At 72.3% G+C, this 922,746-nt stretch carries 729 protein-coding genes, 2 tRNA genes and 1 pseudogene (2 of these 732 running past the window's edge); 378 read left to right on the top strand and 354 right to left on the bottom strand.

Annotated features, from left to right (window positions below):
• Both DB32_RS33850 and DB32_RS33845 read right to left on the bottom strand, forming a co-directional pair.
• A protein-coding gene (locus DB32_RS33850; RefSeq protein ID WP_053236794.1) for a hypothetical protein crosses the window boundary here: on the bottom strand, positions 1-1,836 show its 5' portion. Its footprint begins 561 nt before the window's first position; 1,836 of the gene's 2,397 nt are visible here — the first part of the coding sequence; its start codon is at positions 1,834-1,836; its stop codon lies beyond the left edge, outside the window.
• A 100-nt stretch (positions 1,837-1,936) separates the two neighbouring features.
• Complete coding sequence (locus tag DB32_RS33845; protein WP_053236793.1) at positions 1,937-3,031, bottom strand: S1 family peptidase; 1,095 nt, start codon at positions 3,029-3,031, stop codon at positions 1,937-1,939.
• 100 nt (positions 3,032-3,131) lie between these two features.
• On the opposite strand from DB32_RS33845, the gene DB32_RS33840 reads away from it, so the two are divergent.
• Positions 3,132-4,115 (top strand): Acg family FMN-binding oxidoreductase, encoded by a 984-nt coding sequence (locus DB32_RS33840; RefSeq protein ID WP_053236792.1) that lies wholly within the window; start codon positions 3,132-3,134, stop codon positions 4,113-4,115.
• On the opposite strand, the gene DB32_RS33835 is transcribed toward DB32_RS33840, so the two are convergent.
• Both DB32_RS33835 and DB32_RS33830 read right to left on the bottom strand, forming a co-directional pair.
• Positions 4,105-6,750 carry a CehA/McbA family metallohydrolase gene (locus DB32_RS33835; protein WP_053236791.1) on the bottom strand — a complete coding sequence of 882 codons (2,646 nt, stop codon included), beginning with the start codon at positions 6,748-6,750 and terminating at the stop codon, positions 4,105-4,107. The two genes, DB32_RS33840 and DB32_RS33835, sit on opposite strands and share 11 nt — an antisense overlap.
• A 107-nt stretch (positions 6,751-6,857) precedes the next feature.
• Entirely contained in the window at positions 6,858-8,123 is a 1,266-nt protein-coding gene (locus tag DB32_RS33830; RefSeq protein ID WP_053236790.1) for a sialidase family protein, read from the bottom strand.
• Between the two features lie 185 nt (positions 8,124-8,308).
• On the opposite strand from DB32_RS33830, the gene DB32_RS33825 reads away from it, so the two are divergent.
• Positions 8,309-11,362: a peroxisomal multifunctional enzyme type 2 gene (locus DB32_RS33825; protein WP_053236789.1), complete on the top strand. Its 3,054-nt coding sequence runs from the start codon at positions 8,309-8,311 to the stop codon at positions 11,360-11,362.
• Positions 11,363-11,382: 20 nt separating this feature from the next.
• On the top strand, positions 11,383-12,564 hold the full coding sequence (locus tag DB32_RS33820) for a lipid-transfer protein (RefSeq protein ID WP_053236788.1): 1,182 nt from the start codon (positions 11,383-11,385) through the stop codon (positions 12,562-12,564).
• Positions 12,565-12,786: 222 nt separating this feature from the next.
• Here DB32_RS33820 and DB32_RS33815 read toward each other — a convergent pair whose 3' ends face one another.
• Together DB32_RS33815 and DB32_RS33810 are read right to left on the bottom strand one after the other, a co-directional pair.
• A complete protein-coding gene (locus DB32_RS33815) occupies positions 12,787-13,197 on the bottom strand; it encodes a transposase (protein WP_083458127.1) in 411 nt (136 codons plus the stop codon).
• Positions 13,146-13,643, bottom strand: coding sequence for an IS630 family transposase (locus tag DB32_RS33810; protein ID WP_075097691.1), 498 nt, complete (start codon positions 13,641-13,643; stop codon positions 13,146-13,148). The genes DB32_RS33815 and DB32_RS33810 overlap by 52 nt, the downstream gene beginning before the upstream one ends.
• A gap of 410 nt (positions 13,644-14,053) precedes the next feature.
• On the opposite strand from DB32_RS33810, the gene DB32_RS33805 reads away from it, so the two are divergent.
• The 4 genes and pseudogenes from DB32_RS33805 (at position 14,054) to DB32_RS50315 (ending at position 17,536) form a co-directional block, all read left to right on the top strand.
• On the top strand, positions 14,054-14,728 hold the full coding sequence (locus tag DB32_RS33805) for a CPBP family intramembrane glutamic endopeptidase (protein ID WP_053236785.1): 675 nt from the start codon (positions 14,054-14,056) through the stop codon (positions 14,726-14,728).
• 505 nt (positions 14,729-15,233) lie between these two features.
• Positions 15,234-15,863 (top strand): hypothetical protein, encoded by a 630-nt coding sequence (locus tag DB32_RS33800; RefSeq protein WP_157069708.1) that lies wholly within the window; start codon positions 15,234-15,236, stop codon positions 15,861-15,863.
• Positions 15,864-15,874: 11 nt separating this feature from the next.
• Positions 15,875-16,909 carry a DUF262 domain-containing protein gene (locus tag DB32_RS33795; RefSeq protein WP_169791645.1) on the top strand — a complete coding sequence of 345 codons (1,035 nt, stop codon included), beginning with the start codon at positions 15,875-15,877 and terminating at the stop codon, positions 16,907-16,909.
• Between the two features lie 85 nt (positions 16,910-16,994).
• Positions 16,995-17,536, top strand: a pseudogene (locus DB32_RS50315) (Uma2 family endonuclease).
• Positions 17,537-17,840: 304 nt separating this feature from the next.
• On the opposite strand, the gene DB32_RS33785 reads toward DB32_RS50315, so the two are convergent.
• A complete protein-coding gene (locus tag DB32_RS33785; protein WP_157069707.1) occupies positions 17,841-18,821 on the bottom strand; it encodes a hypothetical protein in 981 nt (326 codons plus the stop codon).
• Between the two features lie 53 nt (positions 18,822-18,874).
• Here DB32_RS33785 and DB32_RS33780 point away from each other — a divergent pair, with 53 nt between their 5' ends.
• Genes DB32_RS33780 through DB32_RS33770 form a run of 3 tightly spaced genes read left to right on the top strand, consistent with a single transcriptional unit; the run spans position 18,875 to position 21,455 of the window.
• On the top strand, positions 18,875-20,050 hold the full coding sequence (locus tag DB32_RS33780) for a PepSY-associated TM helix domain-containing protein (protein ID WP_083458124.1): 1,176 nt from the start codon (positions 18,875-18,877) through the stop codon (positions 20,048-20,050).
• Positions 20,047-20,211, top strand: a complete 165-nt coding sequence (locus DB32_RS33775) for a hypothetical protein (RefSeq protein WP_157069706.1) — start codon at positions 20,047-20,049, stop codon at positions 20,209-20,211. The genes DB32_RS33780 and DB32_RS33775 overlap by 4 nt, the downstream gene beginning before the upstream one ends.
• Positions 20,212-20,228: 17 nt before the next feature.
• Entirely contained in the window at positions 20,229-21,455 is a 1,227-nt protein-coding gene (locus DB32_RS33770) for a hypothetical protein (RefSeq protein WP_157069705.1), read from the top strand.
• 16 nt (positions 21,456-21,471) lie between these two features.
• On the opposite strand, the gene DB32_RS33765 is transcribed toward DB32_RS33770, so the two are convergent.
• Complete coding sequence (locus DB32_RS33765; protein ID WP_157069704.1) at positions 21,472-22,563, bottom strand: RHS repeat domain-containing protein; 1,092 nt, start codon at positions 22,561-22,563, stop codon at positions 21,472-21,474.
• Between the two features lie 88 nt (positions 22,564-22,651).
• Here DB32_RS33765 and DB32_RS33760 point away from each other — a divergent pair, with 88 nt between their 5' ends.
• Positions 22,652-23,425 (top strand): DUF1517 domain-containing protein, encoded by a 774-nt coding sequence (locus DB32_RS33760; protein ID WP_169791644.1) that lies wholly within the window; start codon positions 22,652-22,654, stop codon positions 23,423-23,425.
• A 39-nt stretch (positions 23,426-23,464) separates the two neighbouring features.
• A complete protein-coding gene (locus tag DB32_RS33755) occupies positions 23,465-24,229 on the top strand; it encodes a hypothetical protein (RefSeq protein WP_053236776.1) in 765 nt (254 codons plus the stop codon).
• A gap of 66 nt (positions 24,230-24,295) precedes the next feature.
• Here DB32_RS33755 and DB32_RS33750 read toward each other — a convergent pair whose 3' ends face one another.
• On the bottom strand, positions 24,296-24,505 hold the full coding sequence (locus tag DB32_RS33750) for a hypothetical protein (RefSeq protein WP_053236775.1): 210 nt from the start codon (positions 24,503-24,505) through the stop codon (positions 24,296-24,298).
• Between the two features lie 241 nt (positions 24,506-24,746).
• On the opposite strand from DB32_RS33750, the gene DB32_RS47435 reads away from it, so the two are divergent.
• Positions 24,747-24,941 carry a hypothetical protein gene (locus DB32_RS47435; protein ID WP_157069703.1) on the top strand — a complete coding sequence of 65 codons (195 nt, stop codon included), beginning with the start codon at positions 24,747-24,749 and terminating at the stop codon, positions 24,939-24,941.
• Positions 24,942-25,254: 313 nt separating this feature from the next.
• Positions 25,255-26,607 (top strand): porin, encoded by a 1,353-nt coding sequence (locus tag DB32_RS33745; protein WP_053236774.1) that lies wholly within the window; start codon positions 25,255-25,257, stop codon positions 26,605-26,607.
• 121 nt (positions 26,608-26,728) lie between these two features.
• On the opposite strand, the gene DB32_RS33740 is transcribed toward DB32_RS33745, so the two are convergent.
• Both DB32_RS33740 and DB32_RS33735 read right to left on the bottom strand, forming a co-directional pair.
• Positions 26,729-27,298, bottom strand: coding sequence for a hypothetical protein (locus DB32_RS33740; RefSeq protein WP_157069702.1), 570 nt, complete (start codon positions 27,296-27,298; stop codon positions 26,729-26,731).
• Between the two features lie 124 nt (positions 27,299-27,422).
• Positions 27,423-28,328: a hypothetical protein gene (locus DB32_RS33735; protein WP_053236772.1), complete on the bottom strand. Its 906-nt coding sequence runs from the start codon at positions 28,326-28,328 to the stop codon at positions 27,423-27,425.
• An 88-nt stretch (positions 28,329-28,416) separates the two neighbouring features.
• Between DB32_RS33735 and DB32_RS33730 the strand changes: the two genes are divergently transcribed.
• From DB32_RS33730 to DB32_RS33705, 6 genes are all read left to right on the top strand, one after another.
• The gene (locus DB32_RS33730) at positions 28,417-28,671 is read left to right on the top strand and encodes a hypothetical protein (protein ID WP_053236771.1); all 255 of its coding nucleotides are present in this window, start codon (positions 28,417-28,419) and stop codon (positions 28,669-28,671) included.
• Between the two features lie 70 nt (positions 28,672-28,741).
• Positions 28,742-30,385: an alkaline phosphatase D family protein gene (locus DB32_RS33725; RefSeq protein WP_053236770.1), complete on the top strand. Its 1,644-nt coding sequence runs from the start codon at positions 28,742-28,744 to the stop codon at positions 30,383-30,385.
• 146 nt (positions 30,386-30,531) lie between these two features.
• The gene (locus tag DB32_RS33720) at positions 30,532-33,150 is read left to right on the top strand and encodes a hypothetical protein (RefSeq protein ID WP_157069701.1); all 2,619 of its coding nucleotides are present in this window, start codon (positions 30,532-30,534) and stop codon (positions 33,148-33,150) included.
• Between the two features lie 99 nt (positions 33,151-33,249).
• Positions 33,250-33,873 carry a recombination-associated protein RdgC gene (locus DB32_RS33715; RefSeq protein WP_053236768.1) on the top strand — a complete coding sequence of 208 codons (624 nt, stop codon included), beginning with the start codon at positions 33,250-33,252 and terminating at the stop codon, positions 33,871-33,873.
• Between the two features lie 112 nt (positions 33,874-33,985).
• The gene (locus DB32_RS33710; protein ID WP_157069700.1) at positions 33,986-35,209 is read left to right on the top strand and encodes a Kelch repeat-containing protein; all 1,224 of its coding nucleotides are present in this window, start codon (positions 33,986-33,988) and stop codon (positions 35,207-35,209) included.
• 38 nt (positions 35,210-35,247) lie between these two features.
• Positions 35,248-35,910 (top strand): hypothetical protein, encoded by a 663-nt coding sequence (locus DB32_RS33705; protein WP_053236766.1) that lies wholly within the window; start codon positions 35,248-35,250, stop codon positions 35,908-35,910.
• Positions 35,911-35,922: 12 nt separating this feature from the next.
• On the opposite strand, the gene nhaR is transcribed toward DB32_RS33705, so the two are convergent.
• Positions 35,923-36,882, bottom strand: coding sequence for a transcriptional activator NhaR (gene nhaR, locus DB32_RS33700; RefSeq protein WP_053239044.1), 960 nt, complete (start codon positions 36,880-36,882; stop codon positions 35,923-35,925).
• Between the two features lie 113 nt (positions 36,883-36,995).
• On the opposite strand from nhaR, the gene DB32_RS33695 reads away from it, so the two are divergent.
• Together DB32_RS33695 and DB32_RS33690 are read left to right on the top strand one after the other, a co-directional pair.
• Positions 36,996-37,688 (top strand): carbonic anhydrase, encoded by a 693-nt coding sequence (locus tag DB32_RS33695; RefSeq protein ID WP_053236765.1) that lies wholly within the window; start codon positions 36,996-36,998, stop codon positions 37,686-37,688.
• Positions 37,685-38,437 carry a YoaK family protein gene (locus DB32_RS33690; protein ID WP_053236764.1) on the top strand — a complete coding sequence of 251 codons (753 nt, stop codon included), beginning with the start codon at positions 37,685-37,687 and terminating at the stop codon, positions 38,435-38,437. Before DB32_RS33695 ends, DB32_RS33690 begins: the two co-directional genes overlap by 4 nt.
• 22 nt (positions 38,438-38,459) lie before the next feature.
• Here DB32_RS33690 and DB32_RS33685 read toward each other — a convergent pair whose 3' ends face one another.
• The 7 genes from DB32_RS33685 to DB32_RS33660 form a co-directional block, all read right to left on the bottom strand.
• Positions 38,460-38,774, bottom strand: a complete 315-nt coding sequence (locus tag DB32_RS33685) for a hypothetical protein (protein WP_053236763.1) — start codon at positions 38,772-38,774, stop codon at positions 38,460-38,462.
• The gene (locus tag DB32_RS33680; protein WP_053236762.1) at positions 38,774-39,718 is read right to left on the bottom strand and encodes a hypothetical protein; all 945 of its coding nucleotides are present in this window, start codon (positions 39,716-39,718) and stop codon (positions 38,774-38,776) included. Before DB32_RS33680 ends, DB32_RS33685 begins: the two co-directional genes overlap by 1 nt.
• A 10-nt stretch (positions 39,719-39,728) precedes the next feature.
• Complete coding sequence (locus DB32_RS33675; RefSeq protein ID WP_419249696.1) at positions 39,729-40,874, bottom strand: acyl-CoA dehydrogenase family protein; 1,146 nt, start codon at positions 40,872-40,874, stop codon at positions 39,729-39,731.
• Between the two features lie 74 nt (positions 40,875-40,948).
• The gene (locus DB32_RS50080; RefSeq protein ID WP_275935510.1) at positions 40,949-41,083 is read right to left on the bottom strand and encodes a hypothetical protein; all 135 of its coding nucleotides are present in this window, start codon (positions 41,081-41,083) and stop codon (positions 40,949-40,951) included.
• Positions 41,084-41,085: 2 nt separating this feature from the next.
• Complete coding sequence (locus tag DB32_RS33670) at positions 41,086-41,397, bottom strand: hypothetical protein (protein WP_053236760.1); 312 nt, start codon at positions 41,395-41,397, stop codon at positions 41,086-41,088.
• Positions 41,394-42,110 (bottom strand): cytochrome c biogenesis protein, encoded by a 717-nt coding sequence (locus tag DB32_RS33665; protein WP_053236759.1) that lies wholly within the window; start codon positions 42,108-42,110, stop codon positions 41,394-41,396. Before DB32_RS33665 ends, DB32_RS33670 begins: the two co-directional genes overlap by 4 nt.
• Before the next feature lie 14 nt (positions 42,111-42,124).
• Positions 42,125-42,889, bottom strand: a complete 765-nt coding sequence (locus tag DB32_RS33660; protein ID WP_240481281.1) for an arginyltransferase — start codon at positions 42,887-42,889, stop codon at positions 42,125-42,127.
• Positions 42,890-42,993: 104 nt separating this feature from the next.
• Between DB32_RS33660 and DB32_RS33655 the strand changes: the two genes are divergently transcribed.
• Complete coding sequence (locus tag DB32_RS33655; RefSeq protein WP_053236758.1) at positions 42,994-44,154, top strand: small ribosomal subunit Rsm22 family protein; 1,161 nt, start codon at positions 42,994-42,996, stop codon at positions 44,152-44,154.
• 381 nt (positions 44,155-44,535) lie between these two features.
• Here DB32_RS33655 and DB32_RS33650 read toward each other — a convergent pair whose 3' ends face one another.
• Positions 44,536-45,864 carry a TolC family protein gene (locus DB32_RS33650; RefSeq protein WP_053236757.1) on the bottom strand — a complete coding sequence of 443 codons (1,329 nt, stop codon included), beginning with the start codon at positions 45,862-45,864 and terminating at the stop codon, positions 44,536-44,538.
• Between the two features lie 87 nt (positions 45,865-45,951).
• On the opposite strand from DB32_RS33650, the gene DB32_RS33645 reads away from it, so the two are divergent.
• Positions 45,952-47,085: an efflux RND transporter periplasmic adaptor subunit gene (locus DB32_RS33645; protein WP_053236756.1), complete on the top strand. Its 1,134-nt coding sequence runs from the start codon at positions 45,952-45,954 to the stop codon at positions 47,083-47,085.
• Complete coding sequence (locus tag DB32_RS33640) at positions 47,082-50,192, top strand: efflux RND transporter permease subunit (protein WP_075097689.1); 3,111 nt, start codon at positions 47,082-47,084, stop codon at positions 50,190-50,192. Before DB32_RS33645 ends, DB32_RS33640 begins: the two co-directional genes overlap by 4 nt.
• Position 50,193: 1 nt before the next feature.
• Here the strand turns inward: DB32_RS33640 and DB32_RS33635 are convergent, their stop codons facing one another.
• Complete coding sequence (locus DB32_RS33635) at positions 50,194-50,691, bottom strand: hypothetical protein (protein ID WP_053236755.1); 498 nt, start codon at positions 50,689-50,691, stop codon at positions 50,194-50,196.
• Positions 50,692-50,842: 151 nt separating this feature from the next.
• On the opposite strand from DB32_RS33635, the gene DB32_RS33630 reads away from it, so the two are divergent.
• On the top strand, positions 50,843-51,769 hold the full coding sequence (locus DB32_RS33630; protein ID WP_053236754.1) for an ArsA family ATPase: 927 nt from the start codon (positions 50,843-50,845) through the stop codon (positions 51,767-51,769).
• Between the two features lie 44 nt (positions 51,770-51,813).
• Positions 51,814-52,323: a ClpXP protease specificity-enhancing factor SspB gene (locus DB32_RS33625; protein WP_053236753.1), complete on the top strand. Its 510-nt coding sequence runs from the start codon at positions 51,814-51,816 to the stop codon at positions 52,321-52,323.
• A 152-nt stretch (positions 52,324-52,475) separates the two neighbouring features.
• On the opposite strand, the gene DB32_RS33620 is transcribed toward DB32_RS33625, so the two are convergent.
• Complete coding sequence (locus tag DB32_RS33620) at positions 52,476-52,799, bottom strand: hypothetical protein (RefSeq protein ID WP_053236752.1); 324 nt, start codon at positions 52,797-52,799, stop codon at positions 52,476-52,478.
• On the bottom strand, positions 52,800-53,645 hold the full coding sequence (locus tag DB32_RS33615; protein ID WP_053236751.1) for a type II secretion system protein N: 846 nt from the start codon (positions 53,643-53,645) through the stop codon (positions 52,800-52,802). It abuts the gene before it with no gap.
• A gap of 182 nt (positions 53,646-53,827) precedes the next feature.
• Between DB32_RS33615 and sctR the strand changes: the two genes are divergently transcribed.
• The 5 genes from sctR to DB32_RS33590 all read left to right on the top strand — a co-directional run bounded on the left by sctR (position 53,828) and on the right by DB32_RS33590 (position 60,038).
• Positions 53,828-54,499 carry a type III secretion system export apparatus subunit SctR gene (sctR, locus tag DB32_RS33610; RefSeq protein ID WP_053236750.1) on the top strand — a complete coding sequence of 224 codons (672 nt, stop codon included), beginning with the start codon at positions 53,828-53,830 and terminating at the stop codon, positions 54,497-54,499.
• Positions 54,500-54,648: 149 nt separating this feature from the next.
• Positions 54,649-57,048 carry a sensor histidine kinase gene (locus DB32_RS33605; protein ID WP_476707532.1) on the top strand — a complete coding sequence of 800 codons (2,400 nt, stop codon included), beginning with the start codon at positions 54,649-54,651 and terminating at the stop codon, positions 57,046-57,048.
• On the top strand, positions 57,045-57,425 hold the full coding sequence (locus DB32_RS33600; protein ID WP_083458115.1) for a response regulator: 381 nt from the start codon (positions 57,045-57,047) through the stop codon (positions 57,423-57,425). The genes DB32_RS33605 and DB32_RS33600 overlap by 4 nt, the downstream gene beginning before the upstream one ends.
• 39 nt (positions 57,426-57,464) lie before the next feature.
• Positions 57,465-59,219, top strand: coding sequence for a serine/threonine-protein kinase (locus tag DB32_RS33595; RefSeq protein ID WP_169791643.1), 1,755 nt, complete (start codon positions 57,465-57,467; stop codon positions 59,217-59,219).
• A 45-nt stretch (positions 59,220-59,264) separates the two neighbouring features.
• Positions 59,265-60,038, top strand: a complete 774-nt coding sequence (locus tag DB32_RS33590; protein WP_053236747.1) for an SDR family NAD(P)-dependent oxidoreductase — start codon at positions 59,265-59,267, stop codon at positions 60,036-60,038.
• A gap of 4 nt (positions 60,039-60,042) precedes the next feature.
• On the opposite strand, the gene DB32_RS33585 is transcribed toward DB32_RS33590, so the two are convergent.
• Together DB32_RS33585 and ppsA are read right to left on the bottom strand one after the other, a co-directional pair.
• Positions 60,043-60,360: a hypothetical protein gene (locus DB32_RS33585; protein WP_157069699.1), complete on the bottom strand. Its 318-nt coding sequence runs from the start codon at positions 60,358-60,360 to the stop codon at positions 60,043-60,045.
• Positions 60,361-60,402: 42 nt separating this feature from the next.
• Entirely contained in the window at positions 60,403-62,799 is a 2,397-nt protein-coding gene (gene ppsA, locus DB32_RS33580) for a phosphoenolpyruvate synthase (protein ID WP_083458596.1), read from the bottom strand.
• Positions 62,800-62,926: 127 nt separating this feature from the next.
• Here ppsA and DB32_RS33575 point away from each other — a divergent pair, with 127 nt between their 5' ends.
• On the top strand, positions 62,927-63,691 hold the full coding sequence (locus tag DB32_RS33575; RefSeq protein ID WP_053236745.1) for a hypothetical protein: 765 nt from the start codon (positions 62,927-62,929) through the stop codon (positions 63,689-63,691).
• Here the strand turns inward: DB32_RS33575 and DB32_RS33570 are convergent.
• The 3 genes from DB32_RS33570 to DB32_RS33560 form a co-directional block, all read right to left on the bottom strand.
• Positions 63,630-64,316 (bottom strand): helix-turn-helix transcriptional regulator, encoded by a 687-nt coding sequence (locus DB32_RS33570; protein ID WP_053236744.1) that lies wholly within the window; start codon positions 64,314-64,316, stop codon positions 63,630-63,632. The two genes, DB32_RS33575 and DB32_RS33570, sit on opposite strands and share 62 nt — an antisense overlap.
• A gap of 107 nt (positions 64,317-64,423) precedes the next feature.
• The gene (locus DB32_RS33565) at positions 64,424-65,893 is read right to left on the bottom strand and encodes a hypothetical protein (RefSeq protein WP_053236743.1); all 1,470 of its coding nucleotides are present in this window, start codon (positions 65,891-65,893) and stop codon (positions 64,424-64,426) included.
• Between the two features lie 294 nt (positions 65,894-66,187).
• Positions 66,188-66,793, bottom strand: coding sequence for a hypothetical protein (locus DB32_RS33560; protein ID WP_053236742.1), 606 nt, complete (start codon positions 66,791-66,793; stop codon positions 66,188-66,190).
• Between the two features lie 75 nt (positions 66,794-66,868).
• Between DB32_RS33560 and DB32_RS33555 the strand changes: the two genes are divergently transcribed.
• The 4 genes from DB32_RS33555 (at position 66,869) to DB32_RS33540 (ending at position 70,992) form a co-directional block, all read left to right on the top strand.
• The gene (locus DB32_RS33555; RefSeq protein WP_053236741.1) at positions 66,869-67,627 is read left to right on the top strand and encodes a glutathione S-transferase family protein; all 759 of its coding nucleotides are present in this window, start codon (positions 66,869-66,871) and stop codon (positions 67,625-67,627) included.
• A gap of 78 nt (positions 67,628-67,705) precedes the next feature.
• Entirely contained in the window at positions 67,706-68,617 is a 912-nt protein-coding gene (yedA, locus tag DB32_RS33550) for a drug/metabolite exporter YedA (protein WP_075097688.1), read from the top strand.
• Between the two features lie 198 nt (positions 68,618-68,815).
• A complete protein-coding gene (locus tag DB32_RS33545) occupies positions 68,816-70,210 on the top strand; it encodes a serine/threonine-protein kinase (protein WP_053236740.1) in 1,395 nt (464 codons plus the stop codon).
• Positions 70,207-70,992, top strand: a complete 786-nt coding sequence (locus tag DB32_RS33540) for a PEGA domain-containing protein (protein ID WP_169791642.1) — start codon at positions 70,207-70,209, stop codon at positions 70,990-70,992. The genes DB32_RS33545 and DB32_RS33540 overlap by 4 nt, the downstream gene beginning before the upstream one ends.
• A 7-nt stretch (positions 70,993-70,999) precedes the next feature.
• On the opposite strand, the gene DB32_RS33535 is transcribed toward DB32_RS33540, so the two are convergent.
• The gene (locus tag DB32_RS33535; protein WP_157069698.1) at positions 71,000-71,890 is read right to left on the bottom strand and encodes a hypothetical protein; all 891 of its coding nucleotides are present in this window, start codon (positions 71,888-71,890) and stop codon (positions 71,000-71,002) included.
• A 225-nt stretch (positions 71,891-72,115) separates the two neighbouring features.
• On the opposite strand from DB32_RS33535, the gene DB32_RS33530 reads away from it, so the two are divergent.
• From DB32_RS33530 to DB32_RS33520, 3 genes are read left to right on the top strand one after another with little or no spacing between them, the layout of a single operon-like run.
• A complete protein-coding gene (locus DB32_RS33530) occupies positions 72,116-73,417 on the top strand; it encodes a hypothetical protein (protein WP_157069697.1) in 1,302 nt (433 codons plus the stop codon).
• A 37-nt stretch (positions 73,418-73,454) separates the two neighbouring features.
• Positions 73,455-73,748 (top strand): hypothetical protein, encoded by a 294-nt coding sequence (locus tag DB32_RS33525; protein WP_157069696.1) that lies wholly within the window; start codon positions 73,455-73,457, stop codon positions 73,746-73,748.
• Between the two features lie 55 nt (positions 73,749-73,803).
• Entirely contained in the window at positions 73,804-74,727 is a 924-nt protein-coding gene (locus tag DB32_RS33520) for a CE1 family esterase (RefSeq protein ID WP_053236735.1), read from the top strand.
• Between the two features lie 4 nt (positions 74,728-74,731).
• Here DB32_RS33520 and DB32_RS33515 read toward each other — a convergent pair whose 3' ends face one another.
• Positions 74,732-75,322, bottom strand: a complete 591-nt coding sequence (locus DB32_RS33515; RefSeq protein WP_053236734.1) for a hypothetical protein — start codon at positions 75,320-75,322, stop codon at positions 74,732-74,734.
• 287 nt (positions 75,323-75,609) lie between these two features.
• Between DB32_RS33515 and DB32_RS44620 the strand changes: the two genes are divergently transcribed.
• Complete coding sequence (locus DB32_RS44620) at positions 75,610-76,983, top strand: zinc-ribbon domain-containing protein (RefSeq protein WP_075097687.1); 1,374 nt, start codon at positions 75,610-75,612, stop codon at positions 76,981-76,983.
• A gap of 7 nt (positions 76,984-76,990) precedes the next feature.
• Here the strand turns inward: DB32_RS44620 and DB32_RS33505 are convergent, their stop codons facing one another.
• The 4 genes from DB32_RS33505 to DB32_RS33485 all read right to left on the bottom strand — a co-directional run bounded on the left by DB32_RS33505 (position 76,991) and on the right by DB32_RS33485 (position 82,705).
• Positions 76,991-78,358, bottom strand: a complete 1,368-nt coding sequence (locus DB32_RS33505; RefSeq protein WP_053236732.1) for a DUF1552 domain-containing protein — start codon at positions 78,356-78,358, stop codon at positions 76,991-76,993.
• Positions 78,355-79,998 (bottom strand): DUF1592 domain-containing protein, encoded by a 1,644-nt coding sequence (locus tag DB32_RS33500; RefSeq protein ID WP_169791641.1) that lies wholly within the window; start codon positions 79,996-79,998, stop codon positions 78,355-78,357. The genes DB32_RS33505 and DB32_RS33500 overlap by 4 nt, the downstream gene beginning before the upstream one ends.
• A gap of 377 nt (positions 79,999-80,375) precedes the next feature.
• Positions 80,376-81,062: a hypothetical protein gene (locus DB32_RS33490; protein ID WP_053236729.1), complete on the bottom strand. Its 687-nt coding sequence runs from the start codon at positions 81,060-81,062 to the stop codon at positions 80,376-80,378.
• A complete protein-coding gene (locus DB32_RS33485; protein WP_053236728.1) occupies positions 81,059-82,705 on the bottom strand; it encodes a hypothetical protein in 1,647 nt (548 codons plus the stop codon). Before DB32_RS33485 ends, DB32_RS33490 begins: the two co-directional genes overlap by 4 nt.
• 81 nt (positions 82,706-82,786) lie before the next feature.
• Here DB32_RS33485 and DB32_RS33480 point away from each other — a divergent pair, with 81 nt between their 5' ends.
• The 3 genes from DB32_RS33480 to DB32_RS33470 are packed head-to-tail and all read left to right on the top strand — an operon-like array spanning position 82,787 to position 88,445.
• Complete coding sequence (locus DB32_RS33480) at positions 82,787-86,026, top strand: efflux RND transporter permease subunit (RefSeq protein WP_240481280.1); 3,240 nt, start codon at positions 82,787-82,789, stop codon at positions 86,024-86,026.
• Between the two features lie 5 nt (positions 86,027-86,031).
• Positions 86,032-87,180: an efflux RND transporter periplasmic adaptor subunit gene (locus DB32_RS33475; RefSeq protein ID WP_053236726.1), complete on the top strand. Its 1,149-nt coding sequence runs from the start codon at positions 86,032-86,034 to the stop codon at positions 87,178-87,180.
• Positions 87,177-88,445, top strand: a complete 1,269-nt coding sequence (locus DB32_RS33470; protein WP_053236725.1) for a TolC family protein — start codon at positions 87,177-87,179, stop codon at positions 88,443-88,445. Before DB32_RS33475 ends, DB32_RS33470 begins: the two co-directional genes overlap by 4 nt.
• Position 88,446: 1 nt before the next feature.
• Here DB32_RS33470 and DB32_RS33465 read toward each other — a convergent pair whose 3' ends face one another.
• Together DB32_RS33465 and DB32_RS33460 are read right to left on the bottom strand one after the other, a co-directional pair.
• A complete protein-coding gene (locus DB32_RS33465; RefSeq protein WP_075097686.1) occupies positions 88,447-89,358 on the bottom strand; it encodes a helix-turn-helix domain-containing protein in 912 nt (303 codons plus the stop codon).
• A 52-nt stretch (positions 89,359-89,410) separates the two neighbouring features.
• A complete protein-coding gene (locus DB32_RS33460) occupies positions 89,411-90,283 on the bottom strand; it encodes a hypothetical protein (protein WP_053236723.1) in 873 nt (290 codons plus the stop codon).
• A gap of 72 nt (positions 90,284-90,355) precedes the next feature.
• Between DB32_RS33460 and DB32_RS49200 the strand changes: the two genes are divergently transcribed.
• The 3 genes from DB32_RS49200 (at position 90,356) to DB32_RS33445 (ending at position 93,386) form a co-directional block, all read left to right on the top strand.
• Positions 90,356-91,183 carry a helix-turn-helix domain-containing protein gene (locus DB32_RS49200; protein ID WP_205627100.1) on the top strand — a complete coding sequence of 276 codons (828 nt, stop codon included), beginning with the start codon at positions 90,356-90,358 and terminating at the stop codon, positions 91,181-91,183.
• A 146-nt stretch (positions 91,184-91,329) separates the two neighbouring features.
• Positions 91,330-92,403, top strand: coding sequence for a Rieske 2Fe-2S domain-containing protein (locus DB32_RS33450; RefSeq protein WP_053236721.1), 1,074 nt, complete (start codon positions 91,330-91,332; stop codon positions 92,401-92,403).
• Between the two features lie 242 nt (positions 92,404-92,645).
• Positions 92,646-93,386, top strand: a complete 741-nt coding sequence (locus DB32_RS33445) for a LolA family protein (protein ID WP_053236720.1) — start codon at positions 92,646-92,648, stop codon at positions 93,384-93,386.
• A 121-nt stretch (positions 93,387-93,507) separates the two neighbouring features.
• On the opposite strand, the gene DB32_RS33440 is transcribed toward DB32_RS33445, so the two are convergent.
• Both DB32_RS33440 and DB32_RS33435 read right to left on the bottom strand, forming a co-directional pair.
• A complete protein-coding gene (locus DB32_RS33440; RefSeq protein WP_157069695.1) occupies positions 93,508-94,011 on the bottom strand; it encodes a hypothetical protein in 504 nt (167 codons plus the stop codon).
• Between the two features lie 138 nt (positions 94,012-94,149).
• On the bottom strand, positions 94,150-94,971 hold the full coding sequence (locus DB32_RS33435) for a hypothetical protein (RefSeq protein ID WP_157069694.1): 822 nt from the start codon (positions 94,969-94,971) through the stop codon (positions 94,150-94,152).
• Positions 94,972-95,066: 95 nt separating this feature from the next.
• Between DB32_RS33435 and DB32_RS33430 the strand changes: the two genes are divergently transcribed.
• Positions 95,067-95,915 carry an HAD family hydrolase gene (locus DB32_RS33430; protein ID WP_053236717.1) on the top strand — a complete coding sequence of 283 codons (849 nt, stop codon included), beginning with the start codon at positions 95,067-95,069 and terminating at the stop codon, positions 95,913-95,915.
• A gap of 105 nt (positions 95,916-96,020) precedes the next feature.
• The gene (locus DB32_RS33425; protein ID WP_157069693.1) at positions 96,021-96,791 is read left to right on the top strand and encodes a hypothetical protein; all 771 of its coding nucleotides are present in this window, start codon (positions 96,021-96,023) and stop codon (positions 96,789-96,791) included.
• Positions 96,792-96,914: 123 nt separating this feature from the next.
• Here the strand turns inward: DB32_RS33425 and DB32_RS33420 are convergent, their stop codons facing one another.
• Genes DB32_RS33420 through DB32_RS48705 form a run of 4 tightly spaced genes read right to left on the bottom strand, consistent with a single transcriptional unit; the run spans position 96,915 to position 105,303 of the window.
• On the bottom strand, positions 96,915-102,620 hold the full coding sequence (locus DB32_RS33420; protein WP_053236715.1) for a hypothetical protein: 5,706 nt from the start codon (positions 102,618-102,620) through the stop codon (positions 96,915-96,917).
• The gene (locus tag DB32_RS45870; protein ID WP_053236714.1) at positions 102,617-104,338 is read right to left on the bottom strand and encodes an ATP-binding protein; all 1,722 of its coding nucleotides are present in this window, start codon (positions 104,336-104,338) and stop codon (positions 102,617-102,619) included. The genes DB32_RS33420 and DB32_RS45870 overlap by 4 nt, the downstream gene beginning before the upstream one ends.
• Positions 104,335-104,568 carry a hypothetical protein gene (locus DB32_RS48710; RefSeq protein WP_053236713.1) on the bottom strand — a complete coding sequence of 78 codons (234 nt, stop codon included), beginning with the start codon at positions 104,566-104,568 and terminating at the stop codon, positions 104,335-104,337. Before DB32_RS48710 ends, DB32_RS45870 begins: the two co-directional genes overlap by 4 nt.
• Before the next feature lie 6 nt (positions 104,569-104,574).
• Positions 104,575-105,303, bottom strand: coding sequence for a hypothetical protein (locus tag DB32_RS48705; RefSeq protein ID WP_053236712.1), 729 nt, complete (start codon positions 105,301-105,303; stop codon positions 104,575-104,577).
• 116 nt (positions 105,304-105,419) lie between these two features.
• Between DB32_RS48705 and DB32_RS47425 the strand changes: the two genes are divergently transcribed.
• The 3 genes from DB32_RS47425 to DB32_RS33390 all read left to right on the top strand — a co-directional run bounded on the left by DB32_RS47425 (position 105,420) and on the right by DB32_RS33390 (position 114,482).
• Entirely contained in the window at positions 105,420-106,382 is a 963-nt protein-coding gene (locus DB32_RS47425) for a ferritin-like domain-containing protein (RefSeq protein ID WP_053236711.1), read from the top strand.
• A 6-nt stretch (positions 106,383-106,388) separates the two neighbouring features.
• Positions 106,389-106,889 (top strand): hypothetical protein, encoded by a 501-nt coding sequence (locus DB32_RS33395; RefSeq protein WP_053236710.1) that lies wholly within the window; start codon positions 106,389-106,391, stop codon positions 106,887-106,889.
• Between the two features lie 138 nt (positions 106,890-107,027).
• Positions 107,028-114,482, top strand: coding sequence for a hypothetical protein (locus DB32_RS33390; RefSeq protein WP_157069691.1), 7,455 nt, complete (start codon positions 107,028-107,030; stop codon positions 114,480-114,482).
• A gap of 3 nt (positions 114,483-114,485) precedes the next feature.
• Here DB32_RS33390 and hrpB read toward each other — a convergent pair whose 3' ends face one another.
• Both hrpB and DB32_RS33380 read right to left on the bottom strand, forming a co-directional pair.
• Positions 114,486-117,002 (bottom strand): ATP-dependent helicase HrpB, encoded by a 2,517-nt coding sequence (hrpB, locus tag DB32_RS33385; protein WP_053236708.1) that lies wholly within the window; start codon positions 117,000-117,002, stop codon positions 114,486-114,488.
• Positions 117,002-117,538, bottom strand: coding sequence for a DUF2314 domain-containing protein (locus DB32_RS33380; RefSeq protein WP_053236707.1), 537 nt, complete (start codon positions 117,536-117,538; stop codon positions 117,002-117,004). The genes hrpB and DB32_RS33380 overlap by 1 nt, the downstream gene beginning before the upstream one ends.
• 80 nt (positions 117,539-117,618) lie before the next feature.
• Here DB32_RS33380 and DB32_RS33375 point away from each other — a divergent pair, with 80 nt between their 5' ends.
• The 3 genes from DB32_RS33375 (at position 117,619) to DB32_RS33365 (ending at position 123,028) form a co-directional block, all read left to right on the top strand.
• Positions 117,619-119,889, top strand: a complete 2,271-nt coding sequence (locus DB32_RS33375; RefSeq protein ID WP_157069690.1) for an amidohydrolase family protein — start codon at positions 117,619-117,621, stop codon at positions 119,887-119,889.
• 122 nt (positions 119,890-120,011) lie between these two features.
• Positions 120,012-121,322 (top strand): DUF1552 domain-containing protein, encoded by a 1,311-nt coding sequence (locus tag DB32_RS33370; RefSeq protein ID WP_053236705.1) that lies wholly within the window; start codon positions 120,012-120,014, stop codon positions 121,320-121,322.
• Entirely contained in the window at positions 121,319-123,028 is a 1,710-nt protein-coding gene (locus tag DB32_RS33365) for a DUF1592 domain-containing protein (protein ID WP_053236704.1), read from the top strand. The genes DB32_RS33370 and DB32_RS33365 overlap by 4 nt, the downstream gene beginning before the upstream one ends.
• A gap of 129 nt (positions 123,029-123,157) precedes the next feature.
• On the opposite strand, the gene DB32_RS33360 is transcribed toward DB32_RS33365, so the two are convergent.
• Both DB32_RS33360 and ettA read right to left on the bottom strand, forming a co-directional pair.
• A complete protein-coding gene (locus DB32_RS33360) occupies positions 123,158-123,682 on the bottom strand; it encodes a hypothetical protein (protein ID WP_053236703.1) in 525 nt (174 codons plus the stop codon).
• 89 nt (positions 123,683-123,771) lie between these two features.
• On the bottom strand, positions 123,772-125,445 hold the full coding sequence (gene ettA / locus DB32_RS33355) for an energy-dependent translational throttle protein EttA (protein ID WP_053236702.1): 1,674 nt from the start codon (positions 125,443-125,445) through the stop codon (positions 123,772-123,774).
• 232 nt (positions 125,446-125,677) lie between these two features.
• Here ettA and DB32_RS33350 point away from each other — a divergent pair, with 232 nt between their 5' ends.
• Positions 125,678-126,907, top strand: a complete 1,230-nt coding sequence (locus DB32_RS33350; protein WP_169791640.1) for a class I SAM-dependent methyltransferase — start codon at positions 125,678-125,680, stop codon at positions 126,905-126,907.
• A 119-nt stretch (positions 126,908-127,026) separates the two neighbouring features.
• Here DB32_RS33350 and DB32_RS33345 read toward each other — a convergent pair whose 3' ends face one another.
• The 19 genes from DB32_RS33345 to DB32_RS33255 all read right to left on the bottom strand — a co-directional run bounded on the left by DB32_RS33345 (position 127,027) and on the right by DB32_RS33255 (position 150,420).
• On the bottom strand, positions 127,027-129,051 hold the full coding sequence (locus tag DB32_RS33345; protein ID WP_157069689.1) for a glycosyltransferase: 2,025 nt from the start codon (positions 129,049-129,051) through the stop codon (positions 127,027-127,029).
• Positions 129,015-129,938, bottom strand: coding sequence for a glycosyltransferase (locus DB32_RS33340; protein WP_053236699.1), 924 nt, complete (start codon positions 129,936-129,938; stop codon positions 129,015-129,017). The genes DB32_RS33345 and DB32_RS33340 overlap by 37 nt, the downstream gene beginning before the upstream one ends.
• The gene (locus DB32_RS33335) at positions 129,938-131,230 is read right to left on the bottom strand and encodes a glycosyltransferase family 2 protein (RefSeq protein ID WP_053236698.1); all 1,293 of its coding nucleotides are present in this window, start codon (positions 131,228-131,230) and stop codon (positions 129,938-129,940) included. Before DB32_RS33335 ends, DB32_RS33340 begins: the two co-directional genes overlap by 1 nt.
• A 15-nt stretch (positions 131,231-131,245) precedes the next feature.
• Complete coding sequence (locus DB32_RS33330) at positions 131,246-134,242, bottom strand: glycosyltransferase (protein ID WP_157069687.1); 2,997 nt, start codon at positions 134,240-134,242, stop codon at positions 131,246-131,248.
• Positions 134,243-134,258: 16 nt separating this feature from the next.
• A complete protein-coding gene (locus tag DB32_RS33325; protein WP_053236696.1) occupies positions 134,259-135,512 on the bottom strand; it encodes an O-methyltransferase in 1,254 nt (417 codons plus the stop codon).
• Positions 135,513-135,530: 18 nt separating this feature from the next.
• A complete protein-coding gene (locus DB32_RS33320) occupies positions 135,531-136,436 on the bottom strand; it encodes a hypothetical protein (RefSeq protein ID WP_053236695.1) in 906 nt (301 codons plus the stop codon).
• Positions 136,433-137,467, bottom strand: a complete 1,035-nt coding sequence (locus DB32_RS33315; protein ID WP_053236694.1) for a glycosyltransferase family protein — start codon at positions 137,465-137,467, stop codon at positions 136,433-136,435. The genes DB32_RS33320 and DB32_RS33315 overlap by 4 nt, the downstream gene beginning before the upstream one ends.
• A 94-nt stretch (positions 137,468-137,561) precedes the next feature.
• A complete protein-coding gene (locus DB32_RS33310) occupies positions 137,562-138,191 on the bottom strand; it encodes a hypothetical protein (RefSeq protein ID WP_157069686.1) in 630 nt (209 codons plus the stop codon).
• Positions 138,192-138,241: 50 nt separating this feature from the next.
• Entirely contained in the window at positions 138,242-141,574 is a 3,333-nt protein-coding gene (locus DB32_RS33305) for a capsular polysaccharide export protein, LipB/KpsS family (RefSeq protein WP_053236692.1), read from the bottom strand.
• Positions 141,571-142,338 (bottom strand): 3-deoxy-manno-octulosonate cytidylyltransferase, encoded by a 768-nt coding sequence (kdsB, locus tag DB32_RS33300; protein WP_053236691.1) that lies wholly within the window; start codon positions 142,336-142,338, stop codon positions 141,571-141,573. The genes DB32_RS33305 and kdsB overlap by 4 nt, the downstream gene beginning before the upstream one ends.
• Positions 142,335-142,874 carry a KdsC family phosphatase gene (locus DB32_RS33295; RefSeq protein WP_053236690.1) on the bottom strand — a complete coding sequence of 180 codons (540 nt, stop codon included), beginning with the start codon at positions 142,872-142,874 and terminating at the stop codon, positions 142,335-142,337. The genes kdsB and DB32_RS33295 overlap by 4 nt, the downstream gene beginning before the upstream one ends.
• Complete coding sequence (gene kdsA / locus DB32_RS33290) at positions 142,871-143,701, bottom strand: 3-deoxy-8-phosphooctulonate synthase (RefSeq protein WP_053236689.1); 831 nt, start codon at positions 143,699-143,701, stop codon at positions 142,871-142,873. Before kdsA ends, DB32_RS33295 begins: the two co-directional genes overlap by 4 nt.
• A gap of 13 nt (positions 143,702-143,714) precedes the next feature.
• Positions 143,715-145,367: a polysaccharide biosynthesis/export family protein gene (locus DB32_RS33285; RefSeq protein ID WP_083458108.1), complete on the bottom strand. Its 1,653-nt coding sequence runs from the start codon at positions 145,365-145,367 to the stop codon at positions 143,715-143,717.
• Positions 145,368-145,379: 12 nt separating this feature from the next.
• The gene (locus DB32_RS33280; RefSeq protein WP_053236687.1) at positions 145,380-146,525 is read right to left on the bottom strand and encodes a KpsE/RkpR family capsule polysaccharide export protein; all 1,146 of its coding nucleotides are present in this window, start codon (positions 146,523-146,525) and stop codon (positions 145,380-145,382) included.
• On the bottom strand, positions 146,522-147,217 hold the full coding sequence (locus DB32_RS33275; RefSeq protein WP_240481279.1) for an ABC transporter ATP-binding protein: 696 nt from the start codon (positions 147,215-147,217) through the stop codon (positions 146,522-146,524). The genes DB32_RS33280 and DB32_RS33275 overlap by 4 nt, the downstream gene beginning before the upstream one ends.
• Entirely contained in the window at positions 147,217-147,999 is a 783-nt protein-coding gene (locus DB32_RS33270; protein WP_053236686.1) for an ABC transporter permease, read from the bottom strand. The genes DB32_RS33275 and DB32_RS33270 overlap by 1 nt, the downstream gene beginning before the upstream one ends.
• Positions 147,996-148,370: a hypothetical protein gene (locus DB32_RS48700; protein ID WP_169791639.1), complete on the bottom strand. Its 375-nt coding sequence runs from the start codon at positions 148,368-148,370 to the stop codon at positions 147,996-147,998. The genes DB32_RS33270 and DB32_RS48700 overlap by 4 nt, the downstream gene beginning before the upstream one ends.
• Positions 148,371-148,375: 5 nt before the next feature.
• Positions 148,376-149,554, bottom strand: a complete 1,179-nt coding sequence (locus tag DB32_RS33260; RefSeq protein WP_157069685.1) for a KpsF/GutQ family sugar-phosphate isomerase — start codon at positions 149,552-149,554, stop codon at positions 148,376-148,378.
• 197 nt (positions 149,555-149,751) lie between these two features.
• Positions 149,752-150,420, bottom strand: a complete 669-nt coding sequence (locus DB32_RS33255) for a hypothetical protein (protein ID WP_053236683.1) — start codon at positions 150,418-150,420, stop codon at positions 149,752-149,754.
• A gap of 121 nt (positions 150,421-150,541) precedes the next feature.
• On the opposite strand from DB32_RS33255, the gene DB32_RS33250 reads away from it, so the two are divergent.
• Positions 150,542-153,292, top strand: a complete 2,751-nt coding sequence (locus tag DB32_RS33250; protein ID WP_053236682.1) for a M1 family metallopeptidase — start codon at positions 150,542-150,544, stop codon at positions 153,290-153,292.
• Positions 153,293-153,348: 56 nt separating this feature from the next.
• Here DB32_RS33250 and DB32_RS33245 read toward each other — a convergent pair whose 3' ends face one another.
• From DB32_RS33245 to era, 3 genes are all read right to left on the bottom strand, one after another.
• Positions 153,349-154,719 (bottom strand): MopE-related protein, encoded by a 1,371-nt coding sequence (locus DB32_RS33245; protein ID WP_053236681.1) that lies wholly within the window; start codon positions 154,717-154,719, stop codon positions 153,349-153,351.
• Positions 154,720-154,805: 86 nt separating this feature from the next.
• Entirely contained in the window at positions 154,806-156,242 is a 1,437-nt protein-coding gene (gene der, locus DB32_RS33240; RefSeq protein ID WP_053236680.1) for a ribosome biogenesis GTPase Der, read from the bottom strand.
• The gene (gene era, locus DB32_RS33235; RefSeq protein ID WP_053236679.1) at positions 156,239-157,228 is read right to left on the bottom strand and encodes a GTPase Era; all 990 of its coding nucleotides are present in this window, start codon (positions 157,226-157,228) and stop codon (positions 156,239-156,241) included. The genes der and era overlap by 4 nt, the downstream gene beginning before the upstream one ends.
• A 195-nt stretch (positions 157,229-157,423) precedes the next feature.
• Between era and DB32_RS33230 the strand changes: the two genes are divergently transcribed.
• Complete coding sequence (locus DB32_RS33230; protein WP_169791638.1) at positions 157,424-158,236, top strand: LamG domain-containing protein; 813 nt, start codon at positions 157,424-157,426, stop codon at positions 158,234-158,236.
• Here the strand turns inward: DB32_RS33230 and DB32_RS47420 are convergent, their stop codons facing one another.
• Positions 158,237-159,388 carry a M91 family zinc metallopeptidase gene (locus DB32_RS47420; RefSeq protein WP_053236677.1) on the bottom strand — a complete coding sequence of 384 codons (1,152 nt, stop codon included), beginning with the start codon at positions 159,386-159,388 and terminating at the stop codon, positions 158,237-158,239.
• A 130-nt stretch (positions 159,389-159,518) separates the two neighbouring features.
• Here DB32_RS47420 and DB32_RS33220 point away from each other — a divergent pair, with 130 nt between their 5' ends.
• The 3 genes from DB32_RS33220 (at position 159,519) to DB32_RS33210 (ending at position 164,273) form a co-directional block, all read left to right on the top strand.
• The gene (locus tag DB32_RS33220; protein ID WP_420820943.1) at positions 159,519-160,361 is read left to right on the top strand and encodes an aldo/keto reductase; all 843 of its coding nucleotides are present in this window, start codon (positions 159,519-159,521) and stop codon (positions 160,359-160,361) included.
• 23 nt (positions 160,362-160,384) lie between these two features.
• On the top strand, positions 160,385-162,370 hold the full coding sequence (locus DB32_RS33215; RefSeq protein WP_157069683.1) for an alpha-amylase family glycosyl hydrolase: 1,986 nt from the start codon (positions 160,385-160,387) through the stop codon (positions 162,368-162,370).
• 94 nt (positions 162,371-162,464) lie between these two features.
• Positions 162,465-164,273, top strand: coding sequence for an ABC transporter ATP-binding protein (locus DB32_RS33210; protein ID WP_053236675.1), 1,809 nt, complete (start codon positions 162,465-162,467; stop codon positions 164,271-164,273).
• 60 nt (positions 164,274-164,333) lie between these two features.
• Here the strand turns inward: DB32_RS33210 and DB32_RS33205 are convergent, their stop codons facing one another.
• Positions 164,334-164,882, bottom strand: coding sequence for a hypothetical protein (locus DB32_RS33205; protein WP_053236674.1), 549 nt, complete (start codon positions 164,880-164,882; stop codon positions 164,334-164,336).
• 112 nt (positions 164,883-164,994) lie between these two features.
• Between DB32_RS33205 and DB32_RS33200 the strand changes: the two genes are divergently transcribed.
• Together DB32_RS33200 and DB32_RS33195 are read left to right on the top strand one after the other, a co-directional pair.
• Complete coding sequence (locus tag DB32_RS33200) at positions 164,995-166,224, top strand: esterase/lipase family protein (RefSeq protein ID WP_157069682.1); 1,230 nt, start codon at positions 164,995-164,997, stop codon at positions 166,222-166,224.
• Between the two features lie 131 nt (positions 166,225-166,355).
• Entirely contained in the window at positions 166,356-167,183 is an 828-nt protein-coding gene (locus DB32_RS33195; RefSeq protein WP_053236672.1) for a hypothetical protein, read from the top strand.
• Between the two features lie 39 nt (positions 167,184-167,222).
• Here the strand turns inward: DB32_RS33195 and DB32_RS33190 are convergent, their stop codons facing one another.
• The 5 genes from DB32_RS33190 to treZ all read right to left on the bottom strand — a co-directional run bounded on the left by DB32_RS33190 (position 167,223) and on the right by treZ (position 176,315).
• Complete coding sequence (locus DB32_RS33190) at positions 167,223-169,928, bottom strand: cation-translocating P-type ATPase (protein ID WP_053236671.1); 2,706 nt, start codon at positions 169,926-169,928, stop codon at positions 167,223-167,225.
• A gap of 73 nt (positions 169,929-170,001) precedes the next feature.
• Complete coding sequence (locus DB32_RS33185) at positions 170,002-171,180, bottom strand: site-2 protease family protein (protein ID WP_157069681.1); 1,179 nt, start codon at positions 171,178-171,180, stop codon at positions 170,002-170,004.
• 8 nt (positions 171,181-171,188) lie between these two features.
• Positions 171,189-172,187 carry an SDR family oxidoreductase gene (locus DB32_RS33180; protein WP_053236669.1) on the bottom strand — a complete coding sequence of 333 codons (999 nt, stop codon included), beginning with the start codon at positions 172,185-172,187 and terminating at the stop codon, positions 171,189-171,191.
• Between the two features lie 58 nt (positions 172,188-172,245).
• Positions 172,246-174,324 (bottom strand): amylo-alpha-1,6-glucosidase, encoded by a 2,079-nt coding sequence (locus tag DB32_RS33175; protein ID WP_083458099.1) that lies wholly within the window; start codon positions 174,322-174,324, stop codon positions 172,246-172,248.
• Positions 174,321-176,315: a malto-oligosyltrehalose trehalohydrolase gene (treZ, locus tag DB32_RS33170; protein ID WP_075097684.1), complete on the bottom strand. Its 1,995-nt coding sequence runs from the start codon at positions 176,313-176,315 to the stop codon at positions 174,321-174,323. The genes DB32_RS33175 and treZ overlap by 4 nt, the downstream gene beginning before the upstream one ends.
• A gap of 125 nt (positions 176,316-176,440) precedes the next feature.
• Here treZ and DB32_RS50075 point away from each other — a divergent pair, with 125 nt between their 5' ends.
• From DB32_RS50075 to DB32_RS33145, 5 genes are all read left to right on the top strand, one after another.
• On the top strand, positions 176,441-177,007 hold the full coding sequence (locus tag DB32_RS50075; RefSeq protein WP_053236668.1) for a DUF4190 domain-containing protein: 567 nt from the start codon (positions 176,441-176,443) through the stop codon (positions 177,005-177,007).
• Positions 177,004-177,774, top strand: coding sequence for a prolipoprotein diacylglyceryl transferase (locus DB32_RS47405; RefSeq protein ID WP_053236667.1), 771 nt, complete (start codon positions 177,004-177,006; stop codon positions 177,772-177,774). Before DB32_RS50075 ends, DB32_RS47405 begins: the two co-directional genes overlap by 4 nt.
• 9 nt (positions 177,775-177,783) lie before the next feature.
• Entirely contained in the window at positions 177,784-178,665 is an 882-nt protein-coding gene (locus DB32_RS33155) for a formylglycine-generating enzyme family protein (protein WP_053236666.1), read from the top strand.
• Between the two features lie 61 nt (positions 178,666-178,726).
• Complete coding sequence (locus DB32_RS33150; protein ID WP_157069680.1) at positions 178,727-179,110, top strand: hypothetical protein; 384 nt, start codon at positions 178,727-178,729, stop codon at positions 179,108-179,110.
• A 25-nt stretch (positions 179,111-179,135) separates the two neighbouring features.
• Entirely contained in the window at positions 179,136-181,025 is a 1,890-nt protein-coding gene (locus DB32_RS33145) for a serine/threonine-protein kinase (protein WP_169791637.1), read from the top strand.
• A gap of 33 nt (positions 181,026-181,058) precedes the next feature.
• On the opposite strand, the gene DB32_RS33140 is transcribed toward DB32_RS33145, so the two are convergent.
• The 5 genes from DB32_RS33140 to DB32_RS48695 all read right to left on the bottom strand — a co-directional run bounded on the left by DB32_RS33140 (position 181,059) and on the right by DB32_RS48695 (position 184,409).
• On the bottom strand, positions 181,059-181,871 hold the full coding sequence (locus tag DB32_RS33140; RefSeq protein ID WP_053236663.1) for a hypothetical protein: 813 nt from the start codon (positions 181,869-181,871) through the stop codon (positions 181,059-181,061).
• Complete coding sequence (locus DB32_RS33135; RefSeq protein WP_157069679.1) at positions 181,871-182,626, bottom strand: tetratricopeptide repeat protein; 756 nt, start codon at positions 182,624-182,626, stop codon at positions 181,871-181,873. The genes DB32_RS33140 and DB32_RS33135 overlap by 1 nt, the downstream gene beginning before the upstream one ends.
• A gap of 90 nt (positions 182,627-182,716) precedes the next feature.
• Positions 182,717-183,202: a hypothetical protein gene (locus tag DB32_RS33130; RefSeq protein ID WP_053236661.1), complete on the bottom strand. Its 486-nt coding sequence runs from the start codon at positions 183,200-183,202 to the stop codon at positions 182,717-182,719.
• Between the two features lie 48 nt (positions 183,203-183,250).
• Complete coding sequence (locus DB32_RS33125) at positions 183,251-183,976, bottom strand: glutaredoxin family protein (protein WP_053236660.1); 726 nt, start codon at positions 183,974-183,976, stop codon at positions 183,251-183,253.
• A gap of 58 nt (positions 183,977-184,034) precedes the next feature.
• A complete protein-coding gene (locus tag DB32_RS48695) occupies positions 184,035-184,409 on the bottom strand; it encodes a hypothetical protein (RefSeq protein WP_053236659.1) in 375 nt (124 codons plus the stop codon).
• A gap of 106 nt (positions 184,410-184,515) precedes the next feature.
• Between DB32_RS48695 and DB32_RS48690 the strand changes: the two genes are divergently transcribed.
• Together DB32_RS48690 and DB32_RS33110 are read left to right on the top strand one after the other, a co-directional pair.
• Positions 184,516-185,238 (top strand): DNA alkylation repair protein, encoded by a 723-nt coding sequence (locus DB32_RS48690; protein WP_053236658.1) that lies wholly within the window; start codon positions 184,516-184,518, stop codon positions 185,236-185,238.
• A 34-nt stretch (positions 185,239-185,272) separates the two neighbouring features.
• On the top strand, positions 185,273-186,475 hold the full coding sequence (locus DB32_RS33110) for an MFS transporter (RefSeq protein ID WP_169791636.1): 1,203 nt from the start codon (positions 185,273-185,275) through the stop codon (positions 186,473-186,475).
• On the opposite strand, the gene DB32_RS33105 is transcribed toward DB32_RS33110, so the two are convergent.
• The gene (locus DB32_RS33105) at positions 186,476-188,779 is read right to left on the bottom strand and encodes a GH92 family glycosyl hydrolase (RefSeq protein ID WP_053236657.1); all 2,304 of its coding nucleotides are present in this window, start codon (positions 188,777-188,779) and stop codon (positions 186,476-186,478) included.
• Between the two features lie 68 nt (positions 188,780-188,847).
• On the opposite strand from DB32_RS33105, the gene DB32_RS33100 reads away from it, so the two are divergent.
• Positions 188,848-189,495, top strand: coding sequence for a hypothetical protein (locus tag DB32_RS33100; RefSeq protein WP_053236656.1), 648 nt, complete (start codon positions 188,848-188,850; stop codon positions 189,493-189,495).
• On the opposite strand, the gene DB32_RS33095 is transcribed toward DB32_RS33100, so the two are convergent.
• The 4 genes from DB32_RS33095 to DB32_RS33080 all read right to left on the bottom strand — a co-directional run bounded on the left by DB32_RS33095 (position 189,496) and on the right by DB32_RS33080 (position 195,108).
• The gene (locus tag DB32_RS33095; RefSeq protein ID WP_157069678.1) at positions 189,496-191,139 is read right to left on the bottom strand and encodes a serine/threonine-protein kinase; all 1,644 of its coding nucleotides are present in this window, start codon (positions 191,137-191,139) and stop codon (positions 189,496-189,498) included.
• A gap of 391 nt (positions 191,140-191,530) precedes the next feature.
• A complete protein-coding gene (locus DB32_RS33090; protein ID WP_053236654.1) occupies positions 191,531-192,022 on the bottom strand; it encodes a nitrous oxide reductase accessory protein NosL in 492 nt (163 codons plus the stop codon).
• An 8-nt stretch (positions 192,023-192,030) separates the two neighbouring features.
• The gene (locus DB32_RS48685; protein ID WP_053236653.1) at positions 192,031-193,059 is read right to left on the bottom strand and encodes a hypothetical protein; all 1,029 of its coding nucleotides are present in this window, start codon (positions 193,057-193,059) and stop codon (positions 192,031-192,033) included.
• A 54-nt stretch (positions 193,060-193,113) separates the two neighbouring features.
• The gene (locus DB32_RS33080) at positions 193,114-195,108 is read right to left on the bottom strand and encodes a hypothetical protein (RefSeq protein WP_053236652.1); all 1,995 of its coding nucleotides are present in this window, start codon (positions 195,106-195,108) and stop codon (positions 193,114-193,116) included.
• Between the two features lie 125 nt (positions 195,109-195,233).
• Here DB32_RS33080 and DB32_RS33075 point away from each other — a divergent pair, with 125 nt between their 5' ends.
• From DB32_RS33075 to DB32_RS33065, 3 genes are read left to right on the top strand one after another with little or no spacing between them, the layout of a single operon-like run.
• Entirely contained in the window at positions 195,234-195,653 is a 420-nt protein-coding gene (locus tag DB32_RS33075; protein ID WP_157069676.1) for a hypothetical protein, read from the top strand.
• Positions 195,654-195,690: 37 nt separating this feature from the next.
• On the top strand, positions 195,691-196,137 hold the full coding sequence (locus DB32_RS33070) for a hypothetical protein (protein ID WP_157069675.1): 447 nt from the start codon (positions 195,691-195,693) through the stop codon (positions 196,135-196,137).
• A complete protein-coding gene (locus tag DB32_RS33065) occupies positions 196,128-196,559 on the top strand; it encodes a hypothetical protein (protein WP_157069674.1) in 432 nt (143 codons plus the stop codon). The genes DB32_RS33070 and DB32_RS33065 overlap by 10 nt, the downstream gene beginning before the upstream one ends.
• 91 nt (positions 196,560-196,650) lie before the next feature.
• Here the strand turns inward: DB32_RS33065 and DB32_RS33060 are convergent, their stop codons facing one another.
• The 3 genes from DB32_RS33060 to DB32_RS33050 all read right to left on the bottom strand — a co-directional run bounded on the left by DB32_RS33060 (position 196,651) and on the right by DB32_RS33050 (position 200,177).
• Complete coding sequence (locus DB32_RS33060) at positions 196,651-197,889, bottom strand: LeuA family protein (RefSeq protein WP_083458090.1); 1,239 nt, start codon at positions 197,887-197,889, stop codon at positions 196,651-196,653.
• Between the two features lie 220 nt (positions 197,890-198,109).
• Positions 198,110-199,306 carry a thiolase family protein gene (locus DB32_RS33055; RefSeq protein ID WP_053236648.1) on the bottom strand — a complete coding sequence of 399 codons (1,197 nt, stop codon included), beginning with the start codon at positions 199,304-199,306 and terminating at the stop codon, positions 198,110-198,112.
• A 13-nt stretch (positions 199,307-199,319) separates the two neighbouring features.
• Positions 199,320-200,177 (bottom strand): MaoC/PaaZ C-terminal domain-containing protein, encoded by an 858-nt coding sequence (locus DB32_RS33050; RefSeq protein WP_053236647.1) that lies wholly within the window; start codon positions 200,175-200,177, stop codon positions 199,320-199,322.
• 52 nt (positions 200,178-200,229) lie between these two features.
• Here DB32_RS33050 and DB32_RS33045 point away from each other — a divergent pair, with 52 nt between their 5' ends.
• Both DB32_RS33045 and DB32_RS33040 read left to right on the top strand, forming a co-directional pair.
• A complete protein-coding gene (locus DB32_RS33045) occupies positions 200,230-201,000 on the top strand; it encodes a thrombospondin type 3 repeat-containing protein (protein WP_053236646.1) in 771 nt (256 codons plus the stop codon).
• A 42-nt stretch (positions 201,001-201,042) separates the two neighbouring features.
• The gene (locus DB32_RS33040; protein WP_053236645.1) at positions 201,043-201,693 is read left to right on the top strand and encodes a hypothetical protein; all 651 of its coding nucleotides are present in this window, start codon (positions 201,043-201,045) and stop codon (positions 201,691-201,693) included.
• Here the strand turns inward: DB32_RS33040 and DB32_RS33035 are convergent.
• Both DB32_RS33035 and DB32_RS47400 read right to left on the bottom strand, forming a co-directional pair.
• A complete protein-coding gene (locus DB32_RS33035; protein WP_053236644.1) occupies positions 201,642-202,445 on the bottom strand; it encodes an MOSC domain-containing protein in 804 nt (267 codons plus the stop codon). The genes DB32_RS33040 and DB32_RS33035 overlap by 52 nt on opposite strands.
• Positions 202,442-203,755 carry a cyclic nucleotide-binding domain-containing protein gene (locus tag DB32_RS47400; RefSeq protein ID WP_053236643.1) on the bottom strand — a complete coding sequence of 438 codons (1,314 nt, stop codon included), beginning with the start codon at positions 203,753-203,755 and terminating at the stop codon, positions 202,442-202,444. The genes DB32_RS33035 and DB32_RS47400 overlap by 4 nt, the downstream gene beginning before the upstream one ends.
• A 93-nt stretch (positions 203,756-203,848) precedes the next feature.
• Between DB32_RS47400 and DB32_RS47395 the strand changes: the two genes are divergently transcribed.
• From DB32_RS47395 to DB32_RS33010, 4 genes are all read left to right on the top strand, one after another.
• Positions 203,849-204,559 carry a hypothetical protein gene (locus DB32_RS47395; protein WP_157069673.1) on the top strand — a complete coding sequence of 237 codons (711 nt, stop codon included), beginning with the start codon at positions 203,849-203,851 and terminating at the stop codon, positions 204,557-204,559.
• A 28-nt stretch (positions 204,560-204,587) separates the two neighbouring features.
• Positions 204,588-205,271: a zinc metalloprotease gene (locus DB32_RS33020; RefSeq protein ID WP_053236641.1), complete on the top strand. Its 684-nt coding sequence runs from the start codon at positions 204,588-204,590 to the stop codon at positions 205,269-205,271.
• A gap of 32 nt (positions 205,272-205,303) precedes the next feature.
• Complete coding sequence (locus tag DB32_RS33015) at positions 205,304-205,648, top strand: hypothetical protein (protein ID WP_053236640.1); 345 nt, start codon at positions 205,304-205,306, stop codon at positions 205,646-205,648.
• A gap of 70 nt (positions 205,649-205,718) precedes the next feature.
• A complete protein-coding gene (locus DB32_RS33010) occupies positions 205,719-206,129 on the top strand; it encodes a hypothetical protein (RefSeq protein ID WP_053236639.1) in 411 nt (136 codons plus the stop codon).
• A 6-nt stretch (positions 206,130-206,135) separates the two neighbouring features.
• Here the strand turns inward: DB32_RS33010 and DB32_RS33005 are convergent, their stop codons facing one another.
• Positions 206,136-207,419, bottom strand: coding sequence for an NTP/NDP exchange transporter (locus tag DB32_RS33005; RefSeq protein WP_053236638.1), 1,284 nt, complete (start codon positions 207,417-207,419; stop codon positions 206,136-206,138).
• A gap of 199 nt (positions 207,420-207,618) precedes the next feature.
• Between DB32_RS33005 and DB32_RS33000 the strand changes: the two genes are divergently transcribed.
• Positions 207,619-208,485, top strand: coding sequence for a phosphatase PAP2 family protein (locus tag DB32_RS33000; protein ID WP_053236637.1), 867 nt, complete (start codon positions 207,619-207,621; stop codon positions 208,483-208,485).
• 1,133 nt (positions 208,486-209,618) lie between these two features.
• Here the strand turns inward: DB32_RS33000 and DB32_RS32985 are convergent.
• The 6 genes from DB32_RS32985 to DB32_RS32960 form a co-directional block, all read right to left on the bottom strand.
• On the bottom strand, positions 209,619-211,919 hold the full coding sequence (locus DB32_RS32985; RefSeq protein WP_157069672.1) for an Npt1/Npt2 family nucleotide transporter: 2,301 nt from the start codon (positions 211,917-211,919) through the stop codon (positions 209,619-209,621).
• A gap of 28 nt (positions 211,920-211,947) precedes the next feature.
• Positions 211,948-213,432 carry a BamA/TamA family outer membrane protein gene (locus DB32_RS32980; RefSeq protein ID WP_053236633.1) on the bottom strand — a complete coding sequence of 495 codons (1,485 nt, stop codon included), beginning with the start codon at positions 213,430-213,432 and terminating at the stop codon, positions 211,948-211,950.
• On the bottom strand, positions 213,429-215,132 hold the full coding sequence (locus tag DB32_RS32975; protein WP_053236632.1) for a hypothetical protein: 1,704 nt from the start codon (positions 215,130-215,132) through the stop codon (positions 213,429-213,431). The genes DB32_RS32980 and DB32_RS32975 overlap by 4 nt, the downstream gene beginning before the upstream one ends.
• 104 nt (positions 215,133-215,236) lie before the next feature.
• Entirely contained in the window at positions 215,237-216,823 is a 1,587-nt protein-coding gene (locus DB32_RS32970; protein WP_053236631.1) for a serine/threonine-protein kinase, read from the bottom strand.
• A gap of 42 nt (positions 216,824-216,865) precedes the next feature.
• On the bottom strand, positions 216,866-218,452 hold the full coding sequence (locus DB32_RS32965) for a hypothetical protein (RefSeq protein ID WP_053236630.1): 1,587 nt from the start codon (positions 218,450-218,452) through the stop codon (positions 216,866-216,868).
• Positions 218,453-218,560: 108 nt separating this feature from the next.
• Positions 218,561-220,846 (bottom strand): PhoX family protein, encoded by a 2,286-nt coding sequence (locus DB32_RS32960; protein WP_240481278.1) that lies wholly within the window; start codon positions 220,844-220,846, stop codon positions 218,561-218,563.
• Between the two features lie 147 nt (positions 220,847-220,993).
• Between DB32_RS32960 and DB32_RS32955 the strand changes: the two genes are divergently transcribed.
• The gene (locus DB32_RS32955; protein WP_053236628.1) at positions 220,994-221,983 is read left to right on the top strand and encodes an NAD-dependent epimerase/dehydratase family protein; all 990 of its coding nucleotides are present in this window, start codon (positions 220,994-220,996) and stop codon (positions 221,981-221,983) included.
• A 7-nt stretch (positions 221,984-221,990) separates the two neighbouring features.
• Here DB32_RS32955 and DB32_RS32950 read toward each other — a convergent pair whose 3' ends face one another.
• From DB32_RS32950 to DB32_RS32940, 3 genes are all read right to left on the bottom strand, one after another.
• Entirely contained in the window at positions 221,991-222,626 is a 636-nt protein-coding gene (locus tag DB32_RS32950; RefSeq protein WP_053236627.1) for a class I SAM-dependent methyltransferase, read from the bottom strand.
• Between the two features lie 10 nt (positions 222,627-222,636).
• Positions 222,637-223,590 carry a LysR family transcriptional regulator gene (locus DB32_RS32945; protein ID WP_240481277.1) on the bottom strand — a complete coding sequence of 318 codons (954 nt, stop codon included), beginning with the start codon at positions 223,588-223,590 and terminating at the stop codon, positions 222,637-222,639.
• A gap of 89 nt (positions 223,591-223,679) precedes the next feature.
• On the bottom strand, positions 223,680-224,981 hold the full coding sequence (locus tag DB32_RS32940; RefSeq protein WP_053236626.1) for an NHL repeat-containing protein: 1,302 nt from the start codon (positions 224,979-224,981) through the stop codon (positions 223,680-223,682).
• 208 nt (positions 224,982-225,189) lie between these two features.
• On the opposite strand from DB32_RS32940, the gene DB32_RS32935 reads away from it, so the two are divergent.
• The 4 genes from DB32_RS32935 (at position 225,190) to DB32_RS32920 (ending at position 230,405) form a co-directional block, all read left to right on the top strand.
• The gene (locus tag DB32_RS32935) at positions 225,190-225,873 is read left to right on the top strand and encodes a hypothetical protein (RefSeq protein ID WP_157069671.1); all 684 of its coding nucleotides are present in this window, start codon (positions 225,190-225,192) and stop codon (positions 225,871-225,873) included.
• A gap of 366 nt (positions 225,874-226,239) precedes the next feature.
• On the top strand, positions 226,240-227,760 hold the full coding sequence (locus tag DB32_RS32930) for an HAD-IG family 5'-nucleotidase (RefSeq protein WP_053236624.1): 1,521 nt from the start codon (positions 226,240-226,242) through the stop codon (positions 227,758-227,760).
• Between the two features lie 24 nt (positions 227,761-227,784).
• Positions 227,785-228,543: a DUF1444 domain-containing protein gene (locus tag DB32_RS32925; protein WP_053236623.1), complete on the top strand. Its 759-nt coding sequence runs from the start codon at positions 227,785-227,787 to the stop codon at positions 228,541-228,543.
• Between the two features lie 59 nt (positions 228,544-228,602).
• Complete coding sequence (locus tag DB32_RS32920; protein WP_053236622.1) at positions 228,603-230,405, top strand: hypothetical protein; 1,803 nt, start codon at positions 228,603-228,605, stop codon at positions 230,403-230,405.
• Here DB32_RS32920 and DB32_RS32915 read toward each other — a convergent pair whose 3' ends face one another.
• The 4 genes from DB32_RS32915 to DB32_RS32900 all read right to left on the bottom strand — a co-directional run bounded on the left by DB32_RS32915 (position 230,406) and on the right by DB32_RS32900 (position 234,642).
• Positions 230,406-231,413 carry a glycosyltransferase family 2 protein gene (locus DB32_RS32915; protein WP_053236621.1) on the bottom strand — a complete coding sequence of 336 codons (1,008 nt, stop codon included), beginning with the start codon at positions 231,411-231,413 and terminating at the stop codon, positions 230,406-230,408.
• Positions 231,414-231,628: 215 nt separating this feature from the next.
• The gene (locus DB32_RS32910) at positions 231,629-232,978 is read right to left on the bottom strand and encodes a hypothetical protein (RefSeq protein WP_157069670.1); all 1,350 of its coding nucleotides are present in this window, start codon (positions 232,976-232,978) and stop codon (positions 231,629-231,631) included.
• 73 nt (positions 232,979-233,051) lie between these two features.
• Positions 233,052-233,570 carry a hypothetical protein gene (locus DB32_RS32905; RefSeq protein ID WP_053236619.1) on the bottom strand — a complete coding sequence of 173 codons (519 nt, stop codon included), beginning with the start codon at positions 233,568-233,570 and terminating at the stop codon, positions 233,052-233,054.
• A gap of 202 nt (positions 233,571-233,772) precedes the next feature.
• Complete coding sequence (locus DB32_RS32900; RefSeq protein ID WP_157069669.1) at positions 233,773-234,642, bottom strand: cation diffusion facilitator family transporter; 870 nt, start codon at positions 234,640-234,642, stop codon at positions 233,773-233,775.
• 132 nt (positions 234,643-234,774) lie between these two features.
• Here DB32_RS32900 and DB32_RS32895 point away from each other — a divergent pair, with 132 nt between their 5' ends.
• Together DB32_RS32895 and DB32_RS32890 are read left to right on the top strand one after the other, a co-directional pair.
• Positions 234,775-235,140 carry a hypothetical protein gene (locus DB32_RS32895; RefSeq protein WP_053236617.1) on the top strand — a complete coding sequence of 122 codons (366 nt, stop codon included), beginning with the start codon at positions 234,775-234,777 and terminating at the stop codon, positions 235,138-235,140.
• Positions 235,141-235,546: 406 nt separating this feature from the next.
• Complete coding sequence (locus DB32_RS32890) at positions 235,547-235,936, top strand: hypothetical protein (protein WP_157069668.1); 390 nt, start codon at positions 235,547-235,549, stop codon at positions 235,934-235,936.
• Between the two features lie 39 nt (positions 235,937-235,975).
• On the opposite strand, the gene DB32_RS32885 is transcribed toward DB32_RS32890, so the two are convergent.
• Positions 235,976-237,058 carry a hypothetical protein gene (locus tag DB32_RS32885; protein ID WP_157069667.1) on the bottom strand — a complete coding sequence of 361 codons (1,083 nt, stop codon included), beginning with the start codon at positions 237,056-237,058 and terminating at the stop codon, positions 235,976-235,978.
• 78 nt (positions 237,059-237,136) lie between these two features.
• On the opposite strand from DB32_RS32885, the gene DB32_RS32880 reads away from it, so the two are divergent.
• Positions 237,137-238,306, top strand: a complete 1,170-nt coding sequence (locus tag DB32_RS32880; RefSeq protein WP_053236614.1) for an ArsA family ATPase — start codon at positions 237,137-237,139, stop codon at positions 238,304-238,306.
• 4 nt (positions 238,307-238,310) lie between these two features.
• Here the strand turns inward: DB32_RS32880 and DB32_RS47390 are convergent, their stop codons facing one another.
• Positions 238,311-238,856 (bottom strand): hypothetical protein, encoded by a 546-nt coding sequence (locus DB32_RS47390; protein ID WP_157069666.1) that lies wholly within the window; start codon positions 238,854-238,856, stop codon positions 238,311-238,313.
• A 195-nt stretch (positions 238,857-239,051) separates the two neighbouring features.
• Between DB32_RS47390 and DB32_RS32870 the strand changes: the two genes are divergently transcribed.
• The 4 genes from DB32_RS32870 to DB32_RS32855 all read left to right on the top strand — a co-directional run bounded on the left by DB32_RS32870 (position 239,052) and on the right by DB32_RS32855 (position 244,416).
• Entirely contained in the window at positions 239,052-240,965 is a 1,914-nt protein-coding gene (locus tag DB32_RS32870; RefSeq protein ID WP_169791635.1) for a DUF4397 domain-containing protein, read from the top strand.
• 51 nt (positions 240,966-241,016) lie between these two features.
• Positions 241,017-242,462, top strand: coding sequence for a bifunctional UDP-N-acetylglucosamine diphosphorylase/glucosamine-1-phosphate N-acetyltransferase GlmU (glmU, locus tag DB32_RS32865; RefSeq protein WP_053236611.1), 1,446 nt, complete (start codon positions 241,017-241,019; stop codon positions 242,460-242,462).
• Positions 242,463-242,559: 97 nt separating this feature from the next.
• A complete protein-coding gene (locus DB32_RS32860) occupies positions 242,560-243,228 on the top strand; it encodes a glutaredoxin family protein (protein ID WP_083458084.1) in 669 nt (222 codons plus the stop codon).
• 78 nt (positions 243,229-243,306) lie between these two features.
• Positions 243,307-244,416, top strand: a complete 1,110-nt coding sequence (locus tag DB32_RS32855; RefSeq protein ID WP_053236609.1) for a hypothetical protein — start codon at positions 243,307-243,309, stop codon at positions 244,414-244,416.
• On the opposite strand, the gene DB32_RS32850 is transcribed toward DB32_RS32855, so the two are convergent.
• Positions 244,400-245,335 carry an alpha/beta hydrolase gene (locus DB32_RS32850; RefSeq protein ID WP_075097682.1) on the bottom strand — a complete coding sequence of 312 codons (936 nt, stop codon included), beginning with the start codon at positions 245,333-245,335 and terminating at the stop codon, positions 244,400-244,402. The genes DB32_RS32855 and DB32_RS32850 overlap by 17 nt on opposite strands.
• 11 nt (positions 245,336-245,346) lie before the next feature.
• Here DB32_RS32850 and DB32_RS45850 point away from each other — a divergent pair, with 11 nt between their 5' ends.
• The 5 genes from DB32_RS45850 to DB32_RS32825 all read left to right on the top strand — a co-directional run bounded on the left by DB32_RS45850 (position 245,347) and on the right by DB32_RS32825 (position 252,161).
• The gene (locus tag DB32_RS45850; RefSeq protein WP_169791634.1) at positions 245,347-245,823 is read left to right on the top strand and encodes a LysR family transcriptional regulator; all 477 of its coding nucleotides are present in this window, start codon (positions 245,347-245,349) and stop codon (positions 245,821-245,823) included.
• A complete protein-coding gene (locus tag DB32_RS44615; RefSeq protein ID WP_053236606.1) occupies positions 245,714-246,295 on the top strand; it encodes a LysR substrate-binding domain-containing protein in 582 nt (193 codons plus the stop codon). The genes DB32_RS45850 and DB32_RS44615 overlap by 110 nt, the downstream gene beginning before the upstream one ends.
• Before the next feature lie 87 nt (positions 246,296-246,382).
• Positions 246,383-247,168, top strand: a complete 786-nt coding sequence (locus DB32_RS32835; protein WP_053236605.1) for an MBL fold metallo-hydrolase — start codon at positions 246,383-246,385, stop codon at positions 247,166-247,168.
• Between the two features lie 40 nt (positions 247,169-247,208).
• A complete protein-coding gene (locus DB32_RS32830) occupies positions 247,209-248,570 on the top strand; it encodes a M20/M25/M40 family metallo-hydrolase (RefSeq protein ID WP_053236604.1) in 1,362 nt (453 codons plus the stop codon).
• 63 nt (positions 248,571-248,633) lie between these two features.
• Positions 248,634-252,161 (top strand): serine/threonine-protein kinase, encoded by a 3,528-nt coding sequence (locus tag DB32_RS32825; RefSeq protein WP_053236603.1) that lies wholly within the window; start codon positions 248,634-248,636, stop codon positions 252,159-252,161.
• 7 nt (positions 252,162-252,168) lie between these two features.
• Here DB32_RS32825 and DB32_RS32820 read toward each other — a convergent pair whose 3' ends face one another.
• Together DB32_RS32820 and DB32_RS32815 are read right to left on the bottom strand one after the other, a co-directional pair.
• Positions 252,169-254,418, bottom strand: a complete 2,250-nt coding sequence (locus tag DB32_RS32820) for a helicase-associated domain-containing protein (protein ID WP_053236602.1) — start codon at positions 254,416-254,418, stop codon at positions 252,169-252,171.
• Positions 254,375-256,066: a DNA repair helicase XPB gene (locus DB32_RS32815; protein WP_053236601.1), complete on the bottom strand. Its 1,692-nt coding sequence runs from the start codon at positions 256,064-256,066 to the stop codon at positions 254,375-254,377. Before DB32_RS32815 ends, DB32_RS32820 begins: the two co-directional genes overlap by 44 nt.
• A gap of 257 nt (positions 256,067-256,323) precedes the next feature.
• Here DB32_RS32815 and DB32_RS47385 point away from each other — a divergent pair, with 257 nt between their 5' ends.
• From DB32_RS47385 to DB32_RS47380, 4 genes are all read left to right on the top strand, one after another.
• Complete coding sequence (locus tag DB32_RS47385) at positions 256,324-256,530, top strand: hypothetical protein (protein WP_157069665.1); 207 nt, start codon at positions 256,324-256,326, stop codon at positions 256,528-256,530.
• 408 nt (positions 256,531-256,938) lie between these two features.
• A complete protein-coding gene (locus DB32_RS32810; RefSeq protein WP_169791633.1) occupies positions 256,939-262,263 on the top strand; it encodes a SpvB/TcaC N-terminal domain-containing protein in 5,325 nt (1,774 codons plus the stop codon).
• A 12-nt stretch (positions 262,264-262,275) separates the two neighbouring features.
• Positions 262,276-262,608, top strand: a complete 333-nt coding sequence (locus DB32_RS50310) for a hypothetical protein (RefSeq protein WP_083458076.1) — start codon at positions 262,276-262,278, stop codon at positions 262,606-262,608.
• Between the two features lie 14 nt (positions 262,609-262,622).
• Positions 262,623-263,204, top strand: coding sequence for a hypothetical protein (locus DB32_RS47380; RefSeq protein ID WP_157069663.1), 582 nt, complete (start codon positions 262,623-262,625; stop codon positions 263,202-263,204).
• Between the two features lie 528 nt (positions 263,205-263,732).
• Here DB32_RS47380 and DB32_RS47375 read toward each other — a convergent pair.
• From DB32_RS47375 to DB32_RS32780, 5 genes are all read right to left on the bottom strand, one after another.
• Positions 263,733-264,398: a hypothetical protein gene (locus DB32_RS47375; RefSeq protein ID WP_157069662.1), complete on the bottom strand. Its 666-nt coding sequence runs from the start codon at positions 264,396-264,398 to the stop codon at positions 263,733-263,735.
• 116 nt (positions 264,399-264,514) lie between these two features.
• The gene (locus tag DB32_RS47370) at positions 264,515-265,444 is read right to left on the bottom strand and encodes a leucine-rich repeat domain-containing protein (RefSeq protein WP_053236597.1); all 930 of its coding nucleotides are present in this window, start codon (positions 265,442-265,444) and stop codon (positions 264,515-264,517) included.
• On the bottom strand, positions 265,432-265,809 hold the full coding sequence (locus DB32_RS32790; RefSeq protein ID WP_053236596.1) for a hypothetical protein: 378 nt from the start codon (positions 265,807-265,809) through the stop codon (positions 265,432-265,434). Before DB32_RS32790 ends, DB32_RS47370 begins: the two co-directional genes overlap by 13 nt.
• A gap of 13 nt (positions 265,810-265,822) precedes the next feature.
• Positions 265,823-267,139: a hypothetical protein gene (locus DB32_RS32785; protein WP_053236595.1), complete on the bottom strand. Its 1,317-nt coding sequence runs from the start codon at positions 267,137-267,139 to the stop codon at positions 265,823-265,825.
• Positions 267,139-268,482 (bottom strand): hypothetical protein, encoded by a 1,344-nt coding sequence (locus tag DB32_RS32780; protein ID WP_157069661.1) that lies wholly within the window; start codon positions 268,480-268,482, stop codon positions 267,139-267,141. The genes DB32_RS32785 and DB32_RS32780 overlap by 1 nt, the downstream gene beginning before the upstream one ends.
• A 125-nt stretch (positions 268,483-268,607) precedes the next feature.
• Here DB32_RS32780 and DB32_RS32775 point away from each other — a divergent pair, with 125 nt between their 5' ends.
• The 4 genes from DB32_RS32775 (at position 268,608) to DB32_RS32760 (ending at position 272,878) form a co-directional block, all read left to right on the top strand.
• Complete coding sequence (locus tag DB32_RS32775; RefSeq protein ID WP_053236593.1) at positions 268,608-270,242, top strand: NAD(P)/FAD-dependent oxidoreductase; 1,635 nt, start codon at positions 268,608-268,610, stop codon at positions 270,240-270,242.
• Positions 270,242-271,078 carry a lysophospholipid acyltransferase family protein gene (locus DB32_RS32770; RefSeq protein WP_053236592.1) on the top strand — a complete coding sequence of 279 codons (837 nt, stop codon included), beginning with the start codon at positions 270,242-270,244 and terminating at the stop codon, positions 271,076-271,078. The genes DB32_RS32775 and DB32_RS32770 overlap by 1 nt, the downstream gene beginning before the upstream one ends.
• A 274-nt stretch (positions 271,079-271,352) precedes the next feature.
• Positions 271,353-272,558 (top strand): hydroxymethylglutaryl-CoA synthase family protein, encoded by a 1,206-nt coding sequence (locus DB32_RS32765; RefSeq protein WP_053236591.1) that lies wholly within the window; start codon positions 271,353-271,355, stop codon positions 272,556-272,558.
• A 59-nt stretch (positions 272,559-272,617) separates the two neighbouring features.
• Positions 272,618-272,878, top strand: a complete 261-nt coding sequence (locus tag DB32_RS32760) for a hypothetical protein (RefSeq protein WP_053236590.1) — start codon at positions 272,618-272,620, stop codon at positions 272,876-272,878.
• An 18-nt stretch (positions 272,879-272,896) separates the two neighbouring features.
• Here DB32_RS32760 and DB32_RS32755 read toward each other — a convergent pair whose 3' ends face one another.
• The gene (locus DB32_RS32755) at positions 272,897-273,949 is read right to left on the bottom strand and encodes a DUF3616 domain-containing protein (RefSeq protein ID WP_053236589.1); all 1,053 of its coding nucleotides are present in this window, start codon (positions 273,947-273,949) and stop codon (positions 272,897-272,899) included.
• Between the two features lie 66 nt (positions 273,950-274,015).
• On the opposite strand from DB32_RS32755, the gene DB32_RS32750 reads away from it, so the two are divergent.
• The gene (locus tag DB32_RS32750; protein ID WP_157069659.1) at positions 274,016-274,534 is read left to right on the top strand and encodes a hypothetical protein; all 519 of its coding nucleotides are present in this window, start codon (positions 274,016-274,018) and stop codon (positions 274,532-274,534) included.
• 130 nt (positions 274,535-274,664) lie between these two features.
• Here the strand turns inward: DB32_RS32750 and DB32_RS32745 are convergent, their stop codons facing one another.
• Entirely contained in the window at positions 274,665-277,595 is a 2,931-nt protein-coding gene (locus tag DB32_RS32745; protein WP_169791632.1) for a sulfatase-like hydrolase/transferase, read from the bottom strand.
• A gap of 224 nt (positions 277,596-277,819) precedes the next feature.
• Between DB32_RS32745 and DB32_RS32740 the strand changes: the two genes are divergently transcribed.
• The 6 genes from DB32_RS32740 to DB32_RS32715 all read left to right on the top strand — a co-directional run bounded on the left by DB32_RS32740 (position 277,820) and on the right by DB32_RS32715 (position 286,670).
• Entirely contained in the window at positions 277,820-279,535 is a 1,716-nt protein-coding gene (locus DB32_RS32740; RefSeq protein ID WP_053236586.1) for a hypothetical protein, read from the top strand.
• 189 nt (positions 279,536-279,724) lie between these two features.
• Positions 279,725-280,786, top strand: a complete 1,062-nt coding sequence (locus DB32_RS32735; RefSeq protein ID WP_053236585.1) for a glycosyltransferase family 2 protein — start codon at positions 279,725-279,727, stop codon at positions 280,784-280,786.
• 32 nt (positions 280,787-280,818) lie between these two features.
• Positions 280,819-281,808 (top strand): lysylphosphatidylglycerol synthase domain-containing protein, encoded by a 990-nt coding sequence (locus DB32_RS32730; RefSeq protein ID WP_053236584.1) that lies wholly within the window; start codon positions 280,819-280,821, stop codon positions 281,806-281,808.
• Entirely contained in the window at positions 281,805-284,261 is a 2,457-nt protein-coding gene (locus DB32_RS32725; protein WP_157069657.1) for an efflux RND transporter permease subunit, read from the top strand. The genes DB32_RS32730 and DB32_RS32725 overlap by 4 nt, the downstream gene beginning before the upstream one ends.
• Before the next feature lie 37 nt (positions 284,262-284,298).
• A complete protein-coding gene (locus DB32_RS32720) occupies positions 284,299-285,816 on the top strand; it encodes a trypsin-like peptidase domain-containing protein (protein WP_053236582.1) in 1,518 nt (505 codons plus the stop codon).
• A 140-nt stretch (positions 285,817-285,956) separates the two neighbouring features.
• Positions 285,957-286,670 (top strand): DUF998 domain-containing protein, encoded by a 714-nt coding sequence (locus tag DB32_RS32715; RefSeq protein ID WP_169791630.1) that lies wholly within the window; start codon positions 285,957-285,959, stop codon positions 286,668-286,670.
• On the opposite strand, the gene DB32_RS32710 is transcribed toward DB32_RS32715, so the two are convergent.
• From DB32_RS32710 to tdh, 4 genes are all read right to left on the bottom strand, one after another.
• Complete coding sequence (locus tag DB32_RS32710; RefSeq protein ID WP_053236580.1) at positions 286,671-287,609, bottom strand: hypothetical protein; 939 nt, start codon at positions 287,607-287,609, stop codon at positions 286,671-286,673. It lies immediately after the preceding gene.
• A gap of 60 nt (positions 287,610-287,669) precedes the next feature.
• Entirely contained in the window at positions 287,670-288,335 is a 666-nt protein-coding gene (locus DB32_RS32705) for a hypothetical protein (RefSeq protein WP_157069656.1), read from the bottom strand.
• Positions 288,311-288,505, bottom strand: coding sequence for a hypothetical protein (locus tag DB32_RS32700; RefSeq protein WP_157069655.1), 195 nt, complete (start codon positions 288,503-288,505; stop codon positions 288,311-288,313). The genes DB32_RS32705 and DB32_RS32700 overlap by 25 nt, the downstream gene beginning before the upstream one ends.
• A gap of 150 nt (positions 288,506-288,655) precedes the next feature.
• A complete protein-coding gene (gene tdh, locus DB32_RS32695; RefSeq protein ID WP_205627171.1) occupies positions 288,656-289,702 on the bottom strand; it encodes an L-threonine 3-dehydrogenase in 1,047 nt (348 codons plus the stop codon).
• 78 nt (positions 289,703-289,780) lie between these two features.
• Between tdh and DB32_RS32690 the strand changes: the two genes are divergently transcribed.
• On the top strand, positions 289,781-290,893 hold the full coding sequence (locus tag DB32_RS32690) for a hypothetical protein (RefSeq protein WP_157069654.1): 1,113 nt from the start codon (positions 289,781-289,783) through the stop codon (positions 290,891-290,893).
• A 3-nt stretch (positions 290,894-290,896) separates the two neighbouring features.
• On the opposite strand, the gene DB32_RS32685 is transcribed toward DB32_RS32690, so the two are convergent.
• The 7 genes from DB32_RS32685 to DB32_RS48680 form a co-directional block, all read right to left on the bottom strand.
• Entirely contained in the window at positions 290,897-291,451 is a 555-nt protein-coding gene (locus tag DB32_RS32685; protein ID WP_053236575.1) for a hypothetical protein, read from the bottom strand.
• Positions 291,451-292,803, bottom strand: coding sequence for a hypothetical protein (locus tag DB32_RS32680; protein WP_157069653.1), 1,353 nt, complete (start codon positions 292,801-292,803; stop codon positions 291,451-291,453). Before DB32_RS32680 ends, DB32_RS32685 begins: the two co-directional genes overlap by 1 nt.
• An 80-nt stretch (positions 292,804-292,883) precedes the next feature.
• Complete coding sequence (locus DB32_RS32675) at positions 292,884-293,525, bottom strand: response regulator (protein ID WP_053236573.1); 642 nt, start codon at positions 293,523-293,525, stop codon at positions 292,884-292,886.
• Positions 293,522-294,661, bottom strand: a complete 1,140-nt coding sequence (locus DB32_RS32670; protein WP_157069652.1) for a sensor histidine kinase — start codon at positions 294,659-294,661, stop codon at positions 293,522-293,524. The genes DB32_RS32675 and DB32_RS32670 overlap by 4 nt, the downstream gene beginning before the upstream one ends.
• A gap of 38 nt (positions 294,662-294,699) precedes the next feature.
• Positions 294,700-295,899 (bottom strand): glycine C-acetyltransferase, encoded by a 1,200-nt coding sequence (locus tag DB32_RS32665; RefSeq protein WP_053236571.1) that lies wholly within the window; start codon positions 295,897-295,899, stop codon positions 294,700-294,702.
• An 83-nt stretch (positions 295,900-295,982) separates the two neighbouring features.
• Complete coding sequence (locus DB32_RS32660; RefSeq protein ID WP_053236570.1) at positions 295,983-296,918, bottom strand: OmpA family protein; 936 nt, start codon at positions 296,916-296,918, stop codon at positions 295,983-295,985.
• 14 nt (positions 296,919-296,932) lie between these two features.
• A complete protein-coding gene (locus DB32_RS48680) occupies positions 296,933-297,304 on the bottom strand; it encodes a DUF4398 domain-containing protein (RefSeq protein ID WP_169791629.1) in 372 nt (123 codons plus the stop codon).
• Between the two features lie 197 nt (positions 297,305-297,501).
• Here DB32_RS48680 and DB32_RS32650 point away from each other — a divergent pair, with 197 nt between their 5' ends.
• Positions 297,502-297,786 (top strand): hypothetical protein, encoded by a 285-nt coding sequence (locus DB32_RS32650; RefSeq protein ID WP_157069651.1) that lies wholly within the window; start codon positions 297,502-297,504, stop codon positions 297,784-297,786.
• A gap of 1 nt (position 297,787) precedes the next feature.
• Here DB32_RS32650 and DB32_RS32645 read toward each other — a convergent pair whose 3' ends face one another.
• Positions 297,788-298,546: a creatininase family protein gene (locus tag DB32_RS32645; RefSeq protein ID WP_053236567.1), complete on the bottom strand. Its 759-nt coding sequence runs from the start codon at positions 298,544-298,546 to the stop codon at positions 297,788-297,790.
• Positions 298,539-300,104: a benzoate-CoA ligase family protein gene (locus tag DB32_RS32640; protein ID WP_053236566.1), complete on the bottom strand. Its 1,566-nt coding sequence runs from the start codon at positions 300,102-300,104 to the stop codon at positions 298,539-298,541. Before DB32_RS32640 ends, DB32_RS32645 begins: the two co-directional genes overlap by 8 nt.
• 105 nt (positions 300,105-300,209) lie before the next feature.
• Here DB32_RS32640 and DB32_RS32635 point away from each other — a divergent pair, with 105 nt between their 5' ends.
• Both DB32_RS32635 and DB32_RS32630 read left to right on the top strand, forming a co-directional pair.
• On the top strand, positions 300,210-301,211 hold the full coding sequence (locus DB32_RS32635; RefSeq protein ID WP_157069650.1) for a hypothetical protein: 1,002 nt from the start codon (positions 300,210-300,212) through the stop codon (positions 301,209-301,211).
• On the top strand, positions 301,208-301,627 hold the full coding sequence (locus DB32_RS32630; RefSeq protein ID WP_053236564.1) for a hypothetical protein: 420 nt from the start codon (positions 301,208-301,210) through the stop codon (positions 301,625-301,627). Before DB32_RS32635 ends, DB32_RS32630 begins: the two co-directional genes overlap by 4 nt.
• Before the next feature lie 47 nt (positions 301,628-301,674).
• On the opposite strand, the gene DB32_RS32625 is transcribed toward DB32_RS32630, so the two are convergent.
• Together DB32_RS32625 and DB32_RS32620 are read right to left on the bottom strand one after the other, a co-directional pair.
• Positions 301,675-302,850: an acyl-CoA dehydrogenase family protein gene (locus tag DB32_RS32625; protein ID WP_053236563.1), complete on the bottom strand. Its 1,176-nt coding sequence runs from the start codon at positions 302,848-302,850 to the stop codon at positions 301,675-301,677.
• A 17-nt stretch (positions 302,851-302,867) separates the two neighbouring features.
• A complete protein-coding gene (locus DB32_RS32620; protein ID WP_053236562.1) occupies positions 302,868-304,040 on the bottom strand; it encodes an acyl-CoA dehydrogenase family protein in 1,173 nt (390 codons plus the stop codon).
• A gap of 122 nt (positions 304,041-304,162) precedes the next feature.
• Between DB32_RS32620 and DB32_RS32615 the strand changes: the two genes are divergently transcribed.
• The 3 genes from DB32_RS32615 (at position 304,163) to DB32_RS32605 (ending at position 306,513) form a co-directional block, all read left to right on the top strand.
• Positions 304,163-305,125: an NAD(P)H-binding protein gene (locus DB32_RS32615; RefSeq protein WP_053236561.1), complete on the top strand. Its 963-nt coding sequence runs from the start codon at positions 304,163-304,165 to the stop codon at positions 305,123-305,125.
• Positions 305,122-305,742 (top strand): CPBP family glutamic-type intramembrane protease, encoded by a 621-nt coding sequence (locus DB32_RS32610; RefSeq protein ID WP_053236560.1) that lies wholly within the window; start codon positions 305,122-305,124, stop codon positions 305,740-305,742. The genes DB32_RS32615 and DB32_RS32610 overlap by 4 nt, the downstream gene beginning before the upstream one ends.
• A 105-nt stretch (positions 305,743-305,847) precedes the next feature.
• Entirely contained in the window at positions 305,848-306,513 is a 666-nt protein-coding gene (locus DB32_RS32605) for a glutathione S-transferase family protein (protein ID WP_053236559.1), read from the top strand.
• A gap of 14 nt (positions 306,514-306,527) precedes the next feature.
• On the opposite strand, the gene DB32_RS32600 is transcribed toward DB32_RS32605, so the two are convergent.
• Together DB32_RS32600 and DB32_RS32595 are read right to left on the bottom strand one after the other, a co-directional pair.
• Positions 306,528-307,448 carry a LysR family transcriptional regulator gene (locus tag DB32_RS32600; protein WP_157069649.1) on the bottom strand — a complete coding sequence of 307 codons (921 nt, stop codon included), beginning with the start codon at positions 307,446-307,448 and terminating at the stop codon, positions 306,528-306,530.
• 55 nt (positions 307,449-307,503) lie between these two features.
• The gene (locus DB32_RS32595) at positions 307,504-307,818 is read right to left on the bottom strand and encodes a PilZ domain-containing protein (protein ID WP_053236557.1); all 315 of its coding nucleotides are present in this window, start codon (positions 307,816-307,818) and stop codon (positions 307,504-307,506) included.
• 26 nt (positions 307,819-307,844) lie between these two features.
• Here DB32_RS32595 and DB32_RS32590 point away from each other — a divergent pair, with 26 nt between their 5' ends.
• The 6 genes from DB32_RS32590 to DB32_RS32565 all read left to right on the top strand — a co-directional run bounded on the left by DB32_RS32590 (position 307,845) and on the right by DB32_RS32565 (position 312,945).
• Entirely contained in the window at positions 307,845-308,687 is an 843-nt protein-coding gene (locus DB32_RS32590; protein WP_053236556.1) for a hypothetical protein, read from the top strand.
• 192 nt (positions 308,688-308,879) lie between these two features.
• Complete coding sequence (gene pssA, locus DB32_RS32585; RefSeq protein ID WP_053236555.1) at positions 308,880-309,719, top strand: CDP-diacylglycerol--serine O-phosphatidyltransferase; 840 nt, start codon at positions 308,880-308,882, stop codon at positions 309,717-309,719.
• On the top strand, positions 309,719-310,231 hold the full coding sequence (locus DB32_RS32580) for a hypothetical protein (protein ID WP_053236554.1): 513 nt from the start codon (positions 309,719-309,721) through the stop codon (positions 310,229-310,231). Before pssA ends, DB32_RS32580 begins: the two co-directional genes overlap by 1 nt.
• Before the next feature lie 62 nt (positions 310,232-310,293).
• Positions 310,294-310,716 carry a carboxymuconolactone decarboxylase family protein gene (locus DB32_RS32575; protein WP_053236553.1) on the top strand — a complete coding sequence of 141 codons (423 nt, stop codon included), beginning with the start codon at positions 310,294-310,296 and terminating at the stop codon, positions 310,714-310,716.
• Complete coding sequence (gene sigJ / locus DB32_RS32570) at positions 310,716-311,564, top strand: RNA polymerase sigma factor SigJ (RefSeq protein ID WP_053236552.1); 849 nt, start codon at positions 310,716-310,718, stop codon at positions 311,562-311,564. The genes DB32_RS32575 and sigJ overlap by 1 nt, the downstream gene beginning before the upstream one ends.
• Positions 311,565-311,571: 7 nt before the next feature.
• Positions 311,572-312,945 (top strand): MFS transporter, encoded by a 1,374-nt coding sequence (locus DB32_RS32565; protein ID WP_053236551.1) that lies wholly within the window; start codon positions 311,572-311,574, stop codon positions 312,943-312,945.
• Here the strand turns inward: DB32_RS32565 and ttcA are convergent.
• Positions 312,903-313,778 (bottom strand): tRNA 2-thiocytidine(32) synthetase TtcA, encoded by an 876-nt coding sequence (gene ttcA / locus DB32_RS32560; protein WP_240481276.1) that lies wholly within the window; start codon positions 313,776-313,778, stop codon positions 312,903-312,905. The genes DB32_RS32565 and ttcA overlap by 43 nt on opposite strands.
• A gap of 58 nt (positions 313,779-313,836) precedes the next feature.
• On the opposite strand from ttcA, the gene DB32_RS32555 reads away from it, so the two are divergent.
• Positions 313,837-315,780 carry a sensor histidine kinase gene (locus tag DB32_RS32555; RefSeq protein ID WP_053236549.1) on the top strand — a complete coding sequence of 648 codons (1,944 nt, stop codon included), beginning with the start codon at positions 313,837-313,839 and terminating at the stop codon, positions 315,778-315,780.
• Between the two features lie 74 nt (positions 315,781-315,854).
• Complete coding sequence (locus DB32_RS32550) at positions 315,855-316,184, top strand: hypothetical protein (protein ID WP_053236548.1); 330 nt, start codon at positions 315,855-315,857, stop codon at positions 316,182-316,184.
• Between the two features lie 33 nt (positions 316,185-316,217).
• Here the strand turns inward: DB32_RS32550 and DB32_RS32545 are convergent, their stop codons facing one another.
• From DB32_RS32545 to DB32_RS32515, 6 genes are all read right to left on the bottom strand, one after another.
• Entirely contained in the window at positions 316,218-316,967 is a 750-nt protein-coding gene (locus DB32_RS32545) for a hypothetical protein (RefSeq protein ID WP_157069648.1), read from the bottom strand.
• A 1,562-nt stretch (positions 316,968-318,529) separates the two neighbouring features.
• Positions 318,530-320,209, bottom strand: a complete 1,680-nt coding sequence (locus DB32_RS32535; RefSeq protein WP_053236545.1) for an ArnT family glycosyltransferase — start codon at positions 320,207-320,209, stop codon at positions 318,530-318,532.
• Positions 320,206-321,210, bottom strand: coding sequence for a hypothetical protein (locus DB32_RS32530; RefSeq protein WP_053236544.1), 1,005 nt, complete (start codon positions 321,208-321,210; stop codon positions 320,206-320,208). Before DB32_RS32530 ends, DB32_RS32535 begins: the two co-directional genes overlap by 4 nt.
• Before the next feature lie 312 nt (positions 321,211-321,522).
• Complete coding sequence (locus DB32_RS32525; RefSeq protein WP_157069647.1) at positions 321,523-324,606, bottom strand: hypothetical protein; 3,084 nt, start codon at positions 324,604-324,606, stop codon at positions 321,523-321,525.
• Between the two features lie 14 nt (positions 324,607-324,620).
• Positions 324,621-325,655 (bottom strand): hypothetical protein, encoded by a 1,035-nt coding sequence (locus DB32_RS32520; RefSeq protein ID WP_053236542.1) that lies wholly within the window; start codon positions 325,653-325,655, stop codon positions 324,621-324,623.
• Positions 325,656-325,915: 260 nt separating this feature from the next.
• On the bottom strand, positions 325,916-327,205 hold the full coding sequence (locus DB32_RS32515; RefSeq protein ID WP_053236541.1) for a hypothetical protein: 1,290 nt from the start codon (positions 327,203-327,205) through the stop codon (positions 325,916-325,918).
• A gap of 76 nt (positions 327,206-327,281) precedes the next feature.
• Between DB32_RS32515 and DB32_RS32510 the strand changes: the two genes are divergently transcribed.
• The 3 genes from DB32_RS32510 to DB32_RS32500 all read left to right on the top strand — a co-directional run bounded on the left by DB32_RS32510 (position 327,282) and on the right by DB32_RS32500 (position 331,139).
• On the top strand, positions 327,282-328,688 hold the full coding sequence (locus DB32_RS32510; protein WP_053236540.1) for an FAD-binding oxidoreductase: 1,407 nt from the start codon (positions 327,282-327,284) through the stop codon (positions 328,686-328,688).
• Complete coding sequence (locus tag DB32_RS32505; protein WP_053236539.1) at positions 328,678-330,111, top strand: carotenoid oxygenase family protein; 1,434 nt, start codon at positions 328,678-328,680, stop codon at positions 330,109-330,111. The genes DB32_RS32510 and DB32_RS32505 overlap by 11 nt, the downstream gene beginning before the upstream one ends.
• A 269-nt stretch (positions 330,112-330,380) precedes the next feature.
• Positions 330,381-331,139 carry a hypothetical protein gene (locus tag DB32_RS32500; RefSeq protein ID WP_053236538.1) on the top strand — a complete coding sequence of 253 codons (759 nt, stop codon included), beginning with the start codon at positions 330,381-330,383 and terminating at the stop codon, positions 331,137-331,139.
• Between the two features lie 290 nt (positions 331,140-331,429).
• Here the strand turns inward: DB32_RS32500 and DB32_RS32495 are convergent, their stop codons facing one another.
• Together DB32_RS32495 and DB32_RS47365 are read right to left on the bottom strand one after the other, a co-directional pair.
• A complete protein-coding gene (locus tag DB32_RS32495; RefSeq protein WP_053236537.1) occupies positions 331,430-332,239 on the bottom strand; it encodes a hypothetical protein in 810 nt (269 codons plus the stop codon).
• A gap of 41 nt (positions 332,240-332,280) precedes the next feature.
• Positions 332,281-333,639, bottom strand: coding sequence for a M15 family metallopeptidase (locus DB32_RS47365; protein ID WP_053236536.1), 1,359 nt, complete (start codon positions 333,637-333,639; stop codon positions 332,281-332,283).
• 219 nt (positions 333,640-333,858) lie between these two features.
• Here DB32_RS47365 and DB32_RS32480 point away from each other — a divergent pair, with 219 nt between their 5' ends.
• The 4 genes from DB32_RS32480 to DB32_RS32465 all read left to right on the top strand — a co-directional run bounded on the left by DB32_RS32480 (position 333,859) and on the right by DB32_RS32465 (position 342,218).
• Positions 333,859-335,457 (top strand): serine/threonine-protein kinase, encoded by a 1,599-nt coding sequence (locus DB32_RS32480; protein ID WP_053236534.1) that lies wholly within the window; start codon positions 333,859-333,861, stop codon positions 335,455-335,457.
• A gap of 29 nt (positions 335,458-335,486) precedes the next feature.
• Positions 335,487-338,450 carry a TonB-dependent receptor domain-containing protein gene (locus DB32_RS32475; protein WP_053236533.1) on the top strand — a complete coding sequence of 988 codons (2,964 nt, stop codon included), beginning with the start codon at positions 335,487-335,489 and terminating at the stop codon, positions 338,448-338,450.
• Positions 338,451-338,595: 145 nt separating this feature from the next.
• Entirely contained in the window at positions 338,596-339,033 is a 438-nt protein-coding gene (locus DB32_RS32470) for a hypothetical protein (RefSeq protein WP_157069646.1), read from the top strand.
• Between the two features lie 107 nt (positions 339,034-339,140).
• Positions 339,141-342,218: an FAD-binding protein gene (locus DB32_RS32465; RefSeq protein WP_169791628.1), complete on the top strand. Its 3,078-nt coding sequence runs from the start codon at positions 339,141-339,143 to the stop codon at positions 342,216-342,218.
• Between the two features lie 49 nt (positions 342,219-342,267).
• Here DB32_RS32465 and DB32_RS32460 read toward each other — a convergent pair whose 3' ends face one another.
• From DB32_RS32460 to DB32_RS32440, 5 genes are read right to left on the bottom strand one after another with little or no spacing between them, the layout of a single operon-like run.
• Positions 342,268-342,561, bottom strand: coding sequence for a hypothetical protein (locus DB32_RS32460; RefSeq protein WP_157069645.1), 294 nt, complete (start codon positions 342,559-342,561; stop codon positions 342,268-342,270).
• Positions 342,558-343,001 (bottom strand): hypothetical protein, encoded by a 444-nt coding sequence (locus tag DB32_RS32455; protein ID WP_157069644.1) that lies wholly within the window; start codon positions 342,999-343,001, stop codon positions 342,558-342,560. The genes DB32_RS32460 and DB32_RS32455 overlap by 4 nt, the downstream gene beginning before the upstream one ends.
• Before the next feature lie 32 nt (positions 343,002-343,033).
• Entirely contained in the window at positions 343,034-344,605 is a 1,572-nt protein-coding gene (gene guaA / locus DB32_RS32450; protein WP_053236528.1) for a glutamine-hydrolyzing GMP synthase, read from the bottom strand.
• A gap of 59 nt (positions 344,606-344,664) precedes the next feature.
• A complete protein-coding gene (locus DB32_RS32445) occupies positions 344,665-345,081 on the bottom strand; it encodes a response regulator (RefSeq protein ID WP_053236527.1) in 417 nt (138 codons plus the stop codon).
• Positions 345,082-345,121: 40 nt separating this feature from the next.
• Positions 345,122-345,736 (bottom strand): rhomboid family intramembrane serine protease, encoded by a 615-nt coding sequence (locus DB32_RS32440; protein WP_053236526.1) that lies wholly within the window; start codon positions 345,734-345,736, stop codon positions 345,122-345,124.
• A 166-nt stretch (positions 345,737-345,902) separates the two neighbouring features.
• On the opposite strand from DB32_RS32440, the gene DB32_RS32435 reads away from it, so the two are divergent.
• The gene (locus tag DB32_RS32435; protein ID WP_053236525.1) at positions 345,903-346,229 is read left to right on the top strand and encodes a hypothetical protein; all 327 of its coding nucleotides are present in this window, start codon (positions 345,903-345,905) and stop codon (positions 346,227-346,229) included.
• Positions 346,230-346,263: 34 nt separating this feature from the next.
• Positions 346,264-346,749: a ribonuclease E activity regulator RraA gene (gene rraA, locus DB32_RS32430; protein ID WP_053236524.1), complete on the top strand. Its 486-nt coding sequence runs from the start codon at positions 346,264-346,266 to the stop codon at positions 346,747-346,749.
• On the opposite strand, the gene DB32_RS32425 is transcribed toward rraA, so the two are convergent.
• The 4 genes from DB32_RS32425 to DB32_RS47360 all read right to left on the bottom strand — a co-directional run bounded on the left by DB32_RS32425 (position 346,739) and on the right by DB32_RS47360 (position 350,189).
• Entirely contained in the window at positions 346,739-347,368 is a 630-nt protein-coding gene (locus tag DB32_RS32425; protein ID WP_053236523.1) for an FmdB family zinc ribbon protein, read from the bottom strand. The genes rraA and DB32_RS32425 overlap by 11 nt on opposite strands.
• Before the next feature lie 20 nt (positions 347,369-347,388).
• Positions 347,389-348,846, bottom strand: coding sequence for an IMP dehydrogenase (gene guaB / locus DB32_RS32420; RefSeq protein WP_053236522.1), 1,458 nt, complete (start codon positions 348,844-348,846; stop codon positions 347,389-347,391).
• Positions 348,847-348,946: 100 nt separating this feature from the next.
• Positions 348,947-349,879 (bottom strand): hypothetical protein, encoded by a 933-nt coding sequence (locus DB32_RS32415; RefSeq protein ID WP_157069643.1) that lies wholly within the window; start codon positions 349,877-349,879, stop codon positions 348,947-348,949.
• Between the two features lie 67 nt (positions 349,880-349,946).
• Complete coding sequence (locus tag DB32_RS47360; protein WP_157069642.1) at positions 349,947-350,189, bottom strand: hypothetical protein; 243 nt, start codon at positions 350,187-350,189, stop codon at positions 349,947-349,949.
• Positions 350,190-350,264: 75 nt separating this feature from the next.
• Here DB32_RS47360 and DB32_RS32405 point away from each other — a divergent pair, with 75 nt between their 5' ends.
• Positions 350,265-351,758 carry a trypsin-like peptidase domain-containing protein gene (locus tag DB32_RS32405; protein ID WP_053236519.1) on the top strand — a complete coding sequence of 498 codons (1,494 nt, stop codon included), beginning with the start codon at positions 350,265-350,267 and terminating at the stop codon, positions 351,756-351,758.
• A 7-nt stretch (positions 351,759-351,765) separates the two neighbouring features.
• Here the strand turns inward: DB32_RS32405 and DB32_RS32400 are convergent, their stop codons facing one another.
• Positions 351,766-352,557, bottom strand: a complete 792-nt coding sequence (locus DB32_RS32400; protein ID WP_205627098.1) for an enoyl-CoA hydratase/isomerase family protein — start codon at positions 352,555-352,557, stop codon at positions 351,766-351,768.
• A gap of 55 nt (positions 352,558-352,612) precedes the next feature.
• Here DB32_RS32400 and DB32_RS32390 point away from each other — a divergent pair, with 55 nt between their 5' ends.
• Positions 352,613-353,362 (top strand): hypothetical protein, encoded by a 750-nt coding sequence (locus DB32_RS32390; RefSeq protein WP_157069641.1) that lies wholly within the window; start codon positions 352,613-352,615, stop codon positions 353,360-353,362.
• Between the two features lie 250 nt (positions 353,363-353,612).
• Here DB32_RS32390 and DB32_RS32385 read toward each other — a convergent pair whose 3' ends face one another.
• Complete coding sequence (locus DB32_RS32385) at positions 353,613-353,990, bottom strand: hypothetical protein (RefSeq protein WP_053236516.1); 378 nt, start codon at positions 353,988-353,990, stop codon at positions 353,613-353,615.
• Positions 353,991-354,079: 89 nt separating this feature from the next.
• Here DB32_RS32385 and DB32_RS32380 point away from each other — a divergent pair, with 89 nt between their 5' ends.
• The 3 genes from DB32_RS32380 (at position 354,080) to DB32_RS32370 (ending at position 357,709) form a co-directional block, all read left to right on the top strand.
• Positions 354,080-354,553 carry a hypothetical protein gene (locus tag DB32_RS32380; RefSeq protein WP_053236515.1) on the top strand — a complete coding sequence of 158 codons (474 nt, stop codon included), beginning with the start codon at positions 354,080-354,082 and terminating at the stop codon, positions 354,551-354,553.
• Positions 354,554-354,637: 84 nt separating this feature from the next.
• On the top strand, positions 354,638-356,602 hold the full coding sequence (locus DB32_RS32375) for a BREX system ATP-binding domain-containing protein (RefSeq protein WP_053236514.1): 1,965 nt from the start codon (positions 354,638-354,640) through the stop codon (positions 356,600-356,602).
• Between the two features lie 189 nt (positions 356,603-356,791).
• Positions 356,792-357,709, top strand: coding sequence for a hypothetical protein (locus DB32_RS32370; RefSeq protein WP_053239031.1), 918 nt, complete (start codon positions 356,792-356,794; stop codon positions 357,707-357,709).
• A 10-nt stretch (positions 357,710-357,719) separates the two neighbouring features.
• Here the strand turns inward: DB32_RS32370 and DB32_RS32365 are convergent, their stop codons facing one another.
• Entirely contained in the window at positions 357,720-359,825 is a 2,106-nt protein-coding gene (locus DB32_RS32365) for an IPT/TIG domain-containing protein (protein WP_157069640.1), read from the bottom strand.
• A gap of 225 nt (positions 359,826-360,050) precedes the next feature.
• Here DB32_RS32365 and DB32_RS32360 point away from each other — a divergent pair, with 225 nt between their 5' ends.
• From DB32_RS32360 to DB32_RS32320, 9 genes are all read left to right on the top strand, one after another.
• Positions 360,051-360,542, top strand: a complete 492-nt coding sequence (locus DB32_RS32360; RefSeq protein ID WP_053236512.1) for a hypothetical protein — start codon at positions 360,051-360,053, stop codon at positions 360,540-360,542.
• 122 nt (positions 360,543-360,664) lie between these two features.
• Positions 360,665-362,902 carry a PEGA domain-containing protein gene (locus tag DB32_RS32355; RefSeq protein ID WP_169791627.1) on the top strand — a complete coding sequence of 746 codons (2,238 nt, stop codon included), beginning with the start codon at positions 360,665-360,667 and terminating at the stop codon, positions 362,900-362,902.
• A gap of 106 nt (positions 362,903-363,008) precedes the next feature.
• Positions 363,009-364,055, top strand: a complete 1,047-nt coding sequence (locus tag DB32_RS32350) for a hypothetical protein (RefSeq protein ID WP_157069639.1) — start codon at positions 363,009-363,011, stop codon at positions 364,053-364,055.
• A 136-nt stretch (positions 364,056-364,191) separates the two neighbouring features.
• Positions 364,192-364,857, top strand: coding sequence for an RNA polymerase sigma factor (locus DB32_RS32345; RefSeq protein ID WP_157069638.1), 666 nt, complete (start codon positions 364,192-364,194; stop codon positions 364,855-364,857).
• Positions 364,858-364,927: 70 nt separating this feature from the next.
• Positions 364,928-366,181 (top strand): FecR domain-containing protein, encoded by a 1,254-nt coding sequence (locus DB32_RS32340; RefSeq protein WP_157069637.1) that lies wholly within the window; start codon positions 364,928-364,930, stop codon positions 366,179-366,181.
• Positions 366,178-367,404, top strand: a complete 1,227-nt coding sequence (locus tag DB32_RS32335) for a hypothetical protein (RefSeq protein WP_053236507.1) — start codon at positions 366,178-366,180, stop codon at positions 367,402-367,404. Before DB32_RS32340 ends, DB32_RS32335 begins: the two co-directional genes overlap by 4 nt.
• A 34-nt stretch (positions 367,405-367,438) precedes the next feature.
• Positions 367,439-368,092 carry a dTMP kinase gene (gene tmk / locus DB32_RS32330; protein WP_053236506.1) on the top strand — a complete coding sequence of 218 codons (654 nt, stop codon included), beginning with the start codon at positions 367,439-367,441 and terminating at the stop codon, positions 368,090-368,092.
• Positions 368,093-368,154: 62 nt separating this feature from the next.
• Entirely contained in the window at positions 368,155-368,739 is a 585-nt protein-coding gene (locus DB32_RS32325) for a TetR/AcrR family transcriptional regulator (protein ID WP_053236505.1), read from the top strand.
• Positions 368,740-368,796: 57 nt separating this feature from the next.
• Complete coding sequence (locus tag DB32_RS32320) at positions 368,797-369,675, top strand: SDR family oxidoreductase (protein WP_053236504.1); 879 nt, start codon at positions 368,797-368,799, stop codon at positions 369,673-369,675.
• 15 nt (positions 369,676-369,690) lie between these two features.
• On the opposite strand, the gene DB32_RS32315 is transcribed toward DB32_RS32320, so the two are convergent.
• Positions 369,691-370,164 (bottom strand): hypothetical protein, encoded by a 474-nt coding sequence (locus DB32_RS32315; RefSeq protein ID WP_157069636.1) that lies wholly within the window; start codon positions 370,162-370,164, stop codon positions 369,691-369,693.
• 67 nt (positions 370,165-370,231) lie between these two features.
• Between DB32_RS32315 and DB32_RS32310 the strand changes: the two genes are divergently transcribed.
• From DB32_RS32310 to DB32_RS32300, 3 genes are read left to right on the top strand one after another with little or no spacing between them, the layout of a single operon-like run.
• Positions 370,232-371,725 (top strand): PEGA domain-containing protein, encoded by a 1,494-nt coding sequence (locus DB32_RS32310; protein WP_053236502.1) that lies wholly within the window; start codon positions 370,232-370,234, stop codon positions 371,723-371,725.
• The gene (locus tag DB32_RS32305) at positions 371,725-373,131 is read left to right on the top strand and encodes an integrin alpha (RefSeq protein WP_053236501.1); all 1,407 of its coding nucleotides are present in this window, start codon (positions 371,725-371,727) and stop codon (positions 373,129-373,131) included. The genes DB32_RS32310 and DB32_RS32305 overlap by 1 nt, the downstream gene beginning before the upstream one ends.
• 25 nt (positions 373,132-373,156) lie before the next feature.
• The gene (locus tag DB32_RS32300) at positions 373,157-374,602 is read left to right on the top strand and encodes a sigma-54-dependent transcriptional regulator (protein ID WP_053236500.1); all 1,446 of its coding nucleotides are present in this window, start codon (positions 373,157-373,159) and stop codon (positions 374,600-374,602) included.
• A 53-nt stretch (positions 374,603-374,655) separates the two neighbouring features.
• Here DB32_RS32300 and DB32_RS32295 read toward each other — a convergent pair whose 3' ends face one another.
• Positions 374,656-375,795, bottom strand: a complete 1,140-nt coding sequence (locus DB32_RS32295) for a TIR domain-containing protein (protein ID WP_075097680.1) — start codon at positions 375,793-375,795, stop codon at positions 374,656-374,658.
• 144 nt (positions 375,796-375,939) lie between these two features.
• Here DB32_RS32295 and DB32_RS32290 point away from each other — a divergent pair, with 144 nt between their 5' ends.
• The 3 genes from DB32_RS32290 to DB32_RS32275 all read left to right on the top strand — a co-directional run bounded on the left by DB32_RS32290 (position 375,940) and on the right by DB32_RS32275 (position 379,849).
• Positions 375,940-377,328: a sigma-54-dependent transcriptional regulator gene (locus DB32_RS32290; RefSeq protein WP_053236498.1), complete on the top strand. Its 1,389-nt coding sequence runs from the start codon at positions 375,940-375,942 to the stop codon at positions 377,326-377,328.
• A gap of 75 nt (positions 377,329-377,403) precedes the next feature.
• Positions 377,404-378,747 carry a radical SAM protein gene (locus tag DB32_RS32285; protein WP_053236497.1) on the top strand — a complete coding sequence of 448 codons (1,344 nt, stop codon included), beginning with the start codon at positions 377,404-377,406 and terminating at the stop codon, positions 378,745-378,747.
• 454 nt (positions 378,748-379,201) lie between these two features.
• Positions 379,202-379,849, top strand: a complete 648-nt coding sequence (locus DB32_RS32275; RefSeq protein ID WP_053236495.1) for a hypothetical protein — start codon at positions 379,202-379,204, stop codon at positions 379,847-379,849.
• Between the two features lie 11 nt (positions 379,850-379,860).
• Here DB32_RS32275 and DB32_RS32270 read toward each other — a convergent pair whose 3' ends face one another.
• From DB32_RS32270 to DB32_RS32250, 5 genes are all read right to left on the bottom strand, one after another.
• Positions 379,861-380,490, bottom strand: a complete 630-nt coding sequence (locus DB32_RS32270) for a hypothetical protein (RefSeq protein WP_053236494.1) — start codon at positions 380,488-380,490, stop codon at positions 379,861-379,863.
• A complete protein-coding gene (locus tag DB32_RS32265; RefSeq protein WP_157069635.1) occupies positions 380,490-381,530 on the bottom strand; it encodes a hypothetical protein in 1,041 nt (346 codons plus the stop codon). Before DB32_RS32265 ends, DB32_RS32270 begins: the two co-directional genes overlap by 1 nt.
• An 18-nt stretch (positions 381,531-381,548) precedes the next feature.
• A complete protein-coding gene (locus DB32_RS32260; protein WP_053236492.1) occupies positions 381,549-382,049 on the bottom strand; it encodes a TadE/TadG family type IV pilus assembly protein in 501 nt (166 codons plus the stop codon).
• A complete protein-coding gene (locus DB32_RS32255) occupies positions 382,049-383,263 on the bottom strand; it encodes a hypothetical protein (protein WP_157069634.1) in 1,215 nt (404 codons plus the stop codon). The genes DB32_RS32260 and DB32_RS32255 overlap by 1 nt, the downstream gene beginning before the upstream one ends.
• A gap of 101 nt (positions 383,264-383,364) precedes the next feature.
• Entirely contained in the window at positions 383,365-387,306 is a 3,942-nt protein-coding gene (locus tag DB32_RS32250; RefSeq protein ID WP_053236490.1) for a non-ribosomal peptide synthetase, read from the bottom strand.
• Positions 387,307-387,401: 95 nt separating this feature from the next.
• On the opposite strand from DB32_RS32250, the gene DB32_RS50070 reads away from it, so the two are divergent.
• Positions 387,402-392,030, top strand: coding sequence for an aldehyde dehydrogenase family protein (locus DB32_RS50070; protein WP_053236489.1), 4,629 nt, complete (start codon positions 387,402-387,404; stop codon positions 392,028-392,030).
• Here DB32_RS50070 and DB32_RS32240 read toward each other — a convergent pair whose 3' ends face one another.
• Entirely contained in the window at positions 392,031-394,637 is a 2,607-nt protein-coding gene (locus DB32_RS32240) for an ATP-binding protein (RefSeq protein WP_083458054.1), read from the bottom strand.
• On the opposite strand from DB32_RS32240, the gene DB32_RS45835 reads away from it, so the two are divergent.
• Positions 394,535-396,253 (top strand): hypothetical protein, encoded by a 1,719-nt coding sequence (locus tag DB32_RS45835; protein WP_053236487.1) that lies wholly within the window; start codon positions 394,535-394,537, stop codon positions 396,251-396,253. The two genes, DB32_RS32240 and DB32_RS45835, sit on opposite strands and share 103 nt — an antisense overlap.
• Before the next feature lie 267 nt (positions 396,254-396,520).
• Entirely contained in the window at positions 396,521-397,552 is a 1,032-nt protein-coding gene (locus DB32_RS32230; protein WP_169791626.1) for a phosphatase PAP2 family protein, read from the top strand.
• On the opposite strand, the gene DB32_RS32225 is transcribed toward DB32_RS32230, so the two are convergent.
• The 4 genes from DB32_RS32225 to DB32_RS32210 are packed head-to-tail and all read right to left on the bottom strand — an operon-like array spanning position 397,536 to position 400,074.
• Positions 397,536-398,015: a GNAT family N-acetyltransferase gene (locus DB32_RS32225; protein ID WP_053236485.1), complete on the bottom strand. Its 480-nt coding sequence runs from the start codon at positions 398,013-398,015 to the stop codon at positions 397,536-397,538. The genes DB32_RS32230 and DB32_RS32225 overlap by 17 nt on opposite strands.
• On the bottom strand, positions 398,015-398,392 hold the full coding sequence (locus tag DB32_RS32220; protein ID WP_053236484.1) for a hypothetical protein: 378 nt from the start codon (positions 398,390-398,392) through the stop codon (positions 398,015-398,017). Before DB32_RS32220 ends, DB32_RS32225 begins: the two co-directional genes overlap by 1 nt.
• A 28-nt stretch (positions 398,393-398,420) precedes the next feature.
• Positions 398,421-399,584: a hypothetical protein gene (locus tag DB32_RS32215; RefSeq protein ID WP_157069632.1), complete on the bottom strand. Its 1,164-nt coding sequence runs from the start codon at positions 399,582-399,584 to the stop codon at positions 398,421-398,423.
• A gap of 22 nt (positions 399,585-399,606) precedes the next feature.
• Complete coding sequence (locus DB32_RS32210) at positions 399,607-400,074, bottom strand: hypothetical protein (protein ID WP_053236482.1); 468 nt, start codon at positions 400,072-400,074, stop codon at positions 399,607-399,609.
• 74 nt (positions 400,075-400,148) lie between these two features.
• Here DB32_RS32210 and DB32_RS32205 point away from each other — a divergent pair, with 74 nt between their 5' ends.
• Entirely contained in the window at positions 400,149-402,026 is a 1,878-nt protein-coding gene (locus tag DB32_RS32205; RefSeq protein ID WP_053236481.1) for a hypothetical protein, read from the top strand.
• Between the two features lie 97 nt (positions 402,027-402,123).
• Entirely contained in the window at positions 402,124-403,086 is a 963-nt protein-coding gene (locus DB32_RS32200; protein ID WP_053236480.1) for a hypothetical protein, read from the top strand.
• 682 nt (positions 403,087-403,768) lie between these two features.
• Here the strand turns inward: DB32_RS32200 and DB32_RS32195 are convergent.
• Positions 403,769-404,050, bottom strand: coding sequence for a hypothetical protein (locus DB32_RS32195; RefSeq protein ID WP_053236479.1), 282 nt, complete (start codon positions 404,048-404,050; stop codon positions 403,769-403,771).
• 101 nt (positions 404,051-404,151) lie between these two features.
• On the opposite strand from DB32_RS32195, the gene DB32_RS32190 reads away from it, so the two are divergent.
• A complete protein-coding gene (locus DB32_RS32190; RefSeq protein ID WP_157069631.1) occupies positions 404,152-405,249 on the top strand; it encodes a C45 family autoproteolytic acyltransferase/hydrolase in 1,098 nt (365 codons plus the stop codon).
• Between the two features lie 3 nt (positions 405,250-405,252).
• On the opposite strand, the gene DB32_RS32185 is transcribed toward DB32_RS32190, so the two are convergent.
• The 3 genes from DB32_RS32185 to DB32_RS32175 all read right to left on the bottom strand — a co-directional run bounded on the left by DB32_RS32185 (position 405,253) and on the right by DB32_RS32175 (position 410,067).
• Entirely contained in the window at positions 405,253-407,778 is a 2,526-nt protein-coding gene (locus DB32_RS32185; protein WP_053236477.1) for a hypothetical protein, read from the bottom strand.
• A gap of 56 nt (positions 407,779-407,834) precedes the next feature.
• On the bottom strand, positions 407,835-408,764 hold the full coding sequence (locus DB32_RS32180; RefSeq protein ID WP_053236476.1) for an NAD-dependent epimerase/dehydratase family protein: 930 nt from the start codon (positions 408,762-408,764) through the stop codon (positions 407,835-407,837).
• A gap of 118 nt (positions 408,765-408,882) precedes the next feature.
• Positions 408,883-410,067, bottom strand: coding sequence for a glycosyltransferase family 2 protein (locus tag DB32_RS32175; protein ID WP_053236475.1), 1,185 nt, complete (start codon positions 410,065-410,067; stop codon positions 408,883-408,885).
• Between the two features lie 490 nt (positions 410,068-410,557).
• Between DB32_RS32175 and DB32_RS32165 the strand changes: the two genes are divergently transcribed.
• A complete protein-coding gene (locus DB32_RS32165; protein ID WP_169791625.1) occupies positions 410,558-411,172 on the top strand; it encodes a hypothetical protein in 615 nt (204 codons plus the stop codon).
• Between the two features lie 7 nt (positions 411,173-411,179).
• Here the strand turns inward: DB32_RS32165 and DB32_RS32160 are convergent, their stop codons facing one another.
• Positions 411,180-411,920, bottom strand: coding sequence for a hypothetical protein (locus tag DB32_RS32160; RefSeq protein WP_053236472.1), 741 nt, complete (start codon positions 411,918-411,920; stop codon positions 411,180-411,182).
• Positions 411,917-413,428 carry an oligosaccharide flippase family protein gene (locus DB32_RS32155; protein WP_053236471.1) on the bottom strand — a complete coding sequence of 504 codons (1,512 nt, stop codon included), beginning with the start codon at positions 413,426-413,428 and terminating at the stop codon, positions 411,917-411,919. Before DB32_RS32155 ends, DB32_RS32160 begins: the two co-directional genes overlap by 4 nt.
• Before the next feature lie 110 nt (positions 413,429-413,538).
• Here DB32_RS32155 and DB32_RS32150 point away from each other — a divergent pair, with 110 nt between their 5' ends.
• Together DB32_RS32150 and DB32_RS32145 are read left to right on the top strand one after the other, a co-directional pair.
• Positions 413,539-415,008, top strand: coding sequence for a hypothetical protein (locus tag DB32_RS32150; protein WP_157069630.1), 1,470 nt, complete (start codon positions 413,539-413,541; stop codon positions 415,006-415,008).
• Between the two features lie 45 nt (positions 415,009-415,053).
• Entirely contained in the window at positions 415,054-415,623 is a 570-nt protein-coding gene (locus DB32_RS32145) for a hypothetical protein (protein ID WP_053236469.1), read from the top strand.
• Here DB32_RS32145 and glf read toward each other — a convergent pair whose 3' ends face one another.
• From glf to DB32_RS32095, 10 genes are all read right to left on the bottom strand, one after another.
• Entirely contained in the window at positions 415,624-416,736 is a 1,113-nt protein-coding gene (gene glf / locus DB32_RS32140) for a UDP-galactopyranose mutase (protein WP_053239030.1), read from the bottom strand.
• Between the two features lie 23 nt (positions 416,737-416,759).
• Positions 416,760-417,965: a glycosyltransferase gene (locus DB32_RS32135; protein ID WP_053236468.1), complete on the bottom strand. Its 1,206-nt coding sequence runs from the start codon at positions 417,963-417,965 to the stop codon at positions 416,760-416,762.
• A gap of 103 nt (positions 417,966-418,068) precedes the next feature.
• Positions 418,069-420,192: a xanthine dehydrogenase family protein molybdopterin-binding subunit gene (locus DB32_RS32130; protein ID WP_053236467.1), complete on the bottom strand. Its 2,124-nt coding sequence runs from the start codon at positions 420,190-420,192 to the stop codon at positions 418,069-418,071.
• A 26-nt stretch (positions 420,193-420,218) separates the two neighbouring features.
• Positions 420,219-420,551, bottom strand: a complete 333-nt coding sequence (gene uraH, locus DB32_RS32125; protein WP_053236466.1) for a hydroxyisourate hydrolase — start codon at positions 420,549-420,551, stop codon at positions 420,219-420,221.
• Between the two features lie 36 nt (positions 420,552-420,587).
• Positions 420,588-421,136 carry a 2-oxo-4-hydroxy-4-carboxy-5-ureidoimidazoline decarboxylase gene (gene uraD / locus DB32_RS32120; RefSeq protein ID WP_053236465.1) on the bottom strand — a complete coding sequence of 183 codons (549 nt, stop codon included), beginning with the start codon at positions 421,134-421,136 and terminating at the stop codon, positions 420,588-420,590.
• A complete protein-coding gene (gene allB, locus DB32_RS32115) occupies positions 421,133-422,467 on the bottom strand; it encodes an allantoinase AllB (protein WP_053236464.1) in 1,335 nt (444 codons plus the stop codon). The genes uraD and allB overlap by 4 nt, the downstream gene beginning before the upstream one ends.
• Positions 422,468-422,474: 7 nt before the next feature.
• Entirely contained in the window at positions 422,475-423,923 is a 1,449-nt protein-coding gene (locus tag DB32_RS32110; RefSeq protein ID WP_053236463.1) for an NAD(P)-binding domain-containing protein, read from the bottom strand.
• On the bottom strand, positions 423,916-425,265 hold the full coding sequence (locus DB32_RS32105) for a M20 family metallo-hydrolase (RefSeq protein ID WP_205627097.1): 1,350 nt from the start codon (positions 425,263-425,265) through the stop codon (positions 423,916-423,918). The genes DB32_RS32110 and DB32_RS32105 overlap by 8 nt, the downstream gene beginning before the upstream one ends.
• On the bottom strand, positions 425,178-425,924 hold the full coding sequence (allE, locus tag DB32_RS32100) for a (S)-ureidoglycine aminohydrolase (RefSeq protein ID WP_053236461.1): 747 nt from the start codon (positions 425,922-425,924) through the stop codon (positions 425,178-425,180). Before allE ends, DB32_RS32105 begins: the two co-directional genes overlap by 88 nt.
• Entirely contained in the window at positions 425,921-427,279 is a 1,359-nt protein-coding gene (locus tag DB32_RS32095) for an allantoate amidohydrolase (protein ID WP_053236460.1), read from the bottom strand. Before DB32_RS32095 ends, allE begins: the two co-directional genes overlap by 4 nt.
• Before the next feature lie 136 nt (positions 427,280-427,415).
• Between DB32_RS32095 and DB32_RS32090 the strand changes: the two genes are divergently transcribed.
• Complete coding sequence (locus DB32_RS32090) at positions 427,416-428,702, top strand: hypothetical protein (protein WP_053236459.1); 1,287 nt, start codon at positions 427,416-427,418, stop codon at positions 428,700-428,702.
• 10 nt (positions 428,703-428,712) lie between these two features.
• Positions 428,713-429,744, top strand: a complete 1,032-nt coding sequence (locus tag DB32_RS32085; RefSeq protein ID WP_053236458.1) for an amidohydrolase family protein — start codon at positions 428,713-428,715, stop codon at positions 429,742-429,744.
• Between the two features lie 9 nt (positions 429,745-429,753).
• Here DB32_RS32085 and DB32_RS32080 read toward each other — a convergent pair whose 3' ends face one another.
• The gene (locus tag DB32_RS32080; RefSeq protein ID WP_053236457.1) at positions 429,754-430,203 is read right to left on the bottom strand and encodes a hypothetical protein; all 450 of its coding nucleotides are present in this window, start codon (positions 430,201-430,203) and stop codon (positions 429,754-429,756) included.
• 65 nt (positions 430,204-430,268) lie between these two features.
• Here DB32_RS32080 and DB32_RS32075 point away from each other — a divergent pair, with 65 nt between their 5' ends.
• Complete coding sequence (locus DB32_RS32075) at positions 430,269-431,369, top strand: FUSC family protein (RefSeq protein WP_157069629.1); 1,101 nt, start codon at positions 430,269-430,271, stop codon at positions 431,367-431,369.
• Positions 431,370-431,409: 40 nt separating this feature from the next.
• Positions 431,410-432,135 carry a hypothetical protein gene (locus tag DB32_RS32070; RefSeq protein WP_053236455.1) on the top strand — a complete coding sequence of 242 codons (726 nt, stop codon included), beginning with the start codon at positions 431,410-431,412 and terminating at the stop codon, positions 432,133-432,135.
• Between the two features lie 335 nt (positions 432,136-432,470).
• On the opposite strand, the gene DB32_RS32065 is transcribed toward DB32_RS32070, so the two are convergent.
• From DB32_RS32065 to nirB, 4 genes are read right to left on the bottom strand one after another with little or no spacing between them, the layout of a single operon-like run.
• The gene (locus DB32_RS32065; RefSeq protein ID WP_240481274.1) at positions 432,471-433,907 is read right to left on the bottom strand and encodes an FAD-dependent oxidoreductase; all 1,437 of its coding nucleotides are present in this window, start codon (positions 433,905-433,907) and stop codon (positions 432,471-432,473) included.
• A 14-nt stretch (positions 433,908-433,921) separates the two neighbouring features.
• A complete protein-coding gene (locus tag DB32_RS32060; RefSeq protein WP_053236454.1) occupies positions 433,922-436,057 on the bottom strand; it encodes a molybdopterin oxidoreductase family protein in 2,136 nt (711 codons plus the stop codon).
• Complete coding sequence (gene nirD / locus DB32_RS48675) at positions 436,057-436,908, bottom strand: nitrite reductase small subunit NirD (RefSeq protein ID WP_075097678.1); 852 nt, start codon at positions 436,906-436,908, stop codon at positions 436,057-436,059. The genes DB32_RS32060 and nirD overlap by 1 nt, the downstream gene beginning before the upstream one ends.
• On the bottom strand, positions 436,905-439,388 hold the full coding sequence (gene nirB, locus DB32_RS32050; RefSeq protein ID WP_053236453.1) for a nitrite reductase large subunit NirB: 2,484 nt from the start codon (positions 439,386-439,388) through the stop codon (positions 436,905-436,907). Before nirB ends, nirD begins: the two co-directional genes overlap by 4 nt.
• A gap of 285 nt (positions 439,389-439,673) precedes the next feature.
• Between nirB and DB32_RS32045 the strand changes: the two genes are divergently transcribed.
• Complete coding sequence (locus tag DB32_RS32045; RefSeq protein WP_075098076.1) at positions 439,674-440,996, top strand: MFS transporter; 1,323 nt, start codon at positions 439,674-439,676, stop codon at positions 440,994-440,996.
• Here the strand turns inward: DB32_RS32045 and DB32_RS32040 are convergent, their stop codons facing one another.
• Positions 440,997-441,506, bottom strand: coding sequence for a PaaI family thioesterase (locus DB32_RS32040; RefSeq protein ID WP_053236451.1), 510 nt, complete (start codon positions 441,504-441,506; stop codon positions 440,997-440,999).
• Between the two features lie 69 nt (positions 441,507-441,575).
• Between DB32_RS32040 and DB32_RS32035 the strand changes: the two genes are divergently transcribed.
• Positions 441,576-442,460: a LysR family transcriptional regulator gene (locus tag DB32_RS32035; RefSeq protein WP_083458044.1), complete on the top strand. Its 885-nt coding sequence runs from the start codon at positions 441,576-441,578 to the stop codon at positions 442,458-442,460.
• On the opposite strand, the gene DB32_RS32030 is transcribed toward DB32_RS32035, so the two are convergent.
• A complete protein-coding gene (locus tag DB32_RS32030; RefSeq protein WP_157069628.1) occupies positions 442,461-442,778 on the bottom strand; it encodes a hypothetical protein in 318 nt (105 codons plus the stop codon).
• Positions 442,779-442,802: 24 nt separating this feature from the next.
• Positions 442,803-443,324: a hypothetical protein gene (locus DB32_RS32025; RefSeq protein ID WP_157069627.1), complete on the bottom strand. Its 522-nt coding sequence runs from the start codon at positions 443,322-443,324 to the stop codon at positions 442,803-442,805.
• 212 nt (positions 443,325-443,536) lie between these two features.
• Between DB32_RS32025 and DB32_RS32020 the strand changes: the two genes are divergently transcribed.
• From DB32_RS32020 to DB32_RS32010, 3 genes are read left to right on the top strand one after another with little or no spacing between them, the layout of a single operon-like run.
• Positions 443,537-444,082 (top strand): RNA polymerase sigma factor, encoded by a 546-nt coding sequence (locus DB32_RS32020; protein ID WP_169791624.1) that lies wholly within the window; start codon positions 443,537-443,539, stop codon positions 444,080-444,082.
• Positions 444,079-445,260 (top strand): FecR family protein, encoded by a 1,182-nt coding sequence (locus DB32_RS32015; RefSeq protein WP_169791623.1) that lies wholly within the window; start codon positions 444,079-444,081, stop codon positions 445,258-445,260. The genes DB32_RS32020 and DB32_RS32015 overlap by 4 nt, the downstream gene beginning before the upstream one ends.
• Positions 445,257-446,210, top strand: a complete 954-nt coding sequence (locus tag DB32_RS32010; protein WP_053236445.1) for a serine/threonine-protein kinase — start codon at positions 445,257-445,259, stop codon at positions 446,208-446,210. Before DB32_RS32015 ends, DB32_RS32010 begins: the two co-directional genes overlap by 4 nt.
• An 8-nt stretch (positions 446,211-446,218) precedes the next feature.
• Here the strand turns inward: DB32_RS32010 and DB32_RS32005 are convergent, their stop codons facing one another.
• Positions 446,219-448,759 (bottom strand): MYXO-CTERM sorting domain-containing protein, encoded by a 2,541-nt coding sequence (locus DB32_RS32005; protein ID WP_157069626.1) that lies wholly within the window; start codon positions 448,757-448,759, stop codon positions 446,219-446,221.
• Between the two features lie 122 nt (positions 448,760-448,881).
• Here DB32_RS32005 and DB32_RS32000 point away from each other — a divergent pair, with 122 nt between their 5' ends.
• The 3 genes from DB32_RS32000 to DB32_RS31990 are packed head-to-tail and all read left to right on the top strand — an operon-like array spanning position 448,882 to position 451,868.
• Positions 448,882-449,823: a DUF5996 family protein gene (locus DB32_RS32000; RefSeq protein ID WP_053236443.1), complete on the top strand. Its 942-nt coding sequence runs from the start codon at positions 448,882-448,884 to the stop codon at positions 449,821-449,823.
• A 48-nt stretch (positions 449,824-449,871) separates the two neighbouring features.
• Positions 449,872-451,131 (top strand): aminotransferase class III-fold pyridoxal phosphate-dependent enzyme, encoded by a 1,260-nt coding sequence (locus tag DB32_RS31995; protein WP_053236442.1) that lies wholly within the window; start codon positions 449,872-449,874, stop codon positions 451,129-451,131.
• Complete coding sequence (locus tag DB32_RS31990; RefSeq protein ID WP_157069625.1) at positions 451,128-451,868, top strand: hypothetical protein; 741 nt, start codon at positions 451,128-451,130, stop codon at positions 451,866-451,868. Before DB32_RS31995 ends, DB32_RS31990 begins: the two co-directional genes overlap by 4 nt.
• Positions 451,869-452,048: 180 nt before the next feature.
• On the opposite strand, the gene DB32_RS31985 is transcribed toward DB32_RS31990, so the two are convergent.
• Positions 452,049-452,906, bottom strand: a complete 858-nt coding sequence (locus DB32_RS31985; RefSeq protein WP_053236440.1) for a hypothetical protein — start codon at positions 452,904-452,906, stop codon at positions 452,049-452,051.
• A 96-nt stretch (positions 452,907-453,002) separates the two neighbouring features.
• On the opposite strand from DB32_RS31985, the gene DB32_RS31980 reads away from it, so the two are divergent.
• The 5 genes from DB32_RS31980 to DB32_RS31960 all read left to right on the top strand — a co-directional run bounded on the left by DB32_RS31980 (position 453,003) and on the right by DB32_RS31960 (position 457,098).
• Entirely contained in the window at positions 453,003-454,109 is a 1,107-nt protein-coding gene (locus DB32_RS31980) for a winged helix DNA-binding domain-containing protein (RefSeq protein ID WP_053236439.1), read from the top strand.
• Between the two features lie 54 nt (positions 454,110-454,163).
• A complete protein-coding gene (locus DB32_RS31975) occupies positions 454,164-454,892 on the top strand; it encodes a CoA transferase subunit A (protein ID WP_053236438.1) in 729 nt (242 codons plus the stop codon).
• Between the two features lie 3 nt (positions 454,893-454,895).
• Positions 454,896-455,525 carry a CoA transferase subunit B gene (locus tag DB32_RS31970; protein ID WP_053236437.1) on the top strand — a complete coding sequence of 210 codons (630 nt, stop codon included), beginning with the start codon at positions 454,896-454,898 and terminating at the stop codon, positions 455,523-455,525.
• Between the two features lie 107 nt (positions 455,526-455,632).
• Complete coding sequence (locus tag DB32_RS31965; protein WP_205627095.1) at positions 455,633-456,484, top strand: peptidylprolyl isomerase; 852 nt, start codon at positions 455,633-455,635, stop codon at positions 456,482-456,484.
• On the top strand, positions 456,481-457,098 hold the full coding sequence (locus DB32_RS31960) for a hypothetical protein (RefSeq protein ID WP_053236436.1): 618 nt from the start codon (positions 456,481-456,483) through the stop codon (positions 457,096-457,098). The genes DB32_RS31965 and DB32_RS31960 overlap by 4 nt, the downstream gene beginning before the upstream one ends.
• Before the next feature lie 225 nt (positions 457,099-457,323).
• On the opposite strand, the gene DB32_RS47350 is transcribed toward DB32_RS31960, so the two are convergent.
• Both DB32_RS47350 and DB32_RS47345 read right to left on the bottom strand, forming a co-directional pair.
• Positions 457,324-458,580 carry an RCC1 domain-containing protein gene (locus DB32_RS47350; RefSeq protein WP_053236435.1) on the bottom strand — a complete coding sequence of 419 codons (1,257 nt, stop codon included), beginning with the start codon at positions 458,578-458,580 and terminating at the stop codon, positions 457,324-457,326.
• A gap of 8 nt (positions 458,581-458,588) precedes the next feature.
• On the bottom strand, positions 458,589-460,922 hold the full coding sequence (locus tag DB32_RS47345) for a TonB-dependent receptor plug domain-containing protein (RefSeq protein WP_053236434.1): 2,334 nt from the start codon (positions 460,920-460,922) through the stop codon (positions 458,589-458,591).
• A gap of 225 nt (positions 460,923-461,147) precedes the next feature.
• Here DB32_RS47345 and DB32_RS31945 point away from each other — a divergent pair, with 225 nt between their 5' ends.
• Positions 461,148-461,882, top strand: coding sequence for a hypothetical protein (locus tag DB32_RS31945; RefSeq protein WP_053236433.1), 735 nt, complete (start codon positions 461,148-461,150; stop codon positions 461,880-461,882).
• 879 nt (positions 461,883-462,761) lie between these two features.
• Here DB32_RS31945 and DB32_RS31940 read toward each other — a convergent pair.
• On the bottom strand, positions 462,762-463,283 hold the full coding sequence (locus DB32_RS31940) for a phosphatase PAP2 family protein (protein WP_157069624.1): 522 nt from the start codon (positions 463,281-463,283) through the stop codon (positions 462,762-462,764).
• Positions 463,284-463,324: 41 nt separating this feature from the next.
• On the opposite strand from DB32_RS31940, the gene DB32_RS31935 reads away from it, so the two are divergent.
• Both DB32_RS31935 and DB32_RS31930 read left to right on the top strand, forming a co-directional pair.
• A complete protein-coding gene (locus DB32_RS31935; RefSeq protein WP_053236431.1) occupies positions 463,325-464,059 on the top strand; it encodes a coiled-coil domain-containing protein in 735 nt (244 codons plus the stop codon).
• A 30-nt stretch (positions 464,060-464,089) separates the two neighbouring features.
• A complete protein-coding gene (locus DB32_RS31930; RefSeq protein ID WP_053236430.1) occupies positions 464,090-464,620 on the top strand; it encodes a hypothetical protein in 531 nt (176 codons plus the stop codon).
• On the opposite strand, the gene DB32_RS31925 is transcribed toward DB32_RS31930, so the two are convergent.
• Positions 464,610-465,476 carry a tRNA threonylcarbamoyladenosine dehydratase gene (locus DB32_RS31925; RefSeq protein WP_053236429.1) on the bottom strand — a complete coding sequence of 289 codons (867 nt, stop codon included), beginning with the start codon at positions 465,474-465,476 and terminating at the stop codon, positions 464,610-464,612. The two genes, DB32_RS31930 and DB32_RS31925, sit on opposite strands and share 11 nt — an antisense overlap.
• Positions 465,477-465,580: 104 nt before the next feature.
• On the opposite strand from DB32_RS31925, the gene DB32_RS47340 reads away from it, so the two are divergent.
• A complete protein-coding gene (locus DB32_RS47340; RefSeq protein ID WP_157069623.1) occupies positions 465,581-465,718 on the top strand; it encodes a hypothetical protein in 138 nt (45 codons plus the stop codon).
• Positions 465,719-466,098: 380 nt separating this feature from the next.
• On the opposite strand, the gene DB32_RS31920 is transcribed toward DB32_RS47340, so the two are convergent.
• The 3 genes from DB32_RS31920 to DB32_RS31910 all read right to left on the bottom strand — a co-directional run bounded on the left by DB32_RS31920 (position 466,099) and on the right by DB32_RS31910 (position 468,933).
• Positions 466,099-466,860, bottom strand: coding sequence for a TatD family hydrolase (locus DB32_RS31920; protein ID WP_053236428.1), 762 nt, complete (start codon positions 466,858-466,860; stop codon positions 466,099-466,101).
• Between the two features lies 1 nt (position 466,861).
• Positions 466,862-467,983, bottom strand: coding sequence for an adenosine deaminase (gene add, locus DB32_RS31915; RefSeq protein ID WP_083458041.1), 1,122 nt, complete (start codon positions 467,981-467,983; stop codon positions 466,862-466,864).
• Between the two features lie 65 nt (positions 467,984-468,048).
• Positions 468,049-468,933, bottom strand: coding sequence for a hypothetical protein (locus DB32_RS31910; protein ID WP_053239027.1), 885 nt, complete (start codon positions 468,931-468,933; stop codon positions 468,049-468,051).
• 128 nt (positions 468,934-469,061) lie between these two features.
• Between DB32_RS31910 and DB32_RS31905 the strand changes: the two genes are divergently transcribed.
• Positions 469,062-471,815, top strand: a complete 2,754-nt coding sequence (locus DB32_RS31905) for a hybrid sensor histidine kinase/response regulator (RefSeq protein WP_169791622.1) — start codon at positions 469,062-469,064, stop codon at positions 471,813-471,815.
• Between the two features lie 48 nt (positions 471,816-471,863).
• Complete coding sequence (locus DB32_RS31900; protein ID WP_053236426.1) at positions 471,864-472,211, top strand: HNH endonuclease; 348 nt, start codon at positions 471,864-471,866, stop codon at positions 472,209-472,211.
• Here the strand turns inward: DB32_RS31900 and DB32_RS31895 are convergent.
• Genes DB32_RS31895 through DB32_RS31885 form a run of 3 tightly spaced genes read right to left on the bottom strand, consistent with a single transcriptional unit; the run spans position 472,205 to position 474,435 of the window.
• The gene (locus tag DB32_RS31895) at positions 472,205-472,969 is read right to left on the bottom strand and encodes a type III pantothenate kinase (protein ID WP_053236425.1); all 765 of its coding nucleotides are present in this window, start codon (positions 472,967-472,969) and stop codon (positions 472,205-472,207) included. The two genes, DB32_RS31900 and DB32_RS31895, sit on opposite strands and share 7 nt — an antisense overlap.
• 39 nt (positions 472,970-473,008) lie before the next feature.
• Positions 473,009-473,872 (bottom strand): hypothetical protein, encoded by an 864-nt coding sequence (locus DB32_RS31890; protein WP_053236424.1) that lies wholly within the window; start codon positions 473,870-473,872, stop codon positions 473,009-473,011.
• A complete protein-coding gene (locus DB32_RS31885) occupies positions 473,869-474,435 on the bottom strand; it encodes a hypothetical protein (protein WP_053236423.1) in 567 nt (188 codons plus the stop codon). The genes DB32_RS31890 and DB32_RS31885 overlap by 4 nt, the downstream gene beginning before the upstream one ends.
• A gap of 49 nt (positions 474,436-474,484) precedes the next feature.
• Here DB32_RS31885 and DB32_RS31880 point away from each other — a divergent pair, with 49 nt between their 5' ends.
• Positions 474,485-475,918, top strand: a complete 1,434-nt coding sequence (locus DB32_RS31880) for a hypothetical protein (protein ID WP_157069622.1) — start codon at positions 474,485-474,487, stop codon at positions 475,916-475,918.
• An 85-nt stretch (positions 475,919-476,003) separates the two neighbouring features.
• Here DB32_RS31880 and DB32_RS31875 read toward each other — a convergent pair whose 3' ends face one another.
• The 7 genes from DB32_RS31875 to DB32_RS31845 all read right to left on the bottom strand — a co-directional run bounded on the left by DB32_RS31875 (position 476,004) and on the right by DB32_RS31845 (position 485,796).
• Positions 476,004-478,043, bottom strand: coding sequence for a S8 family serine peptidase (locus DB32_RS31875; protein WP_053236421.1), 2,040 nt, complete (start codon positions 478,041-478,043; stop codon positions 476,004-476,006).
• 220 nt (positions 478,044-478,263) lie between these two features.
• On the bottom strand, positions 478,264-480,300 hold the full coding sequence (locus DB32_RS31870) for a tRNA nucleotidyltransferase/poly(A) polymerase-related protein (protein ID WP_075097677.1): 2,037 nt from the start codon (positions 480,298-480,300) through the stop codon (positions 478,264-478,266).
• A 313-nt stretch (positions 480,301-480,613) separates the two neighbouring features.
• Positions 480,614-481,756, bottom strand: a complete 1,143-nt coding sequence (locus DB32_RS31865; RefSeq protein WP_053239026.1) for an ABC transporter permease — start codon at positions 481,754-481,756, stop codon at positions 480,614-480,616.
• On the bottom strand, positions 481,756-482,877 hold the full coding sequence (locus DB32_RS31860) for an ABC transporter permease (protein WP_053236420.1): 1,122 nt from the start codon (positions 482,875-482,877) through the stop codon (positions 481,756-481,758). Before DB32_RS31860 ends, DB32_RS31865 begins: the two co-directional genes overlap by 1 nt.
• A complete protein-coding gene (locus DB32_RS31855) occupies positions 482,874-483,833 on the bottom strand; it encodes an ABC transporter ATP-binding protein (RefSeq protein ID WP_053236419.1) in 960 nt (319 codons plus the stop codon). The genes DB32_RS31860 and DB32_RS31855 overlap by 4 nt, the downstream gene beginning before the upstream one ends.
• Positions 483,830-484,771 carry an ABC transporter ATP-binding protein gene (locus DB32_RS31850; protein WP_053236418.1) on the bottom strand — a complete coding sequence of 314 codons (942 nt, stop codon included), beginning with the start codon at positions 484,769-484,771 and terminating at the stop codon, positions 483,830-483,832. Before DB32_RS31850 ends, DB32_RS31855 begins: the two co-directional genes overlap by 4 nt.
• Positions 484,768-485,796, bottom strand: a complete 1,029-nt coding sequence (locus tag DB32_RS31845) for an HlyD family secretion protein (RefSeq protein WP_053236417.1) — start codon at positions 485,794-485,796, stop codon at positions 484,768-484,770. The genes DB32_RS31850 and DB32_RS31845 overlap by 4 nt, the downstream gene beginning before the upstream one ends.
• Before the next feature lie 193 nt (positions 485,797-485,989).
• Between DB32_RS31845 and DB32_RS31840 the strand changes: the two genes are divergently transcribed.
• From DB32_RS31840 to DB32_RS47335, 5 genes are all read left to right on the top strand, one after another.
• Complete coding sequence (locus DB32_RS31840) at positions 485,990-487,348, top strand: sensor histidine kinase (protein WP_053236416.1); 1,359 nt, start codon at positions 485,990-485,992, stop codon at positions 487,346-487,348.
• Complete coding sequence (locus tag DB32_RS31835; RefSeq protein WP_053239025.1) at positions 487,345-488,682, top strand: sigma-54-dependent transcriptional regulator; 1,338 nt, start codon at positions 487,345-487,347, stop codon at positions 488,680-488,682. The genes DB32_RS31840 and DB32_RS31835 overlap by 4 nt, the downstream gene beginning before the upstream one ends.
• Before the next feature lie 5 nt (positions 488,683-488,687).
• Positions 488,688-489,722, top strand: coding sequence for a hypothetical protein (locus DB32_RS31830; protein ID WP_157069621.1), 1,035 nt, complete (start codon positions 488,688-488,690; stop codon positions 489,720-489,722).
• 125 nt (positions 489,723-489,847) lie between these two features.
• The gene (locus DB32_RS31825; protein WP_169791621.1) at positions 489,848-494,743 is read left to right on the top strand and encodes a DUF4215 domain-containing protein; all 4,896 of its coding nucleotides are present in this window, start codon (positions 489,848-489,850) and stop codon (positions 494,741-494,743) included.
• A gap of 5 nt (positions 494,744-494,748) precedes the next feature.
• A complete protein-coding gene (locus tag DB32_RS47335) occupies positions 494,749-495,564 on the top strand; it encodes a diguanylate cyclase domain-containing protein (protein ID WP_157069620.1) in 816 nt (271 codons plus the stop codon).
• A gap of 9 nt (positions 495,565-495,573) precedes the next feature.
• Here the strand turns inward: DB32_RS47335 and DB32_RS31815 are convergent, their stop codons facing one another.
• The 4 genes from DB32_RS31815 to DB32_RS31800 form a co-directional block, all read right to left on the bottom strand.
• Complete coding sequence (locus tag DB32_RS31815; protein WP_053236412.1) at positions 495,574-496,182, bottom strand: hypothetical protein; 609 nt, start codon at positions 496,180-496,182, stop codon at positions 495,574-495,576.
• 142 nt (positions 496,183-496,324) lie between these two features.
• Positions 496,325-501,091, bottom strand: a complete 4,767-nt coding sequence (locus tag DB32_RS44585; protein WP_075097676.1) for a cytochrome b5 domain-containing protein — start codon at positions 501,089-501,091, stop codon at positions 496,325-496,327.
• 132 nt (positions 501,092-501,223) lie between these two features.
• Entirely contained in the window at positions 501,224-501,925 is a 702-nt protein-coding gene (locus tag DB32_RS31805) for a hypothetical protein (RefSeq protein ID WP_053236411.1), read from the bottom strand.
• A gap of 49 nt (positions 501,926-501,974) precedes the next feature.
• On the bottom strand, positions 501,975-503,660 hold the full coding sequence (locus DB32_RS31800; protein ID WP_053236410.1) for an NAD(P)/FAD-dependent oxidoreductase: 1,686 nt from the start codon (positions 503,658-503,660) through the stop codon (positions 501,975-501,977).
• A 123-nt stretch (positions 503,661-503,783) separates the two neighbouring features.
• On the opposite strand from DB32_RS31800, the gene DB32_RS47330 reads away from it, so the two are divergent.
• The gene (locus DB32_RS47330; RefSeq protein ID WP_053236409.1) at positions 503,784-504,266 is read left to right on the top strand and encodes a hypothetical protein; all 483 of its coding nucleotides are present in this window, start codon (positions 503,784-503,786) and stop codon (positions 504,264-504,266) included.
• A gap of 10 nt (positions 504,267-504,276) precedes the next feature.
• Here the strand turns inward: DB32_RS47330 and DB32_RS31790 are convergent, their stop codons facing one another.
• Complete coding sequence (locus tag DB32_RS31790) at positions 504,277-505,719, bottom strand: aminotransferase-like domain-containing protein (protein ID WP_053239024.1); 1,443 nt, start codon at positions 505,717-505,719, stop codon at positions 504,277-504,279.
• 142 nt (positions 505,720-505,861) lie between these two features.
• On the opposite strand from DB32_RS31790, the gene DB32_RS31785 reads away from it, so the two are divergent.
• Positions 505,862-506,773: an EamA family transporter gene (locus tag DB32_RS31785; RefSeq protein ID WP_053236408.1), complete on the top strand. Its 912-nt coding sequence runs from the start codon at positions 505,862-505,864 to the stop codon at positions 506,771-506,773.
• Here DB32_RS31785 and DB32_RS31780 read toward each other — a convergent pair.
• On the bottom strand, positions 506,763-508,286 hold the full coding sequence (locus DB32_RS31780) for a mechanosensitive ion channel family protein (RefSeq protein ID WP_157069619.1): 1,524 nt from the start codon (positions 508,284-508,286) through the stop codon (positions 506,763-506,765). The two genes, DB32_RS31785 and DB32_RS31780, sit on opposite strands and share 11 nt — an antisense overlap.
• 92 nt (positions 508,287-508,378) lie before the next feature.
• On the opposite strand from DB32_RS31780, the gene DB32_RS31775 reads away from it, so the two are divergent.
• Together DB32_RS31775 and DB32_RS31770 are read left to right on the top strand one after the other, a co-directional pair.
• The gene (locus tag DB32_RS31775) at positions 508,379-509,062 is read left to right on the top strand and encodes an HAD family hydrolase (RefSeq protein ID WP_053236406.1); all 684 of its coding nucleotides are present in this window, start codon (positions 508,379-508,381) and stop codon (positions 509,060-509,062) included.
• 156 nt (positions 509,063-509,218) lie between these two features.
• Positions 509,219-510,856 carry a YXWGXW repeat-containing protein gene (locus DB32_RS31770; RefSeq protein ID WP_157069618.1) on the top strand — a complete coding sequence of 546 codons (1,638 nt, stop codon included), beginning with the start codon at positions 509,219-509,221 and terminating at the stop codon, positions 510,854-510,856.
• On the opposite strand, the gene DB32_RS31765 is transcribed toward DB32_RS31770, so the two are convergent.
• The 4 genes from DB32_RS31765 to DB32_RS31750 form a co-directional block, all read right to left on the bottom strand.
• Positions 510,844-512,910, bottom strand: a complete 2,067-nt coding sequence (locus tag DB32_RS31765) for a transglutaminase family protein (protein ID WP_053236404.1) — start codon at positions 512,908-512,910, stop codon at positions 510,844-510,846. The two genes, DB32_RS31770 and DB32_RS31765, sit on opposite strands and share 13 nt — an antisense overlap.
• Complete coding sequence (locus tag DB32_RS31760; protein ID WP_053236403.1) at positions 512,907-516,206, bottom strand: transglutaminase family protein; 3,300 nt, start codon at positions 516,204-516,206, stop codon at positions 512,907-512,909. The genes DB32_RS31765 and DB32_RS31760 overlap by 4 nt, the downstream gene beginning before the upstream one ends.
• A gap of 133 nt (positions 516,207-516,339) precedes the next feature.
• Positions 516,340-516,903, bottom strand: coding sequence for a hypothetical protein (locus DB32_RS31755; RefSeq protein ID WP_053236402.1), 564 nt, complete (start codon positions 516,901-516,903; stop codon positions 516,340-516,342).
• Positions 516,904-517,178: 275 nt separating this feature from the next.
• Complete coding sequence (locus tag DB32_RS31750; RefSeq protein WP_053236401.1) at positions 517,179-518,318, bottom strand: putative glycoside hydrolase; 1,140 nt, start codon at positions 518,316-518,318, stop codon at positions 517,179-517,181.
• Between the two features lie 100 nt (positions 518,319-518,418).
• Between DB32_RS31750 and DB32_RS31745 the strand changes: the two genes are divergently transcribed.
• Together DB32_RS31745 and DB32_RS31740 are read left to right on the top strand one after the other, a co-directional pair.
• On the top strand, positions 518,419-522,687 hold the full coding sequence (locus DB32_RS31745) for a DUF4215 domain-containing protein (RefSeq protein ID WP_053236400.1): 4,269 nt from the start codon (positions 518,419-518,421) through the stop codon (positions 522,685-522,687).
• A 92-nt stretch (positions 522,688-522,779) separates the two neighbouring features.
• Positions 522,780-524,801, top strand: a complete 2,022-nt coding sequence (locus DB32_RS31740) for a C1 family peptidase (RefSeq protein ID WP_053236399.1) — start codon at positions 522,780-522,782, stop codon at positions 524,799-524,801.
• A 44-nt stretch (positions 524,802-524,845) separates the two neighbouring features.
• Here the strand turns inward: DB32_RS31740 and DB32_RS31735 are convergent, their stop codons facing one another.
• Positions 524,846-526,378 (bottom strand): sigma-54-dependent Fis family transcriptional regulator, encoded by a 1,533-nt coding sequence (locus tag DB32_RS31735; RefSeq protein ID WP_053236398.1) that lies wholly within the window; start codon positions 526,376-526,378, stop codon positions 524,846-524,848.
• Positions 526,379-526,404: 26 nt separating this feature from the next.
• Complete coding sequence (locus DB32_RS31730) at positions 526,405-527,037, bottom strand: tRNA-uridine aminocarboxypropyltransferase (protein ID WP_169791620.1); 633 nt, start codon at positions 527,035-527,037, stop codon at positions 526,405-526,407.
• Between the two features lie 119 nt (positions 527,038-527,156).
• On the opposite strand from DB32_RS31730, the gene DB32_RS31725 reads away from it, so the two are divergent.
• Positions 527,157-527,840: a hypothetical protein gene (locus tag DB32_RS31725; protein ID WP_053236396.1), complete on the top strand. Its 684-nt coding sequence runs from the start codon at positions 527,157-527,159 to the stop codon at positions 527,838-527,840.
• A 364-nt stretch (positions 527,841-528,204) separates the two neighbouring features.
• On the opposite strand, the gene DB32_RS31720 is transcribed toward DB32_RS31725, so the two are convergent.
• From DB32_RS31720 to DB32_RS31705, 4 genes are all read right to left on the bottom strand, one after another.
• Positions 528,205-530,025, bottom strand: a complete 1,821-nt coding sequence (locus DB32_RS31720) for a calcium-binding EGF-like domain-containing protein (RefSeq protein ID WP_053236395.1) — start codon at positions 530,023-530,025, stop codon at positions 528,205-528,207.
• A gap of 174 nt (positions 530,026-530,199) precedes the next feature.
• Positions 530,200-531,372, bottom strand: a complete 1,173-nt coding sequence (locus tag DB32_RS31715; protein WP_053236394.1) for an OmpA family protein — start codon at positions 531,370-531,372, stop codon at positions 530,200-530,202.
• Positions 531,369-535,463, bottom strand: a complete 4,095-nt coding sequence (locus DB32_RS31710) for an MXAN_6577-like cysteine-rich protein (protein WP_053236393.1) — start codon at positions 535,461-535,463, stop codon at positions 531,369-531,371. Before DB32_RS31710 ends, DB32_RS31715 begins: the two co-directional genes overlap by 4 nt.
• Positions 535,464-535,619: 156 nt before the next feature.
• Positions 535,620-537,872: a TonB-dependent receptor gene (locus tag DB32_RS31705; RefSeq protein ID WP_053236392.1), complete on the bottom strand. Its 2,253-nt coding sequence runs from the start codon at positions 537,870-537,872 to the stop codon at positions 535,620-535,622.
• A 26-nt stretch (positions 537,873-537,898) separates the two neighbouring features.
• Between DB32_RS31705 and DB32_RS31700 the strand changes: the two genes are divergently transcribed.
• Positions 537,899-540,532 (top strand): hypothetical protein, encoded by a 2,634-nt coding sequence (locus DB32_RS31700; protein WP_053236391.1) that lies wholly within the window; start codon positions 537,899-537,901, stop codon positions 540,530-540,532.
• Between the two features lie 108 nt (positions 540,533-540,640).
• Positions 540,641-542,029: a DUF748 domain-containing protein gene (locus tag DB32_RS31695; protein WP_157069615.1), complete on the top strand. Its 1,389-nt coding sequence runs from the start codon at positions 540,641-540,643 to the stop codon at positions 542,027-542,029.
• Here DB32_RS31695 and DB32_RS31690 read toward each other — a convergent pair whose 3' ends face one another.
• The gene (locus tag DB32_RS31690) at positions 542,030-543,367 is read right to left on the bottom strand and encodes a TFIIB-type zinc ribbon-containing protein (RefSeq protein ID WP_053236389.1); all 1,338 of its coding nucleotides are present in this window, start codon (positions 543,365-543,367) and stop codon (positions 542,030-542,032) included.
• 56 nt (positions 543,368-543,423) lie between these two features.
• On the opposite strand from DB32_RS31690, the gene DB32_RS31685 reads away from it, so the two are divergent.
• The 7 genes from DB32_RS31685 to DB32_RS31655 all read left to right on the top strand — a co-directional run bounded on the left by DB32_RS31685 (position 543,424) and on the right by DB32_RS31655 (position 550,318).
• The gene (locus tag DB32_RS31685; RefSeq protein ID WP_157069614.1) at positions 543,424-544,095 is read left to right on the top strand and encodes a hypothetical protein; all 672 of its coding nucleotides are present in this window, start codon (positions 543,424-543,426) and stop codon (positions 544,093-544,095) included.
• Complete coding sequence (locus tag DB32_RS31680) at positions 544,095-544,844, top strand: histidine phosphatase family protein (RefSeq protein WP_053236387.1); 750 nt, start codon at positions 544,095-544,097, stop codon at positions 544,842-544,844. Before DB32_RS31685 ends, DB32_RS31680 begins: the two co-directional genes overlap by 1 nt.
• A 64-nt stretch (positions 544,845-544,908) precedes the next feature.
• Positions 544,909-546,090, top strand: coding sequence for a hypothetical protein (locus DB32_RS31675; RefSeq protein ID WP_053236386.1), 1,182 nt, complete (start codon positions 544,909-544,911; stop codon positions 546,088-546,090).
• 101 nt (positions 546,091-546,191) lie between these two features.
• A complete protein-coding gene (locus DB32_RS31670; protein WP_053236385.1) occupies positions 546,192-547,463 on the top strand; it encodes a hypothetical protein in 1,272 nt (423 codons plus the stop codon).
• A 40-nt stretch (positions 547,464-547,503) separates the two neighbouring features.
• Positions 547,504-548,712, top strand: a complete 1,209-nt coding sequence (locus DB32_RS31665; protein WP_083458025.1) for an acyl-CoA dehydrogenase family protein — start codon at positions 547,504-547,506, stop codon at positions 548,710-548,712.
• A gap of 4 nt (positions 548,713-548,716) precedes the next feature.
• Complete coding sequence (locus DB32_RS31660) at positions 548,717-549,796, top strand: phosphotransferase family protein (protein ID WP_053236384.1); 1,080 nt, start codon at positions 548,717-548,719, stop codon at positions 549,794-549,796.
• 135 nt (positions 549,797-549,931) lie between these two features.
• Positions 549,932-550,318, top strand: a complete 387-nt coding sequence (locus DB32_RS31655; protein WP_157069613.1) for a hypothetical protein — start codon at positions 549,932-549,934, stop codon at positions 550,316-550,318.
• A 56-nt stretch (positions 550,319-550,374) separates the two neighbouring features.
• On the opposite strand, the gene DB32_RS47325 is transcribed toward DB32_RS31655, so the two are convergent.
• Positions 550,375-551,337, bottom strand: a complete 963-nt coding sequence (locus DB32_RS47325; RefSeq protein WP_053236382.1) for a hypothetical protein — start codon at positions 551,335-551,337, stop codon at positions 550,375-550,377.
• A gap of 139 nt (positions 551,338-551,476) precedes the next feature.
• Between DB32_RS47325 and DB32_RS47320 the strand changes: the two genes are divergently transcribed.
• A complete protein-coding gene (locus DB32_RS47320) occupies positions 551,477-551,938 on the top strand; it encodes an alpha/beta fold hydrolase (RefSeq protein WP_053236381.1) in 462 nt (153 codons plus the stop codon).
• Positions 551,939-551,966: 28 nt separating this feature from the next.
• The gene (locus DB32_RS31640; RefSeq protein WP_053236380.1) at positions 551,967-554,774 is read left to right on the top strand and encodes a BTAD domain-containing putative transcriptional regulator; all 2,808 of its coding nucleotides are present in this window, start codon (positions 551,967-551,969) and stop codon (positions 554,772-554,774) included.
• Between the two features lie 3 nt (positions 554,775-554,777).
• Here DB32_RS31640 and DB32_RS31635 read toward each other — a convergent pair whose 3' ends face one another.
• Positions 554,778-556,412, bottom strand: a complete 1,635-nt coding sequence (locus DB32_RS31635; RefSeq protein WP_075098074.1) for a DUF1592 domain-containing protein — start codon at positions 556,410-556,412, stop codon at positions 554,778-554,780.
• Between the two features lie 2 nt (positions 556,413-556,414).
• Positions 556,415-557,701, bottom strand: a complete 1,287-nt coding sequence (locus DB32_RS31630) for a DUF1552 domain-containing protein (RefSeq protein ID WP_053236378.1) — start codon at positions 557,699-557,701, stop codon at positions 556,415-556,417.
• Positions 557,702-557,866: 165 nt separating this feature from the next.
• On the opposite strand from DB32_RS31630, the gene DB32_RS31625 reads away from it, so the two are divergent.
• Together DB32_RS31625 and DB32_RS31620 are read left to right on the top strand one after the other, a co-directional pair.
• Positions 557,867-558,547: a hypothetical protein gene (locus DB32_RS31625; RefSeq protein WP_053236377.1), complete on the top strand. Its 681-nt coding sequence runs from the start codon at positions 557,867-557,869 to the stop codon at positions 558,545-558,547.
• A gap of 13 nt (positions 558,548-558,560) precedes the next feature.
• Positions 558,561-559,211 (top strand): VOC family protein, encoded by a 651-nt coding sequence (locus DB32_RS31620; RefSeq protein ID WP_053236376.1) that lies wholly within the window; start codon positions 558,561-558,563, stop codon positions 559,209-559,211.
• On the opposite strand, the gene DB32_RS31615 is transcribed toward DB32_RS31620, so the two are convergent.
• From DB32_RS31615 to DB32_RS31605, 3 genes are read right to left on the bottom strand one after another with little or no spacing between them, the layout of a single operon-like run.
• On the bottom strand, positions 559,212-562,340 hold the full coding sequence (locus DB32_RS31615) for an efflux RND transporter permease subunit (RefSeq protein WP_053236375.1): 3,129 nt from the start codon (positions 562,338-562,340) through the stop codon (positions 559,212-559,214).
• Positions 562,341-562,345: 5 nt separating this feature from the next.
• Complete coding sequence (locus DB32_RS31610; RefSeq protein WP_053236374.1) at positions 562,346-563,398, bottom strand: efflux RND transporter periplasmic adaptor subunit; 1,053 nt, start codon at positions 563,396-563,398, stop codon at positions 562,346-562,348.
• 7 nt (positions 563,399-563,405) lie between these two features.
• The gene (locus DB32_RS31605) at positions 563,406-564,848 is read right to left on the bottom strand and encodes a TolC family protein (RefSeq protein ID WP_083458022.1); all 1,443 of its coding nucleotides are present in this window, start codon (positions 564,846-564,848) and stop codon (positions 563,406-563,408) included.
• A 126-nt stretch (positions 564,849-564,974) separates the two neighbouring features.
• Here DB32_RS31605 and DB32_RS49740 point away from each other — a divergent pair, with 126 nt between their 5' ends.
• Together DB32_RS49740 and DB32_RS31595 are read left to right on the top strand one after the other, a co-directional pair.
• Positions 564,975-566,333 carry a sensor histidine kinase gene (locus DB32_RS49740; RefSeq protein ID WP_240481273.1) on the top strand — a complete coding sequence of 453 codons (1,359 nt, stop codon included), beginning with the start codon at positions 564,975-564,977 and terminating at the stop codon, positions 566,331-566,333.
• Positions 566,330-567,688: a sigma-54-dependent transcriptional regulator gene (locus DB32_RS31595; protein WP_053236372.1), complete on the top strand. Its 1,359-nt coding sequence runs from the start codon at positions 566,330-566,332 to the stop codon at positions 567,686-567,688. The genes DB32_RS49740 and DB32_RS31595 overlap by 4 nt, the downstream gene beginning before the upstream one ends.
• 4 nt (positions 567,689-567,692) lie before the next feature.
• On the opposite strand, the gene DB32_RS31590 is transcribed toward DB32_RS31595, so the two are convergent.
• The 9 genes from DB32_RS31590 to DB32_RS31550 form a co-directional block, all read right to left on the bottom strand.
• Positions 567,693-568,694 (bottom strand): metallophosphoesterase family protein, encoded by a 1,002-nt coding sequence (locus tag DB32_RS31590; protein WP_053236371.1) that lies wholly within the window; start codon positions 568,692-568,694, stop codon positions 567,693-567,695.
• 114 nt (positions 568,695-568,808) lie between these two features.
• Positions 568,809-569,408, bottom strand: a complete 600-nt coding sequence (locus tag DB32_RS31585) for an MmcQ/YjbR family DNA-binding protein (protein WP_053236370.1) — start codon at positions 569,406-569,408, stop codon at positions 568,809-568,811.
• A 38-nt stretch (positions 569,409-569,446) separates the two neighbouring features.
• The gene (locus tag DB32_RS49735) at positions 569,447-570,058 is read right to left on the bottom strand and encodes a hypothetical protein (RefSeq protein WP_053236369.1); all 612 of its coding nucleotides are present in this window, start codon (positions 570,056-570,058) and stop codon (positions 569,447-569,449) included.
• Positions 570,055-570,501, bottom strand: a complete 447-nt coding sequence (locus DB32_RS31575) for an NADAR family protein (protein ID WP_053236368.1) — start codon at positions 570,499-570,501, stop codon at positions 570,055-570,057. Before DB32_RS31575 ends, DB32_RS49735 begins: the two co-directional genes overlap by 4 nt.
• A gap of 171 nt (positions 570,502-570,672) precedes the next feature.
• Positions 570,673-572,079, bottom strand: coding sequence for a DUF1552 domain-containing protein (locus tag DB32_RS31570; RefSeq protein WP_053236367.1), 1,407 nt, complete (start codon positions 572,077-572,079; stop codon positions 570,673-570,675).
• Entirely contained in the window at positions 572,076-573,740 is a 1,665-nt protein-coding gene (locus tag DB32_RS31565; protein WP_083458019.1) for a DUF1592 domain-containing protein, read from the bottom strand. The genes DB32_RS31570 and DB32_RS31565 overlap by 4 nt, the downstream gene beginning before the upstream one ends.
• Positions 573,741-573,948: 208 nt before the next feature.
• Positions 573,949-575,331 carry a cation:proton antiporter gene (locus DB32_RS31560; protein ID WP_053236366.1) on the bottom strand — a complete coding sequence of 461 codons (1,383 nt, stop codon included), beginning with the start codon at positions 575,329-575,331 and terminating at the stop codon, positions 573,949-573,951.
• 39 nt (positions 575,332-575,370) lie between these two features.
• On the bottom strand, positions 575,371-576,006 hold the full coding sequence (locus DB32_RS31555; RefSeq protein WP_053236365.1) for a JmjC domain-containing protein: 636 nt from the start codon (positions 576,004-576,006) through the stop codon (positions 575,371-575,373).
• Between the two features lie 97 nt (positions 576,007-576,103).
• The gene (locus tag DB32_RS31550; RefSeq protein ID WP_169791619.1) at positions 576,104-579,214 is read right to left on the bottom strand and encodes a penicillin acylase family protein; all 3,111 of its coding nucleotides are present in this window, start codon (positions 579,212-579,214) and stop codon (positions 576,104-576,106) included.
• Positions 579,215-579,251: 37 nt separating this feature from the next.
• Here DB32_RS31550 and DB32_RS31545 point away from each other — a divergent pair, with 37 nt between their 5' ends.
• The 3 genes from DB32_RS31545 to DB32_RS31535 all read left to right on the top strand — a co-directional run bounded on the left by DB32_RS31545 (position 579,252) and on the right by DB32_RS31535 (position 582,418).
• Positions 579,252-579,698 (top strand): SRPBCC domain-containing protein, encoded by a 447-nt coding sequence (locus DB32_RS31545; protein WP_053236363.1) that lies wholly within the window; start codon positions 579,252-579,254, stop codon positions 579,696-579,698.
• A gap of 33 nt (positions 579,699-579,731) precedes the next feature.
• Positions 579,732-580,358: a DUF1266 domain-containing protein gene (locus tag DB32_RS31540; RefSeq protein ID WP_053236362.1), complete on the top strand. Its 627-nt coding sequence runs from the start codon at positions 579,732-579,734 to the stop codon at positions 580,356-580,358.
• A 200-nt stretch (positions 580,359-580,558) separates the two neighbouring features.
• A complete protein-coding gene (locus DB32_RS31535) occupies positions 580,559-582,418 on the top strand; it encodes a serine/threonine-protein kinase (RefSeq protein WP_053236361.1) in 1,860 nt (619 codons plus the stop codon).
• A gap of 7 nt (positions 582,419-582,425) precedes the next feature.
• Here DB32_RS31535 and DB32_RS31530 read toward each other — a convergent pair whose 3' ends face one another.
• On the bottom strand, positions 582,426-583,202 hold the full coding sequence (locus DB32_RS31530) for a tetratricopeptide repeat protein (RefSeq protein WP_053236360.1): 777 nt from the start codon (positions 583,200-583,202) through the stop codon (positions 582,426-582,428).
• Between the two features lie 57 nt (positions 583,203-583,259).
• The gene (locus DB32_RS31525; RefSeq protein ID WP_053236359.1) at positions 583,260-583,712 is read right to left on the bottom strand and encodes a CoA-binding protein; all 453 of its coding nucleotides are present in this window, start codon (positions 583,710-583,712) and stop codon (positions 583,260-583,262) included.
• Positions 583,713-583,934: 222 nt separating this feature from the next.
• Here DB32_RS31525 and DB32_RS31520 point away from each other — a divergent pair, with 222 nt between their 5' ends.
• Positions 583,935-585,881: a c-type cytochrome gene (locus DB32_RS31520; RefSeq protein WP_157069612.1), complete on the top strand. Its 1,947-nt coding sequence runs from the start codon at positions 583,935-583,937 to the stop codon at positions 585,879-585,881.
• 64 nt (positions 585,882-585,945) lie between these two features.
• On the opposite strand, the gene DB32_RS31515 is transcribed toward DB32_RS31520, so the two are convergent.
• The 3 genes from DB32_RS31515 to DB32_RS45820 all read right to left on the bottom strand — a co-directional run bounded on the left by DB32_RS31515 (position 585,946) and on the right by DB32_RS45820 (position 591,942).
• Positions 585,946-586,821 carry an exodeoxyribonuclease III gene (locus tag DB32_RS31515; RefSeq protein WP_075097675.1) on the bottom strand — a complete coding sequence of 292 codons (876 nt, stop codon included), beginning with the start codon at positions 586,819-586,821 and terminating at the stop codon, positions 585,946-585,948.
• A gap of 19 nt (positions 586,822-586,840) precedes the next feature.
• A complete protein-coding gene (locus tag DB32_RS31510; RefSeq protein WP_053236357.1) occupies positions 586,841-590,122 on the bottom strand; it encodes an NlpC/P60 family protein in 3,282 nt (1,093 codons plus the stop codon).
• 77 nt (positions 590,123-590,199) lie between these two features.
• Positions 590,200-591,942 (bottom strand): PKD domain-containing protein, encoded by a 1,743-nt coding sequence (locus DB32_RS45820; protein ID WP_157069610.1) that lies wholly within the window; start codon positions 591,940-591,942, stop codon positions 590,200-590,202.
• 71 nt (positions 591,943-592,013) lie between these two features.
• On the opposite strand from DB32_RS45820, the gene DB32_RS31500 reads away from it, so the two are divergent.
• Positions 592,014-592,955 (top strand): hypothetical protein, encoded by a 942-nt coding sequence (locus DB32_RS31500; RefSeq protein WP_053236355.1) that lies wholly within the window; start codon positions 592,014-592,016, stop codon positions 592,953-592,955.
• Between the two features lie 5 nt (positions 592,956-592,960).
• Here DB32_RS31500 and DB32_RS31495 read toward each other — a convergent pair whose 3' ends face one another.
• Both DB32_RS31495 and DB32_RS45815 read right to left on the bottom strand, forming a co-directional pair.
• The gene (locus DB32_RS31495) at positions 592,961-594,307 is read right to left on the bottom strand and encodes an MATE family efflux transporter (RefSeq protein WP_053236354.1); all 1,347 of its coding nucleotides are present in this window, start codon (positions 594,305-594,307) and stop codon (positions 592,961-592,963) included.
• Between the two features lie 342 nt (positions 594,308-594,649).
• Positions 594,650-594,979, bottom strand: coding sequence for a YkgJ family cysteine cluster protein (locus DB32_RS45815; RefSeq protein ID WP_053236353.1), 330 nt, complete (start codon positions 594,977-594,979; stop codon positions 594,650-594,652).
• A 203-nt stretch (positions 594,980-595,182) separates the two neighbouring features.
• Between DB32_RS45815 and DB32_RS31485 the strand changes: the two genes are divergently transcribed.
• The 7 genes from DB32_RS31485 to rimK all read left to right on the top strand — a co-directional run bounded on the left by DB32_RS31485 (position 595,183) and on the right by rimK (position 604,523).
• Complete coding sequence (locus DB32_RS31485) at positions 595,183-596,886, top strand: lamin tail domain-containing protein (RefSeq protein WP_157069608.1); 1,704 nt, start codon at positions 595,183-595,185, stop codon at positions 596,884-596,886.
• A 274-nt stretch (positions 596,887-597,160) separates the two neighbouring features.
• A complete protein-coding gene (locus DB32_RS31480) occupies positions 597,161-598,882 on the top strand; it encodes a lamin tail domain-containing protein (protein ID WP_083458008.1) in 1,722 nt (573 codons plus the stop codon).
• Positions 598,883-598,922: 40 nt separating this feature from the next.
• Positions 598,923-599,525 carry a 2-hydroxychromene-2-carboxylate isomerase gene (locus tag DB32_RS31475; protein ID WP_053236350.1) on the top strand — a complete coding sequence of 201 codons (603 nt, stop codon included), beginning with the start codon at positions 598,923-598,925 and terminating at the stop codon, positions 599,523-599,525.
• Positions 599,526-599,554: 29 nt separating this feature from the next.
• Complete coding sequence (locus DB32_RS31470) at positions 599,555-600,820, top strand: RCC1 domain-containing protein (RefSeq protein WP_169791618.1); 1,266 nt, start codon at positions 599,555-599,557, stop codon at positions 600,818-600,820.
• A gap of 48 nt (positions 600,821-600,868) precedes the next feature.
• A complete protein-coding gene (locus DB32_RS31465; RefSeq protein WP_053236348.1) occupies positions 600,869-602,611 on the top strand; it encodes a tetratricopeptide repeat protein in 1,743 nt (580 codons plus the stop codon).
• Positions 602,612-602,653: 42 nt separating this feature from the next.
• The gene (locus DB32_RS31460; RefSeq protein ID WP_053236347.1) at positions 602,654-603,271 is read left to right on the top strand and encodes a hypothetical protein; all 618 of its coding nucleotides are present in this window, start codon (positions 602,654-602,656) and stop codon (positions 603,269-603,271) included.
• A 70-nt stretch (positions 603,272-603,341) separates the two neighbouring features.
• Positions 603,342-604,523, top strand: a complete 1,182-nt coding sequence (gene rimK / locus DB32_RS31455; RefSeq protein ID WP_053236346.1) for a 30S ribosomal protein S6--L-glutamate ligase — start codon at positions 603,342-603,344, stop codon at positions 604,521-604,523.
• Positions 604,524-604,639: 116 nt separating this feature from the next.
• On the opposite strand, the gene DB32_RS31450 is transcribed toward rimK, so the two are convergent.
• The 4 genes from DB32_RS31450 to DB32_RS31435 form a co-directional block, all read right to left on the bottom strand.
• Entirely contained in the window at positions 604,640-605,593 is a 954-nt protein-coding gene (locus tag DB32_RS31450) for a tetratricopeptide repeat protein (RefSeq protein WP_157069607.1), read from the bottom strand.
• Between the two features lie 415 nt (positions 605,594-606,008).
• Positions 606,009-606,683, bottom strand: a complete 675-nt coding sequence (locus DB32_RS31445; RefSeq protein WP_053236344.1) for a hypothetical protein — start codon at positions 606,681-606,683, stop codon at positions 606,009-606,011.
• A gap of 31 nt (positions 606,684-606,714) precedes the next feature.
• Positions 606,715-608,352 (bottom strand): C2 domain-containing protein, encoded by a 1,638-nt coding sequence (locus tag DB32_RS31440; protein WP_053236343.1) that lies wholly within the window; start codon positions 608,350-608,352, stop codon positions 606,715-606,717.
• A gap of 66 nt (positions 608,353-608,418) precedes the next feature.
• Positions 608,419-608,787 (bottom strand): hypothetical protein, encoded by a 369-nt coding sequence (locus DB32_RS31435; RefSeq protein WP_053236342.1) that lies wholly within the window; start codon positions 608,785-608,787, stop codon positions 608,419-608,421.
• Between the two features lie 135 nt (positions 608,788-608,922).
• On the opposite strand from DB32_RS31435, the gene DB32_RS31430 reads away from it, so the two are divergent.
• From DB32_RS31430 to DB32_RS31415, 4 genes are all read left to right on the top strand, one after another.
• Positions 608,923-610,914, top strand: a complete 1,992-nt coding sequence (locus tag DB32_RS31430; protein WP_083458005.1) for a YgiQ family radical SAM protein — start codon at positions 608,923-608,925, stop codon at positions 610,912-610,914.
• Positions 610,915-610,926: 12 nt separating this feature from the next.
• Positions 610,927-611,217, top strand: coding sequence for a hypothetical protein (locus DB32_RS31425; RefSeq protein ID WP_053236341.1), 291 nt, complete (start codon positions 610,927-610,929; stop codon positions 611,215-611,217).
• A gap of 33 nt (positions 611,218-611,250) precedes the next feature.
• Positions 611,251-612,168 (top strand): methyltransferase, encoded by a 918-nt coding sequence (locus DB32_RS31420; RefSeq protein WP_053236340.1) that lies wholly within the window; start codon positions 611,251-611,253, stop codon positions 612,166-612,168.
• A 104-nt stretch (positions 612,169-612,272) separates the two neighbouring features.
• The gene (locus DB32_RS31415; protein WP_157069606.1) at positions 612,273-612,563 is read left to right on the top strand and encodes a hypothetical protein; all 291 of its coding nucleotides are present in this window, start codon (positions 612,273-612,275) and stop codon (positions 612,561-612,563) included.
• 21 nt (positions 612,564-612,584) lie between these two features.
• Here DB32_RS31415 and DB32_RS31410 read toward each other — a convergent pair whose 3' ends face one another.
• From DB32_RS31410 to DB32_RS31400, 3 genes are read right to left on the bottom strand one after another with little or no spacing between them, the layout of a single operon-like run.
• Positions 612,585-613,496: a hypothetical protein gene (locus tag DB32_RS31410; protein ID WP_053236338.1), complete on the bottom strand. Its 912-nt coding sequence runs from the start codon at positions 613,494-613,496 to the stop codon at positions 612,585-612,587.
• Between the two features lie 38 nt (positions 613,497-613,534).
• Positions 613,535-614,947 carry a cardiolipin synthase gene (cls, locus tag DB32_RS31405; protein WP_240481272.1) on the bottom strand — a complete coding sequence of 471 codons (1,413 nt, stop codon included), beginning with the start codon at positions 614,945-614,947 and terminating at the stop codon, positions 613,535-613,537.
• Between the two features lie 4 nt (positions 614,948-614,951).
• Positions 614,952-615,272, bottom strand: coding sequence for an FKBP-type peptidyl-prolyl cis-trans isomerase (locus DB32_RS31400; RefSeq protein ID WP_053236336.1), 321 nt, complete (start codon positions 615,270-615,272; stop codon positions 614,952-614,954).
• 147 nt (positions 615,273-615,419) lie between these two features.
• Here DB32_RS31400 and dprA point away from each other — a divergent pair, with 147 nt between their 5' ends.
• Complete coding sequence (gene dprA / locus DB32_RS31395) at positions 615,420-616,310, top strand: DNA-processing protein DprA (RefSeq protein ID WP_053236335.1); 891 nt, start codon at positions 615,420-615,422, stop codon at positions 616,308-616,310.
• An 8-nt stretch (positions 616,311-616,318) separates the two neighbouring features.
• Here the strand turns inward: dprA and DB32_RS31390 are convergent, their stop codons facing one another.
• Positions 616,319-616,762 (bottom strand): hypothetical protein, encoded by a 444-nt coding sequence (locus tag DB32_RS31390; protein WP_053236334.1) that lies wholly within the window; start codon positions 616,760-616,762, stop codon positions 616,319-616,321.
• Positions 616,763-616,920: 158 nt separating this feature from the next.
• On the opposite strand from DB32_RS31390, the gene trmFO reads away from it, so the two are divergent.
• The 4 genes from trmFO to DB32_RS31370 all read left to right on the top strand — a co-directional run bounded on the left by trmFO (position 616,921) and on the right by DB32_RS31370 (position 621,097).
• A complete protein-coding gene (gene trmFO / locus DB32_RS31385; protein WP_053236333.1) occupies positions 616,921-618,321 on the top strand; it encodes a methylenetetrahydrofolate--tRNA-(uracil(54)-C(5))-methyltransferase (FADH(2)-oxidizing) TrmFO in 1,401 nt (466 codons plus the stop codon).
• Positions 618,318-618,737, top strand: a complete 420-nt coding sequence (locus tag DB32_RS31380) for a hypothetical protein (protein WP_053236332.1) — start codon at positions 618,318-618,320, stop codon at positions 618,735-618,737. The genes trmFO and DB32_RS31380 overlap by 4 nt, the downstream gene beginning before the upstream one ends.
• Positions 618,738-618,858: 121 nt before the next feature.
• Positions 618,859-620,445: a serine/threonine-protein kinase gene (locus DB32_RS31375; protein WP_157069604.1), complete on the top strand. Its 1,587-nt coding sequence runs from the start codon at positions 618,859-618,861 to the stop codon at positions 620,443-620,445.
• Between the two features lie 124 nt (positions 620,446-620,569).
• Positions 620,570-621,097, top strand: coding sequence for a hypothetical protein (locus tag DB32_RS31370; protein WP_053236330.1), 528 nt, complete (start codon positions 620,570-620,572; stop codon positions 621,095-621,097).
• Positions 621,098-621,110: 13 nt separating this feature from the next.
• Here the strand turns inward: DB32_RS31370 and DB32_RS31365 are convergent, their stop codons facing one another.
• Both DB32_RS31365 and DB32_RS31360 read right to left on the bottom strand, forming a co-directional pair.
• Positions 621,111-621,665 carry a carboxymuconolactone decarboxylase family protein gene (locus tag DB32_RS31365; protein WP_053236329.1) on the bottom strand — a complete coding sequence of 185 codons (555 nt, stop codon included), beginning with the start codon at positions 621,663-621,665 and terminating at the stop codon, positions 621,111-621,113.
• Positions 621,666-621,738: 73 nt separating this feature from the next.
• On the bottom strand, positions 621,739-622,245 hold the full coding sequence (locus tag DB32_RS31360; RefSeq protein WP_053236328.1) for an NUDIX hydrolase: 507 nt from the start codon (positions 622,243-622,245) through the stop codon (positions 621,739-621,741).
• Positions 622,246-622,302: 57 nt separating this feature from the next.
• On the opposite strand from DB32_RS31360, the gene DB32_RS31355 reads away from it, so the two are divergent.
• The gene (locus DB32_RS31355) at positions 622,303-622,668 is read left to right on the top strand and encodes a winged helix-turn-helix transcriptional regulator (protein ID WP_053236327.1); all 366 of its coding nucleotides are present in this window, start codon (positions 622,303-622,305) and stop codon (positions 622,666-622,668) included.
• A 30-nt stretch (positions 622,669-622,698) separates the two neighbouring features.
• Here DB32_RS31355 and DB32_RS31350 read toward each other — a convergent pair whose 3' ends face one another.
• Genes DB32_RS31350 through DB32_RS31340 form a run of 3 tightly spaced genes read right to left on the bottom strand, consistent with a single transcriptional unit; the run spans position 622,699 to position 624,663 of the window.
• Positions 622,699-623,334 (bottom strand): alpha/beta fold hydrolase, encoded by a 636-nt coding sequence (locus DB32_RS31350; protein ID WP_053236326.1) that lies wholly within the window; start codon positions 623,332-623,334, stop codon positions 622,699-622,701.
• Positions 623,331-623,714: a cupin domain-containing protein gene (locus DB32_RS31345; RefSeq protein WP_053236325.1), complete on the bottom strand. Its 384-nt coding sequence runs from the start codon at positions 623,712-623,714 to the stop codon at positions 623,331-623,333. Before DB32_RS31345 ends, DB32_RS31350 begins: the two co-directional genes overlap by 4 nt.
• A 16-nt stretch (positions 623,715-623,730) precedes the next feature.
• Entirely contained in the window at positions 623,731-624,663 is a 933-nt protein-coding gene (locus tag DB32_RS31340; RefSeq protein WP_053236324.1) for a tyrosine recombinase XerC, read from the bottom strand.
• Between the two features lie 212 nt (positions 624,664-624,875).
• Between DB32_RS31340 and hslV the strand changes: the two genes are divergently transcribed.
• Complete coding sequence (hslV, locus tag DB32_RS31335; protein WP_053239019.1) at positions 624,876-625,376, top strand: ATP-dependent protease subunit HslV; 501 nt, start codon at positions 624,876-624,878, stop codon at positions 625,374-625,376.
• A complete protein-coding gene (hslU, locus tag DB32_RS31330) occupies positions 625,373-626,773 on the top strand; it encodes an ATP-dependent protease ATPase subunit HslU (RefSeq protein ID WP_053236323.1) in 1,401 nt (466 codons plus the stop codon). Before hslV ends, hslU begins: the two co-directional genes overlap by 4 nt.
• A gap of 45 nt (positions 626,774-626,818) precedes the next feature.
• Here hslU and DB32_RS31325 read toward each other — a convergent pair whose 3' ends face one another.
• Both DB32_RS31325 and DB32_RS31320 read right to left on the bottom strand, forming a co-directional pair.
• Complete coding sequence (locus DB32_RS31325; protein WP_157069603.1) at positions 626,819-627,250, bottom strand: hypothetical protein; 432 nt, start codon at positions 627,248-627,250, stop codon at positions 626,819-626,821.
• Positions 627,251-627,487: 237 nt separating this feature from the next.
• A complete protein-coding gene (locus DB32_RS31320; RefSeq protein WP_053236321.1) occupies positions 627,488-628,417 on the bottom strand; it encodes a hotdog family protein in 930 nt (309 codons plus the stop codon).
• Between the two features lie 70 nt (positions 628,418-628,487).
• On the opposite strand from DB32_RS31320, the gene DB32_RS31315 reads away from it, so the two are divergent.
• Positions 628,488-629,237: a metallophosphoesterase family protein gene (locus DB32_RS31315; RefSeq protein ID WP_053236320.1), complete on the top strand. Its 750-nt coding sequence runs from the start codon at positions 628,488-628,490 to the stop codon at positions 629,235-629,237.
• On the opposite strand, the gene DB32_RS31310 is transcribed toward DB32_RS31315, so the two are convergent.
• Positions 629,215-629,814 carry a hypothetical protein gene (locus DB32_RS31310; protein ID WP_053236319.1) on the bottom strand — a complete coding sequence of 200 codons (600 nt, stop codon included), beginning with the start codon at positions 629,812-629,814 and terminating at the stop codon, positions 629,215-629,217. The two genes, DB32_RS31315 and DB32_RS31310, sit on opposite strands and share 23 nt — an antisense overlap.
• 182 nt (positions 629,815-629,996) lie before the next feature.
• Between DB32_RS31310 and DB32_RS31305 the strand changes: the two genes are divergently transcribed.
• The 5 genes from DB32_RS31305 to msrA all read left to right on the top strand — a co-directional run bounded on the left by DB32_RS31305 (position 629,997) and on the right by msrA (position 636,011).
• On the top strand, positions 629,997-631,247 hold the full coding sequence (locus DB32_RS31305; RefSeq protein ID WP_053236318.1) for a sensor histidine kinase: 1,251 nt from the start codon (positions 629,997-629,999) through the stop codon (positions 631,245-631,247).
• Positions 631,244-632,560: a sigma-54-dependent transcriptional regulator gene (locus DB32_RS31300; protein WP_053236317.1), complete on the top strand. Its 1,317-nt coding sequence runs from the start codon at positions 631,244-631,246 to the stop codon at positions 632,558-632,560. The genes DB32_RS31305 and DB32_RS31300 overlap by 4 nt, the downstream gene beginning before the upstream one ends.
• Before the next feature lie 328 nt (positions 632,561-632,888).
• Positions 632,889-633,704, top strand: a complete 816-nt coding sequence (locus DB32_RS31295; RefSeq protein WP_053236316.1) for a hotdog domain-containing protein — start codon at positions 632,889-632,891, stop codon at positions 633,702-633,704.
• Between the two features lie 423 nt (positions 633,705-634,127).
• Positions 634,128-635,000 (top strand): acetylglutamate kinase, encoded by an 873-nt coding sequence (gene argB, locus DB32_RS31285; RefSeq protein ID WP_053236314.1) that lies wholly within the window; start codon positions 634,128-634,130, stop codon positions 634,998-635,000.
• A 357-nt stretch (positions 635,001-635,357) separates the two neighbouring features.
• On the top strand, positions 635,358-636,011 hold the full coding sequence (msrA, locus tag DB32_RS31280) for a peptide-methionine (S)-S-oxide reductase MsrA (RefSeq protein WP_053236313.1): 654 nt from the start codon (positions 635,358-635,360) through the stop codon (positions 636,009-636,011).
• Between the two features lie 114 nt (positions 636,012-636,125).
• Here msrA and DB32_RS31275 read toward each other — a convergent pair whose 3' ends face one another.
• On the bottom strand, positions 636,126-636,584 hold the full coding sequence (locus DB32_RS31275) for a c-type cytochrome (protein ID WP_053236312.1): 459 nt from the start codon (positions 636,582-636,584) through the stop codon (positions 636,126-636,128).
• A gap of 84 nt (positions 636,585-636,668) precedes the next feature.
• Between DB32_RS31275 and DB32_RS31270 the strand changes: the two genes are divergently transcribed.
• The 8 genes from DB32_RS31270 to DB32_RS31235 all read left to right on the top strand — a co-directional run bounded on the left by DB32_RS31270 (position 636,669) and on the right by DB32_RS31235 (position 646,296).
• Positions 636,669-637,883: an aspartate aminotransferase family protein gene (locus DB32_RS31270; RefSeq protein WP_053236311.1), complete on the top strand. Its 1,215-nt coding sequence runs from the start codon at positions 636,669-636,671 to the stop codon at positions 637,881-637,883.
• A gap of 26 nt (positions 637,884-637,909) precedes the next feature.
• Positions 637,910-638,842, top strand: coding sequence for an ornithine carbamoyltransferase (gene argF, locus DB32_RS31265; protein ID WP_053239018.1), 933 nt, complete (start codon positions 637,910-637,912; stop codon positions 638,840-638,842).
• 178 nt (positions 638,843-639,020) lie between these two features.
• A complete protein-coding gene (locus DB32_RS31260; RefSeq protein WP_053236310.1) occupies positions 639,021-640,802 on the top strand; it encodes a J domain-containing protein in 1,782 nt (593 codons plus the stop codon).
• 146 nt (positions 640,803-640,948) lie between these two features.
• The gene (gene dnaK, locus DB32_RS31255) at positions 640,949-642,775 is read left to right on the top strand and encodes a molecular chaperone DnaK (RefSeq protein WP_053236309.1); all 1,827 of its coding nucleotides are present in this window, start codon (positions 640,949-640,951) and stop codon (positions 642,773-642,775) included.
• A gap of 88 nt (positions 642,776-642,863) precedes the next feature.
• On the top strand, positions 642,864-643,664 hold the full coding sequence (locus DB32_RS31250; protein WP_053236308.1) for a hypothetical protein: 801 nt from the start codon (positions 642,864-642,866) through the stop codon (positions 643,662-643,664).
• Positions 643,665-643,813: 149 nt separating this feature from the next.
• Positions 643,814-645,136, top strand: coding sequence for a hemolysin family protein (locus tag DB32_RS31245; RefSeq protein ID WP_275935504.1), 1,323 nt, complete (start codon positions 643,814-643,816; stop codon positions 645,134-645,136).
• Positions 645,136-645,579, top strand: a complete 444-nt coding sequence (locus tag DB32_RS31240) for a hypothetical protein (RefSeq protein WP_053236306.1) — start codon at positions 645,136-645,138, stop codon at positions 645,577-645,579. Before DB32_RS31245 ends, DB32_RS31240 begins: the two co-directional genes overlap by 1 nt.
• 48 nt (positions 645,580-645,627) lie before the next feature.
• A complete protein-coding gene (locus DB32_RS31235) occupies positions 645,628-646,296 on the top strand; it encodes a metallophosphoesterase family protein (RefSeq protein ID WP_083458000.1) in 669 nt (222 codons plus the stop codon).
• Between the two features lies 1 nt (position 646,297).
• Here DB32_RS31235 and DB32_RS31230 read toward each other — a convergent pair whose 3' ends face one another.
• The 3 genes from DB32_RS31230 to DB32_RS31220 form a co-directional block, all read right to left on the bottom strand.
• Positions 646,298-648,031 carry an NAD(P)/FAD-dependent oxidoreductase gene (locus DB32_RS31230; protein WP_053236304.1) on the bottom strand — a complete coding sequence of 578 codons (1,734 nt, stop codon included), beginning with the start codon at positions 648,029-648,031 and terminating at the stop codon, positions 646,298-646,300.
• A gap of 74 nt (positions 648,032-648,105) precedes the next feature.
• Positions 648,106-649,209 (bottom strand): tetratricopeptide repeat protein, encoded by a 1,104-nt coding sequence (locus tag DB32_RS31225; protein ID WP_053236303.1) that lies wholly within the window; start codon positions 649,207-649,209, stop codon positions 648,106-648,108.
• Positions 649,206-649,667, bottom strand: coding sequence for a hypothetical protein (locus DB32_RS31220; protein ID WP_053236302.1), 462 nt, complete (start codon positions 649,665-649,667; stop codon positions 649,206-649,208). The genes DB32_RS31225 and DB32_RS31220 overlap by 4 nt, the downstream gene beginning before the upstream one ends.
• Positions 649,668-650,278: 611 nt before the next feature.
• Between DB32_RS31220 and DB32_RS31215 the strand changes: the two genes are divergently transcribed.
• The 5 genes from DB32_RS31215 (at position 650,279) to DB32_RS31195 (ending at position 656,768) form a co-directional block, all read left to right on the top strand.
• Positions 650,279-650,968 (top strand): phosphorylase family protein, encoded by a 690-nt coding sequence (locus DB32_RS31215; RefSeq protein WP_053236301.1) that lies wholly within the window; start codon positions 650,279-650,281, stop codon positions 650,966-650,968.
• 638 nt (positions 650,969-651,606) lie between these two features.
• A complete protein-coding gene (locus tag DB32_RS31210) occupies positions 651,607-652,737 on the top strand; it encodes a phosphatase domain-containing protein (RefSeq protein WP_053236300.1) in 1,131 nt (376 codons plus the stop codon).
• Between the two features lie 178 nt (positions 652,738-652,915).
• Positions 652,916-654,115 carry a vWA domain-containing protein gene (locus DB32_RS31205; protein ID WP_053236299.1) on the top strand — a complete coding sequence of 400 codons (1,200 nt, stop codon included), beginning with the start codon at positions 652,916-652,918 and terminating at the stop codon, positions 654,113-654,115.
• 74 nt (positions 654,116-654,189) lie between these two features.
• Positions 654,190-655,458, top strand: a complete 1,269-nt coding sequence (locus DB32_RS31200) for a vWA domain-containing protein (protein WP_157069602.1) — start codon at positions 654,190-654,192, stop codon at positions 655,456-655,458.
• The gene (locus tag DB32_RS31195) at positions 655,458-656,768 is read left to right on the top strand and encodes a vWA domain-containing protein (RefSeq protein WP_053236297.1); all 1,311 of its coding nucleotides are present in this window, start codon (positions 655,458-655,460) and stop codon (positions 656,766-656,768) included. The genes DB32_RS31200 and DB32_RS31195 overlap by 1 nt, the downstream gene beginning before the upstream one ends.
• Positions 656,769-656,848: 80 nt before the next feature.
• Here DB32_RS31195 and DB32_RS31190 read toward each other — a convergent pair whose 3' ends face one another.
• Positions 656,849-657,886 (bottom strand): class I SAM-dependent methyltransferase, encoded by a 1,038-nt coding sequence (locus tag DB32_RS31190; RefSeq protein WP_083457994.1) that lies wholly within the window; start codon positions 657,884-657,886, stop codon positions 656,849-656,851.
• Positions 657,883-658,530, bottom strand: a complete 648-nt coding sequence (locus DB32_RS31180; RefSeq protein ID WP_053236294.1) for a HEAT repeat domain-containing protein — start codon at positions 658,528-658,530, stop codon at positions 657,883-657,885. The genes DB32_RS31190 and DB32_RS31180 overlap by 4 nt, the downstream gene beginning before the upstream one ends.
• A 112-nt stretch (positions 658,531-658,642) precedes the next feature.
• Between DB32_RS31180 and DB32_RS31175 the strand changes: the two genes are divergently transcribed.
• Positions 658,643-660,100, top strand: coding sequence for a sigma 54-interacting transcriptional regulator (locus DB32_RS31175; protein ID WP_053236293.1), 1,458 nt, complete (start codon positions 658,643-658,645; stop codon positions 660,098-660,100).
• A gap of 3 nt (positions 660,101-660,103) precedes the next feature.
• Here DB32_RS31175 and DB32_RS31170 read toward each other — a convergent pair whose 3' ends face one another.
• A complete protein-coding gene (locus DB32_RS31170) occupies positions 660,104-661,042 on the bottom strand; it encodes an endonuclease/exonuclease/phosphatase family protein (RefSeq protein WP_157069601.1) in 939 nt (312 codons plus the stop codon).
• 137 nt (positions 661,043-661,179) lie between these two features.
• Here DB32_RS31170 and DB32_RS31165 point away from each other — a divergent pair, with 137 nt between their 5' ends.
• The gene (locus DB32_RS31165; RefSeq protein WP_053236291.1) at positions 661,180-662,145 is read left to right on the top strand and encodes an NADPH:quinone oxidoreductase family protein; all 966 of its coding nucleotides are present in this window, start codon (positions 661,180-661,182) and stop codon (positions 662,143-662,145) included.
• A gap of 39 nt (positions 662,146-662,184) precedes the next feature.
• Here the strand turns inward: DB32_RS31165 and DB32_RS31160 are convergent, their stop codons facing one another.
• From DB32_RS31160 to DB32_RS31150, 3 genes are read right to left on the bottom strand one after another with little or no spacing between them, the layout of a single operon-like run.
• Positions 662,185-663,411, bottom strand: a complete 1,227-nt coding sequence (locus DB32_RS31160) for a PQQ-dependent sugar dehydrogenase (protein ID WP_053236290.1) — start codon at positions 663,409-663,411, stop codon at positions 662,185-662,187.
• Between the two features lie 8 nt (positions 663,412-663,419).
• Complete coding sequence (locus DB32_RS31155; RefSeq protein WP_053236289.1) at positions 663,420-664,346, bottom strand: DUF6733 family protein; 927 nt, start codon at positions 664,344-664,346, stop codon at positions 663,420-663,422.
• Positions 664,347-664,360: 14 nt separating this feature from the next.
• A complete protein-coding gene (locus DB32_RS31150) occupies positions 664,361-665,353 on the bottom strand; it encodes a hypothetical protein (protein ID WP_157069600.1) in 993 nt (330 codons plus the stop codon).
• Positions 665,354-665,491: 138 nt separating this feature from the next.
• Between DB32_RS31150 and DB32_RS31145 the strand changes: the two genes are divergently transcribed.
• Together DB32_RS31145 and DB32_RS31140 are read left to right on the top strand one after the other, a co-directional pair.
• Positions 665,492-665,920, top strand: a complete 429-nt coding sequence (locus DB32_RS31145) for a hypothetical protein (protein WP_157069599.1) — start codon at positions 665,492-665,494, stop codon at positions 665,918-665,920.
• A gap of 90 nt (positions 665,921-666,010) precedes the next feature.
• Positions 666,011-666,307 carry a hypothetical protein gene (locus tag DB32_RS31140; RefSeq protein ID WP_157069598.1) on the top strand — a complete coding sequence of 99 codons (297 nt, stop codon included), beginning with the start codon at positions 666,011-666,013 and terminating at the stop codon, positions 666,305-666,307.
• A 7-nt stretch (positions 666,308-666,314) separates the two neighbouring features.
• On the opposite strand, the gene DB32_RS31135 is transcribed toward DB32_RS31140, so the two are convergent.
• From DB32_RS31135 to DB32_RS31120, 3 genes are all read right to left on the bottom strand, one after another.
• The gene (locus DB32_RS31135) at positions 666,315-668,150 is read right to left on the bottom strand and encodes a reverse transcriptase family protein (protein ID WP_240481271.1); all 1,836 of its coding nucleotides are present in this window, start codon (positions 668,148-668,150) and stop codon (positions 666,315-666,317) included.
• A 463-nt stretch (positions 668,151-668,613) separates the two neighbouring features.
• A complete protein-coding gene (locus DB32_RS31125) occupies positions 668,614-670,305 on the bottom strand; it encodes a hypothetical protein (RefSeq protein ID WP_053236283.1) in 1,692 nt (563 codons plus the stop codon).
• Positions 670,302-672,044: a hypothetical protein gene (locus DB32_RS31120; protein WP_053236282.1), complete on the bottom strand. Its 1,743-nt coding sequence runs from the start codon at positions 672,042-672,044 to the stop codon at positions 670,302-670,304. Before DB32_RS31120 ends, DB32_RS31125 begins: the two co-directional genes overlap by 4 nt.
• A 68-nt stretch (positions 672,045-672,112) precedes the next feature.
• Between DB32_RS31120 and DB32_RS31115 the strand changes: the two genes are divergently transcribed.
• Positions 672,113-673,114, top strand: coding sequence for an NAD-dependent epimerase/dehydratase family protein (locus DB32_RS31115; protein WP_053236281.1), 1,002 nt, complete (start codon positions 672,113-672,115; stop codon positions 673,112-673,114).
• Positions 673,115-673,161: 47 nt separating this feature from the next.
• Here the strand turns inward: DB32_RS31115 and DB32_RS31110 are convergent, their stop codons facing one another.
• Positions 673,162-674,859, bottom strand: a complete 1,698-nt coding sequence (locus tag DB32_RS31110; RefSeq protein ID WP_157069597.1) for a thrombospondin type 3 repeat-containing protein — start codon at positions 674,857-674,859, stop codon at positions 673,162-673,164.
• Between the two features lie 115 nt (positions 674,860-674,974).
• Here DB32_RS31110 and DB32_RS50065 point away from each other — a divergent pair, with 115 nt between their 5' ends.
• Together DB32_RS50065 and fusA are read left to right on the top strand one after the other, a co-directional pair.
• Positions 674,975-676,414, top strand: a complete 1,440-nt coding sequence (locus tag DB32_RS50065) for a hypothetical protein (RefSeq protein WP_053236279.1) — start codon at positions 674,975-674,977, stop codon at positions 676,412-676,414.
• A 392-nt stretch (positions 676,415-676,806) separates the two neighbouring features.
• Complete coding sequence (fusA, locus tag DB32_RS31100; protein WP_053239017.1) at positions 676,807-678,858, top strand: elongation factor G; 2,052 nt, start codon at positions 676,807-676,809, stop codon at positions 678,856-678,858.
• Positions 678,859-678,905: 47 nt separating this feature from the next.
• On the opposite strand, the gene DB32_RS31095 is transcribed toward fusA, so the two are convergent.
• Positions 678,906-679,325: an MAPEG family protein gene (locus DB32_RS31095; protein WP_053239016.1), complete on the bottom strand. Its 420-nt coding sequence runs from the start codon at positions 679,323-679,325 to the stop codon at positions 678,906-678,908.
• Positions 679,326-679,465: 140 nt separating this feature from the next.
• Between DB32_RS31095 and DB32_RS31090 the strand changes: the two genes are divergently transcribed.
• From DB32_RS31090 to DB32_RS31080, 3 genes are all read left to right on the top strand, one after another.
• The gene (locus DB32_RS31090; RefSeq protein ID WP_053236278.1) at positions 679,466-680,743 is read left to right on the top strand and encodes a cytochrome P450; all 1,278 of its coding nucleotides are present in this window, start codon (positions 679,466-679,468) and stop codon (positions 680,741-680,743) included.
• 91 nt (positions 680,744-680,834) lie between these two features.
• Positions 680,835-681,515, top strand: coding sequence for a hypothetical protein (locus DB32_RS31085; RefSeq protein ID WP_053236277.1), 681 nt, complete (start codon positions 680,835-680,837; stop codon positions 681,513-681,515).
• 79 nt (positions 681,516-681,594) lie between these two features.
• Positions 681,595-682,374 (top strand): ABC transporter ATP-binding protein, encoded by a 780-nt coding sequence (locus tag DB32_RS31080; RefSeq protein WP_053236276.1) that lies wholly within the window; start codon positions 681,595-681,597, stop codon positions 682,372-682,374.
• A gap of 88 nt (positions 682,375-682,462) precedes the next feature.
• Here the strand turns inward: DB32_RS31080 and DB32_RS31075 are convergent, their stop codons facing one another.
• Together DB32_RS31075 and DB32_RS31070 are read right to left on the bottom strand one after the other, a co-directional pair.
• The gene (locus DB32_RS31075) at positions 682,463-683,191 is read right to left on the bottom strand and encodes an SIMPL domain-containing protein (RefSeq protein ID WP_169791617.1); all 729 of its coding nucleotides are present in this window, start codon (positions 683,189-683,191) and stop codon (positions 682,463-682,465) included.
• A 160-nt stretch (positions 683,192-683,351) separates the two neighbouring features.
• Entirely contained in the window at positions 683,352-684,731 is a 1,380-nt protein-coding gene (locus DB32_RS31070; RefSeq protein WP_053236274.1) for an L-serine ammonia-lyase, read from the bottom strand.
• Positions 684,732-684,866: 135 nt separating this feature from the next.
• Here DB32_RS31070 and DB32_RS31065 point away from each other — a divergent pair, with 135 nt between their 5' ends.
• Positions 684,867-685,550: a hypothetical protein gene (locus DB32_RS31065; RefSeq protein ID WP_157069595.1), complete on the top strand. Its 684-nt coding sequence runs from the start codon at positions 684,867-684,869 to the stop codon at positions 685,548-685,550.
• Here the strand turns inward: DB32_RS31065 and DB32_RS31060 are convergent.
• From DB32_RS31060 to DB32_RS31050, 3 genes are read right to left on the bottom strand one after another with little or no spacing between them, the layout of a single operon-like run.
• Positions 685,537-686,973 (bottom strand): lipase maturation factor family protein, encoded by a 1,437-nt coding sequence (locus tag DB32_RS31060; protein ID WP_053236272.1) that lies wholly within the window; start codon positions 686,971-686,973, stop codon positions 685,537-685,539. The genes DB32_RS31065 and DB32_RS31060 overlap by 14 nt on opposite strands.
• Positions 686,966-687,814, bottom strand: a complete 849-nt coding sequence (locus tag DB32_RS31055; RefSeq protein ID WP_053236271.1) for an SIR2 family NAD-dependent protein deacylase — start codon at positions 687,812-687,814, stop codon at positions 686,966-686,968. Before DB32_RS31055 ends, DB32_RS31060 begins: the two co-directional genes overlap by 8 nt.
• A 9-nt stretch (positions 687,815-687,823) precedes the next feature.
• On the bottom strand, positions 687,824-689,137 hold the full coding sequence (locus DB32_RS31050) for a hypothetical protein (RefSeq protein ID WP_053236270.1): 1,314 nt from the start codon (positions 689,135-689,137) through the stop codon (positions 687,824-687,826).
• Between the two features lie 71 nt (positions 689,138-689,208).
• On the opposite strand from DB32_RS31050, the gene DB32_RS48665 reads away from it, so the two are divergent.
• The 6 genes from DB32_RS48665 (at position 689,209) to DB32_RS31020 (ending at position 697,832) form a co-directional block, all read left to right on the top strand.
• Entirely contained in the window at positions 689,209-691,035 is a 1,827-nt protein-coding gene (locus DB32_RS48665) for a hypothetical protein (protein ID WP_053236269.1), read from the top strand.
• 122 nt (positions 691,036-691,157) lie between these two features.
• Complete coding sequence (locus tag DB32_RS31040; RefSeq protein WP_053236268.1) at positions 691,158-692,090, top strand: HEAT repeat domain-containing protein; 933 nt, start codon at positions 691,158-691,160, stop codon at positions 692,088-692,090.
• Positions 692,091-692,463: 373 nt separating this feature from the next.
• Positions 692,464-693,096, top strand: coding sequence for a 3-keto-alpha-glucoside-1,2-lyase-like domain-containing protein (locus DB32_RS31035; RefSeq protein WP_053236267.1), 633 nt, complete (start codon positions 692,464-692,466; stop codon positions 693,094-693,096).
• 115 nt (positions 693,097-693,211) lie between these two features.
• The gene (locus DB32_RS48660) at positions 693,212-694,285 is read left to right on the top strand and encodes an MXAN_5187 C-terminal domain-containing protein (RefSeq protein ID WP_053236266.1); all 1,074 of its coding nucleotides are present in this window, start codon (positions 693,212-693,214) and stop codon (positions 694,283-694,285) included.
• 7 nt (positions 694,286-694,292) lie between these two features.
• Positions 694,293-695,759 (top strand): cellulase family glycosylhydrolase, encoded by a 1,467-nt coding sequence (locus DB32_RS31025; protein WP_053236265.1) that lies wholly within the window; start codon positions 694,293-694,295, stop codon positions 695,757-695,759.
• Positions 695,760-695,810: 51 nt separating this feature from the next.
• On the top strand, positions 695,811-697,832 hold the full coding sequence (locus DB32_RS31020; RefSeq protein ID WP_169791616.1) for an AsmA family protein: 2,022 nt from the start codon (positions 695,811-695,813) through the stop codon (positions 697,830-697,832).
• Between the two features lie 50 nt (positions 697,833-697,882).
• Here the strand turns inward: DB32_RS31020 and DB32_RS31015 are convergent, their stop codons facing one another.
• Complete coding sequence (locus tag DB32_RS31015; RefSeq protein WP_053236263.1) at positions 697,883-698,164, bottom strand: hypothetical protein; 282 nt, start codon at positions 698,162-698,164, stop codon at positions 697,883-697,885.
• 264 nt (positions 698,165-698,428) lie between these two features.
• On the opposite strand from DB32_RS31015, the gene DB32_RS31010 reads away from it, so the two are divergent.
• Complete coding sequence (locus tag DB32_RS31010) at positions 698,429-698,869, top strand: DMT family transporter (RefSeq protein WP_053236262.1); 441 nt, start codon at positions 698,429-698,431, stop codon at positions 698,867-698,869.
• Positions 698,870-698,930: 61 nt separating this feature from the next.
• Here DB32_RS31010 and DB32_RS31005 read toward each other — a convergent pair whose 3' ends face one another.
• The 3 genes from DB32_RS31005 to DB32_RS30995 form a co-directional block, all read right to left on the bottom strand.
• On the bottom strand, positions 698,931-700,136 hold the full coding sequence (locus DB32_RS31005; RefSeq protein WP_053236261.1) for an AI-2E family transporter: 1,206 nt from the start codon (positions 700,134-700,136) through the stop codon (positions 698,931-698,933).
• A 70-nt stretch (positions 700,137-700,206) separates the two neighbouring features.
• Complete coding sequence (locus DB32_RS31000) at positions 700,207-701,028, bottom strand: TatD family hydrolase (protein ID WP_053236260.1); 822 nt, start codon at positions 701,026-701,028, stop codon at positions 700,207-700,209.
• 173 nt (positions 701,029-701,201) lie between these two features.
• Positions 701,202-701,771, bottom strand: a complete 570-nt coding sequence (locus DB32_RS30995) for a hypothetical protein (RefSeq protein WP_053236259.1) — start codon at positions 701,769-701,771, stop codon at positions 701,202-701,204.
• 83 nt (positions 701,772-701,854) lie between these two features.
• Between DB32_RS30995 and DB32_RS30990 the strand changes: the two genes are divergently transcribed.
• A complete protein-coding gene (locus DB32_RS30990) occupies positions 701,855-702,364 on the top strand; it encodes a hypothetical protein (protein WP_053236258.1) in 510 nt (169 codons plus the stop codon).
• Here DB32_RS30990 and DB32_RS30985 read toward each other — a convergent pair.
• The gene (locus DB32_RS30985; RefSeq protein ID WP_053236257.1) at positions 702,345-702,995 is read right to left on the bottom strand and encodes a hypothetical protein; all 651 of its coding nucleotides are present in this window, start codon (positions 702,993-702,995) and stop codon (positions 702,345-702,347) included. The genes DB32_RS30990 and DB32_RS30985 overlap by 20 nt on opposite strands.
• 40 nt (positions 702,996-703,035) lie before the next feature.
• Here DB32_RS30985 and DB32_RS30980 point away from each other — a divergent pair, with 40 nt between their 5' ends.
• Positions 703,036-704,064, top strand: a complete 1,029-nt coding sequence (locus tag DB32_RS30980; protein ID WP_053236256.1) for a saccharopine dehydrogenase family protein — start codon at positions 703,036-703,038, stop codon at positions 704,062-704,064.
• Between the two features lie 25 nt (positions 704,065-704,089).
• Here DB32_RS30980 and DB32_RS30975 read toward each other — a convergent pair whose 3' ends face one another.
• Positions 704,090-705,493 carry a hypothetical protein gene (locus tag DB32_RS30975; RefSeq protein ID WP_053236255.1) on the bottom strand — a complete coding sequence of 468 codons (1,404 nt, stop codon included), beginning with the start codon at positions 705,491-705,493 and terminating at the stop codon, positions 704,090-704,092.
• A gap of 109 nt (positions 705,494-705,602) precedes the next feature.
• Positions 705,603-706,247 (bottom strand): hypothetical protein, encoded by a 645-nt coding sequence (locus tag DB32_RS30970; RefSeq protein ID WP_053236254.1) that lies wholly within the window; start codon positions 706,245-706,247, stop codon positions 705,603-705,605.
• Between the two features lie 113 nt (positions 706,248-706,360).
• On the opposite strand from DB32_RS30970, the gene DB32_RS30965 reads away from it, so the two are divergent.
• From DB32_RS30965 to DB32_RS30945, 5 genes are all read left to right on the top strand, one after another.
• Entirely contained in the window at positions 706,361-707,212 is an 852-nt protein-coding gene (locus DB32_RS30965) for a zinc-ribbon domain-containing protein (RefSeq protein WP_075097672.1), read from the top strand.
• Complete coding sequence (locus DB32_RS30960) at positions 707,212-707,505, top strand: TonB family protein (protein ID WP_157069592.1); 294 nt, start codon at positions 707,212-707,214, stop codon at positions 707,503-707,505. Before DB32_RS30965 ends, DB32_RS30960 begins: the two co-directional genes overlap by 1 nt.
• A 95-nt stretch (positions 707,506-707,600) precedes the next feature.
• Complete coding sequence (locus tag DB32_RS30955) at positions 707,601-708,572, top strand: response regulator (protein WP_053236251.1); 972 nt, start codon at positions 707,601-707,603, stop codon at positions 708,570-708,572.
• Between the two features lie 815 nt (positions 708,573-709,387).
• A complete protein-coding gene (locus DB32_RS30950) occupies positions 709,388-710,902 on the top strand; it encodes a methionine--tRNA ligase (RefSeq protein WP_053236250.1) in 1,515 nt (504 codons plus the stop codon).
• Positions 710,903-710,920: 18 nt separating this feature from the next.
• A complete protein-coding gene (locus DB32_RS30945; RefSeq protein WP_053236249.1) occupies positions 710,921-711,475 on the top strand; it encodes a hypothetical protein in 555 nt (184 codons plus the stop codon).
• A 33-nt stretch (positions 711,476-711,508) separates the two neighbouring features.
• On the opposite strand, the gene DB32_RS30940 is transcribed toward DB32_RS30945, so the two are convergent.
• Positions 711,509-712,333: a hypothetical protein gene (locus DB32_RS30940; protein ID WP_053236248.1), complete on the bottom strand. Its 825-nt coding sequence runs from the start codon at positions 712,331-712,333 to the stop codon at positions 711,509-711,511.
• A gap of 55 nt (positions 712,334-712,388) precedes the next feature.
• Between DB32_RS30940 and DB32_RS30935 the strand changes: the two genes are divergently transcribed.
• Positions 712,389-713,255 (top strand): GNAT family N-acetyltransferase, encoded by an 867-nt coding sequence (locus DB32_RS30935; RefSeq protein ID WP_053236247.1) that lies wholly within the window; start codon positions 712,389-712,391, stop codon positions 713,253-713,255.
• Positions 713,256-713,273: 18 nt separating this feature from the next.
• Positions 713,274-714,062 (top strand): sterol desaturase family protein, encoded by a 789-nt coding sequence (locus DB32_RS44570; RefSeq protein ID WP_075097671.1) that lies wholly within the window; start codon positions 713,274-713,276, stop codon positions 714,060-714,062.
• A gap of 1,465 nt (positions 714,063-715,527) precedes the next feature.
• Here DB32_RS44570 and DB32_RS30925 read toward each other — a convergent pair.
• Entirely contained in the window at positions 715,528-716,199 is a 672-nt protein-coding gene (locus tag DB32_RS30925) for a DUF1345 domain-containing protein (RefSeq protein WP_053236245.1), read from the bottom strand.
• 110 nt (positions 716,200-716,309) lie between these two features.
• Here DB32_RS30925 and DB32_RS30920 point away from each other — a divergent pair, with 110 nt between their 5' ends.
• The 3 genes from DB32_RS30920 (at position 716,310) to DB32_RS30910 (ending at position 719,616) form a co-directional block, all read left to right on the top strand.
• Positions 716,310-717,593, top strand: a complete 1,284-nt coding sequence (locus DB32_RS30920) for a tetratricopeptide repeat protein (protein ID WP_053236244.1) — start codon at positions 716,310-716,312, stop codon at positions 717,591-717,593.
• An 82-nt stretch (positions 717,594-717,675) separates the two neighbouring features.
• Positions 717,676-718,782 carry an outer membrane protein assembly factor BamD gene (locus DB32_RS30915; RefSeq protein WP_053236243.1) on the top strand — a complete coding sequence of 369 codons (1,107 nt, stop codon included), beginning with the start codon at positions 717,676-717,678 and terminating at the stop codon, positions 718,780-718,782.
• A gap of 54 nt (positions 718,783-718,836) precedes the next feature.
• Positions 718,837-719,616, top strand: a complete 780-nt coding sequence (locus DB32_RS30910; protein WP_053236242.1) for a tetratricopeptide repeat protein — start codon at positions 718,837-718,839, stop codon at positions 719,614-719,616.
• 27 nt (positions 719,617-719,643) lie between these two features.
• Here DB32_RS30910 and DB32_RS30905 read toward each other — a convergent pair whose 3' ends face one another.
• Both DB32_RS30905 and DB32_RS48655 read right to left on the bottom strand, forming a co-directional pair.
• Positions 719,644-720,180: a hypothetical protein gene (locus tag DB32_RS30905; RefSeq protein WP_157069591.1), complete on the bottom strand. Its 537-nt coding sequence runs from the start codon at positions 720,178-720,180 to the stop codon at positions 719,644-719,646.
• Positions 720,181-720,222: 42 nt separating this feature from the next.
• A complete protein-coding gene (locus tag DB32_RS48655) occupies positions 720,223-720,519 on the bottom strand; it encodes a 2Fe-2S iron-sulfur cluster-binding protein (protein WP_053236240.1) in 297 nt (98 codons plus the stop codon).
• A gap of 268 nt (positions 720,520-720,787) precedes the next feature.
• Between DB32_RS48655 and DB32_RS30895 the strand changes: the two genes are divergently transcribed.
• Entirely contained in the window at positions 720,788-726,166 is a 5,379-nt protein-coding gene (locus tag DB32_RS30895) for a protein kinase domain-containing protein (RefSeq protein WP_053236239.1), read from the top strand.
• Between the two features lie 126 nt (positions 726,167-726,292).
• Here DB32_RS30895 and DB32_RS30890 read toward each other — a convergent pair whose 3' ends face one another.
• The 4 genes from DB32_RS30890 to DB32_RS30875 form a co-directional block, all read right to left on the bottom strand.
• Complete coding sequence (locus DB32_RS30890; RefSeq protein WP_157069590.1) at positions 726,293-727,327, bottom strand: hypothetical protein; 1,035 nt, start codon at positions 727,325-727,327, stop codon at positions 726,293-726,295.
• 201 nt (positions 727,328-727,528) lie between these two features.
• Positions 727,529-728,779, bottom strand: a complete 1,251-nt coding sequence (locus DB32_RS30885; RefSeq protein WP_053236237.1) for a hypothetical protein — start codon at positions 728,777-728,779, stop codon at positions 727,529-727,531.
• A 100-nt stretch (positions 728,780-728,879) separates the two neighbouring features.
• Positions 728,880-729,188 carry a ribosome assembly RNA-binding protein YhbY gene (yhbY, locus tag DB32_RS30880; RefSeq protein ID WP_053236236.1) on the bottom strand — a complete coding sequence of 103 codons (309 nt, stop codon included), beginning with the start codon at positions 729,186-729,188 and terminating at the stop codon, positions 728,880-728,882.
• Positions 729,189-729,227: 39 nt separating this feature from the next.
• Entirely contained in the window at positions 729,228-730,508 is a 1,281-nt protein-coding gene (locus DB32_RS30875) for a citrate synthase (RefSeq protein ID WP_075097670.1), read from the bottom strand.
• Positions 730,509-730,561: 53 nt separating this feature from the next.
• Here DB32_RS30875 and DB32_RS30870 point away from each other — a divergent pair, with 53 nt between their 5' ends.
• Entirely contained in the window at positions 730,562-731,662 is a 1,101-nt protein-coding gene (locus tag DB32_RS30870) for a citrate synthase (protein ID WP_157069589.1), read from the top strand.
• Positions 731,663-731,722: 60 nt separating this feature from the next.
• Here DB32_RS30870 and DB32_RS30865 read toward each other — a convergent pair whose 3' ends face one another.
• Entirely contained in the window at positions 731,723-733,006 is a 1,284-nt protein-coding gene (locus tag DB32_RS30865) for a hypothetical protein (RefSeq protein ID WP_053236234.1), read from the bottom strand.
• Positions 733,007-733,356: 350 nt separating this feature from the next.
• Between DB32_RS30865 and DB32_RS30860 the strand changes: the two genes are divergently transcribed.
• Positions 733,357-737,313, top strand: a complete 3,957-nt coding sequence (locus DB32_RS30860) for a zinc-dependent metalloprotease (RefSeq protein ID WP_053236233.1) — start codon at positions 733,357-733,359, stop codon at positions 737,311-737,313.
• Positions 737,314-737,381: 68 nt separating this feature from the next.
• Here DB32_RS30860 and DB32_RS30855 read toward each other — a convergent pair whose 3' ends face one another.
• Genes DB32_RS30855 through DB32_RS30845 form a run of 3 tightly spaced genes read right to left on the bottom strand, consistent with a single transcriptional unit; the run spans position 737,382 to position 739,657 of the window.
• Positions 737,382-737,828: a GNAT family N-acetyltransferase gene (locus tag DB32_RS30855; protein WP_053236232.1), complete on the bottom strand. Its 447-nt coding sequence runs from the start codon at positions 737,826-737,828 to the stop codon at positions 737,382-737,384.
• The gene (locus DB32_RS30850) at positions 737,825-738,550 is read right to left on the bottom strand and encodes a glutathione S-transferase family protein (protein WP_075097669.1); all 726 of its coding nucleotides are present in this window, start codon (positions 738,548-738,550) and stop codon (positions 737,825-737,827) included. The genes DB32_RS30855 and DB32_RS30850 overlap by 4 nt, the downstream gene beginning before the upstream one ends.
• Positions 738,551-738,580: 30 nt before the next feature.
• Complete coding sequence (locus DB32_RS30845; protein ID WP_053236230.1) at positions 738,581-739,657, bottom strand: D-alanine--D-alanine ligase family protein; 1,077 nt, start codon at positions 739,655-739,657, stop codon at positions 738,581-738,583.
• A gap of 249 nt (positions 739,658-739,906) precedes the next feature.
• Here DB32_RS30845 and DB32_RS30840 point away from each other — a divergent pair, with 249 nt between their 5' ends.
• Positions 739,907-741,004 (top strand): PhoH family protein, encoded by a 1,098-nt coding sequence (locus tag DB32_RS30840; RefSeq protein ID WP_053236229.1) that lies wholly within the window; start codon positions 739,907-739,909, stop codon positions 741,002-741,004.
• A gap of 51 nt (positions 741,005-741,055) precedes the next feature.
• Positions 741,056-743,020, top strand: coding sequence for a GAF and HD-GYP domain-containing protein (locus DB32_RS50060; RefSeq protein ID WP_053236228.1), 1,965 nt, complete (start codon positions 741,056-741,058; stop codon positions 743,018-743,020).
• Between the two features lie 50 nt (positions 743,021-743,070).
• Here the strand turns inward: DB32_RS50060 and DB32_RS30830 are convergent, their stop codons facing one another.
• The gene (locus DB32_RS30830; protein WP_205627091.1) at positions 743,071-743,814 is read right to left on the bottom strand and encodes an SDR family oxidoreductase; all 744 of its coding nucleotides are present in this window, start codon (positions 743,812-743,814) and stop codon (positions 743,071-743,073) included.
• Between the two features lie 123 nt (positions 743,815-743,937).
• Between DB32_RS30830 and DB32_RS30825 the strand changes: the two genes are divergently transcribed.
• The 18 genes from DB32_RS30825 (at position 743,938) to DB32_RS30750 (ending at position 771,356) form a co-directional block, all read left to right on the top strand.
• A complete protein-coding gene (locus DB32_RS30825; protein WP_053239014.1) occupies positions 743,938-744,858 on the top strand; it encodes an AraC family transcriptional regulator in 921 nt (306 codons plus the stop codon).
• 37 nt (positions 744,859-744,895) lie between these two features.
• Positions 744,896-747,349: an isochorismatase family protein gene (locus tag DB32_RS30820; RefSeq protein ID WP_157069587.1), complete on the top strand. Its 2,454-nt coding sequence runs from the start codon at positions 744,896-744,898 to the stop codon at positions 747,347-747,349.
• A gap of 12 nt (positions 747,350-747,361) precedes the next feature.
• On the top strand, positions 747,362-748,270 hold the full coding sequence (gene cysK, locus DB32_RS30815) for a cysteine synthase A (protein WP_053236225.1): 909 nt from the start codon (positions 747,362-747,364) through the stop codon (positions 748,268-748,270).
• 55 nt (positions 748,271-748,325) lie between these two features.
• On the top strand, positions 748,326-750,401 hold the full coding sequence (locus tag DB32_RS30810) for a tetratricopeptide repeat protein (RefSeq protein WP_053236224.1): 2,076 nt from the start codon (positions 748,326-748,328) through the stop codon (positions 750,399-750,401).
• A gap of 377 nt (positions 750,402-750,778) precedes the next feature.
• Positions 750,779-751,897, top strand: coding sequence for a type 2 isopentenyl-diphosphate Delta-isomerase (gene fni, locus DB32_RS30805; protein ID WP_169791615.1), 1,119 nt, complete (start codon positions 750,779-750,781; stop codon positions 751,895-751,897).
• Entirely contained in the window at positions 751,894-754,521 is a 2,628-nt protein-coding gene (locus DB32_RS44565) for a hydroxymethylglutaryl-CoA reductase, degradative (protein ID WP_075097668.1), read from the top strand. The genes fni and DB32_RS44565 overlap by 4 nt, the downstream gene beginning before the upstream one ends.
• Before the next feature lie 27 nt (positions 754,522-754,548).
• A complete protein-coding gene (locus DB32_RS30795) occupies positions 754,549-755,727 on the top strand; it encodes an aromatic ring-hydroxylating oxygenase subunit alpha (RefSeq protein WP_075097667.1) in 1,179 nt (392 codons plus the stop codon).
• 5 nt (positions 755,728-755,732) lie between these two features.
• A complete protein-coding gene (locus DB32_RS30790; RefSeq protein ID WP_169791614.1) occupies positions 755,733-756,857 on the top strand; it encodes an NAD(P)/FAD-dependent oxidoreductase in 1,125 nt (374 codons plus the stop codon).
• A gap of 7 nt (positions 756,858-756,864) precedes the next feature.
• Positions 756,865-760,302 carry an FAD-dependent oxidoreductase gene (locus tag DB32_RS45800; protein WP_053236221.1) on the top strand — a complete coding sequence of 1,146 codons (3,438 nt, stop codon included), beginning with the start codon at positions 756,865-756,867 and terminating at the stop codon, positions 760,300-760,302.
• Between the two features lie 17 nt (positions 760,303-760,319).
• Positions 760,320-761,495, top strand: a complete 1,176-nt coding sequence (locus DB32_RS30780) for a DUF1295 domain-containing protein (protein ID WP_053236220.1) — start codon at positions 760,320-760,322, stop codon at positions 761,493-761,495.
• A 22-nt stretch (positions 761,496-761,517) separates the two neighbouring features.
• Positions 761,518-764,958 carry an FAD-dependent oxidoreductase gene (locus DB32_RS30775; RefSeq protein ID WP_053236219.1) on the top strand — a complete coding sequence of 1,147 codons (3,441 nt, stop codon included), beginning with the start codon at positions 761,518-761,520 and terminating at the stop codon, positions 764,956-764,958.
• 8 nt (positions 764,959-764,966) lie between these two features.
• Positions 764,967-766,745, top strand: a complete 1,779-nt coding sequence (locus DB32_RS44545; RefSeq protein WP_169791613.1) for a cytochrome P450 — start codon at positions 764,967-764,969, stop codon at positions 766,743-766,745.
• Positions 766,745-767,308 (top strand): ERG2 family protein, encoded by a 564-nt coding sequence (locus tag DB32_RS30770; protein ID WP_075097666.1) that lies wholly within the window; start codon positions 766,745-766,747, stop codon positions 767,306-767,308. Before DB32_RS44545 ends, DB32_RS30770 begins: the two co-directional genes overlap by 1 nt.
• A 45-nt stretch (positions 767,309-767,353) precedes the next feature.
• Positions 767,354-768,142: a prolipoprotein diacylglyceryl transferase gene (locus DB32_RS30765; RefSeq protein WP_053236218.1), complete on the top strand. Its 789-nt coding sequence runs from the start codon at positions 767,354-767,356 to the stop codon at positions 768,140-768,142.
• A complete protein-coding gene (locus tag DB32_RS47310) occupies positions 768,111-768,302 on the top strand; it encodes a hypothetical protein (RefSeq protein ID WP_157069585.1) in 192 nt (63 codons plus the stop codon). The genes DB32_RS30765 and DB32_RS47310 overlap by 32 nt, the downstream gene beginning before the upstream one ends.
• A complete protein-coding gene (locus tag DB32_RS30760; RefSeq protein WP_157069584.1) occupies positions 768,287-769,015 on the top strand; it encodes a hypothetical protein in 729 nt (242 codons plus the stop codon). The genes DB32_RS47310 and DB32_RS30760 overlap by 16 nt, the downstream gene beginning before the upstream one ends.
• Positions 769,008-770,543 carry a radical SAM protein gene (locus DB32_RS30755; protein ID WP_053236216.1) on the top strand — a complete coding sequence of 512 codons (1,536 nt, stop codon included), beginning with the start codon at positions 769,008-769,010 and terminating at the stop codon, positions 770,541-770,543. The genes DB32_RS30760 and DB32_RS30755 overlap by 8 nt, the downstream gene beginning before the upstream one ends.
• Positions 770,544-771,356, top strand: a complete 813-nt coding sequence (locus DB32_RS30750) for a sterol desaturase family protein (RefSeq protein ID WP_053236215.1) — start codon at positions 770,544-770,546, stop codon at positions 771,354-771,356.
• Here DB32_RS30750 and DB32_RS30745 read toward each other — a convergent pair.
• Together DB32_RS30745 and DB32_RS30740 are read right to left on the bottom strand one after the other, a co-directional pair.
• Positions 771,343-772,350 carry a hypothetical protein gene (locus tag DB32_RS30745; RefSeq protein WP_053236214.1) on the bottom strand — a complete coding sequence of 336 codons (1,008 nt, stop codon included), beginning with the start codon at positions 772,348-772,350 and terminating at the stop codon, positions 771,343-771,345. The genes DB32_RS30750 and DB32_RS30745 overlap by 14 nt on opposite strands.
• Positions 772,351-772,372: 22 nt before the next feature.
• Positions 772,373-775,078: a tetratricopeptide repeat protein gene (locus DB32_RS30740; protein ID WP_053236213.1), complete on the bottom strand. Its 2,706-nt coding sequence runs from the start codon at positions 775,076-775,078 to the stop codon at positions 772,373-772,375.
• Between the two features lie 211 nt (positions 775,079-775,289).
• Between DB32_RS30740 and DB32_RS45795 the strand changes: the two genes are divergently transcribed.
• The 6 genes from DB32_RS45795 to DB32_RS30710 all read left to right on the top strand — a co-directional run bounded on the left by DB32_RS45795 (position 775,290) and on the right by DB32_RS30710 (position 783,813).
• Positions 775,290-775,973, top strand: a complete 684-nt coding sequence (locus DB32_RS45795; protein ID WP_169791612.1) for an outer membrane beta-barrel domain-containing protein — start codon at positions 775,290-775,292, stop codon at positions 775,971-775,973.
• Positions 775,974-775,984: 11 nt separating this feature from the next.
• Positions 775,985-776,800: a hypothetical protein gene (locus DB32_RS30730; protein WP_157069582.1), complete on the top strand. Its 816-nt coding sequence runs from the start codon at positions 775,985-775,987 to the stop codon at positions 776,798-776,800.
• A gap of 6 nt (positions 776,801-776,806) precedes the next feature.
• Positions 776,807-778,831: a tetratricopeptide repeat protein gene (locus tag DB32_RS30725; protein ID WP_053236210.1), complete on the top strand. Its 2,025-nt coding sequence runs from the start codon at positions 776,807-776,809 to the stop codon at positions 778,829-778,831.
• Positions 778,828-782,193: a tetratricopeptide repeat protein gene (locus tag DB32_RS30720; RefSeq protein WP_053236209.1), complete on the top strand. Its 3,366-nt coding sequence runs from the start codon at positions 778,828-778,830 to the stop codon at positions 782,191-782,193. Before DB32_RS30725 ends, DB32_RS30720 begins: the two co-directional genes overlap by 4 nt.
• Before the next feature lie 226 nt (positions 782,194-782,419).
• Complete coding sequence (locus DB32_RS30715; RefSeq protein WP_157069581.1) at positions 782,420-782,917, top strand: hypothetical protein; 498 nt, start codon at positions 782,420-782,422, stop codon at positions 782,915-782,917.
• A complete protein-coding gene (locus tag DB32_RS30710; RefSeq protein ID WP_053236207.1) occupies positions 782,917-783,813 on the top strand; it encodes a hypothetical protein in 897 nt (298 codons plus the stop codon). The genes DB32_RS30715 and DB32_RS30710 overlap by 1 nt, the downstream gene beginning before the upstream one ends.
• A gap of 46 nt (positions 783,814-783,859) precedes the next feature.
• On the opposite strand, the gene DB32_RS30705 is transcribed toward DB32_RS30710, so the two are convergent.
• The gene (locus tag DB32_RS30705; RefSeq protein ID WP_053239013.1) at positions 783,860-784,354 is read right to left on the bottom strand and encodes a cupin domain-containing protein; all 495 of its coding nucleotides are present in this window, start codon (positions 784,352-784,354) and stop codon (positions 783,860-783,862) included.
• Between the two features lie 24 nt (positions 784,355-784,378).
• Here DB32_RS30705 and DB32_RS30700 point away from each other — a divergent pair, with 24 nt between their 5' ends.
• Entirely contained in the window at positions 784,379-785,572 is a 1,194-nt protein-coding gene (locus DB32_RS30700) for a DNA polymerase IV (protein ID WP_075097665.1), read from the top strand.
• Here the strand turns inward: DB32_RS30700 and DB32_RS30695 are convergent, their stop codons facing one another.
• From DB32_RS30695 to DB32_RS30675, 5 genes are all read right to left on the bottom strand, one after another.
• Complete coding sequence (locus DB32_RS30695) at positions 785,573-786,331, bottom strand: class I SAM-dependent methyltransferase (protein ID WP_053236206.1); 759 nt, start codon at positions 786,329-786,331, stop codon at positions 785,573-785,575. It lies immediately after the preceding gene.
• Between the two features lie 15 nt (positions 786,332-786,346).
• Positions 786,347-787,039 carry a hypothetical protein gene (locus DB32_RS30690; RefSeq protein WP_157069580.1) on the bottom strand — a complete coding sequence of 231 codons (693 nt, stop codon included), beginning with the start codon at positions 787,037-787,039 and terminating at the stop codon, positions 786,347-786,349.
• A gap of 20 nt (positions 787,040-787,059) precedes the next feature.
• Positions 787,060-787,821 carry a hypothetical protein gene (locus DB32_RS30685; protein ID WP_053236204.1) on the bottom strand — a complete coding sequence of 254 codons (762 nt, stop codon included), beginning with the start codon at positions 787,819-787,821 and terminating at the stop codon, positions 787,060-787,062.
• A 71-nt stretch (positions 787,822-787,892) separates the two neighbouring features.
• Positions 787,893-788,153, bottom strand: coding sequence for a hypothetical protein (locus tag DB32_RS30680; RefSeq protein ID WP_053236203.1), 261 nt, complete (start codon positions 788,151-788,153; stop codon positions 787,893-787,895).
• Positions 788,150-789,307 (bottom strand): tetratricopeptide repeat protein, encoded by a 1,158-nt coding sequence (locus tag DB32_RS30675; RefSeq protein WP_053236202.1) that lies wholly within the window; start codon positions 789,305-789,307, stop codon positions 788,150-788,152. The genes DB32_RS30680 and DB32_RS30675 overlap by 4 nt, the downstream gene beginning before the upstream one ends.
• A 209-nt stretch (positions 789,308-789,516) precedes the next feature.
• On the opposite strand from DB32_RS30675, the gene DB32_RS30670 reads away from it, so the two are divergent.
• The 5 genes from DB32_RS30670 (at position 789,517) to DB32_RS30650 (ending at position 793,636) form a co-directional block, all read left to right on the top strand.
• Entirely contained in the window at positions 789,517-789,810 is a 294-nt protein-coding gene (locus tag DB32_RS30670; RefSeq protein WP_157069579.1) for a hypothetical protein, read from the top strand.
• Positions 789,811-789,830: 20 nt separating this feature from the next.
• Positions 789,831-791,393, top strand: a complete 1,563-nt coding sequence (locus tag DB32_RS30665) for an AgmX/PglI C-terminal domain-containing protein (RefSeq protein ID WP_053236200.1) — start codon at positions 789,831-789,833, stop codon at positions 791,391-791,393.
• Positions 791,394-791,670: 277 nt separating this feature from the next.
• Complete coding sequence (locus tag DB32_RS30660; RefSeq protein ID WP_053236199.1) at positions 791,671-792,075, top strand: response regulator; 405 nt, start codon at positions 791,671-791,673, stop codon at positions 792,073-792,075.
• Between the two features lie 57 nt (positions 792,076-792,132).
• Positions 792,133-792,600: a bifunctional diaminohydroxyphosphoribosylaminopyrimidine deaminase/5-amino-6-(5-phosphoribosylamino)uracil reductase RibD gene (locus tag DB32_RS30655; protein ID WP_275935503.1), complete on the top strand. Its 468-nt coding sequence runs from the start codon at positions 792,133-792,135 to the stop codon at positions 792,598-792,600.
• Positions 792,601-792,619: 19 nt separating this feature from the next.
• Positions 792,620-793,636: a serine/threonine-protein kinase gene (locus tag DB32_RS30650; protein ID WP_053236198.1), complete on the top strand. Its 1,017-nt coding sequence runs from the start codon at positions 792,620-792,622 to the stop codon at positions 793,634-793,636.
• A gap of 21 nt (positions 793,637-793,657) precedes the next feature.
• On the opposite strand, the gene DB32_RS30645 is transcribed toward DB32_RS30650, so the two are convergent.
• The 10 genes from DB32_RS30645 to DB32_RS30600 form a co-directional block, all read right to left on the bottom strand.
• A complete protein-coding gene (locus tag DB32_RS30645) occupies positions 793,658-795,238 on the bottom strand; it encodes a BON domain-containing protein (protein ID WP_053236197.1) in 1,581 nt (526 codons plus the stop codon).
• A gap of 52 nt (positions 795,239-795,290) precedes the next feature.
• The gene (locus DB32_RS30640) at positions 795,291-798,878 is read right to left on the bottom strand and encodes an Ig-like domain-containing domain (RefSeq protein ID WP_053236196.1); all 3,588 of its coding nucleotides are present in this window, start codon (positions 798,876-798,878) and stop codon (positions 795,291-795,293) included.
• A 21-nt stretch (positions 798,879-798,899) separates the two neighbouring features.
• Positions 798,900-802,523 (bottom strand): Ig-like domain-containing domain, encoded by a 3,624-nt coding sequence (locus DB32_RS30635; protein ID WP_083457968.1) that lies wholly within the window; start codon positions 802,521-802,523, stop codon positions 798,900-798,902.
• Positions 802,524-802,623: 100 nt separating this feature from the next.
• Positions 802,624-804,624 (bottom strand): hypothetical protein, encoded by a 2,001-nt coding sequence (locus DB32_RS30630; RefSeq protein WP_053236194.1) that lies wholly within the window; start codon positions 804,622-804,624, stop codon positions 802,624-802,626.
• 36 nt (positions 804,625-804,660) lie between these two features.
• Entirely contained in the window at positions 804,661-806,838 is a 2,178-nt protein-coding gene (locus DB32_RS30625; protein WP_053236193.1) for a hypothetical protein, read from the bottom strand.
• A gap of 35 nt (positions 806,839-806,873) precedes the next feature.
• Positions 806,874-810,668: an Ig-like domain-containing domain gene (locus DB32_RS30620; RefSeq protein ID WP_083457966.1), complete on the bottom strand. Its 3,795-nt coding sequence runs from the start codon at positions 810,666-810,668 to the stop codon at positions 806,874-806,876.
• Positions 810,571-814,278 (bottom strand): Ig-like domain-containing domain, encoded by a 3,708-nt coding sequence (locus tag DB32_RS30615; protein WP_053236191.1) that lies wholly within the window; start codon positions 814,276-814,278, stop codon positions 810,571-810,573. Before DB32_RS30615 ends, DB32_RS30620 begins: the two co-directional genes overlap by 98 nt.
• A gap of 99 nt (positions 814,279-814,377) precedes the next feature.
• Complete coding sequence (locus DB32_RS30610) at positions 814,378-815,457, bottom strand: hypothetical protein (RefSeq protein WP_053236190.1); 1,080 nt, start codon at positions 815,455-815,457, stop codon at positions 814,378-814,380.
• Complete coding sequence (locus DB32_RS30605; protein WP_205627090.1) at positions 815,441-816,655, bottom strand: FecR family protein; 1,215 nt, start codon at positions 816,653-816,655, stop codon at positions 815,441-815,443. The genes DB32_RS30610 and DB32_RS30605 overlap by 17 nt, the downstream gene beginning before the upstream one ends.
• 19 nt (positions 816,656-816,674) lie before the next feature.
• Positions 816,675-817,238 (bottom strand): RNA polymerase sigma factor, encoded by a 564-nt coding sequence (locus DB32_RS30600; RefSeq protein ID WP_053236188.1) that lies wholly within the window; start codon positions 817,236-817,238, stop codon positions 816,675-816,677.
• A gap of 119 nt (positions 817,239-817,357) precedes the next feature.
• Between DB32_RS30600 and ruvA the strand changes: the two genes are divergently transcribed.
• The 3 genes from ruvA to DB32_RS30585 are packed head-to-tail and all read left to right on the top strand — an operon-like array spanning position 817,358 to position 821,063.
• The gene (gene ruvA, locus DB32_RS30595; RefSeq protein ID WP_053236187.1) at positions 817,358-817,975 is read left to right on the top strand and encodes a Holliday junction branch migration protein RuvA; all 618 of its coding nucleotides are present in this window, start codon (positions 817,358-817,360) and stop codon (positions 817,973-817,975) included.
• Positions 817,976-817,980: 5 nt separating this feature from the next.
• A complete protein-coding gene (gene ruvB, locus DB32_RS30590; protein ID WP_083457965.1) occupies positions 817,981-819,066 on the top strand; it encodes a Holliday junction branch migration DNA helicase RuvB in 1,086 nt (361 codons plus the stop codon).
• 29 nt (positions 819,067-819,095) lie between these two features.
• The gene (locus tag DB32_RS30585) at positions 819,096-821,063 is read left to right on the top strand and encodes a hypothetical protein (protein WP_053236186.1); all 1,968 of its coding nucleotides are present in this window, start codon (positions 819,096-819,098) and stop codon (positions 821,061-821,063) included.
• A gap of 55 nt (positions 821,064-821,118) precedes the next feature.
• Here the strand turns inward: DB32_RS30585 and DB32_RS30580 are convergent, their stop codons facing one another.
• From DB32_RS30580 to DB32_RS30565, 4 genes are read right to left on the bottom strand one after another with little or no spacing between them, the layout of a single operon-like run.
• Entirely contained in the window at positions 821,119-821,943 is an 825-nt protein-coding gene (locus DB32_RS30580) for a hypothetical protein (RefSeq protein ID WP_053236185.1), read from the bottom strand.
• Complete coding sequence (locus DB32_RS30575; RefSeq protein WP_053236184.1) at positions 821,940-823,511, bottom strand: TolB family protein; 1,572 nt, start codon at positions 823,509-823,511, stop codon at positions 821,940-821,942. The genes DB32_RS30580 and DB32_RS30575 overlap by 4 nt, the downstream gene beginning before the upstream one ends.
• Positions 823,512-823,546: 35 nt before the next feature.
• Positions 823,547-824,377 carry a hypothetical protein gene (locus DB32_RS30570; protein WP_053236183.1) on the bottom strand — a complete coding sequence of 277 codons (831 nt, stop codon included), beginning with the start codon at positions 824,375-824,377 and terminating at the stop codon, positions 823,547-823,549.
• Positions 824,374-825,885: a TolB-like translocation protein gene (locus DB32_RS30565; RefSeq protein WP_053236182.1), complete on the bottom strand. Its 1,512-nt coding sequence runs from the start codon at positions 825,883-825,885 to the stop codon at positions 824,374-824,376. The genes DB32_RS30570 and DB32_RS30565 overlap by 4 nt, the downstream gene beginning before the upstream one ends.
• 402 nt (positions 825,886-826,287) lie before the next feature.
• Between DB32_RS30565 and hflX (DB32_RS45790) the strand changes: the two genes are divergently transcribed.
• Entirely contained in the window at positions 826,288-828,441 is a 2,154-nt protein-coding gene (gene hflX, locus DB32_RS45790; protein ID WP_083457963.1) for a GTPase HflX, read from the top strand.
• Between the two features lie 47 nt (positions 828,442-828,488).
• Here the strand turns inward: hflX (DB32_RS45790) and DB32_RS30555 are convergent, their stop codons facing one another.
• Complete coding sequence (locus tag DB32_RS30555) at positions 828,489-830,561, bottom strand: Kelch repeat-containing protein (RefSeq protein WP_169791611.1); 2,073 nt, start codon at positions 830,559-830,561, stop codon at positions 828,489-828,491.
• 213 nt (positions 830,562-830,774) lie between these two features.
• Here DB32_RS30555 and DB32_RS30550 point away from each other — a divergent pair, with 213 nt between their 5' ends.
• The 7 genes from DB32_RS30550 to DB32_RS30520 all read left to right on the top strand — a co-directional run bounded on the left by DB32_RS30550 (position 830,775) and on the right by DB32_RS30520 (position 843,377).
• Positions 830,775-832,733: a TonB-dependent receptor plug domain-containing protein gene (locus tag DB32_RS30550; RefSeq protein ID WP_053236180.1), complete on the top strand. Its 1,959-nt coding sequence runs from the start codon at positions 830,775-830,777 to the stop codon at positions 832,731-832,733.
• 121 nt (positions 832,734-832,854) lie between these two features.
• Positions 832,855-834,531, top strand: a complete 1,677-nt coding sequence (locus DB32_RS30545; protein WP_053236179.1) for an HmuY family protein — start codon at positions 832,855-832,857, stop codon at positions 834,529-834,531.
• 694 nt (positions 834,532-835,225) lie between these two features.
• Positions 835,226-836,377 (top strand): hypothetical protein, encoded by a 1,152-nt coding sequence (locus DB32_RS30540; RefSeq protein WP_157069577.1) that lies wholly within the window; start codon positions 835,226-835,228, stop codon positions 836,375-836,377.
• A 128-nt stretch (positions 836,378-836,505) separates the two neighbouring features.
• Positions 836,506-838,212 carry an NHL repeat-containing protein gene (locus DB32_RS30535; protein ID WP_083457959.1) on the top strand — a complete coding sequence of 569 codons (1,707 nt, stop codon included), beginning with the start codon at positions 836,506-836,508 and terminating at the stop codon, positions 838,210-838,212.
• A gap of 158 nt (positions 838,213-838,370) precedes the next feature.
• Complete coding sequence (locus tag DB32_RS30530) at positions 838,371-839,633, top strand: imelysin family protein (RefSeq protein WP_053236176.1); 1,263 nt, start codon at positions 838,371-838,373, stop codon at positions 839,631-839,633.
• A gap of 10 nt (positions 839,634-839,643) precedes the next feature.
• On the top strand, positions 839,644-841,044 hold the full coding sequence (locus DB32_RS30525) for an HTTM domain-containing protein (RefSeq protein WP_053236175.1): 1,401 nt from the start codon (positions 839,644-839,646) through the stop codon (positions 841,042-841,044).
• Positions 841,044-843,377, top strand: coding sequence for a TonB-dependent receptor family protein (locus tag DB32_RS30520; protein WP_053236174.1), 2,334 nt, complete (start codon positions 841,044-841,046; stop codon positions 843,375-843,377). Before DB32_RS30525 ends, DB32_RS30520 begins: the two co-directional genes overlap by 1 nt.
• On the opposite strand, the gene DB32_RS30515 is transcribed toward DB32_RS30520, so the two are convergent.
• Positions 843,378-844,097 (bottom strand): hypothetical protein, encoded by a 720-nt coding sequence (locus DB32_RS30515; protein ID WP_053236173.1) that lies wholly within the window; start codon positions 844,095-844,097, stop codon positions 843,378-843,380. It abuts the gene before it with no gap.
• A gap of 36 nt (positions 844,098-844,133) precedes the next feature.
• Between DB32_RS30515 and DB32_RS30510 the strand changes: the two genes are divergently transcribed.
• Positions 844,134-845,129, top strand: coding sequence for a GlxA family transcriptional regulator (locus DB32_RS30510; RefSeq protein ID WP_053236172.1), 996 nt, complete (start codon positions 844,134-844,136; stop codon positions 845,127-845,129).
• Positions 845,130-845,135: 6 nt separating this feature from the next.
• On the opposite strand, the gene DB32_RS30505 is transcribed toward DB32_RS30510, so the two are convergent.
• Positions 845,136-845,891 carry a hypothetical protein gene (locus DB32_RS30505; RefSeq protein WP_157069574.1) on the bottom strand — a complete coding sequence of 252 codons (756 nt, stop codon included), beginning with the start codon at positions 845,889-845,891 and terminating at the stop codon, positions 845,136-845,138.
• A 169-nt stretch (positions 845,892-846,060) separates the two neighbouring features.
• On the opposite strand from DB32_RS30505, the gene cysD reads away from it, so the two are divergent.
• Both cysD and cysN read left to right on the top strand, forming a co-directional pair.
• Positions 846,061-846,969, top strand: a complete 909-nt coding sequence (gene cysD, locus DB32_RS30500; protein WP_053236170.1) for a sulfate adenylyltransferase subunit CysD — start codon at positions 846,061-846,063, stop codon at positions 846,967-846,969.
• A gap of 1 nt (position 846,970) precedes the next feature.
• Complete coding sequence (cysN, locus tag DB32_RS30495; protein ID WP_053236169.1) at positions 846,971-848,272, top strand: sulfate adenylyltransferase subunit CysN; 1,302 nt, start codon at positions 846,971-846,973, stop codon at positions 848,270-848,272.
• A gap of 60 nt (positions 848,273-848,332) precedes the next feature.
• On the opposite strand, the gene DB32_RS30490 is transcribed toward cysN, so the two are convergent.
• Positions 848,333-849,538: an OmpA family protein gene (locus DB32_RS30490; protein WP_169791610.1), complete on the bottom strand. Its 1,206-nt coding sequence runs from the start codon at positions 849,536-849,538 to the stop codon at positions 848,333-848,335.
• Positions 849,539-849,785: 247 nt separating this feature from the next.
• Between DB32_RS30490 and DB32_RS45785 the strand changes: the two genes are divergently transcribed.
• Positions 849,786-850,424: a hypothetical protein gene (locus DB32_RS45785; protein ID WP_053236167.1), complete on the top strand. Its 639-nt coding sequence runs from the start codon at positions 849,786-849,788 to the stop codon at positions 850,422-850,424.
• 6 nt (positions 850,425-850,430) lie between these two features.
• Here the strand turns inward: DB32_RS45785 and DB32_RS30480 are convergent, their stop codons facing one another.
• The gene (locus DB32_RS30480) at positions 850,431-850,979 is read right to left on the bottom strand and encodes a hypothetical protein (protein ID WP_157069572.1); all 549 of its coding nucleotides are present in this window, start codon (positions 850,977-850,979) and stop codon (positions 850,431-850,433) included.
• A 57-nt stretch (positions 850,980-851,036) separates the two neighbouring features.
• On the opposite strand from DB32_RS30480, the gene nagZ reads away from it, so the two are divergent.
• Complete coding sequence (gene nagZ / locus DB32_RS30475; RefSeq protein ID WP_053236165.1) at positions 851,037-852,101, top strand: beta-N-acetylhexosaminidase; 1,065 nt, start codon at positions 851,037-851,039, stop codon at positions 852,099-852,101.
• Here nagZ and DB32_RS30470 read toward each other — a convergent pair.
• Together DB32_RS30470 and DB32_RS30465 are read right to left on the bottom strand one after the other, a co-directional pair.
• Entirely contained in the window at positions 852,088-852,648 is a 561-nt protein-coding gene (locus DB32_RS30470) for a TetR/AcrR family transcriptional regulator (protein WP_053236164.1), read from the bottom strand. The genes nagZ and DB32_RS30470 overlap by 14 nt on opposite strands.
• Positions 852,645-853,487 (bottom strand): alpha/beta fold hydrolase, encoded by an 843-nt coding sequence (locus DB32_RS30465; RefSeq protein WP_053236163.1) that lies wholly within the window; start codon positions 853,485-853,487, stop codon positions 852,645-852,647. The genes DB32_RS30470 and DB32_RS30465 overlap by 4 nt, the downstream gene beginning before the upstream one ends.
• A gap of 81 nt (positions 853,488-853,568) precedes the next feature.
• On the opposite strand from DB32_RS30465, the gene DB32_RS30460 reads away from it, so the two are divergent.
• Positions 853,569-856,112 carry a hypothetical protein gene (locus tag DB32_RS30460; RefSeq protein WP_053236162.1) on the top strand — a complete coding sequence of 848 codons (2,544 nt, stop codon included), beginning with the start codon at positions 853,569-853,571 and terminating at the stop codon, positions 856,110-856,112.
• Here the strand turns inward: DB32_RS30460 and DB32_RS30455 are convergent, their stop codons facing one another.
• The 3 genes from DB32_RS30455 to DB32_RS30445 form a co-directional block, all read right to left on the bottom strand.
• Positions 856,113-857,912: a ligand-binding sensor domain-containing protein gene (locus DB32_RS30455; RefSeq protein WP_053236161.1), complete on the bottom strand. Its 1,800-nt coding sequence runs from the start codon at positions 857,910-857,912 to the stop codon at positions 856,113-856,115.
• On the bottom strand, positions 857,909-861,835 hold the full coding sequence (locus DB32_RS30450; protein ID WP_053236160.1) for a VIT domain-containing protein: 3,927 nt from the start codon (positions 861,833-861,835) through the stop codon (positions 857,909-857,911). Before DB32_RS30450 ends, DB32_RS30455 begins: the two co-directional genes overlap by 4 nt.
• A gap of 195 nt (positions 861,836-862,030) precedes the next feature.
• Complete coding sequence (locus DB32_RS30445) at positions 862,031-863,521, bottom strand: serine/threonine-protein kinase (RefSeq protein WP_053236159.1); 1,491 nt, start codon at positions 863,519-863,521, stop codon at positions 862,031-862,033.
• A gap of 152 nt (positions 863,522-863,673) precedes the next feature.
• On the opposite strand from DB32_RS30445, the gene DB32_RS30440 reads away from it, so the two are divergent.
• The 8 genes from DB32_RS30440 (at position 863,674) to hflX (DB32_RS30405) (ending at position 871,927) form a co-directional block, all read left to right on the top strand.
• Positions 863,674-865,254, top strand: coding sequence for a serine/threonine-protein kinase (locus tag DB32_RS30440; RefSeq protein ID WP_083458587.1), 1,581 nt, complete (start codon positions 863,674-863,676; stop codon positions 865,252-865,254).
• Positions 865,254-866,087, top strand: coding sequence for a tetratricopeptide repeat protein (locus tag DB32_RS30435; protein WP_053236157.1), 834 nt, complete (start codon positions 865,254-865,256; stop codon positions 866,085-866,087). Before DB32_RS30440 ends, DB32_RS30435 begins: the two co-directional genes overlap by 1 nt.
• Entirely contained in the window at positions 866,084-867,337 is a 1,254-nt protein-coding gene (locus DB32_RS30430; protein WP_157069571.1) for a hypothetical protein, read from the top strand. Before DB32_RS30435 ends, DB32_RS30430 begins: the two co-directional genes overlap by 4 nt.
• A 43-nt stretch (positions 867,338-867,380) precedes the next feature.
• On the top strand, positions 867,381-868,166 hold the full coding sequence (locus tag DB32_RS30425; RefSeq protein ID WP_053236155.1) for an exodeoxyribonuclease III: 786 nt from the start codon (positions 867,381-867,383) through the stop codon (positions 868,164-868,166).
• A 146-nt stretch (positions 868,167-868,312) separates the two neighbouring features.
• Complete coding sequence (locus DB32_RS30420; RefSeq protein WP_053236154.1) at positions 868,313-869,665, top strand: hypothetical protein; 1,353 nt, start codon at positions 868,313-868,315, stop codon at positions 869,663-869,665.
• A 126-nt stretch (positions 869,666-869,791) separates the two neighbouring features.
• Positions 869,792-869,863 (top strand) — tRNA-Gln (locus DB32_RS30415).
• 5 nt (positions 869,864-869,868) lie between these two features.
• Positions 869,869-869,943 (top strand) — tRNA-Lys (locus tag DB32_RS30410).
• 223 nt (positions 869,944-870,166) lie between these two features.
• Entirely contained in the window at positions 870,167-871,927 is a 1,761-nt protein-coding gene (gene hflX, locus DB32_RS30405; RefSeq protein ID WP_240481270.1) for a GTPase HflX, read from the top strand.
• A 10-nt stretch (positions 871,928-871,937) separates the two neighbouring features.
• Here the strand turns inward: hflX (DB32_RS30405) and DB32_RS30400 are convergent, their stop codons facing one another.
• The gene (locus DB32_RS30400) at positions 871,938-872,816 is read right to left on the bottom strand and encodes an alpha/beta hydrolase (protein WP_053236152.1); all 879 of its coding nucleotides are present in this window, start codon (positions 872,814-872,816) and stop codon (positions 871,938-871,940) included.
• Positions 872,813-873,472, bottom strand: coding sequence for a hypothetical protein (locus DB32_RS30395; RefSeq protein ID WP_053236151.1), 660 nt, complete (start codon positions 873,470-873,472; stop codon positions 872,813-872,815). The genes DB32_RS30400 and DB32_RS30395 overlap by 4 nt, the downstream gene beginning before the upstream one ends.
• Before the next feature lie 58 nt (positions 873,473-873,530).
• Here DB32_RS30395 and DB32_RS30390 point away from each other — a divergent pair, with 58 nt between their 5' ends.
• The 6 genes from DB32_RS30390 to DB32_RS30365 all read left to right on the top strand — a co-directional run bounded on the left by DB32_RS30390 (position 873,531) and on the right by DB32_RS30365 (position 880,920).
• Complete coding sequence (locus DB32_RS30390) at positions 873,531-874,547, top strand: sensor domain-containing diguanylate cyclase (protein ID WP_053236150.1); 1,017 nt, start codon at positions 873,531-873,533, stop codon at positions 874,545-874,547.
• 112 nt (positions 874,548-874,659) lie between these two features.
• Positions 874,660-878,583 (top strand): M48 family metallopeptidase, encoded by a 3,924-nt coding sequence (locus DB32_RS30385; protein WP_053236149.1) that lies wholly within the window; start codon positions 874,660-874,662, stop codon positions 878,581-878,583.
• Between the two features lie 87 nt (positions 878,584-878,670).
• The gene (locus DB32_RS30380) at positions 878,671-879,018 is read left to right on the top strand and encodes an ArsR/SmtB family transcription factor (protein ID WP_053239008.1); all 348 of its coding nucleotides are present in this window, start codon (positions 878,671-878,673) and stop codon (positions 879,016-879,018) included.
• A gap of 7 nt (positions 879,019-879,025) precedes the next feature.
• Positions 879,026-879,514: an SRPBCC family protein gene (locus tag DB32_RS30375; protein ID WP_240481268.1), complete on the top strand. Its 489-nt coding sequence runs from the start codon at positions 879,026-879,028 to the stop codon at positions 879,512-879,514.
• Positions 879,511-880,182 carry a DUF998 domain-containing protein gene (locus DB32_RS30370; RefSeq protein ID WP_053236148.1) on the top strand — a complete coding sequence of 224 codons (672 nt, stop codon included), beginning with the start codon at positions 879,511-879,513 and terminating at the stop codon, positions 880,180-880,182. Before DB32_RS30375 ends, DB32_RS30370 begins: the two co-directional genes overlap by 4 nt.
• 21 nt (positions 880,183-880,203) lie before the next feature.
• Positions 880,204-880,920 carry a dienelactone hydrolase family protein gene (locus DB32_RS30365; RefSeq protein ID WP_053239006.1) on the top strand — a complete coding sequence of 239 codons (717 nt, stop codon included), beginning with the start codon at positions 880,204-880,206 and terminating at the stop codon, positions 880,918-880,920.
• Here DB32_RS30365 and DB32_RS30360 read toward each other — a convergent pair.
• Positions 880,910-881,680 carry a 2-oxo acid dehydrogenase subunit E2 gene (locus tag DB32_RS30360; protein ID WP_053236147.1) on the bottom strand — a complete coding sequence of 257 codons (771 nt, stop codon included), beginning with the start codon at positions 881,678-881,680 and terminating at the stop codon, positions 880,910-880,912. The two genes, DB32_RS30365 and DB32_RS30360, sit on opposite strands and share 11 nt — an antisense overlap.
• A 120-nt stretch (positions 881,681-881,800) precedes the next feature.
• Here DB32_RS30360 and DB32_RS30355 point away from each other — a divergent pair, with 120 nt between their 5' ends.
• Together DB32_RS30355 and DB32_RS30350 are read left to right on the top strand one after the other, a co-directional pair.
• A complete protein-coding gene (locus tag DB32_RS30355) occupies positions 881,801-883,999 on the top strand; it encodes a heavy metal translocating P-type ATPase (protein WP_053236146.1) in 2,199 nt (732 codons plus the stop codon).
• Positions 884,000-884,112: 113 nt separating this feature from the next.
• On the top strand, positions 884,113-884,619 hold the full coding sequence (locus DB32_RS30350; RefSeq protein ID WP_169791609.1) for a DUF2141 domain-containing protein: 507 nt from the start codon (positions 884,113-884,115) through the stop codon (positions 884,617-884,619).
• Here the strand turns inward: DB32_RS30350 and mtnA are convergent.
• On the bottom strand, positions 884,607-885,704 hold the full coding sequence (mtnA, locus tag DB32_RS30345; RefSeq protein WP_053239005.1) for an S-methyl-5-thioribose-1-phosphate isomerase: 1,098 nt from the start codon (positions 885,702-885,704) through the stop codon (positions 884,607-884,609). The genes DB32_RS30350 and mtnA overlap by 13 nt on opposite strands.
• 313 nt (positions 885,705-886,017) lie before the next feature.
• On the opposite strand from mtnA, the gene DB32_RS30340 reads away from it, so the two are divergent.
• Positions 886,018-886,869: a hypothetical protein gene (locus DB32_RS30340; RefSeq protein WP_053236144.1), complete on the top strand. Its 852-nt coding sequence runs from the start codon at positions 886,018-886,020 to the stop codon at positions 886,867-886,869.
• A gap of 4 nt (positions 886,870-886,873) precedes the next feature.
• Entirely contained in the window at positions 886,874-888,028 is a 1,155-nt protein-coding gene (locus DB32_RS30335; protein ID WP_053236143.1) for a hypothetical protein, read from the top strand.
• Here DB32_RS30335 and DB32_RS30330 read toward each other — a convergent pair.
• Positions 888,019-889,332 carry a hypothetical protein gene (locus DB32_RS30330; protein ID WP_157069570.1) on the bottom strand — a complete coding sequence of 438 codons (1,314 nt, stop codon included), beginning with the start codon at positions 889,330-889,332 and terminating at the stop codon, positions 888,019-888,021. The two genes, DB32_RS30335 and DB32_RS30330, sit on opposite strands and share 10 nt — an antisense overlap.
• A 68-nt stretch (positions 889,333-889,400) precedes the next feature.
• Here DB32_RS30330 and DB32_RS30325 point away from each other — a divergent pair, with 68 nt between their 5' ends.
• A complete protein-coding gene (locus DB32_RS30325; protein WP_053236141.1) occupies positions 889,401-889,691 on the top strand; it encodes a UBP-type zinc finger domain-containing protein in 291 nt (96 codons plus the stop codon).
• A 3-nt stretch (positions 889,692-889,694) separates the two neighbouring features.
• Here the strand turns inward: DB32_RS30325 and DB32_RS30320 are convergent, their stop codons facing one another.
• Positions 889,695-890,651 (bottom strand): acyl-CoA dehydrogenase family protein, encoded by a 957-nt coding sequence (locus DB32_RS30320; protein ID WP_053236140.1) that lies wholly within the window; start codon positions 890,649-890,651, stop codon positions 889,695-889,697.
• 58 nt (positions 890,652-890,709) lie between these two features.
• Between DB32_RS30320 and DB32_RS30315 the strand changes: the two genes are divergently transcribed.
• From DB32_RS30315 to DB32_RS30305, 3 genes are all read left to right on the top strand, one after another.
• Positions 890,710-891,351 carry a hypothetical protein gene (locus DB32_RS30315; RefSeq protein ID WP_157069569.1) on the top strand — a complete coding sequence of 214 codons (642 nt, stop codon included), beginning with the start codon at positions 890,710-890,712 and terminating at the stop codon, positions 891,349-891,351.
• Between the two features lie 365 nt (positions 891,352-891,716).
• A complete protein-coding gene (locus DB32_RS30310; protein WP_053236138.1) occupies positions 891,717-892,433 on the top strand; it encodes a hypothetical protein in 717 nt (238 codons plus the stop codon).
• Positions 892,434-892,550: 117 nt separating this feature from the next.
• On the top strand, positions 892,551-893,477 hold the full coding sequence (locus DB32_RS30305) for a hypothetical protein (protein ID WP_157069568.1): 927 nt from the start codon (positions 892,551-892,553) through the stop codon (positions 893,475-893,477).
• A gap of 3 nt (positions 893,478-893,480) precedes the next feature.
• On the opposite strand, the gene gatB is transcribed toward DB32_RS30305, so the two are convergent.
• From gatB to gatC, 3 genes are read right to left on the bottom strand one after another with little or no spacing between them, the layout of a single operon-like run.
• Positions 893,481-894,947: an Asp-tRNA(Asn)/Glu-tRNA(Gln) amidotransferase subunit GatB gene (gene gatB / locus DB32_RS30300; protein ID WP_053236136.1), complete on the bottom strand. Its 1,467-nt coding sequence runs from the start codon at positions 894,945-894,947 to the stop codon at positions 893,481-893,483.
• A gap of 13 nt (positions 894,948-894,960) precedes the next feature.
• Positions 894,961-896,424 (bottom strand): Asp-tRNA(Asn)/Glu-tRNA(Gln) amidotransferase subunit GatA, encoded by a 1,464-nt coding sequence (gene gatA / locus DB32_RS30295; protein ID WP_053236135.1) that lies wholly within the window; start codon positions 896,422-896,424, stop codon positions 894,961-894,963.
• Positions 896,424-896,723: an Asp-tRNA(Asn)/Glu-tRNA(Gln) amidotransferase subunit GatC gene (gene gatC / locus DB32_RS30290; RefSeq protein ID WP_053236134.1), complete on the bottom strand. Its 300-nt coding sequence runs from the start codon at positions 896,721-896,723 to the stop codon at positions 896,424-896,426. The genes gatA and gatC overlap by 1 nt, the downstream gene beginning before the upstream one ends.
• A 78-nt stretch (positions 896,724-896,801) precedes the next feature.
• Here gatC and DB32_RS30285 point away from each other — a divergent pair, with 78 nt between their 5' ends.
• Complete coding sequence (locus DB32_RS30285; RefSeq protein ID WP_053236133.1) at positions 896,802-897,746, top strand: serine/threonine-protein kinase; 945 nt, start codon at positions 896,802-896,804, stop codon at positions 897,744-897,746.
• On the opposite strand, the gene DB32_RS30280 is transcribed toward DB32_RS30285, so the two are convergent.
• Positions 897,747-900,905: a GspE/PulE/PilB domain-containing protein gene (locus DB32_RS30280; protein ID WP_083457944.1), complete on the bottom strand. Its 3,159-nt coding sequence runs from the start codon at positions 900,903-900,905 to the stop codon at positions 897,747-897,749.
• Between the two features lie 107 nt (positions 900,906-901,012).
• On the opposite strand from DB32_RS30280, the gene DB32_RS30275 reads away from it, so the two are divergent.
• Complete coding sequence (locus tag DB32_RS30275; protein ID WP_157069567.1) at positions 901,013-901,447, top strand: hypothetical protein; 435 nt, start codon at positions 901,013-901,015, stop codon at positions 901,445-901,447.
• 7 nt (positions 901,448-901,454) lie between these two features.
• On the opposite strand, the gene DB32_RS30270 is transcribed toward DB32_RS30275, so the two are convergent.
• Genes DB32_RS30270 through DB32_RS30260 form a run of 3 tightly spaced genes read right to left on the bottom strand, consistent with a single transcriptional unit; the run spans position 901,455 to position 903,984 of the window.
• A complete protein-coding gene (locus DB32_RS30270; protein WP_053236130.1) occupies positions 901,455-902,408 on the bottom strand; it encodes a hypothetical protein in 954 nt (317 codons plus the stop codon).
• The gene (locus DB32_RS30265; protein ID WP_053236129.1) at positions 902,405-903,379 is read right to left on the bottom strand and encodes a FecR domain-containing protein; all 975 of its coding nucleotides are present in this window, start codon (positions 903,377-903,379) and stop codon (positions 902,405-902,407) included. Before DB32_RS30265 ends, DB32_RS30270 begins: the two co-directional genes overlap by 4 nt.
• Positions 903,376-903,984, bottom strand: a complete 609-nt coding sequence (locus tag DB32_RS30260) for an RNA polymerase sigma factor (protein ID WP_053236128.1) — start codon at positions 903,982-903,984, stop codon at positions 903,376-903,378. Before DB32_RS30260 ends, DB32_RS30265 begins: the two co-directional genes overlap by 4 nt.
• Before the next feature lie 112 nt (positions 903,985-904,096).
• Between DB32_RS30260 and DB32_RS30255 the strand changes: the two genes are divergently transcribed.
• The gene (locus tag DB32_RS30255; protein ID WP_157069566.1) at positions 904,097-904,738 is read left to right on the top strand and encodes a hypothetical protein; all 642 of its coding nucleotides are present in this window, start codon (positions 904,097-904,099) and stop codon (positions 904,736-904,738) included.
• Here the strand turns inward: DB32_RS30255 and DB32_RS30250 are convergent.
• The 3 genes from DB32_RS30250 to DB32_RS30240 all read right to left on the bottom strand — a co-directional run bounded on the left by DB32_RS30250 (position 904,725) and on the right by DB32_RS30240 (position 908,117).
• On the bottom strand, positions 904,725-905,468 hold the full coding sequence (locus DB32_RS30250) for an RsmE family RNA methyltransferase (RefSeq protein WP_053236126.1): 744 nt from the start codon (positions 905,466-905,468) through the stop codon (positions 904,725-904,727). The two genes, DB32_RS30255 and DB32_RS30250, sit on opposite strands and share 14 nt — an antisense overlap.
• Positions 905,465-907,195 carry a 50S ribosomal protein L11 methyltransferase gene (gene prmA / locus DB32_RS30245; protein ID WP_053236125.1) on the bottom strand — a complete coding sequence of 577 codons (1,731 nt, stop codon included), beginning with the start codon at positions 907,193-907,195 and terminating at the stop codon, positions 905,465-905,467. Before prmA ends, DB32_RS30250 begins: the two co-directional genes overlap by 4 nt.
• Before the next feature lie 67 nt (positions 907,196-907,262).
• Complete coding sequence (locus DB32_RS30240; RefSeq protein WP_053236124.1) at positions 907,263-908,117, bottom strand: tetratricopeptide repeat protein; 855 nt, start codon at positions 908,115-908,117, stop codon at positions 907,263-907,265.
• Between the two features lie 78 nt (positions 908,118-908,195).
• On the opposite strand from DB32_RS30240, the gene DB32_RS30235 reads away from it, so the two are divergent.
• From DB32_RS30235 to DB32_RS30220, 4 genes are all read left to right on the top strand, one after another.
• A complete protein-coding gene (locus tag DB32_RS30235; RefSeq protein WP_053236123.1) occupies positions 908,196-908,636 on the top strand; it encodes a hypothetical protein in 441 nt (146 codons plus the stop codon).
• Positions 908,637-908,700: 64 nt separating this feature from the next.
• Complete coding sequence (locus DB32_RS30230; protein ID WP_157069565.1) at positions 908,701-909,507, top strand: cytochrome C assembly family protein; 807 nt, start codon at positions 908,701-908,703, stop codon at positions 909,505-909,507.
• The gene (gene hemA / locus DB32_RS30225) at positions 909,507-910,853 is read left to right on the top strand and encodes a glutamyl-tRNA reductase (RefSeq protein ID WP_053236121.1); all 1,347 of its coding nucleotides are present in this window, start codon (positions 909,507-909,509) and stop codon (positions 910,851-910,853) included. Before DB32_RS30230 ends, hemA begins: the two co-directional genes overlap by 1 nt.
• 103 nt (positions 910,854-910,956) lie before the next feature.
• The gene (locus tag DB32_RS30220) at positions 910,957-911,595 is read left to right on the top strand and encodes a hypothetical protein (protein WP_157069564.1); all 639 of its coding nucleotides are present in this window, start codon (positions 910,957-910,959) and stop codon (positions 911,593-911,595) included.
• Positions 911,596-911,599: 4 nt separating this feature from the next.
• Here DB32_RS30220 and DB32_RS30215 read toward each other — a convergent pair whose 3' ends face one another.
• Positions 911,600-912,310: an SIMPL domain-containing protein gene (locus DB32_RS30215; protein WP_169791608.1), complete on the bottom strand. Its 711-nt coding sequence runs from the start codon at positions 912,308-912,310 to the stop codon at positions 911,600-911,602.
• 64 nt (positions 912,311-912,374) lie between these two features.
• Between DB32_RS30215 and hemC the strand changes: the two genes are divergently transcribed.
• From hemC to DB32_RS30200, 3 genes are all read left to right on the top strand, one after another.
• A complete protein-coding gene (gene hemC / locus DB32_RS30210) occupies positions 912,375-913,361 on the top strand; it encodes a hydroxymethylbilane synthase (protein WP_053236118.1) in 987 nt (328 codons plus the stop codon).
• 138 nt (positions 913,362-913,499) lie between these two features.
• Positions 913,500-915,080 (top strand): hypothetical protein, encoded by a 1,581-nt coding sequence (locus tag DB32_RS30205; RefSeq protein WP_053236117.1) that lies wholly within the window; start codon positions 913,500-913,502, stop codon positions 915,078-915,080.
• Positions 915,081-915,103: 23 nt separating this feature from the next.
• A complete protein-coding gene (locus tag DB32_RS30200; protein WP_053236116.1) occupies positions 915,104-916,435 on the top strand; it encodes a hypothetical protein in 1,332 nt (443 codons plus the stop codon).
• Here the strand turns inward: DB32_RS30200 and DB32_RS30195 are convergent.
• A complete protein-coding gene (locus tag DB32_RS30195; protein WP_053236115.1) occupies positions 916,419-917,048 on the bottom strand; it encodes a hypothetical protein in 630 nt (209 codons plus the stop codon). The two genes, DB32_RS30200 and DB32_RS30195, sit on opposite strands and share 17 nt — an antisense overlap.
• 57 nt (positions 917,049-917,105) lie before the next feature.
• Here DB32_RS30195 and DB32_RS30190 point away from each other — a divergent pair, with 57 nt between their 5' ends.
• From DB32_RS30190 to DB32_RS30175, 4 genes are all read left to right on the top strand, one after another.
• Positions 917,106-919,196, top strand: a complete 2,091-nt coding sequence (locus DB32_RS30190) for a M3 family metallopeptidase (RefSeq protein ID WP_053236114.1) — start codon at positions 917,106-917,108, stop codon at positions 919,194-919,196.
• A 69-nt stretch (positions 919,197-919,265) separates the two neighbouring features.
• Complete coding sequence (locus DB32_RS30185) at positions 919,266-920,861, top strand: putative metal-binding motif-containing protein (RefSeq protein WP_083457940.1); 1,596 nt, start codon at positions 919,266-919,268, stop codon at positions 920,859-920,861.
• The gene (locus tag DB32_RS30180) at positions 920,858-922,426 is read left to right on the top strand and encodes a putative metal-binding motif-containing protein (RefSeq protein WP_157069562.1); all 1,569 of its coding nucleotides are present in this window, start codon (positions 920,858-920,860) and stop codon (positions 922,424-922,426) included. Before DB32_RS30185 ends, DB32_RS30180 begins: the two co-directional genes overlap by 4 nt.
• 33 nt (positions 922,427-922,459) lie before the next feature.
• A protein-coding gene (locus DB32_RS30175; protein WP_053236111.1) for an alpha/beta fold hydrolase crosses the window boundary here: on the top strand, positions 922,460-922,746 show its 5' end (the start). It continues 517 nt past the right edge of the window; 287 of the gene's 804 nt are visible here — the first part of the coding sequence; it begins with the start codon at positions 922,460-922,462; its stop codon lies off the right edge, out of view.

The following is a 922,746-nucleotide window of genomic DNA, read 5'->3' as shown; positions in this document are numbered from 1 at the left end:
GCCGTCGTTCGGATAGCCGAGCAGGCCGCCACCGATCGCGCGCCAGGTCTCGCCGTTCCACATCGCGAGCTGTCCCGTGAAGGCGCCGCCCGCATAGACGAGATCGGGTTCGTCGGGCGATTCCAGGTCGTGCACCGCGACCGTCCACACGCGCCCGTCGAGGCTCTCGCCGAGCGGCTCCCACGCGCCGTCGCTCCACATCGCGACGTTGCGGAAGCGCGGCGCCTCGGCGGGATCGATGAACGATCCGCCGATCACCACGCGCCCGTCGCTCATCACGTCGATGTCGTTCACCTCGCCGCGCACGCCGCGCCCCATCGCGGCGAAGCCCACACCCGGTCGATACCGCGCGACGTTGTCGACGCGAACCTGACCCGCGTACTCGAACAGACCGCCGACGTAGATCTCGCACGCGCGATGGCGCGCGAGCGCGTGCACCTGCCCCGAGACGCTGTCGTAGGGCTCGCCCGGCGTGCGGAGCCCGGTCCAGTAGGTGCCGTCCCACCGCACCACGTGGCCCACGCGCTGGCTCCCCGCGCGCGTGAAGAGGCCTCCGAAGTACACGCTGCCGTCGGGCGCGACCGCGGCCACGCGCACGTTGTCCTGCCCGGTTCCGAACCCGATCTCGGGGAAGAGCCCGCCCACGTCGTGATAACGCGTGCCGTCCCAGCGCGCGACGCCGCTCACCGGGATCGGCGCGTCGGCGTTCACGAGATCGATCGCGCCCGCGACGTACATCCCGCTCGGCGCGAACACGACGGAGCGCACCGCCTGCGTCGTGCCCGGACCCTCGGACTGCATCACGCCGCGCCCGATCAGCGCCCAGCGATCGCCGGTCCAGCGCGCGATGCTGCCGCCGTTCTCGTTCGTGTCGTCGAGCATGAAGTCGCCGCTCGCGACGAGCGTCGAGTCGCTCGGATCGATCGCGAGATCGTAGATGCTCGCCACGCCGAGCACGCCGTACGCCTGCACGTCGAGCGGCATGCCGATCGCGGTCCAGGTCGTCCCGTCGAAGCACGCGGCGCTGTGCGCCTCGATCACGCCGAGCGTGCTGAACGCGCCGGCGACGCAGAATGCGCTCTCGCCGCGCGCGAGGAACGCGTGGATCGTGCCCGGCGCGGGATCGCCGCAGAGCTCGCACTCGATGCGCGCGTGCAGGCCCGCGTATCCGCTCCACTGCGATCCATCCCAGCGCGCGATGGAGCGCACGTCGACGCCGCCGATCGAGTCGAAGCTGCCGACCGCGAAGAGCGTCGCGCCGAGGAACGCGAGCTCCTCCACCGCGCCGACCGCCTCGCCGATCAGCGTCCACGCGGTGCCGTCCCAGCGCGCGACGCGCGAGGGCTCCGACTCCGCGTCGAGCGCGTACGCCGCGTAGAGGCTGCCGTCGGGGCCGAGCACGAGCGAGCTCACCGGTCCCGCGACACCTTCGCCCAGCGCGCGCCAGCCGGTGGCGCCGTCCCACGCCGCGACGTTCGACGCCGGCGCGTATCCGGCGGTCGTGAACGTACCGCCGACGTACACGACGCCGCGCGCGTCGATCGCGATCGCGTCGACGCTCGGGAGATCACCGCCCACGCCGGGGCTCGCGAAGCGCTGCACCCACTCGCCCTCGGTCGCGCGCGGGGGCGCCATCGGATCGCGCGTCGCGCACGACGGGCCGCCGTCGGGCGGGCCGGCGTCGAAGTCGGTGATCACGAAGCCGTCGGCCACGACCTGCGCGTCGACGGGCCGCACGGCGGCGTCACGATCGGAGAGCAGCGGCGAGCTCGTGCACGTGCACGCGCCGAGGACGAGCGCGGCGCACACTGCGACCGCCAGACGGATGGAATCCATGCGGCTCCTGGCGCACACGAACGGGCTCTCTGGCCGTCCGTTCGGCGCGCCGTGAAGTCGCGGATCGAGACGAGGACCGGCTCAGGTTTCTGCCGTCACGTCACTCGCACACGGCGCCGCCGCGCGCCGCGTCGAGCGTGCACGCGAGCCCGCAGCGCCCGCAGTCCGCGCGCCGCACCCGCCCACCCTCGCACCACGTCGCGACGGCGCCCTCGCAGCGCCCGGTCGCGTCGATCCCGCCGCAGGGATCGTCGCTGCGCGGCACGCACGTGACGCGACCATCCGCGCCCGGCATGCACAGCTCGTCGTCGCTGCACGTGTCGGTCTGGAGCGCGTCGTCGTCGCACCACACCGCGGTCGCGCCGCGGCACGTGCCGGCCTCCGTCACCCCGTCGCAGCCGTCGATCGGCGCCGGCGTCTCGCCGACGTTCTCCTCGATCCACGCACGCGCGAGGTCGACGCGCGTGTAGTTGTCGCGACCGACGCAGTCGGGATCGCCGTAGCTCAGCGCGCCGATCACGCGCACGCTCGAGTCCTCCGCGACGACCATCAGCGGGCCACCGGAGTCGCCGAAGCACACGCCTCGCTCGCCCATCCCGTCGATCGTCGTGAACTCGCCGCGCACCTGGACGATCGGCTCCGACGTGAAGCGCCGCGCGCCCGCGTTGCCGTCCTCGCGCTCGCCGTAGCCCGCGGCCTCCGCGGTCGTGCCGACGAGACCGCCGAGCGCGAACGTCGCGATGCGGATCGGCACGAGCCCGGGCACCGCGACCGTCGCGTCCTGCGCGAGCTCGAGCAGCGCGATGTCGAGGCTCGGGTGCGCGAGCTGCCGCACGACCGAGATGCTGCGATCGACGCGATCGGGGTTCGCGCCGACCGTGATGTCGCCGCCGCGCCGACCGAGACAGTGCGCGGCCGTGAGCACCCATCGCGGCGCGATCACGACGCCGCTGCACAGCCCGCCGAGCTCGACGCGCGCGATCGCGAGGATCTCGCCGGGCGTCAGCGGCAGCGTCGTCGGCTCGCGCGTACCGTAGTAGACGGCGGCGACGCGCTCGTCTCCGGGATCGCAGAGCGCGCCCCCGTCTCCGCTGCTCGATGGGCCTCCGTCACCGCCGCTGCCGCGACCGTGCGATGCGCTGCAGCCGAGGATCGACATCGAGAGCGCGACGAGGAAGAGGGCAGTGGATCGCATGGTCGTGGTCCGAGAACGAGCGAGTCGTTTGCGAGCGCAACGATAGACGACGTGTCAATCGGCGCCTTGTCTCGGCGCTCGTCGCGGGTACTTCCTTCGGATGCAGATCACGAGCGCGGTCGCGCCTCGCATCGTGTCCACACGCGCGCTGGTCGAGCGCGCGACCCGCGCGCCCTCGAGCCACAACACGCAGCCGTGGCGCTTCCGCGAAGAGAGTGATCGCGTCGTTGCCCTGCGCGCCGATCGCACGCGCGTGCTCTCGATCAACGATCCCGAGGATCGCGAGCTCACGATCTCGTGTGGCGCAGCGCTCCTGCACCTGCGCGTCGCGGCCGCGGCGGTCGGGCTCACCACGAGCGTGTCGATCCTGCCGTCGATCGAGGATCGCGATCTGCTCGCGCGCGTGAGCCTCGCCGAGGGCGTGGTCGACCCGGTGGACCGCACGCTCGCGCGCGCGATCGACACGCGGCGCACCGAGCGTGGTCGCATGCACGAGCGTCCGGTGCCCGACGCGCTGCTGCGCGAGCTCGAGTCGGCCGCCGTGCGCGAAGGCGCGTGGCTCCACGTCGTGCGCGCGCCGCGCGAGCGGGATGCGATCGCCTCGCTCGCGGCCGAGGGAGATCGTCGTCTCTTCGCGGATCGCGAGTGGCGGCGCGAGCTCGCGGTGTGGCTGCGCTCGCGGCGTGCCGGCGACGGGCTCACGTTCGTCCCGGCGCCCGTGCTCCCGATCGCGCGGATCGTGATCGCGCGCGTCGATCTCGGTGCGCACGTCGCGCGCGCCGATCACCACGTCGCGACGAGCGCGCCGACGCTCGCGGTGCTCGGCACCGATCGCGACGACGTGCCCTCGTGGATCGCCGCGGGACAAGCGCTCGCGCGCGTGCTCCTGCGCGCCGCGCTCACCGGCGCGCAGGCTTCGTTCTTCAATCAGCCGATCCAGGTCGCGTCGCTGCGCCCGGAGCTCGGCGCGGCGATCGGTCGCACGACGTTCCCGCAGCTCGTGATGCGCCTCGGGTTCCCCGTGCGCGCGTCCGCGCCGACGCCGCGCCGCGCGGTCGAGTCGGTCCTCGAGCTCAGCGCGTGACGAAGATCGGGTTCGTCACGCCGAAGGGCACGCGCCCGCGGTGCACCGGCTCGAGCGTCGCATCGCCGTACGCCGCGACGATCACGTAGCTGCCGCGCCCCTCCGCGACGTCGAATTCCACGTCGCGCTCGAAGCGCACGTGGGGGCGCGCGACGGGATCGGGCGCGTCTCCGGGCAGGATCTCGATCGTGTCGAGCGTGCGGCCATCGACGACGATCTCGATCGCGTCGACGTCGACCCAGCTCGCCGCCTGCACACGCACGTGCACGGTCGCGCGCGCGCCGCCCGCGACCACGTCCGCGCCGGGCCCCGCCTCCCCGATCGTCGCGTCGACGTAGATCCCGCCGCTGATCGTCGACCGTCCCTGCGCGACCGCGTCGCGCACGCCGGGGGGCGTGAGCTCGCGCGGGTCGTCGGTGCCGAGCGCCATGCACGTGCGCGGATAGCCGACGGGCGAGCCGTCGAGCCCGTGCGAGTCGCTCGATCCGACCGCGAACACGCGCCGGCCGCGATCGAGGAACGAGAGCCAGTGCACGACGAGCCGCTCGCGCTCGCGCCGCCAGTCCGCGTCGTTGAAGATCTCGACCGCGGTGAACTCGTCGTCCCAGTCGTCCTCGCGCTCGACCGTGCCGGTGACCGGGTCGTAGCCGACGTACCCGAAGTAGTTCGTGTCGCCGAGCGGATGATTGATGATCACCGTCGGTCGCTCGGGCCGCGCGCGCGCCGCGTCGAACACCTCGACGGGCGACATCGTGCGCAGCGGGAGATCGGGCTGCTCCGGCGTCGGCCACTCCTGCCAGAGCGGCGTCCCGTGGTTGATCTGCGTCGGATCCGGCGTGAGCGGCACCACGCCCATGTGGCCCCAGAGCTCCATGCTGCTCATCTCGACCGACCCGATGCCGCCGTACGCCCACGCCTCCACGCCGAGCGCGCCGACCTCCGCCGTGAAGTCCGCCGCGAACTCGTGATCGCTGCGCACCGGGATCTCGAGCCCGTCGGCGATCGCGCCGCGCAGCTTGTAGGTCACGTCGTCCGCCGAGTCGTTCGAGCGGCGGGTGTGGATGTGGAAGTCCGCGCACTGCACGTCCGGCGTCTCGATCACGCGCGCGAGCTGCCCGCTCACGTCGATCGTCTGGCCGTCGCTCGTGATCTCGACGTCGCGGCTCTCGAGCTCGTACTCGTAGCCGCGCGACATCACCACGCGCCAGCGCCCCGCGGGCACACGCAGCGTCTCGGTCCCGTCCTCGCTCAGCGCGACCTGCACGCGCCCCGACGTCGGCAGCGCCTCTCCGAACGCGCTCGGCACCGAGGGCACGCTCGCGCCGTCGAGCGGGAGCACCTGGATGCGCGAAGGCAGCGCGGCCCCGCTCTCGTCGGCCACCGTCACCCGCACCCATCCGCCCGCACCGAGCGCGAGATCGCGCGTCGTGCTCGCCGCGTCGATCGCCACCGGCCCGACGAGCGCATCGCCCTGTCGATACGCGAAGAGCTCGAGCGCCCCTTCGCTCGCCGGCACGTGCACCACGTAGCGGCCATCGTCGCCGGTGGGCAGCGAGCGCGTCAGATAGCGCTCCTCGCTCGCGCGCACGTGCACGCGCACGCCCGCCGCGGGCGCGCCGCTCGCATCGCGCACCACGCCCTCGATCGTTCGCATCGCGACGTCGTTCTCCTCGGCGTGCGCGCGCTGCAGCGCGTCGACCCCGGGCCCGCCAATCGTGAGCCGCGCGTGCTCGACCGTCGTGAGACCGCAGTCCGCGATCGGCCGCCGCGCGGTGAAGCGCGACTCGAACCCGGATGCGTTGATGCCGACGGAGAGATCGTCGCCCGGAACCTCGTACACGAACCCGACGCCGCGCTCGTCGGTGTACGAGATCGCGTCGACGCTCACGCTCTGCGGCGAGAAGCCCGGCCCCGGCGCGAACGCCGGCATGCGCGGCGTGTACATGAAGCCGTGCATCGTCGTGATCGATCCCGTCGGGAACGCGAGCGACGACGCGTAGGTGATGCGCACGTCGACGTGGCTCGAGCCCGGCTCGAGCACGTAGTCGATCGCGGCGTCGACCCCTTCGAACTCGGTCGACAGACGACGCGCGGTGATCGCCTCGAAGAACGGCAATGCGCGGAGCGGACCCGACGCGCGCACGATCGCGGCGCCTCCGTCGCTGCCGTCGGCGAGCACGGTCACGCTCGTCGTCATCACGGTGTAGCGACCGGTCAGGATCAGGATCTCGCCGAAGTCGCCCACGTCGACGAGCGCGCCGTCCTCCACGCGCGCGATGCCGAGCGGCCGTCCGCCCCACGGGTCGTAGAGGTGCGAGGGCCCGACGTCCTCGATCACCATCGCGACGCGATCGTTCGCGAGCAGGAACCCGCCCTCGTCCCACATCCCGAGGCCGCTGGGGAACGGCGGCAGCGCGTCGCCCGCGATGCGCCCCGCGCGCGCTTCTCCCGGCCCTGCGCCGAGCGGCTCGGCATGGCCATCCGGATCGCCGAGCTCGAGCTCCGGTGGGCTCTCGCACGTGGGCTGCGGCCCCGCGTCCTCGCCGCCGTCGACGGCATCGTCCTCGGGCTCGCCGCACGCGAGCACCATCGAGAGAGCGGAGATCGTGAAGCAACGAAGAAGCGACGCGCGCATGGCGCGACGGTAACAGAGACTTTGTCGAAACAACTAACGGGCGAGCTCGCGATCCTGGAGCGGGCCGATCGTCCTCGAGATCGCGCTCGCGCCGACTGTCTACGACCTCACTCGCACGTCGAGCGCGGCACGCGTCCCTCGCGGATCTGCAGGATCGGATGGCTGCGCACGTACGCGGTCTGCGGCAGCTCGGTCCAGTTCACGCCGTCGGTGCTGCGATAGAAGCGCTGCCGCTCGTACCACTGGTCCCAGCCGCCGTTCACCGCGACGAACGTGCCGCTCGCGCCGCGCGTGACCGCGCCGATCGCGACGCCGCCCGGCGAGAGCGGCGTCGACGTCCACGTCGCGCCGTCGCGCGAGCGGAACACGCGACCGCCGCCCCACACCATCAGCTCGCTGCCGGTCGACACCACGTCCGCCGACGACACCGACGTGCCGAGCGACCCCGCGGTCCACGTCGTGCCGCCATCGCGCGAGTGACACACGTCGCCGTTGCCGCCGACGATCACCATCGTCTCGCCGATCGTCCCGATCCCGCCGTCGTTCTGGATCGCCGCGCCGCACGACCCGGGGATCGATCTCGGCCTCCACCACGTGCGGCCATCGTCGGAGCTCAGCGTCACGTCGCCGCCGTCGCCCACCAGCAGCAAGCGACCACCGCCCGCGCTCGACGCGCCCGCGCGCCGCACGTTCCACCCCTCGAGCGCCGACGTGATCGGCGAGCTCCACGTCGCGCCGTCGTCCTCCGAGACGCGCACGTCGTGCGCGCCGAGCAGCACGTGATCGCCCTCGCTCGCGATGCCGCCGAACGTCGTGCCCTCGAGCGTGCGCTCCCACGTCACGCCGTCGCGGCTGCGATCCACACCGCCCGCGGGGCCCCAGCCGTACGTCGCGACGAACGTGCCGTCGCGCGTGTAGACGATGCCCTTCGCGCGCCCCGGATGATGATCGCAGTCGACGCCCTCGAAGCAGCGCAGCGAGTCGTCCATCGAGCGGTTCTCGATCCACGTGCGGCCGTCGTCGCACGAGATCGTCGTGCGCCCGACGTAGCCCTGCGCGACGAAGATCGCGACCTGATCGCCGCCGCCCGTGCCCGCGTCGACCACCGGCGTCGAGCCCGCGTCGGCGACCGGCGTCGCGCCCGCGTCGTCGCGTGACGTCGTGCCGCCGTCGGCGGGGAGAGGCGCGCCGCCACCATCCTCGTCGACGTTCGTCGAGCCCGCGTCCTCGCCGTCCGCGACCTGCGCGTCGCGGCGCGGGTCGAGCTGGGGCGCGCTGCCTCCGAGCTCGCCGTCGCACGCGAGCACGATCAGGGTCCAGGTGAGGATCGAGGCGACGCTCACCGCCATCGCGCGCGCGCTGGTTCCGGTCATCGGTGGGTCGGTACCGCGAGCGTCGGGCGACGGCTCAGGGGACGTTGTTGACTTTGGTTCGAGGGCCCACGATTCTTTCGCGCACGAAATATCGTCGCTCGAAACACAGGGCGAAACACGCGATCTGAGCGCGGACCTCGGGACTTGGTGGAGGAGGCCGCGACCGGGCGAGGAAGGAACGTTCGATGTCGAAGGAGCTCCGGTTCGACGGGAAGGTCGTCGTCGTCACGGGCGCGGGCAACGGGCTCGGGCGTTCGCACGCGCTGGAGTTCGCGCGGCGTGGCGCGAAGGTCGTCGTGAACGACCTCGGTGGCTCGCACACCGGTGAAGGAGCGAGCCAGACCGCGGCGCAGAAGGTCGTCGACGAGATCAAGGCCGCGGGAGGCGAAGCGGTCGCCAACTACGACTCGGTCGAGAACGGCGAGAACATCGTCGAGACCGCGATCGACACGTTCGGCCGCATCGACGTGCTGATCAACAACGCGGGCATCCTGCGCGACGTCTCGTTCGCGAAGATGACCGAGCAGGACTGGGACCTCGTCTATCGCGTGCACGTCAAAGGTGCGTTCAAGTGCACCCACGCGGCGTGGCCCCACATGCGCGATCAGAAGTTCGGCCGGATCATCATGACGGCGAGCGCCGCCGGCATCTACGGCAACTTCGGTCAGGCGAATTACGCGATGGCGAAGCTCGGCCTGGCCGGGTTCGCGAACACGCTCGCGATCGAAGGGCGCAAGAACAACGTCATCGTCAACACGATCGCGCCGGTCGCGGGCTCGCGCATGACCGAGACGGTCATGCCGCAGAACCTGCTCGACGCGCTGAAGCCGGAGTACGTGACGGCGCTCGTGGTCGAGCTCTGCCACGAGTCGCACGAGGACACCGGCGGCCTCTACGAGGTCGGCGGCGGCTACTACGGCAAGCTCCGGTGGGAGCGCACGAAGGGCAAGCTGTTCCGCCTCGGACGTCCGGTGAAGGCCGAGGACGTGCACGAGGCGTGGGGCGAGATCTCGAAGTTCGACGAGAGCGCGACGCACCCGCCGCACATCGCGGGATCGCTCCAGCCGATCATGGACAACGTCGAGGCCGGCCCGAGCAAGGGTGGCAATCAGTACATCGACGTCGATCAGGCGCTCGGATACGAGTTCCCGGAGATGAAGAGCGCCTATGACGAGCGCGATCTCGCGCTCTATGCGCTCGGCGTCGGCGCGGCGCGCGACCCCAACGACGATCGCGATCTGCAGCTCGTCTACGAGATGCACGGCAGTGGGTTCAAGCCGCTGCCGACGTACGGAGTCATCCCGGCGATCAACTGCATCCTCACGATGGGCAAGGAGGGCAAGACCGCGCCGGGCATGAAGTACGGTCTCGATCGCGTGCTGCACGGCGAGCAGTACCTCGAGCTCGTGCGCCCGCTGCCGCCCAAGCAGAAGCTCGTCCACAAGGCGAAGATCAAGGACATCTGGGACAAGGGCAGCGACGGCGGCAAGAAGGGCGGCGCCGTCGTGATCACCGCGATCGAGAGCTTCGACGAGGACGGCGATCTGCTGATCAAGAACGAGGTCAGCACGTTCGTCCGCGGCGCCGGCGGATGGGGCGGTGATCGCGGTCCTGCCGCGGAGGTGAACGTCGCGCCGGATCGCGCGCCCGACGCGCGCGTCGAGCAGACGATCGACTCGAACCAGGCGCTGCTCTACCGCCTCTCCGGCGACTGGAACCCGCTGCACGCCGACCCGGGCTTCGCAAAGGCGTTCGGCTTCGAGCGCCCGATCCTCCACGGCCTGTGCACGTTCGGATATGCCGCGCGGCACGTGATCCAGTCGTTCGCGAAGGACGGGGATCCTCGCTACTTCAAGAGCATCAAGGTGCGCTTCGCCGATCCGGTGCTCCCGGGCGAGACGGTGATCACCGAGATGTGGAAGGAGAGCGAGACTCGCATCCTCTTCCGCGTGAAGGTGAAGGAGCGCGACAAGGTCGTGATCTCCAACGCCGCGATCGAGCTCTTCCCGGAGCTGCCGAAGGCCAAGGAGAAGAAGAAGCCCGCGGCCGCGAGCGCGGGCGGTGGTGGCACTCCGATCCCGAATTCGAGCGACGTCTTCGCCGGGATCGCGGCGTTCGTCGCGAAGAAGGGCGCCGACGCGGTCAGTCAGGCGAAGACGATCTTCGCGTTCAAGCTCAAGAGTCCGGACTCGGTCTGGACTCTCGATCTGAAGAACGGGACTGGCTCCGTCGCGCAGGGTGAGAGCGTGCCCGCCGAGTGCACGTTCGAGATCACCGACGCGGACTTCATGGACATGGTCAGCGGCAAGGCCGACGCCATGAAGCTCTTCACCACGGGCAAGCTGAAGATCAGCGGCAACGTGATGGCGTCGCAGAAGCTCGGGCCGATCCTCAAGAACGTCGATCCCAACGACGTGATGGCCGCCGCGAAGAAGCGCAGCGGTGGAGGTGCATCGGCGCCCGAGCCGCACCAGGCGGGCAGCGTCGAGGTCACCCCGACGAGCGAGGACATCTTCGGCGGCATCACGCGCTACGTCGCGAAGAACACCGACCTCGCGGCGAAGATCAAGATCGTCTACGCGTTCAAGCTGAAGAATCCCGACAGCGTCTGGACGATCGATCTCAAGAACGGCAACGGCGCGGTCCTGAAGGGCGAGCCGATCCCGGCGGAGTGCACGCTGGAGATCAGCGACGCCGACTTCATGGACATGTGCACCGGCAAGTCGGACGCGATGAAGCTGTTCACGACCGGCAAGCTGAAGATCAGCGGCAACGTGATGGCGTCGCAGAAGCTCGACTTCCTCCGCAAGGTCGACCCGAAGGACGTCGAGGCCGCGATGAAGGCGCGCACCGGCGCGGGTGGCGGCGAGAAGAGCGCCGCAGTCGCCGCCGCGCCGAGCGCTCAGCCGAAGAGCGCGCAGGCGCCCGCGATCGTCGACGCGCTGAGCAAGCGCATCGCGAGCAACGCGGGGCTCGTTCGTGAGGTCGGATACGTCGTCGAGCTCCGGGTGAAGGACCCGGAGAACGTCTGGACGATCGATCTCAAGAACGGCAGCGGCAGTGTCGTGAGCGGCGGCGGAAAGGGCGCCGACACGATCGTCACGATCAGCGACGCGGACCTCGCGACGCTCGCCAGCGGCGCGACGACGCCCCAGAAGCTCTACCAGCGCGGCGCGCTCCGGATCGACGGAGACGCGCACGTCGCGCAGCGCCTCGGATTCATGACGAAGCTCGCGTGAGCCAGAGAAGGAGTACGACGATGACTCGCAAGGTGAACGTGATCGGCGTGGGCATGGTGAAGTTCCAGAAGCCCGGCGCGAGCGACGAGTACAACGTGATGGCGGCGGGCGCGATCCGCGCTGCGATGAAGGACTCGGGCGTGGAGTTCCGCGACCTCGAGCAGGCGTACGCGGGATACGTGTACGGCGACTCGACGTGTGGACAGCGCGCCGTGTACGAGGTCGGGCTCACCGGGATTCCGGTGTTCAACGTCAACAACAACTGCTCGACGGGCTCGACCGCGCTGATGCTCGCCAAGCAGGCGATCGAGGGCGGCATCGCGGAGTGCGTGCTCGCGGTCGGGTTCGAGCAGATGGAGAAGGGCGCGCTGCAGGCGAAGTGGAACGACCGCACCAACCCGCTCGACAAGCACGCTGGGCTCATGAACGACGTGCAGGGGTTCACGTCGGCGCCCGGCGCAGCGCAGATGTTCGGCGGCGCGGGGCGCGAGTACCGCTGGAAGCACGGCACGAAGCGCGAGACCTTCGCGAAGATCGCGGAGAAGGCGCGCAAGCACGCGAGCAAGAACCCGTTCGCGCTCTTCCAGGAGACGTACTCGGTGGAAGAGATCCTCGCGTCGCCCGAGGTGTTCGACCCGCTGACGCGATATCAGTGCTGCCCTCCGACCTGCGGCGCGGCAGCGGCGATCCTCTGCAGTGACGAGTTCGCCAAGAAGAAGGGGATCGGAAAGAGCGTCTACATCGCCGCGCAGGCGATGACGACCGACTATCCGTCGAGCTTCGGCGAAGAGTCGATGATCAAGATGGTCGGCTACGACATGACCAAGAACGCCGCGGCGAAGGTGTACGAGAAGGCGGGCCTCGGACCCTCGGACGTGCAGGTCGTCGAGCTGCACGACTGCTTCACCGCGAATGAGCTGCTGACGTACGAAGCGCTCGGCCTGTGCAAGGAAGGCGAGGCCGAGAAGTTCATCTGGGACGAGGACAACACGTACGGCGGCAAGTTCGTCACGAACCCGTCGGGCGGACTGCTGAGCAAGGGACATCCGCTCGGCGCGACCGGACTGGCGCAGTGCACGGAGCTGGTCTGGCAGCTTCGTGGTCAGGGCGACGCTCGACAGGTCCCGGGGGCTCGAGTGGCTTTGCAGCACAATCTCGGGCTCGGTGGGGCTTGTGTCGTGACGATGTATCGAATGGACTGATCGCCGCGCGCGCTGAGGCTTCGGCGGGGGCGCGGGGGAGGGGGTCCTCACTACTGGCCTTTGTCTCGGCTAAAGAGACAGCCGCGCGCCGCGGATGAAACCGTGCAGGAGGTCCTGGCGCTTCGCGATGCAGCCGAGCGCGGCGCGGACGCCACGCTCGAGCGCATGCCCGTTCATCGGGCAGGAGTTCGCGAGAAGATGGTGCTTTGCATAACGCCAGACCTACTCGTCGGGGTTGAGCGTTGGCGCGTACGCCGGCAGGAGGATGAACTCGAAGCGCGGATCGCCTTCGAGGCGCTTCGCGACCGTGCGATGGGCGGAGAGCCGGTCCCACACGAACGTGACGGGACGGCGGACCGCCCGCTGCACTTGGCGCACGAACCGCTCGATCTCGTCGGCGTTGAAGTTGCCGCGCAGCAGCCGGAAGTAAAGCCCGGTGCGCTGCGCTTGCGGCGAGATCGTGATCGCGCTGATGGCCGAGACTCGGTCGTGACGTGCGCCGCAGATGAGCTCTGGTGTCTCGCCGCGCGGCGCCCAGGTGCGAGGCGACGACGGCTGCAGCATGAAGCCGCTCTCGTCGCTCAGCGCGAGGACGCGGCCGTCGTCTTCCGCTTTTTTTTGATGCGCGGCCATTCCTCCTGTCGGAACCGCTCGACCGCTTCCGCGTCCTGCTCGCGCGCGCGGCGCACCGCCTTCTGCGGGCTGAATCCGAGACTGTGCAGCACGGCGTGCACGTTCGAGATCGAGTAGTGAACTCCGAACTCGCGCTCGATCACGTCACGCACGCGGCGAAGCGTCCAAAGCTCCGTTGCGAACCCGCTCGTGCGTGCGCCGAGCCGAAGAAGGACCACGAGCTTCGCCCGGTCGCTGTCGCTCAGGCGACTCTTGCCGCCGGCGTTCGGGATTGGATCGAGCGCGTCATCGCCGCCTTGCTCGAACATCTTCGTCCATCGCGCGACAGAGCCGGGCGCGCAGCCGAGCTGCTTCGCCACTTCGCGGATCGAGTGGCCACTGCGATGGAGCGCCACGCCGAGGCGACGACGGCGTTCGAGGTCTGCCTTACTTCCGGTCGGTCGCACGCCGGGAGGAGATCACGAGCTGATCGGCGTGTCGATCCCCTCCCGATCCGTTCGCCGGATGAAAGGTCAGTAAGCCTCGCGGGGGCCTCCTGCTGCGGTGTCGGTGACTGATGAGGTGGTGTCGGCGGCCGCGTGCGCTCTGCGCTCGCGGCCGCCTGGCATTCGGGGGGCTCGCGGAGGCTGGTGGGCCGCTGCGGAAGCGTTCGGACCCCCTCCCCCGCGCCCTGCTGGTGAGGTCTCGGCCGCGCGGGGAAGAGAGGGCGTCGCGGCTGGTGGGGTGGGGGGAGAGAGGTTCTCGCGGACGCGCTCTGCGCGTCCGCGAGAACCTCGGGACGGCAGCGCGCTTCGCGCGGCTGGAGCCGACTGACTCGTGGTGATTTGCGCACGCGCGCGGCTACTCTCTGCGTCGCATGTCCCTGCCACCTCAGCGCAGCTCGCGCGGCGATCGCATCGAGCTCGTTGTCGTCCTCCTCGCCGCTTGGGCGTGGCCGATCACCAGCGAGCTCCTCGAGCTGACGTCGTCGGGGCTCGAGCGGCGCATCCACTTCTCGAACGAGACGCTGCTCGGGCTGGTTCTCTACGAGCTCGTCGTCGGAGGAGCGCTGCTGCTCTTTCTGCGTGCGCGCGGCAAGCGCGTCTCGGTGTCCCAGTTGGACGCGTCGTGGCTCGCGACGGGCGAGGGCGTATTGCTCTGGGCGGTCGCGATGATGGCGTCTTGGCTCGGCATGGCGCTGCTCGCCGGCACGTCGCGCGGGCAGTCGGTCGCGTTCCACGGCGCGCCGAGCCCGGTGATCGCGATCTTGCTGGTGCTGGTGAACCCGGTGTTCGAGGAGTGCTTGCACCTCGGGTTCCTCCAGGAGCGCCTGCGCGCATCGGGGCCGGGATTCGCGATCGGCGCGTCGCTGATGGTCCGACTGCTCCTGCACGCCTATCAGGGGCCGCTCGCGGTCGCCGCGATCGTTCCAATGGGTGTCGTGCTCGGGCTCCACCACTGGCACACTCGCCGCCTCTGGCCGGCGATCGTCGCCCATGCGATCGCAGATGCGCTCGCGCTCGCGACGCTGCGACCGGCGATCGAGAGCTGACGGACATGAAGTCCCGGACTGAGCTGATCCCCGCGCGGGGGAGGGCTCGTCGGGGCGCGGGGGAGGGGGGCCTCACTAAGCCTCGCGGGGCCCACCTGCGGCGGCGGTGGCGACTGACGACGTGGTGTCGGCGGCCACGTGCGCTCTGCGCTCGCGGCCGCCTCGCTTGCGAGGGCCACACGGAGACTGGTGGGCCGCTGCGGAAGCGTTCGGACCCCTCCCCCGCGCCCTGCTGGTGAGGTCTCGGCCGCGCGGGGAGGGAGGCAGTCGCCGCTGTTGGTGGGGGGAGAGAGGTTCTCGCGGACGCGCCTTGCGCGCCCGCGAGAACCTCGGGACGGCAGCGCGCTTCGCGCGACTGGAGCCGATGTGCGCCCATGACCGTTGTCGGTGCTCGTAGCTCTGGGATAGTGTGGGCGATCACGAGCTTCTCGTCGGGGCCGACGTTCCTCGGGATGAGCTTCCAGCCGAATAGCTGGTATTCCGCGCTCGGTGCAGAGGTGTTGCGATGAGAGTTCAAACGAGCGCTTTAGCCGACTCAAGCGCGCTGGTTTCGCAGTTCAGAGATGAGGTGGCGCGGGCTGAGCTTCGCACCGTCCTTCGTAGACGCATCATATCGGGAAGCGCATATGTGTATCCGAGCCATGATAGCTACTACGAGTTCTGTGAGGCTGTTTCGGAAGCGGTTGGGTGCCACCCCGCCAGCGTTCTGGTCGTTGGATCGGCCAAGCTCGGGTTCAGCATTGCTCCGTCGAAGCGGTACCGACCGTTCGGCGACAAGTCAGATATCGACGCTGTGGTCGTCGACGAGAAGCTGTTCGACCGCCTCTGGCGCGAGGTCCACGTCGCCGTCGAGGCACGCCTTGTTTGGCCGAAACGGAATGACTTCGCCGACTATCTGATGCGCGGCTGGATACGCCCCGACTTCTTTCCCGACGTGCGTGGAGACACAGTCGGGATGTGGTGGGATAGGTTCGCGGAGCTCTCCCGTCGAGCAGGAGTCAAGGTGGCTGGTGCGGTGTATCGAGACTGGCACTTCTTGGAGTCGTATCAGCTCAAAGCGCTCAGCATGTGTCGCGAGGCGGGTCCGCTATCCAGCTCACCAGTGTCCATTCAATCCTCGGCGGTGAAGCGATGATCGACTCCGGCGTGCGGTACGAGCTGAAGACGAATGCGACGAATCGAAGGATTCGCGAATTGATTACCGCGATTAACCAGAGAGCGCTGGTCTCGCGACCTGATTTTCAACGTCGTCTGGTGTGGACCAATCGCGACAAGGTTGAGTTCGTCGACACGATTCTCCGGGCGCTGCCGTTTCCGGAAATTTACGTGTGTGCCGGTGAGGTTGACCCCGAAACCGCGCAAGGGACGGAGTGGCTCGTCGACGGCCAGCAGCGTGTCTCGACGATCTATGAGTACTTTTCCGGAGCACAGTCGCTCCGCTTGCCGCCGAGAATCCCGGCGTATGCGGCGCTCACCGAGGCGCAGAAGCGTAGCTTTCTTGAGTATACGGTCGTCGTTCGCGACCTCGGAAGCGTGCCGTTGGACTATGTCAAGGACGTGTTTAGTCGAATCAACTCGACCAAATATGGTCTGAATGCGATGGAACTGGCTAACGCACGGTACGATGGCGCAATCAAACGTTCCGCTGCGTCTCTCGCCGAACATGACTTCTACTCGCGGCGAAGCGTCTTCAAGGCGTCGGATGTCAGGCGGATGGGTGATGTTAGCTTCCAGCTCAGTCTGCTGATTACGATGGAGGCCGGCTACTTCGACGATACCGACGAGCATGAGAGGTATCTCGAGAGGTATAACGACGAGTATCCCCGCGCGCCCGAAATGGAAGCGCGCTTGAACAGCGTGTTCGCCGCTCTCGACTCTGCTGATATCGCAGGCGCAAGTCGATGGTGGAAGAAGGCCGATCTTTTCTCGCTCATCGTCGAGTTGGATCGGGCGGTGAGCGTCGATTCTCGCGCGGTCGATCCCGCGGCGCTGCGTACGGCGCTGACCGGGTTCGAGCAGTTGCTCGAGCGTTACCAAGGGCACGATGGCGAGATGAGTTCAGCGGAGCGCGAGCGAGCGTCGAGATATTCTCTCGCGGCGGCTCAGGGCAGCAACCATCGGAAGAGCCGCATCACGCGTGGTGAGATTCTCGCCGAGGTCATCCGGTCGGCATCTACCTAGACGCGCGAGTGGAGGCATCCGCGGGTAAACTGCAGCCTATGCCTCGGTCTGCGCGCAGACAGCCGACTCCCGAGTGATTGCCGTGATGACCTACGACGAATATCTCGCGCTCGAGTCGCGCACCGACGTGAAGCACGAGCTCGTGCGCGGCGAGGTGCTCGCGATGGCGGGCGGAACGCCCGAGCACGCCGCGCTCTCGGCGACGGTGATCCCCGCGCTCTCGTCGCGCTCCGCGGCAAGCCGTGTCGGGTCTACTCGTCGGATCTCCGGGTGCGCGTGCGCGAGACCGATCTCGCGACGTATCCCGACGTCGCGGTGGTGTGCGGCGCGCCCGAGACCTCGCCCGACGACCGTCACGCGGTGACCAATCCGGTGGTGCTGGTGGAGGTGCTCTCGGAATCGACCGAGGCGCACGATCGGGGCGCCAAGCTCGCCCACTACCGGCACCTCACGACGCTGCGGGAGTACGCGCTGGTCGCGCAGACCGAGCGGCGCATCGAGGTCTACCGGCGCAACGAGCGTGATCGCGAGCTGATCGAGGCGGGCGGCGGAGAGACGATCGAGCTCGCGTCGCTCGGGGTCACGCTGCGGGTCGACGAGCTCTACGCCGATCCGCTCGGAGCCTGACCACACGGAGCTTCCCTGCTGTGACCTGGGGCGACTTCGACAGGGCCCGGAGCGACTTCGCCACCACGCGCACCGAGCTCGTCACGACGCGGACCTTCTTCGGCGGCGCCCGGAGCTTCTTCGGCAGCACCCGGACCTGCTTCGTCAGCCGTCGGAGCTGCTTCGTCACGACGCGGACCTGCCGTGTCACCACGCGGACCGACGGCGTCACTCCGTGGACCTTCTTCGTGAGCACACGGAGTGACTTCGTCAGTGCACGGGGCGACTCGATCGTGTCGTCGTTCCGGGCACTTACGCGCTGGTATCAGGCCGGAGTCGGAGTGGGCTCGCCGGAGCGCTTGGGGCGGCGGTCGTCGAGCGTCAGCTGGTAGGCGTCGGCGCGGGTCTTGTCCCCGGCGAGGCGCCACTGGGCGCGGCCGACCTTGGCGAGTGTCCGCAAGTTGAGATATGCGCGGCCGTCGATCTCGTCGAGCGCGTCGGTGTTGGAGCGGGCCTCGTGCTGGGCGGCCTTCTTCTCCTCGGCGAGGGCCGGGAGCGCGGCGATCGCCGCGGTGACGCGCGCGATCATCGCGGTGCGGGCCGCGCGGCCCGACTCGGCGGGTGCGATCGACGCGCTGCCCAGCACCGCGGCGACCGCGGTGAGGCGGGTGCGGAGCTTGGCGGAGTCGTGTCCGACCACGCCACGCGCCGACTCGAGCGCAGCGGCGAGGTCGCGCGTGATGCGCTGGGTCGTCTCGGGCGCCTCGCCCGTCGGCGGCACGCGATACGTGATCGCCGCCTCCGCCATGACGACGGCGGCCCGCAGGACGCGCTTGGCCTCGGCGATCGCCTCGGCCTCGACGCTGCGCGCGCTCTTCTTCGCGGCGCGCTGGGCGCGACGGCCCGCGGTCTCCTCGGTGAGCGTGGCGCGGTAGCCGCGGAGCGCGTCGAGCAGGTCGGCCGAGTATCCGCCCGCCTCGAGCATGGCGAGGTCGGCCGACGCGATCGGGAGCAACCGATCGATCTCGGCGATGATCGCCTCCGATGGAAAGCGCTCGCCGATGGCGATGAGGTCTTCGACGGTGATCGGGATCGTCATGCGATGTCCTCCTCGAGAAGGGGCAATCCCAGCGTCGCGATCGCTGTCCGTCAATGCTCCACGAACGCGGCTATCACCGCGCGATGGCGCGGACCCCAGGGTGCTCGCGGCGTGGAGCGCGCTCGGCTGCTCCGGGTCGCATGACGAGCTGCCCGCCGAGCGCGCGCTGCGATGAGCGAGCGCCTGCGCGCCCGCGCTGCAGCACACGTGGCGGCCGGAGATTGACAGTCATTCTCATCTAGACCAGGTTGGGTCCCTCGATGGGCCCCTCCTCTCGCGCGCGGATGGCGAACCGGCACGGCGTCGAGCGACGCGCGCTGCCGGCGCGCGCGCGTCCGCGCGGCGGCGTGAAGCGCGCGTTCCGGGTGCACGGCGCGCTCGGCATGACGTTCGGGGCCGCGCTCTTCGTGATCTGCGCGTCGGGCGCGCTCGCCGCGGTCAGCAGCGACGTCGACTGGCTCGTCCATCCGGCGCTGCGCGCGCCCGCGCTCGCCGACGGCGCTCCACGCGCGAGCTGGGGCGCCCTCCACGCGAGCGCGCGCGCCCACGCGCCCGACGCGCGCGTCATCGTGCTCGCCGCGCCGCTCGAGCCGGGGTTCGCCGCCGAGGCGATCGTCGCGCGGCCCGACGACACGCTCGCGCGCATCTGGCTCGACCCGCGCGACGCGCGCGTGCGCGGCGAGGGCCCGTACCTCACGGTGCAGCGCTTCGCGCGCGACCTGCACCGCTCGCTCTTCCTCGGCGAGAACGTCGGCGTCTTCGTCGTCGCGCTGTTCGGGCTCGCGCTCCTCGGCTCGACCGCGAGCGGCGTGCTCGTGGTGTGGCGCAGTCGCTCGCGGCGGCTGCTGCGCGTCGCGAAGGAGCGCGCGTCGAAGGACCTGCATCGCGTCGGCGGGCTCGCGCTCGTCGCGTTCGCGCTGCTCGCGGGCATCACCGGCACCTGGTACGGCGTCGAGCGCGTCGCCGCGTGGGCCGACGTCGAGCTCACGCCCGCCGCGCCGAGCATCGACGAGGCAGGTCGCGCCCGCGCGACGAGCGAGCCGATCGCGGATCTCGACACCCTCGTCGCGCTCGGTCGCGCCGCGATGCCCGAGCTCGAGGTGCGCGCGATCGCGATGCCCACCGAGCGGCGCCCCGTGCTCTCGCTGCTCGGCGAGACCGACGCGCTCCTCGCGCGCGATCAAGCGAACCAGGTGTTCCTCGATCCCGGCGCGCGCGTCGTGCTCGGCGTGTGGCGCGCCGACGCGATGCCGCCGATCGAGCGCTGGGTGCACACCGTCGACGCGCTGCACTTCGGCTCGTTCGGCGGGCTCCCGACGCGCGCGCTCTGGAGCGCGATGGCGATCGGCACGGCGCTGCTCGCGCTGAGCGGCGCGTGGATCCGCGCGCGGCGCAGCGCGCGCTCGTCGATCGAGGCGCAGGGAGGTGCAGCGTGAGCGCGAGAGCAGGACTGGTGATCGCAGGGGTCGCGATCGGGCAAGCGGCGTTCGGGACGATCGACACGCTGCAGGGCGACGGGACGATCCCGGTGTCCGCCATCGCGCTCGCGTTCCTGGCGATCTCGATCGTCGCGCTCGCGCCGTGGGCGCGCGCGTGAGCCGTGGAGGAGTGGGCATGGAGATCCGGATCGTTCTGACCGCGCTCGCGATCGCGAGCCTGACCGCGTGTGGCTCGGAGACACCGCGCGACGACACACCCGACGCCGGCTCTCCGCCCGACGGAGGCGGCGCGGCCCCGGCGTACGCGGTCACGACGACCGTGTTCGACGAGACCACCGCCGCGACGTACGTGACGGTGCTCGGCTCGCTCGACGCGCAGCAGGTCGATCTCTCCACCGCGCGCGAGTTCGCGGGCTGGTCGTCGGTCGCCGCGCACGACGCCGTGCTCTTCGTGGGCCACGGCGAGCGGCCCGAGGTCGAGCGCTACGCGCTCGGCGCCGACGGAACGCTCGGCGACGCGGAGCAGACCGTGAGCTTCGCGGCGCACGGGCTGAGCTCGGCGTCGCTCTCGTTCAACACGATCGTCGACGCGACGATGGCGCACATGGCGCTCGAGCAGACGTCGCGGGTGCTCTGGGACCCGACCGCGATGGAGATCGTCGGCTCGGTGGACACGCCGGAGGTCGCGCCCGAGCGCGACGGCATGGCGGTGACCGCCGCGAACTTCCAGGGGCGCGTGGTCCGCGAGGACGGCGTGTTCCAGCCGTACTTCTGGCACGACGCGGACTGGTACGCGTTCCACCAGCAGTCGCAGATCGCGATCTACGCGCGAGACGGATCGCTCGACGCGCTGCTCGACGTGCCGTGCCCCGCGCTGCAGATCGCGACCGAGGACGAGCAGGGAAACCTCTACTTCTCCGGCATGGTCGACACGATCGCGTACGACCTCGTCGAGGAGGCGAGCACGCTCGAGCGCTGCGTGGCGCGCATCGACGCGGGCGAGCACGCGATCGCCGAGGGCTGGCCGCGCCGCTTCGAGGAGCTCACGGAGGGACGGCCGGCGGGCGTCTTCCACTACCTCGCGGACGGGATCGGGATCCTGACCGTCTATCACGTCGAGAACGCGGACCCGAGCTCGCCGACGTTCCTCGACGACTGGTACGCGGCGAACTGGGGCCTCTGGCTCGTGGATCTCGAGGCGTGGAGCGCGGAGCCGATCGAAGCGTGGCCGCTCGGCTCGTCGAACATCTTCTTCTCGCGCCTCGAGGGGAGGCTCTTCGTGCACAGCGTCGAGGCCGACTTCTCGTCGACGACGATCCGCGAGATCAGCGTCGACGGCACGCTCACCGAGCGGCTGACGGTGCCCGGCTACGCGGCGTATCCGCTGCTCCGGCTGCGCTGACGGCTCCGCCGGGCGCTCACTCGCACTCGTAGCGGAGCGTCGTCGCGGCGAGCGTGGTCGCGAGCCGGCCGCGCGCGTCGTAGCCGCGTGGGACGCTCGACGTGGACGCGCCCTCGACGATCACGTGATCGACGCGGCGACCCTCCGCGTCGTACGCCCACCGGTGCTCGACGGCTCGTCGCCCGTCGCCGTGGGGCACGGTGCGCAGCGCGGCGACGCGCCCGTGCTCGTCGAGCGTGATCTCGTGCTCGCGCCACACGTCGAGCGCTCCGTCGCCGTCGGCGTCGAAGCCCTCGCGCACGAGGCGCCCCGCGCCGTCGTACGTCCACTGGTGCTCGAGCGCGCGCGCGCCGAATTCGTCGCGCCGCTCGTACGCCATGCGCGAGGGGCCGTGCTCGCCGTGGATCGTGCGCTTCGACCAGCGCGCGCCCTCGGCGTCGCAGCGCTCGGCGATCACGCGCCCCTGCGCGTCGCGCTCCCACGTGCGGAGCTCGCTGCCGGCGCGGGTCGAGCCGCCGCATCGCACGCGCGTCTCGCTGCGGGTCGCGCCGCGCGCGTCGAGCGTGCGGACGATCTCGCGATCGATCGTGCCGTCGCCGTCCTCGTCGATCGCCTCGCGCAGCGTGGCACCGTCGCGCTGCCACGTCGTGACGCGCTCGGGCCGGCCGTCGACGAACGTCGGGCCCCGATCGCCGTCGCCCTGGACGTGCACCGGGACGAGCTCGCGCTCGACGGTCTCGCGCACGAGCATGCCCGACGCGTCGTGCTCCCACCGCACGCGCAGCTGGACCTCGCCGTGCTCGACCTGCTCGTACGACGCGGGCAGGCCGCGCGCATCGCGCGTCCAGCGGAGCACCTGGGACCCGCTCTCGACGGCGCACACCGGGAGCGGCGGGACGGGCTCGACGATCGACGCGGGCACCTCGCGCTCGTCGAACGGCGCCCACCCTCGGTACGCGTCGGTGCTCGGCCACGCGTCGGCGGTCTCGTCGCACGCGCGGGCGGGCGCGCACGCGAGCTCGCCGCGGTCGTGCGTCGGTGCGCTCGCCGCGCCGCCGCAGCCGGCGGCGACGAGCGAGACGATCACGAGGGCGCGGGTGGTGGTCACGCGATGCTGCGACGATCGACCAAGCGGGGCGATCTGTCGAGGGTCGCGAGCCGGCGCCGCCGGGCCCATGTCACGTCTCGTGCGACGCGTGATCTTCGGGGCCCTCCTCTCGCTCTCGTTGCTGCTCGTCGGCGCGTTCGCCGAGGCCGCGATCGCCGAGGCGCAGCGCACCGGCGGCAGCTTCGGTGGACGTCGCTGGAGCGGCGGCGGCCGCGGTCGCGCGCCGATCGGAAGCAGCTATCGCGGCACGCGCTACGGCGGCGGCGGGTACTACGGGCCTGCGCCGTTCGTGTTCTTCGCGCCGGGCGGCATCGGCGCGGGGGGGCTCGTCACGCTCGTGGTGATCGGCGGCGTGGTGATGCTCCTCGCTCGCGGCGCGCGGCGCGCGACGCTGCGCGTGCCGGGCCCGCAGTCGCGCGCGTGGGACAACGTCGATCTCGGTGTGGTGCAGATCGGCGTGGACGCGGAGACGCGCCGCGCGATCGAGGAGACGCTCGCCGCGCGGCGCGTCCCGCTGCGGGTGCGCGAGCACGGCGCGACGTGGCTGCGAGAGGTGATCCACGAGCTGCGCGCGCGCCGCGACGCGTGGCTCGCGGTGCGGGTCGACGACTACCGCCCGATGTCGCCGCCGATGGCGGCGGGCTCGTTCCGTCGCGTGCAGGAGGACGCGCAGCACGGCGCGCCGCTCGCCGAGCACGACGGCGAGCTCGAGGTCGTCACGATCGCCGTCGCGTCGCACCGCGAGATCGTCGACGTGCAGCGCGACGACGCCGACGCGGCGGAGCGCGTGATGCGCGCGCTCGCGCAGCTCGACCCCGACGAGATCGTCGCGCTCGACGTGCGCTGGGCCGCCCCGGCGTGAGCGGAATCGCGCCCGACGTGCGAGAGTTTCCCGGCTCGCATGCGGGGGAAGCTCTTGGCGGTGATCGCGCTGGTCGCGATCGCCTCGTCGTGCGCGGTCGCATCGGCCCAACGGGCCGGCGGCAGCTCCGGGGGAGGTCGCTCCGGCGGCGGCGCGCGCTCGAGCAGCGGAAGCCACGGCCGCGGCCGGTACTTCTACGCCGGTCGCCACGGCCAGACCGCGTACTACTACGACGCGTACTCGAGCACCGGCTCGCGCGTCGCGGGCGGTGACGGCCCGCTGTGGCTCGGGCTGTTCCTGATCGTCGGCGCGCTCGTGGTGAGCGCGCGACCGCGCACGGTGCGCCGCGACGCCGCGCCGGACGCGCAGTCGCCCGAGTGGAAGAACGTCGATCTCGGCGTCGTCGAGGTCACGGTCGATCGCGCGACGCGCGTCGAGATCGAGCGCGCGATCGCGCGGCGGAAGACCCACCGCCGCGAGCCGCGTCGCGTCCGGCGGCTGCGCGCGATGGTCGACGCGCTGCGCGCGCATCGCGCGGCGTGGCGCGCGGTGCGCGTCGAGGATCACCGCCCGATGTCGTCGCCGATCGCCGACGGCGTGTTCCGCCGGCTCGCCACCGGAGCGCGGAGCGGGAGCGTCGGCGACGATCGCGAGGTGCTGACGATCGTGGTCGCGTCGCGGCGCGAGATCGTCGACGTGCACCGCAGCGACGAGGAGGCGGCCGATCGGGTGCTCCGCGCGATGGCCCAGCTCGAGCTCCGCGAGATCGTCGCGCTCGAGATCGCGTGGCGCGAAGCGCGCTGAGAGGATCGACGCGAGCGCGCGGGCCGCGCGCGGGGGGGATTCGCGCGCGGCCCGCGTGCTCCAGCGTCAGCTGAGCAGTGCGTCGCTCGGGGGCTCGACGCCGAGCGCGAGCTCCTCGCGAACGCGCGCGAGCGCGTCTTCGAGGCGCATCTTCGTCTCGTCGAGAGCCTCGAGCGCCGCGAGGCGCTCGTGCTGCGTGCTCGCGCTCTGCGCGCGGCGCACCGCGGCCGCGAGGGCCGCCAACCAGATCGTGGCTTCGGTGGAGGGGTCGTCCATGGGCACGCTCATTCTCCGATCAAATCGGGCGTCGCGTGAGTCGCCAGGCTGTCGTCTCCAGGTGCGTTCGATGCTCGCGCCGCAGGTCCCACCACAACGACCCACGTCGAGATTCGCCCTGTTTCCGGGCGTTCGTCGCGCAGTGCTCCGCGCTCGAGGGCGTCATCGTGGCGGCTCCGGTTTGACCCGTGCGGGACCTGAGAAGTAGGGTTCGCGCGTTCCAACCCAGGAGCTGGATCGGATGACGAATTCGAAAGGACGGATCGCGGCGGGCATCGTGGCCGTTGTGATGGCTTGCACGGCGCTCGTCGGATGTGGTGGTCGGCAACAGCCGCCCACGACCGGGACCTGCCATCCGGGTCGCGAGTGGGTGCCGCCGGCGCAGGACGAGAACGGTCAGTGGCGCGACGGCTACTGCCGCAGCACGGGCGGGTGATCCGCTCGTCTCCGCGCGCGCGATCACCGCGCGCGTGACGGCTCGGTTCGAACGACGCGGGCGCATGGGCGAGAGCCGATGCGCCCGCGGTCGTTCCGTCTCCGGCCGCGCGACGCGCGCGCGTCACGTTCATTCCGCGCGCAAGACCGTTCGGTGACGCGTGGCGTCACTTCTTTCCGCCGCGAAAAGTCGCCGAAACAACTGGCCGGTACATCCCGGAGCGTCGAGAGCGGCGGGTTTCGCGCGGTGCCCCGGGGCGGGGAGAGCTGCGGGGGAGACGTCCGTCCGCTCGACGGCAGTCGGGAGGATCCGGATGAACGAGCTCGTCTCGAGGACCAGCAAGCGAGCCGCGGGGGCGGCGCTGGCGATCCTGGTGTCGTTGACCCTCGTGCCTCGCGCGAACGCGCAGGACACGGCCACGAGCGAGCCCAGCGCCGAGCCGGCGCCCGGTGCGGTCGTGGAGACGCCAGCGACCACCGAAGCGCCTGCAGAGGCGGCGGTCGCACCCGCGGAAGAGCCGGTCGTCACGGCCGAGCCCGTCGCGATGCCCGAGGTCGTGGCCGAGGAGGAAGAGGTCGCCGCCACGGAGCCCGAGGCCGAGGCGTCGTCGTGGACGGACAACCTCTCGTTCCGTGTGTTCGCCGACGCGTACGTCGCCGCGCACTGGACGCTGCCGAACGGCTTCGAGGGCAACCAGTCCGCGATCATCGGCCACCGCGCGTACGACATCTACGGCGGTCCCTCGCTCGCGTGGGCCGGTCTCGATCTGCGCTACGCGCCCGACCCGCTCGGCGCCGCGATCGATCTGCGCTTCGGCACCGCGGTGCCGCGCCTGCTCGGCGCGTTCAGCGGTCTGCCCGAGGGCCTGCAGTTCCTGAAGCAGGCCTACGTGTCGTGGCGGCCGATCGAGAACTTCCAGATCGACTTCGGTCAGTTCGACACGATCTACGGCGCCGAGGTCTCGGAGAGCTGGCTCAACCCGAACTACTCGCGCGGCTCGCTCTACAACGTCGTGCAGCCCTTCTATCACATGGGCTTCCGCGCCTCGTACGCGGTGATCCCCGAGCTCACGCTCACCGCGATCGCGGTCAACGGCTGGAACAACGTCTCGGACAACAACGACGGCAAGAGCGTCGGTATCCAGGGCGCGCTGACGGTCGGCGACTTCTCGGTGGCGCTCGGCTATCTCACCGGCCCCGAGCAGTCCGACTGCAACGCGATCCCCGGGCCCGACGACCCGCCGATCGCGGGCTGCGTCACCGACGAGGATCTCGGCGATCACGACGGGCGCTTCCGCCACCTCGTCGACCTCATCCTGCGCTACAGCGTCGGCGACCTCGCGCTCGTGGCGAACGGCGACGTGACGATCGAGGACTTCGGTCCCGCGGGCTACACGACGATCGCGGGCGGCATGATCGGCGCGCAGTACCGCTTCATCCCCGAGTTCGCGCTCGCGCTGCGCGGTGAGGTCCTCTACTTCGAGGACACCGACGAGTCGCTCACGACGGGCACGTTCACCATCGAGGTCGCGCCCGATCCGCACCTCGTGTTCCGCCTCGACAACCGTCTCGACGTCTCGAGCTACGACCAGTTCGTCGACAACAGCGGGCAGCCCAGCGAGCTCGTGTTCTCGAGCATCCTGGGCGTGGTCGCCCACTCCGACTGATCGTCGACCCCCCGCGGGACGAGCACTCCCGTAGTGACATCGGCTCGCCCGCTGGTCCCTTCCGTCCGCGCGCTTCGCGCGCTCCCGTGCGGGACCCGCGGGACGAGCACTCCCGTAGGGATCAGCGATCCGCGAGCAGCGCGCTCGCCCTCCGCACGGCCTCTTCGGCGTCGCGGGGGTCGCGAGCGCGCAGCACCAGCTCGATGTGATCGTCGGCCTTCTCGACGCGCATGACGAGCCCGGCGACGGCCAGCGGATCGCGCGCGGTGAGCGACTCTCCGCGCGCCGCGTAGCGCGCGGACTGGCACGAGAGCACGCGCTCCGCGAGCCGCGCGTCGAGGCCGAGATCGTTGTCGACGCGGATGCGAACGCCGAGGGTCTGCAGCCGGCGCGGGCGCCCGCCGAACGCGGTGATCGCCTCGGCGTGCAGCACGAGATGCGGCGCGTCGGCCAGCGTGCGCTCGACGAGCTCGGGCGCGAGGCCGTCGCACGCGATGGCGGCGCGCTCGGTCGCGCGCGCTCGCTGTCGCCCCGAGTCGTCGATCGGGCTGTGCGTGAAGCAGCCCCCCGAGGTCGACGCGACGAGGGCGACCAGCGTCCAGCCGAAACATCGTGGAACGAGGTTGGACACGAGCCAGAAACATAGGCTCGCCGGCCGCGGGAAACCAAGCCCCACGTGGTGCGTCGACACGCTCGCGCAGAAGAACGGGAGGAGCGTGTGCGCGCGTGTCGTGCTCCGGCCCGGAACGACGAACGCGCGCGACCCCGTCGGGATCGCGCGCGTCGTGGCGGTCTGGAGCGCGGTGTCGGGCCGATCAGAACGCGGCGCGGACGTCGCGCCCGCGCGCGTGCGTCTCGTACAGCGTCACGATCTCGTCGATCGTCGCGAGGTCCTGCGCGCCGAGCGTACGGAAGAACGCGGCCGTCGCGGCGCACGCCGCGAGCGTGCGGTCCGACGCGTCGCGCGCGCCCGTCCACACCGACTCGTCCTGCGCGGCGGCGAGGATCTGCTCGGTGAGATCGGAGGGCGCCTCGATGCGCGCGGCCTCGAGCGCGTACTCGAGCGTCTGGTGCGCGAGCGCGAGCACCGCCATGCGCGGATCGAGCGCCTCGACGGTGAGCCACTTGGGCTTGCTCGGGCTCATCTGGTTGAGCACCGCGAGGAACGCGTTCACCGCGTACACGACCGCGAGCTTGCGCTGCGCGGCGCGGAGGTCGGTGAGGATCGCGAAGGGATCGGCGCGCCGTCCCTCGAGGTGCTTCGCGATCACCGCGTTCACCATCGCGACGTGTGACTCCGCGGCGTGGAGCTGGTCCCAAAGGAAAAGGCCGCGCAGATCGCGCGGCCTCTTCTGGAACTGCTCGTAGCTCTCGGCGAACTGCTGATCCGCCGCCATGCGCTCGGCGACGATGGCCGCCCACGCGGCGCACACGTCGTCGATCTCCTGGGCCCGCTGCTCGGCGAACTCGCGCTCCGATCGGCTCGGTCGCGCCTTCACCGGCACGAGACGCTCGCTCTCGCGCGCTCGCTCGACCGGTGCCTCGCTCGACGCCGTCTCCACGTCGACGTCACGTGCGCTGCGCTTGTGGCGCGCACCGTTCGTCTTCGCGCCTTCGCCGTCGGCGTGCACCGCGTGGCCGTTCGCGCTCTTCGCGCCGTTCGCCGCGCGGCGCTTGCCGGTGCTCTTCTGCGCCCGTCCCGTCGTCGTCCCGCTCCCCATGCGAACGCGAGGATGCCACGAGTCGACGGCGAACGCTGCTAGGACTACGCGCACGGCGAGGGCGATGCGTGCGATAGGATGCGACACGATGCGCACGAAGCTGGGGCTCGCGATCGCACTCGTCGCTTCACTCGTCGCGAGCGTCGCGCGCGCCGACGCGGTCCCCGCGTGCGGTCCCTTCGAGCATCGTGAAGGGCGGCCGCACGAGAGCGAGTGTCGGTTCGGCCCCGCGTGGCTGTGCAGCGTGCCGGGCGCGGTGACCTCGCACGACGAGGCGATCGCGCCGTCGCTCGTCGTGCTCGCGGGGCTCGTGGTGATGGTGCGACGTCGCTCACGGCGCTGACGCGCGTCCGTCGCGCGTCCGTCGCGCTCGTTCGACTAGAGTGCGCGCCGCTTCGCGTGGAGGTGGTGCGATGGACAGCAGTTCGAAGGGGCCGGGGTTCTCGCGTCGTCGCGCGCTGAAGAGCGCGGGCGTGCTCGGCGCGGCGACGATGATCGGGTGCGAGTCGACCGACGTTCCGCTGGTCGACGCGTCGATGCAGATGGGCGGCGACGCGGCGATGCCCGACACGGGCCCACGCGGTCGCGATGCGGGCCCGGCGCCGATGGGCGCGTTCCAGCACGGCGTCGCGAGCGGCGATCCGCTCGCCGACGCGGTGATCCTCTGGACGCGCGTGACCACCGAGAGCACGTCGGCGATCGCGCTGGCGTGGGAGATGTCGCGCGACGCGTCGTTCGCGACGATCGACGCGAGCGGCGAGGCTTCGGCGGATCCTGCGCGCGACTTCACCGCGAAGGTCGACGCGACCGGCCTGATGCCGGCGACGACCTACTACTATCGCTTCCGCGTCGTCGACGGAGGCGAGACCTCGCCCGTCGGCCGCACCCGCACCGCGCCCGCGAGCGACGCGGAGATCGCGCGGCTGCGCTTCGCGGTGTGCTCGTGCTCGAACTACGCGTTCGGCTACTTCCACGGCTATCGCAACATCGCGCAGCGCGCCGATCTCGACGCGGTGCTGCACCTCGGCGACTACATCTACGAGTACGGCACCGGCGAGTACGGCACGTTCCGCGACTGCGATCCGCCGGGCGAGATCGTGACGCTCGACGACTACCGCCGTCGATATCGCCAGTACCGCACCGATCCCGATCTGCAGGAGGCGCATCGGCAGCATCCGTTCGTGAACGTCTGGGACGATCACGAGAGCGCCGACAATGCGTGGCGCGACGGCGCGAACAACCACGACGAGGCCGAGGGCGCGTGGGCGGATCGCAAGGCCGCCGCGCAGCAGGCGTTCGACGAGTGGCTCCCGATCCGCACCGCGAGCGAAGGGCCTTCGCGCATCTGGCGCGCGCTGCGCTACGGCGCGCTCGCCGAGCTCGTGATGCTCGACACGCGCATCGACGGACGCAGCGAGCAGGGCGCGGGTGAGCCCGGCGCGCGCCCGCTGATCTCGAGCGAGCAGGAGGCGTTCTTGATCGAGCGCCTGACCACGAGCGACGCGCAGTGGAAGGTGATCGGGCAACAGGTGATGTTCTCGCCGCTGCCGCTGCTCGCGAACGACGATCAGTGGGACGGATATCCGGCGTCGCGCACGCGCGTGCTGGATGCGATCCGCGGCGACGGAGAGCGCGATCCGGTGCGCGACGTCGTCGTGCTCACCGGCGATATCCACACCGCGTGGGCGTGCGAGGTGGTGGAAGATCCGAGCGCTTCGCCGCTCCCTCCGGCGAGCGCGGTGGAGTTCGTCGCGCCGGGGATCAGCTCGCCGCCGATCAGCCCTCCGGGCGGGCCGATCGAGCGCGCGCTGATGCGCTCGCTCGCGGCGCGCGCGCCGCACATCAAGTACGCGGACATCTCGCACCGCGGGTACTTCGTGCTCGATCTCTCGCCGGCGCGCGTACACGCGACGTTCGTGCAGATCGCCGACGTGGAGGCGCCGTACGACACGAGCGAGCTCGAGGTGACGGCGTGGGAGGCCGCGAGCGGGACGAGCCGTCTCGTGGAGGTCGAGCCGACGTCGCCGCCCGACGGAGCGCCGCCGCTCGCGCCGTGACGCAGTGCGGCTCGAAGCCGTGACGCAGCGCGGCGTGCAGGGCCAGAAACCATGCGGAGACCGCGGGAGAAACTTCCGTTCGCGGTCTTGACGCACGCGCGTCATCGGTTGGACCCTGTTCAACAACGCCGATGCGTACGCGACGCTTGCTTCACGTTCTGCTCGCGCTCGTCGCGGGCTGTGGCCTTCCACTGGACACCGATCAACGGGTCCCGACCTTCCCGATCTTCGATCCAGGGACGGGCGAGATCCCGATGCCCAACGACGCGCTGCGCGACGACGAGGAGGGGCATCTCGATCTCCCGATCGACGACGACGATCCCGAGCTCAGCGAGACCGAGCGCGCGTTCCGCGCGTGGATGAACACGCGCGACGGCTGGTCGACGACCATGGCGGCGACGGTGCGCTTCAGCGCCGTCGTGGACGATCGCTCGATCGACCCCGACACGGTGCAGGTGTGGGACTGGTTGCCGACGCCGCAGCGCGTGAGCGACCTCGAGGTGCGGCTCGAGGAGGGTGATCGGCGCCTCACGATCCTCCCGCCGCGCACCGGGTGGGAGCCCGGGCATCGCTACGTGATCGTCGTGCGCGGCGGCGAGCTCGGCGTGCGCGACACGCAGGGCTTCGGGGTGGAGCCCGACGCGATCTTCTATTTCCTGCGCCGCGACCAGGTGCTGAACACGATCGGGCACAACCGCGCGTTCCCCGGCGCGACGCGCGCCGAGCGGCTCGACGCGGGCTCGCGCCTCGAGGACCTGCGCCTCGAGCTCGCGCCGTTCTTCGAGTTCTTCGAGGACCCGGCGCGGCCCACGCAGAGCGAGATCCCGCGCGACGAGGTCGCTGCGTTGTGGTCGTTCACGGTGACGCAGGATCCCGAGCTCGCGATGGACCGCGACTCGCAGCGCGTGCCGCTGCCGTTCGATCTGCTGGTCGATCCCGAGACCGGGCTCGTCTCGCTCGAAGAGGCCGAGTGGGACAGCGAGCTCGAGGCGAACGCGAAGCGCCAGGCGAACGAGCTCGATGGGTTCGGCGTCTCGCCGAACCTGCTCTTCGAGATGACCGAGGCGGTCGACCCCACGACGGTCGCGGGCAACGTGCACGTCTTCGAGCTCGACGACACGCCGCGCGAGCTGCCCGTCAGCGTGAAGGTGATGGGCGACGACGGGGAAGAGGCGTGCCGTCAGACGCCGACGCCCGCGGACTGCATCCACCTCGTCGTGGTGGTCGACGACTCCGCGCTGCCGCTGCAGGGCCACACCACGTACGCGATCGTCGTCGATCGCGGCGTGCGCAGCGCCGAGGGCGAGGCGGTCGAGCCGATGCCGCTCGGGTGGTTCATGCGCAGCGAGCATCCGATCGCGGTGCGCGGCGCGAGCCAGATCGGATCGCTCACCGACGAGCTCGCGAGCCGCGTCGAGGTCACGCGCGCGCGCATCGACGAATTCCTCGATGGCTACGGGCGCGAGAACATCGTGACCGCGTGGCCCTTCACGACGATGGATGCGGTGCCCGGCATCCGCGAGTCGGCGCGTGCGTCGATCGATCTCGAGCTCGACGCGGAGCCGACGGTGCGCGAGCGGCTGACGCCCGCGCAGGCGCTCGAGGCGCTCTCGCCGGGTGTCGAGGGCGCGGCGATCCGCGCGGTCTATCTGACGCGCAGCATCGGCGTGCGCGAGTACGTGATCGGGACGATCCCCTCGCCGTACTTCCTCGATCCGATCTCGCGGCGGTGGCGCGAGGACGGACAGCACCCGATGCAGCCGGTGCGGTTCTACATGGCGGTGCCGAACGATCTGCCGGAGGACGAGCCGGCGCCGGTCGTGATCTTCGGGCACGCGATCGTGACCGACGCGCGCTTCTTGATGGGCATCGCGGGCGAGCTCGCGCAGCGCGGGTTCGTCGCGATCGGGATCGACTTCCCGTTCCACGGCGAGCGCATCGCGTGCATCGACGCGAGCCTGGTCGCGATCCCGAACTTCTTCCCCGAGGTGTTCCGAAACCTCACCGGGCTCGACGACGACATCCTCCGCTTCCCGCCGTGCGCGTCGGGCTCCGATGCGACGTGCAGCACCGACGGGCGTTGTCTGACGTCGAGCGGCGAGCCCGACGAGTTCAATCAGTTCCCGCTCGTCGCGGTGCAGATGGCGAGCGGCGCGGCGTTCCTCGACACCCACGATCTGCCGTACATCAACGATCACTTCCGGCAGGCGCTGGTCGATCTCTCGTCGCTCTTGCGGTCGATCCAGACGGCGGACTGGGAGGGCGCGACGGGGGTGCGGCTCGATCCCGAGCGCATCCACTACGTCGGTCAGTCGCTCGGCGCGATCATCGGATCGGTATGGGTCTCGGTCACGCCGGAGATCGACCGCGCGGTGCTCAACGTGCCGGGCTCGGACATGGTCGATCTGTTCGTGGAGTCGACGTACTTCTCGCCGCAGATCGACGAGTACTTCACGTCGATCGACGTGCCGCGGCCGAGCTTCGAGGAGGAGCGACTGCTCGACGTGGCGCGCTGGCTGATCGACAGCGTCGACCCGCACAGCGTCGCGCATCTGTACGCGCAGGAGGATCGGCAGGTGCTGATCCAGATGTCGCGCGGCGACATCATCATCCCGAACCGCACGACCGAGGTCCTGCAGCGCGTCAGCGGTCGCCCGCTGCGCAGCTATCCGACGCCGCTCCACGCCGATCTGATCATCCCGGCGCTGGGCGACGCGATGCTGCGTGACATGGGGGCCTTCCTGTCGGGCGAGATCGAGGAGTAGTCGCGAGCGCTTCGGCTCACACCGGTGCGAGTCGGGGCTCACACCGGTGCGAGTCGGCGCGTCGATCGATCGACCGATGAGGTGCTACACCCGCGCGCGATGTCGGCGCTCTCGGGCTCTCTCAGCTATGCGCGGTTCTTCGCGCCTCGCTCGCTCCCTCGCGGATTCCTCGACAAGTCGCACGAGAAGATCCTGCACCACGCGATGCGGCCGCTGCGCCCGGAGGAGCCGGACGCGGAGCGCTCGGGGTGGTGCGTGATGGGCGATGCGCTCGACGTGGATCTGCCGAGCGAGCGCATCTACCTCGACGGGTTCCTGAACCTCGGGTTCCGCACCGATCGATGGGCGATCCCCGGGCCGCTCCTGAAGACGCGGGTGCGCGAGGCCGAGACGAAGTACCGCGAGAAGAGCGGGCGCGACAAGCTCTCCCGGCGCGAGCGCGCGGAGATCAAGGAGGTCGTGACGCGCGAGCTGCGCAAGCGCCTCGTGCCCACGACGCGCGTGATCGATCTGACGTGGTCGCTCGAGGAAGGCGTCGTGCGCTTCTTCAGCCACACCGAGCGCAACGCGCTCGCGATGCTCGAGCTCTTCCAGAAGACGTTCGGCATCGAGCTCGTCGCCGAGTCGCCGTACACGCTCGCGCAGCGGCTCGAGCTCGGCGAGGACGAGACGCAGGCGTGGGCCGAGCTCGAGATGACGGTGCTCGCGCCTCGCGGCCGATGACGACGCGTGCGCGCCGCGACGGTGGCGCGTCGCGGTCGTGACGGAGCGAGGACGCGCACCGCGCGAATCGTGGGGCCGCCGCGCGGCCCGGTGCGTGCTCGGGCGCTGCCGCATGCGGACGCTCGCTCCTTTTCTCGTGCTCTCGTTCGTGCTCTCGGCGTGTGGTGGATCGAGCGACGATCCACCGATCGTGCTCCCCGATGCCGCGCTGCCCGACGCGTCCGCGTTCGACGCGGGCGCGGGTGACGTCGACGCGGGACCGCGCGTCGCGCTGGCGATCGAGCCGACGGGGTCGATCCACGTCGCGCGGCTCGGTCACACCGCGACGCGCTTGCCGAGCGGGCGCGTGCTCTTCGTCGGCGGGGAAGATCTCGGCCGCGTGCCCACCGCGTCGATCGAGGAGTACGACCCCGAGACGGGCGCGTTCGAAGAGGTCGCGATGCTGCCCGCCGCGCGCGTGAACCACACGGCCACGCTGCTCGCCGATGGTCGCGTGCTCGTCGCGGGCGGCGGCGCGAGCGCGTCGAACGGCGTGCCCGCGGGCACCGCGGTGACCGAGAGCGTCGTGATCTACGACCCGAGCACGCACGACGTGATCGACGCCGCGGCGATGGCGCACGCGCGCGGGCACCACGGCGCGATCCTGCTGAGCGACGGTCGCGTGCTCGTCGCTGGCGGCGCGGCGACGCCGGCGAGCGGCGGCGGGTTCGCGCCCGTCGCGTCCATCGAGATCTTCGATCCCGAGGAGGGCACGTGGTCCGAGGGCGGCGCGTTGGCCGCGCCGCGCGCGATGCTCTCGCTCGTCGAGCACGACGGCGCGGTCCTCGTGATCGGCGGCTTCGCACCGACCGGCGCGCCGCACGAGATCGAGCGCATCGACACGACGACGGGCGCGGTGTCGCCGGGTGGACGCCTCGCGGGACCGGGTCGTTTCTTCCACGCGACGCTGCGCACGCGCGACGACGACGTCCTGGTGGTCGGCGGGCTCGCGCCTCCGGTGTTCCTCGACGTGGTCGAGGCGCTCGGCTCGAGCGACGAGGCGTTCCGTGCGCTGCCCGAGCTGCCGTCGCCGCGCAACTCGATCGCGCTGGTCGAGACGAGCGCGGCGGTGCTCGCGATCGGCGGCTTCTTCTTCTCGCCGTCGACGGGCGGGCAGTCGATCGAAGACGTGCTCGCGCTCGATCCGGAGGGCGAGCGCTTCGAGGTCGTCGGCTCCATCCCGCTCGGACGCAGCGGTCACACCGCGACGGTGCTCGCGTCGGGCGACGTGCTCGTCGCGGGCGGCTACACGTCGGTCGGCATGACCGACGTCGCGCTGCTCGTCCGGGCCGAGTGATCGAAACCCGCTATGATGCGCGCCCTTCCGGAGGTCGTGTGCAGCTCGCGGATCTGATCGAGAAGCGGCGCTTCGTGGGCCGCGAGCTCTTGCTCTGGCTGTGGATGGAGAGCGAGCTCTTCGACGGCACGCTGAGCACGCGCGAGCACGGCTCGTTCGGGCTGTGGATCGAGAAGAAGCTCGTGCTCTCGGCCGACGCGGAGAGCACGCGCATCACCGCGGCGCTGCCGGGCCTCGGGCGCGAGGCGAAGGAAGCGCTGCTGCGCGGTCAGCTCCCCGAGAGCGCGGGGATCCGCATCTCGCGCGGCGACGACGACACGAGCCTCGTGCTCACCGGCGAGAGCTTCGCGGTGCGCGGGCTGAAGCTGCAGACCGAGCTCGGCGGGGAGGGCGAGGCGGTGACCGGTGATCTCGTCGACGAGATGGCGGGGCGCACGCGCGGCACGCCGAAGAAGAAGAAGGGCGCCGACGAGGACGAAGCCGACGACACGCCGTTCTACGAGCGCATGAAGATGACGCGCGAGATCGAGGAAGTGCTCGCGGCGCTCTATCGCGAGTTCCTCGCGCTGCGCCTCAGCGCGCGCTGGGCGGGTGTCGTGGTGCCGACGCTGCAGCGCTGGGCCGAGGGCGAGCGCGTCGACGCCGACGCGTATCGCGCGGCGCGCGACGGCAAGAGCGCGAAGAAGCGCGCACGCGCCTGATCGCGGTCGCGCTCAGCGCGAGCCGGTGTGGTCGCGTGCGCTCGCGCCGGGCCGGCGACGAGCGGTCTTGGGAGAGGCGTCGAGCTCGGCGCGTGCGCGCGCGGTGATCGCGACCAGCGCGGGATGCTGGAACCGGCGCTCTGCGGTGATCACGTAGAAGCGCTCGACCACGCCGGGCGCTTCGCCCAGCGCGCGCACGCCGTACTGGCGCACCACCTCGTCGCGGACCACCGAGGGCGCAGGGAACACGCCCGCGCCGTCCTGCCCGAACGCCTTGAGCAGCGCCGAGTCCTCGATCTCCGCGACGATCGTCGGGCGCACCGAGATCGCGGCGAGCCAGCGGTCGAGCGAGCGGCGCAGCACGGTGCCTTCGGTGGGCACGACCATCGGCGCACCGTCGAGCGAGCGCGGGAAGCCGCGCGCCAGCTTCTTCGCGAGCGCGGGCGCGGCGAAGAGCGTGACGCCGCACTCGCCGAGCGGATGTCCGAAGACCTTCACGTTCGCGCTCGGCGGCGGGGGCGAGTCGCTGATGATCGCGTCGAGCGAGTGCAGCGCGAGCTCCCCGATCAAGCGCTCGAGGTGATCCTCGCGGCAGACGATGCGCACCGGCTGGTCGAGCTCGTGCGCCGGGCGCAAGAGCCGCCGCGCGACCAGCTTGGGGATGACGTCGACCACGCCGACGTCGAGGCGCAGCGCCTGTCCGGTCGGACGGCCTCGCACCGTGTCGACGAGCTCGCGCCCGAGCCCGAAGATCTCGTCGGCGTAGCGCAGCACGAGCCGGCCGACGTCGGTCGGCACGAGCCGCCGCCCCTCGCGGACCAGGAGCTTCTCGCCGAGCGACTCCTCGAGCGCGTGTACCTGCGCGCCGACGGTCGAGTGCGTGACGCGCAGCTTGCGCGCGGCGGGCAGCAGACCGCCCTCGTGGGCGACGGTCCAGAAGTAGAGAAGATGATGGTAGTTCAGCCATTCCATCGCGATGTGACGCTCCAACCGTCAGGTTACGACGAAATTACATGCCTGGTGGTGGGAGGACGCACGCCGCATCTCATCGGGCGTCGGGCGGCGCGCTCGACGAAGGAGGTCCCATGAAGAAGCTCGTGCACGGCGTGCATCGGTTCCACAGCGAGGTCTTCGCGAGCCAGCGAGACCTGTTCCTCCGCCTCGGTGGCGGCCAGAGCCCGCAGGCGCTGTTCGTGACCTGCTCGGACTCGCGCATCGATCCGAACCTGCTCACGCAGACCCAGCCCGGCGAGCTGTTCATCCTGCGGAACGCGGGGAACATCGTACCGGCATGGGGCACGCACGGCGCCGAGGCGGCCACGATCGAGTTCGCGATCGCGGGGCTCGGCATCGAGCACATCGTGGTGTGCGGCCACTCGCACTGCGGCGCGATGAAGGCGCTGATCACACCGGGCTCGGTCGATCGCATGCCCGCGATGCGCGAGTGGCTCACGCACGCCGCCGCGACCGGGCAGGTCGTGGACGAGTGCTACGCGGATCGTGATCCCGAAGAGCGTTTGAACGTCGCGATCCAGGAGAACGTGCTCGCGCAGCTGACGAACCTGCGCACGCACCCCGCGGTCGCCGCGCGGCTCGCGACCGGCAAGCTCCACCTGCACGCGTGGGTCTACAAGATCACGAGCGGCGAGGTCTTCGCGTACGACCAGGACGCGGGGCAGTTCCGCGTGCTCGGCGGTGAGGCGCCGGCGATGGATCAGCCGCGGCGCTCGCTCGATGGAGCGCTCCTCGCAGATGCGCGGGACGGAGGGTCTCGATGAGCCCTCCGCCGCTGTTCGACTCGAGCGCGGTGCACGCGCCCTCGCGCGTCGCGAGCTGGCTCGCGCTCGCGCTCTCCGCAGGCGCGGTGAACGCGATCGCGCTCGCCGCGTGCTCTCGCTACGTGACGCACGTGACCGGAACGCTGACGCGGATCGGCATCGACGCGCTCTCGTGGCCGCTGGTGTTCGAGTACCTGCTCGTGCTCGGCGCGTTCGTGCTCGGCGCGGCGTCGTCGGTCGGGCTCTCCGAGGGACGACGGCTGCGCGGCCTGCCGCCGCGGCCTTGGGCGCCTCTCGCGCTCACCGCTTCGCTGCTCGCGCTCGCGGGCGCGCTCGGATCGCTCGGCGTGTTCGGGGATTTCGGTGCGGGCGTGGAGCGACCCGGTGACTTCGCGTTCCTCGCGGTGCTCGCGTTCGGGATGGGCCTGCAGAACGCGGCGGTCGCGACCGCCACCGGGATGCTGGTGCGCACGACGCACATGACCGGCCCCGCGACCGACCTCGGCGTCGCGCTGGGCACGCTCGCGCACGACGTTCCTTCGCCGCTCCGCGAGGCCGCGCGCCGCTCGGCTGCGCTCCGCGGAGGGAAGATGATCGCGTTCGCGATCGGCGCCGGGCTGGGGATCGCGCTCGCGGGAACGCTCGGGTACGCCGCGCTCGTCGTGCCGGCCGTCGTGATCGCCGGCGTCGCAGCGACGACGTTCGCCCTCACGCTGCCCGCCGACGCGCTCCGGCTGGAGCGCGCCTGACCGGTCGGCGGCGGCGCTCGGCTCAGCGCTCGCGCGGTGTCGTCGGGCCGACCTCGAGCGTGTCGGTGTACGGCAGGTCCGCGCGAGCCTCGGTCGATTGGATCGACCGCGCCAGCGCGATCGCGGCGATCAGCGGATCGCGCTCGTCGTGGGCGCGCTCGGCGGGAGGCACGCTCGATCCCGCGGCGCGGTGCTCGAGCAGCGGGAGCACGTGGCTGCGCAGCTCGGCCTTGCGCATCGCGAGCTCTCGGCGGAACGCAGCGAGCCTCCTCGCGCCGATCGCGAGGCCGAGCGCGAGCCCGATCGCGAAGCCGGCGATCGCGAGCAGCGCGCCCATCACTCGAAGTAGAGCACGGCCTCCTCGCCGTGCGCTTCGATCAACGCGCCGACGTACGAGAGCAGCGTCTCGCGGCGCTCGAGCACGCCCGCGATCTGACGATCCTCGAGCAGCACGCTCGGCTCGTCCGCCGCGAGCGCGGCGCGCAGCGCCTCTTCGTCGAGCGCGATCAGGTGCTCGATCGTCGCCCGCGAGAAGCGCGTCGTGCGGCGCAGCGTGTCGAGCATGCGCGCCTGCACGCCTTCCCCGAGCGCGAACGGGAACGCGAGGTTGTGATCGCGGATGACCAAGCGCCCGTTGGGCAGCGGTCGCACGTTCCCACCGCTCCAGCGATCACGGTTCGCGATGAGGTAGTCGAACACGAGCACGTTCGAGAGATCGCGCGCGAGCGCGAGATCGCCCTCCGGGATCGCGCCGCCCTGCGCGAGCCACGCGCGCCATCGTGCGATCCCCTCGGGCGTGTCGAGGTCGCTGCGCAACATGCCCGGCACCCAGTACACGAACGCGCCGCGGGCGACGTTGCCGGTGAGCACGAGCTCGCGCGTGAGCTCGTCGAAGTCGACCTCGGGATCGAGCGCTCGTCGCAGCGCCACGCGATCGATGCTGCGCAGCACCGCCGGCGGGACGTCGTCGATCCCGAGCTCCAGCGCGACTCGATAGGCGGCGACCTCGGCGAGCCATCCGCGCGGATGCGTGCGCGACTCGGGCCGGAACGCCGCGTCGATCGTGCCCGCGAGCTCGGCCTGGAACACCAGCGATGACGAGCCGACTGCGCGGAATCGCTCCGGCGGCGCGGACGCGAGCGCTGCGACGATCGCCGCCTCGCCGAGCTCGCCGCTCGCGAACGAGCGGCGCGGCCCCTGCGCGCGAACGCCGAGGGCGGCGGTGACCAGGATCACCACCGCCCCCGAGACGATCGCGAACGCTCTGCGTGCGCCGATCACCAGACCCGCGTCACTTGAACATCGCGAAGAGGTTCTTCGCGATGACCATGCGCTGCACCTGCGACGTGCCCTCGTAGATCTGGAGGACCTTCGCGTCGCGCATCAGCTTCTCGACCGGGTACTCCTTCATGAACCCGTTGCCGCCGAAGACCTGCACCGCGTCGGTCGCGACCTGCATCGCCGCGTCCGCGCCGAACGCCTTCGAGTAGCTGGCGACGATCGAGTTGCGCGAGCCCTTGTCGATCATCCACGCCGCCTTGTGGACCATCAGGCGCGTCGCTTCGTACTTGATCGCCATCTCGGCGATCATGAACTGCACGGCCTGGTGGTTCGCGATCGCGGTGCCGAACGTCTTGCGCTCGAGCGCGTAGCGGATCGACTCCTCGAGCGCGCGGCGCATGATGCCGCAGGCGCCCGCGCCGATGTCGGGGCGCGTGCGATCGAAGGTCTGCATCGCGACCTTGAAGCCCTCGCCCTCGCCCGCGAGCACGTTCGCCGCCGGGACCTTCACGTCCTCGAGGATCACCGTCGCGGTGTCGCTCGCGCGCTGGCCCATCTTGTCTTCCTTCTTGCCGATCGAGAGGCCGGGGCTCTCGCGATCGACGATGAAGGCCATGATGTTCTTGTGCCGGCCCTCGGGGTTCGTCGTCGCGAACACCACGTACCAGCTCGCGATCGAGGCGTTCGTGATGAAGCACTTCTGGCCGTTGAGGACCCAGTCGTCGCCGACCTTGCGCGCGCGGCACTGGATGCCCGCCGCGTCGCTGCCCGCGCCCGGCTCGGTGATCGCGTACGCGGCGAACACGGGCTCGCGCGCGAGCATGCCGAGGTACTTCTTCTTCTGATCCTCGTTGCCCGCGATCATGATCGGCGTCGCGGCGAGGGTGTTCGCGGTGATCGAGGTCTGGATGCCGGTGCAGCCGTAGGCGAGCTCCTCGGTGATGAGGACGTTGTCGATCTCGCCCATCCCCGCGCCGCCGTACTTCTCCTCGATGCCCGGCGTCACGAGCCCGAGCTCCCACGCCTGCTTGAACACGTCGACGGGGAACTTCGAGTGCTGGTCGCACTCGGCGGCGATCGGGATGATGCGATCCTTCGTGAACTGGCGCGCGGTGGAGACCAGCGCCTGCTGTTCCTCGGTGAGCTCGAAATCCAGCATCTCGTCCTCGTGTCGTGACTACTGGAGGGCCCGTGCGCAGGCCCTCCTTCCCCGACGAGCAGAAGCTCGCGTTACCTCCGGCGCGCCTGCTCGCGCCGCTTGAGCTCGGCGCGCGCCGAGCGCGCACCGAGCACGAACCCGATCGCGATCCCCACGAGGAGCACGGCCGGGATGAAGAAGAAGTGGTCGGCCGTCGGGAGCCCCACGCTCACTCCGCCTTCGGCGCGGGGGCGCGATCGAGCGCCTTCTGGAGCCGATCGAGATCGCGCGCGGTCGTGCTCTGCAGGCGACCGAGCCACGCGACGTACGCGAGGAGGAGCACGAGGATCGTGCCGTACGCACCGACCAGCAGCGGGCCTCCGGGCACGTCCTCGGTGCTCGGGCCCTCGACGGCCTGGAACGACGTCGCGCGGCTCTCGGCCGCGGTCTCGCGTCGCGGCTCGCCGTCCTGTGCGAGCGCGGTCGCGAGCGGCACGAGCACCACGAACGCCGCGAGCATCAGGGCGCGGATCGTCTTCATGCTTCCTCCAGCAGACCCTGCGCGGCCGCTTCGGTCTCGATCTCGGCGATGCGCTGTCGCGCTCGCTCCGCCCGCGCGCGCGCCCAGACGAGCAGCGCGACGAGCACGGTGAAGAGCGTGAACGCGAGCCAGAGCGCCGGGTACATGTCCGGGTGGAGCCCGCCGCCGCGCGCGGTGATCACGGTCGGGTGCTGACCGCGCCAGCGCTGCACCGAGTAGTGGATCACGGGCAGCAGGAAGAACCCCACGATCGACAGGCCCGCGGCGAAGCGCTTCTCCGCCTCGCCCGCGCCGCCGAACGAGCGCAGCACGACGAATGCGGTGAAGATGAGCCCGGCGAGCAACGTGGTGGTCAGGCGCGGATCCCACGTCCAGTAGACGCCCCACGCCTTGCGCGCCCAGAGCGGCCCGGTGATCAGCACGATCGCCGTGAAGAGCAGCCCGACCTCGGCTCCCGCGACCCCGAGCGCGTCCCACTTGTCGTGGCGCGTCCACAGGTAGCCGATGCTCCCGATCATCGCGAGCGTGAAGCCCACGTACATCGCGTACGCGCTCGGCACGTGGAAGTAGAAGATCTTCTGCACGATGCCCATCTGTCGCTCCACCGGAGCGACGATGAAGATCGCGTAGAGCGACGCGACGAGCAGCACGATCGCGAGCGCGGCGAGCGCCCAGAACGCGACGGGCGCGCGGACCTTCTCTCGGGGGTCCATCGGGTCCGCGGAACCTATCGCAGCGCGGGGGTCCCGTCGAGCGCAGCGCCCTCTTCGAAGCGCGTCCAGACCCCGCCGATCCGCCGCTCGTGCGGGTACCACGCGAGCTTGTAGCGCATGTGCGCGCTCTGCTCGATGGCGAGGCCGAGGTACAGCCAGCGCAGGCTCATCTGCTGACAGAGCCGCAGCTGCGTGAGGATCGAGTACACGCCGGGCGAGAGCCGCGCGAAGTCGGGGTCGTAATACGTGTAGACCGCGGAGAGCGAGCGCGCGCCGCGGTCGGTGATCGCGATGCCGACGAGCTGCTTCGTCGACGCGAGGCGGTAGCGGATCTCGAACGCGGGCGCGCTGCTCTCGACGAGGAAGCGCGCGTACTCCTGGGTGTCGAGCGCGCGCTCGCGCTGGCGCAGGCCGCGCAGCTCCTCGTGCTTGCCGAAGAGCGCGACGCGCTCCTCGTCGACCAGCGGCTCGCCGATCTCCACGATCAGCTCGCGATCGCCCTTGCGCCCCGCGCGTCGCTGCGAGCTGCTCGGCTCGAAGCTCCGCACGTCGATGCGCAGCGGCTCGCACGCGCTGCACGAAGGACAGCGCTGGTTGTAGAGGAACGGACCGCTCCGGCGATCCCCGGCCTCGAGCCGCGCGTCGAGCTCCTCGGGGCTGAGCGGCCGGATCGGCACGCGCAGCGGGCGTCGCGCGGTGTGGCCTTCGAGGTACGGACAGGGCTCGTCCTCGTCTACGACCACGAGCTCCGGCGGGATCGTGGGCAGGACGCGCGTCACGGCAGAAGCCGAAGATAGCACCGGGCGAGCCAGGGCGGACGTGCCCCCGCGCGGAGCGCGCACCGTCGCATCGACGCGCGGGATCGGCGCTGTAGGCTCGCCGCGTGGTGTCATCGATCCACGACCCTCGTGCCCTCTCGGACGCGTGGCTCCGCGCCATCGACGAAGCGGCGCCCGTGCTGCTCGGCCCTCACGATCGAACCGGTCCCGCCCTCGCGGACGAGGTGGCGCGCCTCAGCGAGCTGTACACGCGTGACCGAGGTGCGCTCCGTGCGCAGAGCGCGGCGCTCGCGGCGCGGCTGCGATTCTTCCTGCCGCGCGATCTGCCGAAGATCGAAGGACCGCTCGCGGAGCTCGCGTGGGCGGGCGCGCTGCCGGCCGGGCCGCGATGGAAGGTGCTCGATCTCGGGGCCGGGCTCGGCACGACGACGCTCGGGATCGCGACGTTCGCGAAGCGCGTGGGCATCGAAGGGCTCGACGTGCTCGCGATCGAGCGCGACCCGCGCTCGCTCGACGTGATGAAGCACCTCGCGGCGAAGTGCGGTCGCGGCGTGCTCGCGGACGAGACGGCGCCGGTCACGCTCGAGACGCGCGAGCTCGACCTCGAGCCCATCGACGTGCGGGCGCTCCGCACGCCGGGCGGGTACTCGATGGTCGTGCTCGGGCTCGCGCTGAACGAGCTCTGGGCCGCGCACCCCGATCCGCTGGAGCGACGCAGCACGTTGCTCGCGCGCGCATCGGAGATTCTCGCGGACGACGGCGTGGTGATCGTGATCGAGCCCGCGCTGCGCGAGAGCTCGCGCGCGCTACAGCAGCTGCGCGATCGCATCGACGCCTCGCCGCGCGCGCCGTACGTCTTCGCGCCGTGCACGCGCTCGGGGCCGTGCCCGATGCTCGAGGGCGAGCGCGACTGGTGTCACGAGGAGCTCCCGCTCGCGCTGCCCGACGCGCTCAAGACGGTCGCGCGCGGCGCGGGGCTGCGCTGGGAGGGGCTCAGCTACGCGTACCTCACGCTGCGGAAGACGCCGGGGCGCGTTGCGGACGCCTGGCGCGTCGTGGGTGGGCCGATCGAGAGCAAGGGACGCACGGAGTGGCATGCGTGCGGCGAGCCCGGGCTGGTGCGGATCGCGCGGCTGACGCGCAACCGCCGTGAGGGCGATGCGCTCGAGGGCGCGCAGCGCGGATCGATGATCGCGATCGAGGGCGAGCCGGCTCCGGGCGAGACGTTGCGCACGGATCGGGTGCGGATCGATCGGCGGCGCTGACAGCGTCGGCGGCCACGTCCAAGGATCGGCACAGCGCGGCACGACGCGTGCGCGAGGGGCACGGTCGCGATCTCGCGCGAACGCGCGGAAATCGCGGGCGCTTCGCGTGGCACGTGGGGTGCTCAGGGCGGTGTCGAGCGCGGGGTTGCGCGCTCTTGGAAATCCTCCGTCGCGTTCACGACGGATGCTCGAGCTTCACTTGGTCTCGGTTCCTGGTTCCTGCTCCATCCTCCATCCATCCCATCCATCCATGCGTCGCGTGGGGACGACGCGGCGGTCCCCCTCTGCCCGGGGGGCCGCCGCGTCCATGCGCTCCGGACGTGCGCTACGGAATCCGTAGCGCTACGCATTCCGTAGCAGCGCCGGGTCGCCCGAGCGGCGCTAGAGATCGCCGACCGCGGTGAGCAGATCGACGCGCGCGTTGTCGAGCTCGAGCTCGGCGAGGATGCGCTGCAGATCGGCCTGCTCCGCGTCGCGGCGCGCGGCGTCGAGCTCGAGGCCGGTGTTCGCGCCCGCGCGATAGCCTTCTTCGGTCTGCTCGACGGCGCGGCGCGCGATCTCGGCCTGGCGCGTCGCGATCGCGAGCGCGCGCTCCGCGGTGTCGATGCGGCGCCGCGCGTCGCGGATCTCGATGCGCACGCGGCGTCGCAGCCCCTCCAGGAATTCGTCGGCCTGAGAGACCTGGGTCTGCGCGTCGCGCAGCGCGCCGTAGCGCACGCCGCCGTCGTAGAACGGGATGTTCAGCGTCGCGGTCGCGACCCACTGCGCGGGATCGGGATTGAAGATCGTCGTGGGCGCGGTGAGCGTGCCGACCCAGCCGAGCGTGATCGAGGGCACGAAGCGGTACCACGCGTCGTCGACCAGCCGCGACGCCTGCTCGCGACGAAGCATCGCCGCGCGCACGTCGGCGCGCGTCGCCTGGGCGCGCTGGATCGCTGCGTCCTCGCTCGGCACGCTCGGCAGCGTCGAGGGCGCGGGCTCCACCGCGACGTCGAGGCCCAGCGCTTCGCCGAGCTGATCCCACGCGCGCTCGAGCGCGGCGTCGGCATCGGCGGCGCGCCGCATCGCGTCGAGCGCGGCGACCTCGGCGCGCGCCGCGTCGAGACCGATCGCGGCGCCCGCTTCGACGCGCAGCTGCGCCGCGCGCAGCTGACGAACCGCGTCGGCGATCTGCGCGCGCGTGAGCTCGGATGCGCGCTGCGCCGCGAGCGCGGTGAAGTACACCCGCGCGATCGCCGCGTGCGCCGCGCGCCGCGCGTCGTCGAGCTCGGCGCGCACCGCGTCCGACTCGCTCTCCGCGATGCGGATCTGCGACACCGCGCGCATCGAGAGCGTCTCGGTGATCGTCAGCTGTCCGGTGATCGAGTCCGCGGGACGCACCGTGCCCACACCTGCGCGCTCGATCGACTCGTCGAGGCGCGAGTAGCTCACGCTCCCGGTGACCAGCGGCAGGATGCCCGCCCACGCGATGCGCTCCGCGGCCTCGCTGCGATCGACCTGAAGGCGCGCGATCACGAGATCGACCGCCTCGGCGTCGGCGCGCGCGAGCGCTTCCTCGAGCGTGAGCCGCTCGGTCGGCGGCTGCGGGAGAGGGGGCGCGGCCCAGGTGTCGTCCTCGGCGCGCACCGGGCTCGATCCATCCTGCGCGCCTGCCGTGCGAGGGCACAGCGCGATGACGGTGCTCACTGCGACGACGGCGAGCCACGTCACGTCGTTACGACGTTGTCCTCGCATCGCGCGGCGAGTATTGCTCATGAGTCGCGGGTCCGCCCGGATGGACGTCTCCCGATCGTTGCTATGAGCTCAAACCATCGTCGTCTCGCCGCGGGCCTCGTGCTCGTGGCCCTGCTCGCGGGTGGCTGTGGCACCGGTGAGCGCGGCGGAGGCGGTGCGCCGAGCGCGGCCGCGCGCGCGCCCGCCGGGCCGCGCACCGTCGTCACCGCACGCGCCGAGCCGACGGCGTGGCGCCGCACGCTCTCGCTCGGCGGCACGCTCGAAGCGCCCGAGCGCGTCGAGGTCGCGGCCCGCGTGGAAGGCGCGATCGTCGGGCTCGATGCGGAGCTGGGCGACGTCGTGCGGCGTGGGAGCACGCTGGCGCGCATCACCTCCGAGGACTTCGCGGCGCGCGTCGCGCAGAGCGAGGCGGAGCTCGCGCAGGCGCGCCTCGATCTCGAGCGCGCCGAGCGCCTCGCGCAGGGCGATCTCGCGACGCGCGAGCGGCTCGAGCAGGCGCGCACGAAGCTGAGCGTCGCGGAGGCGCAGCGCGCGCTCGCGGGACGACAGCTGCGCGACACGCGGGTGATCGCGCCGTTCGACGGAGCGATCGCGCAGCGGCTCGTGTCGCCCGGCGCGTTCGTGCGCGTGGGGACCCCGCTCTTCGTGCTGGTCGCGACCTCCCCGTTGCGGCTGGCGATCGACGTGCCCGAGCGGCTCGGCGGCGTGGTGCGCGAGTCGACGCCGGTGACGATCGAGCTCGACGGCGTGACGTCGGAGACCGCGGGCGAGGCGCACGTCGCGCGGGTGGCGCCGGTCGTCGATCCCGAGACGCGCACGTTCCGCGCGCAGGTCGAGGTCGCCGCGCCCGAGGGCTCGGTGCTGCGGCCCGGCACGTACGTGCGCGCGACGATCGATCTCGGCGCGGTCGACGATGCGGTGAGCGTGCCGCGTCCCGCGGTGTTCGAGGTGCTCGGTCGATCGCGCGTGGTCGAGGTGGTCGAGGGGCGCACGCGCCCGCACGACGTCGAGATCGTCGGCGAGGGCGAGGGCGTCGCGATCGTGCGTGGGCTCGCGCCGGGCGCGATCGTCGTCGCGCGGAGCCCGGGCCTGCTCGCGCCCGACGTCGAGGTCCGCGCCGGCGACGAAGAGGACGCCGAGGGCGCGGCCGCGGCGCGCGCGCCGGACGAGGCCGCGGGCGCGCGGAGCGGGTCGTGACGCTCTCCGAGATCTGCGTTCGCCGCCCGGTCTTCGCGACGATGATCGTGACCGCGGCGGTCGCGATCGGCGCGCTCTCGTTCCGCGAGCTCGGGGTGGATCAGTTCCCCGACGTCGAGATCCCGGTCGCGACGGTGACGACGCGCTTGCCCGGCGCGAGCCCCGAGGTCGTCGAGACGCAGGTCACGCAGCTGGTCGAGGACGCGGTGTCGACCGCGGAGAGCATCGACGAGCTGCGATCGACGTCGCTCGAGGGCATCTCGATCGTCACGGTGAACTTCCTGCTCGATCGCGATCGCGACGAGGCGATCCAGGACGTTCGCGACAAGGTGCAGACGATCATCGCGCGCCTGCCCGACGGAGTGGATCCGCCGATCGTCACGCGCTTCGACGTGACCGCGCTGCCGGTGATGACGCTCGTCGTCTCGAGCGATCGCGATCTGCGCGAGACCACCGAGATCGCCGAGGAAGAGGTCGCGGAGGCGCTCTCGGGCGTGCCCGGCGTCGCGCAGATCCAGGTGATCGGAGGTCGTCGTCGCGCGTTCCAGGTGCTCGTCGACGCGGACGCGCTCGCGCAGCACGGCGTCACGGCGAACGAGGTCGAGAGCGCGATCCGCGCGCAGAACGTGGAGCTGCCGGGCGGGCGCATCGGCGACTCGACGCGCGAAGAGGGCGTGCGCGTGCTCTCGCAGGTGCGCTCGGCCGCGGAGCTCGGGCGCATCGTGGTGCGCGAGCGTCCGGGCTCGACGCCGCTGCGGCTGTCGGACCTCGCGCGCGTCGAGGACTCGGAGGAGGAGCCGCGCTCGCTCTCGCGGCTCGACGGGCAGGCCGCGGTCTCGCTCACGGTGCAGAAGCAGTCGGGCACCAACACCGTCGAGGTCGTCGACGCGGTGCTCGCTCGGCTCGACGAGATCCGGCGCAACGTCTCGGGCGACGTGCGCATCGAGGTGGTGCGCGATCAGTCGGTGTTCGTGCGGCGCTCGATCCACGAGGTCGAGCTGCACCTCGTGCTCGGCGCGCTGCTCGCGTCGCTCGCGGTGCTGCTCTTCATGGGATCGTTCCGCTCGACGATCATCGCGGCGATCTCGATCCCCGCGTCGATCGTGACGACGTTCGCGATCCTCCGCGCGCTCGACTACACGCTCAACAACTTCACGCTGCTCGCGCTCACGCTCAGCGTCGGCGTCGTCATCGACGACGCGATCGTCGTGCTCGAGAACGTGCACCGGCACGTCGAAGAGGGGAAATCGCCGTTCCAGGCGGCGATCGACGGCACCAAGGAGATCTCGCTCGCCGTCATGGCGACGACGCTCTCGCTCGTCATCATCTTCTTGCCGACGGCGTTCATGGAGGGGCGCGTCGGGCGCTTCTGGCAGAGCTTCGGCATCACGACCGCGTTCGCGATCATGGTGTCGCTCTTCGTCGCGCTGACGCTGACGCCGATGTTGTGCTCGCGGTTCCTCAAGCCGCACGTGCACGACGAGAAGAAGAACGTGATGGCGCGCGCCGTCGACGCGCTGAACGACCGGCTCGAGCGCATCTACGGGAAGCTCGTCGAGTGGTCGCTGCGCTTCCGCTGGGGCGTCGTGCTGATCTCGATCGCGACGATCGCGTCGACGTGGCCGCTGCTGGTCGCGGTGGGCAAGGACTTCACGCCGCAGGACGACACCAGCGACTTCGCGGTGGTGCTGACGATGCCCGAGGGCTCCACGCTCGCGGCGAGCGAGGCGCTCGCGGACGAGGTCGAGGGCGTGATCCGCGGGGTGCGCGGCGTCGAGCGCATCTACACGTCGGTGGGCGCGTCGCGCGGCGGCGACGACGTGACCGAGGTGCAGATGTACGTCGCGATCACGGATCTCGAGCAGCGCGACTGGCCGCTCTCGCAGGCGATCGCCGAGACGCGTCGGCTGATGCGTCCCTACGCCGATCTGCGGCCCTCGGTGCAGAACATCGGCGGGTTCGGCGGCGGCGCGCGCGGCGCACAGCTCACGTTCTCGCTGCGCGGTCGTGACCTCGGCGAGCTCGATCGCGTGAGCGCGGATCTGATGGCGCGCATGCGCGCGAGCGAAGGGTTCCTCGAGGTCGACACGTCCGCGGCGGTGCGCAAGCCCGAGGTGCAGGTGCAGCTCGATCGTGACCGCGCTGCGGACCTCGGCGTGCGCGCGACCGAGGTGGCGAGCGCGCTGCGCACGCTGACGGGCGGCGCGCCGGTCTCGACGATCCGCGACGGCGACGAGCAGTACGACGTCTGGATGCGGCTCGAGCCCGAGGATCGCACCAGCGCGTCACGGCTCGCGGCGCTGCCGGTGCGCGGCGCGAGCGGACCGCTGCGGCTCGATGCGATCTCGAGCTTCGACCGCGCGCGCGGCCCGGCGCAGATCGATCGCCTCGATCGCACGCGGCAGATCGAGATCGGCGCGAACCTCGACGAGATCCCGCTCGGCACCGCGGTCTCGCGGGTGCAGGAGCTCGCGCAGGGCGTCGACATGCCGCCCGGCTACTCGCTCAAGTTCGGCGGGCGCGCGCGCATCCTCGAAGAGACGATGCTCAACCTGCTGGGCGCGCTGCTGCTCTCGTTCTTGTTCATGTACATGGTGCTCGCGGCGCAGTTCGAGAGCTTCCTGCACCCGATCACGATCATGCTCTCGCTGCCGCTCTCGCTCCCGTTCGCGCTGCTCTCGCTGCTGATGCTCGACGACACGCTCAACATCTACTCGGCGTTCGGCGTGTTCATGCTGTTCGGCATCGTGAAGAAGAACGGCATCCTGCAGGTCGACTACACGAACACGCTGCGCGATCGCGGCGTGCCGCTGCGCGAAGCGATCATCGAGGCGAACAAGAAGCGCCTGCGGCCGATCCTCATGACGACGCTGACGCTGATCGCCGGCATGATCCCGATCGCGCTCGGCGAAGGGCCCGGCTCCGCGACGCGCGCGTCGATGGCGAAGGTGATCATCGGCGGTCAGGCGCTGTCGCTCCTGATCACGCTGTTGATCGTTCCGGTCGCGTACTCGCTCTTCGAAGACGCGCGGCGCTGGTACGCCGCGCGGAAGCAGCCGGTGGTGAAGGCGGTCGAGCCCGAGGTCGAGGCGGCCGCGGAGGACTGACTCAGATCCGGCGCAGCTTCGCGAGCACCGCGGCGCGCAGCTTCTCGCGCGGCTGCGGGAGCGCGACGCCCGCCGCGACGAGCTGATCGATCGACCAGTCGATCGCCTCGTCGATCGTCGCCGCGAGGTGGTGCGGCGACGCGGGCTTCCACAGCCAGAGCATCGCGGTCATCGCGCCGCGCGCGAGCGCGTTCGCGACGACCGTCGACGAGCCGACGCACAGCTTCGCGCTGTTCGCGCGCACCTCGGGCCGGTTCGCCCAGTCGACGATCGCCTTGCGCGCGCGCGGCGACGCAGGCTCCGCGCCCTCGCGCGTGTGCGTCACGAGCGCATAGCGCTTGCCGCGCTCGAAGTAGCGGCGATAGCCGTCGTACATGCGCTGGAGCTCGACGTCGTCGTACCGCGTGGGCGAGACGCACACGACCAGCGGGAAGAACTCGTCGATGAACTGAACGGGCGCGTTCGACCCGGACGTGGTGTTGTCGGTCGAGGACGACATCGAACCGCACACGCTGCCAAACGCGGGCGCCACGCGCACGGAAAAAGCAACGGCGGTCCGTGCCGGTTTCGCGGTCGCGTGTGTCTGGTTTCCGCCGCGCCTGGCGGTTGCCCGGGGCGGGGCAGGGCGGTAGCTTCGGCCCCCCAACCCGATGCCTGCGCTCCTCGATCAGCAGTTCCTGTTCGTCGTCGGCAAAGGAGGCGTCGGCAAGACCACCGTCGCGGCGTCGCTCGGCCTCGCGGCGGCGCGCAAGGGCAAGCGCGTGCTCGTCGCGATGGCGAACGCGAAGGAGCGTCTCTCGACGCTGCTCGAGGTGGAGCCGATCGGGCCGCACAACCAGAACGTCGCGCCGAACTTCGACGCGGTGAACATGGTCCCGCAGCACGCGCTCGAGGAGTACGGCCTCATGGTGCTCAAGTCGCGCACGCTGCAGCGCGCGATCTTCGAGAACCGCATCGTGACCGCGCTGCTCCGCGGGACCCCGGGCATCGAGGCGTGGTCGATGCTGGGCAAGGCGTTCTTCCACACGAAGGAGACGCTGCCCGACGGTCGCAGCAAGCGCTACGACCTCGTGATCCTCGATGCGCCTGCGACCGGGCACGGGCTCGACATGCTGCGCGTGCCGAAGGTGATCGTGGACGTCGCGCCGCCGGGCCTCTTGCGCCGCGAGGCCGAGGACGCGCTCGCGCTCTTCCGCGATCCCGCGCGCTGCGGCGTGGTGCTGGTCACGCTCGCCGAGGACATGCCGGCGAACGAGACGATCGAGCTGCACGGCGCGGTCGTGAAGGAGCTGGGCATGAACCCCCAAGCACTGGTCGTGAACCAGGTGCTGCCGCGGCTCTTCACGCCGAGCGAGCGCGACGCGGTGAGCGGGCTCGCGGCGCAGCTGCCGAGCGGGTCGGTGCTGCACGGGCTCGCGCTCGCGGGCCGGGCGCGCGCGATCCGCGAGGGCGTGCAGGAGCAGAGCCTCGCGAAGCTCGCGTCGGCGCTGCCGAAGCTGCCGCGCGTGACGCTGCCGATGCTGTTCACGCCGGAGTTCCGGCGCGAGTCGATCGAGTCGCTCAGCAGCGCGTTCTGACAGCGCGCCCGTTCCGAGACAGATTGAGATCGAGAGAGAGCGAGATGCGGCGCGCCGAGATCCACCACCCCATCCACGCGGCGATCGACGACATCTGGAACGCCGGCCACACGCCGCGCATCCAGGTGGACGCGCGGCGCGACGACGTGGTGGTGCCCGAGTTCGTGAAGACGAAGTGGGGCGCGCGGCTCGTGCTCGATCTCGACGCGAGCTGGCCGCTGAACCTGACCGCGAGCGAGCAGGGCCTCGAGGTGGATCTCGCGTTCCAGGGGCAGGTCACGCGCTGCACGCTGCCGTGGGCTTCGATCTACGTGGTGCTCGATCGCGCGACCGGGCGCGGGATCGTGATCGAGAGCCACCTGCCGAAGGACGAGACGCTGCAGACGCACCCCGAGCGGCCCGCGCTGCGCGAGGGCGTGGAGAGCAGCGAGGCGAGCGTCGAGGCGCCTGCGCCGGTTCCGGCACCGGCATCGTCGGGTGAGAAGCCGGAGTCGTCGGACGAAGAAGCGAAGCGCCGCCGCGCGCGCTTCAAGGTGATCGACGGCGGCCGCTGATCGCGGTTCGCGCGAGCGACGAATTCACCGCAGAGGACGCAGAGAGCCGCAGAGATCGGAAAGAGCTCTCTGCGGCCCTCCGTGGCCCTCTGTGGTTGAGCTGTTCCGAGTCCACGCGCGTGGACTCGGAAGTCCACGCCGTGGACTCGCCGTCAGCGCGTGCGTGGACGCTGCGCGATCTCGAGCACGAGCATCGCGGCACCGCTCGGACGCGAGCCGGGCGATGCCGCGCAGAGCGCGGCGCCGCTGAAGCCGCCGGGCTGCACGCTCGCGCGTCGGGTCGAGGTAGTCGGGCCGCCCGTCGCCGTCGCTGTCGTCGTCGCGCGGATCGCCGTTCTGGTTCGGGTCTGGTCGATCGTCGAGATTCCGTCGCCGTCGTCGTCGGGATCGAGGTAGTCGTCGAGCGTTCCACGCGAGGCGATGCCGTCGCGCGAAGCGCTCGCCCAGCCTTCGAGATCAGGGTCGGGACGATCCACTCAGCGATCGAGGAGGTCGACGACGATCTCGCGCCGCTCGCCGCCGCGCTCGACGACCACGACGTGCCGTCCCGGTGATCGCGCGCGCGTCATCGCCTCGAGCCACGCGTCGGGCCCGTCGAGCGGGCGCGCGTCGATCGACGTGAGGAGATCGCCGCTGCGCAGACCGAGCGCGGCGAGCGGATGATCGCGTCCGATCCCGAGCACGCGCACCGCGAGACGACCATCGCGGGTGGGCGCGGGCATCGCGCGGAGGCGCGCGAACGCGGGCTCCGACACGAGGCGATCGAGCGCGCTGCGATCGAGCTCGATGCGATCGTCGAGCAGGCGCGCGCCGGCGATCGGCTCGGGCGTCGCGGCGGTGCGCGCGAGCGTCGTGGTCGCGCGCGAGGCGAACATCGAGAGCAGGCACCTCGTGCCGTCGCGCTCGAGCACGAGGTGCTCGCGCTCGATGTGCTCGATGGTGCCCGGCTCGATCGTCGTGCCGATCGTGACGAGCTCCGTGGGTCCGGTGGGACGCGCGATCATCGCGAGCGGCGCGTCGCGATCGAGGTAGGTCGCGACGAGACGGAGCCCCTCCGTGCACTCGGCGGGCGCGCTCGGGGTGGCGGCCGTGACCGTGCTCGTCGGCGTCCGCTCCTCGCACGGGAGTGCGCCGCGCTGATCGAAGATGTTGCGCGCGAGGATCTCGCAGCCGCGATCGATCCGTGTCGGGGACGGCGGCGCGGCGGCGCGTGCGCGCGCTGGCGTGTCGACGACGAGCGCGAGCGAGACGAGCGCGTTCGTCGCGCCCGCCGCGAGCCACGCGACGAGCGCGAGCGTGACCACGATCGCGATGCGAGCCATGCGTCGCGCGCCTCAGCAACGCACGTGCCCCGCGACGTTTCTCGGAGATCGCGCGAGTGCGTCCTGACGTTTCGTCACGCCCGGGCAGCGCTGCGCTGACGAGCTGTCGATGCGTCGATCGCACGCCGCGAGCGACGCTATCCGTTGACCTCTCCGGTGCCGCGGCCGATGCTCGCGCCGGGATGCAGGACGGGACCGGGCTGCCGCTCGTCACGATCGTCGCGCTCGGCGCGCTGACGCTGCTGCCCTTCGTCTTCATGACGGCGACGAGCTTCGTGAAGATCTCGGTCGTCTTCTCGATCCTGCGCAACGCGCTCGGCGCCGGGCAGGTCCCGAGCGGGACGATCGTCACCGCGCTCGCCGCGATCCTCACGCTCTACGTGATGGCGCCGGTCGGATCGCAGATCGTCGACGCGACCGCGCCCGCCGTCGCGCGCATCGATCGCGCCGATCCGATGTCGACGAGCGACGCGCTCTTCGAAGCGGTGGAGCTCGGCGTCGCGCCGCTGCGCGCGTTCCTCGAGCGCAACGCCGGCGCGCGCGAGCTGCGTCTGTTCCTCGATCTCGCGCGCCGCGCGCGGCCCGCCGATCAGCGCGCGGAGGTGACCGAGCACGACCTCCTCATCGTGCTCCCCGCGTTCGTGATCACCGAGCTGAGCGAGGCGTTCCAGATCGGCTTCCTGGTGTTCGTGCCGTTCCTCGTCGTCGAGATGGTCGTCGCGAACGTGCTGCTCGCGCTCGGCATGAACGCGCTCTCTCCGACGCAGGTGAGCATGCCGTTCAAGCTGCTGCTCTTCGTGCTCGTCGATGGTTGGTACCTGCTCGCACGCGCGCTCGTGCTCGGATACAGCTGATCTCGATCACGCGTGATCGGACGATCTGTGGCGATGCGCCACGATCGTGCGGTATTCGTGGCGGAACGTTGCGTTTGCGCCTTGTCAGGGCCGCTCTGGTGCCCGAGGTGGGAGCGGGCGAGATGGACGACGCGCGCGATCAGTCGACGATGGAGGTGCTCAGCCGCGAAGCGCTCGCGCTCGTCGCCGGCATCGAGCACTACGCGATCGTCGTCCTGGACACCGAAGGTCGCGTGGTCGGGTGGAACGAGGGCGCGCGCTTGATGAAGGGCTGGAGCGAGGCCGAGATCCTCGGTCGGAGCTTCACCGCCTTCTACACCGAGGAAGATCAGCGCGCCGGGAGGCCGCAGCGCCTGCTCGCGCAGGCCGCGTCGGTCGGGCGCATCGAGGACGAGGCGTGGCGCGTTCGCAAGGACGGCAGGCGCTTCTGGGCCGACGTCGTGATCACCGCGCTGCGCGACGAGCGCGGCGCGCTGCGCGGGTTCGTGAAGGTCGTGCGCGATCTGAGCGAGCGTCGCGAGACGGAGCAGGCGCTTCGTCGCAGCGAGGATCGGCTGCGCCTGCTCGTCGAGAGCGTGAAGGACTACGCGTTCTTCATGCTCGAGCCCGATGGTCGGATCGCATCGTGGAACCCGGGCGCGGAGCGCCTCAAGGGCTGGACCGCGAGCGAGGTGATCGGGCGCGACCTCTCGATCTTCTATCCGGCCGACGCGCTCGCGCGCGGTCGCCCGCGAGAGCTCCTGCGCATCGCGGCCGAGGAAGGGCGCGTCGAGGAGGAGAGCTGGCGCGTTCGCAAGGACGGCTCGCGCTTCTGGGCGGACGTCGTGATCTCGCGCGTGCAGGACGAGAGCGGACGGCTCGTGGGGTTCTCGAAGGTCACCCGCGATCTCACGGCGCGACGCGCTGCCGACGAAGCGCTGCGCACGAGCGAGGAGCGCGCGCGCCTGCTCGTCGCGAGCGTGAAGGACTACGCGATCTTCATGCTCGATCGCGAGGGTCGCGTCGCGACGTGGAACGCGGGCGCGGAGCAGCTGCAGGGCTATCGCGGCGCGGAGGTGATCGGACGCCGCTTCGAGATCTTCTACCCGGACGACGAGCGCGAGATGGGCAAGCCCGCGCGCGAGCTGGTGATCGCCGAGCGCGACGGACGTCACGAGGACGAGGGCTGGCGCGTCCGCAAGGACGGCACGCGGTTCTGGGCGAACGTGGTGATCAGCGCGGTGCGCGATGCGCACGGCGCGCTGCTCGGCTTCACGATGGTCACGCGCGACCAGACCGAGCAGCGGCACGCGACGCGGCGGCTCGAGGCGCGCGCGCGGCAGCAGGAGGCGGCGGCGGAGCTCGGCCTCGCGGCGCTGCGCGGGCGTGATCCCGACGTGATCGGCGATCGCGTGGTGCGGGTGAGCGCCGACGTGCTCGGCGCGGATCTCGTCGCGCTGCTGGTCCGCGACGCCGAGGGCCTGCGCGTCGCGGCGGCGTTCGGTGGATCGGACGACCTGGTCGGCGCGCGCGTCGAGCTCGACGGTCGCACGCTCGTCGGGCACGTCGAGGCCACGCGCGAGCCCGCGCTCGTCGACGACTTCGAGCGCGCGTCGATCGTGCGCACTCCGCTCGAAGAGGCGCACGGCGTGCGCAGCGGCGTCGCGGTGGTGGTGCCGGCGCTCGAGCCCACGGCGCGACCCTACGGCGTGCTCGTCGCGCTGCGCCGGCGGCCGCACACGCTCGTCGCGGAGGACGTGACCTTCCTGCGCGGCGTGGCGAACGTCATCGCGGCCTCGATCGCCCGGCGCGCCGACGAGGAGCAGCTGCGCGCGGCCGAGCTGGCCGCGGCCGAGCAGCGCCAGGAGGTGCGCCTGCGCGACGAGTTCATCTCGATCGCGGCGCACGAGATGCGCACGCCGCTGAACGCGCTGCAGCTCAGCATCTACGCGCTCGAGCGCGCGGTCGGTGGCGATGCGACCGAGCAGGTGAAGAAGCGCCTGCGGAGCGCGCTGCGGCAGACGCGCCGCCTCGGTCTGCTCGTCGACCGACTGCTCGACACGTCGCGCATCGTGTCGGGGCACCTCGAGGTCGTGCCGGGGCACGTCGATCTCGCGGAGCTCGCGAGCGAGGTCGTCGAGTCGTTCCAGGACGCCGCGCAGCACGCGGGCAGCGAGCTGACGATCGCGGCGTCGGGCGACGCGACGGGCGAGTGGGACCGCACGCTGCTCACGCAGGTCGCGACGAACCTCGTCGCGAACGCGATCCAGTACGGCGCCGGCAAGCCGATCAGCGTGCGCGTGGAGGGCGCCGCGGATCGCGCGCGCCTCGTCGTCGAGGATCGTGGCGTCGGCATCGCGCCCGACGAGCTCGAGCGCATCTTCGATCGCTTCCACCGCGCGGCGGTGACGCGCCACGCCGCGGGGCTCGGCCTCGGGCTCTACATCACGCGCGAGATCGCGTGCCGTCACGGAGGTCGCGTCCACGTGGACAGCCGGCTCGGCGCGGGCGCGCGGTTCGTCGTCGAGCTCCCGCGCGTGCCCGGCGGAGACGAGCGGAGGCTCGCGTGACCGACGCGTGCGATCGGCTGGTGATGATCGTCGAGGACGATCGCGACGTGCGCGAGCTCCTCGCGGAGCTCGTCGCGGACGAGGGCTTCTGCACGCTCGCCGCGGCGAACGGGCGCGAGGCGCTCGATCTGCTCGAGCAAGCGAAGGTCGACGGGCTCCCGTGCGTGATCCTGCTCGACATCCTCATGCCGATCGTCGACGGATGGCAGTTCCGCGCGATGCAGGAGAACGACGCGACGCTCGCGGGCATCCCCGTCGTCGTGCTTTCCGCGCACGCCGACGGGCCCACCGCGGCGCAGCGGATGCGCGCCGCGGGGTTCGTGCGGAAGCCAGTGGATCTCGACACGCTGCTCGACGTGATCCGCGATCACTGCTGAGCGCGCGCGCCCGCGCGCACCTCGTCTACGATGATCGCGATGGGCGGCGACGATCGTGAAGGCGGGATGTTCGACGATCCGACGTTCCTCGCGCGCTACGCGCCAACCGGGACGCTCGGCGCAGGCTCGAGCGCGGAGGTGCAGCTCTGCCGCGACGGGCGCATCGGGCGCGACGTCGCGGTGAAGGTGCTGCGCGCCGATCAGAGCGAGGATCGCGACGCGCGCACACGCTTCCTGCGCGAGGCGCGGCTGCAAGGACGGCTCGAGCACCCGGGCGTCGTGCCCGTCTACGAGCTCGCGGACGCGGAGCGCGCGCGCCCTTGGTTCACGATGAAGCGCGTCCGCGGCATCACGCTCGAGGGCGTGATCGCCCGGCTCGTCGCGCGCGACGCCGAGACGTGCGCGCGGTTCACGCGGGCGCGTCTCCTCGCCGCGTTCGTGCAGTGCTGTCGCACGATCGACTTCGCGCACGCGCAGAACGTCGTGCACCGCGATCTCTCGCCGCGGAACGTGATGCTCGGCGAGTTCGGCGAGGTGCACGTGCTCGACTGGGGCCTCGCGCGCCTCTCCGATCCCGGCGAGCGCACGCGCGCGAACGAAGAGGACGATCTCTCCGAGACGCGTCCCGGTCAGGCGCTCGGCACGCCCGGCTACATGTCGCCCGAGCAAGCGCTCGGCGATCCCGACGTCGGGCCCGAGGCCGACGTCTACGCGCTCGGCGTGATCCTCTTCGAGATCCTCGCGACGCGCCCGTTCAACCCGGGCAGCACCACGCGCGAGCGGCTCGACCTCACGATCCGCGGCATCGAGCCGAGCGCCGCGCTCGCGGGCGGAGAGCACGACGTGCCGCCCGAGCTCGCGCGCGTCATCGCCTCCGCGACACGCGCGCACCCCGGCGAGCGGACGCGCACCGCGCGCGAGCTGGCCGACGCGGTCGAGCGATTCCTCGACGGCGATCGTGATCTCGCCGAGCGCACGCGCATGGCCGATGCGCTCGTGATCGACGCGAAGAGCGCGCTCGCGCGCGAGGACGGAGCGATCGCGACGAGCCTGCTCGCGCGCGCGGTCGCGCTGGTGCCGAAGCACGTCGAGGCGAGCACGCTGCTGTCGCGCTTGTTGCTCGAGCCTCCGCGCGAGGTGCCGCCCGCGGTGCACGAGCGGATGTCGCGCTGGGCGGAGGGCGCGTGGCGCGCGGCCGCGCGCACGGCGACGCTGCGCTACCTCTTCTGGTGCTCGTTCATCCCGGTGTGGATCGTGATGGGCTTCCGCGATCCACCGGCGGCGATCTTCGCGATCGGGACGCTCGTCGCGATGACCGCGGCGATGGGCCTCGTCGCCGCGGGCGCGATGCGCGGGATGCTCGGCGCGGTGGTGTCGTTCCTCGCGGGGACGATCTCGATCGCGGTCTTCACGCAGGTGTTCAGCCCGGTGCTCGTCGCGCCGACGCTGATGGCGACGCACCTGATCGTCTACTGCGCGTACGCCGCGCCGGTGCAGCGCGCGATGCTGATCGCGGTCGCGCTCGCGGGCATGGGGATCCCGATCGTGCTCGAGGAGCTCGGCGTGCTCGCGCCGACGTTCGTCGTCGACGCGCAGGGCATCCACGTGCTCCCGCGTCTGGTCGACTTCGAGCCGCGCCTCACGTGGTGGCTCCTCGTGATGGGCGCGACGACCGCGGTCGGCGTGCCCGGCGTGATCGCAGGGCGCGTGCGCGACGCGCTCGTGGGCTCCCAGCGCAAGCTGCTCCTCCATACGTGGCACCTCGAGGCGTTGCTCCCGCGCGACGAGCGCTGATCGCGGGCGTCGACACGACCTGCTCGGGGCCACAGATCGGCACGGATGACACGGACTGCGCTGGTCACGGGCGGAAATCGCGGCATCGGTCTCGAGGTGTGCCGCGGGCTCGCGGAGCCCGGCTTCCGCGTGCTGCTCGCGGCGCGCGATCGCGACGAGGGCGAGGCCGCTGCGCGCTCGCTGCGCGAGGGCGGCCACGACGTGCGCGCGTGCGTGCTCGACGTCTCCGATCGCGAGAGCATCGCCGCGCTCGTGTCGTCGCTCGAGGGGCAGGCGCCGATCGACGTGGTGGTGAACAACGCGGGGACGTCGCTCGACGGGTTCGACGTCGAGGTCGTGCGGCGCACGCTCGCGGTGAACCTCGAGCGCGCGATCGCGGTGACCGACGCGCTCGCGCCGCAGCTCTCCGAGGACGCGCGCGTCGTGATGGTCTCGAGCGGCATGGGCGAGCTGCACGGGCTGCCGAGCGCGATCCGCGCGCGCTTCGATCCGCCGCGCGATCGCGCGCACGTGCTCGCGGCGGTCGACGAATTCGCGCGCGCCGTGCGCGCCGGGCGAGAGCGCGAGGAGGGCTGGCCGCGCTCCGCGTATCGCATCTCGAAGGTCGCGCTGAACGCGATGACGCGGGTGTACGCCGAGACGCTGCGCGGGCGCGCGCGGGTCGTCGCGGTGTGCCCGGGGTGGGTGCGCACACGGGTGGGCGGCGCGGGCGCGAGCCGATCACCGCGCGAAGGAGCGGCGGGGATCGTGTGGGCCGCGACGACGCCCGATCTCGAGACCGGACGTTTTTATCGCGACGGCCGCACGATCCCCTGGTGACGCATCAGCCGGGGCAGCAGACCGACCCTTCGATGCCCGAGGGCACGTTGCCGATCGGCGCGCCGCCGCTCGGACAGACGTAGTCGGGACGGAGCGTCGCACCGTCGCCGATGTCGCCGACGACCGTGCCGCCCTGCGCGGTGCACTCGTCGGGCGTGAGGAGCGGGCGCTCGGTCGCGCCGGTGCCCGGCTCGGTCTGGCTCTCACCGGCGGGCTCGTTGCCCGTCGTCTCGCCTCCGGTCGTCTCCTCGGACGACGTCGACGAGCCACCACCACAACCGATCGCGAGCGCGATCACGAGCATCGAGAAGAGGGTACGCATGATGGCGCGCATCATAGACGCGGCGCGCGCGCGCGCGACAAATCAGCGCCGCGTCGCGTCGAGCAGCATCTTGCGCTCCGCGCGCCCGATCGCGGCGCGCGCCGCGAAGAGCGCGTCGGGGCTCACGCTGATCGAGTCGATCCCGAAGCGCACGAGGTGCGACGCATACTCGGGGTACGTCGTCGGGGCCTGACCGCAGAGCGAGCTCGTCAGCCGGCTCGCGCGCGCCGCCTCGACGATCCGACGGATCGTGTCGAGCACCGCCTCGTCGCGCTCGTCGAAGAGCTCGGCGCACACCGCGGAGTCGCGATCGACGCCGAGCACGAGCTGCGTGAGATCGTTGCTGCCGATCGAGACCCCGTCGATGCCGAGCTTCGCGTACTCGGGGATGCGGAACACGACCGACGGCACCTCGGCCATCACCCACTTCTTCAGCCCGCGCTCCCGTCCGAGCGCGTGCTTCGCGATCCGCTCGAGCACGGCCTCGAGCTCCCACGTCGTGCGCACGAACGGGATCATCACGTGCACGTTCGGCTGCTGCTCGCGTACCTGCGCGAGCACGTCGAGCTCGAGCCCGAAGATCGACGCGTCCTTCACGTAGCGGAACGCGCCGCGGTACCCGATCATCGGGTTCTCCTCGTGCGGCTCCCAGTCCTTGCCGCCACGCAGCGCGCGGAACTCGTTCGTGCGGAAGTCGTACGTGCGGTAGACGACCGGCCGCGAGCCGAACGCGCGCGCGATGCGCAGCACGCTCTCGCTCATCCGCGCGACGACCTCGCGCGCGCGACCTTCTTCGATCAGCGTCCGCGGGTGCGCGCCTTCGAGCGCCTCGGCGAGCATCGACTCGGCGCGCAAGAGGCCCACGCCGTCGACGGGCCCGGCTGCGATCTCCTCGATGCCCTCGGGCGAGTGCACGTTCACGTAGACGCTCGTCGCGAGCGGCTCGATCGCCGCGACCGCGAACAGCTCACCGCGCGCGCTCACCATGCGATCCGGCGTCGCGCCCGCTCGCGCGAAGGGCGACATCGGCGTCGGTCCTGCCTCGACCACCGGCTCGTGTGCGCCCGGGGTCGCGATCGCGCTCGGTCCGACGATCTCGCCCGCGAGCACGCGCCCCGCGTTGCCGTCGACCGTGACGACCTCGCCGTCGCGCAGGAAGCGCGTCGCGTCGCGCGTGCCGACGACGCACGGGATGCGCAGCTCGCGGCTCACGATCGCCGCGTGGCACGTCATGCCGCCAGCGTCGGTGACGATCGCTCCGGCGCGGCGCAGGGCGAGCATCCAGTCGGGGCTCGTCATCGTCGCGACGAGGATCTCGCCCTTCTCGAGCAAGTGACCCTGCTCGGCCGACGCGAGGACGCGAACGCGCCCGCTACGCCTGCCCGGCGACGCGCCGAGCCCGCGCAGCAGCGGCGCGCCCGACGTGCGATTCGCCGCGGTCGGATGCGCGTGCTCGAGCGCCGTGATCGGGCGCGACTGCACGATCCAGATCCGCCCGCCCGCGATCGCCCACTCGATGTCCTGCGGCTTGCCGTAGTGCTGCTCGATGCGCGCGCCGAGCGTCGCGAGCGCCTTCAGCTCCGCGTCGTCGAGCGCACGACGTCGCGCGCGCTCGGGCTCGACCTCGCGACGCACGTTCGCGACGATCTCGAGCGCCTTCGTGCCGACGCGCGCGCTCAGGATCGCGCCGCTCGACTTGTCGACGACGTAGGTGTCGGGCTCGACCATCCCCGACACGACGGCCTCGCCGAGGCCCCACGACGCCTCGATCACGACGTGCCCGCGCTCGCCCGTCGACGGATCTGCGGTGAACATCACGCCCGCGCGCTCGCTCTCGACGAGCCGCTGCACGACCACGGCGATCGCGGGCTCCTCGGTGAGGCCCTGCGCGGCGCGGTACGCCACGACGCGCCGCCCCCAGAGCGACTGCCAGCAGCGCTGCACCGCGTCGACCACCGCCGCGTCGCCTGCGACGCCGGTGAACGTCTCGTTCATCCCCGCGAACGACGTGCCCGCGGAGTCCTCCATCGTCGCGGAAGAGCGCACCGCGACGCGTGTCGTGGGATCGCCGAGCGAGCGATACGCGCGCACGATCGCGGCGCGCAGCGCGTCGGGCACGCCCGCCTTCGCGATCATCGCGCGCGCCTCGTCGGAGCCCGCGGCGAGCGCGGCGGAGTCGTCGGCATCGACGGTCTTCATCCGCTCGATCAGCGCGCGCCGAACGCCCGCGCGCGACATCGCGTCGAGGTACGCCTGCGCGGTGACGACGAACCCGTGAGGAACGTCGACACCCGCGGCGCGCAGCTCGCCGAGGTTCGCGCCCTTGCCGCCCGCGACACGGACGTCCCCCACGCGGAGCCGAGCGATGTCGCGCACCGCCTCGTCCTGCTCGCGACGGCGCTCTCCGTCCTCTCGGCGTTCGACCTCGGGCTCGCGCATGCGATCGACGTAGGCCCGGCCGTCGCGATGGCGAGACCCGCGGTTGTGATCGTCCTGGCCGTGCATAACGCGGTTCGTCGCGGCGCGATCGGGAATGCGGTGGACGCGCGGAGCCGTCGTGGCTCCGATGCATGCACGTCTGCTCGCGATCGCGATCCTGGGCACTGCCGCACCGGCGGTTGCGCAAGGCCCCGAGGCGCCGCTCTCGATCGCGGCGTCCTGGAGCGAGCTGCGCATCACGCGCGTGACCGCGCGCGCGCCCGACGGGACCGTCGTCGAGGAGGACGCATGCACACCGACGCCCGAAGCGCCGTGTCGTCAAGAGCGCGCGTATTGGCGTGGCCCCGGCGAGTACACGATCGCCGTCGAGACCTCGGAGCGCACGCGCCTCGAGCGCTCGTTCGTCGCGACGGGCGAAGAGGTCGCAGTCTTGTTGCGAACGGGTCGGTTGGAGTACGACGGCCCGATCGAGCTCCGCGTGACCGTCGCGCGCTTCGATCCGGACATCCACATCGAGCGCGCCACGTGGACCCTCGTGAACGACGCGGCGCGATTGGTGGTGCTCGAGGGCCAGGACCAGGGCATCCCCGGTTGGCAGATCGATCGTCGCAGCGACCCGTGGCGGATCGTCTACGACTGGAGCCCCTACGGCCGCTGCCCGCTCGGTCGATTCGAGGTCGAGCTCCCGCCCGGGGCACGTCATTCCCTCGATCGGAGCGCGGTCGGCGTGTGGCACGACCCGGCGGACACGTTCCTGCTGCGCATCGCGGAGGCAGGCGACGACACGCCCGGCGTGTCGAACGTGTGGGTGGTGCCGATCGCCGTCGCGATCAGCCGCGCCGTCCCCGGAACGGCGGGGCGACGTTCGATGGCGACTCTTCGCGCTCGGTGACGACCTCGGCGCGCGCGATGCGGTGCAGGCGCAGCTGGCGCGCTTCGTTCTTGTCGAGGTCGATGCAGTTGAGCAGCGTCTCGCCGCGCTCGAGCACGACGCTCTCGATGCGCACGACGCGCTCGGTCTCGAGGTGCTCGCGGCTCACGTAGACGATGCGCAGCGCGCGGCTCTCGAAGAACGCGCGCTCCAGCGCCGCGCGCACCTTGTCGTCGCTCGGCTGCGCGGGGACGCCGACGAACTTCACCGTCTCGAGGAGCTGCTCGAGCTGGCGCTGCGTCGCGGTCGGGAGCGCGCCGCGCACCTTGTCGAGCGCGCTGTGCAGCGTCGTCGTGAACGGCAGCACGCGCATGTCGGTCGCCCAACGTCCGAGCGCGAGCAGCAGCGTCGCCTCGCGCGCGGTGAAGTTCACCGGCGGCAGCGCGTAGGTGCGATCGAGCGCGTAGCCGCCGCCGCGGCCGCGATCCGAGTGCAGCGGGAGCGATGCCTCGCGCAGCGCGTCGAGGTCGCGATAGATGGTGCGCACGCTGACGCCGAAGCGCTCGGCGAGGAGCTCGGCGGTGACGCCGGTGCGGCGCGCCCGGAGCGCTTCGGCGATGGCGAAGAGCCGTTCGGTGCGGGTCACGAGGGAGCAAAGCTGACAGAATCATGACAGCGCCGCCAGAGGCGTGGCGGCGCCGGCGCGCGGGGCGATCGTTCGAGGCGATCGTTCGAGGCGATCGCTCGACGCGATCAGCGCTTGCGAGTCGGGCGGCGCACGACCCCGCTCGCGTCACGCTCGCGCGATGACGTCGGCGGTGCGGGCACGATCTCGGACGGACGCGGGACGCGCACCACCGGCGGAGGCGCGAGCGTCGCGAGCGCGGCCGCGACGGCCTCGGCCATCGTCGCCGGCGCGCGCTGCGCGACCGTGCGGGTCGTGAGCGAGAGCGCCTTCGCCGCGACGGGTCGCGGGTCGATCCGGAAGGGCGTCGCGGGCGTGTCGTCGCGTCGCGCGATCGCGCGCGTCTCGGTGATCGCGGGAGGACGCCACTCGAGCACCGACGGCTCGCTCTTCGCGCGGCGCGTGCGCGTCGTGGGCGGCGGAGGGAGCGTGAACGGCGAGGGCGGCGTCGCGTCGCGTCGCGGGAGCGCGCCGTCGCGCGCGAGGGCCACTGCGTCGCCCAGCGCTTCGCCGAGGTTCCTCGCAGGGCGAGGCTCCGGTGCGTCCGCGCCGTGCGCGTCGATCCACGCGGCGACGGTCTTGCTCGCTTCGACGAGCTCCGCGTCGTCGACGTTCGTGATCTGCTCGCTCGCGTCGGCGCCCGGGTCGCTGGTGAGGACGAGCTCGGCGTCGTCGACGTCGGCGCCTGGATCGCTGGTGAGGACGAGCTCGGCATCGTCGACGTCGGCGCCGGGATCGCTCGCGAGGACGAGCTCGGCGTCGTCGACGTCGGCGCCGGGATCGCTCGCGAGCACGAGCTCGGCGTCGTCGACGTCGGCGATCGCATCGATGGCGCGCGAGCTCGAGCGCGACTCGCGATCGAAGCGCTGCGCCCACGTGTGCTCGTCGTCGCCCGCGATGAGATCGAGCTCGGCGAGCACCTGCGCGCGCTCCCACGCGAGCGGCACGAGCACGATCATCCCGGGCGCGCTCCGCACGCGCACCCAACGGCGCGCTTCGCCGTGCACCCGCAGCAGCGCGTGCACCGCCGCGAGCAGCGTGCCCACGTCGAGCTCGCCTGCGCGCGCGGTGCGCACCATCCCCATCCGCGCGTGACGCGTCACCCGCCGAACCCGCGCGACGTTCCCCGCGAGCTGGATCTCCCACGCATCGCCCGCGTTCCGCGCGAAGAGCGGCGTACCGTCGAGCGCCACCGCGAGCCGCGTCGTCGTGCGCAGCACGTCGAGCTCTTCGCCCTCGTGCAGCTCGACGACGCGATCACGCTCGCGGCGCGCTTTCGCGACGACGGGATCGCCCGCGAGGTAGTACGCCGCGAGCACCGCACCGCGCAGCACCGGCTCGGGCGGCAGCGCGAGCAGCGCTTGCAGCCCCGAGGGCAGGGTGCTCGGCGCGAGGTCGTGCGCGAGACCGATCGCGCGCAGCCTCTCGAACATCACCCGCCAGCCCGGGTGCAGCTCGTCGTCGACGACGAGCTCGTAGCCCGTCCTGCCACATGGCGACGCCACGCTCGTGCGCTCGAGCAAGACGCGCGCCCACATCGCGCACCCGGGATCCCCCACGAATCCGCGGCTGAGTGGCCAGTCGAGCTGCCGGATCGCGGAGCACGGCGCGCTCCGCGCGCTCCCGTCCGCGACGAGCCCTCCGCGACGAGCCGAACCAAAAAATCGGCTCGCCCGCCGGCCCCTCCCGTCCGCGCGCTCCGCGCGCTCCCGTCCGCGACGAGCCCTCCGCGACGCGCTCGAACCAAAAATCGGCCCGCCCGCCGGCCCCTCCCGTCCGCGCGCTTCGCGCGCTCCCGTCCGGGACCGGCGGGACGAGCACTCCGGCAACGCTTACGCGTAGTCGAGCACCAAGCGGCCGGTCGTGCGCATCTCCTCCGCGATCTGCGCGCCGGTCTGCGCGCGCCGCGCGCGCGGCGGGCACACGTGCGGGACGCGCTCGCCGATCATCCGCGCGATCTCCTCGTCTCGCGGCTCGATGCGCATCGCGACGCGATCGTCCGCGAGCTCTTCGAGCTCGTAGCGCGCGAACGATCGCAGCGAGACCAGGAACCGCACGATCGCGGCGGTGCCCACGCCGTGCTGCGGTCCTGCGACGCCCACCGCAGCGACCGCGTCGACCGGATCCCCGCTCGCGACGAGCCCGATGCCCTCGCGCCGATCGTGCGCGCGCCATCGGAACGCGAACGTCCCCGCGTCGCGCGCGAGCGCGCGCAGCGCGTCGAGCTCCTCCTCGCTCGCGCCCTCGCGGATCACGACGCGGAGATACGGATCGTCGTGCCCCTCCATCGCGCGCCATCCGCGCGCCTCGAGCGCGTCGACCAGCGTGCGCCGGCGCGGGTCGTCCCATCCGCCCGCGAGACGCGCTTCGATCGTCTCCCAGCGATACTTGTCGGGGAACGGGCCCTTCGGCCATCGACGCGCGGGCGTGTCGCTCACCGCGCGAAAACTGACACACACCTGACAGCGCGCCAGTCCACCGTCCTCCTCGTCCACGACGACGAAGGAGAGACGATGACGACGACCCGACGAGCACAGCCGATCCTCACGCTCTGCGAGCTCGGCGACACGGGCATCGAGGGGCTCGAGAGCTTCTCGCCGTTCTGCCTCAAGGCGCACCGCGCGCTGCGCGCCGCGGGCCTGCAGTACCAGCGCCGCACGAGCGCGCGTCCCGATGCGTTCAAGTCGCTCAACGCGACGGGCCAGGTGCCGGTGCTGCTCGTCGGCGACGAGCCCGTCGCGGACTCGACGCGCATCGTCGCGCGCATCTCGCAGCTCGGTCGCTCGCTCGACGCGGGGCCGACCGGGCGCGAGCGCGCCGAGGCGTGGCTCTGGGAAGAGCTCGCGGACACCGCGCTCAACGGGTTCCTCGTCGCCGCGCGCTGGGCCGACGCGCGCAATTGGCCTGCCGTGCGCGACGCGTACTTCGCGGAGATGCCCGCGTTGGTGCGCGCGATCGTCCCCGCGCGGCTCCGCGCGAACGTCGTCGCGACGCTCGTCGCGCGCGACGTGTGGCGCGCCGGCGAGGACGAGTGCTGGCGTCGCTACGAAGCGCTCCTCGATCAGCTCGAGGCGCGCGCGCCGGAGCGCGGATGGTGGGTCGGCGATCGCCTCAGCGTCGCGGATCTCGCGCTGTTCGCGCAGCTCCGCGCGCTGCGCACGCCGCTCACGCCGTGGCAGTCCTCGCGCATCGACGCGCGCCCGACCCTCTGTGCGTGGCTCGATCGCGTCGACGAGGCGACGCGCGCGCCGGCGGTCGCGATCGCTGCCTGATGGACCAAGGCGGTCCACGCCGTGCGGCCAGGGTGGTACCTCCCGGTCCGATCCACCGCGGACCAGAGTTCTCGCCCCGTGACCACCCCTGCTGCCGCCGCGTCGCCCGCTCCCGCGCCCACGTCGCCCGCCTCGTCGCTCCCCGGCCACGTCCTCGTCGCGCTCGCGCTCGTCTACGTGATCTGGAGCTCGACGTACCTGGCGATCCGCGTGATGGTGCGCGAGCTGCCGCCGCTCGCGACGGGCGGCGTGCGCTTCGTGATCGCGGGCGCGGTGCTCCTCGCGATCCAGCGGGCGCGCGGAGTGGTACTGCCGACACGGCGCGAATGGATCGCGGCGGTCCCCGTCGGCGTCCTGCTCTTCGGCGTCGGCAACGGCTTCGTGATGCACGCCGAGCGCAGCATCTCGTCGGGCATCGCGGCGGTGGTCTGCGGGACGACGCCGCTCTGGGCCGGCGTGCTCGGCCCGATCTTCGGCGAGCGCGCGACGCGCCGCGAGTGGCTCGGCATGGCGCTCGGCTTCGCGGGCGTGGTCGTGCTCTCGGCGGGTGGCGATCTGACGAGCGATCCGATCGCGGCCGCGCTGCTCCTGATCGCGCCGCTCGGATGGGCCGCGGGCTCGCTCTGGGCGCGCAAGCTCCCGGTCGCGCGCGGTCCCTCGGGCGCGGCGACGCAGATGATCGCGGGCGGCGTCGTGATGCTCGCCGTCGGTGCGCTCTCGGGCGAGCACGCGCCCGAGGTGATCTCGTGGAGCTCCGCGTTCGCGTTCGTGTATCTCGTGGTGCTCGGCTCGCTCGTCGGGTTCAGCGCATACGCGCACTTGCTCCAGAACGCGCGACCCGCGCTCGCGATGAGCTACGCGTACGTGAACCCCGCGCTCGCGGTGCTGCTCGGCGCGGTGCTCGGGGCGGAGCACGTCGGCCTCGAGGTGATCGCCGCGACGGCGCTGATCGTCGGCGCGGTGGTGCTGCTCGTGCGCGGCAGGCGCTGAGCCGCTCGAGGGCGTCCGACGGAGGCTGTACCGCGACCAGGGATGGGGCTCGTTGCCGCGCCGCCTCGTATGGCGGCCTCGTCGCCACGTCCCTGATCGGAAGCGCAGTGCCCCGCTCGTCCGGGCAAACCGCGGAATTCCAACGTGTCCGCCGGGCCGAAAGGCTGGGAACCAGGCGTGCTAAGGTGATCGCCGCGCATGCCGATCCTCACGCCCGAGGAGCGAGTCGGGAGCCTTCTCGCCGGACGCTACCGCCTCGAGTCGATCCTCGGCTCCGGCGGCACGTCCGTCGTGTTTCGCGCGAGCCACACCTGGACCGGCCGCCCGGTCGCGCTGAAGCTGCTCAAGCCCGAGCACGCGCGCGACAAGGGCCTCGTGATGCGCTTCCTGCGCGAGGCGCGCACGGCGTCGACGATCGTGCACCCGAACGTCGTGACGATCCTCGACATGGGCACCGATCCCGGCGGGGACGTGTACCTCGCGATGGAGCTGCTCGAGGGCAGCTCGCTCGGCGAGATCCTCGATCGCGAGAGCACGCTCTCCCCCGAGCGCACGGTCGAGCTGCTGCGGCCGATCATGGAGGCGCTCGCGATCGCGCACGAGCGCGGGATCGTCCACCGCGACATCAAGCCGGACAACGTGCTGATCGGCGATCGCGGCGACGGAGTCGTCCGGCCGATCCTGCTCGACTTCGGCATGGCGAAGATGACCGAGGCCGCGTGGGGGCACGCGACGCAGTCGGGCCTGATCGTCGGCACGCCGTTCTACATGTCGCCCGAGCAGGCCGAGGGCGCGAGCGACGTGGGCGCCGCGTCGGACGCGTGGTCGATGGGCGTGCTGCTCTATCGCTGCCTCACCGGCGTGCTGCCGTTCTTCGCGAGCTCGCCGACGTCGCTGCTGCTCGCGATCGTGCGCGGCGATCACGTGACCGTCTCGGAGCGCGCGCCGCACGTGCCCGCCGCGCTCGCGTCGGTGGTCGAGCGCGCGCTGCGCGTCGATCGCGCCGAGCGCTACGCCGACATGCGCGAGATGCTCGCGGCGATCGATCGCGCCGCGCGCGGCGAGGTCGAGCCGATGCGCGCGAGCGGGACGCTGCCCACACCGACCGCGCCGCTGCGCAGCGTGCCCGAGCGCGCGAGCGAGGTGGTGAGCGACGCGCGGCCCGGAGATCGCCGTCGCACGTCGGCGATCGTCGCGTTGCTCGCGGCGCTGGTGCTCGCCGCGATCGGGGTCGGCGTGGTCGGCCTCGGAGGTGAGCCGGTCGTCGCGAGCCCGACGCCCGCTGCCACGCCGGCCGACGTGGTCCCGAGCGCGGCTCAGCCGGTCGCGCCCGACGAGACCGCGCGCGAGCCGATCGCGACGACCGGAGCGACGCTCGTAGAGCCCGCGAGCGCACCTCCGTCGGCCGACGGCATGCGTGAGGAGGCGCGCGCGCGCGCCGCCCTTCCGAGCGCGCCGGTCGAGATCGGCGCCGCGCCCATCGAGCCGGCGCCGTCGCCTCGCCGTCGCCGCGGCCTCGCGCGCTCGTTCGACGATCGCGAGCGCGAAGAAGGCGCGGCGCGCTCGGGCTCGGGGCTCGCGACGGAGTGGTGAGGGTGCGTCTCGCGCTGGTCTCCGCGCTCGCCTTCGCGCTCGCGCTGCCACCCGGGATCGTCCCGGCGATCGCGCGCGCGCAGGACGCGCCGCTCGATCCAGCGCAGGCCGAGGCGCTCGCGCTCTTCCGCCGCGGCGTCGAGCTCGGCGAGCAGGATCGCTGGGCCGACGCGCTCGAGCACTTCCGTCGCTCGCGCGCGATCGCGGAGCGCCCGAACACCGTGTTCAACGTCGCGTTCGCGCTCTATCGCCTCGGCCGCTTCACCCAGGCGATCGACGAGTTCGAGCAGTACCTCGCGATGACCGAGGGCCAGCCGCCGAGCGAGCGTCGCGACGAAGCGGTGCGCCTGCGCGGCGAGTCGGTCGCGAGCCTCGCCGAGATCACGCTCGAGATCGCGCCGCTTGACGCGCGCGTGCTGCTCGATGGCGAGCCGATCCGCGAGGAGACCGGCTCACCGCGGACGCTGCGCCTCGATCCCGGGCGCCACGTCGTGCGCGCGAACGCCGAGGGCTACGAAGAGGGAGCGCTGACGATCTCGGTGCTCGCGGGCGAGCACGGCGCGCGATCGATGACGCTCGTCGCGCACCAGAGCGCGGAGATCGTCGATCCGCCGCCTCCGCCGTCCGGCGGGAGCATCCTCGAGGACCCGGTGTTCTGGGTGATCACCGGCGTCGTCGTGATCGGCGCGGGCGTCGCGATCGGCGCGGGCGTCGCGGCGACGCAGGGCGGCGAGGACTACCGCGGCTCGACCGGCGTCGTCCTGCGCGCGCTGACGTTCTGAGCGCCGGTCACTCGCGCACGAGCACGTCGGCCGGAGACGCCGCGACGCCGCTCGCGATCCAGCTCGCGGCGATCGGGAACATCGCGACGAGCCGCTGCTTCTGACGCTCGCTCATGCCCCACAGCACGACCACGGTGCCGAGCGGGAACGACGGCGCGAGCGCGGCGAACGTCGGCACGTCGATCGAGGGCAGCGCGGTGTCGATCACGATCGCGATCCGACCCGGCGCGCTCGTGTGCGCGAGGAGCTCCGCCGTCGTGCCGACCGCGAGCACGTCGCTGCGGCCCGAGAGGCGCCCCTCGGTCTCACCGATCAACAGCGGATCGAGCGTCGCGACCAGCACGCGCGACGGCGCGGTCCGGGGCGGGCGAACGGTGTCGACGGTGCGCTGCGCCGGCGCGGGCGGCGGGATCTCGGGCTCCGCGAGGACGGGAGGGGGCGTCGGAGGAGGCACGTAGCGGCGCGCGTCCTCTTCGATCGCGCCGCGCGACGATCCGCGCGAAGCCTGGATGCGCCCGAGCGTCTGCGCCTGACGCGGCACGCGCGGCGCGGGCGGGATGAGGATCTCGTCGGAGGGCGGCGGGAGCTCGGGATCCTCGATCTCGACGACCGCGCCGGGCCGGCCCGCCTCGGGGAGCGCGGCGAGGCGCACGCGGCTGTCCTCCTCGCGCTCGTCGACCGCGTGGTCGTGCGTTTCTCTCGCGCGCACCTGGCTCGTCGCCATCGCGAGCACGTGCGAGAGGCGCTCCGAGACGACTTCGTACGAGGGATGCCCGAGCGTCTGCACGACGACCGTGCGCAGCGCGCCTTCGACGAATGCCGCGAACGGCGCCGCGTCCTCGGGCACCGCGCCGCGCCCCGCGGCGGACAGCGCCATCGCGATCAGACGCGGGACCATCGGCTCCGAAGCAACGCTCTCGAGCGCCTCGCGCAACGAACGTGAGAACGGGCCTTCGAGCGAAGCACGTGCCGGCGGCATTCGAGTGTTCCCCCTGACCAACTGTAGTTGATCGTGCAAGGGCTTCCCAGGGCTCTCCCGCGCTGGACGCCAGTGAATGGTGCAATCGTCCGCCTCGGCCGTCGCTCCGGGCGACCGCCCGCGGCTCGACTACACTCGCCGGGAATGGCTTGGGCTCGGGGATGCGGGCTCGTGATGCTCGCGGCGATGTGCGTGGGGTGCGGTGAGACGAGCGACCCGACGCGCCTCCTGGTGGTGGTCACGACGGACTTCGAGGTCCCCGGGGAGCTCGCCGCGGTGCACGCACAGGTCGGCCCGGAGGCGGGCTGCGACGCGTGCAGCGCCGAGTTCGCGCTGAGCGGCACGGAGCGCCACGAGATGCCGCTCTCGTTCGTGATCGCACCGCGCGACGGAGACGCGAGCCGGCCGATCGCGCTGCAGCTCGAGGGACGCGACGAGCGTGGCGCGGCCATCGTGGTGCGCACCGTGCGGACCTCGTTCGTCGCGGGGAGCACGGCTCGCGTGGTGGTCCACCTCGAGCGCGCGTGCGAGGCGCGAACGTGCACGACGGCCGGGCTGACGTGCGTCGCGGGCGACTGCCGCGGCGACGAGGTCGCGCCCGAGATCTTCGACGGATACGGGCCGGGTGACGAGCTCCGCGATGCGGGCGTGCGCGACGCGGGCGTGCGCGACGCGGGCGAGCACGATGCCGGCGGCGGCGAGGACGCGCAGGTGGAGGTCGTCGACGCGGGCGACGCCGGCACGGTGGAGCCGTCGGACGGCGGGACGTCGCCGCGATCGTGCGAGGGCCTCGACGGCCGCCAGCAGATCGATCCCGACGGCGCCGGCGCGAGCCCGCCGTTCTGGACGTGGTGCCTCGACGGGTGGACGCTCCTGCTCAAGGTCGATGGCGGCTCGCCGCGCATGGCGTTCACGAACGACGAGTGGGTCACCTCGACGGCCGCGCCCTTCGGGACCGAGATGCCGGGCGCGGTCGAGGACGCGATGCTCCCGTCGTACTGGTCGCTCCCGGTGCGCGAGCTGCGCGTCGTGATGCGCGAGGGCGCGACGTCGCGCGATCAGGTGTTCCCGCTGCTCGGCGAAGGGCTGCCGGTGACGCTCGTGTCCGCGGTGCGCGACGACGTGCCGGTCGAGGTCGGGGGGACGCTCGCGGAGTGGACGTCGCTCGTGGGGACGACCGCGGTGCAGGGCGAGGCGTGCACCCGAGTGGGCATCCCCGCGCAGGCGCCGGACGGCGATCCGCGCGTGCGGGTGCGCATCGGGATCGTGGCCTCGAGCCAGAGCGACTGCAGCCAGGCCTCGGGATGGGCGGGCATCGGCGCGAGCGTGGCCGGGCAGGCGGGGTGCTCGACGTTCGGGAACACCGCGGGCGGGGCGCGCCTGTGCGGCAATCCGCCGAATCGTCGCGAGGCGTTCCCGCGCTTCGCGCTCGTGTACGGACGCTGATTGACGGGCTCGCCGGGTGGCCGCAAATCAGCGGTCGATGGCCGCAGTCCAGCGCATCCCGATGCTGCAGTCCGAGGTGACGCGCCTCGAGCACGAGCTCTCGATCCTCGAGCGTCAGTGGCATCGCAAGCATCGCCTCGCGTTCTTCGCGCTGCTCGCGATTCCCGCGTATTTCTTGTTCGGTCCGCTCGTCGCGGGCGTGGTCCTCGTGTGCACGCCGGCGCTGATCGGCGTGCAGGCCTACCTGCTCGGCGTCCGACGGATGGAGTGCCGGCAGCTGATCGCGGAGACCAAGCGCGAGCTCGACGCGGCGAAGCACGCACCGGCCTGAGATCGAGGCGCGTGGTCTCGACGCAGCGCGTCGAGATCGGGTACTCCTCCCGGCCATGCGCATCTCTGCTCGCGTGTTGCTGGTGACCTCCGCCCTCGCGACGCTCGCGTGCGAGGGCTCGAGCGACGACTCGATGGTCGACGACGCGTCGACCGCCACGCCCGATGCCGGAGCGCCGACGGGGCCGCCGAGCGAGATCGGGCCCGCGGAACGCCCGGCGCGCCTCGTCGTGCCCGATGCGCACGACGGCACCACGCCGCTGCCGCTGGTCGTGCTGCTGCACGGGTACTCCGCGAGCGCGCCGCTGCAGGACACGTACTGGCGCGCGACCCAGGCCGCGCGCTCGATGGGCTTCTACCTCCTGCTGCCGAACGGCACGACCGACTCGCGCGGGAACCGCTTCTGGAACGCGACGACGGCGTGCTGTGACTTCGACATGACCGGCGTCGACGACGTCGCGTACCTCACGTCGCTGCTCGACGAAGCGGAGAGCGTCGTCCCGGTCGACACGTCGCGCGTGTACTTCATCGGGCACTCGAACGGCAGCTACATGAGCTTCCGGATGGCCTGCGAGCTCTCGGATCGCGTCGCCGCGATCGGCGGCCTCGCGGGCGCGGACTTCCTGAACGACACCGACTGCGAGCCGGCGCATCCGGTCTCCGTGCTGCACGTGCACGGCGACGCGGACGAGACGGTGTCGTTCACCGGCACCGCGTACTACCCGTCGGCGCGCACCGCGGTGGAGCGCTGGGCGGGGCGCGCGGGATGCGACGTCGCCGCGGTCGAGACGCTCGAGCCGATCGATCTCGTCACCTCGCTCGACGGCGCGGAGACCACGGTCGAGCGCTGGTCGACCGGATGCGCCGAGGGGCACGACGCCGAGCTCTGGACGATCGCGGGTGGCTCGCACGTGCCGAGCTTCCAGTCGACGTGGATGGAGAAGCTCGTCGGCTGGCTGCTCGAGCACCGTCTCGAGTGAGCGCTCAGCCGGCGCGCTCCTCGATCGATCCGAGGAGCGCGTCGAGGCGATCCGCGAGCGCGTCGAGCTCGGCGCGCTGGGTCGCGAGGTCCTCGGCGACGACGACGCGCGTGCCGGCGATCGACGCGACGATCGGGGAGAGCCCTTCGACGCGCTGCTCGAGCGGGCGGAGGCGTCGCTCGGCGTCGCGCAGCGCCTCCTCGGCGATGCCGAAATTGCGCGCGTCGAGCGCGCGCCGCGCGATGCCGATGCGCTGCGCGGCCTCGAGCAGCTGGACGTGCTGCTCCGCGCGTGCGGCGCGCGCGCTCGCGTCACCGGCGTGCTGCTCGGCGACACCGAGCGCGCGGGCGTGCTCCGCCTGCGCGCGCTCGAGCTGCGACTCGACCGCGCCCACCGCGATCGCGCCGTGGATGCGGCCCGCGACGTAGCCCGCCATCGCCGCGATCAGCGCGACGCCGACCATCCGCGCGCCGCGCACGAGGCGCGCGCGCGCCGGATGTCGCGCGAGCTCCGCGTCCTCGATGCGATCGAGCTCGGTGCGATCGCGCTCGACCTCACGCCGCTCGAACGAGCCGACCCCTTCGATCGTCGCCACGCGCTTCGCTCCTCTCTGCGCATCTCGGCACCGTCCCGGAGCGCGGCAACGCAGCCGCGGATCGCCCGCGTCGTCGAGCGTGGCGCGATCGCGCAGCGCATCGAGCTGCGTGGCGACGCGCGACGTCGCGCGCGGTCTCGTGACGCCCGCGGCGACACCGCCCCGCGTCGCGCGCGGATGGAGCTGGACGATGCGCCACGCGGAGCGACGTCTCTCCCGTGCGTGCGGAGTGATCGAGCGGGCGGCGTCGATCGCGTGCGCCGAGATCCGTTCCGGGGGAGGTCGCGATGAAGATCACGTGCTCGAAGTGTGGCTCGAGGTACTCGGTCGCCGACGGCAAGGTGCGCGGGCGGATGCTGCGCGTGCAGTGCGCCACGTGCGGCGCGGCGATCTTCGCGATGCCCGATGCCGAGCCGAGCACCGCGGGCACCGACTCGGGGGAGCGGACGATCGTGATGCCGTCGCCGAGCGCGCGGCCGACGCTACCGCTCGGCGGGTCGGACGGCACGCCGTCGCCGCGACCGCTGGTGCCGCGCCCGTCGGCGATCCCGTCGCTCGCGCCCCGCACGAGCAGCGCGCCTCCCCCGAGCGTGGCGCGTGCCTCCGAGAGCCCGCCGCCGCGCGCGCGGCTCGCGCTGCGCCCCCCGCCGCAGTCGACGCCGGAAGCGCCTTCGGAGGCCGTCCTCGGGCTCGCGTCGGCACGTCCGCCTGCGCTGCCGCGCAGCGGGCCGCCTCCGATCCCGGGGCCTCGCACGCCGCCTCCGGTGCCGAGCAAGCGGCCCGCGCCGACCAAGCCGCCTCCGCTGCCGAGCCAGCGCCCCGAGCGCACGCCGAAGCCCGCCGCCTCCGACGACGAGGCGTCGATGCTCGCCGACGTGCGCGTGCTCGCGGCGCTCAGCGGGAGCACGCCCGCGCAGGCGCCCACGCTCGCCGCGCCGCTCGCGCTCCCTCCGACGATCTCGCCGCCGTCGACCCCGCCGCCCGCGCACGCGCCGGCCGCGCGCGCGCCCAGCCTCATCATGAGCGGCGCGATCCTCGGAGGCTGTGCGCTCGTCGCGGGCGCGCTCGTCGCGGGCGCGATGCTCGGTCGTCCTCCGAGCGATCCGACGCCCGCCGTGCCGGTCGCCGCGACCGAGCCCGTCCGTGACGAGCCGCCGCCTGCGCCGATCGTCGCCGCGCCGGCGCCGGTCGTCGCGCCCGCGGCGCCCGCGCCCGTCGCCGCGCAGGAGGGTCGTGCATCGCGCTCACGGTCGTCGCGGTCGCGTCGCTCGTCGACCGCGCGCGCAGCGAGCGACGACGCGCCCGTGGTGCGCGCCTCGTCGGGCGCGTCCGAGGCGAGCGTCGAGCGCAGCACGCCCGAGATCGCGGCGCCCGCGCCCGCGCCCGACGTCGATCTGCCCGAGATGCCGGGGCGCGACTCGGTGGTCGCGGCGATGGAGCGCATCGAGGCGTCGGTGTCGGCGTGCGCGCAGGGGGAGCACGGCACCGCGATCGTCGCGATCGTCGTCGCGGGCGAGAGCGGTCGTGTGACGAGCGCGAACGTGAGCGGACAATTCGCGGGCACGCCCGTCGGCTCGTGCGTCGCGCGCGCGGTGCGGAACGCGCGCTTCGATCGCTTCGAGCGCGCGACGTTCTCGGTGAGCTACCCGTTCCGGCTCTGATCGCGGCTCAGACGAGCAGGCCGGGGATCGCGTCGCTCGTCTCGGCGCCGTGGAACCCGTAGCTCGGCGTCTCGATCCCGAGCGCGCGCAGGATCGTGACGTGGACCTTCGCGAGGTTGCCGCCCGGCTCGCGCGCGTGGATGCCGCGCGCGAGCGCACCGCGCGCGCCGCCCGCGAGGATCACCGGGTGCTCGCGGTTGCTGTGGGTCGTGCCCTCGCCGTACTCGCTCGTCGCGTAGACGACCATCGAGTCGAGCAGCGTCCCGCCGTCGTGATCGGGCACCGACGCGAGCACGTCGAGGAACACGCGCAACGCCTGCATCTGGCGCTGGGTGACGCGATACGCCGCGTCCCAGTCGCCGTCGTGCACGACCTGGTGCATGCCGCCGGCGACGCCGACGTCGCGGAAGACGTGCGTGGTCGCGGGCGAGGTGAGCATCATCGACGCGACGCGCGTGAGATCGCACGACATCGCGAGCGCGAGCAGGCGCGTCTGGGCCTCGGTCTCGGCGATCAGATCACCGCCGCTCTCGCCCGGCATCGCGGGCGTCGTGCACGCCGCGACGCCCGCGCGCAGGCGCGTCTGGATCTCGCCGACGTGCTCGAGGTGCGCATCGAGGCGCTCGCGATCGCGCCCGCCGAGCCGGCGCCGCAGCGCCCGCGCGTCCTCCGCGACGACGTCGAGCACGCTCGCGCGACGGCCGAGCACCGCCGTGTCCGCGGGCACGCCGAAGAGGTGCGCGAAGAGCTCGCGCGCCGAGCGCATCGGCAGGTTCAGCATGTCGGGCCCGCGGTGCGAGATCGCGTTCCAGTGCCCGTAGTCGTGGAAGCGCGCGCCGCTCACGGCGAGCTCGATCGAGCGGAAGCGCGGCTGCGTTCCGAGGATCGAGCGCCCCGCGAAGTCGGGGTGCGCGGCGATCACCTGATCGAGCGTCGCGCGCTGGAACGCGAAGACGTGATCGGGGTGATGGAACCCCTCGCTGCGCGGTCGATCGCTGGTGAGCGCGACCGCGCAGCCGCGCATGTGGCCGTCGCCCTGGCCCGGGGGATCGCTGGGGATCTCGGTGTGCGGCTCGAGCCCGGTGATCACGTCGATCGAGGGCTCGAGGCCCGCGAGCGGGCTCAGCAGCGGCGTCGCGCTCCAGCCCGCGCCGATCGTGCTCGGCGTCCAGTGATCCGGCCGACCGTGGCCGTGCGCGCCGTGCCACGGCAGCCCGTTCGCCCAGAAGAACACCGCGAAGCGCTTCGGGAGCGCGGTGCCGTCGGCGTGCGCGGTGCCGTGACCGTCGAGCATCGCGTCGAGCAGCGGCAGGCCCATCGTGCACACCGCGCCGCCGAGCGCACCGCGGAGCATCGCGCGTCGCGAGAGCCTCATCGCGCTTCCTCCTCGATCTCGGTGGTGCGCACCGTGCGGAACGCCTCGCTCGTGACCAGCGCGAAGAGCAGCTCGCGGAAGCGGAACCCGCTCTCCGCGAAGCGCTCGGTCAGCTCCTCGATCGCGCGCCGCTCGCGCTCCTCTTCGAGCCGCCCGATCGCGTGGCGGAAGAGCTGGCGCGTCACGCACGCGGGCACGCGACCGTCGTGGCGCATCAGCTCGCCGAGCTCGCGCGCGCCCTCGAACGCCAGCGCGTCGAGGTCTCCGGTCGCGTCGATCGCGCGCCCCGCCTCGAGCGTGCGGTGCGCGCCGATCGCGTCGAAGTCCTCCATGCCGAGGCCGATCGGATCGATCTGCGCGTGGCACGTCGCGCACGCCGGGTTCTCGCGGTGCATCGCGAGGCGCTCGCGCAGCGTGCGCGGCCTTCCGTCGTCGTCCTCGGCCTCGCCGAGATCGAGCTCGATGTCCTGCGGCGGATCGGCGACGAGCTGGCAGAGCAGGCGCTCGCGCACGAACTTGCCGCGGCGCGTGGGCGACGTGAGGTTCGGGTGCGCCTGCGCCGCGAGGAAGCCCGCCGTGGTGAGGAGGCCCGCGCGCACGCCGCCGGCCGGGAGCGTCACGCGGACGAAGCCTTCTTCGTCGGCGTCGTCGAGCGCGATCGGCAGCTCGTACAGCGCGGCGAGCGGCGCGTCCACGAACGTGACCGGCGAGTCGAAGATCGCGCGGAAGTCGCCGTCCTGCTCGAACACGACGTGCTCGACGAGGCGCTCGATCTCGCCGCGCATCGAGCGACCGAGCGCGGGCGTGAACGAGGGGAAGAGCGTCGGATCGCGATCGAGCGCGTCGAGCGCCGCGAGGCCGAGGTACTCGCGGAAGAACGCGCGCACCGTCTCGCGCGCGCGATCGTCGCCGAGGAGGCGGCGCGCTTCGTGGCGGAGACCTTCGTGCGTGTCGAGCACGCCGCGCTCGGCGGCGTCGAGCAGCGCGGCGTCGGGAACGCGCCCCCACAGCACGAACGAGAGGCGGCTCGCGAGCTCGTACCCGTGCAGGCGGCTCCATCCGGGGCGCGTGGGATCGGGATCGCCGAGCTCGACGCGGTAGACGAACGAGGGCGACTGGAGCGCGCCGGCGACGAGGCTCGCGAGGCCGCGCCAGACGTCGGGCTCGACGCGCGCGAGCGTCATCCAGCGCTCGAGCTCGTCGTCCTCGATCGCCCGGCGGAACGCGCGGCGCAGGAAGCGCGCGACGAACGCGCGTGCACAGAGATCGTCGGCGCTCGCCGGGGCGCACCCGACGAGCGCACCGCGTCGTGCTTCGTCGGCGAACACCGCGTCGGCGGCGACGTGCGCGGCCTCTTCGAATTGCTGCGCGCCGCGCGCCGACAGCGTGGTGCTCGCGGCGCCGATCGACGCGAACAGGAACGGCGTGGTGTCCGCCTCGACGGCGCTCTCGGGGACCGGTCCGCCCAGCAGGTCCTCCACCGAGCGGCGGTACTGCCTCGCGGTGAGCCGTGGGAGCACCGCGGGTCCGGGCTCGTAGCTCGCGGAGGTCGCGCGCCCGGGCGACGCGGGGTCGTCGAGCACGACCCCTTCGCATCCCACGAGCGCGAGCACGACGGCGATCGATGGCAGGCGGCGCACGCGCCGGCCCTGCGCAACGCGCGTGCCGCGCGCAGGCTCGACGAGATCACGAGGGAAACGCGACCGCATCGCGGCGCGGACACCGCCGGAGCGGAGCCTACGAGCCCGAGCAGCGGGGACGATGCTCCCCACGTGACCTCGCCGCCCCCGCGGAAACATTGCCGCCCACGTGTGATTTCGTACAGGATTGCGCGACACTCGATGGCGTCGCGCCCGACCCCTCCTCCGCTCGAGCGACCGACGTCGCCGGCGCCGCCGCGCGCCGACGACGCGATGCGCTCGGTGTCGATCGGACGCGCCCGGACGCCCCGGCGCGCGCCCGCGGTGGAGGAGATCCCGCCGCCCCGGGACCCGCGCGATCCACGCCGCGAGCCGGACTAACGCAGCGGGCGCAAGAGCGCGTCGACGCCGATCACGCGCACGGTGAGCGCGCCCTGCGCGGTGCGCGTCACCATCCACCCGCGCGGCGTGCGCCGCGCGTAGCCCGGGCCCTCGGCGATCACGCGCGCCGCGATCAGCTCGCGCGGCACGGGCACGCCGAACGACGCGCCGATCGCGAGGTCGCGCGGGACCTCGACGCGCGGTGCATCGCGGCGCGTCGCGCTCACCGGAGCGTGCGCGATCGCGGCGCGCACCCGCTCGAGGATCGTCATGGCGTCCACGCGTCGATCGATCGTTCGCACGATCGCGACCACGTTCGCATCGCGCGCGACCACGAGCCCCGCAGCGCCGTGCGCCACGTCGGCCCAGACATCGGCGCCGCGCACCACGAGCCCGTGCGTGCTCTCGACCTCGATCCGCGCGCGTGCCGTCGCGCTCGCTTCGCGCTCGCTCTCGCGCACCTGCACGTCGAGCAGCGCGACCGCGCCCCCCGCGCCGATGCGCGCGATCTCGAGGCGCACCGGGCGATCGGCCTCGTCGTCGAGCTCGATCTCGCGCAGCTCGAGCCCGTCCTCGGCGAGCGCCGCGCGCAGCGCGTCGATCGCGACCCCTGCGCGCGCCTGCGCCGACGCGCTCGCCGCGAGCGCGAGCACGAGGAGCAGCGAGCAGAGCAGCGTCCTCATCGGATCCTCACTCGCTCGTCGTAGTCGGCGCGGATGCGCGCGGGCTCCGACGAGAGCGCCGCGAGGTACACGTCGGGCTCGAGCCCCTGCACGAGGAGCGGCAGGTGGGGCGGCGCCGCGGGCGTGCCGTCACCGTCGACCGCGAGCGTCGCGTCCCAGGTGCGACCGTCGCGCGATCCGACGATCGCGTGGTAGCGGAAGCCACCGCGCCCCGAGTCGAAGGGCGTCTCGTCGAACTCGGTGCCGCCGATCGCGCGGATGTAGTTGAGGTCGAAGCCGACCTGCGCGCCCGCGACGTTCGTGAGGATGTGGTAGCGCAGGTCGATGCCGACCATGTTCGCGTACGCGGTCAGGATCGACGCGGCGTCGCTGCAGTTGACGACCGAGCCCGAGGCGCGCTCCTCGAAGCGCTGCATCGAGAACGTCGCGCCCGAGAAGTCGGTCGCGTAGTCGGTGTAGAACGACGCGCCCCGCGCGGTGTCGTAGCGAAGCCCCATCGTCGTGTAGATGCCCTCGACGATCGCGGCCGCGACCTCGCGCTCGTCCGCGCTCGCGCCGTCGACCCACGTCGCGATGCGATCCACGACGTCGACCCACGCGCGGTAGGGCACGCGATCGAGATCGAACACCGGCTCCGCGACGAGCCCGTAAAGCCGCAGCGCCGGCGTGGTCGCGCCCGGGATCCGCTGCCACGCACCGTCGCCGCGACGCGCCTCGAAGGTGAAGCGCCACGCGACGTCGTAGCGCCCCACCGCGGGCACCGGCGAGCTCGTGGTGCGCGCGAAGATCTCCGCGCCCTCGGCGAAGCGATCCTCGCCTTCGATCGCGAGCCCCTCGGGCGCGACGACGCGGACCTCGACGTCGCGCGGCGCGCCTTCGATCCCGCCCGCGACGATCGACGCGAGACGCACGCGCGCCGTGATCTCGGCGCCCGCGATCCACGCGGTCGGAAGGCTGTACGTGTCGTGCTCCACGCCGTCGTCGGAGCGCTCGTCGAGCGGCGGAGAGAGCACGTCGTCCCACGGCGCCGGGAGCGCCCGCGGCGTGCCGTCGGCGAGCTCGAGCGCGACCGCGTCCGCGCCCTCGCTCGCGTCGCGCGCGAGCTGCCAGGGGACCATCGCGGATCCGACCTCGTACCAGCCGTCGCGCAGCCCCGCGGTCGCGCGATAGAGCAGCGGCACGCGCGACGGGCCCTCGAGCTGCACGCAATCGATCCCGAGCCGTACGACCTCGAGCGCGCTCTCCGCGCGCGCACGCTCGGATCCGTCGGCACGAACGAGACGCGCGGTGGCGACCAGCGCGCCCGGCGCGACGATGTCGCCCGACTCGTCGCGCCCGTCCCAGCGCGCGTCGCAGCCGTCGAGCCGACGCAGCGTGGTGCCGTCGCGCGCGAGCGCGATCTCGCAGCGATCGCGGGACGCGCTCACCTCGAACGTGATCGGCCATCCGTCGAATCCGTCGAGCAAGGGATCGGCCGCGACGAGCTGATCGTCCGCGGGCCGCAGCGACGCGCGCAACGTCGGCACCGGCGCGGTCGCGACGGGCGGCGCGTGGGTGAGCGTCGTCGTCGATGGCTCTCCCGCGCAGCCGGCGAGCGCGGCGAGCGCGACGAGCGAGCGCGAGATCGATCCCCCTCCGAGCATGCGCGAGCCCTCGGCGATCGAGCGTAGCGGACGTGTAAAGGCCTCGCCCCCGGGGCGCCTACATCGCGATCGAAAGATCGGGTGATCGCGCGTCGGCGCACGACCATCGCGGGCCCCTTTCCGCGCCCTAGAAGCTGCGCCGCGATGTGGATCGTTCGACTCGCCCTCCGTCGCCCACACACGTTCGCGGTGCTGGCGCTGCTGATCGTCGTCGCCGGCGTCGAGACGATCCGGCGCACGCCGACCGACATCTTCCCGAGCGTCGACCTGCCGGTCGTGAGCGTCGTGTGGGTCTACGCGGGCCTGCCCGTGCCCGAGATGCAGCAGCAGATCACGCGCTCCGCGGAGTACGCGATCGCCGGCAACGTCGCGGACATCCGCACGATCGAGAGCCAGACGCTCGACGGCGCGTCGGTCATCAAGATCTACTTCCACGAGGGCACCGACGTCGCCGCGTCGACCGCGCAGGTCACCGCGATCATGCAGACGATCGTGCGGCTCATGCCGCCGGGCACGCAGCCGCCGATCATCGTGCGCTACGACGCGTCGAGCGTGCCGGTGCTCCAGCTCGGCTTCTCGAGCGACACGCTCTCCGAGGCAGAGATCTTCGACTTCGTGAACCGCACCGCGCGCCAGCAGCTCGGCTCGATCCGCGGCTCGCGCTACCCGGTGCCCGCGGGCGGCGCGCCGAGGCAGGTCGTCGTCGATCTCGATCCCGATGCGCTGCGCGCGCGCGGCGTCTCGCCCGCCGAGGTCACGCAGGCGGTCGGCCTGCAGAACCTCACGCTGCCGACCGGCACCGCGAAGATGGGCGAGCTCGAGGTGCGCGTGAGCCTCAACAGCAGCGCGACGTCGATCGACGCGCTCAACGACGTGCCGGTCGCGCGCCGTGACGGGCGCACCATCTTCGTGCGCGACGTCGCGTTCGTGCACGACGGCTACGCGACGCAGACCAACGTCGCGCGCCGCGAGGGCAGCCGCGCGATCGTGCTCTCGGTCCTGAAGAACGGCGACGCGTCGACCACCGACATCGTCGCGCAGGTGCGCGACATGATCCCGCGGCTGCGCGCGGTCGCGCCCGAGGGGCTCGAGATCGACGTCGTCTCGGATCAGTCGGGCTTCGTCACCGAGGCGGTGCACGGGCTCGTCGTCGAGGGCGCGATCGCGGCGTCGCTCACCGCGCTGCTCATCCTCGTCTTCCTCGGGAGCTGGCGCAGCACGATCATCATCGCGACGTCGATCCCGCTCTCGGTGCTCGTCGCCGCGCTCGCGATGCGCGCGATGGGCCACACGATCAACGTGATGACGCTCGGCGGGCTCGCGCTCGCCATCGGCATCCTCGTCGACGACGCGACGGTCGAGATCGAGAACGTCCACCGCCACCGCGCGATGGGCAAGCCGCTCACCCGCGCGATCCTCGACGGCGCGCAGGAGATCGCGACGCCCGCGTTCGTCGCGTCGCTCTCGATCGCGATCGTGTTCGTGTCGCTGGTGTTCCTCGAGGGGCCGCCGCGCTTCTTGTTCCTCCCGCTCGGGCTCGCGGTCGGGCTCTCGGTGATGGCGTCGTACTTCCTCTCGCGCACCGTCGTGCCGACGATGATGCGCGCGATGCTGCGCCACGAGGCGCCGCACGGGCACGGCCACGGTCCGCTCGCGCGCGTCAACGGGGTCGTCGAGCGTGCGTTCGAGCGCATGCGCGCGCGGTACGGGCGCGCCCTCGCGGCGCTGCTCGCGCGTCCCGCGCTCACCATCGGCGGGTTCGCGATCGTCGTCGCGGGCGCGTTCGCGCTGGTGCCGCACCTCGGGCGCGACTTCTTCCCCACCGTCGATCAGGGCCGCATCCGGCTGCACGTCCGCGCGCCCGCGGGCACGCGCATCGAGGAGACCGAGCGCATCTTCGCGTCGGTCGAGTCGATCGTGCGCGAGATCATCCCGGCGCACGATCGCGAGCGGATCCTCGACGTCATCGGGCTGCCCGCGCCGTACACGATGGCGATCACCGACACGACGAGCACCAGCACGTCGGAGGGCGAGATCCTGATCGACCTCGCGCACGATCGCGCGCGCTCCACCGACGAGTACCGGCGCGCGATCCGCGCCGAGGTCCAGCGCCGCATGCCCGACGTGACCGTCTACTTCGAGGCAGCCGACATCATGACGCAGATCCTGAGCTTCGGGATCCCGGCGCCGATCGACGTGCAGGTCGCGAGCCTCAACCGCGACCAGGCGCTCGCCGCGGCGCGCGCGATCCGCGCCGAGCTGAGCGACGTGCCGGGGCTCGTCGACGTGCGCCTCCAGCAGGTGCTCGACGCACCGCGCCTGCACCTCGAGGTCGATCGTGCGCGCGCGATGGAGGTCGGGCTCACCCAGCGCGACGTCGCGTCGAGCGTGCTGCTCGCGGTCGGCACGAGCGGCGTGACGAACCCGAACTACTGGACCGATCCGCGCAGCGGCAACGCGTTCCCGGTGGTGGTGCGCATCCCCGAGCGGCTCACGTCGTCCGCGGACGATCTCTCGACGCTCGGCCTCGCGACCGCGGCGGGCCCGCAGCTCGTCGGTGATCTCGCCGAGATCTCGCGGCGCACCGCGCCGGTCGTCGCGACCCAGGTCGACGTGCAGCCGACGTTCAACGTGCGCGCGAGCGTGCAAGACGCCGATCTCGCGAGCGTCACCGAGCGCATCGACGCGATCCTCGCGCGCCATCGCGCCGAGCTCCCGCCGAGCGTGACGATCGCGCTGCGCGGTCAGCCCGCGAGCATGGAGTCGGCGTTCCACGGGCTCGGCCTCGGGCTGCTCTGCGCGGCGCTGATCGTCTACGCGCTGATGGTCGTGAACTTCGGATCGTGGGTCGATCCCGCGATCGTGCTCGTCGCGGTGCTCGGCTCGGGCGTCGGCATCGTCGCGGCGCTGTGGGTCACGCAGACGACGCTCAACGTGCCGTCGATGATGGGCGCGATCACGAGCATCGGGATCGCGACGTCGAACGCGACGCTGCTCGTGACGTTCGCGAACGAGTCGCGCGCCGGCGCCGCGACCTCGGTCGACGCCGCGCTCGAAGCAGGGCGCACGCGCCTGCGCCCCATCGTGATGACCGCGCTCGCGATGTTCCTCGGCATGCTCCCGATGTCGCTGGGGCTCGGCGAGGGCAGCGAGATGAACGCGACGCTCGCGCGCGCCGCGCTCGGCGGGCTCGCGGGCTCGACCCTCACGACGTTGCTGATCGTGCCGGTCGTCTACTCGGTCGTGCGACGCCGCCCGCCGGTGCACGAGCACGACCCCGATCTCGACGGACCCGAACTCGCGCTACGCACGGAGAGCTGACGAAGATGGACGGAGAGCTGCGGACCGAGGCCCCCACGTCGCCCGTCGGGCGCGTGCTGGGCGTGCTGGTCGTGATCGTGGTGATCGCGGGTGGCGGCGTGCTCGGGTGGATGCCGCGCGCCGAGCGAGCCGCGCGCCTCGCCGCGCAGGAGGCGGAGCGTGCTGCGCCGCCGCGCGTGCTGATCGAGACGGTGCAGGCCGCGCCGCCCGAGCTGACGGTGACGCTGCCCGCGACCAGCGATCCCGCGGAGACGATCGCGGTGATCGCGCGCGCCGACGGGTTCGTGCGCGCGCTGCACGCCGATCTCGGCGATCACGTGCGGGCGGGACAGCTGCTCGCGGAGCTCGGCGCGCCCGAGCGCGACGAGGAGATCCGCGCGGCGAGCGCGCGCCTCGGCGAGGCCGAGCAGCGCCTCGCGCTCACCCGCGCGTCGACCGAGCGCACCACGACGCTGTCGGCGCAGGGGGTCGTGACCGGACAGGAGAACGACGACGCGCAGCTCTCGCTCAGCACCGCGAGCGCCGCGCTCGACTCGCAGCGCGCCGAGCTGCGGCGCCTGCAGGCGTTGCGCGGATACCAGCGGATCGTCGCGCCGTTCGACGGCATCGTCACCGCGCGCGCGATCGATCGTGGCGCGCTCGCAACGGCGAACGCGACGGTGCTCTTCGAGATCGCGCGGCCCGACGTGGAGGTGGTCGTCGACGTCCCGCAGGAGCACGCGCCCGCGATGGCGATCGGGCTCGACGCCGAGATCCTCGAGGGCGAGCGGGTGGTCGCGACGGGGCGCGTCGCGCGCACGGCGTCGCGCCTCGATCCCGCGACGCGCACGATGCGCATCGAGATCGAGGTCCCGACCTCGCCGGGGCTGCTCGCGGGCATGTACCTCCGCGCGCGCCTGCGCGTGCCGCGCGTGCACGCGGCCGCGCTCCTGCCTGCGCGCGCCCTCGTCATGACGAACGAGGGGCCTTCGGCGTGGGTCGTCGGGACCGACGATCACGCGCACCTGCGGCGCGTCGAGATCATGCGCGACCGCGGCCGCGATCTCGAGATCGCGACCGGCGTGCAGCCCGGCGATCGCGTCGTGCTCTCCGCGCCCGATGGGCTCGCCGACCGAGCGATCGTCACGCCGGTCGAGCGCGGAGCGCCGCGATGACGCGCGCGTTCGTCGTGATCGCGGCGCTGCTCGTCACGTCGCGCGCGGCCGCGCAGCAGCCGCTCTCCCAGTTCGTCGACGCCGCGTCCTCGTACGAGCCCGCGCTGCGCGCCGCGCGTCACGACGAGGCTGCCGCGCGCAGCCGCATCGACGAAGCGCGCGCGGCGCTGCTCCCGTCGATCACCGCGCTCCTCGGCTACCAGCGCAACGAGGTCGAGGTGCGGACCCAGCGCACGAGCCCCGACGGCTCGGTGCTCACCGCGACGATCCTTCCGTACGATCAGTTCGACGCCGCAGTGCAGCTCGACGTGCCGCTCGTCGACGTCGCTGCGTGGTCCGCGCTCGACGCGTCGGAGGCCGACGCCGACGGCGCGCACGAAGCGACCCGCGCCGCCGAGGATCGCGCGCGCATCGCGGTGGTCGTCGCGTGGCATCGCCTGGTGGGTGCGCGCTCCGTGGTCGACGCGAGCGACGAGCGCCTGCGCGTCGCGCAGCGGGCGCGCGAGGACGTGGGCCGCCGGCACGACGCGGGCGTCGCCCCTGCGCTCGACGTCGCGCGCGCCGACGTCGAGGTCGGCCTCGCGCGCGAGGCGCACACGAACGCCGTGCTCGAGGAGCGTCTCGCGGCGCAGGCGCTCTTCGCGGCGAGCGGGCTCGAGCCGGACGCCACGCGCGTCGCGCTCGACGTCGATCTCGCGGCCGAGCGCCCGCTCGACGACTACCGCGCGATGCTCGACGAGATGCCCGCGCTGCGCGCCGCGCGCGAGGCGACGCACGGCGCGTCGCGCCGCCGCGAGGTCGCGTGGCAGCGCATGCTCCCGGTGCTGCGTGCCTTCGCGCGGGAGCGCTACACGAACGCCGCGGGGTTCCAGCCCGAGTCGCTCTGGAGCGTCGGCGTCGCCGCGCAGTGGACGTTCGACTTCGCGCGCCCTGCCGCGCTGTCCACCGCGGATCACGAGCTCGCCGCGGCCGAGGCGCGCGCGGATGCGGTGCGCGTCGCGGCCGACAGCGCGGTCGTCGAGGCGTGGAACCGCGTCGAGGCCGGTCGCGCGCGCGTCGAGGCCGCGACGATCGCGCTCGAGGCGAGCGCGCGTGCGGTGCACGACGCGCGCGAGCGCTACCAGGTCGCGCGCGCGACGCAGCTCGATCTGCTGATCGCCGAGCGCGAGCGCTTCGACGCGACGGTCGCGCACGCGCTCGCCGTCGCGCAGCTGGCCGGCGCGCGCGCCACGCTGCACGCGCTGGTGGGGCTCGATCGACGGTGAATCACACGCCGGGCGGCTCGCTGCGCGTGCGCCGCCACGCGCCCGGCGTGAGGTCGTGCGCGCGCCGGAACTGGCGGATGAAGTGGTTCGTCGAGCGATACCCGATGCGCTCCGCGACGATCGCGACGTCCTCGTCGGTGTCGCGCAGCCGCCGTCGCGCCTCTTCCATGCGGCGCTCGGTGATCCACTCGACCACGGTGAGCCCGGTCTGCTGCCGCACCACGTGCGTCACGTGCGCCGGCGATCGACCGACCGCGCGCGCCACCGACGCGAGCGAGATCGACTCCGCGTAGCGCGCGTCGATCACCGCGAGCACTTCCTCGACGAGCGGCGACAGCGCGGCCGGCGTCTGTGCGGGCGCGACCATGCGCAGCACCTCGACGAGCAAGAGCTGCAGGTGCGCGCGCGCCGCCTCGCGATGTGCGAGCGCGCCCTCGTCGAGCTCGCGCGCGAGATCGCGGATCGTCCGCTCGATCACGTCTCGACGCGCGCACTGCACCGGCACGCGACGCGACGAGACGTCGCACCCGCGCAGGAACCCGACCCAGCGCGGTCGTCCGCCCGCGCTCCCGAAATAGCCCGGCCCGTCGTGCGTGCCGAGCGCGTCGGTCGTGAATTCGACCACCCAAGCCTCGTAGCCCTCGACCGGCACCGGGTCGTGCGGCTCGCCCGGGAAGAGCAGGTGCAGATCGCCCGCGCGCAGCTCGAGCTCACCGCCTCCGGTGCGCACCCGGCACACGCCGCGCGCCGCGTAGACCATCACGAAGAACCGATGCGCGTGCGGGCCCTCGTGGTGGATGCGCTTGCTGCCATCGCAGCGGAACACGCGGATCGGGAGCCCGCTCTCCGTCACGGCGAGCGAGACCGTCGGGACACGCGGACGGAGGGTGCGGGCGCGGACTGCGACGCTCACGAAGCGACAGTGCTACCACGCGCGGCCGCGCTGCCAACTCGGTGCGTCGGAATCACTCGGTCGCGCGCAGATCCCACGACCACATGCGCGCGCTGAGCGTCGTGCTGCCGACGAACGTGCGCGCGTCACCGCGCGGCATGCTCGTCCCGCTGCTCACGTTGTGCTCGGCGTTGAAGATGCCGGTGCTGGTGCCCGCGGGCGGCGGGCACACGGTGACCATGCCGTTCGGGTGGTGCACCGAGAGCGACGTCGAGAGCTCGTAGTGGTAGAGGCCGTCCGCGCCCGGCGTGCGCTCGATCATCAGGTTGTTCTCGAACGGGTCGGGCGCGACGAAGCTCTCGGTCTCGTCGGCGCTCAGGCTGCACACGCCCCCGGGGGTCCCCGTCGCCGTCGCGCGATACTCGATGCGCTCGACGCGGTAGAACGCGACGCTCGCGATCGGGAAGCCCGCGGCCTCGCCCGCCGCGTCGTCGCGCACGAAGACGACCGTCGCGTTCGAGTCGAGCGTCAGCCCCGAGGACTCGGTGAAGTCGCGGGTCGTGCCCTCGATGCGCGAGGGCAGCGCATCGCCGCCTCCATCGTGCGGGGCGACGATCACGCCACCGTCGGGCTGCTCGCCTCCGAGGCACGACGCGACCTCGCTCCCGCAGCGCGCCTCGATGCACGCGTCGTCCTCACCGCAGCCCTCGCGCTCCACGCAGTCGATCAGCGCGCTCACCCGCGTGATCGCGTCGGGCGTCGCGCGCGCCACGCATCCGTCGGCGCATGGCTCGTCCGCGCACTCCGCCGCGCACCCGAGCAGCCCTGCGCAGTCGAGCGATCCGCCGATCGACGCGTCGGGCACGACCCCCGCGTCGCTCACCGGATCTTCCTCGCGGCACGCGGCGATCAGCACGAAGCACGCGACGAGCACGGTCTTCCTCATCGGCTCCTCCTGCGCCGGTAGTACGATGACGACACGTGCCCGCGCTCCGTCGTGGCGCGTACCGAGAACACGATGGCGCGTTCCCCGTTCACCCCTGCGCCGGACATCGAGCGCTTCCTCGGAGCGCCCGCCGATCTCGTGCTCGTCCGGCGCAGCTTCGCGTTCTGGGAGTCGCGCGAGCGCGTGCACGGCACCGTCATGTGGGGCCGCCCGACCGAGCTCGACGTCGACGAGATGTGCGGCGTGTGGGACGCGCACGTGCGCTCGCCGCGCGGGTCGGACCCGACGCTGACCGACATCCGCGGGCTCGAGTCGATCGACGTGCTCGCGTTCGATCGGCTCCTCCGCGCGTTCGCGGAGCACCGCGCGGTGTGGATCGCGCGCACCGGGCCGCAGGCGATCCTGCACGGCGGCGGCTTCAGCGGCGCGGTGATCCTCGGCGCGCTGCAGCTCGTGGGGCAGGGCTATCGCATCGGCGCGTTCGACTCGTCGCGCGCCGCCTTCGCGTGGCTCGGCGCGCCGCAGGTGGAGCGCGACGTCGAGCTGCTGCGCGCGTCGCTCCTCGAAGCGCCCGACATCGTGCGCCGGGTGCGCGTCACGCTCGACGAGCAGCCGCGCGCGCTCTCGGCGCGCGACCTCGCGCGCGAGCTCGGGCTCAGCGTGCGCTCGCTGCAGCGTCATCTCGCCGCGGCGGGCACCTCGATCCGCGAAGAGCGCGTCCGTCACGTCGTCGCGCGCGCCGAGCGCTTGCTCGAGGGCACGCAGCTCGACCTCGCCGCGATCGCCGCGATGCTCGGCGTGGGATCCGCCGCGCGCCTCGTGACGCTCTTCCGGAGCGTGCGCGACACGACGCCGGGCGCGTTTCGTCGCGAGCGCGCCCCGCGCCCTCGGAAACCCTGAAGGGAGTGCGCAATAATCGGCTCGCCCGCTCAGGGCCCTCCCGTCCACGCTCACGCGCCCGTGCGGGCCCTGCGCGAGCGAGCACTCCAGCTGGGCTGAGCGAGGGCGCGCCAGTTGTTTGCGAATGCAGCTAACATTGGCGCGCCATGAACGAGCGACGCTTGCCCGTACTCGATCCGACCCGCGACCCCGCGGCGAACCTCTACGATCACTTCCCGAGCGGCTGGTTCGATCTCGCACGCTCGCACGAGCTCGACGACGGGCGCGTGCTGACGCGCCGCCTCGCCGGCCGCGACGTCGTCCTCTACCGCACCGAGTCCGGCGTCGCGTGCGCCGTCTCGCCGCACTGCCCGCACATGGGCGCGCACCTCGGCTGCGGCGGCAAGGTCAGCGGCGAGAGCATCGTGTGCCCGTTCCACGCGTTCGAGTTCGATCGCGAAGGGCGCTGCACGAAGACCGGCTACGGCACGCCGCCTCCGCCACGCGCGCGCTTGACGACCTACGCGGTGCACGAGATCCACGGCTGCGTGTTCGTGTGGCACGGCGCGGCCGGAGAAGCGCCGACGTTCCGCATCCCGCACCTCGACGACGCGCAGGACGGCTACCTGCCGATGCTCGATCGCGTGTTCGAGCTGCGCGGTCATCCCCAGGAGACGAGCGAGAACAGCGTCGACATCGGGCACTTCGGTCCGGTGCACGGCTACTCGAACGTCGAGATCGTCGAGCCGCTGCGCGTCGACGGCGCGTCGCTGACGACGACGTACTCGATGGATCGACCGATGATCCCGGGGCACCCGAAGCTCGGCTCGGTGCACGCGGTGTTCAAGATCCACGTGCACGGTCTCGGGTACTCGATGGTCGAGGTGAAGGTGCCCTCGCTCGGCTTCGAGTCGCGCCACTACGTGCTCGCGACCGCGACCGAGCGCGAGCGCGTGCGGTTGCGCGTCGGGTTCTCGGTGCGCCGCGGCACGCTGCGCCTGCCGTTCGCGACGCGCATCGCGCGCGAGCTCGTCGAGGCGGTGTTCATGCAGGTGGGCATCCGCATGTTCGCGCACGACGTCGGGCAGGACTTCGAGATCTGGAAGAACAAGCGCTACGTGCATCCGCCGCAGCTCGCGGTGGGTGACGGCCCGGTCGGGACGTACCGGCGCTGGGCGCGGCAGTTCTACCCCGTCGGCGGCGCGCCCTCGTCGAGCACCGAGGACATCGCCGCGGAGTGATCGCGCTCGAGTGCCACGGTGGCACCGCGAGTGCCACCAGTGGCACTGCGAGTGCCGCGGTGGCACTCGCGTGCTCGCGTGCGCATGTGCGCGTGAAGAAGCGTGAACGCGCCCACGACGGATGCGATGCACACGGTCTCGTGTCTGACTGCGACGCGCTCGAGGCCCGGGCCCGACGCTCGTAGTCTCGCTATGAATACGGCCGCTCGCGGTCGCGTTCCTTCCCATCGAGGCCATCCGCAATGAATCGACGATCCGTTCTGTTCGCCGTTCCCGTCGCGCTCGCCGCGCTCACGCTGCCGATGCAGCCGCACGCCGGCGCGCAGGAGCGCGTGACCGCCGACGTGGTCGCGGCGCGCGTGCAGCAGTTCTACGAGCAGACGCGCACCGTGCAGGCCCGCTTCCAGCAGCACTTCTGGAACCGCGTCTACGCGCGCACGCAGAGCTCGCGCGGTCAGGTGTCGATCGGTCGCCCCGGGCGCATCCGCTTCGACTACGACCAGCCGAGCGGCAAGGTGCTCGTGAGCAACGAAGGCGAGTGGACGATGTACGAGCCGGGCGACGACGGCAGCGCCGGGCAGTACGCGCGCGGCAGCAGCGCCGCTGCGAGCCAGAGCGCGTTCGGGTTCCTGATGGGCACCGCGGACCTGCGTCAGTTCCGTCGCTCGCTGCGCGCGCGCGCGAGCTCGGATCCGCCCAACACCGACGCGCTCGAGCTGACGCCGCGCCGCGCCGATCCGCACTACCGCCGCATCGTCGTGTACGTCGACAACCAGCCCGCGTCGCTCGGTGTGGTGCGCCGCGTGAGCATCGAAGATCCCGACGGCAACTGGAACCGCTTCGACTTCAGCGACCTGCGCTTCAACCGCGAGATCGGCGCGGACGTGTTCCGCTTCACGCCGCCCGCGGGCGCGCGTGAGATCGGCGGCGGCGCTGCGCGCGCGGCAGGACCGCGCGTCGAGTCCGCGCCCGTCATCGAGTGAGCCCCTGCGGGAGCGCTCGTCTCGGCCCGGACCTGACCGCGCGAGCGCGCTCAGGTCTCCGAGCGCCGCGAACGAGCGCGCGCGAGATCGAACGTGATCTCGCGCGCGCTTCGCGCTTCCGTCACGCCATCGCGCGCCGGCCGATCACGCGACGCTCGATCGGCGCTGCGGGGTGCACGACCGGTCCGTACATCACGCCGACGACCGCGCCGTAGATCGCGTGCAGCACGACGAACGCGATCACGCCGACGTCTCCGACGTTCGACATGAACGCGCCGGGCGCGGCCATGCGCTCGGGCACCATCGGATGGATCGCGGGCATGAGGCCCATGAAGAGCCCGCCGATCACGATGTGCACGAGCGAGAACACGACCCCGGGCAGCGCGCCCGAGCGATGCGACACGTGCTCGAACCCGAACGCGTACGCGAGCGCGATCAGGCCGCTGATCACGAGGTGCATGATCAGCCCGAGCACCCACGTGCCGGACCCGGGGGCCATGCCGGTCATCGTGCCGAGCATCATCTCGAGGTTCACGGGCATGCCGAGCAGGCGCGCGACCGCGAGGCACACGCTCATCACGGCCCCACCGACCACGCCTGCGACGAACGCCTTGCCGGGCTTCATCGTCACACCTCCTTCGTGGCCCCGTCGTCCGCGGGGCGCTCGCAGGAGACGGCGCAACGGGCGTGCCGCGCTCACGCGCGGGCGATTCGTCCCGGGAGCGCACGAAGTGCGGCGATGCGCGCCGCGTGAGGCGTCACGTCACTCTTCTTCGACGACCACCGGTGCGAACTGCGCGGGCTGGGGGAGCACCCAGGGCTCCTCGCCGGTCCCGACGACGCGGTCCTCGGGATCGCGCACTCGCACGACGGCCTCGAGCGCTGCGGGCGGCGCTTCGGTCGCGCCCTCGCCGGCCTCGATGCGCAGCCCGAGCCGCACGCCGACGAGCGCGGGCACGATCGGCGGGATGTACATCTGCGAGCGCGGGTCGTGCGACGACTGGTTCTGGAAGAACACGACCTGGTTGCTGTTCGGCGCGCCGTTCACGACGGTCGCGAGATCGACCGCGACCTCGTCGATCTCTTCTTCGCGGATCGTGACCTGGATGCGCTCGCCGGGATCGAGCGCGTAGGTGCGCTCCCAGCCCGAGAAGTCGACGACCGTCTCGTCGCCCACGACGCTCACGCCGGGCACGTACTCGTGGAACTCGTTGATGCCGTTGAGCGTGACCGCGATGCGCTGCGGCTCGTCGTCGAGGTTCGAGAGCGTGAAGTCGATCTGGATCTCGTAGTCGCCGCGCGCGGCCCAGGGGCGTCGCGCGTAGGGCGTGAACTCGGTCGCGTCGCCCGCGGACAGCGCGCCGAACTCCTCGTCGGTGGGCGGGCGCACCGGGAGCTCGATGCGCTGCTCGACGAGGAAGACGGTGAGCTCCTCGCCGGTGAAGAACGGCGCCGCGCCCTCTGGGAACGCGAGCTGCCACGTCGCTCCCTCTTCGGGCGTCACGTAGCGGCGGTCGGTGTGACAGCCCGCGAGCGCGAGCAGCGACGCGACGGCGAGCGTGGAAGACCGAGAGCCAAGGCGCATGCGACCTCCGCGCGGCAGAGCGAAGAGCATAGCCGATCCCATGCGGTCAGGAGATCTGTCGCCCCGCGACGATCGATGCTATCGCTGCGCCCCTCATGAGCAGCATCGAGTGCATCGTCCTCGACTTCGACGGCACGTTCACGCGCGTCGACGAGGAGGCCGCGCCCTTCGTGGAGGCGTTCCGCACAGGCATCGCCGAGCACCTCTCGCCCGAGCGCGCGGCGCGCTGGGACGACGCCGCGAAGCTCGTCCAGGCCGATCCCGATCGTTACGGCTGGGAGTACGAGGGCGTGATCGTCGCGCCGTCGCACGCGGACCCGTACATCCGGTGCACCACGATCGGTCAGCTGCTGCTCGCGGAAGAAGGGCACTCGCCGGGGCGCCGCACCGAGATCCTGCAGGGGCTCTACAAGCACGCGTACCCGCTCTCGCGCACCGTGTTCCGGCCCGACGCGAAGATGGTCGTCGAGGCGCTGGTCGCGAGCGGCCTGCCGCTCTTCGTGGTGTCGAACTCGGCGACCGAGCACGTGCGCGCGAAGATCGACGCGCTCGATCCGATCGGCAAGAGCGCGATCCGCGTGCGCGGCGATGCGCGCAAGTTCGTGATCCACGAGCCCGAGAAGCCGCACTCGCTGTTCACGTCGCTGCCCGAGACGATGGAGCTGCCGGGCCTCGGTCGTCCGATCCACCTGCGCCGTGGCTTCTACTTCGAGGCGCTGCGGAAGATCTGGGACGAGACCGGCGCGGGCCCCGAGACGACGATGGTCTGCGGCGACATCTTCGAGCTCGATCTCGCGATGCCGGCGCGGCTCGGCGCGCGCGTGCACCTCGTCGCGCGCCCCGAGACGCCGGAGTACGAGCGGCGCGCGGTGCGCGGCATGCCGGGCGGCAGCGCGAGCCAGGATCTCGGCGGGCTGCTGCTGCAGCTCGAGCTCCCGGGCTGAGCTTCCCCGGGGGGCTGCGCGCCCGCCTGTCGACCCCCGGCGGTCGCCGAGCCGGTTGCGAGCACGGATGGCAACGCGCGCGTCGGTGGCTCGATGCGGCCGGCCGTGCGTACGAGCTGGATCGTCTTCACCGGAGCGCTGCTGCTCGCGCTCTTCACTTTCGTTCCTTCCACCGCGGACGCGCAGCGACTGCGGCGCGCATCGGGTGTCGTGCGCGGCGAGCCACGGCGCGCGCAGAGCACCACGCGCCGCGAGCGACGCACCACGCGCGACCCGGTGCGCGTCACGGCGCGCCGGCGATGGGCGCCGCTGATCGTGACGGGGCCGTACGTCGCGATCACGAGCGACGAGCCGGCGGCCGAGCGGTTCCTGCGCATCACGATCGCGGGCGAAGGACAGTACGTGCTCGACGGGATCGGGCACGGCGCGCTGACGCTGCGCGTGGGCTTCGCGTGGCCGGTCGAGCTGCACGCGGCGTACGGCGTGTACGTCGAGCCGCTCGCGCGCGGCGTGGAGGCGCTGGGGCTCGGCCGGCTCGGGATCGCGGGTCGGCTCGTCGATCTGCCCGAGGTGCAGGCGCGCGTGGGGCTCGCGCTGCGACACGTGCACGATCGGCTGGGCGGGATCGCCGGGATCGAAGGGTTCGGCGGGATCGACGTGACGCCGCTCGAGCCGCTCGTGATCTCGATCGAGGGCGGCGTGGGCGTGGTCGGCGAAGGATGGGTGCTCGCCGCGCGCGCGACGGTCGGGCTCGCGGCGGGGCCGATCGAGATCTACGCGGGGTGGGAGCACGTCGCGTTCGAGCCGATCGACGCCGAGCTCGGCGGCGGAACGTGGCTGTCGGGGCCGGTGCTCGGCGTTCGCGCGTGGCTGTGATCAGTCGAACATCGGCTCGCCCGCCAGTCCCTGCCGTCCGCGCGCTTCGCGCGCTCCCGTGCGGGACCGACGGGACGAGCACTCCGGTTACGAATCAGCTCGCCCGAGCACTCCGGTGAGGAGTCAGCGCGTCGTGAGCAGCGCGTGGATCGCGTGGGCCTCGGCCTCGTGCGCGTCGTCGGTGCCGCGCGCAGCGAGGCCGATCACGTGCGCGGCGAGGATGGCGAGCGCGTCGGGGTGATCGCCGGTGCGCGCGAGCGCGTCGGCGAGCGGATGCGCGCGCGCGATCTCGACACTGCCGTCGGGGCGCAGCGAGGCGAGCGGCTGCGTCGAGAGCGGGAGCGCGCGGATGCGCGGCATCGATCCGCGCGCCGCGCCCGCGCGTCGCAGCGTCGCGTCGACACGCTCGGCGAGCGGATCCGCGGCGCGCGGCGCGGGCTTCGGCGGCTCCACGCGCTTCGGCGCCGCGGCCGGCGGCGGCGCGGGTGTCGGCGCGATCGGCGCCGGGCCGGTGGCGGGGAGCTGCTCGGGCTGCGCGCGCACGACGGGCGTCTCGCGCACACGATCGGCGAGCGCCTGCTCGAAGCGCACGACGCGATCGCCGAACGCGAGGATCGCGCGCGTCGCCGCGAGCGAGCCGTCTTCGAAGAGGATCGGTCCCTTCCAGTCGAGCTCGCGCGCGTGCGCGATGCGCGCCGGCGGGACGAGCAGCGCGGCCTGACGATCGGCGAGCTCGCGCGTGAGACCGAGCACGTCGCCCTTCGCGCCGCGGTACGAGAGGTCGAGGAAGGGAAGGGCGATCGCGGCGCCCGGGTGCGTCTGCTCGACGAAGCCGAGCGCGCCCGCGCGCACCATCTCCGCGAGGTCGAGATCGCGCTCCTCGGCACCGCGCTCGTTCCGCGCCAGGCGCCGCGCGATGTCGCGCGTCATGCGCTCGTACGCGTGGTTCGCGATCGACGTGAGCACCGCGCTCGCGCCCACGCCCGCGACGCCGACGATCGCGAGCTCGCCCGCGAGCGGCAGGCGCGCGGGGCCGCGCGACGTCGAGAGCACGCGCTCGGAGCGCTCGTACGCGTCGAGCACGCCGACCGTCGCATCACCCGCGGGCTCGATCCACAGCACGCCGCGCGCCTGCGCGCCGCGACCCGAGAGCGCCTGCGTCGAGAACGTGCGATCGACGCGCACCATCGCGAACGGGCGCTCCGGCGCGGGGAACGCGCTCTCGAGCGCGTGCTCGCAAGCCTTCAGCACCGCGGCGGAGACCTCCTCGAGCACGCCGTCCGGCTGGGGCGCGCTCCACGTGCGGTCGGGCGTGAAGCGCGGCTCGTCGACCCACGAGAGCGCGGGCCACGACGCGGGATCGGGCACGGTGCCGAGCGGATGACGCTCGCGCGACGCGTGCATCGCGCGGACGTTCGCGTGCGTCGGCAAGAGCGCGAGCACCACGCCCTCGTGGCCCTCGATGCGCGCTTCCGCGATCGCACGCGCGCGCTCGCCCGCCGAGGGCCCGACGACCTCGACCTTGGGGCGCGCGAGGTGGGCGCGCGCGATCGCGTCGAGGCGCAGCTCGGGATCCGCGTCCTGCGTCGCGATCACCGCGCCGAGGTTCGTCGCGTCGGGGCGCGGCACGCGGATCGCGATGCGCTCGGGATCGAGCGGCTCGAGGCTCTGTCCGGGGTTGTGCGTGACCCAGAGCTTCGCGAAGCGCGCGACCTGGGCCTGCAGATCGCGGAACGACGCCCAGCCTCCCGCGGTCGTCTCGAACATCGGCAGATCGGGCAGCGACTCGAGGTGGGCGCGGCCGCCGAGCAGCGCGCTCTCGCGCAGCGCGCCGCGCACCCAGCCGGGCAGCGTCTCGTGCGGCACGGTCTCGACGAGATGACGGATCGCGCGCGCGAGCACCTCTCGCACCGCCGCGTCGAGGCGCGTGCGGTCGGCGGGCGCGACCTCGGGCGAGACCGGGAACGACGGCTCGCACGCGATCACGACGCTCGGTCGCAGATCGAGGTCGAGCCTGGTCACCGACACACCCGCTTCGTGCAGCGCGACGTGCGTGCTGCCGTCGCCGCGCAGCGCGATCTCGCCGATGCCGAGCACCTCGAACGCGTCGCGCTCCGAGGGAAGCGCGACCGCGAGCAGATCCTCGAGCGTCCAGCGGAAGCGCGTGTCGCGCACGTGGCGGAGGCGAGGGCGCTCGGCGAGGCCGCAGCGCACGCGCCGCGTGGCCTGGAGGCGACGCACGTCGGCGCTCACGTCGCGGACCACGCTGGGCGCGAGCGCACGCACGACCCGCGCGAGCGCGCCATCGCCGGAGAGCGCGAGGATCGGCGCGTCCAGCGTGTCGGGCTCCTCTCCGAGCGCCGCGCCGAGCCAGCGATCGATCGGCGCGGCGATGCGGAGGGTCCGGCGCGACACCGTGCACGCGGTGATCGACGCGCGCCCGCCCTGCACCGTCTCGAAGACCGACGCGTTCCGCAGCGCGTCCATCGCGCGCTCCGACGCGGCGCGCTTCTTTCCGCCCGCGACCGTCTCGGCGAGCCATGCGTCGACGAGCGCGAGCGCGGGCTCGTCGTGCGCCAGCGCGCCGTCGAGCGACGTCGCGATCTTGCCGACGAGCTCGCACGTCGCCTCGCGGAGGGCGCCGCGCACGCGGCTCTCGCCGGTGCTGTTGAGCGCCTCGAGCTCGCCGTCGACGAGCGGCAGGTCGACGTCGACGATCGCCGACAGGTGCGGCAGGCCCTCGCTGCGCGAAGCGAACGCGCGGTGCTCGAGCAGGATGCGCAGCTCGTGGCGCGCGCTGTCGACGCGCGAGAGTCCGACCATCCCGCGCAGCCCGTCGCCCGACATGCGCACCTCGGGCTCGCAGCGCGTGAGCTCGAGGGCGCGCTTCGGGAGCGCGCGGTGGGCCTCGATGCGCGCGTGGCGACGCGCGTCGCGCCGTCGCCGCTCCAGCTCGGCGATGCCGTTCGTGACGCGCACCTGGAAGAAGCGCCCGATGCTCTCGGCGACGTCGTCGGTCGCGAGGAGCGGGTCGAAGTCGGGCGGCGGCGCGCTGCGATCCTCGGCGATCGCGACGGGCGTGACGTACACGAGCTCGCCGCCGAGCGCGGCGACGAGATCGTCGAGCGACGAGAGCCGATCGCTGTACGCACCGCGGAAGAGCCGCGCCTTCCGGAGCGCCTGCATGCGCTCGCGGCCGAGCACGTTCGCCGCCGAGGGACGCACGCCGCGACAGGCCTCGAAGAACGCGGCGAGCAGGAGACGATCGGGCGCGGGATGGAGCGGCGCGGCGTGCAGCCCGGGCACCTCGCATCCGAGCAACGCGTCCGCCATCGCGACGACGAGCCGCGCGAGGTGGCCCATGATGTCGTCGTACGGCGCGGCGTGCGGCACGTGCCGCGGTGCGCTCGCGCCCGGCACCACGCGATCGTCGTCGATCGCGAGCAACCAGCCCGCGCGCGGCGCGCCCGTGGGCAGCGGGACGTCGCGGAGCGTGCGCCCGGCGTGCGTGAGCTGGATCGCGCCCGCACCGCCGTGGAGGCCGATCGCGCCGCGGTGATCCGCGGCTTCGATCTCGATCGCGGCGACGCACTCGGCGCGAAGCCCGCGCGCGATGCGCGCCGCGGTCGGCGGTGCGGTCGCCCCGTCGTAGTCGATGATCGCGAGCCCGGGCAGGAGCGTCGCGAGCAGGTCGCGCTCGCGCAGATCGAGCACGAGCACGCGGCGCCCCTCGGGCTCCCACGGCGCGTGCGGCACCGACGTCACGGAGCCGATCGCGCTCGCGGGATCGCTGCCCAGCGCGACGAGATCCGCGAGCGAGACGCGCTCGCCCGTGACGGTCGGCCACACGGGCGCGTCGAGCAACGGGCTCTTGCTCTCGAGCAGCCGCGTCGCGCCTGCGCTCGCATCGCCGGTGCCGAGACGATGCAGGAGCTCGACCGCGACGAAGATGCCCGCGCGAACGACGCGCGCCGCGTCGTGCTCGTCGAGCCCGCCGTCGGGATCGACCCAGCGCACCGGATCGCCCTTCGGTGCGTCCTGCCCGGCGAGGCGCCGCGCGATCGACTCGCACGCGATCACCCGCGCGCCGTCGATGGCGAGAAGGAGCGCTCCGCGAGCGTCGTCGGCCACGAGGCACGTGTGATCGGCCGCGACGCGCAGATCCGACGCGGTGGCGATCGCGTCGAACGAGACGGGCACCGCGACGCGCGAGATCTCGGTGGCGCGCCCTTCGACGAGCAGCGTGATCGTCGACGCGCGCGCCGGGGACGGATCGAGCGCGACCTCGCCCGCGAGATCGGGGCGCGCGAACAGCGTCGCCGGGACGCAGGAGCGCGCGCTCCTGCCCGGCGCGGTCAGCGGCGCGATCACGACGTGCTCGGCGCGCGGCGTGATCGCAGGCGGTGTGATCGGCTTCTCGAGCCAGCGCGCGCGGGCCTCGCGCGACGCACGCGCGACCTCGATCGTGCGGCGCGCGCTGCGCGGAGGATCGGCGCCCCACACGCGCGCGAGCGCATCGCCGGGCGGCACCCACGGCACGTCGCCGATCCACGGCGCCAGCTCGGCGGGCAAGGGCTCGGCGCCGGTGTGCGCCCCGACGTCCTCCGCCCTCGCGAGCTCGCGCAGCGAGCGGGCGCGGCCGATCGCGTCGCGCGCGATCGGTGCGTCGAAGAGCGGCGCGAGGCGCTCCGGCATGGCCACCGCCTGGAGCGCACCGGCCAAGCGACGCCACTCGGGGCCGCCACACCACGCCGCAGCGAGCTGGAGCGCGGCCGCGCGGAGCCGCGCGCGACGATCGACGTCCCACGCGCCCTCGGGCGCATCGCCGAGCTCGCGCACGACACGCGCGACGAGATCGCCGAAGCGCTCGACGAGGTGCTCCTCGAGCGCCGCGATCCACCGCTCGTCGCGCCGCACCGCGGAGCGCGATGCGTTCGTCGGCAGGCGCGCCGTGTCGATGCGCGCGCGAACCGGCACGCGCGCCCCGGTCTGGAACGGGATGCCGAGCTCGAGCGGCTGCGTCGCGAGCACCACGCCGAGCTCTGCGAAGTCGATCCACGGCTCGGCGCGCGCGGCGCTCGGATCGACGATCGCGATGAAGCCGTCGCGATCTTCGCCCAGCACGCTCGCGTCGAGGCGCACGCGCAGGAGGTCGCCGTCGGCGTGGTGACGCGCGAGCGCGCCGCGCGCGATGCGCAGCGGGATCGGGAAGTCCTCGCACGCACGGCGCACGTAGCGCAGCTCGCGCGACTCCTGGCCGGTCGCGAGCAGCGAGAGCGCCTCGAGCGCGGGGAAGCGACGCAGATGGACGACGACGCCGCGGGTGATCGTCGGCGCGCCCGCGGGGAGCGTCGCGTCGACGGGCGCGAGACGGCGGAGCCCTTCGGCGGTGCCCTCGTGCCCCGCCGCGAGCAGATCGGGCGTGTAGCGGACGCGCGCCGCGCCTTCGCCGACGTCGCCGAGCGTGTAGACGTCGACCCAGCGCGGGCCGAGGCCGAGCGCGGTGTTGATCGCGGTGGCGAGCAGACGCAGCGCGCGGCGATCGTCGCTCGCCTGCGGGCTCACGAGCTCGTCGAACAGCCGCGTGAGCTCCTCGCGCGCGATCGGCGTGCCCTCCCACGCGACCCACACGTCGTCGGCGTCGCCGTCGACGTGCACCGCGGTCGACGATGCGCTCGCCGCGGCGCGCACCGCTTCGAGCGCCCACATCGCGGGATCGGCGAGCTGGTAGTCGCGCAGCTTGTGCACCGCGCGCGCGGCGTCGACGCGCAGGCGACCTCCACCGACGCGCGAGCCCGTCGCGGCGCGCGGCTTGCGCGAGCGGCTCATCGTGCGTCTCCCAGCGCGTCGCGCAGCGCGCGCTCGGTGAGCGAGGCGTCGACCGAGGGCGTGAGCGCGCCGCGCGCCACGAGGATCGCGCGCGCCAGCAGCGCCGACGCGAGGACTGGCGCGTCCTCGGCGCGCGCACGCGCGGCATGCACGATCGGGTGATCGGCGCGGAGCACCAGCGGCGGCCGCATCAGGAGGCGGAACGGATCGGCCTGGTGATCGTTCGCCCGCGCGAGCCACGGCGTCGCGCGCGGGCTCGTCGCGAACGCGAGGTGCTCCGATGCCGCGCCGTGCACCTCGGCGAGCAGGATCTCGCTCGGGCGGCGCACCACGTGATCGAGCCGCTCGGACACGCTCGCGAGCAGCGCGACGTCCGCGTCCGTCGGCTCGATCGGGACGATCAACGACCAGCACGCGCGATCGCGCGGAGGCGCGTCCCCGCCGACGCGCGCGAGGAGCGACGTCACGCGCTCGCGTGCTGCGTCGTCGGGCGCGAACGAGAGATCGACGACGACGTGCCCCGCCGCGGCGAGCGCCTCGGCGAGCGGGGTGCGCCCTTCGTGCGACACGAACGCGCTCGAGAGCTCGTGCATGCGCGCGACCTTGCGATCGCGCCCCGTCGTGATCGCGGGCAGCACGAGCGCACGCCGCGGCGCCGGGAGCTCGGAGCGCACGAACGCGTCGAGGATCTCCACGATGCGCGCTCCCGCGTCGCGGCCGCCTCGCGCGAACGCCTCCGATGCGTTCGCGAGCTGCTCGGCGAGCTCGTCGAGCAGGGGCCCGCGGATCGTGGTCGCGACGAGCTCGACGGCGCGCGCGTAGTGCTCGTCGCGGCGCACGTCGTCGCGGCTCAGCGTGTGCTCGAGGCGTGCGTCGGAGACCTTGAAGATCACCTCGCCGAGCTCGTGATCGCGCGTCTCGTGCAGCAGGAGGCCCTGGTTGAAGAACGCGCCGTAACGATCGCCGGCGCGCGGCAGCCCCGCGACGACGGTGGTCAGTCCGTCGCGGCTCCGTGCGTGCACCGAGACGACCGCGTCGACCGTCATCGGCTCGTCGATGCGCACGTCGCGGCGCGGATCGCCGCCGTCCGCGCCCAGCGCGACGAAGCGGATCGGCACGCGCGTGTGGCGGCACCAGCGCTTCAGCGCGGCCTCCGATCGCTCGACGAACGCGGCCTCTTCGGGGTCCGGCAGCGGAACGACCAGCGTCACCGTCGTTCCGCGCCCCGCGCCCGTGTCCGCGCGGAAGAGGTCGTAGGTCTGATCGCCGTGCAGGTGCAGCGACCAGCGCGTGCCGTCGCCGGTCGACGTGTCGACGATCACGACCTCGGGCTCGACCGCGAGCACCGACACGAAGCCGATGCCGAACTTGCCGATCGCGTCGTCGCGCGACTCCTTGGTCGACTTGAAGAGGACGGTGAGATCGTTCTCGAGGATCTCGCGCGTCATCCCGGCGCCGTCGTCGCGCACCGACACGCGCATCGTGCCGAGCTCGCCCTCGGGCGCCGGCTCCCACGCGAGCTGCACGTGGATCGACGTCGCGCCGGCGTCGATCGAGTTCTGCACGAGCTCCCGGAAGAACGCGAACCTGTCCGCGAACTGCCGGATCAGATCGTCGACGAGGCCGCGATCACTCGGGGCGCTCTCCGCCGGCGCGGCGGGCCCACCGCGATAGGGCGCCGCGCTCGCCGGCTTCTTGCCCTTCTTCTTCGCGCTCACGAGCGAGGCTCGTTCGCGCGTCGTTCCGCGATCACCGCGACGAGCACCGCGCGCACCGCGGGCTCGTCGAGGCCCTTGAGGAAGTCGACCTTGTCGACGAGCTGCGGCAGCCCCGCGATCACGAGACGATCGTGCGTCACCGGGCACGAGAGCTGACCACGATGGAGCCGCGAGAGCATCAGCTTCAGATCGCTCGTCGAGACGTGCACCAGTCCCTTGCCGCCGATCATCGCGACTCACTCCTCGGGATCGTCGATCGCGCCGGGCTCGCTCGGCGTCTCGGTGGGCTCGAGCGCGTACGTCTGCACCACCTCGCTCGCGCGCTCGCGACAGTACGCGGCCCACTCGCCCCAGAGCTCCTCGCCCGACTCCTGGAACGCCGCCTCGCAGAATCGATACGCCTGCACCGCGACGCGCGCGTAGGGCACCAGCGCGGCGAGCATCGACTCGTCGTACACGCGCAAGAGCTCCGCGTCGCTCGTGATCGCATCGGGGATCGGCGCGCCGCGCACGTCGGCGACCGTGTCTTCCTGGAGGTACCCGAACAGCCCCGCTGCGACGCCGCGCTCGTGCGGGGGCGCTTCGGCGAGCGGCTCGAGCGCGTTCTGCACGTCGGTGGACGCGCGCGCGCGCTCGGTCAGCCACGCTGCGAACGGCCCCTCGGCCCACGCGTTCACCGACTCGGTCGAGCCGTCGCTCGGCGGCTCGGGCGGGCGCGTCGCGACGGCGGCCTCGACGCGATCCCAGAGCTGCTGGAGCTCGGGCGACATCTGCTCGCGCGCGACGGCGGGCTGCGGCACCGGGATCGGCGTCGTGGTGCGGATCGGGTGCGCCTCGGGCGTCTCGGCGGTCTCGCCACCGGCGGTCGTGTCGGTGGTCGCGGTCGTCGTCTCGGTGCGCGCGCCGCCGCACGCGGTGAGCGCAGCGGCGATCGCGACGACGAGGAGAGAGCGGAGCGTCGTCATGGTGGGCCGACAACGTAGCCGAAACGCGCGTGCAGGCGCGAGACTCCGAGCACGCGGCTTGCTGAGGCGGTCGGGCGCCCGCGCCGCGGCACGGACGGGCACAAGGAGGGTCCCTCATGTCTCCGCTCGCGCTCGTGTGGTTGCGCCGCATCGCGCTCGGTCTGCCGCTCGTCGCGGGCCCGCTCCTGGTGAGCGCATGTGAGACCGGAACGCCGAGCTCGTGCGAGGGCTTCGAGCCCATGCCGCGCGACCGAACGTTCGCGATCGACGACGCGGTGCGTGCGTCGCTCGAGGACGACGGCGGCGTCACGTTCGCGGCGTGCGCGGCGGTCTGTGCTCGGCTCGAGGCCGACGGCGGGACTCTTCCGGGCGAGCGGGTCTCGCAGTGCGACGTCGTCGACGGAGAGAGCGGCGCGAGCATCACGTGCACGATCGAGCTCATCTGTCGCGGTCGGCCGCCCGCCGGGCTGGTCGCGGCGCGATCCGAGGCCGCGAGCGAGATCGCGACGTACCTCGCGCGCGCGGCGCACCTCGAGCGCGCGTCGGTCCCGGCGTTCCTCGACCTCGCGCGCGAGCTCACGCTGCAGGGCGCGCCCAGCGCGTTCGTCGCGGAGGCGCGACGCTCGGCGCGCGACGAGGCGCGTCATGCGCGCTCGATGGACCTGCTCGCGGCGCGCGCCGGCGCGATGGTCCCGCCGGTCGAGCGCGTCGCGGTGGAGCCGCGCTCGCTGCGCGAGATCGCGATCGACAACGCCGTGCACGGCTGCGTCGGCGAGGCGCACGCCGCGCTGGTCGCGTGGTCGCAGGCGCGCGCCGCGCGCGACGTCGAGGTGCGCAGGGCGCACGCCGAGATCGCGCGCGACGAGGCGCGCCACGCGCTCTTCTCGATCTCGCTCGACGCGTGGGCGCGCGAGCGATCCACGACGCGCGATCGACGCGCGATCGACGAGGCGCGACGCGCGGCGCTCGACGCGCTGGTGCGCGACGCCGAGACCGAGCCGTCGCGCGCGACGCGCGACGCGCTAGGGATGCTGGACGCGGAGCGCGCGGTCGACGTCGCGCGCACGCTGGTGAGCTGACGGACCATGACGCACCCACGTTTCGCGTCGATCTTCGTCCCTGCGCTCGCGCTCGCGCTCCTCACCGCGCCGAGCGCGGCGCGCGCGTGCGAGCGCATCGGTCCGCCGGGGCCGCCGCCGGCCGACCAGAGCGAGCTGCACTGGGGCATCGCGTTCGGCGTCGGGAGCGCCATCGAGCTCACCGTCATCGGCGCGCAGATCGCCGCGGGCGCCGAGATGTTCCCCGACTGGGCGGCGGCGCTCGAGCTCTCGCTCGGGATCGCGCAGAGCGTCGCGGCGCCGTTGGTCATGCAATCCGCGCACGCCGCGAACCTCTGCAGCGCCGGACCGACCACGAGCGACGAAGGCGCGATCGCGGCGGGGTTCCTCTTGTTCGCGGGCGGATGGCTCATCGCGCACGCGCTGTGGAGCTTCGGCGACGGACCGATCGACTCGGAGCCGACCATCCTGCCGAGCGTCTCGTTCGATCGCGACGCGGTCGCGCTGCACGTGCTCGGCACGTTCTGACGCGCGGAGCGCTCGCGGCGAGCGACGCCATCGGGATCTTCCCCGACGAGGCAGCGTCGCGATCGATTGCATCGCGCGAGAGCGGCTCGCGTTACCCTCGCGCCGTACGTGAGCACGCTCGCGTCGCGGAGGATGAACGTGCAGCACGACCGGTCCCGCCTCGTCTCGCTCGCCCTCGCGCTCTCGCTCGCGGGGTGTGGCGCGAGCGTGTTCCACGCGCCGATCCGCAGCGCCGAGCCATCCGACGACGACCGGCGCGATCGGATCGCGCTCGGGGCGATCGATCCCGATCTCGCGACCGATGCGCCGAGCGAGGTCGCGCGCTTGCGTCGCATCGCCGCGCTCGAGACGCGGCTCGGGAACCACGGCCTCGCGGTCGAAGCGATGCTCCGCGCGCTGCAGGTCGCTCGCGCGAGCGCGGCGCTCGCCCCCGAGGCCGAGCGCGACCGCGCGCGTCACCTCCACGTCGAGGTGCGCGACGAGGCGCTCGCGTATGCCGAGCGCACCGCGAGCCTCGAGCTCGCGCTCGAGGCGGTGGGACGCGCCGCGCCGGGCGGCGCGCGCGAGCTGATCGCGCGCCTCGTGCGGCTCCGCGCCGATGCCGGCGGATCGCTCGAGGGGCTCGTGCTCCCCGATCCGCTGCTCCGCGCGCTCGACGACGCTGCGCGCGTCGACTTCGAGCGGCTCGGCGCGGAGCTCCCGGGCGAGCCGCTGCCGGTCGATCGTGTGGCGCGCTTCGGAGCTCGTGCGCTCCCGGTGCTGACGCGCCGACTGCGCGAAGCGGCGCGTCGCGACGACGTCGCCACGGTCCAGGCGCTCGCGCGCGCGATGCGCGAGATCGATCGCTGGGATCCGCTCGCCCGCACGATCGTGCATCTCGCGGAGGCGAACCACGCCGAGCTCGCGATCGACGTCGTCGGCAGCGCGGATGCCGCGCGACGCGGGCTCGCCGTGGCCCGCCTGGAGCGCGCGCGCCGCGCCGCGCCGAACGACGCGTCGATCACGATCGGGCTCGCGTTCCACTGCCTCGGGCTGCGCCTCCACGGCGACGCGCTCGAGCTCGCGCGCGACGCGCTCCCTCACGCGCGCAACGACGACGAGCGGAAGACCGCCGCGCTCATCGCCGGCCTCGCGTCCACGATCGACGGTGACGGCGGCGTGATCGCGGACTGGGAGCTCGAGCACGATCGCGAGCGCCGTTCGATCGCGATCGCGCGCGCGCTGGCGCCGCTGCGCTCGATGCCGGGCGCGAGCGACGCGCTGCGCGACCGCGCGCGCTGGGCGGCGCGCACGCTCGTCGTCGCGGGGCTCGCGACGCCCTCGCTGCTGCTCGAGGTCGTGCTCGATGGCGAGGCGCCCTCCGAGCTGCGGGAGCGCGCGGTCGACACGTTGTGGAGCGTCGATCGCGGCGCGGCGCGTGTCGCGGCGCAGTGCGCGGCGCAGCGGCTGCCGCGAGACGCGTGCGACGCGCGTCTCGTCGTGCTCAGCGAGGACGCATGGCGCGGCGGGCTCACGCCGGAGGGCGACGTGCCCGACCTCGACGAGGCGACGCTGCCGCCGATCGAGCTCGCGGTCGACGACGCGCGGCTCGGCGCGACGGCCGAGTGGGTCGAGTCGGCGTCGCGCTCGCGGCTCGCGCTCGCGCCGCGGTGGGTGCGCGCGCGCATCGTGCTCATGGGGCGGCAGGGCGACGTCGGAGGCGCGCGGTCGCTGCTCGAGAGCGAGGGCGCGCTGCTCACCGGCGCGACGCGGATCGCGCTGGCCGCGTGGCTCGACGATCTCTCCGCGGCCCGCGAGGTCGCGCTCTCGGATCTCGAGGAGGCCCTGGCGCTCGGGCCTGCGCTCACGCGCTTCGGCACCCAGCCGACGTTCGCGCCGCGAGTGACCGCACCGGCGATCGCGGGCGACACGCACCGCCTGGTCGCGGCGGATCGCCACCTCGCGTACGGCGCGTGGCGCGCGGATGCGCCGGGCGCGCTGCGGGTGCTGCTCGAGCGCGCGTCCGATCGCGACGGCGCGGTGATCGCGGGCTGGATGGGCGCAGCGATCGATCGCGACGCGGTCGAGCGCGGCGCGGCGACGAGCGAGCTCGCACACGTCGCGGAGCGCGCGGCGTCGCTCGCGCCAGGAAGCGCCGTCGCGCTGATGCTCGAGGCGCTGCGCCGCCGCGCCGAAGGTGATCCGGGCGCGGCGCGCGACACGCTCGCGCGCGCGCTCGTCCTCGCACCGACGGCTCCGTTGCTCCAGCGGCGATGGATCGAGGTCTGGGGCGAGGCCGAGCCCGATGCGCCGGCCGAGCCCGCGCGCGCGGTGCTGCTCGCGATCGATCCGCTCGGGCTCTCGCCCGCGCTGGTGAGCGAGCAGGCGGCGCAGGTGGCGGACCTCGCCGATCTCTACGGTGCGCCCGCGCCCGGCGGGTACCTCGAGTTCGTCGCGCGTGGTGGGCCGCGCATCGCGAGCGTGCCGGGCGCGTGGGACGCGATCGAAGCGACGCTGCGCCATCGGATCGCGCAGGGCCCCGGCGACGACGCGCCGAGCGCGAGCGCGATGCTCGCGATGGTCGAGCGCTCGCCCGCGTCGCCGGCGCGACGGCGATGGCTGGTGCGGCTGCGGGTCCTCGTCGGAGACGGCGAGGGCGCGCTCGCCGCGGCCGACGCGGGCGCCCCGGCGAGCACGCGCGTGCGCGACGATCGCCCGCTCGCGCCGCACGATCGACTGCGGGCGCTCGCGCGGGCACGGGGCGCGATCGACGAGCGGCTCGCGTGGCGGCTCGTCGCGGCGGACGCGCTCGATCGCCAAGAGCCCGAGCTGCTCGAGCGACTGCGCGTGCTCGCCGAGCACCACCCCGAGCTCGACGCGCTCGTGTGCAGCGAGCACGCGCGCCTGCTCGGTCACGCCGCCGCGCTGCCGACGTGCTTGCGGGCGTGGCGTCGCGGGCACGATCCGGTGGTCGCGGCGCTGCTGGCGGACGCGGTGAGCGAGGTGCCGCGGGCGGCGCGCGCGGCGGGGCTCGAGCCCGAGGCGTTCTTCGAGGAGGCGCGCGACGCGATGGGCGACGCGCTCCCCGCCGTGGTGCTGCACCGCGAGGCCGTGCTCCGAGCACAGCACGGCGAGCGCGACGCGGCGATCGCCGCCGAGCTCGAGGCGCAGGCGCGAGGTTGGCTGCCCGATCGCTGGGAGCCCGACCCCGCGCGACGTGCTCCGGCCGGGCTGCTGCTCCGCGCACAGCGCGCACGGACCGCGGCGGACCACTGGCAGGAGCTCGCCGCGCTGGCGCTCGCCGACGCGCGGGTGCGCGCGGCCAAGCTCTACTCGGACGCCGCGGTGCGCGCGCTCGAGGGCGCGCCGCCGGAGCAGCTCGCGAGGGCGTACGAGCTGCGCGATCTCGTCGGGTGGGCGGAGCACGACGTCGCGGGCGGGCATCTCGATGCCGCCGCCGTCGATGCGTTCGAGCGCGCGCGGCGGAGCGGGTTCGCGGGCGAGGAGATCACGGCGCTCGCGGGCGAGCATCCGGAGTCGGCGCTCGCGGCGTACGGCGCGGCGGTGCGCGCGGTGCGGGCGGGACGGCGCGAGGAGGCGCTGCGGCACGCGGAGGTCGCGCTGCGCGACGTGGCGCGCCCGACGATGATCGCGGCGATCGCACGCGTCATGGACGCGGAGCAGCTCGGTGCGCTGCGCGAGCGTGCACGGGCGAGCGTGCCGGACGATCCGCGCATCGAGCGCGAGGGCGAGGCGCTCCCGGTCGCGGTGGCGAGCGCGCCGGCGCAGGTCGCGCCGCGCACGGCGAGCGACGAAGGGCCGTGCCCGCTCGCGCGCGAGCTGCGGGCGGCGGGCTCGGCGGATGCGCGCGATGCGCTGCTGCGAGATGCGTACGTCGCGGCGCGCGACGCCGACGAGCGAGCGCGCGTCCTCGCGTGCGCGGACGCCGAGATGGCGAGCCGGGACGCCGGCCCGCGCGGGGCGACGAGCGTGCGCGCCGAGCCGCACGATCGGGCGGCGTCGAGTGAGCGCAGCGCGTCGAGCGAGCGCGCCGCGTCGAGTGAGCGCGTTGCGTCGAGCGAGCGCGCCGCGTCGAGCGAGCGCGCCGCGTCGAGTGAGCGCGCCGCGTCGAGTGAGCGCACCGCGTCGAGTGAGCGCACCGCGTCGAGTGAGCGCGTCGCATCGAGCGAACGCGCCGCATCGAGCGAACGCGCCGCGACGGCCGCCGAGCCCCCGCCGAGCGATCGCGCAGCCGCCACCGCGACCGTCTCCGAGCGCGCGATCGCGACCGATCCCGATCGCCCCGAGCGCGCGGCGGTCGTCGCGCCCGAGGACGCCGCGCGCGGCGCCGAGCAGCTCGTCGAAGACGCAGCTCGCCGCGCGGTCGAGTCGGAGCGCCGCGTCGCCGAGGCCGAGCGACGTCGCCGCGAGGCCGAGGCCCGTCTCGCCGAGGCCGAGCGACGCGCTGCGGAGTCGGAGCGCCGCGCCCTCGAGGCGCGACCGCGTCCCGCCGCCGCGGAGCCCGAGGCAGCCGGCGCAGCCGAGTCCGACGAGCGCGCCGCCGACGCTGCGCGCCGCCTCGTCGAGGCCGAGCGTCGCGCGCTGGAGGCCGAAGCGCGCGCCGAGCGCGCCGAGCGCGCCGCGATCGAGGAGACCCGCCGCGCGACGATCGCCGCCGCGGCCGCCGCGCGGAGCGCCACGACCTCGCCGCGCAGCGAGCCGAGCGGCGCCCGAGACGCCGCCGCCGCGTCCCCGAGCGCCGAGGCGGCGCCGACCCCGGAGCCGACGGCCGTGGCCGCCCCCGAGCAGCCCCTCCCGCCGCCGACCGAGCCCCCGTCGCCTCCCGCGTCGGAGCCGCCGCCCGCGCGCGCCGTGGCCGCCGCCGAGCCCCCCACGCCCGCCGAGGTCGCGGTCGCACCCGCGACCGAGCCCAGCGCGCCGGTCACCGACGCGCCTGGCGCGAGCGAGCCCACCGCGCCGCCTGTCGAGACCGGCATCCGCATCCTCGCGCAGCTCCCTCCCGCCGAGCGCGCCGCCGCCGTGTCGACCGAAGCGCCCGTCGCGACCGCGGCCGCGACGGCCCCGCAGATCACGTCGCCGGCGACCGCCGAGGCGCCCCCGGCGAGCGTCCCCGCCACATCGAGCGAGCCCGTGCTCGCCGCCGTCGCGCCCGACGCGCGCGATCGTGCCGCCGCCGCCGAGGCCGCCGCCGCGGAGTCGGAGCGCCGCGCCGCCGAGGACGCCGCGCGCCTCGCCGACGCCCAGGAGCGCGCTGCGCTCGCCGAGCAGCGCGCGAGCCTCTCGGGCGAGCGCCCGTCCCACGCCGACGCGGTCGCCCTCGCGGCCGAGCGCCAGGTGCTCGAGGCCGAGGCGCGCGCCATCGATGCCGAGCAGCGCGCTGCAGACGCCGCTCGCCGCGCCGCGGCCGAAGCGCTCCGCACCGCCGAGCAGGTCGAGCGCACCGCGGTGACCACCGACGCTGCGCCCGTCGCCGCGCCCGAGACGGCCTCGCCGCAGGCGCCCGCGCAGCACGGCGGCCTCGGTCTCGTCGCGGTGCTCGACCCCGATCCGCGCGCGCATCGCCGCGGCGTCGCCCTCACGCTGATCGATCCCGACGGCGCGCTCCGCGCCGCGCGCGACGTCGTCGCACGTCCGCCGTCGCCCACGCCGTCGTCCTCGCCGGCCGGCCTCCCCTACGCGAGCGTCCAGGCGCTCGTCGTGCTGCCCGACGCCGCGCGCCGCACGCTCGCGGACGAGCTCATGCGCAGCGCCGATGCGCGCCAGCCGCTCGTCGCGCTCGCCGCCGAGCGCGTCCAGCCCGGCACCATCGATCCCGAGCTCCTCGGGCGCACGATCCAGAGCGGCTCCGCGGCGCTCGCGCTCGAGGCGGTGCGCGCGCACGACCTCAGCACGACCTCCGCCGAGCTCGACATGATGCGCTCGCGCCTCGACGCGATGCAGCCGTCGTCCGAGCCGATCGACGCCGCGCTCGTCGCATCGCTGGTGCACGCGCTCGCCGCGGCGGGCGATCCGCAGGACCGCTCGCGCCTCGAGCGCGCTCCCGCGCTCGCCGCCGGCGTGCCGGTGCTGCTCCCCGCGATCGCACGCGACGTCGCGCTGCATCGCGCCGCTTCGGCGCGCGGTCGCATCACCGATCCCGCGGCCGAGCGTGCTCGTCGCGCGCGCCGCCCGAGCGAGCTCTCCCCCGCGGCGCTCACCCTGCTCGCGAGCGAGCCGCTGCCGCGCGTCCTCACCGGCACGTACTGGCGCCACGCGCGCATCGCCCAGCCCGCGCAGCTCGCCGCCGCGCTGAGCGCCGGGCCGCTCGCGCCCGTCGCCGCGGCCGCGGGCACCGGCGGCGGCGTCGATCTCGACCGTCCCATCGAGTGCGCCATCGCCGACTCCGGCGAGACCTCGTGGGTGTGCATCGCGCACGTGCGGGACGCCGATCGCGTGCGCGCCTCGCTCGCCGAGCCGCGATCGAGCGCCGCCGCGGCCGCGCGCCTGCCCCTCGATCTCGCTGCGCTCGCGGGCGAGCTCGCCGCGCTCGCCGGGCCGGTGCCGCAGGTGATCGACCCGCTGCTCGATCGTCCCGACCTCGCCGGAGCAGGCGAGCTCCTCCTCGCCGAGCGTGCGCGCGCCGAGATCGATCTCGGCGGCGGCGTCGGGCTCGAGCGCTACGCCACCGTCGAGCGTCGCGCGAGCGGCGCGACCGACGTGCAGCTGACCCACTGCCTCTTCGCCGGCGATCGCGTCGTGCTCTTCGGCGACGAGGAGATCGCCCGCGTGGTGCTCTCGACGCCGCCGCGCGCGAACCGCTCGCTCGCCGCCTCGTCGCGCCTGCGCCGCCTCGCGCGTGGTGCTCGCGACGCCGCGCTGCAGCTCGCGACGCTCGACTGGCGCGCCGATCGCGAGCTGCCGCTGATGACCCGTCGCGACTCGATGCTCGAGCTCCGCGTCGACGGTGGCGCGATCGTGGTCACGACGCGCTCTCCGTACCGCGAGCCGCGGCGCGACGTCGTGCCGCTCGAGAGCATGCTCCCCGAGGACGCGATCGCGCGCTTCGCGCTCGCCTCGCACGCTGGACGCGCCCCCCGTCGCCGCGGTCCCGTGCAGCCGGTCGCGGATCGCGCCGCGCTCGGTCGCCTCGTGCTGCGCGAGACCGAGCAGATCGCGTTCGCGTGGATGCCGGCGCCGGGCGAGGGCGCGTGGGATCGCTGGGTCGCGATCGGTGAAGGCGCCCGGCTCGACGGTGCGCTCGCGGGGGCAGGCGTCACGCGCGGCGATGGCAGCGTGCGCGAGGTCGGCGGCGGGTTCGTCGCGTCGCGCGGCCGGCGGTGGATCCTCGGCGCGCGCGAGGAGGACGTCGTCGCGGCGCTCGCGCGTCCGGAGCGCGTCGGCGATCGCGCGTCGACGGAGCGCGGCTCGGGCGCGATCGACGGTGACCGGGCCTCGAGCGTGCTCGCGCAGATCGCGCGCGGCGTGCCCGAGGGCGATCCCCGTCGCGCGGCGCTCGACGCGCTCGCCCAGCGCGTCGGTCGCGCGCACGGCGTGTCGTACCGAGCGCGCGCGGAAGGGCGCGAGCTCGTCGTCGAGCTGCGCGCCGGGCCGTGACGCTCACTCGCGGCGGCGCGGATCTTCCGGCCACGCGTGGCGCGGATAGCGCCGCATCAGCTCCTTGCGCAGCGTCGGATAATGACGCTCCCAGAACCCGGCGAGATCGGTCGTGACCTGCACCGCGCGCTGATTGGGCGCGAGCAGGTGCAGCACCACCGGCTCGCCACCGATGCGCGGACCTTCGAGCCACCCGAAGAAGTCCTGCATCCGGCTCTCGATCCACGGCGCGCGATCGAGCTCGTAGTGCACGGTCACGCGCTTGCGACCCGGCAGCGAGACGTGATCGGGCGCGAGCCGATCGAGCTTCGACGTCACGTCGTGCCCGAGGTCCGCGAGCAGCAGATCGAAGAGCCCCGCGCCCTTCACCTCGTCGACGCTGCGCCGCCCTTCGCTCGCTTGCTCGAGGACCGAGAGCAAGCGCGCATCGTCGAGCTCCGGCAGCGACGGATCGACCTTGCGCGCCAGCGCGAGCCGCAGGCGAAGCTGCGCGAGCGCCTCGCGATCGATCAGCCGATCGATCCCCTGCTCCATCAGCGCGCGCGCCAGCACCGCGGCCGCGCCCGGCTCGCCCGCCGCGTCCCCGCGCGACTCGTCGATCGTGAGCCCGAGGTAGCGCAGCGCCGCGATCTTCTCGAGCCGTCCCGTCTTCGGATCGAAGCGCAGCTCGCGCACGTCCTCGATCGCATCGGGCAGCATCTCGAGCAGCCACTCGGCCTCGATCGCGCTCGCGGTGCGCACCTCGATCGCGCCGCGCCGCTCCTCGGCGTCGATCGCGACCATCAGCTCGGGCTCGCGCACCACGCTCGTCTCCGCCAGCCGCGCCGAGCCCCCGCCCGCGAGCACCACGTCGGGCTCCTTCGCGCGCCGTCTCCGCGCCACACGATCGGGGAACCCCGCGAGCAGCGCGCGCCGCAGGATCGCGTCCTCGTCGAGGTCCGCGTGCTCGCTCGGACGACCCTTCACGCGCTTCAGGGCGCGCACGATCTGCTCGGTCGCGCGCGCGGCCGCCATCCCGCCCGCGACGTCGAGCTCGTGCGCGCGCAGCCGCGACGCGCTGACGCCCTGCGCCGCGACCGCCTCGAAGAGCTCGAACCGATGCACGGCGTCGCTCGTCCCGCTCTCGTGCGCGTGATCGCGATCGCGCGACATCCGCGTGCGCATCGACATGCGCAGATCGCGCTCCGCGAGCAATGCCGCGAGCGTCGCGCCGCGCGTCCCGAGCCCGTGCGCGTCCGCCTCGAGCACCACGCGCCCGAGGCGCGGATGCAGCGGCAGCGCGAGCAGATCGCGTCCCACGCTCGTCAGCGCGCCTTCCTGCGTCGTCGCGCCGAGCAGCGAGAGCAGCCGATCCGCCGCGACGATCGACGCGCGCGGAGGCGCCTCGAAGAACGGGAACTCGAGCACGTCGCGCACCCCGCGCGCGCGCAGCGCGAGCACCGTGTCCGCGAGGTCGACGCGCTGGATCTCGGGGGCGTCGTGGCGCGGCCGCGTGTCGTGGTCGTGCTTCGTGTAGAGGCGGATCGCGCGCCCTGCGCGCGTGCGTCCCGCGCGTCCCGCGCGCTGCGTCGCGCTCGCCTGACAGATCGGCTCCGTCTCGAGCGTCGGCAACCCCGACCACGGCGAGTGGCGCGCGACGCGTGCGAGCCCCGAGTCCACGACCGCGACCACACCGTCGATCGTCAGCGACGTCTCGGCCACGTTCGTCGCGAGGATCACCTTGCGGCGCGCCGAGGGGCGCACCGCGCGATCCTGCTCCGCGGGCGGCAGGTCGCCGTGCAGCGGGAGCACGTCCACGTCGAGCGCGCGCGCGCCTTCTTCGAGCGCTTCCGCGGCGCGACGGATCTCCGCCGCGCCCGGCAGGAACACCAGCACGTGCCCCTCGCTCGACTCGCGGAGCGCGCGCTTCACCGCGGCCGCGACGCGCCGCTCGAGAGGGCGATCGTCCGCGCCCTCCGCGTGCTCGATCGTCACCTCGTAACGGCGCCCGGGGACGCGCACCACCGGCGCATCGAGGAACGACGCGACGCGCTCGGCCTCGAGTGTCGCGCTCATCGCGACGAGCCGCAGATCCGGGCGCTCCGCGCGTTGCAGCGCGCGCACCATCGCGAGCGCGAGATCCGCGTGGAGCGATCGCTCGTGGAGCTCGTCGAGCACCACCGCGGACACCCCGCGCAGCGTGGGATCCGCGACCAGCCGCCGCGTGAGCACGCCCTCGGTCACGAAGCGCACGCGCGTCTTCGCGCTCGAGACGTCGTCGAAGCGCACCGTGTACCCGACGCGCGCGCCGACCTCCTCGCCGAGCTCCTCCGCGACGCGCTTCGCCGCCATCCGCGTCGCGATGCGCCGCGGCTCGAGCACCACGATCTCGCCGCGCTCCGCGAGCCCGCCGTCGAGCAACAGCGCGCGGGGCACGCGCGTCGTCTTGCCCGCGCCCGGCTCCGCGACGAGCACGAGGTTGCCCGACCGCGCGGCAGCGGTGATCTCGGGCAGGAACGGATCGATCGGCAGCGCCTCCATCACTCGCCGCGCGCCCGACGCTCCATCAGCACGCGCACCGTGAACCCGCCGCGCATCTCCTGGCCCACGAAGTAGAGCCAGTCCTCCACGTCCGCGCGCTCGACCACGACGGCATCGCCGCGCCTCACGTTCCTCACGTCGACGGGATCGTTGTCGAGCACGCCGTGGAAGCGCTCGCCGTCCCAGCGCAGCTGGCCGACCCACATGTGCTCGCCGATCGCGCCGTCGCGGAACGTCGTCTTCACCGCGTGCCCGCGCGCGCTCGGATCGACCGCGCCGAGCGCCGCGATGAATTCGTCGAGCGTCGACTGCGCCTGCCCCGTCGCGGCGACGAGCTCGGGATCGCCCTGCGCGACGTCGACGACGTTGCCGGCCGCGACCTCGTCGATCGGCGCGTCGCTCGTGTTCGCGCTCGAGCCCTCGCCCCCGGCGCTCGCGCGCTCGTTCGTGCTCGCGCCCGCGGTCGTCTCGGCCGCGCTCCCTCCGCACGCCGCGAGCGCCGCCGCGAGCACGATCCCCATCACCGTCCGCTTCATGCGGCCGCGAGTGTTCCGTGCGCGCCGGCGCGCGTCGAGCGCGGTCCACTTTTCCGTGGCGACCGTAGTACCGTCGTCACGTGCAGCACTTCCCGCGCGCTTCGCTCCTCTTGCTCTTCGCCCTCGTGGTGTCCGCCTGCGACGAGGCTCCGCCCCACGTCGAGCGCCCTCCCGCGCCCGAGCACGACGGCATCCACTCGTTCGCGAGCGGCTGCTACGCGATGGACGCGACCGAGCCCGGCAGCACCAACACGCGCTGGCTCGTCGCCGCGCCGGACGGCGAGACCTTCACCTTCGCTGCGACCACGCAGGACGCGGGCGCGCGCTTCACGATGCGCGCGGCCGACCTCGGCACGTACCTCTTCTTCGACGCCGAGCGCCACTACCTCGTCGCGCAGGACGACGCGCTCGCGCGCACGTCCGAGCTGACGTCCGACGTGCTGCTCGTCGACGACACGTACGAGTCGCCCGCCGAGTGGGATCTCCAGGTCTCGCCCCACGATGCCGAGCGCTTCCAGCTCGTGCACCACGCGACCGGCCGCTTCCTCGGCACGCGCGGCCTCGTCGAGGACGAGGCGCGCGCCGCGGTGATCGCGCTCTATCCGACGACCGGATGCACCGAGTTCCCCGAGCTCACGCTCGATGCCGAGGGCACGATCGATCCGCAGCGCTGGGACGACGGCGCCGTGTTCGGCATCGTCGAGACCCACGGGCACCTCTTCAGCAACGCGGGCTTCGGCGGCGGCGGCCAGTACCACGGCGCGCCGTTCCATCGCCTCGGCGTCGAGCACGCGCTGCCGAGCTGCGAGCCCTTCCACGGCGTCGACGGCCGTCGCGATCTGATCGGCTTCGCGTTCGCGGGCCTCGGCGATCTCGACGTCGACGCGCTGCTGCCCGCGCTGATCACCGGCATGACGCCCGAGGCGAACCACGCGACCGACGGCTATCCGACGTTCACGGACTGGCCGAATTCCTGGGGCAGCGCGACCCACCAGACGATGTACTACCGCTGGCTCGAGCGCGCGTGGATGGCGGGCCTCCGCCTCTTCGTGCAGCACGCGACGAGCAACTCCGTGCTCTGCGAGTTCATGGCGGGCCTGCCCGGCGCGTCGCCCACTCGCTACTCGTGCAACGACATGGTCGCGACCGAGCGCTCGATCGAAGCGGCGTACGCGCTCGAGCGCTACGTCGACGCGCAGTCGGGCGGTCCCGGGCGCGGCTGGTTCCGCATCGTGACGACGCCCGAGGACGCGCGCCGCGTGATCGACGAGGGCAAGCTCGCCGTGATCCTCGGCATCGAGGTCTCGAACCTCTTCGACTGCTTCCTCGCGCCGCGCGAGGGCTTCCCCGCGTGCGACGAGGCGCACGTGCGCGCCGAGCTCGACCGCTATCACGAGCTCGGCGTGCGCGCGATCTTCCCGGTCCACAAGCTCGACAACGCGTTCTCCGCGGGCGACGGCGATCGACGCGTCGGACAGATCGGCAGCTTCGTGAACAGCGGCCACTGGTCGAGCTTCGTCCTCGACTGCCCCGAGGTGGACTCGGTGTTCGATCACGGCGACGTCGTGTTCGGCGGGCTCAACATGCCGCGCGAGGACTACCTCGCGCCCCCGCCGAACGACATGAGCGGCTTCGCGGAGAACCCGATCGGCACGCTGCGCCCGTTCCTCGCGAACCTGCAGGAGCCTCCGCTCGAGGGCGACTACTGCCAGAGCGCCGGCCTCACCGCGCTCGGCGAGACGCTGATCGGCGAGCTCATCGCGCGCGGGATGATCATCGAGGTCGACCACCTCCCGCGGCGCGCGTTCCTGCGCGCGTACGAGATGCTGGTCGAGGCCGACTATCCCGCGGCGGGCACCCACGGGAACACGTTCGGCGGCGTGATCTACGAGCTCGGCGGTGTCTCGAAGACCGGCCTCGGACGCTGCAGCGCGCCCGACCGTCCGGGCGCGATGGGCGATCGACTGCGCGATCGCGTCGCGCTGATCGAGGAGCACGGCGGCTATCCCGCCGAGGGCTTCGGCTTCGACCTCAACGGCTTCGCCGGCGGACCGCGCCCTCGCTTCGGCGAGGACAGCGACTGCAGCACGCCGCAGGCGAACGGCATCGAGTACCCGTTCGAGTCGTACCGCGGCGACGTGACGTTCACTCCGCCGCACCTCGGCGAGCGCGACGTCGACTTCGACACCGAGGGCATGCTGCACATCGGGCTGATGCCCGAGCTGATCCAGGACGCGCGCAACGACGGCGTCACCGACGAGGACCTCGCGCCGCTCTTCCGCTCGGCCGAGGGCTACCTGCGCATGTGGGAGCGCGCCGAGGCGAGAGCCGCGGAATTGCGAGGAGAATAGCCAGCGCACGGAGCGCTCCGACGCGGCGCACGGAGCGCTCCACGTTCCTCGCAAGCACGCGATCTTTTTCTCGAAAATCGCGTGACCCGAAGCGCGCGAGCGGCCGCCACTGACCGCACGCCATGCTCGCACGCCGCCGCTTCCTCCAGGGGCTCGCGCTCTCGGCCGCAGCCGCTCCCTTCACGTCGTTCGGACTGCGCGCGCTCGCAGGTCCCGGCGATCCGCCGCTGCGCCTCGTGCTGTGGCCGATGATGAACGGCTCGGACCCGGCGCACTTCTGGCCGTCGTCGGTCGGCGCGACATCGCTGGTCACCGAGCCGCTCCGCGCGTTCGCCGATCAGATCACGTACGTGCGCGGCCTCAACGTGCAGGGCTCGGACAACCACTTCGCAGTCCGAAGCATCTTCACGGGCGCGCCGGTCCCCGACTACCTCTCGCCCGATCCGCGCGTGCGCTCGCTCGATCAGGTCGTCGCCGCGCACATCGACGCGTCGGGCCCGACGCCGGTGCGCAGTCTCCACCTCGGCGTGCGCCCCGCGGACAGCTACGACTTCTACCAGCTCTACGGGCGCTCCACGCTCTTCTTCACGCCCGAGGGCCCGGTCGACTACGAGGCCTCGCCGGTCGCCGCGTACGATCGCCTCTTCGCGGGCGGTCCCGTCGATCCCGGCCCGACGGAGCCGACCGTCGATCTCGACGCCGAGGCGCTCGCGATCACCGAGGCCGAGCTCGGCGATCTCGGCGCGCGCGTCACGGGGCTGCCGAGCGAGGAAGAGAAGATCGCGCAGCACCTCGCGTCGGTGCGCGCGCTCCGCAGCACCGGCGAGATGCCGCCGCCGACCACGGTGTCGTGCGAGACGGGATCGCTCGCGAGCGTCGAGCGTCTGCGCAGCGCGCTGCAGGGCAACCCGCGCGAGGCGTACAAGGACGAGCACTTCTCGAACATCTTCGACGCGCAGGTCGACGTGATGGCGCGCGCGATGACGTGCGGCCTCACGCGCGTCGCGACGCTGCAGGCGGGCTCGGCCGACGGCAACGTGCTCGTGCCGGTCAACGGCGGTCAGCCGCACCACAACACGTCGCACGGCGATCAGGCGCTCTTCGCACGCTGCCAGGCCTGGTACATGGAGAAGCTCGCGCGCTTCCTCACCGCGATCGACGTGCCCGATCCGCTCGATCCGAGCGGCAACACGGTGCTCTCGAACACGTGCGTCGTGGTGATGGCGGAGTGCCTGCCGTCGTCGCACTCGAGCATGGGCGTGCCGACGATGATCATCGGGCGCCTCGGCGGGCGCCTGCGCACGAACGCGATCATCGACGCCGCGGGCGCGACCAACCGGCACGTGCTGAAGGCGGTGTGCCGCGCGTTCGGCGTGAGCGACGCGGACAGCGGTCACTTCGGCGGCGACGAGCTCCGGGAGGTGCGGTCGTGAAGCTCGTGCAGGCGATCGTGATCATCGGCGCGCTCGCGATGGCGAGCGTCGGATGCGTCGGCAACCTCGGCGACGGCGCGGCCGGGCCGAGCGGCAGCGGGCGTCCAGGCGGGCCGAACAACCCGGGAAATCCGAACAATCCGCGCCCCAACGAGCCCGTGCCCGCATGCCCCGACGGCGACGAGCTCGGCCCGCGCGTGGTGCGGCGCCTGACCGCGTCGGAGCTCGAGACGACGATCCGCACCGTGTTCTCGCTCGACGCGAGCGCGTGGAGCGGACCGACCACGCCGCCCGACGCCGCGAGCGGCGACGGCTTCACCGGCGACGTCGATCGCCTTCGCGTGAACGAGACCTACGCGTCCCGCCTGCTCGAGACCGGTCGCGCGGTGGCCGACGTCGTGAGCGCGCAGCCGCGCCTCTCGACGATGCTGCCCTGCGCGACCGCGGGTGACGAGGCGTGCGCGCGCAACTTCGTCACGACGTACGCGCGTCGGCTCTATCGTCGCGCGCCGACGGACGCCGAGCTGAACCGCTATCTCGAGGCGTACCGTCGCATCGTGCCGGCCGCGGGGTTCCCGGCGTGGGTGCGCGCCGCGACGATCGCGATGGTGCAGTCGCCGCACGTCGTGTGGCGCTCGGAGCTCGGCACGGTGTCGGGCGACGGAGTCGCGCAGCTCGCGGGCTGGGAGATCGCGACCGAGCTCGCGTACACGTACACCGGCGCGCCGCCGGACGACGCGCTGCTGTCGCGCGCGGAGCGCGGCGAGCTCGACGATCCCGCGGTGGTGCGCGACGTCGCGCGCTCGATGGTGCTCGACGACGCGGGCGCGGTGCGCCCGGCGTTCCGTCGCATCGCGCTGCGCTTCTTCGAGCAGTGGGCGAGCCTCTCGTCGCTGCCGAACATCACGAAGGACGTCGAGCTCTATCCCGGGTTCACGCCCGCGGTGCGCGACGCGATGCGCCGCGAGCTCGACGCGTACTTCGATCACGTGATCCTCGAGGAGCGCGGCGGCGTCGCCGAGCTGCTCACCTCGCCGAGCACCTACGTCGACGCGACGCTCGCGAGCTACTACGGCTTCGGCGCGGCGAGCGGCGGCGACATGATCGCGGCGGAGCGCCCGGAGGGCTGGGGCATCGGCCTGCTCGCGCAGGGCGGCTGGCTCAGCGTGCAGGCGAACGCCGAGATCACGTCGCCGACGCGCCGCGGTCACTTCATCCGTGATCGCCTGCTCTGCCAGGAGATCCCGCCGCCGCCGCCCACCGTGGGCCCGCTGCCCGAGGTCGACGTCGGCAGCGTGAGCACGCGCGAGCGCTACGAGGTGCTCCACGCATCGAACGAGTCGTGCAACAGCTGCCATCGCCTGATGGATCCGATCGGCTTCGGCTTCGAGCACCTCGATGCGGCGGGCCGCCGTCGCGAGACGGAAGGGCGCTTCGAGATCGACGACAGCGGTCGGCTCACGAACGTCAGCGCGGGCGACATCGAGTTCGAGGGCGCGGAGGCGATCGCGGCGCACCTCGCCGAGCTCCCCGAGGTCGAGGGCTGCATCGCGACGTGGGTCGCGCGCCACGCCTACGCGATCGATCGCCACGATGCGGCGTGCATGGCCGCGAGCGCGCGCCCGGAGCTCGAGCAGGACGGCGGCAGCTTCGTCGATCACTGGATCGCGCTCGCGGGCACGGCGCACTTCACCAGCCGTCGCTAGATCGGAGCGCGCGCGGCGCGACGAGCCCCACGATCTCGCGAGGAGCCCTCCCACCAACCTCCTTCTCTTCGCGGGCTCGTGGGATTCGTCGTGCCGCGCGCTCCCGTGCCGCGGCGCGCCGATCCGCGCTCACTCGCACATCGAGAGCGCGGCGACGACCAGCAGCGCGGTGCGTCGCAGCGCGGCGTCATCGGCGCCCTCGACGCGCAGCGCGATCCCGCCGCTGCCCTCGAAGCGCATGACGTCGCCGTCGAACGCCGCAGCGCCGGTGCGATCCGCGCGCATGAGCCGATCGTCGACGACGTGGAAGCGCAGCGCGCCGTCCGCGTCGACCACGTGCGCGTCCCCTTCCCACGCCATGGTCACCTGCAGCACGAGCGCTTCGCTCGCCGCGTCGCGCACCGAGCCGTCCTGCGCGATGACACGCTCGCAGTCGCGCCGATGGAGCCGCCCATCCGCATCGAGCACCGCGAACGGCTCGCTCGCGCGCTCGTCGACGAACACCAACGCACCGAGCGCGAGCGCGTTCGCAGCGCGCTCGCCGCCGGTCGCGACCTGCGCGCGCGCCTCGGTCCATCCCGCGTAGCTCGGCGCGCCGCCGCATCCCGAGAGCACGAGCACCAACATCGACACCCACGGAGCGAAGCGACGCATGACGCGACGCTAGCGCGCCGCGCGAAACGAAACGAGGCCCGGCGAGCAGGTCTCGCCGGGCCTCGTCGTGTCGCGCTCGACGCGCGCGATCAGCGCGTGAGCTTGCGGTACTTGATGCGGTGCGGGCGGTCCGCCTCGGCGCCGAGGCGCTTCTTCCGGTCCGCCTCGTAGTCCTGGTACGTGCCCGTGAACCACACGACGTTCGAGTCGCCCTCGAACGCGAGGATGTGCGTCGCGATGCGGTCGAGGAACCAGCGATCGTGCGACGTGATCAGCGCGACGCCCGGCCACTCGAGCAGCGCGCCCTCGAGCGAGCGCAGCGTCTCGACGTCGAGGTCGTTCGTCGGCTCGTCGAGCAGCAGCACGTTGCCGCCCTGCGTGAGCACCTTCGCGAGGTGCACGCGGTTGCGCTCACCGCCGCTGAGCGTCTTCACGATCTTCTGCTGATCGCCGCCCTTGAAGTTGAAGAGACCCACGTACGCGCGCGACGGGATCTCCGTCTTGCCGACGACGATCTTGTCCTGGCCCTTCGAGACTTCCTTGAAGACCGTGTTGTCGGGCTCGAGCGCGTCGCGCGACTGATCGACGTACATGAGCTTCACGGTGTCGCCGACCTTGATCTCGCCCGCGTCGGGCTTCATCTGGCCGGTGATCATCCGGAAGAGCGTCGTCTTGCCGGCGCCGTTCGGACCGATGATGCCGACGATCGCGCCCTTCGGGATCAGGAACGACAGGTTCTCGTAGAGCAGGCGATCGCCGAACGACTTGCTGACGTTCTTCGCCTCGATGACCGTGTCGCCCAGGCGCTCGCCCGGCGGGATGAAGATCTCGTTGTCGGTGCGCTTGGCCTTCTGCGCCTCGCTCACCAGCGACTCGTACGCCTGCAGGCGCGCCTTGCTCTTCGCCTGTCGCGCCTTCGGCGACTGGCGCACCCACTCGAGCTCCTGCGCGATCTTCCGCTTGCGCGCCGAGTCCTGCTTCTCCTCGACCTCGAGCCGCTTCTCCTTCTGCTCGAGCCAGCCGGTGTAGTTGCCCTTGAAGGGATAGGCCTCGCCGCGATCGAGCTCGAGGATCCACTCCGCGACGTTGTCGAGGAAGTAGCGGTCGTGGGTGATCGAGACGATCGTGCCCGGGTACTCGTGGAGGTGCGTCTCGAGCCACGCGACCGACTCGGCGTCGAGGTGGTTCGTCGGCTCGTCGAGGAGCAGCAGATCCGGCTTCTGCAGCAGCGTGCGGCAGAGCGCGACGCGTCGTTTCTCACCGCCGGAGAGGTGGTTCACGATCTCCTCGGCCGGCGGCAGACGCAGCGCGTCCATCGCGATCTCGAGCGTCGTGTCGAGGTTCCAGCCGTCGCCCGCGTCGATGAAGTCCTGCAGCTTCGCCTGCTCGTCGAGCAGCTTCTGCATCTCGTCGTCGTCCGAGACCTCGCCGAGCTTCATCGAGATCTCTTCGAACTTCGCGAGCGCGTCGCGCATCGGCTGCACGGCCTCGTGCACGACGTCGATCACACGGCGATCGCGGCCGATGTCCGGCTCCTGCGGCACGTAGCCGACCGTCGCGCCCGGACGGATCCACGCCTCGCCGGTGAAGTTCTTGTCCTCGCCCGCCATGATGCGGAGGAGCGACGACTTGCCCATGCCGTTCGGGCCGATGACGCCGATCTTCGCGCCGGGGATGAACGACAGGTAGAGGTCCGTGACGATGCGCTTGTCGGGCGGATGGACCTTCGTCACGCCCTTCATGGTGAAGATGTAGTCGGTCATCGCTGGGCCGCGTGATCTCGCACATCCGGTGCGGAGAGGGAAGGGGCGCGCGGCGCGTCGAGCGGGCAGGCGCGGCCTGCTCCGCCGGTCGTGAACGCATCAGAGCCCGGCATCGCCGAGGGGTGCTCGTGAGCTTCACGGAAACCATCACGAAGTGCACGAAGGCATGCCCGTCGTGTGGGGGGGCGTTGCCCGGCGTGTGCGTCGGAGCGAAGCCCCACTGAAGCTCCGTGTGGCTCGCGTTCGCCGCGGGATCGGGCTGCGCGCGAACCCCAGACCTGGTCCCGCCAGATCGCGATCGATCCCGTCTGTGCGCCCTGGGGTACAGCCGGATGTGGAAGTTGTCCCAGCGGTCCTTCTCGACCACTTCGGTGTCGGATTCGCACGCGCTGCCAACCTCGTTTGCTCCGTGCCGTCGCCGCCGCCAAGCTCGCGCGCGATGGGACTCAGGACGCGTGTGAAGAAGCAAGTCTCCCGCGGGCTGCGCACGCTCGGGCGCTTCCTCACGAACGCGGGCGAACGGCTCTCGCAAGAGGGCGCAGCGGCGATCGCGACGGACGCGCGGCACGTCGACACGCCGAGGTCGGAGAATCGCGCGATCGATCTCGTTCCCATCACGCTCGACGACGTGCTCGCGCTGCTCGTCGATCCCGAGTCGCGGCAACCGCTCGCCCGCGCTGGCGACGCGCTACGCGTGTCGGGCGGAGCACGCGAGTACCCCATCGTCGCCGAGGTGCCGTGGCTCATGAGCAAACTCGGGCGGCCCGTCGTCGACGGCGCGCCCGGCGCGAGCGCCTCACACGTCGCGCGATCGGCTCGCCCGGCCCGCACGCTCGTGCTCGACGTCGGCACGAAGACCGGCAAGCACCTGCGCGGCGTCCTCGACGAGCAATCGAAGGTGCTGCGGTTCGATCCGAGTATCCCGTGCGCGGTCGTCGGCATCGACCTCCACCAGGACCGGCTCCTCGGTGCGCGGGCGAACGGCATCTTCGCCGTTCGCGCCGATGCGTCGCGGATGCCCTTTCACGACGGTGCGTTCGACATCGCGGTGATTACCGAGCTGCTCGAGCACGTTCCGCGCGAGCTCGCGGTGCACGTGCTCCGCGAGGCGCGTCGCGTGACGCGCCGCTCGATCTTCATCCAGAACCCCGACTTCACCGCGGAGGAGTATCTCCGCACCGCGGGTCTCAAGTTCGCGTGGATGGACTGGAAGGTCCACCCGCACCACGTCACGGCGGACGGGATGCGGACGATCCTGGAGGAAGCCGGGTTCTCGTCGTTCGAAGTCGAGCAGATCCGTCCCGTCGCGGACAGCTCGCACTCGGAGATCGTGCCGATCGACGCGCCGACCGACACGCTCGTGTTCGACGCTGCGATCCACTCGAAGCGGAGCGTGATGTTCGATCAGCCGGTGTTCGAGAAGCTGCGGGTCGTGCTCGACATCGAGCGACACGCGCGCTGACGCATCCGCGTACGCTCGACCGAGCACCTCGTCGATCGTGCCCACCGACGAGCATCGGCGCGCGCGCGCCCCGAGCCGGGGCGCGCGCGTCGATGGCACCGGAGCGCCGCTGCGGCCCTTCAGTCGCCGGACGTCCGAGAGGAGCCGCGTCGCGCCAGCGAGAAGATCCTCGCCGCCGCCGCCCGCGTGAGCGTGCCCGACAGGTGCGAGAGCTCCCGCGCGAGCTGGCGCCACTCGCCCGGGGAGCTCGAGTCGGTCGGCAAGCGGCGCGTCTTCGCGCGCTTCTTCACGTAGCGCTTCAGCTCGGCCTCGAGCTCGTCGATCTTCCGCTGCTGCTTGGCCTGTGCTTTCAGCGCCCGCTTCGTGTTGGCGCTGCTCTCCGCGAGCTTCGCGGACAGGCGCGCGATCTGGTTCTGCGCGTTCTCCGAGGAGGGGGTCGCGGCGTGCGAGTACGGCCGTGTAGCGACCAACGCGATCCACCGCTCGAACAGCGCGCGGTGACGCTCCACCACGTGGCTCGCGAGGGTCGAGCGCAGCCTCTGCCATTCCGTCGTCATGTTCGGAAGCTCGGCCGCGACTTCGGGCGCCGTCAGCTGGAGATGAGCGGCATGACCGTGGATCGGCGTCGCTCGGTAGGTCTCGGGCGCGACGAGGCTCACCGGCGCGGAGAGCACGATCGGCTCGCGCTCCTTCGCCGCCAGGTCCAGCAGCAGGTCCCACGCCCAGAGCGCCCCGGATGCGACGTCGATCGAGTGCTCGTGCCAAACCTGCGCAGGCACGAGCAGCGCGAGCGGCAGGAAGGGCTCCGACACGAGCTCCGGCACGGTTTGCGGTGGCTCGTCGACCAACGTGCCAGGCTTCACGGGCACGGTCGGGTCCTGCGACGGGCCGATCTGCGGCCGCAGGATGACTACGCGATCGGGGTGGGCGGTGCGCGCGAGCTCCGCCATCACCGAGGGTCGCAGCTCGACGCCCGCCTGGACGATCAACGTGTGCTCGGCCGCCGATCCGCCGATGCGCGTGGCGAGCGCCGGGTAGATGTCGAAGAAGTCCGCTGCGGCCGGCGCAGTCGATCCCGGAGCTGGCAGCGCCGAAATCGTGCTCACCGAGCTCAACTCACAGCCCACCGCTCGTGCACTGGCGAGGGTCGCTTGAGTGCGATCCGGCGTGCGCTCGGCGAGCACGACGACGTCGACGCCACGCGCGAAACGCCGCGTCACCTCGCTCGCACGCACCCCCGGCTCGATTGGGTCCAAGACCGCGTCGAGCCAGCGTTCGGCCTGCCGCTCGATACCGAAAGCATCGTGCGCCCGCACGGATGCTGCGCGCATCAGCTCCGGGAGCTCGTCATATCGCGCTTCGATCGAGCGAATCGCGTCACGCCACGCGCTCCGGTCACCCACCAGAAACCACTCGGGCAACCCGAGCTCCTCGACGGCCCGGCGATGCTCGGGCGTATCGGCTGCGAGGAAGGGGACCGCGAGCGCGGCGCACTTGAACAGCCGGTTCGCGTTCTTCGCGAGCGTCCATGCGCTCTGCTCGACGGGAAGCAGCACCAGGTCCGCCGCGGCGATGTGCGCGTCGACTGTCTCGAGGGCCCACTCGATGTCGCCGTGCGCGGTGATGGTCGTGACCGGGAGCGCGAGGTCGAGCGCGTCGAGCGCGACGAGGTTCGTGCGGTTCCCGAACCAGGCGAGGCGGCTCCGCCAGTCGTAGTCGGACTTCCGCGCGGCGCCGGGCAGCACGTCGATCGGGTTCTCGAAGAGACGAACGTTCGGGTGGTATGCGCTCGCTGCCTGGAGCAGCTCGTGCGAGCCGACCGTGACGACGTCGGCGAGGTTCACGATCTTGAGGATCTCGTCGCGCGCACCGCTGTCGTCGAGCAGGTAGTGGTCATCGAAGTCGTAGACGACGCGCGCGCCGCGGCGCTTCGCTTCGAAGAGCGCCGCGAAGTTGCGCTTCTTCTGGAAGACGACGAGCTCGGCGTCGGGTCGAGCGTCGATCTCGACGTCGTGGCCGCGAGCCCGCAGTGCGTCGGCGATGTAGTGCGCGCGCAATCGCGCGCTGGCCTGGGAAATCGGGCCGAACGGAAAGAAAGAAATACGCATCACAAACCCACGACGCGCGCGAGGAGCGCGTTCCACCGATCGATGTAGCCGTTGATTCCGAAGAGCTCCTGCGCCGTGGCTCGACCCGCGCGCCCGATTCGCCGGACTTCCCGCGGATGTCGATAGAGGTACTCGAGATGATCGAGCAGCTCGTCCATGTCGTTGCTGCAGAAGCCGTTCACCCCATTGCGGATGTACTCGCTCTCCCCGTGCGAGTCCGTCGTGACGATCGCGAGGCCCGTGAGCATCGCTTCAGTGCGCGCGCGCGGGTTCGCAGATGCGTAGCTCGGATGGAAGAAGATCGAGCTCGACCGAAGGAACTGTCGGTACTTGGTGAAGCTCGCGAATTTGACGTCCCGCCCTACCCACGTGACGGGAACGCGCTCCTCGGCACGCGGGATCGCCGCCACGTTTCGGCACTTTCCGTGCTGCTGTGAAAAGGGCTGCACGTGGAGCACGTTGTGGTTCGCGTAGTCGGTCGCGGGCCACTCCTCCGCGCTCATCCCGTGATGGATGTACGTCGAGCTGGGGACCGCCCAGAGCTCGTGCGCGGTCTTGCTGTTCGCGACCATGTGGCAGTCGCCGATGAGCTCGCGCATCTGTGCCGACGAGCAGCCGTCGACCATGTTGCAGCCGTGATTGATGACGATCTTCGGGCCGCGATACGCGTCACGCATGCGCAGGAACAAGAAGCGCTTGGCAGGCTCGTGGTACGTCCACTGGTCGACGTGAAGGATCATCACGTCGGACTCGATCGCGTCGTGCGAAGGCACCCACGTGATCGAGGGCGGTATCGGCCGCTGATCGGTGTGCCAATTGCGCGACGTGCCCGCAATGAAGAAGAAGTCGTGCGGGAGCTTGGCGAGCTCGTAGTCGTGCGCCGTGTGCCAAGGATACTTTACGATCCGATGTCGGGTAGTCATCACATCTCGCTCGATTCGGTGGAGCCGTTCATCGATGCCGGCTCCACAAAGGATTTCTCGAGGCCGAAGATCCCGGCGACGTCGCGCAGACGGTCGCGCAGCTCGGGCTCTCTTACGTCGAGGTGCGTCGGATCCCACCGATAGGCGAGCTCGAACACCGCGCGGCGCGCGTCGAGCCCCGGCGGTCGAGCGCGGGCCACGCCGAACAAGTCGATCTCGACCGTTCCGTCGGCGCGACAAAGCACGCTGATCCGAGCGCCGCGATCGTCCCATCCGCCCGGCGGCGGATCGGTGCCGACGACGAGCGACACCGGAGCCTCGAAGAACGCGCGGCGCGCGGCCTCCGAAGCGTTCCGCAGCTCGTCGAGCAGTGCGCCATAGCGCGTTCGCACGGTGCCGAGCGCGTCCTGCTTTTCCCACGCGCGCAGCGCCGCAGCGTGTCCGGGATGGAGCACCTGCAGGATCCGCGAGTTCTTGCGTTTGAGCTGCTCTCTCGCCGCACCGAACGAGAGCCCCCGCGCGTGCAGGATGAAGCGCGAGCAGTCGACGCGGTGCACCAGCCCCACGCGCGAAGCGCGCTCGTTCCAGTCGTTCTCTTCGCCGTAGCCGCGGAGAAACAGCTTGTCGTCGAGATACCCGACGCGCTCGATCGCGCGCCGCTTGATGAGCATGCAGAACCCGGACGTGCTCGGCACCGGGTCCAGGGCGCGCTCCGACACGAAGCCGAGGACGCGCTGCGCCATCGGTGCGGTGACGCCCGGGGGCAGCTCGTGGTCGCCGTAGGCACGCGGGACCGAGTACACGCCGGCGGCGTTGCTGAGCGCGCAGACCGACGCCGTCGCGTCATCGAGGTGTGCTGCCACGCTCAGGCGCGGGAGCCACCCCGGGGTGGCTTCGGTGTCGCTGTTGAGCAGCAGGACGTCGTGATCCGGAGCCGACTCGCGAATGCCGCGATTGACCGTCGACACGAAGCCGAGGTTGCGCGAGTTCCGCAGGTGCTTCGTGCGGCGCCAGCTCGCCGCGAACGCCGTGCAGACATCGTCCACGCGGCGATCGCTGCTGTGATCGTCGACGAGCACGATCTCGGTCGTTTCGGGCGTGTCCGACGTCCGGATCGATCGCAGGCACCGATCGAGGGCGTAGGGCGCGTTGAAGATCGGAATGACGACCGAGACAGCCGGCCGCGCGGAGAGCCGCGCTAGCGGGCGCTCGGGGACCGAGCGCTCGAGGGCCGTCGCGAATCGTTCGACCGCTTCGCGCGCGAGAGGAGAGAACGAGATGATGGGTCGCATCACGGCCTCCCGTGCTCAGCGCACTCCGAGCGCGGCGAGGCGCTCGAGCGCGAGGGCGTTCTTCACCGCGCGGCCCTCGGGGTCGGGACGTGCATCCTGCAGCGCATCGAGCAGGTCGCGCGCGACCTGCGGCCAGCCGAAGCCGCGGATGCGCGCGAGCCCGGCGATTCGCAAGCGCTCCGCGAGCTCCGGGTCGCGATAGAGGCGCTCGATGCCCGCCACGATCGCCGCCGGGTCTCGGCGCGGTACGACGATCGCGGTCTCCTCGTGGATCGCGTAGTCGATCGTGCCCGCGTCGGTGCAGACGAGTGGTGTCCCGGACGCCATGGCCTCGGCGGCCGGGTTCGACCAACCGCCGTCCTCCTCGGCGCAGACCATCACGTCCATGTCCCAGAAGAATTCGCGGACGCGTTCCTTCTGCAGCGCGCCGTGGAACACCACGGGGAACTTCACGTCGAGGTGCAGCGGCCCTTGGTCGAACGCGTGCAGCTCGAGCGGCACGCCTCGAGCGTGGAGGCTCTCGCACGCTTCGAGGGTGTCCTCGAAGCGTTTGCTCGGTTTGCGCCTCCCGGGATACGCGCCGATCTTGAGTCGCGGGCCGCGCGGACGGCGCTGCGGCGGAGGACGGAACGTCTCGAGGTCGACGCCGCCGGGCACCACCGTGGGCGCGTACCCGACGTACTGTGCCGCGGAGTAGGAGGAGTTCGCGATGATCACGTCGGGATTCACCGCGGCGATCTGCGCGTGATTGAGCGGGCTGCGACCCCAGCCGTTCAGGAGGTAGACCGCCATCACCTTCGCGCGGAAGAGCGGCATCGTCAGCATCACGCCCCCGAACGCGTCGCCGCAGAGGACGACGTCCCACTCCTGATCGATCACCTCGGAGTAGAGCTTCACCTCGACATCGGGGTAGTCGGAGCGCGTTCCGGCGACCTGGGTCTCGCGGTTCTCGGGCTGTGCGATGACGAAGCGCACGCCGAGCTTCGCGAACTGTCGCGCGAGCTCGAAGAAGCGATTCACTCCGCCGAACACCTTCGTGTGCGGCAGCAGAGCGACGATCGCCTGCACGGGTGCCTGGTGCTGCGCCACGAGCTCGCGCCGTTTGTCGCGCACGCGCTGCACGTGCTCGAACTGCAGTCGGCGCGAGCGCAGCTCGACCACGGCGGCCTCGACGCGATCGACGTCGAGCTGGTCGATCGGCGCGAAGGACTCTCGTAGCGAGGGATTCGTGTAGTCCAGCTGTTCCAACGAGTAGCAGCCGGTGAGCGCGAGCTCGAAGCCGAGGCACGCGAGCCCGAGACGCAGCTCGCGGCGCAGCTGGAAGTGATCCCAGGTCTTCTCGAGATACGCGAGCTGCTCCTCGGCGCGCGCCGCGTGGTAACGAGCGCTCGAGAGCTGGAGCGTCTTGAGGCCGCGGTGGACGCCGAAGTGGAAGGCCTGGAACGGCGACGGATTCGGAGCGTGCACCGCGTCGCGCAGGAAGGTCGGCCAGACGACGAGACGCTTGCGGCTAGGCACTTGCGTGTGATCGGTGAAGAGCGAGTCCTGCCGTTCGTTGCTCCACTCGACCGTCTTCCGATACGCGTTGATTCCCTGGATCGGACCGCCGGAGAAGAAGTCGAGGATCGCGACCGAGAGCAGATCGATTCCCGGGTTCGCCTGGAACACGCGGACGATGCGCTCCACGAAATCCGGGGACGTCAGCACCATGTCTGCGTCGACCTTGATCAGCAGATCGCAGTCGCTCCGCTGGAACGCCGTCATCAGGGTCGCGACGGATTCCTTCTTCCCGAGGCCCGAGAAGATCTCGTGCTTCATGCGGGAATAGCGCTGTTTGCGTACCGACTCGACGCACTGTTCGAATTCGTTCTCGTCACTGTGCAGCGTGCCGACCATCACGCGCAGGGGAGGGGCGTCTCGGAGGCCGCCGTACGGCACACCTTCGGTCGACGTCCACTCGCGATAGAGCGTCTTGGCGAACACCCGAAGTGCGGAGCTCGAGAGGCGCAATCGCTCCTCGGGGCTCGCGATCACCGCCGGAACTTGCTCCTGACCTCCGACGAGCGATGCGAGCTGGCGCTCCAACGCCGCACGCTGCTCGCGCTCGCGCGCCAGAACGTCTCGCAGATCGTCGAGCGCCCGCTGCGCACGAGCCCGCTCCGCCTCCGCGTGCTCGAGTCGTCCGGCCGATTGACGCGCACGCACCTCGAGATGCCTCGCGGCAGCGCGCGCGCGTCCGAGCTCGGCTGCGAGCTCGGACGCGACTCCTGAGCCGTGATCCGGTCGTGCTGCCTCGTTCGCGCGCCGCATCAGGAGCAGCGGGTCCTTCGCGAGCAGCCCGAAGGGATCGTCGTCGTCGACCAGGGGCCAACGACGCTCGCGGAACGCCTCGTGCAAATCGAGCTGCGCCCGCGTGAGCTGTGCGTCCGACGTGCGCTCGGGCTCGTCGCGCGCGGTGGTGCCGATCTCGTCGAGCGAGGCGAGCGTGGTGCCGCGCGCTCCCAGGAACTCGTGCAGCGCGCGAGCCACGCCGAGCGGGTCGCGACGGAGGTCGTCGTGTCGCACCAGCAGGCGCGCGGCCCCACGAGAGTGGTGGAGCGCGCTCAGCATCGAGAGCTGCCACATCGCGAGCCCGGCGCTGAGCGGGACTCCTTCCTCGCGGCGCAGCGTGTCGGCGGCCGCGAAGGGATGGCGATGCAGGACGACGTACGCCGGGCTGTCTGCGACGGAGTGCCATACCGGCAGCGTCAGGCACAGCCGGGGGTCGTGGAACACGACGAGCGGCGAGCGCGGCAGTGCGCGGCGCGCTCGGTCCACCAGCTCGCTCGGCGGATTCGCGATCGTGTCCGCGAGACCATCGGGGTCGCTCCACTCGCGAACGCCGTCGGCGGCGCCGAGCAGCGCCTCGTCGACCTCCCTCGAGGGCGACTTCTCCACTCGACACCCGAGCAGGCGCAGCACGTGCGCGAGCTCGCCACCACCGCCTCCGCGGGCTGCCAGAACGATGATCATGCTTGCTCCAATCCCATCACAGCAGCCGGGAGAGCTTGCGTGCGATCTCGAATCGCGAGTGCGCGAAGAAGAGCTTCGGGTCGCGGCGGAGCTTCGCGAGCCTGCGACTCGCGAGCTCGAGCACGGCAGGCTCGAGGAGCTTGGGAGCGGCGCCGGCGAGCGCGCGCGCGAACGGAGTCGCCGGCTGGCTGCCGCCGGGCTTCTTCGCGGTGCTCGGGTCGCGACCGAGCGTGTGGGCGACATCGGCGCGCAGCGGCTCGGACATGGCGCGCCGCCGCGCCGCCGCGAGCTGCGCGGCGAGATCGTCCAGCGTGCGCTCGCGCTCAGCGACGCGCGCATTCGCGGCCGCGAGACGCTCGTTCGCCGTCGTGAGCTCGGCGATCCGGGTGTGCGCGTCGCGAAGCGCGGCTTCGAGGCTGGTCGCGCGCGTCTCGATGCTGTCCCTCGCCGCCTCCTCCTCGATCACGCGTAGCGCGTTCCGCTGGGCGCGCTCCAGTGCTTCCGCGAGCTCGCGCTCCGTGCGCTCGAGCGCGCGGCGCTGCTCTGCGAGGCGTCCGATGAGCTCGGCGCGCTCCGCCGCGCGACGGTCGCTCTTCGCGTGGAGCGCGGCGAGCTCGAGCTGCGCGTCGACGCGCGCCTGCTCGAGCTCGTCGAGGAGCGCGCGGATCGACGGCGGCGTCGCGAGCTCGCGAAGCAAGGAGGACAGCGCGTCGTTGCCTACGACACGGCGCGGATCGACGAGGATGGCGAGACCGTGGAACCCCGGCACGAACACGAGGTCGAGCGGGTGCGCGGTCTGCGCGCGGAACTCGTCGAGCGCGACGCGTAGTCCGTTCTTCCCGGTGCCGAGCTCCGGCTTCTCGGGCGACACGCCGCTGGTGTCGCGCACGATGGTGATCGGGAACGGCGCGGTGCCGGCCAGGCGCGCGAGCAGGCGCAGCGCGTGGAAGATCCCGTTCCAATCCGGATCGTGTCCGATGAGCACGAGATCCGGCGCTGCGTCGAGCGTGGCGATCTCGTCGAGCGAGAGCCCTTCGCGCGCGCGAACGCGGTCTCCGGCGCTCGCGCGCAGCTCGCTCGCCACTCCGCCGCTCGATTCGCCCACGAGCTCGAGCGAGCGCAGCGGCTCTCCCGCGCTCTCGAGGAGGAGCGCGGCCCCGGACGCTCCGGGCGCGGCGATCTCGACGATCGATCGCGGTGCGACGGCGCGGGTGAGCGCGCGCAGCAGTGCATCGTGGCGGACAGGCGGCGGCGTTCGTTCGTCTCGCATGAAAAGCCTCTCTCGGGATCAGGAACGGCGAATCGGTCCGACGCGCGACGAGGGCGGTCGCGCGCTCGACCAGAGTGTTCGGATGGCCCAGAGGCGGGCAGTGCGCAGAGACGCCCCCGGATCTTCGCGGAGCTTGCGGAGCTCGCGCCGCAGCGCGCCCCAGCGAGTGCGATCTTCGGCGAGCGCGTGCTCACGCGCGGCGCGCATCGCCGACGCCGACATCGCGGGTAGGACCGCACCGCGATCTCGAACCGTTGCGATCACGCGCTCCCAGAAGCCCGCGCTGTCGGCGAGCAGAGGAGGAATCGAGTGTGCCAGTCGAGCGTCCCGCATCGGGGCTGCAACCGTCGCCCACCGATCGATCGGAGAGCCCGGCGCGGAGGCGAGCACGGGTCTTCGCAGCCGCCACGCGTCGTACACGAGGGGGCCGCTCTCGCCGATGACCGCGGTCGCGGCGCCCAGGAGCGGCGCGACGACACGACTCTGGAGCGGCCACTGCACGACGTGAGCGGGCAGGGCGGGGCGGCGGCGGGGCACCACCGCGTGCCACTGCCAAGCGCGGTCCTCCTCGTGGGGAATCGCACCATCCGCGGGATCTTCGATCAGCGCCCAGCGGCGCGTCGGGTCCGGTGAGCCACGCAGCGGGTGCGCGATGAGCGGGGCGAGACAGCGCTCCCACGGCGACCAACCGTCGCCGCCCTCCCAGGCAAGCGCCGACGCGCCGAGGCGGGTGGCCTCTCGCGCGGCGTCGTCGTCGTCGACAGGTCGGTCGAGCGTGAGCGTCGGTCGCACGCGCGAGCCGCGCAGCACGTCGAGCTCGGCGCCGCGATCGGTCACGATCGCGAACGGCACACGCGCGATGCGCGCCCGCACCGCCGCAGCGAAACGATCGTCGCCCTCGACTCGCACGCGGACCGCGTTCATGCGGCGACGCTCCGGAGTGATCGAACGACGTGCTGGAGCGCGCGCCAACCGCGGTCTGCGCCACCACGCTCGTCGGCGAATCTCATGCAAGACTCGCTCGCTCGCATGCGCGCATCATCGTCGCGCCACCGCGTCAGCGCCGTCGCCCAGTCGTCGGCAGTGGTCGCGTGCACGAGCCCTTCGCAGTCGAGCTCGGGACGCGCGCATGACGGCGACGCGACCGTGGGGCAACCGAACGCCGCCGCCTCGAGGAACTTGATCGGGGACTTGCAGCGGTTGAAGCGCGTCTCGGCGCGCGGCCAGAGGTTGACCCACGCGCTGGCGAGCAATCGCGGGAGGTGATCGAAGGGCACCGCCGGAATGCGCCGTACCCGGGACGACGGAAATCCGCTCGCGTCCCACGCGAGGTTGCCGACGATCTCGAGCTCCGTGTCGTCGTGGGCGCGCATCCACTCGGCGAGCCCGCTCGCGATCGCCGCGAAGCTCGCATCGTGCGTGGGCGACCCCGGGAAGAACCGCATGACGCGGCTGTCTCCCGGCCACCAGCGCGGATACAGCGCGCGTCCTTGCTCGATCCACGCGGGCGAGAGCCCGTTCGGTACGACGAAGACCGGGGCCCCGGGGCACGCTGCGCGAAGCTCGCCCGCGAGCTCGTCGGTCGCCGCGGTGTAGCCATCGAACGCAGGCAACATCGATGCGTACGCGCGATGCGCTCGCTCCATCCATTCGCGCGTGAGCCCACCGCTCTGCACTTCGGGCCGCTCCTCGGCCGAGCCCGCGAACAGAAGATCGTCGTAGTCGGCGATGCGCGTCACCCCGAGCCGCTGCGCGGACGCGAGCGCGCGGAGCACGTGCCGCGTGGGATACGGGCGGACGACGACCAGCGCATCGGTCGACTCGAGCGCCCGCGCGGGGAGCGCCTCCGCGATTACCACGTTCACGCGGTGCCCGACCTCGGCGAGATTGCCGATGCGATAACGACAGGACGCGACCGCCTTCGCGCGCGCGAGCGCCGAGTACCAGAAGAGCACGCGAGTCTCTCCGTTGCTTCGCGCGGTACGAGACGGCGGGCGCAGCCGAGAGGCGACGGTGTGGAGCAGCGTGAACATCGACGCTCGGGCTCGGTCAGACTTGCGGCCAGACGAGGGCGAAGAGCTTGAAATAGAGCGGGTACGTCACCGGCCGCGTCATGTCGGTGATCGTCCACGGCCACGCGCGGTAGACGCGATATCGCCAGTGCGAGCCCGGCAGCGAGCTCGCGATCGCGTCTGCTAGCGTCTCCGGCGTGAAAGCCTGTTTGTGCGAGTGAGGAGAGCTGCGCGACGCCAGCTGATCGGGGTAGTGGTCGGGGAGGAAGCGCAGGTGTTCGTATCCGACGGCTGCGCGTCGTCCCGTCCAGTACTCGCAATTCGGCGTGCTCAGGACGAACAGCTTGTGAGTACGCCGGAGGTATTCCGAGAGGAACGGGATCGTATCCGCAGCCTCGAGGTGCTCGACGATCTCGAGCGCGACCCCGATGTCGCCTTCGGCGCTCTTCCCTTCGGGACTGAACGGGTGCCTCACGTCCACGTCCTCCGCGATCAGGGCGCTGCGGATGGCATCGTCGAGCTCGAGCCCGACGTAACGTCGAGGAGCGTCGAACAGCTCGGATTTCCCGACCCACTTGTCGAGCCGCGTCCGCCCGCAGCCGATGTCGAGGCACGAGTCGAACCGGAGCTCGTGCGCGACGCAGTGATCGCGGACGAGAGCGTGCACCGTTCGCTGGTCACGGACTCCGAACGTGGGATGTCCGGTGGTCGACTCGCTCATCTCTCCGCTCCGTGCGCTAGCTCCACGTGCGCGCTGCGGGTCGCACGCCACGCCACGCCGCTCCCCTTCGTTCGACCGCGCAGCCGCACGTAGAAGTTCCCGTTGAGCTGGTTCTCCCAGAGCAGCCAGCGCCGGAAGCTCTCGTAGAGCTCGCGATCGAACGTGCCCGGATCGCGGAAGAACTCGCCGAGCGAGCCCTGGAACGTCAGCCCCGGCATGTCGTAGACGGCCGTCCCCGTCACCTTCACCGGCGCGCCGTGGTGGAACGCCTGGAGCGCAGTCGTGCTGTTGATCGCGATGCACCCGCGCGTGTGCTTGAGCATCGTCGGCAGGTGGAGGTCGTGCACGTAGATCAGCCGATCCCCGAGCCCGTGCTCGCGACGCAGCCGCTCCATGAGCGCGCCGTACTCGCGGAACGGGCGGTCCATCGGGTGATGTTTGAGCACCAACGAATCGCGCGGGTCGGCGTGCCGCGCGAACTCGCGCACGACCTCCTCGACGAAGTCGGTCACGTCGCGGTAGCGCGAGTGCATCAGCTGGAAGTCGAAGTGCACCTGCAGCGCGACGAGGAAGAAGCGCCCCGAGAGCGGCCCCGCGATGCGCTCGAGCAGGTGTGCCTCGCGCTGCAGATACCACTGCTTGCGTGCCGCGCCGCGCACCCACGCGAACGCCTGCTTGAACGCGTTGAGCTCGTGGTGGTGTCGGTAGTGCGGGAACCGATGGTTCCCGAAGGTGCACGTCAGCGCGTTGACGGTGTGGTACCAGGCCGCGCGCCCGAAGCTGTCGCCGACGGGCGCGGCGACGGGCGGCTCGGGCAGCCGCGCGCGTCGGTACACGTCGGGATCGCGCGGGAGGTTCGAGTACCCGTTGACTCCGTCGCGCTCGAGCGTGATCCAGTCGGGTCGCAGGTAGCCTTCCTCGAACACCCACAGCGCGAGGCTGCGCTCGCGCGCGATCTCGCGCGCCACGCGATGATGTGCCCGGCAATCTCCGAACACGAAGATCGCGTCGACCGCGCGCTCGTCGATCACGCGCCCGAGGAAGCCGCGCAGCTCGGCGAGCTGGCCCCGGAACGTGATCGCGTCGGGCCCTCGATAAAAGAGCTCGTCGCCCGCGTGGAAGTTGATCTTCGTGGTGCGGATCCCCGCCGCGCGCAGATCTTCTCCGAAGCGCCGGAAGAAGGGCCCGGCCGGGCCCTGCATCAGCAGCGCGCTCTCGAAGCCCAGCGCGCGCAGCGCGTCGACGTTGCTCGGCTCGGCCTTCGTCGTCGGTCGTCCGAGCAGCGTACGCGCGAGGTTCGCCGCCTTCCCGAGCTCGCGCCGCGCCCACGCGCTCTTGCTCGGCGCGGGCTCTCTGGCGCGCGCGTCGAGCAGCTCGTCGACGACGCGCTCGGGCGTCGTGAGGCGATTGCTCGCGGCGCTCACGTAGCGCGGATAGCGGAGCAGCGTCGCGGCGACGAGCTCGTCGAGCGTGCGGCGGCGCGTGCGGCGAGGGTGCGGATGGCGATCCTCGGTGAGCCCCCAGCCCGCGTAGAACGGCTGTCCGTACACGACGACGCGCAGCCCGCGCAGCAGCGCCTCGAATCCGACGAGCGAGGTCATCGTGTGCACCTCGTCGGCGACCGCGAGGCAGTCCGCGAGCGTCGCGTCCTCGACGATCTCGTCGGCCCACGCGCTCGCGCGCGCGGGATCGACCGCGCCCGCACGATTGCCGCGCACCACGTCGGGGTGCGGCTTCCAGATGACGTACGCGTCGGGGCGCGCCGACCGCGCCTCGCGCAGCAGCGCCTCGTTGCTGCGCACGTCGATGCATCCCAGCCTGATCGACGCGTCGTCCTCGACTTGGCCGACCACCAGCACGACGCGCCGCTCGCCGCGCTCGCGCGGGCCGACGTGCGTGCGCGCGCCCACGTTGTACTTGCTGATCCCCGCGCGCACGATGCGCGCGCGGAGGTCGCGCGCGCGCTCGAGCTCGTCGTGATCGAAGTCCGCCGTCTCGAGGATCGTCTCGAGCGCGCTCGGCGAGCGCGGGTCGAAGTAGATGCCCCGGTCGTCGAAGACGAGCGACGCCGGCGCGTTCAGGTCGCTCCCGAGGCCCACCGAGCGCAGGAATCCGTCCTCCACGCGCACCAGCGGCACACCGCGCCGATCGGCGAGCGCGCGCACGTCGTCGTTCGCGCGGCTGCCCCAGATCACGATTCGTGATCGATCGTTCAACAACGACTCGGCAGCGCGCGCATCGCTCGCGAAGTCGACACGCGTCATCGGCGCGCCCACGAAGCGCGGCGCGAACGCGCGACGCCACGGCGAGAACCCGACGCACACGAGGTGCTCGCCGCTCTCCTGCGCGGTGCGTCGCTGCAGCGCGAGGTGCTCGGCGACGCGCTCGTGCTCGCAAGGCGCCCCGGTCTCGGGATCGACGTAGCGCGCGTAGTGGAGGTACGCCTCCGCGAAGACGTGCTCGATCGTGCGCGACGCGCCGCGACGATCGGGCACCGGCGCGCGATCGTCGGTGAGCCCCCAGCCCGCGTAGAAAGGCACGCCGAAGCACGTGACGCGCTTGCCCGCGATCAGCGCCTCGAGGCCGAGCTGCGACGTCGCGACGTAGACGCGATCGACCTCGTCGAGCAGCGCCATCGCGCTCGAGGGCTCGCCGAAGAGGCGCACCCGGGGATCGCGCGGGATCGACGCGAAATTCGCGTTCTTCTTCCCGAGCACGACGTCGGGGTGCGTCTTCACCACGATCTCGGCGTCGGGGTTCTCGTCGAGCGCGGCCTCGAGCATCCGATCGAACGCGCGCGGCACGCACATCCCGAGCGAGATCGAGAGATCGCCCGCGGTCTGATCGACGACCAGTACGCGCGGCCGGGTGCGCTCACCCAGCGTGCGCGAAGGCGCGTCGTTGTACTTCGACAGATGCTCGCGGCGCATGAACGCCATCGCGCGCCGCGCGCGGTCGAGCGTCGTCTCGGGCAGCGCGTCGATGCGCGCGAGGCGCTGCTCGATCTCGCTCGGCTGCGTCGCGTCGTAGTGGATGCCGACCGCGTCGATCACGATCGAGAGTGGCGGATCGCCCGTCACGCCGGGCGAGAACGAGCGCAGGAATCCGTCCTCGAGCGCGAAGAACGGCACGCCGTGCTCGGCCGCGTAGCGGCGCGCGGGCTCGGTGTTCGGCTTCCGTCCCCAGCCCACCACCGCGTCGACGCGTGCGCGCGACGAAGGCCAGAGCACGACATCGTCGGCGCCGAGCAGCGCGCGGATGTGCGGGATGCGCGCGATGCCGCGCGACCACACGCCCACGCGCCCGAGCCTTCGCGTCTCGCTCGTCACGACGCCATCGCCCGTCGCACGCGCTCGAGATCCTCGGGCGTGTCGACGCCGTGCTGCGGCGCCTCGTCGAGCACGCTCACGTGGATGCCGATGCCGAGCTCGAGCGCGCGAAGCTGCTCGAGCGACTCCGCGCGCTCGTACGTCGCGACGGGCGCTTCGGACAGCGCGCGCAGCGTGCCCGCGCGATACGCATAGAGCCCGAGGTGGCGCAGATAGGGCACGCCCGCGGGCAGTGCACTCGGCGCGCCAGCGGCGAACGCATCACGCGCGAACGGGATCGGCGCGCGGCTGAAGTACAGCGCGTAGCCGCTGCGATCGAGCACGACCTTCACGACCTGCGGCGCGAGCACCTCGCGCACCTCGTGGATCGGCGTGGCGAACGTCGCGATCCCGGCGCGCGCATTCGACGCGAGCGCGCCCGCCAAGCGACCGGGCAGCGTGATCGGAACGAGCGGCTCGTCGCCCTGCAGGTTCACCACGATCGCGTCGTCGCCCCAGCCGCGACGGCGCGCGACCTCGGCGAGGCGGTCGGTGCCGGTCGCGTGATCGGGCGACGTCATCATCGCGATCCCGCCCGCGCGCTCGATCACCTCGGCGATGCGCGCGTCGTCGGTCGCGACGAGCGCCTCGACCGCGCCCGACGCGACCGCTTTCTCCCAGACGTGCACCACCAGCGGCTTGCCCGCGATCTCGGCGAGCGCCTTCGCAGGCAGTCGGCTCGACGAATAACGCGCGGGGACGACCACACGGAACGGCTCGCTCATCGTCGCAACAGCTCCTCGCACGCCGCGCGCAGCCGACCTCGTGCGTCGAGCAGCGCGTCGCACACCTCGCGCACCGCGCCGCGCCCACCGCGCTCGCGCGTGACCCATGCGGCTGCCTCGCGCACGAGCGGGTGCGCGTCCGCGACCGCGATGCCCACGCCCGCCGCGCGCATCGCCGGCAGATCGAGCACGTCGTCGCCCACGAACGCGATCGATGCGAGCGGCACGCCGAGCGTCGCGGCGAGCTCTGCGATCGCGACGCCCTTGTCCTCGCGGCCGTCGAGCAGGTGCGCGACCTTCAGATCGGCGAGCCGACGCACCAACATCGGCGAGCGCTTCGCGGTGATCACCGCGACCGCGATCCCTTCGTTCTGCACGAGGCGCATCCCCATGCCGTCGCGCACGTGGAAGGTCTTGAGCACCTCGCCGTCCGCGCCGTACGTCAGCGATCCGTCGGTGAGCACTCCGTCGACGTCGAGCGCGAGCGCGCGCACCGCCGCGAGCTTCTCGCGCAGCGCGACGCCGTCGAGCGTCACAGCCCCTCGGCGTAGGGCCGCGACTTCACCACACGATCGATCTCGACGAGCGCGCCGAGCAGCTCCTCCATGCGACCGAGCGGCCACATGTTCGGCCCGTCGCTCAGCGCGACGCTCGGATCGGGGTGCGTCTCCATGAACACGCCCGCGACGCCCGACGCGACCGCCGCGCGCGCGAGCACTGGCACGAACTGCGACTGACCGCCCGAGCTCGTGCCCTGACCGCCCGGCTGCTGCACCGAGTGCGTCGCGTCGAACACGACCGGGCACTTCGTCTCGCGCATGATCGCGAGGCTGCGCATGTCCGAGACGAGCGTGTTGTATCCGAACGACACGCCGCGCTCGCACACCATCACCTGCGAGTTGCCCTCGGCGCGGAACTTCTCGACGACGTTCTTCATGTCCCAGGGCGCGAGGAACTGGCCCTTCTTCACGTTCACCGGCTTGCCGGCGCGCGCGACCCTTTGAATGAAGCCCGTCTGCCGCACGAGGAACGCGGGCGTCTGCAGCACGTCGACGACCGACGCGACCTCGTCCATCGGCGTGTCCTCGTGCACGTCGGTGAGCACCGGGACGCCGACGCGCGCACGCACCTCTTCGAGCACCGCGAGCCCCTGCTCCATGCCCGGCCCGCGGAACGCGGTGCCCGACGTGCGGTTCGCCTTGTCGAAGCTCGCCTTGAAGACGTAGGGCACGCCGAGCTTCGTCGTGATCGCCTTCATCGCCTCGGCGACCTCGAGACAGAGCTCGCGGCTCTCGACGACGCAGGGCCCCGCGATCACGAAGAGCGGGAGACGATTGCCGATCTCGAACCCAGCCAGCCTCATCCCACTTCTCCGATCACAGCCCGGTCCGGATCACGACCGAGGCCGCGACCGCGAGCTGATAGATGACCTGCGCGAGATCGATCCCGTTCTGGAGCCACTTGTCGTCGACGTTCGGCGGGATGATCACTTCGTCGCCCGGCTGCAGGCGGATGTCGCCTCCGCCGATCTCGATCTCCGCGTTCGCGCGACGCACGATGATGTGCCCGCGGTTCGCGCGATCCGTGTAGCCGCCCACCATGCGCACGTAGTCGTCGACGCGCAGATCGGGCCGGAACATCACGGCCTGCGACATCATCACCTCGCCGACGATGCGCACGACGTTCGTGTGCGGCGGGATGACGATCACGTCGCCGTCCTCGAGGATCACGTTCACCTGCCGGCCCGCGGTCGACGTCACGACGATGCCGTGCGGCTGCGCTCGTCGTGCCTGGGCCACGAACGTGCGCATCATCTCCGCCTCTTGACGACGAATCGCGGCCTCGCCCTGGGTGTCGCTCTGCGCGAGGAGCACGGCGCGCTCGAGCCGATCGAGGCTCTCCTGCAGCGACTGTCGCTGCTGCGCCTGCACGCTGCGGCGACGGAGCGACACCGCGCCGACGTTCGCGAGCTCGGGATCGACGGGGACGTAGTTCAGCAGATCGAGCAGCCGCGTGCCGCGCGCGACCGCGAACTCACCGTGTCCGAGGAACTCGCCTTGGACCCGCACCACGATGAAGTCCGCCTGCAGGTCCCGGCGAAACGTGACGATGTCCCCGTCGCGCAGTCGTACATCGCCGAAGCTCGAGACCGCGAAGGTGCGCGCGGTGGGAAGCCCTTCGCGCGCGCCGCGCACCGTGACGGAGTCGACCCGCGCACCCGGCGCGATCACCTCGAGCACGTCCGCGCCGGTCGAGTCGCCGTCGCCCTCGAGCTCGACGAGCACTGGCTCGAGCTCGTGCGGCTGCACCTCGATCACCGGTCCGCGACGCCCGACGAGCACGACGTCTCCGTCCTCGAACTGCGGCGTGGTCAGCTGACCACGCAACAAGAAGTCGTAGAGATCGAGCTCGGCGATCGGCTGTCCTCCGCGCAGCACCGTGATGCGCCGATAGCTGCCCGCCTCGGGCTCGATCCCGCCCGCCTGGTCGAGGAACACGAGCACCGAGTCCGACGGGATGCCCGCATACCGCCCCGGCCGTCTCACGCCGCCCGTCACGAACACCGCAACCGGGCTCGCGTTGAGCAGGTTCGTGTAGACGTCGAACGAGCCGCGATAGAGGCGCTGCATCGCGGCGCGCACCGTCGGCGTGAGCTCGTCGTTGCGCACGCCCGCGACGCGCACCGGACCGACGCCCGGGAGGAAAAGGTTCCCTTGCGTGTCAACGGTGAGGATCTCGCTGACCGTGACCGCTCCCCAGGCGCTCACCATCACGCGATCACCCGGAAGCACGCGGTAGTCGGGGTTCAGCCCGCTCTCGCGTTGCGCGGCGTAGCTCCCGGTGAAGAGCGACGACCCGAAGGGTTGCGGCCGAGTTGCGGCGGGGACTGGCGGGACCGTCGTCGGCGCGGTCGCCGGAGCGGCCTGATCCGCGAGGCCCGGAGGCGGCGCTTCCTGAGCCGCTACGGGCAACGGCGCAGCGAGGACCGAGACGAGTAGGAGCGAGGAGATCGATCGTCGGACGAACATGATGATTGGGGCTCAAACGTTCGCGTGCTCGCGCACGGACGCGATGACGAGCGTGCCGATCCCGAGCAGCGCGAAGCTCACGACCAGCACGGTGAGCACCTCGCGCCACAGCACCGGATGCGCAGGCGCCTCGGGCAGCGAGGGGCCGGCGATGCGCACCACGTATCGATGCTGGCGTGCAGAGTCGACGCGAGCGACCTCGAGCGACGCGAGCGCGGCCTCGTGCAGACGCTCGGCGAGCTCCTTCTCGACGAAGATCGGCTCGAACCGCGCGATCGTGGCGCTCAGACCTTCGCCGCTGCCCGCCAGGCGCTGCGTCTGCTCGTCGATCTGGTGCTGCAGCGCGGCGACGCGGCGGCGCTGCTCCACGACCTGCGGTGCGTCGCGTTGAAGCGTGGCCGTCAGCGTGGCGAGCTCGGCGCGCGCGATCGCGAGCTCTCCCTCGAGATGGCTGCGGATGCCGAGCACCGCGGTCGCCGACGCCTGCGGGTTGAGCTCGGCGCCCTGGGCCTGCGCCTCGAGCAGCGCGGTGCGCGCGGTGGTCAGGCGCTCCGTCGCAGCCGTGACCTGCTCCTGCGCGAGCCGCATGCGATCGGCGCGCGCGCGCTCGCTGAGACGATTCACCATCTCTTCGCTCGCCTCGAGGATCGCCTGGCCGAACGCCTCGGCTTGCTGCGGAGAGAACGCGCGCACGCGGAGCGTGATCGTGCCCGCGTGATCGTCGAGCTCGACCGCGATGTGATCGAGGTAGTAGCGGTGGACGTCGTCGATCGGCGCGTCGGCGCTCAGGCGCGAGAGCCAGTCGCGATCGGAGCTCGAGTAGTGCTCGCGATAGCCGTGGTCGCGCGCGAGCCGATCGACCATGTCGCGCGACTCGATGTATTCCCCGACCACCATCGTGTCGCGCGAGGAGGATCCGGGGACGCTCGCGATCAGCGCCTGTAGCGGGGACGCCGCCGCGGGCGTGTCGGCCGACTGGATCGTGAACGACGTGACGGACTCGAACTGCGGCGACGCGATCGCGCCGAAGTAGATCCCTGCGATCAACGTCGGCACGCCGACCCCGAGCGAGAGGCGCGTCGTGAGACGGCGCGCGCGCAGCTTCCGGAGGACGCGGACCGTCTCGGCGCGCGCCTCGCCGCTGACCTGCGCCGTCACGCGGCCAACCTCCGGTACTCCTTCTCGGCGGTCTTCACGTCGTCGAACATCTCGATGCGGCCGGCGTCGAGGAGCACGAAGCGCGAGCAGTAGTCCGCGATCGTCGCGATGCTGTGGGACACCATGATGACCGAGCTCTTGGCCCGGCGCTCCGCGAACGCTTGGCGGCACTTCTCCTGGAACGGCTTGTCGCCCACCGCCGTGACCTCGTCGACGAGATACATTTCGAAGTCGATCGCCATCGAGAGCCCGAACGCGATGCGCGCACGCATGCCGGACGAGTACGTGCGGACGGGCATGTCGAAGTAGTCGCCGATCTCGGCGAACACGCGCGTGCGCTCGACGACCTCGTCGACGTCGGCATCGTAGATCTTCGCGACGAACCTGCAGTTCTCGGCGCCCGACAGCGAACCGGCGAAGCCGCCGCTGAACCCGATCGGCCACGAGATGCGCCCGCGGCGGATCACCTGCCCTGCGTCCGGCTGCTCGGCGCCACCGAGGATCCGCAGGAGCGTCGACTTCCCGGCGCCGTTCCGCCCGAGGATGCCGATGTTCTCCGTGTGGTTGAACGCGAGCGAGATGCGATCGAGCACGACGTGCGCACCGCGGTGGGTCCGGTACGCCTTCGTGACGTCGCGCAGCTCCATCACTGCGGGCCGCTCGTTCGCCGCGGACACGGTGCTCGACGACATCACGTCACCTCGATCCGGTGTCGCACCGAGCGCTCGAGCGTCAGCGCGAAGAAGCTGAGCGCGAGGATCCACGCCAGCACGTATCCGACGCTCTCGTATCCATCGCGGTAACCGCGGAACCACCCGCCGCGCACGATCTCCACGCAGTGGAAGATCGGGTTCCACAGGAGGAGCTCGCGGACGCGGAGTGGGAGCATGTGCGCCGTGAAGAACAGCCCCGAGGTCCAGAAGAGCGGTCGCATGAGGGGCCCCTTCATGCGCTCGATGGTCGGGAACACGAGCTGGAGCCCGCAGAGCAGCAGTCCGAGCGACCCGCCGAGCGCGGTCGCGAGCACCAGCCCGAGGGCAACGTAGAGAGGCGAGGCGAGCTCGAGCTCCCCGCGCACGATCGCGTTCCCGCCGAGGATGACCGCGAAGACCACGACGTACGTCGCGAGCTCCAGCGCGACGCGCGCGAACACGAGATCGAGCGTCTGGACCTGCGGGTAGAAGAGCAGCGCGCGGTTCGCGGAGATCGCCTGGCTCGCGCGCTCCTGCGTCTTGATCACGAGCTCGTAGGTCACGATCCCCGTGGTGAGGAACCCGACAACGTCGAGGTTCTCGGGCGTGCGGCGGTTGAGCAGGACGAAGGCCCCGTAGAACGTGAGCACCCAGAAGAGCGGCTCGGCGAGGGCCCAGAGATAGCCGAGCGCGTGGCCGCCGAAGCGCGTGCGCGTCTCGCGCGTCGCGAGTGCTCCGATCACGCGGAGCTGGACGCGCGCGCCGCGGAGCAGCGGGCTCACGGCGTGCCTGCCGTCGCAGCGAAGGGATCGTCGCCGCCGAACACGTCGGGCACGAACACCCAACCCGCGGCGCTCTCGCACGCGAGCCTCGTGCGAGCGCCCTGCTCGACGACCGGCGCGCAGCGTCTTCCGCTCGCGGTCGCGTAGGCTGCGCGCGGGACGAACACCCGACCCCCGACCTCGAGCGGCTGGTCCGCGGCGCTCTCGGGCAGGCGCGCGAGGAGCTCGCGATCGGCGTCGTCGGCCGGCAGGACGCCGGGTCGGAGCGATGCCTCGTGGTAGACGTCCTCGTCGCGGACGGGCGCACCGCCGCATGCTGCCAGCGCGAGAGCAACGCCCAGGACGGCGGCGTGGCGACGAGCCAGCAGCATCACTGTCAACGCTTCCGCGAGCGTACGAACAGCCCGCTGGGCTGTCCGTCGACGTCGAGCACGACGAGCGCGGGGAGGCCGTCGCTCTCCATGCGCTGCTCGGCGTCGAGCACGGGCACGTCCTCGTCCACGACCGGCAGGCTCGCGCTCATGATGTCGCGCGCGGACGCGCGCAGGCAGCCCTCGACGCTGTTCATCGCGCGCTGGAGCTCGATCGCCGAGATCATCCCGACGATCATCCCCTGCTCGTCGCGCACGAGCGCGACGCCGACGTCGCTCGACGTCAGCGCGAGCACGCACTCGCTCACGGCCGTGTCGGGGCTCACGAAGACGAGACCGTCGGTGAGCGCGACCTCACCGACGCGCGCGAGCCGACGTCCGAGACTGCCGCCGGGATGGATGCTCGCGAAGTCCTCCTCGCGGAAGCTGCGCACACGCATCAGCGCGATCGCGAGCGTGTCGCCCATCGCGAGCGTCGCGAGCGTGGAGCTCGTGGGCGCGAGGTTGTGCGGGCAGACCTCGCGATCGACCGACACGTCGAGCGCGAGATCGGCGCCGAGCGCGAGGCGCGACTCGGGCGCGCCGACCAGCGCGATCGTCGGCACGCCGCGGCGGCGCAGGTACGGCAGGAGCTGCAGGAGCTCGGCGGTCTCGCCGCTGTACGAGATGAGGATCACCGCGTCGCGCGAGGTGATCATGCCGAGGTCGCCGTGCAGCGCCTCGGTCGTGTGCACGAAGAAGCTCGGAGTGCCGGTCGACGCGAGCGTCGCCGCGATCTTGCGGCCGATGTGGCCCGACTTGCCGAGCCCGGTGACGACGACGTGGCCCTCGATGCCCTGCAGCATCCGGACGGCGCGGCCGAAGCGCTCGTCGAGGCGCTCGCCCAGCTTCGCGATCGCGGCGGCCTGCTGGCGGAGCGTGTCGCGCGCCTGGCGCGAGACGGCGTCGAGCACGACGGCGAGACCGTTGCCGCCGAGGCCCTTCGTCCCCGCGAACCCGGTGCCCGCGAAGCCGCTCGCGGTGCCTGCGAGCCCCGCCGCCGGGAACCCGGAGGCCGCGACCACACCCGAGCTCCGACCACCGCTCGTGTCGCGATCACCGCTCGTCGCGGAGCCATTGCTCGACGATCCCTCGGACCCGAGGGTCTCGCTTCCGAGCGTCTTCGCCGCTGCTTTCAGCCGCATCTCGATCCGGTCTCCCCGCAAAAGACGTCCTTGGTCGGTCGAACGTCGGCGCCTATGCAACGCGCCTCGCGGAGCCGCGGTTTAGCACCATCCGTGCCCCCTGTCGGAGTTCGCGACACTTCGGCGTTTTCACGAATGGTTCCGCAGGGCTCCGGCTCGGTTGCGGGCGGCCACGGCACGCCGCTGTGACATCCCTGTCATGGTCGGGAGTCGCCAAAAGCGAAGACCTGGAGGACCGCGCGCCCCGGCTCGTCCGCGTAGATCGACACGCCGAGCTCCCTGTCGCCGCGGCGCACGAAGAAGCGCAGCGCGTTTTCCTCGACGATCGTGGGATCGACCTGCCAGCCCGCGCGCTCGAGCTCGGCGCGCACCAGCGATTCCAGACCTTCCGGCGCGCTCGGGTACGCGACGCGCGCGATCGTCAGGGGATCATGCTCGCGCACCGGGAGGGGCGTGCCTCCAGGGATGGATGGAAGCTCCGCTGGCCAGCTGTGGAGCACCGAGTGCTCCGTGTCGGGCTCGGGGGCGTCGGCCGCGCGCGCACCGAGCACGGCGTCGAGCGCGGCGCCGGTGCATGCGTCGAGCGCTGCACAGTCGCGATGCGGCGCGCACGCGAGCGCCTCTTCCGGCATCGCGGAGTAGAGCCCTCCCGGCCGGCACGATCCGGCGCAATCGTTCTCCGCGTCGCTGCGCGCGATCCCTCGCGCGTCGAGGCACGCGGCGCTGTGCTCGCAGAGCGAGAGGCATCGCGCGTCGACGGGCGCGCTGGGCGGCGTGGGCGCGGGCGCATGGGCGTCCTCGGGGGCGCGCTCACCGCACGCGAGCGCGGCGCACGCGATCACGATCACGACGAGGCGCGCGCTCATGCGACGTCCTCGCCGCACGCAGTGAGCGCGAGCGCGAGCGCGAGCGGCGCGACTGGGACGGCGATTCGCACGGGGCGCCATTCTGTCCTCGCGAGATGTGCCGCGCTATATCGCGGCGACCATGAGAACGAGGCCGATCGCAATCCTCCTCGCGGCGTCGATCGCTGCGTGTGGCCCGAGCGCGACGACACGCGCGACCACACCCGACACCGCGCGCCAGGCCGCGTCGACGAGCGCGCCCGACGAGGCTCCGCCCGACGGGCCGCTGCCCGCGGGCGTCACGCCGCTGCACTACCGCATCGCGCTCGAGGTGCTGCCCGAGAACGATCGCTTCCGCGGCGAGGTGTGGATCCGCGCGCGCCTCGCGGAGGCGACCTCGCGCATCTGGATCCACGGCGCGCGCATGGACGTCTCGGCGGCGTCGATCGAGCGCGTGGAGGAAGAGAGCGACGAGCGCGTGAGCGTGCCCGCGACGTGGCATCCCGCGGAGCGCGAGGGCATCGCGGCGCTGCGCACGCAGACGCCGGTCGGGCCCGGCGACGTGACGATCCACATCGCGTACGAGGCGCCCTTCGATCGCCAGCTGAAGGGGCTCTATCGCGTCGACGTGGGCGACGATCACTACGCGTTCACGCAGTTCGAGGCGACGAGCGCGCGCTACGCGTTCCCCTCGTTCGACGAGCCGCGCTGGAAGACGCCGTTCGACATCGAGCTCACGGTGCACCGCGAGCACGTCGCGATCGCGAACACGCGCGAGCTCGAGCGCACGCAGCTCGAGAGCGGGCTCGATCGCGTGCGCTACGCGACGACGCTGCCGCTGCCGACCTATCTCGTCGCGATGGCGGTCGGTCCGCTCGACGTGGTCGAGGGCGCGGCCATTCCGCCGAGCGCGGTGCGCTCGCGTCCGCTGCCGTTCCGCGGCATCGCGGCGCGTGGTCGAGGGCCCGAGCTCGCGCACGCGATGGAGCACACGCCGCGCATCGTCGCCGCGCTCGAGGACTACTTCGGGACCGAGTATCCGTACGACAAGCTCGACATCATCGCGGTGCCGGACTTCGCGTCGGGCGCGATGGAGAACGCGGGCGCGATCACGTTCCGCGAGTTCCTCCTGCTGCTCGGCGCGAGCCCGCCCGAGGATCAGGTGCGCGGCTTCGCGAACGTGATGGCGCACGAGCTCGCGCACCAGTGGTTCGGCAACCTCGTCACGATGCCGTGGTGGGACGACATCTGGCTCAACGAGGCGTTCGCGACGTGGATGGCGTCGAAGACCGTCGCGCGCGTGTACCCGGAGATGAACGCGGATCTCGCGCAGCTCGCCGCGGTGCACGGCGCGATGGGCCAGGACTCGCTCGCGTCGGCGCGCCGCATCCGCCAGCCGATCGAGAGCGACCACGACATCCGCAACGCGTTCGACTCGATCACGTACTCGAAGGGCGCGGGCGTGCTCTCGATGTTCGAGGCGTGGGTCGGCGAGGACGTCTTCCGCGAAGGGATCCGCACGTACCTGCGGCAGCATCGCTTCGGCACCGCGACGAGCGAGGATCTGCTCGCGGCGCTGAGCGAGTCGGCGGGGCGCGACGTGATGACGCCGTTCCGCACGTTCCTCGAGCAGCCCGGCGTGCCGCTCGTCGAGGCGCGGCTCGAGTGTGCGACGGGCGCGCAGCCGGTCGTGCACCTCGCGCAGTCGCGCTACACGCCGGTGGGCTCGACCGCGCCGCGCGATCGCACGTGGAGCATCCCGGTGTGCATCACGTATCCGGCGCGCGGGACGCAGCTCGCGACGACGTGCGAGCTGATGAGCGCGGCGAGCGCGGACCTGTCGCTCGCGGACGCACAGGGCTGTCCCGCGTGGGTCATGCCGAACGCGGGCGCGCGCGGGTACTACCGCTGGACGCTGCCGCCCGAGCAGCTGCGCCCGTTGATGGAGCGCGGTGGGACGCGCCTCTCGCCGATGGAGCGCGCGAGCGTCGCGAACAACCTCCGCGCGGCGTTCGCGAGCGCGACGATCCCTGGCGGCGACGTGATCGCGGCGATGCCGCGCATCGCGAGCGACTCGGTGCGGATCGTCGCGACCGATCCGATGGGGCTCGCGAGCAACGTCGTCGACCAGATCGTGTCCGACGAGCACGAGGCGGCCGCGCGCACGTGGGCGAGCGGGCTCTATCGCGCGAGCGCGACGCGGCTCGGGTGGACGCCGCGCCCGCGCGAGGACGGCGACACGCGGCTGCTGCGTCGCGACGTGCTCGGGTTCATGGCGAGCGTCGCGCGTGACCCGCGGGTGCGCAGCGAGGCGGCGCGTCGAGGGCGCGCGTACCTCGGCGCGGGCGGCGACGGCGCGATCCACGCGGATGCGGTCGCCCCCGATCTCGCGGGGATCGCGGCGGCGGTCGCGGTGCAGGAGGGCGACGCGGCGCTCTTCGACGCGGTGCAGACGACGCTCTTCGCGACCGAGGACGCGGTGGTGCGCGCGCGGCTGATCGCGGCGCTCTCGAGCACCGAGGACGCTGCGCTCGCGGCGAGGGCGCTCGATCTCGGGCTCGATGCGCGGCTGCGCGTGAACGAGGTGCTGATCCCGCTGAGCGTGCAGGCCGAGCACGACGAGGGGCGCGAGCGCGCGTGGGCGTGGCTCGTCGAGCACTTCGACGCGCTCTCGGCGCGCATCGCGACGACGCGCGCGGGCGCGACGCCGTGGCTCTTCGCGGGGTTCTGCTCGCGCGACGACGCGGAGCGGGTGCGGACGTTCTTCGAGCCGCGCATCGCGGGGCTCGCGGGCGGGCCGCGCAACCTCGCGGGCGCGCTCGAGGCGATCGAGCTGTGCGCGGCGCGGGTGCAGGCGCAGCGTGCGAGCGTGGAGCAGGCGATCGCGCGGTGACGACATCACGGGCGTGAATGGATCCGGGGGGATCCATTCACGCCGGTGATGGGCGCTCAGCGGCAGGTCTGCGCGCGGCGCGTGTCGCGGGGCGTGCAGATGAGGCCCAGCGGGCCCAGCAGGCCGTCGCACTCGACCCACGTGCCTTCGTCGCCGCAGGCCGGGACGCTCTCGCGCCAGCCCTGGCCGGTGCAGCGCATCAGCACCGTGAGCGCGCTGCACTGGCGGTGGATCTGCGCGAACTCGCGCTCCTCGCTGCCGTTGCAGTCGTAGTCGAACGTGCACGAGCTGCCCGGGCCTCCGTCGCGGCAGTAGGGCATGCGGAAGAACCGCGTCTGCGCGGGATTCACCGCCTCGCCGACCGGCGTGGGCTCGTCGAAGCAGTCGCCCGCGTTCGGCGTGGTGCCCGCCGGGCACGAGCAGTCACGGAGGCTGCGCTCGACGCTGCCGAAGCCGTCGGCGTCGGTGTCGCCGTAGCACTCGATCTCGACGATCTCCTCGTCGACGTCGCCGTCGCAGTCGTCGTCGAGCTCGTTGCACTGCTCGGGCGCGCCGTCGTAGCGGTTCGGATCGAGATCGTCGCAGTCGTCGCCGCACGACGTGATCGCCTCGGGCGCGTGGCCGTCGCGATCCATGTCGATCAGCGTGATCTCGCAGCCGTTGCGCGGGTTGCAGACCGCGGTGTGACAGTCGTCCTCGGGCGCGCACGCGGGCGGGACGCCGCGCTGACAGCCCGCGCTCACGTCGCACGACTCCTGCCCGGTGCACGCGTCGACGTCGTCGCAGTCGAGATCCTCGCGGCACGAGGGGACGCAGTCGGGCTCGCAGCCGTCGCCGGCCATCGAGTTGCCGTCGTCGCACTCCTCGCCCTCTTCGCGCACGCCGTTGCCGCAGCCCGCGGGGATGCACACGCCCGAGTCGCACACGCCGTCGTCGCCGCTCGGCGTCGTGCAGATGCGATCGGTCGACGGCACGCCCGGCTCGCACTTCGAGCCCGCGCTGCAGATCTCGACGCCGTTGCAGGGGTTCTCGTCGTCGCAGTCGAGCGGGTCGTCGCAGCTCGGCACGCAGGAGATGGGCTCGCATCCGTCGCCGGTGCGATCGTTGGCGTCGTCGCAGACCTCGCCCGCGGTCTCGTCGACGACTCCGTCGCCGCAGAACGAGAGCTCGCAGCGATCGTCGACGCAGATCAGCGATGCGCCGTCGGCGCCGCACGGCGTGCCGTCCGGCTGGCCGCGGCACTCGTCGTCGGGCGGTCCGGCATCGCCGCGCGACGCGTCGGCGCCGACGTGGCCCGCATCGAGCCCACCGGCGTCGAAGCCGCCGCTCGGATCGGGTGGATCGACGTCGAGCGTGAGGCCGCAGCCCGCGATGCCGGTGATGGAGAGAAAAGCAAAGGCGGAGAAGACGTGCGCGCGGAGGTGCACGGATCCAGCCTAGCGGAACGCGAGATGCAGCGCGAATCCGCACCTGGCGGTGCGTTCGCGGCGCGGAGTTCGCGAGCCAGCGAACACTACTCGCGCCGCGACTTCCGCTTCCACGAGAGGCGGATCGGCGTGCCCTCGAAGCCGAAGCGCTCGCGCAGCGCGTTCGCGACGTAGCGCTGATAGCTGAAGTGCACCGCCTCGGGCTCGTTGGTGACGATCACGAAGCGCGGCGGGCGCGTCTCGGCCTGCGTCACGTAGTAGAGCCGCACCGCCTTGCCCTTCTGGGTCGGAGGCGGGTGGTGCTCCAGCACTTCCTCGAAGAAGCGGTTGAGCTCCGCGGTGGTCACGCGCTTTCGATGCTCGACGAGCGCGGCGTTCGCGGCCTCGATCAGCTTGTTCACGGCGCGGCCCGTCTTCGCGCTCACCGTGACGAAGCGCGCCCAGGGCGCGAACGAGAGCACTTCACGCGCGCGCGCGACCGCCTTCTTGCGCTCGACGTCGCTCATCAGGTCGCCCTTGTTGAGCCCGACCACGAGCGCGCGCCCGCGATCGACGACGAGCCCCGCGAGCTTCGCGTCCTGCTCCGCGATCCCCTCCGCGGCGTCGACGAGCAGCACCACGACGTGGCTGCGCTCGATCGCCTTGATCGCCTTCATCACCGCGAGGCCCTCGACACCCTTGTCGATGCCGCGCTTGCGGCGCATGCCCGCGGTGTCGATCAGCACCCACTTGTCGTCGCCGCGCTCGTAGAGCGCGTCGATCGCGTCGATCGTCGTGCCGGGGCGCGAGTCGACGAGCTGACGGTTCTCGCCGAGCAGGCGGTTCACGAGCGAGCTCTTGCCGGCGTTGGGGCGACCGACGATCGCGACGCGCGGGATCGCCTCGTCCCACTGCTGCGAGGCGCCGGTGCCCTCGGCGGGCAGCGCGGCGGCGATCGCGTCCTCGAGCTCCGACATGCCGTTGCCGTGGAGCGCGCTGATCGGGATCAAGCGATCGATGCCGAGCTCGTAGAGCTCCATGCCCGCCATCGCCTGGGCCTTCGAGTCGGCCTTGTTCGCGGCGTAGATCACCGGCTTGTTCGCGCGGCGCAGGAGCGCGATCGCGGCCTCGTCGGCGCTCGTCGCGCCGGTCGTCGCGTCGAGCACGCAGACGACGACGTCGGCCTCTTCGAGGGCGAGCTTCACGTGCTGCGCGATGCCCTCCTTCATCGGGTCGTCGCTCTCGGGATCGAAGCCGCCGGTGTCGACCAGCACGACCTCGCGCCCCAGCATCAGCGTGTCGGCGTAGTGGCGATCGCGCGTGACGCCCGCGACGTCCTCGACGATCGCGATGCGCTGGCCCGCGAGGCGATTGAAGAGCGTGCTCTTGCCGATGTTGGGACGGCCGACGATCGCGACGACCGGGCGCGCGTAGATCGCGCCGGCGGGCACCGGCTGCTTGCGGCGGTTGCGCTTCTTCTTCTGCTGCGGAGCGCCCTCGTCGTCGTCTTCGAAGGCGGTCTCCTCGAGCTCCTCGTCGCTCACGACAGGCTCCCTTCGCGCGTGAGGCGGCGGACCTTCTCGGGGTCCTCGGTCCAGCCCGGCACCACCTTCACGAAGGTGCGCAGGAACACCTTGCGCTCGAGCATCGCCTCGATGTTCTCGCGCGCCTCCTGGCCGATCGTCTTCAACATCTCGCCGCGCGCGCCGATCACGATCGCCTTGTGCGAGTCCTTCGTCACGATGATCGTCACGCCGATGCGCAGCAGCTTGCCCTCGTCGACCCACTCGTCGACCTGCACCGCGACGCCGTGCGGCACTTCCTGTCGCACGTGCGCGAGCAGCGCTTCGCGCACCAATTCCGCCACGAAGAAGCGCTCGGGACGATCGGTGAGCACGTCGTCCTCTTCGTAGAGGAGGCCCTCGGGCAGGTGCTCGCGGATCTCCTTCACGATCGGCGCGAGGTTCGATCCGCGCAGCGCCGAGCAGGGCACGATCGTCGCCCACGGGTGCGCCTTCGCGAGCACCTCGAGCGTCGGCAGCAGCTGGCCCTTGTCCTTGACCTTGTCGACCTTGTTGAGCGCGAGGACGATCGGCTTGCCGAGCGGCTTCATCAGCTCGAGCACGCGCTGATCCTCGGGCGCCAGCGCGCGGCGCTTCACCACGTCACCCGCGTCGACGAGCAGCAGCAGCACGTCGCCCTGCTCGAGCGCGCCCTGCGCTTCTTCGACGAGCACGCGGCCGAGCATGCTCTTGGGCGCTTCGAGGCCCGGGGTGTCGAGGAACGCGATCTGCGTGCGCGCGCCCTCGACAGGCGCGTCGAACACGCCGAGCAGCACGGTGCGCGTCGTGCCCGGGCGCGGCGCGACGATCGCGAGCTTCGTCCCGAGCAGCGCGTTGAGGAGCGTGGACTTGCCGACGTTGGGGCGCCCGGCGATCACGCAGCGACCCGCGCGCGGCGGGGCCGCGTCGGGCTTCTGCTTGCGATTCGCGGTCGAATCGCGAGGTGTGGTGCTGCGGGGGCGGGCCATGACGGAAGCGCGAGTCTAGTGCTCGCCGCGTGATCGTCGAGCGATGGGGCGCGCGGTGTGTCGGCGGGCTCGCGGACGGATCGGCGCGCGGGGTCGGCGGGCGCGCGGGCGGATCCGCGCAAAAAGCGTCGCGGTAGAGGTACGATGCGGGTGAACCGGGGCGCGCGGGCTGGGTGCGCGCTCGGGCGGAGGCGAGTGAGGGAGCACGTCGTCGCGGTCGCACTGTCGGGGTTGTGCGCGATCCATGCGGGATGCGGGCTCGAGCGCGTCGGCATCGTCCCGTACGGGTCGCCGCGGGACGGGGGTGCGCGCGTCGACGCGAGCGCGCCGGTCGACGCCGGTGGGGGCGCGAGCACGGACGCCGGCGTGAACGGCGTCGACGCAGGACCGCCCGACGCGGGGCGCGGCCCAGCCTGCGGTGACGATCCCGCGCTCGTCGCCTGCTATCCGTTCGACGGCGACGCGCTCGATCACGGACCGCGCGCCAACGATCTCGCGGTGAGCGGCGTGAGCTGGGATCCGAGCGGCGGCATGGCGCTCGGCGTGACCAGCAGCGCGGTCGTCGCGACGCGGCCCGAGCTCGCGCACGCCGAGACGACGGTGCTCGCGTGGCTGCGGGTCGATGCGATGCCGGCGGTCGGACGCGCGGGGATCGTCGATCACGACGGGCAGTACGGGCTGTTCGTGCACCCGGGCGGGGAGCTGCGCTGCGCGATCACGATCGCGGGGTCGGGCTGGGCGATGGCGGCCGCGGTGATCGAGGCGGGCCGCTGGCACCACGTCGCGTGCGTGGTGGAGGACGCGACGCTGCGGCTCTACGTCGACGGGCGCGAGGTCGCGACGGCGCCCGCGTCGACGAGCCGGGCGCCGGGGAGCTCGGCGCTCTACGTCGGCGAGAACGGACCGACCGGCGACGATCAGCTGATCGGCGCGATCGACGACCTGCAGATCTGGGACAAGCCGCTCACCGGGCAGGAGATCGCCGCGGTCGTGCGCGACGGGCGCTGATCAACGTCGCGAGCAGGGTCGATCGTCGCCGCCGCGCGAGCGGCGATCGCGCTCGTCGCGCTCGAGGCGATCGAGCTCGTCGCGTCGCGCGCGATGGCGCGCCGCGTCCTCTTCCATGCGACGTCGCTCGTCGGGCGTGATGTGCCGCTGCTCGTTGGGATCGGAGTAGAAGTCGCGGCGCGGGAGGCCGCGATCGCCGCGGTACTGGTTCTCGGTGAACTCCGCGTCGGCGTAGGGACCGAGACCCACCGTGCGCAGCTCGTTCTGCTGCACGCCGCGGCAGCCGGGACGTAGACCGCACATGCGCGCGTCGCGGCGGCCGACGCGGCGATCCTGGTTCTGGCGGCGCACGATGTCGTCGGCGTGCACGAGCTCGTGGAAGAGCGTGACGTCGCTCGGGTAGTTGTCGCGATGGCCGAACTCGCCGGGGCGCCCGCCGGGCACGCCTTCGGGCAGCGCGTTGTCCTCGGGGTTGTAGGAGAGGCGCGCGGTCGACGGGCCGAGGCGATCGGTCGCGCCGCCGCCGCCCTGCTGCGAGCCGACCTGCACGGTGCCGCCGCTGTCGCGGAGCGATCGCAGCAGGCGACGCCCGCTGGGCGTGCTCGCGATCGTCTCGAGATCGCGGCGCGCGCGCTCGACGAACTCGGGGCTGCCGGTGATGGTGATGTTGCCGACGCGCACGCGCTCGAGCGGGTTGCCGTTGTGATCGCTGAGGCGCTCGGGATCGCCGACGTCGAAGCCCTCGATGTCGCCGAGGGTGGGGCGCGGCATCGGCGGTGCGCTCGACGGGCCTTCGCCGGGATCGTCGCCGCCGCGCGAGCAGGGGCGAGGATCGTCGTCGCGGTCGTAGTCGCGCGCCGGGCCTCGATCCCGATCTCGATCTCGATCTCGGTCGCGGCGGCGGTCGCGATCGGGCGCGCCGATCGGCGGCGGGACGAGGCCGAGATCGCCGACGCCCCCGAGGCCGGGATCGAGGCCGGCGATCGCGGAGTCGTCGAGCTCGCCGCCGTCGCCGACGAAGGTCTCGGAGGTCGCGACGCCGAGCGTGCCGACCGCGGTCGCGCCGAAGATCGCGAGCGTCCCTGCGAGGAGGAGCTGCTCGGTGCCGAGCTGTCCGCGTGGATCGCGGAGGAGGTTGCGACGCATCGTCATGCGCGCGCCTCGAGCATCTGCCGTACCGCGCTCGAGAGCGCTCGATCGAGGGTGGTGCGCAGTGCGCATCGAGGGGATGCCCATGCGCACCGAGGTGGGCATCGCGGTGCCCGCGCCTATGGCGATGAGGGTGCGGACGCGGAGGTTCGGGGACGCTCTCGTGCCCGTGATCGGGCAGGGGACGTGGAACATGGAGCAGGACGCGCGCGACGAGGTCGTGCGCGCGCTGCGGCGTGGGCTCGATCTCGGGCTCACCCACGTCGACACCGCGGAGCTCTACGGGAGCGGGCGCGTCGAGGAGATCGTGCGCGAGGCGATCGCGGGGCGGCGCGACGAGGTGTTCCTCGTGAGCAAGGTGCTCCCGTCGAACGCATCACGCCGCGGGACGATCGAGGCGTGCGAGCGAAGCCTCGCGCGGCTCGGCACCGATCGGCTCGACGCGTATCTGCTGCACTGGCCGGGATCGTTCCCGCTCGAGGAGACGATCGAGGCGTTCGAAGAGCTCGTGCGCGCCGGGAAGATCGTGCGCTGGGGCGTGAGCAACTTCGACGAGGAGGAGCTCGAGGACGCGCAGCGGATCGCGGGCGACGGGCGCATCGCGTGCAACCAGGTGCTGCATCACCTGCAGGAGCGCGCGATCGAGCACGCGGTCGCGCCGTGGTGCGCGGCGCGCGGCGTCGCGGTGGTGAGCTATTCGCCGTTCGGATCGGGCGAATTCCCCGCGGCGGGGAGCAAGGGCGGCAAGGTGCTCGCGGAGATCGCGCGCGCGCACGGCGCGACGCCGAGGCAGGTCGCGCTCGCGTTCTTGCTGCAGGTCGTGCCGGGCGCGCTGGTGATCCCGAAGGCGTCGAAGGTCGCGCACGTGGAGGACAACGCGGGCGCGATGGAGCTCGTGCTCGACGACGACGAGATCGCGCACATCGACGCGGTGTTCCCGAAGGGGAAGCGGCGGCGCGGGGTGCCGACGTTGTGAACGACCGAGCAGGCAAGACGCGCGTGGCTCGCGCGGTGGCGCTCGCGATGCTCGTCGCGGCGTGCGGAGCACCGGCGCCGCGGGTCGAGCGCGCGGAGGACGTCGAGCCACGCGTCGCGTTCGTCTCGATGGACTCCGACGTGTGGGCGTTCGAGCGACGCGTGGAGGGCACGGCCGACGCGGCGTGCGTGGACGTCGAGCTGCGACGCGGGGAGAGCGAGATCGAGGTCGCGCGCGAAGGCGCGCGCTTCGTCGCGATGGTGCCGCTCGTCTCGGGCGCGAACGTGATCGTGGCGCGCTGTGAGCTCGCGGGCGGACGCAGCGTGGAGAGCGCGCCGCTGCGGCTGCTGGTGCGGCTCGAGGATCGCCCACGCGCCGTGGTGCGCGCGAGGGTCCAGGGCGAATGCGTGATCGTCGATCTCGAGTCGAGCACGCCCGCCGAAGGACGCAGCGCGCCGTTGGTGCGCGCGAGGTGGAGCGGCGCCGGGCTGACCACCGAGAGCGGCGCGCCGATCGACTCGGTGACGGATCGCGCGGTGGTGCTGCGCGTGCCGACGAGCGACGGCGAGCACGTCGTCGAGGGCGAGATCACGGACGCGCTGGGGCGCAGCGATCGCGCGGCGGCGCGCATCGTCGTGGAGGGCGGCGTCGCGCGCGTGAGCGATCCGATGCGCGAGCACGCGCGGTGGATCCGCGAGGCGGTGATCTACGGCGCGGTGCCCTTCTTGTTCGGCGCGCCGGGGCTCCCCGCGATCACGGCGCGCCTCGACGCGATCCGCGCGCTCGGCGTCGACACGATCTGGCTCTCGCCGATCACGCGATCGCCCGACGACGACTACGGCTACGCCGTGACCGACTACTTCGAGGTGCGCGAGCGCTACGGCACGACCGAGGATCTGCGCGCGCTCGTCGACGCCGCGCACGCGCGCGGGATGCGCGTGCTGATGGACTTCGTACCGAACCACGCGTCGGATCGGCACCCGTACTTCGAGCACGCGCAACGCTACGGCGCGCGCTCGCCGTACCACGGGTTCTTCGATCGCGACGAGGCCGGCGAGGTCACGCACTACTTCGACTGGGAGAACCTGCCGAACCTCGAGTACGACGATCCCGAGGTGAGCCGCATGATGCGCGAGGCGTTCGCGCACTGGGCGCGCGACCTCGACGTCGACGGGTTCCGCATCGACGCCGCGTGGGGCGTGCAGCAGCGCGACCCCGCGTTCTTCCGCACGCTCGCCGAGGAGCTCTATCGCGTCGATCCGCAGCTCTTGTTGATCGCGGAGGCGAGCGCGCGCGATCCCTACTGGCGCGAGGTCGGGTTCGCGGCCGCGTACGACTGGACCGACGAGATCGGGCACTGGGCGTGGCGCGAGGCGACCGGATGGTCGGGCACCGATCCCGGCATCGACGTGCCTGCGCTCCGACAAGCGATCGTCGCGACCGAGCGGGCGCGCGACGGGCTCGAGGTCGTGCGCTTCCTCGACAACAACGACACCGGCGCGCGCTTCCTGTCGCGCCAGGGACGCGGCGCACACGACGCCGCGAGCATGTTGCTCTTCACGCTGCCGGGTCTCCCCGCGCTCTTCACCGGCGCGGAGATCGGCGCGGAGTACGAGCCGTATGCGCGCGAGGAGCCGCTCGAGTGGGAGGGCGGGGAGGACGTCGCGCGCGTGCTCGCGCGCGGCATCGCGACGCGGCGTTCGGTGCGCGCGCTGACCGAGGGTGAGCTCGTCATGCTCGAGGTCGAGCCCGCGGACGCGGTGATCGCGTTCCTGCGTCGCGATCCCGAAGGCGATGCCGCGCCTGCGCTGGTCGCGATCGAGCTCGGCGGTGAGGCGCGGCGCGCGCGCATCACGCTGCCCGCCGACGCGCAGCGGGCGTTCGGGGCGCGTGCGTGGCGTGACCGGCTGCAGGACGTAGCGGTGTCGGTCGAGCGGCGTGCGGGAGAGGTGATCGTCCCGCTCGGTGCACACGGCGCGCGCGTGTTCGAGGGCGCCGGCCGTCGTTGATGCGGCGCGCCGCGTGGTGCGCTGCCACGCGACGAGCACGCGCGCTTGCGCTCTCGGTCCCCGGGATCAGGGATCCGGATAGAGCAGCGCGCCGATGACGGACATCGCTCACGAGCCTTCGAGCGACGCGAGCGCTGAGGTTGCCGAGAAGGAACGCTCGCGATGGGCGCTCCTCCGGCGTGCGCTCACGTTCGCGAGGCCGCACCGGCGATCGATCACGCTGATCCTCGGGCTGACGATGATGGCCGCCGCGCTCGGCGCCGCGGAGCCGCTCGTGTTGCGCTGGATCTTCGACGCGCTCGCCGCGGGCACCGGCGACATCGACGTCGCGCTCACCGGTGTCGCCGCGCTCGCGGTCGTGGGCGTGCTGCGCGAGATCGGCGCGGGCACCGCGACGTTCATGACGTGGCGCACGAGGCTCGCGATCCACTTCGCGCTGCTCGACGCGACCGTCGAGCGCCTGCACCGACTGCCGATCGAGTTCCACAAGGCCGAGGGCGTCGGCGCGACGATGACGAAGCTCGATCGCGGCATCCAGGGCTTCGTCGGCGCGCTCAACGAGATCGCGTTCAACCTGCTGCCGGCGCTCGGCTATCTGCTCTTCGGCGTGATCGTGATGGTCCAGCTCGATTGGCGCCTCGCGCTGCTCGTGCTCGCGTTCGCGCCGCTGCCCGCGCTGATCGCGGCGCGCGCGGCGCCGACGCAGACGCGCCGCGAAGAGGCGCTGCTCTCGCGCTGGTCGAAGATCTACTCGCGCTTCAACGAGGTGCTCTCCGGGCTCGTCACGGTGCGCAGCTTCGCGATGGAGGACTTCGAGAAGGAGCGCTTCCTCGACGACGTGCGTGGAGCGAACGACGTGGTGGTGCGCGGCGTCGGCTTCGACACGCGGGTGGGCGCGATGCAGAACGCGGCGGTCACCGCAGCGCGCGTCAGCGCGATCGGGCTCGGCGCGGTGCTGATCGTGCGCGGCGAGATCTCGATCGGGACGCTGATCGCGTTCCTCGGCTACGTCGCGGGCGCGTTCGGACCGGTGCAAAACCTCGCGGGCATGTACCGCACGCTGCGCATGGCGACGGTCTCGATCGACACGATCTTCTCGATCCTCGACGCGCAGGAGCACCTCGGCGACGCGCCCGACGCGAAGGAGATCTCGCACGTGCGCGGCGACGTCGACTTCGACGCCGTGCGCTTCGGATACCGCCGCGAGCGCCCGATCCTCGAGCACGTCGATCTGCACGTGAAGGCGGGCGAGACGATCGCGCTCGTCGGGCCGAGCGGCTCGGGCAAGTCGACGCTGATGTCGCTCCTGCAGCGCTTCTACGATCCGTGGGAGGGCTCGGTGCGCGTCGACGGCGTCGACGTGCGTGACCTCAGGCAGTCGTCGCTGCGGCGGCAGATCGGCGTGGTGCTCCAGGAGCCGATCCTCTTCAACGACACGATCGCCGCGAACATCGCGTACGGGCGGCCCGAGGCGACGCCGGCGCAGGTCGAGGCGGCGAGCCGCGCGGCGCACGCGGACGTGTTCGTGGAGAAGCTCGCGAAGGGCTATCAGACGAAGGTCGGCGAGCGCGGCGCGCTGCTCTCGGTCGGCGAGCGACAGCGCATCGCGATCGCGCGCGCGCTGCTGAAAGACCCCGCGATCCTGATCCTCGACGAGGCGACGAGCGCGCTCGACGCGGAGTCGGAGGCGCTCGTGCAGGACGCGATCGAGAAGCTCGTGGTCGGGCGCACGACGTTCGTGATCGCGCATCGTCTCGCGACCGTGGTGAACGCGGATCGCATCGTCGTGCTGAGGCACGGCGAGGTCATCGAGATCGGCAAGCACGAGGAGCTGCTGCGCGCGAAGGGCTACTACGCGTCGCTGGTCGCGAAGCAGAGCCGCGGGATGTTGCCCGAGGAGTAGAGACGCGAGCGCGGGCGCTCGAGGATCAGCCTCGAGCGCCCACGCGTGCCGCGCTCCGGATCACTGCGGGGGCGGGGCCTTGTCGGCGAGCGGCCGGCAGATCGCGTGGCACGAGGTGAACGTGTTCCCGTCACCGATGCAGTACTTCATGCAGTCGCCGTAGTCGCCGTTGGTGCTGCCGTCGTCGAGCGCGATCGAGCCGGCCGCGACGTACGTGGGCGGACCGAACGAGCCCACGAGCTCCGACGGATCGTAGAGCTCGACGCTCACGCGCGCTCCGTCGCTCCCGGCGATCGTCACGATCGCTTCGACGACACGACCGAGCGGCGCGCGACTGAAGCTCAGCGACACCGACTGGCCCGCTCCGACGCCGCGCGTGAAGCGCACCGGCGCGGTCACAACGCCTTCGGAAGTTCGGAACTGCACGGCGACTTCGGACGCGGTGCCGTCGCTCCGGCCGTCTTCGGCGGTGAGCACGACCGTGTAGCTGACGAGCGGCGCGATCGTGCCGCTCCCGCCGAGCGGCGGCTGCGCGTGCGCGGACGAGGTGCCGCCGAGCGCGGCGAGGGCAGCGATGCAGAGCGAGAGGACGAAGCGATGAGCGTTCACGAGATCTCTCCTGGAGCCGGGGGCTCGTCTTGGGTTCGAAGAGGACTTGGAGAGCGCGTCGAGCGATCTTGCAGCGCTTTGAGCGGCGCGCGTCTCGTGCTCTGCTGCGCGCGTGGCTCGAGGGTGGGTGCTGGTCGCGCTGCTGCTCGCGTCGTGCGGGAGCCTGCAGCGCGCGAGAGAAGACATCGACGCGCGCGCGCAGCTCGCGCTCGTCGCAGGCCGCGTGCGCGTGGAAGAGGGAAACGGCGCGCCGGTGGTGGTCGCGCTGCTGCGCGCGCCGGCGCGCGAGGGCTGTCCCTACGAGGTCGTCGATCGACGCCAGGTGTTCGGGCGCGAGGGCGGATACGAGATGCTCGCGGAGCCGGGCGCGTATCGGCTCGTCGCGTTCGAAGACACGTCGCGTGATCTCGAGTACTCGCCCGGCGAGCGCATCGTCGCGTGGCACGACTTCGAGGATCTCGAGCTCACGCCGCGGTTCCATCCCGGGATCGATCTCGAGCTCTCGGGGCTCGCGCCGCGCTTCGAGCCGGCGATCACGACGGCGCCCGCGCCGAGCGGGCTGAGCGTCGGCGAGGTGCGCACGCTCGACGACGCGCGCTTCGCGCCCGAGGTCGCGCGCGTGGGCATCTGGGAGCCGCTGCGCTTCCTGCGCGAGTCGGGCGCGGGCGTGTACTTCCTCGAGCCCTACGACGCGTCGCGCACGCCGGTGCTCTTCGTGCACGGGATGGGCGGTCATCCGCGGGAATTCGCGTCGATGATCGCGCGCCTCGATCGCCGGACGCACCAGGCGTGGGTCGCGTTCTATCCGTCGGGCTGGGACCTCGAGAGCATCGCGTCGTACCTGCACCGCGCGATGAGCGAGGCGCACACGAGGACGCGCTTCGAGCGGCTGTGCGTCGTGGCGCACAGCATGGGCGGTGTGATCGCGCGTCGCGCGCTCGCGATGCATGCGCGACAGCGCGAGGACCCGACGCGCTCGTTCGTGCGCGGGCTCGTGACCATCGCATCGCCGCTCGGCGGACATCCCGGTGCCGCGCAAGGCGTGGTGCTGAGCCCGGTGGTGATCGACTCGTGGCGCTCGCTGGTGCCGGCGAGCTTGTTCTTGCGCGATCTGTACGAGGTGCCGCTCCCGGCGGAGACGCGATATGCGCTGTTGTTCGCATATCGAGCAGGTCAGTCGGACGACGGAGTGGTGCCCATCGCGAGCCAATTGCGCGCAGAGGCGCAGGACGAAGCGCAATTCGTGAGAGGATACGAGGACACCCACACGGGCGTGCTGCAGAACGAGCGAGTGTGGGCGGCAGTCGAGCAGGAGCTGGAGTCCTGTCGAGAGTCGGAGTGACTCACCGAGCCACGACGTCGGAGAGGACCGCGGTCGGGTCGTGCTCGGTTCCCCGCGTGGTTCAACCGTCCCCCCCGGGCGGGCCAGCGTCGCGAGGACAATCCCCGGCCCAGTCCAGAAAGAGCCCACCGATGACCGTCGAGCCCTCGCTGGAATGGATCGACTTGCACGACTCGGTCTTGGCGGCCCTGCACTTCGATGCCCGCACCCGCGACGTCCTGATGCAGTTCGACGACGCTCGCGCTCATCGCGTCGGCGATCCGAGCACCGTCGACTGCCACGTGGATCTGCTCGTGCGCGCGACGAGAGTCACGAATCTGATCATCTTCGAGGTCGCAGAGCCCGACTACGTCACCTTCGGGCACATCACTCGCGCGGGAGCAGACGTTCCCGTTCTGGATCTCGTTCATCACGAGGCCCAATCGATCGGAGTCGATCTTCGATTCGTGCCCGCGGCTGCCCTGGCGTTCCAAGCAGACGCGCTGTCCGCGGCGATACGCACGAAAGCGCGTGCTGCGCCGACCAGGTCGGACGGTGGCGTGTCGGTACCGGAGTCTGCCTCCGGAACGGACCTGCGACTGCCGCGCACCTGGCCCGATGCTGCTCGACTTCTCGAGCTCGGCTTCGAAGCCCGTGAGACCGGCGACGAGGTCGTCGTTCGCTTCGGCGAAGTCGCCGACGCGGCTCAGCGCTGCGTCGAGCTGCGTGGTGTCGGGCTCGAGCGCCTGCAGGCGTACCGGCTCGATGCGTCGAGAGACATCACGCGAATCAACATCCAGTCGGCGTCCGGTGAGCACGTGGATCTTCGATCGTTTCCGCGCTCGGGCTTGCGATCGCCGACCGTGACGATGTACCTGGGCCACGGCGAAGGTCTGTTCACTTGGAGGCCGCGCGAGCTCGCGATGCGCATCCTTCCCTCCGGCGAAAAGCTTCCCCCGCTCTTCGACGCGAGTCGATGAACGAGGGCGCGCCGGCGACCGCGATGCACGCCGCGCCGCTCACTTCACCGGCGCGACTGCCTTCGACACTTCGCTCAGCACGTACACCACGAGACCGATGCCCGCGAAATATCCCCACCAGCGCCACTCGATCGGCGCGCTGTGGAACAGCACGTTCATGAACGGCGCGTACGTGAAGAGCAGCTGGCACGCGAGCATCGCGATCGCACCGCCCCAGACCCACTTGTTCGTGAAGAGCCCCAGTCGGTGCGCGGGAATCCGCAGCGATCGACACGAGAACAGATAGCCCACCTCGACCACGACGATCGTGTTGGTCGCGATGGTGCGCGCCTCCGCGACCTTCGTCGGGTCCTCCGCGTACGCCCACTCGAAGAACCCGAACGCCGCGCCCGCGATCAGGCACGAGACGATCAGTGTCCGCACCGCGAGCCGCACGTCGAGCAGCGGCTTCTTCGCGTCGCGCGGCGGGCGCGACATCACGCCCGGCTCTTTCTTCTCGAACACCAGCGTCACGCCGAGCAGCACCGCGGTCGCGAGGTTCACCCAGAGGATCTGCACCGGCAGGATCGGCAGCTCCGTCTCCGCGACGATCGCCGCGAGCAGCACCAGGCCCTCGCCGCCGTTCGTCGGGAGCGTCCACGCGATGAACTTCACGAGGTTGTCGTAGACGCGACGCCCCTCTTCGATCGCCGCCTCGATCGTCGCGAAGTTGTCGTCGGTGAGAATCATCGCCGCCGCGCCGCGCGCGACGTCGGTGCCGTTCTTCCCCATCGCGACGCCGATGTCGGCCTGCTTCAGGGCCGGCGCGTCGTTCACTCCGTCGCCGGTCATCGCGACGACGTGACCGCGCTTCTGTAGCGCGCGCACGAGGCGCAGCTTCTGCTCGGGCGCCACGCGCGCGAAGACCGACGCGCGCTCCGCGAGCTCGGGGAGCGCCTCGTCGCTCACGCCTTCCAGCTCGCGTCCCGTGATCGCGCGCAGCCGACCGCTCGCGTCGCGCTCGCCTTCGAGCCCGAGATCGTCCGCGATCGCCGAGGCCGTCACCGCGTGATCGCCCGTGATCATCTTCACCTTCACGCCCGCCGCGTGACAGCTCGCGACCGCGCGCTTCGCCTCGGCGCGCGGCGGATCGATCATCCCGACGAGCCCGAGGAACGTCAGCTCCTTCACGTCGGCGTGCACGATGTCGGTCGCGCCCGCGGGCATCTCGCGCTTCGCGACGACGAGGATGCGCAGCCCGCGCGACGCGAGCTCGTCGACCTTCGCCGCCGCCGCTGCGCGATCGAACGCGGTGCGCGCGCCGTCCGCGTCGAGCGCGTCGGTGCACGCGTCGAGCAGCACGTCGGACGAGCCCTTCACGTGCATGAACGACTGGCCGCGCCGCTCGTCGTGATCGAGCGTGGCCATGTACATGTGGTCCGACTCGAACGCGATGACGTCGAGCCGCCGGCTCTCCTCGAGCGCGAGCGCGCCGCCCGCTTTCTCCGCGAGCACGACGAGCGCGGCCTCGGTGGGATCACCCTCGACCTTCGTTCCGTCGGGCCCGCGCAGCACGCGTGTGTCGTTGCACAGCGCGCCCGCGCGCACGCACTCGAGCAGTGCGCGATGCGAGCTGACCTCGACCGTCGAGCTCTCGCGCACGAACCCGCCGGCGCGGTCGTAGCCGACGCCCTTCACGCCGAAGCTCGTCCCGCCCGCCCACACGTGCGTGACCGTCATCTGGTTCTCGGTGAGCGTGCCGGTCTTGTCCGAGCAGATCACCGACGTGCTGCCGAGCGTCTCGACCGCGGGAAGCCTGCGCACCAGCGCGCGCCGCTTCGCCATCTGCGACACGCCGACCGCGAGCAGCACCGTGACCGCCGCGGGCAGGCCCTCGGGGATCGCGCCGACCGCGAGCGCGACCGCGGCGTTGAAGGTCTGCGCGAGATCGGATCGGCGCACCGCTTCGAGCGCGAACGCGGCCGCCGCGACGGCGAGGATGATCCACACGAGGGCGCGCGAGAGCCCCTCGATGCGCCGCGTGAGCGGCGTCGTCATCTCGTCCGCCGACGCGATCAGCCCCGCGATGCGGCCGGTCTCGGTCGCGTCGCCCGTCGCGATCACGATGCCGGTGCCACTGCCGTACGTGACCGCGGTGCCGGCGAAGGCGAGGTTCGTGCGATCGGCGAGCACGGTGTCGATCGACAGCTCCGCGATCTGCTTGCGCACCGGCACCGACTCGCCGGTGAGCGGCGCCTCGTCGACGTGCAGATCGCGGATGCGCAGGAGACGGAGGTCCGCGGGCACCGAGTCGCCCGAGTGCAGCTCGACGAGATCTCCGACGACGAGCTGCTCGCTGCGCACCCGCGTCTTGTGCCCGCCGCGGAGCACGGTCGCTTCGGTGACGACGAGCGCATCGAGCGCGGCGATCGCGCTCTCGGCGCGCTGCTCCTGGAAGAACCCGATCAGGGCGTTGAGCAGCACGACCGCGCCGATCACCGCGGCGTCGACGTAGTCGCCGAGCGCGATCGACACGATCACGGCGACGATCAGCACGAGCACGAGCGGCGCGATGAACTGATCGAGCAACCTCCGCCACGCCGGTCGCCCGCGCCGTCGCGAGAGGCGGTTGGGCCCGTCACGCTCCAGGCGCCGCCCGGCCTCCGCCTCGTCGAGGCCCGCGCGATCGTCGCCGCCGAGCGCGGTGACGACGTCGCCGGCGCGTTTCGTGTGCCAGTCCCTGTTGGTCGAGCCGTTCTCTCGCACGCCCCCATAGGTCCGCGCTTGCGTCCCGAGGTCAACCTTCCTGCTCGCCGGCGACGGCGTCGCCACCATCACGTCACGCCGGGGCGATGCGCGGCTCGGGCTCGGGGAACTCGATCCACCGCACGATGTCCTGCATCTCCAGCACGCCGATCACGTCGTCGCCCTCGAGCACCGGAAGCGTCGCGATCTCCGCGCGCAGCATGGTCCGGAGCGTCTCCGCGAGATCGGTCCGTGCGCCGATGCGCGGCAGCTCGGCGACCGCGATCATCGCGTCGCGCACCGGGCGCGCCTCCCACTCGCGCGCGGGCACGCGACGCACGTCCTCGAAGCGCAGGAGCCCGACGCACGCGCCGTGCTCCATCACCGGCAGCGCGCGCGCCGAGGTGCCGACGAAGTGGTTCGCGACCGCGCTCGCGATCGGCACGTCGGGCCCGATCGCGCTGGTCACCGGGTGCATGAGGTGCGACGCGACGAGCCCGCCGAGGCGCTCCTCGAGCAGCGCGCTCTGGTGGTACGTGCTCGCCGCGCTCAGCAGGAACCAGCCGAGGAACGCGACCCAGATGCCGCTCGTGAACGCGAGCGGGCCGAGCCGGAACGCCGACGCGATCCCGATCGCGATCATCACGAGCGAGATCGCCTGTCCGATGCGCGCGGCGACACGCGTCGCGGTGCGGTAGTCGCCGTCGAGCGCCCAGAGCAGCGCGCGCAGCACGCGACCGCCGTCGAGCGGGAACGCGGGGATCGCGTTGAAGAGCGCGATCGCGAGGTTCGCGATGCCGACCCACGCGAGCAGCGCGGGCACCGGCTCGAGCCACGCGAGCACACCCGACGCGTCGACCCAGAGCTTCGCGAGCGGGACCTGCAGGAGCCCGGCGAGCGTGATCAGCACGAAGCCGAGCACGAGGCTCGTGACTGGACCGACGAACGCGACGACGATCTCGCGCGCGGGCGTGCGCCCCTCGCGCGGATACGTCGCGATGCCGCCCAGCAGGAAGAGCGTGATCGCGGTCACCGGCGTGCCGAGCCTGCGCGCGACGACCGCCTGCACGAGCTCGTGGGCGATGATCGACGCTGCGATCCCGATCACCGCGAGGAACGCGAGCAGCACCGAGAGCCCGAGCGACCAGAGCGGATGGCTCGCGAAGAAGTGCGCGCTGAGGCTCACGAAGAAGAGCAGTCCGACGAGCAGCCAGCTCCAGTCGAGCCGTACGTCGATCCCCGCGACGTGTCCGAGCCGTAGGTTGCCCTGCATCGTGGCGATCACTCCTTCGAGCCGCTCGGCAGCGCGAACGGACCGCGCCGCGGCGCGAGGGCGCGCTCGACGGCGTTGCGCACGTGCGTCCAGAGGACCGAGAGCCGCGAGTAGGGCGAGTCGTTCGTCGCACGATCGGTGAAGACGCCGTGCGCACCGAAGTCGCCGGGCAGCGGCTCGAACAGGTTGTCGCGACGCGGCTGGTGCAGCGGCATGTCCGCCATCTGCCCGTCGTAGCCCTCGCGCGCGAGCACGTGATCGGCGTACCCCGGCAAGAGCTTCGAGCCGAGGATCGCCTTCACCGTCGGCTTTCCGACGAACACCTCGCGGCGCCGGTATCCGATCGAGTCGGCGATCACGCGCGCTGCGACCTCGGGCTGGTAGATCGGCGGCACCGGCTGAGGGTGCTTGTCGAATCGAGTCCTGCACCACGAGAACTGCGGCGTGTTCATCGCCGGCAGGTGGATCATCGTGAGCGCGACGCGACTGCCGTCGTGGAGCAGCTCGCTGCGCAGCGAGTCGGTGAACCCGCGCATCGCGTGCTTCGCGCCGCAGTACGCGGCCTGCAGCGGGATCGCGCGATAGGCGAGCGCCGAGCCCACTTGGATGATGTGCCCGCGGTCGCGAGGCTTCATGCGACGCAGCGCGGCCATCGTGCCCCACACCGCGCCGAGATACGTCACCTCGGTCACGCGGCGCACCTCGTCGGGCATCAGCTGATCGATCGGCGACACGACGGTGTTCATCGCGTTGTTGATCCACACGTCGATCGGGCCGAGCTCGCGCTCGGTGAGATCCGCCGCGGCCTCGACGGCTGCTTCGTCCGCGACGTCGGTGGGGATCGCGATCGCAGGCACTCCGAGCGCCCACGCCTCGCGCTGTGCGGCCACGAGCCCGTCGTGCCCTCGTGCGAGGAGCGCCAGCCCCCAGCCGCGCGCCGCGAGCTCGCGAGCGGTGGCGCGTCCCACGCCCGCGCTCGCCCCGGTGATCACCGCGATGCCCTTCATGGAGGACGCGTGAGTTCAAGAGTCGGGCCGAGAACGAGGATGACGGCGCGCCACGAGATCACGTCGCGGTCTTCACCAGCGCGCGCAGCACTTCCGCCACGCTCCACGCCTGCGCGCAACACCCGCGCGGCACGTACGGCTCCTCGGCGTCGAAGATCTCGCTGATGTTGCCGACGCACGCGTCGTTCATCGCGCTCCCGAACCCCGAGAGCAGCGATCTCGCCTCGGCGACGCGCTCCGGGTGCACGCGCAGGAACGCGTCGACGAACGGGCCGATCAGCCACGCCCAGACGGTGCCCTGGTGGTACGCGAGATCGCGCGCACGCAGGTCGCCGAAATAGCGCGGCTTGTAGTCGGCATGTCCCGGCGCGAGCGAGCGCAGCCCGAACGGTGTGAGCAGTCGAGTCTGCACCTTGTGCAGCACGGTCTCCCACTTCGACTTCTCGAGCACCGGATGCGCGAGCGAGAACGCGAAGATCTGATTCGGGCGGAACGCGGGATCGTCTCCGCCCTCTCCGTCGATCAGGTCGTAGAGATAGCCGCCCTGCGAGCACCAGAATCGCGCGTTGAACGACGCGAACGCGCGATCGGCGTGCTCCGCGAAGTGACGCGCCGTGCCCTCGTCGCGCAGCTCGTCGAGCGCCCAGCGCTGCATGCAGCGGAGCGCGTTGTACCAGAGCGCGTTGATCTCGACGGCCTTGCCGCGACGCGGCGTGACGACGTAGTCGCCGACCTTCGCGTCCATCCACGTGAGCTGATAGCCCTCCGCGCCCTGACGCAGGAGACCGTCGTCGGGGTCGACGCCGATCCCGAAGCGCGTTCCGCGCATGTGGTGCGCGACGATGTCCATCAGCGTCGGCATCAGCAGCCGCAGCGTCACGCGATCCTGCGTGACCTCGACGTAGCGCTGCAGCGCGTGGAAGAACCAAAGTGTCGCGTCGGCCGTGTGATAGAGGCCGTCGTTCTTCCCTTCGGGGAACATGTTCGGGATCAGACCGTCGCGGACGTAGTGCGCGAACGTGCGGAGGATGTAGCCCGCTTCGTTGTGGCGCCCCGTCGTGAGCGTCAGTCCCTCGAGCGAGATCATCGTGTCGCGGCCCCAGTCGGTGAACCAGTGATATCCCGCGATCACGGTGCGGATCTCGTCGCCCGACGCGTGCGCGCGCGCTGCATCCTCGGTGCGTCCGGCCGGCGTGATCAGGAATTGATCCGCGGCCTGCACCAGCTCCGCCGCGAGCCCTTCGCGTGCTTTCGGGTGCGCGAGCGCCGCGAGCTTCGCGCGCCGCTCGCGCTCGCGCGCGACCACCTGATCGTGCGGCACCGCGTGCACGACGTTCCAGTCCTCGACCGACGCGACCAGCGCGATCGGCTCTCCGCGCCGCAGCCGCGCACGGAAGAACCCCGGCGTGTACAACGCACCGACGGCGTCGTATCCGCGGCTCGCTTCGATGTGATAGCGCACGTCGTGGATGCGCTTGCCTTCGATCCGGAACGCCGACTCGCATCCTCGCACCTGCATGCGCAAGGGCGGCACGTCGGCGTGGTCCTCCTGCGAGACCTCGAAGCGATCGCCGATGAGCTTCAGCGAGTACTCGCCCTCGACGCGCCCCTCGACCGAGCCCTCGTGATGGCGGAAGTGCAGCCACGGCTCGAGCTCGATCTCGGGCTCGGAGCTCCCAGAGCACAGCGTGTAGACGACGAACGTCGTGTTCTGGCGGTGCGGCATCACGACGCGTCGCTCGATGACGCAGTCGGCGATCTCGTAGCGCCACACCGGCAGGCCCATCTCGATGCGGAAGTCCGTGCACCGCGCGATCGGCTCGTCGCGCCGGTGCGGATCTTCCTGCCCGCAGATCCGCATCGTACGAGCGCCGAGCATCACGCGCTCGCCGAGGTGATTCAGCATCATCGTGCGTCCGCGCGGCGCGGGCAGCGCGGCGACGAGCACACCGTGGAAGCGTCGCGTGATCACGCCGCTCACCGTGCCGGCGGCGTATCCACCGAGGCCGTTGGTGACGAGCCACTCGTGCGCGACGAGCGGTCGCGAAGGCGCCTCCGGATCGACGGTGCACGCGCGCGGCAGCTCGTCGGGATCCTTCGTGGCGTCGATGCCGAGGATGCGAATCGGCGGGCTCATCGGCGCTCCTCCGTGCTCGTCGTGGTGTCGCTGCTCCGCTTCTTCTCGGGCGGGCCGAAGCGCGGCGTCGGATCGGGCTCGGGCACGAGCAGCGCGGTGGAGTCCGCGGTCAGGTGCCAGCCGTCGTCCTGCTCGGTCGGCGTCGCGCCGCGCCCGCCCCAGCGCGGGTCCTCGCTGCTGAACGCGTCGCGCCAGCGCCGCGCGAACGGCGGCGCGCAGAGCGGCTCCGAGCACGAGGCCAGGTGGCGGCTCGGCCCGAGGTTCACGACCAGCAGTCGATCGTGATCCGGGGCGCTCCCGAAGTAGCGCAGCACGAGCGCGTGCTGCGCGGGATCGCTCAGCGCCGCCGCGTCGAGCCCGACCCGCGCATCGCCGGCGATCGTCCGATCCTCGCGCCGCAACGCGAGCAGCGTGCGCACCATGTCGACGTGCGAGGCATTGCGCGTGCGCTCGGCGTGATCGAGCTTCGAGCGCTCGAACGTCTCGAGCGCGGCGGGATCGGACAGACGTGCTCGCGCCTGCGCGACCGAGGGGAACTGCGCGAGGAACTCGCCGCGTCCCTTCCTCACGCACGCCGCGAGCGCCGGCTCGTGATCTGCGAAATAGAGGAACGGCGCCGAGGCGAGGAATTCCTCGCCTTGGAAGAGCAGCGGGGTCGCGGGCCCGAGCAGCACGAGCGAGAGCAGCGCGCGGTACTTCGCCGGGCACGTGAGCTGGTGGACGCGCCGTCCGTCGAGCGAGTTCGCGACCTGATCGTGGTTCTGCAGATATGCGACGAACCGAGTCGGGTCGACGTCGAAGGTGGCAGTTCCGCGGCGCTGCGACTGCCACGCATAACGCTGACCTTGGTACAGGAATCCGTGCTTCAGCGCCGACGCGATCTCCTGCGCCGATCCGGTGTAGTCGCGATAATAGGCCTCGTCGCGACCCGTCAGCGCCACCGTCGCCGAGTGATGGAAGTCGTCGTTCCACAGCGCATCGAGGCCCATCCCGCCCTCGTCGCGCGGTCGCACGAGCTCCACACGCTGCGGCTCGTTCTCGCCGATCACCAGCGTCGTGCGCTCGGGGGCTGCATCGCGCACGGCGCGCGCCAGCGCCGACACGAGGTGCTCGTGATCGGCGTCGAAGTCGTAGATGTCCTGGGTCGCATCGAGGCGCAGACCGTCGAACCGGTACTCGTCGATCCAGAATCGCGCGTTCGCGATCACGAGCTCGCGCACCGGCTCGCAGCCCGGACCGTCGAAGCGCGGAGACAGACCCCAGTCCGTCTCGTATCGATCGCTGGAGAACGACGGCGAGAATCGAGGGAGGTAGTTCCCGTCGGGCCCGAGGTGGTTGTAGACGACGTCGAGGATCACCGCGAGGCCGAGCCCATGCGCGTGATCGACGAAGCGGCGCAGATCGTCCGGCCTGCCGTACCCCGCGTACGGCGCGAACAGCGAGACTCCGTCGTAGCCCCACCCGAACCGCCCGGGGAACGCGGTGACCGGCATCATCTCGATCACCGTGATCCCGACGTCGGCGAGCTCGCGCAGGTGCTCCGCCGCCGCGCGCCACGTGCCCGCGCGCGTGAACGTGCCGACGTGCATCTCGTAGAACACCGCGTCGCGGAGCGCGCGACCGCGCCACTCGTGATCGCTCCACGTGAACGCGCGCGGATCGATCACCTCCGATGCGCCGTGGGGGCCGTCGGGCTGCGAGCGCGAGCCGGGATCCGGGTAGAGCTTCGGGTCGTCGTCGAGCAGGAAGCCGTAGCGCGTGCCCGGGCCCGCCTCGCGCACCAGCACGCGCCAGTGTTGCGTGCCGTCGCGGTCGAGGAGCACGCGCCGCTCGTGCCGCGTGCCGGGATCGAGCACCGCCTCCACGCGCTTCGTCGTGGGCGCCCAGACGCGCAGCTCGACGCCGTCGCGCTGCACTTCGGCGCCGATCGGTGCTCGTCGCGGTGCGATCATCCCGTCGCTCGCTCCATCGATCGCTCCATCGATCGACATCACCGAGCAAACGGCGTGCGTGACGCCGATGACGCGATGCGCGTGGCGCGCTGCCCCGCTCGTCGCGCGGCACGCGACCTCGGCGATCGAGCGAGCGCGGGCGCGATGGCGTAGAGTCCGCCGCGATGGGCCTCGGCTCGATCCTGCTCGGCGTCTTCGCGCTGATCTTCATGTTCGGCGGGTTCGTGCTCACGTTCGTGCCCTTCCTCGGCACGATGCTCTCGTTCCTCGCGCCGGTGCTGGCGGTGGCGGGCATCGTGCTGGGCGGCGTCGCGCTCTCGCGCGCGAGGGAGAACCGGCAGAACGAGGGGCTCGCGATCGCGGGGCTCGTCGTGAACATCGTGGCGTTCGTGCCGGCGATGCTCGTCGCCGTCACGTGCGGTCTCTGCAACACGGTGTGCACCGGGATCGCGCTCACGCCGAGCGATCCCAACGCGACGCCCTGGTACCAGCGCGACGCCGGGCCTTCTCCGTTCGACGTGCTCTTCGTCGACGCAGGCGTGCCGCACGCGACGCCGAACGCGCCGAACACGCCGCCTCCGATCGCGCCCCCGCCAATCGCGCCGCCGTCTCCGATCGAACCGTTGCCGAGCGCGCCGCCCGGAGCGCCCGCCCAGCCGCCGGGCACGCTGCCTCCTCCTCCGCTCCCGCCCGGACCCGTCGCGCCCGCGCCGGAGACGAGCGCGCGATGAACCCCATCGTCGGCGAGCTCACGATCGGCGGCGTCACGCGGCCGCTCGGTGGCTACGGCGTCGCGGTCGCGATCGGCATGCTGTTGACCGGCGCGTTCGCGACGCGCGCCGCGCAGCGCGCGCGCGAGGACGTCGGCGCGGTCATCGCGTGCTGCGGCTACGCGGTCGCCGGGGGCCTCGCCGGCGCGTGGCTCACGTTCGTCGCGGTCGAGTGGGCGCGCACCGGATCGCCGATCACCGCGCTGAGCACCGGCGGCGGGCTCGTCTTCTACGGCGCGGTGCCGGGCGGCACGCTCGCGACCTGGCTCGGTGCGCGCTACCTGCGCGTGCCCTTCGTGAAGATGCTCGACCTCAGCGTCCCGGGGATCGCCGCGGGCCACGCGATCGGTCGCGTCGGGTGCTTCCTCGGCGGCTGCTGCTACGGCGCGGAGCACCACGGCCCGCTCGCGGTCGTGTTCACCCATCCGCTCGCGCCCGCGGCGCACCCGCCGATCCCGCGCCACCCCGTGCAGCTCTACGAGTCCGCGGGGCTGCTCGTGCTCGGCCTCGTGTTCGCGCTCGTTCCCGTCGGACGCACCAACGGCACACGCACGCTCGCGTACGTGATCGCCTACGGCGTGCTCCGCTTCTGCGTCGAGGGCCTCCGCGGCGACGCGATCCGCGGCGTGTGGGGCCCGCTCTCGACCTCGCAGACGATCTCCGTCGTGCTCATCGTGCTCGCGTCGGGCGTGCTGCTCGCGCGACGGCGCGCGACCGTGGCAGCCTGAGCGCGCGCCATGACGCGCGTCGCGCTCACGATCCCACTGCTCGCGTCGCTCCTCGGCGGCCTGCACCTGCAGCTCCGCGCGAGCGCGATCGAGGGTCCACACGATCTCCGCCTCGAGCGGGACGACGTCGTGTGGATCGAAGAGGGTGAATTCACGATGGGCCCTTCGCGCGGCGACGTGCTCTTCGCGATCCTGCTCTGCCAGGACGAGCACGATCTCGCGGTCGCCGAGGGCTGCGCCGACGCGCGCTTCGACCACGAGGGCCGCCCGCGCCGCGTGCACGTCGCGACGTTCGGCATCGATCGCACCGAGGTCACCCACGCGGCGTACCGCCGCTGTGTGGCCGCGGGGCGCTGCGCTCCGCCGCGCATCGACGAAGGTGACGCGCGCGTGGGCGGCGACACGATGCCGGTCGCCGGGATCACCGCGGGCGACGCCGAGGCGTACTGCGCGTTCGCGGGCGGTCGCTTGCCCACCGAGGACGAGTGGGAGAAGGCCGCGCGCGGCGACACGAACCGGCGCTTCCCGTGGGGTCGCTTCTACCACGCGCGCCTCGCGAACCATGGTCGTCCTCCGCTGCGCCCCGACGTCGGCGACGGGTTCCGCTGGGCCGCGCCGGTCGGCTCGTTCCCCGACGGCGCGAGCCCCTACGGCGTGCTCGACATGGCGGGCAACGTGTACGAGTGGACCTCGTCGCGCCCGAGCGAAGAGGACTTCGACGTGCTCGGCGTGCAGGACCAGGACCCCACGCCGTATCGCATCCTGCGCGGCGGATCGTGGAGCCATCCCGCGGTCTCGATGCGCGTCACGCACCGCGCGCTCCTGCTCGCGAGCGACGCGCGCGTCGACGTCGGCGTGCGCTGTGCGTACGACCCTCCGCGCGCGCGGTGACGTCGCTGGAAAGCCGCGGTTCCGGCGGCTATCCTCCGCCGCCGACCCCCGGAGGATTCCCTTGTCGTCTCGATTCGCAACGCTCTTCGCCACAGCGCTCGTCCTCGCCATCACCGCCTCGGGCTGCGGTCAGACGCGCGGCGAGACGTGCCAGGTCCACGGCGACTGCGAGAGCGGGCTGATCTGCTGCAAGACCACCGGATCGGTCCCGGCCCGCGGCACCTGCCAGCCGGACTCCGAGTGCACCGACATCACCGAGACCGACGCCGGTATGGAGGAGGACGCTGGCGAAGGAGAGGTCGACGCCGGTGAAGGAGAGACCGACGCCGGTGAAGGAGAGACCGACGCCGGCGATGGAGAGACCGACGCCGGTAGCGACGCTGGTGGGGACGACGCCGGCACCGACGCGAGCACCGAGGACGCGGGCACGGACGCAGCGACCTGAGCGAGAGAGACGAGACGCGACCCCGATGCCCGAAGCCCGCACGATGGTCGACCCGCTGATCGGACGTACGATCGGCGGGCGCTACCGGTTGATCCAGCGGCTGGGCAGTGGAGGGATGTCGAGCGTCTACCTCGCTCGACACGTGCTCATCGATCGCCTGATGGCGATCAAGACGCTCCGTCGCGATCTCGCGTCCGATCCCGTGCAGCGCGACCGCTTCATCCGCGAGGCGCGCGCGGTCAATCGGATCAACCACGAGAACATCGTCGAGATCACCGACTTCGGCGAGGCCGAGGACGGGCTCGTCTACCTCGTGATGGAGTACGTCCCGGGCGAGCCGCTGCTGCGCGTGATGAGCAGCCAGGGCCCGTTCTCGATCGCGCGCGCGTTCGACATCGCGCAGCAGATCGGCAGCGCGCTCGCGCGCGCGCACCAGATGGGCGTGGTCCACCGCGACCTCAAGCCCGAGAACATCCTGATCGTGCAGAAGCGCGATCGGAAGGACTTCGTGAAGATCCTGGACTTCGGGATCGCGAAGATCCTCGATGCGCCCTCGCTCACGGGATCGCAGCAGATCTTCGGCACGCCGGGATACATCGCGCCCGAGTACATCCAGTCGACGAACATCGACGGTCGCGCCGACCTCTACTCGCTGGGCGTGATCCTCTACGAGATGGTCACGGGCGCGCTCCCGTTCGACTACGAGTACCCGGGCGACCTGCTCGTGAAGCACGTCACCGAGCAGCCGATCCCGCCGACGCAGCGCCGCCCCGAGGTGCCCGGCCCGGTCGAGGCGCTCGTGCTGCGGTGCCTCGTGAAGGACCCGCAGGATCGCTTCCGCGACGCGTACCACTTCCTCTCGGAGCTGCGCGCCGTGCGCGAGCGGCTCGGCCCCGCGACGAGCTGGGGCGCGCTCAACGAGCCCGGCGTCGAGGTCGGACGTGCGCTCGACGAGCACGCGCCGACGCCCGACGTGCTCGCCGCGTCGCGGAGCGCCCACGAGGACGACTCGAGCGAGCGCGACGAGCTGCGCACGACGCAGCCGTCGCGCAGCGAGGTGCACGACACGCCGCTCGAGCCCGAGCGCCTTCCGCGCGGGCCCGCCGCGCCCGGCGGGTTCGGTCGTGTGACCGCGGAGTACGCGCGTCCGGTGATCCCCGAGCCGCCGCGCGACGATCTCGAGATCGAGGTCGAGGTCGACGTCGCCGCGATCGCCGAAGAAGAGAAGGCGAAAGAGCTCGATCGCGCGACCCAGCCCGCGCCCGCGCCCGAGATGGCGCCCGACGGCCTCTTCGGGGTGCGCCGCTGGCGCAAGCGCTTCGACGCGATCCGCGCGTGGCTCGACGAGCTCGAGATGGATCACCCCGCGCCCGCCGAGATCGATCACGCGATGGCGTTCGCGGCGCGCACGCTCGAGTCGCTCGAGGAGTCGGTCGCGGTGTCGGAGACACACCAGGCCACGGTCGAGTCGCTCGGAGTGAGCGCGCGCGACTACCGCGCGACGCTGGGCCGCACGATCGACGAGCTCGCGGGCGAGCTCAGCAAGCGGCGCGGCGAGCTCGAGCAGCTCGTGCGCCGTCGCGACGAGCTCGCGGTGCGTCGCGAGGTCGCGCGCGCGAAGGTGCGCGATCGCGAGGCGACCGAGGGCGAGGCCGACGCGCTCCTCTGGGAGCTCGCCGCGGTCGAGGAAGACGTGCGCGTGAAGGCGGGCCAGTGCGACGAGCTCGAGGCGCAGGTCACGGATCTGCGCGATCGCCTCGATCGCGAGAACGAGCGCTTCGAGGGCGAGATCGCGTCGCTCGTCGCAGTGCTCGACGTCGAGATGCAGCGCCTCGAGGGCATCGCGGCCGCGCTGCGCGCGCCGCTCGAGCGCGCCGAGAAGTACGTGCGCGACCGCTGGCCCGACGCGCGCTGAGCTCCAGCGCGCGTCGACGTCGGAGGCAGAACGTCAGAGGCAGGCCGTGAAGTAGTTGCGCGCGAGCCGCGCAGTGCAGACGTCGATGCACTCCGTGCCGGAGCTCCCGCAGCGACGGTATCCGACGTCGGGCGGCGTCACGGGGCCCGGACAGATCGCGGGCGTCGCGGTGCTCGGGATTCCCCAGCATCGTCCCGCGACCGCCGTCCCACAGGTCGACGCTCCGAGGCCGCGCTCGATGATGCACTCGGTGCCGGGCAGGCATTCCGCGCTGCTCGCGCACGTTCGCGCCGTGCTCGCGCAACCCAGGTACGACCCGGTCGCGAACGCCGTCGCGCCGAGCCAGCGCGCGTGCGTCTCGTTCCAGTAGGACACGCCGTTGCACCCGCAGGCCGGCTGGTGGACGTTCGACGTCGAGCTGGGCCGCGGCATGCACACGCCCGAGCTGCCGCAGTCGGACGCGCTGCAGTACTCACCGGGCCCGCAGTCGTTCGCGACCGGGTTGCAGCCCGGCGGCCCGCTGTCGGTGCCTGCGTCGCTGCCCGCGTCCGTGCCGCCGTCGGTCGATCCCGCGTCGTCCGCGGCGGCGTCCTCCGAAGCCGCGTCGCGTCCCCCCGCGTCGCGCTCTCCGGCGTCGAGCCCGCCTCCATCGACCGCGCCTCCATCGCGCGCGCCGCCGTCGCGCATCCCCGCGTCGAGATCGCCCTCCACGCACAGGCCCTCGACGCACTGCTGACCCGGCGGGCAGTCCGCCGAGAGGTCGCACGCGAACCGTCCCGACGGGACGTCGAACTCGCAGCCGATCACGAGCGCGAAGAGCAGAGCGGACACCGAGATCGAGCGCATCAGAACCTCCCCGCGACCGCGATCGACCCGGGCCCGACCCGCAGCGAGATGCGCTCGACGCCCCCGCTCTCGACGGGGATGAACGCCCACGCCAGCCCCGCTCCGACGATCGCCGCGCCGACCGGAAGGAGCACGATGCCGCTCGTCAGGATCGCCGGTCCACGCTCGTACGCGGCCTCGGCGTCCGCCCAGCGCGCGCCGTCCGCCGGGTCCTCGACGGCCGCACGATCCGCGAGCCCCACGCCGAGCAGGATCGCGCCCGCGACCATCACCGCCGCGCCGCCGCCGACGACGATCCAAGGGCCGACGCCCGGGCCGGAACTCGGCTCGCCTCCGCTCGGGCCGGTGCTCGGCTCGACGACGGCCGCCGTCGCGGCTTGCTCCGCCGTCGGTGGCTCCGCGGTCTCGTCGGCGCTCACGATGCGTCGCAGCGCTTCGATCCGGGTCTCGGCGCGAGCACGGTTCGGCGCGTCGGGGACGAGCCGCAGATACTCCTCGTAGGAGCGCAGGGCGAGCGCGTCCTGCCGCGTCCGCTCCGCCGCGGAGCCGATGTTGTAGAGGAGCTGCGGGCGCCCGCTGAGCTCGTAGCTGCGCTGGAAATAGCCGAGCGCCTCGTCGTAGCGCCCCGCTTCGTACGAGGCCGCTCCCGCGTCGAAGAGCGCGCGCGCCTCGGCGTCGCGCGTCGGATCTGGGGTCTGAGCCAGGGCGGGGCTCACGATCCCCAGTGTCAGCGCGAGAACCAGCAGTCCCTTCATCCGGCGGATGCTGACCGACGGTCAGGCGAAAGGAAAGCTCCCGCCGAGCGATGTCGCCGCTCTCTCCTCGCGCGGATCACCCGGCGCGGCTCAGCGCTCCGAACGTCGGCGCGGCTGGAAGCGCACCTCGAGGCGGCGCGCGTCGTCCATGCACGTGCGCAGCTGCTCTCTCGCGCGCGGGAGCGCCTCGTTCGACTCCGCGAGCGCCGCTTCGATCGACGCACGCGCCTCGGTCGAGAGCGCGCTCTCCTCGATGCGACCGTGGTCGGTCTCGCGCTCGAAGATCGCGCGCGCTTCGGCCCCACGCTCCTCGGCGACGATCAGCAGGCGGTGCGCCTCGACGCACCGGTCGCGCACGCGCTCGACGTCGTCCGAGCCGAACGGAAGCGCATCGAGCGCATCCACGCGCTCGCGCCGCTCCTCGATCGGATCGTCGATGTCGAGCCCCTGGTAGCGATCGAGGAAGAGCAGCGCGTCGTTGCGCGTGCGGTCGTCCTGCCGCGTGAAGAAGAACATCACGGCCAGCGCGCCGACGGCGACGAGGATCGTGAGCAGAGCCAGGCTTCGCGCGCGCATCGGGCGCCCGAGGCATGACCCGACGAGCGACGGCGAGCAAACACGGGATCAGATGCTGATCCCGCCGCCCCCGCCGGCACCGCCCGCGCTGCTCGTCTCGCGGATCGCGCGCTCGAGCGCGCCGCGATCGAAACCCTGGATGATCCGCCCGCGGAAGTCGATCACCGGGATGCCGCGCGGCGACACGCCCGCGCGCGATGCGCGCTGCATCATGTCCTCGCGCGCGCCGGGCTCGCGTTCGATGTCGCGCTCGACGAACGGGATCCCGCGGCCACGCAGGAACGCCTCGGTCTCGCGGCATGCGCCGCACCACGACGCGCCGAACACGATCACGTCCGCCGACGCGACCTCGCCGGTGCTCGCCGGCCCGCCGCCCTCGAGCGTCTCGCCGAACGTCTCGACGCGCCGATCGAACGCGTCGCGCGTCGTGCGCCGCACGACGTAGCGCCCGTCCTCGCCAGGCGTGCGCAGATCCGCGACGTAGACGTGATCGGGATCGCGCTGCTCGGGCGCCACCTCGAGCGAGTCGACGCGCACCTCGCCTCGCCGCGCCTCGGGGATCTCGTGGCGCGCGCTCGCGGTGTGCGCGCCCTGCTCGTCGAACCACGTGAGCACGAGCCCCTCCGCGTCACCGCGCACCGCGAACGGCGGCGTCACGATCTCGCCCTGCTCCTCGGGCGACGCCGGCGCGCCCTCCGGAGCGCTCGGCTCTCCACCACACGAGACGAGGAGCACGCTCGCGACGTACGCGAGACCCACGATCCACCCGCGCATCGCCCGGATTCTGGGCGAGAGCGGGCCCGTGCGCACGCGCGCCGCGCGCGGTCCCGGATCAGCTCGGCTCGCGCGGATCGTGCCGCCGCGGCGATGCGAGCCGCGCGATGCCCGCGATCACCATCGCGAACCCCGCGGCGCGCACGAGCCCGATGAAGAAGCTCGTCGCGGTCGTGAGCGCGATCGTCGAATCGAGCGACGCACCTGCCGCGGCCGAGATCATCGGCCCGATCGCGATCAGCACCGGCGCGCAGAGCGTGCTCAGCGCCAGGATGCACGCGGCGGTCGCGAGCAGCCCGCTCACGTCGGGCCGGTGCCGCCGCACCGGGCCGAGCGCGACGAGCAGCAGCCCGACGTCGACCACGAGCGACAGCAGGGTCGCCGCGAGCGAGCCCACCATCGCCATCCAGCTCGCCGCTTCGATTCCTTCCACCCGTCCTCCGCGCGCGATCTGCCATCATGCGTGCCCGCATGGAGCATCGCGAGCTCGTGTACGGCACGCTCGGCCACGATCACCCCGACGTCGCAGTGAGGATCGGATGACGACGGCGGGCGACGCGATCGCCTTCTTCACCGCGCGCTTCGAGGCCGAGGGCGACCCGGCGCGCGCCGCGAGCGAGAAGGCGTACATGAAGAGCGAGCTCGCGTTCCACGGCGTCCCGATGGCCGCGATCCGCAGCGCTGCGCGCGACTTCGAGAAGGCCCATCGCGACCTCGATCGCGCCGCGCTGCGCGCGATCGCCGACGCGCTCTTCGCGTCGGGCTGGTTCGACCTCCGTCACGCCGCGATCGCGCTGCTCGAGCGGCGCCATCGCGTGCTCGCGCCGGACGATCTCGCGTGGCTGGTCTCGCTCGTGCGCGACGCCGCCGCGTGGGCGCACGTCGACTGGCTCGCGACGAAGGTGATCGGCGCCGTGCTCGAGGCGCACCCCGCGTCGTCGTCGATGGTCGAGGTCTGGGCGCGCGACGAGGACGTCTGGGTGCGTCGCACCGCGCTGCTCGCGCACCTCGACGTGCTGCGCGCGGGGAAGGGCGACTTCGATCGCTGGCGCGCGATCGCCGAGCCGATGCTCGACGATCGGTCGTTCTGGATCCGCAAGGCGATCGGCTGGGTGCTGCGCGACGTCTCGCGCAAACATCCCGCGCGCACCGAGGCGTTCCTCCGCGCGAACGCGACGCGCTGCAGCGGCCTCACGTACCGCGAGGCGAGCAAGCACCTCGCGCCCGACGTGCGCGCCGAGCTCGACGCGCTGCGCGCGTGACAGCGCACCGCGCGTCTTCCAATCTGCGCGCGCTTTGTCGCCGATCCACACGCTCCGGGAGCGCATCCCCGATCGCAACCTCTGGGTCGTCTACCTGACCACGTGGGTGCTCGCGACCGCGTACGGCCTCGCGCTCGCGACCACGCCGCTCGTCCTGATCGAGCGGCACTTCACCGACGGCGAGATCGGCGCCACCGCGTCGTGGTTCGGCGCCGGCATCGTCAGCTTCGCGATCCCCTCGGGCTGGATCATCCGGCGCTTCAGCGCGCGCCGCACGCTCGTCGTGTGCATCCTCGGCTACGCGTCGATGATCGCGCTCTTCCCGTTCCTCCCGGAGCTCTGGCAGATCGGGATCAACCGCTTCCTCGACGGCGCGTTCTCGGTCGGCGTGTGGGTGAGCTGCGAGACGCTCCTCCTCCTGCGCGCGCCCAAGGAGCACAAGGCGTTCGCGACGAGCCTCTACGCGATCGCGACCGGCCTCGGGTACTTCGTCGGCGGCGGGATCTGCTGGGCGCTCGTGCACGTGATGTCGCTCGGCACCGTGTTCGTGATCGCCGCCGTCGTCGCCGCGCTCTCGAGCCTGATCGCGCTCTTCCGCCTCGAGCCCGACCCGCCCGCGCTGCACACGTCGGACGAGCACCACGGCGCCGCGAACGTGCGCGACTGGGCCTCGCTCGCGTGGCGCATCAAGACCTCGAGCTTCGCGACCTTCTGCACCGGCTTCTTCCAGGCGTCGGTCGTGATCTTCCTGCCCGCGTACCTCCACTACGTGAAGCACGTGCCCGAGGAGGACACGACGCTCGTCACCGCGGTGTCGGCGGGCGGCATGCTCGTCATCTCGAACGTCGCGGGGCGCCTCGGCGATCGCGTCGGACACCTCTTCGTGCTGCGCGCGCTCGCGATCGTCGGCGTGCTCGTCCTGCTCTCGTTCGTACCGCTCACGAGCTTCCCGGTGATGCTCGTCGCGGTGCTGATCGGCGGCGGATCGCTCGCGTCCATCCCGCCGCTCTCGCTCGCGCTCCAGGGCGCGATCGCGAGCCCGAGCGAGTACGCGCGCTCGAATTCGATCTTCAACGTGTTCTTCGCGACAGGCCTGCTCAGCGGCCCCTACCTCACCGGGCGCGTGTCGGAGTCGCTCGGCCGCGAGGCGATCCTCTATCTCTTCGCGTCGCTGTGGACCGCGCTGATCGTGCTCAGCCTCATCTTCCGCAAGGACGATCCCGCGACGCGGCGCTGATCACTCGGGGCTCGCGCTCATCCCGAACGAGAGCGTCCCACCTGCCGCGACGTCGACGTGCTCGATGCGCGTCCCCGCGATCGCCGCGCCGTTCCACGACATCGATCGCGCGTACACCGCGTGCGCGCTCGCCTCGGGCGCCTCGATCACCAGATCGCCGTCCTCGAGATGCACCACCGCGCGCGTCCAGAGGGGCGTGCCGAGCACGAAGTCGTCGTCGCCCGCCATCGGGTAGAGCCCGAGGCTCGCGAAGAGGTACCAGGCGCTCATCGTCCCGCCGTCGTCGTTGCCCGGCAGCCCTTCGGGCGTGTCGCCGTAGAACGTGCGCCGCGCCCACGCCGCCCAGCGCGCGCTCCCGTCGTGATCGCCGAGGCCCGCGAACAGATAAGGCGCGTGCAGATCCGGCTCGTTGCCGTGCCAGTACCACGCGGGCGGACCGACCGTGCGCCGCTCGAGCTCGCTCTCCTGGAAGAAGAACGCCAGGCGCTCGAGCATCCGCTCGCGTCCACCCATCGTCTCCGCGAGCCCTTCGACGTCGTGGGGAGCGAGCCAGAGGTACTGCCATGCATTGCCCTCTGCATAGAAGTCCTCCCATCGACGCTCGTTGACCTCTGCGGGCCAACTGCCGTCCTCGTGACGACCGATGAACAGCTCTCGCTCCGCGTCCCAGAGGTTCTGGTAATTCCGCCCCCGCGACTCGTACGTCGCCGCGCTCTCGTCGTCACCCGCCGCGCGCGCCAGCGTCGCCACCGCATCGTCGGCGTACGCGTACTCCATCGTCTTCGACGCGCTCGATCCCGCGCTCTCGATCGGCACGAACCCGAGCCGCAGATAGGGCTCCATGTTGCCGCGCCCACCGCTCGGCGGATCACCGTCCGCGCTCACCCGCGCGAGCTCGTAGGCGCGCGCGACGTCCCAGTCGCGCACGCCGCGCTGCCACGTGTCGGCGAGCACGATCACCGCGGGATCTCCGAGCATCCCTCCGGTCTCGCCGGTGCCCAGCGGCCAGCGCGGATAGCTGCCGTGCTGCTCCGCCATCGCGATCATCGACTTCACGAAGTCGGTCGCGCGATCGCGCCACAGCAGCGTCGCCCACGGATGGAACGTTCGATACGTGTCCCACAGCGACAGATCCGTGTAGTACGTGAATCCGTCGGCCACGTGCTCTTCTCCATCGAGGCCGCGATAGCGACCATCGGACTCCGTCGCCAGCGTCGGCATCAGCAGCGCGTGATAGAGCGCGGTGTAGAAGATCCGGAAATCGCGCTCGTCGCGTCCCTCGATCTCCACCCGCGCCAGCTGCGACTCCCACTCCGACTCCGCCGCTGCGCGCATCCGATCGAAATCGAGATCCGCCGCCTCGGCCTCGAGGTTCATCCGCGCGCGCGCGACGTCGAGGAACGAGATCCCGACTGCCACGCTCACCTCGCGGTCGCTCGATGCGTCGAAGCGCGCCCAGCCTCCGACGTCCGCGCCGCTGCGCGTCGTCTCGCCCTCGTGCAGCGCGCCCGCCTGCCACACGCCGTGCGCGGCGAAGTCACGATCGAAGCGCGCGACGTAGTACACGCGCACGCCGCCGAAGCGCCCCGAGTACCCGCCCGAGAAGTGCACGAAGCCTTCGAATTCGCGGCTCTCGGGCAGCACCGTGATCGCGCCGTCGTCGACGCGCACCTCGGGCAGCGCGTGCGCGACGTCGAGCAGCACCGTCGCGTCCGAGCCCGCCTGGAACGTGTAGCGATGCAGCGCCGCGCGCAGACCGCTCGTGAGCTCCACGCGGATGTCGCCCTCGTCGAGCGTCACCGCGTAATAGCCCGGCGACGCGAGCTCGCTCTCCTTGTCGTAGCTCGAGCGATGTCCGAGCGCGGTCGTGCGCTCCGCGCTCATCCCGATCGTCGGCATCAGCGCGACCGCGCCGTAGTCGGTGATCCCGACTCCGTTCATCCGCGTGTGCGAGAAGGCCCGGATGTAACGGTCGCGGTACGCATATCCGCTGCAGTGCGTGAACACGAGCGCACCGGTCTCGTTCATCGTGTCGGGGCCCGGATGGATCATCCCGAACGGCATCGCGGGGCCCGGATACGTGCTCCCGATGTCGTTGAATCCGATCCCGCCGGTCCCGATGAACGCGTCGACCCACTGGAGCAGCGGTGTGGCGGCGGGGCGCGACGCAGGCGGTGGACCGGCATCGACGGGCCCCGAGTCCGCGGGCCCGGCGTCGGGGGTCGCAGCGTCGGAGTCGCCGCACGCGGAAAGGCTCCCACACAGGCCCAGCCACAGCGCATACGTCAGTGCTTCGCGCGTCACGTGAACAGCGTATCCCGATCGAGCGTCGGACCGCATCGAGCCCCGTGCTACGCTGGATTCGAGCGTCGATGAGAGGCACGACCCACGTCGCAGTCCCGATCGTGATCGCGCTCGCCGCGCTCGCGGCGACGGTGCTGCCGAGCGTGGCAGTCGCGCAGACGGCACAGCCCTACACGCCGCCCGGGTACGAGAGCGCTCCACCGCCCGATCCCTCGGCGCCTCCGCCGTCGTACGGATACGAGCAGCCGGTGCAGCCCACCGATCCCGGCAACGCCTACGGCACCGTCGCGCCCGCGGCGCCCTACGGCACGCCGGTCGCGCCTCCCGCAGCGCGCGCGCGCCGCATCCCGGTCGAGCGCAGCGAGACCATCCGCGGCCTCTGGCTGCCCGGGCTGATCGTCCTGCCGATCGCGTGGGTCACGACGTGGACCATCTCGACGACGGTGTTCTTCGGCGATGCCGCCACGTTCTCGTGGATCCCCGTGGTCGGCCCGTGGCTGATGCTCACCCAGGACCTCAACGGGCACGAGGCGGGCATCGTGGTGTCGGGCGTCGTGCAGGGGCTCGCCGCGCTCGCGATCGTCCTCGGTCTGACGATCCGCCGCACGTACACCGACTACGAGTACGTGATGGAGCCCATGCCCGGCGCGCGGCTGACGATCGACGCGATCACGCTGCCCGGCGGCGGGATGATCGGCGCGCGGCTCGAGATGTGATCACTCGTGTCGATGCGCCGCGACCGCGTCGACGCACACGTCGCCGCGGGTCGCGCGGTTCTTGATCTTCACGTAGCGGAAGCGCGGGATCCCGAACTGATCCACGTCGAGCGGTGAGCTCGTCACGAGGCCCTGCGCGATCGTGCGGAACTGCCGGCGCTCGACGCCCACGTCGACGCGATAGGGGCCCGATCCCTCGCGCACTTCGATCTGCAGGTCGGGGTGCTCGGTGCCGTCGGTGAGCATGCGCGCCCCCGGCGTGAGCTCGAGCGTGATCGTGCCGCCCGGCGCGATCGATGCGCAGCGTCCGTCGGGCGGGCCGAGCGCGTGCGTGGCGTCGCGCGCTCGCTCCTCGAAGTGGAGGATCGTGAGCCACTCGTGCGGCAGGTGGCCCTCGGCATCGGTGCCCGCATCGTGCGGCGCCGCCGCGTCCGCGACGTCCTGCACGTCGCTCGGCCCGCCTGCGACGACCCACACCGTCGCTGCGCCCGCCGCGATCAGCGCGATGCCGCCGAGCGCCGCGCCGAGGATCGCGCCGAGGCCGGGGCCTGCGCCCGGGATCGCCCCGACGTGCGGCGCGGTGTCGCGCGGCGTGTGCGGCGCGGCGAGCGTCGGCGCGTTGCCGAGATCGCTCGGCGGCGCGGTCGACGGGATGCGCGGGATCGGCGTGGGCTGGCTCGATTCGATGCCGCAGAAGTCGTCGACGAAGCGGCGCACCGACGCGGTGCGGCTCTGCGGGTCCTTCTCGAGCCCGCGCAGGATCGCCGCGCGTCGCTCGGGCGAGAGCGCCTGCGCCGACGGGAACTCGTCGAACGATCGCGGCGCCGACATCATGTGCGCCGTGGCCCACTCGATCGGCGTGCGCGCCGCGAAGGGCCGCGCGCCGGTGAGCATCTCGTAGGTCATCAGCGCGAGCGCGTAGACGTCGGAGCGCTCGTCGACGCGCATGCCCGAGATCTGCTCCGGGCTCATGTAGGCCGGCGTGCCGATGATCGTGCCCTGCGCGGTGATCTCGGGGCCCTCGACGTGGTCCTTCTTCGCGATGCCGAAGTCGAGCACCTTCGCGATCTCGCCCTCGGCCTCGTTGTGCGCGAGCAGCACGTTGTCGGGCTTCAGATCGCGATGGACGATGCCGCGCCGGTGCGCCTCGGTGAGCGCGCCGCCGATCTGACGCACCAGGCGATCGACGATGTCGAGCGGCAGCGGGCCCGACTCGATCGCGGTCGCGAGCGAGCGACCGTCGACGTACTCCATCGCGATGTAGAGCCGGCGATCGACCGCGCCGCTCGAGAGCGGGAGCGCGAGCTCGCCGAAGTCGTAGAAGCGGATCGTGTGCGGGTGCGTGAGCTGCACGACGGTCTCGCACTCGCGGTAGAAGCGCGCGACCGCGAGCGAGTCGCTCATCGGCGTGGTGAGCACCTTGATCGCGACCGCGCGCGTCGTGGTGCCCATGCGCTGCTCGGCGAGGTAGACGCGGCCCATGCCGCCCTCGCCGATCGGGCGGACGATGCGGTATCGATCGGCGACGATCCGTCCGATCAGCGGATCGTCGACGCTCGCGCGGGCTTCGAGGATCGCGCCGCACGCGGAGCAGAAGCGCGCGTGATCGACGTTCTCGTGGCCGCAGCGAGGACAGGGGGTCATCGAGGCGCGCGCAGCATAGCGCGCACGCGCGGAGAGGGCGGAGATCCCGTCGGTGCGCGCGAACGCGACGCGAAGGGTCGAGCGTGCATCGATCGTGCAGCCCGAGCGCCGCAGCCACGGTCGAGCGTGGGTGGATCGTGTGCGCCCAGCACCACGGCCACGGTCGAGCGTGGATGGATCGTGTGCGCCGAGCACCACGGCCACGGTCGAGCGTGGATGGATCGTGTGCGCCGAGCACCACGGCCACGGTCGAGCGTGGATGGATCGTGTGCGCCGAGCACCACGGCCACGGTCGAGCGTGGATGGATCGTGTGCGCCGAGCACCGCAGCCACGGTCGAGCGTTGGATCGTCGCTCGCGCCGGGCACGATCGGAGGGTGGAGCCTCCCTCCTCAGTGCGCGTGACCGCCGCCCGGGCGGAAGAGCTCGTCGATCACGCTCGACGTGACCTCGTCGTACGTGAGCACGCGCTGCGCGTGGTGATCGCGCTGGAAGCGCTCGGCGCGCTCGCGGCCCTCGATCGGCACGAGGTCGCGGCCCATCGGGCTCTCGACGTCGCTGCCGAGCACGTAGACGAGCGACGACGCGGGGCGACGCTCGCTCGCGTAGTACTCGATGACCCACGGCTCGCGCGCGTCGCGCCCGCGCTCGCCGCGCAGGATCCGGAACATGCACTTCGGCGCGTCGAAGAGCAGCGCTTCGCCCGACGCGGTGGTGAGCCCGGCGCGCCACGTCGAGTCCGCGGGCACGCGCATCCCGCAGTGCGCGCAGCGTCCGGCGGCCTGCGCGCTCGCGCCGGTGTCGCCCGAGGCGCACGCGGCGAGCACGGCGAGCACCATCGATGCAGTGAGGACGAGCCGGGTGAGGACGTTCGCGCGGTGCATGCGTGATCTCAGCTTCCGAAGAGAGATGCGCCCCCGGAGACGATCGTCCAGCGCGCGATCGGGAGCAGCGCGATGGCGAGCGCGAGGGACCACGCGATGGCGGTCCGCGTCGCGAGGCGCGCCTCGAGCGCGCGCGCGGTCTCGGGCTCGCCGCTCGCGCGCTCGAGGAGACCGGTCATCGCCGCGGAGAGCCCCATCGCGGTCGCGACGAAGATCGCGGCGAAGAGCGGCCATCCGATCCCGAGCACGTCGGCGTGGAGCAGGCAGAACGGGCAGAGGTGCGTCGGCGTCTCGTAGACGTGGGGCGCGACCCACCACACGACGGCGGGCACCGACGCGAGGCCCGCGACGAGCGACGCGACACCGACGAGCGATGCTGCGCGCGTCGAGGGACGCGCTCGCGTGAACAGGGCGAGCGCGATCGCCGCGATCGACCCCACGACGAAGAGCGCGGCCGCGACGTCGCGCGGACCGCCGCTCGCGCCCGTGCCCGCGACCTCGCGCGCGGCGTCGAGCCCGGTCGAGCAGCACGACGCGACGACGCGCAGATCGAGATCGAGCGCGTATGCGGTCGCGGCCGCGAAGTCGGCGAGCACGAGCGGCGCGACGACGAGGAGCGCCGAGAACTTCGCGCGGGTGAGCGCGGGCTTGCGCAGCCGGAGGTCGAGCCGGTGCAGCGCGATCCAGAGCGCGCACGCGAGCGCGGCGATCGCCGAGAGCGCGAGCGAGCGGAAGCCCCAGGGCGACGCGTCGAGCACACCCCACGCGCACATCGCGCCGCGGATCGACGCGGTCATGCGATCGGCGCCGAGCACCGCGAGCGCGAGCCCCGCGATCGTCGCGCCGAGCGCGACCTCGATCAGCGTCCCCGCGAGCTCGGCGCGTCGCTCGAGCGCGAGCTGTCCCTCGGACGTGCGCGCGATGCGGTAGTGGCGCAGCACGCGGATCGCGACGAAGAGCCCGACCACGACGAGCACGGCCGCCGCCGCGCCCGTCGAGAAGCGCGCGAGGAGCCAGGGGCGGAACAGGTTCGACATCGACCGGCCAACGATGGGGCCGGAGCGCGCGTTCGTCACGCGCGGTGGGTGCGGCTAATCAGCGCGCTCCACCGTGAGCCGGTACGCGCCCACGTCCTCCTCGCGCGCGCCGTCGACGACGATCCACCACGTGCCCGCGGCGAGATCGTAGGTCTCCTCGCGCGAGCCGCCGCCGGTGCCGAGCCCGCAGGTCGCCGGGATCGACTCGCCGTCGGCGTAGGCCGCGAGCAGCGGGTGCCAGCCGTCGGCCTCGATGCGCACGCGGTGGCGGCCGGGCTCGCTGACCTCGAGGCGCCACGCGTCGTCGTGCGCGGGCGCGTGGCAGCCCGCGCTGAGGTCGTCGGTGGCGCGCGAGGTGTCGCCCGCGACGGTGACGCCGAGCGCGAGCACGCCCTCGCGCTCCAGCGCCGGCGTCTCGGTCGCGCGGAGGCGATACGCGCCCGCCTGGCCGCCGAAGCCGTCGACGATCACGCGCACCTGCTGGCCGGCGGCGAGCGTCGCGTGCGCGACCGACGAGCGGTAGTGGCCGTGGCGATCGTCGTTGCAGGCGAGCGGCGAGCCGTCGTCGGCGACGATCGCGATGGCGCCGTCGTGATCGCTCGCGAGCTCGAACGCGAACGAGCCGTCGCGCGGCGCCACGAACGACCACGACTCGTCGGGCGACCCGCCCGCGGGCACGCACTCGATCGCGAAGCCGTCGGGCGCGCCGCGCGTGTCGCCGCTCGCTTCGACGTCGAGCGCGAGGGCGCCGCGCGCGCGCGTCGGGCCGGCAGGCGCGGGCTCGGCGATGCGGTGCTCGACGACCCATCCGCTCTCGCCCGCGCCATCGGCGATCGCGAGGTCGAGCGTGTCGCCGCGACGACGCACGAGGAGCGGGCCGTGCACCACCGAGATGCCGCGGCGCGCCTCGGCGGGCGCGTCGCGCAGCGCGAGCGAGGTGTCGTCGCATCCCTCGAAGTGCGCGCGGAGCTTGGGATCCTCGGGCAGCATGCAGAGGCGCGGCGGGCCGTCGAGGCCGGTGACGAGATCGGCGCCGACGCGCGCGACGAAGCCCTCGGGCACGGCCTCGAGCGTCTGCTGATCGATCACCGGGAGCGACGCGTAGGGCATCGCGTCGCCCTCGATCGCCGGTGCGGCGGCGCGGGGCTCGACGGTGCCGCGCGGTGCGATCGACACCACCTCGCCCACCGCGATCCGATCCTCGCCGACGCGCGCGAACGCGTGGGTCTCGAGGGGCACGCCGCCGTGCACCGAGCGACCGGTCACGTCGTGCTCGGTGGCGAAGCGCCCGCGCGCCGCGTCCCAGCGCACCGGATGACGGAGCCAGTCGTTGGTGGAGACCGCGTCGGCGGCGACGACGTGCACGCGGCCGTCGGGCAGGTGCGCGACCCAGACCTCGCGCCCGTCGTCGAGCGCGCGCAGCGCGAGCGTGCCGCGCGCGGGGAGCGCGATGGTCCCGAGCGCGCTCGCGATCGCGTCGCGCTCGGTCGAGGGCGCGCCGGGCGAGACCGTGCCCGAGGCGTCGGGGGAGGGCGGCGGGATGCGGAACGCGTACGCGCCGCCGTCGTCGTCGTCGACCGAGAACCACGTGATGCGCTCGCCGAGCACGCTGCGCGGCACCGCGACGACACGCGCGTCCTGCACCGCGAGCGCGATGCACATCTCGACGAGCGGCTCGGTGCGCAGCAGCACGCGCCCCTCGGCATCGCGCTCGACCGCGACGATCTCGTCCATGCACGCGCCGTTCATGAACGCCTCGCCGATCACGACGTGGGTGCGGAGATCGACCTCGGGCACTGGGCCCGCGGCGCCGACGCGCTCCCAGAGCGCCTCGAGCTCGGCGTGCGTGGTCGCGATCCACGCGCCGTGCTCGGAGGTGTCGGCGCCGCCGTTCCAGAGGACGCGCAGGCCGTCTGGATCGTCGGTGGTCGCGCGCGCGACCGCCGTGAAGTGAGCGGGCAGTGGGAGCGTCTGTCTCGCGCCGGCGATCGGACCACCACAGCCAGCGAGCGCGAGACCGACGAAGAACGAGGCGAGCGGACGACGCATGGGAGTGTCGCGCCGTTCAGCAACGCGTACGCCACGCACGAAACGTGGGGAAAACGCGATTCTGCGCGTGAATCGACGTTCACGCGCTGGGGGTCCGCGTTCACGTGTGCGAGGCTGCGCGCACGATGCGAATGGTGTTCTTCTGCTCGATCGCGATCGCGCTCACGGCGTGTGGCTCGAACGCCGCGACGAGCGCGTTCCGCGCGGGGAGTCTGTCGCCCACGTGCGGTCCCGCGGGCGGCTCGGCGGTGCGCCTCGTGCTCGCGGACGGCGAGCTCACGTGCGAGACACCGGAGCCGGCGACGCACATCACGATCTGGGCGCAAGGCACGTCGCTCGACGAGGTCGAGATCGCGCGCGCGCACGGCGCGGAGCGCTGCATCGAGGGCGCGTGCGCGAGCATCGTCGGCGGGACGGTGCACACGCTCCGCGCGGAAGCGGATCGCAGCGAGGTGCGCTGGTCACTGGAGCTCGCCGACGGAGCGCACGACGAGGGCACCGCGTGGGTCCGCGTCTGCGCCGCGCTCGCGCACCCGTGCCGCTGACTTTGCGGCGAGGGGCTCGGCGCGTAGTCTGATCGTCATGCGACTGACTTCGTTCCTCCCAATCGCTTCCCTCTCGTTGTTCGCGCTCGCCGGATGCGGCTCGAGCGCGGACCCCAGCGTCTTCGACGACGGACTGCTCCGGGCGACGTGCGGGCCGGCGGATGGTCCCGCGATCGACCTCGTGCTCACCCAGGACGCGCTCGGCTGCGACACGCCGATCGCCGATCGCCCTTCGACACGGCTCGCCGTGTACGCGTTCGGCACCGTCGACGAGCTCGAGAGCATCGAGATGGAGCGCGCCTACACCGCCGAGCGCTGTGTCGATGGCGCGTGCATCGAGGCCGCGGGCGGCACGCTCGAGACGCTGCGCGTGGACGGCGATCGCGCCGAGGTGCGGTGGTCGATCGAGCTCGAGGACGGCTCGCTCGACGAGGGCACGGCGTGGGTGCGCGTGTGTCGCGACGCGACCACTCGATGTCTGTGAGGCACCTCGTCGTGCTGCTCGCGCTCGTCGCGGGCTGCGCCGAGCCCGCGACGTTCGAGCACGGCATCCTCCGTCACGCGTCGTCGCCGCGCGGCTGCGACTCGGGCGATTCGGCGACCGAGCTGCTCGTCACGTCCGACGAGATCGCGTGCCCCACGGCACCGTCGCTGCCGACGCGGCTGCACCTGTACTCCGACCGCACGCTCGACGTCGGATCCCCGTCGTTCGACATGAGTCGCACCTTCGCGGCGGAGCGCTGCATCGACGACGTCTGCGTCGACGTCGTCGGCGGCACGGTCGAGACGATCGACGTCGACGGCGACCGCGTCGAGCTGCGTTGGTCGCTCGAGCTCGAAGACGGAACGCGCGAAGAAGGCAGCGCGTCGATCCGCGTGTGCAACGGATCGACGGGCTGTCTCTGATCAAGTCGGCTCGGCCCCGGCGCGTCCTTCCGTCCGCACGCTCCGTGCGCTGCCATGCGGCCCGCCGCGACCGAGCCCTCCTGCGCGCTGATCAGCGCGCGCCGACCTTCGTGATCACCTCGCGGACCTCGGCGTCCGTCAGCAGGTGATTGCTCTCCTTCGCGCGAGCGAGGATCGCCTTCACGAGGCCCTCGCTCGGCGTGAAGCCGCGCTTCTTGAGCCAGAAGTTCACGTTGCTCGCGCCGCTCATCGGGCCGATGCCGATCTCCTGCTCGCGCCCGAACATCCACGCGGGCACGCCCGAGTACACGCGATCCGCGAGATCCTGATCGCCCTTCTCGAGCGCCTTGATGATCGCGGCTGCGTGCACGCCGGTGCCGGTGCGGAACGCGTCCTCGCCGACGACCGGATAGTTGATCGGGATCGGGAAGTGGAGCGCCTTGCTGACCTTGTCGCAGAGCTCGCCGAGCTTCGTCACGTCGCGGTCGCCGAGCTCGCCGATCAGCTTGAGGTTCACGAGGATCTGATCGAGCGACGCGTTGCCCACGCGCTCACCGACGCCGAGGATCGCGCCGTGGACGCGATCGGCGCCGTACTCGAGCGCGTAGATCGAGTTCGTCACGCCGAGCCCGCGATCGTTGTGGCCGTGCCAGTCGATCCCGACCTGCGGCGCGCCCCACGCGCTGAGCAGGCTGCGCGTGAACTGCACGAGGTTGCGCACGCCGTCGGGCGTGACGTGACCGACGGTGTCGCAGAGCGTGAGGCGCGTCGCGCCCGACTCGATCGCGGCGTGGAAGAGCGTGTGGAGCACCTCGGGCTTCGAGCGCGTGGTGTCCTCGGTGACGTAGTTGACCGGGAGGCCTTCCTTCACCGCGAACGAGATCGCCTCGACGCTGCGCTTGCGGATGAGCTCGACCGACCAGTCCTCGGCGAGCGCGCGGATGGGCGAGCTGCCGATGAACGTCATCACCTCGATCGCGATGCCCGCGCGCTGCGCGACCTTCGCCATCGGCTCGATGTCCGCGAGGTGCGTGCGGCCGGCGCACGTCGGGCGGATCGCGAGCTTGCAGTCGGCGATCTCGCGGCAGAGGCGCAGCACGTCCTCGAACGCGCGCGGCCCCGCGCCCGGCAGACCGACGTCGACGGTGTCGACACCGACCTGATCGAGCAGGTGGAGGATCTCGAGCTTCTCGTCGATCGTGGGATCGACGACGGACGGATTCTGCAATCCGTCGCGCAGCGTCTCGTCGTGGAGCTCGAAGCGCTTCTTCAGCACGACGGGCTGACGTCGCTCGGCGAAGTTCCAGTCGTAGATGAGCTGCGTGTCCACGGCTCCACCTCCCTCATCAGTCTGCCACGAGAAGCCAGGAGATCTCCGCCGCGCTGAGCGGATGAAGCCTGGGAATTGCCGCCAAGGAGAGCAGGAGGGGCAGGAGGGAGGGAGAGAGACTCGCTCGCCGTTCGCGTCGTGTGACACGAAAGCTCTCTCCTGCTTTCCTGCTCTCCTCAGAGGATCTCTCCTCCCTGCCTCCTCGGCGGGCGGGCGCGGATCACGCGCGCTCGAGCACCACGGCGATGCCCTGGCCGCCGCCGATGCACGCCGAGCCCACGCCGTACTTCTTGTTCTGACGGCGCAGCGTGTAGATCAGGTTCGCGGTGATGCGCGCGCCGCTCGCGCCGAGCGGATGGCCGAGCGCGATCGCGCCGCCGTTCACGTTCGACTTCTCCTCGGGGAGGCCGAGCTCCTTCTGCACCGCGAGGAACTGCGGCGCGAACGCCTCGTTCACGTCGAAGAGATCGATCTGGTCGAGCGTGAGGCCCGCGCGGTCGAGCGCGTTCCGGATCGCCGGCGCCGGGCCGATGCCCATGATCGTCGGGTCCACGCCCGCGACGCCCCACTGCACGAGCTTCGCGAGCGGCGTGAGGCCGCGCGACTTCGCCCACTCCGCGTCGACCACGAGCAGCGCCGCGGCGCCGTCGCAGATGCCGCTCGCGTTGCCCGCGGTGACGACGCCGTCCTTCTTGAAGACCGGCGGCAGCTTCGCGAGGATCTCCATCGTCGTCTGCGGGCGCGCGTGCTCGTCGCGATCGACCTTCACCGTGCCCTTGCGCGACGGGAGCTCGACCGGCGCGATCTCGTCCGCGAACGCGCCCGACTCCTGCGCCGCGGCCCACTTCTGCTGCGAGCGCAGGCCGAACGCGTCCGCCTGCTCGCGCGTGATGCCGTACTTCACCGCGAGGTTCTCCGCGGTGACCGCCATCGGCGTGTTGCAGTACGAGTCGGTCAGCGCGGCCCACAGCGTGTCGACCACGGCCGGCGGCTTGCCGAACTTCACGCCACCGTCGCGCAGGCCCCACATCGCGTGCGGCGCCTGGCTCATGTTCTCGCTGCCCGCCGCGAGCACGCACTTCGCGTCGCCGAGGAGGATCTGCTCCGCCGCGCTGACGACGGCCTGGAACCCCGAGCCGCAGAGGCGGTTCACGGTGAGCGCCGGCACCTCGATCGGCACGCCGCTCTTCAGGCCCACGTGGCGCGCGCCGTAGATCGCGTCGGGGCTCGTCTGCTGCACGTTGCCGAGGATCACCTGGTCGACGTCGGTCGCCTGGATGCCCGCCTGCGCGATCGCGGCCTTGCTCGCGTGCACCGCGAGGTCGATCGCCGACACGTCCTTCAGCGCGCCGCTGAGCGTCCCGAACGGAGTGCGCTTCGCCGCGACGATCCAGATTTCCTTGCTGAGCTTCTTCATCACGAGTCTCTCCTCAGACGATCTCTGCGAACGCGTTGGTGAACACCGGCTCCTCGGGGTGCTCCTTCGTGCCCGCGACGACGAGCACGCGACCGTCCTCGCGCCATCCGCGCGTGATGATCGTGTCGCCGGGCCAGACCGGCTTGCTGAAGCGACCGCTGAACGCGCGCAGGCGCGACGGATCGTTTCCGCACTCGTTCGCGAGGATCGCGCGACCGATGAAGCCGTACGTGCAGAGGCCGTGGAGGATCGGCTTGCCCTCGGTGACCTTCGCGGCCTTCTCCGCGGCCTTCGGATCCGCGTGCAGCGGGTTGTGATCACCGCTCAGGCGATAGAGCAGCGCCTGCTCCGGCGAGGTCTTCTCCTCGACGACCCAGTCGGGCTCGCGCTCCGGCGCGCGGATGCGGACGCTCTTCGGCGGCGGCTCACCGCCATACCCGCCGTCGAGCAGGTACATGATCGTCCACTCGGTCTCGCACACGAGCGCGCCGGTCTCGTCGGTCGTCTTCGTCGCGAAGATCACCTGCGCCATGCGCTTGAGGTCGCCGACGTTCGCGACGCGACCGACCGTGGTGAGCGTTCCGGCTGCCGGGAAGGGCTTGTGTAGACGAATCGTCTGTCCGCCGTGCACCACGCCCGAGAAATCACCACCGACGACGTCGAAGAGCGCCTTGCACGCCTCGAACGTCGGGATCACCGCGTACGTCGGGAAGACGCGCATCGCGGGCTCGCTGTGCTCGTAGAGGAACCCGAGGTCCGTCTGCGTCGCACCGATGCCGAGCGCGTAGAGCGCGGCGTCCTGCCAGCGGTACGTGAACTGGAGCGCTTCGCTCTCGGCCCCGATCGCAGCGGGATTCAAAGGCTTGGGCATCGCGCTGGCTTAGCGTCGTGCGCGCGAAGCGGTCAACACGGAGGGTGAGCGTTTGACCTCGCACGTGAGCCCGCGCACGCTCCTGCGCGTGAGCCTCCGGACGACGTTCTTCGCCCGCACGCTCCGCTCCATCGCGGTGCTCGCCGCGTTGGTGATGCTCGCCGCGACGACCTCGGGGTGTCCGCGACGCCGCAACCCGTGGCTCTTCGATGCGGGACCGGAGGGCGACGGCGGCGGCGACGACAGTGATCGCGACGGGCTCTGCGACGAGCACGAGCGCTCGCGCGGGCTGCGCATCGACGACCCCGACACCGACGCCGACGGTTACTCCGACCTCACCGAGGTCTCGCTCGGGCACAACCCGCTCTCGCGCACGTCGCCCAACGCCGATCGCGTGATCTTCCTGCGCGAGACCGCGACGGGCACCGCGCGCGCGACGGTCTCGATCGCGGTCGAGGGCTCGGGCGAGACGTTCAGCGGATCGTTCACGCCCGCCGCGCAGGTGGTGCCCGACGACGTCGACGCCGACGCGTACTTCGCGGGCGCGGGCCCGGTCGGCGCGGAGCCGATGGCGAACGTGTTCGAGCTCGACGAGGCCACGCAGTCGTTCATCGGCGTGCGCGGTCGGACGCTCCTGATCTACGAAGTGCGCTTCCAGTTCTCGGGCGAGGCGCGCGAGTGCATGCGGGCCTATCCGTTCCAGTACACCGTGAAGCGCGACGACGGAGTGGTGGTCGCGACCGAGCGCCTCACGCTCGTCGTGGTGCCGGGCAGCGGACGGCTCGAAGACGAAGTCTGGTGCCCCGTCTCGCCCTGCCTCTGAACCGACCTCAGCGTTCGATCGTCGACGAACGCGAGGTGAGCGATGGAGTGGCTCTGCGTGGTCGTGCCCGCTGTGGTGGCCGGCGTGGCCGGCGTCTGCCTGCTGCTCGAGGCGCCTGATCGCTGGGGCGTGTCGCGCGCGCCGGTCGCAGCGGGGGAGGGTGCGTATCGCGCGGGGCGCGTGACGCGCGAGACCGCGCGTCGCGTGCCGCTCTCGGTCGTGACCGCCGCGCTGCTCACGTCGATGTGGGGCGCGATCACGCTCGTCGTGCTCGTGCCCGCGGGCGCGGTGCTGGCGGCGATGCTGGTCGGATCGCACGAGCCGCGCGTGGTGATCGGCGCGCTCGTCGTCGGCGCCTCCTTGGTCTCGGGCACCGCGCTGGCGTTCACGCTCTTCCGCGCGGGCCACGCGCTCGCGCACCGTGCTGCGGGCGCGCCGAGCGTCGCGCGCGCGACCGCGCTTCACGCCGTGTGTCACCACGCGCTGATCTGGGTGCTCTTCCCGCTGCCGCTCCTGCTCGATCCGTATCGCGACGCGGGCCCCGCGTACGTCGCGCTCGCGGTGCCGTGCGGCATCGGCCTCGTCGTCGCGCTCGTGGTGCTCGTCGCGGGACGCCGCGTCGCGGCGCTCGACGCCGAAGATCAGGCGAGGATCTCGACCTCGTCGCCGATCGAGATCTCGACCGACTCGTGATCGTCGAGCTCGGGGATCAGGTTCACCCCGAAGAGCACCTTGCCGTCCGTGGTGCGACGGAACTTCGCGAGCGTGCGCAGCGGCTCCTTGCCGGCGATCGCGGTGCTCGGATCGATCGTCGTGATCACGCACCGATCGCATGGCTTCGGCGCGCGGAACACGATGCGACCGATGCGCAGGCGCGACCAGCCGTCCTCGGCCCACGCCGGCGCGCCCTCGATCACCACGTTCGGTCGGAAGCGACGCATCTCCAGCGACGTGCCCGCGCGCGCCTCGAGATCCGCGAGCGACTCGCGCGTCGCGAGCAGCAGCGGATAGCCGTCGGCGAACGACACGACGTCGCCCTGCTGCGCGTACTTCTCGTTGATGCCCCGGCGCACGTCGTCGGGCATGTACACGACGCGCACGGTGCGCCCGAGGTGCTCGGAGAGCCACGCGCTCGCGTCGGCATGCGCGATCGCGTCGACCGTGCTGCGCCACACCGTGACCGACACGCGCGCGCCGGCATCGAGGCGCGACGGGATCTCGATCGCGCTCGCGCCGGGCGCGCCGAGCCGCAGTCGATCGTCCTCGAGCGTCACGTCGATCAGCGCGAGCCGCGCGTCCTCGCGCTGCGTGACGAAGCGACCGTCGGCGTCGACGATCATCCACCGTCGATCGTCCGTGATGCCGCGGCGCTCGACGTGCGCGCGCTCGACGTCGCTGCCGCGGCACGACTTGATGGGGAAGCGGCTGATCCCGGAGAGCTTCACGTCTGGCCCGAGCCGCTGCCCGCCGGATGGTTGAACGGCGACGGGTAGAGGCCGAAGCGCAGTGTGGACTTCACCGGCATCCCGAGCACCTGCTCGTGATAGAGGTAGAAGTCGTCGAGCCGCAGGCTCAGCGTCTGCGCGAGCTTCCAGAGAAACTTCCCGGCGAGCACCGGGTCCTGCTGGAGCAGCCCGTAGAACTGCTGGCGATCGAGCGCGAGCAGGCGCGTCTCCGCGGTCGTGCGCACCGTCGCGGAGCGCGGGCGCTGGCTGAGCAGCGCCATCTCGCCGAAGTGACTGCCCGGGCCGAGCTCGGCGAGCCGCACGTTGCTGCGCACGACCTCGACCGCGCCGTCGATCAGCAGGAAGAGCGTCTCGCTCGCCTCGCCCTCGCCGATCACGACCTCGCCCGCGCCGAGCTCGACGCAGCGGCACGCGTTCGAGACGCGCACGAGCTCCGGCATCGTGAGCTCCACGAAGAGATCGACGTGCTGCAGCGTCTCGAACGTCTGGTTGACGATCGTGGTGCGCTGCGCGTCCTCTTCGCGGCTCGCTGCGTGCGCGCTCGCGCGGAGCACCACCGCGGTGATGTTGTCGCTGCCGCCGCGCTGGTTCGCGAGATCGACCAGGCGACGCGAGACCGCGTCGAGATCGGCGGTCGAGAGCAGCGTCGGGAGCTCCTGGCCCTCGCCGAGATACCCGTGCAGGCCGTCGCTGCAGAGCAGCAGCGTGTCGTCGACGATCATGTCGAACACGAGCGTGTCGACGATCACGCGCTCGAGCGGACCGACCGCGCGCGTGACGATGTTGTGGTGCTCGCTCTGCTTCGCCTGCTCGGGCGTGAGCATCCCGCAGCGCAGCGCTTCCTGGATGAAGGTGTGATCCTCGCTGAGCTGGTAGAGGCGCGCCTGGCGCACGAGGTAGAGCCTCGAGTCGCCGACGTGCGCCATCACGCCCTTGCCGCCGCGGACGAGCAGCGCGACGCAGGTCGTGCCCATGCCCTTCTTGCCGCGGTCGTTCTTGCCCATCTCGTAGATGGTCCGCGACGCGGTCTCGACCGCTTCGCGCATGAGCACCGCGGCGCTCTCGATCGGCTGCTCGCCGCGATCGATCGCGCGCAGCACGTCCTGGCGATCGCGGACGTAGGCCTGCACGGTGGACGCCGCGGTGCGCGAGGCGATCTCGCCCGCTGCGTGGCCTCCCATCCCGTCGCAGACGATGTAGAGGCCCAGCGCGGGGTCGACGAGACAGAAGTCTTCGTTGAGGGTGCGCTCGCGGCCGACGTCGGTGGCGGAGGCGACGTGGATCTGCATGGTCGGACGAACGAGTCTGCCCGAACGGCCCGTCTCTCGGGAAGCGCACGCAGTTGTTGCGGCGTTTCGGTGAGAGTGGAACGATGCCGTGTCGTGAGCGGAAGCCGCCGCCCCCCGCCCGCCAATGACCCCGCCGATCCGCTGCGACGCGCGGTGCGTGAGGCGATCTCCGCGTACGCGCCCGACGAGGTCGCGGAGCGCGCGCTCCAGGTCGCGCTCGAGCGCGCCTCGCTCACCGGCGTACCGCGATCGCCGCGCGCGCTGCGGCGCTTCGTCGAGCTCTGGCTCCGCGCCGAGATCGTCGCCCGCCTCGGCGAAGAAGCCGCGGACGGAGTGAGCGATCGGCTCGCGCGCGTGATCGCGGCGATCGACTGGCGCGACGGTGGCGCGCCCACCGCGAACGGCGCGACGTGGTCGCCCGACGAGGGAGGCGCCAAGCGCCCGCGCGTGATCGTGATCTCGAGCGACGTGCGGCTCGCGGCGGGCATCCGGCTCGAGCTCGAGGGGCGCGCGGTCGTGGTGGGACACCCCGAGCTCGGCGAGGCGATCCGCGTCGGGGCGCTCGGGTCCGCGCCGTGCGCGCTGGTGCTCGACGGGCGCAGCGCCGACGCGATCGCGAAGGACGCGCTGCGCGCCGAGGGCGCCTCGATCGTGGCGGTGCTCGCATGGGGCACGAAGGAGGATCTCGCGCAGCGCGCGCGCGACGTGCTCGGGCGCGACGTGCCCGTCGTGCGCTGCGGCGAAGAGGTCACGGTCGAGGAGCTCGCGCTCCTGCTCGGCGCGCGGCTCGGTCTTCGCGGGTAGGCCGGAGCGGGTCGGCACGCCGCATGGCATGCTGAGCGCAGCGATGTTCGACACCGGCTACGTGACGGTCGCGCGCTGGAAGGGAACGCCGATCCGCGTGCACTGGAGCACGCCGCTCGGGATGCTGCTCTTCGGGCGCTTCGCGTTCGTGCCCGGGTTCTGGCTCGGGTACCTGCTGATCGTCGGGCTGCACGAGATGGGGCACGCGTTCCTCATGCGGCGCGTCGGGCTCCACGCGCGCTCGATCGAGATCCACGCGCTCGGCGGACAAGCGCGCTACGGCGGCGGCTCGGTCTCGCAGTGGCAGCGCTCGGTCGTCGCGTGGGGCGGCGTCCTCGCGCAGGCCGTGCTGCTCGTCGCCGCGCTCGTGGTCGCGGCATTCGTGCCGATCACGAGCCCGTTCGTCGCGCAGCTGCTCTCCGCGCTGACCTGGACGAACGTGTGGATCATGGCGCTCAACCTGATGCCGCTCCCGCCGCTCGACGGAGCGGACGCGTGGAAGCTGCCTCGCCTGTGGCGCGAGCGTCGGGGCCGCCGCGCGGCGCGCGTCGCGCGCGAGCGGATCGAGGTGCGCGTGCCGACGCGAGGTGCCGAGCGCGAGCTCGAGCTCGGCGAGGTCGACGAGGAGAAGGTGCGCGAGACCGTGCGCCGCGCGCTCGCCGACGCCGCGCGCGACTCGTCGCCCGGCAAGCGCAAGCGCGACGTGCAGTGAAACGCTGCGCGATCGGGTAGTCTCCGCCGTCTATGCAGCTCCAGGATCTGACGGCGGAAGAGAAGCTCGCGCTCGGCGGGCTCGTGAGGCTGATCGTGCGCGCGGACGGGTCGTTCTCGGACCTCGAGGAGGCGCGCATCGATCGCATCGGCGACGAGCTCGGCGGGCGCGACGCGTTCTGGAAAGTCATCTCGGACTCGGCGCAGGCGTTCCCCGACGAGCAGGGGATCCGCACCGCGACGCTCAAGGTCACGCGGCCCGAGGCGCGCGAGCTGATCCTCGGCGTGCTCGCGGGCATCGCCGCGGCGGACACGATCTCGCCTTCCGAGATGGGCCTCATCGACGCGGTGCGCGCCGCGTGGAGCGCGGGCGCGTGAGCGTGCCGGGGGGGACGCCGCCGCCGGGCGGAGGGGGCGGCTGGGGCCGCCGCAGGGCGGTGGCGCGCCGGTGCCGGGCTATGGCGCGCCTCCGCCGTCGTACTCGCAGCCGGGGCCGCCGCCGGGCCAGGGCTGGGCGCCGCAGCCGCCGCAGGTCACGCCGCCGGGCGGGCCCAACGAGCCGAACGGCACGTGGATCGGCGTGATCCTCTCGGTGCTCTTCCTGCTCGGCTCGTTCCTCGCGTGCGCGGTCACCGGCATCGTCGCCGCGAACGAGAGCGAGCGCTTCGCGATGGAGGTCTCCTACGTGACGGTGCCGACGATCGTCGCGGGGCTCTTCCCCTGGATCGTCGCGCTGCTGCTGCGGAAGAAGGGCACCGGCGTCGCGGTCGGCGCGCCGATCGGGTGCGGATGCCTGACCTGGGTCGTCTCGCTGGTCGGCATCATCGTCTTCTTCGAGGTGATCTGGCCCTCGCTCTGACGGCGCTCAGCGGTCGTGGGTCATCTCGCGGAAGCGCATGCCCGCGTAGCGCGCCGCGAAGAGCCACACCGCGACCAGCGCGACCACCGCGATGCTCAGCCAGCGGATCGTCGAGAAGTCGGTGAAGACCGTCGTCACGAGCAGGCTCACGCCGACCGCGATCGACTTCGCGAAGCGCTGCACGAACATGTCGAGGAACGCCTTCGCCTTGTACTTCTCGTCGCGGCTCGTGGGCGTGTAGAGCGCTTCCTTCGCCGACTGGTTGATCGAGTAGCTGAACGCGTTGTCGGCGGTGTTGAGCAAGCTGCCGGTCCAGAGGATCGGCACGATCAGGTAGCCCATCGAGGCGCCGAGGATCACCAGCGGCGTCGTCATCAGCGAGACGACGAGCGGGAAGCGGCTCATCACGAACGTCGTCACGAAGATCTGCACGAAGAGCGCGGCGACGTTGGTGATCGTGAACACGAGCGCGAACTGCTCGCCGATCGCCTCGTCGTCGAGGAAGTGCGCGACCGTCGACGTGAACTGGAAGTCGAGCAGCGTCGACACGATCTCGTAGAGGCCCACGATCGCCGCGATCGCGAGCAGATACGGCGAGCGCGCGACGAGCCGCGCGCCCGCGATCACCGGGTTGCCCGCCTCCGGCTCGCGCGCCTCGGGCTCGCGCGCCGGCTCGGGCTCACGACGCGCGACGACGCGCCCCGCGAGCCCCGCCAGCAGCGCCGCCGTCACCGTGGTGCCCACGCAGATCCAGATCCACGTCGCGTGGTCGATCGAGTCGATCCACGCCGAGAGCACCGAGCTGCCGAACGCGCCGCCGGCGACGCCCCCGAGCACGATCGGCGGGTAGAGGCGCTTCGCGTCGTCGGGGCTGACGCTGTCGTTCAGGAACGCGAAGAACGTCGCGACCATCAGCGTCGTGTAGAGGTCGCCCAGCAGGTAGAACGACCACACGACGAAGTGCCCGGGGTCGCCGATCACCAGCGCGAACACCGCGAGCGCGACCACGAAGAAGCCCGCGAAGACGAACGTGAGCTTCTCGCGCCGCAGCGTGCGCGAGAGCGCCGAGAACACGACCACCGCGAGCGCGGCGACCACCATGTTCGCGACCTTCGCGAGCAGCTCGGCCTGCGCCGCCTCGAGGTGCCAGCCGCCGAGGTCGAGGCCGTGCTCGTCGTAGAACGCGACGAAGATCCCCTTCTTGATCGGCTTGAGGACCCAGAACGTCGCGATCACCAGGAAGAACTGGGCGAACATCGGGATCGCCAGCGGCCACTCGCCGGGGCGCACGTCCAGGAGGGAGCGCAGCGGCGATTTCTTCTCGGTATTCGTTGGCACTGGGGTCGCGCAGCTTGCCTCGATGATGGGCACCACGCCCGTCGTTGCGAGCCTGCACGTTCGGGCAGCAACCCTGGCGCATTCGCGATCCGTGTCTCAGGGTTTCCGCCGCGCTCCGTCCGTCCACGTCCTGCCCAGCGAGCTGTCGAGCTTGGCGAAGACTCCGCTCCTCCGTATCTCCGCGCTCGTGATCGCGCTCCTGGCGAGCGTCCCGATCGCGTCCGCGCAGGAGCCCGACCCCGCGCGCCCCGCGTCGTCGGGCGTGACGTCGCCGGTGCCGCCGACGATCGTCGAGCCGGTGCGCGACTTCGCGCTCACGCTCGCGCCAGCGCGGGTGAGCGACGGGCGCTGGCGCGGGGGCATCCTCTTCGACGAGGCGTTCCGCTCGGCGATCCGCCTCAGCGCGGTCGAGGACCAGGAGATCGCGCGCCACGTGAGCGACGTGCTGCTGCTCACGGTGCCGCTCGTCGCGCTCGTCGACGGGCTCGCGACGCCGCTCGCCCAGGGCAACGGCGAGCTCGCGTGGCGTGCGTCGTTCGCGCACCTGCTCGCGCTCGGCGTGACGCTCGGCGCGGGCGAGATCGTGAAGCGCGTCGCCGGCCGCGCGCGTCCGTTCGAGCGCGACTGCGCCGACGATCCGAGTCGCCACGGCTGCGACGACTCCGACATCTTCTCGTCGTTCTACAGCCTGCACAGCGGCGTCACGTTCACGTCGGCCGGCTTCATGTGCTCGATGCACGCGGTGCGCGGCATGTACGGGAACGTCGCGGCCGACGCGACGGCGTGCGGCGTGTCGCTCGCGATGGCCGCGACCACCGGTCTGCTGCGCGTGGTGTCGGACCGCCACTACCTCTCCGACGTGCTGGTGGGCGCGACGCTCGGCTTCCTCGTCGGCTTCTTCCTGCCGCTCGCGATCGTGCCCGAGATCGATCACGCACAAGCGACGCCGGTCACGCCGCAAGCGCTCGAAGGCCCGCCGCCGGTGATGATCGGGCCGACGTTCAGCGGGACGTTCTGACCGGAGGCGCTTCGGCGCGCGGCGCGGGGAGGAGGGTCCGGCGGGGCGGTACTCGCGGCTGCCGGACGCACGCGGCGCGAGCGTCGGGAGGCGGAGGGTCGTTCGCGGCGCGCGCGTCGCGCTCTGCCGCGAAGCGACCACGTCAGCCTCGCCGAGGTGTCTGCGAGCCCCGCTGCGTGGCCCCGCCGGACCCTCCTCCCCACGCCCGGTACCGCGTGTCTGCCGCCTCGCGTGGTGAGGTGGCGATGGCTCGCGACCGGTCCGCGCTCCGCCGCGGCCCGGGCGCTCGCGCGTAGCACCGCGCTGCGCGCGTGTGCGCGCTGTCGCGCGAGATTTCGAGCGCGTCGACGCGGGTCGCGTCGGCGCTGCGCGGCGTCGAGGCGCGCGTGTGCGCGCTGTCGCGCGAGATTTCGAGCGCGTCGACGAGCTCGACGCGGATCGCGTCGGCGCTGCGCGGCGTCGAGGCGCGCGTGCACGAGCTCGACGCGGGCCTCGCCGGCGCTCCACGTCGTCGAGGAGGGGAGCGATCCCGGTCGCGTGGGTGTGAATTGCCGTCGCGCGGCGATCGATCGGCGCCTCGGCGGGCTCGATCGGCGCCTCGGGAGGGTTCGATCACCGCCTGCGGAGGGTTCGATCGCCGCATCGGGAGGGCTCGACCGCCGCCGGTTGGCGTCGAGATCCCCGAGGCGTGGCGATGGATGGCCAGGAGCTGGCCTTCCGACCCCCGGAAGTTGGCCTTCCCACCCCCCTCCCGTCGGAGCTTGGCGAGACGCGTCGAAAGTGCCGCGAATTCGAGCGATCTCTCGCCAGATCGCGACCGAAATTCGATCGATCCGTGTCAGATCGCGATCGAAATTCGATCGATCCGCGTCCGATCGCGATCGAAGCTCGATCGACCCGCGTCCGGTCGCGATCGAAGCTCGATCGACCCGCGTCCGATCGCGATCGAACGCGCTCGAGCTGCGTCGACTCGTGTCCGAAGCCGATCGATCCGAGCTCGCGGCGCGCGACGTTCGCCGAAGCAGACACGGAACGCACGAGACGAGCGAAGGCGAGCCCCCAACCTCCTGCTCCTCCTGCTCTCCTCAGCGGCAATTCTCCTGCTCCCCTCAGCGGAGCTCCCCTCAGCGGGCTCAGCCCCGAGGGCGCACGATCGGGAGGCTCTCCTGGGAGCGCAGCAGCTCCGCGACGATCTCCTCGCGGCTGCGCGCGCGGATCTCCGAGCGCGGGCGGGCCGCGAGCACCGGGATCAGCGAGCTGCGCACCGGCTCGGGCACCACGTTCTCGAGCAGCTCGATCGCGGTGCCGCGGATCTTCTCGTCGTGCGCCGAGAGGCCGCGCAGCGCGAGCTGCAGCGACTCGCCCTCGACCACCAGCGAGAGCAGCGTGAGCACGTACTGCAGGCTGCGGCTCGCGCGCATGCGCACCAGCTCGTCGAGCGAGATCGGCTCGTCGTCGTGGTGGTCGGGGTGGTTCGGATCGTGCGGCGCGATCGTCGCGACCGCGCTCCACGTCGCGCCGCGCTCGCCCAGCTCGCGCTCGACCGCGCCGAACACCACCGTCGTCGGCGGCGCGAGCGCGGGGTCGGTCGACGCCAGGTGCACCAGCGCGCGCGCGCACTGGAAGCGCACCTCGAGCCGCGGATCGTCGAGCCCCATGATCAGCCCCTCGGCCGCGCGGCGCGACGTGCTCACGCGCAGCACGCGCGGGATGCGGAACCGGATCTCGAACGGCGTGCGCAGATCGAGCAGCGCGTCGATCAGCGTGCCGGTGATGCTCGGCGCGACGCGCCGGAGCGCGGCGATCGCGTCGCGGCCGAGCTCCGGGTGGGCGAGCAGGTGCAGCGTGATCGGGACGAGCTCGGGCTCGAGCGGCGCGTCGAGCGCGGCGCGTGTGCGATCGATCGCGCCCGACGCGATCGCGGCGAAGCGCTGCACGATGCTCGGCTCGGTGGGCACCACCGCGGACGGCGCCTCGCCCTCGACCTGCGGCTCGGGGTGCGACTGCACGTCGGCGGTCGCGGCGGCGATCGCCGCGGCCTCGATGCTGGTCAGCGCCGGGCTCTGGCGGCGCAGCGACTCGATCTCCGCGAGCAGGCGCTCGCGATCGATCGCCATCGCGGTGTCGGAGAGCGTGCGGCGCGTCGTCGCGTCGAGCGCGCTCTGCTCGTCGAGCTCGAGCGTCCCGCTGCGCAGCGCTTCCTGCAGCGACTCGACGTAGCCGCGCGCGATCGAGGGCACCAGCAGCAGCGAGAACAGCGCCGCGCCCGCCGCGACCACGGCGGGCACGATGCCCGGCATGTCGTGCCACCCGTAGATGAGCGCGAGGATCGCGAGGCTCCCGAGCGCGTCGCCCACCCGCGTCGCGGCGACGTCGACGAGCGTCTTGGTCGGCCGCTTCGTCTGCGGCGGCAGCGGCGTGAAGAAGAGCTCGTACGCCGATCGATAGAGCGAGTTCGAGAGCACGCTCTCGGCGCCGCGCAGCGCGATCAGCGCGGCGAACGGCAGACCGAGCAGCATGCCGAGGCCACCGAACGCGACCACGAGCGGCGAGAGCGCGACCGTTCCGTAGAGCGGGAGCCGATCGAGCACGGTGCGCCCGAGCCCGGTCTGCACGAGGAACGTGACGAGGCTGGTGCCCGTGTAGAACCACGCGAAGAAGCGCACGAGCGAGGTCTCGTCGACGTACGCCGCGTCGGCCTGCGCCTTGAACGCGTAGTCGAGCAGCGCGGCCCACACCGCGGCGAGCAGCGAGAGCGCCGAGAGCGTGCGCAGGTACGGCGTGCGCCCGACGAGCTTCAGCGCGCGCGCCGTCTGTGGCTCGGAGACGGTGGCGCCCTCGACGTCGGGCAGCGCGCCCGCGAAGCGGTGGATCAGCGCGGCGGACGCGACGCTCGCGCCCGCGAGCACGAGCAGCATCGGGCGCGCGCCGAGGTTGCCCGCGATCACGTCGGCGGACACGCCGCCGAGCACGCCGCCGAACGTGCCGCCCGCCGCGACGCGCGAGACGAACGCGCGCGCGCGCCGGGGATCGTAGCGCTCGGACACGAGCGTCCAGAACCCGCTGATGAGCACCGAGCCGAGCGCCGCGACGTGCAGGTAGATCGCGACCGCGACTCCGTCGCGGAAGAGCGGCTGCGCGAGCCACTCGATCGCGAAGAACGTCGCGTTCACGCCGAGCGCGGCGGGCACGGTGCGCGAGGGGCCGCGCACCGCCATCGCGTTCGACATCGCGAGCACGGCGAGCAGCGAGAGGAGCGCGCCCGCGCCCATGACGATCGGCAGGCGGCGCGGATCGAACGAGGTGAGGAAGAGCGCGTCGCGCGTGGCCTTGCCCGCGACCTGCTGCGCGACGAGCAGCGCCGCCGCGCCGCCGGCGAGGAAGAGCTCCGCGCGCTTGGCCGAGGGCGGCAAGGATGCGCGACCGTTCGTCACGCCGGCTTCGCCCCTCGCCGCGCCATCGTCAGAAGCCTTCCTGCATGCCCGCGGTGATGCGCAGCACGGCGGGCTCGGCGCCGCGCTCGAAGGTGTCGGTGCCGAACCCGATCTGGATCGTGAACGACTGATCGGGATCGCCGACCGTGCGCAGGCCGAGCGCGAACGACATGCGCAGCTTCGCGGGATCGAACCCGTCGAGCTCTGCGCCGAATGCGTTTCCGGTGGTGACGTTCACGAAGCCGTCGACGGTGATCCAGATGGGATAACGGTACTCCAGCGTCGCCCAGGCGATGCTCTCTCCGTAGAGCCATCCGCGCCGGAAGCCGACCATGCGGCCGCGGCCCGACAGATCGGGCAGCTCGGTGAACGGGACGGGCAGGCTGCCGAGCGCGGTCGCGAACTCCGCGCCGCCCCAGAGGCCGAGCGTGCGGCCCTGGCTGATCTCCCAGTACGCACCGACCGCGCCGCCGTACGTCAGCCAGCGTCGATCCTGCGCCTCGGCGAGATCGAAGCCCTGCTCGACGTAGCCCTCGACGCGCACGCCGCTGCCCTCGATCGGCCGGCGCTGGCGCGTGTCGATCGAGCCCTCGAGGCGCTGTCGGTACGCGACGTAGCCCTCCCAGCCGGGCGGATACTCGAACCAGCCCTGCGCGACGCCGTCGCTGATCGTCTGCTCGCCGCGCTCGTCGTTGACCCAGTCGGTGTCGTAGAACTCGTAGCCGCGCACCCCGGCTTCGATGCGCAGGTGGCTCGAGCGCCACGGGCGGAACGCCACGGCGACCTCGCCCTCGATCGAGCGCGCGCCATAGCGGACGAGCTCGTCGCTCTCGCCCTCGCCGTTGATCGCGGCGAGCAGGTAGTCGGGGCGCATGGTGCCGACGACCTTCACCTGCATCATCGTGCCCTGATCGTCGAAGCGATAACGATCGAGGACCGACGCGCGCAGCCAGTCGATGCCGCCGAAGCCGAGCTGGAAGCGCAGCCCGTTGCGCGGCACGACGACGTTGTCGGTCCAGAGGTAGAGCCCGCCGCTCGGCTGGAAGCCGAAGTCGACGAAGAGCGTCGGCACGAGGCCCCACTCCGGCTCTTCTTCGGCGAAGGGCGGGAATTGGAACGCGCCCCAGCGCTCGCGCTCGCCGGTCGTGAGGATCCATCCGAGCGGGCGCCGGATGATCCACTCGAAGACGAGGTGCAGCGGATAGAAGAGGACGCGCGGGACCCAGAGGATCGCGTCCTCGAACGAGATGCCGGGATCGGGGCGGCCGTCGAAGTCGGGGACCTCGCGGCGGCCGATCGACGGAGGATCGCCCTCGCGATCGTCCTCCATGCCCTGATCGCCCGCGGAGTCGTCGGCGCGGCGCTGCTGCTCGGCGGCGCTCGCGCCGGGGCCGAGGTCCTGGCCGTCCTCGCCGTCCTGACCGGTCTGCGCGTGGGCGAGAGCGGGGGTGATCGCGGGCGAGATCGCGATCGTGATCGCGACGAGCGCGACGAGCGGTGTGCGGGTGGTCATCGGCGCGGCTCCTCGACGCCGTGGAGGCGCTCGAGCCCGACGATGCGCACTTCGTCGCCGAGATCGTAGGCGTGGAGGCGGAGCGGGCCGGTGGTCTCGCGGCCCTCGCTGCGCGCGACGATCTCCGCGATGACGTAGCCGGGGTGGTCGTGGCTCGCGCCCGCGACGCGCGGCATCTCGACGCACACGCGGCCCTCGGCGCGCGTCTCGAGCGCGACGGCGCGCGGCTCGTAGTCGTCGCCCGCGAACCCGCGCGCGAGATACACGCGGGTGTCGGGATCGCGCAGCCCCGACGTGAGCGCGAGGTCCTCCACGCACACGCGCGCGCCGTCCTGCTCGGGCACCGGCTGGGTCAGCGGCGAGAGGCGCGTGAGCCAGCGCTCGAGCACACGATCACGACGGCCGCGCACGATGCGGAACACCTCGTCGCGCACCGTGAGGCTCGACCAGCGACCGCGATCGATCAGCGCGCGCAGGTGCTCGTCGCCGATGCGCGCGACGATGCGCGTCATCCACGCCGCGTCGTGCTCGGTCATGCGCTCGTACGCGGGATTGCCGTAGCCGGGGCGCCACTGATCGGGCTCGTAGCGCTCGAGATCGTAGTAGCCGAGGATGTTGCCGGCCGCGCCGTACTGCGCGTGGTGCCACGGGCGATCGAGCAGACCGAGCGTGAGGAAGTCCTCGGTCAGGTGCTGCACGTCGAAGTAGCCCGAGTGCCCGAAGCGCCGCGCGAGCGCGTCCCACGTGAAGAGGATCCCCAGCGTGTCGCTGAAGTCGATCATGTAGTGGCGCACGTAGCCGCGATCGCCCTCGACCTCGATCCACGCCGACATCGTGTTCTCCTGGCGGGAGTCGATGTGGCTGAGCCACGACGAGAGCACGTACATGCCGCGCACCTCGCGGCGGTGCTCGTGGGGGATCACGTCGTTCGGGTCGTGCGGCCAGGTGCCCTCGTAGGTCCAGGGCGCGATCGGCTCGCCGTCGATGAACTGCGAGAGGCTGAAGCGCAGGCGTCCGTCGGGGAGCTCGACCGCCTTGTCGAGGATCTCGTCGACGGTCTGCTGCGCGAGCGGACCGCGACGTCCGTCGGTGCGCCGCACCTCGGCCCCGGGATCGAGCACGAGGTCCTCGCGCCGCACGAACACGACGCGGTTGCAGGGCGCGAAGAAGCCGGCGGACCAGTAGACGGACGCGGCGATCGCGTCGCTCGCGGAGGGCCGCTCGGCCTGGAGATCGCCGTCGGGCTTCATCAGGTACATCTGCCCGTTCGCGTCGCGCACGAAGAAGCCGGGGTTCGAGCCGTCGGGCTTGCCGCGCACGATCGTGAGCGGGCCGGGGACGTCGTCGTCGACGCCGGGGATCGCGGGGTCGACGTCGGCGCACGGGCCGTAGGCGATCTGGATCGGGGAGAGCGGCCCGCGCGAGAGGCGATTGGTGTACCAGCTCGAGTCCGGCACCTCGTCCATCGCGTTGACGTTCACCGCCTCGCGATCGAGCTCGAAGCGCCAGACGTCGGCGAGCGGGCGGAAGACGCTGTTGTCGGCGCCGTCCCAGACGTACGGCGAGTACCACTCGGGCGGCTGTGGCGTGAATGGACGACGGTCGCGATCCAGCCACATCGGCTCGGCGAGGGGGAACCGGCGGAGGCCGCCGCCGCACCCGGAGAGCAGCGCGAGCGCGAGCGCGACGACGAGCGTCATTTGTCCGCGCGCGATTTCCCGAGGAAATGCGCGTGGAACGGACCGGAGCGGCGCCATGGCGCGGGAATATCGCCGCCGATGGGGCCTGCGTCGAGGGGTGGGGCTCAGGTGCGGCGGTCGAGGTCGATCGCGACGCTGCGATCGCGGCTGCTCGGCGGGGCGTGCTGCGCGCGGTGAGCGCGGGCGTCCTCGAGCGCCGGGCCGTGCTCGGTCCAGAAGCGCGCGGCGTCCTCGTCGGACCACGGCTCGATGCGCAAGGCGCGCAGCGACGCGCGCAGCGCGCGTGCGCTCGCGGGGCGCTCGCCGGGCTTCTTCGCGAGGCACTGGAGCACGAGCGCGTCGAGCCCCTCCGGCAGCGCGGCGCCGAGGCGCGCGCTCGGCGGCTCGGGCGGCGTGTGGAGGTGGTGCGCGCAGATCTCGACGACGTTGTGGCCGCGGAAGACGTGAGTGCCGGTGAGCAGGAAGTACGCGAGCGCGCCGAGCGAGTAGAGGTCCGACGCGGGCGCGACGTCGCCGGTGCCGATCGTCTCGGGCGCGAGGTAGAGCGGCGTGCCGCGGATCGTCGCGTCGTGGGTCATCGAGCCCGCGGGATCGCGCGCGAGGTCCTTCACGAGGCCGAAGTCGACGACCTTCGCGACGTCGTGCTCGCCGGCGCGCGTGGTGAGGATCACGTTCGCGGGCTTCACGTCGCGGTGCACGAGGCCGAGCTCGTGCGCCTCGGCGAGCGCCGACGCGATCTGCGCGACGACGTGCACGACGCGCGCGGGCGGCATCGCGCCGGTCTCGTTCACGACGAGCTCGAGGTCGCAGCCCGGCAGGTACTCCATCGCGTAGTAGAAGATGCCGTCGGGCGTGCGGCCGTAGTCGTAGATCTGGACCGTGTTGGGGTGCGTGAGGCGCGCTGTCTGGCGGACCTCGCGCTCGAAGCGCGCGAGCATCTCCGCGCCGACGCGCTCCGGCGGGAGCAGCTTGATCGCGGTGGGGCGGCGGAGCAGCGCGTGCTGCGCGCGGTAGACGACGCCCATGCCGCCCTCGCCGAGCTTGGCCTCGAGCACGTACTGGCCGAGGCGTCGCGCTTGGCGCACCTCGGCGCGCAGACCGTAGATCGTGTGCGACGCGACGGTCGCGACGACGGTGGAGAACGCAGGCCACCCGAACGCGTCGATCATCGCGGCCCAGGCGCGCGCGTCGAAGGGACCGCTCGTCGCGTAGACGGCCCACGTGGTGATCACGGAGATCGCGATCGCGATCACGCCGAGCGCGGCGCTGCGCGAGGCCGCCGAGGGCACGAGGACCGCGCGCGTCATGAGGAGCTCGGTGAGCAGCAGCGCCATCGTGCGCTCGAGCCCGACGTGCGGGCGCGAGACCGTCAGGGCCACCATCGCGTACGCGAGCAGGTTGCCGCCGACGTCGATCGCCTCGAGCACGCGCCGCGAGCGCGGCCCGGTGCGCGTGAAGATCCAGATGCCCGTGTAGAGCGCGATCAGCGCGACGTGGAGCACGCGGAAGCGCGTGGACACCTCGGCGAAGAGCTCGTCCATGCCCGCGACCGTCGCCTCGGCGACGAGCACCAGCACGAGGAAGCCGAGCCCGAGGATCGCGAGGACGCGCGCGAACAGCGCGAGCCGCGCCTGGTAGAACGCGCGGCTCTCGTCGTCGCCCGAGCTCGCGCCGTTCCCCCGGATGACCATCGCGGCGCGCGAGGATACGAGCGCGCGCGCGTGTTGGCGAGGCTACCAGTCCAGCGTGAGGCGCCCGTCGGTGCGCACGAGGCCCGCGGCCTCGAGGCCGCTGTCGGGCTCTTCGATGCGGCGATGCACGTGCTGCGCGGGGCGCAGCGTCGCGTCGCGCCCTCGGGTGAACGACTGGTCCTCGACGATCACGCGGTAGGCGCGCGCGAGATCGAGCGCGCGTGCGCGCGACGGCGCGAGCAGCCACGCGAGATCGCGATCACCGCCGAGCGATGCGCGCCGCACCGACCGCTCGTCGAGCGCGCCGCCGGGCCAGAAGCGCGCGCGCATCTCGTCGTTGCCGCGCAGCTCGTCCGCGCCGCCGACGCGCTGGAAGTACTCGAGGATCTCGGGCACGTCGTGCCCGCTCTGCGGAGCGTCCTGCATCCCGCGCAGATCCTGCACGCGCCAGCCGTCCGCGCCGGGCACTCTGCGCGGAAGCGAGAACACCGAGTCGATCGTCACGCCGAGCCCGCCGTGACAGCCCATGCAGAAGCGGTGCTCTTCCTCGGTCTGCACGCGCAGCCGCCCGCGCGCGTCCTCGATGAAGCCCTGGAGCTGCCAGCCGAACGCATTGCGATACCCGACGTCGGGCGCGCCGCGGAAGCTCGGCACGCGACCGCGATCGCGCTCCTCGCGCTCCTCCTCCATCGCGGCGAGCAGCGACCCGCGATCGGGCGCGTCGACGCGGCGCATGTGGCGCAGCTCCTTCATCCGACGCGAGCGCAGATCCGGCGCGTCGGGATCGACGTAGCGCACGCTGTGCAGGTACTCGGTGCCGATCGGGTGCGTGAACGGGATCACCGGCACGTCCGCGCCGCCGCCGACGTAGTGCGAGGGAAGCACGCGGATCGTCGTGACACGCGAGGAGAGCGCGCCGTCGCCGTCGAGATCGACGCGCGCGATCGTCTCGTCGATCGGCCCGAGGTCGCGCTCGGGATCGGACGTCAGCGCGGCCTCGAGGATCGCGAGGTTGATCGCGTGGATCTCGTCCGAGAGCGCGCCCTGCGCGTCGCTCCGCAGCGCGCGGGAGAGGCGCACGAACACGTCGTCGGTCGAGCCGTTCGTCGGCCAGAACGTGCCGGGGAACGGCTTGTAGCGCAGCGCGCGCCAGCCGCTTCCGTCGCGCGCGAAGCCGCGCTCGTCGAAGCCGCGATCGAAGTCGAGATCGGGCACGTAGCCCGCGTAGCCCTCGCGCTGCTCGAGCGCGCGGCGGAGCGCGGTGTAGTCGTCCTCGCGGATCCACGCGAGCATCGCGTCGTCGTCCCAGCGCGCCGCGTGCTCGGTGCGATCGACGAACAGGTTGGTCCACCGGTTCTCGAGCGCGGCATCGGAGAACGCGTACTCGACCTGGAGGTCCCAGTCGGCGCGCCCGAAGGGCCCGACGCCGACGGTGTGGCAGACGTAACAAGGGTTCGAGCGGCCGTCGGTCGCCGTGTAACAGAGCGGCGGGATCGGCGCCTCGGGGTTCTCGACGTGACCGCGCGACGCGAGCGCGGTCGCGAGCGGGTCGTAGTCATCGGCAGGCGCGTCGGATGGAGCGCCGCACGCAGCGAGCACGATCGAGAGCACGAGTGCGCGTGAGGACATCGCGAGACCGTCGGCGAGGAGGATTGAGCCGCAGAGGGCCGCAGAGTCCAGAAGAGATGAATCTCTCCGTGGCCCTCTGCGGTCTCCGTGGTCGATTCTTCCGATCGATCAGCGCGCGCGCCGCGAGATCGCGACCACGCCGGAGCGCGGGCGCGCGTAGAGGTCGGTCGCGGGCCAGGTGCTCCACACGCTCTCGCCCGGGTGCTGCACCGCGACGAAGAACGTGCGCATGTCGCTCGAGAGCGTCGGCCCGGTGGCCTCGGCGTCGCTCGGCACCGCGATCACGCGGAACGGACGGCCGTACGTCGCGGTCGGCGTCGTGCGGTGCGCGGGATCGAGATCGAGGTAGTAGACCGCGTCGGCGTGCCCGCTGCGCCCGAAGGTGCCGTCGGTGCCGAACCACACGTGGCCGTAGCCGTCGATCATCAGGTTGTCGGGGCTGCCGAAGTCGTACGCGCCGTTCGCGGTGTTGCCGCGCGCGACGATCCAGAACGTGAACGAGTCGCTCGTCGCGGGCGTCGCGGGCGTGCCCTCTTCGATCGCGAAGATCGAGCCCGCGGTGTCGTTCGGGCGGTACGCCGCCGTCGCGTATGCGGTGGCGTCGGTGGGCGCGAGCGAGCCGTCGTCCATCAGCGCGCGCTGGCCGGTCTGGTTGGTGAACGCGACGTACAGCCGCGGCGTGCCGCTCGGGTCACGCGGGTTCCACTCGACGTCCTCGGGGCGGTTCAGCTCGCGCACGCCGATCTTCTGGCTCGCGGTGAAGAGCGCGCGGCGCACCGCGTCGTCGGTCGCGAAGCGGCCGATGCCGTTCCACGTCGCGCTCGCGAGCGCGGCGCCGACCGTCATCGTCGCATCGCCCAGCGCCGCGCCGTTCGGCGCGAGGTCGGTGCTGGTGAGCGAGAGCTCGATCCAGGTGCCGGCGCCGCGCATCGTCTCGCTCGACGCGCCGCTGCGCAGCTCGTACCCGTTCTGCGCCATGTCGGCGAAGTGCGCGACGTGGAGCGTGCCCTGATCGAGCAGCGCGCGGATCTGCGCGCGCGTCATGCCCGCGGTGTACGGCTGCGCGCTCACGAAGCGATAGATGTGGCCGCTCTGGCGATCGTCGGCGGCGTACACGACGACCGGCTGACCCTCGATCAGCTGCCAGTCCTCGTCGGTCGCGAACGTCGCGTTCTCCCAGTGCGCGCGGCCCATCGCGCCGAGCTTGCGGTGACCGACGCCCTCGGTGTTGCGGCCGTACCACTCGTCGGGCGCGGCGCTCGGATCGATCTCGGTGAGGAACCCGTAGACGTCGCGCGGATGGCGCGCGCCCGGCGACGAGTGCCGGCCGAAGCCCGACGAGGTGCTCGGCGCAGTGACGATCGCCACGTCGCCGCCCGGCGCGCACGGACCCGCGGTGAAGCGCTGACCGCTCCAGCACGCCTCGGCATCGCCGTAGTAGTCCTGCGCGTTCTCCTCCGCGGTGATCACGGTGCCCCACGGCGTCTGGCCGCCCGAGCAGTTCGCGAGCGTGCCCGCGACGACGCCCGCCGGCAGCGCGGTGCCGTCGTCGCGCGTGTCGGCGCTCACCGCCATGCCGGTCACGCGCGACAGCGTCGCGCTCGTCGCGTCGAAGCGGCGGTTCGCTGCGTTGCGATCGACGCTCCAGGTGCCGCTCGCGGGATCGCGCACGATGTGCACCCAGCTGCCGCCGAGCTGGCGGCGCGTCTGGGTGATGATCGCGTCGATCGACGACTGCTCCCAGGTGCTCGAGAGCGGATCGTTCGCGAGCAGACCGCGGCCGCGCATCCAGCTCGCGAGCGTGAGGTACTGCCCGCTCGGCGGCGTCGTCGGCGTCGGGCCGTCGTTCGACACGTACTCGTGGTTGACCCAGAGCCAGCCGCTCGTGCCGCTGCCGTTCCACTGCGGCGCGTCGCCCGCGGTCGTGTCCCAGCCGTCGCCGAAGTACGCGATGTAGTCGGCGTTCGCGCCGAAGTGCGGATCGTCGTTGCCGCTGCGGAACGTGATCGGCTCGAGCCACGTCACGAGCGTCTCGTGCTTCAGGCCCTCGACCGCGCGCATGCTGTCGGTCGCGCGCGCGTCGAGCGGGAACACCGTGCCCTCGGGCAGCGTGCCCGCCGCGACCTGATCCACGAGCTCGGTCACGAACGTCGGGATGTCGCTCGAGTCGTCGAAGCCGACCCCGTCTTCGCCATCTTCACCGTCGGTGCCGTCCTCACCGTCGTCTCCGTCGGCGCCGTCGTCGCCGTCGGTGCCGTCGGTGCCGTCGTCACCGTCCATGCCGTCCTGGCCGTCGGTCCCGTCCATGCCGTCGGCGCCCGGCGGGCCTTGCTCGCCCGTGCAGCCCGTCGTCGCGAGCATGCCGCTCAGCGCGAGCGCACACGCCGCTCGCATCCAATGTCTGCGCATCCGTTGCCTCCCAGTCTTGCGACGCGGCGGACGATGCGCGGCGCACGTGGCGCGCGCGGAGGCGACGTGTAGCGAAGCGCGGTCGGGTGCGTGACGTGCAGGTCGCGCGCGCTCGGTCCACGCTCGCGCGCCATGCGCATCGCCATCACCGGCGCGAGCGGGCTCGTGGGCGGCAACCTCGCGGACGTCGCGATCGCGGCGGGGCACGACGTCGTCTGCACCAAACGCGCGGGCAGCCGCGTCGAGCACCTCGCGCACCTCCCGATCCGCTGGGCCGACGCCGACCTCGCGTCGGAGGACGATCTCGCCCGCGCGTTCGCGGGCGCCGAGATCGTGATCCACTGCGCCGCGATCGTCGTGACCGGCAAGGACGCGGACGACGTGATGCGCGCGACCAACGTCGCCGGCACCCGTCACGTGATCGACGCGTGCCGTCGCGCGAAGGTGCGTCGCCTCGTGCACGTCTCGACCGTCGCCGCGATCGGCGTGAGCGACGGAACGCGCGACGCGACCGAGGACGACGCGTTCAACCTCGCCGAGCACCACATGCTCGATGGCTACGCCGAGACCAAGCGCGCCGCGCAGGATCTCGTCGAGGCCGCGGTGCGCGCCGGCGAGATCGACGCGGTCATCGCGTGCCCGACGCTCATGTGGGGCCCCTACGACGTGAAGCCGAGCACCGGGCGGCTCGCGGTCGAGCTCGCGAAGGGGCGCATCCCCGGTGGCACGCCCGGCACCAACAACGTCGTCGACGTGCGCGACGTCGCGCGCGGCTTGCTGCTCTGCGCCGAGAAGGGCCGCACCGGCGAGCGCTACATCCTCGGCGGCGAGAACGTCACGTACCACGAGCTCTTCACGCGCATCGCGCGCATCGGCGGCTACCGCGCGCCGCGCTTCGTCGTGCCGCGCGCGCTCGCGACCGCGTTCGGCTGGCTCGGCGACGTCGCGCATCGCGTCGGCGTCCCCACCGCGATCGACTCGATGTCGGTGCGCTGGGCGTACTGCCCGGGGTTCCGCTTCTCGCACGCGAAGGCCGCGCGCGAGCTCGGCTACGCGCCCGGCCCCGCCGACGAAGGCATCCGCGCGGGCATCGAGTGGATGCGCGCGCGCGGGATGTCGTGACGCTCCGTCACGGCTTCCGCGCCACGAAGAACGCCACCGTGCGCTCGGCGCCGACGTCCTTCTCCTCCACGTCGACGAAGCCCGCGTCCTTCATCTCGCGCACGATCGTCGCGCGATCGTAGATGCGCACCGCCGGCGCCTTGCCGAGCCACCGCATCACGGCGAGGAGGGCGCCGTAGGGGACCCACGAGTCACCCAGGCAGACGTTGGACGAGATGAAGACGCCGCCCGGCTCGAGGGCCTCGAACAGCGTGCGCAACGTCCGCTGCCGATCCTGCACGAGGTGCAGGATCGAGTAGGCCCAGACGCCGTCGACCTTCGCCGCGCCCAGCGGGCTGCCGCCGTCCAGCGTGCCCACGTGGAAGGAGACGTTCGTCACGCGTTGCGTCTCCTTCTTCCGGTTCGCGATCCGGATCATCTCCGTCGAGATGTCCATCGCGTGCACGTGCCCGGCGTGCCGCGACATCTCGAGCGCGAGCGAGCCGGTGCCGCATCCGATCTCCAGGATCGTCGAGTCGGGCCGCAGGTGCTCGCGCGTGATCGCCTTCTTGCGCTCGAACGCCGGCACGTCCTCGACCGGCTTGGCCGCGTACTTCTCGGCGATGTCGTCCCAGAACTTCGCGTCGGCGCTCGTCGTCGTCATCGAGCCGACTCTACGACCGTGCGCGACGCGCGCTCGGCGCAACTTCGGTACGCAGCGTCGCGTTTTCGGACCACCCGTCGCCCTCGCCGCGAAACAGTGGCAGGCGCTCCAGCAGCCCTCGCGTGATCACCTCGCGCGCCGCGCGGAGTCGCGCGTTGTCGCGGAGGTCGCGGTGGCCGAGGAGCCAGAAGTCGCCGACGTGCCGCAGGTCCGGCTTCGCGAGGCGCTCGAGCTCGGGGTCGGGATCTCCGGCGTACGTCGGCACCATGATCAGACCGAGGCCCGCGTGCGCCGCCTCGATCATGACGGCCATCGACTCGAACGTGCCCCAGAGCGGAACGTCGGGATGGCTCGACGAGCCGACCAGCTCCTGCATCACCTTGTCGAGGTTCGAGCCGAGCCAGCGCGTGGGACCTCCCCCGCGATCGGGATCGAGCCTGCCCGCGTGCGCCTTCCCGACGTAGCTGCACAGCACGATCGGGACGAGCCGCCGTCCGATCAGGTGCTCGGGTGGCGACGCGCCCAGCGCGAGCGCGCGCAGCGCGACGTCGGCCTCGCGCTTCGAGAGATCCAGGTACTTCGCGTCCGCGCTCAGCTCGAGCTCGATGCCCGGGTGTCGCTCGCAGAGCGACGCGAGGCTGCGGACCAGGATCTTCGCGATGAACGGGTCGGTGCACGTCACCCGGATCGCGCCTTCGAGGCGCGCGTCCTGACCCGCGACGCCACGCTCGAGCGTCGCCATCTCTCGCTCGACGCGCTCCGCGCCCGCGACCATCTCGTGGCCCGCGTCGGTCAGGAGATAGCCGTCGCGATGGCGGTCGAACAGCTTCACGCCGAGCCGCGCCTCGAGCGCCTCGACGCGCCGCGCGACCGTCGAGTGGCTCACTCCGAGCGCGGCGCCCGCCGCGCGGACCGAGCGCGCCCGGGCGAGCGCGAGGAAATGTCGCACGTCGTCCCAGTCCACGACGCCCGCAGTCTACCGCCTCCCACGGCTCGGAGATCAGGCGCGTCGGGCCCCGCCGACGTTCATCGAGCGGGGCCCGCGGGCAGAGCTCAGCGCGCGCAGTCGATGCGCACCACGTACGGATCGAGCACCGAGCCGACGAAGTAGAGGTCGTCGTTCGCGTCGATCGCGAGCCACGAGTCCGCGCCCGCCGTCGCGTACTGGCTGCGGTTCGCGAGGTGCAGCTCGTCGACCGGGTGCGGCACCGTGGGGTCGTAGCCGCTCTCGAACTCGATCGTGCTGCGCGCGCCCTCGTAGCCCACGACCTTCCGGATCGCGCCCTCGAGCGTCACCGCGTAGATCAGGCCCTTGAAGTAGACGAAGAGCTCCTCGCCGTCGGTCGCCATGCCGCCGACCTGCAGCGACGTGCTCGAGTCGAAGTCGGGGAACACGTCGGCGCGCCCGCGGAGGATGTCGCTCTTGCTGCCGTCGGACAGGCGCACCGCCTCGAGGATCACCTGGTTCGCGGTGTCGTGCGCGTACAGGTAGAGCACGCCGTTCGAGACGAGCATCGAGTCGACGATCACGTCCTGCGAGCGCCCGTCGTACGTGCTCTCGACCGCGGTGAGCGTCGACACCGTGTGCGCCGCGTCGTTCGCGATGCGGCGGATCGACGCGTTGCCCTCGTCCCACACGTACAGGGTGCCGTCCGTGTCGATCGCCATGCGCCCCGGCAGCGCGAACTGCGCGCTCGCGCCCGGGCCCTCGGTCTCACCGACGTTCGGCGGCGTGCCCGGCCTGATGTCGGTCGTGTCGACGCTGGTGCCCGCCCAGTAGTGCACCTCGCACGACGCGGCATCGAAGGGGTCGGTGATCTTCAGCACCGCGTTGCCGGTCTGATCCATCACGTAGAGCGAGCCCTCGGCGTCGGCCGCGAGGTCCTGCAGGTTCGCGAAGCGCGCGCTCGCGCACGGCCCGTCGAGCAGCTGCTGGTTCGTGCTGTCGACGCCCGCGACGCGCCGCACCGTCGGGCTCGCCTCCGAGAGATCGCTCGCCCAGACCTCCTGACCGACGACCGTCACCATGCGATCGCCGACGAAGATCACCTCGCGCCATCCGAGCGGACGACCCTCGACGCCGCGCAGCGGATCGCCCTGGTTCGCATGCACGCCTGGCTCGGCGTCGTGCTCGGGGTGACCGGCGAGCAGGGTGCCCGTCGTGCACGCGAGCGCGCCCCCGCCCGTGCTGCCGTCGGGCTCGTCGGTGCTGCCGTCGCCTGGCGTGACCCGCGCGTCCTGACCCCCTCCGCCGCCGTCGTCGTTCGTCGTGCCGGCGTCGGGATCGGCGCCTCCACCGCCACATGCAGCCAGCGCGAGCGCGAGCAGACACACCTTCCAGCTTCGACGTTCCATCCCGTGCACCTCCACCGCGTGTGCGGCGCGGCGTCCTCAGCACGGGCCGTTCCTGGGCGAAACCCGAGGAAATCTCCACGATCTCGGCGAGCGCGTGGGACGGTCCCATGGGACGGTCCCACCCCCGGGCGCGCGTCGCGGAGACGCGACCGACGCCCGCAGTCGCGGAGCTTCCCGTCTGCGGCGCATGCGTGGCAGCGTCCCCGCGATGCAGATCCCGACAGCCGAAGTCGCCTCCGAGCGGCTTCTCCTCCTCGGCCTCGCGCACCTCGCGGCGCTCGGCCACGACCCTTCGCTCGCGGATTTGGCGCGAGCGTTCCAACCCGCGCAGGACGAGCTCGAGGCCACCACGACGGCGCGCGGCGCGGCCGAGCGCGCGATGGTCGTGCCTCGCGTCGCAGTGCGCTTCGCCGAGCGCGTCGTCGAGGAGGTGATCCGCCGCTTCGCCAACGACACGCGCTCCCTCGACGGCAAGGCCAACGGCCCGATCTTCGGCGACGCGTTCCCCGAGGGCACGCTCGCCGAGACGCTGCCTCGCGCCGCCGCGCAGGTCGCCGCGGGCCTGCGGGTGCTCGACCGGCTCACCACGCGCAGCACGCTCGCACCGCTGCGCGCCGAGCACGAGCCCGCGCTCCAGGCTGCGATCGCGGCGCTGCGCGCCGCGCTCGACGCGCGCCAGACCGCCGCCGCGACGTTCGCGACGGCGTACGCGAACGAGCTCGCGGCGCGCGAGGACTGGGTGCGCGCCTACGACGCGAGCGCCGGCACGGTCCGCGCCCGCTACCCCCGCGATCGCCCGCGGCAGGAGCTCTACTTCGACCCGCTCCGAAGCGCGGCGCGCCGCACCGATCCCGATGACGACGGCGAGGGGGGCGACACGCCGGCGACCTGATCGCCGCCCGCGCGCGGAGCGCACGCCTCCAGCGGTCACGGCGCGTGTGGCGCCGACGAAACGGGCGCTGGGGACCGCCGGCAGCGCAGCATTCGACGGCGCAACGCGCGCTCGCGGCGTTCCACGGCGCGTGTTTCGGCGTCGAATGCATCTCTCCGAAGGGTCGGCAGCGCGCGTCACGCCGGCGTATCACGCGCTGCAACCCCTCGACATCGCCGTGGATCGGCGGCGAATGGGGCGCTGCGAACGTTCGGCAGCGCGCAATTCGGCATCGAGCGCACCCCTCCGGAGATCCGGGAGCGCCCGTCTCGTCGGCGCAACACGCGAGCAGCCGTTCCTCGCGCGCGACGTGCTAGCAGTAGCCGCATGTCCGATGCGCTCTCTGCGCTGGAGCGAGCCGAGCTCCCGCCTCCTGCTCGCCGCGTGTTCTGCAACCGAACCCTCAACTTCCGCGGCATCGAGGCGATCGGCTTCGACATGGACTACACGCTCGTGCACTACCACGTGCACGTGTGGGAGCAGCGCGCGTACGAGCACCTGAAGCGGCGGCTCGTCGCGCGTGGGTTCCCGATCGAGCACCTCGAGTTCGATCCCGACATCGCGGCGCTCGGCCTCATCCTCGACGTGCCGCGTGGCAACCTCGTCAAGGCCAACCGCTTCGGCTACGTGAAGCGCGCCGCGCACGGCACGCGCATCATGTCCTTCGAGGACCAGCGCGCCGCGTACGAGCGCACCGTCGTCGACCTCGCGGACGCGCGCTGGGTGTTCCTCAACACGCTCTTCTCGCTGAGCGAGGCGTGCATGTTCGCGCAGCTCGTCGACCTGCTCGACGACGGCAAGCTGCACGTGCAGCGGCTCTCGTCGCCCGGCGTCGACCCCGCCGATCCCGCGGGCGAGGGCGTGATGAGCTACCTGCAGCTCTACGAGGTCGTGCGCCGCAGCCTCGACGCGACGCACATGGAAGGCGAGCTCAAGGCGGAGATCATCGCGGCGCCCGAGCAGTACGTGCAGCTCGACGAGGAGCTCCCGCTCGCGCTCAAGGATCTGCGCGCCGCCGGCAAGAAGCTCGTGATCATCACGAACTCCGAGTGGCACTACACGCAGGCGATGATGTCGTACGCGTTCGATCGCTACATGCCCGACGGGCAGACGTGGCGCGACCTGTTCGACCTCGTGATCGTCGCCGCGCGCAAGCCCGCGTTCTTCACCGAGCGCATGCCCGCCTTCGAGGTGCTCGACGAGGCGGGGCGCCTCTTCCCGGTCCAGGGCAAGCTGCAGCTCGGCAAGGCGTACCTCGGGGGCAACGCGCGCCTCGTCGAGTCGAGCCTCGGCATCCCGGGCGAGTCGCTGCTCTTCGTCGGCGATCACATCTTCGCCGACGTGAACGTGAGCAAGAGCGTCAACCGCTGGCGCACCTGCCTCGTGCTGCGTGATCTCGAGGGCGAGCTCGAGGCGCTCGAGTCGTTCAAGCCGGTGCAGCGCGAGCTGAGCGCGCGCATGCACGACAAGGAGCTGCTCGAGCATCGCTACTCGCAGATGCGCATCGCGCTGCAGCGCCTCGAGCACGGCTACGGGCCGGTGCCCCAGGGCGTGACGATCGGCTCGCTGCGGGCGCGGATGCGCGAGCTGCGCGCGGAGCTGGTCGCGCTCGACGAGCGGATCGGGCCGCTCGCCCGCAAGTCGGGCGAGCTCGTGAGCCCGCGCTGGGGCCTGCTGCTGCGCACGGGCAACGACAAGAGCCACCTCGCGCGGCAGATCGAGCGCCACGCGGACGTGTACACGTCGCGGGTCTCGAACTTCCTGTACTCGACGCCGTTCGTGTACCTGCGCTCGCCACGCGGCTCGCTGCCGCACGACTCGGGCCCCGAGGGCGGCGTCGAGGACTGATCGCGGGCGCGCTACAGTCCCGGCGTGGACGACACCCTCGCGCGCGAGGTCGCGGGACGCATCGAACGACGTTGGCCGCACGCGCGCGTCGACGTGACGAGCGTCTCGTCGATCACGGTCCGGCTCCCCGATGCGCGCTCGATCGACCTGCGGCTCGATCGGCTGCGCACGCACCTCGCGAGCTGTCCCGGCGATCGCGAGCGCGATCAGGCGGTCGCGATGTTCATGCAGACCGTCGCCGACGCGATCGAGCCACCGCCCGATCGCGTCGAGGACGTGATCGCGACGCTGCGCTCGCGCGAGCTCGTGCAGTTCGCGCTGCGCGGGTGCATCTCGCGCCCGCTCGCGGGCGACCTGACGATCGTCTACGGCGTCGATCGTCCGGCCTCGACGCTGTTCCCCACCGCGCAGGCGCTCGGCGCGCTCGGGCTGATCGATCCCGCGCGCCTCCACGACGTCGCGCTCGCGAACCTCGCGGCGCGCTTGCCGCCCGCGGACGCGTTCGAAGATCTGCCGGGGCATCCCGGCGTCTACGTGCGCGACGTCGGCGACCTGCACGAGTGCGATCGGCTGCTGCTCACGCCGCAGTGGCCGGTGATCGAAGAAGCGCTCGGCGGATCGATGCTCGCCGCGGCGCCTGCGCGCGGGGTGCTCCTCATCGCGGCCGCGCCGCAGGTCGACAGCCTGTTCGACGCGACGCACGCGATCGCGATGCGCCACCCCGAGCCGCTCGGCCGCGCGATCCTGCGCTGGGAGTCGGCGGGCTGGCGCGTGAACCTCTGATCGCGACGTTTAATCGAGCTTAATCGCAGGTCTGCGCGCCGCGTGCGGATGCTGCGCCGATGCGCTTCCTTTCTCTCGCCGGTTGCCTTCTCTCGTCGTTCCTGCTGTCCGGGTGCGCCGAGTCCCACGTCGCCGAGCGCGACGGAGGTGGATTCGTGGTGCTCCCCCCGGACGCGATGATCGGTGTGACCGATCCCGACGTCGACGCGGGCCCACCTCCGACGCGGTTCGAGCCGTGCGACGTGATCGGGCTCGGGACGCCGACCGCGATCGACGGCGCGGGCTCGCTCGTCGCGGTCGGGTCCGACGTGGGCGCGGTGCTCGTCGTGCGCGTGCCCGACGCGTGGGTGCTCGCCGAGCACCTGCTGCCCGACGCGCCGGTGCTCGCCGTCGCGATCACCGAGGACGGGCGCACCGTGCGCGCGGTGACGCCGCGCGCGAGCTTCGACATCGACGTCCGCAGCGGCGCGCGCACCGAGCGCGCGCGCCACGAGCCACCGCTGCTCGCGGCGTCGTTCCTCCTCGCGGGGCTCGATCCCGCGACGGTGCGACCGCTCGCGCGCGGCGTGCTCGTGCAGCCGCCCTTCGGCGATCCGATCGCGTTCGACGAGGCCGACGCCACGCGCGGCGTGCGCGTCGCCGCGTGGCACGGCGGGCTCGTCGCGATCGGGACGCCGGGGCGCGTGCTCGTGCACGGCGCGGATCGTGTGGTGCGCGAGGTCGTCGGGATCGACGACGGCGTGCCTGCGGAGATCGCGTTCACGTCGGGCGGCGCGCTGGCGACGACGCTCCGGCGGGACCCCTCGGAGCGCGCGCTGATCGTCGAGCCCGACGGAACGACGGTGCGCGCGATCGCGGGCGGCGGGCCCGAGCACGGCATCGCGGCGTCGTCGTCCGAGCCGCGCGTGCTGCTCGGCAGCGGCGACGTCGTCGACGTGCAGGGCGCGACGCCGCGCGTCGAGCGCACGTTCACGCCGAGCACGCTGCCGGCGTTCGCGGGAGGCGCGCTCGCGGGCGCGTCGGATCGCACGATCGTCGTCGAGGGCGAGGACGGCGCGCCGGTGCGCGCCGACGTCGACGTCGACGTCGAGCATGGGCTGCACTTCGTCACGCCCGACCGGCTCGTCGTCGCGATGGCCACCACGACGCGCGTGTACCGACCGGATCGCATCACGCCCGCGCGCGAGCTCGCGACCGGTCCGGTGCAGGGCCGCGGCAGCGCGATCGCGTACGTCACCGGCACGACGCTCACGATCGAGCCGGTCGAAGGCGAGGGCGCGATCGTGCACGAGGTCGGCGACGCGTGGGTCGTGGGGCTCGGCGCGCGCCACGCGTACGTCTGGAGCCCGGGCGCGCGCGAGCTGCGCGTCGTCGGGATCCGCGGCGGCGAGATCGCGCGCACCCACGCGCTCGCGGCGGTCGATCGGGTGATCGAGTCGGCCGACGGAGGGCGCTACGCGGTGATCCACGCCGGTCGCGCGCAGGTCTTCGAGGTCGCGACGGGGCGCCTGATCGGCACGCTCGCGGTCGGCGGGCACAGCGCGGGCCCGCCGCTCGACTTCGCGCTCGACGGACGGCTCGCGGTGATCGGCGGCGAAGGGCTCGAGGTGCTCGACCCCGAGACGTTCGTGGCGCGCTTCGCGCGATCGTCGCCCGCGATGGCGACGCGCTTCGACGCGTGGGGGCGCGTGGTGTCGATCCGCGCCGAGCACGAGACGATGCTGGCGATCGACGACGGCACGCTGCGCGAGGTGTGGTCGACGCCGGTGCCGGCCGCGGGCTTCGATCACCTCGCGGTCGCGCCGGGCCGCATCGCGATCGCGCGGCGCGGCGTCGTCGTCATCCACTGCGCGAGCGAGTGATCACTTGTACTCGATGAGCCGCACGCGCTCGCCGCGCAGCCGCGCGCGATGGAACTGCAGCACGCCCTGCAGCTCCGCGAACTTCGCGATCGTGATCGCGACGGCGTAGGTCGCGGCGTCGCGCCGCCGCCGCCCGCGGCGGCGCGTCGCGCGGTAGGCGCGCCACGCGGAGAGCGGATAGCCACCGAGCAGCGCCAGGCTCGCGCCGAACGTCGGCACCGCGAGCCCGGCCGCTGCCGCGGGCACGAGCGCGCCCCACAGCCAGATGCGGTTCTCCGCGCTGCGCGCGCGCACGCCGCGCACCCGCGCGCGACGGTAGGCGTGCTCCGCCGAGGCGTGCCCCGATCGCACGCAGCGCTTCCACCACTGCGACGCGCGCGTCATCGCCGCGTCGTGCAGCGTCATCTCGGCGTCGACGCGCTCGATCCGCCACCCGAGGTCGCGCATGCGCGCGCAGAGATCGGGCTCCTCGCCGGCGATGAGGGTCGCGTCGAAGCCACCCGCCGCGCGGAACGCGTCGAGCCGCATCATCGAGTCGCCGCCGCACGCGGCGGCATCGCCGACCGGCGTGTCCCACTCGACGTCGGTGATGCGGTTCCACACGCTCGCGTCGGGCCTGCGCTCGCGACGACGCCCGCACACCACCGCGAGGTCGCGATCGGCATCGAGCCGCGCGCGCGCGGTCTCGATCCACCCCGGCATCACCTCGCAGTCGCCGTCGACGAACTGCACGTAGCGCAGCGCGGGCGCGATCTCGAGCAACCGCTCGACGCCTGCGTTGCGCGCGCGCGCCGCGGTGAACGGCACCGATGGATCCAGCTCGACGACCTCGATCCCGCGCGCACGCGCGGCGGCGACGCTGCCGTCGGTCGATCCCGAGTCGACGTAGACGACGCGTGTCGCATCCCCGGGCGCGAGCAGCGCGGACAGCGAGTCGAAGCAGCGGACGAGCCGCACGCCCTCGTTGCGCCCGATCAGGACGCACCCGACCTCGGCGAGACCACCCATGCTCGCGAGATGTAGGCACCTGCGCGGTCACGACGAGAAGAGCCCGGCCGGGGGATGGGATCCCCGACCGGGCTCGTGGTGTCGCGCCCGGCGTCGGCGCGTTCGCGGGCGAGAGCAAGCGGGGCTGGGGCCCCGCGCGCAGTGTTCGGGGTAGGGGCCCCGATCCGGCTCCGCCGGTCGGGGGGAGGGGTCTTCCAAGACCCCTCCCGAAAGACTCAGCGCATGCGCCAGACGAGGTCGACCGAGCCCGAGAGGTACTGATCGGCCGCGCCGCCCGCGATGTACGTGTCGCCCGGCTCGGGGTTCATCGAGAACCAGTAGCGAGCCATCTCGAAGCCGGCGCGCACGCCCACGCCGATGTCGCTCTCCCAGCCGAGGTGCGCGCCGAGATCCATGCCGGTGCCCGAGTTGCGCGGGAACCACGTCCCGAGCGCGCCGGTGCCGGTGAGCACGCGCCAGCCGAACGACGCCTCGGTGTAGATGCCGGCGCCGACGTCGAGGCGGGCGCGCACCGCGGGACGGAGGAACTGGTACTCGACGTTCGGGAGCGCGGCGGTGTTGCCGCCGCTCGACGCGCCGAGCGCGAACGTGTGGATGCCACCGCCGACGCCGATGCCGAGCTCGAGCGGCGCGAGCGGGATGCGCAGATCCGCGCCGCCGCGGATGTCGATCGAGTCCGTCGGGTACGTCGTGCCGTCGCGCTGGCGCGACTGGATGCCGATCGCGCCGCCGAGGTAGAGCTCGACGCCGAGGTTCGCGAGGAAGTCCTGGGTGAAGTGCGCCGCCGGGTACCAGCGCGCCTGCGCGCGGAGGGTCCAGCCGATCGGCAGCTGGTAGGGGCGCAGCGTGAGGAAGATGTCGTCGTTGTACGAGTAGTCGCGCGAGAAGCCCGACGCGCCGATCGCGACCCAGAGCGGCGAGAGCTGCGGCCCGCTCGCGTCGCCGCGGCTCGAGCTCGACTCCTCGGCGTCCTCGCCGTCGTCGTCGTCGTCAGCACCGCGGCGCGACAGCGCGGGGGGCGCCTCGTCCTCGATGTCGCTCATGTCGCGCGACGAAGCGCGCGACGACGAGCCACCCGACGCGGCGCGCCCGGGCGCGTTGCCCTGCGACATCGAGAACCCGATGCGGTCGAAGAGCTGGCTGCGCACCTGCGCGCGGAGGCGGCCCGCGCCGCGCCCCGAGAACGTCTCTTCCGCGAGCTGCGCGCCGCTCGACGCGTCGCTGACGGTCACGCGCAGCTGGAAGCGCCGGCCGCGACGCGTCACGCGTCCCTCGACGATCGCGCGCGCGCCGATCTCGCCGGCGACCTCGGGCGAGGCTGGATCCGCGCCGAGCCGCGTGGCCGCGCGCTGCACCTCGGAGGGGCTCGCGACGTCCCAGCCGCCGCCCTCGAGCGAGCGCACCACCTCGGTGCGCGCCGCGTCGGCGCCCGGGCCGGAGAAGTCGAGCACGATCGCGCGGCGGTCCTGCGCCTCGCTCGTGCTCGGAGAGAGCGAGCCCACCAGCGCCGCGAGCGCGGCGGCGAGCCCGATCGTGGTGGAGACATGGGTCAGCGCGTTCCGCATGGGTCGTCGTCCCTTCGTCCTCGGCGTCGTCGTCTTCGTCCCGGTCACGTTCTCTCGATGGCGTTCGCGACGGTCACGGGCTGAGGCCCGCGATCCACGTGCGAACCGCCGCCAGCTGCTCGTCGCTCAGCGAGCCCCGCAGGAGCGGCATGCGCCCACCGCACTCGGGCGTCGACGACTCCATCTTCTCGAGGAGGTACGACGCGTCGGGATCGCCCGGCACCACGAGGATGCGATCCGCGCAGCCCGTCGCGGCGACGTTCACGAGGCGATCGCGAGCGCCGGCGCTCACGACGTCGAGCCCGAGCGCGGGCGACGACGCGCCGTGGCAGCCGCTGCCGGCGCAGTTCTCGGCGAGCACGTCGGCCCAGTTCAGCCCGCCGCCGCCACCGCCGTCGACCCCGGGCGTGCCCGAGTCCTCGTCGCTCGGAGGCGTGCCCGCGTCCTGACCACCGCCACCCCCGCCGGCGTCGCCGCCGCCGAGCCCGAAGCGCTCGGGGTTCTCGAGGTCACCGGCGCATGCCGTGAGCATCGCGGGCGCGATCATGATCGTGGCGAGCGCGACGATCCTCGTCAGGGCGGTGCCAGCCATCCGAGCTCCTTCCTCTTCCTCCGCGCGTCACGCGCAGCCGGCCCGCCCCTGTGCAGGTCGCGTACCGCTCACGATCCCAGCGGAATGTGCGCAGAATCGCGAAACGGGAGCCATGCGTGCTCCGATCGGCGGAGCCATCGGTGCTCTGTGCGGGGATCACAGACCCCGCCGTGCTCCTCGCGCGTCCCCCGCGCGCGCGCGGTCAGGCCGTCGCGGGGTTCACGTGCACGACCACCCGCGCGACGTCGTCCTCGCGGCCGAGGCGGGCCTCGACCGCGTGCGCGATGTCGTGCGCCGCGTGGATCGGCATCGTGGGGGGGACCGCGATCTCGACGTGGACGTGGAGCGACGCGCCCGACCAGGTCGCGACCAGCTCGTCGACCGCGCGGACCCCGTCGACCTGCGCGGCGATGCGCGCGAGCTCGTGCTTGCGATCCGCGGGCGCGGCTGCGCCCATGACCAGCCCGACGTTCTCGCGCGCGAGGCGCACCCCCGCGAACCCGACGTAGATCGCGATCACGATCGCGAGCACCGAGTCGACCGCGGGCATCTGCCAGCGCGCGAGCGCGTAGCCGACCAGCGCGACCGACCCGACGAGCACGTCGTTGCGCGCGTCGACCCGGAGCGCGTCGAGCGCGGGGTTCGCGCGGCGGGCGAGGGCGCGCGAGGCGAGCGCCGCGATGGTGCCCTTGAAGACGATCTTCGCGAGGAACGCGACCGCGACCGGCCAGTCGAGCTCGGCCTGGGCGCCGGTCGCGAGGGCGACCACCGCGGTGCGCAGCACCTCGACCGAGAGCACGCCGGCGAGCACCGCGACGACGAGCGCGGCGAGCGGCTCGGCGCGCGCGTGCCCGAGCGGATGATCGTCGTCGGCGGGCTGCGCCGCCTGGCGCACCGCCCACACCAGCGCGGCGCCCGCGAGCATGTCCGAGATCGAGTCCGCGGCCTGCGCGAGCGCGAGCTGGCTGCCGAACGCGAAGTGCACGAGCAGCAGCGCGATCGACATCGCGAGGCTGCCCGCGATGCTCGCGTAGGTGAGCCGCGCGACGTTGGGGTCCCGACCGGACGACACGGCGGGCGAGTCTGTGCGCGTCGCGCGGTCGAGTCGATCCACGGCCACGTCTCTTTCTTGGGCGCGGAGGCGCGAGCCGGTAGAGTTGCCTACATCCAACCACACGGCTCTGCGGGAGCCGAGAGGAGCCTGATGCGCATCGTCGAACGCCGGATCCGCCGCAGCGAGCAGCGCGAGCTCGCGCTCCGCTTCCAGATCGACCACGCGCGCGATCAAGCGCGCCTCGAGGCGCTGGTGCTCGCGGACGAGGCGGGCATCGCGCTCGCGGAGTCGGGGGATCGCGCGGTGTGCGAGGAGCTCGCGGCGATCGCGCCGCTGCTCGGTCGGACGATCTCGATGCCGATGCCGCCGTTGCTGCGCGGGGCCGACGTCGCGGTGCGCACGATGCGCGTGCACGGCCAGCCGCTCTATCTGGCGTCGATCGGCGGGACGGTCGCGCGCGACGCGCTCCTCGCGACCTCGCTGCGCGGCGTCGAGCGCATCCTCGCCGCGAATTGACGCGCCAGCAGGAGTGCTCGTCCCGGAGGGCCCGGACGGGAGCGCGCGGAGCGCGCGGACGGAAGGGCCCGGAGCGGCGAGCCGATTGACGACAGGAGTGCTCGTCCCGGAGGGCCCGGACGGGAGCGCGCGGAGCGCGCGGACGGAAGGGCCCGGAGCGGCGAGCCGATTGACGACAGGAGTGCTCGTCCCGGAGGGCCCGGACGGGAGCGCGCGGAGCGCGCGGACGGAAGGGCCCGGAGCGGCGAGCCGATTGACGACAGGAGTGCTCGTCCCGGAGGGCCCGGACGGGAGCGCGCGGAGCGCGCGGACGGAAGGGCCCGGAGCGGCGAGCCGATCAGTTGGGTTCCTGGGCGAAGGAGCGTGCGTGGCGCGCCGAGAGCGCGTCTTCTATGCTGCGCGCCCCGTGCGCTTCCTTCGCTCCGTGATCCTCGCGCTCGTCGCGGTCCAAGCCGCCGCGTGCGCCCCGCAGATCGGCGACTCGTGCTCGAGCGCCAGCAACTGCTCGATCAACGGCGATCGCCTCTGCGACATCGCGCAGCCCGGCGGGTACTGCACGGTCTTCGACTGCGAGCCCGACCGCTGCCCCGACGACTCGGTGTGCGTGCGCTTCAACCCGCAGCCGGCGCGCCGCGCGATCGTCGCGTGCATGAGGCGCTGCGAGAGCAGCGGAGACTGCCGCCAGGACGACGGCTACCGCTGCGTCGGGCCCGACGACCTCGCGGAGATGGACCTCGACGTCGAGGTCCGCGACACCGACGTCCAGCGCTTCTGCGTCGCCGTCGACGCGGAGTGAGGGTTGCGCGCGCAACCGTGACGGTTGCGCCTGCAACTCTCAGCGAACTGCCGCGCCGCTGAGATCGAGCAGACGATCGATCTCGCACGAGCCGCGGTGCCGATAGGGCCGCCCCGGGCAGAACATGCTCGCGCGGAAGTCCTGGCCCTCGCAGTCGCAGAACACCTGGGTGTCGCGCACGCACGCGCGCTCCGGGCGGCCGCACGTCCACTCCATGCCGCAGCCCGCCGGTCCCTGACACACCTGGTTCCCCGGGCAGTCGCGGTTGGTGCGGCACACGCGCTCGCCGCGGTGCGGCGCGGGCTCCTCGGGGATCGACATCGCGACGCTCGTCGGCGCGCCGGCATCACGCTGGCGGGTCGCGATCGGCGCGCCCGCGTCGCGCTCTCGGGTCGCGATCGCGGCGCCCGCATCGCGCTCGATCGGCGCCACACCCGCGTCGAGCTCGTCGGCGCGCGCGATGGCCTCGCGGCACGCACCGCGATGCACGAAGGGCCGCCCCGGGCACGTCGAGCTCGCGTGGAACGTCTGCCCGTCGCACCCACAGAACGCCGCGCGATCACGCGTGCAACCGCGCGCCCGCACGCACGTCCAGTCGGTGTTGCAGCCCGCGATGCCGAAGCACGTGAGCCCGCGCCCGCACTGCGAGCTCGACGCGCACGTGCGGTCCTGCGTCGTCGGGGGCTCGTCGTAGTCGTGGATGCCGAGCTCGGTGCCCGCCGCGATCAGCTCGCCCATCGCCTCGCAGGGCCCGACGTGCGCGTACGGACGCCCCGGGCACCCACCGCGCGCGTAGAACGTCGCGCCGTCGCAGTCGCAGTACGCGACGTTCTCGTCCATGCACTCGCGCGCCTCGCCGCACGCCCAGTCGCTCGTGCATCCGGGCGCGCCGCGGCACTGCATGCCCGCGCCGCAAGAGTCGGTGCGCACGCACGCGGGTCCGTCGGGCGCGCGATCGTCCTCGGGCACTTGCAGGCCGGGCTCCTCGACCGGCGCCTCGACCACGGGTGTGCCCGCGTCCATGCGCTCTTCGCGTGGACGCTCCGGCGGCGGGCGCTCGGGGCCCGAGCACGCAGACGCGAGCAGCAGCGCGATCGAGAGCGGGATCGTGAGCCGGCGCATGACGTCGAGCCCGCAGCCATACACGAGGTGCGCGCGCGATGGAACCCCGCGATGGTTGGCGCTAGGCTCGCGCGCCTGATGCCGAGCTCGCTGCGGGACGTCCTCGACTCTCATCGCGTCGTCGTGTGCGTCGGGTCCGGAGGCGTCGGCAAGACCACGACCGCTGCGTCGCTCGCGCTGCACGCCGCGATGCACGGACGTCGCGTGCTCTGTCTGACGATCGACCCCGCGAAGCGCCTCGCGAACAGCCTCGGGCTGAACGAGATGACGACGGAGGAGCAGGTCGTCCCGAAGACGCTCTTCGACGCGCAGGGCCTGGCGATGCGCGGTGCGCTGAGCGCGATGATGCTCGACACCAAGCGCACGTTCGACGAGCTCGTGCGGCGCACCGCGTCGAGCCCCGAGCGCGCCGAGCGCATCCTCGGCAACAAGCTCTACCAGTACATCTCGACGTCGCTCGCGGGCACGCAGGAGTACATGGCGATGGAGAAGCTCCACGCCGTGAAGAACGACCCGCGCTACGACCTCATCGTCCTCGACACGCCGCCGACGTCGAACGCGCTCGACTTCCTCGACGCGCCCGAGCGGCTCGCGGGGCTCGTCGACTCACCGGCGATGCGCTGGTTCGTCCAGGCGTTCGAGGGCGCGGGCAAGCTCTCGCTGAACCTCGTGGGCAAGGGCGCGGCGTTCCTGCTGCGTGGCCTCTCGAAGTTCACGGGCACCGGCTTCCTCGAGGAGGTCGCGGCGTTCATCACCGACTTCAACGATCTGTTCGGTGGCTTCCGGGCGCGCGCGCAGGAGGTCGCGAACGACTTCCGCTCGGCCGAGGTCGCATTCGTGATCGTCACGAGCCCGGCGCCGCTCGCGATCGAAGAGGCGATCTACTTCGGCGAGCGCCTCGCCGAGGCGGGCATGCGGCGCGACGCGTTCGTGATCAACCAGGTGCACCAGCTGATCGCGGAGCCGAGCGCGCCGACGTCGCAGCTCGAGGCCGAGGCGAAGGCGCACCTGCCGGAGGACGTCGACGCGGCGAAGATGGTCGCGCGGATGCGTCGCGCGCTCGACGACGCGCGCCTGCGCGCGGTGGCGGATCGGCTCGAGGCGGATCGCCTGAAGAACCGCAGCGGCAAGGACGCGCTCTACGTCGAGGTGCCGGTGCTCGAGCACGACGTGCACGACCTGGGATCGCTGGCGCGCGTCGCGAGCTACCTCGTCGGCGAGCGGCAGAACGAGGTCGTCACGCACTGAGCCGTCAGCGCGGCACCGGCACGCCGGTGTGGCGCTCGATCGGACCGAAGAACGTCGCGTCGGTCGGGAAGCGCAGCGCGGTGAGCGCGATGCCGGTCGCGATGAACGCGCCCCACACGATCGGCGGATGACCGAGGAACGCGCTCGCGAAGCCGATCACGCTGATCGACTCGGAGAACGCGATCGAGAGGATGAACGGCGTCGTGCCGATCATCCGCGCGATCCGGTGCACCGCCGCGACGTCGGCGTGCTCGCGGATCGTCGGCGCCGCGCCGCGGAACCCGACGGGCGCGCTCGGGTCGGGGACCTCGCGCATCTCGAAGCGATGGCGCGCGAGCGCGGCGCGCAGGAAGTGCTGCGGCAAGAGGAACGACGCGATCGCGCTGCTGGTCGCGACCGCGACGAGCACCGCGAGCAGCGTGTCGTCGGGGCGCGCCGAGGGCAGCTCGACGAGCGGCACCGCGAGCAGCAGCACGAAGATGCCCTGCGCGATCAGCAGCGCGAGCCAGAGCATGCGCGGGACGAAGAGGCGCGAGGGAGTGCCAGCCACCGCGCGATTCTAAACGACCCCGTAGCGCGATCGTCGCGACCCGCGGCACCATGCTCGTGTGAGGCCAGGGTCGGAGCTCCGCGTCTTCCTCGATCATCGCGTGCTCCCGCGCGATCGAGCGTCGAGCCGGACCGAGAGCGTCGTGCGCGGTGTGTTCGCCGCATGACGTGCTCCGCCTCGCGAGAGGAGATGACCATGCGTGCTTGGAGATGGCTCGCTTGCGCGAGCGTGGTGGTGCTTGCCAGCTGCGGCGACGACTCACCGGAGACTGCGCTGCGCGTCGTGCACCTGAGCGCGGACGCGCCGCGGATCGACGTGTTCGTCGATGGAGAAGGACCGATCGTGTCCGGTGTCGCGTTCGCGGAAGGAAGCGACGCGATCCACGTCGCGCCCGGCGATCGCGACGTGCAGATCGCGGCGGCGGGCGACGGTGCGGACGAGGCGGTCGTCACGCTGAGCGGCGTGAGCATCGCGGATGGTCGTCGCTACACCGCGGTCGCGTTCGGCGCGCTCGCGCGCGTGCAGGCGAGCGTCGTCGAGGACGACGCGTCGGGGATCGCGAGCGGTGAGACCCGCGTGCGCGTCATCCACGCCGCCGAGGGCGTCGGCACCGTCGATCTCTACGTCGTGCCCGGCACCGGCGCGCCCGAGCCCCTCGCCGAGAACCTGCGCTACGGCGGCGCCTCCGATCCCGTCGACCTCGAGGCCGGCGCGCTCGTCGTGGGCATCGATCTCGACGACGACGCGACCCCGGATCGGCTCTTCGCGATCGACGCGCTCCCCGAGCGCGCCGTCGTCAACGTCTTCACCGCGGTCGACGACGAGGGCACGCCGTTCCTGCTGGTGCAGGGGCCCGACGACACCGAGCGCGTCGATGCGCTCCGGCAGCGCCTGCGCGTCGTGCACCTCGGCCCCGATGCGCCATCGATCACGCCGCTCGTCGGCGACGCGGCGCTCGATCCGATCGCGTTCGGCGCGAGCACCGACTACGTCGATCTCGCGGGCGGCGAGGCCGCGCTCGAGCTCACGACCGACGGCACGAGCGCGACCTCGGTGCTCAGCGTGCCGCTGCGGCTCGAGCAGGGCCGCACGTACACCGCGGTCGCGATCGGCGCGCTCGCGAGCCTCGATGCGGTCGTGTTCGAGGACGACACCGCGGGGCTGTCGCCGATCGACGTGCGCGTCCGCGCGATCCACGCCGCGCCCACGCTCGGCACGGTCGACGTGTACGCGGTCGCCGCGGACGGCCAGACCGAGAGCCTGCTGAGCGACGTCGAATTCGGCGACGCCGCCGAGCCGTTCGATCTCCCGTACGGCGCGTACACGCTGGGCATCGATCGCGACGACGACGCCACGCCGGATCTCTATTTCTCGCTCCCCGAGCTCGAAGGCGGGGCGCTCGCGAACCTCTACTTCGCGCAGGACGCCGAGGGCGACGCGCTCGTGCTCGCGCAGCTCGAGGGCGCGACCACCACGCGCGTCGATCCCTCGCAGTCCGACGTGCGCGTGCTGCACCTCTCGCGCGACGCGCCGAACGTCGACGTGTACGCGGGCAGCGCCGTCGCGGCGGTCACCGACCTCGCGTTCAAGGCGCAGTCGAGCGTGATCTCGGTGCCGAGCGGCGCGCTGTCGATCGCCGTCGCCGCGACCGGCTCCCCGACGCCGCTGCTCGACACCGACGTCCGCGTGATGCCCGGTCGTGCGTACACCGTCGTCGTGTACGACGATCTCGCATCGATCGACGTCGTCGCGCTGGAGGACGACGCGGCGGGCCTCTCGTCGTCGAACATCCGCGTGCCGATCACCCACGTCGCGCCCGGCGTCACGCGCGGCGACGTGTACGAGCTGCTCGGCGGAGGCACCACCTTCGGCACCCAGCTCGTCGACGACTTCGGGTTCGGCGAGACCGAGGCGCCGGTCGATCTCCCCGCGGGCACCTACACGATCGGCTTCGACGCCGAGGCCGACGGCGACGTGCAGGCGATCTTCGATCTGCCGCTGCTGACGCCCGGCACGTATGCGCGCGCGTACGTCTTCCAGGAAGCGAGCGGGAGCGTCGGCGTGCTGGTGCAGCTGCGCAGCAGCGTCGTGGTCGTGCCGGCGCGGTAGGAGCGAGGCTTTGCGGCGACCGGAGCGGGGGCTAGGCTCCGTTCCGTCGAAATGACCAACATCGCTGCGGATCGTCCCCTCGCCGCCGTCGTGCTCGCCGCTGGGCAGGGCACGCGCATGAAGAGCTCGCTGCCCAAGGTGCTGCACCCCGTGTGCGGGCTCCCGATGGTCGCGTGGGTGGTGCGCAGCGCGCTCGCGTCGGGCGCGCGCCGCGTCGTCGTCGTGGTCGGGCACGGTCGCGAGGCGGTCGAGGCCGATCTCCGTGCGCGCTTCGGCAGCGAGGTGGAGATCGCGGTGCAGTCGGAGCAGCGCGGCACCGGGCACGCGGTGATGTGCGGGATGGAGCCGCTCGCCGACTTCGAGGGCGACGTCGCGATCCTCTGCGGCGACGTGCCGCTGCTCGAGAAGGGCGCGATCGATGCGCTGCTCGCGGCGCGTCGCGCGAGCGGCGCGGGCCCGGTCGCGCTGCTCACGAGCGTGCTCGACGATCCGACCGGCTACGGGCGCATCCTCCGCGACGCGAAGGGCCACGTCGTCGGCATCCGCGAGCACAAGGACGCGTCGCCCGAAGAGCGCGCGATCAAGGAGTGGAACGCGGGCGTGTACTGCGTCGACGCGTCGTTCCTGCGCGCGTCGCTCGCGAAGCTGACGCCCGCGAACGCGCAGAAGGAGCTCTACCTCACCGACGTCGTCGCGATGGCGGGCGCGCAGGGCGGTGCGACCGGGATCCGCTGGAGCGCGGAGAGCGTGCAGGGCGTCAACGATCGCTTCCAGCTGAGCGAGGTCGAGGCGGTGATGCGGCGTCGCATCGCGCGCCGGCTCGGCGAGAGCGGCGTGACGATCCGCGATGCCGCGACGCTCTACGTGGGCGCCGACGTCGTGGTCGAGCCCGACGCGGTGCTCGAGGCGAACGTCACGCTGCGCGGCAAGACGAAGATCGGCGCGGGCGCGCGCATCGACGTCGGCTGCGTGCTCGAGGACGTGGAAGTGGCACCCGGTGCCAATTTGAAGCCGTACACCGTCGCGTCGCAGTCGAAGGTCGGCGAGGCAGCGCAGGTCGGTCCGTTCTCGCACCTTCGTCCCGACAGCGAGCTCGGGCCCGACGTGCACGTCGGCAACTTCGTCGAGCTCAAGAAGACGCGCATGGGCCGCGGCAGCAAGGCGAACCACCTCGCGTACCTCGGTGACGGCCTCGTCGGCGAGAAGGTGAACGTCGGCGCGGGCACGATCTTCTGCAACTACGACGGGTACCGGAAGAGCACGACGATCCTCGAGGACGGCGCGTTCATCGGGAGCGACTCGCACCTCGTGGCGCCGGTGCGCGTGGGCAAGGGCGCGTACGTCGCGACCGGCACCACGGTGACCAAGGACGTGCCCGACGACGCGCTCGCGGTCGGCCGCGCGAAGCAGGAGAACAAGCTCGGCTACGCGTCGCGCCTCAAGGCGAAGCTGAAGAGCGCGGCCGACGCCGACAAGGCCGAGAAGCAGAAGAAGTGAAGAGAGATCCCAAAATCGGCTCGCCCGCTCAGGGCCTCCCGTCCGCGTGCTCCGCACGCTTCCGTCGGGCCCTGCGCCGGCGAGCACTCCAGCCGAGATGAGCATGGAGAGCGAGCGCACGCCGGGCGCGCGCTGCCCAACGCACGACATCGCGTTGAGCCCGTCCGGCGATTGCATCGTGTGCCGGCGCTCGCTCGCGCCGGCGGCGCAGCCGGAGCCCGAGAGCTCGTGGGGACGCGCGCTCGTCGGCGTCGCGATGGTCGTGGTGATGGCGATCCTCGCGCTCGTCACCTGGCCCGGTGCGGACGCGGAGATCGCGTCGACGATCGCGCGCGAGCCCGAGCCCGTGATCCCACCTGCGGCTGCTCCTCCGCCGCCGGCACGCACGGCGATGCCGCCGCGGAGCGCGCCGCGCGAGCCGGTCGAGAGCGTCCCGCGCGCGCCGACGACGCCGCGCGTGATCCAGGCGACCCCGCCGCTCGATCGCCACGCGCTGGCAGCGGCGCGCCGCCGCGTGTCGATCGTCATGTACTCGACGTCGTGGTGCGGTGCGTGTCGCCAGGCGCGCGCGTTCCTCGATCAGCTCGAGGGCGTGAGCTACGTCGACCACGACATCGATCGCGACGCGCGGGCGCGCGAGCGCATGCGCGCGCTCAACCCGCGCGGCTCGATCCCGACCATCGACGTCGAGGGCCGCGTGTTCGTGGGCCTGAGCCCGAGCGCGCTCGAGCGCGCGATCGACGACGCCGCGCGCCGCCACATGTGATGCACCGTGTGCATGGTCTCGACGCAGACCATGCACCGCGTGCATGGTCGTCACGACGTGCGATAGGCTCGCGCGCCGATGCGTCGTTCCTGGCTCGCGCTCTCGATGTCCGTGGCGATCGGCTGTGGTGCGCGCAGCGGCCTCGACGTGCCGGACGACGCGGGCGCCGACGCCGCGGACGCCGCGCCGTTCCGCAGCTTTCCGTGTCGTTGGTTCCCGGGCGAGACGGTCGAGCTCCCGGCGAACGATCTCGCAGTGCGCCGGACCGCGGCGGTGAGCACCGAGCTCGATCGCGTCGCGATCATCGGGCGCGATCCCGAGGACGCGTCCGTCGATCGCGCGTTCCTCCTGCTCCCGCGCGCGACGCCCGCGCTGCAGCGCGAGATCGAGGTGCCCGCTCGCCATCGTGGTGGTCTCGTTCCGAGACCTGGCGGATGGCTCGAAGCGGTCCGCGGTGACGCGACGTCCTGCGAGCTACGTCTGCTGACGCCGAGCTTCGACGTCGAGCGCACCCTCGCGATCCTTCCCGCCACGCACGACTGCGCGATCGATCCGATCGACCTCGAGCACGTCGTGCTGCAGACCTGGCCCGTCTCGGAAGGCCTGTCGAGCGTGATCTCGATCCTCCGCATCGACGACGGCACGATGCTCGAGGTGTCGCGTGGCGACATCGCCTCCGCGACGCTCGATCGCGACGGTCATGCATACGTCGTCGTGGGGCGAGAGCGCGAGCTCGAGGTTCGCGTCGTCACACGCGAGGCCACGGAGCTCCGCGCGGTGCTCCCTGCGCGGAACACGGCTTGGGCGCGCATCGTGCCCGATCGTCTGCTCGGTGGCGCGATCTTGCTCTACGAGCGCCATCACGAGCGCTGGGCGCTCGATCGCCTGCGAGTGCGCGACGGAGCGATCGAGCGCGAGCCGATCGCGCAGATCGACCACCCGCTCAGCGGAGCACACGATCTCGCGACCAACGAGACCGAGGCGCTCTTCTCGCTGCGCGATGGCTCGTTCGTCGCGATCCCGCTGCACAGCGGGGATGTTCGCGTGTTCGACCCGCCTCTCGTGCCGGGCTCCGAGCACCAGGTCGTGATCGCGCCGGGCGAGAGCGCGGCCGGCCAGCTGTGGATCGGCGCGAGCGCGGACGGCAGCAGGCGCCTCTTCTATCGCTCCCTCACGTGCAATCGGTGAAGAACGCAGCGAGTCGATCACACGCGGGCTCGATGCGCGCGGGATCGTCGTAGAAGTCGATCTGTCCCTTCGACTCGACCCAGCACACGTCGACCGGACCGCCGAGCGACGCGATGAACTTCTGCGCGAGCTTCGGCGCGAGCGCGTGGTCGGAGTGCACGACGAGCGTGGGCACGCGGATGCGCGGCGCCGCGGACATCGCGTCGTACGGCAGGGTGTCGGCGCGCGACATCACCGCGAGCGCGTTGACGTAGCTCGGCACCGCGCCGCGTGGCGTGCCGTAGTACTCGAACGCCTCGGCGAGCGGCATCGCGACCGGTCCTTCGCGCCCGACCGCCGGGATCGTGATCACCTCGCCGGTCTGCTCGAAGCGACGCCGCGCGTCGTGCGCCTCGGCGAGCGCGCGATCGTACGACTCGCCCATCCACGCGCGCTGCTGCGCGGCGTCGTGGAAGAACCCCGCGACCGCGCCGAACGCCTTCACGCGCGCATCGCCGGCGACGACCGACGCGGCGTACCCCGCGCCCGCGCACACACCGACGACCGCGAGCCGCGTGGCATCGACCTCGGGGCGCGCCGCGAGCACGTCGAGCGCGCGGTGCAGGTCCTCGATCTTCTTGGGCGGCGACTCGTACTGGCGCGCGCGCCCGCCGCTCTCGCCGAAGAAGCGATGATCGATCGCGAGCGTGACGAAGCCGCGCGCCGCGAGCGCACGCGCGTAGTTGCCGGAGGCTTGCTCCTTCACCGACGTCATCGGTCCGTCGATCACGATCGCAGGGTGCGGGCCTGCCCCCTCGGGAAGGAACAAGCGCCCGACGACGGAGTCGCCGTCGACCTCGAACACGACGCGCTCGGTGGACATGTGCGGACGATGGCTCGACGCGCTGCGCGCGCGAATCGAACGTGTGGATGGCTCCATTCGCGCGCGTGATGAGCGCGAGTGCGATAGTCGCGCGGATGTCGAACGCGTCACCGCGCCTGTCGTCGCTCGATCTCAACCTGCTCGTCGCGCTCGACGCGCTCCTGCGCGAGCGCAGCGTGACCTCGGCGGGGCGACGCATCGGGCTCAGCCAGCCCGCGATGAGCCACGCGCTCTCGCGCCTGCGCGAGCTGCTCGGCGATCCCATCCTCGCGCGCGAAGGACGCGTGATGCGCCACACCGCGCTCGCCGAGCGCCTCGCGCCGCAGGTGCGCCGCCTGCTCGGCGAGATCGAAGCGACGCTGCTCGGGCATCGCGCGTTCGTTCCCGCGCGCGCAGCGCACGTTCCGCGTCGCGACGAACGATCACTGCGGCGCCGTGCTCGTCCCCGAGGTGCTCGCGCGCATCCGCGACGAGGCGCCGCTCGTCGAGCTCGAGCTGCACGCGCACCGCGGCGAAGCGCCGGCGCACGAGCTCGAGCGCGGTGAGCTCGACGTCGCGCTCGGCGTGTTCCTGCGCGTCGCGCCCGGGCTCGAGCACGCGGAGCTCTTCCGCGAGTCGTTCGCGTGCATCGTGCGCAAGGGCCATCCTCGCGTCGGCAGAGCGCTCACGCTCGAGCGCTTCCTCGAGCTCGATCACGTGCTGGTGAGCGCGCCCGACTACGGGCCCGGTGTGGTCGAGTTCGAGCTCGCGAAGCGATCGCTGCGCCGGCGCGTCGCGGTGCGTGTCCCGAGCTTCCTCGTCGCGCCCGCGCTGGTCGCGCGCACCGACATGATCTGCACGGTGCCGCGCGGCATCGCCGAGCTCGCGGCGCGCGCGCATCCGCTGCGCGTGGTGTCGCCGCCGATCGAGCTTCCGTCGTTCGCGGTGCAGATGATCTGGCGCGCGGGCGCGGGCTCCGACGTCGCGCTGCGCTGGCTTCGCGCGCACCTCGTCGCGGCGGCGACGCGCGTCGGCTGATCATCGATCGCACGAATCGCTGCATCCGATCGTCGGATTGGGCACCTCGGCGGCGCGCTCGCATCGTGCCGCGAGGAGGTCGAACGAATGACGAAGGTGCACCGGATCGAAGGGCGCGTGATGCTCGTGAACGCCCACCTGGTCGAGTCCGCCGAGGGCGTGGTGCTCGTCGACGGCATGCTCACCGTCTCCGACGCACGGCTCGTGCGCGACGCGATCGCGGCGATCGGCAAGCCGCTGCGGGCCGCGATCGTCACCCACGCGCATCCCGATCACTACGCCGGGCTCGTGACGATCCTCGCGGATCGTCCGGTGCCGATCCACGCGACGCCCGCGGTGCGCGCCGCGATCGAGCGCGACGACGCGATCAAGAACGAGATCGTCGGTCCGATGATGCAGGGCGAGTGGCCCACGACGCGCGTGTTCCCCGATGCCGACGTCGCGCCGGGCACGACGCTGCGCGTCGCGGGCATCGCGTTCGACGTCGTCGATCTCGGGCCCGCGGAGTCGCCGGCAGACAGTCTCTACCGGTTCTCGGAGCGCGAGTGGTTCGTCGGTGATCTCGTGTACTCGCGCATGCACGCGTATCTCGCCGACGGCTTCGCCGCGCAGTGGCTCGCGGTGCTCGAGCGCCTCGAGCGCGAGCTCCCGCGCGATGCGGTGCTCCACGTGGGGCACGGCGAGCCCGGCGGTCGCGCGCTGGTCGCCGCGCAGCGACGCTACGTCGAGGCGTTCGCCGAGTCGGTGGAGCGCCATCGCGGCGCGCCGCGCGATCGTCGTCGCGCCGCGGTGGTCGCGGACATGAAGCGGCACCTTCCGACCGACGACCTCGTGTTCCTGATGGAGCTCAGCGTGGATCCGTTCGCCGGCTGATCTTCCACCACGCGGAGGGCTGGCCTATCGTTGCGCCGCGATGAGCCCCAACCCGCCGCTCGACTGGACCGCGATCACCGCCGAGGCGATCGAGCACTTCAAGGCCCTGCTGCGCATCCCGACGGTGAACCCGCCGGGCAACGAGCGACCCGCGGCGGACTACCTCGCGCGCATCTTCGAGGCCGAAGGCATCGAGCACACCATCGTCGAGAGCGAGCCGACGCGCGCGTCGATCGTCGCGCGCATCCGCGCGAAGAACCCGAGCGGGAAGGGCCCGCTGCTGCTCAACGGGCACCTCGACGTCGTCGGCGTCGATCGCGAGAAGTGGACGCACGATCCCTTCGGCGCCGTCGAGGCCGACGGCTGCATCTGGGGCCGCGGCGCGATCGACATGAAGAACATGGTGACGATGAGCGCCATGACCCTCGTGCTGCTCAAGCGCGCGAGGGTCGCGCTCGATCGCGACATCATCTTCGCGGGCGTCGCGGACGAGGAGTCGGGCTCGAACAAGGGCGCGGTGTTCCTCGTCGAGAAGCACCGCGAGCTCGTGCAGAGCGAGTACGTGCTGAACGAGGTCGGCGGTCACACGCTGCACATGGGCGCGGCTCGTTACTATCCGATCCAGGTCGCCGAGAAGGGCATCTGCTGGTTCGAGATCACGGCCGAGGGCGAGCCCGGTCACGGCTCGATGCCGCACCCCGGCAACGCGGTGGTGCGCATCGCGCGCGCGATCGCGGCGCTCGGCGACTCGCGCCTTCCGCAGCACGCCTCGCCGGTCGTCGAGAACTTCCTGCGCACGATCGCGAAGGGCGCGCCGTTCCCGCAGTCGAAGGTGCTCCCGCTGCTGCTCAATCCGCGCCTCGCGAGCACGCTGCTCGAGATCGTGCAGCGCATCGAGCCCGATCGCGCGAAGGGCCTCAACGCGATGCTGCGCAACACCGCGTCGCCGACGATGCTCGACGCGGGCCACAAGGTGAACGTGATCCCGTCGCGCGCGAGCGCGCACGTCGACGGGCGCGTGCTCCCGGGCATGACCGAGCGCGAGTTCCTCGACGAGGTGCAGCGCGTGATCGGCCCCGGGCTGCGCATCACGGTGCGCGAGCAGCACGACGGAGTGGAGTTCACCACCGACACGCCGCTCTATCGCGCGATCGAGTCGACGCTCGCGGTGCACGACCCGGGCGGCGTGCCGGTCCCGTACATGATCCCGGGCTTCACCGACTCGTTCGCGTACGCGCGTCTCGGCGCGATCTGTTACGGCTTCTCGCCGGTGCGTCTCGGTCGCGAGCTCGAGTTCACGAAGATGTACCACGGCCACGACGAGCGGATTCCGGTCGAGGGGTTCGCGTGGGGCCTGCGCGTCCTGTACGAGCTCGTGCGCGACTTCTGCGCGCGCAGCTGATCGCACGCGGCGTGCGCGAGCACGCTGCGCGTCGCGCATCGGTGGCGTATCGTCGGCGGGCTCATGCACACGATCCCGCTCGGCCCCTTCGAGCTGCACGGCCGCGTCGCGCAGGGCGGCATGGGTGAGATCTGGCGCGGCTTCCACCGCGCGCAGGGCGTCCCGGTCGCCGTGAAGGTGATGACCGGCGAGGCGATGCAGGACCCTCGCTACTACGAGGAGTTCCGTCGCGAGGTGCAGGCCGCCGCGCGCCTCTCGCACCCGCGCATCGCGATGGTGATCGAGTACGGCGCGATCCCGCCCGAGACCGGTCGCGCGTCGGGCGGCGCGCTCGTCGCGGGCAGCCCTTATCTCGTCATGGAGTGGGCGTCGCGCGGCTCGCTCGACGACCTGAAGCGCCCGCTCTCGTGGCGCGAGCTGCGCGGTCTGTTGCTCGCGCTGCTCGACGCGCTGTCGCACGCCCACGCGCTCGGCATCGTCCATCGCGACCTCAAGCCCGGCAACGTGCTGCTCGCGGACGACGGACCGCTCGATCGCGCGGTGCGGCTCAGCGACTTCGGCATCGCGCGCGCACAGCCGCGCGAGGAGGAGCGCCGCGCGTCGTCCGAGGGCGAGATGTCGGGCCTCACCGAGACGCCCTCGGGCACGCCGTTCTACATGGCGCCCGAGCAGGTGTTCGGTCGCTTCCGCGACTACGGCGCGTGGACCGATCTCTACGCGCTCGGGATCCTCGCGTGGGAGCTCGTGTGCGGCGAGCTGCCGTTCACCGGCTCGAACGTGCTCGCGATCTTCTATCAGCACCTCGAGCAGCCGCTGCCTCCGCTTCGCCCGCGCATCGCGGTGCCCGCCGGGCTCGACGCGTGGCTCGCGAAGCTGTGCGCGAAGCGCACCCGTGATCGCTTCCGCTGCGCGGCCGATGCCGCGTGGGCGCTCTCGTCGCTGCGCTTCGACGAGACCACGAGCGAGCCACCGCCGAGCGCGTCGCCGCGATCGATCGAGCCCGCGGCGTTCTGGGACACGCTGCCCTCGATGCCCGGCGTGCCGCAGTCGGCGTCGATCCGCATCGAGCCCACGTCGAGCGAGAAGCCGCTGCTCGAGCTCGCGGTCGAGGGCGACGACGAGACGATCCCGCCGCAGCCCGCGCACTGGGGCCGCGGCGCGGACGCGCAGCCCACGTCGATGCGGCTCGTCGGCGCGGGGCTCGGCCTGTGGTCGCTCCGCACCGTGCCGATGGTCGACCGCACGAACGAGCGAGACGCGCTCTGGGAGGCGCTGCGCAACGTGCGGCTCGAGCGCGCGCCGCGCGCGGTGGTGCTCCGCGGCAGCGCGGGGTGCGGCAAGAGCCGCCTCGCGCAGTGGCTCGTCGAGCGCGCGCACGAGGTCGGCGCGGCGGAGACGCTCGTCACGTCGCACCAAGCGGTGCCCGATCGACGCCAGGGCCTCGCGCGCCTGATCGAGCGTCACTTCCGCTGCGGCTCGCTCGACGCGGAGGGCGCGCTCGCGCGCATCGAGGAGCAGCTACGCGAGGACGGCGTCGGCGACGCGTACGAGTGGCGCGCGCTCGGCGGCATCCTGCTCGGCGAGGGCGGCGAGAACGCGCGGCTCTCGATCGCGCCGACCACGCCCGGCGAGCGGCACGTGCTGCTGACGCGCCTCTTCGCGCGCCTCACGCGCGAGCGCCCGCTGATCGTGTGGCTCGACGACGCGCAGTGGGGCGAGCCCTCGCTCGCCCTCGCGCGTCACGTGCTCGAGAGCGCGCCGGATCTCCCGGTGCTCTTCGTGCTCACGGTGCGTGACGAAGAGCTCGACGCGCGCCCGCGCGAGCGCGCTTCGATCGCCGCGATCGAGGCGATGCCGCGCACCCGCAGCTCGTGGGTCGGTCCGCTGCCGCGCTCCGACGTCCGCATGCTCGCCGAGGACGCGCTCGGTCTCTCGTCGGAGCTCGCGCGACAGCTCGAGGCGCGCGTCGCGGGACACCCGCTCTTCGCGCTGCAGATCGTCGGCGACTGGATCGATCGGGGCCTCCTCGCGGTGGGCGAGCGCGGCTTCGTGCTGCGTCAGGGCGCGCGCATGGCGGTGCCCGACGACATGCACGCGTTGTGGATCGGCCGCATCGATCAGGTGCTCTCGAGCCGCTCGCCGCACGCGCGCGCGCTGGTCGAGCTCGCCGCGGTGCTCGGCAACGACGTCGACGCCGACGAGTTCGCGCGCGCATGCGCGGTGCTCGGCCTCGAGTTCCCCGCGGACTTGCTCGAGCCGCTGATCCTCCACCGCATGATCGTGCCCGGCGAGAGCGGCTGGTCCTTCGCGCACGGTCTCCTGCGCGAGAGCCTGGTGCGCGCGGCGCGCGAGACCCATCGTTTGGTCACGCTCCATCGCGCGTGCGCGACGATGCTCGAGCAGACGCCCGACGCGCCGGGCGCGGCCGAGCGCCTCGCGTTCCATCGTCTCGGCGCGGGCGATCTCGAGAGCGCGCTCGAGCCGCTCCTCCGCGCGGTGCGCGCGCGGCTCGCGACGTCGGATCTCGACGCGGCGTTCGGTCTGCTCGACGACTACGAGCGCACATTGGCGACGCTCGCGATCGCGCCGACCGATCCGCGCGCGCTGCGCGGCGCGATGGTGCGCGCCGACGCGCACCGCCTCCACTGGGACTTCGAGTCGTGCGAGCGAGTCGCGCAGCAGACGCTCGATCTCGCGACGCGCGCCGCCGACGTGCCGGCGCGCGCCGAGGCGATCGCGATGCTCGCGGTGTGCGCGAGACAGAAGGGCGATCTCGCGCTCGCGATGAGCCGTCATCGCACTGCGCTCGGGCTCTTCGATCGCCTGAACGACTCGGTGGGCAACGCGCGCACGCTGCTCGCGATGGCGGCGGTCGCGCGTCAGCAGGGCACGGTCGATCGCGCGATGGAGCTCTACGAGCGCGCGCTCGCGCTCTTCGAGGTGCTCGAGGACGCGTCGGGGCGCGGCAGCTGTCTGCTCGGGCTCGGCAACCTGCATCGCGCAGCGCAGCGCTGGAGCGACGCGAAGTCGTACTACGCGCAGGCGCGCGACATCTTCGAGCGCCTCGGAAACCAGGGGAATCTGGCGCACTCGGTGAACGGCCTCGCCGAGGTCGCGCGCTACGAGGGCGACCTCGAGAGCGCGGAGCGCGGCTACCGCGAGGTGCTGCGCATCCAGGGCACGATCGGATCGAAGGCGACGTTCATCGGCCGCATGAACCTCGGGCTCGTGCTGATCACGCGTCGTGATCTCGAGGGCGCGCGCCGCGAGCTCGAGGGCGCGCTCGCGCAGCTCGAGAAGGGAAGGCAGCGCGGCTATCTCGGCTACACCCACGCGCTGCTCCTTCCGTGCGCGGCGGGGAGCCGCGACGGCGCGCTCTTCGATCGTCACCGCGAGGCCGCCGAGCCGCTGCTCGCGGAGACCTCGATGATCGATCCCGACATCGCGAGCGCCGCCGAGCTCGCCGGTCGTCTGTGGCTCGACGCGCAGGACACGACGCGCGCGCGGCAGTCGTTCACGCTCGCGCACGCGCAGTGGAGCGCGCTCGGCGACGAGGCGCGCGCCGCGGCCGCGCAGCGCGCGGCGGAGTGATCTTCGGCTAGCCGTGGAGGCGCACGGCCAGCACGTTCGCCAGCGGGAACGAGCGGCCGTCGCCGCTCTCCACGTCGGTGCCGAGCAACGTCACCTCGTTGCCGCGCGTGAGCACGCGCTCGGGCGTGAGCGACACGACGCGCTCGCCCTGCGACTTGCTCGAGACACGCACCCAGATCGCGCGCTGCGCGGCGATCGCTTCGTCGAGCGTGCGCCGCAGCGCGACGCGATCCTGCACCGGGAAGTCCTGCGCCCGCGGGCGCGCGCCCGGTGCCAGCGGCGGCTCGGGATCGCGCGTCGTCGCTCCTTCCAGCGCGGGGCGGCCCAGCGCGGACAACACGTCGCGCGAGCCCATCTGCCGCAACAAGTCGCGTCCGTCGGCGGTGAGGCTCGCGGCGGGCGGCGGCTCGGCGTGCAGCGCCTCGAGCAGCCCATCGAGGTCCTTCACGCGATCCAGGATCCGCTTCCGCTCCCGCGGCACGCGCGCGATCCACGGGACGAAGTCGAGGGGCATCGACATCGCGTGATCGAGCACGTCGAGGCCGTCGTCGTCGGGCAGCGCCTTCGCCCACTCGTGCAGCTCTCGGGTCGCCGCCGTCCACAGCTTCGCCGCGAGCTCGAGGAAGCGGCTCACGGGACCCACGTGATCCTTTGCTGCGCTGCGCAGCGCCCGCGCCGGCGCGAAGTCCCGCGTCGCCGCGAGGCCGGTGCGATCCTGGATGCGCGCGCGCAGCTCGGGCGACGGCTGCGCGCCCAGCCACGAGGGCGGTGCGAGCGTCGCGTCCATCCGATCGAACGACGATCGTTCGGCGAGCGGGGCGATCGCCCCGGCGACCCTCACGCCCGCCTTCAGCAGCGCCGACTCGAGCGACGCCGGCGTGCCGTCGATCAACAGCAGCGTCGGCGAGGGGCGCGCGACGACCTTCGAGCCGAGCGCACGCGCCGCGGCGTCCGCCGCCTCGGCCGACGACGTCTCGATCATCGAGACCTGACGCACCGTCGCGGTCCGGGCGCTCTTCGCCCAGTCCGCGACCATCGCGCGCACGTTGTCGGGGACGCCGTGCCTCCCGACCTGCTCCAGCGCGCGTTCGATCTCCTGCGCGCTCAGACCGAGCGCGAGCGCCGCCGAGATCGACGCCGGCGTGATGCGTCGGGTGAGCACCCGATCGAAGCGCACCGGCTCGGTCGCGAGCGCGATGACCAGCGCCAACTCGGGATCCGCCGCCGGCCCGAGCATCACCTCGAAGCTCGGCGTGACGTGCCCGTCGCCCGAGCCGCGCGCGATCCCGGACGGCGCGCGTCGCACGAACACGTGCTCCTCGTGGGTGCGCGTCGTGAGCGCGACCTGCTCCACCGCCGACACGGCGCGACGGCGCAGCGCGAAGAGATCGATCTGCTCGTCGGGGATCGCCTCGCTCCAGTGCGCCACCAGCGCTCGCACCACCGACTCGCGTGCGATCCAGCGATCGTGCGGCACCCACGTCGACACCACGCTCGACACCGACGAAGGCGCCCACGCGCGCGCCCCCGACGCGAGCGCTCGCAGCGCCTCGAGCCGCGGCGCGAGCAGCGTCCCTTGCGCGCCGAGCAGCCCGTCCGCGATCGCCGCGTCGATCTGCACCGCGACGTCCTGCTCCGGACGGCCGAGCAGGAGCGCGAGCTTCTTGCACGACGTCATGTTGACCGTCGCGTTCTTGTTCACGCGCAGCGGCACGTGCGCGCTCGTCGCCAGCAGCGCGACGAGATCGCGGAGCGACGAGTCGGGCAGCGAGGGCTCGTCGGCGTCGGGCGCAGGCGGCGTGGGCAGCGTGATCCCGCTGACGCGGCTCGCGATGTGGGGCGCCATCTCGTCGATCAGCGCGACCTCGAGCGTCGGAGGCAGGACGGGATGGGTCCTGACGTGCAGCCCGATCGCGAGGAGCTGCGGCTGCAGCGCGTGGTGCAGCGACGCGATCTGATCCTCGTCGAGCCCGAGACGGCGTCTCGCCTCCTGCGCGAGCAGCTCCGCGGACGTCGCGCCGCCCGCCTCGACCAGGATCTCGAGCACGCCCAGCGCCACGCCGGGCACCGCCGCGAGCCGCGCGTCGATCCACGCCGGGTCGGCGATCTTCTTCGCGGCCTTGCGTGCGTCCTCGGGCAGCCCGAGCGCGCGGCCCACCACCGGCAGGACCTCGTGCGCGATCTCCTCGAAAGGGATCGTGCGATAGAGCTCGTCAGTGGAGCGTGACGGGCCCGCGTGCTTCGTTCGCTTCGCCATCGTCGTCGCCGGTCCAGTCCTCGATGAAGTAGCGGTAGCCCTGCTCGGTCAGGAAGAGCTGCCGGTGCAGCGCGTTCTCCTGCTCCACGGTGTCGCGCGTCACGAGCGTGTAGAACGTCGCGCCACCCGGCTTGGGCCGGAGCACGCGGCCGAGACGCTGCGCTTCTTCCTGGCGCGAGCCCATCGTCCCGCTGAGCTGCACCAGCACGTTCGCCTCGGGCAGGTCGATCGCGAAGTTGCCGACCTTCGACAGCACGAGGCGCCGGATGCGCCCGCTGCGGAAGTCCGCGTACGCGCGCTCGCGCTCGGCGTGCGCGGTCTCGCCGGTGATCACCGGCGCGCCGAGGAGCGCGCCGGCCGCAGCGAGCGGCTCGACGAAGCTGCCGAGCACGAGCAGGCGATCGCCCGCGTGCCGCTCCGCGAGCTGCCTCAGCACCGAGAGCTTCAGCGGGTTCTCGCCCGCAATGCGCGGCTGCTCGCGGCGCTCGGCGTGCGCGTAAGGGAGCTGCAGCGCGGCGGGGAGCGGCACGCGCAGCTCGAAGCACGTCGCGGTCGCGATGTGCCCGCTCTTCTCGAGCTCGCGCCACGGCACGTCGTGGCGCTTGGGACCGATCAGCGCGAACACGTCGCCCTCGCGTCCGTCCTCGCGCACCAGCGTCGCGGTCAGGCCGAGCCGGCGCCGCGCCTGGAGCTCGGCGGTGAGCCGGAAGACCGGCGCGGGCAGCAGGTGCACCTCGTCGTAGACCACGAGGCCCCACGGCTCGCTCGCCAGGCGATCGAAGTGCGTGTGTCGCGTCGGCCCGGTGCCGCCCTTCTGCGCGAGCATCGCGTAGGTGCTGATCGTCACGCTCGCGATCGACTTGCGCGCGCTGCTGTACACCGCGACGTCGTGCTCGCCGAGCGTCGTCTTGGCGAGGATCTCGCGGCGCCACTGATCGCCCGCCTCGCGCCCGCTCGTGAGCACCAGCGTGCGCACGCCGAGCGCGGCCATCGCCATCATCGCGACCACCGTCTTGCCCGCGCCGCACGGCAGCACGACGACGCCGTGCGAGCCCGCCGCGACGAACGCGTCCACGGCCGCGCGCTGATAGGGGTACGGCGTGAACACGTCGTCGCGCGTCGCGATCGGAAGCGGCGCGCCCGCGACCAGCCCGGCGCGATCGTCGACCGGATAGCCGATGCCCAGCAGCGTCTGCTTGACGAGCCCACGGTGCGCGACGTCGAGCACGAACCCGTCGGGCGCGGGGCGCAGGATCGCGCCCGCCTTCTTGTCCCCGGCGAGCCGCTCGCGCACGAAGCGCTCCCGCACCGCGAGGCGCAGCAGCGCGGGATCGCTCGGGTGATCGTGCAGCGAGCACACCCCGTGTCGCGCCATGCGATCGCGGATCTCGTGCTCGACGCTCGCCGGCACGTCGTAGCGCGAGATCGCGCGGAGCCCCTCGATCACCTCGTCGGCGCGCGCCCCCGCCGACGCGGCGTTCCAGAGCGCGAGATCGGAGAGCCGATACGTGTGCACGTGCTCGGGCGACTTCTCGATCTCCGCGAAGCGCGCGAGGATCTGGCGCGCGGCCTCGTAGCCCGGATGGTCGACCTCGAGCAGCACGGAGCGGTCGCCCTGGACGACGGCGGCACGATCGGTCTGAGCCACGGGGACGGGCGTATCGCGGCGGACGCGGAAGCGCCACCGCCGGCGGGTGCCTCGATGCCGTACCACCGCGGCGGTCGTGCGACATCACCCGGGTCGTCGTGATCGACGGCCGCGGCGGCCCTCGGGCACCGAGAACCCGCCCGCGAGCCCAGGAGGCGTCCGTAGACGAGCCGCAACGTCGTCGAAGGCGGTGAAACGGCGCGCGGGCGATCGCGATCGCCGCGCGATGATCCCAGGGCGCGCCGGGACGAGTGGGGTTGCCCGAGCAGGATTTCAAATCCGGGGAAGGGCAAGTGGAGTTGCCCGAACTGGATTTGAAATCCAGGGAAGGGCAAGTGGAGTTGCCGCAACTGGATTTGAAATCCAGGGCAAGGCAAGTGGAGTTGCCGCAACTGGATTTGAAATCCAGGGCAGGGCGAGTGGAGTTGCCGCGACTGGATTTCAAATCCAGGCCGGGCAAGTGAAATCGTCCTGCCCGTCCTCGCGTGCTCGTGCGCGCACGGGAGCGTCCCGGCCGAGCGCCCGACGAGGCGCGTGTCGACGTCGCGCGCGCATTCGTGGACCCATCAGGCCGAGCGTCGCGCCGGAGGCGGGCCCTCGAGACTGATCGTCGGCGGCGGGCCCACGTTCCCCCCTCGAAGGGGGTGCGCGGCCCCGAGGCGACGCCGAACAATCGGCCGATGCCCGCACGCCCGAGCACCGCTGGTGCGCACCTCCGCGCGATCAGCCGACCAGCCCGTACGCGGGTTGGCTTCGTCTTCGCGATGGTCTGGAGCCGCTTCGCGCGACGCGATCGGAGGTCCTCGCACCGGACGTCGGCGACGGGCACGCACTCGCTCGTTGCTCGAGCGCTGTCCGCGACGCTCGCGTGCTTGCTGTTCTGGACGCCGCTCGCTCCGCGCGTCGCGCATGCGCAGCAGATCGAGATCTCGGAGGAGGAGCAGCGCGCGATTCGCGAGGCCGCGTACGACCGTCAGCCCGAGCTCGACGAGGCGCACCTCGAGGACGTCGAGCTCGACAGGGAAGCGGAGTACGAAGGACCGCCTCCGAGCGAGACGTCGAGCGGCGCGCCGCTCGCGCTCCCGGGGGGCGACACGCGCACGGCGGTCAATCCGCAGGCGATCTCGCTGCCGACGGCCGAGGGCTCGATCGACGGCATGGGCGAGTCGTTCACGCCGAACCTGAGCTCCGGCACCGGGAGCATCGGCGTGCCGATCGCGGTCGCGCCGGGTCGCTCGGGGGTGCAGCCGAGCTTCTCGCTGGCGTACGCGACGAGCGGCGGAAACGGACCCGTCGGCTTCGGATGGTCGCTCTCGGCCCCGTTCATCTCGCGCCAGGTCGATCGTGGCGTGCCGCAGTACGACGACCAGCAGCGATGGCATCGAGGTGAGGACCGCTTCATCTACAACGGCGGTCAGGAGCTCGTGCCGGTCGACTCGACCGCGATGGCGCGAGTCGACATGGAGTCGGCGAGCGCGACTGCGACGTTCCCCGACGGCGTGAATGGGGAGTGGCAAGAATACCGCGCTCGGGTCGAGGGCGGATTCATGCGCTTCTTCCGTGCCCCCGACTTCACGCGCTGGGTCGTGCTCTCGAAGGATGGCAGTCGCTTCGACTTCGGGCGCGTCAGCGCCGGGCCGAGTGAGATCGTCAGCGGCTCGGTGAACGCGCTCGAGCGCGACCCGAGCGCGCCGAATCGCGTCTATCGCTGGATGCTGACGCGAATGGCCGACTCGCACGGCTCGCCCGTCTGGTATCGATATCAGCAGTTCGACAACAACGCGTACCTCCAGGACGTCACGTATGTCTCGCCGCACGCGTGTGCGGTCGGTTCCGCGGACGACAACGCGGGATGCTCGGAGAGCCTGGCCTCATACGCGTCGCGCGTCGCATTCGAGTACGAGGCGCGCCTCGATGTCTTCGACACGTGGGTGAGTGGATGGCGAATCGCGACGCCGCGGCGACTCGCGCGCGTGGTGGTGACCGCGTGGGACGACGACCTCGGCGAGCGCGCGCTGGTGCGCCGATATCACCTCTCGTACTCGAACGCAGGATTCCACTCGATGCTCACTGCGGTGCAGCTCGAGGGGCGCCCCGACGCCGCGAACGAGTGGGGCGTGCGGGTGCTCGGTGCGCCGGTGTCCGAGCGCAGCCTGAGCGCGAGCCCCGTGGGTCCGATGCTCCCTGCGATGCGCTTCGACTACACGTCCGTGCCGAGCGCGCTCGATGGGACGGTGCACGACGTGATCGGCAGCCCGCCGCACTCCGTCGACGAGGCACGCAGCGATCTGTTCGATGTCAACTCCGATGGTCTGCCCGACCTCGTCGTGACCGATCCCGCGCGCTATCGGACGCGCGACGGGCGCCCCGCAGCGGGTGTGTTCTTCAACGGATTCCGTGGTACTGGAGCAGCACCGGCGCAGACCGCAGCGCAATTCAGCGCGGCAGTTCCGGTCGCTGTCCCACCGGGGATGGACGGCGTCATGGCGCTGTCGAATCCGAACGTCGCGCCGATGGACATCGACGGTGATGGGCGCAGCGACCTGCTCCACATGCCGCGGCAGCGCACGTACGGCTGGTTCTCGCCGACTCGCTCGCCCGACCACGAGGGCGAGTACTCGCCGGGCGCGCAAGGTTGGCAGTGGAGCTACGAGCAGATTCAGCTGCCCACCACCGACGCGGACCCGCGCATCGATCTCGGCCGCGACGGCGCGCACATCCAGGTGCTCGACGTCAACAACGACCACCTGATCGACGTCGTTCGCACGACGGGCACCGAGATCCAGACGTGGCTCAACCTCGGCTGGCTCGACCGCGGGGAAGGGCGATTCGGGTCGTACTCGTGGCGCGGTGAGACTGCCACGCTGAGCACGGCTCCGGTGCGCTCGTGCCTGCCGGTCGCGGGCACCGTCTACGACTTCGAAGATCCCGAGTCGCGCCTCGGCGACATGAACGGCGACGGGCTGCAAGACCTCGTGCGCATTCGCCGTGGCCGCGTGATCTACTGGCCCGGTCGCGGTGACGGCAGCTTCGGTATCGGCACGCGTGGGTGTGCGCCGGGCCTGACCAGCGATCGTCACATCGAAATGACGACTCCGCCGGCCGAGATCAACACCGAGCTGGCGGGCGTGTACCTCGCGGACATCGACTCGGACGGCACCGACGACGTCGTGCAGGTCCGCTTCGACGCTATCGACGTGTGGCTCAATCGCGCGGGGCGCGCGTTCGCTCAGCGCATCATCGTGCGCGGCGTGCCGGCGAATCCGGGATTCGCCAATCGCATTCGCCTGGTCGACATCGACGGGTCGGGCACCGTCGATGTCGTCTACGGCACGGCGCACGGGTGGAGATACATCGATCTCGTCGGTGGGCTCCGGCCGCGGCTTCTGGTCGGCGTCGAGAACGGCCTCGGCGCACGCACCGAGCTGCAGTACGAGACGAGCGCAGTCGACTACCTGCGCGACCTCCAGGCGTGCGCGACCGGCGACACGCGCAACTGCTTCACGTGGAACCAGCCCGGTGACCCTGGTGAGCGCCTGCTGACGCATCGCTCCGGTGGGTCGCCCGTGATCTCCACGGTCGTCCGCTCGATCACCACGACGGACCGGATGGACGTCTACGGTCTCGACCCGCAGCGCGCGACGCAGCGCCTGCACTACCACGATGCCTACTACGAAGGCATCGAGCAGGAGTTCCGCGGCTTCGGCGTCACGGACTCCTGGGCCATCGGCGACTGGAACAACCCGACGACGATCACGCGCACCTGGTTCCAGCAGGGCCGTCGTTCGCAAGCGATCGCAGCAGAGCGTCTCGAGCACAACCCCGACGAGGCGCTCAAAGGCCGCGAGTGCCTCACCGAGACGCTCGATGACGAAGGGCGGTATCTCGCGTCCGCGCACGCCACCCTCGCAGTGCGTCACCTCGCCGATGGGCTCGATGGTCGGCCGATCGACTACGCGTATGTCGTCGAGGCGAACGAGATTCGATACGACACGACTCCGTTCACTCCGTTGACGGACGCACGAGTCACGCTCACCGACGTCGAGTACCGCGAGTCAGGCACCGACGGCGACGTCACATCCAGCCGGACACGTGAGGTGCCGATTCGCGGTGCGCGCTGGGCACGGATCCGGACGACCTATGACCGTGTCGACAACCTCGGTCACGTCCTGGAGCAGACCGCGCACGGTGCGGTCGAAGTCGATGGAGGTCTGTCCGCCGTCGATTCACCGATCGTCTCGCACGCCGAGGTCGTTCGGCTGGGGACCTGGACATGGCGGACTCGCCGCAGCTGGGTCGATGGTCCCTCCGGGCTCCGACTCGGTGAGACCACCATCGATGTCGACGACTTCACTGCGGCAGGCGACCCTCAGCACACCGTCACCACCGTTACCGGCGTGCCGACGCTCGAGTTCGGCGGCGAGTCGTCCGATGAAGGCGGCGCGCTCGGATACGACATCGCCGATGCGCGCCGGAACGTCAGCGCATCGGTGGCATACGACGCCTGGGGACAGCCGATCGCGCAGTGCGCAGGTGGCGATCTCGGCGGCGTCGCCGCCACCGCGCCGCCGGCTCAGTGTCTTCGGTTCGGAACCGTCACCCGCGACGCACGATTCGCTCAGCTCGCACTCGTCGAACGAGCCTGGGTCGGGCGCGCGCCGGATGCGTACCTCGAGACCGCCGGCGTGTGGGATCGCGGCCTGGCGCTCCTGCTCAGCGCGGAAGCGCCGAACCACGAGATCTCGGCGATGCGCTACGACGGCTTCGGCCGTCCCGTCGCCGCGATCCCGCCGGCCGTCGCAGGCTGCCCCGACGGCCTTCCGACCACACTGATCCGCTACGAGCTCACGAGCGATCCCGAGAACGCGCCACTCTCGCGTGTTCGCACCACCACGGTCCTGCGGAACGCGGCGGACTGCTCGCCCGCGAATCCCATCGAAGGCATCGGCTACGTCGACGGTCTCGGCCGCCCGCGCGCCGCGCTCGCGACCGGCGACGAGACCCACGCGTGGGTGCGCAGCGGGATCACGACCTTCGACCAGAAGGGCTCGGTCCGCCGGACTTACCAGTCGGACTTCTACGACGGATCCGAGAATGACTTTGCGGCCGTCGTCGCGCTGCCCGCGGACATTCCGTACGCCGTCACTCGATACGACGCGTTCGGTCGCGCGCGCGGCGTGATCGCGGAAGACGGCTCGACTGTCTGGACGAGCCATCACGCGCTCTCGACCGACGTCTGCGACCCGCTCGACAACGACCACTCGTCTCCGCACTACCGCACGTGCACCACGGCGCGCGTCGACGGCCACGGCCGCGTGATCGATCAGATCCTGCGCAATCGAGACCCCGACACCGGCGCTGACGAGCAATATCGACTCTGGACGTGGTACCGCCAGGACGGCGCCGTGCTCGCGCTCGCGCGCACGCAGCGCACCGCCTCGATCACGCGCCCGGCGAGTGTCCCCGCCCGCGATGCGACGACAGTTGCCCGTACGTTCACCTACGACTCCATCGGTCGCCGCTGGACCAGCGCGGATCCCGACACCGACTCGCGGAGATCGACGCGAACGGCCGCGAATCGGAGCTGGCGCTATCTGTTCAACCGCGTCGGCGATCTCGCGGCAGTGCGCGATCCGCGCGGATGCGGCCAGAACTTCTTCTACGATCTCGGCGGGCGGCTCGTCGGCGAGCAGTACGTGAGCTGCACCGAATCATCGCCGATGCGCGGCGAGCAACCGATCGCCCTGCTCGCGGCGGGCGCGACGGGGCTGGACGAGAATACGCCGCCGGTCCTCGTCGACGTCCGCTATTACTACGACGACTACTCCGGTCTCGACTGGAGTGATGACGTGCGCAGCGGCGATCTCGGTCATCCCGAGTACCCCGAGGTCCTCGCGGCGGTTGACGCACGTGCTGCTGGCATGCCGACGGGCGTCGAGGATCGCGGCCAGCGTTCCGTCATCGCGTACGACCGACGCGGTAACGCGGTCTGGTCGGCGCGCCAGATGGCGTTCATCTCGAACGCGCCTGAGCTGCTCGCAGCACCGCTTCCCCACCCCGATGAGGAACCGGCTCCGAACGACGTACCGCGCCGAATCGAGGCGCCGAGCACGGGTACCATCGCGTACGACGCGCATCCCGCGCACACGTACGTGCGCCGGCGACCTTCGATCACGCCTCGCGACCGATCTCGATGACGCTGCCGCGCGATCCCGACTGGGACCCGATCGGTCTCCGGTGGCTTCCCGAGGAGCAGTGTCGAGTTCTGGCAAGAGTGGGCGCGCATGCATCCCGAGACGCTCAGCGAGACGAATCTCAGCCTGATACAGGGGATGAATCCAACGACGGGGGCGCGGCAGGCGCCTGCGGCTCCACGTGTCGACGAAACGTGGGTACGTTATTTCCCCGAACACGCAGGGTTCACGGGCGCGGAAGCTGTGCTCGAGCACCACCACGTCGATGGTGGCCGCTGGGCCGTTCCGATACCGAGGGGCGCGCACAGGCCGCCGCGGGGCTCCGGCGATCAAATGCACCATAGGTGAGTACCACAATGAACATGGACGCGCTCGTTAGCGCATATCGCGGCTGGTTCTCGGCTGAAGATGGAGACACGGGACGTGACTCGAGCTATTCGGTCGTAGGCTCTGATGAGTTCAGTGGATGGGTGCTGGCATTGCGCAGGGCCTTTCCGGATGCGAACTGGAAGGCGATCGTCTCCGAGATCTACAGCCGATATGCGTGGTCCGAGATGCGACTCGCTCTCACCAGGTTTGCTGGCCCTCGTTCCGCGCAACTGCATGACGGCGCAGCTGCGTACCTTCGCGACGGCCTGTGGCTCCTTGGATTCGATATCGGTGATGGTGGTTGCTACGTCGTCGATATCCGTGGTGAAGGGGGCGTTTGGTTTCAACCGGATGGCGCTGACGGCCGTGAAAACCTCGAAGGGCCCCTTGCCTCGTCAATGGAGTCGCTTCTACAGGTAGAGCTGCGTCTCATGACAGACCTCAGGAGGTTCCTACACAGCCAAGCTCTCCTGGATGAGCCGACCCTGCGAATCGCGATTGCCGAGGTCGACCCCGTGATGGGCGGACCCGCATGGGATTGGTGGCGACGGCAGTTGCTCGGGTTGTTGTATTGACGAGCAGGTGAAAATGGCGCTGAGTGAAAACGACACGATCGTAGGCGTATCGCTTCACGATAGGCCAGCTAGACTGAGGCACGCTGCCAAGCCGCATAGCTGACCTGCTGGAAACGCCAGGATCGTCAACGCGGTGTTCGGATCAGGACCTCCCCGTCGTCTAGCGTTGCAATTGCGCGCGAGCTCTGAATGCGGGCGAAACGCGCCCGGAACCATGGGCGCGTCCCCCCAGCGTTCGAGTGCGGCCCGGTGCCGCTCGTGTTAACCCACGAACTCCGGTTCCCTGGGGTGCTCTGGCCGACGGAGACTGTTCGTAATAGGCGTCGTTTGGGGAGCTGAATCGTCATATCGACGCGCCACGACTCGTTCGGTCGCATCGCGCGAACTCCGATGGTCGGCTTCGACGGATGCACGCGTGCTCGAGGGCGGCGCCCGCCTCGCTCTCGAATGACTCTCTTCGTGGTCGCATCTGAAATGAGGTCGGACCCGCTCAAATCGGCATGTCTTTGCGGCGTCCGACTCGATCGCTCAGGACGTCGTCATGTGCGTCGGGTCGAGGATCACCCGCGCGTCATCGTTCGCGCCGCGCATCTCCATCAGGTCCGTCACGATCGGCGTGAGCTCTTCCGCGCGCGATCCGAGCCTCGCTTCGAGCACGATCCCGATCGACGAGAGCACCGAGCCCAGCACCAGGCTCATCACGTCCCACTCTTCTTCCTCGAAGCCCACCGGCAGCACGCGCCACGCTGCGCCCTCCGCGACCATCTCCTCGAGGTACTCGCGCACCAGATCGAACGCCGACTGCGCGGCGGGCGACACCTCGCCATCGAGGCGCGCGATCGTGTCCACCACGCTCTGCAGCTGCGTCTCGAACGTCGCGGCCGCGAGCATCAGATCGTCGAGCTCGACGCGTCGGTCTCGGTCGTAGTGCCGCGCCAGTCGCGCGTCCCCGACAGCTGCACCGTGCACGTCGGCGACGGAGTCACGCCGAGCGTGTCGTTTACCTCGATGCGCAGCGATCTCGCACGCCCCGCCGGCACCGCGAACATCCCGCGCACGCTCGTCCCGGTGCCGACCATGTCGGCAATCATCCCGCCGTTCTTCGTCGAACACGCGGTACGCAGGCGCGCCCGCATCGCAGCTCACCTGCAGCGTCGCTTCGGGCATCGCATCGCCCTCGCCGTCGATGATCACCGAGACTCGAGCGCCGGCCGGCGCGACGAGCTTCAGCCGACGAGGCGCAGGGCGAGGACGTCGAGCTCGAGGCGGCACGACGAGCGGCGGTCCCGCACGAACCGCCGACGGGCCAGTCAGAGCGCGCGGTCGAAGCGCACCTCGACGCCGCGCTTCCGCAGCGCCGGGTCGAGCTGGCTCTTGAACGTCTCGAGCGTCGAGCCTGCGAGGCGCAGCTCGCGCAGGGCGGGCATGCGCGCGAGCGCGTCGTGCTCGAGGAACCCGCCGCGGCAGTCCTCGAGCGAGAGGACCTCGATCGCCGGCGCGAGCACGTCGAGATCGGGCACACGCTCGAGCGAGTAGCCGCACAGCGCGAGCGACCGCAGGGCAGGCAAGCGCGAGAGCACGGGGAGCACCTCGGCGAACGGAACGCGCCCCAGCGCGAGGTGCTCGAGCTCGCGCATCGCCACGATCGCATCGGCAAGCCCGCGCACCGGGCTCGAGGCAGTGACCTTCAGGTTGCGAAGGCGCACGAGCCCCGCGAGCGCAGATGCCTGCTCGAGGTCGCTGTCGACGGAGAGCTCCTCGAGCGTGTCGGGAAGCGCCGGGATCTCGATGAGCCCGACGAGGTACAGCGACGCGCTCTTCAGGCGCGGGCACGCGCTCGCACCGTGGAGCGCGCGGAGCCCAGGCAGGCAGCTCAGGCCGAGCGAGCGGAGCTCCGGCATCCCTCCGAGCTCGATCGTGTGCACCGCGTTCGAGTTGTAGACGCGGAGCTCCGTGGCGGTGCCGCCGATCGGACCGAGCGAGCACTCCTCGCTGGCCGGCATGATCTCGAGCGTCTCGGCGTCGGCGGTGACCGGACCGTCGAACCCGACGAGGCGGAGCGCGGTCGCGCGCGGCGGCGCGTCTCCTCGAATGCGCGAGCGAGCGATCGTCAGCGTGTCGCGCCGCGCGTCGCCCAGCGCTGCGAGGTCGAGGTCTCCGATCCCCTCGAGCTCGAGGCGCGGAACGCTCCGCACGGCATCGACGCCGTGCAGGGCGGCGGCGTGCTTCACGCGCAGCACCGCAGGCTCGGGAACGCGGCGAGCGGCTCGAGATCGAGCGGGGCGCTCGCGTCCCCTTCGAGCGCGAGGCTCCCGACGGATGCGCGGAGCGCCTCGGCATTCGGCCCGCGTGCCGCCGCGGCGACCGCGACCAGCCGATGCATCAGCGCGTTCTTCGCCTTGCCGCGTCCGGAGAACAGCGCGTTCGGCGTGAACGATCCTGGATCGTTCGCGCGCGGCTGCGACCAGCTCACGCCCGCGAGCGCGGCGTCGAGCTCCGCGGCCGTCGTGCGCGCGACGAGCGCTCGCCACGCTTCGCTCTTCGTGTCGCGTATCGCCGAGCCGAGATCCTGCGGCTCCACGTCGGTGCGCTTCTTGGATGCCATACGCAGGCTGCCCTCAGGACGTCGTCATGTGCGTCGGGTCGAGGATCACCCGCGCGTCGTCGTTCGCGCCGCGCATCTCCATCAGGTCCGTCACGATCGGCGTGAGCTCTTCCGCGCGTGATCCGAGCCTTCCTTCGAGCACGATCCCGATCGACGAGAGCACCGAGCCCAGCACCAGGCTCATCACGTCCCACTCTTCTTCCTCGAAGCCCACCGGCAGCACGCGCCACGCTGCGCTCTCCGCGACCATCTCCTCGAGGTACTCGCGCACCAGATCGAACGCCGACTGCGCGGCGGGCGACACCTCGCCATCGAGGCGCGCCATCGTGTCCACCACGCTCTCCAGCTGCGTCTCGAACGTCGCGGTCGCGAGCATCAGATCGTCGAGCTCGACCGCGTCGGTCTCGATCGTCGTGCCGCGCCAGTCGCGCGTGCCCGAGACCTGCACCGTGCACGTCGGCGAAGGAGTCACGCCGAGCGTGTCGTTCACCTCGATGCGCAGCGAGCTCGCACGCCCCGCAGGCACCGCGAACGTCCCGCGCACGCTCGTCCCGGTGCCGACCATGTCGGCGATCATCCCGCCGCGCTCTTCGTCGAACACGCGGTACGCAGGCGCGCCGGCGGTGCATCCGACCGTCAGAGTCGCCTGAGGCACCGCCTCGCTCTCGCCCTCGACGATCACCGACACCCGCGCGCCCGCAGGCGCCACGAGGCTCAACCGTCGCGCCGCGACGTACTCGGTGTCGACCCGCAGCCGCACGTCGGCGGTCGCGTCGACGAGCGCGCCGTAGCGCTCGCGCACGTGCGTCAGCAGCACCGCGAGATCGTCGCGCAGCTGGCTCAGCGCGGCCGTCAGCGCCGCGTCGTCGGGGAAGCCCTCGAGCGCGAGCTCGCCCACGTCGATGATCGCGCGCTCGAGCTGTCGCACCACCACGAGCGCGGGGATCGCCGCCGCGCCGAGCGAGCGCGTGCCCACCGACTTCTCGCCGATCACACCCGCGATCTCGATCACGCTCTTCTCGCCGATCACCGCGTCGAGCCGCACCGAGAGCACGTCGATGCGCACCAGATCGATGTCGGTGCGCATCGCCTCGGGGATGTCGGCGACGACGTCCTGCACCACCACGAGGCTCGACCGCGCCGCCTCGCGCGACATCGTGATCGGCCCCGGCGGCTCGACGAACGCGTCGACACCGGCGTCGCTGCCCGCGTCGCTCGGCACGGTCGCGTCGATCTCGATCGCCGCGTCCACGCCCGCGTCGACGTCGCCGCCGTCTCCACCGCCGCCGCATCCGGCGAGCAGCGCCGCGATCACGATCGTACGTCGCATCACAGCGCGCCCATGTGCGTCGGCGCGAGCGTCTCGCGCGCCGCGTCCTCGGTCATCCGCAGCCCCGCGAGCTCCGTGCGCACCGTCTCGAACACACCCGACGACGTCAGCGCGGGGCTCGTCTCGAGGTGCTGTCCGACCACGTCGATCACCCGCGTGAAGACGAGATCGTGGATCTCGTAGTCGTCCTCGTGCAGCGCGCGGATCGGCCCGCGCCACGTCGAGGTCTCGCCGTTCATCTCCGCGATGAACGCGCGCACCGCCGTCGCGGCCTCGCGCTCGCCCGCGCCGCCCGACGCGATGATCGCCTCGAGCGCGCCCTGCAGCATCGCGCTGTGCGTCTGCCAATCGGTCGTGAGCGTGTCGAGCGTCGTGTTCTCGCTCGCGTCGAGCTCGATCGCCTCGCCGCGCCAGTGTCGGTGCCCGAACACCTGGAACGTGCACTGCGTCCAGGTGCCGTCGCTCACGGTGTCCTCGACGGCGATCCGGATCGAGCTCGGCGTCTCCGCGGGCAGCGGCACCGAGATGCCGCCGAGCATGACCATCTCGGGCGCGACGATCTCCGCGCCAGCGCGCTCCTCGTCGTACACCGTGACGAACACCGCGCGCCCGCAGTCCACCGAGATGTTCGCCTCGGGCATCGCGGCATCGCGACCCTCGACGATCGCGTGCATGTCGACGCCGCCCGGCGGCACCATCACGACCATCGCGTCGTCGTACCCGGTGTCCTCCGGGTACTCGGTGATCGGCACCGAGTCGACGATCTCGCGATATCGATCCCACACGAGATCACGCAGCGTCGCGAGGGACTCTCGCGCCTCGACCAGCCGCATCCGAAGCGCCATGCGCAGCGGCTCGGTCGACGCAGCCCACGCCGCGTTCTCGAGCTGGAAGTCGATGTCGCGCACCACGCGCGCGAGCTGTCGCGCCACCACGATCGCGGGGATCGCGTTCACCGGCAGCGACGCCGGTCGGATGAGCCGCTTCTCGCCGATCACGCCGACGAGATCGATCAGGCTCGTCGTCTTCTCGCCGATCACCGCGTCGAGCCGCACGAACGTGAGATCGACCGCGAGCAGCTCCGCGCTCTCGCGCGTCGCCGCGGGCAGCATCCCGAACGCCTCGCCTGCTTCGGCGACCTGCACGCGCGCGTCGTCGCGCGCCATCTCGATCGGGCTCGGCGGCCCCGCATCGGCCTCGCCCGCGTCGACTGGCGGTGTGCCAGCGTCCGCGCCGGCGTCGAAGGACCCCGCGTCGGGCAGGATGGGGCCGTCGTCGTCGCCGCAACCGACGGCGAGCGCGACGACGAGCGTGATGAGCGTGATCGAAGTGAAGGACTGCATCGCGTACATGGTACCCGTCCCTGCTTCCGGTTGACGGTGGTGTGACGCCGACGGATCATTCGGCGTTTTCGGGGCTGTTTCGCGCGTTTGCGTGCGTACCTCGGCCCGACAGGAGAATCGAGACGGTGAAGGAGAGAAAGCTCGACGTGGTGATCCTCGGGGGCGGCCTCGCGGGCACGCTCCTCGGCCGCCAGCTGCGCATGGCGAAGCCCGAGCTCGCGATGGAGATCTTCGAGCGCGACGTCGAGCGCGGCTTCAAGGTCGGCGAGAGCACCGTCGAGATCGCGGCGAACTACCTGATCCGCCGCCAGAAGCTCAATCGCTATCTCTTCATGAACCAGCTGCCGAAGAACAGCCTCCGCTTCTTCTTCGACAACCAGGACAAGAACGCCCCGCTCGATCGCATGAGCGAGATCGGCGTCTATCACCTGCCGCCGCTGCCCTCGTTCCAGCTCGATCGCGCGCGCCTCGAGCAGGACCTGATCGACATGAACATCGCCGAGGGCACGCCCGTGCACCTCGGCGCGACGGTGCGCGAGGTCCACCTCGACCGAGAGCGCGAGCATCGCGTCGTCGTCGAGCACCGCGGCGGCGAGAAGGAGACGATCCGCGCGCGCTGGGTGCTCGACTGCACCGGACGTGCGTCGCCGATCGCGCGCCAGCGCGGCTATCGCATGCGCACGCCGGAGCACCACATCGCGGCGGTCTGGGCGCGCGGCGCGAACGTGACCGACATGGATCAGTGGCCGGTCGAGGAGTGGCGCGCGAAGGCGCGCTACACGCCGCGCACGCTCTCGACGAACCACTTCTGTTACGACGGCTACTGGATCTGGTTCATCCCGCTCTCGTGCGATCTGATCTCGCTCGGGATCGTCATCGACGCGGAGAAGTTCGATCCGCGCTGGCGCACGAAGGAGGGCTTCCTCTCGTGTCTGCGCGCGCATGGAGCGCCGGCCTCGATGCTCGAGAAGGCGGAGCTCGTCGATGTCGGCAGCTACGCGCAGCTCAGCTATCGCAGCAAGAAGGTCTTCGCGGGCGAGGAGCGCTGGGGCTTCAGCGGCGAGAGCGCGGCGTTCACCGATCCGTTCTACTCGCCGGGCTCGGACTTCATCGCGATCGAGAACGACATGCTCAGCGACCTCGTGGTCCGCGAGCTGAACGGCGAGGACATCCGTGAGCGCAGCGCGCTCTACGACGAGATGGTCCAGTTCCGGTTCGAGAACACGCTGCTGCTCTACTCGGGTCTCTACAAGACCTTCGGCAGCTACGAGCTCTTCAAGGAGAAGTGCTACTTCGACTGCGCGTCGTACTACAACCTCTGGGTCGACGCGTACATGCAGGACCACCACCTGGACCTGCGCTGGGTGCGCACGCAGCTGCGCCGCAAGGACTACGTCCTGTCGGCGATGCGCAACTTCAATCGCTTCTTCCAGAGCGCGGCCGACGACTTCAAGAAGGACGGCCGCTACTGGCGCAAGAACCTCGGCCACGACGTGCTCAACGGCGTCGAGGCGTTCGGCGTGTTCGACGGGCTCGGCAAGGGCCGCACGCGCCGCGAGATCAACGACCGCACCGAGATGATCTTCAACAAGACGCGCGAGGCGATGTTGAAGATCCTCGCCGACGAGCGCGTCGAGGTCCCGATGCCCGAGGCGATGCCCTACGTACAGCCGGAGCTCCCGAGGGGCCCGGTGCCGCTCGAGGACTTCATGGGTGACACCGACCTCCGCACGATGAAGCCCGTCGCGACGACGACCTGATGCCTCGCTGGCTGCGCATCATCCTGACGGCCTGGGCCTTCTTCCTCTTCTTCGTGGGGAGCCCGCTGATCGGCATCGTCGTGCTCCCGCTGCTTCGCCTCGTCGCGAAGGATCGCGAGGATCACCGGCGTCGCTGCACGCGCGTGATCGGCAGGCTGCACCGCGTGTTCACGTGGTGGATGCGGGTCTCGGGGCTCGTCGCGCCGCCCGCGATGCCCGAGCTGCCCGGCGTCGCGCCGGGCGCGCCCTACGTGATGATCACGAACCACCCGTCGCTGATCGACGTGATCCTGCTGCTCGGATCGTTCGAGGGCCTCACCTGCGTGGTGAAGGGCAGCTGGTATCGCTCGCTCGTGCTCGGCCCGCTGCTCAAGCAGACCGCGTATCTTCCGGGCCCCGGCAGCGGCGAGGAAGAGAGCGAGGACATGCTCGGCACGATGGTCGAGCACCTCTCGACGGGTCATCCGCTGCTCGTGTTCCCCGAGGGCACGCGCTCGCTCAAGAACCGCATGCATCGCTTCCGTCGCGGCGCCGTCGAGGCGGCGGTGCGCGCGAAGGTGCCGATCGTCGCGATGTTCGTCGCGATCGATCGTCCTTTCCTCATGAAGGGCGTCCCGTTCTGGCACGTGCCGAAGGACACCGCGACGTACTCGATCGAGCCGCTCGAGGTGATCGACACGCGCGACGTGCCGGTCGAGCACGCGAAGGCGCTCAACGCGGAGCTGCAGTCGAAGTTCCAGGCGCGCTTCCAGCGCATGCTCGCGGAGCGCGTCGAGCACGCGGTGCGACCCTCGGCGCCACCGCCCCAGCCGCGCGCCGACCGCGCCGCGGCGTGAGGCCCACCAGAGTGCTCGTTCCGCCGATCCCGGACGGGAGCGCGCGGTAGGGGCCGGCGGGCGAGCCGATGTTTCGACAGCCACGGAGTGTGACCAAAACGTCCGCTTTTCCTTGCGAAATGCGGTCGTGATTGGTCTCACGCGCATCGACTTGCAGCTCGCCGCGAGCTCTTCGACGGCTCACCCGCGCCCTGACACCGTTCACCGGAATCGTCGGACCGTTCACCGATCGCACCTCTAGAGTCCCCGGCCGAAGCGGACGGAGGGACGACTGATGCAATCGATCGGAATCGACGCGATGGCGATCGCGGTGCCCGAGGGCTACCTCGAGCTGCGGGATCTCGCCGAGGCGCGCGGCGTGCCGCCCGCGAAGTACGTCGACGGCCTCGGCGTGGTGCGCATGGCCGTCGCCGCGCCGCACGAAGATCCGGTCGCGCTCGCCGCCGATGCGGTGCGTCGTGTGCTCGATCTCGGCGAGATCGATCCGAGCACGATCGGTCTCTGCATCGTCGGCACCGAGACCGCGGTCGATCACAGCAAGCCGATCGCGGCGTACCTCCATCGCCTCGCGGGGCTGCCCGATCGCTGCCGCGTGTACGAGGCGAAGCACGCGTGCTTCGGCGGCACCGCGGGCCTGATGACCGCCGTCGACTGGATCGCATCGGGCAGCGCGCGCGGTCGCAAGGCGCTCGTCGTGTGCAGCGACATCGCGCGCTACGGCGTGAAGAGCGCGGGCGAGCCCACGCAGGGCGCGGGCGCGGTCGCGATGATCATCTCGACGAATCCGAGGCTCGTCGCGCTCGAGCCCGGCGTCACCGGCTCGTTCGCGCGCGACGTGGACGACTTCTGGCGCCCGCTCTACTCGAAGGACGCGGTCGTCGACGGGAAGCACTCGGTGCAGTGCTACCTCGACGCGCTGATCGGCGCGTACGAGGCGTACGTCGAGGCGGCGCGCGAGGCGGGCATCGATCCCGACGCGGTGGTGCGCCGCTGCTATCACGTGCCCTACGGCAAGATGGCGAGGAAGGCGCACCGCGCGCTGCTCGCGCACCGCGGCCACACCGAGGACGAAGCCGACGCGCGCTTCGCGGACGACGTCGGGAGCTCGCTGCACTTCTCGGCGGAGATCGGCAACGTCTACACCGGCTCGCTGTACCTCGCGCTCGCGTCGATGCTCGAGGCCGAGGCGCGCGTGCTCGAGGGAGAGCGCATCGGGCTGTTCAGCTACGGCTCGGGGTGCTGCGCGGAGATGTTCGCGGGGCGCGTGCAGCAGGGCGCGGCAGCGATCGTCGAGAAGCTCGCGCTCGGTGCGCCGCTCGCGTCGCGACGCGCGCTGACGATCCCCGAGTACGAGGCGATTCGCGCGGCCGACGCGGAGATCGATCGCCGCCCGCCGTCCGAGCCGCCGGTCGCGAGCGTGGCGGCGCGCCGCGTGGCGTTCACGGGCGTGGAGGCGGAGCGACGCCTCTATCACGGCTGAGCGCCGACTCCTCGGCACCGCGCGTGCAGTCCACGGTCGGCACACGGAGGACCGAACCGATGGACAAGAAGCACAGCATTCTCGCCACGATCGTCGCGCTCGCGCTCGCCGCGGGAGTGAGCGCGTGCGACCCCGGCAGTGACACGCCCGAGACGACGACGACGAGCGGCGACGAGAAGCCCGATGTCCGCACGGACGACGACGAGGGCCTGGTCGACGATCAGACCTTCGACGACGAAGAGGGCCTGATCGACGACGAAGAGGGCGTCGTGCCGGACGACACGTTCGGCGACGAGGGCATCATCGACGACAATCCGTGATGTGAGCGGAGCGCTCGATCACAGCGCGAACACGTCGGCGAGGACGCTGTCCTCGCCGACGCGGCGCATCTCGCTCGGCGCGTCGTAGACGACGAGCATCGAGTCGCCCTCGTCGAACCAATCGAACGTGCACGCGCCTTCGGCGCGATCACGCCCGACCTGCATCGGGAGGTCGAAGAGCGGCTCGAGCGCGTCGCCTTGCTGCACCAGCGTGTCGTCCCTGCCCGTGTCGCGGCGCCATCGGAACACGCGATGCGCGCCGTCGAGCGTCATCGTGGGCCCCGCGACGACGAGCACGTCGTCGCCGTGGATCATCAGCTCGCGCACGCCGAGCCCGTCGAGGTCGAGCGCGTGCTTGCGATACACGCGCTTGCGCCGGCGCCGAGGCGAGAGCGCGCCGCCTTCTTGCGGCTCGACCGCGAGCTCGACCACGAACGCCCAGCCGCGCAGCACGGGACCGCGCAGACCGATCAGCACGCAGTCGTCGTGCACCGCGAGCCCTTCGACGTCGAAGCCGTTGTCCTTGCCGGGGATCGGCACGCGCCCTTCGCGCGGCAGGAACGGGTCGAGGTGCTCGTCGCCTTCGAGCAGATCGATCAGCGACGCGGCGCCCTCGTCGTGCGCGGACAGATGCGCGCGTCGATCGAGCTGGAGCGATCCGTTCTCGAGCGGGATGCGCGTGAGCACGAAGCGCGAGAGGTCGGTCTCGATCTCCGCGAGCCGCGCGAGGTCCTGCTTGCCCTTCCGCTTCGGCTTCTTGCGCTTCGCGCTGTGCGAGCCGACGACCCAGAGCGCGCCGCCCTCGAGGTCGAGGCCCTCGATGTCGATCTCGCAGTCCTCCTCGAGCCCGAGCGCGCTCGCGATCGGGATGCGGCGATGACCGTGATAGGCGTGCGCGCGCGGGCCCTCGGGCCGGAGCACGTCGAGCGCGGCGAGCTCGTCGGCCGCGAGCCAGAGCGTTCCGTCGCCCTGCCGCGTGACGGCCGAGAGGTTCTCGGGGACGGCGATGCCCGCATCACCGCCGAAACCGAGCCGGATCCGACCGAGGAGACATCCCGTCCGTGCGCCCATCGTGGACGGCACATAGGCGCGCGGTTCGCGAGGGGCTTGCTCCTTCTGCTACCGTTCCCGATCGCGATGCGACGCGCGACGAGAGCCCTGCTGCCAGCCGCGCTGTGGCTCGGCGCGTGTGCGCCGCACGACGGCATCGACAGCGACCTCGATCCATCGCGCACGCTCGCGTCGCTCTCGCGCGAGGAGTCGGTCGCGCTGTGCGAGGCGCACGACGCGTACCTCGAGATGATGTGGAACGACCCGACGTGGCATCGTCAGCGCTGCGTCGCGATCGCGATCGGGCTCGGCGATCCCCACACGATCGAGGAGTGCGAGGCAGTGGTGCGCGCGTGCCTCGCCGATCCGGATCTCTACGAGCACCTCGACTGCGACGGCGGCGGCGCGGCAGCGCCCGACGGGTGTCCGATCACGGTAGGCGACGTCGAGACGTGCCGCGTCGACACCGCCGAAGGTCAGCGCGCGGGCGGGCTCGAGTGCGCGCAGCTCGGCGATCCCGAGCTGCCGTCGCGCTTCGCCGATCTCTGGGTGTTCGCGCCGCCGAGCTGCGAGCCGCTCGCCGCGCCCGAGTGCAGCCCGCTCTGATCGTGGTCGGAAAGACCGTCCACGCTTCACGTCCACGAACACGCCGGCCCGCGGTCTCGGCGATCGCGGACGTCGACGTGGTCGTGAGCGTGGTCGTGGTCGTGATCGTCGATCCGACGTGCCCGCGCGCTCACTGCTCGCAGGCTTCGCCGGTCAGATACCCGAGCTCGCACAGCTGACGGCGCGAGTCAGGATCGAGCTCGACCTCTTCGCCCTGCACCGCGCCCTGTGCGGCCTGCACGCGCGCGGCCTGGAGCGCGCGCTCGGTGTGCTCGAGGCCGCTCGCGTCGTCCGGGCTCACGTCGCGCGTCTCGCGCGGGTCGAGGTCCGTGCGGAAGAGCTCGCGCACCGGTAGGCCGCGCGGATTGCCCGCGTTCGCCGTGATCAGCTTGAGCTCGTCGGTCCCGCGCAGCTCGCGCACCGACTCGAGCACGTTGCCCTCGTGGCTCTCCTCCGCGTACACGCGCGACGTGCCCTCGAAGAGGCTGCCGCCCTGCACGCCGTCGGGGCGCTCGATGCCCGCCTCGGCGAGGAGCGTCGGCATGATGTCGACGCTCTGCACCCAGTGGCGCACCACCGTGCCCGCACGACGGCCGCGCGGGAGCTTCACGAAGAGCGGCACCCGGATCTGCTCGTCGTAGAGCGTCGTGCCGTGCCAGAAGCCGCCGTGATCGCCGAACTCCTCGCCGTGATCCGCGGTGATGACGATCGTCATGTCGTCGTAGAGACCGCGACGGCGCAGGTCCTCGACCAGCCGACCGAAGTGCTCGTCCCAGTACGTGATCTCTCCGTCGTAGAGACGGCGCAGATGATCCGCCTCCTCGAGCGACGGAGCCTGGTGCGCGGCGCGCCCGTAGCCCGAGCCCGTGTAGGGGTGCTCGAAGTACGGATCGTGCGGATCCATGTACCCGACGAACATCATCCACGGCTCGCGCGGCGCGCGATCGAGCCAGTGGAAGAGGTGCGAGTTCACCGTCTCCGCGTCGCGGTACGCAGTGCCCGGCTGCACGCCGAAGAACGCGTCGCGCACGCCCTCGATGCGCTGCCGCAGGAACTGCACGAGCAGCAGCTTCGCCGCCGAGTCGTCGGCCCAGAGCACGAACTCGGGCTCGAGGTAGTGGTACTCGTCGAAGCCCTGATCGAAGTGGAAGTAGGGCCCGACGTTGTAGTTCGTGACGAAGCCCGTGGTGTGCCAGCCGCTCGACGCGTAGGCCTCGGCCATCGTCACGAGGTCCTCGGGGAGCGCGTCGCTCTTCGCCATCACGCCGTGCGACGACGGATACCGACCGGTCATGATCGAAGCGAAGCTCGGGCGCGTCCAGCTCGCGTTCGCGAACGCCTGATCGAAGCGGATCGCGTCCTGCGCGAACGCATCGAGGTTCGGCGTGCGCCCCGACTCGTAGCCGTAGCTCGGCAGGTGATCGGCGCGCAGCGTGTCGACGACGACGACGAGCACGTTGCCCGCGCCCTGGTGCTCGGGGGGGAGGTGCGCCGGCGGACGCGTGCGACCATTCGCGGCCTCGGCGGGCTGTCCGCCCGCGAGCACCGTCGTGATGCCCAGCACGATCACGAGCGCGCTCACCACGGCGGGCGAGCCCCACGCGCGGAGCATCACCGCGCCCGGCTTGCGCGCGACCACGAAGCGGATCGTCGCCGCGAGCGCGAGATAGAGCACCACCGCCGCGAGCACGCACCCGAGCAGCACCGCGAGCCCCTGCGCGCTCACCCAGCGCAGCTGCTCCTCGAACACGTCGCGACGGATGCGGAACGCGCCGAGCCCGAGCGCGATCACCGCGACCATCATCGCCGCCGAGCGCGCGTATGCCGCGGGCTCCGCGACCGCCTCACGCTTGAGGAGGCGTCCCGTCCACGCGAGGAAGGCGCCCATCATCGCGCCACCGAGCGCGCAGAACATCGAGTACGCGATCGCGCCGTACGCGATCACCCACCACCCCGTGCGGCCCGACGCGACGACCACGAGCCCCTCGCCGATGCCGACGATCGAGCCCGCGAGCAGCCCCGCGCCCAGCCCGATCGTCACGCCGCGACCGATCTGCGGCCACGCGTGCTCCGGCACCTCGGGGATCGCCGCCGCCGCGACCTTCTCGCGATCGGGATCGTCGACCTCGATCGTCGGCGCGTAGCCACTGCGGCGCGCGAGGAAGAAGAACGCGCCGGTCATGCTCACGCTCATCTCGACCGCGAAGCCGAGCACCGGGATGAGCACCGCGACCGCGGTCGACACGCCGACCGACTCGTAGAGCGCGAGCGCCGTGAGCTCGCGGACGCCGATCCCGTTCGGCGTGATCGGCACCATCGTCGCGAGGATCTGCAGCGCCGAGCCGAAGAAGACCTCGCCGACGCCGACCTGCGTCGCGCCCACCGCCTGCGCGGTGCACACGTAGATGAGGAAGTGCGTCGTGTGCGTCACGATCGCGCAGAGCACGGCGGTCACGAGGATCGAGCTCTTGCCGCGATAGGCCTGCAGCGAGTCGATCAGCGTCTGGACGCGCACGCGGATCTTCGCGGGGAGCAGGCTCGCGAGCGTCGCGAAGAGGAACGGGCGCGCGAGGAAGAGCACGCCGAGCGCGATGATCGAGCCGAACGCGGCGTTGACGAGCAGCACGCCGCTCGAGCCGAGGAAGCGCGCGCCGAACGCCGAGCCGAGCATCACGACGCTGCCGAAGGCGAGCATGCCGACCAGCGTCTCGACCGCGATCGTCGCGACCGCGCGCGCGACCTTCCCGGTGTGCTTCGCGACGTCGTAGATGCGCCAGCCACCGAAGCCGGTGAACCCGCCGGGCGCGACCGCGCCGAAGAAGCGTGCGATCAGCAGCGAGCCGATCAGGAACGACAGGTTCGGACGGATCCCCTGGCCCTTCAGCAGCGCACGCCAGCGCACCACGTTGGCGGAGGTGCCGACGACGTGCACCCCGAGCGCGACCGCGATCCACTCCCAGCGCAGGCGCGCCATCACCTCGCCGATGCCCTCGGCACCGCGCTGCCCGCCGACGGTGCGCACGATGTACGCGAGCATCGCGATCGCCAGGACGACCTTCACGCCCATCACGATCCACCTGCTTGCGCCAGGCTTCCGAGGCGTGGGAGACGTGGTCGTGGCGGCAGTCGTCGGCTCGGTCATGCGTGCACCCACCGCGCCCGAGGTGATGCGGCTGAACAAGCGTTCATCGAGGAACGCGCGAGCCGCTGAACGGGAATGCGGTAGCCGGGTGCGTTACCTGGACTCGCTCCAGAGCGCAAGGAAACTGCTATACGCCGCCGCGCGTGACGGCCGTCGACTCCAAGCGCGCGATCATCGTCCCGCTCGCGCTCGTCTGGCTCGCCTTCACGTTCGTCAACCTCGGCAAGGCCGCGCACGTCGACGACGCGGCGCACCTCGAGATCGCGCGATGGATCGCGGCGCATCCGCTCCATCCGATGAGCGGTCTGGTCGACTGGAGCGACGGCCCCGCGCCGATCCACCAGCTGAACCAGCCGCACCTCTTCTTCTATCTGCTCGCGCTCGTCGGCCCTTCGCTGATCGGCGCGCAGCTCGTCGTCGCGGCGTTCGGCGCGCTCGGCCTCGCGAGCTTCCACGCGTGGTGGAGGCGCTACGTCGGTCCGCAGGGCGAAGTGCTGGGCCCGGCGCTGCTCTTCCTCGGGCCCGCGTACGTACCGGGGCAGAACGTCATGACCGACGCGCCGCTGCTCGCGCTCTGGTGCGCGTTCGGCGCGGGGCTCGTCGCGCGCAGCACGCGCGGCCTCGTGCTCGCCGCCGTCGCGTGCGCGGCCGCGTGCCTCGTGAAGTACACGAGCCTCGTGCTCCTGCCGATCCTCGCGCTCGACGTGGTGCTGCGCGGGCGCGACGCGCGGCGGCTGCTGCTCGTGCTGCTGATCCCGATCGGCACGCTCGCGGCGTGGTCGCTCTTCAATCTCTACGACTACGGCGGCGTGCACCTCGTGGGGCGCCCGATCGAGAGCGCGCGCTTCAGCGCGCTCGAGGCCGCCGGGATCACCTTCGGGCGCGGCGCGCTGTGGATCCTGACGCTCGGCGCGGTCTCGCCCTTCGTGATCGCGATGATCCCCGCGCTCCGCGACGAGCCGCGCTGGCGACGCGCGGCGCTGATCTCCGCGATCGCGATCGTCGTGCTGACGGTCGCGACCCAGCTGATCGCCGCCCACGTGCCGCCCATGCGCGGCGAGACCATCGCGCACTCGGCCGCACGCGCCGTCTTCTTCGTCGCGGGCATCGCCGTGATCGCGCTCGTCGTGCGCTCGGCGCGCATCGTCGAGGACGAGACGCGCGTCACGACCGTGCTCGTCGTGTGGCTCGCGCTCACGGCGCTCTTCGTGATCGTGCTCTCGCCCTTCGTCGCGGTGCGGCACCTGCTGCTCGTGCTGCCGATCGCGATGACCGTGATCGCGCGCGCGCACCTGACCGCGCTCACGTCGATCGCGGCGCGCCCCTTCCTGAACGCGGCCGTCGGCCTCACGGTCGCGCTCGGCATGCTCCTCGGGATCTCCGACCGACGTTGGGCCGAGCGCTACCGCGAGGTGGCGGCGCGCGAAGGCGACGCGTCGGTGGCGAGCGGCTTACGCACCTTCTTCGTCGGGCACTGGGGATGGCAGTGGCACGCCGCGCGCGCCGGGCTCGAGCCTTACGTCCCGGGTCGCACCGAGCTCCGCAGCGGCGACCGGATCATCCGGCCCTGGCTCGTCGACCAGCCGGCGTGGGACGAGCGCGACGCACCTCGGCTCCACCTCGCGCACGTCGAGGAGATCGCCCCGGCGCCGCTCGACTGGCTCCGCACGACCACCGATCGGCTCGGCTACTACTCGGTCTGGCACGGATTGCCCTTCACGATCAGCAACGCGCCCGTGGAGCGCTTCGAGACCTGGATCGTGGACCGCGCGACTTCTCTACAACGTGAGCCACTCGAGGCCTCACAGGCGTCGGACAGCAGGACGCGGTCATCTGAGCAACGCGCACCACGCCTGTGAATCCCCGGACACTGTACGCCCGTACCGTCTCCACTCGAAACAAGGACTTCTCGACTGGCACGCGGCGTGATTCCACGACGCGGCCGGCCGCCCGGCAAGAAATGGCGGCGCAGGACTTCCACCGTGCTAACCCTCGGCCCAACCGAGTCGCTTAACGCAACTCTCCGAGCGACGGAGCGCTCCCACCGTATGAGCGAGATGCGGCACCTGAGCATCGTCATTCCTTCGTACAACGCGCGGGCGCTTCTTCGACGCACCCTCCGCACGTTGCAGGTGGCGGCTCCAGAGGCGGAGGTCATCGTCGTCGACGGTCGGTCGCGCGACGGATCTCCAGAGATGGTCCGGGACGAGTTCCCCGACGTCTCGCTCCACCGCTACGAGAACCACGGCTTCGCGCACGCGGTGAACCGCGGGCTCGAGCAGGCGAGCGGCGAGTACATCCTGCTGCTCAACTCCGATCTCTTCGTGAGCAAGGCCGCGCTCGACGCGATGATCGGCCGCCTCGCGGCGGATCGCTCGGTCGCCGCGGTCGCGCCGATCCTGCACAACGAGGACGGCACGCGTCAGCACCTCTTCGGCTGGCCCTTCGGCGCGTTCTACTGGCCGAACTGGCTCCGCGTCCGCAACGTCTCGCGCGTCCCGCTGCTCAACGGCGCGTGCTTCATGACGAGGCGCGACGTGCTGCGCGAGATCGGCGCGTTCGACGAGAACTTCTTCCTCTACAACGAGGAGTACGACTGGTGCGTCCGCGCGCAGCGCGCGGGCTATCACCTCGAGCTCGTGCCTGAGCCGGTCGTGCACGTGGGCGGCGGCAGCACCGCGCCCTCGCCCGATCTCTGGCTCGAGGCGCAGCGCGGCTTCCTCTACTTCACGAGCAAGCACGGCTCGCCGCTCGCCACCGAGATGCTGCGTCGCGCGATGCAGTTCCAGGGCTTCTGCTACAAGCGCACCGACCCGCGCGCGCGTCACCGCGCGATGTGGGAGAAGCTCGAGTCGCTCACCTCGCGCGAGGCGTACCTCGAGAGCCCGTTCGAGCTCTCGGGCCGTGGTGATCGCCCGGCGCAGCCGATGTGGCAGGGCCTGATGCGCGAGCGTCCCGCCGCGGTCGTGCCGGAGACGACGACGCACGCGATGCCCGAGGCCGCGAGCGAAGCGCCCGTCGAGAACGGCGCGAGCGTCGTCCGCCTCGCGGCGGAGCGTCTCCGCATCGCGTCGCGTCGCCTGCCGAAGGTCGCGGGCGCCGCGGGCTGATCGGATCGTCGGTGCCTTCGGAGGCAGCAGCAGTGGCTCCGGAGGCGCCGGCTCGTTCCGAGACGTGGAAGCGCGCGCTGCGCGCGCTCTTCTTGATCGCGGGCATCGCGATGCTCGTGGTCCTGATCCGCGGCGCGGGCCCCGAGCGCGTGCTCGAGACCGTGATCGGCGCGGCGGCGTGGATGCCGCTCGTGATCGCGTTCGATCTCGGGTTCTTCGCGTGCGAGGCGATGGCGCACCGCGCGGTGCTCGGCCCGCGACGCACCGAGATCCCGTGGTCGCGCTTCGTGCGCAGCTCGTTCCTCTACTACTGCGTGCTCGCGATCGCGCCGCTCGGTCGTGCGGGCGCGGAGGTCGCGCGCGCCGCGTCGTTCGCGCCGTGGGTCGGTGGAGGTCGCGCCGCGGCCGCCGCGGCGAACGTGCAGGGTGGGGTGCTGATCGCGAACCTCGTGATCTCGGTGCCGTGCTGGATCGCGGTCTCGAGCACGGTCGGCGTCGATCATCCGCTCGCGTGGCTCCTCGCGCTGAACGGGATCGGCACCGGGATCGCGGGCGCGTTCACGCTCTTGATCGTGCGGCGTTCGCGCGTCGGGACGTGGCTCGGCACGCGCTTCCCGCGCCTCGCGAAGATGGGCGCGGAGCTCGACGACGCGGTGGTCGCGCCGCGCCGTGATCTGATCGTCGCGACCGCGTGGTGCTGCGCCGCGCGCATCGTGCAGATCGGGATGTACGCGTCGTTGCTCGCCGCGATCGGCGCGAGCGTGACGCTCGGTGGGACGCTCGTCGCGCTCGGCGTGCACCTCGTCGGCGCGGGCTTCGGAGACTTCGTGCCCAACCAGATCGGCATCCTCGAGGGCGCGTATCGCATCTTCGCGGACGCGGTCGGGCTCGCGCACGATCCCGCGCGCGCGATCTCGATCGCGCTGCTCGCGCGTGTCGCGCAGTTCGTGATCGCCGGCTCGGGCATGCTCGCGCTCGCGATGTGGCGTCGCGACGCCGCGGTGGTGAGCGCTCCCTCGTGAGCGAGCAGAAGGAGCCGCGGCTCGAGCGCGCGCTGGGTGCGCTCGGTCGGTTCGTGAGCCGGCACGCGGGCGCGGTGGTGATCGCGCTGCTGCTCTCGCTGATCCCGGCGGGGTGGCTCTCGATGCGCCTCGACGTGAGCGCGTCGTTCCTCGATCTGCTGCCCGACGACGAGCTGCCGGTGCGACAGCTCGATCAAGTGCTGCGTCACGCGCGCGGCGCGAGCGACGTGGTGATCGCGATCTCGACCGAGGATCGCGAGCTCGCCGAGCGCTTCGGCCGCGCGATGATCGAGGAGCTCGAGCGCGACGAGGGCATCCAGGGCATCGGCGGGCACGTCGACACCGAGTGGTTCCGCCAGCGTCAGCTGCTCTTCGTGCCCGAGCGCGAGCTCGAGGATCTGATCGCGCGCGCCGAGGAGGCGATCGATCGCGAGACGATGCGCCGCTCGGGGTTCGACCTCGGGCTCGACGACGAGGACGCGGACGAGGAGGACACGAGCGAGCTGCTCGCGGAGGTCGATCGCGGCGAGGAGCGCCTCGGTCGTCGCGAGTGGGTCGAGACGCGCGACGGCCGTTATCTCGCGGTGTGGGCCTTCTTCTCGGGCAACACCGGCGATCTCGAGTTCGGGCGCCAGGCGTGGGCGCGCGTGCGCGCGGTCGCGGATCGACTGCGCGACGGCGAGCGCTTTCCGCGCGACCTCGAGGTGCGCTACGCGGGCGGCATCCCGAGCCGCGTCGAGGACGAGCGCGCGCTCGTGTCCGATCTGCAGATCGCCGGCGCGGTCGGGTTCCTCGGGGTGATCCTCTTGATCGTCGCGGCGCTGCGCGCGCCGCGCGCGATCGTGCTGCTCGCGGTGCCGCTCTTCACCGGGCTCTTGTGGACGTTCGCGTTCGCGCGCCTCGCGGTCGGGCACCTCAACATCATCAGCGGGTTCCTCTTCTCGATCCTCTCGGGCCTCGGCATCGAGTACGGGATCCACCTGCTGCACCGCTATCGCGAGCTGCGCGAAGAAGGGCTCCCGCTCGATCGCGCGATCGAGAAGCTCGTGTCGACGACCGGACGCGCGCTGCTCTCGGGCTCGATGACGAACGCGGGCGTGTTCGCGGTGATCGCGGCCGCCCAGTTCCGCGGGTTCAGCGAGTTCGGGCTCATCGCGTCGATCGGGCTCCTGCTCACGCTCGTCGCGACGCTGCTCGGCATGCCCGCGCTGCTCGTGCTCTTCGAGCGCATCGCGCCGATGAAGATGCGCGCGGCCCCGGACGACACGAAACCGCCGCTGCGTGTGCCCGCCGCGCTGCGGTGGATCGTGGTGATCGCGGTCCCGATCGCGGCGATCGTGGGCGCGACGCTGATCGCGCGCGGCGACGTGCGCTTCGACGGCAACTGGCGCTTGCTGGCGGGCGACAGCGACGCGACGCGCTTCGGCGAGTACCTGCGGCACCAGCTCTCCGGGCGCTTCAACGCGGCCGTGCTGTGGGTGCCCGACGACGCCGATCTTCCGCGCGTCGAAGAGGTGATCGACTCGGTGCGCGCGGCGCGCACCGCGCGCGGAGAGCCGTTCGACGTGGTCGACGTCGCGACGCTCGCCGACGTGTTCCCGTCGCCCGAGGCGCAGGCGCGGCGCGCGGCGCTCGCGCAGGATCTCGGCGCGCAGCTGCGCCGCATCCGCCCCGCGATGCTCGACGACGCGGGCCGCGCGCGGCTCGAAGAAGGGCTCGCGCTGGTCGAGCGCGCGCGCCCGTTCTCGCTCGACGAGATGCCGTACTCGGTGGTCGGTCACCTGCTCACGTCGGACGATCACGGATCGATCGTGCACGTGCGCGCCGCGGAGACCGACGACGCCGACACCGGCGTGCTCGTCGCGTGGGCCGCGCAGGCGCGCGAGATCGCGGCGGCGTTCGTGCGTGCGGGCGTCGACGCGCCGATGCTCAGCGAGAACTGGATCGCCGGCGAGATCTTCGAGCGCATCGCGCACGACGGACGCTTCCTCGTGATCGGCACCGTGCTCGCGGTGTTCGTCGTGCTGCTGCTCGACTTCCGCCGGCCCTTCGCCGCGGCCGCGGTGCTGAGCTCGGTGCTGCTCGGCGTCGTCGCGATGGCGGTCGGGCTCTGGCTCGCGGGCGTGCAGCTCAACTTCATGAACGCCGCGATCCTCCCGGTGTGCGTGAGCATCTCGCTCGACAACGCGATCCACGTCTATCACCGGTGGCGCGAAGGTGGGCCCGGCTCGATCCCGATCGTGCTGCGCCACACCACGATGGCGAACCTGCTCGCGTCCGCGACGAACCTGCTCGGCTTCGCGGCGCTCGTGCTCACGCACCACGCCGGGCTGCGCTCGGTCGCGTACCTCGCGATCATCGGCGTGACCTCGACCTACTTGTCGACGACGGTGTGGTTCCCGATGGTGCTCGCGACGATCGACGCGTGGTCCGCGAAGACGCCGCGCGGTTGAATCGATCTCGGGGGCGAGCCAGTCTAGTCCCCACGGCATGCGCAGCGCTTCGATCGCCGCTCTCGCGCTCCTCGCCCTCCAGCTCGTCTCGACGAGCCCAGCGCGCGCTCAGGACCTCTCGGACGAAGTGACCGAGCGCGCGGTGCGCGCAGCCGTGCGCATCCAGGTCGACCTGCCCGGCGGGTCGTCGACCGGCTCGGGCACGCTCATCGATCCGCGCGGCTACGTGCTCACGAACTTCCACGTCGTGGGGTTCGTGCGCCACGGCAGCGGCGGCGCGCCGGGGCAGCTCCTCGGCGACGGGCAGCACGTGCAGATCGCGACGGTCAATTCCGATCGCGACACCGCGCGCACGCGATGGATCGGGCGCGTGGTGCGCGCCGACGTGCGGCTCGACCTCGCGCTCGTTCGCATCGTCGCGCAGGCGGACGGCTCGCCGGTGCCCGAGGGCACCACGTTCCCTTCGATGGAGATGGCGCCCACGACGGGTCTGCGTCCGGGCGCGAGCCTGTGGTGCTTCGGCTTCCCGCTCGGCGTCCGCACCATCAACGTCACGGGCGGGCACATCACCGGGTTCCAGATGAACACGCGCGGCGAGGTCGCGTGGATCCGCAGCGACGCGGAGTTCAACCCGGGCAACTCGGGCGGGATGCTCGTCGACCGCGCGGGGCGCATCGTCGCGGTGCCCACCGCCGTCGTGAGCGGCAGCGACACGCTCGAGCCGATCGAGGTCGCGCGGCCGGTCGAGCGTGTGCCGAGCGAGTGGCGCGAGGCGCTCGCGCGCGGACCGATCGAAGACGTGCGCATCGGCGGCCTGCTCGCGCTGACCGCGGGCCTCGAGCACACCGACGAGAGCGTGGGCGACGGCGCCGCGCTCGACGCGCCCGAGGTCCACTACTACACGCTGCCGCCCGATCGCCCGCTCCAGATCACCGTCGCGCCGCGCTTCCCGATCGGGCTGATCGCGCCGAACGGTCGACCGCTGCGCGAGGCCGAGGGCGCGCTCGCGGTGCTCCCGACCGATCCGCCGGGGTCGCTCCTCGCGGTGCTCGTGCCGCGCGCCGACGACGGCTCGACGGTGCAGCTCCGCGTGCGCCTCGAGCGGCCGGTCGCGCAGCCGTACGCGGGCGCGCAGCCGTACGGCGCGCAGCCGTACTCGGGCGTGCTGCAGCCGCGCGTCGGTGCGCAGCCGTACGGCGCGCCGCAGCCGCAGGTGATGCCGCCGGGCTCGGTGATGGTGCGTGGGCGGATGGTCGACGCGCGCAGCGGCATGCCGGTGCAGGGCATGGTGCTGATCGGGCAGCCCGGCGTGGACCTGCAGCAGCACGTCGCGCTCTTCCTCGCGGGGCGCCTCACCGACGCGCAGTTCCAGTCGCGCCTCGTCGCGAGCGCGCGCACCGACGCGAACGGGTTCTACGAGCTGCGTGGCGTGCCGCGTGGGTCGTACCCGGGCGCCGGCATGAGCACCGGATATCGCCCCGCGACGCTCACGCTGACGATCCGTCCGAGCGACGCGCTCGTGATCGACGTGAACCCGATCCAGATGTCGCGCTGAGCCCTCGCCGGAGCGCGCGTCGAGTACACGGGATGTACGTCGACGTACATCCGATGTACTCGGCCGACGCGTCGCGAACGTCGGAGCCGCCGCGAATCCAGCGCTTCGCGCGAGGCACGAGCGCTGCTGAGCCGCGCGGCATGAGCACACTCTCGACCTCGACGCTCGCGCGCACGAGCCAGGCGCTGATCGTCGCTTCGTTCGTCACCGTCGTCGCGCTGCACCTCGCGGACGCGACGCTGATCGCCTCGACCGGCGCGACGCTCGCGTACGACGGTCGGCTCAACTTCCTCAGCGAGCTCGCGCGCACCGACTTCGGCCCGGCGATGACGAGCGTGTTCCTGATGCTCGGTCTCGCCTGCGCGCTCAGCGCGCGCGCCATGCATCGCACCGAGCGCGCGCGAGCGGCGCGTGCCGTCGCGGGCATCGCGATCCTGTTCGTGCTGCTCGCGCTGCTGCCGACCGACCTCCGGGACTTCCGTGGCGCGATCAACGCGAGCACGTGCAGAGATCCTTCGCGCATCGAGCCGTGCACCTGGGTCGGTCGCGCGCACGACGTCCTGCCGAACGTGCTCTTCGCGCTGATCGGGCTGACGTGGTGGGAGCTCCGTCGCTCGCGCGCGCCCGAGTGGGCGCCCGCGGTGCAGGCCGGGCGCGTCTGCGGCGCGATCGCGCTCGTGCTGCTGATCGCCGCCGAGGTGTACCTGCGCGTGGCGCTTCCCGAGGCGCCGCTCTGGGTCGGGCTCACGCAGAAGGCCGTCGTCGCGCCGGCGCTCGTGTGGTTCGCGCTCGTGAACGAGACGCTCGCGCGCGCGTCGATGCCGTCGATCGCAGCGCGCGCGCTCGCGGTGTGATCACTCGGGCAGACACCGGCCGATCACGGTCGAGCCGAAGCGGACGATGCGCTCGGGATCGCTGCGGCACTCCGTCCCGCTCGGGCACGGAGGCCCGCTGCCGTCGAGCGCGCAGAGCTGGATGCACGTCCACGTGGCTCCGTCGCTCGATGCCGTGCAGCTCGTGCCCGCCGCGCACACGAGCGGCTCGGGGCCTGCGCACGACTCGCCGTGCGCGCGGGCCCCCGCGAGCGGCCGGCACTCGAGCGCGACGATCGGCACGCTGAACGAGTCGGGCACGCTCACGAGATCGCACGCGTCGCCCGGCAGACAGCCCTCGTTCGTGCGCGGGTCGCACGCGATGGTGCAGCCATAGCCGTCCATCACGTCGGGGTGGCGCACGCGCACGCACGACGACGGCGTGGTGCCCGAGGGCGCGCAGGTGCCGCCGGACTCGGCGCAGGGCATGCGGCACGCGTTCGCGCTCGCGCCGATCCGAGAGCAGAGCTCGCCCTCGTCGCAGTCGTCGCGCGACGTGCACGCGCGACGCGTGACCCATGCGGGCGTGCTCGCGTCGAGCTCGGACGTCGCGTCGGTGCCCGCGTCGCGCGACATGACGGCGTCGGGTCGCGCGCACACGCCCTCGTCGCACACGCCGCCCGCGGGGCAGCTCCCGTCACGACACGGATCGACGCACGCGCCGCCCGCGCACACGAGATCGTCCTCGCACGACGTCGCGCTGCACTCGTCGTCGGGCAGCGTGCACGCGCCGAGGCCGTCGTTGCCTCTCACGCACCGCGCCATGAGCGGACAGTCGCGATGATCCGCGCACTCCTCGCGGCAGCGCGACTCCGCGCACACGAGCGGCGCCGGGCACTCGCTGCTGCGCGTGCACACGACACCCAGCGTGACGCCGGGATCGCATGCACCGAGCGCGATCACGAGCGAGAACGGACCCACGAACCGAGCGAGCGCAGCCCCCATGACTCCCCCGCCGCCATCATGCGCCGATCACGATCCTCAGCGATACGCGGGCGGCACTGGAGGCAGCGCGCCGCCGGCGCCCGCGACCGTCGTCTCGGCGGGCGGCTCGCCCGCGCCGCACGGCACGAAGCGGAAGCTGCCGTCGCCCGCGCCGAGCTGACGAAGGCACTGCACCGTGCAGCGATCGCTCCCGAAGTAGTCGTACTGGACGACGTACATCGCGCCCGCGATCGGCTGGTGCGCGACGCCGGCGCGGCATGCGCCGTCGACGATGCGGTCGGTGACCTGCACCCAGCGCTGCTCGGGCACTTGCCGCGTGCAGTAGCGCGTGCGCGTCGACGAAGTCGCGCCGAAGCCCGTGGTCTCGGTGCCGCACGCGTACTGCTCGGTGCGGTACTCGATGCGCATCTCCATGCGCGTGACCGTGTGGAAGTACGTCGTCGCGAACGCCCAGTGCGCGAGCTCGGGGCGCACGCGGACCGCGCGCAGCGACTCGCGCGGCTGTCCGCTCATCGGCTCGGGGACGGCCACCGCGTACTCGTTCCAGCGCACGTCTTCCGAGAGCTGCGGGCCCGGGCTGTCGTGGTGGACGACGCGCACCTTCACGATCGCGTGGGGCTCGTCGAGGCGCGGCTCCTCGAACCGACGCACGCACGCGGAGAGGGCGAGCAACGCGATCAACGCGGACAGGACTGGACGCACCACGAGGCCTCCTGACTGCACTGCCCGAGCGCCGCCGACGTCGTCGCGTCGATCACGCACGCCTGGTTCACGCGCTCGCAATGAGCGAGGCACTGGTTGCGCGCGTGGTTGTGCGCGCACGCGGTCGTGAGCGCGACGAGCGAGAGGAACGCGAGGAGGGCAGGGCGCACGGCGCGCGGATGGTACTCGCGCGCCGTGCGTGCGCTACTCGCCGCGCCGCCTGGACTGCGCATCGCGCGCGCGTCCGTGCGAGAGCGACGGAACGAACGAGGGCGGCACCCGTGCAGGCGCCGCCCTCGATGCTCGCGCGCTGGGATCGATCAGGCGACCCAGTCGAGCACGATCTTGCCCGACCGACCGGAGCGCATGATCTCGAACGCCTCCTGGTACTCGTCGACGCGATAGCGATGCGTGAGCACCGGCGTGACGTCGAGCCCGCTCTGGAGCATCGCGATCATCTTGTACCAGGTCTCGAACATCTCGCGGCCGTAGATGCCCTTCATCACCAGGCCCTTGAAGATCACCTGGTTCCAGTCGATCGAGGTGTCGCCCGGCGGGATGCCGAGGATCGCCACGCGACCGCCGTGGTTCATCACGGTGAGCATGTCGCGGAACGCCTGCCCGTTGCCGCTCATCTCGAGGCCGACGTCGAAGCCCTCGGTCATGCGCAGGTCGCGCATCACGTCGACGAGCTTCTCCTTGCGCACGTCGACCGCGCGCGTCGCGCCCATCTTGCGCGCGAGGTCGAGGCGGTACTCGTTGACGTCGCTGATCACGACGTGGCGCGCGCCGACGTGCTTCGCGATCGCGACTGCCATGCACCCGATCGGGCCCGCGCCGGTGATCAGCACGTCCTCGCCGACGAGGTCGAACGAGAGCGCGGTGTGCGCCGCGTTGCCGAGCGGATCGAGGAACGCGGCGACGTCGTCACCGATGCCGCCCCCGGAAGACTCGGCATCGGGGAGCTTGAACGCGTTGACCGCGGGGATGACGAGGTACTCGGCGAACGCGCCCGCGCGGTTCACGCCGACGCCGACGGTGTTGCGGCAGAGGTGACGCTTGCCCGCGCGGCAGTTGCGGCAGTAGCCGCACGTGATGTGGCCCTCGCCGCTGACGCGATCACCGACCTCGAAGCCGCGCACGTGCGAGCCGATCTCGACGACCTTGCCGACGTACTCGTGGCCCACGTGCATCGGGACCGGGATCGTCTTCTGGGCCCACTCGTCCCAGTTGTAGATGTGGATGTCGGTCCCGCAGATCGCGGTCTTCGTGATCTGGATCTTCACGTCGTTCGGGCCGACCTCGGGGATCTCGGCCTCGCCCATCCAGATGCCGGGCTCGCGACGGGCCTTGATCAACGCTTTCATCTTCATAGGGGTCGCGCAGTCTATGAGGTGCCTCCGAAGAGTGGCAACGCGCGAGAGCGCACGAGTACGGTGCTGCGCGTGAGAGCGATCACCTTCGTGCTCGTCGGATGCGCTGCGTCGATCGTGTGTGCGGGTTGCTACTTGTCGCACGACGTCGTGAGCGCGCGTGACGGAAGCGTCACCGACGCGCCAATCACGCGTGACGCGTCACGCGATGCATCACGCGTCGTGGGATGCGACGCGCCGGTGCGCGAGTGGCCGGAGACGTTCGCGGTCTATCCGGGCGAGTACGCGCGCGCGGCGACGCGCATTCGATTCGGCGAGACGACGTGGGTCGCTGCGCACGCGCCGAGCCACGGGACCGAGGTGCTGCAGCTCGTCGACGGCGAGCGCGGCGCGCCGGTGCTCGAGCGCGTCATCGCGGTCGACGGTGAGCTGCTGCGGCCGATCGCGGGCGCGCGCGACGACGCGCGGATCGCGCTCGCGCTCGCGGGGCGAAGCGACTTGCAGATCCACGTGCTCGACGCCGACGGTGAGCCGCTCGCGCGCGGGCTGCACGAGCCGCTCGGAACGCGCGTCACGATGGCGCTGCGCGAGCGGCGCATCGGCGTGGTGCTCGAGCGCGGGCCCGACACGAGCGCGACCGCGTGGGTGCTCGACGCGAGCAGCGCGCTCGACCTCGTGCGCGTGGAGCTCGACGGATCCGAGCACGCGGGCGTCGGCCTGGGTCGATCGTCGTTCGCGATCGTCGCGACGCCGCGCGTCGGGGAGAGCCGCTTGTGGGGCCTCGACGACGCGGGCGTCATCGACGCCGGCGCGATCGGCGCGCGCATGATCGACGTGACGTGGGACGAGTCGACGGCGTTCGCGCTCGACGAGCGGGCGCTCCTCGTGCGGCGTCCCGGCCGCGCCGTCGAGCGCATCGAGCGCGGGCTCTCGGGCGGGCCCGAGGTCTCGATCGATCCGTCGGGCGCCGTGCACGGCGCCGCGATCTGGCACGCGACCGGGACGCAGATGGGAACGGTCGAGTTCCTCGACGACGAGGGCCCGCTCGCGTCCCGCTCGATCGAGGGGCTCGAGATTCGCGCGGTGATGGCGCACGCGTCGCGTCGCCACCGCGGTGCGTTCGTGCTCGTCGAGTCGCTGCGCGCGCTGGTGTGGGTCGGGTGGTCGTGCGATCCCGACGCGTGATCGTCAGAGCGTGATCTCGCCGCCGACGCGCGCCGTCGCGGAGAACGAGAACGTGTCGAGACCGTCGCCGTGCTCGCGCAGCGGGAGCCAGCGCGCCTGGTAGCCGATGCCGACGAAGAAGCCGTGCTCGCGGTAGTCGAGCTGCACGGTGAGGAAGCCTCCGGCCGCGAGCGACGTGTCGATGCCGATCATCGGCGCGAGGTCGTTCCAGAACATCGACGCGCCGAGACCTCCGCCGAGCTGCAGGCCGCGTGGGCCGCGGTGATGGATCCACGCGCGGTAGGTCGCGCCGGCATCGATCTCGAGGGTCATGATCTTCCCGAGCGTGGTGCCCGCGCGGATCATCCCGCCGAAGCCCGACGGTGCGTGCAGACGGACGTCGAGGGCAGCGGTCGCGCCGGTCCACTCGATCTGCTCGCCGGGCTCGCGCAGCTGCGCGACACCGTGATCGAAGCCGATCTCGAGCGCGCTGCGACCGGGGCGCTCCTGCGCGTGCGCGGTCGACGAGACGAGCAGCGACGCGACGAGCAGCGACGCGACGAGGACGAGCGCGCGCATCACCGCGCCTCCTGCTCGGTGAGCACGATGGGGTACGCGCTCATGTCGGTGACGAGCCCGGGCTCGACGCGCACGAACCACTGCATGCCGAGCTCGCGCGCCGAGTAGCCCTGGTAGAGCGTGCCTTCGGAGTCGACCTGCAGCGCGACGAAGTACTCGCCGGGCGGAACCGCGACGACGAACGAGCGATCGAAGAGCTCGTCGCGTGTGTCGTAGTCGCGCCCCGCGTCGACCTCGACCGGAGGACCGATCGCGAAGCCTCCGGGCGGCGCAGCGGGATCGCTCGAGAGCGCGAAGCCCATCGGGAGCGGATTGGGCACGCCCGGGAGCGCGGCGTAGCGACCGCGGATCCAGCCGATCTCCGCGGGCTCGCTGCCGGGCGCGTCGAGCGACGAGACGTGCGTGTGGCACACCGTGCACGAGCCGTTGCCGACGCGGCCGCCGAAGCGCGGATCGATCGTCGCGCTGCGCACGCCCATCGAGCCGAGCGCCTGTGAGCCGAGCGAGTGCTCGGTCGCGGGACGCGCGGCGAAGCCTGCTTCGACCTCCTCGATCTCGCGCATGCGGCGATCGACCTCGTCGCGCCACGGCCAGCGGTGCGCGGAATTCGCGTGCAGCGCGGTGAAGTACGAGCGACGCGCGGCGTCGAGGTCGCCGGCGCGCACGGCCATGTCGCCGATCATCGCCATCATCGCGGGGATGCCGAAGGGCGCGATCGGCGAGTCGAAGATGCGACGCGAGCGCGTGATCGAGCGGCGATCGGTGCGCACCTGGAGCGCCGCGGTCGCGACGTTCACCTCGTCGAATGCGCGGCGCGCTTCGTCGACGAGCTCGGGCGACGCGCCCTCGTAGCTGCCGACCGAGAGCGTGAAGCCGAACAGATTGAACTCGGGGTAGCGCTCGGCTGCGACGCGCAGCGCCTCGAGCGCGCTCTCGATGCCCGCTTCGTCGTGCGCGTTGCGCGCGACCGCGAAGCGGATGAACGCGTGCCACATCGGCAGGCGATCGTCGTCGGGGAACGCGGCGATCGCTTCCTCGAACGCCGCGAGACCTTCGTCGGCGAGCTCGGTGCGATCGAGCTCGGAGAGGCCGAGCATCGCGGCGGCGCCGATCGCGCGCGCGCGCTCCGGGCCCGCGGGCACGTCGTCGTGCAGCCACTGCCAGACGTCGTCGAACGCGCCAAGGTCGTAGCCCATCGTCCACATCACGGCGCTCATCGGGTCCGCGGGATCGACGGGGCGCGCTGGCGGCGTCTCGGGCTCGATCCAGCTCGGAGGAGGCGCGACCTGCGTGGACGACACACAGCCCGCGAGCGCGATCATCAGCGCGGGCCACGAAGCAGCGAATCTCATCCACGGAAGCTAGTGATCCGCGGGGTTCGCCTCCATGCATCGAAGGTCACGAACGAAGGTCATGGGTGACCCATGACCTCTCAAATCAGACCGAGCTCCTTCGCGCGCATCGCGGCCTCGGTGCGGCTCGTGACGCCGAGCTTCTCGAAGATGCTCGTGACGTGGTTCTTCACCGTGCCCTCGGTGACGAAGAGCGCCGCCGCGATCTCCTTGTTCGACGCGCCACGCCCGAGGTAGCGCAGCACGTCGAGCTCGCGCGCGGTCACGAGCGTGCTCGCCGCGGCGGGGCGCGCGCGCAGGCGCGAGAGCTCGGCGATCACCTTCGACGCGACCGAGGGCTCGAGGAACGACTCGCCGCGCGAGGCGGCGCGGATGGCCTCGCCGAGCTGCGCGGTGGACGCGTCCTTCAGCAGATAGCCGACCGCGCCCGCGCGCAGGCCCTCGAAGATCACCTCGTCGTCGTCGAACGTCGTGAGCACGACGACCTTGCAGCGCGGCTGCTGGACCTGGAGGCGGCGCGTCGCGGCCACGCCGTCGAGCACCGGCATCTTCATGTCCATCAGCACGACGTCGGGGCGCAGGCGCTCGCACGCACGCAGCGCCTCCTCGCCGTTCGACGCCTCGCCGACGACCTCGAGCTCGGGATCGACCGAGAGCACGGCGCGCAGCCCTTCACGGAAGAGCGACTGATCGTCGACCACGAGCACACGGATGCGCGTCACGCCGGCACCTCCACGCGCACGGTGAGGCCGCGGCCCGCGGCGGTCTCGAATTCGACGGTCCCGCCACTGATCGCGACGCGCTCTCGCAGACCGGTGAGGCCGTGCCCGAGCGAGAGCGCATCGGCGCCCACTCCGTCGTCCGCGATGCTCAGCACCACGCGCTCGGGCTCGTACACGAGGCGCACCGTCGCGCGGTGCGCGCGCGCATGGCGGCGCACGTTCGTGAGCGCCTCCTGCGCGGCGCGATACAGCGTGAACCCGATCGCGCCCGGCAGCGTGCGCGGTGCGCCCTCGGTCACCAGCTCCACCGCGAGATCGGGCGCGCCCGAGCCCTCGACGAGCTCGGCGATCGCGCGCGCGAACGCCTGCGGGCTCGACGGCGACACGCGCAGCATCGACACCGATCGCCTCAGCTCGCCGAGCCCGTCGCGCAGGATGTGCTGCACGCGCTCGAGCCGCTCGTCGACCTCGCGATCCTCGATGCGCGTGCGCGCGGCCTGGAGCTGCACGCTCGCGACGGTGAGCGTGTGCCCGAGACCGTCGTGCACCTCGCGCGCGATGCGGTTGCGCTCCTTCGTCGTCGCGAGCTCCTCGACCTGCGTGACGTAGTCGGCGAGCCGATCGTGGAGGCGCTCGACCTCGGCGCGCGCCTCCCGCTCGCGCCGCACCAGCTGCGAGAACACGACGACGAAGCCCGACGCCGATGCGAACCCGACCGTCGCCTGGGCCGCGCCCGAGAGCGAGAGCGATCGCGTGATGATCACCGCGAACACCGCGACGAGCGCGACCACCAGCGCGATCGCGTGGCGCAGCCGCAGGAAGAGCACGGCCATGCTCACGAGCGGCATCGCGACGAGGTACGCGCGTCCTTCGCTCAGCGCGATCGTCGCGACGACGAGCGGGACCTGCAGCGCGAGCATCTGCGCCGGGCGCTGCGGCGCGCTGCGCTCGGCCCACGCCATGCCCGCGGTCGCGATCGCGAGGTACGCGGCGCTCACCGCGACCAGCGGGAGCCACGCCGTGCTCGACGCGAGCGCGCCCGACACGCCCGCGAGCACGACCACCACGACGGTCGCGATGATCGTGCCCGCGCCCACGAAGCGGGGCCGCGCTGCCGGTGCCACGTCGTCCTGCACGAACGCTCGGCTCTAGCACGCGCGGGTCGCGCCGACGCTCAGCTGACGAGGCTCATCTCGCGACCGATCTTCGTGAACGCCGCGATCGCGCGGTCGACGTGCTCGGGCGCGTGGGCCGCGCTCATCTGCGTGCGGATGCGCGCCGCGCCGCGCGGCACCACCGGGAACGAGAAGCCGATCACGTAGATGCCCTCGCGCATCATGCGATCCGCCATGTCCGACGCGACCTTCGCGTCACCGAGCATCACCGGGATGATCGGATGGCCCGCGCCCGCGAGCGTGAACCCCGCGGCCTGCATGCCCTCGCGGAAGCGCGCGCTGTTCGCGCGCAGGCGCGTGCGCAGATCGTCGCTCGACTCGAGGAGATCGAGGCACGCGATCGACGTCTTCGCGATCACCGGCGCGAGCGTGTTGGAGAAGAGATACGGCCGCGAGCGCTGGCGCAGCCACTCGACGATCTCCTTGCGGCCCGACGTGTATCCCCCGGACGCGCCGCCGAGCGCCTTGCCCAGCGTGCCCGTGAGGATGTCGACGCGGCCGAGCACGCCGCAGTGCTCGTGCGTGCCGCGACCGCTCGGGCCGACGAAGCCGACCGCGTGCGAGTCGTCGACCATCGTCATCGCGCCGTAGCGATCCGCGAGGTCGCAGATCGTCTTCAGGTCGGCGAGGATGCCGTCCATCGAGAACACGCCGTCGGTCGCGATCAGGATGCGCTTGGCGCCGTCCGCGCGTGCCTGCTGCAGGTTGCGCTCGAGGTCCGCCATGTCGTTGTTCGCATAGCGGTAGCGCTTGGCCTTGCAGAGCCGGATGCCGTCGATGATCGACGCGTGGTTGAGCGCGTCGGAGACGATCGCGTCCTCTTCGCCGAGCAGCGCCTCGAAGAGACCGCCGTTCGCGTCGAAGCACGACGAGTAGAGGATCGTGTCCTCGGTGCCGAGGAAGCGCGACAGGCGCCACTCGAGCTCCTTGTGCACGTCCTGCGTGCCGCAGATGAAGCGCACGCTCGCCATGCCGAACCCGAGCTTCGGGAGCGCGTCGACCGCGGCCTCCACGAGCTTCGGGTGGTTCGCGAGACCGAGGTAGTTGTTCGCGCAGAAGTTCAGGACCTCGGCGCCGTCCTTCACGCGGATGATCGCGTCCTGCGGGGACGTGATCACGCGCTCGCCCTTGTAGAGCCCCTGGTCCTTCAGCGAGCCCAGCTCGCGCTGCAGATGTACGAGGAAATCCTGGTCCGCCATGCGGCGCGCACCCTACCACGCACACGCGGCGCGGACCCCGGATCGAGGGCCGCGCCGCGTGCGTGGTCTCGCGCTGCGCTGCGTCAGCGCTGCTGCTGCGCGCCGCCGGGCATCGCCTGGAGGTGGATCTCGACGCGACGGTTGTTCGCGCGTCCCTCCGCGCTGTCGTTGCTGTCGACGGGCTCGGCCTCGCCGCGGCCCACGGCCTGGAGGCGCGCCGCGGGGACGCCTTCCGCGATCAGGTAGTCGCGAACCGCCTCGGCGCGCCGCTGCGAGAGCTGCTGGTTGTAGGAGTCCGAGCCTCGCGAGTCGGTGTGACCTTCGACGACGGCGAGGCGATCCGGCGCGGCGCGCAACGCATCGGCCACCGCGAGCAGGCGCTCCCGCGCGGTGCCGCGCAGGTTCGCGCTGTCGGTCTCGAAGATCACCTCGCCGCTCAGCGTGATGATCGTCTCCTCGCGCTCCTGACGCACCGCCGCGAGCTCGCGCAGCCGATCCATCGACTCCTGCGCGCGCTGCTCCGCCTGCATGCGCGCCTGCTGCTCCGCCGCGAGCGCCTGCTGGCTCTGCTCGAGCTGCTGCTGCTGCTGCGCGACGAGGCCGCGCTGCTCCGCGAGCGCGCGCTCGCGCTCCTGCAGCGTCGCGCCGCGGCTGCGCGCGATCTCCTCGAGCTCGGCGCCGTAGCGCGCGCGATCGGCGGCCATCTGCTGCTCGAGCTCGATCTGTCGCGCCTCCGCCATCGCGACGCGCGTCTGGCGCTCCGCGATGTACGCGTAGTGCGCCTCCGCGCGCGAGCCGTCCTCCGAGGCCTCTGCCGCTTCGAGCGTGCGCTGCGCGATCAGCAGACCGTCGGGCTTGAGGCGCGCGGCCGAGCTCTCTCGAGCCTCGAGCATCGTCGCGCGCGCGTCCTGGAGCTGCGGCGTCGGCGCGGCCGCACCGCAGCCCGCGATCGCCGCGCCCGTGAGCAGCGCGCCGCCGAGGACCGCGCCCGTCATCGTCTTCCGGTTGATCTGGTCCATCGCTTCTTCTCCGCTCAGGGCTGGTGCTCGCGCTGGAGGGACTCGACCTGCTCGCGCACCGTCGCGGCCTGCTCGCGCGTGTCCGCCTCGTGCGAGAGCGCGAGCGCGAGGTCGGCGTCGGCCTTCGCGCGCATCAGCGCGCCGCCCGCCTCCTGCGTCCGCCCGCGATCGATCAGCTGCTCCGCGGAGCGCACCTGCTCACGCGCGAGCTCGAGGTGATACGCCGCCTGCGGCTCTTCCTGCGCGCCGACCGCCTCCGCCGAGCGCACCGCTGCAACCGCTTCCGCTTGTGCGCGCGTCGGCGGAGGTGCGCCTCCGCAGCCCGCTGCTGCCGTGATCAGGATCGCGCCCAGCGCGGGCACGACCAAGGCTCCTCTCGTCTGCATGCTCGCCTCCTGCGAATTCCGCGAGCGCATCCAGCAACGACGACGCCAACGCGTCCACACCGCGAGCGCTGCGATCGTGAGTGGCGCGTCGCCACACGATCGACGTCGCACCCTGCGACGCCACCGGAGCGCGATGGAGGCTTCGTGCCGCGCGTGGAATGCTCGCGCGTGGTGCACATGGAACGGCAGGAGGCTCGATGAGCGCACGAGTTCCATTCGGGGTCCTCGCGGTGCTGCTCCTCGTCGCGTGCGGGACCGACGAGGGCGAAGCGCGCGAGGCGTGCATGGACGTCGAGCGAGCGCTCGCAGCGCGCTGCGACATGCCGTTCGACGAGTCGCTCGCGGAGGAGGAGTGTCGCGACGTCGTCGACATCCGCGATCGCGAGGAGCTCTACGAAGAGTGCATCCCCGCGATCGAGGCGCTGCCCTGCGGCGAGGGCCCGGTGCCCGAGAGCTGCCTCGGACAGCTGCTCGTCGAGTGAGTCAGGTCGAGGCGAGCTCGCGCGCGGCGGTCGCGAAGACGTCCGCGAGCTCGGCGTAGAGCTGCTCGCCCTCGACCGCGCTCGCCGCCGCGGGATCGCCGAAGTACGCGCTCGGCCCGCCCGCCTCGATGAACGTCTTCTTGCCGTCGCGGATCGCGCGGCTCAGCGACGTCGGGTTCGGCGCGAGCGCCTCGGCGCGCGCGGTGCGCACGAGGAACGGATCCGCGGCGAGCACCAGGCTCGTCTCGTAGCTGCCCGCGTGGCACGCGCCGCTCTTGAACTCCTCGCCGAGGCGCAGCGCGTGCGGCTTGCGCGTGACGTCGGGGAACGCGACGCGCGCGCCGTTCGCGCGCGCCTCGTCGCACGCCTCGCGCAGCGCGCGCAGGTTCTCGGGCTCGAGGTGCGCGTTGCAGATCACGACGCCGCGCAGCCCCGTGCGCGTCGCGCCGAGGATCACGTCGCGCGCGAGCATCTTCGCGGTCTCGAAGGGCAGCGAGATCGTCCCCGCGAACTCGCTCGCGTACTCCGTCACCGCGTACGCGAGCGGCGGCAGGACGACCGCGGGCACACCCTCGCGCGCGAGCAGTCGGAACGCGCGCCGCGCCGCTTCGCGCGAGATCACGACGTCGGTCGCGAGCGGCAGGTGCGGCCCGTGCGCCTCGGTCGCGCCCGTCGGCAGCAGCGCGATCGCGCCCGCGGCGATGCGCTCGCGCGCCTCCTCGAAGGTCATCTCCGCGAGCTCGATCGGCGTCTCACGCATCCGTCAGCTCCCGGCGCAGCACCTTGCCGCGATCGTTGCGCGGGAGCGCATCCACGAAGCGCACGATCCGCGGGAACTTGTACCGCGCGAGCTGCGTCTTCGCGTGCTCCTGCAGCGCGGCGATCGTTTCTTGGTTGGGTGACCAACCATCGCGCAGCACGACGACCGCCTTCGGCACCGTCATGCCGTCCTCGTCGAGCGCGCCGATCACCGCGCACTCCTTCACGCACGCGTGGGTCGCGAGGCAGTCCTCGATCTCCAGCGGCGACACGAACATGCCGCGCACCTTGAGGATGTCGTCGCCGCGGCCCGAGTAGTAGAAGTAGCCGTCGGCATCGCGCGTGAAGAGATCCGCGCTGACCACCCAGTCCCCGCCGACGAACGTGCTCTTCGTCTTCTCCTGGTCGCCCCAGTAGCAGAGTGCCGCGCTGTCACCGCGCACCCAGAGGCGCCCGATCTCACCCGGCGCGACGTCCTGTCCGTCCGCGCCGACGATGCGCGCCTCGTAGCCCGGCACGAGCTTCCCGAGCGAGCCGAGCTTCACGTCGCCGGGGTAGTTCGAGATGTAGATGTGGAAGAGCTCGGCGCTGCCGATGCCGTCGAGGATCTCGCACCACCCGCGGCCGCGCCATCGCTCGTAGAGCGGCGCCGGGAGCGCCTCGCCCGCCGAGAGGCACATGCGCAGCGACGAGAGATCCGCGCTCTCGCTCTCGGGGTGATCGACCATCTGGCGGATCATCGCGGGCACGTTCGACAGCACGGTGACGCGGTGCTTCGCGATCTCCGCGAAGAGCTTCTCGGGCGTCGGCTTGTCGGGGAAGAACACCGCCGTGGCGCCGAAGCGGAACGGGAACATCAGGTTCGTGCCCGTCGCGTACCCGAAGAAGAGCCGCGAGACGCTGAGGAACACGTCGTCCTCGCGCAGCTGCAGGACCTGTTTCGGATAGAGCTCGGTGTTGAACGCGAAGTCGTGGTGGAAGTGCACCGCGCCCTTCGGCTTGCCCGTCGTGCCGCTGGTGAAGAGCCAGCCCGCGACGTCGTCGCGCGAGGTGTCGGCGTTCTCGGTGCGATCGCTCGCGCTCGCCATCGCGCGATCGAGCGGCTCGAACCCCGCGCGCTGCATCTCTTCGCTCACGTCGCCGGCGATCAACCGCACGCGACAGCGCGGGTGCCTCGCGAGCGCGGGCGCGAGGCGATCGAGCGTGCTCGCGTCGGCGACCACGGCGCGCGCGCGTGTGTAGCCGAGCAGGTAGTCGAGGTCGGCCTCGGTCGCGAGCGGGTTGCCCATGCAGAACACCGCGCCCGCCTTGAGGATCCCGAACCACGTCGCGGCGAACTCGATCCCGTCGAAGAGCAGGATCAGCACGCGATCCTCGAGATCGATCCCGCGATCTCGCAGCGCGTGCGACGCGCGGTTCGCGAGCGACTGCACCTCGGCGTAGGTCCACGATCGATCGCCGACCTTCACCGCGGTGCGCGCGCCGCGGCCCTCGCGGATGCGATCATCGAGGAAGTAGTCGGCGAGGTTGAAGCGCTCGGGGAAGTGCGGAGCGTCCATGCGCCGCCAGCCTACTCGATTCGCTCTCGCGTCCAGCTCCGTCGCGCGTGATCGCCCGCACTCCATCGGGAGAATCCCGCGCGGATCGCGTACGATCGCGCCGTGATGCGATCGACGTGGCTCGTGATCCCGCTCTCCGTGCTCGCGCTCGCGGGCTGCAAGAACACCCGCCCGGGCACGGGCGTCGGCGAAGAGACGTGTGTGCCCGGTGAGACGTTGATCATCGGGTGCGCCGCGGAGTGCGGCATCGGCTCGTGCGAGGGCTTCCCGAACATCCGCGTGTGCGACGGAGCGCTCGGCCGCGACGGATGCGCCGACGCGACCGACACGATGTTCGTGCAGATCGACGGCAACTCGTGCGGCGGCTCGACGTCGTGCCCGCGCGGTCGCGTCGCGTGCCCGCCCTCGGGCTCGGTGATCGTCGCGCCGTTCCAGAGCTTCGGGGACTGGAGCTGCGAGTGGGAGGTGGAGCACCGCGGCATCCTCCCGCCCGGCGGGCGCGACGGCGAGACGATCACGTGCAATCCCGGCGCGATCTACGTCGTCGGGTGCGCGCAGCTCTGCGGCGTCGGCGAGTGCGAGGGCAGCCCCACGCTGCGCGTGTGCGACGGGACGCTGTCGGTCGCGGACTGCATGAGCGAGACGAGCGCGACGCTCGACTCGGGCACGAGCTTCCGGAGCTGCGGCGGCTGCCCGCAGCGCGTCGTGCGCTGTCCGGAGTCGGGCCGCATGACGATCGCGCCGCGCACCGTGGAGGGCCAGATCTGCGAGTGGGAGGCGCGCGAGGCGCCGCACCGCGCCGACGGCACCGAGGTGTGCAGCCCGGGCCAGCGCGTCGTGGTGGGATGCGCGTCGGAGTGCGGCCTCGGCGCGTGCGAGGCCGAGACGTTCCTCCGCATCTGCGATGGCAATTCGACCCCGGAGCAGTGCCGCGCGGACGGCGCGAGCTACCTCGCGGAGGACGACGACGGGTGCGACGGCGTGTGCCCCGAGGTCGCGGTCACGTGCCCCGGCAGCGGCGCGATCACGGTGACCTCCCGCGGCTGGGGCGAGGACGATCCCTTCGCGTGCGACTGGTCCGTTCGCCCGGCAGGGATCGGAGAGTGATCGCGAGACGAGCTGCGCTGCTGGTCGCGATCGCGCTCGTCGGGTGCGGCTACGGGCGCGATCCCGGGTCGATCGCGTGCACGCCCGGCGAGGCGATCGACATCGGGTGCGCGAGCGCGTGCGGCCTCGGCTCGTGCAGCGGTGACGCGGTGCTGCGCGTCTGCGACGCGGCGGAGGCCGACGTGCGCGCGTGCGCCGAGGCGGACGCGGTGCTGCGCGAGAACGACGACGCGTGCGGCTCGGTGTGCCCGATGGTGCGCGTCGCGTGCCCGGACAGCGGGCGCGTCACCGTGATCCATCGCGCGTTCGCGGAAGGCGCGACGACGTGCGACTGGGACGTGCGGAGCGCGACGGGGCCGGTCGAGGAAGACCCCGTCCCGCAGGCCGACGCGGGCGTGGACGCGGCAGCGCCGTGATCGCGCACGAGCACGAGCGGTGATGGCTCGTGCTCGTGCGCTCGGGATCACTCGCCGACGGTCGACGCGAACGCGTCGCGCGACGCGAAGCGCGTGAGGTGGAACTCGTCGTCGCCGAACAGCGTGCAGAGCACCTGCATGCGCTTGAAGTAGAGCCCCACGTCGTGCTCGTCGGTGATCCCGATGCCGCCGTGCAGCTGGACGCTCTGCTGCGTCACGTACTTGCCGCCCGCCGTGAGCCGCGCTTTGGCGATCGACACCGCGCGACGACGCTCGTCGGCGTCTTCGTCGTCGGCGCGCACCGCCGCGAGGATCGCCGTGCTCTCGAGCAGCTGCGTCTGCACGAACATGTCGACCGCGCGATGCTGCAGCACCTGGAACGTCCCGATCGGCACGCCGAACTGCTTGCGCACCTTGAGGTACGCGTTCGTCATGTCGAGCACGGTGCGCGCGATGCCGAGGCCCTCCGCGCACGCCGCCGCGGCCGCGAGATCGAGGGCCCACTCGAGCGCGACCTGCGCGTCGCCGCCCGTGAGCAGCACGCCCTCTGCGCCCTCGAGCCGGATCTGCGCCGCGCGGCCCGAGTCCATCGTCGTGATGCTCTCGATCGCGACGCCCTTGCTCTTCGCATCGACGACGAAGAGCGCGAGCGCGCCGTCCTCGGTGCGCGCCGACACCACGACGTGATCCGCCGCGTGCCCGTTGAGCACGAGCACCTTCTCACCGGTGAGCGCGTGACCGCCGCCCGACTTCTTCGCGACGGTCTTCACCTTCGTCACGTCGTAGCGCGAGTGCCGCTCCTGCCACGCGAGCGCGAGGCTCGTGTCGCCCTCGATCATCGGCGTGAGGTACTTCGCGTGCTGCTCCGCGCTGCCCGCCTTGAGCAGCGCCCAGCCCGCGAGCACCACGCTCGCGACGTACGGCTCGGGCACCAGCGTCGTGCCGAGCTTCTCGATCACCAGCGACGCGTCGAAGAAGCGAAGCCCCAGGCCGCCGACGCTCTCCGGGTAGAACAGGCCGAGCCATCCCAGCTCCGCCATCTGCTTCCACACCGCGGGCTCCCAGTTGCGCGGATCCGCCTTGGCGGCGTGACGCTGCTCGACGCCCTCGACGTGCGGCATCGAGCGGATCTTGCGGAGCCGCTCCACCGGCGACGTCTTCTTCGCGAAGCTCGCCGCCGACTCGGCGAGCATCTTCTGCTCCTGCGTGAGCTCGAAGTCCATTCTCGTCTACTCCTCTCTCACGCCTGGGCAGGGAGCCCGAGGATCCACTTCGCGATGACGTTGCGCTGGATCTCGTTGGACCCGCCGTAGATCGTCGTCGCGCGCGTGTAGTTGAAGGCCGACGGGATCCACTGCTCGCTCGGCGAGAGCACGCCGGGCGGCGTGAACCACGCCATGCAGCTCGGTCCCATCACGTCCATCGCGAGCTCCATCGCCTGCTGCAGGATCTCGGAGCCGCGGATCTTCAGCACGCTCGACTCGGGCCCCGGCGCGTGGCCGAGCTGCGCGCCCGCGAGCGCTCGATAGTTCTGCATGCGCAGCGCCTCGAGCTCGACCTCGAGCCGCGCGATGCGACCGCGCCACGCGGGATCGGCGAGCAGCCCGTGCTCCTGCGCGATGCGCTTCACCCGGATCAGCGCGCGCGTCGACGTGCCCACCGCGGCGATCAGCGTTCGCTCGTGCCCGAGCAGCGCCTTCGCCATCGTCCATCCGCCGTCGACCGGCCCGACGACGTTCTCCTTCGGCACCACCGCGTTGTCGAAGTACGTGTCGCAGAACGCCGGCGTGTGCCCGGTCGTCAGCATCGGCACCGCCTTCACGCCGGGCGTCTTCATGTCGATCAGCAGGAACGAGATGCCCGTCTGCTTCTTGCCCGTCTGGTTCGTGCGCACGAGGCAGAAGATCCAGTCCGCGTACTGCCCGTACGTGGTCCACGTCTTCTGCCCGTTGACCACGAAGTTGCCCTTGCCGTCGTCGACCGCGGTGGTGCGCAGCGACGCGAGATCGCTGCCCGCCTCGGGCTCCGAGTAGCCCTGGCACCACGCCTCTTCACCGCTGAGGATCTTCGGCAGGAAGCGCTGCTTCTGCGCGTCGGATCCGAACTGGATGATCAGCGGTCCGACCATCGCGAGCCCGAACGGCGAGAGCGTCGGCGCGCCTGCCTTCTCCAGCTCCTCGGAGAAGATGAAGCGACGCGCGGCGTCCCATCCGGTGCCGCCGACCTCCTTCGGCCAGTGCGGCGCGACCCACCCCTTGCGGTAGAGGATCTTGTGCCACTCCATCACTTCTTCGTGCTCGAAGTGCCCGTCGACCGCGGCCTTCGCAGCGAGGTGCGGCGGCATCTGGGTGCGGATGAACTCGCGCACCTCCTCGCGGAAAGCTTCTTGATCGGGCGTGAACGAGAGATCCATCGCTGCTCCTCGTCTGGCGCGCGTGCGCGCGCACGGACCTTGGAGGATAGGTGCGAGGTGCCCGAAAATGAAGCGCGGTTCAGTGCTGGCGCCGTGCGCCACCCGGACCTAGGTCGCTCCTCGTGCGCGTGTTGCTCTCGGGCGCGACGGGCTTCGTGGGCCACTTGCTCGAGCCGGTGCTCCGCGCCTCGGGGCACGACGTGGTGTGTGGCAGTCGTGACCCGGATCGCGCGCGTGCGCGCTGGCCGGAGCGCGCGTGGACGCACCTCGATCTCGATGATCGCGCGTCGATCGCGCGCGCGATGGAGGGATGCGACGCCGCGTACTACCTCGTGCACGCGATCTCGACGAAGCACGACTACCCGGAGCGCGAGGCGCGCGAGGCGGACCGCTTCGCGATCGAAGCGCGCGCGCACGGTCTCCGGCGCGTCGTGTACCTCGGCGGCGTCGCGCCGAGCGGCCGCGCGTCGCGCCACCTGCGCTCGCGGCTGCGCACCGGCGAGCTGCTGCGCACCGGCGCGCCGTGCTGCGTCGAGCTGCGCGCCGCGATGATCATCGGCGAGGGCAGCGCGAGCTGGGCGATGGTGCGTGATCTCTCCGCGCGCCTGCCCGCGATGGTGCTGCCGCAGTGGACCCAGTTCCGCAGCGCGCCGGTCGCGATCGACGACGTGCTGATCGCGCTCTCGCGCGCGCTCGAGCTCGACGTGCCCGGATCGTGCTGGCTCGACGTGCCGGGGCCCGAGCTGATGACGCACGAGGAGCTGCTGCGTCGCGTCTCGGCGAAGCTCGGTCATCGCCCTGCGATGGTTCCCGTGCCGGTGCTCACTCCGTCGCTCTCGAGCTGGTGGGTCGCGCTCGTGACCGACGTCGGCCTCGCGATGGCGCGCGAGCTCGTGCAGGGACTGCAGAGCGATCTCGTGCCCAGCGGCGACTCGATCTGGGATCGAATCGCCGATCACGCGCCGATCACGCTCGAGCTCGCGGTCGATCGGGCGATGCGCGCGCGACGTGGACCGGAGCGCGGGCTCGTCGCGACGCTCGTCGATCGCGCTCGGCTCCGCAGCGCGAGCGCGGCGCGGGGATGACGGCGCTCCGGGCCTCGCCGCGCGTCGCGTGGCTCGCGTTCGCCATCTCGCTCGTCGCGCTCTCGGCGTCGCTCGCGATCCGCAGCGAGGTGAGCGTGTGGGTGAGCACCGCGGCGGCCGGCGCGATCGGGATCGCCGCGACGCTCGTCACCACGCGCATCGAGGTGCGCGTGTCGCCGCGCTGGATCGTGATCGGCGCGGCGTCGGGGCTCGCGATGGCGATCGCGACGCACGTGCTGTACCCGATCGGCGTCGCGATCGTGCCCGGTCTCGAGCGCGAGGTCGCCGCCCTCTACGACGAGCTGCGTGCACCGCCCGGACCGCGCGCGGCGGTGCCGCTCCTCCTGCTCGTCGTGCTCGCGGAAGAGCTCGTGTTCCGCGGCCTGCTCGTCGCGCTGCTCGAGCGCTGGGGCGTGAAGCGCAGCGCCGTGCTCGTCGCGGCGACCGCGCTCTACACGGTGCCGCAGATCGCGGGCGGCTCGCTCGTGCTGATCGCGCTCGCGATCGCGTGCGGCGCGCTCTGGACGTGGCAGCGACAGCTCAGCGGCGGGATCGTGGTCCCGCTGATCACGCACGCGCTCTGGGATGTGATCGTGCTCGTGCTCGTCCCGCTCTGATCGAATCTGCACGGCGGCCTGAAAAACTCTTCGATCCTCGAGCGACGACCGCGCGGCCATAACCGGCTCGTCGGCGTCCTCGGCGCCTCACGAACGGAGTCGCGTGTGCCCAGCTTCGAGCTCGTCAGCAACCACCTGTGCCCGTACACCCAGCGCGCTGCGATCCTCCTCGCCGAGAAGGGCGTGCCCTTCGAGCGAACCTACGTGGACCTCGCCGACAAGCCGGCGTGGTTCCTCCGCATCTCGCCGCTCGGCAAGGTCCCGTTGCTCCGCGTCGGCGACGCCGCGCTCTTCGAGACCTCGGTGATCTGTCAGTACATCGAAGAGGTCACGCCGGACGCGCCTCGGCTCCCCGCCGATCCCCTGCGCCGCGCTCACCACCGCGCGTGGGCCGAGCTCGCCTCCGCGATCCTCGCCGACGTCTACGCGTTCTACACCGCGCCCGACGCGACCAGCTTCGATCGCAAGTGCGGCGACCTGCGCGCGAAGATGTGCTGGCTCGACCAGCACCTCGCCGACGGCCCCTACTTCGACGGTGCCGACTTCGGTCTGGTCGATGCCGCGTTCGCGCCGGTGTTCCGGCTCTTCGACACGTTCGATCGGATCGGCGACTTCCGCATCTTCGACACGCTCTCGAAGGTGCCCGCGTATCGCGCCTCCCTCGCCGCGCGCCCGAGCGTCGCGCAGGCGGTCGTGCCCGACTATGCGCGCATCTTCCACGTCTATCTCGCGGAGCGCGGGTCGCACCTCTCGCGGCTGATGGCGAGCTGACCCAGCGCGCCGGCTCAGGCCGCCGCGTCGCCGCGCAGGAGCGGCACCGTGTCGCGCAGCTTCGCTGCCAGCGCGTCGGCGGCGCGCCGGATCTTCGGGACGCGCGCGACGTCGGGGTGCACCAGCAGCCACAGCGGGAGCTCCAGCGCGTCGATCGGCGCGCCGACGCGCACGAGCTCGGGGATCGAGCCGCCGACGAAGCACGGCAGGAGCGCGCACCCGATGCCCGCGCGCGCCGCGCGCGCCGCGCCGAGGAGCGTGTTCGCGCGGAAGCGCAGATCACGCTCCGGCACGTGGCGCGCGACCCACTCGCCGGGCCCGCTGCACGCGAGCGCCGCGTCGAAGCCGATCCACGGCACGCCGCCGAGCTCGCCGGGCTCGCGCGCACCACGCACCACCTCGCGCGCGCCGTACACCGCCATGCAGACGTGCCCGACGCGGCGACCACGCAGCGACGGGTCCGGGCTCGCGGTGACACGAAGCGCGACGTCCGCCGCACGCTGCGCGAGCGAGAGCGCCTGGTTCGACACGATCAGCTCGAGCCGCAGCCCGCGCTCCTCGGCGCAGAGCGCGGCGATGACGTTCGGGAGCAGGTACTCGGAGACCGCGTCGGGCGCCGTCAGACGCACCGTTCCGTCGACGCCGCTGTCGCGACCTTCGATGCGGCGCTCGAGCGCGGCGATCTCGTCGCGCAGCCGCACCGCGAGCGCGCGCATCTCCTCGCCCGCGGCGGTCGGCCGGAGGCTCGAGGGAGTCCGATCGAAGAGCCGCGTGCCGAGCCTCTCCTCGATGCCACGCAGTCGCCGCGAGAGCGTCGGATGGCTGATCCCGAGCGTCGTCGCGGCAGCGGAGAGCGTCCCGCGCTCCGCGATCGCCAACACGATGCGGAGGTCGTCCCAGCTCGCGCCCGAGGGCGATGTGCCGTGCGCGCTCATCGACGCGCCCAACATGACGTCGCGTGCGCCCCGCGACCAGATCGCCGCAGGGCGATCAGACCTTCGGCGCGTCCTTGAACATCTGGTTGAACGCCCAGACTTCCTTCGCGCGGAGGCTGCCGAACTGCACGCCGACCAGGCCGTCCTTGATCCACCGCACGGTCGCGGGGATCTCGGCGTCTTCCTTGAGCGGCGCGAGGCGCAGGCGTAGCCTGACCTCGGCACCGAACGTGACGCGATCCTTGATCTCGATCAGCGCACCGCCGAGGCTGACGTTCTGCGTCACGCCCGCCGACTCACCGTCGGGGTGCTTGAGGATCACATCCAGCGTGAGCGCATATCGCTCGTGGACTCTGCGTCCGCTGCTCATGGGCAGGTCGACACTGACCCTTCGCGATGAGTGAAGTCAAGCATCGTCTCCGCGTCGGGCCGGATCTCCTCGCAGCGATGCTCGTCGTCGTTCCGTCCTCACTGCTCGCCGCGATCTGGCTCTCGCCGCGCGCCGCGATCCCCGCGGAAATCCCGCCGCTCGCGATCGACGTCGCCGACGCGCGCGCGTCGATCGAGCACGAGCATCGCCTCGCCGCGCGTCCGCCGACCGACGACGACGCGCGACGCCGGCGCGCGCTCTACGAGGAGCAGAACGTCGCCTCGATCCACGGCGAGCCCGCCGAGCGCGGAGAGGCGCGCCGCGCCGAGCTGCGCGACGTGCTCGATCGGATGATCGACGCGCACGGCGACGCGGTCGTCGACGTGCTCCGCGCCGAGGACGTGGAGCGCATGATCCCGGCGCTCGCCGGCGAGGGCGACGACACCGCGCGCGCCGCGACGCTCGGCGACTTCCCCGAAGCGCTCGAGCGATGGGGCGCGATCGCCGACGGGCGCCGCGTCGCGCCCGATCTCGTCGTGCGCGCGCTCTACGCCGCGCGATGGAACGCGGTGCACGGACGCCCGCTCACCGATGGCCTCGACGACGCGCGGCTGCGCGCCTACCACGGCTGGCTCGCGCTCCACGGCGACGCCGCGGACGAGCGGCTGCGGCTCGCGGCGCTCGACGCGTACGAACGAGCCGGCGGCGCGCACGCCGACGAAGCGCGCGGCGTGCTCGCGTGGCGCGCCGGCGACGCCGAGGGCGCAGCGCTCGCGTTCACCCACGGCCACGAGCGGACCGGCGATCTCCGCCTCCGCAACCACGCCCTCGCCGCCGCCATGCGCGCCGCCGGGCCGGGCGAGCCCTGAGCGAGCGTCGAAACGGCTCGCCGGCACAGGGCGCTCCCGTCCGCGTGCGCGACACGCTCCCGTGCGGCCCCTCCGCCAGCGAGACTCCAGCTGGACCGAGCCGCCTTGCGCGTCGTCACCCTCGGGACATTCTTCGCGCTTTGCGCGTAGACTGGGCCGCGTTTCGTGCGTGACGGGAAGCAGGGGAGGGCCATGCGTTTCGATCTGAGGAAGACGCTCTTCATCCTCCCGAACCTCTTCACGCTCTCCAGCATCTTCTGCGGCTTCTACGCGATCGTCGCGTGCACCACCGCGAACGGCTCGGGCGAGACCAGCGCGGAGGACTTCTACCGCGCGGCGCTCCTCATCGTGTTCGCGATGTTCTTCGACGTGATCGACGGCCGCGTCGCGCGCCTGACCAAGACGCAGAGCGCGTTCGGCGTGCAGATCGACTCGCTCGCCGACGTCGTCTCGTTCGGCATCGCGCCCGCGATCCTCGTCTACCGCTGGTCGCTCCACACGCTCGGCGTCGGCGGCCTCATCGCCAGCTTCGCGTACGTCGCGTGCGGCGCCATCCGCCTCGCGCGCTTCAACGTGATGGCGACCAGCCCGAGCGGCGCGCCGAAGAAGCCGGGCAAGTACATCATGGGCCTGCCGATCCCCGGCGCGGCCGGCGCGCTGGTCTCGATCATCGTCGCGAACTTCGCGGTCACCGGCTCGCTCCAGAGCGCGCCCGAGGTGATGCTCGGCGTCGTGATCGCGCTCTCGTTCTTCATGGTGAGCACGGTCCCGTTCCGCTCGTTCAAGGACATCAAGCTCGGCTGGCGCAGCGTGATCTTCGTCGGCCTCACGATCGCGTCGAGCGCGGTGATCGCGGTGACCTACCACCCGTCGTTCGCGCTGGTGTGGCTCATCGTGGGCTACGTCGCGATCGCGGTGCTCGAGGCGGTGCTCGAGATCTCGCGCAAGGCCGCGCGCCTGGCGGGACGTCGCGGCTCGCCCGCGGCGACGGTCGAGCCCGCCGAAGAGAAGCAGCGCCCCAGCGTTCCGTGATGATGCGAACGTGTCTCCTGCTGTGCGCGGGCCTCGCCCTGGCGGCGTGCGACGGTGACGGCGCGCCGGACGACCTCGCCGCGAGCTGCGCCGGCGAGCGTGTGCTCGAGTGCGATCCCTACGAGTACACGGGGATCGCGAGCGCGATGGTGACGCCCGAGCGCATCGGGCCGCTCGATCCCGCCGCGCGCGCGACGGTGCACGTCGAGCTCGAGGCGTGCGACATGCGCCCGGGCGCGGCGAGCGTGCAGCTCTTCGCGCTGATCGCGCCCGCCGACGCGGGCGCCGACGAGGTGCGCGTCGTCGACCTCGGCCTGACCCTGCGCGACGACGGGACCAACGGCGACGAGGTCGGCAACGACGGCGTCATCGACCAGACCGTCGGCAACCCGTTCGGCCGCGAGATCCCGGAGCGCAGCGACATCACGCTGCGCTTCGTGCCGGTGCTCGCGGGCTGTCAGGGCGACCCGTTCGAGCTGACGTACCCGACCGGGACGCGGTTCGACATCTGATCGAGCAGCCCGCGTCACAACGCGCCACGTCGATCGTCATCTCCTCGAAGGAGAGACACGACATGAGCGACATCCGTTACGAACAGCAGATCCCGGCCGTCCTCTCGGCGCTCGGCGCGGTGCACCACGCGATCGACGAGCGCCCGCTCGAGCGCAAGCTGCACCACCTCGTGACGCTCCGCGCATCGCAGATCAACGGGTGCGCGTTCTGCGTCCGCATGCACACCCGCGAGGCGCGCGAGGACGGCGAGACGAACGAGCGCCTCGATCGCCTCGTGGTGTGGCGCCACTCCACCGACTTCGGCGAGCGGGAGCGCGCCGCGCTGGCGTGGACCGAGGCGCTCACCCACCTGCACCCCGACACCGACTACGCCGCGCTGCGCGCGCAGCTGCGCGCGTGCTTCACCGAGCCCGAGATCGCGGCGCTCACCGCGACCGTCGCCATGATCAACCTCTGGAACCGATTCCAGGTCGCGAGGCACTGATGACCGACGATCCGTTCACCCAGGCGCGCCCGATGCTGCTCGGGCTCGCGTACCGCATCCTCGGCTCGCGCGCCGACGCCGAGGACGCGGTGCAGGACACGTACGTGAAGTGGCTCGGCGCGCACGACGTCGAGAGCCCCGCGGCGTGGCTCACCGCGACGTGCACCCGGCGCTGCATCGACATGCTGCGCTCCGCGCACCGCTCGCGCGTGGACTACGTCGGACCGTGGCTGCCCGAGCCGCTCCACACGCCCGCGGACGAGCCCACCGACGCGTCGCTCGCGTCGTCGCTCGGCACCGCGTTCCTGCTCGTGCTCGAGCGGCTCACGCCGAAGGAGCGCGCCGCGTACCTCCTGCACGAGGTGTTCGACGTCTCCTACGCCGAGACCGCGCGCACCCTCGAGATCAACGAGACCGCGTGCCGCAAGCTCGTCTCGCGCGCGCGCACCCACGTCGAGCAGGCGAAGGTGCGCCACGTGACGCCGCGCGAGCGGCAGGACGAGCTGCTCGCCGCGTTCGAGGTCGCGATCACCTCGGGCGAGCTCGATCGCCTCTCCGCGCTGCTCGCCGACGACGTCGAGCTGCGCGCCGACGGCGGCGGCAAGGTCTCCGCGATCCGCGAGCCGCTCCACGGCAAGCAGGACGTGCTCGCGTTCGTCCGCCAGCTGGCCGCGTGGTGGCGCGACTACGAGTGGATCGCGACCGAGCTCAACGGTGGGCGCGGCGTGGTCCTGCGCGCGAACGGCACGATCACCACCTCGCTCACGTTCGCCTACGACGAGGCGGGCGCGGTCACGCAGGTGTTCATCGTGCGCAACCCCGACAAGCTCGCCGCGCTCGTGTCCTGAGGCCGACGTGGCGGGCTGGAGGGAGCTCTTCGCGGGCGCGGGCGCGCTGCGCGCGCTCGTGCTCGTCGGTGGGGTCGCGCTGCACGCGATCGACCTCTACGTCGCGACCACGATCCTGCCCTCGGTCGTCGCGGAGATCGGCGGGCTCGAGCGCTACGCGTGGAGCACCACGCTCTTCGTGGTCGCGTCGATCGTCGCGTCGGCGCTCTCGGCGCGCTTGCTCGCGCGGCTCGGCGCGCGTCGCGCCTACGTCGCGGCGTCCATCGTGTTCGGTGCCGGCGCGTGGATCTCCGCGAGCGCGACGTCGATGGACGCGATGCTCGCGGGCCGCGTGGTGCAGGGGCTCGGCGGCGGGCTCCTCGTCGCGCTGCCCTACGGGATGATCCGCACCCTCTACGACGAGCGTCTCTGGCCGCGCGCGATGGCGCTCGTCTCGGGGATGTGGGGCGTCGCGACGCTCGTGGGCCCGGCGATCGGCGGGGTGCTCGCCGAGCTCGGTGCGTGGCGCGCCGCGTTCGGATCGCTCGTCCCGGCGACGGCGCTCTTCGTCGTGCTCGCGCTGCGCGCGCTCCCGGGGCGCAACGAGACGAGCGTCGCGCCGCCGATCGCGTGGGCCCAGCTCGCGCTGCTCGCGGCGTCGGTGCTCGCGCTGTCCGGGGCGAGCGTCGCGCGCTCGAGCGCACCGCTCGTCGCGCTCGCGGTGGCGCTCGTGATCGCGCTCTTCGTCGTCGAGCGGCGTGCCTCGTCGCGCGTCTTCCCGCGGCTCGTCGCGCCGCTGGTGAAGCTCTACGCGGTGCTCTCGCTCCTCGCGATCACCGTCACCAGCACCGAGATCTTCGCGCCGCTCTTCCTCCAGGTGCTGCACGGGCGCTCGCCGCTCGTCGCGGGCGCGCTCGCCGCGCTGATGGCGGGCGGGTGGACGCTCGGCTCGCTCGTCGGCTCGAGCGCGCGCGATCCGCGGACCATCGAGCGCGCGCTGCGGGTCGCGCCGGGGATCGTGCTCGTCGCCACCCTCGCGTGCGCTTGGCTCGTGCCCGCGCGCGCCGACGACGGCGCGCTCGTCCTGCCGATCGCCGCCGCGCTGGCGACGCTCGGAGTCGGCGTCGGCATCGCGTGGCCGCACGTGCTCACCCGCGTGCTCCAGGTCGCGCCCGCCGACGAGCCCGAGCTCGCGTCGGCGTCGATCACCACCGTGCAGCTCTTCGCGACCGCGCTCGGCGCCGCGCTCGCGGGCGTGATCGCGAACGGCGCCGGGCTCGCCACGCCCGACGGCGTCTCCCGCGCCGCGCTCGCGCTCTTCGCGACGTTCTCGCTCGCGCCCGCGGCGTGCCTCGCGCTCTACTCGACGACCGGCAGCTTCCGCACCGCGCGCGCTTCGTAGCGCGCCTCGCGCGTCTCGGTCGCGCGCTCCGGGCGCACGTGCTCGGGGCGCGCGCGCCACGCCTCGAGCACCTCGGGATCGAGCAGGTGCGTGGGACGCACGTTGCCCAGCGCGCGCATCATCACGCTGCGCACGTCGGGGTGCTGCGCCTCGAGCTGCGCCAGCAGCGCGCTCATCTTCTCGCGCTGCAGGCCCTCCTGCGAGCCGCACAGGTTGCACGGCAGGATCGGGAACGCCTCGAGCGCCGCGTACTCCGCGATGCGCGCCTCGTCGCACTCGATCAGCGGGCGGATCACCCGGAAGCGCCCGTCGTCGGTCACGTAGCTCGCGGGCATCGCCTGCATCTTCCCCGCGAAGAACAGGTTCATCAGGAACGTCTCGAGCGCGTCGTCGCGGTGGTGCCCGAGCGCGATCGCGCTGCACCCGAGACGCTCCGCCGCGCTGTAGAGGATCCCACGGCGCAGGCGCGAGCACACCGTGCAGTACGTGCCGCCCGGCGCCGTCCGCGCGAGCACCTCCGAGTACGTGTCCTCGCGCAGGATCTCGTACGCCTTGCCCCGCTGCGCGAGCCACGCCTCGAGCGGCGCGCCGTCGTAGCCCGGCTGCGCCTGATCGAGGTGCACCGCGACGAGCTCGACCGAGAACGGCAGGCGCGGCACCAGCTTGTCGAGCAGCGTGAGCAGCGTGTAGCTGTCCTTGCCGCCGCTGATCGCGACCATCACGCGCTCGCCCGGACGCAGCAGCTCCCAGCGCTCGCACGTCGTCTTCAGCGTGCGATAGAGGTGCTTCTCGAGGACGCGCCGTCGCTCTTCCATGACGCGTCGGACTAACACCGCGCGCCCTCGGCGTCGACGGGCGGTGGACGGCTCCCGCCGTGCCTAGTTGCGTCGTGTGGCCGGCCCGCTCCCCGAAGGCTCGCTCGCCGCGGGTGTCCCCGCTCGTGTCTCTCCGCTCGCCGACCTGATCGCGGCGCATCGCCACGCGCTCCTCGCGTGCGGGGCGCCCTCCGCGAGGGCCGACGGCGCGCTCGACGCGGTGGTCGATGCGCTGATCACGAGCCTCCGCGCGGGGTCGAGCGAGGGTGCGCGCGAGTCGGTCGGTCCGATCGCGAACCTCGAGGCCTTCGTGCGCGAGCACGACGCGCTCCGCGAGTGCCTCCTCGATCTCGTCGCGGCGCACACGTCGCTCGTCGCGCTCGCCGAGCTGCGGATCGCGCTCGCGTTCCTCGCCGAGCGCGTCGCGGCCGGGGTCGCGTCGTTCGTCGGCGCGCGCGCCGAGCTCGCCGAGGCGCAGACCGCCGCGATCCTCGACGTCGCGCTCGACGCGATCGTCTCGATGGACGCCGACGGTCGCGTCGTCGCGTGGAACCGCGCCGCGGCGCGCATGTTCGGGTACACGCTCGACGAGGCGCTCGGGCGCTCGCTCGCCGAGCTCGTGATCCCTCCGCACCTGCGCGATGCGCACACGCGCGGCGTCGCGCGCTACAACGCGACGCGCGAGAGCCGCATCCTCGATCGACGCCTCGAGATGCCGGCGATCCGTCGCGACGGCTCGGCGCTCACGGTCGAGCTCACGATCACCAGCGTGCCGAGCGGCGGCGCGCCGTGGTTCACCGGCTACCTGCGCGACATCACCGCGGTGAAGCGCGCCGAGGACCGGCAGCGCGTCCTGCTGCGCGCGTCCGAGCTGCTCGCGTCGTCGCTCGAGCTGCACACGACGCTCGGCTCGCTCGTCGAGCTCGCGGTGCCCGCGATCGCCGACTGCTGCGTCGTCGAGATCCCCGGCGAGAGCGGGCGTGAGGGGACGCTGCTGGTGCACCACGCGGACCCCTCCCAGCGCGAGCGCGCGCACGCGCAGCTCCGGGCGTCGTCGCGCGAGCCCCCGCGCGTCCTCCGCACCGGCGAGGCCGAGCTCCATCCAGGCCTCGAGCGCGAGCGCTTGGCGAGCGACGTCGATCTCGCGGCGCTCCACGCGATCGGCGCGCGCTCGGTGATCCGCGTCCCGCTCGCGGCGCGGGGCCGCGTCCTCGGCGCGCTCACGCTCGCGAGCGCGAGCTGGCGCTACGCGCACGACGATCTCGACTTCGCGCGCGAGCTCGCCGTGCGCGCCGCGCTCGCGATCGACAACTCGAGCCTCTACCAGTCGGCGCAGCGCGCGGTGGTCGCGCGCGAGGACGTGCTCGCGATCGTCTCGCACGATCTCCGCAACCCGCTCTCCGCGATCCGCACCAGCGCGTCGCTGCTCGGGCGCACCGGCGACGAGCACGCGGCGGGACGGCTGATCGAGACGATCCAGCGCGCGTCGGGCCGCATGGAGCGCCTGATCCGCGACCTGCTCGACCTCGCCGCGATCCAGGCGGGACGGCTGACGATCGTGCAGAAGGACGAAGACCCTCGCGAGATCGTCGCCGAGGCGGTCGAGCTGCAGGAGCCGCTCGCGCGCGAGAAGGAGCTGCACCTCGTCGCCGAAGTCGCGCTGCCGGCCGGCGTCGTCGTGCGCTGCGATCGCGAGCGCGTGCTGCAGGTCTTCTCGAACCTCGTCGGCAACTCGATCAAGTTCTGCCGCCGCGGCGAGACGATCACGGTGGGCGCGGCGCTGACCGAAGGCGCGCTCGAGATCGTGGTGGCCGACACCGGCCCCGGCATCGCGCCCGCGGAGCTGCCCCACGTGTTCGATCCGTACTGGTCCGCGCGCCGCCACGCGCGCCGCGGCACGGGCCTCGGGCTGTTCATCACGAAGGGCATCGTCGACGCCCACGGCGGCACGATCCACGCGGAGAGCGAGCTCGGCGTCGGCACCACGTTCACGTTCACGCTGCCGCTCGCGAGCGCGTGAGCGCGCGATCGTCGCGACATGAGAGAACATCCCGCGTGCTCGCGCGTCGATGGCGAGCACAGGAGGCTCCATCCATGTCGCGTTCCTTCGTCTCGTCGCTCCTCGCGCTCTCGGTCGTCGTTCTCTCCGCGTGCGGCGGATCGTCCTCGAGCGAGCCCGCATCGACATCCGACACCACCGGCAGCGAGCAGGCCGCGTCGGACGACACGACGACCACACAGCACACGCCCGGAGAGTCGGAGCACCGCTGCTCGCAGGAGCTCGCGGCCACCGACTGCACCGGCTGCACGATCCGCGAGACCGGTGACCCGGTGGCGGCCGCGACCCCGATCTGCGAAGCGACCCGCGAAGGCGAGGTCGTCGCCTGCCTCGAGGCGTGCTGCACCGGCTGCCCGCGCGAGTGACGTGATCGAGAGGACGCGCGCGAAGCGCGCGGATCAGCTCGCGGGCGTGTCGCCGCCCGGCGCGGGCGTGACACCGGGATCGGTGTCGCTGCTCGCGCCGCGCTCCGCGGCGGCCTCGGCCGCGCGGATCGCGCCGAGGATCGGCTCTTCGTCGATGCCCTCGGCAGCGAGGTAGGCGGCGACCGAGTTGACCACGCGGATCCACTGGTTGCGCGCCGCGCCGCTCTTGAGGACGAGCTGGCCCTCGGCGCCGAGCGCCGCGCGCTTCACCTCGCCCTCGCCGAGCGCACGCGCGCTCGACTGCAGCAGCGCGAAGAGCTCCTCGCCGGTGCGTCCGTCGAGGAACTTCAGCTTCGCGAGCGTGCGGCGCATCGCCGGCGTGACGCGTGCCTCGCGCAGCTTGCCCTCGCCGGCCTCTTCCACATAGCTGCGCTGCACGATCGCGGCGCCGGTCGGGAAGAGCGCGTCGCGCAGCAGCCCGAGCGAGACGCGGGCCTCGTCGGTCTCGGCGATCACGATCTCGCCGTCGAGGCGATAAAGCAGCGCGCGCACGCACGCGTCGTGTCGCGCGTCGAGCGACGTCATCTCGGTCACGAGCTTCGCGAGCGCGGTGTTCGGCGGAGGCTGCGCGGCGATCATTCCGTCGTACGCGCGCTCCAGCTGTCCGAGCGGACCCTCGGCGCCGCGCACGGCTTCGAGCGCCTTGCGTCGTTTGCCCCCTGGCGCGAGCAGCTCCGCGGTCAGCTCCACGATCTGGGCATTCGTCAGACTCTTGAGCGCCATCGTTCCCCCCGTTGGCTGCCGACGTGGTAGCGGAACCGAGCGGCGTCGATCAAGAGCCGCACGCGCAGTCGCGCGAACCCGATCCGCGCCGGCGCGAGCCGCGCCTGCGCGTGTCGCGTCGCGGACGGCCCGGCGCGAGCCGCGCGCCGACGTGCGCGAACCAGGCGCGCTGCGGCGAGAGCTTCCGCGTCGGCGACCGAACCATCCGCAGCCCGGCTCGGGCCGGCTTCTCGTCGGTGGAAATCACTCCACTCCGAGCGAGAGCTGCCCCGAATCCGGTTCGCGTGGCGCGGCACGAAGCGCCGACCGTCCCGCGAACGGTCCACGTCGCCACGGACCCGGCGCGCGCCGCGTCGGCGGTGTAGGCGCGCCGGAGGTTCGCGCGCGCCGCGGGCTGCAGACGGTTCGACGTCGCGCGCGACCGGCGCGTACGTCCGACGCGAGCACGATCCGCGGGGACTCGAGATCGCGCCGACCGCGAAGCAACCCCACCACGAGCGGCCCGCTCGACGAGACCCAGCTCGAAACGGCTGCGAGCGCGAGCGCGCGTCAGCGCGCCCTGCGCGAGCGTGCACACCGAAGCCTCACGGTCAGCACCCAGGTCGTCCTCGAGATCGCGCTCTCGCGAGCGACCAGCGCGTGCTCAGCGCGCGCGACGCGGATCACGGCTCGGCGAGCGACGCGAGCTGGGGACATCGGTTTCGGTCGCCGTGGAGGAGGCTCGAGGTCGGCTGCGCTGGAACAGCCGTGCACGAGCACGTGGCACGTGCACGTGTACGATTCACGACGCGGCGCCTCGCGACGCGAGCGCCGCGCGCTGTCTGCGGCCTGGATCGCGGAGCGCGGCGTGGCGATCTGCGGGGACTCGAGATCGCGCCGACCGCGAAGCAACCCCACCACGAGCGGCCCGCTCGACGAGACCCAGCTCGAAACGGCTGCGAGCGCGAGCGCGCGTCAGCGCGCCCTGCGCGAGCGTGCGCACCGAAGCCTCACGGTCAGCACCCAGGTCGTCCTCGAGATCGCGCTCTCGCGAGCGACCAGCGCGTGCTCAGCGCGCGCGACGCGGATCACGGCTCGGCGAGCGACGCGAGCTGGGGACATCGGTTTCGGTCGCCGTGGAGGAGGCTCGAGGTCGGCTGCGCTGGAACAGCCGTGCACGAGCACGTGGCACGTGCACGTGTACGATTCACGACGCGGCGCCTCGCGACGCGAGCGCCGCGCGCTGTCTGCGGCCTGGATCGCGGAGCGCGGCGTGGCGATCATCGAGCGACGACGCGACCCGAGTGATGCGGAGCCCGCGCTCGCGCGGTCGACGACGTCGTGACGCGCACGATTCATGACGCGGCGCCTCGCGACGCGAGCGCCGCGCGTCGTCCGCGCCGCCAGGATCGCATCGCGCATGGCCGCGATCACCGAGCCACGTCACGCGTCGAGTGATGCGGAGCGCGGCGCCCGCGCGCGGTCGAACCACGTCGTGACTCGTACACGTGCACGTGCCACGTGCTCGTGCACGGCTGTGACGCCGCTCGCGATCGTCCTCAGCGCGGCCACCGAGCTCGTGCTCAGCGCGCGCGCCGCGGGTTCTCGTACACGCTGATGATCGGCACTCCGTCGTACGTCAGCACGTACACCGGATCGACGCGCCCGAACGCCATCCAGATCTGATAGTCGACCTCCACGAAGTGATCCTCGTGGTGGACGATCGCGTAGTCCGCGCCCGTGAGATCCCAGCTCGCGCGGATGTCGTCCCGCAGCCGCCCGTCGCGCTGCAGCATCCGCCACGCGCTCGGAAGCGTGTCGCAGATCCACACGCTGCCGCGCTCGGGCACGTGCTCGTTCAGCCACGGCACGAGGCTGCCCGTCGTGAAGCCCCAGAACTGCCGCATCATCCCGAGGTCCGCCGCGCCCGGGACACCGCCCGCCGCCGCGCCGTAGAACGAGAGCCCGAACGGGTGGCTGTGCACGGTGTCGACCGCGCTCGGCGCGAGCAGCACCGCCGCCGTGAGCGCGGGCGTCGCGTCCTTGAGCTTCGGGGCGTGATCACCCGCCCACTCGCGCACCGCGCGCGCGACGCGCACGAACGCGAGGCCCGCGAAGATCGCCATGAACACCCAGCCCGCGATGAAGTGCTTCGTGCCGCCGAAGATCGGCGTCCACGGCATCGCGATGACGACCATCGGTGCGAGCATCGAGCCGAACACGAGCACGTCCGTGCACTGGCGATCGCCCTCGACGCGGCCGTGCGGCCACACGCGCTTCACGAGCCACGGCGGCACCAGCGCGCGCGCCCGCAGCGCGACGCCGGCGATCGCGAGGATCACGACGACGACCGACATCGTCATCAGCGTCATCACGAACGGGAACACGATCGGCCCCGGCGGGCCGAAGTACGTCCGCCCGAGGAACGCGGTGTTGTAGTGCACGTGGTGCAGGTGGAACGACGCGTACTCCGAGAAGCGCGCGGCCGTGTCGTGCCACATCCACGGCCAGAGCCCGACGAAGATCGGCGGCCCCAGCACCGCGAACGCGAGCAGCCACCACGGCACCAGCGTCGTGACCTTGCCCTTGCCGGCGCGGCGCGCGGCGAGCTCGCCGGGCATCACGAAGAAGAGCCAGTGCACCATCAGCACGAGCGGGAGGATCCACGCGTTGTGCTTCGTCTCGAGCGCGAGGCCGTACGCGATGCCGGCGACGATCGCCCAGCGCGGCTCGGCGAGCGAGCGCCAGTAGCAGTACGTGACGAGCGTCAGCATCGTCACGATCGGCACGTCGAAGCAGTCGAGGTGCGAGTGGTAGAAGACGTTGGGCATCAGCGCCCACGCGACCGCGGCGAACGCGCCCACCGCGCGCCCGTAGGCGCGCGCGCCGAACGCCCAGATGAGCCACAGCACGAGCGCGCTCATCAGCATCCCGGGGAACCGGAACGCCATCGAGTCCTCGGGGAAGAGATCCCACGTGCGGTGCGCGAGCCACGAGAGCGCGAAGAGCGACTTCGGGAGCGAGGGGTGCTCGTGGTTGTTCTCCCAGAACCGATCGATGCTCGCCTGCTCGAGCGCGGCGTCGCGATCCTCGGCGAGCAGCTCGAACCACTGCGCGTAGCGCTCGGCGGCGTCGACGTAGAAGCCCTCGTCGCGCGCCATGCCGAGGTCGCGCGAGGTCGCGAGCAGGAGCGCGCAGTAGCTCACCGTCAGCACGAGGCCGACGAGGTGATCGCGCCACCCGAACGGACGACCGGTGATCATCGCGCGGCCTCCTCGCCGGAGACGGAGCGCGTGCTCGCGGCCCAGCAGAGGGTGCGCAGGTGCGGGTTGGGCGCGCTCACCTCGACGTCGATGGTGCCGCGCTGGCCGCGCAGCGCCTCGGGGATGGCGGCCTCGATGCGCTTCCAGCCGTCGCCGTCGCGGTGCACGAGGCGACCGATCTCGCGCCCGTCGACGCGCAGGACGACGTCGACCTCACCGCCGCTCATCGTGCGCTCGTGCTCCCACCAGAGGCCCGCGTGCAGCACCACGCGCTCGCCGAGCGGCACGTCGCGATAGGTCGCGCGCACCGGCTCTTCGCCCTGCGGGTGCTGCCACACGCAGCGACGCGGCAGCATCGCGAGATCCTCCTCGACCGTCGCGCCGACCCAGAGCCACGGGCGGCGCGGATCGCACACGTGGCGCTCGGCGGGCGTCATCGGGCCCGCGCCGAGCCCGCCGCCCGAGGGACGAGCGCTGCGCTGCGGGCGACAGAGACGCGCCTCGCCGCCCTCGAGGAGCGCGACCTCGGCGTCCATCACGTGCTCGACCAGGTCGTAGAGGATCGGCTCGGGCGCGAGATCCCAGCGCTCGATGCGCACGCGCCCGAAGGTCTCGACGTGATCGGGCGCGCGCGCCGGCGCCTCGGCGCTGCGGTGGCCGCGGATCGAGAGCTGCCAGAGGCGCGCGTAGGGCGTGAGATCGGCGCGCCCCGCGCTGCGCAGATCGAGCAGGTCGCCGACCGCGGCGCGCATCAGCGGATCGGCCCAGTGCGGCGCGACCGTGACGACGTCGCCGTCGCGCCAGTCGGCGCGCACCCGCGCCGCGGCGCCCTGCCAGTCCGACCAGGGCACGACGCGCGACTGGGTGACGACGTGCGCGACGACCTCGATCACCGCGAGCGCGAGCAGGACGAGCCAGGCGCGGCTCGCGCGCGGACGCTGCGTCGGAGCGCGCGGCGGGGGCGCGGCGGGCGGAGGATCGGGCAGGGGGCGCGAGGTCACGGGGAGCCGCAGGATCGCGCCCTCGGCGCGTTGGCGGGGCCGAATCCTAGCCCGAAGACCACTCGTGTCGATCGTCGGGCGAGGCCGCCGCGCCCGGTGTGTCGATCAGCTCACTCCAGCTGGAGTGCTCGGTGGCGAAGGGCCCGCACGGGAGCGTGCGTCGCACGCGGACGGGAGGGCGCTGCGCCGGCGAGCCGATTCGGAGTGTCGCTCACTCCAGCTGGAGTGCTCGGTGGCGAAGGGCCCGCACGGGAGCGTGCGTCGCACGCGGACGGGAGGGCGCTGCGCCGGCGAGCCGATTCGGAGTGCCGCTCACTCCGCGGGCACGCACGTGTAGTCGACGGCCATCCGCTCGAGGTTGGGCGTCGAGGAGCGCAGCGCGTCCGACGAGAGCACGGCGGTCACGCGCAGGTGGCGCAGGCCGTCGGCGTATCCGCGCGCGCGCAGCGCCGGCAGGATCGGGCGGGGCGACGTCGAGCCCGGCACCAGGATGCTCGCGCGGGGCGCGCCGGGGATGCCGGCCGGATCGTCTGCCGCCTGCAGCTGGAACTCGATGCTCGTGCCCGCCGGCGTCGTCGCGGTCCAGGCGAGCGAGCCCCAGTCGGGGCGCTCGTTGTCGGCGCAGCGCGCGGTCGAGTCGTAGTCGCGCCAGTAGGTGCCGCTCGCCGGGTACTCGGCGCGCACCGGCGGGACGACGATGCGCACCGGGACGCTGTCGAGCACGTACGTGCCGTCGCCGACGAGCTCGAGCGTGAAGTCGAACACCTGCGCGACCGCGGTGCGCGGCACGCCGGTCGGCGCGACGCCGGTGTTGTGGAAGACGACGTCGAACCCGACGTCGCTACCGGGCAGGCACTGCCCGCACATCGAGCCGGTGCGCGGGCCGGTGCAGCGCGACGCGGGGCAGTTGTTGATGGTGATCGACTGCACGAAATTGCGCTCGTCGAACGCCGTCGCGGGGTCGTCGGTGGCGCGCGCGCTCACGTCCATGCGCGAGTAGTTCGCGAGGCGCTGCACGGCCTGCACGACCGTGCTGTCGAGGCCGGAGCCGCTGTTCGAGATCGTGTAGACGAAGGGCTCGCCGGAGTCGTCGACGCTGCCGGTCGCGATGCCGACGTCGCGCAGGTCCTGCAGCAGGTCGGGGCAGAACGTGCCCTCGTCGCCGCTCGCGCCGTCGCTGCACGAGCGGATGCCGATGAACTTCACGTTGCGCGCGCGCAGCGCGTGCGAGGTGTGCTCCCAGTACGCCGGCGCCTGGGCGCTCGGGTAGGGCGGCGAGCCGTCGGTCGGCACGCGGCCGTTGACCGAGAGGTAGTAGCTGCCGTCCGCGCCGTCCCAGCCGTCGACGACGACGTAGTAGGTGCCGGGGTCGAGCACCGTCGTGATCATCGACGCGGTGCCGCTGAAGTAGATGTCGTCGCTGCAGGTGACGCGGTTCGCGGCGGTGACCGAGCTGCGGAACAACGAGAGCACCGTGTCGTAGCTGCTGAACTGGCTGTACGTGGTGAGCTGCACGCGGCGGCGCTGGGTCAGCGTGAAGCGGAACACCGCGTCCTCGCCCGAGCCGTTGCAGCCGACGACGGCGGTGTCGTAGTCGTTGCCGAGGCGGTAGGTCGAGCTGCCCTGGGTCCAGCGGGTGCGGCCCGCGTACACGACCTGCTGGTTCGAGCCGACCGTCGCCGTGATGTCGCCCATGTCCCAGGCCGTCGCCTGGGTGTCGTTGCGGTAGCGCATCGAGGCCGAGCCGCCCTGCTCGAGCGACACCGTGGTCGCGGCGGGCCAGCGCTGATCGAACGCGTAGTCGAACTGGCGATCGGGTCCCTCGTGCATCGGCGCGTCGCTGAAGCCGATCACGATCGGGATCGCGCCGGTGCGGAAGCAGCCGTAGCCCCAGCGCCCCGCGGGGCACGCCGAGAACGACGGGTTCGACCCGCGCGCGGGATAGTACGTGCCGAGGCCGTTGCCCGTGACCGTCGAGTAGAGGCCCTGCGCCATGGACTCGGGCCAGTCGACGTTGCCCTGGGTGACGAGGCCGTTGACCGCGTTCTGCACCGCGGTGAAGTCCGACGTGACGTCCTGCACGTGCACGTAGACCGGGTTCTCGCTCGAGCCGTACGGCGTGAGCGGGTACTCGCGGAAGTAGCCGACGCCGAATTGCGCGTTCGGGATGATGCAGTTGATCGCGCCCAGGATGCCGCGGCACGCCGACGAGCCCTGGAACTGCACGTTCATCGCGTAGGTGCCGGCGCCGCCGTTCCAGCCCTCGAGCAGGATGTAGTAGGTGCCCGCGGCGAGCGTGCGCGTGATCTGCGAGCGACGGCTGCCGCCGACGTCGTCGACGCACTGGACCTCGCCGAACGTCGAATTGCGCAGCGAGAGGACGGTGTCGTAGCCGAGCGGCTCGAGCGTCTCGATCATCACCGTCTGCTCGGACGTGAGCGTGAAGCGGAACACCGCGTCGGCGGCGGTGCCGCCGCCCGAGCACCCGGCGGCGTGATCGTTCGCCATGCCCGCGGTGGTTCCGGTGACGGGATACACGCCGGGCAGCGGATCGGTGCCGAAGTCGTACGCGCTGCCCATCGCCTCGTTGCCGCTGACCGCGCGCGACGGATAGAGCGTGCCGCCGAGGTAGTTGCCGCTCGTGAGCGCGTTGCGGAGCGTCGAGATCTCGCCCGCCATCGACGCGGTGGCGTCCATCAGGACGTAGACGTCGGCGGCGTTGATCGTGGTGCTGATCGAGATCGGATCGGGGCCCTCGGTCGCGCCCTCGGGCAGGAGGTGGAAGATGCCGCCTTCCTCGGTGAAGCCGTCGCGCGTGGGGTCGGTCGGGAACGCGTCGAAGTCGTCGGGCACGCCGTCGCCGTCGCGATCGCCGCTGCCCATGTACGTGCCGCTCGGGGGGAGCTCGACGCCGGTGCCGCCGGGGCGGAGCACGACGCCCGACGAGTTGCCCGACGTGACGTCGCCCGGCGTCGTGGGCTGATCGACGTACTCGAAGCAGCGCGGGTCGCACGCGTTGCACTGCGTGGGGCCGGTGATCAGCGGCGCGGTGACGACGCCGGGGGTGCGCTCGTAGGGCGCGACCTCGCACGCGGTCCACGCGCCGTCGCGGCAGTAGCGCTCGCCTGCGCCGAGGCACACGCGCTCGCCGTCGACGACGACCGGCTCGGGGTAGCACTCGACGGGCTCGGTGCCGGGCTCGCACGGGCAGCCTTCGTCGGGACGCACGCAGCTGGACGGGCCGCCGTCGACCTCGCCTCCGCCCCCCGGTCCGGGCGGCGGCGTCGGCGCGCCATCGGCTGCCTCGCACGCGACGGCCGCGAGCGCGGCGAGGACGAGCCACGCGCGCGGGAGCGCTGGCGCGGACGAGACGAAGCGGGTTCGGCGGAGGCGCATGCGAGACTCCTCGGTCACATGGCAGAGCCGGCGATGCAGCGCGGCGGCGACTCGCGATCGAACGTCGCGCAGACCTGGCGGGGCGGGCAGTCGGAGGGCGAGTCGCAGGTGCCGGCGGGGCGCGCGCACTCGGGCTGGCCCTGGCCCGAGAGGTCGACGCACTCGGCGGGCGTCTCGTCGGAGCACTCGGCGGCGGTGCGGCAGAGCCCGCCGTAGCGCGTGCACTCGCTGGCGCGGCTCACCGGGAACACGGTGCAGACGGTGCCGGGATCGCAGTCGGCGTTGGTCGCGCACGCGGCGCTCGGGATCGAGCACTCGAGCGAGCCGTCGAGGTCGACGTCGACGCAGCGCCCGCCCGGGAAGTCGGCGCACCCGGCGTCGCTCGCGCACGGGCGATGGACGCGCGCGCAGAAGCCGCCGCCGAGCGTGCTGGTCGGGATGCGGCAGACGTAGCCGCGCGGGCAGTCCTCGACCTCGACGCACGGGACGCGGCGATCGACGCAGGTGCCGCCCTCGCACTCGAATCCGGCCGGACACTCGCGGCTGTCGACGCATCCCGCGACGGGACGCTGGCACGTGCCGCCGACGCACGCGGAGCCGGCCGGGCAGTCGGCGAGCGCGCCGCAGGGCGCGCCGGCGGGGTGACATCGCGCGGTGCCGCAGACGTCCTCGATGCAGCGCTCGCCAGCGGCGCAGGTCGCGTCGCCGGTGCAGGCGGGCGCGGGACGCGGGCAGGGGCACAGATCGGTACACGTGCCACCGTCGGTGGCGGCGTCGGGCTCGGCGGGACCGGCGTCCATCTTCATCGCGTCGCCGGGCGGCGCGTCGGTGGGGGTGCCCGCGTCGTCGGGCAGCGCCCCGTCGGGCAGCGCGCCGTCCATGCCGCCGCCGTCGGGGATCGCGGCGTCGAGGTCGGAGCCGCCGCCGTCGCCGCGCGACGCGTCGCGCGCTCCTCCGTCCTGCGGCACGACCGGCGGGCGATCGTCGCCGCAGGCGCTCAGGGAGGACGCGAGCGTGCCCACGAGGGCGAGCGCGAGCAGCTGACGCATGGTCGGGCGATGCCGCTCAGCAAGGAACGTTCCGGCGATGGAGGATCCCGAGATCGCGCGCGATCCCGAGCGCGTGGTGGCGGTCGCACCCGCACCAAGTTGCAGAGTCTGCACTTTTTTCACTCCCCCACGGAGTGCTCGTCCCGCAGGTCCCGGACGGGAGCGCGCGACGCGCGCGCACGGTAGGGACCTGCGGGCGAGCCGATCTTTCACTCCCTACGGAGTGCTCGTCCCGGCGGGCGAGCCCGTGGTCTGCGCCTTCAGTCGCACTGGACGCGCGTGAGGAGCACGCGGGTGCGCCCGCCGCTCACGTCGACGCGCGCGATGGCGAGCCGGCCGTCGTCGGTCGCGCGCATCACGAGCGAGCCCTCGGCGGTCGCGGGGCCGAGCGGAACGGTCGCGCGCGGCTGAAGGCTGGTGTCGAGGAAGGCGAGCGTCAGCGTCGCGCCGCCGGCGCCGGGCGCGCGGTAGGCGACGGCGAACGTCCCGCCGTAGCGCGCGATCGAGGGCTCGGTGCCGGCGCCGACGATGCGCTCGGTCCCCAGCGTCCCGAGGCGATCGATCGAGCGCACGCGGACCTGCGGCGCGCCGCCGCCCGCGACGATGCCGAACACGAGGACCGCGGCGTCCTCCTCGGTGACCGCGTCGAGCGTGCCGTTCGCGGTCGGCTCGACGTTCACCACGCGCTCGCCGCCCGCGGGCGGGACGCCGCGCGCGTCGAGGGCGGCCGCGACCACCTGGCTCGCGGTGCCCTGCTCGCGGTGCCACACGGCGTACGGACCGCTCTCGGCGGGCACGAGCACGCTCGCGAGCGGGACCTCGTCGCCGCTCGCCAGCGTGCGCGCGTCGCCCTGGGGCGTGCCCGTCGCGTCGAACCATCGCGTGCGGAACGCGCGCGACGCACCGCCGGGCGCGGTCTCGGTCCACGACGCGACGAGCCCGCCGTCGCTGGCGACGAGCGCGACGCGGTCGTCGCGGCCTGCCTGCGTCGTGAGGCGCCACGCGGCGCCGGTGGGCGTGCCGTCGGCCGCGAGCGGCAGCGCGTACACCTCGTAGCCCGCGTCGGGGTTCGCCTGGTAGCCCGCGACGAACCCGTCTCCGCGCCGCGCGGCCGCCGCGCCTCCGAGCAGCGAGCGGAGCATCGTCGATCGCGGCTCGGGCGCATCGCCGGTGGCGGGCACGATCGTCCACTGGAGCTCCGTGAACGTGTCGACGCGACCGACCCACGCCGCGAGCCACGTGCTCGCGCCGGCCGCCAGCGCGACGCGCTCGTTGCGCTCCTCCGAGAGGTCCGCGAGCGTGAGCTCGTCGCCGGTGCACGGCAGGACGCCGGCATCGGCGTCGCCGCCGTCGAGCGGCATCGCACCGTCCTCGAGCACGCCGCCGTCCTCGTCGCCGGCGTCGCCGCCGCCGTCCTCGCCGGCCGCGTCTCGCACCTGCGCGTCGCGAGGGCCTGCGTCGGTCGGGACCGACGGGACGTCGTCGTCGCCGCACCCCCCGGCGAGCACCAACGCGACGAGGAGTGACACCGACGATCGGAGCGAGCGCATCGCGCGCCAGTCTATCCGCGAGCGCTCGGAGGCGGAAGGTTGCGGCGGATCACGAAGGAGCCCAGAACGCCCTCCGATGCGCGCGAACGTCGACCGCTGTCTCGCCGCGATCGCGCGCGCGCTGCCCGACGATCGCGTGATCACCGACGCCGACGTGTGCGCGGCGCACGCGCGCGACGAGAGCGAGGCGGTGGGCGCGATCCCCGACGCGGTGATCCGCGCGCGCGGTGCGCAGGAGATCGCGGTGGTGATGCGCGAGGCGAGCGCGCACGGAGTGCCGGTGACGCCGCGGGGCGCGGGCACCGGCCGCACCGGCGGCGCGGTGCCGGTGCGCGGCGGGATCGTGCTCGCGTGCGATCGCATGCGCGACATCGTCGAGATCGATCGTGTGGACTCGCTCGCGGTGGTCGAGCCCGGGCTCGTGACCGGCGCGCTCTACGAGGCGGTCGAGCGCGAGGGGCTCTTCTGGGGGCCCGATCCGAACTCCTGGGAGCAGTGCACGATCGGCGGGAACGTCGCGGAGAACGCGGCGGGGCCGCGCGCGTTCAAGCACGGCTCGACGCGCGACTGGGTGCTCGGGCTCGAGGTCGTGACCGCGGAGGGCACGATCCTGCCGCTCGGTCGGCGCACCAAGAAGGGCGTGACCGGCTACGACCTCACGTCGCTGATCGTCGGCAGCGAGGGCACGCTCGCGTTCGTCACGCGCGCGGTGCTGCGGCTCGCGCCGCTCGCGGAGCGCGTGATCACGGTGCTCGCGTTCCTCGATCGCGAGGACGCGATCGCGCCCGCGGTGAGCGCGGCCCTGAGCGCGCGCGTGGTGCCGCGCTGCATCGAGCTGCTCGACGCGGAGACGCTCGCGATCCTGCGCGCGGGCGCGTCGGCGATCGCGATCCCCGAGGCGGCGAAGGCGCTGCTGGTGATCGAGCTCGAGGGCACGAGCGAGACCGTGGAGAGCGAGCTCGCGCGGCTCGGTGACGCGCTGGTGAGCGTGTCGCCGTTCGATCCGCTGGTCGCGACCGAGACGAGCGAGCGCGAGCGCTTCTGGCGCGTGCGGCGCGACATGTCGCGCGCGCTGCGTCGCAGCGCGGGGTTCAAGCTGAGCGAGGACGTCGTGGTGCCGCGGCGTCGCCTCGCCGAGCTGATCACGACGTGCCGCGAGATCGCAGCGCGCCGCGGCATCCGCATGCCCGCGTACGGCCATGCCGGCGACGGCAACCTGCACGTGAACCTGCTCTGGGATCACGCCGAGCAGGAGCCCGCGGTGCAGCAGGCGATCCGCGAGCTCTTCGAGACGACGATCGCGCTCGGCGGGACGCTCAGCGGCGAGCACGGCATCGGCGTGCTCAAGGCGCCGTACCTGCCGCTCGAGCAGCCCGAGCCCCTGATCGCGCTGCAGCGGCGCGTGAAGGACGTCTTCGATCCCCGCGGCGTCCTGAATCCTGGCAAGATCTTCCCGGGGGATGGGCACAGACATGGGTGCTGAGACGCAGGTCGATCGCGTCGTGCGGGGGGCGCACGACGACCACGAGTCACCGCCGCCTCGCGGCGACATGCGCAGCTTGCGGCGCGAGCACGGCTGGGAGCCGATGGAGATCGAGGGGCGCATCCCGGACGGGCTGCGCGGCACGCTCCATCGCGTCGGGCCAGGGCTCTACGACTCGTTCGGGCGCGAGGTCGCGCACTCGTTCGAGGCGGACGGCGCGCTCTGCTCGGTGCGCCTCGAGGGGCCGGCGCGCGCGCTCGCGGCGAAGCGCGTGATCGAGAGCGCGGAGTATCGCGAGGAGACGCGCGCCGGCGCGCCGCTCTACGGGTCGCGCGCGACGCCGTGGCGCCGCGTGATGAACGGGCTGCTGAGGCGCCGCAAGAACACCGGCAACACCGCGCTGATGCGCTGGCAGTCGCGCCTCTTCGCGCTGGTCGAGTCGTCGTGGCCCACCGAGATCGACGCGCGCGATCTGAGCACGATCGGCGAGACCGATCTCGGCGTGCTCGGGAGCTCCTTCACCGCGCACCCGCATCGCGTGAACGCGCGCGAGGCGATCTACGGCTTCGGGATGCGCTGGGGGCCGAAGAACGCGATCGAGCTCGCGGTGCTGCCCGATCGCGGCGCGCCGAAGATGCTCGGCGAGATCCCGCTCGAGCACGGCGTGCTGCTGCACGACTTCGCGGCGACCGAGAAGCACCTCGTCTTCCTGGTGCCGCCGATGCGTTTCCAGCTCGTGAAGGCGCTGCTCGGGATCGGCGGCGCGAGCGACATCTTCCGGTGGACGCCGGAGGACGGAGTCGAGGTGATCGTCGTGCCGATCGACGATCCCAGCGCGATCGTGCGCTTCCGCGTCGAGACGTTCTTCCAGTGGCACTTCGCGGGCGCGTGGGAGCAGGACGGCGAGATCGTGCTGCACATCGCGCGGTGGCCCGACTTCGACAGCTACGAAGGGCTGCGCGCGAGCGGTCAGACCGGGGGCAAGGCGTACCTGCATCGCGTCGCGATCGACCCGGCGCGCAAGACGTTCCGGAGCGAGCCGGTGTGGGACGCGCCGTGCGAGTTCCCCGAGATCGATCCCCGGCGCGAGGGCGCGCGTCATCGCACCGTGTTCGTGACGACGACGAAGGGCGCCCGGCGCGGCGTCGCGCGCGTGGCGCTCGAGCGCGGCGCGGACGACGTGTTCCTCTTCGAGCGCGGCGCGTGCCCGAGCGAGCTCGTCTACGTGCCGCGCGACGCGACGTGCGCGGAGGGCGAGGGCTGGGGGCTCACCATGGTCTACGAGCCCTCGCGCGACGCGACGTGCCTCGCGATCTTCGACGCGCAGCGCCTGTCCGACGGCCCGGTCGCGCGGTGTTGGATGCGCGATCACGCGCCGATGACGTTCCACGGCGTGTGGGTGGAGGGCTCGGCCACGCGCTAGACTCGGCTCGCCCACTCCGATCCCTGCCGTCCGCGTGCTCCGCACGCTTCCGTGCGGGCTCGGCGCGGGCGAGCACTCCCGCGTAGACTCGGCTCGCCCACTCCGATCCCTGCCGTCCGCGTGCTTCCGCACGCTTCCGTGCGGGCTCGGCGCGGGCGAGCACTCCCGCGTAGACTCGGCTCGCCCACTCCGATCCCTGCCGTCCGCGTGCTTCCGCACGCTTCCGTGCGGGCTCGGCGCGGGCGAGCACTCCCGCATAGACTGCACGGATGCGCGCTCTCGTCTGGTCGTGCTTCGCGGTCGTGCTCGCGCTCTCGAGCGTCGGCTGTCGGCGGCGCTCGGATCCGTACACGGAGGTCCCACGGGTCGACGCGCGTCGACTACGCAACCTGCACCACGTCGCGTCGCGCGCGCTCGCGTGCCCCGCGGCGGCGTTGCAGGCCCGCCAGCTCACCGATCGCGTGTGGCAGGTGAGCGGCTGCGGACACCTCCGCGAGTTCGCGATCATCGGTCGCGGGGCCGGCCGCTATCGCGGCGCGCGCTGGGTCGCGATGCAGACGATCGCCGAGCGCGCGTCGTCGGAGATGGCGTGCCCGCCGCAGTCGCTGACGATCGCGGCGCCGGTCGAGACCGAGCGCATGGTCGCGGGCTGCGGTCGCAGCGCGAGCTACGCGGTCGTGTGCGGCGAGGTCGACTGCGCGTGGGTGATGAGCGGGCGCGCCGGCGCGTGGGCCGAGCCCGCAGCCGCGCAGGTGGTCGTCGTCGCGCAGCCGACGGCGAGCGTCGCGCCCGAGGTGGACAGCGCGCTGCGGGGCGCGATCGAGGCGCAGCGCGCGGCGATCCTCGCGTGCAGCGGCGGTGTCGCGCCGGTCGCGGTGGTGACGCGGTGGGGCGCGGACGGCGCGGTGAACGTCGGGCTCGGCGCGCCGCACGCGGGCAGCGCGATCGAGCAGTGCGCGCGCGCCGCACTCGGGACGCTGCAGGTCACGACGGGCGCGCCCGGCGAGCTGATCCACGTCGTTCAGTGATCCCGCGGCCTCCCACCGATCGCGCCCGACGCGCGGAGGGCGGCGGCGGCCGGCGATGCTTCGGCTCGATGGCGGGGAGGCCCGCGGGGGGCCGGAATTCCATCATCTCGATGGCGGGAAGCCCGCGGGGGCCGGAATTCCATCATCTCGATGGCGGGGAGGCCCGCGGGGGCCCGGAATTCCATCATCTCGATGGCGCGGAGGCTCCGGCAGGGCCCGCGCTCATCATCTCGATGACGCGCCGGCCGCGCGCCCGGTGCGCACCATCGAGATGATGAACGCGACCGAGATCACTCGGTCTTTTCCGCGTCGTCCGGGGCGCCGCCGTCGTCGGGGCCGGCTGCCGCGCGCTTCGCAGCGCGCGTCGGACGCACCGACCACACCGACGGATACCGCTCCTCGCCGTGCTCGAAGTCGATCGCGTGGAGGAACTTGCGGGCGCGGTCCCAGGTCTCCTCCGCGAGCTGGAACGCACGCGACGTCTCTTCCCGCCACGTCGTCTCGGCATCGGCGCTGCCCTCGCCGAGCTCCGCCAGGATCGTCGCCGAGAGCTCGCGCGCGCGGCGCGCGTCGGCAGCGCGATAGCGTGGTCCGGCGCTCTCGAGCTCGACGCGATGGCGGTCGTAGACGCGCGCGAGCCGCGCGAGGTCGCTCGCGAGATCGCCGTGGCCGCTGCCGCTCGCGATCGACGCGAGCTCGGCCGTCGCGGCGGCGTGATCGTCGAGCGCGAAGGTCGCGACCTTCATCATGCGGCGCTTGACCTCGGTGGCGGCCTCGAGCGTGCTGGCGCGGACCCGCGCGTCGGTCTTGCCCGAGCGCTCGGCCAGCCAGCTCGTGTGCGCGAACCAGAGCGCCCACGCGGCGGCTTCGATCCGGGCGGCGGGATCCGCTTCGAGGAGCTCGGCGGGGATCCGCGCGAGCGTGCGCGCGAGCTCGGGCTCGCGGAGGCGGCGCGCGTGATCGAGCAGGAACGAGGCGCCGAGCGCGACGTCGAGGGGCGGCAACGCGGCGGGCAGGTAGGCCGAGCGTGCGCTGCGTGTCTGCTCGAACGCGCGCTCGGCGGTGCGGTGGTCGTAGACGAGATCGGATGCAGTCGGCATGGCGCGACGCTATCCGCGAAGCGCCCTCCGGCACAACGGGCTCACCGAAGCTCGAACGTCAGCGTGCGCTCGGCGAGCACGCCGCCGCTCGCGTCGAGGCTGCGCAGCACGAACGTGCGCGCGCCGAGCGTCGTGAACGTGTAGCGCACCGCGAGGCGCTCGCTGCGCGTCGCGCCGCTCACCTCGTCGGTGAGGACGAAGCCGTCGACCTCGACCTCGAGCGCCGCGACCTCCGACGCCGCGCGCTCGAGCGTGATCTCGTACGTCGACGCGCCGCGCGGGCGGATCGCGATCGCGGTGCCGCCGCTCGCCTCGAGCAGCCCCACGGCGCGCGCGAGCTCGGCGCTCGCCGCGTCGCGCGCGATCGCCTCGACGACGTGCGTCTCGTGGTCCTCGCACGTGCCCGCGACCATCGCGAAGTCCGCGCCCCACGCGCGGATCGCGGTGCCGATCACGCGGCCGTCGATCGTGTACTCGACGCGCTCGGTGGCCTCGGGCGTGCTCGCGGTGAGCACGTACGTGCCGCTCTCGAGGCGCCAGTCGATCACGAGGCGCGCCGCCATCGGCATCGGCATCGGCTCGGGCTCGGGCTCCGGCTCCGGCTCGTCGCAGCGCGCGCCGATCGGGAAGCCCTCGGACGGCGCGCGCGCGAGGCGCGCCTCGGTCTGGGGTCCGTAGAGCCCGTCCTCGTCGATGAGATCCTCGGGGTGATTGCGGTTCCACAGCTTCTGGAACGCGAGCACCGAGAGCCCGCTCAGATCGACGGTGCCGCCGCCGACGTACTCGAAGTGCACCGGGTCGCTGCCGCCGAGCCACCGGAACGAGCGCGCCTCGAGGCGGCTCCGCCACGCCGCGTGGTCGCTCGTGTCGAGCGCGAGGCCGGACTCGTGGTTGCTGCGACCCGGCGCCGCCGCGAGCGAGATCCCGCAGCGGCCCGCGCGGTACCAGCGGTAGAGCAGGTACTGCTGCGGCAGCGTGCGCAGCGTCGAGTTGAGCGAGAGCGTGCCTCCGCCCGAGGTCGCGGCGCGCAGCGCGTCGGCCGCGGGGCGCTGCATCCACGGGAACGTCGCGCTGCCGAGGCGCACGTTCGGGATGTCGTCGATGCGCGCCATCGAGCCCGGGCGCAGGCACTGGATCTCCTGCACGAGCTGCTCGCTCAGCGCGCGCACGACGCTCGTGCTGCACGCGCTGCCCACCGCCTCGCCGATCGTGAGGCGCTCGCTCGACGTGCCGAGATCGTCGGGCACGAAGCAGACCTCGGGCTCGGGCTCGGGCATCTCGTGCTCGCTGCCGCCGTCGCCCGGTGGCAGACCGGCGTCGCCGCGCGGGCCCGCGCCGGCGAGCTCGGCCTGGCAAGCGGTGAGCATTGCGAGCGCGGCGAGAGCGGTGAGCGTGCGCATCGGCGTGCGCTCCTGCGCAAGGCTCGTGCCCCGCGCGGAGGGCCTCACCACGGCTCGGATGCGGCATCGAGGCGGCACTCGCGCGACGAAGCGGTGACGCGGATCGCGATCGCCGCGCGGATCGCGTCCAGCTCCTGGACGCCGGGGCCAGCGACGCCGTGATCGATGAGAAATCTCAGTCGCTCCGTACTCAGGGTCCGCGTTAGAGTCGTTCGCTCGATGGCGCACCAGAAGGAGTCCGCGGCCGCGCCCAAGCGTGAAGGCGAGCCGGCGCTGCGCGATCCCGAGCGGCTGATCGGCCAGACGCTCGGCGGGAAATATCGGGTGACCGGCGTGATCGCGCGCGGCGGGATGGGCCGCATCTATCGCGCGGAGCAGGTGCCGCTCGGCCGGCCCGTCGCGCTCAAGGTGCTGCACTCTGCGCTCCACGACGCCGGTGAGCTCGACGAGACCGGCGGCGATCCCGGGTTCCAGAAGCGCTTCCTGCTCGAGGCCGCGAGCTGCGCGCGCCTGCGGCACCCGAACATCGTCGTCGTGTACGACTACGGCCGGCTCGAGGAGTCGTCGCGCGAGGCGTACTTCATGGCGATGGAGCTGATCGAGGGGCCCACCCTCGGTCAGGTGCTGCGCGACGAAGGACCGCTCGCGATCGCGCGCGCGCTGCGCATCACGCGCGAGGTCGCGCGCGCGCTCCGCGAGGCGCACCGGCAGGAGATGGTCCACCGCGACCTCAAGCCGTCGAACGTGATGCTCGTGACGACGGGCGAGGGCGAGCAGGTGAAGGTGCTCGACTTCGGCCTCGTCAAGGTCATGCGCGACGACTCGGAGGAGCTCACGAAGGAAGGGCACTTCCTCGGCTCGCCGAAGTACATGGCGCCCGAGCAGATCCGCCGTGGACCGGTCGATGGTCGCGCCGATCTCTACGCGCTCGGCGTGCTGCTCTACCAGATGATCTCGGGTCGCGTGCCCTTCGAGGGCGACGATCCGGTGCAGACGCTCATGGCGCACCTGAGCGAGCCGGTGCCGCCGATCACGAGCGCGATCGAGGTGCCGCACGCGGTGCAGCAGCTCGTGCTGCGATGCCTGCAGAAGGACCCGGCGATGCGCTTCGCGAGCGCGGAGGAGCTCATCCGCGCGATCGACGAGGTCGCGCCGATGGTCCCGGGCTGGTCGGCGCAGGCGCGCCACGCGATGACGGTCTCGGGCGAGGTCGCGACGATGGGCTCGTCGTCGTTCTCGCTCTCGCTCGGTGCGACGGCGCCGCCGCCGCCCGAGACGGTGTCTCCGCCCGCGCGCGCGCAGCGCGGTGCGCGCATCGCGATCGTGGCGGGCGTCGCGATCGCGGCGGGCCTCGCGGCGATCGCGAGCAGCGGCGGAAGCGAGCCCGAGGCGACGACACCGGCCGCGAGCGCGGCGTCGGAGGCGCCGCCGCCCGCGCCGATCGATCCGCCGGCGGCGCCGCGCTTCACGCTCTTCGTCGCGAGCACGCCGCCCGGCGCGACGCTGCGACGCGGCGACGAGGTGATCGGCAGCACGCCGACGTTCGTGGAGCTCGATCGCGCCGCGCTCGAGACCGCGCCGGTCACGTTCCGCGTGGAGCTCGACGGGCACGCGCCGTACGTGTGGACGCAGGGGCCGTCGACCGAGGACGTGCACGTCTCGGCGGCGCTCGCCGCGCTGCCGCCGCCCGCGGTGGTCGCACCGCCTCCGGTCGAGCCGACGCCCGAGCCGCGCGTGGAGCGACGCCGTCGCGATCGTGATCGCGCGACGACCAGCGCACCGAGCGGCGACGACTTCGCGATCAAGACGCGCCGCTGATCGTTCCTGCACCAAGGCAGTAAGGACGCATGACGAAGACGCCGCGCTCGGCGCGATCCCTCGCTCTCGGCTCCTGGCTCTCCTCGACGCTCCTCGTGCTCGCGCTCGCGTGCGTCCCATCGCGCGCGCACGCGCAGTCGAGCGGCGAGACGCAGATCGATCTCGCGACCGAGGCCGACGTGCGCTTCGAGCTCGGCGTCGACGCGCAGCGACGGGGCGACTTCCGCGGCGCGCTGCAGCACTACCTGCAGTCGCAGCGCCTCGTCCCGAACAAGAACGTCGTCTTCAACATCGCGCGCTGCTTCGAGGAGCTCGAGCGCTATCCCGAGGCGTTCCGCTACTACGCGGACTACCTCGAGAGCGAGCTCGACGAATCCGAGCGGCGCGTCGCCGAGGCCGCGGTGCAGCGCGTCCGGCCGCGGGTCGCGCTGTTGCGCGTCGAGACCGATCCGCCGGGCGCGCTCGTCTATCTCGATCGGCGCGATCTCGGCTCGCGCGGTCGCACGCCGCGCACGCTCGCGGTCGAGCCGGGCGCGCATCGCGTGATCGTGCAGGCCGAGGGCTACGACCCCGCGGAGTCCGAGGAGGTGCGCGCGAGCATCGGCGGCGAGGTCGTCGTGAGCGTGCCGCTGGTGCGCATCCTCGGGAGCGCGCGCGTCGTCGGCGAGCCGCAGGGCGCGGAGATCCGCATCGACGACGAGGAGTCGCCCTCGGTGGGCGTGGTGCCCGCGACGATCGAGCTTTCGCCGGGCGCGCACACGCTCGTCGTGAGCGCGCCGGGCCGTCAGACGACGCGCGTGCCGGTGAGCGTCGCCGCGCGCGAGACGACGCGCGTGTCGGTCGATCTGCCGCTCGAGACCGGCTCGCTGGTCGTCGACGCGGAAGAGCGCGGCGCGCTGATCGAGATCGACGGCGAGGCGGCGGGCTTCACGCCCGCGGTGCTGAGCGAGGTCCCGAGCGGTCGCCACACCGTGCGCGTGGTGCGCCCGGGGTTCCGTCCCTACGAGGACGAGATCGAGGTGCGCCCGCGCGAGCAGACGCGCATCGACGCGCGCTTGCGGCTCCTGCAGGAGATCACCGCGGCATCGCGCGAGGCCGAGTCGATCGAGGACGCGCCCGCGAGCGTGTCGCTGATCCCGCAGGAGGAGCTGCGCGCGTTCGGGTACCAGACGATCTGGGACGCGGTCGCAGGTCAGCGCGGCGTGTACCAGACGAACGATCTGACGTACTCGTCGCTCGGCATCCGCGGCTTCTCGCAGCCCAGCGACTACGGCAACCGCGTGCTCGTGCTCACGAGCGGTCACTCGATGAACGACGACCTGCTCGGCAGCTCGTACGTCGGGTACGACTCGCGCGCCGATCTGATCGACGTCGAGCGCATCGAGCTCGTGCGCGGCGCGGGCTCCGCGCTCTACGGCACCAACGCGTTCTTCGGCGTCATCAACGTGGTCACGCGCGATCGCGACTCGCTGCTCGGGCCGCACGCGTCGATCGCGACCGACGCGCAGCGCATGGTGCGCGCGCGCGTCGGCGGCGGGACGCGCTTCTCGCGCGACGCGGGCTTCTGGGCGTCGGCCGCGGGCATCTACTCGCAGGGCCACGACTACTCGTTCGCCGAGTACGCGCCCGACGGCGACGTGCAGCGCGCCGACGAGCTCAACACCGCGTACGCCGCGGCGCGCGGCTGGGTCGGCGATCTCACGCTCGAGCTCGCGTTCAACCGCCGCGACAAGCGCATCCCGACGGGCGCGTTCGACACGATCCTCGGCGATCCGCGCACGCGCGGCGTCGACACGCGCGGCTTCCTCGAGCTGCGCTGGGAGCCGCGCTTCGGCCGCGAGCTCTCGCTCTTCGTTCGCGCGTTCTCGGACCTCTATCTGTTCGAGGGCGACTACGCGTACGAAGGCGATGCGCCCGGCGATCCCAGCTACGTCAGCGAGGATCGCTGGCGCGGCGTGTGGGTCGGCGGCGAGGCGCGCGCGACGTGGTCGCCGCTCGAGTGGCTGAGGCTCACGGCGGGCGCGGAGGCGCGCGGCTCGGCGCTCGCGGAGCTCGAAGGACGGGTGCGCGGAGAGGACCCCTTCCTGAATCCTTCGGGGTCCGAAGGATTCTGGGTCGCGGGCGGATACGCGGTCGCGCAGATCGAGCCCATCCGCGAGATCACGATCGACGTCGGAGGTCGGTTCGACTACGTGTCGACGTTCGCCGACGGCGCGGTCTCGCCGCGCGCCGCGCTGATCTTCCGGCCCTGGGACGGCGGCACGATCAAGCTGCTCGGCGGTGGCGCGTTCCGCGCGCCGAGCGTCTACGAGCTCCGGTACAACGACGCCGGGGAGACGCAGATCAGCCCCGAGTCGCTCGTCGCCGAGCGCATCTGGAGCGGTGAGCTCGAGATCTCGCAGCGTATCGACGAGGTCACGCTGATCGCGAACGCGTTCTACAACCGCATCGATCACCTCGTGACGCTCGATCAGGTCGTCGACCCGAGCAGCGGCGATGTCGTGCTGCAGTACGCGAACAGCGCGGACATCGCGCAGACGGTCGGCGCGGAGGCCGAGGTGCGGCGCGACTTCCGGCAGGGCTGGATGGTCGCCGCGACGTACTCGTTCCAGCGCACGCGCATCGGCGATCTGCTGAGCGACTCGGACGAGGCACGGCTCACGAACTCGCCCGAGCACCTCGTCGGTCTGCGCGGCGTCGCGCCGCTGGTGCCCGAGCTGCTCTCGCTCGCCGCGCGCCTGCGCATCGAGGGCCCGCGTCTCGGTCGTCGCATCGAGACCGACGGCAGCGCGATCCTCGTCGAGGGCGACGTGCCGGTGATCGCGGATCTGATCCTCAGCGGCGAGATCGCGGCGATCCACCTGACGTGGGCCGCGGGCGTGCGGAACCTTTTCGACTGGCGCTACGGCTACCCCGGCGGCGACGACCTCCGCCAGCTGTTCGTGCCCCAGAGCGGCCGCGAGCTCTTCGTGCAGACGACGATCACGTTCTGACGACGGCGAACGAATCCGCGCGCAGCCTCTGGAGTCGGAGTCCCAGAGTGTGTACCGTCGTCGCAGCGTGGCGACACTCGAGCCAGAGCTCGGACGACCCCTCGTCGATCGAGGGGACGTTGGGATCTTCGAGTTCCACGAGCTGATGGTCGCGATCTACCGCGGTCGCATCACCATCGACGTGCTGAAGGCCGTCTCGTCGAGCCAGAAGCGGCTCCACGAAGCGCACGGGCAGATCGCCGGCCTGACCCTGCTGCTCTCGACCGAGTCGTTCTCGCGCCCCGACGCGTCGGTGCGCCAATACGGCGAGACCGTCAGTCACGAGTTCGACTCGATGGCGTACGCGTCGGCGATCGTGCTGACCGAGTCGGGCCTCCACGGTGCGCTCGTGCGCAGCATCCTCACCGGGATCCAACTGGCCTCGCGGAGGCCGGTCCCGCAGCGCGTCTTCGCGAGCGTCCGCGAAGCCGTCGAGTGGATCGCCTCGAAGAACGCGGAGAGCCCGTTGGGGCCTCGCGTCGCCGAGGTCCAGCGACGCATCGAGATGCTGGCGGCGAAGCCCGCCCGAGTGCCAGTCAGATAGTCAATCTCGCAAATAGCGGAGGTGCGATGCGCCCGTGGCTGTTCGGTGTCTCGCTGGTCGTCCTCCTCGGAAGCGCGTTTCCAGCACGCGCTCAGCTCTGTCCCGCGGTGACGCCACTGACGCTCACGTGTGGAAACGGCACGTGCGACGTCGGTGAGTCCACGACGAGCTGCGTGACCGACTGCGTCGATCGGAACACACGCGCAGTCGGCTACTACTCCGAGTACTCGAGCTGTCCGGAGAGCCTGATCTACCGCCCTCGCACGATCGCGGAGATGCAGATGGCAGTGCGCGAATTGGTCGCGCAGAACCGGCGGATCAAGTTCATGGGCACCGGTCACTCGACGGCCGGGAACTTCTGCTCCGACGGCGGCGTGATCGTCACGGAGGCGCTCGACGGCATTTCGGAGATCGAGCCCTGGGGTGGCCGCGACACCGTGGTGGTCGAGGCGGGCGTGAGCTTCACGCAGCTGACCGATCATCTCGCCGCGCGCGGGAAGTGGCTGGGCTACACGGTCGTGGGCTACGGCGCGATCAACGTCGTCGGTGGCGTGGCGACGGGCATCCACGGATCGAGCACGCAGAGCACGTCGGCGATCGCGAGCCGCGTCCTCGAGATCGACATGGTGCGTCCCGACGGAACCATCGTGCGGAAGAACGCGCAGAACACGACGCCCGACGAGTGGCGTGCGCTGCGTGCGAACCTCGGCGCGCTCGGCGGGATGGCGCGAGTGCGTCTCGCGGTCGACGACATCACGAACCTGCGTGGATATTCGGAGGAGATCCCGGTCACGCAGAGCATCGTCCCGGAGGACGTCGACGCGCTGATCGCGGGCTGCGACTACGCGTTCTTGATGTTCTATCCCGCGAACGATCGTTGGGTGCGATTCTGCGGCGAGGAGACCACTGCGCCGGTGACGCATCCGGGCGCGGTGAACCACCTCTTCTCGCCCGACGTGACTCCGTTCGAGTCCGACTTCTTCCAGACCTCGGCGCAGCTCTCGGCGTGCACGCCGAGCCTCGAGCCGTTCTTCGAGAGCCAGGCGATCCAGCGCATGGCGTCGAGCCCGATCTGCATCCCCGATGGCTCGGGTGGCTGTGACCGCGTGAACGACGCAGTCGGGCCGGGGCATCGAATGCTCACGATCGATCGCTTTCCCGACACGCAGCCTCGTTATTCGCAATACGACCTCGAGGTGTCGGTGCGCGCGGAGGAAGCGGCGGCGATCCTCAACTACATCGACGAGCGCTTCGACCGCGACGGGCGCGCGATGCCGCTCGTAGGCGCGGTGGTGCGGTTCGACGAGGCGCGCGACGACACGCTGTTCGGCAGCAACGCGGTGCGTCCCGGCGTCGCGCCCGGTGATCGCCTCGTGCACATCGAGCTTCCGTTCTTCCGGCCGTATTCGTTCACCGACGCGCAGCTCGCCGACTACGCGCGGCCGTACACCGACGTGATCGCGTGGATCGTCGCGCGATATCCGCACGCGCAGCTCCACTTCGGGAAGAACACGACTGCCCTCTTCGCGAACGCGGCGCACCGCGCGAACACCGCGTCGCGACTGGCACGCTTCCAGGCGATCGTCGATGCCTGGGACCCTTATGGCGTGTTCGCGAACGACTATCTCGCGAACCTCGGCCTCACCTGGCCGCGCTACGGACAGCGCTTCTCGTCGGTCTACGTGACGGGTGACGTCGCGACCTCCGCGCACTCGCAGACGGGCTCGCTGTTCGCGATCCGGAGCGAGTCGTCGGGGCGCTGTCTCGCGATGATCGGCGAGCCCGGGCTCTTCCTCGACGGCAGCATCCTCGGGATCTTCCCCGGCGAGACGCGCAGCTGCACGGGCGCGACCGAGGACGCCAATCCGCGACAGCGCTTCTTCGTGCGTGACGTGGCGAGCGGCAAATTCGTCCAGACGCTCGAGCGCAATCGTCGCTATTCGATCCACCCCGAGGACAATCCGTACGCGATGTGCCTCGACTCGCTCTGGGGCCTCGATTATCGCTTCGCCGCCTGCAACGGCTCGACCGCGCAGCAGTTCGTGCTCGAGCTCGACGCGAGCGGCGTGGGGCGCGTGGTCGCGATGAACAACACGAGCGGCGGCTGCATGAACGATCTCGCGGGGAGCGACGCAGTCAGCGTCGGCTTCTGCTCGCCGTGGAGCAATCCGTCGAACCTCCGCTGGCGCTTCACCGCGCTCGACTCGCGCACGATGCTGCGCGTCGCGGGCGTGGGCGGAGATGCCTACTGGATCGATCGCCTCGCGATCGCCGGGCTCGATCTCTCGACCGTGAGCGGGATGAGCCTGCCGCAGCTCTCCGCCCTGATCGATGACGGAAGTGTGATCGTCTATCGCCAGCGCGTGATCGACAACCGCACGGGCGCGCCCGCGCCGGGATTCCGCGTATGTCCGCGGGGCAGCGACGGCGAGCTGCTCCACGGCGCCGATGGGCGCGAGCTCGCGTGCGCGTACACCGACACGAGCGGGTACTACACGATGCTCGGGCTGCCGCGGAACGTCGATGTCGCCCAGACGATCTCGCGAAAAGGATTCCTCCAGGCGACGATCGTCTTCACCACGACGTACGAAGACCATTTCGAGCAGGAGTACAGCGGCACTGCGTCGGTCACGGCGTCGAGCCTCGGACTGAACGTCGACTCGCGATTCCCGTTCACGTGCGGGTTCGGTCTTCGCCCCGGTTTCGGCGATGCTGCGCTCACCGTGGTGAACGAGCAGGACCCCGTCGGCTCGCGCGGCTACGGCGTGATCGAGGCGGGCGACTACGACGGCAACGGCACGGGCGGCGCGACGTTCCGCATCTATGCCGACGACGGCTCGGGCACGTTCTCGATTCCGTATCCCGACGTCGTCGGGAATCGCCCGAACGGCCCCGCCGGGCCGGACGGAATCCCCGATGGGCTCAAGTATCTCGGGCCGTCGACGAACATCCTGCTCGGCGGATCGGAAGTGCCCACCAACGATCGCGTGGACACCTACGCTCCGTATGGCGGTGCGATGGTGTTCAGCATGCCCGACGGCGTCTACGAGGCCGAGGTGCACCACCCCGATCCGAGCGTGAGCTGCTATCCGGGGCTCGATGCGTGGCTGGGCACCACGGCGAATCGCGCGCGCTTCGTGATCATCGAGGGGCACCTCAGCGACGTGCGCTTCTTCTGCGAGTGACCACGCGACGCTCGCGTGCTCCGCGTCGACGATCGAGCTCTTTGCCCGGCTACCGCGGAACCGGACGCAGCCGGAGCTCGATCGTCGTCGTGCCCGAGGGCAGCTCGACCTCGAGGTCGTGCGGGAAGTAGCCGTCCGCGGTGATGGTGAAGCGACGCGTCCCGGTGCGCGTCTCGAACGGCCGCGCGTCGAGCACGCGCCCGGTGCCGAGAAAGCGCTCGTCGGTGTAGACGCGCGCGGTGTCCGGGGTGATCACGAAGCGCGCGCGCGCCGGCGCGGCGCCGCGCTGCGCGCCACCACAGCCCGCGATCCCGATCACGAGCGCGAGCGCGAACGTCCTCATCGCGACCACGGCAGTCCCCTCTCGCTGCTCACCTCGCGCAGCGCCGCGAGCGGCACCGCGATCTCGACCACCGCACCACCATCGGCGAGCGCACGCACGCGCGTGACCTCGGCGCGCGCATCGATCACGCGATGCACGTCGGCCGCGACGGTCGGAGCCGCCGACACGCGCGCCAGCGCATCATCGGCCCACGCGTGGATCGCCGTCTCCGCGCGCTCTTCTCCGCGCGATCGCGCCGCCGCACGTCGCGCGCTCAGCCGCCCGAGCCGCTCGTCGGGCAGCCCGAGCCCGGCTGCGACCACGCGATCCTCCACGATCGCCGGCGCGACGTCGCTCCACGGCGACTCGAACGCCGCTGGCAGCGACTGCGCCGCCACCGAGACGGACGCGCTCGCGATCATCATCATCGCAGCGCCGATCACGCCACCCGATCGCGACACGCGTCCGCGCCTCGTCCTCGTCGCCCGGTCGCTCACTCCCACTCGATCGTCGCCGGCGGCTTGCTCGACACGTCGTAGACGACGCGGTTGATCCCGCGCACCTCGTTGATGATGCGCGAGCTGACCTTCGCGAGGAACTCGTACGGCAAGCGCGCCCAGTCCGCGGTCATGCCGTCCTTCGACGTCACGGCGCGCAGCGCGAGCACGTTCTCGTAGGTGCGCCCGTCGCCCATCACGCCGACGCTGCGCACGGGCAGGATCACGCTGAACGCCTGCCACACCTGCTCGTAGAGCTCCGACGCGCGCAGCTCCTCGATGAAGATCGCGTCCGCTTCGCGCAGCACGTCGAGCTTCTCCTGCGTGATCTCGCCGAGGCAGCGGATCGCGAGGCCGGGCCCGGGGAACGGATGACGCCACAGCACGTGGTGCGGCATGCCGAGCGACGCGCCGACCTCGCGCACCTCGTCCTTGAAGAGCTCGCGCAGCGGCTCGCAGAGCTTGAGGTTCATGCGCTCGGGCAGACCACCGACGTTGTGGTGCGTCTTGATCGTCGCGCTCGGGCCCTTGAACGACACGCTCTCGATCACGTCGGGATAGAGCGTGCCCTGCACGAGGTGCGTCGCGTTCTTCACCTTCGCGGCCTCGCGCTCGAAGACCTCGATGAACACGCGCCCGATGATCTTGCGCTTCTGCTCGGGGTCCTCGACGCCGTGCAGCGCGTCCATGAAGTGCTTGCTCGCGTCGACGTGCACGAGGTTGAGGCGCCCCTCGCCGTGATCGCCGATCGCGACCTGCTCCTTGAACATCTTCACGACCTCGGCGGCCTCGTTCTTCCGGAGCACGCCGTTGTCGACGAAGATGCACGTCAGGCGATCTCCGATCGCGCGTGACACGAGGACCGCCGCGACCGACGAGTCGACGCCGCCCGAGAGCCCGCAGATCGCGTGCGCCTCGGGCCCGATCTGGTTGCGGATCTTCTCGATCGCCTCCTCGACGAACGAGCCCGGCGTCCAGTCGGGCGGCAGCTGCGCGACGTCGAACAGGAACGCGCGCAGCATCTCCACGCCGCGCGGCGTGTGCACGACCTCGGGGTGGAACTGCACGCCGAAGATGCGGCGCGAGAGGTTGCCCGCCGCCGCGAAGGGCGCGTTGGGCGTGCTCGCGAGCGTCTCGAAGCCGGGCGGAAGCGAGCGCACGCGATCGCCGTGGCTCATCCACACGTCGACGTGCTCGCCGCGCTGGAACCCCTCGAGCAGGCCCTCGGCCTTGCGCACCTCGATGCGCGCCGGGCCGTACTCGCGCTCGGCCGCCTTCTCCACGCCGCCGCCGAGCAGGTGACAGAAGAGCTGCATCCCGTAGCAGATGCCGAGCACCGGCACGCCGAGCTCGAACACGCCGCGATCGACGCTCGGCGCGCCTTCCTCGAACACGCTCGACGGCCCGCCGCTCAGGATCACCGCGCGCGGCTGCATCGCGCGGATCTGCGCGAGCGGGATCGTGCACGGGTGGATCTCGCAGTAGACGCGCTGCTCGCGGACGCGCCGCGCGATGAGCTGGGTGTACTGCGAGCCGAAGTCGAGGATGAGGACGAGCGAGCGGTCCATGATGGGCGGCGGGCATACCACGCGACGCAAGTACGATCGACGCGGGCTGCTGAGGGCGCTCAGCCCTCGCCGTCGCCGCTGCGATTCCCGAGATCGGGCCGCCGCAGCGCGGTGCCGCTGCGCGAGATCGCGCCCACCAGCGCCTCGAGCACCGTGCGCGACACCGGCTTCGTCAGCAGGTCGGTCGCGAGCTCCGCGTCGACCTCGCGCAGGGCCGCCCGATCGCCGCTCGAGAGCGCGCGCCGCGCGATGCCGAGCCCTCGCGCCCGCTCGAGCACGGCGGTGCCCAGCCCGTCGGGCAGGTGCAGATCGCTCAGCACCATCGTGATGCCCGCGTCGGGCACCAGCTGCGCGAAGGCGTCGGTGACGCACTCCACCGCGACCACCTCGGCGCCCGCCTCCTCGAGGATCCGCCGCAACGCCAAGCGCAAGGTCGGCTCGTCCTCCACGATCAGGACTCGGTGGCGTGGGCTCATGCGTGTGGCTCCGACTCCATGTCCGTCTCCTCGAAGGCCTTCACGCCCGCGCCGCCTTCTCGCGCCGCGCGAGCACCCACGCCATGAGCGCGCCCGCGAGGAACCCGAAGAAATGGGCCTCCCACGACACGCCGGGCGTCCCCGGGAGCACGCCCCAGACGAGCCCGCCGTAGAGCACCGCGACCACGAGCGAGCCGAGGATCGTGCTCACGCGTCGCTCGAACCACCCGCCGAGCAGCAGGTACCCGAGCCACCCGAACACGAGCCCGCTCGCGCCGATGTGCACGCTGCCGGTCTGGCCGAACATCCACACGCCGAGCCCGCCGAGCACGATCACCGCGGCGCTGACCGCGAAGAAGTGCCAGGTCTCCCGCAGCATCACGAACCAGCCGAGCACGATCAGCGGGACCGTGTTCGCGATCAGGTGCGGGAACCCTGCGTGGAGGAACGGCGAGAGCGGGATGCCGATCAGCCCCGCGACCTCGCGCGGACGGATGCCGAACGCGTCGAGGGCGCCGCCGAGGAACACGTCGACGATCTCCTCGACCCACAGCACCGCCACCAGGATCGCGAGCACCACGCCGTGGAGCTTCAGCTCGCGCCCGAGGTCGGCGAACGTCGGCTCGCGATCGCGCTTCGTCTTCGGGGCGGTCATGAGACCTCGAACAGGCTAGCAGACGCGCTCGTTCCCATCGTTCACCCGAGGGGGCGTCGCGACGCGTGTGGGGCGGAGTGCCTCGCGATCCACGGCGCGCGCGACGGCTCGTACCTCTCCGTCATGGGCACGCGCGATGCGAATGCGCGTGGCCAGGAGGCACGACATGCCGCGTTGGAGCCCGAAGGACGAGCGCAAGTACGAGCACATCAAGGACAGCCAGGAGGAGCGCGGCGTGCCCGCCCCGCGCGCCAAGCAGATCGCCGCGCGCACCGTGAACAAGCAGCGCCGCGAGGAAGGGCGCACGCCCAACAAGACGACGCAGGGCACCGGCAACCCGCGTCGCTCGCTCGAGGACCGCACGAAGCAGGAGCTCGTGAACCTCGCGCGCGAGAAGGGCATCGCCGCCCCGAGCCGCAAGAAGAAGGACGAGCTGGTGCGCGAGCTGCGCAGCGGTCACCGCGCGGCGGCGCGTCGCTCCCGCTCGCGTTGATCGTGCCAGGCGCGGCGGGTAAGTCGCGTCGGCCATGACGAAGACCACCGATCTCTGCGACGCCCATCCCGAGCTCGTGCGCGTGTGCGATCCGATCTTCCGCTCGTACGGCGCGCGCGTCGTGTTCGACGGACCGATCGCGACGCTCAAGCTCCACGAGGACAACGCGCTCGTCCGCAAAGCGCTCGAGGAGCCGGGCGCGGGGCGCGTGCTCGTGGTCGACGGCGGAGGCTCGATGCGGCGCGCGCTGGTCGGCGATCAGCTCGCGGCGCTCGGCGCGAAGAACGGGTGGTCGGGCGTCGTCGTCTACGGCTGCATCCGCGACAGCGCGGACATCGCGACGATCGAGCTCGGCGTCGTCGCGCTGGGCACCCACCCGCGCAAGAGCGACAAGCGCGGCGTGGGCGTGGTGAACGAGCCGGTGACGTTCGCGGGCGTGACGTTCGTGCCGGGCCAGCACGTGTGGGTCGACCACGACGGCGTCGTCGTGACCGAGCGTCGCGTCGAGGTCACCGGCTGAGATCGAACGCGGCGCGCCGCTTCGCCTTCGCGGCGGAGCGCAGCGCGCCGCGCACCACGAGCGCGGCGAGCTGGGCCCCCACGATCGCGAAAAGCAGCGTCGTGTCGACGGTCCAGCGCGACACGAGCGAGAGCAGCAGCCCCGCGCCCGTGCAGACGCCGAGGATCCGGAAGCTCGCGGGCCGCCCTCGCATCCCGCCGAACCGCGCCGCGCGCAGGCTCAGGAACGCGAGCGCGAGCGCCGACGCCATCACGAGCGGCAGCGCGAGCACCGTGAGCGCGATGTCCGCCCATCGACCGACGCCGTGCGTGCGCGGGTGCGGCAGGAAGAGCCCCTCGACGATCCCGGGCTCGTCCTCCGGGCCCTCAACGTCGATCCCGTCCTTCACCGCCGCGACCTTCGCCACCGCGCGCGCTTCGTCGCTCGTGACGTCGCGGATCGGCGGGCGCGGCTTCGCGGGCTCGGGTGGTCGCGCCGCCTCGCGATACGTCTCGCTCTTCTTCGCCGCCGGCGCCGGCGCGTCCTTCTTCTTCGCAGCCTGGAACGCGCCGCAGTGCGGGCACCGCACCGCGGTCGCGCTCATCGGCCGCCCGCACGAGTCGCAGACCTTGCCCCCCATGCGGGCAAGTATGCCCGCGATCACACGCGGTAGTTCGGCGCTTCCTCCGTGACCACGACGTCGTGCACGTGCGACTCACGCAGGCCCTGCGCGCTCTGCCGCACGAACTTCGCCTTCGTGCGCAGCTCGCCGATCGTGCGGCACCCCGTGTAGCCCATGCCCGCGCGCAGACCGCCGACCAGCTGGTACACCACGCTCGAGAGCGTCCCGCGGTACGGCACGCGACCCTCGATGCCCTCGGGCACCAGCTTGCCCGGGTCCTCCACGTCCGCCTGCGCGTAGCGGTCCTTGCTGCCCTTCCGCATCGCGCCGAGCGAGCCCATCCCGCGGTACTGCTTGTAGCTGCGGCCCTGGTACAGCACGACCTGCCCGGGCGTCTCGTCGGTGCCCGCGAAGAGCGAGCCGACCATGATGCACTCCGCGCCGGCCGCGATCGCCTTCACCACGTCGCCGCTGAACTTGATCCCGCCGTCCGCGATCACCGGCACGTCGTGCTTCGCGGCCGCGCGCGCGCAGTCGCTGATCGCCGTGATCTGCGGCACGCCCACGCCGGCCACGATGCGCGTCGTGCAGATCGAGCCCGGCCCGATGCCCACCTTGATCGCGTCGGCGCCCGCCTCGATCAGCGCCTCGGTCGCCTCGGCAGTCGCGATGTTGCCCGCGACGAGCTGCACGTGCGGGTGCTCCTTCTTCGTCTGCCGCACCGCGTCGATCACGCCCTTGCTGTGGCCGTGCGCGGTGTCGATCACCAGCACGTCCACACCCGCCGCGACCAGCGCCGCCGCGCGCTCCGCGCGATCCTTGCCGACGCCGATCGCCGCCGCGCAGCGGAGCCGCCCGTGCTCGTCCTTGATCGCGCCCGGATAACGCTCCGCCTGCAGCAGGTCCTTGATCGTGATGAGCCCGACGAGCTCGCCCTCGTCGCCGACCACCAGCAGCTTCTCGATCCGGTTCGCGTGCAGCAGCTCGCGCGCCCGCTCCTGCGACACGCCGATCGGCACCGTCACGAGCTTGCGCGTCATCAGCGTCTCGACGGGCTGCGCGAGGTTCTTCTCGAAGCGCACGTCGCGGCTGGTAAGGATGCCGACCAGCTTGCCCGCCTTCACCACCGGCAGGCCCGAGATGTCGTGCCGGCGCATCGTGTCGAACGCGTCGTTCAGCGAGCGCTCGGGCTCGATCGTGACCGGGTCGAGCACCATGCCGCTCTCGGCGCGCTTCACCTTCAGCACCTCGCGCGCCTGCTCCTCCGGCGTGAGGTTCTTGTGCAGCACGCCGAGCCCGCCGTTGCGCGCCATCGTCACCGCGGTCTTCCACTCGGTGACCGTGTCCATCGCGCTCGAGAGGATCGGGATGTTCAGCTTCAGATCGCGCGTGAGGCGCGTGCGAACGTCCGCGTCGTGCGGGAGGAAGTCGGAGTACCCCGGCTGCAGCAGGACGTCGTCGAACGTGAGCGCGAAGCGCGGGGTCTCATCGAGCACGGCAGGCCTCCCTTGCGGAATGGCGGGCGAGTATAGGGCTCACCCCCCGCACCCGCGAGCGGTGGCGTGCGCGATCGCCGAGCGTGGCCCCGTGTCTCGCTCATGCGGGCTGATCGCGGTGGAACGCCGGCCTCCACCAGCGCTTCGGTCGCGCCGCGGGCTCGCTCTCGCGCAGCACGCGCTCGAGCGCGCGGCGGAGCTCGGGAGGCACGTCCTCGCCGCGCTGCGCGAGCCGCGCCAGGAGCGCGAGCGTCACGACCTCGCGCCGCCGCGCCAGCATCTCCCGCAGCGCCATGCGCCGCGACCTCCGCGCCATCCACACCACGAGCCCGACCAGCCCGATCGCCGCGCCGAGCACCAGCAGATCGAGCAGCTGCGCGCTGCGCCGCACCGTGCGCTCGAACGAGGCCACCACGCTGCTCGGCGCGCGCCCTTCCGCCTCGCGCGCCTGCCGTGCCTCGCGCACCGCGCGCTCGGTCCCGCGCACCGACTCCTCGGCGATGCCCCGCACCGTCGCCCGCAGCAGCTCCTGCGTCTCGGGGTGCGTGAGGACGTCGCGCAGCTCCTCGCGCACCGTGCCCGACGCCGACACGATCACACGATCCGTCACGTCGGAGAGCCCGGCCGCCAGGCGATCGCGGCTCTGCTCGCTCACCAGCTCGCGCGTCGCCGCGTCCACGCTGCGCTCCACCGTCGAGACCACGACCGGCGCGAGCTCGCGGTCCATCGCCGCCGCGACCGCCGCCACGATGCGTGCGGCGAGCGCCTCGATCGCCTCCGTCATCCGCGCCGCGCGCTCTTCCTCGCCGAGCGCGTCGAGCGCTCCGTCGGTCATCGTCGCGGCGAGCTCGCGCATCGCGCTGCGCACCTCGGGCGACGCGAACACCTCCGCCGCGAGCGCCTGCGTGTCCTCCTGCGCGAGCGTGCGCAGCGACTCGTGGATCAGCGGCTCGGGCACCTCGGTCGCGACGCTCCGCGCGACCGATCCACACGCCGACGTCAGCACGATCATCACGAGCGCCGCGAGCCGCATCGAGCGCGTTCGGAGCAAGCCGAGGACCCACGCGCGCGCGGCGCTGCGCCTCGCGTCGTGGTGTGCCTCAGGGGCCGCGCTCGACGTGCTCCGCCGCGTCGTGACGCCCGGGCTTGATCACCCCGCCGGGCACCGCGAGCACGATCGACTCGAGCGTCGCGCCGGGCGCGCGCGCCGCCTCGTGCACGCGCCGCTCGATGCGGTCGGGATCGTCGTTTCCGAGCATCCACTCGGCGTAGCGACGATCGCCGTCGGCCACGATGATGCGCATGCCCGGCATGCGGATGAAGCGATCCACGTGCAGCGCCATGCACGTGATCATCGACGCGCGCGCTCACCCGGCAACGCGTGGAATCGCGGGTGCCGTGGTAGCGTTCGGCGAGCCATGGCGGGGGAGAAGCCAGGCGCCGCGCGGCTCTCGTGGGTCGCGACGGTGGTCGCGATCGTCGCGGGGTGCGCGGCATTCGTGCTCGTCGGCGCGCACGTGATCGCGCTGGCGGGCGGCTCGGTCGTGGCGCCGGCGGCCGCGGTCGCGGCGGCGCTCGTCGCGTGCGTCGTGCTGCCCGTCGTCGTGGGCTGGAAGGTCGCGGGCGGCGAGGCGAAGCGCAGCGTCGTGCCCGGCGCGGTCGCGGCGCTGAACGTCGCGTGGCTCGCGCTGCTGATCGGGCTCGCGCCGGGCGCGTCGCGCGCCGTGATCGCGGCGCACGGGGACTGGTTCCTCGCCGGTCACGAGGTCGCCGCGATCCGCCGCGCGATGCGCGCGCTCGCGCCGGTCGTCGAGCGCGAGGCACCGCACCTCCCCGAGATCGCCGCGGCGCCGGCGCCCGACGACGCGCCGCGCGTCGAGGAGCCCGTCGCCGAGGATCGCGCGTGGTCGGCGCGCGAGCTGTTCGAGCGGCGCGCCGACGCGGTGGTCACGATCCACGCGCATCGTCCGGTGGACGACGAGGACGAGCTCGCCGACGTGCTCCGGCGCCTCGGGCTCGACGCGCAGACCGTGACCGGCAGCGGCTTCGTGGTGGGCGCCGGCGGCGTGATCGTGACCAACCATCACGTGCTGGGCGACGCGACGAGCGCGCGCGTGACGATGCGCGACGGACGCACGTTCGATCGCGTGCGCGTGCTCGCGACCGATCCGAGCAACGACCTCGCGCTCCTCGCGATCGACGCGGAAGGGCTCGCGGCGGTGCCGCTCGCGGCCGACGAGGACGTGCAGATCGGCGCGACCACGTTCGCGATCGGCAGCCCGCTCGGGCTCGACCACACGCTCACCCAGGGCATCGTCAGCGCGATCCGCGACGAGAGCGGCACGACGATGGTGCAGACCCAGGCGCCGATCGCGCCGGGCTCGTCGGGCGGTCCGCTCTTCGACGATCGCGGGCGCCTGATCGGCGTGAACACGCTGCTCCGCGGCGGAGGGCTCGGCTTCGCGGTGCACGTGCGCTACGTGCGCGCGCTGCTCGAGGCGACGCGCGCCGAGCGCGCGCTCTCGCCGTTCGTCGAAGGGGTCCACGTCGCGCGCTCGGAGGTGGAGGGCGCGCTCCGCCCGCTCACGCGCACCGCCCTCGAGCAGGCCGGCGTCTCGGTCGCGCGCGTCGCGGGCGACTGCATCGCGACCTGGCCCGAGGCGACGCCGGTCGTGACGGTGCGAGTGACGGGGCGCGGCCACCGCGACGTGACGATCACGGCCGACCAGGGCGACGAGGTCGACGGCTGCCTGCGCGATCGAGCCGACGTCCCGGCGCGCGTCGCCGCGATGCAGCTGCGCGGCGACGGCGCCGACGCGGTCAGCGTCACGCTGCACGTCGAAGGGCTCGGCGCGACCGGCACCGACCCCGGGCATGCGCTCGACGTCCGCATCGCGCGCCCGGCGCCGTGACGAAGCGTCAGCGACCCTCGAACCGCGCCGCGCGCTTCTCGCTCGCGGCGCGCAGCCCTTCGCCGAGATCCGCGCTCGCGTAGCTCACCGCCTGCTCGCGCGCCTCGTGGGCGAGCGCGGCCATCAGCGCCCCGCGATCGATGCCCATCACCCGGTGCAGCCCGCGGATCGCGAGCGGCGCCGCGGTCGCGATCTCGCGCGCGATCGCGACCGCGCGCGCCCGCACGTCGCTCGCCTTCACCGCCTCGAGCGCGAGCCCGAGCCGCACCGCCTCGCGCCCATCGAAGCGGCGCCCCGTGTAGAGCAGCTCGGCGCCGCGCATGGCGCCGGCGCGCAGCGGCGCGAGGTACGTCGCGCCCATCCCGGGGTGCAGCCCGAGCTTCGCGAAGTTGAGCGCGAGCTTCGCGTCCTCGTCGACCACGCAGAGATCGCACGCGAGCGCGACGCAGAGCCCCGCGCCGATCGCCGGACCCTCGATCGCGGCGAGGGTCGGCACCGCGAGCTGCGTGATCGAGAGGTAGCGCGCGTAGAAGTCGAGCATGAACGACTCGGCCTCCGCCGCGCTCACGGCGCGGAGCCGCTCGAGCATCGCGAGATCGCCGCCGCCCGAGAACGCGCCGCCCGCGCCGGTGAGCACGACGGCGCGCACCGTCTCGTCCTTCACCAGCTCGCGCACCCGCGCGGCGAGCGCGCCGCCGAGCTCCGGCGTCATCGCGTTCCGGCGCTTCGCGTCGTCGAGGATCAGCGTGACGACGCCGTGCTCGTCGCGCTCGAGGTGGACCTTCGGCTCGTGGCTCATGGGCGCGGAGATACCACGCGAGTACCATCCCGCCGTCTCGCAAAGGGGGGCTCCGATGACGCGCTCGTTCGCTGCTCGCGATCTGATCTCACTTCCGCCGCTCACCGCCGAGGACGCGTTCGCCCTCGCGTCGCAGCTCACGACCGAGGCCCGCGCCGCGCGCGCGCCGGCCGTGCTCTCCGAGCACGTCGAGGCGCTCGACGCGTCGCGCGGTCTGCTCTCGGCCCAGCTCGTCAGCCGACGCGCCGGGCCGGGCGTCGATCTCCAGGCCGCGGTCGTGGCCGATCGCGCGCTCGATCACGCGTGGGGCCTGGTGCGCGACTGGCTCGGCGCGTTCCACGGGCTCGGTGACGACGCGCCGCGCGCGAGCGAGATCGCCGAGCTCCATCGGTTCCTGTTCGGCGAAGGGCTCGGGTTCCTCACGTTCAAGTACCACGCGGAGTGGACGGCCTCGCAGCTGCGCGTCGACGCGCTGCGCGCCCGGCGCAACGAGGAGCTGGTGCGCGCGCTCGGCGGCGGCCTGTTCCTCGATCGTCTGCTCGCGGCGCACGCGCGTTATGGCGAGGTGCTGGGCATCACCGCGTCGGCGCCGGTCGCGAACGACACGAAGGTGCGCGAGGCGCTCGACGGCGTGCTCGACGCGATCCGCGAGTACGTGGTCGCGGTCGTGAGCACGGTGCGCCGCGACCGCCCGGCGACGGCCGAGCGCGCCGATCGGCTGCTGCGCCCGGTGCGCGAGTGGGAGTCCACGCCGCGCCCGGCGGCAACGTCGGTCGCGCCCCCGGCGGATCCGGCCGCGACCTGAGTGGGGGCTGGAGCACCCAAACGGGTGGGCGAAACGGGATCGCATCCCGTCTCGCTCACCCGAACGGGTGACCCGAACGGGATCGCATGCCGATGGTTGGGGGTAGCTACCCCCGAGCGATCGACACGCGTGCCGTTCGGCCGACCCTCGAGGGTGCCGCGAGCGGGATCGCATCCCGGTGGTCGGGGGTAGCTACCCCCGACGAAGCGGGATCGCATCCCGTTCCGTCGACCCTCGAGGCTCGATCGGCCTAGAGCTCACACGACGGCTCCGACCCGTCGACGCAAACCGGCGCATCGAGCCGTGGCCCCGACGCCGATTGTTCGGTGCAGACCGGGCGCGACGGGCAGCGCGGGAGCACGACCTCGAGGCCGCGCTCCACCGCCGACGTGCCGGTGCTCTCGCACACGACGAGGGCGCCGCCATCGCTCTCGCACAACACGGCGATCACGTCGCCGTCGCGGCAGACGGGCCGGTAGTTCGTCTCGTCCCCGACCTCGATGCAGTCGGCGACCCACCTTCGCTCTCGGCCCGCGTCCGCGGTCCTGCTCTCGGCGCCGCAGGCGCTCACGCTCGCGACGATGATGACGGCAGCGATCCGATGCGTGCGCACGCGTCCTCGCGTCACGGGTGCACCTCGAGAGGGCGGGCGGCTCACGCGGAGCGACGGGAAGATCGCGATACGCTCGCTCCGTATCCACGGCGGCGGAGGGAGCGATGATCGTCTACGGCACGCGGATGTATGGACGGGTCGACGAGATGCCCGAGGGCTACGTCGCCACGCAGTTCGTGCACATCTGGTTCATCCCGCTCGTTCCGATCAGCAGCATGCTGGTCACCGACGACTCGAACGATCGCAGCGTGCGCGGCGTGAAGCTCGGGTGGAGCGGCAAGTCGATCCTCGCTGCCTACCTGCGCGCCGGCGGCGTGCTCGCGACGATCGCGTGCCTCGGGTTCGCGATCATCACCGCGCTCTCGATGCTCGACGGCGGCCTCGAGCATCTCTTCCAGCGGTGGGACTACTACTCGCAGTCCTGGGTGATCGACTGGACGACGCTGATCGCGCTGCCGTTCTCGTTCGGCGCGGCGATCTTCTCGGCGCTCGTCGTGTGGGGCAGCTACAAGCTGCTCGGCCCCTGCAGCGACGCGCGCCGCCGCATGCTGCTGGAAGCCGCGACCCACCGACGTTGACTCCGACGGTCGCGCGGCGGAACGAGCGCATCTCGCCCGCGCGAGGGTTGACGTCACCGTCACACGACGACGACGCTCCCGCACATGGACGATCGCTGGCTCGCGCATCTCGTCGCGTCGCGCGCCCAGACGCTCGAGGACGTCGCGGCCGCGGGGCTCTCGACGGTCGCGATCCTCTCCGGTGACGTCGCGCCCGAGCCCGCGCTCGACGCGCTCGCCGCCGATGCGCTCGAGCGCGGCTTCGCGATCGCGACGTGCTCGCTCGCGGATGGGGGGCTGCACGATCTCGACGTCGTCGTGGGCGCGCTCGCGTCGTCGCTGCGGGTGCCGGGGACCGATCCGGGGCGGCGGCACGGGCTCGTGGTCGCGCTCGACGCGTTCGTGGCCAAGCACAAGAAGCACGCCGAGGAGCGCTTCGAGGCGCTGGCCGAGGAAGAGGCGCTCGCGGGCGAGCTGCGCGTGCTCGCGTCGCAGTACATCGCGGCGGCGACGGGGCGCACCGAGGCCCGGCGGCTCCACGCGTGGCTCGGCGGCAAGGAAATGCCGACCGACGTTGCGATGCGACCGCTCGCGGCACGCACCGCGAAGCGCGCGCTCGCGCAGCTGACGCGCCTGGTGCGCGTGCTCGGCGCGCGCGGAACCCGCATCGTGCTGCGCGACGCCGACGCGCTGGTGGAGCTGAGCGGAGGTCGGCGCGACGTCGCGTACACGGTGCTGCGGGAGCTCGTCGACAACGCCGACGGAGGGCGCGGCACCGTCGCGACCGAGATCCTGGTGGTGGGCAGCGGCGCGCTCGATCGCCGCGCCCACTCGCTCACGGAGCATCCGGCGCTCGCGTCGCGCGTCGTCCCGGTGCTGCCGCCGGGGCTGCCGGTGCCGCACCAGAGCTGGGTCTCGCTCGAGCCGCAGGTCGAGATCGATCGCGAGCCGCCGAGCGTGCGCGCGATCGAGGGCAAGCGCGCGGGCGCGATGCGCGCGCTGGTGCGGGTGGCGCAGGGGCTTCCGCCGCTCGACGCGATCGCCGAGCTGACCGTGGGGATGGACGAGGTCGATGCGCGGATCGAGCAGCTTTTCGCGCACGCGTCGAACGACGGTTCGGTGTTCGCGGTGCTGGTCGGCGAGTACGGCGCGGGCAAGACGCACCACCTGCTGCACATGGAGGCGCGGGCGCTCGCGGATCAGCGCCCGGTGCTGCGACTGGCGGTGGAGCGGCTCGACGAGGATCTCGGCAACCCGCAGCGCCATCTGCGGCGGCTGATCGAGAACGCGGCCCTGCCGCTGCGGCGGCGCGCGACGCCGATCGATCGGCTCGAGGGCTGGCTGCGCACCCCGGCGATCCGGAAGCGGCTGCGGGCGTCGCTGGATACGATCGCGCAGGGCGACGGCGACGCGGCGCGTGCGGCGGAGCGGTGCCTGCGGGGCGCAGAGGCGGGCGAGCTCGACGACGCGGCGGTGATGGAGACGCTCGGCGCCGTGGATCTGGAGAGCAAGCCGGGCAATCCGTCGTACCGGAAGGACGCGTACGGGCGGCTGCTCCTGTGGCTCGATCTGCTGGCGCGGCTGGAGGGCTGCGAGGGACCGGTGTTGATCCTCGACGAGGCGGAGAACCTGTATCGCGCAGGCGTTTCGCGCGCGGAGCGGAGGACGGCGCTGCGCTCGCTCGGGTTCTACTGCGGCGGCGCGCTGCCGAGGGCGTGCGTGGTGCTCGCGGTGACGCCCGACACGCTGGGCGCGCTGCGCGAGGAAGCAGCGGGGCTGCTCGACGAGATCGAGGGGCAGTCGACGCTGCTGCCGATGGAGGACGTGGCGATGCTGCGGCGGAGGCTGCTGCGCGCGCGGCCGATCCCGGTGACGAAGCTGGGGCGCGAGGGGCTGGCGACGCTGGCGGAGCAGGCGCATCGGCTCGCGAAGGACGTGCACGGAAAGCGGGTGGAGCGGGGGCGCGACGAGGAGGGGATCGCGAAGCTGGTGCGCGAGGCGAAGACGCCGCGGGAGCTGCTGCGGCGTCTGGTGATGCGCGGCGAGCGCGCGGCTTGGCTCGGGGAGTGAGCGGCCGACGGGCTCAACCTGGGTGACGTTCGGGGGCACTTAGGGTTGAGCTCTCGGGGCTTGTTGGGCGTCGACCGAGCGGCCATGGCGGCCGCCAGCTCGGCGCCGCCAGTTCCGCCAACCCACGTTGAGGTTTCCCTCAATTTCGCCACGCTCCGCCCGGAACGAGACGTGCGCATCCGCGCCGCCGTGACCCAACCTCGCCTCATCGAGCCCGGCGCCGTCTACCTCGTCACGCGCCGCGTCGTGCGCCGCCATCACCTCTTCGCGCCCGACCCGAGGATGAACCGCATCTTCCTCTACACACTCGCGGTCGCGGCGATGCGCGTCGGCGTCCGAGTCCACGCCGCCGTGCTGATGAGCACGCACGAGCACCTCGTGGTGTCCGACCCGCTCGGCCGCCTCCCCGAGCTCCTCCACTACCTGCACCGCCACGTCGCGCTGGCGACGAAGGTCCTCCGTCGCTGGGACGGCTCCGTGTGGGACCACGAGCCGACGAGCGTCGTCGAGCTGCGCACGCCCAACGCCGTCGTCGAGAAGATCGCGTACGCGATCGCCAACCCGGTTGCCGCGTGCCTCGTCCCGCGCGCGAAGGACTGGCCCGGGGTCAAGACGCGCCCGGAAGAGCTCGGCAGCGCGACGTGGCGCATCGAACGTCCCACCGAGTACTTCGGGCACGACGACGACAAGTGGCCGCCGTTCATCGAGCTGCACCTCGAGATGCCCGGCGCCGCCCGCCAGCTCGACGTCACCGACGCCCGCTTCCGCGAGCTCGTCGCTCACGAGGTCGCAGCGCTCGAGTCGGCCGCGCGCGCACGCGCCCGCGAGATCGGCGGCACGTTCCTCGGCGCCGACCGCTGCGCCAAGCTCTCGCCGTTCCGCCGCGCGACCTCGCGAGAGCCGATTCGCGAGGCGAGCCCCACCTTCGCGGTCGGGCGCGGCAACCACGACGCGTGGCGCGAGTCCGCGGAGCGCATCCGCGCATTCCGCACGGCCTATCGAGACGCGCGCGAAGCCTGGCGTCGCGGCCGGCGCGACGTCCCATTCCCATTCGGCACGTGGTTGATGCGCGAGGAGCACGCGGCGGTGATCGCCGCCGCCGCGTGACCCCGAGAGCTCACTGCAGCGTGAACGGCGTGCTCTCCGCGCTCTGCCCCGAGCGCGTCTGAACGCGGAACGTCGCGGTGCCCATCATGCGCCGGTGCACGTTCAGCTCGAGCTCGACCGGCGAAGCGCGGCGCACGCGCACGCGCTGCCCGCCGAACGTCACCCACTGATCGTTGGGGCGCGCGCCGAAGCCGTGCCCGCGCACGATCACGGTGCATCCCTGGCGGACGCAGCCGCGGCTCTCGACCGAGGTGATCGCCATGCCGCCCGGGGGCGGCGTGACGTCGACGCGCGGGCTCGCCTCGCGACCGTCGGCGGTGCGCACGGCGAGCGCGCCGCTCGAAGCGCCCGTCGGCACCACGACGCGAATCTCCGAGGCGGTCACGAACGTGTAGGGCACCGGCGTCGACACGCCCGCGAAGCGCACCTCCATGCCCGTCGCCGTGAACCCGCTGCCGCGGATCGTCAGCCACTGCCCCGGGTACGCGTTCGCCGGCTCGACGCCGGTGACCGCGAACGCGCCGAGCACGTCGAACACCTGCTGGCTCACGGCGCTGCCCTGGAGGCGCACCGTCACGCGCAGCTGCCCGCTGGTGGCGCCCGCGGGGATGACGGCCTCGATGCGCTGATCGGTCACCGAGCGCAGCTGCATGCGGCGATCGCCGATCGTCGCCTCCACGAGCGCGGCGTTGTTACCGAAGCTCGCACCGTGGATGGTCACGACGCTGCCCGGGAGGCCCTGCGCCGGCTCGAAGCGCGCGATGAAGGGCGGCGTGGTGACGACGAAGGGCTGGCTCGAGCGCGCGGTGCCCGCGTTCTGCACGTCGATCTGGATCGGCCCGCTCGACGCGGCCGGCATGCGCACCCGGAGCTGGGTCGGCGCGGCGGCGATCACCTGGGCCGCGACGCCCGAGATCGAGACGCGATTCTGCGCCGCGACCGGGCTGAAACCGCTGCCGGTGATCACAACCTCGGTGCCCACGCCGCCGCTGCGCGGCTGGAAATCTGCGATCGCCGGCGCGCTGAGCACGCTGAACACGCCGCTCGAGCGCACCGGGCCGACGCCGTTGATGATCACCGAGATCGGCCCGGTGCCCGCGCCCTGCGGCACCTCGACGACGATCTCCTGCGGCGACAGCCCGCGCACGACGCCGAGCACGTTGCCGAAGATCACCTGCACGACGCGAACGTCGGTGCCGAAATTGGCGCCGCGGACCCGCACCATCGAGCCCGGCGGCCCCGCGGGCGGATCGAACGACGCGACCACCGGCGCGGCCTGCACCACGAACGGCGTCGCGGAGTACGCGCGACCGGTGCGCCGCACGTCGACCATGATCACGCCGCTCGTCGCGGACGGCGGCACCTCGATGACGAGCGCGGTCGGCGACGCGCTGACGACGCGAACCGCGGTGTTGCCGATGAAGACCTGCTGCCCGCGCGGCGAGCTCTGGAAGCCCGTGCCGCTGACCGTGACCTGCGTCCCCGGCGCGCCCACCGCGGGCGAGAACCCGGTGATCGCCAGGGGCACGCCGATCTGGAGATCGAACGGCGCGACCGTCTCCCCCGAGCCCGCGACGCGCACCGAGAAGCGCCCGCTCTGCGCGGTCGGCGGCACGATGACGACGAGCTCGGTCGGCGTCGCCGTGCGCACCACGACCCCGACGCCCCCCAGCGTTACGAGGTTCTCGGTGATGCGCGGCGAGAAGTTCTCTCCGAGGATCCGCACCTCGCCGCCGGGCGCGACGACGCGCGGCTGAAGGTCCGTGATCACCGGCGGCGGCGCGGCCGCGAGCACCCGGAACTCGGGGCCGATCGTTGTGGTGACGCCGGGGACCTCGACCGCGATGCGCCCACTCTGCGCGCCCTGCGGGATGCGCAGCGTCCAGCGGTTCGGCATCTGCGAGAGCACCTCGACCGGCTGCCCGGCGAGGCGCACCTGCTGCCCGGGCCGGAAATAACGGCCGACCATCTGAACCACGGTCCCCGGGGGTCCCGAGGTCGGCTCGAGCCGCTCGATCACCGGCGGCGGTTGCTCGACCTGCGCGTGGGCCGGAAGCGCGAACAGGGCGGCGAAGAGCGCGAGCACGAACGGGAGGGCGCGAAGCGTGGGTCTCATGCAAATCCTCGAAGAGCGGAGCCGCTCGGGGGGAAGGGCGCGCGAGCATACGACGCCTCGGTTCTCGACCCGAAACGCGCAGCGCTCGATCGCGTCGGCCTCGCTCGGGGGAGTGACGCGCGCACCTCGCGATCGATTCGTCGCGTCAGGAGCTTGCGCGGAGATCCCTCCGTCGTGTAAGCCACGGTTCACCTGAACACGAGTTCAGGCATACGGAGGCAGGCCGTGCACGACGACATCCGCGATCCCGTTCCCGCTCTCGCCCGCGAGATCCTCGATTTGTACCGCGGTCCACTCACCGACGTTCGCTTTCCCGACCTCGATCGCGCGATCCTCGAGACCGCGGAGGCCGAGCTGATCGAGGCCCAGCGCACGCTCGAAGCGGCAGAGCGCGCGCTCGAGGCGGCCCGCGCGGTGGTGGCGGAGCGGACCGCGACGCTGACCGCGAAGGCCCAGCGCGGCCTCTCGTACGCGAAGGTGTTCACCGAGGACCAGCCCGAGCTGCGCGAGCGCGTGACCGCGATCGCCGCGCTCGCGTCGGTGGTGCGCCGCGCCGAGCCGGCGCGCGACGAGGCGGCGGCGGCGAACGCCCCGAAGAAGCGCGGTCGTCCGCGCAAGATCCGCGAGGAAGACGGCGGCGCGCCGCTGTTCGCCGACGGCGCGCCGAGCACCGACCTCGAGGTCGACGGAGAGCTCGCGGACTCCGAGGCGGCGTAGCGCTCGACGGAAATCCGTTCTCGCGGCAACTGTCCCGGGTCGACCGCCCGGCTTGATTCCCGGACGCGCTCCCGGGTATGGAGGACTGGCGTCGGCAGTTTCGCGCACAAACCGGAGGCGGAATGGCTCGAGCGACTCTTCGTTCCTTGGCCTGGGTGGCGATCGCCGCGCTAGGCACGCTCCTCTCGCTCACAGTTCCAGCGACGCGCGCCGAGGCGCAGCGAGGCATCCCGGTCAACGTCGAGTCCGTTCCCCCCGGCGCGACCGTCTATCTCGACAGCCCGGACGGCGCGCCGCTCGGCACCACGCCGCTCACCGCGGTTCGCGTGCCCGCGGGCGCGCACACGCTGATCTTCCGGATGCCGAACTTCGAGGAGGCGCGGCTCACGGTGACGGTGCGTCGTCGCCGCGAGACGTTCCGCGCCGTCCTCCGACCGCTCGGCACCATCGAGGTCAGCGCGGGCAACGAGGGCGCGCGGGGCGCGCAGGTGCGGATCGACGGTCAGGTCGTCGGCGGAGGCACGCTCGGATCGCTCCCGATCCGCGTGGAGAGCCTCCAGCCGGGCCGGCACCAGGTCGAGATCTCGCGCGAGGGCTACAACAACTTCGAGCAGTGGGTCGAGGTGCAGGGCGGGCAGGTGGTCCGCGTCACCGCGATGCTCGAACGTGCGGCGCCGACGACGGGATCGATCCTCGTCAGCGCCGACATCCAAGGGGCACCGATCTTCCTCGACGGTCAGCCACGAGGCGCGACCACGACGGTGCTCGACGACGTGCCCGCGGGCATGCACCAGATCGAGATCCGACCGGAGGGCGAGGACGTCCAGCCGTTCTCGCAGCAGGTGCTGGTGCAGGCGGGACAGCGCGCGACCGTGAGCGCGACGCTCCGCCGCGCGCAGACCGCGCCGACGACCGGATCGATCGCGGTGATCACCGACGCGCCGAACGCCGAGGTGCGCATCAACGGTCAGCCGCTGCCGCTCGGCACGTTCTCGCGCGACGGGCTCGCGCCGGGCAACTACGTCGTCCAGGTGATCGCAGAGGGCCACCAGCCGTTCCGCCGCGAGGTCACGGTCACGGCGGGGCAGACGACGTCCGTCGACGCGCAGCTCGCGCGCGAGCTCGGACCGCCGGGCCGTATCAACATCGTGGTCGCGAACGTCTCGGGCGCGCGCGTCACGGTCGACGGCGAGGAGCGCACCGCGCCGTTCGTCGTGAACCAGCCGGAGGCGGGCACGCACGCGGTGGTGGTGCGCGCCGACGGGTACGAAGAGGTCAGCTTCACGTGCTCGACCGCGCCGGGCGCACCCGCGGGTGACGCGTGTGATCGCACGATCAACATGCAGCCCCTCGCGGTCGCGCTGCGCGTGACGCTGCAGCAGGAGATCGAGGGCGTCGCGGTGCTCTCGATCGACGGCCGTCAGGTCGGCGAGGTGCCCTACGAGGGCCGCGTGCCGGTGGGCGATCACACGTTCGAGGTGAGCGCCGAGGGCTACGAGCCGTTCCGCCGGCAGATGCTGGTGAGCCACGGCGAGGGCGCGATCACGATCGACGCGCGGCTGCGCGACTCGAGCGAAGAGGCGGCGGCCGAGGGCACGACGCACTCGGCGCTCCCGATCGCGATGAACCACCCGATGATCGACGCGTCGATCGGCTGGCCGTACCTCGCGGAGCTGCGGCTCTCGATCGGCCTGCACGAGCTCTTCGATGCGGGCTTCGGGATCCGGACGTTCGGCCGCATCACGGAGTTCGAGGGTCGCCTGCGCTTCGGTGGTCGCGTGCTGCGTCAGCTCGCGTTCGGCGCGCAGGCGCGCTTCGGCGGCGGCATCGGGCCGAGCTCGAGCGTCGGCGCGCCCGACTACTCGGAGTTCGACGGCGATCCGACCACGCCCGGCAGCCAGCCGCTGCCGAACGAGCTGCACCAGGAGTACCGCCCGGGCGTGCCCGGCGAGGCGCGCTGGGACTACCCGGTGAACACCGCGTTCTTCTCGGTCGAGGGCCTGATGTCGCTCCTGCTCGAGCCGCTCGCCGCGGTGACGCTGTGGCTCGGCATCGACATCACGAGCGACGAGTACGCGGGCAGCGCGCGCAACTCGAGCGCCTACGCCGACTTCAACGCGGAGGGCGGGGCGATCTGCGTGACCGATGGCACCGAGCTCCACTGCGATCGCCAGGACATGGCGCGCTTCCGGCTCGGCGGCGCGGTCGAGTTCGTGCTCAGCCCGAACTTCAACATGTGGTTCATCTTCGAGGGCGTGCTCGCGCAGACGAGCGATCACCGGCGCATGCTGAGCGGCTTCATCGGGGACGCGCTGGACATCCGCATCTATCCGCGGCTCGGCATCACCTACAAGTTCTGACCTCGCGGTCGGAACGCTCGCGATGCGCCCCGGGACGAGCTTCGTCCCGGGGCGCGTCCGTTTCGGAAACGCCGTCACCGCGCGCGGCCGGTGGTACGTTCGCACCGTGGTGCGCGGCCTCGCGCGGATCTTCGCTCTCGTGCTCCTCTTGCTCGCGCCGAGCTCGCTCGCCGCGGCCCAGGAGACGTCCGCGGGCGCTGCCCCACGACGGCCCGAGCAGCTCGATCCAGCAGCGCCGCTGACGTTGCGTCCCGAGGGCCCGCTCCGGCCGCTCGCGGAGCGCGTCGCGCGGATGCTCTCTTTGCGCGCGCAGGTCGCGATCACGGTCGGCGAGCCGCCGCCGCCCGGCGTGCCCGAGGCGGTGCCCGCCGCGCACGTCGGGCTGATCCGCGAGGGCGCCGAGGTGCTCGTGACGCTCGGCGGGCCGCAGGGCCTGCTCTATCAGAGCCGCCTCGATCTCCCGCCGGCGCGCGACGCGGCGGTGCGCGCGGTGGCGCTCGCGGTGGAGGCCCTGCGCGACGCCGCGCTCGAGGGACCGCCCCCGAGCGATCGCGCCGAGGGCCCGGGCGCGCGCCCCGGTGAGCGCGTGAGCTTCGTCTACTACGAGCAGGAGGGCGGGCTCTTCGGCGTGCGTCGTCGGATCGAGCCGATCGCGCGCCCCACGATCTACCTGCGTCTCCTGCTCGGCTTCTCGACCGCGCGCGACACCGCGCTGGTCGGGCCGGGCGTGGGCGTCGGGTTGTGCATCGACATGAGCTGTCTGGTGCTCGAGGGCGATCTCCCGCTGATCCCCGAGGAGCGCTCGACGTCGCTGGGCGAGATCGTCCAGTACCGGCCGATCAGCGTCGGCATGCGCTTCCAGGTGCGCCCCTGGAGGTGGGGCGACTTCGTGCCCGGGCTCACGTTCGGCGTGCTGACGCGCTTCGGAAACGCGTGGATCGAGGCGACCGACGCGTCCCAGACCGTGACCGCGTTCGGTCTGCGCGGCACGCTCGAGCTCGCGTGGATCTTCGCGGCGCCGTTCGAGATCGTGCTCGAGCCGGGCATCGATTTCGTCAGCAATCCCGCGCGCTTCGTGCGCGAAGGAGAGGTGATCTTCCTCGAGGACGTGGTGACGGTGTGGGGCGTGATCGGCGTGAGGCTGCGACCGTGATCCGTGCGACGATGCGGAGCGCGCCCGTTCCGTCGGCGCTTGGAATTCTCGGCTGTCGAGGACGACCCCCCGGCGTGATGGACGTGACCACGAGCACGCGCGAGAGCGCTCTGGAGCCGCTCGAGAGGGCGCTGCCGTGAGACGGGACGTGGCGATGCGCGTCATCGACGGGGGCGGAGCCGACGCTGGGCGCGCGGAGTCGCGCTCTCCGGTGGACCAGGAAGAACGGGCGCTGCTGACCCGCGCAGCCGCGGGCGACGACGCGGCGGTCCGGCGGCTCTACCGCGACCACGTGGACCGCGTGTTCCGCACCGTCGCGCGGATCCTCGGCTCGAGCGATCCCGACGTGGAGGACGTCGTCCAGCAGACCTTCCTGGCCGCGCTCGACGGCGCCGATCGCTTCGACGGACGCTCGAAGCTCTCGACGTGGATCATCGGCATCGCGACCCGTCGCGCGCTCGATCAGGCGCGCGATCGCTGGCGCCGCTCGCGCTGGCAGCGCGTGACCGAGTGGGTCGGCCTGGGGCGCGCCGCGGGGCGTCCCGACGACACCCACGACTCGAAGTCGCTCGCCGAGTGGGCCCTCGCGAAGCTCACCCCGGACCAGCGCACGGTGTTCGTGCTGCACGAGGTCGAGGGGCACACGCTCGCCGAGGTGAGCGCCATGACCGGCACCGGCATCTCGACGCTGCACGCCCGCCTGGTCGCGGGCCGGAAGCGGCTCGATGCGGCGCTCGCGTCGATCGGCGCCGAGACGAATTCGCTTCCGGGCGGTGGAGGAGACGATCATGACGCGACGTGATGCGAGCGCGCGAGCCGTGGAAGCGCTCCGAACGTCGCCGCCGACGCTCGACGAGCTGCGGCGTGCGCGAATGGAACGGCGGCTGGTCGACGCGGTGTCGCGCGGCGAGCGCGCGCGCGAGGCGGACGCGGCGCGCGAGCCCCGCGGTGGGCGTGCGTGGGCTGCGGCGGGCGGCGCGCTCGCGGTGGCGGCGGTGGTCGGGCTCGCGGTGATCGTGCGCCCGGCGCTGCTCGGTGAGGAGCGCCCGGTGGCGCGCTTCGAGATGGGCACGGCGAGCGGGACGCTCGACGTGGGCGGAGCGCTCGAGGTCGGTCCGGGAGAGCGCGCCGAGGTGCGCCTCGGCGGCGTGGAGCTGGATCTCGAGGGCGGCAGCGCGATGCGCTTCGGCTCGCTCGACGTGCGCGACGTGCGCGTGGAGCTGACGCGCGGCGGGGTGGACGTCGCGTTCCATCCGCGCGAGCGCGGGCGCGAGCGGCTGAGCATCGAGACGCCGAGCGCGCGCGTCGAGGTGGTCGGCACGGTGTTCTCGGTGCGGCTCACGGGCGGCGCGACGCGCGTCGCGGTGCGCGAGGGCACGGTGCGTGTGGTGCCGCGCAGCGCGTCGGAGAGCGCGGTGCTCGTGCACGCGGGCGAGAGCGTCGAGATCGAGAGCGCGCAGGCGGCGGCGGCGGCGCGCGAGCCCGCGGCGGCGCGCGAGCCCGCGCTCGAGACCATCGAGCCGGTGGTCGCGCCGATCGAGCCCGCGCCGCTCGAGACCGCCGAGCCGGGGCCGATCACGCGACGCGTGACGACGACGAGCGCGCCGATCCCGACGAGCGTGCCGCCCGCGCAGCCGGAGGCGCCCGAGGTCGTCGCCGACGAGGCCCCGAGCGCCGTGGTGCAGCCGCCCGACGTGATCCCGGTCTCGCCGCGACAGCGGCTCGCCGCCGCGCGTCACGTCCTCGAAGACCTGCGCGATCACCCGCGGGCTCGCGCGATGCTCGCGGAGCTCGTGCGCGATCGTGCGGCGCCGATCGACATCCGCACCGAAGCCCAGGCGATGATCGGCGACTCGCTCCTCGCGACCGGCGAGGCGCGCGAGGCCGCCGACGCGTTCGAGCGCGCGGCGACGCTGGGACGCGGCCGCGCCGAGGGTGCGAACGCGATCTTCGCGCTCGCGCGCGCGCAGGAGGGTGCGCTGCGCGATCGCGACGCCGCGCGCGCGACCTACGTGCGCTATCTCCAGGAGGCACCGCACGGCCCCCACGCGCAGCTCGCGCGCGCCGCGGTGTGTCGGCTCGGTGGAGACCCGTCGGTCACGTGTCCGGGAGGAGGCGCGCGGTGAGCTCCCGCGCGATCGCGATCGCGCTCGCCGCGCTGGCGATCGGCGGGTGCTATCGCGACGTGACGCTCAGCGATCCGCTGTGGCGTGACGCGGCCGTCTCGCGTCCCGATGCAGGCGCGGCGATCGATGCAGGCCTGCGCGACGGCGGATGGCGCGAGCCCAGCGGCATGTGCACGGGGTCGACGCCGGTCGATCTCCTGATCGTCGTCGACTCCTCGAGCTCGATGGCGGAGGAGCAGGACAGCCTCGTCGCCCAGCTCCCGCGGCTGATCGGCGAGCTCGTCGACCCGCCCGATCGCGACGGCGACTCGCAGCCCGACTGGCCCGCGATCACCGACCTGCACGTCGGTGTGATCACGCCCGATCTCGGCGTCGGGGGCTACACGATCCCGAGCTGCGACGACGAAGCGAATTTCGGCGACGATGGCGTGCTCCGCGAGGTCGCGTCCGCCGACGGATGCAGCGCGACGTACCCGCCGATCCTCGAGTTCGGCGCAGGGGACGACCCCGCGGCGTTCGCGAACGACGTCGCGTGCGTCGCGCGCGTCGGCACCGGCGGGTGCGGCTTCGAGCAGCCGCTCGAGGCCGCGCTCAAGGCGCTCTCGCCGTCGACGCCGCAGCCGTACACCGCGCCGGACTACGTCCCGCCCACGTTCGTCGCGGGCACGTCGGGGCACGCCGACGGCGCGAACGCGGGCTTCCTGCGCGACGGATCGCTGCTCGCGGTGATCGTCCTCACCGACGAGGAGGACTGCTCGGTGCGCGACGTGGAGCTCTTCGACACCTCGTCGCCGCGCTACGTGACCGATCTCAACCTGCGCTGCTTCGCGTACCCGGAGGCGCTCCATCCGGTCGAGCGCTACGTCGGTGGGCTCCTCGCGCTGCGCGCCGATCGCCCCGATCTCTTCGCGCTCGCCGTGATCGCGGGCATCCCCGCGGACGCCGCGGTCCCGCTGCCCTCGCTCGACGACTACGAGCGCATCCTCGCGCGCCCCGAGATGGAGGAGCGCGTCGATCCCGAGATGCCGACGCGGCTGGTGCCCTCGTGCAACGGGCCCACCGGGATCGCGTTCCCGCCGCGGCGTCTGGTGCGCGCGGTCGCGGGCGTCGGGCGGGGCCGCGGGACCGTGCAGTCGATCTGCCAGGAGGACTTCACGCCCGCGGTCGCGCCGATCGTGTCGCTCATCGGGCGTCGTGCGTGCGCGGAGCACGCGCCGCTCTGATCGCCTCGCGTCCCGCCGTGATAGGGTCCGCCGCATGATCGAGGGGCTCTTCATCGTCCTCGAAGGCGTCGACGGCGCAGGCACGACGACGCACACGAAGCGACTCGCCGACGCGCTGCGCGAGCGCGGCTTGCCGGTGCACACCACGCGTGAGCCGAGCGACGGCCCGATCGGCGTGCAGATCCGGCAGATCCTCACCGGGCGCATCGTGGTCCCGGGCATGACGGGGCCGCGGCCTCCCTCGTGGACGACGATGGCGCTGCTCTTCGCCGCCGACCGGATGGACCACATCGAGTCGTCGATCACGCCGAACCTGATGGACGGCGTCACCGTGATCAGCGACCGCTACTACCACTCGTCGGTCGCGTACCAGTCGATCACCGGCGGCGGCGAGGCCGAGACCGTCGCGTGGGTGAAGGAGATCAACCGCCACGCGCGGCGGCCCGACCTCACGATCGTGCTCGACGTGCCCGACGAGGTCGCGGCGCGTCGGCGCGCGGCGCGCGGTGCGAGCCGCGAGCTCTTCGACGACTACGAGCTGCAGACCCAGCTCGCCGCGTTCTACCGGCGCTTCGCCGAGCACTTCCCGGGCGAGCGCATCGAGTTCGTCATCGCCGATCGCGACGTCGAAGAGGTCGCCGCCGACGTGCTCGCGATCGTGAAGCGCCTCCGGCGCGACCCCGACTGAGGCGCGCGCGCCGTCGCTTGACCGCTCGAGCCCCGTCGCGTACGGAATGAACGTTCCGTCGCATGACCCCGCCTCGCAGCGACCCCGACACCGGCAAGCGCGACGTCATCCTCGACGCCGCGCTCGAGCTCTTCGCGGAGCGCGGCTTCCACGGGACCGCGGTGCCGCTCGTCGCGGAGCGCGCGAAGGTCGGCGCGGGCACGATCTACCGGTACTTCGAGAGCAAGGAGCACCTGGTCAACGCGCTCTACCGCCGCGAGAAGCAGCGGATGACCGCGGCGCTCGCCGACGGATTCCCGTTCGATCAGCCGCCGCGCGAGCAGTTCCACGTGCTCTTCGAGCGCGCGATCGCGTTCATGAAGGGCAACGCGATCTCGGTGCGCTTCCTCGAGCTCCATCACCACGCCGCGTATCTCGACGCCGAGAGCCGCGCCCTCGAGGAGCACGGCAACGCGCTCGTCGAGGCGGCGTTCCGCGCGTCGATCGCCCAGCTCGCGATGCGCGATCTGCCTCCGGCGCTGCTGGTGGCGATCGTGTGGGGCGTGTTCGACGGCCTGCTGCGCGCGTGGTCGGAGGGACGCCTCGAGCTGAGCCCTGCGGTCGTGGCGCAGGCCGAGCAGTGCTGCTGGGAGGCGATCCGACGCTGAGGATCGTCCCTTTTTTTGTCCCGAATGCGGAATGAACGTTCATCCCTGGAGGCGAACATGGCTGCGAAGAAGGTCGTCCTGATCACCGGCGGTACCGCGGGCATCGGCAAACACACCGCGCTGCACCTGCACGCGCGCGGTCACCGCGTGATCGCGACGGGGCGCAACGAGAAGGCGATGGCCGAGCTGCGCGCGCTCGGGATCGAGACGGTCGCGCTCGACGTGACGAGCGCCGAGTCGATCCGGAGCGCGAAGGACGCGATCGATCGCACGACCGACGGGCACGGCGTCGACGTGCTCGTGAACAACGCGGGCTACGGGCTCTTCGGGCCGGTCGAGATGCTGTCCGACGCGGACGTGCGCGCGCAGTTCGACACCAACGTGTTCGGCCTGCTCGCGGTGACGCGCGCGTTCGTGCCGCAGATGCGCGCGCGCGGCGCGGGGCGCGTGATCAACGTGAGCAGCGTCGGCGGGCGCATGGTGTTCCCGCTGGGCGGCGTCTATCACGCGACGAAGTACGCGGTGGAGGCGCTCAGCGACGCGCTGCGGATGGAGCTGCGTCAGTTCGGGATCCGGGTGTCGGTGATCGAGCCCGGGTACATCAAGACGGAGTTCACCGCGACGACGATGGGCCTGCTGCGCAAGTACGAGGCGGAGGGATCGCCGTACGCGCGCGCGATGGCGGTGGCGGGGAAGGCCGACGAGGCGATCGGGCCGCTCGCGGTCGGTCCCGAGTCGGTCGCGCGGGCGATCGAGCACGCGGCGATGTCGCGATGGCCGCGCGCCCGGTACGTCGCGCCGTTCTACAACGCGCTCGGCCCGGTGATGCTCGCGCTGCTGCCGCGCTGGCTGACGGACTGGGCGTTCCGGCGCGTCGCGGGGCTCGACGCGGGCGCGCCGAGCGTGGCGCCGCGACTGCCGGCGCAGGCGGCGTAGCGCGCCGCGGCGGCGTCAGTCGACGATCGGGAAGCGCAGCTCGCGGCGCTCCTCGCCGCGCAGCACCACGATCGTGAGCTCGCTCGCGACGCGCAGCCCGGTCCACACCGTGTAGGCGTGCTCGGGGCGCTCGATGCCCTGGCCGTTCACCTGCACGATCGTGTCGCCCGGCGCGAGGTCGAGGCCCGCGAAGAGCGCCTCGTCGCGCAGCTCGACCACCCGGAACCCGACGAAGCGCCCGTCGCGCAGATCGGGCTCCGTGCCGATGCGCTGGAGGAACTGCCCGAGCCCGGCCTCGAGCACCTCGTCGAGCATCGCGCGCCGGATCACGCTCGCGCCCGCTTCCGGCATCGCGCGCGGCGCGCCCGCGATCGCCTCCTGCTCCGCGTGCGCCGGTGCGGGCGGAGGTGCGCTCCCACACCCGACGAGCAGCAGGATCCCCAGCGACGCCGCGACGCGCATGGGATCGCAGGTACCCGAGACGGCCACGCCGCGTCCAGTTTCGTTCCGCGCCGGAGAAGGGGTGTAGGATCGGGGCGCTTCGCTCGGAGGGTGGATGCGCTGGATCTTGGGGTTCGCTGTCGTGGTGCTCGGGACGAGCGCGGGCTGGGTGCCCGCGGCGCGCGCGCAGGAGCGGTCGTCGATCGAGACGGCCCGCGCGCACATGGAGCAGGGCCAGGCCTATTACCTCCAGGGACGCTTCGGGGAGGCCGCCGCCGAGTTCGAGGCCGCCTACGAGGCCGAGCCCTTCAGCGCGTTCCTCTACAACGCGGCCGTCGCGTACGAGAACGCGGGCGACCTCTCTCGCGCGCTCGACTACTTCCGCAGCTACCTGCAGCGCGATCCCTCGGCGTCGGATCGCGACGCCGTCGAGCAGCGCGTCGCGCGCCTGACCGCCGAGCTCGAGCGTCGTCGCGCTGCCGCCGAGGCGGCTCCGCCTCCGACCGAAGAAGGCGCCCCGCCCGCCGAGGGCACGCCGCCCGCCGAGACCGCCGCGCCCGCCGTCGAGGCCGCGCCGCCGCCCGCCGCGCTTCCCGAGGACTTCAAGTCGCTCGTCTCGGTGCGCACCGACCCCGAGGGCGCGACCATCTCGATCACGCAGGAGGGACGTGAGGTCGCGCGCGGCTCCTCGCCCTTCTCGTACACGCTCGATCAGGGCCGCTACCACGTCCGCATCGAGCACCCCGACTTCAACGTCGCGGAGCAGGACGTCACGGTCGAGCCCGGCAAGGTCTACGTCGTCATCGTCAACCTCAGCCAGGGCGAGTTCCTCGGCTATCTGCGCGTCGTCAGCGACGTGCCGGGCGCGCAGGTCTTCGTCGACGATCGCGAGGCCGGCCCTCGCGGCCGCACGCCCTTCGAGGGCCCGGTGCCGGTCGGCGCGCACCACGTGTGGATCGAGCGCGCGGGCTACGAGACGGTCGAGCAGGACGTCGAGGTCGGCGTCGGTGAAGAGCGCGAGGTGCGCGTCGAGCTGCAGCGCGTCGCGTTCGGTCGCGTGCGCGTGATCGGCAACGTGCGCGGCGCGCGGGTGCGCGTCGACGGCGAGCTCGTCGGCACCGTGCCCTTCGAGGGCCAGGTGCCGGCGGGCGAGCACGTGCTCCGCGTCGAGTCCGACGGGATGAAGGCGTTCGAGCAGCGCATCGCCGTCGCGCGCGGTCAGCTCACGCCGGTGCGCGTGCGGCTGCGCCCCGACGTCGGTCGCGGCGGCGCGTGGGTCGCGTCGACGTTCGCGGTGCTGCTCGCGGGCGGCGGCGTCGCGCTCGCGTTCGTCGCCGAGGACCTGCGCGCCACGCTCGAGCGCGAGCGCGACGCAGGCACGCTCGCGACGAACGACGAGCGCCTCGATCACGGCCTCTACTACACGATCGGCGCCGACACCGCGTTCGGCCTCGCGCTGATCGTCGGCGCGGTGGGGCTCTACTACCTGCTCTACGATCCGCTGCCGCCCTCCGAAGGAACGGTGCTCGAGGCGCGCGACTGGGCGCTCGCACCGATGGTCGATCCGCGCACCGGCACGATCGGTGCGGCCGCGGGAGGTCGTTTCTGATGCGCGCCGTGACGATGCTCGGGATCGCGCTGGTGCTCGGCGCGTGTGATCCGACGGTCTGGGACGGCGTGCGCAACGACGCGCCGGTGCTCGTCATCGACGGCCCCGGTGGCGGCGTCGCCGGCGACTTCGGGCGCGTCGTCGTCGGCTACGAGGCGGACGTCGCGGGCAGCGGCGTGTCGCGCTACGCGGTCAGCGGCGGCGTGGGAGCGCTCGGCGGCTCGGCGTTCTACGTGTTCGGCGGCTACGACGGATTGCCCGACGACGCGACGCCGCGCTTCGAGGGCTCGCTGCTCTTCCAGGGCTGCGACGACGGCGACTGCGCCGAGGGCCACGGCGCGTCGCTCGCCGCGTTCCCCGCGTGGACGCTCGGCGACGGGCGCACGCTGCACGGCTGCATCGCCGCGCCTTCGCTCTCGAGCGGCAGCGTGCAGATCCGCTGCGAGGATCTGACGCTCACCCAGACGATCGCCGGGCCGAGCGGCGAGGCGTTCGGCGCCTCCGCGGCGGGCATCGCGCGCGTGCAGCACCGCGTCGGCGCCGCGCTCTTCGGCGCGCCCGACGCGAGCAGCGGCGAGGGCGCGATCTACCGCCTCCCGATCGGCGGCGGCGCGCCGGTGCGCATCGATCTCTCGGGCGCGATGCTCCCCGCCGCCGCGCACGTGGGCGCGCAGCTCGCGGTCGCGCCGCTCGACGATCGCTCGGTGCTCTTCGCGACGCGCGCCGACCTCGAGGGCGACACCGATCGCGTCGTGATCGGCACGATCGACATCGACGACGCCGCGGTCACCACCGTGACGATCCGCGGCTGCCTCGAAGGCCCCGGCGGCTACGGCAGCGCGCTCGCGATCGGCGATCTCGACGGCGACGACGTCGCGGACGTCGCGATCGGCACCAGCGTCGACGCGATGGCGCAGCGCATCGACGTCATCGCCGGCGCCGCGCTCCCCGCGAGCGCGAGCTGCGCGGGCGACGCGACGCAGCCCGAGATCGCGTCCTCGATCACCTGCCAGGACGTCGGCACCGACGACGTCGCGTGCGGCGACGACGAGCGCATCGGCCTCGGCGCCGCGCTGGCGATCGGCGACGTCGACGGCGACGGCACGAACGATCTGATCGCGGGCGCGCCCGCCGCCAGCCCGGACGGTCGCGCCGGCGGCGGCGCGGTCTTCGTGCTCGCGGGGCAGAGCGGCGCGCTCGGCATGCTGGGCATCCGCAGCGTCGCGCTCCACCACTCCTCGCAGACGCAGGGCATGCAGCTCGGCGCCGCGGTCGCCGCGGTGCGCGGCGACGGGCGCAGCGAAGTGGTGGCGGGCGCGCCCGGAGAGAAGCAGATCGTGGTCTTCCTCTGCTCGGGCCTCGGGGACGACGTGCCCATGGATGGTCGCGAGCGCGGCTGCCTCTGACGGCGGCCGACCAGAGACAGAAGCGATGCGAGAGAAAAAGCAGATCCTGATCGCCGACGACGAGGCGAACCTGCGCCGTGTGCTCGGCGCGCAGCTCCAGCGCGACGGCTACGACGTGCTGATGGCCGAGGACGGAGAGCAGGCGCTCGCGACGCTCGCCGAGAACCACGTCGACGTGGTGATCAGCGACCTGCGCATGCCGAAGCTCGACGGGATGCAGCTGCTGAAGCGCATCACCGCGTCGCAGCCCGAGCTGCCGGTGATCATCATCACCGCGCACGGCACCGTCGACACGGCGGTCGAGGCGCTCAAGCTCGGCGCCTTCGACTACGTCACCAAGCCCTTCGATCGCACGGAGTTCAAGAACGTCGTCGACAAGGCCTCGCGCACCGCCGAGCTGCGGCAGCGCGAGGGCGAGATGGCCGAGCGCGGGCTCATCGGGCAGTCGCCCGCGATGCTCTCGATCTACTCGGTGATCGAGAAGGTCGCGGACACGCCGAGCACCGTGCTGATCACCGGCGAGAGCGGCACCGGCAAGGAGCTCATCGCGCGCGCGCTCCACGAGAAGAGCTCGCGCCACGACAAGCCGTTCATCCGCGTGAACTGCGCCGCGATCCCGCGCGACCTGATCGAGAGCGAGCTCTTCGGCTACGAGAAGGGCGCGTTCACCGGCGCGGTCACGAGCAAGCCGGGCCGCTTCGAGCTCGCCGACGGAGGCACGCTCTTCCTCGACGAGATCGGCGAGATCCCCGTGAACATGCAGGTGAAGCTGCTGCGCGCGATCCAGGAGCAGGAGTTCGAGCGCGTCGGCGGCATCAAGACGATCGAGGTCGACGTCCGCCTCATCGCCGCGACCAACCGCGACCTCGCGCAGGAGATCAAGGAGCAGCGCTTCCGCGAGGATCTCTACTACCGCCTCAACGTCGTGCAGATGCGCTTGCCGCCGCTGCGCGAGCGACAGGGCGACATCCCGCTGCTCGTCGAGCACTTCGTGAAGCGCTTCCGCGAGCGCCTGAAGAAGTCGCGCGTGGTCGGCGTGGGAGACGCGGCGATGGAGGTGCTCCTCGCGCATCCGTGGCCGGGCAACATCCGCGAGCTCGAGAACGTGATCGAGCGCGCGATGCTGTTCTGCGACGGCGAGCGCATCGACGTCGGCGATCTCCCGCCCGATCTGCGCGTGACCCCGCCGAGCTCGCCGGGATCGCACGCCGCGGTGGCGAGCGCGCGCCGGGCCGAGATCGACGAGGACGACGACGAGGATCTCGGCGAGGAGCCCACCGCGAGCGGCGAGATCGGGCTCAAGGAGCTGGTGCGCGAGGCCGCGGCGAAGGTCGAGCGCGAGCTGATCGTGCGCGCGCTGCAGCAGACCGGCGGCAACGTCACGCACACCGCGCGGCTGCTCAAGATCTCGCGCAAGAGCCTGCAGACAAAGATGAAGGAGCTCGGCCTGCGCGAGGCGCGCGAGGACTGACTCAGGAGGACTTCGTACGGGCAACGTCGCCTCCTCCGTCCGCGGATCGGACGCTACGTGCGGAGGATGTTCTCGCGCTCGAGGACGCGGCGAACCTCCTCGAACTGCGCCTTTACGTTGCCCTGCGGAAACCTAATCTGCGTGATCCCGCTGATGTTCGAGAACTCCTCGCAGCCCTCCTCCAGCAGAACGATCGCGCGCTCGAACCCAAGCCGGCCTTGGAACAGCCCGACCTCGTGGATCACGTTGGCTCGCGCCTGCAGCTTCCCTTCAGCGGTTTCGTCCTCGGCTGTCATCAGGAGAAAGGCGAACGAGGACGCATCGAGCATTTCCTCCAATCGCTCCTTCGTAGATCTGCCGGCGTTCGGCTCCCGATTGAACTCCTCCCAGGGAAGGCGCAGTCGATCTTGAATGAAGTCCTTCAGGTCACGCCAAGCGGGCGAGCGGCCGTGGCCGATGAAGATCTTCCCGTCGGTTCGAGCGACTGTCCTACCTCTCATGTTGTGCCTCTTCTGCAGGTAGGTGGCGACGTAGCGGATCTGCTTGCCCAGCTCCGCTACCTCGTGGCCGTAGGAGAACTGCTCGGCGAGTCGCGCTTGCACCTGGATATGAGGCGCGACCTGCAGTCCCTCCTGTATCGCGCGGCGGTCGCGACTCATTAGCTGGCGCGGGGCGAGTGCGCGCGCGAAATCCGAGCCGGAGACATGGCTGGTCAACTTCGCGATGTCGGCACGCGCTTTTCGAACCGAGCCGTCGTCGTGGGCGGCAAGGATCGCGTCTAGCGTCGGCACGATCTCGGCCTGAACCGCCTCGAAGACCGCCGCGGCCGCCGCAGCAGCTGTGTCAAGACGATCCCAGTCGCTGTCCGACGCTCGCGCGGCCTCGCTGATATAGCCCACGATGTAATCGTGGTCGTACTCCGCCCACTCACCTTGCGTTGTGTTTAGCAGCCCGGATCCTATCCCCGCTCCCCACTCAGTGTCGAAGTTCTCGCCTGGCCGGCGCGGCTGCAGCCCATCGGTGTAGACCCGCGCCTGATATCCGATCCAGGAGCCCGACCACGCTCGTTCCACCTGGGAGATCGCCTCGCCCACGCGCTTTCGCAACGCGAGTAAGTCGTCAGTCTCGAGTTGTCGGGCTGCGCGTTCACACCTGCGTGCTGCGCGGACAAGGTCGTCGAGAACGTCGTCCATTCCTCACTCCGAACACACGCATTGTGCCGCGTCAACCCGAGTCGGCGTCGTAGTCGGCTTTCCTCTCGTCTGGCAACACTCGCTAGCACCGCGGACGATGCGTCCGCTCTCCCGCTCGCGTTCGACACGCGGCATCATGCGGCCATGCCGCGCGCCGCGATCCTGGTCGTCGACGACGAGAAGAACATCCTGAGCACGCTTTCGCGGGCGCTCCGCGTCGAGGACTTCGACGTCGACGTCGCGGGCAGCGCCGAGATCGGGCTCGAGAAGGCGCGGGTGCGCGCGTACGACGCGTACCTCGTCGACGTGAACATGCCGGGCATGGACGGGCTCTCGCTCATCCGCGCGCTGCGCGACGCGCAGATCGACGCGCCGGTGCTGGTGATGAGCGGGCAGGGCACCATCGAGACCGCGGTCGAGGCGACGCGCCTCGGCGCCCACGACTTCCTCGAGAAGCCGATCGGCACCGATCGCCTGCTGCTCTCGCTCGAGCGCGCGCTGCAGTTCACCAAGCTCGCGCACGAGAACGAGTCGCTGCGCGAGCGCGTGGGCGAGGCCTCGGGCCTCATCGGCGAGAGCGCGCCGATGCGCGGGCTGCGCGATCAGATCTCGCTCGCCGCGAGCGCGAGCGCGAACGTGCTGATCATGGGCGAGCGCGGCACCGGCAAGGAGCTCGTCGCGGCGGCGATCCACCGCGGCAGCAAGCGCAACAAGGGCCCGTTCGAGAAGCTCAACTGCGCGGCGGTGCCGAGCGAGCTGATCGAGAGCGAGCTCTTCGGGCACGAGGCGGGCGCGTTCACCGGCGCGACGAAGCAGCGCCGCGGCAAGTTCGAGCGCGCGACCAAGGGCACGCTCTTCCTCGACGAGGTGGGCGACATGCCCTCGCCGATGCAGGCGAAGCTGCTGCGCGTGCTCCAGGAGGGCGAGATCGAGCGCGTGGGCGGCGGCGATCTGCTCAAGGTCGACGTGCGCGTCGTCGCGGCGACGAACAAGCCGCTCAAGAAGGAGATCGAAGAAGGGCGCTTCCGCGCCGACCTCTTCGATCGGCTCAACGTGGTGCCGCTGCGCGTGCCGAGCCTGCGCGAGCGCATCGAGGACGTGCCGGTGCTCGCGGGGCACTTCCTGCGCATCGCGTGCGCGGCGAACGATCGTCGCGGCAAGAGCTTCAGCGAGGGCGCGCTCGCGCAGCTCGGCCGGCACGACTTCCCGGGCAACGTGCGCGAGCTCCGGAACCTGGTGGAGCGCCTCGTCATCCTGGTGCCGGGCGACGTGATCCACGAGAGCGACGTGCGCGCGCACGTCGGGCAGGGCGGAGCGAGCACGGGCGGCGGGTACTACCGACCGGGCGCGCACCTCGAGGACATGGTGAAGGAGGCCGAGCGCGACCTCGTGCTGCGCGCGCTCGAGCACCACCAGGGGCACATCACGCGCACGGCGGCGGACCTCGGGCTCGAGCGGAGCCATCTGTACAAGAAGATGAAGGCGCTCGGGATCCGCCGGGACGCGACGGGGGAAGTCGGCGGGGACGAGTAGGTCTCGGCGAGAGGCGCGGGGCGGCACGGTCGTGCGGACCGCGGCGCGCTCGCGCTCTGGTAGAGTCAGGCGCCGATGTCGGCGCTCCGACGCAATCGCGCGCTCCTCGAGCCGCTGCTGGCGGGCCTGCCGTTCGCGATCTCGTCGGTCCGCCCGAGCGAGACGCGCGCCGAGATCGAGCTCGCGCTCGCCACGCCGGCGGGCGACGTGCAGCTCCGCATCGCGACTCGGGCGCAGGACGTGAAGGCGCTCGCATATACCCGCAGCTTCGCGATCTCGTACGTGACGCGCGACGGCGCGCCGCTGCCACGCGCGGCGATCGAGAGCGTCGCTGCGTTCGCACGCCGGCTCGCGGCGCGCGATCCCGGAGGCCTCGTGCTCGAGGCGCCCGAGCGCTCTCCTCGTGAGCAGCGCCGGCTCGCGGTGGTCGAGCGCGACCCAGGCGGCTCGTGGTCGCGCGCGACGTTCGACGCGGGCATCGAGGCGCTCCGCGCCGAAGCGCGACGCTTCGACCACGCGGTGCTCGTCGTCACCCAAGCGTGCGAGATGGCGTGCTCGTTCTGTCCCAGCCGCGACAAGCAGCACCAGGTCGACCCACGGGTCGACGCGCGGACGCACCTCGACGATCTCGTGCACCAGCTCGAGGCCGCGCGGTCGCTCGGCGCGCACGCGGTGGACGTCGGCGGCAACGACGTGCTGCGCTTCGAGCACGCGCTCGAGCTGTTCGAGCGCGCGGGCGAGCTCGGCTACCAAACGATCGTCGCGCAGAGCCCGGGACAGCGCCTCGCCGACGAGGCGTTCGCGCGCGCGCTGTCCTCGGGCCCGCTGAACGCCGTCCAGATCCCGATCTACGGCGCGACCGCCCAGGCGCACGACGCGGTCACCGGCACGCCCGGCAGCTTCGACACGCTCTGCCGCGCGCTCGACGTCGTGCTCGCGCTCGGGCGCCCGCGCGTCGTGCTCACGACGCTGGCGCTGCGGAGCACCCTCGACGGTCTCGAGGAGCTCCTCGCGTTCGCGCAGCGCCGATTCGGCCTCCACGTGAGCGTGCGGATGCTGTGGCCGAACCGCGTGGGAGAGCGCGAGCACCTCCACGACGCCGTCCCCTTCGACGAGCTGGCGGGCGTCGTCGCGCGTCACGCTGATCGCTTCGAGACCGACCTGCCGGTCTGCGTGCTCCCGCCGTCGCACCTCGTGCGGGGGCTGGTCCGCGCGGAGGGTGGGCGCGCGCTCCATCTCTGGGATCTCGGCATCGTGCCGGGGTCGGAAGACGATCGCGTGAAGCAGGATCGCCAGCGCGTCTTCGTCGCCGCGTGCAATGGCTGCGCGGCGCGGCATCGGTGCGCCGGGATCCTGCGCGCCCACGTCGAGGCGCTCGGCGCCGCGGGCATCCGCCCGCTCGCGGCGCTGCCCGGCTGAGCTCGTCACGCGCCGCCGGCGCGGGCGCATCGTCGCGGCGAGCTCGCCCCAGGCCTCGGCCGCACGGCGGCGCCCGCGTGTCTCGCGCGAGCGCCTTCGATGCGCTCCGGATCGTGCTCCGGCGCTCCCGGTGCCATCCGGCGATCTCCGGATCGCGTTCCGAGCGCCCCGCACGCGATCCGGCGCGCTCCGGATCGCGCTCTGGCGCGCCGGGACGGCATCCCGCGCGCTCCGGGCGTCGCTCGGCCTCGGCCGGACGACGTCCGGCGATCTCCGGATCGCGTTCTGGCGCGCCGGACGCGATCCGGGGCGCTCCGGATCGCCTCGGATTCGCCCCGACGCGATCCGGAGCCCTCCGGGCGCGCTTGGCCGCGATCGAAGCTGAACACACGGCCTCGATTGTCCGTGCCGGCGCTTCGCGCGGACGCTCGCGCGCTCACGAGGAGGATCTCCGATGCCGATGCCCGAAGAAGATCGTGCGAGCTCCATCATCCTGCGCGACGCGCGCTACCACCGCGCTTCGGTGAAGGCGGACCCAGCGACCGCGCACCTCGCCGAGCGGATCGAGAGCGCGGAGCGGACGTTGCGCGACGCGGCCGACGCGACCGACGCCGCCGAGGACGCGCGCGTCGAGGCGTACGCGCGGCTGGTGCGCGCCGACTTCCAGAGCGATCAGCAGATCCGCGAGATCGATCTCCTGCTGCTCGCGGCGGTGGGTCGCGATCGCTCGTCGGCGGGCTATCGCGCGTGCTTGCCGCGCGGGATGAGCGAGCTCGTCGCGATGCGCGGCGAGGAGCAGGAGCGCGCCGTGCGCTCGCTGGTCACCGAGCTCGGCGCGCGCTTCCCCGCGCTCGCGACCGCGCACGGTGAGGCCCTCACGACGCTCGCCGCCGGCGCGACCACCGCCGAGCGCGCGTGGCTCGAGGCCGAGCGGCTGACGAGCGCGGCGAGGGGCGCCGAGCGCCTCGCGCGCGTGGAGCTCATCCGCGCGCTGCAGCGCAACGAGGGCGCGCTGCGCGAGATCTTCCCGGGCGACGTGCGGCGCGCGAAGAGCTACTTCCGCAAGGCGAGCAAGCGCCGCGAGGAGAAGCCGGAGGAGTAGTCGCGCGCGCGTCAGCGCGGGACGTCGACGCCGGCTCGGCGCGCGAGCTGGCGTCCCGCGCGCTCCTGGATCTCGGCGCACTCCTCGAGGTGCGCGCCCTGGTAGCCGGGGCTCATGCAGTTGCGCTGGTCCTCGGGGAGCGCGCGACACTGCCGCATGAACTCCGAGCGCTGCTCGCGCCGGCTGACGCTGCGGCCGCGATCGAGCCCGCGCGCGACCCGCAGATCCCACGCGTCGTCGCAGGGCCCCTGATCGCCGTCGACCTCGTCCTCGTCGCGCGCCGCCTCGGCCTGCGCGTCTTGCACGGCCTGCATCGTCTCGGTCGCGATGCGACGGCCCTGCGCGTCGAGGGTCTCGAGCGGGTTCGGACGCTCCGCGGCGCGACGCTGGGCCTCGAGCCGGAGCGCCTCCGCCTCGATGCCGGTCGGCGGGCCACCGCCACCGGCGCCGCGCCGCGGCGGGCCCGACGCCGGGCCGGCGAACATCGGCGCGCTCGACGACGCGGGCACCGACACGCCGGGCCCCGACGAGGGGAGCGGCTCGCTGCCCGCGCGCTGCCCGCGCGAGCGACCCTCGCCTCCGCATCCACCGAGCACGAGCGCGCCGCCGAGCGCGGCCGCGAGCCACCCGCGCGCGCGCATCAGCTCGCGCCCGGCGCGTCGAGCCCGCCGGTCTCGATCACCGCGGTGTTGACGCGTCCCTGGAAGTCGGTGGTGAACGCGAGCCAGATCATTCGATCGCCGCGCTGCGCGACGAGCGCGGGGCGCACGCTCGCGCTCGAGACGAGCGTCTCGGGCGGCGCGAGGAGCGTCCATCCGTCGCTCGCGAGCTCGCGGCGGTAGAACGAGACGAGCCCGCCCTCGTCGAGCTCGTCGGTCGCGTAGAACGTGGCGCGCTGGGGATCGCCCTCTTCGTAGGCGCTGAGCGTGCGACGCGCGCCGGGCGGACGCGGGATGTCCTCGGGGTCGGTGCCGCGCGCGTCGGTGCCGTCGGGGAACACCTCGTCGAAGCGGAACGTGCCCTCGGTCCAGAGCGCGACGAAGTGCGAGCGTCCGCCCTCCATCGGCGCGGCGTACACGTAGCGGAGGTCGCCGATCGCGTGGAGGTCGCGGGTCTGCTCGAAGCGCTCGAAGCGCGCGAGGAGCTCGCGCGGCTCGACGTTCCCGCTGCCGAGGTCGAGGCACGCGACGTAGCCGGCGCCGCCGTTCTCGTCGCGGAGCACCGGGCTCGCGGAGGCGGCGTAGGCCTCGCGCTCCGGGTCGGGGTGGCGCGCGAGCGCCTCGTGCATCCGCTCCATGAGGCCCGCGTCGATGCGCTCGCAGACCGTCTCGAAGCGATCGAGCAGCGCGTCGACGCCGACCGGCGCGACGCCGGTGCTGAAGTGGATCGACTGGCCGTTCACGAAGAGGCGGCGCGGCGCGTCCTGCCGATCGGCGTCGGCGATCATCATCATCTGCGCGCCGGCGCCGAGGAGCGCCTCGCCGAGCTGGCCGCGCGCGCGCTCGTACGTGAACGCGCCGACGACGAGCGCGAGCACGAGCGTGAAGACGGTGAGCCGCGCGATCTTCGGCGCGAGCGTCTCGGGCTTCTCGGTGTTCTTGCGGCGCGAGGCGCCGACGGGGAGCGGCGTGGCGCCCTCGGTCGTCGTCGGCTCTTCGTTCTGCGTGCGCTCGGTGTCCATGCGCGTCTCCACCGCCGCTCAGATCGCAGGCAGACCGAGGTCCGCCCAGATCTCCCAGAGCGGGTCCTGATCGTCCCGCTGCTCCTCGTTGCAGAGAATGAGCATCTCCCACTCGAGCCGGCGCGTGCCGCCGCCGAGCGACTGCGGGCGCGCGATCTCGCGGGCGCGTCGCGCGCCGAACTCGTCGATCTGGAAGAGCGTCGACGTGACGAAGCGGAGCGCGGTCGAGAGCCCCGAGATGCCGCCGCTCGACTCGCCGTCGAAGGTGCCGCCCTCGGCGATCTCGGTCGGCGAGCTGACGCTGGTCTTGCACGCGGAGAACGCGTGCGACCACGCGTGGTCGCGGAGCGTCGCCATGTTGCGCTGCGCGTCGCGGAAGCCGAAGTGGATGTAGAGGATGATCCCCCAGATCAAGATGATCGCGGGGAGGATGATGACGGCCTCGGCCATCGCCGCGCCCTGCTGATCGCCGAGCAGGCGGCGCGCGAACGAGGCGCGCTTCGAGCCCTCGACGCGCATCAGTGCACCACCGCGTTCTGCAGCTCGCCGAGGACGCTGCACCCGGGGATCGTGCAGTCGCCGGTGCCGCTGCCGCCGACGCGGAAGCGACGAAGGCGCGCGCGCCAGCGCTGGTGCCAGAGGTAGTCCTCGTGGGGATCGTCGTTCGGGTTGTCGTAGTAGTACTCGGCCTGCGCGAAACCGATGCGCGTCGCGTAGTCGAGCCCCTCGTACAGCCCGCCGCCGGTCTCGTCGGTGTTCCAGGCCGCGATGGCGACGCCGCCGCGCGTCCACCCGAAGGGCGACTCGCCGTACATCGCGGTGCGGATCTGGAAGGGCTCCTCGCCGAGGTGCGAGTCGGGCGGGACGCGCTGGAAGTAGTCCGGGCAGTACTCGCGCGAGTTGCTCCGGTGATCGAGGAGCCACGCGGTGCCCATGCCCGCTGCGTACCAGAGCCATCCGCCGTTGCCGCGCATCGCGTGGAACGCGGCGGACGACGCGCCGGCGACCGCCATCGCGGGCCAGTAGACGCGATCGTCGCAGGGCTGGTTCGTCGGGTCGTCCTCCGCCTGCAGCTCGGGCAGCAGCGGGAACATCAGACCCATCTGGGTCGTGGGGTGGTACGGGTCGCGCCGCGAGTAGTCGATGACGAGCAGCTGCGCGGCCGCCGGCGCGCCGTGACGCACGGCGACCGCGACGCCGTGCATGAACGTCATCATCGGGTCGATCGCGCGCTTCGCGAGGTTGTGCACGTCCTCGGCGAAGCTCGACGAGCTGCGATAGCCCGGGACGTATTGGCACTGCTCGCAGCACCACGAGCACGAGCACCAGCTGACGATGCCGGCGACGCAGGTCGCGGTGACCTCGTAGAACGCGTACGTCAGGCCGTCACGCGCGGTGTGCAGGCCCGCTTCGATGGCCGCGAGCGCGCACATGATGAGGTTGAGCAGCACGAGGATGTTCATGCCGCGCGCGTGCACGACGGCGGCGCTGAACGCCGACGCGTCGGCCGCGTCCTGCATGCGCTCGCGGAAGAGCAGCGCGCCGCCGAGGCCCCAGACGTAATAGAGGATGCCGACGAGCATCGCCGACATGAAGACGCCGATCACCATGATCGCGCCGCGTTGATCGAGCGTGAGCGCTGGGAAGCGCGGTGTGCTCGTGAGGGGCCGTCGGGTCTTGGTGCTCGCGAAGCTCTCGCTCACGCTGCGGGCGGGCTGCAACAACACTGCCATGGTGTGCGACACACGATCCTACACGAATCGTGATGGATCGATGCAGCAACGCCGTGCGCACTCGGCGCAGAGCGGGGACGGTCGTCCCCAGTGCGCTGGGGTCAGATGTTCTGGAGGCGCTCGCGCAGCACGCGCGCGATCTCGCTCGCGCCGGGCTCGCGCAGGATCGTGAGGTGGTTGCCGTCGACCGGGTGGTACGCGACGCGGCCGCGCAGGAGTGAGGTCCACCCGAGGTCGCGGTCGACGCGATCGCCGGGGAACACGCGGCGATGGCGCGCGGTGAAGACGAGCGCGGGGCCTTCGTAGGGGCGCATCGTCGGGTCGTGCCGCTCGGCGGCGGCGCGGAAGCGCTCGTCGCGGATCGCGTCGATGGCCTCGGTCGTGAGGGCGCCGGGATCGATCGCGGCGGCGGGGGTCTCGGTGCGACGCACGAGGCGCTGGGTGATCGCGGCGTGCACGTGCGCGAGGAACGCGCGCGGGTCGCGGAGCCGCTCGAGGTGCGTGCGGGCGCGGCCGAGGACGCCGGCCCTGTGCAGGCCGCGCGGGAGGATCGTGTCGAGGAGCACGAGCAGCTCGACGCGCTCGCCGAGCGCGCGCAGGCGCTGCGCGACCTCGTACGCGACGACGCCGCCGAACGAGACGCCGCCCAGCAGGTACGGGCCGTGCGGCTGGAGCGCGCGGATGCGCGCGAGGTAGACCGGCGCCATCGCCTGCACGTCGAGCGGCGGGCCGACGACGTCGGCCTCGCACGCGAGCAGGCCGCCGAAGACGGCGCGATCGCCGGACATCGCGTCGCCGAGCGCGGCGTAGAGCTGCACGCCGCAGAGCAGGAAGAAGGGCGCGCGCGCGGGATCGAGCGGCTCGCGCGCCCGCGCGTTCAGCGGGACGAGCGTCGCGTCGGTGCTGCTCGTGCCGTTCTCGATGGCGCGCGCGAGGGCGCGCACGGTGGGAGCGCGGAAGATCGTGCCGAGCTCGATGGGCCCGCGCGCCGAGAGCTTCGAGAGGAGGCGCACCGCGAGCAGCGAGTGCCCGCCGAGCTCGAAGAAGCTCTCGTTCGCGCCGACCTCCGGCACCCCGAGCAGCTCGCAGAAGAGCGCGGCGATCCACGTCTCGAACGCGCCCTCGGGCGGGTCGTCGCGGCGCGCGCGGGGCGCGGTGCCGAGCTCGGGAGAGGGCAGGGCGCGGCGATCGACCTTTCCGCTCGGCGTGATCGGGAGCGCGTCGATGCGCACGAACGCCGAGGGGATCATCGACCCGGGCAGCGATGCCTCGCAGGTCGCGCGGAGGAGGGCGGGATCGAGCTCGTGATCGTGCAGCACGACCCACGCGACGAGGCGCAGGGCGCCCGACGCATCGGGGCGCGCGCCCACGACGACGTCGCGCACGCGCGCATCGGCGCGCAGCACCGACTCGATCTCGCCCGGCTCGATGCGGAAGCCGCGGATCTTGAGCTGCTCGTCGGCGCGGCCGAGGATCTCGAGCTCGCCGCGCGCGCTCCAGCGCACGAGATCGCCGGTGCGCATCATCGTCGCGCCGGGCGCGAACGGATCGGGGACGAAGCGCGCGGCGGTGAGCTCGGGGCGCGCGTGGTAGCCGAGCGCGACCTGCGGGCCCGAGAGCGCGAGCTCGCCGATCGCGCCGCGCGGTGCGAGCTGTCCGCCCGCGTCGAGCACGTACGCGCGGCAGGTGCCGAGCGGGCGTCCGATCGGGAGCTCGCTCGGCGTCGCGGCGCCGGGATCGTGCAGCGTGCTGGTGATCGTGACCTCGGTCGGGCCGTAGGCGTTCACGAACCGCACGTCGGGGTGCTGGGCGCGCCAGGTGGCGTAGGCGCGCGCGCTCGGTCGCTCGCCGCCGACGATCACGAGGCGCACGCACGCGGGCAGCGTGCGGTCGTGATCGCGCAGGTGCAGCGCGACCTCGGTGAAGAACGCGCTCGGCACGTTCACGACCGTGACCGCGTGGCGCTCGAGCTCGACGAGGAACGCGTCGATCGACGAGGACGCGTGCTCGCTGCGCGGCACGACGCACGCGCCGGCGAGCCAGGTGGGCAGCATCTCCTCGAGCGAGACGTCGAAGCTCGGCGAGGTGAACTGCAGGCAGCGGTCGCGCGCGTCGAGCGTGTACGCGGGGACGATCGCGCGCGCATGGGCGAGCAGCGCGCGGTGCGGGACGAGCACGCCCTTGGGGCGGCCCGTCGAGCCCGACGTGTAGATCAGCGTCGCGGGCGCGTCGGGGTCGAGCGCGATCGGGGCGATGGGATCGAGCGACGTGGGCTCGTCGATCGCGAGGCACGGGTGCGCGGTGAACGCATCGCGGGTGCGGGCGTCGACGATCACGCGCTTCGCGCCGGCATCCTCGAGCACCATCGCGACGCGCTCGCGCGGCCACTCGCGATCGATCGGGAGGTAGACCGCGCCGGCGCGCAGCACGCCGAGGAGGGCGATCGCGAGGTGCCGGCCGCGAGGGACCGACACCGCGACGACGTCGCCCGGGGCGACGCCCTCGTGGGCGAGGCGCGCGGCGAGGACGCCCGCGTCGCGATCGAGCTGCGCGAAGGACACCCCGGTGAGCGCGAGCGCGTCGGGGGCACGGCGGGCGACGTCGGCGATCGCGGCGGTGATCGTGGTGGCGTCGCAGGGCATCCGCGCGCCGTCGCCGCCCGCGAGCGCGAGCAGGACGCGCTGCTCGTCCTCGCCGATCATCACGAGCTCGCCGACGCGCGCCTGCGGGCGCTCCGCGATGCCGCGGAGGATCGCGACGACGTGATCGAGCACGTAGGCGATCACGTCGGGATCGAAGCGCGCGGGGTCGTGCTCGAGCTTCAGGATCAGATCGTCGCGATCCTGATAGGCGGCGAGCACGAGCGGAGGCTCGCTCTGCTCGTGCACGCTCACCCGGCGCGCGCTCCACGCGCCGCCGAGCGCGCGCAGCTCGCGATCGACGAGGTAGCGCTCGAACACGACGAGGCTCTCGAAGAGCGGCGTGCTCGCGGGCAGGCCCGTCCACTCGCGGATCGACGTGAGCGGCGCGTGCTCGTGCGCGCGCACCGCGAGGCCGAACGCGCGGAGATCACGCAGCACCGCGAGCAGCTCGCGATCGGGCGCGACCGCGACGCGGAGCGGCGTGGTGTGGATGAGGCAGCCCACGGCCTCGAGCGCCTCGGGCACGGTGCCGTGGCGCGCGGCGCGCGTGGATCCGAAGCACACGTCGTCTTCTCGCGCGTGACGCGCGAGCACGATCGCCCACGCCGCCTGCACCGCGTTCGCGAGCGTGAACCCGTGCTGCACGCCGAGCTCGACGAGGCGCGACGTGGTGCTCGCGCCGAGCCGCGCCTCGAGCTCGACGTGTCGCGCGCCGAGCTCCGCGGTCGCGCGTGACCCCGGGAGCGGTGTGGGCTCGCCGAAGCCGCGCAGGTGCTCGCTCCAGAAGGCGCGATCCGCGGAGAGGTCGCGCGTCGCGAGGTGCTCGCAGTGCGCGCGCATCGAGGGCGGGCGGGGCGGATCGTAGGTCTCGCCCTCGTCGTAGCGCTGCATGACCTCGCGCAGCACGCGGGTGAACGAGCGACCGTCGAGCAGCGCGTGGTGGAACGTGAAGACGAGCGTGTGATCGAGCGGCCCTCGGGAGAGCAGCGTCACGCGCGCGCCCGGCGCGTGACCGAGGTCCACGCCGCGCGCGCGATCCTCGGCGAGGAAGCGCACGAGATCATCGGTGCTCGTGTGCTCGAAGGGCAGCGTCGCGCGCGCGACCACGCGCTGCCGCGGCTCGCCGTCGTGCCACACGAAATGCGTGCGCAGCGCCTCGAAGCGGTCGACGCCCCAGGTCCACGCCGCGCGCATGCGCGCGACGTCGATCGCCTCGGGCAGCTGCACCACGAGCTGCTCGATCTCCACGCCGGCCGCGCTCGCGCGCAGGCTGTGCACCAGCATCGCGTGCTGGGTCGGCGTCAGCGGGAACTCGACGTCGCCCGCGGCCTCGTGCTCGCGTGCGCGGAGCACGACGTCGAGCGCGTGCGCGGCGTCGCCGGCGAGCGTGACGGCGCTCATCGATCGACCTCCTGGATCGCTCCGTGAGAGATGCCTCGCGACGCGCCTCGCATCGCGGGCCCGTGCGTTTCGCCGGGGGTAGACTCCGCGGCTCCATGCCGATCCCTGGCGACTACATCGGCGGACGCTTCGTTCCGCCCTCTGGCGAGCCCCTGATCTCCGAGAACCCCGCGCGCGACGGCGAGCCCGTCGTGCAGACCGCGTGGAGCGCCGAGCGCGTCGCCGACGCGGTCGCGGCGGCGAAGGACGCGCAGGTCGCGTGGTCGCGACGCTCGTTCGACGATCGCCTCGCCGCGCTGCACCGCTTCCGCGCCGTGATCGTCGCGCAGAAGGAGCACCTGGCCGACGCGGTGGTGAAGGAGATCGGCAAGATCCGATCGGAGGCGCGGGTCGAGATCGACTCGCTGATCGGACGTTTCGATCTCGTCGCGGCGCAGATCCGATCCGATCTGCGCGACGGGCCGCTGCCCGGCTTCCCGAACGAGGCGCTGCGCTGGCATCCGCATGGAGTCGTCGGGGTGATCGGCCCCTTCAACTTCCCCCTTCATCTCTGCCACGCACACGTAGTTCCCGCGCTCCTGCTCGGAAACACGGTCGTCATGAAGCCCAGTGAGACGGCTCCCCTCTGTGGGATCCGCTACGCCGAGGCGGCGCACGAGGCGGGGCTCCCGCCCGGCGTCCTGAACGTCGTGCAGGGGCGCGGCCCGACCGGCGCGGCGATGGTCGCGCACCCCGACGTGCACGGGCTCGCGTTCACCGGCAGCTGGCCCGTCGGTCGCCGCATCAGCGAGGCCGCGCTCGACAAGCCGGAGATGCTCGTCGCGCTCGAGATGGGCGGGAAGAACACGGTGATCGTGTGCGAGGACGCGGACGTGCGTCAGGCCGCGCACGAGATCGCGGTCGGCGCGTACCTCACGACCGGTCAGCGCTGCACCTGCACCGATCGTGTGCTCGTGCACCGCTCGCTCGCGAGGCCGCTGATCGACGCGCTGCGCAAGATCGTGAGCGCGCTGCGGTTCGGCGATCCCGACGACGCGAGCGCGTTCGCGGGGCCCATGGCGACGCGCGCGGGGCGCGACAAGCTCGAGGCCGCGATGGCGTGCGCGGTGCGCGCGGGCGCCGACGTGGTGGTCGAGGGGAAGCGCCTGCCCGGCGGGCTCTATCGCAGCGGCTCGGTGCACCTGCTCCCCGAGGGCGTGCACGACGTGCCGGGCTACACCGACACCGAGCTCTTCGGGCCCGACGTCGGGGTCGAGATCGTCGAGAACGACGACGAGGCGATCGCGGTGCTGAACGCGTCGCCGTACGGCTTCGCGAACAGCGTGTTCACGTCGAGCGACGCGCGCTTCGATCGCTACTACCGCGAGACGCGCTGCGGGATCCTCAACCGCAACCGCAGCACGAACCAGGCGTCGCCGCGCCTCCCGTTCGGCGGCACCGGGCGCAGCGGCAACTTCCGCCCCGCGGGCTCGTTCGCGCCGCGCAACCTCGCGATCCCGGTCGCGGTGCAGAGCAACTCGGTGCTCTCGATGGCGACCCACGCCGCGATCGCGCGCGCGCTGCCGCCGCACGATCTCGATCGGCTCGAGGCGATGCACGACGCGGAGGAGCGCGCCGAGGCGAACCGCACGCCGAGCGCCGACGCGCGCCCGATGCGCATCGTGCGCCCGAAGGGCGGCGCCGTGCCCGAGAGCACGAAGTGGGTCGAGCGGCTCTACGCGGGCGATCGCGTGCCGCGCGAGAAGAAGCAGCTCGTGTTCGATCACGTGCGCTCGCACGGGCCGTTCATGGTCAGCGTCGATCCCACGCCGCTCTCGGTGATCGACGCGATGAGCCAGACCGCGACGATGCCGTTCGGCTTCTCGCACGAGAATCTCGTGCGCGCGTACGTCGAGGGCGAGTGGGGCGACACGATGCTGCGCGCCCACGACGTGACGCTGCCGACGTCGGAGCTCGACGGCGCGGGCCAGCGCGCGGCCGAGCACTTCGCGCAGACGCTGCGCGCGCTCGTGCCCGGGCTGCCGACGGTGTGCTTCGCGGGGAGCGGGGCCGAGGCGAACGAGAAGGCGCTCGCGCTCGCGCGTCTGCACGCGAAGGATCGCGGGCCGCGTGTGCTCGCGTTCGACGGAAGCTTCCACGGGCGCACGCTCTTCGCGCTGCACGCGACGCACTCGCCGAGCAAGCGCACGCCCTTCGAGATCGCTGGGTACGAAGCGACGTTCGCGCCGTGGCCGCTCTGGGGCACGCCCAACGACGGCGAGCCCGACGAGCCCGCGGGCTGGCGCGACGTCTGCGCGCGCGGTGACGCGCAGGCGCTGCGCGCTCGGTTCGGCAACAGCGACGACCCGCTGCTGCGCGCGGAGGTCGAGTCCCTCGCGGTCGTCGTCGACACGCTGCTGCGGCACGAGCACTTCGTCGTGATCGTCGAGCCGATGCAGAGCGAGGGCGGCGATCGCTACGCGACCTCGCGCTTCCATCACGGGCTGCGGCTCGTGACGCGCGCGCTCGGCGTGCCGCTCGTGATGGACGAGGTGCAGTGCGGCTTCGGGCTCGGCGGCTCGTTCGCGTGGCATCGACGCTTCGGGCTCGTCGACGCGGACGGGCACGCGGACACGCCCGACTGCGTGACCTTCGCGAAGCGCGCGCAGGTCGGCGTGGTGATGACCCGGTTCGCCGATCCCGAGCCGACGCAGGCGTTCGCGGCGTCGCTGATCCGCGGTCGCCTCCACGCGTCGATGCTCGCGACCGGCGGCGACGGTGCGCGCGTCGAGGCGATGGTGCGCGCGCGGATCCCCGAGCTCGAGCGGCGCTGGGGCCACCGCATCCGCTGCGTGCGCGCGTGCGGCTTCGCGTTCGCGTTCGATCTCGAGACGCCCGCGGAGCTCGACGCGTACCTCGGGCAGCGCTTCTGGCGCGGCGCGATCGCGTTCGCGGCGGGCGATCGCACGGTGCGCTACCGCCTCAACGCGAGCTTCGAGGAGCACGACGTCGACGCGGTGTTCCGCGTCGTGCACCAGTCGCTCGCGTGGCTCGACGCGCACCCGCACGAGAAGGCGCCGGAGTGGCACGAGCTCGCGCCGCCGCCGCGCCCCGCGCAGCCCGAGGTGCGCATCCGGCGCGCCGCGCCCGACGAGGTCGAGGCGTTGCTGCCGCCGATCCTCGCGCTCGAGGAGCAGGTGTACGAGCCGGCACGCCGCGACCCCGAGCACCGGCTGCGCCTCGGCTTCGAGGACGCCGATGGCGTCGTGGTGCTCGCGGAGCGCAAGGACGGCGAGGTGTGGACGCTCGTCGGCTACGCGATGGCGGCGCCGATCGAGCGCGTGCCCGACGTGTCGGGGCCCGATCGTGATCCCGCGCGCGGTCGCGGCGACACGATCTACAGCCTCGCGCTGACGGTCGATCCGAAGCTGCAGGGCACGGGCATCGGGCGTCGGCTCAAGGCCGCGCAGCTCGAGCACGCGCGCGCGATGAAGCGGCCCGACGGCTCGCCGCGTTATCGCTGGTGCACCGGGCGCAACCGGCTCGGCCACGCGGACGCGATGGTGCGCCTCAACGACTCGTTCGGCGCGTTCACCGCGGTGACGCTCGAGAACCAGTACGGCGAGGACGCGCGCGCGCGTTATTACCGCCAGCCGCTCGGGCCGATCGCCGTCGAGGGTGGCGTTCCGGCGACGAACGAGAGCGTCGTCGATCTCGCGAGCGGCCTCGTCGCGCCGTTCGCCGCGCCGCCCGCGACGCTGGTGCGCGCGGAGCGCGAGGGCATCGTGTGGGGCGCGACCGTCGACAAGATCACGCTGCTCAACTACGTGACGCCGCCCGCGGTGCGCGCGATCGAGCACGTCGCCGCGCTGTGCCCGGATCTGCCGCACGTCTATCTCGCGTCGGGGCGCGACGAGGCAATCGACAAGACGATCCGGATGCTGCGCTGGCACCGCAAGGGCGCGCGCGTCGTGATCTCGCTCGAGGGCGCGTACGTCGGTCACACCAGCGCGTGCGCGCGATCGATCAGCGATCCCGAGGTGCACGCGATGGGGCCCGCGCTCTTCGAGTGGCCGCGGGTGCCCCACCCCGCGAGCGCCGGTGACGCGGAGAGCGAGGCCGCGCTGCGCGCCGCGATCGCCGCGGCCGGTGGGCCCGCGAACGTGCTGGGCATCGTGGTGGAGCCCATGCAGGAGCGCACGGGCCGGGTGCTGAGCCATGCATTCGTGCATGCCCTCGCGCGGCTGCGCGCCGAGACCGGCGTGCCGATCGTGAGCGTCGAGACCGCGGGCGCGTACTACCGCAGCGGCGCGGGCGCGTTCGCGAGCGCGTCGTGGGAGCTCGTGCCCGACGCGCGCGTGTGGTGGACCGGCGGGCAGCTCGGCATGGTGCACGTCGGCAAGTCGCTCTGGGTCGCGACGCCGATGACGTTCGTGAGCACGTGGGACGGCGACGAGCTCTCGCTGATCCAGATGCATCATCAGCTGCGCGCGGCACGCAAGGTCGACGTCGCGGCGGGCGCGAGCGCGCTCGACGCGGCGCTCGCGGGCACGAGCGCGCACGGTGCGGGGCTCTATCGCGTCGTCGAGCTCGGTGAGCGGCGCGACGCGATCGCCGACGCGCTGCGCGCGCGCGGGATCGTGGTGCGGCGCATGCCCGGTGGGCGCATCGCGATCGCGCCCGCGCTCGACCGCGCGGTCGCGCAGAGCGAGGCGCTCGGCGCGGCGCTGCGCGCCATCGGCTGATCACTCGAGCGCGGGGTCGTGCACGGCCACGCGCTCGAGCAGATAGCCCTCTCCCTGCGAGACGAGGTGCGCGTCGAGCCCGAGCTTGCGCAGCGTCGCGATCGCGACGTGCAGGCGATTGCGGCTCGCGCGCGTGAGTGTGCGCTCGGCGGGCCAGCCGGCGCGCACCACGGCCTCGTTCGCGAGCGGCACGTCGGCTCGCCGCAGGTGCTGCGCGACGAGCGCGCGCAGGATCGAGGCGAGCACCGGTCGCGGCGCGAGGCTCACCGGCGCGTGCCCGGGCGGGGTGAACCACGTCCCGTCGCGCGCGACCGTCGCGCTGCGCGCACGGGCGACCCAACGCGCGCGCTCGGCGCGCAGCACGCGCAGCGCGAAGCGCACCTCGTCACCCGTGGCTCGCGCGCGCTCCGCTTCGTCGATGCGCGCGTCGATCGACGCGAGGAGCTCCGCGCTGCGGCGCGCGTCGCGCGCGATGCGCGCACGATCCGCCTCCGCGAGATCGCCGTGCAGCTCGTGCACCTCGAGCGCGAGCCGCAGCGCGGGCTCGTCGACGTCGCGCAGCTCGCGTCGCGCGATCGCGAAGGCGCGCTCCGCCGCCGCGAGCGCGCCCGCCATCGCGTGGCACGCACCGCTCGTCGCGGCGGCGAGGCCCACCTCGCGTCGATCCCCCGAAGCGCGCGCGATCGCCTGGGCGCGCGCGAGCCCGTCCAGCGCGTCGCGCGGGCGCCCACGCTCCAGCTCGAGGCATGCGAGATCGAGCTCCGAGATCGCCTCGAAGCGCCGGTTCCCGAGCGCGCGATGCGCGTCGAGCGCGCGGCGGAACGTCTGCTCCGCGGCGTCGAGATCGCCCGACTCCTGCTCCAGCAGCCCGAGGTTCTGTCGCGCCATCGCGAGCGCGAGGCGATCGTTCGTGGCCACGAGCGCGGCGACCGCTTCCTCGTAGAGCACGCGCGCGCCCTCGAGATCTCCGTGCTCGTGCGTCATCGTCGCCAGTGACGACAGCGTCCGGCCGCGACCACGCGCGTCCCCGCGTGCGGCGTACGCATCGAGCGCTCGCTGGTAGAGCGCCCGCGCCTCGTCGCGCCGGCCGAGGTGCCGCATCAGCCCGGCCCAGTCGGTCGCGATGCGCGGCGCGAGATCGCTCGTGCCGGCGAGCGCCGACGCGGCCTCGAAGTCCGCGAGCGCATCGCGCGGCCGGCCCATCCTGCGCGCGAGCCGAGCGCGCGCGTGGCGCAGACGCGCGTGCAGCGTGTCCTCGAGCGAGCCCGCGAGGGCCGCGTCGAGCAGCGCCCACGTGTCCTCGATTCCGCCTTGCAGCGCCGCGAGCGATGCGAGCGGGAGCACGGCGCGCGCGCGGGTCTCCGCGTCGCATGCCTCGCGCGCGATGCGCTCGAGATCGCCACGATGGCGCGCCAGCGCCGCGACCGCGCCGGGCGCGTCGAGATCGGCATCCGCGCTCGATGCGAGCGCGAGCACACCTTCTTCGAACCTCGCGCGCACGCGCGCCGCACCGCGCCGCGATGCGAGCCGCGCCCTCGCGCCGCGCCGCACCGACGCGTAGAGCGCGTACGACGTCCCGTCGGCGTGATCGCGCGCGCGCACCAGCGATCGATCGCAGAGCTCCTGCAGCGTGATCGCGCTCGAGCTCCACCCGCTCCGGATCGCGTCGGCCGCCGCGAGGGTGAGCTCGCCCTCGAAGAGCGCGCACGCCTCGAGCGCGCGATGGGCTTCGGGGCTCGCGAGCGACCACGCGCGATCGAGCGCGCGCACGTCCGCGAGCTCGTCGAGCCGCGTCGCGAGCTCGACCGGCGTGAGCGCGACCGTCCGCGCCGCGATGCGCTCGAGGTCGCTCGGGATCCCGTCGAGCGCGCGCACGATCGCGGCGATCGCGCGCTCGGTGTCGGGATCGTCGGGCAGCGCGCGACCGCGCGCGTCGTGGGCGCGCGCGCGGAAGAGCGTCGCCGCGTCGTGCGGCGCGAGCGGCTCGAGCACGATCACGCGCTCGCCCGGCAGCTCCAGGCGCACTTGCGACGTCACGAGGATCCGCAGCGCAGGCGCCGCGTCGAGCCACGCGCCGAGCGTGCGCGTCAGTCGGTCCACGATCCGCTCCGCGCCGTCGAGCACCAGCGAGATCGTGCCCCGCCGCGCGAGCACCTCGCCGAGGCGCGACACGCCGATGCTCGCGCCCACGCCGAGCTCGCGCGCCACCGCGGCGCAGAGGTCGCGCGTGTCCGCCGCGCGCGTGACGTCGCACAGCACCGCCCGTGGCTGGCTCGCGGCGTGGTGGCGCACCAGGCACGTCTTGCCCACGCCCGCGACGCCCCGGATCGTCACGAGCCGCCGCCCACCGTCGCGCACGCTCGCGTCGAGGAGCGCGCGCTCGACGTCGCGTCCCACGAGCTCCACGAGCGGACCGGTGACGCGCATCGGAGCACGTTCTACCGCATGGAGACCGCTGCGCTGCTTAAGTCGACGATTAAGAGGGCGCCGCGCACGCTCGTCGAATGCTTCGACATGCTTCGTTCGCCTGCTGCCTCCTCGTCGCGTCGGGCTGCTACGGGACCAGCGATCGTGATCCCGAGCCCGAGCCCGATCCGCTGCCGCCATGCGCCGACTGGTGCTGGGTCGAGGGCGCGGACCTCACGGCCATCGACGGGGTCTCGCCGTCGTCGGTCATCGCGGTCGGCGAGCAGGGCTCGGTCATCGAGTGGACCGGAGCCGGCTGGCGCGAGCACGACCTCGCGACGCGCGACGATCTCCTCGACGTCGCGGTCGCGCGCGACGGCACGGCGTGGGTGGTGAGCCTCGATGCGGTCTGGCGCGCCGAGGACGGGCGCTGGTCGGCCGTGCGCGCCGATCGCGGCGCGCGTCTCGTCGCGGCCACCTCCGCGACCGACGCGTGGATCGCCGACGGCGCGGACATCGAGCACTTCGACGGCGCGCGCTGGGAGGACCGCTCGCTCGAGGGCGCGCTCGTGTTCGACATGCTCGCGGTCGCGCCCGGCGAGGTGTGGATGCTCGCGATGCAGGGCGCCGACCTGCGCGGTGTCATGCGCCACGACGGAGCGCGCTGGGCGCACGTCGGACAGGACCTCGACCCGCTCTCCCACCGGCTCGCGGTCGTCGACGGCGAGGTGGTGATCGTCGGGCGCGGCGAGGTGCTCCGCTACGACGGCGCGGCGTGGAGCCCGATCGCGCGCACGTCGCTCGACGTCCTCGCGTGGCCCGGCCTCGACGGTGCGGTACCGACCGCGGACGACGCCCTGATCGCGGCGCACGCCGGCGTCGTCTCGATGCGCTCCGCGATCGGCTGCGGACGAGACGTCGTCCGGATCGGCGCGGAAGCGTTCTGCCTCGGCCTCGAGGGGCAGGTGCTGCGCTACGACGGCGCGTCCGCGCCGCGCGCCGTGCGCACCCTCGAGCGCGCGCCCGACGCGCAGTGGGGCGCGCTCCCGCCCGCATTCTTCGCAGAAGAGAGCCGCATCGCGTGGGGCGGCGCGCCCGACGATCTGTGGCGCGTGCGGGCAGGCATCCCGTCGAGCGCCACGGGCTTCGCGCCGAGCGTGCTCGAGCGCTACGACGGCGAGACCTGGACCGAGCTCGCGACCGGCGCGTTCGCCGACCTCGACGGCGCGAGCGCGCGCAGCGTGTGGATCGTCGCAGATCCGCTGCTCCACTGGGACGGCGAGCGCCTTCACGAGATCGCGCGTCCCGCGATCCTCGGCACCGACGGCTACGTCTCGCGCGTGCACGCGGTCACGCCGCAGCTCGCGCTCTTCGTCGCGCACGTCGATGGCCGCGCGCTCGTGCTCCGCTACGACGGCGCGTGGTCGGTCGCGCTCGAGCCGGAGCCCTCCGATCCCGCGCTGCAGCTCGACCTCGACGACGTCGCGGGCACGCGCGAGGGCGACCTCTGGGCGATCGGCGTCGAGCGCCCGAACGCGCGCGCGCCGGGCGCCGGCGTCCTCTTCCACTTCGACGGCGTCGCGTGGTCGCGCGCGACGGTCAGCGAGACGTGGGGCTTCGGCGATCTCGTCGCGCACGGCGACACGGTCTGGGCGACCAGCTTCGACGCATCGGCGCCGGTGGTGCCGGTCTCGGGGGACGACGCGCTCCTCGCGCGCTTCCACGCCGTGAGCGCGTTCTTCTCGGGGCGCCTCTGGGTCGGTGATCGCGACGTCTGGCTCGCGTCGGGCATCCAGATCGCGCGTCGCTCGCGGTAATCCACGGGCGTGCTCGTCGTCAGCGACGCGGGCACGTCCACGCGCCTCTCGCGGTGCGTGCGGTTCCTCGCGATTCTGCGTCGTGAGATGCGTGCGCCGCGCTCACCTCATCGTGCTCTCTACGACATCTCCTCCCGCGCAGACGAGCAGGACGGCACCGGAAACGCGCGGAGATTGCGAAATCCAGAGCTGGCCTCGCCCCGTCATGGCCCGCAGAACGGTCCGCCGGCCGTTCGTTCCGGCCCACGCAACCGAGGGTTGTTCACGTTGCATCGCCGAGCCCGCGCTTCCATCGCCGTTCTAGTCGCCGCTTGTTCGATCGCGAGCCTCTGGCCCGCGAGCGAGTGCTCCGCGCAGTCCTCCGACGCGCAGGAGGACGGGCCGACGGACGGCCGCACCCCGGTCAGCGACGTCGCGGGCGTGTGGGCGGGCGCGGGCACCGCGATGCTGGGCCTCGGCGTGGGGCTCTTCTTCTCGCCGAGCGACGCGCCCGCGGACACGACGAGCGTGTGGCGCGGCGGGATGCTGCTCGACGACGACTTCCGTGACGCGATGCGCGCGTCGACGCCCGAGGGCCAAGGCTTCGCGCGCCGCGCGAGCGACCTGATGATGGTCGGCCTCATGGCGAACGCGCTGCTGATCGACTCGCTGCTGATCCCGCTGGTCCAGGGCGATCCCGACCTCGCGTGGCAGGCGTCGTTCGCGTACTCGCTCGCCCTCGGCACGATGCTGACCGCGGGCAGCATCGTGAAGCGCGTGACGAGCCGCGCGCGCCCGTTCGAGCAGGAGTGCGCGGCCAACCCCGACGCGCCCGGCTGCGGCAGCGCCGACGCGTACCACAGCTTCTTCAGCCTCCACACCGGCGTCGCGTTCACGTCCGCCGCGTTCTCGTGCGCGATGCACCTCGAGCGCAACCTCTACGACGATCCGATGGCCGACGCGGTCGCGTGCGGCTCCGCGCTGACCGCCGCGGCGCTCGTCGGCACGCTGCGCGTCGTCGCGGACGCGCACTACCTGTCCGACGTGCTCGTCGGCGCGGTCCTCGGCGGCCTGATCGGCTACCTCGTGCCGCTCGCGGTCGTGCCCAAGCGCTCGCGCGTCGCGCACGAGATCGAGCAGGAAGCGATCGCGGAAGAAGAGGCGCTCGGCCTCGAGGTCCCCGCGCCGACCTACGGCGTCACGTGGTCGGTCACGCCGATGTTCGGCATGGGCGACGACGAGGGCGGCACCGGCCCGATGGCGGGCACGACGAGCCGCAGCGGCGTCACGCTCGGTGCGTCGATCAGCGGCACGTTCTGATCTCCATCACGAGCTGGTCGGGCGCGCGCGAGACGATGCGCAGCCCGGCCTTCTCGAGCACGCGGATCGACGCGGCGTGATCGACCTCGACGCGCGCGACGACGACGTCGCTCTCGGTCTGCGCGAGCCCGACGAGGGCGCGCGCGATGCGCGTCCCGTGACCGCGCCCCTGGTGCTCGCGCCGCACGAGGAACCCGATCTCGAGCGCGTCGTCGTCCCCGCGTGTGACGAGGCCGCTCCCGACCGACGCGCCGGCGGCGTCCTCCACGCAGAGCGCCGCGAGCACGCGCGGATCGTCGGGGCGCAGATACCGATCGAGCAGCCCCACGACCTCGTCGGCGCGCAGCGCGCCGCCCGCGCGCGCCATGATCACCGGGTCGGTCACGAGCGCAGCGAGCGCATCGAGATCGTGCGCGCCCCAGGGCCGGTAGCGCAGACCGTCGCGCTCGAAGCTCGCGCGCATCAGCGCCGTCGCGCGGGCGGGATCGGATAGCGGCGATCGAACTCGGGATCGCGCGGGAAGCGCAGCGCCTCGCGGTGGATCGAGAGATCCCGCTTGAGGCGCATCGCCTCACGTCGCGCGCGCTCGAACACCTCGTCGTCCTCGTGGTCCATCAGCGCGTGGACCTTCGTGATCGCGTCCTGAACGCGCCGCTCGGAGCGCCCGAGCGCGCCCGCGATCTCCTCGAGCAGCTCGCGCTCGACGGTCGCCCGCGGGTTGCGCCACTCGATCTCGCGACGGATCGGATCGAGGTGCGTCTCGCGCTCCTCGTCCTTCAGTCGGTCGACGAGCTCCTTCCAGAACGGCTCGGACATCGCGCGATCGATCCTGAGGTCCACCGCGCAGAACGTCGACCTCGTGAGCTGGTTAGCGGCCCTCCCACGGGATCACGAAGTTGCTGCACTCGCCGGAGAACTCCTGCACGTCGCCGTCCATCCGCATCGACGTCGTCTCGGCGACGCGGCTCTCGAACGCGGCTGCGCTCTCGACGAAGCCGAGCATCTCGCACATCTCCTGATCGCCGATGCCCCAGCCGACCTCCTCGGCGCGCGGGTTCTCGAACTCGCAGCCGAAGCGCAGCCCGGTGATCCCCGCGAGGTCGACCGGCGGCTCGTAGAGCAGCCCGCGCGCCTCGCCGTTGTAGCCGCGCACGTCGACCAGCATCTCGCCGTCGCGCGGCCCGCCGATCGCCTGGAGGAACACGCGCGTGCCGAGCTCGTGCGTGTGCGGCAGCGAGTAGAAGAGACGGATGTGGAACGGTCGTTCCGTCGCGGCCTCGAAGTCGCTCGCGAGATCGCACGTCGTGACGAAGCGCGACGTCGCGCGCGGCGGGATCGTGAGCGCGTGATAGTCGATGTGGAACGGCGTCAGGACGATCGTCACGTCCTCGCGCGGGATCGTGTAGATCGAGAGGCGCGCGTGCCCGCGCACCGTCTCCGGCGTCGCGTTGAGCACGTGGATGTCGCTGATGATCCGCGAGCGCGGCGGGATGCGCACCGCGGCGCCCTCGGGGAAGAGCTGCACCTCGCGCGCCGCCTGCGTCGACTGCGCGTAGAGCACGCCACCCGCGACGGCCGCCTGGAGCTGATGGTAGTCGCGCTCCGCGCACGGCCAGGTGCCGTCGGGCCCGAGGTAGAGCGTGTCGGGCACGAAGGTCCAGTTCGAGTGGTGCGAAGCCTCGTCCTGCTCGAGCTCGACCGCGTGCACCCAGAGCTCTTCGTCGTTGTCGAGCGTCCAGCTGCGGCAGAGACCCGAGAGCTCCTGCCCCGGCTCCGACACGACCTCGTCGAAGTCGTGCGTCTGCGCGGTGCCGGGGATGCGCGCGCAGAGCCCTTCCGCGTTCGCGCGGGTGCCCGACGTGCAGGGCACGCACTCCGCCGCGCCCTCCGCGTCCGGCGTGCAGCCCTGCTGGTTCACGAGACAGCGCTGCGCATCGTCGGCGGCGCAGCGCGGCGCGTCCTCCTCGGACGAGCACGACACCATCGCGAGCGCGACGAGCACGAGTGAGATCGACGACGAACGAAGCCGCACGGCTGCCTCCTTGAACGATCGTTCAAAAACCGAGCTCGAGCCCTGCGTCCGCGAGGCGCTTCTTCGCCTGCCACGCGCGGCGCGTGGCGCCGAGCGCGAGCGGCGCGAGGATCGCGGCGCTCCCGGCGAGCGGCACCTCGAGCAGCGCGAACGCCGAGAGGAACCCCGACGTCGACGCGAGCACCGCCCACCCGAGCGCGACGCACGCGACGAGCCCGCCGACGACGCTCGCGGCGACGTTCGCGGGGAAGTGGTTGCGCAACACCAAGAGCGACAGGCCGAGCTGCGCCGCGCCCAGCCCGCTGAGCGCCCATGGCACGACGTTGTAGAGGGCGTCGTGGAACGACGCGCTCGTCGTGAACTGGAGCCCGGTGAGCACCGCGATCGCGCCGGACATGCCGCTGACCGCGGCCGCGGCCTTGGTCGTGCCCTTCACCTGGAGCTCGGCGAGATCGCGCTCTTGCTCCGCCTGTCGAGACGAATCGGTCATGTTTTCCGAGGCGGAGCATCGCGCGCGCACGTGACGCTTGTCCAGGTCGGCGTGGTGGAGGTACAGGCGATCCCGTGCTCCAGGCCCACGTCCTCGCGGTGCTCGCCGCGATCGCCACCACCGAGGACGCTTCGGCCATCCGCGATGCGCGCGTCGCGGCGTACCGGCGTGTGCCCGTCGGGCTGCGTGGCCCGGTGCGCACGCGCGTGACGCGCGCCGTGTCCGACGCGATCTTCGCGACCCAGCACGGCGACGACGAGGCGCACGTGCATCGCCTCGCGTACCTCGCGGTGATCGGGCGCGACCCGCCGCAGGGCGACGACGTCGCCGCGGTGCGCGCGGTGTTCGACGAGGCCCGCGCGGCGCGCCCGGAGCGCGAGAGACCGAGCACGGCGCGCGCGCTGATGCTCGGCGTGGTGATGCTCGCGGTGCCGATCGCGATCACGACGTGGTGGCTCTGGCCGCACGATCCGTACGCCGCGCTGAGCGAGGCGCTCCCGCCGTCGCGCGGCGCGTACGTCGAGGGCGGGCGCCCCGATCCCGGCACCGCGGCGCAGCGCGCGGTGTTCGAGGTGCGCCTGCCTGCGTTCACGATCGCCCTCGATCGATGGCGCGCGTCGCGCGATCCGAACGCGCGCGCCGCGGTGGACGCCGAGCGCGACGCGACGCTCGGCGCGGCGCGCGGCGCGCTCGGCGCCGACACGGTGTCGTTCCTCGACGCGGTGCTCACGCAGTCGATCGCGGTCGTCGAAGGCGGCGTCGATCGTCATGCCGCGGAGAGCCACGTGCGCTCCGTCGACGCGCTCGACGCCGCGATCCAGAGCGAAGGGCTCGCGTACTACGTCGACGCGGAGGTGCTCACCGAGCGCGCGACCGGCGCGAGCCGCGTGTACCTCTCGTCGTTCACCGTCGACAACGTCGCGATCTACGAGGCCGAGGGACGCACCGTGCGCGCGCTGCGCCTGCGCCGGCTCGATCGGCTCAACTTCGCGCGCGCCGTGCTCGGCTTCACGCGGCCGCAGGTGCGCGACGCGCTGGTGCTCGGCGAGCGCGTCGAGGAGCACCTCGTGCAGGCGATCGTGCCGGCGCTCGCTCCGGACGGTGCGCTCGCGCTCTCGGGCGACGACGATCTCGCGCTGCGCGACGAGACCGCGCGTGTGGCCGCGGCCGGCGTGCGCGACGAGGCGCCGCGATGGCTCGGCGGAGACGCGGCGGCGGCGAGCGAGCTCGGCGCGATCTTCGCGCGACGACACGCGCTCTTCGTCGCGTGGTCGGAGCGTCTGTCGGAGCGCGGCATCGTGCTGCGCGAGCCCGACGGATACGTGGTCGACCTCGAGCCCTACACGGCGTTCACCGGCGCGCTCGTCGCGCACGAGCGTCGCGAGCTCGAGGCGCTCGTCGGGGCGCTCGAGGACGAGCGGCACCAGCGCACGTACCGCGCGATCGAGGCGCGCTTCCTCGCGTCGATCGAGCGCCACGAGGTGCAGCACCGGCTCGACTTTCTCATGGGGACGCTCGGGACGCTGCCGCCGCGCCTCGAGGCGATGGTGGGCCCGCTGCGCATGGGCGACGTCGTGAACCTGCTCGCCGAGCGCTCGAACGCCGAGCTCAGCGCGTACCTGAGCGAGCTCGCGCGCGACGCGACGCTGGTGCGCGCGAGCCTCGCGCTCTTGCTGCGGCACGTGTTCGATCGACGCCTGTGGGGCACCGCGGAGTGCCACGCCGCGCTGGTGATCCTCGAGGGGCTCGCCGATCGGCTCGCGATCCCGCGCGGCACGCTCGTCGTCGCGCGCCGCATCGATCGCGCCGAGGCCGCGCGCATCCACGCCGCGATCACCGCGCGCTCCGACGACGACGTCCAGCGCGAGGCGCGCGCGCTCTGGGAGGAGCTCTACCAGCGACCGCTGCCCGCGCTCCGCAGCGGCGCGCGCGCGAGCGACGACACGCCGTGAGTGGTCACGAAGGCGACACGTGTGCTATCGACTCCGCTTTCGTTCTCGTGGTCACATCGAAGCGGACCCCGGGACCAGACGCCACGAGCTCGGTCGTATGCCTCGAGACGCCTCTCGCCTTCGCTCGGCGCTGCTGCTCGCGCCGCTCTTCCTGGCCGCGTGCTCGGGCACGCTGAGCGGCAGCGCGCCGGATCCCACGGACCCGGGCGATCCGACGCCGCAGCCCCAGGACGCGTCGGTCGTGCCCGGCCCGACCGACGGCGGTGGGCCTCCGGTCGATCCGCCGCCGCCGGGCGATCCGCTCGCGGAAGCGAACGTGATGTTCGTCGGTCACTCGCTCATCGGCTGGGGCATGCCGCCGATCCTCGGCGCGCTCGCCGACGATGCGGACCGCACGCACGCGTGGAGCATGCAGCTCGGCATCGGCGCGAACCTGCAGTGGCAGTGGGATCGCGGCGCGCCCGAGGGCGTGAACGCGCGCGAGACGCTGCCGACCGGGCGCTTCGACGTGCTGGTCGTGACCGAGGCGATCCCGCTCGAGACGCAGATCGAGTTCGCGAACAGCGTGCAGTACGCGGGGAACTACTACGACCTCGCGCAGCAGTCGCGGCCGGGCACGCGCGTGTACCTGTACGAGACGTGGCACCAGGTGACGCTCCCCGACTTCCGCGCGCGGCTGACGTCGGATCGCGCCCTGTGGGAGCAGATCGTCGACGGCGTGAACGCGACGCGCTCGGGGCCCGACATGCGGATGATCCCGGCGGGCACGGCGCTCGCGCGGCTGGTGGATCGCATCACGGCGGGGCAGGTGCCGGGCTACGACAGCGCGCAGGATCTGTTCGTCGACGACATCCACCCGACGCCCGCGCTCTTCTACTTCGTCGCGTGCGTGCACTTCGCGACGATCTACCGGATGAGCCCGGTGGGGCTGAGCGAGCGGATCGTCGATCGATACGGGGCTCCGGTGCAGGGTGGGCCTTCGGCGGAGGTCGCGCGGATCATGCAGACGATCGCCTGGGAGGTCGTGGCTTCGGATCCACTGAGCGGGGTGGGGCAGTAGGCGGGAGGCCGCGCGGGGAGAGGCGTCGGTGTGGGGCGCGGGGTGGGGGCCCGTGCTCGGACAGTCCTCGCGATGGCGTCCTGCTGCGGTCTCGGCGATCGATGGCCGGGGTTCTCGTCAGCGCGGGCGCTTCGCGGCCGCGCTGACTCGCATTCGGGGGGCTCGCGGAGGCTGGATGGCGCTGCGGAACTGCGCGCGGGCCCCCACCCCGCGCCCCGGCTGGTGAGGCTTCGGCGGCGCGCGGGGGGTCGACGCCGCTCGGTGTGTTGTGGGGACGCGTGATGGACGCGAGTGCGCTTCGCGCGCTCGCGTCATCACGCGGACCGACTCGCCCTTCGGGCATCGTGGACGAATTGGACGGGCTCGCGCTTCGCGCCTCGCCCCCGATGGCGCACGCACGTCCGGCGAAATCCGCGCGTCCGGCGAGATCAGCGCGCGTCCGGCGAAGTCCGCGCGTCCTGCGAGATCAGCGCGTCCCGCGAATCAGCGCGCGTGCGCCGACGCGCTCACCGGAGCGATCACGCCGACTGCGCGGAGCCGGCCGCACCGTGCTCGTGCACGTGCTCGTCCACGTGCCACCTGCGCGTGCTCGACCGTCCGCCGCACGCGGCCGGTCGATCCCGCCGACTGCGCGCATCACCGCGCGTACTCGGTCGTACCCCCGCGCGCTACGCGCCGACGATCAGTGCGCCGCTTCCGCGCTCTCCGACGACGACCCGTGCTCTTCCGGGTGCGCCGGGTTCGTGATCACGAGCACGACGAGCGCGACGACGAACACGAGGAACGGGATGATCCCCAGCGCCCCGCCGAGCACGCTGGCGCTCATGCCCTCGTTGATGCTCGTCTCGACCGTGCCCGATCCGAGGTTCTTCTCCTCGATCTTCGAGCCGATGCGGCTGCCGATCAGCGCGAAGCCGGTGCAGGAGACGATGAGCCCGATCACGATGAGGATGAACGTCAGCATGGTGTTGGTCCGTGTTGCGACGTACGAGCCTACGTGAACGCGAGGGGCACGAGAAGAGCGACGTTTGCTCCCGCGCGCGGACCGCGGTAGCCCGGGTGACGATGCGCACGTTCCACCTCCCCGCCGCGGCCGGTCCCTTCGAGCGCGGTGTCGCCCACGGTCGAGCCTTCGCCCGCGAGATCGCGGAGATCGCCGCGATCCGGAGCGAGCTGGCGCAGCAGCAGGGCCTCTTCCGGAGTGACGCGGAGCTCCTCGCCGTCGCCGAACGACACCTGCCCGTCCTCGAGGCGTTCGACGCCGCGCTCCACCAGGAGCTGCTCGGGATCGCCGAGGGCGCGTCGCTCCCGCCCGCGCGCATCGTCGTCCTGAACCACTACACCGACCTCAAGGATCTCGATCCGAGCACCGTCCTCGGCGGCGCGCGCCGCGGCGCCGATCCCGATCGCGACGACGAGTGCAGCGCGATCGTCGCCGGCACGCGCGAGGGGGCGATCCTCGGGCAGACCTGGGACATGCACGGCTCGGCCGCGCCCTACGTGCTCATGCTGCACGTGCCTGCGTGGCAGGACCGCCCGGCCGCGTGGCTGCTCACGATCACCGGATGCCTCGGCATGGCCGGCATGAACGACGCCGGCGTCGGCATGACGATCAACAACCTCAAGAGCCACGACGCGCGTGTCGGGCTCGTGTGGCCCGCGCTGGTGCGCCGCGCGCTCGCCGAGCGCCGCGCCGATGCCGCGCGCGACGTCGTGGTCGGCGCGCCGCTCGGCTCGGGACATCACTACCTCGTGGCCGATGCGCAGCGCGCGTTCGGCATCGAGACGTCGGGCCGCCTCGCCGAGGTGTGGGCCGAGCTCGACGTCTCGAAGCCCGGCGGCGCGTTCCACCACGAGAACCACTGCCTCGGCACCGAGGTCGCGAAGGTCAGCTCGATCGCGAGCACGAGCACCACGCGCGAGCGCTTCGCGTTCCTCGACGCGAGCCTGCGCGATCACACGATCGAGAGCGCGCGCGATCTCTGGTCGCGCCTCGGCTCGCACGAGGGCTACCCGCGCAGCGTGTGCACGCACCTCGCGAGCGAGCGCGCACCGCACGCGATGCTCACCTGCGCCGGCGTGCTGATGAACCTGAGCGAGCGCCGCATCTGGGCCGCGCCGGGATGCATCCACGGCGTCCACCCCGACGAGCTGCGCTTCTGATCGTCAGTTGCTGATCACCAGCGTGAACTGCGCGCACGACACCGGGAGCCCGGCGCGTCGGTAGACGCGCACGAGCACGGTGCCGTTGTTCCCGACCGGCGGGATCGGGTTGTAGTAACCGGGCGTGCCCGTCCCCACGAACGTCTCCCAGTCCGTGACGCCGTTCGAGACGCCGCCCTCGTTGCCGCACGAGAGCGCGACGCCGCTGCAGTTGGTACGCACGTCGAAGCGGAACTGATCGCCCGGGTTCGACGTGAAGCGGATGCGCGGGTGGTAGGCCGCGCTCGTGTTGCCGGCGAACCCGACCGTGTACCAGAGCTCGGTGCCCGCGATCGCGATGTTCGCGCTGGTGTTGAACGACTGAGCGAGGTTCAGCACGCCCAGCGCGGTCGGCGCGCCGCACGCCTGGCTGGCCGTCGACACCGGGCACTCGCAGCCGTTCGAGCACGCGCCGTCGACGTTCTGGAAGCCCGGCGCGCACGCGGTGATCGCGCAGTTCCCGCCGCCGCAGCTCGTCGCGACGACGTTGCCGACGCACTGGGTCGCGCACGAGCGCCCGCACGTTCCGCAGTGCTGCGGGTCGCTCGTCAGGTTGCGCTCGCAGCCCGTGCCCGCCGCTCCGTCGCAGTCGGCGAACCCCGGGTTGCACCCGAGGACCGTGCACGTGCCGTTGGTGCAGCCCGGCGCGCCGTTCGCGACCGAGCACGAGTTGTTGCACCCACCGCAGTGCGCGAGCGACGTCTGCGTGCTGGTCTCGCATCCGGTCGACGCCTGGCCGTCGCAGTTGCCGAAGCCCGGCGTGCACACCGCGATCTGGCAGCTGCCGGCGACGCAGACCTCGCCCGCGTTCGCGAGGTCGCACACGTTGCCGCAGCCACCGCAGTGATCCACCGAGCTCTGCGTGTTCGTCTCGCAGCCGTTGGTCGGCAGCCCGTCGCAGTCCATGAAGCCCGGCTCGCACGCGCCGATCGCGCATCCGCCGTTCACGCACACCTCGACCGCGTTGGGCAGATCGCACGCGTTCCCGCAGGATCCGCAGCTCGTGACGCTCGTGAGCACGTTCGTCTCGCAGCCGTTCTCCGCGTTGCCGTCGCAGTCGCCGAAGCCGGGGTCGCACGCCGCGACGGCGCACGCGCCGTTCACGCACGCCTCGGATCCGTTCGCGATCTCGCACACGTCGCCGCAGCCGCCGCAGTGCTCGAGCGTCGTGCGCGTGTCGATCTCGCACCCGTTGCCCGGCGCGCTGTCGCAGTCGGCGAAGCCGGGATCGCACCCTGCGACCGCGCACGCGCCGCCGACGCACGACGGAGTCGCGTTCGCGAGCGAGCACACGTTGCCGCACGTCCCGCAATGATCGACGGTCGTGTCGAGGTCGACCTCGCAGCCGTCGGTGGGCAGCGTGTTGCAGTCGCCGTAGGTCGCGTCGCAGGTCCCCACCGAGCACGCGCCGCCGACGCACGCCGCCGTCGCGTGCTCGGTCGTGCACACGTCGCCGCACGCACCGCAGTCGCTCACGGTCGTGCCGATGTCGACCTCGCAGCCGTCCTCGGGCATGGCGTTGCAGTCGTCGAAGAGCGGATCGCACGCGCCGATGGTGCACGCGCCGTCGACGCACGCCGGCGTTCCGTTCGCGACGGTGCACGCGTCGTCGCACGCGCCGCAGTGCGCCGCGTCCGTGCGGGTGTCGATCTCGCAGCCGTTGCTCGCCTCGCCGTCGCAGTCCGCGAACGACGGAAGGCACACGAACCCGCATGCTCCGTCGATGCACGTCGCCGCCGCGTTGGGCGGCACCACGCACGTCTCGCACGACGCGCCGCACGAGGTCACGTCGTCGTCCGCCGCGCAGCGCTCGTCGCCGCACGCGTGGTAGCCGGTGTCGCACGCGACGCTGCACGCCGAGTCGACGCAGCTCGGCGCGCCGTTGTCGGGCACCGGGCACGCGGTGCCGCACTCGCCGCAGTGCAGCTCGTCGGTCGTGGTGTCGACGCAGCTCGAGTCGCAGCGCGTCGGGGTCGCGCCCTCGCAGCCGCTCACGCACGACGCGCCTTCGTCCGTCGACGCGCAGAGCGGCGTCGGCTCGGCGCACACGGTGCCGCACGTCCCGCAGTGCTCGGCGGTCGTCACGTCGGTCTCGCAGCCGGGCTCGTCGCTGCAGTCGCCGAGCCCGGGCTCGCACGCACCGTCGAGCACGCAGGCGCCCTCGACGCACTGCACCGCGTCGCCGTCGACGCCCGGCAGCGCGGTGCAGTCGACGTCGCATCCACCGCAGTGGTGCACGTCGGTCTGCACGTCGACGCAGGCCTCGCCGCACGTCGTGCCGGTGCAGCCGGCGTCGGGATCGCCGCTGTCGGGCGGATCGGCGACGTGTCCGCCGTCGAGCGATCCGCCGTCCTGGCGTGGGAGCGCGCCGTCCATCCCCGCGTCCGCGCCGCCCGGATCGCCGCCGCCACCGCACCCCGGTGACGCGATCGCGATCGCGAGCAGAGCAGCGAGCGCGGGGACGATCGAGCGCGGGACGCGGCGTAGCATTCCCGGATGGTATCCGGGAAAGGCGGATCATCGCACCGGGGGTGGAACGCTTTTCCTCACCGTCGCTGCGCGAACCACGACGCCGTGCGCCGGATCCCCTCGGCGAGCGGCACCGTCGCGCCCAGGCCCTGCCACGGCTCGAGCACCGACCGCTCGACGTCGCCCGAGCGCTTCGGACCGAACTTCAGATCCGCCTTCACCCCGAGCGCCGTCTCGATCTCGCGCGCGAGATCGAGCGTCGTCGTCGCCACGCCGGTCCCGACGTTCACGACCGTCTCGCCGATCTCGCCCGAGAGCGCGAGCACGTTCGCGCGCACCACGTCGTCGACCATCACGTAGTCGCGCACGCACCCGGGATCGCCCGGCTCCTTCCGCGCGTTCACCTGGATGCCCTGACCGGCGAGCAGGCGCTGCGTGAAGATCGCGACGACGCCGGCCTCGCCGTGCGGATCCTGGCGCGGGCCGTAGACGTTCGCGTAGCGCAGGATCGTCGACTTCAGGCCGTGCTGGTGGCGGTAGTAGTTGAGGTAGGCCTCGACCGAGAGCTTGCTGCACGCGTACGGGCTGAGCGGGACCGGCGTGCGTCCCACCGCCCCGCGCTCGGGCTCCGGGATCTCGCCGTAGATCGCGCCGCCGGTGCTCGCGAAGACGAGGTGCGCGACGCCCGCGCGCACGCACGACTCGAGCAGGTTGAGCGAGCCCTCGACGTTGGTGCGCGCGTCGCGCTGCGGCTCGCGCGTGCTGACCGAGACGCTGACCTGCGCCGCTTGATGGCTCACCGCGTCGGGCTTGAACGTGCTGACGACGTCTTCGAGCGCCTCGGCGTCGCGGATGTCGACCTCCACGAGCTTCGCGCCGCTCGGCACGTTCTCGCGGCGTCCGCTCGAGAGGTCGTCGACGATCAGCACCTCGTGCTTCGCGGCGAGGCACGCATCCGCGACGTGGCTCCCGATGAAGCCCGCGCCGCCGGTGATGAGGATTCGCATGGCCGCGGACCCTAGCAGGACGCGCGCCGGGGCGGCCACTCCCGGAGCGGCGGCGGGTGCGGCGGGTACCGCGGGTGCGGGTGCGGCGCGGTGGCGCTCGCTGGGGCGCGATGTGCGATCAGCCCGCGGTCGCGGCCGGGCGGGGGTCGCGCGCCGTGCGGATCCACGCCTGATCCTTGCGCGACGCGCGGAGCAGCGACGGCAGCTTCATCGCCTTCTGCGCCACGTAGAGCGGCGCGCGCGCGAGCGCGCTGACGTCCTCCGCCGTGCCTCCGCCGACGTAGAGCGCCGACAGCACGTGCGCGCCGACGAGGCCGAGCGCGCCCGCCGCGTAGAGCTGCGTCGGCGGGAACGGGATCACCAGCACGCAGAGCAGGGTGCCCACGTGCGTCGCGAGCGGCAGCAACAAGAGCTCGCCGAGCGGCTCGAGCATCGTGCGGTTGCCCGCGAGCACGTCGCGCAGGAGCGCGGGCACGTGCTCGCGGATCATCCGGAAGCGCCCGCCTTCCCAGCGCGCGCGCTGGGTGTCGATGCCCTCTTCGCTCGTCGGCATGTCGGCGCGCACGAACGTCTCTTCGACGAACCGGATCGCGAAGCCCTTGCGCACCAGCATGAGGTGGTACTCGAGATCCTCGACCACCGAGCGCGCGGTGTACGGCAGCTCGTCGAGCACGCGGCGGTGCAGGCCGAAGCCGTTGCCGAGGATGCCGACCGAGAGCCCGAAGCGCTCGCGCGCCCGCGGCCGCGCGACGTTGAACGCGAGGAACGCGACGTTCATGAGGCGCGCCTTGGGGCCGGCCTCGGGGTTCGCGACGAGGTAGCGCGACTGCACTCCGTCGGCGCCGCCCGCGAACGCCGCGGCCATCGCGACGAGGAAGCCGGGCGCGACCTCGGTGTCGGCGTCGACCACGAGCACCGCTTCGATCTCGGGATCGGCGAGCACGTGCGCGAACGCCATCTCGAGCGCGAAGCCCTTGCCGCGGTTCGCGCGGTCGTTTCGCTCGAGCACCTCGGCGCCGGCGTCGCGCGCGCGCTCGGCGGTCGCGTCGGAGCAGTTGTCGGCGATCACGAGGATGCGCGCGCCGTTCGGCGGTGCGTCGCACGCGAGCAGGCTGTGCACGCAGGCCGCGATGCCGCCCTCTTCGTCGTGCGCAGGGACGACGACCGCGAGCTTGCCGCAGCGCGCGGGATCGGCGCGTCGTGGCTCGCGCGGGAGCACCGAGCCGAGCGTGAGCGCGGCGAGCTCGAGCGTGCCGGGGAGGGTGAGCGCGGTGCCCGCGAGGCCGAGGCTCGTGAAGAACATGGCGGACGAGGATACGCCGGAAGCCGGAAGCCGGGGGAGCGCCGCGTGGCGGTGTGCCAGCCTGAGACGACGAACGGTGGCACGTGACTCGCTCTGGGGACGGTGCGGAGGCTTCCCATGCTGACTCACTTCGCTTCTTCCTCGGTCGCACGCGAGCGCGAGCGTGTCGCGCGGCACATCGAGCGCGCCGAGCGCGCCGCGATGGCGCAAGACGTGTCGTCGCTCTCCCGGCTGCAGCGCATGGTGCGCTCGCTGCTCCTGCGCGAGCTCGCGCAGTATCGACGTGACGCACGGTTCCCGCAGAACCGCGGCTTCGCCGAGCCGACGCCGTACTTCGTCGACGCCGAGGGCACGCGCTGCGCGATGGCACACCTGCTCGAGGTCGGCGGCGAGACCGAGCTCGTCGCGCGCGTCGCGCGCGAGCGCAACAACGCGTGGGTGCGCGAGCTCGCGGACGAGCCGCGCCTGATCGCGTGGCTCGCCGGCCGGCTTGAGCGTCGCCGAGGCCGCCGCGATCCAGCCGAGCTACTGCGACACGAACTCGTCGTGCGTGTGCGGCGACGGCTCGTTCGGGCGGGTGAATTACCCGGTGCCCGCGCAAGGCGTGCTCGAGGGCGTCGTCACCGGTGAGGACGCGAGCGGGCAGGCGATCGTCACGATCGAGCAGATCCACGGAGACGGCGGCGGATACGCGGTCGGCGGCACGTTCGTGATCTCCGCGTACGGCGCGTCGGAAGGGCGTCGTGTGCTGGCGCCGATCGGCAGCGACCGCGCGGACGATGCCGGCGCCCAGAGCGATGCCGGTGCGCCTTCGACGCTCGCGGCGGTGCTGCTGGACGACGAGGGCGTCCATCAGTGCAGCTCGCAGTCGGTCGCGCAGCGCCCGGTGTCGCGCGACCTCTTCCTCGCCGCGGTGCAGTCGAGCGACTGCGCCGGCACGCTCGCCGCGGCCGACTCGAGCTGGGCCGACAACAGCTGCAGCGGCGGCGGGTGCGCGGCGTCGGGCGCGGACGCGAGCGGGCCCACGACGCTCGGCATCCTGATCGCGATCGTCTCGGCGCTCGCGATGCGCGGACGCGCGCGCCGCCGTGATCCGGCGGAGTGACGCGAGCTCAGCGCGCTTCGCGGCCGCGGCTCAGCCAGCACGCCGCCCACGCCACGGCCGCGAGCGTCACGACCAAGCGCACGAGCGACGCCGTCGAGTCGAGCCCACGCAGCGCGACCACGGTGTGCGTGACCGCGGCGAGCACCGCCGCGGCCCCCAGCACGTGCTCGCGCCGCGTGAGCCACGCGCGGCTCGCGATCGAGAGCGCGACGATCGTGACGAGCACCGCGCCGTCCGAGAGCAGCGCCGCCATGGCGCCGTCGAGCCCGCGCGCGACGAGGCGCGCGATGATCGCCGGAGCGAGCCACGCGATCCGAGGGCGCAGCCCGCTCGGCGTGCGTGCGTGGTGCAAACCCGCGAGGAAGCGGGCCGCGCTGTCTCCGCCCGGCTGCACCACGATCGGCGTCGTGCCGAGGCGCGCCTCGAGATCCGCGCTCGACGCGTCCTCCGCGCTCGTGACGCGGCCGCTCACCACGGGCAGCGCGCGCTTCGCGCGGTCGAGCGTCGCGTGCGCTCGCGTGAGGGCCGCGCTCGCTCCCTCCGGATCGTCGATGCGATCGGCCCAAAGCACGATGCGCGTCGCGCCGCGCACGGCATCGCTCGCGCTGTTCCGGTACCGCATCGGCTCGCCCTCGTACGCCGCGAGCCACTCGTCCAGCAATCGCGCCGCGACGTCACGATCCGCTTCGCTCACCGGCCGCGAGAGCTCGAGCGTGATCGCGATGCCGTCGACGTACGGATCGATCACAGCAGCCGCACGCGCTTGGTCGCCAGCAGCGCGCCCGGCACGCCCACCGCGATGACGCCGAGGATCACGATGCCGAGCAGCGACGCGCCGGTCGCGCGCTCGATCACGCCGTGCAGCGTGTACGCGCCGATCGCGATCCCGATCACCGCTGCGCTCATCACCAGGTCGAGCCCGAGGCGCGCCGCGCGCACCTGCGCCGCCGCGTACGCCGTCGTCGCGTACGGCGCGATCGTCGACAGACACACCAGCCCGGCCACGCCGACCACGCCCCACGCGTGGAAGATCGGCATGAAGCCGACGCCGAACACGATCGTCTTCACGACCGTTCCGTAGGTCGCGAAGCGCGGCTCGCCGCGGCCCATCGCGATCATCCCGTAGCCCATCTGCAAGATGCTCAGCCACGTGTCGATCGAGAGCACCGCCATGAGCGGTCCGGCGTCGTGGTAGCGATCGTCGTAGAGCAGCTCGATCAGCGGCACCGCGACGCCGATCGTGCACGCCACCGGCACGATCAGCAGCGACATCAGCTTCCAGCGCAGCTCGCGCACCTTCGCGTGCTCGTGATCGCGCAGCGCGGACGCGACGAGCGGGTAGTAGACGCGCTGCGCGAGCTGACCGACGACCTCGCGCGGCATCAGCGCGAGCGCGAGCGCGACCGAATAGATGCCGAGCTCCTCCTCGGGCACGAAACCGCCGAGCAGGAGCCGATCGATCTGCAGCGCGATGAACGTCGCGGCCGTCGACAAGAAGATCCAGCGACCGAACTGCAGGATCTCCTTGCGCGCCTCGGGCTCCCACGCGAAGCGGTGCTTCACGCCGCGGAGCAGCAGATGGCTGAACGCCATGCGCAGCGCCGCGGCGACGAGCCCGTTCACCAGCAGGCTCACGATCGAGCGCGTGAAGTACGCGGTGATGCACATCGCGCTCGCGGCGATCACCGTCGAGAGCAGCTCGGTCGCGGTCACGCGCCCGAGGTTCAGCGCGCGGTTCTGCGTGAAGAGCGCCATCGAGGAGAACCCCTCGATCAGCGCGGTCGATCCCGCGACCGGCACCATCCACGCGAGATCGGGGATGCCGTAGACCAGCGAGAGCGGGTACCCGATGAGCGCCGCGACGACGAAGAGATAGAGCCCGCGCAGCGCCTGCAGCGTCCACGCGGTCTGCACGAACGCCGGATCGTCGCCGCGCTTGCTCTGGATGACGCTGATGCCGATCCCGACGTCGGCGAACATGTGCAGGCCCTGCAGGAACACGTTCACGAGGGCCATCACGCCGAACGCCTCGGGGAAGAGCAGGCGCGTCAGCAGGAGGTTCGCGGCGAAGCGCGTGAGGTTCGCTCCGGCGTGACCGACGAGCGTCCACATCGAGCCGCGCATCGCGCGCGAGCGGACCTCGCCGCCCTTGGGCGCCTCGGGCGGGGCGGCCGCAGCGCCATCGGCAGCGGGCGCCGGCGTGTCGGCGTCGGGGGCGTCGTGCAGCGCGGACGCGGGCTGTGCCGGCGGGCTCATTCGTCGACCGAGGCAGTCTCCGTCGGGCACCGTGTGTAGCACGACCGCGGTGCTCGGCGCTCCGTCATGCCGCGAACGGGGCCGGCGGCGATCGTGAGATCCGAGTATCGTTGGCGGCTCCGATGTTCTGGGATGGTGCACCGAACGTCCTCGCGTACCTCGCGTTCCTCGCGTTTCCGGTCGTGATCGTCGTGCTCTTCACGCGGATGCGACCGCACATCGCGGCGGCGTACTCGCTGCTCGGCGGTGTGCTCTTCCTCCCGGAGGTCCTCGAGTTCGACCTGCCGGTCATTCCGCCGCTCAACAAGGGCACGATCACCGCGTTCTGCGTGCTGCTCGCGATGATGTGGAAAGCGCCGCAGCGGCTCTCCGCGGCGCGCGCGTTCCGCGGCTTCGATTTCGTCTTCGTGCTCGCGCTCTTCGGCAACGTGATGACGTCGATCACCAACGGTGACGCGATCGTCACCGGGCCGGTCGTGCGCCCCGCGCTCTCGCTCTACGACGCGTTCGCGGGCAGCGTGAAGGACACGCTCGGGATCTGGCTCCCGTACTTCCTCGCGCGCTCGATCTGCCGCACGCCCGAGGAGCTCGCCGAGCTCGTGCGCATCACGCTGCGCATGGCGATCGCGTACTCGTTCTTCTGTCTCTTCGAGGCGCGCTTCAGCCCGCAGCTGCACCGCTGGGTGTACGGCTATCACGCGGCCGACTTCTCGATGACGCTGCGCGGCGGCGGCTACCGCCCGACGGTGTTCATGCTGCACGGCCTCGCCGTCGCGAACTTCGTGCTCTCGGGCACGATGCTCTCGATCACGCAGTGGAAGCTGGGCAAGACGAAGGCGCGGCTCGCGGCGTACCTCGCCGTCGCGCTCGCGCTGTGTCGCAGCTCGGGCGCGCTCGTCTACGCGGTGTTCTTCCTGCCGCTGATGGCGTTCGTGAAGAAGCCGCGCTTCGTGCTGCCGCTGATCCTCGGCGTGCTCGTGCTGACGTTCCCGATCCTGCGCGGCACGGGCACGGTGCCGACCGAGTGGATCGTCGAGAAGATGGAAGCGGTGTTCGGCGAGGAGCGCGCGCTGTCGTTGTGGTTCCGCTTCGACAACGAGGACACGCTGCTCGAGCGCGCGAGAGAGCGCATCTGGTTCGGGTGGGGCGGCTACGACCGCAACCGCGTGTTCGACCCGGTCACCGGCGAGGACATGGTGATCACCGACGGTGACTGGATGATCCAGCTCGGCGTCGGCGGCGCGGTGGGCTTCGTCGGGCGCTACGCGCTGCTCGTGCTGCCGCTCTTCGTGCTCTATCGGAAGCGGAAGCAGATCCGAGATCGCAAGCAGCAGCTGCTCTATGCGGGCTGGGCGATGATCGCGGGGCTCAACGCGCTCGAGCTGCTGCCGAACGGCCTCTTCAGCTGGCTCCCGTACTTCTACTCGGGCGTGCTCGCGGGCGCCGTGAGCGCGATCGGGACCGCGCGCGCCGTGATCCCGCTCCGGCCGCGCGGTCCGGCAGCGCGTGCACAGCAGCGTGCGAGCCTCGCGCCGCCGATGCCGAAGCAGGGCCGCGGCGGACGCGTAGTCGCGGCATAGCGGAATCGTTCGCTCCGGCTGCTCCAGAACGGGTACCTTGGAGCGATGCAGCACCCGCTCCGCTCGTCGTTCGTCGTGGTCGCTCTCCTGCTCGCGAGTGGATGCGCGGGCACACTGCCCGAGCCGGTCTACGCCAATCAGGTCGAGGAGTACTTCCCCGAGCCGGCCGCGGACGCGCCGGACGCGGAAGCACAGCGCGCGATGAGCCTCGAGGCGCGGCGATGCGCGGCGCACCTCAACGAGCGTCGCAGCGACGCCGAGGTGGTCAGCATCATCCAGGCGACGATCTCGGGCATCGGCGGCGCGACGAGCGGCGTCGGCGGCGCGCTCGCGGCAGTGGACTTCGGCGATCCCGACATCACGACCGCGATGGGCGTCATGTCGTCCATCGGCGCGGGCGTGACGCTCGTCGGCAACTTCATCATCGGTCTGCTCGCGAACCCGCTCGAGGAGCTGCGGCTGCACGGGCAGGGACAGCGCAGCTGGGAGATCGCGCTCCAGCTCCGCGACGGGGGCGGCGATCCCGAGCTGATCCGCGCCTCGCTCGTGCGCTGCACCGAGGACCAAGCGCCCCCGGTGCGCGCGACGGGCTCGGGCCCCGCGTTCGAGATGTGATCAGCTCGAGAGCTCGCGCGCGGCAGCGCGCAGCGCGGCGCCGATCACCTGGTGCATGTCGAGATATCGATACTGCGCGAGCCGCCCGCCGAAGATCACGTTCGGGTGCTCCGACTGCTGCGCTTGATATCGAGCCAGCTTGTCCTGGTCGCTCGGGAAATTGACCGGGTAATACGGCTGATCGTCGTCGACGTGCGAGTACTCGCGGATGACGACGGTCTTGCCCTTCGTGCGACTCCGGCGCTCGGGGTGCAGGTGCTTGGGCTCGTGGATGCGCGTGTACGGCACGTCGCCGTCGGCGTAGTTCATCACCGACGTGCCCTGGTAGTCGTCGATGTCGACGCGCGTGCGCTCGAATCGGACCGAGCGCCAGCTCAGTCGGCCGTGCTCGTAGTCGAAGAAGCGATCGAGCGGGCCGGTGTACACGACCTTCTTGGCGTGGCGCATCCAGTGCTCGCGATCGTCGAAGAAGTCGACGCCGAGCTCGACCGGGATGCCCTCGAGCATGCGCTCGAACATCCGCCCGTAGCCCTCGAGCGGAATGCCCTGATATCGATCGTCGAAGTACGAGTCCTCGTACGACACGCGCACGGGGAGCCGGTTGATGATCGACGCGGGCAGCTCGCACGGATCACAGCCCCACTGCTTCGCGGTGTAGCCCTTCACGAACGCCTCGTAGAGATCGCGTCCGATCAGGCTGATCGCCTTCTCCTCGAGGTTGCGCGGCATCGTGATGTTCTCGCGCTTGCTCTCGAGGAACGACTCCACCTCGAACGGCCGGAGGCTCACGCCGTAGAACGCGTTCACCGTGCCGAGGTTGATCGGCATCGAATAGACGCGATCTCGATGCGTGGTGAGGACGCGATGGCGATATCGATTGAGCCCGGTGAATCGATTGACGTACTGCCAGATCTCGTCGCTGCTGCAGTGGAAGATGTGCGTGCCGTACGCGTGGACGTTGATGCCGGTCTCCGGGCAGTCGTAGCTCCAGCAATTCCCTCCGACGTGATCGCGACGCTCGATCACGAGCACGCTCTTTCCTGCCTCGCGGGCCTGCTGCGCGAACACCGCGCCGAACAGACCACTCCCGACGACGACGTAGTCGTGCTCCATCTCGTTCCCCCTCTTCCGATGGATCACTCGGCGGCCTGGGTGGCCTCGGTGCGACGGCCGAGCTCGAGTCGGTCGAGCAGCCCGGCGAACCAGCGCAGGAACCACTCTTCGTCGAGCGCTTCGGCGAGCACGGAGCGGGCTCGCTCGACGATCGCGAGCCGCTCCTCCTCGTGCGCCGTGAAGTAGCGGACCTTCTCCTCGAGATCGGCGTAGTCCCAGCGCAGCGGGACGTAGGTCTCGCCCGGTCGGAAGAGATCCGGTGACGTCTCGAGGTGAGACATGTCCGGCTTGAGCAACAGCGCGCCACAGAGGATCGCCTCGAAGTCGCGCCAGCAGATCTCGCCGAACCCGAACGGGCTCACACAGCACTTCGAGTCGCGCAGCTCCGCGTAGTACTGCGCTTGATCGACGCGCGTCGTCGGCGCGAGACAGCGGATGTCGCGGCCCATCGATGCCAGTCGAGGCGCGATGTCGCCGCGCAGGTATCGCAGCCAATTGTCGCTCGGGACGGTCGCGCGACAGTGCACGTCGTATCGACGCGCCGCACGATCTCGCGACGGTGAAGAGGCGCGCGCGAGCGCGACGATCTTGTCGTCGAGCGCGACGTTGTAGCCGACGACGATCCGGTCGAGCAGATCCGGCCTGATCGGCGTGGTCCACGCGACGTCGGTGCCGTCGAAGGAGACTCCGTACGTGCGAGCGACGTAGTCGGTGAGGTGGGACTTGCCGACCATGCCCTGGGTGTAGAGATGCCGATTCGCGAGGACCTGCTTCTTCACGTACAGGTCGACGTGACGGACGAGCCCCGGCCACTGGACTCCTGTGTCGTCGTCTCCGTCGAGATAGACGAGCTTCGCGCGCGGCGCGGCGGACCGGAGCGCGCCCGCGATGGGCTCCGGGTTGTACATCGTGCGGAAGTGCGCCTTGAGGAAGACGAGGTCGAACCCCTGGAGGAGGGCAGTCGGCCCCCACTCGAGCAGCAGCGCGACGTCGTCGAGCGGGACGTGCGCGAATGCGAGTCCGAAGCGCGACTCGAGCGCTGCACGAGAGCGATAGAACGGCGCGAGCTGCTCTTCGCTGGTGTGGCTGACTCCGTCGCTGACGACGAGCGCGCGAATCAGCGGTGTTCCGTCGCGCCGTGCCGCGCTCGCGACCGAGAGCCCGTATCGCAAGGGCCCGAGCACGCGCAGCTTGGCGGTGCGCTTGGCCTCGAAGACGAAGCGGCTCATCCGTCCCCCTGACGCCGCGCGGCGAGCCCCCTTCTCGCGCACGACATTCGTTGGACGTAGAGCCAGGCCGGCTCCGTCCATGCGCGTTCTTGCGCGCCGGCGATCAGGCGATCGGAAGAGTGCGAGGACGTGCGCCGAGCTGCGCGAGCGCGTTGGCGAGCGCAGGCGCGACCACCGGCACGACGAGCTCGCCCACGCCGCTCGGAGGCTCGTCGCTCTCGGCGATCGCGAGCTCGACCTCGGGCATGGCATCGATGCGAAGGATCGGCGCGTCGTGGAAGTTGCTCTGCACGACGGCTCCGTCCTCGACGTCGATGCGCCCGTGGAGCGCGGCCGAGAGCGCGAACGCGATGCCGCCCTCGACCTGCGCGCGCACGATGCCGGGGTTCACCACCGTCCCGCAGTCGATCGCGGCCCACGCGCGGTGCGCGCGCGGCGGCGCGCCAGAGGCCTCGAGCACGAGCGCGACGAAGCTGCCGAAGCACGCGTGCACCGCGACGCCGCGCGCCCGTCCTTCGGGCGCGGCGCCTGCGGCGTCGGCGAGCGCGAGCGCGCGCTCGAGCACGCCGCGTGCCCGCGATCCGTTCGGGATCAGCGCGCGGCGCATGGCGATCGGGTCGACGCCGGCGCGCACGGCGAGCTCGTCGACGAACGACTCCATCGCGAACGCGTTCACCGAGTGGCCCACCGATCGCCAGATGCCGAGCCGCACCGGGACCGCGAGGCCCTGCCACTCGACGCGCAGCGCGGGCCACGCGTACGGGCCGCTCTCGATGCCGTCGACGGCGAGCGCGCAGACCTCGCCGCGCGCGCTGTCGGCGCCGCTCAGCGAAGGACCGACGACGCGTGCATGCAGCGCGGTGACCGCGCCCGCGTCGTCGAGCGCGGCATCGAGGCGCACCACGGCGGGCGGGCGATAGAAGTCGGCGCGCAGATCGTCCTCGCGCCGCCACACGAGCTGCACCGGGCGCGGCGCGATCGCGCGCGCGATCTCGACTGCCTCGCGCACCTCGTCGCGGCTGGCGCGACGACCGAAGCCGCCGCCGAGCCACGTCGTGCGCACCTCGATCTGCGCGCCCGGGAGCCCGAGCGTCTCCGCGGCGTCCCACTGGCAGCCCTGCGGATCCTGGGTCGGCGCCCAGATGCGGCAGCGCGGCGGATCGTGCGCGGGCTCGTGGTGCACCGTCGCGTTCGGCGGCTCCATCGTCTGGTGCGCGAGCAGCGGGAGCTCGTAGGTCGCGCGCACGCGTCGCGCCTCGGGCGCGCGGGTGATCGCGGACACGTCACCGTCGGTCGCGATCGCGCCGGGCTCGTCGACCATCGCGCGCATGCGCTCGAACAGCTGCGCGCTCGAGGCGATCGGCGTCGGCGGCGCGCGGAACGTCGCGGCGAGGGCGTCCACACCGCGGAACGCGGCCCAGGTGCTGGTCGCGATCACCGCGACGCTCGCGCTGGTGCGCACCACGTCGATGACGCCGGTTACGGCGCGTGCGGCGCGCTCGTCGAAGCGCTCGAGCGCGCTGCCGTTCACCGGCGCACGCGCGAGCGCGGCGAACACCATCCCCGGCAGCCGAACGTCGAGCCCGAAGCGCGCGGAGCCGTCGACCTTCTCCGGCGTGTCGACGCGTGGGAGCGCCCGACCGAGCAGGCCGGATGCGCCGCGCTCCTTCACGCGCGGCGCGTCGGGCACGTCGAGCTCGGCGGCGAGCGGCGCGAGCGGTCCGTAGCCGAGCCGGCGCCCGCTCGGGCGGTGCACCACGAATCCGTCCGCCGCGTCGCACTCGCTCGGCGGCACGTCCCACACCCGCGCGGCCGCCGCGATCAGCATCTCGCGCGCCGCGGCGCCGGCGCGCCGGAGCTCGTCGAACATCGACGCGACGCTCGCGCTCGCGACGGTCGTCTGATCGCCGTAGTTGCGGTTCGCGATCGCCTGCTCGACGCGCACGAGCGACCAGTCCGCGTCGAGCTCGTGCGCGACGATCTGCGGCAGCGCGGTCGCGACGCCCTGGCCCATCTCGGACTTCGTCAGCCAGATCGTGACGACGCCGCTCTCCGCGATCGCGAGGAACACGCTCGGCGCGAACGGCTCCTCGCGCGGCGGGACGCGCTTCGCGTGGCGCTCGCGCCGCACGCCGTAGAACGCGCCGAGGACGAGGCCCGCGCCGCCGGCGAGCGCGCCGCCGAGGCCCGCTGCGAGGACGTCGCGCCGCGTGAGCTTGAAGGGCACGCGGCTGGTCTAACACGCCGCGCGGATCAGCTCCCTCGGTACGTCGAGTACCCGAACGGGCTGAGCAGCAGCGGGACGTGGTGGTGCGCCTTCGGGTCGAGCACGCGGAACACGATCGTCGCCTCCGGATAGAACGCGCCGTCGCCGAGGTACGCGCCGGTGTCGAAGCGCAGGCGGTACGTGCGCGCGTCGAGCGCGACGCCCTCGGGCAGGAGCGAGCGCACGCGACCATCGTCGTCGGTGCGCGCCTCCGCGAGCTGCGTCCATCGCACGCCGCCGTCGTGCCGCTCGAGCGTGACGGCGACGCCGCGCGCGGGGAGGCCGCGCGCGAGATCGAGGACGTGTGTGCTCAGGTTCATGGGTCGTGTCTCCGGTATGAGCGCACGATCATGCCGTCAGCGCCCGACGTCGCCCACCGCGGCGCGCTCGTCGACGAGCTTCGCGAGCCGCAGCTTCGTGATCTTCATCTGCTCGGAGGCGGCGACGCGCAGCTCGGTCGCGGGATCGTTCGTCAGGCGCGCCCGCAGCGCTGCGAGCATCTCCGCCGCGCTCTTGCCCGTCGCGCACACCAGGAACACGTGCCCGAAGCGCGCCGCGTAGTCGCGATTGCCCGCGGCGAGCGCCGCGAGCGTCGCCTCCGAGGCCGATGCCACGCCGGCCTGCTCCTTCGACGACCACGCCGCCTCCGCGAAGCGCGCGCGCAGCCGCTCGCGATCCTCGCCGATGCGCGGGTGCGCCGCGAACGCCTCGAGCCAGTCGGGCGCATCGAGCGCGCCCCAGATGCGCTCCGCCGCCGCGTACACCGCCGCGTCGTCGACGAACGGCCGCGCGCGCACCATCGCCTCGACCCATCGAGACGATGCGCAGCACCGCACCAGCGCGCGTCGTGCTGCATTCGGTTCCAGCGAGCTCAGGAGCTCCGCGATGCCGTGTCCGGTCGTCATCCGCTCGTCACCACCTGCCCCCGCACCCTCGAGAAGGACCACTCGGCCACGCGCGCGTCGTACACGCGCTCTCCGCGCAGCCACGTCGCGACGACCCGCCCGCGCATCGCGCGGCCCTCCCACGGCGTGAGGTCGTGACGATGAAGGATCGCGCGCCGCTCCACCTTGAACGACGCGCTCGGATCGAACGCGACGAGGTCGGCGTCCATCCCGACCTCGATGCGACCTTTGCGTGACAGCCCGACGAAGCGCGCCGGCGTCTCCGCCATCCAGCGCACCACGTCCGCGAGCGTCGCGCCGCGCGCGATCGCCTCGGTGTAGGTCGCGCACAGCCCGAGCTGCAGCCCCGCGATGCCGCCCCACGCGCGCGCGAGATCGCCCTCGCGCATGCGCTTGAGCGCAGGCGTGCACGGAGAGTGATCGGACACCACGAGGTCGACGACGCCTTCTTTGAGGCCGCGCCAGAGCCCTTCGCGACAGTCGCGCTCGCGGATCGGCGGCGCGCACTTGAAGCGCGGATCGCCGTCGGGGATCTCCTCGGCCGCGAAGCCGAGGTAGTGCGGGCACGTCTCCGCGGTGATCGCGGTCCCGCGCGCCTTCGCGGACGCGATCGCGCCGAGCGCGTCGGCATCCGCGAGATGGACGACGTGCACGCGCGCGCCGCTCTCCTCGGCGAGCGCGATCAGCATGTCGATCGCCGCTTCTTCCCACGCGCGGGGCCGCGATCGCACGTACTGCGCGTAGGAGCGCGGATCGTCGATCTCCGGCGCGTCGCCCTCGAGCTCGCAGTGCGCGAGCAGCGGCACGCCGCGGCGCGCGAGGCGGGGAAGGGCAGCGCGCAGATCGCCCGCGCTCGCGCGCGGCAGCTCGTCGACACCGGAGTCGATCAGGAACGCCTTGAACCCGAGCACGCCTGCGTCGATCAGCGGCTCGAGCGCGTCGGCGTTGCCGGGCACCACGCCGCCGTAGAACCCGCAGTCGACGTGGAGCTTGCCCTGCGCGGCACGGTGCTTCGTGCGCAGCGCGTGCACGCTGGTCGTCGCGGGGACGCAGTTGAGCGGCATGTCGACGAGCGTCGTGACGCCTCCGGCGGCCGCCGCCGCGGTCGCGCTCGCGAAGCCCTCCCACTCGGTGCGCCCCGGCTCGTTGAGGTGCACGTGGGTGTCGACGAGCCCGGGGAGCAGCGCGAGCGCGCCGAGATCTTCCACCTGCGCGGCGTCGATCGCGAGCTCGTAGGGCTCGATCGCGGTGATGCGCTCGCCGTCGACGATGACCGTCGCGGCGCGCTCTCCCTGTGGCGTGACCACTCGTCGGCTTCGCAGCGCGCGCATGGTCCTCTCAGAAGTCCGCGACGTCGTAGGCCTCGAGCGCCGCGAGGTGGGCCTGCGCGTCCTCGACGTAGAGCTGGCGCGTGATGCCCGACACCAGCCGATCGATGCCGTACTTCATGCCCGAGATGCTCGCGCCGCCGAGCCCGTTGCTGAGCAGGCAGCCGAAGCTGAAGTTGAAGATGCCGCGCAGCCACGGCGCCTCGCCCGGCGTGCGCTCGGTGAGCTCGAAGCTCGGTCCGAGGTACGGGTGCCGCAGCAGCTCGTCGACGTGCTCGCCGCGCGGCGGCTCGAAGCGATCCGACCAGCGCGCGACGTGCGCTTCGATCTCGCGGAGCTCGGGGCGCTGCGCGAGGTCGGTGCGGAAGCCAGTGCCGACGATGACGAAGTCGTGCTCGTGCGTGCCCTTCGGCGTGACGACCTTCACCACGCCGTCCTGCTCGCGCACCGCGGTCCACGGCGCGCCACCACGCAGCGCGAAGTGAGGGTGACGCGTCGCGCGCTCGTAGGTCGCCTTCGGCGGGAGCTGCCCGGCGCTCCAGAAGCGATGGATGAAGCGCCACTTCTCGGCATCGGTGAGATCCGCGTGGTGCCGGAGGAAGCCGACGAATTCGGCCCAGCGATACACGTTCACGCGCACCAGCGACTCGCGCCGGAAGTAGAGGTCGACCGAGGCCGCGCCCTCCTCGAGCGCGACCGCTGCGTTGTCGAACGCCGATGCGCCCGCGCCGAGCACGGCGATGCGCTTGCCGCGCAGCGACGCGAAGTCGACGTCCTCGCTGGTGTGGGCCCATCGCGCGCGCGGCAGCCCGAGCCGGATCATGTCGGGGACCCACCACTGCCCCGATCCCTCGATGCCGGTCGCGAGCACGATCTTGCGCGCGTGCACGAGCTCGACGATCCCGCGCGACGTGATCGGCACCGCGAAGCACGCGCTCTCGTCGTCCCAGCGGATCGGGCCCACGCGCGCGTCGTTGCGCACCGGCAGGTGCAGCATCTGGCGATACCACGCGAGGTAGCGCGCCCACGTCTCGCGCGGCACGAAGCCCAGCGCGTCCCACGAGCCGTCGCCGTGCTGCGCCTCGTACCAGGCCTGCGCGGACAGGCTCGGGATCCCGAGCTCGGGCCCGAGCACGTGCTTCGGAGTCCGAAGTGTGTCCATCCGCGCGAAGCGCAGCCACGGTCCCTCGCGCCCCGCGGGCGCGGCGTCGACGACCAGCACGTTCTCGACGCGCTCGCGGCGCAGCGCGAACGCGGTCGCGAGCCCGCCTTGTCCGCCGCCGACGACGAGTACGTCGAGGATCGGCGTGCCGGCGCGGGTGCGTCGCGGCGGGACCCACGCGCGCTTCGGGTAGTCGAGGATCGCGAGGTCGCGCGCGATGCGCGCCTCGAGCGCGCGAAGCCCTGCATCGCCGGGCGCGCTCGGCGCGAGATCGAGACGACGTGCAGCGTCAGCCATGAAGGACCTCCGCAGCGGCGAGGCGCAGCATCGTTCCTGCGAGGACCGCGACGCCGCGCGCGACGTCCTCGGGATGCGTGAGCTCGTCGGGGCGATGGCTCACGCCCGCCACCGACGGCACGAAGATCATCGCGGTGGGCGCGATGCGCGCCATGAAGAGCGCGTCGTGGTACGCGCGGCTCGGCATGCGCCGCGTGCGCAGATCGAGGGCGCGCGACGATGCCTCGATCGTATCGAGGATCGCGGGCGCGGAGATCGCCGGTGGATCTTCGTTGATCGTGCGCAGCACGATCTCGACGCCGCGCTCGCGCTGCACGCGCGCGATCGCGTCCTCGATCATCGCGAACGCGTCGCGTCGCGACGCGAGATCGGTGTCGCGCAGATCGATCTCGAGGTGCACGCGCGAGGGGATGCTGTTGATCGCGCCCGGATGGACGCGGACCACGCCGACCGTGCCCACCGTGTCGGCGCTCTTCGTGCTCTTCGCGGCGTGCTCGACCGCGAGCACGATCTCGGCGGCCGCGGTCATGGCGTCGCGACGCGCGGGCATCAGCACCGCTCCGGCGTGACCTCCGACCCCGCGCACTTCGAGCGCGTACGACGCGGGCGCCGCGATCGCGGTGACCACGCCGATCGGGATGCGCTCGGCCTCGAGCACCGGGCCCTGCTCGACGTGCAGCTCGACGAACGCGGCGTAGCGACCCTCCGGCAAGCGCACCTGCTCGAGCGCGCCCTCGAAGCCTGCGTCGCGCCGCACGTCCTCGAACGCGCGCCCCTCCGCGTCGCGCAGCGCGCGCACCAGATCCGGCGTGATCGCGCCGCTCATCAGCCGGCTGCCGATGCAGCCGAGCCCGAAGCGCGTCGGCTCCTCGCTCGTGAACGCGATCACCTCGAGCGAGCGCGCCGGCACGATGCTGGCCTCGCGGATCGCGCGCAGCGCTGCGATGCCGCCGATCACGCCGACCGTTCCGTCGAATCGACCCGCGTTGGGAATCGCATCGACGTGCGAGCCGGTCGCGATCGCCGGCGCGTCGCGATCCGCGCCCTCGAGGCGGAAGAACGTGTTGCCGATCGGATCGACGCGCGTCTTCAATCCGGCGCGCTCGGCGAGCGATCGCACGTAGGCACGACCCTCGAGATCGGTCTTCGTGTAGAGCACGCGCTCGACCGCCGGGGCGGGCGCTGCGCTGAACGTCGCGAGCTCCGCGAGCTGCGCGTCGACCTCGTCCGCGAGCCGCGCGAGATCGAGCGCGATCATCGCCGCGGCTCCAGCATCGGGTCGCGGTTGACGTCCTTGTAGTAGAGATAACGCGCGGGGCCCTTGCCGATGCAGCCGAACCACTGCGGCAGGTAGGGCGCCATCCAGATCGCGTCGCCCGCCTGCACCGGGTACCACGCGTCGCCGAGCCGATAGACGCCGCCGCCTTCGAGGAAGACGAGCCCGTGCTCCATCACGTGGCTCTCGACCATCGGCAGCGACGCGCCGGGCTGGAACACGAACGTGTTCATCGCCATATCGAACCCGGGCTCGTCGGGCAGCAGCGTGCGCAGCAGAGCGCTCGGATCGCCGAGGAACGGCACCGCGGGCACGTCCTGCTCGCGCGAGACGATCAGCCGCGCCGATGCGCCCGCGAGCGGCACGTACCGCTTCTCGAGCATGAAGAACGTCGCGCCGGTCGCGCTCGTGATCGTGTGTGGCGTGCCCGCAGGGACGAACGCGTAGCCGCCGCCCTCGAGCGTCGTGGTGCGCGCCTCGGCCTCGAAGCGGAGGCTGCCCTCGAGCACGAAGAGGAATCGCTCCACGCCCGGGAGCGGCACCGCGGACGTCGCGCCCGCGCTCATCGTGACGAGCGACTGAACGAACCCCGCGCCCATCACCGGCGCGAAGATCGTGATCGCGCGCGCCTCGGTCCATCCGGGGATCGACGCGGGCACGTGGCTCTCGGGCGTGATCAGCGCGTGATCGCGCGCGACGCGCGTGCGGGACTGGGCACCGTTCATCGAGATCCTCCTTCGGTCGTGCGCGCAGTGGCGCGATCACCGTCGGCGATCGCGCGCACCCACGCGCATCCGACCTCGAGCGCGCGGGCGACGTCGCCCTCGTGCGCTCGCTCGTCGGGGTGGTGGCTGAGCCCGTCGGGGCTCCTCACGAAGAGCATCGCGACCGGCGCGATCGCGGCGAGGATGCGCGCGTCGTGGCCGGCTCCGCTGGGCAACGAGAACACGGGTAGGCCCGCGTCCGCGATCGAGCGCGCGAGCAGCTCGCGCAGCGTCGCGTCGCAGATCACCGGCGCTTGGCGCAGCCGCATCTCGCGCGCGAGGCGCAACGATCGCCGCGACGCGATCGACTCGGCGCGTGCGTGGATCTCGTCGAGCGCGCGATCGAGCACGGCGCCGTCGACCGCGCGCACGTCGAGCTGCATCGTCGCGCTGCCCGCGATCACGTTGTGCCCGCCCGGGTGCGCGTCGATGCGACCGACGGTCGCGACGAGCCCGGGCGTCGCGTGGGCGTGCGCCTCGACCATCAGCGCGATCTCCGCCGCGCCCGCGAGCGCGTCGCGTCGCAGCGCGAGCGGCGTCGTCCCGGCGTGACCCGCGCGACCCTCGAGCCGCAGCGTCTGCCACGTCTGCCCCGCGATGCCGGTGACGACCCCGAGCGGCGCGTCGACGCTCTCGAGCACCGGGCCCTGCTCGATGTGGATCTCGAGGAACGCGCGCACGCTGCGCGGATCGATCGCCGCGCGCGCGATCTCGTCCTCGATCGATCCGTCGTGCGCGGTGAACGCGCGGATCGCGTCGCCCAGCGTGGTCCCGTCGGCGTCGCGCAGCGCGAGATCCTCGAGCGCGAAGCTCCCCGCGATCGCGCGACTGCCGAGGAAGGGTCGCCCGAAGCGCACGCCCTCTTCGTCGCTGAAGCCGACGACCTCGAGCGCGAAGGGCAGCGCCTCGTCGCGCAGCGCGCGCGCGATCACGATGCCCGCGAGCACACCGAGCGGTCCGTCGTACTTCCCCGCGTCGCGCACCGTGTCGAGGTGCGATCCGATCATCAGCGTGCGCGCGTCGCGCGTCGGTCCCTCGCGCCGCCCGATCACGTTCCCGAGCGCGTCGACGCGCACCGCGAGGCCTGCCTCGCGCATCCACGACGCGACGAGCGCGTTCGCGTCCGCATGCGCGCGCGTGAGGCTGCGTCGCAATACGATCCCCGGCTGCTCGGTGATCGCGCCGAGCGCGTCGCATCGAGCCAGGACCTCGCGCGCGACTTCGTGCCACCACCCCGCGCCTCTCGTCGTCGTCGTCGCGCCGTCGGGCGGCGGCGTGTCGTTCTCCGTGTCCCTTCGCTCGAGGTCGACGCGCATCGTGGCGTGAAGAGGTCACGTTAGCGCCGCGATGTTTCGGCCAAGCTTCGTGATCTCCCATTTTTCCCTACGGAAACGCGCCGGAAACGGCACGCATCGCGCGCGCACACGGACATCCGTGCTATCCACGCCGCGCATGCGCACGACGAGGGGGACGTTCCTGGGCGTGTTGATCTCATCGCTCGCGCTCGCGGGTTGCGGCGGCGGTGCCGACGACGGGGACGCCGGCACCGGGGGTCCACGCATCGATGCCGGCGCGCCGAGCGAGTCGTGCGGCAGCGTGCGGCTCACGACCTACGAGACGGCGGGCGAGGGCGGTTGGTGCGAGTACCCGACGAACCTGCCGATGCTCCCCGCGTTCGTGCGCGAGGGCTTCCACGCGGCGATCGCGGAGCCGTGGAACGGCAGCTCGTACCGCGGCGATCCCGGCGAGGCGTGCGGCGAGTGCTGGGAGATCGACAGCGTGACCGACACGCGCGTCGTGATGATCACGAACCTCTGCCCGATCGAGGGCAACCCGCTCTGCGCGGGGGCGCACTTCCACCTCGACGTCGCGCCCGCGGTGTCGAGCGCGCTGCGCGCGGGCTTCCTCGACGAGGGTCAGGCGCGACGCGTGCCGTGCCCGGTCAGCGGCAGCGTGCACCTCTACGTCAACGACGAGAACGTCACGTACATGCGCGTGGCCTTCGTGAACCACCGCGTGCCGATCCGCACCGCCGAGTTCCGCGGCATCGGCGACGGCGTGATGGAGCCGAACGAGTGGACGCCGCTGCGCCGCAGCGCGGGCGGCTGGGAAGTGATCGGCGACGGACGTCAGGTCGATCGCGGCGGGCAGGGCGTGCAGTTCCGCATCACCAGCGCGCAGGGCGAGGTGCTCGTCTCCGAGACGATCGTGCCCGGTCATCCCGAGCGTCGCAGCACGTGGGATCTCGGTGTGCAGTTCGAGGATCGCATGCCGCCGATGGGCGGCTCGTGCGACTTCGTCCCGCCCGGCGACGTGTACGTCGACGGATGGGGCGGCATCGATCAGGTGCGCTGGCTGATCGATCCGTGGGGGGAGGCCGAGGGTGGCTTCTTCGGCGAGACGATGAACGGGTGCGACTCGGGATCGTGCGTCGAGGTCGCGCGCTTCGCGCCCTCGAGCGGCTTTCACCTGCGCTACGGGCAGGCGTTCTCGCGCGACACGTTCTCGCGCATCGAGGCGCGGGTGCGCACGCGCTCGGGCGCTGCGCGCATCGGCGTCGCGCCGAGCCACGAGGGCACGCGCTGCCTGCGTCAGGTGTTCGACGTCGGGCCCGAGTGGAGCGAGGTGTCGATCGACCTCGCGGGCTGCGATCAGCCGACGCTCTCCGCGATCACGATGGACAGCGAGGGGTCGCCGACGTTCGCGCTCCTGATCGACGACGTGCGCTACGTGCGCTGAGGGACCCGAGATGAGCCTCGACGTTCCCGTCCTCGACGCGCACGTGCACCTCTGGGATCCGCGCACGACCCCGCGAATCGTCTCGCCCGCGGTGAAGCTCCTCGGGTTCTCGGATCGTGTGCTCCACGGCGTGGGATCGCGCCTCTTCCCGCAGCGCGATCTCGACTTCGTCGGTCGCACCGAGCACGTGCTCTCGAGCTTCCTGCCCGGCCACCTGCGGCTCGATCACGCGAGCGAGGACGTGCGCGGCTTCGTGCACGTCGAGGCGAGCTGGCGAGCGCGCGATCCGATGCGCTACGCCGACGAGACACGCTGGCTCGAGGCGCTCTGCGGATCCGAGCTGCGCGCGATCGTCGGGAACGCGGACCTCGCGCATCCGCGGCTCGACGCGCTCTTGCAAGCGCATCGCTCGGCGAGCACGCGCGTCGTCGGGGTGCGCGACAAGCTCGCGTACTCGCACGATCCGAAGATCGCGACGTGGGCGAAGTCGGCCGATCGCATGCGCGATCCTGCGTGGCGTCACGGCTACGCGCGGCTCGGCGAGCGCGGGCTGACGTTCGACGCGTGGATGTACGCACCGCAGCTGCGCGAGCTCGAGGCGCTCGTTCGCGACGTGCCGGGCACGCGCGTGGTGCTCGATCACCTCGGCACGCCCATCGGGCTCGGCGGGCCGGACGGCGCGCGCGTCGCGGCGGCGTGGCACGAGGATCTCGCGCGTCTCGCGCAGCACCGTCACGTGCACGCGAAGATCAGCGGGCTGACGATGCCGATCGTCGGCTTCGGGCTGCACACGCGCGCGACCCCGCCGAGCGCGTCGGAGCTCGCGGACCTGCTCGGCCCGCACGTCGAGCACGCGCTGCGGGTGTTCGGCGTCGAGCGCTGCTTTTTCGCGTCGAACTTCCCGATGGACAAGGTGAGCGCGCCCTGGGCGACGCTCTTCGATGCGTTCGCGCAGCTCACGTCGGCTCGCACCCGGGACGAGCGTCGCGCGCTGTTCCACGACAACGCGCTCCGTTTCTACGGCGTCGCCGGCGTGGAGTGATCGCGCGCCTCAGGCGGGAGTGCTCGCGGTGCTTGCCGGCACCGGGTGGTCGCGGGTGGGATCGCCGACGTACGGCGCGTTCAGCACGTGCGCGTACCAGTACATCGGCTGCGCGACCCAGGGCGCCAGGATGAACCCCGCGATCCACGCGACGCGGTGGTCGATGCGCGGGTTCTGCGCCGCGAACCAGATGTAGAAGAGCGACAGCATGTAGTCCGCGATCGCTGCGAAAAGCAGCACGAAGTGGAGCGTCTGGCCGGGGCGCTCGCGCGCGACGTTCGGCGCCAGGATCATCACGAGCACCTCGGCGAGCGCGGTGATCACGAAGATCGCGACCGACCCGAGCGTGATCACGCCGAGCGTCATGCGCGCGCGGCGGCTCCAGCGCGGGATCGACTCGTCGCGTCCGACGCGGGTCGAGGACTGGGCGGGCACGGTGATGGTCGCGACTCTCGCCATGACGCGCGAAGGATGCGCGGCGCGTGCCACGCGACGAGCGCACGTCGCGGCTATTGGATCGCGTGATGAGCGACCGGGCAGGAGTACACGGCATGCTGCGCGCCGCGGCGCACGAGCTCGAGATGCGCGCATCCGGCGCTGCTTCGCGCGCGTGGCATCGGCTCGTGAGCGAGATGCCGCTGCTCGTGCCGAAGACGCTCGCCGCGACGACGGCGTGGTTCCTCGCCTCGCTCGTCGCCGATCACGCGGAGCCCTTCTTCGCGCCGATCGCGGCGGTGGTCGCGCTCAACGCGCCGCTCGGTCATCGCGGGGTGAACGCGTTTCGCGTCGTCATCGGCATCGTGATCGGGATCCTCGTCGGGACTGCCGCGTTCCACATCGTCGGTGGTGGCTACGGAACGCTCACGCTCGCGACGTTCGCGGCGATGGCGATCGCGACGATGCTCGTCGGTGCACGCGCGGCGATCGGGCAGTCCGCGAGCGGCGCGATCCTCACGGTGGTCGCGGCACGGAGCGACGTCGGCTCGAACCACCTCGAAGATGCGCTGATCGGCGCGGGCGTCGCGCTCGTGTTCAGTCAGTTCCTCTTCTCGCCCGAGCCGGTGCGCCTCCTGCGGCGCGTCGAGTCGACGACGCTGCACGAGATGTCGATCGGGCTCGCGCTCACCGCCGACGCGTTCGAGCGCGCGGCGGATCGCCCTCGCCTGCTGCAGCGCGCGCTCGACGCGCTGCACTCGGTGAGGATGCGGCTGGCGGAGCTCGAGGAGGCGAGCGCCGCGAGCGACGCGACAGCACGACACTCACCGATCTGGCGGTTCTTGCGCCGGGGCCGGCTCGCGACGGCGCGCGAGGATGCGGAGCGCCTCGACATGCTCGGCGCGAGCTGCTTGATGCTCGCGAGGATGCTGCCCTCGGTCACGCTCGACGAGCGGCGTCGTCTCGCGCCGCGGCTCCGTGACCTCGCGGACGCGCTCGCGGAGCTCGCCGAGGCACCCGACGCGTCCGATGCGCGAGCGCGTGCAGCCGAGCGCGTCCTCGCGATCACGCGCGCGGCGAACGGCATCGATCCGATGATGGATCCGTACGACGCGGCGGCGCGCGTCGCGGTGCGCACGATCGCGGACGATCTGATCGCGTTCGCGCAGATCGCGCCGAAACGCTCGTGATCTGGCCCGAACGTTGCGACGATGTGCGTGGGGGTCTCTCATGCGCCAGCTCGTGCCGCTCTTCGCGCTCCTCGTCGCCGCCGGATGCTCCGCCTCGCACGATCGAGGGCCGGTCGATCCACCGGACGTCGATGGAGGTCGCCGCGACGGCGGGCACGACCTCGGCTGTGCGCGCGACGTTGGTCCGATCGCGCCGCCGTTCTGGTGCGTGCAGGCGGATGGTCACGTGTGCGGCGACGTGCAGCGCGTGCCCGACTGCGTCGGAACGGAGTGGCAGTGCCCTGCGACGTGGCGCCGCTCCGACGAGGTCGAGTGTTGGTGCAGCGGGCGTCCGCCGTCGACGAGCTGCACGTGCACGCCGACCGGCTGGTCGTGCGCGCTCGACGCCGGCGTGTCCGGTGAGTGCCCGAGCGAGCCCGGAGCAGCCGAAGGGACTCCCTGCGCCGAAGAGGGTCGCAGCTGCGGTCGCTGCACCGACTCGTGCGGCTTCTGCAACATCCTCCGCTGCGAGTCGGGCCAGTGGATGCGCCTCGAGGCGCACCCGCGTCCGCCGCCGTGCACGCCGTTCGAGTGCGGCCCCGAGCTGCGCTGCGCCGTCGAATTCGAGTACTGCGAGCGCGTCCGCTCCGACGTCGGCGGCTTCCCCGACGACTACGCGTGCCGCGCGCTGCCCGCGTCGTGCTCGTCGTGCGACTGCCTGCCCGAGAGCGGCACCTGCGAGCGCGGCAGCGAGGGCGGCCTCACCGTCACGTTCCCGGGCGGGTGAATCCTCTCTGGACGAAGAATCGGCTCGCCCGCCGTCCGGAACCGGCGGACGAGCACTCCGGCAGGGACTCATCCATCGGCTCGCCCGCCGGTCCCTCCCGTCCGCGCGCGTCGCGCGCTCCCGTCCGGAACCGGCGAACGAGCACTCCGGCAGGGACTCATGCATCGGCTCGCCCGCCGGTCCCTCCCGTCCGCGCGCGTCGCGCGCTCCCGTCCGGGACCGACGAACGAGCACTCCGGCAGGGACTCATCCATCGGCTCGCCCGCCGGTCCCTCCCGTCCGCGCGCGTCGCGCGCTCCCGTCCGGGACCGACGAACGAGCACTCCGGCAGGGACTCACTCCCCGACGGCTGCGGGTCGTGCGCGCAGCGTGCAGAGCTGCGCGATCTCGCTCTTGCACGAGCCGCAGCCGGTGCCGGCCTGCGTGATCTCGGCGACGCCCTCCACCGTCGCCGCGCCGCCGTCGATCGCCGCCATCACCGTGCTCAGCGGCACGCGGTGACAGTTGCACAGCACGCGATCCGCCGATCGCGCTCCGCCCGCCGCGCACGTCGACGAGAGCGCCTCGAGCGGATCTTCGGGCAGCGAGTCGCCGCGATCGAAGAGCTGCACCAGCTGCGCGGCGATCTTCGTGTTGCCCACGAGCATCGCGCCCACGAGCTGGCCGTTCCGGACCACGAGCTTGCGATACGCGTCCTTGCGCTCCTCGAGCACCTGGATGACGTCGTCGCTCTCGAGCTCGGGCTCGCGGATCCCCATCGACGCGACCTCGACGCCCGCGACCTTCAGGCGCGCGTAGATCTTCGAGCCGCGATACCGCGCAGTGGGATCGCGCCCCGAGAGGATGCTCGCGAGCACCGTCGCCTGCTCGAGCACCGGCGCGACGATGCCGTACGTCATGCCGCGATGCTCGGCGCACTCGCCCACCGCGTAGACGCCGGGCACCTCGGTCATCAGCGCGTCGTTCACGAGGATGCCGCGGTTCACCGGGATCCCCGACGCGACCGCGACCTCGCGGCGCGGCCGCACGCCGCACGCGATCACGATCGTCTCCGCCGCGAGCCGCTGTCCGTCGTCGAGCACGATGCCCTCGACCGCGTGCTCGCCGAGCACCGCCTCGGCGGTGCGCCCCGCGCGCACGAAGATCCCGGTGCGCTCGATCTGCTTGCGCAGCATCTGACCACCCACGTGATCGAGCTGCGTCTCCATCAGCCCCTGCGCGAGGTGCACGACGGTCACGTGGAGCCCCGCGTCGCAGAGCACCTTCGCAGCCTCGAGCCCGAGCAGACCGCCGCCGAGCACCACCGCGTTGTCGCCCGGCCGGACGTGCGCGCGGATGCGCGCGCAGTCGTCGAGCGTCCGGTACACGAACGCGCCCTTCTTGAGCTCGCCGCCCAGCCCGAACACGCCCGCGAGCGGCGGCACGAGCGGCACGCTCCCCGTCGCCATCACCGCGACGTCGTACGGGTGCTCGTCGCCGTTCTTCAGCTGCAGGCGACGGCTCGCGGTGTCGAGCTTCGTCACCGTCGCGGTCGAGACCAGACGCACGCCACGATCCTCGTACCAGCGCGGCGTCTTCATCACGATGGCATCGGGCTCCTCGCCCGAGAGCACGCGCCCGAGGAGCACGCGGTTGTACGCACCACCGGGCTCTTCGCCGAACACGGTGATGTCGTAGCGATCGGTGGCGTCGCGCGCGACGAGATCGTCGAGCAGCCGGCTCGCCGCCATGCCGTTGCCGATGATCGCGAGTTGCTTCTTCTTGCTCTTCACGTCTCGCCCTTCAGTCAACGGACCACTCGCAGATGGGAGGAGCCACCATCGATGCGCGCGCGCACCGCGCAGACCTTGAACTCCGGCATTCGGCTCGTGGGATCGAGCGCGGGATTCGTGAGCACGTTCGCCGCGTGTCGCCCGCCCCAGTGGAAGGGCGCGAACAGCGTGTCGGGGCGCACGTCCGGGCTCAGCGCGATGCGGAACACGACGCTCCCGCGACGGCTCTCGACGAGCAGGCGCTCGCCGTCGCCGATCCCGAGTCTGCTCGCGAGCCACGGGTGCACCTGCACGCGCGGCTCGGGCTGCGCGTCGACGAGCTCTCCGACGCGTCGAGTCTGAGCGCCGGAGTTGTAGTGCTCTTTGTAGCGGCCGGTCGTGAACCAGAGCGGATAGGTCGAGTCCGGCTCTTCACCGGCCGCGCGATGATCGACCGCGACGAAGCGTGCCTTTCCGTCGGAGTGATGGAATCGTTCGGCGAAGAGGCGCGGAGTGCCGGGATGGCTCGCGTCGGGGCAGGGCCAGAACACGCCCTGTTCGCGGTCGATCCGCGCGTGCGTGATCCCGCTGTAGTCCGCCATCGCGCCGCGCGTCGCGCGGCCGAGCTCCTCGAACACCGCTTCGGGCGCCGAGGTCGTGAACTTGTCGCCCGCGCCGAGCCGCTCCGCGAGGTCGCACAGGATCGCGAGATCGGAGCGCGGCCCCGCCGGCGCGTCGCGCATCTTGCGCCGCAAGATCACGCGTCCTTCGAAATTCGTCGTGGTGCCCGTCTCCTCGGCCCACTGGGTCACCGGGAGCACCACGTGCGCGTGCGCCGACGTCTCGTTGAGGAACGCGTCCGCGACGACGAGCAGCTCGAGCTGCGCGAGCTTCTTCTCGATCGACGTCGAGCTCGGCGACGCGACCGCCACGTTCGAGCCGAACACGAGCAGTCCGTGGACTCCGTCGCTGCCCTTCCTGCCCATCGCGTCGAGCAGCTCGTACGCGCTGCGTCCCTTGCGCGGCAGGGTCTCCGGCGCGACGCCCCAGACCGCAGCGACGGCCTCGCGATCACTCTCGCGCTCGATCAGTCGATATCCGGGGAGCTGATCCGCTTTTTGTCCGTGCTCGCGCCCGCCCTGACCATTTCCTTGTCCGGTGAGCGTGCCATATCCGCTGTACGGCTTTCCCACCTTGCCGAGGGCGAGCATCAGATTGCAGAGCGCAGAGACGGTGTCCGCGCCCTTCGACTGCTGCTCGGGCCCGCGCCCCGACAGCAGCATCGCGCTCTCGCTCTTCGCGATCAGATCGATCGCGCGCTGCATGTCGCTCGCCGACACGCCGGTGATGCGCTCGACGCGCGAGGGCGGGAATTCGAGCACCTTGCGGCGCACGTCGTCGAACCCGACGGTGCGCGCGTCGATGTACTCGCGATCGATGAGGCCCTGTTCGATCGCCAGGTGGAGCAAGCCGTTCGCGAGCGCGAGATCGGAGCCCGGCGTGAGCTGGAGGTGCAGCGTCGCGCCACGCGCCGTCTCGGTGCGCCGCGGGTCGACGACGATCGACTCACCGCCCTCGCGCTGCGCCGTGATCCACTGCATCAGCGGAGGCAGCGTGTCGGCCGCGTTCGATCCCCAGAGCACGAGCGTGCGAGTCCGCGCGATGTCGCTGACCGGAAAAGGCAGCCCGCGATCGATGCCGAACGCGCGGTTCTGTCCCGCCGCGCCCGACGCCATGCAATATCGACCGTTGTAGTCGATCTGCGATGATCGCAGCGCGACGCGCACGAATTTCCCGAGGAGATACGCCTTCTCGTTCGTGAGCGCGCCACTCCCGAACGCCGCGACCGCGTCGTTTCCGTGCGTCTCCTGGATTCGACGGATACCGTCGATCACGCGCGAGAGCGCGTCGTCCCAGCTCGCCGGCTCGAGGCGACCCTGCGCATTGCGCACCAGCGGCGTCGTGATGCGCTCCGCGTGATCGAGGAGCGCGGCGGACGTGAACCCCTTGATGCACATCTGTCCGCGGTTCACCGGGAAGTCCGGATCGGCGCGCACCGTCGTCGCCACGTCCTTGCCGGACGTGATCACCATCCCGCACTGGAACGCGCAGTACGGGCAGTGTGTGCGCGTCTCCGACGGCACGGTGACGACGCTGAGCCGGCGCGACATCACGCGCTCTCTTTGCGTGCCACCGGTGCGGAGAGGACGGGCTCGGAGATCGCTGCTCCGCAGAGCTCGATGCGCGCGAGCCGCTTCACGCTCTCGTGCCCCGCGAGGAACGGCGCGACGAGGCGCAGCGGTCCGCCGTGCTCGGGCGCGAGCGGCGCGCCGTTCATCTCGAACACCAGCATCGTGCGCGGATCGATCGCGTGGCGTCGCGAGAGCGCGCGCTCGGTGCCTCCGGCATGGAGCGTCACCGTCGCGCCGAGCGCGTCGCCTCCGACGTCCTCGAGCACGTCGCAGAGGCGTACGCCGCTCCACTGCACGGGCCTCGAGAACCCGAACATCATCGTCGTGACGTAGGTCGGCACGTCACGCACCGCGTAGCGCGCGCGCAGATCGTCGGCGCTCAGCGCGACGACGCGCTCCGACGCGCGCGTCACCTCGAGCAGCGGAGCCTCGTGATCGCACACGATCGGCCGGCGTGACGTGAGCGCGCCTTCGGGCACCACGCTCGAGTCGCTCGGCGTCACGTCGAGATAGACGTGCTCCCCGCGGACGTCGACCGGGAACTTCGACACACAGCCCTTGTCCGGCGCGACCGCAGAGCCGCTCTGCAGCTCGATCTGCCAGCCGTGCATCGGGCACACGACGCGCTCTCCCGCGACGATTCCCTCGCTCAGCACGCCGCCCTTGTGCGGGCAGCGATCGACGACCGCGAAGATCTTGCCCGCGCTCGTGCGGAACACCGCGATCTCGACTCCGTCGATCGTCACCTGCCGTCCGCCCCCTGCGGGGATCTCGCCCACCGCGCAGGCGCGCACCCAGCGACGCTCGTCCATGCTCGTCTCGATGCTCATGCGACCACCTTCAGCTTCAAGCGGAGCGGCGCGAACTCGCGCTCCATCTCCTCGTCGCCCGACTCCAGCTTCGTCACGCGCTCGCGCCACGGCTCGACGCGCGCTTCGAGCGCCTCCTCCATGCGATCGACCAGCGCCGCGCGGTTCTCGAGATCGTCGACGACCGCCTTGCGGATCGCCTCGATGCCGACGCGCTCGACCCAGTGCGCGGTGCGCTCCCCGTAGGTCGCGTCCTCGCGGTAGTGCTGCAGGAACGCGGCGATCAGGTCCATCGCCTCGTCGTCGCTCTCGACCTTCGCGAGCAGCTCGGCGGTGCGCACCTTGATGCCGCCGTTGCCGCCGACGTAGATCTCCCACTCGGTCTCGCCCGCGATCAGGCCGACGTCTTTGACCAGCGATTCGGCGCAATTCCGCGGGCACGCATTGACCGCCATCTTCACCTTGGCGGGCGTCCACAGGTTCTCGAACGTGCGCTCGACGCGGATGCCGAAGCCCATCGAGTCGCGCGTCCCGAAGCGACACCACGTCGAGCCGACGCAGGTCTTCACGGTGCGGACGCCCTTCGCGTAGGCGAAGCCCGACGGCATGTCGAGCGCCTTCCAGACCGCGGGGAGGTCCTCCTTCTTCACGCCGAGGAGGTCGATGCGCTGACCGCCCGTGACCTTCACCGTCGGCACGTGGAAGCGCTTCGCGACCTGCGCGATGCGCATGAGCTCGTCGGGCGTCGTCACGCCGCCGTACATGCGCGGCACGACCGAGTACGTTCCGTCGCGCTGGATGTTCGCGTGGACGCGCTCGTTCACGAAGCGCGAGCGCGGATCGTCCTCGTTCTCACCGGGCCACGCGACGGTCAGGTAGTAGTTGATCGCGGGGCGGCACGTCGCGCATCCGTCGCCGGCCCAGCCGAGCACGCTCATCGTCTCGCGCACCGACGTGAGGTGCTGCTCGTGGATCGCGGCGATCACCTCTTCGCGCGAGAGCGACGTGCAGTCGCAGAGCGTCTTCTTGGTCGGCTTCGCGGTCACCGAGTCGCCGTGCACCAGGCGCAGCAGCGACTCGACCTGCGGCCCGCATCCGCCGCACGAGCGCGACGCGTTGGTGCACGCCGCGACCTCCTTGCGCGTCGTCAGGCCCTGCTCGCGGATCGCACAGAGCACCGCGCCCTTCGCGACGCCGTTGCACGCGCAGATCGTCGCGCTCTCGGGCAGCGCTGCGACCGCCGCATCGGGCGAGGCCGACGCGCCGCCCGCGCTCGCGAGCTCCGGGAACAGGATCGCGGCGCGCGGTCCCTCGACCGCCGTCCCGCCCTTCACCAGCGCGTCGAGCGAGCCCGAGAGCGTCGCGTCGCCGACCAGCACCGCGCCGACCGCCTTGCCGTCGCGGAAGAGCACCTTCTTGTACACGCCGGCGCTCGAGTCCTCGGCGCGCAAGATCTCGCACGCTCCGTCGCCGAACGGATCGCCCGCCGAGAACACGTCGACGCCCGACACCTTGAGCTTCGTCGAGACGACCGAGCCCTCGTACGCAGCCGTCGTCTCGCCCGCGAGGTGCGCGGCCGCGACGCGGCCCATCTCGTAGAGCGGCGCGACGAGCCCGTAGCAGAGGCCCCGATGCTCCACGCACTCGCCGACCGCGTAGACGTCGGGATCCGACGTGCGCAGGAAGTCGTCGACGATCACGCCGCGGCGGCACTCGATGCCCGCGCTCTTCGCCAGCTCCGCGTTGGGCACGATCCCCGCGGCCATCACCACGATCTCGGCGTCGAGCGTCGAGCCGTCGGCGAAGCGCAGCCCGCGCACGCGGCCGTCTTCGTCGGCGAGGATCTCCTCGGTCTTCTTGCCGAGCGCGACGTGCACGCCCTGCTGCTCGATCGCGCGGCGCAGGTACTCGCCGCCCGCCGCATCGAGCTGGCGCTCCATCAGCGTCGACACGAGGTGCACGACCGTGACCTCGAGCCCGTGCGCCGCGAGCCCGCGCGCCGCTTCGAGCCCGAGCAGACCGCCGCCGATCACCGCTGCGCGCGTCGCGGTCTTCGCGCGCTCGATCATCGCGTCGCAGTCCTCGTACGTGCGGAACACGTAGACGCCGTCGAGATCGCGCCCCGGCACCGGCAGCACGAACGCGCGCGAGCCGGTCGCGTAGAGGACCTTGTCGTAGGGCGCCTCGATGCCGTTCTCGCTGACGACGACGCGCCGCTCGCGATCGATGCGCGCGACCTTCGCGCCGAGGTGCAGCGTGATCCCGCGCTCCGCGTACCAGGCGTCGTCGTTGAGCACGACGTCGTCCCAGCCCTTCTCACCGAGCAGCACGCCCGAGAGTTGGATGCGGTCGTAGTTGGTCCGCTCCTCCGCGGAGAAGACGGTCACATCGAAGCGCCCGGGCGCGCGCTCGAGCAGCGCGTCGAGGCAGCGGATGCCCGCCATTCCATTGCCGATCACGACCAGCCGCTCGCGTGAGCCCGTCCGCTCCAGTGCACGCATGGACCGAAACTTCTGATGGTCAGTTTTCGGCTGCGTTTCCGACGTGTTCATTCGCGCGTTCTCACACTCGACGACGCAGCGCGAGAACTGCCGGAAATCCGAGCGAAACCGAGTGAGTGCCAATCACGACATCGAGGACGTCCACGCTGGACTCCCGTCGTCGTGGGCGGTAGTCGGTTTCCATCGAGTAACATTCGTGTTCATTCGCGCGTGAGCGCGTGCGCCGACGCGGCTTTCAACGCGCGCGACATCGTCCGGAAACCGAGCGCACGAAGCCTTCCGCGCATGTCGACCGGACCCGCGACCGCGCTCCGCCTGCGCGACCTCTCGTCTCCACCGATGCGCGCGTTCCACATCACGTGGATCGCGTTCTTCCTCTGCTTCTTCGCGTGGTTCGCGACTGCGCCGCTCCTGCCGCTCGCGCGCGAGGCGCTCGCGCTGACGCAGGCGCAGATGGACGCGCTGCTCGTGGCGTCGCTCGCCACGACGATCGTCGCGCGTCCGGTGGTCGGGTGGATCTGCGATCGCGTCGGGCCGCGCCGCACGTACACCGTGCTGCTCGTCGTCGCGGCGGTGCCGCTGCTGTGCATGCCGCTCGTCGATCGCTACGAGATCCTGCTCGCGCTGCGGCTGCTCAACGGGCTCGCCGGCGCCTCGTTCGTCGTCACGAGCGTGCACACGGCGCGCATGTTCGCGCCCAATTGCGTGGGCACCGCGAGCGCCACGGCCGCGGGCTGGGGCAACCTCGGCGGCGGTGTCGCGCACCTCGCGATGCCCGCGCTGCTCGGCATGGTGATCGCGCTCGGCGCGGACGAGGCGTGGGGCTGGCGCTACGCGACGGTGATCCCGGGCGTCGCGCTGCTCGCGTGGTCGTTCGTCTACTTCGCGTTCACGCAGGATCTGCCCGAGGGCGATCAGCTCGCGCTCGCGCGCGAGGGCAAGTACGTGCGGCCTCCGCCGAAGGCGCTCCTGAGCGTGGCGCGCGATCCGCGCGTGTGGCTCCTCGCGCTGCAGTACGGCGCGTGCTTCGGCGTGGAGATCGCGCTCGAGAACGCGGCGACGCTGTACTTCCGTGATCGCTTCGCGCTCGGCCTGGCGGCGGCGGGCGCGGTCGCGGGGTGCTTCGGGGGAGTGAACATCTTCGCGCGCGCGCTCGGCGGATGGCTCGGTGATCGCGCGGGCTCGCGCGGCGGCGTCCGCGGCCGGCTCGGGCTGCTCGCGATCGTGCTCGTGGTCGAGGGCGCCGCGCTGGTGCTCCTCTCGACCCTCGACGGAGTGGAGAGCGCGGTCGTGGTGTTCGTGTCGATCGGCCTCTTCGTCGCGATGGGCGCGGGCGCGACGTACGCCGCCGTGCCGCTGCTGCACCCGAAGACGATGGGCGCGGTCAGCGGCTGGGTGGGCGCGGGCGGCAACCTCGGCGCGGTCGCCGCCGCCGTCGCGCTCGGGTCCGGGCGCATGCTCGACGGCAGCGCGTTCCTCACGATCGGGGTCGGGACGATCGCGCTCGCCGCGCTCACGCCGATCGTGATCGCGATCGAGTCGAACGCGACGGTGCCCGAGAGCGAGCCCGTGCCGCTGCCGCTCCCCGCCGACGACGTCGCGGAGTGATCAGCGGCGATCGAGCGGGTCGAAGACGAAGCACGTCGACGTCGCGGTCGCGTAGAGCTTGCCGTCGCGGACGCCGACGAGGCGGGCTTCGGCGACCGCGACGCGCGTGCCGGGATGCACGACCCGACCCTCCGCGCGCACGCGACCGACGTCGGGGCGCAGCGCGCGGAGGAACTTCACCTCGAGGGTCGCCGAGGTGTACGCGAGCCCCGCGCGGAGCGTCGTGTGCACCGCGCACCCGAGCGCGCTGTCGAGCAACGTCGACACGTAGCCGCCGTGCACGCTGCCGAGCGGATTGAAGACGTAGTCCGGTACGTCCCCTTCGAACGTCGCCTCGCCCTCGGCGACGTGCGTGAGCGTGTAGTCGAGCGTCGCGGCGATCGACGGCGGCGGGAGCTCGCCGTTCGCCATCGCGCGCATGGCGTCGAGCCCGCTGCGCTCGAGCAGTGGCGCGGGGCTCGGCAGCGGCAGGGGATAACGATAGCTGCGGTCTCGGCTCGGGTGGGTCATGCGTCGAGCATTGTCCTCGGCGCGCCTCGGGGCCCCATTCACCGATGAATCGCTGACATTCACGGATGAATGGCTCACGCTCGCGCGATGGACTGGGAGTCGTGCCGGGTGTTCCTCGAGGTCGCGCGTGCCGGGAGCTTCTCCTCCGCAGCGCGCACGCTCGGGATCAGCCAGCCCACGGTGGGACGCCGCATCGCGGCGCTCGAGAGCGCGCTCGGGGTGCGTCTCGTCGTACGGCGGGCGCGCGAGATCGTCCTGACCGCCGACGGCGAGGCGCTCGTCGCCGACGTGCGCCGCATGGAGGACGCGCTCGTCGTCGCGCAGCGGCGCCTGCTCGCGCAGAGCACCGACGACGCCGCACCGGTGCGGGTGTCGGTCACCGAGGGCCTCGGGACGTTCCTCGTGCGCGAGCTCGCGGGGACCACCGAGCCGCGTCTCTCGTTCGTCGTGGCCAACGAGACGGTCGATCTCTCGCGGCGTGTCGCCGACCTCGCCGTTCGCCTCGTCCGCCCGCAGCAGCCCGACCTCATCGCGCGGCGCGTCGGCACGCTGCGCTTCGGGCTCTATGCGTCGCCGTCGTACCTCGCGCGCCGCGGCGTACCTCGGCGTGCGAGCGATCTCGCGAAGCACGAGCTCGTGCGGTGGGGCGGCACGCTGCGTCCGGCGTTCGATCGATGGGTGGACGCGCACGCGGGCGATGCGCGACCTGGGCTCGTCGTCGACAGCCTCGCGCTCATGCGCGAAGCCGCGCGCGCGGGGTGGGGCATCGTCGCAGGCGCGTGCGTCGTGCACGACGGCGATCCCGCGCTGCGACGTGTGCTCCCGCGCGCGTCACTGCCCGCGATGGAGGTGTGGCTCGCGGCGCATCGCGACGTTCGCCGTGGGCCGCGCGTGTCGCGCACGTGGGCGCTGCTCGAGCAGGTGCTGCGCGCCGAGCTCGGCGACGGCGCGTGATCACGGCAGCGCGACGCCGCACTCCGACGGCTCGCGCAGCGGCGTGGACCCGGGAGGCGGCGGCGGAACGCCCAGCGGGCGCAGGAACACGCGGTCCTCGCGCACGTGGCAGGCGATGCACGGCGCGCGATCGACGCCGATGCACGCGGCCTGATCTTCGGTGAGCTCGAGCTCGCCGAGCAGACCCGCGTCGGGCTCGTCCTCGGTGCGCTGCGCGTCGGGCCCGGCGTCGCGCTGCGCGAGCGCGTCGAACGAGCGCGCACAGCCGAGCGCCATCACCGCGAGCACGAGCGCGACCCAGCGTGATCGAGCGAGCACGCGCACCAGCATCGCACGAGACGGTCAGAGGCACGCGTCGACGGGAACGAGCCCGGTGTCGGGCGGCGGCGGGGGCACGCCGATCGGGCGCAGCACCAGCACGTCGTGGCGTCGGTGACACGCCGTGCACGGCGGTCGGTCGATGCCGAGGCACGCGGCCTGCTCGTCCGTGAGCACGATCTCGGACGCGGGGTCGAGCGGCGGCGGAGGCGGCGGGTCGGGGATCTCGACGCAGCCTGGCGGCGGAGGCGTGAGCGGGACGACGTGCGTCGGAGGCGGCGGTGGACCCGACGGCCGCAGATAGAACGTGCCTTCGCGCAGGTGGCACGACGCGCAGACCGGCTCGGCGAGGCCGAGGCAGGTCGCCTGCTGTGGATCGAGCGGATCGTCGCCGGGCGTCGGGTCGCCGGGCCCCGCGTCGTCGCACGTGGTGGCCGCGTCGTCGCGCCCTTCGAGCTCGTGGCCGGGCCCGGGCCGCTCGGTGCTGCGCGCGCACGCGCTCAGCGCGAGAACGAGCACCCACGCGGCGGTGGTTCGTCGCATCATCGTCATGAGCCTGGGGCACCTGGCCGCGCCCGAACGGCTCACGAGATCGCGCGTCGCGCGAAGATGAGCCGTTCTCGCCCGCTCGTGCGCCTCACGTCGAGGCTCCGTTTTTCGCCGTGCCAGCGCTGCCGATTCGACGCCGACGCTCCTCGACCGGCGCACGCCCCGAGCGCGCGTCGGGCACGGTCGCGCGCGTCGAGGGATCGCAGCCGGTGTCCGACGCGGAGCTCGTCGTGCGCGCGCTGGGCGGCGATCGGTGGGCGCAGGAGGCGATCTTCCGGCGCTACGTCGCGGACGTGACGTCGCTCGCCGAGCGCTTGCTGCGTCGTCGTCACGAGGCCGACGACGTGGTGCAGGACACGTTCGCCGACGCGCTCCTCGCGCTCGGCGAGCTTCGCGATCCGAGCGCGCTCCGCGCGTGGCTGCTCGGCATCGCGGTGCGGCGCGTGCGCCGTCGGGTGCGCAAGCTCGCGCTGCTGCGCACGCTCGGGCTCGACCGCGGGATCGACGACGCGACGCTCGAGCTGCTCGCGTCGCCGGGGCTCTCGCCGGACACGCGCGCCGAGCTCGCGCGCGTCGATCGTGCGCTCGCGCGGCTGCACCCCGACGATCGGATCGCGTGGATGCTGCGTCACGTCGAGGGCGAGAAGCTCGAGGACGTGGCGGCGATCGTCGGATGCTCGCTCGCGACGGCGAAGCGACGGATCGCGGCCGCGGAGACGCTGGTGCGCGCACGGCTGCGAGAGGGCGAGCCGTGAGCCTGCCCGAGCGCATCGGTGACGTGCTGGAGCGCGCGGATGACGAGCCGCGGGTGCGCGCAGCGTGGGAAGGAACGCGCGCGCGGGTCGCGGCACGTGAGGGACGCCCGCGGCGCGCGCCGATCGTCGCGGCGGGGATCGCGGTCGCGGCGGCCGCGGTGCTCGCGCTGGTCGTGGTGCCGCGCGCTGCGACGCCGGTCGCGGAGGAACGGCCCGACGCGCCGGGCCCGCTGCGGCTCGACGACGGCGCGCTGCCGATCGCGACGGAGGCGATCGCGTCGCCGCGCGCGCTCGTGCTCTCGGATCGATCGCGCATCGAGCTCGCGCCGGGTGCGCGCGTCGTGCCGCGCGCGAACGACGGTGCGCAGCTCGGTCTCGCGCTCGAGCGCGGTCGAGCGCGCTTCGAGGTCACGCCCGGCGGGCCCCGCGCGTGGACGATCGACTGCGGGCCGGTGCAGGTGCGCGTCGTCGGGACCGCGTTCGTGATCGATCGCAGCGACGCGCGGATCCGCGTCGACGTCGAGCGCGGACGCGTGCGCGTCGAGGGCGACGTGGTGCCGGACGGCGCGCGCGTGCTCGATGCAGGAGCGTCGATCGAGGTGGCGCTCGCGCGTCCGATCGAGCCCACGCCTCCGCCGATCGCCACGGAGCCCGAGATCGTCGCCGCGCCGCCTCGTGTGCGCGCGCCGATCGCGCGTGCTCCGAGCCGCGCGTGGCGTGCGATGGCCGAGCGCGGCGCGCATCGCGATGCGTACGACGCGCTCGCCGCCGAGGGTGGTGTCGCCGCGACCGCGTCGCGCGCTGCGCCCGATGACCTGATGTTGCTCGCCGACGTCGCGCGCCTGTCGGGCCACCCCGAGGACGCGGTGCCTCCGCTCGAGCGGCTGATCGGCGCGCATCCCGACGCGGCCGAGGCTCCGCTCGCCGCGATCACGCTCGCGCGAATCGAGCTCTCGTTGGAGCGTCCCGCCCGCGGTGCGCGCGCGTACGAGCGCGCGATCGAGCTCGGGGTGCCGCGCGTGTTCGACGCCGAGGTGCGCGCGGGCCTGGCGCTCGCACGGGCGCGCGCGGGCGACGTCGAGGGCGCAGCGAGCGCTGCGCGCGAGTGCCTGGCGCGCCATCCGTCTCCGCCTCACGCCGACGCGCTCCGTGCGCTCGCCGAGCGCGGACCGCGGTGAGGTCGGTCGCGCTCGCGCTCGCGTGCGCGGTGCTCGCGATCGCGCCGTGCGTCCGCGCGCAGCACGCCGAGCTGGTGATGCCCGCGTGCACGCCGCCGTGGTGGGACGAGGTCGGGCTGCGCGACGCGGTCGACGTCGAGCTGCGCGGCGCGAGCGCGCGCATCGAGCTCGACGTCGCGGCGCCGTGCGAGGACGCCGTCGTGGTCGTGGCGCACGTGCTCGACGGCGACGGAGCGAGCACGCGGCGCATCGAGCTCGCCGACGTCCCGCCGCCGATGCGCGCGCGCGCGATCGCCATGGCGCTCGCGTCGGTCCTCGCGGAGCCGCGGGCGAGCGTGGAACCGCCGCACGCCGACGTGCCCGCCGCCACCGCGTCGCGCGCGCGCGACGAGCTCGGCGCTCCCGTCGCGAGCGATCCCGTGATCGCAGAGGTCGCACCCGATGCATCGGTCGGGCTCGTGCTCGCCGGCGTCGCCGCGCTCGCTCCCGCGTCGCCGAGCGTCTGGGGCGGGCCGCGCGCCGGCGTGGTCGCGCGCATCGCGCCTCCGCTGCACCTCGTCGCTGGCCTGGAGGCGCTCTTCACGACCCGCAGCGATCCGCTCGGCGAGGTGCGCGGCACGTGGATCCACGGCGCGATCGGCGCCGGGCTCGAGGCGTCGCTCGCACCGCTGCGGCTCGGTGGTTCGCTCGCGCTCGGGCTCGGATGGGCGCAGCTCGAGGGCGAGACGTCGAGCTCCGACGTCGTCGCCCGCCGCAGCGACGGCGCGATCGTCACGTTCGACGTCGCTCTGCGCGGCGCGCTCGATCTCGATCGCGCGATCGCGATCGTGCTCGGCATCGAGGCGCGCCTCGTCGCGCTCGGGCTCGAGGCGCGCTCTCCGAGCGGCGCCGTCCTCGCGCTCCGCGACGCCGTGCTGGCGGCGCAGCTCGGGATCGAGCTGCGCCTCTGATCTGAGCCTCAACGACGCCGCCGGCGCCCGATCACGAGCACGATCCCGAGCGCGACCAGCATCGCCGAGGTGCCCGCGCTCGAGCGATCCGCGGCCGTGCGGCACGCACACCCACCGCCGGTCGGATTCGGGATCCCGCGGATCAGCGGGAGCGTCGCGACCCCGACGTTGCCCGCTTCGTCGACGACCTCGACGTCGACGTCGCGCCCGTCGAGCACCAGCGCGTCGGGCTCGTAGCGCGCGTCGTTGGACCAATCGGTCCATTCTCCCCCGCGCACGCGGAAGCGATATCGCAGCGCGCGCGCGCCGGTCACGATGTCGCTCGCGCTCGCGACGTACGCCGTGCCGTCGGGCAAGCGCGAGAGCTGCACGTCCGGCGCGATGACGTCGACGATCAGCGTCGCCCGCGCGGGCGTCGCATCGACGCTGCGTGCATCGCCCGCGACGCGCGCCCGTGCCTCGATCTCGTGGCGACCCTGGAGGAGCAGCACCGGATCGTCGATGCGCACGCGCGACGTGCTCGACCACTCCGACCACGTCGTTCCGTCGACGCGATGGCTGTACTCGTACTCGGTGCCCGGCGCGGCACCCCCCGCGCCCAGGTGCAGCCACGCGGCGTTGCCCTCGCCGGTCGCGAACCGCTCGAGCGTCATGCTCTCGCGGTCGAGCTCGAGATCGCCGACCTCGATCGTCGTGTCGATCGCGGTGCGCACGGCGCTCTCCGCGAGCCGCAGGTTCGCGAAGATCCCGAGGAAGCGCTCGCCGTCCTGATCCACGCCGCGCACGCCCTCGGGCGGCACGTCGAGCTCGAAGCCCATGATGTCCGGCAGCGAGATCGGCGGGATCGCGCCTGCGAGCATGCCCGCGACGCGCGGCACGAGACGACCGAGCGCGGTCGCGACCATCTCGGGCGGCTCGATGAGCAGCTCGCTGTTCGTCACGACCGGCTCCGCGACGTCCACGCTGTCGACGCGCAGCACGATCTGTCCGCCCTCGACCGCGATGCCGAGGTGGATCGCGAGGTCGCTCTGGAACGTCATGAAGCGCACGTAACGCTCGGTGCTCCACACGTAGAAGTCGATGCGGAGCTCGGGGAGCGTCACCGTGAGCTGCGGCGCGGTCTCGGAGATCGTGAAGTCGGGCGGCTGCTGCGGGCGCAGCGCGAGCATCAGCGGCGCGCCCTCCGATGGATACGCGAGCGTGCGCAGCGATCCCGCGATCGCCGACACGAGCCCGGTCGACAGCAGCTGCGACAGGCGCGTGCCCGCGGCGAGGCAGAGCATGCCGCTGTCGAACATCCCGTAGCCCGCGTGATCGAGGAAGTCCTCGGCGATGCCGATCCCGACGTGCGTCTCGATGTCGGTGCCGGGGATGACGTTGCCGCGGAACGCGTCGACGCGCGCGACCTCGGGCAGCGCGGGCGGCTCGAGCGAGGGCACGCAGACCGCGTGTCCCGGCGTCGTCTCGAACGCACGATCGAACGACATCATCCCGCCCGAGAGGAAGAGCGTCATGCCCTCGTCGACCGCCTCGCCGTCGCCGCCCGCGGCGAGCGCGAACTGCAGCGATCCGTGGGTGCCCGGTGAGAACCCACCGAGCAGCTGCGCGCCGAGATCGCCGCGCCCTTCGAAGCCGAGCAGCGTGGGCACGCACTCGTCGGCCCCTTCGCTCGGCGGCGCGGGGTCGTAGTAACAGATCGCGTCCGCGGCGGTGTCGCCGCGATCGTGCGTGCCGGTCGGACACCCGAGCTCGCCGCGGCGCGTGCAGAGCTGCTCCGACAGCGCGCCGTTCAACAGCCCCTGCACCGCGTTGGTGATCGTGCCCGCGATCGCGCCGCGCACGAGATCGGTGTTCGCGATGCCGCACGCGATCGGCCCGCCGTCCCACCAGTTGAGGTGCGTGATCGAGAAGTCGTTCGGCTCGACACCTTCGTCCTCGACGACGCCGATCGAGCGCACCGCGAGCTTCGTCGCGCCGGCGCGCGCCTCGCGATCGATCTCCTCGAGCGCGAGCTCGGCGCGCACGCCGACGTACGGTCGATCGCCACCGCGCGTGTCGATCGTCAGCAAGCACTCCGACGCGAGCACGCGCACCTGCCACGCCGCGACCACGCCGGTCTCGTCGCGGCTCTCGGCGATCGCGCGCACGTGCGCGTTCAGCTGGTTCGTCCCCTCGACCGGCTCGAGGTCGAGCGAGTCGACCTCGATGTGCGCGAAGCAGTCGGTCATGCCGTCGCCTGCGGTCGGATCGGAGCTGCAGATGATCGCCGCGCCCTGATCCCCGCGCTCGACCGGGAAGTCGAGCCCGTCGGGCAGCACGCGCGGCAGGATCGCGCCGACGTTCTCCTCGATGAACGCGATCGCGCTCGACGAGAGGCGCACCTGCGCGGCGTTCGGGATCTGCTGCGCGATCGGGAAGCCACCTGGAATCGGCGCGATGCCGCACCCCGCGCACCCCGAGCAGCCACCACCGCTGCACGCGAACGTCGCGAAGACGAGCAGCACCACGAGCGCGGAACGAAAGAAGGAAGAAGAGAAGCGCGTCGGCACGAGGCACCTCGTTGCTGCGAGCAAACGTTGCGATCGCAACGAACGGACTCGACCACGCGAGATGACCCTTGGTCAATAGGGGTCCGGTCGATCGTGCACGGGTCGCCCCTAGATGGCCCCGCATGGAGACCCAGGACGTCGAGCGCACCGCCGATCGCTGGCGCGATCACGCGTGGCCCGCGATCCCCTTCGCGGCGTGGCGACCCACCTGCGAGACGCTGCATCGCTTCACGCAGGTGGTCGGCAAGATCCGGATGGGCCTCGCGCCGCCGCGCAACCACTGGTGGCACGTGCCGCTCTACGCGAGCGCGCGCGGGCTCACGACGTCCCTCGTGCCGTATCGCGGCGGCGGGCTGCAGATCGACTTCGACTTCGTCGATCACCGGCTGCGCATCGCGACGACGCTCGGCGAGACCCGCGAGCTCCCGCTCGCGTCGCAGAGCGTCGCGCGCTTCTACGATCGCGTGATGCACGCGCTCCGCGAGCTCGGGTGCGACGCCGCGGTGTGGAGCACGCCGGTCGAGGTGGAGGACCGCACGCCCTTCGAGCTCGACGACCGGCACTGCACGTACGACGGAGACGCGGCCGCGCGCTTCTGGCGCGCGCTGGTCTCGTCGCAGGCCGTCATCGACGCGTTCGAGTCGCGCTGGGTCGGAAAAGTGAGCCCGACTCATTTCTTCTGGGGCGCGTTCGATCTCGCGAGCACGCGCTTCTCCGGGCGCACCGCGCCCGAGCACCCGGGCGCGCCGAACCTCGCGCGCTCCGTCGCGGTCGAGGCGTACTCGCACGAGGTCACGAGCGTCGGCATGTGGCCCGGTGGTCCGGGCTACGACGACGCCGCGTTCTACGCGTACGCGTACCCCGAGCCGCAGGGCTATCGCGACGCGCCGGTCGAGCCGCGCGACGCGTCCTACAGCGACGCGCTCCGCGAGTGGGTCCTGCCCTACGAAGCAGTGCGTCGATCGCGATCGCCGGAGCGCACGCTCACGCGCTTCTGCGAGACGACGTACGCCGCGGCGGCGACGCTCGCCGGGTGGGATCGACGCGCGCTCGAGCGTGCGTGAGCGCGCGTCTCGCCGCGCCTCGGCGCGCTACGCTCGCGCGAACTGCGTATGAGCGAGCATCCGTTCTTCTTCACGTGGTCCGCGCAGCGCGGCGCGAAGCCGGTCGAGATCGTCGGCGGCGAGGGCGCGTCGTTCGACGTGCGCGAGGGCGAGCGCGTCGAGCGCTGGCTCGACATGGGCAGCCTCAGCTACCAGGCGAACCTCGGTCACGGCTGCCGTCGCGTGATCGACGCGATGAAGCGCCAGTGCGACGAGCTGCTGCTCACGGTGCCGAGCGGCGGCTATCCCGCGAAGGACGCGCTCGCGCGCAAGCTGCTCGAGCACGCGCCGCCCGGCTTCACCAAGGTGTTCTTCACGCTCGGCGGCGCCGAGGCCGTGGAGAACGCGCTCAAGATCGCGCGGCTCGCGACCGGACGTCACAAGGCGATCTCGCGCTACCGCAGCTACCACGGCGCGACGATGGGCGCGCTGACGCTCTCGGGCGATCACCGCCGTCCGCCGCTCGAGCCGGGCCTCGCGGGCGTGGTGCACGTGCTCGATCAGTACGAGTCGCGCCTGCCCGGCGGCGCGCGCGTGATCGAAGGTGGCGCCGATGCGAGCGCGATCGCGCGCACCATCGAGCTCGAGGGGCCGGAGACGATCGCCGCGATCTTCCTCGAGCCGGTGCCGGGCGCGAACGGCGCGCTCGTCCCGCCCGCCGGGTATTGGTCGGGCGTGCGCGGCGCGTGTGATCGCCACGGCATCGTGCTCGTCGCCGACTGCGTGCTCGACGGCTTCGGGCGGCTCGGCAGCTGGTACGGCTTCGAGCGCCTCGGCGCGACGCCGGATCTGATCACGATCAGCAAGGGCCTCACGGGCGGCTATGCGCCGCTCGGCGCGGTGCTCGTCCACGAGCGCATCGCGAAGCTGTTCGAGGATCGCGTGCTGCTCGCGGGCCTGACGTTCTACGGGCACCCGATCGGCGTCGCGGCCGGGCTCGAGGCGGTGCGCGTCTACGAGGACGAGAAGCTCGTCGAGCGCGCCGCCGTGCTCGGCGCGCGCATGGGCGCGGAGATCGCCGCGATGCAGGATCGCCGCGGCGAGACGATCACGAAGACGCGCGCGATGGGCCTGCTCGCCGGGCTCGAGATCGCGGGCGATGCCGCGCGCTTCACGAGGCTCTCGAAGGCGCTCGACGCGCGCCGCGTGTACACGCACCCGAACGCGCGCATCCGCACCCTGATCGTCGCGCCCCCGCTGGTGATCACGGAGGACGAGCTGCTGCGCGGCCTGCGCGCGATCGAGGACGCGATCGTCGAGAGCGCATGATGACGCGCGCGCTCTCGCTCGCGACCGTGCTCGTCGCCACGATCCCATCGCTCGCGTCGGCGCAGCCGGCGTGCGCCGCGCCCACGTTCGAGACGCTGTGGCCCGCGGTGCCCGCCGCGCGTCGCGAAGGGATCGTCGTCGACGACGAGCACGCGACGACGCGTGTCGCGACGATCGAGCTCGACGGAGCGAGCCCCGCCGAGGCCGTGCTCGCGATCGACTCGCTGATCTCCGAGCTCGACGAGGAGCTCGGCGCGCCTCGCACCGGCCTCTTCGTGCTGCGATGCCGCGGCGGCGCGTGGTCGCTCGTCGGACGCGTCGACGTCGAGATCGACCGCGGCTGGGACGGCACGTACGACGATCGCCCCGGCGTCGTCGTGATGCGCGCCGAGACGCTGCCCGGCATCGGCCACGACCTCGCGCGCATCGAGCACGTCGACGTGCGCGGCAGCTACGACCCGCGCTTCGTGTCGCGCCGCTTGATGTACCTGCACGTGATCGGCGACGAGGTCGTCGTCGCGTTCGACGCGGTGGTGCGCGTCGAGACCGAGGCGGGCCCCGATCGCAGCGACGTGGGCGGCACGCTGCGCTCGGTGGTCCTGCGACGCACCACGCCGCCCGCGATCCGGATGCGCATCACCGACCTGCTCGCGAACGGCCGCCGCCGGCCGCGGTGTCGCACCGACCTGCGCTTCGACGGCCGCACGTTCGTGCCCGACGACCCGAGCTGCGAGTGACCCCGTCGCGCGTGAACGCGCGAGCACGGATCGCGACAGACCGTCACGAACTCGCGTTCTCGATCCTCGCGCCGCGATCCCGGTGAAGCTCCAGACGCTGCGACCCTCGCCGGTCTTCAAACGCGAATCGGCGCGGCCGCTCTTCGCGCCCGCGCCGATCCACACCGCGCTCGCCAGCGATCAGAACGAGGCCTGGACCTGCCCCGGCCCCGACACGCCCTGCAGGACCACGCTGCCCACCGCCGCCTGCACGCACGCCTCGACCTGCGTCCCCGCGTGCGGCGGCGCGAGCGCCACCCCGACCTGACCCTGCGCCGTCCACCGGATCGCCAGCGTCACCGGCGCGCCGCCCGTGCACTGACGAATCGCCGCGATCTGCGTCGCGAGCAGCGACTGCAGCGTCCCCGCCGCATCGATCTGCACCACGTCCGCGGACTCGTCGCCCACCACGCCCGCGGTCGACGCCTCCTGCACCTGCACCTGCTGCGACGGCGACGCGTACGCGTCCGGCACCACGATCACCGCGGTCCCCGGCTCGGTCTGCATCACCACGCCGCCCGCGACCGCCCCGCGCGACCACGCGCAGGCGCCCGGCGCGCACGCCAGCGCGTACTGGAGCGTCTGCCCGCACGCGCTCACCGTGCGCGACAGCGGCCCCGTCGGCTGCACCACGACCTGACCCGTCGCGCACTGCGTCTCCGCGATCGCGACCGCCTCGACCGGCTGGATGCCGACCCAGCGGCAGTGGCGCCGACCGCTGCACACCATCACGTAGTCGCGCAGCTGACCGCACCCCGAGATCGAGAAGATCCCCGGCGAGACCTCCTGGGCCGACAGCTCGCGGTGATGGCACTGCGTGTCCCGGCTCGCGATGCGCAGGAGGTTGCGGTAGTGCCGGTGCGAGATCGACGTGGCGACCACACCGCCGCTGGTCGCGGGCTGTGCGACGGTGGCGGTGGCGCGGGCGCGTCGATGACAGCCGGTCAGCGCGAGCAGGGCGACGAGGACGAGCGGCAGGAGCCGGACGAGACGAGTCATGGCGGGGCCGCTCAGCGAAGGTCGTGCCATCGACCACAGCATCGCCCGGGCGAAAACTGTCAGACAACTGTCATCGTGATCGCGCATCGTCCCGCCATGCCCGAGGTCCTCGACACCCGTGCGCTCAACCGCGCGCTCCTCGCGAGGCAGCACCTGCTCGAGCCCACGAGCCTGTCCCCGCTCGCGCTCGTCGAGCACCTCGTCGGGCTCCAGGCGCAGCAGCCGAACGATCCCTACGTCGCGCTGTGGACGCGATCGCGTGCCTTCCGCACCGACTCGCTCTCCGCGCACGTCGCGGATCGCGAGGCCGTGCGGATCGCGGTGATGCGCTCGACGATCCACCTCGTGTCCGCGCGCGACGCGCTCGCCCTGCGCCCGCTCTTGCAGCCGATGCTCGAGCGCGCGTTCGACGGCGTGTACGGCCGGCGTGTCGCCGGGCTCGATCGCGACGCGATCGCCGCGCACGCGCGCGCCCTCGTCGAAGAGCGCGCGCGCACCTTCGCGGAGCTCGGCGCCGAGCTCGCCGAGCGATGGCCCGAACGCGACCCTGCATCGCTCGCCGCCGTCGCGCGCACCAAGCTCGCGCTGGTGCAGGTCCCGCCGCGCGGCCTCTGGGGCGGCAAGGGCCAGGCGAAGCACACCACGGCCGAGCAGTGGCTCGGTCGTGCGCTCGATCCCGACGCGCTCTCGCTCGATCGGCTCGTGCTGCGCTACCTCGCCGCGTTCGGTCCTGCGAGCGCGCTCGACGCGCAGACGTGGTCCGGGCTCGCGTCGCTCAAGGACGTCTTCGAGCGTCTCCGTCCCTCGCTGCGCGTCTTCCACGACGAGCGCGGTCGCGAGCTCTTCGACCTCGACGACGCGCCCCGTCCCGCTCCCGACGTGCCCGCGCCGGTGCGCTTCCTCCCGCAGTTCGACAACGTGCTCCTCTCGCACGCCGAGCGCGCGCGCATCGTGTCCGACGAGCGCCGCAAGGTGATCAACGACGTGCCCAACGGCCTCGTGCCCGCCGCGGTGCTGATCGACGGCTTCGTCGGCGCGACGTGGCGGCTCGAGCGCGAGCGCAAGCACGCCGTGCTGCACGTCGCGACGTTCGGCCGCGTGCAGAAGGACGTGCGCCGCGCGGTGACCGATGAGGGCGCGCGCCTCCTCGCGCTGCTCGCGCCCGATCACGAGACCTCCGTCGAGGTCGCGCCTCGCGCGTGAGCGAACGCCGCGCGCACGCTGGTTCGTGCCGTCGCTCGCGATATGTTGGCGCGGATGACGACGGTCTCTCCGGGGAGGCACCGCGCGAAGGTGCGCAGCAGCGTCGACGAGGCGCTCGCGCCGCTGTTCGACGGCGCGCGGATCATGGTCGGCGGCTTCGGTCTCTGCGGCAACGCCGAGGCGCTGATCGCCGGCGTGGTGAAGCGCGGCGTCCGCGACCTCACGCTGATCAGCAACAACGCGGGCAACCTCGGCAAGGGCCTCAACGCGTGGCTCGAAGCGGGCATCGTGCGCCGCTTCATCGGCTCGTACATCGGGACCAACGAGGCGCTGCACCGCGCGATGGCCGCGGGCACCGTCGAGGTCGAGATCGTGCCGCAGGGCACGTTCGTCGAGCGCATGCGCGCCGCGGGCGCGGGCATCCCCGCGTTCTACACGCCCACCGGCGTCGGCACCGTCGTCGCCGAGGGCAAGGACACGCGCGACTTCGACGGGCGCACCTACGTGATGGAGCGCGCGCTGCCCGCCGACTTCGCGCTGATCCGCGCGCGCCGCGCCGACGCGTTCGGCAACGCGCGCTTCTGGCGGACCGCCCGCAACTTCTCGCCGATCATGGCGAGCGCCGCGAAGCAGACGATCGTCGAGTGCGACGAGATCGTGCCGCTCGGCGCGATCGATCCCGACGACGTGCACCTGCCCGGCATCTTCGTGCACCACGTGCTCGAGGTGCGCGAGCACGAGGATCCCTTCGAGTACCGCACCGTCCGCAAGAGGAGCGCCTGAGCGATGCCGTGGACGAAGGAGCAGATGGCCGAGCGCGCCGCGCGCGAGATCGAGCCGGGCAGCATCGTGAACCTCGGCATCGGCCTGCCGACGCTCGTCGCCGACTACCTCCCCGACGAGCTCGGCGTCTGGTTCCACAGCGAGAACGGCCTGCTCGGCATGGGGCCGTTCCCCTACGAAGGCGAAGAGGACTCGCAGATCATCAACGCCGGCAAGCAGACCGTCACGGTGGTGCCCGGCGGCTCGACGTTCGACAGCGCGCTGAGCTTCGGGATGATCCGCGGCGGCCACGTCGACCTCGCGATCCTCGGCGCGATGCAGGTCGCGTCGAACGGCGACCTCGCGAACTGGGCGATCCCCGGCGGCAAGGTGATGGGCATCGGCGGCGCGATGGATCTCGCGAGCGGCGCCCGCCGCATCCTCGTGATGACGCAGCACGTCACGAAGGAGGGCGAGCCCAAGCTCGTCGCGTCGTGCACGTACCCGCTCACCGCGAAGGGCTGCGTGAACCGCATCATCAGCGAGCTCGCGGTGATCGACGTGACCCGCGAGGGGTTCCGCCTCGTGGAGGCGGCCCCGGGGGTCACGATCGACGAGCTGCGCGCGAAGACCGGCGCCCCGCTCGCGGGCTGAGCCGCCGCGGGGTGATCCCGCGATCGGCGCGCCTACATCGCGGTGCATCGCCCCGCGGTCGCGAGGCGACTCGTCGCGCGTTCTGCTATCTCGGTCGGGTGATCACCGTGAATCGTGGAACGAACTTCGGACGGCTCGCGACGCTGACGCGCCTCGTGAGCATCGCGGCGCTTCTCGCGCTCGCGGGCTGTGGTGGGCAGGACGAGCCGAGCTTCCGGCCGACGCGCGCGTCGGCCGAGGATCGCGAGCAGCGCGCCGAGCAGGTGCCCGCGCGCGAGCGCCCGGTCCAGATCGAAGGCCCGGCGCGACCCGCGGGAGATCCGCCGGTCGTCGAGGTCCAGGCGCAGCCGCAGGCCGCGATCGATCCCCGCCTCATGAACCCCTCGCAGCTCACCGAGCGCGCCCCCGACGTGTTCGTCGCCGAGCTCGACACCACCGAGGGCCCGATCCGCATCGAGGTCCACCGCGACTGGGCGCCGAACGGCGCGGACCGCTTCTACAACCTCGTGCGCGCGGGCTTCTTCGGCGACGTCGCGTTCTTCCGCGTCATCGACGGCTTCATGGCCCAGGGCGGCATCCACGGGAACCCCACCGTCGCCGCCGCGTGGCAGCGCGCGAGCATCCCCGACGACCCGGTCGTGCAGCACAACACGCGCGGCATGGTGAGCTACGCGATGGCCGGCCCGGGCTCGCGCACCACCCAGTTCTTCATCAACCTCGTCGACAACTCGCGGCTCGACGGGATGGGCTTCGCGCCCTTCGGTCGCGTGCTCGACATGGCGACCGTCGACCGCCTCCACAGCGGCTACGGCGAGGGCGCGCCGAGCGGACGTGGCCCCGCCCAGGCGCGCATCCAGCGCGAGGGCAACACGTACCTGCGCGCGGAGTTCCCGGACCTCGACTACATCCGCAGCGCGCGCATCGCGGACGGCGCGGGCGGAGGACGACCGGCGCGATGATCACCGTGCTGCTCGTCGCGCTCTCGCTCGTGGGCCTGCTCGTCGCGGCCTACGGGGCGGTGCGCTTCGAGCAGCATCGGCGGCTGCGCGACGAGCGCACGCGCTGGGAGGACCTCGCGCTCCTGCTCGACGCGGAGCTGCGGATCGGCGAGGACGGGCGGCTCTCGCTGCACGGCGAGCAGGACGACGCGACGTGGGTGCTGCGCTCGGCGGGCGGGGAGCCCGAGGGCGACGAGGTGAGCGCGCGCGCGCTGCTCGAGGTGAGCTTCGACGCGGCCGATCGGCTCGCGCCGGCGACCGTGTGGCGCGAGCCGCCGGAGGACGCGGGCGAGCTCGAGCGGGTCGGCACCGAGGAGTTCCGCACGGTGTTCGAGGTCGAGCAGGGCAGCGTGCCCGCGGGGTGCGTGCGGTGGATCGAGGATCGCGAGATCCAGGATCTGCTCCTCGCGAGCGGCGCGTTCGCGGCGATGGTGCGCGCCCAGGATCCGCGCCGCCCCACCATCGCGATGGTGCTCGATCACGTGGAGCTCGACGCGGTGCGGCTCGCGATCGAGTGGGCGTCGCGCATGAGCCGCATCGCGCGCGAGGGCATCGCGGCGACGCCCCCGCACTGAGTTTCCCCGGGGGCTCCGCCCCCTGTCGACCCCGGCCGCTCCGCGCTTCCCCGCCCCCCTGTCGACCCCGGCCGCTCCGCGCTTCCGCGCGCCCCCCTGTCGACCCCGGCCGCTCCGCGCTTCCCCGCCCCCCTGTCGACCCCGGCCGCTCCGCGCTTCCCCGCCCCCCTGTCGACCCCGGCCGCTCCGCGCGCTGCGCCCCAGCCCCGCTCGGTCGCGTCGAGATCAGCGGAACCGCAGCGTCACGCGGTGGGGCGCGCGGGGCTCGGACGGGGGCGAGCCGAGCTGGCCGTGCTCGTTCGCGCCCCAGCACCAGAGCTCGTTCGTCATGGTCGCGGCGCACGTGTGCGCGCCGCCGCACGCGATCGCGGCGACCTGCGTGGGCCCCTCGACGCGACGCGGCGCCAGCGCCCCTTCGCTCGGCGGTGCGCCGGACTGCCCGCGATCGTTGGCGCCCCAGCAGACGACGCCCAGCGCGTCGAGCGCGCAGGTGTGCGGCGCGCCGTACGAGACCACCCCGTCGTCGACCCGCACCTCGCCGCCGACGCACACGTGCGAGGGGCTCTCGAGCGCGAACGGGACGCGCACCCGCGCGCCGCGCGGCTCCTCGCCGGGCGGCACGCCCAGCTCGCCGTGCTCGTTCGCGCCCCAGCACTCCAGGCTCGACGCGCGCGTCACCTCGTCGAACACGAGCACACACGCGTGGGTCGCGCCGAGCGCGCTGATCCCGCGATCTCCGAGCGGCTCGCGGTGCGGCGCCTCGCGCCACGCGCCGTCCTCCCACGGTCCCTCGGGCGGCACGCCGCCCCAGCACCACGCCTCCTCGCTCCCGTCGCCGAAGTCGAACACGCCCGCGCAGGTGCGGAACCCGCCGACGACCACGAGACCGTTCCACGCGTGGCTCGACACCGGGGGCTCGAGCTCGACCGGCTCCGGCGCCGCGACGCCGAACCGCAGCCCGTCCCAGGCGCCGCTGCACCGCAGGTGGCGCTCCGGAACGCCGGCGTCGTCGAACACGTCCTGGGTCCAGCACTGGTGCAGCGTGCCGCTCTCGATCCCGTTCCACACGCCGTCGCCGCGCGCGACGAGCCGAGGGCTCGGCGCGCCGCCCACGACGTCCTCGCGGCCCCAGCAGATCGGATATCCCGAGTACGTCGCGCACGTCTGCGCCATCCCGGCCGAGAGCGTCGGCCTGCCGCCCCACGAGTCGACGCGCTGATCGACCCGCCCCATCGCGGCGATCGCGTCGCGCACCTCGGGGCGTGACTGCCCGTGTGCGTTCTCGCCGAAGCACACCGCGTCCTGGTCGACCGCGACGCAGGTGTGACGCTGGCCCGCCGCGACGATCCCGATCACGCAGTCGCCCGCCTGCTCGCACGTGATCTCGTCCGGGCCCGCGTCGATCCGCGGGGTCGGCCCGTTCAGCTCGAAGGTGCACCCGAGCGCGAAGACCAGGAGCAGCAGTGTCGGATTGCGCAGCATGGCAGGCCTCAGAGCTCGATCCGCAGCCCGAGGTTCGGGCCGACGATCGGCGGGGTCCGTTCTTGTCGGCAGTCGGTCGGAGGGCCGTCGCTGCGGTTGACGCACGAGAGCGCGATCGGCTCCTCCGAGAAGCTCGCGTTGAGCCAGTCGAGCGACACCCGCATCCGGCCCCAGCCCGCGTCCCACGCGTACGAGAGCTGGACGTCGAGCCGCGCGTACGCGTCGAGCTCGCGCTCGAGCCGCTGCGTCGCGCCGACCTCGTCCTGGTAGAACACGCCGCGCGGCGCGCCGCTGCGCACCAGCACGCGCACTCCGGCGTGGAAGCCGTCGACCACGTGCCACTGCACGACGGTGTTGAGCAGGTGCCGCACGTCGTAGCTCGGGCGCATCGCGATGCCCGCGAGCTCGTCGATCTCGTTCCACGCGAGCGTGTAGCTGATCCAGCCGTTGACCGGGATGTCGTTCGACGGCGGCATCCGCACGAAGAGCTCGCCGCCCCACGACGTGCCGTCGGTGCGCGGCACTCCGTCGATGTGCTGGCACCCACCGCCGGGGCGCGCACAGATCTCCTGCGTGCTCGCGGCGAGCAGGAAGAAGTCGACGAACGCGAGCCCCTCGTAGCGGTGCGCGAAGAGCTGGAGCTCCGCCTCGAAGAGCGGGTGCTCGTAGCGCGCGCCGATCTCCGCCTGGTAGGCGGTCTGCAGGCCTCGCAGCAGCGGCACGTCGGCCACGCCGGGCAGCGGCACCAGGAAGGTCGCGGGCTGTCGCACGATCGCGCCGCCGACGTGGAGCTCCAGCGCGTCGAGCACCCGCGCCGTCACGCGCAGCCGCGGATCGAGCGCGCCCGTCGCGTAGCGTCCCGCGGTCCAGAGATCGAAGCGCCCGCCGACCTCGATCGACCACGTGGGATCGATCGCCCAGATCAGCTCGGCGAACGCGCCCGACGTGCTGCGCACCGCGCTGTCCGAGAACACTCCGTCGTAGCGGAACGGGTCGAAGCTCCCGACGTCGACGGGCGGCAGCGGGCGCCCGAACGAGCCGATCGCGTCGGCGCCGAGGCGCAGCCGCACCGGCCCCTCCACCAGCGAGACCCAGAGCCGCGGCCCGATGGTGGTCGCCGCGATCGCGAGCGAGAGCGCGTTGGGATCGTCGGTGCCGACCGAGCTCTCCTCGAAGCCGGCGCGCAGCGCGAGCCCGAGCTCCGCGCCGCCGCCGAGCCGCCGCACGAAGCGCACCTCGCCGCGGTGGAACTGCACGGTGGTGATCGTCGTCGTGGTCTCGCTGGTGCGGACCGCCAGGCGATCGAACGAGCCGATCCACACGAGGCGCAGCTCTTCTTGCGTCGAGACCGGCACGCGCCCGCGCAGCTGGTAGTCGCCGTAGACGAGCTCGACGTCGTCGGTGATCAGCGAGAGCACGAGCCCCGGGTACCCGACGCGCACCGCGCCCATCACCTCGCCGCCGAGCACCGGCGCCTCGACGTAGCCGTTCGCGTCGAGGAGGCGCACCTCGAGCTCGCCCGCGACCCGATCGATCGCGCGCGGGTCGGGGCCCTCGCCCACGATCACGCCGCCGAGATGACGCCCGTAGCGCGCGGGCGCGACGCCCGCGTGGAGGCGCACCGGACCGAGCATGCGCGGGTGGATCACCGCGGGCCCGATGCCGAGGTGGAAGAGCATCGGCAGCGGCAGGTCGTCGTAGACGTAGAGCGAGCTCGCGGGCGGCGCGCCGCGCACGTAGACGTAGGGCACGCCGGTGGCGACGGGGGTCACGCCGGGCATCGCCTCGAGCGCGCGGAAGGGATCGCCGAATGCGCCGGGCACGTCGCGGATCTCGGCGAGCTCGAAGCGCCGCGTGCCGGCGGGCAGCGGGGTGCGCGCGCGCGCCGAGAAGAGCGGCTCGCCTTCGGGCGGTGGCGGATCGCTCGCGGGCGGGCCGGGATCGGCGATCGGCTCGGGCTCGGACGGTGGCGGCTCGCTCGCCGGCGGCTCGGGATCGGGCGCCGGCGCCTCGGGCTCGGGCTCGGGCTCGGGCGGACGCAGCAGCACGCGGGCGCGCGCGGCGACCACACGATCTCCGACGCGCGCGGGCTCGAAGCGCGCGCGCGCGATCACGTCGCGCGCCGCGTCGCACACGCTCGCCTCGTGGTCGCACCCCTCGAGCTGCGCGCTGCCGTCGATCGCGACGATCACGACCAGCTCCAGCTCCGAGATCGCGGCGCCCTCGGGCAAGACCAGCTCGGGGAGCTCGATCACGCGTGGGGGAACGCGCGCCTCCTGCGCGCTCGCGGGCGAGGCGAGCGCGGACACGAGCGCGAAGAGCACGAGCCATCGGCGCGGCACGGGGCTCTTGGTGGGAGCGACCTCGCCCCGCGTTGCATCCGATTTCGCGACTCGACAGGAGTGCTCGCGAAGCAGCGGGCGGACGGGAGTGCCCGTCTCGGGCACGGACGGGAGCCGGCTGCGCAGCGAGCCGTTGAATTCGCCCGCCGCCTTGCCGCGCCGTCGCCCTGCGTGATAGCCGACCTCCGTGTGCCGGCGGGGGCCGGCGCGAGGAGGGGCAGAGCGATGACCAAGGGTGTCGCGGACTGGTACACACCGCGGATCGCCAAGCGCGCGGAGCTTGCGCGCGCGCTGAAGGCGAGGGGGAGCGCGTGGCTGCGCGGCGCGCGGCTGACCGAGGCGGATCTCGACGAGATCATCCGGCACGGCGACGAAGCCAAGGCGGCGGATCGCGAGCAGCAGGCGCAGCTCGCCGAGCACCACGTCGAGCGCGCGGGGCGCGCGCGCAGCGCGGCGGACGTCACGGAGCGCGAGGACGACCTCGCGGCGACGCTGCCGGCGGTGGCGCACGACCTCCAGGTCGCGGGCCACGGCGAGGACGCGACGTTCCTCGCGAAGCTCTCGTTCGCGCGCTACCGCATGCGCACCCACGACGTCCCGGTCGAGCCGACGAGCGAGTCGGAGGCGACGACGATCCGAAAGATCGAGCGCGTCGAGAGGAGCGACGTCCCGACGCGCGCCGAGGGCCTCGCGGCGCTGTGCGAGACGCTGGCGTCGCGGCCCCGGATCGTCCGCGCGCTCGCGGCGCGCGGGCTCGACGCGTCGGCGCTGCGCGCGCTCGGAGAGGACGCGACCGAGGTCGCGGCGAGCGGGCGCAACTCGCCGCGCGCCGCGGAGGCCACGGCGCGCGAGGCGGCGGCGGTGCACGCCCAGAAGGTGAAGTGGTCGGCCCTCCGCGCGCTGATCCGCCGCGCGTGCCGCGACGATCGCGACCTCGCCGCGCTGCTCGCCGACTGCTGATGTCTCGATTCTGGGACTGCGCCGAAATCTCCAATCGTTCCGCACACTCGAAGCGGTCGAGAAGAGGGGCGGCGCAGTCCGGAAGAGCCCCTGCGCGGTCGGAAAGAGCCCCTGCGAGGTCGGAGAGAGCCCCTGCGAGGTCGGAACGAGGGGTCGCGCCGATCGGGAGCAGGGGTCGCGCCCGGCGCGGGAGCCCCTTCGTGCCCGCGAGCAGGGGTCGCGCCGGTGGCGAAGAGCCCCTGCGCGATGGGAAGTACGGGTGGCGCCGATCGCGAAGAGCCCCTGCGCGATGGGAAGTACGGGTCGCGCCGATCGCGAAGAGCCCCTACGCGAAGGGAAGTACGGGTCGCGCCGCTCGAGAAGAGCCCCTGCGCGATGGGAAGTACGGGTCGCGCCGATCGCGAAGAGCCCCTGCGCGATGGGTCGCATCGCGAGATGCGTGGAGGATGGCGCCGATGCGACGTGGATGGCCTCGGTCGCGGTGCTCGCGGCCGTCTCGCGAATCGAGCGAGCGCTTCGCGTTCGCCCGCTTCACGAGCCGGGCTACACGCGAACGCTCGTCTCGCCCTTCATCGGGGCGAACGCGAAGCGGAGCCCGGATCGCGAGCGTCGGGGACGCGGCGAAGCGCGGCCCCCGTCGCGAGCCATCTCCACCCCAGCCAGCGAGGCGGCAGACACCGCGTACCGAGGCGTGAGGGGGTGGGTCCGGCGGCCTCGTGCGACGGGGGCTCGCCGAGGCCGACCACAGCCTCACGACAGTCATCGCGGCGCGCTTCGCGCTGCGATGCGCCCACCGCGTCCCGACATCCCGACCGCGATCGTCTGGCAGCCCGCGAGCACCCCGGCCGCCGGACCCACCCCCTCACGCCGCACCACCGATCACCCGGCCCAGCGAGAGAACCGATCCACTCCGAGGGCCACGAAGATCCCCAGCGTCGCCCCGAAGAGCAGGTCCGTCGGCCAGTGCACGCCCGCGTAGAGGCGCGCGAAGCACGCGAGCACCGCGATGATCGCCGCGGGCAGCCCGGCGCGCCATCCGAGGCGCGACCAGATCCACGCCGCGCCCGCGCCGCACGCGGCCGCGGTGCCCGAGGGCATCGACCACGAGCGCGCGCCCGGCACGCTCCCGAGCACGTCGAGCTGCGCGAGGAGCTCGGGGATCGCGGTGGGGCGCGGCCGCGCGAAGAGCGGCTTGAGGAACGTCTCGGTGACGAAGAGCGCGAGCAGGAACGCGAGCAAGCCGTCGCGCGTGGTGGTCGCGACGGCGCGCCGCCGCATCACGAGCAGCGCGACGAGGAACGCGGGGTAGAGCAGGTACCCGTGCTCGCCGAGCGGACCGAGCGCCGCATCGAGCGCGGGCGATCGGAGATCGTTGATCGCGACGAGGAGCTCGGCATCCACGGCGCGCACTCTAGCCGTCCGTCCTGTGCGAGGCTCGCGCGATGGACGAGGAGCTCGAGGAGATCATCGCGGCCGCGCACGACGCGCTCGACGACGAACGTCCCGCGGACGCGCGCGCGATGCTGGAGCCCGCGATCGCGCGGCCCGGCGCGCGCGACGAGGTCCGCGCGGAGGCGCTCGGCCTGGCGGCGGTGGCGGCGCGCGCCGAGGGGCAGGAGCGCGACGCGCGTGCGCTCTCCGATCGCGCCATCGCGCTCGCGTCGTCGTCGCCCGAGCTGCTCGCGGACCTGCTCGAGGATCGCGCGGAGCTCGAGCTCGCGGCGCGCGCGCCGGGGAGCGCGGCGTCGCTGCTCGAGCGGGCGATCGCGCTGCGCGCATCGAGCGGCGCCGAGACGTGGCTCGCGCTCGGCGAGGCGCGCTTGCGCGCGGGCGCGCTCGACGGCGCCGACGACGCGCTCGCGCACGCCGAGCAGGGCGCGCGCGACGAGGAGGACGACGAGGGCGTCGCGCTCGCGATCGAGATGCGCGCCGACGTCGCGCTCGCGCGCCCCGACGCGGCCGCGGCCGGCGCGACGTACGCGCGCGCGATCGACGCGTGGCGCGCGCTCGAGGACGACGCGGCGATCGTGCGGTGCCTCGTCGGTCGGGCGCGGGCGGCCGAGCTCGACGACGACGCGGGCGCGGTCGCGGCGATCCTGCGCGAGCTCGAGGCGATCGACGGCGACGTCGAGGGGCGCGCCGAGGCGGTCGACGAGGTGCGCGCGCTGATGCCGTGAGTTGGCGAGCGACGTGCACTGCGCGCGGGCGTGCGCACGGCGATCCTCACGTTCTGCGCGCTCGCGCTCGTCGCGTGCGCCGGAGGCGCGGCAACGCGCGACACCGCATCGAAGCCGCGAGGTCCCGACCGCGACGATGCGCCCCAGGAGATCACGCCCACGGTCGAGGCGCGTCCAGCCGACCGCGACGATCTCGCGGTGCGCGTGCACGGGCGCTCGCCGGTGCCGCCGATCCCGAGCGGCGACGACTACCTGGTGCAGCTCGAGATCCGCAACCGGAGCATCGAGCCGATCATCCTCGGCCCGACGTGGGCGCAGGTCAGCGTGCTGCGCGACGCGCTCGTCGTCGAAGGCTGCGCGAACGCGGCGCCCCGCCGGCTCCCGCTCGAGCCGACGCTGCGCGGCGGCAGCTCGATCGACGCGGTCACGCCGCTGCCGTGCGCGCTCACCGAGCCCGGCGTCTACAGCGTCGTGGTGGTGCTGATGACCGCCGACGTCGAGAACGCGGAAGCGCCCGACCGCGCGACGACGTCGGGCACGATGGCGCTCGTCATCCGATGAGCGCGCGCACCGCGACGCTCGCCGCGACCATCCCGAACGTGCCGGTGACGAACGACGCCGAGCCGTCGATGCGCGCGCGCTTCTCGCACGTGTACATGCCGTTGTCCTTGTTGGGACAGACGCACACGAAGCCCTGCCCCTCGTCGTACGAGACCGGCGCGGGCGCGATCGGCGTCTCCTCGCTGTACACGGCGGTCACGCCGATCGGACGGCCGCGCTTCACCTCGATGCCGTGCTTCACGCGCATCAGGCGGCGCACGTCGCGCGCGAGCGGGCAGACCTCGGTGTCGGCGAGATCGGCGGTGCGCACGCGGGTGGGATCGATGCGCGCGGCAGCGCCCATCGACGACACGATCGGGATGCCGCGCGTGACGCACGTCGCGAGCAGGTGGACCTTCGCGGCGATGCTGTCGATCGCGTCGATCACGTAGTCGACGCGCCCGGCGAGGAGCTCGTCCGCGTCCTCCTCGCGGTAGAAGCGACGCACCGGCTCGACGGTGGCGGTCGGGCTCACGAGCCGCAGCCGCTCGGCCATGATCTCCACCTTCGGCTTGCCGATGTTGCCGCGCATCGCGTGGAGCTGGCGGTTGGTGTTGGTCACGCAGACGTCGTCGAAGTCGACGAGCGTGAGGTGCCCGACGCCGCTGCGCGCGAGCGACTCCGCGGCGAACGAGCCGACGCCGCCCATGCCGAACACGAGCACGCGCGCGCCCATCAAGCGATGGAGCCCCGGCTCGCTGAAGAGGCGCGCCGCGCGATCGAAGCGGCGATGCGTCTTGTAGGTCGACTCGGGCGCCTCCTCGGTGCGGAGATCGGTGGGCGAGTCGTTCGCGGCGGAGACCAACGGCAACGGCATGAGGGCGGCCAGGATAGCAGCCGCTCGCGCGGAGGCCTTCCTGGCGTAGGGGTGTGCCTCGGCGGTGAGCACCGTGGGCATGGAAGCTGCTCGACCGATGCTCCATGCAGTCGCGCCAGCACGTCCCGCAGGTCACCGCCGCCACCGCTCCGGTCGCCCCGCTGCCCGCGCCGGGCCTGGTTTTCGTGGCGATCTCGATGGTCCTCGGCCTCGTCTACGCGCTCGTGGGGCTCGCGAGCTGAGCCGTGCGCGGCGCACGCGATGCGCCGCGCGCACGTTCTGCGCTCCGTTGGCGGAGGGGTCTTGGAAGACCCCTCCCCCCGACCGGCGGAGCCGGATCGGGGTCCCCCACCCCAAACGCTGCGCGCGGGGCCCCAGCCCCGCTTGCAGCTCCGTTGGCGGAGGGGTCTTGGAAGACCCCTCCCCCCGACCGGCGGAGCCGGATCGGGGCCCCCACCCCAAACGCTGCGCGCGGGGCCCCAGCCCCGCTTGCAGCTCCGTTGGCGGAGGGGTCTTGGAAGACCCCCTCCCCCCGACCGGCTTGCTCGTGCTCGGTCGCGGTCGTCTCGGGCATCACGGCCTCGGCGCGGCTCCTGGAGGTCGCTCGCCCGAAGCTGCTGGCTCAGCCGAAGAGGCGAATCGCGTTCGCCCACGTGGCGACGCGCAACTCCTGCGCGCGCACATCCCGCTCGGCGGCGACGGCGCGCACGACCTCGTCCACGTCCGAGGGCTCTCCGCGCGTCGCGCCCTCGAGGTGCCCGTCGGGCGCGTCGGTCTCGACCAGGAGGCGCTCGAGCGGCACGACGCGCGCGCTCTCCTTCACCCGCCGCGCGCGCGCCCAGGTGACGACGGGCCCGATGCCGATCGAGAAGCCCAGCGCGACCCAGCGCGCGACGAGCTCGGCGGGCCCGCTCCACGCGTGCACCACACCGCCCGCGCGCAGCGGCCCGTGTCGCTCCATGCGCTCGAGCGCGAGGCCGTGCGTGCCGACGACGTGCAGCACGATCGGCAGCTCGCGCGCGCGCGCGACCTCGACGTGCGCGTCGACGATCTCGCTCTGACGCGCGAGGTCGATCGCGACGCGACGATCGAAGCCGCACTCGCCGATCGCGACCGCGCCGAGCGCCGTCGCGCGCGCCTCCATCGTCGCGAGCGCATCGTCGACCGCGCACGACGCGATCACGTACGGGTGCACGCCGATCGCGATCCGCACCGCGCTCCATCGCGCGCGCAGCGCGGCGAGCGCGTCCCAGCGCTCCGGGGACACCGCGGGGACCAGCACGCCGTCGACGCCGCGCTCGATGGCCCGCGCGATCACGTCGTCGCGATCGGGGTCGAGCGCAGGGGCGTCGAGATGACAGTGCGAGTCGAAGAGCCGCGTCACCTCACGCGGTGCCGGTGCTCGCGGGCTGCGTCACCTCGGGGACGATCGTCGCGGAGAGCCCGGGCTCCGACGCGAGGACTGCGGCCTCGTCGTCGGGGAACGCCGAGAGCTCGCGCGCGATGCGGCGGAGGAACGACTGCTTCTGGTGGAACGGCAGGAACGCCGCCTTGAAGCCGTTGAGGATCATCCGCTTGATCTCGGGGAGCGTCATGCCGAGCTGCGTGTGGCAGAGCCAGAGCTCCTTCGAGACCGTGGTGTCGGTGATCAGCCGGTTGTCGGTGTTCACCGTCACGCGCAGGCCGAGGTCGTAGTAGAGCTTGATCGGGTGCGTCGCGAGGTCGCGCACCGCGCCGGTCTGTACGTTCGAGCTGGGGCAGCACTCGAGCGCGATCCGATGATCGTTCACGTAGTGCAGCAGGTCGCCGTCCTCGCGGAGCCGGCATCCGTGGCCGATGCGGTGCGCGCCGCAGACGTGGATCGCCTGGTGGATCGACTCGGGCCCGTATGCCTCGCCCGCGTGGATCGTGACGTTGATGTTGTTGTCGCGGACGAGCTGGAAGCTCTCGCGGTGGTGCTTCGCGGGGTTGTCGTACTCGGCGCCCGCGAGGTCGAACGCGACGACGCCGCGGTTCTTGTACGCGACGGCGAGCTGCGCCATCTCGAGCGAGCTCTGCGGCGAGATGTTGCGGATGCCGCAGATGATGACGTTCGACTCGATGCCGTACTTCTCCTTCGCCTGCCACAGGCCCTCGAGGACGGCCTCGACGACGGTGGTCAGGCGAAGGCCCTTGCGCGTGTGGAGCATGGGCGCGTAGCGCACCTCCATGTACCGCACGTTCTCCTTCGCGCAGTCCTCGCCGAGCTCGAAGGCGACGCGCGTGAGCGCGTCCTCCGTCTGCAGGACCTTGAGCGTGACGTCGAAGGCCTTGAGGTACTCGACGAGCGAGCCGGTGTTCTCGCCGAGGTGCATCGCCTTCGCGAGCTCGGCAGGGGTGCGTCCCGGGAGCTGGATTCCGTCCTGCTCCGCGAGCTCCAGGATCGTCTCCAGACGCAGCGACCCGTCGAGGTGGACGTGCAGGTCGGTCTTGGGGAGACGTTCGAAGAACGAGAGAGGGAGTGCCATAAGGGCGTGTAGCACCACGCCCCTTGGCGATCAACCGTAGTACCGGGACGCCAGACCCGGACCGGTCAGCGCCGCAGCTTCGCGAGCACGTCGCCGAGCCGGTCGCGCGGGAGGCTCACGCGAGTGGGCATGCCGCCCTCGAGGCCGAGCAGCGCGAGCAGGTCCACGCCGCTGTCGAAGCGCGCTGCCGCGGTGACCGTCGTGTCGTCGTGCACGACCGAGATCCGCGCGCGCTCCTGGCCGAGCAGCAGGAGCAGCGTCTTGTCGTAGTAGGTCTGCGCGCCGCGCGCGTCGACGACGGCGACGTCGCGCTCGATCTCGTAGCCCTTCGCGAGACGTCGCGCCTCGTCCTCGAGCGCGCGCAGCTCGTCGGCGGCCGCGCGGATCGGGCCGAAGAGCTCGCGATCGGTCGCGCCGGTCGCGAGGAAGCGCACGACGAGGCCCTTCATGGCGTCGTCGCGCGGGCGCGCGCGGAGCGCGCGATCGATCAGCAGCGCGCGCTCGCTCGGCGTACCGATGCGCGTGTCGATCGCGCGCGCATCGTCGTCGGCGCCCTCGTAGGGCTCGACGCCGCCGCGGATCCACTTCGCCGCCGAGCAGAGGCCGTCGAAGTCGATGTGGCAGCAGATCGTGTCGATGGGCCCCGCCTGCGCGACGCGCTCGGGCGTGACCATCTCCGGGCAAGCGCCGTGCTGCGCCTTCGTCGCGAGCACGAAGCGCGGATCGCTCCGGAACTGCTCGTGCAAGACGTGATCGTGGTGATCGATCCACATCGCGAGCCGCGGACCGAGGCCGTCGATCAGCTTCTTCGTGACCTTCTGGAAGCTCGCGCCGGAGCCCTCGGCGGCGAACGCGATGTCGAGCACCACGACGCGGCCCGCCAGCTCGCTCGCGCGCGGCAGCTTGCGAGGGGTGCCGAACGCGAGAGTGGGGAACTTCGTGGTGGTCATCGGTCGCCGTCCCGAGCCGCGGAACATGGGGTGGGGGTGCACGTGGTGCAAGCAACGCGATGGGCCAGTCGGTCCCGGGCTTGCGTCGCACGGAGCGGGACGGAGATGCGCGCACGGGCGAGGTGGAGTTGAGCGGAGGAACGAAGCGCGACATCCGGAACGTGCTCGACGCGCTGCTCGTGTTCGCGGGCGTGATCGAGCGCGACGGCACGCTCGTCGAGGTGAATCGCGCGGCGCTCGAGACCGCGCGGCGGGAGGCCGAGGAGGTCGTCGGGCGCAAGGTCTGGGAAGCGCCGTGGTTCGCCTACGACGAGCAGGTCGCGGCTCGGGTGCGCGACGGCGCCGAGCGCGCGGCGGGCGGCGAGCGCGTGCGCTTCGACGTCGACGTGCGCGTCACGGGAGGACGGCTCGTCGCGATCGAGCTGCAGCTGCTGCCGGTGCGCGACGAGCGCGGCGCGGTCGAGTACGTGGTGCTCTCGGCGGTCGACGTCAGCGCGCGCAAGGAGAGCGAGGAGGCGCTCCGCCACAGCGAAGCCGAGGCGAGGCGGCGCGCCGCGGAGCTCGAAGCGACCTATCGCACCGCGCCGATCGGGCTCTGCGTGGTCGATCGCGAGCTGCGATGGGTGCGCATCAACGAGCGGCTCGCCGAGATGAACGGCGTGCCGGCGGCCGCGCACCTCGGGCGGCGGGTGCGCGACGTGCTCCCGGGGATCGCCGATCAAGCGGAGTCGATCCTGCGGCACGTGCTCGACACCGGCGAGCCCGTGCTGCGCGTGGAGCTCGAGGGCGAGACGCCGGCGCAGCCGGGCGTGATGCGCAGCTGGGTCGAGAGCTTCTATCCGATCCGCGACGAGACGACGGGGACGGTGGTCGCCGTGAACGTCGTCGCGCAGGAGACGACCGAGGCGCGGCGCGTGCAGCGCGCGCTGCACGAGAGCGACGAGCGGCTGCGGCTCGCGGCGACCGCCGCGGGCTTCGGCACGTTCGAGGTGCGCGAGGACAAGTGCGCGCAGTGGTCGCCGGAGCTGCGCCGCATCGTCGGTCTTCCCGAGGTCGACGAGCCGATCACGATCGGGGTGCTCGAGCGCCTGCTCCACCCGGACGATCGCGCGCGGGTGCTCGAGGAGATCGCGCAGTCGGTCGATCCGCGCGGCGACGGAGTGTTCGAGAGCGAGCACCGCTTCGTGCGTCCCGACGGGAGCGTGGCGTGGGTGCTGGCGCGCGGGCGCTCGGAGTTCCGAGGCGAGGGCGACGCACGTCGGTTCGTGCATGCGAGCGGCGCGGTGATCGACCTCAGCGCGCGCAAGGCGCTCGAGCAGGAGCGACAGCGCGACGACGCGCGCTGGCGCCTGACGATCGAGGCGTCGGGCGCGGCCGACTGGGAGTACTGGGTCACGACCGGCGAGCTCCGCTGGTCCGAGCGCATGCTGGAGCTCTGGGGCGCGACGCCCGAGTCGACGCTCGAGGAGGCGCTGACGCGCTTGCATCCCGACGACGTCGTGCGCTCGCGCGCGGCGTTCGAGCGCAGCCTCGATCCGAGCGGCGACGGGATGTTCTTGGACGAGAGCCGCGTGCTCGGGACCGACGGCAAGGTGCACTGGCTCGAGTCGCGCGGTCGCACGACGTTCGAGGACACACCGGAGGGTCGACGGCCCGTGGTGCTGCGCGCGGTGACGCTCGACGTCTCGGAGCGCAAGCGCGCCGAGGAAGACCGCGCGCGCCTGCTCGAGAGCGAGCGGCGCGCGCGCGAGGACGCGGAGCGCGCGAGCCGCATGCGCGACGAATTCCTCGCGACGATCTCGCACGAGCTGCGCACACCGCTCAACGCGATCCTCGGGTGGGCGCACCTGCTGCGCAGCGGCCCGGACGATCGTGCACGGCTCGAGCGCGGGCTCGACGTGATCACGCGCAACGCGCAGCTGCAGGCGACGCTGATCGCGGATCTGCTCGACATGAGCCGCATCATCGCGGGCAAGCTCGCGCTCGAGGTGCATCCGCTCGATCCGAGCGCCGCGGTGTCGGCCGCGCTCGAGTCGGTGCGCGCCGCCGCGAGCGCGAAGGAGATCACGCTGCGCACCGTGGTCGACTCGCCGGTGCCGCGCGTGCGGGGCGATGCGACGCGGCTGCAGCAGGTGATCTGGAACCTGCTGTCGAACGCGATCAAGTTCACGCCGCGCGGCGGGCGTGTCGAGGTGTCGATCGCGCGGCGCGACGACGAGGTCGAGATCGCGGTCGCGGACAGCGGGCAGGGGATCGATCCGGAGTTCCTGCCGCACGTGTTCGAGCGGTTCCGGCAGGCGGATCAGACGACGACGCGACGGCACGGCGGGCTCGGGCTGGGGCTCGCGATCGTGCAGCAGATCGTGCAGATGCACGGCGGCACCGTGCGCGCGGAGAGCGAGGGCGTGGGCAAGGGCGCGCGCTTCGCGATCACGCTGCCGGCGACCGCGCGCGAGGTCGCGACGACGCCGGCGACGGAGCGCGCCAAGCGCGGGCCGGACGCGCTGCGGCGGCTCGGCGGCGTGCGGGTGCTGGTGGTCGACGACGAGCCCGACGCACGCGACGTGATCGCGCAGGTGCTCGAGCTCGCGGAGGCCGACGTGTCGACGGCGTCGTCGGCAGACGAAGCGCTCGAGGTGATGGAGCGCGCGCCCTTCGACGTGCTGCTCAGCGACATCGGGATGCCGAAGCGCGACGGATACGCGCTGATCGAGGAGGTGCGACGGCGCGGGATCGCGGTGCCCGCGGCGGCGCTCACCGCGTTCGCGCGCGATCAGGATCGCAAGCGCGCGCTCGCCGCGGGCTACCAGGTGCACATCCCGAAGCCGGTCGAGCCCGAGGCGCTGATCTCGGCGGTCGCGTCGCTCGCGACGGTCGGCTGAGCTCGGGGTGGCTCGACGCGGCGCGCGCCGCGCTCCACGAACCGCGCGATGCGACGGGGACGAGGGCGCACCGTGCTCGCGATCGTGGCGACCGATCGCACGTTCGAGCGCAGCGAGGTGCGCGGCGATCGCGTGTGGGTCGGGCGCTGCATCCACTGCAACGCGCGCGTGGTGGTCGAGGAGAGCGGCGAGACGATCGCGACGATCGAGCACATCGAGCCGACGACCCACGGCGGGACCGACGACGTGGCGAACCTCGCGCTCGCGTGCGCGCGCTGCAACCAGGGAAAGGGCGCGCGCCTCGACGTGCGACGGCGCGACGATCCGACGTTGTGCGCGGTGATCGAGATGCTGAAGGCGCGGCGCGAGGAGCGCTGGCGCGAGCCGCTCTACTGATTGCGCTCGTAGAGCAGGCGCAGGCCCTCGAGCGTGAGGTCGGGGACGACCTCCTCGATCGTGCGCGACTCCGGCGCGACGAGGCGCGCGAGGCCGCCGGTCGCGAGCACGCGACACGGGCCCTCGATCTCGTCGCGGATGCGATCGACGAGCCCGTCGACGAGCCCGACGTAGCCGAACACGATGCCCGACTGCACCGAGTGCTGCGTGTTGCGGCCGATCGCGCGCGGCGGCTTCGCGATCGGGATGCGCGACAGGCGCGCGGCGCGGCTGAAGAGCGCCTCGGCGCTGATCTGCATGCCCGGCGCGATCACGCCGCCGAGGAACTCGCCCTTCGGCGAGACGCAATCGAAGTTCGTGCCGGTGCCGAAGTCGACGACGACGACCGCGCTCTTGCAGCGCTCGTACGCCGCGACCGCGTTCGCGATGCGGTCGGCGCCGACCTCGCGCGGGTTCTCGTAGAGGATCGGCATGCCCGTCTTGATGCCCGGGCCGACCTGCATCGTCTCGTGCCCGAACGCGCGACGCGCGGCGTGGCAGATCGGATCGGTCAGCGCCGGCACCACCGACGCGACGATGCTCGCGTGCACGTGCCGTCGATCGACGCCCGCGACGTCCATGAGGGTCAGGAGCAGGACGAGGATCTCGTCGCTGGTGCGGCCCTTCGAGCTCTCGATGCGGAAGTCGTGCGCGAGCTTCGAGCCGTCCCACAGCCCGAGCACGGTGTGCGTGTTGCCGACGTCGATCGTGAGGAGCATGCGCGCGTCCGGCTCCAGAATCTCTCGCGGCGCGAAGGCTCAGCGCGGACGCAGCGCGAGCGTGCGCTGCATCAGGCGCCCGAACGTCGCGGGCTCGAGATCCATCGGGCGCGCGACGCGCGCGACGGGACCGCTCGCGACGGGCTCGACGGGGTGCAGCTCGGCGGCCTCGTGCGGACGCGTCGCGAGGTCGCGCGCCTGCTGCTCGGCGCGCTCCTGCGCCTGCTGCTCCGCGCGGGCCTGGGCCTCGCGCTCGGCGCGCGCACGGGCCTCGCGCCCGGCACGCTCTTGCGCCTCGCGCTCGGCACGCTCGGCGGCTTCACGCTCGGCGCGCGCGCGGGCCTCGCGCTCGGCGGCTTCACGCTCGGCGCGCGCGCGGGCCTCGCGCTCGGCGGCTTCACGCTCGGCGCGCGCGCGGGCTTCGCGCTCGGCGGCTTCACGCTCCTTGGCCTCGCGCTCCTGCTGCTCGCGCGCTTCGCGCTCGGCTCGCTCGCGCTCGGCGCGCGCTTCGGCCTCGCGCATCGCGCCCTCGGTGACCTCGATCTCGCCGGTGTGCACCTCGGCGAATTCGCCGGTCTCCGCGAGCTCCTCGTCCTCGTCGACGACGACCTCGATGTCCGGCTCCGCCTTGTCGCGCGGGACCGCGAGCGCCTGCTCCATCGGCGTCGGCGCGCGCATCTTCGCGGGCGTCGCTCCGACCGCCGCGGGCTTCGCCGCGACCGGCGTCGGTGCGACCGCGACCGGCGTCGGTGCGACCGGTGCGATCGCGACCGGCGCGGCGGCCTTCGTCACCGCGCCCGCGCCGATGCGCCCGCGCAGCACGTCCTCGAGGCTCGGCGGTGCCGGCCTGCGGTTGCGCTGCACGCGTGCGAGCAGCGCCTCGAGCTTGCCGACGTCGCTCATCCCGCCGCCTCCGCGTCCGCGCCCACCGCGAGGCGCCCGACGATCGCGGGCACGTCGTCGCCGGCGCGCGACCAGTTCCACACGAGCTCCGCGATCTGCGGATCGACCAGCAGGAAGCGCCCGTCGCTCGACACCGGCACGCACGCGACCTCGTGCCGCGCGAGCGCCGAGAAGAGCCCGCCGAGCAGCGCCGCGATCGCGAGATGATCCGCGTCGAGCTGCGGCAGCTGATCGAGCCGCGCGCAGAGCGCGTCGCCCCAGCGCTCGAGGCGCAGCCGGCCCCAGCCGAAGAGCGACACGATGGTCGCCGCGTGACCGAGCACGAGCTCGGGCGGCGCCTCGCGCGCCTCGCCCTCGAGCGCGCGCGCGACCTCTTCGCCCATGTGGCGACCGAGGCGACGCACGGCGGTGAGATCTCCGTTCTGCACCGCGGCGGAAACGAGCGGCGCGACGACGGTGTCGGAGAGCACGAGGACCCGGTTCCCACTCCGCGCTCGCACCTCGCCTCCCGCGAGGTCGAACTCGAAGAAACCCCCGGGGTCGAAGGGCGAAGGCTGAGGCATGCTCGAGTGGCTCTCCTGCCCGTGCTTGTGTAGAAGCTTCGCAGGCTCGGTGTCAACTTCCGTTCGGTTTTCGCGCACCTGCGCGCTGGTGGTGATCGCGCTCGTCGCGTCCGTCGCGCGCGCGCAGGACGGCGACGTGCCCCGCGAGGACGGCGTCATCGACGCGTGGGCGCGCGCCATCGCCGAGGGCTCGATGCCGCGCTGGACCGGGCCGCGCGTCGCGTGGACCGAGCCGACGCCGCGCCCCGCGGACGACGCGCTCGTCGCGCGCTCGTGGCGCGCGCCCGTGGCGGTGCACGGAGCCGACGAGGCGCGCGTCGCGACGACGCTCCGCGCGCTCGAGACGGCGCATGCGTGGATGGCGTCGAACGGGTGGGGCGAGCCCCATTCCGACGGCGGTCGCGGCGGGGGTGACGAGCTCGACGTCTATCTCGTCGACGCGCTGCCCGCGGCGGGTCGCTTCGAGGAGCCCGAGGCTGCGCCCGGCGAGAGCGACGAGGTCCCGCCGCGCTGGGTGCGGGTCGGGTGGGACGTGCCGATCGCGTGGGCGTCGCTCGACGCGGTGACGAGCTTTGCGACGATCGACGCGCGCAGCGCCGACCTGGCGAGCTGTGCGGTGTACGCCTACGCGCAGGCCGTGCTCGCACAGCAGGATCCCGCGGAGGCGCCCGCGTGGCGCCGCGCGATCGGCGCGTTCGTCGCGTGGCAGGTCACGGGCTCGTTCGGGTGCGCGGAGGACGCGATCGCGGCGCAGCAGGCCGCGGCGCATCGCGGGCTGGTCTCGCACGCGCCGGGCTCGGGCGAAGGCGGCGCGATGCTGCTCGGCGCGATCAGCGCGCGCCACGACGGAGGCAGCGGCGACTTCGTGCGCGACCTGGTGCAGGGGGCACGGCAGTGGACGTGGGAGGGCGAGGGACTGCGCGCGGAGCCCGACGTGTGGCACGCCGTCGCGCACTTCTTGTCGCTCTCGCGCACGCGCGGGACGTGGCCGCGATTGCTCGAGGAGGTCGCGGTCGCGCGCTACTTCACCGGCCCGCGCGCGGGCCTCGGCGCAGGGGCGATCGCGATGATGCGCGACGTGCCCGGCGAGGTGCCGGTCGCGCGCGTGGAGTGGGCGCGACTGCCGCGCTCGCCGTACCGCGGTGAGCTCGAGCTCGAGCCGGGCGGCAGCGCATACGTGCGCGTCGACGTGCGCGGCGCGCCCGAGGGATCGCGGCTGCGCGTGTGGCTGCGCGGCGAGCACGGCGTGACGTGGTCGATGGTCGCGGTGCGCCTCGACGCGAGCGGGCGCGAGCTCGGTCGGATGCGCACGCCGATTCGTCGCGAGCCGCGCGCGTATCTGCCGATCGAGCTCGACGCGAGCGTCGCCGAGGTGCTCGTCGTGATCACGAACGTGTCGTGGCGCAGGCCCGACGCCGACGAGCCCGACGAGAACGTCCGCGGGTTCCGCGTCGTCGTCGATCGCGCTGCCGAGAGCGACTAGGTCGTGGGCGCGCGGACTCCCGAGTCCACGGCGTGGACTTCCGAGTCCGCGCACGCGGACTTCCGAGTCCACGGCGTGGACTCCGTCAGCGTCGCCGCGCGAGCAGCGCGAGCGCGATCACGATCCACACCAGGGAGCCTTCGCGCCGCGCGCCGATCGCGCAGTGTGCCCCGCCGCGCGGCACCGCGATGCCACGCGCGCTCTCGTCGACGCGCACGTCGATCGCGGATGCGCCGATCGCGATCCCACTCGCCTCGCCCTCGATCACGACGCGCTCGCCCGCGGGCGCGTCGATCGTGATCGGAGCCTCGGCGCGCCCGTGCGCGATCGCCGCGCGCGCGAGCACGCGACCGTTCGTGCGCAGCACGAGCTCACCGCCGTGCACCGGCGCGCCGTCGACGTCGATCACACGCGCGATCGCGTGCACGTCGGTCGCGCGAGGGAGCGCGAGCGTGCGCGTCAGAGAGAGCGCGCTGCGCTCGGGATCGATCGCGCGCGCGACGTCGGGCGCGAGGCGCGCGTCGAGCCAGCGATCGACGCGCAGCACGCCGGCGCCGCGCGTGTCGGTCCACGCGTCGGTCGCGTCGGTCGCGTCGGTCGTGGTGGCGAGGAGTGCGCGATCCCGCTCGAGATCCGCGGGTGAGGTCGCGAGCGCGAGCGCGTAGGCCCCGGCGACGACCGCTGCGGCGGCCGAGCTCCCCTCGAGCACGAGGTGCGTCTCGTCGACCCGCCGCCGATCGAGCACCGGGCGCGAGCCGCCGATCAGGTTCCACGGATCGTCGGGCTCGAGATCGCTCGAGAGCGCGGCGGCGAAGAACCCGCCCGGCGCGATCACGTCGGGACGCGGACGCCCGGCCGACGACGGCCCACGGGCCGAGAACGTCGCGCTCCCGTCGTCGCGCGCCTGCAGCGCGAGCGCACCGTGCTCGGCGTGCGAGATCGATGCACCGACCGCGATCACCTCGGGGGTCGTCGCGGGGATCGTGACCGACTCGCCGGGCACGACGTGGACACCATCGAGCGTCGCCGTGCCGAGCGTCGCGCCGAGGCGCGCCTCGACGATCCACGCGTCGAACGGCACGTCGCGTCCTTCGATCACGAGCTCGTAGTCGCCCGCATGCAGCATCGCGTCCGCGCCGCCGCCGCCGACCACCGCGCGCATCGCGCCCGCGTCGCGCGCGTCGAGGAGCAGATAGCCGCTCTCGTGACCGGTCATCGCGATCTCGCCCTCGCGCGCGCGGAGCGAGGTGCCGTTCGGCGCGACCCACGACACGTCGCGCGCTCCGCGCACCACCATCGCGACCCAGTGCGCGTCGGTCGTGCGCGGCGTCGGCACGTGGAGCGTGACGCGCGCGGGCGCACCGGGCAGCGCGCGTCCGGTCGCGTGGATCGCACGATCGCCGTCGTTGCCTGCCGCGACGACGAGCGCGCGTCCTTCGCGCGCCATCGCGCCGAGCGCGCGAGAGAGCGGCTCGCTCGCGTCGTGCGCTCCGTCGTGCCCGCCGAGCGCGAGCAGCGCGACGGTGCGCGCCGGGTCGTCGGTCAGCGCGAAGCAGAGCTCGGTCGCGCGCACGACGTCGTCGTCCTCGAACCCCGCGGCGTCGGCGCGCAGCGTGCGCACGACGATCAACGACGCGCGCGGTGCGACGCCGGCGAGCGGCCCCGGCGTGTCGCCGCCGCTGTCGTCGCCCGCGGCGATCGAGGCGATCGCGGTGCCGTGCCCGTGTCGATCTCCAGGCAGCGGCGTGCCCGCGGCGAGCGCGGCGTCGATCGTCGCGCGTGCATGGATCGCGACGCCGTAGCGCGCCTCGAGCTCGAGATGATCGCCGGTCGGCGTCGCGCGCTCGAGATCGACGAGCCACTCGATGCGCGTGTGCCCGTCGGCGTCGCGCAGATCGCGATGGCGGGGATCGACGCCGGTGTCGATGACGCAGATCGTCGCCCCCTCGCCGAGCCCGTGGCGCGCCCACACGAGCGGCGCGCCGACCGCACCGGCCGGAGAGAGCAGCGGCTGGCGCGGGTAGCGTGGCGAGGCGAGCGCGCGCGCGAGCCGCGGCGGCATCTGCGCGCGCGCGGTGCCCGACAGGAGCACGAGCAGCGCGACGACGGCGATCCGCACGACCATCGCGCGAATCGTAGTCGAGCGCTCGGTCGATCGTGGAGGCGGTCCGCGACGCGGCGTCGTGATCACGAATCGGGATCGCGGAACATCGTCCAGAGCCTCACGCCCGTTCCCGGCAGCGGCGCGTCGGTGAGCACTCGGTACCCGTGCGCCGAGTGGTGACCAGCCGGTCCGGATCGCGGTCGCCCTGCTCGCGGTGGCGAGACGGCGCCCGGGTCGGAGCTCAGCGCCGCGAGCGGCGGCGCCGGCGACGGCGGATCGCGGTCTCGCCGTCGCCCTCGGGGTGCATCGCTTCCGCGTGCAGATCGGGGGCCTTCTGGCCGCGCGCGGCGTGCTCGAGCTCGAAGAGCTGCACGGCCTCCTCGAAGAAGTCGCGGCGCGTGAGCGGCGCGTGGCGCCCGGCGCGCAGGCGGCGCTGCGATCCGATGATCGCGCGCATGCGCTCCTTCATGCGGCGCGGCACCGCGAGCGACTCGGTGACCTCGTGCATGAAGTCCTCGTAGGCGACGCTGGGATCCTTCGCGCCCTCGATCGCTTCCTCGATCGGGCCGAGCAGCAGCGCGCCGAGCAGCACCGAGTCGCTCGGCACGCGCTTGTTGCGCACCGCCGCGTCGATCGCGTCGAGGCGCCCCCAGAGCAGCTTCGAGCGCGGCGCGTCGTCGTCGAGGAACGAAGCGAGCTCGGGCAGCACGACCGAGAGCACGCCCATCTCCCACGCGAGCCAGACCGAGCGGTGCGCCGCACCGCCGCGCAAGAGCCGCAGGATCTCCTCGAGAAGGCGCGGCTTCGCGGCCTTCAGGAGCTCCTCGCGCTGCGCGACCATCGCGTCGTAGCAGTCGGGATCGATGCCGAGATCGAGGCGCGCCGAGAACTTGATCGCGCGCAGGATGCGCACCGGGTCCTCGCGGAAGCGCACGTCCGGCAGGCCGATCGTGTTGATCGCGCGGCGCTCGAGATCGCGCAGGCCGCCGACGTAGTCGATCACCTCGCCGCGCTCGACGTCGTAGAAGAGCCCGTTGATCGTGAAGTCGCGGCGGAGCGCGTCCTCGTGCGGCTCGCCGAAGACGTTGTCGTTGCGGATGAGCAGATCCGCGTCGTCGTCGCGCGCCTTCATCGCGGGGCGCAGCACGGTCGCGACGTCGAGCTCGCCGCTGTCGATCGCCTCGCGTGCCTCTTCGGCCTCGGCGACGAACGTGTCTTCGTCGGCCGCCGCCGTGGGATCGCGGCGGAACGTGGCGGTCTCGATGACCTTGCCGCCGCCGAAGAGGATGTGCGCGAGGCGGAAGCGACGGCCGATGATCCGGCAGTTGCGGAACAGCTGCTTGACGTCGTGGGGACGCGCGCTCGTCGCGACGTCGAAGTCCTTCGCCTTGCGACCGAGCAGCAGGTCGCGCACGCAGCCGCCGACGAGGTACGCGCGGTAGCCGTTGCGGTGCAGGCGGCGCAGCACCTTGAGCGCGTCCTCGTCGAGGTGCTCCGAGGGGAACGCGCGGCGGTGGATCGTCGGCTTGGGGCCGGTCGTCGGGAGCGGCGGGAGCTCCGGGACGCGGTTCGGCGCCGAGCGCGCATCGCGATCTCGCTCTCGCGGGCGCTCGCGGCGATCACGGTCGCGCTCTCGCTGGCGCGTCGCGCGATCGGCGGCGCGCAGCTCGCGGACGATCGCGAGGTCGGCCTCGGTCACGGCGTCGGGATCGCCGTACGCGAAGAGCTCGGCGCGCTCCGTCGCGACGACGTCGTCCGGAGTGACGTCGCGCGCGGGGTCGGACGCGATCTCCTCGACGGTCTCGACCAGCATCACGACCTCGGCCGCGACGATCGCGGGCTCGGACGCTGCGGCCTCGGGATCGGACGCTGCAGCCTCGGACGCTGCGGCCTCGGGCTCGGACGCTGCAGCCTCGGACGCTGCGGCCGGCGGCGGGCGCCGGCTGCGGCGTCGGCGGTCCGAGGGGCGCCGCGCCTCGGTCGTTTCCTCTGCGGTCTCGGCGGAGATCGCGGCGTCGGTCGCGGTCGGCGCTTCGGCCGCGGTCTCGTCCGCGGGCTTCTTGCGGCGGGTGCGCTTCTTCTTCGGAGGCTCGACCTCGTCGGTCGTGGTCTCCGCGGCGATCGTCGCGGGCGGGCGGCGGCTGCGCGATCGCCGGGCGCGGGGCGCGCCGTTCGTCACCGCTGCGGAGCCGTTCGCGTCGCGCTCGCCTGCTTCGTTCGACGCGTCGTCGGACGCCAGGTCTGCGCGCGGGTCGGGCTCGGGGTTCGAGGAATCCATGAATCGGGTCAGCCTGTCCGCCGACGTGTCGGCGACAGCACGATCCCCGCGTCTCCCGCGCTCCGAAACAGCACCTTCGGCCGAACGGGGCGAACCGGACCCGGCGGGGAATGCGGGGCCAGACCGACCTGTAGCAGTGCTCCGTTCCGGGGGCAACGGGCCCCGATCCTGCTCGGACGCGGAGGCGCGGCGCACGGCATCGCGGAATTGCGAGCGATTTCGCGCGCTTCTGGACGCCACTCCGCGCGACTCCCGGCGGACGGCCGGCCGGTTCGCGCCGGTCTGGGCAGGTGCCCACTCCCGATCTCGGACGTCACGCCAGCGTCTTGCGGAAGCGTGTCGCCGCGAGGACCGCGAGGGTCCCGCCGATCGCCGCGAGCGCGAGGATCTCGGGCAGCAGGTCCTCGGGGCCGGCGCCGCGCAGGAGCACTGCACGCATCGCGATCGCGTAGTGCCGCAGCGGGTTCACCAGCGTGAGGGGCTGGAGCCACGCCGGCATCGCGTGGATCGGCGTCATGATCCCCGAGAGCAGCGCCGCGGGCAGCATGAAGAGGAAGCCGCCCATGAACGCCTGCTGCTGGGTGCGGCTGATCGTCGAGATGAGCAGGCCCGCGCTCAGCGTCGCGACGAGATAGAGCAGCGTCACGCCCGAGAGCAGCACGAGCGAGCCGCGGATCGGCATGTCGAACCCGTACGCGCCGACCGCCATCGCGAGGCCGAAGTCGAAGAGCCCGATCGCGGCGAACGGGAGCATTTTGCCGGCGATGAGCACGGCGGGGCGCACCGGCGTGACGAGCACCTGCTCGAGCGTGCCGCTCTCGCGCTCTCGCGCGAGGCCCATCGCGGTGATGATCGTCGTCACGACGAGCAGCAGCATCGCCATGATGCCGGGCACCATGTAGATCGGCGTGCGGAGGCGCGGGTTGTAGAGGACGCGCGCTTCGAGCGAGGGCGCGGGCGTGATGCGCGGCGCCGACGCGCCGAGGCGCGCGAGGCGCTCGCCGATCGCTTCGCGCGCCGCGACCTGCGAGAAGCGCGACGCGGCGTTCGCCGCGACGCTGCTCTTGTTGGGGTTCGTGCCGTCGACGATGACCTGCACGGTCGCGGGCTCGTGCGGCACGCCGCGCGCGATGCGGCGTGCGAAGTCCTGCTCGATCACGACCGCGGCCGCCGCGCGGCCGGTGACCAGCGCGCGCGCGGCCTCGTCGGCGGTGAGCGCCTCGCCCGCGAGCTCGAGCGTGCGATCGGCGAGCAGGCGCTGCACGAAGGTGCGCGATGCGGCGCTGCGATCGTGATCGACGACGACCGTGGGGACGCGATCGATCTCGAAGCTCACCGCGTTGCCGAAGATGACGAGCTGCAGCACCGGCGCCGCGATGAGCAGCGCCATCATGCGCTTGTCGCGCAACGTCTGGCGAACCTCCTTCGTCACCACGGCACGCAGCGCGGCGAGCATCACGCGATCTCCCGCTTGAAGCGGCGCGTCGCGATCGCGAGCACGACCATCGCGAAGATCGCGAGCGCGAGCACGTCGCCCCAGAGCTCGGCGAAGCCGTTGCCGCGCAGGAGCACGCCGCGAAGCGCGTCGATGAAGTAGCGCGCGGGCACGACGTTCGAGATCACTTGGAGCGGCAGCGGCATGTTCTCGATCGGGAAGAGGAACCCCGAGAGCAACATCGACGGCAGCATCGAGCTCATCGTGGCGACCTGGGTCGCGACCATCTGGTTCTGGGTCACGACGCTGATCAGCAGGCCCTGGCCGAGCATGCCGACGAGGAAGAGCAGCGCGCACACGCCGAGCGCGACGGGATCGCCGCGCATGGGCACGTCGAAGATCCACGCGCCCGACGCGAGCACGAGAAGCACCGCGATCGCGCCGAGCCCGAGGTAGGGCAGCAGCTTGCCGACGACGATCTCGAGGCGCGAGACCGGTGTCGCGAAGAGCTGCTGCATCGAGCCGCGCTCCCACTCGCGCGCGACGGTGAGCGCGGTGAGCAGGACGGCGACGATCGCGAGGACGTACGCCGCGAGCCCCGGCACGAGATAGAGCGCGGAGCGCGCCTGCGGGTTGAACCAGGTGATGACGCGCGTGTCGATCGGCGGGGAAGGGCGCGCGCCGCGCGCGGCGAGATCGCCGCCGATCACCGCGACCAGCGCGTCGACCTTCGCGAGCACGTTCGTCGCGGTGCTGTTGTCGGCGCCGTCGACGAGGAGCTGGAGCTCGGTCGCGCGGCCCGCACCGAGATCGTCGGCGAACCCGACCGGGATGATCAGCGCGGCGGCGGCGTCGCCGGTGACGAAGAGGTGCTCGGCCTCGCTCGGATCGTCGACGCGCGCGACCTCGATCAGCTCGCCGCTCGCGATCATGCGGCGCACCAGCTCGCGCGACGTCGCGGTGCCGTCCTGATCGACGACGACCAGCGGGATGTCGTCGAGATCGAAGCTCACGCCGAACCCGAAGAGCACGAGCATCACGACCGGCATCCCGAGCGCGAGGTACAGCGTGCGCACGTCGCGCAGGACGTGGAGCACCTCCTTGTGCGCGATCGCGAGGACGCGGGTGAGCGTGCGGGTCATGCGCCCGCTCCTCGGATGCGCTGCTCGGTGCCCGCGTCCGCGGCCGCGAGGAACACGTCCTCGAGCGTCGGCGTGATGCGCTCGATCGAGCGGATCGTCGCGCCGCTCGACGCGAGGATCGCGCGCACGTCTTCGTCGCTCGTGCGCGCGGCGTCGATCCGCACGTGGAGGCCGGTGCCGAAGCCGTCGGCGCCGATCACGCCGTCGTGGGCGCGCAGCGCGGGGAGCGCGCGAGAGAGCAGCGCGCCCTCGATGCGGAGCATCGTGCCCGGGACGAGATCGCGCTTGAGCGCGGCGGGCGTGTCGAGGGCGACGAGCTTGCCCGCGACCATCAGCCCGATGCGCGCGCAGTACTCGGCCTCGTCCATGTAGTGCGTCGTGACGAACACCGTCGTGCCCTCGCGCGCGAGGCCGCGGATCAGCGTCCAGAAGTCGCGGCGCGAGCTGGGATCGACGCCCGCGGTGGGCTCGTCGAGGAAGACGATCCCGGGCCGATGGAGGAGCGCGGAGCCGAGCGCGAGCCGCTGGCGGAGACCGCCGGGGAGCGAGCCCGTGAGGTCGTCCTCGTGGGCGCGCATGCCGACGTGATCGAGCACCTCGTCGATGCGCGCGCGCAGCGCCTTGCCGCTCGCGCCGTAGATGCCGCCGAAGAACTCGAGGTTGTCGCGGACCGTGAGGTCCAGATAGAGCGAGAACTTCTGCGACATGTACCCGATGCCGCGCTTCACCTTCTCGGGCTCGCGCGCGACGTCGGCGTCCGCGACGATCGCGCGGCCCGCGGTGGGCGCGAGCAGGCCGCAGAGCATGCGGATCGTCGTCGACTTCCCGGCGCCGTTCGCGCCGAGGTAGCCGAAGATCTCACCGCGCTCGACGTGGAACGACACGTCGTCGACCGCCTTGAACGCACCGAAGTGCTTCGCGAGGTGGTCCACCGTGATCGCATGCTCCGCGCTCATGCGGCCTGCCTCTCCGCGAGCGCGACCTTCGCGAGGAACACGTCTTCGAACGCCGGCTGCGCCGGCGCGAGGCTCGCGCCCGCGACACGCACCGCGCCCGCGACGCGATCGCTCGCGCCCGGCGCGATCACCACGCGCAGCTGCGCGCCCGCGGGCGAGCTCGCGAGCACCTCGGGGAGCGACGCGAGGATCGTGTGCACCGCCTCGCGATCCCCGCCGACGACCTCGGCGGTCGGGCACTCGAGATCGCGCACGAGCACGTTGGGATCACCCTCGCTGAGCACGCGCCCCTGGTGGACCAGCGCGACGCGATGACAGCGCGACGCCTCGTCCATGTAGGGCGTCGAGACGAGCACGGTCATGCCCTGATCGACGAGCTCGTAGATCAGCTCCCAGAGCTCGCGGCGCGAGACGGGATCGACGCCATTCGTCGGCTCGTCCATGAGCAGCACCTCGGGCTGGTGGAGGAGCGCGCACATCAGCGCGAGCTTCTTGTACATGCCGCCCGAGAGCGCGTCGGCGCGGCGCGCGGTGAACGCGCCGAGGCGCGTGATCGAGAGCAAGCGCTCGCGCCGCTCGCGGTACTGCGCGCGCGAGAGGCAGAAGAGCTTCGAGAAGAACTGCATGTTCTCCTCGATCGAGAGATCACCGTAGAGGCTGTGCTCCTGCGGCATCAGGCCGAGCGCGTCGCGGACCTTCTGCGCGCCCTTCCACGGATCTTCTCCCAGCACGCGCACCATCCCGCTCGTCGGGCGCACCAGCCCCGCGATCATGCGCATCGTCGTCGTCTTGCCCCCGGCGTCGGGACCGACGAGCCCGAAGAGCTCGCCGCGCCGCACCTCGAGCGAGAGCCCGCGCACCGCGTGCACCGGCGCCTTCTTCGTTCCGAAATCTCGAACGAGATCGCGCGCGTCGATCGTAATTCCGAGACCGCTCATCGCAGGGTCACCTGCACCGGCATGCCGGGGCGCAAGCGGCGCTCGGGGTTCGGCACCGCGACCTCGATCGCGTAGACGAGGCGGTCGCGATCGGTGCGCGTCTGGATGTTGCGCGGCGTGAACTCCGCTTCGTTCGCCACGGTGATCACGCGGCCCGCGAAGCGCTGGTCGGGCCACGCGTCGGCGATCACCTCGGCGTCGCGATCGGTGCGTGCCTCCGCGAGCTCGGCGTTCGGCAGGTAGAACGTCGCGCGCACCTCCGTGAGATCGACGAGCCGCACCACGATCGCGCCCGGCGACACGATCTCGCCCGCCTCGAAGTAGACCTCCTCGAGCACTCCGTCGCGCGGCGCGCGCACCACGCACTCGTCGACCGCGATGCGCTGCAGGTCGCGGAGCGCCTCGAACGCGCCGAGCGTGCTCGCCGCGGCGCGCGCCTGCGCGTCCGCCGCGTCGATCTGCGCGCGCGCGATGCTGATCTGCGCGCGCGTCGCGCGGCTCTGGGCACGCGCCGCCTCGACCTCGGTCTCCGCGCCGACCGCCTGCGACTGCGCCATGTCGCGGCTCTGCGCCGACGCCGCGGGCCCGAGGCTCGCGACGCGCGCCGCTTCGCGCGCGTACGTCTCCTGCTGCACCGACGCCGCCGAGATCCGCACCTCGGCCGCGCGCGCCGCCGCGCTCGCGGCGACCGTGCTCCGCGACGCCGTCTGCACCGCTGCCAGCGAGCCCGCGAGCTGCGCGCGCGCCGCGTCGATCCGCGCCTCGGCCTCCGCGAGCCGCGCGCGCTCCTGAAGGCAGTCGAGCTCGAGCAGCGCATCGCCCGCGTGGACCTCCGCGCCCTCCCGTGCGTGCAGCTGGACGATGCGACCCGAGATGCGCGAGCCCACGTCGACCGCGACCGCCTCGACCACGCCCGCGCCGCCCGGCGGTCCGCTCTGCGCCTCGCGTTGCGCGCGGATGCGGAGCGTGAGGGCGAGCACGAGGAGCAGGACGAGGACGGTGCCGGCAGCGACGACGCGCTTCATGTCGGGCCTGCTTCGCAACCCGCGTGCCTCTCGCTCCTGCGCCTGTTTTTTCGGGCGAGCCGCTCGAGCTGTCGGGGGTGTCGGACGGTGCGCGCCGGATCTCCGGACGCTTCGGCCGCCGCGATCCCGCGTGATCTCGCGGACCCTGCGTGGCTCGTGGTTTGCTGAGCCGGTGACCGGAGCCTCGCGTCCTTTGCAAGCACCCGCATCGCATCCCCGCACGCTCGAGGAACGCGCGAAGGCGCTCGACGATCTCGAGCAGCTCGCGAGCTCGCGCGTCGTCGGCGAGATCATCCGTCACCGCAAGCGTCTCGCGCCCGTCGGGCTCACGATCATCCTCGGGCTCTCCTGGGTCGGTCCCGCGGTCTGGCGGTGGACGCTGCTCGTCTTCGCGGTGCTCTCGATCGCGTCGCTCGGATACTTCGAGCGGCGCGCGTGGAAGGACGGACGGCTCAGCCACGGGCAGATGCTCGCGACCGCGTGGATCAGCGGGATCGCGCAGCTCGTCGTCGTGTTCGTGCTGGGCGGGCTCGCGGGGCCGATCGCCGTCGCGCTCCCGCTGATCTCGGTGGTGATGAACCTGATCGCGCCCACGCGCTTCGGGATGATCTTCGTCGCGTTCGTGCAGGTGCCGACGGTCTGGGTGTTCGCCGCGGTGCAGGCGTCGGGCGTGCTGCCCGATCTCGTCCCGAGCGCGTGGCACGGGCTCTTCGCGCCGCCGGGCACGCCGGGGTGGGGCCCGTGGTTCGGCGCGGGGTTCCTCTCGGTCGTGCTGCTCGGCGGGATGGCGATCGGCCGCGCGCTGCGCACCGTGCTCATGCAGATCCTGCGCGAGCAGGTCGAGGATCGCGATCGCGAGCTCGAGATGTACGAGGAGACGACGCGCGCGCTCTCGCAGATGACCGCGGAGATCGCGCACGAGCTCAAGAACCCGCTCGCGAGCATCAAGGGGCTCGCGGCGCTGGTGCGCAAGGATCTCGGCGGACAGACCGCGGAGCGCATGGACGTGCTCCGGCGCGAGGTCGACCGCCTGCAGCTCATCCTCGACGAGTTCCTCAGCTACTCGCGCCCGCTGGTCCCGATCGACGAGCAGCACGTCGATCTCCACGCGCTCACGCGCGAGGTGCTCGAGCTGCACGAGGGCATCGCCCGCCAGCGCGACGTGAGGCTCGTCGCACCGGACGGCGAGCTGCATCTCCGGTGCGATCCGAGGAAGATCAAGCGCGTGCTGATCAACCTCGTGCAGAACGCGATCGAGGCGAGCCCGCGCGACGGAGAGGTGCGTGTCGCGATTGAGCGCGACGGCACGAACGCGCGCATCGAGGTGCTCGACGAGGGCACCGGGATCGCGAGCGGCGCGGACGAGAAGCTGTTCACGGTGGGCTTCACCACGAAGGACGAGGGCACCGGCATCGGCCTCGCGCTCGCGCGTGGTCTCGCGCGGCAGCACGGCGGCGACCTCACGCTCGAGAACCGCGTCGATGCGCGCGGGTGCGTCGCGACGCTCGTGCTCCCGCCCGCGCCGATCGTCGCGCAGGAGGTGGCGTCGTGACGCGCGCGCTGGTGGTCGACGACGACGCGGGCGTTCGTTACACGCTGCGCGGCTTCCTCGAGGACGCGGGGCTCGACGTCGACGAGGCGAAGGACGGCGCGGACGCGCTCGCGCGCCTCGAAGATCACGCGCTCGTGATCACCGATCTGCGCATGCCGCGCATGGACGGGATGGAGCTCCTGCGCCGCATCAAGGCGCGGCCGGACGCGCCGGTCGTCGTGATGATCACCGCGCACGGCTCGGAGCGTCAGGCTGTCGACGCGATGAAGCTCGGCGCGTTCGACTACTTCAAGAAGCCGTTCGAGCCCGACGAGCTGCTCGCGGTGGTGCGCCGCGCGCTCGAGAGCGCGACGCTGCGCGCCGACAACACGCGCCTCGCGGGTGAGCTGAACCTCGCGCGCACGATGGTGTTCGATAGCGCGCCGATGAGCCGCCTCGCGGTGCTCGTGCAGCGCGTCGCGCCGCGCGACGTGACGGTGCTGATCACCGGCGAGAGCGGCACCGGCAAGGAGCGCGTCGCGGAGGCGATCGTGCGCGCGTCCTCGCGCCGTGATCGACCGTACGTGCGCTTCAACTGCGCCGCGATCACGCCCGACCTCGCGGAGGCCGAGCTCTTCGGGCACGCGAAGGGCGCGTTCACCGGCGCGCACCGCACGCGCGCGGGGCTCTTCCGCGAGGCCGACGGCGGCACGCTGCTGCTCGACGAGATCGGCGAGATGGACGGGCGCACCCAGGCGAAGCTGCTGCGCGTGTTGCAAGAAGGCGAGGTGCGTCCCGTCGGCGAGGATCGCCCGGTGGCGGTCGACGTGCGCATCGTCGCGGCGACGCATCGCGATCTCGCGCAGCTCGTGAGCGAGGGGAAATTCCGCGAGGATCTGCTCTATCGGCTCAAGGTCGTGCACCTCTCGGTGCCCCCGCTGCGCGAGCGTCCCGACGACGTGCCGATGCTCTTCCGGCACTTCCTCGATCGCTACGAGGAGCGCTTCGGCACCGGACCGCTGCGCGTGCCCGACGGCGTGATGGAGCGGCTCGTCGCATATCGCTGGCCGGGCAACGTGCGCGAGCTCGAGAACGCGGTGGAGAGCCTCGTCGCGCTGTCGAGCGATGGCGAGATCGATCCCTCGTTGCTCCCCGACGCGGGCGCGCCGAGCGCGAGCGCACCGACGAGCGCCGGCCTGAAGGAGCGCGTCGAGGCCTACGAGCGCGGGCTGATCGTCGCGGCGCTCAAGGAGTGCGGCGGCAACCGCAGCGAGGCTGCGCGACGGCTCGGCATCTCCCGTGCGACGCTGCACGAGAAGCTCAACAAGTACGGCCTCGGCGCCGCGGAGGAGTAGCTCGCATGCGACTGGCTCGACGCGAAGGTGTGTCATCCCTCGCCAACCCAACGCTCCTCGTCCTCGCGAGCTCGTTGTGCACGCTCGTGCTCGTGCTCGATCCGACGTCCGCGAGGGCGTGCTCGCTGCCGACCCCGTGCCCGGAGATCACGCACACGTCTCCGCCCGACGGCGCGACCGATGTCCCGCTCAACGTCGAGATCGAGGTCGCCTATCACATCGATCTCCCGCCCGGCCACGAGCCGGTGCAGCTGCGCGACGCGATCACGCTCCGCGACACGACGACCGGCGAGCTCGTCGCGCTCGAGCGCTCGCCCGTGTGGAACCGGATGCGCCCCGTCGCGATGCTCGCCGCGGATCGCACGTACGAGGTGCTCGGCGCGCGCGACTACGGACACCTCGCGATCGAGTGCGCGGCCGGAGCCGCGGAGGTGCTCGCGACGTTCACCACCGGCGACACGATCGACGACACGCCGCCGACCGCGCCGAGCGTGAGCGCAAGCGCGTGCTCGCCGGTGGTCTGCGGGAACGACGGGTGCTGCGGGCCGCACGTCGCTGCGGTCGTGCGGTTCACCTGGTCGTCGACCGACGACGGCGGCCTCGCGCTCGTGTACGCGAACGGCGCGGTCGGCGGAGTGCACACGATCTCGACCTCGGGATCGGTGGAGCGCATCGTGTCGGGCACCGGCACTGCGCTGCACATCGTGCCGCGCGTGCCGCGCGCGTCGGGCACCGGAGCCGGCCTCCTGGCGATCGATGCCGCGGGCAACGTGTCGGCGCCGACGCCGCTGCCGGCCGCCGATCTGGGCTGCGCGAACGACCTCGACCCCGACGGAGGCGTGCGCGCCGACGCGTCGGCGGACACCGACGCAGCGACGAGCGTGGACGCAGGCATCGATGCGGGCGCCGACGCGAGCACGGCGCGTGACGACTCGGGCTCGTGCGCGGTCTCGCGCGGCCGTGTGTCGCTCGCACCGATCGCGACGATGCTCGCGATCCTCGCGCTCGCGCTGCGTCGTCGTCCACGCGCCCGCGCGTGATCGCGCGGCGCGGGGGTACGCCGAAGGCCGACATCGGCGCTGCGTCCCGTGCGCTCTCACGCGAAAAACGAGGCAGGCCGCTCGGAGAGCTCGCGTATCGTAGCCCCGTCGTGGGGGAGGTCCTCGTGCGTCGCGCCACCTCGTTCGCTCTGCTCTTCGCTTCGCTCTGGCTCTTCGCGTCTGCCGCGTCCGCGCAGACGACCGTCCCGGGCGGCAACATCATCAACCAGACCTGGACTCCAGCCGGGAGCCCGTACCGCATCAACGGGGACATCATCGTTCCCGCGGGCTCCACGCTGACGATCCAGCCCGGCGTGGTGATCGACGTCGCGACGAGCGACGGGCAGGGCTCGGGCGCGAGCACGACACGCGTCGAGATCATCGTGCAGGGCTCGCTGCGGGTGGAGGGCACGGCGTCCTCGCCGGTCACGATCCGCAGCACGGGCTCGGCCGTCGGCAGCTGGTGGGGCATCGCGGTCCAGAGCGGGGCCAGCGAGGCGATCATCCGCTACGCGAGCATCGAAGAGGCCACCTACGGGATCCGCTCGAGCGCCGCGGGCAGCGCGCTCGTCGTCGCCGACACGACCATCCACACTTCGCAGTACGGCCTCTGGCTGGACGCCGGCGCACCCGACCTGCAGCGCCTGACCGTGCACTCGTGCTCGAACGCGGGCGTGCGGATCACGCCGGGCGCCGGCGCGACGCTGACCGATGCGGTGCTGCGCAACAACTCGACGTACGGCCTCCACGTCGAGCAGAACGCGTCGAGCACGGTCGACACGGTGCTGCGTCGGAGCACGGTGAACGCCAACGGCACGTACGGCGTGCACGTGGAGTCGACCGCGGGGGCGCGCGCAGTGCGCGTGCTCGACAGCATCGTGACGAACAACGGCGGCTTCGGCGTGAACCGCTCGGGGGCGGGCACGGTGATCGAGGTCTCGCACAGCGACGTGTGGAACAACGGCACGAACTTCTCGGGCTCGCCGATCACGCAGTCGAACAACATCGCGTCGAACCCGCTCTTCGTGAGCGCGCCGACGAACCTACGGCTGACCTCGAATTCGCCGGCGCGCTTCGCGTCGAGCACGGGAACGGACATCGGCGCGCTGCCTTACACCGGCGACGCGACGGCGGGACTGCACGGGACGCTCTGGGTGAACACGACGCTGACCGCGGCGGGCAGCCCGTACACCGTCGCGGGCGACCTGACGGTCGCGCCGGCCGTCGTGCTGACGATCGAGCCCGGCGTGACGCTCCGCTTCGCGAACAGCAGCGACGCCATGGGGTCGGGTGAGGTCACCACGCGCGCCGAGCTGCGCGTCTTCGGTCGTGTGGTCGCGGCGGGCACCGCCGAGCGCGAGATCACCTTCGAGAGCTCGGGGACCAGCATCGGCGCGTGGTACGGCGTGCGCCTCTACGGCACCGGCAGCTCCACCTTCGATCACGTGACGATCCGCCGGGGCACCTACGGTCTCTACCAGAGCGCGGCGGCCAACCACGTCGTGCAGCGCACGACGATCCACGACGCGCAGTACGGCGTGTGGGTCGCGATCGGTGGGCTCGTCGCGGACTCGCTCACCGTGCACTCGTGCTCGAACGCGGGCGTGCGGGTCACGGCGGGCGGGGGCGCGACGCTGACGAACACGGTGCTGCGCAACAACTCGACGTACGGCCTCCACGTCGAGCAGAACGCGTCGAGCACGGTCGACACGGTGCTGCGTCAGAGCACGGTGAACGCCAACGGCACGTACGGCGTGCACGTGGAGTCGACCGCGGGGGCGCGCGCAGTGCGCGTGCTCGACAGCATCGTGACGAACAACGGCGGCTTCGGCGTGAACCGCTCGGGGGCGGGCACGGTGATCGAGGTCTCGCACAGCGACGTGTGGAACAACGGCACGAACTTCTCGGGCTCGCCGATCACGCAGTCGAACAACATCGCGTCGAACCCGCTGTTCGTGAGCGCGCCGACGAACCTGCGGCTGACCTCGAATTCGCCGGCGCGCTTCGCGTCGAGCACGGGAACGGACATCGGCGCGCTGCCTTACGGCGGCGACGCGACGGCGGGACTGCACGGGACGCTCTGGGTGAACACGACGCTGACCGCGGCGGGCAGCCCGTACACCGTCGCGGGCGACCTGACGGTCGCGCCGGCCGTCGTGCTGACGATCGAGCCCGGCGTGACGCTCCGCTTCGCGAACAGCAGCGACGTCATGGGGTCGGGTGAGGTCACCACGCGCGCCGAGCTGCGCGTGTTCGGTCGTGTGGTCGCGGCGGGCACCGCCGAGAGCGAGATCACCTTCGAGAGCTCGGGGACCAGCATCGGCGCGTGGTACGGCGTGCGCCTCTACGGCACCGGCACCTCGACCTTCGATCGCGTGACGATCCGCCGGGGCACCTACGGGCTCTACCAGAGCGCGGCGGCCAACCACGTCGTGCAGCGCACGACGATCCACGACGCGCAGTACGGCATCTGGATCGCGATCGGCACGATGGTCGCCGACGCGATCACGGTCCACTCGTGCTCGAACGCGGGCGTGCGGGTCACGCCGAGCGGGGGCGCGACGCTGACGAACGCGGTGCTCCGCAACAACTCGACCTATGGGCTCCACGTCGAGCAGAACGCGTCGACCACGCTCGACACGCTTCTCCTGAGCAGCACGGTGAACGCCAACGGGACCTACGGCGTGCACGTCGAGTCGAGCGCGGGCGCGCGGTCCGTGCGGGTGCTGAACAGCATCGTGACGAACAACGGCGGCTTCGGCGTGAACCGCTCCGGGGCGGGCACGGTGATCGAGGTCGTGTCGAGCGACGTCTGGAACAACGGCACGAACTTCTCGGGCTCGCCGATCGTACAGAGCGGGAACATGTCGGCGAACCCGCTGTTCGTCGCGGCGCCGAGCGACCTGCGCCTCACCGGATCGAGCGTGTGCGTCGACGCGGCGAGCGTGATGCTCGCGCCCGATCACGATCGCAACGGCGTCGCGCGCCCGCTCGACGGCAACGGGATCGGCGGCGCGCAGTTCGACATGGGCGCGTACGAGTTCCCGTACATGGTCATGTGCGGCAACGGCGTCGTGGAGACCGGCGAAGCGTGCGACAGCGGCGCGAACAACGGTCAGTACGGCCACTGCAACGCGGGCTGCACCGGCCTCGGGCCGCGCTGCGGCGACAGCGCGACGAACGGGCCCGAGCAGTGCGACGACGGCAACGCGAGCAACGCCGACGCGTGCCTGAGCTCGTGTCAGCTCGCGACGTGCGGTGACGGCGAGGTGCGCACCGGCAGCGAGCAGTGCGACGACGGAAACACGTCGAGCACCGACGCCTGCATCATGTGCCAGAGCGCGCGCTGCGGAGACGGCTACGTCCGCACCGGCACCGAGCAGTGCGACGACGGCAACACGGTGAACACCGACACCTGCGTCGGCGCGTGCGTCGCGGCGCGCTGCGGCGACGGGTTCGTCCGCGCCGGCGTCGAGACCTGCGACGACGGCAACACCGCCGACGGAGACGGCTGCCCGAGCACCTGCATCCTCGCCGCGGCGACCTGCGGCGACGGCATCGTGCAGGGCAGCGAGCAGTGCGACGACGGCAACTCGGTCACGACCGACGGCTGCATCGCGTGCCAGGCCGCGCGGTGCGGCGACGGCTACGTGCGCGCGGGCGTCGAGGTCTGCGACGACGGCAACACCAACAACGGCGACGCGTGCCTGAATTCGTGCGTCGCGGCGCGCTGCGGCGACGGCCAGGTGCAGGCGGGCGTCGAGGCGTGCGACGACGGCAACCCGAGCAACACCGACGGGTGCCTCACGAGCTGCGCGGTCGCGACGTGCGGCGACGCGTACACGTGGTCGGGCGTCGAGCAGTGCGACGACGGCAACGCGAGCGACACCGACGCGTGCGTCGGCGCGTGCGTGCTCGCGCGCTGCGGCGACGCGTTCGTGCGCAGCGGCGTCGAGCAGTGCGACGACGGCAACACGAGCAACGGCGACGCGTGCCTCAACTCGTGCTTCGACGCGCGCTGTGGCGACGGCTACCCGCGCGCCGGCGTCGAGGCGTGCGACGACGGCAATACGAGCAACGACGACGCGTGCCTCAACTCGTGCGCGGCGGCGAGGTGCGGCGACGGCTACACGCGCGCCGGCGTCGAGATCTGCGACGACGGCAACACGATCGACACCGACGGCTGCGTCGGCGCGTGCCAGCTCGCGCGCTGCGGCGACGGGTTCGTGCGCACCGGCACCGAGGACTGCGACGACGCGAACACGAGCGACACCGACGCGTGCGTGATGTGCAACGCCGCGCGCTGCGGCGACGGCTCCGTGCAGGCGGGGGTCGAGAGCTGCGACGACGGCAACCGCGTCGACACCGACGCGTGCCCGAACTCGTGCGCGTCGCCGGACTGCGGCGACGGCATCGTGCAGAGCGGCGAGACCTGCGACGACGGCAACGAGAGCAACGAGGACGCATGCCTCGTGGGCTGCGCGGCCGCGTCGTGCGGCGACGGCTACGTGCGTGCGGGGGTCGAGGACTGCGACGACGGCAACGCGATCGAGACCGACGCGTGCCTCTCGGAGTGCGAGCCGGCGCGCTGCGGCGACGGCGAGGTCTGGGCCGGCATGGAGGAGTGCGACGACGGCAACACGAGCGACGACGACGCGTGCGTCGACGGCTGCTTCGCGGCGACGTGCGGCGACGGCTTCGTTCAGGAAGGCGTCGAGCAGTGCGACGACGGCGACGTCGACGACGGCGACGGCTGCAGCGCGGAGTGCACGATCGAGGGCGGCGGCGACGGCGGCATCGACGACGACGCGGGCACCGGCGATCCCGACGCGGGCACGATCGGCGAGGACGCGTCGACGAACGACATCGACGGCGGCACGTCGGACAGCGACGCAGGCACGACGCCGCCGAGCGAAGGCGGCTGCGCGTGCCGCGTCGGCGCGACGCAGACGAGCGCGCCGTGGCTCGCGATGGTCGCGCTCGGGCTCGTGATCGCGCTGCGCCGCAGGCGCGCGCGGTGAGAGCGATGCGGCTGCGCGACGGGATCGGCGTCGTCGATCTCGCGCGCGGCCGCGTCGTGATGCCCGGCGCTCGAGAAAAGGTCGACGCCGCGCGCTCGACCGTGTTCCACGTCGTCGACGCAGCCCGTCCGATCGCAGTGCTCGCGCCCACGTCGCACCGCGAGCGCGCGGCCAACGTGCTGCTGCGCGAGCTGCCGGTCGTCGCCGCGATCGAGCGCGAGGCGACCGGTGCGGCCGTCGCGTCGTGGTGGTCGCGTGACCCCGAGGACGCGAGCGAGGACGCTGCCGGCGCGATCGCGGTCCTGAAGGCGTGCGGCGGATGGGACGAGTCGCCGGTGATGGTCATCGCGTTCACGTTCGGGCGCTGGCTCACCGTCGACGTCGCGTTCGACGGCGAGTGGCGCGCCCAGGTGCGCGAGGAACGCACGGAACTCGAGCAGCTCGGCGGGTCGGAGCCGATCGTGTTCGTCGACGTCGATCGGATGCGGGACTTCAACGTCGCGTATGGCTACGAGGACGGCGACCTCGCGCTCGCGCGCGTCCACGCCGCGGTCGGAGCGCTCGCGCGCTCGCGTGGACGTCTCGCGCGTGTCGGCGGCGACGAGCTCGCGATCCTCCCGGCGCCCGGCGTCGACGCGCAGGCGACGTGCGAGGCTGTGACGCGCGCGGTCGCAGGGCTCGCGATCCCGTTCATTCATCCCGAGGTACCCAGCGGACACCTCGAGGTCACCGCGGTCGTGGTGACGCGATCATCGCGGGACACGCTGCGCACGCGCTGCGACGCCGCGCTGCTCGGAGCGCGCCGGCGGCGTCGCACGTGATCGTTCGCGCTACTCCGGCAGCTCGACGCGCACCGTCAGGGTCTTGCCGCGCAGGCTCGCGACCGGCTTGCGCAGCCCGAGCGCGCGCACCGCGGCGACGATCTTCGCGATCAGCGCCTTCGTCTCCTTCGGCGTGCTCGCGGCCTTCTTCTTCGCGCGGAGCTTCGCCGCCGCGCGCTTGATCTCGTTCGCGCTCGACTTCGCGATCGGCGCGTCGGCGAGCGCGAGCGGCGAGTCGGCCTCGGGCGTCGCGCCCGCGTAGGTCACGAGCGCGTACGACTTCTCCTGCCCGAGCTCGATCGCCTTCTCTCGCGGGAGCGCGTCAACCACCGCGATGAGGCGGTATGCGGTCCCCGGCGCCATCCCGATCTCCTGCTCGACCAGCGCGTCGAACGAGGCGTAACGCTGCTCGAACAATCGCTCGCGGAGGATCGTGCGGAGCGCTTCGCCGATGTCGTAGAAGTCCTCGACGATCCGCGCTTTGCGGCGCTCGATCAGCGCGAGCAGCGACTTCAGCTTCTTCGCGCGGGTCTCGTCCCCGAGCGCCTTCGCCTGGCGGGCAGCGTTCACGAACGCGCTCGTCGGGCCCTTCTTCGCCGTCTTCTTGCGGGTCGCCACGACGCGGAGCGTACCTCACGCCGGTGTGAGCTCCGACTCACACCGGTGCGAGTCGCAGCTCACACCGGTGTGAGTTGGAGGTCGCGCTGCAACGAGGAGGCGCAAGGCGGTCGCGTCGGCTCACTCTCCTCGGAAATTCTCCTCACCCGAGCCCGCGCGCGAACCTCACCGCCGCGCTCTCGTCGAGCGTCGCGAACGTCGACGCGCCCTCGTCGCGCGCGATGCGGTTCACCTGCAGCACGCCCGCCGCGCTGCTCAGCACCAGCGCCACGCGCGCGAAGCTCTCGCCGATGCGCTCGCGCAGCCGGCGCATCGCGTTCTCGAAGTCGGGATCGTTCCGCCGCGGCGCCTGGCGCATGTCGACGACGATGCCCCACTGCCGGTGCTGCAGCTGGAAGTGCGAGATCACGTCGTCGTTCGAGTGCAGGACCTCCTCGATCGTCTCGAACGGGACCGGCGTGCGCCGGAGCACGAGGAAGCGGCCGACGCCGTCGATCTCGAGCGTCCAGTGCGGGTTCGCGTGCATCGTCGTCATCGTGCTCTCCACCTCGGAGGCGCGTCTCGCGGGCGGGTGCGCGACCCAGCCGCTGCTCTGCCCCAGTCGCTGCGCGATCGATCGATGATATCGCCGCAGCTCGTCCACCATGCGCCGGCAGGCGCTCTGCACGCGGGCGCCGTCGCGCTCGATCACGTGCTTCTCGTGAGCCTCGTACGCGCGCACCGCGTCGCGCGCGATGTGCTTGAGCGACGCGAGGAGCGCCGCGTCCGCGCGCTCCAGCACGTCGATCGCGTGGGTGAGCCGCCGCCGCTCCGGGCCCGGCTCGCCCCACTCGTCGTCCTCCGCGATCACCCGCGTGACGCTCTCGAAGAGCGCGGGCACGAGCCCGTCGACGAAGCGCGCTTCGTCGCTCGCGAGCAGCGCCGTCACCTCTCCGCGCATCACGAAGGGATCGTCCTCGGGCGCGAAGAACGCCTGCGTCACCGCGCTCACGTGCGGGATCGACTCCGCGCACAGCGCGTCGACGTAGCTGCAGAGGAAGCGATGGTGCGTCTCGACCGCGTGCTGCAGCTTGTACGGCGAGCGCGGGCGCAGCGGCTCGTCCCGCGTCGTCTCGCCGTGCTGCAGCGCGTGATCGTGGCGCAGCGCGTTCTGCATCTCGACGAGCAGGAAGAGCAGCGACACCCACGCGCCGTGCGCGACCGAGAGCGACGCGCGCCGGCTCTTGCCGTTGCCGTGCACCGTCGCGATCACGCCGCCGAGATCGAGCGCGCGCAGCCGGCCGATCGCGTACATCTCGCGCGCCGCGTGGATCTCGGTGCGCCCTGCGTGGGAGCGCGCGTAGCCCGCGGTCGCGTCGAGCCCCGCGTAGGCCTGGAGGATGTGCCGGCCGCCCGGGTGCTCGCGGATGAACTGCGTCATGTCGTAGACGCGGCCTTCGATCGCCATCCAGTGGCCGTGCGTCTCGTCGTTGTGCCGCGCGAGCTCCGACGCGTCGATCGGCGGCAGCGCGTCCTGCTCGCGATCACCGCTGAACACCTCGATCGCGAGGCGGCCCTCGGCGACGATCTCGGCGATGCGATCGCGCGCCTCGGTCGCGGGATCGTCGGTGCGCGCGTGTCGTCGGAAGACCTGCTCGAGCGCGTCGAGCGCGCTGCGCGCGAACGCGGTCCGGCCGCACACGTAGACGTGCGCGCCGGCGCCGCCCTCGGCCGCGCTGCGCACCAGCGCGTCGAGCCGCGCGCTCGTCTCGGGATCGAGGAGCAGATCGGGTACCCGCTTGCGCGTCCCGTCGCGCCACTCGATGCGCGCGCGCCCTCCGTCCTTCACGACGCGCGCGTCGACGTCCTCGCGCGAGATCGCGACGCGCAGCTCGAGCGTGCCGCTCTCGAGGTGCGGCGCGAGCTCGTCGTCGTACGCGAAGTGCGCGCGCTCGCGCATGCCGAGGAAGAGCCACGCCGGGCCCGCCGCGAGCTGCCTGCCGCGCTCGACGAGGAACCCGCGGAACGGCGAGAGCCCGGTGCCGCCCGCGATCATGACGATCGGCGTGCGCGCGCTGCGCGGCAGGCCGAAGCGCGCGGGGTGCTGGATCACGATCGCGATCGGCTCGTCGCGCGACGCCGCGCGCGCGAGGAACGACGAGCACGTGCCGCGGCGCTCGATCTCGGGGCCGCCCTCGGTCGTGCGGGTGCGGTACGCGACGCGGCCGATCGTCAGGTGCAGCTCGTCGGCGTGACCGCCGCCCGCCGAGCCCATCACCGACGAGATCGAGTACATGCGGAACGCCTCGGGCGGCAGCAGCTTCGCGAGCGCCGCGCTCGGCTCGCCGGTGGCGGGATCGCGCACCAGCCTCGAGGGATCGAAGCCGCTCGTCGCGAGCAGCTCGAGGAGATCCCAGAGCTCCCAGCGCGACGTGGTGCCGCTCGTGATCGCGTGCTCGAGCAGCGGGTGCTGGGTGCGCGCGTGCAGACCCTCGGCGAGGCGCGGCCCGACCGGGCGGATCGCGCCGAAGCGCAGCATGTCGGCGAGGCGCAGCGTGTCGCCCGCGTCGACGTCGGGGCGCATCGCGAGGTGCTCGCGCCACTCGGGCGTGAGCGGCATCTCCTCGTCGCCGGTCGCGCGCAGCGCGCGCAGCGTCCGCGCGATCAGCGAGTGCGCGTGCTCGGGCAGCACGCCGCAGCGATCGCCCGCCTCGAAGCGCACGCCGGTGCCGCGCACGTCGAGCACCACGGTGTGCACGCCGCCCGCCGCGTCGGGATCGCTCGGCAGCACGCGCGCGGCCTTCGCGCGGTGCACCGTCGCGGGGAAGCTCTGCACGCGCTCCTCGCGCGCCTTCTCGAGCTCGCCGTCGACCTGGTCCCACGTGCGATCGCGGAACATCCCCTTGAAGCCGCCGATCGTGACGCTGCGGCCGACCTTGAAGGCGAGCTCGAGGTACCCGTAGACCTTCATGCGGTGGCGGCCGAGGAACCCGTTCGGCCCGGCGTACTCCGCGACCACGTCCTGCAGCAGCCCGCGCAGGTTCGCGTCGCCGCGCGTCGCGACGTAGCCGGGCACCGAGATCTCCTGCAGCGCCGCGAGGAACGCGCGCCACAGCGGCGGGTACGTCGTGCGCAGCGCGTGGATCTCCTTGCCGAGGAAGGTCTCGTAGCGCTTGCGACCGAAGAACACGTCGAGCGTGTTGAAGATCGGCGAGCTCGTCCCGCTCGGGCCCTGCACGCCCTCCTGCATCGGCACCGCGAACGGCGCGACGCCCTTCGCCCAGATCACCGGATCGACGTGGGTGCGGCCGCGCGGGTTGGGATCGATGTGCAGCAGCGACTCGCGCACCACGCGCTGCAGGCTCGTCAGGATCGTCGCGAGCGCGCACTCGAGCGCTTCGCGATCGTCGGTGACCACGGCCTCCTGCGCGCGCACCACCGCGCTCACGATCGGCGCGGTGTGCGCGAGGATCTCGGTCTGCGTGAGATAGAAGACGCGCTCCTCCTTCGTGTCGACGGTCGGCACGAGCAGGCGGAGGTTGTCGACGCGCATCGGATCCGCGGCCTCGGGATCGACGAAGCGCCAGTTGTAGACGATGAGGTCGAGGTACGAGAGCACCGCGGGCCCGCGCCCGAGCCGCTCGCGCACCTGGGCCCACGGCCTCGTGAGCGCGTCGGGGTGGCGCCCCGGCGGATGCGCCTCGACGTAGTGGTACGCGTGCGAGAGCATCGCGAGCACCATCGACGCGCGCAGCAGGTGCTCGTCGGCGAGGTGCTCCGCGCTCGCATCGAGGATCGGCAGCGCGTCGATCTCGCGGCGCAGCTTCAGCGTGCGGTAGAGCGCGGGGAGCTGCGCGGCGACCTCGTCCCACGCGCGGTGCGACGCGGGCATCGACGTCGCGGGCTGCTCGCGCGGCATGAAGCCGTGCAGGTCGGAGAGGAACCCGCGGTTCTCGTGGCCGAGCGTCTCGTAGTCGCGATCGGACTCGTCGAGCACCGCGCGCGACGGGATGACGAGCGTGCCCGGAGGGCGCGACGTGAGCGCGTGCGTCGGCACCCACGAGGCGCGCTTCGGTGCGTCCGACGCGCGCTTCACGCGCGGGCGCTGCGCCGCAGGCTTCGTGATCTCGGGCACGCGCTGCGCGTCGTCGTCGCTGCGCACGCGGCCGACCCAGCGGTACTCGCGCGCGAACTCGTGCAGGTAGCCGTCGAGGTAGCGGCGCTGCGCGGGCGTGAAGACACCGCGGCGCACCGTCTCGAGCTGCTCGTGGCCGTCGCTGGTGTCCATGCGGCGCAGGAAGAGCAGCGTCGCGTCGCGTCCGCCGAGCAGGCCGCGCAGGTACGTGTGCTCGGGGCGCGCGTGCGACGTGTCGAAGACGTGGCCCGCGAGCACGACGAGCTCGCGGCGCGACGCGATCTCGTCCGCGTCGTGATCGCGTCCGTCCTCGCTCGGCACGAACGGGCCGCGCTCGGGGCGCGGGTGCGTGGGCATCGCGCGCAGCCGCGCGACGTAGCGCGGGTCGAGGCGCATGTCGGTCGCGCCCGCGACGAGGATGTTGCGGTAGCGCTCCGAGGGCCGACAGCGCGCGTCGAGGATGTCGGGGATCCCGACGTACGCGTACGCGCGCACGCGCCGACCGCCGTACGTCGTGACCGAGGTCTCGACGCGACGGTACGTGACGCCGAGCGCCTCGAGCTGATCGAGCCGCGCGAGATCCGCGTCGCGACACGCGTGCAGCACGCCGTGCACCGCGTCGTCGGTCGCGGGCTGGATGTTCCCCGTCCCGCCTTCGATCGGGAAGAAGTCGGGGATGTCGAAGGTGAGGCGCCATCCTTCGAGGATCGCGGGCTCCGAGCTGAGCGGATGGACGCCCTTGGCGCGGAGCGAGATGACGCTGAGGTTCGAGCCGTATCCGAAGTAGTGGAACATCCAGCGAAACGACCGCTCCCGCCCCCAGGTGGTGAACCCAGAGTACGCCCAACATGGGCCCGGATGGGAACGATCACGAGGTGCGCGCGCGGCCGCGATCGGCCGACATGCGCGGTCGTATGGGCCCGAGGCTCAGTCGTGCTCGGCGCGCGGATCGACGCCGCAACGACCGCGTGTCGCGGCGCGGAGCCAGCGTCGATCGGGCCCCGCGAGCGGCGCCATCAAGCGCTCGAGCGCGTGACGTCCCACCGCGACGCGGCACAGCCGTCCTGCCGCGGCGCGTCGCTCGGTCGAGAAGAGATCGAGCAGCGTCGCGGCGTCGAGCTCGGTCACGCCACGCGCGTCGCGCTCGAGCGTCGCGAGCTGCTCGAGGCGTGCGCGATCGTCGGGCAGGCGCGCGAGCTGGGCGCGCAGCGTGACGAGATCGACGGGGCGCGCGATGGTGCGCGGCGTGGTCGGCGGCGGGTCCATCGGCAGCGCGAGATCGACGTAGGGACGAAGCTCGCGGACGAGCGGCGCGACCACGCTGCGATCGGCGCGCAGCACGTCGCCGAGCTCGCGCGCGATGCAGCGCTGGAGCCCGCCGCGCGCGGTGCCGGTCGGGCCTTCGGTGACCGTGACGTCGACGCGGCGCGGCCGCGCGAGCTCGACGCGCACCACGGTCGTGCGCAGCTCCGCGAGCGATGCGCGCGACGCGATCGCGCAGGCGTCGAGCGCAGCGCGCGCATGGTCGACGGCGCGATCGAGCGCGGCATCGGGCGGCGCCTGCGCCGACGCGTGCGAGGCGACGAGGAGGGGGAACAGCAGCGCGACCGTCCGAGCGGCCCACGACATGAACGCGATTGGACACTCGCGCGCCGCCGCGCGCAACGGGGAAGAAGCCTCACGGCGAGACCTCGCTCCACACCGCGCTCGTCCTCGACGCGACCGCGACCGGCGCGCGAAGGCGCTCGTGCACCTCGCGCACGACGGCCGCGCCTTCGCCGACCGCCGACGCGAGGCGCTTCTCCGATCCGTGGCGCACGTCGCCGGCCGCGAACACGCCGGGCAGGCTGGTCTCGAAGCGCATCGGCGCGGGCCCGCCGGCACCCGCGTCGGCGCCGGTCAGCAGGTACCCGTGCGCGTCGCGCTGCACGACGCCCTCGAGCCACTCGGTGTGCGGGAGCGCGCCGATCATCACGAAGAGCATCTCGGCCGGGACCGTCTCGAGCGCGCCGGTGCGCCGATCACGCAGCGTGAGCTGCTCCAGCTTGCTCTTGCCCGCCGCGCCCGCGACCTCGGTCTCGAAGCGCACCTCGATGTTCGGCGCGCGCGCGATCTCGCCGACGAGGTACGCCGACATCGAGCGCGCGAGCGACGCGCCGCGGACGAGGAGCGTCATCTTCCGCGCGTGCTTCGCGAGGTGGAGCACCGCCTGCCCGGCGGAGTTGCCGGCGCCGACGACGAACGCGTCGTGGCCCGCCATCACGCGCGGGTCACCGCCGACGACGAAGTACACGCCCGCGCCGACGAAGCGCTCGACCGCAGGCACGTCGAGCCGGCGGTAGCTCGCGCCCGTCGCGACGAGCACGGCGCGCGCGTGGAGGGTGCGGCCGTCCTCGAGCACCAGCACGCGCTCCGCGCCCTGGGCGCGCAGCTCGACGACCGCCCGCGCGAGCACGTACTTCGCGCCGAAGAGCCACGCCTGCTCCCACGCGCGCCGCGCGAGCTCCGCGCCGCTGATGCCGCGCGGGAACCCGAGGTAGTTGCGGATCAGCGCGCTCGTGCCCGCTTGCCCGCCGACGACCTCGCGCTCGATCACGAACGTGCGGAGGCCTTCCGACGCGGCGTACACCGCGGCCGCGAGGCCCGCCGGGCCCGCGCCGACGATCGCGAGGTCGCACGACGTCTCGCTCGGCGCGGCCTCGGCGATCGCGTCCTGCAGCTCCGCGTTGCTGGGATCGACGAGCGCGCGACCGTCGAAGAACACGAGCACCGGGAGCTGTGCGTGCGCGAGCCCGGTGTCGCGCAGGAGCTGCACGCCCTCGGGGCTCGACGCGTCACGCACGCCATACGGGATGCCGCTGCGTTGGAGCAGCTCCTGGAGCTCGCGCCCGCGCCGCGACGGAATCGCGGTGACGATGCGCAGCAGCTCGAGGCGATCGCCGTGCACGCGCGTCCAGTCCGCGAGCAGCTCGCCGACGAGCGGATACAGGTGCACCTCGGGCGGCGACCACGGCTTGATCACGTAGCTCTCGAGCCGGCCGAACGCGCAGCCCTGCAGGATGGCCGGTGCCGCCGCGCGATCCGCCCACTCGACGAGCAGCGCGCGCTCCGCGTGCGGGTGCAGTCGGTGCGCGTCGTCGAGGAGCTCGACGCCGGTCGTCCCCGGCATCCACTGATCGGCGATCACGAGCGCGACGGGCTCGCCGCGCGCGCGCAGATCCGCGAGCTCGGCGCGCGCATCGTCGGGCGCCGTGAACGCGCGCACGCGGTAGTCCGCGTGGTAGCGCCGCTCGAGCGCGTCGCGGAGCGCCTCGAGCGAAGCCGGCTGGTCGTCGACGACGACGATCACGGGGTTCGTGTGCACGTCGTGCCTCTCGACGCCGACAGATAGTCCGCGCGCGAGCACGACGAAGCGCGCGACGACGCGCAGGGCGGCGACCCCGGACGAGGCGCACCGCTTGCTTCGATCGCGGAGCGGAGCAGCGCGATGCGGAACACCACGATCATCCTCGCGGCCTCGGCGGTGCTCGTGGGGTGCGCGACCACGGGCGTCGGCGACGGTGTGCTCGAGCGCGACGGGAAGCCCGAGGAAGGCGGCGAGGTCGCGTTCGCGTGGCGCGCCGACCCGAACGCGACCGAGGGCAGCATCCACGCGACGCTGCCCGACGGCCGCGCGTTCGACGGGCGCTTCATGCAGGTGCACTCGAGCGTGGTGCGCGAGGACCTCGGGCCGTACTGGTCGTCGTGGGCCGCGCCGTCGTACTCGGAGGGGACGACGTACCACGACGCGAGCTTCGATCGTGTGTACTCGGGCCGCATGGTCGCGCAGCTGCGAGGCCCCGAGGGTCAGCGCATGCGCTGCGTCTTCCAGCTCGCGCGTCCCGAGGAGGGACCGGAGGCGGGAGGCGCGGGGCGCTGTCAGCTCTCGACCGGCGAGCGCATCGAGTACGCCGAGCTCCGCGAGGAGTGAGCGCGCGCGGTCACGACTCGTGCGCGAGGCGGCCCAGCGTCGCGATCGCGCGGTGGATCCGCGGCGAGAACGGGTGCCCGCTGCTGATCCGGATGCAGCTCTGGAAGCGAGCGCGCGCCGAGAAGATCGGCCCCGGCGCGATCGCGATGCCCTGCTCGAGCGCGCGCGCCTGGAGCTCGATGCCGCTGATGCCGTGCGGCATCTCGACCCACAGCACGAACCCGCCCTGCGGCTGCGAGACGCGCGTCCCCTCCGGGAACGCGCGCACGATCGCGTCGCGGTGCTGCGCGCTCTGATCGGCGAGCGCGCGGCGCAGGCGACGGAGGTGGCGCTCGTAGCCGCCGTGCTCCAGCAGCTCGGCGACCGCCATCTCGGTCGGCGTCGGGCACGCGAGCGTCATCGCGCTCTTGCGGCGCAGCACCGGCTCGTCGAAGCGCCCGGGCGCGAGCCAGCCGACGCGATAGCCGGGCGCGAGCGTCTTCGACATCGATCCGACGAGCAGCACCGAGCCGTCGCGATCGAACGCCTTCGCGGGGCGCGGGCGCGATCCGTCGTGCGCGAGATCGCCGTAGACGTCGTCCTCGATGAGCGCGATGCCGCGGCGCGAGACCATGCGGACCAAGCGCTCCTTGTGCTCGTCGGGCATGCGCGCGCCGAGCGGGTTCTGGAAGTTCGGCGAGCACAGCACCGCGCGCACCGGCGCCCGCCGCAGCGCGTCCGCGAGCGCGTCGAGATCGAGGCCGGTGCGCGGATCGGTCGGGATCTCGATCGCGCGCAGCCCGTGGTGATCGAACATCCGCAGGAACGCGAAGTACGCCGGCGACTCGAGCGCGATCACGTCGCCGGGGCGCGTCAGCGCGCCGATCGCGAGGTTGAGCGCGTCGGTGCCGCCGAGCGTCGTGACGAGCTCGTCCTCGCCGAGCGCGACGCCCCACCCCGCGGCGAGGCGCGCGAGCTGCCGTCGCAGCTGGAGCGAGCCGCGCAGCTCGTCGTACGCGCCGCCCGGGCCGCCGCCTTCGCGCGCGACCTGCGCGAGCATCGTGTTGAGCTTGCGCAGCGGCAGGAGCTCGGGCGCGAGGTACGCGCAGCCGAGCGGGACCTCGCCGTGACGCGCCTGCAGCATCGCCTGGATGAGCTGATCCGCGTCGGCGTCGATCGAGACGCGCGCCGGCGCCGCGGTGCGCCGCGGGACCGAGGGCACCTTCGCCTCGGCGCTCGAGCGCGCGCGCACGAAGTGGCCCGACTTGGGGCGCGCCTCGGCGACGCCGCGACCTTCGAGGAGCAGGTACGCCGCGACGACCGTCGCGACGCTCACGCCGCGCTCCTCGCTCAGCCTGCGCACGCTGGGCAGCCGATCGCCCGCGCGCAGCGCGCCGCGCCCGATCAGATCGTCCAGCTCGTCGGCGATGCGCTCGTAGAGGAACGCATCGTCCTCGGCCGCAGCCCGTGCCATGCGCTCGAGTGTGATGGCCGAGCGCGCGAGCGACCAGCACAGATTCGGGAGGCCGACACCGGTACAGCGCGCATCTGTACCGGCCCTGGTCGCGCGTTCCTGCATCTGTACCGGTGCACCCACGAGGCGCATGACGAGCCGCATGAGCAGCTCGACCACGCTCCCGCTCGTCGCCGCACGGCCCTCGCTCGATCCGCGCCTCGTCGGCGCGCTGGCCACGATCTATCTCATCTGGGGCTCGACCTACCTCGCGATGCGCGTCGCCGTCGAGTCGCTGCCGCCGTTCGGACAGGCGGGGCTGCGCTTCGTCGTCGCGGGCACGGTGCTGCTCGCGATCGCGCGGTGGCGCGGCGAGGCATGGCCGCGCGCGCGCACGTGGCTCGTCGCGCTGCCGATCGGGGCGCTGCTCTTCGGCGCGGGCAACGGGCTCGTCGCCGCCGCGGAGCGCACGGTGCCGTCCGGCATCGCCGCGGTCGTGTGCGCGACCACGCCGCTGATCGCCGCCGGCGCGGGCGCGCTGAGCGGCGAGCGTCCGACCCGCGCCGAGCTCGGCGGGATGATGCTCGGGCTCGCGGCGGTGATCGTGCTCGCGCTCGGCTCGCCGCTCGGCGGTGCGGGGCTCGACGGTGTGCTGATCGTGCTCGCGCCGATCGGCTTCGCGCTCGGCTCGCTCTGGTCGCGCGCGGAAGGACGCGCGCGACCGGGCACCGCGCTCGGTGCGACGGCCACGCAGATGATGCTCGGAGGGGCGACGCTGCTCGCGGTGAGCGCGCTCGTCGGCGAGCCCGTGCCTCACGAGATCCCGCTGCGCGCCGCGGTCGCGTGGCTGCATCTCGTGGTGCTCGGATCGCTGGTCGCCTTCACCGCGTACGCGTGGCTGCTGCGTCACGCGCGCCCCGCGGTCGCGATGAGCTACGCGTACGTGAACCCGATCGTCGCCGTGGTGCTGGGCGCGGTGCTCGCGGGCGAGGCGATCTCGTGGGCGACGGCGATCGCGGGCGCGGCGATCGCGGGCGGCGTGATGTGGGCGATCCGCGGCTCGGTTAGAGGCTGAAGAACGCGCGGATGCGATGGAGCAGCGCGTCGCTGCGCTGCTCCACGATGCTCTTGTGCTCCTTCGCGTCCTTCGCGTGCACGTTGCCGAGCGCGAGGTCGCGCTCCGCGAGCACCTCGCTGATGCGCTGCGCGATCGCCGGATGGCCCTCGAGGATCGGCTGCAGGTCCTTCTTGCCGACGACGAGGAGCACGGTCTGCGTCAGCGTGCGCACCGTCGCGCGACGCCGCTCGCCGGTCATCAGCGACATCTCGCCGAAGAAGCGCCCGGGCCCCACGGTCGCGACGCGCGCGGCCTGCGCGCGATCCTTCGTGATCACGATCTCGACCTCGCCGCTCTCGACGACGAAGAGCTCCGAGCCCTCGCTGCCCTCGACGATCACGGTCTCGCCCGGCGCGTACATGCGGCGCGCGGTCGACGCGGCGAGCTGCTGCATCGCGTCCTCGGGCACGTTGCGCAGGAAGTCGACGGCGTAGAGCGAGGTCGCGCGATCGCGCGCGTGCTGCGCCTGCTCCTCCGCGCGCGACTCGCGCGTGGCCTGCTGCACGAGCACCTGCCGGCGCGCGCCCGGGATGCCGAGCCCGGCGCGCTGCAGCGCGTACCAGAGGCGATCGCGCACCGCGCCCTCGATCGGCTGGATGCGCTCGAGCTCGGTCATCCAGAAGCGCACGCGGTAGTCGACGCCGATGTCGGTGAAGCCGACGGTGACCACGTCGGGCGCGGGCTGCTCGAGCACGCCGGGCGAGCCCTTCACCGCGTCCTCGAAGAGGCGGTGCACCTCCGCGGGTGGGACGTCCGGCGCGACGGTGATGGTCACCGCGCGACGCACGTGCGGCAGCGGGCGGCTGTAGTTGCGCAGCGACGCGCGCGCGAGCGCGCCGTTCGGCACCGTGATCTCGACGTTGTCGATCGTGAGCAGCTTCGTCGCGCGCCAGTTGATCTCGACCACGCGTCCGACGCTGGCGTCGTTCGCGTCGAGCTGGATCCAGTCGCCGATCTCGAACGGACGCTGCGCCTGGATCGCGAGGCCCGCGAAGAGGTTGCCGAGCGTCTCCTGCAGCGAGAGACCGATGACCGCGGTGAGCAGCGCCGACGTCGTGAGCAGCGACGTCGGCTCGACGCCCGCGGCGCGCAGCACGACGATGCCGGCGCCCGCGTAGAAGACGCCCTGGAGGATGTCCTGGATGATCTTGGGCAGCGGCGTGTTGCCGCGGCGCCCGACGAGCACGTGCACCAGCAGCAGGAAGCCGCTGCGCGCCATCGAGAGCAGGAGGAGCCCGATCGCGAGCACGCGCATCGGACGCCGCACCATCGGGTCGTCGGGCAGCAGCCACTCGACGCTGACCATCAGCACGTGCATCGCGAGCAGCGCGGTCGGCAGGCGCAGGCGCGCGCGCTCCTCGCGCGTGAGCAGCACGTATGCCGCGAGCAGCATCGCGACCGCGAGCACGATGCCGACGCCGCCGAACGCGGTGACCGCGAGCAGCTCGTGCAACCGTGTCGTCTCGGGCACGGCGCGAGGATGGCAGAGCAGGCGCGCGGGAGAGAAGCACCAAGTCGCGATCCCCCGTGGCGCCGGGGCGGTCGCATGCCAGGCTGGCGCGCATGAGGCCGACGATCGCGCTCTTCGACATCGACGGGACCCTGGTGAGCTGCGGGGGCGCGGGGCGGCGCTCGATGGAGCGCGCGTTCGTCGAGATCGGCGCGCGCACGGAGCACGCGGGGTTCGACTTCGGCGGCATGACCGACCGCGCGATCGCGCGTCAGGGGCTGCGCAACGCGGGGCTCGACGACCACGACGCGGCGATCGACGCGCTGATCGAGCGCTACCTCTCGCACCTCGCAGGCGAGGTGACGCGCTCCGAGGGCTATCGCGTGCTGCCCGGGGTCGTCGAGATGCTCGAGCGGCTGCGCGCGCTGGGCGCGATCGCGATCGGGCTCGGCACCGGCAACGTCGAGGCGGGCGCGCGCGTGAAGCTCACGCGCGGTGCGCTGCACGATCGCTTCGACTTCGGTGGATTCGGCAGCGACGCCGAGGATCGCGCGCAGCTGCTCGCGATCGGCGCGGATCGCGGGGCGGCGAGGCTCGGCCGCGCGCGCAGCGAGTGCCGCGTGGTGGTGATCGGGGACACGCCGCGCGACGTGAGCGCCGCGATCGCGATCGGCGCGGAGTGCCTCGCGGTCGGGACGGGAGCGCATGCAGCGGACGCGCTCGCGCGCGTGGGCGCGCACGTCGCGGTCGACGACCTGCGCGATGTGCGCGCGTGGGAGATGGTGACCGGCGGATGACGGCGCCGTTCGCGCGCGTCTGCGTACGACGTGCGTGAATATCGGCGCACCGTGTCGCGTCGAGCCCATCGGCTCGTGTCGAAGCCCCTCGGCGCCGAGGCGCGCGTCGTGAGACGCTCTCGGTGCTCGCTGGTCGCCTCGACCATGGAGGTCTGCATGGCTCGCCGCTCGCGCTCGCTCGTCTCCGTCTCGCTCGTGCTCGGGCTCGCGCTCGCGCAGCCCGCGCTCGATGCCTCGCGCGCGGAGGCTCAGCGCGTCGAGGTGCGACCGCCGCGCCGCGGAGGTGGTGGCGGTGGAGGCGGCGGTCGAGGCGGCGCAGTGGTGGTCACGCCCGAAGCGCCGCGTCGTGGCGGAGGCGCGGTGGTGGTGACGCCCGAAGCGCCGCGTCGTGGAGGCGCGGTGGTGGTGACGCCGGATGCGCCGCGTCGTGGTGGCGCCGTCGTCGTCGAGCCGCCGCGTCGTGGCGGCGCGGTGGTCGTGTCGCCCGAGCCGCCGCGTGGTGGTGCGGTGGTGGTCGAGCCGCCGCGTCGTGGAGGCGCGGTGGTCGTGGAGCCTCCGCGTCGCGGAGGCGCGGTGGTCGTGGAGCCGCCGCGTCGTGGAGGTGCGGTGGTCGTCGCGCCGCAGCCTCCGCGCGGTGGGGTCGTGGTCGTCGAGCCGCCGCGTCGTGGGGGTGGCGTCGTCGTCGCGCGTCGTCCTCCGCCGGTGCGCGTGGTCGTCCCGCAGCCGCCGCGTCGCACCACGCGATGGCGCCCGCCGACGAGCCCCGGTGAGATGTGGATCGAGGGCCACTGGGCGTGGGGCGGCGCCGACTGGCAGTGGGTCGACGGTCACTGGGAGCTGCCGCCGCAGCCGGGCGCGATCTGGATCGCGCCCACGACCGACGGCGGTGGATGGGTGCCCGGCTACTGGACGATGCCGAGCTATCCGGGGCCGGTCGCGGGCGCGGTGCGTCCCTATCAGATCGGCGCGTACGTCTCGGGCCAGCTGAGCGGCAACGACCCGATGGACGCGGGCGGCGGCTATTACCACGACTACGCGCTCGCGCTCTCCGCGGGCGAGACGGCGACGCTGCTCGCGGTCGCGGGCCCGTCCGATCAGTACGCGGGACAGCGCCTCGCGGTCGGCCTCCAGCTCGTGTGGAACGGTGCGGTGATCGCGAGCGATCAGACGATGCCGGGCTCGATGGACGCGCGCCTCGCGTTCACCGCGGGACAGGCCGGCGTGTACACGGTGCGCGTGCGCAGCCGCGGCGGTCCGTACGCGACCGGCACGTACGTGCTCGAGAGCGCGCCCGGCAACTGGATGCCCGAGGTGAACCCGTACGATCAGCTCTGGGGTGGTGGCGGCGGCGTCGTGGTGCAGCCGCAGCCGCAGCAGCCTCCGGTGCAGCCGGGATGGGGCGGCGTGGGCGGGCCGGGGCAGGCGATCGCGATCTCGATCGGATCGCAGGTGAGCTCGCTGCTCGAGCCCGGTGATCGCGTCGACGAGACCGGCGGTCAGTACGACGAGATCGTCGTGAACGCGGCGCCCGGCGAGACGTTCACGGTCGTCGCGCGCGGCACCACGTCGATGTCGGGCCGCAGCACGATCGACGTGTTCCTGCGCGCGTTCTCGGACGGCATCGAGGTCGCGCAGGACGACGACTCGGCGGGCGGGCGCAACGCGCGCGTGATCGTCACCGCCCCGCGCAGCGGCCAGGTCGTGCTGCGCGTCGGCACGTGGCGCGGATCGATGGAGCGCATGGGCTACTACGAGCTCCTCGTGCTCCCCGGCGCGCAGCCCTACGCGCAGTGAGCGCGTAGATCGATCGTCCAGCGCGCGGCATCGTCCGCGTGCTGGATCTCCGGCGCGTCGATCTCGCGCACCACGAAGCGCTCCTCGCGTCGGCGGCGCGCTTCATCATCGTCCTGCGGCAGACCGTCGTACGCGCCGCCTCCGGGGCGCCAGTCGTGCAACGTCGCCTCGAGCGCGCGCGCAGCGCCTTCGCGTTGCCACGTGATCCGCAGCGGCACTTGCGCCGCCACGCCGGGGTGGAGACCGCGCGCCGGGATGAACGCGCGGTGACGCACCCCGCGCAGCGCGGTGTGATCGTCGAGCGCGCGCAGCGCGATCGCGTGGCCGTTCACCATGATCCGCGATCCCGGCGCGCCGTCGACGCGGATCTCGATGCGTCGCGTGCTCGCGTCGATCCACCGCGCGGCGTGCTGCTCCTGCGATCCGGCGTCGCCGATCAGCGGCCAGATCTCGAGCGCGCGGGTGATGGTCAAGCGCGATTGACCATCCTCGGCGACGCCGATCACGCGCTCCGGCGTGGCGCGCAGCTCGTCCTCGAGCGCGCGCCCGAGCCCGAGGCCTGCGCCGCGCAACGTCGCGAGCACCTCGTCGAGATCGCGCGCGAGGAACGTCGGGAGCAGCCATCGATCGTGCAGCGCGTCACCCCAGTCGGGCAGCTCGAGCGGGATCTCGGTCGTCGCGAGGTACGCCACGATCGCGCGCACCATCGCGCCCAGCGCGGCCGCGCGCTCCGGCGATCGCGCCATGCGGAACGCGCGCAGCTCGACGAGCCCGAGCCGTCCGCGCTGCGGCAGATCCGCGTTCCACAGCTTCTCGACGTTGATCTCCGCGCGATGCGCGTTGCCCGTCACGTCGCGCAGGAAGGGCCCGAGCGTGCCCTGCAGCGTGTCGCGATCGAGCGCGTGCGCGCCGCGCGCGATGCGCTCGATCGCGAACACGAGCTCGCCGAAGCTCGCGCGCACGCCTTCGTCGGCGCGCGGCGACTGGCTCCACGGACCGACGTTGTCGACCGCGAAGAGATACGAGAGCGACGGGTGCGCCGCGCAGAGCGTCACGAGGCGCGGCAGCAGCGCGGGCGCGACGAAGAACGGGCTCTCGTCGGCGCTCGGTCCGCCGATCGTGATCTGCCCGCCGCCGCCCGAGTCGGACGCCTCGCCGTCGTAGAAGAGCCGGCGCGGCGCGAGCCCCACGTCGCGCGCGGCGTCGTGCCACTCGCGCGCGTCGTCCGCGAACGCGCGCGCGGTCGCGTGCGGCGCCGCGTTCACCTCGATCACCGCGGGATCGGGCGTGACCGTCGCGTGCGCGATGCGCGCGTCGACCGGCGGCGGATGGCCCGCGAAGATCAGCGAGGGCAGCGCGACCGGCGCGAGGGCGCGCGCGAGGAGATCGAAGACGCGCTCGAGCTCGTCGACGCGCCCGATGCCGGGCAGCTCCAGGCGCACCGTCGATCCGCCTTCCGCGCGCTCGACCCGCAGGCGGAAGAGCCACGTGCCCTCGCGCGCGAGCGCGTCGTCGAGGCCACGGTCGGGCGTCTTCACGTCGTGCGGCGAGGGCGCGAGCAAGCGCTCGTCGCTCGGCTCGAGCGGGCCGCCGTCGGCGCGCGCGACGATGCGCAGATCGTGGTCCGTCTCGAAGCACCCGACCGACGCGCCCTGCGCCGCGAGCGCCTCCGCGATCGCATCCCGCGCGCGCTCGCACGCGTCGCGTGCGTCGTGCTCCGTCATCACCGCCGCGCCGAGCAGCGGATCGAGCGGACCGCGCCACACGACGTCGCGATCGCGACGACCCCACAGGCCGTACGACCAGCGCGGCACCTCCTCCGCGCCGTACTGCCGTCCGACCGATCGCAGCACCACGCACCACGGCCTGCGCGCCGCGATGCGCGCGACGAGCGCGCGCGCCCGCGCCTCCTTCGTGGGCCCGAGCGCCGCGCCGTTCCACTCCGCGTCGAACGAGCTCGCGTCCGTGAACGTCGGCTCGCTGCCGATCCAGATCGCGTGTCCGAAGCGTGCTCCGATCGCGCGATCGAGGGTGTCCAGCGCGTCGTCGATCATCCGCCGTTCACCCGCCGGTCGACGGGATAGCGCCGCAGATCGAGCGTGAACGGCTGATCGGGGTGCGCCTTCGTCTCGATCGGCACGACCGGGTAGGGGGCGTGACCGAGCGTGGTGAAGCGCGCCGCGCGCCGGGCCGCGGCCTCGGCCAGCGTGAGCGGAGGCTCGTCGTAGGCACGGCCCTCGGGATGCCACACGTGGTAGGTGCACGCCCCGAGCGAGCGACGCGCCCAGAGGTCGACGACGTCGAAGCGCAGCGGGTGGTGCACGCCGATCGTCGGCTGCAGGCAGAAGGGCGGCTGCCACGCGCGGAAGCGAACGCCCGCGACGCGCTCCGCGGCGCGACCGGTCGCGCGCAGCGGGAGCATGAGCCCGTTGACCATCACCGCGTGCCGGCCCTCGACGAGCCCGTCGACGCGCACCTCGACGCGCTCGAGCGACGAGTCGACGTGACGCGCCGTGCCGCCCGCGACCGACTCGTCCCCGAGCACCGGCCACGGCTCGATCGCGGCGCGCAGCTCGAGCGAGACGTCGCCCGTCTGCAGCGTTCCGAGCGTCGGACAGCGCAGCTCGAGGAAGGGCCGGAACCACGCCCCGTCCATCGTCACGCCGCTGCGCTCGAGGTCCGCGAGCACGTCCTCGAGATCGCGCCACAGGTAGTGCGGCAGCATGAAGCGGTCGTGGAGCTCGCTGCCCCAGCGCACGAGCGGCTTCTCCCATGGCGACGCGGCGAGCATCGACATCACGCCGCGCACCAGCAGCATCTGCGCGACCGCCATGCGCTCGTGGGGCGGCATCTCGAACGCGCGCAGCTCGACGAGGCCGAGGCGCCCGCTCGGGCTCACCGGATCCCAGAGCTTGTCGATCGAGAGCTCGGTGCGGTGGGTGTTGCCCGAGACGTCGATCAAGATGTTGCGCAGCAGACGATCGACGAGCCACGGCGGCGGCAGCGTGTCGCTCGAGCCGTGACGCGGGATGCGCGCGAGCGCGAGCTCGAGCTCGTAGAGCGACTCGTGGCGCGCCTCGTCGATGCGGGGCGCCTGCGAGGTCGGACCGACGAAGAGCCCGGTGAACAGGTACGAGAGCGACGGGTGCGCCTGCAGATAGCGCAGCAGCGACGCGAGCAGATCGGGGCGCCGCAAGAACGGCGAGTCGTTCGGCGTCGGACCGCCGAGCGTCAGGTGGTGCCCGCCGCCCGTGCCGCTCTCGCGCCCGTCGAGCTGCAGCTTCATCGTCGTGAGGCCCGCGTGTCGCGCCGCGTCGGCGATGGTCTCCATCGTCGAGACGTACTCGCCGAAGCGATCGGTGAACGGCACGTTCACCTCGAGCACGCCGGGATCCGGCGTGACCGCGCAGGTACGGAGGCGCGGATCGTGCGGCGGCGCGTAGCCCTCGACGCGCACCGGCAGACCGGTCTCGACGCTCGCGTCCTCGATGATCGCGACGAGCTCGAGGAAGTCGTCGGCGCTCGGGAGCGGCGGCACGAACACGTGCATCACGCCGTCGCGCACCTCGGTGACGAGCGCGGTGCGCAGGATTCCGTCGGTCGCGAGGGTATGCACCGGGCGAATGTCGCCCGGGCGCTGCATGCGCGGGACGAATGACGCGCCGAGCGTCGTCGGGTCCTTCTCGAACGACGGAGGCGGCGATCCCGGCAGCCGATCGAGCGGAAGCCGCAGGCCCATCGGGCTGTCGCCGGGCACGAGGAACATCGCGCCGCGCCGGAACGACCACTTCGACGTGACCCAGCGCTCGCCCTCGCGGCCGATCGGCACCGCGTAACCGACCACGTGATCGAGGCCGCGACCGAGCACGCGCGCGAGCGTGCGGCGCGCCTCGGGATCGCGGAGCGACGCGGTGAGCGGATCGACGTCGTCGGGCAGGTTCTCCTCCTGCACCGCGTGGATCCACGGATCTTCGTAGCCCGCGACGGGCGTGGTCGCGATGCCGAGCCGACGCGCGATCGCGCGCGCGAGCGTGTCCGCCTGGGCGTCGCCGATCTCGACGTTCGGCTTCTCCTTGCCCGGGAACGCGAGACGCCGGAGGTCGCGCCAGATCGGCTGTCCGTCGCGGCGCCAGATGAGATCGATCGCCCAGCGCGGAAGGCTCTCACCCGGGTAGTGCTTGCCCATGCGCTGCATCACGAGCACGCCGCTGCGCGCGCCCGGTGTCGCGTCCGAGGAGACAGCGCCGCCGAAGCGCGTCGCGAGCTCGCGCGCGAGCGCGACGCCGTGCGTCCACTTCGTCTCGCCGAGCGCGGTGGTGTTCCACTCGGGCTCCTTCACGTGCTCGCGCGAGACGAACGTCGGCTCGCCGCCCATCGTGAGCGTGATGCCGCGCCGCGCGAGCGCGTCGTCGACGCGATGCCCGCACGCGACCAGCGCCGTCCACTGGTCCTCGGTGTACGGGCGCTTCGGGCTCGGCTCGTGCCCGATGCGCGCGATCTCCATCGAGAACGAGATCGCGCCCGGCTCGCTCGCAGTGCCCTCGACCGGCGCGGCGAGGAACGGATCCGCGGTGCACGCGAGCGGCACGTGGCCTTCGCCGCAGAGCAGACCGCTCGTGCCGTCGAGCCCGACCCAGCCCGCGCCGGGTACGAACACCTCGGCCCACGCGTGCAGATCGACGACGTCGTGCGAGACGCCGCGCTGCTCCTCGGGGATGTCGCCCTCGTCCGCGAGCTGCACGAGGTACCCGCTCACGAAGCGCGCCGCGAGACCCCGCGCGCGCAGCGCGTCGACGAGCAGCACCGCGCTGTCGCGACAGCTGCCGCGACCGACCGTGAGCGTCTCCTCGCTCGTCTGGATCCCGGCCTCGTCGCGGATGACGTAGCGGACCTCGCTCGACACGCGACGATTGAGCTCGACGAGCCACTCGGTCACGTAGCCGCGCGGCGCGAGCGACTCGACGAACGCGCGGGTGCGCGGTCCGAGCTCGCGCTGCGCGCGGTAGGGCGCGAGCTCCGCGGCGAGGCCCGGCGCGTAGACGAACGGGATCTCCTTCGCGTCGTCGTCGACGAAGAAGTCGAACGGATTGACGGGACGGATCTCGAGCGCGCACTCGACGACGATCGAGAGGTGATCGGCGCCGCGCCCCGACGGGAACGTCACGCGCGCGACGCGGTTGCCCGAGGGGTCCTGCTGCCACCGCAGCTCGTGCGCGGGCTCGATGCCGAGCTGGTACGTCAGCAGATCGGCGCGCGCGTGCGCGGCGGGATGCAGGCGGACGAGGTGGGGCCCGAGCAGCGCGGGACGCGGATACGTGTATCGGGTCTCGTGGCGGAGGCGGACGCGCATTGCGCGTCGATGATCGCCTCGCGGGGCCGGTTCGAAAAGAGAAACTCTCGATCGGGAGCGCGTTCTTGCGCCGTGGAAACGGGAGGGAAACGGGAGGAGTCTGCCGGATTCCGGAAGACCCCTCCCGCCGGCGTCAGCAGCCCGGGTGGTTCTCGCGGAGCTCCTGCCAGAGCTCGTACGCGTCGGGCGTCGGCAGGTGCGACACGTCGATCCAGTCGACGAGCGCGAAGTCGAAGCCGTCGACGCGCGGCTGCTCGATCACGTTGCGATCGAGCGTGCCGAGGCCCGTCGTGGGCTCGCCGGGGACGTACACCGGGCCGTCCTCGCCGGTCTCGTCCACCTCGCCGGCCGTCGGCGTGATGTGCTCGACGCGCTCGACCACGCGGAAGAGCGCGACGATGTCCTCGCGCGTGCGCGCCGCGTCGAGGCTGCCCGGGTAGCGCCGGAACGCGACCGCGACGCCGCCGTAGATCTCGACGTCGACGGGGATCACGGTGCTCTCGTCGGCGCCGAGCTGCTCGAGCGTCTGCGGGCGCCACGACACCGACGGATCGAGGAACAGGTCACTGCGCCCCTCGATCGTCGTCTCGTCGACGTACGCGAGATCGGCGCCGGTGCGTCCGACGTCTCCGCTGCCGGCGCATCCGAGGAGCGCGAGCCCGGCGAGGGCTGTCCCGAACCATGTCGTCTTCTTCATTCCGTTCCTCCGTGTGCGTGTGGGAACGACGCGACGTCCGACCGGCGACGGCGTCACGGGCCGCACGCCCCGCGCTCACCGACACAGCACGCCGATCGACGAGACCGTTGGAGCAGCAACGGTCGTGCCCCGCGAATTGGCTGGGAACGAGGGCAATTCCGCGCGCGCCGAGCGCGCACGCCGTCACGGCGCTGACGGTGATCGTCGCGCGCGGCGCACTGCTCGAGTCGGCGTCGCGACGGAGCCGTGCGGCGCGCGCGAGCGCGCAAGAGGCCTCAGCCGCCGAAGCCGACGCGGGCGCGGGTGCGATCTTCGGGGATCGGGAACGGCGAGAGCGAGTGCGCGATGCCCTGCATCGCGCGCTGCACGGTCCCGTAGTTCGAGCCCGGGTGCCAGAACAGGAACCCGTCCGAGCCACCACGTCGCGCGCCTTGGATCTGGTTCGCGATGAAGCGCGGGCCCCAGTCCTCGGCCTCCTGCTCGAATGCCTGCAGGAACGGCCGGATCACCGGGCGCGGCCCGAGGCGCTGCCGCATGCGCTGCACGCCGATCTGCACGAGGCGGCGCGCGCGATCCTGCGTGCCGCGCTCCCAGTCGCGCATCGCGTTCAGGTAGAGCATCGGCGAGTACACGTCGACGACGTCGGTCCAGAGCGAGAGGTCCTGTCCGAGCCCCGAGGAGTCGCCCTCCCAGTACGCCTGGATGCCGAACACGTCGACGCCGACCGGGATGCGAACGGCGTCGTCGAGGCGACCGAGGAACGCGTGCAGCATGTCGCGGCGGCGCACGTCCTGTTGCTCGTGCGGGTAGTGCGCGTAGGGCACCCCGTCGTCGACCGGGAACCGGATGTAGTCGAGCTGGATCTCGTCGAAGCCGAGCGCCTCGGCCTCGCGCGCCACCGAGATCACGAGGTCGTGGTTGCGCGTGTCCCACGGGTCGAGCCACGCGCCGCCGGTGCCCCACGAGGTCCACACGCGCGTGCGGCCGCGACGGTGCGCGCGCACGTCCTGGATCGCGCGATCGGGCATGCGATGCGCGAGCACGGGATCGTTGAAGCAGACGATGCGCGCGATCGCGACGATGCCGTTCTCGTGCAGCGTCTGCACGAGCGCGCGCACGTCGCCGTGGAGGCGCGTCTCCTGCTCCTGGAGCTCGGGGATCGCGGAGTCGTAGTTGACGCGGCCGGTCGCGTCCTTGAGGTCGAGGACCGCAGCATCCATCGCCGACGAGCGGATGATGCGCACGACGCCGCGCGCGCCGTTCACGCGCACGTAGGGCGCGGTGATGTAGAGGCCGCGGGCCTGCTGGATGCGCTCCGAGAGCTCGTCGTGGCGTGGCGCCTGCTGGGCACCGGCGGGGACGACGAGGGCGACGATGCAGAGGAGCGCGGCGGGGAGGGCTGCGAGTCGGCGCACGTAGCAATCGTGCCGTATGCGCCAGCGAGTTGCGAAGAAAAGGAACGAGGCCGGAGCGCTCTTTTCGAGCGGGTGGGAAACGGGAGATAACCGTTTCCGTATGTGCGATTCGCTCGCTGGTCGTGCCCGACTCCTGCTCTCGTCTCTCGCCGTCGTCGTCTCGCTGCTCGCGCTGTCCTCGGTCGCCGAGGCGCAGACGATCGTCAACGGCGGCAACGTCATCAACCAGACGTGGACCGTCGCGAACAGCCCGTACGAGGTGCGCGGCGACGTGACCGTGCCCGCGGGCGCGTTCCTCGTCATCCAGAGCGGCGTCACGGTGCGCTTCGCGACGAGCGACCTGACGGCGTCGGGCAGCGACGCGAGCGAGATCGAGATGCGCGTCGCGGGGCGGCTCACGGTGAGCGGCACTGCGGGCTCGCCCGTGCTCTTCGAGTCGGTCGGCAGCGCGGGGCAGTGGGACGGCGTCGTGCTCGACGTCGGCTCGGGCGCGACGACGATCGATCACGCGGTGATCACCGAGGCCGAGGTCGCGCTGCGCGTCGACGCGACGCCGACGCGCTTGAACGGGCTGGAGCTGCGCGGGAACGCGATCGACGGCCTCGCGGTGCGCGGTGATGCGAGCGCGACGTTGACCAATTCGATCGCGAGCTCGAACCCGGTGGGCGTGCGGGTCGCGACGACGGGCACGGTGACGATCGATCACGTGACGCTCTACGCGAACAGCGACGCGGTGTACGTGTCGAGCGGCGCGGCGGCGATCACGGGGTCGATCCTGTCGAACTCGAGCGACGACGCGATCGACGTGGACGGCGGCAGCGCGTCGATCGGGCACTCGAACGTGTGGGGGAACTCGACGTCGTACGAGGGCTCGGTGAGCGCGGCGGCGAGCGTGATCGCGGCGAACCCGCTGTACGTGACGCCGGGGACGAACCTGAGGCTGACGTCGAACTCGCCGAGCCGGCGCTCGGCATCCGACGGGAGCGATCAGGGCGCGCTGCCGTACGTGTCCGACGCGACGCCCGGGACGTACGGGACGTTGTGGACGAACACGACGATCGCCGCGGGCACGACGATGGTCGCGGGCGATCTCACGGTCGCGCCGGGCGTGACGCTCACGCTCGCGCCGGGCGCACGCTTGGTCTTCGCGACGAGCGACGTGATGGGCGCGTATGCGGACGCGAGCGAGGCGGAGCTGCGCGTGCTCGGGACGCTGTCGGTGGCGGGCACCAGCGACTCGCCGGTGACGCTGGAGTGCGCGGGGAGCGCGGGGCAGTGGGAGGGCGTGGCGCTGCTGCCGGGCTCGAGCGCGTCGAGCCTCCGCGGGATGGTGATCACGGAGGCCGAGGTCGCTCTCCGCGTGGAGCGCACGCCCGCGCTGCTCGACGCGCTCACGCTGAGCGGCAACGCGATCGACGGCCTCGCGGTGCGCGGCGATGCGAGCGCGACGTTGACCAATTCGATCGCGAGCTCGAACCCGGTGGGCGTGCGGGTCGCGACGACGGGCACGGTGACGATCGATCACGTGACGCTCTACGCGAACAGCGACGCGGTGTACGTGTCGAGCGGCGCGGCGGCGATCACGGGGTCGATCCTGTCGAACTCGAGCGACGACGCGATCGACGTGGACGGCGGCAGCGCGTCGATCGCGCACTCGAACGTGTGGGGGAACTCGACGTCGTACGAGGGCTCGGTGAGCGCGGCTGCGAGCGTGATCGCGGCGAACCCGCTGTACGTGACGCCGGGGACGAACCTGCGGCTGACGTCGAACTCGCCGAGCCGGCGCTCGGCGTCGGACGGGAGCGATCAGGGCGCGCTGCCGTACGTGTCCGACGCGACGCCCGGGACGTACGGGACGTTGTGGACGAACACGACGATCGCCGCGGGCACGACGATGGTCGCGGGCGATCTCACCGTCGCGCCGGGCGTGACGCTCACGCTCGCGCCGGGTGCACGTCTGGTGTTCGCCACGAGCGACGTGATGGGCGCGTACGCCGACGTGAGCGAGGCGGAGCTCCGCGTGCTCGGGACGCTCTCGGTCGCGGGCACCAGCGACTCGCCGGTGACGCTCGAGTGCGCGGGCAGCGCGGGGCAGTGGGAAGGCGTGGCGCTGCTGCCGGGCTCGAGCGCGTCGAGCCTCCGCGGGATGGTGATCACCGAGGCCGAGGTCGCGCTGCGCGTGGAGCGCACGCCCGCGTTGCTCGACGCGCTCACGCTGAGCGGCAACGCGATCGACGGTCTCTCGGTGCGCGGTGATGCGAGCGCGACGATCACGAGCTCGGTGATCGCGTCGAACCCGGTCGGCGTGCGCGTCGCGACGACGGGCACGACGACGGTCGTCGGTTGCACGCTCTACGCGAACAGCGATCACGTCTACGTCTCCAGCGGCACCGCGACGATCCGGAACGCGATCCTCACGAACGGAAGCGACGACGCGATCGACGTCGACGGAGGCAGCGCGTCGATCTCGTACTCGAACGTGTGGGGCAACTCGACGGCGTACGAGGGCTCGGTGAGCGCGGGCGCGGGGATGCTCGCGACCAACCCGTTCTACGTCGCGCCGGGCAGCGACATGCGGCTCACGGCGGGCAGCCAGTGCATCGACGCCGGCACGTCCACCGGCGCGCCGCCGACCGATCGCGACGGCACCACGCGCCCGCTCGACGGCGACGGCATCAACGGGCCCGCGCACGACATGGGCGCGTACGAGTACGCGCTGCTCACGGTGTGCGGCGACTCGGTCGTGGGCGCCGGCGAGGCGTGCGACGACGGCGCGCTCAACGGGATGTACGGGCGCTGCAACGCGTCGTGCACCGGGCCCGGCCCGCGCTGCGGCGACATGGCCGTGAACGGCCCCGAGCAGTGCGACGACGGCAACGCGAGCGACACCGACGCGTGCCTCGGCTCGTGCGTCTCGGCGCGCTGCGGCGACGGCGTGGTGCGCGCCGGCATGGAGGCGTGCGACGACGGCAACGCGGTGACGACCGACGCGTGCGTGGCGTGCGCCATCGCAGAGTGCGGCGACGGCTTCGTGCACGCCGGCGTCGAGCAGTGCGACGACTCGAACACGACGAGCACCGACGCGTGCGTCGAGTGCCGAACCGCGTTCTGCGGCGACGGCGTGGTGCGCGCCGGCATGGAGGCGTGCGACGACGGCAACTCGAGCAACGTGGACGCATGCACCAACGCGTGCGCCGCGGCGCGCTGCGGTGACGGGTTCGTCGGGCCCGGCGAGACGTGCGACGACGGGAACACGGTGAACGACGACGCGTGCTCGAACGCGTGCCGACCGGCCGGCTGCGGTGACGGCATCGTGCAGAGCGGCGAGACGTGCGACGACGGGAACACGGTGAACGACGACGCGTGCTCGAACGCGTGCCAGCCGCCGCGGTGCGGCGACGGGATCATCCACAGCGGCGAGCAGTGCGACGACGGGAACACCGTGAACGACGACGCGTGCTCGAACGCGTGCCGTCCGCCGCGCTGCGGTGACGCGATCCTTCACGTCGGCGAGGAGTGCGACGACGGCAACGACGTGCCCGGCGACGCGTGCACGACGGCGTGCCGGAACGCGCGCTGCGGCGACGGCTTCACGCGCACCGGCGTCGAGGCCTGCGACGACGGCAACACGTCCAACGAGGACGGCTGCGTCGCGGAGTGCGTCGTCGCGGAGTGCGGCGACGGCTACGTGCGCGACGGCGTCGAGGCGTGCGACGACGGGAACACCACCGACGGCGACGGCTGCAGCGCCGTGTGCGCGCTCGCGAGCTGCGGCGACGGGACCGTGCAGGCCGGCGAGGAGTGCGACGACGGCAACGCGTCGAACCTCGACGCGTGCCTCGAGACCTGCTTCGCCGCGACGTGTGGCGACGGCTACGTTCGTGCTGGCGTCGAGGCGTGCGACGACGGCAACGAGCTCGACACCGACGCGTGCCTCGCGAGCTGTCGCCGTGCGAGCTGCGGCGACGGGTTCGTGCACGCCGGCGAAGAAGCGTGCGACGACGCGAACGCCGAGAACACCGACGCGTGCCTGCTCACGTGCGAAGACGCGTCGTGCGGCGACGGGTACGTGCGCGACGGCGTCGAGGAGTGCGACGACGGCAACGACGCGAGCGGCGACGGCTGCAGCGCGGGCTGCGTCGACGAGGGCTCGGGCGGCCCCGACGGCGGCGTCGACCCCGACGCGGGCACGAGCGACGTCGACTCGGGCACGAACACGATCGATGCGGGCATCGATGCCGGCACGGCGACGGGGAGCAGCGAGGGCGGGTGCGGATGCCGCGCGGCGGGCGCGTCGGGCCGCGGCGCCGGTGCGTGGGCGCTCATGCTCGCGCTCGGGCTCGCGCTCGTGATGCGTCGTCGTCGCTGACGATCGAACGATGCGAGGTCGCCCCTGGACGCCCGCGCGCATGCCGGGCGGAAGGGGGCATCGCGTGGCGGCCGACCGTACACTGGCGCCGCATGCGGATAGCCAACCACTCGACGCGGGTTTCCACGCTCGCGCTCATCCTCGTCGCGGCGCTCGTCGGTTGTGAGAACGAGCGCCCAGCGGACGAGAGCGACGCCGGAACCCGTGAGGACGCGGGCGCTGCGCCGGTCACGGCACGCGGTGAGTGCCGCCTCTTCCCGCTCGCGAACGGGCGACAGGTCTGCCTCCTCACCGAGCCGCAGGGCCCGACCGTCGAGGCGGCGATGCGCGAGAGCAGCGAAGGCGTGGCGGTCGAGCCGCTGCTCGATCCCGACTTCGTCGGCCCGCTCCCGTCGAGCCACGATCTGCGCGGCGAGTCGCTCGGCGGCTGCTTGCAGGTGCGCGATCAGCGCGAGTGCGGCTGGTGCGTCGCGCACGCCGCGGGCGCGGTGCTCGACGCGCTCTACTGCGCCGAGGGCTGCCCGCCGCCGCGCGTGTCGATGGGCCACCTCTGGTCCACCGGCCACGGCGGGACGATCGGCGACTGCGGCTTCGGGTGGGACGTCGAGGAGGGCATGCGCGCGGTGACCGGCGCGACCCCGCTCGTGCCCGAGTCGACGTGGCCGTACACCGGCGGCGCGCGCTCGATGAACGACACGCGCCCGAGCGACGCGACGCTGATGGCCGACGGTCGTTATCGCGCGACGGGGTACACGATGATCCCGAACGACGCGGACAAGCTCGAGCGCATGAAGCGCGTGCTCGCGTCGGGCCGTGCGATCGCGGTCTGGAGCGGCCTCTGCTGGAGCGGCGGCTGGGGCGACGGCCAGGCGACGATCCAGGCGCCGATGCTCCCGTGCGCGGCCGACGGAGTGAGCGACTACGACGGCTACCACGCGTACACGATCGTCGGCTACGACGACGCCACGATGGAGTTCATCGCGCTGAACTCCTGGGGTCAGGACTGGGGCCAGAACGGGTACATGCGTCTGTCGTACGACTTCGTGCAGAACGAAGTGAGCGGCGGCGGCTACCTGCAGGACATCGATCGCTCGCACGGCGCGTGCGAGATGCCCGACGGCGGGATGCCTCCGGGATCCACCGCCGAGCGCTGCACCGGGATCACCGCGTGCGCGGCGTGCGCGGAGACGACGGGATGCCTGTGGTGCGACGGTCGCTGCGTCGCGAGCGACGACACCGGCACCGCGCCCGCGACGGGCTCGTGCACGATGCCCGATCAGTCGGCGACCCGCGGCGCGGAGTGCGCGCTGCCGATGGACGCGTGCACCTCGAACACCGACTGCGCGAGCTGCGCCGACGCGCCCGGATGCGCGTGGTGCGAGCAGCGCGGCGCGTGCATCGCGTGGCCGGGCGGCGCCGGGACGTGTGGCGATCGACGCCTCGCGACGTCGCGCGACCAGTGCAACGACGTGACGCGCGCGTGCGAGATGGCGAGCGACTGCGGCGCGTGCACGATGCTCGAGGGCTGCGGCTGGTGCGGCGGCGCGTCGGGCTCGATCCACAGCGCGCCCGGCACGACGAGCTGCTTCGGTGGCGACGCGACGGGCGCGGATCGCGCGTCGTGTGGGGCGGGCTGGGTCGGGCCCGCGGGGATGTGCCCGATGCCTCCGATGCCCGACGCGGGCATGGCCGACGACGGCGGCGCGAGCGACGGCGGGACGAGCAGCGACGCGGGCACCGGCGGCGACGGCGGCACCACCGGGCCGGTCTGCGGCATGGTCGGCGGGCCCTGCTACGTCGACGCGCAGTGCTGCGACGGCATGCAGTGCGTCGCGAACGCGTGCCGTGACGCGTCGCGGTGCGGCGTCGAGGGCGTCACGTGCGCGAACGGATCGCAGTGCTGCGGTGGTCTGTCGTGCCTGCCCGCGACGTTCGGCGGTGGACGTGCGTGCTGCGTCGGGTTCGAGGGCGGCAGCTGCGAGACCGAAGCGGACTGCTGCGGCGAGATGACGTGCGACGGCGGTCGCTGCCGGAAGCGTCGCGCGGGACAGAGCTGCGCGAGCAACTGGGACTGCGCGGGCACCCTGCGCTGCAACGGCGGCTCGTGTAGCTGACGCATCGGGGAGACCGGCGTGCCGCGAGGCGCGCCGGTCTCGCGTCACTCGAGCCCGAACTTCTTGATGCGCTCGTTGAGCGTGGTGCGGCTGATCTGGAGCTCACGCGCGAGGCGCGTCCGATTGCCGCCGGTGCGCTCGAGCCCGCGCACCAGGATCGCGCGCTCGAGCCCGTCGACCGCGGCCTGCAGGCTGCCTTGTCCGGACGCGGCCGCGGCGGCTGCCTCGCCGCCCGACTGGCCCGCATAGCCGCCGGCATCGCGGAGCGCGGGAGAGAGATGCTCCGGGCCGATCTCGGGCTCGCCCGCCGCGGTGACCGCCCAGCGATCGATCTCCGCGCGCAGCTCGCGCACGTTGCCCGGCCACTGGTAGCGCTCGAGGCAACGCCACGCCGACGCGCTCACGCGCGTGGGCATGATCTCGCTGTCGGCATCCCGCAGGAAGTGCTCGACGAGCAGCGGCAGATCGCCGGTCCGATCGCGCAGCGGCGGCAGCGCGATCGGGATCACGTGGAGGCGGTAGTAGAGGTCCTGTCGGAACTCGCCGCGCTGCACCATCGCCGCGAGATCGCGGTGCGTCGCGGTGATCACCCGCACGTCCGACGTGCGCGGCCGGGTGTCGCCGACCGGCAGGTACGAGCCGTCGGAGAGCACGCGCAGCAGCTTCACCTGCATCGCGGGCGACATCTCCGCGACCTCGTCGAGGAAGAGCGTCCCGCCGTGCGCCGCGCCGAAGAGCCCCTCGCCGCTGCGCACCGCGCCCGAGAACGCGCCGCGCACGTGGCCGAACAGCGTGCTCTCGAGCACGTCGTCGGGCACCGCGCCGCACGACTGCGCGACGAAGGGCTTGCCCGTGCGCGGTCCGTGATCGTGCAGCGCGCGCGCGACGAGCTCCTTGCCGGTCCCGCTCTCGCCGGTGATCAGCACCGCGGCGTCGCTGCTCGCGACACGACGCAGCAGCTCGAACACCTCGCGCATCCGCGGCGACGTGCCGACGATGCCCCACGCGCCGGGCGACGTGCCGGCGCGCGCGCGCAGCCGTCGCCGCTCGTCGTCGACGTGCTCCGCGATCTCCTCGGCGGCGGTGCGGAGGATCGAGCGCACGACCTGCTCGCGATCGCCGCGCACGACCGGGAGCTTCCGGACCGGCTGCGAGGGATCGACGAGCGAGGGATCGAGCTCGCGCAGCGCGGTCGCGAGCGTCGCGGGATCGGCGGGCGCGCAGCCCTGCAGCGCCGTCGCGACGAAGCCCGACGCGACGACGTGCGCGACCACTCCGTCGCCGACCTCGACCGGCACCGCGATCGACGCGAGGCCGAGGTGACACGGCCGGGCCCGCTCGCCCGCCGCGCCGTCCGCGGCGAGCGCGCGGTAGAACGCGTCGCAGCGCTGGAAGCCCTCGCGCGTGAAGAGCGCGGTGCGACACACCTCGGAGGAGCCGCTCATCACGCCGCCGCGCGCGTGCGCGAGCGGGCCCTCGGGCCCGACGATGGTCAGCTGCAGCGAGAACGCCTTCTCGAGGATCGAGCGCGCGACCTGCACACCGCGCAAGCGCTCCAGGCGATCGAGATCCGACACGGAGCGCGAGTATACGTGTGCCGCGATCAGCGCGTCTGCTGATCGCGGTAGCGCTGCACCATCGTGCGCATCAGGCGGCGCAGCTGATCGCGCGTCGTCTCCGGCTCGCCCAGCGCGGGGAGCACGTCGGCGACCGCCTCGAGCGTCGAGACGTACTCGCGGCGCGGCTCCTTGCGCGCGCGCCCGTAGATCGACGGCTCGCGCGGGCGCAGCACCACGCGCGAGAGCTTGAGCAGCCAGGGGTTGCGCCACCACAGCGCCTTCGCCTGGCTCCACGTTCCGTCGAGCACGACGATGCCCTCGAGCGCCGGCGCGTCGGCGTCGCGCTCGCGTCCCTTGCGATCGAGCACGAGCACCGGTCGCTCGCGCGCCTCCGCGGACACGGTGGGATCGATCTTGGTGGGATACACCACGGCCCAGCGCGTCGGGTCCGCGTCCTCGCGATCGAGCGCGTGCGCGAGCGATGCCCACGAGAGCCCGGTGCGCACCTCGCACGACGGCAGCGACGCGGCGAGGAGCGGCGCGGTGCCGAGGATCGCGTCGTCCTCCTGCGGGTGCCGGAGCACGAGCACGCGCAGCGTCGTCGGGAGGGACACCACACGATCGCAGACGCAGATCGCGCGCGGCTTGCCGCACTTCTCGCAATGCTCTTCGGACACGGGGCGCGCAGTGTGACCCGATCCGCCGGCGACGTCCGCCGCGTTGACAGCTCGCATCGCACGCGTGATCGTCCGCGCTCGCGCAGGGCAGGGGGCTCTGCGCGCGAGAGGGGGCTCTCATGAGCGTGCAATGGAAGTCGCGCCGGCTCGCGCCGCGCGCGCTGAAGGTCCTCGAGCGACACAAGGGCTCGAGCCCAGCGGTCGCCGTGTTCGAGGCGCCGCTCGGCACCGCCGCGCGTGCGTTCGTCGCGGCGTATACCGAAGCGGGCGCCTACAAGGCGCGGTGGCGCGTCGAGATGGACGAGGGGCGCGGCTCGATGCTCGCGCTGAAGAAGGAGATCGACGTGTGGAAGCCGCACGTCGCGCGCGAGCGCCCCGGCTTCGACCTCGCGGGCATCGGAGACAAGCCGACGGTGCCGGAGGATCTGATCGAGGACGCACAGGCGCTCGCGGACGAGCTGCGCGAGGTGCGCGGTGCGGACGGCGCGACCGTGGCGTGGGCCGCTGCGGCTGCGACGTCGATCACCGAGAAGGCGAGCAGGGCGGAGAACGAGACCGACGAGGCTGCCGCCGCCGACGCTCGCTACAGCTCGCTGCTCTCGCAGGTGCGCGAGGCGCAGGCGGTGTTCGACGCCGAGCTCAGCCGCTTCCGCGCGACGCTGCGCTCGCTGCTCGGGAGCTCGCATCCGGACTTCCAGAAGCTCCGCGTGAGCCGCGCCTCGTCGCGCGACGGCGACGACGATCCGACGGGGCCCGCGCCTTCCGATCCCGTGACGCCCGCTCCGACGCCGCCGCGCGTCTGACTCGCGGGTGCCCGGGCCCGGGCGAGCACTCCAGCGGGTCTGAGCGCGAGGCGAGCGGCCTCGATGCACCGAACGGCGGCCCCGCGAGCGATCGCGGGGCCGCCGTTTCGTTCGTGAGGGGGCCCGATCGCCCGTGCAGCGGCCCCGATCCGTCGAGCGCCGGCCCCGATTCTCCGGGACCACTCCCCCGACGCGCCGATCGGCGGGCTCGAGGAAGTGATCGGCGGGCTCGAGAAAGTGATCGGCGGCCTCGAGGAAGTGATCGGCGGCCTCCCCAGCCCGCGCGGAGGGCACGAAAACGGCCGCGCCGGGCACGATCACGATGTTCGACGCTTCCGTGATACGTCGGAGATCGAGGCGTCGCTCAGGGGCAGGGCTCGATGGTGGGCGCGTTGCCCCCCACGCCGCCCGCCCCGGGCTCCGACGTGATCGTGCCGCCGCAGCGCTGCACGAACGAGCCGCTGTTCTGGAGCGAGCCCTGCGGAGCCCGGAACGTGAGCGCGCCGGCGAGCTCCATCGCGCCGGCGTTGAGCGCGGGGAACGACACCTCGGCGGTCGCGCCGGCGGCGATCGTGACCGCGCCGCCCCCGGCGATCCGGAACGGAGCGCTGGTCCGGAACGCGCCGCGGTTCGTGAACGTCCCGGCGCACGAGAAGCCCTGCTGCGAGTCGCCCCCGGCCTGGTTGCTCAGCGTGCCTTCGTTGACGAAGGTGCCGCCGTTCTCGAGGTCGTTGCGGTTCGCGAACGTCGCGGTCGCGGTGTTGGTGAACGTGCCGCCGTTGTTCAGCCCCGCCCACCTGACGTTCTGGACGACGAAGGTGCCGCGGTTCGTCATCGAGCCCTCGTTGATCATCGGACAGTAGAGCTCGACCTCGCCGGTGGTCGTGAGCGTCGCGCCCGCCCTGTTGGTGAAGCGGCACGCCACCTCGAGATCGAAGACCAGGCCGATCCGGCCGGAGCTCTCGAAGGTCCCGTGGTTCTCGAACAAGTGGTCCGACTGGAAGGTGCCGCGGTTGATGATCGTGCCGGTGTTCGTGGCGACCTCGGACGACGGCAGGGTCGTCACCAGGACCGCGCCCGCGGCGATCGTCAGCGTCCCCGAGTTGTGGAACGAGCACGACTGCGTCGTCGTGCAGTGCGTCGCGCCCCGGGCGATCACGAACGTCCCCGCGTTGCCGAACCGGTTGTACTGGACGGGCCCGTAGGTCGTGAACGTGGCGCCGGCGGCGTTCGAGATGGCCGCGAGGCCCGACGCACCGGCCGTGCTCACCAGCTCGCCGCGCAGCACGAAGGTGCCGGCGTTGGTGAACGTGCCGGCCACCGCAGGGTTGGGGCCGCTCACGAGCAGATGGCCGTCGATCGTGAGGTCGCCCTGGTTGACGAGCGTGCCCGCCACGCGCACCCGCGAGCAGGCGTACGTGCGGACCGTCAGCCCCGACGGGATCGTCACCGTGATGCCTGCCGGGATCACGACGATCCCCGCCGGCGACGTGGGAACGACGCCGCCTCCCCACGTGCTCGGCGCGTTCCAGGGGCCGCTCGCGGCGGCGGTGATGATCGATCCGTTGCACGAGGCCTCGCACGCGTCGCCGCCGAAGCCGTCCGCGCAGTCGCACGTGTGCTCGTCGATTCCGTCGACGCAGGTGCCCCCGTTCATGCAGAGGCTCGGGCCCGCGCAGTCGTCGACGTTCGTCTCGCAGCGCGTTCCGGTGAACCCCGGCGCGCACTCGCACGTGAAGCTCGCCGGGCCGTCGGTGCAGGTCCCGCCGTTCTGGCAAGGGCTCGGCGCGCACTCGTCGATCTCTTCCGAGCACGTCGCGCCGGTGTACCCCGGGGCGCACGAGCACTCGAACCCGCCGGCGTCGTCAGCTTCGCAGGTGCCGCCGTTCTCGCAGGGGCTCGTCGCGCAGGGATCGCCGTCCCCGCCGTCGGCCTCGTCGGTCGACGCGTCCTCGTCGGTCGACGCGTCCTCTCCGGTCGACGCGTCCTCTCCGGTCGAGGCATCCACATCGGTCGACGCATCCATCTCGATCGAGGCGTCCCGCGGCGACGCGTCACGGGGCGGGCCGCCGTCGGAGTCCGACGGATCGCCGTCGGAGCCGCATCCGGCGAGGTTCAGCGAGGTGAGGATCAGCGAGGTGAGGACGAGCAGGCGAAGGCGACTGGCGAGCTGACTCGACGGCATGAGTGATGTGTTCCTCGTGAGCGCGCGACCGGGCGAAGAAGCGCCGCCACGTGCGCCATCGGGAGAATTGCGCAGCGGCCACGGCCTCCGATATCCAGTTCGGGACGCGGCGTTATCCGCTTCTGGCGCCGCCGGTCGGTGCAGCTCGGCGCTCTCGGCCGACGGCGCGCGCGATTACTCCCGACGCAGCAGCTCGAACGTCACGCGCCGGTTCCGCGCGTGGCAGTCGGTGCTCGCCTCGTCGCGACACAGCGGCTGCGTGTCACCGTACGAGACCGCCTCGATGCGCTCCGGCGCGACGCCGCACAGCACGAGCTGCTCGGCCACCGCGCCCGCGCGCGCCGCGCCGAGCCGCGCGTTCGCCGCCGCCGTTCCCTGCTCGTCGGCGTGGCCGATCACGCGCACCCGCACCGTCGGCTCGTCGCGCAGCAACGTGCAGACCTCCGCGAGCTCGCTCGTGTAGCGCCCCGAGACGCGATCCGAGCCGACGCGGAACAGGATCTCCTGCGACAGCGGCTCGCCGCGCGCTGCCGCGGGCGGTGCGCTCGCCGGCTCGGGCGGCGGCGCCTCGTCGGGGCATCCGTCGTCGTCCTGGAAGCCGTTGCGCACCTCGGCGGCGGTCGGGCACGCATCGCTCGCGTCGTCGAGGCCGTCGTGATCCACGTCGTCCTCGGGGCAGCCGTCGGTGTCGTCGACTCCGTCGGCGTCCTCGGCGAGATCGGGGCAACGATCGGAGTCGTCGCGCAGCCCGTCGGCGTCGGTGTCGACCGGCGCGGGCGGCGCGGCCGCCGTCTGCACGTCGTCTCCGCCGCCGCCCACGTCGATGCGCGCGGTGACGCTCAGCCCGAACGAGAGCAGGTGCGCGTCGTCGGGGCGCGCCTCGCCGTCGGGCTGCACGATCTGCTGGTAGCGCACCACCGGGCCGACTCCGAGCCACTCGAGCGGGAGCAGCTCCCACCCGAGGCCGACGTCGAACACCAGCCGCACCAGATCGCCGGTGATGCCGACGCCGACGTTCGCGTCGACGAACGGACCGCCGGCGACGCGATCGATCACGAAGAAGCCGCGCGCGCCGAGCTCGAACGCGTAGAGGTTGCCGGGATCCTGCTCCGGCACCGGGAACCACGCGGTGCCGACGCCGAGCTGCAGCGCGAGCGGGCCGATCAGCTCGATGCCCGCGCGCGCGAAGCCGAGCCCGCCCCAGTCGAAGCGATCGCGGTACGAGTCGGTGAGCATCACCTGCGCCCCGCCCTCGAGCTGCAGCGTGGGCGTGACGTCGTCGGCGTGCGCGCGCGACGCGATCGAGGCGAGCAGCGCGCTCGCGAGCAGGAGGGAGCGCGTGCTCATCGCGACACCGTGAGGCGATAGGTGCGGCAGTCGGTGCCGGGCGAGACGCGGCTCACGCGGATCCACACCGCGGTCGGCCACGCGACGTTGCGCGTGGAGCAGTCGAGGTTCGCCGACGAGCACGTGTCGCGGAAGGCCCACTGGGTGAGCGGGAGCCCGCACGTGGGCCCGCCGCCGCACGCCGTGCGGACCTCGAAGCGGAAGACGCCGCCGTCGTTCACGCCGAACGTGATCGTCGGTGCGCCGCTGCCGCGCTGGCGGACGTCGGGGTTGTGCGGGAACCGCACGAGGAACCACTCGCTCTGGGCGTCGGCGGGGAGCGAGAGCGTCGGCGTCGAGACCGACGAGCCGATCGCGATGGTGCCGAGGTCGATCGGCGCCTCGCAGGTGTTCGACGTCCCGTCCTCGCACGTGCCGCCGCACGCGACCTCGCCCGGCGGGCACGAGAGGCTGCACGTCCCGGCGCTGCAGATCTGTCCCGGCCCACACGCCCGGCCGCACGCGCCGCAGCTGAGCCGATCGCTCGAGAGGTCGCGGCACACGCCGCCGCACGGCGACAGGCCGGCGCCGCACGAGGGGCTGCAGGTGCCGGCGGAGCACACGGTGCCCGCGGCGCAGGTGCGCCCGCAGGCGCCGCAGTTCGCGGCGTCGCTCGAGAGATCGCGGCAGACGCCCGAGCAGTTGAGCTGTCCCGCGGGGCAGCTCAGCGTGCACGAGCCGCCGTCGCAGACCTGGCCCGCGCCGCAGACGCGGCCGCACATCCCGCAGTTCAGGCGATCGGTCACGACGTCGCGGCAGCTGCCCGAGCACTCCGTGAGCCCGACGCCGCAGCTCACGCGACACGCCGCGCCGTCGCAGACCTGGCCCGCGGGGCACGCGCGGCCGCACATCCCGCAGTTCATGCGATCGGTCTGCAGATCGCGGCACACGCCGGAGCAGCTCGTCTGGCCGACCCCGCAGTCGACGACACACGCGCTGCCCGCGCAGATCTGGCCCGCCGGACACGCGATGCCGCATCCGCCGCAGTGCAGGCGATCGCTCGTGAGATCGCGGCACGTGCCGCCGCACCCGACCTGTCCCGCGGGGCAGCTCAGCGTGCACGTGCCGGCCATGCAGACCTCGCCGGGATCGCAGGTCACGCCGCACCCGCCGCAGTGCACGCGATCGGTCTGGAGGTCGCGGCAGACGCCGCTGCAGTTCGCGAGGCCGCCGCCGCAGCTCACGGTGCAGGCGCTCGCGGTGCAGACCTCGCCGGGCGCGCAGGGGTCGTCGCACGCGCCGCAGTGGAGGCGATCGGTCGTCAGGTCGCGGCAGCTGCCGCCGCAGTCGGTCGTGCCCGCACCGCACGTCACGACGCAGGTGCCGCCCGAGCAGACCTCGCCGGGGTCGCACGCGCTCCCGCACGCGCCGCAGTTCAGGCGATCGGTGTCGAGGTCGCGGCACGTGCCCGCGCATTCGTCGAGGCCGGCGCCGCAGCTGACGGTGCACACGCCCGACGAGCAGACCTCGCCGGGATCACACGCGACGCCGCAGCCGCCGCAGTGGAGCCGATCGCTCGCGAGGTCGCGACAGACACCGCTGCAGTTGTCGAGGCCGCCACCGCAGCTGACGGTGCACGCGCCGCCCGAGCAGACCTCGCCGGGATCGCACGCGGTGCCGCACGCTCCGCAGTTCAAGCGATCGGTCGCGAGGTCGCGGCACGTGCCGCCGCACTCGTCGAGGCCGACGCCGCAGCTGACGACGCACGCGCCGCCCGAGCACACCTCGCCCGCGTCGCAGGTGTCGCCGCAGGTCCCGCAGTGCGCGCGATCGGTCGTGAGGTCGCGGCACACGCCGCTGCACTCGGTCAGGCCCGCGCCGCAGCTGACGGTGCACACGCCCGACGAGCAGACCTCGCCGGCCGCGCACGCGTTGCCGCAGGCGCCGCAGCTCGCGCGATCGGTCGCGAGGTCGCGGCACACGCCGCTGCACTCGGTGAGGCCGCCGCCGCAGCTGACCTCGCACGCGCCCGACGAGCAGACCTCGCCGGCCGCGCACGCGTCGCCGCACGCGCCGCAGTGGAAGCGATCGGTCGTCAGATCGCGGCAGGTGCCGCCGCAGTTCGTCTGGCCCGCGCCGCACGTCACGACGCACGCGCTGCCCGAGCAGACCTCGCCCGCGTCGCACGCGTTGCCGCACGCGCCGCAGCTCGCGCGGTCGGTGGTGAGATCGCGACACACGCCGCCGCAGTCGGTGAGCCCGCCGCCGCAGCTGGTCTCGCACGTGCCGCCGCTGCAGACCTCGCCCGCCGCGCACGCGATGCCGCAGCCGCCGCAGTTCGCGCGATCGGTCGCGAGGTCGCGGCAGACGCCGCCGCACTCGGCGAGCCCGGTGCCGCAGCTCACGACGCAGGTGCCGCCGTCGCAGATCTCGCCCGAGGCGCAGTCGTTCCCGCACGCGCCGCAGTTCAGGCGATCGGTCTGCAGATCGCGGCAGACGCCGCCGCAGTTGTCGAGGCCGGCGCCGCAGCTCGTCTCGCACGTGCCCGCGACGCACGACGTCCCGGCGACGCACGGGCTCGCGCACGCGCCGCAGTGCAGCGCGTTGCTCTGCAGGTCGCGGCAGATCCCGCCGCAGTCGGTCGTGCCGCCGCCGCAGCTGAGCGTGCACATGCCCGCCGAGCAGACCTCGCCGGCGTCGCACGCATTGCCGCACGCGCCGCAGCTCGTGCGATCGCTCTGGAGATCGCGGCAGACGCCGCTGCAGTCGCTGAGACCGGCGCCGCACGACGTCGCGCAGGTGCCGCCGCTGCAGATCTCGCCCGGCGCGCAGGCGACGCCGCAGCCGCCGCAGTGGAGGCGATCGGTCGCGAGGTCGCGGCAGACGTCGCCGCAGTCGGTGAGGCCCGCGCCGCAGCTCGTCTCGCAGGTGCCCGCGGAGCAGACCTCGCCGGCCGCGCAGGTGACGCCGCACCCGCCGCAATTCGCGCGATCGGTGTCGAGGTCGCGGCAGACGCCGAGGCACTCGGTGGTGCCCGCGCCGCAGCTCGTCGCGCAGGTGCCGCCGCTGCAGATCTCGCCGGCGGCGCAGGTCACGCCGCACGCGCCGCAGCTCGCGCGATCGGTCGCGAGGTCGCGGCAGACGCCGCCGCAGTCCGTGAGGCCACCGCCGCAGCTCACCTCGCACGCGCCCGCGCTGCACACCGTGCCCGCCGGGCAGACGTTGCCGCAGGTTCCGCAGCTCGTGGGATCGGTCTGGACGTCGCGGCAGACTCCGTCGCAGTCGGTGGTGCCGGCGCCGCACGTCGTCTCGCAGCTGCCCGCGGAGCACACCTCGCCGGCGGCGCACGCCATGCCGCAGCCGCCGCAATTCGCGCGGTCGGTCGCGAGGTCGCGGCACACGCCGCTGCACTCGGTGGTCCCGGCGCCGCAGGTCGTCTCGCAGGTGCCCGCGGAGCAGACCTCGCCCGCGCCGCACGTCACGCCGCAGCCGCCGCAGTTCGCGCGGTCGGTCGCGAGGTCGCGACACACGCCGTCGCAGTTCTCGAGCCCGGCGCCGCACGTCGTCGCGCACGCGCCTCCGGTGCAGACCGTGCCCGGGTCGCACGCGGTGCCGCACGCGCCGCAGTGGAAGCGGTTCAGCGCGAGATCGACGCACGCACCGTCGCACTCGACCTGGCCCGCGGGGCACGCGATCACGCACGCGCCGGCCTCGCAGATCTCGCCGGCGCCGCACGCGGTGCCGCACGCGCCGCAGTGCGCGCGATCGGTCTGGAGATCGGCGCAGCGCTCGGTGCCGTCGGGCGCGGCGCAGCGCGCGAGGCCGGTGCCGCAGGTCAGGCTGCACGCGCCGTCGGCGCAGACGAGGCCGGGATCACACGCCGCGTCGCAGGCTCCGCAGTGCGCGAGGTCGGTGCGTGGATCGACGCAGCGGCCGCTGCACTCGAGCTGTCCGGTCGGGCACGAGAGCTCGCACGCGCCGGCGACGCAGATGGACCCGACCTGACACGCGTTGCCGCATCCGCCGCAGTGCCGCGGGTCCGCGGTGGTGTCGACGCAGTCGTCGCCGCAGCGCGCTTCCGAGGGCGCGCACGAGAGGATCGACGCGTCCATCTCGTCGCCTGGACCGCCCACGAGGGGTTGCCCGGAGCACGCCGTGAGGACGGCGGACAGGAGGACGAAGAGAAGCGCCCCAGAAAGCCGACTGCGGAGCATCGATCGAGACTACGCGCGGTCGCGTGTCGCTGTCACGTTCTCCTCTCGCGCGAATCAGAGCTGCGCTCGGATCCCGAGGCTCGGCAGGAAGATCGCGGGCGCGCTCTGCACGGCGCAGGGCGCCTCGGGGCGACCGTTCGAGTCGTAGTTGCACTCGAGCGCGATCGGCTCCTCCGAGAGCGTCACGTTCGTCCAGCCGAGCGACACGCGGAGCCGCCCCCAGCCCGCGTCCCACGCGTACGCGATCTCGGCGTCGCCTCGGAAGAACCACGGCAGTCGCTGCTCGTAGCGCAGCGCCGTCAGGCCCGTGGGCTCGATGAAGTAGCGACCCACCACGCGACCCGAGCGCACGAGCACGCGGAGCGCGATCTCGAGGCCCTCCCAGATGCGCGCGCGGCCCATCGCCTGGATGACGTGGCGCACGTCGAAGCCGGGAACGAACTCGAACCCTTCGTGGGCGCGCGCCGTCGCTTCGCTGAGCGTGTAGCTGATCCATGCGCTCACGTCGCGACCCTCGCGCCGCGCGAGCACCTCGAGGCCGAGCACCCGGGCGCGCGCCCTCGGATCGATCTGGACCTGCGTGCACCACGACTCCACGCAGATCTCGCGATCCTGCACGTAGAGGTCGGGCAGCAGCACCTGATCGAAGTAGTGGAAGAAGCCCTGCGCCTCGAGCGAGATCCCGAGCGGCAGCGTGAGCGAGACGCCCCAGTCGCTCTGGAGCGCGCGCTGGAGGCCGCGATCGACTGCGAGCTCGGCGAAGCCGGGAAGCGGCAGGAAGAGCACCGCGGGCTGGTGCGCGAGGCCCACCGCGGCGTGCACGTCGACGCCCTCCCAGGCGTGCACCACGAGCCTTGCGCGCGGCGACGGCGCGGCCTGGACCTCGCGCGCCGTGACCCACGTGTCGACGCGCGCGCCGAGCTCGAGCCGCAGCACGCCGGGGATCGGCAGGAGCGCCTCGGCGTACGCGCCGGCCGCGGTGCGGGTGCGCGCCCCGGCGTAGGCGCCCTCGGCGATCAGCGCGCCGGCGATCGCGGGATCCTCGCTGCGGCCCGAGTCGATGCGACCTCCGCTCGCGACGAGATCCGCGCCGATGCGCAGCCGCGCGAAGCCGAGCGAGAAGGCGCTCCAGAGGCGCGGGCTCGCGCTCCACACCTCGGCGCCGACCGCCTCGCCGAGCTGCGACTGGTCGTATCCGAGCCGCAGCGCCGCGCCGAACTCCGCGCCTCCGCCGAGCGCGCGCACGTGTCGCGCCTCGACGCGATGGAAGTGCAGGAGGACGTCGGACTGCTCTCCGAGCGTCTCGATGTCCGCCAGGTCCTGGCGCAGTCGGTCGTACGCGCCGATCGCGACGAGGCGCGTGTGGCCGCCGTGACCGTCGTCGAGATCGGCCGTCAGCTGGTAGTCCCAGTAGTCGAGCTCGACGCCGGGGAACGCGGCGCCGACGATCAACCCCGGGTAGCCGTAGCGACCCGACGCCTGCACCACGTGGCGGCGATCGATCGGGACCGTGATCATCCCGTTCACGTCGAGCAGGCGCAGCTCGACCTCGCCGCCGAGGTGCGGCTCGATCGGGGCCGCGGCGCCGAGCACCACGCCGCCGACGTGGCGCCCGTAGCGCGCCGGCGCGACGCCGGGCCAGAGGCGCATCTCGCCGAGGCGCGCCGCGTGGATCGTCGAGGGCCCCGCCGCGACGTGGAAGAGCGAGGGCACCGGGATGTCGTCCCAGAGCGTGATCGTCCCCGCGGGCGGCGCGCCGCGCACGTAGAGGAACGGCAACCCGCTCAGCAGTGGGACGACGCCTGGGAGCGTCTCGACCACGCGGAATGGGTCGCCTTGTAGACCGGGGAGATCGCGCACCTCCTCGGCCTCGAGGATCGTCGCGCTCGTGGGCTCGGGCGTCGCGCGGGCGAGCGCGCGGAACGAAGGCTCGATCGAAGGTGGCGTGATCTCGGGCGGCTCCACCGGCGCGACCTCGCGGGCGCGCACGTCGAGCCGCACCCTCGCGCGCGCGATCACCGCGGTGCCGCCGCGCATCGCGGGCGCGAGGCGTGATCGCGCGAGCGCGTCCTCCACCGCGGCGCGGAGCTCGGGCTCCATCACGTCCTGATCGAGGCTCGCGCGTCCGTCGCGATCGACGATCACCCGCACGTCGATCGAGGCGCCGACCTCGGCGACGCGCGGCGCGTCGAGCTCGACGGGCGCGAGCGCGATCACCGCGGGTGGCTGCACCGACTGGGCGTGCGCGGGAGCGGTCGCGGCGATCGACGCGAGCACCACGATCGCGAGCGCGCTCCTGCCGGACATCCGGCGCCGAGGCTATCATCGCGTCGATGCGGAGGCCGCTCTCGCTCGTGCTCGTCGCGCTGGCCGCGTGGGTGGTCGGCTGCGAGGCCGAGGGCTTCCGGATCCGCGATACCGGCGTGCGCATCGACCCACCAGAGTGCTTCGACCTCGGCGATTGCGACGACGGGATCGAGTGCACCTCGGACGACTGCGCGGGCCTGCGCTGCTACCACGGTCGCCCGCCCGGGTTCTGTCCCGGGAGCGCGTGCGTGCCCGACCACGGCGGGTGCGCGAGCAGCGTCGCGTGCACGAGCGATCTCGACTGCGCCGACGACGACGCGTGCACCGCGGACGAGCGCTGTGAGCTCGGCTCCTGCACCGTGCGCTACCTCGGGGATCGCGACGGCGACGGTGACCTCCAGCCCGAGTGCGGCGGTGGCGACTGCGACGACGCCGACGCGCACGTGTCGATCTACGCCGACGAGCAGTGCGACGGGCGCGACGAGGACTGCGACGGAGACGTCGACGAGAGCTCGTGCGGGCTCGGACAGTGCGTGAACGGCGCGTGCGTGTGCCCCGAGGGCACCGCGATCTGCGAGGGGGCCTGCGTCGACAACCGCACGGACGTGGAGCACTGCGGCACGTGCGGCGTGTCGTGCGCCTCGGGCGGCGTGTGCGACCAGGGCGCGTGCGCGTGCCCGATCGGGCTCGAGCTCTGCGCCGAGCAGAACGCGTGCAACACGATCGGCACGACGCCGCGCAGCTGCGGCGTGTGCCGCGTGTCGTGCGACGACGGGACCCAGTGCATCGACGGCGAGTGCATCTGCCCGGACGACTTCCTCACGTGCCGCGGGCTCTGCGTCGATCCGCGGAGCAACCGCGAGCACTGCGGCGCATGCGGCGTGTCGTGTCAGTGGTGCGAGGAGTGCGTCGAGGGCGCGTGCGTGCCGCGCGCCGACGCGACGCTGTGCGACGGCATCTGCACCCGGCTCCTGTCCGACGCGAGGAATTGCGGCGAGTGTGGCCACGCATGCGCGGCCGACGAATCGTGCAGCCGCGGCGCGTGCATCTGCTCGGGCGCCTACTGCGACGGGGTGTGCACGCCCACGCGGTCCGATCCCGCGAACTGCGGCGGGTGCGGTGTCGTCTGCCCGGCCGGCTCGCGCTGCGAGGACTCGCGATGCGGGTGCGTCGACTGCGACGTGTCCGGCGGGCGCTGCGCGGACGTGTCGTTCGACGCGGATCACTGCGGTGGCTGCGACCTCGCGTGCCCGATCGATCAGGGCTGCGTCGACGGCGTGTGCGTCGCCTCCACCTCGTGCGTCACGCGGGACGGCGGCGACTGCATCGATGCGGTGATCGATCTGCGTCCCCGTGGGGGCTCCGCCGTCTGCCGTGAGATGGCGTACGAGTGGTGCCCGCGCGCTCCGGGCATCGCCGGCGTGGTGCGGCTCGACAATCCCTACACCGTGGAGAGCGATCGCAACGTGCCGCTCGCGCTCGCCGCGGCACGTCAGGGCGTCTGCGCGACGACGCTCGGATACGTCGTGGAGCTCGACGCGTACGGTGGCGTCTCGTGGTGCTTCGACCCGCAGGGGCGCAGCGGCGGCGCCGCGATCATCGCGGGGGGCGGCGCCACCCAGCTCCTCCTCGACGCGACACAGCCCGGGCTCTCGCCGCCGTGGCTGGTGTCCACCCGCGCCACCGCGGCGTACCGCGTCGTGACCGCGAGGACCCCCGCGGACGACTGGCGTCTGATCGGCGTCACGGTGGTCGGTGAAGCCGTCGCGAGCGCCGCGCGCGGCGGGGTCATCGCGGGGACGTTCTCGGGCGCGATCTCTCCGCCTTGCTCGGGGAGCGCCGAGTGCGTCGCGCACGTCACGGCGCGCGGGGGCACCGACGGCTACGTCGCATTCACCGGGCCGGAGCCGCGTCTCGTCACCGTCGGTGGCCCATCCGACGACGCGGTGCACACCATCGTGGGCGTCGCGGACGACGTCGTGATCGCGGGCTCGTTCCGCGGCAGCTGGGACGGCCTCGTCTCGCACGGCGCGAGCGATGCGTTCGTCGCGCGCATGCGGGGCGACGGCAGTTACGTGTGGCGCGTCGCGATCGGGGGCGCGTCGGAGGACGAGGCGCTGCGCGTCGTCGAGCACCTCGGCGCAGTGATCGTCGCGGGACGCTTCTCGGGCTCGATCACCATCGGCGACCAGACGATCACCGCGCCGCGCCCGGGCGCGCTCTTCCTCGCGGCCCTCCGCGCCGACACCGGTGCGCCGAGCTGGGCGCGCGCGATCGACGCGCGTCCCTGGGACCTCGCGCGCGACGTGGACGCGATCCTCGAGAGCGCCGCGCCGCCGATCGCGCTGCCGCTCCGCCTCGGCCTCGCAGCGTCCGCGAGCGAGATCGCGATCACCGCCGACTTCACGGGCACGATTGACCTCGCAGGCACGTCGCTCACCAGCGTGGGCGCCTCCGACGTGCTCGTCGCGCGCTTCGCGAGCGATGACGGGCGCCTCCTCGCGGCGCGCGGGCTCGGCGGCGTCGGTGAGGATCACGCGGCGGACGTCGCGATCGACGACACCGGCACGGCGTGGATCGCGGCGCACCTGGGCGCGCCGATGTCGCTCGGCGCGGTGTCGATCGGCGAAGGCGCCGTGTTGATCGGCGTCCTGCCCTGACGTGGCGCACGATCGCGCGCGGGGCGCGTTGCCTCGCGAAGCTCCCTCGCGCTCTGCGGAAAGTCCCCGTTTCATGGCGTGGCATCGACGCTGCTCTGGGCCTCCCGCATGCAGGCCGACACGTCGAACCCGGAGCTGCACTTCGAGGCGGGCCGCACCGAGCGACGGGGTGCTCCAGGCCACCCGCGGCTGCGCCGCGCCGGGCGGTTCGGGGCGCGGCTCGCGACGCGCACCGGCAAGGTCATCCTCGCGCTGATCGTGCTGCTGATCGCGGCGCGCATCGCGCTGCCGTACGTCGTGGAGCACGTGCTCAACGAGCGGCTCGCGCGGCTCGAGGGCTACTACGGCCACATCGACGACGTCGACATGGCGCTCTGGCGCGGCGCGTATCGCATCGAGGGCCTGCGCATCGTGAAGACCGGCGGCGAGCAGCCCGAGCCGTTCTTCACGACGCCCGAGATCGACATCTCGGTCGAGTGGGAGGCGCTGCTCGACGGCAAGGTCGTCGCCGAGATCGTCGTCGTGCGTCCCGTCCTGAACTTCATCGTGCAGGGCGGCGGCGTGCAGGAGCAGACCGGCGAGGAGAACGACTGGCGCGCGACCGTCGACGATCTCGTCCCGCTCACGATCAACCGCTTCGTCGTGCGCGACGGCGAGGTCCACTACCGCGACTACGGCGCGAGCCCGCGGGTCGATCTGCGCGCGGATCGCATGCAGGTGCTCGCCCGCGGTCTCAGCAACGTGCGCCGCGAGGGCGAGGATCTCCCGGCGCACGTGCACCTCGAGTCGCGCGTGCAGCGCAGCGGATCGCTCGTCACCGACGTGCGGCTCGATCCGTGGCAGGAGCAGCCGACGTTCGATCTCGATCTGCGCCTGCGCGATCTGCCCGCGCGCGAGCTGAACCCGATGCTGCGCGCGTACGCGGGCGTCGACGCCGAGGGCGGGACGACGTTCCTGTACTCCGAGATCCACGCGCGCGAAGGGCGCTTCCGCGGGTACGTGAAGCCGATGGCCGAAGGGCTCTCGCTGTTCGAGCTCGGCGAGGAGGGCGACTTCTTCGACGTGCTGGGCGATGCGATCATGCAGCTCGTCGCCGAGGTCTTCGAGAACCAGGGCGAGGATCGCCTCGCGATCGAGGTGCCGGTGTCGGGCACGTTCGAGTCGCCCGAGGTCGACCCGTGGGCCGTCGTGGGCTCGGTGCTGCGCAACGCGTTCGTCGAGGCGATCCAGCACGGCCTCGCGAACCCGGGCGACTGGACGACCGCGGAAGAGGCGCGCGCGCAGCGTCGCGAGGAGCGCGAGCAGCGTCGCGAAGAAGCGCGCGAGCGTCGCGATGAGGCGCAGCAGCAGGCGCAGGAACGTCGCGAAGAAGCGCAGGAGCGCGCGGAGGAGCGTCGCGAGGAAGCGCGCGAGCGTCGCGAGGAAGCGCAGCAGCGCGCGGAGGAGCGTCGCGAAGAAGCGCGCGAGCGCGCCGAAGAGCGTCGCGAGGAAGGCTGATCAGTACGGCGCCGTGATCGCCGGGAGCTCCTTCGACGTCCGGCCCTGCGCCCACCCCAGCACGACGTTCCCGAAGAGCGTGATGCCGACGAGCACGAGCACCGAGAGCGGCACCACGATCTGCAGCGCCCACGAGACCGCCTCCTCGGCGGGCGTGCGCGCCACGTCGACCATCGGCAGCATCGTGTGCTTGCGCGCCTTGCGCTTCTTGCGCGGCCGAGGCTCCTCGACCTCGTCCTCGTCGTCGCCCCCGAGCTCGTCGGCGTCGACGGAGGTCCCGCCGTGCGCGAGGCGCTCGCGCAGCGCCGACCCGCCGCGGAACAGCATCCACCACGGCGCCGCCGCGCCCGGGCTCTTCTTCAGCGCGAGCAGGGTGCGGCTCGGAATTCGGCACTGAGTGCCACAATACGTACAGCGCGCGGCGTGCGCGCCCTCGGGCACCTCGAGCCCCGCGCCGCAGCTCGGACAGCGCACCGCGACCACCATGCCCGCGCTCGTCGCGTCGAGGCGCGCGTCGGGTCGATCGATGCGCAGATCGTCGCCGATCGCCGCGACGAGCCCGGCCGCCATGTTCTTCGCGCGCACCGGGAACCGATACTGCGCGCGATCGCCGCATCCCACGCAGCGCGTGGTCGCCTCGTCGACGCGGACCTCGACGTCGAGCGGGCAGCCACACGCCGTGCAGAGCGGCTGTCCCGGCGTCGCGGTGAGCGCGAGGTTGCGCGTCTTCATCACGCCGTTCTCGATCGACATGCCGCTCGTCTCGAGCGTCGCGTGCGCGCTGTCGTCGCCGATGTCGGCGAACGGATTTCCGCCCGGGAGCGCGACGTCGCGACCGCGCATCGAGGGCGCGGCGAGATCGCCGACCCCGTGCGCGTGCGCGAGCCCCTCGGACCACGCGTCGACGTCGAAGGCCTGTGCCGCGCCGCAGTGCCCGCACTGCACGGTGCCATCGAGATCGAGCGCGTCGAGCGGTGAGCGACGACCGCACTGCCGGCACGTGAGCTCGGTGCGGACCTGCACCCAGTACGCTCCGTCGGCGCGCGGCGGGACGGCCTCGAGCGACGTCCCGATCGCCGCGCCGCAGGTGCCGCAAGACGAGCGCTTCGTCGGTGCGATCGCTCCGCACGAGTGGCAGATCGGCATGCCGCGCCCGGCCGCGACGAAGCCCGCGCGCGCGGTGGGCATCGCGACCGCAGCGATCGCCGGTGCAGCCGCCATCGAGGGCAGCGCCGCGGCGGGCGCGACACGCGCGCCGCATCCATCGCAGAACGTCGCGAGCGAGGGCAACGCCTTCCCACAACGAGCGCACGCCACCGTGCCCGGGATCTGCTGCATCGCGCGCGATTGTACCGTGCGTGCGGCGCGATGCGCGTTGTACGCTCGCGTCGCGCATGCGGTTCTTCGCGATCGGTCAGGAAGCGGAAGGGTTCATCGCGATCGGCCAGATCGCGACCGGCGTGATCGCGATCGGTCAGATGGCGACGGGCGTGATCGCGATCGGCCAGGTCGCGCGCGGCGTCGTCGCGGTCGGGATGCTCGCGTTCGGCATGGTCTCGGTCGGCATGCTCTCGGGCGGAGTGATCTACGCGGTCGGCATGATCGGCGCCGGCGGCCGTCGCGGCTTCGGGTTCGTCCTGCCGCTGGTGCCGATCCCGCGCGCGACGCCGCAGCTCCCCGAGCTCACGACGCTCGACGCGATCTCCGCGTCGCGCCGCGAGGGATGGCTGCGCGCGAAGCTGCAGCTCGGCGCGAGCGGGATGCCCGAGCTCGTGCACGAGGGCAGGGTGCTCCCGGTGACGCTCGCGGCGAAGCTCCTCGGCGCGGCGACGTCGCACGCGCAGATCGGCAGCGAGGTCGTCGCGCGCGTCGCGCCGACGAAGAACGGCCTGCGCGTGAACGAGCTCAAGGTGCTGCCCCTCGGCGGCATGCTGCTCGTCGGGCGCGCGCTGCAGGTCGCCGCGCTGTTCGCGCTCGCGTACGCGTACTGGAGCTTCGTGCTCGTCGACCTCGGCGACATGCTGATCGGCACCGCGCGGGCGTTCATGACGGGACAGGTGCAGTGATGGCGCATGCGCGCTTGGTGCTGATCCGGCACGGTCAGGCGTCGGCGGGCTCGCTGCGCTCGGGCAGCACGATGGCGGGCGACTACGACCGCCTCTCGGAGCTCGGGCGCGAGCAGGCGCGACGGCTCGGTCCGTGGCTTGCGCGGTGGGCCCGCGATCCCGCGCACGTGCTCGTCGGTCCGCGAGTGCGTCATCGCGAGACGTACGAAGAGGCGCTCTCGACCGCGCGCGACGCAGGCGCGACGTGGCCCGAGCCGGAAGCGGCGGAGGGCCTCGACGAGCACCACGGCATCCAGCTGGTGCACCACGTCGGCGCGGAGCTGGTGTCGCGCCCCGACGACATCGGCGAGCTCGCGCGCGCGGCGTTCTCGGCGAAGAGCGATCCGACCAAGCACTGGCTGCGCATGTTCAAGGCGCTGATGATCGCGTGGGCGCGCGGCGAGGTCGGTCACGAGGCGGTCGAGCCGTGGCTCGCGTTCCGCACGCGCGTGCGGCGCGTCCTCGAGGACGCGGCGACGCGCAACGGAACGGTGATCGCGTTCACGAGCGGCGGCGCGATCGGCGCGGCGATCGGCGAGGTGCTGGGGCTCGATCACGCGCCGGGCGGCATCGAGCGCACGCTCGATCTGTGCTGGTCGGTGCGCAACGCGAGCGTGCACGAGATCCACGTGGGCGAGCGCGGCGCGACGCTGCTCTCGTTCAACGGCGTCTCGCACCTCGATCGCGACGATCTGATCACGATGGTGTGATCGCGCCGCCAACGCGGTTGGCGCCGACGAGCTCGCGAACGTCGAGTTGCGCACGAGAGACGCCGTGGAGCGCTCGTTGCTCTCGTTCGCGCCGATGACGTGGCGAAGGACGTGGCTCCTCGGGTGCGCGCTCCTGGTGTCGTGCGGCGGTCCACCCGAGGCGCCCGACGAGTGGTGGGAGGCGCATCGCAGCGTCGTGGGCGGGCCCGACCTCGTCGACGTGGTGGTCGTGCTCGATGCGTCACCCGGATCTCGCGCGAGGGAGCTCGGCGAGCGCGTCGTGCTCGAGAACCTCGAGTACGTGCTCGGCGAGCGTGACGACGGAGACGCGAGGCCGCGCACCGACACGCTGCGCGTGCGGTTCGTCGGCGCCGGCGCGTGGTGCGGCGGTGCGCTCGAGGGCGTCGAGCGGTGCGGCGCGTCGGGCGAGCAGCCAGTGCTCTCGCGCACGTATTGGTCGCCCGATCGTGATGACGACGCGCTGCTCGAGAGTGCTCGCTGCTTGTTGCGCGAGGCGCGCAGCGCGTGTGACGGGCCGGAGGCGCTCGACGTGCTCGCGCACGTGCTCGGACAGCCCGATGCCGCGCCGATCGGGATGCTCGTGATCACCGAGCGCGATGACGCTTCGCGCATCCTCGCTGGTGAGCTCGCGTCCCGCATGCGTCGCCCGGGCGAGCTGGGCGTCGTCGGCGTCGACGCGTCCACCGCCCCGAGATGGGCGGCGGCGCGCGACGAGATCGACGAGCGCTCGCGGTCGTGGATCGATGCAAGTTGCGCGGAGCCCTCGGGCGCGTGCCGCCTCGGGCTGCTCGCGGACACGCTCGAGTACCAATACGCGTGGATGCCCGCGCTCGCCGTCGACGCGAACGGACACGTCGCGTGTCGCTTGGTCGAGCACCTGCCGCCCGCTCGCTCGTGCGCGTCGCTCTCGCACCTCGGTCGTGTCGCGACCGACGAGCCCGACGTCTGCAGCGTTCGACAGGACGCTGCGTCGGGCTGGTACTACGAGCGCGAGCTGCGAGAGCTGCGCTTCGCGCGAGGCCATCAGCCGGTCCGCGACAGCGAGATCGTCGTCGAGTGCGCGCCCGACGCGCGCGCATGCACCCGCGATGAAGAGTGCGGCGGCGCTCGCCCGCACTGCGACGCGCTGCGCGGCGAGTGCGTCGAGGACTGCGGACTGGGCTCCCACGACTGCGCGCTCGACGCGACGTGCGACGCTGCGCGGCACGTCTGCGTGCCCGAGTGATCGCGCGCAGCGTCGGTAACGGCCTCCCTCGTGATCGCGCCGTAGCTCGTGCATCCTCGACCACGCGTCCGACGTGGACGGAGGTGCAAATGCTCGCTCGCATGTCCTTCGCGCGCTCGTGCGCGATCGCCCTGGTCCTCGCGGGATGCGCCGAGAACGCAGCGGGTGGCTCGGATGCCGGCTCGCCCGAGGTCGACGCGGCCCGGAGCGATGCGGGACCCGACGCGCTCGATGCGGCGATCGCAGACGCGACGATCGCGGACGCGACGACCCCGATCGACGGCGATCCCGGTCCGGTGGACGCGGGGCCGCCCCGCCCTGACGCCGACGTCTCGGGGCTGCGCACCGTCGCGGAGTGGCAAGCGCTCTTCGACGGGGTCGCCGAGCGCGATCACGCGGCCGCCCTGCAGCTCAGCACCTCGGGCAACGGCTGGCGGTACTACGACCTCGCGTACTCGATCGACGGGCTCACCGCGATGTTCCGCGCCACCGGAGAGCGTCGCTATCTCGATCGCGTGCTCGAGCACGTCGAGAACGTGATCGAGGATGCGCGCGAGTCGTCGTCGCTCCCCATGAGTCAGTTCCGCGACGAGTTCCTGGGCTGGCCCGCGTGGGACCACCCGCGAGACAGCACGATCATGGGCGGCGAGTACCCGCTCTTCGAGAGCTACCTGTTCCGCTACGTCGCGCGGATGCTGCGCGCGATGCGCGACGATCCGTCGGTGTTCGCGAGCACCGAGTACCGCGTGCGCTACGACCGCATCCTCGCGTTCACGCGCGAGCACATCTTCGAGAAGTGGATGGCGCGCGGCGCCAACTCGCACGTCTATCGAAATCGCACTCACATGGCGTCGCACTGGGCGTACATCGCGCTCGAGCTCGCCGCGCTCACCGACGATGCGACGGAGCGCGCGCGGTATCGCGCGGTCGTCGCCGCGATCGATCGTGATCTGCCCAACTCGACGTCGTCGCTGCGGGGACAGCTGCGCTCCCACCCGCGCGCGCCCGGAGCGTACAACTGGAGCGATCGATGGGGCGAGGAGAGCCCCGCGCAGGACGTCGCCCACGGCAACAACGTCCTCGCCTACCTCGTCGAGGCACACGACGACGGCAGTGAGTGGACCGACGACGACATGGGCGCGATGGTCACCCTGATGCTCGACGTGCTCTGGGAGCGCAGCACGACCGGCGCGGCGTACCCCGAGCTCGTCGACGGCACCGGCAGCGGCGACGGCTGGTTCAACGACGGGTTCTGCAAGCTCGGCCGCTACGACGTGCGCGTGCAGCGCAGGCTCGAGACGCACGACGTCGGTCGCAACTGGCAGCTCTACGGCAACGGCGCGCTCAACGCGCGGCTCCTCGGCGTTCGCTGATCGTCCATTCGCGGCGCGCGGGCGGGTATGCTCCCGCCCCATGCCGATGCCGCCTTCCGAACGCGCGTTGGACGTCGTCGCGCGCACACGCGCGTTCGTCGACGACGAGCTGATCCCGCTCGAGCCCGACCTGCTGAGCAAGGGCTGGGTCGCGATGCTGCCGACGCTGCGCGGCAAGCGCGACGAGGCGAAGAAGCGCGGCCTCTGGGCGCCCTTCCTCCCGCAAGAGCACGGCGGGCTCGGCCTGACGCTGCTCGAGTACGCGCACGTCAGCGAGGTGCTCGGTCGCGGCCTGCTCGCGCATTGGGTGCTCAACTGCCAGGCGCCCGACGTCGGCAACATGGAGCTGCTGATCGCGCACGGCACCGACGCGCAGAAGAAGCAGTTCCTCGAGCCGCTCACGCGCGGCGAGATCCGATCGTGCTTCGGCATGACCGAGCCCGAGCACGCGGGATCGAACCCGGTGTGGATGAGCACGCGCGCGCGGCGCGAGGGCGATCAGCTCGTCATCGACGGGCACAAGTGGTTCACGACCGGCGCGGACGGCGCGTCGTTCTGCATCGTCATGGCGGTGACCGATCCCGAGGCGCCGCTGCACGGGCGCGCGTCGCAGATCATCGTGCCGACCGACACGCCGGGGTTCCGCATCGTCCGCAACATCAGCGTGATGGGCGAGCCCGGCGCCGATCATCCGTCGCACTCCGAGATCCGCCTCGAGAACGTGCGCGTGCCCGCGACGAACATGCTCGGCCCGCAGGGCGCGGGGTTCGCGCTCGCGCAGGAGCGCCTCGGCCCGGGCCGCATCCACCACTGCATGCGGTGGATCGGCATCTGCGAGCGCGCGTTCGAGCTGATGGTGACGCGCGCGGCGACGCGCGAGCTCTCGCCGGGCAAGCCGCTCGGCACGCAGCAGCAGATCCAGCTGTGGATCGCGGAGAGCCGCGCCGAGATCCACGCGGCGCGTCTCATGGTGATCGACTGCGCGGAGCGCATCGATCGCGTGGGCGCGCACGGCGCGCGCGACTACGTCTCGATGATCAAGTTCCACGTCGCGAGCGTGCTGCAGCAGGTGCTCGACCGCGCGATCCAGGTCCACGGCGCGCTCGGCATGACCGACGACACGCCGCTCGCGTACTGGTACCGCCACGAGCGCGCCGCGCGCATCTACGACGGCCCCGACGAGGTCCACAAAGCGTCGGTGGCGAAGCGGATCCTCCAGGCCCACGGCATGACGGCGAGGAAGGACTGATCGTATGAGCTCCAACGATTCGATCGATCGCGCCGAGAGCGTTCGCAAGGGCGCGGAGCTGGATCTCGAACGACTGCGCAGCTGGCTCGAGGGGCAGGGCGTGCGCGGCGAGATCGAGGTGCTGCAGTTCCCGCGCGGCTACTCGAACCTCACGTATCTCCTGCGCGCGGGCGATCGCGAGATCGTGCTGCGGCGTCCGCCGGTCGGCGTGAAGATCGCGTCGGCGCACGACATGGGGCGCGAGCATCGCATCCTCTCGAAGCTCCACGCGGTGTGGCCGAAGGTGCCGCGCACGATCGCGTTCTGCGAGGACGACTCCGTGCTCGGCGCGCCGTTCTACGTGATGGAGCGCGTCGAGGGCGTGATCCTCCGCGCGAAGACGCCGCCCGGGCTCGAGCTCGGCGAGCCCCGCATGCGGCACCTCAGCGAGTCGCTCGTCGACACGCTCGTCGAGATCCACGGCGTCGACCTCGCAGCCGCGGGCCTGTCCGATCTCGGCAAGCCGCAGGGCTACATCGAGCGCCAGGTGCGCGGCTGGGCCGAGCGCTACGAGAAGGCGAAGACCGACGACATCCCGGAGTTCGACGAGGTCGTGAAGTGGCTCGCGGCGAACATGCCGCCCGAGAGCGGCGCGACGCTGATCCACAACGACTTCAAGTACGACAACGTCGTGTACGCGCCGGACCTCTCGCGGATCGTCGCGGTGCTCGACTGGGAGATGGCGACCCTCGGCGATCCGCTCATGGATCTCGGCTGCACGCTCGGCTACTGGATCGACGCGACCGACCCCCCGATGATGCAGGCGATGCGCTTCGGCCCGACGAACCTGCCGGGCAACCTGACGCGCATGGAGATCGTCGAGCGCTACCAGCAGAAGAGCGGGCGCGAGGTCACGAACCTTCCGTTCTACTTCACGTTCGCGCTGATGAAGCTCGCGGTCGTCGGTCAGCAACTCTATGCGCGGTACGTGAAGGGGCTTACGCAGGACCCGCGTTACGCACTTCTCATCGAAGGTGTGCGCGGGCTGTCACGCGCCGCCGTCCAGGTCATCGCATCGAGGCGAATCGACACGCTCTCCACGTGACCTACGTGCGCGGACCGTGGCGCGCACGCCGTGCGTGCTCGGGAATCGTGGCGTGAATGCAACGTGGGGCGGGGTGCTACCACGCAGGATCTCACGGAGATCCGGCAGGCACTCCGGTTGCTGAGCAACGCCGCCGTGACCATCCCTCCGAACGATTCCGATGCCGACGATCTCCACGCGGAGCTCGATCGGTTGGACCGCGAGCTCGAAGTGCTCCGCACGCGGCTCGCCGACGACAAGGGCGCGTTGCTCGAGGCCCAGGCTCGGTGTCGCGCGTTGCGCGATCGGAGCACGGACCCCGAGCCGGAGCCGAGCATCGGCGGGCGCCGCATGGCGCGCACGTCGCGGCTGGCGTCGACGCGCTTGAGCTCGCGCACCGCGCCGGTCGTGCTGCGCGCGATCGCGGGCGGCGCCGCGCGCAATGCCGCGCTGACGTCGGCGGAGATCGCGACGGCGCGCGCGCGGGCGGCGCTGGCGACCGACGATCCGGAGCAGGAGCAGGGCGGGCCCGACGCGGCGTGATCGTCGAAGGCTCGGCTGCGCGGGGGCGCGAAGCCGAGCCGCCGATCATGTCGCGCTCAGCGCGCGCGCGCCGAGAACCCGCAGCAGCCCCAGCCCTCGCACACGCTCCCTTCGCCGACCTCGTCCCACGCGCCGGGCGAGCACGACGTCTCGACGCCGTCCGCGTTGCAGTCGCACTCCCAGATGCCCGACGTGCCGAGACGGCAGTCGATCGCGAGGTCCGGCCCACGCGGATCGTGCATCGAGCAGGTGCCGTAGACCTCGTTCTCGTCGTCGGCGAGATCGCCGTCGCAGACCGAAGGCTCGTTGCACACGCCGGGCGTGCCCTGCACCGCCGAGCATCCGTTCGACGCGCACTCGTCGTCGCTCGTGCACTCCGCGCCGTCGGCCTTCGGCTGCACGCAGGTGTTGTTGCCGAGATCGCAGCGCAGGCCCTCGGCGCACTGGCCCGTCGGACATTCTTCGTCGACGCCCGGCAGCGCCGCGCACGTGCCTTCGACGCCCGACGAGACACCGGCGCAATAGCCGCTCGCGCACTCCCACGGCGCGCCGCACGCGCCGCCTTCCGCGACGAGCCCGGTGATCGGATTGCAGCCGAGCGGCGCGTCGCCCATCAGCCGGAGCCGTGCGCTGTACTCGTCGCACGAGAGCGCCTCGAGCATCGCGACGCACTCCGCGGCGCGCGCGCCGTCCCACGTCGAGCGGCCACGCTCGATCGACGGGCGCACCAGCGCCTCGAGGTCGAGGAAGTTGCCGAGGTACGCCTCGCAGCTCGCCCGATCGGTCACCGGCGCGTCGGCGAGCGCGAACTGGTAGTGGAGCTCGATCGGCGCGCAGCAGCCGACGGCCTGCGCGCACGTCGCGGCCGCGAGCTGATCGCCGTACTCGGCGATCGTGAGCTCCTCGACGCCGCCGTCTCCCGCGCCGCCATCACCGCCGCCGCCGGTGCCGCCGCCTCCGCCGCCACCACAACCGCAGACGATCAGGATCGAGAGAAGACACATCGCGTCCGAGCGCATCGCAGAGCCTCCAAGTCGTTCGGGGCGCGGCGCTCTCGCCGTCACCCACGACGCCACTCTGCCGAGGCCGGGTTATCGGCTCGCTTACCGGTGCGCGATTAATCGGTGCAGTAATCGCCGCTCGCTAGAGCCCGGAGGCATGACGGATCGCCCCTCGTTCCCCGATGGCCCGCCCGTGCTCCAGACGGGCACGACCGAGACTCGCTACCAGCGTGCCGGTCGAGGCTCGCCGGTCCTGCTCTTGTTCACCGACGCGACCGCGGACGCGCTCGGCGCGCGGCTCTTCGAGCGTCTCGCCGCGGGCTTCCGGGTCATCGCGCCGACGCTGCCCCCAGGCGTCGAGATCGCGAGCTGGCTGCGCGATCTCATCGAGGGCCTCGGCTTGATCCGTCCGGCGATCGTCGCCGACGAGCCGTTCGTCGTCGCGAGCCTCGCGCTCTCGACGCAGGAGCCCGATCGCGTCGGCGCGATCGTGGTGCTCGCGCGCGCGGCGCACGACGGCGAGGACCCGGGCATGCTCTGCGTGCGCGTCGATCCCACGCGCGACGCCGCGTCGGCGGAAGCGCAGATCGTGAGCTTCCTGAGCCGAGGCGCGCGCTGAGCGCGGGTGGTACCCTCGCGCGTCGCGCATGACCCAGCCGTTCGCGCCGAGCTTGCCGGTCCAGCTCAGCGGTTTCGTGGGCCGCGCGCCCGAGGTCGCCGAGGTGCGGCGACTGCTCGCGGAGACGCGCCTCGTCACGCTGACCGGCGCCGGCGGCAGCGGGAAGACGCGCCTCGCGATCGAGGCCGCGGCGCAGCTCGCGCGCGAGGACGCGCGGACGATCGCGTGGGCCGAGCTCGCGGGTCTCTCGGATCCCGCGCTGATCGCGCAAGGCGTCGCGGAGCAGCTCGGCGTGCGCGACGCGCAGAGCGGCTCGGCGACGCGCGCGCTCGTGGAGCGCTGGCGCGATCGTCCGATGCTCCTGGTGCTCGACAACTGCGAGCACGTGGTCGACGCCGCGGCGCAGCTCGTCGACACACTGCTGCGCGGCTGCGAGCAGCTCTCGGTGCTCGCGACGAGCCGCGAGCCGCTCGGCATCGCGGGCGAGCGCGCGTGGATGGTGCCGTCGCTCGCGCCTGCCGACGCGACGCGGCTCTTCGTCGAGCGCGCGCGGGACGTCGTGCCCGCGTTCGCGATCGGGCCGGGCAACGCCGAGACGATCACCGAGATCTGTCGCCGCCTCGACGGCCTTCCGCTCGCGATCGAGCTCGCGGCCGCGCGCGTGAAGCTGCTGGCGCCCGATCAGATCCTCGCGCGGCTCGACGACAGCTTCCGCTTGCTCACGTCGCGCGCGCGCAACGCGATCCCGCGGCACAAGACGCTGCGGGCGACGATCGACTGGAGCTATGCGCTGCTGTCCGCCGAGGAGCAGCAGCTGCTCGATCGACTCTCGGTGTTCCGCGGCGGCTTCACGCTGGACGCGGCGGAGGCCGTGTGCGCGGAGGCGGACGACGCGCCGGCGCTGCTCGACGTGCTCGGGCAATTGATCGATCGGTCGCTCGTCGCGATGCGCGAGGAGCACGGCGCGGCGCGCTACGTCCTGCTCGAGACGGTGCGGCAGTACGCTGCCGAGCGCCTCGACGCGCGCGGAGAGACGGCGGCGCTTGCACGGCGTCACGCCGAGCACTTCGCGCAGCGTGTCGCGGCCGCCGAGCCGCACCTCGTGACGCGCGCGCGGCCGGTGTGGCTCGAGGGGCTCCAGCGCGAGCTCGACAACGTCCGCCAGGCGCTCGCGTGGAGCCGGGACGCCGATCCCGCGCTGTGCCTCTCGCTCGCCGGACGGCTGTGCTGGTTCTGGTTCTCGACGGGGTTGTGGTCCGAGGGACGGCGCTGCTCGGAGGCGGCGCTCGCATTGCCGGACGCTGCAGCGCCGACGCGCGAGCGAGCGTCGGCGCTGTTCGCCGCGGGCGTGATCGCGTCGCTGCAGAGCGATGCGGAGCGCGCGCGTGCGTGGCTCTCCGAGGCCGTCGCGATCGCCGATGCACGAGGCGACGCGCGGCTGCTCGCGTATGCGCGCAACTACCTCGGCCTGGTGCTCGTCTCGGAGGGCGATGCGGAGGGCGAGGCGCCGATCCGCGACGCGCTCGAGTGGTTCCGCGCGAACGACGATCTCTACGGGCTGCGCCTCGCCTGGCTCCTGCTCGGCACGCTCTACACGACACAGGGCGCGCTCGATCGCGCCCTCGACGCGATGGAGCACGGCGTCGCCGCGGCGCGACGCTTCGGTCTGCCGCGCGAGCTCGGGATCGCGCTGCAGATGCTCGGCTCGTCGCTGCTGCGGCGCGGCGATCTCGAGCGCGCCGCGGCGTTGTTCCGCGAGTCCCTCGCCGCGCTGCGGCACGACCCGCAGCACCTTTTCCTCGCGCGCGGGCTCGAGATGCTCGGCGCCGTCGCCTGCGAGCGCGGCGCGTACGACGAGGCGCTCGCGATGCTCGGTGCAGGTGAGGCGATCCGCGAGCGGATCGGCGCGAGCATGCTCCCACCCGATCGCGCGCACCTCGCGCCGCGCATCGAGACGCTCCGCGTCGCGGTCCTACCGGCGCACTTCGCGACGCGGTGGGCCGAGGGCAAGCAGCTCACGGTCGACGCGGCGCTCGACCGCGCGCTCGCGCAGGCACCCGCGGTGAGCGTGCACGCGCCGGTGGAGCCGCGCGCTCGCGCGCCCCAGCTCGTCGTGCGCGCGCTCGGACCGCTCGAGATCGAGTGCGGCGCGACGCGCCTCGACGGCGACGCGAGGACCTCCGCCAAGGCGAAGGAGCTGCTCGTCCATCTCCTCTGCCACCCGGCCGGTCGCACCCGCGATCAGATTGGTCTCGTGTTCTGGCCGGACTCGTCGCCGGCGCAGATCAAGAACAGCTTCCACGTCGTCCTGCATCGACTGCGCAAGGTGATCGGGCGCGCGGACGTCGTGGTCCTCGAAGGCGAGCGCTACCGGATCCATCCGGACCTCGACGCGTGGTTCGACGCGACGCGCTTCGAGGCCGAGGCCGCGGCCGCGCTCCGAGCGCCGAGGTCGAGCGCTCGGCTCGACGCGGCGCTGGCGCTCTATCGTGGTGACTTCCTCGAGGGCGAGGAGATGGGCGACTGGTCGCTCGAGCTCCACACGAGACTGCGCCGCATGCACCACGACGTGCTCTCCGCCGCGGCCGACCTCCGCATCGAGGGCGACGACGTCGCGGGCGCTGCGCAGCTGCTCGAGCGCCTCGTCCGTGCCGACGCGCTCCGCGAGGACGCGCATCGCCGTCTCATGCGCTGCCATGCGCGCGCCGGCGAGCGCGACCGCGCGCTCCAGCAGTACGAGCGCTTGGTCGCGGTGCTCGCGGATCAGCTCGGCGCGTCCCCGGAGCGCGAGAGCATGGCGCTGCGGGACCGGATCCGACGCGCCGAGCCGGTGTGAGCGTCAGTCCGTGCGCTCGCGGAAGTGATCGGCGCGCACGATCGCCGCGAGCACGTCGCGCAGCGGCGTCGACTCGTCGACCACCACGTCGTCGCAGCCCTCGATGCCGTACGAGTAGTACGAGAGGTAGTGCGTGAAGCACGCGCGCGCCTGGCTGCTCTCCGCGAGCCAGTCGATCAGGCTCTCCGCGCCGTCGAGCGGAACGTCACCGCCCGGCGCGCCGTGCACCACGCCCGTCACGTCGATCGGCAAGCCTCTTTCGTCGGCGCGATAGCGCCCGAACGCGTCGTAGTTCTCGAGGCTGAACCCGATCGGATCCATCAGGCGATGGCACGCCGCGCACGTCTCGTTCGCGGAGTGCTCGATGTAGCGCTGCCGCGTCGTGGTCGTCCCCGGCGTGCGCACCGCGTCGGTGGGCACACCCGGAGGCGGCGCCGGCAGGTCCTCGCAGAGGAAGCGCTCGCGCACGAGATGACCGCGCGCGACCGGCGACGACGTCGCGGCGAGCGCATGACGCGTGAGGACGCTGGCGTGCCCGAGCACGCCCGGCGCGCGGACCGCGGGGAGCGTGACGCGCTGGAATCCGCCGCTTCCGCCCTCGGCGATCCCGTAGTGCGCGCGCAGCGGCGCGTCGGCGAACGTGTGCTCGGCCGTCAAGAGATCGCGGAGCGTCCCGCCCTCGCGCAGTACCTGGAGGAAGAGCTCGCGCGTCTCGCCAAGCATCGAAGCGCGGAGCTCGGGCGTGAGCACGAAGACGGCGTCGTCCTTCGCGCGCGTCGGGAGGTCGGCGATCTCCAGCCATCCCATGACGAACTCACCCATCGTGTCCGCGGCCTCCGGCGTCGCCAGGACGCGCTCGAGCTCGCGCGCGAGGTCGTCGGGTGTCGCGAGCTGGCCCGCGTCGGCCGCGGCGCGGAGCGTCGCGTCGGGCGGTGCGTCGGTGAGCAGATAAGCGAGCTCACTCGCGAGCTCGTGCTGCGTCAGCCGATGTCGACCGGCGGTCGCCGGCGCTCCGATCTCGCGTCGATACAGGAAATACGGGGACTGCAGCATCGCCGCGATCACGAGCTCGGCGGCTGCCGGAAACGTCGTCTCCGCATCGAAGAGCGCGGCATATGCGGAGCGCTGCGTGTCGGAGAGCGGCTCTCGGAACACGCGTGCTCCGAGATCTCGGATGAAACGATCACGACAGGCCGCGTCGGTCGTCTGACACGTCGTGATCACGCTGAGTCGGTTCGCGACGGCCCACGCTGCCACGCGCTCCGCGTGCGTCATCACCTGCTGCGCGCCGAGGTCGCGGATCACCGCCTGCGTCGCGTCGACGCGGAAGCCGTGCACGACGGGATCGGAGAGCACGTCGGCAGTCGGAACGTCGGGCGACTCGAAGATCGCCTCGAGGCTGCGCTGGTATTGCCGCGCGGTGAGGCGGCGCACCATGCGCGGGCCGACGTCGTCGCCGCACGTCGTCGGCTCGGGCTCCGGGCCGGGCCGCGGGCCCGCGTCGGATCCGGGCTCCAGCCCTCCATCCGCGCCGGGCTCGGGCGTGGGCCCCGGCCCGCCTCCGACAGGCTCTCCGAGCACGCCGAGACAGCCCGAGGCGGCCATCGCGATCGAGAGCGCGAGAACGGTGCGAGTCATCTTCATGCTCCGATTCCGGCGAGCGGGAGTCGGCTGTCACCGCCGAAGTTCGTCCGGCCGAACCCGTCGAGGTTCGAGATGCCCATCGCCGTCGCGCAGCTCAGGAGCGCGCGCTGGTGCGCCTCTCCGCGGCCCGCGACGTAGCGACCCTCGGGCGACGTGCGCAGCGCGCCTCCGGCGCCGCCCGCGAACACGAAGCGCATGTCGTTGCCGGTGTGGCTCGGCGCATCGCCCATGTCGCGCGCCCAGACGAAGAGCGTCTGATCGAACAGCGTCCCTCGACCGTCCGGCGCAGCGAGCGACTTCGCGCGAGTCACCGCGCCTGCGAAACGCTGCGCGAGCCAGCGCTCGACACGAGTGAGCTCGGGAATCAGCCCGCTGTGGATGAAGCCACTGTGCCAGTCGCCATTGCCGATCTCCGGGATGGCGATCTGAGTGCCGTTGTTGTTGCCGAACTCGACGGCGACGACGCGCGTGAGGTCGCACGCCATCGCGTCGATCGCGAGGTCGAGGCACGCCGCGTTCTGGAGGAGGATCTCGGAGCCGTCGACGGGGCTCGCGGGCGCGCGACATCCACCGCCGCCGGGCTCCATCTCGCTCGCAGCGAGGCGCTCCTCGAGCTGACGGATCGAGTCGAGGTGGAGCTCGAGCCGATATCGCTCGGACGCGCCGAGCTGCCCCGAGAGCGCGCCGAGCTCGCCGCGCACGACGTCGAGCACGCTACGACGGCGGCGCAGCAGATCCGAGGGCATCGTCGCGGGCGGTGTCGTCGCGCCCGCGAAGATCGTGTCGAACGCTGCGACCGGCGACGCGATCGGCGCGAGCGCCATGCCGCTCCGGAAGAACGTCGAGCGCATCTGTCCCGGATGACCGCCGAGGATCAGATTGGGAATCGCCGTGCGCTCACCCGACTCCGCGAGCCGATCACTGACGAACTGCTCGATCGAGACGTGACCGAAGTCCGAATAACCTTTCGCGCAGAGCCCGCCCGGCGAGCCGTGGGTGCCCGCGGTGCCGAAGCTGTCGAGCCCCTCGACGATCACCAGGCTGTCCTTGATGACCGAGAGCGGCTCGTTCATCGGCGTGAACGCGATCCGCGTCTCGCTCGAGCCCGCGGCAGGGGTCCAGTCTCGCGAGCTCGTCCCCGGCGTCACGAACAGGCACAGATACTTCGCGCGCCCCGTCACCTGCGCCGATGCGCTTCGGTCGCCCAGCGACGCGAGGAACGGTGACAGCAGCGCTGCGAGGCCGACGTGCTTCGCAAACGCGCGACGGGCGATCCGGGACATCGACGCACCTCCACGCGTGTCGTGGTGCGCCCGGCGGGTGTTCGGGTCACTCCGATGTGCAGAAAACCCGAGGAAAATCGAGGGCTCCGGCGCGGCGCACGGAGCGCTCCGTGAGCGTTTCCGGCAGCAGCCAAGGATTCGCGCGGTGCGGGCGTATCCTGGGCCATGCGCCGCGCCCTCGTGTCGGTCCTGCTCGCCGTCATCGCCGCACCTGCCGTCGCGCAGTCGGTCGCGCCCGAGGTGACGTCGCTCTCCGGCGCGCTCGCGCTGCGCGGCGTGCTCGAGGGCTCGCGCGCGCACGGATGCTCGCAGTCGTACGCCTCGACCTCACAGCGCGCCGAGCTCGCGCTCGACGTCGACGCGCGTGGTGTCGCGACGCTCACGATCGACCATCACACCCACGACACGTTCGGGCCCTCACCGGGCCGCTACATCCAGGAAGGTGGCGAGACGACGCGCACGACCGAGCACGTGCGCGTGGTGCTGCGAGGCACTGCGACGCGCACGCCGAGCGGGCTCGACGTCGCGCTGACCGGCGGCGAGCGCGCGAGCGCGACGTGGCAGGGCTGGGGAACGCTGCCGCTGCCGGCTGCGACCTCGACGGCGGTGCGCGCGACGTTGCACTGCGCGATGACGCGGGTCGACGTGCTCCCGAGCGCGCCGCGAGACGGTGCGACGCCGCGCGCCCACGCCGTGCTCGAGTGCAGCTTCGACGCGGTTCCCGAGCCGCTCGATCGCTACGAGCCGGGCCCGCTCGTGCTCGGCACGGGGAGCGGGTTCGTGGTGCGCACCGAGTCTCCGATGTGGTCGCCCACGCCCGAGCGCTCGATCCGCGTCGCGCCGTGATAGATGCTGCTCGATGATTCGCTTCGTTCGCTACGAGCTCCGCACGCGAGACGTCGAGGCCGCGCGCGCGTTCTACGCCGACGTGATCGGTGCGCGCGACGATCTCGCGTTCTCCACGTTGCCCGAGCGCGCCGCCGCCGCGGGCGCGCCCGCGCACTGGCTCGGGCACCTCGCGGTGGCTGACGTCGAGGCCGAGGTCGCGGAGCGCGGCTGGCAAGCGCTCGGACCGATCACGCGAGAGCGCGCGATCCTGCGCGATCCGTTCGGGAGCGTGGTCGCGCTCGCGCTCGGCATCGCGCCTCCGGCTGCGAGCGTCGTGTGGCACGAGCTCCACACGAGCGATCGCGATCGCGCGTGGGCGCTCTACGGCGTGCGCGGCGGCTGGCGCGACACCGGCACGATCGAGCTCGAGGGCGTCGGCCCGTATCGCACGTTCGCGTGGGACGGCGCGAGCGTCGGCGGGATCGTGCAGTCGGTGCGCCTGCCGCAGGTGCACCCGCACTGGCTGTTCTACTTCGCGGTCGCCGATCTCGACGCCGCGCTCGCGACGGTGCGCGAGCGCGGCGGCAAGGTCGTCGGTCCCTTCGTGCGCCCGAGCGGCGAGCGCATCGCGTCGTGCGACGATCCGCAGGGCGCAGCGTTCGGGCTCGTCGAGCGCGGCTGATCACTCCGCGGCGATCGGCTCCGGCTCGATCGCGGCGATCGGCGCGAGGACGCTCTCCTCGTCCTCGCCGATCGTCGGCGGCAGCAGCTTGTACATCACCGGCGTCACGATGCGCGCGAGCAGCGTCGAGCTCACGAGGCCGCCGAGGATGACCCACGCGAGCGGCGAGTACAGCGGCGAGCGCTCGAGCGCGAGCGGGACGAGACCGCCGATCGCGGTGAGCGTCGTGAGCAGGATCGGCACGAAGCGCGTCTCGCCGGCGCGCTGGATCGCGTCGTCGAGCGACGCGCCTTCCTCGCGCAGCTGGTTCGTGAAGTCGACGAGGAGGATCGAGTTCTTCACCTCGATGCCCATCAGCGCGACGAACCCGATCATCGCGGTGAACGAGAGCGTGTTCCCGGTGACCAGCAGCGCGACGAGGCCGCCGATCACGCCGAGCGGGATCACCGACGCGACGATCAGCGTGCCGCGGAACGTGCGGAACTCGAGCACGAGCACCGCGAGGATGCCGAACGCCGCGACGATGATCGCGGTGCCGAGCCCGCCGAAGCTGCGCGCGCGGCTCTCGACCTCGCCCGCGACGACGAGCCGCACGCCCGAGGGCAGAGGCACGCCGCTCAGCCGCGAGAGCACGTCGCGCGTCACGCGATCGGTGTTCTCACCGGTGCGCGTGAACGCGGTGACCGTCGCGCTGCGGATGCCGTCGTAGTGACGGATCGTGGTGGGCGAGGGCTCGAGCTCGATCGTCGCGATCGCGGAGAGCGGGACCGCGCCGCCGTCGCGCGTCGGGACGAAGACCTGCGCGAGCGTCGCGAGCGTCGGGCGCGACGCGCCGAGCGCGAGATCGGGCGCCTCGTCGCGCGCGAGCATCACGCGGATGTCGCGCGCGTCGTCGTCGCCGGGGTGTCGGAAGCGCCCCGCGGGCACACCGCCGATCGCGAGGCGCACCGCGCGATCGATCTCGGCGGCGACCACGCCCAGCGCCGCGGCGCGCGTCTCGTCGACGCGCACGCGCAGATCGGTCCGACGCTCGCGCGCCGGGTTCACCACGTCTCGCGTGCCGGGCGTCGCGGCGAGCACGGTCTCGATGCGCGCCGCGGCGTCGGCGAGCGACTCCACGTCGTCGCCCATGAGGCGCATCGCGATCGGCGCCTCGAGCGGCGGTCCGTTCTCGAACTCGAGCAGGCGGATGCGCGCGCCGGGATACGACCCGAGCTCTTCGCGCAGTCGATCGAGCAGCGCGGGCGAGTGATCGGGATCGAAGTGCGCGAGCGACGCGAAGACCTCGCCGACGTTCGCGCGCTCGTTCTGGACGGGCACGTTGTAGTAGACGAGCGGGTTGCCCTTGCCGACGTTCGCGACCTGCCACGCGATCTCGTCGTGCGACGCGAGCACGCGCTCGACGAAGCGCGTCGCGCGATCGGTCTCGGCGAGGCTCGCGCCCTCCTCGGTCTCGACGCGCACCAGGAACTGCGCGGTGCCCGCCTTCGGGAAGAGCGAGAACCCGATGCGCGGCACCAGCGCGATGCTCCCGACGAAGAGCGCGACCGCCGCGACGAGCGTGAGCTTCGGCCAGCGCAGCGCGACGGAGAGCACCGGGCGATAGCTGCCCTCGATCACGCGCATCATCCCGCGGAACACGACGTTGCCGTGCTCTTCCTCGGGCTTCAGCACGCGGCTCGCGAGGAACGGCACGACGGTGAGCGAGACGAGCAGCGACGCGGCGACGGTGAGGACCACCGCGAGCGGCAGGCTGCGGATGAACTCGCCCGCCGTGCCCGGCAGCGCGAGCAGCGGCACGAACGCGAGGATCAGCGTCGCGGTGCAGCCGAGCACCGAGAGCGTGATCTGCTTGGTCGCGAGGATCGCGGCCTCGCGCGGCGTGTGCCCGAGGCGCAGGAAGCGCGCGATGTTCTCGACGACGACAACCGAGTCGTCGACCAGCAGACCCAGCGCGATCACGAACCCGACGATCGAGAGCTGGTTGATGCCGTAGCCCGCGCCGAAGAGCATCGTGAGCCCGACCGCGATCGAGAGCGGGATCGAGATCATCACGACGACCGACGCGCGCACGCCGAGCGGCAGCAGCGTCACGAGCACGAGCAGGATCGCGAGCACGAAGTCGCGCGCGAACCCGGACAGTCGATGCTCGACGTTGTGCGACTGGTCGAAGGTGCGCGCGAGCGTGACGCCCTCGGGCAGCGTGGGCTCGAACGCGGCGAGCGCCTCCTCGATGCCGTTGCGCACCGTGAAGATGTTCTGCCCCTCGCGCTGGTTCACCGCGACCGTGACGGCGCGACGGCCGTTCACGCGCACGAGGTGCACGGCCTCCGCGTCGCCGAACGTGACGTTCGCGACGTCGCGCACCCGCACCATGCGCCCCGCGCTCGCGCGAACGACGGTGTCGCGCACCGCGTCCACGCTCTCGTAGTCGCCGCGCGTCTGCACGGTGAACCGGCGCGCCCCCGCCTCGACGCTGCCCGCGGGGATCGTGCGGCTCTCCGCGCTCACCGCGCCGAGAATCTCGGCGGGCGAGATCCCGAGCGCGCGCATGCGCCCGAGGTCGAGCTCGATGCGCAGCTCCTGCGCGGGGAGCCCCGCGATCGTCGCCTCGCCCACACCGGGCACCGCCTCGAGACGATCCTCGAGCGCGCGCGCGAGCCGATCGAGGTCGGCGTAGCTCACGTCATCGGACACGAGCCCGACCTGCACGATGTTCACGTTCGCCGCGTTCGCGGTCTCGAGGTCGAGGCGCACCAGCTCGGACGGCAGGGTCGGGCGCAGCGTGTCGAGCTCGCGGCGCAGCTCGTCCTCCTTGCGCGGCACGTCGACGCCCGCCTCGTACTCCACGCGAATCACCGCGAGCCCGTCGCGGATCGTGGTCTCGACGCGATCGAGATCGTCGAGCGCCTGCACGCGCTCCTCGATCGGATCGACGACGAGCTGCTCGAGGTCGAGCGGCGATGCGCCGGGCAGCACCGCGACGACCACGAAGACCGGCAGCGGGAAGGTCGGGTCCTCGCTCTTCGGGATCGCGACGAGCGACGAGACGCCGAGCGCGAGCAGCATCCCGAAGACGACGAGCGTGAACTGCCAGCGTTTGACGGCGAATTCCGAGATGTTCGGCATGGCGCTCACTCCTCCGTGATCGGCTCGACGTGCGCGCCGGGGTCGAGGCGATCGGCGCCGACGCCGATCACCGCGTCGACGTCGTCGAGCGCGCTCGCGAGCACCGCGTGATCGCCGCGCAGGAACGCGACGCGCACCGGGACGCGCCGCGCGCGACCGCCGTCGACGACGAGCACCGCGGCGTCGTGGTCGCGACCGTCGACGAGCGCCGAGACCGGCACGCTCGCGCCGAAGGTCTCGCCGATCGGGATCGACACGCGCCCGACGAGGCCGGTGCGCATCGTGAGCTCCGCGGGCGCGTCGAACGCGATCTCGACGTCGTAGGTGCCGCTGCCGATCGACGGCAGCCGCGCGATCTCCACGATGCGCGCGTCGAGCGTGCGCTCGGGCATCGCGTCGAGCGTGATCGTCGCCGCGTCGCCCTCGTGGAGGCGCGCCACCGATCGATCGGGCACCGCGACGCGCAGCACCCACCCGCGCGCGCGGCTCGCGATCCGCAGCACCGGCTGCCCGGGGCCGATCACCTCGCGCGCATCGGCGAGGCGCGCGTCGACCCAGCCGTCGTCGGGCGCGCGCAGCGTCGAGTACCGCAGCGCGAACCCGGCGGCCGCGACGTTCGCGCGCGCGACCTCGGCGCCGGTCTGCGCGTCCTCGAAGGTCGCCGAGGGCAACGAGCCGCTCTCGCTCAGCGTGCGCGCGCGACCGAGATCACGCTCGGCGCGCGCGAGGCTCTCGCGCGCCTGCATCACCGTCGCGCGTGCCGCCGTCGCGTCGAGGCGCGCGAGCACCTGACCGCGCTGCACCTCGTCGCCGGCGTCGACGAGCACGTCGAGGATCACGCCGCCGCCCGGGAACCCCAGATCGAACGTGTCGCGTGGCATCACGAGGCCGGGCAGCTCGAGCGGCTCCCGTGCGGGCGTGCGATCGATCGGCGCGAGGCGCACCGGGATCGCAGCCGCGGGCTCGGAGGCCTGCGCGGCCGCGGGCTCCGACGTGCTGCAGCCCGACAGCGCGAGCGCGATCAGCGAGAGCGTGACGATCGTCGAACGGGTCTTCATCGTGTCCTCACTCCTCGATCGCGCGGCGCCAGCGTGCGTCGGCCACCGCGAGATCGATCCGGGCGTTCAAGAGCTCGAGACGCGCGCGCACGAGCAGCGTCTGCGCGTCGATCACGGGAAGTCCGGTGCCGCGCCCCGCGCGGAACACCTCGGACGCCTGGCGCAGCGCGCGCTCGGCGGCGTCCACCTGGGCGTGGCGCGACGTCATCGCGCTCACCGCGTCGCGGCGCTGGCGATCGGCGTCGACGATCTCCGCGCGCACACCTTCTTCGATCGATTCGCGCGAGGCCCGCGCTGCAGCGATGCGCGACTCGAGCGCGCGACGCGACGGATCGGCGGAGAGCGCGTCCGCGAGCTGCCAGCTCACCTGCGCGCCGACCGCCCACGTCGTCTCGAAGCGCTCCTGCGCGGGCACGAAGCGCGGGTTGGGGTTCGCGAGGAGCACCTCGCCGATCACGTCGAGCCGCGGGACCAGCGCCGCGTCCTGCACGATGCGCTGCGCCTCGAGCGCCTCGACCTGCGCGCCGATCGCGCGGAGCTCGGCGCGACGCTCGAGCGCGCCTGCGACGGCATCGTCGATCGCCGTGTCTCCTGGCTCGTGGACTGATCGCCGCGAAGCATGGAGCGCGGGAGCGTCGGGCAACGTGTCGCCGATCGCGTCGGGGATCGTGCTCACGTGCATCACGGTGCGCAGCCGATCGGCGAGCGCGTCGCGCAGGTGCTCGGTGGTGTCGACGAGCTCTCGCATCGCCGCGACCTGGGCCTCGGCGCGCGACACGTCGGCGCCGGTCGCGAGGCCGGCGTCGAACACACGCTGGGCGTCGTCGCGATGCGCCTCGGCGCTGGAGAGCCCCGTGCGCGCGACGACCAACGAGAGCCGCGCGCGCGCCCAGCCCCAGTAGAGCTGCTCGGCCTCGAGCGCGAGGCGCGCCTCGGTCGCCTCGAGCGTCGCCTCGCCCGCGTGCACCACGTGCTCGGCCGCGTCGCGACCCGGCAGCACGCGCAAGAAGTAGTCGCTCACCGGCACGACGAGCTGCGCGCGCACCTGCGTCTGATCGAGCAGCACCGGGAACGAGATCGGGACGCTCACGAGCGGCGAGCCCGGCTCGATCACGCCGCCCTGCGTCTGATCGACCGGCGCCGCGACGAAGCCGAGCGTCGGCGCCTCGATCTCCGAGAGGCGCATGTAGCTCGCGCTCAGACCGACGCGCGGAACGAGCGCGAGCGTCGCGCGATCGACGTCGGCGCGCGCGGCCTCGATCTCCGCGAGACGCGCGCGACGATCGAAGCTGCTCTCGACGACGGCGCGCACGACGTCCTGGGCGCGCAGCCCGCCGGGCACCGCGAGCTCGGCCGCGAGCGCGTCGTCGTCCTGCGCATGCGCGGTGGTGGTCGTCGCGAGCACCGCGCCGAGCGCGAGCAGCGAGACGGAGCGAATGGTTGGGGACATGCCGCGCCCCGAGAGCAGCCCTCGTGCCGCGTGAATTGCCGCGCTTCTCCGCGATGTCGCTGTACGGCGCGCCGACGTGTCGGAGGTCCGTACAGCGCTGCGCGCGCGGCGTTCCGACGATTTCCAATGGAGAAGCGAATCTCGCGCGCGGCTCGAAACACGGCGCGACTTTCGCTAGCGTTCCTCGAGCCGATGGACGCGGAGACCCTCGAACGTCGTTATGCCGAGGCGCGCGATGCGCTGCTCATCGAGTTCGGGACGCGATGGATCGAGCGCAAGCCGCTCGTGATGTCGATCCAGCGCGGCATGGTGGTCGTCATCATGCTGCTGGCGGGGTACACGGGGCCGCGCTTCTTCGCGCTGCTCGGGCTGTACGCGCTGACGTTCACCGTGGACTTCGTCGAGCGGCGGCACATCCGCGCATCGCGCTGCACCGAGCATCACATCGCCTACGGCACGATGATCGCGATGCTCCTGATGGCGATCGGCTGCGCGTTCACCGGTGGCTACGCGAGCCCGATCCTGCCGGCGCTGCTCACGCCGGCGGTGATCCCCGCCGCGGCGTTCGGCCGGCGCCCGCCCACGTGGATGCTGCTCGGCGAGCTCGTGCTGCTCTTGTTCGTGCTGCTCTTGCTGCCCGAGTGGGTGACCGGCCCGATCATGCCGAAGCCCTGGGTGTCGATCGGGATCGGGACGTCGGTCGTGTTCGCGGTCTGGGTGACGGTCGTGAACCTCGTGACGCTCACCGAGGTCTACGCGCGCGCGGCGGTGACCGCGGCGCGGATGCGCGAAGAGGTGCTCGAGCAGCACGAGTCGCGCGCCCGCGGCCTCGAGACGATGGGCGCGAAGGTCGCGCACGAGCTCAAGAACCCGCTCGCGGCGATCGCGGGGCTCGCGCAGCTGCTGCTGCAGGGCTCGCACGACGACAAGACGCGCGAGCGCCTCTCGGTGATGGCGAGCGAGGTCGGCCGCATGGAGAAGACGATGCGCGAGTACCTCGCGTTCTCGCGCCCGCTCGACGAGATGCGTCCGGTCGACGTCGATCTCGCCGCGCTCGCGGACGACGTCATCACGCTCCTCGAAGGACGAGCGCGCGCGCGCGCCGTGACGCTCGAGCGGATCGGCGATCGCCTCCGCGCGAAGGTGGATCCCGCGCGCCTCAAGGAGGCGCTGATCAACCTGGTCGACAACGCGATCGAGGCATCGTCGTCGGGCGGGCGTGTCACCGTCGAGCTCGCGCGCGTGCCGGGGTCGACGCACGTGCGCGTGCGCGATCGTGGCGAGGGGATCGCGCCCGAGGTGCTGGCGCGCGTGGGCACGCCGTACTTCACGACGCGCAGCGATGGCACCGGGCTCGGCGTGGTGATCGCGCGCGCCGCGATCGAGCAGCACGGAGGCACGCTCGCGCTGCACAGCCAGCGTGGCGAGGGCACGCTCGCCGAGATCGTGCTGCCCGACGGCGCCGCGCACGCGAGGGCCGCATGAGCCGCGCGCGCATCCTCCTCGTCGACGACGAGCCCGGGGTCCTCTACATGCTGCGCGAGGTGCTCTCGGAGCGTGGTCACGACGTGATCGCGGTCTCGTCGGGCGCCGCGGCGCTCGCGCACATCGACGGAGCGTCGCTGGTCGTCAGCGACCTCGCGATGCCGGGGATGGACGGCCTCGCGCTGCTCGCGCACGTGCACGAGCGGCGTCCCGAGCTGCCCTTCGTGCTGATCACCGCGCACGGCAACGAGCGCGTCGCGGTGAGCGCGATGAAGGCCGGCGCGTACGACTACCTGACGAAGCCGGTCGACATCGACGAGCTGCGCCTCGTCGTCGATCGCGCGCTCGAGAGCTCGCAGCTGCGCACCGAGGTGCGCCTCATGAAGGCCGAGCGCGCGCTCGGTCGGAGGCTGATCGCGGAGAGCGTCGTGATGCGGCGCCTGCTCGAGTCGATCGAGCGCATCGCCGACAAGGACCTCACGGTGCTGGTGCGCGGCGAGACGGGGAGCGGCAAGGAGCTCGTCGCGTCGCTCGTGCACGCGCAGAGCCGCCGCGAGAGCGGGCCTCTCGTGCGCTTCAACTGCGCGGCGCTTCCCGCGGAGCTCGCGGAGGCGGAGCTCTTCGGGCACGCGCGCGGTGCGTTCACGGGCGCGGTCGCGACGCGCCGCGGGTTCTTCGCGGAGGCCGATCGCGGGACGCTCGTGCTCGACGAGATCGGCGAGCTCCCGATGACGCTGCAGCCGAAGCTGCTGCGCGCGCTGCAGGACGGCGAGATCCAGCCGATCGGCGGGCGCATCGAGAAAGTCGACGTGCGCGTGGTCGCGAGCACGCACCGCGATCTCGCGGCCGAGGTGAAGGCGGGGCGCTTCCGCGAGGACCTCTACTACCGGCTCGCGGTCGTCGAGCTCGTGGTGCCGGCGCTGCGCGAGCGGCGCGACGAGATCCCCGCGCTCGCGCGCGGGTTCGCCGAGCGGTACGGCGAGCGCTTCGGGATGCCCGACGTGTCGCTCTCGCCGGAGCTGATCGACGCGCTCTGCCGCGGCGACTGGCCGGGCAACGTGCGTCAGCTCGAGAACACGATCGCGCGCATGGTCGCGCTCTCGGGCCCCCGCGTCGGGCTCGACGCGTTCTTGTCGCCGAGCGCGCCGGCGCCCGAGCCCGATGCCGAGCCGCCCGTCGAGGGAGAGCGCGACGCCGCGCCGCTCCCGCTGCGCGCGCAGGTCGAGGCGTTCGAGCGCGGATTGGTGGTGAGAGCGCTCGCGGACTGCAAAGGCAATCAGTCGCACGCCGCGCGACGGCTCGGCATCGGTCGCGCGACGTTGATCGACAAGATGAAGCGCTACGGGATCAAGTGATCGATCAGCGCGGGTAGGGGAGCGAATCGACACTGCCCCAGACCGCCGTGTCCGGATTGAGCAGATCGAATTCGCCCGACTCGGTGTCGCAGCGGATGACCCAGAACGCGTCCTCGTCGTAGCGCGTCGAGCCGAGCGTCACGTGCCAGCTGCCATATCGGCGCTGGTGGTTGAACCATCGGTGCAGGTGCCCGGAGAGCGCGACGAGGACGTTCTCGTGGCGCCCCAGCACCGCGTGGATGTCGGCGAAGTCCGCGTCGTCGAGCTCGCCCTCGGCGAGGACGAGCGGGTGGTGGTGGAACATCACGAAGCTCGGCAGTCCTTCGGCGAGCTGCTCGTCGAGCCAGCGGAGCTGTGCCTCGCCGAAGCTGCCGTAGTGCGTATCGAACCGCGCGCTCGCCGCGTCCCACGTGTCGCCGAGCTGACTGTCGAGCACGATGAATCGGAATCCGCGGTGATCGACCGAGTAATACGTGCGCTCGAGACCGAGCTTGTCGCGGAAGAGCTCGTGCACGAATTCGCGCGGCATCTCCGGCACGAAATAGTCGTGATTGCCGAGCGCGAGGTGCACCGGCATCTCGAACGTCTCGAGCACGTCCGCGACGATGTCGTGCGCAGTGAGGTTCGAGGGCTCGTAATAGAACATCGGATCGAGCGAGTTGTACTCGTGGATCACGTCGCCGAGGACGAACGCGCGCGCGATGGGCATGTCGAGCGCGTGGATGCGATCGCGCGCGCCGACGAGGCGCTCGTTCGCGGCGAGGATCGACGCGGTGTCGAGCTCGCCGTTCTCCGGTCCGGTGTACCACTCGTCGATCACGTGGGGATCGGAGAGCAGCACGACCTGGAAGCAGTTCTCGCGCGAGCAGTCGAGCGGCGGGAGCTCGATGCGCATGCGGAGCGGATCCGGCGGCCGCTGCGGGCCCGAGTCGGTGGCGGGCGTCGCGGCGTCGGGCTCGGTGCGCGCGTCGGCGGAGCCGCAGGCGACGAGCAGGAGAGAAGCCACGGAAAGGGCGAAGTGAAGCGCGGTGGGCATGGCGCGCGCGACGGTAGCGAACGGTTGCGGGCACAGCCGTCGCGCTGCGTGACAGTCGAGTGAGGAGTCGTCGACGTGCTCGGATCAGCGCTTCTTCGCGCCCGTCTTCTTCGCGGGCGTGGTCTTCGTCACGGTCTTCTTCGCAGCGGTCTTCTTCGTCGGCGCCTTCTTCGCCGAGGCCTCGCCGGCCGGAGTCGTCCTCGGAGCGCTCGGTGCCTTTCCGGTCGGCTTCTTCGCGGGCGCCTTCTTCGCGGTCGTCTTCGTCGGGAGCGTCGGAGTCGACTTCGCGGGCGCCGTCGCGACGGCCCCGTTCGCGAGCGCCTTCACCAGCGTCTTGGGCGCGACCGCGCGATAGCTCTCGTCGAGCCAGTCGAGGATCATCGGAATCGGCACGTCGTCGTCGACACCGAACTTCGCGCTCACCCATCCGCTCTTTCCGAGCCCGTACCCGGTCGGCTGCGCGAACGGGAGCATCAGCGCGACGTTGTTCGACTCGGGCAGCTTCACGCTCAGCGAGAGCCCGGTCGCGTCGGCGACGAGGAAGCAGAACGTCTTGTTCTTCACCTTGAACGCCGCGTGATCCCAGGGCCGATCCTCGTGTGTGCTGGGATAGGCGAGGGCCTTCGCGCGAATCGTCTCTTCGTGCGCCTTGATGTGCGCCGGCGGCTCGGTCGTCGGATGCATGCGCGGCGAGTCTACGTCAGCGGCGCTGTTCTCTGCGCTCAGCCAGTGCCGGCAGCCAGGATCCGTTCGAGCTTCATGCGCGCCGCAGCGTCGATCGGCGCCTGCCGGATCTCCGGCTCGAGCGTCGGCATCTCCTGCAGCAATCCGGCGAATCCCGCTGCCAGCACACCCAGCGCTGCTGCCCGGACGTCGGGGCTCGTGTCGGCGAGACATGACGCGAACAGAAGAGACTCGCTCAGAATTGCGCGCTTCATCTCGCGGACCCAGCGACGCTCGATGTCGAGCTCGGCCGCATCGGGACGCGTGAAGTCGACCCATTCGCCCGTTCCGGGCCGGCGTAGTCGTACGTTCGCGAGGGCATTCGCCGCTTCGAGTGGGCCTCCTTCCGCGTGGAGGATCGCCTCGAGCAGTTGGAGTACGGAGACCGTCGACGGAGCACCGCTCCGCACGACCGCGAGCAGAAACGGCACGATCTCTCGCGTGGCCGTTCCGACGTGCCCTTGATGGCAGAAATACTGGGCGATCTCGAAGTCCGGATCTCCGTCAGAGACGAGTCGCTCCAACAGCGCAGGGACGTCCGTCGCCTCGCCGTAGTTGTGACGTAGGCGGGACCAATCGACGTCCGGTAGCGGAAACTCGCTGCCCGTCACGGTCCGCCGGCGAGCTTGGCGCGGACGTCCATCAGGACGCGGCCGAGCATGTTCTTCCCGCTCCCGTCGCCGCCGTCGCCCCAGTAGTCGTCATTCTCGGTGTGCTCGACCAGCTTCGCATCGCCGGTCGCGAGGAGGAGCGCGCGCAGCTCGTCGTGCTGCGAGAACTTCGCCTCGACGGCGTCCCGCATGATCGAGACCTTCACCGATTCCCAATCACGCCGCAGCTTGCGGCTCCGATCACGTCCGAGTCGCGCCGCAATCATCGGCGTCTTGGCCCGGCGCACGGCATCGCGGTCCTTTGCGTCGACGAACTTCTGCGCCTGAAAGTAGTGCTCGCTCGTCGCCCAACGCTCACCACGCACGACGATCGGAAATGGCGCGAAGTTCGAGAATGCTCCGTACGCGTCCGTGACGCTGTAGAACCGAATCACGTTCGTCATCCGCACGAATGTGCCGCACATCCAAATCGGCTCCAGTCGCGCGCCTTCGGCGCGCGCTGCCGACCGCGGGAAGGACCGAGAAGGCGCGAAGCGCGCCTCGGTCGTTCGCGCCTTCCCCAGCCTCACCAGCGCGAGATCCCCATGCGTGCCGAAGCCGTGCACCGAAGCGCGTCATGCCTTGATCTGCGAGTACTCGCCGGTCCGCCCCCGAGACGTATCTCCGAATCCCTCGCTCGCGGCCCCCACGGCGTTCAGGAGCGTCGTCAGCAGCGCGTTGTGCGGCGCCCCCTCGATCGCGCCGTAGTCACCGCTGCGCGAGCAGTCGACGACCTCGCCCTGCTTCAGATATCCGCCCGCCGAGCCCGCGATCACGATCGGCAGGTTGTTGAAGTGGTGCGCCTTTCCGTCCGAGAGCTCGTTGATCCACATCACCGCGCTGTGATCGAGCACGGTGCCCTCGCCCTCCGCGAACTGATCCATCCAGCCGAGCAGCTCCGCGAAGCGCGACGCGTACCAGCGATCGATGTCGCCGATCATCCGCTCGATGCCCGGCAGATCCGCGCCCGCCGCGTCGTCGCGCCCGGTGCGGTGCGAGAGCTGGTGGTGCGTGAAGTCGTGCGTGATCCCGTCCCACCGGAACGTCGGGCCGCCCGATCCGCGCGACCACTGGATCGTCGACACGCGGTTCTGATCACAGACCATCGAGAGCACCGACAGGCGCATCAACATGCGCCCAGCCTCGCGGAACTCTCCGTCACTGCCCACCTGGTCGTCGCTCATCCCGTCGTAGCGATCGACACCGGTGATCCCGAGCGCGCCCGGCGTGCCCGCATCGCAGAGCCCCGGCATCGACGTCTCGGTGTCGCGCACCAGCGCGAGCCACGCGTCGATCTTCATCCGATCGTCGCTCGACATCGGCATCCGGCGCAGCGTCTGCAGATCCTCGCGCACGAGATCCGCGACGCTCTGACGCCGCCGCACGATGCGATCCTCGGCCTCGCCACCGGGGATGATCCCCATCAGCGATCGATAGACGTTCCAGGGGTTGTTCTCCCCTGCATACGGCGTATTCGCCGCCGAATAGGAGACGAAGTCCGTCGCACCGCCGTCCGCGGGATCGACGCGCCGTCCCACGTGGAGCACGAGCGGATCGACGCCGCCCGGATTGATGCGCCGCGCCGCTTCGAAATCGACCGAGTGACCGAGCGCGTAATTGCGCGAGTCGTCGCTCAGCCCGACCGCGGTGAGCTTGCAGCTCATGCCCTTGCGGTGATCGCACCCTGCGATTCCGTCGAGCCCGAACCCGCGCGGAGACATGTGGATGCCGCGCGGCACGAGCAGCTTCGAGCGGAACGCCGCGAGCGGCTCGACGCCACGCCCGACGAACGACGCATCCGTGAGCGCCCCGCGATCGTTCGCGGGGAAGAAGTCGCTCATGTTCACGCCGTTCGGCTGGAAGAAGATCACGAGCCGCTTGATCGGCTCGCTCGGCTGCGCGAACAGGCTCGGCACCGAGCTGAGGATGGGCAGCGCCACGGCAGCGCCGCCGAGGCCGCGGAGGAAGGTGCGTCGCTTCACGGCGTCGTCTCCGTACCGACCGCGCGATGGCGGAACGCGTCGGTCTGCGTGAGGTCCACGAGCAGATCGAGGATCGAATATCCGTCTTCGCCGAGGCGCGTCCCGAGCTGCTCGATGGTGCAGCGGTCGCTCGCGACCTGGCGCGCATACGCGTACTCGACCCAGTGGCGCGCATAGCAGCGCTGCGCCGTGGGCGAATTCGCGATCGCCGTCGAGAGATCCGTCGCGCCCGCGAACGACGTTTCTTCGCGCCCGCCGAGCATCGCAGTCCCGGTCGAGTCGACCGCTTCGCCGTTGTCGAGCTCGCGATAGGCGCCCAGCGCGTCGAAGTGCTCGAACGCGAACCCGACCGGATTGATGAACTGGTGATGACAGCTCGCGCATGCCTCGGAGGAGGTCTGTTGCGTCACGCGCTCTCGCGTCGTCACGAGGTCGGGGCTCGGCGCGGGCAGTGGCGTCATCTCCGCGCCGGGCGGCGGCGAGCCGAGCTCGAGACAGAGCACTTCTTCCTGCAGGTACGCGCCGCGCAGGATCGGCGACGTGCGGTCGTACATCGCGTGCGACGCGAGGAACCCGAGGCGCGTGAAGATGCCCGCGCGCTGCGTCGCATCGAGCGTGGCCGGCTCGAGCTCCGCGCCGTAGCCCGCAGGATCGAGCCCATAGAGCGGCGCGAGATCGGCGTTCACGAACGCGGTGGGCTCGGTGATCAGCGTGCCGAATCCGCCCTCGCGCTCGAAGACGACGTGCTCGACGAAGCGCAGCGTCTCGTCGCGGAAGAGCGGCACCATGTCCTCGCGGAACCCCGGATAGCGCGCGGGATCACGCACGATCTCGCTCCACCGCGCGGCGTCGCTGCCCTCGATGCCGAGCCAGCGCCGATGGAACGACTCGACCATCCGGCGCGCGCGCGGATCCATCAACATGCGCTCGGCCTGCGCGCGGATGTCCTCGGTGGTCGAGAGCCGACCCGCGTCCGCCGCATCGAGCAGCGCGTCGTCGGGCATGCTGTTCCAGAGCATGTACGAGAGGCGCGACGCGACGTCGTGATCTTCGAGCGGGATGCGCGCGCCGTCGCGATCGGTGCTGCGCTCCGCGCGCAGCAGGAAGCTCGGCGACTGCAGGAACGCCTCGACGAGGAGCTGCACGCCCTCTTCGAACGTGCCGGTCTCGGTGAGATCGGCGCGCATCGCGAAGAGCCCGTCGAAGCGCGCGATCTCTTCGCTCGAGAGCGGACGGCGGAACGCGCGACGACCGAACGCGACGACGAAGTCGTGCGCGCACGCCGCGCCGTCGCCGCTCGGCGTGCACGGCAGCAGCGCGGTCAGCGCGCCGGAGCGCGCCGCGATCTCGGTCGCGACCGTCTCCGCGGCGACGCGATAGCCGTCCCACAGACGCGCATCGATCGGGCCCGTCGTGTCGGGCGGCAGCATCTCGGAGGGCGCGAGGTCGGGCGCCTGGAGCAGATCGGCGACCGAGTTGTCGTACTGGTCGTGCGTCAGGCGCGGGATGCGGCTGGTCTCGGGGAGATCGTCGCAGCTCGATGGGCCCGGACCGCGTGGGCCGCCGAGCGGACCGCTCGGGTTGTCGGCGAGCGTGCCGGTGCAGCCTCCGCCGAGCCCGGCCGCGAGCGCGAGCACCGCGAGCGTGGCTCTGGCTTTCATGGCGAGGTCGGTACCTCGAGCCCTCGTGAACGGCTCATGCGTGTCCTCCGACGCCGCTCGGCGCACCCCGCGAGCGGAACGTCGGGCCCCGTCGAGCAGTGCGCGTGCCACGCGAACGCAGCGGTGAATTACACAGAATTTCTGGGATCTTCGCGCCGCTGGCAGGGTGTTGCCGGCCCCTCGTGGGGGCTCGCGGCCCCCGCCCGACCTAGGTGGTGACCGGCTCGGCGAGGCCCGCGTCCGCGGTGGTCGCGTGCGCGCGATCGATCCGGCGCACGAGCGGTGTCGCGGTCACGCCGTGCAGCACGATGCTCGTCGCGACGCAGGTGATCGCGAGGTCCGCGACGTGCGCCGCGCTCCCTCCGAGCGCGCCTTCGTTCGCGGCCCACGCGAGGTAGTAGAGCGTCCCCGCGCCGCGGATCCCGAGCCACCCCGCGACCGCTTTTTCGCGCGCGGCGAACGGGCTCCGCGCGAGCGTCACGAGCACGCCGGCGGGCCGTGCGACGAGGAAGAGCACGGCCGCGAGCGCGAGGCCGGCCGGATCGAACGAGCGCGCGAGCATCGCGCCCGCGCACACCACGACGGCGATCTCGCCGACGCGCTCGAGCGTGCCCGCGAGGCGGCTCGTGTCGTGGAGCACGGTTGCGGCTGCAACCGTGGGGTGCCGGCGCGCTTCGTCGCTCACCTCGGGCTGCATCAGCGCGTCGGCGGGCGCGCGCTCGTCGAGCTCGAGCCGCGGCGAGACGCGCTCGTCGGGCAGGCCGGCGCTCGCGACGACGCGCAGCTCGGCGCGACGCAGCGCGACGCCGCTCGCGAACACCGCGAGGAAGCCCCACGCGTGCACTGCCTCCGCGGCGACGTACGAGAGCGCGACCACGCCGACCGCGAGCAGCTCGTCGATGCCCTCGGTGCGGCCGGCGCGCGCTCGCGCGACGAACGCGACGCGCCCGGTCGTCCATCCGATCGCCGCGCCGATCACGAGCCCTGCGGGCACGGCCCAGAGCACGCGATCGAGCGCCCACGTCGCCAGCGTCGTCGCGTCGAGCGGTGCGGCGCTCGTCACCGCGAGGACGCCGAGCGCGACCAGCGGGAACGCGGTGCCGTCGTTGAGGCCCGCCTCGACCGTGAGCGCGGCGCGCAGCGCGTTCTCGTCGCGCGGCGAGCGCAGCGCGACCTCGCTCGCGAGCACGGGATCGGTCGGCGCCATCACCGCGCCGAGCAGCAGCGCCGCGTCCCACGCCATCCCGAGCGCGAGGTGTGCGCCGATCGCGACGAGCGCCGCGGTGATCGCGAGCCCGGGCCCCGCGAGCAGCACGGCGGCGCGCAGGCCCGGCGAGCGCCAGGGCGCGCGCACCTTGAGCCCGCTCGCGAAGAGCGATCCGAGCACGGCGACCTCGGTGAGGCGCAGGAGCCACGGATCGTCGATGCGTGGCGCCATCGCACCGACCCCGAACGGACCGAGCGCCACACCGAGCGCGAGATAGAAGATCGCGACGGTCACCGGCCGATCGCGCAGTGCGGCAGCGCCGAGCGCGACGAGGACGAAGAGGGCGCCGCCGATCGCGAGCGCCGCGGTGAAGTCGAGCGACAACCCGGCGAGAGGAGCACGTGCCGGGCCAATCGGTGCGGCTCAGCGCGGCGGCGTGATGCCGATCGAGATCGACAACGAGTCCTCGATCGCCTTGGCGACGTGCCACCAGCCGCGCGGCAGATACAGCCAGTCGCCCGCGACGAGCGTGCAGCTCATCAGCGGCGTCGTCTCTTCGCGCACGCGCGCGAAGTCCGGCTGCGCACCGGGCGTGGGATCGGGATCGATCGTGTTGCGTCGGAAGTAGTAGGTCTTCGAGCCTGCGGTCTGCGCGATGAAGACCTCTTCGGCGTCGTAGTGCCAGCCGAAGCCGTGCGAGCGTCCGGGCGTCACGAAGAGCTGCACGTGCGCCTCGCCGGGCACGTCGCGCGCGAGGTCGTGCGCCATCGCCGCGAGCGCGTGGTCGTGTCGCTCGGCGCGTCGCACCACGACGCCGAGCTCGCGCGCGAAGAGCGCGCGCAGCGTCGCGAGATCGCGCGGCAGCGCCACGTCCTCGGCGCGCCCGCGGCGCACGACGAGCGCGTCGAGATCGGGCGCGCGCAGCACGCGGTCGAGCGTGTCCCAGTCGAAGCGCGCGATCGCCTCGCGCGCAGTGCCCGGCGACGCGAACGGCGCGCGCCCGAGCTGCTCCGCGCGGAATCGATCGATCGACGATCCCGCGAGCCATTCCCCCAGCACGAGCCGAGCGATAGCCCCGCGTTGCGTTCTCGCAAGCGCACCGCCCCGAACCGAAGAGCGCGCCTCGATCCGATGGCCCTCGCTGCTCCTGCCCTCGTCACTGCATCGGCACGAGCACCTCGCGGCCGATGCCGCCCTCGACCACGTCCTCCACGTCCCAGCGCATCGGGATCGTCTCGTTGCCGAGCCAGAGCTGCACCTGATCGTCGAAGTGCTCGCTCTGCGTGATCCCGGACTGGCCTCCCGGGATCACGTTCCAGCCCTCGACGCCTTGCTCGCCGCCGAGCGCGATCACCATGCGGAACACCGGTCCGCTCCCGTGCGTGAAGCGCTCGCCCGAGAGACCCGGGTTCGCTGCGTCGACGTCGAACTGATCGCCCGGCCGCGGGAAGAACGTGAGCCCCGCGCGCGGATCGCCCTCGCCGATCCCCTCCGCGAGCTCGATGCGCTCCGGCGTGATCGAGAAGTTGTCGACGAAGATCGAGAACATCGGATCGTCACCGAGAAAGTCGGCGAGCAGCGACTCGAAGCGCACGCCGTGGCGCAGGCCCCAGATCCAGTCGTCGGGATCGTCCGAGCCGAACCCGCCTTCGCCCGGCGCGCTCGGCTCGCTGCGCAGGAACACGAGCGCGTCGCGCAGCGCGCGGACCACGATCTCGTGGCTCGTCTCGATCTCGGTGGTCGCGACGTCGTCGAAGAACACCGACTCCTCGCGCGCCGGCTCGTAGCTCCCGAGCGACTCGGGGTTGCCCGGACCGCGACCGCGCACGAGCAGCAGCATCGTCTGCATGCGGTACGTGTCGCCCGTCACCGCGGGCGAGAGCCCGCCGGGGATGCCCTCGTCGTCGAGCGTGCCGCGCACGAAGCGCGGGAACCACGTGCCGAAGATCGTCGTCGCGATCGCGTGCGCGCGATCCTCCGCCGCGGGCTCCGAGTAGAACGTCGCGACGCCCGACGGAGTCGGATAGTCCGCGTCGCGCCACGCGCGCAGGCGCCCTTCGACGTCTTCGAACGCCGCCTGCTCCGCGCGCCACATCGCCGCGATGCGCGCGTCGCTCGTGCCCTCCGCCGGCGTGCCCGCCGCGAGCGTGCGCGCGCGCTCCAGCTCATCGAGGAAGAGCGGCACCCACTCCTCACCGAGGTTCGAGTGATGATCGCCCTGGATGTCCTGCATCTCGGCGATCGTCGCGCGCTCCGCCGCGATCGCCTCTTCCAGGCGCTGCGCGATGCGCGCCGCGCGATAGCCCTCGATCCACGGCCCGCCGATGTAGTGCGGATCGTCGAAGAGATCGCCGTCGGTCGCGATCGCGCCGGGATCGTTGTTCGCGTGCTGCACGTAGCCGCGCGCGGGCGAGAGCGCCTGCGGCCACTCGTCGAACGGCACCGCGCAGCCGTCGGCGTCGGTCGCCGCCGCGGTCTCGTCGACGCGACCGTCCGCGGTGAGCGGGATCGACCAACCACCGTACTGCGTGCCGTCGATCAGCCGCCGCGGATCGGCGCCCGCGATCCACCGGTTCGTCGCGCCGTCGCGCGGCAGGTACGAGCGACACGGCACCGCGTGGTACGCGCTGTAGAGCACGTCGCCCGTGGTGTCCGACGCCATCATCGAGCCGCCGTACCCGATGAAGTGGCGCATCGCCTGGCGATAGTCCTCGACGTTCTCGGCGAGCCCGAAGAGCCGGAACGCGCGCAGCAGCACGCCGCCGTCGAAGGGCCCGTAGTCGAAGCTGATCGCGCTCACCACGCCGTCGCCGTCGACGTCGCCGGGCACGATCCACTCGCCCATCATGTTCACCGCGCTCGCGGGGCGCTCCGCTCCGTCCTCGACCGCGTCACCTTCGATCGACGTGATCCAGCGTCCGTCGAACGTCGTGAAGCGTGCGATCGACTCGGTGCGCCCCTCGCTGTCGAGCGCGGGCACGTCGGCGATCACGTACTCCTCGTCGACGCGCACCAGCGCGCGCTCCTCGCCCTGGAAGCGCGAGCCGCGCGGCGAGCCGTCGTCGCCGAGCACGATCTCCTCGCGGTACCAGTCCGTCACGTCCGCGAAGTACGCGGTCTGGCTCCACGCGACGCGACCGTTCGTGCCCACGCCGATCGTCGGCAGGCCCGGGATCGTCGCGCCGAGCAGGCGCGTGTCGTCGGCGCCTTCCGAGAGGAACGCCGTGTCGATCCCGACCTGCCAGAAGAGCGCGGGCACGCTGAGCTGCAGGTGCCCGTCACCCGCGAGCAGCGCGCGACCATCGGGCGTCGAGCTGCCCGCGACCGCCCACACGTTCGAGCCGTAGCCCTCGCCGGGCGTGCGCGGCATCCGCGCGACGATGCGCTCGAGGTGCTCGGTCAGTCGATCCATCACCGCGGTCTCGACGCTCGCGTGGTGACGCCCGCGACCACGACGTCGCGTCACCCGCGCGCTCTCGCTCGCCGTCTCGAGCCCCCAGCCCGACGCCGACGACGTGTCGCGCGGCGGCGCGTAGCGCTCCATCACGTCCTGCCGCACGCCTGCGAGGCGCAGCGCGCGATCGGGCATGCCCTCGAACAGCGTGTCGACCTGCGCGTGATCGCGATCGCGCCCGACGTCGCCGGTCTCGAAGCTCGTCGAGTAGAGCACCGTCACGCCGCACGCGATCACGTCGCGCCGATCCCACTCGTGCAGCAGCGACCACGGCCGCGTGCCCGCGCCGAGCAGCGCCGCGCCGAGCCGCACCTCGGAGGGCAGCGGCAGATCGCCGTTGCTCGCCGCCGCGACGTACGCGTTGATGCCCGCAGCGAACGCGTCGACCTCGCGCGCCTCGTCGTCGGTGAGCGCGTCCGTCTGCATCCCGGTGACGAACGCGCCGCCCTTCATGCGCTCCTCGATGTCCGTCGCGAGCGCCGCATCGCCGAGCAGCTCGGAGAGGCGCCCCTGCGACAAGCGCCGCGTGAGGTCCATCTGGAAGAAGCGATCGCGCGCCATCACGAACCCGAGCGCGCAGAACGCGTCCTCGCGCGACGCCGCGTAGATGTGCGGCACGTTCAGCTCGGTGCGGACGATCTGTGCTTCCTCGGAGAGGCACGGGATCGTGAAGCGCTCCGTCTCGGGCACGGAGTGCAGGATCGTCTGCGGCCCGGCGTCGCTCCCCGCGTCGGTCGCCGGTGGATCGTCGTCACACGAGCATCCGACGACGAACGACGCGAACAACGAGACGCACAGAGCGACACGACGCATGCGGCGAGAGTAAACGAGATCCGTTACGTTCCGCGCCGTGCCCACAGCGATCATCGAAGCGAGCTCCGAGATCGACGCCCCGCCCGAGCGCGTGTGGTCGATCCTCGTCGACCTGGCGAGCTACGCGGAGTGGAACCCGTTCACGCCACGCATCGACGCGAGCCTGCGCGTCGGCGAGCCCGTGGTGCTGCACGTCGCGATGACACCCGGCAAGAAGCGCCTGGTGCAGCGCGAGGTGTGCACCGCGAACGATGCGAGCAAGCACGAGCTCGGCTGGGGCACGACGATGCTCACGCCGTTCGTGCTCCACGCGAACCGGGTGCAGCGCCTCGAGCCGCTGCCGGGCGGCCGCACGCGCTACTACACGGCGGACGCGTTCGAGGGCCTCCTCGTACCGCTCGTGATGTGGCTCTATCGCAGCGACATCCAGCGCGGCTTCGACGGTGTCGCGCGCGCGCTGAAGGAACGCGCCGAGCGCGCTTGACGCGCGGCCACCACCGCGCGCCCACTCTGGCGCATGGAAGCGCTGGCGTCGGTTCCGTGGTGGGGGTTCTGCATCGCCGCGTTCGCGTTCGTCGTGACGATCGTGGGCGTGGTGGTGTGGCAGGTGATCCAGTCGCGCCTCGAGAAGCACGAAGAAGCGCAATTCGCGTCGGGAAAGGGCATCGCGCCGCCGACGCATCCCGAGCCGCTGCACGCGTGGACGACGATGGCGTGCGGCGTGTGCGACGGCGGCGCGTCGTGGATGAACGAGAGCGCGCACGCCGGGCAGAACATGCTCGTCGGCTCGTGGGGCGTCTCGAGCGCGGTGCTGCTCGATCACCGTCTCTCCGAGCTCGCGGCGCAGCAGCGCGACGCGTGGAACCTGGTGCGCGCGCTGCGCATGGTCCTCGCCGCGCGCGCGGCGGGCTACCTCGATCCCGGCGGATGCTGGAACCGCGCGCGACCGATCGCGCAGGAGCTGCAGCATCGCTATCCGTCGTTCGACGCGATCGGGCACGACTACCTGCGCGGGCTCCGCACGTGGATGCAGGTCCCGCCCGACGGCAGCGCCGACGACCCGGAGGTGCAGCGCTGCGCGGCGAACGTCGCGCGCCTCGCGGCGGCCTCGTGGAACGGCGTCCCGTACCGCGCAGCCATCTAGGAGAGAGCAGGAACGCGAGGAGAGAAGGAAGCGATCGCTACGCAATTCGTAGCGCTACGGATTCCGTAGCAGCGCTCCGGCGTGGTGTTCCTTCCTCTCCTGCTCTCCCGAGAAATGCAGCCCCGCTCCTGCTCTCCCGACCACCGATTGATCCCGCGCCGGGATCTCCCGTAGCCTTTTCCACCGCAGCGACAACCGTCGTGTTCCAGGTCGGCGACGTCATCGGGAGCTACACGATCCTCGCCCACCTCCGGACGGGCGGAATGGCGTCGCTCTATCTCGCGCGCCGTACCGGGGCTGCGGGCTTCGCGCGCCTGGTCGCGATCAAGGTGGTGCACCCACGCCTGTCCGAGGACTCCGGGCTCATCCGGATGTTCGTCGACGAGGCGAAGCTCACCGCGCGCATCGAGCACCCGAACGTGGTGCACGTCGAGGAGCTCGGCGAGAGCGAGGGCACTTACTACCTCGTGATGGAGTACGTGCACGGCTGCTCGCTCGCGCAGCTGATGCGCTCGCTCGGTCGCTCGAAGCGGCGCCTCTCGCCGCTCGTCGCGGTCGCGATCTGCGCGCGCGTCGCCGAGGGCCTGCACGCCGCGCACGAGACGACGGGCGACGACGGACAGCTGCTCAACATCGTGCACCGCGACGTGAGCCCGCAGAACATCCTGCTCTCGCACCGCGGGCACGTGAAGCTGATCGACTTCGGCATCGCGAAGGCGAAGCTCGATCGCGGCGAGACCAACACGAAGTCGCTCAAGGGCAAGGTGCGCTACATGGCGCCCGAGCAAGCGACGACGGGCAGGGTCGATCGCCGCACCGATCTGTACGCGCTCGGCATCGTGCTCTGGGAGCTGCTCACGATGCGGCGTCTCTTCTCGGGCCGCACCGAGTTCGAGATCCTGATGCAGGTGCGCAAGCCGCGCGTGGTGCCGCCGAGCCGCTACGCGACGGAGATCCCCGCCGAGCTCGACGCGGTGGTGATGCGCGCGCTCTCGACGAGCCCGGACGAGCGCTTCGCGAACGCGAAAGAGCTGCGGCGCCAGCTGGTGCGCGCGCTGCCGCGCGCCGCGGGCATCGACAGCGCGCACCTCGCGGACCTTCTCGTGAACGTCGTCGGCGACGCGCTCGATCAGGAGCGACACGAGCTGCCGCAGGACGTCTCTCGCGTGCTGCGCGCGGAGCAGCAGCGCGTGGTCGGCCTCGAGAAGCAGGAGCGCGAGAAGAGCGCGGAGCAGCCGCTCGACGAGCCCGCGGTCGCCGCGGCGCCCGGTGTCGTCGACGCGTACACGCTGCACTCGGGCGAGCTGCAGTACGAGGACGAGTCGCCCGAGGACGGCCGCGCGATCGGCGACGACGCCGAGGACAGCGGCGAGGCCGCGCCCACCGAGCGCGCGCAGCGTCCGCCCGCCGAGGCGCTCGCGCCGCGCACCGCGATCCCGGTCGCGACGCCCGATCCGTCGCGCCGCCCGATCGTCGCGCCGCAGGTCACGACGGCGCCCGAGGACGACGACGACGACAGCCCGACCGACGTCTCCGACGAGGCGCCGGTGATCAAGTCGCCGCTGCCGCCACCGCTGGTCACGCCCGCGGCCGTCGTGGCGCGCCCGACGATCGATCCCGCGAACGATCCGTTCCGCTCGCCGGACCCGATCACGACCGAGCCGCGCCCGCAGGATCGCAGCCTCGTCGGCTACGGCGTCGCGCTCGGCGCGTCGATGGCGATCGGCGTCGCGCTCGCGCTCTGGGCGCCGAGCTGCGAGCGCGATGCGGCGACGGCCGTCCCGACCACGCCCGCGCCCACGATCACGACGCTGCCCGTCGCAGCGCCCGCAGCGCTCGCGGCTCCGGAGCCTACGCCCGTCGCGGTCACGCCGAGCGATCCGGCGCCGCAGCGTCCCGTCGTCACGCCGCGCCCCGGCGTCGCGCGCCCGCGCACCGCGACGACGATCGCGCCGCCGCGCCCGCGCGAGGAGGCGATCACGCCGCCGCCCGCCGAGCCCGCGCCTGCGCGCGAGACGAGCATCGTCGGCGGCGTCCCGATCGCGCGCGACCTGCAGTGATCGCGCGCTAGCGAACGCGGATCGTGCCGGGCTCGAGGTTGCCTACGAAGGGATCCTCGTCCTCGCGCCCGACCGCGACCGCGACGCCGATCCCGACCGCGCCTGCCGCGACGATCCCGACGACCGTCCAGAAGATCGGCGACTCGAACCACGGCTCCTCGCGCCGCGTCGGGATCTGCAGCGGCGGCAACTCCCGCGCCGGCTCCGGAGCTCGGTGCGCGTCCTCGCTGACGCGCAGATCGAGGCGCAGCCGCTCGCCCTCGTAGAGCCGGAAGTCCTCGCGCAGCACCTCGAGCCCGCCGCGCGTGACGATCACCGCGTGACGCCCCGGATCGATGCGCAGCTCGCCGCGATCGTCGGCGCTCGGCAGCGCGCCCTCGTCGAGCGCCACGACGTCGCCCTCGAGCAGCGTGCCGTGGAAGTCGACGACGAGCCGCGGCACGCGGGGCTCGAGCATCGCGCGCGCATCACGCGCCGCCTCGCGCAGCGCTGCGCTCGCGCCTCCCTCGGCCGACTCGACGCGCGCGTAGGCGTCCACCGCGGCGACGAGTCGCCCGGTCTGCGCGCGCGCGCCCGCGAGGTTGAGCAGCACCTGCGGTCGCGGGAGCAGCGCGTACGTCTCCTCGAAGAGCGCGCGCGCGTCCTCCCAGCGTCCCGCGTCGGCCGCGTCCACGCCGCGCCGGAAGAGCTCTCTCGCGCGCGCCTCGTCGGCGGCGAGTGGCTGCGCGTGCACGGGCGCCGCCGCGATCGCGCAGGCGAGCGCGATCATCGCGAGAGGCGCCACGTTGCAGCGAGTCGTCGCGCGGATGACGCCGAGCTTACCAGCGCCCGCGGCTCGCGATCATCCGCCCGCCAGGGCGATGCGGTGCTCCACCATCAGACATCGGTCCTGCACGACGCGAATGCCCGCACGCGCGAGCGTCTCCGCGACCTGATCGTTCCGGATCCCGCTCTGGAGCCACACGCACTTCGGCTTCGCCGCGAGCAGGTCGTCGAGGTGCGCGGGCACGTCCTCGCTGCGCCGGAAGACGTCGACGATGTCGATCGGACCGGGCACGTCGGCGACCCTGCGCGCCACGCGAGCGCCCAGGATCTCGGTCACCTCGGGGTAGTACACCGGCACCGGCAGGATCTCGACGCCCGCGCGCTGGAGCGCCGCGGCGACGTAGAACGCAGGCTGTCCCGACTGCTTCTCCGTCTTGATGCCCAGCACCGCCACGCGCTTCGCGGCGCGCGCGATCGCGCGGACCTCCTCGGGGGACTCGACCAGGTTCGCTCGCCAGTCGTCGTGCATGTCCCCACTCTGGTCCCCGGGCACAACGTTGCACAGCGTCGAGCGGAGTTGGCTCGACGGGTTCACGCGCCGCCGGCCACTCCATCTCGAATTGCACGCAGAGAGGGGTATTTCGCGAACGGCATCTCTCGTGCACTCTGGAAACGCGACGATCACGTGCCGACTCTCCACGTCGGCGCGACACGCGACCCTCGGGGGGCGCCGCAGCGGAGGAGTCGAGTCATGCGAAAGCTCGGTTGGTGGACGGCGGGCGGTTTGGCGACACTGCTGGCGGGCTGCCCTGGCCCAGGACCGGATGGCGATCCGACGCCGTTCCCGGATCCCGTCGACGGCGGGCCGGCGATCAGCTCGCTCTTCATGGACCCTCGCGTCGAGAGTCGCGCGCCCCAGTTGCTCGCCGACACGCCTCCGCCGATCAGCGGCGGCACGCTGCACGTCCTCCGCAGCGCGCGCATCGCGGTCGTCGCGGATCCCGATCGTGATCGCATCCTCGTCGTCGACCTCACCGCGCGTCAGATCCTCGGTCAGACGGAGCACCTCCCGCCGGGCGCCGAGCCCTCGCGCATCGCCGAGGACGCGGAAGGTCGCGTCCACGTGGTGCTCCGCGGCACCGGCGAGATCTACTCGTTCGATCCCGAGCGCGTCGACGAGGGCACGCGCCGCGCGGTCTGCGCGATGCCGCGCGGCCTCGCGTACGACGGCGTGAACGACCAGATCCACGTCGCGTGTCGCGGCGGTGAGCTCGTGACGCTCCCGCCCGAGGGCGGCGCAGCAATTCGGACCGTGCAGCTCGATCAGGATCTGCGCGACGTCGTGGTGCACGGCGATCGCGTCTTCGTCTCGCGCTTCCGCGCGGCGGAGCTGCTCGAGGTGGACGACGCGGGCGCGCTCGTCGGCTCGCCGCTTCGCCCCTGGGCTTCGAGCGCGCTGGGCGGCGGCTTCGTCGAGCCGGGCTTCATGGATCCCGTGCCCGGCACGGCCGGCGAGGGACGCTTCGATCCCGCGGTCGCGTGGCGCACGATCAGCGCGCCCGCGCAGACCGCGCCTGACGGCTCCGCCGCGCCCGACGACATCGCGATGGTCCACCAGCGCGCGAGCGGCCAGGAAGTGCAGCCCGAGCCGGGCGGCTACGGCGGCGGTGGTCGCTGCGAGTCGAGCATCGTGCACTCGAGCGTGAGCTTCTTCGATCCCGAGACCGGCAACGTCACGCAGGGCCCGGACCTCGCGCGGGCGACGCTCCCCGTCGACATCGCGATGTCGCCGCGCCTCGCGAGCGGCGCCGAGTACGTCGCCGTCGTCGCCGCGGGCAACGAGTCGGGCGAGTCGGTCTTCATCTACAACCGCGTGAACCTCGAGTTCACGGCGCCCGGTCAGTGCGTGTTCCCCGAGATCCTGACCGAGCCCGTCCCGAACGCGACGGCGGCGGCGTGGACGGACGACGGAACGCTCGTCGTGCTCTCGCGCGACGCGATCGACGGCAGCGGCGCGCAGCTCGCGCTCATCTCGCCGACCGAAGGGCGCACCCAGCGCATCGCGCTCGGCGGCGCGTCGACCTACGACACCGGTCACGCGGTGTTCCACGCGAACTCGGGCGGCCACATCGCGTGCGCGTCGTGCCACCCCGAGGGCCAGGAGGACGGCCGCATCTGGACGTTCGGCAACATCGGCGCGCGCCGCACCCCGGCGATGCACGGTGACCTCCGCGGCACCGAGCCGTTCCACTGGGACGGCGACATGACGGACCTGAACCACCTCACGCACGAGGTCTTCACGGGCCGCATGCAGGGCCCCGCGCTGCGCACCGTGCAGGTCGACGCGCTCGGTCACTGGCTCGACGAGCTGCCGCGCCCGGTGAACTCGACGCCGACCGACGTAGCGGCGGTCGAGCGCGGTCGCGAGCTCTTCTACGGCGCCGCGCAGTGCGGGACCTGCCACTCGGGCGCGCTGCTCACGAACAACGCGACCGTCGACGTCGGCACCGGCGGCGCGTTCCAGGTGCCCTCGCTCGTCGGCGTGCAGTACCGGACGCCGGTGATGCACTCGGGCTGTGCGCTCACCCTGACCGGCCGCTTCGACGAGGCGTGCGGCGGTGGTGATCGCCACGGGCGCACGAGCGATCTGAGCGAGGCGCAGATCGCCGACATGGTCGCGTTCATGCGCACGCTCTGATCGAAATCGCGATCGCACACGAAGGCCTCGGTCCTCGCGCGGGACCGAGGCCTTCTTCGTTCCGTCAGCGCTTGAGGCGCGCGGCGACGCGCTTCTCCGCGCCTTCCCAGCCCGCGTCGATCGCCTCGCCCGGCGTGTCGAGATCGACGAAGACCGGCGCGTGATCGGAGGGCGTGGGCTTGCCCTTGCGCGCCTCGCGATCGATCTCGCTCGCGACGAGCCGCGCCATCGCCGGCGCGCTCGCGAGCACGAGGTCGATGCGCATCCCGAAGTTCTTGTGGAACATGCCCGCGCGGTAGTCCCACCACGAGTAGCGACCGCGCTCCGGGTGCTTCGCGCGGTACGCGTCCTCGAGGCCCCACGCGCACAGCCTCGCGATCGCGTCGCGCTCCGGTGCCGAGACGTGCGTCCCGCCGTGGCACGCCGCGGGATCCCACACGTCGGCGTCGTCGGGCGCGACGTTGTAGTCGCCCGCGACCACGAGCGGCGCGCTCGGATCGTTGCGCTCGCGCAGCCATCGCTCGAGCCGTGCGAGCCACACGAGCTTCGCTTCGTAGAACGGCGAACCGAGCGAGCGACCGTTCGGCGCGTACAGCGAGACGACGCGCACGCCGCCGCACGTCGCCGCGATCATGCGCGCCTCCGCGAGCGGCTCGTCGTCGCCCGCGTCGCTCGTCTTCGCAGGACGCAGCGGCTCGCCGAAGTTCGTGAGCACGTCCTCGATCCCCACGCGGCTCGCGATCGCGACGCCGTTCCAGCGTCCTTCACCGTGATGCGCGAGCTCGTAGCCGCGCGCGCGGAACGCGTCGTGCGGCACCGCGTCGTCGCTCAGCTTCGTCTCTTGCATCAAGAGCACGTCGGGCTTCGCGCGATCGAGCCACCACTCGACCTTCTCGAGCCGCGCGTTCAGCGAGTTCACGTTCCAGGTCGCGATGCGCATGGCGCACCGACCCTAGCATTCAGCGCGTGGGGCGCTGGCGGTTCGCGAACCACGCGCGCATCACGCGCATCCGCGCGCGCTGATCGGCCGGTGCGTGGCGGCGACAGCTCGCCATCTCGGGCGAGCCCTCGGGCGCGCCCCAGCGCAGCTCCGCGCAGTCGTTCGGGTTCCACGCGACCTCGATGCCGTCCTCACGCGCGACGAGCTCCGCGAGCGTGAGCGTCTGCGTCGCGCCGTCGCTGCGGGTGTACGAGAAGCTGCGTCGCTCCAGCTCGCTGCGCATGCGCGCTCGCGCGCTCTCGACCGCGGCGTCGAGCTCCGCGCCCTCGCGCAGCCCCCACCGCGAAGGATCGCGTCGGAGCGCATCGGGGAACCCCACGACCGTGTCGATCGCGACGAGCAGGCGCATGTCGCGCGACGGAGTGCTGAAGTCCTCCCAGGGCCCTTCGGTGAGGAAGATGTCGGTGCCCTCGGGCATCGGGATGATCGTGCTCGGGTGCGTCTGCCGCCACTCCTCGAGCACCTCGACGCTCACCACGCGACGGCGCACCGACTCCTCGAGCGCGTCGATCAGCGCGAGCTGCATCGCGTCGGGATCGAGCGCGCGCGGATTGATGATCGCCTCCATGCGCCCGTAGAACTCGTCGGCGCTCCCGGTGTACTGCTGATCGCTCCACGGCGTCGGGCCCGCGTCGCGCGCGGTGCCGCGGCGTGCGCGCAGCTCCTCGTTCGTCAGCGTCGCCCACGTGTTCGCGCGACGGTCGTACACGACGGGGCGCCACGCCTTGAACCCCGCGCCGACGTCGTTCGTCTCTGGCGTGAAGAGGAACGTGCCGCGCCAGAACGTGCGGCGTCCGATCACGCCATCGGGCTGCGCGTCCGCGCCGACGAGCACGCCCGCGCCGCTCGCGCCCTGCGGGCGCCACGCCGCGATCACGAGCAGGTGTCCGTACGGATCGGCGAACACGGTGCCCGGCAGCAGCGCCTCGCGCGTGAGCGGCACCGGATAGAGATCGGTCGCGTCGTCGAGCGGCGCGGTGCGACCGCTCGCCGAGTGCACGCCCGGTCGCAGGTTGCGCTCGACGAAGAAGCGGAACGCGTCGACGTCGTCGCCGCCCGGATGTGGCATCAGCGTGGTCACGGGCTCGCCGCAGCTCGGAGGCTGACCGGCGCGTCCGCGGCTGCAGCGCCGGAACGCGAACGGGAGTCGCAGCTTCCACGCGAAGTACGCCCGCAGGAAGTACGGCAGATCGGCGCAGTCGGGCTGCAGCTCGATGCGCGCTTCCTCGCCGAGCCCGAGGTGATCGAAGAGCAGGTTGTGCTCGCGGTCGCGCAAGAGCTCGGTGAGCGAGCGCCAGGTGCGATCGTCGTCGGGGTACGCGAAGAGCTGCTCGACGAACGCGGCGTAGAGGTTCTCGGTGTCCGCCTCCCACGTCCATCGCGGGATCCAGATCGCCTCGTCGTGACGCATCGCGCGTCGCTCCGCGCCCACCGGGAGCGGCACCGCCTGCGACGCATCACGCGCGTTGCGCGCGACCGTCACGCGATCACACGCCGCGATGCGCGAGCCGTCGCCGATCGCGATCGTCCATCGTCCGGCCTCGGGCTGCGGGATCTCGACCCACCACGTCCACGGAGGGCCTCCGAGGCGATGCACGTTCTCGGGACGCACCACGCGCCCGCTGGGATCGCGCAGCGCGAAATCGACCGCGCCGAGATCCTCGCCGCTCGTGATCACGAAGCGCAGCGGCGCGCCCGAGTGCGGCATCGCCGGGCTCTGGAAGATCCGCGTGTGCACCGAGTCGCTGCACGCACCGTCGGTCGGAGGCTCGACGGGCCGCGCCGGCCGCAGCGTCGCGACGCCCGAGAGCTCCGGCCCAGGCCCCGGACCGAGCACCACGATGCGCTCGAGCCGCTCGATGAACGCGCGCCTCGACGTGCCGCGCCCGAGCTCGAGATCCGTGATCGACACGCGATGCACGCGCCGCAGCGTCTCGCCGCCGCCGCTGCACGGCTCGAGGTACTCCGCGAACGAGTGGAGGATGCGCGGCTCGCCGCTCGTGGTGCGACCGAGCCAGATCATCGTGTGACCCGGGAAGTGCAGCAGCACGATCCCGCGGCGCGCGGCGGCGTCGAGCAGGCGCAGTCGATCGGCCTCGCTCGTCTCGGGCGGAATGGTGATCGAGAACGATCCCGCCTCCGCCTGGCGCGCGCTGTGGCGCGGCATCTCGATGCCGAACGTGCCGAGCACGTCCATCACGAGCTCCGAGCAGTCCACGCCGTTCTCGCGCCCACCCCATCCGTACGGTCGCCCGAGGTGTCGGAACGCTTCGGTCAGGAACGCGCGGCGCGTGAGCGGTCGCTGCACCGGATCGATCGACCCTTGCGAAAACGCTACGCTGCGTTGCATTCCTGCAAGGGTCGCGAAGCGCACCCGCAGCGCGTCGCCGGGATCGATCGGCAGGATCACGTCGGGATCGATCTCGATCGCGTCGCCGTTCTCGCCGCGCAGCGTCATGCCGCCGCGCGCTCTCGCGCGCGCGCCCTCGGTCCACAGCGCGACGTCGGTCGAGGGCACGGACGGCGAGAGCGGCGCGTCCTGCGCGATCCATCCGAGCGCGTAGCGCGTGCGCACGAGGAGCATCCCGCCGGGCCAGCGCGAGAGCACCTGCACGGGATCCTGCCGCTCGATCGTGCTGCACGCGTTGCGATCGAACGCGACGTCGGGGGGCGACGAGTAGAGCGGCGCGACCTGCGGCCCACACCGCAGCGCGATGCGCTCGACCGCGACGCGCAGATCGGGCTGCACGTCGATCGACGCGGGCGCGTCGAAGCGCGCGAGCGTCGTCGCGTCCACGCGCGCGCCCGATGGATCGACGTAGCTGCCGCTCGCGAGGCGCTCGCGCATGAACGCGAGCCGCTCGCGCACCTCGCCCTCGATCAGCGCGCGCGAGGGTGCCGCCGCGAGCGATCGCCGCGCGAACGGGAGATCCTCGCCGCCGCTCGCGACCGCAGCGTTCTGCGCCTCGATCTCCGACGCATCGAGCAGCGGCGCGTCGAGATCGCCGAGCTCCGCGTGGCGCGCGAGCCAGTACTCGAGCGTGCGCTCGTCGTCGTTCACGCGCGGCAGCGCGGCAGGCGCATCGGCGCTCGCGGGGCACGCGGGGTTGCCACCGCTCGGCGCGGCGGCCGCGGTGGCCTCTCCGGGCCCATCGGGCCGGGTGGTCTCGCCGCCACCGCACGCTGCGCTGCCGAGGGCGAGCGCAGCGGCGATCAGCGAGGGCCTGTGGAACGACGACACGCGCGAATTGTAGATGGCCGGCGCGAGCACGTCGCGGAAACGATCGGTCCGCCTGCCCGACTTCCCAGGCCCCCGCGCTACGGACCGCTCATCGCCTGCTCGCGCGTGATGATGTTCGGGCGTCCGCCGCTCGCGAGGTCCGTGATCGTGCATCCCGCCGCGCGCACGTCGACGTCGGCGACGCGCCACAAACGATTGCGATCGATCAGCACCGGGCCGAACGTCATGCGCGGCGTCGTGGTCGAGTCCGCGCAGTAGATGCGCACCGTCACGCGCCCCGAGCCGCTGAACGCGTGCACGCCGACGCGGTACACGCCGGGCACCGGCCGCCTGATGTTGATGTTCTCGGGCCCGAACCCGTTCGTGTCGTCGATGTCGAGGCGCGGATCGTCGTCGGTGCCCGGGCCGCCCCACATGAGCCGCATGCCCGTGCAGTTCGAGTAGAAGCAGTCGCCGGTCCCGTCGAACCACGCGCGCGCGCCGGGCTGCAGCACGTGCGTGTCCATGTCGGTGCCGTTGCTGTCCCAGAACATCTCGACGCGCAGGCCGTCGCCGCTCACCGCGCGCACCAGCGTGGTGCACTCGGCGGTCTGCCCGTCGTCGTCGGTCACGCGCAGGCGCAGCGAGTACTCGCCCGCGAGGTCCGGCGTGAACACCGTGCGCGCCGCGTTCGCGGGGGCGGGCGCGGCGGGACGCGAGCCGGGCGGCACCGCTTCGACGCTCCACGCCCACGCGCGGATCGTCCCGTCGTCGACCGCGCTCCCGACGATCTCGGTCGGCGTGAGCGGCACGGTCTCGACCACTGCGGGGCACATCACGCTCGGCGGCGTGGGCGTGCCGATCACGGTCACCACGCAGCTCGCGGAGAGCCCGTCGTCGTCGGTCGCGGTGAAGCGCAGCTCGTACTCGCCCCGACGATCGGGCGTCATCGTCGTCGAGAGGCCCGTCGTCGGCGAGATCGTCGCGCTGCTCGCGTCGGGGCGCGCGATCAGCTCCCACGTCGTGCTCACCACCATGCGCTCGTCGGTCGCGCTTGCGCGCACCGTCACCGGGCGGCGCGTCGGCGCCATCACGGTCGCGGGATCGCAGTCGACGATCGGCGGGGCGGTCACGCGCACGTCGATCTCGCAGCGATCGGTCTCGCCGTCGGCGTCGCGCACCTCGAGCGCGAGCCGGTACACGCCCGCGACGTCGGCCTCGAACTCGACCATCGCGCGGCTGCCGTCGGCGACGGGCGTCAGGAGCGCGGGCCCGGGGCCCGAGACTTGCGACCACGTCACCTCGACGACCATCTCGTCGTCGAACGCGTCGCCCTCGATCAGCAGCGGCACCGACGGCGCGGTCACGAGCTCGTCCTCGGGGCAGATCGCGACCGGCGGACCGACGATCGCCTGCACGCGCACCTCGCACGTCGCGCTGCGACCGAGCGCGTCGCGCGCGGCGAACCGCATCACGAACTCACCGAGCACGTCGGGCGTGAGCGTCGTCGTGAGCCCCGTCATCGGATCGTTCGTCGCGGACGCGCCAGGGGGCGCGCTGACGAGCGACCAGCCCTGCGCCTCGATCATCACGTCGCTCGTCGCGGTCGCCTCGAGCGTGATCGCGCGGCGCGCGGTCGTGAACTGCTCGCTGCGCCCGCAGTCCACGACGATGCCGCCGCCGCCGTCGGTGCCTGCGTCCTGGACGATGCTCGCGTCGAACGTGCCCGCGTCGACGCGCGGGCCGTCCTGCGGCGTCCACACCGTCGTCTTGCTACCGCACGCCGCGAGCAGCGGCAGCATCACGATCGCGCCCCACGAACGACCGAGTGAGCGAAGCATCCCCGACCCCTTGGAAGAGAAGCGCCGGAGTCTAGCAGCGCGTCGTGGTCGCCGCGGTATTCTGCGCCTCGATGCGCGTCGGGATCCTCACGCTCGCGCTCGCGGCCTCCGGCTGCGGGGCCGGCGTGGCGCACGAGGCACCGGTCGAATCACCCGCGGAATGCGGGATCTACGGCCCACCGCACGAGACCGGGCACGTCCAGAACGCGGCGCTCGACGAGGTGTCGGGCATCGTCGCGAGCCGGGCGCACCCGGGCGTGCTGTGGGCCCACAACGACTCGGGGGACGGGCCGCGCCTCTTCGCGATCGACGCGGCGGGCGGCGCGTCGCGCGGCGAGTGGGTGCTCGAGGGCGCGTCGGCCCGCGACTGGGAAGACGTCGCGATCGAGGTCATCGACGACGCGCCCGATCGCTTGTGGATCGGCGACGTCGGCGACAACGGCGCGCGCAACGGGCGCATCCCGGCGCGCGACTCGGTCGTCGTGCTGCGCGTCGACGAGCCCGAGCCCCTGCCGAGCCAGGAGGCGCAGGAAGCGGCGCGCCCGCTCGCGTTCGACACGATCGTGCTGCGTTATCCCGATCGTCCGCGCGACGCGGAGGCGATCGCGATCGACCCCGCGAGCGGCGATCTCCTCGTGCTCGCCAAGGAGGACGCCGGCGCGTCCGACGTGTTCGTCGCGCGCGCGCCGTTCGCGGGCGGCGAGGTGCGCATGCTCGAGCTCCTCGCGACGATCGACCTCGCGAGCATGATCACCGCCACCGACGTGTCGCCCGATGGACGCGAGCTGATCGTGCGCACCTATCGAGACGTCTCGTGGTGGCGCCGCGACGACGACGAAGGCTGGGCCGACGCGCTCGCGCGCCCCGCGCTCCTCGTTCCGCACGCGGACGAGCCGCAGGGCGAGGCGATCGCGTTCACCGCGCGCGGCGACGGCTACTACACGATCTCCGAGGGCGATCACCCGCCGATCTGGCTCACGGTGCGCTGCCCGAGAGCCGGATCGGCGGACTGATCGATTCACGCCGCGAGCGCAGGCTCGCTCGACGGCGCGTCCTTCGCCTCGCGCTCGAGCCGCGCGCGCGACTCGACCGCCAGGGGCTTCCACGCGCCGCTCTCCACGCGGATCCAGCAGAGCACCGCGAGCACGAGGATCTCGGTGCAGAGCCCGATCCACCCGCCGAACGCGCCGAGCCCGAGCTCGCGCCCGAGGAACCACGCGAGCGGCGGCGTGCAGAGCCACGCGGTGCAGATGCCGAGCATCGCGGGCACGCGCACGTCGCCCGCGCCGCGCAGCACGCCGCGCGCGACCACCACCGCGCCGTCTGCGATCTGGAAGAACGCAGCGACGCGCAGCAGACCGAGCGCGGTCGTCGCGAGCGCGACGTCGTCGGTGAAGCACGCGATGATCGGCACCCCGAGCAGCGTGAAGATCAGCGTGCACGCGCCGGTGTAGAGCGCCGCGCCGACGAGCCCGACGTGCGCGATGCGCTTCACGAGCCCGTCCTCGTTCGCCCCGACGGCTTGCCCGGCGAGCACCGAGCCCGCTTCCCCGAGCGCGATCGTCGGAAGGAACGAGAAGTGGATCACCTGCAGCGCGATCTGGTGCGCGGCCATCTGCACCTCGCCGAGCAGCGACACGATCGTCGTCAGCAGCGCGAAGCTGCCCATCTCGAGCAGGAACTGCAGCCCGGTCGGCACGCCGATGCGCCACAGCGCGAGCGCGTGACGTGCGCGCGTGATCGAGATGGGGAAGCCGTCGCGCGACTGCGCCGCGATCACGACCCCGAGCTCGACGCCGTGACCGATCACCGTGGCCCACGCGCTGCCCCGCACGCCCCAGCCCAGCTGGATCACCATGAGCCAGTTGAGCGCGATGTTCGCGGCGTTGCCGACCAGCGCGGCGACCATCGGCGAGCGCGTGTCGCCGTCGCCGTAGCGGAACTCGCGCAGCGCGACGAACGCGAGCACGAACGGCGCGCCGAGCACGCGGATCGCGAGGTACGTGCGCGCGTTCTCGCCCGCGGCGGTCGACGCGGCGAGGTGCGGCAAGAGCTGCGCGAGCCCTTGTCCGAGCACGAGCGTCGCGATCCCGAGCGCGATCGCGAGCGCGAGCCCGGCGCCGAGGTGCGCGCCCAGCTCGCTGCGTCGATCGGCGCCGACCGACTGCGACACGAGCACTTTCACGCCGCGCAGCAGGCCCATCGGGAAGCACAGCAGCGCGAACGTCGCGGTCCCTGCGAGCCCGACGCCCGCGAGCGCCGAAGGACCGAGCCGGCCGACGAAGAGCGTGTCGACCAGCGTCATCACACCGAACGAGAGCATCGAGATCGCGATCGGCCACGACAGCCGTGCGAGCTCGAGCATGGGTCTCTCTCTCCAGGGCAGCTGGCGATGACGATTGGACATGACGAATCTCCGGAGAAAACGAGAAGGGAAGGGCTGAAAACGCAGAAGGCCGCGGGTCCTCTCGGAGCCGCGGCCTTCGTGCTTCTCTCGGATCGTGGAGCGCTCTAGGGGGAGGCTCGATCGATCCCGGGCACGCGGGCCGCGACGTACGGGTCCTTCGCGACGATTCCGTCAGCGACGGCTCCGCCGGCGACGGGACGCCATGCGCTCGGGAAGAGGTCGCTCGCACGGCGCATCGCGAAGCGGATGTGGCTCGTGCGGGACATCGGAGGCGCACTCTGACGGTGCGACCCGGAGCGGTCAAGCGCGCGGATCGATCCCGTGATCGCGTCGGAACTCGAGGCACTGCCAGCTGCCGCGCTCGAACTCGCGACACGTGGTCCCGCGGATCTCGTAGATCGCGCACGCGTTCGGCGCGCCGGGCGTGCCGAGGTGCACGCACGCGCCGTGGTCGTCCGTCGCGAACGCCATCTCGCCGAAGTGCCCCGGCTGGAGCTGCTCCGCGACGTCGTCGCGACCGCTTCGCCGCCAGCGCACGATGTCCTCGGCGGGCACGAGGATGCGCCCGTCGTGCCCGGTGCGGCAGCACGCGCCACACGTCAGACAGTCGAGCTCGTCGGGGCGATCCACGCGCGCGATCCTGCGGCGCGACCCCGTGAGCGTCCACCCGTGGTCACCCAGATGGCGCTTGTGCTCCTCGGTCGTCGTGCCACTCTGGCCGAACTTCTTCAGGAGGCACTTTCGTGAAAAGCACGTGGATTCGTGCCGCGCTCGTCGTCGCCGCGCTGACGACGACACTCGTCGCGTGCGGCGACGACGATGGTGGTGGTGACGTGGACGGCGGCCGCGCCGACGCAGGCCGCTCGGACGCGGGTCGCACCGACTCGGGAACGACGCCGACGGACGACGCCGGCCTCGACGCAGGCGGTGAGGACGCCGGCGACGTCGATGGTGGCGACGTCGACGGCGGCGAAGGCGATGCAGGGAGCGACGGCGGCGGATCCGATGCCGGCGATACCGATGCGGGCATGGCCGACGGCGGAGTCGTGCTGAGCGATCCCGCAGCGACGTCGGCGCAGATCGGTGCGGTGCGCGCGGCGGCCGGCACGGGGCTCAGCCTCGCGATCGAGGAAGCGGTCGTGACCTATCTCAAGCCCACCGTCGCAACGGACCCCACCGGATTCTTCGTCCAGGCGCAGCAGACCGGGCCGGCGATCTTCGTGGCCGTCGATCCGACGACGCTCAGTCCCGCGCCCGAGGTGGGCGACGTTGTGTCGTTCACGGCGACGAGCATCACTCCTGCCGCGGAATCGCAGGGGCGTCGTCAGGTCGCGACCATCAGCGGCTGGAGCGTCGACGCGAGCGGCTTCGATGTCCCGTCGCTAGTCCAGGATGTCTCGAGCGCGACCGACCTCGTCAGCGCTCTCGACGACTACGAGAGCGAGCTCGTCCGCCTCAACGGCACTGTCGCCGCCAATCCCGCCTTCAGTGGCGCTGGCCATGAGGCGGCGCAAATCGACACCGCCGGCGTGAGCGACGACGCTGACCTGCGACTGCGGCTTCCTGCGACGCTCGCCGACGAGCTCGACCTCGTCGACACGTGCGACTTCACCGCGACCGGCCCGATGTGGCGCTTCAACGACGTGGCTCAACCGTCCGTCTATCGCGACACCGAGATCGTGGTGAGCGGTTGCCCGGCGCCGACCGTCGTCGGCGCGATCGCGGCAAGCGTGACCGAGGTCATCGTGACCTTCGATCGCAACATCGACCCTGCGAGCGTCACTGCGGTCGCAACGCAGTTCACGTTCACCGGTGGCGTCACCGCGTCGGCCGCGACGGTGATGGACCGCGAGGTCACCGTCACGACGAGCGCGCTCACGCCCGGGATGACGTACACGGTCACGGTGAGCGGCGTCGAGGACCTGAGCGGCACGGCGATCGGCAGTGCGGACAACACCGCGACGTTCATGCTCACTGCGCCGTGCGCGCTCGCGACGCACCTCGTGATCAACGAGGTCGACTACGACAACGTGGGCACGGACAACGCGGAGTATGTCGAGCTCTACAATCCGACGGCATCGGATGTCGCGCTCAGCAGCTACGCCGTCGTCTTCGTGAACGGGAGCAACGATCTCGAGTACCGCCGCGTGATGCTCAACGGCACCATCCCCGCGGGCGGGTTCGTCGTCGTCGGGCCGACCGGCCTGACCATCGCCGCGGGCGCGCGCTTGATCGCGGTTGCCGACCCGCTCGTCGATATCGTGCAGAACGGTGCGCCCGACGCGGTGGTCCTGCTCGACACGTCGAGCAACACGATCGCGGACGCGATTGCGTACGAGGGTGCCAACCCGATGATGTCGTTGATGGGCGACGCAACGCCGCGGACCGTCGCCGAAGCGGCCGTGAGCCCGGCGGGAGCCGACAGCAATACCGATCCGCTCACGCTCCAGCGCATCACCGATGGCTGTGACCGCGACACTCCCCTGGTCGATTGGGAGTTCGCGCCGACGCTTTCGCCGGGCGCCACGAACCCCTAACCGATCGCTGACTCACGAACGAAGGCGGTGCTCTCTCGATGGGGCGCCGCCTTCGTCGTTCCGTCGCCTCGGCTGAGTCGCGTGAGAGCGGCGAACGCGCGGCGAGCTCGAAGCGGGCACTCAACGGATCGCTCCGGGCGCCGAGATTGCCGTGCGTTGCGATGACGCCGGCTCGCTCACCGTGTCGAGCGTCTCCCGCTTGCGACCGGAGCGTGCGTGTCGACGTCTTCCGCATGCGCGGCGGCTCTCACGAGCTGCGCGGGAGGACTTCGTGATGGGGCGGATGGTCGGGCGCGCGGCGATGATCGCCGCGGCGCTGGTGGTCGTGGCTTGTGGTGACGACGACGACGGCTCGATGGGCGGCGTCGACGCGGGACGCGCCGATGCGTCGACGCCGAGCGATGCGTCGACTCCATTCGACGCGGGCGAGGACGAGCTCGACGCGCACGTCGACGACGACGACGCGTCCACCGTCGCCGACGCATCGAGCGACGATGCTTCCATCGACGACGACGCGTCGACCGGCGACGCGGGGACGAGCGATGCGGGCGCCGATGCCTCCGTGCCCACCGACGACGCCGGCCTGACCGAGTCGGCGCGCGCCATCCTCGCGCTCCGCGCGTCGAACGGCACCCTCGCGTCGCCGCAGTACCTCGACACCGTGCAGATCACCTACGTGCTGCCGCCCTTCGGCGACGATCCCGGCGGCGTGTTCGTGCAGCACGAGCTGCTCGGCCCCGCGGTCTTCCTCGCGATCGATCCCACGACGCTCGGCGAGACGCCGGTGCGCGGCGCGTACGCGTCGTTCTCCGCGACCGAGACCGCGGTCGTCGACGGACAGCACCGCGTCACCGCGATCGTGCCCGGCTCGTTCCAGTCGGGCGACACGCCCGTCCCCGGCTTCCTCGCGGAGCCCCAGGACATCACCGCGATCGACGTGCCCGCCGAGCTCGACGACCTCGAGAGCGAGCTCACGCGCAACCGAGTCAGCGTCGTCTCCGACTACGTCGACTGCGGCCTCGATCACTGGTGCGCCGACATCACCACGGCGGGCGTGCCGACCGCGAGCCCGACGACCTATCGCTTCCGCACCGTGCAGTCGGTCATCGAGGCGTACGGGCTCCAGCGCCGCTGCTACCAGGAGATCGACCTCACGCCGCTCTGGCGCTTCGACGCGCAGGCGCAGACCTCGGCGTGGTCGCCCGACGACTTCGCGGACATCGCGTGCCCGCTCGTCCGCGTGATCGGCGCGGTCGCGCTCGACGCGACGACGATCGCCGTCGTGTTCGACGCGCCGCTCGACCCCGCGACCGTCACCGCCGCGGACTTCACGGTCACCGGCGCGACCGTCTCGAGCGTCGCGGTGAGCGGCTACGTCGCGACGCTGACCACGAGCGCGATGGCGCGCGCCTCGATGCACACGGTCTCCGTCACCGGCGTGCAGGACGTGCTCGGCATCGACATCACGGCATCCGCGTCGGCCGATCTCGTGGTGCCGCCCGCGTCGAACCGCCCGAACGGCGCCGGCCAGGTCGTGATCACCGAGATCATGCTCAACCCGTCGGGCGGCACCGAGACCGGCCGCGAGTGGATCGAGCTCTCGAACCCGAGCACCACCGAGCCGCGCGTGCTCACCGGGTGCGTGCTCCGCGACGCGGCGGGCATGCACACGCTCGGCGCGCTCACGATCCCCGCGAACGGCCGCGTCACGCTCGCGAGCAGCGCCGATCCCGGCTTCACCGAGAGCTACGTCTACTCGGGCATCACGCTCGGGAACACCGGCGACTCGGTCGTCGTCGAGTGCGACGGGGTCGAGATCGATCGCGTCGACTACGACGGCGACTTCCAGTCGCGCGACGGGTACTCGCTGAGCCTCGACCCCGATCTGCGCACCGCGTTCCACGACGATCTCACGACGAGCTGGTGCACCTCCGTCGCGACCTACGCCGCGATGGACCACGGCACGCCCGGCGCCGCGAACGAAGAGTGTCGCTGAGGCTCGACCGATCGCTCGTCGCCGCGTCATCATCGCGGCGATGAGCGATCGAGTGATCGAGTTCTTCTTCGACGTCGGCTCTCCGTACACGTACCTCGCGGCCACGCAGGTCACGGCCATCGAGGCGCGCACCGGCGTTCGGGTGCGACACCGCCCCTTCCTGCTCGGCGGCGTGTTCAAGGCCACCGGCAACACGCCGCCCGCGCAGGTCGCCTCGCGCGGGCGATGGATGGTGCAGGACCTCGGTCGCTGGGCCGCGAAGTACGGCGTGCCGTTCGCGATCGCGTCGCGCTTCCCGCTCAACACGCTCGCCACGCAGCGCGTGCTCGCGGCGGCCGAGCGCACCGGGGGTGAGGCCGCGGTGCGCGCGCTCGCGCTCCCGCTCTTCCGCGCGTTCTGGGTCGAGGATCGCGACGTGTCGTCGCCCGCCGTGCTCGTCGAGGTCGCGAACGCGTGTGGGCTCGACGGCACGATGCTCGTCGAGTCCGCGAACGCGCCCGAGACGAAGGAGCTGCTGCGCGCGAGCACCGAAGAAGCCGTCGCGCGCGGCGCGTTCGGCGCGCCGAGCTTCTTCGTCGGCGATCAGCTCTTCTTCGGCAACGACCGCATCGGCCACCTCGAGGATCTGCTCGCATCGCACTGATCGGGACGGGACGTGCGCGGGGTATCCTCGTGGCCAGGGTGCCCCCACACGCGCGATCGCTCGTGTTGCTCGCCGCCGCGTCGCTCGCCGTCGCGTGCGGCCGCGTCGGGTACGACCCGCTCTGCACGCCGTTCCCGTTCGACGCCGGCGATCCGTCGCTCGACGGCAGCGCGCCGCGCGACGCACGCGACCCCGACCTCGACGCGGCGCTCGATCCCGACGCTGCGACGCTCGTGCCCGGCACGCTGAGCGTCAGCGCCGGCGAGGATCACACCTGCGCGGTGCGCGACGGCCGCGTCTTCTGCTGGGGCAACGGCGAGAACGGCGAGCTCGGCGTCGCCTCGCTCCTGCTCACGACGACGCCCGAAGAGGTCGCGCTGCCCGCGCTCGCCGCGTGGGTCGGCGCCGCGAGCGAGCACACGTGCGCGCTGACGGTCGCGGGCGAGACGTACTGCTGGGGCCGCAACGACTTCGGGCAGCTCGGCGAGAACGGCGCGTCGAGCATCGCCGACGTCCCCACGACGCCGGTCGTGTCGCTCGCGAGCCCGACCGATCTCGACGTGGGTGGCCGGCACTCGGCTGCGGTGCGGGTGACGTCGCGCGTCGTCTCCTGGGGCGACAACGGCTCGGGCCAGCTCGGCGACGGCACCAGCGCAGGCGCGCGCTTCGCGCCCGTCGACACGCGCTTCAACGCGATCGACGTCGATGCGGGCGATGCGCACACGTGTGCCATCCGCATGGATCGCACGCTGCGCTGCTGGGGCTCGAACACGTACGGTCAGCTCGGCGACGGCAGCGGCCGCGACCAGAATTCGCCGGTCACCGTGCCCGACATGACCTCGGTGACCGCGGTGTCCGCGGGGGGCCGCCACACCTGCGCGATCACCGGCGATCGCGGCGCGTTCTGCTGGGGCGCCGGCGATCTCGGGCAGCTGAGCGACGGCGAGCCGCCCTCGAGCACCCCCGGGCCCACGCCCGTGCTCGCGCTGCCGGAGCCCGCCGTCGAGATCGCCGCGGGTGGCCTCCACACCTGCGCGCGCGCCGCGAGCGGTGCCGTCTACTGCTGGGGCGACAACGCCACCGGTCAGCTCGGCGACGGCTCGACCACCGAGCGCCACGCCCCGGTGCGCGTGACCGGCCTGCCCGTCGCGGCCTCGCTCTCCCTCGGCGCGTCGCACTCCTGCGCGACCACGACCGACGGTCGCGTCTTCTGCTGGGGCGACGGCGCGGACGGTCGGCTCGGCGACGGAGGCACCTCGGTGCGCACCGCGCCCGTCGAGATCGATCTGCCCTGACGCGTCGCGGCTTGCGCCCGAGCCGCGCGAATTCTAAGCGGTTCCGCGATGCGCTACGTCTGCCTGAACTGCGGCCACCGCTGGGATCTCGAGGACGGCAAGGAGGACAAGAAGGTCCGCTGCCCCTCGTGCATGCGCGTCACCGGCATCGAGAAGGTGACCGACGCGAAGCCCGCGACGTCGGCGCGCAACCCGTGGCTCGTGCCCGGGATCGTCGTCGTGCTGCTCGCGGCGATCGGCGGCGGGTACGCGATGTGGCGCGCGAGCGCGCCGCGCGAGGTGGGCGAGGACGTCCCCGAGCGCCCGCTCGAGCGCGACGAGCTCGTCGGTCATCTGCGCCGCCTGCGCGTCGACGCGCGCGGCGTCGTCGATCTCCTCGCGGCCGACGAGGGCGTCGAGGAATTCGCGGAGCGCGCCACCGAGGGACGCCGCAGCGCCACCGAGATGGCGGAGGGCGTGTACGAGGCGATCCGCGCGCGCGCATCGCAGCACGCGTTCTCGCGGTGGTCGCTCGGCGTCCCGCGCGAGACCCCGGTCGCCGACGCGGGCGCGGTGCGCTCGTGGATCCGCGAGGACGGATCGCGCCGTCGCCTCTACCCGCTCGAGGCCGCTGCGCTGATGGTCGCCGCGCTGCGCAGCCGCGGCGTGGACGCGATGCTCGCCGAGACCTGGGCGTTCCCCGGCGATCCCTCGCCGCCCGATCCCTCCGGGCACTTCGGGTACTACGTCGCCGCGGTCTACGAGAACGAAGCCGGGCAGGGCGAGCCGCGCATCTTCGATCCCTGGGGCGGCCACGAGGTCGCGCCCGAGGCTGACGACGTGCGCGTCATGACCGACCTCGAGGCGCTCGGCGCGGCGCTCACCGTGCGCGCGATCCACCTGCTGGTGCGCGAGAGCGATCCGGCGCGCGCGATGGAGGTCTCGCGCGACGCGCTGCGCCTCGATCCCCGCTCGCCCACGACGCGCTCGGTGCGCGGCGCGATCCTGCTCGTGTCCGGCGCCGCCAGCGAGGGCGTCGCGGAGCTCGAGTCGGCCAAGCAGATCCGCGCCGACGCGCCGCGCCACCAGCTCGTCGCGGGCGTGCTGCTCGCGCAGGGCGACGTCGAGGGCGCGCAGCGCGAGCTGAACGAGGCGCTCGAGATCGCGCCCGAGTACGCCGCCGCGCGCGCCGCGCTCGCCGCGGTGCACCTCGCGCAGAGCGAGCCCGACCTCGCGCGCGAGGAGCTCGAGCGCGCGCAGCGCATCGATCCCGACCTGCACACGCTGCCCGGCCTCTGGGCCGGCTACTACGCGACCACCGGCGACCTCGAGAGCGCAGTGCAGAGCGCGCGCTCCGCGGTCGAGCGCAACCCCTCGGACCTCCAGACGCGCCTCATGGCCGCGCGCGTGTATCGCCAGGCCGCGCGCTACGACGACATGCGCCGCGAAGCGCGCGAGGTGATGGAGCGCGTGCCCTCGGCGCAGCGCTCGGACATGGAGACGCTCATCCGCCGCCTGCTCGGCCCGACCGCGCTCGAGTCGCCGCTCGACGAGGAAGAAGAAGCGCTCGAGGACGAGGAAGAGGAGGGCGACGACGACTACGAGCTCGGCGGCACCTCGCTCCGCCTCGGCGGCGCGGAGGGCGCGCCGGGCGCCGAGCGCGGCGGTCCGAGCCTGCTCGACGAGCAGGGCGAGCTCGCGCCTTCGGGCGGCGGCGAGGACGGTCCCTTGCTCATGCTCGGCGATCCGTCGAGACTCCGTCTCGGGGGCGGCGGCGAGAGCGACCGACTGCGGCTCGATCTGCAGGAGTGACCTGACGCGCCCGGCCCCGGGACCCATGGAGCGGAGGCGCACATGAGTGACGGAGGATTCACGCCGCTCACGCCCATCGGCGGGCCGAGCCTCGAGCAGGAAGAGAAAGCGCTGCGCAGCGGCCGCGGCCGCATGCTCGCGGCGATGATCGTCGCGGTGCTCGCGGCGGGCGCGGGATTCGCGTGGTTCGTGTCGTCGTCGGGCCCGAGCGAGTACGGCCAGCTCGGGCGCCAGATCAACGGCATGCGCGCCGAGCACTTCGACGCGTTCTGGGCGTGCGCCCTGCCGCGCGAGGATCTGCGCGACCTGCGCAACGATCAGCAGCTCCGCAGCGAGATCGCCGAGCGCGCGGCCCAGCCCCGCGCGTACGCGCAGCACGTGCGTGGTCAGTGCATGGTGCACCTCGACGAGCACCTGCCCCCGCTCGACGCGCTCATCCTCCCCGACGACCTGCAGCCCGGCGTGCGCGACCTGCGCACCGCGGTCGAAGCACAGCGCAGCGCGTGGAGCGCGTTCCTCGCGCGCCTCGATCAGACCGAGGGCGGCTTCGTCGCCGAGGACGCCGAGGACGAGCTCACCGCGATCGCGCGCGGCTGGTACGAGTACAAGGTCGCGCACAGCGCGATCAACGACGTGCTGCGCGCCCACATCGACGACTGAACCGGAGCGCTCGTCCCGCGGAACGGTCACGCCTGCGTCACTCGCCCGCGCTAGCCTGAGCCCTTCACGAATGCGCATCGCCATCCTCTCCCGCGCGCGCGGCTGTTACAGCACGCGTCGCCTCCGCGAGGCGTGCCTCGCGCGCGGCCACGAGACGAAGGTGCTCGACACGCTTCGCTTCTCGATGGCCGTCGAGCAGGGCCAGCCCGAGCTCTACTACAAGGAGCGGCGCCTCTCGCGCTACGACGCGGTCATCCCGCGCATCGGCGCGTCGATCACGTTCTACGGCACCGCCGTGGTCCGGCAGTTCGAGCAGATGGGCGTCTTCACGCTCAACGGCTCGCACGCGATCACCGTCGCGCGCGACAAGCTGCGCGCGCTGCAGGTGCTCTCGCGCCACAACGTCGGCTTCCCCGCGACCACCTTCGTGCGCCACCGCGACGACCTCCTGCCCGCGATCGATCGCCTCGGCGGCGGCCCCGTCGTCGTGAAGATGCTCGAGGGCACGCAGGGCATGGGCGTGATCCTCGCGGACAGCCGTCGCGTCGCGCAGACGATCGTCGAGACGCTCCAGAGCGCGCGGCAGAACGTGCTCATCCAGCGCTTCGTCGCGGAGAGCCGCGGCCGCGACGTGCGCGCGTTCGTCGTCGGCGGGCGCGTGGTCGCGGCGATGCGGCGCATCGCGCAGGGCGACGAGTTCCGCAGCAACGTGCACCGCGGCGGGCGCACCGAGACGATCCAGATCGATCCCGACTACGAGCGCACCGCGATCCGCGCCGCGCAGATCATGGGCCTGCGCGTCGCGGGCGTGGACATGCTGGAGTCGAAGGACGGCCCGCTGGTGCTCGAGATCAACTCGTCGCCGGGCCTCCAGGGCATCGAGGCCACGACGAAGATCGACGTCGCGGGCGCGATCGTCGAGCACATCGAGGAGCAGGTCCTCTTCCCCGAGGTCGACCTCAAGCAGCGCCTCACGCTCGACAAGGGCTACGGCGTGAGCGAGTTCCCGATCACCCCGGGCAGCGAGCTCGCGGGCCGCACCCTCGCGGAGGCGAAGCTCCAGGAGCGCGACGTCCGCGTGCTCTCGGTCCAGCGCGGCAGCCTCGTGATCCCGAACCCGCGCGGCACGACGCGCCTCTACGCGGGCGACGTCGTGCTCTGCTTCGGCAAGCTCATCGCGCTCAAGCACCTCATCCCGCGCGACGCCCGCCGCGGCCCCCGCGGCCAAGAACCGAGCGCCCCCGAAGCGTGATCACGCCCCGCTCGTGAACGCGCTCGTGTTCGTGAACGTGGTCGTGATCGTGGTCGTGGTCGTGGTCGTGGTCGTGGTCGTGCCCGCTCCCCGTGCCCGCTCCGCGCGCCCGATCCTCACGCCCCGAAGAGCGCCCGCCCACTCGCGAAGACCACCCGCGCCGGCCCTCGGTCCTCCCCGAGCACCTTCACGTCCTCGACCGCGATCGCGCTGCGCAGCGACGACGGCTCGAGCGCGCGCGCGAGCGCCACGGCGTGCGCCTCGTCGTGCGCCCGTACCTCGAACACCCGCAGGTAGCCCTCGATCTCGACGGGCGCGTCGGGCGGGCGCGGCGCGGAGATCGTCACGCGGTAGCGCACGCGCGCCTCGGGCGCGGGCAGCAGCGCGAGCGCGTCGATCACCTCGCTGCGCATCGCGAGGCCCTCGACCGCGCGCTCGATCGCCCCGCGCACCTCGTCCTCGCCCCGCCCCGCGCGGGCGCGCGCCAGCGCGTCGAACGCCGCGAGCGCGGCGCGCCCGTCCACGTCGTCCTTCGCGAGCGACGAGCTCACCGCGCGCACCAGCGAGATCGCGTCGTCGGCGCGCCCGAGCCGCGCCAGCGCGTCGATCGCGACCCGCAGCGCGTCGAGCGTGAACGGCGGCGTCGCAGGGTCCTCGAGCACGCTCTCCGCGTCCGCGAGCGCGCCGCCGACGTCCCCGCCGCGCATGCGCGCGACCGCGCGGTTGTAGCGGACCGAGCTCACCCACACGCCCTCGCACCGCAGCGCCGCGTCGAGCGCCTCGAGCGCGCGATCGAGCCGCCCGAGCTCCGAGCACAGCGTGCCGAGCAGCTGCTGCAGCGACCACGCGCCCGGCGCGAGCCCCACGCCCTCCTCGAGCACGCGCACCGCGCCCTCGAGGTCGCCCTCGGCGCGCGCGGCGAGCGCCTCGATCTCGAAGGCGCCCGACCAGCGCATCCCGCGCAGCTGTCGCGCGATCTCGCGCGCCCCCGCGAGGTCGCGCCCGTCGATGCGGGCGAGCGCCTCCTCGTGCAGGCGCTGCGCCTCGTCTTCCCGGGTCCCGAAGAACATCGCGGACACCTACGGCGCCGCGGGCCGCCGCGCACGTGTCCTCGAACGAGGACCGCTCGCCCCGGCGAGGCAGCCTCGGCGGCGAATTCGGCGCGCGCGGGCCCGGCGAGGCGGCCTCGGCGGCGAATTCGGCGCGCGCAGCCCCGTCGAGGCGGCCTCGGCGGCGAATTCGGCGCGCGCAGCCCCGTCGAGGCGGCCTCGGCGGTGAATTCGACGCGCGCGGGCCCGTCGAGGCGGCCTCGGCGGCGCATTCGATGCGCGCGGGCCCGTCGAGGCGGCCTCGGCGCTGAATTCGACGCGCGCGGGCCCGTCGAGGCGGCCTCGGCGCTGAATTCGACGCGCGCGGGCCCGTCGAGGCGGCCTCGGCGGTGAATTCGACGCGCGCGGGCCCGTCGAGGCGGCTCGGGCGCCGGGCTCAGTCCTCGACGGGTGCGTCGGGGCGGCGTGGCTTCGTGCGCTGCACCTCGGCGAGGTCGTCGAACACCAGCGGCATGAGGTGCTCCTTGCCGTGGTGGCGCAGCACGCCCTCGACGAGACGCTTGTTCGCGACGTAGGTCGCGAGCCAGTCGGCGCGCGCCTTCTCGAGCTCGGGCGTCAGGTTCGCCTGGGCCGTCCTGCCGGCGCGCTGCGCGTCGCGCTGCGCGACCGCGATCGCGTGCGCCGCGCGCAGCTCCTCGAGCCAGGTCGCCGCGCCGGGGATCGGCCCGGCGGCGATCGGCGTCAGCTGCGCGATCATGTGCTCGAGCGCGCCGACCAGCTTCGACAGTCGGCGCTTCGCGATCGTCGACGGCTTCGCGCCCGCGAAGAACGTCGCGGGATCGAGCGGCCGGCCCTTGAGCGATCCGAGCCAGCTCGCGAAGCGCGCGATCGTGTCCGTCGCCTGCGCGACCTCCAGCGGGTCCGCGCGCGAGCTGCCCATCTGCGCGAGCAGCCGCTCGACGTTCGCGTTCTGCTCTTCCTGCAGCTCGATCGCGCGCTCGATCGCGCTCGCCCACCCGCGGTGCAGCGGAAGGACCTGGGCGCGCATCTCGTCACAAGCCACGCCGCCGTAGGTCACGCACTCGATCGGATCGATGTATGTGTCTGCCACGTCTGCCTCCCCGGGGCGGAGGCTACACGAGCTACTGCACCGGCTGCACGCGCACGCGCAGGGTGCCCATCGTGCGCGGCACCGTGTCCTGCGAGCGCAGCTCGAGGCTGATCTCGCCGCCGCTCGCGGGGATCTGTCCGGGCGCGAGATCGACCACGCCGATCAGCTCGTCGCTCCCGACGTCGTCGTCGTAGACCGAGAAGCGCAGCGGGAGATCCTCGGGGCGGAACGCGCCGGGCAGCCACGCGTCGAGCGGGACCTCGTGGCGATCGCTCGCGGCCTCGGTGCGCTGCACCTCGCGCTGTCCGGGGATCGACACGACGATCACGTAGGGGTCGGGCTCGCCGCCGATCATGTCCCAGCGGCTGCCGGTCGCGCTCTGGGGCGAGACGGTCAGCGCGGTCATCTGGATGCGCACCGGGTGCGCGGTCGCGGTCGTCGTGGTGGGGGTCGTCGTTCCGGTCGCGACGGTGGGGCCGGTCGCGGCCTGCTGGGCGCGCGCGGTCGCGGTCGGTGCGTCGGCGGGCGTGACGCGCACGCGCATGCGCGCGGGCAGCGTCGCGCCGTCGCGCGTCGTGACGAGCAGGAGCGTCGGGCACCCGAGCGCGGGCACCACGGCGCGCTGGGCGCTGCCCGCGTGGGCGAACTCCATCACGCGCGTGCCGCGCGGAGGCGTGGGCTGCGCGCCCTGGAGCATCTGGTCGTAGAAGCGCTCGAACTCGGGCGCGCAGATCGCCTCGACGATCAGCCCCTCGCCCTCTTCGAGCTCGAGGTCGAGCGCCTGCGGTCCGCGCCCGTCGAGCACCGGGCCGATCACGTCGAGCCCGCTCGGCCAGAGCTGCATGCGCTGGTTCACCGACCACGTGACGCCCGCCTCGGCCTCGTAGGGGCGCACCGGGACCTGACCGCGCGCGAGCGCGCCGACCATGAAGTCCATCTGCTCGTTGTCCATCGCGAACGTCACGGTGAAGCCGCTGCCGAAGCGCTCGCGGAGGCGCTGGCTGCCCTCGTCCGCGACCTGCTGCTGCGCGCGCGCGCTCGCCGAGCTGCCGGTGAGCTCGAGGAGCCCGCCGAGCATGCCGCTCATCACGTTCGTGGCCTCCGCCTGCACGAGGCCGCGCGGGGTGACCGCGGCGGTCACGTCGGCGTCGGGGCGCATCCAGATCGTCGCGATGCGATGCGGGCGATCGTAGGCGACCTCCATCGTCGCGCGGAACGCGGCGGTCGCGTCGAAGCGCAGGTACTGGCGGACGCGGAAGCCCATCGACTCGCGGTCGACCCAGGTCCATCCGGTGCCGGCGATCGAGAGGCTCAGGCGGTCGCCGTCGACGCTCGCGCTGCACTCGCGGATCCACCAGCGACCGACGGTGGGATCGCTGCCCGAGGCCGGCCCGGTGGTGCCGCCGTCGCCGGGAAGACCGACGAACGATCCGCGCAGCGACTCACAGAGGCGCGGCGCGATGACGTCGACGAGCAACACGGCGACGTCGTCGCCCGAGCCGGTCGCGGCGCCCGCGGAGCTCTCACCGCCGCTGCTCGAGACGGTGCTCCCGCCGCCCTCGCCGCCGCTTGGCTCCGATGCGCCGCCGGCCCCTGCCGCGCCTGCGCCACCGCACGCGGCGGCGAGCGAGAGACACACACCCAAGAACGCGATCTGCACCCTGCGCATGGCCGACGAGTGTAGACGAGACGCGAGCGTCTCTCGCCGGCATTCCCGCGGGCAGACGTGCGTGCGTCAGGCGGCGTGGGGCGCGCGGATGGGCGCTTGCGGCGCGCCGATGGGTGAATGTGCGGCTTCCTCCGCGAGCGTGCGACCGAGCTGCTCCGCGATCGACGGGCGCGACTCCGCGCGCACCGAGCCGTGGATGCGAATGATCACACGACGTCCCGCGAGCTCGATCACGACCTCGTGCCCGCCGTCGCAGCCGTAGACGCGCAGGTTCGCGACCGCGTTCTTCGGGTACCAGCCGCGCGCGATCAGGCGATCCTCGAGCCGCATCCAGTCGACGTGCGCTGGCAGCGAGCCGATCCAGCGATCCGAAGAGACCGTGTACGGGTCGGGCCCGAAACCGAGGGCCTCCCGCCAACCGAGGTGGGACTCCATGTGCTGACCCCTCCGCGTCGAACGCGCGTGTCCGAGCCGCGTTCGCCCCATCTATACACGCGGTCCCCGTTTCCAAACGGATCTCCGTCGAGATCGTCTCTGCTCGCATCCCCTGCTACGGTGCCCCCCTCGCTCATGGGCGACTTCGTCCAGCTCCGCCGGAACCGCAACGCCTCCGGGCTCGCGCGTGATCTCCGCTCGTTCCTGCCGACCACGCGCGAGGAGATGGAGGCGCGCGGCTGGGACCAGCTCGACGTGCTCATCGTCAACGGCGACGCGTACGTCGATCACCCGGCGTTCGGCGGCGCGCTGATCGGACGGTTCCTCGAGGCGCGCGGCTACCGCGTCGGGATGATCGCGCAGCCGCGATGGGACTCTCCCGACGACGTGCTGCGCATGGGCGCGCCGCGGCTGTTCGTCGGGATCACGGCGGGCAACCTCGACTCGATGCTGAACAAGCTGACCGCGCAGAAGAAGGTGCGGTCGGAGGATCAGTACTCGCCGGGCGGGCGCACCGGCGCGCGCCCGAACCGCGCGACGATCGTCTATTCGAACCTCGTGCGTCAGGCGATGCCGGGCGTGCCGATCGTGATCGGCGGCATCGAGGCGTCGCTGCGGCGGATCGCGCACTACGACTACTGGAGCGACAAGGTCCGCCGCTCGATCCTGCTCGACGCGAAGGCGGACCTGCTGATCTTCGGCATGGGCGAGCGGCCCGTGTGGGAGGTCGCGGATCGACTGCGCGACGGCAAGCGCATCGAGGAGATCCGGGACGTGCGCGGGACCGCGTACGTGCTCGGCAAGGGCGAATGGGAAGAGCTGCCGAAGAGCCGCTACACGCGCGACGGCAAGGTGCTCTTCCTGCCGGGCTACGAGGACGTCGAGGGCACGGGCGACGAGAGCAAGCGCGCGTTCGCGGAGATGTCGCGCGCGTTCCAGCACGAGACGAACCCCGGCAACGGGCGCCGCATGGTGCAGCCGCACGGCGTGCAGGCGGTCTACTACAACCCGCCCGCCGAGCCGCTCGACACGGCGCTGATGGACGAGCTCTACGACCTTCCGTTCGCGCGGCGCGCGCACTGGTCGTACGAGGAGCCGATCCCCGCGTTCGAGACCGTGAAGCACTCGATCGTGACGATGCGAGGCTGCTTCGGGGGCTGCACGTTCTGCTCGATCACCGAGCACGAGGGGCGCGTCATCCAGTGGCGCTCGAGCGACTCGATCCTCCGCGAGGTGCGCGCGCTGCGCCGCATGGACGGGTTCCGCGGCGTGATCAGCGACGTGGGCGGGCCCACCGCGAACATGTACGCGATGAAGTGCAAGGACGAGGCGATCGAGCGCTCGTGCCGTCGCCTGTCGTGCGTGCATCCGGGCGTCTGCGAGAACCTGGTCACGGATCACGCGCCGCTCGTCGATCTCCTGCGCAAGGTGCGCAAGGAGAAGGGCATCAAGAAGGTCTTCGTCGCGAGCGGCGTGCGCTACGACCTCGCGGAGCGCAGCCCCGAGTTCGTCGAGGAGCTGGCGCGTCATCACACCGGCGGGCAGCTCAGCGTCGCGCCCGAGCACGTCGACGAGGACGTGCTCGACAAGATGAAGAAGCCGGGCGCCGAGTCCTACGAGAAGTTCGCCGACATGTTCGCGTGCGCGAGCGAGAGCGCGGGCAAGGACCAGCACCTCGTCCCCTACTACATCAGCGGTCATCCGGGCTCGACGCTGCAGTCGATGATCGCGCTCGCGACGTACCTGAAGAAGCGCGGCATCCGCCCGCGCCAGGTGCAGGACTTCATCCCGACGCCGATGTCGATGGCGACGGCGATGTACTGGACGGGCCTCGACCCGTTCACGCGCGAGCCCGTGTACACGGCGAAGGATCTGCGCGACAAGCGCAAGCAGAAGGCGCTCTTGCTGTACTGGGATCCCCAGCACCACGACCTCGCGCGCGAGGCGCTGATCGAAGCGGGACGGCGCGACCTGATCGGCGCCGACGCGCGCGCGCTGGTGCCCCCGGCGCACGGCAAGGGATCGCTGTCGATCCATGCGAAGAAGCGCGCGGCCGGCGGGCCGCGGCCGCAGGGCAGGGTGGGGCGCCGCGGCGGCGGTGTGCCGCGCCCCGGCGCGCCGCGCTGAGAGAACGGACGCTTGGACCTCGTCCTCCGGATGTTCGAGACCGGGCGCGCGCTCGCTCAGCTCGCGCCCGTGTTCCGCGTGCTCATCCCGCTGGTCGGGTTCGTCGGCAGCGGGATCCTGTTCGCGTGGGGCGTGATGGGCCTCTTGAACCAGCGCACGTTCGCGCTCGCGCGCCGGGGCGCGGGCGGGCGCGTGCACGGAGTGCCCGCGATGATCGTCGGCGCGCTCTACCTCGCGATCTCGATCGTGCTCGTGGTGATCCTCGCGCCGCTGAGCGCGGGGCTCGTCGTCGGGCCGCGTTGACGCGGCGCGGACGCGGAACGATCTGACTCGCTCGTGGACGCACGCGAGGAGGCGCTCGTCGCGCTCGGAGGCGCGCTGCGCGCGGCGGGATATCGCTTCGAGACCGTGACGCCCGCGACCCACGCGCGCGTGGTCGCGCGCCCTTCGATGCGCGATGCGCGCGACCTCCGCGGCGCGCTCGGATGGAGCCTGCCCTTCGCGCCCGACGTGGTGCCCGAGGCGATCCTCGCGCACCTGCGCGACGCGGACGCGCTCGAGACGCTCGACGACGGACGGCTGCGCGCGCGGGTGCGCGTCTCCACGCTCGGCGAGCACGTCTTCGTGCACTCCGCGTATCCCACGCGCGATCGCGACGCGGTGTTCTTCGGGCCCGACACCCACCGCTTCGCGCGACTGCTCACGCGCGTGCGAAGACCCGTCGAGCGCGCGCTCGACCTCGGCTGCGGCACGGGCGCGGGCGGCATCGTGCTCGCGGGCGCGGCGCGCGAGGTGGTGCTCTCGGACGTCAGCGAACGAGCGCTGTCGCACGCGCGGGTGAACGTCGCGATCGCGGGCATCACGCACGCGTCGATCGTCCGCGCCGATCTGTTCGACGGCGTCGCCGGGCGCTTCGACGTGATCGCGGCGAACCCGCCGTACCTCGTCGACGACGCGCACCGCACGTATCGCGACGGAGGCGATGCGCTCGGCACCGCGCTCGCCGCGCGCATCGTGCGCGAGGCGATCCCGCGGCTGACGCGCGGCGGACGCCTCGTGCTCTACACCGGCGTGCCGATCGTCGACGGACGCGACGTGCTGTGCGACGCGGTGGTGCCCGCGCTGCGGGCGGCGGGCGCGCACGTCGAGCGCGACGAGATCGATCCCGACGTGTTCGGCGAGGAGCTCGAGCGCGACGTGTACGAATCCGTCGAGCGCATCGCCGCGATCGCGCTGATCGCCACGATGCCGTGACGCCGCACGCCCGCTGGGGCATCACGCACCAGTGCGCGATGGCGTTTTCGCTCGATTCGCGCGGCACCGAGCTTGCGAAGGCGGGGCGCCCGGAGGAACACCGAATGCGCTTCTCGATCTTCACAGTGCTCGTGCTCTCGCTCGCGACCGCGTGCTCCAACCCCGTCGACGAGATCGACGAGGGCGTCGACTGCGCGAACATCTGCGACCGCTACCGCGACTGCTACGACGAGGACTACGACACCGGCGCGTGCCGCGATCGCTGCGACGACCTCGTCGACGGCGAGAACGGCGACTCGAACGCCGCCGATGCGTGCGACGGGTGCCTCGACGACCGCTCGTGCATCGACGCGACGTTCTCGTGCGCGAGCGAGTGCGCCGGCATCCTGCCCTGATCACGCGCGGCCCCGTGCGCGTCAGTCACCGGCCAGCTCGAGCGGCGCGCCCCAGAGCGCGCCGCGAGGGCCGGCGACGATGCGCGTGATCGAGCTCGTCGCGCGGAGCGCTCGCTCGCGGCCGAGCTCGACGCGCACCGCGCGCTCGACGCACGCCCGGACCGACGTCGGCCCGCTCGACGACACGGCGACGCCCGCTGCGCTCCGCCGGATCGCGACACGCACCGCGACCGGCCGCCAGCGCGCGTCGAATTCCGGCTGGAGGCACGCGCCGGCGCGCCGCGCGGCGAGCTGCGCGGTCCGATCGTCGCCGCGCGCGTCCTCGCTGGAGACCGAGACGTGCGCGAGCGGGCGCGACAGCTCCGCGAGCATCTCGATCGCCGCCTGCACGATCCGCTCGCGACGCGCTCCGGCGCGCACGGCGCCCTCGACGAGACGACCGAGGAGCGACGCGATCTGCTCGAGCGACAGCTCCATGCCGTGCTCGGCGAGCACGCGCGCCGGTTCGAGCACGTCTCCGGTCAGGCGCGAGAGCACGGCGCTGCGCGCGGCGGGATCGCGCATCGGCGGCGCCTCGCGCAGCGCGGCGGCGTCGGGACCACGGCCGTGCGCGTCGAGGATCTCCGCCGCGAAGAAGCGCACCGCGCGATCGATCGCGACCTCGCGGATGCGATCGACGCTCGGGCACTCCTGCAGGCTGCCGAAGCCAGTCGAGCCGCGCCGCGCGACCGTTCCGCACCGCGGGTGGACGCGCGCCGCGAGCCTCACGCGCTCGTCCGGCGACATCCACGCCGCGAGCGACGCGCGGAAGAGCGCGACGTGCGTCTCTTCTTCGGGCGCCGGCGGCTGCCATCCGTACGGCACCACGTCCGCGCGCGCCTCCGAGGGCGCGATCACGAGCGCGAGGACGATGACGGCGAACGCGCGACGCACGTCCGGGATACGCGCGCTCCGCCGCGCTCCTGCCGCGCTCACAGCATCGGAGAGAAGAGACGCGCCGTCGCCTCGCCGAGCCGCTGCACGAGCGGCTCGCGATCGAGCTGGCGCGCCTTCACCTCGCGGCACTCCGCGAGATCGTCCTCGAACACCGCGGCGAGACGCTGCGCGAACTGTCCGCCGTACACCGCCGCGCAGACCTCGAAGTTCAACCGGAAGCTGCGGTTGTCCATGTTCGCGCTGCCGACGATCGCGAGGTCGCGATCGATCACGATCGTCTTCGCGTGCACGAAGCGCGGCAGGTACTCGTAGATGCGCACGCCCGCCGCGAGCAGCTCGGGGAAGTACGAGCGCGCCGCGAGGTCGACGAGCATCGAGTCGCCCGCGGCCGGCACGATCACCTTCACGTCGATGCCGCGCATCGCCGCGGTCACCATCGCGCTCACGATCGGCTCGTCGGGCACGAAGTACGGCGTCGTGATCAGCACGCGCTCGTGCGCCGACGCGATCGACGCGAAGATGAGCTTGTGGATCGCGTAGACGTCGGCGTCGGGACCCGACGCGACGATCTGCACGAGCTCCTCGCCGCGCGCCGTCGCGCGCTTGAGGTACTCGGGCCCGTTCGGCGTCTCGCCGCACGCGTAGCTCCAGTCCTCGATGAACACGCGCTGCAGCGCGCGCACCGCCGAGCCCTCGATGCGCACGTGCGTGTCGCGCCACGCGCGATCACCGTGCCACTCCGCGGTCTGCTCGTCGCTGATGTTCATCCCGCCGGTGAACCCGACGAGTCCGTCGCACACGACGATCTTCCGGTGCGTGCGGAAGTTCGTGTAGCGCGGGCGCAGGCGCGTCAGCGACACCGGGTTGAACCACGCGATCTTCCCGCCCGCTTCGACCAGCGGCGCGAGGAAGCGCGACGTGGTCGAGTACGCGCCGATCCAGTCGAGCAGGAGGCGCACCTCGACGCCCTGCTTCGCCTTCGCGACGAGCGCGTCGCGGAACCGCGTCCCGACGTGATCCGGGTACCAGATGTAGTAGCTGACGTGGACGTGGTGCTTCGCGGCGGCGATCGCCTCGAGCTGCGCGGCGAGGCAGTCGCGCCCTTCGGTGTAGAGGTCGATGCGCTCGGCACGGAGCGGCGCGGCCTCGCCTGCGCTCACCGCGAGCTTCGCGAGCTCACCGCGGCTCTTGTCGTCGGCCTCGTCTTCGATCGCGGCGATCGCCGCGTCGACGAGCTTCTGTGCCTGCGCGCGCTTGAGCTTGCGTCGCGTCAGCCGGCGCGGGCCGAGGAAGTAGTAGACGACCACGCCGACCGCCGGCAGCCACGCGAGCGTGAGGATCCACGCGATGGTGGCGACCGGCGGACGGCGCTCGAGGACGATCCACGCCGAGAGCCCCGCGACCCAGACGATCTCGAGGATCGTGAAGACCGTCCAGAACCAGCTCAAGCGCTCAATCCACGCTGAGCAGCTCGACCTCGAAGACGAGCGTCGAGTCGGGCGGGATCACCGGCGGGAAGCCGCGCTTGCCGTATCCCATCTCGGGCGGGATCACGAGCTTGCGCTTGCCACCTTCGCGCATCCCCGCGACGCCCTCGTCCCAGCCCTTGATGACTTGTCCGCGCCCCAGCACGAAGTCGAAGGGCTCGTCGCGATCGCGCGAGCTGTCGAACTTCTGGCCGTTCGTCAGTGTGCCGACGTAGTGCACGGTGACGCGCTTGCCCGACGTCGCTTCGGCGCCGGTGCCCACCACGAGATCCGTCTTCTGCAGCATGGGCCGGGGTGTACACGCGTTCGCGCGATGCGGAAAGCCCCGCGCAGATTCCGGGAACGCGCGGCGTCGCGAGGTGTCGCGAGAAGTCATCGGCGGACGTCAGATTTCCGACGCAACGCGCGTCCGCTCGCTCCGATACGAGGGCCCGTGCGTACCCACGACCTCTCCCATCACGCGTTCGACTTCCTTCCTTCCGACCCCGCGTGGCCCGCGTGCCTCGAGGAGCTCCCGGACCCCCCGGCGAAGCTCCGCGTCGCAGGCGAGCTGCCCTTCCTCGACCGCGCCGTCGCGATCGTCGGCACACGCCGGGCGAGCGACGACGCGCTCGAGCTCGCACGACGGATGGGCCGCGACCTCGCCGCGGCCGGCTTCGTCGTCGTCTCCGGTGGCGCGGAGGGCATCGACGCCGCCGCGCACCACGGCGCGCTCGAAGCCGAGGGCCGCAGCATCGCGGTGCTCGCGTCCGGGCTGTCGCGTCCGTATCCGCGCGCCCACGCGTCGCTCTTCGAGCGCATCGCGGCTTCCGGCGCGGTGGTCACCGAGGCCGCCGACGACGAAGATCCGCGCGCCCACACGTTCCTCTCGCGCAACCGCCTGATCGCCGCGCTCTCTCGCGCCGTCATCGTCGTGCAGGCGCCGGCGCGCTCCGGCGCGCTCTCGACCGCGGGCCACGCGCGCATCTCGGGACGCCCGCTGTTCGCCGTGCCGTGGGCCGTCGACGACGTGCGTGGCGAAGGGGGCGTCGCGCTGCTCGCGCGCAACCAGGCGCGCGCGTGCCGCCACGCGGACGACGTGATCGAAGCGCTCACCGGCGAGCGCGTGGCGCGTCCGCGCCGTGCGGCCCGCGCGCCGCGCACGCGCCTCGACGAGGATCAGCAAGTCGTGATCGAAGCGCTGCGCGCGCGTCCCTCGCACGTCGACGACCTCGTGCGCACGACGGGGCTTCCCGCGTCGCGCGTGCAGACCACGCTGACCACGCTGATGCTGCTCGGCCTCGCCGTGCCCGACGAGCGCGGCGCGTTCCGGCGGATGCGGTGAACGATCGCTCAGGGCGCGCCGTAGGACGCCGCGTGTCGCGGCTCGCTCGACGCGCGCGCCCGCGCCGCGCCGGCGCGCTCCACTGCGGACCGCAGCACCGGCGACGACGTGACGAGCGCCGCACGCAGCTCCTGGACGCAGCGGCTCCATTCACCCGCGGTGTGCCGCGCGTCGATGTCGCGCGCGCAACGGTCGAACACCTCCACGGCGCGGCGCAGCGCGCTCGCGAGCGCGCGCTCCGAGGCATCGAGCCGCTCGAGCGTGCGTCGCGCCCGCGCGATCTCGCGGGCCACCATCAGCTCGAGCGCTTCGAGCTCGAGCGCGAGCAGATCGGGGTCCCACCGCGGCGCCGCGTCGAGGACCTGGTCGATCTCGTCGGTGAGCTCGGCGATGCGCCGCGCCGCACGTCGCGCGCGGACGGTCGCGAGGAGCGGGCTGAGCGCAGAGTCCACGCGCGCACGGGGATGCAGGCGACGCGCCGTGCGCGTGCGTCGCAGGATCCCCGGTCGCGTCCCTCGTTTCGAGCGTGAGAACGGGGCGCTGCGCCGCACCCGTGTGGCGCGCGGGCCGGGCGGAATCGCGCCGTCTCGTCTGCTAGGGTCCCCGGCCCATGCCCGGAACGGTGACCATCGTCGGCGGCGGCCTCGCAGGATGCGAGTGCGCGTGGCAGCTCGCCGAGCGCGGCGTCGACGTCGTGCTGATCGAGCAGAAGCCCCTCGCGCGCACGCCCGCGCAGACCGGCGATGGCCTCGCCGAGCTCGTGTGCTCGAACTCGTTCCGCGGGGCCGCGCTCGCCAACGCGGTCGGCCTGCTCAAGGAAGAGATGCGCCGCGCGGGCTCGCTCGTGATGGCGTCGGGCGCGCTCGCGCAGGTGCCCGCGGGCGGTGCGTTCGCCGTCGACCGCGAGGTCTTCTCGCGCGAGATGACGAAGCGCGTCCACGCGCACCCGCGCATCCGGGTCGAGCACGCGATCGTCGATCGCATCCCCGATGCGCGCCCGCTCGTGCTCGCGACCGGGCCGCTCACCGGCGAGAGCCTCGCGGCGGATCTCGCGCGCGTGATCGGCGGCGAGCACCTCGCTTATTACGACGCGATCGCGCCCATCGTCTCGGCCGACTCGATCGACGAGAGCAAGACGTTCCGCGCGAGCCGCTACGACAAGGGCGGCGACGACGCGTACCTCAACTGCCCGCTGACGAAGGACGAGTACGAGCGCTTCGTGCAGGCCGTGATCGACGCGGAGAAGGTCGCGCCGCGCGCGTTCGAGGAGCCGAAGTACTTCGAGGGATGCCTGCCGCTCGAGGTCATGGCCGAGCGCGGCATGCGCACGCTCGCGTTCGGCCCGATGAAGCCGGTCGGGCTCACCGATCCGCGCACCGGGCGCTGGCCCTACGCAGTCGTGCAGCTGCGCGCCGAGGACGTCGACTTCAGCGCGTACAACCTCGTCGGGTTCCAGACGCGCATGAAGCACGCGGATCAGAAGCGTGTCTTCTCGATGATCCCCGGCCTCGAGAACGTCGAGATCCTCCGCTACGGCAGCGTGCACCGGAACACGTTCGTCGACTCCCCGCGCGTGCTCGACGACTCGCTCGCGCTGCGCGCGCTGCCGGGCGTGCACCTCGCGGGACAGATCAGCGGCGTCGAGGGCTACGTCGAGAGCGCGGCCTGCGGCCTCGTGCTCGGCGTGCTGCTCGCCGGCGGTGCGCTTCCGCCGGAGACGACCGCGCTCGGCTCGCTCTATCGACATCTTCGTCGCGCGCCCGAGGGCAAGCAGTCGTTCCAGCCCTCGAACGTCGTGTTCTCGATGTTCCCGTCGCTCGGCGACGCGGCCGTGATCACGACGCCGACGGGCAAGTTCAAGAAGCTCGGCAAGCGCGAGCGCGGCGAGGCGCTCGCAACCCGCGCCCTCGCGGATCTCGAGGGCTGGCTCGACGCCGTCGGCGCCCGCGACGTCCACGCGCGCATCGCACCTCGCGAGCACGTCGTGATCGAAGCGAGCGCCGGAGAATGACGAAGCGCCGCATCCCGATGCCGCCGCGCTGGCTGCTCGTCGTGCTCGGCGTGCTCCCGGCCGTGCTCGCGGTCGGCATCTTCGTGTTCATCGCGCGCTTCCAGCTCGCGCACGACGAGGCGCGATGCCCCTTCGTCGAGCGCGAGACGCGCGACGTCGCGTCGGGCGTGCGGGTGCGCGAGGACGCGCGCCGCTGTCTCCCCGAGATCGAAGAGCACCGCTGGCTCGTCCTCCGAGATGGTCGCGATCCCCTCGAGCTCGGTCGCTTCCCGCTGGAGGCCGAGCAGATCGCGGCGGGCTTCCCGTGGAGCGCGAGCGTCGACGACGGACGCGCGGTGGTGACGGTCACGAACGAAGGGCGCGGCGATCTCGTCTTCCGCGAGCCCGATCCCGCGGGGCCCACCGCGCCGGAGTGACCGAAGGCGCACGTGGAGAAACATTGCGTCGCACCGGCCGGTGCTGGCGACCACGCGCGCCCAGACCCACAATCGCGCGGTCGTGCAGGGGCGTTCGGGAAGCGGTTTCTACGATCGGCTGATGACCCGGCTGGGGCTGGGCACCGTCGACTTCGCGATCTCGCAGGATCGTGATCTCACGCAGCGGCGTCTCGCGCTCTTCTTCACGCTCGTCGGTGGCCTCGAGGTCACGCTCTGGGTGCTGCAGGCGAGCGTGCTCGCGGTGTTCGATGCCGCGCGCCTCTCGTGGATGCTGCAGCACTACGTCGCGTACCTGCACCTCGTGCTCGGCTGCTCGCTCCTCGGGCTCTCGAAGCTCGTGCGGTCGCGGCCGTGGCGCTACGAGACGCTGCAGCGCTTCGACGCGGGCGTGGTGATCGGCCTCGGCGTGATCTTCGGCAGCTTGCCGAGCCTCGGTCAGGCGCAGTGGCGCCCCGAGCTCGCGGGCCTGCTCGCGATCAGCTTCCTGCTCTTCGTGCGGAGCGCGATCGTGCCGAGCGACACCACGCGCACCGGCGTCCTCGGGGTGATCGTCTGCATCCCGATCGTGCTCAGCACCTGGCTCATCCACTCGCAGCCGGACCGGCCCGCGGACTGGCCCTCGCCGGCGCTCTTCGTCGCGGGGACGATCGTGTGGGCGTTCGCGGCGACGAAGGCGAGCAGTGTCGTCTCGCACGTCATCTACGGCCTGCATCGTCAGGTGCGCGAGGCGCTGACGCTCGGGCAGTACACGCTCGAGGAGAAGATCGGCGAGGGCGGGATGGGCGTCGTCTATCGCGCTCGCCACGCGCTGATGCGCCGCCCGACGGCGATCAAGCTGCTGCGCGCGGAGCGCGGGCCTCAGGCGATCGCGCGCTTCGAGCGCGAGGTGCAGATGACGAGCCGTCTGACACACCCCAACACGATCGCGATCTACGACTACGGTCACACGCCCGACGGCATCTTCTACTACGTGATGGAGCACCTCGACGGCTTCGACCTCGAGCACGTCGTGCGCGCCGAGGGCCCGATGCACCCGGGGCGCGTCGTGCACGTGCTGCGTCAGGCCGCGGAGGCGCTCGGCGAAGCGCACGCGCTCGGCCTGATCCATCGCGACGTGAAGCCGGGCAACCTCTTGATCTGCGAGCGCGGCGGGCGGCCCGACTTCGTGAAGGTGCTCGACTTCGGTCTCGTGCGCGAGATCGACGGCGGTGCGCCCGCGTTCAGCCAGACCGAGGCGCTGCAGGGAACGCCGCTCTACATGTCACCCGAGCAGATCCGCGAGCCCCACGCGATCGACGGGCGCAGCGACGTCTACTCGCTCGGTGCGGTCGCGTACTTCCTGCTCACGGGAGAGCCGGTGTTCGAGGGCAAGAACGTGGTCGAGGTCTGCGGCCACCATCTGCACTCGCGCCCGGTGCGTCCATCGGTGCGCGTCGGTCGCCCGCTGCCCGAGAAGCTCGAGGCGCTGGTGATGCGCTGCCTCGAGAAGGATCCCGCGGCGCGCCCCGCGAGCGCCGCCGCGCTCATCGAGATGCTCGAGGCGTGCGAGGTGCCGGAGTGGACCGGTGCCGACGCGCGCCAGTGGTGGCGCGAGCGCGCGCCCGAGCTCCGTCGCTCCTCGAGCGAGCGTCACAGCGTGCGTCCCGTGACGCTCGCGGTGGATCTCGACAAGCGCGACGCAGCCTGATCGGTGTGACGTGTGACTCGGGCGTCGCACGTCGGTGCCACCACGCGTTCACGCACGTCGGCGCAACGTGTGCGATTCGCTGCGTTTCCTGCGCGGCACGCGCGCTGCTCTGTGCGCGGGTGTCATGTCTCGTCGATCACGTCTCCTCGCCGCGTTCGGTCTCGTCTTCGCGCTCACGTGCGCGGCGCCATTCGTCTCGCCTCCTCGCGCATCGGCCGACGGCCCACTCGTGCTCGGCTTCTCCGGTGAAGGTGGCGGCTTCGTCACCGACCCACAGAGCGCGATGGGCGGCCTCGCGCTGCGCCTCGGCGTGCGCCCGATCCCGCTGATCTCGATCTACCTGCAGAGCCACGGCCTCATCGGCGCGCTCACCGCGGGCCCGGAGAGCGGCAGCGCGCAGGGCGTGCTGTGGAACACCGCGATGCTCGGCGTTCACTTCGGGCCGCTGCACCTCGCGCTCGGTCCCTCGCTCGACTTCGCGTGGGGCTGCGACACGCAGGAGGGCTGCGTCGACGGCGACCTGCTCTTCGGCCTCGACGGCCGCGTCGCGCTGCACTTCGGCAGCTTCGTGCTCTCGGCCGACATCCACCCGACGTGGGTCGACGACGACGTCGTCGTCGGTCTGGTCGGCGGCCTCGGCTGGCAGCTCTAAGGAGACGACAGCTCTAAGGGAACGACGGCGCCCACGGCTCGTTCGCGAGCCCGGCGCCGTTCGCCACGCACGCGATCGTGCGATACCAGCCCGCGAGCACGAGCAGCTCGACGATCTGCTCCGGGCTCAGCACGGTCGCGAGCTCCGCGCGCAGCGTGTCGTCGAGCGTCGCATCCTCGTGCAGCGCGTCGACGGCGCGCACCAGCAAGCGATCGCGCGCTCCGAGCCCGTCGATCGGGCCGTGTACCGTCGCGCGCACCGTCGCGTCGTCGAGCCCGACGCGCGACGCGAAGAACGCGACGTGCACGCCCCACTCGTACTCGCAGCGCGCACGCGCCGTCGCGCGCAGGATCACGATCTCGCGATCGCGCGGCGCCAGCGCGGCCCCGCGTGCACCGAGGAGCACGCGCGCGAACGGGCGCATCACCTCCATCAGCGCCGGGTGGTGCGCGAAGAAGCGGAACAGCGCGAGCGGCGGGACCGGCGCGCCGCGCGGCATCATCTCGGTGAGCGCGGCTTCGACCTCGGGCGCGTAGGGCGGCGAGAGCGGATCGGGGAAGCGCGACATGGCTCGTCCTCCGTGTGCTACAGAATGTGTAGCGCTACGGATTGTGGAGCGCTACGGAATTCGTAGCGCACGCTCAGCCGCGCTTCGCGAGCCAGTCCTTCACCGCGAGACCGGTGCCGAAAGGCCACGGGCGCAGCTTCGCGATCGGGACGCGCTTGTACGCCTCGAGCTCCTCGCCGAGCGTGATCGGTCCGCGCGCGCGCACGTGCCACGTCGCGATCACCTCGTTGCGCTGCACGAATGCGTAGACGCCGACGAGCGAGGCGATCTCACCGCGCAGGCCGAGCTCCTCGTCGAGCTCGCGCAGCACCGCTTCCTCGGGGGTCTCGCCGCGCTCGAGGAAGCCGGTGACGAGCCCGAACCATCCTTCGGGCCACGCCTTCTGGCGCACCAGCACGATGCGGCTCTCGGTCTCGTCCTCGTCTTCCACGTGCTCGACGATCGCGGCGACGACCGGCAGCGGGTTGCCGTAGTGCACGAAGCCGCACCCGGGCGCAGGACAGCGCTTGCGCGTGCGGCCCTCGAGCATGACCTCCTCGAGCGCGGTGCCGCAGCGGAGACAGAAGCGGACGTCGTCCATCGGATCGCTCTCCTCGCGCGCTTGTCGCCGGGGGCGCGCTCGGCGAGGATGCGCGCTATGAAAACCGTAGCGCAACGCGGAGCACCTCGTCCGGGCCGCCCGGTGCGCGGATCGAAGACGGGACGCCCGATCATGGCGCTCTTCGATCTGCTCGGGCGTCGCTGGGCGCTGCGCGTCGTGTGGGAGCTGCGCGAAGGCCCGCTCCACTTCCGCGCGCTGCGCGAGGCGTGCGGCGGCGTGTCGCCGACGTCGCTCGCGGCGCGCATCGCCGAGCTGCGCGAGGCCGGTGTGGTCGCGGGCGAAGGCGAAGGCGAGAGCGCGGGGTACTCGCTGACGGAGGAAGGACGCGCGCTGCTCGACGCGCTCGGCCCGCTCGCGGAGTGGGCCGACGGCTGGAGCAAGCGCACCGCGAAGCGCGGATGACCGAGCTGGTGGTTCGAGCAGACGGACGCGCTAGAGCGCGAAGTCGTCGATCATCGCGCGCTCGATGATCGGCAGGCTCTCGACGAGGTCGTGCCCGTCGTCGACCTCGATCAGACGCGCGTGCGGGTGCGACGCGAGCCAGCGCCGCGAGCTCTCGATCGGGACGCGATCGTCGCGCGTGCCGTGGATGATCGTGACCGGGCACGACACGCGCGGATACGCGGTGTGCGCCTTCGCGCCCTCGTAGAACGCGAAGTGCAGCGGCACGAGCGCGCCCGTCGCATCGGCGACCTCGAGCTCGCCGCGCGCGCGCCACGTCTCGAACTCGCCCGGCTTCATCAGCTGCGGCCAGCGCGTCTCGATGTCGAACGCGGGACACAGCAGGATCACGCGATCGACGCGCTCGGGATGCAGCTCGGCCCAGCGCGCGGTGAGCCATCCGCCGAGGCTCGAGCCCACGAGGCGCCACCGCGGGCGTCCGTGCGCCTCGTGCATCGCGTCGAGCTCCGCGAGCATCGCGTCGATCGAGAGCTTCGCGAACGAAGGACGGTTGAGCTCCGCGAGCTGCAGATCGATGCGATCACCGAGCGCGGTGTGGAGGTGCACGCCCTTCTTCGAGCGCGCGCTCGACGCGAAGCCGTGGAGGTATCCGTACGCGATCGTCATTCGGGATCTCGTTGCGCATCGTCGGGCGAGAACGCGGGGATGCAGATCGCGAAGTACTCGCTCTCGACCGGGTACGGGTTCGAGTAGCGCACGCGCACGTCGGGCTCGATCCAGATCGCCTGTCCCGCGCGCAGCTCGAGCTGCTCGTCGCCGATCTCGATGTGCATCGAGCCGCGCACCATGATCGTGAGCTCGCCGAAGCGCGGCGTCTGCGCGGGCTCGCCCCATCCGGGCGGCGCGATCATGTGCGCGAGGCTGAACGCGTCGGTGCCGGTGCGGACGCGACCGAAGTACTCCTCGATGAGCTTGCCGCCCGGCACCGGGATGCGCGTGGGATCCCCGACCAGCGTGTAGCGCTTCCGTCCTTGCTCCGAGGTCATGCGCGTTGTCGTAGCGTCACTCGTCGTCGTGCGCGAGTGGGTGCGCCTTGTCGTAGACGGCCATCAGGCGATCGACGGTGACGTGCGTGTAGCGCTGCGTCGTCGCGAGGCTCGCGTGGCCGAGCAGCTCTTGGATCGCGCGCAGGTCCGCGCCGGCGTCGAGCAGGTGCGTCGCGCACGTGTGACGGAGCGCGTGGGGATGGAGATCACCGCGCCCTGCGCCGAGCGCGCCGTAGCGACGCACGACGTTCTGCACCTGACGCGCGGTGAGCGCGGTGCCGAGACGCCCGAGGAAGAGCGCGTCGAGTGGAGCCGTCTTGTCGCTCACCAGCGCGCTGCGGATCGCGAGGTACGCATCGAGCGCGTCGGCGCAGCTCGAGCCGTAGGGCGCGAGTCGCTCCTTGCGCCCCTTGCCCATCACGCGCACCAGGCGCGCGCTGCGGTCGAGCGATCCGAGGCGCAGCCCCGCGAGCTCGCTGACGCGCAGGCCCGCGCCGTAGAGCATCTCGAGCATCGCCGCGTCGCGCAGGCGCAGCGCTTCGTCGCGATGCGCGTCCTCCTTCGGCGCGTCGACGACGCGGAACGCCTCGTCGACCGTGAGGAAGCGCGGGAGCGGACGCGCGAGCTTCGGTGAGCGCAGCGCGGCCGCGGGGTTCGACGTGATGATCCCGCGGCGCAGCAGGTAGCGGAAGAACGAGCGCAGCGTCGCGATCTTGCGCGCGAGCGTCGCGCTCGCGTGCGAGTCGAAGAGCGCCGCGAGGTACGCGCGCAGCGACACGATCGTGATGCGTCGCGCGTCGCTCGAGAGCTTCTTCTCGACGAGGAACGAGCGCAGCTCGTGCAGCGTTCGCGCGTAGGTCTCGATCGTCTTGTCGGGGCTGCGGCGCTCGTCGCGCAGCCACGCGAGGAAGAGCGCGATCTGCTTCGCGAGCTCGTCGTCGTGGGCCACGCGAGGAGGGTACGCGCGAGCGCGCGGCGAGAGGAGAAAGCGGCGAGCGGCTCGGAGTTTGGAAGCGGGGTTGACGGGGCGAGGTGACGACTTAGGGTGCCGGCCTCTCTCTGCCCTTTTCGGCACCATTGCGTGGAGATGCGCGCGTGAGCGAAGAAGCTCGTTTTCGATCGACCACCATCGTGGCGGTGCGCCGCGATGGACGTGCCGCGATGGCGGGAGATGGTCAGGTCTCGCTCGGTCAGACCGTGATGAAGTCGGGCGCGCGCAAGGTGCGGCGCATCGCGGACGGCAAGGTGATCGCGGGGTTCGCGGGTGCGAGCGCCGACGCGTTCACGCTGCTCGAGCGCTTCGAGGCCAAGCTCAAGGAGCACCGCACTCCCGCGGGAGACAAGGGCGGGCTCGCGCGTGCGGCCGTGGAGCTCGCGAAGGACTGGCGCACCGATCGTTACCTGCGCCGGCTCGAAGCGATGCTGGTCGTGATGGACGCGAGCGCGACGTTCCTCATCAGCGGCACGGGCGACGTGATCGAGCCCGACGAGGGCGTGATCGCGATCGGCTCGGGCGGCCCCTACGCGCTCGCCGCCGCGCGCGCGCTGATGCGCCACACGACGATGGCGCCCGCCGACATCGCGCGCGAAGCGCTGCGCACCGCGGGCGAGATCTGCGTGTACACGAACCAGAACGTCGTCGTGGAGGAGATCGAGGGATGAGCGGCGTTCGCACCTTCACCCCGCGCGAGATCGTGGGCGAGCTCGACCGCTACATCGTCGGTCAGCACAAGGCGAAGAAGGCGGTCGCGATCGCGCTGCGCAATCGATGGCGCAGGCAGCAGGTCTCGCCCGATCTGCGCGACGAGATCGCGCCGAAGAACATCATCATGATCGGCCCGACCGGCGTCGGTAAGACCGAGATCGCGCGGCGCCTCGCGAAGCTCGCGAACGCGCCGTTCGTGAAGGTCGAAGCGAGCAAGTTCACCGAGGTCGGCTACGTCGGTCGCGACGTCGAGTCGATGGTGCGCGACCTCGTCGAGAACGCGATCCAGCTCGTGCGCGTCGAGGAGATGGAGAACGTGCAGGCGCGCGCGCAGGAGCTCGCGGAGGAGCGCCTCGTCCGCATGCTCGCCTCGAAGGACGCGCCTCCGCAGCCTCCGCCGCAGCGCCCGCAGGGCCCGTTCGGCGCGTTCCTCGTCACGCCTCCGCCGCAGCAGTACGCGCCGAGCGAGCGCGAGATGAACGAGGTGCGCGCGCGGCTGCGCGCGGGCGAGCTCGACGACGAAGAGGTCGAGATCGACGTCGCGGATCAGGGCGTGCCCTTCATGCAGATCTTCGGGCAGCACGGCATGGAGGAGATGGAGGTCAACTTCCGCGACATGCTCTCGCAGCTCCCCGGCTTCAAAGGGCGCACGAAGCGCCGCCGCGTGAAGGTGAGCGAGGCGCGCAAGGCGCTCGAGGCGGAAGAGGCGGGCAAGCTCGTCGACATGGATCGCGTGCAGCGCGAGGCCGTGAAGCGCACCGAGGAGGCGGGCATCGTCTTCCTCGACGAGATCGACAAGATCGCGGGGCGTCAGGGCCAGACCGGCGGGCCCGACGTGTCGCGCGAGGGCGTGCAGCGCGACCTCCTTCCGATCGTCGAGGGCAGCACCGTCAGCACGAAGTACGGGCCGGTGAAGACCGATCACGTGCTCTTCGTCGCGGCCGGCGCGTTCCACGTGTCGAAGGTCAGCGATCTGATCCCCGAGCTGCAGGGTCGCTTCCCGATCCGCGTCGAGCTCGAGGCGCTCGGCAAGGCGGACTTCGTGCGGATCCTGACCGAGCCGAAGAACGCGCTGACCAAGCAGTACAAGGCGCTGCTCGAGACCGAGGGCGTGAAGGTCGAGGTCACGCACGACGCGATCGAGGCGATCGCGGAGTACGCGCAGATGGCGAACGAGCGCGCCGAGAACATCGGCGCGCGTCGTCTCCACACGATCCTCGAGGCGCTCTTCGAGGACATCAGCTATCGCGCGCCCGAGCTCGACGGAGAGTCGATCGAGATCGACGCGGAGCGCGTGCGCACGACGCTGACGCCGATCCTCAGCAACGAGGATCTGTCGCGCTACATCCTCTGACCGATCGCGGGTCGCGCTCCCGCGCGGAGACGCGGCGCACGTGCGTCATTCGCTCGGGGTCGCGCGGCGGAGCGTCGCATCGACGTGCGGCCCGCCGCGCTCGTGCGACCAGTCGTGGAACCGCACCGACGCGTAGAGCGAGAGGTCGAGGTCCTCGGTGCCGCTCAGCGCGCGCACGCCCACGCGCATGCTCGTGCGGCATCCTTCGGCGTCGCACTCGCCGAGCTCGACCGACTCGAGGCTCGCGAGCACGGTCTCGCAGTCGGTGACGTGATCGACGCGCTCGGTGCGCGTGGTCCCATCCGCGAGCTCGACCGTGACCTCGATCTGCGCGGGGTACTCGCGCCCCTCGCACAGCTCGTCCTGCAGCACGAGCGCGATGTCCGCGGTGCGATCGCGGCTCGTGATCGCGCGGTTCGCGTGCACGTCGAACACGAGCTGATCACCGCCCGCGTCGTCGTCGAGCACGAGCGGCACGGCGTGGGGACGCGCGTCGACGGGCGAGGCGACGGAGAGCCGAGACGAGCTACCGCCGCAGGCAGTCGCCACGACGAGCACGAGGAGAGATCCGACGAGTCGCATGACGTCGCGGGCTCGCAATGCGCGAGCCACTCGGCCTCGCCGCGAAATCACACGATCGCGCGCGCGCCGTGCGAACGCGCGTCGACACCGCGGCCAACGCACGTTCTCGCCGGCCACACTGCAATCGTGTGACTACCGCGCGAACTGCATGCGCGCGAAGACGTGCGCGCGCTCGGTCGGGGTCGCGCCCGCGGTGATCGCCTCGCCCGACGTGATGAACGCGCCGAGCACGCCGACCTCGTCACCCGCACGGTACGCGCGCAGCATGATGCGCATGCGGTCACCCGCGAAGCAGGGCTTGCGGAACGCGAGGTCGACGTAGCGCGCGAGCACCGTCGTCGGCAGGTCCAGCTGATGGAAGCGACGCAGCGCGGCCTCTTCGAGCAGGCGCGGATAGACGAGCGAGTTGACGTGCTGGTTGCTGTCGGTGTGGCCGAGCCCGAACACGATCGGCACCGGGTCCAGCGCGAACGCGTCGTCGATCGGGGTCGCGCCGCGCGGCAGGTCGATCGCGGTGCGCGGCGCGCGCCACGCGACGTCGCGCGTCGTCATGCCCTCGGGGAGCTCCCCGGGGAGCTGCTCGACGCTGCGCTCCTCGGGCGGCGCGAACGGCCGCGTGAGCACGTGCTCGGCGATCGCGCGCCCGAGCAGCACGGGCTCGCCTGCGCCCTCGATCGCCGCGCCGTGCGTGTGACCGCGCGTGCCCTGCAGCTCGGCCCACATGTCCACGCGCAGCCGCTGGCGATCCTGATCGTCGATCAAGCGCAGCAGCTCGAACGTCCCGCGCGCGCTCACCGGCTCGCGCGCCGAGATCGGTCCACCGCCCGCTTCGACCTGCAGCCGCGAGAGGATCGGCACGATGCCCTCCGCGCCGAGGCGCAGCACGAGCGGGTGCTCCGAGAGCGTCTTCTTCCAGATCGCCGCGCCGATCGCGTGCGTGACCGGCTCGAGCCGGAGCCGACCGTCCTGCACGACGTCCTCGTAGCGAAGCGGCAGCATGCCTGCGCCGCGCTGCGCGTCGGGGACCTGCGGCTCGGGCGGCACGTCGCGGAGCTCGTTCATCGCGCGCGAGCATTGAGCCCATGGGTGAGGTGCGCAACTCCGAGCACGCGCGCTCTGGCATGATCGCGACGTGGCGAACCGCACTTTCGCGATCGGCGACATCCACGGCGAGCTCGATCACCTGCGCGCGCTGGTCGCGAAGCTCCCGCTGCTCGACGAGCGCGACACGCTCGTGTTCCTCGGGGACTACGTCGATCGCGGGCCGAAGTCGGAAGAGGTCGTGCGCGTCGTGCGCGCGTTCGAGCGCGAGCTCGGCTGTCGTGTCGTCACCCTGCGCGGCAACCACGAGGACGCGTGGGTGCGCGTCGTCGATCGCGGCTGGCCCGAGTTCGTCTTCCCGCCGGGCAACGGCTGTCTCGCGACGATGCGCTCGTACGTCGGCGGGGCCCATCCGCGCGAGGACGAGATGCCGAGCCGCGAAGAGGTCGACGATCTCTTCGCGGGACGCTTCTTCCCCGCCGACGTGATCGCGTGGATGCGCGAGCTCCCGTGGTTCCACGAGGACGAGCACGCCATCTACGTGCACGCGGGCCTGCTGCGGCGCGACGGACGCTTCCTCCACCCCAGCGAGACCGACCCGAAGATGGCGCTCGCGTGGACGCGCGAGGAGGAGCTCTTCACCGAGTACCGCGGCAAGCGCGTCGTGATCGGGCACACGCGCACCGAGTACCTGCCGCCCGAGCTCTCGGGGCACACGCCGCACGATCCGAGCGACCTCTGGGCGGGCGAGTGCGTCATCGCGACCGACACCGGCTGCGGCAGCGGCGGGTTCCTCACCGCGGTCGAGCTGCCGAGCCTCACGGTCTACGAGTCGCGCTGAGCCGCGCGAGCACCAAGAGGTGCGTCGCGATCACGAGGGGCACGACGAACGTCGGGATCGTGCTCCACGGGAACGCCGCCATCGTGGACATCGTCTCGGGGTGGCCCGAGAAGAACAGGATCCGCTGCGCGGTCGCGACGACGAGCAGGATGTCGGCGAGGCCGATCACGTTCCACGCGCGCACGATCCCGGTGCGCGACGGCATCGCCGCGGCGACGAGCGCGAGACCTCCGGCGAGGATGTCGCCGTAGCCCGCGATCGTCGCGAACGTCGGGTCGAGCGCGCCCCGCGACGCCATCACGAGGAACGCGACGCCGATCGGCAGCCGCACGAAGTGCAAGAGGATCGGGACGCGCAGATCGATGCGCTGCGCGAACGCGCGGAACGAGGGCACGCGGCGGTACGCGATCACCAGCGCGAGCGTCCCGCCGGCGATCGAGAGCGGCACGAGCGGCAGACGCTCGGGCGTGAGCAGACCGAGCGCGGAGGCGAGCACCGCGAGCGCGAGCCAGGCGCCGAGCGCGAAGTGCCAGCGACGATCGGTCGAGGTCGGGACGGGAGCGGAGAGCGTGGACATGTCGAGGTCCTCCTTCGCCGCGTCGCTTCATCACGACTCGTGCCGCGCCGAATTCGCGCGATCTCGCCGACGAGCCGCGCCGGATCGTCGGCCCGCCGACGGAGCTGTCGGGCCCGCGACGATCGCGCGCGCGCTTCGCGGCACGACGGGATCGGTGCGACGCTTGCGACGAGCCCGGCTCCGTGACCCGCGCCTTCGACACGCTCCACGCCGCGCGCCTCCGCGCGGTCGGCACGCGCTTCTTGCGGCAGCGCCCCCTCGTGGTCGCGATCGGCGCGCTCGGTCAGGCCGCGATCCTCGCGAGCTCGAGCGCGCCGCGCGCGCAGGTGATCGCGATCGCCGCCGCGACGGGCTCGATGGTGATCGCGTTCTTCGTCGAGGCATGGGCGCTCGGCCGCCGCGCGCTCGACGAGCGCTGGCTCGGCATCTCGCTGGGCGCGACCGCGATCGCGATCGGGCTCGGCGCGCTGCTGAGCGGAGGGCTCGAGAGCCCGATGTTGCCGCTGCTCTTCGCGCCGGTGACGGTCGGGCTCGCCGCGTTCGGTCCGCGTCGCGGCGCGGGCGTGATGATCGCGATCGCGATCTCCGTGTTGCTCGTGCTCGCGGTCGTGCGCGGACCGTTCCCGGTCGTGCCCTCGCCCCAGCGCGGGTGGATGGTCGCGTGGAGCACGCTCATGACGCTCGCGCTCGCGCGCCTCGGCGTCGTCGGGCTCGTCGAGGCCTATCGCTCGGTGGGCGAGACGCTCGATCGCATGCGCGGCGACGTGCTCGAGGAAGCAGCGCATCGCGCGCGCGAGTCCGAGGCGCTCGGCGCGAAGGTCGCGCACGAGATCCGCAACCCGCTCACCGCGGTGAAGGGCCTCGTGCAGATGCTCGCGAAGAAGCCGAGCGACGCGCGCGACGAGCGACGCTTCGCCGTGGTGCTCGAGGAGGTCGAGCGCATGGAGGCGATCCTCCACGAGTACCTCACGCTCGCGCGCCCGCTCACCGATCTCGCGCCCGAGCCGCTGCGACCGCGGGCGCTGCTCGACGACGTCGCCGCGGTGATCGAGGCGCGCGCCGCCGCGTCGTCGGTCGAGGTGCGCTGCGAGGGCGATGCGGGCGAGGTGATCGCCGATCCGCGCCGGCTGCGCGAGGCGCTGCTCAACCTCGCGCAGAACGCGGTGCAGGCGATGCCGGGCGGCGGCGTGATGACGCTGCGCGCGCGGCGCGACGGCGCTCAGGTGCGCTTCGAGGTGCACGACACCGGCGAGGGCTTCGACCCGGCGGTGCGCGCGGGCGAGGTCTTCGCGAGCGCGCGCGAGGGCGGCACCGGGCTCGGCCTCGCGCTCGCGCGCAGCGTCGCGCGCCAGCACGGCGGCACGCTCGAGATCGGCGGCGAGCGAGGGAAGGGCGCGATCGTCGCGCTCGTGATCGAGGGAGCGACGCGATGACGCGCGTGTTGATCGTGGACGACGAGCGCTCGGTGCGCTTCACGCTGCGCGAGCTCGTCGAGGAGCTCGGGCACGACGCGATCGAGGCGGAGAGCGGCGAGGCCGCGCTGCGCGCGCTCGACGACGTCGATCTCGTCGTGACCGACCTCTCGATGCCGCGGATGGACGGCCTCGAGCTGCTCGCGCGCATCCGCGCGATCGATCCGCGACTGCCCGTCGTGATGCTCACCGCGCGCGGCTCGGAGCGCATCGCGGTGCGCGCGCTGAAGGAAGGCGCGCTCGACTACCTGACGAAGCCCTTCGACGTCGAGGAGATGACGCTCGTCATCGAGCGCGCCCTCGAGCACCGCGCGCTGCGGCGCAAGGCGAGCCGCCTCGACCTCGAGCACGCGCTCGGCCGCCCGCTGCTCGGCGAAGCGCCCGCGTTCGAGCGCGTGCTCGCGGCCGCGGTGCGCGTCGCGGGGCGCGACGTGCCGGTGCTGGTGCGCGGCGAGACCGGCACCGGCAAGGAGCTGCTCGCGAGCGTGCTCCACGTCGCGGGCGCGCGTGCGTCCGGGCCGCTGGTGCGCTTCAACTGCGCCGCGATCCCCGCCGAGCTCGCCGACGCGGAGCTCTTCGGGCACGCGAAGGGCGCGTTCACCGGCGCGACCGCGGCGCGTCGCGGCTGGTTCGCCGAGGCGCACGGCGGCACGCTCGTGCTCGACGAGATCGGCGAGCTCCCGCTCGCCATCCAGGCGAAGCTGCTGCGCGCCGTCCAAGAGGGCGAGATCCAGCCCGTCGGCGCGTCGCGCGTGGAGAAGGTCGACGTGCGCATCGTCGCGTGCACCCACCGCGACCTGAAGAGCGAGGCCGCCGCCGGTCGGTTCCGCGAGGACCTCTACTATCGCCTCGCGGTCGTCGAGCTCACGATGCCTCCGCTGCGCGAGCGACGCGCCGACATCCCGCAGCTCGCGCGCACGTTCGCGGCGCGTTACGCCGACCGCTTCGCGCTGCCCGACGTCACGCTCGCGCCCGCGCTGATCGACGCGCTCACCGCGCGCGCCTGGCCCGGCAACGTGCGCGAGCTCGAGAACACGATCGCGCGGATGGTCGCGCTCTCCGAGGGCGGCGTGATCGGCCTCGACGCGCTCGACGACACCACCACGCCCGTCGCGCACGAAGGCACGCTCCGCGCGCAGGTCGAGGCGCTCGAGCGCGAGCTCATCACCCGCGCGCTCGCCGAGCACGGCGGCAACCAGTCCGAGGCCGCGCGCCGTCTCGGCATGCCGCGCGTCACGCTCGTCGATCGCATCAAGCGCTACGGCATCGGCTGAACGCGCCGCCCAACATCGGCTCGCTCGCTCCGGGCCCTCCCGTCCACGTGCTCCGCACGCGCCCGTGCGGGCCCTGCGCCGGCGAGCACTCCAGCTGGGCTGGTCCAACATCGGCTCGCCCGCTCCGGGCCCTTCCGTCCACGTGCTCCGCACGCTTCCGTGCGGGCCCTGCGCCGGCGAGCACTACAGCTGGGCTGGTCCAACATCGGCTCGCCCGCTCAGGGCCCTTCCGTCCACGTGCACCGCACGCTCCCGTGCGGGCCCTGCGCCGGCGAGCACTCCGGCTGGCGATTGCCGCGCGCGGCTGCGCGCGGTACACGCGGCCGCGATGTTCTCCACGTCCACGATGCTCCCGCGCCACGCGTTCTCCGCGCGCGACGCTGCGCGGGCCGGCGACGTCTGGCGCCTCTTCCAGGAGGTCGCGGTCGAGGGCTCGACCGCATGTGGCTGGCCTCCGATGCGCTACCGCGAGGAGAAGACCGCGTTCGTCGTGCGGAGCATGACGGTGCGCCACCACCTCGAGGCGACCTACGGCGAGCCCCTCGCGGCGACGACGTGGGTGTCGCGCATGCGCCGCGAGATGCTCTCGACGCGCGAGATCCGAGTGCGCTCGTCTCGGGGCGCGATCGCGTCGGCGCGCCAGGAGTGGGTGCACGTCTCGGAGTCGCTCGAGATGGCGCGCGCGCCGCGCTCGCTGATCGAGGCGTTCCCGGTGGAGAGCGGCCCCGACGACGACGCGGCGCCCGAGCTCCCCGCGCTCGCCCGCGAGCTCGACGCGCACGAGCCCCACGTCTTCACCTTCCGCGCGTGGTGGACGTGGATGGACCCGCTCGATCACGTGAACCACCCGCAGTACGTCGACTTCTGCGACGAGGCGCTCTCCCTCGCGGCGCACGCCGCGGGCCTCGCGCCGCGCGACGTCGAGCCCATCGCGGAGGAGCTCACGTTCCGTAGCCCGGTCACCGCGGGCGACGAGGTGCGCGTCGAGACGATCGCGCGCGGCCACACCGAAGACGGCGCCGCGGTGTTCGCGAACCGCATCCTCGTCGGCGACCGCGTGTGCGTCACCGGCACCACGGTCCGCCGCATGCTCGGCGAGACCGGCCCGTCCCGCCTCGCCGACGCGATCCGCACGTCGCGCTGATACCTTCCGCCCCCGATGCCCCGCGCTGCTCCCCGCTGCTCGATCACCGCGCGAAGCGCGCACACGCGCGACGCAGTCGCGCGGTGCTCGTCCATCACCGCGCGCAGCGCGCACACGCGCGACGCAGTCGCGCGGTGCTACCCGCGAGCGTCCGAGCCGCGCTCGCGCGGATCGGTCGCGAGCCACCGCCACCTCCACCACGCGAGGCGGCAGAACCGCGGTGCCAGGCGTGGGGTGGTGGGTCCGACGCCCTCGTGCGACGGGGGCTCGCTGACGTCGATCACAGACTGACGACAGTCATCGCGGCGCGCTTCGCGCCGCGATGCGCCCACCGCCGCCCGACGCTCTCACCCGCTCGTCCAGCAGCCCGCGAGCACCCCGGGCGGCGGACCCACCACCCCGCGCCACTCACCGAGACGCTTCATGCAGGACCTCATCCACAAAGCCTCGATCCTCCACGAGGCCCTCCCGTACATCCGCCGCTTCCACGGCCGCACCTTCGTCATCAAGTACGGCGGTCACGCGATGACCGAGCCGTCGCTGCGCGACTCGTTCGCGCGCGACGTCACGCTCATGAAGCTCGTCGGCCTCCAGCCGATCGTCGTCCACGGCGGTGGCCCGCAGATCGACGAGATGCTCGGCAGCCTCGGCGTCGTCAGCGAGCGCATCGACGGCCTGCGCGTCACCGACGAGCGCACGATGGACGTCGTCGAGATGGTGCTCGGCGGTCGCGTGAACCAGGAGATCGTCACGCTGATCAACAACCACGGCGGGCGCGCTGTGGGCCTGTCCGGCAAGGACGACGCGTTCCTCCGCGGCGAGCGCGTCACCGAGATGCGCACCAAGAGCGGCAAGGTCGTCGACCCCGGGCGCGTCGGGCGCATCGTCGAGGTGAAGACGCGCATCCTCGAGCACCTCGTCGCGGGTGGCTTCATCCCGGTGGTCGCGCCGGTCGCGGTCGACGCCGAGGGTCGCTCGCTCAACGTCAACGCCGACACCGTCGCGGGCGCGATCGCCGCGGCGACGAAAGCCGAGAAGCTCGTGCTCATGACCGACATCGCCGGCGTGAAGGACGAGAGCGGGAACGTCGCGTCGTCGATGTCCGCCGATCACGTGCGCTCGCTGATCGACACCGGCGTGATCAGCGGCGGGATGATCCCGAAGGTGCAGTGCGCGCTCGACGCGATCGCGGTCGGCGTCAAGAAGTGCCACGTCATCGACGGCCGCATGCAGCACGCGGCGCTGCTCGAGCTGTTCACCGACCGCGGCATCGGCACCGAGATCACCGCGGGCTGACCCAGCGCGCGATCGAACGACGTCCGGAAGCGCGGCCGGAGTCCCCCAGCTCGACGCAACGAGCGTCGGTCACCTCCACGGGTGATCGGAGGTCGATTGATCGAGCTCGGTTGGGGGTAGACGGCCCCAGAAGGTCGATCGATCCACCGGGGTCGGGGGTAGCCGGCCCCAATGTGGTCGATCGATCGAACCTGGGTGACCTCCGAGGGTCCCTCGAGGTGGATGCATCGACCTTCGCTGGGGGTATGCGCCCCCAACCAGGTCGATCGATCGACCACGGACCCCCACCGAGGGGCCGACGCGCTCGATCGATGCGCTCCCCGTAACGCGGTCGACGCCAGCGACGTACAGCAGGGCGTGACCCGCCTCGCGCTCGTTTTCGCGCTCGTCTTCGCGTCGTGCTCGTCGCCCGCGACCAGCACGCCGAGTGCGTCCGCCTCCTCGCGCGCCCCCCAGACCCAGGCCGCGCCGCCGCCCGGCGAGGGCCAGGCCGTCGCGATCTTCGCGGGCGGCTGCTTCTGGTGCATGGAGCGCCCGTTCGAGGATCTCCCGGGCGTGATCTCGGTGCTCTCCGGCTACACCGGCGGCGAGCTCGAGGGCCCGAGCTACGAGGAAGTGAGCGCCGGCCGCACCGGCCACGCCGAGGCGGTGCGCGTGCTCTACGACCCGTCGCGCGCCACCTACGAGCAGCTGCTCGAGGTGTTCTGGCACAACGTCGATCCCACCCAGGCGGACGCGCAGTTCTGCGATCACGGCACGCAGTACCGCAGCGGCATCTTCCCGATCGACGCCGAGCAGCGCCGCCTCGCCGAGGCGAGCAAGGCGCGCGTCGAGCAGACGATCCCGGGCCGCATCGTCACCGAGATCACCGACGCGGGCCCGTTCTGGATCGCCGAGGACTACCACCAGGACTTCTACCGGACGCACCCGGTCCGCTACACCGAGTACCGCCTCGGCTGCGGCCGCGACGCGCGCCTCCGCCAGATCTGGGGCGACGTCGCGGGCCACTGAGCGGAGTCGCCGGGGAATTCACCGCCGAGGACGCAGCGGGCCACAGAGGGCGATCGAGTTCTCTGCGGTCCTCTGTGCCCTCTGCGGTCGAGCTCTCTTCCGACCTCTCGGACGTCACCGCGGGATGGTCAGCGTCGCCGCGAGCTCGGCGTCGAGCTTCCGCTCGAGATCGATCCCGTTGGCGTGCAGCGCGAACGCGAGGATCGCCCAGTACTCCTCGCCCGAGAGCGAGCCCGGCGCGGTGGGCGGCATCGCCATGACCGCGAACTCCGCGACGTCGGCGACGGTCACGAACTGCGTGGTGCGCACCGCGCCCTCGCGCGGCTCGAGCGGCAGCGCGCCCTCCGCGAGCCCCACGACGCGCGGGCCGGTCGCGGTGCCTTCGCCGCTCGCGCCGTGACAGCTCGCGCACTGCGCGGTGTACGTCGCGGCGCCGAGCTCGACCTGCTCGGCGAACGTCGCGGGTGGCGGCGCGTCGGGCGCGATCGCGGCGTCGGTCGCGGGCGTGGAGGACGAGCCCTCGCACGCAGCGAGCAGCACGAGGACGGAGAGGATCGAAGTCGTTCGAGTCATCGCGCCATCGGAGGCGCGAGGCGCGCCCGGCGTTACGACCGGACCGTCGCGCGCGGCGCCCAGCAGTGGTAAAGACGGCGCGCGATGGCGACCAACCGCGAGCTGTACGAGACCGCCCAGAAGACCTTCGTCCCGAACTATCGGCAGCCGCCGATCATCCTCGCGCGCGGCGAGGGCTGCCGCGTGTGGGACGTGGAGGGCAACGAGTACCTCGACTTCTCGGGCGGCATCGCGGTGCTCTCGGTCGGCCACGCGCACCCGACGCTCGCGAAGGCGCTCGCGGACCAGGCGGCGCGCCTCATCCACACGTCGAACCTCTTCTTCAGCGATCGCGCGATCGAGCTCGCGGCCGAGCTCACGAAGCGCACCGGCTTCGACCGCGTGTACTTCTCGAACTCGGGCACCGAGGCGAACGAGGCGCTGATCAAGCTCGCGCGCCGCTACCACCACACGCGCGGCGACGCGCGCCGCGTCGAGCTCGTGGCGACCCACAAGTCGTTCCACGGCCGCACGATGGGCGCGGTCTCGATCACCGGGCAGGCGAAGTACCACGAGGGCTTCGGCCCGATGCTCCCCGGCGTGCGCTTCGTCGACTACGGCGACGCGGACGCGCTGCGCGCGGTGGTCGGGCCCGACACCGCGGCGGTGTTCCTCGAGCCGATCCAGGCCGAGGGCGGGATCATCGTCGCGAGCAACGAGTACCTGCGCGAGGCGCGCCGCATCTGCGACGAGGCGGGCGCGCTGCTCTTCTTCGACGAGGTGCAGACGGGCTACGGCCGCACCGGTCGCTTCCTCGCGCGCGAGTGGTCGGGCGTGATGCCCGACGCGTGCTCGCTCGCGAAGGGCATCGGCGGCGGCGTGCCGCTCGGCGCGATGCTGATCACCGAGAAGGTCGCGGGCGCGCTCACGACGGGCACCCACGGCTCGACGTTCGGCGGCAACCCGCTGGCGTGCGCGGCGGGCCTCGCGGTGCTGCGCATCTTCGACGAGGAGAAGCTCGTCGAGAACGCGGAGACGATGGGCCGCTACCTCGGCGAGAAGCTCGCGGCGCTGGTCGCGGACGCGTCGATCCCGGCGGCGGCGGAGCGTCGCGGCATGGGCCTGCTCCAGGGCATCCGCGTCGACGCGGCGTACGACCCGATGGTCGCGTACCAGCAGCTGCGCTCGCAGCGCGTGCTCTCGGCGATCGCGGGCGGCGACGTGATCCGCTTCGCGCCGGCGCTCAACGTGAAGCGCGCCGACGTCGACCAGGCCGTCGAGCAGCTCGCGATCGCGCTGCGCTCGATCCCCAAGAAGTGAAGTCGACCCCTCGCGAAGGATCCGCCGTGCCGAAGCACTTCCTCACCCTGCTCGACCTCGGACGCGACGATCTCCTGCGCGTGCTCGCGCGCGCGAAGGAGCTGAAGAAGCTGCGCGGCACGCCCGCGCACCCGCGCCCGCTCGAGGGCAAGAGCGTCGCGATCGTCCTCGAGAAGGCGTCGACGCGCACGCGCGTGTCGTTCGAGGTCGGCGTGTTCGAGCTCGGCGGTCAGCCGGTGACGCTGCTCGCGAAGGACACGCAGCTCGGGCGCGGCGAGCCGATCGACGACACGGCGCACATGCTCTCGCGCTTCGTGCACGCGATCGTCTACCGCACGTTCGGTCACGACAAGGTGCAGACGCTCGCGAAGCACTCGCGCGTGCCGGTGATCAACGGGCTCTGTGATCGCTTCCACCCGTGCCAGCTGCTCGCGGATCTGCAGACGGTGCAGGAGTCGCTCGGCACCGAGGATCTGCGCGACGTGCCGGTGGCGTGGATCGGCGACGGCAACAACGTCTCGCACTCGTGGATCCTCGGCGCGGCGCTGCTCGGGCTCGACCTGCGCCTCGCGTGCCCCGACGGGTTCTTCCCCGAGGCCGCGGTGCTCGAGATGGCGGCGCGCGCGGCGCGCGAGGTCGGGATCGATCCGAAGATCCGCGTGGTGCGTGATCCGCGCGAGGCCGCGGAGGGCGCGCGCGTGGTGACGACGGACGTGTGGGCGAGCATGGGCCAGGAGAGCGAGGCCGCGGCGCGCGCGCGCGTGTTCGAGGGCTACCAGGTCGACGGCGCGCTGATGCAGCGCGCGGCGCGCGACGCGATCTTCCTGCACTGCCTGCCGGCGCATCGCGGCGAAGAGGTGGCGGCCGACGTGATCGACGGCCCTGCGTCGCGCGTGTGGGACGAGGCGGAGAACCGGCTGCACGCGCAGAAGGCGCTGCTCGAGCACCTGATGCGCTGAGCTCGTCGGCGCGCGCTCCAACACGCGGCGCGCGCACCGACGCTCCGTCTCCCGCGCTCCGTTTCCCGCGCTCCGTTTGCCGCGAAAGCTGCGCGTGGCGCGATGCCACGTGCTACCGTCGCGGCCTGGCTTCCGCGTGGGAAATCGGAGTCCCAGAATCCCCCGGCTCGTCACCGGCGTGGATCTTCGCTCGCTACCGCTGACGCCGACGGAGGGGTTCATCCTGTCGCGCATCGACGGGGTCGCGACGATCGACGATCTCTCCGATCTCACGAACCTCGACGTCAGCGACGTGGTGATCGCGATCGGCCGGCTGATCGAGCTCGGCGCGGTCGAGTGGGCCGACGGAACGATCAGCCTGCCGCGCGCGTCGAACCGTCCTCCGACGCCTTCGCAGGGCGTGCATCGCCGCGCGATCCCGTCGCCGCGCGCGTTCGAGCGACCGAACGTGACCGAGAGCGAGCCGCCGAGCGCGACGCGCGAGCCGACCCGCGTGAAGGTGCCGCCTCCCGCGCGCGTGCCCGTGCCGAGCTCGACGTCGCCGACGTCGCCACCGCCGCCGAGCAGCGCGACGCCGAGCGACACGATCGATCCGCGCCGGCTCGAAGGGCGTGTCGATGCGTCGCGCCCGCCGACCGCGCGACCGGGCAACGTCGCGCGCGTGAACGTGCGCGACCGCCCGCCGAGCAACCCGACGGTCCCGACCGCCGACGCGACGGCGCGCCGTCCGACACCGCCTGCGATGCCGGCGACCCAGCCGCCGCCCGCATCACCTCCCGCTTCCGAGCCGGCCGCAGTTGTTCCTTCGAGCGCCGGCTCGCTGCCTGCCGAGATCGATCTCCCGCCCGAGCGTCGCAAGCGCATCGACGAGCTCTATCCGGTGCTCGAGCTGCTCGATCACTACGAGGTGCTCGGGCTGCGCCCGAACGCCGAGCTGAAGGACATCCGCGCGACGTACTTCGAGCTCTCGAAGGTCTTCCACCCCGACACCGCGTTCCGGAAGAGCCTCGGCCCGTACAAGGCGAAGATGGAGGCGATCTTCACGCGCCTCACCGAGGCGTACGAGGTGCTCGGCAAGAAGAAGCCGCGCGCCGAGTACGACGCGTACCTCGCGCTCCAGGGCGACACGCGCGCGGTCGAGGACGCGATGCGCGCCCCCGCGAAGCCCGCCGCGAGCCCTTCGCCTCCGGCTCCTTCGCCGCCGCCTGAGCCGCCGCCGCCGCCGTCGCCCGCGCCCACCGAGAGCCCGGCGCGTGCGCTCAGCGACGAAGGCCGTCGCCGCGCCCGCGAGCTCCTCGAGCGACGCCTCCAGGGCGCGCGCCCCGCGACGACCACGACGTCGTCGGGCGCGATTCCGTCGCCGACCTCGTCGGCCCCGCGCGCCCGCGACGAGGTGCTGCGCGACCTCGCGAGCAGCCTGAAGAGCACCGCGTCGCTCACCGGCGGCATCGACCGCATCTCGCGCCACCAACGCGACGCGCAGCGCCTCGAGGCCGAGGGCGATCTCGCGGGCGCGAGCCGCGAGCTACGCATGGCGACCGCGCTCGCGCCGCAGCGCGACGACCTGCGCCTCGAGCACGAGCGCGTGTCGCGCCTGCTCGCCGCGCAGCTCGCCGACAAGTACGAGCAGGCCGCGCAGTACGAGGAGAAGCACCGCAAGTGGGCCGCCGCGGCGATCAGCTGGTCGAAGGTGGTCGACGGGCGGCCCGACGACGTCGCCGCGCTGCTCCGCGCCGCGCTCGCGCTGGTCGAGGCGAAGGGCGATCTCCACCAGGCGCAGCGCTTCGCACAGCGTGCGTGCGAGCTGAGGCCGGACGACGTCGCCGCACGTCGGACGCTCGGTCGCGTCTACCTCGCGGCGGGGCTCCAGCTCAACGCGCGGCGCGAGCTCGAGCGTGCCGCATTGCTGGACCCCACCGACCAGATCGTCAAGAATCTCCTGGGCGAGCTGAAGGGCTGATCGTCCTTCGCGCGCCTCTTCGTCCTCGACCTCGTGACCGAAATCGTCGAGCATCGGAGGCGAGACGCGAACGATGTGGCCGGGCTCGACGAGCCCTGAGTGTTTGCTGGTTCGCGGACTGACCGCCGCGAAAGTGTGGGGAGCGGATGGAGAAGGTCATCGGCATCGACTTGGGCACCTTCAACTCGTGCGTCGCGGTGGTCGAAGGGGGCACGCCCGTCGTCATCGCGAACCGCGGCGGGTACAAGGTGACGCCGTCGATGGTCGCGATCACCGAGGCGGGAAAGCGCCTCGTCGGTCACATCGCGAAGCGCCAGGCCGTCACCAACGCCGAGAACTCGGTGTACGCCGCGAAGCGGCTCATCGGCCGCAAGTTCCACAGCCCGCAGGTGCAGGCGGCGATCGGCAACGTGCCGTATCGCATCGTCGAGGGACCGCACAACGACCCGCGCATCCAGCTGCGCGACAAGGTCTATTCGGTCCCCGAGATCTCCGCGATGATCCTGCAGGAGATGAAGATGATCGCCGAGGACTACCTCGGCCACGAGGTCCACAAGGCGGTCGTCACGGTCCCTGCGTACTTCAACGACGGCCAGCGCCAGGCGACGCGCGACGCGGGCGCCATCGCGGGCCTCGACGTCATCCGGATCATCAACGAGCCGACCGCGGCCGCGCTCGCGTACGGCTTCGGCAAGAACATCGATCGCCGCGTCGCGGTCTACGACCTCGGCGGAGGCACGTTCGACATCTCGGTGATGGAGATCTCGAGCGCGGGCGTGTTCAAGGTCGTGAGCACGGCGGGCGACACGTTCCTCGGCGGCGAGGACTTCGACCAGCGCATCATCGACTGGCTCGTGCAGGGCTTCCGCGAGGAGCACGACATCGATCTGCGCCAGGACCGCATGGCGCTGCAGCGCCTCAAGGACGCGGCCGAGAAGGCGAAGTGCGAGCTCTCGAGCGTGGTCGAGACCGAGGTGAACCTGCCGTTCATCATCTCGAGCGCGCGCAGCGAGGCGCTGCACCTGCAGCGCCTGCTCACGCGCTCGCAGCTCGAGGAGCTCACCGACGATCTCGTCCAGCGCACGATCGAGATCTGCGACATGACGCTCAAGGAAGCGGGCCTCGAGAAGGACGAGATCGAGGACGTGATCCTGGTCGGCGGCATGACGCGCATGCCGAAGGTGCAGGCCGCCGTCGCCGACTACTTCGAGCGCGAGCCCTGCAAGGGCGTGCACCCCGACGAGGTGGTCGCGCTCGGCGCCGCGATCCAGGGCGCGGCGCTGGTCGACGACGAGCAGGACATGGTGCTGCTCGACGTCACGCCGCACACGCTCGGCATCATGGTGCACGGCGGGCTCTTCGAAGAGCTCATCCCGCAGAACAGCACCGTCCCGACGTCGCGCAGCAAGATCTTCACGACGGTCCGCGACAACCAGACCGCGGTGAAGATCCTCGTCATGCAGGGCGAGTCGAAGCGCGCCGACGAGAACGAGCTGCTCGGCGAGTTCATCCTCACCGGGCTGCGCCGCGCGTCGGCGGGCGCGGTCGAGATCGAGGTGACCTTCGAGATCAACGCGGACGGCATCGTCAGCGTGCACGCGAAGGACCTCGAGACCGGCAAGGCGCAGTCGATCACCGTCACCGCGACGAGCGGCCTGACGAAGGACGAGATCGATCAGATGGTCGACGACGCGCAGACCTACGCGGTCGCGCGCCGCGACGACGAAGAGCTGGAGCGCGCGAAGCAGGAAGCGGAGACGCTCATCGCGGAGATCCAGCGCCTCTTCCCGAAGGTGGAGGAGGTCGTCGCGGGCTCGGACTTCGGGCGCGACGCGATCGACAAGGCGCGCATCGTCGTCGAGAAGGCGCGCTCGCTGATGCAGGCGGGCGACACGCGCGGCCTCAAGGAACAGATCGAGGCGCTCAACCGCACGCAGCGCATGTTCAAGGGCGTCGTCGGCAAGATCGGGTGAGCGTGCGATGAGCCGCAGCGGATCGTCGGGGGATGGTCGAGCGAGCAGCCCGCCGGGCCGTGGTCGCTCGACGCGCCCCCCGCACCGCGTGACGCTGGAGTTCGCGGGGCCGCCGCTCGCGCTACCCGACGATCCCGCGCCCCAGGAGCGCGACTCCGATCGCCCCGAGCCGCTGCATCTCGACACGGCGGAGCTCGACACCGCCGAGCTCGACACGGCGCAGCGCGCGCCGAGCGCGAAGGCGCGCGCCACGATCGATCCCGAGGGCTTCCTCGATCCCGAGCTCGTCACCGAGGATCGCGGCACCGAGCAGGCGCTGCAGCTCGACCTCGGGGAGCTCGAGGCGAGCCCGCGCGCCGACGACGGCTGGGGCCGTCTGCGCGAGGGCAACGCGCCCGCGCGGCCCCGCTCGGTCACGCCGCCCCCGATGACGCGCGACGACGCGCTCGAGCTCGTCACGCGCCGCTCGCGGCCGCCCTCGACGCCCGGGCTCGACCTCGCGGGCGAGATGGCGGATCGCTACGCGCTCGGCGACTACACGGGCGCGCTGCGCGTCGCCGAGCTGCTGCTCGGGCGCGACCCCGACGACGTGCGCGCCCAGCGCTGCGCCGAGAGCAGCCGCGAGCGCCTGCTCGCGCTCTACACGGCGCGCCTCGGCTCGGTGTCGGGCGTCGCGAGCTCCGAGGTCGGCGCGCGCGTGCCGCGCATCGCGGTGCCCGAGCACGAGATCCGATGGCTCGGGCTCGATCATCGGCAGGGCTTCCTGCTCTCGCGCCTCGACGGGAGCGTGACCGTGGACGATCTCGTCGACGTGAGCGGGATGTCGCGTCTCGAGGTGCTCCGGACCCTGGTCGAGCTGGTGGAGTCGGGCGCCGTCGGCGTGCAGTGAGCGCCCGTGGCACCTCGCCTCGTGGCGAGGTGGGCGCCGCGCGAGCGGGGCGGCCGACCGTCCAAAGATCGGGACGAACGCTTGCTCCCCGGGAGCCATCGCTCTAGTCTCTTCCTTCGCTCCGCTGCCGAGCTCCGGAGCGCACTCCCGTGCCCGAATCGCCCGAAGGTCCAGGTCTCGCTGCTACGATCATCATCGTCTCCGCCCTCGTCGGAGCCGTGATGAGCGCGCTGACCGCCGCCATGTACGCACTGCCCGAGGAGCTCCTCATGGCGGTGCGCGACGAGGAAGGGCCCGACGCGCCCACCGCCAACCGCGTCCTGCGCGAGCGCGCCGCGATACGCGCGCGGTTGCTCACCGGCCGCGTGATGAGCGTGGCCGCGCTGGCCGCCGCGACCGCGCACCTGGTCATGGGCCAGATGCCGCTCTGGGCGGGCGTGCTCGTCGTCGCCGCGGCGTCGCTCGGCTACGCGGTGCTCGCAGAGGTCGCGCAGACGTTCGCGCGTGCTCGCGCCCGTGTGCTCGGCCTTCGCCTGCTGCGGTGGTCGCGCCCGCTCGAGATGATGTTCGCGCCGCTCGCGTGGCCCATCCAGATCGTCGCGTCGACGACCGAGCGCCTGCTCCCGCAGCGCGACGAAGCGGTCGACGAGGATCTCGCCGCGCGCGAGGTCGAGCACATGATCGAGCGACGCGAGGAAGAGGGCGTCATCCCCGAGGAGTTCGCGCAGCTCCTCCTGCGCGTCCTGGAGTTCAAGGACACCGTCGCGCGCGAGGTGATGGTCCCCCGCACGCGCATGGTCGCGATCGACGTCTCGACGCCGATCGACGACGTCGTCGCGCGCGTCGTCGAAGAGGGCCACAGCCGCTACCCGGTCTATCGCGAGCGCGTCGATCGCATCGAGGGCATCCTCCACGCGAAGGACCTCTTCCGCGCGATGCGCGAGAAGAAGGGCCGCGTGAACCTGCTCTCGATCGTGCGCAAGCCCGCGCTCTTCGTCGCGGAGTCGCAGAAGATCGGCCACGTGCTGCGCGAGATGCAGAGCAAGCGGCAGCACCTCGCGCTCGTCGTCGACGAGTTCGGCGGCACCGCCGGCGTGGTGACGCTCGAGGACATCCTCGAGGAGATCGTCGGCGAGATCCAGGACGAGCACGACGCCGAGGAGAGCCTCGTCATGGAGATCGGGCCCAACACGTTCCTCGCGGACGCGCGGGTGTCGATCCACGAGCTCGGCGAGCTGCTCGACACCGAGCTCGGCGAGGCCGCGGAGAACGCCGAGGTCGAGGTGGACTCCCTCGGTGGGCTCGTCGTCGGGCTCGCGGGCAAGGTGCCGGAGCCGGGCGAGAGCGTGACGCTCGACGGGCTCGATCTGATCGTGCGCGAGGCGGACGAGAAGCACGTCACCCGCGTCGAGATCCGGCGCAAGACCACCGCGCCTCCGTCGTCCGCATCGCCCGCCGAAGGCGCGGTCTAGTGCAGGCACGCGAGGCCGCGCTCGCCGAGGCGCTCGCGCCGGTCGGCGCGGCGCGCGTGTTGTGGATCGGGGTGTCGCCGATCGACGCGCTCGACGCAGCGCGCGGCGCGAACCGAGCGAGCCTCGACGCGCTGCCGAGCGACGCGCGCTTCGACGCCGTCGTGCTGGGGCCCACCGCGAGCGGGCTGGTCGACGCGAGCGCCGCGGTGCGCGCATGCGTGCGCGAGGGCGGCGTGATCGCGATGGTGCTGCCGGTCGAGCGCGCCGGGCTGCGTGCGTTCACCCAGCGCGCGCTCGGTGCGTTCGACGCGACACGACGCGCGCGCCCGCTCGAGGAAGCGTGTGGCGCGCTGCTCTCGGCGGGCGTCGCGCCGGTGAAGGTGATCGACGTCAAGGGCGCGCTCGGCGAGGCCGTCGTGCACGGCGTCGTGCGCGCGACGTGAGGCCCCGGGGCTCCCGGAACGACTCGTCGGCGCTACAGTCAGCCGCCGATGGCCAGCTCCCGTACCGCGCCCGCCTCCGCGCCGATGGCGTTCCTCGCCGACATCCACGGCAACCTCGCCGCGCTCGACGCAGTGCTCCAGGACATCCGGCGCCGTGACGTCGGCATCGTGTACGTCGCGGGGGATCTGCTGTTCGGCGGCGACGATCCGCTCGCGGTGTGGAAGCGCCTCGTCGAGGTGAAGGCGAAGTGCGTGCGCGGCCTGTCGGACGCGGCGCTCGCCACGCTCGATCCCACGCGCATGAGCCCCGCCGACGAGGTGCAGCGCGAGCGCATGGAGCGCTTCCTGCGCACGCGCACCGCGGTCGGCGAGCTCGTCCTCAAGTACCTCGAGCGACTGCCCGACTCGATGCGGATCCCGCTCGTCGACGGCCGCGAGATCGTCGTCGTGCACGGCTCGCCGGCGGACCCGACGACCGAGCTCAGCCACGACATGAGCGACGAAGAGATGATGGCGCTGATCGCCGACGACCCCGCGGACATCGTCGCGTGCGGCGGCTCGCACGTGCCCTTCCAGCGCGACGTCGACGAGGTGCGCGTCATCGGGCTCGGCTCGGTCGGCGAGAGCCCCGAGGGCGGCATCGCGCACTACACGGTCGTGACGCCGCGCCTGGAGGGCACCCTCGTCGAGCAGACCTGGATCCGCTACGCGGCCTGACTCAGTCCGCGCGATCCCAGTCGCGGTTGTAGCCGGTGACGAAGTCGCGACCGAGCGTCGTCACGAGCTTGCCCGCGTAGCCGAGCTCCGACGCCCACTCGTCCGCCGCCATCTTCACGACGTGGCGCAGCACGAAGCGGCGCGCATACGCGTCGCGGATCCCCTGCGGCGCGTCGCGCTGCATCCACTGAATCAGCGGACCGACCTTCGGCAGCGTGAACACGCCCGGATGGCGCGCGCGCGGGCTGCCCCACGGCGCCGGCCAGAGGCGGCTCTCCTCGATCACCGCGAAGATGCGCTCCGCCGCCTGCGATGCGCTGACGCGCTTCTCCGCGTACGCGTCGATCTCCGCGGCTGCACGATCGAAGAGCGCCATGTACTCGGGCAGATCCGAGCCCTGCAGCCCGCCGAACGGCGCGAGCTCGTACGGCTCGAAGCGCGTCCCCGCGCCGTGCGTGAGCACCTCGCCGATCGCCTCGAGCGTGCCGGTGCCGCCGAAGATCGTCCCGAGCGCCCAGATCTTGTACCAGGCGTTCCACAGCTCGAAGTCCGAGAACGCCACGTACGAGCGGCTCACCAGGCGATCGACGTGCGCGAAGTTCCGCTTCACGCGCGCGTCGATCGGCATGAAGCGCTCGGTCGAGTAGTCGCCGTCCTTCTTCGCCTCGATGAGGCGCCACGCGAGCATGTTGATCGCGCCCATCGAGATGCCGAGCCCGCTCGAGAAGAGCGGATCCACGAACGCGAACGCGTGCGGCATCAGGCAGTAGCGATCGCCGACGACGCGCGTCGACGAGAACTGCAGTCGATCGGTCGAGACCCACTCGCGGATCGGGTGCGCGTTCTCGAACTGCTTCGCGAGCGCGGGATACCGCGCGACGAAGCGCCGGAACTCTTCCTCCGCGGGAAGACCCGTCGGCGGGTGCACGCGCGGATCGAGGTTCAGCCCGACGCTCGTCAGGCGGTTCGTCGACGACGGGTGGTTGTCGAACGGGATCACCCACATCCATCCGCCGTGGAAGAGGTGGTGCAGCGTCCCCTGCGAGAGCGGGCTCGGCAGGCCGTGGCCCTCGCGCGGCCCGATGCACGCATCGAACGGCGTCACGCCGTGGAAGTGCGTGAAGATCGATCGCGAGTGCGTGCGCATCGTCGTCGGCTGCTCGCGCAGCCCGAAGAGCTTCGCGACCGGCGCCTGCACGCCGCCCGCGTCCACGACGTAGCTCGCGCGGAACGCGCTCCCGTCGCGGCACTTCAGCTCCACGCCGCTCGCGCCGAAGTCGAGGCTCGTCACGTCGGTCCGCTGGCGCACCACCGCGCCGCGCGCCGCCGCGACGCCGAGCAGGTACGCGTCGACGTCCTGCCGGAAGAGGTGCACGTCGGGCCCCATCGGCGGCGAGAGCGTCGGCAGCTGCGACGACTCGTGCGCGCGCTGCGGCTCGCCGTCCCGGTGGAAGACGAACGAGAAATTGCGCTTCACGCCCGATGTCGTGCCGACCGTGCGCCGCACTCGGTTGTACGTGCTCAGCTGCGAGATCTCGGGCACGCCGTAGCGCATCCCGAGCAGCCGGAACAAGAACGTCGTCTCTGGCACCGTCGACTCGCCGATCGCGAACCGCGGGTGCGATCCCTGCTCGACGAGCAGCGTGCGCACGCCGTTCTTCGCGAGGATCGCTCCGAGGATGCTGCCGGCGATCCCGGTCCCGAGGATCGCGACATCGAACGTCTTGCCGTCCATCGCTCCGCCTCCGTGTGGTCGCGTCATCCGACCACCGCGAGCGATCCCGCGTCAAGGACGACGTCGATGCGCGATCACAGATGGCGCTTCGCGATCTCCGCCCACGGCCCGCTCGGGTCGAGACGCAGGTACGTCTCCCAGTGCACGCGCGCCTCGCGCGTCCGCCCGATCTCCTCGAGCGCCATCGCGAGGTTGAAGTGCGCGTCGGCGAAGCTCGGATCGCTCGACACCGCGCGATCGAACAGGCGCACCGCGTCTTCGAGGTCGCCCCGCTCGAACGCGAGGAAGCCGAGGTTGTACCAGGCCTCCGGCTGCTCCGGGTCGAGCTCGATCGCGCGCTCGTAGAGCCCCCGCGCCTCCTTGCCGTCGCCGCGCCGGAAGCGGAGGTTGCCGAGGTTCGTCAGCGCGTTCGCGAGCGCGGGGTCGAGCGTGATCGCGCGGCGATAACACGCCTCGGCGCGATCGAGCGTCGCCTCGTCCTCGTCGAGCCGACAGCCCTCGAGGTACGCCTCGTACGCGGCGCGGCGGCGCGCGGGATCGAGCGCGTCGGGGCGCAGCACGCGCACCACGTCGTCGCGCAGCTCGCGCACCTCGAAGTCCATCACGACCTGGCCGGTGCGCGGCTCGAACGACGACTTCTCGTCGCGCACGATCACGCTCGCTCCGTCGGTGAGCACGCGCAGCTCGGAGAGCGGGCGCACCACGTCGGGCAGCGTCGTGCGCAGCGCCTCGACCGTCTTGCGCACGCGGCGCAGCGGCACGCCGCGCTCGAGCAGCGTCTTCGCGGTGCGCACGCCGATCAGATCCTGGAACGTGTAGAGACGCCGCGCGCCGACGACGCCCGAGGGCGAGAGGAACCCGGTGCGATCCCAGTAGCGCAGCTTGCTCTCGGGGATGCCGAAGAGGCGCGCGACCTCGGCGCGACCGTAGAGATCGCCCGTGGGATCACGACGGCGCGCCTGCTTCTCGAGCTCGGCCTCCTGCGCGGCGACGTCGACGGCGAGCGTCTCCTCGTCGGGCGCGGGCGCGGCGATGGGCTCGGCGGGCGGCGGGACCACCGCGGTCGACGCGCTCTTCGGCGGCGTGGGCACGGTGGTCGCCGGGACGGCGCGACGACCGCCGCCCGGACCGAACTGGACGTGGATGATCTTCCCACCCACCGGATCGCCTTGGCTCATCGAACGGAGTCCCTGCCTGTGCTCTTGCGCTGCAGCGAAGATAGATCGACCGGCACCTCGAGATCGACGTCGAGCAGGAGCAACGAGCCGTCGAGGCGGAAGCGCGTCTCGGTGGTCGCGGTGCCGAGGCGCTTGTCGGGGTGACGCCGCGCGACGTCGGCGAGCGCGAGGCGCATCGCGCGCAGGCGCACCCGCACCGAGCCGGTCACGACGTCGAAGAGGCGGCGGCGCTCCGCCTCGCCCTCGGGCCCGCGCAGCTGCGGCGCGACCTTCTCGAGGTCGATCGTGATCAGCGCCGAGCCGAAGAACGCGCTCTGATCGAGGCGTCCTTCGGTCAGCACCTCGGCCACCCGGAAGAGCTCTTCCTCGGCGCGTGGACCGAGCGCGACTCCTTCGCGCGGACGCAAGAGAGCGCCGGGCCGCACGCGAACGGGCGGCTTGAGCAGGTTGGGCGACACGGATCGAATGCTATCGGGGCGCTGCCGATCAGATCAAAGATCCGCATCACGCGACGCCGCGCGGCAGAGCCCTCGAGCGACGCCGCGACGCGCCGCGAGACGAACGGCGACGGCGACGCGAGAGGGTGGCGCACGACGCGCGTCGCGCGGCGGCGGATCTCGACGAGAGCGCCGCGCCGGGCTCGCGACGCGGCGCGAGCGGGCGATGAGTCGCCTGGATCGCTTCGTTCGCGCGGCGAAACGGCGCCCCGGAGCCCGATCGTGGCACCGGACGCGTGGCGGCGGGGGATCTCGGGCTCCGATCGCGGGCCCCGACGCGTGTCCGGAGGGTCGATCGAGATTCCATGGAGGCCCCGGACACGCGTTCGGGGCCTCGATCGACATCGTGGAGCGGCACCCGCCGCGCGTCGGGTCGCGCCCCCGAGATCGGTGCGCGGCCCCCGCCGCGCGTCCGCTGCCGCCGACGTGATCCGGTGGAGGCTCCGGACACGCGTCGGGGGTCGTTCCCGAGATGCGATCGACGGTCGCGCCACGCGTCGGGAGCCTCCTCGCAGATGCGGAGCGCGGTCGCGCCATGGGTCGCGTCGCGGTCTGGTACTCTCGTGCTGCGAATGAGCAGTGGTCAGCAACGCGGCGCCGACGTCCTCCTCGTCGCTTCGCACGCGCCCGATCTCGCAGGCATGCGGCCCTACCTCGGGGAGCGCCTCGACGGCGTCATCCGGAACGTGCGGGTGCGCGCGAAGATCGTCGGCATGGGCATGGCGACGGCAGCGGCCGCGGCGGCGCGCGGCATCCTCGCGGTGCAGCCGCGCGCGGTGCTGATGATCGGGACGTGCGGCGTGTACCCGAACCTCGCGCAGTACCGGCCGCACGACGTGCTCGTGCCGAGCCGCGCGCAGCTCGTCGATCACGCGGTGCTCGCGGTGCGCGCGTCGTTCCCCGACCCGATGCAGACCGTCGTGGAGACGCACGGGCTGATGAGCAGCGCGCTGCGTGCGTGCCATCCGCGAGGACACCTCGCGGCGGTCGCGAGCCCGCTCGCGCAGACGACCGACGACACGCTCGCGGCGGCGATCGCGCCGGCGACGGGGTGCGAAGCGGAGAACCTCGAGCTCTTCGCGGTCGCGATGGCGTGCCGCGCGGCGGACGTGCCGTTCGTGGCAGCGCTCGGGATCAGCAACATCGCGGGCTCGACGGGGCGCCACGACTGGTCGCAGTTCCAGCGCGACGCGGTGAGCAGCGCGGCGAGCGCGATCGCGGCCTGGATGCACAACGGCGCGCAGGGCCTGCCGCACTCCTGAGCCCGGACACCGACCCGCTCAGGAGAGCAGGAAGAGGAGGGAAGACCACGTCGGTGTGTCTTCTCGATCCTCGGATCGCTCGTCGCGCGCGTGTCGAGAGGTTTTGAGGAAGGCAGGAGGAGAAGGAAGACCACGTCGTGGTGTCTTCTCGATGCTCTCATCGCTCGTCCGTGCGCCTTCGAGAGACTTCTGAGGAAGGCAGGAGGAGAAGGAAGACCACGTCGTGGTGTCTTCTCGATGCTCGGAGGGCTCGTCCGTGCCCGAACGGCAGACGTTGGTGGCCCGAGCGGCATGGGTCGGTGCCTCGAGCGCAGGCGTCGGTGCCTCGCGTGGCAGGCGTCGGTGCCTCGATCGCGAACGTCGACGTCGAGCGCGGTTCGCGCGGCGTGTCCGCGTGTGGCTCGTCGCCGTGGTGTTCCTAACCCTCCTGCTCTCCTCAGAAATTCTCTGCTGCTCGATGTCTGGCGCGGTTCGCGCGGCGCGTCCGCGTGTGGCTCGTCGCCGTGGTGTTCCTAACGCTCCTGCTCTCCTCAGAAATTCTCTGCTGCTCGGAGGCGAGCGCGGTTCGTGTTCGCTTCGTCTTCCTGGGCTCCTCAGAAATTCTGTCCCGCGCGCCGCGGTGCTAAGGTGAGCGCCGCGTGCGCGGGGGGAGCTCCAGACAGCAAGACGAGGCGGGCCTCGCGGATCTCGGTCCGGCTCCGCCCGTCACCGTCACGACGCCGATTCCCGCGCCGCCCTACGACGCGCATCGCGTCGTGCATCGCTGGGATCTCGACAAGACGTATCTGCGCACCGAGTTCGACACGGTGAAGGACCTGCTCCGCACCGCGTTCGAGTCCGCCGCGCAGAAGAAGACGGTGCCCGGCGCGTCCGCGCTGCTCCGCGAGATCCGCGCGACCGATCCCGCGGGCATCTACATCCTGTCGGGCAGCCCGACGCAGATGCGCAAAGTGCTCGAGGCGAAGCTGCGCCTCGACGGCATCCGCTGGGACAACCTCGTCCTCAAGCCGCAGCTCACGAACATCCTCCGCGGGCGCTTCCGGTTCGTGAAGGACCAGGTCGGCTACAAGCTCGCGGCGCTGCTCGACACGCGCGCGTCGATGCCCTCCGACACGCTCGAGTACATGTTCGGCGACGACGCCGAGGCCGACGCGTTCATCTACTCGATCTACACCGACCTCTGCGCGGGCCGCGTCGAAGTGCCGACGCTCATGCAGGTGCTGCAGATCGCCGGTGTCTATCCCGACGTGCTGCCGCGCGTCGTGCGCATGGCGGAGCGCGTGCCGCGCGGCGGCGGCGCGATCCGCATCTTCATCCACCTCGATCGCGTGAGCGCGCCGAACGCGTTCGAGGAGTACGGGCCGCGCGTCTGCCCGTTCTACAACTACTTCCAGCCCGCGTGCGTGCTGCTCGAGCACGGCGTGCTGCCTCCGCTGTCGGCGCTGCGCGTGGCCGCGGAGCTCGTGATCCATCACGGATTCACCGCAGACGCGCTCGTCGCGTCGTACATGGATCTCGTCGCGCGCAAGCAGCTCGGTCGTTACGGCGCGGACGTGCTCGCGCGCTTCCTCGAAGAGGTGGACGAGTCGCTGCTCGCGACCACCGCGCCGGTGCTGCGCGCGTTCGGCCGACAGCTCGACGAGGAGTGTCCGAAGGATCTCGAGTCGCCGCCTCCTCCACCGCCGATCGAGATCGACTGGCCCGGGCTCTTCGATCGCGATCGCGCGCGTGCGCGCGCCGCGAAGCTGCGATCGCTCGGACGTCTCTGATCACGCGATCTCGACGCGCGCAACAGCGGGAGCTAGATGTTGTGGCGTGGCGCAACGCGTCTTGGGGCCTCGGGTCGGGCTCGCCCCGCGCTGCCTTTGGTGGCCGCTCGCGGTGATGCTCGTCGGTTGTGGAGCCAAGACAGGGCTCCTCGCACCTGACGCTCAGGTCGATGCCGGCGTGGATGCCGGGCCTGACGCGCAGATTCCATGCATCGAGATCCCGCTCGACGGTGGGCTCATCGAGATCCCGCTGGAGACGGAGGTGCAGCTCGGTCGCGCGGACGTCGTCCTCGCGATCGACACCACCGCGTCGATGGGCCAGGAGATCGGTGAGATCCGCCGCACGCTGCGCGATCAGATCGTGCCCGGCATCCGCCGCGCGATCCCCGATGCGAACCTCGGCGTGACGACGTACGCGGACTTCCCCGAGGGTGGATGCGGCAGCGCGGGCGACAACGATCTGCCGTTCCGCCTCGTGCTGCCGGTGACCGAGGACGTCGGTCGCGTGCAGAGCGCGGTCGACTCGGTGCGGCTCAACAACGGCGCGGACACGCCGGAGTCGCAGGTCGAAGCGCTCTATCAGATCGCGACGGGTGAAGGCGTCGGGCGCTACGTGCCGGCGAGCTTCGGATGTCCGATGGGTGGCTTCGGCTATCCGTGCTTCCGCACCGACGCGCTGCCGGTGGTGCTGCTCTTCAGCGACGCGCCGTTCCACAACGGGCCCGGCGGCGGGAGCCCGTACTCCGACTCGATGGCGTGCCCCGCGGTCGCGACCGTCGCGCACGACTACGACGACGCGGTGCAAGCGCTGCAGCGCAACGAGATCCGCGTGATCGGCCTCTACTCCGGTCCGCCGCGCGATCGAGGCCTGCCCGACATGCGGCAGCTCGCGCTCGACACCAACGCGCTCGGTGACGGTGACGAGCCGCTGGTGTTCGACATCGGCGAGAACGGCGAGCGCCTGTCGACGAGCGTCATCGACGCGATCACGACGCTCGCCGAGGTCATCGAGCTCGACATCGACACCGTGCTGATGGACGTCGATCGCACCGACGCCGTCGATCCACGCGACTTCGTCGAAGCCGTGGTGCCGCTTCGCGCCGAGCCGATGGAGGGCGTGCGCGAGATCGACGTCCCGGCGGGCGCGTTCCTCGGCGTGCGCACCGGGACGACGGTCGTGTTCGGCATGACGCTGCGCAACGACGCGGTCGCGCCGGGCGCCGGCCCGCAGCGGTTCCTCCTCGAGGTCGTGTTCCGCGGCGACGGTCGAACGCGCATCGGATCGGTGATCATCGAGATCGTCGTGCCGGGCGAGGACGGCACCGGGTGCGAGGAGATGACGGGCACGGTGCTCGAGATCCGCGGCCCCTCCGATTGACCTGGTTGGAGAGGTGACGCGCCGCGAGCGACTTGCTCGTGGGCGCGTCTCGCTCAGGATGCGTCGGGCTCGTCGTGACGTTTCCCGCTTCGATCTGGCGCTTCGGCTCGCTGGCGTTGATCGCCGGTCTGGTGTCGTGCGGCGCGAGGACGGGGCTCGACGCGCCCGACGCGCAGATCGACGCGGGGATGGACGCGGGCCCTCCGCCGCCTCCGCCGCCGCTCTGCGTGGACGTGCCGGTCGACGATCCGCGCGTGCGCGTCGACCTCGAGATCCCGGCGAGCCTGCGCGTCGTCGACGTGATGTTCCTGATCGACTCGACCGCGAGCATGCAGGACGAGATCGACTCGGTGCGCGAGCGGCTGCGCGATCGCGTCGTGCCCGGCGTGCGCGAGCTGATCCCCGATGCCGCGTTCGGCGTCGCGCTGTTCGGCGAGTTCCCCGTGGCTCCGCACGCGCTCGCGGGCGACGACGTCGGGCCCTTCCTGCTGCGCACGCCGATCACGACCGACGTGGTGCGCATCGAGACGGCGCTCGCGCGCACGCCGGTGTGGGGCAACCTCGACGACCCCGAGGCCGCGATCGAAGGGCTCTTCCAGGTCGCGACGGGCGCGGGCCTCGAGCCGTTCATCGAGGCGAGCGTGGGCTGTCCGAGCGGTGGCGTCGGGGGCGCGTGCTTCCGCGACGACGCGTTCCGCATCGTGATGCTCGTGACCGACGCGCCGATGCACAACGGGCCGCCGGACGTCTCGCCGGTGTCGAATTACGAACGGGTCCGGCCTGCGCCGCACACCTATCTCGAGACGGTGGAGGCGACGCGCGCACTGGACCTCTTCGTGATCGGGCTCGCGGCGTCGGACGCGGGACGGCCGAGCGCGTTCCAGCACCTCGTCGCGCTCGCGCGCGACACCGAGTCGGTGGACGGCGCGGGCGATCCGATCGTGTTCGACATCGGCGGTCGCGGTGATCGCATCGGCGCAGGCATCGTCGACGCGGTGCGGCGCGTCGCGGAGGAAGTGCCGCTCGACGTCGACGCGACGGTCGAGGACCGACCGGGCGATGCGCTCGACGCGCTCGACGTGGTGCGCGCCATCCACGCGCGCTCCGCTGATCCTGCGAGCGGGATCGCGGGGATGGACGGCTCGCGCTTCCTCGGCGTGCGCCCGGGCACGCGCCTCACGTTCGAGCTCGAGATCGACGCGAGCGAGCTGCCGCCCTCGCCGGCGCGGCGAGAATTCGCGGCGCGTGTGATATTCCGGGAGTCGGGGCGCAGTCGCATCGAGGTGCGCGACATCGTGATCGTCGTGCCGGGTGACGACGGCCTCGGGTGCGAGGACGAGTGATGAGACCAGATCGGCGCGTGGTCGGGGTCGTCGCGGCGCTCGCGCTGCTCGGTTGTGGATCGAAGACGGGGCTCTTCGCGCCCGACGCGGAGGCGCCGTTCGATGCGTCGATCGACGGGCCGCTCGATGCGTTCGTGCCGCCCGACCGCTTCGTGCCGCCCGATGCGTTCGTGCCCCCCGACGTGTGCGTCGAGCTCCCGCCGATGGAGCCGCCGCGCTCGGTCGACGTGTCGTTCGTCAGCCGCGTGCTCAGCGCCGAGGTCTACTTCCTCGTCGACGTGACGGGCTCGATGGGCGAGGAGATCGGCGAGATCCGCGCGCGCCTGCGCGACACGATCATCCCCGGCATCGCGGGGCAGATCCCCGACGTGCGCTTCAGCGTCGCGCGGTACGCGGACTTCCCGGTCGATCCGTACGGCTCGGATGGGCGCACGAGCGGCATGCCCGCGGACGACCTCTACCGCCTCGAGCAGCGCAGCACGACCGACATCGACGCGGTGCAGCGCGCGCTCGATCGGCTCGAGCGTCAGGGCGGCGGAGATCTGCCGGAGGCGACGGTCGAGGCGCTCTGGGTGACGGCGACGTCCGACGCGCCGATGCGCCTCGTGCCGGCGCGCTCGTGCCCCGCGGGGACGGTCGGCTATCCGTGCTTCGAGCGCGAGGGCTCGCGCATCTTCCTGCTCTTCACCGACGCGCCGACGCACAACGGGCCCGGCGGATCGGATCGCTACGCGCCGGTGCTCGGGTTCCGCAACCACACGTACGAAGAGACGGTGATGGAGCTGCGGACGATCGGCGCGAAGGTGCTCGGGCTCTACAGCGGCGACGGGACGGATATCGGGCTGCCGCAGCTGCAGAACCTGGCGCGCGACACCGGCGCGGTGCGTCCGGACGGAACGCCGATCGTGTTCGACATCGGGACGAACGGCGCGAGCCTCGGGTCCGACGTCGTCGAGGCGGTGCGCACGCTGGTCGAAGAGGTGCCGATCGACGTCGACGCGCTCACCGAGGACTGGCCGGGTGACGCTGCGGACGCGACGGAGTTCGTGACCGAGATCGTCGCGGCGTCGGCCGATCCCGCGAGCGGGGCGACGCGGCTCCCGGATCGGTTCGTCGACGTGCGTCCGGGCACGCGCGTGACGTTCTCGATCATGCTCGCGAACGAGCGCTTCGTTCGGATGGAAGAGCCGCAGGTGTTCCGGATGATCGTGGTCCTGCGCGGCGACGGCGTGACGCGGCTGAGCGAGACGATCGTCGACATCGTGGTGCCGGCGATCGACGGAGACGGGTGCGACGAGCTCGGGCGCTGAGCGGCGCGGGGACTCGGTCGTCGTCGGCGTCGACGATGCGAGCGAGCACCCGCGAGTGCGCGGGCTCGGACGTGTGAGGCTCAGCCCGGCTTGCGTGCGTCGGCCAGCCCGACGTGCACCGTGAGCGAGATCGGGCCGCCCGCGAAGTACGTGTCGAGCGCCTTCTCGACCTGCTCGAGCATCGACTCGTCGCCGGGCTGCATGCCGCAGAGCCAGCGCCACTCGGGCATCGCGACGAGGCGCACCATCGGGTCCGTGAAGATCTCGCGCGCGTTGCGGAACGGGAGGCGCACTTCCTCGACGTCGACGTGCACGTCGTCGAGGCCCGCGGCGGCGAGCTGTGCGCGCCACGCGCTCGGCGTCGGATGACGCAGCGCGAGCTGCTCGATGCGTCGCGCGAGCGCCGCGTGATCGCGACGCACCGCGATCTCGCGGAACATGTCGAGCACCTCCTCGAAGGTGCTCGCGAGCGGGCGCGTGAGGAGCGCGCGTCCGCCGGGCGCGAGCACGCGGCGGATCTCGGAGAGCGACGCGCCCTCGTCGTCCACCGAGCCCATCACGAGGTTGCCCACCGCGATGTCGAACACCTCGTCCCCGAACGAGAGGTGCTCGAGCGGCTCGATCTTGAAGAAGATGCGCTTGCCCGCGTCGTCGAGCGCGCGCCGACGCGCGAGATCGACGAGCGCCGGATCGCGGTCGATCGCGATCACGCGGCCACCCTCGCCGAGCCGTCGCATCACGTCGAACGCCGGATGCCCGGTGCCGCACCCGACGTCGAGCACGGTCAGGCGCGCGCCCTGCGGGATGCGCGCGACGATCGCGCGACCGAACATCGACGACCAGCGCGGCACCACGACGCTGTCGTAGATGGCCGCTTCCTGCGGCGTCGTGCTCGGGCCCACGCGCATCCCGCGCGGTGAGGGCGGGGGCTCGGAGCGCGGGCGCACCGCGGGCATCTGCGGAGTCGACGGCGGACGGCGCTGGGTGGGCTCGTCGCTCACGAGCTCGATCTCGCTCGTCGCGGGCAGCTCGGGCTGCGACGACGGACGCCGCGCGGGGGAGGGGATCGGAGGATGACCAGGGTACGTCGGACGACGCGTGCCCCGGTCGTCGGTCACGCGCCGTCCCCCGGATCGCCCTCGAGCTCGGCGATCGCGTCCGCGGCGAGATCGCCGATCGTCGCGGTCGCGTCTTCGAGCTCGGGGAGCGTGACCTCGCGCGGGTCCTCGGTGAGCTTCTCGAGGTGGCGGATCGCGCCGGGATCGCCGTACGCGGCGAGCGCCTCGATCGCGGCCGCGACGACCTCGCCGCGGGGGTGCGCGAGGAAGCGCGACACGAGCGGGAGCGGATCGGGATCGCGGATCTCGCACAGGACGAACGGCAGCTCCTCCATCGAGTGCCCGGAGTGACCGCGCCCGAGCAGGCGCTCGATCCCCGTCGCGACCTCCTTGAAGCGCTCGTACGCGACGTCGAGCAGGCACTCGCCGGCCTCGTTGCGCACCGCCGGCTCGTCGTGATCGAGGATCGCGAGCAGCGCGTCGACCGTCTCCGGGCCCTGCACCTGCGCGCAGAGATCGGCGAGGCGCATCAGGCGCATCTCCTGCTCGTCGCGATCCTCGAGCGAGAGCGCTTCGCGCACCGCGGACGACAGCGTGTGCGCGATCTGCTTCTCCTCGGCGGACTCGAGGAACGCGTCCTCGGCCGCGCGGAGCGCGCGATCGGCTTCGAAGAGGGCGTTCAGGTGCTCGCGCGCGCGGTCCATGTCTTCGCTCCAGGTGACCGTCGCGTGTATGCGCCGCGGGGGCCAACGTCAAGGTGTGCCGCGCTTCCGTTCGTGCGAGGCGCGGGGTGGTCGTGGTAGCTTCTCGACTCGCATGGAGAGTGGAGAGCAGGGCGGTCCCGGGGCGGGCGAGGGAACGTTCCGGGGGACGCAGATCCGCGACGACGGCACCGGGCCGGTGCTGCTCGAGCACCGCCAGAAGGTCGTCGTGGTCGCGGGGCCGGATCGCGGTCTCGAGGCCGAGATCACGGGCAATTCGCTCGCGATCGGGACGGCGCCGACGAACGACCTGGTGCTCAGCGACGACACGGTGAGCCGTCGTCACTGCATGGTCTCCGTGCAGCGCGATCGCTACGTGGTGCGCGACCTCGAGTCGACGAACGGCACGATCGTCGACGGGACCCCGGTGCTCGAGGCGTTCCTCGCGCCGGGCGCGCGGATCCGGCTGGGGGACACCGAGATCCTCTTCCAGCCCAAGAAGAAGTGGGAGCGCATCGAGCAGCAGAGCGGTGACCGCTTCGGTCAGCTCTGGGGGCGCAGCGAGGCGATGAAGCCCGTGTTCGCGCTGCTCGCCAAGCTCGCGCCGACCGACCTCTCGTGCATCCTCGTCGGCGAGACGGGCACCGGCAAGGAGCTCGCGGCGCGCGCGATCCACGAGGCGTCGCGGCGCGCGCAGAAGCCGTTCGTGGTCGTCGACTGCGGTGCGATCAGCGACAACCTGATCGAGAGCGAGCTGTTCGGGCACGAGCGTGGCGCGTTCACCGGCGCGGATCGCCAGCGCATCGGCGCGTTCGAGGCGGCGCACGGGGGCACGGTGTTCCTCGACGAGATCGGCGAGCTGCCGATCGATCTGCAGCCGAAGCTGCTGCGCGTGCTCGAGCGCCGCGAGATCAAGCGGCTCGGCTCGACGCGCCTGCTCGAGGTCGACGTGCGCGTGGTCGCCGCGACGCACCGCGATCTTCCGGGGATGGTGCGTCAGGGGCAGTTCCGCGAGGACCTCTACTACCGCCTCGCCGAGGTCGTCGTGTCGCTGCCCGCGCTGCGGGAGCGGCGCGGGGACGTCGGGCTGCTCGCGCAGCGCATCCTCGACGAGTACGCGGAGCCGGGTGCACGTCCGCCGCAGCTCGACGGGTCGGCGATCGAGGAGCTCGAGCGCCGCAACTGGCCGGGCAACGTCCGCGAGCTGCGGAACGTGCTGCGTCGCTCGATGATGATGACGAGCGGTCCGATGCTGCGCGCGGCCGACCTGCGGCTCGGCGCGGGCCCGGGAGGCACGTCGAGCCGTCCGCCGCCGCCGTCGCCGGTCGATCTGACGGGGGAGGAAGCGACGTCGCCGTCGATCGACGTGGCCGACGACCTGCCCATCAAGGATGCGCGCGAGCGCTGGGTCGCTCCGATGGAGCGCGAGTACCTCATCCGCGTGCTCAAGCGCTGCGGTGGGGATCTCGATCGCGCGGCGGCGGACGCGGGCGTGCACCGGAAGAGCTTCGAGCGCCTGCTGCGCCAGCACGGCATCAAGGCGGGCGAAGTCCTCGACACCGAGGACGAGTGATCGCTAGCGCACGGTGAGCGTGGCGATCACGGGGCGGTGATCGCTGCCCTCGCCGCGTCCTTCGCGCACCTCGCGCACGCCGATGCCGCGCGAGACGAGCACGTGGTCGAGGCGCATCGGCGGCAAGAGGCGCGCGCCGTTGGGCCACGTCGTCGCGAGGCCGCGTCCGGCGGACTCGTGCGCGCCGCGCAGGCCCGCGTCGATCAGCGCGCGATAGCCGCGCCCGAACGGGCTCGCGTTGAGGTCGCCGGTGACGATCGTCGGCTCGCGCGACGACGAGGCGAGGCGTGCGAGCAGCGCGATCTGCGCGTTCCAGTCGGCCGCGTCCGGGCCGAGCGGCGGGATCGTGTGGACCGCGAGCACGCGCAGCGGGCCCGCGCTCGTCGTGAGGCGTGCGTCGATCATCGGCACGCCGGCGAGGTCCTCGATGGTCGCGTCCATCGGCACGCGCGAGAGGAGCGCGATGCCGAAGCAGTCGTCGCGATCGTCGATCACGCGGTGCGGGAAGCGCGCGAGCACACCGTGCTCACCGAGCACCTCGCGCCAGCGCGGCGTGAGCTCCTCGAGCGCGAGCACGTCGACGTCGAGCGCGGCGAGCTCGGACGCGAGCGCGTCCGGGCGCGGGTTGCCGGCGTAGAGGTTCGCGGTCGCGACGCGCAGCACGAGCCCGTCGTCGTCGGCGCGCGCAGAGGGCGCGACGACGAGCTGCGCGATCAGTCCTGCGTGCACGAGGGCCCCCGGCGCGGCCAGCATCGCGAGCGCCGGCCTGCGCCGCGTGATCGCGTAGCCGAGCGCGACCCACGCGCTCGCGAGCGCCCATCCCGAGTACGCCTCGAGCGCGTCGAACGGATGGCCGGAGAGCCCGGGCGCGATGCGCAGCAGCGCGAGCACCGCGATCGGAGTCGTCAGCGCGAGCGCGATGCGGTCGAGGGACGCGAGCACCCGCTCGTTGTCCCACGCGGACACGTCCGAGCACGCGGAGATTTCGCGGCAGTCGGGCCGCGAAACGCGCAGACGGCGCGGGGCGCAGATGTGGCGGTGCTTGACGCGGAGCGCAGAGGCGTCCGAGAACGTCGCTCATGCGCGCCGTCCTCTGCGAGTCGCTCGGTCCCGTCTCCTCGTCGCTCGCCGTCCGCGAGATCGATGCGCCTCGCGCGTCGGGCGGACAGCTCGTGATCGACGTGAAAGCCGCGCCCGTGAACTTCCCCGACCTCTTGATGGTGCAGGGGCTCTACCAGATGCGCCCCCCGCTTCCGTTCTCGCCCGGCGGAGAGATCGCGGGCGTCGTGCGCGAGGTCGGGCCCGGCGTGCTCGGGTTCGCGCCGGGGCAGCGCGTGATGGCGTTCTGCGGGTTCGGCGGGTTCGCCGAGCGGATCGTGCTCGCGCCCGCGCAGTGCTTCGCGATGCCGGACGAGATGCCCTTCGAGGTCGGCGCGTCGCTCTTCCTCACGTACTGCACCGCGCACCACGCGCTCGTCGATCGCGGTCGTGTCACGCGCGGCGAGACGGTGCTCGTGCTCGGCGCGGCGGGCGGCGTCGGTGTCGCGGCGATCCAGATCGCGAAGGCGCTCGGCGCGCGCGTGATCGCGACCGCGTCGAGCGAGGAGAAGCGCCAGTTCTGCCTCTCGCTCGGTGCCGATCAGGCGATCGATCCCGCGGCGGATCTGAAGGGCACGCTCAAGTCGCTCGGCGGCGTCGACGTGGTGTTCGATCCGGTGGGCGGTGATCTCAGCGAGCCCGCGCTGCGCGCGCTGCGGCCGCGCGGGCGCTTCCTCGTCATCGGGTTCGCGAGCGGGACGATCCCGAAGCTGCCGCTCAACCTCGCGCTGCTCAAGGAGTGCGACGTGGTCGGCGTGCAGTGGGGCGCGTTCGCGCTGCGCGAGCCCGACAAGCAGCGCGCGATCGTCGAGGACCTGATCCGCATGTGGCGCGCGGGCGCGGTGAAGCCGCCGATCCACCGCACGTACTCGCTCGACGAGACGGCGCAGGCGCTCGACGACCTCGCGCAGCGGCGCGTGATGGGCAAGGTCGTCGTCACGCCGTGAAGAAAAAGTGAACGACGTTCACGAATCCGTGAACGTCGTTCACTCGGCGACGCTGACCCGCCAGAGGCCCGCGGGCTCGAGCGGGCCTGCGCCCGGATCGTCACAGAGGCCGAGCGTCGTCACGTAGAGCATGTCGTCGCCGCCCTGGATCCACTGCGAGATGTACGGGCGGTGGCCGTCGAAACGATCCGCGACCGCACGGCCGTCGCTTCCGCGCTGCACCGAGCGCACCCAGCCCGCGCACATGTCGCCGTAGATCATGCGGCCGGTGAGGCGCCCGCCGTACTGATCGGCGTTGCGCGGCTGGTACTCGAGGCCCACGTACGCGTTGCGCTTCGTCGTGTTCTCGGTCTCTTCGTCCTCGAGGACGAAGCGGTGATCGTCGGTGTGCGACCACGAGACGATCGGCTGCACGAAATCGTCGCAGTCGAGCTCGCGGCAGAGGCCCTCGTGGACCGGCCAGCCGAGGTTCTGCCCCGGGCCGGTCACCACGTTGATCTCCTCCCACGTGTTCTCGCCGACGTCGGCGACCCAGAGGTTGCCGCTCGCGTCGAGCGCGCCGCGGAACGGCGAGCGCACGCCCCACGTCCAGACGTTCGGGCTCTCGTCGCCGCCGCCCGACGCGAACGGGTTGAGCGGCGAGGGCGTCGAGCCGCCCATCGCGGGATCACGGCTCGGCACGATGCGCAGGATCTTGCCGAGGTCGTTCGTGACGTCCTGCGCGTTCGCGCTGCGCAGCTGCTCGCCGAAGAGCGCCCACATCGAGCCGTCGTCGAAGAAGCCGATCGAGCCGACCTGGTGCCAGGCGCGCGTCGCCATCGGCTCGTCGACGAAGTAGATGCGCTGTGCGCTCGCGACGACGCTCTCGTAGTCGGGCGGCGCGAACGTGTAGCGCACGATCTCGCTGCCGGTGACCGTGGTGCACTGGCCGACGTAGAGGAAGTGGTTCGTCTCGTAGTCGGGATCGAACGCGGTCGAGAGCAGCGAGCAGCCGTCTTCGAGCGTGATCGTGAACGAGCCGAGCTCCGTGACCGTGTCCTCCTCGATGCGCACGTGGCGCACGGTGCCGAGGATCTCGAGGAGGATCATCTCGTCGTCCGTGCCCGGCACGACGGCCGCCCCGACGAGCGGCATCGTGCCTTCGGGCAGCTGCAGCGGCGTGAACTCCATCCAGGGATCGACGGGCCCGACCGGGCCGTCGTCGTCACCGCCGCACGCGGTGAGCGCGAGCGCGAGAGAGAGCGTGAGAAGCGATCGAGTCCGCACTGCCAACCTCACAGACGCCAGCCGAGCCAGGCGCGATAGAACTCCCCGTCGTCGAGCCCTTCGTCGGGCGTGAGATCCACGCCCGCGGCGGCGCCCACGACGAGACCGAAGTCGAGGCGCGCCTCGACGTACCCGCCGAGCCACGTCGCGGGATGCAGGTTGCCTCCCGCGGTCTCGACGAAGAGGTGCTCCCAGTAGGGCCCGAGCGCGACGATGTCGAAGAGGTACGCGCCCACGCGCGCGATGGTGTGGAAGAGCGTGCGCGTCTCTCCGGAGCCCTGACGCAGCGGCGCGAACACCGTGAACTGCGCGAGCCCGTCGATGCCCACGACGTGATCGATCAGCGGCACGCGCGCGTCGACGTACGGACGCACCGCGATGCCGTCGAGCGGGATCGCCTCCGAGCTGTCGGAGAGCAGCGCGCCGTGCATCAGGCCGATCTCGCCGCCGGCCCAGAGCGCGCCGTCGAGCAGCACCGCGCGCGCGCCGATGCCGGTCTCGACCCAGAGGACGTCGACGGTGCGGCTGCTCGCGCCGCCGAGCCGCGGGCTCGTGTAGAGCGTCGCGTGGACGGTGAAGTCGACCATCTCGTGCAGCGCGATCGCGCCGCGGCCGTGCACGTGGAAGCCCCAGAACGTGTCGATGATCGCCTCGCCCTCGAACGCGTGCGGCCGGACCAGGCGCGGAAGCGGCGGCGCCACCGTGACGACCGCCGGCGCGTTCGCGTCGACGGGGGTTCGCTCCGCCGGCGCGAGCGTCGTGTCGGACGTCGTCGTCTCGGGCGTCGTCGTCTCGGGCGCGGACGTCGCCTCGACCCGCGTCGGCTCGGTGGTGGGCTCGGTCGCGACGGGCTCGTCCTGCGCGGAAGCTGGGCTCGAGGACGCGACGATCAGAGAGAGGAACAGGAAGAAGGAAGGGAACCAGCGACAGACCATCGTTCGAATCTCCGTCAGCGCGTCGTCGTCGGGAGCGCTGCGATCCAGCGTCGGATGAGCGCGATCGACTCGGTGTCGCGGCGCTGCACTCCGAGCGGAGGCATCGCGCGCGCGCCGTCGTCGTCGAGCATCGCGCTCACGATGACGCTCATGTCGGGATCCCCGGGCACCACACGGATGCCTGCGGCGGACGCCTCGCTCTCGGTCTCGCGATCGATCGTGTTCTCGAGGAAGACCTCGGGGCGCAGATCGAACGCCGCGTTCGTGCCGACGCTGCCGTCGTGACAGTGCGCGCAGTTCGCCCACGCGTACGCGATGACCGCGCGCTCGTCCGCGCTCTCGTGCGCGGGGATGACGAGCGGCGCGCGACCGCCGAGATCGACGGCGCCCGACTCGACGAGGCGATCGAGCTCGTTCGTGTCGTCCGCGAGCGAGCGATCGTTCAGGCCGAGCACGCGGCGCTGACCGGCCTCGTGGCACTGGCGGCACTGGCGCAGGCTCGGGATCGCGTGATCGAACGTTTCGTCGAACGCCTCGACGGAGACCATCTCGGCGACGCGCAGCTCGGCGCGCGCGCCGCCGCGTCCGTCGTCGTCCCATCGGTACGACGCGAAGTCCCACTCGCCCTCGTCGTTCAGGCGCATCACGCGCGTCTCGACGGGGCGCTGCGTTCCGTCCTCGCGCGGATAGGCGAACGTCTTGAAGATCAGCGTGCCGGTCGGGAAGGTCCAGCGCTCGGGATCGGACGCGTCGATCGTCTCGCCCTCGGGCAGCACGACGTGGCGGTGCTTCGCGGCGCCGTTGGTCCAGAGCTCGTGCGTCGGCGCGTACGCGACGGCGCGTGCATCGACGCTCTCGAGATCGGCGGGGTCGAGGTAGATGCCGAGCTGCTCGACGCTCGATGGGAACTCGCCGAGCGGTGCTTCGATCAGCGTGGGCCCCGCGTCCTCGCAGCTCGCGAGCAGCATCGCGACCGCGAGAGGACGAATGCAATTCCAGGCGTTCATCAGGTCGTTCCCGAGGCGCATGGCGCGGGCCGGACATTGGGGCGACCCCGTGGGGGGTGCAAGTCGAGGTCGTGCCGGAGGACCGCGGCGAACGTGCGGGCTTGTGAGCGTCGCTGCGCGTCGCGCACCATGACGCGCATGCGGACCCGAGTGCTCGCGCTCGCGACCACGATGCTGCTCGCCGCGTGCGAGCCAGCGCGCGGTGCGCCGTTGGTGTGCGGCGAGGAGCGCGCGCTCTTCTTCGCGCACGTGGTGCCGGGCTCCGCGGACGAGCTTCTGGGCGCCGCGATGCTCGTGGAGAACGGCACGCGCTTCCTGCTCGTCTCGAGCGACTGCGAGTACTGGGCATATCGCGGCGATCAGACTCCGTACGTCCGCTGGGCGCCGGTGCGGCACGGCGTGCTCGACGACGCGATGTTGCGTGAGATGAACGCCGACCTCTTCGCGGTCCCGTGGCCCGACGGCGAGGAGAGCGGGTTCGACGACATCGTCGACGACGGTGGACCGGGCTCGTCGTTCTGGCGTGTCGGGCGCCGCGTGTCGCGCTGTCGTGATTGCGATGGCTAGCCCGGCTGGACGCGCGCGCTGGCCGATCGGAGCCGCGCGTGGCTCGAGCGTCTCTACGAGATCGGCGAGCCGGTCGACGGACCGATGCGCGTGACGACCTCGACGCTGGATCACGACGCGCCGGCACCGGCGATCGAGTGGACGGGCGCGCTCGATCTCGCGCGCGTCGAGCAGCCGGTGACCGCCGTCGGCGCGGGCGCGCTCGTCGACGATCCCGTCGACGCCGCGATGTTGCGCGCGGCACGAGACGCGCACGCCGCGCGGGACGATGCGTCTTGGTACTACCAGTACCTGCCGATGACCGACGAGGGCGTGTTCTTCCGCGTGCACGCGCGAGACACCGTGCCCTTCGAGGACGAGCGTGGGCTCGTCGTGCTCCCGGAGTGATGCCGCCTCAGAGCGCGTCGAGAGCGCGCAGGAGCGCGTCGCCGCGCGCGCGGTCGATCATCTGCACGTACGCGATCTTCCCGCGCAGCCACGCCTCGAAGTCGGGCTTCGCGTCGCGGTTCTGCGCGGCGAGGCCGGTCTTCTTCGCGTTGTGGAGGATCGCGCGCAGCATCCGCACGTCCTCGCGCGGCACGCCGAGCTTGTGCGTCTCGTTCACGACGATGCCGGTCACGGTCTGGCGCCCGCCCGCGCGCTGGACGCGACCCTTCTTGACCTGGATGCGGAAGCCCTCTTCCTCGACCACGTGGCGGATCCGCGCGATCAGGCGCGCGATCTCGCTGCGCTTGCCTTCGGGCGCGCTGAACGTGAGGTCGTCCGCGTAGCGCGTGTACGTCCAGCCTCGCGCCACCGCGAGGCCGCGCAGTCGCTGATCGAGCTTGCGCGCGATCTGGTTCGAGATCGCGGGGCTCGTGCACGCGCCCTGCGGCAGCGCGCGCGGTCCGGTCGCGACGTCGTACTTCGCGCCGTCGTACTCGGCGCGCGTCCGCGCGCTCTCGGTGCAGAGCAGCGCGAGGATCGTCGCGACCGCGGGCGAGTACCCGACGCCGACGAACAGACCGCGCACGCGCGGGAACGTGATCGACGGGAAGAAGCTCTCGAGGTCGAGATTGATCACGATGTCGCGCCCGACGTGCTCGCGCGCGTTCGTGACCGTCGATCGGCCCGGCACGAAGCCGTGCGCGGGGCGCTCGACCGGGAGCTTCTCGAGCACGTGCTCGAGCACCCACTGCTGCGCGGCGGCGAGGCGCGGCATCGGCGCGCTCAGTCGACGAACACCGCCGGAGCGCTTCGGCACGTCGAACTGCACGTAATGCGCGCGGCGCGCCGCTTCGGCGTGGAAGCACAAGAAGCGCAGCGCGGGGATCGTGACGCCGAGCGCCGTCGCGACGTCGGCGGGGCTCGCCATCACCGGCAGCCCGAGCGCATTCAGCTTCTCGACGTGGGCGCGTCGATCGCCGAGCAGCGCCGACACTCCGCGGCCCAGATAGACGATGTCCTCGCGCTTGCGGCGCGCGATGCGCTCGGCGCGCGCCTTCTTCCGCGCTTCGCTCGCGGCGCGCTTCTCTTCTTTGGTGCGCGCGCGCTCGGCGCGGAGCTGCGCGACCGCTTCTTCCGCGTTCTTCGCGGCGCGCGACTGCGCGAGGCGAGGCGCGTCCTTGTGCTTCAGCCACTCGTCGCCGACGCGATGGATCTCGACGAGCTGCGCGCGCGTGAGCAGACCGCGCAGCTCGAGCCCGCGATCGATCAGCGCGGTGCGCTCGTCGCTCTCGGGCGGGATCACGTCGGTGCGGCCGATCCACGCGGTGCGCCACGGCACGATCTTCAGCGCGCGCGTGCGCAGCTCGGCGGGCGTGAGCGTGAGCAGCGAGCCGACGTCGTACGGATCGATCGCCGGCGCGCTCGCTTTCAGCGCGGGCTGCGCGACGATCGCGGGCATCGCGACGAGCGGCGCGCTCGAGGCCGGGTGATAGAGCCAGTTCTGTCCGCTGGGTGTGCTCGTCAGCGTGCGCGTGTAGCCGTGCGGGGCGAAGAGGCCGCGCGCGAAGAACGCGTCGACGAACGCGATACCGTCGGTGATCGTCTTCACCGTGCGGCCGGGCGTGCTGCTGGTTGCGTCGTCGACGACGTCGATGGGCGTGAAGCTCTCGCCCTTCGCCATGCGCGACTTGATCGCGCTCCAGATCGCGGCCTCGAGCGGCGATCCGCTCGTGCCGACCGCGCTCGTCTCGATCGACGTCGGGCCTCCGGTGAAGAAGTCGACGACCTTCTTCCAGAAGCTCATGCAGGCCCCGTCACGAAACGACTCGATCGCGAGGGCGACGCGGCGCCTCGCGGGCAAGGCGTGAGGAGGAGGAATGCTCGCGGCATTTCGACGACGAGCAACACAGCGCGCGAGGTTGCTGCGTCGAACGTAGCCGAGTTGTTTCGTGACGGGGCCTGATCACCGGCCCTGCGAGGAGCCCCGCGTGCTCGACTTCGTGCGTTGGACCACGTCCGATCACGAAGGCGCCGCGGGGGCCTGTGTTCCGACGGACTCATCGAGTCGCTCCGGTGTCGGACACAGGCCCCTGCGGCGCCCAAAAGAACATCGGGCGTGGGGTTGCATGAGGAAGCAGGTTCCACCACGGCGTAACGCCGCGGTCTCCGCGCTGCCGAAACAGACGGAGTGGGCTCGTGCGCGCGGAGCTCCTCGCAGGATCGGTGAGTGTGAGAGTGCCAATCGAGCGGGTGAATCATCATCGCATTCACCCGAAAAAGGAACCGCCGATCGAGCCGGCAGCGAGACGGACATCCGCGCTGCCGATCACCATCAGGCGCAGCGCGAGCAAGTGACGGCACGCGCCGTTGCGCAGGCCGAAGCGACGGTGGTGCGTGCAGGTGCAGCGCGCGCGGGAGAACACGCCGTCGCGATCGAGGATCGTCTCCGGCGACTCGCCCGAGATGCGCGCGACGAGCAGGCGCTTGCCTCCGCGGAGCGCTTCTTCGCGCTCGATCTTCACGCGGTGCTCGACGAAGAGCTTGCGCGCGGCGGTGAGCTCCTCGGGCTCGGGGCCGATCACCTTCTCGGCCTCGCGAGCCTCGACGACGTCGCGGAAGCGATAGGCGCCCGCCGCGAAGTCGTAGACCGCCTGGCCCTGCTTGCTCAGACGGTGCAGCGCGGCGGCGACGCTCTTCTGCGCATCGCCGGTCTCGCTCGCGAGGGATGCCGGCGTGCCGGTGCGGCGGACGCGCAGCGTCGAGCCCACGCGCTCGAGCGTCGCGGCATCGGCGGTGAACGTCCCGGTGATCAGATCGAGGTTCGTGCCGCCCGACCAATCGTTGGAGGTCCAACCACTCAGTGCGAGCACGAAGCGCATCCCCGGCATCGTCACGATCCAGATGCTCGGGAGGCCGTTGCCGAGCAGGTGCACGTCGATGCGCTCGGCGATCGGCAGGAGACGCGCGAGCGCGAAGAGACGCCGGCGCCCCCAGACCTTGATCGTCTCGTCCTTCTCGCCGTCGTACGCGACACCGCGATCCTCGATCGCGACGTTCCACGGCTCGAGCACGAGGCGCGCGGGCTTGCCGCGCACGAGCTCGAAGCGGATCGCGCGCGGTCCTTCCTTCTCGCGATGCCGCTTCAGGTGCGCGAGCACCGAGTACACGCTCGCGACGTCGAGCGACACGCGCCGCATCGGAAGGCCGGTCGCCGCGGAGATCTGACCGAAGCCGCGCAGCCACGAGGGCGGCAGATCGATCTTCTCCTCGCGATAATCCGCGTGCCCCTCGACGCGCACCTCGAAGCCCTCGGGGTCGACCTTCAATCGTGTCGCGCGATAGGTGCGCAGGCCCTGGAAATGATCGAAGAGCGGCAGTGAGTAGTCGACGTTGGTCGTGCCGGGCGCGGCCTGGTGCGCGCCGTCGAGCTGCTCGCGATCGAGGTAGAGCGCGCCGTAGCTCGACTCGTCCTTCGAGAAGCACTCGAAGAACACCACGTCGTCGGCGACGGTGACGATCGGATCGCAGGGCACGAGCGAGCGGAAGAGCTGCGGATCGTTCTTCGCGAGCTCGTTCGCCCACTTCACGCGCGCATCCCAGTAGACGCGGTGCATCGTGCGGAACTGGCTCTCGAGATCTTTCGAGGGCGGGCTGCTCGCGATCTCGGCGGCGAGGCGCACTTGCTCCTTCGTGCGCACCTCGCTCCGAATTCGCGCTTCCTCTTCGAGCTGCGCCTTCTTCCACGCTTCGTACGCGCTCTTGTCGCGCTTCTCGAATTTCAGATCGCCGACGACGACCGCGTGCAGCGCCGAGATCGCCTCGCGGAAGCGCAGCGGATCGCGAAGCTCGCCGTCGAGCCACACGCGGTCTCGCGCGAGGTTCGGCGAGAAGCGCAGCGTGGAGCGATAGGGCCCCTGATCGACACTGCTCTTGCCGAGATATCGCAGCTCGTAATTCACTCGATCACCAGCGAGGGCACGTGCGCGCGCACCGCGTCGCGCAGCGCCGGTGATGCGATCGCGGCGCGCACCAGCGCGACGATCGCGCCGCGCCGCTCGGCCTCGCGCACGCTGCGCAGCGTGATCGCGAGGAGCGGCAGCAGCGCGTCGGCCTCCTGCTCGCCCTGCGCGATGCGCGTCGCGATCTGGGTCAGGGCGCTCCGCTTGGCGCGGCTGCCGCGATGCACCGCGAGCAGCGTCGTGGCCCACACGTGACGCAGGCTCTGCGGTGCGAGCGTGCTCGATCGTGCCTCGAGGTGCGTGATCAGTCGCTCGCGCGCGTCGGGGTAGGGCGTCTCGGCGAGCGCGGCCCAGAGCTCGGGCTCGTCGCGGAAGCGCTCGGTGCCCGCGAGCACGTCGAGCGCGCGAGCGCGGACGTCGTCGAAGCGACTGTCGAGCAGGTCGCGCAGGTGACGTGGCTCGCCGAGCCCGATGACGAGCGGCATCAACCACTCGAGCGACGGGGCGCGCACCGTGCCCACCGGCGCCTGCGTGATCGGCAGCGCGATCTCGAGCGCGGCAGCGTCCTTCACGCCCTTGTCTCTCGCCCATGCGAGCCCGAGCTCCGCGATCGGCGCCGCGCTCGCGCACGCCCAGCGCGCGCAGGTCGCGAGATCGACACGCGACGGGCTGACGTGCGCGCGCATCGACGTCGCGAGCGTCGCGGTGAGCGACGGATGATCGAGCGCGAGCAGCGCGTCCCACTCGCTCATCGAGAGCGACTCGATCCCGCGCGCATTCGCGAAGAGCCGCGACGCGAGCTCGACCACGTCGGCGTGCGGGCACGCGAGGAGCGGGCGCAGCATCGCGATCGAGACCGACTCGAGCTCGCCCTTCATCTCTTGCTCGATCCACATCGCGACCTGACGTCGCACGTAGAGCGAGCGTGCGCGCACCAGCAGCGAGAGCAGCGCGTCGAGGTCGCGCCAAGCCTCCGCATGCAGCGGGGCGGGACGCAGATCCTTGAGGCTGCGCCCGTGCACGATCGTACCGCCGCGCGACGAGAGCGCGATCGCGTCGGAGCCGTGATGCAGCAGCTGCATCAGGCTCCAGCTCGCGACGAGATCCTCGGGCTTGCCGACGTGCGCGTCCTCGTAGCGCGCGAGCGCGTCGAAGATCCAACGGCGGAACGCGGCGGGATCCTCGCGCCCCATCTCGCGGAAGAACCGCAGCGCGCGACGGCGGAGGTGCGCGCGGGTGTGGCTCGAGAACGTCGGCGCGCGCAGCGGGTCGGTGCCCGGTGTCTTCACGCGCTTCAGCACCGCGATCTCGCGCTGCTCGCTGGTCCTCCAGTCCCAGCGCGTCGATCGCTTCAGCGAGTAACGGAAGAGCCGATCGAACGCGACGAGGAACGCCGCGATCAGCTCCGCGTCGCGCGCCGCTTCGGCGGCCTTGAAGACGTGCTTCACGAGCGGGCGCTGGCCCGGCGCCGCGCCCGCGGTCTCGTCGATCCAGCGCAGCAGCATCTGCCGCGCCCACGGCCGCGAGTCGCGCGCCCACTTCTCGCCGAACGCACCGAGACGCGTCGGGGCGAACGGACCTCGCTTCTTGGGCAGCTCCCACGTGTGCTTGCCCTGCCCGTGCTTCGTCGTCTCGGGCGCTTGACGGAACGCGACGATCTCGCCGAAGAAGCGTGGATCCTCGTGCTCGAAGAGCTCTTCGAGCAGGAGCATCGAGCCGGGCTTCGTCGTCACGGCCATCGCGCGGGAGAGATCGGTCTCACGGGCACGCGCCGTGGGTCAAGCGCGCGTGCTAGATCGCGCCGCGCATGACGAGCGAGCCGCGGTTCGAGGGCAAGGCGCTGATCACCGGCGCGAGCGGGTTCATCGGTGGACGTGTGCGCGACGCGCTGCTCGCGCGCGGCGTCGACGTGGTCGCGATCCGTCGCAAGGGATCACCCGCGGCGAAGAAGGGCCGCTCGGTCGAGGCCGAGTACGACGACGTCGCGGGGCTCGAGCGCGTGATGCGCGAAGAGAAGCCCGACTACGTGCTGCACGTCGCGGGCGCGACGAAGGGCGTGACGTACGAGGACTTCCGCCGCGCGAACGTGGTGCCGACGAAGAACCTGCTCGAGGCGCTGCTGCGCGCGCACCCGGGCGTGAAGCGCTTCGTGCACGTCTCGTCGCTCACCGCGTACGGCCCGTCGACGGCCGAGCGCGCGCTCGTCGAGAGCGACGCGCGCAAGCCGATCGAGTTCTACGGCGAGAGCAAGCGCGAGGCGGAAGAAGCGGTGGAGTCGGTCGGTGATCGACTGCCGTGGACGATCCTGCGACCGGGCGGCGTGTACGGCCCCGGAGACGTCGACTACTTCGAGCTCTTCAAGGAGGTCAGCCGCGGTCGCAACGTGTTCTTCGGGAACCGCAAGCGCTGGTTCTCCGCGATCTACGTCGACGACTTCGTGAGCGCGACGCTCGCCGCGTCGGCGCATCCGGGCGCGATCGGCAAGGGCTTCTTCGTCTGCGACAACACGCCGATCACGTGGGAGCGCTTCCAGGGCGCGATCGTCGAGGCCGCGGGCAAGCGCGTGATGACGCTCGATCTGCCCGAGATGCTCGTGTCGGTCGCGGCGTTCGGCGGCGAGCTCGCGACGAAGGTCGACGGCAAGCCGCGCCTCTTCAACCGCCAGAAGGCGAAGATGGGCGCGCAGGAAGCGTGGACCTGCAAGAGCGACGCGATCCGCAGCGCGACCGGATGGAGGCACGAGCACCCCGTCGAGCGAGGCGTTCGCGAGGCGCTCGAGTGGTACCGCCGCGAGGGCTGGATCCGCTGACGTGATCGCGGCCCGTGCTCACGCCGAGCACGAGCCGCGTCGTCGCTTCACGCGCCGCAGGTCGGCGGCTCGCCGCCGTGCGGGCACGGATCGTCGGCGTCGCGGATGCCGTCGCCGTCGCTGTCGGGGCAGCCGCCGAGCGGCGGCGGGCCGGGCTCCGCAGGGCACGCGTCGGCCATGTCCGGAAGGCCGTCGCCGTCGGTGTCGGGGCAGCCGCTGGAGTCGATCGGTCCGGGCTCGGCGGGGCACGCGTCAGCGCGGTCCGGCACTCCGTCGTCGTCGCCGTCGGGGCAGCCGTGGAGCTCGACCGTGCCGGGCTCGTCGGGACACGCGTCGTGACCATCGAACACGTCGTCGCCGTCTCGATCGGGGCAGCCGAGCGCGCCCGTGGTGCCCGCGTCGTACGGACAGTCGTCGTCGACGTCGAGCACGCCGTCGTCGTCCTCGTCGTGGTCGCACGGGTCGCCTTCCTCGTCGTCGGGCGAGTCGCGGCACGCGTCGATCGCGTCGGGATTGCCGTCCATGTCGCGGTCGGGGAACGAGACCGCGGCGCGGATCGCGGTGGAGCGCGTCGCGCCGACGTCGCGCGCGAGGAGCGACGCGACGTAGCCGTCGACGTCGTCGGTCTGCTGGAGGCGGACCGTCACGCCCGTCGCGGTCGCGTTCGGACGGAAGATCGCGAGCGCGTCGGGCAGCTCGGGGAGCTGCGCGCTCCTGCGATCCGGCGGCATCAGCACGCGCCAGGTGATGCCGGTGTCGCCCGCGGCGAACGAGAACGTCGCCGCGACCGAGTCGACGTCGGGATCGTCGCTCGTCGTCCACGACACCGTCGGCCGCTCGACGTCCGTCACGTTCGCGTCGATCTCGGGCGCGTCGGGGAACGCGGCGGCGTCGAACGAGACCGCGTCGAGCGTGGGCGCGACGACCGACGCGGCGCGCGTGATGCGCGTCGCGAACGGGCCCACGCGCCACGAGATCGAGCTGCGATACGACGCGCCGAGCCCGGGGATCGCGGCGATCGCGGCAGGTGCGTCCGCCGCGCCGAAGCTCTCCGACGCCGCGAGGATCTGGAACGTGTCGGGCGCGTGCGGGTACGCGCGGATGCTGAAGTAGAGGTCGCCCTCGTCGAAGCCGGTCAGCGTGAGCGGCACGCTCTCGAGGTCCGTGCTCCACGCAGGGAACGTCGCGTCGGCGTCGCCTTCGAGCCCGCGGAGCACCGAGTAGCCGATCGGCGCGCCCTCGGCGTCGCGCGCGACCGCGACGAGGCTGTACACGCCGTCGTCGCCGATGCCGCACGGCGTGACCTGGAGCGGCTCGGTGGGATCGTCGGTGGTGGCCTCGGCGCACTCGCCGAGCCCCGCCGTGTACGACTCCGCGCCTTCGAGCGTGCCCGGCAGTCGGACGGTCGCCTCGGCGGCGCCGATCCCCAGGTCGATCGGCAGCAGCGCGCCGCGCGGCACGTCGACGAACGTGCTCAGCGAGACACCGCCGCCGGTGAAGCGCGAGAGCACCGTGACGGTCGCGGTCTCCTCGGGAGGCTGCCAGCGAACGATGCCGTCGGGGTCGGCGGTGAGCGTCTCGAGGTACGAGCCGTCGTTCGCGTGCGCGAGCACGATCACGTCGGTGTCGTTCGGGCCGACGAGCTCGAGGCGGACGAGCTGCGAGTCGGGGACGCCGGAGTTGCTGCACGCGCCGATCACCAGGGCGCCGAGCGAAAGAAGATATTTCCGTGTTTCTGGAATCACACGCTGAGACTATCCGAACGGCGACCGCCGGTCGAGCGTCCGCATGCGCGCTCGAAGCGCGCGTGGTTCCTCGACGGGTGGCTTGTGGTGCGTGTGCGGGGCGCATGTCGACCGCGTGGTCCGCTGCTTGATCTTCGCGACGAGCGCTGCGCTCGTGGGTTGCGTGCTCGACCCGATCGCCCTCGAAGGGCGGCGTTGCCCATGCATCGAAGGTTGGGTCTGCGACGAGGCGCGCGACCTCTGCGTGGTGCGCCTCGATCCGAGCCCCGACGCCGGCAGCGCGATCGATGCGAGCGCGCCGCTCGACGCGAACGCGCCGCTCGACGCCAACGCGCCGCTCGACGCGAGCGCGCCGCTCGACGCGCCCGAGCCGGTCGATGCACGTCACGAGAGCGACGCGGGACACGACCCCGTCGTGCCGAGCAACGTGGGAGGCGCAGTGTCCTTCGACGATGGCCGCGCCGCGCTCCGCGTGCGGAGCGACGAGACGTGGACCGTGGATCCCGACACCGGCGCGATCGTCGTGCGCCCGACCGTGACGAGCGAGCCCTACGTCATGCGCGGCCCGGGCACGGGCGTCGCGCAGGGAGTTCGTTACGAGCAGGTGGCGGAGTACGGCGTGTTCGTCGTCGGCTCGCTCCACGTCGAGATCGGCGGCGTGCTCGCCGGCCTGCGCGGCGCCACGCGCGCGCTCATCGTGATCTCCGCGGGTGACGTGATCGTCGACGGTCGGATCTCGGTGAGCGCGGGGATCGACGGGCCGGGACCGGGCGGCGCGTGGGGTGGCTACGGCGACCAGCGGGACGGAGGCGGAGCGGGCGGTGGCGCCGGGGGCACGCTCGCGAGCTTCGGGACCGATCGCGGCGGTGGCGGTGGTGGCGCGCTCGGAAGCGCGGGAGGTGCGGGGGGAAGCGGCGATCTCGGCGCGTTCGGCGGCCGCGGCGGCGTGGTGTGGTGCGACGAGAAGCTCGTTCCGTTGTGCGCGGGCTCGGGCGGCGGCGGGGGCGCGGGCACGCACGGCGCTGGGGGTCGAGGTGGTCACGGCGGCGGCGGGATCCAGATCACGAGCGCGACGCGCATCGACGTCGGTGGTGCGATCGACGCGTCGGGCGAGGGCGGCGCAGGCGGGACCTCGATGCGCGGTCGTCGCGCGGGCGCGGGTGGAGGCGGCGGCTCGGGCGGCGCGATCCTGCTCGAGTCCGACGTGATCACGATTCGTGGAAGGCTCTCCGCGCTCGGCGGCGCAGGCGGACGCGGAGCGCGCTGCGAAGACTGCGACGAGAGCGGCGGCCACGGCGCGACGTACGACGGATCGCGCGCGCCGCCGGCGCGCGGCGCCGACGCGGAGGGAGCCGGTGGAGGCGGCGGCGCGGGCGCGGATCCCAGCGGGGTCGCGCAGCGCGGTGGCGACGCGGATCGCGCCGGCGGAGGAGGCGGGGGCGCGGGGCGCATCCGCATCGTCACGACGCGCGGTGACGAGAGCTACGAGCCCGCGACGTTCTATCCGTCTCGCGCGACCGAGCTCACGACCGTCGGAATGCGCACACGCTCGTGAGGGCGAGATCGACTCCGTGCTTGCGCGCGACGCGACTGGCGCGCATCACTGGCGACGTCATGCGTACCGACTCCACGATGCTGCGCCTCGCGTGCTCTCGCACGCGCGCCGTCGTGCGCGTGTGCGTGCGCGTGACGGCGTTCTACGGTCGCGACGCCGAGTCGCTCTGACCGCGGCGCGGGCTCGCCCGCGGCGTGGACGAGCGCGCTCGAGGACGCGCGTTCCGTCGTGATCACGCCGCTGGCGGCCGCGTACGCGGTGCCGCGACCGAGCCTCGCTCGCTCGAGCCCTCGCGGGCGAGCGTCGATGTTCCCCTCTGCGCGACTGCCATGCAGACTGGCACCCTCGCGCGGCGACGGACTCGTCCGTCGATGTTCGGAATCGAGACTTCCATGCTCCGTCATCTCCCCATCGAACGACTGCGCAACGTCGGAATCGTCGCGCACGTCGACGCCGGAAAGACCACGCTGACCGAGCGGATCCTCTTCTACACGGGGCGGATCCACACGATCGGCGAGGTGCACCACGGCACCACGACCACCGACTCCGAGCCCTCGGAGCGCGCGCGCGGCATCACCATCCAGGCCGCGGCGATCACCTGCGACTGGCGCGATCACCGGATCCAGCTGATCGACACGCCGGGCCACGTCGACTTCGGCATCGAGGTCGAGCGCAGCCTTCGCGTGCTCGACGGCGCGGTCGTGGTGATCGACGCGGTCGCGGGCGTGCAGCCGCAGACCGAGACGGTGTGGCGACAGGCGGACCGGCACGACGTGCCGCGGATCGTCTTCGTCAACAAGCTCGATCGTCCGGGCGCGAGCTTCGAGCGCGCGCTCGCGTCGATCGAAGCGCGCCTCGGTGCTCGTGTGGCGCCGATCGCGCTGCCGATCGGCGAGGGCGAGGACTTCGTCGGCGTCGTCGATCCGATCCGACGTCGCGCGCTGATCTGGCGCGGCGAAGGAGACGGTCGTGCGTTCGACGAGGTCGCGCTCTCGGGCGCGCTCGTCGACGTCGCGGAGCGTGCACGCGCGCGCCTCGTCGATCTCTGCGCCGACGTGGATCCCGGCTTCGCCGAGGCCTACGTCGAGCGCGGTGACGCGGACGATGCGACGTTCGTGCGCGCGCTGCGTCGTGGCACGGCGACGCGCTCGTTCGTGCCGGTGCTCGCGGGCGCGGCGTACGCCAACAAGGGCGTGCAGCCGCTGCTCGATGCCATGATCGCGCTCCTGCCTTCGCCCGCGGATCGGCCTCCGGTGCGCGGTCGTGACGGCGAGGAGCGCCCTCCGTCCGAGGATGCGGCGCTGGCCGCGCTCTGCTTCAAGGTCGTGCACGACGACTGGGGGCAGCGCGCGTTCGTGCGCGTGTACTCGGGGACGATGCGACGCGGTGATCCCGTGCGTCTCGCGCCTCGTGGCGAGCGCGTGCGGATCGGCCGGCTCGTGCGTGTGTTCGCGGCGTCCGTCGAGGACGTCGAGGAGGTGCGCGCGGGCGGCATCGCAGCGGTGCTCGGCGGATCGATCGCGAGCGGTGAGACGCTGTGCGATCCGGCGGCGGAGATCGTCCTCGAGGCGATCGACGCGCCGGCGCCGGTGATCACCGTCGCGCTCGAGCCGACGACGCGCGGCGATCGCGATCGCATGGGGACTGCGCTGCACCGCTTGTGCAGCGAAGATCCCTCGCTGCGCCTGCGCACCGATCCGGAGACCGGCGAGACCACGCTCTCGGGCATGGGCGAGCTGCACCTCCAGATCGCGGTCGAACGGCTCGAGACGACGCACCGCGTGAAGGTGCGCGCCTCGGCGCCGCGCGTGGCCTATCGCGAGACCGTCTCGCGCGTGGCCGAGCACGAGACGAAGCACGTGAAGATGAGCGGCGGTCCGGGTCAGTACGCGCACGTGCGCGTGCGGCTCGAGCCCGGCGCGCGCGGCACGGGCGTCGTGTTCGTCGATCAGGTGCGCGGCGGCGAGATCCCCGCGCAGTACGTGTCGGGCGTCGAGAAGGGCGTCCGTCTCGCGGCGACCTCGGGCGTGCTCTCGGGCAGTCCCGTCGTCGACGTCGTCTTCACGTTGCTCGGCGGGTCGTTCCACTCGAACGACTCGAGCGAGCTCGCGTTCCAGATCTGCGCCGAGCGCGCGTTCCGCGAGATCATGCCGCTCGCGGGGCCCGTGTTGCTCGAGCCGGTGATGGAGCTCGAGATCGACGTGCCGGAAGGCGCGGTGGGCAGCGTGATCGGCGACCTAGGCGCGCGTCGCGGTCGCGTGGTCGCGCTCGAGGGCGAGGGCGATGCGCGTCGCGTGCGCGCGCTCGCGCCGCTCGCGGAGCTCGCCGGGTACGTCGCGGCGCTGCGCTCGCTGACGCAGGGACGCGGAACCGCGTCGATGCGCCTCGAGGGCTACGCGGCGGTGCCGGAGAGCCTGGTCGCGAAGGCGATCGCCAAGGCATGACGCGAGGAGGACGAGGAGGGCCGCGAGGTCCTCCTCGTCCGACTCGTTCACCAGAGCAGCACGGCCGCGCGGATCGCGAGCGCGAGCAGCACGAGCGACGAGACGACGAAGAGCACGAACCGGACTTCGATCTTGTTCACCGTCGCCTGGAAGACGCTGTGCGCGACGCGCAGCGCGACGTACGCCCATGCGAGCGCGGCGTCGACGACGCCCTCGACGCCCATCACCGCGAGCGAGATCGCGGTCGCGTAGAAGAGCGTGGGCTGCTCGAACAGATGATTGTAGTTGTCGGCCTTCCAGCGCACGGAGGGCGGCAGCGTGGACATCTGCTCGCCGCGTGGCGCGTTCGGGTCGAGCTGCATCCCGGCACGACGGATCGCGGGGAGGCGGGTCAGGTACATCCAGGTCCACATCACGAAGGTCCAGAGGACGAGGGCGATCGCGGGTCGCAGCAGCGTGGGGCTCATCGGTGCGGCGATGCTCGCCGAAGCGCCGAGCGCGCACACGTTCCTTGCGATCGCGCGCGATCACTGCTGCGATGCCGCGCATGTCCGGTCCGATCCTCAATCCCCTCGCGCGGCGGACACACGAGCGCGCTGGGTTGCCCGTGTTCCGCGGTGCGTTCCCGGCGCTCGGTCATCTGCCCGCGCTCGCGAGCGATCCCCTCGGGCTCGATCGCATCGCGGAGCGCGAGGTCGGCCCGCTCTACTGGACCGACACCGGGTTCGGCCGGTGGCAGCTCCGCTGCCTCTCGCCCGAGTCGTTCGACCTCTTCAAGAACGTGCAGACGAGCTCCGACTACGTCGGCGAGACGCTGCCCGATCTCTTCGGGCGCAGCGTCATCACGCTCGACGGCAAGCCGCACCGCCACGCGCGCTCGGTGATGGGCCCCGCGTTCACGCCGGGCGGGCTCTCCGCGGCGCGGGTGGGCTCGCTCTTCGCCGACGTCATCGAGCGTCACGTGCACGAGTGGATCGATCGCGGCGTGATCACGACGCTCGCGTCGACGCGTGAGCTCGTGCTCGCGCTCATCCTGCGCATGCTCGGCGTGCCGGAGCGCGACCTCGACGTGTGGAGGCGCGACTACGAGGACCACATGCTCCTCGCGCTCGGCGTCCCGCTCGACCTCCCGGGCACGCCGCGCCGACGTGGGCTCACGGCGAAGGCGCGTCTCGACGAGCGCATCGGCGCGTTGGTGCGCGAGGCGCGCGCCGGGAGCGACACCACGGTTCTCGCCCAGCTCTCGCGCGCGAAGGACGAGCACGGCGAGCCGCTCGCCGATGCCGAGCTCCTCGACAACTTGCGCCTGCTGATCCTCGCCGGGCACGAGACGACCGCGACGGTGATCGCGTGGCTCATCGCGTACCTCGCGGAGTCTCCTTCGTTGCTCGAGCGGCTGCAGAGCGAGGCGACCGACGTGCCGCGCGCGCCGGGCGATCTCCGCGCGTTCCGCTTCGCCGAGGCGCTCTTCCGCGAGGTGCTCCGCTTGCAGCCGCCGGTGGCGCGCGACGCGCGTCGCGCGGTCGTCGATCTCGAGATCGCGGGACGACGGGTGCCGGCCGGGAGCATCGTCGCGATCTCGATCGAGCTCCTCTCGCGCAGCCCGCGCACCTACGAGGATCCCGACTCGTTCGTGCCCGAGCGCTGGATGGGCAAGACGGCGCCGCCGACCGCGCTCGAGCTCGTGCAGTTCGGCGCGGGCCCGCACTTCTGCCTCGGGTACCACGTCGCGTGGCTCGAGGTCGTGCAGACGTCCGTGATCCTCGCGCGTGCGCTCCGTGCGCGCGGCGCGCGCCTCGCGCTCGACGGACGTTTTCCGCGCGTCCGACACCTGCCGCTGCGTCACCCCGACGCGTCGTCGCGTGTGCGCTTCGTGCGTGGATGAGCGCCGCTGACACCGCAACTTTTCTCCTCCCGCGGACGCCGAGCGCCCTCTACCATCGCGCCGCCGCGACGTCGCGGCTGGAGGAGGAGCGATGCGGAACGCAAGCGTGATCGGGCTCGCGATGGTGCTCGTGGCGATGGGTGCGGGCTGTGGAGACGACGAACCAGGCTCGCGGCCAAGCGACGGCGGCGCTCGTTTCGACTCGGGAGCGCACGACGCGGGGAGCTCGGACGACGCGTCGACGCCGAGCGATGGATCGACGACGGACGCCGACGGTCGCATCGACGCGTCGCCCACGCCGCCCGACGCGGGCGCGTGTGGTCGAGACGCCGGAGCGGTGGGCGGCGACTGCGTGCTCTACGTGCCCGTCGGGAGCTTCGGGCCGCTCACGGCGGCGTGCCTGCCGCGCTGTAGCTCGGCGACCGGCGCCGCGTACCGCGCGTGCACCACGCAGTCGTGCCGGAACGCGGCGGTCGCCGGCGACACGACGCCCGGCACGTCCTACTACATCGGCTCGGCGCGGGTGAACACTCCGATGGATTGCGGCGGCTGCGTCGCGTACCAGGAGATGCACTGCTTCTCGCTCGTCTGCGAGTCGCAGGTCGACGCGTACGTCGACGAGTGCATCGCGGGCGGCTCCGCCAGCTCGTGCGACTTCGCGCTCGCGTCGCTCGACGCGTGCCTCGCAGCGCTGAGCCCGGCCGAGGAAGCGACCGTCGCCGCTTGCTACGAGTCGCCGGACGGCCCCGCGGGCTGCTTCCCCTGCGACTGACCCACTGCGGCGCGCGCGGGGTGTCCACGCCCCGCGCGCCCGCTTGCGCGCGCACCGTCGACGGCGGATAGCGCGGCGCATGTCGGCGATCCTCGAGATGGACGTCGCGCGCTGGGAGCGCGAAGGGCGCGTCGTGCTCGACGACGTCCGGCTCACCATCGCGCGCGGCGAGCACTGGGTGATCCTCGGGCCCAACGGCGCGGGGAAGAGCTCGCTGCTCGCGATCCTGACCGCATACGCGTGGCCCACCGAGGGCGTGGTGCGCGTGCTCGGCGAGACGTACGGGCGCTGCGACACGACCGCGATGAAGCGGCGCATGGGCGTCGTGAGCGCGACGCTCGGGGCGTGGCTGCGTCCCGAGGACGTCGCGGAGGAGGTCGCGGCGTCGGGGCTCTACGCGATGATCGGTCCGTGGCGCGCCTACGACGACGAGGATCGACGTCGCGGCCGCGAGGCGCTCGCGCGACTGCGCGCGGAGTCGCTCGCCGGGCGTCCGTACGGGCGTCTCTCGCAAGGAGAGCGACAGCGCGTGCTCATCGCGCGCGCGCTCGTCGGCGCGCCCGATCTGCTGGTGCTCGACGAGCCGTGCGTCTCGCTGGATCCCGTGGCGCGCGAGCGCTTCCTCGACGACGTCGAGCGGCTCGTCGGCGAGAGCGGACCGACGACGCTCGTGGTCACGCACCACGTCGAGGAGATCCCGCGCTTCGTCACTCACGCGCTCGTGCTGCGAGAAGGACGCGCCGTCGCGAGCGGCCCGATCGATCGTGCGCTCACGAGCGAGACGCTGAGCGCCGCGTTCGGCGCGCGTTGCACGCTCCACCGCGAGTCGGGTCGATACGGCCTCGCGATCACGCGCTGATCACGCGCGCTCGACCCCGTAGAGCTCGAGGTACCGCGGCGCCGCGCGCATCGCGTCGTGTCCGATCGCGACGCGCGCGAGAGAGCCTTCAGTGCGTCGACCAGCGCACGCGGAGCTGCACGGTCGTGCGCGTCACGCCGGGCTCGATCGGCGTCGCCTGCGCGGTGTCGGCGGCCATGCGCGCCTCCATCATCAGCGGGCGCGGTCCGTCGTGCTGCACGACCTCTTCGATCGCGATCGGCTCACCGAGCTCGACGCCCGCGAGCCGCGCGAGCTGCTCCGCCGTCGCACGCGCGCGCTGCATCGCCTGCTCGCGCGCCCGCGCGCGCACCTCGGAGGGATCCGACACCTCGAACTGGATGCCGTCGAGGCGCGTCAGATCACCGCCCGCGCCGACCGCGGCGTCGATCGTCGCCGAGAGCCGCGACACGTCGGTCACGCGCACGTGCACCGCGTTGCGCACCGTGTAGCCGAGCAGTCGCTGGCCCTGGTCCGTGTACTCGTACTCGGGATTCACGGACAGCTGGTCCGTCTGCACGTCCTCGTCGCCGATGCCGTTCGCGCGCAGCGCGTCGAGCACGCGGCGCTGCGCGTCGGCCGCCGCGTCGCGCGCCTCGGCGACGGTCGGGCGGCGCGCCTCGACGCCGACGTGGAATCGAGCGCGATCGGGCCGCGCCTCGGCCTCGCCCTCCTCCGACACCAGGATCCCGTGCTCGCTCTCGCGCAGCACGAGCGTCTCGCCGGAGCGGAGCGAGCCTCCACACGCGACGCACGCGAACGACACGACCACGAGCAGAACGATCAGAGCGCGATCCACGATGGGGCCTCCTTCGAAGGTCGCGGTGATGGACGTGCCCGCGATCACGGGGCTTCACGCACCCAAGATCTTCGTTCCGGCCGTGTAGCGCGCGAACGAAGATCGGCTCAGCCGTTCGGCGCTCCCGTCCGGTCCCCGCGGGACGAGCACTCCCGCAGGGTCAGCACTCGATCACGTTGAGCGCGAGACCGCCGCGCGCGGTCTCCTTGTACTTCGTGCTCATGTCCGCGCCGGTCGCGCGCATCGTCGCGATCACCTTGTCGAGCGAGACGTGGTGCTTGCCGTCGCCCTGGAGCGCGAGCCGCGCCGCGTTGATGGCCTTGATCGCGCCCATCGCGTTGCGCTCGATGCACGGGACCTGGACGAGCCCGCCGATCGGATCGCACGTGAGCCCGAGGTTGTGCTCCATGCCGATCTCGGCCGCGTTCTCGACCTGCTCGGGGGTGCCGCCCAGCACTTCGGCGAGGGCACCCGCCGCCATCGAGCACGCGACGCCGACCTCGCCCTGACAGCCGACCTCGGCGCCGCTGATCGACGCGTTGCGCTTGTAGAGCGAGCCGATCGCCGCGGCCGTGAGAAGGAAGCGCACGATGCCGTCGTCGTCGGCGTTCGGCACGAAGCGCCGGTAGTACATCATCACCGCGGGGATGATCCCGGCCGCGCCGTTCGTCGGCGCGGTCACGACGCGCCCGCCCGCCGCGTTCTCCTCGTTCACCGCGAGCGCCCAGAGATCGACCCAGTCGAGCGCGATCATCGGATCGTGCTCGCCGCGCGCGTTCGCGCGCAGCTTGCGGTGCAGCGCGGCGGCGCGCCGCCTTACCTTGAGACCTCCAGGTAGGATCCCCTCGCGCCCGCAGCCGCGCTCGATGCAGCCCTGCATCGTGTGCCACACGCGCAAGAGCCCCTCGCGCACCTCGCGCTCGCTTCGCAGCGCGCGCTCGTTCTCCATCATCAGCGTCGCGATCGAGAGCCCGCGCTCCGCGCATCGCGCGAGCAGCGCCGCCCCGCTCGCGAAGGGATGCGGCACGTCGGTCGCGGCATGCGCCCCGGGCCCTTCGGCGACGCCCTCGGGCGTGATCACGAACCCGCCGCCCACCGAGTAGTAGATGCGCTCGTGCAGCACCTCGCCGCGCGCGTCCTCGGCGCAGAAGCGCATGCCGTTCGAGTGCAGCGGCAGGCGCTCGCGGCGATGGAACACGAGGTGCTCGCGCGGATCGAACGTGATCGTCGGTCCGCCGTGGAGGCGCAGCGTGCGCTCGCGCTCGATGCGCGCGATGCGCGCGGGCACCGAGTCGACGTCGACGACGTCGGGCTCGTCGCCCTCGAGGCCGAGCATCACCGCGACGTCGGTGCCGTGGCCCTTGCCGGTGTGGCCGAGCGATCCGTGCAGCGCGACGCGCACCGTCGCGACGCGCTGCGCGACGCCCGCCTCGACGACGCGCTCGCAGAACCGGCGCGCTGCGCGCATCGGGCCGACGGTGTGGGAGCTCGAAGGACCGATGCCGATCTTGAAGAGATCGAACGCGCTGACGAACGACACGCTCGGTAAGCTAGCAGCGCGCGCCGCGCACCGTCGAACGTCGATGTGGTGCGCGCTCACGGCGGGTGCGAACGGCTCACGAGCGCGTGCGGACGCGCACCGTGGGGTGCGACGTGGTGGGCCATAGTCGCGCCGATGCGACGCGCCCTGATTGCGATCACGACATGCCTCTTGTTCGCCGCTGCGTGCGGCGACGACGACGGCGCTGGCACCCCCGACGCGGGCCGCACCGACGGCGGCGCGGGAGTGGACGCGGGCGGCGCGATCGACGGCGGCGGCGCGATCGACGGCGGGGCGAGCGACGCGGGCGAGGGCGAGCTCGATGCCGGTCTCGACGATGCGGGCGAGGACGATGCGGGCGCGGACGACGCGGGCGCGGATGCCGCCGCGATCGACGCGGGCAGCACGCCGGACTCGGGCGCGGTGCGCACGCCGCTGCTCGTGCAGTGGTGCCCGACCTCGGGATCGACGCCGGCCGGCGCGTACCGCGGGACGCTCGCGTCGAGCCTCAACGAGGTCACCAGCTCGTGCACCGGCGGCTCCGCGCCCGGCCGTGACGCCGCGGTGCGCATCGAGCTGCCCGCAGGCGCGACGCTCACCGCGACGTACCGCCACGCGGGCGACGGCATCCTCTCGCTCGTCGACAGCTGCCCCGCGATCCCGACCTGCCTCGCGTCCGGCGTGTCGTCGTCGAGCGGCGAGACGCTCTCGTGGACGAACCCCGGCGCAGCGGCGAACCCCGTCTATCTGCTCCTCGACAGCGACGCGCTCGACGGGCCGCAGACGTTCGAGCTCGACCTCGCGATCACCGCGCCCTGACGACGCGTCCCCACGGGCGCGGTCGCGATCGTGTCCACGTCGCGTCGCCGCCCGGCGGCGCGAGCTCGTAGTCCCACTCGATCACCCGCACGAAGCGCGGCGCCGCTCCGTCGAACGGATCGCGCTCGAGCAGCGCGAGCACCGGTGCGCGCCGCTCGAGCAGCGCGATCTGGAGCGCGCGCACCCATGGCGCACCCTCGGGCCCGGTGAGCGCGGCGAACCACAACATCCAGTCGACGCGTGGCATGTGCGTGAGCGTGATCGGCAGGCCCTCCGCGAGATCGTCGCCCGGCTTGTAGCGGAAGTCGTACGCGACCCACGTCTCGCCATCGACGCTGCCCTCGATGACGAGCTCGGGGCGCTCGGTCGTCATGTCGGCGAAGAGCCCGTACGAGCTCGTCGCCCAGATCGCGTGGCTGCGCTCCATCATCGTCGCGATCTCGTCGCGCACCGGCGCGCCCAGCGAGCTCGCGAATTGCGCGATCTGAAGCACGATCAGCAGCGATGCGATCGCGGACGGCGCGACGACCTGCCACGGTCGCGCCGCCGCGACGCCGGGCGCGCGCCATCGCGCGGGGAGCACACGATCGATCACCGCGTCGTCGAGCAAGGGCACGCACAGCGCGATCGCCAGCAGGTTGAAGAACCCGTAGTTGCCGGTGATCGCGATCAGGCCCTGGAGCAGCAGGAATCCCGCGGCTGCGACGTGGCGCGCGCGCCGACCAGCGATGACGAAGAACGGCAGCGCGAGCTCGATCACGAACGTCACGATCGCGCCGAGCGTGTGCGTCCAGCGCGGCCCCGCGTGCATCCACGGCGAGAGCGGGCTCGGCAGCGGCTGCGTCTCGTAGTGGAACGAGAGCGCGCTCAGATCGCGCCACACCTCGTCGCCGACCCACTTCACGATGCCGCTCGCGAGCATCAGCCGCGCGACGAGCAGCCAGAGCGCCCAGCGCGCGACGTGCGGCGGCTCGCTCGCGCGCGCCGGCGTCGCGAGCACGGTGCGCCACGGCGCGACCAGCGCGGTCAGCCACAACGTCTCGATCAGCAGCGTGTCCCACTGCAGCGGGAAGAACGGCGCGCCGACGTTGACGATCGACACGTACCCGAGCGCCGCGACCACCGCGCTCGGCCCGGGCAGCACGCCGAGCGCGAGCATCAGCGACGCGAGCTCGCCGACCACGCAGAGCGCGCTCAGCGCGTCGTCGCTCGCGCCGGTCGAGAGCAGCAGCGTCGGTCGCGTCCACCACACGTCGTCGCCCATCGCGGCCTGCACCCGCGCGAGGCGCGGCGCGAGCGGGAGGATGCCCGCCTCGCCGAAGAGCCCGTGGAGCTGCGCGTGCGCCGACACGAACGCGCCGAGCGACGTCACCCCGACGAGGCGCGCGAAGAGCCACGTCGATCGCGCGTACGAGCTACGCACGTTCGATCAGCGCGCGCGTGATCGCAGGCACGTACTGGGTCGCGGTGCCGCGCAGCACCGCTGCGCTCGAGAGGCGCTCCGCGATCTGCGTGAACGGGCTCTCGTCCTGGTTCACCACGAGCATCGGCACGCGCCGGTGCGCCGCGACGTTCACGATGTGGCTCGGCAGCGTCGTCGCGCCCGACGTGCCGATCACCACGACGAGCGACGCGCGTCGCACCGCGTCCATCGAGCTCTCGAAGCGGAAGAGCGGCTCGTCGTAGCTCTCGTCGAACCACAGCACGTGCGGGCGCGACCATCGCCCGCGCCCACAGCACTGCAGCAGCGCGCGCTCCGCGTCCGCGATGCGCCGCGTCTTCGGCCACTCGAGCGAGATGCCCGCGGGGATCTCGCGGATGCGCGGGTGCAACTCCTCGGGGGACTCGTCCTCGCACCGCAGGTAGTCGATGTTCCCGTGGATCTGGAAGGTGCGCGCGGGCGTGCTCCCCGCGCGCAGGTGCAGCCCGTCGACGTTCTGCGTGATGAGGAGGAAGCGATCGCCGAGCGCGCGCTCGAGCTCCACCAGCGCGAGGTGCGCCGCGTTCGCGCTCGCGGCGCGGCACACGCTGCGTCGATAGAGGTACCAGGCCCAGACCTCCTCGGGCATGCGCGTGAACGCCTCGTACGTCGCGAGCTCCTCGGCGCGATAGTTCTTCGAGCCGATCGTCCAGTAGCCCTCGGGCCCGCGGAACGTCGGGATCCCGCTCTCCGCCGAGATCCCCGCGCCGGTGAGGAACAGCATCGGCCCCTCGCGCGACAGCGCGTCGTCGAGCAGCGCGAGCACCTGCGGTTCGAGCGTCATGCGTCGATCCTACAGAAAGCGCGCGCTCGGCACCGGACCGCCGAGGCGCTGGTGGAAGCGCTGACCGCTCGCGCGATGGAGCCCGAGCCGGTGCGCCTCGGGCAGCGACGCGAGCGCGCGTGCGATCGCGAGCACGTGGTCGCGCGACGTGACGCTCTCGTCCTCCTGCGTCGTCGCGAGGATCTCCGCCGCCAGCGCGTCGTCGCTGCGCGGGTCGGGCGCGGCGCGCGTGATCTGCTGCGTCGCGGGATCGACGACCATCGCGCCGCCGGTCCACGGGTGCGTGATCGACTGGTGCAGGATCGTCGTCACGTCGGGCGCGTACGCGAGCGGCTCGGTCCAGCACGACGCGTGCGCGAAGAGCCGCTGTCCGGGCGCGTGCGTGTGCAGCGCGCGCAGGAACGTCGTGTCCTCGATCGCCTCGAGCGACCACGCCACGACGAGCCCCTCGCCGCGCTCCACGCCGGGCGTCCAGTCGATGCACGGCACGCCCATCCGCGTCGCCGCCGCGCGCGCGAGGATGCGGCTCGGTCGATCGGGCGCGGCGATCACGCGCGACGTCCGCCCGAGCACCCCCGCGAGCCGCTCGATTCCCTCGCGCATCAGCGCCGGCGTGTCCTGCACGAACGCGTACCGCCCGCGCATCGGGTGGTCGTGCCCGTGCGGCGACTCGTGGAGCAGCAGCGATCCCGAGAGCACCGCGTGCCACGCGGTCAGCGCTCGATCGTCGAGCGTGATCCCCGCCGCGCGCAGCGCGTCCGCGCGCGCGAGCATCCCCTCGAGCGCGCCGCGCATGAACGCGACGCGCTCGTCGCCGTGGCTCGCGAGCTGCGCCACGCGCTTCCGCGGCACGTCGAGGTCGCCGCTCATGATCCAGTGGAAGCCGCTCAGGTACGCGCAGAACGGGTCGCGCTCGGGCGTGCCCGACGCATCGAGGAAGAGCGCGGCCTCGCCGCTCCGCGTCAGCCGCTCGAGCGCCGTCGCGAGCTCCGAGACGATCGCGGACTGCCCCGGCGCGATGCGGTTCGCGCGCGCGAGCATCGCCGCCGCGAAGTCGAACTGGCCTTGCTCGTAGAGGCCGTAGCCCGCGTCGTACAGCGCGCGCGCGTCGTCGGGCTCGCGCGCGATCTTCGTGATCGTCTCCGCGAGCGGCGCCGCGCCGAAGCGCCGCGACAGCTCCGCGAGCACTGCCGCCGCGCGCGCGAAGAGCGCGCGCTCCTCGAGCCCGCTCGCTGGATACCCGAGCACCGGGCGCAGCGCGAGGTACGCGCCCTCCGCGTCGTTCGACGCGAGCTTCTTCTCCGCCTCGTCGAGATCGCTCATCGGCGCGCAGCATCGCAGAGACGCAGCCGGCTGAACACGGCGCGCCATCGAGCGTCTATGCTCGCGTCACGATGCGGGCCCGCCTCGTCTCTTCCTTCGCCGTCGTCTGTCTCCTGCTCGCGCCGGCGCTCGCGCGCGCGCAGCGCAACCTCGACGTGGAGCGCTTCGCGCCCGCGCCCGACGGCGACGGCTTCCTCACGATCCCCGGCACACGCACGCCCGGCCCGTGGCGATGGAACGTCGCGCTCTGGCTCGGCTACGCGCACGAGCCGCTCACCGTGCGCCTCGCCGACGGCTCCACCGTCCCCGCGATCGAGAACCGCTTCGGCGGTGATCTCCTCTTCCAGCTCGGCATCCTCGGCCGCTTCGCCGTGGTGATCGACGCGCCGATCGTCCTCTACCAGGACGGCGAGCCGCAGGTGATCGACATGCGCGGTCCGCTCCAGACCGTCGCGCTGCGCGACCCGCGCATCGCGGTCCGCGCGCGCCTGCTCGGCGAGGACGCGACGGAGGAGCGCGAGCGGCACGAGGGCGAGGGCCTCGCGATCCAGATCGCGACCACGGTCCCGATCGGCCACGAGGACACCTACGCGAGCGAGGGCAACCCGCAGCTCGACGGCGCGCTGCTCGCCGACTTCCACCTGCTCGATCTCGGCGTCGGCGGCATCGTCGGCGTGCGCCATCGCTTCGCCGAGCCGCGCATCCTCGGCGTGCCGTTCCGCAACGAGCTCTACTTCGGGCTCGGCCTGCAGGTGCCCGCGTTCTTCGTCGACGATCTCTTCGCGCTCGCCGAGGTGAACGTCGCGACCGATCTCGAGAATCCGTTCGGCGAGGAGGCGAGCACGTACGTCGAGTGGCTGCTCGGAGTGCGCGGCCGGCCCACGCGCGACGTCGAGCTCTCGCTCGCGGGCGGCACCGGGCTCACCGGCGGCGTCGGCACCACCGCGTTCCGGATCGTCGCGGGCGTGTCGTGGGCGCCGCGCTTCCACGATCGCGATCACGACCAGATCGGCGACGACGACGACGACTGCCCGACGCTGCCCGAGGACGTCGATCAGCACCTCGACGAGGACGGCTGCCCCGAGCCCGACAACGACGGCGATCTGGTGCCCGACCTCGACGATCGCTGCCCGAACGAGGCCGCCGACTTCGGCAGCGACAACGACGACGACGGCTGCAACGATCCGCAGCTCGATCAGGACGCGGACGGCGTGCTCGACGCGAGCGACACCTGCCCCGCGGTCGCCGAGGACGCCGACGGGCACGACGACGGCGACGGCTGCCCCGACCTCGACGACGACGGCGACGACGTGCCGGACGATCGCGACGCGTGCCGCGCCGAGCCCGAGGATCGCGACGGCGCGAGCGACGACGACGGCTGCCCCGATCTCGACGACGACGGCGACGGCGTCCCGCAGGGCGTGGATCGCTGCGAGGGCGCGGCCGAGGATCGCGACGAGATCGACGACGCCGACGGCTGCCCCGACGTCGACGACGATCGCGACGGCGTGCTCGACGCGAGCGACACGTGCCGCGATCGCGCCGAGGACGTCGACGGGCGCGCCGACGAGGACGGCTGCCCCGAGCCCGGCGGACGCGCGGCATGGCGCGTCGAGGGCACCGCCGGCGCGCCCGATCGGGTGATCACGGGCAGCGCGCCGCGCTTCGCGGCGGACGGATCGATCGCGCCCGCGTCGAGCGCGGCGATCGATCAGCTCGCGCGGCTCGTCATCGCATCGTGGGGCACGCGCGCCCGCGTCGCGATCGGGGGTGCCGCGGACGAGGCCCGCGTGGCGGGGCTCCGCGCGGCACTGATCGCCCGCGGTGTGAGCGAAGGTGCGATCGACGTCGTGGCCGATCCCTCCGTGCGCGGCCTGCGCGTGACCTTCGCGCAGTGATCCCGGCGGGATGCATGACGATACGGGGCGCTCGAAGGTCGGTGTGCACGTGGGAGCGTGGCGCACCGTTTTCGGTGCGAGCCGTTGACGACGACGATCGCGGGAGAGACGCTTCCTCGTCGATGGCGGTCCGGCTTCCGTCCCTCGCGCGGACGACCCGAGGCGTCCTCCTCGCAGCGCTCGCAGCGATCTTCGTCGCGGCGATCGCGATCGCGCCCCTGCGCGCGCAGGATCGGACGACGGTGCTCCGCGTGCTCCGCGAGAGCCGAGACTTCCGCGCGCGCGTGCGCGCCGCGATGGCGCTCGGCGCGAGCGCGGACCCCGCGATGGCCGGCCCCCTCGCGGGCGCGCTCTCCGACGCCTCGCCCGCGGTGCGCGCGGCTGCTGCGGAGGCGCTCGGTCGCCTCGGCAACCCCGACGCGCTCCCTTCGCTCCGCAGCGCGCTCGCCGATCGCGAGCGCGAGGTGCGCGACGCGGCGGGCCGCGCGATCCGCGCGATCGGTGGCTCGTCCTCGAGCGCGTCGTCGAGCACGCCGCCGCCCGCGCACGATCCGCTGCGCATGCCCTCGGTCGAGGTGGTGCCGCGCGAGCGCGACGTCGACTGGGGCTCGGTGCGCTACGTGGTCGTGCTCGGCGACATGCAGAACCGCAGCGGCTTCACGCACGAGCGGCTGCAGTCGATGCTCTCGCAGGAGGTGCACCGTCACCTGCTCGTGCTCCGCGGCGTCGCGGCGCTCGACGGTGTGTCGCCCGACGCGGATCGCGAGATCGCGCGGCGGCGGCTGCCGCGCATGCGGCTCGAAGGATCGATCACGCGCGTGCATCGCCAGGCGCACGGGCGTGACCTGCAAGTGCGCTGCGAGGTCGCGCTGATGCTGATGGACGAGCCGGGGCGCAGCATCCGCGCGGCGCTCAACGGCGCGGCGACCGGGATGGAGCGCGCGTCGTCCTCGCGCGCGCAGCAGGAGGCGCGGCTCGCGGAGCAGGCGCTGCAGGGCGCGGTGCGCAGCGCGATGAGCGGCGCGGCCCGCGCGATCACCGCGAGCGTGCGCTGAAGAGCGACACGCCACCGGCGGCGAGTCACACGGCACCTGCGGCGAGTTACACGGCACCGGCCGCCAGTCACACGGCACCGGCGGCGAGTTACACGGCAGCGGGCGGCGAGTCACACGGCACCGGCGGCGAGTCACACGGCACCGGCGGCGGGTCACACGGCACCGGGCGGCGAGTTACACGGCACCGGCGCCCAGTTACACGGCACCGCGCGCCAGTCACACGGCACCGCGCGCCAGTCACACGGCACCGCGCGCCAGTCACACGGCACCGGCCGCCGGACGCTGCGCCACGACGACCGCCGGCTGCCGCACGGCCAGCCCACGACACCCGACGCTGGTTGCGCGGCGCCGGGTCGCGCTAGATTCCGCCGCCGTGCGCCGCCTCCTCTTCCTCTTCACCCTCGCGCTCCTCCCCTCGATCGCCGCGTGCACGCCCCAGGGCGATCCCGGCATCGGCGCGGAGGGCCTCACCGACGACTTCGAGCGCGAGGAGCTCGGCGACCTCTGGCACAACACCGGCGCGAGCTGGCGGATCGTCGATGGCCAGCTGAACATCCGCAACGCGCGCAACCGCCCGCTCTGGCTCCGGCGCACGCTCCCGCGCGACGTGCGCATCGAGTTCGACGTGCGCAGCGAGAGCCCCGACGGCGACATCAAGGTCGAGATCTTCGGCGACGGCAGCTCGCGCGCGACGACCGAGAGCTACACCGCGACGAGCTACGTCGTGATCTTCGGCGGCTGGAGCAACAGCATGAACGTGCTCGCGCGCATGGACGAGCACGGCGCCGATCGCGTCGTGGGCGCGCGCCGCCGCGTCGAGCCGGGCCGCACCTACCGCATGCGCATCGAGCGCCGGGGCTCGCGCATCACCGCGTGGGTCGACGACGAAGAGCTGGTCTCGATGGACGATCCGCGCCCGCTCGAGGGCCCCGGGCACGACCACTTCGCGTTCAACGACTGGCAGGTCGAGCTCTGGTTCGACAACCTGCGGATCACCCCCCTCTGACCGCGAGCGCTCGGCGACCGCGCGCGGTTTCCAGCGCTGTCGGATCCCCGACGAAGTCCCGCGATCGATCTCCCGCGCGCGCCCTCGTCCGCGATACAGTCGTGCCGCTGTACCGATGAGCCCCGGGGAGTACGAGCAGCTCTTGCACGACGCGGAGGTGCGTCTCGCGCGCCTGAAGTCGCTCTACGAGCAGTACTTCCAGGGCATCGAGAAGCTCGAGCCGGCGATCCCGCGCAAGGAGCTCGAGCGCGTGCTCGACATCCTGCGCAAGAACCAGCCGCGCAACACCGCGCTGCGCTTCCGCACCCAGATGCTGATCGCGAAGTACGGCACGTACGTGACGTACTGGCAGCGCATCGCCCGGCAGATCGAAGAGGGCACCTACCGTCGCGACGTCGTGCGCGCGCAGCAGCGCCGACACCGCGACGAGGCGCGCAAGAAGCGCACGAAGGACGGCGAGGCCGAGACGCCCGGCGCGTGGGAGCTCGACGTCGACGTCGACGAGGTCGAGGACCTGCGCAACTTCTCGTTCGACGACAGCGACGTCGACGCGATCCTCGGCGCGCTCGGTCCCTCGGCCCGCGAGCCGAGCGTCCCTCCGCCCGCGCGTCGCCTCTCGCCGTTCGGCTCGAGCATGCCGCCGCGGCCCAGCGCGCCGCCCGACGCGCTGCGCGCACCGCTGCCCGCGTCCCCGCCGCTCTCCGCGCCGAAGCCCGCGATCGCGCCGAAGCCCGCGACCGCGACGTTCGCGAAGCCCGTGAGCGCGACGTTCGGCAAGCCCGGCACCGCGACGTTCGCGAAGCCCGTCGCCGGCGCCCCCGCCGCGCCCAGCGCGCCGCTTCGTCATGCCGACGCGCCGCCCGGCTCCGCGCCGCGCGCGATCCCCCAGCTCCCGCAGCGACCCGCGGCCGCCGTGCCGCGCCCGCCCGCGCCTCCTCCGCCGCCTCGTCCGCCCGTCGCAGCGAGCCGCGAAGGGCTCGACGACGCGAACATGCGCAGCCTCTACGACCGCTACGTCGAGGCGCGCCGGCGCAACAACGAGCGCGTCGACAACGTCCGCTACGAGACGCTCGCGCAGAGCGTGCAGCAGATGCTGCCGAAGCTGCGCGAGAAGCACGGCGATCGGAAGATCGACTTCGACATCGTCGTGCAGAACGGCAAGGTCGGGCTCAAGCCGAAGCTCGGGTGAGGTCGCGATGGATCGACGGTTCGTGCTCGCGGGGATGGCGCTCACCCTGATCTCGTGCGGCGACGATCCAGCGCCCGTCGTCCTCGAGCCGTGGGATCCACCCGCGCAGCCCTGGGTGCGCTCCGATCGCGCGCGCTTGCGCGACGACGCGGATCGCGTGCTCGTGTTCCGCGGCATCAACGCGCGCGTCGAGGGGCTCTTCGACGTGACGTTCGACGACGGTCGCCTGCCGCTCGAGGAGATCCCCGCGTTCACGATCGACGACGCGCGGCGCATGCGCGCGCTCGGCCTCAGCGCGCTGCGACTGCCGATCAACTGGTCGGGCATCGAGCCGGTTCGGGGCGAGTACTCGGAGGCGTACCTCGAGCGCCTCGAGGAGGTCGTCGATCTCTGCCGCCAAGCGGGCGTGCACGTGATGATCGACTTCCACCAGGACGCGTACTCGAAGGAGATCGGCGAGGACGGCGCGCCGCTCTGGGCGATCCACCCGCCGCCCGACGAGCTGCTCGGCGGACCGCTCGGCGATCTCGAGGCGCGACGCACGAGCGAGCAGGTGCTCCGCGCGTTCGCGGGGTTCTTCGACACGCGCGACGAGGACACGACCGACGTGATGCTGCAGGCCGCGTACTTCGCGATGGCGCGGCACGTCGCGGAGCGCTTCGCCGATGACCCGTGGGTGCTCGGCTACGACCTCTACAACGAGCCGATCGCGGACGATCGGCTGCTCGTCGACTTCCACGCGCGCATGGCCGCGGAGCTGCGCGAGGTCGACGATCGCCACCTGATGTTCTTCGAGCCCAACTCGGTGCGGAACCTGACCGAGATGGGGCCGCGCGCCTCGGCGCCGTTCCCCGACGACGGGGGCGCGTACGCGGTGCACCTCTACACGCTCGCGTTCCGCGATCCGCGCAACGAGCTCGACACGGTCACGCTCGAGCGGCTGCGGCCCAACGTCGAGCGCGGGCTGACGGAGGCGTCGCTCTTCGACGTGCCGATGTTCGTCGGCGAGTGGGGCATCCGCCCGGACTCGCCGGGCTCCGACGACTACGTGCGCTTCATGCACGAGCTCTTCGACGAGACGTTCACGAGCGCGACGGTGTGGCTGTGGAAGGAGAATTCCCAGGGCAGCTGGGGCTTCCACGACTACGACCCGGAGAGCGGCGCGTTCACCGAGCGCGACGCGGTCGTGCGCGCCCACGCGCGCGTCTACGCCGAGGCGATCGCGGGCGAGCCGATCTCGATGCGCTACGACCTCGACGCGCGGCGCTTCGAGCTCGTCTACGAAGGGCGCGCCGACGACGCGCCGAGCGTCGTGTACGTGCCCGACGCGGCGTACTTCGCGCCCTCGTTCACGGTGCGCTGCGACGAGCGCGCGATCGAGCCCACGCCACCGCGTGATCCCGCGACGGGGCGCGTCGAGATCGTGTGCGGCGGGCCGGGGCGCCGCACCGTCGTGCTCGAGGCCACCGACTGATCGCTTGCGGTCGGCGAGGCGCGCACCGAGAGGATCGGGATGCGCCGCGCCGTGTCCGCAGCACGCATCGCGCTGGTCTCGGTCGCCGTCGTGCTGGCGCTCGCGATCGCGAGCGTGGTCGTGCTCGCGTCGATCGATCAGCGCGCGCTGACCGAGCGTGTGGTCGATCGCGTCGTGGCGGGCGCGTCCGAGAGCCTGGGGCGCGAGGTCACGTTCGAGGGCGCGCGAGGGCGGCTGCTGCCCGACGCGCGCGTGACGATCGAGGGCCTCCGGGTCGCAGGTCGGGCCGGTGAGCCGCCGCTCGTCGAGGTCGACGAGCTCCAGGTGCAGCTCCGCACGTGGCCGATCCTGCGCTCGCTCGGGCGCGAGGTCGCGATCCGCGAGGTCGCGGCGGTGCGGCCGTCCGTGCAGCTGATCCGCGACGCCGAGGGCAGCTGGAACGTGGAGGACCTCGCGCGAGAGCGCGCCGGTGCGGAGGCCGAGGTGACGCTGGCGCGGCTCGAGACGGTCGACGGCACGGTGAGCGTGATCGATCGCGGCGCGCAGGGTGCGAGCGAGACCGCCGTCGCGCTCACCGACGTCGACGCGGAGGCCGAGATGCACGGGCGCGCGCTCTCGCGGCTCCGGGTGCGCGCGGCGCTCGCGAGCCGTGCGCAGAACCTCGACGTCGATCTGGCGTTCGACGTCGCGCGAGGCGGCGCGGGCGTGGCGCACGCGCTGGAGGGCGGCTTCCCGCGGGTGCGCGGGACGATCGCGCTGCGCGACGCCGATCTCGTGCGCCTCGGCGGCGTGGTCCCGGCGGGGATGTCGCGCGTGCTGCGCGGCGGCCGAGTCGGCGTCGAGGCGGACGTCGCGACGCGCGACGACGGGCACTACGAGCTGCGCGGCGACGCGCGGCTCTCGGGGGTGCGCATGCGCGGCGGCGAGCCCGCCGAGGGATCGATGCGCGTGAACGCGCGCGTCGATCCCGCGTCGCCCGCGACGTTCCGCGCGGAGGTCGAGCGCGCGTCGCTGCGCGGTCCGGGCGTCGAGCTCGCGGGCTCGGGCACGTTCACGGCGAGCCCGCGTCGCGTGACGTTCGACGCGCACGGCCCGCTGCTCGATCTCGACGTGCTGCTCGCAGCGATGCCCGAGGGCGCGAAGCGCGCGGACGAAGGGCGACGCGACGTGGTGCCGCCGGGCGTACGGCGCACGCTCGAGGACACGAGCGCGCGCGGGACGGTGCGCTTCGATCGCGTCGTGAGCGGCCCGCTGGAGCTCCAGGATCTCGCGGCGACCGCGCGGCTGCGCGCCGGCGTGCTCGAGCTCGAGGCCGGCGAGGCGAAGCTGTACGGCGGACGCGTCGTCGCGTCGGGCACGCGCGTCGATCTCGGCCCCGAGGTGCCGGCGTGGACGCTGCGCGCGCGCCTCGAGAGCGTCGACGTCGCGGCGATGACGCGCGACGTCTCGGGGGACGAGCCGCTGATCGGAGCGCTCACCGGGCGCATCGACGCGACCGGCGCGGGCGCGCGCTGGGAAGACGTGCAGTCGAGCGCGGGTGGCTCGGGCGTGATCGAGCTGCACGACGGGACGCTGACGACCGGCGATCTGAGCGCGGCCGTCGCGACGGCGGCGGGGGACGCGCTGCGGCTCGCCGGGCGCGGCAGCGCGCGCGTCGACGCGGTGCGCGAGGGGCGAACCGATCTCGGCGCTCTCCGCATCGCGTTCCGGATCGAGCAGGGCTCGGTCGTGCTGCGGCAGCCGCTGACGGTGGAGGCGCCGTTCGGCGCCGCGCGGCTCGACGGCCGCATCGGCCTCGATCGATCGCTCGAGCTCTCGGGCACGGCGGTGCTCTCGCCGGACTTCATCGACGAGATCGCGGGCGTGCGGCCCGCGGGCCCGATCGAGGTGCCGCTCTCGATCGGCGGATCGCTCAGCGAGCCGGAGGTCTCGCTCTCGTCCGAGGCGCTCGCGTCCGCGCTCTCCGAGACGGCGCTGCGCGAGGGCGCGCGCGTGCTCGAGCAGGAGCTCGGCGAGCGCGCAGGAGAGGGCCTGCGCGACCTCGGACGGCGCATCCCGATCCCCGGCCTCTGAGCCGGGAGCGACGCGCCTCCCCCGAAGCGCGCGCTCCCGGACCGTATCGATCACCCGATCACGAGCAGGCCCATCGCCTCGCACTCGCTCGCGAGCACGGTGCCCGCGGGCACTTCGTCTCCGAGCCCCGCGCGACGCGCGATCTCGCGGGCCGCGCCGCGCAGCTCGCGCGTCGTCGGCACCTCGGAGGGCGTCGGCGCGGTCACGCAGCGCGCCTTCGCGAGGCGCCACGCGGCGGCGGGCAAGCTGCCCGCCTCCTCGAGGAGCTTCCGATGCGCGTCTCGCGATCCGAGCGAGAGGAGCCACTCGGTCAGCGTCATCCCGCTGCTCATGGCGCTCACCTCCTGTCCGGAGCGGAGCTCCGGAGGTCCAGAACACGACGAGCCCGGCCCTCCGCGCTCGTCGATGCCTCGTCCGCGGGCCCGCGAGCGGTCGCTCCGGGCCCGCGCCTCGCACCGCCGAGGGCCACTGCCAGCCTCGTGCCGCTCGCGGAGCGGCGTGCGGACGTCGCGTAATCCCTCGCTCGCGTAGAGTCCTGCCTCGCTGCGTGGCGATCGTGCGCGCGTGGTGCAGAGAGGGACTACGATGCGCGCTCCATGCAGCTCGGTGTCTTCGTCGCATTGATGATCGTCGCGGGCGCGATGATCGCGTTCCAGTCTCCGATCAACGCAGCGCTCGCGCGCTCCGTCGGCGTGTACAACGCGACCTTCGTGTCGTTCGCGACCGGCGTCGTCATCGCGGGCATCGTCGCGGTGCTGACGGGGGGCGGTGGCTCGCTGAGGCAGCTGTCGTCCGTACCGTGGTGGCAGTGGATCGGCGGTGCGCTCGGCGTGGCATACGTCACCACGATCATCGTCGCCGTACCGCGCATCGGCGTGACGACGATGATGGTCGCCGCGCTCGCCGGTCAGCTCACGACCGCGATGGTGATCGATCACTTCGGGTGGTTCGGGATCGAAGCGCGCGCGATGGACTGGCGCCGCGCGATCGCGCTGCCGCTCCTCGCGGCGGCGCTCTATTTCATCCACAAGAGGTGAGCCCCTGCAGGAGTGCTCGTCCCGCGGGTCCCGGACGGGAGCGCGCGAAGCGCGCGGACGATCACTCCGCGGCGTCCTTGCCGACGCCGGGCTCGCGGACCTGCTGCAGCGTGTCGAGCATCTCGTCCACGGGCGGCGCCGCGGGCGGCGGGACGTCGCCTTCCCGTGCCGGCGGAGGCGGCGGCGGGAGCCCGCTCGCGCGCTCGTCGAGCGTCTTCCAGCCCCACTCGCGCCGCTTGCTCTCCACGTACTCGTGCGAGCCGAGCAGGACCGCGATCCATCGCGTGTCCTCGTTCACCTCGAGCGCGCTGCGCAGGAGCATCGTGAGCGGCGCCGCGAAGAGCGCGCCGACCGGGCCCCACAGCCAGAAGAAGAAGAACATCGACGCGAAGACGACGAGCGTCGAGAGCCCGAGCGTCTTCCCCATCAAGCGCGGCTCGAGCACGTTGCCGATGACGAAGCCGATCGACAGGTGCCCCGCCGCCACCGCCGCCGCGCCGCCGGGCCCGAGCGTCAGCAGCGCGACGAGCACCGGCGGCACCAGCGAGATCGCGGGGCCCAGCGACGGGATGTAGTTCAAGAGGAACGCGAGCAGGCCCCAGAGCAGCGGGAAGTCGAGCCCGCAGACGGCCATCCAGCACCCGGTGAGCACGCCGGTGAGCACCGAGAGCACCGTCTTCACCACGAGGTAGCGCTGCACCTCGTACGCGGCGATCGCGGTCTTCTCGATGTGCGGGTTCGCGCGCCCGAGCAAGAGGTGCAGCTTCTCGCGCGCCCCGCGGGTCTCGAAGAGGAGGAACCCGAGCAGGAGCAGCACCATGAGCGCGTTGCTCACGATCTGCGTGAGCTCGTGCACGAGGTCGCCGACCACGCCCATCACCGCGCCGGCCGAGCGCAGCTCCTCGAGCAGCGCGTAGTCGACGGGCAGGTGCCACGAGCGCGCGAGATCGACCGTGGAGTGCGCGAGGTCGTCGAGCGCGAGCTGGTATGCGGGCAGCGCCTCCACGAAGCCGAGGAACGACGTCCAGAGCAGCGCGCCGAAGCCGACGACGAGCCCGATGTCGAGCAGCACCGTGAGCAGGATCGCGAGCGCCTCGGGCAGGTGCGCGCGGCGCTCGAGGAAGCGCACCACCGGCACCGAGATCACCGCGAGGAACAGCGCGCTGATGAACGGCAGGAAGAACCCACCGGCCACCCGCAGCCCCGCGATGACCACCACGAGCGCCGCGAGGACCAGCACGGTCTTCACCGGCGCGCCATCTCGCATGAATCGACAACCTAGCCCCGTGGCCAGGGCCCGTCACGCGACGCGCCCGCTGCCGACGGTCACGATCGCGTCACGGTGCTGCGCCGAAGAGCGCCGCGAAATTGTCGCTCATCCGCGCGCGCACCTCGTCCTCGCTGCACTTCCAGAGCTCGGCCGCGAACGCCGCGGTGCCCGCGACGTGCGCAGGCTCGCTGCGCTGTCCCGGCTCGGGCGCGAGGTAGGGACAGTCGGTCTCGAGCAGCACCTTGTCGCGCGGCAGCGTCTCGAGCATGCGCGTGAACGCCTCGTTGCGTCGCGCGTTCGCGGGGATCGAGAGCCAGTGGCCGCGATCCGCGATCTCGCGCGCGAGCTTCACGCGCCCGCCGAAGCAGTGCCAGTCGACGCGCTTCGCGCCCATCTCGTCGAGGATCTCGAGCGCGCGCCGCTCGCGCTTGCGGGTGTGGATGATGATCGGCTTGTCGTGCTCGAGCGCGATCGCGACGAGCGCCCGGAAGACCTTCTCCTGCGCGTCCCACAGCGCCTCGGGCACCCAGTATCCGTCGAGCCCGATCTCGCCGATCGCGAACGCCTCGCGCGCGTGATCGCGCACCCACGCGACGCCTTCCTCCGCGCTCACCGGCGGCACGTCGCGCGGATAGTCGACGCCCATCGCCTCCATCTCGCGGAGCACGGTGTCGACCGGATAGAACCCGAACGCGGGCTTCACGATCGGCGCTCCTCCGCCCCCGGGGAAGCGCGCGGCGAGGGCGCGCACCGCCTCGTTGTCGGTCGGGTTGAGCCCGTTCGAGACGATCGTCGTGACGCCCGCGGCGCGCGCGTTCGCGATCACGTCGTCGACGCGCGGTGCGAGCTCGGGGTGCGTGAGGTGTGCGTGGACGTCGAACAGGCCCATGAGGTGGGCGCAGTTCTAGGGCTCGGTCACGAGCGAGTCGATCGGCGAGAGCACCGATGCGCCCCGCGGTCGAGGCGCGAGGAGGAGGAATGCCGCTGGCATTTCGACGACGAGCAACGACGGCCGCGGGGATGCAGCGGCGCTCGGAGCCCGACCTGCTCGTGACCGGGCCCTCAGGGCCCGGCGGGCTCGGTGTCCGCTGCGGGCTCGTCCTTCTTGCGCGGCTCGCGCCCCGTCATCCACGCGACGACGCCGAGCAGCAGCACGAGGAACACGCTCGCCGCGACGATCCACAGACCGAGCGCGGTGTGCTGCACGAACATCTGCAGCAGCACGTAGAGCGAGTACCCGATCAGCCCGACGGCGATGCCGACCGCGACCTGCGCGGACCAGCGGAAGCCCATGAACGCGACCGCCGTGAGCGCGATGCCGAGCGCCGGCACGAGGAAGAGCAGCGGCGCGGGCGTGCCGACGAGCGTGTCGGTGCTCGTCGCGAGGGTGAGCCCGCTGTGCTCGACCATCTGGCCCGCCGCGTCGCCGGCCCCGTTCTCGCGGTACCACGGCAGGAAGAAGCCCACGAGCAGCGCGAGACCGCCGAACCCGATCATCACGCGCAGCGCGATCTGCAGCGGCGTCTGCGCCTTGCTGCTCGCCGCGGTCGAAGCGGCCGCGGGCGTCGCGAGGCTCGCGTCGTCGTCGTCGCTCGCGCTCTTCTTCGTGGTGGAGGGGAGGGGCTCGGCCATCGCGGAATCGACCTTACCGCAACTCGCGCGTCGATGTGTGCGCGACTGGCGCGAGGCATCTCCACGCGGCAACCTCGCGCGCCGTGGAATTCCCGAGACCCGTCGATCCCGAGTTCGTCGCCGACTGTCCGTATGGCCCGGGCGGGCTCCTCATCGATGCGATCCTCGCCGTCGATCCCGCGGCGAGCATGGTGCGTGCGCGCATGCCCACGCACGACGAGCTGCCGCTGACGCGCGAGCAGCGCGCGCACCCGGTGCGTCATCCGCGCCACGTGAGCGGTGGGCTCATGGTGCACATGACGGGCATGGTCGGCTTCGCCCACGCCTACTACGTGCTCGGGCTGCGCCACGCCGACGGATGGATCGGCTACGGCGGGCGCATCCACAACGCGCGCTTCCGCGCGCTCGCGTCGCCGGGCGAGCCGATGGAGCTCGAGTGCGTCGCGAAGCTCGTGCGCCGCGGCGCCAAGCGCGTGCTCGCGCGCTACGACCTGCGCTTCTACCAGGGCGCGAAGCTGATCTACGAGGGCGATCAGACCGCGATGTGGCTGCGGCTCGAAGAAGGCACCGACCTCACCGCGCTCGAAGACTGATCGTGCGCGCGCGCGATCGCGCGCCCCAGCGCGTCGTGATCGCGACCTCGTCGCCGCGCAGCGTGATCGAGTGCGCGCCCCCGGCGCCATGGCGCGAGAGCGTTCGCGCCTCGAGCAGCGCGCCGTCGTCGATGCGCAGCACCGCGAGGTGCAGCTCGGCGCCCAGCGCCGAGCAGTCGGACCAGCGGACGCGCGTGAGCACCGCGACGCGGCGCGCGTCGGCATCGAAGCTCATCGCGAGCACCGACGTCTCGTCCGCGATGACCGGCCACGGGATCGCGAGGGCGCGCACCAGCGATCCGTCGGCGACGCGATGCACGCGCACGAATTCGGGCGCGCACGACGGCGTGACCGGCACCGTGACCCCGCTCGTCCCGAAGCACGCGCCGGCGGTCGCGACGAGCGTGCCCGAGGGATCGATCACCGCGTGGGTGAGGCGCGCCGGGCGGTGGCGCGCGCCGGTCCCCACCGATCCGTCGCGACGCGGCGGCGGATAGCCGGGGAGCACGACGTCGCCGATCTGCACGCGATCCGCGGCGACGACCGGCATCTGCGCGTGGGCCGGCGCAGCCGCGACGAGGAGGGCGAGGACGACGAGCCGCGTGCGCACGTCCAGCGTACGTCGGAGCACGGCTCGTCGATTCCCGGGGATGGGACCTAGATCGCTCCCGATGCGGATCGTCGTGATCGGTGGGCGCGGGTTCCTCGGCTCGCGCGCGGTGCGCGCGCTGCGGGGCGCGCCGGGCGTGGAGGTCGTGTGCGCCGGGCGACACGGGGATCTCGTCGTCGACCTGCATCGGCCCGAGACGTTCGCCGCGCTGGACGGCGCCGACGTGGTGGTGAACGCCTCGAGCTCGCACCTCGCGCCACCCGATGCGCTCGCCGCGTTCTGCCTGACGCGCGGCCACGTGCTGCTCGAGGCGAGCTCGGATCGTGTCGTCGTGGAGCGTTTGCTCGACACGTTCCGCGGGCGCGACGCGCAGGGCGCGCTGGTGCTGGGCGCGGGGATCTTCACCGGGATCAGCAACGCGCTCGCCGCGCACGCGTCGCGCGCGGTCGGCGGCGCGAGGTCGATCGAGCTCGGGGTGTCGAGCTCGCCGTTCTCCGGCGCGGGCGGCGGCACGATCGATCTGATGGCGGACGCCGTCGCGACCCCGACGCGCGTCGTGCGCGCCGGGGCGCGCGTCGACGCACCGCCGATCGCACCGGGACCGGCGATGCCGTTCGTCGAGGGCGAGCGCGCGACGGTCCACGTCGCGTTCGCCGAGCCGGTGATGGTGCACGCGAGCACGGGCGCGAGGGACGTCGCGATGTACATGGCGCCGGCGCCCGCGTGGCTGCGCCGTGCGTTCCTCGCGCTGCCGCTCTCGCTCGTGCGCAGCCGCGTGTTCGGCGCGCTCTTCCGCGTGTACTTCCGCTTCCTGCGGCGCGTGCTGCTGCGCTCCGTGGTCACGCGCGTCGGGCTGGTCGCGCGGGCCCGTCGCGACGAGCGCGAGCACGTCGCGATGCTCTCGTTCGACGACGGGTTCGACGCGGGCGGCGTCGCGATCGCGGCGACGGCGCTCGTGCTCGCGCGTCGCGGCGGGCGCGTCTCGGGGACGTTCGTCGTCGACGAGCTCGTCCCGCTCGACGTGATGCTCTCGGTGATGCGCCAGATCGACGGGAGCCTGCGCTTCACCGCGCGCGGCGTGAGCGACTGAGCCCCGCCGCGCGCGTCGCCGCGCGTCAGCAGCCCGTGTGCGTGATGCAGCGCGTGATCGGCCCGCGGCACTCGCGGGTCACGCACGAGATGTCGCGGCAGTCACCGCCGACGAACGCGTTGATCGCGCAGTTGACCGCCTCGTCGAGGAAGACCTGCGCGCTCGGGCACGTCTGCGCGCCGCACGCGAAGATGCACGAGAGGTTGAAGTCCGGGATGCCGCCGCCGCCGAACTCGAAGCAGCCGAGCACGCACATGAAGCTCTCGCTGCACGAGTTGAGCTCGCACATGCCGCAGTCGCTCGGGCAGTTCACGCACGTCTCGGAGCGCGAGCTCTCGCAGCGCATGTTCCCGCAGAACGCGCACGAGCCGCAGTCCGCCGCGCAGCTCGAGCAGCTCTCGGTGCCGCTGCAGCGACCATCGCCGCAGCCCATGCAGCGACCGCAGTCCTCGGCGCACGTGAAGCACGTCTCGCCCGCCGCCGCGTCGCACGTTCCGTCGCCGCACGGATCGCACTCGCCGCAGTCCGCGGGGCACGAGAAGCAGTCCTCGTCGGGCGGCTCGCAGAAGCCCGCGCCCGCCGTGCCCGGGCCGCAGCGCGAGCACGCGCCGCAGTCCTCGGGGCACGATCCGCACGTCTCGCCGCGCGCCGCGTCGCAGCGACGATCCCCGCACGTGCTGCACACGCCGCAGTCCATCGGGCACGTGCTGCAGTCCTCGGTCGCCGTGTTGCACGTGCCGTTGCCGCACGTCTCGCAGCGCCCGCAGTCCTCGGGGCACGAGCTGCACGTCTCGGTGCTCGAGCACATCCGGTCGCCGCAGCGCACGCAGCGACCGCAGTCGGTCGCGCACGTCGCGCACGTCTCGCCGCCGTCGCACATGCCGTTGCCGCAGGTGTCGCAGCGGCCGCAGTCGACCGCGCACGACGAGCACGTCTCGCCGGTGCCGCACGTCCCGTCGCCGCAGCGCGCGCACGCGCCGCAGTCGCCGGGGCAGGAGAAGCAGCTCTCGCCGTCGTTGCACGTCCCGTCGCCGCACGTCGCGCACGCGCCGCAGTCCTCGGGGCAGCTGCGACAGCTCTCGGTCGGATCGCACGTGCCGTCGTCGCAGGTCTCGCAGACGCCGCAGTCGCTCGGGCAGATCGTGCAGTCCTCGCCGTCCGTGCACATCCCGTCGCCGCATCCGCCGCACGCGCCGCAGTCGACCGCGCACGACTCGCACGTCTCGCTCGGGTTGCAGCGTCCGTCGCCGCAGCGCGCCGCCGGCGCGTCGCTCCCCGGCGCGTCGGGCGGAGGCACGTCGCCATCGACCTGTGGTCCTGCGTCGAAGCCGTCGACCGGTCCGGTGCGCAGCGTGGAGCGGCCGCACGCGGAGAGCGCGAGCACCGCGATCGCGAGCGTCGAGAGGAGGGCGAGGCGCGTGGAGGACATGATTCGTCTCCGCAGAGCAGAAGGAAGAAGTGCCCGACGACGGTAGAGGAATCGCTCCCGCTACGCCATATCCCGTCCGACGCCGCCTCCCGCGCGCCGGTGAGCGTCGTCACTGCTCGCGCACGCGATACGTCGGCGGCGCCCACCCGCCGAGCCCGAGGTCCGCGACGCCGCGCACCGTCAGCACGCCGAGCACGACGAGGTCGTTGGTGCCCCCCGTCGGCGCGAGCTGATCCGTCGAGAGCGCGCCGACCCAGCGCGTCGCCACGCGGAAGAACACGCCGCCGAGGACTCCGTCGGGCAGGAAGAGCGGCACGTCGACGCCGAGCCCGAGCGCGGTCGCGACCCCGACGTCGTCGTCGAACGGACCGATCGCGACGCCGAGGTCGATGCCGATCGAGTCCACGAAGAGATCGAGCCACGCGTCGCCCGACTGCATGTTCATGAGGAACCGCAGCAGGAAGAGCGGGCGCACGTCGACGCCGACGATCACGCGATCGTCGCCCTCGGGCCGCCACTCGGGCGCGATCACGAGGCCGCCGCTGTCGAGCAGGCGCGCGCGCAGCTCGATCGTCGTCGTGCCGGTGATCTCCGGGCCGACGCGATCGTTCACGACCATGCCGCCGCCGATGCCCGCGCTCAGCACGAGGTCGCCGGAGAGGCGGCCGTACACCGTGTCGCCCTCGTCGGCGCGCGCGATCGCGGGCGCGAGGAGACAGGCGAGGGCGATCAGCGATGGAAGCGCGCGGTGCACGGGCCGCGACTGTAGGCTCCGGATCGGTCGAGAGCGAGCGCGCTGCGCCGACGTGCAGGCGCGCGCGGCCGTCGGAGCACGAGCGCTCTGATAGGCTCGCGCGCGAGGAACGAATGGCGTCGATGGTCTTCTGTCAGTCGTGCGGTGCCCGCAACACGGACGACTCGCGCTTCTGCAACATGTGCGGAGCGCGGATCGCGGCGCCGGGCGAGCCGGGCGGACCGATCGGCGCGGCGGGCGGCGCTCCCACGAGCAGCGGGACCACCTCGTCGGGCACGAGCACGGGCGCGAGCACCATGAGCGGCTCGCGGGTCTCGCTCGAGGCGATCGGCGTGCGCTCGGGGCGTCGCACCTGGGGGATCCTCATCGCGGCGGGGCTCGCGCTGTTCGGGCTCGGCGCGGGCGGGATGTTCGTGATGATGCGTCCCGGCGACGCACCGCCCGCGGCCGAGGCGCCCGGCGAGGGCACGCCCGAGGACGAGGCGCCGATCGAGATCGGCGATCCCGTCCCGGCGGGCGAAGAGCTCCCCGAGGACATCGACTTCGTGCCCGGCACGCCGCGCGTCACCAAGCGAACCGGCGGCGCGACGCGGCCGCGCGGGAGCCCGTCGACCGGCGGCGGTTCCTCGACGGGCGGCGGTGCCTCGACGGGCGGCGGCGCCTCGACGGGCGGCGGTGCCTCGACCGGCGGCAGCGCCTCGACGGGCGGCGCCTCGACGGGCGGCGCCTCGACGGGCGGCGGCGCCTCGACGGCGGCGGCGCCTCGACGGGCGGCGGCGCCTCGACGGGCGGCGGCGCCTCGACGGGCGGCGGCGCCTCGACGGGCGGCGGCGCGACCACCCCCGTCGATCCCGGCACCACCACCGGCGGCTCCGGCGCCCCGACCGGCGGTGGCACCTCGACCGGCACCGTCGACTGGGAGCGCGCGGGCGGCGTGCCCGAGGGCGAAGAAGAGGACGTGCTGATGGACGCCTACGCGGCGCACGTGCGGCGCTACATCCGCGAGTACTACATCCGCCGCGCGCAGATGTGCTTCGACCACGAGTCGCGCGTCGATCAGCAGGCGGTGCGCGGCACCGTCGTCATCGGCTTCACGATCCAGGGCTCGGGCGAGGTCACGGGCGCGCAGATCGAGCGCAACACCACCGGCCGCGACGCGCTCGCTGCGTGCCTGCAGCGTCAGGTCGAGGACTGGCGGCTGCCGCGTCCGCCCGAGGGCGTCGACGAGCTGCCCATGCAGATGCCCTTCTCGCGCTGACCGCTCCGGCCTGTCCGTTCGGCCGGATCGGGCGTTCGCTTCTCTCTTCTCTCTTCCGCGCATCCCGACGACACTCTCGTTCGAGGAGAGCGCGGATGGCGGGTGAGGAGCTGCTGATCGTCGACTCGGTGGATCGCGATCGCGAGGGGCTCCGTCGCTTCTTCGATCAGAAGGGCTTCGTGTGCACGGCCGCGCGCACCGGGCCCGAGGCGCGCGACTACGTCACCAACAAGTTCTTCCCCGCCGCGCTGATCGACCTCGACGTCGACACCCAGGGCGGCGGGCTCGAGCTCGTGCGCTTCGTGCGCGAGCGCTCGCGACAGACCGCGGTGATGCTGCTGACGAGCCGCCGCTCGTTCGAGGGCGCCGTCGCCGCGATGCGCCTCGGCGTGCAGGACGTGATCGTGAAGGCGCCCGACCAGGTCGAGCACATGCGCGCCGCGGTCGAGACCGGCGTCGCCCGCTACAAGGCGCGCGACGAGGGCGGCGAGCTGCACCGCGACGTGCGCACCGTGCTGAACGAGTCGTTCAAGGTGATCCTCGAGCTCGCGCGCCGCACCTACGCGGACGTGTCGATGGCCGCGCCGCCGATGCGCCCGAAGGTGCTCTTCGTCGACGGCGACGGCGACTTCCTCAACGCGCTCGCCCCGCTGGTCACGAAGGAGAGCTGGGAGATCCTCGCCGACAACAGCGGCGGCGCGGCGCTCGATCGCGGCTCGCGCGAGCGCATCGACATCATCGTCGCCAACGCCGAGCTCCCGGACCTGCGCGGCTCGATGGTGATCAAGACGCTGCAGGCGGAGCGCAGCGAGCTGCTCGGTCTGCTCTACCACCGCATGGGCGCCGAGGGTCACATCGACCGGATCGAGCGCGGTCAGGTCGACGGAGTGATCCGCCCGTTCGCGAAGCCCGAGCAGCTCGTCGCGGCGGTGAAGAAGATCACCGGCGAGCTCGCCACGAAAGCCCAGGAGCGCCGGCTGATCCAGGCGTTCCGCGCCGAGCACACCGACTACCTGCGTCGCTTCGCGAAGGTGAAGGCGCAGATCGACAACCTGATCGAAGACTGAGCGGGGGCCGGGGCCGGGGCGCGACCCGGCGCGGGGCCCGCTCGGGGACTGCGCGGGCGCGGCGCGCTGCGCGGCGTGCCGGGCGGCGCGAAGACGAGGCGTGGCGCGGCCGGGTGGCGCGGCCGGCGCTCGCGATTCCGTGGGGGGCCCGGACACGTGGCGCGACCGGCGATCGTGAGTCGATCACCGGTGCGGACGCGTGGCGGGCGGGGCGATCGCGATCCGAGGAACGGTGCTGACGCGTGGCGGGGGCCGCGATCACGAGCGGATGACGGGGGCGGACGCGCGTCCGGGGGCGTGATCGGAAGTCGAGGAACGGTGCGGACACGCGTCGGGGGGCGTGATCGGAAGTCGAGGAACGGTGCGGACACGCGTCCGGGGGCGTGATCGGAAGTCGACGAGCGGTGACGCCACGCGTCCGGGGCCGTCACGGGGCGCGGATCGGCGCTCGGCCGGGGAATCCGCAGTGGTTTCGCGCGCCCGATCTCAACCTCGGTCGGTCGTCGTGAGCCTCGATCGGGGACGTGCGAGGGCGCCCGCCACGGGTCGGGGACACTCGCGGGCGTCCGCAAGCGGGGATGCCGCGCGCCGTCCTTGCTCCGCGCCGCGCGGCGGGCACACTGACCGTCATGGCCATCCTCGGCGCGCTCATGTCGATGCCCCGCTTCCGCGGGGCGCACGCGCCGACGACTGCCTGATCCGTTCCACCGCATCACGCACGACCCGGCCGCGCCCTCTCGCGAGGCGCGGCGTCGTGGTGAGCGTGACGACGTGACTTCGTGAGCGTGCGCGGCCGGCGTGAGGAGCACGCCGCCATGACGATCCCGTTCTACGTCTCGACCGCCATCCCCTACGTCAACGCCGAGCCGCACCTCGGCTTCGCCTACGAGGCCGTCCTCGCCGACGTGATCGCGCGACACGCGCGCGCCCGCGGCCACGACGTGCGCTTCGTGACCGGCTCCGACGAGCACAGCTTGAAGAACGTGCTCGCCGCCGAGCGCGCCGGCGTCTCGGTCGCGGAGCTCGTGCGCGCGAACGCCGCGCGCTTCGCCGCGCTGCGCGAGACGCTCGATCTCTCGACCGACGTGTTCGTGCGCACCAGCGAGCCGCGCCATCGCGCGGCGGTGGAGCGCTCGTGGCGCGCGCTCGCCGAGCGCGGCGAGCTCTACCGCGCGCCCTATCGCGGCCTCTACTGCGCGGGCTGCGAGCGCTTCGTCGACGAGGGCGAGGAGCGCTGCGACGAGCACCCGCAGAGCGCGCTCGAGCGCGTCGAGGAGGAGAACTGGTTCCTCCGTCTCTCTGCGCACGGCGAGACGATCGCGCGTGCGATCGACGAAGGACGGCTGCGCATCGAGCCCGAGGCGCATCGACGCGAGGTGCTCGCGCTCTTGCGCGCGGGGCTGCGCGACGTGAGCGTCTCGCGCTCGGCGAGGCGCGCGCGTGGCTGGGCGATCCCGGTGCCCGGAGACGCTGGGTCGGCCAAGGACGCGCAGGTGATCTGGGTGTGGCTCGACGCGCTCACGAGCTACGCGTCGGCGATCGGCTACGGAGACGACGACGAGGCGTTCGGCGCGTCGTGGCGCGAGGCGCGCGAGCGCGTGCACGTGCTCGGCAAGGGCATCCTGCGCTTCCACGCGGCGCTCTGGCCGGCGCTGCTCTCGGCGGCGCGCGAGCCCTGGCCGACGCGCCTCTACGTGCACGGCTACGTGACGGTCGAGGGCCGGAAGATCGCGAAGTCGGGCGCGGCCGCGATCTCGCCGTTCGAGCTGGTCGCGCGCCACGGCACCGACGCGGTGCGCTGGTTCCTCCTGCGCCACCTGCCGGTCGATCGCGACGGCGACTTCTCGCTCGAGCGCTTCGTCGCGGTGCACGACGCGGAGCTCGCGAACCAGCTGGGCAACCTGCTCGCGCGCACGGTGTCGCTGATCGAGCGCGCGGGCGGACGCGTGCCGAGCGCGCACGAGGAGACGGAGCTCGAGCGCGCGCTGCGGGTGGAGGTCGACGGGCTCGCGGCGCGCGTCGACGACGCGCTGGATCGCTTCGCGCCGCACGAGGCGGCGAGCGCGATCGCGCGCGTGGTGCTCGCGGCGAACGCCTACGCGGATCGCCGCGCGCCGTGGTCGCTCGCGCGGGATCCCGACGCGCGGCCCGCGCTCGAGACGACGCTCTTCCATCTCGCCGACGCGCTGCGCGTGATCGCGCTCGCGCTCGCGCCGCTCTTGCCGTCCACGGCGCGCGCGATCGCGCACCAGCTCGGCGCCGATGCGCTCGGCGCGCCGGGGCTCCACGTGCGTCGAGGTGCGCCGCTCTTCCCGCGCATCGCTCGCTGACGCGGACGTACCTGCGAGGTGTCGACGCGCTGGTGGTACGCGTGGTATGCGGCGGCGCTGAGGGATCACATGGTCGATCGGAAGCACATCGACGAGGACAACCTGAAGGTCGAGGCCGACCTCGACGCGCCGCGCGACAGCCTCGTGCCGGTCGCGGGCGGAGTGACCGTCGTGGTCACGCAGGCGTTCGGGCCCGACGGCGAGAGCCTGGTCGGCGTCGGCGACGTCGAGTTCGACGGCCACGCGGCCGTCACGCTCAAGGTGCGCGCGCACGGCCGCGAGGGGCTCGTCCACCTCTCGCCGATCCACGGCGACCGTCGCAAGACCGGCATGACCGATCTGCCGCTCGGCACGCGCCTCGAGCTGCTCTCGCCGGTCACCGGCAAGAAGCTCGATCGCCTGGGCCCGGTCGACGACGGAAGCGGCGCCGACTACTACGCGATCTACCTGACGCCGCGCCTGAGCCAGGGCGCGTGCGTGATGGTCACCGACGTCTGGGGCCACTACCACTCGCGCATCGTCGACGACAACGCGCTCATCTCGTACTGGGCGCGCAACCATCCCGACGAGTGACTCGGCGCGCAGCGCGCACGTCGTGCGCTGCGCTCAGCCGAAGTACACGCAGCAGCCGGTCACGCAGTAGTACGTCGCCGGACAGCCGGGCTCGCCGGCCAGCCCGCACGTCTGCACGCCGGGCGCGCAGCGGCGCACCGGCGGGCCGCCGTCCTCGCCGCCGGCGCAGCTCGAAGGCAGGCGCGTCCGCCCGACGCACAGCTCGCAGGTCTCGCACTCGTTGAAGCAGTCGAGCACCGGCGTGCACGGGCGGCAGCGCGTGGGATCGTCGAGCCCGGCCGCGTCGCACGAAGGCTCGCCCTCGTCGTCGATCGACCCGACGAACACGAAGCGATCCCCGCCGACCGGCAGGTTGCAGCACCCGAAGCAGTCGCACCCGTTCGGCGTCAGCGCGCCGCACGCCGCGCCGCAGACGTCGCTCTGCGTCTCCGGGCAGCGCGCGTCGGCGGGCGGCGGATCGCGCGGCATGCACATCGCGCGAGGGTCGGGCCCGAGCGGATCGCAGCGGTGGTCCCAGTGGCAGCCGTCGTTGCCCGAGCCCTGGTTCGCATCGAAGTAGCAGTCGAGCGAGCATCCCGCGCCGTCGCCGCCGGGGATCGCGAGGCCGAGGATCTCCTCGCTGTCGTCGCACGGGCCGATGCACTCGGGATCCGCGGCGTCGGCGCGGCCGTCGCCGTCCTGGTCGATGCAATCGCCGCAGGCGTAGGTGCGCGGCCCGCACGCGACGCGCGTGCACCCTGGCTCGATCGCTCCGTCGGGCCCGCGCCGTCCTCCGCCGTCGGTCTCGCCGATCGTCGCCGACACGGTGCAACCGAGCGAGAGCACGAGAGAGAGCGCGGTCGTGAGCGCGGCGCGCATGCGTGAGCGCAGCTTAGTACACGGCGTCGCGCGCCGAGCGCGCTATCACGGGCGGGTGACACACGTCCGCCTGCTCGCTCCGGGTGATGAGGCGCGCGCCGACGCGTTCCTCGCGGCGCACACGGAGTCTTCGATGTTCCTGCGCGCGAACCTGCGCGCGGCCGGGCTCGTCGACGAAGGCGCGCCGCTCCAGGGGACGTGGGCCGCGGCGCTCGACGACGGCGGACGCGTCGTCGCGATCGCGGCGCACGCGTGGAACGGCATGGTGCTGCTGCAAGCGCCGATCGCGCTGCGCGAGGTGGTGCACGCGGTCCTCGCGGAGACGCGGGGGAGCGACGTGGCGGGCTTCTCCGGGCCGTACGCGCAGACGTCGCAGGCGCGCGAGGTGCTGGGGATGACGGCGCGCCCGGCGTCGCTCGACTCGCGCGAGCACCTCTACGCGCTCGAGCTCGCGTCGCTGCGCGTGCCCGATGCGCTCGCCGCGGGCGCGGTCCGCGCGCGCCGCACGCGCGACGTCGACGTCGATCGCTGCAGCGCGTGGCGCGAGGACTACAGCGCGGAGCTGCTCGGCGTGAGGCGCGGCGCGGAGCTCGCGCGCCGTGCGCGGAGCGAGATCGAGCGGCTGCACCAGCAGGGCGACGCGTTCGTGCTCGAGCACGAGGGCGAGGTCGTGGCGTACTCCGCGTTCAACGCGCGTCTGCCGGACGTGGTGCAGGTCGGCGGGGTGTGGACCCCCGTCGCGCTGCGCAGCCGAGGGTACGCGCGCGCGGTGGTCGCGGGCTCGCTGCGCATCGCGCGCGACGAGGGCGCGTCGCGCGCGGTGCTGTTCACGGGCGAGGGGAACGTCGCGGCGCAGCGCGCCTACGAGTCGCTGGGGTTCTCGCGGCGCGGCGTGTTCGGGCTCGTGCTCTTCGCCTCGTGACCCTAGGATCGTCGTCGCGTGCGCGCGAGCGATCTCACCGACGAGGCGAACGAGGCCGCCGCGCTCCCGTGGCGCGAGCCGGGGCTGCGCCCGAAGGACGAGCACGCGCGGCCCGCGCTCTATCGCAACGGGCTGCTCGATGCGCTCACGCGGTCGCACCCGCTCGCGCCGTACGTCGTCGGTGTGCCGTTCGCCGCGCTCTGCGCGTGGCAGGCGTGGTCGCGCGGGGTCGGCGCAGGGTGGGGCGCGCTGCTCGTCGTGGTCGGATGGGCGGCGTGGTCGCTCGTCGAGTACCTGATGCACCGCTTCCTCTTCCACGCACGCGCGGAGAACGAGACGCTGCGCATCGCGACGCTGCTGGCGCACGGACACCACCACGTGTGGCCTCGAGATCCGCGGCGCATCGCGGCGACGCCGGTGCAGCTGCTGTCGATCGCGCTGCTCTTCCACGGCCTGTTCCGGCTCGCGCTCGGTCCCGACGCGTGGTGGGCCGCGATGGCGGGCGCGACGGTGGGCTACGTCGCGTACGAGCGCGTGCACTGGGTCGCGCACCACGGTCGGCCGACGAGCCGCGTGATGCGCGCGCTGCAGGCGCACCACATGAAGCACCACCACCTCGCGCCGGGCTCGCGCTGGGGCATCGGCACGCCGCTCTGGGACTGGATCTTCCGCACGATCAGAGCTCGTGATCGGCGCCCTCGACCTCGAGCCGGACGGGGGAGGGCGCGTCGAGATCGAGCTCCGCGTGGCCGCCGATCGCGCGCGGACGCCCGGCGCGGCGCGCGGCGGCGTCGACGTCGACGGTGATCGGCAGGAGCCCGAGCGCGTGGATGCGCGCGCGGAAGCGCCCTGCGCGATCGGTGATCACGCAGCGCGCGTACTCGGGCACCGGCGGGCAGCCGTCGGCTCCGTCGAGCGGGACGCCGAGCGCGCCGATCAACACCGGCAGCGCCGCGGCCGGCGCGCCGTCGAGCACGACCGCGCCCTCCACGTCGACCGCGGGCCTCGGCGCGGCGGGACCGACGATCCACGTCTCGCGTGAGCCCGCGATCGCGATGGTCCCGTCGTCGCGCGCGCGCACGTCGTCGCAGCCACCGACGCCGACCCGCAGCCGCGCGGCACCGGTCGCGCGCTCGATCACGGTCGCGCCGCCGTCGCCGTCGCAGAGCACGACGTGCGCGCGCACCACGCGCAGCGCGGTCGCCTCGCGCGCGCGGACCGTCCATCGCACCACGTCGCGCGCGAGATCGAGCTCGAAGAGCTCCGCGCCCTGCGCGATCACGATCGCGCGCTCGTCGTCGGGGTCGACCGCGACGATCGCCGGGAGGGCGGGCGCGCCGGTCCGGATCGTCCGGCGCGCTCCGCTCGCGAGGTCGATCACCACGACGCCTCCCGTCGCGGCGACGACGAGCGAGCCGCTCGCGAGCGCGAACGCGTGAGGCCATCCGAGGCCGGGGCGCATCGCAGCGAGCGCGAAGCGCGCCCGTGTCGCGCCGGTGGCCGCGTCGAGCACCGAGATCTCGCGATCGGCGAGGAGCGCGACGTGATCACGTCCGATCACGAGGCGCGCGTCCCACGACCACGTCGGGCCGGGACGACGCCAGAGCGAGCGCGCGGTCGTGCGATCGATCCGCTCGACCTCGGTCCGCGTCGCGTCGATGCGCCACCACACGATCGCGTCGGTGCCGATCGCGGCGGCGCCGAGCGTCGATGCGCGCCCGCGCGCGTCGCCGCGCACGACGCGCCCGTCGGGATGCACGAGGAGCGTGCCCGCTCCGTCGTTCGCGACGAGCACGTCGCCGGCCGGCCACGCGTTCTCCGCGAACGGCCCGATCTGGCCCGACGGGAACACCCGCAGCGGCGCCGCGAAGGACGAGACCGCGCCCGATCCGAGCGCGGTCGACGACCAGCTCGCGCCGCGCGCCCACGGCGACGCGATGGTGAGCGCGCGATCGCCGAGCAGCACCCGCCCGGCGCGGCGCGCGACGACGCCGAGCGAGCTCGTGTCGCGCGGTGTGATCGTGAAGGTCGAGCGGAGCGCCTCGCGTCGCGGCTCGGGCTCGGGCTCGAGCTGGGGCTCGGGCGCGATCGGCGCGATCGGTGTCGCCTCCGGCTCGGGCGCGACCGGTGCGCGAGAGGCCTCGCCCGCGCCCTCGTGATCGGCGCGCACGACCGCGGCGCAGAGCGCGACGCACACCAGCATGCACCCGCCGATGCGGCTCACGCGTCGATCGTACCGCGCGCGCGCCGCTTCCATCCCTCGCGCCCGCGATCAGAACAGGCCGGCGACGAGGTTCATCGCGAGCGCGAGCACGGTCGTGTTGAAGTAGAACGACACGATCCCGTGCGCCGCCGCGTAGCGCCGCAGCCGCTTGCTCGTGATCACCACGTCCGCGGTCTGCGCCGCGACGCCGATCACGAACGCGAAGTACACGAAGTCGGCGTAGTCGGGCGGCTCGTCGCTCTGGAAGTCGAGGCCGCCCGCGACCCGCCCGGGGATCTCGGGGCGATCCTCGCAGCCCAGCTCGTACTCGTGCGCGTAGTGCAGGGCGAACATCGTGTGCACGAGCGTCCACGACAGCACGATCGTCGCGGCGACGAGCGCGAGCTGCACGCCGCGCGGCGCGTCGTCGGCCGCGAGCTCCACGACGATCGCGCCCACGCTCGCGAAGCACGCGAGCACGGTCAGCACGAGGATCACGAACGCGCCCACGTCCTGCTCGATCGCACGCCGCCGCATCGTCGCGGCGTCGGAGCGCGCCATCATCGAGTACGCGACGAGCAGGTACGCGAGGACGCCCACGTCCCACGCCACCAGCACGCGCGTCGGCGTGCCCCATGCCGACGGAAGCGCGAGCCCCAGCACCGACGACGCGACCGCGCCCACGAAGAGGCCGGGCCGCGAGCGCACCACGCGGATCGGTCGCGCCAGGACCTCGAGCACCGAGGCGAGCGTACCGCGACGTACCGCTGCGCGTGAGCATCCACGTTCCCGGCCTGGCGCGAGTGCGGTACTAAGACGGCTCGGTCCTCCGCACGAAAGGAAGCCTGCCGATGCGTCGTGTCGTCGCCGTCCTGATCGCCGCGCTCGCCCTCGGGCTCGTCGCTCCGCCCCCGGCGGTGCGTGCGCAGGAGACCGAGCTCGCGCGCCTGCGCACCGAATCGCGCGCTGCGCCGCGCGATCACGCGGTCCAGCGCGCGCTGGGGATCGCGCTGCTGCGCGCCGGTCGGTACCGCGAGGCCGAGGCCCAGCTCACGCGCGCGGCGCGCCTGACGCCGGGCTCGCTCGATGCGCTCTTCGACGTCGCGCGGGTCGCGTTCGCGCGCGAAGATCACGGCGCGGCGGAGCGTGCGTGCCGTGCGCTGACGCGCGCGCAGGCGGACGCAGTGCTCACCCGCGTGTGCAATGCGCGCGCGGACCTGGTGTGGAACCGCAGCGCGCGCGCGTTCGAGCAGCTCGAGGCGGCGCTCGCGACCGAGCCCACGAGCTACGAGGCGCTCTACGCGCTCGCGGAGGCCCATCGCCGCCGCGCGGCGGTGAGCGACGCCGAGGCTGCGTACCAGCGCGCGATCCAGGCGCGCCCCCAGTCGGCGGAGCCGCACCTCGGGCTCGGTCGTCTGTACGCAGCCGCGGGGCGACGCGACGACGCGGTGCGCGCGATGCGCCGGGCGCTCGAGCTCGATGCGAGCGATCCCGAGATCCAGTACGAGCTCGGACGGCTGCTCTCGTCGTCGGACGAGGGCCGCACGCTGCTCGCGCGCGCCGTCGCGGGCCGCCCCGACTGGCCCGAGGCGCAGGTCGCCGCCGCCGACGCGATGCTCGCCGCCGGCCAGGTCGATGCGGCCGAGGCTGCGTACCGCGCGGCGATCAGCGCGCACGCCGACAACGCGCCGGCGCACTCGGGCCTCGGTCGTGTGCTCGTGCAGCGCGGCGATCTCGCGGGCGCGGAGCAGGAGATCCGCCGCGCGCTCGCGCTCGTCGCGAACGATCCCGGCAGCGCGCTCGCGCTCGGCGACGTGCTCGCGCGCACCGAGCGCTACGAGGAAGCGTTCGAGCAGTATCGCCACGCGGCCGATCTCGATCCCCGCAACCCCGCGGGCCTGGTGCGCGCGGCCGAGCTCGCGATGCGTCAGAACCGCGACGTGCTCGCGAGCGGCTTCCTCGATCGCGTGCTCCAGCAGCACCCGAACAACGCGCCCGCGCTCGCGCTCTACGGCGACGTGATGCGCGCCCGTCGCGACACCACGCGCGCCCGCGACTACTACCAGCGCGCCCTCGCGGGCAGCGGCGAGCTCGATCGCGCGCGCGTCGAGCAGGCGCTCCGCGAGCTGCGGTAGCGACGGCGCCCTGCGCGCGCGGTGAGACCAGCTGCCTCAGCTGGTTGCCGACGTGTCGGGGCTCATCTAGCCTCGGCGCGCCGTGCCGGACCTCCGTCTCTACGCCCCCGTCGCTCTCGTTCTCGCGCTCGCCGCATGCGGCGGATCGCAGCAGGGGGCCGCGCTCAGCTACGGCGAGAGCGCCCGTCGCGACTACGAGCGCGCGCTCGCCGCGGTGGAGGACAACGACTGTCTCACCGCCGCCCCGCTGCTCCAGAACGTGAGGCGCGAGTACCCGTACTCCCGCTATGCCGCGCTCGCCGAGCTGCGACTCGCCGACTGCGAGCTCTCCCAGCAGCACTACACCGAGGCGATCCGCGCGTACCGCTCGTTCATCCGCCAGCGCCCGACGCACGCCGAGATCGACACCGCGAACTACTCGATCGCGCGCGCGTACTTCCAGCAGATCCCCACGGACTTCTTTCTCTCTCCGCCGCCGGAGGAGCGTGATCAGGCCGCGACGCGCTCGGCGCTGCGCGTCGTGCGTCGCTTCCTCGCCGACTACCCGGAGAGCGAGCACGTCGAGGACGCGCGCCGCATCGAGCGTCAGGTGCTCGATCTGCTGGCGCGGCACGAGCTCTACGTCGCGTCGTACTACCTGAACCGCGACCAGCCCCACGCGACCATCTCGCGCATCCAGACGCTGCTCTCCGAGTACGACGGCAGCGGCGTGGTGCCCGAGGCGCTGCTGCTGATGGGCCGCACGTACCTGCACATGCGCGAGCAGCGCGACGCGCGCCTCGCGTTCGGCGAGCTCGTCGATCGCTTCCCGCGCAGCGGCTACGCGGTGCAGGCGCGCAACTACCTGCGCACGATGGGCAGCACGGATCCGGTGGACGCGCCCGAGCCCGAGGACCAGCCGCGTCGTCCCTCGGGCGGCCGCGGCATCGAGCCGGGCACCGACATCGACGACGTCACGGGCGACGATCGCAGCGGCCTCGGCGGCTCGGGCACGCCGGGCACCGACTCGCTCGAGGACACGAGCGAGATGGGCATCGAGGTGCGCGGAACGGACGTCGAGGCCGCGGATCTCGAGCGCGGCCGGACCTCGGGCGCGATCGAGGAGGACATCCAGCGCGAGGAGCGCGAGCGCGCCGCCGACGAGATCGAAGAGGACATCGCGGACCAGCAGCGCGAAGAAGAGCCCTGAGTTCTTTACGCGTTCCCGTCACCTCGATACGATTCGGTCCTCGAGCGGTATCCGATGGACGAACGCACGAAACAGCTCCTCGCCCTCGGTCGCGAGCACTACGAGAAGCGCGAGTTCGACAAGGCGGAGCACTACCTCCGGCAGGTGCTCGAGCGCGAGACCGCGAAGTTCGCGGACGTGCTCAACATGACGGGCGTCATCCACCACGATCGCGGCCGCTTCGAGGAAGCACAGGCAGCGTTCGAAGAGGCGCTCCAGATCAACCCGAACTACACGGAGGCCGCGCTCAACCTCGCGGTCACGTACAACGACCTCGGCCGTTACGACGAGGCGAAGCGCATCTACCAAGCGGCGCTCGCGCGCGGCGCGGACTCGCCGGGTCAGCTCGACCCGTTCGTGAAGGGCAAGATCGCGAACCTCCACGCCGAGGTCGCGCAGGCCTACACCGACGCGGGCATGATGCCCGACGCGATGCACGAGCTGCGCAAGGCGATCCTGCTCTGCCCGACGTTCGCCGATCTGCGCGTGAAGCTCGCGAACCTCTATCGCCAGGCGGGCGATCTCGATGCCGCGCGCTTCGAGCTCGAAGAGGCGATCAACGCGCGCCCGCGCTACGTGCCGGCGTACATCGCGCTCGGCGTCACGCTGCTCTCGATGGGCAACGGCGAGCGCGCGATGGAGAGCTGGAAGAGCGCGCTCGAGGTCGACCCCGACAACAAGGCGGCCGACATGTACCTGCGCATGGCGCGCGGCGCGACGTCGTCGTCGCCGCCGCCGAAGCTCGACGCGTCGGCCGAGCGCGCGATCCTCGGCGGCAAGATCGACAACGACTGAGCGCGCGGCCGCGCGCGATCGACGGCGCTAGAACACCTGCGCGATGGCGTCGGCGTCGACGCGCCCGAGATCGGCGCGCGCCTTGTCCGCCATCCACATGAACGCGGCCCACGCGACGGGCCCGAGCAGCAGGTTGCAGTACGGCACGAAGTGCAGACACGCCGCGAGGACCGGCACCACGACCGGCACCTGCTCGCGCGACCCGCGCGTGAGCGACGCGCTGTTGATCGAATTCGCGATGCCGATGTTGCACGCGAAGATCCGGAACGCGTTGAAGCACGGCACGAAGAAGAGCACGACCGCCACCGCGGGCGTCACGCGCCCGACGAGCGGCGCCTCGCGGTGCTCCTCGGGGATGCTCGACCACGCGTCGTAGACCCACCAGAGCGCGCACCCGAACCACCCGATCATCGCGGGGAGCGCGGGCAGCAGGATCACCGTGCCGACGATCTCGAGGTCGCGATCGATCTCGCCGAGCACTGCGGCCGCGATGCCTCCGGCGAACGCGAAGGCGTATGTCGCGACGTACGAGCCGACGAAGAAGTACTTGATGCGCGCGTTCACGGAGCCCCCCGGCGCCACGATACGCGAACGCGCGCTCCGCGATCACTCCGGCTCGACGACCTCGAGCGTGATCTTCCCCTCGCCGACCACGTTGATCTGGCAGCAGAGGCGCACGTCCTTGCCGTCGCCGAACACCTCGAGCACGTCGAGCTCGTCGTCCTGCGGCTTGCTGAGGAGCGCCATGCCCTCCTTCACGCGCACGCGGCACGTTCCGCAGCTCGCGGAGCGACACGAGAACGGCACCTCGGCCTCGGGATGCTCGTCACACGTGTCCACGAGGGCAGTGCCCACCTTCACGTCGCACTCGTAGCCGGACGGCAGGAAACGGACCTTGGTCATACGCGGCCGCGAGTATGGACGAGGCATCGGCTCGGTCAACACCCGCGAGCGGGCCCGAGCTGGCGCGTGGCGCAGCGCCTCGATCCCTCGCGCACCTGCCCGTTCTTCGCGGCACACGCACGCGTGATCTCGCTCGCGCGGCTTGGACCAATTGGACCAGCCGTGTACGATCCGCGCCCCCCCGCGCGTGCGCGGTACGCCGCGTTTGCGTTTCCTCCTCCCCATCTCCGCACGGATCGGCTGTCGTTCGGCCAATCCGAAGGACCCCATGACCGCGACGATCGACATCCTCCGTGGGGAGCTCGAGCGGCTGTTCGAGCTCGACGACATGAAGCAGCTCTCCAGCGACCTGCTGGGCATCGCGCCCGACGAGGTCGGTGCGACCAGCGGCAAGGGCGCGTTCGCACGCGCGCTGGTGGAGCGCTGCAGCGCCGACGACGCGCTCCCCGCGCTCGCCGACGCGATCGTGCTGGTCAAGAAGGGCATGAAGGAGGGGCTCGACCTCTACGTCGCCCCCAGCGAGGAGCTCGCGGCCGGCACGGTGGTCGGCGGCTTCAAGATCCAGAAGAAGCTCGGCGAGGGCGGCATCGGCGTCGTCTATCTCGCGGAGAAGGGCGCCGGCTCGAACGGCGCTGCAGCCAAGGACGGAGCCGACGGCGAGAAGGTCGCGCTCAAGGTGCTGCGCGCGGTGTACGCGAAGGATCGCGCCGCCGCGAAGCGCTGGCTGACCGCGGCGCGCGCGGTCGCGCGGATCGACGAGCGCGGCATCGGTCGCATCGTCGCGACGGGCGAGCTCGAGGATGGTCGCCCGTGGGTCGCGACCGAGCACGTCGACGGTCAGTCGCTCGCGGCGCGCCTGTCGCGCACCGGTCCGATGCACTTCAACGAGGCGCGCCCGATCGTGCGCGGCGCGCTCGCGGCGCTCGAGGCGATGCACGCGAAGGGCATGGCCCACGGCGGCGTGAAGAGCGAGAACGTCTTCATGCTTCGGCCGAGCGCGTCGGACAAGATGCGCAACGAGCCGAGCGGTCTGCTCGTCGATCCGGGCGCGGATCGCTTGTTCGCGCGTCCGCCGATCACGAGCGCGGAGCGCAGCGGCATCGTGCCGCTCGCGGGCACGCCGAAGACGTTCGCGCCCGAGCAGGCGCGCCTCGGCCGCGCGGTGCCGAGCGGCGATCTCTACGCGCTCGGCGTCGTGCTCTACGAGGCGCTCACGGGGCGCGCGCCGTTCACCGGCGAGACCGCGATCGACGTGATCGCGCAGCACCTCACCGCCGAGCCCGCCGCGCCCTCGACGCACGCGCCGCGCGGCTGGGTCGCGCGTGAGCTCGACGAGATCGTGCTGAAGGCGCTCGCGAAGGATCCCGCGGCTCGTTACCAGAGCGCGCAGGAGCTTCGCGAGGCGCTCGAGTCGATCGGCCGCGCGTCGATCCCGCCGGCCGCGCGCAAGAAGGAAGAGCTCGATCAGGCCGCGTTCGAGAAGGCGAAGGCCGCGCTGCTCGACGCACCGACCGACGAGTCGCTCGCGGCGCAGCTCGAGCAGCTCGTCGACGCGGCGCAGGAGTGGGGCAAGGCCGCGGAGGTCTTCACCGAGGCGGCCGCGAAGGTCGAGGATGTCGAGGCGAAGAAGTCGCTGCTCTTCCGCGTCGCGCGCCTGAACGAGACCGATCTCGGCGACGCGAAGGCGGCCGAGGTCGCGTACCGCAAGATCCTCGAGGTCGATCCCGAGGACGAGATCGCGCGCGTCGCGCTCGAGGAGCTCAAGCGCCAGACCGGCGACGCCGAAGGGCTCGTCGAGCTCCTGCTCGAGAAGAGCGAGCGCGAAGAGGTCCCCTCGGAGCGCGCGCAGATCCTCCGCGAGATCGCGGAGACGTACGAGAAGCAGCTCGGCGACGCGGACAACGCGTTCGTCGCGTGGGTGCAGGCGCTCACCGACGAGCCGCGCGACGAGCGCGCGCAGCGCGAGATCGAGCGTCTCGCGTCGGGCTCGACCGAGCGCTGGAACGAGGCGCTCACGGCGCTCAACGAGGCGGTGCAGGCGAGCGAGGATCGCGACGCGCGCATCGCGCTCTACGTGCTGATGGGCCGCTGGTACGCGGAGCGCCTCGGGCGCCCCGACTTCGCGCTGCCGTGCTTCGGCCAGGCGCTCGCGCTCGATCCCGCGAGCGACGCGGCGCTCGACGGAACGGTCGAGCTCTATCGCAAGGCGCAGAGCTGGCAGGAGCTCGCGCAGATCCTCCTGCGCCGCGCAGAGGTCGCGACCTCGCAGGCGCGGGCGCGCGACTTCCTCGCGGAGGCCGCGGAGATCGTGCATCGCCGACTCGGCGACGGCGCGCGCGCGGCGGAGATCTTCGAGAAGGTGCTCGAGGCGGATCCCGCGCACCCGAAGGCGACCGACGCGCTCGAGACGCTGTACAGCGAGCGCAAGGACTGGCCGGCGCTCGTCGCGCTCCTGGAGAAGAAGGCCGAGAGCCAGCGCGGCGAGGAGAAGGCCGAGACCCTCGCGGCGATCGCGGAGGTCTACGAGGACCGGATCGCCGACGGCGAGAAGTCGATCACGAGCTACCAGAAGGCGCTCGCGATCGCGCCGCGTCACCTCGGCGCGCTCAAGGGCCTCGAGCGCATCCTCGCGCAGAAGGGCCGGTTCGCGGAGCTCCTCGAGAACCTGCGCGCGCAGCTCGAGGCTGTCGCGACGCCGCGCCAGAAGATCTCGATCCTCGAGCGCGTCGGCAGCATCCAGGAAGAGGAGTTCGTCGAGCACGCGAAGGCGGCGGAGACGTACGAGCAGATCGTCGCGATCGAGCCCGGTCACGACGGCGCGAACGCGGCGCTCGCGCGCCTCTATCGCCAGCTGCACCGCTTCGACGATCTCGCGGCGACGCTCGAGCGCCACGCGAAGGGCAGCGCGGACGACGCGCGCAAGATCGGCCTCCTGCTCCAGGCGAGCAAGGTGCTGATGGTCGACGTCGGCGCGCCCGATCGCGCGATCTCGGTCGCGGAGCGCGTGCTCGCGATCGACAGCAAGCACGCGGAAGCGCTCGACTTCGTCGCGCGCCTGCGCGCGCAGACCGGCGACGTGCGCGCGGCGCTCGAGGCCGTCGAGCGCCTCGCGGACTCGGAGCGCGAGCCGGCGAAGAAGGCCGAGCTCTTCGTGCGCGCGGCGCGCATCCTCGAGGACTCGGGCGACAAGGACGGCGCGATCGCGCGCTACAAGTCCGCGCTCGACGCCGACTCGAACAACGCGGCGGCGGCCTCGGCGCTGCGCTCGATCTACGCGGGGCGCGGCGACGCGCACGGCGCGGCGGAGATCCTGCTCCGCGAGATCGCGGTCACGTCGGGCGCGAGCGCGCAGGCGAAGCTCTACGCGGACCTCGGCTTCCTGCGTCGTGATCGTCTCAAGGAGCCGGCCGCGGCGACCGAGGCGTTCAAGAAGGCGCTCGAGCTCGACGCGACGTGCACGCCCGCCGCGCGCGGCCTCGGCGACGTCGCGTTCGACGCGAACGACTTCAAGGAGGCGGCGAAGCACTACGAGCCGCTGCTCGCGCGCACGAGCGAGATGACGAAGGAGGTCGCGCGCGACGTGAGCGTCCGCTGCGGCGACGCGTTCCGGAAGCTCTCGCAGTTCGACAAGGCGCAGCGCGCGTACCTCAACGCGAAGGCGTTCGCGCCGGAGGATCGCGAGGTCCTCGAGCGCGTCGCGGCGGTGACGTTCGACGCGGGCGAGGCGGACGAGGCCGCGGAGCTCTACCGCGACATCCTCGCGAAGTTCGGCAAGGATCTGGTCGGCACCGATCGCGGCAACGTGCTCTATCGCTTCGGCGAGGCGCTCCGTCGAAGCGAGCAGCTCGACGAGGCGGCGAGCGCGCTCGAGGAGGCGACGCAGCACCTGCCGGGCGCGGCCGAGCCGCTCGACGCGCTCAAGCAGCTCTTCGCGACGAAGGGCGACTGGGAGAAGGTGATCAAGACGCTGCGCCGCCGCATGGAGTCGGCGAGCGACGACGATCGCTTCGCGCTCCTCGTCGAGACCGGCGACGTGCTGCTGCAGAAGCTCGGCGACAAGCAGCGCGCGGGCAAGAGCTACGTCGCGGCGCTCGAGCTCAAGGGCGACGATCGCAACCTGCTGACGAAGCTGATGGCGGTCTACTCGGAGACGAGGGACTGGGGGAAGCTCGTCGAGGTCATCCTGCGCATCGCGGATCTCGTCGAAGACCCGGCGCAGCTCGCGAAGTACTACAACACCGCGGCCGCGATCTCGCACTTCGAGCTCAAGCGGCTCGACGAGGCGGCGGACTACTACGAGCAGGCGCTCGAGCACTCGCCGCTGCTCGCGAAGGCGTTCGAGGGGCTCGTCTCGGCGCTCACCGAGAAGACCGACTGGACGCGTCTCGAGAGCGCGTACCGCAACCGCATCAAGAAGCTCGAGGGCCTCGGGGAGGGCAAGCGCCCGAGCCGCGAGGAGCTCGCGCACCTCTGGGACGCGCTCGGCGAGCTGCTGAAGCACCGCCTCAACCGCGCGAGCGACGCGGTCGACGCGTTCGATCAGGCGCAGAAGCTCGAGCCGACGAACCGTCGTCGCGCCGAGCAGCTCGCGGAGATCTACGCGGCCGAGCCGAAGCGCTGGTTCAGCAAGGCGGTGTCGGTGCACCAGCAGCTGCTGACGCTGAGCCCCTATCGCATCGAGAGCTACCAGGCGCTGCGGAAGCTCTACACCGAGGGCAAGAAACCCGACGAGAGCTGGTGCCTCTGCCAGGCGCTCACCGCGCTGAAGAACGCGGAGCCCGACGAGGAGGCGTTCTTCAAGAAGCACCGCTCGCGCAAGCCGCTCGCGGCGAAGGATCCGATGAGCGAGGACGCATGGGCGAAGCTCGTCATGCATCCCGATCAGGATCCGCTGCTCACCGACATCTTCACGACGATCGCGCCTGCGGTGATCGCGGTGCGCAGCCAGCCGCTCTCGGCGTTCCGGCTCGACGCGTCGAAGAAGCGCGACGCGAAGAGCGACTCGGCGGAGATGGCGCGCTCGCTCCACCACGCGTCGCAGGTCACTCGGATCGCGCTGCCCGAGCTCTACTACCGCGACGACGACGCGGGCGGCCTCTCGTTCGTGTTCGCGAGCCCGGTCGCGGTCGGTCTCGGCAAGGGCGCGCGCGCGGGTGGACCCGCGCAGGCGCTCTCGTTCGTCGCGGCGCGCCACCTCGCGTTCACCAAGGGCGGCATGGTGCTCCGTCACCTCGTGCCGACGGGCTCGGGCCTGCGCGCGTGGCTGCTCGCGGCGATCAAGAGCGTGGTGCCGCAGTTCCCGATCCCGGGTGACCTCGCGAGCTCGGTCGAGGAGCACATGGGGGCGTTCAAGAAGCACCTGAGCGGGCCGCAGCAGGAGACCCTGCGCAGCCTCGTGCAGAAGCTGCTGAGCGCGGCGCCCGAGCTCGACCTCAAGCGCTGGACCGCGGCCGTCGATCTCACGGCGGACCGCATCGGCTTCATCGTCGCGAACGATCTCGAGATCGCGAGCGCGCTGGTGCGCGCGAGCCCCGAGGAGTCGAGCGCGGTGCCGCAGAAGGATCGCCTCCGCGAGCTGCACCTCTACTCGGTGAGCGAGCAGTACCTCGCGCTGCGTCACAAGCTCGGCGTCGCGATCGGCGACTGAGTCATCGCCGGAGTGCTCGTCCCGGGGCGAGCCGCCACACACGAGAAGAGCCCCGCGACGCACGACGTCGCGGGGCTCGTTTCGTTCATGCGCTACGGAATCCGTAGCGCTACGGAATCCGTAGCGTCAGCCGTCGGAGCGCAGCTCGCCCCACTCGACGACGCGCATGTCCTCGAAGCGGATCGGCCCCGTCTCGCCGGTGGAGAGCATCCCGCCCTCCCACGCCGCGCGCGCGTCGGGCGAGCCGTCCGCGTAGAGGTTGATCGAGCCCGAGAAGTCGCCGACGTACGCGCCGTACTCCTGCAGCGCGCGCGCGATGATGCGGCCGGTCGGAGAGAGACCGAGCGCGTCGACGTCGATGCTCGGATCGAGCTGCACGCGCCCGCCGCACGGGATGCCGCGATCGGGCGAGATGAGCCCGTTCGCCGGATGCCCGGTGCTCGCGGGCGACGTGAAGAAGCGCTGGCGGATCCCGGGGTACGCGATCACGAGCGCGTGATCGATGCGTCCCGCGCGGATCTCCTCGACGCGCACCAGTCCGGCGATGAGCGGGAAGCCGCACGCGCGCGAGCCGTGCGACTCGTACCACGGCGACGATCCGCCCTTCGGTGGCCGCACGCCCGAGCCGCTCAGATCGATCGTCGAGCAGAGCGCGCAGTCCCACGCTCCGTCGCCCCGCGGCCGCGCCTGGAAGAAGTCGTACGCGCGCCCCGACGCGCGATCGATCAGCGCGAGGTGGCCGTCGCCTTCGGGCGCGGGCTGCGCGCCCGCGGGCACCGGCCACATGAACGTGTGCGCCTCGCCCTCGTTGCTCAGCGGCGTGATCACGCGGACGAGCGGCATCGACGCGTCGACGTCGTAGACCGGCACGCTCCACGGGTGGATCGACACGCTGAGCCCGGGGAATTCCGAGCTCGTGCGCATGTGCTCCATGAGCGCGTCGGAGTCGGGCCGGATCGCGACGTCGTCGGGGATGCGCGTGTTCCACGGGCTCGAGCTCGCGAACGGGCGCCACGCGCCACCGCCGGTCTGCTGGCCCGAGTCGGACTCGCCGCCGGTCGTGCGCCCCGCGTCGGCGCCGCCGCTCAGCGCGCCTGGCTGACATGCGCCGCCGAGCGCGAGGACGATCGTGATCGCGACGAGCTGCTCCCTGGTGCTCATGGCGCGCGACTCTCTCGCGACGTCGCGCGCCACGCAACGGCCCCACGAAAGCGACGACGCGCGCCGCTCGGCCGAGACCGAGGGCGCGCGTCGCTCGCGGATGTCGCGAGCTCGAAGAGTCGGCTCGCCCGCAGGTCCCTACCGTCCACGCGCTTCGCGCGCTCCCGTCCGGGATCTGCGTGACGAGCACTCCGGTACGGCTCAGCCGTCGCTGATCAGCGTGCCCCACTCGACGACGCGGAGGCGCTCGATCGGGATCCGGTTCACGCTCGCCTCGTCGAGCAGACCGCTGTCCCACGCGGCGCGCGCCTCGGGCGAGCCATCGGCGTAAAGGCTGATCGACTCCGAGTAGTCACCGACGTACGCGCCGTACTCCTGCAGCGCACGCGCGATGATGCGCGCCGAGGGCGTGAGCCCGAGCGCGTCGACGTTCACGCTCGGATCGAGCTGGATGCGGCCGCCGCACGGGATGCCGCGATCGGGCGAGACGATGCCGTTCGCCGGATGTCCGGTGCTCGCGGGCGAGCGGAACCAGCGCTGGCGGATGCCGGGGTACGCGATCGCGAGCGCGTGATCGATGCGCCCTGCGCGCATCTCCTCCGCGGTGATCAGACCCGCGGCGAGCGGGAAGCCGCACGCGCGCGAGCCGTGCGACTCGTACCACGGCGTCGATCCGCCCTTCGGCGGGCGCACGCCGGTGCCGTTCATGTCGGCGGTCGCGCAGAGCGAGCACGTCCACGAGCCGTCGGCCTGACGGCGCCCGTTCCAGAAGTCGTACTCGCGACCGGTCGCGCGATCGACGATCAGCAGGTGACCGTCGGCCTCGGGATCCGACTCTGCGCCCGCGGGCACCGGCCACCAGAACGTGCGGTTCTCGCCTTCGTTGCTGAGGCTCGCGACGACGCGCACGAGCGGCGTCGACGACGACGCGGAGTACATCGGGATGCCCCACGGGCGCACGTTCACGCCGAGGCCGGGCCAGCGCGTGCTCGTGCGGAGGTGCTCGATCAGCTGCGCGGAGTCGGGACGGATCGCGACGTTCGACGCGATGCGCGTGTTCCACGGGCTGCTCGCGCCGAAGGGACGCCACGCGGTCGGCGTGGTCGGAGGAGTGCCCGCGTCGGTGCCCGCGTCCACGGCGGGCGTGGTACTGCCCGCGTCACGCGCGACGATCACGCCCGAGTCGCGCACGCCCGAGTCGCGCACGCCCGAGTCGATCGGCGCCGGCGTGCTGCCGGCGTCGGCGACGACGACGGGGCCTGCGTCGGACGTGGCGCCCGCGTCACGACGCGGATGAGGGCGCCGGCGCAGCGCGTCGAAGTCGGTGGTGTCGTCGGTGCCGTCGCTCGCGGTTCCGCGCGAGAGCGACCCGGTCGCACACCCGAGGGAGAGGAGGACGAAGGAGAGCGCCGCGAGACGCGACGCGTTCCTGCGGAACGTACTGCTGTCCATAGGGCGGCCAGCCTGCCGGATGCCGGCGCCGCCCAGTGTCCGGGAAGCTCCCCTCGACGATCGGACGGGGCCGCTCGCCGCGATCGGAGGAACGTCGCGATCAGGGCAGCTTGATCTTCGGCCGCTCCGGATGGCGCCGGTAGAGCACGAGCACGCGCCCGATCTCGTCGACGATCTGCGCGGAGAGCGCGCGGCGCAGGTGCTGCGCCATCTCGCGTCGCTCGTCCTTCTCGAGCTGCGGCAGCTTCACCTTGATGAGCTCGTGATCGTGCAGCGCTTGCCACGCGGCGCGCACGACGGCGTCGGACACGCCCTCCTTCCCGACCTGCACGACGGGGTCGAGATGATGGGCGAGCGCCCGGAGATGACGTGCCTGACGACCGTTCAACGACGACGCGTTCCCGCGCATGAGGCCCGGACGCTACCCCGCGCGTCGCCCCCAGGCCAGTCAGCGCGAGACGTATCGCGCTCGGGGGCGCAGCTGGAACCCCGCCTCGCGCTGCTCGATCGCGTGGGCGATCCATCCTGCCGCGCGCCCGATCGCCATCAGCGCCGCGGCCGAGCCCGGTCCCGCGCCGAGCGCGCCCGCGACCGCGACGAGCGCGGCGTCGACCGTCGGCGGCTCTCCGCCCGCGAGCGACATCGCGCTCGTGAACGCGCGCACCTTGCGCAGCACGACGCTGCGCGGCGCGAGCTCCTCCGCCGCCTCGAGCAGCGGCGGTGTGCGCGGATCGCCCGACGGGTAGAGCGGATGCCCGAACCCCGGCAGCGCATCGCCCCGGCGCCGCCGATCCGCGAGGATGCGTGCTGCGTCCTCCGGCTCGCGCGCCTCGGCGAGCAGCGCCTCCATGCGATCGCAGCTTCCGCCGTGCGTCGGCCCGGTGAGCGTCGCGAGCGCGGCGAGCACGCACGCGTGGAGATCCGCGCCCGCGCCGGCCGCGACGCGCGCGGTGAAGGTGCTCGCGTTGAGCTCGTGATCGGCCATCACCACGAGCGCACGATCGATCGCCGACGCGGCGCGCTTCGTCGCGCGGAGCCCGAGCCCGATCGCGACCGCGTGCGCGATCGTCGGCGCGGCGAGCGCTTCGTCGACGCGGTCCTCCTCGCCCGGCGCGAGCGCGAGCAGCGCCGCGAGACGCCGCACCAGCGATCGCGCGCGCACGAGCGTGCCCTCGCCGCCGGGATCGAAGCGCGAGCCGCGCTCCGCCGCGCCGATCAGCGCGACGCCCGCGAGCAGTCGATCGAGCGGGTGCGCGCCCTGCGCGACGAGGCGCGCCGCGCGCCGCACGTCGATCCCGAGATCCCGCGCCTCGAAACGAACGTCGTCGTCCCAGCGTCCCGCCCAGAGCCACTCCGCGACGACCTCGAAGCGCGCGCCGCTGCGCGCGAGCTCCACCGCGCTGCGACCGCGATAGTGCGGCCCGTCGTCGCCGATGCCCGAGATCGCGGTGTCGAGGACCGGCTCGCCCCACCTCAGCGCGCCCGAGGCGACTGCGGCGTGGCCCGCTCGCGCCTGGCTGCGCGCGCGCAGCCGCTCGAGATCGTCGCGGCGATAGCGCCGCTCGCGTCCTTCGCCGGGCGCGCTGCGCACCAGCCCACGGCTCGCGTACGCATAGAGCGTCCCCCGCTTGATGCCGAGCATCCCGCACGCCTCGTCGGCGGTGACCCAGGCGTGAGCGTCGAATGCATCATGTTGATCAGTGGATCCACGTTGATCAACGTTTGCCATGCATCAACGTTTCTCACGTCTCGCGCGTCGGGTCGAGGCGAAGGAGGAGCGTGATGACCGAAGGTGCACGGATCGCGAGCGGGCTCGAGGGCGTCGTGGTCGCGGAGACCGAGCTCTCGCACGTCGACGGTCAGGCGGGTGAGCTGTGGATCCGCGGGCATCGTGTCGAGGCGCTGGCGGGCGCGCGCTCGTTCGAGGAAGCGGCGTGGCAGCTCTGGACCGGCGTGTTCCCCGACGATGCGGCCGGCGTGCGCGCGCAGCTCGGGCAGGCGCGGGCGCGCGCGTTCGCGGCGATCGATCCGCGCGATCCCGCGCTGCGCCACGCCGACGGCATGGACGCGTTGCGCGCGCTGGTCGCGCGGACGGCGGTCCCCGAGAGCGCGACGGAGCTCGAGCGCGCGATCGTGCTCACCGCGAGCGTCGCGGTCGCGGCGGCCGCGTGGCAACGCACGCAGCGCGGGGAGGCGCTCGTCGCGCCGGACGCGTCGCGCTGGCACGCGTCCGACGTGCTGCGGATGGTGCAGGGCGAGGCGCCCGACCCCGCGCGCGCGGCCGCGCTCGATCGCTACCTCGTGACCGTGATCGATCACGGCATGAACGCGTCGACGTTCGCGGCGCGCGTGGTCGCGTCGACGGGCTCCGACGACGTGTCCGCGATCACCGCGGCGATCGGCGCGCTCAAGGGCCCGCTGCACGGAGGCGCGCCGGGCCCGGTGCTCGACATGCTCGACGCGGTGGGCGCGCCCGAGCGCGCCGGTGCGTGGGTCGACGCGGAGCTCGATGCCGGCCGTCGCATCATGGGCATGGGGCACCGCATCTATCGCGTGCGCGATCCGCGCGCCGCGGTGCTCGAGGCGGGCATCGAGCAGCTCGAGCGCGCAGGGGTCGCGAAGGGCCGGCTCGCGCTCGCGCGCGCGGTCGAGAAGGAAGCGGAGGCGCGGCTCGCGGCGCGACGGCCCGATCGCGCGCTGCGCGCGAACGTCGAGTTCTACACGGCGGTGATCCTCGACGCGGTTGGCCTCGATCGACGCGCGTTCTCGCCGACGTTCGCGATCGGTCGTGTCGCGGGGTGGTGCGCGCACGTCGCGGAGCAGCGGCGCACGGGACGTCTCATTCGTCCTGCGTCGCGCTACGTGGGCCCGGTGCCGGCGTGAAAACGAAACGGGCCGCGCTCCTCTCGAGAGCGCGGCCCGTTCGCATTTCGAGCTCGGTGATCAGAAGCCGATCATCGCACCGCGCGACGCGAGACCCTGACGGCGGCGCTGCAGCTGCTCGGGCGAGACCTCGCCTTCGTCCTCGCCGATGAACTCGTCGACCATCACGTCGAGCGCGACGGTCGCCGAGAGATAGACCTCGCTGTCGTCGAAGTAATAGAACGGGTGCTGGATCTGCGCGGACTGATTGAGCCAAGGCGTGAAGCCGGGCGAGCCCTGATAGCCGACCTGCAAGTTGAGCCAGGGCAGCACGTCGTAGCCTACCGCGAGCGTCCAATAGTGGGCGTTGCGCCAGTGCGTCGTGTTGAACGACTCGATGCCCGGGACGTCGACCAGCTCGTGCCCGTACATCCAAAGGCCGGCGTACTGCGTGAGGATCGTGAGCCCGGGGATCGGCATCACGGTCAGCGTCAGCGCGGCGAACAGACGATCGCGCTCCGTCGTGAGGCCGCTGACCTGATCGCAGTCGTCGCTGGCTCCCCCGAACCGGTCGGTCGTCGAGCACTGATATCCCGTCGAGAAGTTCGCGGTCGGCACGTTGGTCGTCGCGAACCAGTGCCGGTATCCGCCGGTCACGGCGACCGTGAAGCTCGCGAGCTCGGGGAACACGCGGACGACGGTGAGGCCGACACCGGTGTTGACGATGCGGTCCGCCGCGATGCTCGCGAGCGAGGTCGGCGCCGCGAGGCGGACCGACGGGATGAACACGAACCCTTCCCACTGCTCGATGTGACGCCACTCGAGCACGACGTCGCTGAACTGCGGTTCGCGCTCGGTCGTCGCGATGTCGCTGTCGGTGAATTCAACCGACAGACCGAGCGAGAGCACGAGGAAGTTCTGACGATCGAGGTAATAGCGAGGCTGGAGGAAGAACGACCAGTAGTAGCGCGGGTTCTGCGTGAGCTGTGCGTCGGGAACGAACGTGTTGACGTTGAGCCCGTGCTGCCACGAGAAGAGCGAGCCGCGGAACGGCGAAGGCTCCGGCGCGGGCGCGGCGGCCTCTTCCTGAGCGGCCGCTTCTTCCTGCGCGGGCTCGGCGCTCGCCGCCGCTTCGGCCGCGAGATCTTCTTCGACGGTCGGAGTCGTCGCCGACTCGCTCTCCGCGGCCGTCGTCGCCGCGACGGACTCTTCTCCTTCCGTCGCTGCCTCGGCAGGTGCGGAGCTCGTGAGTTCACTCTCACCTTCGCCCTCTCCGCTCGAGTCCTGCGCGCTCGCGGCGAGCGCTGGCGTCAGGAGCGCAGCGCAGAGGAGGAAGAACCGCAGAGGAGATACGAAACGCTTCACGTCGGTGCTCCGGGCAACGAGGGCGCGCCGCATCGCAACCCATGTGCCACGCAGAGAAATGCGCGTTCGCGGGAGACGCGTGCATTCCGACCGCGCGCGGTCGCTCGTTCGAGCGCGTTCGTAACGATCGATCGTCAACGCGCTAACGACGCGACTCGACGTCTCGCTCGCTCGCACACGCGCTGATCCGGCAATTGCCGCGACGACGACGTGAGCACGCTTCTTGCGGAGCGGGCCCGCCGCCGCTTCGAAGATGCCCGCGGCCGAAGGAGTCGATGTCGATGTCCCGCACCTTGCACCGAGCTCAGGCACTCGCCCTGCTCGCCATCAGCGCGCTGTCAGGCGCGACCGTGGCGGGCTGCGCAGAGGGCCGCGACCCCATCAATCAGGTCCAGCCGGGCGCACTGCATCGCAGCGTGCTCGAGGACAGCGAATGGTACTACCAGCAGACGGTGATCGATTCGCCGTACTCCGCTGGCTACACGTTCGTCGGCGAGCAGGGCGAGCTCGAGCGCATCCGCTGGGAGGTCCAGGAAGAGTTCCTGGTCGCGCGCCGCGCGTACGAGTACATCGCGGGCAGCGAGACCAACGGCATCTCGGGCGACGCGACGGAGACCGGTGCGCCCGTCGCGATGTACCGCATCGAGTCCCACTTCGACATCCGCCGCGCGTACAACCCGGTGACCGGCGAGGAGCTCAACATCCTCACCGAGAACAGCACCGACCGCCCCTGGTACCAGCGCGATTACATCCGCGTCGACTGGTCGGAGAACCTGATCACCGACAACAGCTTCCTCGTCCTCGCGCGCGTCTTCGACGGCATCGAGACCGAGCCGGCTGCCTACTACGTCGAGGATCCCTCGCACCCGCACGCGCCCCGCTTCGAGGCGCGTCAGGCGGACGGCACGTGGGAGAACGTCCTCACGCGCACGTGGGTCGATGGCGAGCAGCCCGTCCAGTACATCGACATCGTCAACAAGATGTTCGTCCGTCCCACGACGGTCGAGATCGAGGGCCTCGGCCCGGTGCCCTCCTGCTACATGCTCTATCAGGGGCACCTCGACTGCGCGCCCGGTGAGGTCACCGTGCGCAACTCGTTCCTCCGCGTCGATCACGAGGATCGCGACTACGAGCCGCAGCTCTACACGGGCGACCGCATGGAGCGCTTCGGCTACTTCGTGACCGAGCGCGCCGGCTACGACGCGCACTACGGCGTGGTCGAGCCGGCCCGCTTCCGCTTCGCGAACCGCCACAACCTCTGGCAGCAGAGCCACCGCCGCAACGCGGACGGCACGCTCGTGGGCTGCAGCGCGGACGACCAGTGCGGCGGCGGCGGCTCGGTGTGCGATCTCGATCTCGCGCGCGCGATGCGCTCGATCGACACCGCGACCGGCTCGCTGCGCGGCGCGTGCACGATCCCGTACCGCGAGCGCCAGGTGCGCCCGATCGCGTACTACCTCAGCTCGAACTTCCCGGCGGACCTCGTGCCGGACGCGCAGCACCTCTCGGACGAGTGGAACCGCGCGTTCCGCGACACCGTCGCGAGCCTCCGCGAGGTCGAGTGCCGTGAGAACGGCGGCGACTCCGGCGCGTGCGCGGGCGAGCGCATGCGCGAGGACCACCAGCAGATGTTCGTGCTCTGCCACAACCCCGTGGCGGACACCGATCACGCGGCGTGCGGCGCGCCCGGCACGTCGCCGCGCCCCGGCGACCTCCGTTACTCGATGATCGGCTGGGTCAGCGACGCGCACCTCTCGAGCCCGCTCGGCTACGGCCCGTCGTCGGCGGATCCGCTGACCGGCGAGATCATCATGGGCAACGCGTTCATCTACGGCGCGGCCATGGAGACGCTGACCACGTTCGCGCGCGACATCATCGCGGTGATCAACGGCGACCTCGACGAGTCGGACGTCACGGCGGGCGCGCAGGTGCAGGCGTGGATCGAGCGCCAGGAGGCGCCCGGCTCGGAGCTCACCGGCCGCACCGCGCACGACCACGTGATCGAGATCGACGGTCTCGACGCGCACGACATCAACGAGGCGATGGACTTCTCGTGGGCGCAGAGCGGCCGTCCCGCGTCGCGCGCGCCCTCGAGCCCCGCGGAATTCATCGAGGCGATGGAGAACGCGGAACGCCGCCTGCACCAGCAGGGCGCGTTCGGCGACGGCGTCGACCGTGGTGACGCGGCGCTCGGCCGTCTCGTCGGCACCGACATCGAGCGCATGATGACGACCGACGAGGTCCGCATGGCGGGCGGCATCGACCCCGAGCTGCCGGTCACCGAGGGCCTGCTCGAGCAGGTGTCGCCGCTCCGCGGTGGCAGCCTCGCCAACCAGCGCGCGCTCGCGCGTGCGCGTGAGCGCATGCAGCACGACCACTGCGTCGTCGGCGCCGAGTTCGCCGACGAGGGCCTGCTCGGCCTCGCGCGCGAGATCGTCCGCGCGGCGGACGAGAACCGTCCGATGGTCTGGTACGGCGAGGAGTACCAGCTGCGCGGCGAGGACGGCGAGCTGAACTACAACCTCGTGCGCGCGATGCTGCGCCACCCGATCTTCGACGCGGTCACCGCGCACGAGGTCGGCCACACCATCGGCCTGCGCCACAACTTCAGCGGCAGCTACGACGCGCTGAACTACCTCCCGCGCTACTGGGAGCTCCGCGACGACGGCACGATGGAGCCGCGCGCGTGGGACCCGCTGACGTCGCAGGAGCGCGACGGCCGCATCCTCGAGTACCAGTACTCGACCGTGATGGACTACGGCGTGAACTTCGTCGTCACCGATCCGCACGGCATCAGCCACTACGACTCGGCCGCCGTGAAGATGGGCTACGGCGATCTCGTCGAGGTCTTCTCGAACGCCGCGACGCCCGGCGAGGTCGCGTGGGTCGCGTTCATCCAGAGCGCGGGCTGGCCCGTGCCGCTCCGCTTCGAGTCGTTCACCGGCGGTGAGCCGAGCGCGTTCGTGTACACCGACTGGCCGGAGATCGTCGGCGGCGTCGAGCGCCTGCAGCAGCGCGAGGACGTGCGCTACACGAGCCTTCGTCCCGACAGCTCGCTGGCGTTCCAGGGCATCCGCGACCCGCTCGTCGATCCCGACGGCCGCCCGATCGTCCCGTACATGTTCTGCTCCGACGAGCAGGCGGACCTGAACCCCGACTGCCAGCGCTACGATCAGGGCGCGGACGCGTACGAGTCGGTCCAGAGCGTCATCGACAACTACTGGAACTACTACATCTTCAACAGCTTCCGTCGTGGCCGCCTGGGCTTCTCGCCCGAGTCGCTCGCCTCGCGCGTGCACGGCCGCTACTTCGAGAAGCTCCAGCGCGCGAACCAGATCTACGCGCTCTACCGCGGTGTCTTCCAGGACATCTTCGGTGGCTCGGCGGGGTACGACGCGTTCTGGACGCGCCCCGACGGCATGGGCTCGTGGACGCTCGCGGTCGGCGCGGGCTTCCAGCTGCTCACGCGCGTCGTGACGACGCCGGAGCCCGGCGAGTACACGCAGGCGACGCGCGGTGACGGCTCGACCGCGCTGCTCCCCGCGGCGTTCGGCGACACGGTCGCGCTCGAGGTCGACCCGTTCGACGGACGCGCGATCGAGACGACGTGGGACTTCAACGCGGGCTACTACTGGTTCGATCAGCTCGACCGCGTCGGCTACTTCTACGACAAGATCATCGCGCTCCAGGTGCTCGTCGATCCGACGACGTACTTCCTCGGTCGCGATACCGACGCGGACATCCGCCAGTACCAGATCAACTTCGGCTCGTCGTTCGGCCCCTCGCTGACGGCGTTCATGGAGGGCGTGCTCGCGGAGGACTGGACCGTCGTGGCGCCTCGCGACGTGTCGGGTGAGCTGCGTTATCCGACGCCGCTCGAGATGCAGAACGGCACGATGCCGTCGACGCCGGTCGACCCGAACGCGTCGTTCTCGATCCAGCTGTACTCGGCGGTCTACGGCATGGCGTACATCCCGCAGACCTACGACCAGACGTTCCTCAACCGCTCGCGCATCTTCGTGCGCGGCGGCGCGGAGGAGGTCGAGATCGACCCGACGCTGCCGGTGATCGAGTTCCTGGATCCCGAGAGCGGTCTCACCTACGTCGCGGTGAGCTACCCGGTGGACGCCGACGGCGTGCCGGGTGGCGCGACGCGCGAGACCGGCGTCGGCGCGGCGATGCTGCTCCGCGCGCAGGCGCTCTCGGACGCGGGCGCGGGCTCGGCCGCCGAGCTCCGCCGCTACATCGACAACATCGATCTGATCCGCCGTCTCACCTGGCAGCTCGGCTTCGGCGCGCAGCCCTGAAGCACTGAGCGGGTGAGCTCACCAGAACGCGCCGGGAGGTCCACCTCCCGGCGCGTTCGTTCTTTCCGTCACGCGTCGTTGCGCATGTCGACGTGGGGAATCCCGTCCTCGTCGTACACCGCGCTGGTGCGCGCGAAGCCGAGGCTCGCGTAGAAGCGCTCGAGGTGCGCCTGCGCGGAGAGCGCGATCGGCACCGGACCGTGCGCTTCGCGGATCGACGCGATCGCGCGCTCCATCAGCGTGCGTGCGAGCCCGCGACCGCGCGCCTCGGGCGCGACCACGACGCGCCCGATCGATCGCTCCGCGAAGCGCGCGCCCTCGGGCAAGAGCCGCGCGTACGCGACGAGCTGCGCGCCTTCCCACGCGAAGAGGTGGCGCGCGATGCGATCCTTGCCGTCGGCGTCGAGGTACACGCAGTCCTGCTCCACGACGAACACGCGCTGTCGCAGCGCGAGCGCTTCGTAGAGCGCGTGCGCCGACAGCTGATCCCACGCCAGCTCCTCGAAGCGCGTCACGACCGCACCGGGCCGAGCTCCGGGAACCACCGCTCGCGCATGCGCGCTCGATACGCGACGAGGTTCGGCTTGCTGCGCGCGTGCTCGAGCACGCCCGACGGATGCGGGAACCCGAGCGCGCTCTCGCAGAACGCGTACGCCGTCGCGTCGTACGAGCTCGGTCGATCGCCGAGCAGGTACTCGCTCTCGCCGAGGATCGCGGAGAGCGCGTCCAGATCACGCCGTGCGAACGAGACGATCTCGTCCTTCGTGTGGCGCCCCGTGCCCTGTCCGCGCAGCGCGCTGCGGACGCTCCTGCGGACCATCGGGAACAGCAGCGGGCGCAGCGCCGGCGGGAACATCTTCCCGAACTCGGGCCGCAGCACGCGGAAACCATCTTCGTCGATCCACCGCAGGTGCAGCGTCGTGAAGTACGTGCCCTCCTCGAGCATCCGTCGCACCGCGTGCCCGATCGCGCGCTGCTTCGAGTCGAGCTGCGCGTCGAGCGTGTCGCCGTGACGGCGCACGAGCTCGTCGATCACGAGCTGCGAGTCGCCGATCAAACGACCGTCGATCTCGACGTACGGGATCTTGCCCTTCGGCGCGCGCCGCATGTCGGGTGGACGCACTTCGTGCGGGATCCCGGCCATGCGCAAGTACGTCTCGAGCTTCGTGCAGAAGGGGCTGAAGCTGGGCATGCCCCACGGGCGCGGGGGCGGTTGGTGCAGGACGAGCGTGGTCATGTCGCGCGCAGTCTACGCGCGAGCGCTCGCTCAGCGACGACGGCGCCGCGCTTCGAGCGAGACGACCCGCCGCGCGCGCCGCGCCGGAGACGCCGCGCGATGGAAGCGCTTCGCGTCCTCCACCAGGCGCCGCAGCAGCTCGGGGAACGCGAGCCCCGCCGCCTGCGCGGCGAACGGGTACATCGCGCAGTCGGCCGAGCTCTCTCCGTACTCGAGCGAGCAGTTCATGTTCACCTCGAGCACGAACGGCCCGCGGTGATCGACGCGCATGTCGACGCGCCCGTAGCCCGCTCCGTCGATCGCGCGGTACGCGTCGCGCGCCACGCGCAGCACGCGCCGCGTCTCCGCGAGCGTGAGCGGCGCCGGACACAGCAGCTCGAAGCTCCCGTAGAGCGGCGAGCTCGTGTCCCACTTCGTCTCGTGGGTGCGGATCCCCTTGCCCGGCGGGAACGCGTCACCGAAGCGCACCTCGAGCGGCGGAAGCGCCTTCGCGCGCTCGCCCGATCCGAGCAGCCCGACCGTGATCTCGCGGCCGTCGACGTACTCCTCGACCAGCGCCGAGCCGTAGTCGCGGAAGATCTCCTCGACGCGCGCGCGCAGCGCGAGCTCGTCGTCGGCCGCGATGATCGACGAGAGGTGCACGCCCGCGCTCCCGCCCGCGTCGTGCGGCTTCACGAAGAGCGGCACGCCCCGCAGATCGTCGAGCAGCGGCTCGTCGGGCGACGCGAGGAGCTGCCACTTCGGCGTGGGCACGCCCGCCGCGACGAAGCGCGTCTTCATCGTGACCTTCGAGATCGACGTGCGATACGGCTCGCGCCGCGATCCGGTGTAGGGCAGCCCGCGCCGCTCGATCGCGTCGATGGCCTCGACACCTGGATAGTTGTCGATGCCCTGACCCGACCCGTCGCACAGGTTGAACACCACGTCGCAGTCGAGCGCGTCGACGACCGTGTCGACGTTCGCGAGGTGCACCGGGTGCCAGCTCGCTTCGTAGCCCGCGTCCTCGAGCGCGCGGAGGAACGCGCGATCGGACGCGTCGGCGTGCTCGTAGTCGAAGTCCTCGTCGCCTCGAGCCTTCAGCGGCGAGGCGGGATCGCAGCAGAGCACGGCGACGCGTGGTCTGCGTCGGGCTCGTGGCGACGGTGGGGGGCGCTCGTCTTCTCCCAGCGGCTTGTCGCTCATGGCACCTCAGTCAACACGAGCGGATCTCGTCACTCAAGCGGCTGTCGCAAGATTTCTCCCCACGAACGTCGATTTCGCGCTCTACGCGCGCGCATACACGCGAGCGCGCGCGAGCTGCGCGATCTGCCAGGCCCGTTCTGGATCGGCGACGACGTGCTAGCTTCAGCCTCACGAATGGCCCAGACGACTCCGAGGGAGAGCGCGAACGAGGACAACATCCACGCCGAGGTCGAGGTCGACGAGCCCGATCTGTTGGTGCGGCTGACCGGTCCCGGCGCGAACCACCTCGACATCCTCGAGAGCGAGTTCGAGATCACGGCGGGCGTACGCGGCAACACGATCCACCTCCGCGGCACGCGCGAGGCGGTCGAGAACGCCGAGCGCGCGCTGATGGAGATCCTCTCGATGCTCGAGAAGAACAAGGGCTTCTCGGAGCGCGAGGTCGAGCGATCGATCCGCACGCTCAAGGCGAACCCCGAGGTGCGCCTCGGCGACTTCATGAACGACGTCGTCCTCGCGACCCCGCGCCGCACGATCACGGCGAAGGGCCCGACGCAGCACGGCTACGTGCAGCAGATGCGCGAGAACGACATCGTCTTCGGCATCGGCCCCGCGGGCACGGGCAAGACCTACCTCGCGATGGCGATGGCGGTGCGCGCGCTGCTCGAGAAGCGCGTGAAGCGCATCGTGCTCACGCGCCCCGCGGTCGAGGCGGGCGAGAAGCTCGGCTTCCTGCCCGGCGATCTCGCGGAGAAGGTCAATCCGTACCTCCGTCCGCTCTACGACGCGCTCCACGACATGATGGACTTCGAGCGCGCGCAGATGCTCGTGCAGCGCGGCGTCATCGAGGTCGCGCCGCTCGCGTTCATGCGCGGTCGCACGCTCAACGACGCGTTCGTCATCCTCGACGAGGCGCAGAACTCGACCAGCGATCAGATGCGCATGTTCCTCACGCGCCTCGGCTTCGGCTCGAAGGCGGTGGTCACCGGCGACGTGACGCAGGTCGATCTGCCGAGCGGTGCGCGCAGCGGTCTCGCCGATGCGACGCGCGTGCTCGATCGCGTGCCCGGGATCGCGTTCACGTACTTCAGCGACGCCGACGTCGTGCGTCATCCGCTCGTCGCGCGGATCGTGCGCGCGTACGAGGCGCGTGATGCCGCGCGCGAGCGCGCGAAGGCGGAGCGCGAGGCCCTCGCGGAGATGGAAGCCGAGGGCGCGCCCGACTCGGGGACTCGCGAGGGTACTGTCGGTCCGGCCGACGATCAGCGATGATGCATGCGTGATGCCCGCTCGCGCGCTTCTGCGAGCGGGTCGGGGGAGCGCATGCAGGATCGCGATCGCACCAACGACACGGAGATGACCGACCTCGCGCCGGTCATCCTGATGCGGGCGGTCGAGGTCGAGCCGAGGCTGGGCGACGGTCTGCGCGTCGAGCTGCACGGCGTCGCGGTCGAGGTGCAGCGCGGCGAGGGCCTCGTGATCGGCGTGTCGGCGTCGACGCTGCGCCGCGCGCCGCTCGACCCGTACCTGCCGCGCATCGCGGCGGGCCACGCGGGCGTCCTGCTGGTCGGGCAGCTCCCCGACGGTATGCTCGACGCGCTGCCGAAGAACGCGGTGATCGCGCACGTGCCGGATCTCGCGTCGCCCGATGCGCTCTTCGTCGCGCTGCACGGCGCGCTCGAGCGCGTGGAGCTGCGCGTCGCGGCGGAGCGTCGTGGTCGGTGGCTCACGCGCTATCGCTACGAGCTCGGCGAGCTGATCGAGATCTCGCGCGCGATCAGCCAAGAGCGCGATCTCGATCGGCTGCTCACGCTGATCCTCGAGAAGAGCCGGTTCATCACCGGCGCGGACGCCGGCAGCATCTACGTGCTCGAGTCGGTCACGCCGGGCAGCCGCGAGAAGCGCCTGCGCTTCAAGCTCTCGCAGAACGAGTCGGTCACGTTCGAGAGCCGAGAGTTCACGATCCCGCTGACGACGCGCAGCGTCGCCGGCGCGGCCGCGGTGAACCGCAAGCCGATCAACATCCCCGACGTCTACACGATCGGCAGCGACGAGCCCTTCGGGTTCGATCCCAGCTTCGATCGCAAGGTGGGCTACCGCACGCGCTCGATGATCGCGATGCCGATGATCAGCGCGGAGGACGACGTGATCGGCGTCATCCAGCTGATCAACAAGAAGCGCGATCCGCAGAACCGGCTGACGGTCGAGAGCGTGGACCGCGAGGTCGTGCCCTTCGATCAGCGCAGCGAGGATCTGCTCGCGACGCTCGCGTCGCAGGCCGGCATCGCGCTCGAGAACGCGCTCCTCTACGACGAGATCCGGCGCATCTTCGACGGCTTCGTGCGCGCCAGCGTGCAGGCGATCGAGCAGCGCGACCCGACGACGAGCGGTCACTCGCTGCGCGTGTCGGTGCTCTCGTGCGGGCTCGCGGAGGCGGTCGATCGCATCACGAGCGGGCCCTACAAGGACATGCGCTTCACGCGGCGCGACCTGAAGGAGCTCGAGTACGCGTCATTGCTGCACGACTTCGGGAAGATCGGTGTCCGCGAAGAAGTGCTGGTGAAGGCGAAGAAGCTCTATCCGCACCAGCTCGATCAGGTCCGGCTGCGCTTCGACTACGTGCGCAAGTCGCTCGAGGCGGAGGGCTGGAAGCGCAAGCTCGACGCGCAGATCGCGGGCGCGGGCGCGAGCGATCTGAAGCGCATCGACGAAGAGCTGGCGGCACGCGCCGAGGAGCTCGAGATCGCGTGGCGCACGGTGCAGGAGGCGAACGAGCCGACCGTGCTGAAGGAAGGCGACTTCACGCGCATCGCGGAGCTCGGACAGCGCACCTACGTCGACGCGTGCGGGCACGCGCACCCGCTGCTCACGAGCGACGAAGTGGTCTCGCTGCAGGTGACGAAGGGCTCGCTCCACGATCGCGAGATCGAGGAGATCCGCTCGCACGTCGTGCACACGTTCGACTTCCTCTCGAGCATCCCGTGGGGAAAGAGCTTCACGCGCATCCCCGAGATCGCGGGCGCGCACCACGAGAAGCTGAACGGGCGCGGATACCCGAAGGGCCTCGGGAGCGAGCAGATCCCGCTGCCGTCGAAGATCATGACGATCGCCGACATCTTCGACGCGCTCACCGCGCGCGACCGACCGTACAAGAAGGCCATGCCGGTCGATCGCGCGCTGAGCATCCTCGGCTTCGAGGTGAAGGACGGCCACGTCGACGGCGAGCTCGTGCGCATCTTCGCGGAGGCCGAGGTCTTCAAGAAGGTCGAGGGCGATCTCAGCTACTGAAGCCCTGCGGTGCTCGTCCCGCAGGTCCCGAACGGGAGCGCGCGAAGGCGTCAGGCGCTCGCGCGGGCCAGCGCCACCGCGTCGGGTCCCGCGGGATTGTGCAGCGGCGCCGACGGATCGGTCGCGGCGCGGAACACGGCCTCGGCGACGTCGTGCTCGGTCGTCACGACCGACTGCTCTCCGAACCCTGCGAGCACACGCTGCGCGAACGACGCGTACGCATCGGGGATCAGCGTCGCGATGTCGGGCGTGTGGCTCGCGAATCGCGTGGTGGGGCAGTAGCCGGGTTCGACGAGACGGACGCGCACGTCGAACGGCTCGAGCTCGAACGCGAGCGACGCGGTGAACCCTTCGATCGCGGTCTTGCTCGCGGTGTAGGCAGCGACGAGCGGCATCGGCGCGAGCGTCACGCTCGAGGTCACGTTGATGATCACGCCCGATCGCCGCGATCGGAAGCGAGGCAGCACCGCCTGCGTCACCGCCATCACGCCGAACGTGTTGGTCTCGAACAGCTCGCGCACGAGGGTCATGGGCGTGGCCTCGAACGCGCCGAGCGCGCCGATGCCCGCGTTGTTCACGACGACGTCGATCGGCCCCGCGGCCTCGAGCGCGGCGGCGATGCTCTCGGGCTTCGTCACGTCGAGCGCGAGCACGCGGATGCGCTCGGAGCGCGGCAGCACGTCCTCCCGCGGCGTGCGCATCGTTGCGACGACGTTCCAGCCGCGCGCGTGGAAGTGGCGCGCGGTCTCGAGGCCATAACCGGAAGAGGAGCCAGTGATCAGCACGGTCTTCATGCGCAGAGACGTGGAGCGAGCGTGCGCGGCACACCATCACGCGGAGTCCGGATTCCATTCGCGATCGTCCGGCGATGGACGCGAGTGCCGCGGCGGCATCGTCGCGCGAGAATGCTGCGCGCCATGACGTCGAGCTCGAACGCCGCCGATCCGCTCGCGACCGTCATCGCGCTGTTGCGCCCGCAGGCGGTCCTCTCGAAGCTGATCAGCGGAGCTGGGCGCTGGAGCGTGCGCTACGCCGCGCAGCACGATCCTGCGTTCTGCCTGGTCCTCGAAGGAGCGTGCTCGCTCGACCTCGACGGTCTCGGTGTGGTCGAGCTTCGCGAGGGCGACTTCGTCCTCCTGCCCTCGACGCCGGGGTTCACGCTCGCGAGCGACCTCGACGCTCGACCGACACCCACCGTCCCGATCGACATCCGAGAGCTCCGACACGGTGTCGCTTCGGGGCCGCCGACGATGCGCATGCTCGGCGGCTACTTCCGGTTCCATCCGTCGAACGCTGCGTTCCTCGTCCCGCTGCTGCCGTCGTTCGTGCACATCCCGCGCGCGGAGCCGGGGGCCGTGCGTCTCATGCGCATCGCCGAGCTGATCGACGAGGAGACGCGCGCCGAGCGGCCCGGCCGCGAGCTCATGCTCGAGCGGCTCGTCGAGGTGCTTCTCGTCGAGGCGCTGCGCTTCCGGTTCGCGTCGATCGCCGCGGAAGAGCACGGACTGCTCGCGGGGCTCTCGGACCCGGCGCTCGCGCGATCGCTGCGTCTCGTCCATGCCGACGTCGCGCGACGGTGGACGGTCGCCGAGCTCGCGCGTGTCGCCGGCATGTCGCGCGCGGTGTTCGCGGAGCGCTTCACGCGCACCGTGGGCATGCCGCCGATGCAGTACGTGCTCGAGTGGCGCATGGCGATCGCGAAGGAGATCCTCCGTCGCGAGCGCCCATCGCTCGCCGAGGTCGCCGGGCGCGTCGGCTACCAGTCGGCGAGCGCATTCAGCACGGCATTCACGCGCCTCACGGGCGGCAGTCCGAGCGAGTTCGCTCGCGAGGGATGAGCCGAGCGTCGATCTCTCCTCGACGCGAAGATCGAGAGTGTCGATCGCGGGAGATCGCCACTCCTCGTGGCGATTCGCACGAAGTGCTGGCGAGCTTCGGTCGCGATCCGAGAGAGCGCGAGCGACCGGAGCCTTCCCCCGCGCGCTCACTCCGCTGACAATCGTCGAGATGCCCCGCGCAGTCCTGATCACCCAGTGCATCCAGCGCGACTTCGTCGAGCCGATCGCGCCGCACGCCGCGCCGCCGAACCTGCTCCACGTCGGGCACCGGGAGGCGTCACGTCTGCTCGGCGCCGACCCGACGAACGGACCGCTCGCGCAGCTGATGCAGTGGGCGCGCGCCCGCGATCCGCGCGAGCTCGCGATCCTCCACGTGCGCGACTGGCACGACGCGACCGACCCCGCGCAGCGCGCGCACCTCGACACGTTCGGCTCGCACTGCGTGCGCGGCACGCGGGGCGCGGAGCTCGTGCTCGATCTCGAGCAGAGCGCGCGCGACGACGAGCGCTTCGTCGACGCGATCGGGCTCGCCGACGTCCAGGAGACGTCGCTCGCGATGCACCTCCGCGAGCTCCTCGCGGGCGAGGACGATCCGCGCGTCGCCGTCATCGGAGTGTGGACGGACGCGAAGATCACGTTCCTGCTCTACGATCTCCGCACGCGCCTCGGCCTGCGCTCGCTCGCGACGTCGAGCGCGCTCACCGCGAGCGCATCGCGCGCCGCGCACTTCCACGCGCTCGAGCAGCTGCGCCGCGTGCTCGCCGTCGACGTGTTCGATTCCGTCGGCGAGCTCGCCGAGTGGCTCCTTCCCGACGCTCGCTTCGCGTCGTCGCGCCGTCGCCTCGCATCGTCGATCGTGATCGAGGGCGCGCAGCTCGAGGACGAGGAGCGCGCGATCGTCTCGCATCTCTATCGCGAGAGCGCGAAGGTGACGCTCGCGTCGCTGAGCGGTGGGTTCTCGGGCGCGCGCGTGTTCGCCGCCGAGAGCGAGGACGCGCTCGGCCATCGCCAAGCACCCTCGGTGCTCAAGATCGGCCCGCGCGCGCTGATCGGCGAGGAGCGCGCCGCGTTCGAGCGCGTCGAGCCGATCCTCGGCAACGACGCGCCGCGCTTGCTCGGCGTGGTCGATCACGACGCGCTCGGAGGGCTTCGCTGGTCGTACGCCGCGATGGGCGGTCGGCGGGTGCGCACGCTCAAGTCGCTCGTCGATGGCGACGCGCCGATCGAGCGCATCGAGCGCGTGCTCTCGGTCGCGCTCGAAGAGGTGCTCGGACGCTTCTACGCGGCCGCGCGTTACGAGCCGCTCCCGCTTCTCGCGTACTACCGCTTCTCGCCCGCGCATGCGGCCTCGGTCGCGAAGAACGCGCGCGCGGTCGCAGCAGCCGACGATGCGCGCGACGTCGACGATCTGATCGCGTTCTACTCGCACGGGCTCGACGAGCTCGGCACCACGCCGGGCGAGCACCACTACGTCTCGTACGTGCACGGCGATCTCAACGGCGCCAACGTGCTCGTCGACGAGCGCGAGAACGTGTGGCTGATCGACTTCTTCCACACCAAGCGCGGCCACGTGCTCAACGACGTCGTGAAGCTCGAGAACGATCTGCTCTACCTCTTCACGTGCATCGACGACGAGCGCGCGCTCGCGACCGGGCGCGACATGGTCGACGCGCTCTATGCCGTCCAGGATCTCCGCGCGCCGCTCGGCGCGCCGCCCGCCGCGATCGCCGCGACTCCCGCGCTCGCTCGCTCCTGGGAGATCCTGCGCGTGCTGCGTCGCATCGCTGCATCGCTGGTCCGCGAGGATCGTGATCCGACGCAGCTCCACGTCGCCGCGCTGCGCTACGCGGCGCACACGCTCTCGTTCGACGAAGCCTCGCCGCTGCAGAAGCGGCTCGCGCTGCATGCCGCCGCGTCGCACGCGCGCGCCATCCTCGACGACGCGCGCCGCGATCGCACCCTGCGTGTCGACCTCGTCGCGCTCCCGCGCTCCCACCGCGGCCAGCTCGGCCTCACGATCTGTCCCGGCCGCCTCGATCGTGATCGCGATCTCGACGCAGACCTCGACACGCTGCGCGCGATGGGCACGCGCACGCTCGTCACGCTGCTCGGCGCGCCCGAGCTCGCGTGGGCAGGCGTGCCGGATCTCGCCGCGCGCGCGGCGGGTCGTGGCCTCGAGACGATCGCGTTCCCGATCCGCGATCAGGGCGCGCCCGCCGAGCCCGACGTGCGCGCGCTCTGTCGCGTGATCGACGAGCGGCTCGCGCGCGGAGAGACCATCGTCGTGCACTGCATGGGCGGCCTCGGGCGCAGCGGTCTCGTCGCCGCGTGCGTGCTGATCGACCTCGGGCTCGACGCCGAGCGAGCGCTCGCGGAGGTGCGTCGCGCACGCGGGCCGAGGGCCGTCGAGAGCGACGCGCAAGAGGTGTTCGTCCGGACATACGCCGCGGGCGAGCACACGAGAAGAGACAGCGCGACCGAGTCTCGCTAGAGTGGGCTCGACGTGGACGATCGCATCTACGATGGCGTGCTCGATCTGGTCGGCCGGACGCCGCTCCTCCGACTCCCGCGCCTGTCGCCGAAGAACGGCGCCGAAGTGTGCGGCAAGCTCGAGCGCAACAATCCCGCGGGCAGCGTGAAGGATCGCCCCGCGCTCGAGATGATCCTCGCTGCGGAGCGCGCCGGGGAGATCTCCGAGGGCGCGACGATCATCGAAGCGACCAGCGGCAACACCGGGATCAGCCTCGCGATGATCGCGTCGGTGCGCGGCTATCGCTGCGTGCTCGTGATGCCGGAGGACATGAGCATGGCGCGCCGCCAGATCCTCCGCGCGTACGGCGCCGAGGTGGTGCTCACGCCGGCGCAGGAGGGCATGGCGGGCGCGGTCGAGCGCGCCGAGCGCATCCTCGCCGAGACGCAGAACGCGATCATGCCGCGGCAGTTCCAGAACGCCGCGAACCCCGAGTCGCACGAGCGCACGACCGCCGAGGAGATCTGGCGCGCGACGAAGGGCGAGATCGACGTCTTCGTCGCGGGCGTCGGCACCGGCGGCACGCTCACCGGGATCGCGCGCGTGCTGAAGAGCCGTCGTCCCGAGGTGCGCATCGTCGCGGTCGAGCCGCGCGGCAGCGCGGTGCTCTCGGGCAGCAAGCCGGGCCTGCACGGCATCCAGGGGCTCGGCGCGGGCTTCATCCCCGAGGTGCTCGATCGATCGATGATCGACGAGGTGATCACGGTGACCGACCTCGCGGCCGATCGCATGACGCGCCGGCTCGCGCGCGAAGAAGGTCTGCTGCTCGGTCCGAGCTCGGGCGCGAACGTGCACGCCGCGGTGGAGGTCGCGCGACGGCTGCGGCCGGGGCAGCGCGTCGTGACGATCCTGTGCGACGGCGGCGAGCGGTATCTGTGCTGACCTGCTGCGCGTGAGCGACTGAGAGCGGCCTGGGGAGTCCGAGGAGGACGTAGGAGTGGAGGACCGCGACGAGCCGGGCACGCGAACGCGACCGCGCGTGCTGATCGCGGGCGCGGGTGAGCCCGACCTCGATTCGCTCTGCGCCGCGCTCGAGCGGCGCGGAATCGAGCCGATCGTGATCGAGGGCGCGCTCGAGCCCGCGGTGCGCAGCGAGCGGCCGAACCTCGTGCTGCTCGTCGGCGACGCGGCGAGCGACGACGGCGCGCGCGGCATCGACGACGCGCGACGCGCGGGCCAGACGCCCGTCGTCGTCGCGACGGATCCCGAGCCGCTCGATCGACGCCTCGCACCGTTCCAGTACGGCGCGAGCGGGATCGTCGTGCGGCGCGGGGACGCCGAAGAGATGGCGGGTGAGCTGCATCACCTGCTCGCGGAGAACGCGCGGCGCATCGCGGAGCGCGGGCACGTGTCGCGCTCGCCGTCGGAGCTCGACGGGCTCGTCGGGCTCGGCTCGCGCGAGCTGCGCCTCTCGCGCACGCCGCACGAGGGCATCTCGCGGCGGATGTTGAGCGAGCCGCTGTCTGCGCCTCCGACCGAGCCGAACGATCCGCTGCGCCTCTCGATCCCGTCGTGGTCGCAGGACGACTCGCCCACCGTCGAGCGCGACGTGAGCGAGGCGGAGGCGCGCGCCGGCACGCCGCTGCCCGACTGGGACGAGGATCTCCAGACCAAGCGCCAGCACAGCGCGGAGCTCGCGCGATGGCGCCGCCTGAGCGCCGCCGATCGCAGCCTGCTGCGCACACCGGAGATGATGGCGGCGCTCGATCACGGAGGAGCGCCGGTTGCGAGCGAGGAAGCCGCGCCCGACGCCGAAGGACCCGAGGGCGACGCGCCGAGCGTGGGCGCGCCCGATGCGCCGCTTCCTCCGGTGCTCGGCAGCGGTGGCGTCGAGAGCGACCTCGACGCGCTCACCGCCGAGGCGTATCGACAGACCGCGCGGCGCAGGGTGCCCGAGGTCGAGATCGAGCGCGCGCTCGCACGCAATCGCAGCGAAGGGCGCGCCGACTGGGATCTGGCGACCGCCGAGAGGCACGCGCCGCCCTCGCCGCCGGGCGGGACGCCGCGCGCACCGCGCCCGCTCTCGTCGCCGCCGCGTCCTGCGCGCCCGAAGAAGCTCACGCCGCTCTCGACGACGCCGCCCAAGAGCGATCCCCCGCGGCCCGCGATCGATCCGAGCACGATCGCGCAACCGACCGCGCCGACGCCGAGCGCGCCGCCTCCGGCCGTCGCGACGAGCGCGAGCCAGCCTCCCGCCGCGCCCGCCGCGCGCCCGAGCGGCGCGCCTCCCAGCGATGCGCCCGCCGGCGCACGCAGCGCGACCGGTGAGCACATCTCGTCGAGCGCGCTGCTCGCGATGCGGCCCCCGGCGCGCGCGCCGATCGAGGATCGCGCGTCGACGCTGCGCGCGAAGGCGATGCCGCGCCGCAGAGCGAGCGTCATTCCCGCGCTCGTCGGGCTCGTCGTGCTGCTCGCGGTCGTCGCGGGGCTCGTGATCGCGCACCTCGCGCAGCGCGCCGACGGTGGCAGCCCGGTCGCGCTCTCGAGCGACACGTCGCCGACCGTGCCGCCGCCGCTCGGGCCCGCGGCGATCGATCCCGCGCCCGCGACCGACCCCGCGCCCGCGATCGATCCCGCGCCCGCGATCGACGACGCGCCTGCGATCGACGATGCGCCCGCGATCGACGATGCGCCCGCGGTCGCTCCCGCCGACGATGTCCCTGCGAACGATCGCGAGGGCTCGGACGCGCTCGTGCGCGAGGCGCAGCTCCTCGCGCGCAGCGATCGTGGCGGTGCGCGCGCGCTGCTCGAGCAGGCGGTCGCGGCCGATCGCGACAACCCGCATGCGCTGATCGCGCTCGCGCGCGCGCTCGTCGCCGCGGGGGACGGCGCGAACGCGCTCCGGCACGCCGAGCGCGCGGTCTCGATGCGTCGCCGTCGCGCCGAGTACCACGTCGTGCTCGGCGACGCGTACCGGGCGACCGGCGACACCGCGCGCGCGCAGAGCGCGTGGCGCACCGCGCTCGAGCTGGAGCCCCAGCGCGCCGACGCCCGCGAGCGCCTCGGGCAGTGATCGCACGCCCTCGTCCGAGGGCGTGTCCTCACAGTCGGGTGCGCGACTCCCGCGGCCGATCACGCGGGTGCGTCCCGTGCGCTCGGGTCCTCTCCGATCGACGCGACTGCCCTGCTGCGGGTCGAGAGTGCGAATTCGACTTCGCACCTCGACTCCCACGCTGCTCCCGCGCGCAGCGCGAGAATGCTTGTTCCCGCAACTCTTGTTCTCCGGTGGATCGTTGTGATCGCAACGACACGACTCTTGTGATCACAACGATTCGTTGCTTGCGTCTGCAAGCGTGAATTGCTTGCGATCACAAGGCTAATTCGCGATCGGATACGTCGACATCGACTCGAGCATCCGTTACCGTCCGCGCCCTCCGGAGTACGGTGGAGGTGCGTTTGGGGAACGTCGCGACGACGAGCGGTATCGAGAGCGCGCGCGAGCTCATCTCGACGCGCAAAGACCATCATCTCGATCTCTGTCTGCGCGCCGACGTCGGCTCTCGGGGCCCAGCGACCGGGCTCGGCGGATGGACGCTCGAGTACGACGCACTGCCCGAGGTCGATCTCGAGGACGTCGATCTCTCCGTCACGCTCTTCGGGAAGAAGCTGCGCGCGCCGATCCTCGTCGGCGCGATGACCGGTGGCACCGATCGCGCCGGGCTCGTCAATCGTCGCCTCGCGCGCGCGGCCGCGCGCTGTGGCCTCGGCATGGCGCTGGGCTCGCAGCGCGCGATGATCGTTCGCCCCGAGCTCGGCGCGACGTTCGACGTGCGCGCGAGCGCGCCGGAGCTGCCGCTCCTGATCGCGAACGTCGGCGCGGTGCAGCTCAACTACGGCGTCGGGACGTCGGAGATCCGCAGCGCGATCGAGCGCGTCGGCGCGGATGCGATCGACGTGCACCTCAACGCGCTCCAGGAAGCGATCCAGCCCGAGGGCGACACGCGCTTCAAGGGCTTGATCGCGCGGCTCGAGGGCACGCTGCCCGAGCTCGGTGTGCCGGCGATCGCGAAGGAAGTCGGCGCAGGGATCAGCGAGCGCGCGGCGCGCAAGATCGCGCGTCTTCCGTTCGCCGGCGTCGAGGTCGCGGGCACCGGCGGCACGTCGTGGGCGCGCGTCGAGAGCCACCGCGCACCGGCCGCGTCGATGCAAGCCGAGGTCGGCGAGCGGCTCGCGGGCTTCGGCGTGAGCACCGCGGAGAGCGTGCGCATCTGCCGACGCGCGCTCGGAGATGCGCGCACCGTGATCGCCTCGGGCGGCGTGCGCCACGGCATGGACGTCGCGGTCGCGATCGCGCTCGGCGCCGATGCGGCCGCGCTCGCGAAGCCGCTGCTCGCGGCGGCCGACGAGAGCGAGGACGCAGTGGTGCGGGTGCTCGAGACGCTGATCTTCGAGCTGAAGGTGATCGCGTTCTGCTGCGGCGCGCGTGACGTCGCGGAGCTGCGCGCGGTGCGCGCGATCGCGCCGGGCGCTGCGATGCCCGGTGTCGTGGATGCGGAGGCGCGCCAGTGACGAGCGAGCTCTCGGGGTTCTATCGGCTCTCGATGCGGGATCGCCGCGCGCGCGTCGCGCAGGTGATCGGGGCGCGCGAGGACGAGCTCGCGTCGCTCTCGCCGGATCGCGGCCTCGCCGAGGGGCAGGCGGATCGCATGGTCGAGAACGCGCTCGGCGTGCTCGGGATGCCGCTCGGCCTCTGCGTGAACATGCGCATCGCGCTCGACGGCGAGCCGGCGCGCGACGTGCTCGCGCCGATGGCGGTCGAGGAGCCGAGCGTGATCGCCGCCGCGAGCTACGCGTCGAAGCTGCTGCGCGCCGGCGGCGGCGTGCGGGCGACCGTGAGCGAGCCCGTGATGATCGGGCAGATCCAGGTGCTGGAGGTGCCGGATCCGGAGGTCGCCGAGCGTGCCGTGCTCGCCGCGAAGGACGAGCTGATCGCGAGCGCGAACTCCGGTCATCCCTCGCTGACCGCCGCGGGCGGCGGCGCGCGCGACGTCGAGATCCGACACCTCGCGCGCCTCGGCGAGGACGATCCGTGCGGCGCGATGATGGTCGTGCACCTCGTCGTCGACGTGCGCGACGCGATGGGCGCGAACGCGATCAACACGATGTGCGAGCGCCTCGCGCCGCGCGTCGCCGAGCTCACCGGGGGCCGCGTCGCGCTGCGCATCCTCTCGAACCTCACCGATCGGCGCACCGTGACCGTCGAAGGTCGCGTGCCGTTCTCCGCGCTCGAAGGGCAGGGCGCCTCGAGCGGCGAAGCGCTGGCGCGCGCCATCGAAGAGGCGAGCGTGTTCGCCGAGCGCTGCCCGTGGCGCGCCGCGACGCACAACAAGGGGATCATGAACGGCGTCGATGCCGTCCTGATCGCCCTCGGGCAGGACTGGCGCGCGGTCGAGGCCGGCGCGCACGCGTACGCCGCGCAGGACGGCCGCTACACCGCGATGGCGCGCTGGCGTGCGGAGGACGGCGCGCTGGTCGGTCGCATGACGCTGCCGATGGCGGTCGGTACGGTCGGCGGCGTGATCCGCGTGCACCCGCAGGTGCAGGTCAACCGCCGCATCGCGAAGATCGAGCGCGCGCCGGAGCTCGCGGCGATCGTCGCGGCGGCGGGCCTCGCGCAGAACCTCGGCGCGCTGCGCGCGCTCGCGGCCGAGGGCATCCAGAGCGGTCACATGCGCCTGCACGCGCGCAACGTCGCGGTCGAAGCCGGCGCGACGGGCAGCGAGGTCGAGCAGGTCGCGAACACGATCGCCGATCGCCGCGAGGTGAACCTGCGCGCCGCGAAGGAAGCGCTCGCGACCTTGCGCGCGCGGCCGATCGCGAAGGTCGAGCCGATCGCGATCACGACACCCACGACGACGCGCCCGGCGCGCCGCCCGCCGACGCCTCCGATGCCGGAGAGCGCGCGAGCGTCGATGTCGAGCGGAGAGAGCACGAGCGGGGAGAGCAGCATGACGAGCAGCGATTCGGGCACGCAGAAGCGTTACGAGCGACAGCCGCACCGCGAGTTCGGCGGCAAGGTCTTCGTCACCGGCGCCGCGGGGCACCTCGGCGCGAACCTGGTGCGCCGCCTGCTGGCCGAGGGCCGCGACGTGCGCGTGCTGCTCCGTCAGGGCAGCAACAACGAGGCGCTCGAGGGCCTGCAGATCGAGAAGGTCTACGGCGATCTCCGCGACGCCAAGCGCCTCGTCGAGCTGATGCGCGGCTGCACGACCGCGTATCACGCGGCGGCGCAGGTCTCGACGGTCGTCGCGACGCCCGAGCTCGAGCGCGACATCTTCGAGTGCAACGTCCTCGGCACGCGGAACCTGCTGCGCGCCGCGATCGACAACCACTACGAGCGCGTCGTCGTCACCGGGTCGTTCAGCGCGGTCGGCTACGACCCCGAGAACCCGCAGCGCCCCGGGAACGAAGACGACGTCTTCTATCCCTTCGATGACGTGCTGCCCTATGCGCGCACGAAGGTGCAGGTCGAGCACGAGGTGCTGAAGGCGTGCGTCGAGGGCCTCGACGCGGTGATCGCGACGTCGTGCGCGATCCTCGGGCCCCACGACTACAAGCCTTCGCGCATGGGCCTGACGCTCGTCGACTATGCGAACGGCCGACTGCGCGCGTATCCGCCGGGCGGGTTCGACTTCGTCGCAGCGCGCGACATCTGCGAGGGGCATTTCCTCGCGATGCACCGCGGTCGGCGCGGCCAGAAGTACATCATCAGCACGCAGTTCGCGACGGTCGACGACCTCATGGACATCTTCGAGGAAGTGTCCGGTCGTCCGCGCCCGCGCCTGCGCATCCCGGGCCCGGTGATGCAGGGCATCGCGGCGGTCTCCCAGGTCGCGCTCGACACGTTCGCGCCGAGCACGCCGCGCCGCTTCACGCCGGCTGCGATTCGCATCCTCCGCGCGCAGCGCCACGCGGACACCACGAAGGCGCAGGTCGAGCTCGGCTACGAGCCGACGAGCATCCGCACCGCGATCCACGAGGCGTACGCGGACTTCGCGCGTCGTGGGCTCGTCCCCGCGCGCCCCGGCACCGTCGGTGTCGCGGAGAGCGCAGCGCGCAAGTCGCCCCCGGCCCGCGCGACGACGGACTCCGCAGCATCGGAGTCGTCGAATCGCGCCGCGACCGGCAGCTGAAGAACGTCAGTCGAGGAGAGAGCGCAGATGTCGAGCAAGGAAGAGCGCCAGGGCCCGCCGTCGTTCGAAGAGGCCACCAACCGCCGCCAGAAGGTCCGCGCCGCGGGCCTCGATCCGAACTACTGGTACGCGGTCGAGCACGACTCGAAGATCGCGAAGAAGCAGATCGTCGAGGTGAAGTTCTGGGGCCAGTCCGCCGCGCTCTACCGCGACGAGAAGGGCCGCCTGCACGCGGTGGAGAACCGCTGTGCGCACCGCCAGGTGCCGCTCACGCTCGGCACCGTCGCGGGCGAGCGCATCGTCTGCGAGTACCACGGCTGGGGCTACAACGGCGCGGGCGAGCTCGTCGACGTGCCGCACACGCTCTTCGGCAAGAAGATGCCGCAGTGCAAGCTGCGCACGTTCCCGGTGCGTGTTCGCTACGGCCTCGTGTGGATGTTCTTCGGTGATCCCGAGCGCGCCGACGCGACGCCGATGCCGGAGATCCCGGAGCTCGAGGGCGACAATCGGTGGGAGTGCGTGCCGGTGGACTTCACCTGGCAGGCTCACCACTCGCTGATCATCGACAACGTCTCGGACTTCACGCACGAGTTCCTGCATCGCGACTACGCGCCGTTCACCGGCGCGAAGCTGACGAAGCTCGAGACCGTCGGCGACAGCGTGCAGCTCGCGTACGACACGAAGGTCGGCCGCGGGAAGATCAGCGGGCTCTTCGTGGATCGCGCGTCGATCGACACGAACTCGATGGAGCTCGCTTATCAGTATCCGTATCAGTGGTCGAATACGGACGGCAAGATCAAGCACTGGCTCTTCGTGCTCCCGATCGACGAGCGCACGACGCGCGTGTTCTTCCTCTTCTACTTCGATCACTTCGTGGTCCCGTTCACGAAGATCAAGCTGCCGAAGCGCGTGATGCGCCCGTTCCTGAAGATCTCGAACGAGCTCCTGGTGAAGCCGCTGCTCCGCCAGGACGGTCGCGTGACGCAGGGCGAGCAGGAAGGTCACGAGCGTCACTGGGACGCGCCCGTCGTCGAGCTCAGCCCCGCGGTGAATGCGTTCCAAGCGCTCACCGTGCGCAAGTGGGAGGAGTACCTCGCGGCCGAGCGCGCGAAGAAGGAGCAGCGCGAGCTCGTCCGACTGCAGCGTCGTGAAGCGCTCGAGCGCGCCAGTGTCGCGGAAGCGGCCGCGGACGGCGCGGAGGAGTGAGCGTCGTGGCAGAGAAGATCGACGCGAACGTCGTCATCCTCGGCGCGGGCCCTGCGGGCACCGCGGCGGCCGCGCACCTCGGCACGCTCGGCGTGCGCAACGTGGTGCTCGTCGACAAGCACGACTTCCCGCGCGACAAGACGTGCGGCAGCGGTGTCTCGCCGAAGGGCATCGAGACGCTGAAGCAGCTCGGCGTGTGGCACGAGGTCGAGCCGCACGGCTACTGGATCAAGGGCATCCGCATCGTCACGCCGGGCGGCTACGACAGCACGCAGTCGGCGGGCGACGTCGGCGCCGCGATCGTGTGTCAGCGCCGCGTGCTCGATCACGTGCTGCTGAAGAAGGCCGTCGCGCGCGGCACGCGCTTCGTGCCCGACTTCCACGTCACCGAGGCGATCGAGGAGAACGGCCGCGTGGTCGGCATCCGCGCCGCGGACGGCCGCGAGGTGCGCGCGAAGTACACGCTCGTCGCGGGTGGATCGCACTGCCGCGTCGGCCTCCCCGAGCAGCGCCCGCGCAAGGTCATCCAGGCGATCATGGGGTGGTGGGACGACGTCCCGTTCAAGGCCCATCACGTCGAGATGATCTTCGATCGGATGGTGGAGCCCTACTACGGCTGGCTCTTCCCCGAGGGTGAGCGCCGCGTGAACATCGGCATCACCTACGAGGACGGAGAGAACGGCGAGAAGAAGAACGCGCGGCAGCTCTTCACCGAGTTCCTCGACAAGCACTATCGAGAGCGCCTGAAGGGTGCGACGCAGATCGGCGGCTGGAAGGGCCATCCGGTCGTGTGGTCGCTCGAGATCGAGAAGCTCACGGCGCCGGGGCGCGTGGTGATCGGCGAGGCCGGTCTGATGACGCACCCGGCGACGGCCGAGGGCATCTATCAGGGCATGCGCTCGGGCATGCTCGGCGCGGAAGCGGTCGCGGACGTGCTCAATGGGCGCCTGTCCGAGAAGGACGCGATGCGCGACTACGAGCGTGCCTGTCGCGCGACCTTCCAACTCTCGTTCTGGGGCGGCGGTGTGTTCCGCAGGATCGTGCGGACCGACGCGCTCGACTGGATGGTCAAGCTCGGCGACACGCCGATGGTGCAGTCGGCCGCTGCGCGCCTGATGGCGCAGATGTGAAGTCGGGATGAGCGGCTCGCACTACGACGTCGCGATCGTCGGCGCCGGCCCGGCGGGCTGTGCGAGCGCGCTCGCGCATGCGCGCAGAGGGCTGCGCGTGCTCTTGCTCGAGGCCGATCCGCGCAGCTCGGATCGCCTCGCGGGCGAGTGGCTCCATCCGCCGGCGCTCGCGATCCTCGACTCGCTCGGGGTCGATCTGACGCCCGCGACGCCGTACGCGACCGGCAAGGGCTACGTCGTGTTCCCCGAGGACGGCAGCGAGCCCATCGCGCTGCCGTACGCCGCCGGGCATTTCGGCATGGCGGTCGAGCACGCCGTGCTCGTCGAGACGCTGCGCGCGCACTGCGAGCACCACGAGCACATCGAGCTCGTGCCGTGGGCGCGCGCGACGCGCATCGAGGGACAGAGCCTCACGTACGAGCGTCGCATCGGGACCTCGTCGCACACGACCTCGCGCACCGTCAGCGCTCCGTCGATCATCGGCGCGAGCGGTCGTGTCGCATCGGGGCCGCTCGCGACGTCGCCCGGCCCGCTCGCGCACGGCGTCGCGGCGAGCTCGCGCATCGCCGGGATCGCGGTGGAGCACCACGCGCTGCCGTTCGAGGGATTCCTGCACATCTTCCTCGGCGGCCCCGGGCCGGTGATGGCCTATCGCATCGACGCGCACCGTGTGCGTGTGCTCTGCGAAGTGCCGCACTCGCTCGCGATCCCGCGCGAGGGCGGAGTGGCGCTCTTCGAGGCGTATTCGGCCGTGCTGCCGAACGGTCTGCGCGAGGCGTTCGGTCGTGCGCTCGCGGAGAGCGCCCCCTCGTGGGCGAGCGTCGATCTCAGGCCCCGCGGTGACCTCGGGCGCGAAGGCCTCGCGCTGATCGGCGACGCTGCCGGCACGCATCCGCCGCTGCCTGCGATCGGGCTCACGCTCGCGCTCGAAGACGCGGTCGCGATCGCGAAATCGCCCAGCTTCGCGGCCTATCGGCGCGAGCGCACGCGCCGCACCCGGGTGCGCGAGATGCTCGCGGTCGGGCTCTACGAGGTGTTCGCGGACGACGCGGAAGAGTCGATCGCGATGCGCCGCGCGATCTACGAGCTGTGGCGCGAGAAGCCGCGCGAGCGACTGCGCTCGATGGGGTTCCTCTCGGGCGAGGATCGCAGTCACGTCGGGTTCGGGCGCGCGTTCCTCCGCACGATGCTGCGCAGCTCGCGCGACTTCGTGAAGGACGCGATCGCGACCGGGAACGTGCGCCACACCGGGCGCGTCGCGAGCGATCTCGGGCAGCGGATGGCGTGGCTCTTCGGAGGCACGCTGCACCTCACGAACGCGCTGCCCGCGCGCACGAAGCAGGGCCTCGGCGCCCCGCGCACCGCGGAGGAGCGATACGGGGCGGCACTGCGAGCGTCGACCGCGAAGGCGGAAGTCGTCGGACTGCCGCGCTCGGGCAACGAGGACTTCTCCGCGCGTGACTCACTGCGCCGCGGCGCGCGCGCGCTGATCGCGGAGCAGGCCGACGACGGCTCGTTCGAGGGCGAGGTCGTGTGGTGCCCGATGCTCGCCGCGCAGTACGTGATGGGCTGGCACGCGATGGGCCGCCCGTTGAGCGCGGAGCGTCGCGCGTCGGTGCTCAAGCACTTCGAGCGCACGCGCCTCGCGGACGGAACGTGGGGCCTGCACGAGAAGAGCGAGCCCTATCTGTTCGTGACGCTCCTCGTCTTCGTCGCGTGCCGTCTGCTCGGCCTCGCGAAGGACGACCCGCTGATCGCGCGTGCGCACGAGTTCATCCGCCGTGAGGGCGGCGCGGTCGCGGTGCCGAGCTGGGGAAAGCTCTGGCTCGCGGTGCTGAACCTCTACTCGTGGGAGGGAGTCAGCGCGGTATTGCCCGAGGCGTGGCGCGCGCCGCGCTGGCTGCCGTTCCATCCGAGCCGCTTCTACTGCCACACGCGCCTCATCTATCTCGGCATGGCCGTGCTCTACGGCGAGAAGTGGAGCGCGCCGGTCACGCCGCGGATCCTCGCGATTCGCGACGAGATCTTCCCGGGAGGGTGGGAGTCCGTCGACTGGGCGAAGGCGCGAGAGACGCTGCGCACCGCCGAGATCCACACGCCGTGGACTCCTGCGCTGCACGTCGGATATCGCGTGCTCGGCGCGGTCGATCGCCTGCAGTCGCGCGAGAAGCGCGCGACGGTGCTCGCCGAGCTGCGCGAGCACATCCGCTACGAGCTCCGCTCGACCAACCACACCTGCATCTCCCCGGTCAGCGGGCTGCTCGATCAGGTCGCGCTGTTCATCGAAGATCCGAACGATCCCGATCTGCGCATCGCTGCGGAGCGATTCGAAGGATGGGTGTGGGAGGACGAGCTCGACGGCGCGCGCGTCACCGGCGCGCGCAGCGCGTCGTGGGACACCGCGTTCGCCGCGCAGGCGATGGCCGCGGCCGCGCCGCACTGCGGGAACGACGTGCGCGATGCCCTTCGCCGCGCCGACACGTTCCTCGTCACGCAGCAGATCCCGCGCGGCACTGGGCGCGAGCGCCATCACGATCGCATCGATCCGACCGGCGGATATTGCTTCGCCGGTGTCTGGCACGGATGGCCGGTGAGCGACTGCACCGCCGAGGCGATGCTCGCGCGGCTCGAGTCGCCCGAGGGGAGCCCGACGCGCGAAGCGATGGAGGCGGCGGCGCGCTTCGTGTTGCGCTGCCAGAACACCGATGGTGGCTTCGGGAGCTACGAGGCCCGCCGCACCGACGTCTCGCTCGAGTGGATCAACCCCGCCGAGATGTTCGGCGACTCGATGACCGAGAAGTCGTATGTCGAGTGCACGGCGTCGTGCGTCACGGCGCTCGCTGCGTTCGTCCACCGCTGGCCGCAGAGCGAGCTCGCGCACGAGTGCGAGACCGCGATCGCGCGCGCCGTCGCGTCGCTCACGCGCACGCAGCGTCCCGATGGATCGTGGCCCGGCATGTGGGGCGTGCACTTCGTGTACGGCACGATGTTCGGCGTGCGCGGCCTGCTCGCGGGTGGCGTTCCGCCGCACGATCCACGCATTCGCCGCGCGTGCCGCTTCCTCGAGGAGCGTCAGCGCGCCGACGGCGCGTGGGGCGAGCATCGCTCGAGCGTGATCGTCGGCCGCTACGTCGACCACGACGAGGGCCAGGCGGTGCAGACCGCGTGGGCGATGACGGCGCTGCTCGAGGCGCGCCATCCCGACTTCGCGCCGATCGAGCGCGCCGCGCGCTGGCTCGCGTCGAAGCAGTCCGACGACGGCGCGTGGCCGAAGCAGGAGGCCGAGGGGATCTTCTTCCACACGGCGCTGCTCGATTACGTGCTCTATCGCCGTTATTTCCCGGTCTGGGCGCTCGGTCTGTACGAGTCGCGCCGCGCCGAGCGAGCGAAGTTCCGCGAGCACGGCGGCGAGAGCGCGAGTCGTCCGAGCCGACTCCACGTCTGAGCCAAACGAATCTCGATATGCACGCTCCTCTTCCCGTCAGCGATCTCGGAAATCTGCTCCTCGGCGCGGTGCTCGCGCTGGGGTTCGTGCTGTATCTGTTCGTCGGCTCGATGATCGTGCCAGGACCGGTGCGCCAGGGCGTCGTGCTGTCCGACGGGAGCCGCATCTCGTACAAGCTGAACGGGCTCGCGCTCTTCCTGATCACGGCCGGGCTGGCAGCGGTCGGGACCTGGCTCGGCTTCATCGATCTCACGCTGCTGCATCGCCACTTCTGGGGGCTCTTCGTCGCCGCGAACGTGCTCTCGTTCGTCATGACGGCGCAGCTCTTCGCGAGCGGCAAGGACAAGCCCGGCGCACACCGTCACCGCGCCGATCCCACCCCGCGCATCACCGGCGTCGACGCGCACGGCAACGCGACCGGGAGCGCGGCGGGCACGCAGAGCGCGCTCGGGCTGATCGAGGACCTCTGGTACGGCGTGGAGCTCAATCCGAAGTGGATGAGCCTCGACGCGAAGATGTTCAGCTATCGCCCGTCGCTGATCGGACTGGCGCTCTTGAACATGTCGTTCGCCGCGGTGCAGTACGCGAAGTACGGCGAGCTCTCGCAGGCGATGATCCTCTATCAGGCGTTCACGTTCGTGTACGTCTTCAACTACTTCCAGTTCGAGTACGGAATGCTCTACACGTGGGACATCGTGGCCGAGCGTTTCGGCTTCATGCTCGTGTGGGGTGACTACGCATTCGTGCCCTTCGCGTACTCGGTCACGGGCTGGTACCTCGTCGACGAGACCGGTGATCTCCCGCCCTGGGCGCTGGTCGCACTGCCGCTGATGTTCGTGCTCGGGCTCTGGATCTTCCGCGGATCGAACCAGCAGAAGGACGAGTTCAAGCGCGATCCGAGCGTGAAGATCTGGGGTCGTCCCGCGGAGACGATCGGCGGGAAGATCCTGGTCTCCGGCTTCTGGGGGATCGGCCGCAAGCTGAACTACACGGGCGAGATCCTCGTCTATTGGTCGTTCGTGCTGCTGGCGTGGGGCGAGTCGTTCGTCCCGTTCCTGTTGCCCACCTGGCTCATCTGTCTGCTCGTCCACCGCGCGTGGCGAGACGACAAGAAGTGTCGCGAGAAGTACGGCCCTCTGTGGGAGCAGTACTGCAAGCGCGCGACCTTCAAGATGATTCCCTTCGTGTATTGACGCTGTCAGGAGCGAGGCAGTCATGCGTGCGAGTCGAAGCAGCTACGACGTCGCCGTCGTGGGCGGCGGTCCGGTCGGTGCGACCACCGCGATCGCGTTCGCGCGTCGCGGCGCGAAGGTCGCGCTCCTCGAGGCAGATCCGCGCGCCGCGCGGCGCTTCGCGGGCGAGTGGCTCCATCCGACGGCGGTCGAGGTGCTCGACGAGCTGCGGATCGGGCACCTCGACGGGGCGCACGCGCGCACTGGCTACGGGTTCGTGATCTGTCCCGACGATCGCAGCGCGCCGATCGAGATGCCGTATGCCGAGGGCATCGCCTTGTCGGCCGAGCACTCGGAGATCGTCGAGGCGATCCGCGACGTCGCGCGTGGCGTGCCGGGCATCGAGTGGATCTCGATGGCACGCGTGACCGCCGTCGAGGGCGATCTCCTGCGCTGCGAAGATCGCGAGTCGCACACCGCGTTCGAGCTGCGCGCGGGGCGCATCATCGGCGCCGACGGGCGCGGATCGGTGGTGCGGCAGTCGCTCGGATACCGCGAGAACAGCACGCTGCTCTCGTACATGGCGGCGGTCGAGCTGCGGAATTGCGAGCTGCCCTTCGAGGGATTCGGGCACGTCGTGCTCGGCGGTCCGGGGCCTGCGCTCTTCTATCGCATCAGCGACGACGTGGTCCGCGGCTGTCTCGACGTGCCGGTGAGCCTCGGCGCGCGCGCGCGCACCCCGGGCTTCCTCTGGGACGCGTTCCACGCGGTGCTGCCGCCGAAGATGGTCCCGGCGTTCCGCGCGGCGATCGAGCGTGGCCCGAGCGGCTGGGCGGCGAATCGATTCCGTCCGCGCGCGGAGTTCGGCCGCGGCGACACGATGCTCGTCGGCGACGCGCTCGGTCACGTGCACCCGATGACCGCGATCGGCATGACGATGGGCATGCTCGACGCGCGCGCCGTGGCGCGCGCCGCGAACGTCGAGGAGTACGCGCGCGAGCGCCGCGGGTACATCCCCGAGCTGCTCTCGAACGCGCTCTATCACTGCTTCCGCCGCGAGGACGCGAGCGCGACGGAGGTGCGCCGCGCGATGTTCCGCACGCTGCGCGCGAGCGACGCGGAGCGGCGCCGCACGATGATGATCCTCGCGGCGTCGGATCTGCGACGCCGGAGCTTCGGCAGCGCGTTCCTCAAGATCGCGGCGCAGGCGATCGGCGCGACCGTCGCGGACGCGACGAAGGACGGTGATCTCCTCCGCGTGCCGGGCGCGCTCTCGCAGTACGGCGAGTGGATGCAGTGGCCCGCGGCGATCGCGGTTCCGCGCCGACTGCGTGATCGATATCGCGGCGAGAGCACGCCGACGCATCCGATCCCCGTGCTCTCGCGCTTCGTGCGCACGGCCGATCCGCTGCAGCCGCCCGAGGCGGACGAGCCGCGCGCGAGCGATGCCGCGGACGTGCCGGTGCAGGACGCGATGGCGCGCACGCACGGCGTGTTGCTGACCGAGCTCGAGGCGATCGCGCGTGTGCTCGGAAGCGTTCCCGACGCGGAGGTCGCGGCGCCCGCCGCGCGCATGATCCGCGTGATCACGTCGGGCACGATGCGGCCCGCGATGGCCGCGCGCATGACGATCGCGCGGCGTCGCCTCGCCGTGGAAGGTGTGCCGCGCTTGATCGAGACCGGCTCGTGGCGCACCGAGGCGCTCGCCGATCTGCTGCTCCTGCTCCTCGACGGAACCGCGTGGGGCGAAGAGCCGATCACCGACCTCGCCGAAGGCGTGCGCGCGCTGCTCGAGTGTCAGACGTCGCATGGCGGCTTCGCGACGCGCACCGCGCGCGACATCCCGCGTGATCACGAAGGCGATCTCGAGGCGACCGCGCTCGCGTGTCGTGCGATCGACGCCGTCCTGCGGCGCCGTCCGAGCGCGTCGGACGCGGACCTCGAGGGCGCGCTCGCGCGCGCGGGTGCGTGGATCCGTGCTCGCCAGAGCGAAGACGGGAGCTGGCCCGCGATCGCGAAGCTCGGCGGCGGCGGCGCGCCGCACGTCGTGGTGCGCACTGCGCTCGCGCTCGACGCGCTGATCGCGATCGACGGCAATCCCGGCGAGCCGACGGTGCGTCGCGCGCTGAAGTGGCTAGCGGCGAACGCGGCGGTGTGGTCCGGAGAGAGCGCGTCGCTCGCGCACGCGTCGGCGGTCGTCCGTGCGCTGTGTGCGGCGCGCGCGCCCTCGAGCGACGCGATGGTCCGTGCGGTGCGCGCGCTCGCCAGCGCGGTCGCGCGCGAGGACCTCGCGTGGCAGGACGCGGCCGACGTCGGTGAGGCGCTCGCGAGCTACGACCTGCGCCGCGTCGAGCGGCCCGCGCTCGGGCGCACCCGCGCGAAGACGGGCACGACCACGGCGAGCGCGTCGGTGTCGGCCGAGATCGCCGACGCGGACTGGGCCTATTGCAAGCAGGCGCTCGCGGAGGTGTCGCGCACCTTCAGCAAGCCGATCGCGATGCTGCCCGGCAAGCTCGAGGTCGCGGTCACGCTCGGCTATCTGCTCTGCCGCATCGCGGACACGATCGAGGATCACCCGCTGGTCGATCCGCGCGATCGCGATCGGCTCTTCGCGATGTTCCTCGACGTGCTCGAGAACGGCGCCGATGCCGAGCCGTTCGAGCGCGCGTTCGACACGATCGAGCACGACGATCCCGAGCTCTCGCTCGCGCGTCGCTCGCGCGTGGTGATGCGCGTGTTCGCCGCGCAGAGCGACGCGACGAAGGACGCGTGCATCCGCTGGGTCAGCGAGATGGCGCGCGGGATGAATCTCTATTCGCACCGTCGCAAGGGCGACGACGGATTCATCGCGCTGCACACGACGAGCGATCTCGAGCGCTATTGTTATTACGTCGCGGGCACGGTCGGACATCTGCTGACCGACCTGTTCGTCGCCGAGATCGGCGGTGACGCGGCGCTCGAGCTGAAGCTGCGCGAGGACGCGGAGGCGTTCGCGTCCGGCCTGCAGCTCGTGAACATCCTCAAGGACGTGACCGACGATCGCGAGCGCGCGTGGAGCTTCGTCCCGCGCACCGCGGTCGCGGCGCAGGGCATCACGATCTCGAATCTCTGCGACGACGCGGTGCGCGCGAAGGCGCACGCGGCGGTCGCGCCGCTCTTCGACGTGGCGCGCCGCCAGCTCGATGGCGCGCTGCGATATGCGCTCTCGATTCCGCCGCAGCACACCGGAATCCGACTCTTCTGCCTCCTGCCGCTCTGGATGGCGGCGCGGACGCTCGTCGTCGGGCGCGGCAACGACGCGATGTTCGTCCCCGGTCAGGCGGTGAAGATCTCGCGCGAAGAGGTGGAGTCGATCATCGCGGAGTGCGTGCGCTTCGTCGCCGACGACGACGCGCTGCGCGCTCGGTACGCGCGGCTCTACGACGACGGCGCGACGGCGCGCCGCGCGAGCGGATCGGCTTCGTCGATCGCGAACGGACGGTGATGGGACCCATGCAGCTCCGCAGTCTGGTGGACGAGACCGTCCGTCGCGCGACGCGCCGTCGCGACGAGGCTCCGAGTGGGCTCCTTCCGGCACCGCGCCTGTCGGGCGGGCTGCCGGTGGTGGGGCACAGCGTCGAATTCGTGCGCGCCACGATCGAGCTGCTCTTCAGGGCGAACCGCGAGCTCGGCGAGGTCGCCGCGTTCAGCGTGTTCAACCGCGAGATGGTCGCGATGTTCGGGCCCGAGGCGCACGAGGCCGTGTTCCGCGCGCCCGACGCGGTGCTGAGCCCGACCGAGGCGTACAAGATCATGACGCCCGTCTTCGGCAAGGACGTCGTCTACGACGCCACGCCGGAGAAGATGGCGGAGCAGCTGAAGATGCTGCTGCCCGCGCTGAAGGATCGTCGCATGCGCACCTACGGCGAGGCCGTGGTGCACGAGACCGCGGCGAGCACGCGCGAGTGGGGCACGAGCGGAGTCGTCGACTTCGTCGAGTTCTGTCGCGTGCTCACGAATTTCACGTCGAGCCGCTGTCTCCTCGGCAAAGAGTTCCGCGAGGGCATGAGCGAGGAGTTCGCGCGCGTCTATCACGACCTCGAAGGAGGCGTGACGCCGCTCGCGTACATCGATCCTCACCTGCCGGTGCCCGCCTTCCGCAAGCGCGACAAAGCGCGCGTGCGGATGGTCGAGATGATCACGGGCATCGTCCGCGATCGCCGCGCGCATCAGCGCACTGGGGAGGACTTCCTCCAGACGCTGATGGAGTCGAATTACGCCGACGGTCGGCCGCTCAGCGAGCACGAGATCACCGGGCTGCTCCTCGCGGGGATCTTCGCGGGGCACCACACGAGCTCGGTCACGACCGCGTGGACGCTGCTCGAGCTGCTGCAGAATCCGACGCAGCTCCAGCGCTGTGTCGAGGAGGTCGATCGGGTGTTCGGCGGCGGGCGCCCGGTCAGCCACGCCGCGCTGCGCGAGCTGACGACGATCGAGAACGCGGTGAAGGAAGCGCTGCGGCTGCATCCGCCGCTCTTCATGCTCGTGCGCGTCGTGAAGCAGGACTTCACGTACAAGCAGTTCTTCATCCCGAAGGGCACGTGGATCGTCGTGTCGCCGACGGTCTCGCACCGCATTCCGACCGTGTTCCGCGATCCCGACGCGTTCGATCCCGATCGCTATCTGCCGGGGCGCGAAGAGGACAAGAAGGACTTCGCGTACATCGCGTTCGGCGGCGGGCGCCACAAGTGCCTGGGGAACGCGTTCGCGATCCTGCAGATCAAGGCGATTCTCGCGCTCTTGCTCGGACAGTTCGAATTCGGCCTGTGCGGGGACGCGATCGCGCCCAGCTTCCAGGGGCTGGTGATCGGGCCGAAGGAGCCCTGTCGCGTTCGTTATCGCCGGCGCGCGCAGCCGAGCGTCACGATGGAGATGGGCACCGAGCTCGCGGCGGCGGCCAAGGACGCGATCGCGCACGAGCTGAACGGCGCGAAGGAAGTGCCTCAGGCGGTGCAGCAGGCCGCCGCGGCGGCGGGGTGTCCGGCGCACGCGCACGTCGCGGCGACGCCGAGCACGAGCGCGGGATCTTCGCTGCGCGTGAAGGTCGATCGTGATCTGTGCCAGGGACACGCGGTGTGCGCGACCGAAGCGCCCGAGGTGTTCGCGGTCAGCCCCAAGGACCACAAGGTGATGCTCAAGGTCGCGCGGCCGCCGGCGGAGCTGCACGACAAGGTGCGGAAGGCCGCGCAGTACTGCCCGAATCACGTGATTCGAATCGAAGAGACGGACTGATGGGATACATCTTCGAGCCCGAGATCCTCCACGACGTGGCGCGCCGCGCGGTCGGTCAGCCGCTCGACGGGATCATCACGCAGATCGCGAACGAGCTCTCCGAGCGCTATCCGGGGCACATCCTGCCGGCGAAGGATCGCGAGTGGATCTTCAACGTCGCCGGCGGCGCGATGGGGCAGATGATGGTGCTCCACTCGTCGATCACCGAGTACATCATGATCTTCGGCACGCCGATCGGGACCGAGGGATTCTCGGGGCGATTCGCGGCCGAGGATCACTTCATGATCCTCGAGGGCGAGCAGTGGAGCTATCGCGAGGGCTCGTTCGAGAAGGAAGTCTATCGCCCCGGTGATCGCAACGTGCTCCCGCGCGGCGCGGCGAAGGGCTATCGGATGCCCGACAAGTGCTTCGCGCTCGAGTACGCACGAGGGCTGATCCCCGCGATGCTGCCGTTCGGGCTCGCCGACTCGCTGTCCAGCACGCTCGACGCGACGAGCGTCGCGCGCACGTTCAAGGTCTACGCGAAGGCGGTCGTGGGGAACCTCGCGCGCGGGAAGATCTGACGCGCTCTTCCGCCGAGCGGACCGCGCGTACTACGCTCCCGCATCGTGCCGGGGGGCGAGCTGATCGAGACGCTGTCGCGCGGATTCCATCCCGCGTACGTGCTGCCGGTGCTCGCCGGGCTCGCGCTCGCGGTGCTCTTTCCATCGGGGCGCACGTTCACCGATCCCGCGGTGCGGCGCCGCTATCAGGGGCTGCAGCTCGCCACGTTGATCGGGGCGCTGATCGGCGCGAAGGTCGCCGCGATCATCGGCGACCTGCGCTGGCCCATCGAGCCGATCGAGTCTCCCGTCGCGATCTTCGCGACCGGACGTTCGATCACCGGCGGGCTGCTCTTCGGGTTCCTCACTGCCGAGCTGCTCAAGCCGGTGTTCGGACATCGTGAGCCGCCGAACGATCGCTTCGCGGCGGTGCTGCCGTTCTCGATCGCGATCGGGCGGGTGGGATGTTGGTTCGCCGGGTGTTGCAACGGTCTGCCGACCGAGAGCGCGCTCGGTCTGCCCGACGAGCACGGCGTGCTGCGCCATCCGACTGCGCTCTTCGAGCTCGCGTTCCACCTCGTGCTCGGCGTCGTGTTCGTCGTGCTGCTGCGGCGCGGGGTGCTGCGAGGGCGGCTCTTCGCGATCCATCTCCTCGCGTACGGCGTCTTCCGATTCGGTGTCGAGCCACTGCGCGACTCGCGCGAATATCTGCTCTCGCTCTCCGCCTACCAGCTCTTCGCCCTCGCGATGATCGCGTGCGGCGTGTTCGGCCTCGTGCGCCGCCTGCCTGCGCCGCAGACCGTCTCGACCACGGAGCGCTCCGATGACGTCCGAGCAAGCACCGCCGCCCCGTGATCCGAGTGGAGACGACGCCGAGCTCGCGAAGACCGCGGCAGTCGGCTGTTTCGCGGGGATGGGCGTCGTCGGCGCGACGATCCTCGTCGTGCTCGGGGTCGTGATCGCGATCGTGCTCGCGGGCGCGTTCCTGATCTTCCTGACGTGCAGCGGTCACTGATGCTCGAGCATGCGGCGAAGCTGCGCTGGCACCTCGACATCGTCGATCAGCCGGCGGTGCACGCGTGGGCGCTCGCGCTCTATCGCGCGGGCGAGCGTCATCCCGAGACCGTCACCGACTACTTCCCGCACGGCGCGGTGCGCGCCTGGTGGCCGGAGCTCGCCGAGCAGCTGAAGCGCCACGCCGGCGACGAGCGAGGCCACGCGGCGCTGTACACCCGCGCGATCGAGAGGCTCGGCGAGCCGGTGCACGACGTCGACGAGCGCGACGTGTTCAACCACGCGATCCGCGCGCACACGCCGATCTCGTGGGCGATCCACGACGGCGACGGGCGCGACGTGATCCGTCTCAAGGTCGCGCACTTCCTCGCGCACGCGCATCACCTCGAGAAGCGCGTCATGCGCTCGCTCGACTACCACGTCGAGGCGTGCGCGCTGCGGCGTCGCGACCACGTTCTGTCGGTCGTCGAGCGCGTCCACGCGGACGAAGCGCGTCACGTGCGCACGACCCACGACGCGCTGATCGCGCTCACGACCGAGATCGAGCGGCGCGTGATCGTCGAGATGCACGAGCGCGCCGAGGCCGCTGCGACGAGCGCGTTCTCCGCGCGACAGACGCGCACGTTCCTCGCGCGACTGGGCTCGCGCGTGCCTTTTGCGCGTCGTCTGGTGTACGCCGCGTCGGCGTTCGTCATGGAGCAGAGCGGTGGCTGACGGGAACACGACGACTCCGAAGAAGAAGCTGCGTCTCGGGATGGCGCCGGCGCCGGTCTCGCGCGCCGAGCGCATCGCGCGGCTCTCGCGCGAGCTCGCCGAGATGGATGCCGATCGCGCGGTCACGACGCTCGGCGCGCGCGACGTCGATCGCCCGCTGAAGACCACCGTGAGCCTCTGCCCGACGTGCCTCGCGCACGTGCCGGCGCTCGTGTTCGAGCGGGCAGGGCGCGTGATCATGACCAAGCGCTGTCCCGACCACGGCGCGAGCGAGGCGCTCGTCGAGAGCGATGCGCGCTACTACGCGCTCTCGAACAAGGATCGTGTGGGGCGCCGGTTCGCCGAGGACCGCACGTTCCACATCCCCGAATTCCTGGGCGCCGCGACCGGCTGTTGTGCGCCGGGCGAGAGCTGCGACACCGGCGATGGCACCGATCAGAGTGCCAATCGGACTTGCACGATCCTCGTCGAGGTGACCGACGCGTGCAATCTCGCCTGCAAGGTCTGTTATTCGGAGAGCGCGGGCGATCGATATCTGCCGCTCGCCGAGTTCCAGAAGACGATTCTCGCGCTCATCGAGCAGAAGGGCCGCCTCGACTCGGTGCAAGTCACGGGCGGTGAGTCGACGCTCCACCCGCAATTCTGGGAGATGATCGACTTCCTGTATCGGCTGGACGGCGTCGGGAAGATCTACGTACCGACGAACGGGCTCCGCCTCGCGAAGGAGGAGGAGCGCGCGAGGTTCGCGCCGTTCGCCGACAAGATCATGGTGCTCCTGCAGTTCGACGCGCTCTCGCGCACTGCGAACCAGACGATCCGCGGCGCCGAGCCGGCCGATCTGCGGCGCAGGATCATCGAGTCGCTCGACGCGCTCGGGGTCCCGATGCAGCTCACGATGACGATCGCGCGCGGCGTGAACGAGGCGGAGCTCGGGGACGTGGTCGACGTCGCGCTCGCGCACCACGCGGTGAAGCTGGTCGCGCTGCAGCCGGTGACGTGGTCGGGGCGCTACGAGCTCGACATGGATCCGATGGAGCGGCTCACGCTCTCGGACGTCGCGCGCGCCGTGCACGAGCGCGCGCGGCTGCGGATGCGCCGCGAGGACTTCGTGCCGATCCCGTGCAGTCACCCGAATTGCGGGTGGATCACGGTGTTCCTGCGGCGCTTCGGGATGGTCCACAACGTCGTGCGCTACGTCGACATGGAGAAGGCGATGGAGCGCGTCGCCTACAAGACGCTGATGTCGACGTCGGAGATCCGCGAGGTCGTCGGCACCGACGATCGCTCGGTGATCCACAAGGTCGCCGGGTGGATCGGTGGTCGGCTCGTGAAGTCGACCGACATGTTCTCGATCGCGATCAAGCCGTTCATGGATCGTCACTCGTACGACCAGGATCGCATCGCGAGCTGCTGCCATCACATCACGGACACGCAGGGCCGCGCGCGCAGCTTCTGCGAGTACAACGCGCTCGATCGGCGGTCCGACCCGTGGTCGCGATTCCCGCGGATCGAGGAGCTGCAGCGATAGGTGCGCTCGCTCGCGATCGTCTACGTCGGGTTCCTCGTGATCGCGCCGCTCTGCGCGCTCGCGCAGCGTCTCCGGCCGAGCGCGGTGCCTGCGCCTCGGGTGCTCTCGCGCGCTCGGCGCGTCGACTGGCTCTATTGGCTCGTGACGCCGCTCGGCACGGGCTTTCTCACGCGCGCAGCGACGCTGACGTTCGCGGCGCTCGTCGCGCTCGCGCTGGGGCTCGGAGACCTCACGGCGCTGCTCGACGTGTTCCACGCGCGCAGTCCGCTGCCCTTCGGGCGATGGCCGCTGCTCGTACAATTCGCGACTGCGATCGTCATCGCCGACTTCGTGTCCTATTGGAGCCATCGCGCGCGCCATCACGCGCGCTTCTTTCCGCTCCACGCGATCCACCACTCGGCGCGCGAGCTCGACTGGCTCGCTGCCGCGCGCATGCACCCGCTCGACGACCTCGTCGACAACGTCGCGGTGACGCTGCCGATCCTGTTGCTCGGCTTCGACCCGCGGGTGTTCGTCGCGATCGGGCCCGCGCTGCTGCTCCACACGCTCTACCTGCACAGCGCCGTGCGGCTCTCGCTCGGGCCGCTGCGATACGTGATCGCGACGCCGGACTTCCATCGCTGGCACCACGCGATCGAGCGCGAGGCGCAGGGCTCGAATTTCGGCGGTGTCCTGGCGATCTGGGACGTGATGTTCGGCACGTTCCGGATGCCGCGCGACCGCGTGCCGGACGCGTTCGGCGTCGAGCCGCCGATCGACGACTCGGCGCGGGCGCAGCTCGTGCGCCCGCTCGATCGCGTCATCCGCGCTTGAGCGCGGGCTTCGGGATCGCGATGCGGCCGGTGCCGGGGCCGCTCGTGCTCTTCACGCCGCTCTTGCCCTCGGGCTCGCCCATGCTGCCGAGGATCTCGTCGACCTCGACGTCCATCGCCGACGCCGCGGGCTCGGGCTCGTCCATCGTGACCTTCACCTCGATGTCGGTCTCGCTGCTGCTCGGCGCGCTCGCCGACGCGATCATGAGCGGCGGCGGAGGCTGCACCGGCGGGCTCATCGTGGTCGCTTCGGGCACGAGGCCGTGCACCTCCGCGATGCGCGGCACGACGACCTGCTCCCAGATCCAGTCGAGCGGGATGTGCCGCACCAGCGTGGTGATCGGTGTGATCGTCAGCAGCGTCTTCTCGACGAAGGGCTTGTTCTCGCTGCCGACCTTCAGCGCCGCGGCGAGCAGCATCTCGAGCTCGGTGCGCGGCAGGAGCTCGCTCAGCCGCGTCACCGTGATGCCCTCGACGATGTCGCGGTGCGTGAGGAGCTGATCGACGAGCGCGCGATCGAGCATGAACGCGATGTGCTCGGCCGCGATCGCGTGGCGCGCGCGATCCTTCTGTGCGCTGGTCGTCCAGAACGCGCCCTCGGAGAGGAACCTCCACAGCGCGCGCGCATCGAGGTAGCGCACGCGATCGTCGGGGTGGAGCTGCTGCACGACGACGTTCGGCTGGGTCTCGCCTTCGTCGAGCGCGATCTGCAGATCGACGCCGCATGCCTCGGCGGACTTCTTCACCGCGATCTTGAAGCGGACACCGGTCGCGACCTCGATGATGCTCGCGCGGAGATCGGGGTGATCCTGCAGGGCGTGCATGATCGCCGCGGGCGGGAAGTGACGCAGGAAGTCGGCGTGCGTGCGGCGACCGCACGCGAGCGCGTGCTCGATCGTGTGCGCGAGGAAGCGCTGGCGGCCCTCGGGCAGCTTGGATGCGAACGGGCGGGGCTCGCTCGCGGCGTCGATCTTCTCGCTCGGGGTGCTCGCCATCCGTCCTCCTGGTGTCGGTTCGCTATTCGGGTGCCGGCTCGCTCGGCGCGGTGCTCGGCGTCGCGGTCGTGCCCGTGCCGAGCCGGCGCGCGCACGACTCGTGACCGGACGCGATGCGCATGCAGCGCTCCCACGCATCACGCGCGCGGACGCGGCGTCCGTTCTGCTGGTGGATGTCGCCGATGAGCAGCCAGAAGAGCGGCTCTTCGCGGTCGAGGCGCGTGCCGCGCTCTGCCCACTCGAGCGCTTCGGCGTCGCGACCGAGGCGCAGCACCGCGACGGCGTGATCGTAGAAGGCACGCGCGTTGGTGGGATCGAGCGCGAGCGCCTGATCGGCGAGCTCGAGCGCGCGCTGGTATTGCCGCGCGCGCATCGCCTGATCGGCCTGGAGCACGATCCGCGCGGCGGCGCGCGCGTCGACGATCGCGCCCTCGCCGGTCGGCGGCGCGGCGGTCGTGGGCTCGGCCGCGGGCGCGTCGGGGACTGCGGGCGGCGTGGGCTCGGGCGCGGTGGCCTCGGGCGCGGTGGGCTCGGGCGCCGTGGCCTCGGGCGCAGCGACGGGCTCGATCGGCGCGTCGGGCTCGATCGCTTCGCTCGGCGCGGCGGGGCTGGGCTCGACGAGTGCCGTCGGTGCCGCGGAGCTCGGCTCGATCGGCGTCGCATGTGGTGCCGCGGCGACCGCGATCGGCGCGTCGGGGAGCTGCTGCGGCAACAGACGATCGCGCGCGACCCACGCGCCGACCCCGAGCCCGATCACGACGAGCCCCGCGAGCGCGAGCAGCGGCGTGCGCGAGCGCGGCTGCGGCGCCGGCAAGCTCGGACCGCGCGGCGTGATCGCGGGCTCGTTCGGCGGGAGAGCGACGACCGGCTCCGGCGTGCTCGGCGCCGCATCGTCGGCGAGCGCTCGGCCGGAGCCCATCGCGATCGTCGTGAGCTCTTCGCCGGTCGTGACGCTGGGCTCGCGCTCCGCGGGCCTCGGCTCGCTCGCGAGCGCCGCGAGCCAGGCAGGACGCACGGCGAGCATGGTCGGCTCGTCGTCCTCGTCGTCCTCGACGCGCGCGACCTCGGCCGGCCGGGTGATGCGCGATCCGATGGAGTCGCGCTGCGCGTCGTCGTGAGCTGACTCCGTCAGCTTCGCGCGAACGATCTCGGGCCCCGCGGTCGCGGTGCGCTCTTCGTGCTCGATCGCTCCGGCGTCGACGCGCACCGCGCTCGATGTGGCCGCGTTCGACGAGGCGGCGCTCGATGCGATCCCGTTCGACGTGACCGCGGGCTGCGCCTCGAGGCGCGCCGCGGCGCTCGTGCGGTGCGCGGCCGCGGGCTCGATGCGCGCGCCGTTCGCGCTCGGTGCCGCGACGCGCGCCGCGCTCGCGACGGGCGCAGGTCGCGCGGCTGCGCGCGGTGCGGGGGCCGGCAGTGCGCGCTTCACGCTCGGGACCGCGTTCGCGGTGCGCAACGGCGCGCGCTCGTGCGGCGGCGTGTCGGCGCGGTTCGCGAGCAGCGTCCCGTAGCTCGTCGCCACGACGGCACGCACCGCGGCCGCGCCCTGCAGCGGGCTCGCGCCCTGATCGCGCGGCGTGAAGCTCGCGTCCTTGATCCGTCCCGACGCGAGCACGAGCTCGCCCTGGCCGGTCGCGCCGCGCACCCGCATGCGCACAGCGTCCTCGCTGCGCGCGAGGGTCTTCAGCCATCGCGCGGGCCCGAGCGTCTCGACGCGCTCGATCAGCGGCGCGTCCAGCGCCCGCGCGCGCAGCGCGAGCTCGTGCGCGCACGCGTCGATCACCGTCGCGACCACGAGCGCCGTGCCGCTGCGCGCGAGGCGCTCGGGCGCCACCACGATCAGCGCAGCCGACGCGAGCCGCGGATCTTCGAGGATGGTGCGCCCGCCCGGCGTCGCGAGCGCCGCCGTCGGCACCACGATCGCCGCCGGGTCGGCGGTGCGCGCCTCTTCGAGGGCGTCCTTGCGCGCCGAGACCACGCGCGCGTTCGCGCCGACGTCGCGCAGCGCCTCCGCGACCGCCGACCACGACCCTCCGCCGCCCTCGATCACGATCACCGCGAGGCCGTCGAGGCGCGTCGTCGCGCGTCGCTTCCTCTCCTCGGGCCCTACCTCGGGGCCGAGCACGGTGAGCCGCCCCGGCGCGCGCTCGTAGAAGCGCAGCGTGAGGCTCGCGTTCGACGACGTGCGCTCGACGAAGCTCGCGAGCGACGGCGCGCACGATCCGTCGGCGGTCATCGCGATCGCCGCGGGCGGGCTGCCGCAGAGGAGCACGCCCGCGCGACGATCTTCCTTCGCGCGCGTCGCGAATCCCTCGACCTCGCGCGGCGCGAGCGAGAGCGACCACTGCCCGTGCGACGACGCGAGCTTCGCGAGCAGCCCCTCGACGCGCGGCGCGAGCTGCGACGTGGCGATCGTCGAGTCGAGGCTCGCGACCACGCCGTACCGTCGCTCGAGCTCGGTGTCGATCCCGGGCTCGAGCACCACGAGCGGCGGCGGGCTCACCGGACGCTCCACCTCGAGCTCCGCGGCGAGCGACTCGGCGCGCTCGATCGCGCTCGCGCCGAGCACCACGAGGTCGGGCGCGAGCGCCGCGATCTCGCGCGCGGTCATCGTCGCGGGCGCCCTCACGACGTCGACGCCGCGAACGGCGAGCTCTCGGTGCAGTGGCCCGACGTCGTCCCCCAACCAGAGCACGTACGTCGGAGCGGCATCTCCCTGCGCGCTCATCGCGCGACGAGGGTACCCCGACCGTGCTCGCTCGCGAACGACGAAAGCGCGTCACGGCATGGACGTCGGGGGCGCGAGACCCGGGGCGAGGTGTGCAGCCCCTTGGCACGTAACGGCATTGACTCGGAGATGCGGGCGGGGATACCAATCGAGGCCGATGCCGGTCCGGCCGCGCGTGCGCTGCGCTCCACGAACGAGCTCCGAGCGCGCGATGATCGAGCGATGCGTGCTGACACTCGCGCTGTTCGCGAGCGCGCTCGTTCCATCGATCGCGTCGGCGCAGGACACGACGACGACCTCGGCGTGCATCGACGAGGCGATCCGCGACGAGCTCAACGCGCGACGTCGTTATCGCGGCGTGCGCGAGCGGATCTTCCAGAAGGCCGGGCGCTTCGAGCTGAGCGCGATGGGCGGTGTGTACGCCGCCGATCTGCTCAGCGCGTCGTACCTGCTGCAGGGCGCGCTCACGTACCACGTCACCGAGGACATCGGGCTCGAGGCGTCGTTCGCCTACTCGCGCGCGGAGTCCGAGCTCGTCCGAATCATCGAGAACGATCGCGGCGTCACGCTGATCCGCCTCGATCAGCCGGTCTACATCTACCAGGCGCATCTGCTCTGGACGCTCGCGTACGGAAAGATGCGCTGGTTCGGCGCCGACATCGGGCGCTTCGACTTCAACATCGCGCTCGGTGGCGGCGTCACCGACAACCAGACGTCGCGCGGTCTCACCGGCAGCTTCGGGATCGGCGTGAAGTTCTTCTTCGGCGAGTGGTTCTCGATCCGCATCGATCTGCGCGATCAGATCCTCGAGCAGGAGCTCCTCGGCGAGTCGGCGATCGTGAACAACCTGACCGCGACGCTGGGGCTCTCGATCTTCATCCCCTTCGAGTCGTGATGGAGTCGGCGATGCTTCGTCCGTTCGCGATCGCTCTGGCCGTGGCGCTGGTGCTCGGCGCTGCGAGCGACGCCGATGCGCAGCGACGCCGCGGTCGTCGCGGCGCGCGCGGGGCGACGACGCAGCCCGCGGAGAGCGCGGAGCCGCCGCCCGAGGAGAGCCCGGCGACGACCGAAGCCCCTGCGGCCGATCCGACGGCGCCGCCTACGACCCCGCCCACGACCACGACCACGCCCACGCCCACGACCACGAGCGGGACGCCGCCGGCCGCGCAGGTCGTGCCCCCTCCGCCGAGCCCGACGCCGCCCGCGGCGGCCGCCGATCCCGGCCCGATGCCGCCCGATCTGTCGCCGCTCCGTCAGGAGTACGTGCAGCTCATGGACGAGATGGTGCAGGCGCGGTCGCGCGTCGCGATCGTCGGCCAGGAGCTCTTCCAGACGCGCATGACGATCACGGTGCAGGACCGCACCGGCGGCGAGCAGACGCTCACGCGGTTCGTGCTCGAGCTCGACGGCACGCCGGTGCATCGCACCGACGGCGAGCTCGAGGGCGGCGATCAAGGACGTCAGCTCTTCGAAGGCGCGCTCGCGCCGGGGCCGCACGTGCTGACGATCGACATGGAGCAGCGCTCGCGCGAGGACACCGAGTACCGCACCACGCAGCGCGAGTCGTTCCGCTTCATCGTCGTCCGCGATCGCCTCACCGAGATCACGATCGTGCTCGAGGACGACTCCGACATCGCGCGCGAGTTCCGCTCGGGCGGCGAAGGTCGCTTCGAGATCCGCACGCGGGTGCGCGTCGCGACGCGCGCGCTTCCGAGGAGCTGATCGAGCATGCGGCGCGCCGTCGGCCTCGCGTTGCTCCTCGCGCTGTGCGGCGGTGGCCGCGCGGCGGCGCAGGAAGGAACGACGCTCGCCGACTACTATCGCTCGCTCGCCGATCGTCGCCTGCTCGCCGCGGAGACGGGATCGATCGAGGCGCTGCGCGAGCTGGTGCAGCGCGGCGAGGCGCTCGTCGTGCAGGAGCGGTGGGACGAGGCCGCGCTCGTGCTCTGGGAAGCGACGGAGTCGCCGCGCTTCGCGGACTTCGCCGAGACCGAGGAGATGCGCCAGGCCGAGTTCATGCTCGCCGGCGCGCTCCAGGAGATGGGCGCGCTCCGCACTGCGTATCGCGTGCTCGAGCGCATCCTCGCGCGCGGTCCGAGCGATCCGTACTTCGGGCCGGCGTATCGACGCGCGGTCGACGTCGCGCTCGCGGGCGCGGATCTCGCTGGGATCGTCGCATCGCTCGAGGGCGTGGGCGCCGATCCGCTGCCGCCCGATGCGGCGAACGAGCTGCGTTATCTGCGCGGGCGCGAGCGCTACGACGCGGACGATCTCGCGGCGGCGGACGCCCAGCTCGCGGAAGTCACGCGACGCTCGCGCTTCTATGCGAACGCGCAGTACCTGCGCGGCGTGATCGCGGCGCGACGGGGCGCGCTCGACGACGCGGAGGCGCGCTTCTGCTCGATCGCGACCACGCCGGACACCGATCGATTCACGTTCTACGTCGATCGCCGCTACTTCGAGATCCGCGATCTCACGTGGCTCGCGCTCGGTCGCGTGGCGCACGAAGGGCGGCGCGCCGAGGACGCGTTCTACTACTACTTCCAGGTGCCGAACGACTCGGAGCGCGTCAGCGAGGCGCTCTTCGAGGCCGCGTGGTCGATGTACGAGGGAGGCGACGCGGAGACCGCGGTCGATCTCCTCGATCAGCTCGGCGCGCGCTTCCCGAGCTCGCCCTTCGTCGACGAGGCGGCGCTCTTGCGCGGCTACGTGCACCTCGCGCGCTGCGAGTTCGACGAGGCGGATCGCCGGTTCGTCGCGTTCGCGGCGCGCTTCGAGCCGATCCGGGACGAGCTCGATCGGATCCTCGCGTCGCCGTCGCGGCGCGCGCGCATCTTCGAGGAGCTGCTCGAGATCGAGTCGCGACCGCCGGCGCCGCCGGTGCCGGAAGGGCAGATCGCGCCCGAGCCCGAGGCGCGCGAGCTGCTGCTCGGTCTGCTGCGCGTGGATCCCACGTTCTTCCGGCTCTACGCGGAGATCCGCACACTCGACGCGGAAGCGGCGCGCTCGGCGAGCGTCGCCGATCAGATCGCCGCGATCGAAGCGCGGCTGTCGGGCAGCGAAGCGCCCGAGGCGGCGGCGGCACGAGCCGATGCGCCGGAGGACGAGGCGGCGGCGCTGGCGCGCGATCTCGCGGGCGCACGCGCAGCGTTGCGCGCGATGACCGATCAGCTCGACACGATGCGGCGCGCCGGTGCGGCGCGGGATCGGCTCGAGCCGCTCGAGCAGGAGCTGCGGGGGCTCGGCGATCGCGTCGAGCAGATCGAGCGCTCGATGCGACAGATGATCGCGGCGAGCGGCGGAGCCCCGACGAGCGCCGACGCTGCGGCGACCGATCTCGACGGCATGCTGCGTCGCGATCGTCGCGCCGCATACCACCTGCCGGCGCGCGCGGCCGCGCTGCGTGCGCGGATGATCGACGCGGCGAACGACGTCGCGGTGCGCTCGATCACCGAGCTGCGCGATCGTCTCGCGCAGAGCCTTCGTCGCGCGCGCATCGGGCGCATCGACGCGGTGATGGGCAGCAAGCGCCGCATCGAGATCCAGATCGAGAGCCTCGCGGCCGGGCGCTTCCCCGCGGAGCTGCAGGATCCGCTGCGCATCCAGGGCCTCCTGCGCGACGACGAGGAGTACTGGCCCTTCGAGGGCGAGTACTGGGAAGACGAGTACGAAGAGGACGAGGAGTCGGAGAGCGAGGAGTCGGAGAGCGAGGCCGAGGCGCCGCCCGAGCCCGAGAGCGAGGCCGCGGAATGAAGCGCGTCGTCGTGCTCACGCTCCTGCTCGCGCTCGCCTCGCCCGCGAGCGCACAGCGTGGGCAGGCCGGCGCGCGCTTCCAGACGCCGGCGGCGGAGTCGCGGATCGAGACGGAGGGTCCGACCGAGGACGAGCGCGCGCAGCTGCGCGGCGACGACGAGGGCGGCGCGCCCGAGGATCTCGAGGAGCGGCTCTATCTGCGCGAGCGGCCCGACGCGCTCGGTGCCGCCGCGCGCGAGTGGCACGACGCGCAGCTCGAGACACTGCTGCGCGATCGCGAGCGCCTGGCAGGCGAGCGGCGCGATCAGGCGATCGCGCTGCTCGAGGAATTCGTGCGCGAGGAGCCCGAGACCGCGGCGGAGATGCCCGACGCGCTGCTGCGCCTCGCCGAGCTGCGCTGGGAGCTCGCGCGCTCTCAGTACCTCGAGCGCTTCGCGGCGTGGCAGCAAGTGCCCGAGGAGAATCGCGGCGCCGAGCCCGCGCCCGACTACCGCCCTGCGATCACGCTCTACGATCGCATCCTCGAGCAGCATCGCGGCTACGACCGCTACGACTTCGTGCTCTACATGAAGGCGTACGCGCTCACGGAGCTGCAGGATCTCGAGGGCGCGCTGGCGCTCTATCGACGCATCCTGCGCGACTTCCCGCAGAGCCGGTTCGTCCCCGACGCGCACATGGCGCTCGCGGAGGCGGCGTTCGCGAACCTCGAGTTCGAGGCGGCGCTGCCCGAGTTCGAGCAGGTGCTGCGCTATCGCGACAGCGAGCTCTACGACATGGCGCTCTTCAAGAGCGCGTGGTGTCTGTGGCGCATGAACCGCACGACGGAAGCGGCGACGCGCTTTCGTCAGGTGCTCGATCTCGGGCGCGATCGCGGCCAGCTCACGAGCGCGCAGCGACGACGTCTCCGCGATCTCCAGAGTGAGGCGCTCGACTATCTGATCCAGGTCTTCACCGAGGACGAGCGCAACACCGCGCAGGACGTGTTCCGTTTCCTCGAGGAGATCGGCGGCGAGCGATATGCGGGGCGCGTGCTGTCGCGCCTGTCGCTCCGCTACATGGACGACGCGCGCTACGACCAGGGCATCGCCGCGTATCGCTTGTTGCTCGAGATGGAGCCGGCGAGCGAGGACGCGCCGCTCTGGGCACAGCAGATCGCGGCGGGATACGCGGCGCTCGACGACTCGCAGCACACGCTCGAGGCGCTCACCGCGCTGGCTGACGGATATCTGCCCGGCGGATCCTGGGCGCAGCAGCAGAGCGACCCCGAGGTCGTCGAAGCGGCGAGGACGCGAATCGAGCGTGCCATTCGCGTGCGCGCGATGCGCTGGCACGAGCTCGGACAGCGCGACGATCAGCGCACTCGATTCGAGTGGGCGGAGCGCGGATACGACCTCTATCTCGAGCACTTCCCCGAGAGCGAGAGCGCGTACGACCTGCACTTCTATCGCGCGGAGATCCTGTTCCATCGCCTCGAGCGGTATCCGGAGGCAGGCGACGAGTACCTCGCGGCCGCGCGCAGGAACCCTCAGGGTGAGCACACGCGCGACGCGCTCTACAACGCGATCGGCGCGTTCGAGCGGGTGAGGGAAGGGCAGCTCGAGACGTGCACCCGCACGCGCGGCACCACGCCGGCGCGGCCTCCGGTGCAGCCGCCGGCACAGCCGCCCGCGGAGGGTGCTGCGGAGGACCCGTGCGGAGAGACCGAGAACGACGTGAAGTTCTCGGAGGCGATCGAGCTCTACGTCGAGCTCTTCCCCAACGACCCGGATCTGCCGGAGATCTTGTTCCGCCAGGGACGGCTCTATTACGACCGCGGGATCTACGACCCTGCAGTGCGCCTGTTCGGTCAGCTGCTCGAGCGATTCCCGCAGAGCGAGTATGCGGCGACCGCGGGCGAGCTGATCCTCGACTCGTTCAATCGCGCGCAGGACTACGCGAACATCGAGACCTGGGCGCGACGTCTGAAGACCGCGCCGTCGTTCCAGAACGCGCAGGCGCAGCAGCGCCTCGACACGCTCATCCTCCAGGCCGTGTTCGCGCTCGGCGAGCAGCTCGCGGGCCGCGGCGAGCACGGCGAGGCCGCGGCCGCGTACCAGCGCGCGGCCGAGGAGTTCCCGCGCGATCCGCGGGCACGACAGGCCTGGTACAACGCGGGCCTCGAGCGACAGCGCGCGGGCGATCTCGCGGGCGCATCGAGCGCGTACGACCGTCTGATCGAGCTCCACCCGGGCAGCAGCGAGGGCGCGCTGGCGGCGTGGTCGGGCGCGCAGATGATGGAGTCGATCGCGCAGTTCTCCGATGCGGCGCGCTTCTACGAGGCGTACGGGACGCGCTTCCCGCAGGGCGAGCACGCGGCGGACTCGCTCTACAACGCGGTGCTGCTGCGGCTCGCGGCGGAGGACTGGGACGACGCGGTGCGCGCGGCGAACGCGTTCCTCGAGCGACATGCGCGCGACGCGCAGGGCGACGAGGTGAGCTTCATGCTCGCGCGCGCCCACGAAGGCGCGGAGCGCTGGGCCGAGGCCGCGCGCGTCTACACCGAGTACGCGCGGCGCAGCCGCAACCCCGATCGCGACGTCGAGGCGCAGACGCGCCTCGCGCAGGTGCTGCTCCGCGCCGAGGATCGCGCGGGCGCGGATCGCGCGCTGCAGCAGGCGGTGCGCACGGGCCGCGGCGCGCTGCGTCGCCTCGGCGAGCGCGGCCGCTACTGGCTCGCGCAGGCGCGATATCTCCAGGGCGAGCTCGTCCTTCGCGAGTTCGAGACCGTGCAGATCGCCGGGCCGGTCGACGGATTGCGCCAGCGCCTCGAGCGCAAGAGCCAGCTGCTGCGCGACGCATCGACGGCGTTCGCGGAGGTCGTCGAGCTGCGCGTGGCCGAGCTCGTGACCGCGGCGCTCTTCCAGATCGGTCGCAGCTACGAGCTCTTCGCGCAGTCGCTGCGCGAGTTCGAGGTCCCGCCGAACCTCACGGAAGAAGAAGACCAGGCGTACCGCGACCAGCTCGCGATGTTCATCATCCCGATCGAAGAGCAGGCGCTGCAGGCGTACGAGGGCGGCTACCAGCAGGCGATCGAGCTGCGCATCTTCAACTCGTGGACCGCGCAGCTTCGCGAGGGGCTCACGCGGCTCAACGACGTGCAGTATCCGCCGTTCCGCGAGATGGGCGCAGACATCGTCGAGGGCGTCCCGCTCCCGCCGCCGCAGCCGCTCGACGGACTGCGCCGCGGCGAGCCCGCCGCGCCGGAGAACGCACCGGCCGCGACCACGACGCCGACTCCGAGCACGCCGACGAGCGGCGAAGCGACCCAGGGCGAGCGACCGCGCGAGGAGCGCGGCAGCCGACGCCGTCGTCGATCGCGCTGAACGAGCGTCCCCGGTCGGCTCGCCCGCTCAGGCCCTGCCCGTGCGAGCGAGCGCCCCAGCTGGCCGAGCGATCGCGCGCGTTCTTTTGCACGGCACGATCGAGCGGCGCGCGAGATCGTCCGCGCGCCCCTGGAAACGGCGCGCCGCAGACGCGACCATCGCGCGTCGCGCGCGGGGGGCAGGCGAGGAATTGCGCCTTCGCGACGACGGTAAGAACGGACCGCCCATGCGCCTTGCCCGGACCGATCGCCGTGACGTGTCGCTGCACGTGATCCTGCCGCTGATCGTCGGGGGCGCGATCTACCTCGGGTGGCGCGATGGCTCGCTGCTCGGGTGGCGCTGGGCGGACGCGCTGGGTGTGCGCGAGGTCGCGAGCGCGCTGCGCGGCTCGCTGCGCGCGACGGACATCGTGCTGCCCGAGTGGGCGCTCTTCTCGCTGCCCGACGCGCTCTGGGTCTACGCGCTGACGTGGGCGCTCTCGCGCGTGCACGCCGAGTCGGACGTGAAGGAGCGCGCGCTCGCGCTCTTCGTCCCGCTCGCGCTCGGGCCGGGCGCGGAGCTCGCGCAGCTCGCGCGCGTGGTGCCGGGCACCTTCGACGTGCTCGACCTCGCCCTGACCACCGTCGCGCTGGTCGCGGCGATCTGGACTTCCGGTGGAACGCGCGCTGGCTCGCGTCGCGCGGCTGCCCTCACGACCGAGACGCGAGCTTGGGAGAACGGCTGATGACGAAGAACCGACGGCGCGCGCTCAGCGTGATGATCGTCGCGGTCTTCGCGGTGCTCGGCACCGCGACGGCGGGCGGCGGCGAGGAAGGCGCGGCGAGCAGCGGCAGCAACGACGCCGTGACCGAGATGGAGGGGCACTTCCAGTACGGCCAGGCGTGGGGCGAGGGGCCCGAGGCGCAGCAGATGGCGCAGACGCTGCTGTCCGATCTCGAGCCCGGCGACTCGGTCGCGGTGCGCGTGATCGACGGCACGCCGCGCCGCGTGGTCGCGCTCGTGAAGTACGGCGACGCGCAGACCGAGGGCCTCGCCGATCTCGACGATGCGACGCGCCGCCAGCACCTCGACGGCCTGCTCAGCGACCTCGACGCGATCTACGAGACCGGCGACTCGAACGTCGGCCTCGGCATCCGCGGCACGCTGTTCTACGGCGCAGTCGTGACGCGCCAGCCCGGCCAGGCGCCGCAGTACCAGGTCGGCGCGATCATCACGACCGACCCGCTCGAGGCGATCCTCGACGCGCCCGCGACGCCCCCCGCGCCGGCGCGCGCGATCGCGGTCGGCGCGACCGAGAGCGGTCAGCTCCAGCCCACGCCCGCACCGCTGCCGCGTTACCTGCTCTCGCTCGCCGCGCCGGCGAACCTGATGGCGAACGTCGTGTCGCCCGGGCTCACCGGAGAGCAGGCGCCGTTCGCGATGATCTGCAGCGGCGCGGTGCGCTTCCCCGCGTGCGAGACGGCGATGGTCGAGCCGCAGTTCGACGAGCAGGGCAACCCCGTGTACCGGCTCGCGGCAGGCGCGTACTCGGTGTTCGTGGTGCCCGGCGACGACTGCGGCGGCGCGCCGGTGTGCCCGCCGTCGCAGGCGCCCTACCAGCTGACCGTCACGCAGATGTGACCCATGAGCGTGGGTGATGGATCGGTCGGCGATCCATCACTTGCGCTCATGATCGCGTCAGCGCCGTGATCACCTGCGCGTGCTGCGGGAAGCGCGCGATCAGATCCGCGCGCTGCGCGAGCTCGAAGTCGGCGAAGTCGAACCCCGGCGCGACGGTGCACCCGACCAGCGCCCAGTCTCCGTCGCCCTCGATCGTCGCGCCGAACCACGCGCCCGCCTCGACGACGCCCTGGGGCGCGCCGCCGGGCCCGATCACGAGATCGCCGCGCGCGCCGTCCTCCGCGATGCGCACGACCCGCAGCGCCGCGCCCGCGTAGTGGTGCCAGACCTCGTCGCTCGCGATGCGGTGCAGCGCCGAGAACGCGCCGCGCGGCACGAGGAAGTAGATCGCGGTGGACGCGGCGCGTGGGCCTCGCGGGGTGTCGACCATCGTGCTCGCGCGGTACGTCTCGCGGTAGAAGCCGCCCTCGGGGTGCGGCGCGAGGCCGAGCTGGGTCGCGAGCTCGTCGGCGGTGGGCGGCCTCTCGGTGGGCAGTGTCATGCGCGCAGCGTAGAGTCGGACGCCGTGTCGCGCGACGTCGAGCGCACCATCCTGCACGTCGACATGGACGCGTTCTACGCGTCGGTCGAGCAGCGCGACGATCCGTCGATCCGCGGCAAGCCGGTGATCGTCGGGGGCGCGGCGCGACGTGGCGTGGTGTCGGCGGCGTCGTACGAGGCGCGCACGTTCGGGGTGCGCTCCGCGATGTCGATGGGCGAGGCGATGCGCCGGTGCCCGCACGCGATCGTCGTGTGGCCGCGGCACGATCACTACGCGTCGGTGAGCCGCCAGGTGTTCGCGATCTTCCATCGGTTCACGCCGCTGGTCGAAGGGCTCTCGCTCGACGAGGCGTTCCTCGACGTCGGCGCGAGCCGCGCGCTCTACGGCGACGGCGAGGCGATCGCCGCGCAGATCAAGCGCGCGATCCGCGACGAGGTCGGGCTCACCGCGTCGGCCGGGGTCGCGCCGTCGAAGTTCGTCGCGAAGATCGCGAGCGATCTGCGCAAGCCCGACGGGCTCGTGGTGGTGCACGCGGGCGAGGTGCGCGAATTCCTCGCGCCGCTGCCCATCGAGCGGATGTGGGGCATGGGCCCGAAGAGCGCGCCGCGCGCGCACGCGGCGGGCTACCACACGCTCGGCGATCTCGCGCGCGCCGACGACGAGCGGCTCGCGCGTGCGTTCGGTGAGTGGGGCCCCGAGATGGCGCGGCTCGCGCGCGGCGAGGACGAGCGCGACGTCGAGCCCGAGCGCGACGCGAAGTCGATCGGCGCCGAGGAGACGTTCGACGACGATCTGCGCGACGAGGACGCGGTCGCGACGAAGCTGCTCTCGCAGAGCTCGCGCGTCGCGGAGCGCATGTTCCTCGCGGGGCTCGCTGGGCGCGGCGTCACGGTGAAGCTCAAGTACAGCGACTTCACGCTCAAGACGCGCTCGATGCAGCTGCCCGAGGCGGTCTCCGACACGACGTCGATCCATCGCGCGGCGCGAACGCTCCTCGAGCGCTTCGAGCCCTCGCTGCTTGCGCGCAAGGGCGTGCGGCTCAGCGGCGTGAGCGTGTCCGCGCTCGTGCCGATCGACGAGGCGCGCACGCTCTTCCCGGATCCCGGGGTCGAGCGTGGGCGCAAGCTCGAGGCGGCGCTCGCGTCGCTGCGCGGTCGCGGCGCAGGCGTCACGCGCGCGGCGCTGCTCGGAGAGCGCGGCGACGACGACGACGAGTGATCACGCGGGCACGAACGCGGCGAAGCGCAGGCGCACGTAGTCCGCGGTCCACGCGCCGCTCGCATCACGCAGCGCCGGCTCCACGCGGGCGCGCACCTCCTCGAGGTACGCGCGTCGCTCGGGCTCGGGGAGCACGCCCGTGAAGCGCTGCGCGAACGTCTCGAGCCAGCCGATCACGTCCCCGGGCAGCGGCGTGGGGCGCGGGAACAGCGCGACGTCGCGCACCTCGAAGCCCGCGCGCTCGAGCCGGGCGCGATGGTCCTCCGCGCTCGGGAAGAACCACGGGCTCGCGGCGCGGCCGTCGTGACCGCGCGCATCGAGCGCCTCGACGAGCGCGCGATGCAGCGCGCCGACGTTGCCGTGGCCGCCGAATTCGCCGACGAACCGGCCGCCGGGGCGCAGCACGCGCCGCACGCCCGCGAGCACGGCGTCCGCGTCCTTCATCCAGTGCAGCGCGGCGTTGCTGAACGCCGCGTCGAAGGGCGCCTCGTCGTCGAGCGAGATCGCCTGTCCGTCCATCACCCGCGCATCGATGCCGCGCGCGCGCGCCGCGACGACGAACGCCTCGCTCGCGTCGATCCCGATCACGTCGCAGCCGAGATCGACGAGCGCGCGTGTGAGCGCGCCGTCGCCGCAGCCGACGTCGAGGATGCGCTCGCCGCGCCGTGGCGCGAGCAGCTCCACGACGGGCATTCCGAGGTCCGAGACGAAGCGCGCGTGGGCGTCGTAGGCGCCCGGATCCCAGGTCTGGCGGGTCATCGCGCGCAGTATGGTTCACGGCAGCGTGCGCAGCCGCGCGTGGCATGCGCCGCAGCGCGCGACGACGCGGCCGTAGATCGCGATGCGATCGTCGATCGTCGTCGCGCGCTCGGTGTCTCGCGCGGCGTCGCGCATCCGCTCGCCGATCTCGCGCACACGCGCGTCGTCGCCGAGCGGCGCGCCGACGAGCACCGACGCGGCGCGGTCGAAGCGCGCGGGATCCCGCGTCAGCAGCGCCTCCCACATGCGCTCGTGGGCCCACGCGTGGCGCTGCATCTGCATCTCGAGGTCGTCGCCCTCGGGGATCGGCGTCTCGGGCCACGTCCACGTCGCGTCGGCCGCCGCGTGGCACGCACCGCAGGTGCCGACCAGCTGCGCGAATGCGATGCCCGCGGTGTCGAGATCCTCCGCGGCCGACAGCGCGAGCGCGCGACGCGGCACGGCATCGCCGTGCACGCGCACCGGCGGCGGGAGATCGAGCGGCACGCGGAACGCGATCGTCGACGCGATGGTACGCGTGGCTTCGAGATCCCCGCGCTGCAGCGCGCTGCGGGCGACGTCGATCGACTCGAAGCGCTCGTGCATGCGCGCGCGTCGGACGTCCGCCGCTGCGCGCTGGGGCCCCGAGATCCGCGGCGGATCGTCGGCCGCGTCGCGCTGACATCCCGCGACGAGGAGCGTGATCGCGACGAGCACGCGTGACCGCATGCGCCGCCACATATGCGCTGTCAGACGGAGCGCCAGGCCGAGGGCACCGCGTCGGTGAGCCACCAGCGGAACCACGCCTCCGCGCGCGCGGGCGGCTCGTGCGAGCGGGCATCGGGCACGAGCTCCGCGGGCGCGTCGAGCCACGCGTAGGCGCAGAGATCGGGAAGCTCCGTCGTCTCGACGCGCGCCTCGCTCTGCGCGACGAGGTCGTGCGCGAGCACGATGGCGCGCAGCGCCGAGAGCGCGGGATCGGAGGGCGCGACCTCGCGCTCGAGCGCGTCGCGCAGCGTGTGCGCGTCGAGCGCGCCCTCGGCGATCGCGTCGAGCAGCGCGAGCGGGCGCTCGTCGTCGGGGTGCACGTGCATCCACATCGGCACGACCGACTGCGCGCAGCGCCACGCGAGCACGCGATGCCGCCGCGCCGCGGGGAGCTCGACGCGGAGGTGCAGCACGCGCGCGGGATCGATCGCGAGCGGAGGGACCGGCTCGCCTTCGAGCACGTGCGCCAGCCGCGCGCGCACCGCGTGGTGCGCGAAGGGCTCGTCGAGCGCGAGCACGCCGCCGTCGCGATCGAGCTGGTCCGCGAGATCGGGGCGCAGCGCGCGCGCGGCGTCGAGCGCTCCGCCGCGGAGCACGCGCGGCACGATCCCGAGCGCGTCGAGCACGGCGCGCTGGAGGAGCTCGTCGGGGTGCTCCCACGGTCGCTCGTCGAGCGCGCGCCAGCACGCGTCGAGCGCATCGCGCAGCGCGTCCGGAAGATCGGCCCACGAGGACGGGCGCATCGACCGCCATGATACCGCTCGTGGATCGATGGATGGATACATTGATCGAGCCGATCAACGTGATCAATCCATCAACGCTTCTTCTTGCGCTGCGCGACCACGAGCGCCGCGAGCACGCCGACCGCGGGCACGCCGAAGCAGCACGCGAGCCCGCACAGGGGAGCGATCGCGCGGCCGACCATGCGACCGCGCTCGAAGTCGCTCATCGGCGGCGCCGCCGGCTCGTAGGTCTGGTCGGGCGGCGGGATGTCGGCCGATGCGATCGACGACGACACGATCGACGACGACGTCGTCGCGAGCACGAACGAGAGCACGAGCAGCGCACGCTTCATCGGGCCGCTCCTGCCGCGCGGGGCGGTGAGGCAGGCGCGGGCGCGGGGATCTCGTCGATGTAGCGCTGCGCGGTCGCGCGGTACTCGCTGCCCGACGGCGCGAGCTCGAGGAAGCGCACGAAGAGCTCTCTCGCGCGCGGGCGCTCGTCGAGGAAGTCGGCGAGCACCATCGCGAGGTTGAACGTCGCGGCCGCGTGGTTGGGCGCGGCCTCGAGCACGCGCTCGTACTCGCGGCGCGCCTGTGCGTGCTCGCCCTGCGCGCGCAGCGCGGCACCGAGCGCGACGCGTGCGTCGAGGTGGTCCGGATCCGCGGCGAGCACCGCGCGGTACTCGGTCGCGGCGCCCGCGTAGTCACCGGCGCGCAGCAGCACCGCCCCCTGGTTCAGGTGCGCGGGCGCGAAGCGCGCGTCGAGCGCGATCGCGCGCTGGAACTCTTCGAACGCCGCCTGCGTGTCGCCGCGCGCGAGCTGGATGAGGCCGAGATCGTTGTGCAGATCGGCCGCGTCCTGGATCTCGACGGCCTTGCGCACCACGAGCTCCGCGACGTCGTACTGCTCGCGCGCGCGATAGATGCGTCCGATCTCCGCGAGCGCCCGCACGTTCCGCGGATCGCGCACCAGCACCTCGCGCGCCTGCGCGAGCGCGCCGTCGTGATCGCCGCGCTCGCGCAGCACGGTCGCGAGCGCGACGCGCACCGGGATCGACTCCGGATGCTGCGTCACGTACGCGCGCAGCAGATCCGCCGCCGCGTCGCGCTCACCGAGCGCGTAGCGGGTCTCCGCGAGCGCCGCGAGCACCTCGCCGCTCGCCGGCTGGATCGCCCGCGCGGCCTCGAACGACGCCGCAGCCTCGCGCAGCTCGCCCGCGTCGCGCTGGACCACGCCGAGGTCGTAGTGCGCCTCCCAGAGGTTCGGATCGATCGCGATCGCGGCCTCGAAGCGCTCGCGCGCGCGGCGCATCGCGGGTCGACCGCCTTCTTGCATCGCGCGCACGCCGGCCTGGAACTCGCGGAGCGCAGCGGGATCGACGGGTGGAAGCTCGGTGCGCGCGGTGGTCGTCGTCTCGCCGGCGCCCGAGGGCGCGCCGCCGCACCCGCCGAGCATCGCGATCACACAGAGCGCGCGGAGGACGCGCGCGATCGTGGGCCGCACCATCGCGCGCGAGCGTACACGATCTCGTGGTGCGCCACGCGGAGGTGGGCAGGCGTCGGAGATGCGCGCACGAGCGGCGTGCATCGGTTCACGCTTCCGCGCCCAGCGCCGTTCGTGGCACTCTCGCGCTCGTGACCCGGCTCGGAGCGACCGCCCGGCGATCTCTCGCGCTCGCGCTCTGCGCGACCACGTTGTCGATCGTCTCCGTGGCAGTGGGGCAAGACCGCGGAGGCGCGCGCGACGAGCGCGGTGCGCCCGCGGGGAGCGAGCCCGACGCGCCCGAGACCGCCGGCGACGACGTCGACGCGGAGAGCCGCGAGGTCAGCGAGGGCGGCGAGAAGGTGAAGGCGATCCGCTTCAGCGGGCTCGACGTGTCGGGCCGGCTGAAGTCGCCGCAGCTCCTCTACTTCCTCAACCGGCTGCGCGCGGAGTTCGATCGACCGCGCCTCCCGCACCGATCGTTCATGCCCGAGATGGAGCGCTCCGCGCGCTCCAAGTCCTTCTAGGCGTACGGAGTCTTCTCGACGTGGCTGCGATCACCTCGGCGGAACGGAAGCTGCGCGTCGCGCTCGTCTGGAACGGCACGGTACAGCAGGAGGAGACGCTCGACGCGCCGAAGCCCGTGCTGCTCGACGGCACGCGCACCGAGGGCTCGACGGTCGGCGTCGTCCCACGCGTCGTGTCGGCGATCCCGTACGTCGGGCTCGCGATCACGCTGCTCGTCGTCGCGTGGTTCGTGACGTCGCCGTCGTACGCGCACTGGGCGCTCGTCGTCGCGGGGCTCGTGTCGTTCCTGCGCGGCATCGTCGTGATGGTGAGCCCGCGCGACGTGAAGGAAGTCGTGCTCGCGATGCCGGGCGCGCTCGGCGAGAGCGATCGCGATCGCGTGACGGTGCTCGAGCCCTCGGGGCACGGCTATCGACTGCGCACCAGCGAGCTCGGCGAGCTCGGCGGCGCGATCTGGATCGGCGGCGAGCGACACGACGCGGCGTCGTTCGCGTCGCGCGGGACGATCGACCTCGGGCCCGACGACTACGGCGTGCTCACGATCGGCACCGGCGCGCTGTTCTTCCAGCACGTGCGCGCGGCGCGCCGCCCGGGCATGGCGCTCGCGCCGAGCTGGACCAACGTCGCGAGCTTCCTGCTCTCGGTGGCGGTGCACGCGGCGCTGATGCTCTTCTTCTTCGTCGCGCGCGCCGAGATGGATCCGCTCGATCCCCTCGAGCTCCCGCACGACCTCGTCCAGCGCTTCCTGATCACGCCGCCCCCGGAGGACATCCTCGAGCCCGAGCGCCCGAGCGGCACCGACACGAACGATCCCGGCATCCAGGATCGCGAAGAGGCGGGCGGTCGACAGCACGAGGGCGAAGAAGGGCGTGTGGGCCGTCGCGACGCGACGCAAGAGCGGACCGAGATGGAGGGCGAGGTCACCGGCGGTGCCGCGGCGCGCGTGCGCAAGATGGGCCTCCTCGGAGTGCTCGCGGATCCCGGCGCGGACGACTCGCCGCTCTCGGCGCTGCAGGACGGACCGAGCGTGAGCGACATCCTCGGTGGCCTCGGATCGTCGCGCACGGTGTATGGGCGCGGCAGCGGAGGCACCGGGCTGCGCGGTGAGGGCGGCGGTGGTGGCGGCACCGGGCCGGGCACGCTCTTCGGCGGTGGTGGTGTCGGCACCGGCGTCGGTGTCGGCAGCGGCAGCGGTGGTGGTCGCGGTCGTGGTGGACCGGGCGCGCCGGGTCGGCAGCGCACCGAAGCGCGCATCGCGGTGTCGACCGGCACGCCGCGCGTGAACGGTTACCTGTCGCCCGAGCAGATCATGCGCGTGGTGCGACAGAACCAGGCCGCGGTGCGCTACTGCTACGAGACCGAGCTGCAGCGTCAGCCGAACCTGCGTGGGCGCGTCGAGGTGAGCTGGCGCATCAACCTGCAGGGCGCGGTGACGAGCTCGCGCATCGCGCGCAGCACGATGGGCAATCCGCGCGTCGAGGGCTGCCTGGTGCGTCAGGTGCGAGGGTGGCGTTTCCCGCAGCCCGACGGCGGCGAGGTCACCGTCGAGTTCCCGTTCATCTTCGGCGCGCAGGGCGGCTGAGCGTTCTTCGCGCTGGGGACGGCGCCGTCGGCGTCGAGCTCGACGACGACCACGACCACGACCACGACCACGTGGGCGATCGACGGCGGCCGCGGCGGGCTCGATCGTGAGCGTGGTCGTGGTCGTGAGCGTGGTCGTGGTCGGCCGTTGGTCGCGCGTGCTCGGGCGATCGCTCGCGCGTGAGTAGCGTCGCACCGTGCGAGCCCTGTCGGGGTTCTCCCCGACATGGGCTCGGGCCTCTGCGGAGATGAATCATCGGACCCGCGGAGGTGACTGGATGGGGCGCCACGCGCCGTCGAGCTCGAACGAGATCACGCTCTCCGTGCTGGTCGTCGAGGACGACTTGCACACACGCGAGATGATGGTCGAGATGCTCGTGCACGCGGGGCTCGACGTGTGGGCCTGTGCGTCGGTGACCGAGGCGCTCGCGCGCGCTGCGCGCTCCACACCGCACGTCGTGATCACCGACCTCGCGCTCGGCGACGAGCACGGGCGTGATCTCGCCGCGGCCTTGCGAGCCCGCGCGGAGACGCGGCGCGCCGCGATCATCGCGGTGACGGGCGAAGTGTCGCCCACACCCGACGTCGTGCGGCACCTCGACGCGTACCTCTGCAAGCCGATCGAGCTGGCGAAGCTGCCCGACCTCGTGCGCGCGATCGCGGAAGCGCGCGGCGCGATCTGACGGGTGCGCGCCCTGCGGCTTGCCGAGGGCAGCCCGCAGGACCAGAAGAGCCGCTCGGTGGCGGTCTCGATCGATGACGAGCGGTTCATGCGACTCGCGCTCGCCCAGGCGGAGCGCGCCCGCGGACACACCGGAGACAACCCGTGGGTCGGCGCGGTGATCGCGAAGGACGGCGAGGTCATCGGCGACGGGCACACCCATCCTCCCGGCAGCGACCACGCGGAGATCGCGGCGATCAAGTCCGCGCTCTCGCGCGGGGCGTCGCTCGAGGGCGCGACGATCTACTCGACGCTCGAGCCCTGCTCCTTCCACGGCCGCACCCCGGCGTGCGCGCTGGCGATCGTCGAGCACCGCATCGCGCGCGTGGTGATCGGCATGCGCGATCCGCATCCGCGCGTGAACGGCGAAGGGCTCACGATCCTGCGCGGCGCGGGCGTCGAGGTGATCGAGGGCGTGCTCGAGCCCGAGGTCGCGCGCTCGCTCGCGCCGTGGATCGACGCGTACCACCCGCACGCGAAGCGATGAGGCGTAGAATCGCGCACCGATGATCACGCTGGTGCGCGACGAGCCGGGGACGATCCTCGCGGGCAAGTACGAGCTCCTCCGGAAGGCGGGCACGGGCGGCATGGCCGTCGTGTGGAAGGCGCGGACGCTCGGCGCGGCCGGGTTCTCGCGGCCGGTCGCGGTGAAGCGGATCATCCCGCACCTCGCGACGTCGCAGGAGTTCGTCGCGATGTTCGTGGAGGAGTCGCGCGTCGTCTCGGAGCTGCAGCACCCGGGCATCGCGCAGATCCACGACTTCGGCGCGGACGACGCGGGGCATCACTTCCTCGTGCTCGAGTGGATCGAGGGCGTCGATCTGCAGGAGCTCGTCGACGCGTTCGTGGGCGCGGCGCAGCCGACGCCGTGGACCGTGATGGCCGAGATCGTCGTGCAGGTGCTCGGCGCGCTCGGCGCGGCGCACGAGCGGCGCGACGCGGGCGGCGTCGTCTCTCCGGTGTTCCATCGCGACGTGACGCCGCACAACGTCCGCGTGGGCGCGCTCGGGTACGTGAAGCTCACGGACTTCGGCATCGCGCGCGCCGCGGATCGCTCGACGATGACGAGGCCCGACGCGATCAAGGGCAAGCTCAGCTACGTCGCGCCCGAGATGCTGAAGGGCGCGCCGGCGAGCGTGCGCACCGATCTCTTCGCGGTCGGCATCGTGCTCTGGGAGGCGCTCGCGGGGCGCCGTCTGTTCGAGGCGCCGAGCGACATGCAGGTGATGTTCATGGTGCACGACGCGCGTGTGCCCGACCTGCGCACGATCCGTCCCGACATCCCCGAGGCGCTCGCGGCGACGGTGCATCGCGCCCTGGCGAAGGACGCGGCGGGTCGCTTCGAGAGCGCGCACGAGATGGCGCGGGCGCTGGTCGACGTGCTGCGCGCGGCGCCCGAGCCCGTCGACGCGCGGACGATCGCATCGCTCGTCGAGTGGGCGCGGCCGGAGGCGCCGAAGAGCCACGCGCCTGGGGCGGGGACGACCGAGATCGAGCTCGAGGAGATCGAGGACGTCGAGTGAAAATGAGTCGGACTCAGTTTTCTACTCGATGCGCACCGGCGCAGGCGTGCGCGGTGCGACGCTCTCGACGGCGCGGATCGAGAGCTCGTTGACGACCTCGAGCGCGCCTGCGGCTTCCGCCTCGCGCTCGGCCTCCCGAAAGGCGCGCACGTCGTCGACCTCGCCGCGCAGCGTCGCGACGCCTTCGCTCGCGGTGACCTGCACGTTCATGCGGTCGAGGAACGGGTTCCACTCGAGCCCGCTCTGCACTTCGGCGGCGAGCTCCCAGTCCTCGAGCGGCTCGACGTCTTCCTCGAGCGCGATCTCGTCCGCGACCTCGCGCACGCCGACGATCCGCGTCGCGACGTCGCGCGCAGCCCGCTCGAGGAACCGCGAAGGGACCGTGCCGCGCAACGTCACGCGTCCTTCGCGCGCCTCGACGTCGATCTCGCTCTCGCTCGTCCACGCGCTCGCCGCGAGGCGCTCGGCGACGCGCTGCTGGAGCTCGCCGTTCTCGACCGCGTCGGTCTGCACCTGGAGCTGATCGCCGACGCGCCGGACCCCGACGACGTTCAGCGCGTCCTCCGTCGCCGACGCGCGCGCGTACGCGCTCGGCACGATCCCGCGCAGCGTCGCGAGCCCGGACGTGACGCCGATCGCGAGGTTCGGCGCGCGGACGCGCGGATCGTTCGTGATCGTGTCACGCACCGCGCTGGTGATGCGGCCGTCGTCGAGCGGTGTCGCGTCGCGGCGCAGCGTGTCGCGCGTCCACCACTGCACCTCGAGCGCGTGGGGATCGATCACGCGCGCGCCCGAGACCTCGGCGAGCTCGTGCGCGACGTCGCGCTCGGCGACGCTGCCGACGACGCCCGAGAGCGCGACCGTGCCGTCGTCGACCATCACGTCGATGCCGGCGGGATCGATGCGCACGTCGCGCTCGATGCGCGCGAGCACCGCGGCGCGGATCTGCTCGTCGGTCGGGTCGCCCATCGGCTCGAGCTGGAGGTCGTTCTGGACGGCGCGTACGCCGCGCACGGAGCCCGCGATCTCTTCCGCGAGGCGCGCCTCGGTGAGCGTCCCGACGACGCTGCGGAGCGTGACGACGGAGTCGTGGACCTCGATCTCGATCGCGCGATCCGCCATCGCGGGATCGAGCTGGATCGCGCGGCGGACCTCGTCCTCGAGCGTCTCGTCGCCGCGCGCCGCGCCGCGGACCTCGATGCGCGAGACCACGTCGACCACGCCGCGCGTCGAGGCGGCGATCGCGCGCGCGCGTCGCGCAGCGGGCAGGTGCGGGACGGTGCCGCTCAGCGTGGCGACGCCCCGATCGATCGCGACCGCGACGGCGTTCGGGGGGAGCGCGTCGTCGCGCGCAAGGCGCCGCCTCAGCGCGGCGCCGATGTCCTCGTCGTCGATCGAGGTGCGATCGTGCGCGGTCTCCTCGGTGCGCGTCGCGACGCCGCGCGACGCGGTCGCGGCCGGTCGCGTGGTGGTCGCGCGAGGTCGCTGCACCGTCGTTCGCTGCGGCTCACCGCCACACGCGAGCAGCGAAGCGCCTCCGAGGCAGACGATCAGCGCGCGCGCACCGCAGCGCGCATCTCGTGAGGCTCGGGGTCTCGGCATGGCTCGGTCCTCCTCGGCGAGAGGAGGACCAAGCAGGGGCGATGCCGGATCGTCAGCGCTCCAGTCGGTACCAAGCGCCCTGGCGCTCGAGCGACGTGGAGAAGACGAAGATGTCGCCGGTCGAGCGCTGTAGATCCCAGGCGCCGTCGCCGGACTCGCCGCGCCAGATCGCGCCGAGGTAGCGCGGGCTCTCGCCAGCGGGATTCTCGATCACGTGGATCGAGCCCGCGTCACCCGACAGATAGAGGTACCGAGGTGACGTGAGGTCGTCGAGCGCCATCTCGGCGGCGGCCGACGACGACGGTCCGGTGCTGGCGGGGAACGTGTAGATGCGCGTGGGCAGCACGGGCGTCCCTCCCGCGAGATCGGCCCGCGCGAGGCGGTAGAGATCCGGTCGACTCGCGCCGGGCGCGCGACCGAAGAAGTACAGGAACTGCGCGTCGGCCGCGACGCCGGTCACGTTGTAGCCGTCTTGGATCTGGCCGAGCGCCGCCGGCGGTCCCGCGGTCGTCGTCGACAGCTGGAACACGCGCGCGTTCCGTACGGTCGTGCCGCTCGTGAGCCGTTCCTCGACGGCGATCAGCGACGTTCCATCGCTGGTCAGCGCGTTGATGAAGCCCGTGTAGGTCCCGCTCGGCGCGCCGAGATCCCAGACCTCGGGAGCCCACGCACCGCTCGGGTCCGTGTAGCGGAACACGCGCTGGCTGCTCGAGAGCGACGCCTGCGTCACCGCGAACAGCGCCTCGCCGACCGTGACCGCGGCGCGGCCGGCCGCGTGCACGTCGAGTCCGCCCTCGAGGTGCGACGGGCCGCCGGCGGCGGGCGCGTCGATCACCGCGAGCAGACCCATGTTCTGGTAGAGCCGCGTCGGCGTGGCGGCCAACCACGTCTCGCGATCGTAGTCGTCGAACACCGTGCCTGCGAGCGAGGGCGGATCGATCGGCACGCGCGCCGCCGGCTGCGCGCCCGCGCCGTCGTAGTCGATCGGCTCCACCGCGAGCGAGCGGATCAGCGCGCCCGATTCGATCGCGACGCAGACGCGCGAGCCGATCGGCGCGAAGTGGAACAGCGGCCGCACGCTCGCGTCGTCGGCGCAGCCGATCGTGCGTCCGCTCGCGGCATCGACGAGCGCGATCGCGCCGCCGAGATCCGCGCGCACGTGCGTGAGCTGCTCCGTCGAGTCGAACGCGTACCACGTCACGTTCGCCGCCGGCGTGAAGCAGCTCGGCGCGTCGTAGCGCGCCGCGTGATCGGGCATCACCGGCACGCTCGTCCCCGGCGCGATCGGGATCGCCGTCGCGCAGCTCGAGCCGGGCGCAACCGACGCGGGGATCTCGCGGATCTCGACGCGCGCGCCCGAGAACGTGCGGCCCGAGAGCCCCGACGACAGCCAGACGTGCACCGGGCCCGCAGGACCGCGCGCGGTGAAGCGACGACCGCCCGTGCCGGCGCCGCTCACGCACGCGCCGCGGGTCGCGCCGGGCGCGTCGGGGCGGCACCCGCCGAACACGAGCTCGCTGGCGATCGTGAACGTCGACGCGGTGACCGAGACGTCGAGGACCGTGTCCGCCTCGCTCTTCGTGAACGAGAGGACGACGTCGTCACGCTCCGTCTCGACGCACGCGAGCCCGTCGTCGGGACCGTTCGCGTCGTCGACGTCGACCGACGAGCCGAGCGACGCGGGCACGTCCCACACGTGCGGCGCGCCGGGAGCGGTGGGCGCGGTGTAGATCGCGCTCGTCGTGTCCCACGCCGTCTCGCAGGTCTCGCCGTCGCGGAGCGTCGCGACCTCTTCGACGGTGATGGTGATGTCGCCGCGGCTCGCGGTGTTCGCGACCCAGAGGAAGTAGTCGCCCGCGGGCACGTCGAGCACGACGTCCCACGTCCGCTGATCCATCGCGCAGCGCACCATCGCCGATGCCGCGGCGGGGTCGCGCGGGTCGCACACGCCGCGGAAGACCTCGAGGTCGACGTTGTTCGTGGCCGTCGTCGCGGTGATGCGCAGCGCGCGCCCGTTCCCCGAGGCATCGCTCAAGTCGGGCGTCGTCTTCGTGTACTGCACGACGGCGTCCTGACCGCCGTGGCCCTCGACGTCGCACGACTGGCTGCCGTTGTTCCGCGTGCGGAGGTTGCCGCGGAGCAGGAACGTCGTGCGGCCCGTCGCGGGATCCGTCGTGCCGTGCTCGAGCTGCAGCGGGTCTGCGCACGACGCGCCGGTGGGCGTCGCGGTCGTGAAGTCGAGCACGCCGTCGCCGAGGTACGCGTGCGCATCGGAGAGCGGCGTGCCGGTGCGATCGCGCAGTGCGCGCGCGTCCACCTCGTAGGTGCGGCCGGCGCGGAACTCGAAGGGCACGATCAGCGTCGTGCCTGCGCCGGTCCACGTGCCGGTGACCGTGAAGGTGCCGCCGACGTTGTCGCGGACGGTGACCTCCGCGGTCGACTCGTCCATCGTCTCCGAGAACGCGAGCCGCACCTCCCCGACCGGGTTCGTCACGCCGGTCGCCGCCTCGAGCGGCGTGCTCGCGACGACGAAGGGCACGAACGCATCCGTGCCGGTCAGGAAGTCGAGCTCGCCGTCGACGAGGTAGGGCTCGGGCGCGAGCGCATTGCCCGCGACGTCGCGCAACCCTCGCAGATCGACGCGGATCGCGCGATCGAGGCGAAGCCGCCCCGCGACCGCGATCTCCGCGCGGCGCGCGTCGGGCCAGCTCACGTCGACGTCGACGGGCGCGTCGGTACCGACGTGGATCGGCACGCTGGTGATGGCGGTGTCCATGTCCTCGTCGAACGAGACCTCGAGCGTCCCGCCGAGCTCGAGCACGCCCACGTCGACGTGGCCCTCGACGGGCCTCGACGCGATCGCACGCGGCGCCTCGTCGTCGGGCCCAGTCGTGAAGTCCAGCACGGCGTCGCCGCCGAGCGTCGTCGCATCGAGCGCGTTCCCCGCGAGATCGCGGAAGCCCTCGAGCACGACGCGGTAGCTCGTGTCGTGCGCGAGATCGACGAGCGGGTAGGTGACTGCGGTCGCGCTCCACGACGGCGCGGTCGCGTCGAGCGATCCGGGGCCGCCCTCGAGCCGGACCGTTCCGGCGCCCTGATCCATCGGCTCGCTGAAGCGGATCTGCAGCGCGCCGGCGCGCACCGAGACATCGCTCGCGCCCTCCGCGGGCGAGCTCTCGACCACGGCGGGACCGTCGTCGTCGGCGGTCGTGAAGCGCAGCACGAACGGGCGCGCGACCAGGTTGCCCGCGCCGTCGCGCCAGTCGTCGTCGAGGCGGATCTCGATCTCCGACGCTGCGGGCCAGCCGTCCGGCGCGTCGATCGTGAGCGTCTCGCCGTCGACCGAGGCGTCGGCGCCCACGACGAGCTCGCCTTCCGCGCGCGCGCTCCACGTGCCCATGCGCATGGGCTCCGAGAACGTGATCGTGACCGCGCGATCACGCGCCACGTCGACGCTGCCTTCGTCGGGATCGGTGTCGACGATGGTCGGGGCGGTGCGATCCGGCGCTGCGGCGTCGGTGCCGCCGTCGACCGTGGGCACGTGCGCATCGGCAGGCGGGATCACGGTGTCGTCGCGCTCGCAGCCGGCGAGCGCGAGCACGAGGGCGAGGAGAGCGCGACGGATCGTCGAGTTCGTCATGGTTGGTGTCCTCACTCGTGCTCAGCGGATCTCGACGAGGCTGCCCGCGGCGTCGGTCACGGTCTCGAACAGGAAGAGCGCAGGGACGGTCGGATCGAGGGCGAGGCCGTGATCGGTCGAGCGCCCACGCACGACGACCGGGCCTGCGTAGGCCGGGGTCGCGGTCGACGCGCCGAAGATCGCATCCACCGTCGCGATCGATCCGTTGGTGCGCACGTACAGCACGTCGCGCGCTGCGTCGTAGACCATCGATCCGTTCGTCGTGTTGAAGCTGACCTCGCCGGGCGGCGTGAGCGGCTGCGGCGTCGCCGTCGCGAGCGTCGCGCGCGGCAGGCGGTACACGCCGCGCCCGAGCCCGGTCGTGCCGATGACGAACACCCAGTCGGCGTTCGCGGCGATCGCGGTCGCGTCGCGAATGCCGCTGTTCATGCCGATGCGGATCGCACCGCCCGCGGTCGTCAGCGACGCGGTGAAGAAGCTCGTCGGCAGCGTGGTCGTGCCCTCGTTGGCCATGATCACGGTGTCGGTGCCCGCGATCATGCCCATCGCGTCGATGTCGCCGGTGCCGTAGCTCGAGCCCGGGTCCCACGCGGTGCCGTTGGGCGTGTCGAGCCCGCCCATCGACGTGATCAGGCGGAACAGGCGAGACGGACGCGCGGCCAAGTTCGTCTCGTCGACCGAGTAGAGCGCGTCGCCCACCGTCACCGCCGCGTTGCCGATCGAGTAACGCGTGACCGGGACGAACGTGCCGGCACCGCCTGCGCGGGGGAACGTCACGAAGCCCGCCGTCGTCGTGCTGTCCGGGGTGATCCCGAGGTGGAGCTGCGTCGGCGAGAGCGCGAGCCACGCCTCGCTCGTGAGCGTGACGCCCTCGGGCCGCGTGACCGGAATGACCGTCGCGTCGCCGTCGATGCCGGTCCAGTCGAGCTCGCGCACCGTGAGCGCAGTGATCGAGGCGCCCGAAGGCACCGCGATGCACACCTCGGAGCCCGCAGGCGCGCGGCGTGGCATCGGGACGACGCTCGCGTCGTCCCAACAGCCGAGCTCGGCGCCGCTCGTGCGATCGATCAGCGCCATCGGCGCGGTACCCACGGTGCCGACGAGGTCGAGCTCGCGCGTCGTGGTGTAGCGGTAGTAGGTGACGGGGCCGCTCGTGATGCAGCTCGGCGCGAAGTAGCGCGTCGTGGTCGACGGCGTGATCGGCACGGTCGCGTCGGGGGTGATCGGGATCGCCGTCGCGCACGTCTCGCCGGGCGCGGCATCGACCTCGCGGGTTCGGATCGTCACCCGCGGGAACGGCTCGGTGTTGGCGCTCGTCGGCACGTACGAAGCGAGCCAGAGCCACACCGGGCCGGCAGAGGCCTGCACCTGGAACGAGTCGCGCGACTGGATGCGGCGCGTGCACTGGAGCGCGTCGCCGCTCGACGCGTCGCACGCAGCGCGCGCCTCGACGTAGATGCCGCCGTCTTCGCGCGGGAAGGGCTCGACCGTCACGTCGAGGAAGCTGCTCTCGCGCGCCTTGTCGACGCGGACGACGCCGTCGGCGCCCTGCGCGGACACGCAGCTCAGCGCGTCCTCGCCGACACCGCTCGCGCCGTACTCCATCGAGCGCAGCGCGTCGAACGCGACGGTCCACTGGTGCGAGTCCACGCCGGGCGCCGAATGGTTCGACGACGTCGACGTGTACGGCGAGCCACAGGACTCGCCTTCGGGCAACGCCGCGACCTCTTCGACGCGCACGGTCGCGCCGGGGAACGCCACCTGGAACGTCATCGGCGGCGACGTGCCCTCCGTGACCTGCCCGCGACGCTCCGCGAGCCACAGGTAGTAGTTGCCCGCGGGCACGTCGAGGTACTGCACCGAGCGGAGGCGCGCCGGCGCGCAGATCTCGCGGGTGCCCGTCGCGCCGGTCGCGAGCGCGGGATCACACGCGCCGCGCAGCACCTCGAACTGGACGCCGTTGAGCGACGTCGCGCTCACGACCTCGATGCGGAGCGCGCGCCCGCCGCTCGCGATGTCGGGCGTGGTCTTCACGATCTCGATCACGCCGTCGCGATGCCGGCTCGTCGCGGTCGTCCCGCAGGTCGGCGCACCGTCCTGCGCGCCGAACGCGGCGGGCGCGATCGTCCAGACCCACGCGTCGCCGTCGCGCGTTGCGACCGCGGTCGTGAGCGGATCGGAGCAGTCCTCACCGGTCGGCGTGCCCGTCGTGAAGTCGAGCACTCCGTCACCGAGGTACGGGTGCGCGGGATCGAGCGCGTTGCCGCTCGCGTCGCGCAGCGCGCGGAGATCGAGGGCGTGCGGCGCGTTCGACCCGATGCCGTCAGGGATGGCGAGGAGGAGCCGCGTGCCCGCGGCGTTCCACGTCCCAGCGAGCGCGCGCGTGGTCCCTCCGCCGACGAGATCGAGCTGCGTCGTGGTCGTGTCCATGGCCTCCGAGAAGAGGACCTCGATGCCCATCGCGCGCGTGGGCACGTCCGTCGCGCCCTCCGCGGGCGAGGCGAACACCACGAACGGGATCGCCTCGTCGGTCGGGCTCGTCGTGAAGACGAGCTCGCCCTCGCTGAGGTTGACGTCGAGCACGAGCGCATTGCCCGCTGCGTCGCGCATCGCCGAGAGATCGACGCGATGCACGGCCTGCGCGGACACGCGGCCGGTGGCGGCGAAGGTGAGCACGGTCCCATCCGCGCTCCAGTTGCCGGTCAGCGTGGTCGGCGCGCCCTCGCCGACCGCCAGCGAAGCCGTCCGACGCGAGACGTCCATCGACTCGTCGAAGGTGATGCGGATCGACTCGAGCGCGACGACGTCGAGATCGAGCTGCTCGTTCGTCGGATTGGAGTCGACCACGCGCGGAGCAGTGGTGTCCGCGACGGTGGCGAAGTCGAGCGCGCCGTCGACGAGCACCGCGGAGGCCGCGAGCGCATTGCCTTCCACGTCCGCGAAGCCGTCGAGCGCGATGTGATACGTCGTGCCCCACGCGAGCCCCGAGACCGCGACGTGGAGCTCGTCCTCGCCGGCCCACGAGCGCGCGCCGAGAGCTCCGGGCCCGCCGCTCAGCGCGAGCGTGCCGAGGTACGGGTTCATCGGCTCGCTGAAGCGAACGACGATCGCGTCGAGGTCGCGCGCGACGTCGATCGCTCCTTCCGTAGGCGTCGTCGAGACGACCGAGGGCGGACCCGCATCGCTCGTCTCGAACGTCAGCTCGAACGCGTCCGTCTGGGCGTTGCCCGCGACGTCGGTGAAGCCCTCGACCGTGACGACGACGCGCGAGCTGCTCGGCCACCCTTCGGTGGGCGCGACCAGGAGGACGTCGCGCTCGGGCGACCACGTCGGAGCCTCCAGCGCGATCGTCGTGCCCTCGCTCGTGGCGCGAACCGTCCCGCCACCCTCCGCGATCGCCTCGCTCCAGCGGATCTCGACCGCACGCCCGCCAGCGACTTCGGTCTCACCAGCGCGCGGGCGCGTGGAGGTCACGACCGGCGGCTCGAGGTCACGGCCGCCGTCCGCGCCGGCGTCGACCGGCGGGACGTGCGCATCGACCCGTGGCATCGACGCATCGACGCCGGGGCTCACACCGTCGTCGTCTCCGCACCCGACCAGAGCGACCAGCAGCGCGAGACGCACGCTCCACGAGCCTATCCGCATGCACCACTCCCTCCGAGAGGGGCGGACGCCCACTCCCCGACGTCTGCAGACGTGCTCGACGCGCGCGTGATCGGCTCACGCGCGCGTGAGAAAGTGCGAATCAACCGAAGATCGGCGGCTCGATCGTGGGCGGCACGAGGAAGTAGATCGTGCGCGAGTCGAGGATCGATCCGTCGCCGCGCACCGTGATGCGCGCGCGGAACACGAGCGGGCGGTCGTGCGCCTCGACGCGATCGTTGTCGCGCGCGACCACGTCCCAGCACACCGGCGTGCCGGGCATCAGCGACGGGTACGAGTCGCGGAACCCGTCGCCGTCGGTGTCGGCGGTGGAGTCGACGATCGTGCAGCCGCCGCCGCCGGCCGCGTTCACCTCGATGCGGTCGACGAACTGGAGCGCGTCGCCGTCGTCACCGTCGGCGTCGTCGCGATCGATCGTGACGAAGATCGGGCGGTTGCGCGCGATGTTCCGGATCGCGTCGCTCACCGCCGCGGTCACGGCCGCCTCGCTGCCCTGCACGTAGAGCGGGGCGCCCGACGCATCGAGCGAGTTCGACGCACGCGCGATCGCCTCGAGGTGCATCCGCGGCGAGGCCGACGCGTCCGCGTCGACGCCGACGAACAGGATCTCCTCGGCGCGCAGGCGCGTGCCCGCAGCGACCGCGGTGTTGACCGGACAGGCGCTGCACTGGTTGGTCTCGTCGGTGATCGTGACGAGCATGCGGACGGCGTCGCGGCGGAACGCGGGGCAGCCGATGCCGCCGGGCGTGCACTCAGCGCCGCTGCACGCGGTCGGATCGGCCACGCACGCGACGCTCTCGAAGAGCGTCTCGTTGGCGCCGCCGCCGTTCGCCGACGCCGGGATGCGCATGCGGGTCATCGCGGGGTCGGGCTGGAGCTGGAGCAGGTTGCGGTAGCTCGAGGGATCGCCGGAGTACACGCCGACGCCGGTCCAGATGTCGGCGATGCAGCCGGTGATCTCGGGATCCTCGATGCACCGACCCGCGGCGCTGCACACGTACGGCGCGGCGCAGCCGATGTCGCCGGCGCACGACGCGCCGGACTCCGCGCACGTGAGCTCGTCGATGATGGTCTCGACGGCGCCGCGCATCGACGAGATCTCGGTGCTCATCGAGCCCGTCGTGTCGAACTGGAAGTAGACGTCGGCGTACTGGATGTTCGTGCGGAAGAGCAGCGTGTCGCGCGCCGGCTCCGCCGCCTCCTGGAAGGGCATCACGAAGACGAAGTCGCCGCGCGTGCGCGGGCTCTCCGAGATGTCGTTGGGATCCGTGCCTGCGCCGACCTCGATCAGATCCGACACGCCGTCGCCGTCGCTGTCGGGCTCGAGGCGATCGGTGCCCTCTTCGATCTCGATGCCGTCGGGGAGACCGTCGTTGTCCGCGTCGCGATCGCGGAAGTCGGCGATGCCGTCGTCGTCGGTGTCGATCGGGACCGAGCGCACGTCGTCGTCACCCGCCTCGTCGCTGTCGCTCACCGCGTCGTCGTCGGAGTCGAGATCCCACCAGTCGGGCGTGCCGTCTCCGTCCGAGTCGAAGCCGTACTCGTGGCCGTCGAGGATGCCGTCGCCGTCGGCGTCGATGTCGCGGAAGTCGGGCGCGCTGTCGTCGTCGTGGTCCGCGGGGAAGTCGGTGCGATCGCCGAGCTCGCGCTCGTCGGTCACTCCGTCGTCGTCGTCGTCGATGTCGGCCGCGTCGTGGGTGCCGTCCTCGTCGAAGTCCCCGGTGCCCTCGCGCGAGTCGGGGATGCCGTTGTCGTCGCTGTCGCCGTCGCGGAAGTCCGCGATCCCGTCGCCGTCGGAGTCGCGGGGGCCCGTCGTGAGCACGCCGTCTCCCGCCTCGAGCGAGTCGGGAAGGCCGTCGTTGTCGCTGTCGGTGTCCTCGAAGTCCGGCGTGCCGTCACCGTCGGTGTCGACGCGCAGCAGCGCTTGCTCGTCGGCGTCTGCGATGCCGTCCTGGTCGGTGTCACGGCTGAAGTCGGTGCCGCCGTCGTCGCTCGCAGGAGGAGCGCCGTCGTCACACGCGACGATGGGGAGCGCCAGCGCGCACACCAGCGCGAGGCGGAGCAGGAGCGAGAGCGTTCGCATCGGAAGACCTCGAGCAGCTCGGGAAGAAGCCAGCGATCAGGGCTCGGCGAGGTACGCGACGATCGAGTAGGGCCCGACGGCGCCGCGCGAGGACTCGACGACGACGTAGTAGGTGCCGGCGTCCAGCGTGCGGTTGAGCAGCGCGGACCCGCCGCCGCTCGCGCACGCGAGGTCGCTCGACGGCGTCGCGCAGTCGCTGCGCAGGCCGATCGCGAGCACCTCGGGGCTGCCGTCCGTGCGGCGCGCGACGAGCGTCACGTTGCGGCGCTCGGTGATCACGAGGCGGTGGATCGCGTCCGGGCTGCCCTCGGCCGCGCACCCGAGCACGTCGTCGCCCGCCGCGAGGAGATCGGCGGTCGCCGGCACCGCGTGGACGAGGTCGGTCGCGCCACCGCAGGTGTCGTTCGCCGGCGGGAACGTCGGCGGCTCGAGGCGCGCGCTCGCGACGATCGACCCGCTCGCGAGCGCGGTCGAGACCGTCACGTGGTAGGTGCCCGCGGGCACGCGGAGCATGCGCTGCTCGATGCGCGGCGTGCCGCTCGTGCAGCTCGTCTCGGTGGTGAGATCACCGCAGTCGCCGGCCACCGAGACGTAGTGGATGCCGCCGACCTCGGTCGTGAGCACGACGTCGCGCAGCTCGGTCGTCGTGAACGAGAAGCTCGCGTCGCGCGACGACGTGGTGTTGCCGCCGCAGGTCGTGCCGTAGTCGATCTCGACCGAGCTGAGCGGCACCGAGACCATCGAGTTCGTGATGTCGAGCTCGGAGCTGCACGCATCACCGGGGTTGCGCATCGCAGCGGGCTGGATGTCGGCGACGAGCCGCCACGTCGTCGCGGCCGTCGACGAGCTCTCGAGCAGCACGTAGTAGACGCCGGGCGCGACCGACCGGCGGAAGATCTCGGCGCTCGCGCGCTGCACGCACGCGATCGCGGTCGCCGGGCTGGTGCAGTCGCGGACCAGCGACAGATAGGTCGTCGTGCTCGAGCTCGCGGTCGTGCTCGCCGTGAGGCGCACGTCGCTCGGCTGGGTGATGACGAGTCGGTACGCGACGTCCTTCGCGGTGCCGGTCGCGCGGCACGACAGCGTGTAGTCGTGGTTCACGTCGCTGAAGAAGCCGGTGAACGTGCCGCCCGCCGAGATGTCGACGGTGGCGTCGTTGCACACGTCGACGCGCTGGATCGGCGTCGCCGTCATCTGCGCGACCGTCAGCGAGAACGTCGAGCCGGTGCTGGTGCGGACGATGACCGCGTAGTCACCCGCGGCGAGATCGCGCGCGAGCACCTCGTTGTCGCGGCAGTACGCGTCGGGGCCGCTCGCGCACGACGCCCAGGGACGGATCGCGACCGAGCCCGTGCCGCTCTCGACGCTCAGCGTGACCTGCACGTCGGCGGGGTCGTCGAGGTGGATGCGGAAGACCGTGTCCACGCCGGTCGGGCGGCACCCGAGCGCGTAGTTGTTCGCCGCGCCGCGCGTGGTGCGCACGTACGTGCCCGGCCCCGGGAGCATCTCGGCCGTGTCGCACGTGTCGTTCGCCGCGCCGCAGGTCGGATCGCGATAGTCCGAGAGGCCGTCGCAGTCGTCGTCGTACGCGTTGCCGCAGACCTCGGTGCCGCCGGGCGAGATCGCCGCGCCGACGACCGGGTCGTCGTTGCAGTCCTCGCCGCCGCAGCGCTCGTCGGCGAAGCCGTCGCCGTCGAGATCGCGCGCGATGAACGCGCAGCCCGTCGTCGCGTCGCAAGTGCCGACGGTGCACGGGTCGCCGTCGTTGCACGTCAGGCGCAGGCCGGGACGGCAGCCGAGGCCGGGCACGCACGACTCGGTGCCGTTGCAGACGTCCTCGTCGGCGCACATCTCGTCGCGCCCGACGAACTCGCAGCGATTCTCTTCTTCGTTGCAGGAGTCCGCGGTGCACTCGATGTCGTCGTCGCACGGCGCCTCGTGCTGCACGCACGTGCCCTCCGTGCAGACCTCGACGCCGTTGCAGAAGCAGCCGTCGTCGCACTCGCGCGTCGACGTGCACGACGCGCCGACCGTCGAGTCGGGATCGCACTCGAGCGGACCGGCGTCGGGCGTGGCCTGCGCGTCGCGGCCACCGCCGTCGAGCATCGCGGCGTCGGGGCGCATCGGGTCGCGTTCGCCGACGGTGCAGCCCGCGCCGAGCGCGGAGGCGAGCGCCGTCAGCGCGACGAGCGCTCGGAGGGTGCGTGCGTGCATTCTCGAGATCTCCAGCGATTCGTGCGAGGGAGCGATCAGTCGAGGCGGACCCAGCGATCCGGGTTCGGGGTGGTGTCCAGCAGCCACAACGAGGGTCCGCGCGGGTCGTAGCCGAGCCCGCCGTTCTGTGCGCTGGCGGGCGCGCGCCAGAGCGCGCCGATCCAGCGCGGCGTCTCGGCGCCGGGATCGACGACGATCATCGCGTTGCTCGGGCTGGTCGTACGGAAGTAGAGGACGTCGGCCTCGGTCGTGTCGTCGACCCAGACGTCGCCGCTGTCCGCCGAGAGCGAGCCCGCGTAGAGCACGACCGGGGTCTGCGTGGGCTGCGCGAGCTGGTCGCGACGGAGCCGGAAGATCGACGGGTGCCAGATCGAGCCGGGGCTCTGGGTCTCGTCGTAGCCGCCGGCGATGCGGCCGTTGAGGTAGAGGTACGTCGCGTCCGCGGCGATGCCGTTGACGTCGACGATGGTGGCGTTCGAGCCGATCGCCACGGGCGCGCCGCCAGTCGCCGGGATCGTGTAATAGGTGGTCGGGTCGCAGCATCCGTCGCGCGTCATCGGCGCCTGCGACGAGGTGCGGTGGGTGGTCGCGACGATGAACTGGGTGCCGTCCCAGGTGATCGCACCGAGCGGAGCCGCCGGGTACCGGAAGTCCTCCGGAGGTGCATCGAGCGCCACGGGCGTGGCGAGGAACGCGCCCGTGGCGTCGGTCACGCGGAACACACGTGGCGCGTTCGTCGCCGTGTTGTTCGTCGTGATCACGTAGAGCCCTTCGGGGCGCGCGACCGCGCCGCCGCCGACCGTCGTCGTCGTCGCCCCGGTGATCATCGTCTGCGTCACCACGCCGCCCGAGGTCGACAGGCGCTGGATCCGTCCGGACAGCCCCGCGCGGAACACGTCGTCGTCCATGACGGCCATCCAGCCACCAGTCAGGACCGAGACGCCCGACGCGAGCTCGACGGGATACGTCGTCTCGATGCCGCGGGGTCCGTCGTACGGAATCTCGTCCACCGTGATCTGGGTGACGCCACTACTCGACGAGAGCGCGATGCACACCTCGCGGCCGACCTCACCGAAGACCGGCAGACCCGGCGTTCCGACGGTCGTCTCGTCTTGCGCCGAGCAGCGCAGCACCTCACCGCTCGCGCGATCGACCACCGCGCCGGTGGTCGGGCCGTTCGTGCGCACCACCGCGAGCCCCTGCGCCGGCGTGTAGCGGAACCACGTCACGCCGCCCGTTTCGAGGCACGCCGGGACGTAGGCGCGCCACGGGCGGTTCGCACTCACGACGTTCGTGCCCGCGGTGAGCGGGATCGCGGTGGCACAGGAGTCACCCGGCTGCGGCTCGAATTCGGTGATCTCGACCGTCGCCTGCGGCATCAGCGGCCAGTTCGCGTTCGGGTCGCTGCTCGTCGTGCCAGTCGGGAGGGCGAAGCGCCGTTGCGACACGAGCCATGCCGCGAGCGGCCCCGCAGGACCGTCGAACGTCCATTCGCGCTCGAGCGGCGTCTGATCGACGAGCTCGCACGCGAGCACTTCAGCCACGCCGGGATTGCAGCCACGCACGAGCTCGAAGCCCAAGCGTGCGGTCGGGTCGCCGGTGGTCACCCGCACGTTCAGCAGGCTGGTCGCCGTCTGCTTCTCGTACGTGATGACGGCGTCCTGGCCGCGTGCGCCGTCGGGCGAGCACGCGAGCGCGCCCAGCGGGCCCTCGGGAAGCGCGCCGCGGTCCGGCGAGATCGCGTATCCCGCGGGGAGCGTCCAGCGGTGCGGAGCGCCGTCGCGAGTGGGCGCGGTGTACATCGCTCCCGCGTTCGTTGCGTCGAGAGGAGCCTCGCAGCTCTCACCCGCGCGAACCGTCGGCACTTCCTCGACGCGAACGGTCGCGCCGTCGAAGGTGTTGGCGCCGTCGCGGGCGACCCAGACGAAGTAGTCGCCGGGGCCGACGTCGAGCCAGGTCTCCCACGAGCGGCGCCCCGTGAAGCAGCGCGCGCGCGACGCGTCGGCGTAGGCCGGCTCGGTGCGACAGTCGTTCGCGAGCACGTCGACGTCGAGCCAGTGCGTGCTCGTCGCCGGCGTCACGACGATGTGTAGCGCCGACCCGCCGGCGTCCGACGCAGCCGTCGACTTGCGATAGCGGACCAGCACGTCGGGGCCGTGGCCGTCGAGGTCGCAGGGCGCGCTTCCGTCGGCGGAGGTCGCGCCGGCCGGGATCACCCATTCGACGAAGCCCGCGCCGCTCGAGGTCGCCTCTTCGTTGGTCAGCGCGTTGCCGCAGCCCTCGCCCGTCGGCGGAGCCAGCGTGAAATTCGCGATGCCGTCGCCGAGATATGCGTGGGCGGCGTCGACGAGCGTGCCTCCTGCGTCGCGGAAGGCGCGCAGGTCGAGGCCGTACGCGCGACCGGCCTGCAGGCCCGGCGAGGTCAGCGTGAGCACCGTGTCACCCGACGACCACGTGCCCGAGAGCGTCGTCGTCGTGCCGTCTCCGGTGAGCGGAGCGGTCGTCGTCGACGTGTCCATCGCCTCGCTGAACACGACGACGATGGACAGCAGACCGCCCGGGGCCGTCGAGGCCTCCTCGGGAGACGTGAACGCCACGAACGGCACGAAGAGGTCGCTACCCGTCGTGAAGTCGAGCGCACCGTCGACCAGGTAGGTCGCGCCGTCGAGCGCGTTCCCGGCGCGGTCCCGGAGGCCGCTCATCGTGACTCGGTGCGGCGCCGCCGAGGTGAGGCGGCCGGCGACGTCGAGCACGGCGCGACGGCCACCGCGATCCCAGACGACCTCGAGCTCCGTCGCCGTTGCGCCGACCTCGAGCGCGAACGCGCCGGCGCCCTCGTCCATCGGCTCACTGAACGTGATCGCCACGCGCGAGACGAGCCCGACGTCGACGTCGAGCTGCGCCTCCCGAGGCGTGCTCTCGATCACCACCGGCGCGCGCGTGTCGGCGCCCGTCGCGAAGTCCAGCCGACCGTCGTCGCCGAGCGCCGAGGTGTCGAGCGGATTGCCCGCGACGTCCTCGAAGCCATCGAGCACCAGCTCGTAGCTCGAGCTCGGCTCGAGCCCCGACACGGTCCACCGCGCGACGCGATCGGTCCAGCTCACCGCGCTGAGCGTCGGTTCTCCGGGGCCTTCGAGACGCGCACGGCCGGCGGCGACCCGCATCGGCTCGCTCGTCTCCACCTCGATCGTCGCGAGCGCCGCGTCGACGCCCGTCGCGCCCTCCGCGGGCGCGGTGCGCACGATGGTCGGCGCGACCGCGTCGTCGGTCTCGAACTCGAACGAGTGCGCGGGTGCGAGCGAGTTCCCCGCCTCGTCACGGAACGTGCTCCCGACCGTGACCGTGATGGTCGTGCCAGTCGGCAGCGCGTCGACGGGCATGAACGTGACGACGGTGCGCTCGTCGTTCCACGCGCCGTCTCCGAGGTCGATCGCGCCGTCGTCCGACGCGGCGCCGATCGCGCCGCCGCTGACGTCCATCGGCTCCGAGAACGCGATCGCGATCGTCGTGTCGGTCCGCACGCCCGACGCGCCGTGGCTCGGCGTCGTCGCGATCACCGCGGGCGGCGTGACGTCGCCCGCATCCGTGTCGCCGTTCGACGCGTCCTCGATCGGACCGGCGTCGGGCGTGATCGGCGCGTCGTCGTCACCACAGCCAGCGAACGCGAGCGCTGCGATGACGAGAGCGAGGGAAATGCGCTGGAGGACGGTCTTCTTCATCGTTGCGACTCCCTCAGTCCAAGCGAACGAAATTGCCCTGGGTGCGCGTCTCGGTCTCGAACAGGAAGATCGACGGGCCTGCCGGGTCGTAGGCCATGCCGCGGTCGCCATCGCGCCCGTACGGGCTGATCGGGCCCAGGTAGATCGGCGTCGTCCCACCGGGATCGCGGATCACGTGGACGTGCCCATCTCCGCCGCGCACGTAGAGGTACGTCGCGGCGACGGTCGAATCGACTGCCATCGGAGCCTGCGCGACGTCGGTGATCGCGCCCGACGAGTTCCTCGAGACGTCGAGCGGGATCGGGGCGATGCGCTGCGGCGTCATCGTCGTGAGCTCACTCCGGCGCACGCGGAAGACGCCGAGCTCCCAGTCGGTCGCGGCCTGACGACCTCCGGCGAAGTAGATCCACGTCTCGTCGGCGGCGAGCCCGACGATGTCTCGCTGCGCGCTGCCACCGACGTTCCCGAGCGAAGTGGAATCGGCCGGCGCGGTCGGGCTGAATCGACGGATGACGACGGGCACGGTCGCGGAGTAGTCGTTCGAGACCAGCAGCGACGTTCCGTCGAACGTCATCGCGCTGAACATGCGCGCCGGCCACGTGACGGTGGCGTCCCAGGGCTCCGGCGTCGTCTGCCACGTGCCTGCGGGATTCACGAGCCGGTACAGGCGCCCACTCGATCCCGAGAGCGCGTCGTCGAGCGAGAACAGAGCCTCGCCGATGGAGAGACCTGCGCGCCCGAGCGCGCTGCTCTGCGAGGTGAGCACGGCCGCGCGCGTGCCCCCGCTGCGCGGAGCCGTGATGACCGTGCTGCTGAGGCCGAGATAGAGCGTCGTCGGCGTCGCCGCGAGCCACGTGTCGCCGGCCATCGAGATGAGATTGCCGTTCGTCTCGTTGATCGGCGGCAGCACCCCGAGGTCGGTCGCATTCCCCATCACACCCGCGTAGGGGAAGCTGGCGATCTGCAGCCCACCCACGTTGCTGTCGTTGCGCACCGCGATGCACACGTCGCGGCCGGCGGGCATCAGCGCGAGACCCGGCACCTCTCTCGCGTCCGTGCCGCACGTCAGCTCGCGACCGCTCGCCGCGTCGACGACGGCGATCGCTCCGGCGGTCGCAGGCGTGCCCGCCTGCAGGGTGTGCACCACCGTCGCCACGTCGGTGGTCGTCAGGCGGTACCAGGTGATTCCGTCGGTCAGACGCGAATCCGACGTCCAGTTGCCACCCTGCATGCAGCTCGGCACGTCGAGGCGCGCGGGCGAGGTGGGGGTCACCGGCGTCGTCACGTTGGGCTCGATGCGAATCGCGTTCGCGCACGAGCTGCCCGTGGTGTCCGCGAACTCCTGCACGCGGATGCGGCTCGGCTGGAGGTCCGTCCGCTGCATGTCCTGGGCGACCCAGAGGTAGTACGGACCCGCGGGTCCGCCGAACGTCAGGCGACGCGGTGCCGTGAGCTGATTTCCGCTCGCCTGGAAGCGCGCTTCGCAGAGCAGCGACCGCGTGGTCGCGAGGCGCGGGTCGCACGCGTCCAGCACCTCGACGTGGAACTCGTTGCCCGAGGCGGTGGCTTCGGGGACGACCGACACGAGCGAGTCGTTGCTCGTCTTGTCGATGCGGATCACGTAGTCGACGCCCTGCACCTGGTCGGGGTCGCACGAGATGCCGCTGTCGCCCGGCCACGAGTCGTCCATGTCGACGCTGCCGTGCGTGTTCGCCGGGATCGTCCAGACGTGCTCTCCGCCCGGCGCACTCGGTGCGGTGTACACGGGCAGCGCGGGGTCGGCCGTGTACGGGTTCGCGCAGCTCTCGCCGACCGGGACCGTGTCGACCTCTTCGATCGTCACCGTGATCGGCTCGTCGAGGAGACGGCCACCGGTGAGCGCGGTCCACACGTAGTAGTCGCCCGCGCCGACGTCGAGGTACTGATCCCAGACGTAGCGGTCCCACTGGCATGTGACGCGCGCGTCGTCGCCGGCCTCGGCGGCCTCGCCGCACGCGTCGCGGTACACCGCGAGCGTGACGCGATCTCCGGAGCTCGGCGTGGCGGCGCGCACGTGCAGATACCGCCCGCCAGCCGATCCCGCCGCCGTGGTCTTGCGATAGCGGACGAGCGCGTCGGGCGAGATCTGCGCGCTGGGCGCGCCGGCGTAGTGGCAGGCGCTCCCGTTGTCGACGAGCGTCACGGACGCAGGCGCGATCACCCACTCGTAGCCGCCGCTCGGCAGCGTGCTCGTCGCTTCCCCGGCGCGGAGCTCGTCGCGGCACTGCTCACCGCGCGGGCGGCGCGTCTGGAACTCGAGCACGCCGTTGCCGAGGTAGGGCGCGTCGGGATTGACGGGGTCGCCGTTCAGATCGACGAACGCGCGCAGATCGAGCGAGTACGAGCGCCCGGAGTACATCTGCTCGGACACGTCGACGTACGCGCGCGTGCCCGCGAGGTTCCACGTCACGTTCGCGTCGAACGGAGCCTCGCCGTCGTCGACGCGCACCGTCTCGACCGCCTCCTGATCCATCGCGCGGTCGAACGCGATCTCGACGCGCGCGAGCTGATGATCCGCGATCGCCGAACCTTCGTTCGGATACGAGAACACGACGATCGGCACCGTCGCGTCCGCGCCGGTGTCGAAGTCGAGCGCGCCGTCGCCGAGGTACGTCGTCGTGTCGAGCGCGTTGCCCGCGACGTCGACGAAGCCCGCGAGCACCACCGAGTGCGGCGCGTCCGGATAGAGCCGGCCCGCGACCGGCATCGTCAAGCGGCGGCCGCCGTCCGACCACGTCCCGCTGAGCACGGTCTCGAGCCCACCCGCGCGCAGCGTCGCGGTTCCGACGGTCGTGCTCATCGGCTCGTCGAACACGATCACGATCGACGGAGTGCCGCGGAGCGCGACGTTGACCTGGCCCTCGCTGGGCACCGAGTCCGCCACCTGCGGCGCGTCCTCGTCGGCGCCCGTCGTGATCTCGATCGCGCCCTCGTCCAGGTAGACCGACGCGTCGAGCGCGTTGCCCGCGCCGTCCGTGAAGCCCGTGAGCGCGATGCGATACGTCGTGCCGTACGCGAGGCCCGAGAGCGGCGCGCGCAGCGTGCGCCCGTCGAGCCACTCGAGCGTGCCGATGGTGCCCGCGCCGCCACTGAGCGCGAGCGTCCCGACGCTGTTGTCCATCTGCTCGTCGAACGTGATCGTGAGCGCATCGACGCGCGCGCTCAGATCGGTCGCGCCCTGCGCGGGATCGCTCGACGCGACGACCGGCGGATCGGTGTCGCCCAGCTCGAACACCAGCACGTAGGGCAGGGCGAGCGTGTTGCCCGCGACGTCGGCGAAGTCGTCCTCGAGCGTCACGGTGACGCGCGCTTCGCTCGGAAGCGCCGCGCGCGGCGTGATCGTCAGCGTCGTCGAGTCGTCGCTCCACGCGAGATCGACCTCGCGCGTCTCCGCGCCGGCGCGCACCGACACCGTGCCCGCGGTCTCGTTCATCTCCTCCGAGAACGTCACGACGATCGTCGTGCTCGGAGCGACGCCGCTCGCGCCCTGCTCGGGCGAGGTCTCGGTCACGCTCGGCCGCACGGTGTCCGGCACGAAGCCGTCGACCGGTGGCGGACCCGAGTCGATCGGGGTGGGACCGGAGTCGGGCACGAGGACCGGACCTCCGTTGCCGTCGCACCCCGCGCTGATCGCGCCGAGACACGTCGTGAGAGCGAGCGCGAGCGAGATGCGGCTTCGCATGAGTCGGAATTCGCCTCCGTCCTCACTCGTGCACGCAACCGTCACGATCGGCTCACGCGTTCACACGGAACCCTCTTTTTGTCCCCAACGCGCGCGAGATCATTCGGGACGTACTTCGAACCCGAGCGTGATCGAGAGCTGCCCGTCGCCGACGCGGGCCACGGTTTCGCCCGTGGATCCCAGCGTTCCGTAGAGCGGGAGCGTGATCCACGCGAGCTCGATCCCCACGTGCAGGTACGCCGATGCGACGATGTGCAGCGAGATGTGCGTCGCGGTGACGACCCCGAGGAGCGGCCCGTTCTGCTCCGCACCACCGATGCCGCGCTCGCCCTCGCCGACCATCCAGCCGTAGCCTGCGCGTCCGCCGAGGCCGAAGTCCGCGTGGTGCAGACCGAACGGCACGCGGAGCGCGAGCAGCGCGTTCGCCCACGCCACCGTCATCCGCACGAGCCCAGTCTCGCCGACTGTCACCGAGCCCTGCTCGCCGCGCACGTCGATGCTCATCGCGAGCGGCGCGTAGAGCTCGAGATCGACGCCGAGCCCACCCCCGCCCGAGAAGTGCAGCGGATCGCCGGACACGCGCCCCACGCCGATCGCGCGCACGCCGAACGGACGCGCGCGCGGCCGCTCCGGCGGCGTCTCCTCGACGCGCACCACCTCCGCGCCGGGCAACCGTCCGCGCGCGATCGCGAGCGCCACCGCGCGCGCCTCGTCACCGCCGTGCGCGCCGACCTCGACCACCTCGGGATCGCGCCGCATCCCGAGCTCGATCCAGCTCGCCGCGAGCAGCTCGGCGAGCGCGAGCGCGACCAGGCGGGAGCGCCCCGACTCGGGCGACGCCGCGAGATCGATCGAGCGCTCGAGGTGCTTGGCGGTGAGCGGCTCGTCGACGGCGAGCGACACGCGCGTGCCGTCGGCGTCGGTGCACGTCGCGCGCACCCGGCTCGCTTCGGGATCGGTCGGAAGCGCGTCGAGATCCGCGTCCGCGCCGAGCTCGACGCCGAGGATGCGATGCACGACCTCGGGATCGATCCCGGCGCACGCCTCGACCTCCAGCGCGACGCGTGGGCCGGTGATCGTGCTGGTGTCCTGCGCTCGTGCGGCGAGAGGGATCGAGAGCGCGCACACGATCGCGATGATCGTGCTGCGAGCGAGCGTCGCGCTACTCGATGCCTCCATAGCGCCGCACGGCGCTCGCGCGGAGCCCGTGTGGATGCAGGCGAAGGTACTCCAGCGCGCGTTCGCGCGCCTGTTCTGCGTCACCGGCGCGGTGCCACGCCTCGACCTCGCGCGCGAGCGCGTCCTGCGCGAGCGAGCCGTCGGGCGCCATCGCGCGACACTGCGCGAACGCCGCGGCGGCGTCGCTCGGACGCCCGAGCTGCTGCAGGAGCACGCGGCCCAGCGTGAACGCGACCATCGGCGCGCGCGGATCACCGCGGCCCACGGCGAGCGCGCGGCGCAGGTACGCGAGCGACTCGCTCGGATGTCCCGAGAGGCGCGCCACGTCGGCGGCCTGCATGAGCGCCTCGAGATCCCGCGACGGCAGCACCGACGAGTCGGCGAGCAGGAGCCCGTAGCCTTCGTCGAAGCGGCCCTGCTCGGCGAGCGCGCGCCACTCCGCGAGCTCGACCTCCGGCGCGAGCTCGGGCTCTTCGTCCGTCGGCTCGACGCGCTCGACGGCGCGCGCGCGACGATCGCGCGGACGCGGCGCCGGCTCGTGCGCGGGCTCGTCGACGACGATCGCCCTCGCGATCTCTTCCGCCTCGACGACCGGCGCGGGCGCGCTCGTCGGCTCGCTCGCGACCGTGACCGTCGCCATCGCGCGCGGGAACGCGTCGCTCTCGCCCGCGCCCAGCACTGCGCTCCCGTCGGGCTCCCACGAGACCTGCACGCGCCCGCGCTCGACCTCGACGCTCGCGCCCGCGCCCTCGCGCCGCACCGTGAACACGGTCCCGAGCACCGTCACGACGACCTCGCCCGCGCGCACGCGGAAGCGACGCGGCAGCCCGGGCGTGACCTCGAAGCGACCACCGCCGCGCACCACGTCCACGACGATCTCGTCGTCTCGCACCGACGCGACCACGAGCTCCGAGCTCGCGTCGAGCGGCGTCGCCACCGAGCCCTCGGCAAAGCGGAGCACACCGTGCCCCTCGCCCGGCGTGGCGTGCGCGATCGCGCCGGGCTCGTGCGTCGCGGCTGGCGTGTGTCGCACGCCGAGGATCAGCAGGAACCCCGCGGCGAACGCGACCACGCCCGCACCCAGCGCGCCGCGCGCGAGCGTGCGACGACGCTGCCGCGCGCTCGCACGTTCCGCGAGATGCGCGGCCCTCGCCGCGTCCCACTCGATGCTCACGTGCTGCTTCGCCGCACGCGTCATCTGCCGAAGCGTCGCGCGCTCAGACATCGCCCAGCTCTCCCCCCATGACCGCGTGCGCCGCCGCGATCCGCCGCTTGACCGTCGCGAGCGAGCACCCGCAGAGCTCGGCCACTCGCTCGAGCTGTTCCCCTTCGAGGTGTCGCAATGTCCAAGCGAGCCGCTCTTCGGTCGGCAAGGTGTCGAGCATCCGATACAGATCCGCGATCATCACGCGCTCCGCGGACGAGGCGGTCTCGTCCACGATCTCTCCGTAGTCCGCGCCCTCGTCCACGCCGAGGAAGCGCATCATCCGTCGCTTGCGCAGCACTCGACGTGCCTTACGCACCGTCAGCGTGCCCAACCAGGCCTTCGCCGCGCCGGGATCGCGCAGCCGCTCCATCCCGCGCACCGCGTCCAGGAAGACGTCCTGCACGAGGTCGTCGACGTCCTCGGGCCGCCCGAGGATGCGCATCCCGATCCACGCGACGTAGCGGCCGTACGCCCGGAACGCCGACGCGAGATCCACCGGCGCCACCACGGGCAGCCGGCCCGAGACGTCCGCCGGGATCTCTCCCGAGGCCTTCGCGCCCTCGTGCGACTCCACGACGGGATCGCTAGGGCTGATCAGGCGCAGACGCCGCGGTGTCTCCCGGCTCACACCGTAGTTGTGTCCCGGCTCCCCTCGGACGGCTCACATGATCGTCTGCGTGGTACTGTCCGCGCGTGATCGGGCGTCTTCGCGGGCAGATCGTGGATCGGGGGGTCGACGGAACGGTGGTCCTCGACGTCGCGGGCGTCGGGTACGAGGTGTCGGTGCCGCTCGGCGCGCTGGGGCGCCTCCCCACTCCGCCCGAAGCCGTGACGCTGCACGTCCACACCCACGTGCGCGAGGACGCGATCGCGCTGTTCGGGTTCGCCACACCCGAGGATCGCGCGGCGTTCCGCACGCTGATGACGGTCTCGTCGATCGGCCCGAAGCTCGCGCTCGCGGTGCTCTCGCACCTCGACGCGCGTGGCCTCGCCGACGCCGTCGCGCGCCAAGATCCCAGTCGTTTCAAGGGGATCCCCGGGGTCGGCAAGAAGATCGCGGACCGCCTGGTGCTCGAGCTGCGCGACAAGCTCGGGTTCGTCACCGCGGGCTCGTCGTCGGGCAGCGTCGGCGCGCCGATCGCGATGCCGATCCCGATCCCGAGCGGCCCGCTGGGCCAGGTCGCGTCGGCGCTGGTCTCGATGGGCTTCAAGCCCGGCGAGGCGGAGCGCGCGGTCGCCGCGATCACGCCGGGCGCCGACGGCAAGTCGGTGGACGTGCTGCTGCGCGAAGCGCTCTCGTCGCTGGGTTGACGTCGATGGCGACCAAGAAGAAGACGCCCAAGTCCGCTCGAAGCAGCGAGTCGAGCGCGAGCGAGGTCGAGCGCCCGCAGAACCTGCTCGAGGCCGCGCCCGCCGGGGACGAGGAGAGCCGCCTCGACGCGAGCCTGCGCCCGACGCGCTTCGAGGAGTTCGTCGGCCAGCCGAAGCTCGTCGAGAACCTGCGCGTCTACGTGCACGCCGCGCGCGCCCGCGGCGGCCCGCTCGACCACACGCTGTTCTTCGGCCCGCCCGGCCTCGGCAAGACGACGCTCGCGAACATCCTCGCGGCCGAGCTCGGCGTGACGCTGCACCTCGCGCACGGCCCGGCGATCGAGCACAAGGGCCAGCTCGCGGCGCTGCTCACGAAGCTCGGCGAGCGCGACGTGCTCTTCATCGACGAGATCCATCGTCTCTCGTCGGTCGTCGAAGAGAACCTCTACACGGCGATGGAGGACTTCCGCATCGACGTCGTGCACGGCGACGGACCGATGGCGAACACGCTGCAGATCCCGATCGCGCCGTTCACGCTCGTCGGCGCGACGACGCGCACCGGGCTGCTCACGGGGCCGTTGCTCTCGCGCTTCGGCATCGAGGCGCGCCTCGACTACTACGACCCGTCCGATCTCGCGCGCATCGTGCGGCGCAGCGCGGGGATCCTCGACGTGCGCATCGTCGAGGAGGCGTGCCTCGAGATCGCGCGACGCGCGCGCGGCACGCCGCGCATCGCGAACCGCCTGCTCCGTCGTGCGCGCGACTTCGCGGAGGTGCTCGGCGACGGCAAGCTCGACGCGAAGACCGCGCGCGCCGCGCTCGAGCGCCTCGAGGTCGACGAGCTCGGGCTGGACGAGATGAACCGCCGATTCCTGCGCGCGATCATCGAGTTCTACGGCGGTGGACCGGTGGGGATCGAAGCGCTCGCGGCGACGCTGAGCGAGCCGCGCGACACGCTCGAGGACGTGATCGAGCCGTACCTGCTCCAGAACGGGTTCCTCGCGCGCACCGCGCGCGGGCGCATGGCCACCGAGCGCGCGTTCGAGCACCTCGGCCTCAAGGCCAAGAAGAAGCAGGGCACGTTGTTCTGATCTCGCAGCGCGTCGCACGAGGAGGATCGATGACGACGACGAACGCGAAGCGACCGACCGTGCAGCGCATGGTGCTCTTCAAGCACGGCGTCGCGCACGTCGAGCGCGGCGGGCCGTGCGAGGGATCCTTCGAGCTCTCCTTCGAGCGCGAGGAGATGAAGGACGTGCTCAAGTCGCTCGCGGTGTGGGTCGCCGCGGGTGACGCGCGTCCCACCGCGATCGCGTTCGACAAGCCCGACGATCCCGAGCGCGCGCTCGCGGCGCGCGGGCTCGTCCTGCCGCCCGAGGAGAGCTTCTCCGCGCTGCTCACCGCGTTCCGCGGTCGTCGGGTCAGCGTGAAGGAGGACCAGACCACGATCACCGGCGAGGTGATCGGCCTCGAGATGCGCCGCGTCGATCAGGGCGTGCGACCGCTCGTCGCGCTGCGGGTCGAGCGCGGCGCGATCCGCGTCGTCGATCTCGAGCGCGTGCGCGAGGTGCTCCTCGACGATCCCGTCGCGGCCGCGGATCTCGAACTGCTGCTCGACCGACGTCGCGCCGCGTCGAGCCACGAGCGTCGCTCGGTGCGCATCGGCGTCGACGGACGCGCCGACGATCTGCGCGTCTCGTACGTCGTGCCCGCGCCGGTGTGGCGCGTGTCCTATCGCATCGTCGCCGCCGCGACGGAGACCGTCGTCTCCGCGTGGGCGATCGTGCACAACCCGCTCGACGAGGACGTCGAGGACGTCGCGCTCACGCTCACGACGGGACAGCCGATCTCGTTCGACATCGATCTCTACCGACCGAAGACCGTGCAGCGCGTGGTCGTCGAGGAGAGCTCGCGCGCGGCGTCCGCGCCCACGCAGTACGAGCGCGCGCCGCGCGTCGCCAAGGCGCTCGCCCCGGCCGCGGCGCCCGCCGGGTTCGGTGGCCCGCCGGCCGCGCCGATGATGGCCGCGGTGGCCGCGCCTCCTCCTCCGCCGCAGCCGGGCATGCCCGCGCAGGCGATGTTCCAGGCCGCCGACGGCGCCGCGCTGCTCGAGGATCGCGGCGAGCTCTTCGAGTACCGCATCGCGCAGCCGATCACGCTTCCGCGCGGCGGCTCCGCGCTCGCGCCGCTGCTCGCGGCTCCGGCGGAGGCGCGCAAGGAGCGCATCTGGCGCGCGGGCACGCCTCCGACGCCCGACCTCGTGCTCTCGTTCGACAACCACACCGGCGCGGTGCTCGAAGAAGGCCCCGCGGTGATCTACGACGAGGGCGTGTACGCGGGCGAAGCGATGGTCCCGTACACGGTGCGCGGCGCCTCGGTGAAGCTCGCGTACGCGAAGGATCTCGCCGTGCGCTGCAAGCACGAGAGCAGCACGCGCTGGGTCGCGACCGGCGTGCGCCTCGCGGATCGCTTCCTCGCGGAGGAGCAGCGAATCGAGGATCGCCACGTCCTCCGCGCCGACAGCGATCACGACGAAGAGGTCGAGGTCGTCTTCGAGCTGCCGAAGCGCAACGAGCGGCGTCTCGCCGACCGCACCGCGAAGCCGTTCGAGGAGACCGCGTCGTGGCGCCGCTTCCGCGCGAAGGTGCCGCCGCGCGGTCACGTCGAGCTCGAGGTCGTCGAGCTCGGCCACGGCTCGCGCCGCATCGAGTACGCGAGCCTCTCGCCCGCACAGCTGAGCGAGTGGCTGCGCGTCGGCGTGCTCGAGGGACCGCTCGCCGACGCCCTCTCCGAGATCGTCTCCGCATGGGCCGAGGCGACCGCGCACGACGCGCGCGCGCACCAGCTCGAGCAGCAGCGCGCGCAGGTGCAGCAGGGCCAGTCGAAGATCTCCGAGCAGCTGCAGGTGCTGCGCGAGGGCGGCGCCGAGGGCGAGCTCCGGCTGCGCTACGTGCGCGAGCTCGGGCAGGCGCAGGATCGCGTCAACGCGCTCGAGCAGGACGCCGCGAGCGCGCGGGCCGCCGCGGACGCCGCGCGAAAGCGGGCCGAAACGCGCCTGGCGCAGGTGCTCGGCCGCCCGCCGCGATGAAACTGAGCCCGACTCACTTCCTCGGCATGCAGACGTGCACGAAGCTTCGGCTCGCTCACGGCAATTGGCAGATGTCCCCAGCGCAGGTCAGTCCCGGACCACAGGCACGCTCGCCCTCACAACAGGGCATCTCGAAGTCGCCGCATCGGCGACAGCGATCGACTCCGTCACTCTCGCTCGCGCAGAGCATGCCAGTCCCGCAGCGCGTCGCGCCCTCGCAGCACGCGCGCCCATCGGCTCCGCACGTCGGTCCGACCACGCACTGAGAGAACGCGTCCCCGGGCGTCGCGACGGTGCACCCGAGGCCCGCGCCGCACTGCGGCCCCTCGTCGCAACAACGCTCGTACTCGCCGCCGCACGGCGGCGGCTCCGACAGGCACTGTCCGAGCGTGCCCGCCTCCGCGAGACAATAGAGGTCACCGTCGCACTCCGCGCCCGGACAGCACTGCTCGCCGAGCGCGCCACAGCGGAGACACGTGCCCTCGTGACAGAGGAAGTCCTCACGGCACGGCGTGCCCTCGAAACAGCACTCGTGCCCTTCCGAGCCGCAGCCCGGCTCGACGCACATCCCGTCCTCGCAGACGGCGTCGATGCCGAGGTGGCAGTACCCCTCTGCGCAGCACGGCAGTCCGATCTCGCCGCAGCCCTGATATCCGCACAGACCGCCCATGCAGGGCAGTCCGCCGCCGCACTCGCCGTCGGCGCAGCAGACCTCGCCCTCTTCGTCGCATCGCGCGCGCGGATCGCCGCCCGCATCGACCGCGATCGACGCGTCGAGTCCGCCGCCGTCGACGGTGCCAGCGTCGGTCTCGCTCGCCGGCTCGGACGAGCATCCGAGCGCCGACGCGAGCACCAGCGCGAGAAGCATGCGCGTCGTCATTCCGGCGCCTCGTAGCAGAAGCCGTCGATGCACTGCTCACCGTCGGGGCAGTCTGCGTCGGTCTCGCATTGCGGCCGCCGCACCGTGAGCGCCCACTCGCCCATCCGGTTGTCGATGCGCCAGCGCTGCGCCGGGACGCGGAACGCGGGGCGCGAGGGATCGTCAGGATCGGCCTCGGGATCGAACGCCGCCATCCAGACCTGCCGCCCTGCGGTGAACTCGTGATCGATCGCGGGCAGCAGCCCGCAGTCGCGCGCCGTCGAGAAGGTGAGCCAGTAGATCCGACGACCGTCGTGCGTGTACGGGCTCGGGTTCCACCGCAGGATCTCGGGCCGCTCGTGGAATCGATCCACGTCCCCGAGCGCGCGGCGCAGGTGCACGTAGCGTCCATCGGAGATGCGCGTCGCGACGAGCAGCGGCGCGAAGGTGCCAGTCGCGTCCTGATCGGTGGAGTCGAGCGCGGTGAATCCGACCCAGTCCGAGTCCGGCGCGAACGAGGGCGAATAAGCACCGATGATGTCGGGCGTCGGGATCTTCCTCGGCGCCTGCCAAGCTCCGTCGACGCGCTCGATCAACATGAGATCGAACACGAACAGGAACCCGCGCATGTCGACCGTCAGGTCGTAGACGATGCGATCTCCGTCGGGCGACCAGTCCGCGGAGTGACCCGGGCCGACGTCGAATTCCTCCACGACGCTGCCGTCGTGGACGATCTGGATCGTGCGGGTGTCGGGCAGATCCGCGAGCTGCGAGCTCAGCAGCAGATCGTGCTCGGGCCCGTACCGCGCGACGTATCCGACCTCCGACACGAACGGCGCGTCGATCTCCGCGCGCGTGACGACGTCGAACACACGCGTGATCACGTCGGTGTCGCTGCCGACCGAGCTGATCGCGATCCGCGTTCCATCGCGCGACACCGAGTGCGTCGTGAAGAGCCCGTCGGTGTCGAGGAATCGCTCCGCGCTACGACGCGCGAGGCCCAGCTCGTGCCGGCGGATCGAAGGAGGGGAGTCCGTCGCCGACGAATAATAGAGGCCGCCTTCGATCGGCTCGTCGGCGAGCTCGAGCTCGATCGCCGCCGAGGGCTCGGTCACGCGATCTCCGGCGAGCCCGCGGATCGTGATGGAGTAGGGCCCCGCCGCGCGCCGCGCCGCGACCTCTTCCCACACCTCGCTCCACGGCTGGAACACGCACCCGTCGCCCACCGGCGCGCACCGCGTGTACACGACGACCGACGGCATCCCGCCCTGCGCGAACGTCACCTCGAACGCCTGCACCACGGCGACGCGGAAGTGGATGTCGATCCCGAGCATGTTCGGCGGGACGAGCGTGCCAGTCTCCGGATAGACGATCTCCGGCGCGGCGATCGACGCGGGAGACGCAGTGCGGAATTGCTCTCTCGTCTCCTCGCCGAATCCCTCGTCGAAGAAGACTCGATACGAGAGCCCCGCGTCGACGCCGGAGTCCGCCGCCCCCGAGTCGCTCGCTCCCGCATCGGAGCCGTCGTCGCTCGAGGAACAAGCTACGACGCAGATCGCGAGACACGCGCACAGACATCGCATCGTCATGTCACCGCTCCAATACCTGTCCGGGCTCGCTCTCCTCACGGCGCGAGCCCGCAGAGACCATCGCTGCACGTGAGTCCCGGACCACACGGAGGATCACCGCCCACGCAGCACGCGAGCCCGTGCTCGCCGCACCGCCGACAGCGGTCCACTCCGTCCTCCGAGCTCGTGCAGTCCATCCCGAGCCCGCACGCCGGCGAGCCCTCGCAACACGCGCGTCCGTCGGAGCCACACGCCGGTCCGGGCAGACAGATCGGCGCGCCGAAGTCCGACGCGACGCAGCCCAGGCCGGCGCCGCACGCGGCGCCCTCCGCGCAGCACTCCGAGCCGAGCTCCCCGCACTGCGGCGGCGCGACGCACACCCACGCTCCGAAGAGGTTCTGCAGGCACTCGATGCCCGCGTCGCAGACCATCCCCGGACAACAGTCCTGATCGGCCGCGCCGCACGGGCCGCAGCGATCGCCGAGGCACGCGAGCCCTTCGTCGCACGGGGTCTCGCCCTCGCAGCACGCCGCGCCATCGGCGCCGCACGGCGCGTCGACGCACGTACCGTCCTCGCACACGCCGCCGGGATCGCACTGATCGAGCTCGCAGCACGGACCGCCGATCGCGCCGCAGCCCGCGCTCGTGCACGTGCCCTCCACGCAGAGCAGCCCTCCGCCGCACGTCGCGCCGAGGCAGCACAGCTCGCCCTCCTCGTCGCAGCGCGCCTGGGGATCCGCGGCGTCGACGCCGGCGTCCGCGATCGCACCGCCGTCGATCGCGGCGTCCGCGATCGCACCTGCGTCCTCGCCCGCGTCGGGCACGTCGTAGAAGCGCGTGCAGCCGCAGAGCGCGACCAGCGCGAGACACAGCGCGCGCCCCCTCATTCCGGCCCCTCCGGGAAGCAGAACCCGTCGACGCACACCTCGCCCGCGGGGCAGTCGTCGTCGTCCTCGCAGGGCTGTCTCCGCGCCTCGGTCGTCCACTCCGCGATGAAGTTGTCGACGTCGCCGCGCTGACCCGGGAAGCGCAGCGCGGGGCGCGACGGATCGTCCGCGTCGGCCTCGGGATCGAACGCCGCGATCCAGATCTGGCGCTCGCCGCCATCGACCACGCCGTGCGCGCGCCCGCTCGAGAACGTGAGCCAGTAGATGCGCCGGCCCTGCTGCAGATACGGGCTCGGGTTCCACCGGATCCACGTCGCGTCGGTGCTCGCACCGAGCGCACGCTGCAGCACCACCGGCGGCACGTCCGATCCGCGCGTCGCGACCAGCACCGATCGCGCGTCGACGCGCCCGGTGTATCCGATCCACTCCGAGTCGGGCGCGAACGCGGGCCCGTGCTCTTCCTCGGTGCCCGCCGTCTCGATCACCGTCGGCGCGCCCCACGCCTCGCCGCTCCGCGCGATGAGCTGCAGCGCGCGCGTCTCCGCGTCGATCGCGCCCTCGAACACCACGCGCGATCCATCGGGCGACCAGTCCGCCGACACGCCCGACACGCCGAACTCGTGCAGCACGCGACCATCGGCGCCCGACACGATGCGCAGCGGGCGATCCATCCCGTCGGCGGGCGGCGGGCTCCCGCTCACCAGCAGATCGTCGGCAGCGCCATACGCAGGGAGCGGCGCGTCGATCTCGCTCGCGAGCACCTGCGAGCGCGTCGCGACGTCGTAGATGCGCGCGCGGAACCCGTTCGTCGCGTCGTACACGCCGACCGCGATGCGCGATCCGTCGCGCGAGATCGCGTGGCATCCGACGCACGTGCCTTCCTCGGTCTGGCTCAGGTAGAGCTCCGAGCTGCGCCGCCCGAGCGCGAAGTCGTAACGACGGATCGACGGCGGATCGGTCGACCAGAAGTAGAGCGCGCCCTGGATCGCTTCCTGCGCGAGCTCGAGCTCCACCCGTTCCGACGGCGCGCTGACGCGCTCTCCCGCGAGCCCGCGCATGCGCATCTCGAACGGGCCCATGTTCCGCCGCGACGCGAGCGCGCTCCACACCTCGTCCCACGGCTGCAGCACGCACCCCGAGCCGACCGGACGGCACCACGCGTACACCACGATCGCGCGCGCGCCGCGCTGCGAGAACGTCAGCTCGAACGTGTCGTAGGTGCGCCCGGTGAAGTGCACGTCGACGCCGACGAGGTTCGGCGGCACGAGCGTGCCGTTCTCGGGATAGACGATGCGCGGCGGCTCGCTCGATGCGGGCATCGCCGACTCGAAGCGCCGCTCGATCGCCTCGTCGAGCCCTTCGTCGAAGAACACGAGGTAGCCGCGGCCCGCATCGGCGCCGGCGTCGAAGGGCGCGATCGACGCGTCCGCGTCGTCACCCGGCGCCTCGACGGTGCACGCGCACAGCGCGATCGCAGCGATGCCGGACGCAAGGGCGACGTCTCGCATGCGTGACAGGAGAACGTCTCCTCCGCTGTGATGCAGCTTAGGACCGATGAATCGCGTCGATTTAATCTCGCTCTCATCTCGCCGCGAACGAGATCCCGCTGGCGCTAGCGCGTGCTCGCGGCCATCCTGCGCCTGGTGTTGAAGTCGCTCCGTTTGCGCTGAGCACCGCGACGCCGTCGCGCGCAACCCGCCGCACGCGCGTCGCGAGCAACCCGCCCGAACCGTCCCTTCCCACCGGAAGGCCCGGGCGCGGTGCATCGCGCAATCGAGGAGCCATCACGTCGCAGACCTCCGAGCTGCCCGCAGCATCTCGTGGACGCTGCGTCGTGTCCCCGAGCGTCGTGCCCACCCGCGTCCGGGTCGTCCCCACGTCCGCGCCATCGCGCGGCGAAGGAGTCCGAGATGACCCGTCCCCGAAGCTCTTCGTCCACCGATCGATCGTCCGACCTCGCCATCCTGCTCGCGCCGAGCGGCGAGGCCTCGTCCTCCGAGCTCGAGCGCCTGCTCGCCGGGCTCGGCATCCGCGTCGCACACACCGTCCCGCTCACGCGCGATCCCGGCGCCGGCAAGCGCGCCGAGGTGCGCGCGAGCATCGACGCGCTGGCGCGCGCGCCCGATCAGCGCGTGCTCGTCGTCGTCGATCGCGCGCTCGATCCCGGAGCACAGCGCGAGCTCGAGATCGAGCTCGACGTGGAGGTGCTCGACCGCACCGCGGTCGTGCTGCGGGTGTTCGAGCAGCGCGCGCGCACCCGCCTCGCGCAGCTCGAGGTCGAGCTCGCGCGGCTCGCCTACGAGATCCCTCGCGTGCGCGACGACGGTGCGCGACGTGATCGCGAGGGCGGCGGTGGAGGTCGCGGCGCGCGCGGCCACACCGAGGTCGAGCTGCGCAAGCAGCAGCTGCGCGAGCGCAGCGCGCGGCTCGAGCGCGAGGTCGAGCGACTGCGCGCCTCGCGCGCGACCCAGGCCGCGGCGCGTCGTGACGTGCCGCGCGTCGCGCTCGTCGGCTACACGAACGCCGGCAAGTCGTCGCTGCTGCGCGCGCTGACGGGCAGCGACGTGCTCGTGGAAGACGCGCTCTTCGCGACGCTCGACACCACGGTGCGCGCGCTCTCGCCCGCGACGACGCCGCGCGTGCTCGTCTCCGACACGGTCGGCTTCATGCGGAACCTCCCGCACGCGCTCGTCGCGTCGTTCCACACGACGCTCGACGAAGCGCGCGACGCGGACCTGCTGCTCCTCGTCGTCGACGCATCGGACCCCGAGCATCGCGAGCAGCTGCGCGTCACGCGCGAGGTGCTCGAGACGATCGGCGCGACGTCCCCCACGCGGATCGTGCTGAGCAAGATCGATCGTGTCGATCCCGAGCGCCGCGCGTCGCTGCTGCGCGAGCTGCCCGGTGCCCTCGCGATCAGCGCGCACGATCCCGCCGACGTGCGCCGACTTCGCGACGCGATCGTCGCGTTCTTCGCGCGGGACGAGGAGCACGACGTGCTCGTCGTTCCGTTCACCGAAGGACGCCTGATGGCGGAGATCCGCGCCGAGGCACACGTCGTCTCCGAGCACCACGACGAGCCCGGCACCGCGCTCGCGGTCCGCGCTCGGCCCGACGTGCTCGAGCGATGGCGCACCGCGCTGCCTCCGCTCCCCGCGATCACGACCGCGGCGGATCTCGTGGGCGCGGCCGCGCGCTACGGGCTCCGCGTCGCGCCCGAGCGTGACGCGCTCGACGCGAGCGGGCTCGACTTCCTCGTGCTCCACGCGCGCGATGACGCGGGCTCGCCGTGGGTCGTCCGCACGCCGCGCCGACCGGACGTGATCGCGTCCGCACAGCGCGAGGCGCGCGTGCTCCGGCTCGTCGCGCCGTCGCTTCCGGCCGCCGTGCCCGAGTGGCGCGTGCACGCGCGCGACGTGATCGCGTACCGGCGGATCGAGGGCACGCCGGGCTGGCGCTTCGACGACGCGGGCGCGCTCCAGTGGGCGTTCGATCCGAGCGCGCCTCCCGACGCGTTCCTCGACACCTACGCGCGCCTGATCGCGTCGCTGCAGTCCATCCCCGTCGATCGCATCCACGACGCGGGCGTGCGCGTCGAAGCGGCCGGCGACGCGCGCGCCGAGCTCGCCCGCGCGATGCACGCGACACGCGACGTGCTCGCGCCGTCCGACGCCGTGTGGTCGCGATGGCAGCGATGGATCGACGACGACGCGTCGTGGCCTGCCCACGTCGCGCTCGCGCACGGCGACCTCCACCCCGGCCATCTGCTCCTCGACGACGCGTCACGCATCACCGGCGTGCTCGACTGGACCGAGGCCCGCGCCACCGATCCGTCGCTCGATCTCGCGATGTTCTTCGGCTGCTACGGGCGCGACGCGCTCGAGTCGGTCGTCGATCGCTTCGCGCGCGCAGGCGGCGTCACCTGGCCCGCGATCGTGTCGCACACGATCGAGCGCTGGGCCGCGTACGCCGTCGTGATCGCGGAGTGGGCGCTGCGCACCGGCGACGACGCGGTGCTCGCGCACGCGCGCCATCACCTCGCGACGATCACCGCATCGACCTGAGCGTCGCGCGGAGGGCGTCTCACCAAGCCGCCCTCCGCGCGCTCCGCTCACTCCGGCAGCGTCACGACGGCGACGCGCGCGACCGGCTCCGCGTCGTGCGTCGACACCAGCACCAGCCGCCCGCGCAGCTCGAACGCGCGCAGGTGCTTCGGCTCGATCGGCAGATCCTCGATCAGCACCGACCACGCGTCGCGCTGCGGGTCGTACACCTCGATCGTGCGATCCGCCGCGAGCCCGCCTTCACCGCGCGACGTGCCGCCGACGAGGTAGAGGCGATCGCCGATCGCGACGAGCTGCGGGTTGAGGCGCGGCGTGCGCGGGCACGTGATCGTGCGCCACGCGCGCGCACGCAGATCGAGCGCCTGACAGTCCTCGACGAGCTGGAACTCGCCGCGCATCCCGCCGACGACGTACATCACGTCGCCGATGCGCGCGCCGCCGAACGCACGACGCGCGCCCTGCATCGCGACGCCGGCGTCCTGCCACTCACCGGTGCTCGCGTCGGCGCGCACGATCTCGGTGAGGTGCCGGAACGCGTCCTCGCCCTCGCGCGCCGGGTCGTAGTCGAGCCCGCCGAGCGCCCACAGCGCGCCTTCGCCGTCCGCGACCAGACCGAACTGCGAACGCGTCACCGGCAGCGCGCTCCACGGCGTCCAGCGATCCTCGTCGAACGAGTACGTGAACGCCTCCGCCTGCGTGCGCGCCTGGCCGGTCGACGGCGTCGTGCCCTCGTGCCCGAACCCGCCGATCGCGATCCCGCGATCCTCGACGGCGACGGTCTGGATCGTCTGTCGCGAGAACGGATAGTCGGCGCGCCGCGTCCACGAGAGCGACGGCAGATCGAGCGCGTGGTGCTCCGCGACGAAGTGCTGCGGCTCGAAGTCGTGCTGCTCGAGCGACACGTTGCCGCCGAAGAAGTGGAGCGCGTCGTCGTGCACGAAGAGCCCCTGGCGGTTCTTCGCGCGCATCGGCGAGTCGATCGTCAGCACCGTCACGCGGGGCGACGTGCGCGGCGAGAGCGCGATCGCCTCCACGTGCGCGGTGCGCGGCGCGTCGACCATCCCGCGGATCCCGCCGATCGCGATCACCTCGTCGTCTCCCCGCGCGACGAGCTGATGGAAGAAGCGCGGGAACATCATCGTGCCCACGCGCTGCCACGCGTCGTCGCCGCCGCGCCACGACCACACCACGCCGTCGCGCCCGCTCGCGATCACACGATCGCCCGCGCGCTCGATCGCGACGCCGAACGCATCACCCGGAAAGTCCGGCCCGCGCGACCACGTGCCGCGCGCCACGTCGAGCACGTCGACGCGCGACGAGATCTCGCCCGCCTCGTCGAGCCCACCGACGACGATCACGCTCTCGCCCAGCGACGCGACGCCGAGCCCACGACGCGCGAACGGCGCCTCGGCCTCGCGCCAGCCGCGCTCCGGATGCGCGAGATCGAGCGCGAGCCAGCTGCGCGCGAACGTCCCCGGCGCCTCGCCCTCGAGCGCCCAGCCGCCCGCGACGACGAGCGTGTCGCCGACCACCGCAGCCTCGTGCGACGAGCGCGGCGACGGCAGCGACGGAAGCGCTTCCCACGATCCGCGCGCGGGATCGAAGCACCCTGCCTCGTCGATCGATCGCAGACGAACGCGCTCGTTCTCGCGCACCGCGCGCATCCCGCCGGTGCGGCACACGCGCGCGCCGTGCGCGACGAGCGCGATGCTCTGCGCGGGCGCGATCTCGGGGAGCGTCTCCCACGACGCGCCGGTGCGCGACAGATCGAGCCGCGAGAACGCGCCCGACTGATCCTCGGGCACGTACGCGTGCGGCGTGCCGTGATAGCCGCCGAGCACGTAGAGCGCGCCGTTCGCCGACGCCGCGCCGAAGCTCGTCACCGCGGTCGGCAGCACCGCGTGGAAGTCGCCCTCGACGCGCGCCGTGGCCGCGCTCGACACGCGCGCATCCGCCGCGCTCTGCCCGCCCGATCCCGCGGCCGGCGTGGCGGTCGCCCGCGCTTCGTCCGCGCGCGGCGAGGCGCCGCCGCAGCCCGACGACAGGGTGCCCACGACGCTGGCCGCGAGCGCGGCCATCACGTGCAACACGTGGATTCGACTCAGTTTACTGCGCTTCACGGCACGCCCTCCGAAGGCGTTCGCGGCGGTCTGCCTGCGAACGATGGACACGTTTTTCTCTTGTCGAGAATGACTCTCAGAGGCACTGTATATGACTATCGTTATCAACTTTCCAGTCGCCACTCGCCTCGCCTGCTCCGGGCCCTCCCGTCCGCGTGCCCCGCACGCTCCCACCAGGGCCCTGCGCGAGCGAGCGCTCCACCCGAGTCGCCGATGCGCCGCTTCCCAGCCCTCGCCGTTTCGCTGTCGATCGCGCTCTGCGCGGCGCATGCCCACGCACAGTCGGGAGACACTGCGCCCCGCGAGGCGCCGCCCGAGTGCCCACCCGACGACGAGCTCTGCACGTCGAGCGTCGTGGTCAGCGCGACGCGCACCGAGGTCGCGCAGGACGACAGCCCGGTGCGCGTCGAGGTGATCGATCGCGCGACGATCGAGCGCTCGGGCGCGCGCGATCTCGGCGAGCTCCTCGAGGAGCAGCCGGGGATGCTGGTGACGCGTTCGTTCCGCGGCGACGCGATCCAGATGCAGGGCCTCGACCCCGAGCACGTGCTCGTGATCGTCGACGGCGAGCGCGTGCCCGGTCGCGTCGGCGGCGCGATCGATCTCGGTCGTTACGGGCTCGAGGACGTCGAGCGCGTCGAGATCGTGCGCGGCGGATCCAGCGCGCTCTACGGCTCCGACGCGATCGCGGGCGTGATCCACGTGATCACGCGTCGCACGCGCGACGAGCTCGAGCTCGACGCGAGCGCGAGCGGCGGAGGAGGCGAGGGCGGTGGGATCGCCGACGCGACCGCCCGTGCCGGCGCGCGTCTCGGCGACGTCTCACTGCGCCTCTCGGGCGGGTTCCACTGGGCCGAGCCCTTCCGCCGCGGCGGCGATCCGACGATCCCCGAGGACCAGCGCGCGACCGACGGCAGCGCGCGCCTGCAGTGGTCGGTCGGCGGCGACGTGCGGTGGCGCGTCGATCCGACGCTCTCGCTCGACGCGCGCGCCGAGTACATGCAGCGCGGCCTCTCGGGCGTCGATCGCAACGACGCGGGCGCGGTGTTCGATCGCGCGCAGCTCGCCGAGCAGCTGCAGAGCGGGCTCGGCGCGTCGTGGGCGCTCGCGGGCGCGATCCGCCTCGTCACGCGCGCGTCGTACGCGATCTTCCGCGAGCAGTACCTGCGCGATCAGCGCGGCGCGTCCGCGCTCGACGAGCACCAGGATCACCGCGAGGACCTCGGACAGCTGCTCGTGCAGCTCGACATCCCCGTCGACACGCACCTGCTCACGTTCGGCTTCGAAGAGCTCTTCCAGCGCCTCGAGTCCGATCGGCTCGACGGAGTCGGCACGCGCTTCCGCGCGTCGCCGTTCGTGCAGGACGAGTGGACCGTGATCGACGACGACGTGCGCCTGGTGCTCGTGCCCGGCGTGCGCGTCGACGCGGACTCGCAGTACGGCACGCAGCTCTCGCCGAAGCTCGCGGTGCGCTTCGATCCGGTGCGTCAGCTCGTGCTGCGCGCGTCGTTCGGCACCGGCTTCCGCGCGCCGTCGTTCCAAGAGCTGCTGCTGCGCTTCGAGAACCCGACCGTCGGGTACGTCGTGCTCGGCAACCCGGACCTCGGGCCCGAGACGTCGCGCAGCTACCAGCTCGGCGCGGAGTGGACGCCGATCACCGAGCTGCGCGGATCGCTCTCGCTCTTCCGCAACGACGTCGACGGGCTGATCACGACGATCACCGCCGAAGAGAGCCCCGACGGCACGCTCTTCACGTACGACAACGTCGCGTCCGCGACGACGCAGGGCATCGAGTCGTCGCTCACCGCGCGCCCGATCCGCGAGCTCTCTCTCGCCGCGAGCTACACGTTCACGCACGCGTGGGATCACGAGAACGATCGCGCGCTCGAGGGACGCGCGGCGCATCGCATCACGCTGAGCGCGACGTTCGATCACCGCGAGTGGGATCTCGGCGCGACCGCGCGCTGCGCGCTCACCGGTGAGCGCCCGTTCTACGTCGACGAAGAGTTGATCTACTCGCCGTGGGCCGCGCAGCTCGATCTGCGCATCTACAAGCGCTTCGAGCGCCACCTCGAGATCTCGGCGGGCATCGACAACGTGCTCGACGCCGGAGACGCGTACCTGCCGCTGCGCCCCCGCACGTTCTACGGCGGCATCCGCGGCCGGCTTTGATTTCGGAAGGGGCCCCGTCCCTGAACGCTGCGCGCGAGGCCTCAGCCCCGCTCGCTCCTCGACAGCCCGGATTCGATTCAGCGCTGCGCGCGACGCAGCGACGAGAGCAGGAGAAGTTGGAATGACGACCACCACACGCATCGCGCTCGCCGCGATCGCGCTCACCACGTTCGCGTGCGCGCCCGATCTGCGCTCCGACGACGACGGAGAGGACGCCGGCGCGCACGACGCGGGGCCCGTCCAGGACGGCTCGATCCCGCCCTCGAGCGGCCCGTTCCGCCACACGGTGAACGACGACGGAACGATCACCACGATCGTCGACGCGACCGAGGGCACCGCCTATCTCGATCTCGAGTCCGGCCTCGCGGTCACGCCCGCCGATCCGCTCGACTCGCGCGACTGGGATCTCGCGTTCACGCGCTTCTCGATCACGACGAACGGCGGCGCGAGCGGCACCGGCGGCGCGGCAGCGGCACGCCTGCCCGCCGCCGACTTCGACGCGCTCGACGCTCCGCCCGAGACCGGCTGGATCGCCGACGGCGTCGACATCGAAGAGGACACCGACGCGTTCCCCGAGAGCGCGTTCAACGGCGGCGTCGAGGGCGTCAACGACTGGTACGACTACGATCGTTCGTCGCATCGCCTCACGCCGCGCGACGTCGTGTTCGTGGTGCGCAGCGTCGAGGGCCACTTCTTCAAGCTGCGCATCGACGGCTACTACGACGACGCGGGCACGCCCGCGGTGATCGCGTTCCGCTGGGCGCGCATCGGAGGCGGCGACGTCGAGCTCCCCGACGCCGGCCCGCCCGATCGTCCCGACGCGGGCGGTGACGCGGGCGTCGATCCGATCCCGGGCGACGCGATCACCATCGACGCGTCCGCACGCGATGCGTTCGTCTACCTCCGCGTCGGCGCGGGCGTCGTCACGATCACGGATCCCGAGACCTCGCTCGACTGGGATCTCGCGATCCGTCGCACGCTCATCCGCACCAACTCGGGCGAGAGCGGCGCCGGCCTCGGCGGCGCGCGGAGCGCGGGCGCGGTCGAGCTCGAGCGCGTCATCGAGACCGACACGATCGGGTTCGTCGTCGACGACGTCGCGGCGAGCGGCATCCCGGGCGCGCCGGCCGAAGCGCGCAGCCCGATCCTCGCGTCCTGGTACGACTACGATCCGACGACGCACGCGGTCACGCCGAAGGACGAGACCTTCGTGGTGCGCACCGCGCGCGGCGAGTACGCGCGCCTTCGCATCTGGTCGTGGGAGGACGGCACGTTCCGCTTGTCGCTCGAGGCGATCGACGTCGTGCCGCAGGAGCACGCGATCGAGGTCGAGGCGTCGACGAGCGGGAGCTGGGCATACGTCGATCTGCACGCGGCCGCGGTCGTCACGATCGCGGAGCCGGCGACCGACGCGACGTGGGATCTCGCGCTGAGCCGCACGCTGTACCGCACGAGCTCGGGCACCAGCGGCCCCGGGCAGGGTGGCGCGATCGACACGAACGTCGCCGATCCCGCCACGGTGCTCGAGCTGCCGAGCGAGGGCTTCGTCGCCGACGACGAGCGCACGATGCCCGGCCCCCCGGGCTCGCCGACGTACTCGGGCAACGGCGCGCTCGAGGGCTGGTACGCGTACGACCCCACGACGCACGCGGTCTCGCCGCGCGCGACGACCTACGCGATCCGCCTCGCCGACGGGAGCGTCGGGCGCCTCGTGATCCGCGCGTACGCGAGCGGCCGGTCGACGCTCGGCTGGACCTACGCGGGGCCGGGCCGGACGACGGTCGCTGCATCGCGGTGAGAATGGAGTTGACACTCATTCTCATCTGATCCAGAGTTCTCTTCGACGCGGCGCAATGATGTGCCGGGTCCGGCAGCTCGGGTTCCTCGGACATGGCGAGCTGCCGCCCTCCCTTTCGCGCCCCCGACGGGTCTCCGTCGGGGGCGCTTCCTTTTCGACGCTCGGACGGACGCAACCGCCGCCTCCGCGCTACGACAACGTCGGCCAGGCGGGAGCGAGAATCGCTCCCGGAGGAGGTCCGATGGGTGCCCGTTCGCTCTGGAGCGTGACCGCGATCGTCATCGTCGTTGCAGGCTGCCGTCGACCCGTCTGCGGCGATCTCACGTACGACGAAGACATGGGTCGCTGCGTCTGCGGACCCGGCACGATCGAGAACCCAGGCGACGACGGCCCGATCTGCATCACACCGGACGGCGGCGAGCCGGACGCGGGCGTGCCCATCGACGCGCAGTCGCCGCCCGACGCACCGCGCTGCGCGCCCGGCACCGACGATTGCGACGCGAACGCCGCCGGCTGCGAGACCGACGTGACGACGTCGAGCGCGCACTGCGGAGCCTGCGGCAATGCGTGTGCGAGCAGCGAGATCTGCGAGGAGTCGGAGTGCCGAGCGCTGCCGATCCAGCGCTGGGAACGCGTCGTCGACCTGCCGGATGGTTCGAGGCTCCTCGACGTCGCGACGGACCCTGCGGGCAACGTGTACGTCAGCGGTTTCTCGAGCGGATTCGGTATCGCGAGCTTCGTCGTGCCTCCCGGCGGGTTCATCGCGAAGCACACCAGCGAGGGTGCGGTCGTCTGGGCGACGGGTGTGGGGGCTGGCGTGTACCCCCGCTCGCTGGTCGTCGACAGCGAGGGCAATCTGCACGCGGCGGGGTCGGCCCCGGCCGACGACGGCCCAGGCTCCCGCCCCTGGGCCTCGAGCTTCGACGCGTCCGGCACCCAGCGCTGGCGCAACCAGACGTTCCCCGATCGTTCGCTCGATTCCTCGGAAGGGCCCACCTACTCGGCGAACAGTCTGGTCGTGTTCGGGAGCTACATCGCCGTGGTCTCGACGCTCGAGGAGCACGATGCGCCCGGGTCGCATCGCCTGTTCGTCGATCTCCTCTCCCCGATGAACGGTGCGATCCTCGGGGGCCGTGAGATCTTCTCGACCGCGTTTTCTGCATGGCCGAACCCGCAGCTCGCCGCGGGATCGAACAGGCTCTTCCTCGTCGGCACCTTCGCCGGGGCGCTGTCCGCGGGCGACAGGACCATCCGCTCGACTGGCACCGACGTCTTCGCGACCGCGCTTTCGACCTCCGCCCTGCTGCTCCAATGGCTCGTCGGGTTCGGTTCTGCAGGCCCGGACCGTGCCGACTCCGTCGCGGTCGACGGGGCCCGGAACCTCGTGATCGCGGGCGCGGTCGCGGGCACGATGACGTTCGGTTCCACGAGCGTCACTGCGATGGGAACGGACGCGCTTCTCGCGGTGCTCGACGACACCGGAGCTCCGATGCGCGCGACCTCGTTCGGAGGTGCCGGTGCGGATCGGTTCACGTCCGTGAGCATCGACGCTTCGGGCTCGATCATCGTCGGAGGTACCTCCGACGCCGACGTGAGCGTCGCATCGCGAACACTCACGGCGCTGGGCGGTGCCGACGTGCTGATGGCGGCCTTCGACTCGACGCTCGGCATCGAATGGGCGGCACGGTTCGGTGGGGCCGGGGAAGATGCTGCCGTCACGTCCGCGACCGCGAGCGGAGATCCGATCGTGGCGGCGACCTTCTCGGGCGCGGCGTGGTTCGGAGGCGACGATCTCGAGCCCGCGGGAAACCTCGATGGCGTCGTCGCGCTCTATCGCTCCCGTTGATCCGCGGCGCGCGGCGGGTCCCGTCGCGCGCTTCGTTGCGTACGAGGTGAGAGCGACTATCATCCGCGTCCTCAGCGCCAGCGAGAATCATTTGCACGGCGCACGGTCCTGTGGGGAGGCGGTTGGAGATGTCCATGAAATGGTGCAGGTTGCTCGCTGTCGTCGCGCTCTCGGGCGTGCTCGTCGCGTGCGGCGACGACGACGGCCCGTCGGGCACGCCCGACGCGGGTCGCGACGCGTCGATGGGTGGCTCGGACGCCGGGCCCGACGAGGACGACGCCGGCAGCGACGCAGGTGAGGAGCCCGACGAGGACGCGGGCACGGACGGCGGCACCGAGCCGGATCCCGAGCCGACGGTCATCGCGCTGTCCGAGACGGCGCACGATCGCTTCCGCGCCGTGACCTTCGACGCGGCCGGGAACGTGTACGCCGCGGGACAAATCGCGGTCGCGGCCAACGACTTCGCGCTCGTGGTCGCGAAGTTCGACGCGGACGGCGAGCTCGTCGAGGAGTTCGGCGAGGATGGCTTCGTGACGCTCAACCTCGCGGAGAACCCCGACACGCCGGGCGATCCCGCGAGCTACGCGGGCGATCGCGAGAACGCGTACGGGATCGTGGTCCAGCCGACCGCAGGTCGCGTGGTGATCGCGGGCGAGGTCGAGCACGACATCACGGCGGCGTCGCCGCGCGACGGCGACACCGACATCGTTCTCGTCGGCTTCGACACGACGACGGGCGACGTCGACACCGACTTCGGCGACGAGGGTGTCGCGCGCTTCGATCTCTCGACCGGCGAAGTGTCGGGCACGACGCTCAGCGGTCGAGACACCGTGTGGAGCATCTCGCTGGGGGCGGAGGAGCGGCTCGTGGTGCACGGCACCCAGCGCGCCGTGGGATCGCAGCCCGCCACGTTCGGCGCGGAGCCGACGCTGCCCCGCACCGACTCGATCTTCGCGCTGCTTCGCCTCTCCGCAGACGGCGAGCGCGACAACGCCTTCGGTGGGGGTGACGGCCTCGTGAACGTCGACATCGTCGGCGCTCCGGGCACCGGAAATCTCACGTTCGCGCGCCGTGGCGCGGGCCTCAGCGCGCGCTCGGCGACCGTGCTGCCCGACGGCAGCATCATCGGCACCGGCTACATCAGGTCGACGGCGCTGACCGAGCCCGCCGACGCAGCGCCTCCCCCCGACCCGATGATGTACCGCGTGTCGCAGCAGCCGGTGCTCTACAAGGTCGAGCCGGACGGCGACTTCGACCCGGACTTCGCGATGGACGACGAGACGACGCTTCCCGGCGTCTGGCACGACTTCGCGGGCCGCGATCAGCGCAACGCGGAGGCGTACGGTGCGGCGCTGCAGGGCACGAACATGGTCACGATCGGGTATGGCCCGACGATCCAGACGACGCGCACCAACACCACCGACTGGGTCTCGTTCCGCTTCACCGAGGACGGCGAGCTCGACTCGACGTACGGCACCGGCGGGTCGACGTACATCGACGTCGGCAACTGGAGCGACAACGGCCGCGCGGTGATCGTGCTCGGCGACGATCGCGTGCTCGCGGTCGGCGGCGGACGCCCCGATCCCGCGACCGCGCCGCCGGCGGGCGAGATGCCCGAGGTCGACGCGATGGTCGCCGTGCTCGAGATGAACGGCGCGCCCGACACGACGTTCGGCACCAACGGCTCGCGCCTCTTCGATCTCGGCGGCACCGACTTCTTCTGGAGCGTGGCGCTCTCGGCCGACGAGTCGACGGTCGCGGTCGTCGGCATCGCGGGCGCGGACGGCGCGGGCGCCGACGACGACGCGGTGCTCTACCTGCTCCCCGTGGACTGATCGGGAGTCTCGCGCGGAGACGATCGAGCGTGCGCTCGGTCGTCTCCGCGTTTGCGTCGAACTCGCGAGATCGCGCAGTCTCCGGGCGCGCTCCGCGGGACGGGTACCTCGGCCGGAGCGGAAGCGCCACGATGCACAGGACTCCGCGAATCCTCCGAATGCTCCCTGCGGCGACCGCCGCGCTCGCGATCGGCTGCGTGATCGTCTCGTCGTCCACGCAGGAGCCGCCGCGAGAGGACGCCTCGACCGAGCCGGTGGACTCGGGCCCGCGCCCCGACGTGTCCGACACGCGCGATGCCGGCGGCCTCACGCGCGCCGAGGCGACGCGCGCGCTGCTCGTGTCGATCGGTGAGCGCGTCGTGCTGCCGACGTACCGCGAGCTCGCGACGGAGACCGAGGCGCTGGTCGCCGCGACCCAGGCGCACGCGAGCGCGCCGAGCGACGACACCCGCGCAGCGGCGCAGGACGCATGGCGCAGCACGATGGTCGTGGTCGAGCGCGCCGAGCTGCTCCAGCTCGGGCCGGGCGGCATGGCCGGCGGAGAGGTCACGGGCGGACGCGGCCTTCGCGAGGCGATGTACGCGTGGCCCTCGTTCAACCGGTGTCGCATCGACGTCGCGACGCAGTCGGGCGTGTACGAGGACCTCGAGACGCTGCGGCGGCAGGGCCCTTACATGCTCGGCCTCGGCGCGATCGAGTACCTGCTCTTCGAGCCGAGCGCCGATCACGACTGCGATCCCGGCGCGGCCGTGACCGTCGATCCCGAGGCGTGGGCTGCGCTCGGGGAGAGCGGCGTCCGTGCGCGGCGCGCGGCGCATGCACACGCGCTGGCGCAGCTCGTCGATCGCGCAGCCGACGCGCTGCTCGCGGCGTGGGCCCCCGAGGGCGGCGCATTCGTGACGCAGCTCGCGACGGCGGGCGAGGGCAGCACCGTCTACCCGATGTCGCAGGACGGGCTGAACGCGATCTTCCACGCGATGTTCTATCTGGATCGGCAGATCAAGGACTCGAAGCTCGGCGCCCCGGCGTCGATCAACGATCGTTGCGAGAGCGAGAGCTGTCCCGAGCTCCTCGAGTCGCGCTACGCGCATCGCTCGAGCGAGCACATCCTGCCGAACCTGCAGGCGTTCCAGGCGCTCTTCCTCGGCGCGCCCGAGGGCACCGACGCGATCGGCTTCGACGATCTGCTGCTCACCGTCGGCGCGACCGAGCTCGAGGCGGACATGCGCACCAAGATCGCGGCCGCGGTCGCGCTCGCGGCGGCGCTGCCGCCGGTCGATGCGACCACGTTCGCGGCGCACGTCGACGAGTACGCCGCGATGTACGCGGCGGTGAAGGCGATCACCGATCTCTTCAAGGCCGAGTTCCGCACCGTGCTCGCGCTCGAGCTCCCGATGGGCGCCGCCGAAGACAACGACTGATCGGGTCGCGATGCGGAGCGTGCTGTCGAGCCTCTGGGCGCGCGCCCACCAGCCGACCGACGCGGCGGCCCTCGCCGTGTTCCGGATCGTGTTCGGCGTGCTCGCCGTCGTGATCCCGACGCGATTCGTCGCGGAGGGCTGGGTCGAGCGCTTCTACGCGCGCCCGACCTTCCACTTCACGTACTGGGGCTTCGAGTGGGTGCGCCCGCTGCCCGCGCCGTGGATCCACGCGGTGTTCGTGGCGATGGCGATCTGCGGCGCGCTGATCGCGCTCGGGCTCTTCTACCGCGTCGCGATCGTCCTCTTCTTCTTGCTCTTCACGTACGTCGAGCTGATCGACGTCACGACCTATCTCAACCACTACTATCTCGTCAGCGTGCTCGCGCTCGTGATGAGCGTGCTGCCGCTCCATCGCGCGTGGTCGCTCGACGCGAAGCTGCGCCCGCACCTCCGCGCGGCGACGCTGCCGCGATGGATGACGTGGCTGGTGCGCTTCCAGGTCGGCGTCGTCTACGTGTTCGCGGCGCTCGCGAAGCTGACGAGCGACTGGCTGCTGCACGCGCAGCCGCTCCAGATCTGGCTCGGCGCGCGGATGAGCACGCCGGTGATCGGTGCGTACTTCGACCGCATCGAGGTCGCGTACGCGATGAGCTGGGCGGGGTTCCTCTACGATCTCACGATCCCGATCTGGCTCTCGTGGCGTCGCACGCGGCCCTTCGCGTATGCCGCGCTGCTCGTCTTCCACGTCGCGACCGGCTCGCTGTTCCAGATCGGGATGTTCCCCTGGATCATGAGCGTCACGGCGCTCGTGTTCTTCGATCCGTCGTGGCCGCGCGCGGTGCTTCGCGTGCTCGGGCGGAAAAGCGATGCACCCTCGATCGCGTCGACGGTGCCGCGTTTCGCGGGATCGCGCGCCGTCGCGACGGTCGCGCTCGGTGCGTGGTGCGCGTTCCACGTGCTGATGCCGCTGCGCGCGTATGCGTATGGCGGGAACGTGCTGTGGCACGAGCAGGGGATGCGGTGGTCGTGGCGCGTCCTCTGTCGCGAGAAGAACGGCAGCGTGACCTATCGCGTGCGCACGCGTGGTCGGCGTTTCGAGCGCGAGGTCGCGCCGCGCGACTACCTCACGCGCGATCAAGAGGTCGAGTTCTCGGCGCAGCCGGACATGATCCTCCAGCTGGCGCATCACATCGCCCGCGAGCATCGAGCGCGCGGCGAGATGGATGTCGAGGTACGCGTGGACGCGTGGGTGTCTCTGAACGGACGGCGGATGGCTCGGATGATCGATCCCGACGTGGACCTCGCTCGCGTGGAGGACTCGCTCCTGCCCGCCGATTGGATCCTCCCGGAGCCCTCGGGTCCGCCGCTCGACGTCGCGACGTCCGCGCTCGCTCGGATCGGGGAGCGCTGATGCGCTGGCAATGGCTCGTGGTGATCGCGGCGCTCCTGTGGAGCGTCGAGGCGAAGGCGCAGGAGACCGAGGCTGGCGAGGAGCCACCGCCGAGCGACGACACGACGGAGGTCGAGGCCGAAGACGGCGCAGCGACCGAAGAGCAGGTCGACGTGACGCGCGAGGCGCGCGACGAGGATCTGACGACCGGCGAAGTGCTCGTGCGAGCGCGCGCCGAGGAGGTGTTCCGGGCCGGCGGCTCGGTGCACGTGATGGGCGAAGAGGAGCTCGAGCAGCTCGACTACAACGACCCGCTCGCCGTGCTCACGCAGGTGCCCGGTGTGTACGTGCGCACCGAAGAGGGCTTCGGACTGCGCCCGAACATCGGCATCCGCGGGGCGAGCGCCGAGCGCAGCCGGAAGATCACGCTGATGGAGGATGGAGTCCTCCTCGCGCCCGCGCCGTACTCGGCGCCTGCTGCGTATTACTTCCCGCTGATGGCGCGCATGACCGGCGTCGAGGTCACCGCCGGGCCCGCCGCGGTCCTCTACGGCCCGCACACCGTCGGTGGCGCGATCGATCTCCAGGGCCGTCAGATCCCCGGGCGCCGCGAGGGGCGCATCGATCTCTCGCTCGGCAACACGTGGTACGGGCGCGCGCACCTGTACTACGGCGACTCGAACGAGTGGGGCGGGTTCCTCGTCGAGGCGCTGCACCTGCGCTCGAGCGGTTTCCACGAGCTCGATGCGCCGCCGGGCGGCGATACCGACACCGGGTTCCACCGCACCGACATCATCGCTCGCGGTGAATTGCACGGCAGTCTGGATCGCGACTTCTATCATCGGCTCGAGGTCACGTTCGGGCTCGGGCTCGAGCAGTCGAACGAGACGTATCTCGGCCTGAGCGATCAGGACTTCCGCGACAATCCCTATCGTCGTTATGCGGCGACGCAGCTCGATCGGATGGAGTGGTGGCGCACGCGCGTGCAGCTCCGATATCAGATCGAGTCGGAGGACGTGGAGCTCACCGTCACCGCCTATCGGCACGACTTCGAGCGCACCTGGTATCGGCTCGATCATTTCTGCGACACGCTCGCGATCACGCCGGCCGGAGAGCTCGACACGTGCGGCACGCGCGTCGGGTTCGATCGGATCCTCCAGAATCCGATGATCTATGCGAGCCAGTACGAGCGACTGACTGGCACGCTCGACGCGGAGCCGAGCGACGCGCCGCTGCTCGTCGCGCGCAACCACCGCATCTTCGCGGTGCAGGGCATCCAGGCGAACGGGCGCGTGTCGTTCGACACCGGACCCTTCGCGCATCGGATCGACTACGGTGCTCGTCTCCACTTCGACGAGATCACCCGCAATCACACGGGTGACACGTATTACCTCCTGCAGCAGCAGATGGTGCTGCAGAACGCGGGGCTCGAGCTCGAGGGCAACCACGACAGCGCGTGGGCGCTCGCGGCGTATGCGAGCTGGGGCGTGACCTGGGAGCGACTGACCATCTCGCCCGGGTTCCGCACCGAGCTCATCTGGCTCGAGCACGAGGATCGATACACCGGGCGCCGCATCTCGAGCGAGCAATACGCGTTCTTGCCGGGCGTCGGTGTGCAGTACGCGCTGCTCCCCGAGCTCGCGGTGTTCGCGGGCGCGCACCTCGGGTTCTCGCCGATCGGTCCGGGGCAGGAAGCGGACGTGCTGCCCGAGACGGCGTGGAACTACGAGGTCGGCGCGCGATACGGGCGCATCGACGAGCTCACGCACGGACAGCTCACGTACTTCATCAGCGACTACCAGAACCTCTCGAGCATCTGCACGCTCGCGTCGGGCTGCACGTCGGACATGCTCGATCGTCAGTTCAACGCGGGCGCGGTGCTGGTGATGGGGATCGAGGCGGAGGCCGCGCACACGTTCGTGGTCGACGAGCTCTCGATCCCGCTCGCGGCCAGCTACACGTGGACGTGGTCGCGCTTCATGACCTCCTTCTTCTCGACGAATCCGCAGTTCGGACAGGTCGAGGTCGGCGACCACCTCCCGTACGTGCCGGAGCACCAGCTCTCGATGCGCGCCGGGTTCACGTGGCGGATGCTCGCGCTGCACACGAACGGGCTCTTCGTGTCGCAGATGCGCGACGTCGCGGGACAGGGCGACGTGCCCGACATCGAGCTCACCGACGCGTACTTCATGCTCGACGCGAGCGCGAGCGTGGAGGTCTATCCGGGCTTCCGCGTGTACGTGCGCGGCGAGAACCTGACCGGCGCGCAGCCGCTCGTGACGCGCCGCGCGTGGGGCGCGCGCGGCACGAAGCCCGTGCTGGTGCAGGGCGGCATCGAGATCGACATCCGCTGATCAGGTGCGCCGCGCGCTCAGCGCGTGGCGCAGCACGGCGCGCAGGTTCGTCGCGTCGAGCGGCGCGAGCATCACGACCGCGGCCCCGTTCTCCGCGCCGGGGTTGATGCGGCGATAGAACGCGCGGAGCGGATCGTCCTCGCCCACCGATGTCTGCGACGACTCGTGGCGGATGTGCTTGCGTCCGGTCGCGCGCACGATCCGTCGCTCGGGGTCCCAGCGATCGCCGGTCGAGATGCGCGCGAGCGTGTCGATCGCGCCGTGCTCCCACGCGGGCGTGTCGTGATCCGGTCTGGGCCAGTACACGTCGAAGCTGCGCGCCATCATGCGGAAGCTCTGGAACGAGATGCTCTCGTACAGCCAGAAGAGCGGCGCGCTCGGGTGGCGTACGCGGAACCGCGCGAACGTCTCGATGCCCGAGCGCTCGATGAGCCCACGCCCGCGGCACTCGCGATCGATCGCGAGCGCGCCCGCCCAGAGCCAGTGGAAGCGTCGCCCCGCGTGCTCGGCCTCTCGCAGCGAGATCACGGTGAGCCCGCGCGCGCGCTGATCACCGCGACGGCGGTACCGGATCACGTGGCTGCCGCGCGCGAGGCTCGCGTCGAGCTCGCTGCGCGCGGCGTCGAAGTGCCGGCGGTAGACGTCCCAGAGATCGTCGCGGTCGCCATGACGGAGCGACGCGACGGGCACGATGTCGTAGGTGAGCGAGAGCGCTTGCATCAGGCTCTACGCTGCGGCGCGGAGGACGTTCGAGACATGGCGAGGAGCGACGAAGTCGGGGCCGTGCGCGACGAAACGCTGCGGGTGGGCGTGCTCGCGCTCGACGGGTGCCTCGAGTTCGCGGTGGCGGGCTTCGTCGAGGTCCTCGCGATCGCGGATCGACTCGTCGCGATGGCGGGCGGCTCGCGGCGCTTCGAGGTCGCGGTCGTCGCGCCGCGCATCGGCGCGGAGACGTTCACCGCGCGGCGAGTCGCGGTCGACGTCGCGCTCTCGGCATGGCGCGGCGATCTCTTGGTGTGCGCGCCGGTGATCGACCCCGAGCGCACGCTCGCATCGGAGCGCGACGCGATCGCGTGGCTCGCCGAGCGCCCGAGCGCGCGCGTCGCGTCGGTGTGCACCGGCGCGTTCTTCCTCGCCGAGGCCGGGCTGCTCGCGCGGCGGCGTGCGACGACGAACCCACTCTACGCGCGCGCATTCGCAGCGCGTTATCCCGACGTCGAGCTCGAGCTCTCGCGCGTGATCGTCGACGAGGGCGAGATCGTGACGGCCGGCACGGTGAGCGCGGCGCTCAGCCTCGCGCTCTACGTCGTCGAGCGGCACGCGGGCGTCGAGATCGCGGCGCGCACCGCGAAGGCGATCGCGTTCGACAAGAACCGCGAGACGCAGTCGCCGTACCTCGTCCCCGCGCATCGCGTCGAGGACGGCGACGAGCTCGCGGTGCGCGCCCAGCGCTGGATCGAAGCGCACCACGCGGATCACGCGCTCTCGCTCGAGCGCATCGCCGCGGCGCTCGCGGTCACGCCCCGCACCCTACAGCGCCGCTTCCTCGACGCGACGGGCGAGACCCCGATGGCGTACCTCCGCCTCGTGCGGCTCGAGGCCGCGAAGTCGCTGCTCGAGAGCACGCGCGCGCCGGTCGACGAGATCGTCGCGCGCGTGGGCTACGTCGACGCTCGCTCGTTCGCGCGCCTCTTCCGCGCGCACACCGAGCTCACGCCGACGCAGTACCGCGCGCGCTTCGGGCTGCGTTGAGCGCGATCAGTGCGCTGCCGCGCCCTGCACCGAGGGGTCCTCTCGCGGCGACTCGTCCGCGCGCGTGTCATCGACCCCTTCCGCCTGCGGCTCCGATGCACGACCACCGAGCCACGCGCCGATCGTGATCCCGAGCAGGACCTCGACGTGCTCGATGCTCAGCGTCTCCGGATCGATCCCGCCCGAGCTCTGGTCGCCCACTCGATGGAGCACCGACACGTTCGGCGAGAGCGAGAAGTCGTCGGTCGCGAACAGGTGCGCGCCGATGGTCGCGCCCGTCGTGAGCTGCACGCGCGTGGCCTCGCCGCTCGTCGTGCTGCCGCGCGTGTGCACCGTCTGGTAGAACCCGTTCGTGCCGATCACCGCGCGTGCGTAGGGTCGGATCGCGTCGTCGGGCGACGAGAGCGTCAGCTCGACCCACGGCGTGGCGTACCAGTCGAACGTCTGCGCGGTGGTCGCCCCGCTCGAGGTGTCGAAGTACGCGAGCCCGACGCTCAGGCCGACCGACACGAGCGGCACGATCACGACGCCGACGTCCAGCGCGAAGCGCGGCGTGAGCAGGCCGACGCGGATCTGTCCGGTCTCGTGCGCGTCGGGGGCGCCGGGAGCGCGCACGCTCTGGTGCGAGAAGCCGAAGAGCTCCGTCGAGAGCGCGAGACGGAACGCGCCCGCGCCGTCGTCGGCGTGCGCCGCGGACCGCGCGAGGAGCGAGCACAACGCGGCGACGAGCGCCGCTGACCAGACCTTCGAGCGTGGCGACACGACGACCTCCGAGCGCGCCCACACGGGCGGCGCGCGCTTATTGGCGTCGCCGCGGACGCGGCGCAAACACGGAGGATCACGATTCCCGCATATTCCGACGCGAGAATTCTGTGACGACTTGCCTCGCACCCGTTCTGGCGGTATCTCCGGGGCTCGCGAAGAGAGGCGAATGATCTCCTATCAGCTCGGACACCTCAAGGCGCTCGAGGCCGAGGCGGTCCACATCCTCCGCGAGATGGCGGCCGAGCGTGAGCGCCCGGTCCTGCTCTTCTCCGGCGGCAAGGACTCGATCGTGCTGCTGCGGCTCGCGGAGAAGGCGTTCCGCCCCGCGCGCTTCCCCTTCCCGATCATGCACGTCGACACCGGGCACAACTTCCCGGAGGCGATCGAGTTCCGTGATCGCCGCGTGAAGGAGCTCGGAGAGCGCCTGATCGTCGCGAGCGTCGAGGAGTCGATCGCGAAGGGCCGCGTCGTCGAGGAGAAGGGCCCGCGCGCGTCGCGCAATCGCCTGCAGACGACGACGCTCCTCGACGCGATCGAAGAGCACCAGTTCGACGCCGCGATCGGCGGCGCGCGCCGCGACGAAGAGCGAGCGCGCGCGAAGGAGCGCATCTTCAGCCACCGCGACGAGTTCGGGCAGTGGGACCCGAAGAACCAGCGGCCGGAGCTGTGGAACCTCTACAACACGCGGCTCCGCAAGGGCGAGCACTTCCGCGTGTTCCCGATCTCCAACTGGACCGAGCTGGACGTCTGGGCGTACATCCGCGAGGAGAAGCTCGAGATCCCGAGCATCTACTACTCGCACGAGCGCGAGGTGTTCGAGCGCGACGGGATGCTCTACTCGCGCGCGCACTTCACCGAGCTGCTGCCGGGCGAGAGGTTCTTCCGCGAGATCGTCCGCTTCCGCACCGTCGGCGACATGAGCTGCACCGGCGCGGTCCGCTCGGGCGCGAGGACGATCGAGGAGGTGATCGAAGAGGTCGCCGCGTCGCGCGTGACCGAGCGCGGCGCGACGCGCGCCGACGATCGCTTCACCGAGGCCGCCATGGAAGATCGCAAGAAGGAAGGGTACTTCTGAGATGAGCGGCGATCTGATCTCGCGCGAGCCGATCGCGATGGAGGAGGGCGCGGAGCTCCTCCGCTTCTCCACGTGCGGCAGCGTCGACGACGGCAAGAGCACGCTGATCGGGCGACTGCTCTACGACACGAAGTCGATCTTCGAGGACCAGCTCCAGCACGTCGAGGACGTCTCGCGCCGTCGCGGCGACGAGTACACGAACCTCGCGCTGCTCACCGACGGTCTGCGCGCCGAGCGCGAGCAGGGCATCACCATCGACGTCGCCTATCGATACTTCGCGACGCCGCGCCGCAAGTTCATCATCGCGGACACGCCCGGGCACATCCAGTACACGCGCAACATGGTGACCGGTGCGAGCACCGCGAACCTCGCGATCGTGCTCGTCGACGCGCGCAAGGGGCTCGTCGAGCAGTCGCGCCGCCACTCGTTCATCGCGTCGCTGCTGCGCATCCCGCACATCGTGTTCGCGGTGAACAAGATGGACCTCGTCGGCTGGGACGAGGGCGTGTTCCGGAAGATCGAGGCGGAGTTCCGCAACTTCGCGAGCAAGCTCGACGTGCAGGACATCGCGTTCATCCCGGTGAGCGCGCTGCACGGCGACAACGTGGTCACGCGCAGCGAGAACATGCCCTGGTACCAGGGCGCGCCGCTGCTGCACCACCTCGAGACGGTCCACATCGCGTCGGACCGCAACATGATCGACGTGCGCTTCCCGGTGCAGTGGGTGATCCGCCCGCAGAGCGCCGAGCACCCGGACTATCGCGGCTACGCGGGCGTGGTCTCGGGCGGGATCCTCAAGCCGGGTGACGAGGTCGTCGCGCTGCCGAGCGGGTTCACGTCCCGCATCAAGAAGATCGAGACGTTCGACGGGCCCGTCGACGAAGCGTTCTCGCCGATGAGCGTGATCGTGCACCTCGAGGACGAGCTCGACGTCTCGCGCGGCGACATGCTCTGCCGTCCGAGCAACAAGCCGGTCGTCGGTCAGGACCTCGACGCGATGGTGTGCTGGATGGCGGACCAGCCGCTGACGCCGAAGTCGCGCCTCGCGCTGAAGCACACGACGCGCTGGGTGCGCGCGATGGTCACGAACATCTCGTACAAGCTCGACGTGAACACGCTGCACCGCAACGAGAGCGTGCCGAGCCTCGGGCTGAACGACATCGGCCGCATCCAGCTGCGCACGACGGCGCCGCTCTTCTACGACGAGTACCGCCGCAACCGCACGACGGGCTCGTTCGTCCTCGTCGACGAGAGCACGAACGCGACCGTCGCCGCGGGGATGCTGCTCTCCGAGCCTCGTTGACCAGACGACACGCGAGAACGCCCTCTCCGCATCACGTGCGGGGAGGGCGTTTTCGTTCCGTCACTCGGATTCGCGCACGTGGGGCGGTGCGGGATCGACGTAGTCGGGCTCCGGCGGCGGACGATCGGGCGCGACGCCCTCGGGCTCCATGCCCTCGCGCCAGACGATGTCGAACTGCACGCGGCGATTGACCTGGTGGTCGTACTCGCTCTCCGGGTCGGGGATCTCGGGGCGCGTCTCGCCCCACGCTTCGATCTCGACGATCTCCTCGGGCACGCCGCGCGCGGAGAGGTAACGACGCACCGCCTCGGCGCGCTTGCGGCTCAGATCGACGTTGTAGTCCTCGGGACCGCGGCGATCGGCGTGCCCGCTGATCACCAGCGCGGCCCAGCGGTCGCCGCTCTCCTCGTAGCGCCGCGCGACCTCGTCGAGCTGCTCCATGCCGGTCTCGCGCAGCTCCCAGCGATCGAAGTCGAAGAACACGCGCTCGTCGATCACGAGCTGGTCGTTCACGAACGGCTGCGCGACGTCTTCCTCCTCGGGGAGCGGCTCGGGCGCGACGGCCGGCGGCGGCGCCTCGCGCTCGATCGGCGCGGGCGGCGGACCGCTCGCGAGCTCCGACGACGGCTTCATGTCGAGCGCGCCTTCGGGAGGCCTCGTGCGCGCCTCGTCGAGGAACGCGATCTCGATGCCGCCGTTCCACACGAGCACGAAGCCCTGTCCGAATCGATCGCCGGTCTCGACGATGTGCGTGAACTGGCCCATCGGCGAGAGCACGATCGGGCCGAGCTCGAAGCCGTAGCCGAGGCCCGCGTCGAACACCGGCATCACGTCGCCGTCGACGAGCCACGGCCCGACGCCGGTCTGGATCCACAGCCCGGTGCCGCGCCGGCCGTTCATCAGCCGCGCGAGCGGGCGCACGCGCATGCTCGCGCTGAGCTGTCCGAACTCGAGCCAGCCGCGATCGACGGGGTCCTGCACGATGACCTCGCCGGGGCTCAGCGCGCCTCCGCCGAGCCGCAGACCGAACGCGATCTCGGGCGCGAACGAGCGGTAGCCGCCGAGCGCGCCGCTGCCGCCGACGTCGAACTGCTCGGTCGCGAGATCGTTGATCGGACCCGAGACCATTCCGTCGATCACGAAGAACCACGGCTCGTCGACCTCGACGTCCTGGGCCTCGGCGCGCGACGGGCTCGCCGCCACGACGATCGACATCGCGAGGCTGCTCACCACGCCCGCGATCACGCGATGCACGTTTCTCCTCATGACGACTCCTCTTCGCGCGGCTCGCGTGGCCTCGTGCCTCGATCGGAATCGACCCGACCGCGAGCTCGCCGGCTCGCGTTCGCAAGCTCCGCGCCTCCGCACGGCGAGCCTCTGCGCGCGACGTGGCGTGCTCACGCGAGTGGCGTTGGATCCCGGAGGGCCGTGACGCGCGGTGCTCGTCGTCGTCGTCGCGGCGTGATAGCGAGCGACGATGCCGACGACATCACGAGGACGATCGATCGCGCGCGTGGCCCTGTGGAGCGTGCTGCTCTCCGCGTGTGGCGGAGGAGAGGCGGAGCGCGAGTGCCCGCCGGTCGTGTCGGCAGGCGCCGAGTCGGCGCCGAGCGCGCCGCGCGTGATCGCGGGGACGTGCGACACGAGCTGGCTGCCCGAGGGCACGACGCGCGACGTCGCCGACGACGAGAGCCTGGCGCGCGAGGTGCGCGCGTGGCTCGCGGGCGAGGGCGGGCGCATCGTCGCGGCGCACGACGGGATCGTGTTCGCGAAGAGCGAGGACGATCGCGGTGACGACCCGCCGTATCCGCCGGAAGCGAGCGCGCTCGCGGCGCGCACGTGCGGGCTCGGCGCGCGATGGCTCGTCGATCATCTGCGCGCGCGGCTGTCGATCGCGGCGGGGCCCGACGGCGACGGAGTGACCTGCGAGGACGACGTGTGCTGCATGCGCGGCATGGAGTTCGTGCCGAACGCGACGGTCGTGTTCCATCGCGATCCGGAGCGCGAGGTCTGGGGGGTCGAGACCGCGCTGCTGGTGAACGAAGGCGCGCTCACCGACGAGGCGATCACGCGCAACCGGCGCTTCGTGGCGGACGCGGTGCGGCAGCTCGCGGCGCGCTCCTGCGAGGGCGAGCCCTGGCTCGTGCGCTGACCGCGATCACGCCGCGAGGTGTCGCGCGAGGGCGTCGCGCACCGTCACCGCGCGTCGCGCGCAGGCGAGCGCGAGCAGCGTCGTCCGCACGCCGGCGACCGTCTCGACGGCGACGTGGTGCACGAGCTCGCCGCGCTCGGTCCTTCTCGGCTCGACGAAGAACGCCGCGATCTCGCTGCGCACGATGCGCAACGAGCGCAGCGTCGCGAGCGGAACGGGCCCGTGGACGACCCGCAGCGCGCGCTGATCGAAGGTGATGCGCGTGCGGTTCACGAGCCGCGCCAGGACCTCCCACGCGAAGAGCACGGTGAGCGAGAGCCACGCCGCGACGATGCCGAGCAGCGCGAGCGACGCGCGCGGATCGTCGCCACCGGCGCGCACGCCGAGCGCACCGAGCGCGATGCCGACGCCGAGCCAAGGCAGCGCGGCCGGTGCCCCACGCCACGCCGCTGCGTCGCGCCACGTGTGCTCGATCCGCAGCGTCCCCGCGCGCGGCGAATCGCGGTACCCGGCCGACGGAGCGGGCTCGACGAAGAGCTCGATCTCGCGAGACACCACGTCGTCGAGATAGTCCCCGCGCGCGCCGCGAACAGCGCGAGGTAGAGTGCGCGCGTGACGAACGACGCGATCCGAAGGGCTGCGGGGCGAGTGTTGATCGTGGGGTTCCCGGGCCGCGTGCTCCCGGCGCCGCTCGCGGCGCTCGCGGCCGAGGGTGCGCTCGGGGGCGTGATCCTGTTCAAGCGCAACCTCGGTACGATCACCGAGATCGCGGCGGTGATCGACGCGGTGCACGACGCGTTCGGCGCGGGGCACGTGCCGCTCGTGTCGATCGATCAAGAAGGTGGGCGCGTCGCGCGCCTCGGCGCGCCGTTCGTGAAGCTGCCGCCGATGCGCGTGCTGGGGACGCGCGACGACGTCGCGCTCACGCGCCGCGCCGCGCGCGTGCTCGGGACGCAGCTGCGCGCGCTCGGGATCGGCGTGGACTTCGCGCCGGTGCTCGACGTCGACACGAACCCCGCGAACCCGGTGATCGGCGATCGCTCGTTCGGGCGCGAGCCGGACGTGGTGATCCGACACGCGCTCGCGTTCGCGGAAGGGCTCGGCGACGCGGGCGTGCTCGCGTGCGGCAAGCACTTCCCGGGGCACGGCGACACGGATCTCGACAGTCACCTCGCGCTGCCGCGCATCGCGCACGACCGCGCGCGGCTGGATCGCGTGGAGCTCGCGCCCTTCCGTGCGGCGCGCGCGAAGGTGCCGACGATCATGACCGCGCACGTCGTGTTCGACGCGATCGATCCCACCGTCCCTGCGACGCTCTCGCGCGCGGTGATCGAAGGCGTGCTGCGCGGCGAGCTCGGCTACGACGGAGTGATCGTGAGCGACGATCTCGAGATGAAGGCGGTCGCCGATCGCTGGGGCGTCGCGGGCTCCGCGGTGCGCGCGATCGACGCGGGCTGCGACGCGCTCCTGGTGTGCGCGACGCCGGAGCGAGTGATCGAGGCCCACGCGGCGCTGGTCGCGCGCGCGGAGCGCGACGACGCGTTCGCGGAGCGGCTCGACGTCGCGGCGCGACGGGTGGATGCGCTGCCTCGCGTGCCGCGCCCGGCGCCCGACGTGCTCGCGCGCATCGACGCTGCGGGCGGCGCCGAGATCGAGCGCGCGCTCACTCCGACGTGAGCCCGTCGAGGAGGAGCTCGATCGCGTAGCGAAACGACGCGTCGATCGAGGCGTCCATCGCGAGCTGTCCCGCGGCCTCGAGGTGCACGAAGCCGTGCACGATCGAGCGCACCGTGCGGATCGCGTGGACGCGCTTGGCCGCGGGCACGCCCAGCTCGGCGAGTGGCGCCTCGAAGAGCGCGAGGAGGCGCCCCGCGACCGGTCGGAAGTCGGGATCGTCGGGCGCGATGCGCGTGCTCCCGAGCACCGCGAAGAGCGCGCCGTGCTCGTGCGCGAACGTGCGGTAGCTGGTCGCGAGCGCGCGCAGCTGCGCGCGAGGTCCGCGTGATCTCGCGATCGCGCGGCGTGCGTCGTCCTCCCAGCGCTCCCAACCGCGGATCGCGACACGACGTCGGAGGTCTGCGCCGCTCTCGACGTGGTTGTAGAGCGAGGGCGGCTTGACCCCGAGCGCGCGCGCGACGCGGTTCCAGCCGAGCCCCTCCTCGCCTTCCGCCTCGACGAGCGCGATCGCGACGTCGACGACCTCGTCGGTGCGCGACGACCTCACGACGCGACCCCCTCGACCGTGCGCGACGCGCCCGCGACGAGCGCGCGATACGCGGCGAGCACCGCGTCGGGATCTTCGAGGTGCGGGTAGTGACCGACGCCTTCGAGCGTCGTGGTGCGCACCCGCGTCGCGGTGAGCGCGCGCTCGAGCGCGGCGACCTCGGCGCGCGGATCGGGGAAGTCGGGATCGGCGCTGCCCATGACGATCGCGACCGGCGCGCGCACCGCGCTCATCGACTGCTCGACGTCGCGACGATCGCTGCGGAGGAGCTCGACGAGCGCGTGACGGCGCGCGCGATCGCCGAGCATCGCGCGCAACGTCGCGCGGTGCGCGTCGAGATCCTCGGGCACGTGTCGCTTGAAGAGCGATCGGTAGTACGCGCTCCACAGCGTCGGGCCCCAGGGCGCTCCGAAGAGCGGGCGGAACAGCGGGCGGAGCACGCGCCGGAGCGGGAGGTCGCGCGCGACCGGGCCGAGCAGGAGCAGGCCCGCGATGCGCTCGGGGTGGCGCGCCGCGGCCAGGAGCGCGGCCGCACCCGAGATCGAGCTGCCCGCGATGACCGCGCGCTCGACGCGCGCGGCGTCGAGCACCGCGACGAGGTCGTCGGCGAGATCGCGCACGTCGTGCCGCGCGAAGGTCGCGTCGCTCTCGCCGTGGCCGCGCAGATCGGCGGCGAGCACGCGCGCGCCGGTGTCGAGCAGGCGCGGTGCGATGCGACGGTACTGCGCGCGGGTGTCGCCGAGCGACGGGAGACAGAGGACGGCGGGCGCGGTCGACGGGCCCTGGTCGACGTAGGCGAGGCGGCCTTCCGAGCGCTGCGCGAAGTGTGTCGTGGTCATGAGCTAATGATGTTAGCTAACGGTGTTAGCGTCAAGCGCGGGCGAAAGAACGACGTGCGCCGGACGTAGACTGCGGGCCGCATGCCGCCTCCTTCCGAAGCGTTCGTGGGCCGCGCGCGCGAGCTCGCGGAGGTCGAGGCGTTGCTCGCCCGCGGCGAGCGCTTGGTCACGATCACGGGCCTCGGCGGCATCGGGAAGAGCGCGCTCGCGCAGCGCGTGTCGGCAGGCGATCTCGACGTCGTGCTCTGCGATCTCGACGATGCGACGAGCGTCGAGGCGCTCGCGGACGTCGTCGCGTCGTCGCTCGACGCCGGACCGGGCGGAAAGACGCGCGGGACGTCGTGGCCCGCGCGCGCGATCGCCGCGCGAGGTCCGCTTCGCCTGGTGCTCGATCCGCTCGATCGCGTTCCCGGCGCGGCGGCGCGCATCGCGGAGTGGCTCGCGGCGGCGCCCGAGCTCGTGGTGCTCGCGGTCTCGCGCGAGCGGCTCCAGATGGCGGGCGAGATCGCGTACGAGGTCGGGCCTCTCGCGACCGACGACGATGCGATCGCGCTGTTCGTCGATGCGGCGCGCGCGCAGCGGCACGGCTACGCGCCGAGCGATGACGAGCGGAGGGTGCTCGCGGAGATCGTGCGCGAGCTCGATCGCGTGCCGCTCGCGATCGAGCTCGCCGCCGCGCGCCTCGCGGTGATGGGACCGGCCGCGCTGCTGCATCGGCTGCGGAGCCGCTTCGAGATCCTGCGACGCCCCGGAAGGGGCGGGCGCCACGGCGCGCTCGAGGCGTCTCTCGCGTGGTCGTGGGAGATCCTCGAGCCCTGGGAGCGCGACGTGCTCGCGCAGTGCACGGTGTTCCGCGGTGGGTTCGGGATCGACGCGGCGGAGGCCGTCGTCGTGACGAGCGCGCCCGGCGCGCCTGCGGTGATCGACGTGGTCGCCGCGCTGCGCGCGAAGTCGATGATCCGCGCGCAGTCGATCGAGCACGGCGAGCTGCGGCTCTCGCTGTACGAGAGCGTGCGCGCGTACGCGACGCGCGGCGTCGGTGAGGGCGCGCGCGACCTCGAGGCGCGCCACGCGAAGCACTTCGTCGAGCAGGCCGAGCTCTGGGCGGCGAGCGTGGAGACGCGCGACGGCGACGAGGCCCGCGCACGGCTCGCGCTCGAGCGCGAGAACCTGCTCGCGGTGGTGGAGCGCATCCTCGGTCGCGGCACGGTGAGCGCGCGGATCGCGGAGCTCGCGCTGCGCGCATTGGTCGCGCTCGCGCCGGTGCTCTCGGTGCGCGGACCGCTCGAGCTCTACGCGCGACACCTCGAGCGCGCGCTCGAGGTCACGGCGGGCTCGGGCGCCGATCCGCGGCTGCAGGCGCGCGGCCTCCTGGTGCGCGGCGCGCTGCGACGACAGCGAGGCGACGTGACGGGCGCGGAGCGGGATCTCGGTGAGGCGCTCGTGCTCGCGCATCACACCGGCGATGCGGCCGTCGAGGCGCACGCGCTGCTCGCGGTCTCGCGCATCGCGGCGCAGCGCGGAGACCTCGAGCGCGCTTCGTCCGCGATCGATCGTGCGATCGCGATCGGCGATCCCGGCGCCGCGGCGCGAGGGTGGATCGCGCGCGCAGCGCTCGGTCGGGCACGCGGTGATCGCGAGGCGACGCGTGACGCGCTCGAGCGCGCGCGGGCGCGTGCGGGCCGCTCCGTCCAGCTCGAGGGCACGATCCGGCGAAGGCTCGCGCTCGTGGAGCTCTCGGACGGACGCCTCGACGATGCGCGCGCGCACCTCGCGGTCGCCCGTGAGCTCGCGGGGGCGCTCCACGATCGTCGCGGGCACGCGGTCGCGCGAGCGTTGTGCGGTCTCGCCGATCACCTCGAGGGCCGCGTCGACGGTGCGGAGAGGGCGTATCGAGACGCGATCGCGGAGCTCGCGACCGGTGGCTTCGTGACGCTCGAGGCGATCGTCGCCGGTCTGCTCGGCGTGGTCCACGCGGAGCGCGGTGATCGCGCGGAGGCGCGCCTGCTCGTGCAAGGCGCTCGCGCGGCGCTGGAGGACGGCGACGCGGCGCTCGAGGTCTTCTTCACGTGCGTGCTCGCGCGCATCGAGACGCTCGCCGGTCGCGACGCCGCGGCGCGCGCGCTCCTCGTGGCGGCGAGGGCTCGGATCACGAGCGCGACCGACGCCTCGCTCTGGACGCTGGTCGACGCCGTGGAGGCGAGCGTCGGCTCGGCGCTCGAGCGCGACGCGTCGGCGTCGCTCGCGATGACGTTGATCGCGCGGCTCCGCGCGCCGAGCGCACGATCGCAGCCTCCGGAGCGCGCGGACGCGCTCCGGATCGGCGATGCGGGCTCGTGGTTCCGCGTCGGCGATGGAGCGCGCGTAGAGCTCGCGACGCGCAAGCCGCTGCGGCGCATCCTCGATCGGCTCGCGCTCGAGCACGCGAGCGCGCCGGGGCGCGCGGTCTCGTGGGACGTGCTGATCGAAGCGGGCTGGCCGGGCGAGAAGATGCGCGCCGATGCGGGCGCGCACCGCGTGCGCGTCGCGATCTCCACGCTGCGCAAGATGGGCCTGCGCGACGTCGTGAAGACGGTGGAAGAGGGTTATCTGCTCGACGCGCAGGTGCCGGTGGTGCGCGGCTGATCACTCGACGCGCACGCGCGCGAGCCCCGCACGCGTCGCGATCCACGCCTCGTGCTCGTCGATCGCGAGCACGTCGGTCACGTCGTCGCCCGGCATGCCCTCGTCGCGCCCGATACGCGACCACGCGCCGGGCGCGCCGACGAGCAGACCGCCCTCGAGCGTGCCCACCCACGCGCGCTCGCCGCGCGTCTCGATCGCGTGGGGGTTGATCCATCCACAGGGCAGCGTCGCGCCCTCGCGCTCGATCACGAAGCGCCCGCTCGTGTGGGTCACGAGCCCGCCGTGATAGGTGCCCGCGAGCAGCCCGCCGCGCCACGGCGCGACCGCGGTCACCCAGTCGACCGGCAGCGCACCGGTCGCCACCGACTCGCGCGCGAAGCGACCCGTGCTCGGGTCGAAGCGCAAGAGCCCGTGGAGGCTCCCGACCCACACCGTCCCGCGCGCGTCGGTGGTCACCGCGTGCAGCTGTGCGATCGGCATCGCGTCGTCACCGCTCCACCGCTGCCAGCGATCACCGTCGCGGCGCGCGAGCACGCGCGAGGTCGCAGCCCAGAGCGCGCCGTGTCGATCGACGTGCAGCGCGGTCACGTGCCCATCGCCCGGGCCCTCGGGATCGTCGATCGGCACGAAGCGGCGACCGTCGTGCACGAACAGCCCACGGTCGGTCGCGATCCACAGGCGCGCGCCCTCCGCGCCCCGCGTCACCGCGAGATCGTTGATGCGCGGATCGACGCGCCAGCGATCGATCGCGACGCGCACCGGCTCGATGCGTCCGCTCGCGTCCATCCGCGCGAGGCCGCGATCGAACGTGCCGATCCAGATCGCGCCCTCGAAGCGCGCCAGCGCGGTGAGATCCGCGCTGGGCAGCCCGCCACCGAGCACGCGCTGCGCGACACCGCGCTCGACGCGCGTCAGGCCCGCGTCGTCGGCGATCCACGTGAGGTCGCCCTGCGCGACGACCGCGCGTGCGCGCGTCGACGCGCCTCGGACCGGACGCGCGCGCGAGCCGTCGAGCTCCGCGACGCCACCGCCCCAGCTCGCGACGATCGTGCGAGCACCAGCGCGACGAATCGTCCGAACGTCACGCACCGCGAGCCGCTGCGCCGCGCGCGTCTCGTCGGCGCGCGCCGTGATCGCTCCGTCCGCCGTCACACGCGACACGCCGGCGAGCGTCGCCACGAGCACGTCGTCTCCGTCGGGCTCGAGGTCCCACACGAGATCGTGGGATAGGCCCTGCGCCTGGCGGATACGCCCGCGGATCACGCCGTTCGCGTCGAGCCGCACCACTCCGCGCCCCGCGGTCGCGATCCACAGCCCATCGGGTCGCGCGAGCGCGTCGGTCTGTCGTGCGTAGGCCGGATCGCTGCCGAGCGTCACCGGCTCGGGCGCGCCGTCGCGCACACGGAAGAGCCCGTCCCCGTAGGTCGCGATCCAGAGCGCGCCGTGCGCGCGGACGACGCGGCGCGCGCGCGCGATCGCGATCGTGCGCGTCACGCTCAGCGCGCCGTCGAGCTCGGCGACGCCCTCGATCGACGCCGCCCAGATCGCACCGTCGATCACGTCGAGCGCGCGGAGGCGCGTGCCCGGCAGGCCGTCCGCGCTCGTGATCGTGCGCGCCACGCGCCCGCCTTCGATCACGACGAGCCCCCCCGACGTCGCGGCGAGCACGCGTCCGTCGGGCATCACCGCGACGTCGTGGACGTCGCCCGTCGCGCCGATCGTCTCGACCACCTCGAGCCGCGGCTGCGCGCGCGCGACGCATGCGAGCGCGAGCACGGCGACGACGACGACGAGCCTCATCGCGCGATCTCCACCGGCACGCGCCGCGTCGACACGTTCGCGGCGAGGTCCGCGACGAACAGCTCGAGCGTCATCGTGCCCTCGGCGTCGTCGGGCACGCGCAGCGCGCCCTCCCACGTGCCGGGTCCGGTGAGCACGAGCGCGACCGGAGCACCGCCGGGCGCGCGCACCTCGACGCGCCGCACGTCGGCGAGGAGCTGCGCGCGCTGCGGATCGATCGCGCGCCGTCCCACCTGCGCGAGATCCGCCTCGGTGATCACCTGCCGCGCGCGCACCGTGATCGTCGCGCCGGGGCGCGCCTCGCCGTCGAGCTCGATCGCCACCTCGGGCGCGCTCGCGTCGACGGTGTAGAAGACGCGCAGCTCCTCCGCGTGCCCGTCCGCGTGCGTGACGAGGATCTCGATCGGGAACGTGCCCTCGGCGGCGTCGCGCGGGATGAGGAAGCGAGCGGTCCAGCGATCGATCGCGGGCTCCCAGCGCGCGTCGATCGTCTCGCCGAACGGCAGGATCACCGTGACCGCGCGCGCGTCGGGCGGCGCGGGGATGCGGATCTCGGGGTCGCCCGGCAGCGCGCGCGCCGGGCTCACGGTCGCGCGCACCTCGGCCTCGGGCTCGCCTTCGCTCGGCTCGGCCGGCGTCTCCTCGACCGCGACGAACGAGGTGAACGGCGTCACGACGTGGTGCGCGAGGCCGAGCTCGGTCACCTCGCGCACGAGATCCTCGTCGTCGCGCACCTCGAGACGACGAATGCGATCCCCGATCGCCGCGCGCGCCCAGAGCGACTCCTGCGATGCATGCGGACCATCGGGCGTGGGCTCGCTCGGAAGCGTCACGTCGATCGCGCGCTCGTGGCGACGGCCGTTCACCGATCCGCGCACGCGCACCGTCGCGCGCCCGCCGCGCACGAAGCGCGCGTTCACGACCACCGGGCGGTCCGCGAAGAGATCGGGGACGCGCGTCGGATGGACGTCCTGCACGTCGAGCCCGCCCCAGTCGATCTCGACGTCGGTGAACACCGGACGATCGATCCACGCGTGGAAGCGATCGGCTGCGCGCGCCGCGTCCTCGCCGAGCGTCGTGATCAGCGCGCGACCGCGCCCGACCTCCGCGCTGCGCTCGAGCAGGAACCGGTTCGGCGAGCTCCCCACGCCGAGCGCGTACACGCGGCTCGCGCCGAGGTGCGTCGCGATCGCGCGGAGCACCTCCGCTTCGTTCGCGATGTAGCCGTCGGTGACGAGCACCACGAGCGGCACGCGGCCGGGCGCACGCACGCTCGCGGCGTTCGCACGATCGAGCGCCTCCTCGATCGCCGGGACCATGCGCGTCGCGCCGACGGTGCGCAGCTGCGCGAGGAACTCGTCCGCGCGCGCCGTCGCGTCGGCATCACCCGCGGCGTGCTCGCCCATCCGCACCACACGATCCGCGAAGCCGATCACGTCGACGGTGTCGCCCGCGCGGAGCGCGCCGATCGCACGATGCACCAGCGCGCGCGCCTGCTCGCTCGGACGGCCGCGCATCGAGCTCGACGCGTCGACGACGAACACGAGATCACGCGGCGCGATCGTCTCGTCGGCAGGCGCGTCGGGCGGCTGCACGAGCAGCGTGAGCCAGCCTTCCTCCGCGCCGCGATGTGCGAGCACCGTCGCGCGCGGCGCGTCGCCGCCCAGCGTGTAGCGCAGCACGAAGTCGCGGTTCGGGACCCGCTCGCCCTCGAGCCGCACGCTCGCGATCGACGGGCGCGCGCCGCGCTCGATCGCGACGTCGTGGGTCGGCGACTCGATCGTGCCGATCGGGAGGCCGGCGTCGATCGCGAGCGACATCGAGATGGCGCGCGCGTCGGGCTCCTCGGGCTGCTGCGCGACGGCGCTCGCATCGCTCGGATCGAAGCGGCGCGGCGCCGCGAGCGGGAACGCGAATTCGTAGCGACCCGACTCGAAGGGCAGCGGCTGCACGAAGCGCAGGCGCACCTCGATGCGATCACCGGGCATGAGGTTCGCGACGCGCTGCGCGAACAGGTCGGGTCGTTGCTGCTCCAACAATGCCGCGCGCCGTCCGGTCGCGCGCGCTTCCTCGTAGGTGCGGCGTGCCTGCGAGCGCCCCTGGATGCGCCCGCGGACCACGCGCTCGCCGATGCGCATCTCCATCGCGTCCACCGCGGCGTCGACGGGCAGCGGGAAGAGATAGACCGCCTCGATCGGCGCGTCGCCGTCGTTGACGAACTCCTGAGTGACCTCGACCTCGGCGACGAACCCCGAGACGCGCGCGTCGATCGACGTGCGGCGCAGCGGCAGATCGCGCTCGGGCGCGGGCGGCGGGATCGCGGCGGGCGTCGCGTCGCTCGCGACCTCGCCTTCGTCACCATCGACGTCGGGCTCGGCGACCGCGGGCGCGACGGCGCGCAGCGTCCCGCGCGTCGGGCGCGCGAGGCTCGCGAGCAGCGCGGGATCGACGGTGCCCGCGGTCTCGACCGGGCCCGCGTGGCGCTCGTTGCCGCCCCACATGTGCCAGCCATCGAGCATCGCGTCGCCGACCTCGAGGCCGATCACGTTGCCTCGCGCGGTGGTCGCGTAGACCCAGCCCTGCGCGACGATCGGCTGGAACACGATCGGCTCGCCGATCTCGTACGCCCAGATCGTCATGCCCGTGTCGACGTCGGTCGCGACGAGCTGACCGTCGACGGTGCCGAACACCAGCAGCGATCCGACGATCGCCGGCGGGCTCAGCGCCTGCGCGCCTCCGGCGCGCGCATACGTGCGGCGCCACACCTCTTCGCCGGTGTCGATCGCGCGCGCGAGGATCGCATCACCGATCGCGAAGTACGCACGACCGTCGGCGACCGTCGGCGTCGATCCCTGGAACGCCCAGCCCGCCGCGACGTTGCGCAGCCCGAGGTGATCGCCGTGCTGGAAGTTGCCCCACGCGCCCGCTTGTGCGTGCACCAGCGCGCGATCGCGGCTCTGGCCCGAGAGGTACGGAGCGGCGAACCGATCGCCCGTGCGCGCGACGCGTCCGTCGCGCGCGGAGAGCACGACGATCTGCTCCTGCATGTCGACACGGCGCGCGAGCAGCACCGATCCGCGATCGACCCACACCGCGCTCGACGCGCCGACGTCGCGCGACCAGCGCACCTCGCCGGTCCGCAGCGCGAGCTCGAGCACGCTGCCGTCCATCGTCGCGAAGTAGACCGAGTCGCCGACGATCTGCGGCGCCTGGATGACGTCGGCGGGGATCGCCGTCGACCACACCGGCTCGCCGTCGTCGAGGCGGAACGCGCCGAAGCGGTAGGCGCCGTCCGCGGGATACGCCGACACGACGAGCCCGCCGGCGGCCGCAGGCTGGCTCATCAGGGGATCGCCGAGCCAGCGGCTCCAGCGGATCTCGCCCGTGCCCGCGTCGGCGACGAAGAGCGTGCAGCTCTCGGTGTTGAAGATCACGCGATCGTTCGCGACGATCGCAGCGCTCGGTCCGCCGTCGGGCGCGGCGACGGACCACGCGAGCTCGCCGTCGTACGCGTCGAGCGCGAAGAAACGATGGCTGGCAAAGCCGCCGCCGAGGAACACGCGCCCGTTCGCGTACGCCGCCGACGTGAGCAGCTCTTCGCTCGGCAGCGCGGTGATCCAGCCGCGTCGTCCACCGCCCCAGTCGAAGCGCGCGTTGCCGCCACGCGGCGGATGCGGGATCGCGATGCGCCGCACCGGGACGCGATGCTCGATCGATCCGTCGTCGGTCTCGGGCACGCCCGCGAGCGCGTCGCGGATCAGCGCCTGGTGATCGATCTCGCGCGGCGTGTGGCCCTCGATCGCGACGAAGTGATCGTGCTCGTGTGCGCTCGCGGCGGTCGTGCTCGCGCGTGGGTTGCTCGCGGGCGTCGGGCACCCATCGAGCAGCAGCGCGATCCCGCCGATCGTCCACGCGAGCAGCATCGTCCGTCGCGGCCGAGCCGCGCGGGCCCGCCGATCGAAACGCACCATCGTGTCCTCCCCGGCGCACGCCGAGGTGCGCGCTCGTCGGGCGGACAGCAGCGCACGTGCCACGCGCGTAGATCCGAGCGATCACGCGGCAAGCTCGCGCTGCCGCGCGTCGGCGCGGACACGCGCCGTGCGGCCCGCCGGACACGTCTACGCGATCGCGGCGAGCATCGAGACGAGCGAGGCGACGTCGCTCGGGCGCTGGTCGGGGTGCTTCGCGAGCGCGCGCAGCAGCGCGTGATCGACCGCTGCGGGGAGCCCGCGCGCGAGCATGCTCGGCGGCACCGGCTGCTCGGCCATCACCATCGTCATCACCGCGAGCGCGTTCGGGCCGAGGAACGGCGGCACCCCGGTGACCATCTCGTAGATCACCGCGGCGAGACCGTACACGTCGCTGCGCGCGTCGAGCGGCGCGCCACGCGCCTGCTCCGGCGACATGTAGAGCGCGGTGCCGACCACCGCGCCGGTGCTCGTCACGCGCTGCGCCGCGCTCTCCTCCATCGGCTTCGCGAGCCCGAAGTCGACGAGCACCGCGCGCTCGCCGAGCCCCGCGACGTGCGCGAGGAACACGTTGGCGGGCTTCAGGTCGCGATGGAGGATCCCCGCGCGATGCGCGGCTGCGAGCGCATCACCGAGCTCGATCGCGACGCGGCGCGCGTCGCTCCACGCGAGGCGCCCGCTGCGACCGAGGCGCGTCTCGAGAGTCTCGCCGCTCAGCAGATCCATCACGAGGTAGTGCATCCCGTCGTCGGTGCGATCGAAGTCGTGCACGCCGACGATCCCGCTGTGCCCGATCGCGCTCGCCGCGCGCGCCTCGCGCTCGAAACGCAGGATCGCCTCGCGCGAGAAGCGCTCGGTCGACAGCAACGTCTTCACCGCGTAGCGACGGCCCGTGCGCAGATGGCGCGCGGCGAACACCGCGCCCATGCCGCCTCGTCCGAGCGGCTCTTCGACGAGGTACGTGCTCTTCAGCACGCGTCCCGTGAGCGCGCTCGACGCAGGCGATGCGGTCGCCGCGCGCGCTCGCGCGTCACGCGTCATCGCGACGGGATCTGCGAGCTCGTACAGCGGCGACGGCGCGGGCGGAGGAGACATCACCGCACCCGGCGCGACCGGTGAGACGTACGGCGGCGAGCTCGCGGGCACCGGTGACGGAGACGGCGGTGGCTGCGGCCACGCGAACGGCGGCGGTCCCGCGACCGGCGCGAGCGCCTGCGCGCCGATCGGCTGCGGCGTCGCGCTCGCGGTCTCGCGCAAGAGCCCGTGCGCGAGCGCGTCGAGCAGCACCGCGTCCGCGCGCTCGCGCGTCCAGCCGCGCGCCTCGAGCGCCGCGCGATCCACACGACCGTCGGAGCCCGCCTCGGTGAAGAGCGCCTGCAGCGCGCGCGTGCCTCGATCGTAGCGATGCCGCGCGAAGAGCAGCGCGATCGCGCCGAGGCACGGGATCGCGCCGCCGAACGTCGCGCAGAAGCTCGCGGCGCCCCAGTCGGGCGTCGGCGTCGGCTCGACGGCCCACATCGCGATCATCCCGAAGGACGCGAGCCCGAAGAGCCAGAGCGGGATCGACGCGGCGAGCAGGATCAGCGAGCGCGTGCGCCGGCTCCGCACTGCGTCGGAGAGTCGATCGAGCCGCAGGTACATCGTGCGCGCGGAGCGTGCCGCGCGACGTGGTCCGACGTCCAGCGAAGCGCCCGCAGGAGCACGCGGATCGACGCGAGATCGCTCGACCGATCGCCGTGTCGGGATCCGTCCCGACGGACGCCTCGCGGGAGCGCGAGTACTTTGACTCCACGATGTCCCGCCCCGCATCAGCCGTTGCGAACGGCGACCAAGAGCGCGAGCACGATGCATCGGGCCCACGCCTCCGCGAGCCCATCCTCGACGTCGAATTCGACGTCCCGCGGAGCACGGCGGAGATCGCCGCGGAGCTCCCGGTCCTCCGCCGCTTCGCGGGCTACGAGATCCTCGGACGCATCGCCGTCGGCGGCATGGCCGAGGTGTTCCTCGCGCGCGAGCACGGTCAGGCCGGCAGCGTCCGACAGATCGCGCTGAAGGTCATCCGACCGCAGCTCGCGGCCGACCGCGACTTCGAGGAGATGTTCATGCGCGAAGGCAAGGTCGCGCTCGGTCTCCGTCATCCGAACGTCTGCCACACGTACCGGTTCGGCATGGAGAGCGGGCACCCGTTCCTCGCGATGGAGCTCGTCGAAGGCGTCACGCTGCGCGACCTGAGCGCGCGCGCGCGCCGCGCGGGCAAGCCGATGCCGGCGCCGATCGCGGTGAAGATCGTCTCGCTCGTCGCCGAGGCGCTCCACTCGGCGCACGTCGCGCGCGACGACAAAGGACGCGCGCTCGGGATCGTCCACCAGGACGTCTCGCCGCACAACGTGATGGTCGCGTACGACGGCACCGTGAAGCTGCTCGACTTCGGCGTCGCGTCGACGTCGAAGGAGCGCGCGACCGAGATCGCCGAGAGCAGCCACATCACGATCCGCGGCAAGGCCGGCTATCTCTCGCCGGAGCAGTGCCTCGGGCAGTCGTTCGACGCGCGCTCCGACGTGTTCTCGCTCGGCATCGTCCTCCACGAGCTGCTCACGGGACAGCGCCTCTTCGCGCGCGCGCAGAGCCTCGACGCGATGCGCGCGATCACGAGCGAGCCGCTGCCGCCCTGGCCGACGACGATCCCCCCGGCGCTCCAGCGCGTGCTGACGCGCGCGCTCGCGCGCGACGTGAGCGATCGCTATCGCACCGCCGCCGCGATGCAGGAGGACCTCGAGCGCACGCTCGCCGAGACACGCACCGCGGTCACGTCGGCGAAGATCGCCGAGGTCGTCGCGCGCTTGCTCGGCGACGACTTCGGGCGCGCGCCGAAGCTCGAGACGACGCGCGACGTCGTCGCGTGGATCATCTCGCCCGAGCAGGAGCTGATCGCGCTGCAGCTCCCGCCGCCGATGCCGCTGCTGCCGCCGCCGACGCCGACCGCGCCCGAGCTGCCGGCAGCGCCGCCGCCATCGAGCGCGCGTCCGCTCGCGCTCGCGGCGACCGGCGTGATCGCGCTCCTCCTCGGTGCGCTCGCGATGTTCGCGATGACGCGCGGCGCGAGCGCGCCCGCCGCGACCGCACCTGCGCCCGTCATCGCGCCGATCGTCGCCGCGCCTCCGCCCGCCACGACGGCGCCCGCGCCGGTCGCGATCCCCGAGACGCCGCCTGCGGCCGAGCCCGTCGCCGCGACCCCCGAGCCCGTCGCCGCAGCGCCGGCTCCCGCGCGTGCGCGTCCTGCGCGCTCGTTCCCCGCGCGTCCCGCCGCGCGCGCGCCGCGCGCCGAGGCCAGCAGCGAAGCGTCGAGCGAGTTCTTCGACGACCCGGGGTTCTGATGCGGATCATCGCCACCCTCGCACTCCTCGCCACGCTCCTCCTCGCGCCCTCGGCGCACGCGCAGGATCCCGATCCTGCGCGCGGCGCTGCGGCGCGCGCGCTCTTCCAGGAAGGCGTCGGCCTCGCGCGGCGCGGCGACTACACCGCGGCGATCGATCGGTTCCGGCGCGCGCAGGCGCTCCGTCCCGCCGCGCCGATCGCCTACAACCTCGCCGCCGCGCTCGCGCACGAAGGCCAGCTCGTCGAGGCGGCCGAGCTCCTCGAGCGCGTGCTTCGCGACCCGACGATCCCGCCGCAGCTGCGCGCGTCCGCGGAGCGCCAGCGCGATCAGATCGCGCCCCGCGTCGGGCGCCTCACGGTGCGCCTCGACGGCGATCCGAGCGGCGTTCGCGTGCACATCGGAGAGCGCGAGCTCCCCGAGGCGATGGTCGGCGTGCCGGTGCCGATCGATCCCGGCGCGCACGAGATCCGCGCCACGCGCGACGGCGCCGACGTCGCGCGCGAGCGCATCGAGATCGGCGACGCCGAGCGCCGCGAGCTCGCGCTGACGATCCCGGCGCGCGTGGTGCCACGCGAGGCGCTCACCGTCGCGCCGGCGCGCGCGTCCTCGAGCGACCGCGCGCCCGACGCCGCGCTCGAGACCGCCGAGCGCGATCCCGTGGACCGCGACGAGGGTGGTGGCGGCGGCGACGACGCGCTCGTGATCACGCTCGCGGTGGTCGGCGGTCTCGTCGTCGCGGGCGCGGTCACCGCGACCGCGATCGTGCTCACGTCGCCGCAGACGCCCGAGCCCGTGATGGGCAACACGATGCCGGGGGTGCTCACGTGGTGAGACGCTCGCTCCTTCCGTTCCTGTTCCTGTCCATCGCCGCGTGCGAGGCCGATCCCCTGACCGAGATCGTCGTGGTCACCGACACCGATCTCGACGTGCCCGAAGGGATCGACGCGATCCGGATCACCGCGAGCGATCCACAAGGCGTCTCGCAGGAAGCGCTCGCCGATCTCGGCGGGGGCGCGGAGCGACCGGTCACGCTCGGGCTCGTGTCGCGCCAGGGCTCGGGCACGCTCGAGGTCGTCGTCGTCGGTGAGCGCGACGAGGTCGAGATCCTGCGCCGCACCGCGCGCGTCAGCTTCGTGCGCGGTCGCACCGTCGCGCTGCGCATGGACCTCTGGGAGGACTGCATCGGGCAGCTCTGCGGCGCCGATCGCACCTGCGGAGACCACGGCTGCCGGCCCGTCGCGATCGAGGCCTCCGAGCTCGTCGACTGGAGCGGCGAGCCGCCTCCTGCCCCCGATGCGTCGCTCGCGCTCGACGGCGGAGGCATGGACGCGGGCGTGCGCCCCGACGCGCAGGTGCCGATCGATGCGCACGTTCCGCGCGATGCGCCCGTCGATGCGCGCATGCCGTCCGATGCGCCGATGCCCGACGCGCCGATGGTCGATGCGTTCGTCGAGCAGTGCAACGACGCGATGCCCTGCCCCGAGACCGACTCGTACACCTGCACGATCGATCGCTGCGTCGAAGGCCGCTGCGTCGTCGAGCTGAGCGACGCCGCGTGCGACGACGGCGTCGAGTGCACGAGCGAGCGCTGCGACCTCGGGCTCGGCTGCGTCTACCAGACGCACGACGACCGCTGCGACGACGGCGTCGCGTGCACTGCGGACCGCTGCGATCAGCTCGAGGGCTGCGTGCACCAGCAGCAGCACACGACGTGCGGCACCGGCTCGTACTGCGACACGACCGCGGGCTGCGCGACCGCGCCGACGTTCACCGAGGTCTACACGACCGTGATCGCCACGCGCTGCGGGCCCTGCCACATCACGAACACGCCGCGCAGCGGACGGCTCGATCTCTCGACGCAGGCGCTCGCGTACACGACGATGGTCGGCGTGACCGCGGGGTGCGGTGCCGGCGTGAACACGCTGGTCGTGCCGGGCGACTCGGCGCGCAGCCTGCTCTGGCGCAAGGTCGCGAACGTCGACCTCTGCGGCAGCCGCATGCCGCGCGGTATGGTCGCGCCGCTCGACGAGGCGCAGATCTCGCTCATCGCGCGCTGGATCCAGGGCGGCGCGCTCGAGTGATCGACGGGGCGCGTGATCGACGTTAGATCACGCGCCCTCTCGAATGCGCGTCTCGTCGTGGAACGTGAACGGCCTGCGCTCGATCGCAGGCAAGGGCTTCTCGGACTGGCTCGCCACCTCGGGCTCCGACGTGGTCGGGCTCCAAGAGACGCGGTGTCGTCCCGATCAGGTCCCCGGGCCCATCCGTGAGCTGCCGGGCTGGCACGCGCACTTCGTGTGCGCCGAGCGTGCGGGCTACAGCGGCGTCGGTCTGCTCTCGAAGCTCGCGATCGACGGAGTCGAGAGCTCGCTCGGCGTGAAGACGTTCGACGTGGAGGGGCGCCTCCAGCTCGCGCGCGTCGGGCGCCTGCGCATCGCGAACGTCTACTTCCCCAATGGCAGCGGGCAGGAGCGCGACAACTCGCGCGTGCCGTTCAAGCTCCGCTTCTACCGCCGCCTCCACAAGCTGCTCGAGCCGTACAAGCAGGACGGGCTGCCGATCCTCGTCATGGGCGACTTCAACACCGCGCCTCACGAGATCGACCTCGCGCGCCCCAAGGACAACCAGAAGACGAGCGGCTTCCTCCCCGAGGAGCGTCGCGAGCTCGTGCGCTGGCTCGAGACCGGGTGGGTCGACACGTTCCGCGAGTTCGAGAAGGGCCCTGGCCACTACACGTGGTGGAGCCAGCGCTTCGGCGTGCGCGAGCGCAACATCGGATGGCGCATCGACCTCGTGCTCGCGTCCCCGGGCGCGCTGCCCTACCTGCGCGACGCCGCGATTCATGCGCAGGTGCCAGGCAGCGATCACTGCCCGATCAGCGTCGACCTCGACGACTCCGTGATCGGCTGAGACGTTTATCCGTACGGCGCGTCGGTTCGCCGCATGGATAAACGAGAGCCGCGGAATTCGCGTCAAAACCGCGCGGAGCTCGCCTTCCGTCTCGTGGCACGCCTGCTGCTCAGGTCGCCGCGCCACCTCGACGGAGGCGAACGACCATGCGCTCCACGGACATCCTCGCCCGCTTGTACGACGGCCTCTCGCGGCGCCCACGCCCCGAGGACGTCGCCGAGCTGATCCTCGAGCAGCTCGATGGTCGCCTGAACGCGCGCGAGCGCGTCGCGCTCGAGACTGCCGCGCGCGGCTCGCTGCGCCGCAACGCGTGGGGCTTCAGCTCCATGCTCGCCGACTTCCGGCGCGCCGATGCGATCACCGCGAAGGTCGATCGCGCCAAGCAGCTCTTCGCGAGCGCCTCGTCGTTCGCGATCACCCGCGACGAGTGCGGTGATCCCGTGAAGGTCGAGGCCTTCCTCCGCCACGTCGCGCCCGAGATCCGCGCGTCCTTCGGCGAGATCGACTGGAAGCGCGACCGCCTCGATCGCCGCGGCCGCAAGGCCGAGGGCCTCGACCTCTCGCGGCGCAAGTACAACCGGAAGTTCCGGCTGCTGCGCCGCCTGGAGGAGCGGCTCGCGAGCCTCGTGCGCGTGCGACGCCAGGTCGAGCTCACGATGATCGGCAAGTCGTCGCTGGCCTCGCGCGTCCCGCGCGATCGCTTCCTCGCGAACGCGAGCACGGCGTGCTTCGTCGCGTACTACGCGTCGCGCGCATCGCTGCGCAGCGAGTTCACCAACGGCCCGCAGCAGCGCGCGTTCGACGACATCAGCGCGATGCTGATCGCGCGCTGCGAGCGCGATCCGGACACCGACTGGCTCGTGATCGCGCACGTGCTGCCGCGCCCGGAGGTGCTCGCCCGCGTGCACGACGAGGACAAGCTCGCGCTGCTCGCGACGTGGCACGGCGTGCTCGACGAGACCGCCGAGCTGCTGCGCGTGACGTGGGAGAAGTCCCGCTTCCGCCGCGACACGATGATCGTGAAGCGCGGCGACGACAGCTCGACGTGGAACCAGCTCGCGGGCGCCTGGAACAAGGCGCGCGACGGATGGATCGCGCTGCTGCACGTGCTCGGGATGGAGGACGTGCTCGACGCGATGTGCATCGGGAAGGTCCTTCGTCTCATGGCGGCCGACGTCGCGCACTGGCACCGCGCGAGCGGCGGCGCGCTCGAGCCCGACACGGCGGTGTGGAGCGCGCTCCCGCCGCCGTGGGAGGTCCTGCGCGGCGAGGCGTGGTGCACGCGCGCCCACGTCGAGGAGACGTGTCGCGCGGTGGGTGTCGATCCGACCGCGAAGGGTTGGATCGCGCCCCGCCCGAAGGGTGAGCCGGTGCCGTTCCGGCCCACGCCCGAGCTCGTGCACGGCGTGAGCGTCGGTCATCCGGCGCTCGCGCGGATGCTGCGACGCGCGGGTTGGTTCAGCGGCCAGGTCGAGCGTCTTCGCCCGCTCGGCGCCTGAGCGAAGCTCCGGCAGACCGACACCGTGGGCTCCGCGATCGTGACGAACGTGACGATCGCGGAGCACCACGAACCTGTTCCTGGGCGGTCTTCGCCGGGCGATCGCGCTCGCGATCGCCTCCACATCCTCTGGGTAGTTCAGCGGTGGAACGCTCGGCTCTGACCCGAGTCGTCGCTGGTTCGAGCCCAGCCCCAGAGGGCTCTCTCCCCGTAGTTCAGCGGTAGAACGGTCGGCTCTTAACCGACTCGCCACTGGTTCAATTCCAGTCGGGGGGACCACTCACCACCTGGTCGATCCTTGCTCCGGGGACCAGGTTCTCCATCAGCACGTTGGGCCGACTCCCCTTTACGTCGGGATCCGAGCCCATTAGTGTGAGGCTCCGAGTTGACGATCCACGGGAACACGAACGGTCTCAGCCCCTCCGACCTTCACGCGCTCGAGCGCCTCTACCGGCGACGCGTCCCCTTCGATCGGCTCCTCACTCCCGAGCTCGCACGCTCGATGGCGGAGATCTCCGCGTCGACCGGGCGTCAGGTCGGAGTGATCGCCGATCGCAGCGGGCACGTGCAGTTCGTCGTCGTGGGCGACTCGAGCAAGCTCATGCTGCCCGACGTCGGGCGCGTGCGCGCTGCGCAGGGCCGGTTCCGCGGGCTGCGTCTCATCCACACCCACCTCACGCCCGAGGGGCTCACGCGCGACGATCTCGTCGATCTCACGCGCCTGCGGCTCGATCTCGTCGCGGCGATCAACGTCGGGAAGAACGGCGAGCCCGAGACGGTGCACTACGGGCACAACGTGCCGGTCGCGCCGGGCTCGAGCGAGTCCCCGCACCGCACGATCGGGCCGCTCTCGTACCAGGCGCTGATCGGCGAGCTGGTGCAGGTCGATCCTGCGGCGCTGATCGCCGGGCTCGAGCAGGAGTTCGCGCGGGTCGCGCGCACGCGCGTCGTCGACGCGAAGGACGGGCGCGCCATCCTCGTGCACGTCTGCGAGAAGCACGACGCGTGGCGCGCCGAGGAGTCGCTGCGAGAGCTCGCGGAGCTCGCGCGCACGGCGGGCGTCGAGGTGGTCGATCAGGTCCTGCAGGTCCGCGACCGCATCGATCCGAAGTTCGTGATGGGCCGCGGCAAGCTCGACGAGATCGTGCAGCGCTCGATGCAGGTCGACGCGAGCGTGCTGATCTTCGATCGCAACCTCGGTCCCGCGCAGGCCGCGGCGATCGCGAAGGCGATCGACCTCAAGGTGATCGATCGCAGCCAGCTGATCCTCGACATCTTCGCGCAGCGCGCGGAGAGCCGGGACGGCAAGCTGCAGGTCGAGCTCGCGCAGATGAAGTACCTGCTGCCGCGCATCGGGCAGAAGGACGACTCGCTCTCGCGCCTCACTGGTGGCATCGGCGGGCGAGGGCCCGGCGAGACCGTGCTCGAGATCGGGAAGCGTCGTGCGCGCGAGCGCATCTCGCGGCTCGAGAGCGAGCTCGAGAAGCTCGCGGTGCAGCGCCGCAATCGACGCCAGCGCCGCAACCGTCGCGACGTGCCGATCGTGTCGATCGTCGGGTACACGAACGCCGGAAAGAGCACGCTGCTCAACGCGCTCACCGGGAGCGAGACGATCGTCGAGGACAAGCTCTTCGCGACGCTCGACACCCGCTCGCGCCGCATCCGGTTCCCGGAGGAGCGCGAGGTCGTGATCACCGACACCGTCGGGTTCATCCGCGATCTGCCGGTCGACCTCTTCGCCGCGTTCCGCGCGACGTTCGAGGAGGCGCAGGACGCGGATCTGCTGCTCCACGTCGTCGACGCGAGCGATCCCGCGCTGGGCGAGCACATCAAGACGACCGAGCAGCTGCTCGGGCAGCTCGAGCTCTCGAACGTCCCGACCCTGCTCGTGCTGAACAAGTGCGATCGGGTCCCGGCGTCCGAGGTCGCGTCGATGGTGCGCGCGCGCGACGCGGTGCCGGTGTCGGCGATCGATCCGAGCACGTTCGGTCCGCTCCTCGAGCGGCTCGAGCGCATGCTCTTCGAGCGCGGCTCGGGCGTGGTCACGCGCAGCGCGACCGGGAGCGACGAGCTCGATCTCGACGACGCGATCCCGCCGTCGATCACGAGCGTGCGGCTCACCGCCGCGCGCCCCGTGGAAGAGGCTCCGGCGCCGCGCGGGCCCTACTTCGACGACGCGGCGATCGACGCGCTGATCGCGGGATCGGGCAGCAAGAGCGCGCCTGCGGCCGCGCCGGCGCGCACGCGATCGCGCGCGCGCTGAGGACGGTGGCTCACCGCGAGAGCGCGTGAGCCACCGCTTCGTCGATCCACTCGCGATAGCGATCCCCGGCGACGTTCGGCAGGTCCGTGTGATGCGCGCCCTCGACGAGGATGCGCGTCACCGGCGCGCGCGTCGCTGCGCTCTCGAGCAGCTCGGACTGTCGCGGCGAGGTCACGTCGTCCTCGGTGCCCTGCAGCAGCGTGATCGGCGTCGACGCGTCGAGCTCCGACGCGCGTGCGCAGTTGTCGATCGCGAGGTGCGCGAGCAGCTCGCGCGGGAGATCGAGGAACGCGCCCTCCTGGATCTGCGCCTCGATCGAGCACCACACGGACTCCGCGATCACGCCGCGTGGACGCGGTGCTCCGCGCTGCGCGCGCGCGGCGAGGTGGAACGTCGGGCCGCCTCCGAGCGAGTGTCCGTACAGCAGCGTGCGCGTGGGATCGATCTCGGGGATCGAGGGCACGACCTCGTCCCAGATCGCATCGATCGCCTCGTAGAGCGCGGCCTCGCTGCTCTCGCCCGTCGAGCGTCCGTAGCCGGGATAGTCGTAGATCAGCACGTGATGGCCGAGCTCCCAGAGGCGCTCGACGCGATCCCAGAAGCGCCCGAGGTGCGGGCCGTTGCCGTGCGAGTAGACGAACGTCGTGGTCGCGCCGGGGCGGCGCGCGAAGACCCAGTGCACTTCGCGCTCGTCGTCGAGCGCCACGAAGCCCTCGATGCGATCGGCCGCGGGCACGATCGACGGATGTGCATCGCTCAGATCGCCGTCGAGCTCGGGCGCCGCTTCGTCCCAGCGATACGCGTCGATCGAGCGGCCTGCGAAGAAGAACGTCTCGATCTGCACGCACGCGGCGAAGGTGAGCGCGACGACGACGAGCGCGCGCTTCATCGCACGCCCCCGGGCTGGATGCGCCAGCCGAACGTGACCGTCATCGCGCCGAAGCCCGCGGGCTCCCACGTGACGATCGAGCTGCCGTCCATCCACGGGTTGATCCACCCGAGCGCGAGCGAGAGCGCGTGCTCGCCGAGCAGCACCTCGAGCCCGAGATAGGGCGCGAGGAACACACCCGGTCGCTGATCGGGCGGCGACGCCTGCACCAGCGCGCTGGTGCCCGCGATGATCGCGACGCGGCGCTCGACGCGCTGCTCCATGTGCACGCCGAGCTCGGGGTAGTACGTGTCGTTCCACGCGTCATCGAGGTCGTACACGCAGTGCAGGCGGAGCGACGCCGACATCGCGAAGCGCGGGAAGCGCACGATCTGCGCGACGAACCCGACGTCGAGCGCGAGGATCGACGACACGATCGGCGCGAGCGGCACGCTCGCCGAGAGATCGAGATCGTCGGTGAGCCCGTAGCGACCGTGCACGCGGTGCTCGGGGATCGGCGCGGCGAAGCCGAGGTTGCTCTGCAGCGGCCCACCCACGAGCACACCGACCTCGGTGCGCCCGCGACCCACCGTGCGTGCGAGCTGGCGCGTGGCGCAGGCCGAGGTCGCGACGACGCCGATCGCGGCGAGGGCGAGCGCGAGGAACGGCCGGCGCACGGGCGCTGCTTGTACCACGGCGAGCCCGCGTGAACGGGCACGATGCTACGCTCGCGCGGTGGTCGACGCGAAGGTCACGCTCCACGTCCTGATCGACCTCCATCGAGCGCTCACGAACGAGCCCTCGCTCGAGAAGCAGCTCGACCGCGTCGCGCGTGCCGCGCTCGCGCTGCTCGAGGCGGATCACGCGTCGATCCGCGTGCTCGACGAGACGGGCACGGAGCTGCTCTCGGGCGCGCGCGCCGGCACCGGCGTGCAGTACCGGCCCGTCACCTTCGGTCGCGGCGTCGGCGTCGCGGGCTGGGTCGTCGATCACAACGAGACGGTGCGCATCGACGACGTCACGACCGACGCGCGCTTCGTCGACGTGCGAGGGCAGGGCTTCGCGATCCGCTCGATGCTCGCGGTGCCGCTCGCGATCACCGGTGCGGTGATCGGCGTGCTCGTGGTGACGAGCGAGCGCGTCGGCGCGTTCGACGCGTCGAAGGAGGACCTCGCGATCCTGCTCGCGTCGATCGCGGTCTCGCCGATCGAGCGCGCGCGCCTCGAGGAGATCGCGCTGCGCGATCCGAGCACGCGCGCGTTCGGCGCGCGGTACCTCGCGCCGAGGCTCGCGGGCGAGGTGCATCGCGCGCGCGAAGGGCGCGTCGCGCTCTCGGTGATCGCGCTCGATCTCGATCCGCTGCCCGAGCTGCGCGAGGAGCTCGGGCGCGCCGCGATCGACGCGCTGCTGCGCGTGTCGGTCGATCGCATCCTCGCGGTGGTGCGCGCGCGCGGCGTGGTGATCCGTCGCGACGGAGGCGAGCTGGTGATCGTGCTCCCGCAGCACGACGCCGACGACGCGGAGCGCATGGCGGATCGCATCGGCGACGCGCTCGCGAAGCGCGTGACCGAGCTCGGGCCGGGGCTCGAGGCGCTCGAGCTCACCGCGAGCTTCGGCGTCGTGCAGTGGGACGGCGCAGAGAGCCCGACGCGGCTCGAGCGTCGCGCCGACGACGCGCTGCGCGCCGCGAAGCAGCGCGGACCGGGCGCGATCGCCGTGTGGCCCTCGGGCGAGCGCGCGCTCGAGGGCTGACGATCCGACGTCCCACATCGGCGCTCCGCGGCGCCGAAACGGCCCTCGGCGAGCTCACCCGACTCGCGATACGCTCGCGGCCTCGTGCCAACGAACGGGAAGGAACACGACCATGGGAGCCGCAGAGTCCTGGACGCGTGAGAGCGAGCCAGCACGCCAGCCGACGCTCGACGATCTTTTTCCGCCTTCGCCGAGCGCACCTCCGGCCGAGCTCACGGCCGCATCCACCGCGTACAAACGCAGCGCCTGGCTCGCGTGCGCGGGCCTCTTCGGCTTCGTCGCGGTCTACCTCGGGCTGATCGCGTACCTCGCGCGCGTGGTGTATCGCCTGCTCGGCAACGCGATCGCCCACGGCGGCAACGTGCTCCTCGCCGCCGGGATCTCGCTGCCCGCGCTCTTCTTCATCGCGTTCCTGGTGCGCGGGCTCTTCGTCGTGAAGCACGCGAAGGATCCCTCGCTCGTCGAGCTCGACGAGCAGCGCGAGCCGTTGCTCTTCGCGTTCCTGCGCCGCCTCGCCGACGAGACCGGCGCGCCGCGCCCGCACCGCGTGTTCGTCTCGGCGCGCGTGAACGCGAGCGTGTTCTACGACCTCTCGTTCTGGAACCTGATCTTCCCGTCGAAGAAGAACCTCGAGGTCGGCCTCGGGCTCGTGAACGCGCTCACGCTCGACGAGCTCAAGGCCGTCATCGCGCACGAGTACGGGCACTTCGCGCAGCGCACGATGGCGGTCGGTCGCTGGGTGTACGTCGCGCAGCAGATCGCGGGGCACATCATCGTGTCGCGCGGCGTGTTCGATCGCGTGCTCTCGTTCATCTCGAGCATCGACATCCGCGTCGCGTGGATCGGCTGGATCATGCGGCTCTTCGTGTGGGCCATCCGCTCGGTGCTCGACACGGTGTTCCGCGTCGTCGTGCTCGCGCATCGCGCGCTCGGGCGCGAGATGGAGCTGCAGGCGGATCGCGTCGCGGTGTCGGTGAGCGGGAGCGACAGCCTCGTTCACGCGCTGCATCGCCTCGGGCCCGCAGACGAGGCGTGGGAAGAGGCGATCGCGTTCACGCACGAGGAGGCGGTCGCGGGGCGCCCGGTCGCGGATCTCCTCTCGGTGCAGTCGGCCGCGCTCGAGCACCTGCGGCGCATCCTGAGCGAGCCCGGGTTCGGCCTCACGCCCGACCGGCCCGAGAGCGCGGCCGTGCATCGCGTGTTCGACTCCGAGCTCGCGCAGCCACCGCGCATGTGGATGACGCACCCGCCGAACCGCGAGCGCGAAGAGCACGCGAAGGCGATCTACCTCGGGTCGTCGCTCGATCCGCGCCCGGCGTGGGCGCTCTTCTCGGATCCCGAGACGCTGCGTCGCGAGATCACGCGCAGCTTCCTCGCGCTGCTCTTCGCGAAGATCCCGAACGCCTCGGCCGAGCCGGTGCCCGAGGCCCAGAGCCTCGCGAAGTTCGAGGAGCGCTTCGCGCGCGCGTCGCTCGACCCGCGTTATCGCGGCGCGTACCTCGGGCGTGCGATCGCCGCGTACCACGAGTCGCCCGAGCTCATGGTCTCGATCGATCGCGAGGACGGTGATCGCGAGGCGCTGCTCGCGCGCTTCGAGGCGCTCTATCCGAGCTCGCTCGGTGAGGAGCTCGCGAAGTACCGCGAGCGCCGCGAGGAGGAGTCGCTGCTCGAGGGGCTCTCGGACGGAGTGCTCACCGCGCCGGGTGGTGTCATCCGCTATCGAGGCCGCGAGATCCCGCGCAAGGAGCTCGCCTCGGTGATCGAGGGCGTGCGCTCGGAGCGACGCGAGATCGAAGCGCGCATCCTCGAGCACGATCGCGCGTGCCGCGCGGTGCACCTCGATGCCGCGCGCGCGCTCGGCGGCGGATGGGAGGCGTACCTCGAGAGCCTGCACGCGCTGCTGCACTACGCGACCCACGCGTTCCGCGATCTCGCGGACGCGCACGGGCACCTGCACCACGTGCTGCGCATCGTGCTCGCCGACGGGAGCGTGAGCAGCGACGAGCGCGTCCGCGTGCTCTCGGCGTCGAGCGATCTGCAGCACGTGCTCGAGCAGGTGTGGTCGCAGAAGCCGCAGCTCGTGCTGCCGCCCGCGGTGCGCGCGCGCTTCGCGGATCTCGGCGGGTTCACGGTGCTCGAGGACTCGCTCGGCATGAACGACCCGTCGCCCGAGAACCTCGGCGACTGGCTGCAGAAGGTCGACGGATGGGCGGCGGGCGCGTCGGGTGATCTCAAGGCGCTCGCCGACGCGACGCTCGATGCGTTGCTCGACGTCGAAGAAGCGATCGCGCGACAGCTGCGCGAGGGGATCGAGCCCGGCGAGGCGCCCGAGCCCGCGCGCGTTCCGGAGCGATACCGCACCTGCGTCGTCGGCGCGGAGCGCGAGCGCCAGAAGAAGCTCGGGTGGTGGGATCGCTTCCAGACCGCCGACGGGTTCCTCCCCGGCGCGGCGCGCTTCGCGGTCGCGAGCGCGCTGCTGCTGCCCGCGCTGCTGATCGGCGGGCGCATCGGCGGCTCGACGGTGCACGTGTTCAACGGCCTGCCGATCCCGGTCGTGGTCTCGATCGACGGTGACGAGGTCGACGTGGGCGCCCGCAGCGCGGCGACGCTCGAGCACGACGCGTCGGAGCACGCGCACGTCGTCACGCGGACGCGCGACGGGCGGGTGGTCGAGGACTTCGAGGCGAGCGTCGGCGGAGGGTTCGCGGAGTACGCGTACAACGTCGCGCAGGCGACGGTGCTCGTGCAGTGGACAGCCGTGTACGGGCCGGGACTACCGCCGCCGGAGCGTGTGCTCGGCGCGCCGCGCTGGCGCGTCGCGGAGGAAGACGCGGTGTTCACCGCGCCTCCGACCTCCGTCTCGGTGAGCTCGCACTCGAGCTCGGCGCGTCGCACCGTGCTCGAAGCGGTCGCGAGCGCCCCGCCGGCGTCGCAGCTCTCCGCGCTGACGACCGAGGACGACCGCCTCGCGATGCTGCGCGCGCACGTGCTCTTCGATCCCGTCGACTCGCAAGCCTTCGGCGAGTGGGTCGCGTTCGCGTCGCAGACGCCCGCGATGCTCCCCGTGCTGCGCGAGCGCGCGCAGATCGAGCCCGAGGCCGTGCTCGTCGCGCGCGCGCTGCAGGACGCCGGCGACCCCGAGGCGTGCCCGCGCGCCACCGTGCGCGCGACGGAGCGACCCGACGACGCCGATCGCGCCTACGTCGCGATCCGCTGCATGACCGACGCGCAGGCGCGCCGCGCGGCGTACGCGCGCCTCTACGAAGCGCATCCCGAGAACGGCTGGACCGCGTTCGCGGTCGCGCACGATCTCGCGCGCGCGCAGCGCTGGCAGGACGCGCTCGTCGCGTGGAGCACCGCGGTGCAGACGCCCGCGCTGCGCGGGCTGCTCGACTACGCGCGCACCGAGATGTTGCGCACCCAGCGCGCCGCGGCGCTCCACCAGGACCCCGCGGGCGCGCGCGCGTTCATCGAGGCGCCCGACGGCAGCGGCGGCATGCTCGACTTCTTCCTGCGCCTCGAGTCGCCCCCTCACGCCGACGAGCCGCCGGCGTACGCGGCGTATCGACAGCTCGCGTCCGGGGCGGTGCTCCACGCGGTGCAGGCGATCGAGTCCGCGGTGCCCGATGCCGCGGGGCGCGCACCGCTCGTCGCGCTCGCCGCGGCGTCGGACGGTGCGTCGGGGGACCTCGTCCAGCGTGCGCTGTCGCTCGATCCCGAGTCGCTCGGTCCGCCGGGCCTGCACGCGGTCGCGGCGCTCGCGATCCGCGAGCATCGTGATCCCTCGCCGTACCTCGCGCGCCTGCGGGCGGTCGACGACGATCACGTCTACGACGGGCTCGCCGACGTGCTCGCGTCGCCCACGCTCGCCGACGATCCCAGCGCGCTCGAGGCGATCGCGTCGCGCGCGCTGCTCGCGACGCGCGGGCACGTGATCGCGATGGGTGTGATCGTGCTGGGCGATCGCGCGCCCACGTCGTGGCGCGACGAGGCGCGCGCGCTGCTGTTCGCGCCCGAGCGCCCGTACTTCCGCTGATCCGAGGCGCCGCTCGCGCGGCGCCCGCGCTCCGTGTCGCATATGCCTTGACAGGCATATGCTGTGGTGCGCATATACGTCCTCGTGATGCACGCGTCGTTCGCAGCGCTCGCGGAGCCGAACCGGCTCCGGATCGTCGAGCTCCTCCGCACGGGGCCGCGCCCCGTGAACGACATCGCGGAGCGGCTCGAGCTCAACCAGCCGCAGGTCTCGAAGCACCTCCGCGTGCTCAAGGAGGCGGGGCTCGTCGACGTCCAGCCGCGCGCGCAGCAGCGCCTGTACGCGCTCGAGCCGCGCCCGCTGCGCGAGCTCCACGACTGGATCGAGCGCTACCGGCGCGTGTGGGACGCGCGCTTCGACGCGATGGACGAGGTCATCGCGGAGCTGCAGCGCGACGACGAGGCTCGTGGTCGGAAGAAGACGAAGAAAGGATGAGGTCGGTATGAGCGAGACGTCGATGGAGCTCCGGGGCGATCGAGAGATCATCATCGCGCGCACGTTCCGCGCGCCGCCGCGCATCGTGTTCGAGGCGTACACGAAGCCCGAGCACGTGAAGCGCTGGTGGGCGCCGAAGTCGCTCGGCTGCGAGGTCACGTCGTGCGAGGCCGACGTTCGTGTCGGGGGTCGATATCGCTTCGTCACCCGCGCGGGCGGGCAGGAGTTCGCGTTCTCCGGCACGTACACCGAGGTCTCGTCGCCGACGCGGCTCGTCTACACGCAGGTGTTCGAGCCGATGGCCGACGCCGGGCACGCGGTCGTGACGGTGACGTTCGAGGAGCACCAGGGCACGACGCGCTACGTGTCGCACGAGCTCTATCCGTCCGCCGAGGCGCGCGAAGCGGCGCTCGCGTCGGGCATGGAGCACGGGATGCGCGAGACGATGCGCCAGCTCGACGAGGTCGTGGCCTCGCTCGTGGGGGACGCGCGGTGAGCGCGGTGGCGCGCGTCGAGGCCTCGAGCGCGCCCTCGTCGTCGGCAGTGGCCGCGCGCCTCGCGCTCGGTGCCGCTGCCGCGACGCTCGCGCTCCTCGCGAGCCTCCACGTTCTGAGCCCCGAGCTCGACCCGACGTGGCGGATGGTGAGCGAGTACGCGTACGGCCGGTTCGGGTGGGTGCTCTCGCTGATGTTCGTCGCGTGGGGGCTCGCGTCGTGGGCGCTCGCGCTGGCGCTGCGGCCGCGCGTCTCGACGCGCGGAGAGCGCGTCGGGTGGGCCTTCCTCGTGCTCGCGGGGGTGGGCCAGGCGATGGCGGCGGTGGTCGACGTGCAGCATCCGCTGCACTCGCTCGCCGCGCTGATCGGCATCCCGAGCCTTCCGATCGCGGCGCTCCTGCTCACCGCGCCGATCGCGCGCGAGCGGCCGGCGCTGCGCTGGGCGGCGCACGCCACGTGGGTGTGCGTCGTGCTGATGGCCGCCGCGTTCGCGCTCTTGATCACGACGTTCGTGCAGGCCGGCGGTGACACGTCGGCCGAGCCGGGCACCGTCACGACGCTGCCGCCCGGCGTGATCGCCGTGGTCGGTGTCGCGAACCGGCTGCTCGTCGTCGCGTACTGCGCGTGGGTCGCATCCGTCGCGTGGCACGTCGCGCCCCGCTCGTCGTGAGCGCCGTGCGATGCTCGGGTGATGATCGAGAAGCTCGAGTACACGCACGGCGGCGTCACCTTCGAGTCGCACCTCGCGTTCCCGACGGGCCCAGGTCCACACGGCGCGATCCTGGTCGCGCCGACGTGGCGAGGGCAGAGCGACTTCGAGCGCGCGAAGGCCGAGCGCATCGCGTCGGAGCTGGGCCTCGCGGGCGCGGCGATCGACGTCTACGGCAAGGGCATCCTCGGCACGAACGCGATCGAGTGCGGCAAGCTGAACACGCCGCTGCGACGTGATCGCGGGCTGCTCCGCGGGCGCAAGCTCGCGGCGCTCGACGCGCTGCGCGCCCATCCGCGCGTCGACGCGTCGCGGCTCGGCGCGATCGGCTTCTGCTTCGGCGGGCTCTGCGTGCTCGACCTCGCGCGCGCCGGCGCCGACCTGCGCGCGGTGATCTCGTTCCACGGGGTCCTCGATGCGCCCGAGGGGCTCGAGGTCGGGCCGATCCGCGCGAAGATCCTCGCGCTGCACGGCCACGACGATCCCCTCGCGACGCCCGAGCAGCTCCTCGCGTTCGAGACCGAGATGACGAAGCTCGGTGCCGACTGGGAGGTCCACACTTACGGCGCGACCACGCACGCGTTCACGAACCCGACGGCGAACGATCCCGCACGCACGATGTACTCGGAGCGCGCGGACCGTCGCTCGTGGATCGCGATGCGCGCGTTCCTCGAGGAGACGGGGCTGCTCACGCGCTGAGCGCGCGCGACGGATCTTCGATCACCTCGCGGAAGCGCGTCGCGAGCTGGCCCGCCTGGAAGCCGTCGAGGATGCGGTGATCGAGCGTCACGCCGAGCTCGATCACCGGACGCACCTCGACGCGCCCGTCGATCGCCACCGGCGTGTCCTGGATCGCGCCCACGGTGATCACGAGGGGCGTGCGCGCGAACGGAACCAGCGGCGCGAGCGCGCTCGTCAGCCCGAACGTGCCGACGTTCGTCACCATCACGCTGCCGAACGCGTCGAACGGGATCCCGACGCGCCGCAGATCGAGCCCGAGGTCGTACCCGAGCGTCTCGGCTGCGCGCATCGCGGGACCGATCAGCGCATCGGGCAGGCGCTCCATCAGGCGCGACGTGACGTCGAGCGACGGGTCGCGGTGCGCGCGCACGCGCTTCGCGAGGTGATCGAGCTCGGTCGCGATCGCGACGGGATCCTTCTCGTCCGCGTCCTTCACCAGCGCGCCGAGCAGATCCTCGCCGCCGTCGCGCGCGATCTGGAAGAACACGTCGATGCGATCGCGCGCCCAGATGCCGCGACCGCGGCGCACGATCGCGTTCACGTCGGGGCGCGCCGCGAGCGCCATCGCCGCGGCCTTCCCGACGAGGTGCGTGATCGTGACGTGCACTCCGGTGCGCGCGCGAGTCTCCTCGATCCACGCGAGCGCGCGCGTCGCGTCGACGTCGAGGAACCCGTACACGCTGGGATCGGAGGGTCGCTTCCACGCGTGGAGCGCCATGCGGCGCCACGGATGCCGCAATCGGAGGCGATGGAAGCGCGGGGCCAACCCCGCACAGGTAGACACGCGCACGTCGCTGTCAGCGTGGCCGCGAGGCTCGGTCGGCCGTAGGGATCGCCCGTGGACGCGGCCGACACGAGGACCTTCGAGGTGCGCGGGATGACGTGCGCGACCTGCGCGAAGCGGGTCGAGCGCGCGCTCTCGAAGATCGAAGGCGTCGAGCGATGCGAGGTCGATCTGGTGCGCGAGCGCGCGCGCGTCACGAGCCGCGCGGACGTCACCACCGAGACGCTCGTCCAGCGCGTCGAGGCGCTCGGCTACGGTCTCGCGCCCATCGACGTCGCCGCGCCAGCCCGAGCGCGCTCGCTGCGCCCGGAGTCGTCGCGCGCCGGCATCGCGCTGGTCCTCGCCGCGCTCGCGATGGGCGCGGCGATGATCCCCGGTGTGCCCGGCGCGCCGTGGCTCGAGATCGTCCTCGCCGCGCTCGCGACCTTCGGACCGGGATGGCCGATCCTGCGGAAGGCCGCGCGCGAGGCCGTCGCGCGCGAGGCGAGCATGGACACGCTCGTCGCGATCGGCGCGCTCGCCGCGCTCGGCGTGTCGCTCGCGATCGCGCTGCGACACCTCGGCCACGCGATGCACGTGCACACGTACGCCGAGACCGCCGCGATGATCGTCGCGTTCGTGCTCACCGGGCGCGCCCTCGAGGAGCGCGCGAAGCAGCGCGCGACCGCTGCGATCCGCGCGCTCGCCGCGCTGCGTCCCACCACCGCGCGCGTGGTGCGGCACGGCGTCGAGGCGGTGATCCCGGCGAGCGAGCTGCGCCCCGGGGACGAAGCGCGCGTCGGCGCGCACGAGCGCATCCCCGCGGACGGCACCGTGCTCGAGGGCGAGGCGTGGATCGACGAGTCGTGGCTCACCGGCGAGAGCGTCCCGGTGCGGCGCGCCGCCGGGGATCGTGTGCTCGCGGGCACGCTCGCCGCGGGGACCGCGCTGCGCATCGCGGTGATCGCGGCCGGGGAGGGCACCGAGCTCGCGCGCGTCGAGCGCCTCGTCGAGCGGGCCCAGGCGTCGCGCGCGCCGATCGTGCGGGTCGCCGATCGCGTGAGCGCGGTGTTCGTGCCGGTGATGATCGCCATCGCGGGCGTCACGGCGCTCTCGTGGTGGCTGCTCGGTCGCGGCGTCGAGCCCGCGCTCATCGCGGGCGTCTCGGTGCTCGTGGTCGCGTGCCCGTGCGCGCTCGGGCTCGCGACGCCGACCGCGATCACGGTCGCGATCGGGCGCGCCGCGCGACACGGGATCCTCGTGCGCGACGCCGCGGCGATCGAGGCGCTCGCGCGCGTGCAGGTCGTCGCGCTCGACAAGACGGGCACGCTCACCGAGGGACGCCCCGAGCTCGTGCGCGCCCACGGGATCGCGGGCCAGGACGACGTCGCCGCGCTGCGTCTCGCCGCGGCGGTCGAGCTGCTCAGCGAGCACCCGATCGCGCGCGCGATCGTCGACGGCGCGATGGCGAAGAAGCTCGACGTGCCCGACGCGCACGAGGTGATCGCGACCCCGGGCGTGGGCGTGCGCGGCATCGTCGAGGGACACGCGGTCGAGGTGCGCTCGATCGACGAGACGATCGCCGCCTCACTCGACCCCGCGGCGCGCGCCTCGCTCGACGCGGACCGCGCGGACGCGTCCACGGTCGTGCTGGTGCGCGTGGACGAGCGCCCGGCCGCGCTCTGCGCCGTGCGCGACGTGCTGCGCGAGGGCAGCGCCGATGCGATCGCCGCGCTCCGCGCGCTCGGGCTCGACGTGCACCTGCTGAGCGGCGATCACGCGTCGAGCGCGCGCGCGATCGCGCACGAGCTCGGCCTCCGCGAGGACGAGGTGCGCGCGGGCATGCGCCCCGAGGACAAGTCGGAGGCGCTCGCGTCGCTGCGCGCGCGTGGTCCGGTCGCGATGGTCGGCGACGGCGTGAACGACGCGCCGGCGCTCGCGGCGGCCGACGTCGGCATCGCGATGGGCAGCGGCGCCGCGGCGGCGGTCGAGAGCGCCGGCGTCACGCTCGCGCAGCCCGCGCCCGCCCGCATCGCGGAGGCCGTCGCGCTCGCGCGCGCGACGATGCGCGTGGTGCGACAGAACCTCGGCTGGGCCTTCGGGTACAACCTCGTCGCGGTGCCGTTCGCGGCGCTCGGCGGGTTCGGGCTCGTCGCGGGCACCAGCGGGCCGGCGCTCGCGGCCGGCGCGATGGCGATGAGCTCGGTGACCGTCGTGCTCAACTCGCTGCGCCTCGGCGCGCAGCGCCTCGGGCGCGATCGCGACATGCCCTGACACGCACGTGGCTCGGCGCCACGCGGATGGTGAGCACCGAGACTGGCACGTACGTCGCAAAACATCCGCGTGAGCGCGCAGCACTGGACGCGCGGCGGAGGTGGCTCGTGGCGGTGAACAAGCGAGCGTCGGCGGTCTCTCTCGGTGTGTCGATGGTGCTGGTGCTGACGCTCTTCGCGGGCAGCGCGCTCGGGCAGCAACGAGCCCTCGTGTCGCGCCTCACGGGCACGCCGGCACCCGCGAGCGAGACGCTCTCGCTCGTCTTCCGCGTGCGCGGCCTGCGCAGCGATCGCGGGCAGGTGATGGGCGCGCTCTTCGATCGACCGGAGCGCTGGGTGCGCGCGGGCGAAGAGGTCGCGGCGTGCCACGTGCGGATCCGCGGCCGCGAGGCGCGCTGCGAGCTGACCGTGCGGCCGGGGCGCTACGCGTTCGCGTTCGCGCACGACGAGGACGGCGACGGCCGCTTCGATCGCGACTTCCTCGGCATCCCGCAGGAGGGCTACGGCTTCTCCAACAACGTGCGGCCCTCGCTCTCGCTCCCGAGCTTCCAGTCCGCGGCGTTCGCGTTCCGCGAGGCCCCGAGCGGTGAGCTCGTCGTGACGACGCGCTACGGCATCTGAGGGCGGCGCACGACGCTGTCCGGCGTCTCTCCCGCGCCCGTCCGGATCACCCCGCGCTCCGTGTAGATCGCCCGCACCAAGCGCGCCGGCGTCACGTCGAACGCGGGGTGACGACACGGGATCCCGTCCTCCACGAGCACGCTCGCGCCGACCTTCGCGACCTCGTCGCGCGAGCGCTCTTCGATCGGGATCGCGCTGCCGTCCGGAGTGCGGCGATCGATCGTGCTCCACGGCGCCGCGACGGTGAACGGCACCTCGTGCGCGCCGCACAGCACCGCGAGCCCGTAGGTGCCGATCTTGTTCGCGACGTCGCCGTTCGCCGCGATGCGATCCGCGCCGACCACCGCGAACCCGATCTCGCCGCGCGACAGGAAGTGCCCCGTCATCGAGTCGGTGATGACCTCGACCGGGATGCCGTCGTGGTGGAGCTCCCACGACGTGAGCCGCGCGCCCTGCAGGTACGGACGCGTCTCGCACGCGAGCACCTTCGCGATCCGTCCCTCCGCGTGCGCGGCCCGGATCACACCGAGCGCGGTGCCGTACCCACCCGTCGCGAGCGCGCCCGCGTTGCAGTGCGTGATCACGGTCGCCCCCATCGGGACGTCCTTCGCGCCGAGCGCGCCCATCGCCTTGCACGCCGCGACGTCCTCGCGATGGATCGCCTCCGCCTCCGCGATCATCCGCGTCGCGCGCGCGTCGGGCTCGAGCTTCGCGACGTCCGCCGCGGTGCGCGCCATCCGCGCGATCGCCCACGCGAGGTTCACCGCGGTCGGGCGCGTCGCGTCGAGCGCGCGCCCCGCGACCCCGATCGCCATCAAGAACACCGCGGCGTCCCCGCGCTCCTGCGCCGCGAGCTGCGCCAGCCCGTACGCCGCCGTGATCCCGATCGCCGGCGCGCCGCGCACCACCATCGTGCGGATCGCGTCCGCGACCTCGTCCGCCTTGCGCAGCCGCAGGTAGCGGATCTCGGTGGGCAGGAGCCGCTGATCGAGGAGCAGGACCTCGTTCGTCGCGGGCTCGTACTCGACCGCGAAGAACGCGCGGCTTCCGGAGAGCGGCTCGCGGGAGAGCTCGGGCAGGCGCATCGTCGCCAGCATAACCGCCGCAGCGGGCGCGCCGAGGTGACGTTCGCGCAGCACGTGGGCCGCTCGGTGTGGGTGTCGCGCGTGGCGCGGGTGTGACGAGAACGCGCGTATCGTGACCGGTTCGGCACTTCCGTGTTTCCGGCTGTGGCGCGGCGCGTCATCGAGGCGAAACGCGGCAGGGGGTGGCGACTGAGTTATCCACGGAACCTGTGGATAACTTGTGGAGCACTGGGGGGCGTTTGTGGATCGTGCGTGACGCACCCCGGGTCGGCGGTCGACGCCGCCCGCGCGCGCATGAGAGCCTCGACCCGCCATGATCCCGGCGACGCACTACCGTCACTCGAACCGCCTCTCGCTCCTCTGGCTCCCGCCGGCGCTCGCCGTCTGCGGCGCGATCGCGTTCGTGGCGGCGTTCGTCTACGCGTACGTGATGGTCTACGTGCCGGTGGTGCAGCTCGCCTTCTTGCTGCCGCTGCTCTTCGGCGCGGGCATGGGCGCGGTCATCGCGTTCGTCCTCAAGAAGGCGAAGGTGCGCAGCCCCTTCATCGCCACGGGCATCGCGTTCCTCGTGACCGCGGGGTCGTACGCGCTCTCGTGGATCCCGTGGACGTACGCGACGTTCGCGCGCGCCGACGTCCCGGGCCTGACGTTCCTCGACGTGCTCTGGCCGCCCTCGCTCGTCGCGATGATCGCGGGCATCTACGAGACCGGCGCGTGGTCGATCGGCACGGGCGGCGGCGAGGCGGTCAGCGGCGTGATGCTCGGCGTCTGCTGGCTCATGGAGGCGCTCTTCGTCCTCGGCGTCGTGCCCTTCGTCGCGTACGGCGTCGCGGCGGGCGGCGTGTTCTGCGAGAAGTGCGAGCGCTGGTGCACCTACGCGTCCGACGTGATGCGCCTGCCGGTGTCGGCGCAGCGCGAGCTCGCGCCGCGGCTCGACGATCGCGATCTGCGCGTGCTGACCGAGGTCCCGCGCGCGCAGCCCTACGACAACCCGTTCCTCGTCGTCGACCTCGCGATGTGCAGCGGCTGCGGCGAGACGAACACGCTCTCGCTCACCCACGTGCACCGCACCCAGCAGGGCAACCGCGAGCAGATCGCGCGCACGCGGGTGGTCGACCACGTGCTGCTCACGCGCGAGCAGGCCGAGTGGGTGCGGCGAGGCTGAGCACGTGGAAGCGCTCTTCGGGCTCGTGGTGCTGCTCGCGATCGGCGGCTCGTTCGTCGCCTTCGTGGTGCTGCTCGTCGTGCTCGGACAGCGCCAGGCGCAGGCGAGCCGCGAGCGCTTCGCGCGCTCGGTCGAGGCGCTCGGGCTCACGCTGCAGGGCACGCACGAGGCGGTCGCGGTGCGCGACGGCGTCGGCGTTCGCGTGCAGCTCACGAGCGAGTCGCGCGGGAGCGGGAAGCATCGCCGCCGCGTGAACGTGACGCGCTACTACGCGTACCCCGATCCGCCGCTGCGCATGGGGCTCGAGCTCTCGGAGCAGACCGCGATCCTCGGTGACCTGCTCGACTTCGCCGGACTCTCGAGCGACGTCGTGCTCGGCGACCCGGCGCTCGACGCGGCGCTGCGCATCAAGGCGATCGAGCCCGATCACGCGCGCGCCGTCCTCCGCGAGCCGACGGTCGGTCCGCCGGTCCTCGAGGCGTGCCGCATCGGTCGCTTCGCGCTCGCCGACGGACAGGCGTTCCTCCAGCACGACGGCTGGGCGCTCGACGCGCCGCAGCTCGGCGCGCGGCTCGGCTGCCTGCATCGCGCCACGCACGCGCTGATCGCGGCGCGGCGGCGGTGGCGCGCGACGTGGGAGCACGCGCTCGACGCGTCGTGGGGCGCGATCGCGACGACCGAGGGCCTGACGTACGACGCGACGCGCTCGCAGATCTACGGGCGCGTCGCCGACACGAGCGTGCAGGTCGTCGTCACGACCGAGAAGGGCGCGCTCGTGACGCGCGCGGAGGCGCGCTTCGATCCGCCGCTCGGGCTCGGGCTCTCGGTGTACCGCACCGGCGTCGCGGAGAACGTGGGCAAGCTGTTCGGCGCGCAGGACGTGCAGGTGGGGGTCGCGGCGTTCGACGCGGCGTTCACGGTGAAGGCGCGCGACGAGGCGGGCGCGCGGCGCGCGCTCGGCGGAGAGGCCGCGGAGGCGATCGTGCGGATCGCGACGATCGCGCGCGCCGTGAGCGCGGACGACGCCGGGATCCGCGTGCAGCTGGACGGAGTCGCGCACGACGCGCGCGCGGTCGGGACCGTCGTGCGCGCGCTCGCGGAGGCCGCGCGCGGGATGCGCGGCGTCGGCGGCGCGGTGCCGGCCGGCGCTTATCGCTGAGCTCGAGAGAGCGTCGCGACGACGACGCGCGGAGCCTCGGGGCCCTCGCCGTCGGGATCGAAGCGCGCCGCGATCACGTCGCCTGCGCGCACGACGTGCTCGGTCGGGACGATCGGCGCGAACGCGGTGCGATCGATCTCGACGTGCGCGCGGGGCGCGCGGGCTCCGTCGATCGTGTCCGCGTGCTCCGCGAAGGTGACGCGCTCGGTTCCGTCCACCGCGATCGCGACCGCCGGCGGATCGATCACCGCGCCCGCGGTCGGCACGCCGATCGATCCGTCGCGCAGCAGCGCGGCGCCGCCGTAGCACCACGCGCCGCCCGCGCACGACTCGGCCACGTGGATCCAGGTCGCGAGCCGATCTCCGGTGCGCGCCTCGATCGCGAGCGACTCGCTTCCCGCGACCTGCACCGTCGCGGGGCCCTCGGCGATCGGCACGATCGCCATGCGATCGCGCGGACCGATCGCGTGCACCGCGCCGCGCGCCGGCAGCGGCACGACGGTCCCGCGCCGATCGAGGAGCACGACGGGCACGAGGTTGCTCCCGAGCTCGCCCGCGGTGACCAGCGCTCCGTCGCGCGCGGGCACCGCGAAGAGGCGGTAGCGCCCGAGATCGGGCGCGATGCCGGCGGGCGCGGTGGAGATCCGTCCTCGCGCGTCGATCGTGCGGGTGACGATCGCACCGTCCGCCCAGACGACGGCGATCCACGCCGACGAGCTCGCGACGATCTCTCGCGCGACCTCGACGCCGAGATCGATCGGCGCGGAGAGCGCCGGGCCAGGCCCGACCTGCGCGGTGACGAGGTGCGGGTCGCCGTCGATCTCCGTCGTCCAGAACGCACGCACCGACCGTCCGAGCGCGACGAGGCGCAGATCGCCGTCGGAGGGCGCGAGCGCGCCGAGATCGATCGTGCGGCACGCGGACGTCGCGCACGCATCGCACTCCGACAGATCGAGCGCCGCGCAGCCGGCACGACACGCGAGCCCACCGCTCGCGAAGCCCCGCGACGTGCAGGTCTCGCCGTGCAGATCCGCGCCGTCGCAGGCCTCGCGCGTGTGGTTGCACTCGACGGCGCACGCCATCTCGTCACCGCACCCACCCTGGCAGCGCTCGACGCATGCGACGGCGTGGTCCTCGACACGCCCGTTCCCGCAGGTCGCTTCGATCGAACGCCCCGCGGGGACCGCGATCGGGCTCTCCCGCGCCAGGCGATCACAGGGCATCCGCGCCTCGGCCCGATCGGAGGCGGGAGGCGCGCCGCCGCACGCGGCGATCACGATCGCGAGGACCAAGCTCGTTCGCACCGTCCCACTCTCGCACGGAGCCCGCTGGAGCCGCGATTGCACCACGCGACGACGCCAGGAGGCCTTCGATGTCGCGACGCTGCAGCCACGTGGATCAGGTCACCGGAGCCCCGTCCGCCGAGCCCGCCGCCGGGTGCGAGGAGTGCCTCGCGATGGGCGACACCTGGGTCCACCTCCGCAGGTGCCGGACGTGCGGTCACGTCGGCTGCTGCGACAGCTCGAAGAACCGCCACGCGACGAAGCACTTCCGCGAGACCGGGCACCCGATCATCAGCTCCGCGGAGCCGGGCGAGACGTGGAGCTACTGCTACGTCGACGACCTGATGCTCGATCTCGGATCGCCGCGCGCGCATCCCTGAGCGTCACGCGCCGCGGATCGGCTCTCCCTCGAGGCGCGCCCACGCGCTCGCGAGCCGCTGCGCGCGCCCCTTCGCCGCGACGCCGAAGATCGCACGGTCGCGCGCCCACCGCGTGCGCGTCGCCTCGTCGACCGACGACCAGCACGGCTCGCACGCCTCGATCGCGGTGCGCGTCGTCGCGATCACGCCGCCCACCGCGACGTGGGTCTCGGGCACCGAGGGATCCGCGTCGGTCAGCGCGCGCGCCGCGAGCATCGCGGCGAGCATCGGCTCGCGCACCTCGTGCGGCCACCGCGCGCGCGCGCCGATCGCGAGCAGCCACGCGAGCGCCGCCGCGTGCACGTGCAGATCCTCGACGGTGCGGAACGGCTTCAGGTAGCGGTCGTATCCGTCGCCCGGCAGCACGTCCGCGTCGCTGACGCGCACGTTCTCGAGCGCGAGCGACGCGTGCGGGATCTCGGGCACGAACGGCATCTCGCCGAGCGGCGTGATCGTCACGCCGGGCGCGCTCGCCGCGACGCGCACCATGCGCAGCTCGGGACGCTCGCCCTTCGTCGCGAGCCGCGCGATCACGAGGATCGTCCCCTCGGTGCGTCCCGGCTCGACCGGCGCGCCGAGCGTCACCCAGCTCTTGCGCCCGCTCAGCGTCCACGCGTCGCCGTCGCGCGTCAGCGTCGTCTCGATCGCGCGCGGGTGCGCGCCGCCCTGCTCGGTCGCGGCCAGCGAGGCGGGCGCGTCGGGCGGCAGATCGGGCACCAGCGCGCGCAGCGCCGCGGCATATCCGCCCGCGAACGCGAAGCCGAGCCGGTCCACGCGCGCTGCCCCCGCGATCGCGCGATCGACCGGGCGCTCGAAGTACCGCGTCGCGTCGAGGTGATCCTCCCACCAGTCCGACGCGCGCTCGAACGCGAGCGGCGGATCGAGCGGGCGGAGCACGCGCGTCATGACCTCGTGGAGCATGCGCGCAAGGTATCGCGGCGCGGGAACGCGAGCGACGTCCCGGCGTACGATGCGCGCGATGCTCGAGATGATGGCGGGTCGCGTGCACGAGACGCGCGAGGGGCACTTCGTCGGCACGATCTTCGTGTCTTTCATCGGGCCGCTCTTCCCGCTGCGCACGATGTACGTGACGAGCGAGGAGGTCTCGCGCCACGGCAACGCCACGACGGTGCGCTGGAGCGGCATCGACCTGCCGCTGCACCCGACGAGCGTCGCGCTCGGGTACCTGCGGGTCTGGCTGCCCATCCTCGCGTTCGTCGCGCCGTTCGCGCTGATGTGGGGCGAGAGTATCGACTTCGGGCGGCCCGAGTGGCTCCTGAGCGTCGCGCTGCTCGCGCTGTGGATCGTCGCGCTCGTCGTGCCCGGCAAGCTGCGCGGCGAGCGCGCGAAGCAGATCGAGGTGCTCGGCGCCGCGACCGGCCTCGCGCTCGATCCCGCGGCGCTCGAGCGGGTGCAGCGCGCGGGTCGCGCCGACGTGGTCGGCCACGAGCTCACGCAGCACGGCGTCGCGATCGACGATCCGACGCGCCTCGCCGACGCGGCGCGCGCCGACGTGCTCGCGCTCGCCTACGCCTACGCGCGGTATCGCGCCGTCGACGATCCCGCGTGGCGCGCATGCGCGAGCGCGATGTGGTCGCGCATCGCGCGCGACGGCGTCTGACGCTCTCGCCCCCCGGCCGAGGATCGGCGCCTCGGGCGTCGCGACGTAGTGCGCCCACCCTCGCGCATCCGCGGCCCCGCGTCGCGTGATGGGGCCTCGGGCGTCGCGCGACCGCGCCCCCCGCCTCCGCGACGTCACCCCCGCCTCCGGCGGACGATCCCCCGCCTCCGATCCCCTCGGTCCCCCGGGGACCGTGATCGATCGATGCGGGGCATCGATCGACGCAACGGGGGCGCGCATCGCCCGACGAGGGGGGCGTGCGCGCGGCGCGGGGGGCTCGTGGTGAGCCTGCCTCGGGCCGTGCGCCGTTCACCGGGATCGCGGGCGCGAGAGGCGCTGCCGCGATCGAAAAGGGGCAGATCCTCATGGCCAAGCTCACGATCGGACAGAAGGCGAGCCGCGTGCTCCGGCTCCTCATGGGCCTTCGCAACCCGCGGATCGCCGCGGCGCTGCAGCGGCACGGCTTCGACGACGCGGATCTCGCGCGCGGGCTGTCGCTGCTCGGGCGTCTCACCCAGGGGCGCCTCGCCGCCGCGCCGCTGCCGGCGAGCACCGATCCGCGCGTCGTGGTCGAGCTCGACGCGTGGGAGAACAAGTGGTTCCCGATCTGCGAGGTCGTGCTCCGGAACCACGCGCCCGAGGCGCACGAGCGCGTGTTCCTCAACCTCTCGCAGACGACGGGCCCCGAGGTGATCCTCTCGGTCGGCACGTTCGTCGAGCGCGTCACCGCGCTGCCGCGCGCGCGCACCGACGGCGGGCTCGGCCGCGAGGGCCGCAGCGCGCGCGACCTGCTCGCGAAGCGCGGCCTGACCGACGCGGTGATCGACGACGCGCGCGCGCTGCTCGCGCGCGTCGAGCGCATCGAGCGCACCGAGGAGGCGGCCGCGCCGCGCTCGCCCGAGGACGACGCGCTCGCCGAGCGCGATCTCTGGGCGTGGTACCTCGAGTGGAGCACCATCGCGCGCGCGGTGATCACCGACGGGCGGCTGCTCCGGCAGCTCGGGTTCGGCGGTCGCAAGCCGGGCGCGAGCGAGGGCGACGACGAGGGCGACGAGCCGGAGGTCGACGAGCCCGCGGCGTGATCCGACGACGTCCGGATCGGCGTGACGGATCGTGCCCGAGCCGCCCACTCAGCCGGCGTGACGTGCGCCGGGACACACGGGTTGTGCACGATCCGGCGCGCCGGCATCCTCGCCGTCGTGAACGGACGACTCGCCGTCGGCCTCGCGCTGTGCCTGGCGCTCCCCGGTTGTTACGCGAGCCACGGGCTCGACGGCGAGGGGCCGAGCGGCGAGCTCGACGCGTCGTTGCGCTTCGATGCGTCGCTCCGCTTCGATGCGTCGGTGCCGTCCGACCCGTCGTCGCGCCGCGACGCGGGGGCATCGCGCGATGCGGGTCGCCCGCCGCGCGATGCCCAGCTCCCGAGCGTGCCCGACGCGGGCTACGAGCCCGGCACGCTGGCCGGCGACTACTACACGTTCTGCGTGCGCTACGCGCTGCTCTACTGCGAGCCCAACGCGCGCTGCTGCGACCGACCGGATCGCGTCCTGCCGCCCGGCGAGTGCGACGACATCCTGATCGCAGGGTGCGCTGCGACCGCCGCCGAGCTCGAGCCGCTCCGCGATCAGCTCACGTGGAACCGCGAGGCCGGCGACGCGTGGCTGCGCTCGGTGATCGACGCGGCGCCGTATTGCGACCCGATCCAGATCCCGAAGCAGAACGAGTTCCTCGTCGGCAGCGTGCGCGAGGGCGGCGACTGCACGCCGCCGGTCCCGCCGCGCGAGGATCTGCTCGGCCACTGGGCGCGCTACGTGTGCGAGCCGGGCCTGCGCTGCGAGATCACCGGCACCGTCGACCGCATGCGGGGCCGCTGCACCGACCTCGGCGAGGCCGGCGATCCGTGCACGACGGCGACCGAGGACTGCGTGTCCGGCCTCTACTGCGACGCGCGCGCGGTGAGCGATCCGCGCGCGGCGTCGCCGGGCCTCTGCATGCCGCGCGTGCCGGTCGGCGGCGAGTGCCACGCCGACCACGCGTGCGAGGCGATGTACTGCGATGACGACAACCGCTGTGCGCCGCTCGACGCGCACGACACGTGGTGCATCGCCGTCGTGAACGTCGAGTGAGCCTCAGCTCTCGGCGAGCACCTTGTCGAGGATCTCGTTGACGAGCGCGGGGTTCGCGGTGCCGCGCGTCGCCTTCATCACCTGACCGACGAAGAAGCCGCGCACGGCGGCCTTGCCGGCCTTGAGCTTCTCGACCTCCTTCGGGTTGTCGGCGACGACCTTGCGGATCGCGGCCTCGATCGCGCCGGTGTCGGTCACCTGCGCGAGGCCCTTCTTGTCGACGATCTCCTTCGGGGCCTTGCCGGTCTTCACCATGTCGGCGAAGACGTCCTTCGCGATCTTGCCGTTGATCGTGCCGCCCTCGACGAGCGCGAGCAGCTCCGCGAGGCGCTGCGGCGGGACCGGGAAGCGCGCCTCGAGCCCGTTCGTCGTGGTCTCGCGCAGCACCTCGCTCTGCACGAAGTTCGCGACCTTCTTGCCGAGCGTCGCGAGCGGCTGCTTGGTCAGCGCGGCGGTGTCGATCACCGCCGACTCGAACCACGCGGCGACGCCGGGGTGCGCGCTCAGCACGCGCGCGTCGTACTCGGTGAGGCCGAGCTCGCTCTGCCAGCGCGCGCGGCGCGCCGGGATCGCCTCGGGCATCTTCGCGCGGACCTCGTCGATCCACGTGGGATCGACGCTCAGCGGCGGCAGATCGGGATCGCTGAAGTAGCGATAGTCGTGTGCCTCTTCCTTGCTGCGCATCGAGAGCGTCTTGCCCTGGGGCTCGCTCCAGGTGCGCGTCTCCTGCACGACCTTGCCGCCGCTCGAGACGAGCGCCTCCTGGCGCGCGACCTCGTACTCGATCGCCTTCTTCACGAAGCGGAACGAGTTGATGTTCTTCAGCTCGACGCGCGTGCCGAGCTTCGGATCGCCGACCGGACGGATCGAGACGTTCGCGTCGCAGCGGAACGAGCCCTCCTCGAGGTTCCCGTCGTTCACGCCGGCGAACATCAGGACGTCGCGCAGCACCCTCAGGTACGCCTCGGCCTCGTCGGCGCTGCGCAGATCGGGCGCGCCGACGATCTCGATCAGCGGCACGCCGGCGCGGTTGAAGTCGACGAGCGTGTCGGTCCCCGCTCCCACGCCGTGGAGGTTCTTCGCCGCGTCCTCCTCGAGGTGGATGCGGATGATGCCGACCGTCTTCTTGCCGCTCGGGCCGTCGATCTCGAGCGCGCCGTGCTCGTTCATCGGCAGCTCGAACTGCGAGATCTGATAGCCCTTCGCGAGGTCGGGATAGAAGTAGTTCTTCCGCGCGAAGCGCGACGCGCTGCGCACCTCGCACCCGGTCGCGAGCGCGGCGCGGATCGCGAGCTCGATCGCCTGGCGGTTCGGCACCGGGAGCGCGCCCGGCAGGCCGATGCACACCGGGCAGATCTGCGTGTTCGGCGGCGCGCCGTACGCGGTCGCGCAGCCGCAGAACATCTTCGTGCGGGTGAGGAGCTGCGCGTGCACCTCGAGCCCGATCACCGTCTCGTACGCCGTGCTCATGATCGCCTCAGCCTCACGCGGAGAAGATGGGGGCGTGGAGATCCTTCCACTCGGTCGCCTGCTCGTACGCGTGCGCGACCTGGAAGAGGAGGTCCTCGCGGAACGCGGGCGCGGTGAGCTGCATGCCGATCGGCAGGCCCTGATCGAGGCCGGCGGGCACGTTGATCGCGGGAAGCCCCGCGAGGCTCGGCGGCAGCGTGAACACGTCCGCGAGGTACATCTCGAGCGGGTTCTGCGTCTTCGCGCCGAGCGGGAACGCGACGCTGGGCGAGGTCGGCGTGAGCACGACGTCGCACGACTCGAACGCCTTCGCGTAGTCGCGCGCGATGAGGGTGCGCGCCTTCTGTGCCTTCGCGTAGTACGCGTCGTAGTAGCCGGCGCTGAGCACGTACGTGCCGAGCATGATCCGGCGCTTCACCTCGGGACCGAAGAGCTGCGCGCGCGTCTTGCCGTACGTCTCCTTGAGATCGCCGGACTCGATGCGCGGCCCGAAGCGCATGCCGTCGAAGCGCGCGAGGTTCGAGCTGCACTCCGCGGGCGCGACGATGTAGTACGCGCTGACCGCGTGCTCCGCGGTGGGGAGCGCGACGTCGACGATGGTGCAGCCGAGCGCGCGCAGCGTGTCGATCGCCTTCGCCATCGCGGCCTTCACGCCGGGCTCGTTGCCCGGGCCGTCCACCGCGTCGCGCACCACGCCGACGCGGAGGCCCTTCACCGGCTTGCCGAGCGCGGCCTCGTAGTCGGCGACCGGCACGTCGGCGCTGGTCGCGTCGCGCGCGTCGTGGCCCGCGACGACCTTCGTGATGCGCGCGCAGTCGCGCACGTCGCGCGCGAAGGGCCCGATCTGATCGAGCGACGACGCGAACGCGATGAGCCCGTAGCGCGAGACGCGCCCGTACGTCGGCTTGAGCGCGACGAGCCCGCAGAACGATCCGGGCTGGCGCACCGAGCCTCCGGTGTCGCTGCCGAGCGAGAGCGGCGCGAAGCCCGCGGCGACCGCGGCCGCGCTGCCGCCCGAGCTGCCGCCCGGCGCGCGCCCCTGGAGCCACGGGTTGTGCACGGCGCCGAACGCGCTGTTCTCGTTCGACGAGCCCATCGCGAACTCGTCCATGTTGCACTTGCCGACGATCACCGCGCCGGCGGCGCGCAGCCGCTCGATCACGTCGGCGTCGTAGGGCGCGATCCAGCCCTCGAGGATCTTCGACGCGCAGGTCGTCGGCGTGCCGCGCTGGCAGAGGTTGTCCTTCACCGCGACCGGCACGCCCGCGAGCGGCCCGAGCGCGTGGCCCGCGGCGCGCGCCCGATCGACCGACGCGGCCGCCGCGAGCGCGCCCTCGGCGTCGACGTACAGGAACGCGTGGATGCCCGCGTCGAGGCTGGTGATGCGCGCGAGCGCAGCGCGCGCGACCTCGACCGCCGAGACCTCTCCCTTCGCGATCGTCTCGGCGATCGCGACGGCGGAGCGCTGGTGCAGCATCACTCGCCCTCCATGACCTTCGGCACCGCGAACGCGCCGGCCTCGCTGCGCGCCGCGGCGCGCAGGGCCTCGTCGCGGCGAAGCGACGCGCGGGGCAGGTCCTCGCGCAGCGGGCACACCATGTCGAGCGCGTGCTGCGTCGGCGGGACGCCCTCGGTGTCGAGCTTCGCGAGCGTCGCCATCGAGTCGAGGATCGAGTCGAGCTGCGCCTGCATCGTGCGCACCTCGTTCTCGTCGAGCGCGAGCCGCGCGAGCGCCGCGACGTGCCGGACTTCCTCGAGACCGATCCGCTGGGTCATGGGTGTCCTCCCGAAAGGGGCGGGACGGTAGCACGCGGCCACGCAACGAGCGGCGGGTGGACCCGATGGGCGCGCTGCATGGCCGAGCACTCCACGCGTGAAGGATCCCGACGGGAGCACATCGGGGGCTACGAGGTGCTCTCGCGGATCGGCGCGGGAGGGATGGCCGAGACGTTCCGAGCGCTGCGGCGCGGGCCGGGCGGCATCGAGCAGCGGGTCTGTCTGAAGCGGATCCTCCCCGCGTGGCAGGACGACGCGCGCTTCGTGCGGATGTTCCTCGAGGAGGCGAGGATCGCAGCGCGCCTGCGGCACGCGACGATCGTGCAGGTGCTGGACGTGGGGGAGCACGAGGGTGCGCCGTACCTGGCGCTCGAGCTGATCGAGGGCGCGGATCTGCGGCGCGTGCTCGACACCGAGAACGCGCACCGGCGCGTGCTCGCGGCGGACGTGGTCGCGCTGCTCGCGCTGGAGCTCGCGACGGCGCTCGAGCACGCGCACGAGCACGGCGTGCTGCATCGCGACGTGTCGCCGGCGAACGTGCTGATCAGCGAGGTGGGCGAGGTGAAGCTCGCGGACTTCGGGATCGCGAAGGCGCAGGATGGAGCGGCCGTGACCTCGACCGGGTTCGCGAAGGGCAAGGTCGCGTACATGGCGCCCGACTACGCGGCGACGGGGAAAGCATCGACGGCGAGCGATCTCTTCTCGCTCGGCGTGCTGCTCTACGAGGCGGCGTCGGGACGCCGCCCGTTCCGCGGCCCGATGCGCACGCCGAAGGATCGCGCGCCGCTCGCGAAGACCGCGCCGCACGTGCCGCCACGCCTGGTCGGCATCGTCGAGCGCCTGCTCGAGCCCGAGCCGCGCGATCGTTATCCGAGCGCGGGCGCGCTGTTCGACGCGGTCGCGGAGCTGACGCCGACCGCGAGCGCGCGGAGAGCGCTGGGCGCGCTGGCGAGAGCGGCTGCGGTGGAGATCACGACCGTGGAAGAGCGGACGATGCAGTCGGAGTCGCCGCCGTTCGTGTGATCACCCGAACTGCCGGGCGCCTTCTTCTTCCCACCAGCGGCGGTACTTCTGCTGCGCGACCTCGCGCTCCTTGCGCGTCGCGGCGGGGTGGAACCCGTAGTACTGCTGCGTGAGCGACTTGAGCTCGTCGCCCGCGGCGGTGCGGATCGACTCGTCGCTGTGCGAGAGCGCGTCGATGAGCCACTCGATGCGGTGGCGGCGCTCGTTCTTCTGGAGCCACGGCATCCAGCGGCGCGCCGCGGTCCCCATGTCCTCGCACGCGATCTCGACGAGCGCGCGGTGCGCGACGTCGGCGAGATCCTGGTCTTCGTCGTCGAGCAGCTCGATCAGCAGGCGCACCGAGCCCGCATCGCGCAGCGCGCCGAGCGCGCGCGCGGCGCGCCGGCGCTTCTCCGGATCGCGCCCGCGGATCTTCGCCGCGCGGCGCAGCTGCGCGAGCGTCTCGACCCACTCCGCCTTGAAGCTGCGGAACCGCGGGAGGATCTCGAGCGCCGCCGCGCGCACTCCGTCGTCGTCGTCGAACACGCGATCGGCGAGCGCCGCGACCAACGTCGGATGGACGATCTCGCCCGCGACCAGCGTCGCGTAGAAGCGACGGTCCGACTGCGCGACGTCGAGCAGCGACGCGACGTACGGCGCCGCGCGCTCGCGGAACGCGACCAGCGCCCGCCCGATCGCCGACACGTCGCGACCGCGCGGCATGCGGCGGTACGGGCGGCGCCGATCGAACCAGAGCGGCCCGGGGAACGCCTGCGCGAGCGTGGGCAGCGCGACCTCGCCCATGCGCACGAGCGAGTCGACGATCGCCTGCTCGCCGTCGGGCCCGCAGCGCGAGAGGTCGACGACCATCGCGTTGACCTGATCGCCCATGTCGACGATGACGGTCGGGCTCTCCACGCTCGACGGAGGCGCGGCGTGGCGCTGCGGCGGCGCGCTGTCGGCAGGCCGCTGCCGGCGCGCCTCGATCGCGGGGACGTGGATGACCTCCTGCGTCACCGGCACGTCGTCCTCGGAGACCTCGGCGCGCGGATCGGGGCGCATCGAGCGCGGCCGCTCGGTCGCGTTGCGCTTGGGCGGCGCGGCCGTGACCACGTCGACGCCCGCGTCGCGGACGATGTACGCGCCGCCGGCGCGCGGGGCGGCGGAGCGCGGCGGCTCGGGCGTGAGGTCGCTGGCGAGGTCGTGCTCGCCGCTATCGGCGCCGTTCGTATCGTAGGCGAGCGTGAGCTCGGGCTCGTCGTCGTCGCGCGCGGGCGCGGGCGGCGGACGCTCCGACACCGGCGGGAGCGAGACGTTCGCCTCGGGCGGCAGCGGCGCGGCGCGCGGGATGCCGAGCATCGAGCGCAGCGTCGCGCTGCGCGGGGCGCTCGAGCGCGCGAGCGCGGCGACGTCGAGCCCGGGCGAGCTCGCGGTGCGCGAGACCGCGGGCCGCGGCGGCTCGCTCGGGACGGTCTCGAGGCCCGGTGCGCTCGATGCGGCAGGGGGCGCGACCGACTCCCAGCGCGACGCGACCGGCGCCGCACGCTGCGGGGTCGCGACCGGCTGCGCCGGCTCGCGACCAGCGCGATCACGGAGCGACGCACGATCGGGGAGGCGCGGCGCGTCCTCGGGGCGCGAGAGCACGGGGAGCGCGTCGGGCGGCGTCGACGGCGTGGGCTGCGCGCCCGCCCACGACGCGCGCGGCCGCGTCACCGGCGTGATCTCCGCCATCGCGCGCGCGGCCATCTTCAACGTGTCGCGCTCGGAGCCGGCTCGTTCACCCTCGCTGGGCTCTTCGCCGCCGCTCGCGCCGCCGCGATCCCCGCCGGTGCCGCGCTGGTACCCCGGGCCGCGCTTGCGCCGCAGGATCAGCCGCTCGAACGCGTCGACGACGCGCGGCACGAACGCGACGAGCTCCGGGAGGTCCGCGACCGTGAACGAGTCGCCCGCACGATCGGCGTAGAGCATCAGCACGGCGCGCCCGCGGATCGCGACCGGCATCACCAGCGCGGGCGTGGTCGCGCCGCGAGAGAGATCGCGGAGCACGAGACGATCGAGATCCGACGCCGCGAGCCGGCCGACGTGCGGCTTGAGCGAGCGCCGCACCTCGCCGAACGTGCCCGGCACGTCGAGCGGCACCGCGATGCGCCGCACCGCATCGAGGCCCGCGCCCGAGCCGAACGCGTCGCGCCCGTCGGCCACGTCGTCGTGCACCACGAAGAGCGCGGCGTAGTCGAAGAACTGGCGCGAGAACGCGAAGAAGACCTCGAGGATCTCGTCGCGGTGCTCGGCCTGCTCGAGCAGCTTCACCGCGTGCGCGGCGGTGAGCGGGCCGCGGAGGCGCCGCAGCGCGCGCGCGGTCTCGCTGCCGGGGTCGGACTTCGGAGGCTGCTCGGGCGCGTCGGTCGGGGGCTTCCCCGTGGTCCCGACCGGCTGCGGCGGCGGGAGCGAGCTCGGACGCTGCGGGGCCTCGCGCACGTGTCGCTCGACGACCTCGCGCGGCACGCCGAGGGGATCGGTGGTGCGGCTCTCCGGCACCTGCGAGGCGCGCACGATCGGCGTGCTCGGCGGCGGCGCCGTCTCCTCCTCGTCGTCCTCCTCGTCGAGCCAGTCGGCGACGCTCGGCCGCTTCTGCGGCATGTGCGAGAGCGACTGGCGATCGACCTTGCCGTCCTGCGGCGGCGCGACGTACGGGACCGGTCCGGGATCGCGCGCGCGCAGCTTGTCGATCAGGCGCGTGTGCCGCGGCGGCGCGTCGATCGCGTAGTGGTGGACCAGCGCGGCGGAGATGCGCACGTCGCAGACGATGCGCGTGACGAGCTCGAAGCCGAGCAGGAAGCCGAGCTGCTCCTCGACGTCGGCGTCGAGCGGTCGCGCGAGCGCGACGAGCAGCGTGCCGCCGTCGACCGCGAGCGGGACCAGGCGATGACGCTCGGCGATCTCGCGCGGCACGATGCGCACCGTGTCGCGCGGCACGCGCATCACCTCGTCGCGCGTCGCGGGCAGCAGCGCGTACAGCGCGGCGCAGTACGCGGCGAGCGTGTTCTCGGCGACGGCGTCGAGCTCGAGCAGGACGCTCGACATCTCGCCACCCGACACGACCTGCTTCTGCAGCGCCTCCTCGATCTTGCGAACCGGGACCACCTGGTCGCGTGCGAGGAGGGAGGTGAGGGCGGACATGCGTCGTCGTTCCGAGGGGTTCCGATGTTCGCCCGCGCCCTCGGGAGGTGTCAACGAACCTGTGCGTTTCCGGCGCGGGAGTGGAGGGCGTGCTACGGCTCGAAGACATGCCCGGACGCACGCTGGGGCTCGTGGTGGTGGCGCTCGTGGCGCTCGCGGGCTGCGGGCCAGGCGAGGGCGGTGAGGGCGACGACGGGGGCGGGATGCGCCTGCGGACACGATCGCCGGGCGCGACCGAAGCGGACTGTCCTGACGGATCGACCCTGACCTACGACACGTTCGGGCGCGAGTTCTTCGAGGCGTATTGCGTGCGCTGCCACGACTCGCAGCTCGCGACGATCGCGGAGCGGAACGGGGCGCCGCTCGGCACGGACCTCGAGACGCTCGCGGACGTGCGGATGCACCTCGAGGCGATCGACGAGGCGGCGGCGGCGGGCCCGACGCGCGTGAACCTGTACATGCCGCCGAGCACGAGCACCGCGATCCCGAGCGACGCCGAGCGGGACCAGCTCGGCGAGTGGATCGCCTGCGGCGCGCCCTGAGCCGTCGTCACGGGATCCCCGGGACCGCGACGCCGAGCGTCGCGCCCACGAAGAGCCCGGCGACGTCGAGCAGACGCGCGTCGCTCGTCACGATCACCGGGCCGAAGTCGACGCCGACGTCGATCGCGAGCCGCAGGTCGAGCCAGCGGTCGAGCGCGAGCCCGACGAGCGCGCGCACGAAGCCGCCGCCGACCGCGTTCGTGCTGGTCCGGCCGACCCACCCCTCGAGGCGCGGCCGAGTGTCCGTCCACGACACGCCGCCTTCGAGGTGGACGCCGAGCGAGAGCGACACGACGCGCTCACGCAGCGCGAGCGGGCGCGCGCCGATCGACGCGAGCGCGAGGACGGATTCGGCGTCGGCGAGGATGTTCCGTGCGCTGGTCGCTTCGACCGAGAGCTCGACGTCGAGCCAGTCGTACGCGACGGCGACACGCACGCCTCCGAGCGCCGTCGCGGTATCGAGCGGGTAGACGCGACCGCCGGCGCGGAGCGAGACGTCGGAGGGGCCGTGCGGCGCAGGCGCGACCGGCACGGGCGCGAGCTCGAGGGGCATCCGCGCGACGGCCGGCGGGGGCGCGGCGGCGATCGTCGGCTCGACCGGGGGTGGCTCGGGACGCTGTGGCGATGCCTCGACGGCGCGCGCGGACTCGACCATCGCGCCGACGACGAGCGCCAGCGTGCGCGCGTGGAGGTGCGGCGGGATCGTGGCGAGCGCGACGCGGTGCTCGAGCACGAGATCGAGCTCGGTCGCGGTCACCACCACGCGCGCGTCGGACGCGTCGCGGCATGCGATCTCGATCCTGTGGAACGGGTCGTCGTCGAGCGTCGCGCCGAGCTCGAGCGCGATCCCGTCGCGCACGGCGGTGTCGTCGCAGCCCTCGACGGAGAGCATCCACGCGCGAGCACGCACCGCGGAGCCGAGCACGATCACGAGCGCGCACGCAGCGCACCACGATCTCACCGGGCGAGCGCCTCGCGCGCCGCCGCATCGAGCGCGGGAGGGAGCCCGAGCTCGATCGCGCGCGCGTAGCTGTCGCGTGCCTCGGCCTCGCGCCCGAGCGAGGTGAGCAGCCTCGCGCGGGTGAACGCGGCGACCGGCGCTTCGGGCGAGCGCGGGTGACGCTCGACGATCGCGCCGAGCGCGGTGATCGCGTCGTCGACGCGTCCTTCGCGGCGCGCGTGATCGGCGTCGTCGAGCCAGCGCGCCGGCTCGTCGTCGGGTGGCTGCGCTTCGGTGCGCGCGGCGCGGCGGGGTGTTTCGCGCGGGGCCGGCGCGGGCTCGACGTCGGGCGGCGTCGGAGGCGGTCCGACGTCGATCGACGCGCCCGCGCCGAGCCGCTGCACGCCGTCGGGCACGGCCGCGCCGCGGACGATCACCACGCCGCGCTCGACCGCGACGTGGACGCGCGCGCCGTCGCGCCGCACCGAGAACACCGTCCCGACGACCTCCACGCTCACGCCGCCGCCCTCGACGCGCCAGCGCCGCGCGCCACCGGGCGTGATCGAGAATCGCGCGCCGCCTGCGCGCAGGTGCAACGCGACCTCGTGCTCGTCGTTCGCCAGCACCTCGAGATCGCCGAGCGCGTCGGGCTCGACCGACGAACCCTCGTCGAGCGTGATGCCCACGCCGCGGAGGACGCCCGAGAGCGGCGCTCCGTCGGCGTGCGCGATCGGGCCTCGCGCGCTCGACGACATCGCGCGCTCGCGCGTGCGCTGCTGCGGTGCGCGCGGGGACGGATCCGGACGTGCGATCACGATCATCACGATGGCCGCAGTCGCGAGGGCCAGCGCGGCGATCGCGAGCACGCGCCGCGCCCGCCGATTCGTCCTGCGCGCGGCGATGCCGCGCCACGCGTGCGCGAGCTCGGCCTCCGACACCGCGTCCTCGAGCGCGCGTCCCAGCGATGCGCGCGGACCGTCCGACCGGCTCACGTCCCCTCCTCGTGTCCGGCGCCGAGCCGCGCGCGCACGCGTTCCTCCGCGGCGGCGATCTCGCGCTTCACCGTCGCGAGCGAGCATCCGAGCGACTCCGCGACGGCCGGCAGCGACTCGCCCTCGACGCGATGCAGCGTCCACGCGAAGCGGCGGCGCGGCGGCATCGTCGCGAGCGCTTCGGAGACGCGCGCGAGCTCCGCGCGCTGTTCGGGCGAGACGTCGGGGCTGGCGAGCGTGTCGAGCGTCGCGTCCTCGCCGCGATCGAGACCGAGCATGCGCGCGAGCCGGCGGCGGCGGAACCGGCGATGTGCCTGGTGCACGGTCATGCGCGCCAGCCAGCGGCCGAGCGCAGCCGGATCGCGCAGCGCGGAGAGCTGCGTGTACGCGTCGACGAACACGTCCTGCAACACGTCCATCGCGTCCTCGCGCCGCCCGAGGAGCCGGAGCGCGAGGTTCGCGACGCGAGGCGCGTGGCGCCGGTAGATCGCGGCCTCCGCCCAGGCATCGCCCTCGAGCGCGCGCGCGACGAGCTCCGCGTCGTCGTCGGCAGGCTCGGCGCGACGCGTGGCGACCGCGTGCTGCGGCGTGCGTCGAGAGGTCATTCGGCCTCCAGGGCCGCGACCGGGGTCGATCGGCTCACGCGCCGCGAAGGTGAGCCGATGCGGGGCGGTCGGGGCCCGAGAGCGCGAGTCCGCTGGACACCCGGAGGTCGCGATGCGTCGAAGGTCCTCGCTCCCACCCGCGCTCTGCGCGCTCGTGCTGCTCGCAGGTTGCTTCGAGACCGAGCGCGTGCAGGGCGTCGCGCTCGGTCGCGACGCCGCCGTGCGACCGCTGACGGTCGAGAGCCGCGGCGGGCCGTGGCACGACTGCAGCGAAGCGCGCGAGCGAGGCGCGGCGGGAGACGCGTGCGACTTCGACGGCGCGTGCGCCGCCGAGACGGTCGAGGTCCGCTGGATGGACGGCGTGGTGTGCCTCGGCGCGCGCCTCGTGCGAACGCGCGAGTCGAGCCCGTCTCACCTCGAGTGGATCCACCCGTGCCCGTCGTCGATCGACGTCGAGGGCGCGTGCGTCACCGCGCCCGACGCGCAGTGCGAGGCCGGCGGGCCGGGACGTCGCGTCACCGCGTGCGCCGTCACCGCGGCGCCCGACGACGGAGTGCCGCCGACGCCGTGGCAGCTGCGCGACGAGGCTTCGTGCGAGCTCTTGCGCGCGAGCCACGCCGAGCCCGGTGATCGCTGCGAGGGCGAGCACGTGTGCCGCGGGCGCTGGGCGATCTCGGACGACGCGTACTGGACCACGATCGCGTGGTGCGACGCGGGGGACCTGCGGGTCGTGGTCCCGCTCACCCTGCAGTGAGCGCCGCGCGGGCGAGGCGGTCGACGCTCATCGCGACGAGCACCGGAGCCGCGGTCTCGACGCGCATGATCGGGACCGCGACCCGCGCGCGGCGCCACCCCGCCGCGACGAGCGCGTCTTCTTCGGCCGGGGAGAGCCCGCCCTCGGGGCCGACCGCGATCCACGCCTCGAGCGCGCCCTCGAGCGCCTCGTCCCACGTCACGCCGGCGCGCGGAGACGCGATCAGGCGCGCGGCATCTTCGGGCGCGCGGCGCGCGACCTCGGCGAGCGGTGCGGGCGCGACGATCGCGGGGATGTGCGCGCGCTCCGCCTGACGTGCGGCCTCGTGCGCGATCTTGTGCAGTCGATCGAGGCGCGCCGCGCTGCGGTCGGCATCGGGTCGCGCGACCGAGCGCTCGCCGAGCGCGAGGTGGATCGCGGCGACGCCCGTCTCGGTGCACGCGCGGACGATGTCGTCGAGCTTGCCGCCCTTCGGCAGCGCCTGGACGAGCACCACGCGACTCGTCGGCGCGACCGCGACGCGCAGGGCGTCGATCACGCACGCGATCGTCGTCGCGTCGGCGTGCTCGACGACGGCGTCCGCTTCGGCACCGACGCCGTCGAAGAGCACGACGCGGTCCCCCGCGCGCAGGCGGAGCACACGCGCGTGTCGGGCCGCGTCGGCGTCGAGCACGACGCGCGCGCCGGGGTCGCCCAGCGCGCGCGCGTGCAGCCGGCGCGGCTCGCTCATCCGCGGCGCGACTTCTTCTTCGCCGCGGTCTTCTTCGCCGCGGTCTTCTTCGCGGGCGCCTTCTTGGCGGTCTTCTTCGCGGGCGCCCTCTTGGCGCTCGCCTTCTTCGCGCTCGCCTTCTTCGAGCCGGCCTTCTTGGCCGCGCTCTTCTTCGCACCCGCCTTCTTCGCGGGCGCCTTCTTGGCGGCGGCCTTCTTCGCGGGTGCCTTCTTCGCGGCGGCCTTCTTGGCGGCGGCCTTCTTCGAGCCGGCCTTCTTGGTGGCGGCCTTCTTCGCGGGTGCCTTCTTGGCCGCGCTCTTCTTCGCGGGTGCCTTCTTGGCGGCGGCCTTCTTCGCGGACGCCGTCTTCGCGCTCGCGGTCTTCGCGACCGGCTGCGCTTCACCCGCCTCCACCTCGCCCTCGAGCGGCACGCTCTCGTCCACTTCGGTCGGCGCGAGCAGCGCCACCGAGCCGTCGGCCGAGCTCGCCGGCTCCGACGCGAGCAGCACCGCCGCGCCCGCCTCGAGCACCTGCGTCTCGTGCTCCTCGACCTCCATCGTCTCGTCGTCGTCCTCGTCGTCGTCGTCGTCGCTCGCGCTCTCCGCGCTCACCGCGTCGTCGCCCGCGCCGTACGTCTCGAGGTCGTCGAAGCCGTCGCGGCCCGCGGCGTACATCGCCTCGTCCCGCTCCTGCTCCGCGCGCTGCTCTTCCGCGAGCATCGCCGCTTCCTCGGCCGCGTCGTCGATCCGCGTCTCCTGCGAGAGCTCGTCGACGACCGTCTCCGCCTCCGCCAGCTCGTCGATCTCCGCCGTCGTGGCGCCCTGCGCCTGCGACCCGTGTCCGTTCGCGTCCTGCACGTCGTCGCTCCTCTCTCGTGCGCGCGCCTCGGGCGCGCGGAAGGTCAACGCAATCCAGTCCCGCTCCTGCCGTCGCGCCACCGGCTCCATCGCCGCGTACGCGCGCCGGATCTCGTCCTCGTCCTGCAACAGCAGACCCGACAGCACGAGCATCCCGCCCGGCGCCACCCGCGCCATCAGCGCCTCGGCCATCGGCAGCAGCACCCGCGCCTCGATGTTCGCCACCACGAGGCCCCACCTGCCCTCGATCTGCTCGATCGGCGTGGTGCTCGCCTTCACGCGATCCGCGACCCCGTTCGCCTCCGCGTTCTCGTTCGTCGCGTCGATCGCGAGCTCGTCGTTGTCGATCGCGACCGCGTCCGCCGCGCCCAGCAGCAGCGCGCCGATCGACAGGATCCCGCTGCCGCACCCGACGTCGAGCACGTGCTCGCCGCCGCGCACCCACCACTCGAGCTCGGCGAGCACGAGACGCGTCGTCTCGTGCGTCCCCGTCCCGAACGCCTGTCCGGGGTCGAGCGTCAGGACCACGTCTCCCTCACGGGCATCGACTTGTTCCCAGGAGGGGCGGATCACCAGTCGGTTTCCGATCCGCGTCGGCTTGAAGAACTCGCGCCAGCGGTGCTTCCACTCGTCGCCGACGATGTGCTCGATGCGCGCGCTCCAGCCGCGCTCCTCGCCGATCAGCGCTTCCGTCGCGATGCGCGCCTCGTCCTCGTCGTCGAAGTGCGCGACCAGCAGCGCGCCTCCTTCGACCGGCTTGTCGAGCGTGCTCGCGTCGCGCTCCTCGACGCCGCTCGCGCCCAGCTCCCACAGCATCGCCGAGGCTTCGTCGACGTCGTTCTCCGGCACCTCGACGTGCACCGTCGGGTATCGCGGTGTGCTCTCGTCCATCGCTCTTCCTGGTCCTCCGCGCGTCAGCCGCGCGAGGCCCGTTCCATGACGCGAGGGCGAGCCGCGATCAATCGTCGATCGTGATCACCAGGGTGCCCTGCGGGTTGTTCCCGCCACCCTGGCTGCCGAGCACGACGCCGAGCACGATCGCGCCCGCGACGACCGCCGCGCCGCCGCCGATCGCGATCCAGAACCACGCCTCGCTCGTCACGTCGCCGCCCGGCGCGGGCACCGCGATGCGCAGCGGCGCCGCGACGTCACCGCGCGACGCGATCGGCAGCCCGCCGCCGTCCACGGCCTCGAAGTAGTACTCGACGAGCGGCGGGCTCACGTCGTCCGCGGGGATCGTCGCGACGTAGTCGTTGCCCTCGCGCGTGGTGTCGACGCGCCGGAACACCGCGCTCGTGCCCTGGCGGTACGCGAGGACGAGCTGCGCGACGCGCCCGCCCGGATCGTCGACCTGCGCCGAGAGCTCGACCGCCTCGCCACGGTTCGCCTGCGGCGGCGAGCGATGCTGGATCGACACCGGCGCCGGCGGCGCGCGACCCGGGCGTCCCTCCGACTCCCACTGCTGGCGCACCTGCGCGAAGAATTCGCGGAAGCGCGGGCTCAGGTCGCTGCTCGCCTCGTGCGCGGGATCGATCGCGAGCATCGAGCGCCACGCGCCCGCCGCTTCTTCCTCGCGATCGAGCGCGAGGTAGGTGAGCGCGAGGTAGCGGTAGATCTGCCCCTGCTGCTCGCGCGTGTTCCCGTGGCGCACCAGCGCCGCCGAGAGCGTCTGGAGCGCCTCCTCGAAGCGCAGCTCGTCGTACTCGCCGATGCCGCGCTCGATCAGCGGGTTGCCGCCCTGCGCGTGCGCTGGGACCGCCACCACGAGCGCCAGGAACGAAGCGAAGACGAACGTCAGCCCGAGGCGGAGCATGCGGCGGACCCTATCAGATCCGAGAGGCGCATTTCACGCGCGAGGCTCGGTCCGGAGTTCCGTGGTACCTTCGCGCGCATGGGCCTCAACCGGCTCTTCGTCTCGCAGTCGAAGCTCGATCAGTGGCTCTCCGAGGAGCTCGTCGACGTCGACGGCGAGGTGATGACCACCAAGAACGACGGCAACCGGTTCAACCTCAAGACCGCGGTGCTCTTCCTCGAAGAGGTCACGGGCGCCGGAGATCCCTCGGACCTCATCGGAAAGGTCAAGGATCTCGAGCAGATCCAGACCGTCGGCGGGGAGTACGCGTCGGGCTCGGTGATCCTCGGGGACCACGCCTACAACGTCGTCGAGGGCTTCGTCGGGGACCCGATCCTCGACGGCTCGACCGCGGACGCGGGCGCCGCGAACACCGGCGACACGCTCGCCGCCGCGATGCGCAGCATCACCGGCGACCCCGCGCGCGAGGGTGAGCTCGACCTGCTCGCCCGCTTCTTCCTCGCGTCGCGCGGGACGTGAGCGCTCGACGTTCGCCGATCTCGGCTGCAGCTTCTTCTCTCCCCGCGGGAACGAGCGAACGACGATGACGCTGACGATCCTCTTCGCGATCACCGCCGTCCTCTACCTGCTGGCGGGGTCGCTCTACCTCGCGTTCCTCGCGCGCGACGGACAGCAGCTGGCGCGCGGCGGCACCGCGCTCCTCGGGGTCGCGGTCGTCTCGCACCTCGCGTTCCTGGCGGTCGACTTCCTCGCGGCGGGGAACGTGCCGATCGCCGACATCCACCAGGCGCTCGCGGTCGCGTCGCTGCTCGTGGTGCTCGGGTATCTCGCGACGGTGCGCGGCAAGCCGCGCCTGCTCGTGCTCGGCGCGTTCATCACGCCGGTCACGCTGCTGCTGTTCCTCGGCGCGGGGTTCCGGCGCGGCGTCGCGGTGGTGGGCGAGGGGATGCGCTCGGCGATCCTCCCGCTCCACGTGGTCAGCAACGTGCTCGGGCTCGTCGGCTTCGCGCTCGCGTTCGCGGCGGCCCTCGCGTACGTGCTCCAGGAGCGCCAGCTCCGCCGCAAGAACCTCGGCGGGCTCTATCAGCGCCTGCCTCCGCTCGACGTGCTCGATCAGCTCTCGTTCCGCCTCGTGGTGCTCGGCTTCGTGTTCTTCACGGGCGGCGTGATCACCGGCACGTTCTGGGCGGTCCGCCTCGATCCGAGCGCGCCGACGATCGGCGCGACGCAGACGATCGGCGTGCTCGCGTGGCTGCTCTTCGCGGGCGTGCTGCTGCTGCGCGTCGCGGTGGGCTGGCGCGGGAGGCGCGCCGCGATCGGCACGATGATGGGCTTCCTCTGCGCCTGCGTCGTGCTCGTCGGCTACATGCTGCGCGGCGAGGCGGGCTGATGGCGGAGATCTTCGTCATCGGGCTCTCGCACCGCAGCTCGCCGGTCGAGCTGCGCGAGAAGCTCGCGGTGCCGAGCGGCGAGCTGCCGAAGCACGTGAAGGAGCTCGCCGAGCGCGCGCACCTCGCCGAGGCGGTGATGATCTCGACGTGCAACCGCGTCGAGGTCTACGGCGTCGCGGCGGACTCGACGGGCGCGCGCCGCGCGCGCGAGGTGCTCGCGGCGCGGATGCCCGAGGGCGCGCTCGATCCGCACCTCTACGAGCGCTCCGGCGCGGAGGCGGTGCGTCACGCGTTCCGCGTCGCGTCGAGCCTCGACTCGATGGTCGTCGGCGAGCCGCAGATCCTCGGTCAGTTCAAGGAGGCCTACGCCGCCGCGACCGAGGCGGGCGTGATCGGCGGCCTGCTCGATCGCTGCTTCGCGAAGGCGTTCGCGGTCGCGAAGCGCGTGCGCACCGAGACCGGCATCGCGTCGGGCTCGGTGAGCGTCAGCTCGATCGCGACCGACCTCGCGAAGAAGATCTTCGGCGACCTGAGCGGCAAGCGCGTGCTGCTGATCGGCGCGGGCAAGATGGGCGAGTCCGCGGCGAAGCACCTGCGCAAGCAGGGCGCGAAGCTCTTCGTGCTCAACCGCAGCCGCGAGCGCGCGCTCGAGCTCGCGAAGGCGTGCGACGGAGAGCCGCGCTCGCTCTCGGAGCTGCCGGGCGAGCTCGCGCTCGCCGACGTCGCGATCGCGAGCACGTCGAGCGATCGCTTCGTGGTCACGACCGACCTGATGAAGGAGGTCGTGCGCGCCCGGAAGTACCGCCCGCTCTTCCTCATCGACATCGCGGTGCCGCGCAACGTCGATCCGCGTGTCGGTGACATGGAGAACGTGTTCGTCTACGACGTCGACGACCTGCAGAAGGTCGCGCAGGAGAACCTCACGGCGCGCAAGCGCGAGGCCGAGGCCGCGGAGCGCATCGTCGACGTCGAGGCGCGCACCTTCGAGGAGTGGCGCAAGCAGCTCGATCTCAAGCCGATCATCGTCGGCATGCGACGCCACGTGCGCGAGGTCCTCGCGGCCGAGCTCGAGCGCACGATGCCGCGCCTGTCCGGCGATGCGGCGCGTGATCGCGCCGCGCTCGAGAAGATGCTCGACGCGGCGACGAACAAGCTGCTGCACCAGCCGCTGACCGAGCTGAAGAAGGCGGCCGAGGCGGGCGACGGTCAGGTGCTCGCCGTGGTGCGCCGACTCTTCCCGGTCGAGGAGGCCGCCGCCGAGGGCGCGAGCGTGTCGCGCATCGCCCCGGCGCTGCCTTCCGAGCCGCCCCCCGCGAACGTCGCGGCGAAGAAGTCGGGTACCTGAGCCTCGCGATCTCCGCGGCTCGTGGCGCACCGTCGCGAGGCGGACGACCACGCTTGGCGGTGTCGTACACGGGCCCATTTGCGCCTGCATAGGAGGCAGCAACATGCGCAAGGGGTCTGCGCCGCTCGTCGCGGCGGCGTTGGTGGCCGCGCTCTCCGGGTGCGGCAGTGGGAGCGCGAACACCGCGCGCACGAGCGCGGGCAAGGCGGACGCGCCGGGGGGCGAGGCGAGGGCCCAACCGGTCTCGCGCTCGCCGGTGCCGGGCGCGACGCGCCCTGCGCGCGCCGAGGACGTCGCGCTGCGCGCGTTCGCGGCGTCGCCGGTGGGCGTGATCGACGAGGATCACGTCAACGGCTACGTCGTGCGCCTCGAGATGCACAACTCGAGCGCCGATCCGATCACGCTCGAGCGCGTCTGGGTGCACGCGTCGGTCTACCAGAACGGCCTGCTGGTCCACGGCTGCGACGAGGGCGAGCTCGAGCTCGTGACCGCGTCGATGCTCGAGCTCCAGCCGGGCCAGGGCTACGCGATCAACCACGTGCTGCCCTGCGCGCTCGACGAGAGCGGCCGCTACGATCTCGTGTCGGTCGTCGTGGTGGGCATGCCGCCGGGCGCCGAGGGGCTCGAGCAGACGCTGCGCTTCTCGCAGTCGGTCGCGACCCCGCTGATCGTCGACGCGGATCTCCCGGCGTTCTCGCCCGAGCGCGACGAGCCGGAAGAGACCGCGGCCGCGGCGCAGTGATCGCTCACTGCACCGCGTAGCGAACGCGGACGTGCACGCGGATGCGAGTCGTGTCCGGCTGGACCGGGGTCGTCGTCATCGCATCCGCGGCCTCCATGCGCGCGGCGAACGGGCGCGGGCCTTCGTCGGCGATCGTCTCCTCGATCGCGATCGGCGCGCCGAGCTCCACGCCCGCGAGCTCCGCGAGCTGCGACGCGTCGCGCCGCGCGGCGTCCATCGCCTCGCGTCGCGCCTCGGCGCGCGCTGCGCTCGGGTCGGTGACCTCGAGCGTGACGCTCTCGAGCCGCGCCTGATCGCCGCCCGCGCCGACCGCCGCGTCGATCACCTCGCCCGCGCGATCGATCTCGGCGATGCGCACCTCGAGCTGGTTGCGCGCCGTGTAGCCGAGCAGGCGCTGGCCCTGCTCGGTGTACTCGTACTCGGGCGTGATGGAGAGGCTCGCGGTCTGGGTGCGATCCTCGGGGATGCCCGCGCCGCGCAGCGCGGCGATCATCGCGCTCGTCGCCTGGGCCGCGGACTCGCGCGCCTCGGCGACGCTCGGACGGCGCGACTCGATGCCCACGCGCACGACCGCGAGGTCGGGGCGCGCCTCGGAGTCGCCCTGACCCGTGACCTGGATGCCGACGTCGTCGCGCACCAACGTCGTGCCACCTGCGCCTGGATGCGCACACGCGGCGAGCCCGAGCAGCGCCGCGATCCCCATGAGGCGTTTCATGGGCGCCCGACATGGGTACGAGAGCGCTCGATCCAAGGCGCGAATCAAGGCACATTCCGGCGCGATGAAGCTCCGCATCGCCACCCGTCGCTCGCCCCTCGCGCTCGCGCAGACGCGCTGGGTCGCGGAGCGGATCCGCGCCGCGTCGCCCGGGATCGAGATCGAGGAGGTGCAGCTCGTCACGCAGGGCGATCGGGTGCTCGACGTGCCGCTCGCGAAGGTCGGCGGCAAGGGGCTCTTCGTGACCGAGGTCGAGCAGGCGCTCGAGGACGGGCGCGCCGACATCGCGGTCCACTCGATGAAGGACGTGCCCGAGAAGCTCGCCGCGGGCATGGAGCTGATCTGCGTGCCCGAGCGCGAAGATCCGCACGACGTGGTGATCACGAAGAGCGGCGAGGGCTTCTTCGATCTCGCGGCGGGCACGCGCGTGGGCACCTCGTCGCTGCGGCGCGCGGTGCAGCTCCACGCGGCGCGCAACGACGTCGCGTTCGCGGTGCTGCGCGGCAACGTCGGCACGCGGCTGCGCAAGCTCGACGACGGCGAGTACGGCGCGATCGTGCTCGCGAACGCGGGGCTGCGCCGGCTCGGGCTCGCGCAGGATCGCAAGCTCGAGGTGCTCTCGGTCGAGCACTCGATCCCCGCGGTGGGGCAGGGCGCGCTGGGCATCGAGGGGCGCGCCGACGACGCGCGCTCGCGCGCGCTGCTCGCGACCCTCGAGCACGGCCCGACGCGCGTCGCGGTGGAGGCGGAGCGCGCGTTCCTCGTCGCGCTGCACGGCAGCTGCACCACGCCGCTCGCCGCGCACGCGCGCATCGAGGGCGGCTCGCTGCAGATCGACGCGATGGTCGGCGCGATCGACGGCTCGCACGTGGTGCGCGGCGGCATGCACGACTGGGTCGACGTCACCGCGACCGAGCAGGCGATCGCGAAGGCACGCGAGATGGGGCGCGCGCTCGCGGACTCGCTGCTCGAGCAGGGCGCGCGCGCGCTGATCGACGAGGCGCGCGCGTCCAGCGATCCGTACGTGCACCTCTACTCGAAGCCGAACTGAGCCGGCGCGGCGCCCGAGCCGTCGAGCGTGGTGCCGGTTTCACGCGGAGTGTGCTGCGTTTGGCACACGCTGGCGCTCGGGCCGCGTTTCGCGCGTGAAAACGCGAGGCACGGAAGGTGCTGAACGCGGCCGCTGCATATGGCCTCACGTTCGTTCCTCTCGTTCTCGCTGGTGCTCTCGCTCTCGCTCTCGGCCTCCGTCGCCGCCGCGCAGGATCCAGCGCCTGCGCCGCCCGGCACCTACGCGCTCACGGTCGCCCTCGACGACGTCGTGCTGCCGCTGCTCGCGGCCGCCGAGACGGACGCCGCCCAGGGGCGCCCTGGGCTCGCCTGGGCGCGCGCCCAGGTGGTCCTCGAGACGCTCCCCGCGTCGTCGACCCTGCGGGTGCGCGCGGAGGGCGTGCGCCTGGTCGCGCAGCAGGCGCTGGGAGCCACCGCGGTCGAGCCGACGTCGCCGGAGGTGCTCGTCGAGCCGCTGGTCGTGCAGGCCGAGCAGGACACCCAGCGCGGCTCGCACGCGCTCGCGATCGCGCGCCTCGACTTCGCGCTCGCGCGCGTGCCTGCGGCCGGTGAGCTCGCGCGGCGTGCGCAGGCGCTGCGCGCCGCCGCGTCGCAGCTGATCGTGCAGGGCGCGAGCGCGCCGGCGGTCACGGTGCCGACCGCGCCGGCCGGTCAGCCCGCGGTGGTCGCGCCGTACGGGGGCTACGCGCCGATCGCGCCCGCGACCGATCCCGAGCTCGCGAACGCGCGGCCGGAGGAGCCGGTCGACCCCACGCGGCGCGGCGACGCCGAGGCGATCGAGCTCTACATCACCGCCGCCGCGTACGGCGTGTACCTCGGCTTCTGGATCCCGTTCGCGGCCGGGCTCGAGGGGAACGACTCGTCGAGCGGCGGCTCGCCCGAGAACCTCGGGTACTCGCTCTCGATGCTCGCCGGTGGCGGCGTGATGGCGCTGCTCGTCGCCGGGCTCGACTCGGGCGACGGCCTGCGCACCGGCGTGGGCCCGTCGATCAGCATGGGCCTCCGCTACGGGCTCGGGATGGGCTTCCTGATGTGGGGCGCGCTCGATCCGGTCCTCTCGTCGACGCGCCTGCCCTCGCCCGATCCGACCTGCACGTTCTGCGAGGGCCCGGAGAACCGCGGCGGCTGGGCGGAGCGCACCGCGCTGCCGATGGCGTTCGGGCTCGGCGGCGGGCTGCTCGGCGCGGTGATCGGCTACGGCACGTCGCCCTCGACCGACGACGTGCGCTTCGTCGAGACCAGCGGGATCTGGGGCACCGGCCTCGGTCTGCTCTGCGCGATCGCGGCGGCGCAGGACTCGTCGCAGGGCTTCGGCATCACCGCGACGGGCCTCGGCGTCGGCTTGCTCACGACGTCGATCATGGCGGGCGCGGGCGTGGACGTGTCGGCGCGCCGTGGCTGGCTCATGACGCTCGGCTTCGCGATCGGCGCGGGCGCGGGCACGATCGTCCCCGCGCTCGCGGCGGCGGGCACCGGCGACTTCGATTACCGCATCTTCGGCGCGGTCGCGGCGGTCACGTCGATCGCGGGGCTCGTCACCGCGTTCATCCTCACCGACGGAATGGACGAGCGGATCCGCGAGCGCGATCGCGAGCGTCGCGAGCAGCAGCGCGTCGCGTTCGATCCGATGCGCGACCTGCGCATCGGCGCGGGACCGACCGAGGGCGGCGGCGTCTTCACGCTGAGCGGTCAGTTCTGATCGCGCGTGGATCGTGGAGCACGGTGCTCGCGCTCACCGTGCTCGTCGCGCCCGCGGTGGAGGCGCAGGCGCCACCGCCAGCGCCCGACGCCTACGCGTCGCACGTCGTGATCGACGACGTGCTCGCGCCCTTGGTCGAGGCAGCGGAGGTCGACGTCGCGCGAGGGCGCGCGCTCCTCGGATGGGCGCGCGCCGAGTGGGCACGCGAGCGGGTCCCGGTGGGCTCGTGGCTCGAGGCGCGCGCGTCGGTCGTGATCGCGGCCGCCCGCAGAGAGGTCGGCGATGGACCGACGATCCACGCGCTGATGCGCGACGTGGTGCTCGCGCCGCTCGTCGCCGCCGCGGAGGGCGCGCGCGACGAGCTCGCGCTGCGGCGCGTCGAGCACGTGCTCGCGAACGTCGATCCCGAGAGCGAGCTCGCGCGTCGCGCGACCGCGCTGCGGAGCATCCTCCGGCGACGCCTCGAGCCGCCCGCGACGCGCGTCGTGCTCGCTCCGTCCGCCGCGCCGCGCCCGCCGCCCGATCCCGCGCGCCGAAGCGACGGCGAGCTCGTCGATCTCTACGTGAGCGCCGGAATCCTGGGTGGATACGCGGGGTTCTGGGTCCCCTACGCGCTCTCGCTCGATGACGACGGCTGGTACGCGCTCAGCGTGCTCGGAGGCGCGTCGCTGCTCGCGCTCGGCGTCGTCGGGATCGACTCGGACGACGGGCTCCGCCGCGGCGTCGCGTCGACGCTCGCGGTCTCGATCCGCTACGGCATGTCGCTCGGCTTCCTGCTCTGGGGCGCGCTCGATCCCGAGCTCGCGCCGATCTCCTCGGATCGGCGCGGCATGGCGGAGCGCGCGTTCGTGCCGCTCGCGGGCGGGCTCGCCGGAGTGCTCGTCGGCGCAACGATCGGGCTCGGGCTGTCGCCCTCGGTCCAGCACGTGCGCTTCGTCGAGACCGCTGGGCTCTGGGGAACGGCGCTCGGCCTCCTGGTCGCGAACGCCGCGAGCACCGACGGACCGACCGCGTTCGCGCTGGGCGCCGGTGGGCTCGGCGCCGGCGTCGTCGTCGCCGCGCTCGTCGCGGGCGCGGGTGTTCGTGCCGACGCCGCGCGCGGCTGGCTCCTCACGCTGGGCTTCGCGAGCGGGACGCTCGTCGCGGGCATCGTCGCGCTGATCGCGCAGGGCGAGCCTTCGCTCTTCGGCATGGTCGGCGTGGGCACCTCGGTCGGCGGCCTCGCGCTCGCGTTCCTGCTGACGGAGGTGCTCGGCGGCGACCACGAGCACGCGTATCGCATCGCCGCGCTCGAAGGCGTGCGCGTGACGCCGATCGACGGCGGCGCGATGGTCTCGCTCAGCGGCGCGCTCTAGACGGATCGATCCACACGATCGTCGCGGTCTCGAGCGACACCTGCGCAGGGCGCTCGCGCGCGGCGAGGTTCACCGCGATGGAGCCACAGCGACCGAACAGCGCCGCCCGGATCGCGTCGACGATCGGCCGCTGCGCGGCGGGCCCGAGCGCGTGGTGCACGTCCTCGACGAGCTCGAGCCAGGTGCGGCACAGCGCGTCGAGCGGGAAGAGCGGGGTGCGATCGACCAGCGCGCCCTCCGCGAGCAGCGCTGCGAGCCGGGCGTGGGTGCGCGCGGGATCGATCCCTTCGCACGCCTCCGCGCCGAGACCGACCAGCGCGATCCGCGCCGCACTCGCCGCGCGCGCGTCGTCGAGCAGACGTGCGCCGCCGATCACGATCGCTCCGTCGAGCGTGTCGGCGCGCGTGATCTCACTCGGCAGCCCCCGGTCCGCGAGCGCCTTCGCGAGCGGCGCGGCGAGGGGATCGTCGCACGCGATCGCGAGATGCATCGGCACACCGCGCTCGTGCAGCGCGAGGAGGATCGTCGCCCCCGCGAGCAGCGCGCCCGGCTCGGCGCCGATCAGCGTCGCGCGGTTCGTGCGGAGATCGAGCGGCCCGAGCGCGCGCTCCATTCGAGGGGTCCTCCCGTTGCCACGGCTGGGGTCCTATGGATATCACCCCAACCAGCCATGACCCAGGCCGCGAACGACAATCCGCTGCTCGAGCTCGACTCGATCCGCATCCCCTTCGACCGCATCCGGCCCGAGCACGTGCGGCCCGCGATCACGACGCTGCTCGCTCGCGCGCGCGCTGCGATCCACGAGATCGGCGAGCGCACCGCGCCGCGGACCTATGCGAGCACCCTGGGCGCCCTGGACGATGCGACGGAGTCCCTCTCGCGCGCGATGGGCGTCGTGTCGCACCTCGAGTCCGTCGCGACCACGCCGGCCCTGCGCGAGGCGTACAACGACGTGAAGCCCGAGGTCAGCGCGTTCTACACGTCGATCCCGCTCGACCCGAAGCTCTGGGAGGTGCTCCGCGCGTACGCCGACACCGACGACGCGAAGAGCCTCGATCCGATCCGCGCGCGCCACCTCGCGAAGACGATCGACGAGTTCCGCCGCGCGGGCGCGGACCTCGACGCGGACGGCAAGAAGCAGCTCGAGGCGATCGACGTCGAGCTCTCGACGCTGACCACGAAGTTCTCGCAGAACCTGCTGGACGCCACGAACGCGTTCGAGCTCGTCGTCACCGACGAGAAGAAGCTCGCCGGCCTGCCCGAGAGCGCGCGCGAAGCGGCGCGCGCGAGCGCGCAGCAGAAGGGCATCGAGGGCTGGCGCTTCACGCTCCAGGCGCCGAGCGTGATGGCGGTCCTCACGTACCTCGACGACGCCGAGATCCGCGAGAAGATCTGGTGGGCGTACAACACGCGCGCGAGCGGCGAGCAGTTCGACAACCGCCCGCACCTCCTGCGCATCCTCGAGCTGCGCAAGGCGAAGGCGAAGCTGCTCGGGCGCGACGACTTCGCGGACCTCGTGCTCTGCGATCGCATGGCGAAGACCGGGTCCGACGCCGCGCAGTTCGTGACGAAGCTCGAGTCGCGCACCCGCGACGCGTTCGAGCGCGAGAAGCAGGATCTCGAGGCGTTCCGCAAGAAGGCGCAGGGCGGCAAGGCCGGCCCGATGCAGCCGTGGGACGTCGGCTACTGGTCGGAGAAGCAGCGCCTCGCGCTCTACGACTTCGACGAGGAGGCGCTGCGCCCGTACTTCCCCGCGGAACGCGCGCTGCAGGGCGTGTTCGACATCGCGCGCCGTCTCTACGGCATCGTGGTCGAGCCGTGGGAGAACGCGCCGACGTGGGATCCGTCGGTGCGCACGTTCCTGGTGCGTGATCCGAAGCGCGGCGAGCAGATCGGCGCGTTCTACGTCGACCTCTATCCGCGCGAGAGCAAGCGCGGCGGCGCGTGGATGGCCGGTCTGATCACGGGCGGTCCGATCGACGGGGGAGGGTTCTCGCCGCACCTCGGCCTCTTCTGCGCGAACGCGAGCCCGCCGGTGAACGGCAAGCCCGCGCTGCTGACGCACGACGAGGTGGAGACGCTGTTCCACGAGTTCGGGCACCTGCTGCACCACCTGCTCTCGCGCGTGCCGGTGCGCAGTCTCGCGGGCACCCACGTCGCGTGGGACTTCGTCGAGCTGCCCTCGCAGATCATGGAGAACTGGACGTGGGAGCGTGAAGCGCTCGACTTGTTCGCGCGCCACGTCGAGAAGGACAGCACGATCCCCGGCGAGCTGTTCGAGAAGATGCAGCGCGCGCGCACCTACCGCGCCGCGACCGCGCAGATGCGCCAGCTCGGGTTCGCGACCGTCGATCTGACGCTGCACCGCGAGTACGACCCGAAGAAGGACGGCGACGTCATCGAGTACGCGCGGCGCGTGATGGAGCGCTTCGCGACGACGCCGCTGCCGAGCGGGTACGCGATGATCACGGGCTTCTCGCACCTGTTCGCGCACCCGGTCGGGTACGCCGCCGGCTACTACTCGTACAAGTGGGCCGAGGTGCTGGACGCGGACGCGTTCTCGCGCTTCCAGCGCGAGGGGCTGTTCAGCGAGCGCGTCGGCGCGGAATTCCGCGACAAGCTGCTCTCGCGCGGCGACGCGGACGAGCCGATGAAGCTCTTCGTCGACTTCATGGGGCGCGAGCCCGATCTGAACGCGCTGCTCGAGCGCAATGGGCTGCTCCCCCCGACCGCGCCGGGTGAGATGCCCGACGCCAGCTGAGCGGTCGCCGATTCGACAGTCTCGAGCGGTCGCCGCGCGGCGATCGCACTCTGGTAGCCTCGCGACTCGATGGCAGCGCGAGCTCTGGGTGTGATCGCCGCGTCGTTCCTGGTGCTCGGCGCGTGCGGGGATCCCGACGATCCAACGGTCGACGCGGCGACCGACGCGCCGTCCGTGTGCACGAGCGACGAGCAGTGCGACGACGGTGCGTTCTGCAACGGTGAGGAGCTCTGCCTGCCGCGCGCTCCGGGCGCCGACGCGCGCGGGTGCGCGACCGATCGCGCCGCGTGCCAGGACGATCAGGTCTGCGACGAGGAGGCCGATCGCTGTCGCCAGGACTGCGCCGTCGCGACCGACGCCGACGGCGACGGCGCCGACGCGATCGACTGCGGCGGCGAGGACTGCGACGACACGCGCGCCGACGTGCGCCCCGACGCGACCGAGGTCTGCGACCCCGACGGGCGCGACGAGGACTGCGATCCCACGACGTTCGGCGATCGCGACGACGACGGCGATGATCACGTCGACGACGCGTGCTGCAACGGCGATCGCTGCGGCGACGACTGCGACGACGAGGACGACGCGACGTACCCGGGACAGGTCGAGGCCTGCAACGAGCGCGACGACGACTGCGACGGCGACACCGACGAGACCGTGCTCGTTCGTTACGTCGTCGACGCGGATCGCGACGGCCACGGCGCCGAGGGCTCGAGCGAGAGCGTGCTCGCGTGCGCCCCGCCCGCCGGGTACGCGGAGGTCGCGGACGACTGCGACGACGCGATCGGGAGCGTGCACCCGGGCGCATACGATCGCTGCGACGGCACGGTCGACGACGACTGCAGCGGCACCGCGGACGATCCGCCGGGTGGCTGCGCGTGCGCGAACGGCTCGTCGCGCACCTGTCCGCTCCCCGGCGCGTGCGGCGCGAGCACGCAGACGTGCGTCGCGGGCACGTGGCCCGAGTGCGCGGTGATCGCGACCGACGAGGTCTGCGGCAACGGGCTCGACGAGGACTGCGACGGAGCCGCGGACGACGGCTGCACGTGCGACGAGCCGGTGCGCTTCTGCGGCAGCGACGTCGGCGCGTGCGAGCGCGGCGTGCAGGTCTGCGCGAACGACGGCGCCTGGAGCGCGTGCTTCGACGCGATCGATCCGACGCCCGAGACCTGCAACGACGTCGACGACGACTGCGACGGCACGGTCGACGAGGGCGTGTTCTTCCGCTGCTGGGACGACGGCGACGGCGACGGCTACGCGACGCTGACCGCGGCCGTCACCGCGATGTGCCGCACGTCGTGCCCCGCGGGCACGACCTCGCGCGATCCCGCGAACGTCGCGCAGCGCGACTGCGACCCCGGCGACGGGCGCGCGTTCCCCGGTCAGACGAGCGGCTTCGGGACGCCGCGCCCGGGCGGCAGCTTCGACTTCGACTGCAACGGCGCGGCGACGATCACGTCGTTCATCCTGAGCTCGTGCGCCGACGACGGGACCGGGCGGTGCGTCGCCGACGAGGGCATCGACGCGCCCGGGCCGTGCGGCTCGGCGACCACGTTCCGCGTGTGCGCGCCGATGAGCGCGGGCTCGAGCGGAACGCGCTGCGAGCAGGCCTTCGTGTGCGGCCCGGCCGAGAATTGCGGCGACTCGAACCGCGTGGCGTGCCGATGAGGCGGACGCTCCTGCTCGCGCTGGTGCTCGTCGCGTGCGGCGATCCCTCGCCCGTGCTCGACGGCGGCACCGACGCGTTCCAGGCCTGCACGAGCGACGACGCGTGCGACGACGGCGCGTTCTGCAACGGCGCCGAGCGCTGCGATCCCGATCACGAGTCCGCGGACGCGCGAGGCTGCGTGTCCGGCCGCGCGCCGTGCAGCGCGCTGCAGGTGTGCGACGAAGCGAGCGAGTCGTGCGCCACCGACTGCCTCGCGACGCGCGACGCCGACGAGGACGGATCGCGCGCGATCGAGTGCGGCGGAGACGACTGCGACGACGCCGATCCCGAGGCGTTCCCGGGCGCGAGCGAGGTGTGCGATCTCGACGATCGCGACGAGGACTGCGACCCGACGACGTTCGGCGAGCGCGACGCCGACGAGGACGGCTTCTTCGACGCGACGTGCTGCAACGGCGCGACGTGCGGCGACGACTGCGACGACGGTCGCGCCGCGGTGCGCCCCGACGCGGTCGAGGTCTGCGACGAGCGCGATCAGGACTGCGACGCGCTCGTCGACGAGACGGTCACGATCACGTTCGTCGTCGACGCCGATCGCGATGGTCACGGCGACGCGCGAGAGGGCGCGGAGACGCGTCGCGCGTGCACCGCGCCGACCGGCTTCGCGCGCAGCGCCGACGACTGCGACGACGCCGAGGGCTCGATCCACCCGGGCGCCTACGACGCGTGCGACGACGACGACGTCGACGACGACTGCAGCGGCACGCCGAACGACCCGCCCGCGGGCTGCGGCTGCGAGGACGGCGCTTCGCGCACCTGCCCGCTCCCCGGCGCGTGCGCCGCGAGCAACCAAACCTGCGTCGACGGGATCTGGGGCGCGTGCGGCGTCCGTCCGCGCGCCGAGATCTGCGGCAACGAGCTCGACGAGAGCTGCGACGGCGCGCCCGACGACGGCTGCACGTGCGACGTCACCTTCCGCGCGTGCGGCAGCGACGAGGGCGTGTGCGTGCGCGGCGTGCAGTCGTGCGCGAGCGGCGCGTGGGGCGCGTGCGTCGGCGAGGTCGGCCCCGCGCCCGAGACCTGCGACGGCGAGGACGACGACTGCGACGGCGACGTCGACGAGGGCACGACCGTGCAGTGCTACGCCGACGCCGACGGCGACGGCTTCGCACCTCCGAGCGCGTTCGCGATGTCGCGCTGCGGTCCTGCGTGCCCCGAGGGCACCACGTCGCGCGCGCCCTCGAGCGTGACCACCACGGACTGCGACGACCTCGACGCGCGCGCGTTCCCCGGGCAGACCGGCGCGTTCGGCGAGCCGCGGACCGGCGTCGGCGGCTTCGACTTCGACTGCGACGGCGTGACCGAGGCCGGGCGCAACAACGCCGGTTGCATCACGAACGCCGCCGGCGACGGCTGCGTGTACGGTCGCTCGTACTCGGGCAACGAGTGGTCGTGCGGGCAGTACGTGCCGTGGCAGGACTGCGCGTTCTACGACGGCGAGTGCCGCGATGCGGGCGGCTGCACGCCGGGCATCGGGAGCAACTGCGAGCGCTACGCCTGTCGTTGACGCGCGTGCCAATACGAGACAACGTCGCGCGCGATGCCGTTCGCGATCCGAGGCGGGGTGCGCCTCTACTACGAGCTCACCGGCAACGAGGCGGGACCGGCGCTGCTGCTCATCCGCGGGCTCTCGCGCTCGAGCCGCTACTGGTACGACGTGCGCCCGCTGCTCGAGCCGCACTTCCGCGTGCTGGTCCTCGACAACCGCGGCGTCGGGCGCAGCGACGCGCCCGGCCCGGGCTTCACCACCGCCGACATGGCCGACGACGCGGCGGCCGTGCTCGCGGCGAGCGGCGTTCATCGTGCGAACGTGTTCGGCCTCTCGCT

Source organism: Sandaracinus amylolyticus (genome assembly GCF_000737325.1).
Classification (GTDB): domain Bacteria; phylum Myxococcota_A; class Polyangia; order Polyangiales; family Sandaracinaceae; genus Sandaracinus; species Sandaracinus amylolyticus.
The sequence above is the reverse complement of the archived record's forward strand: the minus strand, read 5'-3'. Positions and strand labels throughout refer to the sequence as shown.

Bases quoted from the DNA above. Each gene is read 5' to 3' on its own strand.
- DB32_RS33020 (WP_053236641.1), top strand. From the start codon at position 204,588: ATGCTGAGCGCAGCGATGTTCGACACCGGCTACGTGACGGTCGCGCGC.
- DB32_RS30645 (WP_053236197.1), bottom strand. From the start codon at position 795,238: ATGCCGAGACCCCGAGCCTCACGAGATGCGCGCTGCGGTGCGCGCGCG.
- DB32_RS32660 (WP_053236570.1), bottom strand. From the start codon at position 296,918: ATGGACCAGATCAACCGGAAGACGATGACGGGCGCGGTCCTCGGCGGC.
- DB32_RS47360 (WP_157069642.1), bottom strand. From the start codon at position 350,189: ATGGCGCTGCACGTGGATCGCTTCATCCGCATGCCGGGCATGCGCATC.
- DB32_RS32270 (WP_053236494.1), bottom strand. From the start codon at position 380,490: ATGCGCGCGCGCGGGTGGCTCGCGGCCGCGCTCGGCGGCGCGCTCGTG.
- DB32_RS33590 (WP_053236747.1), top strand. From the start codon at position 59,265: ATGACACGGACTGCGCTGGTCACGGGCGGAAATCGCGGCATCGGTCTC.
- DB32_RS31300 (WP_053236317.1), top strand. From the start codon at position 631,244: ATGACGCGCGTGTTGATCGTGGACGACGAGCGCTCGGTGCGCTTCACG.
- DB32_RS32830 (WP_053236604.1), top strand. From the start codon at position 247,209: ATGAGCCCCAACCCGCCGCTCGACTGGACCGCGATCACCGCCGAGGCG.
- DB32_RS44585 (WP_075097676.1), bottom strand. From the start codon at position 501,091: ATGTTCCACTACTTCGGATACGGCTCGAACCTCAGCGTCATCTCGCTC.
- DB32_RS32535 (WP_053236545.1), bottom strand. From the start codon at position 320,209: ATGATCACCGGTCGTCCGTTCGGGTGGCGCGATCACCTCGTCGGCCTC.
- DB32_RS30375 (WP_240481268.1), top strand. From the start codon at position 879,026: ATGAGCGAGACGTCGATGGAGCTCCGGGGCGATCGAGAGATCATCATC.
- DB32_RS30205 (WP_053236117.1), top strand. From the start codon at position 913,500: ATGGCCTCACGTTCGTTCCTCTCGTTCTCGCTGGTGCTCTCGCTCTCG.
- DB32_RS31745 (WP_053236400.1), top strand. From the start codon at position 518,419: ATGTGCGATTCGCTCGCTGGTCGTGCCCGACTCCTGCTCTCGTCTCTC.
- DB32_RS30705 (WP_053239013.1), bottom strand. From the start codon at position 784,354: ATGACACTGCCCACCGAGAGGCCGCCCACCGCCGACGAGCTCGCGACC.
- DB32_RS30520 (WP_053236174.1), top strand. From the start codon at position 841,044: ATGCGCTGGCAATGGCTCGTGGTGATCGCGGCGCTCCTGTGGAGCGTC.
- yhbY (WP_053236236.1), bottom strand. From the start codon at position 729,188: ATGCGCGGGAACGCGTCGTCGTTGAACGGTCGTCAGGCACGTCATCTC.
- DB32_RS31520 (WP_157069612.1), top strand. From the start codon at position 583,935: ATGCGAAAGCTCGGTTGGTGGACGGCGGGCGGTTTGGCGACACTGCTG.
- DB32_RS31790 (WP_053239024.1), bottom strand. From the start codon at position 505,719: ATGGCACGGGCTGCGGCCGAGGACGATGCGTTCCTCTACGAGCGCATC.
- DB32_RS33715 (WP_053236768.1), top strand. From the start codon at position 33,250: ATGTCGGCGCTCTCGGGCTCTCTCAGCTATGCGCGGTTCTTCGCGCCT.
- DB32_RS30775 (WP_053236219.1), top strand. From the start codon at position 761,518: ATGCGTGCGAGTCGAAGCAGCTACGACGTCGCCGTCGTGGGCGGCGGT.
- DB32_RS30965 (WP_075097672.1), top strand. From the start codon at position 706,361: ATGGCGTCGATGGTCTTCTGTCAGTCGTGCGGTGCCCGCAACACGGAC.
- DB32_RS47365 (WP_053236536.1), bottom strand. From the start codon at position 333,639: ATGCGCACGCTCACCGCTCTCGCCGCGCTCGCAATGCTCACCGCTTGC.
- DB32_RS33725 (WP_053236770.1), top strand. From the start codon at position 28,742: ATGGACAGCAGTTCGAAGGGGCCGGGGTTCTCGCGTCGTCGCGCGCTG.
- DB32_RS33125 (WP_053236660.1), bottom strand. From the start codon at position 183,976: ATGCGCGGGTGGATCGTGGGTCTCGCGTACGTCGCGAGCGTGCTCCTC.
- tmk (WP_053236506.1), top strand. From the start codon at position 367,439: ATGATCGAGGGGCTCTTCATCGTCCTCGAAGGCGTCGACGGCGCAGGC.
- DB32_RS32195 (WP_053236479.1), bottom strand. From the start codon at position 404,050: ATGCTGACGTTCATCCTCATCGTGATCGGGCTCATCGTCTCCTGCACC.
- DB32_RS33070 (WP_157069675.1), top strand. From the start codon at position 195,691: ATGCGACTGACTTCGTTCCTCCCAATCGCTTCCCTCTCGTTGTTCGCG.
- DB32_RS31225 (WP_053236303.1), bottom strand. From the start codon at position 649,209: ATGAGCCAAGGCGATCCGGTGGGTGGGAAGATCATCCACGTCCAGTTC.
- DB32_RS33320 (WP_053236695.1), bottom strand. From the start codon at position 136,436: ATGAACGCGGTCCGCGTGCGAGTCGAGGGCGACGATCGTTTCGCTGCG.
- DB32_RS31845 (WP_053236417.1), bottom strand. From the start codon at position 485,796: ATGAAGCGCGTCGTCGCTGCCGGCACCGTCCTCGTCCTGCTCCTCGTG.
- DB32_RS31120 (WP_053236282.1), bottom strand. From the start codon at position 672,044: ATGGCCGTGACGACGAAGCCCGGCTCGATGCTCCTGCTCGAAGAGCTC.
- DB32_RS31460 (WP_053236347.1), top strand. From the start codon at position 602,654: ATGAGTGACGGAGGATTCACGCCGCTCACGCCCATCGGCGGGCCGAGC.
- DB32_RS30910 (WP_053236242.1), top strand. From the start codon at position 718,837: ATGGACGAACGCACGAAACAGCTCCTCGCCCTCGGTCGCGAGCACTAC.
- DB32_RS31605 (WP_083458022.1), bottom strand. From the start codon at position 564,848: ATGTCCCCAACCATTCGCTCCGTCTCGCTGCTCGCGCTCGGCGCGGTG.
- DB32_RS30185 (WP_083457940.1), top strand. From the start codon at position 919,266: ATGGCAGCGCGAGCTCTGGGTGTGATCGCCGCGTCGTTCCTGGTGCTC.
- DB32_RS30975 (WP_053236255.1), bottom strand. From the start codon at position 705,493: ATGTCCTCCACGCGCCTCGCCCTCCTCTCGACGCTCGCGATCGCGGTG.
- DB32_RS32935 (WP_157069671.1), top strand. From the start codon at position 225,190: ATGCAGATCCCGACAGCCGAAGTCGCCTCCGAGCGGCTTCTCCTCCTC.
- DB32_RS30720 (WP_053236209.1), top strand. From the start codon at position 778,828: ATGAAGCGCGTCGTCGTGCTCACGCTCCTGCTCGCGCTCGCCTCGCCC.
- DB32_RS31465 (WP_053236348.1), top strand. From the start codon at position 600,869: ATGCGCTACGTCTGCCTGAACTGCGGCCACCGCTGGGATCTCGAGGAC.
- DB32_RS32035 (WP_083458044.1), top strand. From the start codon at position 441,576: ATGGCTCACGCTCGCGCGATGGACTGGGAGTCGTGCCGGGTGTTCCTC.
- DB32_RS33195 (WP_053236672.1), top strand. From the start codon at position 166,356: ATGACCGTCGAGCCCTCGCTGGAATGGATCGACTTGCACGACTCGGTC.
- DB32_RS32765 (WP_053236591.1), top strand. From the start codon at position 271,353: ATGCAATCGATCGGAATCGACGCGATGGCGATCGCGGTGCCCGAGGGC.
- DB32_RS31695 (WP_157069615.1), top strand. From the start codon at position 540,641: ATGCAGGCCGACACGTCGAACCCGGAGCTGCACTTCGAGGCGGGCCGC.
- DB32_RS31495 (WP_053236354.1), bottom strand. From the start codon at position 594,307: ATGCTCGAGCTCGCACGGCTGTCGTGGCCGATCGCGATCTCGATGCTC.
- DB32_RS33520 (WP_053236735.1), top strand. From the start codon at position 73,804: ATGCGCATCTCTGCTCGCGTGTTGCTGGTGACCTCCGCCCTCGCGACG.
- DB32_RS50060 (WP_053236228.1), top strand. From the start codon at position 741,056: ATGCAGGATCGCGATCGCACCAACGACACGGAGATGACCGACCTCGCG.
- DB32_RS33440 (WP_157069695.1), bottom strand. From the start codon at position 94,011: ATGAAGCCCGGCAAGGCGTTCGTCGCAGGCGTGGTCGGTGGGGCCGTG.
- DB32_RS49740 (WP_240481273.1), top strand. From the start codon at position 564,975: ATGGAGAAGCGAATCTCGCGCGCGGCTCGAAACACGGCGCGACTTTCG.
- DB32_RS30445 (WP_053236159.1), bottom strand. From the start codon at position 863,521: ATGTACCTGCGGCTCGATCGACTCTCCGACGCAGTGCGGAGCCGGCGC.
- DB32_RS33100 (WP_053236656.1), top strand. From the start codon at position 188,848: ATGAGAGGCACGACCCACGTCGCAGTCCCGATCGTGATCGCGCTCGCC.
- DB32_RS48690 (WP_053236658.1), top strand. From the start codon at position 184,516: ATGACGACGGCGGGCGACGCGATCGCCTTCTTCACCGCGCGCTTCGAG.
- DB32_RS32545 (WP_157069648.1), bottom strand. From the start codon at position 316,967: ATGGCGCTCAAGAGTCTGACGAATGCCCAGATCGTGGAGCTGACCGCG.
- DB32_RS32735 (WP_053236585.1), top strand. From the start codon at position 279,725: ATGAGCGAGATGCGGCACCTGAGCATCGTCATTCCTTCGTACAACGCG.
- DB32_RS32885 (WP_157069667.1), bottom strand. From the start codon at position 237,058: ATGCGCCGGCTCACGATCCCGCTCTCGATCGCGCTGCTGCTCGCGTCT.
- DB32_RS32185 (WP_053236477.1), bottom strand. From the start codon at position 407,778: ATGCTACGCCGCGTCCCGCGCTCGATCGTCCCCGCGCTCGCTGCTCTG.
- DB32_RS30745 (WP_053236214.1), bottom strand. From the start codon at position 772,350: ATGGCGAGCACCCCGAGCGAGAAGATCGACGCCGCGAGCGAGCCCCGC.
- DB32_RS31635 (WP_075098074.1), bottom strand. From the start codon at position 556,412: ATGACTCGCACCGTTCTCGCGCTCTCGATCGCGATGGCCGCCTCGGGC.
- DB32_RS32510 (WP_053236540.1), top strand. From the start codon at position 327,282: ATGCGCGCGAACGTCGACCGCTGTCTCGCCGCGATCGCGCGCGCGCTG.
- DB32_RS32075 (WP_157069629.1), top strand. From the start codon at position 430,269: ATGAGCGACCGGGCAGGAGTACACGGCATGCTGCGCGCCGCGGCGCAC.
- DB32_RS48685 (WP_053236653.1), bottom strand. From the start codon at position 193,059: ATGTCGAACCTGTTCCGCCCCTGGCTCCTCGCGCGCTTCTCGACGGGC.
- fusA (WP_053239017.1), top strand. From the start codon at position 676,807: ATGCTCCGTCATCTCCCCATCGAACGACTGCGCAACGTCGGAATCGTC.
- DB32_RS33575 (WP_053236745.1), top strand. From the start codon at position 62,927: ATGCATGCACGTCTGCTCGCGATCGCGATCCTGGGCACTGCCGCACCG.
- DB32_RS32855 (WP_053236609.1), top strand. From the start codon at position 243,307: ATGCGTCGTTCCTGGCTCGCGCTCTCGATGTCCGTGGCGATCGGCTGT.
- DB32_RS32590 (WP_053236556.1), top strand. From the start codon at position 307,845: ATGAGTGAAGTCAAGCATCGTCTCCGCGTCGGGCCGGATCTCCTCGCA.
- DB32_RS31000 (WP_053236260.1), bottom strand. From the start codon at position 701,028: ATGGGCCTGTTCGACGTCCACGCACACCTCACGCACCCCGAGCTCGCA.
- DB32_RS30310 (WP_053236138.1), top strand. From the start codon at position 891,717: ATGGCCAAGCTCACGATCGGACAGAAGGCGAGCCGCGTGCTCCGGCTC.
- DB32_RS32505 (WP_053236539.1), top strand. From the start codon at position 328,678: ATGGGTGCTGAGACGCAGGTCGATCGCGTCGTGCGGGGGGCGCACGAC.
- DB32_RS31270 (WP_053236311.1), top strand. From the start codon at position 636,669: ATGGCGACCAACCGCGAGCTGTACGAGACCGCCCAGAAGACCTTCGTC.
- DB32_RS33065 (WP_157069674.1), top strand. From the start codon at position 196,128: ATGTCTGTGAGGCACCTCGTCGTGCTGCTCGCGCTCGTCGCGGGCTGC.
- DB32_RS32320 (WP_053236504.1), top strand. From the start codon at position 368,797: ATGGCTGCGAAGAAGGTCGTCCTGATCACCGGCGGTACCGCGGGCATC.
- DB32_RS31180 (WP_053236294.1), bottom strand. From the start codon at position 658,530: ATGGACCGCGCGCGCGAGCACCTGAACGCCCTCTTCGAAGCCGATCGC.
- DB32_RS31295 (WP_053236316.1), top strand. From the start codon at position 632,889: ATGTTCTCCACGTCCACGATGCTCCCGCGCCACGCGTTCTCCGCGCGC.
- kdsA (WP_053236689.1), bottom strand. From the start codon at position 143,701: ATGAGGCTGGCTGGGTTCGAGATCGGCAATCGTCTCCCGCTCTTCGTG.
- DB32_RS33665 (WP_053236759.1), bottom strand. From the start codon at position 42,110: ATGGACCCCCGAGAGAAGGTCCGCGCGCCCGTCGCGTTCTGGGCGCTC.
- DB32_RS32365 (WP_157069640.1), bottom strand. From the start codon at position 359,825: ATGAGACCCACGCTTCGCGCCCTCCCGTTCGTGCTCGCGCTCTTCGCC.
- gatB (WP_053236136.1), bottom strand. From the start codon at position 894,947: ATGAGCACGGCGTACGAGACGGTGATCGGGCTCGAGGTGCACGCGCAG.
- DB32_RS32340 (WP_157069637.1), top strand. From the start codon at position 364,928: ATGGAACGGCGGCTGGTCGACGCGGTGTCGCGCGGCGAGCGCGCGCGC.
- DB32_RS31700 (WP_053236391.1), top strand. From the start codon at position 537,899: ATGCGGAGGCCGCTCTCGCTCGTGCTCGTCGCGCTGGCCGCGTGGGTG.
- DB32_RS33275 (WP_240481279.1), bottom strand. From the start codon at position 147,217: ATGTCGTCGAGCACCGTGTCCGCGGCGAACGAGCGGCCCGCAGTGATG.
- DB32_RS32880 (WP_053236614.1), top strand. From the start codon at position 237,137: ATGCCGAGCTCGCTGCGGGACGTCCTCGACTCTCATCGCGTCGTCGTG.
- DB32_RS32645 (WP_053236567.1), bottom strand. From the start codon at position 298,546: ATGCGTGAGACGCCGATCGAGCTCGCGGAGATGACCTTCGAGGAGGCG.
- DB32_RS31935 (WP_053236431.1), top strand. From the start codon at position 463,325: ATGGACGAGGAGCTCGAGGAGATCATCGCGGCCGCGCACGACGCGCTC.
- DB32_RS31355 (WP_053236327.1), top strand. From the start codon at position 622,303: ATGAAAACCGTAGCGCAACGCGGAGCACCTCGTCCGGGCCGCCCGGTG.
- DB32_RS30380 (WP_053239008.1), top strand. From the start codon at position 878,671: ATGCACGCGTCGTTCGCAGCGCTCGCGGAGCCGAACCGGCTCCGGATC.
- DB32_RS30240 (WP_053236124.1), bottom strand. From the start codon at position 908,117: ATGCTCCGCCTCGGGCTGACGTTCGTCTTCGCTTCGTTCCTGGCGCTC.
- DB32_RS32635 (WP_157069650.1), top strand. From the start codon at position 300,210: ATGCGATCGACGTGGCTCGTGATCCCGCTCTCCGTGCTCGCGCTCGCG.
- DB32_RS31540 (WP_053236362.1), top strand. From the start codon at position 579,732: ATGGAAGCGCTGGCGTCGGTTCCGTGGTGGGGGTTCTGCATCGCCGCG.
- DB32_RS31375 (WP_157069604.1), top strand. From the start codon at position 618,859: ATGACCCGGCTGGGGCTGGGCACCGTCGACTTCGCGATCTCGCAGGAT.
- DB32_RS33845 (WP_053236793.1), bottom strand. From the start codon at position 3,031: ATGCGATCCACTGCCCTCTTCCTCGTCGCGCTCTCGATGTCGATCCTC.
- DB32_RS31785 (WP_053236408.1), top strand. From the start codon at position 505,862: ATGAGCAGCTCGACCACGCTCCCGCTCGTCGCCGCACGGCCCTCGCTC.
- DB32_RS33685 (WP_053236763.1), bottom strand. From the start codon at position 38,774: ATGGGCGCGCTGCTCGCGATCGCCGGCTTCGCGATCGGGCTCGCGCTC.
- DB32_RS47320 (WP_053236381.1), top strand. From the start codon at position 551,477: ATGACGGATCGCCCCTCGTTCCCCGATGGCCCGCCCGTGCTCCAGACG.
- DB32_RS31040 (WP_053236268.1), top strand. From the start codon at position 691,158: ATGGCGGTCCGGCTTCCGTCCCTCGCGCGGACGACCCGAGGCGTCCTC.
- DB32_RS32835 (WP_053236605.1), top strand. From the start codon at position 246,383: ATGACGAAGGTGCACCGGATCGAAGGGCGCGTGATGCTCGTGAACGCC.
- DB32_RS31900 (WP_053236426.1), top strand. From the start codon at position 471,864: ATGCGACGGGGACGAGGGCGCACCGTGCTCGCGATCGTGGCGACCGAT.
- DB32_RS32595 (WP_053236557.1), bottom strand. From the start codon at position 307,818: ATGAGCAGCGGACGCAGAGTCCACGAGCGATATGCGCTCACGCTGGAT.
- DB32_RS30535 (WP_083457959.1), top strand. From the start codon at position 836,506: ATGTCCATGAAATGGTGCAGGTTGCTCGCTGTCGTCGCGCTCTCGGGC.
- allB (WP_053236464.1), bottom strand. From the start codon at position 422,467: ATGCGCGCGCTGCGAAGCCGACGAGTGGTCACGCCACAGGGAGAGCGC.
- DB32_RS30230 (WP_157069565.1), top strand. From the start codon at position 908,701: ATGACGCTGACGATCCTCTTCGCGATCACCGCCGTCCTCTACCTGCTG.
- DB32_RS30365 (WP_053239006.1), top strand. From the start codon at position 880,204: ATGATCGAGAAGCTCGAGTACACGCACGGCGGCGTCACCTTCGAGTCG.
- DB32_RS33095 (WP_157069678.1), bottom strand. From the start codon at position 191,139: ATGACCCCCTGTCCTCGCTGCGGCCACGAGAACGTCGATCACGCGCGC.
- DB32_RS31875 (WP_053236421.1), bottom strand. From the start codon at position 478,043: ATGGTCGTGCGGATCGCCGTCGTCGCGCTGCTCGTGCTCCTGTCGGGC.
- DB32_RS47435 (WP_157069703.1), top strand. From the start codon at position 24,747: ATGACGAATTCGAAAGGACGGATCGCGGCGGGCATCGTGGCCGTTGTG.
- DB32_RS31500 (WP_053236355.1), top strand. From the start codon at position 592,014: ATGCGCGTCGGGATCCTCACGCTCGCGCTCGCGGCCTCCGGCTGCGGG.
- DB32_RS33530 (WP_157069697.1), top strand. From the start codon at position 72,116: ATGGCTTGGGCTCGGGGATGCGGGCTCGTGATGCTCGCGGCGATGTGC.
- DB32_RS33380 (WP_053236707.1), bottom strand. From the start codon at position 117,538: ATGAAGCGGACGGTGATGGGGATCGTGCTCGCGGCGGCGCTCGCGGCG.
- DB32_RS33450 (WP_053236721.1), top strand. From the start codon at position 91,330: ATGAACGAGCGACGCTTGCCCGTACTCGATCCGACCCGCGACCCCGCG.
- DB32_RS30770 (WP_075097666.1), top strand. From the start codon at position 766,745: ATGGGATACATCTTCGAGCCCGAGATCCTCCACGACGTGGCGCGCCGC.
- DB32_RS32300 (WP_053236500.1), top strand. From the start codon at position 373,157: ATGCGAGAGAAAAAGCAGATCCTGATCGCCGACGACGAGGCGAACCTG.
- DB32_RS32000 (WP_053236443.1), top strand. From the start codon at position 448,882: ATGGAGACCCAGGACGTCGAGCGCACCGCCGATCGCTGGCGCGATCAC.
- DB32_RS30180 (WP_157069562.1), top strand. From the start codon at position 920,858: ATGAGGCGGACGCTCCTGCTCGCGCTGGTGCTCGTCGCGTGCGGCGAT.
- DB32_RS33040 (WP_053236645.1), top strand. From the start codon at position 201,043: ATGGAGTGGCTCTGCGTGGTCGTGCCCGCTGTGGTGGCCGGCGTGGCC.
- DB32_RS30685 (WP_053236204.1), bottom strand. From the start codon at position 787,821: ATGCGCCCGTCCTCGTGGGCCGATCTTCCGGACGCGCTGCGCGATGCG.
- DB32_RS32955 (WP_053236628.1), top strand. From the start codon at position 220,994: ATGCGCATCGCCATCACCGGCGCGAGCGGGCTCGTGGGCGGCAACCTC.
- DB32_RS31760 (WP_053236403.1), bottom strand. From the start codon at position 516,206: ATGCGCGTCCGCCTCCGCCACGAGACCCGATACACGTATCCGCGTCCC.
- DB32_RS31970 (WP_053236437.1), top strand. From the start codon at position 454,896: ATGCCGTGGACGAAGGAGCAGATGGCCGAGCGCGCCGCGCGCGAGATC.
- DB32_RS32685 (WP_053236575.1), bottom strand. From the start codon at position 291,451: ATGCGCGCGCTCGTCCTCGTCGCGTCGCTGCTCGTCGCGTCGCTGCTC.
- DB32_RS47310 (WP_157069585.1), top strand. From the start codon at position 768,111: ATGACGTCCGAGCAAGCACCGCCGCCCCGTGATCCGAGTGGAGACGAC.
- DB32_RS33800 (WP_157069708.1), top strand. From the start codon at position 15,234: ATGAGAGTTCAAACGAGCGCTTTAGCCGACTCAAGCGCGCTGGTTTCG.
- DB32_RS32550 (WP_053236548.1), top strand. From the start codon at position 315,855: ATGTCGCGTTCCTTCGTCTCGTCGCTCCTCGCGCTCTCGGTCGTCGTT.
- DB32_RS33525 (WP_157069696.1), top strand. From the start codon at position 73,455: ATGGCCGCAGTCCAGCGCATCCCGATGCTGCAGTCCGAGGTGACGCGC.
- trmFO (WP_053236333.1), top strand. From the start codon at position 616,921: ATGCCCGGAACGGTGACCATCGTCGGCGGCGGCCTCGCAGGATGCGAG.
- DB32_RS30260 (WP_053236128.1), bottom strand. From the start codon at position 903,984: ATGACCTCTCGACGCACGCCGCAGCACGCGGTCGCCACGCGTCGCGCC.
- treZ (WP_075097684.1), bottom strand. From the start codon at position 176,315: ATGTCGATCGATGGAGCGATCGATGGAGCGAGCGACGGGATGATCGCA.
- DB32_RS30730 (WP_157069582.1), top strand. From the start codon at position 775,985: ATGCTTCGTCCGTTCGCGATCGCTCTGGCCGTGGCGCTGGTGCTCGGC.
- DB32_RS31705 (WP_053236392.1), bottom strand. From the start codon at position 537,872: ATGTCCGGCAGGAGCGCGCTCGCGATCGTGGTGCTCGCGTCGATCGCC.
- DB32_RS32755 (WP_053236589.1), bottom strand. From the start codon at position 273,949: ATGGGCGCACGGACGGGATGTCTCCTCGGTCGGATCCGGCTCGGTTTC.
- DB32_RS31065 (WP_157069595.1), top strand. From the start codon at position 684,867: ATGCGACGCGCCCTGATTGCGATCACGACATGCCTCTTGTTCGCCGCT.
- DB32_RS32070 (WP_053236455.1), top strand. From the start codon at position 431,410: ATGCGCCAGCTCGTGCCGCTCTTCGCGCTCCTCGTCGCCGCCGGATGC.
- DB32_RS31665 (WP_083458025.1), top strand. From the start codon at position 547,504: ATGCCGATGCCGCCTTCCGAACGCGCGTTGGACGTCGTCGCGCGCACA.
- DB32_RS32435 (WP_053236525.1), top strand. From the start codon at position 345,903: ATGCCGCGTTGGAGCCCGAAGGACGAGCGCAAGTACGAGCACATCAAG.
- DB32_RS31685 (WP_157069614.1), top strand. From the start codon at position 543,424: ATGCGGTTCTTCGCGATCGGTCAGGAAGCGGAAGGGTTCATCGCGATC.
- DB32_RS31085 (WP_053236277.1), top strand. From the start codon at position 680,835: ATGCGGAACGCAAGCGTGATCGGGCTCGCGATGGTGCTCGTGGCGATG.
- DB32_RS32250 (WP_053236490.1), bottom strand. From the start codon at position 387,306: ATGAGCGCCGTCACGCTCGCCGGCGACGCCGCGCACGCGCTCGACGTC.
- DB32_RS31135 (WP_240481271.1), bottom strand. From the start codon at position 668,150: ATGAGCTTCTGGAAGAAGGTCGTCGACTTCTTCACCGGAGGCCCGACG.
- DB32_RS30895 (WP_053236239.1), top strand. From the start codon at position 720,788: ATGACCGCGACGATCGACATCCTCCGTGGGGAGCTCGAGCGGCTGTTC.
- DB32_RS32525 (WP_157069647.1), bottom strand. From the start codon at position 324,606: ATGCGCCTCCGCCGAACCCGCTTCGTCTCGTCCGCGCCAGCGCTCCCG.
- DB32_RS31575 (WP_053236368.1), bottom strand. From the start codon at position 570,501: ATGACGAACGTGATTCGGTTCTACAGCGTCACGGACGCGTACGGAGCA.
- DB32_RS32390 (WP_157069641.1), top strand. From the start codon at position 352,613: ATGACGCGCTCGTTCGCTGCTCGCGATCTGATCTCACTTCCGCCGCTC.
- DB32_RS44545 (WP_169791613.1), top strand. From the start codon at position 764,967: ATGCAGCTCCGCAGTCTGGTGGACGAGACCGTCCGTCGCGCGACGCGC.
- DB32_RS31005 (WP_053236261.1), bottom strand. From the start codon at position 700,136: ATGCGAGATGGCGCGCCGGTGAAGACCGTGCTGGTCCTCGCGGCGCTC.
- DB32_RS47425 (WP_053236711.1), top strand. From the start codon at position 105,420: ATGTCTCCGCTCGCGCTCGTGTGGTTGCGCCGCATCGCGCTCGGTCTG.
- DB32_RS33090 (WP_053236654.1), bottom strand. From the start codon at position 192,022: ATGCACCGCGCGAACGTCCTCACCCGGCTCGTCCTCACTGCATCGATG.
- DB32_RS32850 (WP_075097682.1), bottom strand. From the start codon at position 245,335: ATGGAGCCATCCACACGTTCGATTCGCGCGCGCAGCGCGTCGAGCCAT.
- DB32_RS33460 (WP_053236723.1), bottom strand. From the start codon at position 90,283: ATGAGGAAGACCGTGCTCGTCGCGTGCTTCGTGCTGATCGCCGCGTGC.
- DB32_RS31235 (WP_083458000.1), top strand. From the start codon at position 645,628: ATGGCCAGCTCCCGTACCGCGCCCGCCTCCGCGCCGATGGCGTTCCTC.
- DB32_RS32255 (WP_157069634.1), bottom strand. From the start codon at position 383,263: ATGGCAGTGTTGTTGCAGCCCGCCCGCAGCGTGAGCGAGAGCTTCGCG.
- DB32_RS31910 (WP_053239027.1), bottom strand. From the start codon at position 468,933: ATGACCACCACGAAGTTCCCCACTCTCGCGTTCGGCACCCCTCGCAAG.
- DB32_RS33605 (WP_476707532.1), top strand. From the start codon at position 54,649: ATGGAGGTGCTCAGCCGCGAAGCGCTCGCGCTCGTCGCCGGCATCGAG.
- DB32_RS31615 (WP_053236375.1), bottom strand. From the start codon at position 562,340: ATGCCGAACATCTCGGAATTCGCCGTCAAACGCTGGCAGTTCACGCTC.
- DB32_RS32310 (WP_053236502.1), top strand. From the start codon at position 370,232: ATGCGCTGGATCTTGGGGTTCGCTGTCGTGGTGCTCGGGACGAGCGCG.
- DB32_RS32650 (WP_157069651.1), top strand. From the start codon at position 297,502: ATGAGCGCACGAGTTCCATTCGGGGTCCTCGCGGTGCTGCTCCTCGTC.
- DB32_RS47330 (WP_053236409.1), top strand. From the start codon at position 503,784: ATGCGGAACACCACGATCATCCTCGCGGCCTCGGCGGTGCTCGTGGGG.
- DB32_RS33840 (WP_053236792.1), top strand. From the start codon at position 3,132: ATGCAGATCACGAGCGCGGTCGCGCCTCGCATCGTGTCCACACGCGCG.
- DB32_RS32260 (WP_053236492.1), bottom strand. From the start codon at position 382,049: ATGCGCGTCGAGGGCTCGAAGCGCGCCTCGTTCGCGCGCCGCCTGCTC.
- DB32_RS31095 (WP_053239016.1), bottom strand. From the start codon at position 679,325: ATGAGCCCCACGCTGCTGCGACCCGCGATCGCCCTCGTCCTCTGGACC.
- prmA (WP_053236125.1), bottom strand. From the start codon at position 907,195: ATGGACGAGAGCACACCGCGATACCCGACGGTGCACGTCGAGGTGCCG.
- DB32_RS33430 (WP_053236717.1), top strand. From the start codon at position 95,067: ATGAGCAGCATCGAGTGCATCGTCCTCGACTTCGACGGCACGTTCACG.
- DB32_RS32760 (WP_053236590.1), top strand. From the start codon at position 272,618: ATGGACAAGAAGCACAGCATTCTCGCCACGATCGTCGCGCTCGCGCTC.
- DB32_RS33825 (WP_053236789.1), top strand. From the start codon at position 8,309: ATGTCGAAGGAGCTCCGGTTCGACGGGAAGGTCGTCGTCGTCACGGGC.
- DB32_RS30340 (WP_053236144.1), top strand. From the start codon at position 886,018: ATGATCCCGGCGACGCACTACCGTCACTCGAACCGCCTCTCGCTCCTC.
- DB32_RS33670 (WP_053236760.1), bottom strand. From the start codon at position 41,397: ATGAAGACGATCCGCGCCCTGATGCTCGCGGCGTTCGTGGTGCTCGTG.
- DB32_RS30195 (WP_053236115.1), bottom strand. From the start codon at position 917,048: ATGGAGCGCGCGCTCGGGCCGCTCGATCTCCGCACGAACCGCGCGACG.
- DB32_RS32930 (WP_053236624.1), top strand. From the start codon at position 226,240: ATGTCCGATGCGCTCTCTGCGCTGGAGCGAGCCGAGCTCCCGCCTCCT.
- DB32_RS30940 (WP_053236248.1), bottom strand. From the start codon at position 712,333: ATGCGCGCCGCGCTCACGACCGCGCTCTCTCTCGTGCTCTCGCTCGGT.
- DB32_RS33340 (WP_053236699.1), bottom strand. From the start codon at position 129,938: ATGACTACCCGACATCGGATCGTAAAGTATCCTTGGCACACGGCGCAC.
- DB32_RS32445 (WP_053236527.1), bottom strand. From the start codon at position 345,081: ATGAGCCCACGCCACCGAGTCCTGATCGTGGAGGACGAGCCGACCTTG.
- DB32_RS33625 (WP_053236753.1), top strand. From the start codon at position 51,814: ATGCGGCGCGCCGAGATCCACCACCCCATCCACGCGGCGATCGACGAC.
- DB32_RS33180 (WP_053236669.1), bottom strand. From the start codon at position 172,187: ATGAAGGGCATCGCGGTGATCACCGGGGCGAGCGCGGGCGTGGGACGC.
- DB32_RS32180 (WP_053236476.1), bottom strand. From the start codon at position 408,764: ATGCGAATCCTCATCACCGGCGGCGCGGGCTTCATCGGGAGCCACGTC.
- DB32_RS30285 (WP_053236133.1), top strand. From the start codon at position 896,802: ATGGCCGAGCACTCCACGCGTGAAGGATCCCGACGGGAGCACATCGGG.
- DB32_RS48665 (WP_053236269.1), top strand. From the start codon at position 689,209: ATGCGGGCCCGCCTCGTCTCTTCCTTCGCCGTCGTCTGTCTCCTGCTC.
- DB32_RS31275 (WP_053236312.1), bottom strand. From the start codon at position 636,584: ATGACTCGAACGACTTCGATCCTCTCCGTCCTCGTGCTGCTCGCTGCG.
- DB32_RS47380 (WP_157069663.1), top strand. From the start codon at position 262,623: ATGGACGCGCTCGTTAGCGCATATCGCGGCTGGTTCTCGGCTGAAGAT.
- DB32_RS32870 (WP_169791635.1), top strand. From the start codon at position 239,052: ATGCGTGCTTGGAGATGGCTCGCTTGCGCGAGCGTGGTGGTGCTTGCC.
- DB32_RS32520 (WP_053236542.1), bottom strand. From the start codon at position 325,655: ATGCGTCAGCTGCTCGCGCTCGCCCTCGTGGGCACGCTCGCGTCCTCC.
- sctR (WP_053236750.1), top strand. From the start codon at position 53,828: ATGCAGGACGGGACCGGGCTGCCGCTCGTCACGATCGTCGCGCTCGGC.
- DB32_RS30515 (WP_053236173.1), bottom strand. From the start codon at position 844,097: ATGCAAGCGCTCTCGCTCACCTACGACATCGTGCCCGTCGCGTCGCTC.
- DB32_RS31775 (WP_053236406.1), top strand. From the start codon at position 508,379: ATGAGGCCGACGATCGCGCTCTTCGACATCGACGGGACCCTGGTGAGC.
- DB32_RS30620 (WP_083457966.1), bottom strand. From the start codon at position 810,668: ATGGCGACCGCGGCATGGCCTACGACCCGGCAGGCCCGTCGATCTTCC.
- DB32_RS30780 (WP_053236220.1), top strand. From the start codon at position 760,320: ATGCACGCTCCTCTTCCCGTCAGCGATCTCGGAAATCTGCTCCTCGGC.
- DB32_RS30190 (WP_053236114.1), top strand. From the start codon at position 917,106: ATGACCCAGGCCGCGAACGACAATCCGCTGCTCGAGCTCGACTCGATC.
- DB32_RS31365 (WP_053236329.1), bottom strand. From the start codon at position 621,665: ATGTCGCGCTTCCCCGATCCGCTCTCGCCGCCCTACGCGCCCGAGGTC.
- DB32_RS31475 (WP_053236350.1), top strand. From the start codon at position 598,923: ATGAGCGATCGAGTGATCGAGTTCTTCTTCGACGTCGGCTCTCCGTAC.
- DB32_RS33635 (WP_053236755.1), bottom strand. From the start codon at position 50,691: ATGTCGTCCTCGACCGACAACACCACGTCCGGGTCGAACGCGCCCGTT.
- DB32_RS33830 (WP_053236790.1), bottom strand. From the start codon at position 8,123: ATGACCGGAACCAGCGCGCGCGCGATGGCGGTGAGCGTCGCCTCGATC.
- DB32_RS33595 (WP_169791643.1), top strand. From the start codon at position 57,465: ATGGGCGGCGACGATCGTGAAGGCGGGATGTTCGACGATCCGACGTTC.
- DB32_RS32080 (WP_053236457.1), bottom strand. From the start codon at position 430,203: ATGGCGAGAGTCGCGACCATCACCGTGCCCGCCCAGTCCTCGACCCGC.
- DB32_RS32495 (WP_053236537.1), bottom strand. From the start codon at position 332,239: ATGCCGACTGCATCCGATCTCGTCTACGACCACCGCACCGCCGAGCGC.
- argB (WP_053236314.1), top strand. From the start codon at position 634,128: ATGCAGGACCTCATCCACAAAGCCTCGATCCTCCACGAGGCCCTCCCG.
- DB32_RS31805 (WP_053236411.1), bottom strand. From the start codon at position 501,925: ATGTCGTGGGCCGCTCGGACGGTCGCGCTGCTGTTCCCCCTCCTCGTC.
- DB32_RS30875 (WP_075097670.1), bottom strand. From the start codon at position 730,508: ATGGCAAACGTTGATCAACGTGGATCCACTGATCAACATGATGCATTC.
- add (WP_083458041.1), bottom strand. From the start codon at position 467,983: ATGGCACTCCCTCTCTCGTTCTTCGAACGTCTCCCCAAGACCGACCTG.
- DB32_RS32825 (WP_053236603.1), top strand. From the start codon at position 248,634: ATGCACACGATCCCGCTCGGCCCCTTCGAGCTGCACGGCCGCGTCGCG.
- DB32_RS31080 (WP_053236276.1), top strand. From the start codon at position 681,595: ATGTCGGCGATCCTCGAGATGGACGTCGCGCGCTGGGAGCGCGAAGGG.
- dnaK (WP_053236309.1), top strand. From the start codon at position 640,949: ATGGAGAAGGTCATCGGCATCGACTTGGGCACCTTCAACTCGTGCGTC.
- DB32_RS30695 (WP_053236206.1), bottom strand. From the start codon at position 786,331: ATGACCCGCCAGACCTGGGATCCGGGCGCCTACGACGCCCACGCGCGC.
- DB32_RS32715 (WP_169791630.1), top strand. From the start codon at position 285,957: ATGAGCACACTCTCGACCTCGACGCTCGCGCGCACGAGCCAGGCGCTG.
- DB32_RS33735 (WP_053236772.1), bottom strand. From the start codon at position 28,328: ATGGGGAGCGGGACGACGACGGGACGGGCGCAGAAGAGCACCGGCAAG.
- DB32_RS31925 (WP_053236429.1), bottom strand. From the start codon at position 465,476: ATGCCGTTGCCGTTGGTCTCCGCCGCGAACGACTCGCCCACCGATCTC.
- DB32_RS33470 (WP_053236725.1), top strand. From the start codon at position 87,177: ATGACGCGCGCGTTCGTCGTGATCGCGGCGCTGCTCGTCACGTCGCGC.
- DB32_RS30715 (WP_157069581.1), top strand. From the start codon at position 782,420: ATGCGCCTTGCCCGGACCGATCGCCGTGACGTGTCGCTGCACGTGATC.
- DB32_RS47350 (WP_053236435.1), bottom strand. From the start codon at position 458,580: ATGCTGCGCAATCCGACACTGCTGCTCCTGGTCTTCGCGCTCGGGTGC.
- DB32_RS32820 (WP_053236602.1), bottom strand. From the start codon at position 254,418: ATGGCGAAGCGAACGAAGCACGCGGGCCCGTCACGCTCCACTGACGAG.
- DB32_RS47335 (WP_157069620.1), top strand. From the start codon at position 494,749: ATGCGGCTGCGCGACGGGATCGGCGTCGTCGATCTCGCGCGCGGCCGC.
- DB32_RS30870 (WP_157069589.1), top strand. From the start codon at position 730,562: ATGACCGAAGGTGCACGGATCGCGAGCGGGCTCGAGGGCGTCGTGGTC.
- DB32_RS31025 (WP_053236265.1), top strand. From the start codon at position 694,293: ATGGATCGACGGTTCGTGCTCGCGGGGATGGCGCTCACCCTGATCTCG.
- DB32_RS32920 (WP_053236622.1), top strand. From the start codon at position 228,603: ATGCGCTTCCTTTCTCTCGCCGGTTGCCTTCTCTCGTCGTTCCTGCTG.
- DB32_RS30640 (WP_053236196.1), bottom strand. From the start codon at position 798,878: ATGACGAACTCGACGATCCGTCGCGCTCTCCTCGCCCTCGTGCTCGCG.
- DB32_RS50075 (WP_053236668.1), top strand. From the start codon at position 176,441: ATGGGCCTCGGCTCGATCCTGCTCGGCGTCTTCGCGCTGATCTTCATG.
- DB32_RS32905 (WP_053236619.1), bottom strand. From the start codon at position 233,570: ATGGCTGGCACCGCCCTGACGAGGATCGTCGCGCTCGCCACGATCATG.
- gatC (WP_053236134.1), bottom strand. From the start codon at position 896,723: ATGACCCAGCGGATCGGTCTCGAGGAAGTCCGGCACGTCGCGGCGCTC.
- DB32_RS33435 (WP_157069694.1), bottom strand. From the start codon at position 94,971: ATGCGCCTTGGCTCTCGGTCTTCCACGCTCGCCGTCGCGTCGCTGCTC.
- uraH (WP_053236466.1), bottom strand. From the start codon at position 420,551: ATGAACCTGAGCACACACGTCCTCGATCTCGCGCGCGGCCTCCCCGCG.
- hflX (WP_083457963.1), top strand. From the start codon at position 826,288: ATGACCCGTCCCCGAAGCTCTTCGTCCACCGATCGATCGTCCGACCTC.
- DB32_RS33475 (WP_053236726.1), top strand. From the start codon at position 86,032: ATGGACGGAGAGCTGCGGACCGAGGCCCCCACGTCGCCCGTCGGGCGC.
- DB32_RS30490 (WP_169791610.1), bottom strand. From the start codon at position 849,538: ATGAGGAGAAACGTGCATCGCGTGATCGCGGGCGTGGTGAGCAGCCTC.
- DB32_RS32405 (WP_053236519.1), top strand. From the start codon at position 350,265: ATGGCGGGGGAGAAGCCAGGCGCCGCGCGGCTCTCGTGGGTCGCGACG.
- DB32_RS30725 (WP_053236210.1), top strand. From the start codon at position 776,807: ATGCGGCGCGCCGTCGGCCTCGCGTTGCTCCTCGCGCTGTGCGGCGGT.
- DB32_RS32460 (WP_157069645.1), bottom strand. From the start codon at position 342,561: ATGAGGACGTTCGCGCTCGCGCTCGTGATCGGGATCGCGGGCTGTGGT.
- DB32_RS32580 (WP_053236554.1), top strand. From the start codon at position 309,719: ATGATGCGAACGTGTCTCCTGCTGTGCGCGGGCCTCGCCCTGGCGGCG.
- glmU (WP_053236611.1), top strand. From the start codon at position 241,017: ATGACCAACATCGCTGCGGATCGTCCCCTCGCCGCCGTCGTGCTCGCC.
- DB32_RS32240 (WP_083458054.1), bottom strand. From the start codon at position 394,637: ATGGCGGCAGCGGATCGGGCTCGGGCTCGGGATCACGATCGCTGGTCC.
- DB32_RS32200 (WP_053236480.1), top strand. From the start codon at position 402,124: ATGCCTCGAGACGCCTCTCGCCTTCGCTCGGCGCTGCTGCTCGCGCCG.
- DB32_RS32325 (WP_053236505.1), top strand. From the start codon at position 368,155: ATGACCCCGCCTCGCAGCGACCCCGACACCGGCAAGCGCGACGTCATC.
- DB32_RS32750 (WP_157069659.1), top strand. From the start codon at position 274,016: ATGCGACGCGCGACGAGAGCCCTGCTGCCAGCCGCGCTGTGGCTCGGC.
- DB32_RS32295 (WP_075097680.1), bottom strand. From the start codon at position 375,795: ATGGACGACGTTCTCGACGACCTTGTCCGCGCAGCACGCAGGTGTGAA.
- DB32_RS31985 (WP_053236440.1), bottom strand. From the start codon at position 452,906: ATGACTCGTCTCGTCCGGCTCCTGCCGCTCGTCCTCGTCGCCCTGCTC.
- rraA (WP_053236524.1), top strand. From the start codon at position 346,264: ATGACGAAGACCACCGATCTCTGCGACGCCCATCCCGAGCTCGTGCGC.
- DB32_RS32110 (WP_053236463.1), bottom strand. From the start codon at position 423,923: ATGGCTGACGCTGCACGTCGTCTCGATCTCGCGCCGAGCGCGCCCGGC.
- DB32_RS32970 (WP_053236631.1), bottom strand. From the start codon at position 216,823: ATGGTCATCCGGGGGAACGGCGCGAGCTCGGGCGACGACGAGAGCCGC.
- DB32_RS31975 (WP_053236438.1), top strand. From the start codon at position 454,164: ATGACGACGGTCTCTCCGGGGAGGCACCGCGCGAAGGTGCGCAGCAGC.
- DB32_RS31440 (WP_053236343.1), bottom strand. From the start codon at position 608,352: ATGCGCAGGGTGCAGATCGCGTTCTTGGGTGTGTGTCTCTCGCTCGCC.
- DB32_RS33565 (WP_053236743.1), bottom strand. From the start codon at position 65,893: ATGTGGGCGCGCGTCTTGCTCGAGCGCACGAGCGTGGCGTCGCCATGT.
- DB32_RS30740 (WP_053236213.1), bottom strand. From the start codon at position 775,078: ATGAGCGCGCAGGGAGATGCCGCTCCGACGTACGTGCTCTGGTTGGGG.
- DB32_RS32790 (WP_053236596.1), bottom strand. From the start codon at position 265,809: ATGGCATCCAAGAAGCGCACCGACGTGGAGCCGCAGGATCTCGGCTCG.
- DB32_RS32145 (WP_053236469.1), top strand. From the start codon at position 415,054: ATGCAGCACCCGCTCCGCTCGTCGTTCGTCGTGGTCGCTCTCCTGCTC.
- hslV (WP_053239019.1), top strand. From the start codon at position 624,876: ATGGCGGGAGATGGTCAGGTCTCGCTCGGTCAGACCGTGATGAAGTCG.
- DB32_RS30580 (WP_053236185.1), bottom strand. From the start codon at position 821,943: ATGACGACGCGCATGCTTCTCGCGCTGGTGCTCGCGTCGGCGCTCGGA.
- DB32_RS32085 (WP_053236458.1), top strand. From the start codon at position 428,713: ATGAGCCTCGACGTTCCCGTCCTCGACGCGCACGTGCACCTCTGGGAT.
- DB32_RS32290 (WP_053236498.1), top strand. From the start codon at position 375,940: ATGCCGCGCGCCGCGATCCTGGTCGTCGACGACGAGAAGAACATCCTG.
- DB32_RS32470 (WP_157069646.1), top strand. From the start codon at position 338,596: ATGGTCGCGATCTACCGCGGTCGCATCACCATCGACGTGCTGAAGGCC.
- DB32_RS32640 (WP_053236566.1), bottom strand. From the start codon at position 300,104: ATGGACGCTCCGCACTTCCCCGAGCGCTTCAACCTCGCCGACTACTTC.
- DB32_RS31525 (WP_053236359.1), bottom strand. From the start codon at position 583,712: ATGCACGACGACTGGCGAGCGAACCTGGTCGAGTCCCCCGAGGAGGTC.
- DB32_RS30795 (WP_075097667.1), top strand. From the start codon at position 754,549: ATGTCGAGCAAGGAAGAGCGCCAGGGCCCGCCGTCGTTCGAAGAGGCC.
- DB32_RS32060 (WP_053236454.1), bottom strand. From the start codon at position 436,057: ATGTCGCGCCGGCTCAGCGTCGTCACCGTGCCGTCGGAGACGCGCACA.
- DB32_RS32480 (WP_053236534.1), top strand. From the start codon at position 333,859: ATGGCGCACCAGAAGGAGTCCGCGGCCGCGCCCAAGCGTGAAGGCGAG.
- DB32_RS30610 (WP_053236190.1), bottom strand. From the start codon at position 815,457: ATGGAGGCATCGAGTAGCGCGACGCTCGCTCGCAGCACGATCATCGCG.
- DB32_RS31010 (WP_053236262.1), top strand. From the start codon at position 698,429: ATGCAGCTCGGTGTCTTCGTCGCATTGATGATCGTCGCGGGCGCGATG.
- DB32_RS33815 (WP_083458127.1), bottom strand. From the start codon at position 13,197: ATGGCCGCGCATCAAAAAAAAGCGGAAGACGACGGCCGCGTCCTCGCG.
- DB32_RS33155 (WP_053236666.1), top strand. From the start codon at position 177,784: ATGACGCGCGTCGCGCTCACGATCCCACTGCTCGCGTCGCTCCTCGGC.
- DB32_RS30625 (WP_053236193.1), bottom strand. From the start codon at position 806,838: ATGCACGCACGCACCCTCCGAGCGCTCGTCGCGCTGACGGCGCTCGCC.
- DB32_RS33805 (WP_053236785.1), top strand. From the start codon at position 14,054: ATGTCCCTGCCACCTCAGCGCAGCTCGCGCGGCGATCGCATCGAGCTC.
- DB32_RS30425 (WP_053236155.1), top strand. From the start codon at position 867,381: ATGCGCGTCTCGTCGTGGAACGTGAACGGCCTGCGCTCGATCGCAGGC.
- DB32_RS32210 (WP_053236482.1), bottom strand. From the start codon at position 400,074: ATGACCGATTCGTCTCGACAGGCGGAGCAAGAGCGCGATCTCGCCGAG.
- DB32_RS33210 (WP_053236675.1), top strand. From the start codon at position 162,465: ATGACGGACATCGCTCACGAGCCTTCGAGCGACGCGAGCGCTGAGGTT.
- DB32_RS30650 (WP_053236198.1), top strand. From the start codon at position 792,620: ATGATCACGCTGGTGCGCGACGAGCCGGGGACGATCCTCGCGGGCAAG.
- DB32_RS31620 (WP_053236376.1), top strand. From the start codon at position 558,561: ATGATTCGCTTCGTTCGCTACGAGCTCCGCACGCGAGACGTCGAGGCC.
- DB32_RS47325 (WP_053236382.1), bottom strand. From the start codon at position 551,337: ATGCGCTCGGACGCGATGTGTCTTCTCTCGATCCTGATCGTCTGCGGT.
- DB32_RS32190 (WP_157069631.1), top strand. From the start codon at position 404,152: ATGCGCACGTTCCACCTCCCCGCCGCGGCCGGTCCCTTCGAGCGCGGT.
- DB32_RS30920 (WP_053236244.1), top strand. From the start codon at position 716,310: ATGCGTCGTGTCGTCGCCGTCCTGATCGCCGCGCTCGCCCTCGGGCTC.
- DB32_RS32665 (WP_053236571.1), bottom strand. From the start codon at position 295,899: ATGGCGGACCAGGATTTCCTCGTACATCTGCAGCGCGAGCTGGGCTCG.
- DB32_RS33175 (WP_083458099.1), bottom strand. From the start codon at position 174,324: ATGAGCCCGCCGATTCGCATCCTCGGCATCGACGCCACGAAGGATCCC.
- DB32_RS33770 (WP_157069705.1), top strand. From the start codon at position 20,229: ATGGAGATCCGGATCGTTCTGACCGCGCTCGCGATCGCGAGCCTGACC.
- DB32_RS31690 (WP_053236389.1), bottom strand. From the start codon at position 543,367: ATGCAGCAGATCCCGGGCACGGTGGCGTGCGCTCGTTGTGGGAAGGCG.
- DB32_RS33135 (WP_157069679.1), bottom strand. From the start codon at position 182,626: ATGAAGGGACTGCTGGTTCTCGCGCTGACACTGGGGATCGTGAGCCCC.
- DB32_RS30690 (WP_157069580.1), bottom strand. From the start codon at position 787,039: ATGCGGTCACGCGTGCTCGTCGCGATCACGCTCCTCGTCGCGGGATGT.
- DB32_RS33360 (WP_053236703.1), bottom strand. From the start codon at position 123,682: ATGCGTCGCTTCGCTCCGTGGGTGTCGATGTTGGTGCTCGTGCTCTCG.
- DB32_RS33075 (WP_157069676.1), top strand. From the start codon at position 195,234: ATGCGAATGGTGTTCTTCTGCTCGATCGCGATCGCGCTCACGGCGTGT.
- DB32_RS31990 (WP_157069625.1), top strand. From the start codon at position 451,128: ATGATGACGCGCGCGCTCTCGCTCGCGACCGTGCTCGTCGCCACGATC.
- DB32_RS32940 (WP_053236626.1), bottom strand. From the start codon at position 224,981: ATGGAACGTCGAAGCTGGAAGGTGTGTCTGCTCGCGCTCGCGCTGGCT.
- DB32_RS33140 (WP_053236663.1), bottom strand. From the start codon at position 181,871: ATGCGCTCGATCTCGGTGTCCGCTCTGCTCTTCGCGCTCGTGATCGGC.
- DB32_RS32680 (WP_157069653.1), bottom strand. From the start codon at position 292,803: ATGAGATTCGCTGCTTCGTGGCCCGCGCTGATGATCGCGCTCGCGGGC.
- DB32_RS31415 (WP_157069606.1), top strand. From the start codon at position 612,273: ATGCGCTTCTCGATCTTCACAGTGCTCGTGCTCTCGCTCGCGACCGCG.
- DB32_RS32375 (WP_053236514.1), top strand. From the start codon at position 354,638: ATGGACGATCGCTGGCTCGCGCATCTCGTCGCGTCGCGCGCCCAGACG.
- DB32_RS31115 (WP_053236281.1), top strand. From the start codon at position 672,113: ATGACGAGCGAGCCGCGGTTCGAGGGCAAGGCGCTGATCACCGGCGCG.
- DB32_RS30950 (WP_053236250.1), top strand. From the start codon at position 709,388: ATGACGATCCCGTTCTACGTCTCGACCGCCATCCCCTACGTCAACGCC.
- DB32_RS31870 (WP_075097677.1), bottom strand. From the start codon at position 480,300: ATGGATTCCTCGAACCCCGAGCCCGACCCGCGCGCAGACCTGGCGTCC.
- DB32_RS30385 (WP_053236149.1), top strand. From the start codon at position 874,660: ATGGGAGCCGCAGAGTCCTGGACGCGTGAGAGCGAGCCAGCACGCCAG.
- DB32_RS30320 (WP_053236140.1), bottom strand. From the start codon at position 890,651: ATGCTCCACGAGGTCATGACGCGCGTGCTCCGCCCGCTCGATCCGCCG.
- DB32_RS33750 (WP_053236775.1), bottom strand. From the start codon at position 24,505: ATGGACGACCCCTCCACCGAAGCCACGATCTGGTTGGCGGCCCTCGCG.
- DB32_RS31175 (WP_053236293.1), top strand. From the start codon at position 658,643: ATGGAGAGTGGAGAGCAGGGCGGTCCCGGGGCGGGCGAGGGAACGTTC.
- hemA (WP_053236121.1), top strand. From the start codon at position 909,507: ATGGCGGAGATCTTCGTCATCGGGCTCTCGCACCGCAGCTCGCCGGTC.
- DB32_RS48710 (WP_053236713.1), bottom strand. From the start codon at position 104,568: ATGATCGGCGGCAAGGGACTGGTGCACGTCTCGACGAGCGATCTGAAG.
- DB32_RS31765 (WP_053236404.1), bottom strand. From the start codon at position 512,910: ATGATCGACGACGCGCTGGACACCCTCGATCGCGCGATCGGAGCACGC.
- DB32_RS32025 (WP_157069627.1), bottom strand. From the start codon at position 443,324: ATGATGCGACGAACCACCGCCGCGTGGGTGCTCGTTCTCGCGCTGAGC.
- DB32_RS30830 (WP_205627091.1), bottom strand. From the start codon at position 743,814: ATGAAGACCGTGCTGATCACTGGCTCCTCTTCCGGTTATGGCCTCGAG.
- DB32_RS33755 (WP_053236776.1), top strand. From the start codon at position 23,465: ATGCGGGGGAAGCTCTTGGCGGTGATCGCGCTGGTCGCGATCGCCTCG.
- DB32_RS48700 (WP_169791639.1), bottom strand. From the start codon at position 148,370: ATGCTGCTGGCTCGTCGCCACGCCGCCGTCCTGGGCGTTGCTCTCGCG.
- DB32_RS30960 (WP_157069592.1), top strand. From the start codon at position 707,212: ATGGACGCCTACGCGGCGCACGTGCGGCGCTACATCCGCGAGTACTAC.
- DB32_RS30450 (WP_053236160.1), bottom strand. From the start codon at position 861,835: ATGCTGCTCGCGTGGACGATCGGCGGGATCGCGCTGCTGCTCGATGGG.
- DB32_RS33835 (WP_053236791.1), bottom strand. From the start codon at position 6,750: ATGCGCGCGTCGCTTCTTCGTTGCTTCACGATCTCCGCTCTCTCGATG.
- DB32_RS31715 (WP_053236394.1), bottom strand. From the start codon at position 531,372: ATGAGCACGCGCTCCCTCCTGCTCGCGAGCGCGCTGCTCGCCTCGATC.
- nirB (WP_053236453.1), bottom strand. From the start codon at position 439,388: ATGCGTGCACTGGAGCGGACGGGCTCACGCGAGCGGCTGGTCGTGATC.
- DB32_RS31995 (WP_053236442.1), top strand. From the start codon at position 449,872: ATGAGCGAGCATCCGTTCTTCTTCACGTGGTCCGCGCAGCGCGGCGCG.
- DB32_RS32625 (WP_053236563.1), bottom strand. From the start codon at position 302,850: ATGGACTTCGAGCTCACGCAGGAGCAGAAGATGCTCGCCGAGTCGGCG.
- DB32_RS30630 (WP_053236194.1), bottom strand. From the start codon at position 804,624: ATGCGAACGCTCTCGCTCCTGCTCCGCCTCGCGCTGGTGTGCGCGCTG.
- gatA (WP_053236135.1), bottom strand. From the start codon at position 896,424: ATGCTGCACCAGCGCTCCGCCGTCGCGATCGCCGAGACGATCGCGAAG.
- DB32_RS31430 (WP_083458005.1), top strand. From the start codon at position 608,923: ATGGGCGACTTCGTCCAGCTCCGCCGGAACCGCAACGCCTCCGGGCTC.
- DB32_RS32980 (WP_053236633.1), bottom strand. From the start codon at position 213,432: ATGACCACCCGCACACCGCTCGTCGCGCTCGTCGCGATCACGATCGCG.
- DB32_RS30325 (WP_053236141.1), top strand. From the start codon at position 889,401: ATGTCGCGACGCTGCAGCCACGTGGATCAGGTCACCGGAGCCCCGTCC.
- DB32_RS32355 (WP_169791627.1), top strand. From the start codon at position 360,665: ATGGCTCGAGCGACTCTTCGTTCCTTGGCCTGGGTGGCGATCGCCGCG.
- ruvB (WP_083457965.1), top strand. From the start codon at position 817,981: ATGGCGACCAAGAAGAAGACGCCCAAGTCCGCTCGAAGCAGCGAGTCG.
- DB32_RS31550 (WP_169791619.1), bottom strand. From the start codon at position 579,214: ATGCGTCGTGTCGCTCTGTGCGTCTCGTTGTTCGCGTCGTTCGTCGTC.
- DB32_RS33145 (WP_169791637.1), top strand. From the start codon at position 179,136: ATGCCCGAAGCCCGCACGATGGTCGACCCGCTGATCGGACGTACGATC.
- DB32_RS30890 (WP_157069590.1), bottom strand. From the start codon at position 727,327: ATGAGCACCAGGGAGCAGCTCGTCGCGATCACGATCGTCCTCGCGCTC.
- DB32_RS30545 (WP_053236179.1), top strand. From the start codon at position 832,855: ATGACGACCACCACACGCATCGCGCTCGCCGCGATCGCGCTCACCACG.
- glf (WP_053239030.1), bottom strand. From the start codon at position 416,736: ATGGAGCACGACTACGTCGTCGTCGGGAGTGGTCTGTTCGGCGCGGTG.
- DB32_RS33015 (WP_053236640.1), top strand. From the start codon at position 205,304: ATGCAGCTCCAGGATCTGACGGCGGAAGAGAAGCTCGCGCTCGGCGGG.
- era (WP_053236679.1), bottom strand. From the start codon at position 157,228: ATGGCCCGCCCCCGCAGCACCACACCTCGCGATTCGACCGCGAATCGC.
- DB32_RS30885 (WP_053236237.1), bottom strand. From the start codon at position 728,779: ATGGACAGCAGTACGTTCCGCAGGAACGCGTCGCGTCTCGCGGCGCTC.
- DB32_RS31830 (WP_157069621.1), top strand. From the start codon at position 488,688: ATGCGACTGGCTCGACGCGAAGGTGTGTCATCCCTCGCCAACCCAACG.
- DB32_RS33630 (WP_053236754.1), top strand. From the start codon at position 50,843: ATGCCTGCGCTCCTCGATCAGCAGTTCCTGTTCGTCGTCGGCAAAGGA.
- DB32_RS32225 (WP_053236485.1), bottom strand. From the start codon at position 398,015: ATGCGCGCGAGCTTCGAGCGCGACGGTCTGCGCTACCGGCCCTGGGGC.
- DB32_RS32785 (WP_053236595.1), bottom strand. From the start codon at position 267,139: ATGCGACGTACGATCGTGATCGCGGCGCTGCTCGCCGGATGCGGCGGC.
- DB32_RS31195 (WP_053236297.1), top strand. From the start codon at position 655,458: ATGAGACCAGATCGGCGCGTGGTCGGGGTCGTCGCGGCGCTCGCGCTG.
- DB32_RS31640 (WP_053236380.1), top strand. From the start codon at position 551,967: ATGACCCAGCCGTTCGCGCCGAGCTTGCCGGTCCAGCTCAGCGGTTTC.
- DB32_RS30250 (WP_053236126.1), bottom strand. From the start codon at position 905,468: ATGAGCGAGCCGCGCCGGCTGCACGCGCGCGCGCTGGGCGACCCCGGC.
- DB32_RS32305 (WP_053236501.1), top strand. From the start codon at position 371,725: ATGCGCGCCGTGACGATGCTCGGGATCGCGCTGGTGCTCGGCGCGTGT.
- DB32_RS30440 (WP_083458587.1), top strand. From the start codon at position 863,674: ATGTCCCGCCCCGCATCAGCCGTTGCGAACGGCGACCAAGAGCGCGAG.
- DB32_RS32415 (WP_157069643.1), bottom strand. From the start codon at position 349,879: ATGCGGCTCGCGGCGCTCGTGATGATCGTGCTGACGTCGGCGTGTGGA.
- DB32_RS31360 (WP_053236328.1), bottom strand. From the start codon at position 622,245: ATGGACGACGTCCGCTTCTGTCTCCGCTGCGGCACCGCGCTCGAGGAG.
- DB32_RS32095 (WP_053236460.1), bottom strand. From the start codon at position 427,279: ATGCGCGTCGACCTCGAGCGAAGGGACACGGAGAACGACACGCCGCCG.
- DB32_RS30575 (WP_053236184.1), bottom strand. From the start codon at position 823,511: ATGACGATGCGATGTCTGTGCGCGTGTCTCGCGATCTGCGTCGTAGCT.
- hflX (WP_240481270.1), top strand. From the start codon at position 870,167: ATGGCGGAGATCTCCGCGTCGACCGGGCGTCAGGTCGGAGTGATCGCC.
- DB32_RS31345 (WP_053236325.1), bottom strand. From the start codon at position 623,714: ATGACCTCGGAGCAAGGACGGAAGCGCTACACGCTGGTCGGGGATCCC.
- DB32_RS30315 (WP_157069569.1), top strand. From the start codon at position 890,710: ATGCTCGAGATGATGGCGGGTCGCGTGCACGAGACGCGCGAGGGGCAC.
- rimK (WP_053236346.1), top strand. From the start codon at position 603,342: ATGCGCATCGCCATCCTCTCCCGCGCGCGCGGCTGTTACAGCACGCGT.
- DB32_RS33545 (WP_053236740.1), top strand. From the start codon at position 68,816: ATGCCGATCCTCACGCCCGAGGAGCGAGTCGGGAGCCTTCTCGCCGGA.
- DB32_RS33255 (WP_053236683.1), bottom strand. From the start codon at position 150,420: ATGAGCGCGCGCCTCGTCGTGATCGTGATCGCGTGCGCCGCGCTCGCG.
- DB32_RS31850 (WP_053236418.1), bottom strand. From the start codon at position 484,771: ATGAGCGGTCTCGGAATTACGATCGACGCGCGCGATCTCGTTCGAGAT.
- DB32_RS30220 (WP_157069564.1), top strand. From the start codon at position 910,957: ATGCGCAAGGGGTCTGCGCCGCTCGTCGCGGCGGCGTTGGTGGCCGCG.
- DB32_RS30420 (WP_053236154.1), top strand. From the start codon at position 868,313: ATGCGCTCCACGGACATCCTCGCCCGCTTGTACGACGGCCTCTCGCGG.
- DB32_RS33185 (WP_157069681.1), bottom strand. From the start codon at position 171,180: ATGCAGGGCAACCTACGGCTCGGACACGTCGCGGGGATCGACGTACGG.
- DB32_RS30530 (WP_053236176.1), top strand. From the start codon at position 838,371: ATGCTCCCTGCGGCGACCGCCGCGCTCGCGATCGGCTGCGTGATCGTC.
- hemC (WP_053236118.1), top strand. From the start codon at position 912,375: ATGAAGCTCCGCATCGCCACCCGTCGCTCGCCCCTCGCGCTCGCGCAG.
- DB32_RS45835 (WP_053236487.1), top strand. From the start codon at position 394,535: ATGCTTCGACATGCTTCGTTCGCCTGCTGCCTCCTCGTCGCGTCGGGC.
- DB32_RS47420 (WP_053236677.1), bottom strand. From the start codon at position 159,388: ATGACGATGCGTCGCAACCTCCTCCGCGATCCACGCGGACAGCTCGGC.
- DB32_RS32910 (WP_157069670.1), bottom strand. From the start codon at position 232,978: ATGCGGAACGCGCTGACCCATGTCTCCACCACGATCGGGCTCGCCGCC.
- DB32_RS31435 (WP_053236342.1), bottom strand. From the start codon at position 608,787: ATGGAGTCCCACCTCGGTTGGCGGGAGGCCCTCGGTTTCGGGCCCGAC.
- DB32_RS33260 (WP_157069685.1), bottom strand. From the start codon at position 149,554: ATGCGGCTGAAAGCAGCGGCGAAGACGCTCGGAAGCGAGACCCTCGGG.
- DB32_RS47400 (WP_053236643.1), bottom strand. From the start codon at position 203,755: ATGCAGATCCACGTCGCCTCCGCCACCGACGTCGGCCGCGAGCGCACC.
- DB32_RS30215 (WP_169791608.1), bottom strand. From the start codon at position 912,310: ATGAAACGCCTCATGGGGATCGCGGCGCTGCTCGGGCTCGCCGCGTGT.
- DB32_RS48660 (WP_053236266.1), top strand. From the start codon at position 693,212: ATGAGCCCCGGGGAGTACGAGCAGCTCTTGCACGACGCGGAGGTGCGT.
- DB32_RS33820 (WP_053236788.1), top strand. From the start codon at position 11,383: ATGACTCGCAAGGTGAACGTGATCGGCGTGGGCATGGTGAAGTTCCAG.
- DB32_RS32960 (WP_240481278.1), bottom strand. From the start codon at position 220,846: ATGCGAGCGGCGTGTGCGCTCGCGCTGAGCGGCATGCTCGCGACGACG.
- DB32_RS32600 (WP_157069649.1), bottom strand. From the start codon at position 307,448: ATGAGCGCGCACGGCACATCGCCCTCGGGCGCGAGCTGGGACGACCTC.
- DB32_RS33055 (WP_053236648.1), bottom strand. From the start codon at position 199,306: ATGAAGAAGCTCAGCAAGGAAATCTGGATCGTCGCGGCGAAGCGCACT.
- DB32_RS32475 (WP_053236533.1), top strand. From the start codon at position 335,487: ATGACGAAGACGCCGCGCTCGGCGCGATCCCTCGCTCTCGGCTCCTGG.
- DB32_RS33730 (WP_053236771.1), top strand. From the start codon at position 28,417: ATGCGCACGAAGCTGGGGCTCGCGATCGCACTCGTCGCTTCACTCGTC.
- guaA (WP_053236528.1), bottom strand. From the start codon at position 344,605: ATGGACCGCTCGCTCGTCCTCATCCTCGACTTCGGCTCGCAGTACACC.
- DB32_RS31015 (WP_053236263.1), bottom strand. From the start codon at position 698,164: ATGAGCAGCGGGATGACGCTGACCGAGTGGCTCCTCTCGCTCGGATCG.
- tdh (WP_205627171.1), bottom strand. From the start codon at position 289,702: ATGAAAGCGTTGATCAAGGCCCGTCGCGAGCCCGGCATCTGGATGGGC.
- DB32_RS30455 (WP_053236161.1), bottom strand. From the start codon at position 857,912: ATGAGGCTCGTCGTCGTCGTCGCCGTGCTCGCGCTCGCATGCGTCGCG.
- DB32_RS31370 (WP_053236330.1), top strand. From the start codon at position 620,570: ATGTCTCGTCGATCACGTCTCCTCGCCGCGTTCGGTCTCGTCTTCGCG.
- DB32_RS30280 (WP_083457944.1), bottom strand. From the start codon at position 900,905: ATGTCCGCCCTCACCTCCCTCCTCGCACGCGACCAGGTGGTCCCGGTT.
- DB32_RS32400 (WP_205627098.1), bottom strand. From the start codon at position 352,557: ATGAGCCACGAGCCGAAGGTCCACCTCGAGCGCGACGAGCACGGCGTC.
- DB32_RS33050 (WP_053236647.1), bottom strand. From the start codon at position 200,177: ATGCCCAAGCCTTTGAATCCCGCTGCGATCGGGGCCGAGAGCGAAGCG.
- DB32_RS31755 (WP_053236402.1), bottom strand. From the start codon at position 516,903: ATGAAGAAGACGACATGGTTCGGGACAGCCCTCGCCGGGCTCGCGCTC.
- DB32_RS32515 (WP_053236541.1), bottom strand. From the start codon at position 327,205: ATGCGCTCGCTCCGATCGTCGGTGTCACTCCTCGTCGCGTTGGTGCTC.
- DB32_RS30710 (WP_053236207.1), top strand. From the start codon at position 782,917: ATGACGAAGAACCGACGGCGCGCGCTCAGCGTGATGATCGTCGCGGTC.
- DB32_RS48680 (WP_169791629.1), bottom strand. From the start codon at position 297,304: ATGCAGACGAGAGGAGCCTTGGTCGTGCCCGCGCTGGGCGCGATCCTG.
- DB32_RS32275 (WP_053236495.1), top strand. From the start codon at position 379,202: ATGCCGATGCCCGAAGAAGATCGTGCGAGCTCCATCATCCTGCGCGAC.
- DB32_RS30570 (WP_053236183.1), bottom strand. From the start codon at position 824,377: ATGAGGGGGCGCGCGCTGTGTCTCGCGCTGGTCGCGCTCTGCGGCTGC.
- DB32_RS33535 (WP_157069698.1), bottom strand. From the start codon at position 71,890: ATGGTCCCGCGTCTGATCGCGATGGCGCTGTCCGCCGCGGGGCGCGGC.
- DB32_RS30525 (WP_053236175.1), top strand. From the start codon at position 839,644: ATGCGGAGCGTGCTGTCGAGCCTCTGGGCGCGCGCCCACCAGCCGACC.
- DB32_RS30565 (WP_053236182.1), bottom strand. From the start codon at position 825,885: ATGCGAGACGTCGCCCTTGCGTCCGGCATCGCTGCGATCGCGCTGTGC.
- DB32_RS32440 (WP_053236526.1), bottom strand. From the start codon at position 345,736: ATGACCGCCCCGAAGACGAAGCGCGATCGCGAGCCGACGTTCGCCGAC.
- DB32_RS31680 (WP_053236387.1), top strand. From the start codon at position 544,095: ATGGCGCATGCGCGCTTGGTGCTGATCCGGCACGGTCAGGCGTCGGCG.
- DB32_RS44620 (WP_075097687.1), top strand. From the start codon at position 75,610: ATGAAGATCACGTGCTCGAAGTGTGGCTCGAGGTACTCGGTCGCCGAC.
- DB32_RS31230 (WP_053236304.1), bottom strand. From the start codon at position 648,031: ATGGACGGCAAGACGTTCGATGTCGCGATCCTCGGGACCGGGATCGCC.
- DB32_RS45800 (WP_053236221.1), top strand. From the start codon at position 756,865: ATGAGCGGCTCGCACTACGACGTCGCGATCGTCGGCGCCGGCCCGGCG.
- DB32_RS32720 (WP_053236582.1), top strand. From the start codon at position 284,299: ATGCGCAGCGCTTCGATCGCCGCTCTCGCGCTCCTCGCCCTCCAGCTC.
- nirD (WP_075097678.1), bottom strand. From the start codon at position 436,908: ATGAGCATCGAGACGAGCATGGACGAGCGTCGCTGGGTGCGCGCCTGC.
- DB32_RS49200 (WP_205627100.1), top strand. From the start codon at position 90,356: ATGGCGCGTTCCCCGTTCACCCCTGCGCCGGACATCGAGCGCTTCCTC.
- DB32_RS31450 (WP_157069607.1), bottom strand. From the start codon at position 605,593: ATGTTCTTCGGGACCCGGGAAGACGAGGCGCAGCGCCTGCACGAGGAG.
- DB32_RS47405 (WP_053236667.1), top strand. From the start codon at position 177,004: ATGAACCCCATCGTCGGCGAGCTCACGATCGGCGGCGTCACGCGGCCG.
- DB32_RS31320 (WP_053236321.1), bottom strand. From the start codon at position 628,417: ATGAACGAGCTCCGCGACGTGCCGCCCGAGCCGCAGGTCCCCGACGCG.
- DB32_RS33445 (WP_053236720.1), top strand. From the start codon at position 92,646: ATGAATCGACGATCCGTTCTGTTCGCCGTTCCCGTCGCGCTCGCCGCG.
- DB32_RS31720 (WP_053236395.1), bottom strand. From the start codon at position 530,025: ATGCCGTCGAGTCAGCTCGCCAGTCGCCTTCGCCTGCTCGTCCTCACC.
- DB32_RS33330 (WP_157069687.1), bottom strand. From the start codon at position 134,242: ATGATCATCGTTCTGGCAGCCCGCGGAGGCGGTGGTGGCGAGCTCGCG.
- DB32_RS32965 (WP_053236630.1), bottom strand. From the start codon at position 218,452: ATGTCCTCACGCGCACTCGTGCTCTCGATCGTGCTCGCTGCGTGCGGC.
- DB32_RS30465 (WP_053236163.1), bottom strand. From the start codon at position 853,487: ATGACCACGACACACTTCGCGCAGCGCTCGGAAGGCCGCCTCGCCTAC.
- ppsA (WP_083458596.1), bottom strand. From the start codon at position 62,799: ATGCGCGAGCCCGAGGTCGAACGCCGAGAGGACGGAGAGCGCCGTCGC.
- DB32_RS31660 (WP_053236384.1), top strand. From the start codon at position 548,717: ATGAGCTCCAACGATTCGATCGATCGCGCCGAGAGCGTTCGCAAGGGC.
- DB32_RS32425 (WP_053236523.1), bottom strand. From the start codon at position 347,368: ATGGGGGGCAAGGTCTGCGACTCGTGCGGGCGGCCGATGAGCGCGACC.
- pssA (WP_053236555.1), top strand. From the start codon at position 308,880: ATGCGTTTCGATCTGAGGAAGACGCTCTTCATCCTCCCGAACCTCTTC.
- DB32_RS31865 (WP_053239026.1), bottom strand. From the start codon at position 481,756: ATGCTCGCCGCGCTGCGTGCCGTGGTGACGAAGGAGGTTCGCCAGACG.
- DB32_RS32155 (WP_053236471.1), bottom strand. From the start codon at position 413,428: ATGAGCCCGCCGGCACAGCCCGCGTCCGCGCTGCACGACGCCCCCGAC.
- DB32_RS31515 (WP_075097675.1), bottom strand. From the start codon at position 586,821: ATGCGCATCGCGACCTGGAACGTGAACTCGCTGAACGCGCGGCTCGAG.
- DB32_RS32770 (WP_053236592.1), top strand. From the start codon at position 270,242: ATGCCTCGCTGGCTGCGCATCATCCTGACGGCCTGGGCCTTCTTCCTC.
- DB32_RS45795 (WP_169791612.1), top strand. From the start codon at position 775,290: ATGATCGAGCGATGCGTGCTGACACTCGCGCTGTTCGCGAGCGCGCTC.
- mtnA (WP_053239005.1), bottom strand. From the start codon at position 885,704: ATGCGCCTGCCCGAGCTCTCCCGCGAGCCGCTCTCCGGAAGCCGCGCG.
- kdsB (WP_053236691.1), bottom strand. From the start codon at position 142,338: ATGAGCGAGCCGTTCCGTGTGGTCGTCCCCGCGCGTTATTCGTCGAGC.
- DB32_RS45820 (WP_157069610.1), bottom strand. From the start codon at position 591,942: ATGCTTCGCTCACTCGGTCGTTCGTGGGGCGCGATCGTGATGCTGCCG.
- DB32_RS32045 (WP_075098076.1), top strand. From the start codon at position 439,674: ATGTCGACCGGACCCGCGACCGCGCTCCGCCTGCGCGACCTCTCGTCT.
- DB32_RS33710 (WP_157069700.1), top strand. From the start codon at position 33,986: ATGCGGACGCTCGCTCCTTTTCTCGTGCTCTCGTTCGTGCTCTCGGCG.
- DB32_RS30235 (WP_053236123.1), top strand. From the start codon at position 908,196: ATGGGCCTCAACCGGCTCTTCGTCTCGCAGTCGAAGCTCGATCAGTGG.
- uraD (WP_053236465.1), bottom strand. From the start codon at position 421,136: ATGACGACCGGACACGGCATCGCGGAGCTCCTGAGCTCGCTGGAACCG.
- DB32_RS31710 (WP_053236393.1), bottom strand. From the start codon at position 535,463: ATGGACGCGTCGATCCTCTCGTGCGCGCCCTCGGAAGCGCGCTGCGGC.
- DB32_RS33490 (WP_053236729.1), bottom strand. From the start codon at position 81,062: ATGAGGACGCTGCTCTGCTCGCTGCTCCTCGTGCTCGCGCTCGCGGCG.
- DB32_RS31670 (WP_053236385.1), top strand. From the start codon at position 546,192: ATGTCCTTCGCGCGCTCGTGCGCGATCGCCCTGGTCCTCGCGGGATGC.
- DB32_RS31610 (WP_053236374.1), bottom strand. From the start codon at position 563,398: ATGAAGACCCGTTCGACGATCGTCACGCTCTCGCTGATCGCGCTCGCG.
- DB32_RS31380 (WP_053236332.1), top strand. From the start codon at position 618,318: ATGACGAAGCGCCGCATCCCGATGCCGCCGCGCTGGCTGCTCGTCGTG.
- DB32_RS33485 (WP_053236728.1), bottom strand. From the start codon at position 82,705: ATGCTCGGAGGGGGATCGATCTCGCGCTCGCTCGTCGCGCTCGCCGCG.
- DB32_RS33780 (WP_083458124.1), top strand. From the start codon at position 18,875: ATGGGCCCCTCCTCTCGCGCGCGGATGGCGAACCGGCACGGCGTCGAG.
- cysD (WP_053236170.1), top strand. From the start codon at position 846,061: ATGATCTCCTATCAGCTCGGACACCTCAAGGCGCTCGAGGCCGAGGCG.
- DB32_RS32860 (WP_083458084.1), top strand. From the start codon at position 242,560: ATGAGCATGGAGAGCGAGCGCACGCCGGGCGCGCGCTGCCCAACGCAC.
- DB32_RS33690 (WP_053236764.1), top strand. From the start codon at position 37,685: ATGAGCCCTCCGCCGCTGTTCGACTCGAGCGCGGTGCACGCGCCCTCG.
- DB32_RS32915 (WP_053236621.1), bottom strand. From the start codon at position 231,413: ATGGGTGGTCTCGCCGAGGTCGGGTGCGTCCTGATCGGGCGCAACGAG.
- DB32_RS31595 (WP_053236372.1), top strand. From the start codon at position 566,330: ATGAGCCGCGCGCGCATCCTCCTCGTCGACGACGAGCCCGGGGTCCTC.
- DB32_RS33745 (WP_053236774.1), top strand. From the start codon at position 25,255: ATGAACGAGCTCGTCTCGAGGACCAGCAAGCGAGCCGCGGGGGCGGCG.
- DB32_RS30955 (WP_053236251.1), top strand. From the start codon at position 707,601: ATGGCGGGTGAGGAGCTGCTGATCGTCGACTCGGTGGATCGCGATCGC.
- DB32_RS33505 (WP_053236732.1), bottom strand. From the start codon at position 78,358: ATGAGGCTCTCGCGACGCGCGATGCTCCGCGGTGCGCTCGGCGGCGCG.
- DB32_RS33335 (WP_053236698.1), bottom strand. From the start codon at position 131,230: ATGCGACCCATCATCTCGTTCTCTCCTCTCGCGCGCGAAGCGGTCGAA.
- DB32_RS30635 (WP_083457968.1), bottom strand. From the start codon at position 802,523: ATGCGGATAGGCTCGTGGAGCGTGCGTCTCGCGCTGCTGGTCGCTCTG.
- DB32_RS31050 (WP_053236270.1), bottom strand. From the start codon at position 689,137: ATGAGCGATCTCGACGAGGCGGAGAAGAAGCTCGCGTCGAACGACGCG.
- DB32_RS33370 (WP_053236705.1), top strand. From the start codon at position 120,012: ATGCTCGCACGCCGCCGCTTCCTCCAGGGGCTCGCGCTCTCGGCCGCA.
- DB32_RS30460 (WP_053236162.1), top strand. From the start codon at position 853,569: ATGCCGCCTCCTTCCGAAGCGTTCGTGGGCCGCGCGCGCGAGCTCGCG.
- DB32_RS30510 (WP_053236172.1), top strand. From the start codon at position 844,134: ATGGCGAGGAGCGACGAAGTCGGGGCCGTGCGCGACGAAACGCTGCGG.
- DB32_RS30840 (WP_053236229.1), top strand. From the start codon at position 739,907: ATGGCCCAGACGACTCCGAGGGAGAGCGCGAACGAGGACAACATCCAC.
- DB32_RS33695 (WP_053236765.1), top strand. From the start codon at position 36,996: ATGAAGAAGCTCGTGCACGGCGTGCATCGGTTCCACAGCGAGGTCTTC.
- DB32_RS32285 (WP_053236497.1), top strand. From the start codon at position 377,404: ATGTCGGCGCTCCGACGCAATCGCGCGCTCCTCGAGCCGCTGCTGGCG.
- DB32_RS31215 (WP_053236301.1), top strand. From the start codon at position 650,279: ATGAGCAGTGGTCAGCAACGCGGCGCCGACGTCCTCCTCGTCGCTTCG.
- DB32_RS31585 (WP_053236370.1), bottom strand. From the start codon at position 569,408: ATGCATCCGACGACCGAGCCGCCGGCGCACATCAAGGCGCACGAAGAG.
- DB32_RS30255 (WP_157069566.1), top strand. From the start codon at position 904,097: ATGCGTCGAAGGTCCTCGCTCCCACCCGCGCTCTGCGCGCTCGTGCTG.
- DB32_RS31165 (WP_053236291.1), top strand. From the start codon at position 661,180: ATGCGCGCCGTCCTCTGCGAGTCGCTCGGTCCCGTCTCCTCGTCGCTC.
- cysN (WP_053236169.1), top strand. From the start codon at position 846,971: ATGAGCGGCGATCTGATCTCGCGCGAGCCGATCGCGATGGAGGAGGGC.
- DB32_RS30980 (WP_053236256.1), top strand. From the start codon at position 703,036: ATGCGGATCGTCGTGATCGGTGGGCGCGGGTTCCTCGGCTCGCGCGCG.
- DB32_RS32175 (WP_053236475.1), bottom strand. From the start codon at position 410,067: ATGTTCTTCACGAGCCTCGGCCTCGCGGGCACCGCGCTCACCCTCCCC.
- DB32_RS30825 (WP_053239014.1), top strand. From the start codon at position 743,938: ATGACGTCGAGCTCGAACGCCGCCGATCCGCTCGCGACCGTCATCGCG.
- DB32_RS33615 (WP_053236751.1), bottom strand. From the start codon at position 53,645: ATGGCTCGCATCGCGATCGTGGTCACGCTCGCGCTCGTCGCGTGGCTC.
- DB32_RS32975 (WP_053236632.1), bottom strand. From the start codon at position 215,132: ATGACGCTCGTCGTCGCGCTCGCGCTCGCGCTGCTCTCCGGGTGCGGC.
- DB32_RS33395 (WP_053236710.1), top strand. From the start codon at position 106,389: ATGACGCACCCACGTTTCGCGTCGATCTTCGTCCCTGCGCTCGCGCTC.
- DB32_RS33130 (WP_053236661.1), bottom strand. From the start codon at position 183,202: ATGCGCGCGCGAAGCCTGGCTCTGCTCACGATCCTCGTCGCCGTCGGC.
- DB32_RS47340 (WP_157069623.1), top strand. From the start codon at position 465,581: ATGCAGTCGCGCCAGCACGTCCCGCAGGTCACCGCCGCCACCGCTCCG.
- DB32_RS31890 (WP_053236424.1), bottom strand. From the start codon at position 473,872: ATGAGCGACGTCGGCAAGCTCGAGGCGCTGCTCGCACGCGTGCAGCGC.
- DB32_RS30675 (WP_053236202.1), bottom strand. From the start codon at position 789,307: ATGGTGCGGCCCACGATCGCGCGCGTCCTCCGCGCGCTCTGTGTGATC.
- DB32_RS32500 (WP_053236538.1), top strand. From the start codon at position 330,381: ATGCGCGCTCTCGTCTGGTCGTGCTTCGCGGTCGTGCTCGCGCTCTCG.
- DB32_RS33285 (WP_083458108.1), bottom strand. From the start codon at position 145,367: ATGTTCGTCCGACGATCGATCTCCTCGCTCCTACTCGTCTCGGTCCTC.
- DB32_RS31860 (WP_053236420.1), bottom strand. From the start codon at position 482,877: ATGACCCGCACGCTCACCCGCGTCCTCGCGATCGCGCACAAGGAGGTG.
- DB32_RS30360 (WP_053236147.1), bottom strand. From the start codon at position 881,680: ATGGCGCTCCACGCGTGGAAGCGACCCTCCGATCCCAGCGTGTACGGG.
- DB32_RS31350 (WP_053236326.1), bottom strand. From the start codon at position 623,334: ATGACGATCGCGTACGGATACCTCCACGGCTTCGCGTCGAGCGCGCGC.
- DB32_RS33080 (WP_053236652.1), bottom strand. From the start codon at position 195,108: ATGCGTCGTCCGCTCGCCTCGTTCTTCGTCGGTCTCGCGCTCGCTGGC.
- DB32_RS32135 (WP_053236468.1), bottom strand. From the start codon at position 417,965: ATGAGCCGCTTCGTCTTCGAGGCCAAGCGCACCGCCAAGCTGCGCGTG.
- DB32_RS31980 (WP_053236439.1), top strand. From the start codon at position 453,003: ATGCCCGAGGTCCTCGACACCCGTGCGCTCAACCGCGCGCTCCTCGCG.
- nhaR (WP_053239044.1), bottom strand. From the start codon at position 36,882: ATGGAATGGCTGAACTACCATCATCTTCTCTACTTCTGGACCGTCGCC.
- DB32_RS33645 (WP_053236756.1), top strand. From the start codon at position 45,952: ATGAGCTCAAACCATCGTCGTCTCGCCGCGGGCCTCGTGCTCGTGGCC.
- DB32_RS33325 (WP_053236696.1), bottom strand. From the start codon at position 135,512: ATGCGAGACGAACGAACGCCGCCGCCTGTCCGCCACGATGCACTGCTG.
- DB32_RS30995 (WP_053236259.1), bottom strand. From the start codon at position 701,771: ATGGCCGAGCCCCTCCCCTCCACCACGAAGAAGAGCGCGAGCGACGAC.
- allE (WP_053236461.1), bottom strand. From the start codon at position 425,924: ATGAACGGTGCCCAGTCCCGCACGCGCGTCGCGCGCGATCACGCGCTG.
- DB32_RS32040 (WP_053236451.1), bottom strand. From the start codon at position 441,506: ATGACCCACCCGAGCCGAGACCGCAGCTATCGTTATCCCCTGCCGCTG.
- DB32_RS32090 (WP_053236459.1), top strand. From the start codon at position 427,416: ATGCGCACGACGAGGGGGACGTTCCTGGGCGTGTTGATCTCATCGCTC.
- DB32_RS31155 (WP_053236289.1), bottom strand. From the start codon at position 664,346: ATGGTCTGTCGCTGGTTCCCTTCCTTCTTCCTGTTCCTCTCTCTGATC.
- DB32_RS32780 (WP_157069661.1), bottom strand. From the start codon at position 268,482: ATGCAGTCCTTCACTTCGATCACGCTCATCACGCTCGTCGTCGCGCTC.
- DB32_RS31885 (WP_053236423.1), bottom strand. From the start codon at position 474,435: ATGCCTCAGCCTTCGCCCTTCGACCCCGGGGGTTTCTTCGAGTTCGAC.
- DB32_RS30585 (WP_053236186.1), top strand. From the start codon at position 819,096: ATGACGACGACGAACGCGAAGCGACCGACCGTGCAGCGCATGGTGCTC.
- DB32_RS30605 (WP_205627090.1), bottom strand. From the start codon at position 816,655: ATGACGCGTGCGGCGAAGCAGCACGTGAGCATCGAGTGGGACGCGGCG.
- ettA (WP_053236702.1), bottom strand. From the start codon at position 125,445: ATGACCGACTACATCTTCACCATGAAGGGCGTGACGAAGGTCCATCCG.
- DB32_RS31855 (WP_053236419.1), bottom strand. From the start codon at position 483,833: ATGAGCGCGGAGCATGCGATCACGGTGGACCACCTCGCGAAGCACTTC.
- DB32_RS48705 (WP_053236712.1), bottom strand. From the start codon at position 105,303: ATGACGACGCTCCGCTCTCTCCTCGTCGTCGCGATCGCCGCTGCGCTC.
- DB32_RS33250 (WP_053236682.1), top strand. From the start codon at position 150,542: ATGAGAACGAGGCCGATCGCAATCCTCCTCGCGGCGTCGATCGCTGCG.
- DB32_RS32575 (WP_053236553.1), top strand. From the start codon at position 310,294: ATGAGCGACATCCGTTACGAACAGCAGATCCCGGCCGTCCTCTCGGCG.
- DB32_RS31480 (WP_083458008.1), top strand. From the start codon at position 597,161: ATGGGGCGGATGGTCGGGCGCGCGGCGATGATCGCCGCGGCGCTGGTG.
- DB32_RS31055 (WP_053236271.1), bottom strand. From the start codon at position 687,814: ATGACGCTCGAACCGCAGGTGCTCGCGCTGCTCGACGACGCGCTGTCG.
- DB32_RS48655 (WP_053236240.1), bottom strand. From the start codon at position 720,519: ATGACCAAGGTCCGTTTCCTGCCGTCCGGCTACGAGTGCGACGTGAAG.
- DB32_RS30680 (WP_053236203.1), bottom strand. From the start codon at position 788,153: ATGAAGCGTGCGCTGCTCGTGCTCTCGTTCGTGCTCGCGACGACGTCG.
- DB32_RS33420 (WP_053236715.1), bottom strand. From the start codon at position 102,620: ATGAGCCGCTCGCGCAAGCCGCGCGCCGCGACGGGCTCGCGCGTCGGT.
- DB32_RS30850 (WP_075097669.1), bottom strand. From the start codon at position 738,550: ATGACCACGCTCGTCCTGCACCAACCGCCCCCGCGCCCGTGGGGCATG.
- DB32_RS30275 (WP_157069567.1), top strand. From the start codon at position 901,013: ATGCCCGGACGCACGCTGGGGCTCGTGGTGGTGGCGCTCGTGGCGCTC.
- hrpB (WP_053236708.1), bottom strand. From the start codon at position 117,002: ATGGAGGCGCTGCCGATCGATCCGTTCCTGCCCGAGATCACCGCTGCC.
- DB32_RS32895 (WP_053236617.1), top strand. From the start codon at position 234,775: ATGCGCATCGTCGAACGCCGGATCCGCCGCAGCGAGCAGCGCGAGCTC.
- DB32_RS30435 (WP_053236157.1), top strand. From the start codon at position 865,254: ATGCGGATCATCGCCACCCTCGCACTCCTCGCCACGCTCCTCCTCGCG.
- DB32_RS32950 (WP_053236627.1), bottom strand. From the start codon at position 222,626: ATGACGACGACGAGCGCCGACGCGAAGTTCTGGGACGACATCGCCGAG.
- DB32_RS31960 (WP_053236436.1), top strand. From the start codon at position 456,481: ATGATCACCGTGCTGCTCGTCGCGCTCTCGCTCGTGGGCCTGCTCGTC.
- DB32_RS31310 (WP_053236319.1), bottom strand. From the start codon at position 629,814: ATGTCCACGCTCTCCGCTCCCGTCCCGACCTCGACCGATCGTCGCTGG.
- DB32_RS31895 (WP_053236425.1), bottom strand. From the start codon at position 472,969: ATGCTCCTCACGATCGACGTCGGCAACACGCACACCGTGCTCGGGCTG.
- DB32_RS45850 (WP_169791634.1), top strand. From the start codon at position 245,347: ATGAGCGCGAGTGCGATAGTCGCGCGGATGTCGAACGCGTCACCGCGC.
- DB32_RS30615 (WP_053236191.1), bottom strand. From the start codon at position 814,278: ATGCGAAGCCGCATCTCGCTCGCGCTCGCTCTCACGACGTGTCTCGGC.
- DB32_RS30550 (WP_053236180.1), top strand. From the start codon at position 830,775: ATGCGCCGCTTCCCAGCCCTCGCCGTTTCGCTGTCGATCGCGCTCTGC.
- DB32_RS31565 (WP_083458019.1), bottom strand. From the start codon at position 573,740: ATGAAAGCCAGAGCCACGCTCGCGGTGCTCGCGCTCGCGGCCGGGCTC.
- DB32_RS31145 (WP_157069599.1), top strand. From the start codon at position 665,492: ATGCGGACCCGAGTGCTCGCGCTCGCGACCACGATGCTGCTCGCCGCG.
- DB32_RS32265 (WP_157069635.1), bottom strand. From the start codon at position 381,530: ATGGACACCGAGCGCACGCAGAACGAAGAGCCGACGACGACCGAGGGC.
- DB32_RS32620 (WP_053236562.1), bottom strand. From the start codon at position 304,040: ATGGATCTCTCGTTCACGCCCGATCAAGAAGCTTTCCGCGAGGAGGTG.
- hslU (WP_053236323.1), top strand. From the start codon at position 625,373: ATGAGCGGCGTTCGCACCTTCACCCCGCGCGAGATCGTGGGCGAGCTC.
- DB32_RS31945 (WP_053236433.1), top strand. From the start codon at position 461,148: ATGACCAAGGGTGTCGCGGACTGGTACACACCGCGGATCGCCAAGCGC.
- DB32_RS30660 (WP_053236199.1), top strand. From the start codon at position 791,671: ATGGGGCGCCACGCGCCGTCGAGCTCGAACGAGATCACGCTCTCCGTG.
- DB32_RS31740 (WP_053236399.1), top strand. From the start codon at position 522,780: ATGCGGATAGCCAACCACTCGACGCGGGTTTCCACGCTCGCGCTCATC.
- DB32_RS50070 (WP_053236489.1), top strand. From the start codon at position 387,402: ATGCCGATCCCTGGCGACTACATCGGCGGACGCTTCGTTCCGCCCTCT.
- DB32_RS31630 (WP_053236378.1), bottom strand. From the start codon at position 557,701: ATGTCCCGGATCGCCCGTCGCGCGTTTGCGAAGCACGTCGGCCTCGCA.
- DB32_RS32380 (WP_053236515.1), top strand. From the start codon at position 354,080: ATGATCGTCTACGGCACGCGGATGTATGGACGGGTCGACGAGATGCCC.
- DB32_RS30400 (WP_053236152.1), bottom strand. From the start codon at position 872,816: ATGAAGCGCGCGCTCGTCGTCGTCGCGCTCACCTTCGCCGCGTGCGTG.
- DB32_RS31725 (WP_053236396.1), top strand. From the start codon at position 527,157: ATGAGCGTGCAATGGAAGTCGCGCCGGCTCGCGCCGCGCGCGCTGAAG.
- sigJ (WP_053236552.1), top strand. From the start codon at position 310,716: ATGACCGACGATCCGTTCACCCAGGCGCGCCCGATGCTGCTCGGGCTC.
- DB32_RS33555 (WP_053236741.1), top strand. From the start codon at position 66,869: ATGACGACGACCCGACGAGCACAGCCGATCCTCACGCTCTGCGAGCTC.
- DB32_RS31625 (WP_053236377.1), top strand. From the start codon at position 557,867: ATGCGCCGCGCCCTCGTGTCGGTCCTGCTCGCCGTCATCGCCGCACCT.
- DB32_RS31400 (WP_053236336.1), bottom strand. From the start codon at position 615,272: ATGCTGCAGAAGACGGATCTCGTGGTGGGCACCGGCGCCGAAGCGACG.
- DB32_RS33585 (WP_157069699.1), bottom strand. From the start codon at position 60,360: ATGCGTACCCTCTTCTCGATGCTCGTGATCGCGCTCGCGATCGGTTGT.
- DB32_RS31770 (WP_157069618.1), top strand. From the start codon at position 509,219: ATGGCTCGCCGCTCGCGCTCGCTCGTCTCCGTCTCGCTCGTGCTCGGG.
- DB32_RS32610 (WP_053236560.1), top strand. From the start codon at position 305,122: ATGACGGCGCTCCGGGCCTCGCCGCGCGTCGCGTGGCTCGCGTTCGCC.
- DB32_RS31150 (WP_157069600.1), bottom strand. From the start codon at position 665,353: ATGAACGCCTGGAATTGCATTCGTCCTCTCGCGGTCGCGATGCTGCTC.